This is a genomic window from Bradyrhizobium sp. USDA 4472 (assembly GCF_054058595.1).
On record NZ_JBSSAM010000001.1, the window covers coordinates 6394282 to 7285850 of the forward strand.

The window sequence follows — 891569 nt, forward strand, 5'->3', positions numbered from 1 at the left end:
AGCGCGCCGGCCGTGAGGATCGCAATCGCCGGATAGAGCGGCAGCACGTAGTGCGGCAGCTTGGTCAGAACCGCTTCGAACACGATCCAGGACGGGATCAGCCAGGCCAACAGAAATTGCGCGCCGGGTTCGCGTCGCGCCCGCCACACCGCAGGCGCCGCCATCGCCGCGAGCGGCGCACCCGGCCAGAAGGTGATCCAGAACAGCGCCAGATAAACCCCGGGCGGCGCGCCATGGGATTCCTGCGCACTGAGCTTGCTCAGCATGTCTCCGCCGACGGAATCAGCGAAGAAGGCATCGCCGGCGCGCCAGAAGATCGCGATGAACCAGGGCAACACCAGCACCAACATCCACATCAAGCCCCAGACGGGGCGCAAGCGCCACAGCCAGGAGGAATCGCGGTCCTGGATCGCGAGCGCGACGATGGTCAGACCTGCGAACATCAGAATCAGCGGGCCCTTGATCAGGATGCCGACGGCGAGCGCGGTCCAGAAGATCGCGGGCCAGCTCCAGGGCGGATGGGTCTCGTCCTCGGCGCGCTGCCAGGACAGATAGGCCCGCGCCATGGCGCCCATGGCTGCGGTCACGCAGAACAGCAGCATGGCGTCGGTCTTGGCGAGCCGCGCTTCAACGCCGAGCAGCACGGAGGCGGACATGAGCAGCGCGGCAAGCACAGCCGCGCGCCGCGTCACGAAGCCGAGCGCCGTCCAATAGGTCATCAGCACTGCGCCGATCGCCCCGATCAGCGAGGGCAGCCGGTAGACCCAGATCCGCAGCTCGGCCTTGGGCAGCTTCAGCGCCGTCGCGACTTCGACGGCCGCGGATTGCAACCAGTAGATGCCGACCGGCTTCTTGTAGCGGACGTCCTCCTGGAAGCGGATGTCGACATAATCGCCGCTCTCGACCATCTGCTTGGTCGCCTGCGCGAAGCGCGCCTCGTCGCGATCGACCGGCGGGATGGTGAAGAAGCCGGGCAAGAACAGCAACAGTGCGCACAGCACCAGGAAGCCCACAGCGCGCGCGTGGCTGGTGGTGACAAAGTCGAGCATCAGCACAAGCCGGCTGCCCGGATTCACGGGCGTTTTCGGCTCTCGGGGTGCTCCAAAACGGGGAGTTGGATAGGTCTCGGCCATTGGTTCCGCTTACGCTGAAACCGCCGTCGCCACAACCGCTTAAGCCGCTCTCATTGAATTCGAATGACGACTGTGTCTGCTGCGCCAACGGCATCGATCACGGTGAGACGTGCAAAGCCTGGGCCGGGGGGATCGATGAGCCGCTGGCGCCGCCCGTCGATCTCGCCGAGAGCCGTTCCGTTGAGCATGACCGTCATCGGCAGCACCCCGCCCGCGACCTTGACCGGCATCGCGGCCGCTTCCGTTCCGCCTGAACGGTCCACGTCGATCCGGGAGCCGTTGAGGGGGAACTGGATGTGGAGCGCCTGCTCGCCGCCGGTCCGCACCAGCTCTCCGACCGGGCGGAACCGCTTTAGCGGCAATGGCAACTTGGCGTTGCCGGCCACCAGGGTTCCCTTGGGCGGCTTCGGCAGCGGAACCAGCGTCTTGCCCGTCCGCGCGAAGGCATCGAACAGGATGGGTGCAGCGGCGACGCGGCCGATCAGGCCGGGAACCGGCGCACCATCGGGCCGGCCGACCCAGACGCCAATGGTCATGCGGCCGTCGAATCCGACCGACCAGGCATCGCGATAGCCGTAGGAGGTGCCAGTCTTGAAGGCGATCCGGTTATGGGCGGCATTTTCCGGCGGCGGGGTTCCCAGCAGCACGTTGCCGACCTGCCAGGCCGCCACCTGATCCAGCAGCCGCAGCGGCTCGCGATCGTCCTTGCCTGCGATGATCTCACGCAGCGGCTTGGTGGTGCCGAGCCGGGCGAAACCCGCATAGAGCTGGGCGAGGTCCTGAAGCGTCACGCCGACGCCGCCGAGACCCATTGCGAGCCCCGGTGCCTCATCCTTGGGCAAAACCAGATTGCCGCCGGCTTGCCGTAGCCGCGAGGCCAGCCGGCTCGAGCCGACACGATCGAGCAGCACGATCGCCGGCACGTTCAGCGACAGCTGCAGTGCCTTCTTAACCGGCACCGTGCCCTGGAACGTCAGGTCGAAATTCTCCGGCGCGTAGGAGCCGAAGCGCACCGGGCGATCGTCGATCAGGCTGTCGGGATGGACAAAACCGTCCTCGAACGCGAGACCATAGATGAACGGCTTGAGCGTCGAGCCAGGCGAGCGGATGGCGCGGGTCATGTCGACCTGCCCGGCCCTGATGTCGTCGAAATAGTCGGCCGAGCCGACGCGGGCGAGTACGTCGCCGCTGTCATTGTCGATGACGATGATGCCGACCGAGATGTTCGGCCCCAGTGCAATGGCGCGGTCGCGCGCCAGCGGCTCCAGCACCTTCTGCAGATTGGAATCCAGCGTCAGCTTGATGACAGGGACGTCCTTGACCGTCGCCAGCGCGTTATCGGAGGCATGCGGTGCCAGGATCGGCATCGGCTTGCGCAGTTTCGGCACGGGCACGGCCTTGGCCTGCTTCGCGTCATCGAGGCTGACCACATGCTCCTCGACCATGCGGTCGAGCACCCGATCGCGGGCGAGGCGTGCGGCTTCGGGATAGCGGTCGAGCCGGCGTGTTTCCGGCGATTGCGGCAGCGCGACCAAAAGCGCTGCTTCCGCCAGCGACAGCCGCTTCGGCTCCTTGCCGAGATAGGCGATCGAGGCGGCGCGGATGCCTTCGAGATTGCCGCCATAGGGCGCAAGCGCCAGATAGAGGTTGAGGATTTCGTCCTTGTCGAGCGTCCGCTCCAACTCGATCGCGCGCACGATCTGGTGCAGTTTTGCGTAGAGCGAACGCTGCCGCCGCGGCTCCATCAGCCGGGCGAGCTGCATCGAGATAGTCGAGCCGCCGGACACGATGTGGCCGCGCGTCGAAAGCTGCAAGACCGCACGGCCGAGCGCCAGCGGATCGATGCCGTCATGGGCGTAGAAGCGCTGGTCCTCATAGGCGAACAGCAGCTTGAGATAGGTCGGATCGATGTTGGCTTCGGCGTCGACCGGCAACCGCCACCGCCCGTCGGCCATCGCATAGGCGCGCAGCAGCTTACCGTTGCGGTCGACGATTGTGGTCGACACGCGGCGCGCCTCGTCGAGTGGCAATGGGCCGAGTGAATAGACCCAGCCGACGAAACCGATGACGGCGAGGATGAACGCGAAGGCGGCGATGGAGAGGGCACGATGCCCCCTGCTCCTCGTTCCGTCAGGGCCGGGCTTGGCCCGGCCATCCACGTTCTTGCTCAGCGCCTCGCTCATCTCACCACTCACTTCGCCGCCCGCACCTCGACTGTGCCTGTACCGGTGCGACCATAGCGCGAGGGGTTGTACATGTCCTCGACATAGGCCTGCGGCAACACGTATTTGCCGGGTGAAACCACGCGCACGACATAGGCGACGGTGAACACCGCCTTTGAGTCCGCGGCGCGGTCCACGGCCGCCGTGAAGCGGTCGTCACGGAACTCGGTATCCTCGGGCTCCGCGCCGTCCTCGATCCAGTCCAGCGTGCCGCTGTCGCCCGACGACACCAGTTTGGGATTGTCGATCTCCAGACCCGCAGGCAGATAATCGGACACCATGATGTGGCCGTACTCAGGCTTCGCCTCCGTAATCTTCAACACCACGGCAAAGCGATCGTTCTGCTTGACCTTGCTGATGTCGGCGGGCCTGCCGTCGAGCGTGAAGTAGTTCCGCTCGATCTTGAAGCCGTTGGACGCGGCCGGCTCCGGCGCCACCGGCGAGCCCGACACCGAGACCACCGCCTGCACAGGCGCATCGCCGGTGTTGGTGATCTTGAGCGGCTTGCCACTCAGGCTGTCCGCCTTGTAGCTGCGATAGAGCGCCGTCTTGATCGGCTGGCCATCGACCTCGATCGAGAGGTTTTCCTTGGCCAGAGCCCGGGCCGCGAGCACCAGCCACGCATTCTCCTGCGTGGAGGTATAGGGCGTCAGTCCGCGCGCGGTCTCGACCCGTGCGACGGCCTGCGTCAGCGTCGCCTTGGGTGCGTTGCCTTCGCTCGCGAGCGAGACCAGAGCAGCGGCGTCGCGGAGCTGCGAGCCGTAGTCGCTACGGCCGAACTCCAGCACCGGCTTGGGCGCAAGCGAGTCCAGCGCCGCGCCATAGACCCGCTCGGCGCGGTTGCGGTCGCCGACCAGAGCGAGCGCCGCTGCAAGCTGAGACTTGGCGATCGGCGTCGCTAGATTGTTCAGCTTGGTATCCGCGAGATAACGGAGATCGCCGATCGGTGCCGCGCCGTTGCGGGCCAGCACGTAGAGCCCATAGGCGAGATCGCGCCCGCCGTCCTTCTCTGGCTCATTGCCGTTGACGACGGAATTGCGGATACGATCCAGCGCGTTCTTGAACAACACATCAGGCACCACAAAGCCCTTTTCGCGGGCGCGGGTGAGGAAGTCAGTCACGTAGGCATCGAGCCAGGCATCGTCGCCGCCCGCCGACCACAGGCCGAACGAGCCATTGGAGCCCTGACGGGCCAACAGCCGCTCGATGGCATCGCGGATGCGCTGATCGACCTCGGTGTCCATCGCAAGATGCGCCCCGGCCGCGAGGTCGTTGACGTAGAGCAGCGGCATGGCGCGACTCGTGATCTGCTCCGAGCAGCCATAGGGATAGCGGTCGAGCGCTTTCAGGATCGTCGCCGCGTCGAGCGCGGTGGACAGGCTGGCCGAAACCGAAACGCTGCCGGTGCCCGGCACGAGGTCGGAGAACATGTCCGAGGTCAGCGTCAGGCTCTCGCCCTTCGCCAACGTGCGGATCGAGCGCCGCGCCAACACCTGCGTCGCCGCCTTGACGTCGAACGCATAGTGCCTTGCGAGCGCAAGTCCGTCCGGTCCCCTGATGTCGACGTCGAGCGTCGCCTGCCCCGCCGCGGTCGCATCGAGCGCCAGCGAGAACGCGTTGCGCTGTTTGGCGGCGAGCTTGACCGTGGTGGCGGGATTGCCTGACATCTTCACCGGGCCGCCGGTCTTGACGTTGATGACGTAGTCGCCGGCCTGCCCCTCGACATTGTCGATCTCGAGATTGACCGTGCCGTGGTCGCCATTGAGCAGGAAGCGCGGCACCGTGGTGGTCAGCACGACGGGATCGCGGATCACGACGTCGGTGTTGGCGCGGCCGAGTTTTGTAGCGGTCCATGCCACCGCCATGACGCGCGCGGTGCCTGCGAAATCCGGAATGTCGAAGCTGACTTCCGCAGTGCCCTCGGCGCCCACCGTGACGATGCCGGAATAGAGCGCGAGCGGCTTCTGCGCGGGCGGCGAGCCTTGCAGTTCGGCCGCGCCGGCGTCGCCGCCGGATTTGATCTGGCCGCGCGTACCGGACATCCCGTCGATCAGCTGCCCATAGAGATCGCGGATCTCCGCGCTGAGCTGACGCTGGCCGAGATAATAATCATCCGGCGCCGGCGGCTTGTAGTTGGTGAGGTTGAGGATGCCGACATCGACCGCGGCGACGACGATCTTGGCGTCCTCGCCCGGATTGAGCCCGTCGAGCTTGACCGGGATCTTCAATGTGGAATTCGGCCGGATCAGATCGGGCGGCGTCAGCTTGACCTGAAGCGTGCGGGCCTGCTTGTCGATTCCGAACCACTTCAGCCCGATCGCACGGCCCGGCATGCGCTGCGCGGCGGCATCGAGCGGACGGCGCAGCGTCGCCACCACATAGGCGCCGGTGCCCCAGTCCCTGCCGACCGGCAGTCTCACCTGCGCAGTGCCTTGCTTGACGTCGATCGTCTGTGTCGTCAGCAGCCGGTCGCCGACCACGTTGACGGTGAGCTTGCCGGCGGCGCGGACATTGACTGACACCGTCATGGTGTCGCCTGAGGAATATTGCGGCTTGTCGATCGAGGTTTCCAGCAGGTCCGGCGTGTCGGCGCTGCCGTCGGAATACCAGCCGACGTCGAACTGCACCGAGGTCACCGGGCCGTCGGCATCGTTCGACTTCACATCGAGCCGGTAGCGGCCGGGGCGCGGCGCCAGCGAGATGCGGGACGGCTTGTCGGCAGCGATGGTGACATCACCGTCGGCGACGCGCGAGGTCGACTTGACCGGCTCGTACTCCCAGTAATTGTTCTGGCGATACCACTGATAGCGCGACTCCATCTTCAGGAGTTCGTAGCGCAGGCCGTCGCGGGCAATCGTCCTGCCATCGGGGGAGACGAACACGACGTCGAACTCGGCCTTGTCGCCCTCCGCGACGTTCTTGTCGCCGAAGAGCGGCTTGACGCCGATCAGCGCGGTCGCGGGCGCGACCGGCAACACCAGCTTGCGCTCGACGGCGCGGCCGCCGGTTTCGACCATGCGGATGAAGATCTGCGCCTCCTGCGGACGGGTCGAGGCCGGCTGCTTCTCCAGCGTCACCGGGAAGGTCGCAACGCCATTGGCATCGGCCTCGGGAAGGTTCTCGAGCGGCGAGCGCTCGTTCGAGGTGGTCTGCTCGTCATCAACGCCGAACTGGTAGCCCGCGAAACCCGGCCGCTCGGCGGCCGGAGCAATCAGCATGTCGCCTTCCAGGCTGAGGCCGGATGCAGGCGCGCCATAGAGGAAATGGCCATCCGCCTTTAGCTCCACAGGCGCGTTGGCTTTGATCAGCTTGTCCTTGGCCGACAAGTCGAATTCGATTCTGTCCGGGACATAGTCTTCGACCATGAACGTCGTCTCGCCGACCGAAGAGCCCTTGGGATCGGTGAAGGCGCGCACCCGCCATGTTCCGGTCGGAACAGCCGAGTTGAGCGGCACCGCAAGCGTACGGCCGCCGGCGCCCTGGTCAGCCAGCACGGCACGGCGGAATTCGACGCCGTCAGGACGCTCGATCACGAGGGTCAGCGGCCCGCCATTGACGGCATTGCCCTGCCCGTCTCGCAGCAGTGCCGTGAGATAGACCGTCTCGTTGGAGCGATACACGCCGCGCTCGGCATAGACGAAGGCGTCGGCGCCCGCAGGCACTGCGCGGCCGGCAACGCCGCGGTCGGACAGATCGAACGCCGAGGTCTTGAGGCTGAGAAAAGCGTAATCGGCTTTCTCACCGGTCACCGTCAGCATCGCCGGCGACAGACCGCCCTCACCGCGCGCCAGGCCCGCCTCGAACAGCACATGGCCAGCGTCGTCGGTCTTGCGCGTCGCCAGGATCTCGTTGTTGCGGGCAACGAGCCTGACCTCGGCTTTCCCGACCGGCTCGGTCGAGGCCAGCGAATTGACGAAGACATGGATGCCGTCATTGCCGGAATATGCCGATACGCCGAGATCGGAGACGATGAACCATTGGGTGGCGAGCTGGTAGTCATCGTCCGCGCCCGGCCCCTTGGCCGCTGCGGTCATCACGTAAACGCCGGGCTGAAGCTCACCGAGCGCCTCGTCGACCGGAAATGCAGTGATGACGTCCTGGTTCAGGTTCATCGCGGTCGCGAGCTCGCCGGACCACACTTTCACGCCGCGCTCGTCGCCGAGATCGCTGAGCTGATATTTCGACAGTGTCTTCTGGAAGTCGCTGTCGAGCACCGTGTTGATCAGATTGCGATCGCCGATCCTGTAAACGTTTATATTGACCGCCGGCGTGTTGACGCTGACCACGGGAATGCCGCGCTGGCCGGTGCGCGGCAGCACATAGGCCCGGCTGGTGAAGCGCACGAACGGCTTGCGATCGCGCACATAGATGTTGAACTCGGCCGATTTCGGCAGGCCTTCTTTTACGGTCGACGGCAACCCGGCGCGCAGAATGATGTTGTAGCGCTCGCCGTGCTTCAGCCCGTCGACGCAGAGCTGCTTGCCCTCGGCCGACAGCGCCGGCTTGTCCTGGCCTGCAAGCGCGAGAAAAGGCGCGAAGTCGGTGCGCTTGGCGAGCTCTTCCGAGAATTGGAAGCAGGCGCGCGGGCTCGCCGAATCCGAATCCACGGTGTAGTCGAGCAGCCGGAAACCGTGCTCGTCGCGCATCTTCTCATACTGGCCGCGGACGTCGGCGACCTCGCGCATGTCGAGCGACAGCCGCAGCGCGTCCAGCGCCGGACGCCAGAGCCTGCGCTCCGCGAGCGACCTGCCGAGTACGGCGAGTGCGTCCGCCTCCTCGCCGGGATTGCCGGCGCGCTGGTAGGCGATGTAGGCGGCGGTCGAGGCGCGTTCCAGCAGGAAGGTCTGCTCGCTCGAGCTCTTCGGCGTGATCTGGAAGATGGCCTTTGCGAGCCGCAGCCAGTTGCCCGCATCATCAGGCGTCGTGGCGGCGATCTGGCCGAGGACGGCAAGCCCGGTGCGGAAGTCATTGCGCCTGAAGGCAGAATCCGCGTCGCTGCGCAGGCTCGTCCCGGTCTTGGCGACCGGTCCGGCCTCGCTCTTGATCTGCGCCTCCAACTTGACCGCGGAATCGGCGAGATCATCGCGCTTGAACGCCTTGTCTGCGGCTTGTGCTGCGCTCAGGCCAAACGCCAGCGTGGCGCAGAGAGCAAAGGCGCGAACCAGACCAATCATGAATGGACTCCCGGAAATCGCGGACGAGCGCCGCGGCGGCGATAAAGTGTGCGGAAAGGTGACGGACTCGTGGCGATGGAACCACAAGGTGCAAAACGTCGCATTCGTCATGGCAAGCCACGCCCAGAGGAGACCAATCGCGCTATCGCCGCGCACGCCGTCCTGGGGCGCAGCAATATCGGACCGATCGACCGGCGGCCGTGTCCCGGAAGCTCCTCAGCGTTGCCGGCGACGTGATCCGTCGTCCGGTCCGCTGCCGCTCAACCCGGCACCCTGACACTCCACCGTTCCGGTTTGTCGCGGCTCAGCGGAAAACGGTTCGGTTCAGACTTGGCGAACGGCCAGATTTTTCTTATTGGCATGTGGTATGAACGATCAGCCTCCCAAACGGGGTGGCACAGGACGGTCCCGTAGCTCAACTGGATAGAGCATCAGATTTCTACTCTGAGGGTTGCAGGTTCGATTCCTGCCGGGATCGCCAGACTTTCAGCTTGTAGATCAACATCTTGGCAGCGTTTCGCCTCCGTTCTTCAGCGCGATCCGTGTTGCGCGGCGTTCCCAGCCCGTTGCAGTGATTTCAGCGTCTTACGCGACATTACAAATCACTCCACGCAACACGGCAGCAACACGCCGTTTCACTTTCCGTTCGCAGTCAGAGCGCGCCAATGACCGCTCTGATCGGACTGATCCTTGGCATGCTTTTGGGCATCGTCATCCGCGAGCTGTGGCCGCGTCGCCGCGAGTTGTTGATGGCAGCACTGCTGCTTCTCGCCTTCGCGCCCATCCTCTGGTTCATGGTCCAGATGTGGCTGCACATGCCCAGGGGCTGAATAATCCACACCACGACAGGCAGTGGCTCGGACTCGTTCTGAGCCGCTAGGAATCGATAATTTGCGAGGTACTTACAATACCGCTTTGATCGCGGCATGCCTCGCCGAAAGCACCATGCAGCCACGCACCCTGACGGCCGGCCGCTCAAGATCACCTTCGGCGAGATGCGTGAGATGGGTCTACGCGGCGTCCTGGTCTACTGCCACTGCGGCCATCATATCGCGCTCAGCGCGGATCGCTGGCCGGACGAAATGAGACTGTCGGATATTGAGCCGCTGTTTGTGTGTCAGGGCTGCGGCAGCCGCGGCGCCGACGTCCGGCCCGACTTCGAGCGAGGTGACCAGCGTCGAGCGATAGAGACGAGAGAGGCCGCCAACTGAGGCAGCGTTACTTCTTGCGGCGCTGCTCCATGGTCTCAAGGGCGCGGGCAGATTGGTTCAAGACAGCGGTGCTTTGGGCGAGGACCGAGTAGCTGGTTGCCAGCGCCTCAAGCTGAGACTTGGTGACCTTATCGGAAGCTTGTTCCGCTGCCTTTGCGAAGTGGTCCGCTTGTTCCAAGTATTCCGCTGGCGTCATCATGCCGGGCAACAATACGCCCCATTGACCGTTCCAAAATTTCAAACTGAGACATGACCGAAACTTTGTTCTCGGCCGGAGAACTACGGCGCTCCCTTTGGCGGCCAAGTCGTTGGTGCAGGCTGGCTAAGCAGCTCTTTGGCTTTGGCGACCAATTCGGCCGATCGCAGGATCATCTCTCGTACGCGCTGGTTCTCGGCGCGCATCCGCGCCAGCCTAATTTCGATTTGCTCGGCAAGCCATTCCAAGTCACCCGTCACCATGGCGCGCGCCTCCGGTCGAGCCAGGGGCTTAACGCAGGTTAATTTTTCGGGTTCCGCAAATCAGGGTACTCACAAAGTCGAACTAGGCCACCGAGGTCGGAAGCAGGCCAGCCCCGATCATGTAGGCACCCATAAATTTCCCAAGGTGGCAGGCCGCCAGCTGGGGCGGCTTTACTTTTACTCGGGCGATGTATCCTCTCTCGCGAGTTGCGAGGCGAGAGCCCTTAGGATGCGCTGCTCTGCAACCGGCAACTTTCCATTGCATATGGCCGTGGCGACGACCTCAATCTGCTCGCTCATGCGGGCGCGGATAGCGGCCTTCCGATCTTCCTGATCCATTCCCGGTTCCGGTGCTTGCTCGTGAGTGCAGTTCTCGCCTGCCTAAACCCGATCTTATCACAAAACAGGCCACTTTATCACAAAACAGGCCACCATCCTTGAAAACCAAGGAACGAAGGCCCGCCAGCGTGAACCGGCGGGCCTCTTGTCAGTAGTGGTATAGCGGAAACCTCGGCATTGCTGCCCTCACTCCGCTGATGGTCGCTCCGGCCATTGTCAGGCGCAGGCTCAGCTTAAAGCAAAGCCTGCCGATCAGAAGCCGGATCAGGCGCACGGGCACATTTCCGGCGGCTGCTGCTTCGCCTCGTTCGGGTCGTCGTCCTCCCGGTCGCAGTCGTCCTGCTCGCGGTCGTTCACGTCGCCAAATACGCCGCTGGTCGTCCAGCCCAAGGACGGCTCACCGTCCTGATCCGGCTCGCACTCATCATCCAGCGTGCCGCCGGCCGTGGGCTCGAGGTCAGGGTCGCTCTCCAATCCATCGAGGAGCACGAGGAGGTCATCGACCATTTGGCGCATCTTAAGCTGGAAGGTCATGGGGGTCTTGCAAAGCCCAAGCTCGTCCATCCGCCGCTCCACCCGCTCAGTCGCTTTAGCGAGTCTTAGGACGGCCTGATGCCAATGGGATGGTAGAGCTACCGCGAGCGCGGCAAACGATTCCTGAGGCTCCCTAAGGGCCTTTTCGGCACTGCTTTTCATGGTTTGGTTCTCTGGACTGAAGCCGGTTTTTCAGGACCGGGTTTGCCAGTGGACAGCACTGGCGCCGGGAAGCTGAAAACGCCGCCAGAGACGACGCGCGACGGCCTTCCCCCGAGGGGTCTTGTATAGCCGCCGCCTTCCCGGCATAGTGGTGCCGTTCACGCTGGCGGCAAACCAGCGCGTCTACGTCCCGATGGCGACAGTTGATCCCGGCAAGGATCGCCCTGCCATCGCCCTGGTGCCAAACAGCCCCGGCAAGGGCTTTCGGCGGGAGTTTTCAGGCTCCGCTCTCATTGCACCACTGATTTGGTAAAAAATCCATCCCCTACGGGGACGCCCATGCCTCGGAATGAACGGATTTCGCACGTCCTGAAGATCCAACGATGGAGCTTCGATTACTCATTTGGAGTGGGCGATAAGCGCTCGTCTGGCGCCTATTCGGATACTCGCCATGTGCGGCTTGAGGTCAGTATCGAGAAGCCGAAGATCCGGGCAAAGGTCGGACTGGTGAGACTTTTCGCTTCGGCTGATCTGATCGGAGCCGACAAACTACCCAAGCGAAGATTTGGCGATCGGCTTGCCGGCAAACCTGATGCCGAGAACCATGTTGGGCAGCTTTGGTACAGCGGCGACGACTATACCGCTGCTCTATTCATGCCAGGGGACATGCTAGCGCCGGTTTTGACAATGCTTGTCGCCGGTCGATATCGCTACATCCTCCTCCAAGCCGACAAAGACGACCCAGCCGTCTACGAATTCGATCTGGTTGAATTCCATGGCGACAAGCCTAATCCGGCCGCGAGTTGGGACGATGCCTTTCCATCCGCAAATGAGGCGCGTCTATCGCTGGCGGAGGCCAAAGCTCCCAGCGATCCCCGCGAGGCCGCCATCGCCAAATGGGAACGAGGGGAGATCACCTTCGATCAGCTACCGCCAGGTCGCTATCCCCACTTCACGATCTATGCGGATGGCGAGTGGGAGGCTCTCGTTCGCAGCAAACCGCTCGGCAAGCGGGAGATTGCGGCGCTGAAGGCGTACTTCGAAGCCGATGGTGCACCCGACCTGTATATCAGCGGCTTTGACACGAACAGTCGTCTTGAGGCTCGCGGCTTTATCGAATCGAGCACGGGCAAAGACGATCACGGTGCTTTCCGGATTACTGCCGCCGGCAAGGAAGAGTGGTTGAAACACCATCGATGAGCAGGGCTCACCTAAAAATCAGAACGAGAAACAGCCCATCTAGCGAGCTGCGCCAACTGGTATCGCCGCCACACTCACAATCTTAGCGTCAATTATCTTACCTCGAAGCTTCCGACCGGCCATTTCCACAAAGACCGGCTGTTTTCGCCACTCTGCATCCTGCAACAATCCTCGATGTTCGGCAGAAACGATTGCATCAAAAAGCGAGGCGACCACCAATTCCCCCGATTTCACATCCTCAAGCGTGACGCGGAATCCGTCCGGCACCGTGGTATCCACTTTCGTGACTCTGTATTGACCGACAAGCTTGGCCTCTGAGCTCTGAGCTCTGCTAACGGAACTAATCTCAGCGGCAACCTCTCGCGGCAACGGGATATGTTGAATCGATCCGCCGCCTTCATCCGCCACAGCCTTGACGATTTCCTCTCGCGCTTCCGTCGCTGAGTGCTCGATCTGTTTCAAAACAGGCTTCCTTTCGAGAGCCTGAGTGAGAAGTTCAAACCGTTTGGTGTCATTCTCAAGCTGAGATTGGTAATTAGAAAGAAGTTGGCGAGTCTTTTCGTCTTCCGACGATGCTTTTCGCTGCTCGGTCTTGGCTTTGATGAATTCACCAATGACGAGGCGTCCAGCATAGATCAGCGCCAATCCAAGTACCAAAATTAGCAGTTCTGTGCCTGACATTTTCGCAATCACATCGTTGCCGTATTTGCTGATGATTTCCGATAGATTGATGGACAGATCACTACTGCCCTTTTCAACTTTCAAACGAAGTTCGAACTGCTCCCGTTCGGCACGGCTGAGGCTTCGAAGGTTGTCCGAACCGCTAGCAAGAAGCGCGTGAGTTCGATAGAGCGACTTTTGCAGCTCAAGAATGGCCGCCATTGTGCTGGATGAAATTGTGCCGTCCTCTGGCACGGCGGAAAGGTGAATGTTGAGTGAGGGCCAGTTCTTCCAGACTATGTGAACGCCAGGCATCTCACCGAGTTTATTGAGGAGGGCGGCCTCTAAAATCTTCCAAGCGTCGTCCTCGTTTCGTATTTCGAATACGGCTTCCTCGGCCATCTTCCCCCCTTGATGTAGCCAACCGAACAGTACAACCAAGGAGGTTCCCGGGTAAAGTTATTGTCACGTTCAGGCGACCCTCACTTTTGGATAGGCCAAGGGCCGATTGAACCCGCCCCGATCGTCGCCGCGGACCATCAGCCGTACACGCCTGGTCAGCCGCTTTGCTACCTCCGCCGCGACCTCTCCAGGCTGGAGGCGGTGGGTCACCAACTCGCCCGACATGCCCGGCCGTACAGGCGTCCCATCTCCGTCCGTCATGGTCAGGATGCCCTTTTCCACGACGTAATAACCCAGCGTCACAGCTCCAGGGTCCGCGGCATTACACGGCGCGACGATCTGGACCTGCACCTGCCTCACCTCACGCATAGGCGCCACCGGGATAGACGATCTGGCGATGGAAGTTGCTCGAGCCAGGGAACGGGCTACCAGCCGGCTCGCTGAAGCACAGCGCTACCGCGTCGCCCTCGTCCGGGCTGGGCATGCCGCGCTTCTTCATCTGGTCCTTGCTCTCCAGCCTCAGTCGGCCGTCGCTGGTGTAGCTGAAACCGGGGCCGGTCAGATCCGACTGCAAGCTGTCACTGTCCGGCAACGAGAAATGAGCCCCCTCCAGAGCGGTTTTGAGGTTGGACCACATCTCGGCGCGGCGATCGGCCGGGCCGCCTGAGGGCCTTCCGCTGTCGTCTACAGGGGGCGGCTCGATCGGCTTTGAGCCGAAGTTGATCGCGTTGAGCGCGTTGCTGCCGAAGCTGCCGCCATAGCCTTGCTCCACGAGGCGGTCATAGATGCCCGCACCAAGGCCGCCGACGTCGATATTGACCTTGGCCGGCTTCTCCTCGCGGATGATGGAAGCAATCCAGCCGGCGGTTTGCATGGTGTCGAGACCGTGCCGCTTCTGCACCTTCTCGATCGCACTCCCGCGGCGCCAAGCAATAGCGGTGCTGTCAGGACCAAAGCGAGCGGGATCAACTCCGATGATGAGCGGGCCTGAGCCGGCCTTGGGCGCCTTGCGAGCCCGCAACACAAGCTCATGCGGAATGAAGCTGTCAAAGCTGCTCGCAAGGAAAGCCTCATCAGGCGTCAGCGGATACTCGCGCTTGAAATAGTTGATGTCGCCCTTGTCCGCGATCTTGCAGCGGCGCCAGTAGATCTGCTCAGCGTCGAGGCCGTGCAGCTCGGCAAGCTGCTTTTCCTCGTTTGTCATCTCGAAATCGTCGGGCACCTGCTTGCGATAGGTCGGATCTTCAGACCACGGCAGGAAGACGGCCTTGAAGCTGTTTTCACCAGCAAGCGCCTTGCACCAGAACTGGTGGAATTCGTCGCCGAATTGGTTGCCAGTGGTCTCGACAATGATCTCAGTATCCGGCAGATCCGGCACAGTCTCCATGAGCGCTGCAAGCTGCTCCCTGAGGTTCACCCAGAAGGCGGCCTCTGAGGCGTGCAACGCCTGCGCTGTTGACGATCGGCCTGCGCCGTCCTCTGTCGCAACCGAGACGAGATAGCCAGAATCGATGTTGCTGAATTTCAGCTCTTCAGCATTGCTTGCGCCCGTAGCAGGCCGCAGCTCGTCCGGCATGTGGTCGTGGAAGCGCTTGACCAGGGTGAACAGGTTACGAGAGGCCGGCTTTTCGTGGGCCACAATGGCCGTCAGGAAGCCCGGGCTGCGGATGGTCTTGTGATAGTAGCGGCCAGCAACATACGTGCTCACGCCTTCCTGACGGGCCTTGAGGACCACAATACGGACCATGCCGGTCTTGGCGCGCTGCTCCTCAATGATCTGATGGAGCTTACGCTGAACCGGATTAAAGAGGAACGGGATCAGGCCGCCGGCTTTGGGCCTAATCCTGAGATGATGCTGCGCGAAATACTCCAGGTCCGTATCAAGCCGCTCCTGGTGATCGAGTGCGCCAACGATGCCATCGAGCCAACTCATCAGTTGATCGTTTGCCCGTCGCTCGAACGATCGGCCTCGAATTGATCGAGGGCCGCACGGGCGTCCTCAAGGCTGACGCCCATCTGCTCCGCAACGCGCTTCGCAATGCGCTGCTTCTGCTCCAGGCGAGCCATGAAATCGTTATCGGCCAGCATCGAGAGAATGCCCATGTTGGTCATTCGCTTTGCTCCAGATTCTGCACTGCCTGACACTGGCAGCCGAAGTTGCGATTGGTCAGAAGGTTGCGGAGAACGCTCACAGGCACTCCTGGTGTGTCCTCGCCAAGTTCGGCGGCTTTCTTGTCCAGGAACACGTCAAGCTCTGCACGAAAATCGGCGATGCGCTCAGGCAGCGTCTTTGGCTTCGGCATGGGGCTTTCTGATTTGTTCAATTTCAGCATTGAGGGCCTTGATGCGCGCGTGCGCTCGTTCGAGTTGGTCTTCAGCAATGGATAGGTTTTTGAGGGCATCTGCCCGGTCATTCTGGCAGCGACGCACCTCCGCATCCCGTTGCTTTTCTCGGTTGTCGTAAAACCGCTGGAGATCAGAAGGCAGTCGCAGGAATGCAGCCTTCTCCGGCGCACCCCATGACCTCGGCGGCTCGATCAGATCTTGAACCTTCGCGTTAACGAGTGCCGCAAGAACAGGGCTGGTCATCGGTTCGCCTTCAGCAATGCATCGTGAGCCCGGCCAAGCTGCTCCCGCGTCCGCCAGTCATCAGTGATCTTGCGCAAATCACCGTCCGGTTCGGCCAGGTCACGGTCGATTGACCGCAGGATTTCGACGCGCCGTTCGCGCCCATACAGCGAAAAATGAGCGGCAAGATCTGCATCACTGGCTTCGGCTTGGCCGCGAAGCTCGTTCAAGGCGCGAGCGTTGTCCAAATAGCTTTCAGACATGATTATCTCCGTGCTGCACGCTGGGCGATGAGAAGGTTGAATGCGTCATCAATTTGCCCCGAGGCTGATAGCCTGGCGCTAAGCGCCCCAAGATCGGCAGAACCGATTGGGGCTCTGGCCTGCTTGGCACCCGGACGCTGAACCGGAGGCAAATCTTTCGGCGCCGCCTTCGGTACCGCAGCCTTCATCATCTGGTATCTCGCAGCATCCACCATCATCCGCTGAAAAGCGGCGTTTCGCATGACCGGATTGGTGGCTAGCAGATGGCTCAGCGAGGCCCGATCAACTCCAAGGCTCTCGGCGTACTTCACCACAGCATCGCTGACCTCTCTGGTCACCGGAGCGTCTTTGGTAAGTTCCTCAAAACGAGCATCTTCCGCCTTTGCATATGTCTCGAATTGCTGCCGCTGTTGTGCTGCCTGGTTGCGGGCGTTCTGAACCTGCAACATCTCGGCTTGAGCACCGCGCTCAATTACGGCCTTCGCACGCTCGAAGGTTTCCGGCTCGACTTCGCGCAGGACATTCAACGCATGCGGCCACTGGTCTTGAGGAATCTGCTGAAGCGCCGGCACAGTGCTCAGAAGTTCATGGTTGGCGAGGTGTGAAACGGCGGTCAGAGCCTGCGCATACTGCTGCTTGGCGGTTTCAGCCTTGCCGAGCTCGTCCTCGATCGCCTGCCGCACCTGGGGGTGCTTCAAGGCTTTCTGGACCTCAGGATCGAGGCCATCAACGGGAGGATCGGCGGCGGGCTGTTCATCCGCCGCCGGCTCCACGCTCGCCTTCTCCCCTGCCGCCTTGGCATTCGCAGCAACTTCGTCGGCATTCAGGCCATAAGCCGCCGCAACGTTGGGATCACCCTTCACCAGATCGGCGCGAGCGCTGTCGATCGTATCGGCGAGGATCCCGGAAGAAACACCATCGACATAGCGATTTGTGTTGCCGTGATAGGCGCTCAGATCGCGGGCGGCCTTATCCAGGGTGACAGCCTGGTTTTCATCGATCAGATCGCCCGTACCGCCTTTCTCCCGATACTCAACGGGATCGACCTCAAACTCGCCATTATCGCGATCAGTAGCCAGTTCATCTGCCGCAGCGCGAATATCGTCCTCTTCGCCGCCATAGACTTTTGGTTCGTCCTGAGGAGCATCGGGCATTTCGGTATAGCCGCCGGACTCGAGTTCGGCAGCGCGGCCGAATTTCTCGGTCGAATACTGGCCCGCGTCGTTACGCGGCTGTTCGATCTCGGACATCAGATGATCCTCAGAAGCTTATTCATGATGATAGTCGGCGGAATGGTGGGATGCGCGGCGCCGCTCGTGTTGTTGGAAGTTGCCGAACCGCTCAGCGAACCGCTGACGGACACACCGATGTTCTGGTTTGAAGAGGTACCAGAAGCGCCGAAGCCACCGCCGCCGGTCGAGGTATTCGATTGAGGAACAAGAAAGCTGTTCGTCTGCCCGGTCAGCGTGCCGCTAACGACGACGCTAGACGTGATCGTCGGGATTTCTGCCGCACTCAGCGAGTGGCTCTGAGAGCCGCCCGCCGCTCCAAGCGTGTCAGGGTTTGTACCGAAATACGAGGTCGTAAGCCGGAATGAGGAGGAGCCCCCCATATCATCTTTGCCGGCGATCACGCGCCCGCGGAGGTCGGGAATGTTGAAGGTGGTCGAGCCGTCGCCACTGCCATAGGTCGTTCCTGCTATGGCGAAATAGCTCGCGTAAGTCGTGCGGCTAATCGCCTGACCATAGGGCAATACGAAGCTTGAATTGGGCGAGGTCGAGCCTGTGAAATCCAGCAGGGCCCCGATTGGCACCATGTAAGGGTTGCCAAAAAAGCCATGGAGATAAAACGCAGCGTCACTGTTGTTGTACAGCGCGAGGTAGGGCGTGCCCTGCACAAGCGTGCCAGCCGGCAACTCGACGGATGGAGCCGAGCGCAAGGGCTTGGCGCCAAGACCATCCACGTTGAGCGTAACAGTCGCGTCGTTCGTCGTGTGAGGCGTGAAGGCAATAACTTGATTAGCGATCCGGGACAGGCTGTCGAAGGTCTGGTAACTCGTCACGGTATAAGCCGTGCTGGTCCCGCTGGTTACGATCGCGCCAGCAATGTCATCCCGCCACTTGGCTGTCGAGGCCATCATGGCGCGAGCGCTGTCATTGACAGAGCTTGGCGCCTGTCCCTCAGCCCAATTTACCGTAGTGTCTTGCGTGGCATTCGCGGCTGCCGTCTGTGACCACCAGGCCAAACCAACCATTAGGCGTGCTCCATCGACTTGGGCACGACGGGATAGACCCGGACAACGCGATCACCATCCAGGCGAAGCGGCAACGGCTTCAGGCGCCAATGCTGCGCGGGATCGAAGGGCTGGCTGTCCTCATTCTCCACCGGCAGCCACTCGCCGCGGTCGTCGTGCGCAGGCTTGAACGTCACAGCCCAGTCGCCACGAGCCGGCTTCACGAGCCCGCCGTTCGAAACCAGCGCATACTGCTGCTCGGCTACGGGGAAGCCCTCAGAAGCCACAGCGGAGTCCGCCAGTGAGCGCATTAGCGTGGTGAGGGAAACACCCTTGCGCTCGGCAACGGCCCTCAGCAGGTCTTCCCTGGCGTAGCGGAAGCGGACCTCGGTCATGGTCAGCGCCTCAGGTTTCCGTTGTCACCCCAATCCGTCCCGTTGTTGCCGGGCGAGATCTCGCGGCCGATCTCGTTCTTACGCGGGTTCTGGTTGAGCCAACCATTGCCAGGCGAGTTTTCTTTCTTGGTGGTGATGCCGGCTCGGCGGAGCACTGCGCTCGGATCGTTAGAGCGGTCGTCGTTAGCGTCGTAGGCCATTCGGTCGCGCGTCCTTTTGTTACTGCGCGTCCCCTGCCCCGCCGCGCAAATCAGATGCGCGCATTGTGCGCCAATCGAGCGCGGATCGCTCTAACAGCGTCTCTCAACAATTCCCATTTGCTCCGAAATTCGAGGTCTTTTGCAACACCAATGCAACGCGACCGATTCAAGTTATTGATATCATTCGATGCGGATCGGATTTCGTATCCGTCAGGCGTCAATTTGCTTGGCAACACGGGCTCTGAGATCTTCCTCGAGCCAAGCGAACACGGTCTCAGGATCGATCGCGCTCGCTGTCGCCTGGATCAGCGCCACCAGCCGGCGCATGGCCTGCATCTCGGCAGCATCCATCGGACCACTACGGTTCTCGATCGAGACCGCGATGTCTTTCGGGATGATGCTGAACAGGACGCGTAGATAGGTGCTCGGGTCCGTCGCTCGCACCCGCTCCAGGACATTCGCGCCGTTACTCGTCCAGTCCGCCAGCGCATCGGCGCACGCCTGTTCGGAAAACTTCGCTCTCGCGCCAAGAGGTCTGCCGAGCGGATTGCCGCTCTGTCCGGGCTTCCACGGCTTCAGTCCGCTAGTGTTGGTCCGTTGTTTCATCAATGATTGTTCCTTTGGTAACGAACGGTAACGTCACGGTCACGAAGCTGGTCACGCGTTACCTTGGTAACGAAGTAACGTCACGGTTCTCCCCCCTATAGGGGGAGACCGGACCGTTACCGTTACCCGTGACCTCGCCAGCAAGAGCTACGTTGCCAATGGTCTGATCGCATCAGCGATAGCCTTAGCCTCCGGCCCTTCAGCATCTCCCCACATCTCGAGTTGCTGCGCAGCGGCTTTTATCAGTGTTGATATCTCGAAGGTGTCGAGCCTGTTGGCACCTCCTCTACGATATGGAGGAAACTCTAGCTTCACGGCATCTTCTGGCGTGGTGCCAGGATCGAAGCCAACGTCTCAATCGGCGCCGCCTTGTATGCCGCCAGCAACAGCGACGACAATGGCGCCTGCGTTGCTGGCTGTGCCTTTGCGGCCAGTCCAGCCAACAGCAGATGGCGGATTGCCTCAGCCCTGGACGGCATCCGGTTGGCGAACCGAAAGTCATCAACAGCCTCGACAAGGCTTTCGGCCATCGGGATGATTATGCGCTCGGATAGTGTCTCGCTCATCGCAGCTGCTCCGTAGTGGTGACAGAGAGCAACAATGGCATACATGGCATATTTACCACCGGGGCCTGTCTCCTACTTCCACAGCTTCCACAGGCGCGGCGATCTTCCATCCACGCTGCTGCATCAATTCCAACGCGGAACGCACCTGCATGTCGGATAGCAGACACATCGGCGTGTGATGCTGGAGCATCCTGGCAAGCTCGCCCAATTCAGTCTCACTGAGCATTGTTTGCCCTCCAGATTCCGTTGTATTCGCGCACCAGGCCCTTATCCTTCAGCGCCATCCTGAGCTCGTACAGACGCTGCTTGCTGGTGATGCCCTGCTCGCGAGCCATGTCGCTCCAGGCTTCAACTGTCAGGCCGGCAGCTCCAGCCTCAGATAAGAGCCGGAACATGACGCGCTGGTTGGTGGATAGCTTTGGCTCGGCGGATGTCGGCGCAGACTGAGCCGAAACCTCCTCACTCACAATGTTGACAGTGATCGGATCGCCGTCCTCGTCCTCGCCGAAATTGAAGATCTCGGAGGTAAACGAGAAGAGCGGACCTTCCGGCGCGTCATTGGCCTTAGTGATCGTGGCGGTTTTGACGGTATCGCCGCCGATCTCGACCATGACGTCTACGTCGCCGTAGATCGCGTTGGAGCCTCGAGCGCCCCGGCTCTCGTCCTTGCCGGTGTGCCCAATCAGCGCAACGTGGGGGCCTTCCAGTTGATCCTTGATACGCTGGATGTTGGCGAATACCCGTCCTTGATCCTTTGCGCTGTTCTCGTCACCACCGCCAGCAGCAACCAGCTTGGCGAAGGTATCGAACACCAGTAGGCCGGCCATGTGGACGCCACTGTCGAAGCTGCTGAAATAATTCTCAATGCGGCGCACGATCCCGACGACTAGCGGTACGGTTTCCGGATTCATCCCGTCGACCATGCCGGCAACGACAACAACCGGCACAGGCTGGCTGCGTGGGATGCCCAGCAACTTCAAATGAGCCGAGAGCCGGCGCTTAACCAGGTCGGCGCGCTCCAGGGCGAAATAAACCACCCCTACGGCGCATTTGTTTTTCTTCCCGAACCAATCCCGCCCCAGCGCGAGATTGATTGAGGCCGATGCTAGAAGCGCAGACTTCATACCTCCTGGAGGCGCAATCCAGGCCGACGTTTCATTCCAGGCGATGATGCCCTTGATGAAATGTGCTTTCTCCACTTCCTCGCTGATGATGTCTTCGAGCGGCGTGATGCTGAGCGGCCCTCTGACACCACGGAGCAGTTTGAGTCGGTCTTTTCGGTCGAGATGCTTAGGTGTTGAACTGTTCAATACCTCTGCGGCTGACGGGGGACCGATCTCGCCCCGCATCCATTTCCAGTATTCGACGCTGTCTTTCGGCCACTCGTCCGGTTTCGACTGTGGCCATGCATCCGGAAACGGATCAGCCGCTCGCGGCTTCGGCATCTCGATATCAAAAAGATGGTTTCCGTCGCTGTCATAGGCGCCCAGGTCTTCGTGCTTGGTCATTCGCACCTCATCAGCTCGGGATAGACCAGATCCAGCGCGCCCATTTCTTCCAACTTCGCGTCAAGCTGCGCCGTAGTCATGGTGCCGTTTTTGACAGCGAGGCCCATCACCTTCGCTTCATGGGCAAGCCATTGCGCTCGACTGTACAGAAAGCGTAGGCCGGCAAGCTGGAGCTGCTTGCGGATTTCAGGATCGCTGACGATAAGGTGGTCGCGGGTAAATGTTCGCTCGTGCCTCATCGTGCAGGCCTCCACTCGACACGGCGCCGCTTGCGATCGACTACAAAAGGCCGAAGCGGCTTGCCGAACACGACCGCGGCGAGCTGATGCGCAAACGCGAGCTCGGCTGCAGGATCTGCTTGAATTGGAGGAAGCGAAGCACTAATGTCTCCGTTGTCTGCCAAGACGAACGAAAATTCTTGGGCGCCTTCGGGCGCCCTTTTCGTTGAGGTCATGCTTTAAGCCACCTCCACGCCGCTCGCGCGCTTCTGGTAGCCCTCGCGAATTTTGCTCTTGAGCGCGACCCAGCGCCCGCCCTGCTTGAATACGCCCGGCAAGTCGCCTTTTTCGGCGAGATAGAAGGCGCGCCGCTCCGGGATTCCGGTGAAGCGGCTGATCTGCTTGATACCCTCGATGAGGTCGTCTGCGATGCTGTCCATGCTGTTCCTGTGAATATTTGAACCAAGTACGCATTACGCACTTACAAACGCAAAAAAGGGGATCACTCCAAGCGGGAAAGATACGTCTCCAGACTGATCACCATCATCATGCTGTCAGGCCTACCTAGGTGCAGAGGCGAGATCTTAGGGCCGATGCCGCACCGCTGGCGCCGCTCACCATGTTCGAACCAGGTCTCGTAGACCAAAAATCCTTCGAGTTTTTTCAGGCCGGCATGAGAGGATGTAAAGATCATGGCGCGCACGGCCTCTGAGATGGCCAGGAGTTCACCTATCGAAATTTGTCGAAGGGCAAACCCGTGAATGATGCAGGCGATTATCGCCTCGTCTCGCGAGTATTGCCGATGCACGCCGGTTCCTGCCCTGTCAGTCGAGCGCGCGGCCTTGATAACGCCCGCATCGGCCCAAAGCTGGAGGGAGCGGCGCTTTGCACCGCTGATTTCGACAAGGTCGCTGAGAGAGAATGATTCCGCTTTCATGAAAGAAGAACTTAATGCGTTTTACGTACTTGTCAAGGGCGTCGAGATAGTGTCAAATACTTTCGACCGCTTCCGCTCATTTCGGGATATCCAATGGCCAAGGTTCGCAAGCGCACCCTTCCCTCCGGTCTCGTCCGCTGGCAGGCCGGCTACATCGACGGTGGCGGCCAGCGGCGGTTCAAGATGTTCGAGCGCAAGGCGGAAGCCGAGGCGTGGCTGGTCGAGGTGCAGCACGACATGGTGCGCGGCCTGCACACACCCGGCAGCATTTCCCCCACGATGAAGGAAGCCGCAGCCCTCTGGATCAAGCGCTGCAACGAGAAGGGCCTCGAGCCGACGACGGTTCGTGGGTACGAGGAGCACGTCGATCTCCACATCGTCCCCTTCATCGGCGCCAAGAAGGCCGCTGAAATGACGGTCCCCGCCGTCAACGCCTTCGCGGATCAGCTTCGTGAGGCCGGCCGCTCCGCGGAGATGATTAAGAAGGTAATCGGCTCGGTCGGCAGCATCTTCAAGGAACTGCGGCGCCGAGGGCTTTCGAGCACCGCCCCCACGTCTGGCGTCGATCTGGACTTGCCCGACCGCGAAGATCCGCGGCCCACCATTCCAACCAAGGCGGAGTTGCAGGCCATCATTGCCGGCGCGGCCGGGCGCTGGCGTCCAATCATGCTTGTGGCGATCTTCTGTGGCCTGCGGGCCAGCGAGCTGCGCGGCCTGGTTTGGGCGAACGTCGATTTCACCAAAAAGCAGCTCAGCTTGACCCAGCGCGCCGACGCCCAGCACCGTATCGGCAAGCTGAAGTCAAAGGCGGCTTACCGGACAATCCCCTGCCCGCCGATCGTCATCAACGCGCTCCGCGAGTGGAAGCTCGTCTGCCCGAAGGGCGACCTGGATCTCGTTTTCCCGAACGGGATGGGCAAAGTGGAGTCGCACTCCAATATGCTGGAGCGCGGACTACACCCGATCCTCCTGGCGAATGGCATTGTCGAGCCCGAGCGGGTGCCGGTCCTGGACGATACCGGCAAGCCGGTTATCAACAATGCAGGGGAGCCGGTGATGCGCGAGATCCCGAAGTACGGCCTGCATACACTCCGGCATGCCTGCGCCTCGCTCTGGATCGAGAACGGCCACAACCCGAAGCAGATCCAGCGGCTCATGGGCCACAGTTCGATCAAGGTCACCTTTGACATTTACGGGCACTTGTTCGCGGATGCCGAGGCCGACCAGCGGGCGGCCGAAACCTTGCAGAACCGGCTGCTGGGCGGCTGAAAGCAACGCCAGAGCAACACGAAGGAGCTAAGCCATTGATTAGACTCAGCATACACAAGATTTCTACTCTGAGGGTTGCAGGTTCGATTCCTGCCGGGATCGCCAGAGCCTCGATCCTGCCGAATGCGCCGGCGTTCATCATGACTCTGTCATCTCTCACGAACGCGTGGGTAACCCTCGGCGCCGGCTTTGAAGCAGACAGATTCACCCTATCTAGGCGGCGGGCGAATTGCGCCCATGATAACGGACAACCGATGCCGCGAGCCGAGCTGACGAAAATGGCAATCGCCTGTGCGATCGCGATCGTCGCGATATCGTTTGTGGCACTCGACGCGTTCGTGGACGTCAACTCAGACCTGATCGCAAAGCGGATCGAGGTGGCGCAGGCCTCGATTGCGGAGGTCGCCATGAGCCGGCATCAACTCGCCGCCGCAGTTCATGCGTTGGCGCATCGAGGCCATCAGAAGCGATCGCCCTCTGCGATCGAATAATGCTCAAGAGCTGATCTTGAACGGACCCGCGATTCGTTTGTTCACGGTCCGACTCCGGTCCGTTCCCGAAACACGAATCGCAGCCGCGCAAAGCAGAACCGCGCAAGTCTTAACGCCGCCTTGCGCGGACGTGGATTGTTCATGCATTCAACAATATGAGCCAGGGCCGAATCCGGCGCGCACGAAGGCGACGGCCGCGCGGAACAAGATCACGGCCACCATGTTGTCTGCGACGAAATAGAGTGGTGCCGACCCGCCAGCCCCGGGTCGGCTTTGAAAGGCCCCGTGCTTGTCCAGCGAGCGCGGGGCTTTCTCATGGCCGGCGACCAGGCCCGAACCGCGCGGTCTCTTCTGTCAGGCAGAAATCAGCGCGTCCGCTCGTTTCGCGACGATCGCGCGCAAGCTGATGCCAAGCCAGCGCCAATTCGATGAGTCGCTGCCGGTCTGGACCTTCGGATGCCGCGGCGCGCTTCATCGCAGCCTCGGCCTCGTGCTGTGGGTCGTAGGGCGTACACATGCGACCAATTTTAGCCGGCCGATAAGGACAAGTGCGTGGCAATTTCGTCCGTATGATTGCGGAGGACGAAAGTCGGGCCTTCGCGCAACCCAACACGATGTTACCGGAATGGAATTTGCGCGCAAAGAGAGCCGTGTTGGCAGATACGCGAAGACCGGCCGCGACGGAATCGATCGGGCCGGTCTTCGTATTCTGTGTACTCGGTCCGGCGAGCCCTAGCGACCCGTCGAGTTGTTCGGACCCGTCGCCGGTTGTGACGGATTTTGTCCGCTTGGCAACAAGGTGTTGCCGGACGGGTTGATCGTCGTGTTCATCCCGCCTGTGGCGCCGGTTGCGCCGCCCGTCCCTGTCCCGGTCGTCGTTCCGCTGGTGCCGGATGACACGCCGCCGGACGTCCCGACGCCGCCCGGGGACGCGCCTGTCGAAGCACCGCCGCCAGCAGAGCCGCCGGCACCTTGTGCAAAAGCAGCCGTCGACGAAACGGCCAACGCAAGCCCCAGGGTGATCGCTGCAAGTTTCATGAAATAATCCTCTGATCGTTTGCTCGCAGAGGGGCTAAACGCGCCGCCGCGCGATCGTTCTAAACGCCGCGCGCACAAAGCAGTGAGACCAGGTTTCATTGCCGTGAAATTGCAATCACAGCCGGGTTCCGGTTCGTCTAAACCCGCGCGCAACGCAACGAGGCGGGCACCGGGCCCGCCTCATCCATCATTCACATCGGCTCTTGCGCGAGAGAAGTTCAGTAGCAGGCGCGGGGATCGGTCTGCACATATTGGCCGCTGGGATAGCGGTAATAGCAATTGCCCTGGGCCAGATAGTAGCCGGGGCGCGACGCGGCGGTGGCGCCGGCGATGGCGCCGGTCGCACCGCCGATCACGGCGCCTGCGGCCGCACCCGAGGCGTTGCCAGAAATCAGGCCACCCAGCAGGCCGCCGACGATGGCTCCGCCGAGCGCACTGGCGCCGGGATCCGCGGGCGGCGGTGGAGGCGGCGGAGGTTCGTAGGCGACCGGCGGTCCCGGCGGCGCATAGGCCACCGGCACGTCGTCGATATAGTCTTCGGAGATGTAGGCAGGCGGGCCCTCCATCCGCTGCGGATAATAGTACCAGACGCCGCCGACGTCCCACCACCAGCCGGCGCGGCCGTTGTGGACCTCGTGGCGCCAGCGTCCGCCGTCCCAGGCCAGATTGCCGCGATAGGAGTGACCGCCCCAATCGTGCATGGGCGCCGGACCGCGCGCCATGGCACGATGTGGTCCCGGGGATGGCCCACCGGCATTGCGCGGGCCAGGGCCATGCGGGCCGGGACCTGCTCCGGATGCAGGAGCCACATGGGCCTGCCCGCCCGGCTGAGGCCCGGTCCGCCCTGCCTGCGGCGGAGGGCCTTTGCGCGGCGCACCGGCATCCTGCCCTGGCGGCTGGCCAGCTCCCTTCGGCGGCGCTGCGTCCTGCGCTTGCGCGGACATCGCCAGCAACGATATGGCCGAAACCATGGGAATAATGATCTTCATGCGGCTGAACGCACTCATCGGTGCCTACCCCCTCAACTTTCGCAAATCGCCGTGGTCCAAGCGCCATAGACGATTCGGATCGCGCCCGGCCGGTGCCGGCTGACATAACTGACCTGCCGAGTCGGCTGGGTCCCGCAGCAGACGTTTGAGATCGCGGCAATTTTTGGGCCCTGCGAACCGAGCGGGTCTAGCGTGCCGGCTCGATCACATTGCAATTGCTGCGCCCCGACATCACGCAATCCTGCATCTTGCTGGCGGCAGTGAGGTCGCGGGCGAGCCACAGGCCGACGGCCAGAATGACCGCAGCGATGATCAGGCCCGCGATCGCCCCGCGACGACTGTCGCCGGATTGCGGTCTCGGCGAATGGTTGGACTTGGAAGGCCTAGAACGCTTGGATTCGGGCTCGGACATGGGGACGCTATCGCTTGGTGAGGCGGTTTACCACCTGTGCGGCCACGCGTCACATCCCGCGCGATTCCTGGCCCTCACCCGCTCGTCGGACGCCTCAGCGCTTCCTTGCGCAGGCTCTCGACCGCCGGGGCGGCGTGCTGAGTGCGCGGCGCGCAGCTCGTCAGGATGAACGCGGTCTGGGTGCACTCCCATGCAGCCCCGAGAGCGGTGCTCTCGATCGGTTGTGGGCGGGCGGCCAACAGCACCGCACCCGCGACAACCGCTGCCGTGGCCGTGATTGCAAGGGCCTTCAGGCTCAGCCGGAAAATAATCATGCCCGTGCTCCGTCTCTCGCTGGGCGGACGCTAGGCGCCGCCGCTGGGTGCCCTTATGAGGGGCATCACAATTCGGCAGTTTTTCCGGGCTACGAAGGATCGGCTGGATAAGCGATTTCGTTGACCTGATCGGCTGCGATTATGGGTGGCTTCGCGGCGCGCGGCGATGTACACGCTTCTGCGTCGCGTGGCGCCTGCTTGTGCCCAGCCGACGTACCAACAGCAGTGATGTAGGATCGAAAGCGAGGATGACAAGGTTCGTTAAATGAGTTTCAGGGAACCAGGATTCTCCGACCGGCAAAAGGCCGCTCAGGAAGCACGCAAAAATCTTTTGAACAAATTCAAGTCGCAGCCGGGGCACGACGACCCTGCGGTCGCGGCACGTCGTGCCGAGCGCGAGGCGCTTGCGGCCAAGCGCGCCGAAGTAAAGGCTGCGCGCGAGGCTGAAAAGGCCGAGCAGAAGCGCATCGCGGAAGAAGCTGCTGCCGCGGAGGCGGCGCGGATCGCCCGGGAGGCGGAAGAAGCGATCGCCAGGCAGGCTGAGCTGGAAGCCGAGCAGAAGGCGAAGCGCGACGCCCGCTACGCCGCGCGCAAGGCCAAGCGGAAGTAACGCATCACGTTCAATTGAATTTGAGCCGAGACATCACGTTGGGGGCGGCCGATATGCCGCCCCGGAACGTTCGTAAACGCCTGGCTTCCCTAAACGCGGCGACGCCGGTGGAAGATCAGTTCTTCTTCATCATCCCGTCGTCTTTCTTCATTCCGTCTTTCGACATCGTGTCCTTCTTCATGCCGTCGCCCTTGGACATGGTGTCTTTCTTCATGCCGTCCTTGGACATCGTGTCCTTCTTCATCATGCCGTCGTCCTTGCCCATCTTGTCCTGAGCGAAGGCGGCCGGCGACAGCGCGAGGCCAAGCGAGAGTGCGGCAGCGGAGACGCCGAGCACGATGCGGGTGCGAATGGTCATGAGAAATAATCCCTTCGAGATGGTGTATGTCAGCGACGTGTGCCGCTACACAATCTCGACGGATCGACGCCCGTTCTTGTTACGCCAGGCTGTAGATTTTTTCGGATGGGGCGCGTCTCGCGCGATCCTCGCCCGAGACGCAGCCTTCACGATTGAAACAGGGAGGCCCGGTGTGCAGCGCAGCAAGGCCAGCCCTTGCCGCGGCATTCCGTCTCGAACTATCAGATTGAGAGAACTCGACGTCGAAGACCGGCTAGGATGGGCCCTCACGCCGGTCTCATGACCCGCCCAGATCACGTCAAACAAGAACCGCTTCGAAGAACCGCTCAAGGGATCATCCATGTTCACGCGCCGTCATCTGCTCGCGACCGCAGTCGCCGCACCCGCCATCTTGCGCTTCGGCCTCGGCACCGCGCACGCCGCAACCACGCTGAAAATCTCGCACCAATTTCCGGGCGGCACCATCGACAAGGGCGATTTCCGCGACCGGCTCTGCCGCATGTTCGCTGCCGAAGTTGCGAAGCGCAGCAATGGCGACATCGCAGCCGAGATCTATCCGAACTCTTCGCTGATCAAGACCAACGCGCAGTTCTCCGCGATGCGCAAGGGCGCGCTCGACATCTCGCTCTATCCGATGCCCTATGCCGGCGGCGAATTGCCGGAGACCAATATCGGCCTGATGCCGGGCCTCGTCACCACCTACGACCAGGGCATGCGCTGGAAGAAGGAGCCGGTCGGCAAGGCGCTGACGGACTTCCTCGCCGACAAGGGCATCATCCTCCTGAGCTGGGTCTGGCAGGCGGGCGGCGTTGCCAGCCGCTCCAAGGCGATCATATCGCCTGAAGACGCCAAGGGCATGAAGGTGCGCGGCGGCTCGCGCGAGATGGACATGGTGCTGCAGACCGCCGGCGCCTCGGTGCTGTCGGTGCCCTCGAACGAAATCTACGCGGCGATGCAGACCGGCGCGTGCGACGCCGGCATCACGTCCTCCACCAGCCTGATCTCGTTCCGCCTCGAAGAGGTCGCGAAATCGCTGACCTCGGGCGCCGGCGCCTCCTACTGGTTCATGCTCGAGCCGCTGATGATGTCGAAGGCGATCTTCGACAAGCTGCCGAAGAACCAGCAGAACATCCTCCTCGCCGTCGGCGAGGAGTTGGAGGCCTTCGGCCGCAAGGGCGCGCAGGATGACGACGTCGAGGTCGCCAAGGTCTATGAGAAGGCCGGCGCAAAGGTGAGCGCGCTCGATGCCGCCACCGTCGGCAAATGGCGCGACATCGCCCGCGACACCGCGTGGAAGGATTATGGCGCCAAGACTGCGACCGCTGCGAACCTGCTCAAGCTCGCCTCCGACGTCGCCGCATGAGCCACGGTCCGTTTCCGGATCGTGAGGACACGAACAATGTTGCCGCAAGGACCGGCCTTGCGGCAGCGCTTGATCGTGGCCTCGCCATCCTCAATGGCATGATCGTCGTTCTCGCCGCGCTGGCGCTGGTCGCGGCTTGCGCCATCCTGAGCTATAGCGTGCTCAGCCGCGCGCTGTTCAAGGCCGCCAATTACTGGCAGGACGAGGCCGCCGTGTTCCTGCTGGTCGGCGCCACCTTCATGACGGCGGCGTACGTGCAGCAGAACCGCGGCCATATCGGCATCGAGGCCTTTGTCGGCCTGCTGTCACCGCAGGCGAACAGGATCAGACTCTGGTTGGTCGATGCCTTGACGCTCCTGTTCTGCGCGTTCTTCACCTGGAAATCCTGGACGCTGACGCATGAAGCTTACGTCGACGGCCAGGTCTCGAACTCGATGTGGTCGCCGCCGCTCGCCATTCCCTATTCCCTGATGGCGCTCGGCATGAGCCTCCTCTGCATCCAGATCCTCGTGCAGTTGGCGCTGCCATTCGCGGGAGCCAGGCGTCCATGAGCGTTTTCGGCATCGGTATCGCTTACGGCGTCGCGACGCTGGTCGTGATGTTTTCGGGCATGCCCATCGCGTTCGCGCTGGGTGCGGTCGCGGTCGTGTTCATGGGCATCTATATGCCTTCGGCCTCGCTCGACACGGTGACGCAGAACGTCTACGAGGAAATGGCCTCGATCACGCTGCTCTCGATCCCGCTCTTCATCCTGAAGGGCGCGGCGATCGGCAAGTCGCGCGCCGGCCAGGATCTCTACTCGGCACTGCACGCCTGGCTGCACCGGGTGCCCGGCGGCCTGGGCGTCGCCAACGTCTTCGCCTGTGCGCTGTTTGCGGCGATGGCGGGCTCCTCGCCCGCGACCTGCTCGGCCATCGGCTCGGCCGGCATTCCCGAGATGCGCAAGCGCGGCTATTCCGGCGGCTTTGCTGCAGGCATCATCGCGGCCGGCGGCACGCTCGGCATCCTGCTGCCACCGTCGATCACCATGATCCTGTTTGCGGTCGCTGCTGAAAAGTCGCTGGGACGGCTGTTTCTCGCCGGCATCGGCCCTGGCCTGCTGCTGGTCTCGCTGTTCGGCGGCTACGCCGTGGTCCGCTTCCGGCAGGAATATGCCGCGGCCGAAGCCGCTTACAAGACAGGGGGGCCGCAAGCGGCTATCCTGACCCGTGACGAGTACACGCTGGCCGAACGCTTCAACGTGCTGCCGCGCGTGATGCCGTTCGTGCTGCTGCTCACCGGCGTCATGGCTGCACTCTATGGCGGTTACGCCACCCCGTCGGAGACGGCCGGCCTCGGCGGGCTTCTCGCCTTGGGGCTGATCGCTGCGATCTACGGCGTCTGGCGGCCGAGCGACCTTGCGCCCATCATGAAATCGACCATCCGGGAATCGACCATGCTGATGATGATCATCGGCATGTCGCTGCTCTATTCCTACGTGATGAGCTATCTGCACATCTCGCAATCGGCGGCCGAATCCGTCGTCGCGATGCACCTGCCGCGCTGGGGGCTGCTGTTTGCGATCCTCGTCATGGTGGTCGTGCTCGGCTTCTTCCTGCCGCCGGTCTCGATCATTCTCATGACCGCGCCGATCATCCTGCCGCCGTTACGAGCCGCCAATTTCGACATCATCTGGTTTGGCGTGGTCATGACCATCGTCATGGAGATGGGGCTGATCCATCCACCCGTCGGCCTCAACATCTTCGTCATCCGCAACGTCGCGCCTGATATTTCGCTGAGCGAGGTGATCTGGGGCACGCTGCCGTTCGTGCTGTTGATGATGGGCGCGGTGTTGCTGCTGTGTCTGGTGCCGGAGATCTCGACCTGGCTGCCGGACCTGGTGATGGGGCCGGACGGGAGCCGGTGACGCTCTTTCCATCGCTGGGTCAGGCGACAATTCGCTTCTTCTTCGCGTTCAGCGCCGTCGCCACCCGGCTCACAGGCGGTTTGCCAAGCACGGGGCCCATCGCATTGGTCGCGGCCAGCAGCTTCTCCATATCGACGCCGGTCTTCACCCCCATGCCCTCGAGCATATAAACGACATCCTCGGTCGCAACATTCCCCGTCGCCCCCGGTGCATAGGGGCAGCCGCCGAGCCCGCCCGCTGCGGCATCGATGACGCGGACCCCCTCCTCCAGGCCGGCATAGAGATTGGCGAGCGCCTGGCCGTAGGTGTCGTGGAAATGCATCGCAAGCTTCGCCGCGGGAATGTTGGCGGCCACCGCGCGCAGCATCTCCTTGGCTCTATCAGGCGTGCCGACGCCGATGGTGTCGCCGAGTGAAATTTCGTAGCAGCCGAGATCCCACAGCGTCACAGCAAGGTCGGCGACGGCCTTCGGTCTGATCTCGCCATCGAAGGGACAGCCTAGCACGCAGGAGACATAGCCGCGCACCTTCACGCCGTCGGCCTTGGCGCGCGCCAGCACCGGCTTGAACCGCTCGATCGACTCCGCGACCGTGCAGTTGATGTTGGCCCGCGAGAAGCCCTCTGAGGCCGCCGCGAACACGGAAACCACCTTGGCGCCGGCGGCTCGCGCGGCGTCGTAGCCCTTCTCGTTCGGCACCAGCACGTGGAATTCGGCGCCGCTCACGTGCGCAACGCCGCGCAGCACGGCATCGGAGCTTGCCATCTGCGGGATCGCCTTGGGCGAGACGAAGGCGCCGACCTCGACGGTGTCGAGCCCGGCTGCGACCAGCGCCTCGATGAAGGCGATGCGGGCCGCGACGCTGACTGGTGTCTTCTCGTTCTGGAGGCCATCGCGCGGCCCCATCTCGATGATGCGGACGGGATCGCTCATGTCACTCTCCCCAAGTTATTCTTCCCAAGTTATTCTTCCCAAGTCACCCTTCCGAGGCCTCGACCACGGCGAGCTCGACACCTTCCTGGACGATGTCGCCGACCTCGCACTTGATGGACTTCAGCACCCCGGCATAAGGCGCGCGCAGCGTCTGCTCCATCTTCATCACTTCCAGGGTGAGGATCGGCGCGCCCTTCTCGAGCCTTGCGCCCTCCTCGGCCAGCACGGCGACGACGGTGCCCGGCAAGGGAGCTGCGATCTTGTCCGCGCCGGTCTGCTCCTCGGTCTCGCCGCCGAACGGATCGACCCAGTGCAGATCGAAACGGCCGTTGCGTGTGCGCAGATACAGCTCGTGCCCGGAGATCACCGCTGCGACCGAGGTTTTGACGTCATCCAGCGTCAGATCAAGGCCGCCGTCTTTTGGCGCAACGGTGAACGCCAGCTCGCGATCGCCGATGACCAGCGTCGACAACCCGTTGCCGTAGTTCAGCGCGATCTTCTGCTCGGGCCCGTGCCCGACGCGGAAGGCAAAGCTGCGCCGGCGGCGGCCGACCGGCTGCCAGCCAAAGGTCTGCCAGGGTGAGCTCGGCTCGCTTTGCGCAACCTGCCGTTCTTCATTGACGATCGCAGCCACTGCCGCGCAAAGCTCGAGCTCGCCGGGCGCCGGCGAAGCCTGGGTCAGCGCCGCCAGTTCGCGCTCGATGAAGCCGGTATCGATCGCATTCGCCCGCAGCTTCGGGTGCGTGATCAGCGCCGACAGGAACGGGATATTGGTGACGATGCCGCGGACGTCGGAGTCCTCCAGGCCGCGGTTGAGCCGGTCGATCGCCACATCGCGCGTCGGCGCCCACGCGATCATCTTGGCCAGCATGGCGTCGTAATACGGCGAGACTGTATCGCCTTCCCGATAGCCGGCGTCGATGCGCAAGCCACCGGTCTCCGCCGGGAGCCGCCAGGTCGAGATTTTGCCGACCGACGGCATGAAGCTCCTGGTCGGGTTCTCCGCATAAACCCGCGCCTCGACGGCGTGGCCCTTGAGCTTGACTTCGTCCTGCTTCAGCGGCAGCGCCTCGCCGAAGGCGACGCGCAGCTGCCATTCGACGAGATCGATGCCCGTGATCAACTCGGTCACGGGGTGCTCGACCTGGAGACGTGTGTTCATTTCGATGAAGAACACGTCCCTGCCGTCGGAGACGAATTCGATGGTGCCGGCACCGACATAGTTGACCGCGCCCGCCGCCTTTCGCGCGGCGGCGCAGACCGTCTCGCGCTGGGCGGCATTGAGCGTCGGCGATGGCGCCTCCTCGATCACCTTCTGGTGGCGACGCTGCAGCGTGCATTCGCGCTCGAACAGCGACAGCAGATTGCCGTGGCTGTCGCCGATGATCTGCACCTCGATATGCCGGGGATTGTCGACATATTTCTCGATGAGCATGCGGTCGTCGCCGAACGCAGCCTTGGCTTCGCGCTTCGCACTGACGATCGCAGGCGCAAGCTCAGCCGCCGAGCGCACGATGCGCATGCCGCGGCCGCCGCCGCCGGCGGATGCCTTCACCAGGATCGGAAAGCCGATCTTGTCGGCGGCCTTCGACAGCGTCGCATCGTCCTGGGCCTCGCCGTGATAGCCCGGCACAAGCGGCACGCCGGCTCTCTCCATCAGCGCCTTCGAGCCCGATTTCGAACCCATCGCCGTCATCATTTCCGCGGTCGGGCCGACGAAGACCAGGCCCGCATCAAAGCAGGCCTGCGCGAATTCGGCATTCTCAGACAGGAAGCCGTAGCCGGGATGCACGGCCTCGGCGCCCGTCTTGCGCGCGGCCTCGATCAGCCGCTCGACATTGAGATAGCTGTCGCGGGCGCGCGCGGGCCCGAGCAGCACGGCCTCGTCGGCGAGCGCGACGTGCATGGCATCGCGGTCGGCCTCGGAATAGACGGCGACTGTGCGCAGCCCCATCGCCCGGGCGGTGCGGATGACGCGGCAGGCGATCTCGCCCCGGTTGGCGATCAGGAGCGTGCGGAAACGGCGGTAGAGCTTCGAACGGTCCATCGCATCACATCCTGAACAGGCCGAACTTGGTCGGCTCGATCGGCGCATTCGACGCCGCCGAAAGGCCGAGGCCGAGCACGAGGCGCGTGTCGGCCGGGTCGATCACGCCGTCGTCCCAAAGGCGCGCGGTCGCGTAATACGGATGCCCCTGGCTCTCATATTGCGCGCGAATGGGCTCGCGAAATTTATCCTCCGCTTCCTTCGACCAGCTATCGCCATTGGCCTCGATGTTGTCGCGGCGGACCTGGCTCAGCACCATGGATGCCTGCTCGCCGCCCATCACCGAGATGCGCGCATTCGGCCACATCCAGAGGAAGCGCGGTGAGTAGGCACGGCCGCACATGCCGTAATTGCCGGCGCCGTAGGAGCCACCGATCACCACGGTGAACTTCGGCACCGAGGCGGTTGCGACCGCCGTCACCAGCTTGGCGCCGTCGCGCGCGATGCCGCCGGCCTCGTATTTCTTGCCGACCATGAAACCGGTGATGTTCTGTAGAAACACCAGGGGAATGCCGCGCTGGCAGCACAGCTCGATGAAATGCGCGCCCTTCAGCGAGCTCTCACTGAAGAGAATGCCGTTGTTGGCGATGATGCCGACCGGATAGCCCCAGATATGGGCGAAGCCGCAGACCAGCGTGGTGCCGTACAGCTTCTTGAACTCGTCGAACTCGGAACCGTCGACAACGCGGGCGATGATGTCGCGTACGTCGAACGGCTTGCGGCCGTCGACGGGCACCACGCCGTAGATCTCCTCCGCCGCAAACAGCGGATCGCGCGGCTTATGCATGTTGAGGTTCGGCTTGGCCTGCGGCTTCAACGTGCCGACGATGCGACGGGCGATCCCGATCGCGTGCGCGTCGTTCTGGGCGTAGTGATCGGTCACGCCGGATTGCCGCGAATGCACATCTGCGCCGCCGAGCTCTTCCGCACTGACGACCTCGCCGGTCGCGGCCTTCACCAGCGGCGGGCCGCCGAGGAAGATGGTGCCCTGATTGCGCACGATGATGCTCTCGTCCGACATCGCAGGCACATAGGCGCCGCCGGCGGTGCAGGAGCCCATCACGATGGCGATCTGAGGGATGCCCTGCGACGACATCTGCGCCTGGTTGTAGAAGATGCGGCCGAAATGCCGCTCGTCCGGAAAGATCTCGTCCTGCAGGGGCAGGAAAGCACCGCCGGAATCGACCATGTAGACGCAGGGCAGATTGTTCTGCCGCGCAATGTCCTGCGCGCGCAGATGCTTCTTCACGGTCATGGGGTAATAGGTGCCGCCCTTGATGGTGGCGTCGTTGGCGACAACGACGCATTCACGGCCCGAGATGCGCCCCACACCCGTGACGATGCTGGCCGAATGCACGTCGCCGCCATAGAGACCGTGGGCCGCCAGCGGCGACAGCTCCAGGAACGAGCTCCCGGGATCAAGCAGCAGGTCGACGCGCTCGCGCGCCAGCATCTTGCCGCGCGCGGTATGGCGGTTGCGCGAGGCTTCGCCGCCGCCACCGGCAACCTGGCCGAGTTTTTCGCGCAAGTCCGCGACGAGTGCGCGCATGGCATCGGCGTTGCGCGCGAAATCGGATGACGATGGATCGATGCTGGAATGCAGCGGCATGGGGTCCCGCGTTTGCTGTGAATGGGTTGCGTGGAGGATCTAAGCGGTTTCCGACATCAGCTCGCGGCCGATCAGCATGCGGCGCACCTCGGACGTGCCCGCCCCGATCTCGTAGAGCTTGGCGTCGCGCCAGAGTCGGCCGACCGGAAATTCGGACGTATAGCCGACGCCGCCCAGTGCCTGGATCGCTTCGCCCGCCATCCACGTCGCCTTCTCCGCGGAATAGAGGATTGCGGCGGCGGAATCCTTGCGCAGCGTGCGTGCATGATCGGCACGGTCACAGGCCCGGCCCACCGCATAGACATAGGCGCGCGTGGCCTGCCAGGTCGCATACATGTCGGCGAGCTTGCCCTGCATCAGCTGGAAGTCGCCGATCGGCTGGCCGAACTGTTTGCGCTCGTGCATGTAGGGCACCACCGCATCCATGCACGCCGCCATGATGCCGAGCGGGCCGCCCGAGAGCACCGCGCGCTCATAGTCGAGGCCGGACATCAGCACCTTGACGCCCTCGCCCACCTTGCCCAGCACGTTCTCCTCCGGCACCTCGCAGTCGTCGAAGAACAGCGGATAGGTGTTGGAGCCACGCATGCCGAGCTTGTCGAGATGCTGGCCGTGGGTGAAGCCCTTGAAGCCCTTCTCGATCAGGAACGCCGTCATGCCGCGCGGGCCGGCCTCGGGATCGGTCTTGGCGTAGACCACCAGCACGTCGGCATCGCCGCCATTGGTGATCCACATCTTCGAGCCATTCAGCACATAGCGGTCGCCGCGCTTGTCGGCGCGCAGCTTCATCGAGACGACGTCGGAGCCGGCGCCGGGCTCGGACATCGCGAGCGCCCCGACATTCTCGCCGGAGATCAGCTTCGGCAGATAGCGCTGGCGCTGCGCGTCATTGCCGTTGCGGCGGATCTGGTTGACGCAGAGGTTGGAATGCGCGCCGTAGGACAGCCCGACGGCGGCCGAGCCGCGCGAAATCTCCTCCATAGCGACGATATGGGCGAGATAGCCCATGTTGGAGCCGCCATATTGCTCGGGCGCGGTCATGCCGAGCACGCCAAGCTCGCCGAGGCGCTTCCAGAGGTCCGCCGGGAACAGGTTGGCCTTCTCGATGTCAGCGGCGCGCGGGGCGATCTCGGCCTCCACGAAGGCGCGCAACGTGTCGCGCAGCATGCTGATGTCTTCGCCCAGATCGAAATCGATGCTCGGGATGTTCAAGGCGATTCCTCCTAGATCTTGTCGGGCTCGAACCTACCCCCGCCCGGGCGTTCTGGCGGTCGAAAAGGTTGCATTTTCCGCCAAGTTTGGCGAGGATTTTCCAAAGGACTTGCAATGCCTTTCCAAGCCGCGACCGCTACGCCCCGCCGTGCCATGACGCCCGCAGCCTTTGTCCGGGGTGTGGTCGCTGCCTATGTCCGCTACGAGCGGGATCCGGCCGAGGCGCTGAGCAAAGGCCAGGTCCTGCCCGACCTCGTGGGATCGCCCGACGGGCGGGTCACGGCGGCGCAGTTCGAGGCGCTCGCCGGCCACGCGATGCGCGAGCTCGACGACGAGGCGCTTGGCTGGTTCTCGCGCAGGCTGCCGTGGGGCACCTACGGCATGCTGTGCCGCGCCTCCATCACCGCGCCCACTCTCGAGGTCGCGCTGAAGCGCTGGTGCCGGCATCACCGCCTGCTGACGGAAGACGTGTTGTTCGAGCTCGGGGTCAGCGGCGAGACCGCGACCATCTCCCTTCAAGAGCAGCGCGATCTCGGAGCTTTGCGCGAATTCTGTCTCGTCACCCTGCTCCGCTACGTGCTCGGCTTCTCCTGCTGGGCCGTGGATTCGGCGATCGCACTGCGCGCGGCGGAATTTCCCTATTCCGAGCCGGTCCATGTCTCGGTCTATCCGACCATCTTCTGCAAGCATGTCCGCTTCGATGCGGAGGCGGCCCGCATCGTGTTCGACAGGCATTATCTCTCGCTGCCGCTGGCCCGCAGTGCCGCCGATCTCGACAACATGCTCAAGGGCGCGCTGCGCCTGACCGTGCTGCCCTATCGGCGCGATCGATTGCTGGTCGAGCGCGTCAGGCGCGTGCTGCGCGAGGCGCGCGGACGCATTTTGGGCGCGGACGATGTCGCCGGCGAGCTCGCCCTGTCCACCCGCACCATGCACCGCCGTCTGCGCGAGGAGGCAACCTCGCTGCGTGATCTGAAGGAGGAAGCCAAGCTCGAGTTCGCCAAGCAGGAGCTGATGCGCGGTCGCACCCCGATCAAGCGGATCGCGGAGATCGCCGGCTTCCGCAACGAAAAAAGCTTCTCGCGGGCCTTCCGGACCTGGACCGGCGCCAGCCCGCGCGAGTTTCGCGGCCGGTACCGCTAGAGGCCCGCCGCCGCCGAATTCAGACGCGAGCACCCTCATCCTGCCGGCGCCGCCGCAACAATCTCCTGCACCGGCAGCGGCACGTCCTTGGCGACCCCCAGCACGGGAAAGCTGCGGACGTTCTTCACGTTGGGCATGGCGGCGAAATGCAACAACTGCTGCCGCATGCTCTCGACGCTGGGTGCCACGCATCTGAGCAGATAGTCGGTGTCGCCCGAAATGCGCCAGCACTGCTGGATGCGCGGGATCGCCGCGATCGACCCCTCGAACGCCTCGAGCACCGGCTGGGCCTGGCTGCCGAGCTGGATCGAGACGAACGACACCACCTCATAGCCGAGCAGCCGCTCGTCGATCACGGCCCGCACCGCGCGGATCACGCCGCGGCTGAACAGCGACTTCAGCCGCCGCAGGCAGTTCGGCGGGGACACGCCGACGCGCAGCGCCAGCTGGTTGTTGCGGACGCGCCCGTCCTGCTGCAGTTCGGATAGGATCTTCAGATCGATGCCGTCGAGCTGGTGTCGCGCGGCCATCCCCCACCTCGTCATGGTCGTGTCATGCGGACCAGCGAAGCACGTGGCCGGTGGGGTGCCAAGTGCTCTTCCGAGAGCCGACCGAAAGCAAAGCCTCTCAGTGGGTCCAGGGCTCACCGCGCCGGAACGAGAAATTGTCTGCATACGCGACCTGGCGGTGCAGGGATTCCTTGGGCTCGATCACCTGGTAGGCGATCCCCTTGCGCTCGCAATAGGCAACCGCCTCGTCCTTGGTGTGGAAGCGCAACGTGATCTGCTGCTTCATGTCGCCGGACGAGGTCCAGCCCATCAGCGGCTCGACCGCGCGCGGCTGCTCCGGCTCGTAGTCGAGCTGCCATTCCTTGGTCTTGGACCGGCCGGATTGCATCGCGTTCTTGGCGGGCTTGAAAATGCGTGCGGTCATTGGCGGTCCGGCCTCTTCGTCTTTTCGTTCGATTTCAATGCGTCACGGTAGCGATTGGTGGAAACCGCGGGCATAGTATAGAGACACCTTTCGGGAACTGATCGGTGATTCCGGGGCCCCGGCTTTCTCACCCTCGGGTATAGTCATTATGCTGCACTGTGACAATTGCGTACCCGCCCGCCGCCCGGGAATCCCGCCCGGCGGCCCAGCTTCGCCGATCTCAGCGTACCCGCCTCCTTCGAAAGCTCCCGTCGCATGGCCTTCCTGAACATCAACGCCACGCTCCCCGAGAAGGGCCGTGACCTCAGGCTCGACCTGTTTCGCGGCGTCGCCAACTGGGCGATCTTCCTCGACCACATCCCTGACAATGTCGTGAACTGGATCACGACACGCAATTACGGCTTTTCCGACGCGGCTGATCTGTTCGTCTTCATCTCCGGCTACACGGCGTCGTTCGTCTATGCGCGAATGATGCTGGAGCGCGGCTTCATCGTCGGCGCGACGCGCCTGACCAAGCGGGTCTGGCAGCTCTACGTCGCCCACATCATCCTGTTTGTCATCTACATCGCCTCGATCAGCTATCTGGCGCTGCGCTTCGGCGATTCCGAGATGATCAACGAGTTCAATGTCGCCGGTCTCGTCGACAATGCCACCGAAACGCTGCGCCAGGGCCTGTTCCTGCGCTTCAAGCCGCTCAATCTCGACGTGCTGCCGCTCTACATCGTGCTGATGGGGCTGTTTCCGCCGGTGCTGTGGTTCATGCTGCGCAAGCCCGACCTGACCATGGTGCTGTCCATCATCCTTTGGCTGACCGCGCGTCACTTCAGCCTGAACCTGAATGCCTATCCGGCCGGCCAGTGGTACTTCAACCCCTATTGCTGGCAGGTGCTGTTCGTGTTCGGCGCCTGGTGTGCGATGGGCGGCGCGCGCCGCTCCGGCAGGCTGATCAATTCACCGGTCACGATATGGCTTTGCTTCGGCTATCTGGCGTTCGCACTGGTCATGACCATGGCGGGTCGCTTCCCCGCCCTTGGCGGCATGATGCCGGAATGGCTGTTCTCGGCCTTCAACCCGAACGATAAGACCAACCTCGCGCCCTACCGCTTCATCCACTTCGTGGTCATCGTGATCCTGGTGATACGCTTCGTACCGAAGGACTGGCCGGGGCTGGAGTGGAAGATCTTCGATCCGGTGATCGTGTGTGGCCAGCAATCGCTCGCGGTGTTCTGCGTCGGCGTATTCCTGTCCTTTGTCGGCCATTTCGAGCTGTCGATGAGCTCGGGCTCGCTGTTCGCGCAGCTCTTCGTGTCCATCGCCGGCATCGCGATCATGACGACGGTCGCCTATTACATCTCCTGGTCGAAGCGGCAGGACAAGCCGCTGAAGCCACCGCCGGCAAAACCGGCGGCCGCTCCGCCTGCAAGGGCCGCCTGAGCCAGGTTGCGGCTCAGGCCGCAGCCTCGCCGTCATATTCGGTGAATTTCCTGTAGATCCAGTCGCGCCCGTCGTGACGGCGCCAGACCTTGCAATAGACGAGCTGCCCGTTGATCGAGCGGCGCGGCACGATCACGGTCCAGAGGTGCCAGATCTCGGCCCAGTTCGACTGTGGATCGACGGTTCGGACATTGCGATCGAAGGACATGACGCAGAACTCACAAATACGATCGCCGCGACGAACTGTGACCTTGTGTGAGCGTGAATTGCAGCAGCCCGTCGCGAGCCGGAAGCGGTTTGATAACAGCTGCCCTGGTCGCTGCAATACCCGATCGGCTTTAACCTAACCAATCAACCTTACCCCTCGTGGGTAAGTCGTGAGACCGCTTGAAAGGCGGCGCCGACCTTTCTAGGATGCACGCGTGAATTGAATATGAGCGTGCCGTTCTGGGGTGCGGGAAATATTGATTGAAATCGCTTTTTGAAAAGACTTGCCGGCGGGGGCCACCACAATGAATTTGCAGTGCGCATATCTGCGCTTGGCGGTGCGATCAACGCCGCCTGTTCCGGTCGTCACGACGTCCGTTCAGGGGCCGGCCGGAGCCGCGAACGACAATCGCTTGGCGTGGCCGTTTCTACCATTTCCACGCGGCTGGTACGCATCGAATTGATTTGCCGAAAAAGCGCAACGCCGCGCAACCGGACTATCATCGGAATGCGCCAACACCGATATGTCCATGGCCAGGCCTAAAAGAACGGTTGCTCGAGCAATTTGGTGCGGGACGGGCAACCCGGCGCCAGGAGCCGCGCGGCCGACTCCAGGCCGTCGGCGGACTGGCTTTCATTCAACCCTGATGCCATTTGGCCGGCGCAACGGTGACGCGGGGCGAGGTCAATCTTCGTCGTAGTAACCGCGACGTTGACGGCCATAGTAGTAGCCCTGCCGTCCCTGCTGAAACTGGGGCGGCACCGTGCCTGTCGGGTAGCATTGGCCATCCCGGCTATCGATGTCAGCGCCATTGCCGCAAGGAACGGGACCGGCATAAGCGCCGTATCGTCCATGTCGACCGTATCGTCGCGCGGCCTGATATTGCGGGGGTATCACCCCGTTCGGGTAACAGTGGCCGTAGATGTCGATGTCATAACCGTTTCCGCAGTAGCCAACCTGCACGATCGGGGCGTGGTTTTGGATGGCGGGTGGTTCGCTCTGGATCGCTGCGGGCGTCCCGAGCTGGACGGCAAGGATTGCCGCGGCTGCGGCGCTGGTCAGTGGCATGTTCACTCCTCCCATGGCTTGCAGGAACCAACGCGGTGAAGCTCCGGTCGGTTTCCTTGGAAGGTAATCGATTTTGGCACAGGACAGGCGCGTTCACCGGCTATTCATCTCCAGCAGCGCGGGGAATCGGCCGGCTCAAACCACTCCACTGACGCCCGGCCGTCCGCTGCTGGATCAGCTTCGACCGATGAGGGTCGCTAATGTTGAAGCCGTCGGTGCGACCGGCGACTTGCAACACAGCTGGCTCGGCGTGCGGAACGGGACGAGCTACAGCGTGTCCTGGTTAGGAACCGAGCTGTCCAAATCAGTCCATTTTTTGTTTTTTCTCGTCGATGTCCTGCCAAAGGAGCGCAGCCAACGAGCCAATTCCTTATGCCGCATTTCGAATGGTCGGGCGAGAAGGTACGCCACGATGTTCGACGATAGTACGGCAGTCCAAAACCAGGCCGGACCACGCGCACTTGGCATCGTCGTAATGATCGCGGCCATGATGGTGTGATGTATCAGATAAAGGGTGAACGAATAATCGGCTGCGATCCTGACCACACGCACTGATCCGGCCTCGTTCGTCCACTGCGTCATGGCGATCAGGGATCCTATGACTGCGACCAGAGCGAAGTAGGTCGCCATGTTGTACTCGCGACCCGGTGTGACCATCCAAAAGTAAGCGGCGCCGGCGGCGAGCAACGCCAACACCGACAAGAAGGCTGGCGGCACATAGCAGCGAAAAAACAAATAGAGAGCAGCGCCACCGAGCCAGAGCGCGAACAAGCCAGTTCCGCCACCGCCCTCCTGAAACGCACCGAAAAGAAGGTGGAAAGGCGTTTGGCCAAAAAACAGCGCCACCGGAATCAGAAGGAGCCAGGGTCCGCGCCCTTTAAGCAGAAAAAATACGGCGCCCACCAGCATGTAAATGTGCCATTCGATCGCGAGCGTCCAAAGCGGGGCTGCTGATCCGAACGTTGCCCATTGCAAATGGGACGGTCCATAAATGCCACGATAACCTTCGAGCATCGCGAGATTTGCGACAAATGTTTTCAGATTGTAGTTGCGTTCTATGGTGATCTCGCCGGTGAGCCAGATCGTGACCGCGTCCACCACGATGATGAGAACAAGAGCGGGGATCAGCGCGGAATAGATGCGCGCGAAACGATCGATAAAGTAGTCAAGGAAACTGTATTCCGGGCGAGCCGCGTTGGTGATCAGAGTCGCGGTTATCCAAAAACCGGACATGACAAAAAACAGCAGGACGCCGACGTTTTGGATGTAGGGAGACGCCGGAGGCTTGAGCCAGTTGCCGACACTGAAGAAAACGAGACCGTGACCCACACACACCATTTGAGCCGCGAGTGCCCTCAGGGCATCGAGGGCAACAGATGTGTCTGTACTGCCGCGATCGAGACTGAACTTACGCATTTTCAACCGTTGGTCCCGCCGGCACAGGCAGCAGTCATCAAATGCAGCCGACCACAATTTCCTCGTGCGGGAAGCTTATGGCCGGGGTCAAGCGCGCCGTCCAGAGGGGAAGCTGCCAAGGCCCCTTGAAAGCGTGCGGCGTGTCGCTCCGGCAGGTTTTCCTACTCCAGACGGCCGTGGCCCTCCCGCTGCGGGCCTGGGAAAGTCCCAATTCCCATCATGCGCAACGTCATCAGCCATTTCCCCGGGCGCAATCCCGCCCCTGCTGAGCAATCCTCATGCCAGACCGGCACAAGCGCTGATCGAGAACGTCCGGCCCTTCCAAGTTCGAGTTGAGCGCGGCCGTCGTGGCAAATCGCGCAAGCCGCACCAGCGTTCCGGCCAGCATCCGCAATAGCGACCTCGGCGGTTCACGCTGGCGGACCCTTCTGTGAGCCCTACCGCGATGCCGCCGATCGCGCGGAACGTCGCGGCGCCGGGCCGCAAGAGCTGTTCGAGAAGCGACGCCTGCGGCCGATTGGGCCTCAGTTCATCAAGGTGTACTGCTGCTGCTCGCACGCTTCGAGGATGACGGATAGGCGGGAGCCCACATAGACGGAATTGAAGAACACCGAGTATGTGCGTCGTGACTGATCCGGAGGCGGATTAACTTCTCTCAGGCACACAAAATAATCGCCGGGACCGTGCTCCGCCTTCCGAAGCGAAGACATCTCCACAGGCCTCACGAGTTTGGCCTCAACCGCAAGCTTCTCAACGCCCTTCTGGATGTCATCTTGGGTCGGTGGTCCGGTCACCGCCGCAGCGGTGGGCGGCGGTGTCGAGGATGTGTCCGGCCAAAGACCAAGGTTTGAACACGCCGACAATAGCAAGCCGAGCACCGGCACAAGGTATTTGATCATTGAGAAATTTACGGGTGGGATCTGCCGCTTTCGCGGCGGGAAATGTCCATGAAGCTGCGTCTACACGTGCGCTGACGGGGTACGATTGACCTAAAGACCAGCTTTACTCAACTAGCGGTGGCTCAATAATCGTTGATATTTGGGCTGGATTGTTTTGGGCAATGTTGAGGAAGCTTGTTCTGTGCTGGCGGACGCGAAAATGTCTGTCGGTTTGTCCCTCCCGCAAAGCGAGGGCTGGCGCTGCCCAGTTTCGTCAAGCACGATACATGCTCGGTGAGCAGAGCCTCCGCTGTCGTGAGTGCGGCTCACTCAACTCGGTGACTTCAGGCGCTTTGAGGGAGCAAGCAATCCTTCATCCGATGCTTGATGAGCCAGCCTGCAGCCTGGTGCGATCGCCGGCGGAGTCCTTCTTGGTGGAATGATAGCCTTCTCGCTGCCGTTGCTGCGATAGTCCTGGCAGAACACGACAAGATCACGCACGCCCGTTGACCGGGGGTCGCCGGTCGCAATCGTGAGCGGGCGGCCATCAAGTTCGATGCGGTGCTTGCGTCGAGGTCGGCGCGTCACGTCGCCATCGAAGCGGGCGGGAGGGAGTGAAATTGTCGATGACTCCCGGCCCCGGAACGGGCGAGAGGTACCGCGCGTCGCGGCTGTACTCGCAGCCCGATCCCAGCCGTCGCGCGGCGAAAAAGTATCGCGTCATCAGATAGTTGCTTCGAAAATCGGATGACCTGCGCTAGCCGTAGGCCCGCCGGATCACGATGAAGCGTTCGGCAATCGCATCGAGCCGCAACAGCAGATCGTTGCCGACATCCGCCGGCACCGTCACACCCACATAGTCCCGCGTGCTGATGCCGACGACCGGCGCATCGTCCGCGAGGCCGAACTCGGCGCGCCGGGCTGCCGGAATGAACACCAGCACGGCCATGTCCGATCGCGGCCGGATGGTCTCCGGGTGGCAGCGCCGCCAGGCCTCCGCCTCGAGGCTGAACAACCCGAAGTAGGCCAGGGGGCGGTCGAGCCAGGCGGCCCGGCACGGGGCGATCGGGGGCGGCACATAGACCGCGGCGCCGTGCAGCGTCTCCGGCACGCGGGTGATCCTCTCGCCGACGCCTGACAAGGCCAGCCCTTCGCCGAGCACGCCGATCCGGCGCCAGTCGATCGCTCCGCGGTTGGGCAGGATAGTCGCAATTCGAAGGCTCACCGCGCCGTAGTTGGCCGCCTGGCGGAATGCGGCGTCCCGGGACAGCTCCGGCACATCGCCGAGTCGCCGCTGCAGAACGGCCTCGATCGCGCTCTGGTTGCCCCTGCCGCAGCAGGTCACGAGCTGGCGTGATTCCCGGAAGTAGCGCGGACCCGTGGCATCCGCCAGCGCCGTGATCTCGCCCTGGGCGACGGCGTGCAGGGCCAGCACGGCCGCGCAGCCGGCCGCCGCCGCATGCAGCCAGGCGGAATGCTGCCGCCAGACCATCCCGAGCGCCAGGCAGCTGAGCAGCAGGATCAGCGGCTCCGTGAAGATGACATCGGTCCCTACGATGCCTCGGCTGAAGCACGCCGCTGACGCCAGCGCCAACACGCCGATCGCGACCAGCACCCGGATCGCCGCGCCGCGCGTCGGCTTGCGATCGCCGAACGCGAGCAGCGCCACCGCCACCAGGGGCAGCATGAACAGCAGCGGCGCGGCAGCAAACTGCTCGAGCAGGCGCGGCGGATGCGGGTTCAGCGCGGGATCGATCGTGCCGAGCAACGAGACCTTCGCGATCGCCGCCACGAAACGCACCGCATTGAGCGGGTTCGTCGCCACCAGGGCCAGCACCGGAAACGCCGCGACAAAGCCGAGCGCCATCAGGTTCGCGAACGAGAAAAAGCGGTAGGGCACGCCGTCTCGCGGCAGGTATCGCGTCGCAAGCCCGGGCGTCGCGACCGCAACGAGAGCTGCGCCGCAAAGCCAGATGTTCGAGAACGAACTGCGGTAGTGATAGAAATGCTCCGGCAGACGCGGAAGCGCCAGCAGCAGCAGCGCGCCGAGCGCTGCGAGCGCGGCGGCCATGATGAACATGTTGTGCCGCAGCTCGATGCGGCCGAACGCGGACCCCCGCCCCTGCTTCACCATCATCAGCAGCGCCAGCAGCGGCGCCGCCGCTGCCGTCGGCACGATCTGCACCTTGGAAGTGACCGCGAGGCCGCAGGCGAGCCCCGAAAGCACGGCGAAGGCGAGCGACGTCCTGCGCTCGGTGCGCAGCGCCAGCGTCCCCAGCAGCAGCGCCAGCGCGGCATAGAACAGTGCGAACAGGTCGGTGCGGAAGATGAGCGTGTGGAGCGCCAGCGTCCGCGACGTCAGCATGCAGGCGAACACCGCAACCAGCATCCAGGCGCCCTCGCCGACCGCGAGCGTCACGGCGCCGGCGATCGCCAGTGCGGCGCCGACGGCCACATACGGAAGGTGACCACGCAGGAATTCGATCAGCTCGGCGATGCCGAGCAGAGGATTCGTCCAGTCCGGCAGCGCCGCGAAGTCGCGCAGGTGCAGCCGCCCCGCGAGATAGGCCAGTCGCTGCGTCCAGGAGACGAGCAGATACATGCCGGCCGTGGGGTGCGAGATCTGGTCGGGCAGCCGGCCGCCCTCGATCAGCAGCACGTCGAGCGCCGTGATCTGGTCCATGTCGTCGAAAGCGTAGTAGGGGTAGCGCCCCACGCGATGCTGGAACCAGGCCAGCGCGATCAGCGCAAGAACCACGAGCAGAAACAAGGGCGCTGCCGTCCGCCGCGAAAGTGAAAACACGTTGCCCCGAGGTCCGTGCATGCAACCTGAACGGGATTAAGCCATTAGTTGCAGACACGTCAAGTGTCGCGCGCCGATTGTTCCACAGCCAGAACAACAGCCGGTCCCAGGAGGCGCCTCCGTCGCCGACCTGAAGGTGATCATCGAGAGCGTCGGCCGCCGGCGCATCAACGCAGCAGCGATGGTTCGCACCGTGCCGAAGGTGCAGTTCGAGCGTGAGCAGGAACTGACCACGTCCGCGACTTCCTGCGCGGCGCGCCCGAGATCGCTGACAAGGGCATCATCGATCGCGACCGCGCGCTGTACCTGTCGATCGGCGTCGCCGCGCAGTTCGAGCTGATGCTTCGACAGGGCGACATCATCGGCAAGTGGCAGCCGCGCAAGCTAGCTAGATGCGAAGTTTCCGGGCGGCATCGAGTTGCTGCACGTCGACGAGACCTGCTGCTTCTTCACCTGCGCCCGCGACGCGAAGATCCCCGACGAGGTCTGGAGCTGGACGCGCGCGCCGGCGGCGCCGCCGAGGCGCGTCGACTCCAAGGTGATTTCGACCGGCCTCACTCACTCGAACGAAGAGACCGCAGGGCGCTATCTCCGCCGCCGAAGAAGATTGTCGCCATCGCCGAGGCGCGCAAGCAGTCGCGCGCCGCCGACAGTGAGGGCGGAACGACGTCAGAACCGCCCGTCAGAATCGCACGGAAAAAGCTGAGAAAATTCAACGGTCCAAGTGGTCGGGGCAGCTGGATTCGAACCAACGACCTGCAGTACCCAAAACTGCCGCGCTACCAGGCTGCGCTATACCCCGAATGTCCGGCGAGCCCCGTCGATACACGCTTCCACGAGGGCCTTCAAGCTTTCCAAACCGCCGACATGGCCCTGAAGCCGGCGACGCCGGGGCCTCCTGCTGCACCGGCTATTTGCTGCCGAACAGAGGGTGGCCGACCCGATCGCCGGGCCGGATGCCGTATTTCTGCGCGGTTCCCGCCACCACTTCGAGGACGGCCCGGGCGGGGCCGCCCGACGAGATGATCCTGGTCGAGAGCGGCTCGGTATTTTCCGCGATGCGCAGGATCCGGCCGTCCGCGCGAATGAAGATCATGTCGAGCGAGACATAGGTGTTCTTCATCCACATCGAGACTTCCTGCTCGGGATTGAAGTCGAACAGCATGCCTTTGCCGTCGGCCAATTCCTTGCGGTACATCAGCCCGGTCTGCTTCTCCTGATCCGTGGTCGCCATCTCCACCGAGAAGACCTGCACGCCGTTCCTGGTGACGATTTCCAGTGGCTGGAACTCGGCGGCACGGGCCGGAGCGCCAGCGGCGGCGAAGCCGGCAATGACGAGGACGGCGACAAGCCAGCCCCGGATTGGGGACCGGACAGCCTTGCGATCAAAACTCATGGCAGGATTCTCGGGATGCGCTGGTCGCCTGACGGCGGAGGGACTGCCGCATCCTTACGCGGCCATCGTGGCAAAAGCCAGAAGCGCGCGACCCCGGGGACGCGCGCTTCTGCTCACGAATAGGACAACGGAATGTCGCTAGTGCGACTGAAGGCCCGGCGATCCGGTCTCCGGATGGATCTCGGCCGCCATCATGCCTTTCGAGCCGGGCCCAAAGCGGACCAGCACATACTGGCCGGGCCGCAGCTCGGTCATGCCGAAGCGGCGCAGCGTCTCCATGTGGACGAAGATATCGGGGGTCCCCTCGCCGCAGGTCAGGAAGCCGAAGCCGCGCAGCCGGTTGAACCATTTGACCTGGGCCCGCTCGAGGCCGCTGGTCGCGGTGACAGTGACATGGGTGCGCGGCGGCAGCATCTGCGCCGGATGGATCGCGGTGGACTCATCCATCGAGACGACGCGGAAGGCCTGATAGCCCTTGGCGCGCTGGATGCACTCGACCACGATGCGGGCGCCCTCGTAAGCCGTCTGGAAGCCGTCGCGCCTAAGGACGGTCACGTGCAGGAGTACGTCGGGCCATCCATTATCAGGGACGATGAAGCCGTAGCCCTTTGAGGCGTCGAACCATTTGATGACGCCATGAACCTCGACGAGATTGGCGCTGCCCTCACCTAAGCCGGTGAAAGGACTGAGCGCGCTATCGCGACCGGCGCCGTGCTCGCCCGACGCAGGAACTCCCAGCTTCTTGGACTCAAATCCGTCCGACGACCCCATAACCCCGGACCCCACACATGCCATGCAACCCGCCACATTGGCGGGGCTCGAATCACGCGTCTTAAGAGAATGTTCTCACTTCGACGCGACGCGAATCTTTCGAATCGAAGATAACACTCCCGGTTGCGAGGCATAGACAAAAAAGAGATTCGCCGGCACCTATGAACAGCTTGCAGAGGCGCGAATCAAATTGATGCCTCAATTGTCGACAAAGGGCCCGAGCGTTTCGCCGATGTCGTGACGGATGACGAGGTCGGCGATGTCGTCCTGTTCGGTCGGCTCGCGATTGATGATCACCAAACGTGCACCCGCGTTCTTCGCCATCATTGGAAAGCCCGCAGCCGGCCACACCACCAGCGAGGAACCGATCGCGATGAAGAGGTCGCAGGCCTGCGAGAGCTCGGTCGCGCGCTGCATCTCGTCCTCGGGCATCGCCTGCCCGAACGAGATCGTCGCTGTCTTCACCGGCTCGTCGCACCCGGTGCAGCTGGGAGCGGCGCCATCCCGGTCGAATCGCTGCTTCACCCAATCGAGCTGATAGACCTGCCCACATCCGATGCAGCGCGCAAAAGTGGTATTGCCGTGAAGTTCAATCACGCAGTCAGGCGCGAAGCCTGAGGCCTGGTGCAGATTGTCGATGTTCTGGGTGATGACCGCGGGGATCTTGCCGGCGCGATGCAACGCAGCGAGTGCGCGATGTCCGCGACCGGGCTTCGCTGCGGCGAACACCTCCTCCATCGCAAAACGCCGCCGCCACGATTCATCGCGCGCTGACTGGCTCGCGACGAACTCGTCGAACTGGATCGGACGATTGCGAGTCCAAATTCCGCCCGGCGAGCGGAAGTCGGGGATGCCGCATTCGGTCGAAATGCCGGCACCGGTGAACGGCACGATGAACTTTGCATGCGCGATCATGTCGCCGAGCCGTTCGACGCCGCTCTGAAGGTCCTCTGCAATCACGCGTGGCCTCCGATGCAAATTTCGAGCTAGCTGTAAGTCGTGCAAGCGACAAGATTGTTGACGCTGTTATCCACCGCCACGCACGTCGCGAGCCGCATGGGCGGCAATTTTTTCCGACCTTTCCCTTATCACAATCCTGCAATGCCTGCTCCCCATTGACGCCCCAATCAGAAGCGCCAATGCATGTATTGACGCGACTCAACGTAATTGCGGCGGCAGTGCTTGAGTTCAGACGTGCACACATGCTCAAGTATGGTGGGGATTTGTCATGACCGAAGACGAACAACGCAAGATTCGCGAACGCGAAGAGATCGCAACACGTGTCGCCGCGTTCCGCGCCACGCAGGAGAAATTCAGGCGCGAGCGCGAGGAATATTTCGTCTCGACCCTCGAGAATGCGCGCAAGGTGGAACGGCCTTCGCTCTGGCCGTAACGACGTCGCGCGGGCCGAGTGCGCACGAAAAAAAGCCCGGAGCGTTGCTCCGGGCTTTTCGTTTCGTCAGCTGTTACCAGTGGCGATAGTAATGGCGGTGCCGATAATACGGCCCGCCATAATAGGCGTAGGGGCCGGGGCCGTAAGCGTAGACCGGGCCGTCATAATAGCCATAGCCCGGGCCGTAATAGCCGTAGCCGTAAGGATGGGATGCCGCAATGGCGCCCGCGGTAATCGCGCCGGCGGCGAGGCCGAACGCCACGCCCGGGCCGATGCCGCGCGCCTCCGCAGGTGCGGGCGCCGCCATTGCGGTCACGCCGACAGCCGCGACGGTGGCCAGAACTGCAAGTGTCTTCCTCATGATCTCCTCCTTAGCAAATCGTGGAGACAACGCCGATCATCGGTGATGGTTCGCATCCCATGGAACCCGGCGCCTCAGAAAAAATCCCGACGTGGGGGGAACAATCACCACATGCGCGGATTGGAGTGCGGAAGTGCGGGAGCCTCCGCCATCCGGTCGAGGCGATAGCACGAAGCCCCGTCAGCATCTCCGCGGTGCTGGCGGGGTTTTCCGTTTCGAACGGCAAAGATGGCACCCCACGTCAAGGGCTGCCAAACGGGGCGGAGGCCGAGGAGGAGAGATTGCCGATATCCGCTTTGCTGAACCGCATCCGCAGGCTCGTTCCAAAAACCAAGACGCAGCATTACGACGAGATCGTCCGCAATTTCGGTGTCGGTGCGCTGCGTCCGCCGCCGACACCGATGAGCGACGGCGAGCTCGCCCGCGCCATCGCCGAGTTCCTCAAGGACTCGCCTTCCGCTGAATCGGTTGCGGCGCTCGGGCGACGGCTCGACCCCACCTCACCGCTCTGAGCGGCGACCTTTCGCAACCCGGGAACGAAGTGCCAGGGCACACGTTGAGGTAGTATTCCGCACGAGGAGGCCCGCCATGCCCGCCTGGCTCGAAGTTTTGCTCAATTTGTCCGGCTATGCCGGCTTCGTCGCACTCGCGACCAGCGGCGTCGGTTGCCCGCGCGGCACCGCCGATGATGGGGTCTGCGGCGGCGAGCGCTAGACGGCGTGGGGCGGTGGTCCGCGGTGCGCACCACACGATCGGCCTTGACCGCGTCGGCGTGTCCCCGCGCTGCGGCCGCAGCGACGCGGCGCAATCCCCAACGCTTCCCTCGCCTGCAAACGAATGAGAAACGCCCGGTCGCTTCGAGACTGCTCAAGCCGCGCGCCTGGCGTTGCCCTTCTCCGAGAAGCATTCCAGGATCTGGATGCGGAGTTCTTCTGCTGCCGGGCCCTCGACCTTCCTGAGCTGGTTCCAGAGCCGGATCACTTCGCGCTGTTTCTCGACAGTCATGAATCACCTCAAAATCGGATGATCCACTAGAACAAAATGAGAACAGAAAGTCCAGCCCTTGCCCGTCATTTCGTGTGCACGTCGGATTGAACCTTTCCGCTGCGCCGTGGACTCATTGAAGCTGGGGATTTCAGCGCCCAGTCAATATGACAGCGCCGCGATGGACGAACATATTCCGTCACCGCGGCGTTGTTGCTTTTTGTATTTTCAATCCTAAGTGAGGGGCGCTGCTGGCGGCCACGCGCTGAAATCCCAACGCCGTCGGCAAGAGAGCCCCGTGCGCAAGCGCGGGGTTTTTCTTTGATGGGAGCGACCGTTTGCCGCGCACGATCTCTTCGTCACGCGATGAACTTCCTCAGCGCTGGCGCGTCTCATCAACGAAGCTTCCCCCAAGGCTTCGCCCCATCAGAAAACCCCGCTTCCCCCAGGCGGGGTTTTCCCCTTTTGAAGACATCGCCGCATTGCCGTCTGCGGAGGCTGAATCAGACGGCGTCCTTGGCCACCTTCAGCGGCGAAGCCTTGACCGACTTGCTCGCCGGCTTTGCCGCAAACTGCATCGGCTCCTTGGTGAAGGGATTGACGCCCATGCGGGCCTCCGTCGCCGGCTTGTTGACCACCGACATCTTCACGAAACCGGGAATCACGAACTCACCGGACTCGTTGAGCTCCTTGTAACCGACGGTTGCCATGTACTCGATGACCGACTTCACATCGTTCTTCGCAAGCTGTGTGCCCTCGGCGATCGCATCGATCAACTGGGTCTTGGTCATCTTCGCCATGTCTGGATTTCCTCTGAATGGGGTGCGCGCGAGCTGCGACGTAGCCTTGTCCCGGAAGCGGTAAAACCACGCGCGCCGCGTCTGTTCGTGCCTGTCGGCCACGAAGCAGCCGGGCTTAGAACCCATTGAGGGCGAAAACGCAAGCAGCAGTTCGGGGTAAGTTCCGTCATCTTTTTGTCTGACGATTGCGGCTGCCGCACCGTTGGGCTGCAACGACAAATCGAATTCAACAGCATCCCGAGAGAGTTCTGCCGGAGTGACGACTTGGCTGCGCGCGAACGCGACTAGGTCTCCTGGGCAACACTGCCGATATATTTGGCCGGCGATTTGCCGAGCGCCTTCCTGAACATCGTGATGAAAGCCGTGACCGATTCATAGCCGAGATCGGCGGAGACGCGCTGCACGCTCGCGCCCGCGGCAAGCTCGCGGATCGCGACGATCAGATACAGCTGCTGACGCCAGCGTCCGAATGTCAGCCCCGTTTCTTTCACGACGAGGCGCGCAAGGCTGCTTTCGCTGAGCGCGACGTGATCGGCCCACTCTGCCAGCGTGCGACGGTCGGCCGGGTTGTCTGCCAGCACGGCGGCAATGCGCTTCAACCGCGGCTCGCGCGAAAGCGGCAGATGTAAATGCTGCACACGCATGAGCGGCAGCTCGCCGAGCAGCACGGCGATCAGGCGCTCCCGCCGTGCCTCGTCATGCTGCGTGCCGTCCGCGAGCTCGACGATCACTTCGCGCAGCAAGGGCGAGATCGACATGGTGCAGCAGCGATCCGGCAGATCGACCAGCTCCGCCTCGATGTAGACGAAGAACAGCCGCGCATTGGCGGTGGCGCGATTGCTGTGCGGCATGTCAGACGGAATCCAGACCGCGCAATGCGGCGGCACCATCCACAGGCCGCTTCGAACGCGGCAGGTGACGCCGCCTCCGAGCGACATCACGAGCTGCCCTTTGCGATGCCTGTGCTCCGGCACCTCGCCTTTGGTTCCGTCGGCATCGACGCGTACGGCGATGACGGGTGCCGACCGGTCGTCCACGTCCAGGTCGACCCAGAGATAACGAAGGGGATAACGAAGGGGATAACGGAGCTTCTGCCGGGGCATTGACGGTTTTTAGCGATCAATTGCATCTATGCATAAATTCATCGAGCCACAAAGTCGATAAATCTCGCGGCGCCCGCACCCCAGGAGACGCGCCCGTGATTGGACCGATGACTTCCGGAACCGCCCGACTGTGCCGACAGGTTCGCACGCAAGCCGGCCTGGTGCGCGGCGAGCCACGCGACGAAGGCGGCGTGATCGCATTCAAGGGTATCCCCTATGCAGCACCTCCAGTCGGCCCGCTGCGCTGGCGTGCACCGCAGCCGCCAACGCCGTGGCATGGGGTGCGCGATGCCATGGCCTTTGGCGCGGCGTCTCTCTCCTCGCTTGAAAATGATCCGAGGCCGGAGCCGCGCAGCGAGGACTGCCTCACGCTCAACGTCTGGACCGCCGCGAGAGCGTCCGACGAGAAGCGGCCCGTGATGGTGTGGATTCACGGCGGCGGCTTCCAGTTCGGCTCCTCGGCCAATCCCGCCACCGACGGCCGCCTGCTGGCGGCGAAAGGAGTCGTCGTCGTCAGCTTCAACTATCGCCTCGGCGTCCTCGGCTTTCTCGCCCATCCCGAGCTCGATACGATATCGCCGTCCGGCAATTACGGCCTGCAGGATCAGCTCGCGGCACTGCGCTGGGTGAGGGCCAATATCGCGGCGTTCGGCGGAGACCCTGATAACGTTACCCTGTTCGGCGAATCCGCCGGCGCGATGGCCGTCGGCATTCTGATGGCTTCGCCGCTTGCACGCAGGCTGTTTCACAAGGCGATCGGCCAGAGCGGCGCCTTCTGGGATGGCCGGCATGGCCCGCTGCAAAGTTTCGAGGAAGCTCGCGCCCGCGGCGTGGCCTTCGCGCGCCGGCAAGGCGACGGCTCGATCGCAGCCCTGCGTGCGATGCCGGCCGAGCAGTTGAACGCAGCTGCGCCGTGGCGCTTCCAGGACGACCATGTCGCGCAGGCGTTCTCGCCGAGCATCGACCGTTACGTGGTGCCTGACGTTCCGGCGCGCCGGTTCCTGCGTGGCGAACAGATGCAGATCCCCCTGCTTTCGGGGTGGAACGGCGCGGAGGAATTCCCCTTCATGGCGCGCTCCCTGCCTGCTCATTCGGCGCAAGCTTTTCGCACGGCGGCGGAAGAGACGTTCGGCCAGAACCGCCTGACGGATTTCCTCGAGCTCTATCCCGCCGACACCGACGCGCAGGCCAGGGCGTCTGCCGCCGCGCTCACGGGCGACATGGTGATTGGCGAGCAGTGCTGGCAGTGGCTGCGGCTGCATCGGGCGAGCACGCGCGCGCCCGTCTACGGCTATCACTTCGTCTACACCTCGCCTTACACGCCGATCGCCTCGCACGTCACCGAGATTCCCTTCGTGTTCGGCACCCTGACGCCGCAGCGGGTGATCGGCTGCACCACACCGGCTGCGGACGCCGATCGCGCGATGGCGGACACGATGATGAGTTATTGGGTGAACTTTGCGACGACTGGGAACCCCAATGCGTCAGGCCTGCCGCCCTGGCCCGCTTACGATGAGCGCGATGTCGTGCAGATCCTCGGCGTCTCGATCGCAGCCCGCGTCAATCCGCACGCTGATCGCTTCGGCTTCCTCGGCAGCTTTAGAAAGGATGGCGTGCTTCCGATGCGCTGGCGTTCGTGAGGTCGTGTGAGCCTGCGCTGCTTGCTGCCGCGGAGTTTTCCACATGACCTGTCACCTCATCATGAAACTTTCGATACGATCGATGTTGTTCAGACTCTGGTAACCCAACCCCGCCACTCTCCCCAGCAGTCTCGTTGCGTTGGAGTAACCCACAGTGCTGAATTTTGACGAGCTGCGTGAACTCGCAGCCGATGTCCGTGTGTTTGTCGATGTCGCCGAAGACAAGGCCGAAGCGCTCAGAACCGTGATCGGCGCCTATGACGTGGTGCTTGCGATCTTCCCGTCCGGAGACGGAATGGGCCTCCACGTCATCAAGGGCAAAGAGATCCTCGACAAGATCGCAAAATCGCGCTCGCACGCGATTTACAGCCACACCGCGATCGCGGTTCCCGACCTCGAGCATGCCGAAGTGCTGAAATATTTGACGGCGCCCGCCGAGCGGCGCATCGCAGCATAAGCCGAGCCTCGACCGGTGCCGCGCAGGCGGAACCGCGCTCAGCACATTTTGGTGCTGAGCCTGAGTTGAACCGGCTGGGCAGAGGCGCGTTATCCAGCGCACTGCCGGGTGGCAACCGGACACAATGGGGATGTCGGACGCGGAGCATTTTTCCGGTTTCTGCCCGCGACATCAACGCATCGGTACGCGCTGACGACTAACCTGTTCCCGGCAGATGCACCTCTTTATGGCCTTGGCCGCGCAGGAACGCCCCATCCTCACGCACGTTGCCTCATCTCCAAACGAGGAGATTGCGATGAGCGTTCAAGGCAAGGCGAAAGAAGCTGCTGGGTACGTCAAGGAAGAGATGAACGAGCACGGCAAGTCAGCCGAGAGCCAGAGGAAGGCCCAGGAAGGTCGCGACCTCAGGAACGAAGGCCGCCTCGAAGACGACAAGCCGCCGAAGACGACGAAGCCCGGCACCGGTCACTGAGCCCTCGCTGCAGCTGATCTCGAGAACCGCTCCTGGCCTGCCGGGGGCGGTTTTTCATGCCTCGTCAATGCCCCTCTGTCGATGAGGAAGGCGAGCCTGGAACGCTCGTGGCATCGCAGAGTTGGCGCTGCATGAGCAGAGACTCCCTCGCGCAGCAGGCAGACCGGGCCGAAGCCCTCGCGGCACAAACCGCAGACGAGGAGGTCAGGCACAACCTTCTCGAGGCCGCGCGGGATTATCGGCGCCGGCTCAAGTCGGAGCCGTTCGAGCCCAAGCCCGAATGGGACTTGCCGAAAGAGATTTCCTGATCCGCGCGCCTTTGGCGTTGCGGGGCTATTGCCAGGGAGCGAACATGAGAGATGACCGCACCGGAAATGAGCCGGCACCGCTGCTGCTGTTCGGCCTCGCCGTCATCCCGGTCTTTGCGGTGCTGGCGTGGTTCGCGTTGGCCTGATGATCGGCGTGCCGCCTATCGCCACATCGTGGGAGCGCTCTTCAGCGCATCCCTGCCCGCTGCCTTGATGTTTTCAGGCGTGGCCTCACGACCGGCAGCAGCAAGGATCTCTGCGGCGACGTGAGCCCGCGTGGCGGTCTGAGACGGGTCGATCTGCCCGCAGACCTCGTCCAAAATCGTGCGCAGCAAGGCTCTGGTGTCTGCATCAAACATGGGAACGCCCCCTCGACCTAAAGGCGCATCATCCTGGCTGCCCGGGGTTCCGTCATTCACATTCGTTAACGGTGGCGAGGAAATCGATGCTGCAGGCGCTAAGGTTCGCCGATCCTGCCTGGCCAAGATCCATCTTCGACGTCCTTGCCGGCGAAATGGCACCCAGCCGCAACCAGGACCAGCGCAAAGTTCAGCCCGAATAGAATTTGCAGGACCAGGCTCATGTCCGCGCCGACGTACCTGACGTCGTGCCGGTGGACGGAGCGCACCGGATGTGCGGCATCGGGCTCCTGAGGCGAGATTGTCGTCAGCGCAAGCCAGGCGACCGTCCCGCAAAGCCCTGCAGCCCATGCCATCCTTCCAAGCTTTCGCAGCCAGCGCTTCATGCCGATCTCGTCATGCCATGCAACTTGGTCGCGCCGCCTTTGCCGAGGGTTCAGGCGGCTGATCGCTGGGCCGCCCAATCGAGCCAGCCCTATAATCCCGGTGATCGCGCCGCCCAAGCCTTGGTGGCCCGGCAGTTGTCCATCGCCCGCGCGTAAGCAGGGCGCGCCGTCGTACGGCCGAGATAGTCGCGCTCGGTCGGACCGGGAACGTAGTTGCCGGTGCGTAGCCCAAGCAGGAGCGCGTAGCTCACCGAGATATCGGCGGCGGTGAACCGGTCGCCGGCCAGATAAGGATACTCGGCAAGGCGGCGGGTCACGAGCCCGAGCCGGCTCTCGAAGGTCTCGAGCGCCCAACGGGTGACACGGGCCTCTCGCTCGGCTTCGGGCGCCAGTTCGCGACCGACAAAGACAGCGTTCATCGGCCCGGCAAGCCCGGCCTCACCCAGGTGGAGAAATTGCAGATAGGACGCGAAGGCTTGATCATCAGGAGCCACGGCAAGTGAAGCTGCGCCATGCGCAGCTGAGCCATGGCGGGCGAGCAGGTACTCGAGGATCGCGATCGATTCGACCATGATCGTCTCGCCGTCCTGCAATGCGGGAATGAAGCCGGCCGGATTGATCGCGAGGAAATCGCGATCGTTCTCGACGGCGAGCAGATCGACCTGGCGTAGCCGATAAGCCAATCCCAACTCCTCGAGCAGCCAAACAACACGGAAACCACGGCCTTCGCCATAGACGGTGAGCATAGTGATGCGTTCCTGGATCTGGCTGGATGGACTTGCCCGCAGGAGAGATTCATCCGACGGGTGATGACGGTGGGACGATTGGCACCCCTGCCTCGATCGCCCGTTGCGAAACTGGCGATCATGCCGACCAATCCTACAAACAGGACGAGCAAGATCACATACCGGTATTCGTACGCGTAGTGGACGGCGAGAAGCGCTCCCGCAGCCGCGACTTGCGCCAGATGGTCCATCCGTGTCTCCGTGTCGGATTACGGTAATCAGGGTGATCCTGCGCTCAACTCACGGGTGCTGTCGCTGAAGCTGAGTGCAATCAATCGATGTAGCCATTGGCCTTGTCGCCAAGCACGCCGTGATCATGCTCTTGAACATCTCGTCGCCCACCTCAGATTGTACCGTCACTTTTAGCGCTGGTCGGTGGCAATGCGCAAACCCGGCAATCAGGATGATTCCCGTCACGCCCTCCACTGGACCGCGACCGCGGGGATTACGGTGACGGCGCACTCAACTCGTCCGGTGGCCACGCTGAGCGGCCCTGCGACGTCCTTGGGGTAGGATCATCGCCGCCCATTTCACGGCTGGAGCAGCGAAAGGAGCCGCTGCCGGTCTTGATCGCGCTGGCGCTGGATTTCGCGCAACGTTTCCAGCTCCAGTTCGGCATTTGTCGTATCTTGACCTTCTCGTTTCAAGTCGACAACGAGGCGCTCCTGTTCTGCCAGCCGGCGCTCGCCTGCGACCACATCGCGCTCGACCCGAGCCAACTCGTCATAGATTGAAGTTCGGTCCATTGGAGCGCTCCAGCGCGATGCCATTTGTCAGACCTCGGCATCCACCAGCACGCCTGCCGAGGCATCCCTTTACTTTGCCGACCGCGTTTCGGCTTGCCTCTCGCTGGGCTCCCAGGGAGCCGGGAGGATGACGCGCACGGGCCGCGCTTCGCTGGAGCTTTGAACCACGGGCTGAGCCCGGTCCTTCGTCGGTTCGGCGAATGCAACCGACATCAAAGCAATCGACATCGCGATGAGAGTTGCCGCCAGCCGTACGTCGAGCATCGAATCCTCCTGTTGTACGACGCGACAACGCAGCGCCGGCAGGATGGTTCGAGGCATCCGGGAACAAGTGGTAATTTTCGGAGTTTTGAAAACGGGCCCGCTGGCCGGGCTGATCGAGGAGGACAAAATGAAATTCAAAACGATGATCGCCGTCGCCATGTTGACTTCAGTGGCGGCTCCCGCGTTTGCGCAGTCATTCTACGTCGTGCAAGACGTGAAGACCAAGAAGTGCACGATCACGGAATCGAAGCCGACGACGTCGGAGACGACGGTGGTCAGCGGCGACACGGTCTACAAGACCCGCGCCGAAGCCGAAACCGGCATGAAGACCGTCAAGGTCTGTACGTCCAACTGAGAACGTTTCTGCCTGTACTTTTGCGTTTAGGCTTTTCCAGCGCTGTCGTTCTTTGCGGCAGCGTTTAGATGATCGGCCACATGGAATAGCCTTATGGACTGGCCTTATGGATTGGTCTTATGGATTGGTCTTGGCGCTGTGCGAGACGTCAGCCTCATGTTGGCGCTCTCACGGCGCCGGCCATCTCGCCCGCCCCCGATTTTTGATCCCCGGACGCGCGCTGCTGCTAATGCGGTTCAATGCGCCGCGAACGAATGCGGTGAAATCGCGCTCGGCCCGCTTTGCGGCGCCCGCGGTAGCGATCTCCGTCAATTCCCGTCGACACGTCCGACCTCGAATTAAGGCGGCAGTGCTGGACTGCAATGTGCGCGGCTGGACTGCACCTTCCGAATAAGACAGGATAGATTCAATGTCAGCGCATCGTCGCGGCGGCCAGCGTGAGTTACGTGCACCGTAATAAAATCAAGAAACGGCAGGGAAGAACGATGCAGCGAAAAAGCAATGTGACCCTTGATGGTGCGATGGATTGCCTGTCTCTGGCAGCGGCCTTCGTGGTCATTGCGATCTCGCCGGCAAGCGCGGCCGATTCAACCAACATACCACCTGCACTCAAATGCGCTGACTTGACCGGCTGGAAGATGCCGGGATCGACGGCACTGGTCACAAAGGCCGAGATGGTGCCGGAGGCGCCGCCGGGGACCGTGCAGCCGTCGCCGCCGGCGCCGGCCACCGTATCGGTGGCGATGCCGTCGAACTGCCGCGCCGATGGCGTGATCGATCAGCGCGTGGGCGTCGAGGGCAAGTCCTACGCGATCGGCTTTGCCATCGCCCTGCCCGATCGCTGGAACGGCCGGTTCTTGTTTCAGGGCGGCGGCGGTTTGAACGGCACGATCCGGCCGCCTCTGGGTTACCAGGCGGCCGGCGAGGTGCCGGCGCTGGCGCGCGGCTTTGCCGTTGTTACGACCGATAGCGGTCATCAGGGCGAGGTGTTCGATGCCTCGTTCCTAAAGGACCAGGAAGCCGCGCTCAACTTCGCCACTGCATCCGTCGGCAAGGTGACGATATCAGCCAAGGCGATCGTCGCGCATTACTATGGCCAGCCCGCAAAACGCTCCTATTTCACGGGGTGCTCGACCGGGGGCCGCGAAGCCATGCTGGCGTCGGCGCGCTATCCCGAGCAATTCGACGGCATCGTCGCCGGCGCGCCTGCGATGCGCACCGGCAACTCCAATATCGGTCTCGCCTGGGCCAACGCCGCCTTCAGCCAGATCGCGCCGAAAGATGCGTCCGGCAAGCCGGAGCCCGCCAGGACTTTTTCCGCGGGCGAGCGCAAGCTGATCACGAACGCGATCCTCGAGGCCTGCGACGCCAAGGACGGCGTCAAGGATGGCCTGATCTTCGACGTCAAGGCCTGTCAATTCGATCCCGCGGTCCTCACCTGCAAGGGCGACAAGACGGATGGCAAGACGGATTCCTGCCTGGCGCCGCCGCAGGTCGATGCCCTCAGGAAAGCTTTTGCCGGACCGAAGAACTCACGTGGCACGCAGGTCTACCCGCCGTTCCCGTGGGACAGCGGCGTGGCAGCCGAAGGCGTTGCCATTCCGGGCATCCTGACGACCGGCGCGCGCAGTCCGGTCGGACCGCCCGTTTGGGACAACATCAACGTCGATCAACTCGAAGACCGGGTCAACACCAGCGGGTTGGATCGCCTCGCCAACACCGCCTACTGGACCAACCTGTCGAGCTACTTCGGCCATGGCGGCAAGCTGCTGTTCTACCACGGTGTGAGCGATCCCTGGTTCTCGGCTGAAGACACCGTGAATTACTACGAGCGCATGGCGGCGGATTCCGGCGGCATGGAGATGGTGCGGGAGACATCGAGCCGGGCCTTCCTGGTGCCCGGCATGGGTCACTGCTCGAGCGGCGCAACGCTCGATCATTTCGATCTCCTCAGCGCGGTCGTGAACTGGGTGGAAGACGGCAAGGCGCCCGATGCGGTGCTCGCGACAGGACCAGCCTTTCCCGGCCGCAGCCGGCCGCTCTGCGCCTATCCGCAACATGCGCAGTACAAGGGGCAAGGCGATCCGGAAAGCGCGGCGAGTTTTGAGTGCAAGTAGGCAGTTACGGTGGCGGCGCACTAAATCTATTCGCGGCCGCCACCTGGGCTCTGCGGCCTCGGCGCAGCCTCGTCCCTTGGGTCCACCGTCGCTGCAATGCGGAAGGGAACCACACAACAGTCCGCACATTGAGTCCTTATGGGTGTGGTGAAGCAAATCAAAAAGCAGGCTGTCGTGGCCGAACAGGCGGCCGCCCGAACGGCTGACGCTTTTGTGGCCGACCAGATGAAGAGCCTCGCCGAAGCCTTCCGGGCTCAGGCCGACACCATAAAAAAGCAGAAGAAGCAAAAGAAAAAGAAATGAAATCTGAAATTACGGTGACAGTGCACCCAACCACTCGTGCCGCTGGAGATGAGTGCACTATCACCGCAATTCCGTAATTGCGGTCATCGCGATTTCCGCAATACCGTAGTGGGCCATGGCCTTCCGTCCCCTCACTCCGGCTTCGCTTTGGTGCGCAACCCGAGCATGAGCAAGACAACGGCCAGGACGATGGCAGAGCCGATGAATACGAAGCCGCCGGTGATCATTGCCTCCTTCCAAGGCGCAGCTTCATGCCCCGTCGCCGTGATTGGCGAGAGCGCGGCCGTCCCAAGCACGGCAGCCGACGTCGTCACGATCCAATTGCCGTATGTTCCGATGAGCAGTGCCCAATAGGCCACTGCCTTCGTTCGTGCCGATAGCCTGACCTCGCTCCAGATGGCGCCGACCGCCAGCAAGAACGTGCCGTTCATCACGCCCTCCAAATGAGCAGCCAACGCCATCCTCACATTGGTGAAATGCTGCTCGACCAACCCCGTCAGCAATCCGATCAGGAACAAGGCTGCGCCATGCCAGAGGAGTCTTCGCTTCTCATCCACCACAAGTTTGCCCTCCAGTAGCGGACGTTGAATCACCGCTCCAATTAAAGCCGCAGCAAACGGCACCTCAATTGATCATTCGACTCTTGGAACTGCAATTGCGGTGACGGCGCACTAAATCCTTTTAGCGGTGGCGCTCTGCCGGCTCCAGTCCTGCTCGGGGACGGCGCGGACTACGGGCAGCCCGCCGTCACCTCTCTCAACCAATTACGCTGACAGTGCATTAAATTCGCTTGCGATGGCTGCCGACCGCGACTTCGATTAGCCCGCGGCGGAGTATTGGGCGGCAATTGCTCGAGATCCAGACCAACAACGCCAGTGACAATTGCTGGCCCGAGGTGACGGGGCCGATCGCCGCCGGCGCCACCGCGACGACGGCCATCTCTTGCAGCCCGACGGAGGAAAGTCCGGCGGAGGCGCCTACTTCGGGTTAATCCAGAAGGGAAATTACTCTGGATCAGCCATTCGCTACAAAAGGATGTCAGCGGTCGATGTGAGCGTCCCATGATCGAGATCCGTTTCTACGACGACCGGCCGGTACTGGTCATATTCTCCAACGAGCCTTTCGATTTTGCTCGCTTGGGGTTCGTTGACATTTATTCGTCCACGTCCCTCAGCGCTGCGGTCCGCTGCTCACGCCGGGCGCGGCCGTCACGGCCGTCCCGAGAACAGCTTCTTCTTCCTTCGGTGGCAGAGCCGGTAGGCTAGCGGCTGCTGAAGTTGCGGTGAAGTGCGGTCACAGCGCACCAGACTCATGCGCCGCGGGTCTTCTGCCGACGTGTCGGCGTGGTTCGCACAGGCTCTGTACTTCTGAGCTTTTCCCCCTCACGCACACGTTTCCCCCGCCCCCTGCCCCTCCCCCCACTTTCCTGCTATCTCTCCCCCGCCGTTCCGGCCCAAAGCAAAACCCTCTGATCATCCAAGGGAGCAAAAAACATGCGTTATCTCCACACCATGCTGCGCGTGCGCAATCTCGATGTCGCGCTGAAGTTTTACCAGGATGCGCTGGGGCTGAAGGAGGTGCGGCGGATCGAGAACGACAAGGGGCGCTTCACGCTGGTGTTCCTGTGCGCGTCTGATGATCTCGCGGCGCTGAAGAAGCAGCCGCCGACGCGGGGCGCGCCGCTGGTCGAGCTCACCTATAATTGGGACGAGGAGAAGTATGGCGAGGACCGCTTCTTCGGCCATCTCGCCTATGAGGTCGACGATATCTACGCCACCTGCGAGAAGCTGCAGAAGGCCGGCGTCACCATCAACCGGCCGCCGCGCGACGGCAACATGGCCTTCGTCCGCTCGCCTGATCTGCACTCGATCGAGCTGCTGCAGAAGGGCGAGCCGAAGGCGCCGGCCGAGCCGTGGGCGTCGATGCCGAACACCGGCCATTGGTAGGTCCAGATAGCAGGAACAAGCTCCCGCGGCCGGCGTTGCCCCTCCGACAAAACGAATTGGAGGAGGACGCGATGGGACGCGGAATTTTGCTGTGGCTGCTGGGTGTGCCGATCCCGGTGATCATTCTGTTGTGGCTGTTCTTCGGCCGTTGATATCGGCGCAAACGCATTCGCGTTTGTCGCCAGCGCAAACGCATTCGCGTTTGTCGCCAGCGCAAACGCATTCGCGTTTGTCGCCAGCGCAAGCGCATTTTGCGTTTGTCGCGCATCAGGTTCGCGCTGCAATGAAAGCTCCGCTTCTCGAAGCGGAGCTTTTCGCATGAGGGGCGCGCGGCAAACAGCATCGCTGTGGCTGGCGATTTCCGCTATCACCCGCGGCACATCAACGCTGCGGGAGACGCTCGATGCCTGACACACAGCTGACGATCTGGGGCCGCGCCAATTCGGTCAACGTGCAGAAGGTGCTGTGGTGCCTCACCGAGCTCGGGCTGCGCTACCAGCGCATCGATGCCGGGATGCAATACGGCAAGACGCGTGAGGCCGACTATCTCGCGATGAATCCGAATGCGCGGATTCCGACGCTGGTCGAGGGCGACTTCTCGCTGTGGGAGTCCAACTCCATCATGCGCTATCTCTGCCTCGCGCATGGGCGCGGCAATCCGATCTATCCGGAGGCGCCGAAGCTGCGCGCCGGCGTCGACCGCTGGCTCGACTGGACGCTGTCGATGGTGCAGCCGGTCGATCGCCCGGTGTTCTGGGGCATCGTGCGCACGGCGCCGGCCGAGCGCGACATGATCAAGGTGCAGAGGGATGCCGATGCGGCCGCCGAGGTCTGGACGATCGCCGACCGGCTGCTCTCGACGCGGCCCTACATGGAAGGCGACGCGTTCACGCTCGCCGATATCGCCGTCGGCGCCTATGCGCGGCGCTGGCTCGGCGTCGAGGGGATCTCCCGGCCGGCGCAGCCGAACCTCACGCGCTGGCTTGCCGCGCTCGGCAAGCGGCCCGGATTCGCGCAGCACGTGGCCCCGCCGATGTCGTGAGCCGCCGGCGCGGGTCAAGGCCCGGTGCGCGCGCGCGGAATCGCGCTCGCGGCGCAAAACTGCCCGCGGCCGGCTTCTACTGTGCATGGGGTTGTTTTCGCGGTTTGGGTCTGCAGGCCTAGTGCCAGCCGCGCTCGACCGTCACGACGATGGCGATCAGCGCCAGCGTGACGACTGCCGTGGCGAGCTTCGCGGTCCAGGACAGCCCGCGGCCGACCCACCACAGCAGCGCGCAATACATCAGCACGGGAACGAGAAGATCGAGCCGCATCAGGTCCTGCGACATCAGGGACCCTCAGCGCCCGGTCACGGCGTCGACCCTGACGGTGCCGCCGATCTTCACGCAGGTGCCTGCGACCATGGTGAAGCCCACACCATAGGCCGCGCAGCCATTGGCCCCGGCAGAGCCTGTGCCGCTCTTCAGCGGCAGGGTTTTGGCGGACTGGGGCGGCTCGGTGGGCGGCAGGCGCACGCCCTCGGCCCCGGCTGCGGAGGTCAGTGCGAGCGAGATCAGGCACGGGATGGCGAGGCGCATGCCTGCTTGTAGCCCGCCGACGGGCCCGGCGCTATCCGCGGCGTCAGAGAAACCTGATGCCGGCCGACTTGCCACGGCGCCAGACCACCTGGCAGCTCCGCCCGGTGCGCGCATCCCGCGCAAACGCCATCCGGATCACGCCCGGCAGCCCGCTCGCATCGTCGTCCATCGTGATCTTGGCGCCCGAGGCCGAGATGTCCTGGACCAGGCAATGCCGCGCCGCAAATCCGCCCTCGAGCGTTATCCAGGCATGCTGCGACAGCAGCTTGCGGGCTGCGCGTTTCTTGGGCTGTGGCATCGGCAAAAGATCTCCCGCCCCAGCGCTAGCCCGGGGAACCCTAAAAAACGGTTGAAATCGCTGCCCGAATGAATCCCGGGCCCGGCTATCCACCGGGCCCAAAAGAGCCCGCCGGGACGGCTTGCTCACAAGCCCAAAGGCCACTATACGTTCGCCCGCTGCAAGCCGCCGGGCACGACTCGGCCGGCCGGCGGGCCTGTCGCCAAATGCTGTCAGGCCTTGCGTTTGCTCCCTTCGTCTATCGGTTAGGACGCCACCCTTTCACGGTGGAGAGAGCGGTTCGATTCCGCTAGGGAGCGCCAATCCTGGATCCCCGTCATCGACGAATGCCGGACGGCTATAGCCGGCAGGATCTCAGCTCCATCGCGCCCGCAATGGTTGTGAACGCGCGCGCCCAATCATCGCGACGGTCTGCCCCCTGCCCGGGCACACGACCGGCCGACCCGTTTACCGGAAATTTACCCCTGCTCTTGGGCGTCGGCATCATTTGCTTAGAGTTTGATCGCTACCGTGGAATTACGGAAAGAATTCGAAACACGATCTTGGGGCCCATGTCCGTCGCAGAGTTCCTCAGGCAGCGAGCAGTGGAAGTCACTGTGAGCGGCAGCTATTCGCTGCATCGCTGGTACGATTGCGAGGGCAAACTGAGAAACTTCGCCTGCCGTACCAAACGCGTCTCGCCGTTCCGCATGATCGTGGACGTGCCGGTCGTCGGCAAGATAGGAGAGCGAGTGACCTCCTATTTCCAGGATTTCGGCGAATTCCAGTGCACCATCAGCGCGACGCTGAAATCAGGTTTCCTGATGGAGCTCGAGATGACACGAGCGCGACGCGCCTGGATGTCGGAAAAGCTGACATGGCTCGAGAAAAAGCAGAAAGACGCCAGGATTCAAGAGCTGCGGGGCGAGGCTCGCTTCGTCCCGCAGGCCTCCCACACCGTCCTGACGCTGGCCGACGGCAGTTCTCATCCCTGCTTCATCATCGATGTCTCTACGGCCGGGGTCGCAATCTCCTGCGAATATGACCCGCCGGTCGGAACCCCCCTGGCCATCGGAGCCTGCGTCGGGCGGGTGATCCGGAAATTCGAACACGGCTTTGCGGTGAAATTCGCCGAGAGGCAGCACCGGGACGACCTCGTTCGCCTGGTCGTGCGCCAGGGAATACCGCAGCCGGCATAAACCCTGCGGACCGGATTTTAACTCAATTTTAACTAAATGCTGGAGGTCGAGGCGCCTGCGCGATAGGGTGTGAGCCAGTCCGTCCGCAATCCTTGCGGGCTCCCCGAAATATTGGAAGTGCTGGAATGTCCATCGCTGATGCCGGGCTCACCCCGGCAGAGATCGCCCAGAGCACCGTCAGTGCCGCCAAGCCGCAGCTCCCTCCCGGCGTCGTCACCGAAGGCCCGCTCGTCCGGGCCAAGCTGCGCGAGAGCTACCTTCTGCTTGGCATTCTCTACGTCGGTGCTGTCGCGGGGATCATCTGGGCTGTCACCCAGGGCGTCGGCAAAGTCGAGCTGTTTACGTTCGGCTGGATGTTCGCGCTGACGACATTTGGGATCGGCGCCGGCATGCACCGCCTGTTCGTACACCGCAGCTTCCGCACCGGCCCGATCATGCGCGTCTTCTTCTGCGCAATCGCTCAGATGGCGGTGCAGGGCTCGATCGCCAAATGGGTCGCCAATCACCGCCGCCACCATCTCTATGCCGACCATATCGGCGATCCCCACAGCCCGCAGTTCGACGGCTTCGGCAATCGCTACGTCAGTGCGTTCAAGGGATTCCTGCACGCGCAGGGCAGCTGGGTGTTCGACCAGGCGACCACCGACAACGAATATTACGCCAAGGACATCCTCGCCGATCCGATCGCGATGTTCTTCGTGCGCACGCGCTGGGTCTGGTACGGAATGTCTGCGGTCTTCATCCCCGGCGTGATCGGCTACGTCTTCGGCGGCGTGCACACCATGATCGGCTGTGTGCTCTTCTCCGGCCTGCTCCGCGCCTATCTGCTGATCCTCACCAGCCAGCTCACCGGCTCGGTCTGCCACGCCTACGGCTATCGCCGCTTCGAGGTCGACGACGCCTCGACCAACGAGTTCATGACCACGATCCTTACCTTCGGCGAGGGTCTGCACAACAACCATCACCGCTTCCCGCGGGACGCCTATATCTCGCACGCCTGGTGGGAGATCGATCTCAACGGTCTGATCATTCTGGGCCTGGAAAAGATCGGCCTCGTCCACGATGTCTTCCACGCTTCGCACCGCCAGCTGGAGCTGGCGTCCGAAGCGGAGGCGGCTTCGACGGCACGCTAAGGGTCGGCGCGCAGCGGCCGCGGCGCGGCCGTGCTGCCTCCTCACCGCTGCCCTATCGCGGCCCAATTGCGGGATCAGCTTCTGGACATCCGTGCCGTGGGCCGGGCGTCATTGGCGGATTTGCGATCGGGGGACCGAATGGCAGTCGACAAGACCACAACCGATAGGATCACAGTCGATAAGATCACTTGGGACAGGGTTGGCCGGGTTACCGAGCCCGGACGCTACATGTACACGTTCGGCTGGCTCACGATCACCGCCGGCGACCTCGATATCTGGAAGCAATATCCGCAAGCCGCATTCACGCTGCTGGCGCATCATGCCGAGACCGCCGAGACCGTCGGCGAGGAATTTCATCTCGGCGCTTTCGATATCGCCCCCGACGCCCCGACGCGGTTCACCACCCATTGATGGCCGGAGCGCGGTCACCCCGGCGGGAGGCCGCAGTTCAAGCCGAGAAAGGCCGGTTCGTGACGAACCCCGCCTCTGGACTCGTCGCTTTCGTCCGTGCATCGTGAATATCGAAGAAAACTGCGCATTGCCTTGATCTGACTTGTCAATCGCTAACCAACCAGACTCGTCTATCCGATGTGGTCGACGAAGACGGCTCTGTCGTGCGATTGATCGCACTCGCGTTCGACACTTTGCGGTCCTGATGAAGGTTAGCTGTCGCGCTTGTTAAGCAACGGGACAGCAGGCGCATGACAGATGGTCGCATCGGAAAGCGTGGATTAGCGGACCAAGGGAACCTATTTTCGGCGCCGATGTACCTGATTGAAGCTTTACCCACCGTCATCGGAACGGCCGCGATCGCACCGGCGCTGCTGATGCTGTGGCTTGTCATTGCTGCCGAGGAACGCCCGGGGCCGCCGGCCCAGGTCTGGACCGCGTTGCTGCTTGGCGCAGCCAGCATCTCTCTGCTGGGTCTCGCCCGGGCCCCCTTCGCCAAGATGGTCGCGGCCCCCGACAATCCCTGGGCGGCGCTCGCCATGCATTCGGTGTTCGGCGTCGCACTGCCTGAGGAGGCGGTAAAGGTGATCGCAATCGTCCTGGTCTCCTCGACCAAGCGGCGGACCTTCGCCAACCCGATGGACACAGTCGTCTATGGCGCTGCCGTCGGCCTCGGCTTCGCCGCCTACGAGAACCTCGCTTATCTGGTGCAGCATGCCGAGATGTGGCGGTCGCTGGCAGCGCTGCGCAGTGTTCTCACAGTGCCGTTCCACGGCGCGCTCGGCATCATCGCCGGCGCTTACCTCACGATCGCGCGCGCTGGCACGGCGCTCGGTGCGAACCGCCATCACCGTGACTGGGCCCGTCTCTCCAGCCGCCTGCTGATGCTGATCGGTCCCCTCGCTTTGCATTCCGCGTTCGATTTCCCGCTGCTCACCCTGCAGCGCATGCCGGATCTTGACCCGACATTAAGGATGTGGCTGGGCGGGGCGAGCCTGCTGATCGGTTTCAGCTCGATCGCTTTTGCCATGCGCCTGGTGCGCCGCGTCGCGCGCCATCATGCGCCCCGCACCGAAATCGCGCGGGAGCGCCTCAGCCAGCTGCGCCGGATGTGGGCTCTTTTGCTCGCCGGCGGTGGCGTCGGCTTCCTCGGCCTTGCCTTCGTTCTGACCTCGATCCACCACTGGCTCATCAACCCCGAACGCAATCTGACGCTGGCGCTGATCCCGATCGGCTTCGTCTCGATCCTGCTCGGCCTTGCGCTGCTGGTCGTCACGACGGCGATCTACATTCTTGGCCGCAACCGCATCCGCACCAGTGGCGAAGGTTTTTCGTCAGCGCACGGCGGCGGTTGATCCGCAGGATGGCAAGCCGGGTGCGCGCGTATTAGATTGGGCGCACACCTTTCGATCTGGAGCTTGCCGATGACATCGCCCGAGGATTTTTCACGGCTGCAATCTGCGATGAGCCAGGCGGTGAAGGCGCATTGGAAGGCCTTCCTGTTCGAAGGCATTTTGCTTGCCGTTCTCGGCGTCGCCGCGCTGATCCTGCCGCCGCTCGCAAGCCTCGCGATCACGATCTTTCTCGGATGGATGTTTCTGGTCAGCGGCATCGGCGGATTGGTCGCCACCTACTGGGCGCGCACCTCGCCGGGATTCTGGTGGTCGTTGATCTCCGCGGCGCTCGCCGTGCTCGCCGGCATGTTGCTGCTGGCCCGCCCGATGCAGGCGGTGCTGACGTTGACCATCGTGCTCGGCGCTTATTTCCTCGCCGAGGGCGTCACCACCATCATGTATGCGCTGGAGCACCGCCGAGAACTGAGCGGGCGTTGGTCGTGGCTCCTGATCTCGGGCCTCGTCGATATCGCGATCTCGTTCATGGTGATCACGGGCCTGCCGAGCTCGGCGGAATGGGCGATCGGCCTGCTCGTCGGTATCAACCTTCTGTTCGGCGGCGCCACCCTGATCGGCATGGCGCTGGCGGCACGCAAAAGCAACAGTTGAGGTGCCTCGAAGCCCCTCGCGCCTATTGGGGGATGACAAGGCGCCCATGGCGCGCTATATGACCGACCATGATCACCGTCGCCACCAGCTATTTTTGGTACTTTAGCTACGACAGCTCGCTGGCGGCAGGAGGATCGCGCTCAATCTGAAATATTGAAGCAAACGTCCGAACAGCCGCCAGACCTGGCGGCTTTTTTATTGGCCGGCAGGTTCTCAAAATGACAGGAGCCCGCCGTGCTGAGCACGACCGACGATCTGCGTATCCGCGAACTGAAAGAGCTGAGCACGCCTGAGGACGTGATGCGGGAGGTCCCGCGCACCCTCACGGCGACCCGCGTGGTGATGGCGGCGCGCAACGCCATCCACGCTATCCTCAACGGCCAGGACGATCGGCTTCTGGTCGTCGTCGGGCCCTGCTCGGTCCATGATCCCAGGGCCGCCATCGAGTATGCAGAGCGTCTTGCCGCGCTGCGCGAGGATCTCGCCGACCAGCTCGAGATCGTGATGCGTGTCTATTTCGAGAAGCCGCGCACGACGGTCGGCTGGAAAGGCCTCATCAACGATCCGGATCTCGATGGCAGCTTCGACATCAACAGGGGCCTGCGGCTTGCACGCAACGTGCTCTCGGCCATCAACAATCTCGGCCTGCCCGCCGGCACCGAATTCCTCGACATGACGACGCCGCAATACATCGCCGATCTCGTCTCCTGGGCCGCGATCGGCGCGCGGACGACCGAAAGCCAGATCCACCGCGAGTTGGCCTCGGGTCTATCCTGCCCCGTTGGCTTCAAGAACGGCACCGACGGCAACGTGCGCATCGCCGCTGACGCCGTGAAGTCCGCCTCGCATCCCCATCATTTCATGGCAGTGACGAAGCTCGGTCGCTCGGCGATCGCCTCGACCGCTGGCAACGAGGACTGCCACATCATCCTGCGCGGCGGCAGCAAGCCGAACTACGATGCGGCAAGCGTCGCGGCCGCATGCAACGATCTGGCAAAATCCGGCGTCGCCCCGCTGGTGATGGTGGATGCGAGCCACGCCAATTCGAGCAAGAAGCCGGAAAACCAGCCGTTGGTCGCGGCCGAGATCGCCGGCCAGATCTCTGGCGGCGAGAACCGCATCATGGGCGTGATGATCGAGAGCAATCTCGTCGCCGGCCGCCAGGACGTGGTCGCGGGCAAGCCGCTGATTTACGGGCAGAGCATCACCGATGGATGCATTGATTGGGCGACCACGGCGACCGTGCTCGAGCAACTCGCCGATGCGGTAGAGATCCGGCGCAACACCGCGCGGGCCGGACGGCACGAGCGCTCCGCGTAAGGCCACAAGGCGGGCCGGGCGATGCTGTTCGCGCCCTGCCCGCCGCGCAACAATGACGGGCTTAGCAGCCGCGGCAGATGCTCTTGATCTTCTTGTCGAGCAGGGCGTCTTCCTTGCTCACCGGATTGTTCGAATCGCTTAGATTCTTTTCATTCGGCACGTCGCCGGCCCGCGGCTGACGATGACCGATCGGTGCCTGGGGCACCGATCCAGAAGTCGCGCCGCCGGATGTCGATTCCTTGGTCCCGGTCTGCGCGATCGCAGCTCCGCCGAGCAAGACCACGAGCGATGCCACCACCATGATCTTCTTCATGTCCGATCCTCCATTCCTCAAACCGGCGTTCTCCGTCCGCTCAATTCTCGGGCGGATAGAGATGAACGTCGCCGCAATAGTCGACGATACGATAGCGCGTTTCGGTCTTCGCATCACCGGCATCGGCTGCGGTATTTTGCGCCGCCAACACATAATTCGGCCCGACCGGGGACTTACCGGCGCCGCCTGGTATGTCGATGACATAATCCGGCTGACACAGCCCTGACACCCGTCCGCGCAGCTGCCGCATCAAATCCTGCCCCTGCGCCAGCGTGGTGCGCAGATGCGAAGTGCCCGGCGCGAGATCGCCATGGTGCAGGTAGTAGGGCTTGATCCGGCATTCGACGAACGCCCGCATCAAATCCGACAGCGCAGCGAGGTTGTCATTGACGCCCCGCAACAGCACGGACTGGCTCACCAAAGGTATCCCTGCATCGACCAGCCGCGCGCAAGCGCCCCGGGCCGGGCCGGTCAGCTCGCGTGCATGGTTGGCATGCACGGCAACCCAGGTGGTCGCGCCCTCGATTTTCAACGCAGCGACCATCTCGTCGCTGATCCGCGCAGGATCAGCGAGGGGTACGCGGGTATGCAGGCGAATGACCTTCACGTGATCGATCGCGGCAAGATCGGCCATGATTTCGCTCATGCGACGTGGCGACAGCATCAGCGGATCGCCTCCGGTGAGGATCACCTCCCAGATCTCGCTATGCATGCGGATATAGTCGATCGCAGCACCATAGGCGCTGTCCGAGAGCGCGTTCTCCTTGCCGGGCCCCACCATCTCGCGGCGAAAGCAGAAGCGACAATAGACCGCGCAGACGTGAACGAGCTTGAACAGCACGCGATCGGGATAGCGATGCACGATCCCCGGAACCGGCGCGTACGGATGGTCGCCGATCGGATCGGCGCTTTCGCCTGGCTGCATCTCGAGCTCGGCGGCGGCCGGAACGAATTGGCGCGCAATCGGATCCTGGGGATCGGATTTGTCGATCAGATCGACCAGCGCCGGCGTGATCGCCACCGCATAGCGCGCAGCGACGCGCTCCAGCGCGGGCAGTGCCGTGGAAGGTGCAAGGCCGGCGGCCACGAGTTCGGCCGGCTCGCGCAATGTCCGTGCAAGATTGGGCTTCGTCATACTTAACTTAACGCTTCATTTGCTGGCGGCGTCCACACCACCTGATCAATCCGTGTTGCACCGCTTGCCAGCATCACCAGCCGGTCGAAACCGAGCGCGACACCGCTCGCCTCAGGCATCGCGGCAACAGCGGCCAAAAAATCCTCGTCCAGCGGATAGGCCTCGCCATAGCGGCGCTGCTTCTCCGCCATGGATGCGGTGAAGCGCTTGCGCTGCTCCTCTACGTCGGTGAGTTCGCCAAAGCCGTTGGCGAGCTCGACACCGCAGGCATAGACCTCGAACCGTTCCGCGACCCTGGGATCGCTAGCCTTCACCCGCGCCAGCGCCGCCTCAGGAGATGGGTATTCGAACAGAATGGTCAAACGTCCCTGTCCCAGATGCGGTTCGACATGCTCGACCAGGATCTTGCTGAAGATATCCGACCAGGTATCGTCCTGGGCGACCCGCACCTTGTCGGCGGCCGCTCCGGCGAGCGCGGCACGGTTACCCTCATTGCCCGAGATTGTCGACAGCAGGTCAATGCCGGCGAATTGCTCGAAGGCGCCCGCGACGGTCAGCAGCTCAGGCTCTGCAAAGGGGTCGGCGGTTCGGCCGCGGAACGAGAAGGTCCCGATTCCGGTTGCTTGCGCGGCGTGGGCGATCACCACGACAGTGTCGGCCATGATGGCGTCGTAGGGCGCGTCGGCCCTGTACCATTCCAGCATGGTGAATTCGGGCAGGTGCAGGTCACCGCGCTCGCGGTCGCGGAATACCCGGGCGAGCTCGAAAATCCGCTCCTCGCCGGCCGCCAGAAGCTTCTTGCAGGCGAATTCGGGCGAAGTCCGCAGGTAGCGGCTGGCACGGCTGCCATCCGGCCGGATGATCTCGGTCCGGGGAGCGTGCAGATGGGTCTCGTTGCCCGGTGAAACCTGGAGGACGGAGGTTTCGACCTCGACGAACCCCTGCTCGGCGAAAAAGCCCCTGACAGCGCCGGTAATGGCTCCCCTAGCCTGGAGGAACGGCCGCCGGTCGAGGTGCCGGCTGGGCGTCCAGAACGGTGAGATCGGCTTGTCCCCAGCCATTAACCGACGCCCCTCTCGGCCAGCAAAATGCTGGCATCGAACGGCAAAATCAGTATGTTGCGGCCCGAAACGGGCGCCAAGGTCTGATTTGAGGCCCCAAGTCCCCCATCGATTTGACCACGTCCTGGCCGGTGCCGGGCCAAGCAAGCAGGAAATATAGCTTTGAGAGTCATCGCCAGTTCTATCCGCAAAGGCAACGTGATCGAGCAAGACGGCAAGCTCTATGTCGTCGTGAGTGCCGAGAACATCCATCCCGGCAAGGGCACGCCGGTCAGTCAGATCGAAATGCGCCGAATCTCGGACGGGGTAAAGATCTCCGAGCGCTACAAGACTACCGACCAGGTCGAAAAGGCCACCATCGAAGAGCGCAACTACACCTTCCTGTATGAAGATGGCGACGGCTTCCACTTCATGAATCCCGAGACCTACGACCAGGTCCAGGTCTCCAAGGACGTCGTCGGCGATGCCGCGGCCTATCTTCAGCCAGACATGACCGTCAAGCTGTCGACCCACGACGTCAACGTGGTCTCGCTCGCTCTGCCGCAGCGCGTGACACTTGAAGTAGTCGAGACCGAGCCGGTGACCAAGGGCCAGACGGCTTCGTCGTCCTACAAGCCCGCCGTGCTCTCTAACGGCGTCCGCACCACCGTTCCGCCCCACATTTCGGTCGGCACCCGCATCGTGGTGATGACCGAAGACGGCTCCTACTCCGAGCGCGCCAAGGACTAAGCGACGAATCAGGATAGGTGCCGCCGGGGGGCGAGACAGTGGTTGGGAAGAGTTTCCGCTTCGTCTCGCTGCTTCTGGCGTCGCTCTCGCTCCTCCCCGCCACGCCGATCGCTGCAGACGAAATCCGCAGCCCTTCCCTCACAGCCCTGCGCGTCGATTGGCGCGCAGCGCTCGACCAGCTCCGCACCGAGATCAGCAGCCACCCGCAGATCGCGGGCGATTTCATCTTCGTGCCGCGTCGTTCAGTGCCGCGCTTCGATCCGCGTGCGATGCCGGCGCTGGTGCAGCTCAACGCCATCTCGTCGCAATTCTTCACCGGCATTTCCCGCAGCCCCGTTCCCGTGCTGCTGCCGTTCGATGCCGCCGCCTATCTCGAGGCGCAACGCAATGGCGCGCCGGGCACGGCGCTCGCGCTGTCTCGCTATCAGGCCGATTTCAATCCCGTCGACATGTTCGATGCCGGCCCTGCCGGCTACAGTGCGAGCTTTTCACTCGAGCCTGGCGCCGGCGAAGGCATGCCGACACGAACCTTCGCAAAGCCAGTCGAAGTTCAGATCACTGGGTCGGCACTTGTCTACGACATCGCCGATCCCGCCGGCGGCAAGGGCGAGCAAGCCAAGCCGCTTGCGACCGTCTATCCAGACCTGCGCCGGTTCATCCGCGAAGGCTATCTGCGCTACGCGTTCACACGCTTCGGCGCGGCCTATGTGGTGTCCGTCCAGTGCCTCGACAGTGTCGCAAAACCACGGCGGCTGGCCTGCAAGGAGGCCTATCCCGTTGCCGAGCGCTTCCTGAAGGCGTTGCATGTCGCCGGCGGCCAGCGCGCGCGGCCGTTGATGGACGTTGCCTCCCTCGTGATCGATCGTCCCAGCGGGCGTGCGGCGGATTTCAGCTACCGGCCGAGCGGCGACATCATCCCGAACACCGGCTATCGCAAGCAGGGCGGCCATGCCGATCCGATGGCCTATGCGCAGATCCGCTTCCCGCTCGAGACGGCGCCGGCCTTCGTGCATTCGCAATCCTACTCCAAGCGCGAGAAGGACGACGGCCCGACCGCCTATCCCTGGCGCGACAATTTCTGCGAGTCACGCAGCTTCGAGGTTTGGCAGTGCGGCGGCGGCTATGGCCATCAGGGCGAGGACATCCGGGCCGCCGATTGTCCCCCGCCCGGTGACAGCCGCAGCCCCTGTGATCCCAGGCAGCGCGGCGTCGTCGCCGTGCGCGACGCCGTGGTGATCCGCGCGCCCAAGGACCAGGCTGCGACACTCGAGGTCAACAGCCGCACCGAGCACATCCGCTTCCGCTATATGCACATGAATCCGCAGGCGCTGGATGCCAATGGGGTGCTGAATGGCCGCATCGTCACCGAAGGCGAGAAGATCGGCGTGATCTCGAACTATCTCGACCATCCTGCGGGCACGTCGATGCATTTGCATTTCGACGTCCAGGTCTTCACACGCGATGGCTGGATCTGGGTCAGCCCCTACGTCACGCTGGTCTCGGCCTATGAGCGCCTGATCCGCGCCCGCGGGCGCGAAATCGGCCCGGAGATCGCGAGCACCCCGCAGCCGGTCGCTCATGCACTGCCCGAAGACGTGCTCAAGCCCGATCATCGTGAGGGATCGAGCAGCGACGAGAATTGAGCGCGGCGACCTCGATCGCGCATCCCGGACCAGCGATTGGGTGTCCGAGATACGATCGGCTGGTTAATCCAGATAGGTCGTCAGCTGGGCGCCCTCATCGGCCACGAACACCGCGATCAGTTCGGCAGGTTCCGTAGTGCTGGCGTTGGCGGAGACCAGATGTGTTGCGCCCGGCGGCTCGAAGAAGGACTGGCCGACACCAAATGTCTCAACCGGACCACCGCCGAGCTGGGATCGGATCTCGCCCTTGGTAATGTAAGCAATCACCGAGCCAGCGTGCCGATGCGGCCGCGAAAATCCGCCCGGACCGTAGAACACGCGCACGATGGTCACCCGTTTGCCCGGCACGTTGGGCAGTGCGTAGGACCCGATCGGCTCGACCTTGTCGAGTGGCGAGCCTTCCGCAGCGTTGGCGCAGAGCGGCGCGAGTGCGTCTGACACGATATCCTTCGTGACCGGTAGCACCCTGCCGATCGCAAGCGCGCAGGCAAATCCGCCGACAACGGCCAGAGCCATAGAGCGTAACGGCATCGGATGCTGCATGTTGGCGAGATTCATTGCGCTCATGACAATCTCCGTCCTGGCCAATCAGGATGCAGCTTGAGCAGCGCCCGGGCGCTTCGGAGGCGTCCAGCGAAAGGCCGCGCCGAACCGATTCCAGACGTTGATCGAAGCGACCGCCGAGGTCAGATAGGTCAGCTCCGTCTCGGAGAATTCGCTCTGCGCCTGGGCATAGACCTCGTCACCAAACCCGTCCGGCAGCAACGTCAGCGCCTCGGTCCAGGCCAAGGCAGCGCGCTCGCGCGCCGAGAAGATCGGCGCCTCTCGCCAGACCGCGACCAAATGCAGCTTGTCCGCTGGGATCCCTAATCGCTCCGAGAGCAGCACGTGATGCTGTACGCAGAAGGCACAGCCGTTGATCTGCGAGGCGCGCAACTTGACGAGCTCAAGGAGCTGCTTCTCGAGCCCGGCCTTGGCCGCAACCTGGCCCAGCGCCAGCACCAGGTCATAGGCGTCAGGCGCGATCCTCTTGAAATCCTCGTATTCGCTTCGGGCGTGTGACATTGCCGTGCACCTCGTGTTATTATAAGACTACTTACATCTTATAAGAGCTCTTATATTATGCGCAAGTCAGACGGCATCACGAAATCGAAACCGGAGCAAAGGGCACCCAAAGAGGAGCCTGCGATCCGCGTGCCCGCCCCTGGCGAAGGCAAGCGCGGCGAGCAGGGCTATCTCGGCTATCTCCTGCGCCAGGCCCACGCCGCCGTCCGGCTGAAGATGGAACGGACGCTCGTCGATCTCGGCGTGACCTCGCCGCAATTCGCCTTGCTGACCATGCTGAACGCCTACCCGGGCCTGTCAGGTGCCGACGTCGCCCGCCTCACCTTTCTGACGCCGCAAACCGTCGGAGTGATCATCCGCAACCTCGAGCGCGACGGCGCGATCGTAATGACGCCGCATCCCATCCACGGCCGCATCCAGCAATGGACGCTGACACCGCGCGGCAACACACTGCTGAAGGCTTGCCGGGAACGGGTGATCGAATTGGAGAAGCGCTTGGCCAGTGGCCTCGATGCCAAGGCGGAGGCAACCATTCGCCGTTGGCTTGCCGGCATCGCGGCCGATCTGCAGGAGGAGGCTTAGTCACCTCCTCCATCGCCCCCGTCACCATCCCCGAAATCGGCGAATCCGGCGTCGCCGTCACCCTGAATGCCGCGGCCGAAGTTTTCCGCGATGATCATCATGATGACGACCAATAGCCCTGCGCCAACAGGCCAGGGATTGGCACGGATGATGTCGTCTCGCACGTGCCCATGATGCGCAGAAGCAAGCGAACCGACCGTCAAAGGACATGCTTAAAGCTGCGGATTTGAGCGGCTGCGCTATCCGCCTTTCAACGCTTTCTTAACTTCGCCATCGGGCCAGTTCGCGCCTGCCGCAATGACCCGGACGCGGCTTCGGTCCGCACCATTCACCAACACGTGCGAACTTATCCGGTCGCCACTCGGCTCCAGATTCAACTCCGTTTCCGGCTTCCAGCTCAGCGTCGCTGCGAGATCGCCGGCAAAAATCTGCCAGCAAGATCCGTCGTCGAGTTCGACGACATGGCTCTCTGCATGTGCGCGTATCTTCATTGCACCCCAAGTCTCGTCGACGAACGTGGGCCCCGGCGCTTAGCCAGGGCCCCTGCTCCGTCAGTCGTTGTCATGATGAATCACGGTCTTGCTGCGATTACCGAATTCATCTTCCTTCTTGATCACGGTTTTGCGGTCAGCGGGCTCTCGCTCCTTGATAACCGTGGTCCGGTCGCGATCGCGGTCACGATATTCGTGCGACTGTCCGACCGTCACGCCGGCGCCGACCGGACCGACGTGAACGCCGACCTCATCCGCAAACGCAGGCGTTGCGATAGCGCTGATCATGGCCGCGGCAAACAGGTACTTCCTCATCTTGTCCTCCTCTGATGTCGTGGGGAGCAAATGCAGCAGTGCGACGGTTTGTTCCGGGGGGAACCGCTGTTCCCGCGTTCCCGGAACCGGCTCACAGGGACCTGGATTCCGGCTAGAATAATCGCATGAAACACACTGATTCCTCGGCCACTCACGTCAGCCGCCGGGCTGTGCTCAGGTCCACGCTCGGCGCGGCCACCATGCTCGCACTTCCGACACGTGCCATTGCATCGCCTCCCGGATTCGACGAATGGCGCGAGGGATTTCGCGCGCGCGCAATGGCGAAAGGCATTTCGGCTGCGACCTGGCAGCGCGCGATGGCACGGGTCGAGCCCGACATGAGCGTGTTCAAGCAGATGCGCAACCAGCCGGAGTTTCACGAGCAGCTCTGGCAATACATCAACCGCCGCGTCTCCGACTGGCGCATCATCAATGGCAAGATCGCGCTGAAGAACAACGAGGCGTTGTTCGCGCGGATCGAGCGCGATTTCGGTGTCGAGCGCGGCACTCTGCTGGCGCTGTGGGGCGTGGAGTCCGCCTACGGCGATCCGCTGGTCCAGCAGAACCACATGACGCCGGTGTTTCCCTCGCTCGCCGCGCTCGCCTGGAACGAGCCGCGCCGCAAGGCTTATTGGGAAGCCGAGTTGATCAATGCGCTGCGCATCGTCGACAAGGGCTGGAGCACACCGGAGGAAATGCGCGGCTCATGGGCCGGCGCGATGGGGAATTCGCAGTGGATGCCGGAGGTCTGGCTCAATGTCGGCATCGACTATGACGGCGACGGCAAGGTCTCGCCGTTCGGCAAGCCCGACGACGCGCTGGGATCGACCGCAAAGTATCTCGTCAATCGCGGCAAATGGCGCCGCGGCGAGCATTGGGGCTACGAGGTGCGCGCGTCCGGCGAGATGAGCGGCAGCCGCACGTATTCTGCGTGGCAGGCAGCCGGCGTCACCCGTGCTGATGGCCAGCCATTCCCACAACCGAACGCGTCCGCGCAAATGTGGACGCCTGTTGCAGGCGGTCCGACCTTCCTGCTGGGACCGAACTTCTATTCAGTGAAGAGCTATAATCCCTCGATGAATTATGCGCTCGCGATCTGCCATCTCGGCGACCGCTGCCTGGGTGCGCCGCCGTTCATTCAACCCTTCCCCGGCTCCGAGCGCGTGCTGACGCTCGCGGAGGTGCAGGAGATGCAGACGCGTCTGACCAAGGCCGGCTTTGACACCGGCGGCACCGACGGTCGCGTCGGCAATGACACCATGAAGGCGATCAAGGATTTCCAGCAGCGCGCCGGCATCACGCCCGCCGATGGATACGGCGGGCTGAAGGTGCTGGCGAAGCTGCGGCAGGGATCTTGAGCCGCGTCAGTGCCGGTACTGCGGTTCTTCCGCATCGAGCTGGCGGCGGATCGCGGCGAGATGCAACCGCGCGGATTCGGAATCGCCTTCGCGCATCTGCGCGTAGGTTGCGGCTGCGATCGCAGGATCGACCGGCTGCACCTGACGTCCGGTCGACATCGCCAGCACCTGCACTTCGGCGGCGCGTTCGAGGTAGTAGAGATCGTCCCAGGCTTCTGCAATCGTCGGCGCCAGCACCATCACGCCGTGATGTTTCATGAAGATGATGTCGGCATCGCCGACGGCTGATGCGATGCGCGCGCCTTCGCTGACATCGAGCGCGAGGCCGTTGTAGTCGCGGTCGACCGACGTGCGGCCGTAGAATTTCAGCGCCGTCTGGCCGGCCCAGATCAGGGGATCGCCTTCGGTCATCGAAAGTGCCGTCGCATAGGGCATGTGGGTATGGAACGCCACCTTGGCGCGCGGCAGGCGCTTGTGCATCTCCGCATGGATGTAGAAGGCGGTCGCCTCAGGCTCGCCCTCGCCATCGAGAACGTGGCCGTGAAAATCGCAGATCAGGAGCTTTGACGCGGTCAGCTCGCGGAAGGCGTAGCCGTAGGGATTGACGAGGAAAAGATCGTCATGGCCGGGAACGACGGCCGAGAAATGGTTGCAGATGCCCTCCTCAAAACCGTTGCGCGCCGCCATGCGGAAGCAGGCGGCGAGATCCTCGCGCGCAGTGCGGATGGCATCGGTGGCGAGGTCCGGCCGGTTGGAGCGGACAGCTGCGGGTGAGGAGGCGTGAAGGCTGTGCGCCATGGCGAAGGAGACCTCTTTCGGACGGGGGACGGCAGCGTTTTACAGGGCCGACGCCTGCGCGTCAGCCCCTGCGGCCGCCGCCCTGCCTTGCGCGTTTCACGCCCGCCGTGGCACCCCGCCGGCATTCATGCCGCCATCGATGACGAGCTCGGTGCCGGTGACATAGCGCGAGGCATCGGACGCCAGGTACAGCACGCCGGAGGCGATCTCCGCCGCCTGGCCGGCGCGGCCGAGCGGGGTTGCGACCTTGGCGCGTTCCTCCGGATCGATCGGGGCGTTCTGGCCGGCGCCACTCGCTCCGGTCGGGATCTTGCCCCAGATCGGGGTGTCGATGATGCCGGGATGCACCGAATTGACGCGTATGCCGTCGCCGGCAGCCGCGCACTCCATTGCGATCGATTTCGCGAACAAGCGTACGCCGCCCTTGGTCAGCGAATAGGCCGAGAGACCCGGCGCGCCACGCAGGCCCGCGAGCGACGACATCATGATGATCGAACCGCTGCCGTGTTTGCGCATCAAGGGCAGGCAATGCTTGACCGAAAGAAACACGCCATCGAGGTTGATCGCATTCTGCTTGTGCCAGTCAGACAGCGTCATATCGGTGATCGAGGGCACGGCAATGCCGATGCCGGCATTGGCGACCATGATGTCGAGGCGGCCGTAGCGCTTGGCGATCTCGGCGACGATTTCGATCCAGCGCTCCTCGCTGGTGACGTCCTGCTCCAGGAAGATCGCGTTGCCGCCGGCCTTTGTCACCCGCTTGGCGAGTTCGGGCCCGCGCAATTCATCGATGTCGGTGGCGATGACGGTGGCGCCCTCGCGCGCAAACAGCTCGACAATGGCCTCGCCGATACCGGAGGCGCCGCCCGTCAGCAGCGCGATCTTGCCCTCAACCTGCCCTGCCATGTTCGCTCCGCTTCTTTTTGTTGTTTGAGGCCGTTACCTAATCACGGATGGACCCTGATCCGGAAGTGCGACGTCGATGACGCGAAACTGCACGCGTTCGACACCCTGATAGCGATCGACCGACAGCGAGCCCGCGACGTGCAGTTGCTGGCCGCGATTGGCCACAAGCGCGTTGCCGAGCTTCTGTCCGACTGAACGGAACGCGATGCCGTTAACGATCGAGCCGTCGCCCGATTTGAAGCGCAAGCGCAGATGCGTCTGCCCGACTTCATCGGCAAAGACGAGCTGGTGCGCCGGCAACGCCAGGACCGGCTCCGGATTACCACTGCCGAAGGGCCCTGCGCGATTGAGCGTGGTGGCGAGTTCCGGCGTCACCGCGCGTGCCGAGATCGCGCCGTCGATATAGAGTTCGTTGACATGGCGCGCCTCGGCGACGTCCTGCGCCAGGGCATTCTCCAAATAGGCGCGGAATTCGGCGAGCTTTTCTTTCCGCAGCGTCACGCCTGCGGCCATCGCGTGGCCGCCGCCCTTGAGCAAAATGCCATCGGCAACGGCCTGCCGCACCGCCTTGCCGAGATCGACGCCGGCAATCGAGCGCCCCGAGCCGGTGCCGATACCGCCGGGTTCCAGCGCAATCGCAAAGGCGGGCCTCGAAAACTTCTCTTTCAGTCGCGAGGCAACGAGGCCGACCACGCCGGGATGCCAGCCTTCGGAGGCCGTGACGATCACACCAAGCTTGTCCTCCAAGCCGATTGAGGCCAGCGCTTCGGCTTCGGCCTGCGCTTCGGCGGCCTGCTCGATGACACGGCGCTCGCTGTTGAGGCGGTCGAGCTCGGCCGCAATCCGCGCGGCCTCGACGCTGTCGCCTTCCAGCAAGAGCCGCACCCCCAGATCTGCGCGGCCGATGCGGCCGCCGGCATTGACGCGCGGCCCCAGCATAAAGCCGAGATGCCAGGCTTCCGGCGGCCCGTTGAGCCGCGCCACGTCCATCAGCGCGGTGTGGCCGACATGGTCGCGGCGCCGCATCGCGATCAGACCTTTTGCGACAAAGGCACGGTTCAGGCCGATCAGCGGCGCCACATCGGCAACAGTGCCGAGTGCGACGTGATGCAACGAGCCCAGGAGATCAGGCTCCGGCAGCTCCGCATTCCAGAACCTGCGCTGGCGCAGCTCTCGGTTCACCGCGACCAGCGTCACCAGCACGAGACCGACGGCGGCGAGGTGGCCGAGGCCGGAGAGATCGTCGAGCCGGTTCGGATTGACCAGCGCGTCGACCTGCGGCAGCTCGGAGCCGGCCTGGTGGTGATCGATCACGACAACCGACATGCCGAGGCGCTTGGCCTCGGCGAGCGGCTCCATGCTGGTGGTGCCGCAATCGACGGTGACCAGCAGCGTGGCGCCCTTTGCGGCCAGCGCCCGCACGGCTTCGACGTTGGGGCCGTAACCTTCGAAGATGCGATCGGGAATGTGGATCAGCGGATCGAGCCCACAATGGCGCAAATGCCAGGCGAGCAGCGCCGCCGAGGTCGCGCCATCGACGTCGTAGTCGCCGAAGATCGCGACGGTCTCGCCCTTCGCTGCCGCATCCGCGATACGTTTCGCGGCGGCCTCCATCTCCGTCACCGTGAACGGATCCGGCATGAGCTTTCGGATGGTCGGATCGAGGAAGTCGGGGACGGCGTCGATGTCGACACCGCGGCCTGCCAGGACCCGCGCGAGCAATTCCGGCAGCTGGTGACGCTGCACGATGGCGAGCGCCGTGGCCGCCCCCCGCGCATCCAGCCGGGTGCGCCAGAGCTTGTCGGTCAGCGAGCGCGCCACCCCCAGGAACGCCTGGGGCAATTCGACGGGGAGTGCGGATGCGGGAGGAGCCATATGCGTTCAGTCCGTACGACGAGGGTAGCACATAGGGCAATCACCTGATGCCCCGGCCAGGCCGTTTTGCACAGCGCAGCCAACTCCAACCAACGAAACAACCCCATGCACAGTAGCGGGAGCATTGTTTTCGCGACGAATTTTCCGATGTCGTCGGCCCCACCGGCAAAGCCGTTTGACACGTCGGGCAAAACACCGGCATTCTGGAATCATGGCGCCGTTCTGATCGGCCTCGTCGAACACCAGCCGTGGCGCCCCTAGGCACTCCCGCTGCCGTCCGCTTCGGTGTGCAATGTTGCAACTCCGAGCGTTTGCGAGGGGCGCTCTCCGAACATCGCGAGGTAGTACTGCGCGAACCGGCCGAGCTCGTAAAAGCCCTGGCCCATCGCGACGGCAGCGACGGTGGTCGAACCGGGCGCGCTCTGGTGCAGCATCGAATGAGCGGCACACAGCCGCTTGTGTCTGAGGAAGCTGACCGGGCCGAGGCCGAACACCTCCTGAAAGGCGCGGTGCAACGTGCGCCTGGACACGCCAAGCGCCGCGCAAATTTCCGACACGTGCACCGGGCGGGTGCCGGTCTCGTCGAGATAATCCTCGACCCTGCGGACCAGCCGTCGGGCTGAACGCAGCCATCCGTTGTCATCTGGGGGAAGCGACGACATGACGTTGACCGCCATACACTCCGCGATCGCCCTCCTCCAGTATTCGGCGGTCGACGACGTCAGGCCCGATCTGTGGGTGCGCAAATGCGACATGATGGCGACAAGCCGGCGCGTGGCGATCTGCCCGTTCGCAGCGTCGGCCCTGAAATGACCCCGGCTGCGCCAAGTGTCGGGATCACCGAGCCTCGCTTCGCCACCGAACAAAGACGCAACGTCGTTGAGATCGAGGCGCATCGCCGCGTAAGCGGAGCCGCCGTGAAAGACCCCGTCGTGCTCGAGCAACGGCGGAATCACGAGCACATCGTTGAGCTGCATGTCGAACGACCAATGGGCCACGCGGTCCTCGGCCGCGAGCAACATCCCGATGATCAGCTTGTCGTCGCTGGCGACGCGCTGCGTGCGCATGCCGACGTTGAAGGTGCCGATGCTCAGCGAAAACTCGCCGATGCCGATGTGCGACAATGTCCCGCGCAGCCGCCCGCGGCCGAGCTGCATCACGTCGACATGCGAACCGTGGACGGCCTGGTGAAGACCTTCAAAGCCATCCAGTTTTTTCGAATCAACCAGAAGGATTTGGCCCATGGCCGCACCCTGCCACTCAAGCGCGACTATTCTACGGCAGGCAGCAACGCAACGCCATCCCGATGCGAGGAGGTGCGGTAAAGTAAACTCGCGTTTTTGAGGCAAATCTCCTGACCACCCGAAAACTGTCTGTTGCCCACAACAGTGTCGGCAGACCCTCGACGCGAAAGCGCTCGCCGTTTTCCGAGACCCATGTGACCCTTGCGCGCTCACCATCGGGCCATTCGATGATGTGGTCAGGCGCCAGCTTTCGTATCGATTGGATCATTGCCTAATTCTCACGGTTGCGGGCCCCTTCTAATCGCGCCTCTTGAGGCCAGCAAAATGAGCCGCAGATATGCTGCTGGGTGCTCTTCGCAAACTTGCCGCAGTGCGGGGTTGCCATGCCGTCTCCAGTCGGCAAGGAAGCCGCTATGGAAGGAGTGGCTCGTAAAAGCTTCCTGAGACGGTCGCGTGGCGGCCGCTCCGGGCCGCCAGCGTGGTTTTCGGAAAGCGGTCGCGCCCATCGCGCAGTGGGACGGGTCGCTCGAACGACGCGGTCGCTCCGGTGCTGTATGGCACAGAAGGATCGGATGAAACACGCGGTCTGACCCGTGCCTGAGCCGCAATGGCTGGTGCTCGCTCGATCTTCACGGACGGCCTCCGCCGGTCGCGATCTGACCAAGACCGCTAATGCGGCGGTATTTTAGCAATTTCAAACGCTTGGGACCGAAAACACCAACGCTTTCACTTCGGGGCCCGGACTCGAGACCAATAGTCGCCGCTTTTGTCAATTCGCATGATGTTTCAGCTGTGTGGCCGACGTCTCCGCGGACCACCCAGCTTCCGCCGGCCCACTGTGCATGGTGATGTTTCGAAGTTTGCGTTGCGCGCAGGCCGATTCCGCGTTGCAGGGAGATCATTGTCGTCGCGATATGCGCCTACCCCTCAATTTCTTGCGGAGCGCAACTGCCACGCATGCGACGTGCTTCTCACCGCTAGCAGATGTGCTAACCTTTTCGCGTCTGCCACCTCGACAGACCGAGTCAAACAGCAAAACAAAGAACCTGCAGCCCTGGCGGCTGCGTTAGGGGAGTGACGCGATGACATCGATGATCCATCGATCCGTGTTGGCGCTTGCAGCCGTGACCCTCCTTGCGGGAACCACCGTTGCCAATGCGCAGGACAAAAGCACGCCACTGAAGAAATACGAATCAGGCACCAAGGAATTTTGGACGCATCCGCCGGACGATTGGTTCCTCGGCGACGAGACCGAGGCGCAGAAGGGCCTCGCGCCGCCATCGGGTCCGCCGACCGGCGCGTCCGATGCTGAGCTCGCCAACATCGTCAAGAAGGTCAAGCTGCCGGCGGGCTTCAAGATGGAGGTCTATGCGTCCGGCGTGCTGGCTGCGCGGCAGATGGCCTGGGGTGACAAGGGCACGCTGTTCGTCGGCTCGTTCGGCCTCGGCAACGTCTATGCCATCAAGGACAACAACGGAAAGAAAGAGGTCAAGACCATCCTCAAGGGGCTGAACATGCCCACGGGTCTCGCCGTCAAGGACGGTGCGCTCTACGTCATCGCGGTAGACAAGCTGATCCGCTACGACGACATCGAAAACAAGCTCGACAATCCCGGCGAGGGCAAGGTCGTCTATGACGACATGCCGTCCTATGCCGCTCATGGTTGGAAATACCTCGCGGCCGATAAGGACGGCTGGTTCTACATTCCGTTCGGCCCGCCCTTCAACATCGGCATTCCCCCGACCAGCGTCTCGCAGATCCGGCGCGTCGATCCCAAGACCGGCAACGCCGAAATCTGGGCGCTGGGCGTTCGCAACTCGGTCGGCGGCGACGTCGATCCTCGTACCGGCAAATATTGGTTCACCGAAAACGCCCGCGACTGGATCAGCGACGATCTGCCCAGCGACAAGCTGAACATGATCAACAAGATCGGCGAGCATTTCGGCTATCCTTACTGCCACCAGGGCGACTTGCCCGACGATAAGTTCGCGATGGGCCACAAATGCTCGGAGTTCACGCCCCCCGTCCTGAATCTGGGCGCGCACGTCGCTCCGCTCGGCATGAAGTTCTATACCGGCGACCAATTCCCCGCCGAATACAAGAACAACATCCTGATCGCCGAGCATGGCTCCTGGAACAGACACAAGTATCAGGGTGCCCGGATCGTGCGCGTGATCGTCGATCCTGACGGCAAGAACGCCAAGGAAGAAGTGTTCGCTTCCGGCTGGCTCGAAGCCGACCAGGGCTATCTCGGCCGTCCTGATGACATCATCCTCGCCAAGGACGGTTCGATCCTCGTCGCCGACGACTGGGCCGGCGCGGTCTATCGCATCAGCTACAGCAAGCAGTAGCGCGCGACGACAGGAGGCTGCGGCGGCCCTAGCGGCGCCGCAGCTTCTCTCATTTCAAAGTCTCACGCTGTCGTTCCGGATTGGGCCAGCGCAAGTCCGGAACCCCTAACCCCGACTCGCTGTTATGGAGTTCGGGCATGTGCTTCGCACGCCCCGCAATGACGCGGTCGATAGATCGGAATTCCCATATGCGCCGGCAGTTCGTCTCGCAAGCCATCAGCGCGGCTGCGCTTCTCGCAGTTGGCGCCCTCTCCGCAAGCGCCGCCGACAATGCGGCGGTCCAGGAGAAGGCTGCCGTCTGCTCCGGCTGTCACGGCGAGAACGGCATCTCGCAGACCGAGAACATCCCTTCGCTGGCCGGCCAGCCCGATCAATTCTTGCAATGGCAGCTCGTGTTCTTCCGCGCCGGCTCACGCAAGAACGAACAGATGCAGCCGATTTCCCAGGACATCAGCAACGAGGACGTGCGTAGTCTCGCCGCCTATTTCGCGGCCATGACGCCGCCCGCGCCTGGCGAGGACAACGATCCGGAACTCTCGAAGAAAGGCGCGGAAGTTGCCGTCGGCCGCCGCTGCGCCTCATGTCATACGGATAGCTTTGCCGGCACCAAGGCTGTGGCGCGGCTCGCAGGCCAGCGCGAGGAATATCTGGTCAAGGCGTTGCACGACTACAAGAGCAGCCAGCGTGTCGGCGGTGGCGGCGCCGCGATGGCCGATGTGGCCTACCACATGAGCGACGAGGAGATCACCGCCGTCGCGCACTATCTCGCGTATTTGAAATAGCGCCGTGCGCAGCCACAAGCTACGCAGTCGGCCCGGACAAGCGAAGCGCAAATCCGGAACCCATACCCCAACCAGATGTTTGGCGAAGGCTGATGGTGACCAGCTCGCTCACCCGCGGGAATCGGTGGCGCGGGGCAAGCGTTGGAATTGGGAATAGTGGCCATGGCACTGGGAGTGCGGGCAGCGCTATAGTAACGGCAACGGCAATGCTGATGCCGCACTATCGTTCGCTTCTAGCCTCGTGGAAACTTATCCGTGTTCGCCTAACCGCTGTGATCGCGGGTGGTCGTGCGCCGAGCTCTAATTGGGCGCCGCATCGGAAGATGCAAAAGGAGCGGCGACGGATACTCGCCGACAAACATCCGGCACCGCCGCGTACAATGCGTCTATTTAGGATTGTCTGCGTTGCCGAAATGAAAAGCCTCTGCCCGGCTCCAGAAAATGACGAAAAATGTCGCGAAGCTCTGGGGCCAGGCAGGTCGATGCGAATCGCTTACTTCCGCGCTGCGCAGGCGTACATGTTGATCTCCATGCCAACCGGCACTTCGACGATCTTCGGTGCTTTCCAGGCCATTAGTGAACTCCCGGGTTTGGCGGCACGATCGCCGCAAGAACTACACTAAAAGCATATCAAACTGACAAACCGGCGTCTTCCTCTTTGTTTAAGCCCCGGCAGACTGGGCCGGTCATTGCGGGTCCTTTCTGCTTGGAACCCAGAAGCGGGTTGTCCCAATCGCCGGCTCTTTCGCATCACGCCATAATCACCCTCGCGCTCGAGGCGCCGCATTTCGGCAAAGCGCACAATTGTTCGCCAAGAGCAGCAAGGCACATCCGGGCGGCCTCCGGAACCCGGTCTTCGGCGTTGTCGGCGGCGACTTCCAGCAGCTGCTCGACACCCCTGCGTCCGACGGGAGCGACGGTCCCGAACTCGGCAAGATAGGCGCGGATTGAGTTGATGAACGCAGTCTGCTGTCTGACAGCCGACATATCTGGGATGCGGCAGCGATGGGCCGCAAACGGAAGTGCGGGAATGCGTTCGATCGCGAAATTCAGTAGCCCCACTTTTGCAGCAGGACTCTACGATGAGTTTACTGCTACGGCGCTTTCGCCAACGTCCTGGCAAAAAACTCCTGCGCTGCCGCGATCGCCTGACCATGGGTGTCCGCCTGCGGGACGCTGAAGGTGCACCACTGCGGGAATGTTGCCCGCCCGGCGTCGGTACAATCAGGCAAAAAATCGGTGTGACCGACGCCCGGCAGCCGTAACAGCGTCGCCCCGGGGATCGCCTTTGCCGCGATGAGGCCGTTCGTCGCCGGCGGCACGTCTATGTCATCATCGCCCAGTATGATGCTAACGGGCTTGCGCATGGCTGCGAGGCTTGCGGGATCGAGCAGTTGAATGGGCCCCGGAGCCATGACGAACGCCGCCCGCACTTCGGGCAGGGCATGACTTTCGCCGGCACGGGCACGCTCGGCGGCAACTTCCGGCGAAGCCAGGGCTTTCCTTTTGTCGGCGTCCGTCATCGGTACTGGACTGCGCGCGCGCTGATGACATGTACCATCGTCGGGATTCTCGGTGCAGAACGCGGTAAAACGATCGAAATCGAAGGATCGCGCGCCCGCCGCGACAAGCGCCGTATATCCGCCGAACGACAGTCCCGCCGCACCGACGCGCGCCTTGTCCAGATGTGGTCCAATCACAGGGTCATTTTCGGCAGCCGCGAGAGCTGAGCGCAGGTCCTCCGCGCGGTCCCAGGGCAGGAGCATGGCCGCCGTCGTCTTCACATCCATGCCGTTATCGCCGGGGTGGTCGACCGCGATCACCACATAGCCGGCGCGGGCCATGGCGATCCCGAACCAGCCCACCATGCGAGCGCTGGCGCTACCACCAGGCGCCAACAGCAGGATCGGACGCGGCCCGCCATCAGCGAAAGGCGCGTTGAACGCGACCGACCCGACATTCCAGAAGGGCTTGGCCGGTGGGTCGAGGCCGACGACCAATGGCTGCTCTACCGCATCCTTTGCTGCAGGATACCAGACGGTGACGCGCAATTGGTCGCGATGCTCCGCGTCGCGCAGGGCGGCCGTCTTTTCGGTCGTCACACGATGCGTTTCGCCGACAGGGTCCGCCTGCGCGCGTTGGAATGACAGAAGAACGAGCAACGCCGCGCCCAACGAATATTTCACCTTGGCCCTCACGTACATCCGTGAAACGAAAGCCTATTATTCATGGACCGAAAAACAATACAATCTTTGGCTGCGTGACTTTCTGGAAGGCTGTGCTTCGCCGCGGATCCGAAGCACCCGCCATCCGAAAGCCTTCGCAGAACCGGACATCCGCGAGTTTGTGAGTACACGCCCCTCATCAATGGCGGCGCAGCGTCGCAGCAATCATTTCAGATATTCGTCACCCGCGTTCTCGCGTAGCACTCAGCTGGTGCTCTCGACGAAGACCACCGGCGTCCCCTTCGAGACGCTCGCTGCGACCCGTTCCGCATCCCAGTTGGTGAGACGCACGCAGCCATGCGACTGCCCCTTTGAGATATTTTGCGGCGAGGGCGTGCCGTGGATGCCGTAGCCGTCGGCGGACAAATTGATCCAGACGATTCCCACGGGATTGTTCGGGCCGGGCCTGATCTTGAAGGGTTTTTGGGAGTGAACGCCCTTGAAGTGATAGGCGGGGTTGTAGCGATAGGTCGGATTGTGGTCGATCTCGGTGACCTTCAGTGTGCCAGAAGGTGACGGCTTCTCCTCGCTGCCGACGCTCGCCGGATAGAATCCGATCAGCGCATTCGACTTGTCGAACAGCTTGACGGTTTGCCTGACCTTGTCGATTTCGACCCTGTCGGCCTTGGCAGGCGCGGTACCGCCCCCATCAGCCGTGTCGACGACGACGATGGTCTCGCCGGCACGGTCGAAGTGGCGGCCCGGGTTGAGCGCCACCAGAAGCTGCTCGCTCATATGAAACTTTTCAGCCAATTCTTCGCGCGGACTGGTGTAGCCGAGATGGGGGATGTCCTTCATGTCCTCCATTTTCGCCGGAAGCTTGCGCAAGAACGGCCCCGCGACGTCCTTGTCGGTGATGGTGTAGGTCGCCGTCACCGGCCGCTCGTCCGTCCGCAACGCTTGCCAGACATCATTCGTCGGCGCGTCCGAACTCGGCAATTGCCGGGCCTCCGCATAGGCTCGCAGCGCCTTCTTCGCGTTCTCACCGAACTTGCCGTCGATCTCACCCGGGGAGAAATGCGCCCGGTCGAGGAGGACTTGCAGATGGACCCCGGCCGGGGTCGGCTTTTCGGTCGAGAGCGTCTTCTTTGATGGCTCGGCGGAATTGATTGCGTCCGCCGTCATCTCGGCTGCGAACGCTCCCGACGCTGCAAGGGCCAAGACAAGAGCGAAGCAGATCTGCCCCGTTTTCCTCAGCGTCATCGTCGCCTCCTTTTACCTTTCCAAGCGTTGCGTACCGCCTTTACGGCCGGCCGCGGAAGCCAGTTCGCGGTAGCGATCCTCGTATTGCCGCGCCATTCGACCAGCGATGAAGCGCTCCTCGAAGCGGGCGCGCACTCTCCTTCTATCCAGCTTGCCCAATTCGCCGACCGCCGCGACGGCCTGGTCTTCGTCCTCGACGATGAACCCGGTCAGACCGTGCTCGATCACCTCCGGAACTGACCCACAACGATAGGCGATCACCGGCGTTCCGCAGGCCATCGCCTCGATCATGACCAAGCCGAACGGCTCCGGCCAATCGATGGGAAACAACAGCGCGGCTGCTCGGCCCAGGAAGGACTGCTTCTTCACGTCGTCGACTTCACCCACAAGCTGGATCGCTTCGCCGTCGATGTGAGGCTCGAGCTTCTTCTTGAAGTAGGCGGTTTCCGCGCGCGGTATCTTCGCGGCTATGCGCAGCGGCATCCGGGCAGCGCGCGCTATGCGAATGGCATCCTCAGGCCCCTTGTCGGCCGTGAGGCGGCCAAGAAACGCCAGATAGGCCCCCTCTTCGTAGGAGGGGCGCAACAGATCGGACGGCAATCCGTGCTGGATCGTTCCAATCCACTTTGCATCCGGAAGCGGCGCACGCTGGTGATCGGAAATCGACACGAATGCGGCTTCAGGGAACTGCCGAACCACATCAGGCAATCCGGGCAGATCCAAACGACCGTGCATGGTCGTCAGGAACGGCACACCAAGACGACTGAGCAACGGCAGATGCACCCAGTCGATATGGGCGTGGATCACGTCAAAATCGCTGGCTCGCCTGGCAATCGCCTCGATCAACATCGCAGAGGCCGCGCCCGGATCGGTTCCCTTCCGACCGAGACGAAGCGCGCGTGGCCACACGGCGTGAAGTTTCCCGTTGGTTCGGGAGTCGCCACTTGCAAACAGCGTGACCTCGTGGCCGAGCTCGACAAGCTCATCCACCAGCCAGGCGACCACACGCTCCGTGCCGCCGTAAAGCCTGGGAGGGACGCTTTCGGCCAAGGGGGCGAGCTGGGCGATGCGCATGAGACCTGCTACACCGCTGAACGGAGGATCAGCACGATGGCTGCGGACAGCAGGTTCGAAATTGCAAGCAAGGTGCAATTCGGCCATGCGCTTCCGAGCGCCAGGCGGCAGGCAAGCCTCTCAATGATCCCTAGCATTGGTCATCCGAAAGCCGCTCGAGATAGGCGAGCCCGAACCAGGCGAGTTCCTGGGCATCACCGTGACTCTCGCGTGCTTCCCGCCTCCCTTGCAGATGGCGCTCGAGGAGGCAGCGACGGCCATCCGCGGCATCGACGTCGCGATGCCGGGCGCGATACACGCGCCATGCGGTATCAACCGCTGTTCGTAACGGGCCGTCGTCCACCATGTTCCCAGCTCCGGCGTGGAGATGTTCATGGGACGCCAACTCGTTGCGACGGCGGAAGTTTCCAGTTTTTCCCGAAAGTCTGATAACGCACGCAACGCGAGCCCAGTCGGCACGGGCTCCCGTTGGTGCGCACAAATCAGACGGCGCGTCGCACCGTCATCTCGGCCGCGAGCAGGACGGCCGCACGACTGGCGCCAGGCGATGCAATGCCCTGCCCGGCGATATCATAGGCGGTGCCGTGCGCCGGCGTGCAGATCGGGAACGGGAAGCCGCCCAGCAATGTGACGCCGCGATCGAACCCCATCAGCTTCATCGCGATCTGACCCTGGTCGTGGTACATCGTCAGCACCGCATCGAAGGCGCCAGACTTGGCGCGCAGGAACACGGTATCGGCGGGGAACGGGCCCTGCGCGGCAATGCCGGCGCGCTGGCCGGCTTCCACCACCGGCGCGATGACGTCGATCTCCTCGCGGCCGAAATTGCCGCCGTCTCCGGCATGCGGATTGAGGCCGGCGACCGCGATGCGGGGACGCGCAAAGCCGGCATTACGCATGCACGCATCGGTCAGCTTCAGTGCGCGCTGGATGCGTTCGGTGGTGAGTCTTGCGGCGACCTCCTTGAGCGGAATGTGCGAGGTGACGCGGGCATTCCAGAGCTCGCCCAGCACGTTGAATTCGCTGGCCGGTGTCCTCACCCCCACCACCTCCGCCGAGAACGCGATCTCGTCGTCGTAGTCGGAGCGCGCCAATCGCATGGCCGCCTTGTTGAAAGGCGTGAAGCAGACGGCATCGACCCTTCCATCCCTGCCAAATTCGAGCGCCTGCTTGTAGTTGGCCAGCGCAAATTGCCCGCCCGCCAGGCTCGCTATGCCACGCTCGACCCGCGCGGGATCGAGATGACCGAGATCGAGGAACAGCGTGTCGCCTGTCAGCTCATCGAAGTCGGCGCCCTGCTCCACCGCCATCAGTTCCGGCGTGACGCCAGCGATCTTCGCGCCCGCGTCGAAGACGCGCCGGTCGCCGATGACCAGGAGCCGGCACCGTGCGCGGACATCGTCCTGCGCCACGAGCTTCGCCGTCAGCTCCGGGCTGATGCCGGCAGGATCTCCCATCGCCAGCGCAATCAGCGGCTTTCCGGTCATATGATCACCTTTTCCTGGTTCGTCGTTCCAGCGGCGGCGGGTTTGCGGACGATGCGTGCGAACAGCTGCAACGCCAACGGCAACAGCAGCAATGCGAATCCGGAGACCACGAGGCACGTCACCAGCTTGTTGGCAAAGAAGATTCCGAGCGATCCCTTGGACATCAGCATCGCTTGCCGGAACGCATCCTCGGCCTTGTCCCCGATGACGATGGCGAGCACCAGCGGCGCCAGCGGATAGAACAACTTCTTGAAGAGATAGCCGACGACGCCGAAACCGAGCATCATCACCACATCGAGATAGGAGTTCGACACCGAATAGGCACCGACGACGCAGATGATCACGATCAGCGGCGCGATGACCACGAAGGGAATCCGCATCAGGGCGGCGAAAACAGGCACGGTCAGCAGCACCAGCGCGACCGCAACGATGTTGCCGACATACATCGAGGCGATCAGACCCCACACGAAATCCTTCTGATCGACAAACAGCATCGGTCCAGGATTGAGCCCCCAGATCATCAGCCCGCCCATCATGACCGCCGCAGTCGCCGAGCCGGGAATGCCGAGCGAGAGCATCGGCAGCAGCGCACTGGTGCCGGCGGCATGGTCGGCGGTTTCGGGCGAGATGATGCCCTCGACCTCGCCGGTGCCGAAGTAGCGGCCGCGTCGCGAGAACCGGCGAGCAATGCCGTAGCTCATGAACGACGCTGCGGTCGGGCCGCCCGGCGTGATCCCCATCCAGCAGCCGATCGCAGCGCTGCGCAGCAGCGCGACGCCGTGGCGCGGCAGGCGGCAGACGGCGCGAAACACTTCGCGCCAGTCGATCCTGGACGAGACCGCGCGGGCATGAAACTCCTCTTCGACGGCGACCAAGAGCTCGCCGATGCCGAACAGGCCCATCACCGCGACGACGAAGTTCACGCCCTTGACCAGTTCGTCGATGCCCATGGTGAGACGGACGCTGCCGGAGACGGTGTCGATGCCGATCGCCGCGATCGCAAAGCCGATCGCGAGCGCCACCACGGTCTTGATCGGCGCCGCTCCGCCCATGCCGACGAAGCTCGCGAACGCGAGGAAATAGACCGCAAAATATTCCGCCGGCCCGAAGGCGAGCGCAACCTGCGCCACCCAGGACGCGAGGAAGGTGATCAGGATGACGCCCACCAGCGCGCCGAACGCCGCCGAACCGAAAGCGGTGGCGAGCGCCGTGGTCGGCCGGCCATCGCGCGCCATCGGATAGCCGTCGAACGTCGTCGCGACCGAGGACGGCTCGCCGGGAATGTTGAACAGGATCGAGGTCACGGAGCCCCCGAACAGCGCGCCCCAATACATGCTGGAGAGCAGGATGATCGCCGAGACCGGCTGCATGCCGAAGGTCAGTGGCAGCAGCAGCGACACGCCATTCGGAGCGCCCAACCCCGGCAGCACGCCGACGAGGATGCCGAGCAGCACGCCTGTCGCCATCAAGGCCAGATGTGGCACCGTGACCGCGATGGTGAAGCCGTGGAAGAGCTCTGAGAGATTACCCATCGCGCGCTCCCTCAGACCCCGAGCGCCGCGGCGAGCGCGCCGTGCGGCAGGCTGACCTGGAACATGCGCTCGAACACGATATAGAGCGCGAGCGCCGTTGCCGCCGCCGTCATTGCCGACCGCAGGACGGATTGATGGCGGGGAATCGCAAGCACCGCGAAGATGTAAGCCGCCGAAGCGACATACATCCCAAGCAACGGGATCGCGGCGACGAAAATCGCCGCCGGCACGAACAGGCCGGCGAGCCGCCGCAGCTCAATCGACGTGATCGCGACGGGGACGCTTGCCACCGCCGCGACGGGCGCGAGGCCGCGTGCCAGATTGTAGAGGCTGCCGGCGACAATGATGATGCCGGTCAGGAACGGGAATGTGCCTGATTCAACGCCCGCGCTCGACCAGCCGATGCCGTTGTCGAGGCTCTGGACCACCACCGCAACACCAAAGCTGCCGGTGAGGACGGCGGTCGCAAGTTCGAGGGCGCGGCGCGAGATCATCGAAGGCTCCTGATCCTCACTTGACCAGCCAACCCTGCTCGCTCGCAACCTGCTTGACGTGCTCGAGGTCCTGCTTAATGAACTTGTCGAGCTCGGCACCGGTCAGGAACGTGTCGACCTGGGAGGTCTTCTCGATGTAGTCCTTCCATTCCGGCGTCGCCTGCACCTTCTGCATCAGGTCGACATAGTAGGCGGCCTGCTCCGGCGTGACCTTGCCGGGCAGCCAGACCGTGCGCGGCTGCTCGTACTGCTTGATGTCGAGGCCCTGCTCGACGCAGGTCGGAACGTCGCTCCAGCCTTCGGTGGCCGTGATTTTCGGGCCTTCAGGCAGCCGCTTCGGGCTGAAGACGCAGAGCGGACGCTGCGTGCCGCCGCGCCACTGGCCAAGGCTTTCGCTGGGATTGTTGACGTGGGAATCGATGTGCCCGCCGGCGAGCTGCACCGCAGCCTCGGCGCCGCTCTTGAACGGAATGTAGGTGAGCTTGACGTGACCGACCTTCTCGATCATGCGCGTCAGCACCTCGTCGGTGTCCTTGGACTGCGCGCCGCCCATCTTGAACTCGCCCGATGCGGCCGCCTTCAGATAATCGCCGGCCGTCTTGTAGGGCGCGTCCTGCTTGACCCAGAGCAGGAACTCGTCCTGTGCCATCGCCGCGATCGGCGTCAGATCGGTGTAGTTGAAGGCGACTTTGGAGACGAGCGGCTGCTGCCAGGCGTTCGAGGTGCCGAAGATCACCTTGTAGGGATCCCCCGCGGAGGCCTTGCCGTAGACATAGCCCTCCGCGCCGCTGCCGCCGCCCTTGTTGACGACGACGATCGGCTGATCGGTCAGCTTGTGCTTGGTGATGATGTTCTGCACCGCGCGGGCGATGTTGTCGGTGCCGCCACCCGGACCTGCGGTCGCCACGAACTCGATCGGCTTCTGCGGCTGCCAGGCCGCGAATGCCGGCGCGCCGCCTGCAAGCACGGCTGCACTGACGGACAACAGGAAGAGAGACGTCCCACGCATGATTTCCTCCAACTGATTTTTCTGTTTTGTTTGATCAGTCGTCCCGGCGTCGGCTCAGGCGACGCGTTCTTCGCGCTCCCCTGCGGCCGAGACGATTGCGCCTTCCTGCTCGAGTGCTTCGATTTGCTCTTCGGCGAACCCGTGCTCGGCCAGCACCTCGCGCGTATGCTCGCCGTAGACCGGAGCGCCAGACGCGACCTTGCCCGGCGTCTCCGAGAATTTGATCGGCAACCCGATCGTCTTGACCGGACCGAGCGTGGAATGCTCGACCTCGACGACCATCTCGCGCGCCAGTGTCTGCGGATCGTTCAGGGCCTCCAGCATGTCGTGGACGGGGCCGCACGGCACGCCTTTCTCGTCCAGAGCCGCGAGCCAATGGGCGCGTGTCCGGGTCCGGAAACGTTCGCTCAAGACCGCTTCGAGCTCCTTCAAATTCGCCATGCGGTCGGCGCCGGTGACGAAGCGCGGATCGGCAGCGAGCTCGCTCGCGCCGAGCGCTTCCAGCATCAACAGCCAGTGCTTCTTGTTGGCGCCGCCGACCACGAGCCAGCCGTCCGAGGCCTCGAACGCCTGATAGGGCGCGTTGAGCGGATGCGCCGAGCCCATTGCGCGGGGCGCGGTGCCGGCGGCGAGCGCGATGGTCGACTGCCAATAGGTCTGCACCAGCGCCGCCTCGTAGAGCGAGGTCTCAACCCACTGCCCCTCACCGCTCTTGAGACGGTGCGTATAGGCGGCGAGGATGCCCATGCTCGCGAGCAGGCCGGCGGTGATGTCCGACAGCGGCGGGCCGCATTTCACCGGCGGGCCGTCCGGGCGCTCGCCGGTAAAGCTCATGATGCCGCTCATGGCCTGCGCGACGAGGTCGAAGCCGCGGCGGTGCTTGTACGGACCGGTGCGACCGAAGCCCGACAGCGAGCAATAGATCAGCGCTGGGAATTTTTCGTGCAGCTCTTTATAGCCGAAGCCGAGCCGTTCCATCGCGCCCGGCGCGAAATTCTCGACCAGCACGTCGGCGTCCGCGATCAGTCGGCGCAAGACCTGCTTGCCGCCGTCGGTCTTGAGGTCCAGCACGATGCCGCGCTTGTTGCGATTCATCATCAGGAACGAGGCCGCCTCGTCGCCGATCCTGGGCGGCACCGAATGGCGGGTGTCGTCACCATTGGGCCATTTCTCGATCTTGATGACGTCGGCGCCCCATGTCGGCGAGCATCAGGGTGCAGGTCGGCCCCGCCATGACGTGGGTGAGATCGATGACCTTGAGACCTGCGAGCGGGCCTGCGCGACGTGAGGCGGATTGCGATCGATCGCTTGGCATCGGGGCGTCCTGTTATTGACCGCGCCACTGCGGGGCGCGCTTGCTGAGGAAAGCGTCGAGCCCTTCGCGAAAATCGTGGCTCGTGTAGCACATCAGGATGAGGTCTTCGCCCTCGTCTCGCGTCAGCCGCTTTTGCAGGCGGGCGACCGCCTGCTTGGTCGCGTTCAGGGTCAGCGGCGCGTGGCCGGCCACGAGGCGCGCGATCTCGTCGACGCGCTTATCGAGCGCGGTGAGATCGTCGACGACCTCGCCGAGCAGTCCGATTGCTGCGGCCTCCGCGGCATCGACGAGCCGCGCGGTGAAGATCAGATCCTTGACCCGCGCCGGCCCGATCAACGCTGTGAGACGGCTGACATTGGACATCGACAGGCAATTGCCGAGCGTGCGAGCGATCGGAAAGCCGATTCTGGTGCTGCGCGTGCCGATGCGCAAATCGCAGGCCGCGGCGATGCCCGCCCCGCCACCGGTGCAGAAGCCGTTGATCGCCGCGATCGTCGGCACCCGGCATTGCTCGAGCGTGGTCAGCACGCGGTCGATACGGTTCTCGTAATCGATCGAATCCTGCGGCGTTTTGAATTCGCGGAATTGGTTGATGTCGGTGCCCGAGGCAAAGGCCTTGTCGCCGGCCCCGCGCAGCACCAGCACTTTGATCGCGCGGTCGTCGTTGGCCTGCTCGCAGATGGCGGCGAGCCGCTCGTACATGGCGAAGGTGAAGGCGTTGCGCGCCTGCGGGCGATTGAAGGTGATCCGCCCGACGCCGTTCGTGCATTCAAAAGTGAGGTCGTCCCCCGACACGGCTTGGTCCATTTCCGCCTTCCCGCATGTTTTTTGTATTTTTGAATGCAAAACTTGGGATTTTCAAGATATAATTGCTGAACTTTCGTCTATTGGAACATTTTTGCATTCAAAATTGAGACGTGCCATGCTGCATGAAGAGGTGGTCGGCCGCATCCGCGACATTCTGCTCGACGGCGAGATCCCGCCCGGCGCGCGGATTCCCGAACGCGAGCTGTGCGAACGGCTCGAGATCTCACGCACGCCGTTGCGTGAAGCGCTCAAGGTGCTGGCCGCCGAGGGCCTGGTGCAACTCCTCCCACATCGCGGCTCGCGCGCGGCGAAACTGACCGACAAGGACATGCGCGACCTCTTCGAGGTCTGCCAGGGCCTCGAAGCGCTGGCGGGTGAACTGGCTTGCGAGCGCATCAGCGACACAGAGGTCGCCGACATCGCGGCCGCGCATGCGGCGATGGTGCAGCATTATCGCGAGGGCGATCTGCTCCAGTACTACCGCGGCAACCGCGCCATCCACGAGGGGATCGTCAATGCCGCCGGCAATCCCGTGCTGTCAGGACTCTACGCGTCCGTGACCGCGCGCATCCGCCGCGCCCGTTACGTCACGCCGATGACGCCGCAGCGCTGGGCGCGCGCGGTCCAGGAGCACGAGGCGATCCTGAACGCCCTCCAGCGCCGTGACGGCGTCGGACTCTCCCACGTCCTGCGCGCCCATCTGCGCCACAAGCGTGAAGAGGTTTTGCAGGCGGGCTTTGCGGAAACCGAAGGGGATGAGCCCACGCTGAGGATCGCGTGAGGCGCAACGTCTAAATTTAGCAGCCGAGCTTGTCGGCGATCCCGCCAAAATCCTTGGCGACAATGTCCCAATTTCCCGTCGCCTCGAAATCGACCTTCTGCAACGGACCGTATTCGGTCGGCCGCGCCACGAACGCGGTCCTCAGTCCGTTCTTCTGCGCGGCGGCCAAATCGCCATTATGGGCGGCGACCATCATCACCTCTTCAGGCTTGAGGCCGAGCAGCCTTGCGGCGCCGAGATAAGTTTCGGGATCGGGCTTGTAGTGCGCGAACAATTCGGCCGACATGATGAGATCCCACGGCAGACCCGCATGCTTCGCCATGTTGGTGAGCAGCGCGACGTTGCCGTTCGACAGCGGCGAGATCACGAACCTTGTCTTCAGCCGGGTCAGGCCGGCAACGCTGTCCGGCCAGGGATTGAGGCGGTGCCAGCCCTTGGTGAGATGATCGAGATCGGCCTCGGTGAGGCCCTTGATGGCAAATTTCTCGACCAGCTTTTCCAGCGAGCGGCGGTGCAGATCGTCCAGCATGACATAGCCACGCTCGGGATGCTCGCGCACGTCCTGCATCGACGCGACATACATGCCGCGCCAGTCGTCGACGAGCGCGGTCCAATCGACGCTGACGCCGCGCCCCTTCCCCCACCACATGAAATCGGTGATCAGGCTGGTGCGCCAGTCCACGACCGTGCCGAACACGTCGAAGATGAGGGCCTTGACGGCGGAGAGATCGGACATGCGCTTCCCCAGTCGTTCTTATCGTCATTCCGGGGCGCGCATCAGCGCGAACCCGGTATTTAGAAGTTGCGGCGCGAGATTCCGGGTTCTCCGGGCCGCGCTCTGCGCGGTCCCGTCGCCCCGGAACGACAGAGAACATCAGTCCAGATGAAACTTCGCCAGTTCGCGGTGCTCGGCCTTGATGTAGCGCACGGTGCCGGTGACGGAGCGCATCACCACGGTCTCGGTCTCGATCACGCCGTCCTTGCGGAATTTCACGCCCGACAGCAGCGAACCGGTCGTGACGCCGGTTGCGGCGAACAGGCAGTCGCCGCGCGCCATGTCCTCGATGCCGTAGATCATCTTGGGATCGTTGACGCCCATCTTGGCGGCGCGCTCGATCTTCTCGCCGGAATCGAGAATCAGGCGGCACTGCATCTGGCCGCCGATGCAGCGCAGCGCCACCGCCGCGAGCACGCCTTCCGGCGCGCCGCCGGTGCCCAGATACATATCGACGCCGGTGTTGTCGGGATCGGCGCAGTGGATCACGCCGGCAACGTCGCCGTCGGTGATCAGGCGAACGGCAGCGCCGGTCGAACGCACGCTCTCGATGATGCCGGCATGGCGGGGGCGATCGAGCACGAGGACGGTGATACCCTCAGGCTTGACGCCCTTGGCCTTGGCGAGACGGCGGACGTTATCGGCGGGGCTCGCATCGAGATCGACGACACCCTTGTCATAGCCGGGGCCGATCGCGAGCTTCTGCATGTAGACGTCAGGTGCGTGCAGCAAGGTGCCACCGTCGGCCATCGCCATCGTCGCGATCGAGCCCGGCATGTTCTTGGCGCACAGCGTGGTGCCTTCGAGCGGATCGACCGCGATATCGACTTCCGGACCGGTGTTCATGCCCACTTTCTCGCCGATGTAGAGCATCGGCGCTTCGTCGCGCTCGCCCTCGCCGATCACGATGGTGCCCTGGATCGGCAGCTTGTTGAGCTCGCGGCGCATCGCGTCGACCGCGGCCTGGTCCGCAGGCTTCTCCTGCCCGTGCCCGCGCAGCCGCGCCGACGACACTGCCGCCCGTTCCGTCACCCGCACGATCTCCAGCGTGAGAATGCGCTCGAGCAAGGCGTGCGGGGGGACTTCAATATGGGTCGACATCGGCTAACTCCTTCGAAACGGTTTTGGACAGGACGCCCTGCCCGCATCAACTCGCAACACTCACAGTTCGTTCGAACCGTTTTTATTTCTCGAGCATGCTCTTTTCGGAAAACCGCTCCACACTTTTCCGGATCATGCTCTAGTTCTTCTCAATCCTGATGACCTGCGGCAGTCCGCTGATCACCTTGTCCCTCTGCACGGCGGCGAGTGCGCGGCGCACGGCGTCCTCATGCGTGGCATAGGTGATCAGGATGACGGGCACGGGCACTGCCTTGCCGTTTGCCGATGCGGCGCCGCCATTGGGATGGCGCTGCACGATCGACTCGATCGAAATCTTCTGCTCTGCCAGCCGGGTCGCGATCGCAGCCGCGGTGCCCGGGAAATCGCGCGCCAGAAGGCGGATGTAGTAGCCGCCCTCGTGCCGCTCCATCGGCGCCTTCCTGGTGTCGCGCAGCTGCGCGATCGGCCGGCCGAACGGATTGGCGCGGATGCCGCGCGCAACATCGGCGATATCGGCGACGACAGCGGATGCAGTCGCCGCACCACCCGCGCCGGGTCCGACCAGCGTAATCGGGGGAATGCCCTCTCCATCGATCGTAACCGCGTTGGTGACACCCATCACCTGCGCGATCGAGGAGGTTTTTGGCACCATGGTCGGATGCACGCGCTGCTCGATACCCGTGGCGGTGCGCACGGCAACACCGAGCAGCTTGACGCGGTAGCCGAGATCGGCGGCCGCGCGCAGATCTTCCGGCGCGATGGAGGAGATGCCTTCGACATAGACCGCGCTTTGAGCAACTTTCGTGCCGAAAGCGAGGCTGGCGAGAATGGCGAGCTTCTGCGCGGTATCGTGGCCGTCGACGTCGAAGGACGGATTGGCCTCGGCATAGCCGAGCCGCTGCGCATCCTTGAGGCACTCGGCAAACGACAGGCCCTCCTGCTCCATTCGCGTCAGGATATAATTGCAGGTGCCGTTGAGGATGCCATAGACGCGCTCGATGCCGGTTCCGGCGAGACCTTCACGTAACGTCTTGATGACGGGGATCGCGGCGCCGACGGCTGCCTCGAAATTCAGCGCGCCGCCATGCTTTTCGGCCGATTTGGCGAGCTTCAGACCGTGCTTGGCGAGCAACGCCTTGTTCGCGGTGACGACGGACTTGCCGGAACCGAGTGCGGCTTCGACGGCGGCCAGCGCGGGATCGCCTGCGCCGCCCATCAACTCGACAAAGCACTCGACCTCGGGATGCGTGGCGACGGCCAGCGGATCCTTCGCCCATTCGACGCCGCGCAGATCGATGCCGCGCTTCTTGGCCTTCGAACGCGCCGTCACCGCGACGACGCGAATGCCGCGGCCGGAACGGCCCGCGAGCACGCGCGCCTGCGTCTCAATCAAACGGACAACCTCGGCGCCCACGGTGCCGAGCCCCGCTATGCCCACTTTGAGGGGTGCAACCATGATGCTTTAGTGAACCTGCAGGAGAGAATTAGCGCCTGTTGGCGAGTGGAACGACGTTGTGCAACGTTTCGATGCCGCTTTCAAGGAAGCGGCGCACGCCGCGTGCGGCCTGCCTGATCCGTTGCTCGTTTTCCACCATGGCGATGCGGACATATCCTTCACCATGTTCGCCGAAGCCGACGCCGGGCGAGACCGCAACACCTGACTTCTCCACCATCAGGGTCGCGAACTGCATGCTGCCGACGCTGCGGAAGGCCTCCGGCAGCGGCACCCAGGCGAACATCGAGGCTTCCGGCGGCGGAATGTCCCACCCCGCGCGGCCGAACGACTCCACCAGCGCGTCGCGACGCTTGCGATAGGTGTCGCGCATCTCCTTGATGCAATCATCGGGACCGTTCAGCGCCGCAGTCGCGGCGACCTGCACCGGAGTGAAGGCGCCGTAGTCGAGGTACGATTTGACGCGGGCGAGCGCCGCGATCACGCGCTCGTTGCCGACCGCGAAGCCCATGCGCCAGCCCGCCATCGAATAAGTCTTCGACATCGAGGTGAACTCGACGGTGACGTCGATGGCGCCCGGCACCTGGAGCACCGAGGGCGGCGGATTGCTCTCGTCGAAATAGACCTCGGCATAGGCGAGATCGGACAGGATCAGGATCTCGTGCTTCTTCGCGAATGCGACAAGGTCCTTGTAGAAATCGAGGCTCGCGACATAGGCGGTCGGGTTCGAAGGATAGCAGACGACGAGCGCGAGCGGCTTCGGGATCGAATGCACGATGGCCCGCTCCGCAGCCTCGAAGAATTGCGGCGTCGGCTCCGAGGGCACCGAGCGGATCACACCGCCCGCCATCAAAAAGCCGAAGGCGTGAATCGGATAGCTCGGGTTCGGACAGAGGATCACGTCGCCCGGCGCGGTGATCGCCTGCGCCACGTTGGCAAAGCCTTCCTTTGAGCCGAGCGTCGCCACGACCTGGGTATCGGGATTGAGCTTCACACCGAAGCGGCGCTCGTAATAGGCAGCCTGGGCCCGGCGCAGGCCGGGGATGCCGCGGGAGGCGGAGTAGCGGTCGGTGCGCGGCTTGCCCAACGTCTCCTTGAGCTTCTCCAGCACGTGGGGCGGGGCCGGCAGGTCCGGGTTGCCCATGCCGAGATCGATGATGTCGGCGCCGGCATTCCGCGCGGCCGCCTTGGCCCGGTTGACCTGCTCGAACACGTAAGGCGGAAGGCGGCGGATGCGGTAAAAATCGTCCATGGCTCTCTGGGCTCCGGGCAACCGGTCAAGACAGAATCGAAGGGCGATGACGACCCTTTCGAGGAGGCTTCGCCCTGCGTGCAAAAATCACTCAAAATCAAATACTTGGAGTGAAATTCGACGACGAGGACTGAACTCCTTCGTCCTGACTCTCGGCTGAATTGAAGTCTTTTAGCACGGAGTGGCGGGGGCGCCAGCGATTTACCTTGCGCCGCCCGATGACCGTGCCGTCGCGCATTGGCGTTCTATTTGGCATCCTTGGCGGCGACGGCCTGACGGTCGCGCGCGGCCGCTAGCTCGGCCTCGATCTTGACGCGCTGGTCGAGCGGGATGATCGCCTGATCACGGTCCGGCGGCAGGTCGTGGACCGGCAAATAGGCACCTGGCTCCTTGGGATGCGCCGCCGTATCGGCGGCAGTCATATCGGCAAGCTGACTCGAGCAGCCCCCCAACGCGAACACCACCATCAGCAGCGCGCAGCACGCAAGCCGCGTCTTTTGCAGGTCCCACAACGCCAACACCTGGGAAATCCCCTACTCGTCCCAACGCCAGGCTGCCGGTAGCTTAACCAACAACCTGCCCAAGCTCAAACCATTGCTGCCCACAAATGGCGCGAGCGAGAAATCATCCAAGGCCCACGGAACGTGAGGTGCACGGCGATTGTGACAAAAGCAAGAAGCTTTGTCGCAGTGCAGCACATCTTCGCACCTCTTTGACGCGAAACCAGCGAGCTTCGCGGTGACGAATACGGAATGAATTGTTACTGTCGTCTCCATGAGTACCGTTACGACCGACACGCCCAAGTCAAAGTCCGACATGAAGTTCGATGCGGAAGCCTTCGCGATGAATGTCGCGCGGGCGATGGAGAGCGGCGGCAAGGCGCTCGCCGCGTATCTGAAGCCGCGCGAAAGCGGCGAGGTGCAAGACCGCCCGCCGGCCGAGCTCACCGAGGTCGTCAAGACCTTCACGTCGGTCGCCGAGTATTGGTTATCGGACCAATCGCGTGCGTCCGACCTGCAGACCAAGCTTGCAAAAGATTATCTCGACCTCTGGGGCTCTGCGGCGCGGCGGATGGCCGGCCAGGACGCCCAGCCCGCGATATCACCCTCCCCGCGTGACAAGCGCTTTGCCGATCCGGAATGGAAGTCGAACCAGTTCTTCGATTTCATGATGCAGCTCTATCTGCTCACCAGCAAATGGGCGCAGGAATTGGTGCATGACGCCGAGCTCGATGCGCAGACCCGCCGCAAGGCCGAGTTCTACGTCCAGCAGATCACCAACGCGATCTCGCCCTCGAATTTCGTGCTGACCAATCCGGAGGTGCTGCGCGAGACGGTTGCAAGCAGCGGCGAGAACCTCGCGCGCGGCCTGACGATGCTGGCCGAGGACATCGCCGCCGGAAAGGGCATGCTGAAGATCCGCCAGTCCAATCCGGACAATCTCGTCGTCGGCGTCAACATGGCGACGACGCCAGGCAAGGTGATCTACCAGAACGAGATGATGCAGCTGATCCAGTATTCTCCGACCACGGAGAAGGTGCTGCGCACGCCACTCCTGATCGTGCCGCCCTGGATCAACAAGTTCTACATCCTCGATCTCAAGCCGGAGAAGTCCTACATCAAGTGGTGTGTCGACCAGGGCATCACCGTGTTCGTGATCTCATGGGTCAATCCCGACAAGAAGCTCGGAGCCAAGAGCTGGGAAGACTACATGAAGGAGGGCCCGCTCACGGCGATGGACGTGATCGAGAAGGTCACCGGCGAGCTGAAGGTGCATACGGCCGGCTATTGCGTCGGCGGCACCATGCTGGCAACCACGCTGGCCTGGCTCGCCGAGAAGCGGCGCCAGCGCGTCACGTCGGCGACGTTCTTCGCCGCGCAAGTCGACTTCACCCATGCCGGCGATCTCCTCGTGTTTGTCGACGAGGACCAGATCGCCGCGCTCGAGCAGGACATGAAGATGTCGGGCGTGCTCGAAGGCTCCAAGATGGCGATGGCCTTCAACATGCTGCGCTCGAACGATTTGATCTGGTCCTACGTCGTCAGCAACTACCTCAAGGGCAAGGAGCCGAGCGCGTTCGACCTGCTGCACTGGAATTCCGACGCGACGCGGATGACGCAGGCGAACCATTCCTACTATTTGCGCAACTGCTATCTGGAGAACCGGTTGTCGACCGGCACCATGGTGCTCGACAACACGCTGCTCGACCTCTCCAAGGTCAAGGTGCCCGTCTACAACCTCGCCACCCGCGAAGACCACATCGCGCCAGCAGAATCCGTGCTGTACGGCTCGCAATTCTTCGGCGGGCCCGTGAAATACGTGCTGTCAGGCTCCGGCCACATCGCCGGCGTGGTCAATCCGCCGGCCTCGAACAAGTACCAGTACTGGACCAACGACAACATCAAGGACGTCACCATCGCCCAGTGGATGAAGGGCGCGGTGGAGCACAAGGGCTCGTGGTGGCCGGACTGGCGTGAATGGCTGGGCGCGCTCGACCCGGAGGAAGTGCCCGCGCGCAGCGTCGGCACCGAGGCGCTGCCCCCGATCGAGGACGCGCCAGGCAGCTATGTCAGGGTTCGCGCATAGCGCAACAGCGCGCGCTTTCGTATAAGTTCACGGTATCGATTTGGAGGGGACCGGATTATGACGCGTGAATTGTTCTGGCTGACCTGTACGGTGATCCTGACCGGAATCCTCTGGATCCCCTACACCATCAACCGTTGCCAGGTTCGTGGGCTCGGCGGCGCCATGGCCAATCCTTCGCGCGGCGACAAGCCTCAGGCCGAATGGGCGAACCGCCTGATGTTCGCGCACGACAACGCGGTGGAGAATCTCGTGCTGTTCGCACCGCTGGTGCTGATCCTGAACGCGATCGACTATTCCTCGAAATGGACCGTGCTCGCCTGTGTGGTCTATTTCTGGTCGCGCGTCGCGCATGTCATCGTCTATGCGCTCGGCATCCCGGTATTTCGTACGCTCGCCTTCACCGTCGGCTTCCTGGCCCAGGCCGTGCTGGCGCTCGCGATCTTCAAGGTGTTTTGAGGCAGCCAGGGGTACGAACAGGGCTGTTCCCGCGGCCAATCCAAGTCTATCGTTCCGTGCTGGTGGAAGCCAAAACGAGGCACTGCCGATGCGGATTCTTTTGCCGGTGATCGCGACGATCACCCTTGCCGCCTCGTGTTGCGCGGCCGTCGCGCAGGTGCAATGCCCCGGAACTGGCCCGCCTGCGCAACGAGGCGACGGAGGCCTCCAAGCCCAAGACGCGCAGCTTGATGCTCAACCGTTGCGAGGACAATATCCGCGCATCGCAGGCCTGGAGCGCCGTCGTCGACTACGCGAGGGACCATCAGGACGTCTGCGATGTCTCCAACGAGTCACTTGGCGCATTTGAGGCATCCCGCCACGCCGCGGTGACGGCCCGCAACAACGTCTGCGCCGGTCGACCCGCGCGGCCGTTTCCGGCTGAGATCATCCGACAGTAAGGCATGCGCGCCGCAGGGCATGAGCCCCGGCTCTGCAGCGCATCACCGCCGGACGATGCTTCGCATCGCCAGGGCAGTGCTGCGCCGCGTCCGGGGAACGGCGTGCCGCTTACGCCTCCGGCAGACCCAGCATCAGCCGCATGTTCTGCACGGCAGCGCCCGAGGCGCCCTTGCCGAGATTGTCCAGCCGCGCGACCAGCACCGCCTGGTGGTACTTGTCGCTGGCGAAGACGTAGAGCTCGAGCATGTTGGTCTCGTTGAGCGCCTCCGGCTCGATGCGGCCGCCCTTGGAGGCTTCGTTCTGGAGCGGCATCGCCTTGACGTATTTCGAGCCGGCGTAGCGCTTGGCCAGCGCCGCCTGGAGATCGGCACCATCAGGCTTGCCCGGCAACGTGTCGAGCTGGAGCGGGATCGAGACCAGCATGCCCTGCCGGTAGTTGCCGACGGAGGGAATGAAGATCGGGCGCCGCGTCAAGTTCGAATAGAGCTGCAGCTCCGGCAGATGCTTGTGCTCGAAGCCGAGGCCATAGAGCTCGAAGGATGGCGCACTGCCGTCCTCGAAGCTTGCGATCATCGATTTGCCGCCACCGGAATAGCCGCTCACCGCGTTGACGCTGATGGGATGGTCGGGCGGCAACAGGCCCGCATCGACGATCGGCCGCAGCAGCGCGATTCCGCCGGTCGGATAGCAACCCGGATTCGAGACCTTCTTCGCGGCCTTGATCTTGCCGGCCTGGTCGGGCGCCAGCTCCGCAAAGCCGTAGGCCCAGTCAGGTGCGACCCGATACGCGGTCGAGGCGTCCAGCACCTTCGGCGCCGAAGTCCCCATGCTGTCAATCAGTGCGACCGTCTCCCTGGCGGCATCGTCGGGCAGGCAGAGGATGACGAGATCCACCTCCTCCATCAGCGCCTTCTTGGCCGCAGGATCCTTGCGCTTGTCGTCGGCGATGGTTTTCACCACGACATCGTTCTGGAGCTTCAGCCGCTCGTTGATGCCGAGGCCGGTGGTGCCGGAGCCGCCGTCGACGAAGACGGTGGCGGTTTTCTCGGCTGCGCCGGTGGACGGCGCTTTCGTGGTTTCCGTGAGGCTCATGATACGCTCCTTTCGAGCATGTTGGTTTCGGCCGCGAAGGCTTCGGGCCTCACGTCCTGCATCAGTTGGGCGATCTTCCTGGCGTCGGCATCGGCTTGTGCGCCGAGTGCATTCGCGATCGCGACGTAGTCGGCGTCCGATTTGTGCTGATTCAGCTTGAAGCTGCCTTCGACCTCTTCGACCTTCATGACCAGACCCACGATCCCCTTCTTCAGCGCCTCGAGCCGGCCTGTCGTCATCTTGCCTGAAGTCCACGGCTTCTTCGGCAGCAGCCAGCTCTCGAAGATGTCGCTGAGCGTGTCGATCTGCACCGCCAGCTCATCGTCAGACAGCAGCTTCACGGGCCCGGTGAGATGCACCGTTTGATACAGCCAGGTCGGCACTTGATCCGGCGAAACGTACCAGTCGGGCGATACATAGGCATCGGGGCCGTTGATCGCGAGCAGCCAGCGCGTCGTGCCGTCCGCAAGCCTTACCAGCGGATTGTGACGGGCGACATGAAAGGCTGCCTGCGGCGTGCCGTCGGCCGCATACGTCAAATAGAACGGCAGCGGCGAAGCGACCGGCTTGCAGCCGTCGAAGGCGCACATCGTGCCGAAACCGCGCTCGCCTGCGAATTTCAGGCTCGCGGCACGATCCGGCTTGAAAAAGGGTGGCGTGTACATCGTGGTCTCCTGCTGGGCCTCCTTGGGGGCCGCTGGATCAGATCGCGCTGACAGGAGAAAGAATGCCGCGGATCGGATCCAGCGGCAAAGACGATGATCTCAAACGCGATCGACCGCCCAAACCGCAAAGCTGCGGCGGCGGCGACGGGCGAACAGGATGGTCGCGGCGTTGATCATGGCGCGCGGCTATAAGGCCAGATGCAGTTCCCGTCAAGGTTCACGGCGTCAGATGAGGCGCCAGATCCATTCCATGATCCTGGCGATGACATCGCCGAACAGCAGCAGTGCCGCTGCCCACACCAGCGCCGAGATGAAATTGGCCGCCTGGAAGCTCCAGTACGGCATTTCGAAGATGCCCGCGGCGAGCGGCACGGAGGCGCGTAAGGGACCGAAGAAGCGACCGATGAAGATGCTGGGCACGCCCCAGCTCCGGACAAAGGCCTCGCCTCTGGGAAGAATTTCCGGATAGCGCGAGAGCGGCCACATCTGCGCGACCTGCTCCTTGTAGCGATAGCCGAACCAGTAGGAGACCCAGTCGCCGAGCGCGGCGCCGATCGCGCCGGCAATCCAGACCGGATAGAAGCTGATGCCGCTTGCGCCGATCAGCGCGCCGATGGCGACCAGTGCCCCCCAGGCCGGGATCAGCAGGGAGATGAAGGCGAGCGATTCCCCGAACGCGAGCAGGAACACGATCGGAGCAGCCCAGGCCTGGTGTAAACGCACGAAATCGGCCAGTGCGTGCGCAAACTGCTCCATTCCAGATTAGCCTTCCCGCCTCGCCCTGAGGTCATGTTCCATGAAAAGCACTGGTAAGCCAGGGACTTGTGTGACATCAAGTCACAAACCTCTGCACGGGGCGGCCGGCGGCGTCAAATTGCCGGGATCTGGTGAGCCGGCGGCGTAAAATCGCCGGGATTGGCTCGCAACCACCCCAAGAAGCAGTCAAGAAGCGGTCAAGATCGGCGCGGCCTGACCTTCCAGGCCGGCCGTGGCATAGTCTCCGCAACCGATTCGCCGCCTGCGCGGCCCTCAAAGCACATCAAGATATATGTCCAAGCAGTTGAAGACAAAAAGCAAAGACGATTTGTTCGACGGCAATGAGCCGAAGGGGCGCGCTCCCGCAGCCAAGGCCGCGCCGCGCGCGAGCGGCGGGGAAGCCGATTACACGGCAGCCGACATCGAGGTGCTTGAGGGCCTGGAACCGGTGCGGCGCCGGCCCGGCATGTATATCGGCGGCACCGACGAAAAGGCGCTGCATCACCTATTCGCCGAAGTCATCGACAACTCGATGGACGAGGCGCTCGCGGGACACGCGACCTTCATCGGCGTCGAGCTCTCCGCGGACGGCTTCCTCACCGTCACCGACAACGGCCGCGGCATTCCTGTTGATCCGCACCCGAAGTTCCCGAAGAAGTCGGCACTCGAAGTCATCATGTGCACGCTGCATTCGGGCGGCAAGTTCGACAGCAAGGTCTACGAGACCTCGGGCGGTCTGCACGGCGTCGGCATCTCCGTCGTGAACGCCCTCTCCTCGCGGCTCGAGGTCGAGGTCGCGCGCAGCCAGAAGCTCTACCGCATGAGCTTCGAGCGCGGCCATCCCAAGGGCAAGCTCGAGGATCTCGGCAAGATCAGCAACCGCCGCGGCACGCGCGTGCGCTTCAAGCCCGATACCGACATCTTCGGCGCCAAGGCCGCGTTCAAGCCGCAACGTCTGTTCAAGATGACGCGCTCGAAGGCCTACCTGTTCGGCGGCGTCGAGATTCGCTGGAATTGCGCGCCCGAACTCCTCAAGGGCGTCGAGGACGTTCCGGCCGAGGCCACCTTCCACTTCCCCGGCGGCCTCAAGGATTATCTGGCGGCGGCGATCCACGCCGATACGCTGGTGCATCCCGACATCTTCTCCGGCAAGTCGGGGCGCAACGGCGCGCATGGCGCCTGCGAATGGGCGGTGGCCTGGACCGCGGATGCCGACGGCTTCCTGTCTTCATACACCAACACCGTGCCGACGCCCGACGGCGGCACCCATGAATCGGGCTTGCGCAGCGCCCTGCTGCGCGGCCTGAAGGATCACGCCGAGCGCGTCGGCCAGGGCAAGCGCGCCTCGTCCATCACGTCGGAAGACGTGATGGTGGGCGCCGCCGTGATGCTCTCGGTGTTCGTGCGCGAACCTGAGTTCCAGGGCCAGACCAAGGACCGCCTCGCCACGGCCGAAGCGCAGCGCATCGTCGAACAGGCGATGAAGGATCCGTTCGACCATTGGCTCTCGGGCAATCCGAACATGGCCAACCGTCTGCTCGACTTCGTGATCGACCGAGCCGAGGAGCGGCTGCGCCGCCGCCAGGAAAAGGAGACGGCGCGCAAGACGGCCGGCAAGAAGCTGCGCCTGCCCGGCAAACTCGCGGACTGCACCGACGCAGGCACCGAGGGCTCCGAACTCTTCATCGTCGAGGGTGACTCGGCCGGCGGCAGCGCCAAGCAGGCGCGCGATCGCAAAACCCAGGCGGTGCTGCCGTTGCGTGGAAAAATCCTCAACGTCGCTTCTGCCGGCAAGGACAAGCTGGCGGCGAACGCCCAGTTGTCCGATCTCGTGCAGGCGATCGGCTGCGGACAACTCCTGCAGTATCGCGAAGAGGATCTGCGCTATCAGCGCATCATCATCATGACCGACGCCGACGTCGACGGCGCCCACATCGCTTCGCTCCTGATCACCTTCTTCTACCGGCAGATGCCGAAGCTGATCGACGAGGGACATCTGTTCCTCGCCGTGCCGCCGCTCTACAAGCTGACCCACGGGCAGAAATCGGTCTACGCACGCGATGACAAGCACAAGGACGAGCTGATCAAGAGCGCTTTCAACGCCAACGCCAAGGTCGAGGTGAACCGCTTCAAGGGCCTCGGCGAGATGATGCCGGCGCAGCTCAAGGAAACCACCATGGATCCGAGCAAGCGGACGCTGCTCAAGGTGGTCCTGCTGCCCGATGATCGCGACACCACGGCGGATTCGGTCGAGCGCCTGATGGGCACCAAGGCCGAGGCGCGTTTTGCGTTCATCTCGGACAAGGCTGAATTTGCCAGCGAGGAACTGCTCGACGTCTGATGCGGCGATGGCCACCCAAAAGCCCCGGCCTTGCGCCGGGGCTTTTTCATTTTGGGGCAACCGTGCAGCGCTTCCCTCCAGTCCGCCTCGGCGATTCCTCTGGCGGCGGGCGACTCGGCCAACGACTCAGAGCGGACGGGCGCACGCCCGGGCTGCGTCAGGATTGCCTCGCGCTCGGGCAAAGGCGCATTCCGAACGAAGAAACCCATCTTGGACCACAGCCTGTGCAATCCATTAACATATTGAAATAGATTGATTTTTGTCGATATAGATGACGGCGTCATCGAACCTGACGAGCGGGCGTTTTCCGGCGACTGTGCCTGGCCTGCAACAGCATTTCGGCGAGAACCGTCTATAGTCCGAGCCATCAGAACACACGGACTTCAGTGCGCTCGCGCCTGCTTCGAACCAAGGTTGGGGATTTTATCATGAAGAAGATTGCTCTCGCACTGACCGCGATTGCGGCAATGACGGGTTCGGCGTCGGCGGCTGATCTTGCGGCTCGTCCCTACGTGAAGGCCCCGATGGCGGCTCCGGTCGCGAACTGGACCGGCTTCTACATCTTCGGCGGCGCCGGCGGCGGCCTCTCGAACTCCGACCAGAGCGTCGTCTCGACCACCACGGGCACGCCCCTGACCATCACCCAGCGCCAGGGTGGCTCGGGCTGGTTCGGCACCGTCGGCCTCGGCTACGACTGGCAGTTCAACAGCACCTGGGTCGCCGGCGTGTTCGCCGACGGTCAGTTCGGCAGCATCCGCGCCACCGTGCAGGATCCGCTCGCCCAGATCACCGGTAGCCAGAAGCTGGAAGACTCCTGGGCCGCGGGTGTCCGCCTCGGCTGGCTGGTCGCTCCGAACGTTCTGTCCTACGTCAACGGCGGTTACAGCGGCGCTCACTTCGGCAGCACCAACTTCACCAATCTGGCTGGCGTTTCCTCCGGCACGCACCTCAACGGCTACAACCGCAACGGCTGGTTCGTCGGTGGCGGTGTCGAGAACAGCCTGAACATCTTCGGCATCTCCTCGCCCGGCTGGTTCATGAAGACTGAGTATCGCTCGGCCTTCTACGATGCGAAGACTCAGGACGAGCTCTTCAACACCACCAACCTGCCGACCGGCGTGAACAGCATCCGCGCCAACAACTGGAACCAGACGATCTCCACCTCGCTGGTCTACCGCTTCAACTGGACCGGCCCGGTCGTCGCCAAGTACTGAGATCTGAAGTAGCAAGATTTAAAGTACTGAGCTGAATTCACCTTCAGACGTCAAAGCCCCGGCATCGTCCGGGGTTTTTTCGTTGCGCGGTGCCTTACCGGCCGTCAGCGACCATTGTATCCGAACCGACGCTGCGGCTAGTGTTGCGGGACGTTTTCGCGGGTCCGTGGCGATCGTTGATGCCATGGGTCGCGACAGAATCAGACCGATGGAGGAATGCATGCGCAGATTTCTGCTTGTCGCAGGCCTGCTTGCCGTCGCCCTCGGGCTGCTCTGGATCGGACAGGGCACGGGCACCGTCGCCTGGCCGCGATCGAGCTTCATGGTCAACCAGCTGCAATGGGCCGGTTATGGCGCTGCCATGGCAGGCTTCGGGCTGGTGCTGATCTGGCAAAGCAACCGATGAAAGAAACCAGGACGTGAAAGCATGACATCCAACCGGTTCGATCTCCGCGGCAAGGTCGCGATCGTCACAGGCGGCAATGGCGGCATCGGCCTCGGTCTCGCGCACGGGCTCGCTGATGCCGGCGCAGACATCGCCGTGGTCGGACGCAATGAAACCAAATCGGCCGCAGCGGTCGCCGATCTCAGGGGTCGCGGCGTCAAGGCCGTATCAGTCACCACCGACGTCACCGACAAGGCGGCGGTCGCGGCGATGATCGACCGCGTCTTGAACGATCTCGGCCGTATCGACATTCTGATCAACAACGCCGGCATGAGCATCCGCAAGCCGCCGCACGAGCTCGAACTCGACGAGTGGAACAAGGTGATCGACACCAACCTCACCAGCGCCTTCGTCTGCTCGAAGCTGGCCTATCCGGCGCTGAAGGCGTCAGGCAACGGCAAGGTCATCAACATCGGCTCGATGATGTCGATCTTCGGCGCGAGCTTCGCGACCGCCTATGCGGCGAGCAAAGGCGGCATCGTGCAGTACACGCGCGCCTGCGCCAATGCCTGGGCGCCTGACAACATCCAGGTCAATGCCATCCTGCCGGGCTGGATCGACACCGATCTCACGCGCGGCGCGCGCAAGCAGGTCTCGGGCCTGCACGAGCGCGTGCTGGCACGCACGCCCGCGGGCCGCTGGGGCGACATCGACGACTTCGCGGGCATCGCGGTCTTCCTCGCCTCCGCGGCGTCGAACTTCGTCACGGGCACCGCAATCCCGGTCGATGGCGGATTCTCGGTGATGGCATGAGGCGCCTGTGGTGCAAAAAGAAGCCCCGGCAATGCCGGGGCTTTGAATTCTTGGCAGTGACCTTTTTTGCTGATTGGTCGTTTGTGGCTCAGTACCGCGCGATCGCAGGCGCGTCGAACTTGTAGCTGGCGCGGACGACGGCCCACTGGATGTCACGCGGTTTGGCATCGAAGGTGTAGTTGCCCGAGGTGCCGCCGAGTTGATAGGTCTGGCCGCCGAAGGCCGCGTAATTGTACTCGAGGCCGACGATCCAGTTGCGGGTGATGCCGTATTCCCAACCGGCGCCCACCGTCCAGCCGTTGGCCCAGTGGGTCTGACCACCTGAACCCGTCGCCGGGCCGACCGTGTCGCTGACGTTAAGACGGTTGTTGACGCCGGCGTAGCCGCCCTTGAAGTAGAACAGGTTGTTCTGAACCGCGAAGCCAGCGCGGCCGACGACGGTGGCGAGCAGATTCGCACGCCACGTGAAGACGTCGTCACCGGCGCCAAACGCGGTGTTCACGACGGTGCCCCTGTTGTCGAGGCCGGAGATCGTGCCTTCCATGCCGAACACGTAGTTGTTGGCCTGCCAGTTGTAGCCGATCTGGGCGCCGCCCATGATGCCCGCGCTACGCTGACGGTAACCCTGCCCCGGCGTCAGATCGCCGAACGGGGCACCGACGCCGTTGTTGATGAACTGCTCGTTGGTCCAGGCGCCGCCGATGTGACCACCAACGTAGAAGCCGGTCCAGTTGAACAGCGGCTCGATATAGGCAGGCGCCTTGGTGTAGGGACGCGCGGCGAGATCGGCGGCGGAAGCTGCACCAGTCGAAACCAGAGCGGTCGTGCAGGCGAAGGCGGCAATCAACTTGTTACGCATGGTACACCCCGTGTCCTTTGATGGGCGCACGCTCACACGCAGTTCTTACTCGAATTTGAATCAAGACAGTTAAGGCACGGGATTGGCAGTTGGCGGCCCCTGAATCCGGATGCGCTGTTGCACACACGCCACGCCGAAGCTGCGATTTAACGCGGCGTTATCCCTACCAAACCGCTGCATCAGGGTGCCGGAACGGCTGTCGAATGCACGTGCTCCGGCCGCACGCCGATGGCGATGAAGCGCGCCGGAATACCCTGAAGCCATGGCAGCGCATTGATGAGGCGCAAGACAAGCGGCACCTTGAGCGGTTGATCGCCGCCCTTCAGCGCACCGCTGATGATGTTGTTCTGCACGATCACCTGCATCGCCTGCGTCATCTTCACCGGGAACTCGCGGCGCCGCCTGATCGCATCGAGCTCTTCGTCCGATGGACAGCCGCGCGTCAGCTTGCCCGCGAGCAGGTTGGCAGTCGCGACCGCATCCTGCACGGCAAGATTGACGCCGACGCCGCCGACCGGCGACATCGCATGCGCGGCGTCGCCGATGCAGAGCAAGCCGGGCCTGGTCCAGCGGCCCAGGCGATTGATCGCGACGGTGAGAAGCTTGACGTCGTCAAAGCTCTTCACCTCGCCAATCCCGCGCTTGAGGATCGGTGCCATGCGCACGACGTCGTCGAGCAGCGCCTGTAGTCCCCTCGCCCTCACCGCATCATATTGTCCCTTGGCGATGACATAGGCGCACTGCCAGTAATCGCCGCGATCGAAGGTCACCATCATCTTGCCTGGCTCGACACGCGCGAACAGATTTTCGGTCTCGTCGCCAGACCGGCCGGCCCGGAACCAGAGCACATCCATCGGCGCGCCGATCTCCTCGACGGCAAGGCCGGCTCGTTCGCGCACCGTCGAATGCCGCCCGTCGCAGGCAACGGTGAGATCGGCCTCGATGTCGACGATGCCGTCGCGCGTCCGGGCGCGCACGCCGGCAATGGCGTCGCCGCGGCGGATCAGGTCGACCGCCTCCGTGCTCATCAAAACCTTCAGCGAGGCGAAGCGCTTGCCCGCCTCGCGCAGGAAATTGAGAAAATCCCATTGCGGCATGAAGGCAATGAACGGGTACTTCGTATTCAGCCGGCTGAGATCGGCGATCCGCACCTTGGTGCCGCCGAACAGGCCGTCCATCTTCTGCAAGCGCTGATGCGGCAGCTTGAGGAATCCGTCGATCAGGCCTAGCTCGTCCATCACCTGAAGCGTCGACGGATGCACGGTGTCGCCGCGAAAATCGCGGAAAAAATCTGCGTGCTTCTCCAACACCACGACATCGATGCCGCCGCGTCCCAGGAGATAGCCGAGCATCATGCCGGCGGGACCGCCGCCGACGATGCAGCAGCGGACTTTCATCGGGCGTGATCCGGTCGGCTGTTGCGTCATATCAACGGTCATGACCATGGCCTCGGTGTGGTTCGGTTCACAACAACGATCATGACGCCGGCTCGGTGCCAAGGCGCCTGGTCACAAGATCCAAGAACTCGCCGGCAAGCGGCGAGATGTTCAGGGACCGATGGCGGATGACACCGACGGTCCGTGTAATTTCCGGGACCGAGATTGGAACTGCCCTGATATTGGAGCCGGGATCTGCCGGCAGCGCCATAGCCGGCAGGATGGCGCAGCCGACGCCAGCTTCCAGGAGTTCGACGATGCAGGAGACGTGCTCGACTTCGTAGAACCAGCGCAGTTTCAGGGCTGCATTCCCGAGCAATACCTCCAGCAAGAGCCTGTTGCCGCTGTCGCGTCCGCCAATCATGAGCCGCAGCTTCGGCATCGCTTGCAGCTCTTGCAGCGTGACCGATTGGCGCGCGGTCAACCGGTCGTCCTTGTGCACCGCCAGGACGAACCGGTCTGCCAGCAACGGTGCGAAAGTCAGATCGGGATCGGGCCCGGGGTCCACGCCGACCCCGAATTCGGCCAACCCGGACAGGACCTGGCGAACGACAAGGTCCTGGTTTCCGTCGAACACCTGGACACCCACGTTGGGATGCCGTTCGGTGAACGTCCTCAGCAAGGCTGGAAAAGCCTGGCAGACGACGGTCGGAATGCTGGCTACCCGAATCTTGCCGAAGCGCCTCTCGGCGACCTCGCGGATTGAATCGAGCATCCCGTTCAGATTGTTGATCTGCTGGCGCGCCATCGGGAGGAAGTGGCGTCCCGCCCCGGTGAGGGCCACCGACCTGGTGGTACGGCTGAACAGCTCGACCCCCAGCGTTTGCTCCAGCTTCTGGATCCGGCGCGACAGGCCCGGCTGGGTCAAATGAAGCTTTTCGGCTGCGCGCTGGAAATTCAGCAGCTCGGCCGCAATCACGAAGGCCTCGAGTTCAGCGTTCTCGACTTTCATGCGGAAGTCTCATCAGTCGCAAGCGAACCCGCATTGGACCTCGTTGTCGGCGGTTTCTACGATCCGCATCGCCGGACCGAAAGGAACAGGTAGCACCGATGTCCGTACAGCAGCAACTCGCCTCGCCAGTGCCGATCGCCATGACCACACCAACGCACGTGGTCGCGGCAGACGCGACCTACCGCAAGATCGTGCTGCACATCATGCCGCTCATCCTCGTCTGCTATTTCTTTGGCTACCTGGACCGGGTGAACGTCGGATTCGCCAAGCTCGGCATGGTCAGCGACTTGCACCTGAGCGAGGCCGCCTATGGCTTTGGCGCGGGCTTGTTCTTTGTCGGTTATCTCTTGCTCCAGGTACCCGCAGGCTATCTGGTTCAGCTCTACGGCCCGCGAAAGTGCATTGTGGCGTCGATGATCTCATGGGGGCTCGTCTCCATGGCAACTTTGGCGACCCGCGACGAGACCAGCTTCTACGTCTTTCGCTTCCTGCTCGGGATCACGGAGGCCGCCTTCTTTCCGGCTGTGATCGCCTGCTTCAGTTTGTGGTTTCCCTCGTTCAGGCTCAGCAAGGTGATGTCCTTACTGTTCCTCGCCCTGCCCCTCGGCGTGATCCTCGGCGGTCCGCTGTCCGGCTGGATCATGGACGTCACCCATGGCGGCTACGGCCTACGAGGCTGGCAGTGGATGTTCGTGCTCGAAGGCCTCCCCGCGATCCTGCTCGGGGTCGTCGCGAGCAAGGCGATCGTCGAACGGCCGGACGATGCTGCATGGCTGACATCCGACGAAAAGGCCCTGGTGCAGCGCGAACTCGCCCAGGAGTCCAGGGACAAGCAAACGAGCCTGTGGCCGGCGTTGCGAGAGCCGACGCTATGGATCTTGTTCGCAACCTCGTTTCTCTACAACCTCGGCAATTACGGCCTCGTGTTCTGGATGCCGAGCATGATCAAGTCGTTCGGCGGGCTGACGAACTTCCAGATCGGCATCGTGACCGCACTGCCTTACCTGATCGCGGCCTGCGCCATGCAGCTCAATTCGTTCCACTCCGTGAAGACTGGCGAGAGGCTCTGGCACACTGCAGCTCCCCTGATTGTCGGCGGCGCCGCCTTGGTGACGGGTGTCGCGACGCGCGACGTGCCGGCGCTCTCCTTCTTGTGCCTCACGGTCGGCATCTCCGGCATCCAGTGCACATTGGCCATGTTCTGGAGCCTGCCTTCCCGCGTGCTGGCGGGAACGGCAGCGGCCAGCGGGGCCGGACTGGTCAATATTGGTGCGGCCACCGCAGGTTTCGTCGGCCCGGCAGTCCTCGGCGTCCTGAGCCAGATGACGGGCAGCATGATGGCCGGCGTTTCGCTGCTGGCGATCGCGCTGTTCGCAGCCGCCGGTCTGATCCTTTTAATTCCGCGGCACCTGATGGCCCGGCACGTTGTGTCGGCTTAAGGGGGAACGATGGTCCACAAGGCTCCAATCCCTCTCGATCGCGGGAACGGTACGCACAAGCGGTTTCAGGTCGCGATCGCCGGCTTCCATATCGAGAGCGTGAGCTTCCTTCCTGTCGTCTCGACTTGGGACGATTTCGAGCAGGTGGCGCTGCGCGGGGATCGTATCGTCGAGGACCTCCGCGGCACAAATACCGTGATGGGCGGCTTCATCGAAATCTGCGAGCAGGCGAACGTGGAGTTGGCTCCGCTCGTCCATACGGCACTCGGCGCCGTGGGGCCCGCCACGGATGATGCCTTGAGACGCTATGCGAACGAGATGGCCTCCGGCGTCAGAGCCCTGCCCGATCTGGATGGCGTGCTACTCTTCTTGCACGGCGCGTGCTGGACGGTGTCCTATCCGGACCCCGAGCGCTTCATCATCGACACGGTGCGTGTTGCCCTGGGGCCCGATAAACCCTTGATCGTCGCCTTGGATTATCACGGCAACATCGACGCAGACACGCTGCAAAACGCGACTGCCGCGTTCGCCTATCGAAAGTCGCCACATACGGACACAGGCGATACCGGACGGCGCGCCGCCATCTGCATGCTCCGCACGCTGCGTGGCGAGATTTCGCCCGCATGGGCGATCGCCAAGCCAGGCGTGCTCGTCCCGTCGATCTTCAGTGCGACCGCCTTGCTTCCCCTGGCAGATCTCATCGAGGAAGGGCACAAAATCGAACGCGACAGCGAGCGCTATGTCGACATTTCGCTGATGGCCGGCTTTTCCTATGCCGACGCGCACAATGCCGGCTTTTCGGTGCTGTGCGTCACGGATGGCGATCTCGCCGGAGCTCAGACGATCGCAGACCATCTCTCAGGGCAGGTCTGGAACCATCGGCACGCGCTCTACAGGCCCTTCGAAGTCCATACCGCGGAGGCGGCAGTTTCCCGGGCGTGCGCAGGCCTCGCGGTACGCGAGACCACGGGGCGCCCCTACGTCCTGGTCGAGCACGCTGACCGCATGAACGACTCCACCTACCTGCTCGCCGAGCTGCTCAAACGCCGTGTCCCACGGGCCGCGGTGCCGTTTCTCTGGGACGCGGCCGCCGCGCAAAAAGCGTTCGCAGCAGGGATCGGTGCGTTGGTGAAGCTCAAGCTCGGCGGCCATAGCTCCGAGAAGGCGGGGCCGACGCTGGACGTCACCGCACGCGTGCTGTGGGCAGGCCCGAAATCCTATCGCGTGACCGGCTCTTACATGCATGGCATGCCTGTCGACTTGGGCATGTCGGCACTGCTTGACGTCGATGGATTGTCGGTGAGCGTTGTCAGCGCCTTTGCATTCGCGGTGGATGGTGACGCCTTCGGCGTGTTCGGACTTCGTCCGGAAGACTTCGACATCATCGTGCTCCGTTCAAAGACCCATTTCCGGGCCTTCTACGAGGGAGTGGCCGCGGAGATCCTGATCGTCGATACGCCGGACCATGGAGTCGCCGATCTCAGGCTTTTGCCCTACAAGCGGCTGGATACGCACCGCGTATTTCCGTTTGCTCCGGAAATCGCGCATTGATGTCATCCGAACAGATGGCGCGGGACGCTGCGCCCGCACGAGGAAACGGACAAGAGATGACTGGCAAGGCGAACGTAAGCCTGATCCAGTTTGACGGGAAGGTGCTCGAGCCCGACCTCAATCGATGACGTCGCCCGCTATCGAAGCCATGTCGGGCTTGTACCGACAGGCGCGCGGACATCTACACGCAATACCGCACGATGTCCGCCTGAGAAGCGCGCATGCCTCGGCGGTTCAAACCGCTCAATTGTTGCTGCGGTTCGCGGTCCGGAAGCTCTTGACCTCCGAGACGCTGCCGTCGCGGTACGTCAATTCGACGGACATGAACTGCGTCGCCGGCGGCAGCTTCTCATAGAGCAGCATGCCGGCCGTGATCGCAGAGGGATCGCGGAGATCGCAGGGCGGCAGCTTCAGCACCTTATCCGGCACCGCCGTGTCGATGCCGATGCGCACCTCGCGGATTGCACAGCGGTACGACACCAAATGAGAGTAGTAGACCAGCAGCCCGTTGAACTGGCGGAACGACAGCCAACTGGTGGCGGTCATGTCGAGGATCTTGCGCTGGTCGCGGATCAGCGCCGCTTCCGGATCGAACTTGATCGGGAACGGACCCTGCATGTCGCCGGAGGCATCGACGTAACGAACCTCGATGGTGCCGGCCGGCGCATCCGCAGGCAGCTCGATCGACGGATTTGGCATCCGCTTGCGGGTGCGCGGATCGAGCGTGTCCATGAAGCCGGTCTCGCGGAAATCACCATTGCCGGCCATGCGCCAGGACACGCCGAGCGTGGGGTCGGCAAACGAGAACGTCACGCTCCAGCCGCCATTGTGGCGCGAGAAGCTCGCGATCGGCGCGTTGGTGGTCTCCTCCTTCGGCACGCGCGGCGCCGACACCGGCGGCAGCGCCGCGACCTTTTGCGGCGGCGGATCGGCCGGCCGTATCACTCCCGCCGCCGCATCCTTCGCGGCACCGCTGAGGAAGACGTCGTCGACCATCTGGTCGAAATAAACCGGCACCTGCTTGTGCTTGACGGTGTCGGCCATCTCGCTGACCAGACGGCGCGTATGCTGCGCGACCTGCACCAGGTACTCGCCGGGCTGCAGCAGCTCCCTGGCGAAGGTGCGGGTGAACACCGAATTCGGATTGGCATCGTCGTTGGAGAGACGATCGAGCGCGGTTTGCCGCGGCCCGGCCGAGAACACCGAGAACACGCCCTCAGGAAGCTGTGTCATCGGCGCAAGCCCGCCACCGCCGGCGACCGCACGCGTGCCTGATCGTTCGAACGGATTGTTGCGGCAGGCGTCGAACACGAGGATCGAGGTGCGCGCCTTCTTGTTCTGGAGACGCTCGACGACGCGATCGGCGAGAATGGAGGCGTCGCGCACCAGCTCTTCCTGGCCTTCGGTTGCCGCCGGGACATCGGTCGGCAGCAGATAATTCTGACCCGCGATCTCGAATCCGTGGCCTGCATAGAAGAAGAAGGCGGTGTCGCCGGGCTCGATCGCGCGGTCGAACGCCAGCAGCGTCTCGGCGAACTGCTGACGGTTCTGGTTCTCGGCGACCATTACCTGGAAGCCGAGCTGCTTCAGCGTGTCGCCCATGGTGCGGGCATCGTTGACGGCTTTCTGGAGCTTTGGAACGTTTTTGTAGTCGTTGTTGCCGACGACGAGCGCGACGCGCTTTTCGGCGTGGGCGGCGTCAACGAAAGTGCCGAGGCTCGCCACAACGGCAATCGCTGCCAAAATTCTGAAAACCCGACGCGTCATCTCGATGTTCCCCCTTGAGAGCGGCTCCCCGTCGGCTGCGATCCGGAAGCCCGCCCCCGTCGATGTGATAGTCGGCTCAGCCACAACGGCGGTTCAACCGGCCCGTCCCAGCAGCTGCGCCATCTGGCCTATGGCAGATTCCGCCGGAATCTGCTTTTTCTTGGAGGGAATTTCGTTCGAGACGAGGGCTGCCGTGTATCGCTGGTGCACCGACGAGGTCGAGCCGCAGGACCGTTTCGACTATTGGCGCGAGGTCCGGGCGAAGGGCTTGTTCGGCGTCACCGCGGAACTCGAGCGTGAACGGCGGGGCGACTTCTACGGTGAATTCTCGCTGGGCCAGGTCGGCAATGGCGCCCTGGTCGAGCTGAAGGCCTCGGCCTATGCGGTCGAACGGAGCCAGGCCGACATCGGCCACGCACCGGGTGACAGCATCTGCGTCTACCAGCAGCTCGGCGGTGGTGGCTGGTTCGGCGGCATGCGCTCCAGCGATTTCGCCATTGCCAATGGCAGCTTCGCCACCAGCCATACGGACCTCACCTACCGCACCAAACCACTGGGCCATGCCGGCTTTCACCTGCGGATCCTGAAGATCCCGGTCAGCGGGCTTGCAACCCAGGACAAGCGCATGCGCGAGCTTGCGCCGAAACCGTTCAACGATCCCGCTCTGGCTTCCCTGCTCGATGCCTGCTTTGCCGATCTCCGCGAGGCTGCTGCCAATGAGGGATCGTCCGACGCGATCCCGCTGGTAGAGGCGCTGGGACATCTCGCGCTGATCGAGCGCGGCATCGTCAGGCCGGGCAGCCGGCGCGGACAGGCCGCGCTCCGGACCGCCCGCCTGTCGCTGGCCCGGCGCCTGATCGCGCATAATTTGCAGGACCCCGATCTGGCGCCGGCCCGGGTGGCCGACCTGCTCGGCGTCTCCGTCCGGCACCTGCACATGCTGTTCGAGGTCGCGGAGCGCAGCTTCTCCCAGACCGTGACCGAAGAGCGGTTGAAGCAAAGCCGACGGCTGATGCGCGAAGCGCCGGAGCGGCTGATTGCCGACATCGCCAAGGCCTGCGGTTTTGAGAGCCTGGCGACCTATTACCGGGTCTTCAATGCCGCCTACGGCATGGCGCCCGGTGATTTCCGGGCCCAGGCTGCAGGGTCATGCTAACCACCGGGCCGGCCGGCGCGGCGAAAAGCCGAGTTTCAGCCGGTATTTGTCCAAAAACCTTAAGGTTTTAAGGACCTTCCCGCGCCTGCTCCATTGACTTTGGCCGATTCCACCCTATGTTCCGGGTCGACGCGGCTCAGATCGAAAAGCGATTCCTGAGCCTGGCGCTTTGTTCGCGTGAGTCAGCACCCCCAGCTTCTTTGAGAGCGCGCCGTTTCGGGGTGGAACGCGACAGCCTTTTTACTCTCGATTCCGAACGGCGGTTTCGACCAGAGGCTCAATGTCCTTTTCCAATCTCGGACTGTCCGAAAAAGTCCTCGCCGCAGTGGCGGCCACCGGTTACACCACCCCCACTCCCATTCAGGAACAGGCGATCCCCCACGTCCTTGCACGCAAGGATGTACTCGGCATCGCCCAGACCGGCACCGGCAAGACCGCGGCCTTCGTGCTGCCGATGCTCACCATTCTAGAAAAGGGTCGCGCCCGCGCACGCATGCCGCGCACGCTGATCCTCGAGCCGACCCGCGAGCTCGCGGCTCAGGTGAAGGAAAACTTCGACCGTTACGGGGCCGGCCAGAAACTCAACGTCGCGCTGCTGATCGGCGGCGTCTCCTTCGGTGACCAGGATGCCAAGCTGACCCGCGGTGTCGACGTGCTGATCGCCACCCCCGGCCGCCTGCTCGACCATACCGAGCGCGGCGGCCTGCTGCTCACGGGCGTCGAGCTGCTCGTGATCGACGAAGCCGACCGCATGCTCGACATGGGCTTCATTCCCGACATCGAGCGCATCTGCAAGCTCGTTCCCTTCACGCGGCAGACCCTTTTCTTCACCGCGACGATGCCGCCGGAAATCCGGCGCATCACGGAGGCCTTCCTGCACAATCCGCAGAAGGTCGAGGTCTCCAAGCCCGCCACCACCGCCGTCACCGTCACGCAGTCCCAGGTTCCCGCCGGGCGCGAGGCCCACGAGAAGCGCGAGCTTCTCCGCAGGTTGCTGCGCGAGGCCAAGGATCTCAAGAACGCGATTATCTTCTGCAATCGCAAGCGCGAAGTCGCGATCGTTCACAAATCACTGCAGAAACACGGCTTCAGCGTCGGCGCACTGCACGGCGACATGGACCAGCCGGCCCGCATGGCGGCGCTCGAACAGTTCCGCAAGGGCGAGCTCCCGTTGCTGGTCGCCTCCGACGTTGCCGCCCGCGGCCTCGACATTCCCGAGGTCAGCCACGTCTTCAATTTCGACGTCCCGCACCATCCCGACGACTACGTCCATCGTGTTGGCCGCACCGGCCGCGCAGGCCGCACCGGCACCGCGATCTCGATCGTCACGCCGCTCGACCAGAAGTCGATGGTCGCGATCGAAAAGCTGATCGGCCAGAGCATTCCCCGCGCCGAGGGCGATTTCGAAGTGCCTGCGGAGTCGGCGGAGCGGAGCGACCGTCCGCGCGAAGCGCGCAGTCGCGATCGTGAACGTTCCCGCGGCGGACGCGGCAAGCCGCAGCGCGGCCGCGACCGTGAACGCAGCCACGAGCCGCGACACGCCTCGGAGGCAATGCCGTCGTCGGAAGGAACAAGGTCCTCTGCGGAAGCACGGCCCGCGCGCGAGGCAAGACCTCCGCGCGAAGCAAGGCAGTCATCCGAGCCGCGCGGAGGATCACGCCAGCAGGCCAACAATTCGCACGTGCCCTCGATCGGCCGCCCCGAACCACGCCGCCAACGCGAGGTCGACACCGAGCCCGGCGATCACTCGCATCTCCCGGCGTTTCTGCTTCGACCGGTGCGCTCCCCCGCCGGGGCCTGAAACCACGATACACGCCTGGGTTGACCTCGGTCGTTTACCGACCATTCACGATCGTCCGCTAACCTACAAGCATAATTTAAGCATTGCTGCGGCCGGTGGCGCTCGGATCGCTGTGTGGGGTATGTTCGGTGGTCAAGGTGCTCGATGAACACGAACGCTCGATGGCGTTCGCCGAGGTGGCGCTCGGTCAGATCCGCTCGCTGAAGCAGACCGCGATACCCCGCAATTACGAGATCTGGTACGTCTACGCGACCGGCCACAACGCACCGCTCAACAAGATCATCAACGAGACGCTGGCACGCAACGGCAAACTGTCCGAAGCCGATCTCGAGCAGATCTACGACACCTATCTCTCCCACATCAAAACGACGGACCGTATCGACAAGGTCGGTGCGCGCGTCATCGCCGAGATCGACGATGTGACGAGGGGGCTGAGCGAGGCGCTCGGCATGGCCGCCGCCTACGACGCCAGCCTCTCGGACGCGACGAAAAAACTGTCCTCGTCCAGCAAGCCCGAGCAGATCAAGATGATCGTCGAAGCGCTGCTGCGCTCGACCAGCGAGATGCGCGAGACCAACAAGGCGCTGGAAGACCGGCTGACGCTGTCGAAGAGCGAGATCAGCAATCTCCAGCAGAGCTTGGAAGCGATCCGCGCCGAGAGCCTGACCGACCCGCTGACCGGGCTCGGCAACCGCAAATATTTCGACCGCATGATCGGCATGGCGGTGCAGAGCGCGCTTGCGAGCGGCGAGCCGCTGTCGCTGCTGCTGTTCGACATCGACCATTTCAAGTCGTTCAACGATTCCTACGGTCATCTCACGGGCGACCAGGTGCTCCGGCTCGTCGGCCTGTCGCTGAAGCAGACAATCAAGGGCCAGGACATCACCGCGCGCTATGGCGGCGAGGAATTCGCGGTCGTGCTGCCCAACACCGCGCTGCGCCAGGCCCTCACCGTCGCCGACCATATCCGCCGCGCCGTGATGGCGAAGGAATTGAAGAAGAAATCGACCGGCGAGATCCTCGGCCGCGTCACCATCTCCGTCGGCGTCTCCATGCTGAAGCAGGGTGACGACACCGAAACGTTGATCGATCGTGCGGACTCCTGTCTCTACGCGGCCAAGCGCAACGGCCGTAACCGTGTGATCTGCGAAGTCGACCCGGAATACGCGATCGAGACGCACAACCGGGTGGCGTGACACGGGCCGCGAGATCCGGCGCCGCTTGACATTCCAACCTGACGAACGACATCTTCCTCGCCAGATCGCATGAGGATTTCTCGTCGTGCCCAATCCGCATGATTTTCACGCGCCACAACCGTCCTACACCAAGGACGAGCTGCTGAGATCGAGCGAAGGCGGTTATTTCGGCCCGGGCAATGCGCAATTGCCGGCACCGCCGATGCTGATGATGGACCGCATTACCGAGATCAGCCTGGATGGCGGCGAATACGGCAAGGGCCATATCGCGGGCGAGCTCGACATTGTGCCGGGCCACTGGTTCTTCGATTGCCACTATCGCGGTGATGCAATGATGCCGGGAAGTCTGGGCTTGGATGCGATGTGGCAGATGGTCGGATACTGGCTCGGCTGGTCCGGCTCACCAGGCAAAGGCCGCGCCATCGGCGTCGGCGAGGTCGAGGTCACAGGCGCCATCACACCACAGACCCGGTCCGTGCGCTACGAGGTCGCGATGCGATTGGTCCGCCGCGGCAAGCTCGTGCTCGGAATTGCCGACGGGCGTGTCCTTGCCGACGGCACCTGCGTCTTCGTGGCCAAGGACATGCGGGTTGGCCTGACCAAGGCCATGGAGTGATCCTCAAGCCTTGCGCTTGGCGCCCTTTCGCGCCGGCGCCCTTCTGGTCGCCATGTCCGGCGCTTTCGCGGGCTTGGTGACTTTCTTCGCCGGCTTGCTCACGGCCTTCTTCGCTGCTCGCTTCGCCTTCGGCCGCTTCTTCACCTTGGCGCGCTGCGCTGCGGCCAGCGCCGCCCTCGCCCATCGCGCCAGCTCCTCGGAATCGTCGAACAGCCGCGCCGGCAGCTCCCAGTAGGAATTCACCAGCACGGTTTTGGCGCGGGTCGAATATTGGAACGGCTGAGAGCCTTCAGCTTCGAAGTCCGGAATGGTCGTTTCGTCTGCGCGGAAGAACAGGCCGGCGCGCAAGGCGAGCGCAAAGTTGATGCCATCGGCCGAAATGCCGTAGCCGGAGAACATCTTTCGGATGGCGACCGGGCCGAAATCGGCAAACAGGTCGATCAGGAATTCGCGGTCCATGGCCGAACTCGCTCCCAGCGTCGTCCTGGCGAACGCCAGGACCCGTTACCACAGGGAGGAGTTTAGCGAAGACTGTTGGTACTGGCACCGCCCATCACCGAGAGATCACGCGGAATGGGTCCTGGCGTTCGCCAGGACGACAGCGTGGGCTTCGTGAAAGCCGGGCTTACCCGTCGATCTTGGCCGGGCGCAGCTCGACCGACTCGCCGCAGCCGCAGGCGGAGATCTGGTTGGGATTGTTGAAGACGAACTGGGCCTGCATCTTGTCGGCCTTGTAGTCCATCTCGGTGCCGAGCAGGAACAGCACGGCCTTGGGGTCGACCAGGATCTTGACGCCCTTGTCTTCGACCACCTCGTCGGTCGGACGGATCTCGTGGGCGTATTCGACCGTGTAGGACTGGCCGGCGCAGCCGCCGTTCTTCACGCCGACGCGCAGGCCGACGATCTCGGAATCGGCGCGCTGGGTCAGCTCGCTGATGCGTTGCGCTGCGGCATCCGTCAATCGCATCACCTGCGGGCGCGGACGCCGCGGCTTCGGAGTGGATGCTGGTGTCGAGCCGGACGATATCTGTGTCATGTCAGTGATGTGGTCCGTTGCGGAACGAATTCAATATCGAGTTTACGCGTCACCACATGTTGAGGACGAGGCGCGCCTCGTCGCTCATGCGTTCCGGTGTCCAGGCCGGCTCCCAGACCACCTTGACGTCGACCACGCCGACGCCGGGGACGCTGGCGACGGCGTTCTCGACCATGGTCGGCAGCTCGCCGGCGGCCGGACAATTCGGCGTCGTCAGCGTCATCTGGACGTCCACGGAACGGTCATCCTTGATCTCGACCTTGTAGATCAGGCCGAGCTCGTAGATGTCGGCCGGGATTTCCGGATCGAACACGGTCTTGAGGCCGGCGATGATCTCGCGCGTCAGCCGTTCGGTCTCGTCCGGCGGCAGCGCCGAATGGGTCTCCATCGGATTGGCTTTGATTTCGGCCGTGTCACTCATGCGAACAAATCCCGCGCCTTGAGCAGCGCCTGTGCCAGATGATCGACTTCTTCCCGCGTATTGTACATGCCGAACGAGGCTCGGCAGGTGGCCGTCACGTTGAACCGCTCTAAAAGCGGCATCACGCAATGGGTGCCGGCGCGCACGGCGATGCCCTGGCGGTCGATCACGGTAGCGACGTCGTGAGCATGCGCGCCCTTCAGCTCGAAGGAGATCACCGGGCCCTTGCCCCGGGCCGTGCCGATCAGCCGCAGCGAGTTGATCTCGCGCAAGCGCTCCTGGGCGTAGGCGGTGAGATCGGCCTCGTGTGCAGCGATGCGCTCCTTGCCGATCGAATTGACGTAGTCGATGGCAGCCCCGAGGCCCACGGCCTCGACGATCGCGGGCGTGCCGGCCTCGAACTTGTGCGGGGGATCGCCATAGGTGACGATCTCGCGCGAGACCTCGCGAATCATCTCGCCGCCGCCGTTGAAGGGGCGCATCGCCACGAGGTGATCGTACTTGGCCCAGAGCACGCCGATGCCGGTCGGACCGTAGACCTTGTGGCCGGTGAAGACGTAGAAGTCGCAGCCGATGTCCTGGACGTCGACAGGCAGATGCACGGCGCCCTGGCTGCCGTCGACCAGCACGGGGATGCCGCGGGCGTGTGCGATCTTCACGACGTCCTTGACCGGAACGATGGTGCCGAGCGCATTCGACATCTGCGTGATCGCGACCAGCTTGGTCTTCGATGTCAGCAGCTTCTCGAACTCGTCGATGAGGAAATTGCCCTCGTCGTCAACAGGCGCCCATTTGATCACGGCACCCTGCCGCTCCCGAAGAAAATGCCAGGGAACGATGTTGGAGTGGTGCTCCATGATCGAGAGGACGATCTCGTCGCCCTCCTTGATGTTCGGGCCGCCCCATGAGGAGGCAACCAGATTGATCGCTTCCGTCGCGTTGCGGGTGAAGATCACTTCCTCAGGTCGGGGCGCATTGATGAACTGCGCCGCCTTGGTGCGGCCGCCCTCATAGGCCTCGGTCGCAGCGTTCGCGAGATAATGCAGGCCACGATGCACGTTGGCGTATTCGCTAGTGTAGGCCTGCGTCATGCGCTCGAGCACGGCGCTCGGCTTCTGCGCCGAAGCCGCGTTGTCGAGATAGACCAGATTCTTGCCGTAGACCTGCAGGCTAAGCGCCGGAAAGTCCCGGCGCACGCGCCCGACGTCGTAGGCGCCGTTCTTGACTGCGGGATGCGTGCTCATGACCGCCGCTCCAGCCAGCGCTCGGCAATGCCGATCACATGCTCGCGCAGTCCGTCGTCGGCGATCTGCTCGATCGCTTCGCCGACAAACGCCTGAATCAGCAGCGCCTGGGCTTGCTTCTCGGGCAGGCCTCTGGCCTTGAGATAGAACAGCAGGCTGTCATCGAGCGCGCCGGCGGTGGCGCCGTGACCGCAGGAGACGTCGTCGGCGAAGATCTCGAGCTCCGGCTTGTTGTCGGCCTCGGCTTCGTCCGAGAGCAGCAGCGCCCGCGTCATCATCTTGCCGTCGGTCTTCTGCGCGTCGGGGCGAACGATGATGCGGCCCTGGAACACCGAATGGGCGCGGTCGTCGATCACGGCACGGAACACTTCGCGGCTGACGCAGTTCGGCACCGCATGGTCGACCACCAGGGTGGTGTCGCCATGCTCGGTCTTCTGCAACAGGTTGACGCCGTTGGCGGAGAGCTCGCTGCCCTCGCCTGCCAGAGTGACGAAACCCTGCAAGCGGCTGACCGCCGCGCCTGTGGTCATGTTGAAGAAATTCAGCTTCACATTGGCGCCGACGGTGACGAAGTGGGACGAGACGTTCACCGCGTCAGGCGCATCGTCCATCAGGCGGATATGCGCGACGTCGGCGTCGTCGCCGATCCAGAGGATGACAGCGTCACTGACCTGGTAGGCGATCGCCTTCCCAGCCGCGACGAAGCTTTCGATGATGGTGGCACGAACGCCCTTGCCGATGCGCAGGTGCGAGCGGGTGAACGCGGATGCGGACGCTGCCGTTGCGACGTGAATGATCTGGATCGGCGCGGACGATTGCGCGCCATCTAAGATCGACACAACGACGCCATCGGTCGCCATCGCCGCATTCAGCGAGATCACGGCATCGCTCGATGTGGTCTGGAGCAGATCGCCCGCGGCAGGATTGGCCTCGTTCTCCAGCACCTCACGCAGAGTCTTGACGCTCATCTCGGAGGCAAGCACCGCGACATCGGAAAGGTCGGGTACGAACACGCCGTCGACCAGCACCAGCTTGCGGGCGCCCGCGATCGCATTCGCCCTCACCGCCTCCGCAGCGCGCTTCAATGCAGCGGCATCGGGGCTGGCCGCGAGCGGCAGCACCTCGCCGACCAGGGCACGGAGATCGGTGTACTTCCATTCCTCGATACGGCGGTGCGGGAGGCCGAGACGCTCGTATCTCTCGAACGCCTCGCGGCGCACTGCTGCCACATCGGGCGAACCCGGCAGGCGGCCTCCGGCGCTGGCGAACAGATCGCTCACCGCGCGGCCGCTTCCGGTCTTTGCCACAGCAACGTTCATCGCAAAATTCCTTACGCGGCATCCTCGAACTGGGTGTAGCCGGACGCTTCCAGCTCCAGCGCCAGTTCCTTGCCGCCGCTTTTCACGACACGGCCCTTCGACATCACGTGCACGATGTCGGGCACGATGTAGTTCAGGAGCCGCTGATAGTGGGTGATGACGACCATCGCGCGCTTCGGCGAATGCAGCGCGTTGACGCCGTCGGCGGCGATGCGCAGCGCGTCAATGTCGAGGCCGGAATCCATCTCGTCGAGGATGCACAGGCTCGGCTCGAACAGCGCCATCTGCAGCACCTCGTTGCGCTTCTTCTCGCCGCCGGAAAAACCGACGTTGACGCCGCGCTTGAGCATGTCCTGCGGGATATTCAGCGACTTCGAGACTTCGCGGACCTTCTTCAGAAAGTCCGGCGTCGAATATTCGCTCTCGCCGCGGGCTTTGCGCTGCGCGTTCAGCGCGGTGCGCAGGAAGGTCATGGTGGCGACGCCGGGAATCTCGACCGGATACTGGAACGCCAGGAACACGCCCTTGGCGGCGCGCTCCTCGGGGGCCATCTCCAGCAGGTCCTCGCCCTTGAACAGGATCTGGCCATCGGTGACCTCGTAGCCGGGCTTGCCGGCGATGACGTGCGAGAGCGTCGACTTGCCGGAGCCGTTCGGCCCCATGATCGCGTGCACCTCGCCCTCGTTCACGGTCAGCGTCAGCCCGTGGAGGATCTCACGCTCCTCGACACGAACCTTCAGGTCTTTCACTTCAAGCAAAGCCATCTTGGTATCCAGTTCATTCAGATGATGTTGGAGCGCCTCAGCGCACCGCCGGGGTCGGCAATCAGCCGACCGATCCTTCGAGCGAGATCGAGATCAGCTTCTGCGCTTCCACCGCGAACTCCATCGGCAGTTGCTGCAGCACGTCCTTGACGAAGCCATTGACGACGAGGCCGACCGCCTCTTCCTGGCTAAGCCCGCGCTGGATGCAATAGAACAGCACGTCCTCGGAGATCTTCGAGGTCGTCGCCTCGTGCTCGAACGTCGCCGAAGAGTTCTTGGCCTCGATATACGGCACGGTGTGCGCGCCGCATTTGTCGCCGATCAGCAGGGAATCGCAGGCCGTGAAGTTACGCGCGCCGGTCGCCTTGCGATGCGCGGTGACGAGGCCGCGATAGGTGTTCTGCGACTGGCCGGCGGCGATGCCCTTGGAGATGATGCGGCTCGACGTGTTCTTGCCGAGATGGATCATCTTGGTGCCCGAGTCGACCTGCTGGAAGCCGTTCGAGATCGCGATCGAGTAGAACTCGCCGCGGGAGTTGTCGCCGCGCAGGATGCAGCTCGGATATTTCCAGGTGATCGCCGAACCTGTCTCGACCTGGGTCCAGGAGATCTTGGAATTGTTGCCGCGGCAGTCGCCACGCTTGGTGACGAAATTGTAGATGCCGCCCTTGCCTTCGGAATTGCCCGGATACCAGTTCTGTACCGTCGAATACTTGATCTCGGCGTCGTCATGGGCGACGAGCTCGACCACGGCGGCGTGCAACTGATTCTCGTCGCGCTGCGGCGCGGTGCAGCCCTCGAGATAGGAGACGTAAGCGCCCTTGTCGGCGATGATCAGGGTGCGCTCGAACTGGCCGGTGTTGCGCTCGTTGATGCGGAAATAGGTCGACAGCTCCATCGGGCAACGCACGCCCGGCGGCACGTAGACGAACGAGCCGTCGGAGAACACCGCCGAATTGAGCGTCGCGTAGAAATTGTCCGAGGTCGGAACCACCGAGCCCAGGTACTTCTGCACCAGCTCAGGGTGCTCGCGGATTGCCTCCGAGATCGGCATGAAGATCACGCCGGCCTTCTTCAGCTCCGCCTTGAACGTAGTCGCAACCGAGACCGAATCGAAGACAGCGTCCACCGCGATCTTGCGGCGGGCGGGATCTTCCTCGCCCACCTTCGGCTCGACGCCCTCAAGCATGGCAACTTCCCGCAAGGGAATGCCGAGCTTCTCGTAGGTCTTCAGGATTTCGGGGTCGATCTCGTCGAGCGAGGTGACCGTCTTCTTCGGCTTCGGCGCCGCGTAATAATAGAGATCCTGGAAGTCGATCCTGGGATAGTCGACGCGCGCCCAGGTCGGCTCCTGCATGGTCAGCCAGCGCCGATAGGCCTCGAGCCGCCACTGGAGCATCCAGGCGGGCTCATTCTTCTTCTGGGAGATGAATTTGACGGTCTCTTCCGACAGCCCCTTGGGGGCCTTGTCGGACTCGATCAGGGTCTCAAACCCATAACGGTACTGATCGACGTCGATGCGCTTCACGCGCTCGACCGTCTCTTGCACGGCTGGCATTCTATCCTCCGCTCGCGGTTTCAAGGACCGCGGTGGATCAAACTCGGACGAGTATTACGATGTTTATTGGCGGAAAGCACGGGCTTAGAACCGTTCAAGCCGTGTTTCGTCGCTTAGCCCTTAAGTAGGGTATTACCGAGCTTTCGCCAAGCCTCCAAGGCTCGATTGATTTCCTCGGGTTCCGTGGACCAGCCCAGACTGAGGCGCACTGCTCCCTGGGCCACCGCGGGATCGAATCCCATCGCGGAAAGCACGTGAGAGGGCTGGACCTTCCCCGAGGAGCAGGCCGAGCCCGAGGATACCGCGATCCCCTCGAGGTCGAAGCCGATCACCGCAGTCTCGGCCTTGAGCCCTGGCGCGGTGAACAAGACGGTGTTAGGCAACCTCTTCACGTCTTCAGCGAAGAGCGTTCCCCCCGCGACCGCCCGAATACCATTTCCCAAGCGATCTCTTAGGCTTGCCATGCGTTCCGCATCATCATGCAGAGCCTGAAGGGCGGCTTTCACTGCGGCCCCGAAGCCCGCTATCCCGGCAACATTCTCGGTTCCCGCCCGCCGGCCGAGCTCCTGTCCGCCGCCCCGCAACAGCGGCTCCAGTCCGCCGAGCCCCTCGGCCACGACCAGCGCGCCGACGCCCTTGGGTCCCCCGATCTTGTGCGCGGCAAAAGTCGCAAGGTCCGCGCCGACCTCATTAATACTGAACGCAATCTTGCCCAGCGCCTGGATCGCGTCGACGTGCAGGAGGCCATCGGCCTCATGGACGATGCCAGCCGCCTCCGTGACGGGCTGGAGCGCACCGGTCTCATTGTTGGCCGCCATGATTGAGACCAGCGCCGGCGGGCCATCGGCAAGCAGCTCCCGGAGGTGGTCGAGATCGACGATGCCGGAACGGGTGACCCTGACCTGGCTGACGCTCTCTGCCGGAAACCGGCCGCCGGCCAGCACCGAGGCGTGCTCGACCGCGGAGACCAGGAGCCGCTGCACCGGACCGCCCGAACGGCCGCGCAGGCCCGGTGAGAGCGCCAGCGCATTGGCCTCGGTCCCGGCGGAGGTGAAGACGACGTTCCGCGGCAGCGCGCCCACGGCCGCCGCCAGCATGGCCCGCGCCTCCTCGACCAGCCGCCGCGCCTCCCGCCCCTCGGCATGGACCGAGGACGGATTGCCGATCAGCTCGCCAGCGGCCAGCATCGCTGCGCGCGCCTCGGCGCGCAGCGGTGTGGTCGCATTCCAGTCGAGATAGACGCGGCTTGGCATGGCGCCCTCTTAGCACCTTTTGGCATCGTGCCAATCGAGCCCCGCCGCAGATCAGGCCGGCAGTTGCTGCGCGCGCCTCGGCGCGCACCGACGACAGCGCGAGCAGGCGTAGAGCACGCCGGCCTGGTAGAAGATCGGCAGTGCGAAGGCTAAAATCCGCACGCAGTCCAGATCGATGCGTCGTTCCGGATTCGATGCTTCTCTTGGTGCAAATATGAGTTTCTTCTCCTGGACGTCTGGACATCAGCGGTTTTGCGGCCATGGCTGACGGCCAAAATGCGCCGGAAACAGAGCCCGCCGAGACGGTTTGGGATCGGAACCGGACCCGCGGGGACGAGGCATCGTTGGCAGGGACGAGCGCTTGGTCGCGCTTGATCGGCAGCGACTGGATGATGTTCGCGGCGATCGCCGCCATCGCGCTCGTCATCGGCATCGTCAATGCGCTCTCCGGCGCACAGGACGCCGCCTGGCGCGGCGACACCGCCAATATCGGCCAGCGCCTGTTCTGGGAGATGACGAGCATCGTCGTCATTCTGGTGCTGGTGCCGATCCTGATGCTGTCGGTCCGGTATATGCGCGGAACGAAGGGGCTGGCGGGGCGGATCGGAATCGCTGCGGCCGCCCTGCTCGGCTTCTCGGCCCTCCACATCGCCGGCATGGTGGGCCTGCGGAAATTCCTGCTCTGGCTCGCGGGCAGCAGCTACGGCTTCCATTTCTCGCTGACGTCCGTTCTCTACGAGTCCCGCAAGGATGGGGTGACTGCATTGCTGATTGGGGCAACGCTCTGGCTGCTCGAAAGCCGCCGCGAACTGCGCAAGGCCGCACAAGAAGCCCTGTCCACTCCTGCCATCCCGCAGGAGCAACCGTCTTCTCCCGATCTGATCTGGCTCCGCGACGGCACGAGCCGCATTCGCGTCAGGCCGCGCGACATCCTGTGGGTCGCCTCCGCCGGCAACTACATCGAATATTGCCTTGCGAACGGCACCCAACACCTGATCCGGGGCACGCTTGCCGCGACCGAAGGCGAGCTCGCCCGCTTCGCCATCGTGCGCGTGCACCGGACCCGGCTTGCCAATCTCGACCGGGTCAGCGGCATCGAGTTCAAGTCGTCAGGGGATTTCGAGCTCACCTTCGACAACGGCAGGACGCTGGGCGGCAGCCGTCGCTACCGGTCTGCGGTCGCCTCGCTCGGAGGCCGCACCGCGCCTGCGTGAATCGCTCGCGACCCCGGAGGGAAGACGATAAAAATTAGTTATTTCAATGACTTAAATTCGCACAGACGAGGCCGGCGATCCCGTCGATCGACCCCCATCGGTACAGCCGAGGCTCCTCGATCCGCGGCTAAGCTCTTGAGCACATTGGCAGATGTCGAAGATGCTTGCTTTTTGCCCCGCAGCCTATGTTAGAACGCGCACCGTCAAGTCACCGTGCGCCGTCAGCGCATCACCGCGAGGCGCACGCCTTCTCATCTTCCATTCGCGCTTTCGTCGGCATCGCTGTCGATGAGGGCCACAATCGGTTGATTGCCGAGGCCAGCTCTCCAGCAAATCAATCCAGAGATCATCGATGCCTGAAGTTATTTTCACCGGCCCCGCCGGCCGCCTCGAAGGCCGCTATCACCCGGCCAAGCAGAAGAACGCGCCGATTGCAATGATCCTGCATCCGCATCCGCAGTTTCACGGCACGATGAATCATCAGATCGTGTATCAGTGCTACTACGCTTTCGCGCATCGCGGCTTCTCGGTGCTGCGCTTCAACTTCCGCGGCGTCGGCCGCAGCCAGGGCTCGTTCGATCACGGCACCGGCGAATTGTCGGATGCGGCGGCAGCCCTCGACTGGGCGCAGACCATCAACCCCGAGGCCCGTGCCTGCTGGGTCGCCGGGTTCTCCTTCGGCGCCTGGATCGGCATGCAGCTTTTGATGCGCCGCCCCGAGGTCGAAGGCTTCATCTCGATCGCGCCGCCGGCCAACCTCTATGACTTCTCGTTCCTTGCGCCCTGCCCGTCGTCAGGGCTCATCGTGCACGGGGAGAAGGACGCGGTGGTGCCGCCGAAGGACGTCAACACGCTTGTCGAGAAGCTGAAGACGCAGAAAGGCATCGTGATCGACCAGCAGGTCATCCCCGGCGCCAATCACTTCTTCGACGCCAAGCTCGAACCGCTGATGGAAACCATCACCGCGTATCTCGACATGCGCCTCGCCAACGTGCGGTAAGACTCTCGTTTGAGCATGATCTATTCGGAAAACTGCTTCACACCTTTCCGGATCATGCTCTGATGACCGCGTTCGTGGCCCTGCTGCGCGCGGTCAATGTCGGAGGTACCGGCAAGCTGCCGATGACTGAGCTCAAGGCGATGTGCGAGGAGCTCGGTTTTGGTGCCGTGCGCACCTACATCGCCAGCGGCAATGTGGTCTTCACCAGCCGCAAATCAGAATCCGCGATCAAGGCCGCGCTGGAAAAGCGCCTGCACGCCTACGCCGGCGCGCAGGTGGGCGTGCTCGTGCGCAGCGCTGCCGAGATGGCAGAGGTTCTGGCCGCCAATCCGTTTCCGAAAGCGGCACCCAATCGGACCGTTGCGATCTTCCTGGACAAGGCACCGCCCGCGGACGCGCTCGCCGGAATTCGCGGCCAGAAGAACGAAGAGATCAAGCTCGGCCGCCGCGAGATCTACGTGCATTATGGCGACGGGATGGGAACGTCAAAACTCGCGATCCCCTCCGCCAAGACCGGCACCGCGCGCAACATGAACACCATCGCGACGCTGGTGAAGATGGCTGCAGAGCTCTAGGCCAGCTTCAGCGCGACGATGCCCATCAACACCAACGCGATGCCCGCAAGCTTCATCGCGCTCAAGGCCTCGCCGAACAGCACGACGCCGATGACGAAGGTGCCGGCCGCACCGATGCGGGTCCACACCGAATAGGCGACGCCGACCTCGAGCACCTTCAAGGCACGTCCGAGCAGGAAGACGAAGGTGGCCAGCAGCACGAACGAGGCGATGCTCCAGCCGACGCGCGTGTAACCTTCCGCATACTTCATCGAGATCGCCCAGCCGACATCGAGCGCCCCGGCGATCACCAGGATCAGCCAGGCCATGGATTCCGACATCGCTCAGGCCGCGAGCTTGAGCAGATGCGCATCGTGGCGCACGAGGAATGCGCGCAGCAATTCTGGATAGTCCGCGCCGACCGCCGTACGCACGCTGGGACGTTTCGCCAGCTCAGCACGCCAGGCGCGCACCTTCGCGACATCGCGCAAGATGCCGTGATCGGTCAATTCGTCGAACAGATCGAAATAGCGGAAGACGGGCGCGAACACGGCATCAACAAGGCTAAATGCCTCGCCGGCGAAGAACGGACCTGCCCTAAGCGCGGCTTCGACACGCGCAAATTTCACTGCGAGCGCCTGGCGCTTGCTTTCGAATGTCCCCGGATCCGTCGTGGTCTCAAGGCCCCAGAGATCGCCGAGGATCGCCGAGCCGAACTCCATCCAGGCGCGGTGCTCAGCACGCTTCAACGCGTCGGCCGGGTGCAGCTTCGCACCGCCTTGCGTCTCCTCGATGTACTCGCAGATCACGTTGCTCTCGAACAACGCGACCTCGCCCTTCTCCGTCGTCACCACCAGCACCGGCACCTTGCCGAGCGGCGATATCTTCAGGAACCAGTCCGGCTTGTTGGCGAGATCGATATCGACGCGCTCGAACGGTACGCCCTTCTCCGTCAGCGCGATCACCGCGCGCTGCACGTAAGGGCAAAGCTTGTGGCTGATCAGTTTCAGTCGAGCGGGCGTTTCAGGCGAAGAAGTCATGGCGATGATCCCGGCGGTTCAATGCAACTGCATCCAACATAGATGCATTTGCATATACCCGTCAAGATCAATGCATCTGCATCAAACGCGCCGTGCTCAAGGCCGCGCGATCACCCCGCCCGTCATCGGCATCGGCACGCCTGTGGTGGCAGGATAGGACAGCGGCAAGCCCTTGAGGCCGCGCGCGGCGAGGAAGCCGAAGGCTTGCGCCTCGATGGCATCGGAGGCCCAACCGAGCGTCTCGGCGGCCTCGACGGTGGCCGTTCCGACCTGCTCCCGCAGCATCCGCAGCATGGTGAGGTTGCGCGCGCCGCCGCCACAAACGATCCAGCTGCGCGGCCGCCGCGGCAACAAGGGAATGATGCGGGCGATCGCGGCCGCCGTGAAGGCGGTGAGCGTCGCCGCCCCGTCGGCCGGCGCGATATCGCCGAGCTTCAATGCAGCAAAGTCGTTGCGATCGAGCGATTTCGGCGGGGGAAGCGCGAAGAACGGCAGCTCCAGCGCCCGCGCGATCCAGGCCTGGTCGGCCTTGCCGAGTGCTGCGAACTTGCCTTCGGCGTCGAACGCCTTGTTCATGGTGCGGTACATGAAATCGTCGAGCAGCGCATTGCCGGGGCCGGTGTCGCACGCGATCAGCGTATCGTTGCCGTCGATATAGGTGATGTTGGAGACGCCGCCGATATTGACCACGACGATCGGCCCTTCGCGCTCCAGCGAATTGGCGAGCGCCCGGTGATAGACCGGCACCAACGGCGCGCCCTGCCCGCCGGCCTCGACGTCGGCGGCGCGGAAGTCGTGCATGACGGGGATATGGATCGCCCTGGCCAGCGCCGGCGCATCGCCGATCTGGACCGTCAGCCTCCGCTCGGGCCGGTGCAGGACGGTCTGACCGTGGAAACCGACGATGTCGATCTCCTCCGGCTTCATCCGGTTCTGGGCGACGAACGCGGCGACCGCTTCCGCATGAGCCTGCGTCACCGCCCGCTCCGCCTCGGCCAGAATCCCCGGCCGGGCATCGCGTTGCGAAAGACTCGCGGCCTCGGTGAGCGCCTGGCGCAGCAGATTGCGCTCGGCCGGGCTATAGGGCCGGTAGCCTGACGGTCCGCACGCCCGTACCTGCTTTCCATCGGTTTCGATCAGCGCGACGTCGACCCCGTCCAGTGAGGTGCCGCTCATCAAACCGAGTGCCGTCAACATCATGGGATCAGCGTCCTCGAGACCCACCCTGCCATGCCGATCTTGTGCCAGAGGGACACATCTTATAATGCCACAGGCCAAAGTGGTGGCGGCAATTCGAGTTCCAGGCGAACACCGTTAAATTGCCCCCAAAACGGTAAACCAAGAATTGTCAGGCTCGCCGACAAATGACTGCATTCAAATCGGACTTCCTCAACACCCTGCAGGAGCGTGGATTCATCCACCAATGCTCCGATTTCGAGGGGCTCGACGCCCTTGCCGCCAAGGGCGAGGCGATCGCCTATGTCGGCTACGACTGCACCGCCCGTTCGCTGCATATCGGCAACTACCTGACCATGATGATGCTGCACTGGCTGCAGCAGTCCGGCAACAAGCCGATCACGCTGATGGGCGGCGGCACCACCATGGTCGGCGATCCCTCCGGCAAGGATGAGACGCGTGCGATGCGCACGATAGCCGAGATCGAGGCCAACAAGGAATCGATCCGTGGTGTGTTCGCAAAAGTGCTGAAATACGGTGATGGCAAGAGCGACGCCATCATGCTCGACAATGCGGAGTGGCTGACCAAGCTGAACTGGATCGAGATGCTGCGCGACGTCGGCAGGCATTTCTCCGTCAACCGCATGCTGACGATGGACTCCGTGCGCCTGCGCCTCGAGCGCGAGCAGGAGATGAGCTTCATCGAGTTCAACTACATGGTTTGCCAGGCCTACGATTTCGTGGAGCTCGCCAAGCGCACCGGCTGTCACCTGCAGATGGGGGGATCGGACCAGTGGGGCAACATCATCATGGGCGTCGATCTCGGCCGCCGCATGGGCACGCACCAGCTGTTTGCGTTGACGACGCCGCTGCTGACGACCGCCTCAGGAGCCAAGATGGGCAAGACCGCGCAAGGCGCAGTGTGGCTCAATGCCGACCAGTTCCCGCCCTATGATTTCTGGCAGTACTGGCGCAACACCGAGGACGCCGACGTCGGCAAATTCCTGAAGCTGTTCACGACGCTCCCGATGAGCGAAATCAGGAAGCTCGAAGCGCTCGGCGGCTCCGAGATCAACGAGGCCAAGAAGGTGCTCGCGACGGAAGCGACCGCGCTGCTGCATGGTCGCGACGCCGCCAATGAAGCGGCCGAGACTGCGCGCCGCACGTTCGAGGAAGGCGCACTTGCCGAAAGCCTGCCGACGGTGGAAATTCCGCGCGGCGAGCTGGACGGCGGCCTCGGCGTGCTGAACGCCTTCGTCAGGGCGGGCCTCGTTGCCTCCAATGGCGAAGCGCGGCGGCAGATCAAGGGCGGCGGCCTGCGCGTCAACGACGTCGCGGTCACCGACGAGAAGTTGGCGCTGTCGGCCGCGAACCTCACGCCTGAGGGCGTCATCAAGCTGTCCTTCGGCAAGAAGAAGCACGTCCTCATCCGGCCTGCATAGGCGTATGTGCTTTTGATGCTTGTCAGGGCGCGCCGAAGCGCGCTCCCTGACGGCCAATGGATCGTAAGACGACCAGGGAAACGGCTGGGCAACAAGCAAGCACACCGCAAGGCGCGGTGCGCACCGCGCTTGTCGTGCTGGCGTTGTGCTTCACCCTGGCAGTGCTCGGCCGCGGCCTCAGCGAGAGCTTCACAGTCTTCCTCAAACCGATCTCCGAAACTTTCGGGTGGGACCGCGGGCAAGTCGTCTCGATCTACTCGCTGACCTGGCTGATCAGCGGGCTGACCGCGCCGCTGGTCGGGCGGCTGTTCGATCATTCCGGACCGCGCATCGTCTATGCGCTCGGCCTGTTGCTGCTGGGCTCGGCGTTCCTCATCGCAGCCCATGCGCAAGCGCTCTGGCAATTCCAGCTCTCGATCGGGCTGTGCGTGGGCATCGGCGTTGCCTTCATCGGCAACGTGCCGAACTCGATTCTGCTCGGCCGCTGGTTCGGTCCAAAGCTGCCGACGGCGATGGCGGTGGTCTACTCGGCCATGGGGGGTGGCGTGCTGGCGCTGCTGCCGGCCTCGCAGCTCCTGATCGATCGCCTCGGCTGGCGCGAGACCTATCAGGTCTACGGCCTGGCCGCCCTCGGCCTGCTGCTGCCGCTGCTGCTCCTGCCCTGGCGCCTGTTCTCCGCCGGCTCGCCGTATGTCGCCAAGAAGAGCGATCCTGATTTCATCGACAACGGTTGGACGTTGCTGAGCGCGATGCGCCATCACGCCTTCTGGGCGCTGTTCTCGACCTTCTTCTTCACCGCCGTCGGCATGTACGCGATTGCTGCGCAGATCGTGGCCTACCTGATCGATGCCGGCTTCCCGCCGCTTCAGGCTGCGACCGCGTGGGGCTTTTCAGGCGTCGTGCTGGTGTTCGGCATGATCGGTGTCTCCGCGCTCGACGGGCTGATCGGGCGCCGGCCGTCCGTGCTGCTCAGCTACGCGATCTCGATCGTCGGCATTTTCCTGCTCTGGCTGCTTCAGTATTATCCAAACCTCATCCTGCTCACCGGCTTCGTCGTCTGCTTCGGCAGCATGATGGGCTCGCGCGGTCCGCTGATCACGGCGACCGCGATGAAGATCTTCCGGGGCAAACGCGTCGGCACCATTTACGGCACGATCTCGATCGGCAGCGGGCTGGGCTCGGCCTTCGGCTCCTGGAGCGGCGGCCTAATCCATGACGCCACCCACGGCTACAACGCGCTGCTCGTGTTCGCACTTGCGAGCGTGGTGCTCGGGATGATTCCATTTCTGATTGTGCCCGCCTTGCGGCGCTAGGTTTCCCAGGGGTAACCTGAACTCATTCGTGTCACCGGGGAACTACGGGCGGCCGCGAAGCGTATACGGAGAGAAAATGCTGATTGTGCGCGGCTGAAATCCCAGTGTGCGGTGTTTTGTCCGACATGACAAAAATGTCAGCGCAAATTGACCTGGCGCAGCTTGCAGGGCGGAACCGAATGCGGTCCTAGTCGCAACATTGGATGGAGGGCACAAACCCAATGAACTTTCCTTATCTCTCTCGCTATGAACCGGTTCTCCTGAGCCTGTTTCGCTTCATCACCGGCCTGTTGCTGTTCCAGTACGGCCTGACCAAGATCTTCCACATTCCGCAGGTGGCCATGTTCGCGAATCCGCCACCGCTGATCTGGACGGCCGGCCTGATCGAGCTCGTGCTTGGCGCGACGCTGATGATCGGACTGTTCACCCGTCTGTCGGCCTTCGTCCTCTCCGGCGAAATGGCCTTCGCCTATTTCCTCGGTCACGTCTTCCACATTTCCAAGGAAGGCCCGCCGGTTTTCCTGCCGCTGCTGAACAACGGCACCGCCGCGATCCTGTTCTGCTTCGCCTGCCTCTACCTCGCGGCTGCGGGCGGCGGGGCGCTCAGCGTCGATGCGGTCATGGGCAAGGAGAGCGACGCGCCGGGCGGCGCCTTCGCGCGGCGCTGAGGCGCATGCAATCGACTTCCACGTCACGAGACGTCGCCGGTCATTGCCCGGCGCCGTTTCAGCGAGAGCCCAGCACGTTCCATATCAGAACGAGGACGGCTGCGAGCAGCAGGGACATGATGAGGCGGTGAACGAATCGGTTCATTGCCGGTCCCGTCAGCCTCCCAAATTCAAAGACCTTTTTTCAGGACAGCGCCGACGGTCCCGATGATAAAGCGTGATGGCATTAAGTTCGATAGCCTGAGTTTTTGAGGTAGTTGGCACATTCCTCGGAGGTGAAGGCGTCGAGGGCGTGGCCGATTGCGGCGCAGACTGCGTCGACGGTTCGCGCGGCGGCTTTGCGGAGCAGATGCTTGAGCTTGGCAAAGACCTGTTCGATCGGGTTCAGGTCGGGCGAGTATTTTGGCAGGAAAAACAGCTTGGCACCGACCGAACGGATGAGCTGGCGAACTGCCTTGCTCCTGTGGCTGCCGAGGTTATCCAGGATGACGATATCGCCGGGTCGAAGGACGGGCAGAAGAACCTTCTCGACATAGATGCGAAAGCTCACGCCGTCGATCGGCCCCTCGATGAACCATGGCGCCTCGATCCGGTCGTGGCGCAGGGCCGCCAGGAAGGTCATGGTCTTCCAGCGGCCGTGGGGAACCTTGGTGTGTAGTCTGTGCCCGCGCGGCGCCCATCCCCGCAAGGGTGCCATATCGGTCCTGGTCCAGGTCTCGTCGATGAAGACCAGCCGCTCAGCTTCGACGCGATCTTGATACTTTGTCCACTGGGCTCGCCGCCGCGCGACCTCAGGTCGATCGCGCTCGCCAGCCGCCACGCTTTTTTTTGAAGCTGAGCTTCTCGGCATGTACGAAGTCCCACACCGAGTGGTAGTCGACCTTCAGGCCACGTCCGGCAAGCTCGGCAACGAGACCGCGTATGGTGAAATCGCCATCCTTGATCCGTTGTGACAGCCAGACCGCGTGCTTGCCCGAAATTGCCTTCGGCTTGTAGCCGCCGATCTGGCTAGGCTCAACGCTGCCGGTCTTCTCGACCCGCTGCATCCAGCCGATGGCCGTGCTGATCGCCACCCCAAACTGCTTGGCGGCTCGATTGCGCGACATCCCGCCCTCGATCGCGGCTACGACACGTTTACGGAGATCCAGAGAGTAAGGCTTGCCCATCCATGCTGGCCTCCTATCCAGCCAGCATGGTGAATCAGAAACAAACTGATTTGGGAATCCCAAATCGATTCAGACTAAAGCCATCCCGCTTTAGCTCCGCGCTAACGCCGCGCGAGGCTGCAACCGTTCGACAATTGTCTTGCCGATCCCGTCGGGCTGTCGGCGGACTGCGACGACGGCAGCTCATCGATCGGCGTGTTCTGCTTGCCGGTATTGAACTCCATGATCTTCCGGGTCACGCCGGGAAATATCGCCGAGATCGGATTGACGCGCATCACGGGCGCCGCCGGTGTACCGATGACCTCGTAGGTCACGCCGATCAGTCCCTCCTTGTCACCAGCACCCAAGAACAACCCGAGCACCGGAATCTGTCCGAACATGTTGTTCAATCCGTACATCGGCACGAAGGTACCGCTCATGCACACTTGGTTGCCGGGATAATCGATCGAGCCCTCGATGGTGGCGCCGATCATCGGGCCCTTGACCACGCCATCGCGGACCGTTAGCGCGCCGTTCTGACGGATGAACTCGGCGCGGAGCGCGCTGAAGGAGACACCATTCCCGGTGCCGTTCGGCGCGCCTGCAGCGACGCGTTCAAGCTGCGCCTCACCCTTCACCGAGAAGTCGCGTACGCTGATGAGACCTTCCCGCGCCATGGTCGGCTCCGACGTCGGCGGCTCCATGGCTACCACCATCTGGCCGCCGACGGCCTTGGTATAGATATCGGTGAACTTCAGCAGCGATCCGGCATCGTTGGTCTGAAGATAGATCACCTCCCGGCTGCCTTGCGCGCGCCCGCCGCGCAAGTCCGCAGCGACCGGCGTGTTCTGACCGATCCTGCCGTTCAGCGAGAAAGCCTTGATCGCCCCGCTGCGCTTCGACATCTTGGCATCGACGCTGCGCATGGTCTCGCCGTTAAACCCCATCACGGTGCCGAGCTTCACGTCGATGTCGAAATCGACGTTCTTGAGCTTGCTCTTGCTGTCGTCCTTGGAATTGCCTGAGATCGCCGACTTGAGGAAGCCACGGCCGTCGAAGACATCGCCGCGCATCGTGCCCCTGACCACGCCGTCCTGGCCGCGCTCCACCTTCAACGACGTCTTGTCCCCGTCGGACGGCGAATAGGTCGGAAAGTTCGCGTTCATGAGGTCGCCGTTCGGGTCGACTTCGAGCGAGCCCTTGATCGAGGCGCCGCCGCCTTCGATGACGATGTCCTCGAGCCGCGTCGATTGTGCCGTCGGCACCACCTTGAATGTCGCCTTGCTCGACTTGCCCGGCAGCTTGACCCAGCCGGGAAGAATGTTGTCGAGCTTGACCGAGGTGAGGTCGGCCTCGATGCCGAGCTTCGTCGTTGCGTCGGGGCCGCCGGCAATCTTGCCCGAAACCTTGATCGGAACCGACCCGCTGACGGCGGGACTGAGATCGAAGCCAAGGCGCGCACGGCTCGCGTCGTCCAGTGTCGCCTGCAGCTTGACCTCCGCGTCGCCATCGGTCGCCTTGCGGTAGTCGAGCGAAGCCGGCTGGCCGTTGATCTTGACGTCGCCCTTGACCTGATAGCCCTGGTTATTGGCGACGATCTTGAGATTGTTGGCTTCGAGCTTCTGGTTCATCACCAACTTTTCGGCGCTGAAACCGTTGAGATCGGCTGTCACGGCGTAGGTGGTGTCCGCCTTGGTCAGTTCGCCCTTGACCGGCAGGCCGAGCTGGATGTTCGCCGTGAATGTGCCCTTGCTGGTGTTGGGGTCGACCACGGTCGACGACAGATCGCTCAGCCGATCACTGGACAGCATCTCGGCCGCAGCGGGCACCGGGCCCTCGACGCGGAATCTCGTCCGCGAGGGCGACGGCTTCGGCGCCATGTCAGGCACCTCGAACACGAAATCGGAGATCGTAACCTTGCGGCCTGCAGGGGTGTCGGCAATGCCCTGGGCGATATTCACGGTGGCGGTACGTCCGGTCACATGCGCCTTGAGGTCGGCATCGTGCACGACGGGCATGCCGTCGACAGGGCGGACCGCGACGCCGCTCGCCGCGATGTTGACCGACAGGCCGTCATCGGGAATGGGCGGTCCCTTGCGCGGAAGATTGCGCGTCGGCGAGTTGACGCCGACCTCGATGCGCTGGAGCGTGCCGCGCTCGATCCGCTCGATCACCCATTGGCGCAACTCCGGCACCACCAGCGTCGGCCACATCCGCTTCAGCGCCGAGGCCGACATCGGCGTTCCCGCAAAGCCGAGCGTCAGGCGCGGCTCGCCTGAATAATCGATCGCGCCGGTGCCGGCGACGCCGATCTCGCCATTGCTGATATCGGCCTGCGTCAGCAGCAGGCGCTTGTGATCGGTATCGAAGCGGAAGCCGATCGCGATGCGGTTGAAGACGAGCGGCGGTTCGTTGTCGATGCCGCCGAGCAGGATCGAGCCGCCGCTGAAGCCGAGTTGCCAATCATTGGTGGTGCCGTTCGGCGGCTCCAGATGCGCCAGCAGCGTCAGGCGATTGGCGCCCGAGAGGATCTTGAACGGTGCCACCAGCACCCGCCGTCCTGCATCCCACTCGACGTTGATCTCGGCGGAGTCGATCGCCATCGGGTAATCGGGCGTATCGGTGTCGATGATGTTGCCCGCGCCGATCATGACCTTGCCGCGGAAGAAGGTCGGGACGCCGTCGCGGCCGAGCTCGCCCTTCATCTCACCGGTCAGGGGCAGGTCGGCCGTATAGGTCAGGTCCTTCACCCGCAGGGCGAGCAGGATGTTGGAGGTCGAGAGCCTGTCGGCGCGGATATCGATCGAGCGCACGCCATTCTCGGCCGGTCCGATCGTCGCGCGTAACGACCAAGGCTTCGCCCCCTCTTCCCCGAGGCTGAGCGTGACGCCGCCATGGCTCGGCCGGCGCAGGCTGAGCGTGATGTTCTCAAACGTCCATTTGCTGCCGCGCTGCTGGTCGTCGACGATCAGGTTGCCGTTCTTGAGGCCGATCTCGTTGAGGTTCTGGCCGTCGAGGCCCGTCATGCTCAGGCTGTCGAGCCAGTCGAGGCCCTGAAGGATACCGCTCTGCGCGGCGGGTTGAGGCGCGTCCGGAGTTGCGGGCGCCATCCCGAATGGCGGCGGCGGGACGCCGTTGCGCGGGAATGTCGGCGGCAGGCCCGCTTCCTTCTTGGATGCAACGCCGGTGGCGAGCGGTTTGGCCGTATCGCCGGCGGACACGGTGACGGTCCCGTCGGGTGCGATCCGGATCGCGAGTTCGGCGTCGACGAGGTTGAGGCTTTCGGCGCGCAGATGACCGGTGAGAAGCCCGACACCGGACAGCCTCACCTCGGCCTTCGGCGCGCTGGCGACGATGGCATGATCATGATCGCGAACGATGATGTCGCGGATGCGCACGGCGACCCTGATCCGCCCGGCCCGCTCGATCTGGGTGCCGCCGACCTCCACGGTGTTGCCGTGACCGATATTGTCCTCGATGGCGGCGGCGAGCCAGGGCGTCGCCATGTCGAGATTGATTGGGCCGGCACCGAGCCGCCACCACAGCGCGCCAAAACAGCCGACGAAGATGACGATCAGGGCGCCGACGACAACGCCAATCCTACGAACCCAGCGTCCGCTCGGCAGGACCCGCCGAAACGCCGAGAAGCCCTCACCGAGGCGGAAGCGCGAACTGGAACGCGAGAGCAGGCGGCGTGCACGATACCCCGCCTCCTCTTCCTGCTCTTGATCCCAGTCGGCCTCGTCCCATTCCGGCTGCTCGTGATTGCCACCGTGCCGATTCGAGTCCCGATTGTGATCCTGGGGCGACGTATTCCTTGCCATTGCCTCTCGATACAGGCGTCCGTCATGGGACTGAGCGCCGCCGGGACCGCAGCCGTCGACGGGAATTGAAGCTCCCCGCCCCGGCATTGCCGCCATACTTCCGATGTTCCTGCTGTTCGTCATTTCGCCCCGGAAGCGCGTTCAACGAGCAGTGGGGTGGTGCGTGGATTTCCTTGTAACCATACTCCGTCGCCGCCAAAATTGCCCAGCCGAGGGCGCGAATCCGGCACACCGGACGAGAGCTGCAATTCCGCTTTGGTTGACCCGCCGAAAGCGACGAAAGGAAGGCGTATGTCCAAGAAATCCCGAAAGAAATCGTCCAAAACGCCCTCCGGCAGTCCGACCGCTAAAAAGAAGCCCCCGAAAACACGGGCATCGACTCGAACACGCAGCGCGAAAACACAGGCGGCATCCGCCAGCAAATCAAACAAGCCAGGCGCAAAGGCAACATCACATAAGGCCGCATCGAAATCGTTAAAATCTTCTGAAAAGGCCTCCAACCCAGCCGCCCCGGTCTCGTCCGGTTCAGCAAAGCCGATCGTCGCGGGCATGAAGGCGCCGGCCTTCCGCCTGCCTCGTGACGGCGGCGATGTCGTCACCTCGGCGGACTTCTCGGGCCAGAAGCTCGTCCTGTTCTTCTACCCCCGCGCCGACACCCCCGGCTGCACCCGCGAGGCCATCGACTTCACCCGGCTCAAGAGCGACTTCACGTCTGCCGGCACCGCCGTACTGGGTATTTCGGCCGATCCGTTGAAGGCCCAGGAGAAGTTCCGCGACAAGCACGGCCTCGGAGTCCCCCTGATCTCGGACGAGCGGCACGAGATGCTGGAGGCGTACGGTGCCTGGGGCGAAAAATCGATGTATGGCAAGACCTTCCTCGGGATTCTTCGCACCACGGTCCTGATCGGGGCCGACGGCAAGATCGCCAAGATCTGGCGCAACGTCCGGGTCGACGGCCATGCTGACGAGGTGCTGGAAGCGGCAAGAAGTCTTTAACCAGCCCGTTAAAATCGAGCGCTCCCGTTTCCGGAAAATTAACCATGACCAGCCCAGATTGCTGCGGCAATTTGGCCGCAAGGAACCGTTCCGACCGGCGCGGGAGTGCCGATGTCGAAAAGTTCTGCCCAATATTCGCAGTACCCCCAGCATCACCCGCACGACCACGGACGGCCGTTTCCGCGCCGCTCCGCGCCTGCGGCAGCTCCTGCCATTCCCCTGCCCACAGCCGACGACGCCTACACCATCGTGCATCACGGCAAGCAGGTCCGGCTCGGGCCGGTGGTGTTCTGGATCGTGGTCGGCACCGTCGTTCTGCTCGGCCTGTGGTCGGCGGCGACCGCCACCTATTTCGCCTTCCGCGACGATGTCCTGACCCGGCTGATCGCCCGCCAGGCCGAGATGCAATATGCCTATGAGGATCGCATCGCCGAGTTGCGCGCCAAGGTCGACCGCACCACCAGCCGCCAGCTGCTCGACCAGGAACAGTTCGACCAGAAGCTCGACCAGATCATGAAGCGCCAGGCGGCGCTGGAGTCCCGGGCCACGGCGCTGGGCGCCATGCCCGACGTGACCGGATCGATTCCCCGCGCGGCGCCGCAGCGCGGCGAGGCGAACCAGGCGACGCAAGGCACGCCAAAACCCTCGCCGATCAGCGATACCGTCATCTTCCTGGCGCCGCCCGACCGCGAAGCGCGGCTCGAATCGCGGGCGCCGAGCGCGATGGCCCCGCCCGTCAATCAATTCGCCAAGAACCAGGGTTTTGACGACGTCCTGGTCCGGCTCACCAACTCGCTCGATCAGGTCGAGCGCCGTCAGGTCGCCGCGCTCAACGCGGTTGAGGAAGGCATGGATTCACGGATGCGCCGGATGCGCGGCGTCGTCAGCGATCTCGGTTTGAACCTCGCCAGTCTTGAAGCCGCCGTGCCGCGCGCCCCGATGGGCGGTCCGTTCGTGCCGGTGAAGCTCACCGCGAATGCCGGCCCTTTCGAGAAGCAGCTCTATCGCATCAACGTCACCCGCGCCGAGATGGACCGGCTCAACCGCACGCTGGCGCAGGTGCCCTATCGCAAGCCCGTCGTCGGTGAGGTCGAATTCACCTCCGGCTTCGGCGTGCGCAGCGATCCCTTCCTCGGCCGCCCTGCGATGCATACCGGTCTCGACTTCCGCGCCGCGACCGGCGATCCCGCACGCGTGACGGCCAATGGCAAGGTGGTCTCGGCCGGCTGGTCCGGCGGTTATGGCCGCATGGTCGAGGTCGATCACGGCAACGGATTGTCGACCCGCTACGGCCATCTCTCCGAGATCAACGTCAAGGTCGGCGAAATCGTGAAGATCGGCCAGGTCATCGGCCTCGTCGGCTCGACCGGCCGCTCGACCGGCCCGCATCTGCACTATGAGACCCGCATCGACGGCGAAGCCGTCGACCCGCAGAAATTCTTGCGCGCCGGCGTGCGACTCAGCGCAGGCTAAGTCCGCAACAGAAGACGCCTACAGCTCTGACTACTGGCCGCGCTCGTGGCCGACCTCGCCGGTGATGACGTCGCCGAACAGCTCCCAGGCCTGCCCGTTGAAGCGCATCAGCTGCATCTGCTCGATCGGGAAATAATCGTCCGGCGAAGTATTGACCGTGATGCCGGGCAACATCAGATCGGTGTGGAAATCCTTCAGGTTCGCGGCCTGCTTCATCACGTTGTCGCGCGTGAGATTGTCGCCGCACTGCTTCAGGACCTGCGCCATCGCCTCAGCCTCGACGTAGCCATAGAGATTGTTGGCGTTGGCCTTGTCGCCCTCAGGGTAATACTTGTCCATGAAGGCGCGCCACGCGATCACCGCCGGATCCTTGTCCCAGGTCGGATCGGTCGGGTCCTTCAGGTACGCGGTCGAGATGATGCCTTTGGAATAGTCCAGCCCGGCTGGCTTGAGCACCGAGGCGATCGACGAGGCGGTGTTGGCCAAAAAGAACTTCGGTTTCCAGCCGAGCTCGCCGACTTTACGGATCGCCTGTGCCGACCCCTTCGGCGCGGCCCACGAGAAGAAGATGTCGGCGCCGGAATCGTGCAGGGCCACGATCTGCGAGTCGATCGAGGGATCGGCGACCTCATAGGATTTGTCCGCGATGATCATATTGGCCTTGTCGCCGAGGCCGTCCTTCAGGCCTTTGAACTGGTCCTTGCCGGCATCGTCGTTCTGCCAGAACACTGCGATCTTGCTGTCAGGGAAATTGTCCCTGATGTATTTGGCGTAGATTCGCCCCTCGCTCTGGTAGTTGGGCTGGAAGCCCATGGTCCACGGAAAGTTCTTGGGGTCGCCGAACTTGGTGCCGCCCGAGGCGACGAACAGCTGCGGCACCTTCTTGGCGTTCATGTATTTCATGATCGCGGAATTCGAGGGCGTGCCGAGCGCCTGAAAGATCAGCAGCACCTCGTCGCTCTCGACCAGCTTGCGCGCCTGCTCGATCGCCTTCGGCGGTGAATAGGCGTCGTCATAGCTGATGAAGTTGATCTTGCGGCCGTTGATGCCGCCCTGATCGTTGATCATCTTGAAGAACGCCGCCTCGGTCTTGCCGATCACGCCATAGGACGACGCCGGCCCGCTATAGGGCATGATGTTGCCGATCTTGATTTCGCTGTCGCTGGCGCCGGGATCGTATTTTTTCTGCGCCAGGGCCGGTACCGTGACCAGCGCTCCGGCAGCAAGCATGGCGAGGGCAGCGAGGCTTTTGCGACGACCCGGCATTGGTCTCTCCCCAATTTTCTATCGTTGTTTTGGGAGAGTGTCGCAAGGCGATCGGCGACTGGCAAGCGGCAGGATTTTCCGCGGCATGAAACGCGAGAGCCGGAACTTACTCGACGCGCGGCCCGATTGCGAGGAACGGCTTCCAGCCGCTACAAGTCTGCTCAAGAGGATCGGCGTACGCGGGCATCCCCCACGATATCGGCCACAACGGTCGCCGCGACAGCCACGAGGGCAATGCCGAGACCGCGTTCCGATCGAGGCTGCCCCATGCTCAATTCCAGTTAAGACGGCTTCTTCGGCCGCGACACCAGCTCGATCATCTTGCCTTCATCCTCGTCGGGCATCACAGCCTTCGCTTGCGCGTAAGCCTCGACGGCGGCGCGGGCAACCAGCGGCTTGTCCGCGAGCAGGCTCTCGGCGAGCTTCACGGCGTAGGCGGCATCCTTGTGCCGCAGCGCGGCGGTGAAGGTCGCGCCGCCGAAGTCGCGGGCGACCATGCGCTTGGAATGGCGCTGCACCTGCGGGCTCGCGGCAACCCCTGCCTGGATGGAGTCGAGCACCAGCTTCATGTCGAGCCCGGCCTGTTCGGCAATCGCAAGGCCCTCGGCCAGACCGGCGATCTGGATCGCGCCCATGAGATTGTTGATGAGCTTGTAGACCGTGCCGGAGCCGACCGCGCCGAAATGGCGGATCGTCGAGCCGATCGGTTCGAGGAACGGGCGCGCGCGTTCGAGGTCGGGGGCATCCGCGCCAACCAGCAGCGTCAGCTTTCCGCTCGCGGCCGCATCCGGCAATCCCGTCACGGGGCAATCGATGTAGATCAGGCCACGCGCATTGAGTTCGCGGCTCATCTCGCGCGCATGGTCATAGGAAACCGTGGAGCATTCGATGGCGATGGTGCCTGATTTGGCCGTCTTCGCCGCGCCATCAGGCCCGAGCCAGACCGCGCGCGAAGCCTCGTCGTCGGCAACCATGGTCACGACAGCGTCGGCATCGATCGCGGCGTCCTCAGGCGAGGTCGCCCATGTCGCGCCGCGTGCGACCAGGTCTTCTGCTTTTGACTTGCTGCGATTCCACAGCGTCACCGTCAAGCCCGCATCGAGATAGCGGCCCGCCATGCCATGACCCATCCGCCCCAATCCGATGAAGGCGATCCGGGGCATGGTCAGTCCACATCCTCGATATCGGCGCCGGTGGTGCCGAAGGCGCGTTGCGCCAGGGTCGCGGCCATGAATTCGTCGAGCTCGCCGTTGAGCACGCCTGATGTGTCAGAGGTCTGCACGCCCGTGCGCAGATCCTTCACCATCTGATAGGGCTGGAGCACGTAGGAGCGGATCTGGTGGCCCCAGCCGATATCGGTCTTGGCGGCCTGGTCGGCGGCGGCCTTCTCCTCGCGCTTTTTCAGCTCGATCTCGTAAAGGCGCGCGCGCAGCATGTCCCAGGCCTGCGCCCGGTTCTTGTGCTGGGAGCGTCCGGCCTGACAGACCACCGCAACGCCGGTCGGGATATGCGTCAGCCGCACTGCGGATTCGGTCTTGTTGACGTGCTGACCGCCCGCGCCGCCCGACCGCATGGTGTCGGTGCGGACGTCGGATTCCTTGATGTCGATCTTGATGCTGTCGTCGATGACCGGAAACACCTGCACGCTCGAGAACGAGGTGTGCCGCCGCGCGTTGGAATCGAACGGCGAGATGCGCACGAGGCGATGCACGCCCGCTTCCGTCTTCAGCCAGCCATAGGCATTGTGGCCGGAGACCTGGATGGTCGCGGATTTGATGCCGGCCTCTTCGCCCTCGGATTCTTCGAGGAATTCGACCTTGAAGCCGTGGGTCTCCGCCCAGCGCGTGTACATGCGCAAGAGCATCTGCGCCCAGTCCTGGCTCTCGGTTCCACCGGCGCCGGCATGGACTTCGAGATAGGAATCGAAGCGATCGGCTTCGCCCGACAGCAGCGCCTCAAGCTCGCGGCGGGCCACTTCCTTCTTGAGGTTCTTGAGCGCGGCTTCCGCTTCAGCCACGACGCCGGCATCGCCCTCGGCCTCGCCGAGCTCGATCATGCCGATATCATCTTCGAGCTGCTGCTCGACCTTGCCGATGCCCGAGAGCGAGTCCTCAAGCGAGGTGCGCTCCTGCATCAGCTTCTGGGCTTTCTGCGGATCATTCCAGAGATTGGGATCTTCTGCGAGCTTGTTCAGCTCAGCGAGGCGCGCCGTCGATTTCTCGACGTCAAAGATGCCTCCTCAGCAGCCCGACTGACTGCTTGATCTCTTCTACCAACCGTTCGATTTCGGCGCGCATATCGTTCTCAGCTCTCGCGGAATCCCGCGTACAATTCAGATGGGGGATGTAGCGGCGGCGGCTGCAAAGCGCAACCGCCGGAACTCAAAGCCGGTGCTCTTATCCTAGGCCCCTAGTAGAGCCCGCCGGTACCCGGCCGCATGAAGAATCCGGAGTCCGGCGCCTGCTGTGGCGCTGGCACACCACCGCGTCCGTCGGCGTCGGCGACGCCGATGACAGAGTAGTTGTCCGGCGGCGCTGTGCCCGGCTTGAAAGCTTCCAGGATGGTTCCACCGGTTTCGCCGGGGCCGGCGCGCATGCCGGTCTTGGCGACGACGCGAACCAACTTGATGCCGGCCGGCACCTTGAAGGGAACGGCGGGCTTGTCGGCGAGCGCGAGCTTGAAGAAATCGCGCGCAATCGGGGCAGAGAGATGGCCGCCGGTGGCGGCATTGCCTCTGCCGAGAGAGCGCGGCTTGTCGTAGCCCATGTAAATCGCAACGGCGATATCAGGCGAGAACCCGACGAACCAGGCGTCCTTGGCCTCGTTGGTCGTACCGGTCTTGCCGGCGATCGGCTTGCCGACCTCCCTCACGACAGTTGCGGTACCGGCCTGGACCACGCCTTCCAGCAGCTCGGTGATCTGATACGCGGTCATGGAATCCAGCACCTGCTCACGGCGGTCGATCAGCTGCGGCTCGGGTTGGTTCTTCCAGCCGCCGGGCGCGTCGCAGCCGCGACATTCGCGCTGGTCGTGCTTGAAGATGGTGTGTCCGTAGCGGTCCTGGATCCGGTCGATCAAAGTCGGCTTCACCCGGCGCCCGCCATTGGCGAGCATCGAATAGGCCGTGACCATGCGCATCGCCGTCGTCTCACCGGCGCCGAGCGCATAGGAGAGATAGTTCGGTAATTCGTCGTAAACGCCGAAGCGGCGGGCGTATTCGCCGATCAGGGGCATGCCGATGTCTTGCGCAAGGCGCACCGTCACCGTGTTGCGCGACAACCTCAGCGCATTGCGCAAGGTCATCGGCCCCATATACTTGCCGGCATCAAAGTTTTCCGGACGCCATACTCCAGCGCCCTGGCCCTGGTCGATTTCGATCGGCGCGTCGAGCACCACGGTCGACGGCGTGTAGCCGTTGTCGAGCGCGGCCGAATAGACGATCGGCTTGAATGACGAACCCGGCTGCCGGTAGGCCTGCGTGGCACGGTTGAACTGGCTCTGGTCGAACGAGAAGCCGCCGACCATCGCGAGCACGCGGCCGGTCCAGGGGTCCATCACCACCATCGCGCCCGAGACCTCGGGGATCTGGCGCAGACGGTATTGGCCTTCGACGGGTTGTCCCTCCTTCGTAAAGAGCGGATCCGCATAGATCACGTCGCCGGGCTGCAGCACCTGCGCGACCGAGCCGGGCGTCTTGCCCCTGGCGTTGCCCTGCGCCGCCTTCGCCCAGCGCACGCCATCAAGCGCGATGAGGCCGGTCTCGCGCTGCTTGCTGACCGCGCCGCCGAGCTCGCGATTCGGCTGGAAGCCAATGCGCGCCGACTGATCACTGGTCTCCAGCACCACCGCCATGCGCCACGGCGAAATGTCGGACAGCGATTTGATCTCGGCGAGCTTCACGCCCCAGTCGCCCGAAATATCGAGCTTGCTGATGGGCCCGCGATAGCCTTGCTGCTCGTCATAATTCACGAGGCCGGCAACCATGGTCTTGCGTGCCATGACCTGGATCTTCGGATCGAGCGTGGTGCGGACCGAGAGGCCTCCCTCGTACAGCTTCTTCTCGCCGTAGCGCTCGAAGATGTCGCGGCGGACTTCCTCGGCGAAATATTCGCCGGCGAAGGTGTGGGCGCCGTTGCTACGGTTGGTAACGACCAGCGGCTCCTTGCGCGCCTTGTCGGCGTCGGCCTGCTTGATCCAGCCGTTCTCCTGAAGACGGTCGATCACGTAGTTGCGGCGCTCGATGGCGCGGTCGCGGTTGCGTACCGGATGCAGCGTCGCCGGCATCTTCGGCAGCGCCGCCAGATAAGCCGCTTCCGCCACGGTGAGCTCGTTCACCGATTTGTCGAAATAGACCAGCGAGGCGGCAGCGATGCCGTAGGCGCCGAGGCCGAGATAGATTTCGTTCAGATACAGCTCGAGAATCTTGTCCTTCGAATAGGTCTTCTCGATGCGCATGGCGAGCAAGGCTTCCTTGATCTTGCGCGAGAAGGAGACCTCGTTGGTCAGAAGGAAGTTCTTGGCGACCTGCTGGGTGATCGTGGAGGCACCCTGCGGGCGGCGGTTGGAACCGAAGTTCTGCAAGTAAAGCACGCCTGCACGCGCCATGCCGGTGTAGTCGATGCCACCATGCTCGTAGAAATTCTTGTCTTCGGCCGCGAGGAACGCGTTGATCACGAGCTTCGGCACGGCCTGGATGGGCAGGTAGAGCCGTCGTTCCTTGGCGTATTCGCCGAGCAACGAACCGTCGACCGCGTGCACGCGGGTCATCACCGGCGGCTCGTAATCCTGAAGCTGAGAGTAGTCGGGCAAGTCCTTGGAGAAATGCCAGATCAGGCCTGCCACGGCACCGACACCGACAAGGAACAGCACCGTTCCCGCAGCGAACAGGAAGCCCATGAACCGCACAAGCAAGCGCATTATGTGTTTATCCGTTCAATCCCAGGATCAGCCCAAAGCGCCCCAAACGGGCGCCGTCCTTACGTCGCGAATTCACCGGCCTACTCAATACCATCAATTGCCGGACCGAATGACGCTCGCCGAACGGGATCCTCGTCGATTCCGGAACCCCCTGCGCCGTTTTTTATAAGGCGTCCGCTGTGGCCAAACTAGGGCTTAACAGCGGAACCGATATGCCGTCCTTAATTGCTGGCCCCCGCTGTCGCTATCCTTTTGGCCAGGAACGTGTCGATCGCCTGCGCCATCGAGCCGACGGCCTTGGAGCGCCAGCCCTCTGACACGAGGTGCTCGAGGTCGCCCTTGTTGGACACGTAGCCGATCTCGACCAGCACCGAGGGCACATCCGGAGCCTTCAGCACCCGAAAGCCGGCCGACTTCAGGGGATGCTTGTGCATCCGCACCATCGTCTTCATTTCGCCCATCAGGAGATGGGCAAAACGGTTTGAAAAGGTGCGGGTTTCCCGTTGCGTGAGGTCGATGAGGATGTCGGCAACGTCGGTCGGCTCTTCCGCAAGGTTGAAGCCGGCGATCGCATCGGCACGGTTTTCGGCATCGGCAAGGCGCTGGGCCTCGGCGTCGGATGCCTTGTCCGACAGCGTATAGATCGTGGCCCCCTGGGCGTCACCCTCGGCCTTCGGCAGCGCGTCGGCATGAATCGAGACGAACAGCGCGGCATTCAAATTGCGGGCGACCTTGGACCGGTCGTTGAGCGGGATGAATGTATCGTCGTCCCGCGTCATCACCACGCGGTATTTACCCGATTTTTCCAAGCGGTCGCGCAGCGCCAGGCCGAACGCCAACACCAGGTTCTTCTCGCTCTCGCCGCTCGACTGGGTCCCGTTGTCGATGCCGCCATGGCCGGGGTCGATCACGACGACCGGCCGGCCGTCGGAAGGCGCTCCCGGCTTGTGCTGCGCCGGATCCGGCGAGGCAGGAGCCGTTGCCGGCGGCGCGGCTGACATCGTCGGCCGCAACTCGGGGCGATTCTCCGCGGCGGGTGTCTGCACGAAGGCCGCGCGATCGACCTCCTCCAGCTCCAGCACCAACCGGGCCGGCTGGCCATTGGCCGCCTCGAGCACGTAGGAATTGGTGATCTTGGCGGGCCCGGTCAGGTCGAACACGATTCGCGAGCCTCCGGGCATCACGAGCCCATAGCGAAAGGCCTTGACGAGTCCTCGGCCGGCCCCCGTGCCGGGAGCCAACTGAAAATTCACCTGGGGAACGTCGACCACCACCCGGTAGGGATCGGCGAGCGTCGTGGCGCGGAAGCTGATGGTCTGGTCGAGGTCGAGAATGAAACGCGTTTGCTTCCCGTCGCCGGCCAGGCGCGCCGCTGTCGCGACAGGAAAATTCGCAGCCGCGACGGGGGCTTGCGCAGGGCTCTCCGCCGCGCTCAGTCCCGAGTATGCGGCATACGGCAATGCTGCGGCGCAAAGCAGCGCAAATCCCAGCAAAACCCGTTGATTTGTGCGGCTCGCCACCGAATCCGTGCCTCCGAGCAGCCTCTTTAACGCAATAGAACCACAGGGTTAATCGATCCTTAATAACGGAAGCGCGAAACTCCCTGACTGTGACCGGTGTGCGACGCTCCCTTGCATGGATGTCCCATTCCTCGTATGTACGGAATGCTGACGGCCAATAATTTCCGGTTGTGTCGCATTCAGCCTCCCGGTGCAGCGCCGGAGCTCCCAAGATTCGGGAATTCCAGCGTTTTCTGTTCTCCTCTAAGACCAGCGCAGTGCGCGGCAACGAGGTGGAACGGGGCAAGCCCCGGCGGCGGACGGTTTCCGGTTACCACAGTGTTTCCGGGACGGTTTCGACAGCGACGCGACCGGTTACCCGGTCCCTTAATCCCGAGGGGGCGGTTCTTGATCCAGGGCGAGCGCGCACGCGCCATGCCTGGCCAGCAGCAACTGATTAAGGGGCGGCCCCTCCGCCCAATGTTTCATACGGGCCGACGCTTGATGCGCCAGACTGTGCCGACGAATTCTGAAGGACCATTCGCGACGCTGCGGAATAAAAATCCCGCGCGCCGCTGCGGTCCTCCGGCTTCCGATTCGGCAAGGCGCGAGAGACGGCGTTTCTGCCTTCCCCTCACCCCCGAATCAGGTGGACCGTCGCGTCACCCGGCAGCGCTCTTCGCGCCCACGGTCGATCGCGCCCGCCGCCGCCAAGAGTTAAGACATGCCCAACAAGATGTTGATCGATGCCACCCACCCGGAAGAGACCCGGGTCGTCGTGGTCCGCGGCAATCGCGTCGAAGAGTTTGACTTCGAGACCGCGCAACGCAAGCAACTGCGCGGGAATATCTACCTCGCCAAGGTCACAAGGGTCGAACCCTCGCTCCAAGCCGCCTTCGTTGAATATGGCGGCAATCGCCACGGCTTCCTCGCCTTCAGCGAAATCCATCCCGATTATTACCAGATTCCGGTTGCCGACCGTCAGGCGCTGATCGAGGCCGAGGAACAGGCCCATCGCGAGGCCGAGGAAGAGAGCGAAAACCGCTCCCACGGCCGTCGCCGCTCGCGTCACCGCAATGCCCGCCGCCGTGGTCATGGCGAGCGCGTCCGCAGCGACCTCGTCGAGGGTCTTGGCGCGGGCGCCGATCCGCTCGCCCAGCCGACGGAGGCCCAGGCGGAAGGCCAAGCCCGGCCGGAGGACACGGTCGGCGCTCCACAGGAGGGTGAGCACCTGCACGCCGATGCAGAGCATCACGGCGAGCACGAGGGTCACGACCACGATCATCACGACCATGATCACAGCGATCACGGGCATGACGATCATGAGCACGATGATCACGAGCATGATGAGCACCATCACGCGCACGATCATGACGACCATGGTCATGACCACGACCACGATAGCGATCACCACGACCACAATCATCATGCGGACGAGACGCCCGCCCCTGTCGCGGCTGTGGGCGCCGACCCCGTGGTTGCGGCCGAGACCGTCACTGAACCTCAGGAACCCTCCGCTTTCGAAGCGCATCCCGAGACGTTTGCCGAGGCCGTGACATCGGTCAGGGAACCGGCCGATGCCGTTTACGCGGCCGGCGAGATCACCGACGCGCCGCACGGCGAGGCTGCGGACGCAGCCGGGGAAGACGACGAGGACGAAGAAGACGGCGAGGAAGCTGAAGAGGAAGTCGTCGAATCCGTCGGTGGCGACGACGTGCTCGAGGAAGTGCCGGAGCGCACCTTCCGTCCGCGCCGCCAGTACAAGATCCAGGAAGTCATCAAGCGGCGCCAGGTGATGCTGGTGCAGGTCGTCAAGGAAGAGCGCGGCAACAAGGGCGCTGCGCTGACGACCTATCTGTCGCTTGCCGGCCGCTATGCCGTGTTGATGCCGAACACCGCCCGCGGTGGCGGCATCAGCCGCAAGATCACCTCGGCCCAGGATCGTTCGCGCCTGAAGGAAGTCGTGCAGGACCTCGACGTGCCCGAGGGCATGGGCATCATCCTGCGCACTGCTGGGGCCGCCCGCACCAAGCCCGAGATCAAGCGCGACTTCGAGTACCTGATCCGGATGTGGGAGACGGTGCGCGACCTGACGCTGAAGTCGCAGGCCCCGACGCTCGTCTACGAGGAAGGCTCGTTGATCAAGCGCTCGCTGCGCGACCTTTACAACAAGGAGATCGACGAAATTCAGGTCGCCGGTGACTCCGGCTACCGCGAAGCCCGCGACTTCATGAAGATGCTGATGCCCGCCAATGTCAGCGCGGTGAAGCAGTATCGGGACGGTCAGCCGCTGTTCTCACGCATGGGCGTCGAGAGCCAGCTCGATGCGATGTTCTCGCCGACCGTGCAGCTCCGCTCCGGCGGCTACATCGTGATCAACCAGACCGAGGCGCTGGTCTCGATCGACGTCAACTCCGGCCGGTCGACGCGCGAGCACCATATCGAGGACACCGCGCTCAAGACCAACCTGGAAGCGGCCGAAGAGGTCGCCCGCCAGCTTCGCCTGCGCGACCTCGCCGGCCTGATCGTCATCGACTTCATCGACATGGACGAGAAGCGCAACAACCGTGCGGTCGAGCGCAAGTTGTCCGATTGCCTAAGGCAGGATCGCGCGCGCATCCAGGTCGGCCGCATCTCGCATTTCGGCCTGTTGGAAATGTCGCGCCAGCGCATCCGCGCCAGCGTGCTGGAGAGCTCGACCGATCCCTGCCCGCATTGCGGCGGCACCGGCCATGTCCGATCGGTGTCCTCGGTGGCGTTGCAATTGCTGCGCGGCCTGGAAGAGATCCTGATGAAGGGCGCGACCCACAATCTCGTGGTCCGCACCCGCACGGACGTCGCGCTCTATGTGCTGAACCACAAGCGTGGCCATCTGCGCGACCTCGAGAACGGCTTCAAGGTCACGCTGTCTGTCATCGCCGACCCCAGCGTCAGCGGACCGCAGGCCTATCTGATCGACCGTGGCGAGCAAGTACATACGCTCGAGGCCGCTAAGGCGCTGCTCGCGGCCCAGGTCGCCGCAAGCCCGCCGCCGTTGGCCGAAGAGGCCTATGACGATGAGGACGGATTTGACCTGGAGACCGAATCCGAGGTCGAGACCGAGGAGACGGAAGGTCTCGCCGAGGAGCAGGCCGCAGGCGATGGGTCGCCCGAGCAGGACGGTCATCGCCGCAAGCGTCGCCGCCGTCGGCGCGGTCGCGGCGGCCAGCGCGACGGCGAGGCGCGCGAAGATGGCGCTCCCGTTTCGGCTGAAGCGGCCGTAGCGGCCGGTGAAGGCGAAGAGGAAGCCGACACCGAGCAGGACGGTGAGGAAGGCGAGGAACAGGCCGCCCGTGGCGAGCAGCAGGGCAGCGGCGATCGCCGTCGCCGGCGTGGTCGCAGGGGTGGACGTCGTCGTCGTGGCGGTGCCGAGGATGGTCTCGCCGGCTCCATCGGCGACGAGCTCGGCGGCAATCCGCCGTCGGAAGCGGCCGACGCGGTGGCCGATTTCGACGGTGCCGGCAGCGAGACCGCTCCGTCCATTGCGCATTCGGAGCACATCGCCCCGGTTGAAACGTCTCAGCCCGAGCCCCAGTCCCATCAGGCGCCGGTTGAAACGCCGGTCCAGTCAGCGCCACCGGCTGCTATCGCCGAAGAAGAGCCCGCAGTGGACGACAAGACCACGCGGCGCCGCTCCACCGTTCGTGAGAAGGTGAGCTTCCCGTCGAGCAACCCGAGCGAGCCGGCAACGCCGATTGCGACGGCGCCGGAGCCGGTTGCGCCGCCCGCGCCTGAGCCGACGCCGGAAGCGGCAGCCGAACCGCCGGCGGCCCCGCGGCGCGCCGGCTGGTGGTCGCGCCGCTTTGGCGGCGGCGAATAGAGCAACCTGCCAAATAAAAAAACGCCCGGCCAAAGCCGGGCGTTTTTCCTTTCATGCCTCACCGGAACGTTGCGGCGGCAGTTCGTCCTCACCGAGCGGCGCCACGTCGCGCGATGCGATCTGGCGAAGCTGATCGTAAAGATCGGGCGCCTCGCTGGTGCAGAGACAAACGCCCTTGGCGGATGCCGCCTCGCCGGCGTTGAGGTAGGCATGGCCCATGGTGCTGTCGAGATAGATGCCGTCACCCTCGTCCAGGATCTCCGGCGCGTAGAACTCGGTGTGCACAGCGACGCGCCCGCTCGTCACCAGAAAATACTCTTCGCCGGCATGACACAGCAGCGGACCGAACTCGTCCAGCGAACGCGCGCGGACCTCGGCCACGATCGGCACCATGCGTTTGCCGATCAGGTCGGTGCATTGATAAGTGTAGGTGTAGAACTTCGTATTGATCAGCTGCCCCTGCCCGGCCCGGCTGATGCTCCGCCGCGCGGTGACCGGCCGGCCCTGCACAGGTGCTCCGACCGCCGGATTGAACAGCTCCGCGATCTCCATCTTCAGGCCGGAGGTGAGCTGGAGCAGCTTGTCATAGGTCAGCGACATCAGGCCATTCTCGACCTTGGACAGGGTCGACAGCGCCATGCCGGTCCGCTCGGCGACCTGCTTGAGCGTCAGGCCACGCGCCTGGCGCGCCGCCTTGAGACACTGGCCGAGCTGGGAATTGGCACCTTCGGGCGTCGTAATCTCGCTCATGCAGCAATCCTAGCACGCTGCCGGGAAAAAATATTGGCTGATCCATCTAATCTTTTTTTGGCGCAAATGCTCCCGGGAAGCCTCTTCTAGGTACCGTCTCGGGCATCGATTCCGGGATTTGTGCAAGAATTAGCCGGCTTTGACGAATATTGGTGCGCCCCACGCACTTTCCGATATGCTAAACCGTTTTCACAATTTGAAAGGGCTTGGCATTGTCCCAACTTTGCGACACGAGTGCCGTTGAGCTGCGCCGCCTGCTGGCCGCGCGCACAATCTCGCCCGTCGAGCTGCTCGACTCCTGCCTGTCCCGCATCGCCACCACCAACGCGGCCGTCAACGCGGTCGTGACGCTCGATGAGCCCGGCGCGCGCGCCGCCGCAAAGGCAGCTGAGGCCGCGATCCTGCGCGGTGAGGATGGTGGCGCGCTGCACGGGCTCCCCGTCCTGATCAAGGACACGCAGGACACCGCCGGGATGCGCTCGACCTACGGCAGTCCCCTGTTGAGCGACAATGTCCCGGCCGCCGACCAGGGCTCGGTCGCCCGGCTGCGTGCCGCGGGCGCCATCATCTTCGGCAAGACCAACACGCCGGAATGGGCGGCGGGCGGCAACACGCGCAATCCCGTTTTCGGCGCGACCGGCAATCCGTTCGATCCCATGCGCTCGGCGGCCGGTTCCTCCGGCGGATCGGCGGTCGCGCTCGCCTGTGGCATGGCTCCGCTTGCCTCGGGCTCCGACACGGGCGGATCCCTGCGCAATCCCGCGGGCTATGCCGGCATCGTCGGCATGCGTCCTTCCTACGGCCTCGTGGCGAGCGAGAAGCGGGCCTTCGGCTGGTCCAATCTGTCGACCGATGGACCGATGGCACGCAACGTCGCTGATGCCGCGCTGATGCTGTCGGTGTTGGCGAGCGACGATGCCCGCGATCCGCTCGCCTACACGCTCCCCGGCGAGCCCTTGCGCGGACGCGCCGAACGCTGGGCCGCGCCACGTGCCGCAGAGCTCGGCAAGCTCCGCCTCGCCTTCACCGAAGACTTCGGCTTCGCGCCGACCGAGCAGGCGATCCGCCGTGTGTTTCGCGCGCGCGTGAGCAAGCTCGCACCGCTGTTTGCCGAATGTCGCGAGGCGACGCCCGATTGCACCGGGGCGGACGATGCCTTCGCCGTGCTGCGCGCCGGCCTGTTCCTGGCCATGCATGGCGAGAATTACCAAGAGCGGCCCGAGATGCTCGGCCCCAATGTCCGCGCCAATGTCAGGGAAGGCCTGAGTTACACGCTCGAAGATCACGGGCGCGCCGCGACCACGCAGACGCGGATCTATCGCGCCTTTCAGAGCTTCTTCCAAGACCACGACGTGTTGATCAGCCCGACCATCACGCTCAGCCCGCGGCCATGGTCGGAGCTCTATCCCGCCGAGATCGACGGGACGCCGACGCAATCCTACTTCCACTGGCTCGCGCTCGCCTACGCCGTGACGCTCCCCGGCCACCCCGCGATCAGCATCCCACTCGGCCGTGACGAGGCCGGCCTGCCTTTCGGCCTTCAGATCGTCGGCCCGCGCGGCGGCGATGCGATCGTGCTCTCGGTCGCCGCGAGCATCGAGGCTGCGTTCACAAGCGATCCACAGATGTGTCGGCCTGTTCCCGACCTCGCACGGCTCGCGGCCGCGCCGCCGCTGTCCTCGACGCCGGGCTTCCTCACCTGGGACTAGATCAAACAAGTAGCCATCACCGCCGGGGCGCCGGCATCGCGGAGATCAGCATGGCCGAATCGTCGAACCGCAGGACTGGCATGGTCGCCTTCGTCCTGCTCTATCTCGCCTACTGCATCTCCTACATCGACCGCGCCGCAATCTCGCTGGCGCTGGCGCAGATCGGCAAGGACTTCAATCTGCAGGCTGCCGACCTCGGCATCGTCATCAGCGCGTTCTTCTTGGGCTATGCCGCGATGCAGGTGCCGGGCGGATGGCTCTCCGACCGCTTCGGCTCGAAATACGTTGTCATCGCCACCATCGTGATGTGGTCGCTGTTCACGTCGTTTACGAGCCTCGCCTGGTCGCTGACCTCGCTGATCGCGATCCGCTTCATCTTCGGCATCGCCGAGGGCGGCTTTCCGCCGGCGAGCATCCGCGCCATAGCGGAGCTGTTCAAAAAGGACAGCCGGCCCAAAATGTCGGCCCTGCTGCTGTCGTCGAACTATGCCGGCAGCATGGTCGCGCCGCTGATCATGGCGCCGCTGATCCTCTGGCTGGGCTGGCGTCATGCCTTCAATGCGATCGGCATCGCCGGTATCCTGTTTGCGCTGATTTACTTCGTCTCCGTGCCGCATCTCGCACGGATCGGCGTTGGACCCGTGACGGCAAAGCCGCGGGCGCCGATGCGCGAGCTGATGAAGAATCCGCTGCTCTGGCAGTTGATGGTGGTGTGGTTCGGGCTCAGCTGCGTCAACAAGGGCCTGGATTCCTGGATGCCGCTCTATCTGCTCCAGCAGCGCGGGCTCGACCTCAAGACGGTCGGCGTGGTGGCACCGATCCCCTTCATGATGGCGACATTCGCAAGCGCAATCGGCGGCTGGGTGATGACCACCTTCTTTGCCGAGCGCGAAAAATATCTGCTGATCGGCAGCTCCGCATTTACAGGCATCTTCCTCTACGCGATGTACAAGGCCGAGACGATCACCGCATTGATCGTCTATCAATCGGTGGTCTACTTCTTCAAATCCTTTGTGCTCGCTTCGGTGATTGCGCTCCCGACCAAACTGCTGCGTGACGACCAGATCGGATCGGGGATCGGCATGGTCAATCTCGGCGGCCAGAGTGCGGGCTTCGTTGCACCGGCCGCGATGGGCTTCATCGTGACCGGGACCGGATCGTTCGACGCGGCCTTCGGCTTCCTGGTCGCGATGACGGCGCTGTCCGTCCTCGTCGCAACGACCATCAACACGGCGCAGTCCAAGCTCACGTTAGAGCCGGCCTGACAGGAGAATTCTGCCGATGAAAAGCGCAATCATTCTCGGCGGCGGCATGGTGGGTGTCGGCGCCGCCTTGCATCTGAGGCAGCGTGGCTGGACGGTCACGCTGGTCGACCGCAGGGAGCCGGGCCGCGAAACCAGCTACGGTAATGCGGGGATGATCCAGGCCGAAGCCATGCGGCCGTACCCGATGCCGCGTGACCTTGCCACGCTCCTGAACATCGCGACCGGCCGCACCAACGACGTGCGCTACAGTTTGTCCTCTTTGCATCGTCACATCGAGCCGCTGCTCCGCTATTGGTGGCATTCGGCGCCGAAGCGGCATCGCGAAGCCATCGCGGCCTGGTCGCGCCTGATCGCTACTGCGACGCCCGAGCACGACGTGCTCATCCGCGAAGCCCATGCCGACAATCTGATCCGGCGTGCCGGCTATCGCGTGCTGCATCGCGACGCCACCTCCTTCGACCAGGCGATCAAGGCGGCGGAGGAAGACCGCCGCGAGTTCGGCGTGAATTTTCGCGTGCTCTCGGGCCGCGAGTTGACCAAGGCGGAGCCTATTTTGCGCGACGATCTTCCCGGCGCGATCCATTGGCTCGACACCTGGACCGTGTCCGATCCCGGTGCGCTCGTCACCGCATACGCCGACCTGTTCGAACGATCCGGCGGCAGCATCGTGCTCGGCGAGGCGCAGTCGCTGCAGCAGACGGCAACCGGATGGTCTGTCGACACCGACGGCGGCCGCCTCGATGCAGCCAACGCCGTCGTGACGCTCGGGCCGTGGTCGCCGGACCTCTTGCACAAGTTCGGCTACCGCATTCCGCTGGTGCGCAAGCGCGGCTACCACATGCACTACACCGGCGGCGCCTCGCTCGATCTGCCGCTGGTCGACAAGGGCCAGGGCTACGCCATGGGACCAATGGCCAAGGGCATCCGCATCACTACGGGCGCAGAGTTGACGGAACCGGATGCGTTGGCGACGCCGGTGCAGCTCACCAGCGCCGAAGCCTCCGCGCGCGAGCTGATCGATCTCGGCAAGCGCGCCGAACCGGAGCCATGGTTCGGCACCCGCCCCTGTACGCCCGACATGCTACCCGTGCTCGGCCGCGCCTCGCGTCACCCCGGTCTCTGGGTGAACTTTGGCCACGGTCACCAGGGCTTCACGCTCGGTCCCGCCACCGGACGCCTGCTCGCGGAGATGATGAACGGCGAGACGCCGTCGATCGACCCCGCGCCGTACCGGCCGGAGCGGTTCTAGCTCGCACGCAGATCAGTCCGTCGTGACGGCGGTTTCCATGTCCGTCGGATCGATCTGCCGGCTCAGCCGCGCGTTGAGCTTGTCGCGATCGAGTTCGCCCTCCCACCAGGCGACGATCACGCAGGCCACCCCGTTGCCGCAGAGATTGGTCAACGCGCGGCACTCGCTCATGAACTTGTCGATGCCGAGCACGATCGCCATGCCGGGCACGAGGCGCGGATCGACCACGGCCAGCGTCGCCGCCAGCGTGATGAAGCCCGCACCGGTGATGCCCGAGGCTCCCTTCGAGGTCAGCATCGCCACGACCAGGATCGTGAGCTGCTGGCTGAAGGTGAGATCGTAGCCGAGCGCCTGCGCGATGAAGAGCGTCGCCAGCGTCATGTAGATGTTGGTGCCGTCGAGGTTGAACGAATAGCCCGTGGGCACCACGAGGCCGACCACCGATTTGGAGCAGCCGAGCCGTTCCAGCTTCTCCATCAAGGTCGGCAGCGCGCTTTCCGACGACGAGGTGCCGAGCACGATCAACAGCTCGTCCTTGATGTAGGCGAGGAATTTGAAGATCGAGAAACCGGCGAAGCGCGCGATGGTGCCGAGCACCACGACGATGAACAATGCCGCGGTCAGGTAGAACGTCGCGATCAGGCCGATCAGATTGAGGATGGCACCTGTGCCGAACTTGCCGATCGTGAAGGCCATCGCACCAAACGCGCCGAGTGGCGCGGCGCGCATCACGATCGAGATCACGCCGAACACCGCATGCGCGGCGTCGTCGATGAAGCTGCGGATGACGTGGCCGCGCTCGCCGAGCCCCATGATGGCGAAGCCGAACAGTACCGAGAACAGCAGCACCTGGAGGATTTCGCCTTGGGCGAAAGCGCCGACCACGGTGTCGGGAATGATGTGCAAAATGAAGTCGACGCTCTTCTGGCCCTCGGCCTGCTTGGCATAGCCGGCGACGGCCTGCGCGTTGGCGGCGGCATTGCCGAAGCCTGCACCCGGCTTCACCACGTTGCCGATGATGAGGCCGATGATGAGCGCGAAAGTGGAGACGATTTCGAAATAGACCAGCGCCTTGACGCCGATGCGCCCGACCTTCTTGGCGTCCTGGATGTGCGCGATGCCGGAGACCACGGTGCAGAAGATGATCGGAGCGATCACCATCTTGATCAGCTTGATGAAGCCGTCGCCGAGCGCCTTGATCCAGTCGTTGGTCGCGACCGACGGCCAGAGCCAGCCGACGATCGCGCCGAGCACGATGGCAATCAGCACCTGGATGTAGAGAATTTTATACCACGGCTTGGCCGCAGCAGGTGCGGCGGGCGCGGCGGCCACCGTTGTCGTTGTCGTTGTCATTGTTTTTTTCCTCCCCCCTTAAAGCTCAGAGCCAGCCAAATTCAATTTGGCTGGCTCTGTCAATTGGAACATTCCGCGCGGTGAAATTAACCGCGACGATCAACGATCCGACGCCCCGCCGGCATAAGGGCCGCCCCGAGCACGTTCTTGATGACGGAGGCCAGGATGAAGGGCGCAACGCCGACCAGCCAGGCCTTTTCCGCACCAAGGTGGATTCCGCAAGCCAGCCAGACGAAACCGCCGATGAAAATAACGACGTGGCCGACTGCCATCGCCACAAACAGCAGCGCCACATTGCGATCCCAGCCTCGCTCGGCAAGCCAGCCGGTGATGAAGGCCGCAGCCACGAAGCCGTAGAGATAGCCGGCGGTCGGGCCAACCAGCGGCGCAATTCCACCAACCGGGCCGGCGAACACCGGCAATCCCATCGCGCCTTCGGCGAGATAGGCAATCATGGTTGCGCTGCCAAGGCGCCAGCCATAAGCCGCGCCGATGACCAGCACGACCAACGTCTGCAACGTCATCGGCACGTAAGGCAGTGGCAAATTCACCTTTGCTGATAGCGCCATCATTGCGGTACCAAGCGCAATCATCACGACAGCACGCAAGGCGCTGACAGCTTCTCCTGGCCGTGTTGGCCACATCATTGCGGCAAGAGGCGAATGCGTGGCGGCGGATTGGACGGTTCGGTCAGACAAGATGAACTCCGGAAGTGTCGCGAAAACTGCCGGCTATTTAAGCCAGTGAGCGATCCGGTCAACTGCCTCCCGCATCTCCGCGGCCGAGCGCGCATAGGAGAAACGGACGAAGGAGCGACCGTGGATCGGATCGAAATCGACCCCGGGCGTCGCCGCAACGTGGGCCTTCTCCAGCATCTCCTTGGCGAAATCGAAGCTGTCCGACGTGAAATCCGAGACGTCGGCATAGAGGTAGAATGCGCCATCCGCCGGCAGGAATTTGGCGAGGCCCGCCCTCGGCAATCCCTCGATCAGGATGCGCCGGTTTTCCTGATAGCCGTGCTTGATCTCTTCCATCTCGGCCGCACCGTCGAAGGCGGCCTCGGCCGCGGTCTGCGACAGCGACGGCACCGAGATCGAGAGGTTCTGCTGCAGCCGCTCGATCGGACGCACCAGAATGTCAGGCACGACCATCCAGCCGACGCGCCAGCCCGTCATGCAAAAATATTTCGAGAACGAGTTGATCACGAGCGCATCCTTGGACAGTGCCGCTGCGGTCACTGCCGGAAACGCGTAATCGAGCCCGTGATAGATCTCGTCGGAAATGAAGCGGATGCCGGCATCCTCGGCGGCGGCGATGAGGCCGGCGAGCGCCTCCCGGGACATCATCGTTCCCGTCGGATTGGCGGGGCTGCCTACCAGCACGCCCTTCAGCGGCGCCTTGCGATGGGCAGCGAGCAGCGCCTCGCCAGTCAGCGCATGGCGCGTCTCGTCGGTGGTCTCGATCAGCACCGGCTCGCATCCGAGCGCGGTGAGGATGTGGCGGTACGGCGGATAGCCCGGCACCGTGACAGCGACGCGATCGCCGGGCTCGAACATCGACAGGAAGGCCAGGATGAAGCCGCCGGAAGAGCCGGTGGTCACCACGATCCTGTCGGGGCTCACGATGCAGCCATAGGCATCGCGATAATGCCGCGCGATGCGCTCGCGCAAGCTCGGGATGCCGAGCGCCGAGGTGTAGTCGATCCGCGCCGTTGCAAGCGCCGCCTGCGCGGCCGCAATCGCCGTCTTCGGAGCGCCCGCGGCGGGCTGGCCGACCTCCATGTGGATGACATGGCCGCCATCAGCCTCGATCCGCGCGGCAGCCGCCATCACGTCCATGACCATGAACGGGGGAACATCACTACGGCGGGACGGCTCGAGCCACTGCCCCGCCCGGTTCCTCAATGTCGCATCGTGCATCGGTTTCTGCTATTTCGCTGGCACACCGGTCCGTCCGGTCCGCAAAACAGGGCGCTTGCGCCCCAGACTAGCCGCATTATACGGCTCATAAGGGCATATCGCGTATCCGGTCCGCCGCCAATCGCCAAAACCCAGCATAAGACTGCATTCCAAGCCCGTTTGATCCAGACCGTTTGATGTTGCTCCAGATCGCATTGCGCAAGAAGGCCTCGGCGCTGACCGCCATTGTCACGGCAGCGGCCATGGTCCTGTCACCGTTCTCCGCGGCCCGGGCGCAAGAAGGCAAAGGCCCGCCGGTCCTGCGTGACACCGAAACCGAGCAGCTGTTGCGCGAATATACGCGCCCGATCCTGCGGGCTGCGGGTCTGGAGAAGCAGAACATCCAGATGGTGATCATCAACGACAGCTCGTTCAACGCGTTCGTCGCCGACGGCCGTCGCATCTTCGTCAATTACGGCGCGATCCTCCAGTCGGAGACCCCGAACCAGCTGATCGGCGTGCTCGCTCACGAGACCGGCCATCTGGCCGGCGGCCATCTGGCCAAGCTGCGCGAGCAGCTCGCCAGCGCCCAGACCCAGATGATCATCGCCATGCTGCTCGGCGCCGGCGCCATCGCGGCGGGTGCCAGCCGCGGCGGCAATAACGGCCTCGCCAATGCCGGCGCGGCAGCGATCGCCGGTCCGCAGGAGATGATCCGCCGTTCGCTGCTGTCCTACCAGCGCCAGCAGGAGGAGAACGCCGACCGCGCCGGCGTCAAATTCCTGACCGCCACCCAACAGTCGCCGAAGGGCATGTACGAGACCTTCAAGCGCTTCACCAGCGAGAGCCTGTTCGCCGCGCGCGGCGCCGATCCCTATCTGCAGTCGCACCCGATGCCCGCCGAGCGCGTCGCAGCGCTCCAGGAGTTCGCCAGCACCAGCCCCTATTGGGACAAGAAGGACGATCCCGCGCTTCAGCTTCGCCACGACATGGTGCGCGCCAAGATCTCGGCCTTCATGGAACGGCCCGAGACGGTCTACCGTCGCTATCCCCTCACCAATGACACCCTGCCGGCGCGCTATGCCCGGGCGATCAGCACCTATCTGCATGGCGATTTGCGCAGCGCGCTGGCCCAGGTCGACGCGCTGATCGCAGTGCAGCCGAACAACCCGTATTTCTACGAGGTCAAGGGCCAGGCCCTGCTGGAGAGCGGCAAGCCGGCCGATGCGATCGCCCCCCTGCGCAAGGCTGTCGCGCTCTCGAACAATGCGGCCCTCATCGAGATGTTACTTGGGCAGGCTCTGGTTGGAACCGATAATAAGGCCTACACGGACGATGCCATCAGGATTCTCCGTGCGGCGGTGGCGCGCGAGCCCGAGGCGCCGATCGGCTACACCCAGCTCGCGATGGCTTATGGCCGGAAGGGAGACTATGCCGAGGCGGATCTCGCCTCCGCCCAAGCCGCTTACCTGCGCGGCGACAACAAGACCGCTCGCGAGCTCGCCACGCGCGCGAAAACCCGTTTCGCCGTCGGCACGCCCGGATGGGTCAAGGCCGACGACATCGTGGCCTCGAAACCGCCGCGCAACTAGACGAGAGGCACCCATCACTGCCTGACACGACGACCGGCACTTGACGTCACGCACCGGCATAAGCCCGCCGGGACTTTTTCGAAACCTGCTCTGGATAAGAGGATTTGCCAATGCCTTCGCTGCGCCTGCTAGCTCCCGCGCTGTTTGCGCTCGCCATTTTCGGCGCAACGGGACCGGCTTCGGCCGAGACCTTCTCGGATGCCCAGCGCACCGATATCGAGGCGATCATCAAGAACTACCTCGTCACCCATCCCGAGGTGCTCGAGGAGGCCATGACCGAGCTCAGCAAGCGCCAGGCCGCGGCCGAGTCCGAGAAGCACGAGGCCAGCGTCGCGCAAAACTCGGATGCGATCTTCAACTCGCCGCGCCAGGTCGTGCTCGGCAACAAGGACGGCGACGTCACCTTCGTCGAGTTTTTCGATTACAATTGCGGCTACTGCAAGCGGGCAATGGGCGACATGCTCGACCTGCTGAAGTCCGATCCCAAGCTGAAGGTCGTGCTGAAGGAATTTCCGGTGCTGAGCCAGGGCTCGGTCGAGGCCGCGCAGGTCGCGGTCGCCGTGCGCATGCAGGATCCCTCCGGCAAGAAATATCTCGACTTCCACCAGAAGCTGCTCGGCGGCCGCGGTCCGGCCGACAAGGCGCGCGCCATGCAGGCCGCCAAGGAAGCCGGCCTCGACACTGCGAAGATCGAGAAGGACATCGCGAGCCCCGAGGTGCGCGCCACCATCGAGGAGAACTTCAAGCTCGCTGAAGCGATGGGCATGAACGGGACGCCGAGCTACGTGATCGGCAAGCAGATCGTGGTCGGCGCCGTCGGCCTGGAGGGCCTCAAGGAAAAGATCGGCGTCGCCCGCTGCGGCAAAGCGACCTGCTGATCAGACTTTTGCAACTCCCACACATCATGCGGGCCGGCTGAAAAGCCGGCCTTTTTCGTTGCCGAGCGCTGCAGCAAATCCTGGCCCGAATCCGGCGGGGATGTTCATCCCGTATTTAGGAAACAAATACCGGGGAACAGCAGATGTTCCGGAACAACTCAAACCTCCTTTCGTTGGTGGCGCGGGCAATGACGCAAAAGAAACACGTGAGGAGAATTTGATGTCTAATCGCTTTATGATCTCCGTTGCCGTAGTCGCGCTCCTGGCGGGCCCCGGATTGGCGAACGCACAAGGCACGATGAAGAACGAGAGCGGCGGCGCTGGAGCGCAGCCGATGGAGCACTCGCAGTCGTCAGGCGGCGCTGCCGAGCGCGGCGGCTCGATGGGCAAGGAATCCACCCATGAGAAATCCACCCATGAGAAAGGCACCGTCGGCCAGGCGGGCGGCTCCAGCAGCATGAAGTCCGGCACCTCGGCCGAGGAGAAGTCCTCGGGCGCGACCAAGGACGAGCGCTCGGGCCGTGAGATGAACAAGAACGCGGCCGAGGAGAAGTCCGGCGCCACAAAGGGCCAGCGCAGCGAGGAACGTGCGCAGGGTCAGCAGGACAAGTCGAAGAGCATGAGCCAGGACACCAGCAAGTCCGGCAAAGACCAGAAGGACATGAAGGCTGAGGGCAGCAAGACCGGCGCCTCGACCAACAATGCCGAGAACCAGCAGGGCACCGAGACGCGCACCAACCAGAATGCGCAGGGCCAGAGCAGCACCAACACGACCGTCGGCCAGGCCGGCGCCGGCGCCAAGCTCTCGACCGAGCAGCGCACGCAGATCACCTCGGTGATCCGCGAGGAGCACGTGCGCCCGGTGACCAACGCGAACTTCTCGGTCTCGGTCGGCACCCGTATTCCGCGCGAGGGTATCGAGCTGCACGCCTTGCCGTCCCGGGTCGTGACGATCTATCCCGAATGGCGGACCTACAAGTATGTCCTGGTCAAGGACGAGATCGTGGTCATCAATCCGGACACGTACGAGATCGTGGCTGTCCTGAACACCTAAGGCGATAGCCAGCGCGCTCAGGGGCGGGCAGCGATGCCCGCCCCTTTGCGTTGGGCGACAGTCATGCTTTGAACTGGTTAACAAGCAATTTCCGCGGCTTCCGCACAGGTTTTTGCAGGCCGGATGAGGTACCTGAACCGGGCCGGGAGGCCCTTCAAGGCTTCCCCTCAGGCGCTTTGTTACCTATAACCCCGCCACGCCGAAACACCTTTCCGGGACAGGAATGGCCGATCCAGCAACCGACACGATCCTCGTTCTCAATGGCCCAAACCTCAACATGTTGGGGACCCGCGAGCCCGAGAAGTATGGCCATGCCACGCTGGCGGACGTCGAGGCACTTTGCCGGGAGACCGCGGTGAGCTTCGGCCTCAAGGCTGATTGCCGGCAGTCCAACCGTGAAGGCGAGCTGATCGATTTCATCCACGAGGCGCATGGGCGCAAGATGATGGGCATCATCATCAACGCGGGCGGCTATTCGCACACCTCGATCGCGCTGCACGACGCGTTGCTCGCGGTGCAGATCCCGACCGTCGAAGTGCACGTGACCAACATCCATGCCCGCGAGAGTTTCCGTCACCACTCCTACACCGCGCGCGCGGCCTTCGCCTCGCTCTGCGGTTTCGGCATCGAGGGCTATCGCCTTGCGATTCAGGGCCTTGCCGCCAAGCTCGGCATCAAGCCCAAAGCCTGACGCTCCTTCTTCACACAGAACATTCGGATCATAGAACATGGCGCGCCAGCCAGACGACAAAGCAGCAGCAAAGTTTTCCAGCGAGGATTCCGCGCTCGTCCGCGAGCTCGCTCTGCTGCTCGATGAGACCAGCCTCACCGAAATCGAGATCGAACGTGCCGGCCTGCGTCTGCGCGTCGCCCGCAACCTCAGCGTCGCGGCGACCATGCCGATGCCGGTCGCAGCCGCAGCGCCCGCGCTCCCTGCAGCGCCCGCCGCCGTGGCACCTGCAGCCGCCGCTGCGGACATCTCCAAACATCCGGGCGCCGTGACCTCGCCGATGGTCGGCACCGCCTATTGGTCGCCCGAGCCCGGTGCCAAGCCGTTCATCGAAGTCGGCTCGAAGGTCTCGGTCGGGCAGACCCTCCTGATCATCGAAGCGATGAAGACCATGAACCAGATCCCCTCGCCCCGCGCGGGCACGGTGACGCAGATCCTCGTCGAAGACGGCCAGCCGGTCGAGTTCGGCGAGCCGCTGGTTATTATTGAGTGACGCGACTGGGCAATAGCGAATAGCGATTGGCCTCGGCCTTCCCTACTCGCCATTCGCCACTCGCCATTCGCTGCAGGACAACATGTTCGACAAGATCCTCATAGCCAATCGCGGCGAGATCGCCCTTCGCATCCTGCGGGCCTGCAAGGAGCTCGGGATAGCGACTGTCGCCGTGCACTCCACCGCTGACGCCGACGCCATGCATGTGCGCCTGTCGGACGAGAGCGTCTGCATCGGGCCGCCGCCGTCGAAGGACAGCTATCTCAACATCCCCGCGCTCCTCGCAGCTTGCGAGATCACCGGCGCGGATGCGGTGCATCCCGGCTACGGCTTCCTCTCGGAGAACGCGCGCTTCGCCGAGATTCTCGGCGAGCACAACCTGCAATTCATCGGCCCCAAGGCCGAGCACATCCGCCTGATGGGCGACAAGATCGAAGCCAAGAAGACCGCCAAGCGGCTCGGCATCCCCGTGGTGCCGGGCTCCGACGGCGCTGTCGGCCCCAACGACGACGCGATGGCCATCGCGAAGAAGATCGGCTTCCCGGTGCTGGTGAAAGCGGCTGCGGGCGGCGGCGGCCGCGGCATGAAGGTCGCGCAAACCGAGGCCGATCTCCAGATCGCGCTGTCGACGGCGGCCAATGAGGCGAAATCCGCTTTCGGCGACGCCTCCGTCTATCTCGAAAAATACCTGCAGAAGCCGCGCCACATCGAGATCCAGATCCTCGGCGACGGCCGCGGCGGCGCGATCCATCTCGGTGAGCGCGACTGCTCGCTGCAGCGTCGCCACCAGAAGGTCTGGGAGGAAGGCCCCTCGCCCGTGCTGGCGGCCGCTGCGCGTGCCAAGATCGGCGAGACCTGCGCGAAGGCGATGCGCGAGATGAAATATCTCGGCGTCGGCACCATCGAGTTCCTGTTCGAGGATGGCGAGTTCTACTTCATCGAGATGAACACGCGCATCCAGGTCGAGCATCCCGTCACCGAGAGCATCACCGATATCGACCTCGTCCTGGAGCAGATCCGCATTGCTGCCGGCGGCGAGCTGCCGGCCAAGCAGAACGAGATACAGATCATCGGCCACGCCATCGAATGCCGTATCAATGCGGAGAACCCGCAGACCTTCCGCCCTTCGCCCGGCAGGATCTCGCAATACCATCCGCCCGGCGGTCTCGGCGTGCGCATCGATTCCGCGGTCTATCAGGGTTACCAGATCCCGCCGTATTACGATTCGCTCGTCGGCAAGCTGATCGTCCACGGCAAGACGCGCGCCGAATGCCTGATGCGCTTGCGCCGTGCGCTGGACGAGATGGTGGTCGATGGCATCGAGACCACGCTGCCGCTGTTCCGCGACCTGGTGCGTCAACCTTCGATCATTGACGGCGATTACCACATCCACTGGCTGGAGCAGTATCTCGCCGGCAAGACGGAGCCCTCCGGGAAATAATTCCGACCCGTGGAACCCTCTGGCCCCAATCGCGTTCTCGACGGTTGGGACAGGTCCAAGGGGGCATTTTGAACTCCGCGATGCGTAACGAGCCATGACCGTGACGGCTGGGGAACGGCGCCGGCGCGCAGTCTGGCAGATTCTGCTGTTCGCGGCGGGACTTCTGGTGCTGACCGTGATCAGTGCCGGATCGGTCTATCTCGTCAACAAGGCCCGGCAGGACAGCAAATGGGTGGTTCACACCCTGGAGGTGGAGAACCAGGTCAACGCGTTGCTGCTCGAAATCCGGCGCGCCGAAAGCAGTGCGCGGGGCTTTCTCCTGACCCAGGGGGCGGATTTTAAGGCAGACCACGACAAGGCCGTCGCCGCGATCATCCCCGCGCTCGACAGGGCCACCCATCTGATCGGCGATAATCCCGCCCAGCGCGAGAACATCGAGAAACTGAGCGCGGCAATCGAAATCCGGCTTGGCCAATTCGCCCAGGAAATGGATTTCGTCCGAAAGGGCCAGCCGGACAAGGCCGCGGCATTGGTCCGCGAGGCCGCTTCGGCCAATACCACCGCCGTCATCGGCACCGTCGCCGGCGCCATGATCCAGGAGGAGGAGCGCCTCTTCCGGCTTCGCTCGGAGAACGCCGACCGCAGCCAGACGCTCGCCGCATCGATGACCGGAATCGGCTCCGGCCTCGTCGTGGTGCTGGCCCTGATTTCGATCTGGCTGGTGCGACGCTCCACGCGCGCCCGTGACGAGGCCGAGACACGACTGCGGGACTCCAATCTCAATCTGGAGACCACCATCGACGAACGCACGGCAGACCTGCGCGAAGCCAACGACGAGATCCAGCGCTTTGCCTATATCGTCAGCCATGACCTGCGCTCGCCGCTGGTCAACATCATGGGCTTCACCAGCGAGCTCGAGGAATTGGGCAAGGACATCTTTCGACGGATCGGAGGGCTCGCGGGCGTGCCGGCGGGCGGACCGCCGGTCGATGCCGCCGAGATCGCGCTCGACGGTCCTGACAAGCAGCTGTCGGAGGATTTTGCCGAAGCGCTGGGCTTCATCAAATCCTCGATCGGGCGAATGGACCGGCTGATCTCGGCCATCCTCAACCTCACCCGCGAGGGCCGGCGCGAGTTCCAGCCGGAGAAGATCGAAACCCGCGACTTCATCGAGACCATTGTGTCCTCGCTGGCCCATCAGGCTGCCGAAGCGCATGCCGAGATCCACATCGAACCGCTGCCTGAGATCGTCAGCGACCGGCTTGCTTTGGAGCAGATTTTCTCCAATCTGATCGACAACGCGATCAAGTATTTGAAGAACGGGGTGCCCGGCGAGATCAGAATTCGCGGGCGCACCAAGCTGGGTTACGCTATCTTTGAAATCAGCGATAACGGCCGCGGCATTGACGCGAGGGATCATCAGCGGATTTTCGACCTGTTCCGGCGTGCGGGAACCCAGGACAAGCCTGGCCAGGGCATCGGTCTTGCGCACGTGCGTGCACTTGTGCGCCGCCTCGGCGGCACGATGTCGGTATCGTCAGAATTGAACGCAGGCAGCACCTTCACAATCACGCTGCCTATCGCCTGGAAGGTCAGCAACCGGAAGCCCGACAAATGACTCTGCCCGTCAGCATCATCATGATCGAGGACGACGAGGGACACGCGCGCCTGATCGAGCGCAACATCCGCCGTTCGGGGGTGAACAACGAGATCATCTCGTTTTCCAACGGGACCGATGCGATGAAGCACTTGTTCGGGCCTGATGGCAGCGGTCTCGTGCAGAAGGGCAATGCGCTCCTGATCCTGCTCGATCTCAACCTGCCCGACATGACCGGGATCGATATCCTCAGGCAGATCAAGGAGAACAAATATCTCAAGGCCTCACCCGTGGTGGTGCTGACCACGACCGACGACAGCCAGGAGATCAAGCGCTGCTACGAACTCGGCTGTAACGTCTACATCACCAAACCCGTCAACTACGAGAATTTCGCCAATGCCATCCGGCAACTCGGCCTGTTCTTCTCGGTCATCCAGGTCCCGCCTGCCGCCCCATGAACCAGCGCACGCCCACACTGCTCTACATCGATGACGATGGCGCGCTGGCGCGGCTGGTCGACCGCGGCCTGACGCGGCGCGGCTACAAGGTCATTCACGCCGCAAGCGGCGAGGAAGGCCTGGAGCGCATCCGCGACGCGAGCGCCAAGGGAGGCATCGATGTCGTGGCGCTTGATCAATACATGCCCGGCCTCGACGGAATCGAGACGCTGGAGCAGATCATGGCAATCCCGGGAGCCCCACCGGTGGTGTTCGTCACGGCCTCGCAGGATTCCAGCATCGCCGTCACCGCGCTGAAGGCGGGCGCGGCAGACTACCTGGTCAAGGACGTCAAGGGCGACTTCATCCCTCTGCTGCATGTCGCAGCCGAAGGCGCGCTGCGCCAGGCCGAATTGCAGCGGGCGCGCGAAGAGGCCGAGGCCGAGATCCATGCCTCGCGCGACCGCTATGCGGCGCTGGCCGCCGAACGCGAGCTCTTGCTGCGCGAGGTCAATCACCGCGTCGGCAATTCGCTCCAGATCATCGCCTCCCTGCTGCATCTGCAGGCGAGCTCTGCCGCCCAGGACGAGGTCAAGGCCGCGCTGACCAACGCGATGGGTCGGGTCGCCGCCGTCGCGCAGGTGCACCGCCGCCTCTACACCTCACAAGACTTGAAGAGCGTCGTGCTCAACCAGTACCTGGACTCCTTGCTCGAGGATCTCAGGCGATCCGCCGAAGGCAACCGGATGTCGCGCCTGACGGTGAAGGCGGAGCCGATCGAGATCGATCCGGACCGCGCCGTTGCGGTCGGCATCATCGTCAACGAACTGGTCATGAACGCGGTGAAATACGCCTATCCCGACGGCGCCGGGCCCATTCACGTCGAGCTGACCTCGCAGGGCGAGGATCTGCTGCTGTCGATCAGCGACGACGGCGTCGGTGACAACGTCAAGGCCGACCCGCGTTCCACCGGCATGGGCCAACGCATCGTCGCGGCCATGGCCACCAAGCTCGATGCCACCGTCGAACGCGATCCCGACCACTCCGGAACCCGCATCATCCTTCGGTTCCTCCGCACGCCGGCCGTATCAGGCAAGGCGAACACGGCCGCTGCGGGCTGATCCCCATCGCACGCGCGCTGCGATCCTGCTATCATTGCGCACCATGACTTCGCGCGACTCCGCCTCGTCTGAAATTACGCCGGCCGTGCTGCTGCGCGCCTATGCCTGCGGCATCTTCCCGATGGCCGAGAGCGCCGACGACCCGACCCTGTTCTGGGTCGAACCGGAAACGCGCGGCGTGATCCCGCTCGATGGCTTTCGCGTCGCCTCGCGACTTGCGCGCACCGTGCGCTCTGATGCGTTTCGCGTCACCGTCAATACCGCGTTCAAGGCGACCATCGCCGGCTGCGCCGCGCCGCAGGCCGGGCGCGAGGACACCTGGATCAACAGGCGCATCCGCGACCTCTATGGCGGCCTCTACGAGCTCGGCCATTGTCACAGCGTCGAGGCCTGGCAGGGCGACGACCTCGTCGGCGGCCTCTATGGCGTGAGCCTGGGGCGCGCCTTCTTCGGGGAGAGCATGTTCCACACCGCGCGCGACGCCTCGAAGGTGGCGCTGGTGCATCTGGTCGCGCGGTTGATCCATGGCGGCTTCGAGCTGCTCGACACGCAATACGTCACCGAGCACCTGAAGAGCTTCGGTGCGGCCGAGATTTCCCGACGGCGCTACACCGCGCTGCTCGACAAGGCGCTCGCCGGTGAGCCCGGCGATTTCCTGCGGCTGTCCAGTGGAGATCCGGTTCCAGGCACGCGCGCGCTCGAGATCATCGCCTCGCGGCAATAGGCAAACGACAATCTCCTAAAGCGCGATGAGATTAGGATGAATCGTCATCGCACTTTAGCTTATTGTTTGCCATGATCTTTTCGGAAAACCGCTGCACACTTTTCCGGATCATGCTCTAGCGGCCAAACCCGGGAATGCCGAACAGACCGGGCCGCTGCTCCGGCGGCGGAGGAGGTGGCGGCGGCGCAGGCTGCTGCTGCACCGGCGGCAATTGCTGCGGCGGCCGCTGCACGGCCTGCTTCGGCGCGGTCCTCTTCTGCGCCGGAGGCGGCGGTGGCGGGGCGGCCGGCTTGGTCGCGGGATCGGGCGCCGCGGTCGCAACGGTCTGCTGCGGCTCTTTGCAGTCGGTCAGCCAGATGTCGTAAATCGGATGCTCGACGCCATGCAGCCCGGGGCTCGCCGCAAACATCCAGCCCGAGAAGATCCGCTTCACCTCGCCCTGCAAGGTGATCTCGTCGACCTCGACGAACGCATCGGTATTTGCGGCTTCAGTCGCGGGCCGCGTATAGCAGGCGTCGGTCTTCACGCGGAGCGCGCCGAACTGCACGGTCTCGCCGATTTCCTCGTCGAAATTGATGATGCGCCCGGTGATCTTGTCCAGGCCCGAGAAAGTGGCTTTCTTGTTCACGATCTTCTGGGCCGGCGGCTCGGTGACGACCTCGTCGCCCGGCTGGAGGCTTGCGGGGGCCTGCGGCACGGCACCCTGCTGGGGAGCGCCCTTCTGCTGGGGTTGGCGCTGTCCCGGCTGAGCAGGCCCGCCCGGCGGCGCAACCGCGACGGCCGGCGGCTGGTTCTGTGGAGCGACGCTGGTGCCCGGTGGTGGGGCCAGCGGCTGGGTCTCGACCGGTCCGGGCATGACATTACCCTGGCGAGCCGGCGGCATCGGGCGAGAGGGCAGCACGCGGCCCTGCGGCGGCAGTTCCGGGACTTCTTCGTCGTCATCAGGGGTCGGCTGCGGCATCGGCTGCCCGCCACGGGGGATCGTCCCCGGCGGCCGCGGTGGCGGATCGGAGAAGATCGTGCCGATCTGCGCCTGGGCCGGCGTCGCAACCGTCAGCGCGGTAGCGGCCAGCAATACCGCAAGGCCTGTCAGGGTAAAGCTTTTGAACATCTCGCGCGGCTTCAACAGCGAATCGGGCTTGTTGGACATTCTACAGGGGATACCGCCGCTCGCAGGCCCCGGGTTAACACGCCGAATACGGCGGGGAAAGGGCGGCATTCCGGCCCTGCCCGCCGCTGTCTGGCCAGACCGGCCCACGGATGAGATAGTCGAGGGGGATGATCTTCAGTCCCAGGGATCCTGACCACAGCACCGGACTGATAACGCGTTCCTCCGCATGCCCTCCGCCCTCCAAACCATCGTCGCCCTTCCGCTCCGCGGCCTGAGCTGGCTTGGCGGCCAGGGGACGCGCGCGGTGGCGTCCGTCGTGTTCATCGCGATGGCGGTGCCGCCGCTCGGTGTGCTGCTGCGGCCCTACATCACCGAGGCGATCCTGTGCCTGCTCTGCATCTCCTTCATGCGGGTCGATCTTGTGGCGCTGTACGGCCATCTGCGCCGGCCGGCGCTGGTGGCGACCGCCACGGCCTGGACCACCATCGGCGTGCCTGTCATCGTCGGCCTGACCGCACACCTCACGGGGCTCGCCGATCACGCGCCCGGCCTGTCACTCGCCTTGATCCTCCAGAGCATCGCCTCGCCGATGATGGCAGCACCAGCGCTCGCAGCGCTGATGGGTCTCGATGCCACCCTCGTGCTGGTGACGCTGGTGACGGCGACCGCCGTGGTTCCCTTCACCGCATCGCTGTTTGCAGGCCTCTTCCTCGGCGGCATGCTGAGCATCTCGCCGCTCGCCCTGGGACTGAAGCTGCTCGGGATTCTCGCGACATCGCTGCTCGCGGCGACGTTCATCCGATGGGTCTTCGGCACCGACGCGATCCAGCATCACAAGCAGCCGATCGACGGCCTCAATATCATCATTCTCCTGATCTTCGCATCCGCAATCATGAGCGACGTGGCGCACGATGTCGTCGCAAATCCGCTCTTCACGATCAGCATCGCGGCGCTCGCCTTCGCGGCCTATTTCACGCTACTCGCCGTCACGACCTTGCTGTTCCGCCGCGTCGGCTATGAGCGTGCGCTGGCGCTCGCCCTGATGGTGTCGCAGCGCAATCTCGGCCTGATGCTGGCCGCGACCGCAGGTGCGTTGCCGCCCACCACCTGGCTCTATTTCGCGATGACGCAGTTTCCGATCCACCTTGCGCCCTACCTGCTGATGCCCATCGCGCGGCGGCTGACGGCGCACGGAAGCGCCGCCGCGGCGCCTCCAGGCCGCGTCACATAGGGTCTGCAGATTGGCGCGCGCGGCCCGTGGTCTCATGGATTGCGGAGCCTCTTTTTGTCGCACTCCGCCAGGATCCAGTCGCGAAAGGCCTTCATCGCCTGCGAATGCCGTTTTGATTTCAGCGACGTCAGCCAATAGGATCCCAGGAAGACCCGGGCGTCGTAAGGGCAAACCAGCCGCTTGCGTGACAGATCGTCCGCAAACAACACGACCGGCAAGAGCGCAACTCCCGCGCCTTGCGCTGCCGCATGCGCCAGCGAGACCGAAGAATCGAAGGTCGGGCCGGTCATCCGCGGCTGCCTGCATTTTGCCATCTCGAACCAGTGCGCCCACTCGCCCGGTCGATACGACCGCAACAGCACTTCCTTGTGGAGGTCGACTGGACTTTTGAGGCGCTTGGCGACATCAGGCGCGCACATCGGTGTGAAATGCGCATCGACCAGTCGCTCGGCATTGGTCCCGTGCCACGCGCCGTCGCCGAAGCGAATGGCGTAGTCCAATCCCTCGCCGCCGAGGTCTACACGGTTGTTGTTCGCGAAGATCCTGACGTCGATGTGCGGATGGCCCGAGGTGAAGCTGCCGAGGCGCGGAAGCAGCCAGCCCGACGCGAACGTGCCGACCACGCCGATTGCCAGACTCTCGCGCATGCGACCGTTCTCGAACCGATCCAGGACCTGACTGATCTGGCCGAAGGCGCTCGCGATGACGGGCTGCAGCGCCTCGCCTTCTTCCGTGAGAGCAAGCCCGCGGGTCAGCCGCTTGAAGAGCTTGACGCGCAGGCTCTCTTCCAGAGTGCGCACCTGCTGGCTCACGGCAGCCTGCGACACGCGAAGTTCGAGACCGGCCTTGGTGAAGCTGAGATGGCGCGCGGCCGCTTCGAATGAGCGAAGCGCGTTCAGGGGCAGATTCGAAATACTGGCAGGGCGACGGGCCAAGTCCGATCCAAGTTTTCCGATCCAAGTTTTAGTTATGGATGGCCTCACGAAGCATCGTTTGTCAATTGCCGGAGCGCGACGCAAAAACCTGCCGCAATTCACGGGAGATCTCGATGCTCACACGACGTCAATTCGGCTCATCTGCACTTGCGGTCGCGGGAAGTCTGTTGCTGCCTGATGTTTCGGGGGCCGCGCCAGGTGGAACCGCAGCGCTCGTCGAAGCCATCAAGCAACTGGAACTGAAGAGCGGAGGCCGGCTCGGTGTCTCCGTGCTCGACACCACGACGGGCACTCCGTTCCATCACAGGGGGGACGAACGCTTTCCCATGTGCAGCACATTCAAGGTCCTGGCGGCGGCAGCAATACTAAAGGACGTGGGCAGCAAGCTGGAAGGACTCGAGCGGCGCGTTCGTATCGAGCAGGCCGATCTCGTCGAGTACTCGCCCGTCACGAGCAAGCATGTCGGCGGCGACGGAATGTCGCTTCGCGAACTTTGCGAGGCGGCCATTACCATGAGCGACAACACAGCCGGCAACGCACTCCTGAAAAACATTGGCGGTCCCGCCGGCTTGACCAGCTTTGCGCGAAGCCTCGGCGACCAGATGACAAGATTGGACCGGATTGAAACCGAACTGAACGAAGCGGCCCCGGGCGATCTCCGCGACACCACGACGCCGAATGCAATGGCCGCTGACTTCAGGCGCCTGCTGATCGGCGACGTCCTCCTCCCGGAGGGGCGCGAGCAACTCGGCAAATGGCTTATCGCAAACAAGACCGGCGATAGTCGTTTGCGTGCCGGCCTGCCGCAAGGCTGGCGTGTTGGCGACAAGACAGGAGCAGGCGAACATGGCACCACCAATGACGTCGCCATCGTGTGGCCGCCCGAGCGGTCGCCGCTCGTCATCGCGGTCTATCTCACCGGCGCATCGCTTGATCCCAATGGACGAAACGATGTGATCGCAGCCGTCGGTCGCGAGGTCGGCAAGGCCTTGGCCTGACGACCGCGCGCCCCCTACCCCGCCCGCGCCGCGCGCCGCAGTGCCTGCGGCGGCTGGCCGAAGGCGCGGATGAAGGCGCGGCGCATGCGCTCGGGGTCGCCGAAGCCGGTGGTCTCGGCGACGCGTTCGATCGCCTCGCGCGAGGACTGCACGCGTTCGCGGGCGACCTCGATCCGCAACCGCTCGATCGCTTTGGACGGCGTCGTACCGGTCTCCGCAGCGAAAGCGCGCGCGAAATGTCGCGCGCTCATGCCGGCGCGATCGGCGAGGTTTTCCACCGTCAACCGCGCGTCGAGATTTTCCCGCGCCCACGACAACAGCGCGCCGAAGCGGCCGTTCGGCGTCTTCAGTTCGAGGAGCGATGAGAACTGCGACTGGCCGCCGCTGCGGCGATGATAGAGCACGAGCTGGCGTGCGGTCGCCTGCGCGATCTCCTCGCCATGATCCTCGGTGACCATCGCGAGGGCGAGATCGATGCCGGCGCTGATGCCGGCGGACGTCCAGATATTGCCGTCGCGTGTGAAGATCTGGTCCGGCTCGAACTTCACCTTCGGATAGCGTGCCACGAATTCGCGCGTACGGCCCCAATGCGTGGTGGCGCGGCGGCCATCGAGCAGGCCGGCCTCCGCAAGCACATAGGCGCCCGAGCAGACGCTGGCGATCCGCACGCCGCGCCTGGCCAGCCGCTGCACGAAGGCGAGCGTCACAGGACAGCGCGCCGAAGCCGAGACGCCCGCACCGCCCGCCACGACCAGCGTCGTGATCGCGTTCGCCGCTTTGAAATCGCGCGCCATCATCTCGACGCCGGAGGACGAGCGCACGGCTCCTGGGTTCAGCGCGAGCACCCGCAGCGCAAGCGGCTTGCCGCTAGCGCGTGCGGCGATCTCGAACACCGAGATCGGGCCGGCCGCATCGAGCAGCTGGAAGTCCGGGAAGATCAGGATGCCGATCATGGTCGTGTCCGAATCTGAGGGAAATACGCCATTTTTGACATGAAGGCATCATGCCATCCTGCGCCCGTCAAGCTTTTGTTCGGAGGTTCTCATGTCGGCACCGCTCCAGATCGGCCTTCTGGTGTTCCCGCGCGTCACGCAGCTCGACTTCACCGGCCCGTTGCAGGTGTTCTCGTCCGTCCCCGGCGCGACCGTGCACCTGATCTGGAAGACGCTGGAGCCCGTGCCGAGCGATTCCGTGTTGATGCTGACACCGAGCATGACGTTCGCGGACTGCCCGCAACTGGACGTGATCTGCATTCCCGGCGGCTTCGGCACCGACGCGCTCCTCGATGACGAGGAGACCCTCGGCTTCATCCGCAAACAGGCGGCGGGCGCCAAATTCGTCACGTCGGTCTGCACGGGATCGCTGGTGCTGGGCGCAGCCGGACTCTTGAAGGGCTACAACGCCGCCACCCATTGGAGCGCGATGGAGATGCTCGCGCTGTTCGGCGCGACGCCGACGAAGACGCGCGTCTGCATCGATCGCAACCGCGTGACCGGCGGGGGTGTGACAGCGGGAATCGATTTCGCACTGACGCTGGTGTCGCTGCTCGTCGATCGCACCACCGCAGAGGCCATCCAGCTCCGCCTCGAATACAATCCCGCGCCGCCATTCAACGCCGGCTCGCCGGAGACCGCTCCGGCCGAGGTGATCGCGCTCATGAAGGAGCGCGTCGCGCCATTCCAAGCCCGCCGTCTCGATGCGGTGAAGCGCGCAGCGGCGCGGGTGATGTGACGACAGAAAAAGGCCGCTCGGTTTCCCAAGCGGCCTTTCCTGTCTCACGGCGGCGCACATTCTCATCGGGCGATGTCGGAACTCCCAGACCGGGGGCCTATCTCCCGATCGAGTCCTTCCTCGGCGGCCGCTGCATTTCGGGACAGTCGCGAACTGTTGCCCGAACCGAACGCGATGGTCTCCCATCTCCGTAAGATGGGTTGATTGAGCCGCATCGCTCGCGCAGACGCAACGCCCGCGCAGCCGGCATCCCCGCTGTTCCCGTTGTCCACAGCGACGCGATGCGGATGCGCGTGCATCCGATCCGCTGACCAAGGAAGGCGCGGTTAGCCGGGCGTCCAGGGCTGGTAGTCGCCGGTGGCCTTCGGCCGCCTGCCGCTGGCCAAGGTCGAGCCCGACGGACGGTAGGCCTTCGCCGTGCCGGTGAGGTTCGGCTGGTGCGGCTTTTCCCACTCGCGCGGCTGATAGTTGAGCTCGGTCGGCGGCACATCGACGACGTGATGGATCCAGCCGTGCCAGGCCGGCGGAATGCGGCTGGCTTCGGCATAGCCGTTATAGATCACCCAGCGCCGCTCGAAGCCGAGCGTGGGGTCGATCTTGCCACCGGCCGTGCGGTAGTAGCGGTTACCCTGCTCGTCCTGACCGACCAGTTCTCCGAACCTGGAGGTCCAGAGTTGCGTGCCAAAGGTCTGGCCGTTCCACCAGGTGAAGAGCTTCAGGAAGAATTGTTTCATGCGGCAAGGGCCCTGCTTCGTGAGGTCCTGATGCCATCCGGACGGCCAAATGTCCAGTTCGACCGGCGCGGCGGTGCCCAGCCCAAACGCGGTGGCAGCGGCAATCCATGCTGCCGCAAATCGATCGCGATCCATTCATGCCGGGCCTGCGAGGAGGGGAAATCTACGCCCATGCGCAAACCGACGTGATCCCAAGGAACCGGTGCCCTTTCAAGGGATTTGCTTCGCGGGAAAGGAGTTTGAACATGAACAGTCTGAGAGTTTTGGGTGCGGCCGCGGCGCTGGCACTCGTTATTCCGATGGCAACCCCGAGCTTTGCCCAGGGCCGTGGCGGCCACGGCGGCTTCGGCGGCGGCCATTTCAGCGGCGGCGGAGCACATTTCGGCGGTGGCGCTGCCCACGTGGGCGGTGGCAACTTTGGCGGCGCCGCCCGGTTCGGTGGTGGCAGCGGCAATTTCGCAGCCAGCACGGCGGTGCGCCCGAGCGGGGGAGCCACCTTCAATAGTGGTGGAACCACCTTCAACGGCGGCGGCCGCAACTTCGCGGCGGCCGGCGGCACCTGGAATGGCGGCAACTGGCGCGGCGGCGACTGGCATCACCATCGCGGTGGTGGCTTCTGGCCGGGCTTCGCGGCAGGCGCTGCGGTCGGCGGCCTTGGCTCCTATGCCTATTACGGCGGTCCGTATTACGACGATTCCTACTACGACGACGGATACTACGACGACGGCGCGGCCGTCGCTGTGGTCCCCGACGGCGGCGGCGATGCGGCGGCCTATTGCGCGCAACGCTACCGGTCCTACGACCCGGCGTCCGGCACCTATCTCGGCTATGACGGCCTGCGCCATCCCTGCCCGTAACGCGGCCTGACGCATGTCAGTCCTGCGCGGCGCCGGTCATGGGTGCCGCGCAGGCTTTTGGTCGGCGCCGGCAAGCGGGGGAATGAGAGCGAATTCGATCGCCCACAGCACACGGCATCGGTCGCTATCTCTGCCATGTGACGAAACAGCTTTCGTTGTTCGCGCGGATTTGCCTCAACCTGTCATTGAATTCCTTCGAGATTCAGCTGCGGCACTTCGCAGCGATCGGAACCCAAACGGGGCGCTATGCATGCCGCGATGCATAGCGATTCCTGGCCAATCGAAAATTGACCCGGCGCACGATTCGCCTATATCACCAATCGCTGTGGGGACTTCGATCTACTAGGAAGGGTCATGCCGCGTATTCTCGTGGTCGATGACGATCCGATGGTCGGCGCGACCATCGAGGTCCTCCTGCAGCGCCAGGGCTTCGATGTCACGCTCACCGACGGTGGCGAGACAGGGCTTGCTGCGCTCGAAGCGCAGACGTTCGATGTGATGCTGGTCGACATCTTCATGCCGCATATGCGCGGCTTCGAATCCATCCGCATCTTCCATGAGCGCGCGCCTGCCATCCCGTTGATTGCCATGTCGGGCTACGCCTTTGCCTCATCCGCCTCGCCCTCTCCGGACTTTCTCCGCATGGCACTGGAGCTTGGCGCGACGCGCTGCCTGCGCAAGCCGTTCACGCCCGAGGTCCTGCTGACCACGATCCGGGAAACCCTCGGTGAGGCCGCGCCGCCGAAGGACAAGAAAGAAGCACCTTGATCCCTTCGCAGCGCGTCATTCTCGGTGCTGGACTTGCCATCCTCCTGCTGATCACCGCCGCCTCAATCGGCCTCGACGTCGAGTCGCGGTCCGATGCGGCCTGGGTCAATCACACCGTCGAGGTGCTGAAGAAGATTTCCGACCTGCGCCTGCTGATGCGGCGCGCCGAGAGCGCCGCGCGCGGCTACGAGATCTATCGCAGCCAGAGCTTCAACGACGAGTTTCAGGCGGCGCGGGCCCAGATCGCGCCCGCGCTCGCCGACCTCAAGCGCAGCGTTCACGATAATTCCGATCAGGTCGCGTTGCTGGAGGCGACCGAACCGCTGGCGTTGCGTCGGATCGAGATCGCCGCAGAGGCGATGCGGCTGCGCACCACCAATGACGGCGACGGCATTGCCGCACTCAATGGCAAGGGCGAAGGCCGCGGCCTGATGGACACGGTGATGGGCAATCTCGACCATCTGAGTTCGGGCGAAGAACGGCTGCTCAGCGCGCGATCGATGGATTCGCGCCGCACCGGCATCGTGCTGCTCGGCATCGACGTTGCGGGCGCGCTGGTGATCCTGTTGCTGGTCCTGATGGTGATGCGCGAGAGCCGGCGCACCACGGTGCAGCTTCAGAGCTCGCTCGAGCAAACGCAAGCTGCCAAGGCGGCGCTCGAGGCCGCCGTCGCCGAACGCACCGAGCACCTCGTCACCGCCCACGACGAGCTGCGCTTGTCGGTCAACGTGCTCCAGAGCACGTTCCGCAGCATGGCGGAAGCGGTGCTGGTGATCGACAAGGAAGGCACGGTCCTGCTGTCCAATCCCGCGGCCGAGCGGATCCTGCTGCATCGCGCCGGCATGAACTTGCGCAATCTGCGTGCGCTATCCGACGTATTCCAGGGCGACGGCGTCACGCCGCTCACGGCCGACGAGCTGCCCTCCGTGCGAGTCCTGCGCGGCGACGAGTTCGAAGCTCTCGAGATGATCGTCCGCCCGCACAGCGGCGACAATCCGCGACATCTGATGATCAGCGGCCGGCCGATGCGCGACGGGCAAGGCAACATCTCCGGCGCCGTGCTGGTGTATCATGACGCGACCTCGTCGCGTGAAACCGAGCGGCAACTTTACCAGTCGCAGAAGCTCGATTCGATCGGCAAGCTGACCGGCGGAGTCGCGCACGACTTCAACAACATGCTGACGGTGATCTCCGGCAATACCGAGACGCTGGTGGCAGGCCTGAAGGGCCAGCCCGAGCTGCAGCGCACAGCACGGCTGATCGACGATGCCGCGGAGCGCTGTGCCGAGCTGATTCAGCACCTACTCGCATTCGCGCGAAAACAGCCGCTGCAGCCGCGCGACATCGAGATCAACGCCGCCATCACCGACATCGCAAAACTCTTGCGCCCGACACTGGGCGAGCAGATCCAGATCGAGACCGTGCTGGAACAGGGAACGATGACCTCGCACATCGATCCGTCGCGCCTCACCAACGCCGTTCTCAACATGGCGATCAACGCCCGCGACGCCATGCCTGATGGCGGCAAGCTGCTGCTCGAGACGCGCCGCGTCGTCCTGGACGAGGCGTATGCGCAGGCCAATGCCGACGTCAGGCCCGGCGCTTACGTGATGCTCGCCGTCAGCGACAGCGGCATCGGCATGCCGCAGAGCGTTCAGGACAAGGCTTTCGAGCCGTTCTTCACCACCAAGGAGGTCGGCAAGGGCTCCGGCCTGGGCCTCTCCATGGTCTATGGCTTCGTCAAGCAGTCCGGCGGACACATCAAGATCTATAGCGAGGAAGGCCACGGCACCACGATCAAGCTGTATCTGCCGCCAGGCGACGGCACGGCCGAAACGACAGCGTCAGCCGCAGCGCAGGCCGAAGGCGGCGCCGAGACCATCTTCATCGTCGAGGACGACAATCTGGTGCGCAATTTCGTCACTGCGCAGCTGCAGAGCCTCGGCTACAAGACAGTGGCGGCCGGCGACAGCAAGGCGGCGCTGCAGATGATCGAGGACGGCCAGGCCTTCGACCTGCTCTTCACCGACGTCGTGATCCCGGGCGGCATGAGCGGCCGCGAGCTCGCCGACGAGGTGGCGAAGCGCCGGCCGGGCCTCAAGGTGCTCTACACCTCCGGCTACACCGACAACGCCATCGTCCATCACGGCAAGCTCGACGACGGCGTGATGCTGTTGACGAAGCCTTATCGCCGCAACCAGCTCGCCGAGATGATCCGCAAGGCGTTGGACGGCGATGGGGGCATGGCGGCGTCTTGAACGCGGGCGCACACGTTCGGCCCGCGTAAGCTCAATCCGGCATCAGAACCCGGCCCTGATCGACGAGGATCTTGTCTCCCTCCGATGGCGGAAACGACAGAAAGGGTCTGATCATGAGCTACTCGTTCGAAGTGGAACTGACGTCATCGGGAAGGTCCATGTTCAGCAATGCCGAGCTGAGCGACTTTCCGTGTGCATCGATGGCAAGGGATCGCGTCACTCCGCCGCCAAGCGCCTCGCTCATGACGAAGTTCAGCGCCGCGATCTCGGGCAATTCGTATCGCGTCACCTCACCGTTGACGATGCCGTCGAACAGGTGCTTGACTCGCTCGGCCGTTACGTAGTCGCAGAGCAGGCCATAATCATTCGGGTCGTACGCGATCAGGGAGACGTTTGACGTGTTGCCCTTGTCTCCCGTGCGCGAGTGCGCGATGTCCCGCAGTTTCATGCTGTCACCCTCTGCTCATCGCGAGCGTGTCGCGTTTCACGCTCACGTGTTGAAGTATTGGATGGCCGTGCGTACGGCAGCTTCAGGAATCAGGGTCGATGCCACGGCAATGACTTCACGGGCCGATTTCCAGGCGCCGCCGCCTCCGGCCGGACCATTGGTGTAGAGGGTCTCGACCTCCTCGCCGATACGCCGGGCTTCGGCCAGCGTTGCGGTGCGACCGATCACACGAACACGCACTTCGTAAGGTCGGGCTTGCTGCGATAGGCGCTCGCCATGGAGCGCGTTCGAGCCGATGAGATCGCACCTGAGTTCACTGGTCTCCACGCCCGCGATCGCAAGCCGCTCCCGCACGATCTCGAGCGCCAGCCGTCCGCGCTCGAGGGCGCCTGGCCCGGCATAGGAGATCTGGCCTTCGCCCACATAACTGTCGATGTAGCCGACCGAAACTTTGAGTTCGCCTGATTTCGGCGTGCCGGTCGCACCGAAGACATGGACGCGATCCTCGCCAATCTCTTCCACCCGGACATGCGAGAAGTCAGCGACCACGTCAGGCTGGAGATAGCGGGCGGGATCGTGGATCTCGTACAGCAATTGCTCCTTGACCGTCGCGGCGGTGACCTGCCCGCCGGATCCCGGCACCTTGGTGACCACCAGATCCCCGTCCTCGCGCACTTCGCCGATCGGAAAGCCGAGACGGGCAAGATCCCTGACGTCCTTGTATCCGGGATCGGCAAAGTATCCGCCGGTGACCTGACCCGCGCACTCCAGGAGATGGCCAACCAGAATGCCTTTTCCCAGCAGCGGCCAATCGTCCATCGCCCAGCCGAACTCGTGGATCAACGGACCGAGGAAAAGCGAGGGATCGGCGGCCCGACCGGTGATGACGACGTCGGCCCCATCTTGCAAGGCCTGCGCGATTGACGCGCCGCCGAGATAGGCATTGGCGGACGCGATGCGATTGCCCAGACTGTCGACCGTGCAGCCGATGTCGAGAGGACGATCGGAGTTCCTCAGATCGCCCAGCACGTCATCACCAGTGACGGCGGCGATCTTGAGCCCATGAACCCCGAGCTGCCGCGCGATCGCCGTGGTGGTCCGCGCGGCGGATTCCGGATTGGCCGCGCCCATGTTCGTGACGATGCGGACACCGTTGGCGCGGCAGGCCGGCAGCACCGCCTTCATCCGCGCTTCCAGCAACGGGTCGAACCCGGCGTCGGGATGCTTCAGCCGCGCGGCCTGCGCAAGCGCGATGGTGCGCTCGGCGAGGCATTCGAACACCAGATAATCGAGCCCGCCCTTTTCCGCGAGCTCGACGGCCGGTTCGATGCGGTCGCCCGAATAGCCGGCGCCTGCTCCCAATCTGATCGTGCGCATTCGTCACCTCGCTACAGCGGGAAAATGCCGAGACAAACGCAAGCTATAGTCATGACCGCCGAAGCGGCAAAGAGAAACGGTGTCGTGAACTCCTGATCGTCGACGAGATCGACGGACGTGCCGGCCTGCAGGCCGAGCCGCTTCTCTTCCCCGCGACAGAGCCAGGAGGAGACGAAATCCTCGCCGAACCCTCGCTGCGCAGCCGCAGGATCAGCGACAGCAACTTTTCGCGGGCGGTCGCGCTGATCAAGAAGGCGCATCGGACTCTTCCGCCGCTCAGCCGGTTGTTCGCGGAGTCCCTGCAGGCGAGCAGGCGCGGCCTGTTTGCAGGGCCTATCCTGCCCCTAGCGCGTCGCCAGCACCACGGCCACGAGGGTAAAGATCAGCGAGGCGATCTGCCCCGGCCCGAGCGGCTCGTGCAGCGCGATCGCTGACGCCACCACGCCGATCACGGGCACCGCCATCGTCCCGATCGCCGCCACGGAGGCCGGCAGCCGCGCCAGTGCCGCAAACCAGCTGACATAGGCGATGCAGAACTGCACCACGGTCGAATAGACCAGGAGCCACCAGCCTGTTGGCGTCACCTTGTCCAGATGCGAGGTTTCGATGAGCAGGCCGATGACCGAGATCGGCAGGCAGCCGATCCCGATCTGCCAGGCGGCGGCCGTGATCGGCGGCAGATGGATCGGGTATTTCTTGGAGAACACCGTGCCGACGGCAAAGCCGATGGCGCCTGATAGCGCCATGATGATGCCGGGCGCCTTCTCGGCACTGGCGGCAATACCGTTGCCGCCCATGATCGAGGCGAGCCCGGCAAACGCCATCACCAGCGCGATCGTGCGCAGCACCGTCGGCCGCTCGCCCAGCACCGGCCAGGCGATCAGCGAGGCCCAGACCGGCATGGTGTAGGCGATCAACGCCGCCTCGCTCGCCGGCAGCCAGAGCAGCGCGAGCCCCATCAGCACCATCCAGCCGGTGACGTTGAGGACGGCTGCCGTGATCAGCCGCGGCCAGACCGCGCGCGCGACCGTCAGGCTGTCGCCGCGCACCAGCGCGAGTGCGGCCAGCAACAGCGCGCCGAGCACGCCGGTGACGCCGCGGAGCGTCAGCGGCGGCAGCTCGGAGAGCAGGAATTTCGTCACCGGCCAATTGAACCCCCATCCGATCGAGGTGATCGCGAGGAACATCAGGCCGGCCGGGGCGATGCGCGGCCGCAGCACCGGTTTGGTCGAATCAAGCATGGAGGCAGTCCGGCAAATCAGGACCCTCAGCTTGGCGCGGATTCGGGGACGGGACCACCACCTCGGCGGGCATGCCTGCCCTTACCTTCCGTAGCACTACGTGAGTCCTGCTGACGCAATCCTTTCGGGCAAAAATATAGCTGCCCTGTGAACAGCGGGATGAAGGGTCTGGATCATCACGGGATGCAAATTTTTTCGGTTGGGAATCCCTGAGGACTCACTGATACTTGGCTCGACAACAGGCGCGGCCTTGCCCCTGTTATCCCCCGTAATCCACCATATTTAGTATTTGATTCAGGAACTCGCACTAGTTCTTGACGGGCGCTTTGGAGAGTCCTAGCTTTCGATCCGTTCGGCGCGAGTGAGTTTGCGTCCCGCCGGCACTCCCCCCAAGGGTCTCGCAAATCGCCACTCCGCCAAGCCAGACGAAGGCCGCGGGAAAGGGCTTGTCTGCCCTGGTGAGCAGACTTTTCGGGCGCCAGAACGGGCCGGTAACAGGCTCGGATGGCAAATTTCACGCCGGTGCACGCGCGTGAAGTTAGACGTTGTGATGGTGTGGGGCGTTTGAACGCATGTCGGGCTCATCCCCTTGGGGGCGGATGTGTCCAGGCAAGCCGGCGGATGAGAGGTGCACGCACCCGACATCCCCGGGAGAAACAGGCCGGATCCACCGGCTGAACTGCGGTGCCTGAGGGGCCAACAGGGCCCAAGGGAAACGCGAATTGAAATAGCGACCGGGACGCCTTCAACGAGAGGCGGTCAGGTCAAAGAAAAGGACGGGGCAAGACCATGCGGATTGAGCGGCGCCACACCACGGCAGGACAGTCACCTTATGCGGGAATCGAGTTCCGCCTGACCACGTCGGAGATCCGGAATCCCGACGGGTCGGTCGTGTTTAAAATGGATGGCGTCGAGGTCCCGGCCGAATGGTCGCAGGTCGCCTCCGACGTGCTCGCCCAGAAATACTTCCGCAAGGCCGGCGTCGCCGCGCGCTTGAAGAAGGTCGAGGAGGAATCCGTCCCCTCCTTCCTGTGGCGCTCCGTGCCCGACACCGATGCCCTTGCAGCGCTGCCTGAGAAAGAGCGCTATGTCAGCGAGCTCAGCGCCAAGCAGGTGTTCGACCGCCTCGCCGGCTGCTGGACGTATTGGGGCTGGAAGGGCAAGTACTTCTCGTCCGACGAGGACGCACAGGCCTTCTACGACGAGCTCCGCTACATGCTCGCCATGCAGATGGTCGCGCCGAACTCGCCGCAATGGTTCAACACCGGCCTGCACTGGGCCTATGGCATCGACGGCCCCGGCCAGGGCCACTATTACGTCGACCCCTTCACCGGCAAGCTGACCAAGTCCAAGTCGGCCTACGAGCATCCGCAGCCGCACGCCTGCTTCATCCAGGGAGTCGGCGACGACCTCGTCAACGAAGGCGGCATCATGGATCTCTGGGTCCGCGAAGCCCGCCTGTTCAAATACGGCTCCGGCACCGGCTCCAACTTCTCCCGCCTGCGCGGCGAAGGCGAGAAGCTCTCCGGCGGCGGCCGCTCGTCCGGCCTGATGAGCTTCCTCAAGATCGGCGACCGCGCCGCCGGCGCGATCAAGTCGGGCGGCACCACCCGCCGCGCCGCCAAGATGGTCGTCGTCGACGTCGATCACCCGGACATCGAGACCTATATCGACTGGAAGGTGAAGGAGGAGCAGAAAGTTGCTGCGCTGGTCACCGGCTCCAAGATTAACCAGAAGCACCTCAAGCTGGTGCTGAAGGCCTGCGTCAACTGCGAAGGCTCCGGCGACGATTGCTTCGACCCCGAGAAGAACCCTGCCCTGCGCCGTGAAATCAAGCTCGCGCGCCGCAGCCTCGTGCCCGACAACTACATCAAGCGCGTCATCCAGTTCGCCAAGCAAGGCTACAAGGACATCCAGTTCGACGTCTACGACACCGACTGGGACAGCGAAGCCTATCTCACGGTGTCAGGCCAGAATTCCAACAACTCGGTCTCGCTGAAGGACGACTTCCTGCGCGCCGTCGAAACCGATGGCGACTGGAACCTGAACGCCCGCACCTCCAAGAAGGTGACGAAGACGCTCAGGGCGCGCGACCTCTGGGAGAAGATCGGCTACGCCGCCTGGGCGTCGGCCGACCCCGGCCTGCACTTCAACACCACCATGAACGACTGGCACACCTGCAAGGCCTCGGGCGACATCCGCGCGTCGAACCCGTGCTCGGAGTACATGTTCCTGGACGACACCGCCTGCAACCTGGCCTCAGCCAACCTGCTGACCTTCTACAATACGTCGACAAAACAGTTCGACGTGAAGGGCTATGAGCACCTCTGCCGGCTCTGGACCATCGTGCTGGAAATCTCCGTGATGATGGCGCAGTTCCCGTCGCGCGCGATCGCCGAGCTCTCCTACGAGTTCCGCACGCTCGGGCTCGGCTACGCCAATATCGGCGGCCTCCTGATGACCATGGGCCTGTCCTATGACAGCAAGGAAGGCCGCGCGCTCTGCGGCGCGCTGACCGCTGTGATGACCGGCATCACCTACAAGACCTCGGCGGAAATGGCGGCCGAGCTCGGCACCTTCCCCGGCTACAAGAAGAACGCCGCGCACATGCTGCGCGTGATCCGCAACCACCGCCGCGCCGCGCATGGCGAGTCCTCCGGTTACGAGGCGCTCTCCGTCAACCCGGTGCCGCTCGACCACGCCTCGTGCCCGCAACAGGACATCGTCACCCACGCCAAGGCGGCCTGGGATGCGGCGCTCGAACTCGGCGAACAGCACGGCTATCGCAACGCCCAGACCACGGTGATCGCGCCCACCGGCACGATCGGCCTGGTGATGGACTGCGACACCACCGGCATCGAACCGGACTTCGCGCTGGTGAAGTTCAAGAAGCTCGCCGGCGGCGGCTACTTCAAGATCATCAACCGCGCGGTGCCGTCGGCGCTGCGCGCGCTCGGCTATCGCGAGAGCGAGATCGCGGAGATCGAAGCCTACGCCGTCGGCCACGGCTCGCTCTCCAACGCCCCCGGCATCAACGCCTCGACCCTCAAGGCCAAAGGCTTCACGGATGAAGCCATCGCCAAGGTCGAGAAGGCGCTGCCGACCGCCTTCGACATCAAGTTCGCCTTCAACAAATGGACCTTTGGCGAAGAGTTCATCCGCGACCAGCTCGGCATCGGTGCCGAGGCGATCGCGGCCCCCGGCTTCGACCTGCTCCAGGCCGTCGGCTTCAGCAAGCGCGAGATCGAGGCCGCCAACGTCCACATCTGCGGCGCGATGACGGTGGAAGGTGCTCCGCACCTCAAAGCCGAGCACTACGCGGTCTTCGACTGCGCCAACCCCTGCGGCAAGATCGGCAAGCGTTATCTCTCGGTCGAGAGCCACATCCGCATGATGGCAGCCGCCCAGCCCTTCATCTCGGGTGCGATCTCCAAGACCATCAACATGCCGAACGACGCCACTGTGGAGGATTGCAAGTCCGCCTACATGCTGTCGTGGAAACTGGCACTGAAGGCCAACGCGCTCTATCGCGACGGCTCCAAGCTCAGCCAGCCGCTCAACTCGCAGCTCATCAGCGATGACGACGACGAGGACGATGCGGTCGAGGCGCTCTACGAGAAGCCGATGGCCGCGCGCGCGACCCAGGTCTCGGAGAAGATCGTCGAGAAGCTGGTCGAGCGCATCATCGTGATGCGCGAGCGCGAGAAGATGCCGGATCGCCGCAAGGGCTACACCCAGAAGGCGGTCGTCGGCGGCCACAAGGTGTACTTGCGAACCGGCGAGTATGACGACGGCCGTCTCGGCGAGATCTTCATCGACATGCACAAGGAAGGCGCGGCGCTCCGCTCCTTCATCAACAATTTTGCGATCGCGGTCTCCCTCGGTCTGCAATACGGCGTGCCGCTCGATGAGTATGTCGACGCCTTCACCTTCACCCGCTTCGAGCCGGCGGGCCCCGTGCAGGGCAACGACAGCATCAAGTACGCGACCTCGATCCTCGACTACGTCTTCCGCGAGCTCGCGGTGAGCTACATGTCGCGCTTCGATCTCGCCCATGTCGATCCGAACGAGACCGGCTTCGACGCGCTCGGCAAGGGCGTCGAGGAAGGCAAGGAGCCGGACGAGACCCATCACGCGACCAAGCTGGTCTCGCGCGGCCTCACCCGCTCCCGCACCGACAACCTCGTGGTGATGCGCGGCGGCAGCGCCGCGATTGCCCAGGGTAACGACAGCGCACCGTCGGGCGGCAGCAAGGTCACGGCCTTGGCCTCGCACGGCGCCAGCGCCCGGGTCGGCGACGTCCTGGAAGGCGCGGTCGCGCTGAAACAGGAAGTGGCCCACGACCTCTCCCCCACGGAGAAGCTCGAGGCACTCCAGTGGAGCAAGGCCGGCAGCGCCGCGACGGTCGCCGCCCCCACCAAGGCCGAGCGCCGCGCGGAAGCGAAAGCCAAGGGCTATGAGGGCGAGATGTGCAGCGAGTGCGGCAACTTCACGCTGGTGCGGAATGGCACCTGCATGAAGTGCGATACGTGCGGCAGCACGACGGGGTGTTCGTGAGGACTACAAATAGTCTTCGTTATTAACAACAAAAAGGCCGCGCAAAAGCGCGGCCTTTTTTTGCGATCAATCACAACTCCTGCGAGCGCTGTATGAGGCAAGGTGATCCAAATCAGGGGTCGCCCCTACGACTTGGCTTCTTCGAGCAGCCGCCGTCGAAGATCTCGATACTCCCTAATTGGTGCACCGTCGCCGCAATCGCGATTACGCTGCGCTGCTGCGCTGCGTGTGGCGCCCCTCCTTCACCTCTTCGATGATCTTTGCGCTGAAGGCCTTGAGGTCACCGGGGTTGCGCGAGGTGATGACGCCCTGGTCCACGACGACCTCCGAATCCTCCCACTTCGCCCCGGCATTGGCGACGTCGGTCTTGATCGATTTGTAGGACGTCATCCTGCGGCCCTTCGCGATCCCCGTCTCGACCAGCAGCCAGGGCGCGTGGCAGACCGCGGCAACGACCTTCTTGGCATCGAAGACGCTCTTGATGAATTGAAGCGCCTTCGGCTCGACACGCAGCAGGTCAGGGTTGATCTGGCCGCCGGGCAGCACGAGCGCGTCATAGTCGCCCGCAGCGGCCTGATCGAGAGTCTTGTCGACCTTGACGGGGCGGCCCCAGTCCTTCTTGTCCCAGCCCTTGATCTCGCCGGGCTGCAGCGAAATGATCTCCACAGTCGCACCGGCAGCCTTGAGGGCATCACGCGGCACTTCGAGCTCCGATTGCTCGAAGCCGTTGGTCGCCAGAATAGCGATCTTCTTCCCGGACAGTTCCATCGGTGTCTCCTTTGAGCGTGAGATGATGCCAGTCAATCGAACACTTTCGCATTTCGTTCCTCACACGCGCCCCGCGCCGAAATTGCCTTTGCGACCGAGCCCTTCGCCCTTAAACTCCCGACATCACCGGCATGGGTTCCGACGGGCCCGGTGGATGCGGAGTCAGATTATGCCCAAACCGGAAAGCTTCCCCATCGAGAAGATCTTCGTTCCAACGAAGCAGAAGAAGGCCATCAAGCCCGAGACCGTCGCGGAGGTCGCGCAAAGCATTCTGGACATCGGACAACAGGAACCCATTTCCGTCAGGCTCGACGGAGACCGCCTCGTTCTGGTCGAGGGACTGCATCGGTTGGAGGCCTGCAAGGCGCTCGGCGAGACGAGCATTCTCGGGGTCCTTGTTACGGCCGAGCTTGCTCAACACAGGCCCCTGCTCGCCGAACGACCCGAAGTCGAGGCAGAGCGCCTCAAGATGGCGCGATTGAAACAGCTGCGCTTGGAGAAGGAAGCCGCAGAGGCATCGGCGGCTGCCTTGAAGGGCGCCAGGCAGACGGAAGCGCCGCGCACCCGGCCGATGAAAGGCGTCCGCGATAATCCGAAGGCATCGCCGGGCCGGACTGCGAAACCGGTCCCGAAAACATTGTCGGCCTGGATCACGCAGCAAAAGGGCAGCGGCGGCCGCTATTGATTGTTGCGACGACGGCGATCGCCGCGCCGGATGGTCGATCGACCGAGCCGCCGGTCTCAGGCAAAATCTCACCACATGGCGGCCACCCAAGCGACGTCTGATAATCGCGATTTCAGCGCAAACGCGACGGAGGCTTGCGGCTTCAGCGATATTGAGGAGCCATTTGCGATGTTGAGTTCAGTCAAAAATAAGCAAGGCGGAAAATCCGGCCGGCGCGGCGGGAAAAAGAAGGCCGCGGAACGCACCGAGGCCGACAAACAACACGCAACGGCAGCACATCAATCGCCGGATGCCGCGGCGGAGATCAGTCAGGGGAACAAGCAAGAGCAAGAAGACAGGCCGGACCTTGAGACCACCCACCAGATCAGTGCGGAGCTATCCTCAGCTGCAGCCTTGCCGCCCGGGATGGAGATCGTTGCCAGCGCCCCCGTCGCACCTGTGGAACCATCGCAGGCCTGCCCGCAGGCAATTGCCGATGCCTACAGCCGCTACATCAGCAACTCCCTTGAGCGCGCCTGGGCCCTCCTGGGAAAGCTCGCGACGGCGCGCTCACCCGTCGAGGCCTTCGAGCTTCAGATCGAGTACGCGAAACAGGCGTGTGACTCGTTCGTCGCTGAATCCCGGGAGATCGCCGGCTTGCACGAACAAATGAGCAGACAAATGTTCATGCACTTTGAGAGATTCGTGACCAGGCCCACCCAGACCACGCTCGAAGTCCGCGCGACACGTCACTAGCGACAGCTGGCGTATTCCGACGGCGCGGAGCCGAGCCCGCCATAATTTTTCCTGTGCGCGCGCGTTGTGTCGGACAGCTGCGAGACCTATCCTTCCCACGATCGGGACTGCCATCCCATTGACGCCCGACCGGATGGAGAGCGCATCGGTGCCTGACGCGAATGACCCCAACGCTGATGTTGCCAAGCCTGATACGGCCAAGCCTGATACTAAGGCTGATACCTTGAAGCCTGATGCCGTGAAGCCTGATGCCGGCAATCGCGATACGGCCAATCCCGATACTGCCACACCGGACGAGGCGCGCGCCGACGACGGGCTGACGCGGGCCTACGACCGGATCAAGAGCGCGGAGCAAGACCTTGCGCGGCTGGACCGGCTGGTTTCCGGAATGGAACACAACAGCGAAGGCCCGCGGGCTTCGCACGCCAGCGCCAGCGCGACGGCAACCGCCACTTCCGGAAACAAGACGCCGACGCCGGAGGCCAAGGTCTTGAGGACCAAGCCGCGCGATCAAGGCTTGAAGGGAGATCGGACCATGATGCGCGCCTTGGTCGGCCTCGTGCTGGCGATCGGCCTTCTCGGTGCCGCGTTCGCTTCGCAATATCGCGAAGAGGCCAAATCGATCAGCAGGTCGCTCATGGCACGATGGGCTCCGGCCGCGAGCCAGCCCGCGCAAGCGTCCGCGGCGGACACTCCGGCGCAGCCGCCGGCCGTGGTGCTGGCTGCTGCGGATGAGCCGAGCGTGGTGCCCGCAGCACCCGTCGCGAAGGAAACCGAAAGCGCCCCGAAGCCTGCCGCCACCGTGCCCGAGGAGTCATCGTCCGATCTCGCGCAATCGCTCAAGTCCATCACGAGCGAGCTTGCGAGCATCAACGGCAAGCTCGAACAATTGAAAAGCCGCAACGAACAGACCCTGCGCGAGCAGGCCGACACCATTCAACAGCTCAGGGCCGCGCAGGAGAAGGAGACGGCGGAGAATGCGCGCCTCGCCGCACAGGTCCACGCGCTGCAGACACAACTGAGTGCTCCATCGACGTCATCCGCGCCTGCGGCCGCAAAGCCCGTCGTGCGCAGTGCGACCAATGATGCGGCTGCGCGTGCACGGCCGCACGTGCCAGAGCCCTCACCACCACGGCGACCCAGACCGCCGCGAGGACCCTGGATGCCGCCCTATATGGGCGACCCCTACGGCGATCTGGATTGGTGAGCCCGCATAACGCACGCCATTAGCGCCGCGGGGTGGGCAAAGGCGCACATGCGCCATGCCCACCCGACGGACCTATGACCGTCTCACCGGACTTCGCTCATCGTCACCTTCGCGGCGATCCCGGTCAACTCGGAGCCTTCCGGTGCAACCTCCTCATCGGAAGACGGGCCGACCGAGCCTGCCGCCATTCTGCGTTTCACCTGTTCGCACGTCTTGCGGACGTCCTCGGTGAACAGCGCGCATTCTTCGATGCGCTTGAAGATCTTCCGCCCCTCTTCACGATAGCCCGTCGCCGTTTCCCGCATGAAGGCGATGGCATCATGGACCTGAGCTGTCAGCGCCTCGCACTTTTGCGCGGCGTCGATCAACTCGCTGCCCATGGCTTCGATCTCTTTCGCAGCAGACTCATAGTCGCGGATGACCGCCTCCGCACTGAGGGCGCCGACGCGCGTGACGCCTTCGGTGTGCTCGACGTAATCAGGTAAAGCAATGGATGTCAGAGAACTTCCCGAGCGTACCGAGGCAATGTCCGCTTCGAGCTGAACCAGGTTTACGCCTTGCCGTCTGTGCAATTGTTCGACACTTGCCATGATGGTCCTCCAAATACGCACCCAGAACCCCAAAACAGTATTGTGTTTATTACGGGGGTAAGTGGCATTCTACCTCGATGAATCGTTGACAGCCGCAGCTTTGCCATTTTTTCCCAACTACTGACGCCGCACGCAACGATGAGCGATTGATCGTCGCGCAACCTCTCCTGGTGGCGGTTGCGATTACGATGACAGTGCACTCAACGCTCGGCCGGTCTCACTTTCGGGGGATCAAATCCCGGATTTCCGCAAGCCCCTCCAACGCAATCCCACAAGCCCTGTCCATGATTTCCTCGCCCCGCGGACTCGCATTGATCAGGCTCCTGGTGTCGGCCTGATACTGGTGCTTGGCGAGATTCAGCCGGTTCAGCGCAGACGACACGACATGATCGGTAATGGCAGGCGATTGCGCGATCTCGGCCAGCGCTGAATGATCGTGCCAACAGATCGCGGCGAGATCGAAGGCGTCGCGCACGGGTGCATCCGTCTGCGGCTGGAAATGAGTCCGATGGCGCGAGACCTCCACCTCTCGACATCCAGAGTTCGGGGAATGCCGGCGGATCCAATCGCAAAGCTTTTGGTTCGGCACCCGCCGCATCAAAGTCGACGTCAGGTGTTGTCTTTCCCGACGCGCACAGTATTCGAACGCCCCCTTTGCATGCACACACTCAGTCACATGAGATGCCAATATGGCGGGAGGCCACGCCAAGCCAGATCCAATGGCCAACTCGAGGAAACCGCACTGACTCTCGGTCAGGCCAGAATGCTTCCGCGGGGCCGAGCTGGATCGCTCTGATTGCAGTCGGCAGATGATCGAATGAAACAGAGGTCTTTCAAGACCCGATTTTCCCCCTCGGTCGTTTTGCTCTCCACGATTGCCACAAGATCTGTGACGGTCCCCTCCAGGATCGTGGCCACCTCCAACAGTGAGATCACCAGTCGCGGCATCCGCCGAAGTTTCTCTTCGACGGCAACCGCGCGGAGATCGTTCGACGTCTGCCCACAAAGCAGGCGCCACCCCCCGAAGGCGATCTCTCGGACATTGCCCGAGAGGTATCCAACTGACGACAAGGATTGCTTTGACTCGCCCAAGAGCTCGTCGGCCATCCGGTCCATAACCTTGATGACGGCGATCGTATCCCGCGCGACACAGGCGAGGCTATCTCCATGACCATTGTGCTTGCCAGGGTTGTCGACGCTCTCCCTAAGCACGAAGTGCAAAGATCGATTGTGCAGGTCGGAAAGTTGAGCCACCAACGTCGAGAACCGCGATCGAGCGGTTCTAACAAGCGCTTCCAGCAATGACAGGTTGGCCTGCATCGATTCCGATGCAGCCTTCGACCTGATGAGTGTGAAGTACATCATTTGCTCCAGAGGCCGCCATGCGATAATGGCAACGCAACTTTAGGTGCGCCTCAAACAATGCGCTTGAACGTCTTGAGCCACGATTGATCAATGCACGCCTCGTAAGCCGATCCGGCAAAGATAAGCCAACAAAAATCACATGTTGCCGACTACAAAGCCGGCCCGAGCTTGTCGGATTCGCGGGAACGTCATCGTCTGGCGCGCCCGACTCAGCGCAACCTAAAATTGCTATTCGGAGAGGCCGGCGAACAGGAATCATTGCCGGTGACGTATTGAGTGTAAAGCATGAATGACGTTGGACTTTACGGCGACCGACTCGCCAAACTATTCGGGATGATCGAGCAGCCCCGAACGGGACTCGTGAAATCCCTGCAAAAGGGAACGTTCGCGGCGGTGCGCATGGCCCATTTCGGCCGAGATAGCGATCCAACCCTGCCCTCTCCTCCAGATGAGGCATTTGCACTTTGTCTGCGACTGCGCAATCAAAGGGCAGAGGCATGGATTGACGGGCGCCACGCACCCAAAGGATCGTTGATGGATGAAGCCAGCATCTACGATTTGCGATGCGAGACCGTGGTTCGATTCCAGGATCCATTTGATTTTATTTATCTCTATTTGCCGCATAGCGCCTTGAGTGGCGTTGCAGCCGAGCTCGATGCGGCTCGCGTCCAGTTCGACGTTGAGAGCGGTACAAACATCCGCGATCCCATCGTGACGCATCTTGGCAAGTGCCTGTTGCCAGCGCTCGAGAGGCCGCATGAGGCGAACGAGCTGTTTGTCGGCTACGTTGCGATGGCGCTCAACACCCATTTCCTTCGCACGTACACCAGCATCCCGGCGCCTGATCGCTTGCGCCGCAGCGGATTGACGGCGTGGCAACTTCGGATCGCGAAAGATATGATACGCTCCCATCTCGATGGAGAGGTCTCTCTCGCGCGCATCGCCAGCGAATGCGGTCTGTCGGCAGCGCATTTTTCCCGCGCCTTCAAGGTCAGCACAGGGACGCCGCCACATCGCTGGCTGATCGATCAGCGCATTGAGGAAAGCAAGGCTTTGCTGATCGGATCGACATTGTCGCTCACTGAAATCGCAATCAGGTGCGGTTTTGCCGATCAAAGTCACTTCACGAGAGCCTTCTCCGCCAGGGTGGGAACAACTCCAGGACGTTGGCGCTCGGCCCGAAGTACCTGATATGGGGCTGCCGACGGTGTGCTCGAAAGCTGTTCGATCCTACCATCACCAGCCTAACCGCTTGAAAATACTGGACGGCAAGGGCAACCTGCGTTGGGAATCGCCGGTCCCGATCCAAACATTGCCTTTCAGCCTTCCTTCCGGAGGCTACGCTCCCGACGAGGCCCTATGACTGCCACGCCTTCCGACAAGCTCAAGCTCTTTCGAATCCGCCGCACGCCAAAAGGCGGCCGCAAGGCTGCTGCGCCGGGCCCTGACGTCGAAGAAAAGATCCTTGATGCGGCCGAGTTCGTATTTGGGCATTTCGGCTACCGCGGGGCGACGACTGCTCTGATTGCCAAGAAGGCATCGATCGCAAAACCCCACATATACTACTATTTCGAGGACAAGGAGGATCTGTACCGCGCAGTGCTGGAACGCGCGATGAATATGTGGGCACGGGACATGGATAATCTGGACACGACGTCCGACATCAAGACCATCCTCATGCGCTATATCCATAAAAAACTCGATTTTTCGCGAGATCACCCTCATCTGTCGCGCATCTATGCAAACGAAATCATCAGCGGCGCACAATTCATCGGCAGCTTCATCGAGAAGGTCTCAACTCCATTGCTGCTCGACAAGGTCGCGACGCTGGAGCAATGGGCGGCGAGCGGGTCCATTCGCTCGATCAGCGCGGTGGATCTCTTCTTCTGCATCTGGGCAATGACCCAGGCTTATGCCGACTTCTCGAGCCAGATGATCATCATGAAGGGCAAAAGGCAGCTGGAAGAGGCAGATTTCGATTCTGCAAAAGCGACGATCGCACAGCTGGTTTTTGGCGGACTTGGGCTCGAAGCCACCGATCAGCCGACGATCCGGCCCCCCACCAGATCAGGCGCCTAGCCCATTTTTCGATCGCGCTTTTTCCTGCCCTCTTAGCTTCCAGCGAGCCGAACAGCCTGAACTTTCCTGGCGCTCGGGCTCGACCGCAAACTCCACTTTGAGTTGCTTCGCAGAGTTGGCCGAGCTCCGTTCGGGGTCGTGAAAACATGCTTGTAAAACGTCTTTACCGATCGTAAAAAATATTTTATCTATCGTTATAGGGCAACATGTCGCTTGCGCGGGCCCGATCGCCTCGCATGGTGCAACCTTGGAGAGAGCATAGGTGACGGGCGAATGACGTCCATCTCCGCTGAGCGACAGCCACGCGGGCGGCGCTCGCATACCCGCCCCGACATGCGCGCCCGACCGAACGCGCATGTAAGACTGGCGCGGCCTTGGCACCAACGCAGCGGTTGCTATCGATTGTCCGCCCTTTCTGCGGCATTCAGCGGATGCAATTGCGCAACCGCTTCTTCCAATGCGGTTACGACCTCCAGCAACGAAATCATCAAGCATGTCGTCCGCCTCACGGTTTCATCGGCAGCGGCGGGCGACGGATTGCTTTGCTTTCGCCCGCCCGGCAATCGCCGTTGTCGAAAGTTGACGTTGAGGACGTTGCTGGACAAATGTCCGCCAGATGCCGGAGATCGCGTCGACTCCAACAGCAGCTCGCCGACCATCCGGTCCATCACCGTGACAATGGCGGTCAAATCCTCGGCTGCACCAGCCAGAACATACCCGCGGTCGCCTGGATTGAAGTCACGAGAATTCCCGCCGCTCGGGGCGCTTGTCCCGGCCTGCAATTCAGTAAGTCGGTCCAGCAACATGGCCAAGCGAGAGCGAGCCGCGCGCACGAGCGCTTCCAGGAAGCTTAGGTTGGTCCGCACCGGCGCCTACAATTTAATTACTTTGAAATACATCAATGCTGCCGAGGTAATCGGCGTATTGCCGAATTCTAAGCGGATCGGCCCGGTTGCGCTTGAACATCTTGAACCAAGGTTGAACAAATCGCGCCTGCGAGGAAATGCTGCGGCGGCATGGCCGGTCGCAGATTGTACCAATCGGCTCTGTAGGCGCATCGGGAGCGGAGCGTGACCAACGCCAGCCGCTATGGAGATCGCTTTGCGAAGCTATTTCCCATGCTCCGGCAGCCGAACTCGGGAACTGTCAGATCGTTCGAGAAAGCCGCGTTTGCCGCCGTCTGGATAACGTATTCCGGGCCGGTCGGTGAGCCGACATTGCCATCCACCCCCGACGAGGCCTTTGGGCTTTGCATTCGGCTACAGCATCAGAGCGGGTCGACGGCCGGCACATACGCAAGGGCGCCTTGAAAGACGAGACGACCATCTACGATCTACGATGCGAAACGATCATTCACTTTCATGATCCATTCGACTTCCTGTACCTCCATGTGCCGCACAATGGACTGAGTAAGCTGGGGGCCGAGCTTGAGCTTGGGCGCCTGCAATATGACGTCGTAGCCGGCACGAATATTTCCGATCCCGTGGTGGCACATTTGGGGCGCTGCCTGCTGCCGGCATTGCAGAGACCTCAAGAGGCAAACGAGCTGTTCGTCGGTTATATTTCGATGGCTCTCAATACCCATTTCCTGCGCAAATATGCGATCAGCAGACCCGGCAAGCGCTCTTTCCGCAGCGGCTTGGCGCCATGGCAGCTTCGGACCGCGAAGGCACTCATCCGCACGAATCTGGGTGGCGAAATCTCTTTGGCCCAGATCGCCGGCGAATGCGGCTTGTCAGCAGCCCACTTTGCTCGCGCGTTCAGAATTAGCGTTGGGGCACCGCCGCACCGATGGCTGATGAATCAACGCATCGAGGAAAGCAAGGCCCTACTGCTCAACTCGACGCTCTCCCTGACCGAAATCGCGATCAAATGCGGCTTCGCCGATCAGAGCCACTTCACGAGATCTTTCGCGGCGGCCGTTGGTGCCACGCCGGGCCGCTGGCGGCTGATCCGAAAGGGCTAAGGCACGCCGTCTCCGCGAAGGCCTATCTCACCAACCCCACCACCGCCGCGGCCATCTTCTTGTTGCCCTCGACGCTCAGATGACGGCCGTCGGGGCCGACGTTGCCCGGCTGCCGCCAGATCGACATGTAGGTCCCCCAGACGTCGATGACCCGGATGCCCCGTGCCTTCAACTGGCCCTTGATGGCGGCGATGTTCTGCATGGCCCTGACCGGGCTCATATTGTGCCTGACGTCATTGGCCGGGTTGTCGCAGAGGAGGACGAGCCTGGTCCCATCTGGGACGGCACTCGGCGTACGCGCCAGCGTCGCATCGGTGGTCTCGCCCCAGACGCCGGCATTGGTGACGTGAACCTGGGAGCCTCTCGCGCGCAGCAATCCCTCCAACACGGCCGGCCACATCTCGGACTCCGAGACGTTGCCGTGAACGGCGCTGTGGCCGAGAGCCACGATCTGCGCGGATGCGGGATGGACCGCGGCAACAACCAACGTCGCAACGGCAAGGACGAAAATTCGCAAGCTCAAACGTTTCATTGCCAGCTCCCCCCATTTGGATCGTTTCGATCGGGGCTGGACAAATGCCCAGTCGAGATCGGCAAGCAATGTTCGCCATCGCCCCGCGTTTGGCAACATCCCGGAGGTCGCGCGAAGCTACGACGAAAGGACAGGAGCGCTCAAACCGCGCGCCTACTCGCGCGCGCGACGAACCGCCTGCTCGAGCTTGATCCGCTGCTTGTCCCAACGGCCGTGTTCCGACGCGGCCCGTTCATCCAGCGCAGCGCGCTCGGCCTCGATCGCCTCAGCCCGGGCCTGGTGGTCCTGCCTTGCTTGGTCCAGCGCCGCCTGCGCGGAAGCGAGCGCCTTGTCCCGGCGCGCGCGCGCCTTGGCGCGGGCGGACTCTTCCTTGCGGCGCGCGCTTTCGCGTCGCTGCTCTTCCCTGGCAAACGCCGCAGCGGCCGCTCGCGCCTGTCGATCGTCGGTCCCGGACTTCGCCGCATCCTTGGCCGGACTCTTGATCGGGCGCTTCTTGGATTTAGACTTGGATTTAGACTTGGATTTAGACTTAACTTTAGACCTGGATTTCGGCTTGTCCTCGTCGCCGGCGAGATCGGTCGGCAATGCGGCGTGCTCGCTGAACGGGCCGTCCGATCCTACCGCCCGCCTGAGCACGACACCGGGGGCCGCCATGGTCGCGGCGACGATGTCGGGGTCGTCGGTCTCCTTGGCGATGCCCTGATGAAACAGGTTGGACTTGGCGCCCCAGGCGTCCAGCGCCGCCTTCATCGAAGGTGCGGCGACCGCCTGGTCGTAGAAGCCGAGCGAGGTCCGGTAGGTCTTCAGCTTTCTTGATGGCTTTCTTGCCATGTCGCCTTGTGCGGCTGAGCGCTCCCTACCACCAATAGGGCCAGCGCCATCCCTCGTAACGAATATAGGACGGCACCAGCGGCGGGCCGTAAGGATCGACGCGATCGTCTTCGGGGCGATAACGATAGCGCGGAACGACGTTGTAATCCCACGGCGTCGGCCTCAGCACGGGCGCCGTGACGATGAGCCGTTCCTGTGGAGCGTGAACGACGACAGCCCTCCGCGCCCTCGCATCAGCACCTGATGACCCCAGCAGCACCAGGGCGGTTCCAAGCGCACAGGCGACAGTCATGATCTTCATGCGTTGATCTCCTTCGCGGGAAAGAGTGCGGGAGGACGCCCGGCAAGGCAAGCAAATTCAGCTTCAACTTCCTCGGACGATCCGCGCTGTTGTAGGATAGGTTGAGTGCACGCGAAACCCATCAACAGCCCGCCGAACGATTGGTTTCGCTTGCGCTCTGCCGCCCTGCGAAGCCGCCGTCACATCAGGATGACCTCATGACAGTTCTCCGCATCGCCGCCTTCTCCGACGGCAACATCGGCGGCAATCCCGCCGGCGTCTGGATCGGCGACGCCTTGCCCGATGCGTCGGCGATGCAGGCCCTCGCGGCTGAGGTCGGCTTTTCCGAGACCGCCTTTGCCGCGCCCGCAGGCGAGGCCTGGCGCGTGCGTTATTTTTCGCCGGCCATGGAGGTGCCGTTCTGCGGCCACGCCACCATCGCGCTCGGTGCGGCTCTGGCGCACCGCTACGGCGATCGCAGCTTTGGGCTGCATCTGAACGATGCGGTCATTTCCGTATCGGGACGGCGCGACCGCGACACCATCGCGGCCGCTCTGCAATCGCCGCCGACGCGCAGCGCGCCGCTCGATGCCGGCTTGCAGGATGCGTTGCTCGACCTGTTCGGCTATGCGGCCTCCGATCTCGATCCCCGCCTCCCGCCCGCGAGAATTCACGGCGGGGCCGATCATGTCATGCTGGCGCTGAAATCGCGCGACGCGCTCGCGCGCATGAGCTATGATTTCGATCGCGGCCGCGCGCTGATGCAGCAAGCGGGCCTCGTCACCATCGCCCTGGTGACGCTGGGGACACCGCGCCTGTTCCATGTGCGCAATGCCTTTGCCGCCGGCGGGGTGGTCGAGGATCCCGCCACGGGTGCGGCCGCCGCCGCGTTCGCAGGCTATTTGCGCGACATCGGCTGGCCGCATGGCGGCGCCATCGACATCGTCCAGGGCGAAGACATGGGCGCGCGCTCGCTGATCGGTGCCGCGATCGGCGCCGCCAAGGGTAGCTCGATCCTGGTATCGGGCACGGCACGGTTCATGGACGCGTAATAGCCCTGGTTTTCCTTGCATTGCGCGGCTTCGCCCCTACGGTGCGCAGCGCAAGGACAGCTGCGAGACACGACCCATCATGAGCGACGCCACCAAATGCCCCGCCTGCCAGTCGGAGCACGCCTATCAGGACCGCGATCTCTGGATCTGCCCGGAGTGCGGCCATGAATGGAGCTCCACGGCCGGCAGCACCGCGGAGGCGCCCGCGGATGCCGGCGTGCGCGACGCCCATGGCAATGTGCTCAGCGATGGCGACAGCGTCATCGTGATGAAGGACCTCAAGGTCAAGGGCTCCTCGTCGGTCGTGAAAGGCGGGACCAAGGTCCGCAACATCCGCCTGCAGGACGCGACGGACGGCCACAACATCGCCTGCAAGATCGACGGCATCGGCGCGATGAACCTGAAGTCGGAATTCGTGAAGAAGGCGTGAGGCGAGCGACGCGGGCCGGCGGCTGAGGCCGGCCGCGACGCTCAGAAGAAGCCGGGGCTGAGATCGAGCCCATAGGTCAGGCTCAGCACGAATACGAACAGCGCGGCGGCTGCAAACAGCGCGAGGTGACGGATGACGAACTCACGCAGCGACGTGGCGGCGACAACAGCTTTTTGCGCAACAGGCATGACGAACTCCATTATGAAAAAGATTTCTTGGCCGCCAATATGCGGCGCCCGCATCAAGCGCCGCGATCTGCAAAACAACTATTAAAGAGATCACACTCGTTGCGAACGCCGGTACACAAGTCGCGCGTGACCGCGGGTTTTCTTGCTGACCATTCTCATCCCGCGCATCGATGCGCGACACTGGTGGTGTGTAATCCAACGCACTGGCAAGTGATTGCAGCTTCGCGACAAGCTTGGTGCCGAGCGCATCGATGATTTCAATGGTCGCCAGCGCGATTGCCCGCTGCCGCGCCGACGTTGCCCCCCATTGGAGCGGGAACCAGTAGTTGCATTCCAGCAACACCGGCTTGAAAAACCCGGTTTTGGGGCATTTGCACCATTGCACCGCCACGTCGTCCACCGAACAATTGACCCGCCGCGTACTTGGCTGTGCAATCGGGTTCGTTGGCGAACTTTGGAGGCGGGGATCATGAATGATCGGCGGTCTCTTCTTGTGGCGGTCTCGTGCCCCTCGGCCGTGATGGTCGGCTGGCTGGCGCTCTCGTTCTCCGCCTATGCCCCTGCGCTGATCGAGAATGGCGGCGCCGATGCAGCCGCCGTTTCCCGCGCCAAAGATCTCAGCCGCCTTGAGCTCGCCGATATCCCGCGCGCTGCGACGATCGACGATGGCATCGCGCTGACCGCCGATATCGCGGCCGCAGCGGCCACGACGCCGGTTGTGGCGACAGTTGAAGCGTCACGGCCCGAAGCGCCCGCCCCCACCGTCCAGATCGCCTCGGCCGATCCTACCGACATCGTGCCTGCGGGCCCAACGCCCCCTCAGATCGCGCCCGAACCTGCGCCTGCTGTCACGAGCGAAGCCGCTGAACCTGTGCCCGTCGCAAGCGAAGCCGCGGCTGAACCTGCCCAGGCGCCGCCCATCAACCTCGCCTCCGCCGATCCCGGCGACGTCGTGCCGCAAGACGCGCTGTCGCCCGCCGCGATCGCAAGCGGGCCTGTGCCCGAAAGCAAGCCGCCGCCCGCAGATACCGTGGCCGTGCTCGACGAATGCTTCGCCATGGATGCCTGCATCGACCGCTATCTCTGGGCGCTCTATCAGCGCACGCCAAAGGAAGATTCGATCAAGGTCGAAGACCGCCGCGCCGTCACCATCAGGCGCAAGGGCAGGACGGTCACGGTGATGCGCAGCTTCACGAAACTCGTCGACGAGGATTTTTCCTGGAAAGATCCGAAGGCGGCCGCACACGCCAATATGCCGCTGATGGACTACGTGATCGGCGGCATGGACAAGAGCTTCAAGCAGAAGCTGTTTCACATGCTGCTCGCAGCGGAAGCCGCCGGCCTGTCGCCGGGCATCACCAGCGCGTTTCGCGACGACTACCGCCAGGAGATTGCAAGCGGCCTGAAGGCGGCCTCCAACCGCTCCTATCACGGCGGCAGTCTCCGCGGCGGTTATGGCCACGGCATGGCGGCCGACATCGTCAGCACCCAGGGCAACAACCGCGCGCAACGCTGGGCCTCAACGGAAGTGTTGTGGAAATGGGTCGATGCCAACGCCAAGGCGCTCGGCATCGGCCGGCCCTATCTCGGTCGCGATCCGCCGCATGTGGGTCCGATCGACGGTGCGGAATACATCTCCAAGCGCGGCGTTGCGACCGACCGCAAGGAAGCCGCCAATACCAAATCGAAAAAAGCGCGAACTGTGGCGAGCGCCAAGCCGCCGAAGGCCCAGGCCGCACGCGAGCAGAAGAGCGCGGCAAAATCGCAGAAGTCGGCACAGTCAGCCGGAAGGAAACGCACGACGTGATCCTGGTCTTATGGACCTGACGTCGGCAACGGCACGAGACGCATCTCGGCCGATCCCGACTGCTGGGTGCGAAGGAGCACAGCGAAGATCGTCTCGACCGCGAGCCGCACCGACGCCTCGATCGCCATGCCCTTGGCGAGGTGCGCCGCAATCAGGCCGGTGAGGAGATCACCGGTGCCATAGGGGCTGATCGGCACGCGCGGGGTCGCAAAACGCGACAATTGCCCGTCGGCGCACAAAATCGTCTCCACCTGTCCTGCCGGAGTGTCGAGGAGTGTGCAGCCGGTGGCGACAACGTCGATCCGGCGGTGTCCCGCAAGCGCAGCAGCTGCCGTCCGCAAGGCATCCGTGTCGGCGATCTTGGCGCCAGAGAGCAACTCCAGCTCGAACTGGTTCGGCGTGACCAAATGCGCTGAAGGCAACAGGCGATGCCGCAGCACGTCCAAAATGCCGTCGGCGACATAGACGCGGCCGTCATCCCCGATGACGGGGTCGCAGAGATAGACGAGCTTCGCGTTTCGCGACAGCGCGCGTTCGACGAAGTCGGCGACGACGACAGCATTGTCGGGCGAGCCGACATAGCCGGTGACAAGCACCGCGGCCTCATCGACGAGGTCCCGCTCCTCGACACCCCTCAGCAGATCGGCGACCAGCTCGGCATCGAGCACGCGCCCGCGCAGGGTCGGATAACGCGGGTGGTTCGACAGCAGCGTCGTTGGTACGGCGGCGACGTTCACGCCCTCCGCCTGCATGGCGTAGGCCGCAGCGCTGTTACCGACATGGCCGTGGACCACCTGGCTTTGAATGGAGATGACGAGCATGCAGAGGTCCCTAAAAGCAATCGCGCCCCGGCGCAAGCGTAGAGCTCGGCCCGCCCCAACGCTATTGGGCAGCAAACGCGGATGTCAGGAATGACGTTCGCGTCGCGCAAGCTCATCGAGATAGGCGCAGAACATGTCGGCCATCCCGTCGGCGTAACGCCTGATGTCCGCCTCGCTGCGTGGCGTCTCGGAGAACCGCTTTCCGACCTCGCCCAGCGTCCTCTTGATCAGCTCCCCGGCGAGCTCGCGTGTCGCCTCCATGGCTTTTGGCAGCGCCTCCAGCATGAAGACCGCAACCACGCCCTCGCCCGCTGCGCGCGCCTCGTGCGCCTCGGGTGCATCACGATAAAGCGGTGCGGCATCGCTGAGCGCACCACGGATCGCGGCCTCGTCGCATTCGGAGCGTATGAAGGCGTGGACCAGCGCGCGGAGTCGCTCCGGTGGCGGCTTCGTACGGTCAGCGAGAATGCCGCGCAGGAGCTCGCTCGTGCTCCGCCACTCGTCGCTTTGCAGACGAAACAGGATGGCCGCCTTGTTCGGAAAATATTGGTAGAGCGAGCCAACGCTCACCCCGGCCCGCTCAGCCACGCGCGCAGTGGTGAAACGCTGCGCGCCCTCCTTTGCCAGGACCTGAATAGCGGCATCCAGAATGGCCGCCACCAGCTCATTGGAGCGGGCCTGCTGCGGCTGTTTTCGTGAGGAAACCGAACGACTTCGACGGTCGGCCATCGGACGCCCTGGGGAATGCGAATAGGAAATGCGACGAATTAATCGTATTTCAGTTCGTACGCAAGCACCCGCTGCGCCACCAACTCTGGAGACACCCAATGGCCACCCCAACGATCACATCGCTTGCGCCGCTGCTCGATCGCCTGTTCAGCCAGGCCGAAGCCGCAGAGGGCGCAGCGCAAGCCGCGTTCGCCGATTTGAGCGACGCCGACCGCGCAAGGATGATGCGAAGCAAGACCGATTACCGCGACCTCTACGCACATCTGAAGGACGCACCGCTGGCGGTCTCGCGCGAGACCGCTCAGCTGCTCTACATGCTGGCGCGCAGCTCCCGAGCGAGGGCGATCGTCGAGTTCGGCACCTCGTTCGGCATCTCGACGCTGCATTTGGCGGCAGGCTTGCGCGACAATGGCGGCGGCCGGCTCATCACCAGCGAGTTCGAACCGTCCAAGGCGGCGCGGGCGCGCGAGAACCTCTCGGCCGGCGGGCTGATCGATCTCGTCGAGATCCGCGAAGGCGATGCGCTGAAGACATTGAGCGCCGATCTGCCCGAACGGATCGATCTCGTGTTGCTCGATGGCGCCAAGGCGCTCTACCCTGAGATCCTCGATCTTGTCGAAGACCGCCTGAACCCCGGCGCGATCATCGTCGCCGACAACGCCGACTTCAGCCCGGACTATCTGGCGCGCGTGCGCGCATCTGACAGCGGCTACATGTCCACGCCCTTCGCAGAGGACGTCGAACTTTCCGTGCGGATCAATTAGGACCGCATCGAAAGCTGTGTGACACTCGGGGCCATCGCGTGATTCATCGCGCGGTGGCTCGGCGTTCGCACCCTCATCGCACCACAGGTTCCGACCTGTCGCAGGCTCGTCACTCGCACGCAATACCTTCTCCCGACGAAAGCCGTGTCGCGCGTGCTCAACCTCCTACCGAGCGGTATCCTTCGCACCCACTGTCGAGACCGCCATGACGTCCGCCCTCACCTCCTATGCAGCGCTTGCCCTCGCCATCCTGTTCGAGGTGACGGCGTCCGCCTTGCTGCAGCAATCCGCGCAGTTCACACGGCCCTGGCCGACGCTGGCGATGGTGCTGTTCTATGTCGCCTCGTTCTACGCACTGTCGGTGGCGATCCGGGTGATTCCCTTGAGCATCGCCTATGCGATCTGGGGCGGGGTCGGCATTATCCTGACAGCCGCCGTCGCCTTCGTGATGTTCCGTCAGATGCTGGATGCCGCGGCCTTCGTCGGCATCGCCCTGATCGTCTCGGGAGTCGTCGTCATCAACCTGTTCTCGCAGACGACGGCGCATTGAACGCGGTGTTCACCGGAAAAGCCTTCGGCTTCGCCACATCATGGCGACGCTGAGCATGGTGCTCGTCGCCGATCCGTCGCTACGGCGGCTCTGGAAGCACTGGATGAAAGCACGCCTGAGGCGGCATCGCGCCACGGACGCTGCGCCAGAGCTTCAGATCGTGCGTCTCGCCGCCGATGGCGCCTGGCTGTCCTTCGTCACGACCGGACAAGCGCGGATCAACGCCGATTTGCGCGCCGTGCACGACCGCCTGATCGAACGGACCTATCGGCGCGCCTAACCAGGTCCGGATCCCTGGCTATTGCCCCTGCACAGGTTTGGGCGGATGCGGCTTGGATCGGGACGACTTTGTGCCGGGCTTCGCCGCAGCCGCGGGAGCTGGCGTATCGACCGACACCAGATAGGCTGCGAGTGCCTTGGCCGTGTCGGGGCCGGCCGAGTAATGGTCCTGGAGGAACCAGGACAGCGTCAGGCTGTAGCGCCCCTTCGCAAGCCCTCGCGGGCTGCGATGGCAGGCCATGCAACCGTCGGCGAAGAGCTTTTCAGGCGATTTGCCCGCGTCGAGATTTTGCGCTGAGGCAAGCGGCACCGACAGCACGACGCTCGCTGCCGCCATGGCCCCGAGAATCACCAGAGGCGCGATGACCTCGCGCCCCGGTCGAAATAGCGGTTTCAATGTCGTCCCCTAAGCCGTCCTGCGATCACGCAGCCAGCAACTGATCGAATTCCGCGGGCGCGTAGGCCTTGCCGTCTTGATCGGTGATGACGACCCGCCATCCTTCGCTCGCCCAAACCTTCGCCTTCGCCACGATGAGCAACCGGCTCTCGCGGGCAAAACTGTACTTCTCATTGTCGCGTTCTGCGACCATCTTGTAGGCCAAATCGCATCCCCTTGCGCTGCCCTGCGCCCCTCCTGTGGTGGCAGCGGGCTTTGGCGGCAATTCGCCGGGAGCGTGGCAATTTGGTGCCATCAACGGCAGCATTGTGCACCTGCAAGGTTCCGTCGAGCGAGAGAGGTCAATCTGCCTGCTATGCGCTATGCCGCGCAGCGCAGCCAGCCGAGCCCGGTCCGTCGCCGCCGCACGAAGCCGATAATGCCCGCGATCCGTCAGTGAACGCGGATGGGGTGTGGGCGGCCGAGGTCAATCAATCCCTGCACTGCGGACAGACGGTCGTCCAGGGCAGCAATGGTAAGCAATAAATTATTGCGGCGCTCGTCGAGCAGCCCCATCTCGGCGCCGGAAAGCTTGGTGCTCGCCCGCTCCTTGTGGATGCCGTCGAGGGATTTACGCAAGCCGGCGATCAGGCCGGCCAGTTGCTTGACCTCTCTGGTCATCGAGCGCTTCGCGACATTTTGGCGGCGCGAGTCCGCCTGGCTCTGTCTCATCTCATCCTCCCGTAGCCCCGCTGCCCCGAGTGGATGCTTACACCTTTGAGTATACATGTTACGATCCTTGAAATCTGCCCGCGAAGAACTTTCTTAAATTGTACGCGCACGGAACCCGGGCCAGCAAAAAGCCCGGCACGAAGGCCGGGCTTTTCAGGAATGCTAGTGCTTCTCGTGACCGCCGCCTCCACCATGCGGGGCGGCGTTGATGTGCGGAGCGCCACCACCGCCGCCGGGATGCGGCGCGGCAGGTGCAGCCGCATGCGGTGCCGGCATCTGCGCATGGGCACTCATCGGCGCACCATGACTGACATTCGGCTGAGCCATATGCGACATCGCGGGCCGGGCCGCCGGCGCAGCCGACATGTGCGGCGCTTCATGTGCACGCGCCATCGGCTGCGCACGCACTGCGGCCCGGGCAGCGGTCGGCTCGTGCATCATACGCGCCTGCGCATCACGGGGATTGCGTCCCTGCACGGCCGTTCGCTCATGCGCAAGGTGCTCGCTGCGTCCGGCGCTGGCCCGGTCGGCCGTCGCTGCAGCGTCGCGCTTCGTGATGGCTGCGTCACGCCGTACCGTCGCGGCATCACGCCCCGAGATCGCGGCGCCGTTGACGTTGCCGTTGCCGTGGACGCCTTCGCGGCCCAGCGCGACCGCCGCGTCACGCGTCGCCGCACGCCCGATACGAGCGGCGTTCGGATCGATCGTCATCCGCGTCGCGAAGCGCTCATGCGAGTTCCAGTAGTTATTCCAGTAGGCGTGGCGCCGATACCATGGACGGCCCTCGTAGTAGCTCGACCAGTACGAACTCAGCACGAAGGGAACGACGGGCACGTCGATCTCGTCGGCATAGTCGGGCAGGTAGACGTAGTGATTGCGGTAGAGATATTCGAGATATTGCGACGATACCCAGCCGCGATCGTCGGAGAAGCTCACGTCGCACCAGGCATCACCACGCAGGCAGCCATGAATGTTGACGCGGGCGCCCTCGGGGACGCGATCGACCAGGGGAAAGCCCGCACCCGGGCCGGCGCGCAGGCCGGTCGAGACGGTGACGATGCCAGGCGCGGCCATTGCGGCGGTCGGCGCGAGCAGCAATGCGGCAACTAAAGCGGTTCTCAATCTCATGGCGAAGTCCTCCTCTGAGAGGCGGAACGCGCAAGCGGAATAAAGCGTTCCGTGCGCAAGCGCCGGATCAGCCGAAAGATTGAGATGCGCGGCGTGCGCAGTTCAATATTCATCCGCCATTCATCGGCACGGCAAAGTGTCAGCTGACCTGCAGCATGAAGCCGTCAAAATATGCTGCGAGCGCAGCAAAATCGTCGAACGGCAACACCTGCGCGACGTATTGATCCGGCCGCACAACGACCAAGCAGCCCGTCTTCCGGTCGATGCCCCGCATCGTGAAGACGTCATGACCGCCCTTGAGGTCCGGACAGAACATTTTTTCGTAGTCGAGCAAGCCGTACCGACCTTTGCGCGGCAACAGCAGGGCTGGCATCGCCTCGATCGCAAGCTCGCGATGGTCCTGTTGAAACACCGCACGCAGATCGATCACGGAATCGATGTCGGCACCTTCAGGCGTATATCGTTTCAGCGGTGAACCCTTGGCTTCGAGGAGGAAATTGCACAGCGAGCGAATGGCGGAGCCAGCCGCTGTCGGATCTTCCGCACCGGCAAACGCATAAATGCGGAAGCGGCCATCGGCCTTCCCCACGTGGCCAAGATGGACAGGCTTGGCATCGCCAAGCCGAATGACGGGCGCCGAATGAAATCGCTTGCCGATGGCGAGGCCACGCGCGAGATGCTGATGCGATCCCGCGCCCGTGAGGATCGACGGAGTGTACTGCGTCGCCGTGCCCGCGGTGTAGCGGCCGTGCCTGACGAAGTAATCCTGGGTCTTGGCGGCATCAGCGCCACCCGTTTTCGCTGCCGAAGCGAGAATCCCCGCCCATTCGCGATCGAAATCGATCAGTTCCTTCGCCACGGCCTGCCGCTCGGCCGAATAGGAATGCAGCAGGCCCGGCGCACACTGCTTGCGGAGAACGGCGGCGAGCTTCCAGCCGAGATTGAAGGCATCCTGCATCGAGACGTTCATTCCCTGCCCTGCCTTGGGGCTGTGGGTATGGCAGGCATCGCCGGCGATGAAAATGCGCGGGTGGCGCGTCGCGATCTCGGCTTCCGGCACATCGTCGAACTTGTCGGTCAGGCGCTGGCCGATTTCGTAGACCGACCACCAGGCGATCTCCTTCACATCGAGCGTATGCGGCCTCAGGATCCGCTGCGCTTTTGCTATCACGTCATCGGCGGTGATGTTGCGGTTGGCGACGCGCTCACCGACATCGAGTTTTGCCAGCTCGACATAGAGCCGAACCATGTAGCCGCCTTCGCGCGGAATGATGAGCAGGCTGCCGTCCCTGGCCGACTGGATCAGCGCCTTGAAGCGGATATCAGGAAAGTCGGTCACCGCCAGCACGTCCATCACGCCCCAGGCGTGGTTGGCGGAATCGCCATGCAGCTCGCGGCCGATCGATTTGCGCACCGTACTGCGCGCGCCGTCGCAACCGACGACGTAGCGCGCCTTGACGGTCTCGATCTTGCCCTCATCGGCGCGTTCGAGCCGGACGGTCACCGCATGATCGGCTGGCCCGGCGGCCGGATCGACCTCTAGATCCAGCAGACGCCTCCCGTAATAGGGCTCGAGCTTTGCGGGCGATTTGCGCATCACGTCGAGAAAGCCGTCATGGATGCGCGCCTGGTTGAGGATGACGTGCGGGAATTCCGACAGCCCGTCCTCGACGTCCTGCACCCGGCCGCTGCGAACGATCTTGTCCGGCGCCCGTTCGTCCGGCTTCCAGAACGTCGTCTCGTTCACCCAATAGGCTTCCTTCAGGACGCGCTCGCTGAAGCCGTAGGCATGAAACATCTCCATGGTTCGGCAGGCGATGCCATCGGCCTGGCCGACCGAGAGCCGGCCAGGCTTCTGCTCGACGATGCAGGTCTTGATGTCGCCGAATTGCGCGAGCTGAGCCGCGAGCGTCAGGCCCGCAGGCCCGCAGCCGACGATGAGAACGTCAACCTCGTCAGGCACTGCCCCCGCAGCGCCCGCGCCTTGAACGCGCTCTGCGGGATCGGCGATCTCAGGGTCGCCCGGCTGGAATCCATTGAGATGGAATTGCATCGGCACCTCTCCCGTTGTCGTCTCGTTTCCCGTTGACGTCTCGTTGGATATTAGTCAGTATGCTGATTATCAGCATACTTGTCAAGGTTCGTGCACCGCCCCTGCCCCAAGGAGATTTTGGTGAAAGACAACAACGACATGCCGGGACATCTGGCGCGCCGATTCCAACAGATCGCCGTCGCCGTATTCCTGGCCGAGGTTGGCCAGGCCGGCTTCGACCTCACGCCGGTGCAATACGCGGCGCTCGCGACCATCAAGGCCAATCCAGGACTGGACCAGGTCACGCTCGCAGGATTGATCGCCTTTGACCGTACCACCATCACCGGCGTGGTGGATCGCCTGGTGCAAAAAGGCCTCGTTGAGCGCCGCGCTTCGCGCCGCGACCGACGCGCCCGCGAGCTCGAGATCACTGACGAGGGCCGCCGCACGCTGCGCAGGATCACACCGGCCGTCGAATCCGCCCAGCAGATCATGCTGCGCGGCCTCAGCGACAAGGAAGCCGAAGAGCTGATGCGGCTCTTGCAAAAGGCCATCGCCGCGGGCAACGAGCTCAGCCGCGCGCCGTTGCGCGAGATGTAAGTCGATTTCGGGCGAACTGGATGCCGGTTCGCATCGAGGCAATGCATCAAATAGAAGGCCGTACCCCGTATTTTTGTACGTATTTGTCGCAGCGCTGCGAAACCAGGAACTAACCTTCAGCTGTTACGGTCGTCCTCAATTCTGCGCTTAACACCGATTAACTTTTCCGGCTTGGAGTTGGAGATGTTCAGGTTCGTCATTGCGGCCACAATCATCGCGCTGTCTGCCGGCCATGCGCTCGCGAATGGGCATGGCGGCGGCGAAGCCGCTCCTGCGCCGAAACCGGAGGCCACGACGGCACCGGCGAAGGTGGTCCTGACCAAGCAGGGTCCCAAGCTCGTCGATCCCCGCGGGATGACGCTTTATTATTACGAGCGTGACACCACCGGCAAGACGTCGACCTGCAACGGCAAGTGTACCGAAAGCTGGGTGCCGCTCGCCGCCACAGCCGAAGCCAAAGCCATCGGCGACTTCACCGTGATCAACCGCGACGACGGCAGCAAGATGTGGGCGTATCGCTATCGTCCGCTCTACACCTCGTCGGCCGACAAGGCGCCGGGCGATGCCAACGGCAACGCCACGACGCTGCAATGGCGGATCGCGCAGCCCGACAATTAGGACGCGAATGGCGCGCGCCCACCGCCGCTCGGCGGACTCTTGAGCCTGGCATGGGACGCGGAATCGATTGAGGTGTCATTCACCTCGCGCGTCCGTCCAAGCTTGACGGAACTGGCTTGAACACCGGCAAATCAGGATTCACCTTCAGCGGCCTGACTTCTGCCGTCACCACCACCGGCCCCGTCGCAAACCAGAGCGCGGCGATTGCCGCCATCACCATGCCCGCACCAAGCGCTGCGAGGCTTTTCATCTGTCCATTCCATGTGTTCAGTTGCTGAGGATGACGCCGTGCTGGTGCCGCGACGGATGATCGGCGCCGACCAGCGCTTCGGGATCGGTTGCGATGACGGGTTCGGGCAGCGGCACCGGCTCGAGGCCAGCGAAGCGGCGATAGAGCGCGCCCATGACGGCGCCGCAGAATGCGGCCGGAACCGTCAGCACGGCGAGGAGCGGCGCCATGAACGCGAGCAGCAGCGCGCAGACGAACGCCGCAGCGCCTCCGATCGCCGCATATTCCCACGCGCTACGGCGCCCCATTGCGCGGGCGACGTGGTGTAAGCAAAGCATGAAGATGGTTGCAGGAATGACCGAGATCACCAGCATCGCCAGGAAAGTCTGCGCCGGGATCACCGCCGCGAAAATGTGCGCGGTGCTCTTGTCCGCAAAGCCGTTCATCAACAGCGGCAACAAGGTGTAAGGCAGCAGCGTCGCGAGCACCGCCGGCATCAGCGCCGCGATCGCGATGCCCGCCACCGAGGTGCGCACGCGGACCGGTCCGTCGAAGACCAACGGCGGCGGTGTTTCTGCCGGCCTGGCCGCTGGAGACGAGCCGGCTGCGCGCGCAACCGCGCTGAGCCCGGCGAACTGACCATAGAGGAATCCGCCAATCATCCCCGCAATCGTCGGCGGCAAGCCGAACGTGACCACCGTGCCGTCGCCGGGCGCAGCGAGCTGGATGTGATTGCGGATCGCGATGCCGTAACTCGCTGCTGCCATGACACCGCCCATCAGCCCATACGCGAACCGGCTCGATTTCGTCCACTGCCGCAGCACGATGTGCCCGGCGAACAGGAAAGCCGCGTTGATGGCCATGCGGCCGCCATAGAACATCAGGATCACGTCCGGCGCCGGCACGCCTTCGGGATCGGTGACCTGGCCACCCGCGATGGCGAAGACCATCAGAACGGCTTCGACGATGGCCAGCGGAATCAGCGCAGCGAACAGCGCGCGCGGCGAAGTCTTGACGAGATACATGCGAGCGGCCCCTTGCTCGCTGCACGCTAGAGGCGAAGCGTTACGTCCCGGGCAAGACAATGCCTAAAATTGTGCGCAAAATTACCAGCAGGCACCCCGCCTCCATGGCGCCCACGCATGCTCACCCGCGCCAGCTGGGGCCCGGCCCGATTTGCGCGCTTTGTCGTGGTGGCAGCACCACGACGGTCGCGTTCAGCTTCACCCGATCGAACAGGTCGATCACGTCCTCGTTGCGCATTCGGATGCAACCGGACGAAATCGCCTGGCCGATATATTCAGGTTGGTTGGTGCCGTGGATGCGATAGAGCGTGTCCTTGTTGCCGACATAGAGATAGATGCCACGCGCGCCCAGCGGATTGGCGGGGCCACCGGCAACCCGCGCCGGATATGGTCCGAGCCGCGCCTGGATTTCCGGGGTTGGCACCCAGTCCGGCCACTCTGCCAAGCGGCCGACGCGCGCGACGCCCGAGAACGCCATCGCCTCCTCGCCGACCGCGACCCCGTAGCGGATCGCCTTGCCGTCGGGCAGAACGTAATAGAGATAGCGAGCATCGGTATCGACGAGGATCGTCCCGGGCAACTCCTTGCGCGGATAATCGACGATGTGACGGAGATATTGTTCGGGCACGTTCGCCTGGGCGTAAGGCGCATTCGCCAGCAATTGCCGGTCTCGCGGCGTCATGCTCGCGTCCGTCGACGGCGACAGCGTCGCCTGCATGCATCCACCGAGCGCAAGCATGGCAACAGCGGGAATAGCGATCGAGAATCTTGGCACCGCCGGCCCCCATAGCGGATAGCAACCCCAGCAATTGCAGAGTTGCTGCCCAAATCGTGCTGAAAACAAGGCGGTGCGGACACGTAGCCGTGTCCGGCACGGCTGGTTCCATCACCACATCTAACGGAAGACGGCCCCAGTGTCTCCATCGCCTCGCCTTGCTTTGGTCAAACGCGGCTGGACTCGTGGCGCCACGGGCTCGGGATGAGCTCACACAACAGATCGGCTCGCGCCAATGCGAACGACCAAGGGGTCAAAGGAGCTGCGATGCTCGCGACGTTGAACAGCCGCGAAATTGTCGATGAGATTGTGAAGGACACGATCAAGGACAACGATCCACACGATGCCGTGCAGATTTCGCCCGACATGGTGCTGGCCTCGCGCGCGAGCAGCGCTGGGCCGACGCTTGCACCTGAGTTCACGGCCCGTCATGAGCCCACGATAGACATGAAGATAGATCCGAAGTTCGCGTCGGAGCCCAGAATCAATCTTGAGCCGAAGATGACGCACGCGCCGGAGCCACAAGCGGCGGCGCCCTCGGTCGACACAGCCGTCCGCATGACGGCGTATGACGGTCACGGCCGAGCGAGGCGATCGGCCGGCGGCAAATGGTTGCGCGGTGCGTTGCTCACGGTCCTGTTTGCAGGCGGCAGCGCGGCCGCTGCCATCGCCTGGGAGAGGCATGGCGATACCGCGAAACAGCTGCTCGCCGAGTGGACACCGTCCCTTGCATCGCTGCTGCCAGCGAGATCGCCGACAGCAACGGTCGCAGCCGCGGACCCCGCGCGGCCCGCCGCCCAGGATCGACCTGCCGATCAGTCTGCGCCGGCGCCCACAGCAGAGAGTGTCGCTGCCGCGCCCGCAGCTGCAGCAACCCAGCCCGACACCGCGCCATCAGTTGAAGCGATGACGCGCGACATCGCCGCGATGGCGCAGCAGATCGAGCAGCTCAAGGCCAACATCTCCGAACTAAAGGCCGGTCAGGAGCAGATGGCCCGCGAGATGGCGAAGGCGGCCCCAAAGCCGGTTGCCGAGGCGCGACCACCGGCCAATCCAGCCGCGCGCGTGCCTGGAATTCCGCCGCGGGCTGCGGCGCCACCGCTTCGCAAGCCGAAGCCGGTCGTGTCGCACACCTATATGCCCTCTTATGCGCCCGCGCCGGTGGCGCCTTCAGCGCCGCCGCCATCACAGGCCATTGCGACGCCGCCGCCGATCACGACGCAAGCGGTCGCCGATGATGACGGACCTGTCGTGCGTCCGCCCATGCCGGTGCACTAGAGCTGCACCGGGAGACTCGCGTCACGATGAGAAAGCGCAAACTGTCCGACTCGATGCGATGATGTGAGTCCGTGCAACTACGGTGCTGTGTTGCTTGCGCCAAGAGAAAAGGCCGTCGGGATCTATGCCGCCGGCCTTCTCTTGCAGCTGCCGGTTCCCGGAGCCCGGTTCTGCTGCAATTCCATGCCCTATGATCACGCCGATATATTTAATTAAATCTTAATGCATGCGAACAGTGCACATGATTTCTGCGCCATAAACGCAGAGATTACGCGGTATGTTCATCGGCTAGATGTCGACTCAGTGTTATGATCCAGCATGTTTCGAAGACTTCCATGGAAGGCTTCATTTGAGAATCTCGGTCGTCACACCGGAGAATTCGAATGCCTTACTATTCCTTCGATCTCGTGGTTGGTGAAGAGTTCAAGAACCAGGGCGGGATCATTCTCGAAGACATCGAGGTCGCCTCCGATCGCGCGGTGCAATTGGCCAGCGAGCTGTCACAGGTGAAGCCTGAGCTGCAGCGGACGGGTTGCGCGGTGCGGGTCACCGACCGCGATCACAACGAGGTCTATCGCACGCCACTCGATCCCGTTCCTTCCTGGCGGCGGTAGGACGCGCTTCGCGCATCGACACGGCTCGAACAGTTCGTCCGCGACATCAGGCCCCGCAGCCATTGCAGAGCTACCCCCTGGACGCTAGCCTCCCCAAAAAATGAGGAGGACCCGGGATGCGATACCCCTTGCTGATGGCAGGCCCGTTGCTGATCGCAGCTCCCGCCCAGGCGGCTGATGACCACACGCGCTCGAACTATGTGACGATGGTGTTGCAGGCCTTCGCCGCCAAGGTCGAATGTCCGAACACCGACGTCGCTTACGAGGATCTGGTGCAGAAGGCGCAACAGATGCAGCTCCCCGACGGCACCACCGAGCAGGTGCGCAAGGCGATTGCCTGGATGCACACCGGGGGCAAGATGGGCGAGAAGCAGCCCGACGACCTCATGGCCGAGGTGGCCGTGGCAACCCAGATGACCGATCTCGACCAGCGCCGGCTCGGCATGGGCAATTGGTGCGAGAAACAGAAGACCAGCCTCGCCGGCCTGATCCGCAGCAAGGGCGGCTAGGCACTTTTCCCCGTCGTTAAGCACGCCGCGCCGGAACTACCGTCCCGGCCCATAATCGTCACATTCCTGGCCAGCATGCGGGGCGTTTTCAAACGGGAGAACCCCATGCGGATCACTCATCTCGTCTTCGCCGGCGCGCTCACGGCGAGCGCCGTGGTGGCAGCGCCAGCGCTGGCGAAGAATGCCCAGAAGGGCGAGGACAAGACGGCCTCCTCGTCCTGCAGCGCCTACCAGCAGGCCGCCGACGGTTCCTGGGAGCAGCTCCCCTGCAAGGAGACCGGCGAGCGCACGCAGCCGCAGACGCAGCACAAGCCGGCTACGCCAGGCGCCGATCAGGGCGAGCGCTAAACCGGGTGGCGACCACGCCTAACTGTGGGCCGGTCCGCGCATGATCTTCATGGCGTCCGCGATGTGACGCCATTCCTTGGCTTCATCGGCGTCGCCGCGCCCTTCGCAGGCCTGCGCCTGTTCGGCAGCCTTTGCGATCGCGGCAAAACCATGTTGTTCCAGCATCTGCCGCGCGACAGTGTGAACCTGGAGCTCGGACATCATGGGCGCTCTCCCGTCTGGCGGAACCGCGGAGCCCCGGCCCGCGGATATCTCACAACGATTTCATGGCAGCTCCCGTTCCGCACCTCGCCGATCACATCGCCCCCCGGATTCTTGAACCGCCCAAACGATGAAGGCGGCCCGCCATGCCCGGCGGACCGCCTTTTCACCACCCCAAAAACTTCGGCCGTGTCCCCTACGCGACCGCCGCTTTCTTGCGCTCGAAATCGTTGGGCACCTCGATGTCCACCTCGAGCGTCGAGACCTCGTCGCCGCGCTCGAGCCGCACGATCACCTTGGTCGGATCCAGCGTCACGTGCCTGGACACGACGGCGAGAATTTCCTCACGCAGCACGCCGAGCAGATCGGGCTGGCCGCGCATGCCGCGTTCATGGGCCAACAGGATCTGCAACCGTTCGCGAGCGACGGGTGCGGACGCCTTGGTGCCGCGGAGAAGCCGGAGCAGACCCATGCTCATGCAGCCCTCCGTCGCAGCAGGCGATCCATGAAGCCCTTGCGCTCGGTCGGCACCTGCATCGGCACGGTGTCGCCGCACAGCCGCCGCGCCGCGTCGATATAGGCCCGCGCGGGCGGGCCATCCGCGTTCGAGAGCGTCACCGGCGTGCCGACATTGGAGGCCTTCAGCACGTCCTGGCTCTCGGGGATGATGCCGAGCAAGGGCGTTGCGAGGATCTCCAGGATGTCGTCGATGGTCAGCATCTCGCCGCGCGCGGCGCGCGAGGGATCGTAGCGGGTGATGAGAATGTGCTTTGCGACCCGCTCGCCCTTCTCGGCCCGCACGGTCTTGGAATCGAGCATGCCGATGATGCGGTCGGAGTCGCGCACCGAGGACACTTCCGGATTGGTGACGATCACGGCCTCGTCCGCAAAGCGCATGGCCATGGAGGCGCCGCGCTCGATCCCCGCCGGGCTGTCGCAGATCACCCAGTCGAACCTGCTGCGCAGGTCGGCGATGACCTTGCCGACGCCCTCTTCCGTCAGCGCGTCCTTGTCGCGGGTTTGCGAGGCCGGCAGCAGCCACAAATTCTCCAGCCGCTTGTCGCGGATCAGCGCCTGCGGCAGCTTGGCCACGCCCTGCACCACGTTGATGAGATCGAACACCACGCGGCGTTCGGCGCCCATCACGAGGTCGAGGTTGCGCAAGCCGACGTCGAAATCGACGACGACGACCTTGTCGCCGCGTTGCGCCAGCGCAGCGCCCAGCGCGGCAGTCGTCGTGGTCTTGCCGACGCCGCCCTTTCCTGATGTTACGACCAGTACCTTGGCCATCTCAAATATCTCCTTCTGGTCAGTTCAGCGCAGTAATTCGCATGGTGCTGCCTTCGAGCCAGGCCTGCGCAGGCCGGCCACGCAGGGCATCGTCGATATCGTCGGCAGTCTGATAAAATCCATCGATTGCAAGCAGTTCGGCTTCGATCTTCTGACAAAAGATGCGCGCGCTCGCGTGACCGTTCACGCCTGCCATGGCGCGACCGCGGAGTGCGCCGTAGATGTGGATGGAGCCGCCGGCGACGACCTCGGCACCGGACCCGACCGAGCCGAGAATGGTGACGTCGCCTTCAGGGAAGATGATGGTCTGGCCGGAGCGCACCGGGCTGTCGAGCAGCAGCGAGGTCGGCTTGGTCTCGGCTTTCGCCTCCGACTTCTTCGGCGCGGTCTGCTCGACCACGCAACTGCGCCCGCCCGAGAGCAGTGGCGGCATCGACGGCGTCAGCCGCGCCTCCTCCACCCCCTCGATACCGAGAACGCGAATGTTGCGATCCCCGAGGCTGGTCAGCAGATGATTGATGCCGGACTGGCTGAGATCGACCGAGGACAGGTCGATGACCACGGGCCGGCCGGCGAAGAAGCCCGGCGAGCGCGCAATGGTGGCGTCGATCTCCTGGAGCCAGTCCTGGATCGGAACGGTCGGGACGAACACGAAGGCCACGTAGGAGCGCCCGCGGAGGCGCACCATCTGGCGTTGAGGTTTTGCTAGGGCCTCCATGGCGGCCGACTCGTTCCCCGTTATTGAATGGTTAACGATGCGACCGATATGGTTAATGGCCGGTTAATTTCTCCGCCGGGTTACGTGGTTCGGATCATCGCGCTCAGGCGCATCCTTAAGGGGCAGCGGCCTGACCAGCGATGCCGCCGATTTTGCTGGCGTCGATCCCGGCTTCCATCCGCATCGGCAGCCACTTCCAAAAGGCTGAGACGGCATGGCGGCGACCGGTCATCGAGGTCGTTGGTGCCCCGCCTAGAGCAGCTTCGCGCTCACGAACAGCGCGCGTACCGCGTTGGTCGCCTGAACCGCAAGCATGGCATTGCTGGCAGCGCCTTCCAGCGCATGGACGGCATCGTCATGCAGCGAGCGGAATTCCATCCACTCGACCGACTTGAAGTTGGTGAGGAATTGATAGGCCTGGCCAACGGTCGCAATCGCCAGGGTGTCACCGTTCAGCTTGATCTTGAACGTCGTGCGCAGCGGGGTCTCGGAGCTTGTTGGATCACTCATGGGCTGCTTCTGGACGACAACGGCTTAACGAAGGGAAAACGGCAGCCCCGCCGCAGCAGGCTGGGGGTCAGGCATCAACTATCAGGAATCGGTGCTGGCGCGCTGCGAAGCGGTCGTTGATCGGCCCAGGCTCGGCACCACGACCAGACGATTGAACTCGCCATTGTCGTAAGCCTTGAGGAAACGATCATAGTCCTTGATCGAGACGCAGCCGTTGGAATCGCCGCGCGGCCCGAGCATGTAGGTGTGGGTGAGCAGGCCGACGCGACCGAGCGCGCTGGTACCGTCCGTCGGTGTCATCCGTAGCGCCCGAACGCCGTGGAATAGTTTTTCGCGCGGCTTCAGATCGTAGGTCGCAGGCGGAGTGGCGCCGACCATGCGCTGGTCGACATGATCGGGATCGTCCATCAGTGCGCCCATGCCCGAATGGGCCTCGATCGTCACGCCGCTCGGCAAGTAGAGCGCCTTGGCCTTGATGTCATAGACCGCCGTCCGCGAATCGTATCCGAGCGCGGCAAGATCCGGCGCCTTGCCGAACAGGCCGCTATCTGGCGTCAGCGACGCCAGCTTGATCTTGTCGGTGAATTTTTCGAAGAAGTTGCGGTTATCGACCCTGGGATTGGTGTCGGCATAGGCCTGGCTCGAGGCGATCTGGGCTGAGAAGTCCGCCTGCACGGGCCGCGAGCGTGGCATCGGGACTGCGTCGGCGCGCTGCGAAGGCCTGGCCGGTTCTTCGGTCGCAGGCTGCTGCTGCTGGTCGTTCTCGGTCAGTATCGAACGCCAGTCATCGCCCTGAAGCTTCTGGGCGAGCATCGCCTTGGCATCGCGCAGCTTGAGCTGGACCGCATTCAGGGCGGAGCGCTCCATCGTCCGCAGCCCGGGCTCGCGCGCGGGCGGGTTGGCAGAGAGCGACGCGAAACGATCGTCGAATGACGGGGAAATGGCCGGCGGCAAGGCAGCCGTGACCAACGGGGTGGAATCGCCGATATCCGCGACCCACGCGGCGGCGCCGAGCGCCAGCGCGATGGCAGCCATCGACAGCAATATTGTCTCGGCTCGCCCAACACGGCGGCGCGACAACAGCCTCTCGGCGCTTGCGCGGTCGGAAACCATCAGATCCCCAAATCGACCCCCGGGGGGCCCAACCCCCACCCGGAGACTCTATACCAGCTACCACATTGGGAGCCAAAAGTTAGGCATAATCGCGGCCGGCAAATCCTCCGGAGGTATCCAGTGACCGATCCTTTCGATCTTGAGCGCTTTGTCAGGGCACAAAACCCGATTTTTCGTGCCGTGCAGGGGGAGCTGGCCCAGGGCCGGAAGCAAAGCCACTGGATGTGGTTCATCTTCCCGCAGATCGCTGGCCTCGGGTTCAGCGCCATGTCCCAACGCTACGCTATCGGCTCGCGCGCGGAAGCCGAGTCCTATCTTGCCCACCCCCTGCTCGGCTCGCGTCTCGTCGACTGCACGCGCCTCGTTCTCGCGGTCGAGGGACGAACAATCAACGCAATTCTCGGCGCGCCCGACGATGCCAAATTCCGTTCGTCGATGACGCTGTTCGGCGCGGTGTCCGACGAGCCCATTTTCGATGAGGCGCTCGCCAAATATTTCGCCGGCCAGCGCGACGATGCAACGCTCGGGATTCTCGATAGGCTCGAGCGAAGTGCCTAGCTGCGTCCGCTATCCGGGCGCGCAGCGTAAACCGGCGATTAATACGCCCCCCTTATTTCTTGGAGAATATCTTTCTCCACCTGCGCCCATTGCCGGACAGATCATGAAAATCGGTACGCTGCTGACCACCGCCATCGTCTCGCTCTCGACCGTTGGCGGCGGCCTCGCCGTCTATGTTGCCGTGACGAAATACCAGACGATGGAAAGGATCACCGAGGCGCAGGGCCGGCTCGCGATCGTCCGCGCCGTCAGCGACATCCCGCGCTATCTCAACCCCGAGCGCGGCTTCGCCACCAACATTCTCTACGGGCCGGCGACCATCGACCCCGCACTGCTTGCCGAGCACGACAAGCTGCGCAAGCAGACCGACGGCGCGCGCGACAGGATGAACGTGCTGCGCAAGGAGCTGCCCGGCCCGTTCGACGACGGCGCGGCCACCGGCAGCAAGATCGATGCGCTGAATGCGAGGTTCACCGCGCTGCGTGAGGCCGTGGACAAGGCGATCGCAGGACCGGCCGATGCCCGCAAGGACGCGGCCAGGAAGATCGTCGCCGATAACGACGTGCTCAATAGCGGCGTCACTGCGCTGCTCGACGAGCAGGTCCGCCGCATGGCAATCCTGAACGGCGACGCCTACCGGCAGGCCAGCTACGCCAACCTCGCCATGACGCTTCGCGACATCGGCGGCCTCAACGCCAGCCTGCACAAGAATCTCGTCGGCTCGAAAAAGGTGGCGACCGAGGTCGAGAAGCTCGACATCGCGCGTTCACAGGGGCGCAACGACCAGCTCGTGATATCGCTGCAGGAGCTGCGCGGCAATCCGGCGACGCCCGCCAATGTCGCCTCCGCGCTCGAGACGATGAACTCGGACTATGTCGAGGCTTTCGGCCGCGAGCAGAAGCTCGCCAAGGAAGGTGCGGCGAACGGCAAATACGAACACGACGTCGGGACCTACTACGCGGCATCGCAAGTTGGTCTCGGCGCGATCATCGGCGTGCGCGACGCCTTCTACGACAATGCCGAGCAGATCCTCGCCGGCGCGTCTGCCGCCGCGCGCACCAGCTTCGCGATCGCACTGGTCGGCCTGCTCGCCGTGCTGATCGCCAGCGCCGGCCTCATCGTCATGGTCCGCCGCCGCGTCTGCGCCCCGATCGTCGGCCTGACGACGCGGATGTCACGGCTAGCCGACGGCGACGTCACCGAAGAGATCCCCGGTGCCGAGCGCTCCGATGAGATCGGGGCGATGGCGGCTGCCGTCCAGGTCTTCAAGGACGGCATGATCCGTGCGGAGCGGCTCGCAGCCGAAAAGCACGCCGAGAACGACGGCAAGATGCGCCGCGCCCAGGCGCTCGACGAATTGACCCGCGCTTTCGAGGCCAAGGTTACCGAGCTGGTCGGCGGCCTGTCGCAGGCGTCCTCGACCATGGAGAGCACCGCGCAGTCGATGACCTCGACGGCGGCCCAGACCAACAGCCAGGCCGCGGTCGTGGCCGCCGCCTCCGAGCAGACCTCGACCAACGTGCAGACGGTCGCGAGCGCGACCGAAGAGCTGACCTCCTCGATCGCCGAGATCGGCCGGCAGGTCGCACAATCGACCGAGATCGCGGCCCGCGCCGTCGACAACGCCCGCCGCACCGGCGACACCGCGCGCGCCCTCGCCGACGGCGCGCAGAAGATCGGCGACGTCGTCACGCTGATCCAGAGCATTGCCGAGCAGACCAATCTGCTGGCGCTCAACGCCACCATCGAAGCCGCCCGTGCCGGCGACGCCGGCCGCGGCTTTGCTGTGGTCGCCTCCGAAGTGAAATCGCTGGCCGGCCAGACCGCCAAGGCCACCACCGAGATCTCCGAGCAGATTTCGGCGATCCAGGCCGCGAGCGACGAGACCGTGACTGCGATCCGCAACGTCGCCGACGTCATCGCCGAGATCGACCAGATCGGCAGCGCAATTGCCGCCGCGATCGAGGAACAGGGCTCGGCGACCAAGGAGATCGCGCGCAGCGTCCAGGAAGCCGCCCGCGGCACTCAGGAGGTCAATGCCAACATTTCAGGCGTGCAGCGCGCCGCCGACGACACCGGTGCAGCGGCGCAAGAAGTGCTGGGCGCCGCCGAGCAGCTCTCGACGCAGTCACGCGACCTCGCCGGCCAGTTCGACCGCTTCCTCGGTGAAGTCAGGGCTGCGTAACAAGAGCCGGCCGCATCTCAGGCGGCGGCCCTTGCCATCGTGCGTTTACGTCCGAGGGTGATGAAGGGCATTTCGACCAGCCGCCACATCAGCCAGGCCGCGGGCGTCGTGATCAACAGCGCTGCCAGGAACAGGGACGCAGCGCGGAAGAATGGCAGCTGGTCGGACGGCAGCAGACGGCCCACGATCCCAAGTCCGATGACGTGCAAAAGATAGAAGCTGTATGATATTTGCCCGTAGAACCGGGCGATGTCGACATCGAAGGGCCGCAGCACAACAAGCTTGCGGGGGCCGAAGGCCGCAAGACAAACCAGAACGGACGCGCACAGCGTTTCAAACGCGATCGTGACCGCGGTCTGCTTGCGAACCGCGACGATCACCATCACGACGAGCGCGGCGGTGGCGACGAGCGCTGCCCGAGACGAGTGCGATGCCCTGCTCAGCGTGACCGCGCCCGCTTGCAGGAGCAGGCCGACGACGAACGCATAAAGCGGGGCAAGATTGGTGAATCCGCCGAGCAGGTGGACATAGGGTCCCCAGGACGATATTGCGACGAGAATGCCGACGAGGATCCACACCGGCGTCGCTCCATGCCGCCTCAGCACGGCGTGGGACACGACGATCAACGGAACCGCGACACACTCCACCGTGAGGGACCACATCACGCCGTTGATGTCGCTCTTGATGAGAAGCGCGTTGAGGATGACGTTGAGCGGCTCGAAAGAAGGCTGGAAGCCCGTATAGAAACCCAGACTTTGATAGGCCAATGTCAGCGACAGCACCGTTGCGATTGCAGCCGGCAGCAGCCTGAACAGCCGGTGACGCACGAAAGTGACCGGATCAGGATCGCGATCCAGCGATCGCGCGAGCAGGAAACCGCTCAGCACGAAGAAGACGACGACCGGCGCCATTCCGGTGGCGATCATATCCCAGGACTGCATGCAGGCGTGGAACCCGAGCACCGAGACAGCCGCATACCCACGCATGGCCTCAAGTCGCGGCAGAAACGCTGGATTCCGATCTGCTTCCATGACGGCGACGGTTAACCCAGCAGATCGATCACGGCAACAGCGCCGGGGAAAGCGACGCGCCTAATACGGCGGCGCCTTGCGCGCGCGTTGCGCTTTCGCCGCTTCGATCCACCAGGTGAGATCGTCGGCAAGGCGCGGGAACGAGCGCTCCAGCGCCTTGCCGCCCTCGCCAATCGGCTCGCTCTCGGCCGACAGCGTCTGCGCGATTGGCCCCACGCCGATGGTGCTCGAGACTACCACCATGCCCATCTCCGACAGGGTGCCGTGCCAGGCCGTCGAGGCGCGCGCGCCGGACAGGCGGCCGGCGGAATAGCTCACGATCGCAGCCGGTCGCCAGAACCACTCTTCGAGAAAATGGTCGGTGAGGTTCTTCAGGCCGGGCTGGATGCCCCAATTATATTCACCGGTGACGAAGACGAAGCCGTCGGCGCCGCGGATCTGGCCGGCCAGCTTCTCCAGCGCCTCGGGCGCCGCCCCCTTGGGGTATTCCTTGTACATGCGGTCGAGCATCGGCAGGCCGATCGCCTTGGCGTCGATGAACTCGACCTCCTCGCCACGCTGGCGCAGGCGATCGATGACGAAATTCGCAAGGCGGATGCCCATGCGGTCGGAACGGTAGGACCCGTAGAGGACGAGAATGCGATTGCTCATGGCGGCAGGCTAGCACAAACGGCGGAGCGGGCCTCCACCGATTTGCCGCGCTATCGTTTTCGCTCGAATTCAAGCGTCTGCGACGGCGGCTCGCCGCACTGGCGGCGGTAACTTCGCGAGAAATCGGACAGTTCCGCCCGTCATTGGGCCACTGCGTCCAGCGCACCGGAACGATGTCGGCGATCGCCGCGTCCACCGCGCCGATCGCGGATTCCCGCATGGCCGTCGGCTTCAGCGACACTTCCCCGGGGGGCACCTCCTCGATGGTGTTGGAGGCCGCACCGCTACCACCAATGACGGTGACGGAGCGATCTCGCTGCGCACCGTTCACGCGAATTGGCACGTCGAGATCGTCCATCGCGAATCCGACCAGGTGCAATCAGCGCCGCCAAGCGACCCGCATCCGGCACAAACACCGCACTGATGTTCTCCTTCGAACACCTGCCAGGACCGAAAGAATCGTCCTCGCCCGCTCATCAGTTGGCGAGTGCTCGATCGAAAGACCAAGCGAACGCTGGTGCCCTGCCGAATTTCGATACCGTTTCAGTGAGGCTGACGGTGCGACGATACCCCGGCAGCGCGATCTCGAAATTCCAAATTAACGTCTGTAGGGCGCAATGACGGGTATTGGATCGTCAAATTTTATTTCATTTCAGGCCCTGCCATGTTGGCAAATTCGCCTGCCGGTATTCTTGTCGAATTGGAAGACGCGGTCGCAGCGTGTCCGCCGGAGCGATGCGCGCGCATTCTCGCTGGCATCATCAACCTGCTCACCGCGAACCCGGACCGACCGCAGGAATTGCTCGCGGCCGTGGCCGACGGCGTCTTGCTGCGCCTGATCGAGCGGGTCGCGACCGACGCGCTGGTCCAACTCAGCGCGGCGCTTGCCGCGCTTGCAGTGGCCCCACCCGAAACGTTGCGGCGTCTTGCCATGCACGACAACCCGGACGTGGCGTGTCCCGTCCTGCTCAAATCGCGGGCACTCGCCGCGACCGATCTGGCGGCGATTGCGGCCTCCTGCGGCGAGCGGCAGCAGAGCGCGATCGCAGCCCGCGACTGTATCGAGCCTGACGTGACCGAGGCGCTGATCAAGCGCGGCGCCCCGATCTGCCTTGCGCTGATCAAGAACCCCGGAACAAAATTCTCCGATGCGGCCTACGCCGCACTGATCGCCGGCTCCGATCGCGGCGGCGAGATTGCGAAAGCGCTGGTGCTCCGACCCGGCACACCCGACCTGGTCGTGCGCAGGCTACTCGGCGCCCCGCCAGGCAAGACGACGCCGGCCAGGCCCACCGCATCCTCCGTTCGCTCAGCGCAGGACGCCGCGCCTGCGCTTCAGAAGCTGCCCGGCTCGGCGGAGTATGCGTGCGCACGACCCGAGATCGTCGCGCTCAACCGCGTCGGCAAGCTCAACGATTCTACGGTCAACCGTTTCGCAATCCGCGGCGAGACCGCCAATCTGCTCACCGCCTTGTCGGTGCTCTCAGGGGCTCCGATCGAGATCGTTGAGCAGGTCATGATTGACGAGGATTGCGAGGGATTGGTGATGGCCTGCCGCGCCTCGCGCCTGAACTGGGCGACGACGCTTGCGATCCTGAGCAACCGCAGCGGCGCGCGGCTCTCCTTCGCCCAGCGCGAACGCGCGCAGCACATCTTCGAAACGCTTCTGTTGTCGACCAGCCAGTGGACGGTGCGCTGGGGAGAGATCACAACCAACGCCGGCAAAAGCGATCCGGGGCATCGCGGCACGAGAACGGGGAATAGCCGATGAAATTAAATGGCCGCAAGGATGCTCGCGTGAAAATGGACCACCGCCATCCCGTCAATTTGATGGGTTCGGACGGCACCTGGCGACGCAGCTGCATCCTGCTCGACGTGTCGCAAACGGGCGCCAAGATCGAGGTCGAGGGTACACTCGACGTGCTGCAAGCCAAGGAATTTTTCATGGTGCTGTCGTCGACCGGGCTCGCCTACCGGCGCTGCGAACTGGTCTGGATCGACGGCACCGTGGCCGGCGTGCACTTCATCAACGGGGACCGCAGAAAGAAATCGGCGAACGCAGCCGCCGCGCAGAGCAAATAGGCAATTCGGTTGAAGGTATCGTCTAGCCGGCTCATCTCCAATAAGCTGTCGCAAGTGCCGTCCGCCGGCCGGCGAGAGCATCAACGAGGTCGTGCGTATCCTCACGATCCCGGATATTTCGCCGCGCGGATCGAGCACCGGAATTACAAGCCGACGATGCCGCGCGCGGACGCGTGTCAGGTTCTCTGCGGGGTGACCGGGAGGCTGGAGAAGCCGCAGGTGTTCAAAGTGGTCGCACTCTCGCGATGAACGCGCGGGCCAGGCCGGCGGACGGAATGATCGCGGGAGCCGCTTAGTGCGTAGCCCGGTATTTGATGCGGCGCGGAATCGAGCGGCAGGCCAGTCCTTCGGCAAGCAGCTTCATATCCTCGCGCCGGCCACTGCGGACCAGCCTGCTGAACTCTTCAGGAGTAAAAGGAAGACTGGGATCATCATCGATCGGGCCGCGCACAGGCGGGCCGAAGAACCATCGAACCAGGCTAGCTAGCCGCCGCATGTCAATTCCCTCGCGCCAGCAACAAACCTTTCAGTCCCTGTATTGTTCCTCCTGCACGCTGGAGATTGCAAGAGGCCGCAACGAGTCCGCACGAAAAATTTCGTGAGGGAATATCTCCTCCGGCCTCTCCACTTCAGTCGGCGAAGCCGACATAGCGCACGAACTCGTCGTTGCTCTCGCGATCCGAACGAACGGCGTTCGCGGCAAAGTTGTCGTCGGGATAACCCATCGCGACGCAAGTCATGATGACCTCGTCTTCGGGAATCCCTGCGACCTCGCGCACGATGTCCGAGCGCATGATGCCCTGCCCGTTGATCACCGAGCCAAGACCGCGGTCCCAGGCCGACAGCACGATGCCATAGCAGAGTGCGCCGAGATCGAAATGGCAGACCGCGCCCGGATCGAGCACGCGATCATAGGTCAGCACCAGCGAGACCGGCGCGTCGAACTGGCGAAAGCCGCGCAGCACCCAGTCCTGCCGCATCGGCTTGTCGTCGCGCGCGATTCCCATCGCGCCGAACAATTTCTTGGCGATGTCGACCTGGCGCGTTCGGTGAACACCCTGGTACTCGCCGTGGCTGACGATGTCGCGCTTGACCTTGGCGCCTCCAACCATCTCTTCCATGTTGCGGCGGCGCACCTGTTCGAGCGGCACGCCGGTGAGCACATGGACGTGCCATGGCTGGGTGTTCATCGACGATGGTGCGCGCTTGGCACTCTCGATGATGGCCTCGACCACGGCGCGCGGCACCGGCTCGTTCCTGAAACCGCGCACGCTGCGGCGCGACTGGACCAGCGTCTCGAATTCCACCTTGAAACCTCCCTGCCTTCTTCCGGCGCGCAGCGGGGCGACCGGTTGCCGATGCGGCGCGCGAAATCTATGCTACCGGCCAAGCAAGACCAAGAACCTCGTGAGGACCCGACAATGGCAATCCCGCTCGATCCCGTCATCGCAGAGATCATTCCGACGTTGCCGCTGCGCGATCCCGCGACGATGACGCCCCAGAGCGCTCGCGATTCCTTGCGCGCACTCGCTGCCTCGCGTGCCGGCGCGCCGCCCCCGCCCGTCGATGTCGTGCAGGATATCACGGTGAAGGGCGGCGCCGGTCCGCTCAATGCGCGCCTCTACCGCGTTGGCAATGCGCCCGCTCCCACCGTGGTGTTCTTCCACGGCGGCGGCTGGGTCGCTGGCGACCTCGAGACCCATGACCGGCAGGCGCGCAATCTGGCGATCGAGACCGGCGCGGTCGTGGTATCGGTCGACTATCGCCGCCCGCCGGAGACGCGCTTTCCCGGCGCCTTCGAGGACGCCTTCGCAGCGGCGAGCGACGTGTTCGACCGCGTCGCGGAATTCGGCGGCGACGCACGGCGTCTCGGCGTTGCCGGTGACAGTGCCGGCGGCAACCTCGCCGCTGCGACCGCGATCGCTTGCCGCGACGCGGGCATCGAGCTCGCAGCGCAGCTGCTGGTCTATCCCGTGACCGATGTCGTCGGCTTCTATGCGGATGCACGCGAGAACGCCGGCTTTCCGTCACGCGCGGAAAATGCCGAGGGCTACTTCCTCTCCCGCGCGGTCATGGAATGGTTTGCCCGCCACTATCTCGCTGAGCCAAGTCACGCCGGCGATTGGCGAGTCTCGCCATTGCGGGCTGCCACGCTGGCAGGCCTCGCACCTGCCGTCGTGACCACGGCCTGGTTCGACCCGCTGCGTGACGAAGGCGCGGCCTATGCAAAGGCGCTGGAAGCTGCCGGCGTGCCGGTCAAGCATCATGAGGGCGCCGGGCTGATCCACGGCTATTTCGGGCTCGGCGACGCTTCCGACGTCGCTCGTGACGAAGCGCAACGCGCGCGCGCTGATTTCGGGACGTTGCTGGCGCGCGGGACCTGATCGCATTGCTGAAAAAAGCAGCGGCACCCGGGTGCGCCTGCTTGATTGCGCCACGATTCCGGGCTCCAATCGGCGCTGCCAATTTTTTGGTTTTAGGGAGACACCCATGATGAAGCGGATTTTCCTGGCTGCGATCGTTGCCACCTTCGCAGCCGGTTCGGCGCTGGCGGACGACACTTGCGAGAGCAAGGCCGTCGGCAAGGATGGCAAGGCGCTCGCCGGCGCCGCCAAGACCTCGTTCATGAAGAAGTGCAAGGAGGACGCCTGTGCGCCCAAGGCCGTCGGCTCCGACGGCAAGCCGCTCGCCGGCGCCGCCAAGAACAGCTTCATGAAGAAGTGCGAGATGGGCGCCTAGCGCCTGCGCATTCGCGACCTTTCTGGCGGGCGACCGGCAAACGAGCGACGCCACGGCCGGGCCTGTCCCGGCCATTCTCGTTCTGATTTCCCAAACAGGAGAGACAAAAGACTTTCCCCACCTGGGCGCGCATGACAACCCTAGACAGACAGCCTCCGCTGACGGATCATGGAGTGCTGAGCGAACCGGGGCGCATCGACGAGGCTTCTAGCACAGGGTGGTCGAGATGTGGCAATTTGGAGTGCGTAATCAGATCATGGCGACCGTGAGCATGCTGTTCGCGCTGCTCATCAGTCTCGAAGCCGCACACGCGAGGGGCCCCGGTCTGCCCAACGTCATGGTTCTGGCAACCGGCGGCACGATCGCCGGCACCGGCGCAAGCAGCACCACCGTCGTCGGCTACACCGCAGCCACTGTTGGCATCGACACCCTCCTCAACGCCGTCCCCGAACTGAAGACGGTGGCCAACGTCAAGGGCGAGCAGGTCTTCCAGATCGCCAGCGAGAACATGAACAATGACTACTGGCTCAAGCTTGCAAAGCGCGTGAACACGCTGCTCGCGCAGGACGACGTCGATGGGATCGTGATCACCCACGGCACCGATACGATCGAGGAAACCAGCTATTTCCTGGACCTCGTGGTCAAGAGCAGGAAACCTGTCGTCGTCGTCGGCGCAATGCGACCATCGACGGCGATCAGCGCGGATGGACCGATCAACCTCTACAATGCGGTGATCCTCGCAGGCAGTGAAGAGGCGGTCGGCAAGGGCGTGCTGGTGTCCCTCAACGACCAGATCAACGCGGCGCGCGAGGTGACCAAGACCAATACATCGACGGCAGACACCTTCCGCACGCCGGAGCTCGGCTTTCTCGGTTACATGCAGGGCAACAAGCCGTACTTCTACCGTCAGTCCACGCGCCGGAACACGGTGGATTCGGAATTCGACGTCTCCAATCTCGATACGCTGCCGCAGGTCGACATCGTCTACGGCTACGCCAACATGAACCGGGTCGCGGTCGACGCCTTTGTCGCCGCGGGAGCAAAGGGGATCGTGCATGCCGGCGTGGGCGATGGCAGCCTTGCCCGGCCCGCGGTCGAGCCGGCGCTCGACGAGGCCCACAAGAAAGGTGTCGCGATCGTTCGCAGCAGCCGCGTCGGCAACGGCATCGTCGCGCGCAATGGGGAAGCCAAGGACGACGAACACGACTTCATCGTCTCGGATACGCTCAATCCTCAGAAAGCGCGGATCCTGCTGATGCTGGCGCTGACCAAGACGAGCGACAGCAAGGAGATCCAGCGGATGTTCTACACTTATTAGAGCATCCGAAGCGATGCAGCGGCTGCGCTCGATGAGGTCGGTTCAATCGATGTGATCCGCGAACTCCGGACACCTCTCCCGAAGGGAGAGGTGTCCCTGAGCCAGCGATCGAACCTGAGCCATCGCTCGCTTTTGCGGAAGGGTCGCGCCACGCATGGAAGCATCAAGGTGCGGTACGAAATGCTAGCTCCGCAGCCCCGGCGCTTCCTGCCCGGTGCGCGCGACGTATTCCGTGTAGCCGCCGCCGTATTGGTGGATGCCCTCGGGCGTCAGCTCGAGCACGCGGTTCGACAAGGTCGCGAGGAAGTGGCGATCATGCGAGACGAACAGCATGGTACCTTCGAAGTCCGACAATGCGGTGATCAGCATTTCCTTGGTGGCGAGGTCGAGATGGTTGGTCGGCTCGTCCAGCACCAGGAAGTTCGGCGGGTCGAACAGCATCTTCGCCATCACCAGCCGCGCCTTCTCGCCGCCCGAGAGCACGCGACAGCGCTTCTCGACGTCGTCGCCCGAGAAGCCGAAGCAGCCGGCCAGCGCGCGCAGGGAGCCCTGCCCCGCGGTCGGAAACTGGTCTTCCAGCGACTGGAACACGGTGCGCTCGCCATCGAGCAGATCCATCGCGTGCTGTGCGAAATAGCCCATTTTGACGCTGCCGCCGAGCGCCACGGTTCCCTCGTCCGGCTCGCTTGCACCCGCGACGAGCTTGAGCAGCGTCGACTTGCCGGCGCCGTTGACGCCCATCACGCACCAGCGCTCCTTGCGGCGGATCATGAAATCCAGCCCGTCATAAATCCGCTTGCTGCCATAACCCTTGTAAACGTTCTTGAGCGCAACGACGTCCTCGCCTGACCGCGGCGCCGGCGGGAAGTCGAAGGCAATGCTCTGGCGGCGGCGCGGCGGCTCGACCCGCTCGATCTTGTCGAGTTTCTTCACCCGGCTCTGCACCTGCGCGGCGTGCGAGGCGCGCGCCTTGAAGCGCTCGATGAACTTGATCTCCTTCGCGAGCATCGCCTGCTGGCGCTCGAACTGCGCCTGCTGCTGCTTCTCGTTCAGCGCACGCTGCTGCTCGTAGAATTCGTAGTTTCCGGTGTAGGTGGTGAGCGAACCGGAGTCGATCTCGACCACTTTCGAGATCACGCGGTTGATGAACTCGCGGTCATGCGAGGTCATCAGGAGCGTGCCTTCGTAGTCGTGCAAAAACTTCTCCAGCCAGATCAGGCTTTCAAGATCGAGATGGTTGCTCGGCTCGTCGAGCAGCATCACGTCGGGACGCATCAGGAGAATGCGGGCCAGCGCCACGCGCATCTTCCAGCCGCCGGAGAGCTTGCCGACGTCGCCGTCCATCATCTCCTGGCTGAAGCCGAGGCCGGACAGCGCCTCGCGCGCTCGGCCGTCGAGCGCATAGCCGTCGAGCTCCTCGAAGGCGTGCTGCACCTCGCCATAGCGGGCGATGATCTCGTCCATCTGGTTGGCCTTGTCGGGGTCGGCCATGGCGGCCTCGAGCTCGCGCAGCTCGGCCGCGACCTCGCTGACGGGACCTGCGCCATTCATCACCTCGGCCACGGCACTGCGGCCAGACATCTCGCCGACGTCCTGGTTGAAGTACCCGATGGTGATGCCGCGGTCGGTCGAGACCTGCCCCTCATCTGGCAGTTCCTCACCGGCGATCATCCGAAACAGCGTGGTCTTCCCGGCGCCATTGGGGCCGACGAGGCCGATCTTCTCACCCTTGTTGAGGGCGGCGGAAGCTTCGATGAACAGGATCTGGTGGCCGGCTTGCTTGCTGACGTTGTCGAGGCGGATCATGGGCTCATTTGGGGGGAATTTTGCGTTGCAGCGTCATAGGCCATGCAGGCCCCCAGGGGAAGCCCGGCGGGGTACGGATTCGCCGCCGAAAGCACCAAATTCCTGCAATCCGGCCCGTGGCTTAGGCCTTGTAGACCTCGACCGTCTGCATCATGCCCATCTCCTCGTGGTTCATCATGTGGCAGTGGAGCATGAAGACGCCGGTGAAATCGAGGAAGCGCGAACGGAACACGACCTCGCCGCCCTTGCGCTCCACGATGACGGAATCCCGCCATTCCGGCGTCGCCAGTGCCTTGCCGTTGACCGAGACCACCTGAAACGGGTTGGTGTGGATATGGAAGACGTGGTCGTCATGCTCATGCGTGTTGACGATGGTCCATTCCTCCACCGCGCCCAACTTGACCCGATGATCGATCCTGCCGGGATCGAACTTCTTGCCGTCGATGAAGAAGCTGAACTCCTGCCAGTGGCCGGCGGCATCGGCTTCCGGCGCGGTCGCAGACAGCACCACCTTGCGGCGATTGGTGATCTCGCTGTCCTTGATGCCCGCAAGCGGTGGCGCCGGCAGCGCAGCCGGCAGCTTCATCTCCGTCGGTGCGCCCGACACCACGATCCGCGCCAGCGGCCCGACCGGTGACGGATGGCCCTGGTCGTAGGGCGCCGCGTTGAAGGCATAGGTGCCTGGGGCGCCGGCCTTCACCAGAATATCCGCGCGCTGGCCGGGCGCGATGAGGAGCTGCTTTAAAGGCTGTACCGCGCCGAGATGGATGCCGTCATAGGCGATCGCATGGAGATCGTGCTTCTCGAGATCGAGCAGCATGTCGTCCTGATAGGCCGCATTGAGGATGCGCCAGCGCTGCACCTCGCCGGGGCGCATCTCGATCACGGGCCGGCGCTGGCCGTTGATGGCGAGGAAGCGCGTCGCCGTCTCCGGGAACAGCGTCTCGAAGTCCTCCACCATGCCGTTGGCGTCAAAGACGACCTGGGTCAGCACCATCAGCCGCTCGCGTGCGGAGGTGATCTCAGGCACGCCTGCGAAATCGCCCTCGACGATGAGGGCGCCGACCATGCCGCTCGACATCTGGATGTCGGCGCTGCCGTGGTGGTGCGGATGATACCAATAGGTGCCGCTGGTGTGGTCCGCCGGCAGCGCGATCTCGATGTTGTAGCTGTGGCCCGGCGCCATCGAGCGCATGACGTTGTCGGCGATCCCGCTCGGGCTCGCATGCGCGCCGTGGAAATGGAAATTGGTGTTGTTGAACTGGTGCGGATGGCTGATATCGGCAGGCAAGCCGTCGCGGTTCGGCGGCAGATCGTTGATCAGCTTGATCCGCAGCGTCTCGCCGGGCTTCATGCGCAAGGTCGGTCCGGGACTGCCGCCCTCATAGGACCTGACATAGAGCCTGACGCCGCCGATCTGGCGATAGGCGTAGGCGCAGCGCAGAGTCGTGCTCAGCACGCCACCCACCGACCTGCGGACCTCGGGCTCCACCAACACCTGATCCGTCGCCGGAACCTCCGCTTCCGGCACCATGCCCATGGTCGGCGACATGTCCGCGATGTGGGACACGGCCCCATGCTCGTGCATTGCATGCTGGGCCCTGGCCGTTCCTGCGATCAGCGACAGGGCCCCGGCCGCGCCGATCAATTGCCGTCGCGACAGCAGCGGTGCGGTGTCGTCAGCTGAGCCGTCGTTCCGATCCTGCCGCATGCGTTCGCGCTCCAGTTGAGTTGCGAACCGTCTTATTCGATTCGACTGCAAATCAGCAGGAAAAACGCGACTTCTCAATCCGGGCACGCGCAGCGTGCGACGTGTTCATCGGATAGTAACGTCCTGCCCGTTTCTATGCGTGCGTGACGAATCATGATAGGTGCGGGCCGGCGTCGGTCGTACCTATGGTTGCGATGCCGTGAGCATCGTGCCACTGAAGACCTCGTACAGGGATGAGATCATGCGGCCTTCGCGACGCGAGTTCGTGAAGTGGGTATCGGCGGGCGGCATCTCGGTCAGCATGTCGCATCTCGCGGCGGCGGCAAGCGCGCCGTTTGCGGCCCACGAGACGCTTCCCGGACGCGGCAATTTCAATCCGGCAACCAAGGGCGCCGGCCGCGTCGATGGCATCGCGAAGGTCACGGGCGCAAAGCTCTACGCTTCCGACTTCCGCGCCAACGACATGCCGGGCTGGCCGCAAACCACCTCGCACGCGATCCTGGTGCGCGCCAATGACGCCACGCACGTCTATACCGGCATGGACCTCGCTCGCCTCGGCGGCGCGCTGAAGCCGTCCGTCGTCGTCACGGCGGCGGATCTCGACCGCATCGGCACCGAGGTGCCGGAGTTCTATGCCGGCGATCTGTTCTGCCCGCCCGGCAAGACGCCGCTTTATCTGGGCCAGCCCGTCGCGCTGCTGATCTTCGAAAGGTTCGACGCCTTCGACCAGGCCCGCCTCGTGCTGCGCGATGGCGCCTTCGTCAAGTCAGGCGAAGAAACAGGACCGGTGATCGCGCCCGATTACGGCTCCTACCGCTTCACCCGCGTTGCAGGGCCCTCGCCCGACAAGCCTGACGTCTATTCGCCGATCCAGGCCGGCTGGGTCTCACCGAAGAAGGTGCAGAACACCGCGCTGCCGGTGTGGACGCCGCTCGCGAGGGAGATGCCGGCGGACTACGTCAAGGCGGCCAAGCTCGGCGATCAGATCCGCGCCGAGCTCGCAGCGGACAACGCCTCGCTGCTCGTGCTCGACCGAGAGTTCGAGACGCAATCGGTCGATCCGATGTTCCTGGAGCCGGAATGCGGCCTCGCCTGGTACGCAGGCGAGGGCGGCAATCTCGAGCTGGTGCTCGGCGTGCAGTCGCCATACGAAGCCGCGGAATCGCTTGCGCATCTGCTGGCCAAGGCGCACGCGCCCTACAAGCCCGCGCATATCAACGCGCAGTTCGCCCATGTCGGCGGCGGCTTTGGTGGCCGCGACCACACGCCGTTCATCCTCTATGTCGCGCTCGCCGCGATCTGCTTCCCGGGCAAGCCGGTGCGGCTCGCACATGACCGCTACCAGCAATTCCAGGGCGGCATCAAACGCCACCCGATCAAAATGCGTTCGCGCATCGGCGTCGACCGGACAACCGGCCTGATCAAGGCTTTCGCCGCCGATCACGTGCTGGATGGCGGCGGACTGCAGAACTTCTCCGCCAACGTTGCAGTGGTCGCCGCCACAGGCGCAATCGGCATCTACGACATTCCCAAGGTGGACGTCACCACGACCGCGCTGCATTCGCGCGGCGTCACGGCCGGCTCGATGCGCGGCTACGGCACGCTGCAGACCATGACGGCGCTCGAAGCGCTGATCGATGAAGCGGCCTCCGAGCTCAAGCTCGACCCTATCGAATTCCGCCGCCGCAATGCCCTGAAGCAGAACGGCCGGACCATGACCGGCAATCCCTACATCGTCTCGGTGCGCACGCCTGAGATTCTCGACAGGCTAGAGAAGCACCCGATCTGGCAACAGCGCGCCGAGTTCAGGCAAACCACGGGCGACCGGCTGGTCGGGACCGGTGTTGCCTGCGTCACCAAGGATTACGGCTCCGGCGCAGATTGCTCGCTCGGGCGCGTCGAGCTCGGCGCCGACGGCAGAATCGCGATCTTCTGCGACCATGTCGAGATGGGCAACGGCATCGGCACGGCGCTCGCGAACCGCGTCGCGGGCCATCTCGGCGCCATCGCCGACGAGGTCTCGGTCGCGCGCGTCGACAGCTACGACGTGCTCGGCCTCGTCACGTCAGGCGACCCCTACACGATGGACCAGAAGACGCAGGATGCCGCGGAGCGCAATCCGCGCTGGGTCCCGGCGATCTCCTCGGCCACCTCGGCCTCGATCGGCGCCCATGTCGGCACGCACTCGTCATCCGAGGCTGCCCGCGTGATCTTCCGCTTCGGGCTGTGGCCCGCCGCGCTGGAGCTGTGGCGCATTCCGAAGACCGACCCGCGCTCCAATCAATCGGCGCATGCGAGCTGGCAGAACGGCGCGCTCACCATGACCGGCCACGAGCCGCTGCCACTGGCGAGACTGGCCGCAACCGCACATGCGCGCGGCTTCGTCACCGGCGCGGTCGCGCATAGTTTTTCGCGCTGGGCCTGGTCGCGCGCGCGCTTTCCCCTGTTCGGCGAGCAATACCGCGCCGAGATCGACGCGCTCGCGATCCGCCGCGGCAACGGCAAGTTCGAACGCATCAACCGCTCGAGCGTCAAATTTCCGCCGACCGACAACAACCGCATCGGCACCGCCTACACCTCGATGTGCGGCACGCTGGTCCGCGTCGAGATCGAACGCGCAACGGGCACGATCCGCATCGCCAAGGCCTACAGCGTATTCGAATGCGGCACGGCCCTGGTCCCTGAAGTGGTGATGGGCCAGTCCCATGGCGGGTTCGCCATGGGCGTCGGCTACGCGTTACTCGAATCGCTGCCGTCCTTCGAGGGCGGCCCTGGCAATGGCGAATGGAATCTCGGCCGCTATCTCGTCGCACGCGGCTCCGACCTGCCGCTGCGCGATCTCGAGATCGAGATGCTGAAGCCGCTCACCCCGGACGAAGCCCCCAAGGGCATGGCGGAGGTCGTGATGATCCCGATCGTGCCGGCGCTGATCAACGCGATCCATGACGCCACGGGTCATCGTTTCCGCGCGCTGCCGGTGACTGCGAGCCTTTTGAAGGGAGTGTTGGCGTGACCACCCTCAGCCTTACCATCAACGGCCACAAACACGGCCCGATCGACGTCCGCGACGATCTCTCGATGAACGATTTCCTGCGCGAGATGCTCGGCATGACCGGCACCAAGTTCGGCTGCGGCGCTGCGCAATGCCTGAGCTGCGCCATCATCGTCGACGAGCCGGACGGCTCGAGCTACACAAGCCCGACCTGCATCGCGCCGGCCGTGAATTTCGACGGCAAGTCGATCCGTACCGTCGAGGGCCACGCCAAAGACGGCCAGCTCTCGGCCCTGCAGCAGGCCTTCATCGATCACTTCGCCTTCCAGTGCGGCTATTGCACCGCCGGCTTCCTTGGCGAGGGCCAGGTGCTGCTCGAACGTCTTTCGCGCGCGCCTGTCGTCCGCGAAGCGCTGGAGCAGACCATTGCGGATGCGCTCGACGGGCATCTGTGCCGCTGCACCGGCTACATCAAATATCACGAGGCGGTGCGCGATGTGATCCTTGCCGATGCAGGCCGCTATCTCGTCGCCACCAAATGAGACCGCCGGGAATGATCAACGCACGGGTCAAGATCGCCGTCGTGGTTGCCGCCCTGACGAGCAGCTTCTGCGCAGGCTACGCCGCGTCGGACACCACAAGTCACGCCCTCGCCTCGCCCGAAAGCTTTGCCGGCATCACGGATACCGAACAGCGCTCGGCCGCGATCTTCACCGAACTCGGCAAGGTGCTGACGCATCCGCGCTGCACCAACTGCCATCCGGCCGGCGACAGCCCGCACCAGGGCGACACGCCCCGCCTCCACCAGCCGCCGGTGACACGCGGCGCCGACGGCCATGGCTCGGCGTCGATGCGTTGCAACACCTGCCACCAGAACGCCAATTTCGAGCCCGGCCGCATTCCCGGCCATCCCGAATGGCACCTCGCTCCCCGCGAGATGGCCTGGGAAGGCAAGACGATCGGCGAGATCTGTGAGCAGATCAGGGACCCCGCCCGCAACGGCGGCCGCAAGGTGGAGGATCTGATCGACCACATCGGCAAGGACACGCTGGTCGGCTGGGCGTGGAAGCCTGGCTTCGGCCGCTCACCCGTACCGGGGACGCAAGAACAGGCCGGCGCGCTGGTGGAAGCCTGGGTGAAGACGGGAGCCGCCTGCCCCGCGCCGTGACCGGGTCGGCCTCACCTGCATCGTAGGACAATCGTAACCAGTCGCGACCGAGAATGCCGGGCGTTTTGCGTCTCTGGCAGGTTCGCGCGTGAAAGAGAATAGATCGGTTCCACCCGGCAGCCGCGATGAATGGCTCGATCTCTTGCGCGCGCTGGCGGTCAGCCTCGTGCTGGCCTCGCATGGAAGCTGGTTCTTCGCGCAGCCCGAAGAGAGCGTCTTTGCCAATGTCACGGCAACGCTCGGCGTCGAGATCTTCTTCGTCCTCTCCGGATTCCTGGTCGGCGGCATCCTGTTCGAGCAGGTCATGTCGGGCGCGTCCTGGCACAGCCTGCTTCCGACCTTTTGGGTCCGCCGCTGGATACGGACCTTGCCGAGCTACTACCTGTTCCTCGGCCTCAACATCCTCATCTACCAGCGTTCGGGACTGCCGCCGCTGGCTCCTTACTTCGCGTTCCTCCAAAACTTCGCGCATCCCATTCCGGCATTCTTTCCGGAGTCCTGGAGCCTCGCCATCGAGGAGTTGTTCTATCTGTTCTTCCCGCTGATCGTGATGGCATTCGGCAAGCTGCACGGTCGCTCGATCAGAACCTTCATCGCGGCGGGCGCCTTCGTCTTCCTGATCTCTCTCGCGACACGGATCGGCGCCGTCGTCCTGTTCGAGCCGACGATGGAGACTGGAATCAGGAAGGTCGCGATCTTCAGGCTCGATGCCATCATGACCGGCGTGTTCGCCTATATCGCGATCAAGTGGATCAGGCCGTCACACAAGCCGGCACTTCTCATGGCGGGCCTGCTCGTCCTTGGGTTCTCGATCGTCATTCTGGCGAAGCCCCAAGCGGAGCTGGATCACAGCTTCTTCGCCAGAACAGTGCTGTTCAACCTCTTGCAGCTGTCGGTGGCCCTGCTCATCATCGCCGGCGTCGGTCGAATTCAGCTCCCATACGGGACGGCGAGCGTGACCGCCTTATCGAAATGGTCCTACTCGCTGTATCTGGTCAATCTTCCCGTGATCATCGTGATCCATTCGCTCTGGCGACTGCAGCCGCACGCCTCCGTGGCGACGCTCATGTCAGCCGTTCTCTATGCGAGCATTTGCCTGATCCTGGCCGCCGGGCTTTACCATTACTTCGAACGGCCGATTCTGAGCTGGCGGGATCGAAAGACCCTGGGCAGATCATCAGACATGCTGCGTTGCGAACTGCGCTCTTGAAACCACCATTCAGGTGATGCGCGCTTCAACCCGTCGCACCCAGATCCGGCGGAGCCGCGATCATGGTCTTGAACAGGTGGAGACGTTCCTCGATGAGCCACGCGAACGCGAAGCCGCGCTTTGGGAATGCCGGACTGCACGATCGGCACGCAGCCCGGCTCCCCTCTCACCGGCCGCCCTCGCTACTGTTGAGATCCGCCCTGCTGGGTGTTGGCGGAGCCGCTATTCTGGCTCGGCGAAGCAGACGGATTGGATCCGGGTGTGCCCGCCGGAGCAGACCCCATGCCGACTGTCCCTGAATTCCCTGGTCCACTCATGGCTTCAAACACCGACATCCCGTGCGGACCGATTGTCATGAGCACCGGGTTGCCGTCGCTCGACTTGGCCTGCACGACGAACGACCGGGCAACCACCTTCACATCAGTGAAGCCGGCCTTCTGCAGATCCTGGCGGATTTTCTGAATTGCATCGGCATCCTGCGTTTGACTGTTGTTCTGCGCGGCATCCGCCGGGCTGCGCTGATCGTTCTTGCTCGATGCTGCATCCATCTGCGAGCTGTTGGCGGGAGCAGTGGTTTGCGCGAGCGCGGGCGAGCCGAGGAAGGCCAGCATTGTTGCCACAGCGAGGGCTGATTTCATGAGCGTACTCCTTGGTTGAGAGATTCGCGTAACCGTCCTGCAGCCCTGATCGTTCCTAACAATGGCGCTGCCTCGTGGCTCGCGTCACGACTCAGACCGCGCGCATGTGCTCGGCATGAGCTGCCCCGTCTTGCAGTCGCAGACTCCAATTTTTTGGAACGACGGCGAAGCTTATGCGTCTCTGGGAAAAGAGCCGCACCCATGTCTTCACCCCTCTCGTCCGCATCGCCCCCGCCCGTGACGGATCGCTGCCCCAAATGCCGCCATCCGCTCGACCTGGCTGACAAGATCTGGAACATTGAAACGACGCGCTTCATTCGCGTGTACAAGTGCCGATCTTGCGGAGAGTTGGTCTGGGAGGATTGAGGCTGCCGCGCCAGAGCCGCTCGTGCCGACGAAATCTGTGCGTGCTACATCGATGCTGACTGCTGACAGGGCGCTGTCAGCAGCGCGGAGTTACGAGGCGGTCGTCGCAAGATAGCCATACGGAACCCCGGGAGATCGCGTGAAACTTGCTTCGACCCGTCTGATTGCTGCTGACATCAAGGCGCTTGTCGGCTTTTACGAGAACGTGACCGGCAAAACGGCGGAGTGGCTGGCGCCTGTGTTCGCCGAAATAGTCACCCCTTCGGCAACGCTCGCCTTCGGTAGCGTCGAGACGGTCGCGCTGTTTCAGGCGGGCAGCGCGGAGCCTGCGGCCAATCGAACCGCAATCATTGAATTCCAAGTCGATGACGTGGAGAGCGAGTTTGCGAGATTGAGAGATCAGGCGGAGGTGGTGCACGCGCCAAAGCTGATGCCTTGGGGAAACCTCGCGGCTCAGCTTCGTGATCCCGAAGGAACGCTCGTGGGACTGTACACGCCGGTCAGCGAAGCCGCCAAACAACGGTTTGGATCGCGATGACCTGGCTCGACGCCGGCGTCAGTGACGCTTGAAATACTGCACGTCGCGCTCGTGCTTCTCGGCCGCCGCCCGGCTTTTGAACGTGCCGAGATTGCGGCGCTTGCCCGTCTTGGGATTCACCTTGCGCGAATAGAGCCGGTATTCGCCTGACGCGAGTTTGCGGATCATGCTTGCGCCTCCTGATTGCTGCGATGTCAACGGTGACTGCCCCGGCAGGTTCCGGTTCAGGGCTCGAGCCCTGACAGGCGCTCGAGCAGCGCCAGACTCGGCGCGACGTCCGCGTCGACCGCAATGCCGCTGGCGATCTCGAATGCGGAGGACAGGTTGCGCATCGCGCCCATCAGGCCGAGCGCCGAGAGCCTTCGAACTTTTCCATGGCGATATCCCTGCAGCGATCAGGCGCGCTGCATCAGCTTGAGCACGGCGGTCAGGCGCAGGCTGCGCTTGCCCGCAAGGGCCGTTGCTTCCAGCACCGCGCCCTCGCCATCATAGGCGCCGGAGAAGCCGATACCGACCTCATGGCCGCCGAACACCGGATCGTCCCTGGCGGGCGTGTGCTCCTGGTTGAGGATCTGGCCCTTCCAGCGGCCGTTCGCGGCGGTGTAGCTGCCGAGATAATAGAACGAGGCGTCGCCGCCAAGGATCCGGCCGCGGTTGAGCAGCATGACCCCGGTCAGCCCGCCGTCGAGGCCGTCCAGCATGCGCAGGTGGACCGAGTAAAGCCCGTCGGTGATGCTGCCTTCCCCGACGCCGCCGGCGATCGGCACCTCTTCCTCCGCGATCGGCGTCATCAGCGACTGGAAGGGCACGCCGGGCAGCTCCTTCAACTCGCCCTTGAAGCGGTAGAGATCGCCGTCAGCAAAACCCGTCGCGATCAGCGTCGCATCATCGGTGCCGGCCATCGCGCGGTAGTTCGGATCGGGGTTGTGGCGGACGGTCTTGATGACGATGTCGACGCCGTCTGCGGTCTTTTCATAGGTGCCGATATGGGCGAACGCCGAATTTCCGCCGAGCATCTTGCCATTGCCGGCATGCATCACGCTCCGGCCGACGCTGTCGCCGAGCTGAAATCGCACCTTGTAGAAGCCTTCAAACACCAGCCGTGCCCCCGGCTCGCGCGCATCTTGCAGGCACTCTATCCCGGTTTGGGCCGTGATGGACAGGCTTCGCGCCGACATAGCGGCCAGACCGACAACAACGGTTTCATCGGACAGCAAAAATCCGCCGGAGCCTTTCCAGCTCCGGCGGATTGAAAGCCACCCGGGCCTGTGTTCCGGTCCGGGCGGAGAGACCTTAGGCGACGGCCTTCTTGTCAGCAGGCACGGACGCGATCGTCTTCAGGATCTGCGAAGCGATCTGGTATGGGTCGCCCTGCGAGTTCGGACGGCGGTCTTCCAGATAGCCCTTGTAGCCATTGTTGACGAAGGAGTGCGGAACGCGGATCGACGCACCACGATCAGCCACGCCGTAGCTGAACTTGTTCCAGGGCGCGGTCTCGTGCTTGCCGGTCAGACGCTTGTCATTGTCCGGGCCGTAGACGGCGATGTGGTCCATCAGGTTCTTGTCGAAGGCGGCCATCAGCGCCTCGAAATACTCCTTGCCGCCGACGGTACGCATGTACTCGGTGGAGAAGTTGGCGTGCATGCCGGAGCCGTTCCAGTCGGTGTCACCGAGCGGCTTGCAGTGGAACTCGATGTCGATGCCGTACTTCTCGGTCAGGCGCAGCATCAGATAGCGGGCCATCCACATTTCGTCGGCGGCTTTCTTGGAGCCCTTGCCGAAGATCTGGAATTCCCACTGGCCCTTCGCGACTTCCGCGTTGATGCCTTCATGGTTGATACCGGCAGCGAGGCAGAGGTCGAGATGCTCCTCGACGATCTTGCGGGCGACGTCGCCGACGTTCGAATAGCCGACGCCGGTGTAGTACGGGCCCTGCGGCGCCGGATAGCCGGACTCGGGGAAGCCGAGCGGACGGCCGTTCTTATAGAAGAAATATTCCTGCTCGAAGCCGAACCAGGCGCCGGCATCGTCGAGGATGGTGGCGCGCTTGTTGGAGGGGTGCGGGGTCTTGCCGTCAGGCATCATGACTTCGCACATCACGAGCACGCCGTTGGTACGGGCGCCATCCGGGAACACGGCAACCGGCTTCAGCACGCAATCGGAGCTGTGGCCTTCCGCCTGCTGGGTGGACGAGCCATCGAAACCCCAGAGCGGAAGCTGCTCGAGCGTCGGGAACGACGAAAATTCCTTGATCTGGGTTTTGCCGCGCAAGTTCGGAGTCGGCGTATATCCGTCGAGCCAGATGTACTCGAGCTTGTACTTGGTCATTGAGCCTCTCTGTAGATGATGCGAAAGGTGGGGTTGAGAGCCCCCCGCACGTTTGTACCCGGCCATCATCGGCCGGCTCTCCATAAGCATTTTGCGTGCCAAAAGGCCGCAGCGCGTAGGGTTTTCCACAGCGGCCTAAGCGGTCCGCCGCATGCGGCATAGGAGCGCACCTTCGCGTGAAGCTGCACTGCAATATTCCCGCGGAAATCGCCCGATTCTGGAGCAGGCAGGCTCCTGCCGGAGGTTGCCGATGAAACATGCGTCAACGTCCGGCAACTTTCGCAAAGCGGCGGGACATGCCCAGCAACCTTTGCAATGGCACAGACGTTGGTCATCGACACGGTGCCTTAGGGGGTGCAGACAGCCATCTGCTCAAGAATTAGGCGGAAACTGATCTCCTTTTCAGCACTTTGCTTTTCGGAGTGCGGGGCCGATATGGGGATTCCAGTAACCACATCAGAAGGAGTCGGGCGCACCATGGAGGCCAAGGCGCTTCGACCAAGGAGCAATCGCAATGATGAACAATGGTCTGAGTCACGGATCTGCGACGATCTACCAATTCCCTGTCGGGGGCCGCGCGGCTCTCGCGGGGCGCCGCTACAGCGAGACCCGCCTTCCCGCCGATCACGCTTCGCTTCCCGAGAACGCGTCGATCTGCAGCGATAGCTGGTATCACCAGGACGCGGTCGACGAAGCAAAGCCCAAATGGGAACGCTAATGCCGGTCTGGTCCAGGACCGCCGCGTGCTACAAACGCCCGGCGGAAGTCTAAGAAGGGTCGAAACAACGATGTTTCGACCCTTTTTGATTCCGCATCGGACAGGTCGTCTGCAATGATCCGCAGCCGGGATAAAAACAAAAGCTGATCCCAATCATTCAGGCCGGGCCCATGTCAGACTCCCCTTCCCGTCACCTCGCCTTGCAAGGCGCCAGCAATTTTCGCGACCTCGGCGGCTACGCGACAAGCGACGGCCGCACCACGCGCTGGCGCCACATCTTCCGCTCCAACCATCTCGGCCAGCTCACCGCAGAAGACATCGAGATCGTCCGCGCACTCGGCGTCAGAAGCGCGTTCGACTTCCGAGGCGTCGAGGAGCGCACGGCCGGCGTCTGCGTCGTGAACGAGATCACCGTGCATTCGTTGCCGATCGAGCCGACGGTCGTGGCTTCCCTGCGCGCCGAGCTCGCCAGGGGCGCGCTGACCGGACCGGTCGCGCTCGAACTCATGCGCGAGTCCTATCGCAACTATGTCCGCCACAACACGCACAGCTTCCGCACGCTGTTCGGCCATCTACTGGAAGACCGTGCCCCGCTCGTGATCCACTGCACCGCGGGCAAGGACCGTACCGGCTTTGCCAGCGCCCTGATCCTGCATGCGCTCGGCGTGCCCGATGACGTCATTTCCGAGGATTATCTGCTGACCAACCGTCACTACAGGCGCGACGTCTCGAGCGTCTCCGATCTGCCGGCCGATGTCCTCGACGCGATCGGCTCGGTCAACGCCTCCTATCTCGATGCCGCATTCGAAGCCGTCCGTCGCGACTATGGTGATGTCGAAACCTACTTGCGCGAGGGCCTCAAGCTCGGCACAGCAGAGCGCACCGCGCTGAAGGCGCGCTATCTTCAATCATGAGGCGCCCGCGCCGGGAGATCGATGATGCAAGGCAAGGTTCTGATCGTGACCGGTGCGCGCGGCGCGCTCGGCAAGGTGGTCGCCGACATCGCGGTATCGCGCGGCGCGCGGGTCGCCGGCATCGATTACGCGGCCTCGCAAATGCCGGCGACGACTGAACGCATCGAGATCGGCGGCGTGGACCTGTCCGACGCGGCGCAGGCGAAGACGGCCGTCGAGGCTGCCGCCAGGCATTTCGGCCGACTTGACGCATTGGTCAACATCGCCGGCGGCTTTGCCTATGAGACCGTCGGCGATGGCGACATCACGACCTGGCAACGCATGCATGCGCTGAACCTGCTGACCGCGCTCAACACCTCGCGCGCGGCGCTGCCGCATCTTGCCGCCTCGAACGCCGGCCGCATCGTCAATATCGGCGCCATGGGCGCGCTTCAGGCCGGCGCCGGCATGGGGCCTTATGCGGCATCGAAGGCAGGCGTGCATCGCCTGACCGAGGCGCTGGCCAGTGAATGGAAAGGCAAGGTCACCGTCAACGCGGTGCTGCCGTCGACCATCGACACCAAGGCCAACCGCGCCGACATGCCGAAAGCGGATTTCACCAAATGGGTGACGCCGCAGGAGCTCGCCGAGGTGATCCTGTTCCTCGTCAGCGACGCCGCAGGCGGCGTCACCGGCGCGCTCATTCCGGTGAGCGGACGGGTCTGATCAATCCGGCACCAGCAGCCGCAGATTGCCCTTGAAGCGGATGCTCTGCTTGCCGGCAAGCGCCATGCCCTCACCGTAAGCGGTCTCGTCGGTGTAGGTGCCGCTGAAGCCGATGGTCACGACCTTGCGGCCCCACACCGGGCGCTCGTCGAACGAGGGCGAATGCTCCTCGTTGGTCAGCTCGCCCTTCCATTTGCCGTCGGCGGACGTGTAGCTGCCATAGGCGAAGAAAAACGAATCCCCACCGCGCATGGTGCCGTCGCGCAGCACCATGACACCCTGATTGCCGCCCTGGACACTATCCAGAAACGCGATCCGGATGTGATAGAGCCCATTCCTGATCGTCATATTTGCAAGCGCCCTGTTCGCCACGCGGGGATATAGCTGGCTTGACGGCGTCCAGGCAAATGCCGGTCAGCCCAGAGTCTGATCCGGGCTAGACTGACGGCAACTGATTCTCCGATCGGAAACTCCCTTGGAAACCGCGCTCTACCTCCCCGTCAAACGCTTCCTCGAAGGCCTCGGCTTCGACGTGAAGGGCGAGATTCGCGGCTGCGATCTTGTCGGCCTCAGCGCCGGCAATCCGCCAGTGGTGGTGATTGGCGAGCTGAAGCTCGCGTTCAATCTCGAACTGATCCTGCAGGCGGTCGATCGCGCGCCGGCGGGCGACGAGATCTGGATCGCCGCAAAGATGTCGATCCGCGGCAAGGGACGCGAGAGTGATGCGCGTTACCGCAATCTCTGTCGTCGCCTCGGTTTCGGTATGCTTGGGGTAACCGACAAGGGTCAGGTCGAGGTGCTGGTGAAGCCGCCGACGGCAGCTCCGCGCCGCGACCCGAAGACCCGCTCGCGCCTCGTTGCCGAACATCAGCGCCGCCAGGGCGATCCCGTGCTCGGCGGCAGCACCCGCGCGCCGATCATGACGGCCTACCGGCAGCAGGCGCTGACCTGTGCGTCAGAACTCGCGGCAGGCCCGCGGCGCGTGCGCGATTTGCGCGAGCGCTGTCCCGACGCCGGCAAGATCTTGCTTAACAATGTGTATGGCTGGTTCGAGCGAGCCGACCGGGGAATCTATCGACTGACCCAGGCAGGACTCGCCGCGTTGAAACGCTGGCCCCAACAGCGGATCGAGGTCGATGCCGGTGTCTCGTCACCGCCATGACGCCAAACCGTTGCATAGCTGAGATGCCACATTGATTTCATATTGCAATGCAACATTGATCGCACTAGGTATCCCGGCATCGAAACGAGGCCCTTATGAGCGCAGACTGGAATACCAAGTACGGCACGCGGCGCGTCCGCCATGACCCGCCGACCCTGGATGAGGCGATCTTCGCCGCTGTCGGCATCACCGACGACCAGGAGCAACAGGCCGAGATCGCTGCCGCTCTGATGGGGATGCCCATCGAGATCGTTCAGGCCGAGGTCAGGAAACAGGCCCGCACCAACGGTCGCATCACCGCCACGCGGGTGATCGCCGGCGAACAGGGTGCGCAGCGCTCGGTTGTGGTCGAACGCCGTGTCGTTCGCCGCTTCGGCAACGACAAGCGCACCGGCACCTAAGCGCTCATTCCCATTGCTTCATTGAAGAAGCGGACCGGCCTGAGCCGGTCCGCTTTTTGATTCAGGCCTTTAGTCTCACGCTGCACGATTGCCGTACATGCTGGAGATCAGCTTCCAGCAGGTCGAGTTGAAGCTGAGAAGCGCGCGGCCGGCCTTGAACGGTGCGGCGGCGAGATCGGCAAGCTCGTCCTCGGGAGCCTTGGTCAGATCGATCGTGCCGGTCGACTCGCCATGGCGGAACTGCAGATGCGCACCGAACTTCTTGGCGAGCGCCCGCATGGCATGGTTCTCCGCACCCGTCGTGACGCGTAGGCTCTTGTAGCCCTTCCAGCGCGCTTCCGCGATCAGGCGGCTGAACAGCACGGTGCCGACATTCTGGCGGCGGGCTGAGGCTTCCACGCTGAAGGCGACTTCGGGCAGCGAATCCCCCTCCGGCGGATGCAGCTCGGCCGCGCCGCGGACCACGCCGTCGACGATGTAGGCGACGATCACAGTGCCGTCCTCGGCGCAGCGGGCGGCGTAACGCTCGATGAAGCTGTCGTCGAGAAAACCGTTGAAACGGTCATGCCGGCTCTCGGCATCGAGCCGCAGCAGGTGATCGCGCAACAGCGGCAACTCTTCCTGCTGGCTCAAGGTCCGCACATAGCCGGGAACGGATGTTGCCTGGGCGGTGTCTTCAAGTACCACGTCAAAACTCCTCTTGGTGTCCCTCGAGGAGGCGTTCGAATCCCTAGGCGCCCAATATTGTGCGTCGCACCAAATTTTTCAAGGCGGGAACCTGCCTCAAGTTTCGAGCGCGGGGAGCGACCAATTCGTTAACAAAATCAAGCCCCCGTAATCTTACAGGACCAGCTGTGTCTGGGTCACCAAGGCAACCAGCTTGCCGTCCTCAGTCTCCAACCGGGTGGTCCAGACCTGGGTCCGGCGACCCCGGTGAACAGGCGTGGCGGTGGCGATGACGATGGTGCCCTCCTTGGCGCCTCCGATGAAGTTGGTCTTGCTCTCCAGCGTGGTCGTGCCCTTGGCGCCCTCCGGCAGGTTGATGACGGTCGCGGCAGCCCCGACCGAATCGGCGAACGCCATCACCGCGCCGCCGTGGATGGTGTGATACAGCGTGCAGAGGTCCGGCCGCACCGTCATCCGCGCCACCACCCGATCTTGTTCGGCCTCGACGAATTCGACGCCTTTGAGCTCGGCGAACGGCATCTTCATCGCTTTAACTTTCTCGAGCGGCGTCATCAGATCTTCTCCCAATTCGTTGGTGTCTCACCGTGAAAGGCTTCCTGCGGCAAAGCAATGACGTCAGAGGTCATGGCTGCTGTGATGTCGGCCCTCCCGTGGAGAGCGCTCTCGCGTCTCTCCCGTGTCATGGGGAGACATTTCCTCCTCACGTCACCGCATTCACGACCTGATACTCCGGCCGGCGCCACACCTCACCCGCGATCACCTCCTCGATGATCTCGGCTGCCCGCATGATCTCGGTCTCGCCAATGTAGAGCGGCGTGATCCCGAACCTCATGATGTCGGGCGCGCGGAAATCGCCGATCAGGCCGCGCGCGATCAAGGCCTGCATCGCGGCATAACCGCCCTCGAAGGCGAAGGAGACTTGCGAGCCACGGCGTTCGTGTGCACGCGGGGTTACAAGGCTCAGAGATGGGCAGCGGCGTTCGACTTCGGCAATCAGGCGATCGCCGAGCGCCAGCGAGCGGGCGCGGACCTCCCTGATGTCGACGTGATCCCAGACATCGAGCGAAGCCTCCAGGGCCGCCATCGCCAGCACCGGCGGCGTGCCCACGCGCATGCGCTCGACACCGCCGGCCGCCGCGTAGCCAAGCTCGAATGCGAAGGGTTTTGCGTGGCCCATCCATCCCGACAGCGCGACGCGCGCGCCACCGGCACGATGTGGCGCGACGTAGAGGAACGCCGGAGCGCCCGGCCCGGCATTGATGTATTTGTAGGTGCAGCCGGCTGCGAAATCGACGCCACAACCGGCAAGATCGACCGGCAGCGCGCCGGCCGAATGCGCGAGATCCCACACCGTGACGATGCCGAGCGCACGCGCCTTCGCCGTCAGTTTCGCCATGTCGTGACGGCGGCCGGTGCGATAATCGACCTCGGTGATGTAGAGCACCGCGATCTCTTCCGAGAGCGAAGCCGCGATCTCCTCCGGCGCCACAAGCCGCAATTGATGGCCGCGCCCGAGCGTCGCGATCAGGCCTTCGGCCATGTAGAGATCGGTTGGGAAATTGCCTGTGTCAGACAGGACGACCTTGCGCGATGGGTTCATGTCGAGCGCGGCCGCGAGCGCCTGATAGACTTTGAGCGACAGCGTGTCCCCAACCATGACGGACCCGGCCTCCGCGCCGATCAGCCGCGCGATGCGATCGCCGACATGACGCGGCTGGGCATACCAGCCAGCGGTGTTCCAGGCGCGGATCAACTCAACGCCCCACTCGGTCGTAATCACGCGGTTGACGCGCTCGGCGACGCCAAGCGGCAGCGCGCCCAGCGAATTGCCGTCCAGATAGATCACGCCCTCGGGCAGCCGGAACAGCGCTTTGGTGTCGTCATAGACGCGAAGCTGGGTCATGTCGGGCCCTACAAAATCGTCCGGACGCGCCAGAGTTCGGGGAACAGCTCGACCTCCAGCATGCGCTTGAGATAGCTGACGCCGCCGGTGCCACCGGTCCCGCGCTTGAAGCCGATGACACGCTCGACTGTGGTGACGTGATTGAAGCGCCAACGACGGAAATAATCCTCGAAATCGACCAGCTTTTCGGCGAGCTCGTAGAGCATCCAGTGCGTCTCCGGCGCCTCGTAGACGATACGCCAGGCCTGCAGTACGCCCTCGTTGAAGCTGTGGGTTTCGCGGACGTCGCGCGCGAGCACGGCGGCCGGCATCTTCAGCCCGTTGCGATCCGCGAGCCGCAGCACCTCATCGTAGAGGCTCGGCGTGGCAAGCTCGGCTTCCAACATCCTGGTCGTTTCCACATCGTGCGCGTGCGGCTTCAACATGGCGTGGTTGCGGTTGCCGAGCAGATATTCGATCAGCCGGTACTGGCGCGACTGGAAGCCCGAGGACTGGCCGAGCTGGGACCGGAAGCGGGTGTATTCGCTGGGCGTCATCGTGCGCAACACATCCCAGGCGTTGTTGAGCTGCTCGAAGATGCGCGACATGCGCGCCAACATCTTCATCGCGGGCTGCACCTCGTCTCTGGCGATGGCCCGGCGCGCGGCGCTGAGCTCGTGGATGGCAAGCCGCATCCAGAGCTCCGTGGTCTGATGCTGGATGATGAACAGCATCTCGTCATGCGCCTCCGACAGCGGATGCTGGGCACCGAGGATCGCATCCAGCGCCAGATAGTTGCCGTAGGACATGCGCCGGCTGAAATCGGTCTCGGCGCCTTCGTTTGAGGGATCGTAATCGCTGGACGTCATGACAGGCCCTTTCGATCGATCATCCCTGCGACAGTCAGTCGAGGCCAATCAGCCGCGCGGTGATCGGCGACGACGGATCCTTGAGCCCATCGATCACGGTGAAATGGTTGAGCCCGGGATCAATCACGAGGCGCGTCGGCACGTCGAATCCGGTCCAGACGTTGGCGAACAGGTCGGACTGACGGATGAATTCCGGCCGCTCGCTGCCGCCGACCCAGGCGGTGACAGGCGCATGTCCGCGCGGCAGGTGCAGCGCGGCGCTTTCGAGCGTCGCCTCCTCCATGGTCATGCGCAAGGTGTCGTTCATCTGCGTCTTGAGCAGCGGCCGCAAATCATGCAGGCCGCTGATCGAGAGCGTGCCGAGGATCCGGTTGAAGACGGCAGGCTCAAGCCGGCTGTCGTCGCACAGCATGCGCGTGACGAGATGACCACCCGCCGAATGCCCGGCGAGCCGGATCGGCCCTGAGACAAGCGAAGCCGCCTTCGCAATCGCGGCGGTGATTTCGGCAGTCATGTCGGAGATGCGAGCGGCCGGCGCAAGCGTGTAGCTCGGCAAGCAAACCGTCCAGCCGTGGTGCCGCGCGCCTTCGGCGAGATCGGTCCAGTCCGATTTGGCAAGGCGCATCCAGTAGCCGCCGTGCACGAACACGACCAGACCTTTGCTGTCGCCATCCGGCAGGACCAGGTCGAAGCGCTGGCGCTCATCGGAACCGTAGGCGATATCAGGGCGAAAGCCTTTCAACCCGGCGCGATAAGCCGCCGCCCGCTCCGCCCATTGCGCCGGCATCTTGTCCGAGCCCGGGATATGGGCCGAATTGGCGTAAGCATCATCCCAATCGCGCATCGTGACTCCCTGGGGCTCGTTCGCCGAACCGGGCGCCAGTCTGCCACCGGTCAGGGCGGCATCCTAGTCTTTATTTTAAGCTTAAAGGACTTGGCAATACATCTCCCCTGACGGAGGAGCCGCGAGGATGAGGGTCTAACGGCCCGGTCCGTCATTGCGAGCGAAGCGAAGCAATCCAGACCTTCTCCATGGAGCAGTCTGGATTGCTTCGTCGCACCAGCGCAAAATTGCTACGCAATTTTGTCGCGGGCTCCTTCGCAATGACGGCGGAGAGTGCGACTGCGGCTGCTACGCCTTCTCCACGCCGCACCATTCCGCAATGAACAGCGCCATCGCCTTGGTGGTCTTCTTCAGCGAGTCCAGCTCGACATAGTTGAAGCCGTGCATCGCGCCGCCGCTGGCGCCGAAGCAAAGGCTCGGAATGCCGCAGTTCAGTCCGTAGAAGCGAGTGTCGGTCAGTGCGGTGAAGACGAGATCCTCGACGGCACCGCCGTAGACCTTGTTGAACGCCTTGCCGAACGCGGCTTCCGGCGCGGCGGAATCGGTCAGCTCATAGCCTTCCGAGAGGAAGCCCGACCATTCGACCTCCGGCGGGTTGTTGGCGAGGAAGCGGTGATTGCGCGAGGCGGCTGCGACGCAGGCAAGGATCTCCTTCTGGTGATCGGCGACCGACCAACCAGGCAGAACGGCGATGCGGCAATCGACGTCGCACCAGGCCGGCACGCTGGAGGCCCAATCGCCGCCCTTGATGATGCCGGGGTTGAAGTTGATGGGATGGTTGAGCGTCCGGAAGTGACGATCGGCCTTGGCGCGCTCATTCCACTCGATCTCGAGCTTCTGCAGGGCTTGGACAAGGTGATAGGCCGCCATGATCGCATTGGAGCCGGAGCCGGCAAACGCAACATGCGTCGGATGGCCCTTCACCCGCAGGCGAAACCAGATCACGCCGACCTGCGAGCGCACCATCTTGCCGCCTGTCGGTTCCGGAATGAAGCAGGCATCGGCCCGATAGCCGCGCTGCAGCGTCGAGAGGGCGCCGACGCCGGTGCTCTCCTCCTCGATGACAGACTGAAAGTGAATCCGCGCCGTCGGCCTGAAGCCCGCCGCCTTGATCGCGTCCAGCGCATAGAGCGCGCCGATGGTGCCCGACTTCATGTCGCAGGCTCCGCGGCCGAACATCTTGCCGTCCTTGATGATGGGCGAGAACGGCGGGGTTTCCCACAATTCCAGCGGCCCCGCAGGCACGACATCGCAGTGGCCCTGGAGGATCAGCGATTTGCCGGCCTCGGTCGTCGGCCGATAGGTGCCGACGACTGAGCGTGCCCTGGAGAAATCATGCTCGATCGGTCCGAAGCCGCGCAGATCTCGCAAGTCGTCGACCTTGATGTGCCAGTCGTCGACCTCGTAACCCCGCGCGCGCAGGAGATCGCCCATCATGTCCTGGCACGGCCCCTCCGCCCCACGGGTCGAAGGGATCGCGACGAAATCACGGGTGGTCGCGAGCTGGGCCTCGAAGCCGGCGTCGACCGCGTCAAGAATCCTCTGCTGGGTCTCGGCATTCATTGGGCAACTCCGCGCATCCGGTGATCAATTGTGCGCGCAAGCTAGCCGATTTCAGCCGTTCGGGTACTCGACAAAATGAGCATCCCGCAATGCATCTTCGAGCAGTCGCCCTTCCGAATAGCCCTTGAGTGTCGCAGGCCGGCTCACGCCATCGAGCAGACGCGAACAAGGTTCCGGCGCGCCGAGAACGGTGCGGACCGGAATCCGCTCGGCATAGATGGGCAATCCGTAGTCCTCATCGTCGTCGGCAACGCCCTTGGCGCGGACCTTTGCGGAGGCCTCCTCGATCTCCATCGCGATGAAGGAGGTCGCCTTGACCTCCTGGGTGCTGCTGGCCCGCAGGCTCGCCGTGCGATCCGGAAAGAAGCGGTCGACCATGGCCACCACGGCCCGCTCCTTCTCCGCGGGGTCGGTGACGAGATAGGCGGTGCCGAAGGCCATGACCGCGCGATAGTCGGCGGAGTGATTGAAGCCGCAGCGCGCCAGGACAAGGCTGTCGAGATGCGCGACCGTCAGGCACACCCGCTCACCCTTGGTCTGGTTGCGCAGCATGCGGCTCGCGCTCGAGCCGTGCCAGTAGAGTTTCGTGCCCTCGCGCCAGAAGAAGGTCGGCGTGCAATAGGGCTGCCCCTCGATCACATACGAAACGTGGCACATCATCGAGGAGTCCAGGATGCGGTGAACGGTGGCGTGATCATAGAAGCCGCGGTCGTGCCGACGCTTCACCTGGTTGCGCGCTGACGTCGGATAGGACTGTTGGCTTTCAATCTGGCTCACGGCCGCTCCTGTCATGCCCCGAACAATTCCAGAAGAGTTGTAGCTGCGCATTTGGTCTGCGATAGTACCAATTCCATGCAAAAAATTCCGACCAATTCGCCTGGGAAAGCCGAGCTGCCGCTCGATCTGACGGGCCCGCACGTCACCGCCGGCGCCTCCTCGGCGCACCGGCTCTATCAGGCGCTGTGCGAGATGATCGTCTCCGGCCTGGTGAAATCAGGCGAGCCGCTGCCGCCGTCGCGGACGCTGGCAAAGCAGACCGGCTTTCGGCGCAACGCCGTCGTCACGGCATACGAACGTCTGATCGCCGACGGGTTTGCGCAAGCGACCGTCGGCTCGGGGACCTTCGTCGCCGCGCGCATTGCCGCACGCGCCGTAGCCGCAAACAAGCCGATGGTCATCGTCGAGGCGGCCGGGCAAGGCGCGCTGGCGCTCGGCTGCACTCATATTGACGAGCGCGCCGTACAACGTTTTCGCGCCTTCGCCGGCCGGCGGATGCGGGCCTTCGGTAGCGAACATCTGCATTACGGCGACCCGCGCGGCAGCCGCGAATTGCGCGCAGCGATCGCCGATCATCTGCTGTCGGCGCGGGGGCTGCGCTGCGATCCTGATCAGATCATGCTGACGTCAGGCACGCTGCACACGCTGCGAATCGTTCTCAGCGCGATCCTGAAGCCCGGCGATCAGGTCTGGTGCGAGGACCCTGGCTACCCCATTGCGCGCAGGACCATGGCGCAGTGCGGCTATCGCATTGTGCCCGTTCCGGTCGACGTGGACGGACTGCAAGTCGCGAGGGGTCGCGCCGCCGCGCCGTCCGCGCGCGCAGCTTATGTCACACCGTCGCATCAGTTTCCGCTGGGCGTGCAGATGTCGATGCCGCGCCGGCTCGCGCTGCTCGACTGGGCGAGGCAGGCCGGCGCTTTCGTGCTCGAGGACGATTACGACAGCGAGTTCCGCTACGACGGCGCGCCGCTGATGTCGCTTGCTGGCATCGATCGGCTCCAGCGCGTGATCTACATGGGCACGTTCGCCAAGACGCTGTTTCCGGGCCTTCGCATCGGTTATTGCGCCCTGCCCGAGCGCCTGATTGCCGACGTCACGACCGCACGCGCTGCGCTCGATCGTTTCCCCGGGACGCTGATGGAAGGCGCCGTCGCCGACATGCTGAACTCCGGCGCGTTCGCGGCCAATCTGAAGCGCGTACGAAAACTCTATCGCGAGGCACGCGACGTGCTGGCCGAAACGCTCGAAGCGACGTCAGATGGTGCGCTGTCGGTCCCGGTGCCGTCACAGGGCTTGCACCTCGTCGCGCGGTTCGATCCGTCGGTTGCGCCAGCGATTGCGGCTGCGGCGAAGCTAGCCGCGGGCGCGGAAGGCTGGTTGCTCGCCGACACCTATGCGCGGGCTCGCCCTTTGCCCGGTTTCGTGCTGGGATTCTCGGGGCACGCGGTTCCAGACCTCGTCTCCGCCGCCGAACGGCTCGCCGGGGAAGCGCGCGCCGCCTTGTGCAGCAAAGTCAGGGCGGATCGTCGGGCGTGACGAAGGTTGACTATCAGAATCGCGGACCGCTCCTTACCATCGCGGCACTTGATTCCGGGACCTCTCATCATGTCAGACGCTACGACATTCGGCCGCGCAACCTGCCTTGCGCTTCTGATCTCCACCATCCTTGCCTCGATGGCCTCCGCAACGACAGTCGGCCGTGAGCAGGATATCGTCGACCTCAAGCTCGGCCAGCGCGTGCAAGTGGATGACGGAACCTGTCCGGCCGGACAGGTGAAGGAAGTGCGCGGATCGAAGATGACGGACAAGGGCGTCGTGCGAACCGCCAATTGCGTGGCGCGATTCGGCCCGAAGTCGAGGTGACGGCTCAAGACTTCGCGGGGTCGAACATGCACTGCAGGGTCGGCTTGGCGATCTTGGTGAAGGTCGCGCCGATCTCGCTTTGCTTCGCCGCCGGCACCCAATCGGTCTCGATGGTCGGAACACCGGTCTCGCTGATGCCGCGCAGCAGTGCTTCGCGCAGGTCGCGATCCTCGACGACGGCGGCGGCATGATCGTGCAGGCAGCCGCAAACCTCTTCCGGATGCTCCCAGCGTCCGAGCATGCGCGGAGCACATTGCCGCACGAACTCGTTACGCGCATCCGGCAACCGGCTCGGTGCGCGCACCTGCGCCTGAGAGGAGTTGATCGTCAGAAGGAACAGGAACGCCGCGGCGCCGAGACGAAGGTACATGATGGCCTTTGACGGCTGATTTTCCTATTTGGGATCAGAAGCGCGACGCAAGGACGATCGGCTGCGGCGCAGTGGTTGTGATCGGCGAGCCACTGTACTGGAAGGTGCCGATACCGGGCAAATTACCGTCAGGTGCGCCGGCAAACGAGGAGCCGGCGAGCACGAAGCCGAAAGCGAGGATGAAGCTGAGCGCACGCATGGATCTGTCTCCGGATTGCGGGGCCGGCGGTGTGCCGTCGTCGTCGTCAGCCTGATAACCATCTGCGGTTTCTCCCGTGATGCGCCAAAAGCCCAAAATGATTTCGTTCCGGATGAGAATTGTTTCGTCGCCCTCTCGCGACGAAACAAATCTCCGAAATCATCAATCATTTCAGATCGGGCGCGCGATGGCTTGAACCAGCTTGGGAGCAAGCGTCCGCGCAACTCGAAGCACTGCGTGAACGCCAGCGCATCACTGCGTGAACGCCAGCGCGTCACTGCGTGAAGAAGTCGCCGCACTTCTGGACGTTCGCGTCAGCCGGCCCCCACGGCATGATCGGCACGGTCGAAGTCGAGTTCTTCGGCGATCCCTCGATCAGCTTGTCCGAATAGACCATGTAGACCAGCACATTGCGCTTGGCGTCGCAGCCGCGCACGATCTGCATCTTCTTGAAGAAAAGCGAGCGGCGCTTGCGGAACATGTCGTCGCCCTGTTCCATCTTGTCCCTGAACTTGATCGGGCCGACCTGGCGGCAGGCCAGCGAGACGTCCGAGACCTCCTCGGCAAGACCGAGCCAGCCCTTGAACCCACCCTTTTCCGGCACCGTGAAGTGACAGGCCACGCCCTCGACTTCAGGATCGTCCAGACCATAGGTCGCGAGCTTGTCATTCGGGCTCATCCATTTGAACACGGTGGAGCGGCGGAAGATGAGATCGGGCTCGTCGGCGGCGGATGCGGACGCCAGGGGCACGGTCAGAGCGAGAAGGAATAAAGCAAGGCCTTTCAAGCGGATGCCGGAAAGACCGGGGAAACGAGATGACATGAAGTTCTCCGGTAACAAGTCCTGGCAATGTAGGCATGAGGCGGCCGATCAGGAAGATGACGGAAGCCGGGCGCGGCCGGCGTTTACCGCTCCGTGAGGCTTTTTTGCTACGTGTAAAACAAAAGTCGCTGATCGCAGAACTGCCGTGCTGGTGAACGCGTATCCCCTCTGCGACACTAATGTCTGAATTGGATGCGGATTCGAGGAATGAACAGCGTGAACGGGCCCCATGTTTCAGCCGCGTCGGCACGGCTGTGGCAGGTCGCGATTCTGGCGGCGGCCGGTGCGATCGGTACGGCTGGTCAGGCGGAAGCGGCGTTCTATTATTATCCCGATTATTCCGACGGAGCCTACGGACGGCAGGAGCGGTATCCCGAGGAGCCGCGCCTGAAGCCGCAGAAGCGCGGCGCGGCAGCCGCCAAGACCAGGAAAGGGTCGCGCGTCGAGAAGGAGACCAACGCGAAGCCGCAAGGTCCACTCGTCATCGTCGTCTCGATCGACCGGCAGAAGGTGACGGTCTACGACTCCAACGGCGTGTTCGCGGAATCGCCGGTGTCGACCGGCATGAAGGGCCATTCGACCCCGATGGGCGTGTTCAGCGTCATCCAGAAGCACAAATTCCACCACTCCAATATCTACAGCGGCGCGCCGATGCCGTACATGCAGCGCATCACCTGGTCCGGCGTCGCCATGCATGCCGGCGTGCTGCCGGGCTATCCGGCCTCGCACGGCTGCATCCGCATGCCGATGGCGTTCGCGGTGAAGATGTGGAACTGGACCAAGATGGGTGCGCGCGTGATCGTATCGCCCGGCCAGACGACACCGCAAAGCTTCTCGCATCCGCTGCTCGCCTCGCTGCGCGTTACGCCGCAGCCTGCGGCAAGCCTCGAGCCGACGACCAGCGTCGGCGACAAGGCGGACAAGGGCGCGCCGGAGACCAAGGCCGCGGACGCCAGGCCTGTTGAAACCAGGCCTGTCGAAACCAAAACCGCCAGCGCTGAAGGCGTGCCGGAGCTGCGCTCAACGGTCGGCCATGTCGTCATGTCGGACGCGACCGCGGGCACTGCCCCGATCCGCGAGGAAGGCGCCAAAGCCGAGGTCAACGCCGAGGCCTCCGACCCGGCCAAGCAGCCCCCGGCCACTGCCAAGGCGGGCGAACCGGCTGAGCCCGCGGATGCCGCGAACACTGAAGCGAAGCCGGCCGAGGCTGCGGAAGCGCCCAAGGCGGCTTCGGATGCCGAGCCGACCAAGGCCGACGCAGCCGCGATCGAGCCAAAGCCCGACGCCGCGTCGGCCATGGCCCCCGCGCAACCCGCTTCTCCGGACGCGAAGAAAGACCAGACCCGCGTCGCCGATCCCGCGCCGTCGGTGAAGCCGGAGCTGCCAAAGCGGGGCGGTCAGATTGCGGTGTTCATCAGCCGCAAGGATTCCAAGCTGTATGTGCGGCAGAACTTCGCGCCGCTGTTCGATGTGCCCGTGACGATTGCTGCGAGCGACCGGCCGCTCGGCACCCATGTCTTCACTGCCGAAGCCGACAAGACCGATGCCAATGCGCTGCATTGGTCGGTGGTGTCGCTGCCCGTTGCCGTCCGCGCCGCCGCGCGCGAGGAAGATGGCCACGTGCTGCGCCGCCAGCGCGGCGCTGCGGTGATCCCGGTTGCCGCAAAGCCTGTCATCACGCCCGACAGCCCGGCCGAGGCACTGGACCGGATCACGATCCCTGCGGACGCCATAGCCAAGATCAACGAGATGCTCACGTCAGGCGGCTCGGTCATCGTGTCCGACCAGGGCATCAACCAGGGTGAAACCGGCGAAGGCACCGACTTCATCGTCCGCCTCTACTGAGCCGGGCACCACGATAACGCGGTGTTGAGCAGGCCAGTCGCCACGGCGGAGTAAGCTTCGCCCCGGATCACATCCGGGGGACGCCGCCATATGTTGAACCGCAGAACCGTACTCACAACGGCGCTGCTCGCAGCAGCTGCCTCGGCAACGCGCGCACGCGCCGATGGCGGAATAAGCCGGATGCCCGCCTACGCCTTCTCTTTCCCCGCACTATCAGGCGACGACATTCACCTTGCCGCCTTCAGCGGCAAACCGCTGCTGATCGTGAACACGGCCTCGCTCTGCGGCTATACCCCGCAATATCAGGGGCTGCAGGAGATCTGGAGCGAGTTTCGCGAGCGCGGCTTGACTGTGATCGCCGTCCCCTCCAACGATTTCGGCGGCCAGGAGCCCGGCGGCACCAGCGAGATCTCGGAGACCGCGCACCACCAATACGGCGTTACCTTTCCGATCGCCGCCAAGGCCGTCGTGGTCGGACCGAAAGCGCATCCTTTCTACAAATGGGCGGCCGAGGCGCGCCCCAAGGAGGTTCCGAAGTGGAACTTCCACAAATACCTTGTTGGCCGTGACGGCTACATCGCCGAGGTGTTTCCGTCCGCCGTGGAGCCGGCCGACACCCGCATCAAGACCGCGATTGCCCGGGCGTTGGCCGACAGCTGACGCGCCCGGCTGAACAGGGCTGGGCACAATTGTCGTGGAGCGCCAAACAGCCGTTGCAATGGCGATGGAGCACCATCTAGGCTACGGTCAGCTAAGATATTGTGGGCAGGATGGGTTTTGCCGGAGGCGAAAAGCCACGGCGGAACAACGGGATCAATCTCGAGGACAACACCATGCGTGTGGCGGCAAAACTGATTTTGGCAAGCGCGATCTCCGTTGCGCTGACAGGCGCGGCATGGTCGCAGACCCCGGCTGCAAAACCCGCAGCCGCGACGCAGGCGGCTCCCGCGGCCACACCGGCTGCGGCTCCGGCAGCCGCGGCCCCCGCAGCGCAACCGAACGCCGCCGCCTTCCCGCCTCCGCCGCAGCAGGCGCCGCAGCCGCCGCGCGCCGCATGCACCAATCCGAACGCGCTGGGCGTCGCCCGTACCGTCGAGATCGACACGACAGGCGGCCCCGGCTTCGGCTTCGAGCATTTCAAGGAGCTCGACTTCCTGCGCGACAAGGAGGTCGTGCTGACCTTCGACGACGGTCCCTGGCCGCGCAACACGCCCGCCGTGCTGAAGGCGCTCGCCGACCAGTGCACCACCGGCATCTTCTTCTCGATCGGCAAGCACGCCACCTACGAGCCGGAGCTCCTGAAGCAGGTTTACGCGGCCGGTCACACCATCGGCACCCACACCTGGTCGCACGCCAACCTCAACGACAAGAAGCTGTCCGAAGCGCAGCGCAAGGAGGAGATCGAGAAAGGCATCAGCGCCGTGAAATGGGCGCTCGGAGGTATCTCGCCGGCCGCGTTCTTCCGCTTCCCGGCGCTGCAACATCCGCCTGAAATGGTCACCTATCTCGGCAATCGCAATGTCGCGATCTTCTCCTGCGACATCGACTCCTTCGACTTCAAGGCGTCGAAGCCCGAGAAGGTGATCGACACCGTGATGAAGGGGCTCGAGAAGAAGGGCAAAGGCATCATCCTGATGCACGATTTCCAGAAGCACACGGCGGAAGCCCTGCCGGAACTGCTGAACCGCCTCAAGGCCGGCGGCTACAAGATCGTGGCGATGCGCGCCAAGGCGCCGGTCGCCTCGCTGCCCGAATACGATCAGGAACTGATGAAGGACGTGAAGCTGCCGACGGTGAGCACGCGTCCGGTCAATTCCGTGGTGACGACCGTTTCCGAATAGTCGTCACTTGTCGTTCCATTTCGAAGGCTACGTCATCGTTTCGGCGGACGGCATGCTTGCCGACGCGAGCCATGTCATGCCCGACAGTCTGAGGTTCAAAGGCGACAAGCTGTTCTTCGAGCAGGCGCTCGACGGTGCCGCGCTGATCGTGCACGGCCGCAACTCCTATGAGGCGCAGGCGAACTCGCCCAAGCGCAAGCGGCTGATCCTGACCCGCAAGATCAAGGCCCTCACCGTCGATCCGGAGATGCCGAACGCGACGCTGTGGAATCCCGCGCATGCGAGCTTCGAGGAAGCCTGCGCCTTTGCCGATGTCGCCTCGGGACGGGTCGCCGTCATCGGCGGCCCCACCGTGTTCGATATGTTCATGGACCGCTACGACACGTTCTGGCTGTCGGAAGCCCCGCATGTGCGGTTGCCCGGTGGTGAGGGCTGTTTTGGGGATGTCCCCAGGCGGACGCCGCCCGAGGTGCTGACGTCACACGGATTGACTCCAGCCGCACCGTATCTGCTCGATGCGGCGCATGATGTGACCGTGACGCCTTGGCGGCGCAACTAGCGCCTACACGTCCCCGTAGGCCGTCTCGGCCGAGCGCGTGGCGCGGCCATAGCCCATGATCATGAACAGCGCCCCGATGATCGAGAGATTCTTCAGCGCGTCGATCACAACAGCCGCGTTCTCGGGCGCCGCCTGATTCCAGAAATCAGAGAACAGGACCGTCGAGGCCGCGACGTCGATCACCATCAGCATTGCAAAGAAGCGCGCGCCGAAATTCAGCGCAATCATCAGCCCCGCGATGATCTCGAGGCCGCCGACCGCGATCGCCAGCAGCTGCGGCGTGGTCATGGCGGTCGCGGTCTCGACCTGCTTGGCGTAGGGCGCGATCACATCGGGGATCACGAGCTTGCCGGCGATGAAATCCGCCGTCGCCTGGATGGCGAAGAGCTTGGTCGCGCCCCTGTAGATGAACAGCACGGCGAACAGGATCCGCCCGAAAGTCACGAACGCTGGCATGGTCGGCCTCTTGGCAAAACACTGGGCACGGGGTGCGCCTGTGGATTATGGAGAGTCCGATTGCCGTTTTCAAACGGGGAAATGGAAACCTGGGACTTATTCAAAATTGGTGGTGTGGGCGGACTCCTTCTTCCGTTGTGGGAGAACGTAGGCGGCCTTCGGCCGCCGTACCTGGCAACGCCGAAGCGAGCTTCGGCTACGGCTCCGGATAAGGGGTTCGCTCCACGACTTCAATCAAGAGAGGCGTTCGCGGAGGAACCCCTCACCCGTCTCTCCGCTACCTCGGCGAGCCCCCCTCTCCCACAGGGGGGGGGAGAGGGAAAGCAGGACCTCGCCCTTACGTAAACAACGTCGGCTGCTGCCGGGCCGCCCGCTCCTGGGCTTCGACCACGGCAACCGCCGTCATGTTGAGGATGCCGCGCGCGGTCACCGACGGCGTGAGGATATGCGCGGTCCGCGCCGGGCCGATCAGGATCGGGCCCACGGGGAGCGCGTCCGCCAGCGACTTGATCATCTGATAGGCGACGTTGGCGGTATCCAGGCTCGGCATGATCATGATGTTGGCCTCCCCCTCGAGCTTGGAGTGCGGCAGCACCATTTTTCGCGCGGCAGCCGAAAGCGCGGTGTCGCCCTGCATCTCGCCGTCGGCCTCGATCTCGGGATGCTTCTCCCTCAGCAACTGGGTCGCCCGGCGCATCTTGCGCGAGGAGTCGGTGTCGTAGCTGCCGAAATCCGAATGCGAGACGAACGCGATCTTCGGCTTGATGTTGAAGCGCTGGACGTGGACCGCTGCCAGCGAGGCGATCTCGGCGAGCTCCTCCGGGCCCGGATTCGGCCGGACCTGGGTATCGGCGATGAAGAACGCCCCCTTGCTGGTGATCAGCAGCGCCAGCGCGGCATAATCGCTGACGCCGGGCGAGAAGCCGACGATCTCGCGGACATGGCGCAGATGGCTCATATAGCGGCCCTCGACGCCGCAGAGCATGGCGTCCGCCTCCCCGCGCGTCACCGCGAGCGCCGCAATGACCGTGTTGTTGGTGCGCACCACCGTGCGCGCCGCATCCGGCGTAACGCCCCGCCGGCCGGCGAGCTCGACATAGGACTGCACATAGGAACGATAGCGCGGATCGTCCTCGGGATTGACGAGGTCGAAATCCTTGCCGGCCTTGATGGACAGGCCGAACCGCTTGATGCGCGCCTCCACCACCGAGGGACGGCCGACCAGGATCGGCGTCGCCAGCTTCTCCTCCAGCACCACCTGCGTGGCGCGCAGCACGCGCTCGTCTTCGCCTTCGGCGTAGATCACGCGCACCGGCTGGGTCTTGGCCTTGGCGAACATCGGCTTCATGACGAGCCCGGAGCGGAACGCGAAGCGCTCGAGCAGCGCGCGATACTCGTCGAAATTGGTGATGGGGCGCGTCGCGACACCTGATTCCATCGCCGCCTTGGCAACGGCGGGCGCGATGCGGAGAATCAACCTGGGATCAAAGGGACTCGGGATCAGCGAGCCGGGCCCGAAGCCGCCCGCCTCGCCGGTGTCGAGGCTGCCCTGGGAGACCGCATCCGACGGCGCCTCGCGCGCGAGCTGCGCGATGGCCTCGACGGCGGCGTGCTTCATCTCCTCGTTGATGGCGCTGGCGCCGACATCGAGCGCACCGCGGAAGATGAAGGGGAAGCAGAGGACGTTGTTGACCTGGTTCGGATAGTCCGAGCGCCCGGTGCAGATCATGGCGTCGGGACGCACTTTCCGCGCTTCTTCCGGCATGATCTCTGGAGTCGGATTGGCGAGCGCCATGATCAGCGGCTTTTCGCCCATCGCCTTGGCCATCTCGGGCTTGAGCACGCCCGGTGCGGATAGCCCGATGAAGATGTCGGCCCCGCCGATGACGTCGCCAAGCGTGCGCTTCTCGGTCTTCTGCGCGTAGACAGCCTTCCAGCGATCCATCGTGGTGTTGCGGCCCTCGTGCACGAGGCCATCGATGTCGCACACCCAGATGTTCTTGCGCTGCGCCCCCATCGAGACCAGCAGGTTGAGCGTCGCGATGGCCGCGGCCCCTGCCCCCGACGCCACGATCTTGACCTCCGACAGTTTCTTGCCGTTCAGGCGCAAACCATTGGTGATGGCGGCGGCGACGATGATCGCGGTGCCGTGCTGATCGTCATGGAAGACCGGGATCTTCATGCGCTCCTTCAACTGCGCCTCGATCTCGAAACATTCCGGCCCCCGGATGTCTTCGAGATTGATGCCGCCGAAGGTCGGCTCGAGCGCCGCCACGGTCTCGACCACGCGCTCGATGGTGTCGGCGGCGATCTCGATGTCGAACACGTCGATGCCGGCGAATTTCTTGAACAGGACCGCTTTGCCCTCCATCACCGGCTTGGACGCCAGCGGGCCGATATTGCCGAGGCCGAGCACCGCGGTGCCGTTCGAGACGACGGCGACCAGATTGGCGCGGGTCGTCAGGGTCGCGGCTTCCGCCGGGTTCTTGGCGATCTCGGTGCAGGCGGCGGCAACGCCCGGAGAATAGGCAAGCGCGAGGTCGCGCTGGTTGGCGAGCGGCTTGCTCGCCTGGATCTCGAGCTTTCCGGGGCGCGGCAGACGGTGATAGGCCAGTGCCGCCTGGTGGAGATCATCAGAATAGGACGACATGCGGTCTCTTGCCTCGCGTTACCGGCCTCAAAATGCCTCATCCGGAGCAGCTGTCCAAGCGGCCAGTTATTTCCGGGTCATGGAAACCGGATCAAGCACGGCCGAAGGCCCGGTGGCAACATCCGATTGCATCGACATCAACAGGGCGCGTCGTCAAACGTCTGATTGCGCTAGCTTTCCCTGGACCTTGCGACGTTTCCCGAATATGCCAGGTTGCGCAGCGCACAACGAACAACTGGAGCTGGGAATGAAGCGAATCCTGATCGGCCTGGTCGTGACAGCCGTGCTCGCGGCGGGCGGATGGTTCGGCTTCAACCTTTATGTCCGGCACCGGGTCAGGGCCGAGGTCGAGGCCGCGTTCGAGCAGTTGCGCGCCGGTGGCGGCAAAGCGAACCACGGCAAGGTCGGCTTCGACGTGATGAGCAGGACGCTGACCATCGAGGACATCGCGGTCACGCCCGGCAGCCAGCCGCAGGCGCAGGTCAAGATCGCTGGCATCAAGGGCACCGGCGTTCGCCAGATCGACAACACCAGGTTTTCGGCCGACAGCATCGACATCACCGGCATCGATGTCGCGCTGGATCAGGTCGGCCAGGCCAAGGTGAACGGATCCTACAAGATTCCGCAACTGACGATGCGCGACTATGCCGGCCCCCTTCACATCGGGACGGCACCAACGAACGGCTCCTTGATCGATCTCTACCGCTACGTGCTCGGTCAATATGCGAGCGTCACAGCGTCCTCGCTCACTGCGCCGACGCTGACGATGAGCTTCGATTCCGGCAGCGGTCCCGGTGGCAGCGGCGAGATCACCTATTCCGGATTGGTGATCCAGAACCTGAAGCAGGGCAAGATCGATGCGATAAAGGCGGACCGCGCCACCATCTCGGCCGACGTGAGGCAGCCAGGCAAGCCGGACAAGCTGACCGGCGAGCTGTCCAACATCATCGTCAACGATTTCGATGCGACCGGGATCATCGCCGCGCTCGATCCCAAGACCAACAGTGACGAGACCTATCGTCGCGTCTACCGGCAAGTCTCGGCCGGTCCCTACGCGCTCAAATCGGCTCAGGGGTTGCGTCTCGATTTCGACGGCTTCGTGATGGAGGACGTCGACGTGCAACCGTCGAAATTCCGGCTGGACGAGCGATTTGACGCGCTGTCGCAACTACAATCGGCTGTTCCGACGCCGGCACGGTCGCGCGAAATGCTGGAGAAGATCGCCGGAATCTATGAGGGTCTTCGCATCGGCAAGGCCGAGATCAGCAAGATCTCGATCGGCACGCCGGAGGGGACCGGAAAGGTCAACGCGATCAGATACCGCGAGGGCGAATTCGCGATCGAGGGCGTCGATACACCGGCCCCGCAGGGTCAGTTCAAGATGGAGCGCTTGGCGCTGAAGTCGTTCAGCGCAGCAACTCTGGTGCGCTTGGGGGCGGGCCTCAGCAATCCCGGACAGACGCCCTCGCCGGAGCAGATGCTGAGCCTGTTCCGCGTGCTGGAAGGCGCCGAGATCAAGGGCGTGGTCTTTCCCTACAAGAACACGCGGCAGCTCGTCACCATCGACACGATCAGCCTGAACTGGGGCCAGTTGATCGGATCGATCCCGAGCAAGGCCAATCTGGTCGTCAAGATGGTCGCCCCTACCGATGCCGCCAATCCGGCGCAACGGCTGCTGATCATGGCGGGCGTCGACAAGCTCGCGATCGATCTCGACCTCGGGGCGGCCTGGACGGAATCGTCGGGCGCATTCGCGCTCGCGCCTGCGACCATCGATCTCGGCAATCTCGCCCGGGCGCAGGCCCGCTTCGCGCTCGCCAACGTGCCGCGCGGCCTGTTCACGACGGATCCGGCGCAGGCCATGGGTCAGGCGGCGCAGGTCGAGACCGGCGCGCTCGAGCTTTCCTTGCGCGACAGCGGCGTCGTCGACCTCGTCGTGGCGCAATTCGCGCGCATCCAGAATGTCAGCCGCGACGCCGCCCGCAGCGCCATCGTCGAGATGATCAGCGCACAGGGCGAGAAGATCGCAGCCTCCAATCCCGATGCGAGAGTGGCGGTGGATGCGCTTGCACGCTTTGTGGAAACGTCAGGGCAAACGCTGACGATCAAGCTGACCCCGCTCGGCAAGCTGCCGGTGCTTCAGCTCATGGACGCGCTGAACCACGAGCCTGTCGTCGCGCTGGCGCAGTTCCGGATCGAGGCGTCGACGGGGCTTTAGAGGAGAAGCACAACTCTCTCACCGTCGTTGCGAGCGCAGCGAAGCAATCCAGAATCTTTCCGCGGAGGGACTCTGGATTGCTTCGCTGCGCTCGCAAAGACCATGTGGAGAGAGTCTCTCCCCGCAGGCGGGGAGAGACGAATTGCCTCACTTCTGCGGCAGGTTCACCCGCACATGCAGCTCGCGGAGCTGCTTCGGCGTGGCCTCCGACGGCGCGCCCATCAGCAAATCCATCGCCTGCTGGTTCATCGGAAACAGCGAGATCTCCCGCAAATTCGTCGTGCCACAGAGCAGCATCACGATGCGGTCGACGCCTGCGGCCATGCCGCCATGCGGCGGCGCGCCGTACTGGAAGGCGCGGTACATGCCGCCGAAGCGATCGACCACCTCCTGCTCGCCGTAGCCGGCGATCTCGAACGCCTTCACCATGGCTTCCGGCACGTGGTTGCGGATGCCGCCCGAAGCGATCTCGTAGCCGTTGCAGGTGATGTCGTACTGGAAGGCCTTGATGGTCAGCGGATCCTGGTCCTTCAACGCGTCCAGACCACCCTGCGGCATCGAGAACGGGTTGTGCGAGAAGTCGACCTTCTTGTCGTCCTCGTTGTATTCGTACATCGGGAAGTCGACGATCCAGGCGAGCTCGAACCGCTCCTTGTCGGTGAGGTTCAATTCCTCGCCGACCTTGTTGCGGGCAAGGCCCGAAAACTTCCAGAACTTGTCGGGATCGCCGGCGACGAAGAAGGCAGCATCGCCCTCCTTGGTGCCGATCTGGGCGCGGATCGCAGCGGTGCGCTCCGGCCCGATGTTGTTCGCCAGAGGACCCGCACCCTCGCCGCCTTCGCGCCACATGATGTAGCCCAGACCAGGCTGCCCTTCACCCTGCGCCCACGAGTTCATGCGGTCGCAGAAGGCGCGGCTGCCGCCGCCCGGCGCCGGGATCGCCCAGACCTGGTTCTTGGGGTCTTCGAGCATGCGCGCGAACACCTTGAAGCCGGAGCCGCGGAAATGCTCGGAGACGTCCTGCATCTCGATGGGGTTGCGCAGATCGGGCTTGTCGCTGCCGTATTTGCGCAGCGCCTCGGCAAACGGAATCCGCCGCCAGCCCTTCGTCACCGGCTTGCCCTTGGCGAACTCCTCGAACACGCCGGTGATGACGGGCTCCATTGCCGCGAACACGTCTTCCTGCGTGACAAAGCTCATCTCGACGTCGAGCTGGTAGAACTCGCCCGGCAGACGGTCGGCGCGCGGGTCCTCGTCGCGGAAGCAAGGCGCGATCTGGAAGTAGCGGTCGAAGCCCGACATCATCAGCAGCTGCTTGTACTGCTGCGGCGCCTGCGGCAGCGCGTAGAATTTTCCCGGATGGATGCGCGAGGGCACCAGGAAGTCGCGGGCACCTTCCGGCGAGGACGCAGTCAGGATCGGCGTGTTGAACTCGAAGAAGCCCTGCGCCTCCATGCGCCGGCGCATCGACTTGATGATCTCGACGCGCGTCATGATGTTCTGGTGCAGTTTTTCGCGCCGCAGGTCAAGGAAGCGATACTTCAGCCTGATATCCTCAGGGTATTCCTGGTCGCCGAACACAGGCAGCGGCAGGTCGCCGGCAGGTCCCAGCACCTCGATCTCGCTGACGTAAACCTCGATCTTGCCGGTCGGCAGATCGTCATTGTCGGTGCCTTCGGGGCGGCGGCGGACCTTGCCGTCCATCTTGACCACGAATTCCGAGCGCAGCTTTTCGGCCAGCGAGAATGCCGGCGAATCAGGATCGACCACGCACTGGGTCAGTCCGTAATGATCACGCAAATCAATGAACAGCACGCCGCCATGGTCGCGAACGCGATGGACCCAGCCCGAGAGGCGAATGGTCTCGCCGATGTTGCTCTCGCGGAGCGCGCCGCATGTATGTGACCGGTAGCGATGCATGGTCGTCCCAAAATCAATGTCGGAGGATACGAATCGGACCGCCTGAAACGACCGGTCCGAAGTTGCGGCAGGGTTTACCCGACGAGACCGGGTGCGGCAACCAAAGGAAGGGCCTGTTTCGGGCCCCGAAGGTCCCTTTTTGGGCCATTTGGGCCCAAGCCTTTGCCATCAGGCGTTCCAGCCCTATCTTGAGCCCATGACGGTCCATTTCCCCTTCCAGAACTCCTATTCGGCCCTGCCGGACAGCTTCTTCGCCCGCGTCGCGCCGACCCCCGTATCCGCGCCCCGGCTGATCAAGCTGAACCGGCCGCTGGCGGTCCAGCTCGGACTCGACCCCGACATGCTGGAGACCCCTGAAGGCGCGGCCATCCTGGCCGGAAAGACAGTTCCCGATGGAGCCGACCCCATCGCCATGGCCTATGCCGGCCACCAGTTCGGGCATTTCGTGCCCCAGCTCGGCGACGGCCGCGCCATCTTGCTCGGCGAGGTCATCGATAGAGACGGCGTCCGCCGCGATATCCAGCTCAAGGGCTCGGGTCCCACCCCGTTCTCCCGCCGCGGCGACGGGCGCGCCGCGCTCGGGCCGGTCTTGCGCGAATACATCGTTAGTGAAGCGATGTACGCGCTCGGTATCCCGACCACCCGCTCGCTCGCCGCCGTCATCACCGGCGAACCGGTGATCCGCGAGGCCGTGCTGCCGGGCGCGGTGCTGACGCGCGTCGCCTCGAGCCATATCCGCGTAGGCACTTTTCAGTTCTTCGCGGTCCGCCGCGACACCGATGCGATCCGTCGGCTCGCCGATCACGTGATCACCAGGCACTTTCCGGACCTGCTCCATGCCGAGCGGCCCTATCATGCCCTGCTCGCCGGCGTCGTCGCGCGCCAGGCCGAGCTGATCGCTCGCTGGCTCTTGGTCGGTTTCATCCACGGCGTGATGAACACCGATAACAGCTCCATCTCAGGCGAAACCATCGATTACGGCCCCTGCGCCTTCATGGATGCCTACAATCCCGCCCAGGTGTTTTCGTCGATCGACGAAATGGGCCGCTACGCCTACGCCAACCAGCCGCGCATCGGCCTGTGGAATCTGACGCGCCTCGCCGAATGCCTGCTGCCGCTCTTCTCCGACGACCAGGAGAAGGCGGTCGCCGAAGCGCAGGACATTCTCGGCGCTTTCTCCGAGACGTTCAGCGCCGCGTATCAGGCCGGCCTGCGCAAGAAGGTCGGCCTGTTCACGGAGCGCGACGGCGACGAGGCCCTGATCCAGGACCTGCTCGATGCCATGGCCAAGAACCAGGCCGACTTCACGCTGACCTTCCGCAAGCTCGGCGATGCCGCTGGCGATGACGGCGCCGACGTTCGTGCACAGTTCATGGAGCCCGCAGTGTTCGACGAGTGGGCCGGACGCTGGCGCGTACGTATCGCGCTGGAGCCGCAGACCGCAACTGAGCGGCAAGCCGCGATGCACGCTGTCAATCCGCTGTTCATCCCGCGTAACCACCGCGTCGAGGCCGTGATCCAGGCCGCGGTGAACAACGACGACTACGCGCCGTTCGAGGAATTGGTGAAAGTGCTGGCGAAGCCATTCGAGGATCAGCCGGACTACGCCGCCTACGCCGATCCGCCGCTGCCGGAGCAGCGGGTGTTGCAGACATTCTGCGGGACGTGAGGGAAGCACAGTGCCGTAGGTGGATTAGCCGAAGGGGTAATCCACCGCTTCTTCCAACAATGGAAAGCAAGAGGCGGATTGCGCTTCGCCAATCCACCCTACGCACCGCTCTGCGGATTTTCCGATAATGCCATGATGCCGCTGTTTTGCCCGACGTGTCAACGGATGTCGAACAGCGTTCAAGCCGGTTGTCCGGCAACCATCGGCTACTGTGCATGGGGTTGTTTTCGAGATTTGGCATACTCGGGCGGCTACCGCATCGCGAGATGAGCGGATTGACCGCCGCAGCCGTTCTGCCCGACAATTTGCCGCGTCGGCAACCACTGTCATCAAACTGAAACACTCCCACTCTAACCGGCTGGCGGGCCGTCTTGCCGGAGGCGACCGTCCTCCCAGAGACCCGACACGCGCGCATGCCATTCAAATTTATCCACCTCACCGACACGCATCTTGCGGGCCCGGGCCAGCAGCTTTATGGCCTCGACCCGCGCGCCCGCCTCGACGCGGCCATCGCCGACATCAACAAGCATCAGTCCGACGCGGTGTTCGCGGTCGTGACCGGCGACCTCACTCATTGGGGCGAGCCTGACTCCTACGCCAATTTTGCCGAGGCGATGGCTGCGCTGAAGATCCCGTACATCGCCATGGTCGGCAATCACGACAAGCGCGTGGCCTGCCTCGACGGCCTGAAGGCCGCACCGCGCGATCCCAACGGTTTCGTGCAGGGCACCCGCGCTACCGAGCACGGCCTGTTCGTCTTCCTGGACACACTGGACGAGACCAGCCACGCCGGCGAAATGTGCGCCAAGCGGTTCGACTGGCTGGCGAAGACGCTGGCCTCTGCCCCTGACGACCAGCCCTTCGTGGTGTTCATGCACCATCCGCCCTTCCCGGTCGGCGTCCGCGCGATGGATGAGATCGCGCTGAAGCAGAGCGCGGAGTTCGCCGAAGTGGTCGCGCCCTATCGCGCGCGCATCCGCCATCTCTTCTTCGGCCATGTGCACCGGCCGATCTTCGGCAGCTACGGCAAGATCCCGTTCTCGACGCTGCGCGGCACCAACCATCAGGTCTGGTTCGAGCTCGATGCCAATGCCGCCGACCATTTGGCGAGCCACGAGCCGCCGGCCTATGGCGTGGTGCTGATCGACGGCGAAAACCTCGTCGTGCACAGCCACGACTTCCTCGACACCAGTCTGCGCTTTCCCTTCGACCCACCTGCGGGAATGGACGGACGCGACTATGCGCTCAATTTCCCGGCGCGGTGACATGAGCCTGGCTGAACCCGCGGCTCTCCCGGTCGCGGCATCGGCGCCGCCGCGCCTGCACATCGTGACGCGGTTCACCGCCCGCTTCAAAGCCTCGCTGCCGGCCTATCTGCTGCTGCTGCCTTCCCTGATTTTCCTTGCCCTGTTCACCTATGGCGCGATGGGGCGCGTGCTGATCGATGCGCTCTATCAGCGCGCCACGCCGAAGGCGCCGCTTCGCTTTGTGGGCCTCGACAACATCGCCGCAGTGCTGGCCGACCCCGCCTTCACCGGAGCCGTCGTCAACAACCTCATCTATGCCGTCGGCACCGCGATTCCGAGCATCGGCCTTGCGCTGCTGTTCGCGCTGGCGCTGGCGCGCACCAATGCCGTGACCAGCGCGCTGCGCGCTGCGCTGTTCCTGCCGGTGCTGATCCCAATGGTCGCGGCATCGGCGCTGTTCCTATTCATCTTCCTGCCCAATGTCGGCCTGCTCGACTACTACATCGGCCGCCTGCTGCCGGTGCTGCCGAACTGGCTCGGCGACCCCGACGTCGCGCTCTACGCGATTATGGTCATCACCATCTGGAAGAACGCCGGCTATTACATGCTGTTCTTCCTGGCCGGCCTCCAGGCCGTGCCTGAGGACGTGATGGAAGCCGCGCATCTCGACGGCGTCGGTCCCTTGATGCGGCTGCGCTACATCATCCTGCCCGAGCTCAAGCCCACCTTCCTGTTCGTCATCGTGATCGCGACGCTGAACGCGGTGACGCAGGTCGACCACGTTTTCGTCATGACCAAGGGCGGCCCGTCGAATGCCACCAATCTTGTGCTGTTCTACATCTACCAGCAGGCGGTCGAGCATTACGACATCGGCACGGCCTCGGCGGCAACGCTGCTGACGCTCGCCGCCCTGATGGCCCTCACCGCGCTGTCCTTCCGGACCATGGCGAACCGGGAGGGCGGCGCATGAAGCTGATCGACAAGCTCTACGAGGACGCCCCGCTCGCCACGCGAAACGAGATCACGCCGAAGCTCGGCTTCGCGCTGACCGTGCTGCTCGCGTTTGCCTGGTTGATCCCGTTCCTGTGGATGGGCGTGGCGACGCTGCGTCCGGCCGCCGACGGCATCAATCTGATGGCCGAGTTGGTGCCGAGCCTGAAACCCACGCTCGACAATGTCAGGGATGCCTGGGAAATCGGCGATTTCCCGCGCTACTTCCTCAACACCACGATCATCTGCTCCGGCATCCTCTTGGTGCAGTTCGTCACGATCACGCTCGCGGGGTTCGCCTTTGCGCGGCTCGACTTCGCCGGCAAGACGCTGATCTTCTATCTGTTCCTGATGCAGCTGATGCTGGTGCCGGTGCTGCTGATCGTGCCGAACCTGCGGCTCGTCGCGCAGCTCGGTCTCTATGACACGCTCGCCGGCGTCATGATGCCGTTCTTCGCCTCCGCCTTCGGGACCTTCCTGATGCGCCAGGCGTTCGAAGCGATTCCGGCCGAGCTCGAGGACGCCGCCCTGATCGACGGCGCCAGTCTGATCCAGCGCATCCGTCACATCTATGTGCCGCTGTCGCTGCCGAGCTTCTCGGCGTTCGCCATCATCTCGGTCACCAGCCACTGGAACGACTTTCTGTGGCCGCTGATGGTGATCAACTCGCCGGACAAGCGGCCGCTCACGGTTGGCCTGTCCGTCTTCACCGCGACGGCGGAGGGCACGCAGGCCTGGGGCACCATCGCCGCCGGCACCTTGATGGTGATCGCGCCGCTGCTCATCACCTTCCTGATCTTCCAGAAGCGCTTCATCAGTTCTTTCGTCACCTCAGGCATCAAATAGGAGATTTGTCGATGCTGTTCTCCCGCAGGCTCATGCTCGGCCTTGCCATGGCGGGCGCCCTCGCCTTTCCGGCCCTCGCCGGCGAAGGCCCGACCGAGATCGAGCTGTTCTTCCCCGTGCCGGTCGACGGCAAGCTCGCCCGCGACATGAGCACGTTGATCAAAGAGTTCAACGACGGTCACCCCGACATCAAGGCGACCGCCGTCTACACCGGCTCCTACGACGATACGCTGATCAAGACGCGCGCCTCGATCAAGGCCGGCAAGCCGCCGGCCGCGGTGATCATGTCGGCGAACTTCCTGCTCGACATGCAGATCGAGAACGAGCTCACCAATCTCGACAGCCTGATCGCCGCCGACGGCAGCAGCAAGGGCCAGTTCCTCGGCCAGTTCTTCCCTGCGCTGAGCGGCAACGCGGTGATCAACCGCTCGGTCTATGGCGTCCCGTTCCAGAATTCGACGCCGCTGCTCTACATCAATGCCGACAAGGCCAAGGAAGCCGGCCTCGATCCGAGCAAGCCGCCGCAGACCTGGGCCGAGCTCACCGACTGGGCCAAGAAGCTCACCAAACGCGACGGCGACAAGGTGACCCAATGGGGCATCGCGATCCCCTGCGCCTATGACTATTGCGGCTGGATGATGGAAACGCTCACTATGAGCAATGGCGGACGGTACTACAACGAGGAGTTCGGCGGCGAGGTCTATTACGACACACCCTCGATGCTGGGCGCGCTGACCTGGTGGAGCGATCTCGTCAGCAAATACAAGGTCCACCCGCCCGGCGCCACGCCGGGACCTGCCGTCAGCACCTCCTTCATCGCGGGCAATGCCGCGATGATGATGCTGTCGACGGGCTCACTGACCTATGTGCGCGAGAACGCCAAGTTCAACTATAAGGTCGCCTTCATCCCGCGCAACGTCCGAAACGCAGTGCCGATCGGCGGCGCCTCACTGATCATTCCGGCAGGCGTCGAAGCCGACAAGCAGAAGGCCGCCTGGACCCTGATCAAGTGGATGACCTCGCCCGAAAAGAGCGCCTGGTGGAGCCGCGCCACCGGCTATTTCGCGCCCAACATGGCCGCCTACAAGACGCCTGACATGGTCGACTTCCTCAACAAGAACCCCGACGCCAAGACCGCTGTCGAGCAGCTCGACGTCGCAAAACCGTGGTTTGCGACCTACAAGACCGTCCCGGTGCGCAAAAACCTGGAGGACGAGGTGATGCTGGTCCTCAACGGCAAGAAGCAGCCGAAGGAGGCCCTGGTCGCCGCCCAGAAGGCAGCGGATGAGACGCTCAAGCCTTACAACGCCGAGACGTCGCTGAAGCTGCCGTAAGGCCGAATGCAACGGCAATCGAACATCGGCGCTCCGTTCTGCGGGGCGCCGAATTCGGTTTGGACGGTTCCACCATTAACCCCCCGTCCACCATCCCGCCCGGCCCGCCGCCGGTAACCACGAGAATTAACAGACCCTCAACGGACAGCCGACAAGTCTAACGACCTTTCTGGAGATTCCGTCGTGGATTTGCTGGTTTTCGAGTTCCTGGGTCTGGCATTGGTGGCCATGTGCGTGCTCGTGGTGGCACTCCCCTGCGCCCGCAAGTCCTCTCAGCGCATCCGCTACGAATAGGATTTCCGTCGGAAACGGCGATTCCGGTCCAAATGCAAGGCTCGAATTCGCTTAGAGCCCCTTGACATCACAGCGCTTTCGGCAGAACGGCTGATACCAAGTGTCATGGGCCGTTCATGGATTTGATTACCACCACCGCTGACCTCGCGGCTGCCTGCAGCCGGCTGGCCAAGCACCCCGTCATAACAGTCGATACCGAGTTCCTGCGCGAGACCACCTACTACCCGCTGCTGTGCGTGGTGCAGATGGCCAGCCCCGAGGAAGCGATCGTCATCGACACGCTGGCCGAGGGCATCGACCTCAAGCCGTTCTTCGAGCTGATGGCCAATGAGGGCGTACTGAAGGTGTTTCACGCCGCGCGCCAGGACATCGAGATCATCTGGCACCAGGCCAACATCATCCCGCATCCGGTGTTCGACACCCAGGTCGCGGCCATGGTGCTCGGCTATGGCGACAGCATCGCCTATGACGCGCTGGTCGAAAAAGTCACCGGCCATCGCCCCGACAAGACCCACCGCTTCACCGACTGGTCGCGCCGGCCGCTGACCAAGGAGCAGATGCACTACGCCGTCTCGGACGTCACGCACCTGCGCGACGTGTTCGCAGCGCTCGACGCCGACCTCAGGAAGCGCCGCCGCAGCGAATGGGTCTCCATCGAGATGGAGGTTCTGACCTCGCCCAAGACCTACGACTTCCACCCCGAGCGGGCCTGGGAACGGCTGAAGACCCGGGTGCGCAAGCCGAAGGACCTCGCGGTGCTGATGGAAGTCGCCGCCTGGCGCGAGCAGGAAGCGCAAAGCCGGGACGTGCCGCGTGGCCGAGTGCTGCGCGATGAGGCCGTCAGCGATATCGCGACCCACGCGCCGAACACGATCGAGAAGCTCGCCCATCTGCGCTCGGTGCCGAAGGGCTTTGAGAAATCCAAATGGGGCGCGGACATCGTTGCGGCGGTCCAGCGCGGGCTGGCGCGAGATTTGTCGACGCTGCCCAAGCTGGAGAAGCCACGCAGCAACAACAACGGCGCGGCGATCGTCGAGCTGTTGAAGGTGCTGCTGCGCATGACCGCCGAGCGCCATGCCGTCGCCAGCAAGGTGATCGCCACCGTCGACGACCTCGAGGAGATCGCGGCCGACGACGAAGCCGACGTCCCCGCGTTGCGCGGCTGGCGCCGCGAGCTGTTCGGCGATGCCGCGCTGAAGCTCAAGCGCGGCGAGCTGGCGCTCGCGATCGAGAAGGGCCGCGTGATCGGGGTTCAGCGCGCGTAAGCGTCCGCAACCGGAGTCTTTCCGAGTGGCAGGCTGGATTGCTTCGTCGCGAGGGCTCCTCGCGACGACGAGGAGAGAACGAGCCCCTACGCCTGCGGCAGCTTCGCCACTTCCGGCTTCATGTCATCGAGCACGCCAGTGATCGCCGCCACGAGTTCATCGATCTGCGCCTTGGTGCTAATCAGCGGCGGGCAGATGGCGATGGCGTCGAGCATGTTGCGAGCGATCACACCGCGTTCCTGCAGCACGCGGCTCGCCATGCCGCCGACGGCGCCGGGCGTGGCGGCAGCGGTCTTGCGGCCCTTGTCGAGCACGAGCTCGAGCGCTGCGATCATGCCGACGCCCCGGACCTCGCCGACCAGCGGATGGCTCGTGAGCTCGCGCAAGCGGCCCTGCATATAGGCGCCGAGCTCGGCCGCATGCACGACCAGACCGCGCTCCTCGATGATCTTGAGATTTTCCAGCGCGATCGCCGAGCCGACCGGATGGCCGCCCGCTGTGAAGCCGTGGCCTAACACGCCGATCTTGTTGCTCTCGTCGGCGATCGGCTCGAACATGCGATCGTTCATGATGATCGCCGACAGCGGGAAGTAGCTCGACGTGATCTGCTTGGAGACCACGATCACATCGGGCTTGATGCCGTAGGTTTCGCAGCCGAACATCTTGCCGGTACGGCCGAAACCGCAGATCACCTCGTCGGCGATCAGCAGGATGTCGTACTTGCTCAGCACTTTCTGGATCTTGTCCCAATAGGTCGCCGGCGGCACGATGACGCCGCCCGCGCCCATCACCGGCTCGCCGAAGAAGGCCGCGATGGTTTCAGGTCCTTCCGTCTGGATCAGGGTGTCGAGCTCTTCGGCGCGGCGCGTCGCAAAAGCTTCCTCGCTCTCGCCGGGCGCACCGTCCTTGTAGAAATGCGGCGAGCCCGTGTGCAGGATGTTCGGCAGCGGCAGGTCGAACGAGCGGTGATTGTTGGGCAGGCCCGTGAGGCTGGCAGATGCAATGGTGACGCCGTGATAGGCGCGCATACGGCTGATGATCTTCTTGCGCTGAGGCTGACCCAGCGAATTCGACCGATAGGCGATCAGCTTCAGAACGGTGTCGTTCGCCTCCGAGCCTGAATTGGTGAAGAACACCTTGCTCATCTGCACCGGCGCGAGCGACACCAGCTTCTCGGCGAGGTCGATCGAGGGGCCGTGCGATTTGGCCGAGAACGTGTGATAGAACGGCAGCGCCTGCATCTGCTTGTGCGCGGCCTCGACCAACCGCTTCTCGTTGAAGCCGAGCCCGACACTCCACAGGCCTGCCATCGCCTCGAAATAGCGCTTGCCCGACGCGTCGAACACGTATGGCCCCTCACCGCGCTCGATCACCAGCGGACCGGCCTGCTGATGGGCGCGCGCATTGGTATAGGCGTGGAGCTGATAGGCCACATCCCGGGCTTCTTGCGAATTCGGCAGCATGGACATTTGCGGGATCCCTTACGTCATCACCTGGCCGGCGCGGCCGGCATCGTTCGCCTGATTTGTCGGGTTACTTGGCTATTGCGATGTGCCGAAACTTGCAACGCCAATTCGTCGGCAGCAAGCGCGCGGCAGCGATGCACAACGCCGCATATGACACAGCGCTCAGGCCGGCCCGTCGCTATTCCCGTCCGCTTCGGCTGCGGCTTCCCTCACCTCGACCAGCGCCATGGACAGCAGATAGACGGTCGTGGGCAGACCAACCCGGCGCGCCCTCTCGACGGCACGCGAGAGGTCGCTCGCCAGCTCCTTGAGCTCGTCCTTCTGAGACAATGTCCCACCCCATCCATCCGCCGATCGCGTCTGCCTAAACCGCGACGGCACCGCTGGTCCTGATCAGTTCGGCGCTGGACTGGAGTGTAGCAAAGTTGGCGATGACATTCACCACCGACTGTTTGTAGGCGGCCGCCTCGCCCGTGCCCGGCTCCCGGCAGGCCACGGCATCGGTGATCACCTGATAGCGGTGGCTGCGATGAAACCCCTCGACGACGGTGGCCAGGATAGTCTCGTCGAGGGAAAAGCCGGTCAGCACGCAGCGCACATTGCGGACATTGGACATATGATCGGCGAAGCGCGAGGAGCTGTAAGCCGATGGCAACGCGTGCTCGAACGTCATCTCGCCGGGCCGAGGCTTGGCTTCCGCAATCCAATCGGTCAGCCTGGATGACGGATTGAACCACGCCGCCTCCGCGATGCGTTTCAAATGCATCACTGGCCAGAGATTGCTCCGCCACAACGCCAGCAACGCCAGGCAGCGCATGATTGCGGCGTCGCCGTCGAGAATGACGTGGCGGCGCCCCGGGATCAGATATTCCACCTGGAGGTCCGCGAAGACCAGGACCAGCGGATTGTCGTGAGAGACCAGCATTGTCTTGCGCAGACCTGCATCAGTTTCGGCGATCGGCGAGAGCGAGGTCCCGCAGGGGCGACGTCACTGCCCGCCCCGCCGAGGCGTCGAGCACGCCCGGACGGTCCCAGTCGCCCTCGGGGCGGATGATCACATAGGGATCGCTGTCCAGCGTGATGGCGTCCGGCCCCGGCTCGATCTCCAGCAGCATCTCCGTGTAGGAGAAATCCGAGAAAGTGATCTTACGGTTGTGGCCGAGCGGCTTGGCGCCGAAATGGGCCCAGAAATCCACCAGCCGGTCCTGCGCCTGGCCGTAGATCTTGCGGAACCCCTTGCGCTTCACATAGTCGACGCTGGCCTGCACCAGTTTGAACGAGATGCGCGAGCGGCGATATCGGTGCCGCACCGCGAGCCGCTCCACCTTGGCGAAATCGCCGAAGAACCTTACCCGCAGACAACCGGCCGGCTCGTTGCCGATGTAGCCGATGAAATGCGCGGCGACCATGTCGTTGCCATCGAACTCCTCCTCGAACGGACAATCCTGCTCGGCGAGATAGACCGCGGAGCGAATGGCCGTGACCAGCATGAGGTCGGTGGGATCGCGCGCAAGGCGGATGGTGATGGCGCGGGAGTCGGGCTTGACGAGGGGAATCCTAGTGCCGTGCATCTGCGAAACTCCTTGCTTGAAAAACTGCCCCCGGTGTGCGGATCGGCCGCCGATGCCAAGGGCGCTCGTACCGCCAGAGGTCGGGCTGGAAGCTCGAAATGGGTTCGAATCCGGTCGCCCTCATGAGCTCGCGTCCGGCCACGGTTGACGGCTGCGCATAGCAATCCGCCTCGCGGAATCTTACCTCACGCAGATGCGCCGCAGCCCTGCCAAGGCCGGCGATGCCGCGCCCCGTCGCTGCGATCGCCCAGATGTAAATCGCTGCGACGTCGTCATTCGCGGAGGCGAGATAGCGTCTCTCGGGTGCTGTCAGGCAGATATCGTCGAGCAACAATGCATCGTGCCCGCGGTCATTGAGAAACAGGAATGCCATGCCGCCGAGCAGATTGCCCTTCCGAGTGAATGTCAGGATGCTCTGGGGATCGAAAGCAAAATATTTCGCAAGATCGACCGCGCCGATCTGCACGCCCGGCACCAGCCGGTGCGCCATCTCCGCGAGCGCGGCGATTTCCCCCGACTGCGCGCAACGGACATCGACGTCTGGACTCAGAGGCAAGGAGTCGAAATCATGCCTCGCGGTCAACGAGCCCCTTTCCATAGCCAAGCCATCCCTCTATCGTTCAGGCGGTTCTACGCGCTGCTATGGGGACGAGCTTAGCGGCTGGAGATCAGGAGTATGCAGCAACTATTGCACCGGGGTGCTGCAATGATGCAGCACCATGAAGACGCGCTAAATGCGTCCTGGGACGATTTGAAACTGTTTTTAGCCTGCGCGAAATTTAAAAGTTTCCGAAACGCCGCCGAAGAGCTCGGGCTGACCTCTACCACATTGATGCGCAGGATGGACCGGCTCGAAGAGAGCATCGGTTGCAAGCTTTTCCTGCGCGACCAGAGCGGGCTCACGCTCAGCGACGAAGGCACCGCGATGATCGCCGACGTCGCGCTTATGGAGCACCACGCTTTTAATGTCTTTCGCCGCGCATCGCGTTCGTCCGACGACACCTCGGGCACGGTGCGCGTCGCGGTGACGGAGGGCCCCGGCAACTTCTGGATCCTGCCGCGGCTGATCGATTTCCAGAAAACCTATCGCAAGATCACCGTCGACCTGCGCTGTGCAATGGAGCAAGCCGATGTCGCGCGACTGGAGTCGGACATTGCGATCCAGCTCGAGCCGCCGATCAATCCCGACCTCATCGTCGCCAAGCTCGGCCGTCTTCACATCTATCCCTTCGTCGCCAGGAGCTATGCAGATCTCTACGGCGTGCCGGCGACGCTCGCCGAATTGCCCAACCATCGCATCGTCAAGCAGAACGCGCCACAGGTCGACGACGGCGCTTATGCCCGCATCCTCGGATTGACCCTGGAAGGGATCGTCGGGATCAAGACCAACTCTTCCGTCGGCGTGCTCTATGCGGTCGAGCGCGGTGCCGGCATCGGCTTCCTGCCGACGGCGTCGATCGCGCTCGGTGCACCGCTCGTCGCCGTCGACCTCGGCGTCAGCCATCATGCCGACCTCTGGCTGACCTATCACAAGGAGTTCCGCGCCTCCGAGCGGCATAAGATCGTGGTTGACTGGCTGAAGAAGATTTTCGATCCCAAAACCTATCCCTGCTTCCGGGACGAATTCATTCATCCGAACGCATTGGTGCCGATGATGACGGCCGCACGCGAGGGCTTTGGATTGTCTGGATACGTTGCGGCGACGCCAACGTGAGTGGAAGGGAGCGGTCCCTTCACCACCGATATTCGAAGCCGACGGTGCCCTGGTGCGAGGTCAGCTCGTTGCGAAACTTACCGTCATAATTGACATACAGCCGCGCGGTGTTGGTCAGGCTAAGCGACGCCGAGGCGCCGGCGTCCATGCCGTAACGGCTCTCGCCGATGCCGGGAACGATGATGTTCTGGGTCCCGAGGCTGACCTGCACCGAGCCGAGATCCTGGTAAAAATTGTCCACGAACTTGCCGTAGGCGGAGAGGTCGAGGATTTTTCGGTCGAAGATAAAGTAACGCCCGACCTCGGCGCCGAACATGACACGCGCGCGCGAGATCGCGCTCGCGCCGACGTTGAGTGGATCAAGCCCTCCGGCCTCCTGGAATGCCGCACTGGTGGCGCGCACATATTCGAGCGCACCCTTGGGCACGATGCGCATCTGATCCTTGGTCCAGTAGTAGTTGATCTCGGTGAGCGCACCGTCGACCGCGGCGTGATAGCCCGCGACGGCAAGGCCGAAGCCGGTATCGCGGCCGGAATGCACCTTGCCGAAACCGTGCACCAACGCGAAGGCCCAGGTCCATGGTCCCTTGTCGATCGAACCGTTGAAACCGATCTGCGTCAGGTCGAGTGTCGCCGACTGAAGCGCGAGCGGCACGTCGATGTCGGTGTGGCTCTGGTCGACGGAGAAGCCCAGATTGATGCCTGGCGCGACCCTCGCACCGAAGCCGGCGACGCCGCCGAACGTGGTGCGCTTGTCACCGACGAAATCACCCTGCGGATCAGTGCGGACCGAAATGCCGTAACCCTCGTACCAGGTGCGGTAGCGCGGATCGTCTGCAGCTTCCGACGCACCACCGCCGCCAGGATTGGTGCGCGAAGCCCGGTTGATGCCGCTCGAGGCCTGGTTGCCCAGCCGTTCGAGAAAATTCGAACCCAGATTGAGCGTGGTATTGCCGGCCGACTGGTTGGCATTGGTCGATGTCGGGGTCGGGATCGGCGACGGCGACGGTGAAGGCGACGGTGTCGGGGTGGGCGTCGGCGTGGGTGTCGGAGAGGAAGTCGGCGTCGGGGTCTGCGCGAATGCCGCCGTCGCTGGTATCATGCCGACGACGCCGAGTGTCATGGCGATCGCCGTCACGATCCGGCGGACACGGTCCAGCCCGATCGTCTGCCGTGTCCCTTGGGGCTGCTCAGTGCAGCACATGACGACTATTCCCGAAGCAAAATGGCGGCCCGCAAAAATGCAACAGATACGGCGAGCAGGTGCGACGATTTGTGCTGAACTGCCACGAGGGGTCAACCGATCCTCGTGCTTTGCCGGGGTGATTCCTCAAGATGTGGTTCCGCTGCCACAGGTCGCAAATTGCAGCGGGATGTCTCCAGTGCGGTCTTGAAGTTTGCGCGCGGCTTGCTAGCGCGCGATTTTCGTGTTGGAATACCTTACACAATCGGAATTGGCCGCTCGGCTGTGCGTTTCGCGACGATGAGACTCGAACAGACTTCCGGAAGCCCGTTTGTGACGTGGCACGCGAAAAGCGGCCGCGTCTTTTTAGTATCTAGCGGAGGAGACTAACGATGCCACAAAAGGGCACCGTCAAATGGTTCAACCCGACCAAGGGTTACGGGTTCATCAAGCCGAACGGCAGCGACAAGGACGTGTTCGTCCACATCTCGGCCGTCGAGCGTGCCGGACTCTCGACCCTGAATGAGAACCAGGTGGTTGAATACGACCTCGTGGAGAACCGCGGCAAATCGTCCGCGGAGAACCTCAAGGTCTCCTGATTTCTCTCAAAGCCACGCGCGAGAGATCATGACGTTGCCCCCGGCTCTGCCGGGGGATTTTGCTTCTGGCCAACGAAAGGGCACCGCGGTTCAGTGCACCGCCGGCGCAATCAGGAAATTCTCCGACGCCGCGCTGCCCGCCGTCCTGCAGACATCGCCCTCGATCTTGACCTTGCCGGTCGCAAGCAGGCTCAGCGCCGCGGGATAGATGCGATGCTCGATTTCCAGAATGCGCTCGGACAGCGTTTCAGCCGTGTCGTGATCGCTGACGGGGACCGCGCCCTGCATCACGATCGGACCCGCATCGGTCTCGGGAATCACGAAGTGCACCGTCGCGCCTGATAATTTGACGCCGGCGCGCAAGGCCTGGCCGTGCGGATCGAGACCCGGAAAAGACGGCAACAGCGAAGGATGGATGTTGAGCATCCGCCCATACCAGGCCTTGGTGAACTCGGCGGTGAACAGGCGCATGAAACCACCGAGGCAAATCAGCTCGATGCCGTGCTGATCCAGCGCCGCCTGCAGCACCGCCTCGAAGCCGGCGCGATCCTTGCCGAACGGCTTGCTCTCGATCACCAGCGTTTTCGTGCCGGCCGCCTTGGCCTGTTCGAGGCCGAGCGCATTGGCCTTGTTCGAGATGACGAGGGAGATCTCCGCCGGAAAATCCGCAGCAGCCGCGGCCTTGATCAGCGCGGCCATGTTGGAACCGCGGCCGGAGATCAGAATGGCGACGCGGCGCTTCATCACAGCGCCATATCGAGATGGCCGTTATAGACGACGCGGTGCTCGCCCTCGGCCGGGATCACGGTGCCGAGCTGCGCCACGGTCTCACCGGCATCAGTGAAGACCCGCACCACCTCGTCGACCTTGTCAGGCTCGACGATCGCGATCATGCCGATGCCGCAGTTGAAGGTACGCAGCATTTCGAGTTCGGCGATCCCGGCTTGTGCCGCCAGCCATTTGAACACCGGCAGCACCGGCAGGCGCGCCAGATCGATGCCGACACCGAGATGACCAGGCAGTACGCGCGGAATGTTGTCGATGAAGCCGCCGCCGGTGATATGGGCGAGGCCCTTCACCGCACCGGTCTCGCGGATCGCGCGCAGGCAGGACTTGACGTAGAGCCGCGTCGGCGTCAGCAGCGCGCCGCCGAGCGTCATGACAGGTGCGAACGGCGCCTGCGCCTCGAAACCGAGCCCGGACTGTTCCACGATCTTGCGCACCAGCGAGAAGCCGTTGGAGTGGACACCCGACGAGGCCAGACCGATCACGGCATCGCCCGCCGCAATGTCCTTGCGCGGCAGCAGCGTGCCGCGCTCGGCGGCACCGACGGCAAAGCCGCCGAGGTCGTAGTCCCCGTCCTTGTAGAGGCCAGGCATTTCGGCGGTCTCGCCGCCGATCAGGGCACAGCCGGATTCCCGACACCCCTCGGCGACGCCGGCGACGATCGCAGCCGTCGCCTCCGGGTCGAGCTTGCCGCAGGCGAAATAGTCGAGGAAGAACAGCGGCTCGGCGCCCTGCACCACGAGGTCGTTGACGCTCATGGCGACAAGGTCGATGCCGATCCCGCCGTGCAAGCCCGTTTCGATGGCAATCTTGACCTTGGTGCCGACGCCGTCGGTGGCGGCGACCAGGACGGGGTCCTTGAAGCCGGCCGCCTTGAGGTCGAACAGGCCGCCGAATCCACCGATCTCGGCATCGGCGCCCGGCCGTGCAGTGGCACGCACCATCGGCTTGATCAGGTCGACGAGGCGATTGCCCGCGTCGATATCAACGCCTGAATCGGCGTAAGTGAGGCCGTTTTTGCGGTCGGTCATGCCCGATTTCCAGTGGGTTTGCGGCTGGTTACGTCGAATTCCGGGGACGCGCAATGGCAAGCGTGGCGCCCCGCCCTATACTATGTAGAGATATCAACCGGTTCAGCCTCTAAGAGGCCGATTCGAGGACAGGTCGGGTGCCGGGAAGCGCCGTGTGAGTATTCCGAACATCATTACCCTGGGCCGCATCATGCTGGTCCCGATCATCGTCTGGGCCATCGTGTCGAGCCAAATGGAGGTGGCGTTCGCCGTCTTCCTGATCGCAGGGATCAGCGACGCCGTGGACGGTTTCCTGGCCAAGCGCTTCAACATGGCGAGCGAGCTCGGTGCCCTGCTCGATCCCCTCGCCGACAAGGCGCTGCTGGTGTCGATCTACCTGTCGCTGGGGATCCGGGGCGACATCCCGCGCTGGATCGTGATCCTGGTGGTCTCCCGCGACATCATGATCGTCACGGCCGTGATCGTATCCTGGCTGTTCGACAAGCCGGTCGAGATGCGGCCGTCGAAAGTATCCAAGCTAAACACAGCCGCACAGGTCTCCTACGCGGCCTTGGTACTGGCTGCGCTTGCCTTCGGCTTCGGACCGGCGCCCTATGACGTGATCCTGATGGGCTTCGTCACGCTGTTCACGCTCTCTTCGGTGTCGCTCTATCTCGTCGAGTGGCTGCGGCACATGAGTACGATCGAGGCCAAATGAGACGGCAGGCGGCCCCGCAAAAGGCCAACTCCCGATCGAATAAGTCGAATGTTGCAGACAACGCCGGCACGCCGGCACGGAGCAAAGCAAGCGTGGCAGGCCGCGTTCAACCCCGACAATTGGCGTTCTCGCTTCCGCATGCGGAAAGCCTCAGCCGGGACAATTTTCTCGAAGGTCCCGCTAACGCCGCCGCCGTCGCTCTGATCGACGGCTGGCCGGAATGGCCAAACCGGACCATGTGGCTCGCCGGTCCCGAAGGTGCAGGCAAGAGCCATCTGGCCACGATCTGGGCCGAGCTATCAGGTGCCCGCTCGACCACGGCCAGCGCGCTGAGCGCCCCAGCCGTCCCCGGAGCGCTCGCGACCGGCGCGCTGGTGGTCGAGGATCTGAAAGCCGGTGATTTTGACGAACGCGCCCTCTTCCATCTGATGAATCTCGCCCGCGAGGATGGCGCTTATGTGCTGTTCACCGGGCGCGAGACGCCGGCGGCGATAGCGGTCGAGCTCCGCGACCTGCGCTCCCGCTTTCGGACGATTCCGGTGATTTCGCTGCGGTCGCCGGACGACCAGCTGTTCCGCGGCCTGATCGTCAAATTCTGCGCCGATCGCCAGCTCAGCGTGGACGAAAGCGTCGTCAGTTACCTCGCCACCCGGCTGGAGCGATCCTCGGCCGCCGCCCGGCGCGCCGTGGAGCTGCTCGATGGCGAGGCGCTGCGGCTGGGCCGGCCCGTCACCCGGGCGCTCGCTGCCGAGCTGCTCCGCGACGGCTGACCGCAAGGGCGCGTCTTAGGCCTCCTCTTGGTCTCCTCTCGGACCCGCTTGGCCCCCCCCCCTTTGGGCCCGCTTGACGCGGCGCGGCGGCGGAACATCAATGTCATCGAAACGTCATCGCACTAACACATGCTCCGGCCGGATTTGCGCACAAGTCGCAATGTGGGGCGAACGAGATGGACCGACTTCTTATGGATTCCGCGCAAGCTGTTGAAACGAAAGAGAAAGCCACGGAGGCCGAGCGCCTGCCGGCGATCGCCTCGAGCCCTGAGCGATTCATCAACCGCGAGCTGTCCTGGCTGCATTTCAACCGCCGCGTTCTCGAGGAGTCGGTCAATCCCAGCCACCCTATGCTGGAGCGGGTGCGATTCCTGTCGATTTCGGCGAATAACCTCGACGAGTTTTTCATGGTCCGCGTCGCCGGTATCAAGGCGCAGGTCCGCGAGGGCATTGCCGAGCGTGCCCCGGACGGCCTGACTCCGTCCGAGCAACTCGCGCTGATCAACCGCACGGTCTCGCAACTTGCCAGCGATCAGCAGGCGATCTGGCGCGACCTGCGCGGCACGCTGGCCGATGTCGGCATCGTGCTGGTCGACGGCAAGGAGGTCAGCAAGGCCGAGCGGACCTGGCTCGAGGACTATTTCCTCAACAACGTCTTCCCGCTGCTGACGCCATTGGCGATCGATCCGGCCCACCCCTTCCCATTCATCCCGAGCCTCGGCTTCACCATCGCGCTCCAGCTCACCCGCGAGGCCGACGGCAAGCAGATGAACGCGCTGATCCGCATGCCCGGCAAGATCGACCGCTTCATCCGCCTGCCGGCCGAAGGCAAGGTCCGCCTGATCTCGCTGGAGCAGGCCACCGGACTGTTCATCAACCGTCTGTTCCCCGGCTACAGCCTCCACGGCCAGGGCGCCTTCCGCATCATCCGCGACTCCGAGCTCGAAATCGAGGAAGAGGCCGAAGACCTCGTCCGCCTGTTCGAGACCGCGCTGAAGCGCCGCCGCCGTGGATCGGTGATCCGCCTCGAGATCGACGCCAAGATGCCGGAGGAGCTGCGCAACTTCGTCCAGCACGCGTTGTCGGCGGCCGACGACGAGGTGTTCCTGGTCGACGGCGTGCTCGCCATGAACGAACTTTCGCAGCTGACGCGTCTCGACCGGCCCGACCTCGAATTCACCCCTTACGTGCCGCGCCACCCCGAGCGCGTGCGCGAGCATGGCGGCGACATCTTCGCTGCCATCAGGCAGAAGGATCTGATCGTCCATCACCCGTACGAGTCGTTCGACGTGGTGGTGCAGTTCCTGCAGCAGGCCGCCCGCGATCCTGATGTGGTCGCGATCAAGCAGACGCTCTACCGCACCTCCAACAATTCGCCGATCGTGCGCACGCTCGCGGAGGCTGCCGAAGCCGGCAAATCCGTCACCGCGCTGATCGAGCTGAAGGCGCGCTTCGACGAAGAGGCCAACATCCGATGGGCGCGCGATCTCGAACGCGCCGGCGTGCAGGTCGTCTACGGCTTCCTCGAGCTGAAGACGCACGCCAAGCTCTCGATGGTGGTACGCCGCGAGGGCGGCAGCCTCACCACTTACGTCCACACCGGCACCGGCAATTATCATCCGGTCACCGCACGCATTTATACGGATCTCTCCTACTTCACCTCGGAGCCGACCATCGGCCGCGACGCCGCGCGCGTGTTTAACTTCATCACGGGCTACGCCGCGCCGAGCGATCTGGAAAAGATGGCGGTGTCGCCGCTGACCTTGCGCAAGCGCATCATCGAGCACATCCAGGGCGAGACCGAGCACGCGCGTCACGGCAAGCCCGGCGCGGTCTGGATGAAGATGAATGCGCTTGTCGACCCCGACATCATCGACGCGCTCTACGAGGCCTCCCAGGCCGGCGTCCAGGTCGAGCTTGTGGTGCGCGGCATCTGCTGCCTCAGACCCGGTATCCCCGGCCTGTCGGAAAACATCCGCGTCAAATCGATCATCGGACGCTTCCTGGAACACGGCCGAATCTACTGCTTCGGCATGGGCCAGGGCCTGCCGAGTGCGAAAGCGGCTGTGTATATCTCGTCGGCCGACATGATGCCGCGCAACCTCGACCGCCGCGTCGAGGTGCTGTGTCCGCTGCAAAATCCCACGGTGCACCAGCAGGTTCTCGAACAGATCATGGTCGCGAACCTGAAGGACAATGAGCAGAGCTGGCAATTGTTGCCGGACGGGTCCTCAACGCGTATGAAGGCCGCGAAGGGCGAGGAGCCTTTCAACGTGCACAACTACTTCATGACAAATCCGAGTCTGTCTGGCCGTGGAAAGTCGCTCAAGGAATCTTCGCCGCGTCGTCTCACGCGCCGCAACGAACGCCATCCGTCCTGACCGGAGAACTTTACCTTGAAACGGCCGCGCAAGCGTGGCGCCAGCGTCGCGGTCATCGACATCGGCTCCAATTCGGTTCGTCTCGTCGTCTACGAGGCGCTGGCGCGGAGCCTGATTCCGATCTTCAACGAGAAGACGCTGTGCGGCCTCGGGCGCGAGGTGCAGAGCACGGGCCTGCTTGCGCCCGACGCCGTCGACAAGGCGCTGACTTCGCTCAAGCGCTTCCGCGCCCTGTGCCGCGTGATGCAGGTCGGCCGCGTGTTCGCGATTGCGACCGCGGCCTGCCGCGACGCCTCCAACGGCCCCGACTTCATCGCGAAAGCCGAGCGCATCTGCGCCGTGAAGATCGAGATCCTGTCGGGACCGCGCGAAGCAAAGCTGTCGGCGCTCGGCGTGGTGTCGGGCATTCATCGCCCCGACGGCATCGTCGGCGATCTCGGCGGTGGTTCACTCGAACTGATCGACGTGCGCGGCAATGGCGTGCGCAGTGGCGTGACGCTGCCGCTCGGTGGCCTCGCACTCCAGGACCTCGCGCATAAATCGCTCAAGCGCGCCGACCGCATCGTGCGCGAGGCGATCGACGAGGTACCTCTGCTCACCGCCGGCCGCGGCCGCACTTTCTACGCCGTCGGCGGCACCTGGCGCGCGCTTGCACGCATTCACATCATCCAGAGTGGCTATCCGCTCCAGGTGATGCACGGCTATTCGATCCCCGCGCCCGAAGCGCTCGATTTTGCCCGTCGGCTGCGACGCCTCGCCGCCGTCGACATGCTCGCCGACATCGAGGTCGTTGCGGATGCGCGGCGCCCTCTCCTCACCTACGCAGCGCTCGTGCTCGAGCACATTATCCGCGTGGCGCAGCCGAAGACCATTGTGTTCTCGACCTTCGGCGTCCGCGAGGGCCTGCTGCACGAGAAGCTGCCGGAGACCGAGCGCAACAAGGACGGCTTGATCTGCGCGGCCGAGGAGCTGAACCAGCTGCTGTCGCGCTCGGCGAAGCACGCCCGTGAGCTGATGGCCTGGACCGATCGCCTCGCGCGCGTCGTGAAGCTGCGCGAGACCGAGGAGGATCGCCGCCTTCGCCACACCGCCTGCCTGCTGTCCGATATCGGCTGGCGCGTCCACCCCGACCATCGCGGCGAGCAGACGCTCAGCCTCGTGGTCAACGCCAATTTCGGCGCGATCGACCACCGCGAGCGCGCCTTCGTCGGACTGTCGGTGTTCTACCGTTACGCCGGGCTCAGCGAAGAGAACCAGCCGCCGCTGACCATGCAGGAGCTGCTGACGCCGGCCCTGCTCGAACGCGCGCGCATGTTAGGTGCGGCATTCCGTGTGGCCCATCTGATCTCGGCGGCGCGTCCGGGCGTACTGCCCGCCACGCATTTCAGGAGCCGGGGACGCAATCTGATGTTGGTGTTCGAGCACAGGCTCGGCGACCTCGTCGCCGACCGCGTCGGCAGCCGCTTCAAGCAGCTCGCGCGCTTGATCGGGCGATCGGGCTCCATCGTGCGGCGCTAGGGCATGATCCGGAAAAGTGTGAAGCGGTCTTCCCTACCGAGAAACGCGGAACGCGTTTGCGCGGAGATCATGCTCAAACCTTAAGCCTTATTCAGCGGCTTTTGCGTGCTCGACCGCGGCCGCGCTCAGGCTGCGACGGCGCCAGATCGAACCGACCAGCAGCACGAGGCCGACACCGAGTGCCGCAACAACGTACTCGGCGCCATCGCCACCATGGGCGAATTGCGGCGGAATCCACAGGTTGCCGAGCGCCTTGTCCAGCAAGGCGCCGAGCCGCCCGTCAAAGACCGAATGCAGCTTCGGCTCGATGCCGGGATCGGTCGCGATCACCTCGCCCGCGATCCAGCCGAGCAGCGCTGCACCGGCCCAGACCAGGATCGGCAGTTTCGCAAGCAGCGCCATGATCAGCGCCGCGCCGGCGACGATCAAAGGTACGCTGATCGCGAGGCCAAGGATCAACAACGGAACGCTGCCATTGGCGGCTGCGGCAACGGCGATGACGTTGTCGAGACTCATGATGATGTCGGCGACCACGACGATCTGGACGGCTTGCCAGAGGTGCGCAGCAGACGCGACGTCCTCGTCCTCGTTTTCCGGCACGAGCAGCTTGGCCGCGATCACGACGAGTGCAAGGCCACCGACCAGCTTGAGGTATGGCAGCTCCATCAGGCTCGCGACGATGCCGGTGAACACGATGCGCAGCAGCACCGCCGCGCCTGCGCCGAAGATCATGCCCCACAATCGCTGCCGCGGCTTCAAACCGCGACATGCGAGCGCGATCACGAGCGCGTTGTCGCCGGACAACAGGATGTTGATCCAGATGATTTTCGAGAGATTCACCCAGAATTGCGGGTGCCTCATCTCGGTTCCGAACTCGGCAAGCAGGGTACCGCTGATTGCAGGATCGAACGAATTCGTCAACGAGATCACTCCGGCGTTCGCGCGGGCTGCGCGGCGCCTCGGTTAGCGCAAATCAACGCGGTCGTTGGAGTGACGTTTTGTCGCGAAATCGGCGAAACCAGCGACGGATGATCCGGCGCTTCCAGTCCGCGCCGGCTATTCGGCAGTTCGAGGCGATGGGCTCTGCGCGTGCATTCCCGCGAGCTTGCGCCGCCGCCAGGCAGTTCCCACGATCAGCACGGCAAGGGCGCCGAGTACGGAGGCCGCGATGTCGAGCAGATCGCCATCCAGGTTGAACCGTGAGGCGCCGAGAACTGCGATCGTGCCCTCGATGCTGATGTGGCCGTCGAGCAGGCTATGCAGCGGCGCCTGGTCGATGGGGTCGCTCGCCATCACGTCGCCGGCGATCCAGCCAAGCAGCATGGCACCGAGCCAGATCAGAACCGGATAACGATCGAGAATCATCATGATCAGCGCAGCTCCGGCGATGATCATGGGAATCGAAATGGCAAGGCCGAGGATGAGCAACGACAATTGGCCGTTCGCGGCCGCTGCGACGGCAATCACATTGTCGAGGCTCATGATGATGTCGGCGATCACGACGATGCGGATCGCGTGCCACAGCGTCGTGCCGGCCTGGACATCGTCATTTTCGTCTTCCGGCACCAGAAGCTTTGCGGCAATCAGGAGCAAGGCGACGCCGCCGACCAGCTTGAGGTAAGGCAGCGACATCAGGGTCGCCACGATGCCGGTAAAGGCGATCAGCAAGACGACCGCTATACCGGCTCCAATCACCATGCCCCACAGCCGGTGACGGCCATGCAAGCCGCGGCACGCCATCGCGATGACAAGCGCGTTGTCACCGGACAACAACACGTTGATCCAGATGATTTTGCCGACGGCGAACCAGAACGAGGGCCGTTGCAGGTCCGCCTGGAACTGGCCGATGAACGCCCCAACAGTGTCGGGGTCGAAGACCTGAAGTACGCTCACCTCGCCCCCCGTCCGGTTTGTTCAGCCTAGCCGCCCCCGGCTAGGCGCGCCGGTCAGCCGACGATCTCGTTGCCCGAGAAGAACTGCGCGATCTCGATCGCGGCGGTTTCCGGAGCGTCCGAGCCGTGGGCCGAATTCTCGCCGATCGACTTGGCGTAGAGCTTGCGGATGGTGCCCTCGGCAGCCTTCGACGGATCGGTCGCGCCCATCGCATCGCGGTACCTGGCGATCGCGTTCTCGCCTTCCAGGACCTGGACCACGACCGGGCCCGAGGTCATGAACTCGACCAGTTCGCCGAAGAACGGACGGGCCTTGTGGACGGCGTAGAACGTCTCGGCCTGTTCCTTGGTCATGCGGATACGCTTCTGCGCGACGATGCGCAGGCCCGCCTTCTCGATCACGGCATTCACGGCGCCGGTGAGGTTACGCGCGGTGGCGTCGGGCTTGATGATCGAGAAAGTACGTTCGATGGCCATGGTCTTGTCCTTCAAGAGAAAAAGGTGGTTCGGAGTTGCCGGGCTTATATCGGCGCCTTCGCAATCCGGCAAGCGAGTGCCGGGATGGCCTGGCGGCGGCTCCGCGGCAGGGTCAGGACGCGGGCTCCAACACGGATTACAGCGATTTCACCCAGATGAACCCAATCTGAAGGCTCTGTCAGGGTTTGGTTCAGCCTCCCTGGCATAACGTCGGGTCCATCGAAACCGAAGCCTTCCCCCGAGGCAAACAGTTTCGGCGGCCTTTCCATCGACGCGATAGCCCCGCGCCGGCAGTTTTGAGGAGATCACCATGTTGAGGAAACTTTCGCTCGCTGCAGTCGCCGCGGTCGCTCTGGGTGCCGCGCTGGCGCCTACCTCCGCCTCCGCTCACTGGCATGGCGGCGGCTGGGGCTGGCACGGCGGCGGCTGGCATCACGGCTGGGGCTGGGGCGGTCCGCGCTTTTACGTTGCTCCCGTCGCTTACGGTTATGGCGGCTGCTACGTGCGCCGGCTTGTCCCGACCCCCTGGGGACCCCGGTGGCGGCTGATCAACCGCTGCTACTGAGCCCGACAGCACCTGCCCAAATACATTTCAGAGGTACCGTTCCCCCCCTGCGGTACCTTCCAAGAGAGGCCCCGGCGTTCCCCCGTCGGGGCCTTGTATTTGAGCAGACACGACGAATTCATGCAATTTTTACTAGAATGCCTGATGTCCCGGCAACAGGCGAAACCATTTTGAGGCCAATGACTTGGTAACGTGTCGTTACTTTCAACTCACGGAACCTTGCGATGGCTGGCCTTTTTGCCAATGACAGCGAACAGATCGACCGGCGCACCAGCCGCTCGATTTGCGATGCCGTGGGCGAGCGGCTCCAGCAGAGCCTTCGTCCCGAACCCCGACTCCCGACCCATCTCGAGCAGCTTCTCAAAGAGCTGAAGCAACGCGACCGCGACTCCCACTGAGGAGCCTCGCGGAAAAACGGGTTGCGTTTGATCCCGCCTGCGGTGACAAGGCGGCATGCTCTCCATCACCGACCTCTCCATCCGCCTTGCCGGACGCCTTCTGATCGACAATAGCTCCGTACAGATCACGCCGGGCTCGCGCGTCGGGATGGTCGGGCGCAACGGCACCGGCAAGTCGACGCTGTTCAAGGTGATCCGCGGTGAGCTTGCGGCCGAACACGGCTCGGTGACCTTGCCGCCACGTTGGCGCGTCGGCAGCCTGGCGCAGGAGGCACCGAACGGCCCCGAAAGCCTGATTTCGGTCGTGCTCAAGGCCGACCTCGAACGGGCCGCGCTGCTTCATGAAGCCGAAAGCGCGACCGACCCGCACCGGATTGCGGAGATCCAGACCCGGCTTGTCGACATCGATGCGCATTCCGCCCCAAGCCGCGCCGCCGCCATTCTCTCCGGCCTCGGCTTTTCCGCAGCCGATCAGTTGCGCCCCTGCGCCGAATTCTCCGGCGGCTGGCGCATGCGCGTCGCGCTGGCGGCGACCCTGTTCGCAGCCCCCGACCTCCTGCTGCTCGACGAACCCACCAACTATCTCGACCTCGAAGGCACGCTGTGGCTCGAGGATCACCTCGCGCATTATCCGCGCACCGTGATCGTGATCAGCCACGATCGCGACCTGCTGGAAAGCTCCGTCGACCAGATCCTGCATCTGGAGCGTGGCAGGCTCACGCTCTACAAGGGCACCTACTCCTCCTTCGAGGAACAGCGCGCCGCGCGCGAGCTGCTCGATGCCAAGCAGATCAAGCGTCAGGAAGCCGAGCGCGCGCATCTGCAGGCCTTCGTCGACCGCTTCAAGGCCAAGGCCTCGAAAGCGCGCCAGGCCCAATCGCGGGTCAAAATGCTGGAACGGCTGAAGCCGATCAGGGCACTGGTGACCGAGGATGTGCGCGAGATCACCTTTCCCGCGCCTGAAAAATTGTTGTCGCCGCCGATCATCGCCGTCGACAACGCATCCGTCGGCTACGATCCGGCCTCGCCGGTCCTGAACCGCATCACCTTGCGCATCGACAACGACGATCGCATCGCGTTGTTGGGTGCCAACGGCAACGGCAAATCGACACTCGTCAAGCTGCTCGCCGCGCGTCTTGCGCCCTTCTCCGGCAAGGTGACGCGCGCGGACAAGCTGTCGATCGCCTACTTCGCCCAGCATCAGCTCGACGAGCTGAACGAGGACGCCTCCGCCTACGACCATATCCGCAAGCTGATGGGCGATGCGCCCGAGGCCAAGGTGCGCGCCCGCGCCGGCGCGATCGGCTTCTCCGGCAAGGCGGCCGATACCAAGGCCGGCAAACTCTCGGGCGGCGAAAAGGCGCGGCTGCTGTTGGGATTGGCGACCTTCTTCGGCCCCAACATGATCATCCTGGACGAGCCGACCAATCATCTCGACATCGACAGCCGCGCCGCGCTGGCCGAAGCGATCAACGAGTTTCCCGGCGCGATCATCATGGTTTCGCACGACCGTTACCTGATCGAGGCCTGCGCCGATCAGCTCTGGATCGTCGCCGACCGCACCGTGACCACTTACGACGGCGACCTCGACGAGTATCGCCGCCTGGTGCTGTCCTCGCGCAACGCCGAACCTGCGCCCCGGGAGCGCAGCGCGGCGAGCGAGAAGCCGCAGCGTGCGAAGCCGGACAATCGCGGCTCGCTGAGGAAGCGCATCGCGGAAGCGGAGACCGAGATCGCACGCGTCAGCGATATCATCGCCAAGATCGACGCCGCGCTCGCCCTGCCCGACATCTTTACGCGCGATCCCAAACAGGCCGCGCAGCTGTCAAGGGCGCGCGCCAATGCCGCCGACGCGCTGGCACGTGCGGAGGAGCAATGGCTCGAGGCGAGCGCGCAGGCCGACGAGGCGGCGGGTTAGAGGCTGTCCTCGGTCTCGGCGGATGACGCCGCCAGCAAGAGCCAAGCCGAACTCATCGGCGATAGATTAATCCGACCGTCTCATCACGCTCGCCACCTAGCGATCATCGAGCACTGACTTGACCGCTTTTGCTTTACAACTTATAGTTGCATATCTTCCTGAGATCAAGAGGGGAAAGCGTATGGCATGCGTTAGTCATTTCAAAAATGCCATGATGTGCAGATTGCGCCGGCCGCGCCAGAAAATATCGGCAAAGCAGGTTGAGCTTTCGATCCGTGAGGCGATGGCCCTTCCCTACGACGCCAACCCCTTCGGTATCGCAGTGACGGCGCTCGTGCAGTTCTTCGTTCCCGATCTCGTGGAAAGGCGCCGCGGAAATGGTCGACGTGACCATACCTGCAAGGGACGCAAAGCCACCTGACGCCGGATCAAGGCCAGCACGCGACCGGATGAAGTTTTGGAAAGCTAAGCCGGCCGGGCGCCCGGTGGGCGCAAATAATAGATGTCCCACTCGGCTTCGTCCGCCTGCCGGAAGCCGTGTCGCTGATAGAACCGGTTCGATTCGCTGCCGGGCAACGCACCCACGCGGATGGAGACACGGTGCGCGTCGGCATCGGCAAATATCTGCCGAAGCACGGCTGCCCCGATGCCCTTTCCCTGATGCTCGGGCACGATGTACAAATGCTCCAGGAGCCAGGGATCCTGCTGCGGGCGAAGCGAGACAAAGCCCACCCTGACACCACAGGCTTCGATGAAGCGACAGAACGCCGGATCAAAGGACGTCAAGAAACGATCCCGCGCGCGGTGAGGATCAAAACGTCCAGCGCGCTCCAGGCTCTCGCGCATTGCCCCGATGCGAATGGCGACCAGGACATCCGCATCCGATCGCGTGGTGGGCAGGAAAATCAGATTCACGCAAAAGCGCCGTCATGTCGCCTGCGAGACCAGGGCACAGCGCTTACGTCGCCGCTTTCTTCTTCGCCTTCGGCTTCACCGGCTTCGCAACGACCGGCGGCTCCGGCGTGCCCTCGATCGCGGAGAGGCGCCCCGAGGTGAAGGTGTAGATGCCCGCGCGCGGACCCGTGGTCCAGGTGACCACCGCGACGCGCCGGCCGGCGGCGTCGGTGGAGAGGTTGACGTTCGAGGGCGCGCCGATGCCGCGCACCACGTCGCATTCGGTGTGGCCGAGCGCGACCGTGCCGCCCGCGGGCGCCGGCGCCGTCGACGCATTGGCATCGGCGGGACCGGGCGGTGCCATGCCCGGGCATGCACCGTCGGCGCTGACGAGATCCTCAGGCCCCACCGGCTTGTCGGGTGTCAGCGGCGGCGACTCGATCGAGATGTTCTTGATGAACAGGCGGCTCGGCTTGTTGAACCACTCCGCGTCTTTGGCAGACGCCAGAAAATCGGTTCCGCCCGAGCAGCCCGCGATCAGCGGCGCGACAGCGGTCAACGCAACGATGAGCGACTTTGGAAGCTTTTGATGTCGCACGATAAACTAAAGTCCCCGCATGAAGGAGCAGCCCTAAGCAATTGTACCAACATCACTTTGCGGCACGAAGGTGGCCGAATCCAATCTGCCCGAGAAAGTCCAAATTATCATTAATTGCGAGCGGCCGCTAATTCCGCCGCTGCCACCGGCCCCGTTCGTCGGCCTGCCAATAGGTGACCTCAAATCCCCGCGTCTTGCAATCCGTCCAGGTGCTGCGGGCGGCCGCAAGCGCGTCCGGATCATCGCCGTTGAACAGCAGCACCATGCGCTCGTAGCGGTCCGTGTCCTCGGGCAACGCGGCGTTGTCGACCAGGAAACGAACATTGGCGCCGTTCGGATTGTCCGCCTCGACCGCCAGCACGATCGGCTGCTCGGCCACATCGTTCACGCGCCATGTCGCGTGCGGCAAAAAGGAATCGTCGCGATAGGTCCACAGATGAGCGTCGAGCGCATCGGCGCGCTCCGGTGACGTCGACTGCACCACGACGCGCCAGCCGCGCTCGAGCGATTTCTCGAGAAGCGGCGGCAACACGTTCTCAACCGTCATGTTTTGCAGATGGTAGAATAAAACTTCGGTCATCTCGCGTCATTTGCGCTCGTAGTGATCCGCCACCAGACGATCGAGCAGCCGGACGCCGTAGCCGGACCCCCAGCTCTGGTTGATGTCGGTCTTGGGAGCGCCCATCGCGGTGCCGGCGATGTCGAGATGCGCCCAGGGCGTGCCGTCGACGAAACGCTGCAGGAATTGCGCCGCAGTGATCGAGCCGCCGTGGCGGCCACCGGTGTTCTTCATGTCCGCGAACTGGGAATCGATCAGCTTGTCGTATTCGGGGCCCAGCGGCAGACGCCAGACCTTCTCCCCGCTCTCGATCCCGGCTGCGTGCAGCCGCTCGGCAAGCTCGTCATTGTTGGAGAACATGCCGGCGTGATCGGTGCCGAGCGCGACCACGATCGCACCGGTCAGCGTCGCCAGATCCACGATGAATTTCGGCTTGGTCTTCTTGGCCACGTACCAGAGCACGTCGGCGAGCACGAGGCGGCCTTCCGCGTCAGTGTTGATGATCTCGATGGTCTGGCCTGACATCGAGGTGACGATGTCGCCGGGCCGCTGCGCGTTGCCATCGGGCATGTTCTCGACGAGGCCGATGGCGCCTACCACATTGACCTTGGCCTTGCGCGCCGCGAGTGCGTGCAACAGGCCGACGACACAGGCCGCACCGCCCATGTCGCCCTTCATGTCCTCCATGCTGCCGGCCGGCTTGATCGAGATGCCGCCCGTGTCGAAGCAGACGCCCTTGCCGACGAAGGCGACAGGCGCCTCGCCTTTCTTGCCGCCGTCCCAGCGCATGATCACGGTGCGGCTCGGCCGCGCAGAGCCCTGGCCGACGCCGAGCAGCGCGCCCATGCCGAGCTTCTGCATCGCCTTGACGTCGAGCACCTCGATTCTAACGCCGAGCTTGCGCAGCAGACTGGCGCGGCGCGCGAATTCCTCGGGGAAGAGCACGTTCGGCGGCTCGTTGACGAGATCGCGCGCGATGATGACGCCGTCGACGACCGCACCGGCTGACGCAAAGGCCTTCTTGGCCGCAGCCGCATCGCCCACCGCCAGCGAGACTTCGGCGCGCAAAGCGCTCTCCTCGCCGTCCTTCTTCTTGGTCTTGTAGCGGTCGAACTTGTAGGCGCGCAAGCGAAGGCCCGAGGCAATCGCGACCGCCTGCTCGCCAGTCATGGCGCCGTCAGGAAGCTCGGCCATGATGGTCATGGTCGCGGAGCCCGCCTTCAGCTTGCTGGCCGCCATGCCGCCGAATTTGAGGAAATCGTTGTTCTTGAGGGCTGAAGGATTCCCGGTCCCGATCACGATCAGGCGCTCGGCCTTCAGGCCTTCGGGGGCGAGAATGTCCAGCGCGACGCCGCTTTTGCCTTTGAAAGATGCGGCCGACGCCGCCCTCTTCATGAGTTCGTTCGCGCCGCCAAGCGCCTTGGCCGTCGCCGGCCCGACCTTCAGAGCATCGTCGCAGAACACGACCAGGATGCCACGGGCGGCGGAAGCCAACGGGACAAAGCCGACCTTGACGGCATCGGACATGGGTAACTCCTCAGAATTATGCAGCTTTTGCCGATCACGGGCTGGCCAAAGGCGGAACCTGAACGGCGATTCACTGGTGGTTTTCCCACTATGGGCGAGAAGCCGGGTCGATGCCAAGCACCGCGCGTGGCCCGGAATCCACATCGAGGGAAATATTAACCATATATTGACGGTGCCACGGGTCAGCCATTTTGTTGACGGATCAAAGGGATGGTAGTGAGAGAGTGAGCGGCCGGAAGAGGCGGTTGGCCGACCTTGGGGATCCCTGTCAGGGATTGGTCGGACAGCCGGAATTCCGGTGCACGTTGGGGCTTTGGTGGGAATCGTGCGGTAGCGCATGGGGTCGATCGACAGGTATATTTTCCGCACGACGCTGGCGTCGTTTGCGCTCGTCTTGGTCAGCCTCACCGGCGTGATCTGGATTACGCAGGCATTGCGCGGCATCGACCTGATGACGAGCCAGGGTCAGACCATCTTGACCTTCCTCGGCATCACCAGTCTGGTGATTCCGGCGCTCGTGCTGATCATCTCGCCGATCGCGCTGATGATCGCGATCTCGCACACGCTGAACAAGCTCGCGACCGACTCCGAAATCATCGTGATGAATGCCGCCGGCCTGTCGCCGTTCCGGCTGTTCTATCCGTTCTTCTGTGCCACCTGCGTCGTGGCGCTGCTGGTCGCCTTCATCGCGGCCTACCTCGCTCCCGACGGGATGCGGCGGATCAAGCAATGGGACGCGGAGATCACCGCCGATGTGCTCACCAACGTCCTGCAGCCGGGACGCTTCGCCCAGCTCGACAAGAACCTCACGATCCGGATTCGTGAGCGGCTGCCCGGCGGCATCCTCGCCGGCATCTTCATCGACGATCGCCGCGATCCGAATGAGCGCGTCTCGATCGTCGCCGAGCACGGCGAGGTCGTGAAGAACGAAACCGGGTCGTTCCTGGTGCTGAAGGACGGCAATCTCCAGCGTTTCGAACTCGGCAAGCGCGACCCCGCCCTGGTGGCCTTCGGCCGCTACGGATTCGACATGTCGAAGTTCGGCAACCAGGGCCATGACGTCGCCCTCGGCATTCGCGAGCGATATCTCTGGGAGCTGTTCTCGCCGTCCGAAGACGATCCGGTCTACCAGCAGATACCCGGGCAGTTCCGTTCGGCCCTGCATGACAGCCTGCTGGCCCCGATCTACCCGTTCGCGTTTGCGGCGCTGACCTTCGCCTTTCTCGGCGCGCCGCGCACCACGCGTCAGAGCCGCAACTTCTCGATCGGCTCCTCGATCCTCGCCGTGTTCGGCCTGCGCATGGCCGGCTTCGCCTGCTCGGTGATGGCCGTGAAATCGCCGGTTCCGGTGGCGGCCCAATATGCGATGGTTTTCGGCGCGATCGGCACCGGCATGTGGATGATCATCGGCGGCATCGTGGTCGAGCCGCCCCCCGGGCTCATGGAAGCCATCAACAGGTCGAACGCGCGCATCGCGCGGCTGTTCGGACGGCCGGCCACCGCATGAGCATGCTCACCAATACACTCGGGCGCTATTTCGCCGGCCGCTTCGTGGTTGCAGCGCTCGGCGTGTTCGCGAGCATTTTCCTGCTGCTGGTGCTGGTCGACTACATCGAGATGGTGCGCAAGACCTCGGGGCTCGCCTCTGCCTCCGCGATCATGGTGGCCGAGACCTCGCTGTTCCGGGTGCCGCAGCTCCTGGAGAAGCTGACGCCGTTCTGCATGCTGATCGGCGCCATGATCTGCTATCTCGACCTGTCCCGCCGGCTCGAGCTCGTGGTCGCGCGCGCCGCCGGCATCTCAGCCTGGCAGATTATCGCGCCCGCGCTCGGCAGCGCGCTCGTGATCGGCGTGCTCGCCACCGTCGCCTACAATCCGACCTCGGCGAATCTGCGTGAGATCTCCAAGCGCATGGAAGCCGAGCTGTTCGGCTCGGCGCCCGGCGGCGGGATCCAGGACGCCTCCGGCTTCTGGCTCAACCAGGTGACCAGTGACGGCCAGACCATCATCAATGCGGCGCGCAGCGAGCAACAGGGCGTCCGCCTGACTGGGCTCACGCTGTTCCGGTTTGACACAGAGCAGCACTTCAAGGAACGGATCGAGGCACGCGAGGCGACGCTGGAGACCGGTCACTGGCTGTTCAAGGGCGTGCGCCGTTTTTCGCTGGGCTCCCCGCCGGTCGACCAGGCCAGCCTGGAGATTCCGACGACGTTGACCGAGGCGCAGGTCCGCAACAGCTTTTCCACACCCGAAACTGTGTCCTTTTGGCAACTACCGAGCTACATCAGTTCATCCGAGAGCTCAGGGTTCGCGACAGCCGGATATCGACTCCAGTATCACAAGCTACTGGCACAGCCGTTCTTGCTCGCCGCCATGGTGATGCTCGCGGCCTCCGTGTCGTTGCGCTTCTTCCGGATGGGTGGCGTACAGAAGATGGTTTTGAGTGGCGTGGGCGCAGGCTTTCTGCTCTACGTTTTGTCGAAAGTGACTGAAGACTTGAGCAAGGCTGAGTTGATGCATCCGATCGCTGCGGCGTGGTTGCCCGTAGTGGTGGGCGGCCTCACCGGCTTTTTGGCCTTGCTGTACCAGGAGGACGGTTAGTGACTGCCGTCCATCGAGGACCTGCGTCTCGTTTGACGCGGCGCACCGCAGTGCGCGCGAACGGGGTCTGCTGGTCCATTCGCGGGCTGCTGATGGCCGTCGCCGCCGTGACATCGCTCGGCGCGCTGATGGATGTTGCCGCCGTGGCGCCTGCGAGCGCCCAGAGCTTCACCTACAATCCGCTGCCGCCACGTCCGAAGCCGCCGAAGGCCGCAAATGACGGGCAAATGCTCGTGCAGGCGACCGAGGTCGACTACGACTATAACAATTCGCGTGTCTCCGCGGTCGGCAACGTTCAGCTGTTCTACAACGGCACCAGCGTCGAGGCTGACCGGGTCATCTACGACCAGAAGACCAAGCGGCTGCATGCCGAGGGCAACATCCGCATGACGGATGCCGACGGCAAGATCACCTATGCCGAGATCATGGATCTCTCTGACGATTACCGCGACGGGTTCGTCGATTCGCTGCGCGTGGACACCGCCGACCAGACCCGCATGGCCGCGACCCGCGCCGACCGCTCCTCCGGCAATTACACGGTGTTCGAGAACGGCGTCTACACGGCCTGCGCGCCCTGCAAGGACGATCCGAAGAAGCCGCCGCTCTGGCAGGTCAAGGGTGCCCGCATCATCCACGACCAGCAGGAGAAGATGCTGTATTTCGAGACGGCGCAGCTGGAATTCTACGGCGTGCCGCTCGCCTACATGCCCTATTTCTCGACACCCGACCCGACGGTGAAGCGCAAGACCGGCTTCCTGATGCCGGGCTTCACCTCGAACACGCCGTTCGGCTATGGCGTCGAAGTCCCGTTCTATTGGGCGATCGCGCCCGACATGGACGCAACCTTCAACCCGCGCATCACGTCCCGGCAAGGCGTGCTGTTCCAGGCCGAGTTCCGCCAGCGCCTGATGGACGGCGCCTACCAGGTTCGCGTCTACGGCATCGACCAGCTCGACCCAGGCGCGCTCGCCGGTCAACCCGGCGACCGTCAGTTCCGCGGCGCCGTCGACACCAAGGGTCAGTTTGCGCTGAACGACAAATGGGTCTGGGGTTGGGACGGCGTCCTGATGTCCGACTACTACTTCTTCTCGGACTATCGGTTGTCGCAGTACCGCGATCCGCTGGGCTCGTTCCTGTATCTGCCGACCGATGCGCTGTCGCAGCTCTACCTGACCGGCGTCGGCAATCGCAGCTTCTTCGACGCGCGCACGATGTACTGGCTGAGCTACTCGGGCAACCAGCAGCAGGTCCCCGTCGTCTATCCCGTCATCGACTACTCGAACGTGCTGAATTATCCGGTCTTCGGCGGCGAGTTCAGCTACAAGACGAACTTCGTCAACTTGACGCGTAACGACGCGGCGTTCGATCCGATCACGACGACGGCCAACACCTCAGGCCTCTGCGCGATCGCATCGGCCGACCCCGCTGCACGCAGCATGCCGAATGGATGTCTTCTGCGCGGTGTCCCCGGCACCTACACCCGCCTGACCGCGGAGGCGCAGTGGCGCAAGTCCTACACCGATCCGTTCGGCGAGATCTGGACACCGTTCGCGATCCTGCGCGCCGACGCGATCAACGCTGACATTTCCAACCAGCCGGGCGTGTCGAACTACCTCCCCGTCGGCGACACCCAGGCGTTCCGCCTGATGCCGACCGTCGGCCTCGAGTACCGCTATCCCTTCATCAATGTCCAACCCTGGGGCTCGACCACGATCGAGCCGATCGCGCAGGTCATCATCCGCCCGAACGAGACCTATGCCGGCAAGCTTCCGAACGAGGATGCGCAGAGCATGGTGTTCGACACCTCGAACCTGTTCAATGTCGACAAGTTCTCCGGCTATGACCGCGTCGAGGGCGGTGGCCGCGCCAATGTCGGCGTGCAGGCGACCACGCAGTTCGACAAAGGCGGCGCGGTCAAGGTGCTGTTCGGCCAGTCCTACCAGCTGTTCGGCTTGAACTCCTACGCGGTCCAGGACACCATCAACACGGGCCTGGATTCCGGCCTCGACAAGCCGCGCTCCGACTATGTCGCGAGCGCCGCCTACTCTCCCAACAGCACCTACACATTCAGTGTCCGCTCCCGCATGGACGAGCAGACCTGGAACATCCAGCGCTTCGAGGCGGAAGGCCGCGCCAACTTCAATCGTTGGTCGGTCAGCATGATGTACGGCAATTACGCGCCGCAGCCCGAGCTCGGCTACCTGACCCGACGCGAGGGCATCCTGACGACGGGCTCGATCAAGGTCGCGACCAACTGGGTGGTGACGGGCTCCGCGCGCTGGGACCTCGAGGCCAACAAGATCAACCAATATGTGCTCGGCGCGGGCTACGTCGACGATTGCTTTGTGCTCGGCGTCAACTATGTAACGTCGTACAGCTATTCTGCGGGCTCGGCACCCCCCGTGCTGAACCACGCGTTCATGTTCCAGATCGGCCTGCGCACGATCGCGACCTCGTCGACCACCAGCAGTCCCGGCGGCGGCCTCCAGTGATCGGTCTGAAAGTGCCGGCCTGTTCCCAATCGCAGGATCATCCGGGCTGATATGCGAGCGACAACCATGACAATCCGATTGCCTGTCTTCCGCCTTCCCCTTCTCGTGCTGGCCTCCGTACTGGTTTTAGCCGGCGCGCCGGCACGGGCGCAGAACATCGTGGTCATGGTCAACGGCGATCCCATCACCGATTTCGACATCGAGCAGCGCTCCAAGCTCGACCAGCTGACGACGCAGAAGACACCGAGCCGGCAAGACGTCATTAACACGCTGATCGACGACAAGCTCAAAATCAAGGAAGGCAAGAAATACGGCGTCGATCCCACCGCCGCCGACGTCAACCAGTCCTTCGAGGGCATGGCGCAGCGCATGCGCATCACGCCCGATCAGCTTTCCAAGTCGCTCGAGGTCAAGGGCGTGCGTCCCGACACCCTCAAGAACCGCATGAAGTCGGAGATGGTCTGGACCAGCCTCGTGCGCGGCCGGTTCAAGGAGAAGCTGATGGTCGGCGAAAAGGACGTCGCCGACAAGGTGCGGGAAAGCGGTGACGAGAAGCTCCAGGTCGAGGGCACCGAATACAAGATGCAGCCGGTCGTGCTGATCGTGCCGCGCGGCTCGTCTGCGGCTTTCCAGGAGACGCGGATGAAGGAAGCCGAGCAATATCGGGCGCGCGTCGGAAGCTGTGAGGAAGCCAATTCGCTGTTCCGCTCGACGCCGAACGCTACCATCCGCGAGACCGTGACCAAGACGACCGCAGATCTGCCCGAGGCGCTGCGCAAGGTGCTCGACGATACCCCGATCGGCCATATGACCGCGCCCGAGGTGACCAAGTCAGGCATCGAGATGGTGGCGCTGTGCTCGCGCAAGCCGACCACGATCGACACGCCGAAGAAGCGCGAAATTCAACAGAAGATGTATACGGAGAAGTACGAGAAGACGCAGAAGGCCTATCTCGACGAGCTCCGCAAAGCTGCGATGATCGAGTATCGCAACCGCTGATGGGCGCTCCCGCAAAGCCCCTCGCGCTGACGCTCGGAGAGCCCGCCGGCATCGGCCCGGACATCACGATCGCAGCCTGGCTCAAGCGCCGCGAGCTCAGCCTTCCCGCTTTCTACCTGCTCGGCGACGAGGCGCTGATCGCGCACCGCGCCAAGACACTGGGATTGACCGTCGGCGCCGACATCGCGATCGCCGCGGTGAGCCCTGAAGAAGCCGTCTCCGCCTTCGCCGACGCGCTGCCCGTGGTTGCGACCGGCGAGCGTGCGAGCGCCGTACCAGGCAAGCCTGACGCATCGAGCGCTCCGGCCGCGCTCGCCTCGATTCGCCGGGCGGTCAGCGACGTACGCGAGGGGCGCGCCAGCGCCGTCGTCACCAACCCGATCGCCAAGAGCGTGCTGTACCGCGCCGGTTTCCGGCATCCCGGTCACACCGAATTTCTGGCCGAGCTCGCCAGCACCGACGGCCGCGAGCCGCAGCCGGTGATGATGCTGTGGTCGCCGCGTCTTGCCGTGGTGCCGGTGACGATCCACGTCTCGCTACGCGACGCTCTCGCCCAGCTCACGAGCGACCTCATCGTCTCGACCGTGCGCATCGTCGCGACCGAGCTCACATTCCGCTTCGGCATTGCGCGGCCGCGCATCGCGATATCTGGCCTCAATCCGCATGCCGGCGAGGACGGCTCGCTCGGCCGCGAGGAGCAGACCGTGATCGCGCCCGCGCTTAAAGTGCTGCGCAATGACGGCATAGACGCGAGGGGCCCGCTGCCCGCCGACACCATGTTCCACGAGGCCGCGCGCAACAGCTATGACTGCGCGGTCTGCATGTATCACGACCAGGCGCTGATCCCGATCAAGACCGTGGCGTTCGACGACGCCGTCAACGTCACGCTCGGCCTGCCCTTCATCCGCACCTCGCCCGATCACGGCACCGCCTTCGACATCGCCGGTACGGGCAAAGCCAATCCGGCGAGCCTGATTGCGGCACTCAAGCTTGCAAGCCGCATGGCGGCCGCAAACAGCTGATGCGCGCGATCGACGACCTCCCGCCGCTTCGCGAGGTCATTCGCCAGCATGCGCTGTCGGCCCGCAAATCGTTGGGCCAGAATTTTCTGCTCGACCTCAATCTCACCGCGCGCATCGCGCGCGCGGCCGCGCCTCTCGAAGATTCCACCATCATCGAGATCGGCCCCGGTCCCGGCGGCCTGACGCGCGCGCTGCTTGCGCTCGGCGCCAGACGCGTGATTGCGATCGAGCATGACGAACGCGCGATCCCGGCACTCGAGGATATTTCCGCGCGCTATCCTGACAGGCTCGAGATCGTGCATGGCGACGCCATGACCTTCGATCCGCGGCCGCTGCTTGGCGGAGATCGCGCCAAGATCGTCGCCAATCTGCCCTATAACATCGCGACCCAGCTCCTGATCAACTGGCTCACCATCGAGCCCTGGCCGCCCTGGTACGACATGATGGTGCTGATGTTTCAGCGCGAGGTCGCAGAGCGCATCGTCGCGCGCGAGGACGCGGACGCCTATGGGAGGCTCGGTGTACTCGCCAACTGGCGCGCAGAGACAAGGATCCTGTTCGACATTTCGCCATCCGCTTTCGTGCCGCCGCCGAAAGTCACCTCGTCCGTCGTTCGCCTCAAGCCGCGCGCGGAGCCATTGCCCTGCGATCGCAAGCTGCTCGAACAGGTCGCGGCCGCAGCCTTCGGACAGCGCCGCAAGATGCTGCGCCAGAGCCTGAAATCGTTAGGTGTCGACCCGGCGCGACTTGCGCAGGCCGCCGGCGTCGATGCGACGCGGCGCGCCGAGACTGTTCCGATCTCGGGCTTTGTTGCCATGGCGCGTGAATTGGCGGATATACGCGGCGAAGCGCAATAATCCATATTCCGGAGGAAAGAAAATGGCGATGATGCGTCGTCAATCGCTGGTCAAGTTCGATGCGCCGCTGTGCGAGACCATCGTCGACACACCAAAACCGGAAGGCGCCGAGGTGCTGGTGCGCATCGAGCGCTGCGGCCTCTGTCATTCCGACTTGCACATCCAGGATGGCTATGCCGATCTCGGCGGCGGCAAGAAGCTCGATACCACCCGTGGCATGACGCTGCCGTTCACGCTGGGCCACGAGATCGCCGGAATCGTCGACGAAGTCGGCCCCGACGTGCCGGCGGGTCTCGTCGGTTCGAAGAAGGCGGTGTTTCCCTGGATCGGCTGCGGGCAGTGCCGCGACTGCAAGAACGGCGACGAGAACCTTTGCGCGAAGCAGCGCTTCCTGGGCGTCTCCATCGATGGCGGCTTCGCCACCCACGTGCTCGTGCCCGACGCGAAATATCTGCTCGACTATGATCCCCTGCCCGTCAACCAGGCGGCGACGCTGATGTGCTCCGGCGTCACGGCCTATGGCGCACTCAAGCGCCTGGTCGACCGTCCGCGCCAGCGCAACCTGTTGCTGATCGGTCTTGGTGGCGTCGGCATGATGGGCCTGTCGTTCGCGCAAGCCATGTTCAAGCAGCCGATCACGGTGGCCGATCTCTCGCCGGCCGCGCGCGAGACGGCGCTCAAGAACGGCGCAGCCAATGCCTACGATCCGTCCGAGCCCGACGTGATCAAGCGCATCCTGAAGGAGACCGATGGCGGCTTCGACGGGGTCGTCGACTTCGCCGGCAACGAGAAGTCGATGGCGTTTGCGGTCGCGGTCGCCGCGCGCGGCGGCAAGGTCGTGGTCTCCGGCCTGATGGGCGGCCAGTTCACGCTGCCGATGGTGCAATGGGTCTACAAACGCCTTACCGTTGAAGGCTTCATGGTCGGCACGCTCGCGGAGGCTCACGAACTGATGGCGCTTGCCCGCGCCGGCAAGATCAAGCCGACGCCGATGCGCGAAGAGCCGATGGGCGACGTGCAGAAGTGGATCGACGAACTTCGCGCCGGCAAGGTGGTCGGCCGTATCGTGCTGAAGAACTGAGTTTAGGCCGGCGGCGAGATGCATATCTAGCCGCCGCTCACGGAACGCCTGCCGCCGCGCGGCGTTGGCAGCGCATGTCCATTCGTTGCACGGTCGAGAGCGCATTCTTCATCGCCTGGAGCTTCCTCGAGAAGAGCGGCGAGCTGGGCCCGCCTGACACCTCGGCAAACGTCATTCTCGACGCGATCGAAGCGCAGCTGAAGACCGGCGAGCGCCGTCCGCTGATGCTCGCCAACAGGGCGATCGACACCTATCGGTACTTGAACCGCGAGCCTGCCGGACGCGAAGCGCGCCTCGGCTAGCAGCGCCAGCCCATGCCCTCGGACACCGCGGCGTGGCAGCGTGACTTCAGGAAGGCGGGCGGCTCGCGACAATCTCGTTAATTCGTCAGTGGGCTCACGGCAGCCTTTGCAGCCGGAAACACGGGATTCAGAGGCCTGCGGGCATGGTTCCGCGCATGGACGCCGCTACTGGATGCCCTCGACGGCATCGAGCAATGATCGGAAAGTACCGCGAGGCGCCGCAATGCGCCGAGTCGGCAGGCAACGGGCTCCGCACCCGCGAGAGTTCTTCGTCAGCCGAGAAGAGGTATTGCAGCACTAATGGCGGCCCCATCACTTCATCCAGGCTTGGGAACGTCCCGCGCCCGGCGTGCGTTGGCCTCTTGTCAAAGGCAACGACGGAGTCGAGCGCATGACGAAGCCGCTGACAAAAACGGTCCAGCCCGTTCCCGACGAGAACCAGAGCCACAAAGGCCCCGGCAGCGCGCCGGACGTTCCCGTCGACACCACCAAGGGCCATCGCGACGACGAGAAGCAGAACATCCGTGAGCAGGCGGCTCACGGCAATCTCACCCAGAACACCAGCAACCGGCGCATGGGATAGGCGCAGAAACCAGGGGGATGAAGAGGAGATACGAACGTGGTGACGCCGAGCAAATGGTACGATCCGATCTCAGAACGCTGGATCGCACCGCGCGAACAACACTCCGAAGCAGCATCTCTTCATTCCAGCGAGAACCACGTGCTCGAGATGCAGAGGTCAGCCGAGATCCAGCGCATCTGGCGCCTCTTGGTCGACTGCTGCGCCACCAAGTAATGCCTTCGCCGCCGCTTGACGGCGGCGAAGCACCGGTCGGCCCGCACGATTATCATCCGGCATGAATGAGCCCGCATCCCGCGCCGGGCCCGTCGCAATTCCAGCTTGCGGAACCGCGCACCCACCAAACGCCCCCGAAATGACTCAATTCGGATGGAACGAACACGTCGCAAGCCCGATTCAAGCCACATCCTCTCCGGATTTGGGGCTCATTGCCACCTAACTCTTTGTTGAGAAAGCCCCCGTAACGAGTTGCGTCATGCGTAAACGGGAGACCAGGATGGGCAACCGCACCGCAAAGTTCATATCCGCGCTGATCGGCAGCATCGTCGCGGGCGTACCATTGGCCGCTGTCTCCCAGAACGCGCCAAGCGCGCCCGCTGCCGCAAGCACCGCGAATGCCGCGGGCGACTGCCTGGCGTCCCCCAAAGGCGTCGCGCCGCACGGACAGCACTGGCACTATCGGCTCGAGCGCGCGACCAAGCGGCAATGCTGGTATCTGCGCGCCGAAGACGCCAAAGCCGCGCAAATCGCGCAGGCGGCGGCCGATACGCCGGATGCGGCTCCGCCCGCGGCGCAATCGGTGCAGAACGCGCATGCTGAGTACATGGCACAGCAGCAGACCAGAGCCGCAGCGGTCACGCCCGCGCCGGCCGCAGCTTCAGCTCGGCAGGCGCCCAGCACCCTGGATGCCAATGCGGCGCAGCCCGCCATCACCGCGCCCGGGCCTGACGCCACTGCGACCGCCGCTTCGCCGCAGCCGGCTGCCGCACCTGCGCCGAACGCCGCACAGCCGAGCGAGAACCCGGCCGCATCCCCTGCCCCGGCGGCCCTCGCCGCGGCCGAGCCGCCGGCGGACAAGCCGACGGGTTCGCTCCAGATGCTATTGCTCGTCGTCGGCGGTGCGCTGGCGCTCGCTGGCATCCTCGCGAGCGTGATTTATCGCTTCGCAGGCGGGCGCAGGCGCGTCCGGACAGCCGATCGCCGGGTGAAGTGGGATCACCGCCAGGATGACCATGACAGCCGCGCGCCCTGGCACACCGAACCGGCGCCGCATGTCGCGCGGCCGCTTCCGGTGGACTTCGATTCCATCCGTTCGGAAGGCCGCCAGATCGCAGCATTCTCCGACGCGATCGGCCGGATCGCTGCGCAGGGGCGTCCCACGCAGGTTGCCGCAACAGAACCTGACGAAACCGAGATCGACTATTTCCACGGCGAGTTCGAGATCGAGCGCCCCGCGCCTCATCTCGCCGACGACATCCGCCACGACGAGCCGGCAGAGCCAGACGCGGACGCACATCAAGAGCATGCGGTCGACGAAAATGGCGTCGCCATCGATATCATCACGGCGATGCTGGAGCGGCTGGCGACTGAAGGGCCACGGCTGACGCGGCCTGCCCCAAAAGCTGACCTTGCTAGCCTTGAAGCTGACCCTGCAGCCCTCGCACGAAGCTCACAAGGCCAATCCGCCGCTCGCGCTTGAGGCGCTCGGCCTTCAGGATCGACTGCACCTCGGCAAAGGCGTCATCGATGTTGTGGTTGATGACGATGTAATCGTACTCGGCCCAGTGACTCATCTCGTGGCTGGCGCGGCTCATGCGCTTGCGGATCACCTCGTCGGAATCCTGCGCGCGGGAATGCAGTCGTTTCTCGAGATCGCTGGCCGACGGCGGCAGGATGAACACGCTGACGACATCCGCACGCGCCTTCTCGCGCAGCTGCTGCGTGCCCTGCCAGTCGATGTCGAACAGCACGTCCTGCCCGGCCGATAGCGCCGCTTCGACGGGGCGGCGCGGCGTGCCGTAGCTGTTGTCGAACACGGTGGCCCATTCCAGCAGTTCGCCGGCCTTCACCATCGCCTCGAAGGTGGCCTTGTCGACGAATGAATAATCCGTGCCGTTGACCTCGCCTGGCCGCATCGCGCGGGTGGTCGCGGAGACCGACATTTTCAAGTCCGGCATGCGCTCGATCAACAAACGCGACAGCGTCGTCTTGCCCGCGCCTGACGGCGAGGACAGCACGAACATCAATCCGCGCCGCTCGACACCATCAGTTCCGTGGCCGTCCGTCGTCATCGATCACTCCAGATTCTGGACCTGCTCGCGGAATTGCTCGACCACGTTCTTCATGGCGAGCCCGGTATTGGTCAGTTCGATGTCGTTTGACTTGGAGCAGCAGGTGTTGACCTCCCGGTGAAATTCCTGCGCCAGGAAGTCGAGCTTGCGGCCGATCGGGCCGCCCTTGCCGATCAGCTCGCGCGCCTGCGCGATGTGCGAGGCGATGCGGTCGAGCTCCTCACGGATGTCGGCCCTGGTCGCGATCAGGATCGCTTCCTGCATCAGGCGGTCGGAATCGAAACGATCGGAGGTGTCGAGCAACGCGGCGATCTGCTCGGCGAGCCTGGCCTTGATCGCCTCCGGCTTGCGGCCGGGCGAACCTTCCGCCTTCTTCGCCAGCTGTTCGACCTCGTCGACCCGCTGGGTCAGGATCTGTCCGAGCGAGATGCCCTCGCGCTTGCGCATCGCCACGAGCTCGTCGAGCGCCTTGTCGAACGCATCGGCTGCAGCGGCACGCGCAGCCTTGTCCTCCTCCTCATCGCCCTCGGGCTCGGCGACCTCGACGACGCCCTTGATCGCGAGCAGGCCGTCGATGCTCGGCGCAACCGCGTCGACCTTGCCGGCGATCACGGCGGCGGCCTTCAGCACGGCGTTGAGCACGTCCTCGTTGACGCGGACGCTGGCGGCTGCGTTGGCGCGCTTGACGTTGAGATTGGCGTAGACGGTTCCGCGCGCCAAAAGCTCGCCGGCGCGCTTCTTGGCGTGGGCTTCGAGCTCGTCGAAGCCCTGCGGCAGCCGCACCCGCAAGTCAAAGCCCTTGGCGTTGACCGACTTCAATTCCCATTCGAACGTATACGGCCCGCTTGCGCCGTGGCTTCGGGCAAAGCCGGTCATGGACGACAGCGCCATCAGGTCAGTTTCTCCGGAAACATGGGATTCGCGAGGCCATCAGGCCACGGGAATCTTAAGACTATTTTGCAGGAAAGTGGAATCCGCAAAGTCCGTAGCACGTCTGCAGCCAGCCTAGCGCTGGACCACCGGCGGCGACGGCTGCACCGCGCCCTGGCGGGCGGGCGCCGCAGACCGTGCCGGCTTCTTCGGCCGTGGTGCCGGCGTCGTGGCGGTCGGAGCCGTATCTGCGGCTGCCGGCGCCGTGGGGGCGGGCGCCGCGGTGGCCGGCGCTGGCGCATCATCGGCCGGCTCGACCATGTCGTTCTGGATCTGCTTCTCCATCGCGCGCAGCTTGGCGACGTTCTTCTGGTGCGCGTCGTAGGTCTCGGTGAAGGCGTGCCCGCCCGAACCGTCGGCGACGAAGAAGAGGTCGCGGGTGCGGGCCGGGTTGGCGGCGGCCTCCAGCGAGGCACGGCCGGGGTTGGCAATCGGACCCGGCGGCAGTCCCTCGATCACATAGGTATTGTAGGGCGAGGGCTGCGTGATCTCACTGCGCTTGATCGGACGTCCCAGCGTGCCCTTGCCGCCGACAAGGCCGTAGATGATGGTCGGATCGGACTGCAGCTTGATCTTCTGCTTCAAGCGATTGACGAACACGGCGGCGACGCGGCTGCGCTCGTCCGGCTTGCCGGTCTCCTTCTCGACGATCGAGGCAAGCGTCACCAATTGCTCCGGCGTCTTGACAGGAAGATCCTGGCTGCGGCGCTCCCAAATCTCCGCGAGCACGCGCTTGTGCGCCTGCTGCATGCGCTGGATCACCTGGTCGCGCGGGGTCCCGCGCGGGAACTTGTAGGTCTCGGGCAGCAGCGTGCCCTCACGGGGCACCTCGTGCACGCTGCCGGTGAAGATGTCGTTGTCGGACAGCCGCGCCACGATCTGCTCGGAGGTCAGGCCCTCCGGAATCGTGACGGCGTGCTGGACAACCTTGCCTTCGACGATGGTCGCGATGACGTCACGCAGGGACGCGTTCTTCTGGAACGAATACTCACCGGGCTTCAGGTCCGAGCTCGCCTTCAGCGCAGCCACGGCGCCGATGAACACCCATGGATTGACGTCGGTCACGCCTTCCCGGTTCAGGGTCTCGGCGATGTCGCGCTTGCCCGCGCGTTGGGGAATGTTGACGATCTTGTCGTCCTTCAGCGGCCCGGGCGATTCCAGCACCTGCCGTCCGTAATAATAGGCCGCGCCTGCGCCGATCATGCCGATCAAGAGCAAGGTGATGATGGCGTTGCCGACCACGACAAAGGGATTGCGCGCCCGCTCCGAACGCTTCGGCGGCGGTGGGACCTGCTCGGGCTCGAGCGCTGCCCGCGGACTCCGGGGCGAAATGGGCGGCCTTTCACTCATCGAAGCAACCTGAATCCTGCCGGTTCAATCGCGGCCGGGCAATCACTTGCCGAGCCAACTACACGCGCCCACAGACATGACTATCGCCGAATACGGCAAAACGGTGGATTCGTCGCGAACACAAACTATTGGCTTAGTCGCCGGACGATCACCGACGCGTTGGTACCGCCGAACCCGAAGGAATTCGACAACGCAACGTTCACGTCACGTTTCTTCGCCTTGTGCGGCACGAGATCGATCGCGGTCTCGATCGACGGGTTGTCCAAATTGATGGTCGGTGGGACGACGTTATCGCGAATCGCGAGGATGGCGAAGATCGCCTCGATCGCACCGGCAGCGCCGAGCAGATGGCCGGTCGACGATTTGGTCGAGGACATCGCGACCTTTGACGCGGCATTGCCAAGCAGCCGCTCCACCGCGCCGAGCTCGATCTCGTCGCCGAGCGGCGTGGAGGTGCCGTGCGCGTTGATGTAGTCGAGGTCGGATGCCGTCAGGCCGGCCCGCTTGAGCGCGGCGGACATGCTGCGGAAGCCGCCATCGCCGTCGGGCGCAGGCGACGTGATGTGATAGGCATCGCCCGACAGACCGTAGCCGATCACCTCGGCATAGATCTTCGCGCCGCGTCGCCGGGCGTGATCGAGCTCCTCCAGAACGAGGACTCCGGCGCCCTCGCCCATGACAAACCCGTCACGGTCCTTGTCGTAGGGACGCGAGGCCTTCTCGGGCGTCTCGTTGAACCCGGTCGACAGCGCCCGCGCCGCGTTGAAGCCGGCGATGCCGATGCGGCTGATCGGCGACTCCGCTCCGCCGGCAACCATCACGTCGGCATCGCCGAGCGCGATCAGTCGGGCGGCGTCGCCGACGGCGTGCGCCCCGGTCGAGCAGGCCGTGACCACCGAATGGTTCGGTCCCTTCAACCCGTGCGCGATCGAAACATACCCGGAGGCGAGATTGATCAGGCGGCCGGGTATGAAGAACGGGGACACCCGGCGTGGTCCGCGCTCCTTCAAAAGGATCGCGGTGTCGGCGATGCCGTTGAGGCCGCCGATGCCCGAGCCGATCATGGTGCCGGTCGCACATTTGTCCTCTTCGGTCTCGGGATGCCAATTGGCATCGTCGAGCGCCTGGCCGGCCGCGGCCATGCCGAAGATGATGAAGTCGTCGACCTTGCGCTGGTCTTTCGGCTCCATCCACTTGTCGGCATTGAAGGTGTCGTTGCTGCCGTCGCCGCGCACCACCGTGCAGGCGATCTTGGTCTGCAGATCGGAGACATCGAAGCTCTCGATTGGACGAGCACCGCTCTCACCGTTGAGAATGCGCTTCCAGGTCGGCTCGACGCCGCAGCCGAGTGGCGACACCATGCCGAGACCCGTGACGACAACCCGCCTCATGTCCGAAAACTCCGCATCGAAAGATTCACGGCCAATAACAAGAAACCGGCTGGCCGCTGGGAAGCGGCCCGTCCGGTTTCAATGTTGTCCCCGCGAAATGAAGAGCCTTAGCTCTTCGCGTTCTTCTCGAGAAACTTCGTGGCGTCGCCGACGGTGAGAATCGTCTCCGCGGCATCGTCCGGAATCTCGCAGCCGAATTCTTCTTCGAACGCCATCACCAGCTCGACGGTGTCCAGACTGTCGGCGCCGAGGTCGTCGATGAAGCTCGCAGCGTCGACAACCTTCTCGGGTTCAACACCAAGGTGTTCGACCACGATCTTCTTAACCCGCTCGCCAATGTCACTCATTGCATAACCTCGTGTTGTTCCCTGTAGACCCGACCCCCCGGGACGATACGAGCCGTCGTGGTCGTTGACTGCCTTCGCTTACGAACTTTGATGTGGTCCCACCCTAGACGATGCAGGACCGGGCGAACGACGGCCAAGGCTCTGCATCGCCAATATACAGGGTTTCAAAAACCTGCAATGGCGTTCTTTGCCCATCCGTTGAGCGTCCGGTTATCATACTTCAACTGCCTTGACTACACGCCTCAATTCGCTCCGGAAACGGCCGTTGCCGCTTCCACCCCGCCCATGTGGGCAGTGCGGAACGGCGCGTCAGATCATGGCCATGCCGCCGTTGACGTGAAGGGTTTGGCCGGTGACGTAGGCTGCTTCGTTCGAACACAGGTAGACGGCGGCAGCCGCAATGTCCTCGGGCGTCCCCAGGCGGTTGGCCGGAACCTTGGTCAGAATCGTCTCTCGCTGCTTGTCATTGAGTGCATCTGTCATCGGCGTTTTGATGAAGCCGGGCGCGATGCAGTTGGCGGTGACGCCGCGCTTGGCGTATTCGGCGCCGAGCGTCTTGATCATGCCGATCAGGCCCGCCTTCGAGGCGGTGTAATTGCCTTGCCCGGGGTTGCCTGTCACGCCGACCACAGAGGTGATGGCGACGATCCGGCCGAAGCGCTTGCGCATCATCAGCTTGGTGGCGGCCCGCGCCAGTCGGAAGGTCGCGGTCAGATTGACGTTGATAACCTCGTCCCAATCCTCGTCGCGGAGCTGAACGAACAGATTGTCACGCGTGATGCCGGCATTGGCGATGAGAATGTCGACCTGGCCCATAGCCGCTTCGGCAGCCGGCACCAGCGCCTCGACCTCGTCGGCCTTGGAGAGGTTGCAGGGCAGCACGAAGGCACGCTCGCCGAGCTTGCCGGCCAGCTCATCCAGCACTTCCTTGCGCGTTCCAGAGATCGCGACGGTGGCGCCCTGCGCGTGCAGCGCCTGCGCAATCGCCCCGCCGATGCCGCCGGTCGCGCCGGTGACGAGCGCCTTTTTGCCAGTCAGATCGAACATCGAAACAACTCCTCCAAAGCACGATCCGGAAAACTGTGCAGCGGTTTTCCGGACAGATCGTGCGCAAACTCAAGCCTGCTTGGCAGCGGCCAATGCATCCTTGGCGGCGGCAATATCGTTGGGACCACCGACTGCAACGCCGACGGCGCCGTCGGCGATGCGCTTGACGAGACCCGTCAGCACCTTGCCGGCGCCGATCTCGAAAAAGCGGGTGACGCCCTGCCCTGCCATATAGGCAACCGACTCGCGCCAGCGCACCGTGCCGGTGACCTGCTCGATCAGCCGGCGACGGATCTCGTCGGGATCGGTGATGGCAGATGCCAGCACGTTCGACACCAGCGGCGCGGCAGGCGCCTTGATCGTGACCCTGGACAGCGCGTCCGCCATCGCGTCGGCCGCGGGCTGCATCAGCTGGCAGTGGAACGGCGCGGACACCGGCAGCAGCATCGCGCGCTTGGCGCCCTTGGTTTTGGCAAGCTCGACGGCGCGATCGACCGCGGCCTTGTCGCCGGAGACGACCACCTGCCCGCCACCATTATCGTTGGCAGCCTGGCAGATCTGGCCCTGCGCCGCCTCCTTGGCGACCTCCATGGCCGCCTCGTAATCGAGGCCGAGCAGCGCGGCCATGGCACCGGCCCCAACAGGCACGGCCTTCTGCATTGCGAGACCGCGGGTGCGAAGCAGCCGCGCGGTGTCCGAGATCGTCAGGCTGCCGGCAGCAGCCAGCGCCGAATATTCGCCAAGCGAGTGGCCGGCCACAAAGGCAGCGTCCTGCCCCACGGAAAAGCCAGCCTCGGCCTCCAGCACGCGCAGAGTAGCCACAGATACCGCCATCAAGGCCGGTTGGGCGTTCTGGGTGAGCTGCAGGGTCTCCGCGGGACCCTCCCAAATGATCGCCGTCAGCTTTTCTCCAAGGGCTGCATCGACCTCGTCGAACACGGCGCGCGCCACCGGAAAGGCGTCGGCCAAGGTCTTGCCCATCCCAACAGCCTGGGAACCCTGCCCCGGAAATGTAAATGCTGCCGTCATTCGGCGCTCCCCTGGATCGCTCAAGCCCTATGAGAACCCGGCAGCCGATGACGTCCGGCCCGAGCCTTGGTTCCCGACCATGCTCCGAAAGGGGCCGTAGACCCGGCCAGGGCCAAAATGTCAAGCTGAGTTGGGCACTTCGCCCGGCAATCACCTGGGGATGCGGCCCCTAGAAGCCACCGTTGGTCTGATTGGCATCGACTGCCGCCCCCGCCTGCGCACGACGCGCGCTGTTCACCAGCTTGCCGGGACCGTCATCGCGATCGGGCTTCGCGGTCGCGAGCCGCAGCACCGCCGCGTAGCCCGGCTGCACCTCCATCCGGCCTGCATGGCGGCTCTCGCTGAGCAGGCGATGGACCTTCGGAAGATTGTAGCAGGGCACGTAGAACAGCAGATGATGTTCGAGATGATAATTCACGTAGTACGGCGCGATGAACAGACGCTCCAAGACGTTCGCATGCGTCGTGCGGGTGTTACGCAAGGGATCGCCGCTGTCAGGCACGACAGCGTGCTCGGCGATGTTGCGGATGCGGGTGATGACCATCATCCAGGTGAGCAGCGGCATCAGCCATAGCAGCGGATAGGCCCACCACGCGCCCGCGACCGCGAGGCCAGCGAACATCGCGGCGTTGACGAGGCATTGCGGACCAAGCTTGTCCCAGAAATGCGCGGCGCGCTCACGCCAGGGCCAGTCCTTCGGCCCGAGCGCGTTGAGCAATTGCGCCTTGCGCTGCTGGTAGCCGGTCTGCCCGGTAATGTCGCGGATGAACTTGCGGCGGTAGCTCAGCCTGGTGATCGGAAATGGCGCCGACAGCACGAGATCAGGATCGTCCTGCTGCTGCGTGCGCGCATGATGCTGCAAATGATAGCGCCGATAGCTGCGCGTCTCCGCAAAGATCGGATAGGCGCAGAGCCACTGGCTCAGCGCGAGGTTGGTTTTCTCGTCAGCAGACAGGCAACCATGAGCGCCGTCATGCATGAGGATTGCCAGGCCAAGTTGGCGTGAGCCGATGATGGCGACGGCGAGACTGTAAATGATCGGATTGGGCCACCACGCGACCAGCGCGATCGCGCCAAAGATCAGCGCCCAGGCGTGCGCGATCATCACGATACCCTTCCAGGTCACGCGCTGACGGACATCGGCGAGTTGCTCATCGGTCAGGAAATCGCGGGCACGCATGCGAAGCGCGGTCATGACCTACCCCTGTTCGTTCGGACCGTCGGATGTATCGCGCTCGTCGACGAGACGAAGGCGGGTCGTGTCACCTGTAGATTTCGCCTGCTCGCCAAGCACACGCAGCATTTCGGCGCAGAGCGCCTCGGGCGAGCGGCCCATGGCGCAGCCTTCGAGAATGGTTCCGATGGCGACGGCCCAGAACCGCCGCGAGCTGTCGTCGGGCGCGCGGAGCGAACGCCAGCCGTGGCGCGCCACCTGGCCCGCATAGGCCCGCGCGCCTTCAGAGTGCAGGCGCTCGATGGTGCGCTCGACCAGCGGCGCAAGATCCTGGCGCCGCCGCGTCAGCGTCAGCGCCTCCGCGAAGAAGGCGATCGAGTCGCTCGCCGTCACCGTCTCGGCCAGCGCGTGAGTGTATTCCCGCGGCGTATGAGCCTTCAGCGCCGCTTGCTCGGTCGCGCGCGCCAGATACAGGAGATCACGGCAGGCGCATTCGACGAACAGCGCCTCCTTGGTACGGAAGTAATAGGTGATCTGGCTCGGGAATGCGTCTGCGGCGGCTGCGATGTCGGTGATCGCGGTGCCCGACAGCCCCCGCGCGCGAAATAGCGGGCTCGCGGCGTCCAAGAGCAGGGAGCGCATCTTGCGGCCGGCCGAACGCGTCGCCCGCGCCGCATGCTTCGGGTCGCCAGCCGCCTCGAGCGGCTCATGGACCGACTTTTCCGCCATCGAGGTCCTCCGTCCGATCTATTTGTATGACATACAAACAAACAATTCAAGGCGAATGAGGCGGGGCTGGACCTGCCTGGGCCAGCCCACCGGGACGACCTGGGCCAAAAACTCGGCCTCAAACCTTGCCAAGCCGGCCAAAATCCTTATAACGCGCGCATCCGCAGACCCCGGCCGGGAGCTGAACGGACGGTCTCAGCAAATCCTCAGTGATTTTGGTGTGGCAGGGCCAGTCGGCCCGTCGTCCCGTGTTTCCGCCTTCTGAGCTTAATCCCAGAGTCCTTTCCGAAGGTCTCCTAAGGGCTTGACGCCGGGCAATGCGCCAACACGAGGAAAGGACCACAATGGCTCTCTATGAGCATGTTTTTCTCGCGCGCCAGGACGCGAGCGCGCAGCAGGTCGAAGAGCTGACTGCGCAGATGACCGGCATCGTCGAAGGTCTCGGCGGCAAGGTCACCAAGACCGAGAATTGGGGCGTTCGCTCCCTCACCTACCGCATGAACAAGAACCGCAAGGCGCACTTCGTGCTGCTCAACATCGACGCACCGTCCGCGGCGATCGCCGAGATCGAGCGCCAGGAGCGCATCAGCGAAGACGTGATCCGCTATCTCAGCGTCCGCGTCGAAGAGCTCGAGGAAGGCCCGTCCGCGATGATGCGCAAGGCCGACCGTGATCGCGAGCGCGACGACCGTGGCGGCGGCTTCCGCGGTGAGCGCGAAGGCGGTTTCCGTGGCGACCGCGAAGGCGGTTTCCGTGGTGGTGATCGTGACGGTGGCTTCCGCGGCGATCGCGGCCCGCGCCGTGGGCGCGACGAAGCTGAAACGACGGATGGGGAGTAAGAACAATGGCTGAAGCTGGTGCACGCCGCCCGTTTTTCCGTCGCCGCAAGAGCTGCCCATTCACGGGAGCCAATGCGCCGAAGATCGACTACAAGGACTCCAAGCTCTTGATGCGTTATGTCTCCGAGCGCGGCAAGATCGTGCCGAGCCGCATCACCGCAGTGTCCGCGAAGAAGCAGCGTGAGCTCGCCCGCGCCATCAAGCGCGCGCGGTTCCTGGGCCTCTTGCCCTACGTCATTCGCTAAGACGAATTTCGACCGGCGGCGGTTTCACGTCGCCGGTCGTGACTTTCTGTACTCATAAGGCTTCCGGGTCGTCCGGTCGCCGATGGTTGGGGCCGAAGCGCCTCTAACCGCTCGAAGGGAGCGGGACAGCTGATGATGGTATTTGGACTGATCGCCCTGATCGCCGGCGCTGCGTCGGCGCTGATGTTCGCCTCGATCATTTCGGGCGCGCTGATCTCGCTCGTCCTGGTTTATCTTGCTCCACTGCCCCTGATGCTCGCCGCGATCGCCTGGGGGCCGTTCTGCGGCGCGATTGGCGGTCTCGTCGCGACGATTCTGATCGCCGGCGCGCTCAGCCCACCGCTCGCGCTCGGTTATGGTCTCGCGTTCGCGTTGCCGGCCTGGTGGCTTGGACATCTCGCCATGCTGGGAAGGCCGCACGTTGACAGCGGCGCCGGCGACGATGCGGCCCCCCCTCGCGTCGAATGGTACCCGCTTGGACGAATCCTGCTCTGGATTGCGGCGCTCGCGGCGCTGCTGACCGCAATATCCCTGTTTTCGCTGGGAAGTGACGAGTCCGCCATCAGCGAGGCCATGCGCAGCGGCTTCGCCAAGATTCTTTCGCTGGTCACCGAGACCACGGTTCCCGAGAGTGATCCACGCGTCGGCGTCATGGTCGCAGTGATTCCGGTTCTGGTCGCCGCATCGCAGATGGCGACTCTGATCTTGAACCTCTGGCTCGCCGCAAAGGTCGCGGCTGTGTCGGGGCGATTGCACCGGCCGTGGCCGGATCTCAGCAGCACGAGCTTGCCCCCGATGACCCTCGTGGCACTCTGCGTCGCGCTTGCCTTCAGCTTCTTGGGCGGGATGACCGGCACTCTCGCGGTCGTCGTCACGACCGTCCTGATGATGGCTTTTGCGCTGGTCGGCCTCGCCGTTCTGCACACCGTCACGCGCGATCTCGCCAATCGCGGATTCTGGCTCGCGGCCGTCTACGCCGTGATCCTCATGTTCAGCGTGAGCCTGGTCCTGCTGACCGCCCTAGGGCTCGCGGACGCCGTGTTCGGCGTCCGCGAGCGCTTCCTGCGCAACCGGCAACCGCCGCCATTGCCGACATCTTGAGTTAAACCCCGAAACTGAAAACCCAGAGCACTTCAAAAGGAGAAAGAATATGGAAGTCATCTTGCTGGAACGCGTGAGCAAGCTCGGCCAGATGGGCGAAGTCGTGAAGGTTCGCGACGGCTATGCCCGCAATTTCCTGCTCAAGCGCGGCAAGGCGCTGCGTGCCACCGCCGACAACCGCGCCAAGTACGACGGCATGAAGGCCGATCTCGAAGCTCGCAATCTTGCGTCGAAGGGCGAGGCGTCCAAGGTCGCCGAGAAGATCGAGGGCAAGAACATCATCGTGATCCGTCAGGCTTCGGAAGCCGGCCAACTGTTCGGCTCGGTCACGGTGCGTGATGTCGTGATGTCGTTCGAGGCTGATGGCGTTTCGCTGTCCCGTCCGCAGGTCCAGCTCGATGCGCCGATCAAGACCATCGGCAAGCACTCGATCACTGTCGCTGTGCACCCCGAGGTCGAGGTCGAGGTCACCGTCACCGTTGCGCGCAGCCAGGACGAGGCCGAGCGCATCAACCGCGGCGAGGACATCTCCACCCGCAACGAGGACCGCGACGCGGCCGCAGAGGCAATCGCCGCCGCTGGCGAGTTCTTCGATCCGGAAGCCCAGCACGACGACACCGCGCCGGCTGCGGAAGAGACCGAGAAGTAAGCCTCGCATTGGCGCAGGCTGCGAAGCCCGGCTGCCTCAGGCAGCCGGGCTTTCTGTTTTGGGGGGCGACAACCTCGCTCGGCGCCAGATTACAGCTCGAGCGATGGTCCAAACCACGAAGGCCGCGCTAAGCGCGGCCTTCTCAAATCAATGAGACAAATCGCTTATCGCGAGATCGGCGGAGCCGGCGGGCCGGAGGACTCCGCCGGTGCCGAGGATGGCGCCGCGGCGGCTGCAGGCTCCGCCGGCTTGGCTACCGGCTCGGCGCTGGGCGCGGGCTCGGCTGGTTTGGAAACGGCCGCCTCGGCAGGCCTGGGCGCCGCCTGTTCTGCCGGCTGAGCAGCGGCCGCCGGCGTGGCCGGCGTCACCTGCGGCACCGGATCGGGGCGCGGGGCCGGCGCCGCGCTTCCGCTCGGCTCGACCTTGGCGGTCTCAGGCTTGGGCTCGGCTGGCTTGGTGCTGTCGGGCTTGGATTCCTCGCGACCCGATTCGACCTTCGCGCTGTCGCTCTTTGGTTCAGCTTTGGGCTCACCCCTGGACTCGACCTTGGGCTCACTCTTTGGCGCAGCCGCGTCCCCGGTCTCGGGCTTGCCGCGCTTGCTCAGCCGTTTACCCCTGCGGCCCTCGGGTGGCTGCTCGGTGTTGGCTTCGGGTTGTGCGCTTTCCTTGGCGCCTTCCTCACTCGCCCGGGCCGCGCGCTTCTGGCGGCGCTCATGGGCCGCGGGCGCACCCTCTCCCTCCGGCCTGCCCTCCGGGCTGGTCGCTTCCTGCGAGCGCTGGCGGCGGCCCTGGTGCTCGGGTGCCTGCCCCGGGTTCGTGTTGGCGTCCTTTTCCCTGGCGCCGTCCTTCTTCTCCTTGCCGTCCTTGGCCTGATAACGGGCGTCAGCGGCACCGTTAGAGACGAGATAGGAGGCCAGCACGCCAGCCATGTCAGGGCTGGTGGTGTAGTGCTGACGCAGGAAGCCCGGGAGCGAGCCCGGCGCGACCGTCTTCAACAGCCCCCGCGGGCTCTTGTGACAGGCGGTGCAGGTTTGCGCGAAAAGCTGGGAGGGGGCCTTGCCGGCCTCGAGGTTCGTCGCCTGCGCCAGAACGGCATCGGTGGTGCCGAAGCCAATCAGAAATAGCACCGTGGCGAGGCTGAGCGCTCGGCTCGACATTCCCATCATCTCCATGAAATCCGACAGATACGACCGGCATCCGGCGCGGCGGCGGTCACCTTTTAGCCGATTGCGCTGCGAATGGAAGCGCACTCCATAAGCATGTGAACACGCCATTTTCGAATATCGGCTTTGAACACAGCGCAATAGCGGGGTGGGACGAGGTCGCCTAGATTTGCATGCGAACGCATTGGAACCAATATATTGCCCAGGCGTCGGTATGATGGCCGGGTAGTCGCATCTTTTCGGGTTCGCCCGACAGGTTGGTGCCTATGGACCGCTTGTTGCGTAAGTTCTTGTCCCAATTCATCCGCCGCGGGTCGATGACGGTGACCACGGCGGGTGGCACGACATTCACCGTCGGTGACGGCTCCGGCGAGCCGGTCGAAGTCCGCTTCGTCAACGCCGAGGCGGAACGGAAGGTCCTCATCAATCCCGAGCTCGGGCTCGGCGAGGCCTACATGAACGGAGAATTTGTCGTCGAGCGCGGCAGCATAGCCGATGCCCTCGCGATTCTCCTTGATCAGCCCGAGCTGTTGCCGCACTGGGCGAAGCCCTGGTGGCACCTGCGTTATCTCGTCCGACACCTGAGGCAGTTCAATCCGCGGGCACGCTCGCGCAGCAATGTCGCGCATCACTATGACCTCGACGCGCGGCTCTATTCGCTCTTCCTCGACGCGGACAAGCAATATAGCTGCGCCTATTTCGAGACGCCGGACGCGACGCTCGACGACGCGCAGCTCGCCAAGAAGCGGCACGTCACCGCAAAGCTGCTCGTCAAGCCCGGCCAGCGCGTGCTCGACATCGGCTGCGGCTGGGGCGGGCTCGGCCTCTATCTCGCCGAGATCGCCGGGGCCGACGTCACCGGAGTGACGCTGTCGACAGAGCAGCTGCAGGTCGCCAACGCGCGCGCGGCCGAAAAGGGGCTGATGCGACAGGCCCGCTTTCTGCTCCAGGATTATCGCGACATCAAGGGACCGTTCGACCGTATCGTCTCGGTCGGCATGTTCGAGCATGTCGGAGCACAGTTCTACGGCACGTATTTCAAACGCTGCGCCGAGCTGCTGAGCGAGGACGGCGTCATGCTGCTGCATTCGATCGGCCGCTCGCAAGGTCCGGATTCGACCAATCCCTGGATCGCCAAATACATCTTCCCCGGCGGCTATATCCCCTCGCTGTCGGAGGCGCTGCCTGCAATCGAGGAGGCAGGCCTCCTGGTCTGCGACATCGAGATCCTGCGCCTGCATTATGCCGAGACGCTGAAAGCCTGGCGGGAACGCTTCATGGCGCGGCGCGAGGAGGCCGTGCAGCTGTATGACGAGCGCTTTGCGCTGATGTGGGAGTTCTATCTCGCCGCCAGCGAGATGACGTTCCGCAAGCAGGGCATGATGAACTTCCAGATTCAGCTCACCAAGCGCCAGGGCGTGGTCCCCATGACCCGCGACTATATTGCGCATGAGGAAGGCCGGCTGCGCGCGCTCGAAGGCAGCGCCAGGCCGAAGCTGAAGCTTGCCGGTGAATAGAGTCTAGTGACGCAGCGTTGATATCTGGAGGGAGCGGCAAGACGCCGTAAGCCCCAGCTGCGCGCTCAATCCCGCGATAACCTCGGGTGCGACCGGCTGACGCCGGATTTCGGGCCGCTCGGCATGCTGCATGGCAGCGATCAGCCCGGATAGCCAAAGCCGGCTACCTGCCTCGCTTCGCCAGATCTGGTGCTGCCGTTCTGGCCGCATCGCCTTGTCCTCGTTCCCTGTTGGCGGGTCGTCGGGGATAATCCCCTGCCCGTCCACCTGTTCCGGTCGTACCCGAAAGAATCCGGAGAGGTGTGATCTGGTTCACATTCCTCTCGACCGCCCTGCCTTAGACCGTCGCCATGCGCAAAGAGACCAAAACCTCATTGGACGTTCAGAACGACCTCCGCACGGACTACGCCCTGATCGCCACCGGCGTCGGCGCGGCGGTGATCGCGCTGGTCTACCTCCTGCTGGTCTGAACCGGCACCGGTCGCTCCAACGCGCCGTTTCGCGCGCTTCAAATACGTCTGCAGCTCAACTCGTTAGGTTCACCGTTTCGGGATTATTCCGTGCCGGGATCGCGGCCACTTCCGGTCCGACGCGGGTTCCGCGAAAATCCGTCAAGCGTCCCGAAGGCTGCGGTTGGCAATCATCCACCGCTTTTAAGATCGGTTGATAGTGACGAGCTTTTGCTTCCGCTTTGGTTGTTCGCGGCGCTTTATCCCGGCCCCGCATCCGCCCAAGAAAATTGCTAAGCACGTCCGACCATGGCCCCGACTGATTCGAACGTCCTGAAGCTCGCGCCCGAGCCCGGAACCCCCGCTTACCGGAGCGCACCACATAATATCGAGGCGGAACAGAGCCTTCTGGGCGCGATCCTGGTCAACAACGACGCTTTCTATCGTGTCTCCGACTTCCTGGAGCCGAAGCATTATTTCGAGCCGCTGCACCAGACCATTTTCGAGACGGCAGGCAGCCTGATCCGGATGGGCAAGATTGCGACGCCCGTCACGCTGAAGACCTTCCTCCCCGCCGACACCGACGTCGGCGGCATGACAATCGGCCAGTATCTGGCGCGGCTTGCGGCCGAAGCGACCACCATTATCAACGCCCAGGATTATGGTCGGACCATCTACGATCTTGCGTTGCGGCGTGACCTGATCGGCATCGGCGAGGACATGGTCAACGTGGCCTATGACGCCCCGGTCGATTTCGCGCCGCGAGCGCAGATCGAGGACGCCGAGCGCCGACTCTACGAGCTTGCGGAGTCCGGCCGCTATGACGGCGGGTTCCAGAAATTCTCGCAAGCGTTGGCGGTTGCGGTCGATCTCGCGGCGAAGGCGTTCCAGCGCGACGGAAAGCTGTCCGGCATCTCGACCGGCATGCGCGACCTCGACACCAAGATGGGCGGCCTGCAACACTCCGACCTCATCATCGTCGCGGGCCGCCCAGGCATGGGCAAGACGTCGCTGGCGACCAACATCGCCTACAACGTCGCCAAGGCCTATGTGGGCGAGCTCCAGGCCGACGGCACCATGAAAGCCGCCAACGGCGGCGTGATCGGCTTCTTCTCCTGCGAAATGTCGGCCGACCAGCTCGCCACGCGTATCGTGGCCGAGCGCACCGGCATCCCCTCTTCCCACATCCGCCGCGGCGGCATCTCGGAGGCCGATTTCGACAAGATCCGGGAAGTCTCGATCGAGCTGCAGTCGCTGCCTTTCTACGTCGACGCGACCGGCGGCCTGTCGATCGCGCAGCTGATGGCACGCGCCCGCCGGTTGAAGCGACAGAAGGGCCTCGATCTGCTCGTGATCGACTACATCCAGCTGCTGTCGGGCTCAGGCAAGCGCGCCAGTGACAGCCGCGTGCAGGAAATCACGGAGATCACAACCAGCCTGAAGGCGCTCGCCAAGGAGCTCAACGTTCCCGTGATCGCGCTGTCCCAGCTCTCGCGTCAGGTCGAATCCCGCGACGACAAGCGGCCGCAGCTCTCCGACTTGCGTGAATCCGGCTCGATCGAGCAGGACGCCGACGTCGTGCTGTTCGTCTATCGCGAGGAATATTACCTCGCCATGAAGGAGCCGCGCCCGGGCACGCCTGAACACGAGAAGTGGCAGCTTGACATGAGCCTTGCGCACGGCAAGGCCGAAGTCATCATCGGCAAGCAGCGCCATGGCCCGACCGGCACCGTTGATTTGGCGTTCGAAGCCTCGGTCACGCGGTTCGGCGACCTCGCACCGGACAGTCAGCTGCCGGCACGCAGCGGCAACGAGTACTGAGTTTCTTGAACCCGGCCTGCCTCTTGCGTAAAACGACGCTATGACAATGCGTCCGAGCCGAACATGACCACGCAATCCGGCCTTCTCTCCGCGGAGGCCAATCAGGCTGCCGCGCTCGCTGCCTTCGGCGGCGTGCTCACCGTCGATCTCGACGCCATCATCGCCAATTGGCGCAAGCTCGAGAAGACCGCGGTGCCGGCCGAGTGTTCCGCGGTGATCAAGGCCGACGCCTATGGCTGCGGCACCGCGCAGGTCGCGCAGGCGCTGAACAAGGCAGGCTGCAAGACCTTCTTCGTGGCGACCATCGGAGAGGCGCGCACCGCGCGCGCAGCGCTGCCGGACGCCGCGATCTACGTGCTCGGCGGCTATTTCCAGAACACCGGCGAGCACTACGCGAAAATCAACTGCCGCCCCGTGATCGGCGACCTCAACGAGCTCGCCGAATGGGATGTGTTCTGCCGGCGCACCGGTTGGTCCGGCGGCGCGGCAATCCACATCGACACCGGCATGAACCGGCTCGGTCTGACGATCGCAGAAGCGCAGGCCATCATTCCTCGCATCAATGCCGGCGATCACGGCATAACACTGGTGATGAGCCATCTGGTCTCGGCCGAGCATCTCAACAGCTCCGTCAACGCCAGGCAGCTCGCAGCCTTCCGCGGCATCGCCAGCGAATTCTCCGGCGTACCAGCGGCCCTCGCCAACTCCTCCGGGATCTTCCTGGGCGCTCCGTTCCAGTTCGACATGGTGCGGCCGGGCGCGGCGCTCTATGGCGTCAACCCGACGCCGGAAGCCGACAATCCGATGCAGCCGGTGGTCGACCTCAAGGCGCGCATCGTGCAGATCCGCAATATCGAGCGGGGCGAGACCGTCGGTTACGGCGGCACCTGGTCCGCGCGGCGGCCGACCAGGCTCGCGATCATCGCGGTCGGCTATGCCGACGGCTATTTCCGTGCCGGCAGCTCCAATGACGGCACCCGCGGCGCCGAGGTGATCGTCGCCGGCAAGCGCTGCCCGGTTGCGGGCCGCATCTCCATGGACCTGATCGCCATCGACATCACCGATCTGCCGCCGAACGCCGCCCGCCGCGGTCACATGGTGACGCTGCTTGGCGAGGGCATCACCGTCGACGAGCTCGCCCACCATTTCGGCACGATCGGCTATGAGGTGCTGACCAGCCTGGGCCGCCGCTACGCCCGCGTCTACAAGGGTGGCGACGTGGTCGAGCCGCTGACGAAACCCGAGCCCGCGGAGCCGAGCGGGCCGCCGCCCTCACCGCCGGCGGTCGAGCAGCCGGCGGCCCCGCCGCCGCTGCCGACCTAAAGCCGCACCGGCTACTTCTTTTTCCTGCTGTCCAGCGCCGCCTTGCACGTCGAACTGAGCTGGTCGCGCTTGCCGTTGAGGCAGGCGACGATGCCGCCGCCCGGCGCGATGCCGGCACAGAATTTGTCGTAGTCCGCCTTGCATGCGCCGCGCGGATCGGCCGATTGTGCCGAAGTGCTCCCGGAGAACGCGACCACGAATGCAATGGCAGCAAAGCTGAATTTGGACATTGGATCTCCGGGGGACTGAAGGCAGGAGCCGATAGCTCTACATGAAGATTGCGACATTCAACATCAACAACATCAATCGCCGCCTGCCCAATCTGCTGGCATGGATGCGGTCGGCGAAGCCCGATGTCGTCGCGCTGCAGGAATTGAAGGCAAGTGATGGCGAATTTCCGGCAGCGGCCATCGAAAAAGCCGGCTACGGCGCCGTCTGGCGCGGGCAGAAGACCTGGAACGGCGTCGCCATCCTCGCCCGAAATGCCGAGCCGGTGCTGACGCGCGACCGGCTGCCGGGACGGCCCGACGACCTCGAGGCGCGCTATATCGAGGCCGCCGTGCGTGGTGTCATCGTCACCAGCATCTACCTGCCGAACGGCAATCCGCAGCCGGGGCCGAAGTTCGACTACAAGCTCGACTGGTTTGCGCGCCTCAAGCGACACGCCAAGACCTTCATCAAGCAGGATCTGCCCGTGGTGCTCGCCGGCGACTACAACGTCGCGCCGACGGAAATCGACATCTATCCGACACGCTCGTGGGACAAGGATGCGCTGATCCAGCCGAAAAGCCGCGCTTCATTCGCTTCGCTTGTCGAACAAGGCTGGTGCGATGCGATCCGCGAACTGCACCCCGAGCAGCGCGTCTACACCTTCTGGGACTACAAGCGGAATCGCTGGTCGCGCGATGCGGGGCTGCGGCTTGATCATCTGCTGCTCAGCCGAGCCCTCGTCTCCCGCCTGGCAGGAGCCGGCGTTGACAAGAACGTGCGGGGCGAAGAAGGCGCGAGCGATCATGCGCCGGCGTGGGTGATGCTGCGGTGAGTGGCATCACCACAGATTCTTGCCGTCGATCACGTTGACGGGCACGGCCTCCAGATCGAAATCGTCGAACAGGCGTGCGTTGACGCCGACCTTGGGATTGTCGAAGTCGGGCTTGCCACTCGACCAGTCCGGCGACTCCGAATAGGTGCCGCAGCCGCAGTTCGCACAGTAGTGATGTTTGACGGTGCGGCTGCCCCAGAGGTAGGTCGCAACATTGTCGGCGGGTGACAGCAGGCGAAATTGCGCCGGCGTATAATAGGCCCACAACGCGCCACGTTTGGCGCATAGCGAGCAGGTGCAGCGGGTCACGCTCGAAGGCGCCTCCGTCACCTCGAAAACCGTCTCACCGCAATGACAGCTTGCCTCGATCCGCATGACCCGATCCCCGTTTTGTCAGGAGATTGGTCATAGCCACCCCCTGCTGCCAACATGCTGTCAGCAGCAGAAACGGAAGCCGGGCCCACTCCTTGCCGGCCAATGTGGAAACAGATGTGCCGGCTCCGCGGAGCGTCACTGCGTACCGCACCGCGTCCGGGACACAAGAGCGGCAAAATCCGGCTACACTGACAGCGATTCCCGGGAGCCCCGCGCTTGGCCTTCCTCTTCGTCCTCAGCGTCGGCCTGATCGCAGGCACCATTTCCGGCATCGTCGGCACGGGCTCGTCGATCATGCTGATGCCGGTGCTGGTCTATGCCTATGGGCCGAAGGAGGCCGTGCCGATCATGGCTGTCGCCTCCGTGATGGCGAATTTTTCGCGGATTTTGGCCTGGTGGCGCGAGGTCGACTGGCGCGCCTGCGCGGCCTATTCCGTGACGGGCATTCCGGCCGCGGTGCTGGGCGCCCGAACGCTGTTGGCCCTGCCCTCGCATGCCGTCGATCTGGCCATCGGCCTCTTCCTGATCGCAATGGTACCGGTGCGGCATTGGCTGGCACGGCACGATCTGAAGGCCAATCTCTGGCATCTCGCGATCGGCGGCGCCGTCATCGGCTATCTCACCGGCATCGTGGTTTCGACCGGCCCGCTCAGCGTGCCGCTGTTCCTGTTCTATGGCCTCAGCAAAGGTGCCTTCCTCGCGACAGAGGCGGCCGCCTCGCTTGGCCTCTACTTCGCCAAATCAGTGACGTTCGAGCACTTCGGGGCGCTGACGCAGGACGTCTTCATCAAAGGCCTGATCGCTGGCTCCTCGCTGATGTCAGGCGCCTTCATCGCGAAGCGCTTCGTCATGCACCTGAAGCCCGAGATGTTCCGCATAGTGATGGATGCGATCATGGTTGCGGCGGGGCTCTCCATGCTATGGAACGCCACACAATCCCCCTGACCCCCGATTCACCCCGCCATGGCCAAGAATACGCTTTCGTTCGTCTGTCAGAACTGCGGCGCGGCTTACAACCGCTGGCAAGGCAAGTGCGAGTCCTGCGGCGAGTGGAACACGCTGGCCGAAGAGGACACGACCGGCAGTGTGCCGGTCTCGATCCGCTCCAAGCGCAAGGGCCGCACGTTCGCGCTGGAGAGCCTGGCCGGCAAGAGCCCGGAGGCGCCGCGGATGTCCTCAGGCATGACCGAGCTCGACCGCGTCACCGGCGGTGGCTTCGTGCGCGGCTCGGTGTTGCTGGTCGGCGGTGATCCCGGCATCGGCAAGTCGACGCTGCTGACGCAGGCGACCAGCATGATGGCGCGCGCCGGCCACCGCATCGTCTACATCTCCGGCGAAGAAGCCATTGCCCAGGTGCGGCTGCGCGCCGAGCGACTTGGGTTGTCGGATGCGCCGGTGCAGCTCGCCGCCGAAACCTCGGTCGAGGACATCGTCTCGACGCTGTCGGAAGGCGCCGTCCCGCGCCTGATCGTGATCGACTCGATCCAGACCATGTGGACCGACACGGTGGAATCGGCACCGGGCACTGTGACGCAGGTGCGCGCCTCGGCGCAGGCGCTCATTCGCTTCGCCAAGAAGACGGGAGCCGCCATCATCCTCGTCGGCCACGTCACCAAGGACGGCCAGATTGCCGGCCCCCGTGTCGTCGAGCACATGGTCGATGCCGTGATGTCCTTCGAGGGCGAAGGCTCGCAGCAATTCCGTATCCTGCGCGCCGTCAAGAACCGCTTCGGCCCGACCGACGAGATCGGCGTGTTCGAGATGACCGGGCTTGGCCTGCGTGAGGTCACCAATCCGTCGGAGCTGTTCCTGTCCGAGCGCGATCTCGGCACCCCCGGCACGGCAGTCTTCGCGGGCATCGAAGGCACCCGGCCCGTTCTGGTCGAATTGCAGGCGCTGGTGGCGCCCACCTCGCTCGGCACCCCACGGCGGGCCGTGGTCGGCTGGGATCAGAGCAGGCTCTCGATGGTGCTGGCGGTGCTGGAGGCCCACTGCGGGGTCAAGCTCTCAGGCCACGACGTGTACCTTAATGTCGCGGGCGGCCTGCGCATTCACGAGCCCGCGGCCGATATGGCCGCGGCTGCCGCGCTGGTGTCGTCGCTGGTTAATGCGCAGTTACCCACCGATGCAGTCTATTTCGGCGAAATTTCGCTCTCGGGCGTCATTCGCCCGGTGGCGCAGACCCCGGCCCGGCTCAAGGAAGCGGTCAAGCTCGGCTTCAAGCGCGCCGTGCTGCCCGAATCGGCCCGGGGCGGCGATGCGGCCGGTGACGCCGGGTTGACCCTGAACGCGGTTAACAGCCTGACCACCCTGGTCGCCGAAATCGCAGCCAAAGGCTCGCGCCGCGGCGACGCGCCGCCACCGGCCGAGAAAAATGCCACACCGGCAAGATTCCGCCGTGGAGAGGGGTAGGTGGAGGTGACGTCAAGCGCCCCCGCCGCTATACAGCCGTCACAAAAGCAGCATGGGATTGCGTGGTTGCGGCCTTGCCGGAAGCCCCGTCTGTCCATCATTTAGGGCGGCGGCCAAGCACCGATTCGCTGAGCACCCTTTGAGCGTACGAGCGGACCAGACCAGCCGATGCCAGTAACACTCCTCGACCTGATCCTGCTCGGTGTGATGCTGATTTCGGGCCTCCTCGCCATGGTCCGCGGTTTCATGCGCGAAATCCTCTCGATCGCAGCCTGGGGCACCGCCGCGATCGTGACGCTGTACTCCTTTTCCAAGCTGCTTCCGACCGCCAAGACGTATTTCAACAACGACACCGTCGCGAGCGTGGTCGTGGTCGCCGGCGTGTTCGTCGGGACCCTGGTCGTGGTCTCCGTCATCACGGTCCGGATCTCCGACATGATCCTGGATTCGCGGATCGGCGCGCTGGACCGGACCCTCGGGTTCCTGTTTGGCCTCGCTCGCGGGCTTTTGATCGTCGTGGTCGCGTTCCTGTTCTTCACGTGGCTGGTGCCGGACAAGCAGCGCCCGGACTGGGTCTCGGGGGCGAAGTCCCGCGTGGTGCTCCAGGGAACCGGGGATTGGCTGATGTCCCTCTTGCCTGACGACCCCGAGAACACCATCTTGAAGAGATTCAAGAAAAACAAACCAGATGATGATCAAGCTGATACCGAGCAGCAGCCTTCGGGCAGCGGCGAGGGGTACAGTAAACCCGCTCGTGACAGCCTGAAGAAGCTGATCGAGAAACCGGCAGCGCGTTGATTGAGCCCTAAAGAGAGGCGCGGACGAGATGCGACACCCTGACCAGGACGCCCACACGGAACTCGATCCCGGCTCCGCCGCGCTAGAGCTTCAGGACGACCTGGACGGAGATACGGTCCGCGAGGAATGCGGCGTCTTCGGCATCTACGGACATCCTGATGCTGCCGCCATCACGGCGCTCGGCCTCCACGCCCTCCAACACCGCGGCCAGGAAGCTGCCGGTATCGTCTCCTACGACGGTGGCCGCTTCCACAGCGAACGCCGCCTCGGTCTGGTCGGCGACACTTTCTCCCGCCGCGAGGTCATCGACCGCCTGCCCGGCACCATGGCGGTCGGCCACGTCCGTTACGCCACGACCGGCGCCACCATCCTGCGCAACGTGCAGCCGCTGTTCGCCGAGCTCAATGCCGGCGGTCTCGCCGTCGCTCACAACGGCAATCTCTCCAACGGCCTGACGCTGCGCCGCGAACTCGTCAGAAGCGGCGCCATGATGCAGTCGACCTCCGACACCGAAGTGATCCTGCACCTGGTGGCGCGCTCCAGGCGCAGCCGCTTCATCGAGCGTTATATCGACGCGTTGCGCGAGATCGAAGGCGCCTATGCGCTGGTCTCACTCACCAACAAGAAGCTGGTCGGCGCGCGCGATCCGCGCGGCATCCGTCCGCTGGTGCTCGGCGAGCTCGACGGCTGCCCGATCCTGACGTCGGAGACCTGCGCGCTCGACATCATCGGCGCGCGCTTCGTGCGCGACATCGAGCCCGGCGAAGTCATCGTGTTCGACGAGAACGGCCAGGACATCCACAAGCCGTTCCCGCCGATGGCGCCGCGTCCCTGCATCTTCGAATACATCTATTTCTCGCGGCCTGACTCCATCGTCCACGGCCGCTCCGTCTACGAGGTGCGCAAGGCCTTTGGCGCGCAGCTCGCGCGCGAGAGCCATGTGCCTGTCGACGTCGTGGTGCCGGTGCCGGATTCCGGCGTGCCCGCGGCGGTCGGCTACAGCCAGCATTCCGGCGTGCCGTTCGAGCTCGGCATCATCCGCAACCATTATGTCGGCCGCACCTTCATCCAGCCGACGCAGGCGATCCGCGAGTCCGGCGTGCGCATGAAGCACTCGGCCAACCGCGCCGCGATCGAAGGCAAGCGCATCATCCTGATCGACGACTCGCTGGTGCGCGGCACCACGTCGAAGAAGATCGTGCGCATGATGCGCGATGCCGGCGCCAAGGAAGTGCACTTCCGCCTCGCCTCGCCGCCAATCCTCTATCCCGATTATTACGGCATCGATCTGCCGGATCGCGGCGGCCTTTTGGCCGCAACGCATTCACTGGAGGAGATGCGCGAGCTCATCGGCGCCGATTCGCTCGCCTTCCTGTCGATCGACGGCATGTACCGCGCCATGGGCGAGCCCGGCCGCGACCCCGCCAATCCGAAGTTTGCGGATCACTGCTTCACCGGCGTCTATCCGACCCACCTTACCGACCAGACCCAGACCGAGCCGCAACAGCGGCAGCTGTCGCTGCTGGCGGAGGCGAGTTGACGGGTACGTGTGGGGGCTTGTGCGAGCCAGCCACGCCTGTAAAACCCGGGCATGACAAAGCCCCTCGCCAACCGCATCGCTCTCGTCACCGGCGCCTCGCGCGGCATCGGCTTCGCCACGGCGCTCGCGCTCGCAAAAGCCGGAGCACATATCGTTGCAACCGCGCGCACGCAAGGCGGGCTCGAGGAGCTCGACGACGAAATCCGCAAGGTGGGCGGCAGCACCACGCTGGTGCCGCTCAACCTTACCGATTCCGACGGCATCGCGCGGTTAGGCGCCGGCCTGCATGAGCGCTACGGCAAGCTCGACATTCTCGTCGGCAATGCCGGCGTGCTCGGCCCCTCCTCACCGGTCGGCCACATTGAGCTGAAGACGTTCAACGACGTCATGGCCGTCAACGTCTCCGCAAATTTCCAACTGATCCGCTGCATGGAGCCGCTGCTGAAGCAATCCGACGCCGGCCGCGCCGTGTTCATCACCTCGGGCGCTGCCAGCAAGGCGACCGCCTATGTCAGCCCCTACGCTGCCTCCAAGTCCGCGCTGGAGACGCTGGCGCGCGCCTGGGCGCAGGAAACCGCGAACACGGCCATCCGCGTCAACCTGTTCAACCCGGGCCCGATCCGCACCCGCATGCGCGCGACCCTGATGCCCGGCGAAGATCCCGCAACGCTCGACACGCCCGAGCAGGTCGCCGAATTCATCGTCCCGCTGTGCACGCCCGACTGGACCGAGACCGGCAAGTTCTACGACTACAAGACTCGCTCGCTGATGAGCTTCCACGCGCCGGCGTGATTGCTTCGGCCACAAAACGCATCCGGAATTTCAAGCTGACCTCGGACGCACTGAAATAGCGCCTGAACGCATCTTACCCAAAGATTAACCGACTGAGGACGCTACGACGCAGCATCATCCGGCTTTAGGCGCATTGCCGCCGTCCCGGGGACAGGCTACGGAATTTGCCGGACCAAGGCTCCGCAAGAGAGCCGTCCGCATATTTGACAATGGAGGAAATCCTTTATGACGACGACGTTCGCGCGCCGCTCAGCGGCCCTTCTCGCCTGCGCCGCTTTCGGTTTTGCCACGTCCGCTTTTGCCCAGGATAAGCAAGACAAGACCGTCACCATCGGCGTGCTCAACGACATGTCGAGCCTTTACGCCGACATCGGCGGCCCCAACTCGGTGGTAGCCGTCAAGATGGCGGTCGAGGATTCCGGTCTGCTTGCCAAGGGCTGGAAGATCGAGGTCGTCAGCGGCGATCACCAGAACAAGCCTGACATCGGCGTCAACATCGCGCGGCAATGGATCGACACCCAGAAGGTCGACATGATCACCGACACGCCGAACTCCGGCGTCGCGCTGGCGGTGAGCAACGTCGCCAAGGAAAAGAACGTCGTCCTGCTCAACAATGGCGGTGCCAGCGCCGACCTCACCGGCAAGGCCTGCAACGCCAACACCATCTCCTACACCTACGACACCTATATGCTCGCCAACGGCACCGGGAAGGCGCTGACCAAGGCCGGCGGCGATAGCTGGTTCTTCCTGACCGCCGACTATGCCTTCGGCGCCGCGCTCGAGCGCGACACCGGTGCCGTTGTCACCGCGAACGGCGGCAAGGTGCTCGGCGGCGTCAAGCACCCGCTCAACACCTCGGATTTCTCGTCGTTCCTGCTCCAGGCACAGAACTCCAAGGCGAAGATCGTCGGGCTTGCCAACGCCGGCGGCGACACCACCAACGCAATCAAGCAGGCGGCCGAGTTCGGCATCGTCGAAGGCGGCCAGAAGCTCGCGGCGCTACTGCTCTTCATCAACGACGTGCACTCGCTCGGCCTCAAGACCGCGCACGGTCTGACCTTCACCGAATCCTTCTATTGGGATCTCAACGACGGCACCCGCGCCTGGTCCAAGCGCTTCCAGGAGAAGGTGAGCAACCACGCGATGCCGTCAATGACCCAGGCGGGCAACTATGCCGGCGTGATTCATTACCTCAAAGCGCTTGAGGCGCTCGGCGGCAATCCGCATGACGGCGCCAAGGTCGTCGCCAAGATGAAGGAGATCCCGACCGACGATGCGCTGTTCGGCAAGGGTCCGCTGCGCGAGGACGGCCGCCGGATCATTCCGGCCTACCTGTTCGAGGTGAAGAAGCCGGAGGAATCGAAGGGACCGTGGGACTATTACAAGCTGGTCGCCACCATCTCCGCGGAAGACGCCGCCAGGCCTCTCAAGGACAGCGAGTGTCCGCTGGTGAAGAAATGACCGCGTAGCACTCATCCCGGGATGGTGCGCCAGCATCAGCCCGGGATCTCGAGAAGTTCGACGCTCCGCATCGCCCCGGAACGGCGATTCAGGCTTGAGCCCGACTGCTCACCGCCCTCACCGGTTGAGATGCGATCACACCAAGCGCGGGCATGTCGAGCAGGATGGTGACGAAGATAACGGCGACCGCATCGTGCAGGACCGGCTGAGCGCCTTGCGCTATCGCCTCGCCGGCTTGTTCGCTCACGATGGCCGCTTGCGCTTGTGGGCGAAGGGATTCGCCTTCTCGCGCAGCGTGATGCGCACCGGTGTTCCCGGCAGGTCGAAGGCCTCGCGCATCGAGTTGATGAGATAGCGCAGATACGACTGCGGCACTGCATCCGCGCGCGAGCAGAACAGCACGAAGCTCGGCGGGCGCGCCTTGGTCTGGGTGATGTAGTTCAGCTTCAACCGGCGGCCGGACACGGCAGGCGGCGGGTTGGCCTGGACCGCCTGCTCGAACCAGCGATTGAGCGCAGAGGTCGGCACGCGCCTGTTCCACAGTGCATAGGCATCCTGGATCGCCTGCATCAGGCGATCGATGCCCTCGCCCATCAGTCCGGACACCGCGACGATCGGCACGCCCTTGAGCTGCGGCAACCAATGATCGGCGTCGCGGCGCAGGCCTGAGATCGCGCCGCCGCCCTTGGTCTCCATCAGATCCCATTTGTTGACGGCAAGCACGACCGCGCGGCCCTCGCGCTCGATAAGGTCCGTGATGCGCAGATCCTGCTCCTCGAAGCGATTCTGCGAGTCCATCATCATCACGACGACTTCGGCAAAGCGCACCGCGCGCAGCGCGTCCGCAACCGAGAGCTTTTCCAGCTTCTCCTCGATGCGCGAGCGCCGGCGAAGACCTGCGGTGTCGAACACACGAAACCTGCGGCCCTTCCAATTGATCTCGACCGCGATGGAATCGCGCGTGGTGCCGGCCTCCGGGCTGGTCAGAAGGCGTTCCTCGCCGAGCAAATGGTTGATCAGGGTCGACTTGCCGGCATTGGGACGGCCGACAACGGCGACGCGGATCGGGCGCGTCGCCGCCTCTTCCTCGGTGAGCGGCTCGTCGTCCTCGATCTCGTCTTCCTCGACGGGCTCCGGCATCAGCTTGGCGAGCTCGTCGTAAAGCTCGCCCATGCCCTCGCCATGCTCGGCCGAGATCTGGATGGGATCGCCGAGGCCAAGCGCAAAGGATTCCATCGCACCGGCATCGCCATGCTTGCCTTCGCTCTTGTTTGCGACGAGCAGCACCGGCTTGTTGGCCTTGCGGGCGAAATCGGCGAAAGCGCGGTCGGTCGGCGTGAGGCCGATGCGGGCATCGATCACGAAGAACAGCGCATCTGCCTGTGCGATCGCGGTCTCGGTCTGCTCCTGCATGCGCGCCGTCAGCGAGCCCTTGGCGCCCTCGTCGAGGCCGGCAGTGTCGATGATGGTGAATTCGAGGTCGCCGAGCCTGGCCTCACCCTCGCGGCGGTCGCGGGTGACCCCGGGCAGATCATCGACGAGCGCGAGCTTCTGCCCCACCAGACGGTTGAACAGCGTCGATTTGCCGACATTGGGCCGGCCGATGATGGCGATCGTAAAGGACATTGGTCATTCGTGCGCCGCGGAGGTGGCGACTGTCAATTCTGTGAAAAATATCAGCGGGAGAAACTGCCGCTGGGCATCGGCGCCGGGAATGCCCCCTGCGACTGCGGTTGCTGGGTGGTCTGCGCCGGCTGTGCCGGTTGCTGCGCGGATTGCTGGTCCGGCGGCGGCGCGGTGGTGCGCTTGCGCACGATCTTGTGCTTGGGCGGCGGGGCGGCAGGTGCCGGCGCGGTCGCGGCCGGCTGTCTGGTCTTCTTGCCCTTCGCGGATTTCGATGGCTTCGCCGGCTCAGCAGGCGCCGGTTCGGCCGGCAGCGCCGCGACTGCAGGCGCGTTCGCATCCTGCTGTTGCTGCGCGCCCTTGTACATTTCCTTCGGCACGCCCTGTTCAAGACCCGGCACGCCCTCCGGGAACACCGGCTTACGATCGCCGGGCAGCTTCTTCTTGGTGTCGAGGAAATCGAGCAGATCGCTCGGATCGAGGCTGGAGCAGCCGCCCAGCACGCCCGTGAAGGCGATCAGGACGGCGGCTGCGATCAAGCGAGGCGTGCGGCGCATGTCGATATCTCGTCTGGGCTCTCAGGACCGTCAGCTTTTGGCGACGGGCGGCAGCAAGGCCTGGAGCGCCTCGGCGCGCGAACGGAGGCCGGGCGGCGTTTCGCCGTCCTCGGCGATCGCGTCGACCCATTTGCGGGCTGCGGTCATGTCGTTGTTACGCCACGCCGACAGCGCCAGCAGCTCGCGGGCGCTATGGCGGTAGGTCGATTGGGGTTCGGCGGAAGCCTCCAGCCGCTGCTGGATGTCGGCGTAGCTCGCGCTGTCCACAAGCAGACCTGCGGCGCGAATCTTCGCGAGATCGCGCCACTCGCTGCCAAGACCCGTGTCAGCGGCGATATCGTCGTACATCCTGGCTGCAGCCTTGGGATCCCGCGCCGATGCTTCGGCCGCGGCACGAAGCCGCGCCAGGGTGCGGTAGCCGGACGGTGCTTTGGCAGCAAGATCGGCAAAGGCCGTCTCGGCCTCCGGATGCTTGCCCTGCTCCGACAGCTCGACGGCCTTCTCGAAGATCGCGCCGGCTTCGGCGGCCTTCTTGGCCTCCAGATACTGATAGCCGCGCCAGCCGCCCACGGCCGCCACGACCAGCACCATCAGCGCGATGAAGTAGTGCGAATAATTGTCCCACAGCTTCTTGAGCTGCTCGCGACGTACTTCCTCGTCGACTTCGTCAAATAATTCAGACACTTAAGCAAATCCCATGCCCGGCCGGGAGCGCACGCCAGATCGCATGCGTCTAAAGCCCGTCCCCACGTGGCGGCGGCGATACCCTATCGATATGGCGCTGGCAAGGCAAAGCAAGGCCGATCAAGGTGTTAACGCGCGATCCGGGATATCCGGGTACCCCGACCCGGTCCTATCCAGACACGACCAGCAGCTCCCGCAGCTGCCGCTTCACCACCTTGCCGTTGGCATTGCGCGGGAGCGGCTCGGCGGTGACCGTCATGGTCTCCGGCACCTTGTAGTCGGACAAGCGCTCGGCGCACCAAGCCCGCAGATCGTCGCCGCCGATTGGTACGCGCGTGACCACGACCGCATGGACGCGCTCACCGAGCACCGGGCAGGGTTTTGCGATGATCGCGCTCTCGACTACGGCGGGATGGCCGGCCAGCACGGATTCGACCTCAGCCGAATAGATCTTGAGGCCGCCGCGATTGATCATGTCCTTCTGCCGGTCGAACACCCGGACGAAGCCTTCGGCATCCACCGAGCCGAGGTCGCCGGAGTGCCAATAGCCGGCAGTGAAACTCTCAGCCGTAGCCTCCGGCTTGTTCCAATAGCCCTTGATGACGGAAGCGCTCTGGATCCAGAGTTCGCCGATCTCGCCCGGCGGCAGCTCGCGCCCGTCGGCCATCGCAACGATGCGCGCCCCCGGACACGACAGGCCGACGCTGTCGATGTGGCTCGCCGTCAGTTCGCCGGGCATGATGGTGGACGGTGACGTCGTCTCGGTCGCGCCATAGCAATTCGCCAGCTTCAGCCCTGGAATGGTGGCCTTGAGCTTCTCGATGGTCGCAACGGGCATCGGCGCGCCGCCGAAGCCTCCGATGCGCCAGTTCGACAGGTCGTAGCTCTCGAAATCCGGCTGCAGCAGGCAGAGATTGTACATCGCCGGCACCATTACGGTGTAGGTAACGCGCTCGCGCGCGGCGAGCTTGAGATAGTCGGTTGCCCTAAACTCCGGCATGATGATCAGTGCGCCACCACAGCGGATCATTGTCGTGATGTTGGCGACGACGCCCGTGACGTGCGCGAGCGGGACGGCTGCGATCGACCGATCGGCTTCTGTCAATTGCAGGCAGGACACGAACACCATCGAGGAATGCACGATGTTGCAATGGGCCAGCATCGCGCCCTTCGGCTTTCCCGTCGTGCCCGAAGTGTAGAGGATCATCGCGGTATCCTCCTCGCTCACGTCGACCGGTGCCCGAGCCGGCGCATGGTCGGCGAGCACCGCAAAGCGAGACTGGGTCGGATCACCGTCGATGGCGATACGGTGGATCACATCAGGCGCATCCTGCGCATCGGGCAGCCGCTCGGCGAGTGCAGCTTCGTGGATCAGGATCTTTGCGCCACAGTCGGACAGGACATAGGCGATCTCCGGCTTCTGCTGCCGCGTGCCGAGCAATACCGTAACCAGGCCCTCATGGGCAGCGGCAAACAGCAGCAGCGGAAATTCGATGCGGTTGCCGAGCAGGATCGCGACGCGATCGCCCCGCTGCAGGCCGAGCTTGCGAAATCCCGTCGCAATCCGCGCGGACTGCTCCAGCGCCTGGCGCCAGCTCAGACGCACATTGCCGCAGACCAGCGCTTCGCCGTCCCCGTTACGCGCGGCAGCCTCGGCGATCATCGCCCAGAGACTAGCCGGTCGATCAACGAAGGCCGGCACCACCCGATCGCCAAAGCGCGCCTCGAACCGCATCGGCGGAATCTGAGATTGCGACCAGTCCATCGGATACCCTCGTCTTGTTGCTTTTGCCAGCCTTCCCGTGGACAGTGAGGTGATGTCTTGCGCTGATCGGCTAGCCACCCATCACGGGAACACCGATCACGACAGGATGAAACGCAAACGCCAGCGCCAGATAGGCGACGATGCCGACCGCAATCGCGATGAGATCGTTGGTGACGCCGCCCACGGGAATCGGCGGGGCCCCGGCATCCTTGCGATGTTTCAGCGAAATACGGTCATACACGCCCCAAGCCAGGAACGAGCCGAACAGGATGATGGAGCCAAGATCGCCATTGGCCAGCAGATGCGCAAACGCCCACAGCTTGATGCCGGCGAGCATCGGATGTTTCAGGGTCGCATAGATGCGGCCGCGCAGATAGGACGCGACCACCAGGATCACGGCAGGCAGCATCAGCGCGACGGTAACGTGCTTCATCGCCTTCGGCGGATACCAGACCTCGATCCAGCCGGTGGCACGATAATGCGCAAAACCCCAGACGATCAGCGCCAGTCCCGCAAGCGAGACCACGGAATACAGAATCTTGTAGGTCCCCTCGCCCAGCCGCGCGATCGCCTGTGTGCGCGCGCCACGTTTCGTTGTGAAGACATGGGCGGCAAAAAACAGTGCCAGCCCCAGGATCATAACCAGCAGACCCACGATCATCCTCCCTCAACCAGCGCCTCGCCTCTGAGGTATCATTGATTGGCCGCCGCTCGCAACTGACGGGCTACTTTCCAAGCTCTCGATTGTCGACATAGCGGATCGCAATCGGCCGTCCGGCCAAGGCGCCACCGAGGCCGCTGGTGAACTTCAGCGGGAGACATGCATTCAACGATGAATTGATCGCGTTGAGGTAGGTGGTTCGCGTATCGGCGGGGACGCCCGCAGTCGCAAAGGTCAGGCGCGGCGGGCCGATCAGGCCACCGGCCTTATTGAAGCTGAAGCGGACAGCCATCTGCATGCCTGCGCGCGCATGGTCCGATGGCGGCGACCAGCACGTACGCAGCTCCGCAAAAAGATCGCCGATCGTATCGAGGTCGTGATCCGGCTTTTTGTACTTGGCCCGATCAGCCTCCGGGGGCACGCTCTCGATCGTGAGCTGCAGGTTCTGGCCGTAGGGATAATCGATCTCGGGAATACACGGGCCAGGCTCGAGCGGACTGCAATAGTACGGCGTGCAGGGGGGACCGTCGAGAACGCTGCACGGCTCATGCGCAAACGGGATCGGATTGATTTGGCGGTGCTGCGCGTCGGCGGCAACGATTGATATCGCCAATAGTGTGAGAACGAGAATGCCGCGCCACATGCTTTGGTCTCGCGATGTCACATCCGTGGAACGTGGCACCGTTCGTGACAGCGTCAAGCCTGCGCGCGTTCACATGCTCGCGCGCCAAGGGCTACCCCCTACCCCTTCTTTTTCACGTCCTTGACGTTGGTGAACTCGATGCCCTCGGCGCGCTCCCTGGTGTAGCCGAGATAGAATTCGTTCCGGGCCAGATAAACGGGATCGCCGTCGACGTCATCGGCGATGCTTGACGTATTGGCCGCGATGAAAGTGTCGAGCTTCTTGCGATCCTCCGACGAGACCCAGCGCGCAAGCTGGAACTCGCTGACCTCGAATTCGACCGGCAGCGAATATTCCGCTTCAAGCCGGGCCTTGAGCACGTCGAGCTGCAGCGCGCCGACCACGCCGACCAGCGCCGGTGCACCATCACGCGGACGGAACACCTGCACGACGCCCTCTTCCGACATCTGCTGAAGCGCTTCCTTCAGCTTCTTCGCCTTCATCGCGTCGGTCAGACGGACACGGCGGACGATTTCAGGCGCGAAGCTCGGCACGCCGACGAAGTTGAAATCTTCGCCGTCGGTGAGCGTATCCCCGATCCGGAGCGTGCCGTGGTTGGGAATGCCGACGACGTCGCCGGCAAAGGCCTCGTCCGCCACCGAACGGTCCTGAGCAAAGAAGAATTGCGGGCTCGACAGCGGCATGCTCTTGCCTGTGCGTACCAGCTTCGCCTTCATGCCGCGGCTGAGCTTGCCGGAGCAGAGCCGCGCGAACGCAATGCGGTCGCGATGGTTCGGGTCCATGTTGGCCTGGATCTTGAACACGAAGGCGCTCATGCGCGGATCGGTCGCTTCGACTTTGCGCTGGTCGCTGTCCTGGGCGCGGGGCTCGGGAGCGAACTTGCCGAGGCCTTCCAGGAGGTCGCCGACGCCGAAATTGCGAAGCGCGCTGCCGAAATAGACCGGCGTCAGATGGCCCTCGCGGAACGCGTCGAGCTCGAACGGCTTTGAAGCTTCCGTGACGAGCTCGAGCTCGTCCTTCACCGCGGAGACATCGAGGTTCGCATTCAGCTTGGCAAGTTCGGCGATCTCGATCTGTTGCGCAGCGCCGGTCTTCGCGCCGCCGCCTTCGAGCAGGCGCACGCCGCCATTGACGACGTCGTAGGTCCCGAGGAAGTCGCGCCCGCGGCCGACCGGCCATGTCATTGGCGTGGTGTCGAGCGCCAGCGTCTTCTCGATCTCGTCGAGCAGCTCGAACACGTCGCGGCTCTCGCGATCCATCTTGTTGATGAACGTGATGATCGGAATGTCGCGGAGACGACAGACCTCGAACAGTTTGCGTGTCCGCGCCTCGATGCCCTTGGCTGCGTCGATCACCATCACGGCGGAATCGACCGCGGTCAGCGTGCGATAGGTGTCTTCCGAAAAGTCCTCGTGGCCCGGCGTGTCCAGCAGGTTGAAGACCAGGCCTTCGAACTCGAAGGTCATGACCGAGGTCACGACCGAGATGCCGCGCTCGCGCTCGATCTTCATCCAGTCCGAGCGCGTGTTACGCCGCTCGCCCTTGGCCTTGACCTGGCCGGCCAGGTTGATGGCGCCGCCGAACAGCAGCAGTTTTTCGGTCAGCGTGGTCTTGCCGGCGTCCGGGTGCGAGATGATCGCAAAAGTGCGTCGGCGCGCCACTTCGGTGGCAAGCGAGGAACGGGCCGTCGAGTCGGCTGTGGCGGCAATGTCGGACATGGCGGGAGCGTTTGGCAGGGAAAATGAGCCCAATCAAGCCTCATGTGGTGATTGCGGAGCGCTTCGGCCAGCCCCATATCGGCCTTTGACCAAACAGGCCTTGGGGGAGGACGGCCGCCCTGCTCGTCAGCATTGGCCTAGCGGGGACGACCCTGCCTTAAATGGAGGGTCGCCATGGCCTGGACTATCCTTTTCGTCGCTGGTCTTCTCGAGATCACCTGGGCGATCGGCCTGAAATATACCGAGGGTTTTACCAGACTCGTGCCCTCCGTCGTCACGCTCGCGGCCATGGCCGGCAGCGTCATCCTGCTCGGTTCAGCTCTCAAGTCGCTGCCCGTCGGAACCGCCTATGCGGTCTGGACCGGGATCGGCGCGGTCGGCACTGCGACGCTCGGTATCTTCCTGCTCGGCGAGCCCGCCACCGCGCTCCGCCTTGCCAGCATCGGGCTGATCGTGGCCGGCATCGTCGGGCTGAAACTCGTCACTTGAAGATCTGGACCGCCCACCAGCTCAGTGCCGCGACGATGGCCGAGGCCGGGATCGTGATGATCCAGGCATAGACGATCGAACTCGCCACGTTCCAGCGCACCGCCGAGACGCGGCGGGCGGCGCCGACGCCGACGATGGCGCCCGTGATGGTGTGCGTGGTCGAGACGGGAACCCCGAGGAAGGTCGCCATGAACAGGGTCGCGGCACCGCCGGTCTCGGCGCAGAAGCCCTGCATCGGGGTGAGCTTGGTGATGCGCAGGCCCATGGTGCGGACGATGCGCCAGCCACCCATCAGCGTGCCCAGCGCCATTGCGGCCTGGCAGGACAGCACCACCCAGAACGGCACGGTGAATTCGCCGCCGAGATGGCCCTGCGAATAGAGCAGCACGGCGATGATGCCCATCGTCTTCTGTGCGTCGTTGCCGCCGTGGCCGAGCGAGTAGAGCGAAGCGGAGGCGAATTGCAGAATGCGGAAGGCACGGTCGACGGCGAACGGCGTCGAGCGCACCGAGGCCCATGACACGATTGCGACCAGCATCATTGCGAGCAGGAAACCGACCAGCGGCGACAGCACGATCGCCAGCACCGCCTTGCTCAAGCCGCTCCACACCGCGGCATGAATTCCAGCCTTCGCCATGCCACCTCCGACGAGGCCGCCGATCAGCGCGTGCGACGAGGAAGACGGAATGCCCAGCGCCCAGGTCACGAGATTCCAGACGATGGCGCCGAGGAGCGCCGCGAAGATCACCTGGGCGTCCACAATCGCGGGATCGATGATGCCGGTGCCGATGGTCTGGGCAACGTGCAGGCCGAACACCATGAAGGCGACGAAATTGAAGAACGCGGCCCAGATCACCGCGAATTGCGGCCGCAGCACGCGAGTCGAGACGATGGTCGCGATCGAATTGGCGGCGTCGTGCAGACCGTTCAGGAAGTCGAACAGCAACGCGACGGCGATCAGTCCGACCAGGACAGGAACACCCAACGCAGCATCCACGGCGGCCCTGCCCTATACTTGCTCGATGACGATGCTGTTGATCTCGTTCGCGACGTCGTCGAAGCGATCGGCCACCTTTTCGAGGTGGTCGTAGATCTCGACGCCGACGATGAAATCCATCGCCCTGCCGTCGCGATGCTTGAGGAAAAGCTCCTTCAGCCCGATGTCATGGAGATCGTCGACGCGGCCCTCCAGCTTGGTCAGCTCTTCCGTGATCGCAGTCAGCATCGCGACGTTCGGTCCGATCGATTGCATCAGCGGCAGCGCACGTCCCACCAGATTGGCGCATTCGATCAGCAACTCGCCGATCTCCCGCATCGGCGGCTCGAAGCTGCGGACCTCGAACAGCATCACGGCCTTGGCGGTCTGCTGCATCTGGTCGATCGCATCGTCCATCGAGGTGATGAGGTTCTTGATGTCACCGCGGTCGAACGGCGTGATGAAGGTGCGCCGCACCGCCGTCAGCACCTCTCGGGTCACATTGTCCGCGTCGTTCTCGAACTGGCTGACACGCTGACAATAGACCGGCGTCTCCTCGCCGCCTTTCAGCATGCCCTGGAGCGCGATTGCACCCTGGATCACGGTCTGGGCGTGGCGGTCGAACAGGTCGAAGAACCGTTCTTCCTTCGGGAGGAAAGCGCGAAACCATCGCATCATGGGACTGGTCTACCGGTTGGAATGGCCCGGCCGAACGGGCCGACACAAAACCGTCATAGACCATTTTTGCCCTGCGCGCGTGTCATCTCACGCCTGCAGAGCAGGATCATCCACCGCTTTAAAGTGATGGCAAAATCGACATAACATCAATAGGTTAGAGTGACCGCCGGAAGTAATGTGCGACTTCACCGACCACACCACGGCGGAAGGTGAGCACGCAGACCACGAAGACCGAGCCCTGGATCACCGTGACCCAACTCCCGAGGCCGGAGAGATATTGCTGCATGGCGACGATGACAAAGGCGCCGAAGACCGGGCCGAACACGGTGCCGAGACCACCCACCAGCGTCATCAAAACGATTTGCCCTGACATCGACACTTCAACATCGGTCAACGAAGCATTTTGCGCGACAAACACCTTCAAGGCGCCGGCAAACCCCGCCAGAGTTCCTGACAGGATATAGGCAATCAGCTTGTACTGATCGGTCTTGTAACCCAGCGAAATCGCGCGCTGCTCGTTTTCGCGGATCGACTTCAGCACCTCACCGAACGGCGAGTTGATGGTGCGAAAGATCAAGAGGAAGCCGAACAGAAAACCGGCAAGCACGGTGTAGTAAAGCACCGTCGGATCGCTGAGGTCGAATATTCCGAACAGATGGCCCTGCGGAATACCCTGAATGCCGTCCTCGCCATGGGTAAACGGCACCTGCACATAGATGAAATACAATAGCTGCGAGAGCGCCAACGTGATCATCGCGAAATAAATGCCCTGGCGCCGGATTGCGACGACGCCGGTGATGACGGCAAGCCCGGCGGCGGCGGCGGTACCGGCCAGAATGCCAAGCTCGGGCGGGACTCCCCAGACCTTCAAGGCATGACCCGAGACGTAACCCGCGGTACCCAGAAACATCGCGTGGCCGAACGACAGCAAGCCACCATAGCCGATCAACAAGTTGAAGGCGCAGGCCAGCAACGCGAAGCATAGCGCCTGCATGACAAAGAACGGATAGATCTTTGTGAACGGCACGGATGCAAGCAGCACCGCCATCACCGCGAAGACGATCATCTCGTCGCGCAATGCGCGTGGGGTCCCCGGCAGAGTGTCGTCAGTTGCTACGGTCATATCAGGCCGCCCTTCCCGTCAATCCCGTTGGCTTCACCAGCAGCACCAGCACCATCAGCACGAACACGACTGTATTGGAGGCCTCTGGATAGAAATACTTGGTCAGCCCTTCAATCACACCCAGTGCGAAGCCCGTGATGATCGAGCCCATGATCGAGCCCATGCCACCAATCACCACGACCGCAAACACGACGATGATGACGTTTTCGCCCATCAGCGGCCGGACCTGATTGATCGGCGCCGACAGCACGCCGGCGAGCGCGGCAAGGCCAACGCCGAGCCCATAGGTCAGCGTGATCATCCTGGGAACGTTGATGCCGAAAGCTCGCACCAGCGTCGGGTTTTCAGTCGCGGCCCGGAGATAAGCACCGAGCCGCGTGCGCTCGATCAAATACCAGGTCGCAAAGCAAACCACGAGCGAGAACACGACCACCCAGCCGCGATAAATCGGCAGATACATGAATCCCAAATTCACCCCGCCCTTCAGTACATCGGGGATCGAATACGGCAAACCGGAAGAGCCGAAATAATTCTGGAACACACCCTGAATGATCAGCGCCAGACCGAAGGTCAGAAGCAGCCCGTAGAGGTGATCGAGGCCTGCGAGCCATTGCAGCATGGTCCGCTCCAGGATCATCCCGAAGATGCCGACGATGATCGGCGCCAGCAGCAGCGCCCACCAGTAACTGACGCCGCCGAGGTTCAGCAGGAAATAGGCGACGAACGCACCCATCATGTAGAGCGCGCCATGAGCGAAGTTGATGATGTTGAGCATGCCGAAGATCACGGCGAGCCCGAGACTGAGCAGCGCGTAGAACGAGCCGTTGATCAGTCCCACCAGTAGCTGTGCGTAGAGAGCCTGCATCGATCCAGCACCCAGTCCCTTCGGCGTTTCCAAACTAGTGCCCGCCGGTGACATGCCGGCGGGCGGTTGGCCTCACTTCTTAAGCAGCGCGCACTTGCTCTCGGAGAGCGGCGTGAAGGCCTGGTCGCCCGGCACCGTGCCGACGAGCTTGTAGAAGTCCCACGGTCCCGTGGATTCCGAGGGCTTCTTCACCTCGAACAGATAGGCATTGTGGATGGTGCGGCCGTTGGGCTCGATCTCGCCCTTGCCGAACAGATCGTCCTCGGTCGGCATCGACTTCATCTTCTCGACGACCTTGATGCCGTCATGGGGATTGCCGCCGAGCGCATCGAGCGCCTTGAGATAATGGCGCACGCCCGCATAAACGCCGGCCTGTACCATGGTCGGGGGCGCACTGTTCTTCATCTTGCCGGCAAAACGTTTCGAGAAGGCGCGGGTCTGATCGTTCATGTCCCAGTAGAAGGTCTCGGTGAAGTTCAGGCCCTGCGCGGTTTCCAGGCCGATCGCCTTGATGTCGGTGAGGAACAGCAGCAGCGCCGCGAGCTTCTGGCCGCCCTTGACGATGCCGAATTCGGCCGCCTGCTTGATTGTGTTGGTGGTGTCGCCGCCAGCATTGGCGAGGCCGATGATCTTGGCCTTGGAAGCCTGTGCCTGGAGCAGGAAGGACGAGAAATCAGGCGTATTCAGCGGATGCTTCACGCCGCCGACGACCTTGCCGCCATTGGCGGTGATGACGGCCGTGGTATCGCGCTCGAGCGCCGCACCGAAGGCATAGTCCGCGGTCAGGAAGAACCAGGTGTCACCGCCAGCCTTGACCAGCGCCTGGCCGGTGGTGTGGGCCAGCATGTAGGTGTCGTAGGTCCAGTGCACGGTATTGGGCGAGCATTGCGCGTTGGTGAGGTCCGAGGTCGCCGCGCCCGAATTGATGTAGACGCCGTTCTTTTCCTTGACGACGTTGTTCACGGCGAGCGCCACGCCCGAATTCGGCACGTCGACGATGACGTCGACCTTGTCGACGTCGAACCACTGCCGCGCGATCGCGGTGCCGATGTCGGGCTTGTTCTGGTGATCACCCGAGATGATGTCGATCTTCCAGCCCTTCGCGGCGAGGCCGGAATCCTCGACCGCCATTTGGGCGGCGAGCGTTGAGCCGGGTCCGCCGAGGTCGGCATAGAGGCCGGACTGATCGGACAGCGCCCCGATCTTGACCGTCTTGTCTTGTGCCAAGGCGACGCCAGCGCAGGTCACGGCCAACGCCGTACCAAGCAACAACGATGCAATCGACTTTTTCATGCCACTTCCCTTGTGAAATTCTCTTCGCCGTCTCTCTAGGCCGTCACGGGCCGTCCTAGACGCCGAGATAGGTGTGGAGCTTGTCCATGTTGGCGGCAAGCTCCGCGTTGGAAAATCCATCAATGATCTTGCCGTGCTCGACGACGTAATAGCGATCGGCGACGGTGGATGCGAAACGGAAATTCTGCTCGACCAGCAGGATGGTAAAGCCCTCCTTCTTGAGCCGCGCAATGGTGTGACCGATCTGCTGAATGATAACAGGCGCAAGGCCTTCGGTCGGCTCGTCGAGCATCAGGAAGCTGGCACCGGTGCGCAGGATGCGCGCGATCGCGAGCATCTGCTGCTCGCCGCCGGACAGCTTGGTGCCCTGGCTGCTGAGCCGCTCCTTCAGATTCGGAAACAGGTCGAAGATCTGTTCGAGCGGCAATCCGCCCGGGCGCACCACCGGCGGCAACAGGAGATTCTCCCGCACGTCGAGACTGGAGAAAATTCCCCGCTCCTCCGGACAGAACGCGATGCCCATGCGGGCGATCTTGTCCGAGGTCGCGCGCACGATCTCCTGATCGTTGAATTTGATCGACCCGGCACGCTTGCCGATGATGCCCATGATCGACTTGAGCGTGGTCGTCTTCCCCGCACCGTTGCGCCCCAGCAGGGTGACGACCTCGCCAGCGTTCACGTCGAAATTGATCCCGTGCAGGATGTGGGACTCGCCGTACCAGGCCTCGAGGTTGCGGACCTGAAGAATGTTGCCGCCGATTCCGGCCTTTGCCGGAGCCTCGGCCATCGCAGTTTCAGGCATGACCGGCTCCCAGATAGGCTTCCTTGACGCGCTCGTCCTTGGTGAGATCGGCGTAGTTGCCTTGCGCGAGCACCTGCCCGCGCGTCAGCACGGTGATGATGTCGGAGAGATTGGCGACAACGCTCAAATTGTGCTCCACCATCAGGATGGTGTACTTCGCCGAGATGCGCTTGATCAGCGCTGCGATCTTGTCGATGTCCTCGTGACCCATGCCGGCCATCGGCTCGTCCAGCAGCATCATCTCCGGATCGAGCGCCAGCGTCGTTGCGATCTCCAGCGCGCGCTTGCGCCCATAGGGCATCTCGACCGCAGGCGTATTGGCAAACTCGCTCAGGCCGACATCGTTCAGCAATTCCAGCGCGCGATTGTTGAAACGGTTGAGCACCGATTTCGAGCGCCAGAAATCAAACGAGCTGCCATGCTGGCGCTGGAGTGCGACGCGGACGTTTTCCAGCGCGGTCAGGTGCGGAAACACCGCCGAAATCTGGAACGAGCGGACCAGCCCCATGCGCGCCACGTCCGCCGGCGCCATCGCGGTGATGTCCTGTCCCTTGTACAGGATCTTTCCGGCAGACGGTTTGAGGAATTTGGTCAGAAGATTGAAGCATGTCGTCTTGCCGGCCCCGTTCGGGCCGATCAACGCGTGGATACTCCCGCGGCGAACCTTGAGCGCAACGTCGCGGACGGCGAAGAAGCCCGCGAACTCCTTGGTCAAACCTTCCGTTTCAAGAATGAACTCATCGGCCAAACAGATTTCCCCCCGCCCGCGCAAGTGCGCGGAGCTGTCCTTGTTCCTTCGACTTTCCGGGGGCCTTGGAGCCTTCCCGAAAACGCCGCCTCCGGGCGCGGAATATGCCGGAGGTGACGGGGGTTAGGCAAGGCGGAAAGCTGAGCAGGTCAGGCCTCCGGCCGGGAGTCTTATGCTCCCTTAGTTGGAGGTTTTGTGGTGTCGCCTGCCGGCCTCCCGGTTCGCAAGACGCCGGTCATCAAGTCGTTAACGCTCTTTGGCCCCGCACGCCATCCTTCATCAAAAATTTTCCCGTAAGCGGGATCATGTGCGGGTTTCATTCGCGGGGAATCTTGTTTTGGACTTCACCAGCGCCGTTCCCTCGGTCGTCAAGTCGATCAAGCAGCGTGACCTGCTCAACACGTGGTTGCGACTTTACGCGCGCCGGCAAACTGTGCCGGCGATCCGGGAGTATCAACCCGCGCGGCTCAAGGAAGAGCTGTCCGACCTGATCTACTTCACCGTGGACCATTCGACGCCGACGGCGCGCCTGACCATCCAGAGCGAGGGCACGCGGATCTCGAGCGCCTATGGCCATACCGGCAAGGGCATCCTGCTGGACGACTATGTTGGGCCGCGCCTCGCGCCCTTCGTGATGCCAGTCTATCACCAATGCGTCGCACGCGGTCTTCCGGTCTACAGCGTTGCCGACGTCGACGACGTCTATGGCCGCGTCGTCGCCTATGAACGGCTACTGCTCCCGTTCCTGACCGATGACAAGGTCAGCCACATCATCGCATCCCTCAAGACCTTCTGCGAGGACGGCGGCTTCGAGATCAAGAACCTGCTGCGCGGAAATGACGCGCCACCACGTCCGAAACTGCGCACGGTGATCGACCGCGACCTGTTTCACCAAGCGCCGGGCTGCTACGCGGCGACCGACATCGTCGAATTTGCCGATCGGTCCGGCGGCCCTGATGTCAGCGCCGAGATCGTCGAGCTGAACTAGCTCCCGACTAGCGCTTGCGCGAGGCTGCGCCGATTTCCTTGTCGTAGACATCAGGCTTGAAGCCGACCAGCAGCTTGCCGCCGATTTCGAGCACCGGCCGCTTGATCATCGATGGTTGCGCTAGCATCAGCGTCAGTGCCTTTTTCTCAGTCAGGCCTTCCTTGTCGGCATCAGGCAGCTTCTTGAAGGTGGTGCCGGCGCGATTGAGCAGCGTCTCCCAGCCGAGCTCGTCGCTCCACTGCTTGAGCTTGTCCTTCTCCACGCCCGCAGACTTGTAGTCGTGGAACTCATAGGCCACGCCATGGGTATCGAGCCAGGTGCGCGCCTTCTTCATGGTGTCGCAGTTCTTGATGCCGTAGATGATGTTGGGCAAGACGATCCTCGCGCATGCGTCGTGACGTGCAGCTGCGTTGTACGAAACTCCTGATCGCGCGACAATATTGCCAACATCGCTTTCGATCTCTTCCGGACGGACACATCATGCACGTCACTCACGATCCCGCGGCATCCGCCTCCCCCACCATCGACTTCAATGCATTCCTCGCGGTCGATATCCGCGTCGGCACCATCGTCGATGCCAAACCGTTTCCCGAGGCGCGCAAGCCGGCGTGGCGGCTGTGGATCGACTTCGGCCCGGCCATCGGCGTCCGCAAGAGCTCGGCGCAGATCACCGAGAATCACCCGCTCGAAACCCTGGTCGGACAGCAGGTCGCGGCCGTCGTCAATTTCCCGCCGCGCCAGATCGGACCTGTCGTCTCGGAGGTACTGACGCTCGGCTTCCCCGATGCCGACGGCAAGGTCGTGCTGATGCAGCCGAGCAAGCCGGTGCCAAACGGCGGCCGGTTGTTCTAGGGATCGTCTCACGGCCGCTTCGGAATGTTCAATCCGCGCTGCACGGCAGGCCGCGCCAGCCCGCGCTCGAGCCAGGCAGCGACCGACGTGAACTGGCTGAATGCGACCAGGTCGCCGGCACCATAGAAGCCGATGAGATTGCGCACCCAGCCAAGCATGGAAATGTCCGCGATGGTGTAGTCGTCATCCATGAACCATTGCCGGCCGGAAAGATGCGCTTCCATCACACCGAGCAGGCGCCTGGACTCGCTGACGTAACGTTCGAGCGGTCGCTTGTCCTCAAAATCCTTGCCGGCGAATTTGTGGAAGAAGCCGACCTGGCCGAACATCGGCCCGACGCCTCCCATCTGGAAGTGCAGCCACGCGAGGGTCTGGTAGCGTCGCGCGGCGTCCTGCGGCAGAAGCCTGCCGCTCTTCTCGGCGAGGTATTGCAGAATCGCTCCGGATTCGAACAGCGGCAGTGGCTTGCCTCCGGGGCCGTTGGGATCGAGAATCGCCGGGATCTTGCCGTTCGGATTGAGCGAGAGGAATTCCGGCGTCTTCTGATCGTCCTTGCCGAAGTCGACGAGATGAACTTCGTAAGGAAGCCCGATCTCCTCCAGCATGATGGAGACCTTGACGCCGTTCGGCGTCGGCAAGGAATAGAGCTGAAGCAGTTCGGGATGCTTGGCAGGCCAGCGCCCGGTGATCGGAAAGGTCGAGAGATCGGACATCGGCACCCCGGCTTGGTTCGCAAGATGCCGCTTAGTCTAGGCGGGCCACCGAACGACGCAAGGCCGAGTCATCTCAGCCGGATCACAATGGTCGCAGCAGATGACTGTTGGCGTAGACCACCTCGCTCTTGGCGCGCTGCTCGATGAAGAGCTGCCCCGTGAGGAGCAACGCTCCGGCGAAGACGAGCGTAAGCATCGCAGTGGCGAATTGGCTAGCATCATTCATCGCACGAGCTTCTTTCAATTCGGTTCGCACGGGGAACGCAGACCGACCATCGCCAGTTCCTGCATGGTTCAAATAAATTGCCTGTTTTTCCCGGAATCCCGGCCAGACATTTCAGCCCGATCATGCGGGATGGACCTAGCGCGCTTTCGCGGGAAATGACGGGGCCCGTGCAAAGGCGTTTACGTATCCTTCATCAAGGCCGTCACGTGCAGGCGGCGACGGATGCGCATGCCCTGGCGCTGATAGAGCGCGATGGCCGATGTGTTGTTCGAAAACACATGCAGGAACGGAATTTCGCCGCGGGCCTCGATCCGGCGCGCGACAGCTGCGAGCAGCGCCTGCGCATAGCCGCGCCCGCGATAATCGGGGTGGACGCAGACCGCGGTCATCTCAACGAACTTTCCCGGCTTCATGCGCTCGCCGGTCATCGCAACCAATTCGCCACCGGCTCGGATGCCAAGAAATGTGCCGAGCTCGTGCGTCCGCGCGGCGAACGGCCCGGGCTTTGTCAGTGTCGTCAGCGCCATCATCGCCGGAACGTCGGCCGGGCCGAGCGTCACGATCTCCGCCTCGCGCAACGGGCTATCGGCGGGTGAGCCGATCATCTGCTCGCCGGTCTCGGCCAGCACAACCTTGAAGCCCGCGGGAACATTGACCGCATCCGGCGTGAACAGCGCGGCAACCTGCGAGGGCGACATGAGAGCGCCCAGCGCGGTGAAGCTCTCCGCCGACATGTCCGCCATGTCGGCAAACGGCGTCATGTCCACCGGATAGCGCAGCGCCCGTGCGCCGCCTTCGGCCAGATGCTTGTGGCTCGTCGTCAGCGCGCTCCAGATCGGACGATCGAGCAGCGCCACATCGCTGTCGGACACCGGCCTAATCCTTGTCGAAGCTGACGATGACGGCCGCATTGGCGATGAGAATGGGATCATTCGCCACCTCCGTCGCCGAGGGAATCTCCAGCCCGCCCTTGACCGCGGTCACGGTCACGGTGCCGTAGGGAAGCTCCTTCGCAACCGCCTCCCTGTCGACGGCTTCGGGATCGGGTACGCCGATCGTGACATCGACGAACATGTCGTTCGCGGTCTTGCCGATCATCCGGAAAAAGCCGAGGCTCGAATGCCTGATGGCATCCGAGACCGCCCGCTTCGCGGCTTTGGTGGCGTCCCTGCCGTGAACGTCGACGCCCATGCCCATCTCGGTAACACAACGAACGCGTGCCATGCTCATTCCTGTCGGCGCTGGAGTTCAGAGGGGCTGACCTTCCGCGATCCGCGCCTCCGGCACAAGCGCCTTTTCGCGCAGGAAATAGGCGTTGCGATCCTCCTCCTGCGCGTTCACGACCGCGCGAATTCGCAGCAAATCCTTGCGCGCGACTAGGCCGACCACGCGATGACTGGCGCGATCGACCACCGGCAGCCGTCCGAGATCGGAAGCGACCATGAGATCGGCGACCCGGCCCAGCACGTCGTCAGGATGCGCCAGCACGACCGAGGTATCGGACACCACGTCGTCGAGCGTTGCAGCCTGATGATCGCCCCCGGTGCGCCAGCGAAGCACATCGGCACGGGTCACCATGCCCGTCAGCCGTCCATCGGACGCGACGACGGGATAGGATTTGTGACGCCGCTGATCCGAGGTGAAGAACGCGACTGCCGTGTCGATCGACATGTCGACCGGCAGTGTATCGACGTGGGTGGCCATGACATCGGAGGCGCGCAGCAGCTCGAACGGATCGATCGCGTATTCGCGCGTGATGTGCTGACCACGGCGCGCGATCTTCTCGGTCAGGATCGAGCGCTTGAGCAACAGAACGGTGACGGCATGCGCCGCGCCGGTCGCCGCCAGCAGCGGCAGCAGCATGTCGATATTGCCGGTCAGCTCGATCGCGAACATCACACCGGTGAGCGGCGAGCGCATCGTGCCGCCCATCATCGCGGCCATGCCGACCAGGGCCCAGAACGACGTGCCCCCCGGCAGCACGAGCCCCTCCATCCAGCCGGCCGTGCCGCCGAGGATGAGCAATGGCGCCAATACGCCGCCAGAGGTACCCGAGCCCAGCGCGACCACCCAGATCACTGATTTCACCAGCAGGAGCCGGATCGCCTCGTCGCGCGCCATATGGCCGGACAGGAGATCGGCAATGACGTCGTAGCCGACGCCCAGAGCGCTGGGATCGATCAAGCCGCCGAGACCGACGATGAGGCCGCCGAGCATCGGCCACCACATCCAGTGCACCGGCAGACGATCGAACAGATCTTCGACGGCGTAGAGTAATCGCGTCATCAGTCCCGATTGCAGGCCCGCGACGATGCCGACGCCGATCGCAGCCGCCAGGCCCCACCAGGGCAGGTCCGGATGCTGCGCGAACGGAAACAGCGGTCCCGTTCCGAACAGCAACGGGCGCCATGCCGCCGAGATCACCGCCCCCGTCACCACGGGCAGGAAGCTGCGCGGCTTCCATTCGAACAGCAGCAGTTCGACCGCGAGCAGCACCGCCGCGATCGGCGTGCCGAAGATCGCCGTCATGCCGGCGGCTGCGCCCGCGACTAGCAGCGTCTTGCGCTCGGCCGCGGTGAGATGAAAGCATTGGGCGAAGATCGAGCCGATCGCGCCGCCTGTCATGATGATCGGTCCTTCGGCGCCGAACGGACCGCCGCTGCCGATCGAAACCGCCGACGACAATGGCTTTAGAATCGCGACCTTCGGCTGCATCCGGCTGCCGCCGATCAGGATCGCCTCGATTGCTTCCGGGATGCCGTGACCCCGGATCTTCTCGGATCCGAACCGCGCCATCAGCCCGATCACGAGACCGCCCAGCGCCGGTGCCAGGACCATCCAGATTCCCGGGTGGGCATTCGCGAGTGAGACGTTCTCGGTGCTGAAATGGCCGAACCAGACCAGATTGGTCACCAGCGCAATCAGCTTCAGCAACACCCAGGCGGCCCCGGCGCCAAGACTGCCGACCAGCAGCGCCATGCCGATCAGGACCAGCACGCGCCGGTCGGCGGTAAAATCTCCGGGCTTGCCGCGAGGACGCGGGAGGCCGCCGGTCATGTCGGGGGTCTGGCGCATGGATAGCTCTTTTCGGGAGAATCTTCGCCCGTGCAATATATCGCACTACGATATATATCAAGGAATGACTGCTATGAGCCTGCCTGCCGCGCGCGCAGCTCGTCGACCAGGACCCGCACGTTCTCCGAATAGTCGATCGGGATCGAGACCAGGTGCACACCGCCTGCCCTAAAAGCGGCATCAAGCGTCGGACCAAAGCTCTCGATGCTGTCGATGCGGTGACCGGTGGCGCCGTAGGCCTTGGCGTAGAGCGAAAAGTCCGGATTACCGAAGGTCATGCCGTAATCGGCAAAGTGATCGACCGCCTGCTTCCAGCGGATCATGCCGTAGGCGTTGTCCTCCAGCACCAGCACGATGAGATTGAGCTTGAGGCGGACGGCGGTCTCCATCTCCTGGCTGTTCATCATGAAGCCGCCGTCGCCGGCGACCGCGAGCACGCGGCGGTCGGGATGGAGCATCGCCGCCATCATCGCCGACGGCAGGCCGGCGCCCATCGTTGCCAGCGCATTGTCCAGCAGCAGCGTGTTGGCGACGCGGGTGCGGTAGTTGCGCGCAAACCAGATCTTGTACATGCCGTTGTCCAGCGCGACGATGCCGTTCTCGGGGATGACCTGGCGGATGTCGTGCACGATGCGCTGCGGCGTCGGCGGCCAGCGCGTCTCGGTGGCGCGGTCGGCGATGTGATTGAGGATCTCCTCCCGCAAGGGCAACAGCGCCGCCGCTTGCGGCAGCTTGCCTTCGAGCCGATCAGCCAGCAGTTCCAGGCTCGGGCCGACATCGCCGACCACCTCCGCATCAGGAAAATAGACCAGCTCGACGCTGGCCGAGGTGTAGCTGACGTGGATGACCTTCGGGCCCGATGGACCCATGATGAAGGGCGGCTTCTCGATCGGGTCATGCCCGATCGCAACGATCAGGTCGGCGGCGTCGATTGCGTCATGCACATAGTCGCGTTCGGACAGTGCCGCAGTGCCCATGTAAAGATTGGTGCCGCCGGGCACGGTGCCCTTGCCCATCTGCGTGGTGAAGAACGGAATGCCGGTTCGCCGCACGAAGCTGGCGATGCCGTGGGTCGAGCGCGGCCGGCTGGTCGCGGCCCCCATCATCACCAGCGGTCGCTTTGCGGCCAGGATGATCTCGGCGGCCCGATCGAGCGCGGCGCGGTGCGCGACGGGAATCTCGATCGGGTGGACCGGGATCACGGGCACCGCATCGACTTCGTCGCCTGCGATGTCCTCGGGCAATTCGAGATGCACCGGTCCCGGCCGCTCCTCCATTGCCACGCGGAAGGCATCGCGCACCACCGTTGGAATCGAGCTCGCGCTGACGATCTGCCGCGACAGCTTCGTCAGCGGCTTCATGGTCGCGACCACGTCCACGATCTGGAAGCGCGCCTGCCGGCTGCTCATGATCGGCTTCTGCCCGGTGATCAGGATCATCGGCATCGCGCCGAGATTTGCATAGGCAGCCCCGGTGGACAAATTGAGCGCGCCCGGGCCCAGCGTCGAGAGACAGACGCCGGGCTTGCCGGTCAGCCTTCCGTGCGTGGCGGCCATGAAGGCGGCGGCTTGCTCATGGCGGGTCAAGACCAGCTCGATCCTGGAGGTACGCAGCGATTCCACGAGATCGAGGTTTTCTTCGCCGGGGACGCCAAAGATGCGGTCGACGCCTTCGTTCTCCAGCGCCGCGACGAACAAGTCCGATCCTTTCACTTTGCGGTCCCGCTCGCTCATGTCGTCTCCGCTTGCTGCCGGCTCCGGGTGATCAAGGAGCGCGCGCATCGTAGCCGAGTGGGCCGCATGCACAACTCACGAAGAGTGTCGCAGCTGCTTCCACATCGTCCCGCACCGGCAAGGTCGGTCGGGCACGAGTTGGCCGAGGGCGGGGGGAGCCAAAGCGGCTCAAAAGGTGAGCCAAAAAGGCTCACCCAAGCGGATTCCAACTGATGCAAATGTTTCCTTGCCAACCGCACCGGCAACGCCAGTCGCGACGGAGGCGAGGAGGCTCAAAGGAGCGGACTGCTCCTTTGAAAGACTTGCTATCCACAACCGTATCGCACGAGTTACAGTTGATCCCGCGCCACAACGATCGGGCTTCGCGAAAGCCGAGCGCGCAGATCACCGCCCGAAGCGTCCCGGCCGGTTGGCATTCGCCATCTGCTCGAACGCCTTCGCCAGCTCCTCCGGAGCTTGCTTGCTCTTGAAGTCCTGCCACGCCGCCTTGAACCGCGCCTTGGCATCTTCGAGGCTCGCGGCCGAGCCTGAGGGTGGACCGGGCAGCGTCACCGTGACCGTCCACGACCAGAAATGATCATCGAAGCGGATGCGACCGATTTGATGGCCGTCCTCGCGCACTTTGTAGTCGTCGAGGCCGATCAAGCGAAGGGTCAGCATCGGACCATGCTATCGGCAGTGCTAGAATGGCGCCACGGCAGAGCCACGCAGATGCGCAAGCCCCTCTTCGATTACCCGCAGGTCCTCCTGAACATACTTTAGAGCGGTCGGGGCCCAGAATTCTTCAATCAGCAACCGGCGTCGAAGGTCTCGCATACTCTCCAACGCTTTCCAGTCCTTCAGGCTCACATAAGCGGAAACAAGCGGCTCGATCGGTGATGGCATGGAAGCATTCCAAGGAAATGAGACACCCACCGGTTTGCCGAGTTTCCCCGGCATCCTTGGTTCCTGCGAGCACATATGTGAATCGCGGGCCATCGTATTTTCGGGGCGCTTTCGTGCGCGCGGCGGGCTGATTGATGGTCAGATGCCGCGCGAGTTGATCTTCGCGCGCAAGCGGTGACAGAAATCCTCCAGCACCGTCTGAAGGTTTTCGCAGTTCACGAGCAACCGTTCGGCCAACTCGCGGTCCGCTGAGCCGAAAGCAAAGTCATCCCGAGCTCTTCTGACGCGGCGCACGTGGTCGCGACCATTTGCGGCTGTCCGTTCAGCAAATTCCAGATGCTCCAGATCGTGGCTGAGCTGGTCCTCCTCCTCGATCAGCAGCTTGGTGATGCGCGTTCGATGGTCAGGCGCGAGATCACTTCCGTTCAGAAGGCCGATGTAATGATCGACGTTGGCCTTGGCGACAAACCGGTGCATGGCAACCCCCGTTGGCCATCCCGTTTACGGGCCGATTATGCGACCGAGCCAAGGTTAGGGTGGAAGGATATTTCATGCGGTGATCCTCACGTCTCGGTGAAGCGCAGGATGCGAAATATTTTGGGGATTGCGGATGAACATTTTCGGGTGCGCGGATGGCCCCACCGCTAGCGTGTTTTGTCCATCTGGCGACGCAAGGGATGGTGCCCCCACTGCACCTTGAGCGACACGATCACCTCACGGGCGAGCAAGCGACCACCGCAGCCCGGCGAGCCGTCTAGTCATGCTTCCCTTACTTGCCGAGGATGTCCGCGGCCGCGCGCTCCAGGATTCCGGCGATGCGACGCGCCTCAGCAGAATCGCTGCCATGCTTGGACCGCAGCGCGCGCTTGAGGTTGTGGCGGGCGTGGTGCAGCTCGTCGGAGGCGTCGGCATCGAGATCGCTGACGCCGGCAAAGGCCTCGCGCACCTCGTCCATGCGGCGTCCGATCCGCGACAGCGCCTGGAGGATCGCATCAGCAGTGCCGCGTTGCTCGGCGAGATAGGCCTCGCCCTGCGGCGTGATGCTGTAGAGCTTGCGGCCGCCATCCTGTGCGACGCTCGCGTTGCCGACCTCTTCGAGATAGGTCAGTGCCGGATAAATCACGCCGGGGCTCGGCGTATAGAATCCCTCGGATCGCTCCTCGATGATCTTGATCAGCTCGTAGCCATGCGCGGGCTTTTCGGCGAGCAGCGCCAGGATCACGAGCTGGAGGTCCTGTGAGGCGAGACGCCGTGCTCCCGGAAAGTCGTCGCCGCCCCGGCCGAAAAAGCCATGCCCGCCGCGGCCGAAGCGATGCCGTCCGCCGTGACGGCCCGTGGCGAAATGGGCGAAGTGGCCAAAGTGGAAATCCCTGTGGTCTCTGTGTTTGGTGAACATATTTGGTTCCTTTCTCAAAACATATCTTACGATATAACTGGCGATAGCTTTGGGGCAAATCACGGGTCCGTGATCGCGAGCGGAGCCGCGCGGGGTGCTATCTCGCGATCGAAACCGCGTGACACCCAGGACCTTCGGAAGCACGCTGCCTGCTCCTCCCCGCCGCAACCAAGGTTGTGCAAGGGGAAGGCACCTCCGTGTTCAAGGTCAGCGGCAAGATGTTCGCGATTTGCGGTGGCTTTGCCGCAAGGTCCGGCGGCTACATGTTCAAGGTCTCGAACATGGCCTAAGCCATGTTGATCGAACACCGCCTGGCGCGGCCCGCGCCTTATCTCGCACGGGCCAAATGGGTGCAGCTTGTCAGCAACAGCGTGCTGGAGGATGCCGAGCTCACGGCCTATCTCGCTCAGGCCCACGCGTTGATCGTGGCAAAGCTGACGAGAAAGGCGCGCAACGAGCTCGGGCTTGTGTCGCTGGAGACCCGGCCCGCATGACGATCTCCGCGTGCAACCGATCAGCTGCGCGCGGCGACATTGAGATTTCATCCCTCCCCGATATACTGCCTGTCCTGGATTCGAATTGGGAAGCGGCGTGGCGATTGATCTGAAGGCGATCGAGCAACTCGCTACCGATCAATCCTCGCTCAAGGCGGCTGCCGGCCTTGCCAAGCCCGCCAAATGGTCCGGCGTCGGCGGCAGTCCGGATGGCGCGCTGATCTGGGGCGAATGCGCGGGCTCGGGCGCCAATCCCTACCGGGTGATGGCTGATCTCCGCGACCTCGGCAACAAATGCACCTGCCCGTCACGAAAATTCCCCTGCAAGCATGTGCTCGGCCTGTTGTGGCTGAACGCAGAATCCATCGTGCCGTTTGCGCCCGCCGATACGCCCGCCTGGGTCAGCGACTGGCTCGGGCGTCGGCGCGGCCCATCGGCTGCAAAGCCGGCAGGCGCCGCCGCTCGGTTCGGCGAGAAGGATCTGCGCGCCGCACGCGTCATCGAGCAAGAGGCCACTGAAGATCCGAAGGATGTCGCGCGGCGTGAGGCACAGGCAGCCAAACGAAACGAAGAGACCGAGCGCGCGATCTTGGAAGCGCTGGATGCGCTCGAGCAGTGGATCGGCGATCAGCTCCGCCTGGGCCTGTCCGGCTTCATCGACGATGCCACCGCGCGATGCCGGCGTATCGCCGCGCGCCTGGTCGACGGCAAGGCCACGGCACTCGCCAGCCGGATCGACGAATTGCCGGCCCGCCTGCTCGCGCTCGATGCGGGTGACCGGCCGCGCGGCGCCGTCGTCGAGTTCGGCAAGCTGGTGCTGCTTGCGCGCGCCTTCCGCGGCGCGCCGCGGGATGCCGCGATCCGGCGCAGTGTGGCAACATCGGAGACGCGCGAGATGGTGCTGGCCGATCCGAGCGCACCGCGGATCGATGCGCAATGGGAAGTGCTGGCCGAACAGGTGCAGACACGGCGCGACGGCCTGGTCTCGCAAACCACATGGCTGCTCAATCTCGCCGCATCGGGCCCGCGCTTCGCCATGCTGCTCGACTTTTTTCCTGCGAGTGCCGGACGACGTGGTTCGGTCTTCACGCCCGGCGAGCGCTTCCAGGGCGAGCTCGTCTTCTACCCGTCGCAACGGCCGCTGCGTGCCCTGCTCGTCCGGCGCGACGCCGCGCAGGCCACGCTGACGCCCGAATGGCCTGCGCCGAATCAAACGCTCTCCAATGCATTGACGCAGCCGCTGCTGGCCGAGCCGTGGACGATCGAGATTCCCCTGCTGCTGCCGCAGGGACGGATCGCACGTGACGATGCCGGGGGCGCCTGGTGGCGCGCGGCCGACGGCGCGGCCGCGCTGCCCGTCGCAGGCAAGGCGGAGGGCTTGCTCTCCGGCACCGAACTGACGCGCACCGCCGCAATCTGGTCGGGCAACCGGCTCACGATCCTCGCTGCACAGTCCTCTTGGGGAAGGATCGGCAGCCATGACTGAAACAGCCAGCGCGGAGGCGATCTTCGAGACCATGGGCACGATCGTGACACGCTGGACCATGGGCTCGACCGCAGCTTCCGCAGCATCAATCTGGCGCGTCGACCTTGGCGACGATCCTGTCGAGGCCGAGTTGCGACTGCTCGCTCTGTCCGGCCAATTCCTCGGCACAATCGTGACAGGCGAACCACCCTCTGCACTGCGGGTGCTGCCCGACATCCCTGCGCTCGCGCGGCCGACCGTGCCTGAGACATTGCGGCCGCTGGTGCGCCGTATCCTTGCGGCGAGCAAGGACGCAGCGTCCAAAGCCGATGTCATCCACTTCCTCGCCGCGCGTGGCTGGACAACACATCCTGCCGACTGGATGCCTGATGCGAGCAATGAGGATGCGCCGGACGTCTATGCAGCATGGCGCGACTGGGCCGCACTCGCCGCGGCCGGCGAGACGACGCCGCGACAGACCGGCGACCAGCTCACGGGGGACAATTGGGACGACTTCTGGCCGGCCGCGCGCAAGGCCGCGTTGATCGAACTCAGGCGACGCGACCCCTCCGCGGCGCGTGCGCTGCTCGAAGCCAGGCTCGGCAGCGAGAACGCCGATGCGCGGCTGCGCCTGTTGAGCCTTCTGTCGGAGCGATTGTCGGGTGACGATGTTGCCCTTCTCGAAAACCTTGTGACGAACGATCGCGCGCCGAAGGTCAAGGCCATGGCAACATCCATGCTCGCCCGTCTCGGCCACGGTCCCGCCCTGGGCGAAGACATTGCGGAGCTCGCCGGTTTCTTCTCGGTGAAGACGAAGGGGCTGCTGCGTCGCTCCCGCGTGATCGACTTTGAAACTCCCAAGACGCCGGCACAGTGGCAGCGACGGAAAGTCATGCTCGAGGGTGCCGATCTGACGTCGTTCTCGGACGCGCTCGGCCTCGCCCCGCAGGATTTGATCGCTGCCTGGGATTGGAACGTGGACCCGGCGGCCGACGCTGGGTTGATCAAGATGATCGTGGAGACCGGCACCGACGCGCAGCTCGCGCAGGCTGCCGGCGTCGTCAGCGAGTACGATGCGAGCGGCCTCATCGCGGCGCTGGCGCCGCGGCTGGCGCCCGCTGAACGGGCCAGGTTCGCGGCGGCAGGTTTGCACACGCACGGCTTCCGCTTCGAGATGGCGCAGGCGGTCGCCGGCGTTGCCGCACGGCTCGACGATCTGCTGTCGGCGCCATCAGGTGCCAAGCTGCTGACCGAGCTTCGGCGCGATGCTGCCAAGCCTTCCGATCATGTTGCGGAACTTCATGCGCTGGGCCTTATCGCCTCGCGCGATGGCGCGCGACGATCGCTGGAGCAACTGACCGGCGCAGGCCTACTGCAAGCCGATCCCCGCCTCGACATGCTGCGGCTCAACGCCGCGTTGGACGATCAAGGAGAAAAGCCATGAGCGAGAAACTGCGGTTGCCCGCTGAGGACAGTTTTGCGTCCGAGCTGAAGGCGCTCGCGGCGGGCGAAGGCCATCGCCCACCCGGCTGGGCGCTGTCGCCGCGCCAGGTCGTAACCTATCTGATGGGCGGTACGGCGGCCGACGGCACCGCGATCACGCCGAAATATGTCGGCGACAAGCGGCTGATCGAGACCGCCGTTGCGACGCTTGCAACCGACCGCGCGCTGCTGCTGCTCGGCGTGCCCGGCACCGCCAAATCCTGGGTCTCCGAACACCTCGCCGCCGGCATCACCGGTGACTCCACGCTCGTGATCCAGTGCACCGCCGGAACCGACGAGAACCAGATCCGCTACGGCTGGAACTACGCTCAGCTGCTCGCCCACGGGCCGAGCCGCGAAGCGCTGGTGTCGACCCCGCTGATGCGCGCGATGGAAGGCGGCAAGCTCTGCCGGTTCGAGGAGCTGACGCGCATGGGCAGCGACGTGCAGGACACGCTGATCACCGTGCTGTCCGAAAAGATGATGCCGATCCCGGAGCTCAACACCGCGGTTTATGCGCAACGTGGCTTCAACATCATCGCGACCGCCAACAATCGCGACAAAGGCGTGAACGAACTGTCCTTGGCGCTCAAGCGCCGCTTCAACGTGGTCGTGTTGCCGCTGCCCGACAGCGCCCAGGAAGAAGTGTCGATCGTCGTCAAGCGCGTCGGCGAGATGGCGCAGAACCTCGATCTACCGGCCCCGAAGAACGTCGCTGAGGAAGTGGCGCGGGTGGTCGCGATCTTCCGCGAGCTGCGTTCGGGCTCGACCGAGGACGGCAAGGTCGCGCTGAAATCGCCCTCCGGCGGCCTCTCGACCGCCGAAGCGATTGCCGTGATGGTCGGCGGCATCAGCCAGGCGACCTTCTTCAACGACGGCAAGCTGACGGCTGAGACACTCGCCAGCAACATGATCGGCGCGGTCGTCAAGGATCCGGTGCAGGATACGGCCGTGCTCGGCGAATATCTCGAGACCGTGCTGAAGAAGAAGCGCGGCTTCGAAGGCTATTACGCTTCGCTGACCGACCTGATCTGACGCCATGGCCGGCGACATCCATCTGTTCGGTATCCGGCATCACGGGCCGGGATCGGCGCGGCGCCTGGTGGAGGCGCTCGATGCGCTCAAGCCCGTCGCGGTGCTGATCGAGGGGCCCTCGGATGCCTCCGAGCTGCTGCCCATGCTCGCCGACCCCGACATGGTGACGCCGGTGGCGCTGCTCACCTATGCCGAAGACAATCCGGCCCATGCGAGCTTCCATCCCTTTGCCGACTATTCGCCGGAATACCAGGCTGCCTGCTGGGCCGTGCGCCACGGTGCAGCCTTGCGCTTCATCGACCTGCCTGCCTCAGATCGCTTGGGCAGTTCGGCCAGCGACATCGCGGAGGAGATTGCCGCAAGATCGGAGGAGGACCCGGTCAGCCGTGATCCAATCGGCGCGCTCGCGACGGCGGCAGGGTATGACGACGGCGAGTCCTGGTGGTCGGACGTCATCGAGGAAAATCCCGCGACAGGTCCTGTGTTCGCTGCCGTCACTGAGGCGATGACGGCACTGCGCGCGCAAGAAAAGCCGCTATCGGCTCGCGAAGCCGCGCGCGAAGCGCATATGCGGATCGAGATCGCGAAAGCGGCGAAGGAGTGCGAGGGCGCCGTCGCCGTCGTTTGCGGCGCCTGGCACGTGCCGGCGCTCACGGAGCGACGCAGCCTTCCGGCTGACCGCGAATTGCTCAAGGGCCGGCCCAAGGCGAAGATCAAGGCAACCTGGGCACCATGGACTGCGCCGCGCCTGGCACGTGCGAGCGGCTATGGCGCGGGCGTGGTCGCTCCCGGCTGGTGCGCGCATCTCTGGGAGACGCGCGAGGGCGATCGCGTTGCCCTTTGGCTCGCCAAGGTGACGCGCGTGCTGCGCGACGGCGGTCATTTCGTCTCGACCGCCTCGGTGATCGAGGCGCAGCGTCTCGGCATCGCGCTCGCGGCGCTGCGCGAGCGGCCCTCACCCGGCTTCGAGGAGCTGCGCGAGGCGGCAATCGCATGCCTGTGCAACGGCGAACGGGCCGTATGGGACGACGTCGCGGCCGAGCTCCTGATCGGCGCGGGTGTCGGCTCGATCCCGCCGTCGACGCCACTGGCGCCGCTGCTGGACGATCTCCAGCGCCAGCAGAAGGCGACGCGGCTGAAACCGGAAGCGCTCGAACGGCCGCTGACGCTCGATCTGCGCAGCGAAAGCGGGCTGATGCGTTCGACGCTGCTGCACCGGCTGGGCGCGCTCGGCGTGCCCTGGGGACGGCTGACGGACGCAGGCCGCAGCCGCGGAACGTTTCGCGAGAACTGGCAATTGCGCTGGGAGCCGGAATTCGCAGTGCGGCTGGTCGAGAACCTGCTCTATGGCTCGACCATCGCCGAAGCGGCCGGCGGCCGCCTGATCGAGGCGATGAGCAAGGAGGCGGAGCTTGGCGCGCTGGCGAGCCTCGTGCGCAACGCCATGATCGCCGATCTGCCGCGCGCCACCGAATCCGGCATCTCGGCGCTCGAAACCAAGGCAGCCCTCACCAGCGACGGACAAGCGTTGCTCGACGCTTTGCCGCCAATGGCCGACATCCTGCGCTACGGCGAGGCGCGTGCCGGCACCGTCGAGCATCTGGCAGCCCTGATGCCGCGGATCGTCGTGCAGGCGGCCATCGCCCTGCCCTACGCCTCCCGCAATCTGGATGGTCCGGCAGCATCCCAGCTGCGCGGCGCGATCCTCGCAGCCGATGCCGCGATCCAGCTGGCCCAGCTCGACGCCAACATCGTCGCCCGATGGCGCGAGGCGCTGACCGCCCTGCTGCATGATGACCAGACCACGCGGTTGATCGCCGGCACCGCGGCGCGGTTGCTCTACGAAGCCGAGCTCTTGGCCGCCGATCACACCGCCGACCTGCTGGCACGCATGCTTTCGCCCGGTACGCCTGTTGCCGAGGCGGCCGGTTTTTTCGAAGGCTTCTTCGAGGGCGCGGGCCAACGCTTGATCCATGACGCGGCGCTGCGCAGCGCAGTCGACGGCTGGCTGCTGGCGCTCCCCGAAGATGGCTTTACCGCCGGCCTGCCGCTGTTCCGCCGCGTCTTCTCGGCGCTCGATCGCAACGAGCGCCGGCGCTTGATGGATGTGCTGTTCGCGCGAGGCACCGGCGGCGCGAAGGGCTATCGGCTTGTCCCGGATGCCGGCGCCGTCTGGCCGCTGCACGAGGCGCGCGTGCTTGCGCTTCTCAAGGTGGGAGCTGCGCGATGAGCGAGAGTGATGAACGTAGCCGCCGCTGGACCCTGGCTCTCGGCGCCGATGCCGAGAACGGCGGAGCCGGTGCGCCCCTGTCCGATAGCGACCGCCGCATGTCGGAAGCCCTGACGGCGCTCTACGGCGACGGCGATGAGGGGCCGAAAAAAGGCCGCGGCGGGCTCGGCGGCTCGGCCCCACGCGTCGCGAAATGGCTCGGCGATATCAGGGAGTTCTTTCCTGCCTCAGTGGTGCAGGTGATCCAGAAAGACGCCTTCGAGCGCAAGGGGCTTCGCCAGATGCTGCTCGAACCCGAATTCCTCGCAACCGTCGAAGCCGACGTAAACCTGATCGCCGATCTGGTCGCGCTGCGCGGCGTGATGCCGGAGAAGACCAAGGACACCGCACGGATCGTCATCGCCAAGGTGGTGGGCCAATTGATGGAGCGGCTCGAGCGGCGCACGGCGGATGCGGTCCGCGGTGCGCTCAACCGCTCGCTGCGGACCAACCGCCCGCGCTTTGCCGACATCGACTGGCCGCGCACCATCAAGGCCAATCTTCGCCATTATCAGGCCGAGCATCACACGGTGGTGCCGGAACGGCTGATTGGCTTTCTGCGCCAGCAGCGTCGCATTGTCGATCTCGACGAAGTCATTCTGTGCGTCGATCAATCGGGGTCGATGGCGACCTCCGTCGTCTACGCCTCCATCTTCGCGGCGGTCATGGCCTCACTGCCGGTGGTCGCAACCAAGCTCGTCTGTTTCGACACCGCAATCGTGGATCTGACCGAGGAGCTCGCCGATCCCGTCGAGGTGCTGTTCGGCGTTCAACTCGGCGGCGGCACCGACATCAACCGCGCCGTCGGCTATTGCGAGGACCGCATCGAGCGCCCCGCCAAGGCGCATCTGGTCCTGATCACCGACCTCTATGAAGGCGGCGATGCAGACGCGCTGGTCGACCGCCTGGGCAGGCTCGCAGCGCGCGGCATCAACGTGATCGTCCTGCTGGCACTGACCGACACCGGTCGCCCGTCCTACAACCCCGCCCTCTCGGCGAAGGTTGCGAGCCTCGGCATCCCCGTCTTTGCCTGTACGCCGGATCAGTTTCCCGACCTGATGGCGACCGCGCTGAAGCGTGAGGACGTTGCCGATTGGGCCGCCGATCGGGACATCAAGTTGATTCGGCCCGAAGGATGAATGCCTGAATCTGACGAGAGCTTCAGTTGACCATAGCACGATATCTGACTAAAGTCAGGCAATGCTCGATCCCGTCTCCCGCGTCCGTCGTTTCAACCGTGCGGTGACCTCCTCCGTCGGCGCACTCGACCATTCGTTCCTCGGGCGCGGCCGGCCGCTCGGGGCTGCGCGCGTGCTCAACGCGATCGGACACGGGCGCTCCGACATCGGCGAGGTCCGCGACTATCTCGGCCTCGACTCCGGGCTAATGAGCCGGCTGTTGCGCAGCCTGGAAGAGGAAGGCCTGATCGAGACGCATGCGCACCCGGACGATGCGCGGCGACGCGTCGCGAGCTTGACGCGTGCAGGTCAGCGGGAATTTGCAGCCTATGAGAGGATATCCAACGCGCAAGCCGAAAGCCTCCTCGCTCGGAACTCGCAAGCCGAGGCGCTGCTCGCCGCAATGGATCTGATCGCGTCCGCGCTGACGCGCGATCGCATTGCGCTCACTGAGATGGATCCGCGCAGCGACGAGGCGCGCTATTGCCTGAGAGAATATTACGCCGAGCTCGGACGGCGCTTCAAACAGGGCTTTGACGTGTCGCTGTCGCGCGACCCCGATGCCAAGGACATGCGCCGCCCGCGCGGCAGCTTCGTCGTCGCGGTATCGGACGCGCTGCCGATCGGATGTGTCGGCCTGAAGGGCACCGACCATGGCTATGCCGAGATCAAGCGGCTCTGGGTCGCCCCCTCCGCGCGCGGATTGGGGCTCGGCAGACGGCTGATGGACGCTGCAGAGGATGCGGCGCGTACGCTCGGCATCTCGCTGCTGCGGCTCGATACCAACAGCGCGCTGCCCGAAGCCGGCCAGCTCTACCGTACCACCGGCTGGCGCGAGATCCCGCGCTTCAATGACGATCCCTACCCGGATCTGTTCTTCGAAAAACCGCTCTGAGCAGAGCACCGAACCCCCTGCTCCCGCATTACCCTCGGAACGCAGGGAGTGTCGCCATGACGCCAGCCGGACTCGCCGACATCTACCGCGATTACATCGCCTGCCTGAACAGGCAGGATTGGCCTACGCTTGGCCGGTTCGTGCATGATGATGTCGCCCACAATGCGCGGCCGCTCGGGCTATCGGGCTATCGCGCGATGCTGGAGCAGGATTTCCGCGAGATTGCGGATCTGCAGTTCAACATCGAGATGCTGATCTCGGAGCCACCGCGCATCGCCGCGCGACTGACGTTTGACTGCGCGCCGACCGGCCAGTTCCTGGGGCTCGCCGTGAACGGCCGGCGCGTGTCCTTTTGCGAGAACGTCTTCTACGAATTTCATGACGGAAAGATCCGGCAGGTGTGGTCGGTCATCGACAAGGCGGCGATCGAGGCGCAGCTCTGAGGCTGCGCCTCGATCCGATCATGCCGCGACTGGGGCCGGCGCGGGCTCGACTTGCTGCGGCTTCGGGAACGGGCGGAACGTCATCGCCATCAGGAACGCGCCAAGCCCCATCGCCCAGGAGCCGATATAGAGCCAGGCGTAGCTCGAGAACGCATCGTAGATCAGGCCTCCGGCGAGCGGGCCGGTGGCCATGCCGAGGCTGCCCGCCATCGCCGTGCCGCCGATCACGGTGCCCATCATCTTGAGCGGGAAGTTCTCGCGGATGATCACGGCGTAGAGCGGCATGGTGCCGGCATAGATGAAGCCGAATACGGTCGCGACCATGTAGAAGGTCGTGAGCTGATGGGCGAAGACATAGGCGAGCGCGCCGAAGGCTTGTGCGAGCAGGCCCGAGACCAGTACGCGCTTGGCACCGAGCCGATCGCCCATCAGGCCGAAGGCAATCCGCCCGCCGAGCCCGGCCAGCCCCTCGACACTGTAGATCGTCACCGCCGAGATCAGGGGGATGCCGCAGCTCACGGCATAGCTGACCGTGTGGATGATTGGGCCGGAATGTGTGGCGCAGCAGAAGAAATTGGTGGCGAGCAGGATCAGGAATTGCGGCGAGCGCAGCGCTTCAGCCACCGTCATCTCGGATTGCGGGCCGCCCGGACCCGCTGCCGCGACGGGCGGATGCGCCAGCGCCGGCGGACGGCGGACCAGCAGCGCGACCGGGATCATGATGACGGCGACCACCAGCGACACGATCTGCATCGCGGTGCGCCAGTCATGATGAGACACCAGCCAGGCCGCAAACGGCGCCATCGTCATCGGCGCCACGCCCATGCCGGCCGACACCAGCGAGACGGCGAGGCTGCGATGGGTGTCGAACCAGCCGGTGACGGTCGCCATCATCGGCGCGAAGATCGCAGCGCAGGAGCCGCCGACCAACAGGCCGAACACGAACTGGAACACGATCAGCGAGGTCGCGTGGCTGGCGGCGAACAGGCTCAGCGCCAGCACGGTCGATCCGGTCAGCACCACCGGCAGCGGCCCGAACTTGTCGGTCAACGTGCCCCAGATCATGCTGCTGCACGCCATGGCCAGGAAGCCGATGGTCATGGCACTGGAAATGCCGGTCACCGACCAGCCGGTCTCCTTGGCGATCGGCTGCAGGAACACCGGCAGCGAAAACATGCCGCCGATGGCGACGCAGCCGAGCAGGCCGCCGGCGGCGACGATCACCCAGCGATATCTGGAAGCAGTCATTCCTTGTCTCCCGTCATGTCTGTCTCACGTGGAAGACGAATGGAAACGGCGAAAGCAGACAGGTCTTGCGACATTTTTTTAGGGCAAACATTCGCGGCCCACCAACAAGATTTCGAAAACAACCCCATGCACAGTAGCCGGCCATAGAGGGATCAATGACTTAACGATGCACGCCCATCGCAGTGCGGGGAACCCACGACGTCAGGCCGAAATTTGACTCGTCGGGCAAAACACCGGCATCATGTCATCATCCCGCAGAACTCGTAGCCGTGATGGTTGCCGCCGCTCCGCAGTTTGCGACGCGTCGAACAATGCATTGACGCCTTGCTCCGTGAGGCCGAGCTATGGGACGATCAGGGCCGCCCACACCTCGTGGGGCTCGGCGGCAATGCTGATCGACTGAACCAGGATGAACCGACACGGCTTGACCCGTCCATCATCTAAATGCGCGCGTCGAAGTCCAGGAGGATGCGGCGTCCTTCCGGCCAGTCGCCGAGATTGCTCGCAGCATTGATATGCCCCTTCGCGCCGATCTCGACCAGTTCGCTGCCCCACTGGCCTGCCCTTCCCCGCACGTAGCGCGGCGACGCGTAGGGGTCATTGGTGCTGGCCACGATCATCGAGGCAAAGCGGAAGCGCTGGTCCGGCACGGACGCGAACGCCGCGGCCTCGGCGGGGAATGCCGGAGAGCGCGGATCGGGAACAGCAACGAGAAGCGCCCCCTTCACGGGCGAGGCACTTTGTTTTTGCCAATGCGCGACGAGCAGACAGGCAAGACTGTGAGCCACCAGCACCGGTGGCGTTCTCGCTGTGCGCACGGCGCGGTCGAGGGCCTCGATCCAGTCGGCCAGATCGGGCTGATCCCAGCTCGCCGGACTGAACCTGCGGATGCCGGGGTCAGCCAGCTCCCAACGACTTTGCCAATGCGCTTCGCCGGAGTTGCCGATCCCAGGCAAATGGATGAATTCCGTCACGCCTCACCTCGATGTTTCGCCATGCACCTGCGGAGCATGGCGGTTTACATCCGCAAACGGAATTGGCATTCATCGGAAAGAGCGGCACTGTTCCGATAGATTAGAGGTCATGACGCGAAGCCGGGATTTCCAGCCCATTCTCGATCCGACTGATATTGCGATCGTCGAAACGCTCCAGGACGATGGCCGCATCAGCGTCTCGGAATTGGGGCGAAAGGTCGGCCTGTCGCAGCCGGCCACCTCGGAACGACTGAAGCGGCTGGAGGAGCGCGGGATCGTCATGGCCTATCGCGCCGTGATCGATCCGGGCTCGGTCGGCCTCAACATGATGGCGATCATCCGCCTGCGGACGACGCACGAACACATCAAGGCCTGCCTGAAGCAATTCGCCGAGATGCCCGAGATCATCGAAGTCCTGAGGCTGACGGGAGAGGATTGCTTTCATCTCAAGGTGATCGTGCCCTCGCCCACGGAGCTCGAGAGCATCGTCGATGCGATTGCCCGGTATGGCTCCGTCACGACCGCCATCGTGCTGCGGAGCGAGCCGCCGAAGCGGATCGGGCGTGAGCTGATCCAGAGAGGCTAGCGTGCCAGATATGACCATTCGTCCGATCGTTCGCTATCCCGACCGCCGGCTCGCCATGCCGGCCCGCCCCGTCACCGCCTTCGACGACGGCTTGCGGGAGCTTGCGAGAGACCTTTTGGAGACGATGCGCGCCGCGCCCGGGATCGGCATCACGGCGCCGCATATCGGCGTGCCCTTGCGTCTCGTGGTGCTGGAGCTCGATGCCGCCACTGGCCCGCAGACTTACGTCAATCCGCAGATTGAATGGGCTTCTTCCGAGATGATCCTGCACACAGAGGGCAGCGTCTCGATGCCCGGCGTCACCGACGACGTCCAGCGCCACGCCCGCGTTCGCATCAGTTATCAGGACCCCGACGGCATCATGCAAAGCGAGGAATCCGAGGCCTTGCGTGCCGTCTGCCACCAGCACGAGATCGACCAGCTCGACGGCTTATTCTGGCTCCAGCGGCTGTCGCGGCTGAAGCGGGAACGGCTGGTGAGGAAGTTCGAGAAGATGACGCGAAACTCGTAATTCGCGCGGGTCGGCCGCGGGCAAATCCAGCGCCCAATTCGAACGACTGTTTTGAAGGACCTGAGCAGTTCGCTGCTCTGCACTTCGTCCACCCTCGCGATACCAGCACGAATCGGCCGCCGATATTTCGTGCAAATATGCGATGCATTGCACAAAAATATGCACTTTTGTTTTGCGTAGCCTGTGGCATGCTGTGGGCGTTCCGTGGCACTCCCGGAAAAGAGGGGATCCCGAATGAAGTTCGCGCTTGCCAGCCTGACCGCCGCCGCAGCCGTCGCGGCAACCTTCTCCCTCGGCCAACCTGCTCGTGCCGGCGACCTGATCGTCGCGACAGACACCGCCTTCGTTCCATTCGAGTTCAAGGAGGGAGACAAATATGTCGGCTTCGACATCGACCTGTGGGCCGCCGTCGCCAAGGATATCGGGGTGACCTATACGCTGCAGCCGATGGACTTCAACGGCATCATCCCGGCGCTCCAGACCAAGCAGGTCGATGTTGGGCTGGCCGGCATTACCATCAAGGACGAGCGCAAGAAGGTCATCGACTTTTCCGACGGCTATTACGACAGCGGGTTCCTGCTGATGGTGCCGGCCAACAGCGCCATCAAGGGTCCGGAAGATCTTCCCGGCAAGACGCTTGCCGTGAAGACCGGCACGTCGGCAACCGACTACGCCAAGGAGCACTTCAAGGCGACGGAGCTGCGCCTCTTCCCCAACAGCGACAACGCCTACCTCGAGGTTGCGACGGGACGCGCGGACGCTGCAATGCACGACACGCCCAACGTCCTCTACTACATCAAGACCAACGGCCAAGGGAAAGTGAAGACCGTAGGTCCCCAGATGATGGCCCAGCAATATGGCATCGCTTTCCCGAAGGGCAGCGAGCTCGTCGCCAAGGTCAACGCCTCGCTGGCCAAGCTGAAGGGCGACGGCACCTACACGGCCATCTACAAAAAATGGTTCGGCGCCGAGCCGCCGAAGAGCTGATCCGGGCTTCGCGGCGCGCGCAACCGGGGTTGTTGCTCGAGCATGATCTTTTCGGAAAATCGCTTCGCACTTTGCGCTAACGCGGCCCTCCGGGTCCGGATCATGCTTTGGTCGGCACGCCTTCCCTGAAGGAAAGCTCTCATGGATTTCGAGTGGTCGGTTATCTGGCAGGCCCTGCCAGAGCTCTTGAAAGGCGCCCGCCTCACCGTGCTGATCGCGCTGGCGGGCCTCGCCGGCGGTCTGCTGATCGGCTTCGCCGCCGGCCTGGCGCGCGCCTACGGCAATGCCGTCCTCAACGCCATTGCCTTCGCCTATGTCGAGATCATCCGCGGCACGCCGATCATCGTGCAGGTGATGTTCATCTATTTCGCGTTGCCGATCCTCGCGAATGTCCGCATCTACCCGCTCGCGGCGGCGATCATGGCCATCATCGTCAACGCCGGAGCCTATATCGCCGAGATCGTGCGCGGCTCGTTTCTCTCCGTCCATAAAGGATTGCGGGAAGCGGGTCTCGCACTCGGCCTGCCGCTCTGGAAGGTGCTGCTCTACATCATCGGCCCGCTCGCCTTCCGCCGCATGATTCCGGCGCTCGGCAACCAGTTCATCGTCAGCCTTAAGGATACGTCGCTCTTCATCGTCATCGGTGTCGGGGAACTCACGCGGCAAGGCCAGGAAATCATGGCGGCCAACTTTCGCGCCGTCGAAATCTGGTCTGCCGTGGCGATGTTCTACCTGGTCATGACGGGCGCGCTCACGCTTATCCTCAGGATGACCGAAAAAAGGATGCGCATCCTGTGAGCATCGTGGAGTTCAAGAAGGTCACGAAGCGGTTCGGCCAGGTTACGATCCTCGACCAGGTCGACCTCTCGATCGAGCAAGGCGAGAAGGTGGTGCTGATCGGTCCCTCCGGCTCGGGCAAATCGACATTGCTCCGCTGCATCAATGCGCTGGAGGAGATCAACGGCGGCGATCTCGTGGTCGACGGTATCAGTGTCAAGGATGGCGGCCGCAAGGTCCGCATGATCCGCCAGGAAGCCGGCATGGTTTTCCAGCAATTCAACCTGTTTCCGCAAATGACGGCACTCGATAACGTCGCCTTTGGCCCGCGCCGCGTGCGCGGCGAGTCGCGCCAGGATGCGCGACAGCAGGCGCTCGACATGCTCGCCAAGGTCGGCCTCGCCGAACGCGCTCACCATTATCCGAGCGAACTTTCCGGTGGCCAGCAGCAACGCGTCGCGATCGCCCGCGCGCTTGCCGTCAAGCCGAAGCTGATGCTGTTCGACGAGCCGACGTCCGCACTCGATCCGGAACTGAGGCACGAAGTGCTGCGCGTCATGCAGGCGCTGGCAGAGGAAGGCATGACCATGATCGTGGTCACCCACGAGATGGCCTTTGCGCGTAAGGTCGGCACCAGGCTGATCTTCATGGAGGGCGGCAAGATCGCAGTCGACGGTGAGCCACGGGAGTTGCTGGCAAATCCTCAAAATCTTCGCCTGAGAGAGTTCCTGCAACATGTCGCCTAACGCCGGCCGCCGGCTTTCATTCATAGACGTCACCGGTTCACCACACGATGTCGGAGCGGCCCTTGGGCGCTTCGGCCGGGCGGCCCTGCAGGACCACTTCCGAACATCCGCTGCGTGGCGCGAACTCACGACGCGCCGCGGAGATCCCTCCATCGCCGGGATGGCTGCGATCGTTCGAGAGCGTTTTCCAAGATACTGGGCCGAGTTGCAGGGCCTCGCCGTCGGGCTGGCACTGCCCTTCGACGACGTCTTCCTGTGGAACTGCCGCGGCGATATCTGGGCGATGGCGCCGGATGGTTGCACGACCGTGCAGTTGCCGGGCTCTCCGCATGTCATCGGCCACAACGAGGACGGCGACCCCGACTTCGCCGGCCACTGCGCCCTTGCCCATGTTGCATCCGAAGGCGGCACGCCGTTCACGGCCTTCGTGTACCCGGGCTCGCTGCCGGGACATACCTTTGCGGCGACATCGAAGCGGCTGGTCCAGACCGTCAACAACATCAGGCCGCTCACGGGCGGCGCCGGCACGCCGCGCATGGTGCTCGCCCGCGCGATACTCGACGCGCCGGATCTCGATGGCGCGCTCACCGTGCTCAAGTCGGCGCCCCGCGCCGGAGCCTTTCACCTGACTTTGGCACAGGCCGGGGACGAGCGCCTTCTCAGTGTCGAGTTCACCGCGCGCGCCCTGTCGGTCGATCGGGTCGAGGCGCCGCGCGTCCATTCGAATCATCTGATCCATGCCGACACCGGGCGCGTGTCGCAAATCGTCACCGGCTCGTCCGGCGTGCGACAACGGCGCGGCGAGATGCTGCTTGGTCAAACGTGCCGGTCGGAGCCGCAGGGGCGGGCGCTCGACATTTTGTGGGACGCAGCCGACCCAGAATTGCCGATCTACCGCGCCGACCCGGCCGACAGCGACGCCGAGAACACGCTCGCAAGCGCCCTCTTCCGGGTCGGGGCTGACACGGTCGAATGGTCTGTCTACGATGGAGCGCACGAAGCGGTTCGCTTCGATTTGCGGGACGGGCTGGTGCCCTTCGCTGCGTGAACAGGATCAGGGCGATGCCAGAGGAAGCCGTCGCGGAGCCGCCGCGCACCATCGAGGATCTCAGGGCACTCGCGCTCTCGGTTGGCCGCGACGAAGCAGGCTTTTCGCTCGGCGCCAAAGCGCATGATGTGTTCGCAAAACTGGTGGAAGCACCGGAACAGTCGGCGGTTCGCTCGATCTCGGAGCTTGCCGAGCAGTTCGGCATCAACCCGTCGACGTTGACCAGACTGGCGAAACGTCTCGGCTTCGAAGGTTTCAGCGATTTCCAGGCGGTCTTCCGCAAGGCCATCGCTGACGACCAGCAGTATTTCTATAGCCGCCAGGCCGGCCGACTCATGGCCGCGCCGTCCGCCGGCACGACCGAAGTCGAGGCGTTCACGCAGCTTGCCCGGGAAACCGCAGCGAACGTTGACGGCTTCCTCCGACAACTAGACAGAGCCGCTCTGCAAGGCGCCACCAGGCTCTTGGCGACCGCCCATCGCGTTCGCGTCCATGGCGTTCGCCAATTCCATTCGCTGGCGAGCTTTCTCACCTATTGCCTGGGAATGGTGCGCTCGGACGTCGCGCTTCTGGACGCGCCGCGTCTCGGCGTCGCCGAGGCATTGTCACAGCTCGACCCTGATGACGTCGTCATCGTCGCCAGTTGCGCGCCCTATACGCGCAGCGTCGCGGAGGTGGCCCGGGTCGCAGCCTTGAACGGCCAGACGGTCATCGCGATTACGGATTCGAGGTCGTCACCACTGGTTCCTCCTGCCGCGCATGCTTTTTTCATCCCCCACGCGAGCAGCTTCTATTCGAACAGCATGGGCGCCTATGTCGTCTTCTGCGAGGCCCTGCTCAACCTTGTCGCCAGGGAATTGGGTGACAAGGCGCTAAACTCCCTGGCGGGTCGCGAGCGGCTGATCGCGGAGATGAACATCGAGGTTGGCTGACCGCAGAGCGGTCCGCTACACCCGGCGCTGCGCTGCATTGGAATCGCCACCATCGAACACCAGAGATCATGACCATCCGTTCGATCGTCCTGACTATTTCAGCGGCAAAAACAGCTCCGCGACCGTCTCATGCGCCGGCACGTCAGGAAAGAAGCTCAGCCGCTGGCAGTAGATCGGGAAGTCGCGCACCTCCTCGCCGCTGGCCGGAAGCCAATCGCGGTAGAGGTAGAGTGCGGCAGGCTCGAGATTGTCGGTGTGGCCGACGACGCGCAGCACGGCACAGCGTCCGCCGGGGATCTCGCCGGCCTTGATGTCTTCGCCTTCAGTGGCGATCGGCTGGTCAGTGCCGACGCAGAGGTCGACGCTGTAATCGGCCGGCTGCGCAGGCCGTCGCTCCGAGCGCCAGATCGTGAAGGTTGGATTTGTGCTGGGGTGCAGACCGGCAGCCTTGCGCCAGGCGATGAAGCGCTGGACGCTGGCGCCCAGCGTCGCGGGGTTGCCTCGATGCTCCATGATTGCGACCCTGGTCGCCGGCACATCGCGGATCGTCACGTCGCTACTGTCAAAACTTCTCATCAGCTTGCTCCTTGCATCTTCGAGAGGCCCGAAGGCCGCAAGCCACGAGTCCCAATCCGGCGATTTCCGGAACGACGACGGCGATTGCCCGAACCGTTGCCGAAAGGCGCGGGCGAAGGCATCGGGCGCGTCGTAACCGGCATCCATCGCGATCTCGGTCACGCCAAGCGCCCCGTCATAGGCCAGCTGGTAGGACGCGCGCTGCATGCGGGCGAGTTGGACATAACGATGCACCGACACCCCGAAGGTCGCCATGAACTGCCGGTGGAAATGGAATTTCGAGAAGGCCGCAACGCCGCTCAGGCTCTCCAGGTCCAGATCAGCGTCGAGATGCCGGTCGATATGATCCAGCACCCGCCGCATCCGGGCCCGATAGTTTTGCAGTGCCGCCGTCATCGTCCCTCCTCCGTGGCGGCCTGAGTTAGGCGATCATGGCTATGGCGTGCTCGACCGATCTTGCGGTTTGGAATACGAGGGCCGCCAGTAGGCGAATTGGCTACTCGGTCTCCGCAAGCGCCCGCATGAGGTTCGGCGTCGACCAGGTCGCAACGCCCGTACCGGCGAAGTCGCGGTCAGTCGTCCAAACGTCCGCGTCGACGCTCCAGGCGAGCGCCAGCACATGCGCGTCGCGCTCGGACCCGTTGCGGCTCGGCACGGCGTCTCGGAGCGTCGCTTCGCACCGGGCGAGCATGGATTCCAATGCAGCTACGGGAACGATCGTCAGCGCCTCCACGAGTGCATCGAGCACCTCGATCAGCTCCGGTCGCTGCAATCCCAACGTGATACGGCGTCGCGCTTCCTGGACCACGCGGTCCGTCGTCACGAGGATCGCGCCAGCAGCGGCGGCCAACAGCGCGCCGGAGCTTCGGCCCCGCACGGCGGCAATGAGAATGGCTGGGTCGATGACAATCGTGGACGACGGGCGCCTCATGCTTTCGACTTGGCCGTCAAAGCCTCGGCCTTCAAAGCCTTCACGGCCGAGACGGACCAATCGACCGGATCGACCTCGCCGAACTCGGCGAGCGCCGCGTCGTCCGCGGCGGGATCGCGTCGCTTCGCCAGCCTCTCGGCACGCGTCAACACCGCAGCGAGCCGATCCGGATCGGTCGCCTTGAGCGGGATGAGAAGGCCGACTGTCCGCTCTCCCGACTTGACCGGCGTAGGACCGGGCAACGCGCCGATCGCCTCGCCGGAGATCTTCTGCAAATCGCGGATGCTGATGTGGCTCATAGCCGTTACATACACCCATATGTAATCCCCCGCAAGTACGTAGGACGCGGTTACACAACAACGCACAATTGCCCCGACAGGCCAACCCGCCTGCTCTATCCGCGCTTTCCCTTCTTGGCTGTCACCGCCGACGCGCCGGCTTTTCGGGGGTGAAGAGTTTCGCCACGGGCCAGCATGGCGACGAATTTCGTGATCCGCTCCGCCCGTGTTTCCGGACGCTTTGCGTCATTCACCCGGTAGATGATGGAGTAGCGGTTCGCGCGATCCAGTTCTTCGAAGAACGCTGCAGCCGGCTTGTTGCGCTTGAGCGCCGCGGCCAGATCTGCCGGCACTTCGGCCTTTCCCTGCGAGGCGTAGGCGCCGGCCCAGCGCCCATCGGCTTTTGCGGCCTCGATCTCCGCAAGCCCGGCCGGCCGGATCCGGCCTTGTGCCAGCAACCGGTCGGCCGCATCGCGATTCTTTTGGGACCAACGACTGCCTCGCCGACGGGGCGTCATTCGGACCAGGAAATACTCGGCATCAAACGGCGCCAGTTGACCGTCGATCCAGCCGCAGCAGAGCGCGGTCTCTATCGCATCCTGTTTGGTGATGGTCGTCCTGGCCGCCCCGGCCCTGGACAATTTGAGCCAGCAACCTGGAGACGTTCGAGGCTCGGCGGACATATACGCTTCGAGCTTCGCCGCACTTCGAAAATGCAGGATCGGTTCCAATTTTTCGGCGCGTATCATCGTTCATGCCACCATCAACGCCTTCGCCAGCGCCATATACGCCGGCAGCGTCACGGGATCGTTGGCCGCGTTGCCCGCGAGAGGATGCGAAGCATAGCTCGTAGGATGGGTGGAGCGCAGCGATACCCATCAATCCCGTCTTTGCAGACACGATGGGTTTCGCTACGCTCTACCCATCCTACGCGCTGGCGGAGAATTAGCTAGTTGGCCGCCGCACATGCACGCATGAGGTTCGGCGTCGACCACGACGCGACACCCGTACCGGCAAAATCGCGATGTGTCGTCCAGACTCGGCATCGACGCTCAAGGCAAGCGCCAGCACGTAGGATGGGTGGAGCGCAGCGATACCCATCAATCCCGTCTTTGCAAGCACGATGGGTTTCGCTACGCTCTACCCATCCTACGCCCTGCGGCTCAGGGCAATAGGCAAGCCCCCTACTCCCACTCAATCGTCCCGGGCGGCTTGCTCGTCACGTCGTACACCACCCGGTTCACCCCCTTCACCTCGTTGATGATGCGCGTCGCCGTCTCGCCCAGAAACTTCATGTCGAACTGGTAGAAGTCGGCGGTCATGCCGTCGGTTGAGGTGACGGCGCGCAAGCCCACGACGTAGTCGTAGGTGCGGCCGTCGCCCATCACGCCGACGGTCTTGACGGGGAGCAGCACCGCGAAGGCCTGCCAGATGTCGTCGTAGAGGCCGTGCTTCCTGATCTGGTCGATGTAGACGGCATCGGCCTTGCGCAGGATGTCGAGCTTGTCTTTCGTGATGTCGCCGGGGCAGCGGATCGCAAGGCCGGGGCCCGGGAACGGGTGGCGACCGACGAAGATTTCGGGCAGGCCGAGTTCGCGGCCGAGCTTGCGCACCTCGTCCTTGAACAGCTCGCGCAGGGGCTCGACGAGCTTCATGTTCATGCGTTCAGGCAGGCCGCCGACGTTGTGGTGCGACTTGATCGTCACGGAGGGACCGCCGGTGAAGGAGACGCTCTCGATCACGTCAGGGTAGAGCGTGCCTTGCGCGAGGAAGTCGGCGCCGCCGATCTTCTTGGCCTCCTGCTCGAACACCTCGATGAAGAGGCGGCCGATGGTCTTGCGCTTGGTTTCGGGGTCGGTGACGCCTTCGAGCTCGCCCAAAAACCGTTTCGAGGCATCCACGTGCACCAGCGGGATGTTGTAGTGGTGGCGGAACAGGTCGACGACGGTCTTGGCCTCGTCGAGACGCAGCAGGCCGTGATCGACGAACACGCAGGTGAGCTGGTCGCCGATGGCCTCGTGGATCAGCACGGCCGCGACGGCGGAATCGACGCCGCCGGAGAGCCCGCAGATCACCTTGCCCTTGCCGACCTGCTGGCGGATTTTCGCGATCTCCTCCTCGCGGAAGGCGCGCATGGTCCAGTCGCCGGAGAGGCCTGCGATCTTGCGGACGAAGTTGCGGATCAGCTTGGCGCCGTCGGGCGTGTGCACCACTTCGGGGTGGAACATCAGGCCGTAATATCTGCGCGCCTCGTCCTGGATGATCGCGAACGGCGCGTTCGGCGAGGTGCCGGCCACCGAGAAGCCCGGCGGCATCCTGGTGATGCGGTCGCCATGGCTCATCCAGACCTGGTTCTTGCTGCCCGACGACCAGACGCCCTCGAACAGCTTGCTCTCGGCCTTCACCTCGACATCGGCGCGGCCGAATTCGCGGTGATGGCCGCCCTCGACGGTGCCGCCCAACTGGGCCGCCATGGTCATCTGGCCGTAGCAGATGCCCATCACGGGCACGCCGGACTCGAAGATCGCCTGCGGGGCGCGGGGCGAGCCGGCCTCATGCACCGATTCAGGGCCGCCGGAGAGTATCACCGCTTTCGGCTTCATCTCGTTGAAGGCGGCTTCGGCCTTGTTGAACGGGACGATCTCGCAATAGACGCCGTCCTCGCGCACGCGACGCGCAATCAGCTGCGTCACCTGGCTGCCGAAGTCGACGATGAGAATCTTGTCGTGCGCCGAGGCCACCGAAGGCGTCGACGCGGAGCGGTCGTTCTGTGCTGCTGTCATGGCAAGCCAATACGCGATGAGCCCTTGGCTCGCAACCGCGCGTCAGCGCGCGCCCACATGCTTCTTTGGGGATGGACAGATTGATATAGGTAAGTATTATTGACCTAACTGCCCCACTGAACCGGGGCCCATCAGGGAGAACGCCATGTCGAAGCTCCATCCGCCATCAACACTTGCCGCGCTCGGCCGGACCTGGGTCGAGGCCTGGAATGCGCGCGATCTCGAGCGCGTGCTGACGCTCTATGACGACGCGATCGTGATGACCTCGGATCGCATCCCGGGGTTGGGATTCGATGCCAGCGGCACCGTCCGCGGCAAGGAGAGCTTGCGGGCCTATTGGAGCAAGGCGCTGGGGTTGATCCCGAACCTGCACTTCACCCTGGTCGACGTGTATGTCAGCCCGGACAGCCTGGTGGTGTTTTACGAGAACGAGCGCGGGAAGAAGATCTGCGAGTATCTGCGGGTGAATGATGCGGGGCTGATCGTGCAGGGATCGGCTAATCATTTGCCGCATTGACACGTGCTCTCAGCAATGACGGAGACTGCGGCGCGCGCGTGCGTTACACGGGCATCGCCGGCACTGAAACAGGACCTACCCCCATGAAGCTCCCCACCTCGCCCTTCACCGTCACCGACTGGAGCAAGGTCGAGGTCACCACGCATCCCGGCGAGACCGGCGAAGCCAAATGGCGGACCGTTGATATCGGCGATCTCAGGGTGCGGATGGTCGAGTATTCGCCGGGCTATCTCGCCGATCACTGGTGCGACCGTGGCCACGTCCTCTACGTGCTCGCGGGTGAGCTCGACAGCGAGCTGCGCGACGGGCGCAAATTCAAGCTGACGCCCGGGATGAGCTACCAGGTCTCGGATTTCGGTGATGCCGCGCATCGCTCGTCGACATCCGTCGGCGCGACGCTTTTCATCGTGGATTGACGGAACCAGGCGGGTGTGCAGCGCAAAATAGCAAAGCTTGGCTGGCTCGCCACCAGCGCGTGCCGCCTTGAAGTCGCCCCAAAAAATCGCTAGATTGTGAGCATCGATCCTTGGCCGAACGACTGGGCCGCTCCGTCTTATTTCAATGGACGAGCACGTTTCAGGTATTTCTCCAAAATCGACCAACCGGGACGATGGGCGCAGTGATGCGCATTTGTCCCCCTGAGTGCATCGTCAATTGAAAGGAAATGACTATGGCAATGGGCACCGTGAAGTGGTTCAACAACCAAAAGGGCTTTGGCTTCATCCAGCCGGATGACGGCGCAAAGGACGTCTTCGTTCACATCAGCGCCGTCGAGCGCGCCGGTCTGTCGACCCTCAACGAGGGCCAGAAGGTCTCCTTCGACATCGTTGCGGATCGCCGCAGCGGCAAGTCCTCGGCCGACAACCTCCGCGCCGGCTAGTTGACCGCGACATTCGCGATCTGATCGCGGACGTACCGGTCAGAATCGTCGAGTTCAGAAGCCCCGCGACCGGGACCCGGTTCGCGGGGTTTTTGTTTGGCAATCAGCCCGCCTTCTTCAGCACCGAGACGAAGAACCCGTCCGTGCCGGTACGGCGGGGCGTCATCAGCCAGCCTTCGGCTGATCGGAGTGCGGCTTCGGCAAACGCCTCGGCCTTGTCCCAGAGCACGCTTGCAGTCTGCTCCGGCGGCACCACCGTGAACCCGGGATGCTTGGCGACGAAGGCCCTCACCTGCTCACCGTTCTCCTCGGACAATACCGAGCAGGTGATGTAGGCGATGCGGCCGCCCGCCTTCACCAGCGGAACCGCGCGCTCCAGCACCTCGGCCTGATCCTTCAGACGAATCTCCAGCGCACCCGGGCGCATGCGCCATTTGGCGTCGGGGTTGCGGCGCCAGGTCCCGGTTCCCGTGCATGGCGCATCGATGACGACGAGGTCGGCCGTGGCGCTGATATCGACAAGCGGGTCAGCGTCGCCCTTGGGTGTGCGGACGTCGGCGTTGTGGACGCCGGCACGCGACAGGCGTTCGTGAATGGGGGCGAGCTGGCGCTTGTCGCTGTCGGTCGCGATCAGCCGGCCCTTGCCCTGCATCATCGCGGCCAACGCCAGCGTCTTGCCGCCGGCGCCGGCGCAGAGATCGATCACCTGCTCGCCGGGCTTTGCCGCGGTGAACAGGGCCGCAAGCTGCGATCCTTCATCCTGCACCTCAACGCCGCCCTTGATGAAATCCTCCTCGGCCTGGATGCCCGGATTGCGCGCATCGGCCGAAAGCTCGATGCGCAGGCCATTTGGCGACCATGGCGTCGGTTTCGCATGAAGATGAGCAAGCGCCTTTAGCACCTTGTCACGGCTCGATTTTAGCGTGTTGACGCGCAAATCCAGCGGCGCCCGGCTCGCCATCGCCGCGGCTTCCGCGACGCGGTCCTCCCCGAACACCTTGGCGAGATGCGAATCGAGCCATTCCGGATAGTCGCCGGCAATCGCGGCCGGCGCATCTTTCAGCGAGCGCCGGCTGAGCGCGGCCTGCTCGGCCTCGGTCAACGGCTCGGGCGCAAACCGGCTGCCGTCGCACAGCGCGGACATGGTCGCGGTGTCCATGTTCCGCTCCAGGCGGAGCATGCCGATGAGCCGTGCGCGGGCCGTGTCGGCGTCCATCAGGAACGCGCTCGAGGCGTAACGTCGCAGCACGTCCCAGACCAGGCCGGCAATGGCCGCGCGGTCGCCGGAGCCGGCAAAGCGGTGCGCGGTGCCCCACTCCTTCATCGCCTTGGCCGCAGGCACGCGGTCCTTCTCGATGGTGTCGATCAGTTCGATGGCTGCGGACAGCCGGGCAGCGGGAGTCATTTGAATCTTTCAGATCAGATCCAACTTGTAAGCGTCAGATCAGCAACAGAATTTTCAGTGCAAAGTAAATCCACATCGCCAGCAGCACCAGCACGCTGGCAAGCCAGACCGAGGAGCGGTGGCCGAAATTGTTCGAGGTGACGAACACGCCCGCATGGGCAAAGCGCGTCACCACGAACACCCACGACATCAGCACGATGAAGAGATCGGCATGGCGTAAAGGCAGCGCCAGCGCGATCAGGGCGTAGAACAGCACCGGCAGCTCGAACTGGTTGCGGTAGCAATTGGCGATTTGCGTGGCGCCCTTCGGCCAGTTCGGCTCTCCCAGTGCAATGTCGCGGATCTTGGTCTCGCCCGAGACCAGCGCATTGCGCCGCCCGAACACCATGCCGACCAGGAGCGCGAAGGTGAGCCCGATCTGAGCGAAGACCGGCAGCAAAACCATTTGAACGGACATCGATTTTCCCATCGGGCGGAAGCCGCCGCCTGCGTCCATTAGCCGTCAGTGCTGGTCATGACAATCGACCAGTTGAACCGGCGTTCCCGATCACGCGACCAACTGCCGGTCGCTCAAGCGATTTCGGCTCCCGGGGAGCCCCCGGCGACACCCAGATCCAACGCGTCAGCGACCTCGCCTGCGGGCGCGCTGGTGCGGCGCGGTGGCGCTGAAGGCCGTGCCGGAACAGTGAGGTCGACGCTGCTGACATAAACTGACAGCATGCCGCGCTATGGGTTTCTGCATCGCGCTCACGTCAGAGAGCGCTGAACAAGGAGACCTCACATGCCAGACTTCAGCTTCCTGTTGCTCCATGTCGGAAGCCCGGGTGCAAGCGCCAAGTTCTATAGCGAGTTGCTGGACATCCCCATCATCGAGCAGTCGCCGACATTCGCCATGCTGCCCCTGCGCGATGGGGTGATGCTCGGATTGTGGTCGCGCGCCAGCGTCGAACCGAAGACCGCAGGGCAGCCTGGCTGCAGCGAGGTGGCGTTCACGGTCGCCGACGCGGCCGCCGTGGAGGAAACGCACACCGCCTGGAAAACGCGCGGACTTGCCATCGCCCAGCCGCCCACCCGAATGGACTTCGGCACGACCTTCGTCGCGCTCGATCCGGATGGTCATCGCTTGCGCGTATTCGCGCCGGAGGCCGCATGAGCCGCCGGCACCGGCAGCCTCTGAGCGCGCCGCTCAGGCGACGTTCTTGAGGTCCTGCTGAATCGCAGCGAGCAACGACTGCAACGCTTCGCTGGTCACGGGCCTGCCCGCCACATCATTGCCAGGCTCGATGTTGGCGGGCTCGACGGCCCTGACCGGGCGTTTCGGGAAGCGCGGTGGAGGTGTCGGCATCCGAGGCTGCACGGACGTGCCTTCGTCCTCGCTGTGCACGAACTTGCCGTGGATGACGTCGTCATGGCGGCCCATGACGTACATGGCCGCCCAATAGGCGGCAGCCAGCAGGATTACGCAGAAAATACCGATCTCTAGCATCGCAACACCCTAAATATGCGCGATGATTCAATGCCTTCGCCCTGACGTCAATGAACCGCCGGTCACACGCTGCGCCATTTGCGGACAGGTGTGGCCGATTGGTCACTCTTTGTTAACCATTGAGGGCCGGGGTGTGGCGCTGGAGCAATCGTACGACGCTCCAAGCCGCCACGAGACGTCCCAGGATTTGAAAGTTCAAGCCTTGTCCGGCCCGACCCGGACCAGCTGCTTGCCGAAATTGGCGCCCTTCAGGAGCCCGATGAAGGCGCCAGGGGCGCTCTCCAGGCCCTCGGTGACGAACTCCTTGTACTTCACCTTGCCGTCGCGGACCCAGCCCGACATGTCGCGCAGGAAATCGCCGTGGCGCGAGGCGAAATCCGAGACGATGAAGCCGCGGAAGGTCAGCCGCTTGGTGAGGATGTTGCGCATCATCGCGCCCGCCCATTTCGGCGGCTTCGCTTCGGTGTCGTTGTAGTGTGCGATCAAGCCGCAGACCGGCACGCGCGCGAACGCATTGAGCTGCGGGAAGACAGCCTCGAACACGGCGCCGCCGACATTCTCGAAATAAACGTCGATCCCCCCGGGGCAGGCGTCCTTGAGCTTCGCGGCGAGATCGGGATCGCGATGATCGATGCAGGCATCAAAGCCGAGCTCCTTCACCACGTAGTCGCACTTGTCCTTGCCACCGGCAATGCCGACGGCACGCGCCCCCTTGATCTTCGCAATCTGCCCGACCGCCGAGCCGACCGCGCCGGAAGCACCGGCGACGACGACGGTCTCGCCTTCCTGCGGCTTGCCGATGTCGAGCAGGCCCGTGTAGGCGGTCATGCCGGGCATGCCGAGCACGCCGATCGAGGTCGAGACCGGACCGAGCTTGGGATCGACCTTGATGAGACCCTTGCCGTTCGAGATTGCGTGCGTCTGCCAGCCGCTCCGTGCACGAACGATGTCGCCCTTGGCAAAGTCAGGATTGTTGGAGGCCGCCACCTCGCTCACCACCTCGCCCTCCATGACGCCGCCGATTGCCACCGGCGCGGCGTAGGACGGCCCCTCGCTCATGCGCCCGCGCATATAGGGATCGAGCGACAACCAGATCGTGCGCAGCAGCACCTCGCCGGCGCCGGGCGAAGGAGGTGCGAATTCCTCCAGGCGAAAATCGGATGACTTTGGTTCGCCGACGGGACGCGCGGCGAGAACGATGCGTTTGCCTTGGGACATGGCTTCCTCCGAATTGTGTTTCGGCGTCAACGGAAGCGGAGCCGGCGTGGCGCGTCAAGGCGACTGGCGCCATCCTTCGCTGGAATTTTAAGCAGCGCGCTGATCTGGTCGTTGATGAACGGCAAGCGGCCGGATGCGGGGAGCCGGATCCACTCCGTTCCGCCGATCGCATCGCATGACCTTGCGTCGGCTTGGCTAGCCCCCGCCCGGATAGTTCGGCGCCTCGCGCGTGATGGTCACGTCGTGGACGTGACTTTCGCGCAAGCCCGCGCCGGTGATGCGGACGAACTGCGCCTTGTCGTGCAGCTCCTTCATGTCCTTGGCACCGACATAGCCCATGGCGGCGCGCAAGCCGCCGGCGAGCTGGTGCATGACATTGCCGACCGGACCCTTGTAGGGCACCTGGCCCTCGATGCCCTCAGGCACGAGCTTGAGCGTGTCCTTGATGTCCTGCTGGAAGTAGCGGTCGGCAGATCCGCGCGCCATCGCGCCGACCGAGCCCATGCCGCGATAGGCCTTGTAGGAACGGCCCTGCCACAGGAAAACTTCGCCCGGCGTCTCGTCGGTGCCGGCGAGCAGCGAACCGACCATCGCGATGTCGGCACCGGCGGCGAGCGCCTTGGCGAGATCGCCGGAGAACTTGATGCCGCCGTCGGCAATGACGGGGATGTCGGACTTCCTGGCAGCCTCGACCGCGTCCATGATGGCGGTGAGCTGCGGCACGCCGACGCCGGCGACGATGCGCGTGGTGCAGATCGAGCCCGGACCGATGCCGACCTTGATGCAATCCGCACCCGCGTCGATCAGTGCCTGAGCGCCTTCGTCCGTCGCGACATTGCCGGCGACGACCTGAACCGAGTTGGAGAGACGCTTGATGCGGTTGACCGCATGCAGCACGTGGCGGGAATGGCCGTGCGCGGTATCGACGACGACGAGATCGACGCCGGCATCGATCAAGCGCTCGGTGCGCTCGAAGCCGCTATCGCCGACCGTGGTGGCCGCGGCGACCCGCAGGCGGCCCTGCGCGTCCTTGCACGCGAGCGGATGCGCGACTGCCTTCTCGATGTCCTTGACGGTGATCAGGCCGACGCAGCGATACTGATCATCGACGACGACCAGCTTCTCGATGCGATGATGATGCAGCATCCGCTTGGCTTCGTCCTGGCTGACATTCTCGCGCACCGTGACGAGGTTTTCGTGCGTCATCAGCTCGGAGACTTTTTGCCGGCGGTCGGTGGCAAAGCGCACATCGCGGTTGGTCAGGATGCCGACCAGCTTGCCCGGCGTGTTCTTGCCGGCGCCGGTGACGACCGGAATGCCGGAGATGCCGTGGTCGCTCATCAACTTGAGCGCGTCGTCGAGCGTGGCCTCGGGGCTGATGGTGAGCGGATTCACCACCATGCCCGACTCGTAACGCTTGACCTGCCGCACCTGGGCCGCCTGGCCTTCGGGATCGAAATTGCGGTGGATGACGCCGAGGCCACCGGCCTGCGCCATGGCGATCGCCATGCGGGCCTCGGTGACGGTGTCCATGGCCGAAGCCATGATCGGAATGTTGAGGGGGATCGCGCGGGTCACGCGGGACCGGATGTCGACCTCGCCCGGCATCACGTCAGACAGGCCCGGCTTCAGCAGCACGTCGTCGAACGTAAAGGCTTCGCGGATGCCTTGAAGTTGCACCGTGGCCATATGCCAACTCCTTCCTGCGGTCGTGCCGCAAATAATTATGGATGAGCGCCACCCTCGGCGTACCTTGCGGCATCGCCTGAGAATCGGAGCCCATCGGTGGGGTTGACGCGGGTCGATAGCACGGCCGCGCGACGAATCAAAGCAAATCGGACCGCCGGCCAGCCATGCACAGGCTTTTTTCGTCAATTCAGCTGAGATAGCCCACCCGCACCGTCGTTCCGGGCTCGCGACTCCGTCGCGCCGCGCAGTGACGAGGGCGAGGGTCAGAGCGGTGTTCCGCAGGATTTAGGTGCTATGCGTCGATCCGCAATGGTCCCCGCCCGTGGGCGGTGATAAGCCGGATTTCTCGTCCTTGCCTTCTGATTTCCATTACCGATCCGTCATGGTCAACAAGCAACGCGTCATTCCGCTGATCGTGGCCACTGCTCTCTTCATGGAGAACATGGATTCCACGGTCATTGCCACCTCGCTGCCGGCGATCGCGGCCGACATCGGCACCAGCCCGCTCACGCTGAAGCTTGCGATCACCTCCTACCTCCTGTCGCTCGCGGTGTTCATCCCGGCGAGCGGCTGGACCGCCGACCGGTTCGGCGCGCGCATGGTGTTCGCGATCGCGGTCAGCGTGTTCATGATCGGGTCGGTCGGCTGCGCACTCTCGGGATCGGTCACCGACTTCGTGTTCGCACGCATCCTGCAAGGCATGGGCGGGGCGATGATGACGCCGGTCGGGCGTCTCGTGCTGCTGCGCTCGGTCGACAAGAGCGCGCTGGTCAATGCCATGGCGTGGGTGACGGTCCCTGCCCTGATCGGTCCCGTGATCGGCCCGCCGCTCGGCGGTTTCATCACGACCTACGCCTCATGGCACTGGATCTTCCTGATCAACATCCCGATCGGGCTGCTCGGCATCTTCATGGCGCTGCGCTTCATCGATCCGATCAAGAGCGAGACGCAGGAGAAGTTCGATCTCTATGGCATGGTGCTTGCGGGCATCGGTCTCGCCGGCATCGCCTTCGGCCTGTCGGTCGCCGGCCTCAATTTGTTGCCCTGGAGCACGGTTGCAGCGCTGGTCGCGGGTGGCGCGATCTCGATGACGCTCTACGTGATTCACGCCCGGCGAACGGGATCGCCGGTGCTGGACTTCTCGCTGCTGAGGCTGCCGACGCTGCGGGCGGCCATCGTCGGCGGCTTCATGTTCCGGCTCGGCATCGGCGCGCTGCCCTTCCTGTTGCCGCTGCTGATGCAGATCGGCTTCGGGCTGTCGCCGTTTCATTCCGGCCTTGTCACGTTCTCCTCCTCGCTGGGCGCCATGGGCATGAAGACGCTGGCGGCGCGTCTGATCCGCGCCTTCGGCTTCCGCAACCTGATGACGGTGAACGCGATCGTCAGCGCATTCTTCCTCGCCGTCTGCGCGCTGTTCACGGTGACGACCCCGCTGCTGATCATCATGGTGATCCTCGTGGTCGGCGGCTTCTTCCGCTCGCTGGAGTTCACCGCCATCAACACGGTGGCCTATGCCGACGTTGAGAGCCCGCAGATGAGCCGCGCCACCACGCTGGTCAGCGTCAACCAGCAGCTCGCGGTCTCCGCCGGCGTCGCGGTGGGGGCGGCCTCGGTGGAGACGACGATGTGGCTCAACCACGTCAGCGAGATCAATGCCACGGTGTTCGCTCCGGCTTTCGTCGTGGTCGGGCTGACCTCGGCGGTCTCGAGCTGGTTCTTCTGGCAGATGCCCAGCGATGCCGGCCACGAGATCTCCGGCCGCAAGGCGGTCGAGGTCGCTAGTCGCAAGGGCGCCGCCAAGAGCGCGGCTACCGCCGCCGTCAAGGTCGCGACGGAAGACACGCAAGACATGCGGGATCAGCGGCTGGGGTAGCGAGGCTACGCTTTCGCCTCGCCGCGAAATCCGGTCGCCAGCACATAGCGCTCCGACGAATCCTGCCGGCTCGCCGCCGGCTTCACGTGACGCACGGTCGCAAAGTCACGCTTGAGCTGGGCGAGCAGATCGGCGTCGGCGCCGCTCTGGAATGTCTTGGCGAGGAACGTGCCGCCGGGCTTGAGCACGTCGCAAGCGAACGCGGCCGCCGTCTCGACCAGGCCGACGATGCGGAGCTGGTCGGTCTTGCGATGGCCGGTGGTGTTGGCGGCCATGTCGGACATCACGATATCCGCGCCGCCGCCCAGCATTGCTGTGAGCTTGTCGGGCGCGTCATTGTCCATGAAATCGACCTGCGCGAAGTCGACACCGGGAATGTCAGGCATTTCCAGCAGATCGATCGCGACGACCTTGCCCTTGCCGTCGACCGAGCCGACGCGCTTGGCGGCGATCTGGCTCCAGCCACCGGGCGCAGCGCCGAGATCAACCACGGCCATGCCCGGCTTCAACAGGCGGAACTTGTCGTCGATCTCCAGCAGCTTGAATGCGGCGCGCGAGCGATAGCCCGCCGCCTTGGCCTTGGCGACGTAGGGATCGTTGAGCTGCCGCTCCAGCCACAGCTTGGACGACAATTTGCGCTTGCCGCCGGTCTTGACCTGGACGTGCAAGCGACCGGTGGTGTCTTTGGCCATCTCACCAGCTCCTGAGCGCACCATCCTCGCGCATCATCTCGACCAGCATGCCCTCGCGCAGCCCCCGGTCGGCAACGCGCAGGCGCGGCAGCGGGAAAGCGTGCCTGATGGCGTCGAGGATGGCGCAGCCGGCGAGCACGAGATCGGCGCGCTCGACGCTGATGCAGCTGTTGTTGGCGCGGTCCTCATAGCTCATGCCGAGCAGCTTGGTGATGGTCGCGGTGATGTCGGTGTCGTTCATCCAGATGCTGTCGATGCGGCGGCGGTCATAGCGCACGAGATTGAGATGGATGCCGGCGAGCGTCGTCACCGTGCCCGAGGTGCCGAGCAGATGCATGCCGGTGAGGTCGCGGCCGTGCTCCGCGGCGAACGGCGCGACGTGGCTGGCAACCTCCCGCTCCATCGCGGCATAAATCTCCGGCGTCACGTCGCGGCCGCCGAACTGCTCGGCCAGCGTCACGACGCCGAGCGGGATCGACATCCACGCCTTGATGCGCGGTTCCGGACTTTGCGGGTCGCGCTCGATCCGCACCAGCTCGGTCGAGCCGCCGCCGATATCGAACAGGATGGCGCCGCGTCCCCTCGGATCGACCAGCGGCGCGCAGCCGAGCATGGCGAGCGAGGCTTCGGTCTCGCGGTCGATCACCTCGAGCTCGATGCCGGTCTCGGCCGCGACGCGGCTGCGGAAGTTCTCCGCGTTCGAGGCCGCGCGGCAGGCCTCGGTCGCGATCAGCCGCAACCGGCGCGCTTTCCGCAAATTGATCTTGTCGCGGCAGATGCTGAGCGCCGCGATGGCGCGATCGATCGCGGCCTCGCTGATGCACCCCGTCGCCGAGACGCCCTCGCCGAGCCGGATGATGCGCGAGAAGGAATCGACCACACGAAAGCCATCGTGGGTCGGACAGGCGATCAGGAGCCTGCAATTGTTGGTGCCGAGGTCCAGCGCCGCATAGACGCCGGTTCCCGCTCGCGCGGGGACGGCCGGCCCAGTGGCCAATGCCACCGCCGCCATCGACCCCTCCAGCTCACCGTGCGGCACATGGCCGTCGCGGAGCCGCGTGTGGTCATTCATACAAACTGTCTTTCCGCGGCCGGTCGGGCCGGTCTGGAATTGATTTTTCGCTTGAAACATTACCAGCGCGGCTGACATGCGCAACATCGCATCACATGGGACCATGCCCATTCGTGCGTTGTCGTGAACGCAGTGGCGGGTTATCTCAGAGGCCCCGGTCCTCAGGCGCCCACATCTCGCGCAATTGCCGGCTTTTCAGGTCATTTTCCATGCAAGAACACACCAAATCCTCCACGCTCGAAAACGCTATTGCACTGCAAAAATACGGCGTCGGGCAGCCGGTCCGCCGCAAGGAGGACGACACGCTGGTGCGCGGCCAGGGCCGTTACACCGACGATTTCAACCTGCCTGGCCAGGCCTATGCCGTGATCGTCCGCTCGCCCCATGCCCACGGAATCATCCGCGGCATTGGAACCGACGCCGCCAGGGCGATGCCGGGCGTGCTGGGGGTGTGGACCGGCAAGGACATCGATGCCGCCGGCTATGGCCCCTTCACCTGTGGGCTGCCCCTGAAGAGCCGTGACGGCTCGCCCCTGCGCCAGACCAACCGCCAGCCGCTGGCGACCGACAAGGTCCGCTTCGTCGGCGATCCCGTCGCTTTCGTGGTGGCCGAGACGCTGGTCCAGGCACGCGATGCGGCCGAGGCGGTCGAGCTCGATATCGAGCCGCTGGCCGCGGTGACCGATCCCGAGGAGGCGGCAAAACCCGGCGCGCCGCAGCTCTACGACCACATCCCCAACAATGTCGCGCTCGACTATCACTATGGCGACACGGAGAAGGTGAACGCGGCCTTCGCAAGCGCAGCCCACGTCACCAGGATCGACATCGAGAACACCCGCGTTGCCGTGGTGTCGATGGAGCCGCGCGTCGGCCTTGCCTCCTACGACAAGGCGAGCGAGCGCTATACCATCCAGATGCCGACCCAGGGTGTTGCGGGCAACCGGACCAATCTCGCCAAGAACCTGAAGGTGCCGAACGAGAAGGTGCGCATCCTCACCGCCAATGTCGGCGGTTCCTTCGGCATGAAGAACGTCAACTATCCCGAATACATGTGCATCCTGTACGCGGCGAAGGCACTGGGACGTCCGGTGAAGTGGCTCGACGAGCGGTCGACCAGCTTTCTCTCCGACAGCCACGGCCGCGCCCAGCGGATCCATGCCGAGCTGGCGCTCGATGCCGAGGGGCACTTCCTCGCGGCAAAACTCTCCGGCTACGGCAATCTCGGCGCCTACATCACGGGCGTGGCGCCGAGCCCGCTCTCGCTCAACACCGGCAAGAACTTCTCCAGCGTCTATCGCACGCCGCTGATGGCGATCGACATCAAGACGGTTCTGACCAACACCACGCTGATGGGCGCCTATCGCGGCGCCGGCCGGCCCGAGGCGAATTACTACATGGAGCGGCTGATTGACCGCGCCGCCGATGAGATGGGCATCAACCGCCTGACGATGCGCAAGCGCAACTTCATCAAGCCGGACCAGATGCCGTTCGCCGCTTCCTCCGGCGTCACCTATGACAGCGGCGACTTCCAGGCCGTCTTCAGCAAGGCACTCGAACTCTCCGATCACGAGAATTTTGCCAAGCGCAAGAAGGAGAGCAGGAAGGCCGGCAAGCTGCGCGGCATCGCCGTCGGCTCGTATCTCGAGGTCACGGCACCGCCGGGCCCCGAGCTCGGCAAGATCGTGTTCGAGCCTGATGGCAGTGTGCAGCTGATCACCGGCACGCTCGACTACGGCCAGGGTCACGCCACGCCATTCGCACAGGTGCTGTGCGACCAGCTGGGCGTTCCCTTCGAGAGCGTGAAGCTGGTGCAGGGTGACAGCGACATCGTCCATACCGGCAACGGCACCGGCGGCTCGCGTTCGATCACCGCGAGCGGCATGGCGATCGTGGGCGCGGCCAAGCTCGTGATCGAGAAGGGCAAGCGCGCCGCCGCACACGTGCTGGAGGCTTCCGAAGCCGACATCGAGTTCGCCGACGGCCGCTTCACCATCGCCGGCACCGACCGGAGCATCGACATCATGGAGCTCGCCAAGCGCCTGCATGACGGCAAGGTGCCCGATGGCGTGCCCGACAGCCTCGACGTCGACCACACCAGCGACCCCGTGCCGTCGGCCTTCCCGAACGGCTGTCACGTGGCCGAGGTCGAGGTCGATCCTGAGACCGGCGTGGTGCAGATCGTGCGCTACAGCGCGGTGAACGACTTTGGCACGGTGATCAACCCGATGCTGGTCGCCGGCCAGCTCCACGGCGGGGTCGTCCAGGGCATCGGACAAGCCTTGATGGAGCATGTCCGCTACGACGAGAGCGGGCAGCCCATCACGGGCTCGCTGATGGACTACGCCCTGCCGCGGGCGGAGGACGTGCCGAACATGACGGTCGGTGACCACCCGGTGCCGGCCACGACCAATCCGCTCGGCAGCAAGGGCTGCGGCGAAGCCGGCTGCGCCGGTAGCCTGGCGACGGTCGTGAACGCGGTGCTCGATGCTCTTTCCGATTACGACATCAAGCATATCGACATGCCGTTGACCCCGGAGCGGGTGTGGCGGGCCATTCAGGACGCCAAGAGGAAGGCGGCGTAGGCGGCGCACGTTCTTCCGGTGGTCATGGCAGGGCCTGTCCCGGCCATCCACGCCTTAGCCACGAGGCACGAAGAACCTGGATGCCCGGGACAAGCCGGGCACAACGATGCGGATACGGCGCGGCTTTCCCGCGCTATGCCGCGGCCTCTTCGCGCGGTTGGTAGATTGCGGTGTGCTGGCAATGCGCGATCGGCGTCGTGCCGTTGGCGACGACGAGCGCGTCAAGCTCGACGAAGCGGTGGCCCTTCTTCTCGTAGTTCGCGGTGACCCTCGCCCGCGCGGCGATCTCGTCGCCGGCGCGCGCGGCGCACAGCAGCTGCATGCGGCTGCCGACGTGAATCCACGGGCCGAGAATCGTGTTGTCAGTCAGCACGCGGTTCATGACGCGCTGGATCAGGCCGGGATGGCCGAGCCCTTCGCGCGCAAAGATCGGATCGGTCTCCCTGACATCGGCGAGATAGCCTGTCGCATCCGGCCCGGACCAGCGGCGCGGCCTCGTCCCCAGCCATTTGCCCGTTGCGAAGATGTCAGAGCTGACCGGCTTGCGATCGGCCACCGCGCGGACTTCGACATAGTCACTCAACGACACCGCGGGCGCGGCCGCCGGCAAGGACGCCGTGCCCGTGGCGCAGAGCTCGGTGCGGCTGAACACCTCGATCGTCAGCAGGCCGTTATGCTCGGTGGCCTCGACATCGGCGGTCTCGCCGTCATAAACAGGCTTGATGAAACGCGCCTCGACCAGCCCGCGCGACAGGAAATCGCGGCCCCAGCGCGCCAGCGGCACGTGCATCATGTAGGCAAAGACATCGACGCCCGGGACCAGCCCGCCGGAGAAGCCGAAGCGGCGCGCCACGGCGTCGTCGTGCATCTTGTTTTCGGACTGTTTTGCGGTGTTGTAGGCCTCGACGCGGTAGGTTTCGAGCCGGTGCAGCATGGCTTGGCCACCCCAATGTTTTTGTTGTTTCTGGGCTGATCGTAGGGCCCCGGGAACACCGGTCAATCCCCTCGCCTTTGCGGCCCGAATGGGGTACCACGCGGCGAATGACCGACACCCCCACCCGCATCTATGTCGACGCCGACGCCTGTCCGGTGAAGGACGAGATTTATCGCGTCGCGCTCCGCCACGGCGTGCCCGTGAGCGTCGTCGCCGGCAGCTTGATTCGCGTGCCGCAGGACCCGTTGATCGAACGCATCGCGGCAGGTGCCGGCATGGACGCGGCCGACGACTGGATCGCGGAGAGGGCCAAGGCCGGCGACGTCGTCATCACCTCCGACATCCCTCTGGCGAGCCGCTGCGTGAAGGCCGGCGCCGACGTGATCGCACCGAACGGCAAGCCGTTCACCGAAGAGTCGATCGGCATGACGCTGGCGGTGCGCAATCTCATGACGGATCTGCGCTCGGCCGGCGAGGTCACCGGCGGCCCGCGCTCGTTCTCGCCGCGCGACCGCTCGACATTTCTCTCGGCGCTGGATCAGACGCTGCGCCGGATCCAGCGTCGCCGCGCCGATCAGGCCGCAACAAGTCAGGGCTGAGGATGGCGCCGCCGCTGATTCAACTGAAAGACATCAAGCTCACCTTCGGCGGCACGCCGCTGCTGTCGGGCGTCGAACTCAATGTCGCGCCATCCGAGCGCGTCTGCCTGATCGGCCGCAACGGCTCGGGCAAGTCGACGCTGCTCAGGATCGTGGCCGGCCTGGTCGAGCCTGACGGCGGCACCCGCTTCGTGCAGCCCGGCGCGACCGTTCGCTATCTGCCGCAGGAGCCTGATTTCGGCGAGCACAAGACCCTGCTCGCCTATGTCGAGGCCGGTCTCGCGCCCGGCGACGATCCGTATCAGGCGCGCTACCTGGTCGAGCGGCTCGGGCTCACCGGCAACGAGAACCCGGCCGACGTCTCCGGCGGCGAGGCCCGCCGTGCGGCGCTGGCACGGGTGCTGGCGCCCTCGCCCGACATTTTGCTGCTGGACGAGCCGACCAACCATCTCGATCTCTCCACCATTGAATGGCTGGAAAGCGAGCTCGACTCCCGGCGCAGCGCGCTCGTCATCATCAGCCACGACCGCCGCTTCCTCACCAATCTGTCGCGCTCCACCGCTTGGCTCGACCGCGGCAAGATCAAGCAAATCGACCGAGGCTTTGCCTCGTTCGAGAGCTGGCGCGACGAGGTGCTGGCGGAGGAAGAGCGCGACCAGCACAAGCTCGACCGCAAGATCGTCGACGAGGAGCACTGGCTGCGCCACGGCGTCTCCGGCCGGCGCAAGCGCAACGTCAAGCGGCTCGGCAATCTGCACGCGTTGCGCGAGCAGCGCCGAAATTACCGCGGCACCGCCGGCAGCGCCAATCTTGCCGCGGCGGAAGCGGAGCAATCGGGCAAGCTCGTGATCGAGGCGAAGGGCGTCACCAAGGCCTTTGGCGAGCGCGTGATCGTCGATAGTTTCTCCACCCGGATCCAGCGCGGCGACCGGCTCGGTATCGTTGGCCCGAACGGCGCCGGCAAGACCACGCTCGTCAACCTGCTCACCGGCGGGGCGCAGCCGGACACCGCAACGGTGCGGCTTGGCGCCAATCTCGAGATGGCGACGCTCGACCAGCACCGTGAAAGCCTCGACCCGAAATCGACGCTGGCCGAGGCGCTGACCGGCGGCCGCGGCGACCAGATCATGGTGGGCGGCAAGCCGAAGCACGTCGTCGGCTACATGAAGGACTTTCTGTTCGCGCAGGAGCAACGCAACACGCCCTTGGAGGTTCTGTCGGGCGGCGAGCGCGGACGGCTGATGCTGGCGCGCGCGCTGGCAAAGCCCTCGAATTTGCTGGTGCTGGACGAGCCGACCAACGATCTCGACCTGGAGACCCTCGACGTGCTCGAAGACATGCTCGGCGACTACGAGGGCACCGTGATACTGATCAGCCATGATCGCGACTTCCTCGACCGCGTCGTCACCTCGGTGATCGCGCCGGAGGGCAATGGCAAGTGGATCGAATATGCCGGCGGCTATAGCGACATGCTGGCGCAGCGTGGCGCGGATTTGAAGCGCGAAACGTCGAAGGCACGAGCTCCTGCGGAGAAGAAAGAGGAGCGTCCCGCTGCTCCCTCGTCCGCTGCCAAGCGCAAGCTCAGCTTCAACGAAAAGCACGCGCTGGAAACGCTGCCGAAGAGGATGGAGACCCTGCACGCCGACATCGCGAAACTGCAGCGTGTGCTTGACGATCCCAATCTCTACGCCAGGGATCGCAAGACATTCGACGATACCTCGGCTGCGATCGCCAAGGCACATGATGAATTGTCAGCAGCTGAAGAGCGCTGGCTTGAACTCGAAATGCTTCGCGAAGAGATAGAACAGGCTTGACCCATGACAACGACCCTTGCTGCAAAGATCGCCCGCGAATACGGCACGCCGTGCGCCGTCATCGACATGGACAAGGTCGAGCGCAACATCGCGCGGATCCAGAAGGCTTGCGACGAGGCTGGCGTCGCCAACCGGCCGCATATCAAGACGCACAAGAACCCGACCCTTGCCAAGATGCAGGTCGCGGCCGGCGCCAAGGGCATCACCTGCCAGAAGATCGGCGAGGCCGAGATCATGGCCAATGCCGGCATCGACGACATCCTGATCAGCTACAATCTGCTCGGCGAAGAGAAGATGGCGCGGCTGGGCGCGCTGAATGCCAAGACCAGCATGACGGTCGCCGCCGACAATCCGACCGTGGTTGCCGGCCTGCCCAAGGCCGCCGCGGCCTCGGGCCGTCCGCTCTCGGTCGTTGTGGAATGCGATACGGGCCGCAAGCGCGCGGGCGTCGAGACGCCGGCGGAGGCGATCGCGCTCGCACGCGAAATTGCCGCGTCCAAGGGCTTGGAGTTTGCCGGCTTCATGCTCTACCCGACCGAAACAGGCTGGGGCGATGCGCAGAAATTCTTCGACGAGGCGCTGGCCGGTGTGCGCGCGCACGGGCTCGACGCGAAGATCGTCTCGACCGGCGGCACGCCGAACCTCGTCAATATCGGCAAGCTCAGGGGCGGCACCGAGCACCGCTTCGGCACCTATATCTATAACGACCGCATGCAGGTCGCAGCCGGCTCCGCCACCTGGGACGACTGCGCGCTGCACGTCTATTCGACGGTGGTGAGCCGTGCCGCCCCCGAGCGCGGCATTCTCGATGCCGGCTCGAAGACGCTCACGACGGATACCGGCGGGCTCGACGGCCACGGCCTGATCCTGGAGCACCCCGAGGCCAAGATCGCCCGCTTCGCCGAGGAGCACGGCTTTCTCGACCTCTCCCGCAGCAACACGCGACCAAGCGTCGGCGACGTCGTCCGCATCGTGCCGAACCACGTCTGCGTCGTCGTCAACATGATGGACGAGGTGGTGATGGTCCGCGGCGAGGAGATCATCGGCACGCTGCCGGTGGCCGCGCGGGGGAAGCTGCGCTAGGCGCGCTGCTCGCACAACCGTCATTGCGAGGAGCCCTTGCGACGAAGCAATCCAGACTACCTCCGCACAGAGATTCTGGATTTGCTTCGCTGCGCTCGCAATGACGGTGGTGAGCGTTTCAGCCAGTCCAGCGCACCCCTGCCCGCAGCCGCCCCCGTCGCGAACGAGGCCTGCAGCAGGTAGCCCCCAGTCGGCGCCTCCCAGTCCAGCATCTCGCCGGCGGCGAACACGCCGGGCAGTTTGCGCAGCATGAATTTTTCATCGAGCTCGTCGAAGGCAATGCCGCCCGCGGTCGAGATGGCGCGCCCGATCGGGGCGACGCCGGTGAGCCGAACCGGAATGGCGTTCACCAGATCCGCAAGCTCCACCGGCGAGAACACGGCCAGTGGCCGGCCGGACGCAATGGCCGCTTCCTGCATCAGGCCAATGCCGACCGGCGACAATTGCGCCGCCTTGCGCAGGAAATTTGCCAGAGACTGCTTGCCGCGCGTGCCTGACAGCCGCGTGGCCAGCGCCTCCGTGGTGAGATCCGGCCTCAATGCGATCGTCAATGTCGCCTGCCCGATCCCCAGCACCGCCTCGCGCAGCTCCGCCGATAGCGCATAGACCGCGCCGCCCTCGATGCCGGCCCGGGTGATCATTGCTTCGCCGCGCACCGTGTGCGCGCCGACCGTCAGCGCCACGCCCTTGAGCGGCTGGCCTTCGAAGCGATCGCGGAAGACGTCGGACCATGAGACCGTGAAGCCGGAATTGGCCGGCCGCAGCTCCGAGACAGCAATGCCTTTTGCGGCGAGACAATCGACCCACGCGCCATCCGAGCCGAGCCGCGGCCAGCTGGCGCCGCCCAGCGCGAGCACGGTTACCTTGGACGCGACGGCTCGCGTGCCGTCGGGCGTTTGAAATTGCAGCCGCCCATTACCGTCCCAACCGGCCCAACGATGGCGAAATGCGAACTGCACGCCAGCGGCATCGAGCCGCCGCAGCCAGGCGCGCAGCAAGGGCGAAGCCTTGAAGGTTTTTGGAAACACCCGCCCGCTGCTGCCGACGAAGGTCGGCTGTCCAAGCGCTGCGCTCCAGTCGCGCAGCGCCTCGGGCGGAAACGCCTCGACCGCGGAGCGCAAGTGCGGCATCGCTTCGCGGTAACGGGGGAGGAAATCCGGCAGCGCCTCGCTGTGAGTCAGGTTGAGCCCACCACGGCCGGCCATCAGGAATTTGCGGCCCGCAGACGGCATTGCGTCGAAGACGGTGACGCGGGCACCGCCCGATGCGAGCACCTCCGCCGCCATCAGCCCGGCTGGACCAGCACCGATGACGGCGACGTCAGTCAGAGCTTGATCCCCGCGCGCGCCGCGGCCTGCGCGACGTATTTCTGCGTCTGCTCGAATGCGCCGGCCAGCGCCTTGGCCTTCGACATGTCGCTGATCTCTGCGAAACGCGCGGCGATTGCGTCAGGCGTCCAGTCGGCCTCCGGCAGGTTGATGCCCTCGCTCTCGATGATCTTGATCACGGCGAAGGAGCCTGCACCGGCGCCCATGATGGTGCGGGTCGGGGCGTCCTCGCTCAGCATGTACTCGACCGCGGGCGTGATCGCGTTGGGCTTCATCAGCTGCAGCGCCTGCGGCGGCAGCAGCTCTTCGGTCATGCGGGTGGCGGCCGTGGGCGAGATGATGTTGACGCGGATGTTGTTCTTGCGGCCTTCCTCGGCGAGCACGTTCATCAGGCCGACCATGCCCGACTTGGCCGCGCCGTAATTGGCCTGGCCGAAATTGCCGTACAGGCCGGAGGACGAGGTCGTCAACACGATACGACCATAGTTGCGGTCGCGCATGCCGGCCCAGACCGCCTTGCAGCAATAGAACGTGCCGACCAGATGCACGTCGAGCACCTTCTGAAAATCGGCCGCTTCCATCTTGCCGAACGACTTGTCGCGTAGGATGCCGGCATTGGCACACATGATGTCGACGCTGCCCCATTCCTTGGTGGCGCGCTCGACCATGGCGGTGACCTGCTCGAAATTCGAGACGTCGGCGCCGTCGGCCATCGCGTTGCCGCCGGCTTTGCGGATCTCCTCGACCACGGCTTCAGCCGGCGAGAGCGAGGCGCCGGTGCCGTCACGCGCGCCGCCGAAATCGTTGACCACGACTTTGGCGCCGCGGCTCGCAAGACCCAGCGCGTGCGCGCGTCCGAGACCATTGCCTGCGCCGGTGACGATGGCGACGCGTCCGTCGAACCTGATTGGCATTTGAAACAGTCTCTGTTCTTGCCTTCTCCCCCTTGTGGGAGAAGGTGGCGCGGAGCGCCGGATGAGGGGTCTCTCTCGGCAGGTGCGCTCGCGGAGAGAGACCCCTCACCCGCCTCGCGTTCCGCGAGGCACCCCTCTCCCACAAGGGGAGAGGATTAGGACCTCGCTTTCAGTCGCTTTTTGAGCAGCGATGCATGGCTGGGTCAAGCCCGGCCATAACGGCCTCGGCCTACGCGAAATAGATCAGGCCAAGCCAGTCCGCGACCAGCGCGGGCTTGTCCTCGCCTTCGATCTCCACCGTCACGTTGGTGCGCGACTGCAACTCGTTCGGCTTGCGCAGCTTGGCCTCCGCCAGCACGAAACGGCCACGAACGCGCTTGCCCGAGCGCACCGGCGAGATGAAGCGCAGCTTGTCGAAGCCGTAATTGACGCCCATCGTGGTGCCGGCGATCACAGGCATCACCTCATAGGACATGATCGACAGCAGCGACATCGTGAGAAAACCGTGCGCGATCGTGGTGCCGAAGGAGGTTTCCTTCTTCGCGCGTTCCGGATCGACGTGGATAAACTGGTGATCCTCGATCACAGCGGCGTAGGTGTCGATGCGGGGCTGGTCGATCAGGTGCCAGGACGACACCCCGATCTCCTTGCCGACCATGGCCTGATAGGCCTCCAGCGTGATCGGCGGCTTCTTCCAGATTTCGTTCACTCAGGTCTCACTTCTCGTTTTCGGCAGCTCCGGAAAGTCCTCCTCACGGAATTCCCGGCCGCGCAGCGGGTCGTCGCGATCATTGTCGCGTTCGAGCCGTCGTAGCTGCACGCGGCGGATTTTGCCAGAGATCGTCTTCGGCAGCTCCGTGACGATCTCGAGCCGGCGAATGCGCTTGAACGGCGCAAGCCGCGTGTGCAGGTGCTTGAAGATGGAGAGTGCCGTCTCCGGCGTCCGCTCCGCGCCCGAGGTCAGCAGCACGAAGGCCTTGGGGATCGCGAGCCGGATCGGATCCGGGCTCGGCACCACGGCGGCTTCCGCCACGAGCTCGTGCTCCAGCAGCACGCTCTCCAATTCGAAGGGGCTGATGCGATAGTCGGAGGATTTGAACACGTCGTCGGAGCGGCCGACGAAGGTGAGATAGCCGTCCTCGTCAGCGAACACCACGTCGCCGCTGCGATAGAGCTCGCCTTCGGCGCCGGAGAGCCTGCCGTCGTCGCCCTGATAGCCCTGCATCAGGCCGGCAGGACGATCCGCGCCCAGCAGCAAGGCCACCTCGCCCTCCTTGGCGGGATGGCCATCGGCATCGCTGACCTGCACGCGATAGCCCGGCAGCGGCCGGCCCATGGAGCCGACCTTGATCTTCTGGCCCGGCGAATTGCCGGCAAGCGCCGTGGTCTCGGTCTGGCCGTAGCCATCACGGATCGTGAGGCCCCAGGCGGCCTGCACCTGATCGATCACTTCAGGATTGAGCGGCTCGCCGGCGCCGCAGACTTCGCGCAGGCTCACGTTGAACGACGCAAGATTTTCCTGGATGAACAGCCGCCACACCGTCGGCGGCGCGCACAGCGTGGTGACGCCGCAGCGGCCGATGGTGGCGAGCAGCCCCTTGGCGTCGAAGCGCGGCTGGTTGACCACGAACACGGTGGCGCCGGCATTCCACGGCGCGAAGAAACAGCTCCAGGCATGCTTGGCCCAGCCGGGCGAGGAAATGTTGAGGTGGATGTCGCCTGGCTGCAGTCCGATCCAGTACATGGTCGAGAGATGCCCGACAGGGTAGCTGCGCTGGCTGTGCCGGACCAGCTTTGGCTTTGCCGTGGTGCCCGAGGTGAAATAGAGCAGCATCGGGTCGTCGGCGTTGGTCGGACCGTCGGGCGTGAAACTCTCTGAAGTCTTCGCCGCCTGCTCAAAAGCGAGCCAGCCGTCGGAGGCCGCACCTACGACGATGCGGACGATGTTCCCGGCACCAAGGCCTGCGAATTTCGCGACCTGGTCTTCCGCAGCAACCAGTGCCTTCGCCCTTCCACGATCGAGCCGGTCGCGCAGCTCGTCGGCGGTGAGCAGCGTGGTCGCGGGAATGACGACGACGCCGAGCTTGATCGCCGCCAGCATCGTCTCCCACAGCGGAACCACATTGCCGAGCAGCAGCAGGAGATGGTCGCCGCGCTTGAGGCCTTGCGCACGGAGAAAGTTGGCGACCTGGTTGGAACGCTTCGAGAGCGCCGCGAAGGATAGTTTTGTCTGCTTGTCCAGTGCGGCATCGACAATCCAGAGCGCGGGCCGGTCCTTGGCATCCGTATCCTTCGCGAGCTCGTCGAACCAGTCGAGCGCCCAGTTGAAGGGGACCGGATCGGGCCAGCGGAAATCCCTGACCGCTGTTTCGTAATCCGTGCGGTGCTGAAGAAGAAACGCGCGCGCGTCCTGAAACGTCGTCATTGGGCTTTCCCGGCTAGCCCCCTAACGTGCTTGATAATTCCGGAAAAATCCACCCCGCCCTGGCCGGCTGCGTCGAAAGACTGATAGATCTCCTGTGCATGCTTGCCGAGCGGCGTCGCGGCGCCGGCGGCCTTGGCGGCGTCCTGCGCCAGCGTCAGGTCCTTCACCATCAGCGCCGAGGCGAAGCCCGGCTTGTAGTCGTTGTTGGCGGGCGAGGTCGGCACCGGGCCGGGAACCGGACAATAGGTGGTCAGCGACCAGCACTGACCCGACGAGGTCGAGGCGACGTCGAACAGCGCCTGATGCGAGAGGCCAAGCTTTTCGCCGAGTGCAAAGGCTTCGCTCACCGCGATCATGGAAATGCCGAGGATCATGTTGTTGCAGATCTTGGCCGCCTGCCCGGCGCCGGCGCCGCCGCAATGCACGATCTTCTTGCCCATTTTTTCCAGCACGGGCCTGGCTGCCGCGAACGCGTCCTCCTCGCCGCCGCACATGAAGGTGAGCGTCGCCCCCTTGGCACCGCCGGTCCCGCCGGAAACCGGCGCGTCGACCGAGAGCACGCCATTCCTGGCCGCGAGCGCATGCGCGGCCCTCGCGCTTTCGACGTCAATGGTGGAGCTGTCGATGATCAGCGCACCCTTGGTCATGGCGGGCACGACCTCGTTCCAGACGCTGAGCACATGCTTGCCTGCCGGGAGCATGGTGACGACGACATCGGCGCCCTTCACCGCGCCCGATGCGCTATCAGCGATGCCGGCGCCGTCGGCCTTGGCTTGATTGCGGGAGGCCTCGACGAGATCGAACGCCACCACCTTGTGGCCGGCCTTGACCAGGTTGGCGGCCATCGGACCGCCCATGTTGCCGAGACCGATGAATGCGACCGTGGCCATCTTCGTTTCCTCCAGATGTAGCGTTGATCAATTGAACTTCAGCTCGTCGGCGCCGATCTCGGCGAAGTAAGGCGCAAGCATTTGCGGCGTTACATCCTCGACCCGCGGCGGCGACCAGGTCGGATTGCGGTCCTTGTCGATGACAGCGGCGCGCACGCCCTCGCGGAAGTCATCGCTGCGGAACACTTCACAGGCGGCCCGATATTCGCGCACCAGGCATTCTTCCAGACTTGACGCGGTCCGCGCGAGCCGCAGCAATTTCAGCGTCACCACCATGCCGCGCGGCGATTTTTCGGAGAGCGTCTTCAGCGTCGCCAGCGCGAATTCGGACCCGTCGCGCTTCAGCGCGGCAAAAATGTCTTCCATGCGGTCGAAGCCGAACAGCGCGTCGATCACAGGCTCTTTGGCGGCGACCGGTCCCGCGATCTCACCGGTCGCAAAACCGTTGATGAGCCTGCTGACATCGGCCGCAGTGGCGTCTTGGCGAACCTTGGTCAGAGCCGCGCGCAGCTCCGGCCATTTGGCCGCAGATACCACCACGTCAGCGAATTTCGCGTGGACCGCATCAGGGCCGTTCATGGTCTGGCCAGTCAGGCCGAAATAAGTGCCAATCTCGCCGGGCGAACGCGACAGCAGAAAGGTGCCGCCGACATCGGGGAAGAAACCGAGCCCGACCTCGGGCATCGCGAGCTTGGTGCGATCAGTGACGATCCGATGGCTGGCATGGCCCGAGAGGCCGACGCCGCCGCCCATCACCAGGCCATCCATGAAGGCGACGTAGGGCTTCGGATATTTCGCGATCCGCGCGTTCATGACGTATTCCTGGCGCCAGAACCTGGCGCCGAGATCGCCGCCCTCGCGCGAGCTCTCCCAGAGGCCGCGGATGTCGCCGCCGGCGCAGAGGCCGCGCTCGCCTGCGCCTTCCAGGATGATCACAGCGACGTCAGGATCGGTCTCGAATCTATCAAGCGCCGCGTCGATGCCTTCCGACATCTCCAGCGTCATGGCGTTGATCGCCTTGGGACGATTGAGGCGGATCACGCCTGCCGCGCCCTCGCGGCGAACGATCAGATCGCCCTCTTCCGCTCCACTCATCGCGCGCCCTCGATCAATCTGCGCGCCACGATGAGCCGCATGATTTCATTGGTGCCTTCGAGGATCTGGTGCACGCGCAGATCGCGCACGATCTTCTCGATGCCGTATTCGCTGAGATAACCGTAGCCGCCGTGAAGCTGGAGCGCGTGGTTGGCGACCTCGAAACCCACATCGGTACCGAAGCGTTTTGCCATGGCGCAGAGCATGGTGGCGTCGGGAGCTTTTCGGTCGAGCGCCGCCGCGGCGCGCCACAGGAAGGTACGCGCGGCCTCCAGCTCGATCGCCATGTCGGCGAGGCGGAATTGCAGCGCCTGGAATTCGTCGAGGCGTTTTCCAAACGCCTTGCGCTCTGTCATATAGGCGCGCGCCTTGTCGAGCGCCGTTTGGGCACCACCAACCGAACAAGCCGTGATGTTGAGACGGCCCCCGTCAAGCCCCGCCATCGCGATCTTGAAACCCACGCCCTCCTCGCTCAGCCTGTTGGCAACAGGCACGCGGGCGTTCTCGAAGATCACGGCGCGGGTCGGCTGCGCGTTCCAGCCCATTTTGCGCTCGTTGGCACCGAACGAGACACCCGGCGTCTTCCCGTCAATGACGAGGGTCGAGATGCCGTTGGGACCGTCACCGCCGGTGCGAACCATCGCGACCAGCAGATCGGTACCACCGGCGCCGGAGATGAATTGCTTCTGGCCGTTGAGCACATAGTGATCGCCGTCGCGCATCGCCCGGGTGCGAAGCGCCGCCGCATCCGACCCAGCGCCCGGCTCGGTCAGGCAATAGCTCGCGATCAGCTCCATGGTGCAGAGCCTTGGCAGCCATTGAGCGCGCTGGGCATCGCTGCCGAAGGCATCGATCATCCAGCTCGCCATGTTATGGATGGAGATGAAGGCCGAAATGGTCGGGCAGCCCGTCGCCAGCGCCTCGAAGATCAGCGCCGCGTCGAACCGCGTCATGGCGGAGCCGCCGACATCCTCGCGGATGTAGATGCCGCCCATGCCGAGCGTGGCGGCCTCGCGCATGACCTCGACGGGGAAATGCTTCTCCTCGTCCCAGCGCAGCGCGTGCGGCGCGATCTTTTCGGCCGCAAACGCCAGCGCCATGTCGCGAACCGCGACTTGATCCTCATTCAGGGCGAACTGCATGCTGGGCTCCTCACCTTCCTCGTCATTGCGAGGAGCTCGTGACAAAATTGCGGAGCAATTTTGCACTGAAGCGACGAAGCAATCCAGACTGTCTCTGCGGAAAGGTTCCGGATTGCTTCGCTACGCTCGCAATGACGGGCTGCGCAACAGCCCTACTTCATCGTCGGGATCGAGAACTCCGCACCTTCCTTGACGCCGGACGGCCAGCGCGAGGTCACCGTCTTGGTCTTGGTGTAGAAGCGGATCGAGTCCGGGCCGTGCTGGTTGAGATCGCCGAAGCCCGACTTCTTCCAGCCGCCGAAGGTGTAGTAGGCGATCGGCACCGGGATCGGCACGTTGATGCCGACCATGCCGACATTCACCTTGGCCGCGAAGTCGCGCGCCGCGTCGCCGTCCCGGGTGAAGATCGCAACACCGTTGCCGTAATCATGGTCGGACGGCAGTGCCAGCGCTTCCTTGTAGTCATGCGCACGCACGACCGACAGAACGGGACCGAAGATTTCCTCCTTGTAGATTCGCATGTCCTTGGTGACGTTGTCGAACAGCGAACCGCCGAGATAGAAGCCCTTCTCGTAGCCCTGCATCTTGAAGCCGCGGCCGTCGACCGCGAGCGTCGCACCTTCCTTGATGCCGATGTCGATGTAGCTCTTGACCTTCTCGACCGCCTCGCGCGTGACCAGCGGACCGTAGTCGGCTGACGGATCGATCGAGGTGCCGATCTTGAGGCTCTCGACGCGCGGGATCAGCTTGTCCATCAGGCGATCCGCGGTGGTCTTGCCGACGGGAACGGCGACGGAGACGGCCATGCAGCGCTCGCCCGCCGAGCCGTAGCCGGCGCCGATCAGCGCGTCGACGGCCTGGTCCATGTCGGCATCAGGCATGATGATGGCGTGGTTCTTGGCGCCGCCAAAACACTGGCAGCGCTTGCCGGTCTGGGCGGCGCGCTCATAGATGTACTGCGCAATCGGCGTGGAGCCGACGAAGCCGATGGCCTTGACATCGGGATCGTCGAGGAGCGCGTCGACCGCTTCCTTGTCGCCGTTGACGACGTTGAGAATACCGGCCGGCAGGCCCGCCTCGATCATCAGCTCGGCAAGCTTCATTGGCACGCCGGGATCGCGCTCGGACGGCTTGAGGATAAAGGCGTTGCCGCAGGCGATCGCCGGGGCGAACTTCCACATCGGGATCATCGCCGGGAAATTGAACGGCGTGATGCCGGCGACGACGCCGAGCGGCTGGCGCAGCGAATAGATGTCGATCCCGGGACCGGCGCCCTCGGTGTACTCGCCCTTCATCAGATGCGGGATGCCGCAGGCGAATTCGGCGACCTCGAGACCACGCTGGATGTCGCCCTTGGCGTCGGGCACGGTCTTGCCGTGCTCGCGCGCGAGCAATTCGGCGAGCTTGTCGTAGTCGCGCTGCACCAGCTCGACGAATTTCGTCATCACACGGGCCCGGCGTTGCGGATTGGTCGCAGCCCATTCAGGCTGAGCCGCACGCGCGTTCTCGACGGCAGCGCGAACCTCGGCCTTCGAGGCGAGCGCGACCTTGGCCTGAACGTCACCGGTCATCGGCTCGAAGACGTCTGCCGTCCGGCCCGACGTGCCCTTCACTTCCTTGCCACCGATGAAATGTCCGACTGAACGCATGGAATGATCTCCTTGAGGGCGAGCTGGAACGCTTTGACAAATCCTATCGACCTGCATTTATTGGGATTCAAGTCTGATATATTGCACCATAGATGTGCGAAAATGCTGGATCAAGGCACCATCGATTGGGACGACTTTCGGTTCGTGCTGGCCATCGTGCGGGGCGGCTCGGTGTCGGCTGCGGCGAAGCAGCTCGGCGTCGACCATGCCACGGTGATCCGTCGGGTGGACCGGCTGGAAAAGCACCTCTCGGCCAAGCTGTTTGACCGGCGTAAGACCGGCTATCTCCTCACCGAGGCCGGCCAGCGCGTCGCCGACAGCGCGGAAGCCATGGAATCCACCATCGTCGCCAACCAGGAGCAGGTCGGCGGCTCGGTGGCGCGGCTGACCGGGACGGTGCGGATTGGCGCGCCTGACGGATTCGGCACCGCCTTCCTGGCGCCGCGGCTGGCGCCGTTCGCCGATCGCTATCCCGACCTCGATCTGCAACTTGTGGCGACGGCGCGGCTGTTCAGTCTCTCCAAGCGCGAGGCCGACATTGCGATCAGCCTGACCATGCCGAAGGAGGGCCGCATCGTCGGCCGCAAGCTGCTCGACTACCGCCTCGGGCTCTATGCGGCGCCAGCCTATCTCGACCGCTTCCCGAAAATCACCTCACGCGACGTACTGCCGCAACACCGCTTCGTCGGCTACATCGAGGAGCTGCTGTTCACGCCGGAGCTCGATTACCTGCCGCTGGTGTCGCCACGGATTTCAGCGCGGCTGCGCAGCGCCAATCTGATCGCGCAGCTCAATGCGACGCTCGCAGGCTTCGGCATCGCGGTGCTGCCGCATTTCATGGCCAGCGATTATCCGCAGCTCGTGGCGGTGCTGCCCGAGGAGGTCTCGATCGTCAGGACGTTCTGGATGCTGATGCATGCCGACAGCAAGGACCTGGCGCGGATCAGGGCCGTGGCGGATTACATCGGCGAGATCGTGGAGCGTGAGCGGGCTTTGTTCGCGGGACCGCAGACACCGCTCCCGCAAGAGCGGCATCCCGGCTAGCTCTGCTTCTTCTTGGCTGGTGCAGCCTTCACCGGCTCCCGCTTCGCCCCCTCCAGCGCGCTGTCCTTGCCCGCCTTCAGCACCTCATCCGACAGCTCGCTAGAGCCGGCGATGCGCGCCAGCAGCATGGTGCCGGCCATGGTCGCCAGCGTCGCGATCGCCTGCTTGCGCGCGGCCTTGCGCGGCATGTTCGGGATGAAATCGGTCATCATCTCGAGCATCTCGTCGAGCTTGCCGGCAAAGGCTTTTCGCGTCTTCGGGCTCTCGCGCGCGATCTCGGCGCCGAGCGCGGGGATCGAGCAGCCATGGCCGGGATTGTCCCGGTGCAAAGCCGAGAGGTAGGTCTCGACGATCTGCGCGAACTGCTTCTCGGGCGCGACTTGATCGGACTGCTTGCGCCAGTGTTCCATCGAGCGGTCCATGGCGTAGGCAAACGCCTCGATCACCAGGGCCTCTCGGGAATCGAAATGCGCGTAGAAGCCGCCATGGGTCAGGCCCGCCTCCTTCATGAGGTCGGCGACACCGATACCGTGGGCGCCCTTTTCGCGCAGCCGGATGGACGCCTTCTTCACGATGCGGTCGTGGGTTTCCTGCTTGTGTTCCCGGGAGTAGCGCATGCGGCTCTCATTGAATGTCGGAGGTCATCTCATAACACGAATATCGACCGGGCGGCGCATTAATTCCCGGTAAAATTGCCGCCGATCATTGAAAAGGTTGCAGTCGCATGGACTGCGAGGCTCCCCTTGCCGTCGCGCACAAAACCTTCGGTGTAGCTGGTCTGACGCCCGAGCTTGATCACCTTGCCCTCGGCCGAGATCAGCCCGGACCGCACGGAGAGCGGACGCAGGAAGGTCATTTTGAGGTCGAGCGTGACGGACCCCTGCCCCGCCTCCAATCTGGTCGAAACCGCACATCCCATCGCGGTGTCGAGGAGCGCGGCGGCCGTGGCGCCATGCAGCAGCCCGATGGTATTTTCGAGATCCTCGCGGGGCTCCAGTTCCATCACGATACGGCCCGGCTCGACCAGGGCCATGATGAACCCGATCAGCCTGGCGAAGGGCGGCGGCGGCAGCCGGCCGTCGCGGATGCCCAGCATGGCGTCCATGCCCGAGAGCCCCATCGCCACTTTCGCAACCGGTGCAGGCGCCTGCCACTCCACCACGCGCTCGCGCCGCTGCGCCGCCGAAAACAGGTCGAGTTCAGTGGGCTCAGTCATGGGTCGCCTCTTTATATGATTCATATCATACTATGCGGCGGACTTCGCACTTGCAACTCCGCCCTGCCGCTTGACAAGGGAGCCGTTTCGGCCCGGAAGTGATCCCGGCCGGCGCCCCTCGCCCTGGTCCGCGAAACCTTCGAGATCTCACGATGGACATGCTCAACGACCACTGCGGCGTGACGCGCGATGCGCGCGGCGTCGTCCATGTCGCGATCTGCAATGCCGGCACTCTGAACATTCTGGGCTCGCCCGTGACCGATGCGGTGCGCGAAGGCCTGCAGCGGCTCGCTGACGACCGCAGCATCCGCGTCGCCGTGCTGCGCGGCCAAAGCGAGAAGAGCATGATCGGCGGCGCCGACATCAAGGAGATGGCGAAGCTCGACCAGACGTCAGCCGAAGGCTTCATCAGCCGGCTGCGCGACCTCTGCGAAGCCGTACGCCAATTCCCTGCCCCCGTGATCGCACGCATGCCCGGCTGGTGCCTCGGCGGCGGGCTCGAGGTGGCGGCGGCCTGCGACTTCCGGATCGCCGCGCATGATGCGCATTTCGGCATGCCCGAGGTTCGCGTCGGCATTCCCTCGGTGATCCATGCCGCGCTCTTGCCGCGCCTGATCGGCTGGGCCCGCGCCCGCTGGCTGGTGATGACCGCGGAGAACATCGACGCGCCGACGGCGCTGGCCTGGGGCCTGGTCGACAAGGTCGCCGCGCCGGGCGGCCTCGACGGGGAGATCGAGCACCTGGTGAACGTCCTGCTCGAATGCGGCCCCGAAGCGCTGCGCTCGCAGAAGGCGCTGCTGCGGCAGTGGGAGGAACTGCCGCTGACCGAGTCGGTCAACCTCAGCGTCAAGGTGTTCGGCCAATCGTTCCTGACGGACGAGCCGACGCGACTGATGCAGGCGTTTGCGAACAGGAAGCGGTAAGCGGACGCCCTGCGATCACGCGACGACAATTCATCGGAACCACGACAATTTCTCATGCCGGGCACGGTTGCATTTTTTGCGCCGCATCATATGATGATCATCATCCAACGCCATCGCAGGGAGCTTCGTCATGGCTGAAACCGCCGATCCCGTCGTCATCGTCTCCGCCGCCCGCACCCCGCTCGGCCGCTTCATGGGCGAGTTGTCGCCGCTTGCCGCGCACAAGCTCGGATCGCATGTGATCAATGCCGCGCTGGAACGCGCCAAGCTTGCGCCCGAAAAGGTCGACGAGGTGTTCATGGGCTGTGTGCTGCCGGCCGGCCAGGGCCAGGCGCCGGCGCGTCAGGCGGCGCGAGCGGCGGGCCTCCCCGATGCCACCGGCGCCACCACCGTCAACAAGGTCTGTGGTTCCGGCATGAAGGCGACCATGCTGGCGCACGACATCATCCGCGCCGGCTCGGCCGGAATCGTCGTCTCCGGCGGCATGGAGAGCATGAGCAACGCGCCGTATCTGTTGGCGAAGGCACGCGGCGGCTATCGCGCCGGCCATGATCGCATCATCGACCACATGATGATGGACGGTCTCGAGGACGCCTACGAGACCGGCCGCTCCATGGGCGATTTCGGCGAAGCCACGGCCGAAGCCTATCAGTTCACCCGCAAGGACCAGGACGCCTACGCGATGGAAACGTTGGGCCGCGCGCGCAAGGCGGTCGAGGGCGGCGCGTTCAAGGCCGAGATCGCACCGATCACGCTGACCGAGAAGGCAGGTCCGCGCATCATCGCCAATGACGAGCATCCGCTGAAGGTCGATCCGGCCAAGATCCCCGGACTGAAGCCGGCCTTCCGCGCCAATGGCACCATCACGCCGGCGGCCTCCTCCGCCAACGCCGACGGCGCCGCAGCGCTGGTGCTGACGAAGCGGTCGCTCGCCGATCGCAATGGCCTGCAAGCGATTGCCGAGATCAAGGGCCATGCCACCCACAGCCAGGAGCCGCAATGGTTCACCACGGCGCCGATCCCGGCGATCCGAAAGCTGCTCGACAAGGTCGGCTGGAGCGCCGGTGACGTCGACCTGTTCGAGATCAACGAGGCCTTTGCCGTGGTGGCGATGGCGGCGCAGCGCGACCTCGGCATTCCCCGTGACAAGCTCAACATCAACGGCGGCGCTTGCGCGCTCGGTCATCCCATTGGCGCCACCGGCGCGCGGCTGATCGTAACGCTGCTGCATGCGCTCGAGGCCAACAACCTCAAGCGCGGCGTCGCGGCGCTTTGCATCGGCGGCGGCGAGGCCACTGCGATCGCGGTGGAGCGTCCCGCACTCTGACGCGCTGAAGTCCGAAAATGAGGGAAGTCCGTCATTTCAGACTTCCCGTTCCCGTGCCAGACTGCAACGATGACGCGGGTGTCCCTGACCCCGCCAACCTGGATTGAGGGGCAATGATCTCGAACTGGCTTTCGGCCGCACTCGGCCGTCGCAACATCCATTATGGCTGGGTGATGGTCGGCGTGACCTTCTTCGCCGCGCTGATCAGCGCCGGCACCGTCGGCGCGCCCGGCGTATTCATCGTTCCCTTGCAGAAGGAGTTCGGCTGGAGCACGGCTGAAATCTCCTCGGCGCTGTCGATCCGCTTCATCCTGTTCGGGCTGATGGCGCCGTTTGCCGCCGCCCTCCTCAATCGCTACGGCCTGCGCAACGTCACCCTGACCGCGCAGCTCATCGTCGTCTCCGCGCTGGTGCTCTCGCTCGGCATGACGCAGGTCTGGCAGCTCGTGGCGCTGTGGGGCGTGGTGATCGGCATCGGCACCGGCATGACCGCGCTGGTGCTCGGCGCCACCATCGCGACGCGCTGGTTTGCGGCGCGCCGGGGCCTGGTCATCGGCGTCATGACTGCGAGCGTCGCCACCGGCCAGCTCGTGTTTTTGCCGCTGCTCGCAAGCCTGACCGAACGTTACGGGTGGCGCCTCGCGCTCGGCTTCGTCTGCATCATGCTCGGCGTCTCGGCGACCGCCGTCGCGCTCGTGATGCGCGACCGGCCGAGCGATGTGGGCCTGCGTCCCTTCGGCGACGAAGGCACCGAGCCCTTGCCCGCTCCGCCGGTGAGCAACGGCTCGATCACGGCAGTCGCGCTCGGCACGCTGCGCGATGCCTCGAAGTCATCTGCGTTCTGGATCCTGTTTGCGACGTTCTTCGTCTGCGGCGCCTCGACCAACGGGCTCGTGCAGGTGCACCTGATCCCGATGTGCCTCGATTTCGGCATCCCGCAGGTTCAGGCCGCAAGCCTGCTGGCGGCGATGGGCATCTTCGATTTCTTCGGCACCATCATGTCGGGCTGGCTGTCGGACCGCTACGACAATCGCTATCTCCTGTTCTGGTACTATGGCCTGCGCGGGCTCTCGCTGATCTTCCTGCCGTTCAGCGATTTCTCGTTCTATGGCCTGTCGCTCTTCGCGATGTTCTACGGCCTTGACTGGATCGCGACGGTGCCGCCCACGGTGCGCCTCACCGCGCAGAAATTCGGACCCGAGCGCGCCAACCTGGTGTTCGGCTGGATCTTCGCCGGCCATCAGCTCGGCGCCGGCACCGCAGCATTCGGCGCGGGCCTGTCGCGGACGCTGCTGCAGAGCTATTTGCCTGCCTTCTTTATCGCCGGCGCGCTCTGCGTGTTCGCTTCTCTGATCGTGCTGGCGTTGTCGCGACAGCCGAAGCCACAGGCGAAACCCGCGATGGCCTAGCACTCCGGCCGGGACACACGTCCGCTATCTCGCGGCTCATTTCGCCCGAGCTTTGCTCTCTTCTTCGCCCCTCTCTTGAGAACGGGCGCAGGCAAGGCCGGGCGCGAGCGCTTGCAATCCACTGCGCAGCTTCGTCAATGGTGCTGACGGTAATTCCCCGGAATTGCTGTCGCGCCTGCCCCGGGGTTGGGATGCGTCATTCAACGCATCCTCTGTCGAGACTGGCGACTGCCCTGCATCCGCATCGTACATTGGTCTGGAGATGATCATGCGCAACATAGCATTAGCGACGACAATCGTGATCTCGTTGAGCGCGCCGGCTTTGGCTCAGAAGGCCGAGATCGACGCGAACAATGCGAAATGGCTCGAACTGTTCAACAAGGGCGATTTTTCCGGGATTGCGTCCCTCTACAGCGCGGATGCGATCGCATTGCCACCGGGGTCCGCGATGGTGAAGGGCCGAACGGCCATCGAGGCAATGTGGAAAAGCATGGCTGAACAAGTCACCGATCCGAAGCTCACAACGCTGGATGTCAAACCGCTAGGCTCGTCCGCGGCACGCGAGATCGGCACGTTCGTATTGAGGACCAAGGGAGCCTCCCCGCAGGAGGTGAGCGGAAAATATGTCGTCGTGTGGGAGAAAGTCGGGGAGGACTGGAAGCTGACCACCGACATCTGGAACGACGGCAAATAGCGTCTTACGGCAACTGGATCAAACCGACGCACCTGTTCATTCGCCGTTGTCATTCGAGACGCCGGCGCTATCGTGCCTACGCGGCACAGCCGCGACATTCATCCGATAATTCTGGTCATGGGAGAATCGCATGAAATTCATAACCACCTGGAGCGTACCCCAAGGAACCTTCAACGCAGCCGTCGCCCGCTTTCTGGAGACCGGTGGCGCGCCCCCGGAGGGCGTCAGGATGCTCGGTCGCTGGCATGGCATGAATGGACAGGGATTTGCGATCTCTGAATCGAGTGATCCGAAAGCCATGTATCGTTGGCTCGCGCAATGGTCTGACCTGCTTCCATTGACAGTCACGCCTTGCCTCGAGGACGGAGACGCGGGCGAGGTCATGGCGTCACTCCCCAAACGTTGACCGTCAAGCGCTCATCATCGATCTCCACGTCACTGCCGCCGCCGAACCGGCGGTAGTGACATGCTCGTCGCCGCTAGGGCTTAGCCGGAGACCGAAGCTCCCATTGCTCAAGGCGCTCGATCGAGGCTTGCCGTTCATGCTGGCCCAGCCAGATCGTGAAGAGAACCAGCGCACCAGCGAGAGCGCTGATGCCGAAATATAGGTTCCTCATACGCGTTGAATGCGGCGCGCCGGAAATCGTTCCTCCCATCGTGTCCTTTGGCCGTGATCGGGCCGTCATCCGGCGTCTGCGCCATCTTCCTCGCCCTGGAAAATGGTCGCCGCAGCTTCGACCATACGATCTCCCTCGATCGGAACGGCAACGTCATCCTGTCGCTGACGGGTCCCAGAACCGAATCTGTCCGTGGCGATCCAATCGATGAAATCTGGAACGATCGTTGACGTGCTTCAGTTCTTAGAGAACCGGAGGTATGAGAGTGTACGGAAAGAGTACGAGATGACGAACGTCCTGAAGCTTCCGACATGGGCGGACGACGACCACGTGTTCGCGGTCGTTGAAACTCCCCGCGCGAGCACATGCAAGCTGGACTTCGATCCGAAATTCCACATTTTCACCCTCGCGAAACCGCTGATGGCGGGGCTCAGCTATCCCTATGATTGGGGCTTCATCCCTTCGACCAAAGCTCCGGATGGAGATCCCCTCGACGTCCTGATCATACATGATGCGCGCACGTATCCTGGCGTCGTCCTCAAATGCAAACCGATCGGCATTCTCGAGATGGAGCAGAAAAGCAAGGGCAAGAGGGAGCGCAATGATCGCGTGTTCGCGGTACCCGATCGATCGCCGCTCGAAACGGACCTGCGGGACATCCGCCATCTGCCTTCGCGCGCGCGAGGCGAACTCGAAGAGTTCTTCCGTGCCACCAACGTGCTCGAGAACAAGGAGCTCGAGTTCCTGGGCTGGCGCGGACCCCGGCACGCCGTGAAGACCATTAAACGTTTGTCCAGTTAAAACGCCGGAACATCAACAAATGTTAGGTGCGCGGAAGCCCATCAGGTGCCACTGTACCCTCGGCGGGGGCGCCCCTTGAGCGGTCGCGCATCCTTCCATTCCAGGGGGCCGCATCTTGTTGCGATTCAAGCTGAGCAGGTCAGCCAAGTGCCTGATACAGGCCACGGCTTTTGCGAGCCTGCTTGCAGGATCGCACGCTGTCGCACAGGACGACAAGAAAACCGATGACGACAAGCCCGCCGATCCCGATACCGGCGAAAGCACCGTTGAGGAAAAGACGCTTGGGCTTCTGCCAAACCCCTTCGAAAAACATGGAGTCAAGTTTGCCGCGACCTACATCGGCGAGACGCTCGGAAATGTCACGGGCGGCCTCAAGCAAGGTGTGATCTACGAAGGCCGGCTTAATCTCGCGGTCGACGTCGACCTGCAGAAGCTCGCCGGAATCGACAAGCTGACCTTTCACGCCAACATGTTCCAGATTCACGGCGAGGGCTTGTCGCGCAATTATCTCGGCAATTTCCTGGTCGTCAGCGGCATTGAAGCGCTGCCGTCCACCCGCTTGTACGAAGCCTATTTCGAGAAGCAGTGGGGCGACAAGAAGGTCTCGCTCAAGTTCGGTCAGCTTGCCGCCGACAGCGAGTTCTTCAATACGAAATACACCGACGTCTTTACCAACGCCTCGATGGGCTGGCCGGCGATCACATCGCTGGACCTGCCAAGCGGCGGGCCTTCACCGCCACTGGCCGCGATGGGCACCCGCCTGCTGGTCAACGTGACGGATCACCTGTCTGTGCTTGGCGGCGTGTTCGACGGCAACCAGGCGGGCCCTGGTCCCGGCGATCCGCAAGAGCGCGACCGTTACGGCGTCAATTTCCGCGTCAACGATCCACCCCTTCTCCTTGGCCAGATCCAGTATGCCTGGAACAACAAAAAGGGCGATCCCAATCTGACGGGGCAAATCAAGCTCGGTGGCTGGCGTCACTTCGGATCGTTTTCCGATCTGCAACTTGCCAACAATGGAGTGTCACTCGCCGCTGCGGCCAGCAGCGGTACGCCCCTCATGTTGGCGGGTGATGTCGGAGGATGGGCCGTCTTCGAGCAGCAGCTCTATCGCGTGCCGAAGAGCGACGATCGCGGAATCGGCGTGTTCGCCCGCGTCTCGGGTGCGCCAGCCGACCGCAACCTGATCGATCTCTATGCGGACGCCGGGTTCGAGTTGATCGGACTGAGCGACAAGCGTCCCGACGACAAGTTCGGCATCGCGGCTGGTTACGCCCACGTCTCGAAGCGAGCCCAGGCGCTCGACGCCGACTATCGGGCGATGGTCGGGCCATCCTGGCCGGCGCGCAGCTTCGAAGGACTTTTGACGGCCGTCTACCAGTATCAGCTACGCGATGGCTGGACCCTTCAGCCGAATTTCCAATACATCATCCATCCCGGCGGAGGGGCGACCGACCCCTTGGGACCAATGCCGGGCAAGGCGCTCAAGAACGCTGCGGTGCTAGGTCTGCGAACGACGCTGAAATTTTAGGCCGCAAGCAAGATCCTGCTCGCGCAACCGACCGCTTGCTGGCGGCCGGAGCGGCCCGCAATGCCGCCGGCCCATCACGGGATCGATCAGGTCGCGCGAGCCCAGCCAGTCTTCCGTAACAGCTCGCTTTAATTGTCCTGGCTGCGTTTAGCCCTCGTTAATGATGCCGTTCAATCCGGCAACGGCGGATTTCGGCGGCCCATGTTCGCGCGATCCGCGTAAGCCTTGCTTAACGGGGCATCTTCAAAGTTCCGCTCTGCCGAGAAGTCGGCAGAGGCCGCCCGGTCGCGTTCCTCGGTCCTTGATAAGCCAGAGAAAATTGCCTTTGCCGCGACTCAGGCGATTAGGATGAAGATCATGCTCCGCGCTTGGTTGTGTCGTTTTGCCAGAGATCGCAAGGCCAACGTCGCCGTGATCTTTGCGCTGGTGATGGTTCCGACCATCTTTCTGCTGGGCATGGCGCTGGACTACACGCATACGCAACACATGAAGGTGAACCTCGACTCGGCCAGCGACGCTGCCGCCGTCGCCACAGTCACCTCGGCAATGATGCAGCAGAGCCCGCAGGCGGCGCAGACCGCAGCGAAGAACGTCTTCAACGTCACGGCGAATGCTCTGGTGAGCAACAACAACTTGCCGGCGCAGCCAAATCTCACGGTCGCTGTCAACTGCAGCAAACCCGATGCCACGACGGGATACTGTACTTACGCCGCCTGCCCCGGCGTGGACGCAGTCTATGCTGACCCCGTCAACTCGAACAACCAAGTCGTTCGCAACGTTCAGATTTGCTACAACGCGACGGCGAACAATGCCTTCCCGAGCGTGCTCAAACAGGCAAACTGGCCGTTCACAGGTCAGTCATTGGCACGCAACCAGGGCGCCCCCAACATCAACTTCTATCTCTTGCTGGACGACTCGCCTTCCATGGCTATCGGCGCGACATCGGCCGACATCAGCAAGCTGATCGCCAACACGCAAAATCAGGTCGACTCGAGCGGGTACAAAGGGTGCGGATTCGCATGCCACGAAACCAATCCCGCCGCAGACAATCTGGGCAATCCAGGCGGAATTGACAACTACCAGCTTGCCCGCAATCTCGGCGTCACATTACGCATCGACCGTGTCAAGCAGGCCGTCCAATCCCTGATGACGACAGCACAAAGCGTATCGACCACCAATCGAAATACCTATGGGGTCGCGATCTATACGTTTGATTGGCAGTTGAACAGCAGCTCGCCGATCTTCGCGCCTTCCGGAAAACCGGGGGTGGTGCAAACTCCCGTGACGCCCAACTCGACAACCAGCTACACGGTAGCGACCATCCAGAATTACGCCAACAACATTGCGGTCCTGCCAGTCTACAAGAACAACTGGCTGACATCGTCGAACAACAATAGCGACGCCGACACCAGCATCGCGGGCGCATTGAGCGGTCTCAACAAGATCATGCCGAATCCGGGGAACGGCACCAACGTCACCAACGATACGCCACAGGAAGTGGTGTTCCTCGTGACCGACGGCGTTGAAGACGTGAACATTACGACCGACGCATACACGGGCTCCTGCAACAAGACTCTCACTGGCAAGCGCTGCCAGCAGCCGCTCGACCCCACGATCTGCACCACCATCAAGAACAGGAAGATCCGCATCGCCGTGCTTTACACAGAGTATGACGACGCGGCGCTCCATAAAACGAACAACTGGTACGATAGCTGGATCTACCCCTTCAATGGAACGTCCACCGGCTCGACCAGCCAGATCGAGACAAACCTGCAAACCTGCGCCTCATCTCCCGATTTGTATCAGAAGGTGTCGACCAACGGCGACATCACCAGCGCTCTCCAGGCTCTATTCCTCAAGGTCGCGTCCGACCCCCGCCTGACTCAATAGAGAAAGCAAACATGACCGCCACGCACGCCGTGCCCACAACCAGACGCCGCCGCCGCTGGCGCGCGTTCTTTGCCGACCGGAAAGGCGCAACCGCGGTCGAGTTCGCGCTGATCGCCCCGGCCTTCATCGCCCTGCTGGTCGCGATCATCCAGACCTTCCTGGTTTTCTTTGCGCAGCAGCTCCTGGAACAGGTGGTGAACCAATCGAGCCGGGCGATCCTGACGGGGCAGGCGCAGGCCCAGGGCATGACCCAGGCCCAGTTTGCCAGCGCGGTCTGCTCCAACGTCGTGATCCTGTTCAACTGCAGCGGCCTGATGATCGACGTCCAGGTTGCCAACTCATGGAGCTCGACCAACACGGCCCTGCCAACCCTCACCTACGACGGCAATGGAAAGGTGACGAATGTCTGGCAATTCAACCCCGGCAATCAGGGCGACATCGTGGTCGTGCGGGTGATGTATCTGTGGCCGGTTTTCCTGGGTCCACTCGGCTTCACTCTGGCAAACCAGCCGAATAACAGCAGCCGCCTGATCATGTCGTCCACGGCTTTCATGAACGAGGCTTTTGTCAACTCATGAGCCGGACGCCTCATCGCATGCGGAACTTCTGGGTGGACACGCGCGCCGTGGCCGCGACGGAGTTCGCCATCGTGGTGCCGTTCATGCTGCTGCTCTATGTGGGCGGCGTCGAGCTCGGCAACGGGATGGCGATCAGCGTCAAGGTCAGTGAAACTGCCCACACGGTCGTGGATCTGGTGTCACGAAACGCATGCGTCACCGACACGACGCTGGGCGCCATGCTTGGCGCGTCGGCGGCGACGATCGCACCCTATTCTTCGGCGAACACGACGGTCGTCGTGTCGGAAGTATCCACGGACGCCAACGGCAAAGCGACCGTGACCTGGAGCAAAGCGCTCAACGGCACCCCACGCCCGGTAGCTCAGCCGATCACTCTGCCAACGGCCCTCGGCACCCCCTCGCCCTCCAATGTATCGTTGCTGCTCGGCGAGGTCACGTACCAATACACCCCCAACCTTGGCTATACGATCAGCGGGACCATGCCGATCAGCGAGAGCTACTACCTGTATCCGCGCGTTTCCTCGGTCGTGCAGTATCCGTGCAGCTGAAGCCGGGGTATCCGGAGGACCTTGGGTTCTCGCGGCCGCAGGATGTTGGCGTTGAGAGACGTTGCGGGAAATTGTCCTGACGTTACCGATATTGCCGTTAGACTTCCCGTCCCAAACGTGGACAATGCTCCTCAAGCGCTTCGCGCGCAGTGCACACCAAGATGCGCCAGAGGAAACAAGATGCCGACCGCCTTTCCGTCGCCCGTCCCTGCCATTCCAACCGCTCCTTTGACCGCCCAGCTCCGCGACGCGTTGCGCGCGATCGTGGGCGAGAAGGGTTTCATCGAGGATGAGCACGGCAAGCAGCCGTTCGTCACGGATTGGCGCGGGCAGCTGTTCGGCAGCGCCGGCGCGGTCGTACGTCCCGGCAGCACCGAGGAGGTCTCGAAGGTCGTCCGGCTCTGCAATGCGCACGGCGTCGCAATCGTGCCGCAGGGCGGCAACACCGGACTGATGGGCGGCGCCACGCCCTGGCCGGCGCATACAGGCATCGTGCTGTCGCTCGGCCGGATGAACCGCGTGCTGGACGTCGATCCCGTGGGCTATGCGATGACGGTCGAGGCCGGCTGCGTCTTGCAGACGCTGCAGGAGACAGCGGCCAGTCACGACAGATTCCTGCCGCTCAGCCTTGGTGCCCAGGGCTCCTGCATGATCGGGGGCAATCTCTCGACCAATGCGGGCGGCGTGCAGGTGCTGCGCTACGGCAACGCCCGCAATCTCGTGCTGGGCCTCGAGGTCGTCTTGCCCAATGGCGACGTCTGGGACGGACTGCGTGCCTTGAAGAAGGACAACACCGGCTACGACCTCAAGCATCTCTTCATGGGCGCGGAGGGAACGCTCGGCATCATCACGAAGGCCGTGGTCAAGCTGTGGCCGGCGCCGAAGGACGTCTGCACCGCGTGGCTGGCCGTTCGCGATCCGCGCGCCGCGCTCGAGATCCTGTCTGAGGCGCATGCGGCCTCCGAGGACAATGTCGGATCCTGCGAGCTGCTGAGCCGCGCCGCGGTCGACCTCGTGATGCGCCATATTCCGGGCGTCCAGGATCCGCTCAAGGCGGATACGCCGTGGTATCTGCTGCTTGAATGGTCGTCTTCGCGCGCACGGCAAGACGGAGCTGATGGCATGTCGGAGAAGCTGGAGGCGTTTCTCGCCGATCAACTCGAGGCCGGTCGCGTGCTCGACGCGGTGATCGCGCAGACCGTCAGCCAATCGCGCAACATGTGGCGCATCCGGGAAGCCATGGCGGAGGCCTCCCGCGCCGAGGGTCCTGGCATCAGCTACGACATATCGGTCGCAATCTCCCGGATTCCCGAATTCATCGACAAGGGGCTCAAGGCCGTGCTCGACATTCTCCCGAGCATTCGGCCCTACCCTCTGGGGCACATCGGCGACGGCAACCTGCATTTCTCGTTCATGGGGCCAATCGGCATGGATCAGCCGACACTGAACCAGTACACCGCCGCCCTCACGCGCGCCGTGAACGATCTCGTCACCTCCATGGGCGGCTCGATCTCGGCGGAGCACGGCATCGGCATCGAGAAGCTCGACGAGCTCAGCCACTACCGGTCGAAGACCGAACTCGACATCATGCGCACCATCAAGCGCGCGCTCGATCCGCAGAACATCATGAATCCCGGCAAGGTGCTCCGGGTGTGATTGGGCCGGGGCACCTCACCATTCCCTCAACTCGCTCTCAACTCATCGAGGCGCGCGGGTTGACGATAGTGTAGCCCCGCAGCGAACGCGCATGCATGCGCGTTGCGTGACCGCCCGAATTGGCGTCGTACGCCATCCACATGTCGCCTCCGAGGGACTGCTCCAGAACGAAGACATGGCCGCGACGCGCCGCGACCATTCCCGGGGCCGGCGCGGTGCGCGGAAAGCGCAGCCAGTTGGCTGCGAGATTTAGCTCCGGCACGATGCGTCCGAACACGCGCAGCGACGCGCCGCAGCCGCAGAAGGCCGAAGGGCAACCGGCCGGCCGGCCGCCGACGATCCGAGCGCCGGAGACGGTCACAACTGTGGCGGCGCCGGCGGCGTCAGCCGTGAGTTGTTTTGAACGGTAGGCTTGCAGTGTGTACCTAGACACGTGCTCGCGACGCGCTTGCACATTCGAGAAGTCGCAAGGCATGACGACATTGCATTCAGTCGCTCGAACGATGTGGTAGGGTCTTGCTTCTGAAGCGATAGAGCTAATGATAACGAAGAGACACGCAGAAAATACTGACTTGAACATTGCAGGACTCCAAATGCGAAGCCCTACCCCGGCAATGAGAAACCAATAGCAGTTTGGCTGAAATGGGCCTAAAGGACGGCCGAAAATGGCTGCAATTATGAGCCGGTCTCGTCCATCCTCATATGCCACACGTTGCGAGCGGAATGATTAACTCGCAGAGTAAGAACGATTGCCCGCCCGCGTTTCGAACACTTGCAACATGTGATCAGGTGCGCCTTGCGCACCAGTAGCGGGCACGACGACTGCCCCCTTTGCATCGAATCACGACGTCGCCGCTAGCGCTGAGACGGTGACCGAAGCTCCCAATTCTCGAGGCGCTCGATCGACGCGTGCCGTTCGTGCTGGCCCAGCCAAATCACGAGGAAAACCAGCGCGGCGGCGAGAGCGCTGATGCCGAAAGACAGGTTCCTCATTCGCGTTGAATTCGGCACGCCGAATATCGTTCCCGGCATCGCGCTTTTTTGCCGGGGCGTTACGGTCGAATCGAAAAATTCTGCGGCGCGCCCGCCTTGCGCAGCGGCTCGGCGAGACGCGCGAACTCGCAGAGCAGTGGGCGCGTCTTCCTGGGATCGATGATCTCCTCGACCCAGAATTTCTCGGCCGAGCGGAACGGCGAGCGCAGCTTGTTCAACCGCTCCTGGATCTCGTTCAGCTTCGCCGCCTTGTCCTCGGCCGCGTCGATGTCGGCGCGGTAGGCGGCCTCGATGCCGCCTTCGAGCGGCAGCGAGCCCCAATAGGCCGACGGCCAGGCGTAGCGGATCGAGAAGCGGTCGGCGGGCTGGTGCACGACTCCAGCCACACCAAACGCGTTGCGCAGGATCACGGTGCACCAGGGCACGGTAGTCTGGTTGACCGCCGCCATGGCGCGCACGCCGTGACGGATGGTGGCCGCCTTTTCTGCATCGAGGCCGATCATGAAGCCAGGGCAGTCCATGAGATAGACGATCGGGAGGTGGAAGGTCTCGGCGAAATCCACCCAGCGCACCACCTTCTGGCAGGCATCCGCGGTCCAGGAGCCGCCATAGTGGAAGCTGTCGCTGGCAAGCAGCATCACCGCCCTGCCTTCGAGTCGTGCAAGACCAACGATAACGGGCTTGCCGAAATTGCCGGCCACCTCGAAGAACGAGCCCTTGTCGACGACCTGCTCGATGACAGGGCGCATCTTGTAGACCTGCTTGCGGTTGCGCGGCACCGCATTCATCAGCGCCTCTTCGCTGCGCTCCGGATCATCAGTGCAGGGCAAGGTCGGCGGCAGCTCGTAGACCGATGACGGCAGATAAGAGAGGAAGCGCCGCGCACAGGCAAAGGCCTCCTCCTCGGTGTCGACGGCATGATCGACCGCGCCGGCGCGAGTCTGGATGTCGGCGCCGCCAAGCTCTTCCTTCGAGAGGTTCTGGCCCAAGGCCTTCACCACCGGCGGCCCCGCGACGAACATCGCCGACGTCCGCGTCATGATGGAATAGTGGCTGGCGGCAAGGCGCGCGGCACCTAAACCCGCAACCGAGCCGAGGCCGAGCGCGACAACAGGCACGCGCGACAGGTTTTCCGTCGTGAAGCGATACCAGCGGGTGCCGCCGATGCCTCCGGGCAAATTCGCCGCACCTTTGGTCTCGATGGTCTTGACCGAGCCGCCGCCGCCGGAGCCTTCGATGAGCCGTATGATGGGCAGGCGGAAATCGTGCGCCATCTCTTCCGCCATCAGCGGCTTTGCCGAGATCGAGGCGTCCGCCGAGCCGCCGCGCACGGTGAAATCGTCGCCGACGACCACCACCGTTCGGCCGTCGACGCGCGCGCGGCCAAACACGCAGTTCGCCGGCGTCACCGTCTTCAGCTCGCCTAGCGGATCATACTCACCGATGCCGGACACGGCACCGATCTCGTGGAAGCTGCCCTTGTCGATCAGTTTGTCGATACGCTCCCGAACAGTCAGCCGTCCCTGGTCATGCTGTCGCTTGACCTTGTCAACGCCGCCCATCTCCCGCGCGAAGGCTTCGCGCCGGGCGAGCTCGTCGAGTTCCGGCTTCCAGTTCATTCACTCCCTCCGAGCTCATCGGCTTGTTATTGTTGTGCACGGCGATTGCGACCGGCTTGCGCGAGATCCTGTTGTTGAAAACGTCGCCTTCGGCGCCTTCGAGCAGACTGCCGAGCGAGCGGCCGAGCGCTGTCATCTGCGGCGCGACCTCGGCATGCAGACGCTGCTCGTCATACATCGCCGAGAGAAGGCCGATCGTGATGACCACGAAGGTCTGATACTGCGGCGACCAGATCGGCACCGCGAGTCCGTTGATGTGCGGGCTCCACAGGCCGCAGGCCACGACATAGCCGCGCTCGCGCAGCGACTGCCTGTTGGCCTCGATGCGGGGCCGCAGGATCCTTGCAGCCTCGGGCGCTTCGCGCTCCATCTCGTTGATGAAGGCGTCGCCGACGTCAGGCGACAAGGCCGCCGTATAGGCCGCGCCCGCGGCGGTCGAGGCCATCGAGATGCGGCTGCCGGTGCCCTCGTGCAAGCCGAGCGCGGAGGCCGATCGCGCGAACTGGAGGTAGACGAGATGGAAACGATCGGGCACGACGAAGCCGACCGTACCAGGCAATTGCTCCGCGACTTCCTGCAGCCGCTGCCGGATCATGCTGCGCAGCTGCGCGCCTTTCATCATCGAGGCGCTCATCGCCACCGCGCTCGGACCGATTCGATATTTCTGGTCGCGCGGCAGATACACGAGCTGGCCCATCCGGGTCAGCGTGTGCGTGAGCCGCGACACCGTCGAGCGCGGCAAGCCGCAGCGATTCGAAATCTCGAGATTGCCGAGCCTCGCCTCGTGGCCCTCGAAGCATCGCAACACGTCGAACGCGCGCGACACGACCTGAATGACATCACCTTCACCAGCATCGCCAGCGAGTGCACCTTGCCTGCTCAACCGCTCCGAACGTCGTCCCATGATCCCTACCGTTTGTTCCGCTCTGCGGAATTAAATTCCACTTTGTGAACGACGCTACCTCAGGCATTTTGCGACGACAACAAAAAGGCGATGGCATGCCAGAAATTAAGATCATCACGGAGGTCGCCGGCCGCGTCTGCGCAACTCCCGTGCAAGTTGGAGGAACCGTTGGCGATGGCGACGAAATTGTGCTCGTCGAAGCCATGAAGATGGAGATACCGGTGCCCTCGCCCGTATCGGGCACGCTCAAATCACTGCTCGTGAAGATCGATGACCTTGTTGCCGAAGGCCAAGCGATTGCGATCGTCGCGAGCTGAGGAGGCACCGCAATTTCATCCGCGACATTCTGAATCACACGGTCTCGCGACGGTGCGCGACAGCTTGCACTAGGCATTTAGATGGGACCGAGCAGCTTGCGCATGCCAGGATTGCGTTGCACAAGTGACGCGATGATAGCGCAACCGTTCCCCGCCTCTGCCTGGACCCGGTCGAAGCCGCCGCTGCTGCGGTTTCTCGACGCATGCCTCAACGAATTCTCCGCGGAGACCGCGGGCCATGTCGCGGATTATATTCCCGAGCTGAGCAAGGCCGATCCTGCCCATTTTGGCATCAGCCTCGCAACGCTGGACGGCCATGTCTACGAGGTCGGCGACTCCAGGGTGCCCTTCACCATCCAGTCGATGTCAAAGCCATTCGTGTTCGCGCTGGCGCTGGATCTGCTCGGTGCGAACAAGGTCGAGAGCGCGATCGGCGTCGAACCTTCCGGCGATCCCTTCAACTCGATCCGGCTCAATGCCGAGAACCATCCGTTCAATCCCATGGTCAATGCCGGCGCGATCGCCTGTACCGGGCTGATCCATGCGAGCAAGGGCGAAGAAGCCTTCGAGCAGATCCGGCTCGCTCTCAGCCGCTTTGCCGGGCGCGACCTCGCCGTCGATGAGGCCGTCTACACCTCCGAGAGCCAGACCGGCGACCGCAACCGCGCCATCGCTTATCTCCTCAAGACCAATGCGGTGATCTCCGACAATGTCGCCGGCGTGCTCGACGTCTATTTCCGGCAATGCGCCGTGCTGGTGACTGCGCGCGACATCGCCGTGATGGCGGCGACGCTCGCCAATCGCGGCGTCAATCCTGTCACCGGCGAGCAGGTGCTGACGCCGTATGCGATCTCGCGCACGCTGTCGGTGATGACGTCTTCGGGCATGTACGATTATGCCGGCGAGTGGATTTACCGCATCGGCATCCCCGCCAAGAGCGGCGTTGGCGGCGGCATCCTGGCCGCGCTTCCGGCCCGCCTCGGGCTCGGCAGCTATTCCCCGAAGCTCGACTCGCACGGCAACAGCTTGCGCGGCATCAAGGTCTGCGAGGCGCTGTCCTCGCATTACGACCTGCACATGCTCAACCGCAGCGACGATGCGCGCAACGCTGTGATCGCCGACTACGACATCGGCAAGAGCCCGTCCCGCCGCGTCCGCCGCCAGCAGGAGCGCGACATCCTCGCCGCGCATGAGCAGGCTGTGCGTGTGATCGAGCTGGTCGGCGTGCTGTCGCTGTCGGCCGTCGACTACGTGACGCGCAGGCTCGCAGGGCAGCCACGGCCGCAAATCGTCGTGTTCGACCTGCATCGCGTGACCTCCACCACCCGCGCCGGCGCCCGGCTGATCGCTGAAGCCTTCGAGGAGCTCGCCGCGCTTGATGTCACTGTGGTGATTTCAGGGGTCCGTCGCGCCTCCAGGGAATGGGACAGCTTACGCGAGTGGACGGCGGAGCTGAAGAACGTCCGCGACTTCTATCTGCTCGACACGGCGATCGAATGGGCGGAAGACCAGATCGTCTACCGCTACGGCGGCTCCATCGATTTTCACGAGACCACCGAGCTGTCGGAGCAGCCATTGCTGGACGGCCTTGACGCCGAGGAGCTGACGGACCTCGCCTCGATCTGCACCGTCAGGACCTATCAGTCCGGCGCAAAGATCCTCACGACCGGCGATCCCGCCGACGCCCTGTTCTTCCTACGCAGCGGCGCGGTGCATGTCACCCTGCCCGACGGCGTACGGCTGGCGACGCTGACCGCCGGCATGGCCTTCGGCGAGATGGCCCTGATCGAGGCGACGCGCTCCGCGGACGTGTTCGCGGACATGGCGGCCACTGCGTTCGAGGTGCCGTTGAAAGATTTCGAGCGTTTTCGCAGGCAGCACCCGCGGGCGAGCGAGCGCATCATGCGCAATCTGGCCCAGCTGCTTGCCGATCGCCTGATCGTCGCCAACACCAAGGTCGATATCTTGACGTCGACGTGACCCCCTCACCTCTCGCCGTCGGGGAGAGGTGATCCCGTCCTCAACCCATATCTTGCGTTAGCGGCTGGCAGCCTCGCTGATACGTCGCTTGATCTTGGCGGCACTGGCATTCAGCAATTGGGACGGCTGCTGGCCCGTCGCGGCGCACAGGCAGGCCCAGTAGTAGATGACATCGCCGAGTTCTTCGACGAGCCCCGCCTTGTCGAGCCAGTTGTCGCGCAGGAGCTTCTTGATGTGCTCGGCGACCTCGCCGGATTCACCGGCGAGGCCCAGCCCGAGATAGGAGAGCCGCTCGTTCGACGGATGCTCGTCGACTTTCGCAATGGTTGCGGCCCAGACCGCATATTCGTCGATCGTCATGACATCCCTCGCTAGCCAGGCCTGGATCAGCCCACAACTTCGGTGACGGGCTGGAGATCGATCTCAAACGTCTCCAAAAACTTTGAGGTCATGATGTAGAAGCCGACCGACAGCTGGAGCTCGACCAGGGCGGCCGGTGTCAGCTTCGCGGCGATCGCCCTGAAGGTCGCATCCGTCGGCTTCTTCAGCTTGACGATCTCGTCGGTGAAAGCGAGCGCAGCGCGCTGCGTTTCGTCGAAACAATTCGCAGCCTGCCAATTCTCCAGCGCCTCGTTCTGCGCGTCGGTGACGCCGACATTCCTGCCGATGCGCTTGTGCGCGACGATCTCGTACGGCGCCTCGCACAAAATTCCCGTGCGCGTGATCGCGAGCTCGCGCAGCACGGGATCGAGCTCGCCCTTGTGCCTGATTGCGCCGCCGAGACGGCAGTATTGCTCAAAATAGCTCGGCGAGTGCGACATCATGCGGAAGATGTTGGCATTGCGATTCTTTTCGAGAATTTCGCGGGTGCGGTCGGACGCCTTGGAGGGATCGCTGTAGTCGATGCGGGCCATGATTTGCCTCGAGCTTTTGCTGACGTTTTTCTTTGAAGCTTTTGATGCTTATTGTCGTTGTCAGGAACAGATCCCCGAAACTGTATTCGCGCCCGACCTCGGGAGCAACATTATCGAGTCAAAATGCCGCCGCATTGCTGATCGACCTTGGCACAATCGATATTCGCCGCGTGGGGACTTGATTGCGGTGAATACTCGAAGTGGGGTGTTCCGAGTAAAAACAGTTGGCCGTCTGAGCGCTCACCACGCAACGATGCGTCACGCCCAAGTCTAGGGAGAATAGGGTATGAAGGAAGCCACCAAGGGGGCCGCCTCGGAAGCGCTCGTGCATATGCTGGCGGTCATGGCGATGCTCGTCATTGCCAGCATCTTGTTCTACGGGCGTTGAGTTAGTTTCAGCGTTTTCGTCATTCCGGGGTGGCCTTCGCACAAGCCAGGCCCAGAATTCCCGTTCCAGGCTCGGTCTCTCGACCGCCCCCGAATGACGGATCCCTCTCCTGCTTCCTTACAAAGAACGGGACCAGCTTACCGGCAAACGGTTTGAAGCCCACGATCACCTCGTCGCCAATGACGAGATCATTCTCGCCATGGGCCATCATCCGAAAACCCTCGGCGCAATCGACCAGCAGGATGTTGTAGGGCACGTGCGCACGGGTTGCCGGCGTAGCGGCACGGCACACCAGTGAGGTGGCGTAGACCTTGCCCTTGCCGCTGGCGCGCGCCTCGCGCGGACCTGTGCTTCCACAGGCGGCGCAGAAGTCGCGATGGAAATATTGCACATGGCCGCATGAGCTGCAGGTCTGGTAGGTGATGGCCTGTTCGCCCTTGGTCCAGTCCGCCAAGCGATCGCTCATCGCACCCGCTCCAGAAACATGCTGACGTGGGACGACAGCACGCCGCCATCGCCGTGGAGCAGCGCGATTGACGCGTCGCGGACCTGACGGGTAGCCGCCCGCCCCGTCATCTGCAAATGCGCCTCCACCAGATGCGCCATGGCTCCGCCGACGCCGCAATGGCCATAGCTGAGCAAGCCACCATGGGTGTTGAGCGGCAGGGCGCCGTCGCAGCTGAAATGGCCAGATCTTACGCGCGCCGACGCCTCGCCGCGTTTGGCAAGACCGAGGTCTTCCAGCAGCATCGCGAGCGTGATGGTAAAGCTGTCGTAGATCGCGGCGTAGCGCACGTCGGAGATCACAAGCCCCGTGGCCTCCTTGGCGCGGGCGATGGAGATCTCGGCACCAAGCTCGCCAAGAGCGGGGGCGGCCGTCACGTGCTGATGCGTATGCGCCTGGGCGCAGCCGCGAATGCGCACGCCGGCCTCGCCGGTCCGCTCGCGGCTGATGACGAAGGCAGCGCCGCCGTCGGAGACCGGGCAGCAGTCGAGTAATTTGAGCGGCATCGCCACCGGCTTCGAGGCCATGACGTCAGCGACGGTAATGGGATCGTGGAATTGCGCGCCGGGATGGGTGCAGGCATGGGCGCGCATCAGCACCGCGAATTCGGCGAGGTCCTGTTCGGTCACGCCGTATTCGTGCATGTACCTGCTGGCGACGAGGCCGTAATAGGCGGGAATGGTCGGACCGAGCGGCACCTCGTAATCGGGGTGGCCGACCTGCGCCAGCGCCTGGATCGAGGCGTCGCGGCTCTGTCCCGTCAGGCGGTTCTCGCCGGCGACCACGAGCACGTGTCGCGCAACGCCTGCCTCGACGAGGTGATGCGCGAGCATCGTCATCGCGAGCCCCGTCGCGCCGCCGACCTGCACGGCGTGCGCGTAAGACGGCCGGATGCCGAAATGCTCGGCGAACACGGTTGCGAGCATGATGTGCGGTGAGACCGTGGAGTAACCGCAAAGGATGCCGTCGATCTCGGTGCGCTTGAGCCCGGCGTCGTCGAGAGCGAGTTGGGCGGCCTTGCTCATCAGGTGGAGCGAGGATGAGCCTTCGTGCTTGCCGAAAGGTGTGAGGCCGACGCCGGTGACGAAGCTCATGACGCCCCTTCCTGCTCCGGCACCGAACGCGTGACGCCGTCCCGGACCATGGCGGCGATCTCGTCCGCGGAATAGCCGATCTCGCGCAGGATCTCCGCGCCATGCTCGTTGAGCCGTGGCGCGAGCCTGACAGTCTCGGCTTCGGTCTCCGACCAGCTCGCCGTCACCTTCATGCTGCGGATCCGCCCTTCGGTCGGATGGTTCACCACCGGGAAGAAATTTGTCGCTTCGAGATGCTCATCGTGCAGAATCGACGCGAGATCATGCATCGGCATGACGGGCACGTCGGCCTTGGTCAGAAGCTCGATCCAGTCGGCCGTGGTGCGCGTCTCGAAGATGCGGGCGAGTTCGGCGTAGACGATATCGATGTTGGCGGCGCGGCCGGCGAAGGTCGCGAATTTGGGATCGGCACGCAGATCGGTGCGCCCCGTGGCCGCGAAGAAATTCTCCCACTGCTTGTCGTTGTAGACGATGACGCTGAGATAGCCGTCCGACGTCTTGTAGGGCCTGCGGTCGCGCGAGAGATGGCGCGCATAGCCGCCCTTGTCGAGCGGCGGCTCGTAAGTGAGCCCGCCCATATGGTCGCCCATGACGAAGCCGGCCATGGTCTCGAACATCGGGATATCGACCCGCTGGCCGCGGCCTGTGCGGTCGCGATGCACGAGGCTCGCGCAGATTGCGCCGACGGCGGTGAGACCGACGATGCGGTCAACCAGCGCGTTGGGCACGTAGCGCGGCACGCCGTCGCCGGTCTGCGCCATCAGGGCGGGCAGCGCGGTCGCGCCCTGGATCAGGTCGTCATAGGCGGGCTTTGCGGCATAGGGCCCGTCCTGACCGAAGCCGAACACGCCGGCATAGACGAGGCGCGGGTTGATGGCGGAGACGACATCATAGCCGAGTTGAAGCCGCGCCATCGCCTGCGGGCGGACGTTGTAGACGAGCACGTCGGCATCTTTCAGCAGCCGCAGCACGGCGTCGCGCCCCGCGGGCTTTTTCAGATCGAGGCAGATCGAGCGCTTGCTGCGGTTGGTATTGAGGAACACCGGACCCATACCGGTGTGCCGCATCGGGCCGATCAGCCGGGTGACGTCGCCGTCGAGCGATTCCACCTTGATCACGTCGGCACCGTAATCGCCGAGCATCTGGGTCGCATAGGGCCCCATCAGCACGGTGGTCATATCGACGACCTTGATTCCCTTCAGCGGCCCCATGCGTTCGCTCCCGATTGCGCGGGCATTCGAAGCGGCCCGCGATGTCGGACCAGCTAAAGGCAGCGACCGAGCGCGCGCAAGGGCGGCCGGCGTATGGCCGCATGCGGCGATGGCTGCTATTTCTTCTGGCGGGATTCGCGGATTTTCACGAGACGGTCGAGCTCATCGTTCTGCTGGTTGATGCGATCGGCGATGCGCGACTCGTTCTGCTCGCCGGAGGCCGCGGCAGCCTGCTCGATCAGCTGGCGGATATTGTCCTCGAGGATCGCAATGCGGTCGTTGAGTTGATCCATCGAGAGATAGTCGTAGTCGTTGCTCATGATGTGCGTCTCGCCAATCAATCAGGAGCCGTAGGGTGGGCCAAGCGAAGCGGGCCACCATGATCTAACGCAAGAAAAGGGTGGACACGGCGCAGGTGCGCCTTTGCCCACCCTACCAGATCTACTTCAGCGGCTCCAGCACCGAGACGTAGTTGGCAACGGCCGCGCCGCCCATGTTGAAGATGCCGCCGAGTTTTGCATTTTTGAGCTGCATGCCCTCGGGCGCTTGGCCCGCGAGCTGCATTGCGGTCATCACATGCATGGAGACGCCGGTGGCGCCGATCGGGTGGCCCTTGGCCTTGAGGCCGCCGGACGGATTGACCGGCAGCTTGCCGTCCTTAAGCGTCCAGCCTTCCTTGATGGCGCGGGCGCCCTGCCCCCTCGGCGTCAAGCCCATCGCTTCGTACTCGATCAGCTCGGCGACGGTGAAGCAGTCATGGGTCTCGACGAAGGAGAGATCGTTGAGCGTCACCCCCGCCTTTTCCAGCGCGTGCTGCCAGGCCACCGTGCAACCCTCGAACTGGAGGATGTCGCGCTTGGACATCGGCAGGAAATCCTGGGCGTGCGCGGTGGCGCGGAAGCCGACCGACTTGCCCATGGTCTTGGCGGTCTCGGCATCGGCCAGCACCAATGCAGCCGCGCCGTCGGACACCAGCGAGCAATCGGTGCGCTTCAAGGGACCGGCGACATAAGGATTCTTCTCGCTCTCGGCACGGCAGAACTCGAAGCCGAAATCCTTGCGCATCTGGGCGAAGGGATTGGCAACGCCGTTCTTGTGGTTCTTGGCCGCGATCAGCGCCAGTGCATCGGACTGGTCGCCGTATTTCTGGAAATAGGAGCTGGCGATCTTGCCGAACACGCCGGCAAAGCCGCCGACCGTGTCGCCATCCTCCGGCAAGTAAGACGCCTTGAGGAGATTCTTGCCGATCTCCGCCCCCGGGGTACGGGTCATCTGCTCGACCCCGACGACCAGCACGATTCGAGCCGCGCCTGCGGCGATCGCGCGCAGGCCCTGATGCACGGCGGCGGAGCCGGTCGCACAGGCGTTCTCGACGCGGGTCGCCGGCTTGAAGCGCAGCTTCGGGTCGGCCTGGAGCACCAGCGAGGCGGTAAAATCCTGCGCCGAGAAGCCGGCGTTGAAATGGCCGAGCACGATCTCGTCGACGTCGGAGGCCGAAATGCCGGCATCGGCGATCGCCTCATTGGCGACGCGGGTGACGAGGCTTTCGACGGTTTCGGTGTCGAACTTGCCGAACGGCGTGTGCGCCCATCCGACGATGCTGGCGGTCATGATCTTCTCTCCCTGGCGGTCTCTTGCTGACCTAAGTCTTAGCGCAGGGATGGCAAGACTTCACGCAGGTTTAAGGGCCTGGAGGGTGCGCTGGCAGATGGCAGTTATGCCGGCCCAATTTCCGGCCTTGATCTCGGCCGTCGGACACAGCCAGGAACCGCCGACCGCGACCACATTGGGCTCGGCAAGCCAGGTCGCCGCATTGGCCTCGCCGACGCCGCCGGTCGGGCAGAACCGCACATTCGGAAATGGCCCGCCAAGCGAGCGGAGGCCCTTGATGCCGCCGGCCTGCTCGGCGGGGAAGAACTTTGCGACGTCGAAGCCGTAGGACAGCGCCATCATCAGCTCGGACGCCGTGGCAATGCCCGGCGCGAACGGCAAAGAACTGTGCGTGGCGGCCTTGAGCAGATCCGGGGTCAGGCCCGGGCTGATGCCGAACGCCACCCCGAGCTTCTCGACACGGGTGAAATCGGCCGGATTGAGAATGGTGCCGATGCCGACGACCGCGTCGGGGACCTCGGACATGATCGCCCGCGCGGCTTCGATCGCAATGGGGGTGCGCAGGGTCACCTCCAAGGTGCGGACGCCGCCGTCCACCAGGGCTTTTGCCAGCGGCACGGCATCCTGGATCCGCTCGATGGTGAGGACGGGAATGACGGTCGCGGCCTTGAACAGCGCGACGAGGTGGTTCTGTTGGGCGGTCGTGGTCATATCGTGAATCTTATCTCGGAGGTTCGTTTCACTTGGTCGCTTGACGCGTGGTCGCCGGCCGGGGCCGCTTCTTCGGCGGCATGGCATAGCCCGGAATGATGGCGCCAGGATAGCAGATCACGAGGCTGGCGAGGCGATGTCCCGATTGGGCCGCCTCCACCGGATCAGAGCCGCCAAGCCGGGCCGCAATATAGGCCGCCGCAAAGCTGTCGCCGGCCGCCGTGGTGTCAACGACCGGCTTGGTCATTGGTTCGGCGCGGACCTCGCTGGTCCCGCCGGGGAAGCGCAGCATACTGACGGGCTCGGCGAGGCGGAACACCAGTTCTGATGTCGGGATGCGCGCCATCAATTGCTCCGGGCTTTCGCCGGGATAGAGCGCGAGCAGATCCTCGGTCGAGGTCAGCGCGATGTCGGCGGCCGAAAAGGCAGTGGCAAACACCTCACGCGCGACCTCACGATCGGGCCAGCCGCGTGCACGGAAATTGGTGTCGAACACGAAGCGCGTGCCGAGCAGGCGCGCGCGCTTGATCGCCGCAAACAGGCGATCGCGCCCGGCCGCATCGTAGATCGAGAGCGTGATCGCGGAGAGATAGACGACGTCATAGCTCATCAGCGAGTTGAGCAGCTCGTCGGTCTCCGGCAGGCTCATCAGCTGCCGCGCCGCCGCGCTGTCGCGCCAGTGGAAGAACTGGCGCTCGCCGGCGGCATCGAGCTGGATCATGTAGAGGCCCGGCAGCTTGCCCGGCAGCCGCACCACGCGCCGGGTGCCAACGCCCTCGGCATTCCAGGCCGCGATCATCTCTTCGCTCATGCCGTCGTCGCCGAGCGCGGTGAAATAGTCGACCTTGACCTCGAGCCGCGCCAGATACACGGCCGTATTGAGGGTGTCGCCGCCGAAGCCCCGCGAAAACAACCCGCCGCCCTGCCCGCCAGACTGGGCGCCCTGCGCCTGCCGGAGCTCGACCATGCATTCACCGATGCAAGCCACGCTCGCCATCGTCATTTCCATGCTATTCATCTGAAACGATCAGGCGACGAAATTGCCGCCGAGCTCGTCCTCGATGTGGATGCGGATGATATCGTCGAAGGTCTTCTCCTCGGTGGTGAAGCCGAGCTCGCGCGCTCGCTTGGCCTCGAAATTCCGCGGCCAGCCGCCAACGATGCCGACGATGAACGGATCGAGCTCATGCTTGATGCGCGCGGCGACCTTGTCGCCGGCGACGCGCCTCAGCGCAGCGATCTGCTCGCCGACCGTCGCCGAGAAGCCGGGCATGGTCAAATTGCGGCGCGGACCGACCTTGGCCAGGTCCATCGTGCCGGCATGGAGCAGGAAGCCGACGGCGGAGCGCGGCGTGGCGTGCCAGTGGCGGACATCCTCGGACACCGGAAGCACTGCTTCCTTGCCGGCCAGCGGCTCGCGGAGGATGTTGGAGAAGAAGCCCGATGCCGCCTTGTTGGGCAGGCCCGGCCGGATGCAGATGGTCGGCAGGCGGATGCCGATGCCGTCGAGGAAGCCGCGGCGCGAATAATCCGCCAGCAGCAGCTCGCCGATCGCCTTCTGGGTGCCGTAGCTCAAGAGCGGCGTATGGAAGAACTCGTCGCCGATCGCATCCGGGAACGGCGCGCCGAACACTGCGATCGAGGACGTGAACACCACGCGCGGCTTATAGCCGCCGCCGACGAGCCTGATGGCATCGAGCAGCATCCGCGTGCCGTCGAGGTTGATGCGGTAGCCCTTGTCGAAATCGAGCTCGGCTTCGCCCGAGACGATGGCGGCGAGATGGAAGATCACGTCGGGCCGGCCGGCGATCAGCTTTTCGGCAGCACCCGGGACAGCAAAATCGCCCGAGACGGTCTCGACCGGGAAACCGGCTTTTTCCGGTTTCCTGGGCTCGACCACGTCATGCATGGTCAATTTGGTGATGTCGCTCTTGCCGAGCCGGCCGTCGCGCAACAGCCGTTCACACAATTTGCGGCCGACCATGCCGGCTGCGCCCAGAACCAGGATGTGCAAGAGCCTACTCCCTCTTATTGGCCGGAACGCGCCGCACCGGAAACATCATGAAACGTCATGAAACCTCTTGGCGCGTTTTCAGGCAGGCCCCGCGATCATTCCTTCACGGCGCCGGTCATCGCCGACACATAGTACTCTACGAAGAAGGAATAAAGGATAACTACGGGGACCGAGCCAGTCAGGGCCGCCGCCATCAGAGCGCCCCAATGGTAGACGTCGCCGTTGACGAGTTCGGTGATGGCGCCGACCGGAATGGTCTTGTTCTCCGATGAAGAGATGAAGGTCAACGCGTAGATGAATTCGTTCCAGGACAACGTGAAGGCGAAGATCCCCGCCGAGATCACCCCAGGCAGCGACAGCGGCAGGGTGATCTTGGTCAGGATCTGCAGCCGCGTCGCGCCGTCGATCAGCGCGCATTCCTCGAGCTCGTAAGGGATGGTGCGGAAATAGCCCATCAGGAGCCAGGTGCAGAACGGAATCAGGAAGGTCGGATACGTCAGGATCAGCGCGAGATTGCCGTCGAACAGGCCGAGTTGAAACACGATCGCGGCGAGCGGAATGAACAGGATCGAGGGCGGGACGAGATAGCCGAGGAAGATCGCCAGGCCCACATAGCGCGAGCCCTTGTAGCGCAGACGCTCGATCGCGTAGGCCGCACAGACGCTGGCGAACAGCGAGATGAAGGTCGAGGACACCGAGACGATCACGGTGTTCCACATCCACAGCGGATAGTCGGTGTCGAAGAACAGCTTCTTGACGTGCTCGAGCGTCGGATGGGCGATCAGGAACGGATTGTACTTCTCGTAATCGTACATTTCCGCGTCGGGTTTGAACGTCGTCACCGCCATCCAGTAGAACGGAAACAGCAGGAAAAAGATGATCAGGCCGAGCGGGAGATACACCCGGAGAAACTTCCGCGGGAAGCTCTCGAGGTAGTCCATTCCGACGCTCTGGTCGTCTACGGTGCTCATGATCAGTCCCTCCCGCCCTGCTGCCAGCGGGACCGCTGAAGTCCGAAGAAGCTCAACAGGATTGCCGCGACCAGGAACGGGATCATCGCGTTCGAGATCGCGGCGCCCTCGCCGAGATTGCCGCCCGTGATGGCACGCTGGAACGACAGCGTCGCCATCAGATGCGTGGCGTTGATCGGTCCGCCGCGGGTGATGGTGTAGATCAGCTGGAAGTCGGTGAACGTCATCAGCACCGAGAACGTCATCACGACCGCGATGATCGGCGACAGCATCGGCAGCGTGATGTGGCGGAAGCGCTGCAAATTGGTGGCGCCGTCGAGATTCGCGGCCTCGTAGAGCGAGGGGGAGATGGTCTGCAATCCCGCCAAGAGCGTGATGGCGACGAACGGCACGCCCCGCCAGATATTGGCGATCACGACCGACCAGCGGGCATTCCAGGGATCGCCGAGGAAATCGATGTAGTGGCTCAGAAGGCCGGCCTTGATCAGCACCCAGGAGACGATCGAAAACTGGCTGTCATAGATCCACCAGAACGCGATCGCCGACAGCACGGTCGGCACGACGAAAGGCAAGAGCACGATGGCGCGGACCATCGACTTGAACGGCAGCCGCTCGTTGAGCAGCAGGGCCAGATAAAGCCCGATCGCGAATTTCACGATGCTCGCAAACACCGTGTAGAAAATGGTGTTGAAGACCGACAGCCAGAACACGCTGTCCTTGGACAGCGAGACGAAGTTCTGGAAGCCGATGTAACGGCCGACGCCGCCGATCTTGGTGTCGGTCATGCCGAGCCAGAATCCGAGCGCCAGCGGGTAAGCCAGAAACAGGATCAGGATGGCGATCGCCGGCACCATGAACATGGCGCCGAGAAAATTCCGGCTTTCGAACGCCCTGCTCCACAAACTGCTGGGCTTGACGTGCGCGGCCACGGGCTCGGCGATAACGGCCATGTCGGACTCCCCTTAGAGAACGACGGCGGCGGCGCCCGGCAGGTGAGCGCCGCCGCCGTAGCGGATCAGACCTGGTAGTAGCGCTTGGCGCGCTCGGCAGCGCGTTTCGCAGCTTCCTGCGGCGTGGCCGAGCCGGAGGCGGCTTCCGCGAACATGTCGACCACGACGAAGTCGCCCATGACGGCGGCCGAGGCGTAGCCGAGATCACCGGCATAGCCGTTGTCCAGGCAGCGCTTGAGGCAGTCGCGGTACGGCGTGATCTTGGGGTCGGAGGTCCAGACCGGGTTGTCATTGTAGGCCGGGAGCGGCGGCGAGACGTAGCCGTTGGAGGCGACCTCCCAGGCGTCGTAGTTCTCCTTGTCCATCATGAACTTGATGTATTCCTTGACGGCCTTCGGGTACTTCGAGTGCTTGTAGCCGTAATAGACCAGGATGTTCTGCTGCTCGGTCGGCTTGCCCACGGGGCCGACCGGCATCGGCGCGTGGTTCATGTCCTTGGCGATCTCCTGCTGCTTCGGATCAGGAGAGGTCTTGCCGACGGTCCAGATCGAGATGCCGTTCAGGGTGAGGCTGATCTCGCCGTTGAGGAAGGCCTTGTTGTTGTTCGAGTCGTTCCACGACAGCACGCCCGGAATGAACGTCGCATAGAGCTGCTTGACGTATTCGAGCGCCGCGATCGTCTCGGGCGCATCGAGCACGACCTCGTTCTTCTCGTTGACGACCTTGCCGCCGAACGCCCATAGCGCCCACTGGCACCAGCCGTTGGCGTCGCCCGTGGCATGACCGAGCGCGAAGCCGGCCGGCGTGTTGTTCTTCTTCAGCGCCTGGCAAAGCTTGAGGAAGCCGTCCGTGTCCTTGGGGAATTCCTCGAAGCCCGCAGCCTTCACGTGGCTGATGCGGTAGTTGAGGCAGCCACCGGTGGCGCCTTGCGGAATCGCGATCCAGCCATTGCCCTTCTTGCCGTACTTCTGGGCGACCGGATACCAGCCGCCATACTGGGCGCCGAGATAGTCGGCGACGTCGGTGACGTCGATCAGCTTTTCCGGGAATTTGTGGGGATCATCGAGCGTGCCGATGATGAGATCGGGGCCGGCGCCGACATTGGCTGCGACCGCGGCTTTCGGACGAATGTCCTCCCAGCTTTCGGCCTCGAGCTTCACCTTGACGCCGGTCTTCTCGGAAAACTTCTTGGTCTGCTCAGCGAACTTGTCGAACTCGGCCTGGATGAACTGCTTCCAGCGCAGCACGCGAATGGAGGCATTCGGCTCCGGCGTGTTGGTCCACTCCGCAGCCCGGACGGGGACGATCCCTGGGCCGGCGAGCAGAGCTGCGCCGCCCAGGCTGGCTTTAAGCACACTACGCCTGTTGAAATCGGTCATCGTTCTCTCCCTGTTTTTTTATATTTGTATCGGTCCGTCTTTATGTCGCTACATGCGCTTACCGGTCGCCTCGTCGAACAAGTGAACCACGGACGGATCGGGCTTCAGCCGGACCTTGTCGCCCGGGTTGAACTGATGACGCTCGCGGAACACGGCCACCACCTGCTCGCCGCCGAGCTTTGCAAACACCTGCGTTTCGGACCCGGTCGGCTCGACGACCACGATCTCGGCATCGGCGCCGTCGTCGGCGATGGTGAAATGCTCAGGGCGGACGCCGTAGACGACGGGCTTGCCGTCGGAGCCGGCCGGCACGCTCTTCAGCGGCAGCTTGACACCGTTCGGACCTTCGAAGGTGGCGACGCCGTTGACCCGCACGTGGCCCTTGAGGAAGTTCATCGCGGGCGAGCCGATGAAGCCGGCGACGAACTGGTTTTCCGGCTTGTCGTAGAGCTCGAGCGGCGTACCCATCTGCTCGACGATGCCGTCATGCATGACGACGATCTTGTCGGCCATGGTCATGGCCTCGATCTGGTCGTGGGTCACGTAGACGGTCGTGGTCTTGAGCCGCTGATGCAGCTCCTTGATCTCGGTGCGCATGGCGACGCGCAACTTGGCGTCGAGGTTCGACAAGGGTTCGTCGAACAGGAACACCTGGGGATCGCGCACGATGGCACGGCCCATGGCAACGCGCTGGCGCTGGCCGCCGGAGAGCTGGCGGGGATAGCGATCCAGCAGCGGCGACAGCGCGAGGATTTCAGCGGCGCGCTTGACGCGCTTGCTGATCTCGTCGGAGCTGGCGTTCCGCAGCTTCAGCGAGAAGCCCATGTTCTCGCCGACCGTCATGTGCGGATAGAGCGCGTAGTTCTGGAACACCATCGCAATGTCCCGCTCCTTGGGCTGGACATTGTTGACGACGCGGTCGCCGATCGAGATCGTGCCGGAGGTGATGTTTTCGAGGCCCGCGAGCATGCGAAGCAGCGTCGACTTGCCGCAGCCGGAGGGGCCAACAAGAACGACGAACTGGCCATCCTCGATCGGAATCGAGACGCCGTGCAGGACTTCAAAATTGCCGAACGATTTCCGCACGTCGCGGATTTGCACAGACGACATCTAGCTCCCTCCTCCGACTTAGACGACGCAACTGTCGCGCCGCCACCGTCTTGTTTTTTCTGAACTTCGCCGAACCGAAGCCCCTCTTAGCAGGTGGCATTGTCGGCAGTTTGTGCGGATTTGGCAATTTGTCTTTGGTTAGTCGCTGCTGGTAGCGCTGTCAACGATCCTTTGTTTGGGCAAGCGGCTGTGTTATGAGCAACAAATGGGTCGAAAGCGCACCAAGTCTGGCAAGATTCGGTTGGCGGAAGTGGCCGAGCTGGCCGGCGTCAGCCCGATTACAGCCTCGCGCTTCTTCCGCAATCCCGAGGCGTTGTCGCTGGCCAAGCGGACGCGGGTCGAAAGCGCGGCCCGCGAGCTCGGCTACGTGCCCAACCTTGCGGCACGCGCGCTGGCCTCCCAGCGCACCGAAGTGATCGGTGTCCTGATTCCATCACTGACCAACAACGTATTCTCGGACGTGCTGCGCGGCATCTATGATGCCTCCGAAGGCAGCCGCTACTCGATCCAATTGTCCAACACGCGCTACAGCATTCTCCAGGAGGAGAAGCTGTTGCGCCTGTTTCTGGCGCAGAAGCCGGCGGGTCTGATCGTCACAGGCATCGACCAGACCGCGGAATCGCGCGCGATGCTCGAGGCGGCCGACTGCCCGATCATCCAGATCATGGAAATCGGCCCTGATCCCGTCGACATGATGATTGGCTTTTCTCATTTTGACGCCGCGCGCGCGGCGATAGCCCATTTGTTCGCACAGGGCCATCGCAAGATCGGCTTCGTTGGGGCGCGCATGGACCCGCGGGTTCAACGCCGGCTCGATGGCTACGTGGTTGCCATGAAGGACGCCGGCCTCTACGACCAAAGACTGATCGTGACCACGGCGACGCCGACCTCGGTAACGCTCGGCGGCGCGCTGTTCGCCGATCTGCTCGCACGCGAATCCGGCATCGACTCGGTGTTCTGCGCCAATGACGACCTTGCGCTCGGCGTTCTCTTTGAATGCCGACGCCGTGAGATCGCGGTCCCCGATCAGATCGCGATCGTCGGCTTCAACGATCTCGAATTCATGGCCGCCTCGGTGCCGACGCTGACCAGTGTGCGGACCAATCGTTACGAGATGGGCAGCGCGGCTGCTGCGATGCTGATCGAGGCGATCGAAGGCAAGCGGCCGGACCAGCCCGTGCTGGATCTCGGCTTTACCGTGATCGAGCGGCAGAGTTCGCAGACGCAGCGGTCGGGCCTCAGCCCTCGCCTCCCGGGGCGGGCCCCCGCCGTACAAAATGATAGCGTTACCAACGAGCCGTGAGTAGTATCGCAACTATGAGAAACGTTCGCCAGCAGGCGGGCCGTCATACCATGCTCGCGCTGCCGGGCATCGCACCGATCGACATCCCCGACGTCGCCCGCTGCGTTTGCATTGAAGGAGAAACCAATGACAAAAAAGCCAACCAATGGGCATGCGTCCGCCGGTAACGGGGCCCGCCGCCACCTTCGCTCGCAGGACTGGTTCAACAACCCGCACAATCCGGGCATGACCGCGCTCTATATGGAGCGCTACCTCAACTTTGGCCTCACCCGCGCCGAGCTGCAGTCGGGCAAGCCGATCATCGGCATCGCCCAGACCGGCAACGACCTCTCCCCCTGCAACCGCCATCATATCGAGCTCGCCCATCGCGTCCGCGAGGGCATCCGCGAGGCCGGCGGCATTGCCATGGAATTCCCGACCCACCCGATCCAGGAGACCGGCAAGCGCCCGACCGCGGCGCTCGACCGCAACCTCGCTTATCTCGGCCTGGTCGAGGTCCTCTACGGCTATCCGCTCGACGGCGTGGTGCTGACCACCGGTTGCGACAAGACCACGCCCGCCTGCATGATGGCGGCGGCGACCGTCAACCTGCCCGCGATCGTGCTGTCGGGCGGCCCGATGCTGAACGGCTGGCATGAGGGTGAGCGCACCGGCTCCGGCACGATCGTCTGGAAGTCGCGCGAAAGGCTCGCCGCCGGCGAGATCGACTATGAAGAGTTCATGGAGATCGTGGCGTCCTCGGCACCTTCGGTCGGCCATTGCAACACCATGGGCACGGCCTCGACCATGAACGCGCTCGCGGAAGCACTCGGTTTCTCGCTGCCGGGCTGCGCGGCGATCCCGGCGCCCTATCGCGAGCGCGGCCAGATCGCCTACGAGACCGGCAAGCGCATCGTCGACATGGTCTGGGAGGATCTGAAACCCTCGGATTTCCTGACCCGCAAGGCGTTCGAGAACTGCATCGTGGTGAATTCGGCGATCGGCGGCTCGACCAATGCACCGATCCACATCAACGCGCTCGCGCGCCACATCGGCGTCGAGCTCTCGATCGACGACTGGCAGAAATTCGGCCACGACGTGCCGCTCTTGGTCAACCTCCAGCCGGCCGGCTTCTATCTCGGCGAGGAATTCCATCGCGCCGGCGGCGTGCCCGCCGTGATCCGCGAACTCATGGAGCACAAGCGCATCCATGAGGACGCGCTCACCGTCAACGGCCGCGGCATCGGCGAGAACTGCGCGAATGCGCCCAAGCCCGATCAGGACGTGATCTGGGCCTACGACAAGCCGATGGTGAAGGATGCCGGCTTCCTGGTGCTGCGCGGCAATCTCTTCGATTCCGCGATCATGAAGACCAGCGTGATCTCGAAGGAGTTCCGCGAGCGCTATCTGAGCAACCCGAAGGACCTGAACGCGTTCGAAGGACGCGCGGTCGTGTTCGAGGGGCCGGAGGATTATCACGAACGGATTGAGGATCCCGCGCTCGGCATCGACGAGCACTGCGTGCTGTTCATCCGCGGCACAGGCCCGATCGGCTATCCTGGTGGCGCCGAGGTCGTGAACATGCAGCCGCCGGCCGCGCTGATCAAACGCGGCATCCTCGCCCTGCCCTGCATCGGCGACGGCCGCCAGTCCGGCACCTCGGGCTCGCCATCGATCCTCAACGCCTCGCCGGAAGCCGCGGCCAATGGCGGGCTTGCGGTGCTCCAGACCGGTGACAGGGTCCGCATCGACCTCAACAAGGGCAGCGCCAACATCCTGATCTCGGACGAGGAGCTGAAGAAGCGCCACGCCCAGCTGAAGGCCGCCGGCGGATTCAAGCATCCGCCGAACCAGACGCCGTGGCAGCAGATCTACCGCGATACCGTCGGCCAGCACGAGACCGGCGCCTGCGTGGAACTCGCCACGCGGTACCAGAACGTCGCCTCGGCGTTCGGCGTGCCGCGGGATAATCACTGACCACGCGTCATTGCGAGGAGCGAAGCGACGAAGCAATCCAGTCTGCACCCATCGGTAAGATTCTGGATTGCTTCGCTTCGCTCGCAATGACGGCATAACGATCAGATTCAAGGTGAGGAGAACAAGAACATGGCAGACCGCCTCAAGGGCAAGCGCGCCGTCATCACGGCCGCAGCGGCAGGCATCGGGCGCGCATGCGCCCTCGCATTCGCGCGTGAAGGCGCAACCGTCATCGCCACCGACATCAACGAAGCAGGCATCGCTGAACTGACCAAGGAAGGCATCGCCGAGGCCGCCAAACTCGACGTCCGCAACACCGCCGACGTCAATGCCTTTGCCAAGCGGACCGGCCGGATCGACATCCTGCTCAACGCGGCCGGCTTCGTGCATCACGGCACGATCCTGGAATGTTCGGAAGAGGATTTTGATTTTTCGTTCGACCTCAACGTCAAGTCGATGCACCGGACCATCAAGGCCTTCCTGCCCGAGATGATCGCGGGCGGTGGCGGCAGCATCGTCAACATCTCGTCCTGCGCCGCGTTGCGGCCGCCGGCAAACCGCTACGTCTACAGCTCCTCGAAAGCTGCAGTGTCGCTGCTGACCCGCGCGGTCGCGCTCGACTTCATCACCAAGGGCATCCGTTGCAACTCGATCTGCCCCGGCACCGTCGAGACCCCCTCGATGCTGGACCGCGCCGCCGCGCAGGGACCGCAGGGCAAGGAGATGTTCATCTCCCGGCAGAAGATGGGCCGGCTCGGCACTGCCGACGAAATCGCCAACATGGCGATCTATCTCGGCAGCGACGAGAGCGCGTTCACCACCGGCGTCGACCTGGTCGTCGATGGCGGCTACATGCTCTGACGCCTAAGGAATCGAGCAGGATCGGGCCGCATGAACAAGATCGATCTCGACGGCCGCATCGCCGTGGTCACAGGCGGCGCTCAGGGCTTCGGCCGCGCCATCACCGAGCGCTTTGTCGCTTCCGGTGCCCGGGTCGCGATCTGGGACTTTGACGCTGCGCTCGCCGAGAAGACCGCAAAGGACATCGGCGACAATGTCCGCGTCTTCAAGGTCGACGTCACCGACACCGCGGGCGTCGAGCAGGCGCGCGATGCGACGCTCGCGGCCTTCGGCAGGATCGACATTCTCGTCAACAATGCCGGAATCGCCGGCGTCAACAAGCCGGTCTGGGAAACCGACCTCGATGAATGGCGCAAGGTGCTGCGCATCAACCTCGACGGCCCGTTCATCGTCTGCAAGGCGATCGTGCCTGTCATGCTCGAGCAGAAGTACGGGCGGATCGTGAACATCGCCTCGATCGCCGGCAAGGAAGGCAATCCGAACGCCTCGCACTATTCGGCCTCCAAGGCCGGCCTGATCGCGCTGACGAAGTCGCTCGGCAAGGAGCTTGCCGCCCACGACATTCTCGTGAATGCGGTGACGCCGGCGGCAGCCAAGACCGCGATCTTCGACCAGATGACGCAGCAGCATATCGAGTTCATGCTGGCGAAAATCCCCAAGGCGCGTTTCGTGCTGGTGGAAGAGCTGGCGGCGATGGTCGCCTGGCTTGCATCCGAAGACTGCGCCTTCTCGACCGGCGCGGTTTTCGACATCTCAGGCGGACGCGCAACCTATTGAGAGAGCCATGATCCGGGAAGGTGGGTGCCTGTGCGGCGCGGTGCGGTTCAAGGCGGAGGGCGAGCCGCTGAACGTGCGCGTCTGTCATTGCCGCCGCTGCCAGAAGGCGATGGGTTCGCCCTATTTCGCCCGTGCCCAGTTCGACCAGAAAGCGCTAACGGTCGAGGGTGACACCGGCCGCTATGCATCGTCGGAAAACATCGATCGCGTATTCTGCAAGGCTTGCGGCACGCGGCTGTTCGCCTGGCGTCGCAACGGCACGCTGGCGGGCGTGGCCCTCGCGACCTTCGACGACCGCAACGCTTTCACACCGACCGAGCACATCTGGACCAGCGAGAAGCTGGCCTGGGTCAGGATCGAGGACGGCATGACGCAATATGAGACGACGATCCCGGCCTGACGGCGATCATTTGCGGCGTGGCATTTCGGAACCGGCCGCCCTATGTTGCGCGGAAGCGTTGCTGCGCCCCCGGATTGGTCGTCTGCAGGGCGACAGGCAAAGCCGGAGCAGGCGCGACGTGAACATTTCCTTCTACGACCTCTCGGTGTGGGTGCTGCCGCTGGTGCTGGCCATCACCTTCCACGAGGCCGCGCACGGCTTCGTCGCGCACCGGCTCGGCGACGACACCGCCTGGCAGCTCGGCCGCGTCAGCTTCAATCCTCTCAGGCACATCGACCCGTTCGGCACCCTGATCCTGCCGGCGATGCTGCTGTTTGCGCATTCGCCGTTCTTGTTCGGCTACGCCAAGCCGGTGCCGGTGAATTTCCGCAAGCTCAACCACCCGAAGCTGGATATGGTCTGGGTCGCCCTCGCCGGCCCCGTCACCAACATCCTGCTGGCGCTCGCAGCAGGCCTCGCCCTCCACGCCCTGCCCTGGGCTCCCGCCGGTTCAGCGCAATGGATCTTCGACAACCTCAAGAACGCGCTGCGGATCAACGCGGTGCTGGCCGTCTTCAACATGATGCCGATCCCGCCACTCGACGGCGGGCGGGTCGCGGTCGGGCTGTTGCCCCGCCCGCTGGCCCTGCCGCTGGCACGGCTCGAGCCGTTCGGCATGCTGATCCTGATCGCCCTGCTGATTCTGCTGCCGATGGCGGGTTCCCAGTTCGGTCTAAATCTTGATGTTATTTCAGCAATACTGCGAACGTTGACCGGTCATGTGATTCAAGCTGTTCTCTTCGCGACCGGCAACGCATAGTTGAAGCGTTACGTTTGGATATCCTGCACTTGAAAACAAAGCCGAAGGGCTAGAGGCCAACTTGGTCAAAGCTGCCGATATGCTGATCGCGCGACGCGCCGATACCCGTGCCCGCGCCGATTTCGCCACCTGGAAGATGATGGCCAAACTGAATGGGTTGTCGGCGCTGCCTCCCGAGGCGCAGGGCTTCCTCGATGGCTACAAGAAGCTGCTGGATCGGATGAGCGAGACCGAGGCCACCGAGGTCGCCATCGCCGAGGTCTACAAATCCTATTATCTGGAAATGGGCGGCGGCGGGAACCCGCCCGATGTCCGCCCCCGGCCGCCCGAGCCGGTGACGGACAATGTTACCGCCTTTCGCCGGCCGGCGCCCAAAGCAAAGAAGACTGGCTTCTTCGGTGCAGGCACGGTCAGTGGAACCCAGAAGCGTCCTCTTCCGGTGGCGCTGATTTTCGCCTGCCTGGTCGTGGTCTATGTCGGGATCAAGTACTACTGGCGCTGAGCGGTCTTCTTCTTTTTCTTGTCTTCCGGCGGCTTGAAAACGATATCGACCGTGCGCTCGACCCGATCCTCGGTCAACGCGGCAGGTGGTACCGGGAATGGATCTGATTTGCGGACCATGGCGACCGCTGCCGCATCGAAAGCGGCGTCTCCGGAGGATTCGACCACGTCGACCGACACCACGTTGCCTCGTCGATTGAGTGAAAAGCTCACCTTGGTGGTTTGATTGTTGGGCTGCTTGCCCTCCGGATTGACCTTGTGAGCCGCGAGATGCGCGCTGATCTTGCGGTTCCAGTCCGCCGTAATTTTGAGCACGTCCTTACCAATGCCGAGCACCGGAGCCATGGCCCTCTCAGCTTCGCGCGTGGCGTTTTCGAAGGTTTGCCGCTCCATGGCAATCTGCTTCTGCTGAGCTTCCATGGCGGGGGTTTCGGTGGCGGCCACCTTCGGATCTTCGTCCTGCTCCTTCTTCGCCTTGTTCTCAGAGACAACGCGATCAGCATCCTCGAGCGGTTGCGGTCGATCCTGCGGAAGATCTGTTTCCTTCGTCTCGGCCTTCTGCTGCTGAAGCTCGGGACGCTCTTCCTGCTCCTCGGAGTCCGTCGGACCAAGGGCCTGATTGGAGTCTTGAATCGGCGGAGAAGCCATCTCGACCGCGAACTCGGCACCCGCAGCGCCCAAGCCTTCATCGCCATCATCGGTCGGCAAGCTGGCGAGCGCGAGCGCAGCCCCACCCAAATGGAGCACGAGCGCCGCGACCGCCGCCAAGATCCAAAGCCTTCTGGACGATTTGGGTTCGAGCTCAACCGACATGGCGACCCCTATGGCTGCGCGGGGCCTGTCGCAGCTGGTGCCGCCGGCGCGCCAGCAGCCTCCAACGTCACCAGCTTGACCCGCATGTAACCGCCGGAGCGCAGCAGCTCCATGACGCCCATCAGCTCGCCGTAGGGCACCGAACGATCGGCACGCAGAAAGACGTATTTGTCCTTGCTCATGTCTGACAAGCCGTCGAGGGTCGGAATCAGGTTGGCCCGGCTCACCGAATCCTCCCCGATCGCAAGCCCCAGATCGCGCTTGATGCTGAGATAAGTCGGCTTGTCCGGCTTCTTCTGCGGCGTTGCGCTCGACGTCGGCAAATCGATCGGCAGATCGACCGTCGACAGTGGTGCGGCGACCATGAAGATGATCAGCAGTACCAGGATGACGTCGATGAAGGGCGTGACGTTGATGTCATGCGTTTCCGAGAAATCGTCGTCGTCATCGTTGTCCGTCAGCGAGACTGCCATGGCTTACTCCGCCGCGCGCGAATGCGCAGTGCCGTGGCTGCGGTCGAGATCGCGCGACAACAGACGTGCCGCCGCGCCCGAGGCGCGGCTGACGAGCTCGAGATAGCTCTTCGTCACGCGCGAGAAGTGATTGTAGATGATAACGGCGGGGATCGCCGCGACGAGGCCGATGGCCGTCGCGAGCAGCGCCTCGGCGATGCCGGGCGCGACCACCGCGAGGTTGGTGGTCTGCGACTTCGAGATGCCGATAAAACTGTTCATGATGCCCCACACGGTGCCGAACAGGCCGACGAAGGGCGATGTCGAACCGATGGTCGCGAGGAGACCCGTGCCGATGCGGATGCGTCGTGCCTCTGCGCGGACGATCTCGGCAAAGCTCGAGGCCGCGCGCTCCTTGATGCCGTCGTCGCTGGAGAGCCCCGCAGACATCCGCGCTTCACGTAGCGCGGCCGCAAGGAACGACGACAACATGCCCTCCTTGGTGCCGAGCGCCATCTGGGCTTCGGCAAGCGAGCGAACTTCAGCGACCTTCTTCAACGCCGAACGCAGTTTGGCGGAGGCGACTGACAGCTCGATCGACTTGGCGATGAAGACGGTCCAGGTTACGAGCGAGGCGAAGGCAAGCCCGATCATCACCGCCTTCACGATGATGTCCGCCGCCATGAACATCCCCCAGGGCGACAATTCCTTCATGGCCGGCGCGATGCCCGCTTTCCGCGCGGCCTCGGAGGCCGGGGCCACGGCAGCCTCGGTCGCTGGCGCGCTGGGCATCGCCACGGGCGCAGCAGGGGTTGCGGTCGATGGCGCAGGTGCGGCCATCGCGGGGGCGGCCGGCACCGGCTGAGCCGCCACCGGTGCCGGTGCCGCCATCGGCCGCGCCGGCGCCGCCGCCTGGGTTTGTGTCTGGGCAGACGCAGGAACTGCGAGCCAGGCGGCCGTGAACAGCACGGCTGCAGCGAGGCTTGCTCGGAAAGATGTGATCTTCATACTTCGGCCCAGATGCGAATGAGGTTGTGATAGATGCCCGTCAACTTGATCGTTTCGGGATCGTCACGCCCGAGCCGTGCCGCCAACGCCTGAATGGCGGTGTCGAGGTCGAAGATCATGCTGCGGGCTTGATCGTCCCGTATCATGCTCTGGAGCCAGAAGAAAGACGCAACCCGCGCCCCCCTTGTCACCGGTGTGACCAGATGCAGGCTGGTCGAGGGATAGAGCACGCAGTCCCCGGCTGGCAACTTGACCTCGTGCGAACCGTAGGTGTCCTCGATCACAAGCTCGCCACCGTCGTAATCCTCGGGCTCGCTGAGGAACAGCGTGACCGACAGATCGGTGCGGATGCGAAGGCCGGTCAGGCGGTCGCCGCGGATCGCGTTGTCGACATGCAGGCCGAAATGGTGGCCGCTGTCCGCCGTATAGCGGTTGAACAGCGGCGGAAAGATCTGGAGCGGGATCGCCGCCGCCAGAAATCGCGGACTCGCCGTCAGCGCCGAGATGATGCGGTTGCCGAGCCTGCGCGCGACCTCGCCATCCGGCGGCAATTGCTCGTTGCGCTTGACCATCGCCGACTGCGCGCCCGCGGTGGAACGGCCGTCTTCCCATTCGCTGCCGTCCATGATGCGGCGGAACTCCGCCACATCATCCTTGCTCAGGACGCCGTCTATGCATGTCAGCATGGCACCTCGTCATGTCTCCATCAGTAGCGCGCGGACAGCACCAGATAGGCCGCGCGTCCCGGTGCCTCCAGCACGAAAGGCGCAACACTCTGGTACAGCGCGTCGTAGTAGCGCTTGTCGAAGATGTTGTTGACGAACAGCTTCACCTGCCAGTTCTTGTTGATCTTCGCTTCCGCGAACGCATCGAAGCGCCAGTAGCCGGGGATCGACGTGCCCTGGTTGGCCGCGAGCAAGGTGCCGCCGTACACCTTCGAGCGATATACCGCCTGCCCGCCGAGCTCCCAGACGTCGGTGAGCTGGTATTTCGACAGCAGGCTGAACGACTGGTGCGCGATGTTGGCGAGCGGCAGGCCGACATTCGACGCATAGAGCTTGCTGTTGGCGGGTGGCGCGAGCGACTTCATGACCTCCGACTGCATGAGCACCGGGCCGCCGAACACGCTCCACTTGTCGGTGATCTTGCCGCCGACGCCGAGATCGATGCCGCGGACGCGGTAAGCGGCGCCGGCCGTGATACACGAGACGGTGGTCGACGGGGCCACGGGAGCATAGGTGCAGCCCAGCGCGGCGGCGGCGGCCGTGCTGCCGACATTCTGCGCCTCGCGCGCGTTATCCTTCGTGGTCTGGAACAGGGCGGCGGTCAGCAGCAGGTGGCGATCGAACAACTCCCACTTGGTGCCGAGTTCAATGGCCTTGTTCTTTTCCGGCCCGAAGATCTGGTTATTGCCACCAGCGAGATTCGGATTGATGCCGCCATAAGCGGTGCTGGTACCGTCGAACTCCGAGCCGACCGGGTTCGCCGAGGTCGCGTAGGCCACGTAGACGCTGCCATTGGGCAGCGGCTTCAGCGTGAGACCGAGGTTGAAATCCGGAACCAGGAATTCGGCGGACTGCTGACCGAAGGCACCAGCCGCGGTGAACGCCGAGGTCTTGATGTTGTAGTCGTCGTAGCGGAAACCGCCGTTGAGGATCAGAACGTCGCGATAATTCGCGCTGTCCATGACGTAGCCGCTGACGGTCTCGATTCCGATCTTGGTTGGCCGGCCCGTAAGCCCACCGGGAATCGGGAATGGATTGTCGGTATATTGGGGCCAGAAGACGCTGACGCCGGGCAAGGACCCGGTCCCGGTGAAAGCTGTCGCCCCCGTCGTGATCTCGGAGCCGAGCCCCGTGTAGCTATCAATCGACGATCGTTCGTTGTCGTATTCTATGCCTGCGAGCAGCGTGTGTTTGAAGCCCGCATGATCATCGAACTTGTACGTCGCCTCGGTCTGATTGGCGAACACATCCGTGGCCTGATACCGGCTCTGCGGGTTGGCCGACAACGTCCACAATGCCGGACTGTTGCTCGTTATAACCGGCGATTCCGGCAATGTGCCAATGTAGTTCTGTGTGGAGTGCGATTCCCGGATCCTGTTGGTGAGTAACAGATCCGGCGTGACCTGGACTTCCGCATTGATCGAGCCGATGTCCTGGCCGGTCCGGTAGAAGTCGCGATTGACGAAACCATAGAAATTGTTTCGGTTGACACCGAAATCAGGGAACGGACCGCCGGCGGTACTCGCCGTGCTCGGCCGATAATAGGGCACGCCGAAATCGGGAATGCCGGTCAACTCGGTGTGGATGTAGTTTCCCGTGATCTTGATCGCATCGGTCGGCTTCCAGGTCGTCGCCACGAAAGCACCGTCGCGATTGTCCTTGATCCGGTCTCGGCCCGCCACGTCAGCATCCTGGAACAGACCGCCAGTGCGAACGGCAAGCGTCGGGTTGATCACCTGATTGACGTCGAGCGTGACACGCTTGGTCTGGTCGGTGCCAAACGTCGTGTCCATGTTGTAGAAGCTCTTCTCGGTCGCGGCCTGCTTGGTGACGATGTTGATCGCCCCACCGGCCGTGCCGCGGCCCGCGAAGGACGACGCAGGACCGCGCAGGATCTCGACCTGCTCTGTGAAGAAGTTCTCGCGTACGCTGACACCTGCATCGCGCACGCCGTCGATGAAGACGTCGTTGCGGGCGTCGAAACCGCGGATGAAAAAACGGTCGCCGAACGCGTTGCCGCCCTCACCCGTTCCGAGCGTCACGCCGGCCGTGCTGAGGATCGCCTGCTTCAGCGTGGTGGCGTTCTTGTCCTCGAGCACTTCCTTGCTGAGAACCGTGATCGATTTCGGCGTGTCGACCAGCTTCTCCGGGAATTTGCCGCCGGCCTGGACATGATCGACCTTGTAGGGCGCTGCCTGATCCGCAAAGGGATTGCGATCGGCCGCCGGCGCGGACGTATCGACGACCGGGGCCACTGCTGCCTGCTGACGCTGTTGTGCGGCACGGCGCAATGCGTTGCGGGCGCGGACCTGATCGGGCGTCGGCTTCGCCGTGGTGGAGCGCGGCCGCTCCTTCGGCGCATCGACATTCACGGGCGGCAGTGTTGATTGCTGAGCCTGCGCTGCGCTCGATACGGACGCGACCGCAATCAAGCTTGCGACGGTGGAAACAGTCTTGCCGGTTGCGGCATCGAAACTGCTGCCCAATGAAGTCCGTGCCGCAGTCGAACGCAACGACCGCGGAGCCCTCGCCATACCCATCCTGTGTCCCATTCCCATTCTGCAACGTGTCGCATTGCAAACATGCGACGCGCTGGTCGTATCGAGCGGGGCCATGAGGGTCAACGCAATCACGCCATCTGCATCCTTGAATCCATCCAGATCAAAACGATTCTAAACTGCAGTTTGAAACCGTTCTAAACTCAGGCTTGCAAGTGGCGCGACACGGATGCAGTCGGACACTGCACGATGTCTTCACGCATTTTTTCGCGCAGCCGTCAGTCGCTGATCGGCGGCTTCATCAGCGAGAACAATTCATCAACGGTGCGCTGCGCCGTCGCGCGCACATGATCGGAGTTCTCCATGCCTGCGATGTTGACGCCTTTGACGACGGCTTTGATCTCATCGCGGAAGTCGGTGAGGAAGCGCAACGGATCGCGCTGCTCATTGGCGACACGCGCGATCAAACCCGTGATCAGAATCTGACACGCGATCAGCTTGCCGTTCAGTTCGTCCATCCCGCACTCCTGTTGTGGCGGCGCTGATATGAACGACGGTGATTTTAGTGACAACCGAAACACCGCGTGGCCGGTTTAGAACCGTTCTTGCCAGGGTCAGCCCTTCTCACGCACAGAACGCATCGCTGGCACCGCGCACCGTCGTCTCACGCCGTGCGCGAGCATTTCCTGTCTCTTGCACGCTCCTCGTTTGCGACCCGAAATGCAGCGCTGCACACTGCGTCGGCATCCGTTCGCCTACAGGGTGCAAAGCTTTCCAATTGTTTAGGATTCTCAACTGATAGTGCTGTTTACACTGGAACTTGGCGTGTATTATACAAGCCGTTCTGGAACCCTTTGATCGCCCCGCAATTCGTTGTTTTGGGCATACAAGCCGATACGCTTACATATGAAAAAGTCACGGCCGATCCTATGGATTGTCATCATCGCAGCCGTGGCCGGTGGCGGTTATTACGGCTGGCAGCGATTCTCGGCCGCTGAGGCAGCGAAGGCCCAGGCCGCGCAAAAGGGTGCGCCGCGGGTCGCCGCCGTGCCCGTCAGCATTGCGCCGGTCCAGAAGGCCGACTTCCCGGTCTACCTGACCGGCCTCGGCACCGTGCAGGGCTTCAACACCGTACAAGTCCGGACCCGGGTCGATGGCCAGATCGACAAGATCGCCTTCACCGAAGGCCAAATGGTCAACCAGGGCGATCTCCTGGTCGAGATCGACCCGCGCCCGTTCCAGGCCGCCCTCGATCAAGCCAAGGCCAAGAAGTCGCAGGACGAGGCCAACCTCGCCAACGCCAATCTCGATCTTCAGCGCTATACCAAGCTCGGCGAATTCGCGACGCGGCAGCAGACCGATACGCAACGCTCGACTGTCGCCCAGCTGACCGCCCAGATCGCAGCCGACGAAGCCGCGATCGCCAACGCCCAGACGCAGCTCGACTACACCCAGGTCAAATCGCCGATCACCGGCGTCGCCGGCCTGCGCCAGGTCGACATCGGCAATATCGTCAATGCATCGAGCCAGACCGGCATCGTCACCATCGCTCAGGTCGAGCCGATCACGGTGATCTTCACCGCGCCTGAAGAACAACTGCCTTACATCAGCGAGGGCCAGCAGTCCGGCGACCTCAAGGTGATCGCGTTCACCACCGACGGCAAGAAGACGCTGGCTGAAGGCAAGCTCGCCGTCATCAACAACCAGGTCGACACGACCAGCGGGACTATCCGGCTCAAGGCGGTGTTCGACAACAAGGATCACACGCTGTGGCCGGGACAATCGGTCTCGACACGCCTCCTGGTGCGGACGCTGAAAGACGCGACCATCGTCCCCGATGACGCGGTTCAGCATTCCACCAACGGCCTCTACGCTTATACCGTCGGTCCGGACAACAAGGCCGAGGTTCACAAGATCAAGGTCAGCTACGCCATCGACGGGCGCTCGGTCGTCGATGAAGGATTGAGCCCCGGCCAGCAGGTGATCACCGGCGGTCAGTACAAAGTCCAGCCCGGAAGCGTCGTTTCGACGACCGTGGCGAGCTCGGATCCGGTCCAGAAAAGCAAGGTTCAGCAGGAATGACCGAAGGCGGGATTTCGGCACCTTTCATCCGTTATCCCATCGGCACATCGCTGCTGATGGCCGGCATCCTGTTTGTCGGTCTCGTGGCCTATCCACTGCTGCCGGTCGCACCGCTGCCGCAGGTGGACTTCCCGACCATCCAGATCACGGCCAATTTGCCGGGCGGCAGCCCGGAGACGATGGCCTCGTCGGTCGCGCAGCCGCTGGAGCGCCAGTTCGCCCAGATTCCCGGCATCGCGCAGATGACCTCGACGAGCTATCTGGGCACCGCCTCGATCACCATCCAGTTCGACCTCAACCGCAGCATCGACGGTGCGGCGAACGACGTGCAGGGCGCGATCAACGCCGCCAGCGGCCAGTTGCCGAAGAACCTGCCCTCGCCGCCGACCTATCGCAAGGTCAACCCGGCCGACGCGCCGATCCTGCTGCTCTCGGCGACGTCGGACACGCTGCCGCTGACCAGCGTCAGCGACGCGGTCGACGCCCAGCTCGCCCAGCAGATCAGCCAGCTCTCCGGTGTGGCCCAGGTCTTCATCGGCGGCCAGCAGAAGCCGTCCGTGCGCGTCCAGGTCGATCCGGGCAAGCTCGTTGCCAAGGGTCTGTCGCTGGAAGACGTTCGCAGCGCGATCGGCATCACCACGGTCGACAGCCCCAAGGGCAATATCGACGGCGATAAGCGCGCCTATACGATCTATGCCAACGATCAATTGCTGCAGTCCAAGGACTGGAACGACGTCATCATCGCCTACCGCAACGGTGGTCCATTGCGGATCAAGGACATCGGCCAGGCGGTCACCGGTCCTGAGGACGCCAAACAGGCGGCATGGGCCAACGGCAAGCGCGGCGTGTTCCTGGTCGTGTTCAAGCAGCCCGGCGCCAACGTCATCGAGACCGTCGACCGGATCAAGGCGACACTGCCCCGGCTGGTCGCGGCGATCCCGCCCGCGATCAAGATCGAGCTGATCAGCGACCGCACCACGACGATCCGCGCCGCAGTCGAGGACGTCCAGTTCACGCTGCTGCTGACCATTTTCCTCGTGGTCATGGTGATCTTCGTCTTCCTGCGCAGCTTCTGGGCGACCGTGATTCCGGCCATCACGGTGCCGCTGGCGCTGCTGGGCGCCTGCGCGCTGATGTGGGTGTTCGGCTATTCGCTCGACAATCTGTCGCTCATGGCGCTCACGATCGCGGTCGGCTTCGTCGTCGACGACGCCATCGTGATGCTCGAGAACATCACGCGCTACATCGAGGAAGGCGAAAAGCCGCTCGCCGCCGCCTTCAGGGGCTCCAAGGAGATCGGCTTCACCATCATGTCAATCAGCATCTCGCTGGTTGCGGTGCTGATCCCGCTGCTCCTGATGGGAGGCATCATCGGCCGCCTGTTCCGCGAATTCGCGGTCGTGCTGGCGATGACGATCTTCGTCTCGATGTTCGTGTCGCTGACGCTGACGCCGATGATGGCCTCGCGCTTCCTGCGCGCACATGGCGAGGTGACCCATGGCAGATTTTACCAATGGAGCGAACGCGCCTTCGACGCGCTGCTGCGCGGCTATGAATACGGGCTCGACCATGCGCTGGCTTGGCGCCGCACCACGCTTACGATCTTCTTCGCGACGCTGGCGCTATCGATTTACCTGTTCGTCCTGATCCCGAAAGGCTTCTTCCCGCAGCAGGACGTCGGCCTGATCACCGCGACCTCCGAGGCGTCGCAGGACATTTCCTTCAAGGAAATGCTCAACCGCCAGCAGGAACTCGGAAAGATCATCATGGCCGATCCCGACGTCGCCAGCGTCGCGATGGCGATCGGCGGCAGCGGTCGTGCCGGCAATAACGGCAATCTGTTCATCACCTTGAAGCCCCGCGACGAGCGGGACGCATCTGCGCAAGAGATCATCGCGCGGCTGCGTCCCAAATTCGACAAGGTGCAAGGCGCCCGGCTCTACATGCAGGCGGCGCAGGACGTGCGGCTCGGCGGCCGACCGACGCGCACGCAGTTCGAGTTCACCCTGCAGGACGCCGATCTCGGCGAGCTCAATTCGTGGGCGCCGAAGATCCTCGCCAAGATGCAGACGCTGCCGCAGCTGCGCGACGTCGCGACCGACCAGCAGACCCAGGGCACCACGGTCCAGCTCAACATCAACCGCGACACCGCCTCGCGCTACGGCATCCAGCCGCAGCTGATCGACGACACGCTCTACGACGCGTTCGGCCAGCGTCAGGTCGCGCAGTATTTCACCCAGCTCAACAGCTACCATGTGATCCTGGAAATCCTGCCGGAGATGCAGGGCAGCCTCGAGTCGCTCAACAAGCTCTATCTGAAGTCGCCGTTGACCGGCGACCAAGTGCCGCTGTCGACCTTCGCGAGCTGGACCACCGATCCGGTCCGCCCGCTCTCGATCAGCCATCAGGGCCAGTTCCCGGCGATCACCATCAGCTTCAACCTCGCGCCGGATGTCGCGCTTGGACAGGCCACCGTCGCTGTGCAGAAGGCGATGGCCGATCTCGGCGCGCCGGCGACGCTGAACTCCAGCTTCCAGGGCACGGCGCAGGCGTTCCAGCAGTCGCTGGGCACGGTGCCGCTCCTGATTCTCGCGGCACTGGTCGTGGTCTATCTGATCCTCGGCATTCTCTACGAGAGCTACATCCATCCGATCACGATTCTGTCGACCCTGCCCTCGGCCGGCGTCGGCGCACTGCTGATCCTGATGGCCGCTGGATTCGACTTCAGCCTCATTGCCTTGATCGGAATCATTCTGCTGATCGGCATCGTGAAGAAGAACGGCATCATGATGGTCGACTTCGCCATCGCCGCCGAACGCGACGAGCACAAGACGCCGGAGGAATCCATCCGCCAGGCCGCGCTGCTGCGCTTCCGACCGATCATGATGACGACGATGGCCGCATTGCTCGGCGGCGTTCCGCTGATGCTCGGCCACGGCACCGGCGCCGAAATTCGCCAGCCGCTCGGCTATGCCATGGTCGGCGGCCTGATCGTCAGCCAGGCGCTGACGCTGTTCACCACGCCGGTCGTTTATCTCTACCTCGACAAGTTCTCGAACCTGTTCAAGGGCAACTCGGCCGAGGATCAAGGCCACGACGCGGCCGCGCACGGCACCGTCAAGGAAGCCGCCGAGTAAGCTTGCGTCGGGCCAAGCCCGACGCTACAGCCAAATCCTCGGTTCACGCCGGTCTTGCCATGCCCATGCAATCCAGACTTGTCGCCCTCGCCGCCGCTGTCCTGATGTCGACGGGCGGCGCGTACGCCCAGCAAGGCGCCAAGAAGAACGCGGCTCCGCCTGCCGCGGCCGCACAGCCTGTGGCCGCGCCGACCCAGCCGCAGGCCGAAGGCGCAGCGCCGCAGCCCGGCTGGATCGCGCGCTGCACCAGCGCGAGCCGCGATGCTCCTCTCGAATGCGCGATCGAGCAGAACGCCGTCCTCACCAAGACCGGCCAGACCATCGTGCTGATCAACATCCGCGTCGCGCCCGACACCCGGACGCCGGTCGCGCTGCTCCAGCTGCCGCTCGGCCTCAACATCCCGCTCGGCGCCAAGCTCCAGGTCGACGAGGGCAAGACGGTCGATCTCCAGATCCAGACCTGCGAGAACCGCGGTTGCTACGCCTCGACCCCGATCGCGCCGGACCTGCTTGCAAGCCTGAAGTCAGGCAAGCAATTGAAGGTCTCGTTCCAGAACATGGCGAACGAAACGATCGCGATCCCGATGCCGCTGAATGATTTCGCGGCGGCCTACGACAAGATCAAGTAGTTCACCACGCGCCGGTTGCTCGCAGCGGGGCGGCTTTCCGAGCCGTGCGGGCTGGGCTAGTCTGCCGTCGGCGGGGCCGGACATGACGGTGGAACATGACGCGCGAGAAGTCAGGTCTCAATCGGCTTGGTCTCCCGGTCATCCTGTTTGGGATGATCGGCGCCGCCGCGAGCGCGCAGACCCAACTACAGCCGCCGACTGCGCCGGCGGTTGAGCCCACGGTGCATGACGCAAAGGTGCGGCCCCGCAACGATCTCATCGACGGCAAATTCTCCCAGACGCCAGATTCCGGCGCGTCGACGTCCACGTCCGACGTGAAGCGCATTCGCACGACGCGCGAACGCATCATCGATGGCTCCGCGCCCCCCGCGGTCGCGCCACTGCAACCGCCGCCAGCGAAGCCGTGAGGCGGTTCAGCCTGCGTCACTCGCCCGCAGCAGCGTGGTGAAGCCACCATAGATCATGCGCTTGCCGTCGAACGGCATGTCCGAGCCCTTGAGCCTCGGATCGGCCATCACCTTCTTGTTGACGGCATCGCGGGTCTCGCGGTCGCGGTAAACGATCCAGGAGAACACCACGACCTCGTCCTCACTCGCCATCACGGCGCGCGGAAAAGACGTGAGCTTGCCATGAGGCACGTCGTCGCCGATGCATTCGACATAATCGAGCGCGCCATGCTCCATCCACACCGCGCAGGCCGTTCGCGCCAGCGCCGTGTAGGCCCCGATCTTGTCCTTCGGCACGGCGAGCACAAAACCATCGACATAGGGCATTACGGATCTCCCAGGGGTTGTGTGTCCCCAGGACGATCGGCGGAGCAGCGATCCGACTGGCGATGGGCGATATTCCGGTGAGGCAAACCGGCGCGATCCCTGGCGCGGCAAGCGGCCCGACATCGGGCAATTCAGGAGTTCGGACAGCGCCTGGAACTGGCTGGGGAACCTGGATTCGAACCAAGACAAACAGAGTCAGAGTCTGTTGTGCTACCGTTACACCATTCCCCAACGGAATAGTCGAACAAATTCAATATCATACTGATTTGTCCGACTGCGGCCGGAAGCGCTGACAGCGCAAATCACGGCTCAGGCGTGCAGCCTTCTACCTGCTCGTCCCCGGGCTGGCAAGCGCTGGGTGGATCACCAGCTTCCTCCATCTTGATATTGGCGGCCTTGATCACCTGCCGCGGCGCCGACGGCTAGAACGCGACCTCGTACATCCCAAGGATCGCATCCCGGCTCAGATCGCGCGGGTTGTTGTCGAGCAGGCGCCTGATGGCATACGCCTCGTCCGCCATCACGCCGAGATCGGCCTTGGGCACGCCGAGTGCCGACAGCCGCATCTCGACGCCGAGATTCTTGCAGAACGCGTAGGTCGCATCGAACGCAAGCTTGGCATCGTTCCGCTCCGGCAGGCCGAGTGCCGCCAGCACCGCAAGCGTCTTCCCCTCCTCCGCGGGCATGTTGAACGCCAGCGTGTGCGGGAAGATCATCGCGCAGGCGAGACCGTGGGCGATGTGATGACGCGTGCCGAGCGGATAGGCCACCGCATGACCGGCGGTGGTGTTCACCGGGCCGAGGCAATAGCCGCCATAGAGCGAGGCGAGCGAGAGGCCGGCGCGGGCCTCGCGATCGCCGCCATCGGCCACCGCGCGCTTCAGATAACGCCCGACCAGCCGCGCGCCCTCGAGCGCATAGAGGTCGATCGTCGGATGCGCCTTGCGGCTCGTGTAGGCCTCGACGCAATGCGCCAGCGCATCGACCCCGGTGGCGGCCGTGATCTCCTTCGGCACCGTCATCGTCAGGTCGGGATCGACGATGGCGATATCGGCCAGCATGAAGCGGCTCTGCACCGCCTGCTTGTTCTGGCTGACGGGATCAGTGACCAGCGCACGGGTGCCGGCCTCGCTGCCGGTGCCCGAGGTGGTCGGGATCTGCATCAGCGCGACGCTGCGGCCCGCGACCTTTTCCGGCCCGACGATGTCGGCAAAGGCGACATCACCGCTGCACATCACCGCGACCAGCTTGGCGATATCCATCGCGCTGCCGCCGCCGAAGCCGACGACGAGATCGGGCCTGGCTTGTTTCGCCATCGCCACCGCCTTCTCGAGATTGGGCAGATCGGGCTCCGGCTTCACCTCGCCGAACACTTTCACGGCGCCCGGCAGCGCCAGCTTGTCGACGCGGCGCGCATTGAACGGGTCGGAGATCACCAGCGGACGCTTGGCGCCGATCCGTTCGGCAAAGCGCGCAGCCGCCGTGATCGTGCCGTTGCCGAACTCCAGGATGGTGGGGCGGAGAATTTCGATGGGCGTGAAGGCGTTGGTCATCTCAGGCTCGATCTCTTGGCTTGGAAACACCGGCGGCGAGCCGCTCGGCATAGTCGATGGCCTCGATCAGGCTGTGCTCGTTGGCGATGCCCTTGCCGGCGATGTCGAAGGCGGTGCCGTGATCGACGGAGGTGCGGATGATCGGCAGGCCCAGTGTGATGTTGACGCCGGAGAGCTCCTGCCAGCGGCCGGTGGCGGGATCGACCTGGAAGCCGAGCAGCTTAACCGGAATGTGCCCCTGATCGTGATACATCGCGACCGCCGCATCGAACTGGCCGGCGCGCAGCTTGACGAAGATGGTGTCGCCCGGCACGGGACCGACCACGTCGAGGCCGTCGGCGACGGCCTTGGCAATCGTCGGCGCAGAGACGTCGATATCCTGCCGTCCGAACAGACCGCCCTCCCCGGCATGCGGGTTGAGCGCGGCGATCGCGATCTTCGGCTTGGCGATCCCGAGCCGCAGCAGCGCGTCGTTGGTGAGATCGATCACCATGCGCAGCCGCTCCGGTGTCAGGCGCTTCGGCACGTCCTCCAGCGCGACGTGGGTCGAGACATGGCTGACGCGCATATTGCCGTGGGCGAGCAGCATCACCGAGCCGCGGACGCCGGTGAGATGCGCCAGCATCTCGGTATGTCCAGGGAAATGATAGCCGGCCTTGTTGAGGGCTTCCTTGTTGAGCGGCGCGGTGACGATCGCCGCGGTGCGCCCGGCCTGTGTCAGCCGCACGCCCTGCTCGATCGCCTTGTAGGCAAAGCGGCCGCCGTCGGCGCTCAGCACGCCCGGCTTGATCGGATCACCCTCGGCATCGGCCTGCAGATAGCAGAGGTTGGGCCAATCGCGGTCGTCGGCCGTGACTTGCGGGATTGCAACGTCCGCGCCGATCGCGGCCTTCGCGCCGTCCAGTGCCGCGCCGCTGCCGATGATCAGCAGGCGAAGATCGCCTTTCGCGATCCGCTCCTTCAAGCCGAGGCAGGACTTGACGATGATCTCCGGCCCGATCCCGGCGGGATCGCCCATGGTGATGGCAAGGTGACGAGAGGTCATGATGGACTCTCCATGTTGAGCAATTGATTGTCTCGAAGCAGATCGCGCCACAGCTCGCGCGTGCCGAACGCTCCGGATTTCGAGATGACGTCGACGCCGGCCCAGCGGCCACCTTGCAGCACCGAACGCGGAAGGCCCGGCACGATGCGCCCTGTCACCTGAAGCGCATGCGCACCGAGTGCAAGGCATGCGGCCTTCAGGGTCTCGCCGCCGGCAACGATCAGCGTTCCCGGAGGATCGAGCGCCGCCGTCAGCGCCGTCAATTCGCGCGCAATCCGCTGCGCGGCGCCGGCGCGCGACAGTCCTTCGGCAAGAGAGAACTTCACCAACGCCACGTTGTCTTCGGCCAATTTGCGTTGAACGATTGCGCTACCCTCGCCCTCGGCGAGCGCGACGGTGACGTCGCCACAGGCATCCAGCTGTGCCGCGGTGGCGGCCTGGTCCGAGCCAAACAGGCCCAGCACCGGCAGCTTCAACTTCGAACGCGCGTCCGACCGGTGGCCGCGCGCGAGCGCGGCGGCGAGCCCACCGCTGCCGCACCACAGCACCGGCCCCGGCATGCGCTGTGCCATCTCGACGACGCGATCGAGATCGAGATCGCTCTCGGCATCGAACACCTGAACGCCGCCTTGCGCCAGGGTATCGGGGCCGCCCCGTCGCGCCTTGATGCCGCCCCGCTTCAATTGATCCAGCAGATTGTCGCCGACGCGATGCCAGTCCCCCGCCACGGTGCGCGCATATTGCTGGGCATCGACAGTGCGGCGGCCCTGATAGCCGAAGGCAGGCGCAACCACGCACGACGTCCAATGCCCGGTGCTCAGGCAGGCGCCGAGCTCGGCCGCCCAGGCACCGCGAAGCAAGCTGTCGATTTTCTTATAGGCGATCTCGCCGTCGCGAAGCAACGACACCAGCCGAGTGACGATCTCGACGCTTTCGGCTTTCGAACGCTCCCGGGTGCCGCTGTCGACCGCGAGGCTTGCAGAGCTGGAACGCGGAGGCGCATCCGCCCAGATCACATCGAACGGCCCGCACAGACCCACGAATTCCGCCGCGGTATCGAGCGCACCGGTGAGATCGTCGGCGAGCATGCGGACGCGTGTCATCGACATGCCGCTCCCCTTTACGCGGCTGACGCGAATGCGGCGGCCTTCGCGAGCAGCTCTTTCCGTTGCGCCGCCGGCAACGTCTCGAGCGGCGGCCGCAGGCGCTGCCAGCCGGCGTGACCGGTGCGCTCGGCCATCAGCGCCTTCAGGGGACGGCATCTGGGCGAAGCGCGAGACCAGCTCGCGCGCCTTCACAATGCGCCCCTGCGCCGCCTTCAGCGCCGCATCGTCGTCGCTGTCTCGGAAATGCTTGAAGACATAGGCGAGATCGCGCGCGACGAGGTTCGAGGTCGCGGTGATGCAGCCACCGCCGCCCTTGCGCAGCAGCGGCAGCAGCAGCGGGTCGGCGCCCGTCAGCACCGAGAAGCCGGGGAAGCGCTCGACCATCGCCGTCATGTTGGCGAAGTCGCCAGAGGAGTCCTTGATGCCGACGATGGTCGAGGGATAGGCCGCCCGCAACCGTTCGATCAGCGCATGCGAGATCGGCTGCATCGACATTTGCGGGATGTGATAGAGCACGATCTTGAGCTTGGCATGACCAATGCGCTGGATGATCTCGCTGTAGGCGGCATAAACGCCGTCGTCGCTGACGTTCTTGTAGTAGAACGGCGGCAGCATCACCACGGTGTCGACCCCGACGGAGAGCGCGTGGCGGGTCAACGCGACGGTGTCGGTGAACGCAGCGACGCCGGTGCCCGGCAGCAGCTGGTTCGGCCTGATGCCGCCGGCGACCACGGCCTCCAGCAGCGCGGTGCGTTCGGCAACCGAGAAGGAGTTCGCTTCGCCCGTGGTGCCGAGCATCGCAATGGCATCGCAACCTTCGTCCAGGAGATAGCGGCAGTGCGCGATGAAGCGCGTATGATCGGGCGCAAGCTCGGCGTCGAGCGGTGTCAGCGCGGCGGAGAACACGCCAAGGGGGTGCAAGGACTGCGGGTGCAAGGACTGGGGATGCAGCGATGATGCGGACAAGGCTTCCTCCGATCGGTCAGATCGATATTGTTCGGAATGCGAACATTTGTTATGATATGCTCCGTTGGTAAGATCAGGCTGCCGCCGCGTCAAGGGCTGTGGCAGTCAGGCAGGGCATTCAGGCATGGCCAAGGTCGAAAAGAAGACGGCAAAGCGCGCATCCGACGCGGCTCCCAAGACATCGGACACCAAAAATCCCAAGAACCATGTCGCTTCGGTCGGCAAGGCCTTTGCCGTGCTCAAAAGTTTCAGCAGCGAGGCGTTCGAGCTGACGCTCAGTGAAGTTGCCGTCCGCGCCGATCTCGATCGCGGCACGGCGTTCCGGCTGATCCAGACCTTGATCGAGCTCGGCTATCTGCAGGCGGTGCCGCAGAGCCGCCGGTTCCGCCTCGGTCTCGCCTGCCTCGACCTCGGCTATACCGTGCTGTCGCACGGATCCTTGCGCACCATCGTCGAGCCGATGCTGCGCGACCTGGTGCCTGATGTCGGTGATGCGGCCTCGCTCGGCATCCTCGATGGCGGCGATGTCATCTATCTCGCGCGTGTCAGCGCGGGCCTCGACCGCTACAAGATGGACCGCCGGCCCGGCACGCGCATCCCCGCCTACAGCGCCGCGCTCGGCCATGCCATGCTGGCGCATCTTGAGCGCGACGAGCAGATCCAGCGGCTGGAGTCGCGCCCCCGCGTCAAGCTCTCGGAGCGGACGCTGACTGATCTCGATGCTTTGCTGGCCCGGCTCGATCAGGTGAAGAAGAAAGGCCACGCCGTCTCCGATGGTGAGAACGCCTATGGCCTGCGTACACTGGCGACGCCGATCCTCGACGCACAGGGTTCAGTGATCGCGGGGCTAAGCGTCACGGTCGATGCAGCTCGTATGGATATGCCGACTTTTCGCGACCAGGTCCTGCCAAGGCTGACGCAGCTGACGCACAAGGTGCAGGACATCACGATCAAGTCGGGCATGTCGAGCTGAGCGCTCAAGCCTGATCCCGACGTCGGCTATTCCGGGACGAGGGTAGCAAGCGCGGATTCGATGATGGTGATTTCCCGGCTCACCTGCGCGACCGCCTGCTTGGGATCGACGCCGGTCACAGCTACCAGTTGCCGCAGCAGATCCTGGCGATGCGCCAGAATATTCTCCAGCGCATCGCGATCGTTCAGCCTCACATAGCCCTCAACGATCAATTCGACGGAACGGGACATGGCACTCACAATGCGAAGCTGTTTTCTGATCGGTCGAAACTATCGCGCTGGCGCGCGGCTGCGGGAATCAAGTGGCATAAACCTTGACAGGTAAGATTAATGGTCGTGCAACGCATTGGCTAAACAGCGATGCGGTCGAAGTCGGCGGCAATCCGGACGTTCGGAAACATCCTGGCTGCTTCCGCCAGGATCTCGTCATCCTCATAGCGGCCTGACAGATGCGTCAGCACAAGCTGCCGGACATTATTCCCAGCCGCGAACCTCGCCGCCTCGGCCGCGGTGAGATGGCCGTAGTCTCGTGCCGTCGCCGCGTCCCGATCCAGAAACGTCGCCTCGATCACCAGCAGATCGGCATCCGTCACGTGCTTCGAGAGTCCCTCGGTGGTCTCGATGTCGCCGATGACGACCAGCTTCCTGCCGCCGCTGGGAGGGCCGAGGACCTCCTCGGGATCGATCGTTCGGCCGCCTTCAACCGTGACCGGCCGACCCGCGGCCAGTTCTCCGCGCATGGGGCCATCGGGCACGCCAAGTGCGGACAGTCGATCGGACAGAAGATGGCGCCGCGCGCGACTCTGGAATGAGAAGCCAAAACTGTCGGTGTCGCGATGGCGGACCGGAAAACAGTCGATCGTGAAGTCGCCTGCGTCGGCGACCTGCCCTTCGAACAGCGGCACGAACTCGATCGCGATCGGCGCCCGGTCCGCGCCCCAAAGGCCTGCAAGCAAGCGGATGACCACGTCGAGCGTTTCAGGCCCGCCATGAATGGTCATCAATTCGGAGGTCTGCCGCAGCCCCAAGGTCGAGAACAGGCCGGGGATACCGAGCACGTGATCGAGATGACCATGCGTGAGCAAAATGCGATCAAGCCGCCGAAAGCCGGCGCCACTCCGCAGCAGCTGGCGCTGCGTACCTTCGCCGCAATCGATCAGCATGCGTTTGCCCGCGACTTCCAGGAGGATTGCCGGATGATTGCGCTCTGCGGAGGGAACGCTGGCCGAGGTGCCGAGAAATGTCAGGGCGAACATGCGTGACTCGTTTTCGAGGAGGCCGCTGAGCCCTAGCCTTGCTCCGACTGCGCCTCGACGGCCTGCACGGCGACATCGGCAACCTGTCGCAACGCTTCGCGATCCGACCCTGACGAGGCCATCACGCCCATGCCGACAGAGACCGCCGAAACGTAGCGCGCGAGCGCGGCGGGATCCGACGTCGGCTTGAGATCACCTTCCGCCTTGGCGCGCACAAAGCGGTCGCGGAGCTGGTCTTCGTTCTGGGCACGGCGGGTGGCGAGCTCGAAGGGGACGTTTTCGGATCCGGTGCCGCAGGCGATACCGCCCTGCACGAGCAGGCAGCCGGGCGGATTGGCGGGGTCGGTCTGCTTTTCGGCGATGCCCTTCAGCATTCGCTCGGCGACCTCGCGGGCAGTCGGCGCCGCGACGACTTCATCCATCCACGCACCGCGCAGTTTGGTGTAGCGGTCGAGGGCAGCCTTCAGCAGGCCCTCCTTGTTGCCGAAACAGGCGTAAAGGCTCGGCGGGTTGATGCCCATGGCCTCCGTGAGCTGGGCAATCGTGGCGCCCTCATAGCCATGGCGCCAAAACACTTCCATCGCCTGATCCAGCGCGATGTCGGCGTCGAATTCTCGGGGGCGTCCCATGCCCATGTGCCTGTCTCCTTGGAATGGCGGCTCGCCCCAACCTAACGCCACATTCTATCTAATTGTTCTAGCTTTCTTTTCCCTTCCGCCTTCCGATATCTGCGGTAAGCGGCTACAATTTTCTTAGTGAATGATACATAAGTCTCTTGCGCTGCGATATCCAGCTCCACATCTGTAGTGGACATTACATATCTGGAGCGCGCAAATGCCCCCCTCCCCAAGCACCTCGCGTCCCCGCCGTATCCGCCGCATGCTCGGCGGCGTTGCTGCCATGGGCACCCTCGCCATAGCCGGCTCCCTCGCGACGGGGCACTACTTCCGTTCAGCGCAAGCGACCGCAACAGCGGCCGCGGCTGAGCAGGCCGTCTCCGTGACCGTCGCGATGATCGAGCCGAAGCAGACCGTGCTGTGGGACGATTTTTCCGGCCGGTTAGAGGCCATCCAGCGCGTCGAGCTTCGTCCGCGCGTGGCGGGTGCGATCCTCTCCACCAACTTCACGGAGGGCGCGCTCGTGAAGGCGGGCGACGTCCTGTTCAAGATCGATCCTGCGCCCTATGAGGCCGAGGTCGACAAGGCCAACGCGCAGCTCGAAGCCGCAAAGGCGCGCGCGGTGTTCACCCAGAGCGAGCTCGACCGCGGCGCGCAGCTGGTCGGCAATGCCGTGGTGACGCGGCGCGACTACGACCAGCGCGACAACGCCAATCGCGAAGCCATCGCCAACGTCAAGGCGGCGGAAGCGACGCTCCAGACCGCAAAGCTCAATCTCGACTACACGGAAGTGCGCGCGCCCGTGGACGGCCGCGTCGGCAAGATCGAGGTCACCGTCGGCAATCTCGTCGCCGCGGGCACTGCTTCGCCAGTGCTGACGTCGCTGGTCTCGGTCAATCCGATCTACGCGTCGTTCGATGCTGACGAGGAGGTCGTGCTGCGGGCGCTGAACGCGATCGCAGACGGCACCGGCAAGCGCGGCAATCTCGACCAGATCCCGGTGGAGATGGCGACCTCAGGCGGTCTCTCCGCCAAGGGCCACATCCAGCTGATCGACAACCAGGTCAACGGCCACAGCGGCACCATCCGTGTGCGCGCGGTATTCCCCAACGACGACGGGCGTCTCATTCCCGGCCAGTTCGCTCGCGTGCGCATGGGCCAGCCGAAGCAGCAGACGCTCGTGATGATCGACGAGCGCGCGATCGGCACCGACCAGGATAAGAAGTTCGTGATGGCCGTCGGCGACGACAGCCGCGCGGTCTATCGGCCGATCACGCTCGGTGGCTCGGTCGACGGCCTTCGCATCGTGACGGCGGGCCTCAAGACCGGCGACCGCATCGTCGTCAACGGACTGCAGCGCGTGCGCCCCGGGGCCCTCCTCAAGACCGAGGTGGCTGCGATGGGCGCGCGCGGACAGCAGGCCTCCAATCACAGTAACCAGGACGTGGTGCAACGCTAGTTACGTTGCCGGGACACGCGACACGCGCCCGGAACGACGACTTGACGACCAAGGCATCGCATCTCGATTCCGCGTTCGCGGGCAAAGCCCACGTCCCGGACAACGGGATAGGTGTCGCTCGCGCAGGGGCTCAAAGTTCTTCATCGATCGTCCGATTTTCGCCGGCGTGCTGTCGGTCGTGATTTTCCTGGCCGGGCTGATCTCGCTGCTGGCAATGCCGATTTCGGAATACCCCGACGTCGTGCCGCCCTCCGTCGTGGTGCGCGCGACCTATCCCGGGGCCAATCCCAAGGTCATCGCGGAGACCGTGGCTACTCCTATCGAGGAGCAGATCAACGGCGTCGAGAACATGCTGTACATGTCGAGCCAGGCGACCACCGACGGCGCGATGACGCTGACGGTGACGTTCCGGCTCGGCACCGACCCCGACAAGGCGACGCAGCTGGTGCAGAACCGCGTGCAGCAGGCCGAGCCGCGTCTTCCGGCCGTGGTCCGTCAGCTCGGCATCATCACCAAAAAATCGTCGCCCGACCTCACCATGGTGGTGCATCTGTTGTCGCCGAACAACCGCTACGACATGACTTACTTGCGCAACTACGCGGTGCTCAACGTCAAGGACCGTCTCGCGCGCATCGACGGCGTCGGCGACGTCCAGCTCTACGGCGCCGGCGACTATTCGATGCGGGTCTGGGTCGATCCGCAAAAGGCGGCCGAGCACGGCCTGACGGCAAGCGACATCGTTAAGGCGATCCAGGCGCAGAACGTCGAGGCTGCGGCCGGCGTGGTCGGCTCGTCGCCGAACGTCAAAGGAATCGATCTGCAACTGTCCGTCAATGCCGAGGGACGGCTCGGCAACGAAGAGCAGTTCGGCGACATCGTGGTCAAGACGGGCTCGCAGGGCGAGGTCGTGCGCCTGCGCGACGTCGCGCGTATCGAGCTCGGCGCATCCGAATATGGCCTGCGCTCGCTGCTCGACAACAAGCAGGCGGTGGCGATCCCGATCTTCCAGGCACCAGGCTCCAACGCGCTCGAAATTTCCGATCACGTCCGCGCCACCATGGCCGAGATCAAGAAGAACATGCCGGAGGGCGTGTCGTACCAGATCGTCTACGATCCCACCCAGTTCGTTCGCTCCTCGATCGAGGCCGTGATCCACACCCTGCTGGAGGCGATCGCGCTGGTGGTGCTGGTGGTGATCCTGTTCCTCCAGACCTGGCGCGCTTCGATCATCCCCCTGCTCGCTGTCCCCGTGTCGATCGTCGGCACCTTCGCGGTGATGCATCTGTTTGGCTTTTCCATCAACGCGCTCAGCCTGTTTGGCCTGGTGCTCGCCATCGGCATCGTCGTCGACGACGCCATCGTCGTGGTCGAGAACGTCGAGCGCAACATCGAGGGCGGGCTGTCGCCCCGCGACGCGACCTATCAGGCGATGCGCGAGGTGTCCGGGCCGATCATCGCGATCGCCATGGTGCTGATCGCGGTATTCGTTCCGCTCGCCTTCATCTCCGGTCTTACCGGTCAGTTCTACAAGCAGTTCGCGTTGACCATCGCGATCTCGACCGTGATCTCGGCGGTGAACTCGCTAACGTTGTCGCCGGCCCTGTCGGCGCTGCTGCTCAAGGGCCACAACGAGCCGAAGGACCGGCCGACGATCGTCATGGAGAAGAGCCTCGGCTGGTTCTTCCGCCGCTTCAACCGTGCCTTCACCTACTCCTCCAACAGCTACAGCGGCACCGTCACCAAGGTGATCTCGGGCAAGGCTGCCGTGATGGGCCTCTACGTAGCGCTGGTCGGCCTCACCGCCTTGCTTTTCCAGCAGGTGCCTGGTGGATTCGTGCCCGGCCAGGACAAGCAATATCTTGTTGGATTCGCTCGCTTGCCCGATGGCGCCACGCTGGATCGCACGGAAGAAGTGATCCGTAAAATGAGCGACATCGCACTAACCCAACAAGGCGTCGAAAGCTCCGTCGCCTTCCCTGGCCTGTCCATCTCCGGCTTCACCAACTCGTCCAACGCCGGCATCGTGTTCTCGACCCTGAAGCCGTTCGATGAGCGCAAGAGCCCGGCCCTGAGCGGCAATGCGATCGCGGCCGATCTCAACAAGAAGTACGCCGGCATCCAGGACGCCTTCATCGCCATGTTCCCGCCGCCGCCGGTCAACGGCCTCGGCACCATCGGCGGCTTCAAGCTGCAGATCGAGGACCGCGCCGGTCTCGGCTACGAGGCGCTGAACGACGCAACGAAGGCGTTCATGGCGGCGATGCAGAAGGCGCCGGAGATCGCCGGCGTGTTTTCGAGCTTCCAGGTCAACGTGCCGCAGTTGTTCGCCGACATCGACCGCACCAAGGCGCTCCAGCTCGGTGTACCCGTGACTGAAGTCTTCAACACGCTCCAGATCTACCTCGGCTCCTACTACGTCAACGACTTCAACAAGTTTGGCCGCACCTATTCCGTCTATGTCCAGGCCGATGCGCCGTTCCGCGCCCGCGCCGACGACATCAGGCAGTTGAAGGTGCGTTCGTCCTCCGGCGACATGGTGCCGTTGTCGGCGCTGATGACGATCCGCCAGAGCGCGGGGCCTGAGCGCGCGATCCGCTACAACGGATTCCTGTCGTCCGACATCAACGCGGCGGCGGCCCCCGGCTTCTCGTCGGGCCAGGCACAGGAGGCAGCCACGCGGATTGCGGCGGAGACATTGCCGCCCGGCTTTGCCTTCGAATGGACCGACCTGACCTATCAGGAGTTCATCGCCGGCAATTCCGGCCTCTGGGTCTTCCCGCTCGCGATCCTGCTGGTGTTCCTGGTCTTGGCAGCGCTCTATGAGAGCCTGACGCTCCCGCTCTCGATCATCATGATCGTGCCGATGGGGCTGCTGGCCGCCATGTTCGGCGTGTGGCTCTCGAAGGGTGACAACAACGTCTTCACCCAGATCGGCTTGATCGTGCTTGTCGGCCTCTCCGCCAAGAACGCCATCCTGATCGTCGAATTCGCGCGCGAGCTTGAATTCGCCGGGCGCACCCCGATCCGGGCTGCGATCGAGGCGAGCCGGCTGCGGCTGCGCCCGATCCTGATGACGTCGATGGCCTTCATCATGGGCGTCCTGCCGCTGGTGCTCTCGACCGGCGCCGGCTCCGAGATGCGCCGTGCGATGGGCGTCGCCGTGTTCTCGGGCATGATCGGCGTCACCGTGTTCGGCCTGTTCCTGACGCCGGTGTTTTATGTGCTGCTGCGGACGATCACCGGCATGAAGCCGCTGGTCCATCATGGCAGCGATATCGGCGCGGCGGCAGCCCAAGGTTCGATCACCCGTCCCGGCCACTAGATGGCGGCGCGTTGTGGGTGGCCGGCGGGCGGTCAGTTTCCCACACCGCCCTGCCGGCACTGTCGGCCCAAACCGCGGCGCGATCGATCTCGCGCCCGCCATCGTCCTCGCGCGGATCCAGGATTGGCGCTCGCGCAGATCATCGCGCCAGACGACAGGTGCCTCGCCACCTCGTCGGTGACGTCGAAGGTGGGCTTGGCATGATCGAAGACCATGCCGTCCGGATCGATGCCGACCGGGTCGACGATACGACTGCCCCTTATTAGGCGCGCCGCGGCACGATCGCGATCGGCGTGAAAGTGTAAACCTCCTCGCCGTTCTGGTTGAACATCGTCCATTTCACCAAGGCGATGCCCTGCGGCTTCGACTTCGATGGCGTCAGGCTCATGACCTCGCCGACCAGATGCAGCCGGTCATTCGGCCGCACCGGGAGGGTCCAGCGCAACCCATCAACGCCGGCACCGATCAGGGGGTGTGGCCCGAAGGGACGGGTCTGGATCGCGAGGTTCATGGCGATCGCCGCGGTGTGCCATCCTGATGCAGCCAGGCCCTTGAACAGGGTCGCCTTGGCGGCTTCGTGATCGAGATGCATCGGTTGCGGGTCGAACTCGGCCGCAAACCGCTTGATGTCGGCTTCGCTGACCTCGACCTCCGGCGATTTGAAACGCATGCCAATGGTGAGATCGTCGAACCAAGCGACCTGTGCCATGATTTTGCCTCGAAATGTGATGCGCCGCGCGCGATACGCGTGACGAAAATAGTGATTGCCGGCCCGGGTGTAGCGGTTTGGCTGCTCCGGGACCAGACCCGGTTCCTGGCGAAACCTCTTTCCCAAATCGACGAAATACGCCTGAAACAGATCGCCGGTTAAGTGATCGCCAAAATCATACAGGGACGTGCGTCATGGAATTCATCCTCGACCTGATCAGGGAATATGCTTGCTGTCAGCATCTCGTCGCCCAGCCACTCGGGAGCGACGAGCTATGATCGAACTGATCTCAGCCCTTCTCGCCCTGTGCAGCATCGGCGTATTTGCGGCGCACGCGCTGGACGCCTACCGCACCACGCACCTCTGATCGACCGCCCCGGCAGTTCTGACCACTAGAACGGTCGCCGGTAAAAGTGCTCTGAATGCGTTGCCGGTGGGAACCGGTTGGCGAGCGCCAGTGCTCCCTTCTCGTCGGTCTCGAGCGCGATCTTCTGGGCCAGCATCACATCGCCCGGCACGAGGAAGCCTGACGGGACGAAGCACCACCCCATCGTCGCAATCCCGGCCTCATCGACCTCGTGGACGTTGGCGGCGGTGCCGTAGTGAATGCGATAGCGCTTGCCGCTGTCGCAGCCGATCACGTCAAAATGCCGGTGCTGCTCGAATTGGGCACGCTGCTCCTCAGACAGCCATTCGGCCAATAGCCGCCTGCCCCGCGCCTCAGGCGTGTTCTCGCCAAAGAAGCGACGGTAGAGCTCGCGGAGCGCGTGCAGACGCGCTCGCGCGGGCGCGCCGAGCCTGAAGACCGCGATCATCGGCCGTTCAGATCAACCGCCGACGAGGCGGGGATAGAACAGCGTTTCCTGCGCGGTCGGGTCGAACGATTTGATCCGCGTGACTTCGCCGGGTCCGGTCCGGTACGCCGCGGTAAAGCCCGCGCCGGTCAACTCCCGAAAGCGCTGTTCGGCCCGCGCCAACGCTTCGGCATTTTCGGGATCAAACTCGTGGCGTGTATCGCCAGTCTGGTCCATCACGATCTGGGTAGCCATGTTGAGTTCTCCTCATGCCCAGCCCTGAACTTGATCTAAGCAAACCTCGTGCTGTCGGTTCCTGAAAGCAACAACTTTCTCTGCCAAGCAGGTCACGCCTTGCGGAGTACCCTCAACGGGCTGCTGCCGCTCCGCCACCCCCGTCGATCTGCCGGCCCATCAGCGCGATGGCCTTCTGGTAGACGCCGGCCGCATTCCAGGCCTGGATCGCGGCAAAATTCGGCTCGCCCGGCTGGTAACCGGCTCCCGCGCGCCAGCCATTGGCTTTCAGGAAATTCGCGGTCGAGCTCAGCGCGTTGGCGGCGACGTCGAGATTGCCGGTGCCGTAGGCCAGGATGTTCTTGGGCATGAACTGGGTCTGGCCGACCTCGCCATGCATGGAGCCACGGGTCGCCCCGGACAGCACGCCGCGGTCGACCAGCTTCAGCGCCGCATAGAGCTGCTCGGTGAAGAACTCAGGACGACGGCAGTCATAGGCGAGTGTCGCAATCGACGAGAGCATGTTCTGGTTGCCCCGCTGGCTGCCGAATCCGGTCTCCATGCCCCAGATCGCGATCAACGGTCCCGGCGGCACGCCGTAGCGCTGCTCGATCGAGGCGAACATCGCCGCCTGCGACTGCTTCAGCGATCGGCCGCGTGCCACGATGGTGGTGGCGCCGCGCTTGGCCAGGAACTGCTCAAGGGAGAGTGAAAAACTGTGCTGGCTGCGATCAGCATTGATGGTGGCGCTGGCGTAATTGGTCTGCATCAGGGCCGAGATCGCGGTCTGGCCGATGCCCTTGCCCTGCGCCTCCGCGCTGAACTGACGCTTCCAGGCCTCGAAGCCGCCGGGCCCGTTGCCGCATTGCGCGGCTTGAGCGGCGGGCATCAGGGACAACAGCAGCGCGGCCGCGCCGATCATCGCCGTCGCAACGGTCTTGCCCTCAGTCATTCCTGCGTTCCCTTCCTCGACTTTGCGCGACCGGCTCGCGCGCGGGCATGATCCTACGTCAGGCGCGCGCGCTCAAGCCCCGAGGAGTGCAATCAATGCAAGCAATGCGCTTGACATGATCAAACCCTTAGCGTCCGCCATCGGTCCCGAGCAGGAAATCCACCATGATGCCTTGGTGCTGCCCGTACATCTCGCTGCCGGTCGCGGTGACGCAGCCCAGCTTGCGGGCTGCTGCGATGAAGGGCGAAATGTCTGGCTTGGTGATGACGCAGCCGCAATAGGCCGACGACGCCAGCCGCGAGGTATCGACCGGCAGCGGATCGCCGTCCCTCATTCCGGCCGGCGTCGCATTGGCGACGAAATCGGAGCCGGACGGATCGATGGTGCCTGCCCGCACGCGCGCCTTACCGAGCTCATTGAGCCGATGGACGAGCGCATCCCGCCGCTCGGCCGAACTGTCGTGAATGGCAAGCTCACTCACCCCGGCCTCGACCAGGGCGAGCGCGATGGCCGAGCCCGCCCCGCCCGCTCCGACGAGAAGCGCCCGCATCCCCTTTGGATCGATCCCCTTCGCCCGCGCGGCACCGACGAAGCCGAGGCCATCCACCATGTCGCCATGCCACGCCCCGTCGGCGCGCCGGCGCATCAGGTTGACGGTGCGCAGGAAGTGCGCGCGTTCGGTCGCACTGGCGCAGGCCTGGTAGCAGGCGAATTTGTGCGGGATCGTCACCACGATGCCATCGAGATTCTTCAACCGCGTCGCGACCGAGAGGAAACCGGTCAGATCGCTGGTGGAGACCTGAACAGGCACCAGAATGCCATCATGGCCGCGCGCTAAGAACTCCGCGGAAACACCGGCGGGCGAGCGCACCTGCGCAATGGGATCGCCGATGATGATGGAGAGCCGCGTCGCCCCCGTAGGGGGCCGGATCATGCCGCTCATGCCGGAACCGGATAGCTGTCGCTCGTCGCGTCGGCCCCATAGGTCAATTCCAGCCCCTCCAAGGCGCCATCACGAGGCCTGCCGGCTGCACCGGTCTTGCGTCTTTGCGCTGACATCAATCTCCTTCACGGCGGCACTGCTTCGGCCTGCAATTTGCGCCAGTTAGCCCTGAAAAGGTGGCGCACGCAATCGCGTCCGCCGCTTTTTGCGTGGACGCCGCGCGACGTTCCGCTACCTTGCCGGCAAGCGCGAACGCATCATGCGAAGACATGATTTTAGTGGAGGGGACGATGCTCGGATTGATGATGGACATGCCGCTGTTGATCAGCGGCCTGATCCAATATGCCGCCGACTATCACGGCGAGGCGGAGATCGTCGCGCGCGAGATCGAAGGTGACATCCACCGTTACACCTATGCCGAGGCCCATCCGCGCATCAAGCGCATGGCGCTGGCGCTCAAGCGGCTCGGCATGAAGCAAGGCGACCGCGTCGGCACGCTGGCCTGGAACACGCATCGTCATTTCGAGATGTTCTACGCAGCGCCCGGCATGGGATACGTGCTGCACACCGTCAATCCGCGACTATTCCCCGAACAACTCGTCTACATCATCAACCACGCCGAAGACCGCATCCTGTTCGTCGACCGCGCCACTCTGCCGATCGTCGAGGCGATCGCGCCGCAGCTGACGGCGGTTGAAGCTTATGTGATCATGTCATCGCGCGAACGCATGCCGGAGACGAAACTTGCGAACGTCCGTTGCTATGAGGAGCTGCTGGACAAGGAGAGCGACGCAGGCTTCGCCTGGCCGGAGTTCGACGAGAAATCCGCCTCCACCATCTGCTACACCTCGGGCACGACAGGCAATCCCAAAGGCGTGATCTATTCGCATCGCGCCGCGATCCTGCAGACCATGACGTGCTCCAGCTTCGACTTCATTCCCGGGCATCGCGAAGGCGTGCGTGAGGTGATGATGCCGATGGCGCCGCTGTTTCACGGCAATGGCTGGAACATGCCGTTCACTGCACCCTATACCGGATCGAAACTGGTGCTGCCCGGCCGCAATTACGAGCCCGACAAGCTCTATGAGCTGCTGGAAGGCGAAAAGGTGACACTGTCAGCTGGCGTGCCGAGCTTCTGGCTGATCCTGCTCGACTGGCTCGGCCGCACCGGCAACAAGTTCTCCAGCCTGCGCGCAACGCTGTCGTCGGGATCGGCACCGCCACGCGCGATGGTCGAGAAGCTCAAGCGCGACTACGGTGTCGACTACATCCAGGCGTGGGGCATGACGGAAGCATTGGGCTGCTCGATGCCGGGGTTGCGGCCGGGCTCGGAGCATCTCAGCGAAACCGAGATCTTCGACCGGCGCCAGGTCTCGGGCCGCGCCTGCTTCGGCACCACCTTGCGCATCGTCGACGATGGCGGCAGCGAGTTGCCGCGCGACGGCAGGACCGTCGGCCATTTGCGCGCCCGCGGCCCCTGGGTCGCCTCCGGCTACATGAAGCTGGACGAGGGCCTCGATCGCGACGGCTGGCTCATCACGGGCGACATGGCCGTGATCGACGCCCACGGCCACGTCACGCTCACCGACCGCTCCAAGGACGTGATCAAGTCGGGCGGCGAATGGATCTCCTCGATCCAGCTCGAAGACGTCGCGCTGTGCTGCAAGCCGCCGTGGTCGCAATCGCGCACGAGAAATGGCAGGAGCGCCCTCTTCTGCTTGTCGTCCGCAAGAAGGGCGCGACCATCGACGGCAAGACCCTGCTCGATCACATGCGTCCCAAGATCGCGAGCTGGTGGATGCCTGATGCGGTCGAATTTCTCGACGAATTCCCGATGACGGGCACCGGCAAGGTGCTCAAATCGGCGCTCCGCGAGAAGTTTCGGGGTTATCGCGTCGGCTGAGCCCGCTGGCGACCTCCAAACCCGCACGACGACACGGAGAAGGACAAGGAGCACTGCCTGAAGCCGCTGCACGCAGGCGAAATCCGTTCCTGCTTCGCCATCACCACGCCTGCGGTCGCCTCATCGGACGCGACCAACATCGAGGTGGCCGCATCTCGAAGCTTTGCCCAGGCCTACGCCACTTCACGCCTGCTGCCCCTCGCCGAGGTGCCTGACGAAGTGCACAGGAACCAGATCGCCCGGTTCGAGCTGAAGACGAATTCGAGCGCGTAGGCGAACGCCGGCGCGTCAGCACTGGAACCAGTGCTGTGGGTCGGCATCTAGTCGACACCTGGCGGCGATGCACTGCGACCCGAAAACGCTTCGAGCATCGCTCCGAAAATGATGATCGGCAGATAGAACGCAAGCATGATCGTTTTCCTCCCGCTTTGACAAGCTTGGGCCGCAGGGCCAGGTCTTCGAATTGACACTCTCGCGCCTCGGAACATTTTCGGCGCTTACCGAGCTACCGACGAAACCGAGTCACGGGCAACTTCAAGAACGCATCGCGTCAATCGCATGGGCGATCAGAACGACTGCGCTCGCGGCAATGAGAAACACAAACAACCAGCTCACGTCCGCCTCCGATCCCGGAAGTGAACGCGTTCATCCGTGCACAGTCAAAAACGATCCGCTTGGAACCGCTATTCCGCGGCTCGCTGATGCGTCGCAGCAACAAGTACATCTGCTGTCGGTCCTACCGGCAGAACGCCAAAAGGAGCAACGCGCCGACGACGCAAGCTGCTAGGACTAAAAACCAAACGCTCATACAGTCCCCCGACTCACACACGCGCGAGTCAGGATTAGCCTTACGATTTGGCTTTGAAACGTTCGGTACCGGTTTTCCCCAAGGCAAGCGTGATCATCTGGTCGCTGCGTTAGTCCAATACCTCCACGGTCGCCGAGCGCCCGGCAACCAGCGACATTCCCTCCGGCACCGGATCCAGCGCAATGCGCACGGGCACGCGCTGGGCAAGCCTCACCCAGCTGAAGGTCGGATTGACGTTTGCGAGCAGGCTGGCGCCCTCGGCACGGTCGCGGTCCTCGATGCCGGCGGCGATGCTCTCGACGTGGCCTGTCAGCGTCGCCTTCTCGCCCATGAGGCGGACCACCGCCTTGTCGCCGGTACGAATGCGCGCAAGTTTCGTCTCTTCGAAATAGCCTTCGACATGCAACGTGTCGCTGTCGACCAGCGCCATCACGCCCTTGCCGGCGGAAACGTAAGCGCCGGGGCGCAGATCCATATTGGTGATCACGCCGTTCACGGACGCCTTGACCTCGCTGCGATCGAGATTGAGCTGGGCAACGGCGCGGTCGGCAACGGCCTGGTCGAAGGCCGCCTTGGCCTGAAGCTGGGTCGCAAGCACCTGTTCCTGCTTCTGCTGCGACACGGCATCGGTCGTCAGCGCACTGTAGCGCTTCAGATCGGCATTGGCCTGATCGAGCGTCGCTTGATGCCCGGCGACCGACGCATCGGCCTGCCGCAGCGCCAGGGCGAACCGCTCGCGATCGATCCTGAACAGCACATCGCCGCGATGGACTTTCTGGTTGTCCTTGACGAGCACGTCGGTGACGAAGCCGGAGACATCAGGCGCGACTTGAACCACGTCCGCGCGCACACGGCCGTCACGCGTCCAGGGCGACTCCATGTAATAGGCCCACAGCTCGCGGCCGACCCCGACCGCGGCGATGACCACGATGATGGTCACTGCAAGCCGGCCGATCCAGGCAAAATTTCCCTTCATGAGAGATACTCCGAGAGATAGACCACGCCGCCGAGGAGGCAAACGAAAACAGCGAAATCGAACAGCGCGCGGTGCCAGACCAGCCGGTACAGGTCGAAGCGTTGCATGAGCCGGCGCAGAAGCGCGCTCAGCACATAGGCGAGGATGATCCAGAGCAGCAGCGCCGGCACCAGCACGCCATAGATGTCGATGACATATCTCATGCCGCCACACTCGCATCTGCACGCGGCCGATAGGCCGGCGCGTCCGGGAATAGGCCCCGGCGGATACCGACGAGGCCGATCAAGGCGTCTTCGCGTGGGCTGTCATTGGGATCTTTCACCGCCTGCGCCAGCGCCCGGTCGACGCTGACCAGAAGCTCGCGCGGCATTCCGCCGCCCGCATAGTTACGGCAGGCGATGGCGAGCTGATCGAGCATGTCGTCGATGACCGCGATGGTCGATGCCGCAAGCCCGTAACGCGCGCGGCGCAGATCGATGATGTTGATCCCGATGCGGAGCTGCACGAGGCTGTCGGCATCGCGCCGGTCGCTCTCGGAGAGGAACGCGATGCGCTGCACCAGTAGCCCGAGACGGTGCAGCATGAGCCCTGCGAACTCCGCGCGGTCGCGTTTTCCCCGTCGTTCGGCCGCAACCGCGATCGTGATCCAGCTCGACAACACCAGGCGATTGGCAATCCATTCCGCCCCCACTCCACGCGCGATCCGCGTCACCAGTTCGGCGATGAGGACGCCGACGAAGAAGGCGACGGCGGAATTGGCGTAGGAGACGAAATCCGCGAAATAGGTCGATTGCAACGCGAGCAGCGTGGCGGTGTTGGCCGCGAGCGCCATGCCGGTGCCCGCCGTGGCCGGCCGCGCGATCAGGAAGCCATAGAGCAGGAAGGTCGGCGCCAGCGCGACGACCAGAACCTCGATATCCGAGATCGCGGGCACCAGCGCGAACAGGTAGATCGCGACGACCACGATGGCGACCAGCGACCACAGGCCGAAGCTGCGGATGAAGCGCGCGGGCTCGTCCTGCGCAGCAAAGAACGAGCAAGCGACCGCCGCCATCATCGGCGCCGATGCACCATCCGGCCAGCCTGTGCCGATCCAGAACGCGCAGCAGATCAGGATGGCCCCGGCCGCGCCGGCCGCCGACCAAAGGGCCATGCCGCGATCGCGGTGGCGGACGGGCGCAGCGCCGGCTTCGGAGTGGAACGCCAGATCGAGCGTCGAGACATTGCGGTTATCGGCGATCGCCTCGGTCAATTCCCGGCAATCGCGCGAGAGGTCGACCAGCTCGCGCAGCCGCGACAGCAGGCTGGTGATGATGATCCGCTCCCAGGACGCGCTGTCATCGAGCACCGCCTGCCGTTCCGCGATCATGGCGCGGATCCGTTCAGCCGGTTGCCGTGTGCTGAGGTCGCTGACGATCCATTGGGCAAGATCCTCCAGCAGTCGCTTCAGCTCGGGCTGCCGCCGCAGAGCTTCCTCCCCTAACGCCGCCAGACGGTCTTCGAGCGAGGCGATCACGGGCAGCAGCATCAGCATCCGCAGCCGGATCTCGCCGAGGCCGGTCACCGCGCTGCGATCGGTCAGCCGGTCATAGGCGAGATGGGTGGAGAGCGTGTCGATCTCGACGATGTCGGTGGCAAGCTTGAGGCGCTTGCCGCGGCGGGTCTCAACGGTGCCCTCGCGCAGCAGGACGACCTGGCTGAGGCGGCGTGCGTCGAGCAGCCAGCTGTCGACACGGCCTGCGACTGCCGGGGCGACACTGCGGGGAAAGACGATCGTGGAGACCAGGCTGGCGCAGATGATGCCGAGGGAAATCTCTTCCAGACGCGCAACAGCCGTGTCGAAAATCGCACCGGGGTCGGACACCGAGGGAAAGCCGATCAGCGCGACCGTGTAGCCGGCCAGCATGAAGACGTAGCTGCGCGGCGTGCCGTCGAGCAGCGACAGATAGAGGCAGAGCCCGACCCAGAGCGCGATCGCGAGGCACAACAGTTCAGGCGCATTGACCAGGTTCGGGACCAGCGCCACTGTCATGATCGCGCCGACCAGCGTGCCCATGACGCGGAAGAAGGCCTTCGAGCTGGTCGCACCTGCGAGCGGCTGTGAGGTGATGTAGACGGTCGCCATCGCCCAATAGGGCCGCGGCAGGTCCATGGCAAGCGCAATGACGAGCGCGAGCATCGCCGCGGCGAACGTCTTCAGAGCAAAAATGAGGTCCGCATGGCGGACCAGGAACGGCTCATCAGGGCGCATAGCTACTTCGCCTCTGGACCGGTCCTGGCGTCCTGTAGCCGGCTGGCCCTCTGTTCGATGCGCTGAAGAGTCTCGAACGTTATCGCAAGTTCCTCGGCCGCGATATCCTTGAGCAGGCGTGCCCGCACCCGCCGCAAGATCCGGTTGGTCTCCTCGACCTTGGCTTCGCCCGCTTTGGTCAGATGGAGCGTTTTGGCACGGCGATCGGTGGCGTCTTCGCGGCGCTCCACCAGACCCTCGGCCTGGAGCAGATCAATCAGGCGCACCAGCGACGGCCCTTCGATGCCGAGCTCGTCGGCCAGCACGCCTTGGCGGACGTTCTCGCCCTGCCGCGACAGCACCAGGAGCGGAATCGCGGTTGCATAGGACAGCCCATGGTCGGACAGCGCCTGATCCGACTCGCGCCGCCAGACGCGGGCCAGGCGCGCGACCAGCCGGCCGATTTCGCCGTGGATGTGAGCCTGCGACAGAGCCATGCAAAATAGATAGGACACGAACTATTAGCCTGCAACTATATATCCGGAACATTCAGACCGATCACGCAAAAGCGAACGAGGACAACGCGTCATGGCCCCGGGTTCCACGGCAGAGGTACGGCAGGCGATGGCGGGCGAAAGCGCGCTCTCGCTCGCCCCGACCTTCGTCGTCGTGGCCGTAGACGCCACGGGGATGGGCATCATCCTGCCGCTGCTGCCGTTCTATTCGCAGCGGCTCGGCGCCACGCCCTTCCTGATCGGCGCGCTGATCTCGGTCTATGCCGTTTGCCAGCTCGTCGCGGGTCCCGTGGTCGGCATTCTCTCCGACCGCTACGGGCGGCGGAAAGTCCTGGTCGTCAGCCAGATCGGAACGCTCATTGGATTCGTCCTGCTCGCGCTGGCCGGCAATCTGACGCTGGTGTTCCTGGCGCGTATCATCGATGGCCTGACATCAGGAAACATCTCGGTCGCCCACGCCTATGCCGCCGAGCACAGCGCACCGGCGACGCGCAAGCAGGCGCTCGGCATGACCAGCGGTGCGATCGGCACGGGGCTCCTGCTCGGGCCGGCGCTGGCGAGCTTCCTGGTTCATTACGGCCAGACCGCACCGGTGTGGGCCGCAGCCGCGCTCTCGCTTATCAGCATCCTCGCCACGATTGCCCTTCTTCCGCCCGATCATCCCGCATCCGAGCCGCTCTACCAGCACCGCGTGCCCGAGCCGACGCTGATGCGCAGCCTGTTCGGCATGCGCTACGGCTGGCGCCTGCTCGGCCTGCTGATCGTGTTCTTCTTCGTCAATTCGATGTTCCTGTCGCAGATCGGCCTGTTCCTGTCGGCGCGGTTCTCCTGGGACCGACATCCCTTCGGCGCGCGCGAGCTCGGCTGGATGTTTGCTTATGCCGGCTTCATCAACATGGTGGTTCAGGGACTTCTGATCACGCGGGCGAACCTCGTCGCTTCCGACCGCACGATCGTGATGGCAGCCTTCGCCTGCATGGGCCTCGGATTTGCCGGCCTTGCCGCCGGCAGCAATATCAGCCTGCTCGCGATCTACCTGACGCTGATCATCGTCGGCACCATGTTTGCCCGCAGCACGCTGACGGCGGAGCTGTCGCGCTCGACTGCGATCAACCGCCAGGGCATGATCATGGGCCTCAACCAATCGCTGATGTCGGGTGCAAACATCAGCGCCCCGCTCTTAAGCGGCGCGCTGATCGGCCATCGGTTGTTTGTGGCCTGGGCCCTCGTCATGGCGGCGATTGCGGCAAGCGGCGTGGCGCTGGCGGGCCGATTGCTCGACACGCCGCGCGCCCGCTGGCGCCCTCGCCTCACTTCACAAGATATACATCCGGATCGGCGCTCGAGCTCGGGTTCTTGAAGGCGTTGCGCAAGGCTGCCGACATCGGAACGTTGTAGTTGATCCCGTTCGGCGGCGTCGGCGATTCCAGCCATTTCCTGTAGAGCACCTCGATCTCCGGGCTCGCATAGAGCTCGGCCGTGGCGCGATCGGCGAGCGCCTTGAACGGCGCATCGTCCCGGCGCAGCATGATGCCGTAAGGTTCAGGCTTCGAGAACGTCTCCTCGCTGATCATGAACAGCGCCGGCTCCTTCGAGCGCGCAATTGCGACCGCAAGCTGGACATCGTCGAGCGCGTAGGCTTGAGCACGGTCGGTCTCCAGCAGCAGGAACGCCTCGGCCTGGTCCACGGCCGGCATGATCTTGATACCGAGATTGCGCTCGGTATTGACCTTGGCGAGCTGGTTCAAATTAACTGAGCCTGCCACAGCGGTGACGGCCTTGCCCTTGAGGTCGTCGATGGTGTTGATCCTGGAAGCCTTCTTGGCGGCAAACCGCGTCGCGCTGAGGAAATGCGTGTTGGTGAAGGCGACCTGCTTCTGGCGGTCGGCATTGTTGGTGGTCGCCGAGCAGTGGAGATCGAGCGTGCCGTTGACCATCAGCGGGATGCGGTTGGACGAGGTCACGGCGACAGTCTCGACGGCAATGTCGGGCATGGCGAGTTGCTTCTTCACGGCGTCGACGATCCTGAGGCAGATGTCCATGGCAAACCCGACCGGCTTCTGGTTGCCGTCGAGATAGCTGAAGGGCACGGAGGCTTCCTGGTAGCCGAGCGTGATCTTCCCGGTGTCCTTGACCTTCTGAAGCGTGCCCGACAGATCTTCGGCAGACGCTGCGCCGGCAAGACATGTGACGGCCAAAAGGACGGCGGATAGACGCATCGGCGGACTCCTGAAAGCGGTTGCGCCTCCATGCCGGGCGCCACCGATCGGTTGATAGCGCAGGCGCGCGCCAACCGCCAGACCAGCCTCCGTTCATCAGCTATCGCCGCTTTCGATGTGGCGGCCGACCCTCCATCTCAGTTACATTGCTGTCCTGGCGCCCCGTCGCCGAGCCCTACGAGCCCACCCCAAGATTCTCCGCCATGACCGCCCAGACCGCCTTTGACCTGATCTTCCGCAACGCCCTGTTGCGATCATCCGTGACACCTGTCGATCTCGGTGTGAAAGGCGGACGCATCACCGCGATCGAACCCCGGCTCGCCTGCGAAGCCATCGAGATCGATGTCGGAGGACGGCTGGCACTCCCAGGCTTCGTCGACACCCACATCCATCTCGACAAGGCATGCCTGCTCGAACGCTGCGGGCACATCCACGGCACGCTCCGCGATGCCATCCGTGCCGTCTCGGCGATGAAGCGGGATTTCGACATCGACGATGTCTATGCCCGCGGCGCCAAGGTGCTCGAGCGCGCCATCGTGCACGGCACGACCCGGATGCGCACCCATGTCGAAATTGACCCGCGCATCGGCTTGCGCAGCTTCGAGGCGGTCAAGGCGCTCAAGCGCGACTATGCCTGGGCCATCGATCTCTCGCTCTGCGTTTTTCCACAAGAGGGCCTAACCAATGATCCTGGCGCGGAGGAGCTGCTGATCCAGGCCCTGCGCCAGGGCGCCGACGCGATCGGCGGCTGCCCCTATACCGACCCCGCCCCGAACGTGCATCTCGCGCGCATCTTCGATCTCGCCGAGCAATTCGACCTCGACGTCGACCTCCATCTCGACTTCGATCTCGATCCCTCCTGGTCGCATCTCGACGAAGTCATCAGGCAGACCGAGCAGCGCAATTATCAGGGACGCGTCGCGATCGGGCATGTCACCAAACTTTCGGCCATGCCGCCGGAACGGCTGAAGGCGGCCACGGCGCAATTGGCGAGGGCCGGAATCGCCGTCACTGTGCTGCCCGCCACCGATCTCTATCTGATGGGGCGTGAGGCCACCCACAACGCGCCGCGTGGACTGACGCTCGCCCACAAGCTCGCGGGCGGCGGCGTCGTCTGCTCGGTCGCGACCAACAACGTGCTCAATCCCTTCACGCCGTTCGGCGATGCGTCGCTGCTGCGCATGGCGAACTTTTACGCCAACGTCGCCCACGCCTCCGTCGGCGACTTCGACGCCTGCCTCGATCTTGTCACCGAGCTGCCGGCGCGGCTCATGAACCTCAGGGATTACGGGATCGCGGTCGGAAAGCGCGCCGATCTCGTCGTCCTCGACATCAAGGACAGCCGTTTCGCCATCGCGGAGCTGCCCGATATCCTGATGGGTTTCAAGAACGGACGGCAAACCTTTGAGCGGCTGCCGGCCAAGCTGCTTCACCCGCGAAACTGAACGACGCCCACAACGAGCGCTGCACATCGACCCAAGGGGAGCGACCGGATGGCTTTCGACAAACTCTTCATGAACGCACGCTTCGACGGCGGAGCGCGCCACCACATCGCGGTCAAGGACGGTCGTATCGCCGCGCTCCTGCCCGCTGATGCGCCCGCAGGCGACGCCGAGACTGTTGATCTCGGCAACGCTCTCGTCGTTCCCGGTTTCGTCGAGGGCCACATCCATCTCGACACCAGCTTCTATGGTGACGCCTGGCGTCCCCACAGGCCGTGCACCAATGGCTTCGACGTACGCGAACGCGTGGCCTTCCAGGCGCAGAACATGGCCCTGTCAGCGCCGATGGACGTGCGAGCCCGAAACCAGCTCGATCTCTGCATCATCAATGGCTCAACGCGAATGCGCAGCCACGTCATGGTCGATGGCTCGGTCGGGCTGAAATCGCTCGAGACGATCTTGCGTGTGCGCGAGGAGTATCGGGACCTGATCGATATCCAGCTCGTCGCCTTTCCGCAGAGCGGCATTCTGGCGAGCCCGGGCACGCCGCAATTGCTGGATGAGGCCATCGGCCTCGGCGCGAACCTCGTCGGCGGCCTCGATCCTGCGAGCTTTGACCGGGATGTCGAGAAGCATCTGGATGTGGTGTTTGGCGTCGCCGGGAAGCACGGCGTCGATGTCGATATCCACCTGCACGACATGGGCTCGTTGGGCGTCTTCGAGATCGAGCAGATCGCGGCGCGCACGCGCGCGCTCGGCATGGAGGGCCATGTCGCCGTCAGCCACGCTTACGGCCTGGGCGATATCGCGGTGGATCACCTCAAGAGTGTCGCCGAAACCCTCGCGCGCTCCGGCGTCGCGATTATGACCAATGCGCCGGGCGCCCGGGCATTCCCGCCGATCCTTGTCCTGCGCGATGCCGGCGTCACCGTGTTCAGCGGCAACGACAACATCCGCGATTCATGGTGGCCCTATGGCGATGGCGACATGCTGCGCCGGGCGACGACGCTCGGCTATCGTTCGGGCTTCAACACCGACGAGGAACTCCGGGTTGCATTCGATGTCGTCACCGAATCTGGCGCCAAGGCTCTGCGCCTCGAAGGCTACGGTCTGCGTGTCGGCGCCAAGGCCGATTTCGTGACGCTGGCTGCGGAGCATGTGCCCGAGGCCGTGGTCGCGGTGCCGCAGGGCCGCGCTGTGTACAAGGCAGGTATGCTCGTCGCGGCCAATGGTAGGATGATGGGGAAACCTCGCTGATCCCCGGACGTGGCGGGCCCGGGTCACCGGCAATCCTTCTCCAAATCCGAGCCCAGTAAAATCCCGGACCGTAGCTCCACGCGTTGCGGGAAGGGACGCACTAGCCATACTAGGACGTGCGCCCTGACCGTCTGCGTTCTCTGGGGAAGTTATGGATATGTTCAGCGCATTCAGCAGCATTGATTATCAATCCATCCGGGCCAGCACGCCCGGGGAGACGGCCGTCAAGCGATTGAACGGCATCGGCGAAGTTTTGTCGGGCCTCGATATAGCGGCGATCCACACGCAGGATGACATGGCTCGCGCGCTCCGCACGCTCGATACCGCCGACAAGTGCATTCGCATGATCCTGACCGAATTCCGGACTGAGCGCACCAAGGACGTTGTCCGCGGGGCCAAGAGCCTGATCGATTTGATCCAGGCCGCGCGCGACGAAATCTCCGGCTAACTGCACAGCGCCAGAATCCTGAGCTGAGCCCGCGCGTTCAATGTTTGATCTTCGCCAGAATACGATCCGCCTCGATGCGCCAGTCGGCGCTCCGGGCAAATTCCTTGGTACCCTTCATCCCAAACACGCCTTCATCGGCGAGATCGGCGACCCAGGCCTGACGCTCGGCCGTACCCTGCGCTGACCACGGCGTCAGCCCGGCCTCGCGCACGGTTTCGGCGACTTCGCGGACCTCCTCGGCGCGGCGGCGGCCGTGCTCGATCACGCGCTGGAAGAAATAGGCGCCCTGCTTCTCCCAGTTGACGGCGGGAAAGGTTTCCGCGAGCGATGCCAGCACGGCATCCTCGACGCCATAGGCGCGTGCGGTCGTAAAACTTTCGATCACCATGGCCTCGAGGCCCTTGATCATGATGCTGCGGCACATCTTCACCGCCGAAGACACGCCGAGCTTGTCGCTCGCGACCTTCGCCGCAAAGCCGATCGCGTTGAGCAGCGGCTCGAGCTCCCTCGCGCCCGCACCGCCGAGCAGCAGCGGCACCTTGATCCGGTAAGGCGGCACCGACGTCATCACAGCGCCCTCGACATAGCGTCCCGCGGCACCGTCGATCAGCGCTGCCGCGCGTTGTTTGGCGCCGGGCGAAGCCGAATTGAAATCCAGAAACCAGGTGCCGTGGTTGATCGCAGCCGCGCACGCCTTTGCGACTGGGACGGCCTGGCTCGCCGTCACGGCTGAGATGATGAAGTCGGATCTCGCCGTCAGCTCGGCGTGAGAGGTGGCGAGCGTCACGCCAAATTTGGCCGCGTGCTCCTTCAGCGCGGCGCCCTGCTCCCCGCCAAGCTTGATATCGAAAGCCGCGACCTTGATGTCCTGCTGGCGCAAATCCTCGGCCAGGATCCGGCCGACCTCACCATAGCCAACCAGCCCGATCTGCCAGCGCTTCGGATCCGCCATCACTCCAGTCCTCCTATGTTGGCATCGAACAGCTCCCCGACTGCATAGCGGCGCGGGATCAGCGCCTGCTGGAATGCGTAGTCGACGATGAGCTCCAACGGCTTCCTGTTCGCTTCAATCCCGAAGGGCAAAAGGTCGGGCGCCCCCGCAGGTCCCGCCTGGGCCTTGTTCCGCTTGAGCAGATCATAGACGCCCGCGACCACGTCAGGGCGTGATCGTGCAAGCTGCTCGGTCACGACCACGAGATGGTTGACCGGCACGACGCCACGGCGCGCATACCATCTGGCGGCCTCCGCGACCGGATCGGGAAAGAGCGACTTCAGGCCGTGATGATCGGAGGTCTCGCCGAGCACGGCATCCACTTCGCCGTCGAGCAGCATCTGCAATGCCTTCCTGTCCTTCGGCGCGCGCTCGGTGGTGTCGACATATTCGGCGACGTGCGGGTCCTCGAACGTCACCCATTTGATCTTGTCGAGGTCGACGCCGTAGTCGTTGGCGAGAATGCCCCGGATCCAGGCGCCCGTCGTCGTGGTGAACGAGCGGATACCAACCCGCTTGCCTTCGAGATCGGATGGCCCGAGCATTCCGTGCGCCGGATTGTAAAGCGCGTAGGAATGCTGAAAGCGGCCAAGCATGGTCGCCGGCAGCAGCACGAGCGGCTTGCCATGAGCTTTGGCCATCAGAAAGGTCACGATCGCCATTTCGCAGACGTCGAAGGCCTGCTCGCGGACCATCGGTTTGAACGCGGTGTTGGTCGGCGTGTATTCGATGAACTCGAGATCGAACAGATCGGAGCGGAGCTCGCCGCTCTTCGTCGCCTTGACGTGGGGGTGATTGCCGAGCACGGCCTTCAGCTTGAGACGATCCATCCGCTCGCTCCACTTTTTTCAGACGTCCTCGAGGCTATCGACATAGACGAGCCCGGCCTTCGCCAGTGCGTCGCGCATGTTGTACATGTCGAGGCCAAGCTCGCCCGAGGCGAGGCGCGCGCGCTTGCCGCTCTCGTCCGCGTTGCGCTGCCTCGCCTTCTCGGCGACTGCAGCAGCATAGCGCTTCGGGACCACGACGACACCGTCGTCATCGGCGACGATGATGTCACCGGGATCGACATTGACGCCGGCGCAAACCACGGGAACGTTGACCGAACCGAGCGTGGCCTTCACCGTGCCCCTGGCTGAGACCGCGCGCGACCACACCGGAAAATTCATCTCGAGCAGCGCTTTGACGTCACGGCAGCCGGCATCGATGACCAGCCCCTGCACGCCGCGCGCCTGGAGCGAGGTTGCAAGCAGCTCGCCGAACATGCCGTCGGTGTTGTCGGTGGTGCAGCCGACGACGAGCATATCGCCCTTCCGGCACTGCTCGACCGCGACATGGATCATCCAGTTGTCGCCGGGCTGCGCGAGCACGGTCACCGCGGGACCGGCGATCGATGCCCCCGCCCAAACAGGCCGCAAGTATGGCTTCATCAGGCCGAGGCGGCCATAGGCCTCGTGCACGGTCGAGACGCCGTACTCCGCCATCCCGGCGGGATCGGCTCGCTCGATGTTGCGAACGACGACCGGCCTCATGCCAATTCCTCCGCGACGGTCGGGAACAGGCGCTGATAGGCTTCGCCATAGGTCATGGGCACGCCGGTGTTGCGGCTGCCCTGGATGCCGCGATTGAGCGCGACGCGCTCGTAATAGCCCCAGAGATGCTTTTGCGCGGCGAGAATCTGGAATGCCTCGTATTTTTGCTTCCAGACCTCGTCGATCTTGAGCAGCAGGTCCGGCTTGTAATTGCACTGCTCGGGCTGGTGCGGCTCGAACAGGAACACCGGCGGCGCCGAATATTTATACTGCGCGCCCGGCTTGTGGCCCATCGCCTGCGCGACCACGCGGGTCTCCTGCGCGAAATGCGCCGCATTCGGGTGGTCGAAATTATAGGGGTCTTCCAGCGCGTGCGTCAGCACGAAGCTCGGATTGAGCTCTCGGTAGATGTCGACCATGCGGTCGAAATGCGCCTCGGTGAGCTTCAGCGGATAGTCGCCGCAATCGAAGAACTCGATCTCTGCACCCAATAGCTTGGCCGCCCGCTCCGCCTCGTCTTTGCGACCGGCCTTGACCGACTCCAGCGTTGCGCCCTTTTCCTTCCAGGCAAACTGGCTCTCGCCGCGCTCGCCAAATGACATGCAGACGATCTTCATGCGATAGCCCTTCTTCGCATGCAGCGCGATGGCGCCCCCGGCGCGCCAGACGAAATCGCCGGGATGGGCGGTGATCACGAGACCTGTTTTCATGGGACTACTCCCCTCTTTCGTTCGTCGGCATCACAAAGGCGTCGTCGCCGAGCGGCTGCGGCTTGTCGATCACGCGTGCGGTCATCGATCGAACTCGAACAGGCGCGCGGGATTGTCGACCAGGATCTTCTGCCGATATTCCGCCTCCGGTGCGAACAGCGGAATGAGATCGACGAGGTCACCGTCGTTCGGCATCATCTTCACGTTGGGGTGCGGCCAGTCGGTGCCCCAGATGACTCGGTCAGGGGCTGTCTCGACGATTTTTCGTGCGAACGGCACCGCGTCGGCGAACGGCGGGCCGGCCGAGGACACCCGCTCCGAGCCGCAGATCTTGACCCAGCACTTCTCATCGCGCTGCATCAGCTCGATCAAAATCCTGAACGGAAGCTGGTCGGGTCCTTCGGCGGCCTTCACCCGTCCCATATGGTCGATGGTGTAGCTCAGCGGCAGCCTTGTCAGCATGCCCGCATATTCGGGTAGATCGATCGCGTCGAAATGCAGATCGATGTGCCAGCCGAGCGGTGCGACCATCGCGATGATGCGGTTGAACACGCGCTTGTCGGGAACCCCGCCGAGATGCCGCACGAAATTGAAGCGACAGCCGCGGAAGCCACCCTCGTGCAGCACACGCAAGCCGCGCTCGGTGATGGTGTCGTCGATATTGGCGACCGCGCGATAGGCCCCGTCGCTCTGCGCGATGGCGTCGAGCGCCACCGTATTGTCGGTGCCGTGGACGCTGGCATTGACGATGACCGCACGTTCCACGCCGAGCTTGGCATGCAACACCCTGAAGTCTTCGAGCGGGGCATCCGGCGGCGTGTAGGATCGGTCCGGCGAATATGGATATTTCGCGCCGGGCCCGAAGATGTGGCAATGCGCATCGCAGGACAGCTTCGGCAGCTTGAATTCGGGTGTCCGCGTGTCGCGATCCGGCGGCGGAATGGTCGGCGTGTACAACATCGTCATCACTTCAACCGCCGAACGGGAATGCTTCTTCAGACCTTGCTGCTTGCGACCGCCCGCCGCCGTGCCGGAGCGGCCTGATCCAGCGCCGGCGCCTGAAACGCGGCGACGGTGGCCTGCACCAACTGCTCGATGGCATTGGCGGGATCGCCGCCGTCGGCTTCGCCGCGCGACAGCCGGGAGACGCGATCCGGCGTCACCAGCGAGTAATAGAGTGCGCCGAGCAGGAAGTGGCTGCGCCAGACGATGTCGGTGCGCGGAATGTGCGGCAGGCTCTCATGAATCGCGTCGATGAAAGCGTGGCTGGTGTCGTCAAACGTCTGCGCGATGATTTTCCGCGCGACTTCGTTGCCCTCGGCCGACATCACGGCGCGCAGCCGCGTGAAACGCGCCCCGCCGCCGGCGAGATCGCTGCCCGAGGTGAAGGCTGGCACCACATAGGCCCGCACGATCGCTTCCAGCCGGTCCTGGAGATCGCGCACGCGCTTGGCGGCCGCGAGCAGCTCGGAGCGGCGCAGGTTCATCGGCCCGCAATGGCGCCGGTAGATCTCCAGCAGCAGCCCGTCCTTGGTCTTGAAATGATAGGTCACGCTGCCGGGATTGGCCCCTGCTGCCTGAGCGATATCGCGGACCGAAACGGCGTTGAAGCCGTTGGTGGCGAACAACTCCTCCGCCGCGGCGAGGATCGCCTCGCGCATGTTCGGCTTGCGGGCCGTATCCTTGCTGGTGGGCTTGCGTGACATCTGATTTGTACTATCGTACAAAAGATCAGGTCTCGTCAACAAGAACCACGGGCACGGGTAGCAAGATGCCTCGCGCGCCGGTCAATTGTGCGTACGCGCCCTCATTCTCTCCGACGACCCAGCACGTCGCAGGAATTCATCATCGTCGCGCCCGCCCTGCGGGATCAGGATGGCGCGTTCGCGCGGCAGGGCTTCCGGCATCTCGTCGCGGATGAAAGCGATCAGCTTCTCGCGCATTTCGCAGCGCAGGTCCCAGGATTGCGGCGCATTGCGTGCGCTGACCAGCGCACGCAGCTCGATGGTGCGCGAATCCGCGTCGATCACCTGCAGGTTGACCACCGCGCCATCCCAGAGTTTCGACTCTTTCACGGCTCCCTCGAGCCAGCGGCGGATACGCGGCACGTCCGCGCGATAGTCGACATGAAGCGCGATGACGCCTATCAGGGACGCGGTATCGCGGGTCCAGTTCTGAAACGGCTTTTCGATGAAATAGGACAGTGGCACCACCATGCGGCGCCAGTCCCAGAGCCGGATCACGACATAGGTCGCGGCGATATCCTCAACCCAGCCCCACTCGTTCTCGATGATGACGGCATCCTCGATCCGGATCGGCTGGGTGATCGCGATCTGCAGGCCCGCGATCAGATTGCTGAGCAATGGTCGCGCGGCAAGACCGACGATGAGACCGGCGGCACCAGCCGAGGCGAACAGGCTGACGCCATATTGCCTGACCGAATCGAACGTCATCAGCGCGGTCGAGACCGTGATGATGACGATGATGATGTCGGTGACGCGCTTGAACACGCGCACTTGGGTCACGTGCTTGCGCGCCACGAAGTTCTCGGTGACGTCGCGAAAGTTCTGCAAGTACCGCGCCGCACTCATGTCCACGACGCGAATCGATATCCAGCCGATCAGCGCGATGAAGGCGACGACGAACAGGCGCGTCAATGGGGTGCGGAACGCGTCGTCGAGCGGCGCAAGCGGCAGAATCAGCGCGACGGCGGCAAGGCACACGGCGAGCTGCGCCGGCCCTGAAGTGCGCTCGATGAAGACGCTCAGGAGCGGAAGCCGGGTTCCAAAGGCTCGGTTGAGCAGCCAGGCGGCGAGCCGATAGAACGACAGCGCAAGCAGCATGGCTCCGGCGACCAGGCCGAGACCGATAAACCATGATGGGATCCACCCGAACATCTTGTCGATGTCGGCCATGAGGGCCTGCCAGTTCATTCATGTCCCCGGTATTGCACTCGCCCTCGCCAACGCATTCTGCCGGGTTTCGCTCCGCCCGCTGAGTGCAACGCAGCATCCCTCTGGTGCAACCGTCGCCGAACTGCGCTAGTTTGAGGCAACCATGACCAGACGTACCGGCAGCGCCGATCTTCCTCTCCACACCGGGCGGGTTCCGCCATGGCTCGCGAGTCGCATGGCCTCGCTGGGTGCGATCGTCACGCAGGCGATCGTGCATCATTACGGGCGCGATGAGTTCATGCAGCGGCTGTCGCATCCGTTCTGGTTCCAGTCGTTCGGCGCCGTGATGGGGATGGATTGGCACTCCTCGGGCATCACGACAGCGGTGATCGGCGCGCTGAAGCGTGGGCTTGGCCCGCTCCAGGATGAGCTCGGGATCTATGTCTGCGGCGGCCGCGGCCAGCATTCGCGCAAGACGCCGGACGAGCTGTTGCAGCTCGGTGAGCGCGTCGGCTTCGATGGCGCGAAGCTCACGCGCGCCTCGCGGCTCGTGGCGAAAGTGGACAGCGCCGCGGTGCAGGACGGTTTTGATCTTTATCTGCACGGCTTCTTCGTAACCGCCGAGGGCAAGTGGACCGTCGTGCAGCAGGGCATGAACGGCGACAAGCGCCAGGCCCGGCGCTATCATTGGCATTCCGAGGCACTGAAGAGTTTTGTCGACGCACCTCACAGCGCGATCGACGGCCCGCAGCAGGGCGAGATCGTCAATCTGACCGACCATCGCGCCGACGTCTCGCGCAGCGCGCAACTCGAGCTGCTCACCGAGTTCGGCCCCGATCGCATCCTCACCGAATTCGAACGGCTCTCCGGGACGGCGCCCGAGCCCGCGCAGGCCATGCTGCCGCATCTGATCATGCCGGCACATCACGATGTCAGGCCCAAGGACGTGTTCGCGCGCCGCCTGCACGGCACGCTTGCGGCGGCTGCCGAGCGCGGGCCGGTCGACTTCCCCGAACTGCTGCTGACGCCCGGCGTCGGCGCGCGTACCGTGCGCTCCCTGGCGATGGTCGCCGAGGTCGTGCACGGCGCGCCCTATCGTTTCAGCGATCCAGCGCGCTTCTCGCTCGCTCATGGGGGCAAGGACCGGCATCCCTACCCCGTCCCGATCAAGGTCTATGACGAGACCATCCGCGTGCTGAAGGGCGCCATCCAGAGCGCCAAGCTCGGACGCGAGGAAGAGATGCAAGCGATCAAACGTCTCGACGACCAGGCGCGGCGGCTTGAACGCACTGCAAGCGGCCCGTCGGTCGGGGCCTACATCGAGGGCGAACGTGCAGCCTCGCCCGATCTCGACGGCCGCTCCGTGTTCGGCTGGGAACGAGATCTGGTCGCATCGCGCAAATCGACGACCTGACGCCGCTCACCGGCATCGGCCACAACGGGCAATTTCGCGATCGCGCGGAGGCCCGGCCGCTTGCGCCAATGAATTTGAGACGGATCGACAGCGAGACCGAGCCGTGGCCAGCGCGTCAACAGCGCCTGGAGCGCACACGCCCCCTCGATCCGCGCCAGTTGATGGCCGAGGCAGAAATGAATTCCCGTGCCGAACGAGATGTGGCGGTTGGGCTTGCGTTCGAGATCGAGCCGTGCCGGTTGCTCGTGCACCGCCGGATCCATGTTCGCCGCCGCGAGCATCACCATGACGCGATCACCCTTCTTCAGCCGCATGCCTTCGAGCTCGACGTTCTGTCGCACATAACGCGGTTTTGAAAACTGCACTGGCGAAACGAAACGCAAGAACTCCTCCACTGCGAGCCCGGCGCGGCTCCAGTCCTGTTCCAGCCAGTCGCGCAGACCCGGATTCCTGAGCAGCTCGTACACCGAGCCACTGATGAGATGCGTGGTGGTCTCGGAGCCCGCCGCAAGCAGCAGGAACACCATCGAGACCATTTCGTCCGGCGTGATCTCGCGGCCCTCGCGTTCGACCTGGACCAACTCTGCGATGAGGCCTTCGCCGCCTCGCTCGCGCGCGATTTGCAGCTGCTGTCGGAGATAGTTCCGCATCTTGCGAAACGCGAGCAGCAGGCGAAAGAAGCTGACGACGTTCGTCAGCGAGGACATCGCATTGGCCCAGGCGATGAAGCGAGGGCGATCCGCCATGGGCAGGCCGAGCAGCTCGGAGATCACAGACAGCGGCAGGATGCGCGCATAGCGCTCCACGAGATCGGCCGGGCTTCCTTCCGCGAACAATTCCGCCGCAAGGTCATCCGCGATGTCGCGGATGCGCGGCTCCATCGCGAGGATGGCGCGGCGGCGAAAGGCTTCGTCGACGATGTTCCGCAGCCGGGTATGGTCCGGCTCGTCCATGGTCAGCATGTTGTTGGCGATGGTCCTGACCAGGCCCGGCATCCACCAGCGCAGGCCGGCCACGTCGCCATCTTCCTTGCGCAGCGTAAAAGCCGCGCTGTCCTTGAGCACCTGTGCGGCGGCGTCGTGAGTGGTCGTGATCCAGACGTCGCCGACGAGGGGAAAACGCGTGGCGACCACGGGCCCTTGCGCCCGCAGGGCCGCAATGGCCTGTGGCGGATCGCGAAAGAAGGCCTCGCTGGTGAAATCGAGGCGCGGTACCATGGGATCACCGGACAGGTTGCTGGCGCTTCAACCAGATGGTGTGCGATGCCGCAGGTGCAAGGGCCGGAACCAACCCTCCTCGCGCAACTGGACTAACCGCGCCCTGGCGTGCGCGGGCCGGCCTTGCGCTGCCGCTGGCTGGTGTAGGCATCCCAATGGCTCCAGCTGCCATTGCTCAGACTTTGCAGATCGGTACCGAGCGGACGGCGCGTGCGCTTGTCGTGATCGGCGATCACACGCTCGGACTGCGCGATCTTGCGTTTCAGTTCCGCGATCGCCTTCTGGGTCTGGCCGTTCCGCTTCGAGGACGCGATCTCGCCCATCGTGAAGCGCGCGGTCTCCAGCGCCTTCAACTCGGCGCGGTTTTTCTTCAACTGAACCCGGTGCCAGGCGATGTTGCTGTCGCTGTCCGCAACCATGTGGGAACTCCGCTGATTCGTTCCCACAGTTTATCAAGGGCCGAATCGGCGGGGCAACGCCCACGCCGCGGCGAAAATACGGTCTATTCGAGGCTCATCGCTCGGCAAAGGCCTTTTCGACCACGAACTGGGCCGGCTCGCCATGATTGCCCTCGACGAACCCGCGCTCGCCGAGGAGCACGCGGGTGTCGGCCACCAGCGCCGGGCTGCCGCAGATCATGACGCGGTCGTGGGCCGCTTCGAGCGCCGGCAGGCCGATATCGCTGAACAGTTTGCCTGACGTGATCAGGTCGGTGATGCGGCCGCGGTTGCGGAAGGGATCGCGCGTGACGGTCGGATAGTAGATCAGCTGGTTCTGGATGTACTCGCCGAGCATCTCGTCCTTGGGCAAATGCTCGGTGATCATCTCGCCATAGGCGAGTTCCTTCACATGACGGCAGCCGTGCAGCAGCACGACTTTCTCGAACCGCTCGTAGGTCTCGGGGTCCTTGATCACGCTGAGGAACGGCGCGAGTCCGGTGCCGGTACCGATGAGGTAGAGGTTGCGCCCGTCCTCCAGATTGTCGATGACAAGGGTGCCGGTGGCCTTGCGGCTGACGATGATCTCGTCGCCCTGCTTCAGGTGCTGGAGCCGCGAGGTCAGCGGGCCGTCCGGCACCTTGATCGAGAAGAATTCGAGGGTGTCCTCGTAGTTGGCACTGGCGACGCTGTAGGCCCGCAGCAGCGGCTTCTCGCCGACCTTGAGCCCGATCATGGTGAACTCGCCGTTGCGGAAGCGGAAGGTCGGGCTGCGGGTGGTCTTGAAGGAGAACAGCGTGTCGGTCCAGTGGTGGACGCTCAAAACGCTTTCCTGATTGAAATTGCTCATCTCACCTTCCCTGGCGCGTCATCTGCGATTTTCGAGGCGGGCAGCTATGCGTCGTTCGTATACGATCATTCGTATACAAATGAATAATCCTGCTTGATCCCGCGGTCAAGGCTGCCCAAGATCGAGAGCGTTGCAGTTAGGAATAAGGACCCCTTCCATGGCGCATGACGCACCCCAGGCCACCGGACCCTCGAAGCTCGTGATCCGCAATATCGGCCTGATCCTGTCCGGCGCGATGGAAAAGCCGATCCTGGATGGTGACACCATCGTCGCCGAGAACGGCAAGATCACCGCGATCGGCCGCTTCAAGGACCTCGACACTGAAGGCGCGACCACGATCGTAGAGGCCAACGGCACCACGGTGGCGCCCGGCCTGATCGACAGCCACGTCCATCCTGTCGCCGGCGACTGGACGCCGCGCCAGAACCAGATCGGCTGGATCGACAGCAATCTGCATGGCGGCGTCACCACCATGATCTCGGCCGGCGAAGTGCACATGCCCGGCCGCCCGCGCGACGTCGTCGGGCTGAAGGCCATGGCCATCTTCGCCCAGCGCGCCTTCTGGAATTTGCGGCCCGGCGGCGTGAAGGTTCACGCCGGCGCACCCGTGATCGAATGCGAGATGGTCGAGGAGGATTTCAAGGAGCTCGCCGCAGCCGGCGTCAAGCTGCTCGGCGAAGTCGGCCTCGGCGGCGTCAAGGACGGCCCGACCGCGCGCAGGATGGTCGGCTGGGCCCGCAAATACGGCATCCAGAGCACGATCCACACCGGCGGCCCCTCGATCCCCGGCTCCGGCCTGATCGACAAAGACGTGGTGCTGGAAGCCGACACCGACGTGGTCGGCCACATCAATGGCGGTCACACCGCGCTGCCCGACGACCAGATCCGCTGCATCTGCGAGGGCTGCAAGCGGGGTCTCGAGCTCGTGCATAACGGCAATGAGCGCTCGGCCCTGTTCACGCTGCGCACCGCGCGCGAGATGGGCGATCTGCATCGCGTCATCCTCGGCACCGACGCGCCCGCCGGCTCCGGCGTGCAGCCGCTCGGCATCCTGCGCATGGTTTCGATGCTGTCCTCGCTCGGCGATTTGCCGGCTGAGATCGCGTTCTGCCTTGCTACCGGCAACACCGCGCGGATGCGGCAGCTCGATTGCGGCCTCATTGAAGTGGGCCGCTCCGCCGATTTCGTCATCATGGACAAGGCGCAGCACTCGCCCGGCAAGAACATCCTCGAGAGCGTCCAGCTCGGCGACCTCCCCGGCATCGGCATGACCATCATCGACGGCATCGTGCGGACGCAACGCAGCCGCAACACGCCGCCGGCCGGAAGGGTGCCGGAGGTGGTGGGGAAGTAAGCCAGGAAAATGGTGCCGTAGGGTGGGTTAGCCTTGTGGGCTGTGCGAAGCGCAGACCGCAAGGCGTAACCCACCAACATCGTTCAGCATTCGCTGAAGCATGGTGGGTTACGCCTGCGGCTAACCCACCCTACGAGACCGTCACCTCAGCTTATTCAACAGCCCCATCAGCAGCTCGCGCTCCTTGGCGTCGAGCGGCGCCAGCGTCTCCCGCGTGATCGCAATCGCATTCGGCGCGAGCTTTTCCGACAGCTGCTGACCGGCGCGCGTCAGGCTCACCAGCAGCCGCCGGCCGTCCTCGGGATCCTGGCTGGTCTCAGTCAGTCCGCGCGCCGTGAGGCGATCGATCACGCCCTTGATGGTGGCGACGTCCATCGCCGTGAGACGCCCTAGCTGGTTCTGCGAGCACGGTCCCGTTTCGGCGAGCCTCGACAGCGCGGCCCACTGCGTCGGCGTCAGGTTGGTGCCGATGTCGCGCGAGAAGATCGAGCTGTGGCGCTGCCAGACCTGGCGCAGAATGAAGCCGACCTGCTCGTCGAGCACATAAGGCGGCTTGCCCTGCTTGAGGCTCTTCTTCGCCGTGACGCTTCTTGCCATTCCTGCCCCGCCCCTCACAACGACAGATGCGCGTCGCGGATATCCGGACGCGCGTCAAGCTCGGCCATCGTCCCGCCAAAACAGATGCGGCCGCGCTCGATGATGTAGGCGCGATCGGAGATCAACCGCGCGAAGTGCAGGTTCTGCTCGGAGACGACGATGCTGACGCCCTCCTTCTTCATGGTCAGGATGGCATCGACCATCTGCTCCACGATCTTCGGTGACAGGCCCTCCGAGGGCTCGTCGAGCAGCACCAGCGACGGATTCCCCATCAGCGTGCGCGCGATGGTCAGCATCTGCTGCTCGCCACCACTCATGCGGCCGCCGGGACGCCCCTTCATCTCGCCGAGATTGGGAAACAGCGTGAACAGCTTTTCGCGCGTCCAGTACGGCGCATTCGCTCGCTTGGGCTGGCGGCCGACCTCCAGATTCTCCTCCACGGTCAAATCCGTGAAGATGCGCCGTTCCTCCGGCACGTAGCCGAGACCCTCACGCACGATCTCGTGCGTGGGGCACGCCGAAACGTCCTTGCCCTCGAACATGATGCGGCCGGTGCGCTGTGCGACCAGGCCGACGATCGAGCGGAAAGTGGTCGACTTGCCGGCGCCGTTGCGGCCGAGCAACGCCACCACCTCGCCCTCGCCGACCTCGAAGCCGATGTCGAACAGGATATGCGCCGGGCCGTAATGGCTGTTGAGCCCCTCGACAGTCAGCTTCATGCCGAGGCCCCTTCGCGATGCCCGCCTTCGTAAAGCAGCCCCTCGCCGAGATAGATCGCCTGCACCTGCGGGTTGCCGCGCACCTCGGCCGGCGAGCCCTCGGCGATCAGCGTGCCGCGATTGAGCACGATGATGCGATCGGCATGCTCGAACACCACGTCCATGTCGTGCTCGGTGAAGAGTACACCGATGGACTTTTCCTTCGCGATCTGCGCCGTGAGCCGCATCAGCTCGACCCGCTCGCGCGGCGCCATGCCTGCGGTCGGTTCATCCATCAGCAGAAGCCTCGGCTCATTGGCGAGCGCAACGGCGAGCTCGAGCCGCTTGAGGTCGCCATAGGCCAGCTCGCCGCACGGACGATCGGCGTAGCCGCCCATGCCGACGAGCTCGAGCAGGCGCACGGCCTCGCCGCGGTCGAAGCGCGGCGCCGAGCCCCAGAGATTGAACAGCTGCTTGCCATGCGAGATCAGCGCGACCTGCACGTTCTCGCGCACCGTCATGGTGGCGAAGGTTGCGGTGATCTGGAAGGTGCGTCCGACGCCGAGCCGCCAGATTTCGCGCGGCTTCTTGCCGGTGGTCTCTTCGCCGAGCAGGCGAACATGACCGGCATCGGGACGGTTCTGGCCGTTGAGCATGTCGAAGCAGGTGCTCTTGCCCGCGCCGTTCGGGCCGATCAGCGCCAGGATTTCGCCTGGTCGCAGCGAAAACGAGACGCCGCGCACGGCGTGGATGCCGCCGTAGGATTTGGTCAGACCTTCGACCTCGAGAAGTGGGGGTGCGACGCTCATTCGGCGGACTCGATCGGCTTGGCAAGCAAAGATGATCCGGGCGGCGAGGACTTCCTGCGACGCTGCGCCAAAATCTCCAGCATGCCGACGATGCCCTTGGGGAAGACGACGACGATCAGCACGATGAAGCCGCCGAGCACGAGTTTCGACAGATCGGTCTGGCTGACGAGCCAGATGTTCAAGGCCTTGTAGACGATCGCGCCGATCACGCCGCCCGAGACAGTCTCGACGCCGCCGAGCAGCACCATGACCAGCGCATCGACCGAGAGCGAGATGCCGAGATTGTCAGGGAAGACGCTGCCCTTCAGATACGCGAACAGCGCGCCGCCGATGCCGGCGGTGGTGCCCGCGATGACGAAGGCGGTCCACTGGATGCGCTTGGCGTTGATGCCGACAGCCTCGCTGCGCAGCACGGAGTCACGCGTGGCACGGAGCGCATAGCCGAACGGGGAGAACACCATGACCCTTAGCGCGATCGTCACGAGCGCCGCGACACCGAGCGCGAGCCAATAGAAATGCGACGGGCTTGCCGCCCATTTCTCCGGCCAGACGCCCAGAATTCCGTTGTCTCCGCCTGTCACGCTCACCCACTGGAAGGCGATCGACCAGACGATCTGGGCGAAAGCGAGCGTCAGCATCGCGAAATAAACGCCGGAGAGCTGCACGGCGAAGAAGCCGAATACGGCGGCTCCCATGCAGCCCAGCAGCGGCCCGAGCAACAGGCACACGACCATCGGAAGCCCGGCCATCTTGGCCAGGAAGGCGACGCCGTAGGCGCCGAGGCCGAAATAGGCGGCGTGTCCGAACGAGGCGAGCCCGCCGACCGACATCAGGAAGTGCAGGCTGACGGCGAAGATCACGAAGATCGCGATCTCCGAGCCGACGGTCAGCGCGTAGTTGCCGGCGACCAGCGGCAGCATCGCCGCGACAACGAGAGCCGCGAGCGCGGCCAGCCGCTCGTTCGACGTCAGTGGCCGCCAGGGATTGACCGACAACCCCGGCGTCTTGCGTGCCGCCGCCTCCGGCTTGCCGAACAGGCCCCACGGGCGGACGATCAGCACCACCGCCATCACCAGGAAGACCAGGATGATGGAAATCTTTGGAAAGATCAGGATGCCGAAGGCGTTCAGCTCGGAGACCAGCACCGCCGCGACGAAGGCGCCGACGATGCTGCCGAGGCCGCCGATCACGACGACGACGAACACTTCGACGATGATGCGCAGATCCATCGCGTGGTGCACGGCATCACGCGGGATCTGGAGGGCGCCGCCGAGCGCGGCAAGGAAGACGCCGACGGCGAACACCGACGTGAACAGCCATTTCTGGTTCACGCCGAGCGCCGCGACCATGTCGCGGTCCTGCGTTGCGGCCCGCACCAGCACGCCCCAGCGCGTGCGCTGGAACAGCAGCCAGAGGATGCCGAGCACGACGGGCCCGAGCACGATCAGGAACAGGTCGTAGCTCGGGATGCTCTGGCCGAAGAAATCGACCGCACCCCTGAAGCCCGGCGCGCGGCGGCCGACGAGATCGTCGGGCCCCCAGACCAGCACCACGAGATCCTCGACCATCAGCGTGAGACCGAAGGTGCCGAGCAGTTGGAACAGTTCGGGCGCGTGATAGATCCGCCGCAGCAACACCATCTCGACGAGGACGCCGATCAGCGCCACGGCCAGCGCCGCCAGCACGACGCCGCCCCAGAAGCCGAACGCGCCGGAGAAGCGCTCGGTCAGCGTGAAGGCGATGTAGGCGCCGATCATGTAGAAGGCGCCATGCGCGAAATTCACGATCCGCGTCACGCCAAAGATGATCGACAGGCCCGACGCCACCAGGAACAGCGACGCTGCGCTGGCGAGACCGGTCAGAAACTGTACGACGTAAAATGCCATCGGCGGTCCGGGTTGGGTCTTGGTGCGATTCCGCGGCGAGCGCGGACCTTGTCGGGCGGGTTAGCGAAGCGTAACCCGCCGCCTCTTCGCGTGTGGCACCGAAGACGGTGGGTTACGCCTTCGGCTAACCCACCCTACGGCAGCAGCGTTCGAATGGCTCTTAATCCTTCGGCCGCAGCTTCTCGACTTCGGCGTCGCTGGGCAGATAGTCCGAGCCCTTCTTGTAGGTCGCGTCCACCATCACGCCCTTGCCGTCCTTCTGCGCGGTCTTGCCGACGAAGGCTCCTAAGGTCGATTGGTGGTCGATCTTGCGGAAGGTGATCTCGCCGAACGGCGACGGCATCGAAATGCCTTCTGCGGCTGCGATCATCTTGTCGGTATCGGTCGATCCGGCCTTGGCGATGATCGCAGCGGCCGCCTTGATGGTCTGGTAGCCGACGATCGAGCCGAGGCGCGGATAATCGTTGTACTTGGCCTGATAGGCCTTCAGGAACGCCTCATGCTCGGGTGTCTTGATCGAGTACCAGGGATAGCCGGTGACGATCCAGCCCTCGGGCGTCTCGTCCTTGAGCGGATCGAGATATTCGGGCTCGCCGGTCAGGAAGGACACGACCTCGCGCCCCTTGAACAGGCCGCGGGTATTGCCTTCGCGCACGAGCTTGACGAGGTCGGGGCCGAAGGTAACGTTGAGGATGGCTTCCGGATTGGCCTGCGCCACCGCCTGCACCACCGGACCCGCATCGATCTTGCCCTGCGGCGGCCACTGCTCGTCGACCCACTGGATGTCAGGGCGCTTCTCCGACATCAGCTTCTTGAACACGGCGACCGCGGACTGGCCGTATTCGTAGTTCGGCGCGATCGTCGCCCAGCGCTTCGCCGGCAGCTTGGAGGCGGCTTCGACCAGCATTGCGGCCTGCATGTAGTTGGAGGGCCGCAGGCGGAACGTGTACTTGTTGCCCTTCGCCCAGGTCACCGCGTCCGTCAGCGGCTCGGCTGCGAGGAAGAACACCTTCTTCTGGTTGGCGAAGTCGCTGACGGCGAGGCCGATGTTGGACAGGAACGTGCCCGTCAGCATCACCACGCCTTCACTGGAGACGAGTTCATTGGCCGCGGTCTGCGCATCGGCCGGCTTGCCGCCGTCGTCCTTGGAGATGACGACGAGCTTCTTGCCGTTGACGCCGCCTGCTGCGTTGATCTCTTCGACCGCGAGCTGCCAGCCCTTGCGATAGGGCTCGGTGAAGGATGGCAGCAGCGAGTAGCTGTTGATCTCGCCGATCTTGATGTCCTCTGCCAGCGCCGAATGGCCCATGCCGGCAGCCAAAAGCGCAAAGGCCGCGCCGACAAAATAATTTCTTGCTCGCATCCCAACCTCCAGTTCTGGACTCGTCACGTCTTCTATTTCAACCCGTCTTCGCCCTTGATCTCTGCAACCGTCAGCCCGCCGACGCGCGGCAGCGGACGGCCGCTGTCGGTAACGGCGACCGCGACCATGATCTCGTTGGCGCGCGGCGCGTCGTTGATCTGCACCTCCATGCCGTCGAAATGGCTGCGTACGAAGGCCGCGTCCTTGTGGCCGAGCGGAATGTCCAGCGTCGTGCCCGGCCCGCTGCGCTTTTTCGACGACGGAATCAGCGCCGCGCCCTTGCTCAGCACCTTGCGCACCGGCGCACCCATCTTCGGGTGAAGGATTGCGGCGGCATGTTCGAGCTCGCCATTCTCGCCGACGGCCGCGGCCTTGCCGTAACTGTGCGCCTTCGCGCCATCGATGCCGAGCGCCGCCACGGCGCGCTTCGCCAGCAGATCACCGAGCTCCTCGCCGATCGCGATCAGCGGCGAGAGATCCTCGACATATTGTCCGGCAAAGGGATTTTCGATCACGGCGATCGCCGCCGCCCGCCGGGTCGGCGGCGACACCTGGCGGCCCATCTCCATCCGCGTCTCTTCGACGACGGTGACGATCTTGCGGATGATCGCGCTCATGTTGCACTTCCCTGTTCACGCATCGACCGCGTTCTCCAGCACCAGCGGGCGCGATCGTTGCTCTCTTATATCCTTGGTTCCGATGACAAGCATATCACCACAAAGCCTGAGAACGGCACCCTCGATCAATCCGCGATCGAAGCATTGACGTGCACATTCCGCGCCAGATTCCAGCGCTGCGGTGATCTCGCTACGCGCGATCTCGCCGACGCCGCGGGTAACAAGACGCGCGCCAAGATCGCTGTCGGGCTGAAGCTCGTTTGCGGGTTGCCTGACGATGGCCGGATGCCCGGGCAGATCGACGGCGTTGGCGATCACAGTCGCCGCCGCGTCGGCCTGCGAAGCCGTCGCCGCCAGCACCGTCACCGCATCGGCGATGCCGAGTGAAAAGCTGCGGCCGTGGCGGCCGCTGGTCGCGATGCCGCGCACCGCGTCATCCTCGTCGACCCTGATGGTGCGCATCACACCGTCGCGATCGGGGCGATCCATCAGTCCAACGGAAAAATGCTCGCCGCGCCCGAGATGCAGCGCGATATCGCCGCCATTGTTGACGTAGGCCTGGTCAAGCGACGCAGCGTCCAGCATCGCGCCGAGAATTTCCTCGGCCACACTGCCGGCAACCGCGGCCATCGGCGTGATGAAGCCATCCGAGACAAAAGGCGCGACTGCGGCGTGCATCCGACGCGCCACGACGCCTTTAAGCGAAGTGCGCTGCTCGGCGGGCTTGCGCAGCTCAGGCAGTTCCGCACAGAGTTCATCGAGCAGACCGTTGAACCGCTGCGCCGCAGCCTCATAGGCCGCACGCACGGCGCCGGCACGCCCCCTCGCCTCGATGACCAGATCAATCGGCCCGTCCTGCAAATGCAGCCGCCGGCCATCAGACAGCAAGGCGATTTGCGGCAGCCTCGTCATGGCCGCGGTCCCGGGATCGGGTTGTGCCAGGAGAGCTGACGGACATCGTCGCCGCTCCTGACCTCGGACAGCGGCTTGACGTGATCCATGTGGCCGCCGAGCGCGGCATAGTCGGACAATTTCATCGTGAATTCGATCGGCGCGACCAGCGCCGGGGTCGGCACGTAGCCGAACGCGCCTGAAGGCATCTGCGTCACATCCACCATGTAGGTGATGCCGCCGCCGGGCCAAACGTACACCGCCGCACCGCCGCTGGTGACGCGCGTCAGCGCGTCCTTCACCGAGCGCGTCAGCCGCACCGGATTGTCGGTGACGCCCGCGCGCAAGGAACCGCCGGCCCCGGCCATGAACAGCACCGTGCACAGCGCAGGCTCGCAATTCTCCTGGATGCGCTCGACCGAGAACTTCAGGTCGGCGGGCATCTCGGTCTCGACCGGCTTCAAGGCATCGTCGAGCACGTAGTAAGACGAATGCTCGCCGGTGGTGGACACCATCAGCATCGAGAGGCCCGGCCTGGCCTCCTTGGCGTCGAACGGACCGAGGATCGCCAAGGGATCGGAGATGTTGGTGCCGCCCCAGCCCGTACCGGGATCGGCGACCTGGAAATAGCGGCCGGGCGTCGAACGCCGGCCCTTCATCTTGATTCCGGTGTCGGCGATATCGAGCAGCTTGCCGGCCTGATGCTCGGAGAGCACGCCGGTGATGTGGTCGTCGACCACGACGACTTCATCCACCTTGCCATGCCATTGCTTGGCGAACATGCCGATCGTCGCCGAGCCACAGCCGACGCGCATGCGCTCTTCTTTCACGCCGTTGACGATCGGCGGCTGCCCGGCCTGCACCACCACGCTGGCGCCACCGTCGATGGTCAGTTCCACCGCCTTGCAATTGGCCAGGTCCATCAGCGTGTCGCAGGTGACGCGGCCCTCCTTCTTGGAGCCGCCGGTGAGATGATGCACGCCGCCCAGCGACAACATCTGCGAGCCGTATTCGCTGGTCGTGACGTGACCGACCGCCTCGCCTTGCGCGCGCACGGTCGCGGTCTCAGGACCGAGATAGCGGTCGGTGTCGATCTTCACCTTGATGCCGCAATAGGAGAAGATGCCCTCGGTGACGACGGTCACCATGTCGACACCATCAACCTCGGAGGAGACGATGAACGGCGCCGGCTTGTAGTCGGGATAAGTCGTTCCCGCCCCGATCGCGGTCACGAAGGTCGAGGGCTCGTGGACAAGCTTGCCGTCCCAGTCTTCGGTGCGGCTGAACGGAACGAGCTTGCCGCCATGCTCGACGGTGCGCTCGAGGATCACGTGCGGATCGACGCGCACGAGCTTGCCCTCGTGGTTGGCGTAGCGATCGCAGGCGCCCGCCGCGCCGGGCTTGATGTAGCACATCACCGGACAGGCATCGCAGCGGATCTTGTCGGTGGCAGCGCTCGTTGTTTCCATCACCATGTCAAAGCCGGAGGCCACCGCGGTTATCATTCGTATACGAACGATGTTGCGCGCGGTCCCGATAGCTGTCAAGCGGCGCGGCGCGCGAAAAGACGCGCGTGCCGAATAAAACCTCATTTGCCTCCCCCCTTGTCCACAAAGCGGGCAGTTGCGCTGCACTGCGGCATGGCCGCTTGCACGTTTGTGTACAAACGGTATCGTCGCGACGTAGAAATTTTCGATCGCAAGGCGTGGGAACGAGGATGACGCAGACACCGATCCGCCTCACCGTGAACGGCAGGATCAACGACGTCACGGCAGAGCGCCAGGCGCCGCTGCTTTATGTGCTGCGCAACGATCTCGGACTCAACGGCCCGAAATATGGTTGCGGCCTCGGTGAATGCGGCACCTGCACTGTCCTGATCGACGGCATGGCCGCACGCTCCTGCGTGATTCCCGTGGGCGGCTGCGCCGGGCGCGACATCCTGACGCTCGAGGGGCTCGGCACGCGTGACAAGCCTGACTCCGTGCAACAAGCCTTCATCGACGAGCAGGCCGCCCAGTGCGGCTACTGCCTCAACGGCATGATCATGACCACCAAGGCGCTGCTCGCGATCAACCCGCAGCCGTCAGAACACGAGGCGCTCGCCGCGCTGCGCTACAATCTCTGCCGCTGCGGCACCCATGTTGAAATCCTGCGCGCCGTGATGCGCGCGTCCGGCCAACTCGCCGAGGCCGGTGATTGATGGCCTCCCCGCATTCGAACGGAGAAGAGCGCGGCTCGCTCGTCGTCGTCCGCACCGTGGACGAGGTCACGTCAGAGACCTTTATCCGCATCACCGCGGACGGCTCGGTGAATGCCTATAACGGCCATGTCGATCTCGGCACCGGCATCCGCACCTCACTCGGCCAGATCGTCGCCGAGGAGCTTGATGTCTCCTTTGCCCGCGTCGTCGTCGTGCTCGGCGACACCGCAGTCGTGCCGAACCAGGGCGCGACGATTGCCAGCGAAACCATCCAGATCACCGCGGTGCCCCTGCGCAAGGCCGCAGCGCAGGCGCGCCAGTTCTTGATCGCGCGGGCGGCGGAGCGGCTGGAGCTGCCGGCCGAAGAGCTGAAGATCGAGGACGGCCTCGTGCGCGGTCACAATCGCAGCGTCAGCTATGGCGAGCTGATCGGCGGCGAGACCATCCGGCTCGAACTCGCTGACGACATCACCGTCAAGTCCGTCGGCGACTACGCCATCGTCGGCCAGTCGGTGCCGCGGGTCGATCTACCTGCCAAAGCAACGGGTGAGCTGACCTTCGTGCACGACATCCGCGTCCCGGGCATGCTGCACGGCCGTGTTGTTCGGCCGCCCTATTCCGGCGTCGATGCCGGCCCGTTCGTCGGCACCAGCCTGATCGCGGTCGATGAGTCGTCGGTGGGCGACGTTCCAGGCCTCGTGGCCGTCGTCCACATCGGCGATTTCGTCGGCGTGGTGGCCGAGCGCGAGGAGAATGCAATTCGCGCCGCGCAACAACTCGCGGTCAGCTGGAAGCCCACGCCCACGCTGACGGATCTCTCTGACGTCGAGGCCGCGCTCCGCGCCCATCCGTCGACACCGCGCACGCTGATCGAGAAGGGCGACGTCGACGCGGCGATTGCAGGCTCCGCCAAACCGATGCAGCGCACCTATGTCTGGCCATATCAGATGCACGCATCGATCGGCCCGTCCTGCGCGGTCGCTGACTACAGTGACGGCAATATCCGCGTCTGGTCGGGCACGCAGAATCCGCACGTGCTGCGCAGCGATCTCGCTCTTCTCGTAGAGCGTCCCGAGAGCGAGGTCGAGGTCATTAGATTGGAAGCCGCCGGCTGCTACGGCCGCAACTGCGCCGATGACGTCACGGCAGATGCCCTGCTGCTCTCGCGCGCCGTCGGCCGTCCCGTTCGCGTGCAGTTGACGCGCGAGCAGGAGCACGCCTGGGAGCCCAAAGGCGCCGCGCAGCTGATCGACGTCAATGGCGGCCTCGACCGCAACGGCGGCATCGCCGGTTACGATCTCGCCACGCGCTATCCCTCGAACGCGGCGCCGACGCTGGCGCTGCTGCTCACGGGGCGCATCTCGCCCGAGCCCGCGGTGCTCCAGATGGGCGACCGTACCGCGATCCCGCCTTACGACTACGACCACATGCGCGTCGTTGCCCACGACATGGCACCGATCGTGCGCGCCTCCTGGTTTCGCGGCGTTTCGGCGTTGCCGAACACCTTTGCGCATGAATCCTATATCGACGAGGCAGCGACCGAGGCCGGCGTCGATCCGATCGAATACCGCCTGCGCTATCTGAAAGACCAGCGCGCCGTCGATCTCGTCAATGCGGTGGCCGAACGCGCGGGCTGGACGCCGCGGCCGGTGCGCGCGGAGAAGGACGGCGAGGTCGTGCACGGGCGCGGCTTCGCCTACGCGCTCTACGTCCACAGCAAGTTTCCAGGCTACGGCGCGGCATGGTCGGCCTGGGTCGCTGACGTCGCCGTGAACAAGACCACCGGCGATGTCAGCGTCACGCGCGTCGTCGCAGGACAGGACTCCGGATTGATGATCAATCCGGACGGCGTGCGACACCAGATCCAGGGCAACGTCATCCAGTCCACCAGCCGCGCGTTGATGGAGGAAGTCTCGTTCGAACGTGGCTCGGTAACAGCGCGGGAATGGGGCGCCTATCCGGTCATCCCGTTCCCTGACGTGCCCAAGATCGACGTCTTGATGCTGCCGCGCCAGGACCAGCCACCCCTCGGCGTCGGCGAGTCCGCCTCGGTCCCGAGCGCGGCTGCGATCGCCAACGCGATCTTCGATGCCACCGGCGTGCGCTTCCGCGAGCCGCCGTTCACGCCGGAGCGCATTCTCGAGGGATTGCACGGTGAGGCATCGCCCGTGCCGCAGGTCCTGCCCGCGCCTGCAACGTCGTCTCCATCGCGCATCTGGGAGAATCCGTTCGCCAAACGCGCCGGCATCCTTGCAACGATTGCGGCCGTCTGCACCGCCGCAATCGGCATCGGCGCGGCGATGCTGCCGGGACGCGCCATCGCGCCGGTCGCGCGGCCCGATGCATCGGTCTATTCGGCGGCGACCATCGCGCGCGGCGAGCAGCTCGCGGCCCTCGGCAATTGCGCGGAGTGCCACACCAGCCCGAGTGGCCTGCCCAACGCAGGCGGCCGCGCGTTGGAGACGCCGTTCGGCACGATCTACTCGACCAACATCACGCCCGACGTCCAGACCGGCATCGGTGCCTGGTCCTATCCCGCCTTTGAGCGCGCGATGCGCGACGGGCTGCATCGCGACGGCCGGCAGCTCTATCCCGCCTTCCCCTACACGCACTTCTCGAAGACCAGCGATGCCGACATGCAGGCGCTCTACGCCTACCTGATGGCACAGCCTGCAGTACGCACGACGGCGCCCGCGAATGCGCTGGCCTTCCCGTTCAATTTCCGGCCGTTGCTTGCCGGCTGGAACGCCCTGTTCCACCGGGCCAGGGAGTTCAAGCCCGATCCCGCCAAATCGCAAGCCTGGAATCGCGGCGCTTATCTGGTCGAGAGCCTCGGTCATTGCAGCGGCTGCCATTCGCCACGCAATGCGCTCGGCGCCGAGCAGCGCGGCGCCTATCTCGCCGGCGGCTTTGCCGAAGGCTGGGAGGCGCCGCCCCTGACCTCGCTCTCGCACGCGCCGATCCCCTGGAGCGAGGATGAGCTGTTCGCCTATTTGCGCACCGGCCATTCACGCTATCATGGCGTCGCGGCCGGCCCGATGGCGCCGATCGTGAGGGATCTCAAGGCCCTGCCCGACCAGGACATCCGCGCGATGGCGGTCTATCTCGGCTCGTTCAACGACAGCGCGGTCGACGCGCCCGCACTGGCCACGAAGCTCGAAAGCGCAACGCAAGTCACCGCTGCCTCGTCCAGCGGCGCGCGCCTGTATCAGGGCGCCTGCACCGTCTGCCACGAGGTCGGCGGCCTGCCGCTGTTCGGCAGCCGTCCCTCGCTCGCGCTCAACAGCAATCTGCACAGCGCGACCTCGGACAATCTCGTGCAGGTGATCTTGCACGGCATCACCGAGCCCGCATCGAGCGACCTCGGCTACATGCCGGCATTCAGGGCCAGCATGAGCGACGCGCAGGTCGAGGAGCTCGTCACCTTCCTGCGCCGGCAATTCGCGCCCGACAAGCCGGCGTGGAGCGGCGTCCGCGAGACGATCGCGCGGGTGCGCTCAACCCACTAAGCGTGCTTCTTCACTTCCACGGGCGGCGTGCCATGGGTGTGGAACGACTCGATGGTCTTCAACCCCCAGGCCTGGCCTTTCTTGCGCTCCTCTTCCGTCCACACGATCGGCTTCCAGTCGGGCGCGAGGATGAGACGTGCACCGGCATTGGCGACTTCGACGCGGTTGCCGCCGGGCTCGTAGACGTAGAGGAAGAAGGTCTGCTGGATCGCATGCTTGTGCGGACCGGTCTCGATGTGCACCCCGTTCTCCAGGAAGATGTCAGCCGCGCGAAGAATCTCCTCGCGGCTGTCGAGCGCGTAGGTGACGTGGTGGAAGCGGCCCGGCGTGCCGGAATGGTCGAGCGAATAGGCGAAATCGTAGCTCTTGTTCGACATGGTCAGCCACATCGCCGCTTCCCTTCCGTCATTGAGCACGATCTGCTCGGTGAGGCGGCAGCCGAGATAGTTCTCGAAGAACTCGCGGTTGGCCTTGATGTCGACGGCGAGGCAGTTGAGGTGGTCGAGCCGGCGGACATTGACGCCGCGCGCCGGAAAGCGCTGCGCCTGGTTCTTCAGCGCCGGCTTCAGTTCCGGCGGCGCCTGATACCATTCGGTCTCGTAATAGAGCTCGACGATGTGGCCATCGGGGTCGCGACATCGAAACGTCGGCCCCTGCCCCATATCGCCGTCGATCCAGCCGATGTCGAAGCCAGAGCCCTTCAACGCGGCGACGCGGCGCTCGAGCGCCTGCTGGCTGCGCGCGCGCAGCGCCATGTGCTCCATGCCTGACGTCTTCGAGGCCGTGAGCTTCAGCGAGTAGCGCTCATAATCGTCCCAGCCGCGCAGATAGACCGACTCGCCCTTCTGTCCGCTGATGGTCATGCCCATGACGTCGACAAAGAATTTCAGGCTCTCGTCGGGCTTCGGCGTCAGCAGTTCCATGTGGCCGAGATGGGCGAGATCGAGGATCGGTTCGGGCTGCATGTTGGCCTCCAAAGGCGTGGCGATCCGGTTCAGAGAATCGCGCAATCGGACGCGGGCGCAATATTCATGGATGCGCCCCAGCGGCACTCCGGCCGCAGGTTCATTTGTACCAATGTACAAATGATTCGGTCCCGTCAACAAATCAACGCGGACCTTACAGCCTTCGCCCATGCCCGAATGAACAGCCATCGCCCGAGACCGAGCGGACTGAGCGAATGGTAAAATCTTCCTTAATTCGATTTAAGGTCAGGAAGCCGGGCAAAGCGACATTTTCCGGCCGATTCCCCTCCCAAATGCATTGCGAACAAATCTATCGACCGAATTGTAGCGGATTTAACAAAGCGCCCGCGCCCGTCGTTTAACCGTTTGTGCAGCGACGTCCCGGCATAGTCGGACAAACAGTCTGACTTTTCAGGTTCATCCATCGTGACATCCTTTGGACGCGTCATTTCGGTACGCGGATCGCTCGCTCGGGTCGGGCTTCTGGCGGAAAGCCGGATGCCGGTCTCGGAAGTTCGGGCCACAGTCGGCCGCTTCGTCAGCATCCGCTGCGCCAGCTCGGTCATCGTCGCCATGATCACGGAGGTGTCCTGCGAGAATTTGTCGAGTCCCGACTACATCGCCATCGCCTCGGTCGACCTGCTCGGCGAAATTCTCAACGCCACCGACAAGCCGAAATTCCAGCGCGGTGTCACCAATTATCCGACCATCGGCGATGCCGTGGACCTGATCACCAGCCAGGAGCTGCGCACGATCTACGCTCCGACAGGTTCGGATCAGATCAATGTCGGTTTCCTCCAGCAGGACCGTTCCGTCGTCGCCTATGTCGACATTGAGGAGATGCTCTCCAAGCATTTCGCGGTCCTGGGATCGACCGGCGTCGGCAAGTCCACGGGCGTGTCGCTGCTGCTCAACGAGATCTTGAAGGCGCGCCCGAACCTGCGCATCTTCCTGCTCGACGTGCACAACGAATATGGCCGCTGCTTCGGCGACCGCGCGCTGGTGCTCAACCCGCGGAACCTGAAGCTGCCGTTCTGGCTGTTCAACTTCGAGGAAATCGTCGACGTGCTGTTCGGCGGCCGTGCCGGCGTGCCCGAGGAACTCGACGTCCTCGCCGAAGTGATCCCGATCGCCAAGGGCATTTACACGCAGTATCAGAGCGCCGACCGCCTCGGCCTGAAGCGAATCGACCCCAAGCAGATCGGCTTCACCGTCGACACGCCGGTGCCGTATCGCCTGGTCGATTTGATCTCGCTGATCGACGAGCGCATGGGCAAGCTGGAAAACCGCTCCTCGCGTATCGTCTATCACAAGCTGATCTCGCGCATCGAGGCGGTCCGCAACGATCCGCGTTATGCCTTCATGTTCGACAACGCCAATGTCGGCGGCGACACCATGGCCGAGGTGATCAGCCATCTGTTCCGCCTGCCCGCCAACGGCAAGCCGATGACGGTGATGCAGCTCGCCGGCTTTCCCGCAGAGGTCATCGATTCCGTCGTGTCGGTGCTGTGCCGCATGGCCTTCGACTTCGGCCTGTGGAGCGACGGCGTTTCGCCGATGTTGTTCGTTTGCGAAGAGGCGCACCGTTACGCCTCCGCCGACCGCAACATCGGTTTCGGACCGACCCGTAAGGCGGTGTCGCGCATCGCCAAGGAAGGCCGCAAATACGGCGTCTATCTCGGCCTGATCACGCAGCGGCCCGCAGAGCTCGACGCGACCATCATCTCCCAGTGCAACACGCTGTTCACGATGCGTCTTGCCAACGACCGCGACCAGGCGCTGCTGCGCGCCGCGGTGTCGGACGCGGCCGCGAACCTCTTGTCCTTCGTGCCCTCGCTCGGCACCCGCGAGGTGCTGGCGTTCGGCGAAGGCGTCGCACTGCCGACACGCCTGCGGTTCAAGGAAGTGCCCCCCCATCAATTGCCCCGCGGCGAAGCCACCATCTCGAGCGTTCCATCGGTCAGCGCCGGCCACGACATGCATTTCGTCGGCGCCGTCCTCGAGCGCTGGCGCGGTGCCACCTCGCAGCGCGACGTGCCGAACGACCCGGTGTTCGCCGCGCCGCCCGCCAGGTCGCTCGCGCCTGCTGAAACGCCGATGCTGCAGCCCTCGCTGGGGCTCGATCCCGATCGCTTCTCGCTGCTGAAGAAGCCGCTGCGGTAACGGGCAAGTTGAGCACGGCCTCCGCATCGACTATGGTTGCCGGCCCAAAAGCCGGAATCCATGGCCATGACAAAGCCCGTGCAACGCTTCCCCGCACCCGCCATCGACAGCCTGCCTGACGACATCCGCACGCGCCTGCTCACCGTGCAGGAAAAGAGCGGCTTCGTGCCGAACGTATTCCTGACGCTGGCCTACCGGCCCGACGAATTCCGCGCCTTCTTCGCCTATCACGACGCACTGATGGAGAAGGACAGCGGACTCACCAAGGCCGAACGCGAGATGATCGTGGTGGCGACGTCGGCGGCCAACCAGTGCCAGTATTGCGTGATCGCCCATGGCGCGATCCTGCGCATCCGCGCCAGGAATCCTGTGATTGCCGATCAGATCGCGACCAACTATCGCAAGGCCGACATCACGCCGCGGCAGAAGGCGATGCTCGATTTCGCGATGAAGATCTCGACGGACGCGCAGCAGAGCTCGGAGGAGGATTTCGCAGCCCTCGCCCTGCACGGCTTCAGCGACGACGATGTCTGGGACATCGCCGCGATCTCCGCCTTCTTCGCCCTGTCGAATCGACTGGCGAATTTCACCAGCATGCGGCCGAACGACGAATTCTATCTGATGGGGCGCCTGCCGAAAACATGACGGAGCTCGACTGGAGCGAAATCCTGCTGCGCCTCGGCGTCGCAACACTGGCCGGCAGCGCGATCGGTCTCAACCGCGATCTGCACGGCAATCCGATCGGGCTGAAGACGCTCGGCATCGTCGGGCTGTCCACCGCGACCGTGGTGCTGCTGGCGCTGCAACTGGCCGAGCCCGGCAAGGCCGTCGATGCCACCAGCCGGGTCATCCAGGGCATTCTTACCGGCATCGGCTTTCTCGGCGCCGGCGTGATCGTCCACGAGAGCGACCGATTTCGCGTCCGCGGCCTGACCAGTGCCGCCTGCACCTTCCTGGCCGCCTGCCTCGGCATCGTCTGCGGCGCCGGGCAATGGAAGATCGTTGCAGTCGCGCTGGGGCTCGCCTTTACGGTGCTCACGGTCGGCCGCCGCATCGAGCATCAAGTGCACCGAATGCTCGGCGGCAAGAGCGAGCCACACCAGGACCATCGGCAGACGTAGCGGCCCTCTCAGGTGACCGACCGCCCGGCATGCACGTCAGCGTTCAGGACGTATGTCCGTCGAAATGGCCTTCCGCGGGCGTTTTCTTGGCGCGCTGCGGGGTCATCGTGGCGTTATCGGGCTGCCCGGGAACACCGCGCGGTCCGAGCTGCTCACGCTGCAGATCGTCTTCGGAAAATGCCGGCTCGACCCCATTCGGTTCTGTTCGCCGCGTGGCGTGAATGTCGTCTCGTGTGCTCATTCCTCTACTCCTTGTCGCGTCGGGGCAAAAACCGGGTTCCCGTTAGCTCGCGCGATGGGCACCTGGCAGGGGTCACCCGTGGCGCGCACGGACCAAGATCTGGAAGACGCATGCGCCGTCTTCCGTCTGCACGTCAAGCTGCCAGTCATCATCCGGTTGCAGATCACCATCGAGGTCGCGCAGGCTGTCGCCGGCGTACCGGGTCGCCATCTCCCATGCGGCGCGCCGATCCGGAAGCTCCTGACCAACATCGTCGCGATCGCTCAACCGATCGCCGTTCCGGACATTGAAGAAGAATCGCGGCATGACCAATACTCGACGGGGCTCCCCGACGGGTAAAGTAATCCATGTTAATTTCGTTCCTGTCGCCGGCGCATTCGTGCGATCGCAACCAAGTCGAAACGGTAGCCGGATCGTGCCAAGAGCGGACGATCCCGGCTCTTACGCGTACGTGCCGGGACCGCCGCTGAAGGTGCAACCGACCAGTCGGGCGGAAGGCCGATCGCACGGGAATGACGTCGTCCTCGTATCGACGTTCCTATTTTTCGGTTGTTGTCCCCGATCGCGCACAGCGTCGCCCTGGCTACCCGTCGGCCAGCTCTTCGACCTCGAGCGTGATCGAGATCTTCAGGCACGGCGCATGCTCGTCCTCGCGCACGTCCACGACGACATGATCTGCGCTGCCGGTGAGAAACGCCTCGCGCGCGATGGACGCGCCGGTGAGCATCGCTTCCTTGCGGGCGACGCCTACATTCGCCAGATTCTGCCCGTCTTCGTCCGCGATCAGGCGGCTGTCCTCGTGGATGTCGAAATGGAAGCGCGGCATCGGGTGCCTCAAAGGGTTGGCGACTGATGCAGGTAACGAACGTCGAAATCCGCTAGTTCCTGGAATTTCCGCTCGTCGAGCACGGTGACGCGGCCGCGATTGAACTCGACGATACCGTCCTGCCGCACCTGCTTGATCACCCTGTTGGCGTGCACCGAGGTGATCCCCAGGGCTTCGCCGACCTGCTCCTGCGTCAACGGCATCTCGAAGCTGTCGCCGTCCACGCGGCCGATGAGCCTGAGGCGTTCGCGCAGCTCGATCATGACGTGTGCGAGGCGCGCCGGCGCGGGACGCTGACCGACATTGACGATCCATTCGCGGAACATGGCGGCATCGATCAGCGTATCGCGCCAAAACATCTCGGCGAGATCAGGGCTGCGGCGATGCAGCTTCTGCAAATCGTCATGCTTGATGAAGCCAAGCGTGGCGGGCGTCAGCGTCGCGAGGTCATGATCCATGACGTGCAGGAACAGGCTCATCAAATCGGGGATCTCGCCGGGGATGTGCAGCGAAAGGATCTGCCGCTTGCCGTTCGCGATCGTCTTGGAGCGCGCGCAAAATCCGTCGGTGATCAGGCAGCAGTTTGTCGCACGCTCGCCATCGCGCACCACCGCCGTCTCTGCGGGGAACTCACGCACCGAGATCGGCAGGGCTTCGATTTCCCTGATGTCCTTGTCCGCGATGGCGGACGAAATGCGCAGTCGCTCGATGAGCGCGGCGCGGATCGCGTCGCTGGGCACTTTGTCTGCCTCCGGTCGCGGAGATGGAACTCACGGCGCAGCAGCGCCGCGGGAGAAAAACCCGCGATCGCGCTGCCCGGTTCCAACAAAAGTTAAGGACGCGGCTTGGCCGCACATGGTGTCGTCGGCGCTCGAAAGGGCAAATCATGACCAACAAGCGCAACCGTACGCGACCGGCCCTGTCCCTCCAGGAACGCCTGACCAAATTCACGCAGGATGCCCGCGCCGCGGCCAAGAATCTTCCCGCCGGCACGGAGCGCCGTACGCTGTTGCAGAAGGTTCGCGATGGCGAGGCCGCCGCGGAGATGGAGCGGTTGCTGTCCCCGCCCGGCTTACCAGATCCGAAATGATCGCGCGTATGCCGCTAGTGATTGACCATCAGCGGAAGTGCCGGTGCAAAGCGCTCGGCAAACGTCAGTGTCCTGGCCTGCTGGACCGCGGCAAACGAGGCCGAGATTCCCGCTGAAGCAACTGCGAGCAAGGCGATACTGAAAAGCAGACGCCGCATGTGAGCCTCCTGTGTGAGCTCGACTGCCGCAATTAGATGGGCGGCTCCGTTTCAGGACGGTTTCGTCGGCGCGGAAAATGATTTCCTTCAAGCCGCTGTGATCGGATCGAGCTTATCGGGCTGCACGCCGGTCGGTTACGATTTCGCGCATGCGCTGGAGCAGCACATGTCCGGCGCCTGAATATTGCCAGCGCGTAGCCGGGGCAAAATTCGGCGTCAGGGGTCCCTTGGAAGCCCAGTTCGGAAACCCGGAACTATGAGACAGCAGCGCCCGCGCCGTCACGGCGCGCAGGATTTCGACCGGGACCGTGTCGCCGACAGGAGCTTCTTTCGGAGCGAAGATGTTTTCCGCGGGACGCCTCAATCGTCCGACGCCGGGCCGCACCAGCCGGGCAGATAGACCGCGTCCTTGCTCTTGGCCGCCGCGAGCGCTTTCTCGAGCGCCTTGTCGAAATTGGCGTCGACAGCCTTGCGCGTCAGCTTGCGTCGCAGGAAATCGGCCCACAAGAATTCGGAGAACGGCGTGGTGTCCTTGGCGAAGCCGCCCATGCGGCGCAGCTCGCCGGCAAGGCTGCGGTAGGGATCGTCCTTGAGATCGACGACCGATTTCGGCAGATCGCGGAACGGGCGACGCTGGCCCTTGCTGTCGTAGGGATAGACCCAGCGCTTGTTGTCCATCACGCCCCAGAACGCCTCGCGCTCGACCATGCGGAGATCACCGACGACGGTGACCAGCACCTGCTTGATGCCCTCGTCGTGGAGCGCGCGGCCGAGATGGTGGTGGTCGATGACGTAATAGCGCCCGTCAGGTCCGGCGACGACGGGGATCATATGGGTGCCGAGCAGATCGGCCTGCTTCTTCTTGCCGTGTTCGCGCCAGCGCTTGCGCTTCTCCTTGACCTCGCGCATGCCGACCGTCATCTGCGTCGGCCGCAGCGACAGGATCGGCACCGGGTGCACTCTCGGCTCGCGCGCGTTGGTGGTCATGATCGAACGACCTCTCGTCTGGTGGCCTCTGTGGTCCGGGTTCCCGATTATGCCATCGGCCGTGTGGCGGCAACATGGGGTTCGAGACTGGAGGCGCTTTTGTGCCGGCCATTATTGCAGCGCAGTGGCACGTGGTTGGCAGCGGCGAGAAGATTTTCTCGCACCCCCCGTCGCGCTTATGCTATCTAAAAATCGCTGCTTCGGAGTGACCCTCGTCCCATGAAATCCCAGCGGCCCATAACCTCGGACGGCGAGCACCAGGTGCTCCAGTTCAGGCCGCGAACGACGCGCTCCCCTGTGATCCACGGGGGTGGCGGCATTGTACAGCAGCTGCATGCAGCAGCCCCCGAACCGCTCGACCTGTCCCGCTATGAGCAGCCGCGCGCTGAGCCGGACGATTTCCGCCACCGCATGCTTGCCAATATCGCGGCCTTGGCCTTCACCATCGCCCTCACCGCCATCGGAATCTGGCTCGCCGTCAGCATCGCCGATTTGCGCCGGACTCAGGATTGCGTGCTGATGGGCCGGCGGGATTGCGTCAAGATCACGACCCCGCACATTTAGACCGCCTTCCGGGCGCAGGACACCCCGTGGGCGGAAACCGCCCAACCCGGCGTCCCTGTCCACGGTCCCGTCCGGCTCCATTGAACTCAAGGCGGCGCTCCGATATACGGGCTCTCGACCCGTCCAGAGGGGGTTAGAGGGTGTCATCAGGGGCGCGATGTCCACCCACCGTGCCACTCTGGGATACCTGAAAAATACAGCAATATATCAAAGGCTTAGTGATGTCCTCCACATTCGATCAGGTCGCTACGATCATCGCTGAAACCTGCGACATCCCGCGCGACACGATCACGCCCGACAGCCATGCCATCGATGACCTCGGCATCGACAGCCTCGATTTCCTGGACATCGCCTTCGCGATCGACAAGCAGTTCGGCATCAAGCTGCCGCTCGAAAAGTGGACCCAGGAAGTCAACGACGGCAAGGCCACCACCGAGCAGTATTTCGTGCTGAAGAACCTGTGTGCGCGCATCGACGAGCTGGTTGCCGCCAAGGGCGCAAGCGCCTAATCGGGCGATCATGCAACTCGAATACTTCCACATGATCGATCGCATCGTCGACCTCAAGGTCGACGAGAAGACGATCGTCGTCGAGGCCCAGGTCCCCCGGGAGAGCACCGTCTTCGAAGGGCACTTCCCGGGCTTTCCCCTGATGCCCGGCGTGCTGCTGATCGAATCGATGGCGCAGGCCTCGGGCTTTCTGCTGCTTGGCCTCCTGAAGTTCGAGCGCATGCCGATCCTCGCCGCCGTGAAGGAAGCCAAGGTGCGCGGCTCGGTGTATCCGGGCGACCTCATGACCCTCCAGGCGAGCCTCGTCCACGAGGGCTCGGGCTATGCGATGACCGAGGCCAAGATCCGGGTCGGCGGCAAGCTGCGCGCGAATTCGACGCTCACCTTCACGCTGATTCCCTTCCCCAATCCGGATATGCGCGGATACATGGACGCTGTCGCCAAGCGCGTCGGTTTTCCGCAACAGGCCGTCTCGCCATGAATGACACAGCTTCGAAGCCGGGCCAGACGGAAGTCTGGATCACCGGTATTGGTCTCGCCACCTCGCTCGGTGAAGGGCTCGATGCCAACTGGGCCGCGCTCCAGGAGAAGCGCATCAACGTCGACGAGAAGGGCTTCGCACCTTTCATCGTGCATCCGCTGCTGCCTGTCACCTTCGACAGCCAGATCCCGAAGAAGGGCGATCAGCGCCAGATGGAAGCCTGGCAGCGCATCGGCGTCTATGCCGCGGGCCTCGCGCTCGACTCGGCGGGCATCAAGGGCAACAAGGATATCCTCTCGAAAATCGACATGGTCGTGGCCGCCGGTGGCGGCGAGCGCGATCTCAACGTCGACACCGGCGTGCTCACCGCCGAGGCCAAGGGCGCCAACGCGCCGGGCTTCCTCAACGAGCGGCTGATGAGCGATCTCAGGCCGACGCTGTTTCTGGCCCAGCTCTCCAATCTGCTCGCCGGCAACATCGCCATCGTCAACGGCCTCGGCGGCACCTCGCGCACCTTCATGGGCGAAGAGGTTGCGGGTGCCGACGCCGCGCGCATCGCGCTGTCGCGCATCGCCTCGGGCGAAAGCGATATTGCGCTGGTCGGCGGCTCGCATAATGGCGAGCGCAAGGACCTCATGGTGCTCTACGAATTCGGCGACTTCAACCTGAAGGACAAGTTCGCCCCCGTCTGGGCGCGCAAGGATCACGCCGGCTTCGCGCTCGGCTCGGCCGGTGCCTTCCTCGTGCTGGAATCCAGGGCGCATGCGGAAGCGCGCGGCGCGAAACCGTACGCCAAGCTGTCGAGCGTGGTGACCGATCTCGCCCGGCGCAAGCAGTCCGGCGACATGGAAGCGACGCTGGAGAAGCTCTGGGACAAGCTGCCCAAGCGCGCCGGCAAGGGTGCGATCATCTCGGGCGCGACAGGCGCAGAGCCCGCCACGTCCGAGGAACGCGACTTCCTGAAGAAGCACGCCGACTTCCCGGTGCGCGCGACCGGCACGATGTTCGGCCACACCATGGAAACGCAATTTCCGCTCGGCATTGCGCTCGCCGCGCTCTCGATCTCGCGCGGCGCGCTGTTCCCGCCGAACGATTCGACCGGGACCGAGATTGAAATGCAGTCGGCGCCCACCCAGATTGTCGTGGTGGGAGCCGGACACTGGCGCGGCGAAGGCATGGCGCTGGTCGAGGCTGTAAGCTAAAGCGCGCCGCGCTTTAGCCGGTTGTTGTTTCGAGCATGATCTTACCGGAAAACCGCGTCACGGTTTTCCGGATCATGTTCCAGCTCTATCGGGGGACGATCGACATGACTGCACCACGCGACAAACTCGGGCGTCCCGTCGTCGTCGTCACCGGCATGGGCATCATGACCTCGCTCGGTGCCGGCAAGGCCGACAATTGGTCGAAGCTCGTTGCCGGCGAATCCGGCATCCGCACCATCACGCGCTTTCCGGTCGACGGGCTCAAGACCACGATGGCCGGCACCGTCGATTTCGTCAGCGTCGATCCGTTCTCCTCCACCGGCCTGTCCGAACGCATGGCCGAGCTGGTCACGCAGGAAGCGCTGGAGCAGGCCGGCATCGGCGCCAAGGCCGATTTCCCCGGCCCGCTCTTCCTCGCGGTTGCGCCTGTTGAAGTCGAGTGGCCGCAGCGCCGCGAGCTCGGCCGCGCCGTCGGCGCGCCCGACTTCACCTATGACGATTTGCTGCGCATCTCCGGCGGCGGCAAGTACAGCGCCTATCACCACCGCTTCATGTTCGGCTCGGTCGCCGCTCACCTCGCCGAGACCTTCGGCACCAAGGGCTCGCCGATCTCGCTGTCGACGGCCTGCGCGTCGGGCGCGACCTCGATCCAGCTCGGCGTCGAGGCGATCCGCCGCGGCGAGACCGATGCGGCGCTGTGCGTCGCGACCGACGGCACCGTCAATCCGGAGGCGCTGGTGCGCTTCTCGCTGCTCTCGGCGCTGTCGACCCAGAACGATCCGCCGCAGGCGGCCTCCCGCCCCTTCTCCAAGAACCGCGACGGCTTCGTCATGGCCGAAGGCGCCGGTGCCCTGGTGCTGGAAAGCTATGAAGCCGCGACCGCGCGCGGCGCAAAAATCCTCGGTGTGATCGCCGGCTGCGGCGAGCTCACGGACTCGTTCCATCGCACCCGCTCCTCGCCCGACGGCAAGCCGATCATCGGCTGCATGAACAAGACGCTGGCCGATGCCGGCATGACCCCCGATCAGATCGACCACATCAACGCGCACGGCACGGCGACGCCCGAGAACGACAAGATGGAGTTCAACACGACCTCGGCCGTGTTCGGCGATCTCGCGCAGAAGATTCCGGTCACCTCGAACAAGTCGATGGTCGGCCACACCATCTCGGCCGCCGGCGCGGTCGAGGCGATCTTCTCGCTGCTCACCCTCGAGCATCAGCGCATCCCGCCGACCATCAACTACGAGACGCCGGATCCCACGATCCTGTTCAACGTGGTCGGCAACAAGGCGCGCGACGCCCGCGTCACCGCGGTGATGTCGAACTCGTTCGGCTTCGGCGGCCAGAACGCCTCGCTGATCCTGACCCGCGAACCGGCCTGACCGGACGCAGCATGGCGCTGATTCCCATCAGCACGAAGATTCGCGCGCGGAACGCAGCCAAGTCGATCGGAGGAGGCCTGATCGGCGCCGCCACCGTCGGCATGCTGCGCACCACGCGCTATTTCGATCCGATCAAGACATCGGACTTTTTCGCGCGCGTCACCAAGGCCATCGGCCCGCGGCTGCGCGAGCATCGCATCGGCCGCGCCAATCTCACCGCGGCCTTTCCCGAGAAGTCGCCGGACGAGATCGAAGAGATCCTGATGGGCGTGTGGGACAATCTCGGCCGCGTCGGCGCCGAGTTCGCCCATATCGATCATGTCTGGGATTACGATCGCGCGCATCCGGAGCGCAGCCGAATCGAGCTGTCGCCGCGGACCATCGAGCTGTACGACCGCATCAGGGACGACGGCAAGCCGGCCCTGATCTTCGCCGCGCATCTGGCCAATTGGGAATTGCCTGCGCTCGCGGCCCCCGCGCATGGCCTCGACGCCGCGATCCTCTACCGCCGGCCGAACATTGCCTCCGCCGACCGCATCATCCAGCAGATGCGCCAGGTCAACATGGGCACGCTGATCCCCGCGGGCCGCGACGCACCCTTACGGCTCGGACAGGCGCTGAGGGACGGCAAGCACGTTGCCATCCTGATCGACCAGTACCTGACCGGCGGCGTCGAGGTCACCTTCTTCGGCCGCAAGACCCGCGCCAACCCGACGCTGGCGCGCCTGTTGCGCCAGGTCGAGTGCCCCATCCACGGCGTGCGCGTCATCCGCCTTCCCGGCTTCCGCTTCCGCACCGAGCTCACGGAAGAGATCCCGCCGGTGCGCGACGCCGAAGGCAAGATCGACATCCAGGGCACGACCCAGGCCGTCACCGACGTGGTGGAAGGCTGGGTGCGCGAATATCCCGAGCAGTGGCTCTGGCTGCATCGCAGGTGGCGGTAGGCCTACTGCTCCGGCAATCCTGCGTCGACCTCGGCCTGCACGACCCGCTCCCAGGCTGCGACGCACACCGGGCTGACGTTCTTCATCGGCGGCCAGACGCTTTGTCCGTTCGTGCCGGGCCGCAAGCGCAGCCCTTCCGCGATCGCCGCTTTCGCCTCCTCGCTGCGACCCAGTCTCTGGTAGGTGGCGGCGAGAAGAAAGTGCGAGCGGCCGGTTGCCGGCGTGATCGCGATCGAACGCTGCAGCCACGGCAGCGCCTCCTCGTAGCGCCCCATCAAGGCATTCGCGGTGCCTGCGCCGAGCAGCCAGGTCCAGCGCGAGGCCGGCGGCGTGTCGTAGCGATCGGCCTGCTCAAACGTCGCGAGCGCATCGTCGAAGCGGCCGAGAAAGATCTGCCCGAGCCCGATCAAATAGAGCGCGGACCCGTTCCACGGATCGAAGCTCAAGGCCTTGGCGCAAGTGACGAGACTTTCCACGAAGTGGTTGGTCGCGCTGAGGAAGCGACAACGCGCTTCAAGCACCGGAATCGAATTCGGCCTCGATCGCAACGCCTGCTCGAGCGTCGCGTTGGCCCTGGCCTCGACTGCAACGGCCTCCTCCGGGCTGAACCAGACCATCTGGATGCCGCGCATCTGCAGCGAGGCGAGCGCGACGGCAAGATCGACATTGTCTGGATCCTCGCTGATCGCCTTCTGCAGCATGGCCTGCGCCGCACCGAAACGCTCGCGCGTGGTCTGGTTGATCGAGGCGAGCGCCTGCTCGACCGCCACCTTGTCGCCGCTCGCCGATGATTTGCGGCGTGCGGATGACGATGCGCTCGGCTCCAGGATTTCATTCAGGCCGCTCGCGAGCACATGGCCGACGCCCGCAGCAAGCCGGGCCTGCGCAAGCCGCGCGTCCGCCTCGTCAGCACTGATCGACGCCGCCGCAACCGATTGAACCTCGCCGGTGCCCGCCTTGATGATCCGCGCCCGCAGCGTCCAGGATTCACCGCCGAGTTGCAGCTCGCCCCGCAGTTCGTACTCCGATGACGCAGCCGGTGCGGTGCTCTCGCTGCCCGCGACCGCCGCCAATCGTGGCGCCACCACGCTGATGTTCTGGATCTTGGCAAAACCATCCGTGAGGCGGCCGGTCACTTCCGCTGCCATCGCCACGCCCCGGGGATCGTTGCTGGCATCAACGATCGGCAGCACCGCGACGCGCGGCGGCGTCCGCTTGAACAGCAGGTCCGGCTTCAGCACGGGCGCGGCCACCGCGAGCCCCATGACGATCACGCCGAGCCCCGCCACGGCGGCGGCGACGGCACGACGGCTCAAACCGAAGATGGCACGCTGCGGTCGCACGGGCTGCGTGGCGACCAAGGCGGGCCGGCCGCGCTCGCCCGCCTCGGTTGCAGCCGACGGCGTCGCCTCTGCCTGCGCCGTGGCATCAGGCGTGTCCACGACCTCTGCCGCCAGCAGGTAGCCGCCGCCGGAGGCCAGCTTGATCAGCTGCCGCCGCTCGTCTCCGAGCGCGGTGCGAAGCTCGCGGATGCACTGGAACAGACTGTCCTCGCCGACATGGACGTACGGCCAGACCGCCTCCATCAGCTCCTGCTTGCTCAGCACCCGCCCGCCGCTTCTCGCGAACAAGCGCAGCATCTCGAAGGTTTTGGGCCGGAGTTTGATCGGCGTGCCATCGGCCCCGCGCAGCTCCGCGCGCTGCAGGTCCAGCTCGAAGCCGGCGAAACGAAGCAAATGATCCCCCAAAGCAACTCTCCCGGCCGGGTCGTATAGCGGAAGTCTGCCGAAAATGCCCGAAGATCGGGTCTGAAATGGAAATATCAGAAACTTTCAGAAACTAGCCAACGCCTTATCAGGACACCACCCCCGCCCGATGCGATGAATCCAACCGTGGACTCGCGATCGTATGCCGGGGGAAGTTAGTGCGGACGGGGAAAAATTATTTCAAAGCAGCCCGCAGCTTGCGGGCACTCTTTTTAGTGTCGACGGCCTTAGCGTTGCTATCGACGCTGCCGGCGCTGGCGCAAAGCACCGGCGCCAATGGTGCGGGTGGCGGGAACGGGTCAAGTTCGGCGGCAGGCGGGGGTGGCGCGGCAGGTCTCGGCGGCGACGGCTCGACAACTGGCACGAACGGCGGCAACGGCACCGGGCCCGGCGGCAATGGCTCCGCCGGCAGCGGCGGCGGCTCGGATCAGGGCGGCGGGGGTGGCCAGGGCTACAGCTTTGGGTCGGGCGGCGGCGGCGGCGGCGCAGGCGGCGCCGGGCTGACCGTAAGCTCGGACTTGACCAACAATGCCGCGATCACGGGCGGCAACGGCGGCAACGGCGGCTTTGGGGCCTCGCCCTTCTTCCCGTCCTATGCCTTTGGGGCCGGCGGCGGTGGTGGCGGCGGCGGGTCGGGCGTCATCGCCACGACGGCTAGCCATCTCGTCAATACCGGCACGATCGCCGGCGGCGATGCCGGCGGCGGTGGTTCGAGTTACGGTCCGGGCGTCCCCTTTCCGTCGTCTCCTGCAGATGGCATCGGCGGGCGCGGCGGCAACGGCGTGACCGCGACGGCTTCCGCCGGGCTGACGATCACCAATTCGGGCTCGATCAAGGGCGGTGGCGGCGGCACAGATTTCCAGAACGTCAATATATCCTCCAGGCCGCAGGCCGGCGGTTACGGAATCGTCGGCCAGAACCTGACGATCGTGAACAGCGGCACGATCGCCGGCGGTGAGGAGGGTGGCGCCAACCACAGCCCCTTTGGCGGCGGGACCGGCGTGCTGTCGTCCGCCGTCGTCATCACCGGTGGCGTCAACAGCATCACTGCGCTCGCCGGCAGCAACATCGGCGCGATCGAGCTCTTCGGCGCCACGACCATGGCAGGCGCTTTCAACAGCACGGTCCAGGTCAATGGCGGCGTCACCATGTCGGTGACAGGGGCGACGGCGGCGAATGACGCAACCGGCATCACGAGTCTGACGAACTACGGCACCATCGCCATCGGCGTCGGCCGCACGCTGAGCGCCCAGACGATCACCAACTATGCCAGCACGATCAGCATCGGCGCCGGGGCGAGGTTGCAAGGCGTCGGCAACACGCTCAACAACGGCGCGGTCATCGATGTCGGCGCCGGCGGTGCCATTGCCGACGCCGGTGCAGTGAACAATCTTGGCGGCGGCACGATCAATTTCAACGGTCCAGGCGGAACGGCGACGCTGTCTTCGGGAACGAACAGCATCGTCAATGACGGCAACATCAACGTGCTCGGCGGCAACGTCGCCGTCACAGGCGACATCACAAACCAGAACAGCGGCGTGTTGAAGCTGGCCGGCGGCAACATGGCCGGAATTGGCACGCTCACCAACAATTCGACGTCGGCGTCAGCCGTTATTGTCGCCTCCGGCATGACACTCAGCGCCACCGCCATCGCCAACAATGCCGGCACCTTCACCAACAACGGCACGGTGACGACGACCGGCGGCACCACGAACGGAAGTGCGGCAACCTTCACCACCACCGGGATCGTGAATGGCGGCCTTAACAACAGTGGCACCGTGAATGCGGCGGGCGCGGTCGACGACGGCATCGTCAACCAGAACACGGGCTCATTCACGGTGACCGGCGCGCTGACGAGCAACAGCACTTTCACCAACAACGACACGGCAACGCTCGCGGTCTCCGGCGGCGATTTCACCGGCATCACCACTTTCACCAACAATTCGACGTCAGCCTCGGCCGTCAACGTCTCCTCTGCCAGGACGCTCAGCGCCAGCACGATCGCCAACAACGCCGGCACCTTCGTCAACAGCGGCACGGTGACGACCACCGGCGGTATCACCAACAGCGCCACCTTCACCACCACCGGGACCGTCAATGGCGGACTTACCAACAGCGGCACCGTGAATGCGGCGGGCGCGGTCAATGACGGCATTGTCAACCAGAGCACGGGCACATTCACGGTGACCGGCTCACTCACGACCAACAGCACATTCACCAACAGCGGCACGGCAACGTTTGCGGTCTCCGGTGGCAATTTCACCGGCATCACCACCCTCACCAACAATTCGACCTCAGCGTCGGCCGTTATTGTCTCCTCGGGCATGACACTCGGCGCCACCACCATCGCCAACAATGCCGGCACCTTCGTCAACAGCGGCACGGTGACGACCACGGGCGGCACCACCAACAGCGCCACGTTCACTACCACCGGCACCGTCAACGGCGGCCTTGCCAATACCGGCACCGTGAACGCCACCGGCGCGATCAACGACGGCGTTGCCAACCAAGGCACCGGCTCGTTCACGGTGTCCGGCGCGCTCACGTCCAACAGCACCTTCACCAACAGCGGCGCGGCAACGCTGGCGGTCTCCGGCGGCGATTTCACCGGCATCACCACTCTCGGCAACAATTCGACCTCAGCGTCGGCCGTTATTGTCTCCTCAGGCAGGACGCTCGGCGCCACTGCCATCGCCAACAACGCCGGTACCTTCACCAACAGCGGCACGGTGACGACCACGGGCGGCACCACCAACAGCGCCACGTTCACCACCACCGGCACCGTCAACGGCGGCCTTACTAATACCGGCATCGTGAATGCCGCCGGCGCGATCAACGACGGCATTGCCAACCAGGGCACCGGCTCGTTCACGGTGGCCGGCGCGCTCACGTCCAACAGCAACTTCACCAACAGCGGCACGGCGACGCTTGCGGTCTCCGGCGGCAATTTCAGCGGCATAACCACTCTCGCCAATAATTCGACCTCAGCGTCGGCCGTTATTGTCTCCTCAGGCAGGGCGCTCGGCGCCACTGCCATCGCCAACAATGCCGGCGTCTTCACTAACGACGGCACGGTGACGACGACCGGCGGCACCACCAACGCAGGAATCTTCCTCAACAACGCCGCTGGCATCGTCAGCGGGCTTTTCACCACCACCGGAACCACCAACAATGCAGGCCGGCTCAACGGCGGCGTGAACGTCCTTGGCGGCACGCTGACGACCACCAACACTATTGCGGGAGGCCTCACCAACACCGCCACCGTCAACGCCAATGGCGGCGCGATCAACGGCGACATCGCCAACAATGCCAACGGCGTGTTCAACGTCGGCGGCATCGTGACGAGCGACTCCGCCTTTGCCAACGCCCATGGCGCGACGCTGGCGATCAACGCGAACGGCGACTACACCATTCAGGGTCTTCTGACCAATAGCGGCGCGATCATCGTCGCCAGTACCGGACAGTTGACGGCGACGGCCAGCGGCATCGTCAACAATTCATCCGGCACGATCGTGGTTTCCGCGGGCGGCAGCATCAGCGACACCCTCGACAACGCCGGCAGCGTGACCAACAGCGGCACGTACGCCGCAGACGTCGTCCGCAACACCGGCACCATCACCAACAACGCGGTGTGGACCGGCACGGTTGCGAACGCCGGCAGCTTCATCAACAACGCCGGCGGCACGGTATCCGGCCTCATCACCAACAGCGGCGCCGTCACCAATTCAGGCACGCTGAGCGGCGGCCTGACCAACAATTCGGGCACCGCCACCAACTCGGGTTCGATCCTGGGAACGACCACGGTGAACGGCGGCATCCTCACCGGCACGGGTTCGACGGCGACGCTGAACGTCAACAGCGGTGGCACTTATGCGCCCGGCACCACCCCAGGCACCTCGGCGTCCGTCACCGGCAGCCTCGCGCTCGCCTCCGGCGCGATTTATCTGGTTCAGATCAACCCCTCGACCGCCTCGTTCGCCAGCGTCACGGGCACCGCGACGCTGTCTGGCGCCACCGCGACCGCGGTCTATGCCAGCGGCAGCTACGTCGCCAAGAAATATACCATTCTGAAGGCGGGCGCGATCAGCGGCACGTTCGGCTCGCTCGTCAACACCAACCTGCCGTCGAACTTTCATAGCCAACTGAGCTACGACAGCACGCACGCCTATCTGAACCTGACCCTGACCTTCGTTGCGCCATCGGGCGGCAGCCCGAGCGGCAACCAGCAGAATGTCGGCAACGCCATCATCGATTTTTTCAACCGCACCGGCGGCATCTCGCTGGTCTATAGCGGCCTCACGGCGCAAGGCCTGACACAGGCCTCCGGCGAGACCGCATCAGGCTCTCAGCAAACGACGTTCCAGGCCATGGGCCAGTTCATGGGCTTGCTCACCGATCCCTCGGGCGCCGGCCGCGAGAGCGGCGCATCCTCGCCGCCGGCCTATGCCGAAACCGCACCGGCCGCCGCCGCGCGCGACGCCTTCGCGATGCTGCCGCCGGCCAACACCTTCGAGCAGCGCTGGAACGTGTGGGCTACGGGCTTCGGAGGATCGCAGACGACGGACGGCAACATCGCGCAGGGCACGAACAGCGCGACCAGCCACCTGTTCGGCACCGCCGTGGGCGCCGAATACGCCTTCTCGCCACAGACGCTGGCCGGCTTTGCGCTCGCCGGTGGCGGCACCAGCTTCTCCGTGGTGGGTGGCGGCACCGGACGCTCCGACCTGTTCCAGGCTGGCGCTTATGTTCGCCACAGCAACGGTCCGGGCTACATCTCGGCGGCGCTCGCCTATGGCTGGCAGGACGTCACCACCGATCGCACGGTCACGCTTGCCGGCGTCGATCATCTGCGCGCGGAGTTCAACGCCAATGCCTGGAGCGGCCGTCTCGAAGGCGGCTATCGCCTCATTGCGCCGTGGCTCGGCGGCGTCGGCGTGACTCCCTACGCCGCGGGCCAGTTCACGACGTTCAATCTGCCGGGCTATGCGGAGTCCGTCGTCTCAGGCGGAGGCGCGTTCGCGCTGAGCTATGCGGCTAAGAGCGTGACCGACACGCGCAGCGAGCTCGGCCTGCGCACCGACAAATCCTTCGGCCTTGCGAACGGCATCCTCACCCTGCGCGGTCGCGCAGCCTGGGCGCACGACTTCAATCCGGATCACTCGGTCGCCGCGACGTTCCAGGCCCTTCCCGGCGCGAGCTTCGTCGTCAGCGGCGCCCGACCGGCAGCCGAGGCCGCCCTTACCACCGCCTCCGCGGAAATGAAGTGGCTGAACGGCTGGTCGGCCGCGGCAAGTTTCGAAGGTGAATTCTCGAGCGTGACGCGCTCATACGCCGGCAAGGGCACGGTGCGGTATGAGTGGTAAGCAGTGCGCTGCGCTCGCGATACTTCGTGCGGAGAGCGGCGTCTGAACATGATGGGCAGGATGCCATCATGCCGGTGTTTTGCCCGACGTGTCAAATGACCGGAGAGCCTGACGCGGCGCGCTCGGTCGGCGGTTCACGCCGCGGTCCTACTGTGCATGGGGTTGTTTTGCGGATTTGAGTCGTCGGATCGGTGTCGCCACCGATCGCGGCCCCTCTACCGCCCCGTCTTCACCTTGGTCCAGAGCCGGTTGATGATGCGCTGGGTGGCGGGATCGCGGGCGGTGATGACGAACAGTTTTGCGAGCGTCGCCTCATCAGGATAGATGTTCTTGTCGTTCAAGATTTTCGGATCGACCAGCTTCTGGCTGGCGAGGTTGCCGTTGGCGTAGGACAGGAAGTCCGAGTTCCTGGCGGCGACGTCGGGACGGTAGAGATAGTTGATCAGCTCGTAGGCTTCGTTGACGTTCTTGGCATCCGCGGGGATCGCGAGATTGTCGAAGAACATCTGCGCCCCCTCCTTCGGAATGGCATAGCCGATCTCGATGCCGCTTTTGGCTTCCGCCGCCCGTGCACGGGCCTGCATGATGTCGCCGGACCAGCCGACCACGAAGCAGATCTCACCGGTCGCGAGTGCGCTCAAGTATTCGGAGGAGTGAAACTTGCGCACGAAGGGACGGACCTTTGCGACGACGTCGGCAGCCTTCTCGAGGTCGGCCTGCTTGGTCGAGTTCGGATCGAGCCCGAGATAGTTCAGCGCCGCCGGAAAGATGTCGTCGGCGGAATCGAGCATATGCACGCCGCAGTCCTTGAACCTGGCGAGGTTCTCCGGCTTGAAGACGATGTCCCAGCTGTCGATCTTGGCGTCGGGCCCGAGGATCTGCTTCACCTTGGCGACGTTGTAGCCGATGCCCGTCGTGCCCCACATGTAGTTCGCGGCAAACGCGTTGCCGGGATCATAGGTCGCGAGATTCTTCGTTACCATCGGCCATGCGTTGGCGAGCTTCGGCAGCTTCGACTTGTCGAGCTTCTGGAAGATGTTCGCCTTGATCTGGCGTTGCAGGAAATAAGCCGTGGGCACCACGAGGTCGTAGCCGGACTTGCCGGCCATCAGCCGCGTCTCCAGCGTCTCGTTGGCATCGAAGGTGTCGTAGACCACCTTGATGCCGGTTTCCTTGGTGAAGTCCTCCAGGACTCCCGGTGCCACGTAGTTCGACCAGTTGTAGAAGTTGACGACCCGCTCCTCGGCCCCGGCGGGAGGCGAAAGCAATGTCAGCGCCGCGGCGATTGCAAAACCCAGGCGAAACCGGGAGCGGCTGACGTTCGTCATCTCAGGTCTACCTCTTCCGTCCGCGTATCGCGTCCGACAGCCGCTCCAGTGCGGTGTCGAGCGTCTGGTCCTTCTTGGCGAAGCAGAAGCGCACCACCGAGGTCACCGGGTCCTGCTCGTAGAACGCCGAGACCGGAATCGCGGCGACCTTGTAGTCTTTCACGATCCGCCAGCAGAACTCGGCATCGCTCTCGTTGAGCCCGAGCGGCGACAGGTCGACGGTGAGGAAGTAGGTGCCTTGCGACTTCAGCACGGGGAAGCCGAGGCTCTCCAGCCCCTTGGTCAGGCGGTCCCTGCTCCGCGTGAGGTCCTTCCGCATCGACAGGAAGTACTCATCGGGCTTGCCGAGGCCGTAGGCGACGGCGGCCTGAAGGTTCGGCGCGGTGGTGAAGGTCAGGAACTGGTGCACCTTGGCGGCGACCCGCAACAGCTGTGGCGCCGCGCACACGAAGCCGATCTTCCAGCCGGTCAGCGAGAAGATCTTTCCCGCCGAGCCGACCTTGATGGTGCGCCCGCGCATGCCGGGGATGGTGATCAGTGGGATGTGCTTGTGCGCGTCGAAGGTGACGTGCTCCCAGACCTCGTCGCAGATCGCGATGACGTCGAACTCCTGGCAGTAGCGTGCGAGCAGCTCGAGGTCCTCCCGCGGATAGACCACCGCGCTAGGATTCAAGGGGTTGTTGAACAGCACTGCCTTGGTCTTTGAATTGAAGACGCTTTTCAGCATGCCCTCATTCAATCGCCAGCCCGGCGGTTCGAGCCGCACCAGGCGCGGAATGCCGCCGGCCTGGCGGATGATCGGCAGATAGGAGTCATAGACCGGCTGGAAGCAGACCACCTCGTCGCCGGGCTGCACCACCGACAGGATCGCCGAGGTCAGCGCCTCGGTCCCGCCCGATGTCACCATCACCTCGCTCATCGGATCGAGCTTGAGGTTGTGCCAATGATCATAATGGGTCGCGATGGCCTGGCGCAGTTCCGGGATGCCCATCATCGACGGATACTGGTTGTAGCCGTTGAGCGAGGCGTCGGCCGCGGCGCGCCTGATATCCTCGGGGCCGGGATCATCGGGGAAGCCCTGGCCGAGATTGATGGCGTTGTTGTCGCGCGCGGCCTGCGACATCGCTTCGAAGATGGTGACAGGAAGGTCGGCGAAGACCCTGTTCAGCGAAGTGCTCTTGGTCATCGCGGGATTAGCCACCAACCTTGCTGGGAAGCCCCGCCGCTTTCCAGCCGAGCATGCCGCCGGCCAGATGCTTGTCGTAAGGCAGCCCCGCGGCTTGCGCTGCGAGCGAGGCGGTGACGGAACGCTTGCCGGAACGGCAGGCGAACACGACCTCCTTGCCGGCGGGATCGGGGATCGCCGCGGGATCGAAAGTCGAGAGCGGCACGACGACACCGTAGGGATAGGCCTCGGCCTCGACTTCGTTCGGCTCGCGGACGTCGACGAGCAGATAGCGGCCCTCTGCGACACCCTTGGAAACTTCCTCGGGGGTCATATCCTGTACTTGATTTGCCACATCATCCTCCAACGTCGCAGGGCGCGCTCGCCGGGCGATCCCGGCCGGCGGCAACCTCGCCTCTCGGCACGCGAAAATCAAGCGCCACAAAGGCTTGAGCTGCCTTGCGCAAGTTAAAGCTAAATCGCAGCGACTTGAAGTGCGGCTTTGGTTCGCCGGCCTAGATCGTCACTTGCGTGCCGACCTCGACGACACGGCCGGACGGTATCTGGAAATAGTCGGTGGCATCGTTGGCGGAGCGGCTGAGCGAGATGAACAGCCGGTCCTGCCAGCGCGGCATCCCCGAATGGGCAGCAGGCTTGAGCGCCCTGCGCGACAGGAAGAACGAGGTCGACATGATGTCGAACTGCCAGCCGAGCTTGCGGGCGATTGCCAGTGCCCTCGGCACATTGGGCGATTCCATGAAGCCGAACTTCAGCGTCACCTTGGAGAAGGTCGGGCTAATCGCCTCCAGCTTCACCCGCTCGGCCGGATCGATGCGCGGGGTCTGCGCGGTCTCGATGGTGAGAATGACGTTCTTCTCGTGAAGCACCTTGTAGTGTTTCAGACTATGCATCAGCGCGGTCGGCGCGCTCAGGGGATCGCTGGTCAGGAACACGGCCGTGCCGGGCACCCGCTGCGGCGGCCGCTTTTCCAGCATCGCCACGAGGTCGGCAAGCGGGAACTCGAGCTTGCGCGACTTCTCGAACAAGAGCCGGCTGCCGCGCCGCCACGTGTACATCATGATGATCATGAGGGAGCCGAGCGCGAGCGGCACCCAGCCACCCTCGAACACCTTGAGCAGGTTCGCGGCGAGGAAGGTCAGGTCGAGGAACAGGAACGGCGCGATCAGGGCTGCCGCGGCGAAGGGTGACCATCGCCACACCTTCCATATCACCACAAAGCCCATCAATGCCGTGACCACCATGGTCCCGGTGACGGAGATACCGTAGGCGGAGGCCAGCGCGCTCGAGGAGCGGAACAGCAGCACCATCATGATCACGGCGACCAGCAGCAGCTGATTGATCCGCGGGATGAAGATCTGGCCGGAATGGGCTTCAGAGGTATGGCGAATTTCGAAGCGGGGCAGCAGCCCGAGTTGGATCGCCTGCCGCGTCAGCGAATAGGCGCCGGTGATGACGGCCTGGCTCGCAATGACGGTGGCGGCGGTAGCCAGCACGACGACGCTGCCCCGAATAAGACCTTGCGGAAACAACTGGAAGAACGGGCTCTCGATCGCGCTGGGATCGCCGAGCACGAGAGCACCCTGCCCCAGATAGTTCAGGGCCAGCGACGGCAGCACGATGAACAGCCAGGCGGTCTGGATCGGCCGTTTGCCGAAATGGCCGAGGTCGGCATACAGCGCCTCGGCGCCGGTCACCGCCAGGAAGACGGCGCCGAGCGTCACGAAGCCGATGATGCCGTGGTGAAGCATGAACGAGACGGCATAGAGCGGGTTCAGCGCGAACAGCACCTGCGGCTGAGCGATGATCGGATGGACCGCGGCGACCGCGATCACCGCAAACCAGACGCACATCACGGGGCCGAAGAACGTCGCCACGCGGGCAGTGCCGCGCGATTGCACGGCGAACAAGACGATCAGGATCACCACGGTCAGCGGAACGATGTAGGGCTCGAACCGCAGCGTGACGTCCTTCATGCCTTCGAGGGCCGACAGCACCGAGACCGCCGGGGTGATCACGGCATCGCCGTAGAACAGGGCCCCGGAGATGATGCCGAGCAGAACGATGGTCGCCCCGCGGGTGCCGACCGCGCGCTGGGCCAATGCCATCAGTGCCAGCGTACCGCCCTCGCCGTTATTGTCTGCGCGCAACAGGATGACGACGTATTTGAGCGTGACCACGACGATCAGCGCCCACAGGATCAGGGAGACAACGCCGAGAACAGCGGCGGACGTCGGCGCGCCCTCGGCGCCGGAAGCCGCCATCACGGCCTCACGGAACGCGTAGAGCGGGCTGGTGCCGATATCGCCATAGACGACGCCTATGCTGCCGAGCGTCAGCGCGCCGAAACCGGCGGTGGTGTGGGCGTCGCCATGCCCATTGGCCGCCGCCGTTTCCGGGGCGGGAACTGCTACGTCACTCGTCATGGGAGAGCCTGGTGGCCTCTAAAAATGCTTCACTGCACAACGGCGCAGGAGCGCGCGGCTTATAGTCCTGCGCTGATGGCATAGCCTAGCCCGTTTTCGGGCCTGTGGCATGCGAAAACGGCATAGGTTCGCCCGTTGCGTTCCCATGGACCCCTTAAATGGTGACCTGGGTTCCGACTTCAACCACACGCCCCGTCGGAATTTGGAAGTAGTCAGTTGCATCGTTAGCAGACCTGCTGAGAGCAATGAAAAGGTGATCCTGCCACAACGGCATGCCGGACTGCGCCGACGCCTTCAGCGAGCGCCGCGACACGAAGAACGAGGTCGACATGATGTCGAACTGCCAGCCCTGCTTGCGCGCGATCGCGAGCGCCTTGGGCACGTTCGGCTGTTCCATGAAGCCGAAGCGCAGGCGGACCTTGGAGAACTTTTCGCTGATCTTCTCCATCTTGAAGCGTTCTGAGAGATCGACCCTCGGCGTGTGCGCGGTTTCGATGGTCAGGATCACATTGTGCTCGTGCAGCACCTTGTTGTGCTTGAGATTGTGCAACAGCGCCGTCGGGACGAAGGCGGGGTCGCTGGTCAGAAACACTGCCGTGCCTTTGACGATGTGCGGCGGGCGCTTCTCGAGGCTGCGGATCAGATCGTCGAGTGGCACTTCGATCCGGCGCGTCTTCTGGATCAGAATCCCCGAGCCGCGTCGCCAGGTCCAGATCGTCCCGGCCATGGCCGCGCCGAACAACAGCGGCACCCAGGCACCTTCGAGCAACTTCAGCAGATTGGCGCTGAAGAAGGTCATGTCGACCATGACGAAGGGCAGGATCACGGCTGCAGCGGTCGCGGCCTTCCAGTTCCACAATTTCCAGATCACGACGAAGCCCATGATCCCGTCGGCGACCATCGTCGTGGAGACCGCGATGCCGTAGGCCGAAGCGAGATTGCTGGGCGTGTGGAACAACAGCACCAGCAGCATCACGCCGATCAGCAAGAGCCGGTTGACGCGCGGCAGATAGATCTGGCCGGCATGCGTCTCGGAGGTGTAGCGCACCTCGAAGCGCGGCAAGAGGCCGAGCTGCACCGCCTGGTAGACCAGCGAATAAGCGCCGGTGATCACCGCCTGACTCGCGATCACGGTGGCTGCCGTTGCAAGCCCCACAAGCGGCAGCACCAGATGCTCGGGCACCATGCGATAGAACGAGTGCTCAATTGCGCTTGGATCGGACAGCACCAGAGCGCCCTGCCCGAAATAATTGATCAGCAGCGAGGGCAGGACGAAGAACATCCAGGCCGACTGGATGGGCTTGCGGCCGAAATGGCCGAGATCGGCATAGAGCGCTTCGCCACCGGTCACGGCGAGAAACACGGCGCCGAGCGTCACCAGGCCGATGGTGCCGTGCGACAGCAGGAACCGCAGCGCATAGTAAGGATTGATCGCGGCCAGCACCGACGGATCGTCGGCGATGTGAATGACGCCCAGCAGCGCGAGACACGTGAACCAGACCACCATCACCGGCCCGAACGCCGAGGCCACCATCGCAGTCCCCTTGCTCTGGACCGCGAACAGCAGCACGAGAATCAGCACCGTGAGCGGCACGACATAATGCTCGAACGCCGGCGTCGCGAGCTTGAGGCCGTCGACCGCCGACAGCACCGAGATCGCCGGCGTGATCATGGAGTCGCCGATGAACATGGAGGCGCCGACCACGCCGAGCGCGAGCAGGAACCAGCTCCGTCGCCCCAGCGCGCGCTGGCCCAGCGCCATCAGCGAGAGCGTGCCACCCTCCCCGTTATTGTCGGCGCGCAGCAGCAGCAGCACGTATTTGGCGGTGACGACGATCAGCAGGGCCCACAGAATCAGCGAGAGCACGCCGAGCACCATGATCCGCGTCACCGCCTCGCCGTGAGCCGCTCCCCGAACCGCTTCGTGGAATGCGTAGAGCGGCGAGGTGCCGATGTCGCCGAAGACAACGCCGATGCTCCCGAGCGTGAGGGACCAAAAGCCCGAAGTGACCGGCCCGTCCCGGGTCTCGGTCGATGTGATGCTCGCCGTCATGAGGGGGGAAAACGCTTCGTCCCTGGAATTGATCCGGCGCCTATTGACGCTTCCGGGGCGCCTGTCAATCGACCCGCCACCATAGCAGGAGTCTCCGCGGATGCTGTAACGGCACGGCCACGCTCTCCGCCCTCGCGACTGACGGTCCTAGGTAAAATGGTAGCGCAAGAGGTTTAGGGCTTCAAGTTCGGCGGCAGCGGCGGATCTTCACGCATCAAGGTGATGGTCACGCGGCGGTTCGCGGCGAGTGACGGATCGTCAGGGAACAGAGGCTGGGTGTCCGCCTTGCCGGAGACGGCAAAAATGTGCGACGGCGGCAGGCCCTCACGCTCGAGGATCTGGCGGACCGCGTTGGCGCGGTCGGCCGACAGATCGAAGGCGCCGTAGTCGCTGCGGGTCGGCACGAAACCGGCCGCAGTATGTCCGGCGATGGAGACGCGTAAGGGGGTCGCCTTGAGCGGGATCGCAAGCTTCTCGATCAGGCGGCGGGTACGATCGTAGGGGACCTTGGAGCCGTCAGCGAACATCGAGCGGCCGTCCTGGTCCACGATCTCCAGATTCAGCCCCTGCTTGGTCTCCTCGAACATGATGTGCTTGGACATCTCGGTCAGCTCCGGCATGTCCTGCAACGCCTGGCGCAGCGAGGCGGCGGCGAGCGCAAAATTGCGATCGACCTTCAGCTTTGCGCCCGAGGTGCGGTCGCGGTCTTCCTGGTCCGGTGTCGGTGTGTTCGACGATTCCTCAGGCTGGATGTGGTCGACGTTTTTCAGCCGCGCGCGGGTCGGCAGGCCGTCGGATTCGATGATGCCGGCATAGCGGGCTTCACTCTGGACGCCGAAGGCCTCGCGCATGGAGCCCGCGACGATCTTCAGCTTGTTGGCATCCTGGGTCGAGAACGCGACCAGCATCACGAAAAACGCCAGCAGCAAGGCCATCAGGTCGGCGAACGTCACGAACCAGCCATGGCCGCCGTGTGCTTCCTCGCGCTTTTTCTTCGCCATGGCTCGGATCCCGAGTCCGCCCTTACGCCGGAACCGGCTCGCCCTCGCCGTGGCGGTGCTTTTCGGGCAGATAGGCCAGCAGCATTTCGCGCACCAGAGTCGGGCTCTTGGAGTCGCGGATCATCAGGATGCCGTCGATGATCAGCGTACGATTGGTTTCCTCGTCGATCAGCTTGCCATGCAGCTTGTCGGCGATGGGCAGGCAGAGCAGGTTCGCGACCAGCGCACCGTAGAGAGTTGCCAGCAGAGCGGTCGCCATGAACGGGCCGAGCTTGGAGGGATCCGACATGTTCGAAAACATCTGCACCATGCCGATCAGCGTTCCGATCATCCCGAACGCAGGCGCGCAGTCGCCGACGGCGCGATAGATCTTGCTGCCTTCGTTGAGATGCAACAGGAAATTGTCGCGGTCGCGCTCCATATTGTCCCTGATGAAGTCGAGGTCGTAACCGTCGGCGACGTAGCGGATGCCCTTGGCGAGGAACGGTTCGTCGGTCTCGACCTTTTCCAGGCCGACCGGACCCTGCTTGCGCGCGATCTCGGCGATGCGGGCGAGTTCGTCGACCAGGTCATGCGCCGACAGCCGGCTCATCGTGAAGGCGAATTTGAGACCGAGCGGCAGGCCGTGCGCCAGCACCGAAAGCGGAAAGCGGATCATGGTCGCTGCGGACGATCCGCCGAAGATGATGATCGCCGCATGATCGCTGATGAACATGTGCAGATCGCCGCCCAGAAACACCATCGTCGCGATGACGATCATGCCCGCCACGAGGCCGGCGCCCGTCATAATATCCATGGGAGTCTCCAAAGCGAACGCGGCAACGGCCGTCCTGGCCGGAGCGCGGTCCAACCCCGAACCGCACCGGAAACCCTAGAGCGGTGCTCTTAAAGCCGCGTAAAGGTTAAGTTCAGCCGATGCGACGGAGCAGCGTGCTTGGGGCGACAGGAACGGCTGCTTTGCCGTTCTGCGACACTCAATCTCAACCCTTTGCTAACCATAAAAGCGGCCCTCAGGCGGAGAGTCCTGTCAGCTTCAGGCTGAGCGCGCGCAAACGCCTGCGCGCATCGGCATCATAGGCCTGCGGATTGGCGCGCGCCTCGTTCATGCCGTCGAAGAAAAGGCCGCTTCGGCCCGTGACATCGTCGCCTTCAATCAGATGCAGGATCGCCGCACCACCCTGCTCGACCGTCGACAGCGGCGCGATACCGCCGGCACGCACCATGGTGGTGTTCATGTAAGTCGCCGGATGCAGCGCGTTCACGGTGATACCGGCGTCCTTCAATTCCTCGGCGAGATCGATCGTGAACATGATCTGCGACAGCTTGCTCTGCGCATAGGCACGCGTGCCGCTGTAGCCCTTCGTGATCATGACGTCGTCGAAATCGACTGGATGCTGGCCAAGCGAGGCGACGTTCACGATACGTGAAGGCACGGCAGCCTTCAGCAACGGCATCAGCAGATGGACCAACAGGAAGCCAGAGAGGTAGTTCACGGCAAAACGCAGCTCGTGGCCATCGCGGCTTTCCTGCCTTTGCGGTCCGTCGCTCTGCGAGCCGATGCCGGCATTGCTGACCAGGACGTCGAGACGCGCGTGATCCCGCGTTACGGCCCTGGCGAGTTCGCGCGTGCCCGCCATCGACGACAGATCGGCCTGATAAAAGGTCGGCGCAACATCGCCGGCCTTCACGATCTCGTCGATCAGCGCTCTTGCACGCGCCGCATCGCGGCCATGAATGAGAACGCGCGCACCTTCGGCGGCAAGGCGGCTTGCAACGTAGCGTCCGACACCGTCGGTCGAGCCTGTGATCAGCACCGTCTTACCGCGCATGTCCATGAGGTCACTCCAGGCTCAGTGAATCTCCGCCGACTGCTTCAGCGCGGCCTTGAGCTTCTCCAGCGAGAAGTCGGGGCTGCGCGCGATTTCGAGGATGGGCGTCTCGCGGCGGCCGCAGAGCTCGGCGGCCTCGGGCAGCTTTGCCGCGAGATCGAGCGGGATCACGATGGCACCGTGCCGGTCGGCGTGGATCAGATCGTCGGAATTCACCGTCATGCCGGCGACCCGGACCTGACCGCCAAAGCTTTCCGCGTGGACCCACGCGTGCGACGGACCGATCGAGCCGGCCAACGCTTGGAAGCCCGGCGCCCATTGCGGGACATCGCGGATCGAACCGTCGGTGACGACGCCAAGACAGCCAAGCGCCTTATGGACGTTGCTCTGCACCTCGCCCCAGAACGCGCCGTAGCCGATATCGGGACCGTCGACGTCCTGGATCACCGAAATGCGCGGGCCATGGCCGGTGCCGACATACTCGTAATATTCGATGCGTCGCCTGGCCTGCTCTGCCGCGGGCAGCGGGGACTTCTGCACTGCGCGGATCGTCACGGTGCGGGCGTAGCCGACCATGGGCGGCAGCTCGGGGAACGGGCACACCAGCTGTTTGGTGGTGAAGCCGATCAACCGTCGCTCCGGTGCAATCAGCTCCATGGCGTTGCAGATGGTCGGCGTATCGTAGCGGCCCAGCGCTTCGAGGACGGCAGCGGGCAGCGGCCCGGTCGCGGTATCAGTCACGGCGTTCTCTCCCAGGTTGGCGGCCGCTGTTGACGCGGTGCCGCCGGCACTGGGCGATATAGCCGAGATCGGGCCTCAACCCAACTCGGGCGCTCTCATGGCAGATATCCGCGGGCGATCGCTCAGTGCAAGCGTCCGGGCCGGTCATCCTCGTGCGGAGGTTCAGACAAGCTCGCCATTGTCGGCGCCGACGGCGGCGACGAAACTTCGCCGGCCACGGGCGCAGTTGCTTGCGTTGCGCGCGCCTGGTCGCGGTAGGATTTGTAGCCGAGCGGCAGGCCCAGCAAATAGAGCGCCGTACCGACCAGGAGCACGTGCCAGGGATAGGCAATCAGGATCGCAATGAAGACGACCACGGCGACGAAGGCCGGCAACACCAGTTCTGGCGACACACGCATACGCTTGGTCTTGCCGGAGAACACCGGCAGCCGCGAGACCATCAGGAAGGCGATCAGCAGCGTATAGGCAGCCGTCAAAGCGGCCGGCGCGCGGCCGAGATCGAGGAAGGCAGCATAGATCGGCAGCAGCACGGTGATCGCACCGGCCGGCGCCGGTACGCCCGTGAAGAAATTGGCGGCGAAAGCGGGCTTGTTCGGATCGTCCATCGTGGCATTGAAGCGCGCGAGCCGCAAACCGCCTGAGATCGCAAACACCATGGCGGCGATCCAGCCGGCATTGCCGAGCTCGTGCAGCTGCCAGAAGTACAGCATCAGGCCGGGCGCGACGCCGAAATTGACGAAGTCGGCGAGGCTGTCGAGCTCGGCGCCGAATTTGGACTGCCCCTTGATCATGCGGGCGACGCGCCCGTCGATGCCGTCGAGCGCGGCCGCGAACACGATCGCGTAAACGGCCAGCGCCATCCGCCCCTCGATCGACAGCCGGATCGAGGTCAGGCCGGCGCAGATCGCCAGCAGTGTGATGACATTGGGCACCAGCATCCGCACCGGGATCGGGCGGAACCGCCGGCGGCGAAGATCTGGATCTCGGAAGTCGTAGGGGGTCATTGGCTCGTCCTCACCTGCAGGCGAGATATAGCAAGCCGTGCTCCCCTGCGCCATTGCGGCGGTGGGCCCCCGACACGGGCTGCCTGTCAACTGGCGCGGTAGGCGCGGCCGGGGTCGTCTCCGGTGAGATCGGCCAGGATGGTCTCCCCGGCGATCGCGGTCTGGCCTTCCGAGACCAGCGCCTTGGTGCCGACAGGCAGATAGATATCGAGCCGCGAGCCAAAGCGGATCAGGCCGAACCGCTCACCGGCCCCGACGGCCTGCCCTTCCCTGACGAAGCAGACGATGCGCTTCGCCACGAGGCCAGCGATCTGGATCACGCCGATGCGGCCCTGTGGGGTCGAGATGACGAGCGAATTGCGCTCATTGTCCTCGCTCGCCTTGTCGAGTTCGGCATTGATGAACAGGCCAGGGCGATAGGCGATGCGGTCCACCCTGCCCGCGATCGGGCTCCGATTCACGTGACAGTTGAACACGCTCATGAACACCGAGATGCGCGGCAGAGGCCGGTCGCCGAGGCCGAGCTCAGCCGGCGGCAACGCCATGGTGACCATCGAGACCCGACCGTCGGCCGGCGACACCACGAGCCCGTCACGCTGGGGCGTCACGCGCACGGGATCGCGGAAGAACAGCGCACACCACACGGTCAGGATGGTGCCGATCCACCCCAGCGGCGACCACAGCCAGAACAATGCGAGGCTTGCCAGCGCAAAGCCGCCGATGAAGGGATAGCCCTCCTTGTGGATCGGCGGGATCTGACGCTGGATGGAATCGAGAATGGACATGCTATCTGCCGCTCAGGAGGGTGATGGCGCGGGTCGTCTCGCGCACCGGGGTTGTTTAGGCCAGAGTTGGGACCGGAGACAAGCTCACTCCGCGGCCGCCTGCGCCGTGAGGGTGTCCTCGACACGCGGCGGCTCCCGGTTGGGGGCGTCGCTCGAATCGGCCATCCGGGCCAGCTTCTCGCGGGCGGCCTCGGCCTCGCGCTGCCTGTTCCACATGCTGGCGTAGAGACCGTCGTGCGCGAGCAGGCTGGCATGGGTGCCGCGTTCGGCGATGCGGCCCTGGTCGAGCACGATGATCTCGTCGGCACCGACGATTGTCGAGAGCCGGTGCGCGATCACCAGCGACGTCCGGTTCTTTGCCACGCGGTCCAGCGCGCCCTGGATTTCGTGTTCGGTGTGGGTGTCGAGCGCCGAGGTCGCCTCGTCCAGCACCAGGATCGGCGGCGCCTTCAACACCGTGCGCGCGATCGCGACGCGCTGCTTCTCGCCGCCTGACAATTTCAGGCCGCGCTCGCCGACCTGGGTCTCGTAGCCCATCGGCGCCATGCGTATGAAATGGTCGATCTGCGCCAGCCGCGCCGCCTCCTCGACCTCCTCATCGCCGGCATCCCAGCGTCCGTAGCGGATGTTGTAGCGGATGGTGTCGTTGAACAGCACGGTATCCTGCGGCACCATGCCGATCGAGGCGCGCAAGCTCGCCTGCGTGACCTCGCGGATATCCTGGCCGTCGATCAAAATCCTGCCGCCGGAAACGTCGTAGAGACGGAACAAGAGCCGCGAGATGGTCGACTTGCCGGCGCCTGAAGGGCCGACGATGGCGACGGTCTTGCCGGCCGGCACTTCGAAGCTGATGCCCTTCAGGATCGGCCGCGTCGGCTCATAGGCAAACCGCACATCCTCGAACCGCACCGTGCCGGCGGAGACCGCCAGCGGCTGTGCATTTGGCGCATCCTTGATCTCGGCCTCACGGCCGATCACGTTGAACATCTTCTCGATGTCGATGATCGCCTGCTTGATCTCGCGATAGACCATGCCCATGAAATTCAGCGGCTGGTAGAGCTGGATCATCATGGCGTTGACCAGCACGAAATCGCCGACCGTGTGGGTGCCGTTGCGCACCCCGATCGCGCACATCAGCATGGTCGCGGTCAGTCCCAGCGTGAAGATCACGGCCTGGCCGGTGTTGAGCACGGCTAGCGAGGTATAGGTGTGAATACTCGCTTCCTCGTAGCGCGCGACCGACTTGTCGTAGCGCTGCGCCTCGCGGGCCTCGGCGCTGAAATATTTGACGGTCTCGTAGTTGAGCAGCGAGTCGATCGCCTTGGTGTTCGCCTCGGTGTCGGAATCGTTCATCTTGCGGCGGATGCCGATCCGCCACTCGGTCGCGATGTAGGTGTAGTACATGTAGAGCGTGACCGTGATCAGGGTCGCGACCACGTAGCGCCAGTCGAACTGCCACAGCAGCACGGCCATCAGCAGCGAGACCTCGACGATGGTCGGGATCAGCTGCAGGATCACCATGCGCACGATGACCTCGATGCCTTCACGGCCGCGCTCGAGCACGCGGGTCAGCCCCCCGGTCTTGCGCTCCAGATGAAAGCGCAACGAGAGTTCGTGCATGTGGACGAAGGTGATGGTGGCGAGCTTGCGCACCGCATGCATGGCCACGCGGGCGAAGATGCCGTCGCGCCATTGCGTCAGCACCGCCATCACGATGCGCATGACGCCGTAGCTCGCGGTCAGAATCAGGGGCGATGCAACCACCCAGAGGTGCCAGTTGCTGGCTTGCACCGGCGCGGTGTTGGCGCCGGTGAGCGCATCGGTTGCCCATTTGAAGCTGAACGGCACCGTCAGCGTGATCAGCTTGGCGGCGAGCAGCAGCACCATCGACCAGACCACCCGCATCTTCAAATCGAAGCGGTCGCCCGGCCAGATATAAGGCCACAGATGCGCCAGCGTGCCCATCAGGGTGGCCCGCTCCAGCGGTCCAGCCGCGGAAGCAGGAACGTCGGAGCCGTCGGGCGATTGAGGTTGATCCATCAAGAAAGCCTAGAGCCCACCGGATGCGGCGGCGCTGCGATTAACGATTTGCGCCCATGATATAGAGACTTCCCGATGCCAACGCACCCCGCCAGATGGCGAATATTCGATTGTTTGTCGTCATTTACCGGTAGATTTCCGGGTAGTCCGAATCACCCGAGGGGCTTGACGCCCCTTCGCTGCAATGCATCATGGTATCAATGAGCACGATCAAAACCGTCTGTGTCTATTGCGGCTCCGGTCCCGGAACCAATCCCCACTTCACCGAAGGCGCCAAGGCGTTCGGCAAGGCGCTTGCCGAGAGCAACATCCGCCTGGTCTATGGCGGCGGCTCGCTTGGCCTGATGGGCTCGGTGGCGACCTCCGTGCTTGATCACGGCGGCACTGTCACCGGCATCATTCCCGAATTCCTGCGCAAGCGCGAGAACGCGCTCACCCGCGTGCAGGAGATGATCGTCACGCCCGACATGCACGAGCGCAAGCGGCTGATGTTCGAGCGTTCGGACGCCTTCGTGGCGCTGCCGGGCGGCGTCGGCACGCTGGAAGAGCTGGTCGAGCAGTTGACCTGGAAACAGCTCGGCCGTCACGCCAAGCCGGTGTTGCTCGCCAATATCGACAATTTCTGGGAGCCGCTGTTCTCGCTGCTGTCGCACATGCGCCAGACCGAGTTCATCCGCGCCGGCCTTTCGGTCGATATTCTCAAGGCCGATCGCGTCGAGGATATCCTGCCGAAGCTGAGATCGGCCGCGACCCAGATCGCCGAGGCGGAAAAGCAGATGGCCCCGGACGTCGCCCGGAAGCTGTAATCAGTCCTGCGGAAACGTCACCGCCTCGATCCTGTTGCCATCGGGGTCGGTGACGAAGGCCGCGTAATAGCGCACGCGGTCATGCGGGCGCAGGCCCGGCGCGCCGTCGGATGCGCCGCCGGTCGCAAGCGCTGCGGCATGGAACGCGTCGACCTCGGCCGTCGTTTTTGCCCGCAGGCAGACATGCACGCCGCTCTCCGGGGCTACAGGCGCCATGGCCTCCCGCAGATTGATCCAGAATTCGGGATAGGCCTTGCCGAAGCCGATTGTACGCGGGCGCGTGACGAGGCGTGCGAGCCCGAGGGCGGCGAGCGTGGCCTCGTAGAATTCAGCAGCGCGTTCGAGCTCGCTGACGCCGACGGAGATGTGGTCGATCATTGGTCGCGCTCCTCCCTCTCCTCCTCGTCATTGCGCGCGCAGCAAAGCAATCCAGAGTCTTTCCGTGGCGACAGTCTGGATTGCTTCGCTGCGCTCCCAATGAGGGTTAGTGTGGTTACACCCTACGCCGGCGCGCCCGATTTCACGAGCTTGTAGATCACCGAATCCATCAGCGCCTGGAACGAGGCGTCGATGATGTTCGGCGACACGCCGACCGTCGTCCAGCGATCGCCATTCTCGTCCTCACTCTCGATCAGGACGCGCGTGACCGCGCCGGTGCCGCCATTGAGGATACGCACCCGGTAGTCGATCAGCTTCAATGCCTCGATGTACTTCTGGTACTTGCCGAGATCCTTGCGCAAGGCAACATCGAGCGCGTTGACGGGGCCGTTGCCCTCGGCGGCCGAGATCAGATGCTCGCCGGCGACGTCGACCTTGACCACGGCCAAGGCAACGGTGACGCGCTCGCCGTGCGAATTGTAGCGCTGCTCGACATTGACGTCGAATTGCTCGACCTCGAAATAATGCGGCACCTTGCCGAGCGTGCGCCGCGCCAGCAGATCGAACGAGGCGTTGGCGGATTCATAAGCGTATCCGGCCGCCTCACGCTGCTTCAACTCCTCGACCAGCCGCGTCAGCTTCGGATCGCTCTTCTCGTAAGGGATGCCGGCACGATCGAGCTCGGCGATCACGTTGGAGCGGCCGGCCTGGTCTGACACCAGCACCCTGCGGTGGTTGCCGACGGTCTCCGGCAACACATGCTCGTAGGTCTGCGGATCCTTCATCACGGCGGAGGCGTGAATGCCTGTTTTGGTAACGAAGGCGCTTTCGCCGACATAGGCCGCATGCCGGTTCGGCACGCGGTTGAGCATGTCGTCGAGCGTGCGCGAGATCTTGACGAGGGTCGCCAGCTTCTCCGGCGTGACCGAGATCTCGAAAGCCTCCGAAAACTCCTTCTTCAATTTCAAGGTCGGGATCAGCGAACAGAGATTGGCGTTGCCGCAGCGCTCGCCGAGGCCGTTCAGCGTGCCCTGGATCTGCCGCGCGCCGGCGCGCACCGCGGCGAGCGAATTGGCCACCGCCTGCTCGGTGTCGTTATGGGCGTGGATGCCGACGTGATCGCCGGGGATATGTTTCGTCACTGAAGTGACGATGGCTTCGACCTCGTTTGGCATGGTGCCGCCATTGGTGTCGCACAGGACCACCCAGCGCGCGCCGGCGTCATAGGCCGCCTTGGCACAGGCGAGCGCAAAACCCGCATCTTCCTTGTAGCCGTCAAAAAAGTGCTCGCAGTCGAGCATGACTTCGCGGCCGGCGGCCTTCGCCGCCGCGACGCTGTCACGGATCGAGGCGAGATTCTCCTCCTTCGTCGTCTCCAGCGCGACACGCACCTGATAGGCCGAGGACTTTGCCACGAAGCAGATCGCGTCCGCCTTTGCTTCAAGAAGTCCCGCAACGCCGGGATCGTTGGACACCGAGCGCCCTGCCCGCCGGGTCATGCCAAAGGCGGTGAAGCGCGCGTGCTCGAGCTTGGGCTTGGTGCCGAAAAATTCGGTGTCGAGAGGATTGGCGCCGGGATAGCCGCCCTCGACATAATCGATGCCGAGATCATCGAGCATGCCGGCGATGACCTGCTTGTCCTCAAGCGTGAAATCGACGCCGTTGGTCTGCGCGCCGTCGCGCAGCGTGGTATCGAACAGATAAAGGCGCTCCTTGCTCATTGTGGTGCTCCGAGCGTCTTCTTCATCGTGGTGTTGGCGAGCCATTCGTCATTCATCGTGACGCTGTTACGCTGCTGGGCGGTGTAGCCGCGCTTGGCGAAGAAGTTTTGCGCGGTGTCGCTGGCATCGACGGTGAGCGCCGCAGCGCCGCGGCCGCCGGCGAGCTTCTCCAGCGCATCGACCAGCATGGTCGCGATGCCCTGCCGGCTGACGGCCGGATGCACATAGAGCATGCGGATGTGATCCGGGCCGCGCAGCGAAGCGAAGCCGACCGGCGAGCCATCCAGCGTGGCGATCAGCGTCAGGTCGGAGGCGAGCCGCTTGCCGAACTCCTCGGTCTCGGCCGCCTCCATCCAGGCTTCCTGCTGCGCCTCGCTGTAATCGTCGCCGGTCAGCTCCTGGATGCTGGCGACGAAGATCGCGGCCAGCATCGGGACATCGGCCGGCAGGAACGGCCGCAAGCCAGGCTTGGGATGCGCTTGTGCCATCACGCGAGCTCCCACGTCGTCACGGGTTTACCATCGGCATCCTTGCCATCCTTGATCACGACGCCCTTGGCCGCGAGTTCGTCACGGATACGATCGGACTCCTTAAAATCCTTTCGCGCGCGCGCAGCCGCGCGCTCCGCGATGAGACGGTCGATCTCGGCGGCATCAATGCCACTCGCCTGCTGCTTACGACCTTCCCATTGCGCCGCGCTTTCGGACAGGAAACCGAGCAGGCGCAAGGAAGCCGAAAGGCCGGCCGCATCGGACGCATTGCGCAGACCATGCAGCGCCGCGATTGCTTGCGGCGTGTTGAGATCGTCGAGCAACGCATCGACCACTGCTGTCCCCGGCTTCGACGGCGCGACGTCGGCCGCAAGGCGATACCAGTCATTGAGCGTCTTGGCGCTCTCTTCCAGCGACTTCATGGTCCAGTCGATCGGCGAGGTGTAGTGCGTCTTCAGCATGTTGAGGCGCAGCACCTCACCCGGCCAGTCCACCAGCAGCTCGTGAATGGTGATGAAGTTGCCGAGGGACTTCGACATCTTCTCGCCTTCCACCTCCAGGAAGCCATTGTGCATCCAGTAATTCGCCATGCGCTGCTGGTGGAAGGCGCAGCAGGTCTGGGCGACCTCGTTCTCGTGATGCGGAAACACGAGATCGATGCCGCCGCCATGGATGTCGAACTGCTCGCCGAGATGCTTCCAGGCCATGGCCGAGCACTCGATGTGCCAGCCCGGGCGCCCCTCGGTCTTGATGCCCGCCGGTGACGGCCAGGACGGCTCGCCCGGTTTCGACGGCTTCCAAAGCACGAAGTCTGTCGAATCCTTTTTGTAAGGCGCAACGTCAACGCGCGCGCCGGCGATCATTTCGTCGAGCGAGCGCTTCGACAGCGCACCATAGCGCGGCAGCGTGGAGTTCGCCGCGTTCATCGCCTGCGGCGAGAACAGCACGTGGTCCTCGGCGGCATAGGCGAAGCCACCCTTGATCAGCATTTCGATGATCTCGCGCATCTCGCCGATGTGCTCGGTCGCGCGCGGCTCGACGCTCGGCCGCAGCGCGCCGAGCGCGTCGACGTCGGCGTGAAACTGCTTTCCGGTCTGCTCGGTGACTTTGCGGATCGCCTCGTTCAGCGGCAGGCCGGGAAAATCCCGCGCGGCACGGTCGTTGATCTTGTCGTCGACGTCGGTGATGTTGCGGACATATTTGACATGCGCCTCGCCATAGATGTGGCGCAGCAGCCGAAACAGCACATCGAACACGATCACCGGCCGCGCATTGCCGATATGGGCGAAGTCATAGACGGTCGGTCCGCAGACGTACATGCGGACGTTGTTCGCATCGAGCGGCACGAAGGTGCGCTTTTCCCGGCTCAACGTATCGTAAAGACGCAATTCCATTGGGGCACCCGTCGGCTGTTGGCCGGGCGTCCAGTGCTCTCAATGTGTTTTGAGAAAAGACGGCTCCAGCCAGCGAATCGCTAGCTCGTAATCTCGCGGCAAATAATGCAGATGGCGAGGAGACCGTTCATGCGGCGACATATGGGCCACGAAGGCGCCTTCCGTCAAGAGAGCCGCGAAAATGCCGGCTTGTTTCGGCGATGGATGGCGGCCCCGTCTTGATGGTTCATGATCCTTAACCATTTGAGCCCATTCTGGAACCGGCAGTTTCCAGTTTTTCGCCCCAAGGTGTTTCATGCGATCCCTGCTCGCACTCGTGTCTTGCGCCTCCATCCTTGCGGCATCCGGCGCTTTCGCGGAGACCCGCGTCTTCATCATCACCGAGCAGTGCCTTGCCAAGGGCGAGAAATGCGGCGCGCAGGTCGCCCGCACCTACTGCCAGTCACGGGACTTTGCACAGGCATCAAGCTACCGCCGGGTCGATCCCGACGAAATTACCGGCTCTGTCCCCAAATCCGGCGCAAACTGCTCCCATGGCCATTGCGACGAATATGTCGCAATCACCTGCCAGCGCTGAATTCGCTCGGAACTGGCGGACCTTAGGACCCGTTTACGGCCCCTGAAACGACGTGACGATGCCGCAGGAAGCGGTTATTGGAGGGCGCGCTTCGGCCCTCCAAATCGCATTGGAAAGTCACTTCGGGCCGTGACCTCGCTAGAATGGCGGATATGCCTGAATCTTTGTCTCTGTCTCGTCCCCGATCTCTCCTTGCGTGCACCGTGCTTCTGAGCTCGATCGTGCTCGCCACCGGCGCCTTTGCCCAGGCCGGACCGCCGGGCGCGCCGCCTCCGCCTGCCCAAGTCGGCCCTGGGTCGAACCCGATGTGCGTGCGGCTGGAAGGGCAGCTCGCTGCGCTCGACCGCGGGGCGAGCGGCGATCCCGCGCGCGAGGAACAGATCCGCCGTTACCAGGATTCCCAGAGCCGCCAGCAGGCCGAGCTCGATCGCGTGACCATGCAGGCCAAGCGCATGGGCTGCGAATCCTCCGGCTTCTTCTCGCTGTTCAACGGCCAGTCGGCGCAATGCGGTCCTGTCAACACCCAGATCCAGCAGATGCGCGCCAATCTGGATCAGATCACCGGCAATCTCGAACGCCTGCGTAGCGGTCCCGGTGGCGGCAACCCTGAACGGGACAGCCAGCGCCGCTCGGTGCTGGTTGCGCTCGCGCAGAACAATTGCGGCCCGCAATATGCCAATGCCGCGCAGTCGCAGGGCGGCGGCAACTTCCTGACCAATCTCTTCGGCGGCGGCAACAACCCCAACAATCAGCAGCCGGGCGTCCCGCCCGCTGATCTCGGACCGCAGAGCGGCACTTATCGCACCGTCTGCGTGCGCACCTGCGACGGCGCCTATTTCCCGATCTCGTTTGCGACGGTGCCGGCGCGCTTCCCCGATGACGAGAGGACCTGCAAGGCGCTCTGCCCGGCGGCCGAAGCCGTGCTGTATGCCCACCGTAATCCCGGCGAGGACATGAGCTCGGCTGTCTCCATCAGCGGCCAGCCCTACACGTCGCTGCCGAATGCCTTCAAGTTCCGCAGCGAGTTCAACCCGTCCTGCTCCTGCAAGGCGGCCGGCCAGAGCTGGGCCGACGCGCTGAAATCCGCCGACGACAAGGCGGCCGTCGAGCAGCAGGGTGACATCATCGTCACCGAAGAGAGCGCCAGGAAGATGCAGCAGCGGCAGCTCACCAAGGGCGCTCCTGCGACCGGAAAAAAAGGCGCACCTCCGGCGCAGGCGACGGCGAATGCACCGGCAGCAACGCAGCCCCCGGACGCGAACACCACGACCACGTCGGAGAACAAGCCGATCCGCTCGGTCGGCCCGACCTTCCTGCCGCAGCAGCAGAAGTAGGTTTACCCCTCGAACGCGTCGATCGAGGCCTTGCTGCCGCGCGAGACCAGGGTCTCATCGGGCGCGGGCAGCTTCTCGCCGCGATCGCGAAAGCGGTTGGTGATGGGATAGCGGCGGTCGCGGCCGAAATTCTTGCGCGTCACCTTCACGCCGGGGGCGGCCTGACGGCGCTTGTATTCGGCGACGTTGAGGAGATGGTCGATCCGGGTCACCGTCTCGCGGTCGAAGCCCGCGGCGATGATCTGGTCGAGCGGCTCCTCGCGTTCGACCAGCCGCTCCAGGATCGCATCGAGCACCTCGTAGGCAGGCAGCGAATCCTGATCGGTCTGGTTCTCGCGCAGCTCCGCCGTCGGCGGACGCGAAATGATGTCGGGCGGGATCACCTCGCCGGCGGGGCCGAGCGCCCCATCGGGCTTCCATGCATTGCGCAAGCTCGCCAGCCGGAACACCTGCGTCTTGTAGATGTCCTTGATCGGATTGAAGCCGCCATTCATGTCGCCGTAGAGCGTGGCGTATCCGACCGACATCTCCGACTTGTTGCCCGTCGTCACCACCATCAACCCGGTCTTGTTGGAGATCGCCATCAGCAGCGTGCCACGGGCGCGGGCCTGGAGGTTCTCCTCGGTAATGTCTGGCGGCAGGTTCTTGAAGAGGCCCGACAGGATGGTCTCGAAGCCGCCCACCGCTTCCGCGATTGGCAACACCTCGTAGCGGATGCCGAGATGGCCGGCGAGCTCGCCAGCGTCCGCGATCGAATGTGCCGCCGTATAGCGATAAGGCAGCATCACGCCGTGCACCTGATCGGCGCCCAGTGCATCGACAGCGATCGCCGCGCAAAGTGCGGAATCGATGCCGCCGGAAATGCCGAGCAACACGCCGGGGAAACCGTTTTTCGTGACGTAGTCGCGCAAACCCAGCACGCACGCGGCATAGTCTGCGCGGTCGCCTTCCGGCTGCTCGGCAATGGAACCAGTGCAATGCCAATCGCCACCATTTCGGGTGAAGCGCAGCGTGGTGATGCTTTCCGCGAACGCCGGCAATTGCGCGGCGAGCGAGAGATCGCCGTTGAGTGCGAAGGAGGCGCCGTCGAACACCAGCTCGTCCTGGCCGCAGACCTGGTTGAGATAGACCAGCGGCAGGCCGCTCTCGGTGACCCGCGCGACAGCGACCGACAGACGCACATCGTTCTTGTCGCGGGCATAGGGGGAGCCGTTCGGCACCAGAATGATCTCGGCGCCGGTCTCGGCCAGCGTCTCGACCACGTTCTCGTAATCCTCGGACTCTTCCAGCCAGATGTCCTCGCAGATCGGCACGCCGATCCGCACGCCGCGCACCGTGACGGGACCCGAAGCGGGCCCCCGCGCGAACAAGCGCTTCTCGTCGAACACGCCGTAATTCGGCAGGTTGCATTTGAAGCGAAGCGCAGCGATACGTCCGCCGTCGAGCAGCGCACAGGCATTGTAGAGCTTGCCGTCATCGACCCAGGGCGTGCCGACCAGCAACGCCGGGCCGCCACCGCCGGTCTCGCGCGCCAGCGCCTCGATGGCCGAGCGGCAGGCGGCCTGGAAGGACGGCTTCTGCACCAGATCCTCGGGCGGATAGCCCGCGATGAACAATTCCGGAAACAGCACGAGATCGGCGCCGTCGGCGACGGCTCGCCCACGCGCAGCACGTATCTTTGCGGCATTGCCGGCGATGTCGCCCACGGTCGGATTGAGCTGGGCGAGCGTCACCGCGAATGCGTTGAGACGTTCGGTCATGGCCGCCGTCCTCGCTTTAGAGGAATCCCAATCGCTCGATGATGGCGATGATCCAGAACGCGCCGGCCATCAACAGCGCGACGCCGACCGCGGCCGAGCCCATGTCCTTGACCCGGCCGATCTGCTTGTCGTGATCCAACGTCAGGCGGTCGGCGAGCTTCTCGATCGCGGTGTTGAGCAGCTCGACCACCAGCACGAAGGCGACCGAGCAGACCAGCTCGACCGCGCGTGTCGCGGTGGCGGCGACGAGCCACGCCACCGGCAGCGCCAGGATCAGCGCAAAGATCTCCTCGCGGACGGCCTGTTCCGAGCGGAACGCAAAGGCCAGACCGTTGCGGGAGTTGATCGTGGCCTTCCAGATCCGCAGCAAGGTCCTAGAGCCCCGCCGCGAACGGCATCGGCTTGGCTTTGCCGACGCGTTCCTGCTTGAGGAGCTCCGCGACCAGGAAGGCCATGTCGATGGATTGCTCGGCATTGAGGCGGGGATCGCAGACCGTATGGTAGCGGTCGTTGAGATCCTCGTCGGTGATGGCGCGGGCGCCGCCGATACATTCGGTGACGTCCTGGCCGGTCATCTCCAGATGCACGCCGCCGGCGTGGGTGCCTTCCGCGGCGTGGATCGTGAAGAACGACTTCACCTCCGACAGCACGCGGTCGAACGGCCGCGTCTTGTAGCCCGACGTGGAGGTGATGGTGTTGCCATGCATGGGATCGCATGACCAGACCACCACCCTGCCCTCGCGCTTCACCGCGCGGATCAGGCTGGGCAGATGTTCGGCGACCTTGTCGGAGCCGAAACGATTGATCAGCGTCAGCCGGCCCGGCTCGTTGTCGGGGTTGAGAATGTCGATCAGCTTCAAGAGCTCGTCGGGCTTCAGCGACGGGCCGCACTTCAGGCCGATCGGGTTCTTGATGCCGCGGAAATATTCGACGTGGCCGTGATCGAGCTGGCGGGTGCGGTCACCGATCCAGATCATGTGGCCCGAGGTCGCGTACCAGTCGCCGGTGGTGGAGTCGACGCGGGTCATGGCCTGCTCGTAGCCGAGCAGCAGCGCCTCATGGCTGGTGTAGAAATCGGTGGCGCGCAGCTCCGGATGGCTCTCGAGATCGAGGCCGCAGGCGCGCATGAAGTTGAGCGCCTCGGAAATGCGGTCGGCCAATTCCTTGTAGCGGCGGGACTGCGGGCTATCCTTGAGGAAGCCCAGCATCCATTGGTGCACGCTGCCGAGATTGGCGAAGCCGCCGGTCGCGAACGCGCGCAGCAGGTTCAGCGTCGCGGCCGACTGGCGATAGGCCATCAGCTGCCGCTGCGGATCCGGCACGCGCGCTTCCTTGGTGAACGCGATGTCGTTGACGATGTCGCCACGATAGCTCGGCAGCTCGACGCCGTTGACCTTCTCGGTCGGCGAGGAGCGCGGCTTGGCGAATTGACCGGCGATACGGCCGACCTTCACCACCGGCACCGCGCCGGCATAGGTCAACACCACCGCCATCTGCAACAGCACGCGGAAGAAGTCGCGGATGTTGTTGGCGCCGTGCTCGGCAAAGCTCTCGGCGCAGTCGCCGCCCTGGAGCAGGAAGGCCTCGCCGGCCGCCACGCGCCCGAGCGCCTTCTTCAGGTTGCGCGCCTCGCCGGCAAACACCAGCGGCGGGAAGGTTGCAAGTTGCGCCTCGACGTCGGCCAAGGCCTTGGCGTCGGGATAATCGGGCACCTGTAGCACCGGCTTGCTGCGCCAGGACTCGGGCGTCCACCGCTCGGACATCGCAATCTCTCCGTGAAAGCAAAAAGTGCAACCTGATCTGTGGGTTGCGAGGGCCGCCTTATACACAGGCTGGCACGACATCGCCAGTTGTAAATCCGTTTGGCAAGGCAAACCCTTGCGGGCAAAGCTGAATTCGCATTTGCTGGGGGGCGGCAGAGGCCGGCAAGACAGCTTCCACCATGGACGCGCCACGGGACGACGTTTTCATCGACGAGATCAACTTCCCGGCGACCGACGGGTACGCGCTATCAGGCACCCTGTTCCTGCCGCGCGGGACCAAGCGGCATGCCGTGCTGATCAATTCGGCCACCGCCGTGCCCCGCAAGATCTACAAGGGCTTTGCCTCCTATCTCGCCCATCGCGGCTGCGCTGTGCTCACTTACGACTATCGCGGCATCGGCGGCTCCCGGCAGCCGGCGATGGTCGGCGACTTCCAGCCGAAATCGCTGGTCGGCTTCAAGGCCTCGATGTCGGACTGGGCGGCACTCGACGTCACCGCCGCGGTGCGCTGGATGCGGGAGCGCTACAATCCCCTGCCCCTCGCCTATGTCGGCCACTCCTATGGCGGCCAGGCGCTCGGGCCCAAGGCGATCGGCCATTTCGGCTTCTTTCGCTCCGAGCATCGCGACACGCTGTGGCGCGGCGTAGCGGAATGGGTTCAGGCAGAGTGACGGTCAGGCCGACGCTGCGGGCAGCTTGACCAGGACCCGCAGTCCGGTGCGTCCGCTCTCCGCAACGTTTACGGCTTCAATCGATCCACCGAGCCGATCGACGATCCGCTTGACGATCGACAGGCCGAGCCCGACGCCATCGCCCTCAGGACGCTGGCCCCGGAAGAACGGCTCGAAGATCCGGCCGATGTCCTCCGGCGCAACACCCGGACCACTGTCCTCGATCCGGACGATCGCTGCCTCTCCATCGCGATAGACCCAGGCATCGATACGTCCGCCATGCGGGGTGAAGCGAAGCGCATTGTCGAGAAGATTGCGGGCCATGGCGGCGAGCATCACGGTTTCTCCGCGAACCATAGTCGCTTCGATGCGGGCAAAACCGAGATCGATGCCGCGCCTGGCGGCCTCGGGCAGGATATCGGCGACGATCTCTTTCACCGTAGCATCCAGGGCGACGGTCGGGATTGCCGTTCCCTCCGCCGATCCGGCATCCTGTCTTGCAAGCGCCAACAATTGCTCCAGCAGATGCTTGGTCCGGCCGATGCCTTGTCGGAGCATCGCCACGCGATCGCGCGCACCTGAAGGCAGATCCACCGATCCAAGATTCTCCGCTTGCAGGCTCAGCGCGGTGATCGGGGTGCGCAACTCGTGTGCGGCGTCGGCCACGAACCGGCGTTGCTGGTCCATCAGGAGACGCATCCGCTGCAGCAATCCGTTGATCGAGGCGATGAACGGATGCAGCTCGCTGGGCATCTGCCCGGCTGGCAGCGGCGTCATGTCATCGGCACGGCGTCCATCGAGATCATCAGCCAGACGAACCATCGGTCGCAACGAGCGCGCGATGACGATGGCAGTGACCAGCAGCAAACAGGGAACGAGCGCCGCGATCGGCAGCACCGTGCGGAAGGCCATGTCGCTTGCGATCTCGTCGCGGACGGAGGTGCTCTGTGCGACCGCGAACCTTGTGCCGTCAGGCCGGGTCCGCAGCAGCACGCGGATCGGCCGCCCTTTTCGGGTCGACAGCGCGAAGCCGTCCTTGAAGCTCCAGAGCCTGGCGTCGTGTTCCGACGCCTGATCGATCAGCCAGACCTCGGCATCCGCATCCACACCATGCAACTCCCGGCCGCCGGTGAGACTGCCTGACAGCACGAGGCCTGCGATCTGGATCAGGACGGAGTCCTGCATCTCGATCGCCTCGTCGAACGCCCAGCGATAGGCGAACAGGCCGCCGACGAGTCCCGTCAGCAGGATGATCGCAGTGAGACCGGCGAACAGACGGCCCCGCAAGGACCTGATCATGGCCGATCCACCATCCAGCCGACGCCACGCACGTTGCGGATCGCATCCGAGCCGAGCTTCTTGCGCACCGCATGGATCAGAAACTCGATCGCATTGCTCGCAACCTCCTCGTTCCAGCCGTAGAGCTGCCGCTCGAGCTCTCCGCGCGACAGGATCGTGCCGGGCCGGGCCAGCAGCGCCTGCAGCAGCGCGAACTCGCGCGCGGTGAGCACCGCGGATTTCGTCAGGTACGACGCCTCGCGGCTCGCGGGGTCCAGACGCAGCGCTCCATTGCCGAGCAATGCCGGCGCGCCGCTGGCCTCGCGGCGCGTGACGGCGCGCATCCGCGCCAGCAATTCGCGGATCTCGAACGGCTTGACGAGATAATCGTCGGCGCCGAGATCGAGCCCCTCGATCCTGTCGTCGAGGGCATCGCGCGCGGTCACGATGATGACGGGAATCTTGCGGCCGTCCGCGCGCAGCCGTCGCAGGATGTCGCGGCCATCCGTATTGGGCAAAGCAAGATCGAGCAGCAGCACCTCGTAGGATTCGCTTGCGGCCGCAAGCAGTGCGGTTTCGCCATCGCGAACCCAATCGACGGCGTAAGCGGCATCCTTCAGCGCCTGCTCGACGGCGGCGCCGACCATCCTGTCGTCCTCGATCAGCAACACCCGCAAAACAGGTCCTCAAGCTCTGCCGGACGGTCCGGCCGCCGCATCCTGTGCACCAACACTTAGCGCAGAGTTAGGAAGCGCCAGCAGGCCCAAATTGCGGCCGAGGCCGCATCGGCAGGAAATTTCTCATCCCTAAGTCGGGCCTAAGTCCTCCACGCGACGGTCCGGCATCGGTTCGACGGAGGGAGATTCGGGCATGTCGCGACATCAAGACCTTGGCGCAAGACGGCTGCTGAACAAGGTTCCGGAGGTCACCGCGATTTTCTGGGCCATCAAGATCCTTTCGACCACGGTCGGCGAGACCGGCGCCGATTATCTGGCGGTGCATGTCGGCCTCGGTGCCAGCCTCACCGCGATCTGCATGACCGGATTGCTGATTGCCGTGCTGCTGCTGCAGCTGAGCCGTCGCGCGTATGTGCCGTGGATCTACTGGCTCACCGTCGTCCTCGTCAGCATCGTCGGCACCCAGCTCACGGATCTCCTGACCGATAAGCTCGAGATCAGCCTCTACGTCAGCACCGCCGCGTTTGCCTGCGCGCTCGCCGCGACCTTTGCGATCTGGTACGCCGCCGAGCGCACGCTATCAATCCATGGCATCCTGACGACACGGCGCGAGTTGTTCTACTGGACCGCGATCCTGTTCACCTTCGCGCTGGGCACGGCGGCTGGCGACCTTGCAACAGAAGCGCTTGGCCTCGGCTTCCAGCTCGGCGTCGTCGCATTCGGCGCGCTGATCGTGGCGGTGGCCCTCTCCCATACGATCGGCGCCAATCCCGTCCTCACCTTCTGGCTCGCCTACATCCTGACCCGGCCGCTCGGCGCCTCGCTCGGCGATCTGCTGTCGCAGTCGCGCGAATACGGCGGCATCGGCCTCGGCACGATCCAGACCAGCATCGTCTTCCTGACCGCGATCGTCGGCCTCGTCGCCTGGGTGACGCTCGAATGCGACGGCACGCGTCGGGCCGGTCCGGCGCAGTAACCCCGATCACAGCTTCAACCCATCCTGCACGGACGCAGGAGCCACATCAGGAGAGAGCCATGAAACTCATCCCCGCCATCGCCGTTTGCCTTGTGACGACCATGTCCGGCGAACCAAACACGCACGCCAACCAGCATTTCGGCTTCATCCCGCTCGCCGAGGCCGCCACCGCCAGGCTCGGCGACCTCACGCCGTTCCGCAGCATCGCTGACGATGTCGCCGCGCTGGTCGACAAGGGCGACCTGCCCGGTGCCAGGACGAGGATCAAGGACCTCGAAACCAGATGGGACGAGGCCGAAGCCGGGTTGAAGCCGCGCGCAGCGGCCGACTGGCACACCGTGGACAAGGCGATCGACCGCGCGCTGGAGGCGCTCCGCGCCGGCACGCCGGACCCCGCAAAGTGCAAGCAGGCGATCAGCGATCTGCTCGCGATCATGGATAGCGTCACCAGGACGTGATGCGTCCACGCATCGTTACCGCGCCAGCCGCGAACGGAGATTCGCGGCTGGTGTTGCAAGGAGGACACCATGGCCACCAACACGAAGAGCATCCTCGGCGAGAGCAAGGTCCCCGAAGTCACGTTGGGCTTCTGGATCATCAAGATCGCCGCCACGACGTTGGGTGAAACCGGCGGCGACACCGTCACGATGACGCTGAACTGGGGCTACCTCGCGGGCACGTGCCTGTTCCTGGCAGCGCTGATCGTCCTGGTCGCCGCGCAGATCCGCGCGCAACGATTCCATCCCGCGCTGTATTGGGCAACCATCGTGGCCTCGACCACATTCGGCACCACGATGGCGGACTTCGCCGACCGCTCGCTCGGCATCGGCTATACCGGCGGCTCGACGCTGCTCCTCACCTGCCTCGTGCTGGTGCTCGGGCTCTGGTATCGCGCCGAGGGCACCATCTCGGTCAACAGCGTCAACACACCGCGAGTCGAAGCCTTCTATTGGGGCGCGATCACCTTCTCGCAGACGCTGGGCACCGCGCTTGGCGACTGGATCGCCGATACCGGCGATCTGGGCTATCGCGGCGGCGCGCTGATCTTCGCCGCGGGATTGGCCGTCATTGCGGCGCTCTATTTCTGGACCCGCGTCTCACGTGTCACGTTGTTCTGGGCGGCCTTCATCCTGACCCGGCCGCTTGGTGCGACCGTCGGTGATTTCCTCGACAAGCCACTCGATCATGGTGGGCTCGCGCTGAGCCGGCCGCTGGCTTCCGCCGTGATCGCCGCGTTCATGGTGACCTGCCTGTTGCTGATCCCGCAGCGCGCGGGACAGCATCCGAGGAATGACCAGGCAACCGAGCGCGCCTAGCGGATGATCGTCGTCAGCGACGAGTAGCGCTTGTTCGGCCTGGCCTCGGCCGCCGAGAATTGCGCGAAGGCGTCGCTGACGCGCACGGCCGGCGGCGTATCGCCGGCGAAACGGAATTGCTGCGGCTTCGGCGCGTAGAAGCTGGCGCGGTAATAGGCGTCGTCGAAGCGCGGCTCGCCGACACCGAACAATGCGTCGCAGACGAACAGGAGTGCGTAGACTCCCGCGACCGCCACGACGATCTCCTTGAGAACTGACATGCTGATGCCTCGCCCTTTTGCGGTGAGGATGCATGCCGGTTCCAAAGCCGAGGTTTAAGGGGCCACGCTTCTTGTCCGCAGGGTTTGCCGGGCTTGAGCGGATTGCAGACAATTTTATCGATCGGGGAAAGAGAGCCCGCCTTGACAGGATCAACCGGGCTTCAGGATTGCCCGCTCGGGAGGTATCAAACGGCCAAATTCATCCAGACGGCCTTGGGTCCATCGGCTGCGTCAGGACTTCGTCGCGTCCGATCAGAACACCGGCTCCTTCAGCGCCGCAATCACCTGCTCGCCCGGCGCCGTCAGGCGGTAGGTCACCAGCGGACGACTCGATGGCGGCTTGCGATCGGTCTCGACGATATAGCCGCGCACCATCAGCGCTTCGAAGCTGCCATAATAGCCATACATGCTGATTTCGTTCTGCCTGAGCACCTTGAACTCGCGCAGCAGGCGGATCTCGTTGCCTGACAGCAACGAGCGGCGGACGCGCTGCACGAAGCTCGCGCGCTGCTCGAACCAGGCCGCATCGGGCAGCTCGCGCGAAGACGGCATGCTGGCGCCGTCGCAGCGAGGCGCTTCGACACCGGCGCTCGCCACCGGCGACGACGGCGCGCTGCTGCCGACCGCCTCCTTGGCATCATCGAGCAACGCGATCGGCCAGCGTCGTTTGTTGTTCACCATGACCGGCGGCGGCACGACGTTGTCGCGCACCAATTGCTCGAAGCGGCCGGCGGTCACGCCGACATGAGCGGCCGCGCGGCGGCGGTCGACGAGACGGGCATCACGCCCGCCCTCCAGGTCGCACGCAATCCTCTCGTTCACCTCAATCCCCCACGCATCGTTTGCGGGCGCGCCGCCGCGCGGGCCCGAAGGGCCCGTCAGCCCGTGACACTAGGGTGAAACGCGCGTCCTCAAAAGGCAGAGAAATTCGTACATGTTGCTGCCGTTTCGGCAACGGCTATAGTGCCGGGAGGGTCCCATGCGCTTTCACTCACCGGCCATCCAGTACTTCCACGCCGTCCGTCGCACCGGCTCGATCCGCGCCGCAGCGCGCCTCCTGAACGTCGCCTCCTCGGCGGTCAGCCGCCAAATTCTCAAGCTTGAACAAGAAGTTGGCTCACCCCTATTCGAGCGGACGGCGCGCGGCCTGATCCTGACCACCGTTGGCGAGATGCTGGCGCGTCACGTCATGAACGTGCTGCAGGACCTCGATCGCTTCCGCTCCGACGTTGCGTCCCTGTCCGGCGCCTGGCACGGCAATGTCAGCATCGCCTGCATCGAGTCCCTCACCGAGTCCGTATTGCCGGATTTGATCGCCTCGCACCGCAGCCGGGCGCGTCGCGTCAGCTTCACCACCGAGGTGATGGGATCGTCCGACGTGCTCGAAGCCTTGCGCCGGGGCGAGGCCGATATCGGCATCGCCATTGCCCTCAAGCATCCACCAGACCTGCGGCAGGTCGCGTTGAAACGCTTCCGCCTCGGCGCCCTCGTTGCCCGCGAGCATTCGCTGGCGCGCCGCAGGACCGTGACGCTGGAGCAATGCCTCGCCTTTCCCGTCATCCAGGCGTTGCCGGAGCTGTCGATCTATCATCTGCTCCAGCCGCTGATCGCGCAGCTCTCGGAGACGCCGGAGCCTGCTATTCAAGTAAACTCGATCGACCTGATGCGCGAGCTGGCTGTGCGCGGCGTTGGCGTCGCCTTCCAGACCCAGCTCGGCATCGGCAGGCTGTCACGCGACGGGCAGCTCGTATTCCTGCCACTCGACAATGCCGGCAGCCCGTTATGGTCGGACCTCGGCATCTACGTCCGCGCTGAGCGCACGCTGCCCGCCTTCACGGAATCATTTCTCCAGGAACTGGTGCGCGAACTGGGCGAGCGCGAACGGCGGGAGAATTCGGCCTATCCGCCCATCGCCTGATCTGCGTGGTTCGCTCGGCGCTCAGGCGTGAGCGTTCTCCTTGCGATGCCCGTTATCGCCGAGGCGGTCCACCCAGGCGATGCCGATGGCCGAGATGATGAAGGTCAGATGGATCAGTACCTGCCACATCACGCCGGTCTCGGTGAAATTGCTCCTGACGGTGCCGAGATTGCCGGCCTCGATGAACGTCCTGAGCAACGAGATCGAGGAGATGCCGACGATCGCCATCGCGAGCTTGATCTTGAGCACGCTGGCATTGACGTGGCTCAACCATTCCGGCTCGTCCGGATGGCCGCGCAGGTTCAGCCGCGAGACGAAGGTCTCATAACCGCCGACGATCACCATCACCAGCAGGTTCGAGATCATGACCACGTCGATCAGGCCGAGCACGACCAGCATGATCTGCTGCTCGCTGGCGTCGAACGAGTGCGCCACCAGGTGCCAGAGCTCCTTCAGAAACAGCAGCACATAGACCGCCTGTGCGACGATGAGGCCGACATAGAGCGGCAATTGCAGCCATCGCGATCCGAAGATCAGGCGCGGAAACAGGCCGACCGGCGGTCTCGCCGAAGATGGTTGGGGTTCAGACGACATCGATCACTCCAGCAAACGAGGCGGGAAAACGAAGACAGATCTCAGAAACTTGCGATCACGGGCGCGAGTTCGAGCGAGCCGCGATAGATCATCTCGAAGGCGACGTAGACGACGATGGCAAGGCCGACATAGGCGATCCAGCGCTGCTTCTGAAGCACGCGGCCGAGCAGATCGGCGGCGATGCCCATCAGCGCAACCGACAGAACCAGACCGAAGACGAGGATATAAGGGTGCTCACGCGCCGCGCCCGCGACCGCAAGCACGTTGTCGAGCGACATCGATACGTCTGCGGCAACGATCTGCAACGCGGCTTGCCTGAAGGTCTTGCGCGGCGCGGCCAGGTCGGTCGCCCCGCCAGCAAGGCTGGGCACGAGCTCGTTCGCAAGCGTCGCCTGCTCACGCAGCTCGCGCCACATCTTCCAGCACACCCACAGCAACAGCACCCCGCCGGCGAGCAGCAGGCCGATCACTTGCAGAAGCTGGGCAGCGACACCAGCAAAGGCGATGCGCAACGCGGTGGCCGCAACGATGCCGACGACGATGGCGCGGCGACGCTGCTCGGCCGGAAGGCCTGCGGCCGCGAGACCGATGACGACGGCGTTGTCGCCGGCGAGCACGAGGTCAATCACGATGACCTGGAGCAGCGCGGTCAGCGCCTCGGCGGTGATGAATTCGATCATGTTCGGTGATTTTTGGGAGCGGCAGGATCCAGCCAGTGCGGCTTGCGGCGCTCGATCCAGTCGAACACCTTCGCGCGAGCCCCACGCAGCGCCGGCACGTCCTCGGCGAGCAGCGCGAGACCAAGCGGCAGCATCCAGATGCCGAGCACCGGCAGGAAGGACAGCACACCGCCGAGCACGAGCAGGACGCCCGACGGAATCCGGACCCAACGGCTGGACGGTTGCAGGAGATAGTCGACCGCGCCGGCAAGACGCGGCGGCAGCCGATGGACGAGCGCGGCAAGCCGCGGATCTCCACCAGCCGGCTGGCCGCTGTCGCCCTTGGATCTCGTCCTTTGCTCCTCCGAAGCTGTGCTCATGCTCACGCCTTGACGGCTACCGGACCGACCGGCTTCGCGCGCGGCAGCGCCAGCGTCAGCAGGCGCAACAGCTTGATCGCCTGTACCTCATGCGGATGCACGTCCTCGTCGGCGGCTGCAACGCGCTCCGAGAGCGCGATAAGATGGGATGACAGCGGCAGGTCCGAGACCGGCCGCAGCGTCTCGATCACCACATTGGCGAAATCAGGCTCTTCGAGCCGTTCGGCGAGCTCATCGAACATCGCAAACAGGCGATCGTCCTCGATATGCGGCGCCAATCCGCGCTCCCTGATGAAGCGGATCACCTCGTCGCGTTCGACCGGCGACACGCGCCGGTCGGCCACGGCGACCAGCGCGCCTGCTATCACCAGCGCCGCCGCAGCCTGCTCGTCGAAGCTGCGCGGCTCGGTGATTTCGATCTCGATCGGGGTGGACGTGTTGGCGTCAGACATCGTTGCTCCTTTTCTTGCGACAGGGCCGCGCGGAGCTGCGATGGGACGATTGGGTCGGAGAGAACTCAAGAAGGCCCGACGATCGGCCGATCCATCGCATTCGCGCGGGACAGGTCATCCGACATCGCGAGGTTTTGCTGACACGGTCAGCGTCCTCGCCAGAGGGGCCCGGATTCTTGTTCGCTCCAAAAATAAGAGGAGGTCAGCCGGAATCAAGGCAACAGCCTGCGGCCAGCCGCCGCATCCGGTTCCGCGTGAGCGGATTCGTCAGGCAGCCGTGCACGTTTCATGCCCGACTGCATCAACACGGTCGTTGCGAGCGGAGCGAAACAAACCAGCGTGCCCCCGCGGAAAGACTCTGGATTGCTTTGCTCCGCTCGCAATGACAGAGCGCGCGCCTTATCCCGCTCGCTCCACGAGATGTGCGCGCGACGGTGCCGGATCGAACCGGTCGCCGAAATATTGCGTTTCGTGCGCGACCAATCCGTCGCGAAATTCCATGATGCTGACAACGTAGGACGGCACGTCGTCATAAGTCAGCACGAACTCGCTCACCCAGAGCTCGCCGGCGCCGATGATCCGACGGACCGCGAAGCGCTTGGTGTTCGGCTGCACGAAGCGGCTCTGCTGAATGTTCCGGCGGCCGCGGATGCGCTCTCCGGACTGCGGATAGTCGAGCACGGCATCCTCGCCATAAATGTCATGCTCCGCCTCGAAATCATTCGCGTCCGACGCATCCCAATGGCGCTGCAGCGCCGTCAGTTTGGCTTGGTCGTCCATCTCAGTCTCCGCTCTTGAAGCCGACGCCCCAGGGAAAGAAGATATACAATCACGCCATATTCCGGCTATTGCCGTAACCGGAACGGAGAAACGCCATGTACATTCCTCCCGCCTTTAGGGACGACGACATCGAGAGCATCCGCGCGACGATCCGCGCGGCCCGCCTCGCGAGCCTCGTCACCGCCACCACCGACGGTCCGGTCGCCACACCCTTGCCGCTGTTCCTCGACGAGAGCGAAGGCGAGCAAGGTGTGCTGTACGGGCATGTCGCCAGGGCCAACCCGCAATGGAAGCTCCAGCCGATCGGCGATGCGCTGGCGATCTTCCCAGGTCCCGACGCCTATGTGACGCCGTCCTGGTACGCGACCAAGCAGGAAACCGAGAAGGTCGTGCCGACGTGGAATTACATCGCCGTGCACGCCTATGGCCCCGTGGAATTCTTTCAGGAGCACGAGCGTCTGCTTGAGGTGGTGACGCGGCTGACCAACAGGCACGAAGGCGCTCGCGTAAAGCCGTGGTCGGTGAGTGATGCGCCCGCGGACTTCATCGCCGCGCAGCTGCGCGGGATCGTCGGCGTACGCATCCCCGTGGCGCGCTTCGAGGGCAAGCGCAAGATGAGCCAGAACCGGCCCGAGGCCGACCGCATCGGCGTCGCAGCTGGCCTTGCGGCAAGTGACGACGCTGGTGATCGCGAGGTCGCGCCGCTGATCCCGCTGCCGTGAGCTGAGCGGCTGGGGCGGAGCGGCGCCTCGATCGTTCAATGGGGCGGCCGCCCTTCGCGTCAAACCTTCGCCACCAGGCGTGGACGGAATACCGACTCGATCATCGGGGGAAGAGCCACCAGCTTTCGCGCCGACCGGCGCCGCGGGATGGAGAAGCTGTTCACGAAGATCGGCTCGAAATCGCCCAGCGCGGTTCGCTCCTTCACGAGCAGGCTCATGACCGAGCGCATCTTGATGACTTCCTGCGCCACGAAGCTGCAATCCTCACCGCGGTTGATCTGCTCATGCATGATGGATTCGGCCTCGCGCATGCTGACGCGGAGTGCTCTGATGGTTCTGCGGAGTTCGTTGATGCGATTGTCCATAGCTGCCTCCCTCTCGGCCGCAGCATAAGAACAAAACATGAACAACATGTCAATCGGCAACTGCGCGCGCTCTGGCAGGGCTTGCCGACAAATTAGACAGAGCTTCACCGCTTCGGAATCGCAACGCCCGACCGGCGATCAGGGCCGACGGGCGATCTAACCTCCAGTGCAGCCACCGGATTTCCGCCTCCGCAGCGAGGCGCCAGGCTTGCTTGCCGCTGCGCAAACCAACTGGCCCAAAATTCGCAACGATGTTGCGAGCTGGCAATGGCGCAGAGCGGAGAACGTCATGAACGTGCATGCTGCGGGCGATCTCAAGATGCTCGGCCTCACCCATCCGAACGGCACGCCGCTCCGCCTCAACACGAAGGACTTCGTCGCGATCGATCGCAACAAGGACGCGAGCTTCGAGGCGACCTATCGCCCGCAAGCGCTCTATAACCGGGCCAATGAAGGCTTTCACGCCAATAATGAAACCTTCCTGCTCCACGAAGTTGCGACCAACCTGCCGATCTACCGGCCCGACACCGGACCGACCGACTTCCATCTGCATCTTCCGCCGGGCGGTTTTCAGCTGGTGCTGGTCACCTCGGGGGCCTTCACCTTCGACTATGACGGGCGGTTCTACAATGTCGGCCCGGGCGCCGTGATGCTGCAAAGCGCGATCGTGCATCGCCAGCTGTTCTACACCTGGTCGGGGCTGTCGACTGAAGAGAACCTCAAGACGCCGCAGACGGTGGTGCCGGATCCGATCTCGATGGGCTATTCGGGCAAATTCCTCGAAGCCTTCATCACCGATCCCACCAGCTTTCCCAATCCGACCATCGTGGGGCCCGGTCAGATCGACGAAGCCGAGACGCCGCGCGTGGCGTGGAGCCATCCGTTGCACGATCGGCCGGCCGATGCCGGCTTCTGGCTTCAGGACCCCCTGGCGCTGGATGCGCTGTTCAAGCCGCTCAGCGACGGCTCCGTCAAATCCCTCATGCCGGTATACGTGCGCGATACCGGCATCGAGACACCGAGCGGTCACCTCGTCACCGGCCACATCATCGCAACCGATCCGCGCGGCCAGTCGCTGCTGCCGAAGAGCACATCGGCATCAATGGACGCCGCCGCGTTCGCCAAGGGCGAGGTCGTCATTTACCGCGTCATTCGCGGCTCGGCCGAGTTCAAGAACAAGGCCTCCGAGACGTTCGAGCTCGCCGCCGGCGATGTCGTCACCGCGGGCAACGGCTCGATCAGGCTCATCGCTGTCGGCGAGAACACGCAAGTGCTCCGGCTCGGTCTTCTCAAGGGCATCGAGAACCTTCGCAGCTGGACGCCGACGCAGCGCGACGAGATCGACGGCCTCGCCGGTCAGATCATCACGCAGAAGGACATTCGTCCCCTGCGCACCGAAGGCAAGCCGGTCGGATATCTCTACGCGTAGCCGCGAGTGCTGCAGCTTCTCCTCCCTTGCGGGTCTTGCCCGTCCGTAAATGGTGCTGGTAGTTCATAGCGATCGAGATGTGCCTGGAGCACCTGCTTCGCCCGTGAGCCCCGCCATCACCAGAACCTGCGGAAGCTGCACTGCCTGTTGCGACGGCTGGCTGCAGATCGAGGTGCGTGGACACAAGGTGCGCAAGGGACAGCCGTGCCCCTTCAGCGTCGCGCATCGATGTACGATCTATCCGGAGCGCCCGCAGCATCCCTGCCGCGAGTTCGTCTGCGGCTGGCTGGTTGCTTCCAGCCCGCTGCCGGATTGGATGCGGCCGGATCAATCCAGCATGATCATGCTGCCCGCCAATTTCTTCTGGCGCGGCCTTCCGGTCGACGTCGTCGTCCCGGTCGGCGAGCAGCCGAAGAAGAAGGCCATGGACTGGCTGATGCGGTTTTGCACCGAGAATAGAAGGCTGCTGGTCTACCAGATCGGCGACGAGTGGTTCGCCTTCGGACCGCCGGCGTTTCAGACCGACATCGCCAGCCGCCTCGAACGCGGCGAAACGCCGTGGGGCGATTGAAGTAAGCCGCGGAAATCATTCGCCCTTTCGGGATGCATTCGGTTCACCGCAATGCGGCAGATCGCCGCGCGACGTGCTTTGTCAGGAACAGTTGCCCTCCAGACACAGTTCGCGGCGAAAGCAAGCTCTAGCACACCAGCATGATTGTATATGGCATCTGGCATACATTACCTTCCCCTTTATCCCGGACCCATCTGAGAGTCCGCGGCGATAAAGGGGAACCAGATGAGGAAGGCCTTTTTGCTCGGCACAGGCTTTGCGGCCCTGTGTGCAACCACAATCAGCCAACCCTTGCGAGCTGCAACCATCGACGATGTCGTTGCCCGCCTCGATGCGCTCGAGCGCAGCAACGCCAAGCTCGCCAGGGAGAACGCGCAGCTCCGGGAACGCGTCAATCGCATCGGTGAGCCCAGGGCTGCGGCGACGGCGGTCGCGCCGGCTTCACCCAAGGGCAATCCCGTTCTGCATGCGGCGGTCGCCCCCTCACCGGCGCCCGCGGCGCCCGAGCACACCGTCGTCAGCATCGGCGGCGCTCCGCTCTACAGCAAGGCGCCCGGATCCAATCCCTTCATCGACAACACCACCGTGACGCTCTACGGCCATGTCGATCTATCCGGCGACGTCTTCAATCCCGGCGTCTACGACCAGGGCACCAAATTCGGCGTCTCCAGCAACCTCACCTATTTCGGCGTGAGGGCGCGGCACAATCTCGATCCCTATGGCTATCCCGGCTGGGCCGCCGTCGCGCAATTCGAATCGCTCGTCGAGGTCGCAGCCGTTCCGACCGAACGCGCGGCGTTCGGCACGCGCGACAGCTTCCTCGGCATGGAGAGCCCGTGGGGCACGATCAAGGCCGGCAAGGCGGACACGCCCTACAAGAAGGCCACAGCGAAGTTCGATCCGTTCTCGGCCACGCTCGGCGACTACAACTCGATCATGGGCAACACCGGCGGCGATCTGCGCGCAGAGTTCGATTGGCGCGCGGGGCACGCGGTCTGGTATGAATCGCCTGTCTGGAACGGCTTCCAGGCCTCGGTCATGGTCTCGCCGGGCCAGAACACCGCCAAGGACAACAGCGACTACGCGCTCGGCGATTTCAACTGCCCGTCCACGTCGTCGCGCGGCAGCGGCTCGGGCTTCCCGGCCACATCGGCGCCGGAGGGCTGTACCGATGGCTCCTACGGCAATCTTTACAGCGCATCGCTGACCTACAACCAGGCCGGGTTCACGGGCATCGCCGCTTACGAATTCCACGAAGGAACCAACCGGACCGGCGACGAGGCGGTGACCGCGCTGAGCAACGGCAGCGTTCTCACCGTGCCGGCGGGTGCGGTCGGCATCGCCAACGAATGGGCCGCGAAGGTCGGCGCGGGCTACAAGTTCAACGACGTGATCGGCAGCCTGCAGCTCTACGGCATCTACGAAGTGATGCGCCGCGAGCATACGGTCGCCGCGTTCAACGAGCGTTCGCGCGACGGCTACTTCCTGAGCGCAACCCAATCGGTCGAGAAGTGGGACGTCAGCGCATCCTGGGCTCATGCCAACGCCTCGCCGGGCTCGCCGGGCACCGGCGTCCTCAACGCCTATCCCACCCCGGGGGTCGCGGTTTCGGCGCCGGCGGGTGCCGCCGACTTCGCGCTCAACACGGTGGACTCCAGCGCGGACCAGTACGCGATCGGCGTGAAGTACCATTTCAGCCCGTTCGTGAGCTGGTACATGGTCGGCAGTTATCTGCGCAACGGGCCGGGCGCGCATTACTGCCTCGGCGCCAGCGGACATGGCTACGCCGTCTGCGGACGAGATGCCAACAACAACGTCATTGCCGGCAACAAGGCCGAAGCGGTCACGACAGGCATGACGTTCGACTTCTGACGAAGAAGACAGCGGGGAGCCGGTCGCGGCTCCCCGTCAATTACTCCGCCGCCTGGCGCACGTAGCGCGCGGTCGGCGTGCGCATCGTCACCAGCTCTTCGGCCGCGGTCGGATGCAGCGCGATGGTCGCGTCGAAATCGGCCTTGGTCGCCTTCATCTTCACGGCAATCGCGACCACTTGCGTGACCTCGGCGGCGCAATCGCCGACGATGTGGCAGCCGAGCACGCGGTCGGTCGCGCCGTCGACGACGAGCTTCATCAGCACGCGGGTGTCGCGGCCGGACATCGTCGCCTTGATCGGGCGGAACGTCGTCTTGTAGATGTCGACGTGGCTGAATTGCGCACGCGCTTCGGTCTCCGTCAGACCGACCGTGCCGACCTCCGGCTGCGAGAACACCGCGGTCGGGATCGAGGAATGATCGACCTGCACCGCACGCTTGCCGAACACGGTGTCGGCGAAGGCATGGCCCTCCCGGATCGCGACCGGCGTCAGGTTGAAGCGATGGGTGACGTCGCCGATCGCGTAGATGCCGTCGACCGAGCTCTTGGAGAAATGATCGACCGCGATGCCGCCGTTCTCAGGATTGATGGCGACGCCGGCGTTCTCCAGGCCGAGATTGGCGACGTTGGGGTGCCGCCCGATCGCGAACATCACCTGGTCGGAAGCAAGGCTCGATCCATTCGACAGGTGCGTGGTGAATTCCTCGCCGTGGCGATCAACCTTGTTGACCGTGCAGCCGGTGAGAATGGTGATGCCCTGCTTCTCCATCTCAGCTCGGACATGGGCGCGAACGTCCTCGTCGAAACCGCGCAGGATGTTGTCGCCGCGATAGATCACGGTGACGTCGGAACCGAAGCCGGCGAAGATGCCGGCGAATTCCAGCGCGATATAGCCGCCACCCTGGATCACGATCCGCTTCGGCAGCTTCTTCAGATGAAAAGCTTCGTTGGAAGAGATCACATGCTCGATGCCGGGAATTGCGGCACCGTGGTTGGGCGCGCCGCCGGTCGCAATGAGAATGTATTTTGCGCTGATCTTCCTGTCGTCCGCGAGCAGGCGGAGGGTGTGCTTGTCCTCGATCACCGCGCGGCTCTTGACGATCTGCGCGCCCGACTTCTCGACATTGGTCGTGTAGGCGGCCTCCAGTCGCGCGATTTCCTTGTCCTTGTTGGCGATCAAGGTCGGCCAGTCGAAGGTCGCGGGCGGAACGGTCCAGCCGAAGCCGGCGGCATCTTCCAGCTCGTGGCGGAAATGCGAGCCGATCACGAACAGCTTCTTCGGCACGCAGCCACGGATCACGCAGGTGCCGCCCATGCGGTACTCTTCCGCGATCATCACGCGGGCGCCGTAGCCGGCTGCGATGCGGGCGGCACGCACGCCGCCCGAACCACCACCGATGACAAAGAGGTCGACGTCGAATTCAGCCATTGTCCACTCCGACCTCTCCTAAAGCGTGATCTTGATTCTGATCAGATAGGTACCGTCAGATTTCCTTGCCACGCTTCTTCATCTCGGCGCGGAACGCGCTCGCGACGACCTCGGAGAAATTCCGCGCCCAGTCGTTCATGACCTGCATGCTGAGGCTGATGGCCTTGGGCTCGTTGGTGAGCAGCTTCTGGCCAAGCGGCGACTTGTAGAACGTGACGAGATCCTTCAGCTCCTGCTCGGTGAACTCGCCGGCATACACTCCCACCATGCCGTCGCCGATCTCCGACTCACGGCCGGCCAGCTGCTTGGCGATGACGGGGGCGAGCTCGTTGAGATCCTTCTGGTAGTTGAGGTTCTGTCCGATCAGCGTGGTCTTGACCTTCTCCACCATGCCGGGCACGGCGCCGGCGTACATCGCGCTGGCATTCTTCAGCTGCAAAATCTCCTTTGCCGCGGCGATCGCCCCCGGGGTCGGTGCTGCCGGGGCCGCCTGCTGTTGCGCGATCGCAGGCGCTGCCGCCAGAGCCAACGCGAAGGCGAGGCACGCAGCGGGCACGATCTTCAAGACGCTCTTCATTCCTAGTCTCCTTTCGGCTTACGCCGTTCAATCACGCGGATTCCTTCGCCACCCGCCAAAACAGCCGAGCTGGCCAAGCCGATGAACAACCCATGCTCGACCACGCCGGGGATCGCGCTCAACGCCTTGGCGAGGCTCGCTGGATCGGCAATACGTCCGAGCTGGGCATCGACGATCCAGTGGCCGCCATCGGTGACGAAAACGTGGCCATCTTTGGCCTTGCGGAGCGCCATTTGCCCGGAAACGCCGCATTCCGCAAATGCCTTGTCGATGGCGCGACGGGTCGCGCCAAGCCCGAACGGGATCACCTCGACCGGCAGCGGAAACTTGCCGAGCGTCGGTACCCATTTGGTGTCGTCGGCAATGACGATCATGCGATCCGAGGCGGCTGCCACGATCTTTTCGCGCAGCAGCGCACCGCCGCCGCCCTTGATCAGGTTGAGCTCGGGATCGATCTCGTCGGCACCGTCGACGGTGATGTCGAGATGGTCGATCTCATCGAGCGTGGTCAGCTTCACGCCGCAGCGCTCCGCATCCGCGCGGGTCGCCTCGGAGGTCGGAACACCGATCACCTTGAGGCCGGCAGCGACGCGCTCTCCCAGCAGCTCGACAAAGTGCTTGGCGGTCGAGCCGGTGCCGAGCCCGAGCTGCATGCCGTCGCGCACCTCGTCCAGGGCGCGTGCCGCAGCCTGCCGCTTCAACTGGTCCATGTTCACGTTTGCGCCCGCCTCTCGAAGTCAGGAATGCCGCCGGTCAAACTGGCTTGCGGCGGCCTATGTAGCCTCGTTTTCCTCGCCGGAACAGGCCTATGAGCGGATCTCAGAGCCCCGCCCCTTGCGCCGGCCTGGCCGGACCGATAGCGCTTCTTGCATGAACTCGCCCTACACCCTCGTCTTCGATCTCGACGGCACGCTTGTGGATACGGCGCCCGACCTGATCACCGCCCTGAATTATGTGCTCGACCGCGAAGGCCTGCCGCCGGTGCCGATGGCCTCGGCCCGCAACATGATCGGCGCCGGTGCCCGCAAGCTGATCGAGCGGGGGCTGGAGGCCGAGGGCCGCTCGGTCACGCCAGCCGAGATGGACCGGCTAACGGCTGATTTCATCGCCTATTACGCCGACCATATCGCGGTGGAATCCCGCCCGTTCGAGGGGCTGCCGGACGCGCTCGACCTGTTGGCGGCGCAGGGCCATCGCCTGGCGGTCTGCACCAACAAGCTGGAATGGCTGTCGAAGCGGCTCCTGGATCAGCTCGACCTTACCAGGCGGTTTGCAGCGATCTGTGGCGCCGATACGTTTGGCGTCCAGAAGCCAGATCCGGCCATCTTCCGCGAGACCGTGGCCCGCGCCGGCGGCGAGGTCAAAGCCAGCATCATGGTGGGCGACGCCGGAACCGACGTCGGGGTGGCCCGGCGCGCCGGGGTGCCCGTGATCGGGGTCAGCTTCGGCTACACTGATGTGCCGATCGTCGAGCTGAAGCCCGATAGGGTGATCCATCACATGCGTGAGCTGCCGCCTGCCGCCCACAGCCTGATGACGGCCCGGGCATCGACAACGCCCTGAGCTAGCTCTGATATCCTGAGGAATCGTGCATTAACCATCTATTAACTATGCGCGGCCGGCCGGTTGCTTGCCCGAAACGACGCCCCTAAGGTCCCCGCGGGGTTATGTGGCGGTTCGTCGCAGTAGAAGTGGATGGTCATGCGTCGTGTCATCGCGAGTGCGTTAGCGGGGGTGAGCCTCCTGGGAGCAACAAGCCTTGGTGGCTGCTCCTCGATGTCTTGGGACATGTTCAAATCGACGCCGCCGACCGCCCAGGTCCGGCTCGAATCCAATCCGCCGGGTGCTGATGCCACGACCTCGCTGGGTCCGGGCTGCAAGACCCCCTGCTCGGTCTCGGTACCCGCGCCCGACGCTCCGTTCACGGTCGCTTTCGCGCTACCAAAATACCAGCCGACCAGCATACCGGTGAATGTCATCAAGAATGCCGGCGATTTCACCACGCCTGCTTCGGTGACCACCGATCCGAATCCCGTTTTCGCGGAGCTCCAGCCGGCGGTGCCGCCGAAGCCCGTGAAGAAGAAGCCGCACAGGCCGAAGCGGCCGAAACCGGCCCCGGCCGCCCCCGCCGCGGCGCCGGCCGACGCTGCGCCGCCACCCGCTGCGCCGCCACCGGCTGCGGGCTCGGCGTTCCCCGATCCGAACGCGGGCAAGCGCTGATCCGAGTTTTAATCTTCGTATACCACCCGATTGTCTCAGCCGCGTCCGATGCTTAGATTGCGTCGATAGCACCGCTGAAGCAAAGGTGCGCCCGTCGCCGTAAGTGACAAGGCAGCTCGTATGAACGGATCTCCCGCGACCTCCCTCGCCTCGGCGAGCCCCCGCGCCGCCCTGTCGAGCGCGATGACCGATCCGTTCGGTCGGACGATCTCTTACCTGCGCGTCTCGGTCACCGATCGGTGCGATTTGCGCTGCTTCTATTGCATGTCGGAAGACATGACCTTCCTGCCCAAGGCGGACCTGCTGACGCTCGAGGAACTCGACCGGCTCTGTTCTGCCTTCATCGCCAAGGGCGTGAAGAAGCTGCGGCTCACCGGCGGCGAGCCGCTGGTGCGGCGCAACGTGATGTCGCTGGTGCGCTCGCTCTCGCGCCATCTCGGCAGCGGGGCGTTGGGCGAGCTCACGCTGACCACCAACGGCACGCAGCTGGCAAAGCATGCCGGGGAACTCGCCGATTGCGGCGTCCGCCGCATCAACGTCTCGCTCGATACGCTCGATGCCAAGAAATTTCGCGAGATCACGCGCTGGGGCGAGATCGACAAGGTGCTGGAAGGCATCGAGGCCGCGCGCGCTGCGGGCCTCGCCGTGAAGATCAACGCGGTGGCGCTGAAGAACCTCAACGAGGACGAACTCCCCGGTCTCTTGCGCTGGGCCCACGGCAAGGGCATGGGGCTGACCCTGATCGAGGTGATGCCGATGGGTGAGATCGGCGCGGGCCGCATCGACCAATATCTGCCGCTGTCATTGGTACGCGCCCGTCTCGCCCAGCAATTCACGCTGACGGATCTGGCCGAAAGCACCGGCGGCCCGGCGCGCTATGTCAGCGTCGCGGAGACCGGCGGCAAGCTCGGCTTCATCACGCCGATGACCCACAATTTCTGCGAATCCTGCAACCGGGTACGCATCACCTGCACGGGCACGCTGCACACCTGCCTCGGACACGAGGATGCCTCCGATTTGCGCAAGCCGCTGCGTGCATCCACCGACGATGAGCTGCTGGCGGCTGCGATCGATCGCGCCATCGGGCTCAAGCCCAAGGGCCACGATTTCATCATCGACCGCCGCCACGACCGGCCCAGCGTCTCCAGGCATATGAGCGTCACCGGCGGCTGAGGATTCGTCGCCCTGACGCTCCGTCTCAAGCTTTTGCGACTTAAGCTTTTGACGCGCCGATAATTTGCCCATTTTCCGATTGACGGCGCACAAGCCCGCTGGTTTGGTGCGACCGCCTTTGCTTGCCCGGCAACAATAAGCCGGCCCGCCCCGTTGGCGGTCGCGGTCAAGACGGCAAGGCACGAGGGGAGGACTGACGCCGCAATCGCTTTCGGGCGTGTTGATCGCACGCTGGCCGGCGTTGCGCGCCGAAGCCTCCCGCAGAAGTGTTAGGCCGCGACGGAGAGAAAGTAAGATGCGTCCCTTGCTGGCGTTGAGCAACGCCATCGACGCCCTCAATGAAAAGATTGGGTACGTCTGTAACCTGCTCGTGCTCCTCGCCTGCCTGGTCAGCGCGGCCAACGCCATGATCCGCTACGCCTTCAGCTACTCCTCGAACGGCTGGCTGGAGCTGCAATGGTACATGTTCGCGGTCCTGGTGATGTTCGGATCGTCCTACACCTTCAAGCGCAACGAGCATGTGCGGGTCGAAATCTTCTATCTGACCCTGTCCGAGCGCGGTCAGCTCTGGCTCGACCTGATCGGCACGCTGTTCTTCCTGATCCCCTCCTGCCTGCTGCTCGCCTATCTGTCCTGGCCGTTCTTCATGCAGGCCTATGACGTCGGCGAGATGTCGGGCAATGCCGGCGGCCTGGTCCGCTGGCCGATCAAGTTCGTGATCCCCGCCGGCTTCGTCATGCTGGCGCTCCAGGGCATTTCCGAAGTCATCAAGCGTATCGCGGCTCTCCAGGGCTATGTGACGATCGACGCCAAGTACGAGAGGCCGACCCAATGATTACGCTGGAAATGATGCCGCCGTTGATGTTCGGCGGCCTGGTTCTGGCGATGCTGATCGGCTTCCCCGTCGCGTTCACGCTTGCCGCCGTCGGTCTCTCCTTCGGCTTCCTGGCCATCCATCTCGGATTCTTCGATCTCAACTTCCTGCAGGCGATCCCCGGCCGCGTGTTCGGCAGCGTGCTCTCCAACGAGCTGTTGCTGGCGATCCCGTTCTTCACCTTCATGGGCGCGATATTGGAGAGATGCGGACTAGCCGAGGACATGCTGGATTCGATGGGCCAGCTGTTCGGCCCTGTCCGAGGCGGCCTCGGCTATTCCGTCATCATCGTCGGCTTCATCCTCGGCGCCATCACCGGCACGGTGGCGGCCCAGGTCATCGCCATGGCGCTGATCTCGATGCCCGTGATGATCCGCTACGGCTACAACATGCGCTACATCACCGGCGTGCTGGCGGCCTCGGGCACCATCACGCAACTGGTGCCGCCCTCGCTGGTGCTGATCGTGCTCGCCGACCAGCTCGGCAAGTCGGTCGGCGACATGTATCTCGGCGCCTGGGGTCCCTCGGTGTTCCAGATCCTGCTGTTCGCCGGCTACACCTTCGTCCTCGGCCTGATCAAGCCCGAGCACGTGCCGCCGGTTCCGAAGGAAGCGCGCACGCTGACCGGCTGGGCTTTGTGGAAGAAGTGCCTGATGGGCATCATCCCCTCGGCCGTGCTGATCTTCGTCGTGCTCGGCACCATGATGATGGGCCTTGCGACCCCGACGGAAGCCGGTGCCATGGGTGCCGTCGGCGCCATCGTGCTCGCCGCGATCCATCACAAGAATTTCTCCTCGACCGACCGCAAGATCCTGATCGTGGGGGTGATCGCCGCCGGTATCGGCACCATCGTCGCGATGCTGTTCACAGAGAACCTGATCTTCAAGGTCTCGTTCGCGCTGACTTATCTCGCCGTGGCCTGGATCTGCATCTCGGCCGCGCGCATCCCCGAGCTGCGTGACCTCATCAGGCAGGGTTACGAATCCACCATGCGGCTCACCTGCATGGTCACCTTCATCCTGATCGGCTCGACCTGCTTCTCGGTGGTGTTCCTCGGCGTCTCCGGCGGCGTCTGGCTCGAGCACCTGTTGACCTCGCTGCCCGGCGGCGTCTGGGGCTTCCTGATCTTCATCAACCTGTTCATCTTCTTCCTGGCGTTCTTCCTCGACTTCTTCGAGATCGCCTTCATCATCCTGCCGATGATCGCGCCGATCGCACAGAAGATCCTCGGCCCCGTGGTCGGGGACGGACCGGCGCTGATCTGGTTCGGCGTCATGCTCTGCGTCAATATGCAGACCTCGTTCCTGCATCCCCCGTTCGGGTTCGCGCTGTTCTACCTGCGCGGCGTTGCGCCGAAGGAAGTGAAGAGCTCCGACATCTACTGGGGCGCGATGCCCTGGATCGGACTGCAGATGATCATGGTGCTGATCGTGATCGCCTTCCCGGTGACGGTGACGGGCCTGCTGGACAAGCCTGCCAACGTCGACCTCGACAAGGTCAAGATCGAGGTGCCGCAGATCGATCTCCCACCGCTGGATCTCGGCCCGCCGCAGAAGTAGCGGGCGCAGCCCGTGCGGTCATGCTCCGCCTCCGCGGAGCATGACGCTCGTGACAGGCGCGGCAAAGACGGGCATACCGGACGTTCCTTCAACCTTGGGAATGCCGCGCATGCTCCGATCGCTCCCCGCTCCCCCGCTCGTTCGTCCGCTGATCGCCTCGTTCTGGCTCGCCTGTGCGGCAACGGTCGCGCAGGCCGAGCCGGTGGCCGACGTCCAGGCGCTGGCGCAGAAGGAGCAGCAGCCGCTGCTGGACACGCTGCGCGACCTCGTCAACGTGGAAACCGGCAGCAGGGATGTCGAGGGCCTGAACGTGATCGCAGGGCGCGTCGCGGACCAGCTCAAGCAACTCGGCGGCGCGGTGGAGATCCTGCAGCCCACCGACATCTATCGCCTCGACGACACGCCCGAGAAGATCGGACCGGCCGTGCATGCCGTCTTCAAGGGCACCGGCACCAGGAAGATCATGCTGATCGCCCACATGGACACGGTGTACCTGAAGGGCATGCTGAAGGATCAGCCGTTCCGCATCGACGGCGACAAGGCCTACGGCCTCGGCATCGCCGACGACAAGCAGGGCGTCGCACTCGTTCTCCATACCGTGGCGATGCTGCAGAAGCTGAACTTCAAAGACTACGGCACGCTCACGGTGCTGACCAATGGCGACGAGGAAATCTCCTCGCCGGGCTGGCGCAGCACGATCACGAAGTTTGCTTCAGAGCAGGACGCGGTGTTCTCGTTCGAGAGCGGCGGCGCCGACGGCACGCTGCGGCTCGCCACCAGCGGCATCGGCTCGGCCTATCTCACGGTCCACGGCAAGTCGTCGCATGCGGGCGCAAGGCCCGAGGGCGGCATCAACGCGCTCTACGAGCTTTCGCACCAGGTGCTGCAGATGAAGGACCTCTCCAAGCCGGAGCAGGGCCTGAAGCTGAACTGGACGGTCGCCAAGGCCGGCACCAACCGCAACGTGATTCCGGCCGAAGCCACCGCGCAGGCCGATGCGCGCGCGCTCAAGGTGTCCGATTTCGACGAGCTCGAAAAGACACTGCAGGAGAAGATCAAAAATCGCCTGCTGCCGGATTCCAAGGTCGAGCTGAAATTCGAAGTGCGCCGCCCGCCGCTCGAGGCCAACGACGCCTCGCGCCGCGTGGCCGCCTACGGCACGACGATCTACGGCGAGATCGGACTGCCGCTGAAGGTCGACGAGAAGGCGACCGGCGGCGGCACCGATGCCGCGTTCGCCGCGCTCAAGACCAAAGGTGCCGTAGTCGAGGGCATGGGCCTGTCAGGCTTCGGCGCGCACTCCAACGATGCCGAATATGTCCAGATCAACAGCATCGTGCCGCGCCTTTACCTGACCACGCGCATGATCATGGATCTGTCCACGGGGAAGCTGAAATAGCGCTCAGCTTCGAAGGGCGGAAGCTCCCTGCTCCGCCAGCCTGAACCGCAGCGTGAACTCGGCACCGCCGCCGGGAAGATTGCCCACCGCGACCGTCGCCTCATGATCGTCGGCGACGCCGCGCACGATCGAAAGGCCGAGACCGGCGCCGTCGCTGCGCTGGCGATCCCTGCGCCAGAAGCGCTGGAAGATCAGCTCGCGTTCGGCTTCGGCAACACCGGGGCCGCAATCGCGCACGCGTACCGAACCGTCGTCGCCGACCTCGACATCGACAGAGGTCTCCTTCGCGGTGAACTTGATGGCGTTTTCGGCGAGGTTGAACACCGCGCGCTGGAGCATCTCGGAATTGCCGTGGATCAGCACGGGCGCGTCGGCGCCTTTGAGCGCGATGTCCTTGTGCTGCGCGATCGCGAACGGCGCGATCGCGCCGACCACTTCGGCGCAGACCGCGCGCAAATCCGCGGTCTCGCTGGGATCGAGCACCAGCGTGTCGAGCTCTGCGATCTCCAGCAACTGGGCGACGATGCGGCTCATGCCCTGGATGTCGTCATGCAGCGCCTGCCTGGCCGCACCGTCGCCGAGCGTCTCGACCCGCGTGCGCAGGATCGCCAGCGGCGTGCGCAACTGATGGGCCGCGTCGGCGGTGAACTGGCGCTGCACGCGAAAGCCGTCCTCGAGGCGATCCAGCGCCTGGTTCACCGCGGTGACCAGCGGCACGATCTCGCGCGGGATCTGCTCCGTCGGCAGGCGAATGTCGGTGCGCGACGGGCCGATATTGCTGGCCAGTTCCGAGGCCTTCCAGAGCGGCGCGATGGCGCGGCGGAAGATGATGATGTCGGTCGCGAGCAGGATCAGGAGAATGGGAATGGTGATCCAGCCGACCCGGCGGAAGAAGTTGGACACGATGTCGTCGGTGATGACGTCGCGATGGGACAGGTCTTCCGCCACGTGAATGCGAACGGTGGTGTCGCCGATCGTCTGGGTCACGTCGGCGCTCGTCTCCGTCGCGAAATCGCTGGTCTTCCTGTGCGACGAGAACAGCAGCCGGCCGTCGGCATCGCGGATGTCGTATTGATAGCGGCCATAGGCTTCCGAATAGAGGCCGCGAAGGCTGTCGGGGAGATTGAACGTCACCTTGCCGTCCGGTTGGACGGCAATACGCTCGGCCAGCGTCTCGGCGTGCGCCCGCATCGCGGCCCGATGCAGCTGGTCGATCTCGGAGCTCAACAACCAGAACAGGACCAGCGGCAGGAAGATCGCGACCACTGCGACCGCGATGATGTGCAGGAACACGATGCGCGAGATCAGCGATTTGAACGATGGCGGCCGGCCGAAGAACCCGGCCAAGAACCCGGCACGAGATCCAGCTTGCGATCCCGTCATGGACCCGTTCTGGGATCCGAGCCGGGCCACGCTATTTCTCCTCCGCCATCATGTAGCCGACGCCGCGAATGGTATGGATGACCACCTTGGCGCCGTGCTCGGTGAGCTGCTTGCGCAGGCGGGAGACATAGACCTCGACCGCATTGGAGGCGACCTCGCCCTCGAGCCCGAAGATATGATCCTCGACGTTCTTCTTCGGCACCACCCGGCCCTGCCGCCGCAACAGGATTTCCAGCACCGAAGTCTCGCGCGAGGAAATGATCCGCGGCTTGTCGTCGATGAAGATCTGGCGGCTCTCGGTGTCGTAGACGAGATTGGCGAGCCGCAACGAGCGGCCGAGCAGCTGGCCCGGACGGCGCAGGATCGCCTCCAGTCGCGCGACCAGCTCCTCCATCGCGAACGGCTTTGCGAGATAATCGTCGGCGCCGCTGCGCAGGCCGTTGACGCGGTCCTGCACGCCGCCGCGTGCTGTCAGCACCAGCACCGGCAGCGGCTCCATCTGCCGGCGCAGCTCGCGCAGCACCGACAGGCCGTCGCCGTCGGGCAGGCCGAGGTCGAGGATCATCGCGGCATAGCTGACATTGTGCACCGCCTCGCGCGCCTCCTCGGTGCCGCCGACGATATCGCTTTCATAGCCGGCCGCCGCCAGCCCGCTGGCAACGAGCCGCGACAGCTCGACATTGTCCTCGACGATCAGAAGGCGCATTTCATTCCCGCCGGATGTTCCGGTTCACCTGGCGGCTCGCACCGCATGCTTGCTGTCTTCCACCATCGGCGGGCTTTCGGCCAGCAAAAAGGCGAGCGCCGCCTTGCCTGCCATCAGCTTCTCGTCAGCTTGGTGTAAGCATTTCGCGCTGATCGGGTCGCCGCTCGGTCTGCTGCGCTGCAACCTGCAGGTCGTGGCACGGTTCGACGGGCCGCACCAGACAGGTGCGCGCGTCTGCGGACCCGACATCGCACTGACTTCAACAACACGCGTCGGAACAGTTGAACGCGCCCTCGGTGAAATCGGTCACGGGGCCGCTCCCTGCGGGCCCTTGGGGGCCGTCGAGAGGTCTGCTCGACAGACAGCGCCGATCAATTGCCCGCCCGGACATTAGCAAATCCATATCATTCGTCGGCCGCATCAGCAGCAAGAACGTAGCGAAGGAGATTCAAGGCGGGCGCGTGCACCGAAAATACCCTCCGCCCCTTCGAAGCACCCTAGTTCGCGCCGATCTTATGCCGCGCCTATACAATCACCGGCCGCCTCCCCTCGAATTCATAGCCGCTCGGCGATGATACTGGCTTCTGAATTCGCGGGTACGAATCTTGCTTGGCACTGCGCGATCTCATGAGGCATTTGCGAGCGATGATCCGGCTTCCGGCAATAGCCCTTGGCGCTGCAATCACACTTGTTGCCCTTGCGGTTCCAGCGCTCGGGGAGAGTCCCGACATCTCACATCGCCGCGCTGAGCAACGACGGACATTCAGCGACGCCGAAATCCAGGAGGGCTTCCTCAAGATCGCGCTGGACGCCGAGTTGCAACTCGGCGCGAAGGTCCATCGCATCCGCAAATTCGATGAACCCGTCCGGATCTTCGTCGATGGCAGGGCCGCGCCTGAGCACACCGCAGCGCTTGGTGCCGTCGTCGAGGATATCCGCGCGCGAATCGATCACCTGGACATTGCGGTGACGGACGATCGCAGCGCGGCCAATCTTGTCGTGACGTTGGTGACCGCCCGCCATCTGCGCCAGGCCATTCGCGCCCGGTTCGGCATCGAGAAAGCCGGACAGATCGAGCATTCCCTCAATCCCCAATGCCTGTCGGGAATTGCCAAGGACAGCGCCTTCCGGATCCGGCGCGCCGAGGTGATCCTGCCGGTCGATGGCGGAGAGTTTACCTTCTACGATTGTGCCTATGAGGAACTGCTACAGGCCCTCGGCGCGATCAACGACGATCGTTCGGTCCCTTGGACCATGTTCAACGACGATGTCCAGATGGGCTTTTTCGACATCTACGACCAGTACATGTTGAACATCCTCTACGATCCGCGAATCCGGCCGGGCATGACCAGGAAGGACGTCGAAAGCCTCCTTCCCGCGGTCCTGCCGGCGGCCCGGGATCTCGTCGAGCGCAACAATCCGCGCGAACAAGCGAGCGCGCCCGCGCTTGCGCACTCGGATTGACGACAAGCGATGGCCTCAAGCTATCTCGGAATTGCTCGCCAGCGAGATCACCGCTTCGGCGAAGTTGTCTTCGCTGAGGACGAGGAATATTCCGTGATCGCAAAATCGTTCTTCTGCATTTGACGCGTCTGGTGGGCGACCGTCACGTGCCTGTTCGGGCTGTATTTCGACGGCGCGCTGGCGGAGCCGCCGGCCGAAGCGGACTGCGCCAGCAACAACGGCGCTACAGCAATCACGATCGCGCTGAGAACGAAAGTCCTGGGCATCTGCATCCTCCATGTGAAGCGGGACAACTTCAACGGAAGAGGCTGTGCATTTCCAATCTGCGACTCCATCCGCCGCGCAGTTGTCCCTGCGTTCCAATGCTGATCCTAATTCGCATCGATCGCAAGGTTAATCAGCAGATGACGAAAATTGCAGCAACGCAACCCGCCGCCCAAAACCAAGGCGAAACACCGGCCGACACAACGCGATCACACACGCGGCGCGGCTGGCGACGTCAGGGTCTAATTGTCGGCGGGGCCGCGCCACATCGGCGATTTCGGTCCGCCATAGTAGCGCATCGGTCCGGGTTGCGTCGGCGCCAGCGCGACGGCCTGGATTGGCGCTGCGGCCCAGGCCAACCGTCCGGCCCTCGCGACTTCGGCCAGTCGGACCGGCGTCGCCACTCCGTGATGCGCGTGCCGTTGCCTGTGGTGGCTGTGCCTTGCTTCTGCGGAGTTCACCCAGGAGACCAGCAGCAGCACGCCCGCAACCATTGCAACTGCGGTGCGTACCGCCGACTTCATGATCGTTCTCGTCCCATCTGGCCGCTTCATTGTGCCGGCCACATCGGAGATTTCGGCCCGCCGTAATAGCGCATCTGGGACGAGGCGCCCGCCTCGCCCGTCGTTGCGCCAAGAACGCTCACGCATCCGGCCAGGCATGCACCCAGACCCGCAAGAGCGATCGTGGTCACCATTGTCCGAACGAGCTTCGAACAGGACATGTTGTTCCCTCCTCCAGGGGCCTCAGTACTTCGCCACCACCGGGCCGCCGAACTTGTAGTCGAGGCCGAGCGTGACGAGGGAATATGTGTTGGCGACGTTGTAGGCGGGCACACCGTTGGTCGGTGCATCGCGACGGAAGGTGCCGAGATCGAGATAGGTATATTCGAACTTGCCGATCAGATTCTCGGTGATCGCATAGGCGATGCCGCCGCCCGCGGCGAGCCCGCTGCGCGTCGTCTTGAACGTGTCGACTCCGACGCCCGGATTGGTGTCGGTATGGGTCAGCGCGCCGTAGGCCCAGCCGCCGGTGAAGAACAGCAGAAGCCGGTCGACCGCGATGCCGCCCCGCGCACGGACCGTGCCGCCCCAACGCAGCTTGGTCGCGTCGTCCCAACCCAGCGCAAAGTTGTCGCCACCCTTGATGTCCGCCCCGAAGCCGGTGGCCTCAACGCCGAAGACGATGTTGCCGGACTGCCAGTTGTAGCCGACCTCGCCACCCCCGAGAGCGCCCGCTGAATCGTAGTTGGCGGTGAAATTCGCGAAACCCGCCGGACCGGTCGCGTTGTTCAAATTGTGGTTGCCCAGGCCGTAGCCGCCAAACACGCCGACATAAAAACCGCTCCAGTCGTAGGCCGGCGCCGCCATCGCCGGTGCCTTGCCGTAGATCGGCAGATCCGCCGCGAGTGCCGGTGATGCGAGACCAAGCGCGCAGAGCGAGGCCGTGGTGAGAAGAAGCCGCTTCATTTTGAAAACCCCTGTCGAATTGTTCCGATGGAAGCGCGGCGATCCAGGCCGCCGCGCCTTGACGCGCATCAGAAGTGAATGATGATGTCCGCCGAGCCGATGAGGGCGTTCTTGCGGTTCGGCGCAATCCCGAGATTCGAGTTGCCGTTGAACGCGAACGCATCCAGCGACCTGTAGAACGAAACCTCCGGCCGCATCTCGATCTGCGGTGAGAACCAGTGCTGCCAGCCGATCCCGGTTTCGACGTAGCGGGTCTTGGTGCCGGTGCGCTGCCCCTGCTTGTCGTCGAACCATTCGAGGCGATACGAAATGTTGTCGAGCGGCGTCGCCTTGTAGTTCACATACATCAGGTAAGTCTGCCAGGATGCGTTGCAGGTGAGTGCAGCCGCGTTGGCGCAAAACGCCTGGCCCGGCGCGTTGAATGGCATGACGTTCGCCGAGAATGGCGTGCCCGCGCCGGCCGCGTTGATGGCTTGAACCACCGCATTGTTGAGGTTCGGTACGCCGCTCTGATGCCCGTTGTAGCTCTCGAACGAGATGTGCCACTGGTCATTGAACTTGTGGTAATAGGTCAGTCCGTACCATTGCAGATTGTTGTAACCCCAGACGCCGTCGTTGATGCCATCTGCAACGACGTTGATGCTGTCGTTTCCGCTATCGGTCGTATAGCGAACACCCAGGGTGACGCTCGGCTTTGCACCCGGATCCTTCAGCATCGTGGTGCCCGGATAAAGCGGATTGGGATTGGTATTGGCGATCTTGGCGCCCCACTGCCAGGGCATGGCTTCGGTGCCAATCGTGGATCCCAACTGGAAGATCAGGTTTTTCGTTGCCGCCAACGTCGCCTGCACGCCCGTGTTGGTGTAGTTGTCGAACGTGTAGGTCATCGAGTGCGAGTACATGTAGTTGTTAGGCGCGAGCTGCGCTTCGATGTCCGGGATCGAAATGAACCGTCCGAACCGGATGTTCAAACCCTGCGCGACCTGCGGAATGAAGACTTCGCCGTAAGCCATCGGCATGTCGTAGCCGTAGTTCTTGTTCTGCTGGAGCAGCTGATTGCTCCACAGGCCGTAGGCGGTGGTGTAGCGATAGTTCTCGCCATAGATTGGCGCGATGCGGAAACCCCAATCGACATGGTCCTTCTGGACCGTGTCGGGCAGGCGCTCGATGTAGACCACCGCCTGATCGAGCTGCACCGTATTGGGATTATAGCTATAGGCGGCAGGGGCATTGCCGCCACGGACGGTGTTGCTGCTGAGGTTTCCGCCCGGATCGATCCAGCCATAAACCTGGATATGGGCGTCGTTCATCCATGACCCGAGTGTCGTGTTGGAAAGGGGCGCTCATCAAGGGGCTGTCAACCGAGCTCGGCCGGGTCACGCCGAGATTGGTCGTGCCGCCATAGGGCCACTCGGTGAAGGGCATCGGCGGCGTGCTCTGCGGCGTCGCGGGCCATTCAGCGCGCCGCGACGGCGGCGCCTTCGGATCGGCGGGCGCGGAATCGTGATTCCATTCAAGCCGGTAGTAGTTGATGAAGCGCGTGAAGAAGTCGCTGCCGAGATAGCTGTCGAGACACGAATACTTCTTGTAAGGATCGCAGAACGTCTGCCCCACCGGCGCAAGCGTGTCCGCCGCATTGGCAGCGCCGCCCATCCCCATCATCGCAACGAGCGATGCGCCTGCCAAAAGATACTTTCTCATCATGTTGCCCCAAGCGGTTGAGTACCGACGCCTTCAGCGTTCTTTCGGTTTCGTTAAGCCGGGTGTCATCCTTCGCGAGAGGCGAAGAAAAAGGCGATACGGTTTGCCGCGCGCGTTCGTTAAAAAAACATAGTGCAACGAAGCTTTGCTCCGTCGTTTGCACGCGGACTCATCAATTGCACGTGGGGCTTGCCTAATGCGTCGGCGAAAACATGAAGATTTCGCGGACACACGATATCGCGGCGCAAACGTTTCGTGCCAGCTGTGTCATTTTCGTCATACTTGCGCGAAACGCCTGCTCGACTTGCGCGCAGAACAGTCCGCGCAACGTGCCACAGCTATTTTTTTGCTACGCAAGCGGGCGAGATTCTCGATCGAAGATTTATGTCCGGACCCGCTAGTCTGCGCGCCAGGCCTAGACTCTGCTTGGCGAGGTTCGACGATGGATGCCGTGACTCATGCTGCGCGCCTCAGCGGCGACCCGGCGCATGACGATGCCGGATCCGATCTCACGTTCCTGCCCACGACCTTGGTCGGGCAATGCCGCAACCTGATCGAATCGTATCACGAGGTGCACGGCTTCGCGTCGCTGCCGAACATGCTCTGGCGGTTTCGCATGGGCCCCCTGATCGAGCGCCATCAGGAGCTCCGGCAACTCCTGCGCAAGGCATCGACCACACGCAGCGCCAAGAAGGCCAACGAGGGATTCGTCCAGATCGCGACCACCATTCTCGCATTGGAGATCCTGGCCAGCAGCTTTGCCGGCTGGAACGCAATCTATCCGATCGCCGGCGAAGCGGCGCGCGAAGTCCTGCAACGGAATGCTCACGGGGCGCACATGCCGCTGATGGATTTCTATCTTTATCCGCCGAAGCAGATCAGCGCGGCCGCCATTGCCACGCTGACGCCTCCCGCAAGCCGATCAGGTGAGGAACTCGGCCTCCATCATGCATCGCGCCCCGAACTATCGGGCGAGCGGCGCGCGCTTCAATATGCGAGCATGATCCGAAACGAGCAGGAATCCGCCGCGAGAAGCGCCGCCGCGCCTTGATCGCGGAAAGCACCCGCACTGCCACGGCATTCCGTCGGGTCGCCATCGTTCCGGCGGACGATGTCGTTTGGAATCCGTAGATCTACGGACCCGAACGACTATTACTTTTTTATGTTCGCCAGCATCGAACGACATAGATTTTCTACGCCGATCCGGCACATCGTCGGCCTGCCGGGTAATTGACGACATCAAGGGTGGGTTTGCACCCTGACGTGATCCGCTGTGGTGCGCAGACAGGCGCCCGCATCAATCCATGATGTCTTATCCTGAAAGCGCACACGTACTTTGATCGCAAATCTCCCACTTGGCCGCATGTCCTCGATGGCGAGCATGCGGACGACCAGACCCGACGCTGGAGATGGCCACTTGGCGGCTGCGGACGAGCATCAGCAGCCGCACGCGCCATGGCGCACGCTGTCGCCTTTCCTGTTTTCGGTTCTTGGAATCACCCTGTTCACGGCGCCCCTGCTTACATTCAGCCGGACCGTCGCAACCAGCCTGGTGCCGATTGCCTATCTGATCCCGGTGATCTTCGCTGCGACCAGGTGGGGCGTCTGGCCTGCCATGGTCGCCTCGATCGCAGCCATGGCAGCCGCCGACTTCTTCTTCTTCGCGCCGGTCTACAGTTTTCGCGTCGATGACCCGCAGGAGGCGGTCGATCTGCTGCTGTTCCTGATCGTGTCGTTGGTCAGCAGCAATCTGGCCTCGCGGCTACGCCAGGAAACCGAACGTCTGCGGCGCAGCGAACGTGAGATGCAGGCGCTCTATGAATTCTCACGGAGGCTGGCCTCCTGCTTCACCATCGCCGACCTCATCGCGGCCATTCAACAGCACTTCGCGCAGGCTTTCGGCCACCCGGCCACCTTCTTCGTCACCATGTCCGATGGCCACGTTGAACCGGCGAACTCGGGCTTCGCACCCCCCACGGTGCAGTCGGACGCCGCCGCCATGAATGCCGGTATCGGCCCGATGTCGCGGACGATCGTCGACGAGAACAGAAGGGAGCTTTGGCTGTTGCGAGCGATTGCCTCGGACGACACGATTCACGGGGTTATCGCGGTGAATATCGGCGTCGGTCCGCAGCCGGCGATCGCGACCCGCACGCGCCGCATCGAGGCCATTCTCGAAGAGACCGCGCTGACGCTGCAGCGGCTGGACATCGGCAAGGCCATGGAGCGCGCACGACTGCACTTGCAGGGGCAGTTGCTGCGCGACGCCTTCCACGGCACCCTGTCCCACGAGCTTTGCTCGCCCCTCGCCGCGATCCAGGGGTCGGCAAGCGTTCTCGATTCGATTCCTGCAATCCGGGCCGATGGCCGCATCCGCGCGCTGGTCGACGCGATCTCCGAGGAGACGGCCCAGCTCGACGGCTACATCAGGAACCTCCTGAGTGCGACACGCGTCACGGCGGGTGGCCTGAGCCCGCGTCTCGAATGGGCCGATCCGAGAGACATCGTGAACGGCGCGGTCAAGAGGCGCGGACGCCGACTCGCAGCGCACCGGATCGAGATGGCCTTCGCCGATGAGCTGCCGCTGCTTTACGTGGATTCCGGATTGATCGAGGAAGCCTGTGGCCAGATCCTCGAGAACGCCGCGAAATATTCGCCATCCGGTACGACCATCTCGGTCGACGTCAGGCCCGAGCCGGAGCGCGTCATCATCCGGGTCTCCGACCAAGGCGTCGGCATCATGCCGGACGAGCAGGGAAAGCTCGGCCGTCGATCGTTCCGCGGGTCGCGTCATCAGGCATCCGTTCCGGGCTCCGGCCTCGGCTTCTGGATCGCTACGACCTTTGTGCACACCCACGGCGGAACGATCTCCGTTCAGAGCCGGGGACACGGCCAAGGAACCGCCGTCACCATCGCCCTGCCTGCCACCGCGCCTGAACCCATGGCTTTCAATGAGTAAGCCCGCAAACGTTGTTCTCCTGATCGACGACGAGCCGAAGATCAGGCGCTTCCTGCGCGCCGGCTTCGAGATCAACGGCTTTGTCGTGCTCGAGGCGGAGAGCGCGACCGAAGCCTTGAAGATTGCCACGTTCAGCGCGCCGGACCTCATTGTTCTGGATCTGGCACTGCCGGATCTTCACGGCGCCGAGGTTCTCGAACGGATCCGCGCCTGGTCCAACGTGCCGATCATCATTCTGTCCGTGGCCGCGGGCGAAGACGACAAGGTGCGGCTGCTCCAGGCCGGCGCCGACGACTATGTCGTGAAACCCTTCGGCATGGCCGAGTTGCTGGCGCGCAGTGAAGCCGCGCTGCGGCGCTACTTCAAATCGGCGACGGAAAATCCCGTCGTCATCGCAGGCCCGCTCTCGGTCGACCTCGTCACCCGCACGGTGTCGCTGAACCAGAGCCCGATTCGCCTCACGCGAAAGGAGTACCGGCTGCTTCACGTGCTCGCCATGCATGTCGGCCTCGTCGTAACCCACGACCAGCTCCTCAAGGATATCTGGAACGGCAATCAGCGCGACAACATCCAGTACCTGCGCATCCTCGTGCGCAAGCTTCGCCAGAAGATCGAAAGCGATCCGAATCAGCCACGGCTGCTGATCACGGAATCGGGGGTGGGCTACCGGCTTCAGAACCGGTTCGACCCCGTGCCTGTCGCCGATCGGGTGAGCTGATGCTTGGCCCTCGCCCGCGTCGTTCGTTCTACGTCGCGGTCTCCTGGAGCGGCAACGCGCAGGACGGCTGGTTCTGGGAAATTCGCCGCAAGCGAAAGGCGATGGGCGTCAGGCTCAGCGGATCCAACTTTCCCTCACGTCACGCCGCGGATCAGGCGGGCCGGATTGCGCTTGAGGATTTCCTCAACGGCCTCGTCATCGAGCGCGCCGCGCGCCCGGCGGTCTGATCGCCGCCCCGGTCTCCACCCGGGCAATCCAGAGCAGCCCGGACCGCCGAGCGATTCCACGCCCGTAAATAAATAATATATTTTGTCGCGCAAACCGCTTACCTTGCACAACAAAGGGGCGGATGCAGTGGACTTCCTCGTTCAGAAATTCAACGTTTTTGGTGTCGACGTTCAGTACTGGATGCTTGCCGGTGCCGTCGTTGTCGCAATTTTCATCATCTTCGCCTGGCGTACACGCGATCGCGCCTGATCGACGCCGCGGACACGAAAGCCGATCACCAGTGGCGTAAACGCCGTCCGACAGCATTGCGCTGAATCGTCGAACCATTCGATCGCTTCAATCTCCAGACCGTCTCGCGCCGACGAAAGATATTTTCTCTTAATTGTTTGTAGCACTTTGCGATGTCGCGAGCGCGCAACGAGCGCTCAAAAACCAGCATCTCGGCGACTTTTGCGCCGTTTCTGCATCGCGGAATCCGCCTGCCCTCCATAAGATCGTCATCGACAACGAATGGGCCACACGGCCATGTAGGGGGCTTGAATGAACGCTAGACTGAAATCCGCTCTCGTCGCGGGAGTATTGCTTGGCCTTGGTGCTGCGGTCACGGCGAATGCTGCCGACCTGCCGCTGAAGGCGCGGCCGATGCCCGCAGTGTCTCTCTACGACTGGACCGGCTGCTATCTCGGCGCCAACGTCGGCGGCGGATGGACGAGGCTCGACACCGCGCGTGTGTTGGACGTCACCGGCGCCGCGGCTCCGAACAATTACGGCCGCGAGAACGACAGCGCAGTCATCGGCGGCGGCCAGGTCGGCTGCGACTTCCAGACCGGCAATCTCGTGTTCGGCATTGGAGGCAGTTTCGATTTCGGCAACATCAATGGCCGCCACGCGCTGGCGGACTTCCCGACCTTCTCGGAGTCAAACAGCCTGAAGGAAATCTACACCGCGACCGGCCGCATCGGCTATCTCTGGACTCCCCAATTCCTCGGCTACCTCAAGGGCGGTGCGGCCTACATCAAGAATCGCAATCAGGTCTTTGCGCCGGGCGGCGGACTGGTCGAATCCGCAAGCTTCTATCAACCTGGCATGACCGTCGGCATCGGCGCGGAATGGATGTTCACCCCGAACTGGTCGGTCTTCGCCGAATATAACTACATGTGGTTCCATGATGACAATGCGCAGGCCTTCACTCTGGCCGGCGGGGGTGCAGGCGAAGTCATCAACTCCCAGCAGCGCGTTCAGACCGTGCTCGTCGGCGTCAACTACAAGCTGCATTGGGACGGCCCGGTGGTCGCCAGATACTGAAAACTCCTTCCGAGAACCCTCAACGAATTTAGCCCCGGTTTGCCGGGGCTTTTTTCTGCGACCGCCGCTTTGCCGAAGACGACATCCGAACTGCAGCCGCGCGTCGATAAATTTCAGTTGATCAGCGCGCAGGCAAACACGTTGTGCAGTCGACCGGCTTTTGTTCAATCGCGCCGTTGCGCTCGTCGGACGCTATCATTTGTGTATTCAAATTCGCTCTCCCCTGTATCGAAAACAAATAAACGTGCCGCTAGTACTGACCTCTGGCAACCTTGGCGTCGCAGCACTGTAAGGTTGACGTCAGTTGGGCTTGTTAACGAGATTTCGTCCGCCTCAATCGCTTCACTCCGCAGAGTCTGCGCAGCGATCCGGCAGATCGAGGACGGACATCCGAAGCGCGTAGAACGGGGCTCTGTGATGGCATTTCGCATCAAGCATGCGGGGATGACGGCCGGCATTGCCGCCATCGGCGTCACCATCGGTGCAGCCTGGTTCTTCACCCATACGGGCGAAGTACGATCTGCAAAGGCGGCGGCGCAACCCGCCGCGGACAGCGACGTCGACATCGCGCAGCAGACCGTCGGCATCAGCGAGAAGCAGGCGGCCGGGTTCAGGATCCTGGCCGCGGAGGAGCGCAATTTTCGGGTCGTCAAGAATGCGGTCGGGTCGATCGACTTCAATCAGAACATGCTGGTTCAGGCGTTCACGACCAACCCGGGGAAGATCGTCGACGTGGTCCTCAACGTCGGCGATACCGTCACCAAGGGACAGACCCTGTTCACGATCGACAGTCCCGACCTGCTTCAATCCGAATCCTCCCTGCTGGCGGCGGCCGGCGTGCTTGAGCTGCAGACCCGGACGCTCAATCGCGTGAAGCAGCTGCTCAAGACGGGCGGCGGCGCGCAAAAGGACGTCGATCAGGCGACCTCCGACCAGCAGACTGCGGAGGGCAACTACAAGGCCGGCCGCGATGCCGTACGCATTTTCGGCAAGACCGACGAAGAGATCGACCGCATCCTCGCCGATCGCAAGGTCGATTCGGTCCTGCGCGTGCCGAGCCCGATCTCGGGCCAGATCGTGTCGCGCAGCGCGGCGCCGGGCCTCTACGTCCAGCCCGGGAACGCGCCCGCGCCCTACACGCTCGCCGACCTCTCCACCATGTGGATGGTCGCCAACGTCGTCGAGACCGACGCCCCCGCCTATCGGCTCGGCCAGCCGGTCGCCGTCACCGTGCCGGCCTATCCGAACGAATTGTTTCGCGGCACCGTGACGACGCTCGGGCTCAACATCGATCCCGCCACGCACCGCCAGCTGGTTCGGTCCGTGGTCGAAGATCCAAGCCACAAGCTTCGTGCCGGCATGCTGGCCAGCTTCTCGATCGAGATCGACGGGCCGAAAGCGTCGGTCGCCGTCCCCTCCGACGCCATCGTCCGCGAGGGTGACGGATCCATGACAGTCTGGGTCGCCACCGACCGGCGCCGCTTCCAGCGGCGCACGGTGAAGGTCGGGCTGGAACAGAATGGCTGGCGCCAGATCCTCGACGGTCTGAACGCAGGAGATCTGATCGCGTCGTCGGGTGCAATCTTCCTCAGCAACAAGTTCGCCATTGCGGCCACGGGCTAACCCCGTCGTGCATCCCCCTCAACTGCCGCTCAGTGCAAGTGTGCGATCTTGATCAAGAGTCTCCTCCAGTTCGGCCTGACCCGCAGCGCGATCGTCGTGCTCGGCCTCGTCGTGTTCTGCGCCGCAGGCCTTGCCGCCTTCAGCAAGCTGAACATCGAGGCCTATCCTAATCCGGCGCCGGTGATCCTCGAGATCACCGCGCAGGCGCCGGGGCTCTCGGCAGAGGAGATGGAGAAGTACTACACGATCCCGATGGAGGTCGGATTGTATCCGACGCCGGGCGTCGTCGGCATCCGCTCGACCTCCTTCTACGGCCTGTCCTTTGTCCGCGTCACCTTCCGCTACGGCGTCGATTACTATTTCGCGCTGACGCAGGCCGCCAACAGCATCCAGCAGAACATCCAGCTTCCGGGCAATCTGGTGCCGACCATCCAGCAGTCGAGCCTGGTCGGCGAGATCTACCGCTACCGGCTGGTCGGGCCGCCGAATTTCGGCCTGACCAACCTGCGCACCCTGCAGGATTACGTCGTGACCCGCCGCCTGATGACCCTCCCGGGCGTGGTGCAGATCAATGCCTGGGGCGGCACCACCAAGCAATTCAACGTCGATGCCGATCTGTCCAAGCTCGAATCCTACAACATCACGGTGCCCCAGCTCGTCACCGCGCTCGGCAACTCCAACGCCAATGTCGGCGGCCGCGAGATCGCGATCGGGCAGCAGTCGGTCAACATCCGCGGCATCGGCCTGATCGATTCCGGCGGCGCCGACGACGTCACCAAGGGCTACCGGGTCCAGGACATCGAGAACATCGTCCTGACCCAGCAGAACGGGCTGCCGATCCAGATCAAGGACGTCGCCAAGGTCACGATCGGCTACGTGCCGCGGCTCGGCATCGCCGGCAAGGACAAGGACGACGACATCGCCGCCGCGATCGTGGTGATGGGACGGACCCAGCACACCAACGACATCATTCCGAAGGTCGAGGAAGAGGTCGAGAAGATCAACAGCGACGGCACGCTGCCGCCCGGCGTCAGGATCGTGCCTTATTACGATCGCAGTGCGCTCGTCGGCGTGACCACGCACACGGTGCTGCACAACCTCGTGTTCGGCTGTCTCCTGGTGTTCGTGATCCAGTGGGTGTTCCTGGGCAATCTGCGCAGCGCGCTGATCGTGGCCGCCAACATCCCATTCGCATTGTTCTTCGCCATCATCATCCTGGTGCTGCAGGGCGAGGATGCGAACCTGCTGTCGCTCGGCGCGGTGGATTTCGGCATCATCGTCGATTCCGCCGTCATCATCATGGAGAACATCTTCCGCAATTTCCAATCGAGCCCGGCGGCCCGCGCCCGCGTGCTGCAGCATCTCTCCGAAGGCTATTGGGGCGCGGATCCGACCGCGCTGACGCATGGCCAGCCCTCGGCCGCGCGCTGGTCCGACCGGCTCAGGATGATCTTCGTCAGTGCCCTCCAGGTCGACAAGGCCGTGTTCTTCACCGCCGCGATCACGGTGACGGCCTTTGTGCCGCTGTTCACGATGCAGGGCGTCGAAGGCCAGATCTTCGGGCCGATGGCGCGCACCTATGGCTACGCGCTCGCCGGCGCACTGCTGGCGACCTTTACCGTCACGCCGGTGCTCGCCTCGCTGCTGCTGCCCGAGCACATCGAGGAGACCGAGACCATCATCGTACGGGCGCTGCGCCGGCTCTACACGCCGGTGCTGCGCTGGGCGCTCGGCCGCGTCAGGCTCGCCGTGACCGCAGGCGCCGTCTTCCTCGCGCTCTCCGCCCTCGCGGCCAGCCAGCTTGGCAGCGAGTTCCTGCCCGCGCTCGAGGAAGGCAATTTCTGGATCCGCGCCGCGATGCCGCCGACGATCTCGCTCGATGCCGGCACGGAAGCGACCCGCAAGATGCGCGACATCCTGCTGCGCCACCCTGAAATCATCACCGTGGTCTCGCAGCATGGCCGGCCCGACAACGGCAGCGACGCCTCGCCCTTCTCCAATGTCGAGCTGTTCGCTCCGATCAAGCCGTTCGACGAATGGCCAGCCGGCCTGACCAAGGAAAAGCTGACGGAGGAATTGCAGAAGGAGTTCGACGAAGAGCTCCCCGGCATCACCTTCAATTTCTCCCAGTACATCCAGGACAATGTCGAGGAAGCGCTGTCAGGCGTGAAGGGCGCCAATTCGGTCAAGATCATCGGCCCCAACCTCGACGTGCTCGAACAGACTGCGACCAGGGTGATGGAGGTGATGCGTGACATCAACGGCGTCGCAGATCTCGGCATCTTCCACCTGGTCGGTCAGCCCAATCTCAACATCAGGGTCAACAGAGAGAAGGCCGCGCGCTACGGGCTCAACACCGGCGACGTCACCACTGTGGTCCAGGCCGCGCTCGGCGGCTCCGTGGCCACCAACGTGCTGGAGGGCGATCGCACCTTCGGCGTCGCCGTGCGCCTCGATCCCAAATTCCGGCAGAATATCGACGAGATCAAAAGCCTGAAGGTCGCCTACGCGACTCCCTCGGGCACCAATGCCTACATTCCCCTCAGCGAGCTTGCCGACATCTCGCTCGATACCGGCGCGCTCTTCATCTATCGCGAGAAGAGCCAGCGCTACATTCCGATCAAGTTCAGCGTGCGCGGCCGCGACCTCGGCTCCACGGTCGCGGAGGCGCAAGCCCGCGTCGCCGCTGCCGTGCAGCTGCCGACCGGCTACCGCATCATCTGGTCCGGCGAGTTCGACAATCTCGAGGCCGCCAAGGCGCGCCTCATGATCGTGGTGCCGGTGACGCTGCTGTTGATCTTCGTGCTGCTCTACAGCCTGTTCAATTCGGTGCGCGACAGCCTGCTCGCGCTTGCCGGCATTCCCTTCGCCGTCGGCGGCGGCCTGATCGCGCTGTTTCTGGCCGGGCTCGATTTCAGCATCTCGGCCGCGATCGGCTTCATCTCGCTGTTCGGCGTCGCCGTCATGGACGGCATCCTCAACATCACCTATTTCCGCGAGCTGCGCGCCACCGGCATGAGCATCAGCGACGCGGTCTTCAACGGCGCCGAGCAGCGCATGCGGCCGATGCTGATGACCGCGCTGTCGGCCGGCGTCGGCCTGTTTCCGGCGGCGCTGTCGCACGGCATCGGCAGCCAGGTGCAGCGGCCGTTGGCGACCGTCGTCGTCGGCGGCATGTTCATTGGTCCCCTGCTGCTGCTCGCCGTGGCGCCTGCCCTGCGCAAGATCTTCCTGTCGCGCGAGCCGGCGCCGTCGGAGCAGAACAATACGGCCGCCTCGCCGCCGCCCGAGGCGGCCCATCCGGAGGGCGGCTGAGATGCGTCGCGTGACAGCCTTGGGCCGTCTCATCCGCGGACTCGCAACGGGTGGCGCAAGCCTTTGGCTCGCGAGCTGCGCCGTGGGGCCCGATTTCAGCCCGCCGCCGGCCCCCGACGTCTCGCGATACACGCCGGAGCCGACCGCATCGCCGCGCAGCGATGCCGGCGGGCCGGGCGTGCCGCGGCAACGCTTCGTCGATGGTGCCGACATCCCGACGCGGTGGTGGGCGGCGTTCCGCTCCGCACCGCTCAACGAGCTGATCCGCCTGTCGGTGGACCATAATCCGTCCTTGCAGGCGGCCGAGGCCGCGATCAGGGTCGCCAATTTCAACGCGCTGGCGCAGCGCGGCCTGTTCTTTCCGCAGGTCGGCGTCAACTACACGCCGTCCGACCAGCAGACGTCGAACAATTTCAACTCCAACCCGGTCGTTTCACCGCAAACCCGCTATACGCTGCATACTGCACAGCTCAACATCAGCTTTACACCCGACGTCTGGGGCCAGAACATCCGCGCGGTCGAGAGCCTCGATGCGCAGACCGAACAGGCGCAATTCCAGCTCGAAGCCGCCTATCTCGCACTGAGCGCCAACGTCGTAACCGCGGCGATCCAGGAGGCCTCGCTGCGCGGACAGATCGCGGCTATCGAGCGCATCATCAAGATCGAGCGCGACATTCTCGCCATACTCAGGAATCAGTTCAGCGCCGGCCAGGCGGCCCAGGTCGACGTGCTGGCGCAGGAGGCGACGCTCGCCCAGTCCGAGCAGACCTTGCCGCCACTCCAGAAGCAGCTCGCGGTACAGCGCGATCTCCTCACCGCATTGGCCGGGCAGTTCTCCGCCGACGAGGTGCTGCAGAAGTTCAACCTGCAAACTCTCACCCTGCCGGCCAATCTCCCCGTGAGCCTGCCCAGCACGATGGTGGGGCAGCGCCCGGACGTGCGGGCAGCCGAGGCCAACATGCATTCAGCCAGCGCGCTGGTCGGCGTCGCGATCGCCGCGCGATTGCCCAATCTGACATTGTCCGCCAATCCCGGCAGCAGCGCCTTCAAGGCGGCCGAGTTGTTCACACAGGGGACGCTCTTCTATACGGTCGCGGCGAGCGCGACCCAGCCGCTATTCGATGGCCTCACGCTGTATCACAAGCAGAAGGCGGCCGAAGCCACCCTCGAGCAGGCGGAGGCGCTTTACCGGCAAGCTGTGATCACGGCGATGCAGAACGTCGCCGACGCGCTCCGCAGCCTGCAGGCCGATGCCCGCGCGGTTCAGGCCGCAATCAAGGCGGAGAACGCCGCCAAGGCCAGCCTCGATATCATCCAGAAGCAGCTCGTGCTCGGCCAGGTTAATCAGGTCATCGTGCTGAACGCGCAGCAGATCTATTTGAACGCCGCGATCGCCCGCGTGCAGGCGGTGGCGACGCGCCTCTCGGACACGGCGGCCCTGTTCCTGGCGCTCGGCGGTGGCTGGCCGGCCCAATGCACGACGACGGATTGGCGCAGCTGCGTGCTGGCGGACGCCTCCCCGGCCCCCATTCAGGTCAGTGAAACCAGGTGAAAGCGACGACTTTGCCGACGGACCGCGCGGAGCGCTTACCAGATAACAAGCGCGCAAAGCAGCGCCAGCGGCACGACGGCCACTCCGATGGGAACCCATTTGCCCATGTCGGCCGGATTCTTCGGGTACTGAAAAATCTGAACCCCGAGAAAAATGCAGACGGTCACGCCGATGATGAAGCGAATCATATCGGACGGCGTGTCATAAGCCGTCCACAAGCTCTCGCTCTGGGGCGTGGCAACGCGGAAGGTGACCACGATCACGACCAGAAGGAAGAGCGTCCGCAGAGCGAGACCGAGCAACCGCATTTATGTCATCCAGCGCCGAGCCGAATCTTAGCACAGGCCAATGAGGTCGTCATGTCGCAGCGCGAAACAGTGGCGCTTCACTGCATCCCCCGGAGATCAGGACATGGTCAATTTGTTCGTTGGCGTTATCAACGTCGCACTGCTCGCGGCTGGCGGCTCCGCCGTCCATCACGATGATCAGCCGCCGACCGTCGCGGTACGGATGGTGTGCGACCAGAACTGCAATTGCTGGCCGACCCGCTATCGGGAGCGCCGGCCACTTCTCGCCGACCGCCCCGATCTGGCCTGTCCGCCGCGGCCAAAAGACCGCCCTGCCCTCGGCTATTACAATGGCCACTACCGCACCGGACCTGCAACGGGCGCCGGATTTGACAGCCTCGGTAACAGCGAATTGCCGTTCCCGTTCTGAAGCCTCCGGGTCCCCGACAGCAGTAACGCATGCAAATCATCAAGTTCGCGCTGGCCGCCGCCGTCTACGTGACGGCGACACTGGCCCACGCCGCCGGCTAGCGGCCCAATGCTTGGCGGCGAAGCTCGTCAATAAGGAGCGATACTGCTTGATCGTTTGGCGCTAGCTGGCGAAGCCGCTCCGCATACTCTCGTGCCGAATCGAAATCTTTCGCCTCGCGACTCATGGCCAAGACGGCCGAGAGTGTCTCCCTATCGTTCGGATGTCTTTGCAGGTTTTCCTTCAGCACGGCGGACGCTTCTTCGCGGCGTCCAGCTGAATGCAACGCGATTGCATAGACGTAGGCATAGTGCGATTGACCGGGATCTAGGGTCGCGGCAGTTCGCAACTGGTCGAGCGCTTGGTCGGGCCGCTTCTCGCGCACGAGGGTCAAGCCGAGTGCGTGATGGAGCGGAGCATCCTGCGGCGATCTGGATAGGGCATCGCGAAGAACCTCCTCGCCGTCGTGGTCTTTTCCCAGCTGTCTATAGAGATCGGCGAGGTTAATGGTCGCGGGTGCAAATGTGGGATCGAGCCTGAGCGCGGACCGATATTCGGCTTCCGCACTGCCAGCATTGCCCTGTCGCGCGAAGAAATTGCCGAGCGCGGTACGCGCCTCCGGATGGTCGGCATTCAGCCGTTGCGCGACGACGTACTCCTCCGCGGCCCGTGCGAACTTGTCGCGATCGGTAAGCGGCTGGCGCGCCGCAGGCACCGCGGCGAGAAGCTCAGCAGCGCGGATACGGACGCCACGCACAGGATCGCTGAGTTGCGCGGAGGCGAGCGACCAGAGCCGATCGACCGGCGCTCCTTCAAGCCCGTCGAGTGCGCCGAGCCGCACGAGCGGATCGGCATCGGAGAGCGAAGGCCGAATCAGGTCGAGGTCGGGCGCAGGAAGCTCCGCGAGCGCACTGGCGCGGACGAAGCCGGGAGCGTTACTGGATGTAGCGATCGCGACGAGTTGCGCTTGCGCGCCGGCAGCTTCGCTCCACGCGGCGTGAAATGCACCCGCCCAGTCCTGGTAGCCGCGGCGCTCCGGCCCGAACCAAGTCTCGACCTGCTGGGCCGCCCAGGCCGCGGGCTTGTCGCGATGGCAGTCGTTGCACGCGTTAGGCGTGCCCGTTTGCACCGAGACATCGGGGCGCGGGATACGGAAGCTGTGGTCGTGGCGCCGGTCGACGACCATGTAGCGCCGCTCCGGCATGTGGCAGGACGGGCAGCCAAGTGGCGGCGAGACATCGCTATGGTGGTGGTGGGCGGGTGATTGGTAGTTGTCGGGCGCATGGCACTGCGCGCATACGCCATCCCCGGGCGCCTTCAGCGCGGCGCTGTGCGGATCATGGCAGTCGCTGCAGGTAACGCCCTTCGCGAACATCTTGCTCTGCTTGAACGGCGCGTAGTTGTAGGTCTCCTCGTCGTCGCGCATCTGCCCGTCTGCATGAAAGTGTTGGCGGTCCAGCAGCGACACGCGATGCGTGTCCGAGAGCGGCCGTCCCGGCGTCCAGTCCTCGGAAAGCTGCCCGCGGCGCGCATGACAGCGTCCGCAGGTCTCGACTTCCTTGCGCAAGCCGGGCGCCGGCCCGCTGCGTGCAGGCATCAACGTTCCGGCGGAAGCTGACCAGACGATGCCGGTACGTTCGTCGAAGCGGACGAGCAGACCGTCGTCGGGGCCGCGCGAAGCCGGCTTGCCGCGCGCCCAGGCAACATGCCGCGAACCCGCGCCGTGGCACGCCTCGCAGCCGACGCTGATCTCCGAGAACATGGTCGAGAACCTGTCCTTGTCGGCGTCGTAGCCCTTGTGCACGTCAGTCGAATGGCACTCCGCGCACATGAAATTCCAGTTCTGGTTCAGCTTCGTCCAGTGCAGGGGATCGGCGTGCGTGACGTCGCCGTCGGGATAAAGATGAAACCAGCGCTGACCGCCCTGCTCCCTCGGGCGTGTATCCCAGGCAATCGACAGCGCCTGAACGCGACCATCCGAAAATTCAATCAGATATTGCTGCAGCGGATCGATGCCGAAGGTGTATTTCACCTGGAAGACGGCGAGCTTGCCGTCAAGTCCGTCGGTCTCCACCAGGAACTTGCCGCCCTCGCGGAAGAAGCGCGAGCGCGTGCCGGCGTAGTCAAATGCTGCATCGTTGAAATCGCCGCGGACAGTTTGCGCGGTCGCATGATCCATGGCGTGGCGATGCTGCGACGCCTGCCAGAGTCGTGTCTCCGTCTGGTGGCAACCCATACAGGAATTGCTGCCGGCAAAAGCCAATTGGATCGGCTCCGGAGGCTGGACGAAAATCTTGGTTGTCTCGAACCAAAGCAGTGCAGCGGCGATCGCAACAGCAAGCGCGCCAATGATCCGCCGCTTCATGGTGCGGTGGGTGGTCAGCGGCTGCAGGGCGGACCGATCCGGCTCGGGTGTCCGAGCCTTGCGGACCTTGTCGCGCCTGCGGTTCTTTCGCGACCCTGGTGCCACGTTCCGCTTACAGCTCCAGCCGTTCGCCGCCACTTGGCTTAGACGTGAAGGTCATTGTCGTGAAGTGCAATTCTGGTTTCGCGCGCCAGATCGACCAGGGCGGCGCTGAACATCAGCATGGCCGCCATGAACAGGATCGCCACGCCGTATTCGTGCGCGATCTGCAGGAGGGCGCTAACGAATGCAACGAAGATGATGAGGGCCGTAAGGATCGCGGCAACAATGGAGCAGAACAGCGACCGGTTCAGAAGCCGCGCTCTTTCCCGAAGCCCCGGCAGATCGGCTTTCAGGAATGCCCTTGCAGAGTCGCCTGCGGGAATGCCGTGAATGAACTGCGAGCGGTCGATCACCCGGTTGACCCGTGAGATCACGACAGAAATGAATGCCGCGACGGCACCGAGCAAAAACGCTGGCGCCGCCACGTTGGCGATGATGCGGGCAAGCTGGTCAATCGAGGGGGTGACCGGGATCAAATCGGTTACGCTGTGCATGTCTCGACCGATCGATGCGACGCTACCAACTTCGTCACCGAAGCGGCTCGACTTTCGCGGCCATGTCGGGCGCACGGCTCACCCGATAGTTCGCGTTGCTGCATTTGAGCACCCAGACCGCATGGTCGGAGCGCGAGCGCTTCGTGTCTTGCGTTGCTCCGAGTGCCTTGTCACAAGCAAAGCCCTGCGAGCGGATCTGTGCGGCGAGCATCGTCTGCACCGTCTCTGCCGCACCTTGCGCTAAGCTGCTGCCGGGAACCAAGGCGGCGATTTGTGCAAGCATTGAAAGGAGGATCGAAAGACCGTGCTTCATGAGCTTCTCCGATCGCGACATCATGTAACTGCGGCCCGCGGGAAGCCCATTGGCTTCCCGCCGGTTTCGTGCCGAGACTATTGCTGGACGCACTCCTGCATGAACTTGATCCGGTCCACGACGCCGAGAGCCTTTGCCTCGGCCTGCTTGCGGCAGCCCTCGCGCTTGTCGATGCGTAGCTGGATCTTCTCGACTAGACTCAGGCCGACCGTGCCGACTTGTGGCTCGGTCGAGGCGGTCTTTTCAGCATCCGCCGTCGGACCGTCGCCGGCCGCGCGAGCGGCTTCCTGCAACCGCTTGACGTCGTCCGGGCTCAGCTTGGGCCGATCGATGTCCAGCGTGATCCGGTTGATCTTGCCGGTGAAGGTGAACGGCGTCTGATAGTCGTTGTCGTCGACGGGAGAGCCGGTGTCGGCCCCGATGTCGAACGCCTCGTCCCATTGCAGGATGAAGGGCAGCGTATGCTCCATCTTCTCCGTGGCCACCAAATTGCCATCCACTTTCAATGTGCCCGTGCCGCCCTGTCCAATGCCACTATAATTTCCGAACACCATCGTGGCGGCGCCGAGGCCGTCATACTTGAAATCAAACTCGATCACATGCTTGCCGGATGTAAGCTCTGGCCCTTCCCAGCGCACCCGCTTGAGATCGACGAGGTTCCAGGTGAACACCGGCTTGTTCTTCAGGACATAGAGACCATAGCCGCCGAAACGGCCGCCCTGGGTCACCAGCACGCCCTCGGCACCCCCTTGCGGAATGTCCACGTCGGCCTTGAAGGTGTAGGAGGAATTGAGCAGGCTCGGCGCATCGCCATTGGGCGTGCCGGTCATCGACCGCGTCCAGGCGAAGCTGGTCCGGCCGGCGCTGAGACTCGGGCGCGGCGTGATGATCCGCGTCGCCACCGACGAGTCGAGCGGCAGCACCTGGTATTTTTCCGCCTCCTTCCAGAACAGCGCCTGCAGCTCCTTCAGCTTGTCCGGATATTTCGTGGCGACGTCCTCGGCCTGCGTCCAGTCGTTCCGCAAGTCATAGAGCTCCCACGGATAGTCACTCGGAGCCGGCAGCTTTGCAATGGTGACCCAAGGTGGCCGCAGAACCTTGGTGCTCGCGATCCAGCCGTCATCATAGATGGCGCGGTCCGCGAACATCTCGAAATACTGCGTCTTGCGCATCGAAGTCGCGTTCGCGTTCCTGGCATCGAAAGTATACATCATGCTGACGCCCTCAATGGGGCTTTGCTTGATCCCGTCGACGAAATCAGGCTGCTTGATCCGAGCCGCTTCCAGAATGGTCGGCACGACGTCGATGACGTGGTGAAATTGCGTTCGGATGCCCCCGTTGTCCTTGATGACCGCCGGCCAGGAGATCGCCATGCCCTGCCGCGTGCCGCCGAAATGAGACACGATCTGTTTCGTCCAGGAGAACGGCGTATCGAAGGCCCAGGCCCACCCGATAGACATGTGGTTGTAGGTCTTGTCGGTGCCCCAGACGTCGTAAAAGTACTTGAGCTGTTCTTCGACGGAAGGGTTGATCTGGTTGAACATCGCCACTTCGTTCGGCGTGCCGTTTGGTTGGCCTTCCGCACTGGTGCCGTTGTCACCCTCGATGTAGATGATCAACGTGTTGTCGAGCTTACCCATGTCCTGAATCGACTGGATGACGCGACCGATCTCGTTATCGGCGTAAGCTGCATAGGCGGCAAACACTTCCGCCTGGCGGATGAAGAGCTTCTTTTCATCGGCCGAGAGCTGATCCCATTCTTTGATCAGGTCCTTTGGCCACGGCGTCAGCTTGGCATTCTGCGGGATGACGCCTAGCCGCTTCTGGTTCTCGAAGATGGTGTCCCGCAGCTTGTTCCAGCCCTGATCGAACAGGTGCATGTCGCTGATCTTCCTCACCCACTCCGGCGTGGGATGATGCGGCGCATGGGTCGCACCGGGCGCAAACTTGACGAAGAATGGCGTATCGGGCGACAGCGCATTCATCCGATTGACGTAGTCGATGGCCTCGTCCGCCATTGCCGTCATCAAATTCCAGCCGGGCTTGCCTTCGTAAGGATGGATCGGCGTGGTATTGCGGACGAGGTTGCCCGGCTGCCATTGATTGGTGTCCCCGCCCATAAAGCCGTAGAAATATTCAAAACCCAAGCCGGTCGGCCACTGGTCGAACGGACCGGCCTGGCTTGCCTGGTATTCGGGCGTGTTGTGGTTCTTGCCAAACCAGGCGGTGCGATAGCCGTTGTCGGTCAGGATGCGGCCGATCGTGGCCTTGTCCTTGGTGATGACGCTGTCATAACCCGGATAGCCGCTCGCTTGCTCGGCAATCACGCCGAAGCCTACGGAGTGATGGTTGCGGCCCGTAATCAGCGCCGCGCGCGTCGGCGAGCACAAGGCAGTCGAATGGAAATTAGTATAGCGCAATCCATTCTGCGCGATGCGATCAAGTGCGGGCGTCGGGATCACGCCGCCGAACGTGCTCGGCACGCCGTAGCCCGCATCATCGGTGATGATGAGCAGCACGTTGGGTGCACCCTCGGGCGGCACGACCCGCGCCGGCCAGTATGGTTTTGAATTCCTTGCATCGCGCTCAATCTTGCCACCGAACTTCTGCGGCGGTGGCGGCAACTGATCGCCGGGAATGGTGATGGTGGCGGCGGGCGAGCCGGGCGATGGCGCAGCCTGCTGAGCGAACGTCGGCGCGGACATCGCCGATGCTGCGAGCATCGCGAACACGATTTTTGAAAAGCGCATTGCAAAAACCTCCCGCGACAACATGGAAAGCTGCAACTTGGTCTTCGCTCGTCGGATCAGCGTTGACTCATATCAAAGTTGATCGTGAAAAGAGTTTGAGGTCAGACTATCGACATTCGGCAAAACCAGTTCTCGCTATGGTGGCATGACACCGCTTGAGAGCTGCAGAACAAATAAAAGCTGCAAGTTGCAGGGAGAGCACAGCGACATTTTACGCTCGTCAATAGCGCTTACCTTGTCTGACAAGCACTTGAAAGCGCTAGGCATCCATTCCGCGCGTCTCCGCAATATTGGAATTGACGGCGCGCCGGAGCGCTCCACGGACACGGCGTCGGCTGCGCTGCTTGATCTCTATCAAGGCCCCAAAATCACCGCGATGGCTCGCTGCGAATTACGCGCGACTGAACAACAGACGCCGGCGCTTGGAGGTGTCCGTTTGCGCTGGTCGAAGAAGTTATCGGGCACGTCAGCATTCCTTGGATGAATTTTGGGGACGATCATGAAGAGCTTTTTAACATATGCAGCCGCCGGATTTGCACTGCTCAGCCCATTCGCCGCCGACGCGGCCGATCTTGCGGTCAAGGCGCCGCCCGCCACTCCTGCGGCTGCCGTCTATAACTGGACCGGCATGTATATCGGCGTGAACGGCGGATATGGATGGGGCAAGCATGATCCGCTCGACCTCATCGCTGGCGGATTCGACCCGGGCAGAAGCTTCGATACGAGCGGCGGATTCATCGGCGGCACAATCGGAGCACAAATCCAGCAAGGCTATGTGGTCATGGGCGCTGAGGCTGATCTTGACTGGGCCAACATAACAGGCAGCGGTACGGTCATCCCTACGATCGCCGGCGTACCTCAGCCGTTCACGATCAATCTCTCAACGAAGACCCAGGGAATTGGGACGGCGAGAATCCGAGCGGGCGCGGCTCTCAATAACTTGCTGATCTATGCGACGGGCGGCGTGGCGCTTCTCGATGAGACGGCAAAGGGGACCACCGTCAACGGCGTTCCCTGCGGCGCCCTCGGCGTCCTGACGAGTTGTCCCGCGTCGCATTGGCGTCCGGGCGCAGCAGTCGGCCTCGGCGCCGAATATGGCTTCACGCCGAACTGGACCATGAAGGGTGAATATCTCTACATCTCGGCCATTGGCAACGGGGCCGCAAAGAACGAAACCAATCTGCTTCGGTTCGGCGTGAACTATAAGTTCTAGCCGGGCGTTTTCACGGCCGCCGTCCACAAAACGACGGTGGCCGCGCTCTGTAGCGGCGGCTCTATCGGATCCCAGAATGAAAAGCCGGCTGACGATAATCGTGTCTTGCGCGCTGGCCGTCGCAACGACAGCCCCCTTATTCGCCCAGGGTAGCGCGAAGTCCGCGTACCGGTCTCACAGGCGCGACAGTCCGAGCGGGACCGGTTCTGTTTTTCGGCGGGACTTATTCGATCGTAACAACCCTAATAACTTGCGATCAGACCTGCCCAGCCCGCCAGCTCAGCCGGCGCAGTCTCGCTGAATTTATTCGCAGGTCGTGATTTCCCGGCCACGCTGGCGTTCTCCCGGCAGCATCTGAGACCGGCAAGGTGAGACGAGCGGCCTATGACCGGCACGCGCCGGCTACCCTAAATACTTAGCCTCTACGAAGTCGGGCGGCGCGATGTGTCCTCGCTCCGGAAAAACAGCCGGGGCAGCGCCGAGGGCACGCCAAACGACAATCCGATGAATGCGAGAAACAGGTCGAGATAACTGGGGTGCATTGTTTAGCTCTGCGGTTCGAGGGTACCCCCGGGTGCAATTCCCTGATTGCGTGGAATATGCTCCGATGCAGATGTGAGTACAATAATTACATTGATCTCGGTGCAATATCATTCGGTGCGGACCTGAACCGTCCCCTTCAGGGAACGATGTAACAGTCGCCGCCAGTCGGTGATGTCTACCGAAGCCAACGCAACGATCTCGTCGCGCAAGAGCGCGGACTTGCGTGATCACTGTACTTGGCTTTCGTGTCAACGAGCTGTGCCGCGTTTCAACTACATCGCCCGCGAGGCAGCAGTGACACTGCTGCGCATGAACTTCTAGGCCGTCTCGATCGGCGCAAAAAAGGCCGCCCGGAGGCCGCCAGTCTTTGATTTTCGCTCTTTCTGCCTATTTCTTGAGGGCGTCAGCGGCGTCCCGAGCCGCATCCTCCACATCACCCGCCGCGTTGTGGGCGGATCCCTTCGCCTTATCGATCTTGCCTTCGGTTTCCATGTCCTTGTCGCCGGTGAGTTTTCCGGCACCTTCTTTGATGGCGCCTTTTGCCTTGTCAGCAGCGCCCTTCACATGTTCGCGGTCCATGATCGTGTCCTTTGTAATCGGGATGATCAGCATAACGAACGGGTCGCGCGGTGGTTCCTCGCAGAACCCGGCCGGTGTTTTTCGACACCGTTCTGATCCCTCCATCCCAACAAGGCTAAGGCAGTTACATGAGCGTGCCGCAGCACGCCGCGTCTTCCCGCACTAGCAACCAATTCGAATCTCGCTTGTTGTCGCTCGCACGATCATTGCAGGAGACAAAACATGTCACGTCTAAGTTTATTGGCCGCAACCTTGTTGCTGCTCGCGTCTGCGCCCGCGGGCGCTCAGTCGCAGCCGGCGCAAAGCGGCCCGGGCAACAACGCCGTCAATAGCTCCGATAAGAACAACTCGAACGCGCCGGTCTCGGGCCGCAACAGCTTCACCGAGGGCCAGGCGAAATCGCGGATCGAGGACGCGGGCTATTCCAACGTCTCCGGCTTGCAGAAGGACAACGAAGGGGTCTGGCGCGGCAAGGCCGACAAGGCCGGCACCAAGACCGACGTCAGCGTCGACTTCCAGGGCAACGTCAATTCGACAAAATAAGGAATAGGCAACATGACAGCCACCATCTCTCGCCTCTACGACAATTATTCCGACGCCGAGCGGGCTGTCACCCGGCTCGAGAGCGCTGGCGTACCGCACTCCGACATCAGCATCGTCGCCAACAATTCCGACAATTGGTACGGTTCACGGACCGGCAAAGTCGACCGTGACCGCGACGGCGTCGACGATCGCGCGGAAGGAGCAGGCACAGGCGCTGGCATTGGCGCTGGCATCGGCAGTGCGGCAGGCCTTCTCGCCGGCCTCGGCCTACTGGCCATTCCTGGTCTCGGTCCCGTCGTAGCCGCGGGATGGCTCGCCTCCACGGCTGCGGGCGCAGCGGCGGGTGCGGCCACAGGCGGCATCGTCGGCGCGCTCACTCAGGCCGGCGTGTCCAAGGAGGACGCATCGCGCTACGCGGAAGGCGTTCGCCGCGGCGGTACACTCGTCTCGGCAAAGGTGCCCGACAACGATCGCGCACGCCTGGACGCACTTCTTCATGAGAGGTCCGTCAACCTTCAGGAGCGCAGTTCCGCTTGGCAGAAGTCCGGCTGGAGCGACTTCGATGCGGCGAGCCCGCCGTTGTCTCCGGAGGACATCGGCCGCGAGCGCGAGCTGTACGGCCCGGGTGCGCGGGGATAGGCCTCGTCAGAACCGACAAGAGAAGGCCCCGCACTGCGGGGCTTTTTTGCATCGACCCTTACACCTGGCTCGCCACGGCAACTCCGGCCAGGCGCAGGGCGCCATTGCATATGCCCCCTAGCCCGACGCGATACGCTGCCTCTGGAAGGCGGCTCTGAGTTCAGCCAGCTGGCCGCTCGTAGTTGACCTGCCGCAGGATTGTCCGCCGTCCATTGGCTCGCCGTCGACAGCGACCACGCCTTGAACAACGCACTCTCAATCGCGTCCGGATCAAAGCTCATCGTCATTTCCTATCACGTTCAGGGCTATCGCATTTGAGAGCAGTTTCCCTGCGGCGCATCCTTCGAGACGCCCGCCTCTGGCGGGCCCTCAGGATGAGGGCGGAGTGCGTGGCAACCGTTTTCAGCGGGCGCCGATGCCGTCTAGCCTGGTCCTGAGGAGACGCCGGAAGCGGTCGTCTCGAAGGACGAGGCGTGCGCGCTGGTCGTTCAGAAAGCCCATGTGTGATAGTCCTGCTACCACGGCGGGCCCCGCTCGAACAAAAACCCCGGAGCCTTCGGGGCCGCATTTGGAAGATGCCGCGATCAGCTCTGCGCGTGCCGCGCCATGAAGACGTCGTAGCCGACCTCGGCGACCTGGAACCAGGCGTAGCCGTCGCTGGAGAATTTTGCGAGGCTGTCGTGGACCTTCTTGAAGTTCGCGTTGGTCGCGCCGACTTCGGCGTGCAGCTCCTTCGCCGCCTTGTAGCAGGCGTCCATGATCGGTGGCGAGAACGCGTGCAGCTTGGTGCCGCTGGCGAGCAGCTTCTTCAGCGCCAGCGGATTGGCCTGGTCGTAGCGCGCCATCATGTAATTGTTGGCGGTGTGGCCGGCCTGCTCGAGCACGCTCTGGTAATATTTCGGCAGCGCGTTCCATTTGTCGAGGTTGACGAAGGCGAGCAGCATCGGCCCGCCTTCCCACCAGCCGGGATAGTAGTAGTGCGGCGCGATCTTGTAGAATCCGAGCTTCTCGTCGTCATAGGGGCCGACCCATTCGGCGGCGTCGATGGTGCCCTTCTCCAGCGCCGGATAGATGTCGCCGCCGGCGAGCTGCTGCGGCACCACGCCGAGCTTCTGGAGCACACGGCCGGCGAAGCCGCCGATGCGGAATTTCATGCCGCTGAGATCCGCGGGCGTGTTGATCTCTTTCCTGAACCACCCGCCCATCTGGCAGCCGGTGTTGCCCGCCAGCAGCGAGATGACGTTGTAGCTTTTGTAGAACTCGTTGAGCACCTCGCGCCCACCACCCTGCATGTACCAGGCCTGGTTGATGCGCATGTTCGGGCCGAAGGGCACCGACGAGCCGAAGGTGAAGGTCGGGTCCTTGCCGAAATAATAGTATGATGCGGTGTGGCCGATCTCGCACGTCGCGTTCTGCACGGCGTCCAGCACTTGAAGGCCTGGCACGATCTCGCCGGCCGCAAAAGTCTGGATCTGGAATTTGTTGTCGGTCGCTTCCGCAACCATCTTGCTCATCATCTCGGCGCCGCCATAGAGCGTGTCGAGCGATTTCGGCCAGCTTGTCGGCATGCGCCATTTGATCTCCGGCATCGACTGCGCGATCGCAGGAGCCGCGAGCGTGGCGGCACCGGCCGCAGCAAGTCCCGTGACCTTGATGAAGTCTCTTCTTTTCATGGTTTCCTCCCCCTGGTGTAACGGTGATTGTGAGCCTTCTTGCCGAGGCTTGGAACGGAGCATGACGCAGCGACGCGCCGAACGCCATCGTGATCGCACTGCGGCAAAGAAAAAGCCGGTCTCTACACGGGGCCAGGCCGTCCGGTCTTGCGACTAAAGCCTCAGAGGTGCGCGCCGAAGCTCATCGTCCCGAACATCGCGCCCCACAAAATTCGGATTAAGCGATTATGGATACATGCCACTGTTTTGCCCGACGGGTCAAGCTCAACTCCATCCAGACGTCATCGCGATCGAAGCGAAGCAATCCAGAGGCAGCATTCACTGCTGCAACGTGCGCTCGTAGGCGTCTACTGTGCATGGGGTTGTTTTGCGGATCTTGAATGCGCCCTGCCACATCGCCGATAAAAAAGGCCCGGCCTCGCGAACGAGGCCGGGCCATTCAGTCCGACAGTTTCAGCCGAAGATCAGCCGCGGGTGCGCGAGCGGATCATGAAGCTGTCGTAGGTGTATTCGGCGACCTGCCACCACAGATATTCGTCGGAGCGGTAGGCCTGCATGGCGTCGATCGACTTCTTGAAATCGGCGTTCTTCGCCGAGATCTCGCCCCACAGCTCGTTGGTCGCCTTGAGGCAGGCCTCGAGCACTTCGTTGGTGAAGGGGCGGAGCTGGGTGCCGCCCGCGACCAGACGCTTCAACGCGGCCGGGTTCTGCATGTCGTAGCGCGCGGCCATCCAGCTGTTGGCGTTGGCCGTCGCGTTGGTGAGGATCGCCTGGTAGTTCTTCGGCAGCGCATTCCATTTGTCGAGGTTGGTGAAGGCGTGGACCATCGGACCGCCTTCCCAGAAGCCCGGATAGTAATAGTACTTGGCGACCTTGGCGAAGCCGAGCTTCTCGTCATCGTACGGACCGACCCACTCGGCCGCGTCGATGGTGCCCTTCTCCAGCGCTGGATAGATGTCGCCGCCGGCGAGCTGCTGGGGCACCACGCCGACCTTCTGAAGCACCTGGCCGGCAATGCCGCCGATGCGGAATTTCAGGCCGGACAGATCCGCAACGGTCTTGATCTCCTTGCGGAACCAACCACCCATCTGGGTGCCGGTGTTGCCGCAGGGGAATCCGATCACGTTCGACTTCTTGAAGAACTCGTTGCCGAGCTGCTCGCCGCCGCCCTGGTACCACCAGGAGTTCTGCTGGCGCGCGTTGAGGCCGAACGGCACCGAGGCGTAGATTGCCCAGGTCGGGTCTTTGCCGACATAGTAATACGACACCGTGTGGCACATCTCGACCGTGCCGTTCGAAGTCGCGTCGAGCGCCTGCAGGCCGGGGACGATCTCGCCGGCCGCAAACACCTGGATCTGGAATTTGTTGTCGGTCATCTCGGCGACGTACTTCGCCACCTGTTCGCCGCCGCCATAGATGGTATCGAGCGACTTCGGGAAGCTCGACGTCATGCGCCACTTGATCTCGGGCAAGGACTGCGCAATCGCCGGCGAGGCCACCGCGGCTGACGCCGCCGCACCCGCTGCCGACACTTTCAGGAAATCACGACGCTTCATCTTCAGGTCTCTCCTTGTTGGGGCGTTTCCCCGAACTTCCTCTTTGGTGCCGCGCATTCCGGCGACGCGGGGCCCAGCCTGCGTCAAACCGAAGGGGGCTTCGCTGCGGTCGGCGTTTAACACGGAAGCCACTTCCGCGGAACGCGACAATGGCATGACGGGGGGCGACGAAAGTCGCATGTCCCCAGCAATCGCTTCATGCCGCTGCGATGACGCCCTTGAGCTGGTCGCGGACCTGTCCCGCGATGGCGCGGTAGATCGCCGCATGGGGCCCATCAGGCTCGCTGTCGACGACGGGATTGCCGGCGTCCGAGGTGGCGCGAATCGCCATGTGCAGCGGGATCTCGCCCAGGAATGGTACTCCGAGCTTCTCCGCCTCGTGGCGCGCCCCGCCATGGCCGAAGATGTCCGATTTCGTGCCGCAATGCGGACACTGGAAGTAGCTCATGTTCTCGACGATGCCGAGCACGGGCACGTTGACCTTCTTGAACATCGCAAGCCCGCGCCGCGCGTCGATCAAGGACAGGTCCTGCGGGGTCGAGACGATGACGGCCCCCTTGAGCGGCACGTTCTGCGCCAGCGTGAGCTGGGCATCGCCCGTGCCCGGCGGCATGTCGACGACGAGCACGTCGAGCGTGCCCCACGCGACGTCACGCAGCATCTGCGTCACCGCCGACATCACCATCGGGCCGCGCCAGATCATCGCGGTCTCTTCCTCGACCAGGAAGCCGATCGACATGATGGCAAGGCCGAAGCGCCGCAGCGGAATCATCTTGCGCTCACCGTCCAGCTCCGGCTTCTCGTGCAGGCCCGTCAGACGGGGCACCGAGGGGCCGTAGATATCGGCGTCGAGCAACCCGACCTTGAGCCCGAGGTCGCGAAGGCCCAGCGCCAGATTGAGCGCGGTCGTCGACTTGCCGACGCCGCCCTTGCCGGAAGCCACCGCGATCACGGCCGCCACGCCCGGAATCTCGGACTGCCGCGCCATCGGCGATTGGGCGCCGCCCTGCGGCGGCGGCTTGTGGGCGTGGACCGGCTGCACGCCGGGGGTGCCACGGCCCGGCTGCGGAGACGGCGGCGGTGCAGCGCCCGCCTTGCGCTCGGCGGTCAGAGCGACCATCACGGTGGTGACACCGGGCAAGGCGCGCACGGCGGCCTCGGCTTCGGCGCGGACGGATTCCCAGGCCCGAGCCTCGGCGGCATCGACATTGATCGAGAAGAACACCTTGCCCTCGGAAGCGCTGATCGCGCTCAGCACATTGGCGTTGGTGAGCGCGACCCCGCGCGGCGACTTGATTTTGGCCAGGCTGTCGAGGACCTGTTGCTGCGTCACGCTCAAAGCGCATCTCCCAGAGAGAGCATGATCCGGAAAAGTGTGAAGCGGTTTTCCGGCCCGATCATGCTCAAGACATCAGGATGCCCCATTAGAGCGGAAACGGCCAAAAGGCTACTGCCTGCCGATATCGTCAGCCATCTCGGCGGGCGCGGCCCCCTGCTCCTCCTGGGCCGCCTCGTAATTGAGCTCGATCATGACCCCGTTGGGGTCGTGGACGAAGATCTGCCAGAGTTCGCCCCCGGGCACTTGGCGGGCGTCAAATTTCATGCCCTTGGACGCCAAACGCTCCTTCATGCCGTCGAAGCCACGACTGGCGAAGGCGACGTGGTGGACAACGCCGGAATCCGGCTTCTGTGGCTCGGAGGTCGGGGAAATATCGACGAGGTGCACCACCGGCTTGCCCTCGCTGTACATCCAGGCCCCCGGGAAGGCGAAATTCGGCCGGGCGCCTTTTTCGAGGCCCAGCACCTCCTCGTAGAAGCGGACCGTCTCAGCCAGATTCCGGGTCCGGATGTTGAAATGATCGAGCACGCCAACACTCACGCCGCCCATGCTTCACTCCCTTTTTTTTATGCAAGTCCTTGAGGTCCGCCATCCTAGCACAGGAGGCCGCCAAACGAAGCCGTTGCCCTCCGCCCTTAAGGGTTTATGGTGCGCGCGTTCCCCATCAGGCGGAACCCAAGCACCCCCGGCTGGCGTCCCCCCGCCCGGCTGCAACCGTAAAACTCAAGCTACGGATACCACACATGGCTAAAGTCGCATTCCTCGGTCTCGGCGTGATGGGCTTCCCCATGGCCGGACACCTCGTGAAAAAAGGGGGCCATGAGGTCACCGTCTACAACCGAACCGCCGCCAAAGCGAAGCAATGGGCGGACAAGTTCGGCGGCAAGACCGCGGCAACCCCAAAGGCTGCGGCCGAAGGCCAGGACTTCGTGATGTGCTGCGTCGGCAACGACAACGATCTGCGCGCGGTCACGATCGGCGCCGACGGTGCCTTTGCCGGCATGAAGAAGGGCGCAACCTTCGTGGACCACACGACCGCTTCGGCCGAGGTCGCGCGCGAGCTCGATGCGGCCGCGACCAAGGCCGGCTTCAAGTTCATCGACGCTCCCGTCTCGGGTGGCCAGGCCGGCGCCGAGAACGGCGTGCTGACGGTGATGTGCGGCGGCGCCCACGATGCCTATGCCGGCGCCGAGCCGATCATCACGGGCGCCTATGCCCGGATGTGCAAGCTGCTGGGGCCCGCCGGAAGCGGCCAGTTGACCAAGATGGTCAACCAGATCTGCATCGCCGGGCTCGTACAGGGTCTCTCCGAGGGTATTCACTTCGCCAAGAAGTCGGGTCTCGACGTCGCGGCCGTGATCGAGACCATCTCCAAGGGCGCGGCGCAATCGTGGCAGATGGAGAACCGCTACAAGACCATGAACGAGGACAAGTACGATTTCGGCTTCGCAGTCGAATGGATGCGCAAGGATCTTTCGATCTCGCTGGCCGAGGCCCGCCGCAACGGCGCCAATCTGCCAGTCACCGCGCTGGTCGACCAGTTCTACGCCGAGGTCGAGAACATGGGCGGCAAGCGTTGGGATACGTCGAGCCTTCTCGCGCGCCTCAATCGCTGACCTGATACTGCCTTGCTGACCGCGATCGCCGCAATCTTCGTCGTGATCTATGCGGCGATCGCGCTCGAGCATCCCCTCGGGATCAGCAAGACCGCAACCGCGCTTCTCGGCGCGGGGCTGCTCTGGACAATCTACGCAGTCACGATCAGCGATCATGCGCTGATCAACCATCAGCTCGACGAAGCCGTCGCTTCGACCGCGCAGATCGTGTTCTTCCTGATTGGCGCAATGACGATCGTCGAGGTGATCGACGCGCATGACGGCTTCGAGGTCATCACCTCGCGCATCAACACCACGAGTCAAGTCGCACTCATGTGGCTGGTCGGCTTCGTCTCGTTCGTTCTGAGCGCGATCCTGGACAATTTGACCACGACGATCGTGATGGTCTCGCTGATCCAGCGGCTGATCGCCCGGCGCGACGACCGCCTGCTGTTCGCCTCTGTCATCGTCATCGCCGCCAATGCCGGCGGCGCGTGGACCGTGATCGGCGACGTCACCACGACCATGCTGTGGATCGGTGGACAAATCACGCCATTGAACATCATGCGCGCGGTGTTCCTGCCCTCGCTGGTCAATCTGCTCGTGCCGCTGGCATTCATCAGCCTGTCGCTCAGGGGCAAGAGCATCGCGGCGCCGCAAAGGGATAGCGGGTTGCTCGCCGTCGTCAGGTTCGAGCGCAACCTGATGTTCTATCTCGGCCTTGGCGTGCTGATCGCGGTGCCAGCGTTCAAGACTGTCACGCATCTGCCGCCCTTCATGGGTGTGCTGCTCGGGCTCGGCCTCGTCTGGCTGGTCGGCGAAATCGTTCACCGCGACAAGGACGAGCATGTACGCCGCCCCCTTTCGCTGGCGCATGCGCTGACCCGGATCGACATGGGTTCGATCGTATTCTTCGTCGGCATTCTGCTGGCGGTCGCCTGCCTCGAACATGCCGGCCTTCTGACGATGCTGGCGAGGTGGCTGGAGGCGAGCATCGGGCGCCAGGACGTCATCGTCGTCGTGCTCGGCCTGCTCAGCGCCCTCGTCGACAACGTGCCTTTGGTGGCCGCGACCATGGGCATGTACGACCTCGCACACTATCCGCCGGACAGCTTCCTCTGGGAGTTCATCGCCTATTGCGCCGGCACCGGCGGCTCGATCCTGATCATCGGATCAGCCGCAGGCGTCGCAGCCATGGGGCTCGAGCGGATCGAGTTCCTCTGGTACGCCCGTCGCATCGCCGTGCCTGCACTTGCGGGCTACCTGGCCGGCGCCGTGGTCTATGTCGCGCAGCATACGTGGCTGCACTGAGTGGCTGCCGCCCGATCCAAATTAACGCCCGGTTAACGTAATTCTTTAGCTCCTTAAGTCACCTCTTAAGGATTTCTTGCCAGAGATAGACAATGCAGAAGGCCCGCGTCCGACGTGGGCAGGAATCGTTGTTGCTTGATGAGTAACCCCGTTGAAAAGCCTGAGGTAGTGCAGCTCCCGGCCGAGCCGGTCAGCGCTCCATCAGCGAGCAGCCGAAGGGCTGCGGCGCAGCGGGTGCGCGAGGCGCGCGACAAGTTAACGTCGACCAGCGGAACCCGACCAGCCTTCGACGCCGAGCTGTTGCGCCAATATGCGCAGACGAGGCTCTCTGCCTCCTATGTCGTGATGCTGCTGGTGGTCGCCACCGGCGTGCTGTTCGGACTATGGATGCAGCCGATCCCGGCCGCGGCCTGGACCGCCGGCATGATTTGCATCCATGCCGCGATGATCCGCAGTTGCAGCCGCTTCCTGGCCGAGCCTGCCTCGCCCAACGCAACGCGCGCCTGGCGGACACGCTTTGTCGTGCTCGACCTGCTCTATGGCCTGTGCTGGATGGCGATCCTGATCCACCCCGTGCTCGACACCGTCACGGAAACATTGATGATGTTCCTGATGCTGCTGGTGATCGCAGTGTCGAGCATGCTCGCCGCCAATCTCCCGATCGCAGCTCTCGCCGCGACCGCGCCGGTTGCGGTCGCGATGGCCTTGAGCTTCGCGATGAGCGGCTCACTCGACAACTACATCCTGGCGGCCCTCGCGCTCGGCGCCGAAGGCTATTTCGTGCTGCTGGCGCATCGCCTGCACTCCTCGACCTTCGCTACGCTCGAGGCGCGCGCAGAGAAGGACGCGTTGATCGGAGAGCTCGAACAGGCCAAGGCGATCTCCGACGAAGCCCGCCACCGTGCCGAGTCGGCCAACGTGGCTAAATCGCGTTTCCTCGCACAAATGAGCCATGAATTGCGCACGCCGCTCAATGCCATTCTCGGCTTCTCCGAGGTGATGAAGAGCGAGATCTTTGGCGCGCATGCGGTGCCGGTCTACAAGGAATATTCGGCGGACATCCACAATTCCGGCGTGCACCTGCTCAACCTCATCAACGAGATCCTGGACCTGTCGCGGATCGAGGCCGGGCGCTATGAATTGAACGAGGAGGCGGTGTCGCTGGTGGGCATCGTCGCCGACTGCCATCATCTCATGAAGCTGCGCGCCTCCAGCCGCGGCATCACCATCCACGAGGTGTTCGAGCAGGCCATGCCGCGGCTTTGGGCCGACGAGCGTGCGATCCGCCAGGTCGTGCTCAACCTGCTCTCCAACTCGATCAAGTTCACGCCGCAAGGCGGCGAGATCTGGCTCAAGGCTGGCTGGACGGCGTCAGGCGGACAGTATCTGTCGGTGAAGGATTCCGGTTCTGGCATCCCGCAAGACGAGATCCCGGTCGTGCTCGCCTCGTTCGGCCAGGGTTCAAACTCGATCAAGTCGGCCGAACAGGGCGCAGGCCTCGGCCTGCCCATCGCCAAGAACCTGATCGATCTGCATGGCGGCACATTCACGCTGAAATCGAAGCTCCGCATCGGCACCGAGGTGATCGTCACCTTCCCGCCGGAGCGCGTGATGAGCGCGCTGGCGCCGCTGTCGGAGGATGCGCCGCCGCTCCAGCCCGAGAGTTCCATGGTCCCGGACGAGAAGCGCAGGCCGCGCCACAAGCCGATCATGAGCGCGGGGACGGGATCGTAGCACATGCTTGCAGAGATGCCCGCCGATCCCCCACTATATCCCCATGAGCAAAGAAACGCCGTGCGTCGCCGTCTGCATGATCGATCCCAGGACCAAGCTGTGCTTCGGCTGCGGCCGGACCTTGCCGGAGATCGCGCGGTGGCACGCGATGGAAAGCGCCGAACGGCTCGCACTCATGGCTTTGCTGCCGGCGCGCATGGCGGATGCGGGCTTGCAGCCGATCTCGGGATCGCCGAAGCGCGCCTGACCAGCTTGCGTGCAATCGGAGGCGCGCGATGATCCGCTTTCTGCTCGTTCTCATGATGCTTGCCGGCACGGCCGGCGCCGTCGTCGCCTATGGCGATCCCGATCAGATCGCGCGGGCCAGCCACAAGGTCTCGCACATGTTTCGTGCACAGACGGCGACGCCCGCTCCTGCCGTACAGATCGAGCGCGGCCAGGGCGGCGAGTTCGCGCTGCGCGCCAAGATCAACGGCGTGGCTGCTCCGATGGTGATCGACACCGGTGCGACGTCGGTGGTGCTGACCTGGGAGACCGCGAAGGCGATCGGGCTGCCGCTCGAGATGCTCGAATACGACGTCGACCTCGAAACCGCGGGCGGTCACACCAAGGCGGCGCGGCTCACGATCGACCGGCTCGCCGTCGGCCATCTCGTCGAGAAATCGGTGCCGGCTCTCGTGGTCCAGCGTGGGCAGATGAAGACCAATCTGCTCGGCATGAGCTTCCTTGATCGCCTCGAGAGCTGGGGTGTGCGGTCCGATAAGCTGATGCTCACCGGCTATCCGGAACTTCAGGCCAGCCATCGCCGCTCCCGCACGGCGGTCGATTAGACGCGCTCCGGGGCGCCCTCTGTCCGCGCGCAGTCACTCCAATTTTGAGAGTCATTGAACACGGCAGCTTGCTCCGCCGGCGCACGGGCCCCGACTCTTGCGATCGCATCGCGCAAGACGTCGACGCCGGCTCCCGGCTTCACGCCCTGTTCGGCGAGATGGCGGCGGAAGGCTCGTGCGCCGGGGACAGCATGAAAAGCGCCAACGAAATGCCGCGTGATGGCGTGCAGGCGCGTGCCGCGTGCGAGCTGCGCCTCGATATAGGGCATCATCGCCTCGAATGCGTCCTGCATGGTCGCATGCGGCGCTGCCTGGCCGAAGATGTCGGAATCGACGGAGAGCAGCCGCCACGGCTCCTGATATGCGGCACGGCCGAGCATTACGCCGTCGACATGATCGAGGTGTGCCTTCGCCTCCTCGACGCTCAGGACACCGCCATTGATGATGACGGGCACGTCAGGCATCGCTCGTTTGAGACGATAGACGCGATCATAGTCCAGCGGCGGAATATCACGGTTCTCCTTCGGCGACAGACCGTTGAGCCAGGCCTTGCGGGCATGCACGATTAGCGTGTCGCAGCCTGAAGCCACGACGGCCCGTGCAAGCGCGTCGAGCGACACGTCCGGATCCTGATCGTCGATGCCGATGCGGCACTTCACCGTGACGGGAATGGCGACCGCGCCCTTCATCGCCTCGACGCACCTTGCCACGAGCTCCGGCTCCGCCATCAGGCAGGCGCCGAAGCGGCCGTCCTTCACGCGATCGGATGGGCACCCGACATTGAGATTGACCTCGTCATAGCCGAACTCCTCGCCGATCCGCGCAGCCTTCGCGAGATCGCCCGGATCCGACCCGCCAAGCTGTAGCGCCACTGGATGCTCGCTCGCGTCGAACCCAAGCAGCCGCTCCCGATCACCATGAATGACGGCCCCGGTGGTCAGCATCTCCGTATAGAGCAGGGCCCGCTTCGACAGATGACGGTGGAACACCCGGCAGTGCCGGTCAGTCCAATCCATCATGGGTGCAACGCAAAAACGATGTACTAACATGCTGATTCTGTTAGCACTTCGGACATCGATCGGTCTATTCGTTTTTCGGGGCGATAGCAGTTCAGATATTCATCGTCGATGCATTCTCTCACTTTTCCAATCGGTTACCGAGATTGCGTGATTGCCTCGCCAGGTCGACTACGGGTCTTTCGGGCCGCCCGGTACTGCGTTGCAGTACCTGTTGAGTGCGTGCAGTACCGCGCTGATTGCGCCCAACCTTTGTTGATCAATTTGCTTCGGCCGGAAAGTACCGCGCAGCTCTTCACGCGCCTAATTTAGCACTTTACGGCTTCAACTTCTCGCCTTTGACCAACGGGCAGCCGGCTGTGGACAGCGAGAGCCGATACAACTCGTCTTTCCGCTCTGTCAGAAACTGGCCGATCTTTTCTTCAGGAGGTCGGCGCGCTGGTGGAAGGTGAGCGCTCGCAGGTTTGGGCCCCCGGCGGAGCGGCCATACCCGATCGGATCTCTCATCTCGATGCCGCCGTTGGGGACGAGCGCGACCGGCTCGCCGGTCACGGCGCTCCGCGCCGCGATCCAATCGGCTGCGTGATCAATCCACTTGGAACGTACGAAGCTCCGCAATTTCATGCTGTTTCTCGCTCGGCACTGCGCGCCGGCCTCGGCGACGAGGTCCGCCTGATCGTCGATGTTAACCAGGGTGGACCGAGGCCGAATGCATCCGCTTCATGCCCGGGCTGGGGGAATTGGGTGTTGCCCTGATCGAACAACCGGTGCCGGCGTTACAGCTCGACGCCATGGCGCGCGTCGCGGCCCGCACGTCCATCCCGCTGCTGGTCGACGAAGCGGCCTTCACCAAGGAAGAGATCGCCCGCGCAGGCACGATGGGCTGCGGCAGCGTCTACTCCCTGAAGCGAGCGAGGGCCAATTCTCACATGGCGCAGTCTCTATTCGAGACGTCGGTAGCCAGCTCGATCATGGCTTTACAGTCGCAACATCCGTATCCGCCGCGCGTGTCGTGCGCCGGCCGAGCACCAATACGCTGATGGCAGCAACCGCACAGAGCAGCGCAAGCGGCAACATTCCCAAAACGAAACTGCCTGTCCATTGTTTGACGAGGCCGACCACGTTGACCATGAGCCCGCCGCCGATCAGATTAGCGATAGCATTGATGCCAGCGAGACCCGCCGCGAGCGTGCTTGCCGAGAGCCAGCTTGCCGAAAGCGCCCAAAATGGGCCTTTGAAGGCATAAGCCCCAACCAGGCAGCAGGTGACCATTATGATCGTTGGAACGACCGCAGTCCCCGTCAGGCCCAGTGCGGTGAAGCCGCCTGCCGCGAGCAAGAGTGGAATAGCGGTGTGCCAGCGACGCTCTACGGTTCCGTCAGAATGCCGGCCCCACAGAACCATCACGACCGTTGCAATGCCATAGGGAATGGCATTGACGAAGCCGGTTTGCAGGTTCGTCAATCCGAACGACTTCAGAAGCTGTGGTTGCCATACCGACAAGACGCTCCCGGTTGCCGACGCACCGGAACAAACAAGCGCCATGACAAGGAAGTACTTGTTTGTCGCCAATTGCCAAAGCGAGAGATGCCCCACCGGCTTGCGCATGGCGGCTTCGGCCTCTATGCGCCCGGTCAGCCACTCCCTCTCTTCGGTCGTGAGCCACGTGGCCTGGGCCGGCTTGTCGGTCAAGACGAACAGACAGGCAAAGCCGAGAAGCACGGTGGGCAATCCCTCCAGAATAAAGAGCCACTGCCAGCCGCGCAGTCCGAGCGCGCCGTCGAGTTCGAGCAGAGTGACGGATAAGGGTGACCCCAGGAACGTCGCAAGCGGAATCGAGACCGTAAAAGTCGCCAAGATACGCGCGCGATATTGCGACGGAAGCCAATAGGTCAGGTAGAGGATTGCGCCGGGAAAGAAACCAGCCTCCGCCGCACCGAGCAAGAACCGCATGGCGTAAAGCGAATGCGGCCCGACAACGAGGGCCATGCACGCCGTCACAAGGCCCCACGTGATCATGATGCGCGCGATCCAGCGTCGGGCGCCCACCTTCTGAAGCGCCAAATTGCTGGGAACTTCAACGAGAAAATAGGAGACGAAGAACAGACTCGCGCCGAAGCCGAACACCGCGGGAGTAAGGCCGAGATCCTTGTTCATCTGCAGAGCAGCAAAGCCGACGTTGACGCGGTCCAGCAACGCAAAGAAATAGCAGACCATCAAAAATGGTACGAGGCGCAAGATCACCTTGCGCATCGTCGCCTTTTCAAACTGGTCCAGATCTGTTCGAACGCTCGCCACTTCCACCTCCCTATCCGTCGCCTTATTCGGCTGCTCTTGCTTTGCTCTGCATCTTCTCGACGATCGCATCGATAGCGATTTTGTAGTTGGCCGGCACAACGCCCTTGAAGTGGTCCTTCAGACCCAAGCTTTCCTTCCACCGCAGGCGGGCCGCGATCGCGCGCGCCATGATTGGCTCGACACCGGCGTCTGCGACGGCATCAGCCGACATTTCAAGCTCCTCCGCGCGGCGCTTGGCGTGGATCACGCCCGACGGAGTGAGGCTGTGGACCGTATCCATGAAGGGCCGCGCGAGCGTCTTGGAAGCGGAGGCAAGGACGACCTCATCGATCCCGTATTGACGGGCTGCCAGCAGCATCTCGTCCGTCAGCGCCTCAATGCCCTTGATGAGGACGGAACGGATAATCTTGATGCCGGATGCAGTGCCGAGAACTGGCCCGGTGAATTCGATCTGCATGCCCCACGGGACGAGCCAATCCCGAACGCGCTCGCCTGCGGGACCACTCGACAGCATGCGCATCGAGTAACCATGAAGCGGCGTTCCCTCGATCGAGCCGTCGCCGAGAAGGGCGCCGCTTGATGCAAGCTTGGCCGCGACGCTCTTCTTGATCTTCGGAGTCGCGGACGCGAAGTCGAGAAAGGTGTGCCGAACCGTGATAAATGGCGCAAAAGCGTCGGCACTTTCGAGCGAAGCGGAACCTGGCGTTACACTGAAGATCAGCTCCGCCGCGTCGGCGAGTTCCTTGTTGGACTTCACAAGCGTAACGCCGGCTGCTTTGGCGCGCTCCTGAATAAGCTCCGCGTAGGGGCCATTGAACGCGTACTTGTCGTAGCAGAAGACTTCTTGCAGGCCGGCCTCGCGCAACCCCTTTCCAAGCGTGCTGCCGATTTCACCGTAGCCGACTAACCCGAGACGAAACTGCTTCTTGTCGCTCATCGTCAAACTCCTTTTGACATAGTGGAAATCGGGTTGACGCCGCCGCCAGCCACTGCCGGCTGCGGTTGTCGGAGACTGATCCCGACGACCCGAATGAGGATCGCGGCCAAGGTCAGAAATGCGCCCACTGAGATCAGTGCCCACGCAAAGCTACCCGTCGACTCGCGGATTTCACCGATAAGGTAGGGACCGACAAAGCCACCAAGATTGCCGATCGAGACAATGAGGGCGATCCCTCCGGCGGCTGCGCTGCCGGTCAGGAAGCTGGATGGTATCGGCCAGAATGTGGATTGGTAACACATGATCCCGACGACCGCGCCGCAGAGAGCTACGATGGAAAGGAGCGCGGAAGATGGCGCCAGACCGCAAGCGACCAGAGAAACGGCGCCCAAAAGGAGGGCCGAGGCTACGAACCAGCTTCGCTCTCCGCCCTTATCCGACAGCCTGGCCCACAACATCATCGCGATGGCACCGCAGATGTAGGGGACAGCAGCGATGAAGCCGACCGTCACAACGCCAAAGCCGAAGCCCTTCAGGATCTGCGGCATCCATAGTCCGAGCCCGACCGAACCAATGATGGCACAGAAGTTGACGAGCGCGCACACAAGAACGCGCCAATTGGTGAATGCGTCCCTCAATCTCGTGGGATGCTTGGAAGCGATGTACTGACGCTCACTCGCAAGTGCGCTGACGAGCCAGGCGCGCTCCGCTTCGGTCAGCCATTTGGCTTGTTCGGGCTTGTCGGTGAGCGTGAAGAGACAAACGAATCCGAGGACAGTCGCAGGCAGACCCTCGAGGATCAAAAGCCACTGCCAACCGTGTAGTCCAGCAACGCCGTCGAGGGCCAAGAGGGAGCTCGATATCGGCGCTCCGATGATGTTGGCGATCGGGATGCCGAGCAAAAACGCGGCTGTCGCCGTACCGCGCACACGCGCCGGGAACCAGTACGTGAAATAGAGGAATACACCCGGCGTAAAACCAGCCTCACCGAGACCGAGCAGAAAGCGCATGACGCCGAAGCTCGAAGGCCCGACTGCGAACGCGGTGCAGGCCGAGAGCAAGCCCCAGGTAATCAGGATGCGAGCGATCCATTTGCGGGCGCCGACCGCCTGGAGGGCCAGATTGCTCGGCACCTCAGCCAGGAAATAGCCAAAAAAGAAAAGCCCGGCGCTCCACCCGAATTCGGAGTGCGAGATCCCGATGTCCTTGTTCATCGTCAGGCTCGCAATCCCGACGTTCACCCGGTCAAGATAGGCGATGACGTAACAGAGGAGCAGAAACGGCACGATCCGCCAAAGCACCTTGGACAGGATCCGCTCTTGCACCGCGGTAAAATCTGTACCGGTCGACGCGGCAGGACTGCTCGGCATCTAATCCCTCCCTCGGCCGGCGTTACCCCGGCCTGTCCCAAGCCCAATAACTCAAAGAAGGACGACTTGCAAACTTTTTTGAAACGGTGTTTCATTTTGATGGCGTCGGCGATAAAGCGCTCGACTATCGCCTGGGCCCAAGTTTCATGAAAAAGCAGTGCGCTGCGCGGGTTACGGGTAGGAACGCAAAATGCTGCCACGCATTTCCGAGGTACCGACCTCGACTTCCCTGCATATCGATCTCGCAACGGAACTTCGTGTGCGGGGGTTCGAGGGCGACCTTGCGCCGGCATACGGCGACCGGATCGTCTCGGCGACCGACAACTCGATCTACCAGCTTCTTCCGCAACTCCTGATCTTCCCGCGCACGATCGAGGACCTGACGCGCATCGCACGCGCGGTCGGAGATCCGCGCTTCGAGGACATTGTGTTCGCACCGCGGGGCGGCGGGACTGGTACAAATGGTCAGTCGCTGACGAACGGCGTGGTGGTGGACGTCTCTCGCCACATGAACCGGATTCTGGAAATCAATCCGGCGGAGGGCTGGGTGCGGGTGCAGGCTGGGGTCGTGAAGGACCAGCTCAATGCCGCCCTCGCCGGACATGGGCTTTTTTTCCCGCCAGAACTTTCGACCTCCAATCGGGCTACGATCGGCGGCATGATCAGCACCGATGCGTGCGGCCAAGGTTCCTGCTTGTACGGCAAGACGCGCAATCACGTGCTCGAGCTAACGTGCGTCCTACTGGATGGCACGGTCTGGACGTCGGGGCCGATAGAAGACGAGGAACTTCGGCGGATCCAGCAGCGGAAGGATCGCGTGGGCGCCGTTCACAGGCTGGTCGATACCATTCAGCGCGAGCAATCGGATTTGATTACAGCCCATTTCCCGAAGTTGAACCGTTGTCTCACGGGTTATGATCTGGCGCATATCCGGGACGACGCCGGGCGGTTCAACCTCAATTCGATTCTTTGCGGCAGCGAAGGCACGCTTGCGCTGATTGCGGAAGCAAAACTGAACGTGGTGCCGATTCCAAAACACAGCGCGCTGGTCAACGTGCGCTATGACAGCTTCGATGCCGCCCTGCGGGACGCGCAGGAATTGATGCGGTTTGGGGCGGCCTCAATCGAAACGGTCGACTCGAAGGTGCTGGGCCTTGCACAAGGCGACGTCATCTGGGATTCGGTCCGGCAATACTTCCCGGAGGACAATGGACAACGTGCTACAGGTGTGAACCTGGTCGAATTCGTCGGCAACTCCGAAGCGGAGGTTGAAAACCCAGTTAGCCGGATAACGCAGGCGCTTGCATCAGCGAACCATTCGCATGGGCGGCGCGGCTTCACCGTTGCACGCGGCCACCTCGAGGTGAACGCAATCTGGGAGATGCGAAAGAAATCTGTCGGGCTGCTCGGTAATATGCAGGGCGACAAGCGGCCGATCCCGTTCGTCGAGGACACCGCGGTCCCGCCCGAGCATCTGGCCGACTACATCGCGGAGTTTCGTGCAGCGCTGGATGCCCGCAGGTTGAGCTATGGCATGTTCGGCCACGTGGATGCCGGCGTGCTTCACGTTCGTCCTGCCATCGATATGAAAGATCCACAACAGGAGGTCCTCATTCGAGAGGTGACGGAAGACGTCGTCCGGATCACCAAGAAATACGGCGGCCTCCTGTGGGGGGAACATGGCAAAGGCGTGCGCTCTGAATTCTCGCCGCGCTTCTTCGGACCGCTATATCCCTCCCTACAATCGATCAAGGCAGCGTTCGACCCACGCAATCAGCTTAATCCCGGAAAGATCGCCGCCCCCGAGGGCGGCCATCTGCTCTCGATCGATGGGCTGGTCACGCGAGGACAGCTCGACAGGGCGATCCCCGGTCCAACACGCACCGCCTACGACGAGGCGTTGCATTGCAACGGCAATGGCGCGTGCTTCAATTGGGATCCCGACGAGGCGATGTGCCCATCCTATAAGGCAACGCGCGATCGCCGGCATTCGCCAAAAGGACGGGCTTCCCTCACCCGCGAATGGCTCCGGCAATTGGCCATCACGGGTGTGGATCCCGAAGCCGAAGCCGCTGCCCTGCGACAGGGATCGGGCTGGCGCGACTTGCTGGCCAGAATGCGTAACACCTGGTCGTCCGAAGAAGACTTTTCGCATGAAGTCAAGGATGCGATGGACGGCTGCCTCGCATGCAAATCCTGCAGCGGGCAATGTCCGATCAAGGTGGACGTGCCCACCTTTCGCGCGAAATTTCTCGAACTCTATCACGGGCGCTATCTGCGGCCTGTTCGCGATCACTTGGTGGGATCGCTTGAGGCAATGCTGCCAACGATGAGCAAGATCGGCGGCCTCTATAATCTGGTTCTTGCAACACCCATCGGCCGTCTCGCCATGCGCAGGATTGGGTTGGTTAATACGCCGAAATTCTCGTCTCTATCGATGCGGCGGGAATTGGAAGCGCGCGGGATCGAGGTTGCGAATGCTGATGTGCTCAAGGGCCTTTCCGCCGGAGAGCGCGCGCGGAGTGTGGTGCTGGTCCAGGACGCATTCACCAACTGGTACGACCCAGAGATCGTTTTGGCAGTCCTCGATCTCATGAAAGTCATGGGATTCCAGCCGTATGTGGCGCCCTTCCGTCCCAACGGAAAGCCACTGCATGTCCACGGCTTTCTCGGTGCGTTCATCCGGACCGCGTCCCGCAATGCGGCCATGCTGCGCGACCTCGCCGCTACCGGCGTCGAACTGGTCGGGGTCGACGCATCCATGACGCTGACCTACCGATCCGAATACGGCATGTTGCCGGAAGCCGACCGGCCGCCTCCTGTCCACCTCGTCCAGGAGTGGTTGGCTGGCCACCTCGATGCGATTGCCGAGAGCGCGAAATCCAATGAGGAGTATCTGCTGTTGCCGCATTGCTCGGAGCGCTCGATCGCTTTGACCAGCCTGCGGAGCTGGCAATCGGCCTTCGCTGCTGCAGGCGCCAGCCTGCGCGTTTTGTCGTCGGGATGCTGCGGGATGGCCGGCACCTACGGCCACGAAGCCGAGCACCGCGCCACATCTGAGAAAATCTATGACATGAGCTGGAGGGGCCATGTCGAAAGATGGGCGTCGGGCGGCCGCCTGCTCGCGACCGGCTATTCTTGCCGCTCGCAGGTCAAACTGATCGACCGAGAGACGTTACGCCATCCGGCGCAGGCCTTGCTGGTCTGCCTGCGCGGGAGCTGATCGCAGCCAACACAACTGCTTCCGTACTGACGATAGACAATAATTCACGGGAGGGAGTAATGGATGCGATGAGAGACTCCGACACGGTGGAAACTCGAGAATGGCTGGATGCTCTCGCCGCAGTGATGCCGCAGGCAGCGGCGGTCTTCCAATTTGAACAAGCGCTGACCACTCCCTACTGCAACGCAATCCCCGTTAGCCAAAAGCCACCGCTGCCGGGCGACCGCGCCATCATGGCAGCAGAGGTCTTTGAAGGCCGCTGCACAGACCCACCTCCCGCACTCAGAAAATGAATGATAAACAGCAGGTTAGCCATGCCTTGCCGATTCTCGCTCGTGCCAGACGGCGCTTGCAGCGCCCGGTTGCGTCAACTATCGAGTACGCGGCAACGTGCAGCGGAAGGTGGACTCGGGATCTAAGGTTACTTTCCGCAATAGTAGGCGTGTTCAGTCTAAAATGAAGGAAGTAGAAGGTCTTAGATGGCAAAGCAAACCCGGAGCGAGGCAGCATCTTCGGTCAAGGGCGTTTCGGCCGCCGAGCGAGCACTAGCCGTCTTGACGGCATTCCGTCGGGGTGACGGCGCCTTGAGTTTAGCCGACCTTGCTGAGAGAACCGGCTTGGTCAAAAGCACGATCATGCGTCTTGCAGTGTCCCTCGAGCAGTATCGATTGCTGGCGCGCTTACCCGACGGGAGCTATCGGCTGGATTCAGAAACCCTGCGTCTTGGAACCGCCTATCAACAAGCTTTTAGCCTCTCGGATCACGTCATCCCCGTTTTGGACGAACTCGCGGCTAAGACAGGAGAGACCGCCTCCTTCTATGTGAGGAACGGCGACGAACGCCTTTGTCTCTTTCGCGTGGAGAGTCCGAGCCGGATCCGCATGCACGTGCAACCGGGTGACACGCGCCCGATGGATAAGTCCGCAATTGCACAGGTGCTGCGAAAATATGAATCCGGCCCTCTCTCGGATGACGAACTTCCGCTCTTCACGTCAGGCGTTACGGACCCCCATGCGGCCTCTCTCGCGATGCCAATATTCGGCATCGGCAACGTACTGATGGGATCCTTGAATATCTCCGGACCTGTAAGCCGACTGACGGCAGCGCGAGCCGAGCAACTCAAAGAGCATCTGGTTGAAATGGCGCACAAGCTATCGACAGCCTGCGGCGGAACACCGCCAGCAACCACGGGCAAACGCGGACGCAAACGCACAGCAGGACGCGCTACGGGAGCCGCCGCCTAAAACGAAACGACGTTTTCCTTTTGCCTTGCAACGGCGATCTAAAATGCCTAGGCTCAATAGGAACAGGGACCGGACGCCGTGGCATCATCAGAAGCGACGCAACATTTAAGCGCATTTTGGTTGATAACCCCGTTGAGCTCTACGGCTTTCGCCCGGTGACCAAATGACCTTCTTTGCCCCTCCGCGTCGGATCGAGACGACCGTCTTCACACGATTGCCGGATCAGTTTCGCAAACCGCGTCGTACCGCGTGGGCCGATGCAAACCAAGGCGGCCGTGCGATCGACTGTTTCCTCGAGGGCCCTTCGTTCGATCGAGAGGGCCGGCTCTACATCACCGACATTCCCTACGGTCGCATCTTCAGAGTTTCATCCGAAGGCCAATGGGAGCTCATCGCCGAATACGATGGTTGGCCGAATGGGCTGAAGATCCATCGTGACGGCAGGATCTTCATTACGGACTACAAGCGGGGGATCATGCTGCTCGATCCTGCGCGCGGATCGGTGACGCCTTTTCTGGAGACGGCCGCCAGCGAAAGCTTCAAGGGCGTGAATGATCTTGTCTTTGCAAATACGGGGGCTCTCTACTTCACGGATCAGGGCCAGACCGGAATGCACGATCCGACCGGTCGCGTCTGGAAGCTGACGCCCGCAGGCCAATTGACGTGTCTTGTAAATACCATACCGAGCCCAAATGGAATCGTCGTCGATCCGGAGGAGAGCTTTCTGCTTGTCGCAGTAACGCGGGCGAACCAGATTTGGCGCGTCCCGCTACCGGCCAGCGGCCTGATCACCAAAGTCAGTGTATTCGCGCATTTGCACGGCGGCCCCGGAGGCCCAGACGGCTTGGCGTTCGACAGCGCAGGAAACCTGCTGATCTGCCACACCGGCTTTGGTTCGGTGTGGCGTCTTTCCCCGTTGGCCGAGCCGCTGGATCGCATCGTTTCCTGCGCCGGCGTGGGGACGACCAACCTCGCGTTCGGTGGTCCCGAGCAAAAAACCCTCTTCATCACTGAGAGCCGAACCGGGTCGCTCCTGCAGGCGACACTCGATACGCCGGGGATGCCGATGTTCTCACACGCGACCTAGCCGATGCGCCTTTCACTAAAGCGTGCCGGTTAGCGCCGCGAGGAGCGTTTCATCGAGCTCCCCCACCCTGCACCAGTGCGCCGGTCGACAGTTCCCCGTTTTCGTCGCCGAGCTCTATGGGCCGGATTTCCGGAACGATGAAGAGAATTGAGCACGCCGATATCAAGATTCCCAATCCGGCGAGGAGCAAGGCCATTTGGAAGCTTCCCGTGAATTGATAGACAAACCCCGTAACGGTCGGCGCCATGACGCCTGCCACGGAGCTGACGGTATTGACGGCGCTGGACAGCGTTCCGCCGAGGCCTTTGGGCGACACCTCGGACAGTATCGTCCACATGATGCCGGCTGACGCTGACTCACCTGCAATATTGATGGTGAGAAGCGCGACCGCGATCATCGGGTCTTCGACGAAGCCTACCGCAATGACAAGCGCTGCGACCAGTTGCGATCCGACCAGACAATATTTCCTCGCGTTGGTGACGCTTACGCCCTTCTTGATGAGCCAATCAGAGAAGTGCCCCATGGCTGGCTGTGCGACGAAACCGACGATCCACGGAATCGAAGCATATAGGCCCATTTTCAAGATGGAGAATCCCCGCTCCATGACCAGGTAGGTTGGCAACCAGCTGATGAATACGACCCAGAGGTAGTCGAGGAAAAACTTGGTAAGCATCAGGCCCAAAGTCGTCCGGTTGCCAAGCAATTTCTTCCACGGTACCTGCTCGTCTTTCTTCGCGGCACCATCAGCCGCCCTGGGGCTCTCTTTGAAAAGAGCGTACCACGCAAGGCACCAGAGCAAGCTTGCAAGCCCCGTTACGATGAAAGCGACGCGCCAATTCCACGTCGCCATCAGGAAGCCCATCAGGACAGGCACGGCCGCGAGTCCCAGCTTTGTGCCGGACAGACACCAGGTCATCGCTCTCGCACGCTCTTGCGAGCCAAAGTTTTCATTGATGACCTTGGCGCCCAGCGGATTGGCACCCGACTCGCCGGCACCAACGGCAAGACGCACGGCCATCAACCCATAAAACCCCTGGATCAACCCCGTTGCCGCGGAAGCCAGCGACCAAAAGGCAGCCGCCCAACCATAGGCGGCCTTCGCGCCATACTTGTCGGAATATCTCCCGACCGGGACCATGAACAGAATGTAGCTGCAATAGAAGGCCGATAGCGCCAGACCCATAACACCAGGATCCATTTTCAGATCAGCAAGCATTTGGGAAGCAGCGACGCCGAGAGCGCCGCGGTCGATAGCATTGATAAACATGCCGGCGCCTAAAAGGGCGACCAACGTCATCTTTCTCGCATCCATGGCCGTCTCCTCAATTTGTGTTTTTTATCACCAGCGGTTTTGATTTTGCTGGGTCGTGGATATTCGCGCCGTCTCAAGGCATGGCTGCATGATCCGTTAGGATATTCGGCGATATACGGTACACGCGCATTGCCGTGCCGCTGAACAACGCCTGCTTCTCGGGCTGACTGTATGTCTCGACGATTCTCTTGAAGGCGTTCCAGAGGATCAGATACGAGCACATTCCCTTGTCGACGGGGAAGTTGCTTTCGAACATGCAGCGGACAGGGCCGAAGAGTTCGATGCACGTCTCGATGTAAGGCTTCCAGGCTTGTGCCAGCTCCCGGGATCCCGGTGGCCGAGATTGCTCATGAAAGACGAAGCCGGTCGTTTTCATGCCAAGGCCGCCAAGCTTCACTGTCACGTTCGGCAAGGCTGCAAGCTTCGCAACACTTGCCCTCCAATCCAAAAACACGGCGTCGCGCTGCCCGGCATACGGTCCCAGGCCAAGGGGACCGCCGACGTGATCCAAAATTATGGAGAGGTCCGGATTCTGCTGTGCGAGCTCCATGACTTCGTTCAGTTGGGTGTGATAGGCCCAAACATCCAGAGACAAGTTTTCTCGAGCCAAACATCGGACACCTTGGCGAAACCCTTCGTTGGACAACAGCCCGGGCGGCGGCGGCTGTGGATTTGAGCGGATAGCCGGATCTTCATGCCACGCCGTGGTATTGCGCACGCCTCGGAGGCGATCACCTCCGGCCCGCACCAGAGCTTGCAGCACAGGAGCGACCTTGGCACCGAGAGTGAGGTCAGCAAATCCAACAATTGCCGTGCAAGCGCGGAAGTGTCCGTATATCCCAGACGCTGACTGCGCCGCAACGCCGTTGATGAACTCGACCTCACCGAGCGGTCGCATCTCGTCAGGACCGGAATCGCGATACATAGATCTACATTGCGCAAAGATGCTCGCCACGACATTGTGGCCCGAACGCACATCTGCGAGGTATTCCGGAAACAGGTAGCACGCTCCGGGCCGATCCCAAAGATGGTGATGAGCATCGACGATCGGCTGACCTGGCTCCAGGACTTCCTCGGTCTTCAAGCTCAACCAATCTTCACGCACGGAAAGATGCGGAGATGTCGTCGACATAGGCGCGCTTCTCTAATTGAGGTCGGTGAAACGACTGCAGCCAATTGTCAGGTCATCGATGGATGGCGGCGGCGAAGCCTCGATGCTCCTCGCCTCCGGAAGCCCTGTTCCAGTGATACGCTTTCAGTCCAGCCCCTCGCACTTGAGCTCGCGCAGGGCCTTGTCGACCCAAGAGGCGTCGTGCGTTCCCGCCTTGATGTTTGCCATCTGCTTTTGCTCCGCTGCGAGCTTTGCGGTAGCCCCTTTCAAGACCTCGTCTACGTCGTCAAACGGAACGCAGAGCAAGCCGTCATCGTCTCCGATGATCAGATCGCCAGGCTCGACAACCATGCCATCGAATGCGACCGGCACGTTAATCTCGCCCGGTCCGTTCTTATAAGGCCCCCGATGAGTGACACCGGCTGCGAAGACAGGAAATTCGTTGCTGCGGATAAAGGCGGAGTCCCGAACGGCTCCGTTGATAACCAAGCCGGCAATCCTGCTCTCGATGATACGGGTTAGCATCATCTCGCCGATCAGGGCGTTGGTCAGATCGCCACCGGCGTCGACCACGATGACGTCGCCCGGCTCGGCCATAGCCATCGCCTTGTGAATCATAAGGTTATCGCCGGGACGCGTTTTCACGGTCAAAGCCACGCCCGCCATCCCGCCGCCGGCATGCATCGGGCGCAGGCTCGCCCCTCCCGCCGTCATACGCGACATGGCATCGCTCACGTTAGCTACGGGCAGACGGGAAAAGCGCTCGACGATGTCGGCGCCAACCTTCCTCGTCCGCTTCACAATCTTGAACCCAACGGCCATCAGCGCAACCTCCCTTTTGCAATGCTCGATTTTTTTAGCAATATAGAACGGCGTTTCATTTTGGCAAGCACCAAAACTTCCGACGCCGCATGCGTCCACGAAAAATTGCATATTGAAATAGTGTTCTATTTTAGAACAGAGCCGCGTTTTCCCGGACTCCGAAGGTAAATGCGGCGGCAAGGGCTAAGCCGTCAGGGATTCAGAAACCTGGATCGCGAGCGAGAACAGTTCCGCTTGCGAGACGATGCCGAGTTTCTTGTACAGGTTCTTTCTGAACGTCAGTACGCTTGCGACGCCGCATTGAATGGCGATGGCTTCGGACGTTAGCCCGCCCAGGATGCCATTGCAGACCTGGATCTTTCAGAGAACATGCGAGGGTCCGCGCACTGTCTGAATGGGCGCGGCGAGAACAGCCGACGCGCATGAACAACCGAGATTGTACCGACGCGAGCGCGGAGGCTATTCCCGGGCAACTACGGCATCGAGCCACGCGCAGTTCAGAGGCGGCACGACTGGATCCGGCGCGCGTACGCCGCGCTGCGCCGCATCAATCCGCATGTCGCGTAAGCGCTTGCGCTGTTCATCGGGCATATAGAGCCGCTCATGCCCCCAGAGCGATGGCCCATCAAACGTCTCATGCGGTTGCCAGGTAACCGGATCGATGACGCGAGCTCCCCAACCGTATTCGATGAAGAAGCCCGACGGCGTGTTTACGTAAAACGACGTCATGTGATCGTTGGTGTGTCGTCCCAAGGTATAGGCGACCCGCCCGTCATCCAACTGCGCAAGATCGTAGCCTTGACCAACATCGTCGAGGCTGCCGAGTTCGACCATGAAGTGGTGCAGCGCTTTCCGGCCGGAGCCCACCATCGCAAAGCTGTGGTGGCGTCCGTTCACATGGAAAAAATACAGGCCGTAGGGCTTGAGCCCGAAATCGGACACGTGGAATCCGAGCACGTCGCGATAGAACGGCAGCAGAAGATCGACGTTCTCGACGTTCAGTACGACGTGTCCCATTCCGAGGGCGCCGGTGCGGAAGCCAGAGATCGGCCTCCCCGGTCGGAACGGATCCGTCGCGAGGGACGGCTCGCAGAACGCCTCAAGCCGGTTGCCAGTTGGGTCGGCGAACTGGATCAAGTCGCCTACGTGCCGTTCATCGGCCAGCGCGTGCGATCCGCGCGTGACTACGACACCATGACTTTCCAGCCTGGCGGCGAGACGATCAAGTTCCGCTGGGGTCGGAATTTCCCAGCCCATCACCGCAAGACCGGAGTCGTTGCCGCCGTCGACGATCAAACGTTGCCTACGGTCGTCCATCCGGAAAGCCCGCGTCTTTCCGCCGCGATCGACCTGCTGCATGCCGAGTAGCTTCGTCGCCATGTGGCTCCACTGATCCAGCTGCGAGGAGCCTATGCCGATGTAGCCGAGCGCGGAAATCTCCATACACGTTCCTCCAGTGTGTTCTTCGCACGCGCTGGTCGCGCGCGGCCACTTCGCCAGAGTTTGATTCCGACGCGGTGCGATCGTGCCGAGAGCCTTGCGGCAGCATCGCATTTGCAGCATCGTGAGCCTCCGCACCCGGCGGCACAAGGACGAAAATAGAAATGTCCAAGGAGCGGACGAGCGACGGACGACTGAAAGCCTCGGCGGGGGTACGCGCCTTCAAGCGCGGGCTGGACGTCCTCACCGAGGTCAACAGGTCCGGCGGCGTCAGGGCCGCCGACGTGGCGCGCGCGCTCGATCTTCCCCGGCCGACCGTCTACCGGCTGCTCGAGACCTTGGAGGAACTCGGTTATATCGCTCGTTCGGCGAGCGACGACCGCTATCGGGTGACTCGGTTGGCCTCCAGCCTCGGGGACGGCTACAATCCTAGCGTCGTCATCTGCCAGGCGGCGGCGCCCTACCTCGCCGAGTTGAGCAAGACCCTCATCTGGCCCGTCGACCTTTCCACCTATGAGAACGCCGCGATGGTGGTCCAGGAGACCACCCATTCTCGCAGTCCAATGTCGATCGACCGCGGCATGATCGGCAAACGCCTGCCCATCCTTCGGACGTCGGCCGGTCGGGCCTATCTGGCGGCCTCCGCGGAGCGCGAGCGAAACTTGATCGTCAATCATTTGCGGCGGATCGACGAGGCGGATGACCGCCCCTTCCTCGAGCGCGACTGGCTCGAACGCATGATCGTGGAGACCCGCGAGCGTGGATACGGGATCCGCAACGAGGGCGAATACAATCCCAAGACGGCGTCGATCGCGGTGTCGATCGTCCGAGGCGAAGCCGTCTTCGGCTGCATTTCGATCATCTGGATCCGCTCCGCTCTTTCTCTTGAGGAGGCGGTTTCGCAGTTCGTGATGCCAATGCGCCAAGCCGCAGCAGCGATCGCCATCGGCGGTTAGTTCACCCTTACGGGCAGAGAGGCCAGGCCGCGCAGCACGTTGTTCAGAGCAAGCACGGGTTCGCCGATATCGAAGCTGCGCACCTTCTCGACAAGGACTTCGAGAAGAGCCGTCATTTCGAGACGGGCGAGATGCAGGCCGGCGCACATGTGCGTGCCGTTTCCGAAACCGAGATGGTCGTTGGCGCGCCGGCGCACATCGAACTTCTCCGGATCTTGCCATTTGCGCTCGTCACGGTTGGCCGACGCATACAGCAGCAGCACCCGGCTTCCTGCAGGAACATGCGCATCGCCCACGTTAGCGTTCGAGGCAGCATGACGCGTGAAGCCTCGGATCGGAGATTCCAGGCGGAGCACTTCGTTGATGGCGTTCGGGATCAGCTTGGGATCGTTGCGGACAAGCTCCCATTGATCCGGATGTCTGCCGAACAACAGGAGCAGATTGGCCGTCGCGAAGATCGTCGTGTCCAGGCTGGACCCGAGATAGTCCCGCATCAGGACAGGACAACGCTCCGGCTCGACCTCGCCACGATCGGCGGCCTCGAAAATGCGCCTGCCCCAGCTCCCGGGCAGCAACCGTTCGCGAATATCCGGAACGCTCAGGTAGGAGCGCATCTCGCGGAAATCCGTCATGGCGGCGCAGCCGCGTTCATTCATCGTGCCGAGCACGTTGAAGGTGGCCGAAGCCCACCTGAGCATGTTGCCACGGCCGTAGTCTTCGAGGCCGACCAACTTGGACACGATCGTGAGCGGCAAATGCTGCGCCAGATCCGTGACCGCGTCGAATTGCTCCCGTTCGACGAGATCATCAACGAGCCGTCTTGCTTCCGCCCGGATCTGTGGACCGATCTCTTCGAGAGCTCGGGGCGAAAGAGGAGCGCCGATGATCGCCCGAAGCCGGTCATGCAAGGGGGCGTCGCTCGCAAGAGTCGTGCCCCGCGCTATTTCGTTGACGGTGTCATTGGCTGCGACGCCCTCCGCGGACGAGAAGACCGTCGGATTCCTCAACGCCGCTCGGACGTCATCGAAGCGGCCCAAGGCATAGAGATCGTGCCGAGGAAGCCAGATGGCGGCGCCGCGCTCCCTGATCGCTCGATAGTGAGGATAGGGATCGCGAAGAACCTCGTCGCTGTAGAGGTCGACGTCGTAGGTAGGCGCGTCCAGGTCTGATATAGTCATAGAATTCTGTCCGCTTGGATGCTGGTGTCAACGCACCGCGACCCACTCGCCGTTTTCGAGCTTGCCCAGAACCAACGCGCTCTGGTCCAGCCCGGTGTGATCGTCGCGGCCGTAATTGTAGACGCCTCGCGACCCGGCAACGCCCTTCAAGGATTCGATGGCGCCTCTCAAGGCCTCTCTGAACTCGGGCGTACCCGGCTCGGCGGTCTTCAGAGCGATCGGGGCGGCCTTCTCGAGCAGAAGCAAGGCATCGTAGGCCGTTCCCGCGAAGATGTTGCGGGTTCCCGGCCCGAACTTCGCTTCGTAGCGCTGGATGAAATCCAATGCGGACTTCTTCGCGGGATAGTCGTCGGGAAAGGACGCGGCGCCGACGGCGGGGCTCAGTGGAACGAAGATCCCGTCGCCCTGGACACCTGTGAGCTTCTTGAAATCGCCGAATGTCGCGCCGAGCGTGCCGTAGATCTGCCCCTCGTACCCCTTCTCCCGCAATTGCAACAGCGGAAGCGCCGCCGGCGCACCCGAGGCCGCGATCAGAACGGCATCCGGACCGGCTGCGATGATCTTCAATATCTGTCCCACGACCGTCGTGTCCGTCCGGGCGTACTTCTCGTTTGCGACGAGCTCGATGCCGGCGGCCTTGGCCATGTCGGCGCTGACCTTGCTCCAGGCGTCGCCATAGGAGTCGCCAAAACCGATCAGGGCCAGCTTCTTCACGCCGGACTTCTTCATGTTCGCGAACAGCGGCGTTGCTTCGTGATCGTCGTTGGTCGTGGTCTTGAACACCCAACGCCGCCTGGCGTCGACCGGTGCGACGAGCGCATTGACTGGCGCGAGCGTGATCATGGGCGTCTTGTACTCGACCGCCGGCTCGATGACCGCGAAGGAGCCCGGCGTGGTGGTCGGCCCGATCAGCAGGTCTATCTTGCTCTCCTCATGCAGCTTGCGCAGCGCCGACACGGCGGCCGTAACGTCGGAAGCTTCATCGAGGAATAGATAGTTGACCTTCTTCCCTGCGATCTCGGCGGGACCGAAGGCCGTGCCGTTGCGCTCGGCGCTGCCGATGGCTGCAGCGGGCCCCGTCGCGGACAAAAGGATCCCGACGTTGATGTCGGCGGCAAAGCTCGGCGCAGCGAATAATTGCGCAACAAGACATGCACTCAGCACGCATCGCAGCATCGTCATTTCCTCCGCTTTGGACTGCCTCGGCAGACCGGCCTTGTTGGCTTTGCTTCCTCCTAGCCAAACCGGATTGCGCGCGAGTAGCATTATCGCGAAGCTGTCCGGCTGGCGGACAGGCCACCGAGCAGCGCAGCCTTGTCCGCTGCGCGGACAGTTGGCGACTCGACGTTGAAAGCGGAGCGCCGCTGAGAAACAAATGGCGCCATGCAGGATGGTTGCGCTTCTCAGAGCTATGATGTCGTGATCGTCGGCCGCGGGCCCGTAGGGGCCACGCTCGCCAATCTCCTCGGCCTTTGCGGCGTGCGGACGCTTGTGCTGGAGCGCGAAGCCCACGCCTACCATCTGCCGCGCGCCGTACATTTCGACGACGAATGCATGCGCGTGTTCCAGACCATCGGTCTGGCCAATGCGATCCTGCCGCAGGTGATCCTCAGCCCCGGCATGCTCTTTCTCGACGCCGAGGGCCGCATGCTGCTGGATTGGTCGCGTCCGCCGACGCTCACCCCGCAGGGCTGGAATCTCAGCTATCGCTTTCATCAACCCGATCTTGAGGAGGTTTTGATCGGCGGCATGCGGCGTTGGCCGCACGTGACGACGCGCAACCGATGCGACGTGTTCGCGCTCGACCAGGACGAGACCGGCGTGCGCGTGCGCTACGAAGACCTCTCCAACGGGCAGCTCACCGAGGTCCGGGCCGGCTATGTGATCGGCTGCGACGGCGCCCGCTCGCTGGTGCGCCGCTTCATCGGCGCCGGCATGGACGATCTTGGTTTCCACGAACGCTGGCTTGTGGTGGACGTTCTGCTGAAGCGAGCTCGCGACGATCTCGGCGACTACAGCCTGCAGCATTGCGATCCCAGGCGGCCCGCGACTTATGTACGCGGCACCGGCACGCGCCGGCGCTGGGAGATCACGGTTCTGCCCGACGAAGATTCGCAAGACGTCACCCAGCCGGCGAAGGTCTGGGAACTGCTGGCGCGCTGGATCACGCCCGAGGATGCCGAGCTCGAGCGCGCCGCGGTCTACACCTTCCACTCCACCATCGCGCAGAAATGGCGCGATGGCCGCCTGCTGCTCGCCGGTGATTCGGCCCACCAGACGCCGCCCTTCCTGGGCCAGGGCATGTGCGCCGGCATCCGCGACGCCGCAAACCTTGCCTGGAAACTCAATGCGATCCTTGGCGGCCATGCCGACGGCCGCCTGCTCGACACCTATCAGAGCGAGCGCCAGCCGCATGTGCGCGAGTTCGTCGAGCTCGCCATCCGGCTCGGGGGCTTGATCAACACCAAGGCGGTCGACGCCGGCCTCGCCGCCGGCCAGGCCCGCGAGAACGCGCCTGTCAAACTCGAGGTGAAGAAGCCCCTGCTCGGCCCCGGTCTTGCGCTGTCGGATCTGCCGTTGGCCGGACATCTCGCACCGCAATTCACCCTGCCCGACGGCCGTCGCAGCGACGACGCCATCGGTTACGCCTACGTCCTGCTCACCGAGGCCGCCGGCGTCATCCCGTCCGCGTTGCAACGCGCGTTCGGCGATGCCGGCGCGTCGATCATCACCGGCGACGCGACCGCTGGCGTCGGCACTTGGCTGCGCGATAACGGCCTCAAGGCCGCTCTGGTCCGGCCCGACCGCTACGTGCTCGGTGCCGCCCGCAACGACGCGGAAGTCGACCGGCTCGCCGCCGCCATCATCCATCCCACCCACGTGCCGTCCGCGGCCTGAACACATTTCCAAGGATATCTTATGAAGCTGCTTTCTTTCACCGCCGACGGCCGCGCCTCCTTTGGTGCCGTCAAGAACAACGGCGTCGTCGATCTCGGTACGCGCATGCCCGGCTGCGCCTCGCTGCGGCAGTTGCTCGAGACCAATCGTGTCTTCGAGGCAGCCGCACTGGTCGCAGCCAACGCGCCCGACCGTGCGATCGACAAGATCGCCTTCGCCCCGGTCATCCCGGACCCCGACAAAATCATCTGCGTCGGTCTAAACTACCGGGACCATGTCGCCGAGACCGGCCGCACCGTAACCGAGAAGCCGGCGCTGTTCGCGCGCTTCGCCTGCAGCCATGTCGGCCACATGCAGCCGATCGTCAGGCCGAAGGTCAGCGACAATTTCGACTATGAGGGCGAGCTCGCGCTGGTGATCGGCAAGCAAGGTCGCCACATCCCGGCCGGCCAAGCGCTCGACCATATCGCAGGCTACGCCTGCTACAACGAGGGCAGCGTCCGCGACTGGCAGCGCCATACCAGCCAGTTCCTTTCCGGCAAGACCTTTGCCAATAGCGGCAGCTTCGGCCCTTGGCTGGTGACGACGGACGAAATCCCCGATCCGTCAAAGCTCACATTGCAGACCCGCCTCAACGGGGCCGTCGTGCAGAACACGACGACCGATCTGCTGATCACCGCGATCCCCGAGCTGATCGCCTACATCTCCACGATCTCCCCGCTGGTCCCCGGTGACGTCATCGTCACGGGCACGCCCGGCGGTGTCGGCTTGAAGCGCACCCCGCCGCTGTGGATGAAGCCCGGTGACACCGTCGAGGTCGAAATCTCCGGGATCGGCGTCCTCCGGAACTCAGTGATCGCTGAGTAAAGCACTGATGTTGGCTGACCATTCCGACAAGAACACCGCTCATCGTGCATCGAAGCCGCGACAAGATTCCTCGTTGTCGGAACGACGCATCTTGTCTCCCAGATCATTTGGCATTGGTAGCCCAACATCAATTATTCTCGCCCCGTAGCCGATTCCCTGGACACGGATATGTGCATCGCGAGTCGATGCGCTACCCGCAAGCCTCGCCGGGTGCCCCCATCAAGCACGGAACTCGCAGGGTCGGGCTGGCCTGCACAGGCGTTAACGGTCCGTCGCCGGTCGCATCGCTACGACGCGAGGAACGCATCGATGCGCTTGCACGCGTCACGATCGCCCGCGACGTCGGCCGCGATCCGCTCATAAAGACCGGCCGCGCCCCTGTAGATCAACGCTTCCGGGAAATCCCCGCCGATGAATTCGGAGATCGCGTGCATCTCTTCGACCCAGCGGTAGGCCTTCGGGTACATGTCCGGCAGCGTCTTGGCAAAGCGGGTCAACAGTTGCGGCTGGCTCGCCGCCAGTTCCGACTTCAGCGCCGAACCTGCTCCCGCGCGTTCGGCAGCGAGCACCATCGCGGTCGCGATTGCCACCAGCCCCTTGGTAATTCCCGCGTAGGACAGCTTCAATGCCGAGGCCGCGCCGATTGGACCGTCGACGATGCGGATGTCGAGACCATATTCGGCCAATACCTTGAGGTCTGACGCTGCATCGCCCGAAAAATAGAAGGCAGGCCCCGGATCATCGGCCTTCGGCGGAAAGCCGATGATGGCGCCGTCGATGAGGCGCGCGCCGGTGCGCCGAAACAGGCGATCGATTCCCACCATGGTCGAAACGCCGACGGCGTTGCAATCGACGAAGAGCGGCGCGTGATCTGCGCGTCCAAGGCGTGCGGCGAAGCGCTCGGCGAGCGCATTCGCCTCGGTTGGCGGCACGATCGACAGGATCACGCTGGCCTCGTCCACCAGGCGCTGATCGTCGGCATGATGCATGCCCGCCGCCTCCGCCCGCTGCCGGCTTGCGGCACCGCGGCCCTCGAGCGAGGTGAGGACCTTGACGCCCTGCCGGGTCAGGCGCGTCGCGATGGCGCTCCCCATTGCACCAGGCGCGATGATCGCAATCGTCGGTGTCATGCTGCTCTCCCTTTCGTGGCTTGACTCAACGCCAGGCGACGACCTGGACGACAATGGAAATGCTGACGGCCGACAGCGTCGTCGCCAGCGCGAAGGAGCGCGCGGCGTCCTCGGCATGCCGGCCAAAATGCGCGGCCAAGACATAGACATTGATGCCGGGCGGCAGCGCCGCCGTCATCGTCGCGATCAGGATCTGCTCCCGGGGCAGACCCATCGCATGCGCGATCGACCAGATCAGCAGCGGGTGAACGATGAGCTTGAACACGACGGAAGCGACCGGCGCGGCGAAATTGGTCGGCAGCGGCACGCGCGCCACGGTGGCCCCGAGCGCGATCAACGACAATGCCGGCGCTGCGGCCGCCAGCATGGCGATGGCGTGATCAATCATTTCAGGCAGTGCGAGCCCGGTTCGGCGCCAGACAAGACCGGCCGCCAGAGCCAGCGTCATGGGATTGCTGATGGCGGCGACCAGGGCCTTCGAGCCGCCCCCTGCACTGCTGCCGAATGCGAGCAAGAGCGTGGCCACGGGGATCAGGCCGAGCGTGTGAATCGCGATGATCTGGCTCAACAGCGCGACGCCTTGGTCCCCGAGCAGGGCCTGGGCAATGGGAACGCCGATCAACGACGAGTTCGAATAGATCACGCCCATGCCGAACACCACGCACTCGGCAAGACTCAACCCGAGCGCCGCACGTCCGTAGACGAAGGCGATGACGAGCAACGCCGCACAGCCCAGCAGGTAGATCAGCGCGATCTCGCCGCCGTTCGACGCCTGCGCGCCTGCCGCGAGCGACCGAAAAAGCAATGCCGGGATCGCGAAGCACGCGACCAGTTTCAGGAGCCCCGCATTCGCCTCGGCCGAGAGCAGCCCACTCCGGGCAGCGGCAAAGCCCAGCGCGAGCAGCGCGAAGATCGGCACGAGGACGGTCAGCGTCATCAGGACTCTCCATGGATCGGCGTAGTCGCAAACGCGCCAGCCCGGCCCGGCGCAATGCCGATCATGCCGCCGCGCGCATCAACGGAGCGCGCCGCTCGGTGATGTTTGATGGATCGGTCTGCACCGCCACGCCGTAACGATCCAGCGTGTCGGCCGCCAAGGTGCAGAGCTCGACATTGGTGGTCGGCTTGATCTTGCCGTCGTCGCCGAGCAGGAACGGCGTGTCCTCCATGCCGACGCGCACGACATCCACCTCGCTGTCGTCCTGCGCGGCATAGCCGATCACCCTGCGCACGGCGTCGAGCGAACGCCCGGCCAGCGGACCCACATCCATGACCCGCACCTCGCGGGCAGCATGATGCGGCAGGATCGCGGCTCCGACCGTGATCGAGACCTTCCGCTTGCGCACCCCCTCCGGCGTATCACGCTCGAGCGATTTGGCCATGGAGACGACGGACCGGAAATGATCGTAGGTCTCCGGGAATGGCAGCTTCGGCGAGAAGCCGAACAGCAGGGTGACGTTGAGCTGGTCGGCTCCGGCCAGCCTGATGTCGTGCCGCGCGATCGCCATGCGCGACATCGCATAGCTGCGGATCGTCTGGACCCACTCGATCTCGTCGAGCAGATGCAGCCGCCTGCGTGCCGCGACCGCCTGCCCATAAGCAATGAGCTGGACCGCGGGCGATGAGCGGCCGTAATTATTGCCGTTCGCTGTCGAATTGGTGTTCATCTTCACCTCCTCCTGACGGGTCGAAGGCTGATAGCGCTCGACCTCGCGCAGGAAGAGATCGCTGTCGACGAGCTCGCGCGTCAGCGGACCGATGCGATCCTCCAGGTCGCAGACGATCTGCAGCTCGATGGCGGCCTGCATGGTGATGAAATGCGCGCCGCCCGCGCCGAGCGACAGGCCGGCGTGGCTGACCCGTTCCCACTCGCCATGGGCGCTGATGCGCTGGATCACTTCCCGGCCATTCCGGCTGGCACCGAAGCTGATCAACATGTCGGGCGACATACGCTGCACCAGGAGGCTGATCCGGCGATAGGTGTCGTTGTCCGTGGTCTGCTCGCGCGTCAGCGGGTTGCGGCCGTGATAATGATAATAGCGACAGCCGAGGCTGGTCAGCTGCTCCACCTCGTGCGCGATCTCCTCCTCCGTGATGGCGATGTCGACGCCGGTGCAGATGCGGTCGAGCACGGCATCGCCGGACGGATGATGGTTCAGCGGCGTGTATTTCGCACCGGTCGAGCAGCATCCAAGTATCAGGGTCTTCGGCATTCTCGTCCTCTTGCTTGTTTGAAAGGGAATCTTGTCGTTGCTTGGTCTGGCTTCAGGCAAAGGGGTGGCGCGTCCGGCTCATGGATATGCGCCGGCCATGCGTTCGATCGGTCTTTGGCGATTGGCTACTTCAGGCTTTCCAGGTAGCTCACGACGTCCTTGCTCTCCTCGGGCGTGGCGAGCCCCCCGAAAGGCATGCGATTGCCGGGAACAACATCCTGCGGATCGGACAGATATCGCGCCAGCGTCTCTTCGCTCCACACGATCCCGCTGCGCTGCATCGCGCGGGAGTAACGGAAATTCTGCATCTGCCCTGCCTTGCGTCCGACGACGCCATGAAGCGACGGGCCCTGTTCGGTGCCGTCGCCGCTCGCGCCGTGGCAGGCCGCACATTGCTCGAACAGGGCTTTGCCGGCGACGATGTCGGCCGCGGCGATCGGAGCGTTTGCCGTCATGCCGAACAGCAGCGCGGCGAGACCAGGTCCAGTCATCCAGCGTGTCGTCACAGTTGCACCATCGGAGCGGGAGATTTGAGGTAAGTCTTCACCAGCGCATCCGCGCACCAATAGGCGGTAGCTGCGGCCGCGGCGGTCGGGTTGTAGCCGGCGTTTTGCGGGAAGACCGATGATCCCAGCACGAACAGATTGTGCGCGTCCCAGCTCTGCAGATAACGGTTCACCACGCTGTCTATGGGCGAGCGCCCCATGATCGTGCCACCGCTGTTGTGACTCGACTGATAGGAGACGACGTTGAAATCGCCCTTGCGCGGCTGCGGCGCGACGATGGTCGCATTCATCGCGCGACCGATCTCGGCAGCTTTGGCCAGTAGATAATCGGCCATCGCACGATCGTTCTGCGTGAAGTTGAACGTCATCCGCAGCAGCGGCTGACCGAACATGTCGCGATACGTCGGATCGAGATCCATCGAATTGGTGCGCGATGCGTAGTTCATGCCCTCGCAGAGCACCATCGCGGTCTTGCGGTACCATTTCGCGGTCTCCCCGTTTCCAAGCCGCGCCCCATGTAGGCGTTCCGGGCGGCGTCGGGCGGAACGAAATCGGCCGGCCATTAGTGCTGTTCAGCGAAATGTAGCCGCCGCCGAGGAAGCCGAGATTGGCGTGATCGAAATTGTCGCCGTTGAAATCGTCCACGACCATGCCGAGACCGCCGGCCCCCATGAACGGGTTCAACTCCTCGGCCTCGAAGAAAAGCTGGAGCGTCGGCTGGATCTGGTAGCAGTAGTTCTTGCCGACCACGCCGGTACCGGTGCGGGGGTCGTAGGGCTGGCCGATTCCCGACAGCAGCATCAGGCGGGTGTTGCCGAACACCCAGGCCGAGAGAATGACGATTTCCGCCGGCTGGTCGTAGGTCTCCCCCGAGCGCAGGTCGATGTAGCGCACTCCGGTCGCCCGTCGCGTCTGCGCGTCGTAGAGCACGCGCGTTGCATAGGCGTTGGTCACCTTGCGAAAGCCGGGCGCCTTGCCGAGCGCCAGTGCCAGCGTGCTCAGCGGCGTCGCCTTGGCGTTCGCTTCGCATCCGAACCGATCGCAATGACCGCAATATTGACAGGCTCCGAGCTGGGCCCCTTCCGGATTGCGGTAGGGCGCGCTGGAGTTGGAGGCCGGCGCCGGAAACGGGTGCAGACCGAGCTCGGTCGCCGCGCGCGAGAACAGCTCGTTGGCGTGAGACGACACCAGCGGTGCGTTCGGATATTCGCCGCTGCGCGGCCCTTCGAAGGGATTCCCGCCCGCCTGAATCCTGCCCCGGATATTGCCGGCCTTGCCCGACACGCCGCAGATGGCTTCGAAGCGCGCATAGTGCGGCTCCAGCTCGTCATAGGTAACGCCCCAGTCCTGGATCGTCATGTCGTCGGGAATACGCCCACGACCGTAACGTTCGGTGAGATGCGTTCTGAGATTGTGGTCCGAGGGAAGGAAGCGAAACGTGTTGCCGTTCCAGTGGGTACCCATGCCGCCAACGCCGTCACCGGGCAGAAAGGCCCCGAACCGCCGCACCGGCCTCGCCTCGTCGTCGAGGCGATGGCGCAGCGTAACCGTCTCCATCTTCGGATCCTGCATCAGCTCCTGGCGAACGGAGTAGCGCAGCTCGTCGCGGATCGCCGGCAATTCGAAGTCGGCGGCCGGGTCGCGATCCGGTCCGCGCTCCAGCGCCAATACTTCGAGGCCGGCGCGGGTCAGCTCGCGCGCCATGATCGCACCCGTCCATCCGAGGCCGACAATCACGGCATCCGTCGCCTTCAAGACCTTTGCCATGATGTGCTCCAATTCACCGATCGATCAGAGGAAGTCAGCGATCGATCGAGGTTCGGCTTCATAGCGCCGTCCCCGATGCTCCTTGATCGCCTTTGCGTAGGTCGCCGGCAGGCCCGGATAGCCGATCATCCGCCACGACGCCTTACCCCGGTTGCCGCCATAGATCGGGTCCGCGAAGAAACCCTCCATCGAGAGCTGCAGCAGCGCAGCAAAGAACGCGCGTGCATCGATGCGCGCAAGAGCGACCTTGCCGCCTTCGACGTCGCGCAGCAGCGCCTCCAGCATGGGCGGCGATAGCTGGCTGACCCGGGCGCCGCGCTGCGCCGCCGTCCATGCGTCGAGCTCGGCGATGCCGAGCCGGATAAATGCCAGCGGTGGGAGCGGCGACTGCGATCCGAACTGCGGCTGTCCGCTGCTCGGCTGAAAGGGCCCTTCTTGATAAAGCCGCGCCCCGGCGCCATAGGCGCCGGCGAGTTGTCGATCGATGAAGGTGACGACGCCGCACTCGGAACCGGATGGCGACAGGTCATCGGCCGGAATGAGGGCATCGACGACGGCCGCCAGAAATTCCGCCTCACTCGGCGTCAGAGCATAAAGAGGTTCTACGGTCGCGTCGGAGGCCACAGGGAGACTGGCCTTCGTGCTCGCATCCGTCGCGGGCGCAGCGGCGGCGCCGCCGGGTACGAGCGCAAGAACGCCACCTGATGCGATGAAGCCACGTCGATCGAACATCGCGCCAGCCCCTTTGCTGCAATTGCGATGCTCGAATTATTGCGGCGCGAAATGCTTTGTCCAATTCCGAAGACGAATTCGGCCATGACAACTTCGCATCAGGCCGATATTCGCTCATATCCGCGGCATGAGGTCGTGCAAGCTGCCGTCATAACAAGCAAACGTTGTGACGTGAACGACGCAGCCGAACACTGCCCGTCGCCTGCCGACGACAACAAAGCGTTAGACAAACGTTCGAGCTGAACGTGCGGGGCAGACGCGCCGGTCACTGCCGAATCGTCTGCGGATCCTCACTGTGAATCGTCGTGGCGATGTCAGGAGGAAAAGCAGCGGGCGCCAGCAGAGCTCCGAGACCTTCGGTCGTCAACCGGGACCAGAGCTCCTCGGCCTTCTTCGCCAGCCGCTGCGCAGGACGATAGAGCCGAATATCGAGATCGATGGCGAGTTGCGGATCGCCGGTTCGCACCAGCTTGCCGCGAATGATGTCGTTATGCGTGGTCGTCAGCGGCAGCCAGGCGACGCCCAGGCCTGCAAGCGCCATGGTCCTCAGGCCATCGGCCAGGGAGTTGTCGTACAAGCTATGGAGCTGCACCAAGTCCGGCCGTCGCCCGATGAGGTCTTCGACCGCCCAACCGAGCGAGCATTCACGGCTATAGGCGAGATAGGATGTGGAGAGCCGCGGGTTGAGGTCGAGCCGGTGCAGCGGCTTGCCGTCGGCGGCCGGGGCCGAGAGCGGAATCAGCCGCTCCTTGCCGATCGAGATCGATGCGCAGCGCTCGATGGTCAATGGCCGACCCGCGCCGCGGAGAATCGCCCCTTCTGCATCGACGAGACAGACCACGAAGTCGACCGCTCCGTCTTCAAACAGATTGGCGCAACCCGGCAGATTGTCGGAGGTGACGGACAGGCGGGTGGAGCCGAGCTTCGCCTGGATGGCCAGCAGCCAGCGCGGAAAAAAGGTGACCGACAGAATATGCGGCGCCGCGAAGCGAATGCTTCGCAAGCGCTCGTTCTGGTCTTCGCGGATCGTGCGACGGATGCCGTTCAGGCGACCGAGCGCTTCGTTGGCGACATCCAGCAACTTGTGGCCGGCCTCGGTGAGTTCGAGCGGGGCATGGCGGCGGTCGATCAGGGCCGCGCCCGCCCAGTTCTCCAGCGACTGGATGCGGCGACTGAGGCCTGACTGCGTCACATTACGGAGTTCGGCAGCCTTGGTGATGTTGCGGGTCTCGGCGACCACGATGAAGTCTTCGAGCCAACGTATGTCGAGCATTGCAGCCCCTCCAGCCGAAACAGCCGCCCACCACCTCACCAAGATGATGCCACGTCACACTCGCGATGCATCATGCGAATTTCGCATCGCAGACCGAGCGATCGGCATTGGCCGAGCCGCTTGGCCACGGTTAATCTCTTCTTGATCCCGGCTCAGTCGATTTCGGCCGAACCGGGTGTTGACCTCATCTGGGACATCTCTTGGCACTTCCCAATCGCCAGCCGGCTGTGCAGCCGTCGCGGCGAGCGGCGACGCGCGGCCATCATTCTGAGGAGACCTCCATGCAAGAGCGTAGCTTTTGGTATTGCTCGATCGTCGGCCTGCTTGGCGCCCTCGCCCTGGCCGGCCCGGCCCAGGCCGCCGGCCCGGGCGACAGCCCGATCCTGAAACGCATCGCTGCGCGCAACGCAATCACCATCGGTCATCGCGAAGCATCCGCCCCCTACTCTTTCATCGACCGTGACCAGAAGGTCGAGGGCTATTCCATCGACCTCTGCATGAAGGTCGTCGAGGCGGTGAAGGCCCGGCTCGAGATGCCAGGCCTCGAGGTCAAGTATGTGCCGATCAACACCACGAACCGCATTGCGCTGGTCGCCAACGGCACCATCGACCTGGAATGCGGGACGACCACCAACACGCTCTCCCGCCAGGAGCAGGTGGAGTTCTCACCGATCTTCTACATCACGGGCACGCAAGTCATGGTCAAGGCTGACAACGCCGCCCCGGGAAGTCGAAGACCTGAAGGGCAAGCGCGTGGCCGTGCTCCAGGGATCCAGCAACGAGCAATCCTTGCGGATGCTGAACGAGACCGAGAAGCTCGGCATCGAGCTGGTCTATGCCAAGGATCTCGGAGAAGGCGCATTGCTCGTAACCAACGGGCGGGTGGACGGCTTTGCCGCCGATGGCGGCCAGATCAAGGTCTACGCGGCGACCAAGGCGCAGCCGAAGGGAGCGCTCAAGGTGATCGGGCGCTTGCTCACTTACGATCCCTATTCTGCCATGATGCAGCGCGGGGACATGGAGTTTGCCCTGCTCGTGAAGCGCGCCTTCGCCGATGCGTTCCGCTCGCCCGAGGCCGAGACGCTCTACACCAAATGGTTCGGCCCACTCGGCATCGAGATCGAGCCCGAGCTCAAGACCGCCTTCGCGATCCAGGCTCTGCCGCAATGACCTATCGTTGGGACTGGAGCGTTCTGGTCTCCCAGCCGTATCTCGGCTGGCTGCTGGCGGGACTGGGATGGACCCTGCTCGTCGCGGGCGCGGCCTGGGTGCTGGCCTTGCTCGTTGGCGTGACGGTCGGCATCATCAGGACACTGCCCGGCCGTACGCCACGGCTGATCGGGACGGCCTATGTCGAGACGTTCCGCAACATCCCGCTGCTGCTGCAATTGTTCGTCTGGTATTTCGTGCTGCCGGAACTGCTGCCAACGCCAATCGGCAACTGGATCAAGCGCGACCTGCCGCTGCCGGAATACTGGACGGCGGTTATCGGTCTCGGCCTGTTCACGGCGGCGCGCGTTGCCGAGCAGACCCGCGCCGGCATCCAGGCGATCGGGCGTGGCCAGGCGATGGCCGCGGCGGCGAGCGGTCTCACGCTGGCGCAGAGCTATCGTTACATCCTGCTGCCGATCGCTGCGCGGAACGTCCTGCCGCCGCTGACATCCGAATTTCTCAACGTAGTCAAGAACTCCTCGCTCGCGCTGACGATCGGCCTGCTCGAACTGACCGGCCAGAGCCGCCAGATCGAGAGCGCGACGTTTCACGGCATCGAGGCATTCACCGCGGCGACGCTGACCTATGTCGTTTTGACGACAGCGGTGATCGCCGCGCTGCGTGCCGTCGAGCGCTGTGTCGCCATTCCCGGTTTGATGGGACGGACCTGATTGATGAACGATCTCGATCCCGATCTCTTCAAGGCCGTGGCGCCGTTTCTCTGGGATGGGCTGCAGACGAGCTTCGGCCTGTTGCTGCTGGCGATGGCCGGCGGAGGGCTGCTCGGCACCATCCTCGCGGTCATGCGTATCGCCGGATCACGGCCGATCGCTGCCATCGCGGCAGGCTATGTGAACGGGCTGCGCTCGGTGCCCCTGATCATGGTGATCTTCTGGTTCTATCTCCTGGTGCCGCTGGTGATCGGACGCCCGATCGGCGCGTTCACCTCGGCGCTCATCGCCTTCGTCATCTTCGAGGCCGCCTATTATGCCGAGATTATCCGCGCCGGCATCCAAAGCGTGCCGAAGCAGCAGCTCGCCGCCGCCCTCGCATCCGGACTCGGCCCGTTTCAAGCCTACCGCTTCGTGATCCTGCCACAAGCGATCCGGAAGATGCTGCCGATCCTGTTGTCGCAGAGCATCGCCCTGTTTCAGGATACTTCGCTGGTCTATGTCGTCGGCCTGCACGACTTCATGACGGCAATCTCGGTGACGGCGAATCGGGACGGACATCTGGTCGAATTCTATCTGTTCGCAGTCATCGTCTACTTCACGCTCTGTTTCGCAGCCTCCCAATCAATCCAGTTTCTCAACAGGTCGCCGCTAAGTCCATGAGCATCTCTGCCCTCCGCAAGGTATCCCCGATCGCAGACGCATCCGTCGAGCAACCCGCGACGATCGAGATTATCGGGATTTCCAAGAGTTACGGCGCGCTGGAAGTCTTGAACGACTGCTCCATGAGCATTCGGAAAGGCGAGGCTGTCGTGGTTTGCGGACCGTCGGGATCGGGCAAGTCAACCCTGCTGAAATGTGTCAACGGCCTCGAGACCTTCCAGAGCGGGACGATCGTGGTCGACGGTGTGCCCGTGGGCGACCGCCGTACCGACCTCACCCGGCTCCGAAGCCGGATCGGCATGGTGTTCCAGCACTTCGAGCTTTATCCGCATTTGTCGGTGCTCGAGAACATCACGCTGGCACAGGTCAAGGTGTTGCGCCGGTCGAAGGTCGAGGCGAGCGACAAAGCCATGATGCTGCTCCGCCGCGTCGGCCTGGACGACAAGGCCGGTTGCCATCCCGCTCAGCTCTCGGGTGGCCAGCAGCAACGCGTCGCCATCGCCCGCGCGCTGGCCATGGATCCGATCGCGATGCTGTTCGACGAACCGACGTCGGCGCTCGACCCTGAAATGATCAAGGATGTGCTCGACGTCATGACCGAGCTCGCGCGCGACGGCATGACCATGATGGTCGTGACCCACGAGATGGGGTTTGCGCGCCATGTTGCCGGTCGTGTCGTGTTCATGGACGGCGGGCGTATCCTGGAGGAGGCTCCGAGCTCCGTCTTCTTCGCGCAGCCTTCGACCGAGCGCGCACGCATTTTCCTGTCCAAGATATTGCGCCAATGAGATTCCAATCATGATTCCGAGAAGCACGCAGCGGTCTTCGGTCGCAACAGGCGCCAGAGGCGTCTGCACGGAGACCATGCTCGAACAATAATTCGGAACCGATGACGATTTCGATCTCATCGCTCCGGCCGCGGTCGCCAATGACACGCCGGCACAACACCAAGGAGAGAAACGACCATGCGCATCGCCCCTTCCCGCGACCATTTCGACGCAGTCGCGTTTCGCGCCGATACGCCCGGCGCGGCAACGGTGATTCATCTGAATGCGGCCGGCGCCGGACTGCCGCCACGCATCGTGACCGAGACGGTCATGCGTCACCTTGCCGAGGAGGCAAGTATCGGTCCGCACTGGGCGGCCGCGCGGGCGCAGGACGAACTCCATGGCGTCCGTGCTGTCGCCGCCGAACTCCTGCAATGCCGCCCGCACAATGTCGCATTCGGAGGCAGCGCCGGCACGATGTGGGCCATGGCGTTCCTAGCCATGCCGATAAAGCGCGGGGCGCGCGTGCTGGTTGCGCGTTCGGAATGGGCCGGCAACGTCCTCAATCTGATGAAGCGGCGTCTGATCGACGGCATCGCGATCGACATCATGCCGGTCGACGAGCGCACCGGCCGCGTCGATGTCGACCGCGTCGGCGAACTGATCGACGAGCGGACGGTGGCGATCTGCCTCCCGGTGGTGGCGAGCGGATCGGGCGTACGACAGCCCGTGGAACTCATCGCCGCACTGCCGCGGCCGGAGGGGTGCCTTTTATTCGTCGACGGCGCGCAGGCGGTTGGACGATTGCCTGCAGGGATGGCAAGTACCGGTGCCGATGTGCTGGTGGCGCCAAGCCGCAAGTGGCTGCGTGGTCCGCGCGGCGAAGCGATCATGGCGCTCTCTGATCGTGCCCTGGAGCGGCTTGGTGATCCTCCGGTTCTGAGCCAAGTCGGCTCCAACTGGACATCGATCGACAGCTATGCCACACGGGCCGATGCGCAACGCTTCGAAACTTACGAATTTTCGGTTGCCGGCAGGCTCGGGCTGGGTGCGGCAATGACGCGTGCCCTGGAATGCGGGATCGAGAACATCGACGACGTGATCCGCGTGCGTCTTGTCCGGCTCCGTGCAGGGCTGACGGCCATTCCTGGGGTGACCGTGTTCGAGGAGGATGCAGCGAATGCCGCGTTCCTCACTTTCACAGCCAGCGCTATCGTGCCGGTCGAGCTAAACGATCGTCTCGCCGACGCCAATATCGCCGCCGCAGTGGTCGATCGCGATTACGCGCGGGCGGACCTGGAGGCGAGGTGCCTCGATGCCATCAACCGTGTTGCCCCTCACGTCTACACCAGCGAGGAGGATATCGATCGCTTTCTCGACACCGTATCCGTCGCCTCGCGCCAGGCGCGCTGGCGCAACGCAAGCTGACGCTTCGGCGCTGAAAGTTCCTTCACTCCGTTGGGCGGTGTTGTTTCCAACTCTCGCCACCGTAGGCCAGCGTCATGCCCGAACGCTGTGCAGGAAATGCGCGACCTCGTTCTTGAGCCGCGTCGAATCGCGCGACAAAAGCTGGGCAGATGAGGCGCTGAATCGATGCGCTACCGGTTTCGACCGCGCTCCGCTGCACCGCAGTGACCCCGGCGCTGACATCTCCGGTGCCTTGGGCGGCCTGTGGATGTTCCGAGCGATTTCCCGTGTTGCCGCAAAGCGCATCGGTGAGCAATAGCTGTTGCCTGTAACTCGCCGAGCGCGCGAACACTCGGCAGCCAGCTGGTTGCGATGTCGGCGGTCGCTGCGTTCATCACATGCATTTCCCATATCGCGAAGCGCTTTACGTTGTTGAGTTCGCCCAGTTGGCAAGCATCGACCGCCGGCACAACTGTACTTCTTCTATTGCGGGATGACCGCCTGCCGTTTCGCGCAACGGCGTCGCCGGCCAAACAATCGCTGCGGCCATAACCCGCGCCGGACCGGACACAACGCACGTGAGACTAGCCAGCGGCTCGCGGGGCACCTCGAATTTGAGATCCGCGCCTGCGCCGGAGCTGCCTCGTCGGCATCGTCGCCGCGATCGCCGTCGTGAATGTCTGGACACCAATCATGAGCCCGGCGGTGACGGCGCGATGGTTCAGCTTGCCCAATTTCGTGCTGTTCATGCCGGTGCAGTGCTGTCAGCCCTGGTTGCCCGAGACTTGGCGTTCCCTCGAACGCAGGTGGGGCATAACGGCGACTCACCGCGCACCTATGTCGGCTCACATGCTGTCCACCGGACCATCGATCCGATCACGCGACCCCGCTTGCACGGGCATCGTGAACGTGAATCTGGTCTCTTCAGGATTTGACGTAGCAACGAGTTCGCCGCCATGCGCCTTAGCGATCTGGGACGCGATGTAGAGGCCAAGCCCCAATCCTTGCCTGCTGGCGCGGGCCTTCCCGCGGAAGAACGGCTCGAACAGCTTGTCCATGGCCTCGGGGGGAATCCGTTCTCCCGCGTTGCTGACCGACAGTTCGAAGGCCTCGTCGCGCGTCTCCGCACGGACTATGACGGGCTTGCTGGCCGACCCGTGCGTCAAGGCGTTCCCAAGCAGGTTAGACAGCATCTGCCCGATGCGTGAGCTGTCGCAATCGACAGGCCGGTTGACGTGGAGATCGACCAGGATCTCCCGCCCCGGCGAGGCCAGCCGCAACTCGTCCACGACCTGGGTGAGGACGGACTCCAACGGCTTGCCTGCCTTGTGCTCGACGGCGATTCCGCCGCCGAGGCGGCCGCGCGCGAGATCGAGGACGTCGTCGATGAGGCCGGCCATTCGCGTGACCGTGGTCTGCATCATTGCGATAATCTGGCGCTCCTTCTCGCTCTGCACCGTGCGATCAAGAATTCGAGCGCCAGCGCTGAGCGCGGCAAGAGGGTTGCGCAGATCGTGACCAAGCACGGCGATGAACTGCTCGCGCAACTCGGCCATCTGATGCTCTCGCTTCAGCTTCTCCTCGGTCGCCTCGGCGGCGGCCCTGGCCATCTCGCGTGATCTCAACAGCTCCTGTTCGTACCGGCGACGATCGATGGACTTGATGAACGCGATCCGGATCGAAGTCGGCCTTCCCTCTGAGTCCCGCGCTTCCTTGGCGTTGGCGATCGTATGCAGCGGCTCGCCGTCGTCCTTGAGGAGGTCAAGGGCAACTTCGGAGAAGAAGCCCTGCATCCGAAGCAGAGGAGCAAGATGGGTCTCGTAGTAGATGCGCCCGGGCACCGTCAGAAGTTCGACCAGCGGCCTTCCAAGTATCTGGCCAGCCGTGTATCCGCTCCATTCCAGGAGCGCACTGTTCACGTATCCGACGCGACCGTTGGGTAGCAGAGATACGTAGCCGAACGGCCCGTTCTCCACCATGTCCTCGAAGTCCGGGCGCGAGTTGATGTCCACGCGGCTCACACGAAAGTCCGCATGGCGGCGACGACTTCGTCCGGTGCGCTGAGATTCGGGCAGTGCCCGGTGGCTTTGAGAACGATCATGCGGCTGTTTGGAATGTTGCGATTCACAAACTCGCCGACCGCCTCGGAGGCAATGATATCTTCGCTGCACTGGAGGATGAGAGTCGGGACGGTCACCCCGGCGAGATCCTTGCGGTTGTCGGAGGTAAAGGTCACACGGGCGAACGCCTTTGCGATGTCCGGATCTGTGCGACAAAAGCTGTTCGTGAGCTCTTCCGCGAGTTCTGGCCGGTCAGGATTCCCCATAATCAAGGGGGCCATCTGCGCGGACCAGCCCATGTGGTTGGCCTCAAGAAACTCGAGGAGCTCTTCGATCTGCTTCGCGCTGAAGCCGCCGACGTACCCCTCGTCGTCAATGTAGCGGGCAGATGGACCGATTAGGATGAGCTTACCGAACATACCGGGCGCCTTCTGCGAGGCGAGGACACCGATCATGGCGCTGACCGAATGGCCGACGAACAGGGCATCGTGCAGCTCCAGCCCTCGCCCGATCTCGACGACGTCATCGGCATAAGCGCCTAGACTGGAATATTTGCGCTTGTTGTAGGCGCTGAGGTCGGACCCGCCCGCCCCCACGTGATCGAACAGCACGGTGTTGAAATCCGATTCGAAGGCCGGGGCGACGAATCGCCACATGTTCTGGTCGCACCCGTAGCCATGCGCGAACATCATCGGCTGTTCACCGGCTCCGCGGACCTTCACGTTGTTGCGTTCGAGCACTCCCGGCATGAAAAGTCCCTTCTGTGGAGCTTGGCTGCATGCACCATATGCCGTCGCGGCTCGCAGTGCTGTCTACTTTGGGAGGGTGGCGGATGTGGGACCGCACGGACCCGCCGCCCGGGTCCGGCGTCCATGAACGTGTATCATGTCCGCAGCCGAAGTTGCCTGAGAAATCGCTTGACGCTTCGTCCAATTCAACCCGTGCAGGAGGGCCCCGCTTGATGCTCTCTGCCCCGCATGGATTCTCCGGCCCACTCTTGGAACCAATCTCAATCCTCTTGGTTGGGTAAGGTTTTGTTGGCCGGGTTCAAAAACAGGCGTATGGCAGCCGTCTTCTCGAAGGGTGGCCGGGAGGGATAAAGATGTCCAGTGGGGCCGACCGGCCGGTTTCCGCCTCAAAGCCAAGTCGGCGCATGGAGGGAGGACCCGGACCGGTGGTGCTTTCGGCGATCCTTGCCGGCTCGCCCGACGCGATCTGGTGCTGGCGCACCGACGGCATCATCACTGAGTGGAATCCCGCGGCAGAACGCCTGTTGGGCTTCGAGGCTTCGGAGATCGGCGGTTGTTCCCTGCTGGATCTGGTCACGCACGCGGAACGTTCAGCCGCCGAGAACATGATCGCTCGCGTGAGCGCTGGCGAATCCTTTGGCCCCTTCGAAACCGTCAGGGTGGCCAAAGATGGTAGAGGCCTGGCCGTGGAGATTACGGTCGTCCCGCTGCGCGATGAGAACGGATCGATCGTGGGCGGAGCATCGTTTTGCCGAGACATCAGCGAGCGTAAGAGCGCTGCGGAATCGCTTTCGCGGACTGTTCGTGAGCTTGGAACGCTATTCCACCTGACAGAGCGCCTACAGGCTGCGAAATCCGCCCAAGAGGTCTACGAGGCGGCGCTCGAGGCGATCACCGATGCGCTCGGCTGCGAGCGTGCATCGATCCTGCTCTTCGATTCGGCTTCCGTCATGCGCTTCGTCGCATGGAAGGGGATCAGCGAGGAGTACCGCCAAGCCGTAGACGGTCACTCGCCGTGGACACTAGAGACGACTGATGCGGTCCCGATCTTCGTGACTGATATTCGGGATACGAACGAACCTGATGCCCTCAAGAAGGTAATCGAGGGTGAAGGGATTCGTGGTCTCGCCTTCATTCCGCTTGTCCGCAACGGACGCGTCATGGGCAAGTTCATGACGTACTATAGGTGCCCGCATCAATTCAGCGAGGGGGAGACACGTCTAGCCAGCACAATTGCACGCCAGTTGAGCCTGTCACTGGACAGAATAATGACGGAAGAGCAATTGAGGGAATCCGAACTGCGCTTTCGTCTCATGTCGGAGCACGCTCCCGTCATGATCTGGATAAGCGACTCCGCCGGCAAATGCCTTCACCTCAATCGGCTGCTCCGCAGCTTCTGGGGGGTAGAGGAAGCAGCCATTTCCGACTTCGATTGGTCGGCGACCATTCATCCCGACGACGCTCGGGCCGTCGGCGAACAGGTTGGGGCCGCAATGGTGAAACGCGTCCCCGTAGAGCTGAAGGGGCGATACCGCAGCGCCTCAGGAGCATACCGGGTGCTGGAAACCGTCGCGCATCCTCGGTTCGGAGCTTCCGGTGAATTCCTCGGGATGATTGGCGTCAACGTCGATGTAACCGAGAGAGAGGAAGTCGAAGCCGAACGTCGCCGTGCCGAAGACGAATTGCGAGCGATGAATGTCGCCCTGAGCGAAAACGAAGAACGCTTGCGACTCGCTACTGCCAACGCGGACGTCGGCTTCTGGGACGTGGATGAGATCAGCCAGGTCCTGCACTGGCCACCCTTGGTCAAGGCGATGTTCGGTATCTCGCCAGACAGCCCCGTGTCGATGCTGGAGTTCTACTCGGGCCTCCACCCCGAAGACCGGGAGTTCGTCAGCGAAGCTTATGCAGCGGCGCGAGATCCCGATAAGCGTGCTCTCTACGATGTTGAGTATCGAACCATCGGCAAAGAAGACGGTCGCGTTCGCTGGGTCGCTGCGAAGGGACGCGGCGTGTTTGATGACGATGGCCGCTGTGTGCGAGTGACCGGCACCGCGATCGACATCACTGCGCGCAAGGCTGATGAAGAAAGGCTCAAAGAGCTGAACGAGACATTGGAGCGCCGCATCTCCGAGGTCCTGGCCGAAAGGAAGGTTTTGGCCGACATTGTCGAAGGGACGGATGCGTTCGTCCAGGTCGTAGACCTGGAATTCCGTTGGCTGGCCATCAACAAGGCCGCGGCTAATGAATTCGAGAAGATATTCAAAATTCGTCCACAGGCCGGGCAATGCATGCTCGACCTGTTGACGCATCTACCTATCGAGCGAGAAGCCGTGCGCGCGGTTTGGGCGCGCGCGCTATCCGGAGAGGAATTCACCGAAATCGCGGCGTTTGGAGACCGCGAACGTCGCCACTATGAAATGAAGTACAATACCTTGCGGAACAGCAAGGGGGAGCGGATCGGCGCCTATCAGTTCGTCTATGACGTGACGGAGCGTATTCGGGAGCAGGAGCGGCTCGCAAGGGCGGAGGAGCAGCTCCGCCAAGGGCAGAAAATGGAGGCGATGGGCCAGCTTACCGGCGGAGTCGCCCACGACTTCAACAACCTGTTGACGCCAATCTTCGGAGCCCTCGATGCCTTGCAGCGCAGAGGCGTAGGAGGGGAGCGCGAGCAGCGATTGATCGCCGGAGCGATGCAATCAGCAGATCGGGCCAAGACTCTCGTCCAGCGGCTGCTCGCATTCGCACGGCGGCAACCCCTCCAAGCCAGAGCAACGCGGGTCGGGGACCTGATTCACGGAATGGGCGAGCTGATCTCCAGCACGTCCGGCCCGCAGGTCAAAGTCTCTGTGGAGATCCAGCAGGACCTGCCGGCCGCAAAGGTCGATGAAAATCAGCTGGAGATGGCGCTCCTCAATCTCGCGGTGAATGCGCGTGACGCGATGCCCGATGGCGGCACGTTGCGTATTACCGCAGACGCCCAACAGGTCGATGCGGGACATCGGACCAACTTGAGGCCTGGACGCTATGTCAGGCTATCCGTTGCGGACAGCGGAGTCGGCATGGACGAATCCGTGAAGGCCCGGGCGATCGAGCCATTCTTCTCGACCAAGGGCATCGGAAAAGGCACGGGTCTCGGTCTATCGATGGCTCACGGCCTGGCATCGCAACTGGGCGGCGCGCTGACCATTCAAAGCCGGCCTGGGGTGGGCACGAATATAGAAATGTGGCTTCCATCGACCGATGAGCCTGTGGCGTCGGAGAACCAGCAGCCGGCATCGGTGCCCAGCGGCGGCGCGCTCGGGACCGCCCTTCTCGTCGATGACGAGCCTCTCGTTCGTGCAGCAGCCGCCGACATGCTAACGGACCTTGGATACGCGGTTCTCGAAGCTGCCTCGGCGGAAGAAGCAATCCGGCTGATCGGCGGCGGCGTCAAACCCCAGCTCCTTGTTACCGATCATTTGATGACGGGAATGAACGGCACTGATTTGGCTCGGCTCGTACGCGCACAAGTGCCTGGAACGCAGGTGCTCTTGGTGTCGGGTTACGCGGAAAGCGAGGGCGTCGCGCCTGATCTTCCGCGGATGGTCAAGCCATTCAGCATTGGCGACCTCGCTGCGAAACTCGCCAGCCTATCGACTGGCGGATAAGTGAGTGAAGGCCGCGTTCCGTTGCCGGGCGATCCGGCCCCTACCGCGCGGCCTTTGACCTCCGACCGGCGCCCAACATTGATCCCGCCCCATGTCGCGCGAGGCCTGCCGGAAGGGCGGCTCGACCGCCGGAACGACGACGGCATAGCAACGGGAACGTTCACGTCTCGATCTTTCTCACACCACGTCGAACTTGACGCCCTGCGCGAGCGGCAACGTCCGGCCGTAATTGATGGTGTTGGTGGCGCGGCGCATATAGGCCTTCCAAGCATCGGAGCCGGACTCGCGGCCGCCGCCGGTGTCCTTTTCGCCGCCGAATGCGCCGCCGATCTCCGCGCCGGACGGGCCGATATTCACATTCGCGATGCCGCAATCGGAGCCGCGTGCCGACAGGAAGGTTTCCGCCTCGCGCAAATCATTGGTGAAGATCGACGACGACAGTCCTTGCGGAACGGCGTTGTGCAACTCGAGCACGGCATCGAAGTCGCGGTATCTGATCACGTAGAGGATCGGGGCGAAAGTCTCGTGCTCGACCGGTCCGGTCTGAGAGGCGATCTCGACCAGCGCCGGGCGGACGTAATGGGCGTCGGCCGCGCCATCGATCGCAACCCGTTCTCCGCCGTGGATTTTGCCGCCGGCCGCCCTGACCGCTTCGAGCGCGCCTTGCATGGCGCGATACGCCGCACCGTCGATCAGCGGACCGACCAGCGTGCCGTTTTCGAGGGGATTGCCGACCGTCACGGAGGCATAGGCGCGCGTCAGCCGCGGCACGAAGCTGTCATACACGCTGTCATGGACGAACAGGCGACGCAGCGTCGTGCAGCGCTGGCCGGCGGTGCCCATGGCCGCAAAGGCGACGCCGCGCAGCGTCAGGTCGAGATCGGCAGTCGGCGCGACGATCGCCGCGTTGTTGCCGCCAAGCTCGAGAATCGCGCGCGCGAACCGCTTGGCGAGCCGCGGGCCGACCGCGCGGCCCATCGCCGTCGAGCCGGTGGCCGACACCAGCGGCACCTTCGCATGATCGACCAGCGTTTCGCCGATGTCGCGGCCACCGAGCAGCACCGTGGCGAGCCCTTCCGGCGCGCTGCCGCCATCCTTCCTGAAGCGCGCCAGCGCGCGGTCGAACAGGGCGAGCGTTGCGAGCGCGGTCAGCGGGGTCTTCTCCGACGGTTTCCAGACGACGCTGTTGCCGCACACGAGCGCCAGCGCCGCATTCCAGGCCCACACGGCCACCGGGAAATTGAACGCGGAAATGATGCCGGTGACGCCGAGCGGATGCCAGCTTTCCATCATGCGATGCTCGCCGCGCTCGGTCGCGATCGTCAGGCCGTAGAGCTGGCGCGACAGCCCGACGGCGAAATCGCAGATGTCGATCATCTCCTGGACCTCGCCGAGGCCTTCGGAAATGATCTTGCCGACCTCGATCGACACCAGCCGGCCGAGCGCCTCCTTGCTGGCACGCAGCTCGTCGCCGAGCAGCCGCACCAGCTCGCCGCGCTTTGGTGCCGGCACCAGGCGCCATGCGCGAAACGCCGCTTCGGCGCGTTCGATCTCCGCCTTGGCGGCCTCGACGCTGGTTTCCCTAACCTCGGCGACGATCTTGCCGGTGATCGGCGAGCGAACCACCAGCGAGCCTTTCGTGTAGCTCTCCCTGGTCACGCCGAGTGTCGAAAGAAGCCTGTCGGCCTCCATGGCGAGATCAACGGTGAGGGCCTGGGTGTGCGCGGCGGATGTGACGGACATGGCAATGTTTCCGGAGCTCGGCGTGAATCTGAACGGTCGCAATCACGCGGATCGTGCGCGCGCGACAGCCCTTTGATCGAACCGAAGTGGTGCTTTCGTCAATCCCTATTCCTCCTCTCACGCGGTCGCCTGGCGCTGCAATTCGGTGAACGGGTGCACCAAGCGCGGCCTCGAACGCGGCGCGGTTCGAATCCACGGCTTAGTTCCGCTGGGCGTCGCCGCCAAGGTTCGACTGGAAGATGCCGGCCGCACTGACCGCGACGCCGACGAGGATCGTACCGACCGTGCTCTCGCGCCGGACCAACCGCTCGCAACCATCGTTTCCTCGCTTGCGACAGGCTTTTTTTTGATGGCGCAGGATGAGCGGCGTCACCCTACTTCATGCAAGGCGCTTTTTCTGACCCCCTGTTCTGTTTTTCTGATCTACCGATCGCCTCAACCCGCGCCACATCGCTCGTTGCGAAAAACTGACACCGTCCAGAATTATTGCGGTGACCGCGGATGCATTCAGACCTGCACCGAGGTCAGCTTCTTCAGGCAGCGCAGCGCAAACGATGAGCGGCTGTGGCGAATGCCTGGAATGCGGTAGAGCTTCTCGCGCAGAAAGCGTTCATAGCCGGCGGTGCTTTCGACCGCGACCTTCACGACGTAATCATAGTCGCCGGTGGTGAGATAGGCCTCGATCACCTCCGGCAAGCTCGTCAGCAATTGGCCGAAACGCTCAAGCATCTCCTCGTCGTGACGATCGAGCGTCAACTCTATGATGACCGTCTCGGGCAGGCCGAGCTTGTCTTGATTGAGCAGCGCCACGTAGCCATCGATATAGCCCTGCGTTTCCAAACGCTTGAGCCTGTTCCAGCACGGTGTGGTGGAGAGACCGACCTTTTCGGCGAGTTGCGCCGTCGTCAGCCGTGCATCCTGCTGCAAGGCGCGCAGGATCTTGCGATCGATCTCGTCGAGCCGAAGCGCATCCTTGCGCGGTGCCTTGACCGGCCTTGTGGCACGTCTAGCTGGCGCCATACCAAGAACCCTTTTCTGGTTTATCCAGCAATATGTAGAAATTTTGTACTGCCGATTTACGGTATACCGGGATTAACGGAACGACAATCCCGACATCCGGCAGTACGATTTACTAACAAACTGAGACCGGACGCGGTGTTTTTTCTCGAACTCCAGACCAGCGACATGCACGCTGCACTCGGCCGCCTGCTCGACCAGACGCGCGTCGCGGGCCTTCGGCTCGCGGCCATCAGCGCGTGCGCGGACGCGAGCGAATGCCGCATCTCGGCCTCCATAGACATCGGTGATCGCGACGCCGTCGACCGGATCGCTCGCCGCGTCGGCGCGTTGTTCTGCATCGATGCGATCGAGGTGAGAGGTGAAAGCCAATGCCCGACTCCGACCTCACACATGCCACCATGAGCCCGCGGCGCGAGGTGGCTCAATCCCCCGTGCCTGCACCGTTGAAGCTTCACGTGCCGGAACCGGCCGTGCGCCCGGGCGGCACGCCCGATTTCTCGAACATCCGCATCCCGCGCGCCGGCCAGGTCGATCGTCCCAGCGTCGACGTGGATGCCGAGGCGATCCGCGATCTCGCCTTCTCGGTCATTCGCGTCCTCAATCGCGACAGCGAAGCGGTTGGTCCCTGGGCCGGCGCGCTCTCGGATAGTGAACTGCTCGAGGGCTTGCGCCACATGATGACGCTGCGTGCGTTCGATGCGCGCATGCAAATGGCACAGCGCCAGGGCAAGACGTCGTTCTATATGCAGCACATGGGCGAAGAAGCGGTGAGCTGCGCCTTCCGCAAGGCGCTTCTACCGGGCGACATGAATTTTCCGACCTATCGCCAGGCGGGACTGTTGATCGCCGGCGGTTACCCACTGGTGGAGATGGCCTGCCAGATCTATTCCAATACCCACGACCCCCTGAAGGGGCGCCAATTGCCCGTGATGTATTCCTCCAGGGAGCACGGCTTCTTCTCGATCTCTGGCAATCTCGCCACCCAGTACATCCAGGCGGTCGGCTGGGCGATGGCGTCGGCCATCAAGAACGACACCAAGATTGCCGTCGCCTGGATCGGCGACGGCGCAACCGCTGAATCCGATTTCCATGCCGCGCTGGTGTTCGCTTCGACCTATCGCGCGCCGGTCGTGCTTAATATCGTCAACAATCAGTGGGCCATCTCGACCTTCCAGGGGATCGCACGCGGGGGCTCCGGCACCTTCGCCGCACGCGGTCTCGGCTTCGGCATTCCGGCGCTGCGCGTCGACGGCAACGATTACCTTGCGGTTCATGCGGTCGCAAAATGGGCCTGCGAACGCGCTCGCCGCAATCTCGGCCCCACTCTCGTCGAGCACGTCACCTACCGCGTCGGCGCCCACTCCACCTCCGATGACCCGGCAGGCTATCGGCCGAAAACGGAATCCGACGCATGGCCGCTGGGAGATCCCGTGATCCGGCTGAAGAACCATTTGATCGTTCGCGGTGCCTGGTCTGCGGAGAGGCACAAGCAGACAGAGGCCGAGATTCTCGACACCGTAATCTCGGCCCAAAGGGAGGCCGAAAGCTACGGCACGCTCCATTCCGAGCAGCGGCCTACGGCACGCGACATGTTCGAGGGCGTGTTCGCCGAGATGCCCCCGCATCTGCGCCGCCAGCGCCAGGAAGCTGGAGTTTGAATCATGACACGGCGGACCATGATCGAGGCCATCAGGGATGCCATGGATGTGATGATGTCGCGCGACGACGGCGTCGTCGTGTTCGGCGAGGACGTCGGCTATTTCGGCGGCGTGTTTCGCGCGAGCCAGGGACTGCAGGCGAAATACGGAACGAGCCGCTGCTTCGATACCCCGATCAGCGAGCTCGGCATCGTTGGCATCGCGGTGGGCATGGCGGCCTACGGGTTGAAGCCATGCGTTGAGATCCAGTTTGCCGATTACATGTATCCCGCCTACGACCAGATCGTTTCGGAGGCTGCGCGGCTGCGTTACCGCTCCAACGGCCAGTTCACCTGCCCGCTTGTCGTTCGCATGCCCACCGGCGGCGGCATCTTTGGCGGGCAGACGCACAGCCAGAGCCCGGAAGCGCTGTTCACCCATGTGTGCGGCATCAAGACCGTCGTGCCGTCGAATCCCCGCGACGCCAAGGGCCTGCTGATCTCGGCCATCGAGGACCCCGATCCCGTGATCTTTCTCGAGCCGAAGCGTCTCTATAATGGCCCGTTCGATGGCCACCATGACCGGCCGTTGACGCCGTGGTCGAAGCACGATCTCGGCGAGGTCGACGACGGACACTTTGCTATTCCCCTCGGCAGCGCCGCGATCCGTAAGCAGGGCAAGGCCGTCACCATCCTCGCCTACGGCACGATGGTTCACGTCGCCGAGACCGCTGCGGCCGAAACCGGCATCGATGCCGAGATCATCGATCTTCGCTCGCTGCTGCCGCTCGATCTCGACACCATCGAAGCCTCCGTCAAGAAGACCGGACGTTGCGTGATCGTTCATGAGGCAACGCTCACATCCGGCTTCGGGGCCGAGCTCTGTGCTCTGGTCCAGACGCGATGCTTCTATCATCTTGAAGCTCCCATCGTGCGCGTCGCCGGCTGGGACACGCCCTACCCGCACGCCCAGGAATGGGACTACTTCCCGGGTCCGGCGCGGATCGGCCGCGCGCTGATCGAAACGGTGGAGGCATGAGATGGCCGAGCGTGTGGTCCGGCTGCCCGACGTCGGCGAAGGCATCGCGGAAGCCGAGCTGGTGGAATGGCACGTGAAGGTCGGCGATGTCGTTCGTGAGGATGCCGTACTCGGCGCCGTCATGACCGACAAGGCGACCGTCGAAATCCCCTCGCCGGCCGATGGACGCGTCACCTGGCTCGCCGGCAATGTGGGCGACCTTCTCGCCATCGGCTCGGACTTCGTTCGGCTGGATGTCGACGGTAAGAGCGAGCCGGTGCCCGAGCCGGCGAAACGAGCATCATCCCCAGCAAGTGCAGATCAGGCCGCATGCGCCCCGCGCGCGCCGGCGAGCGCTCCGCCCGACGCGCAGAGGTCGCAGCCATCCGCTTCGCAGCTCAACCACGCGATCGAACGGCCTTTGGCCGCCCCTGCCGTCCGGCTCCGCGCGCGGGAAGCCGGCCTCGACCTGCGGCAGATTCGCGGCACGGGTCCGGTTGGGCGGATCACTCACGATGATCTCGATGCCCTTCTCTCGCGCGGCAGCGCCGGAACGACGGCGACGCCGTACCTGGCACAAACCGCGGTCACCGATATCAAGATCGTCGGCCTGCGGCGCAAGATCGCCGAGAAGATGTCGATTGCGAGCGCGCGCATTCCGCACATCACCTATATCGAAGAGATCGACGTCACTGCGCTCGAAGATTTGCGCGCAAAGATCAACGCCCGGAAGCTGCCGGGCAGGCCCAAGCTGACATTGTTACCGTTTCTGATGCGCGCCATGGTGCGCGCGATCGCCGAGCTGCCGCATCTCAATGCCCATTTCGACGATGAGGCCGGGATCGTGCACCAGCACGCCGGCGTTCATATCGGGATCGCAACCCAGACCCCGACCGGCCTGGTGGTCCCCGTCATCAGGCACGCCGAAGCGCGCGACCTCTGGGATTGCGCCAGTGAAGTGGCGCGGCTCGCGGAAGCAGCTCGGAACGGCAACGCCACCCGCGACGACCTCACCGGCTCGACCATCACCATCACGTCGCTCGGCGCGCTGGGAGGACTGGCGACGACGCCCATCATCAATCATCCGGAGGTCGCGATCGTCGGCGTCAACCGGATCGCCATCCGCCCGCATTGGGACGGTGCAGCCTTCGTGCCGCGCCAGATCATGAACCTGTCGTCCAGTTTCGATCATCGCGTGATCGACGGTTTCGATGCCGCCCAGTTCGTGCAGCGCATCAAGCTGCTGCTGGAGACGCCGGCCATGATCTTCATTGACTGAAATGAACGATGACCGAGATCACCTGTAAGCTCCTCGTCATCGGCGCCGGCCCCGGTGGCTATACCTGCGCCATCCGCGCCGGCCAGCTCGGTATCGATACGATCGTCATCGAATCCGAAAAGCCGGGTGGCACCTGTCTCAATGTCGGCTGCATTCCCTCGAAGGCGCTGATCCACGCGGCCGGCGAGTATGAAAAGATTGCAGCCGCCGCCGAGGGCAAGAGCGTGCCCGGCATTTCGACCGCAAAACCGGCGCTCGATTTCGCCAAGACCGTCGCCTGGAAAGACGGCGTTGTCCGGCGCCTGAACGGTGGCGTGGCTGGCCTGCTGAAGAAGGCCGGCGTCAGGCTCATTGCCGGGCACGCTCGCTTTCGCGACGGCAAGTCCGTCGAGATCAGGACGCCATCCGGCTCGCAGATCGTTCATGCGGAAACGGTGGTGATCGCGACAGGATCTGAGCCGATTGCGATTCCGACTCTGCCGTTCGGAGGCCCTGTGATCTCGTCCACCGAGGCCCTGGCGCTCACCGACATTCCGAGCAAGCTGATCGTGGTCGGCGGCGGCTATATCGGTTTGGAGCTCGGCACGGCATTCGCAAAGATCGGCGCGGCCGTCACCGTCGTCGAAGCCACCTCACGCATTCTGCCGCAATATGATGCCGGGCTGAGCGCGCCGATCCGAACGCGCCTGAGCGCGCTCGGGATCACAGTTCTGACGGGCGCGAAGGCGAAAGCCCTCGTTTCGAACGGCACGGCGCTCGCGGTCGAGACCGCCGACGGCCAGCAGACGCTCGATGCCGACAGGATTCTGGTGACCGTAGGCCGTAGCCCCGTGACATCGGGTTTCGGCCTCGAGACTCTCGATCTCGACATGAAAGGACCTTTCATCCGGATTGACGACCGATGCCGCACCTCGATGCGCGGCGTCTTCGCCATCGGCGATGTCACGGGAGAGCCGATGCTGGCGCATCGTGCCATGGCACAAGGCGAGATGGCCGCAGAGATCGTCGCCGGCCGTCACCGCGCCTGGGACCGGGTCTCGATCCCGGCGATCTGCTTCACCGATCCCGAGATCGTCACCGTCGGCTTGTCACCCGACGGGGCAACCGCCCAGGGCTTCGACATCAAGACGGACCTGTTTCCGTTCAAGGCCAACGGCCGCGCACTGACGCTGCAACGCGAGGACGGTTTCATCCGGACCGTGGCGCGGGCGGACAATCACGTCCTACTTGGCATCCAGGGCGTCGGAGCCGGCATCGCCGAGCTTTCTGCGGCGTTCAGCCTGGCGCTGGAAATGGGTGCGCGTCTCGAGGACGTCGCCCTCACCATCCACGCGCATCCGACCCAAAGCGAGGCCTTTCATGAGGCCGCTCTGAAGTCGCTGGGGCATCCGATTCACATCTAAAAAAATGAAGGGGGGACCATCAGCCAGACTACCACCAGCTACTACACCGGTCCCACCATGACGATGGTGGGCTGACCTTCGCCGCGTCGGGTCTGCACCCATCGCAAGCCTAATGGCCTTTCGCGATCTGCCTGCCGGCAGCGCAGCGAGCTCGGCCGTCGTCAGGCCGCGCCCGCCACACCGAGCAATGTGCGAGGGACTCCGTTCAGTTCTGCATCAGCTGCTTCGCATTGTCGGGCGTAATGGCGGTGGTCGGCACGGTCACCACGGTCGGCACGTTGTCCGCGCAATCGAGCAGGATGGACTTTGCCATATCGATCGCCTCCGGGCCTCCGGTCGGATACGTGAAGGTTGCCGCCCACTCGCCTTCCGCAACCGCGCGGATGCCGCCGGCGGGCCCGGGCAAGCCATCAGTCCCGAGGATCTTCACCTGATCGAGCTTGCCGGCGCCCTTCGCCGCGAGACGCGCACCGGCCGCCATCATATCGTTGCTCGCATAGACGGCCTTTATGTTTGGATGGGCCTGCAGCATCGCGGCGAACGCAGTCTGCGCCTTATCCGGCAGCCAGTCGGCGGCTTGTTCGGCGACGACCTGGACCTTTGCATTGTCCTTCACGCCGGCCTTGAAACCGTTGAGCCGTTCGACGGCGGGCGTCGAGCTTGGCAGGCCCTGGAGGATCGCCACTTCGCCGCCTTGCGGCAGGAGCTTGTCCGCGACGTATTTTCCCGCCTCCTCGGCGATCTTGAAATTATCCCCACCGATGAAGGCCGTATATTCCTTACCGGCCTCGCCGACCGTCTTGCGGTCGAGCTCGATGACGGGAATACCAGCCTTCATCGCCCGCGCGACCACCGGCGTCAGAGGCGCGGCCTCGAACGGAGAGATCAGGATCAGATCGACCTTCTGGGTGATGAAATTGTCCATCTGTGAGGTCTGCGTGTTCACGTTGCCGGCGCCGTCGGCGATCTGCAGCTTGAATTGCGGCACTTTCTTCGCCGCAGCGGTCAGCTGGTCGTTGACGTGCTGGCGGTAGGGCTCAGCATTGTTCGCCTGCGAGAAGCCGATGACGAACTCCCCGGTCTTGCTGCACTCCTTTGCGAGCGGTGCAGCCTGCGCTGCCCCGGCGACGAGCGTCGCCGTGCCGGCGCCCAGCACCAGATTGGACCAGAACCTTGCCTTCGTAGATACGCGTCGCATGATTTCACTCCCCTGTTGCTTCGAATATCCGCCACTCACGAGCGGTCACTTGCCGGCGGTCGCTGGTCACCACCAGATCCTGACGTCGCCATTGGGGTCAACGACCCAATCCCTCGCGGCGACGAACGAGAGATTGAAGAACCGCGGCCACGACGATGATCGCGCCGGTCGCGAGCAGCTGCAGCGCCGCATTGATGTTGTTGAGCTGAAGGATGTTGGCCAATGCGCCGAGCATGATCGCGCCTGCGATCGTGCCGATCATCGAGCCTGCGCCGCCGAACAGGCTGGTCCCGCCGATCACCACCGCCGCTATCGCGGTCAATTCATAACCGGTGCCATCGTTGGCGCTGCCGAAATTGAACTGGCCGGCGTGGACGATGCCGGCGATGGCCGACACGAGACCCGTGATCGCGTAGACCGAAATCTTGACCAGTGTGACCGGTACGCCGGAGAGCCGCGCCGCCCGTTCGTTGCCGCCGACGGCAAAGACATAGCGGCCAAAGCGCGTGAAGTTCAGCACGAAGGTGGCCACCATGGCGACGACGAGAAACACCAGAGTCGCGACCGGAACCGTGTTGTCGAACAGGCGATCGCCCAGCACCGAGAAAATCGGCGGCGCAAGACCCGGACCATTGCCGTAGGAAATGTTGATGTACTGATTGTTGGAGATCACCAGGGCCAGGCCGCGTGCGACCTGGAGGCCCGCCAGTGTCACGATGAAAGCCTCGAGGCGGAATCGGGTCGAGATCGCACCTTGCATGCAACCGAACAGGGCGCCGCAGATCATGACGAACAGCACGGTCGGAACAAGTCCCCAGCCCCAGGTCGTCATGATCGTGGCGGTGAGCACACTGCACAGACTGAGCAACGCGCCGACCGAGAGATCGATCCCCGCGGTGATGATGACGAAGGTCATGCCGACGGCAATGATGCCCGTCTCGGAAATCGCCCGGACGATATTCGCGATGTTGTCCGGCGCCAGGAACAGCACCGAGCCGTGCCGCCGCGGCGAGAAGATGACGCCGCCGATCGCAACGAGGATCAGGCCGATGACGCTCTGAAAGCGCACCGCGATGGCGAAGAAATCGAGACCGCGCGCCGGTGCCGACTGCGCTGGCGCGGACTTCACGATTGTTGCGGCGTCATTCATCGCTGTCGTCCTCGTTGGATTCGGCTACCGCGAGGATATCGTCCTCCGCGGCGCCGGCGGGAAACTCGGCAACCGTGCGCCCGCCCCGCAGCACGACGATGCGGTCGCACAGGCCGATCAGTTCGGGCATTTCGCTGGAGGCGACGAGAATGCCGACCCCTTGCGCGGCGAGCTCGCGAATCCGGGCGTAGATTTCGCCCTTCGCCCCGACATCCACGCCGCGCGTCGGCTCGTCGAGCAGAAGCAGGCGCGGCTCCCCGAGCACCTCCTTGGCAAGTGCGACTTTCTGCTGGTTGCCTCCGGAGAGGGCGCCGACCGCGAGTTCCGGCCGCGGCGGCCGTACGTCGAATGCCTTGATCGCCTGACCGGCGAGCCTCGCCTGTCGCGCCTGCGACATCAGGAAGAACGGCGACACGCGCCGCAGCACCGAGGCAACGAGGTTGCGCTCGACGCTGTCGCGCAGCATCAAGCCGGCACCGCGACGATCGTCGCTGACGAAGGCGACGCCGGCGCCGCGCGCCTCCGGTATCGACGTCAGCCTGGCCGGCCGCTCCTCGACCTCGACGCGGCCCGACCAGGCGCCGGGGCCGCCAGCGCCATAGAGCGTCGAGAGCAGCTCGGTCCGTCCCGCTCCCATGATGCCGGCGAGACCGACGACCTCGCCGGCGCGCACCTCGAGCGAGACCTCGCGCGGCGCCCGCCAACCAGCCCTGGGCCGGCGCGGGCGATAGGCGGCCTGCTCCAGATGCAGGACGCGGCCGCCGAACGTGCCGCTACGGCGCGGATAGAGCTCCGCGAGGGGCCGTCCGACCAACAATGCCACCAGATCGGATTGCGGCGCGGTCGGCGGCGCCGTCCCCGCGATCCTGCCATCGCGCAAGACCGTCACGCGGTCGGCGACGCGCGGGACCTCTTCGAGCCGATGCGAGATGTAGACGATGCCGACACCGCGCCTTGCGATGTCGCGCATCACGTGAAACAGCCGCTGCACCTCCGCGGCGGTCAACGCGGCCGTCGGCTCGTCCATCACGAGAATTCGCGAGGCGTAGGTCAGCGCCTTGGCGATCGCGACGATCTGCCGCCTGCCGACCGACAATTCACCGACCGGCTGATCGACATCCACATCGAAGCCGATCTCGCCGAGCCTCGCCCGCGCCGCGCGGCGCATCGCGCGGCCATCGAGCACGCCGGCCCGCGTCAACTCCCGACCGAGGAACAGATTGGCGGTCACATCGAGGCTCGGGACGAGATCGAGCTCCTGAAAGATCGTGGCGACGCCCGCGGCTTGCGCGGAGCGCGGATCGGCGAAGCGGACGGAGGTCCCGTCGACGCGGATCTCGCCGTGATCCGGCGCGATCACGCCGGAGAGAACATTCATCAGGGTCGACTTGCCGGCGCCGTTCTCGCCGAGCAGCGCGTGGATTTCCCCGCTCGCGAGATCGAAATCGACGCCGCGCAACGCCTGCGCGCCGCCAAAGCTCTTGATGATGCCACGCATGGCGAGCAGCGGGGCCTGAGAGCCCGTGTTCATTTCGGCCTCCCGCAGGATTCGCGCTCGATGATAACAGCATCGAGTTGAATGGATCGCCGCGCCCCCTGCGGCGCGGCAATCCGCTCCATGAGTAGGAAGGCGGCGCGCCGGCCGATCTCTGCGCAGGGCTGCGCGACCAGCGTCAGGCGCGGCTCGAAGCAATCGGCCCATTCGAAATCGTCGAAGCCGACGATCGAGATATCTTTCGGCACCCGCAATCCGCGCCTGTGGATCGCTTTCATGATACCGATCGTCGCGAGATTGTTGCCGCCGACCAATGCGGTCGGGGGCTCATCGAGGTCGAGCAGTCGCTCCGCGGCCTGCATCGCGCTGTTCGTTGTCGCACTGCCGGTGACGAGAAGGCGTTCGTCGATCACGCCGGCGAGGCCCTCGCGATAGCCGGCGATGCGCTCGAGCGTGGTCGCGAATCCGGGATTGCCGCCGACATAGCCGATACGGCGATGACCGAGCGCGGCGACGCGTTCGACGAGATTGCGCATCGCCTCGCGGTTGTTGATGCCGACCTGATCGAACGCGGCATCGGGCATGCGATCCACCAGCACACAGGGCAGGCCCACGTCGCGCAGATAGGCGAGCGCGCGACGCCCGGGATCGGGGCTGGGCGCGAGAATAATGCCGTCGACGCGCCGCTGATGCAGCGCCATCACGACATCGAGCTCACGGTCCGGGTCATCCTCGGTGTCGGACAGAAACATCATCATGCCGAGGCGCGCGCATTCGGCCTCGATCGAACAGATGATGTCGCTGAAATAGGGATTGGAAATTGAGGAGATGGCGATGCCGACTGAGCGTGTCGAAGCGGCCTTCAGGCTCCGCGCCATCATGTTGGGACGGTAGCCCAAGGAGGCGATCGCCGTTTCCACGGCGCGCGCAGTATCCGGCGCAACGCGCCGCGTGCCGTTCACGACATGCGAGACGGTCGAGACCGAAACCCCCGCCTTGCGCGCGACATCAGCGATGGTCGCCACGTCCCCTCCCGTGCCTGGATAATTGTTGGGCAATCCAAGTTTTGCAGGACTATGGCATACGAAAACGTTTGCGCAATCGTTTTTCTATCTTGTATGCCAGTTTTTCTCGATTATTAGCGCGGCATTGCACCCGATCAGCGCGGCCGGGGCGCCGCCATCATCAGCGCGGTGACCGCATTCTCGGGAATGCCGATACTCATCTGGGGAATGAAGGAGCTCGAGAGCCACGCGGGGCAACACTGCAGGCCGGATGACACCGTGTCTTCCGACGCTCCAACAGTTCGCGGATCAAAGGCAGACGATCATTGCCAAAATACATATCGGTTCTGTCAATGAACACTGTAGGCGATCCGAAGCCGCCGCGTGCGATTACCTCGTCCGTGTTGAGCCTGAGCTGATTCTTGACCGCCTCTTCGTTGATACCTCGGAAAAATCCCGCAGGATCGATGCTCACCTTCTTGCAAATGTTCGTCAGGACAGAATCCTGGGAGATGTCCTGGTCCTCACCCCAATAGGCTTCGAACACGGCAGTTGCGAACGGGACCATCCCGTCGCTGCCGAGCCAGACGCAGCCGCGCATCGCTCTTACGCTGTTCACCGGAAAGACCGTCGGCGGCATCCTGATCACAAGACCGGCCGAACGAGCCCAATCGGCGAGATCTTTCAGCATGTACTGCGCTTTCGACGCGATCGGATTTTCGCGCGAGGCATAAACGCCCGGATTGACCGTATTGAAAATGCCGCCAGCCAGCACGGGCCGCCACGAAAGCGACTCGCCAAACTCCTTCGCCAATTTTTGAATGTTGTGGAAGGCCAGATAGGTCCACGGACTTGAGCAGTCGAAGAAAAACTCGATCATCGATCGTTACACTCACCATCTCTCCGGCACGCGATTTTGCGGGCCGGCATTTCGATTTTCACTCGCCAGAGGCCTCCATGCCGTTCATTCCGTGACGAACCTGGATGCGCCGAACATGGTTCGCCTTGCTTCGTCGGAGAACGGCTCTTTCACGAATTTGCCGACTGCAAGGCCGGCCTGAACTTGTGGCCTTTCGCGAACTTCCGCATACCAGCGCTTTACGTTCGGGAAGTCGTCGAGTGTGAAACCTTGCGCCTGATGGGTCATCGTCCAGGGGAAGCAGGCCATGTCGGCTATCGTGTATTCGTCGCCAGCAACAAAGCGCCCGGTCTTGCCCAATTGATTATCAAGCACACCATACAGTCGCGTTGCCTCACGCTGATAACGGTCGATCGCATACGGGATCTTCTCCGGCGCATAGAGACGGAAATGACCGTGCTGACCAAGCATTGGTCCAAGCCCGCCCATCTGCCACATCACCCATTGGACAACCCGGGTACGGCCGCGCATATCCACTGGCAGAAAGCGTCCCGTCTTCTCGGCCAGGTAGATCAGAATAGCACCTGTCTCGAACACAGAGAGAGGCCCGCCACAGTCGGCCGGCGCGCGATCAACGATCGCCGGAATACGATTGTTCGGGCTAATGGCCAGAAAGTCGGGCTTGAACTGCTCACCCGCGCGAATATCGATCGGAACGACGGTATACGGCAGCCCCAGCTCCTCGAGCAGGATCGAGATCTTCCAGCCGTTTGGGGTCGGCGCATAGTGCAAGTCAATCATTCCGGACCTTCCTCGAAATCACGATCGACCCAATTGCGCGCGCTGCTTGCCATCTCTGGACCCGGACTCGACAACTCGCCACGTGAGCTCGATGTTGCTCGATCTAGGGATCAGCCGGCTCAAGTCTTCCTGTATTCTCCCTGGGTCTGTTCGACGAGCCGGGCAACGGACCCGGCCTGACGAACGTGTCCACCACGTTGCTCAGAAGCTGCGAGACATTGTTCTCGAATCCGTGAATCGGCAGGGCACTCCCGAATGCGATGGATCCGGTTGCAAATACTGCACCATTGTTGGGTGCCTCGAAGTACACCATATCGGCCCGCAGGATGTAGTTGTGCGTCCCGCTGAATCCCTGGTGGGCGTGGGCTCCCTCCTCGTCGTGGGCGATGTAGTTGTCGGGGTGTCCGCCCGAGGATGCGATGATCCTGGCATTGGGCGGCGTGCCGAACCCCAGCTTGTAGCAGTCGATCTCAATGCCCGCCGCTCCGCCGTTGCCCAGGCCGAAATCACCGATGATCTCGCCTTCGATCCCCTCGGTGATCCATGCCAGCGCGGGATCGTAGCTGTCGGGCATCCGCCGGTAAGGTTGGCTATGGGCGAAGCCTTCGCCGGCAAACGTATTGCCGACCAGCTTCTGTCCCCAGCGCTGGAAGCCGGTCCAGATTCCGCCCATCTGTCCCGTCGTGGCGAGGTAGTACTCGCCCGGCCGCGCCGCCCAGGCAATCCAGTGTCCACCTGTCTTGCGGCACTCCATGATCCACGGTTCGTCGTCGCGAAACGCCACATTGCAGCAGAAGCTGTTCGCGCCCATGCAGATAAAGCGACCGCCGCCGGCGATGTAATCCTCGTGCGCGTCGAGCATGCGCTCCGAATGATATTCCGGATGCGTGGAATTCAGAATGCACGCATAGGGCGCCATCGCGGCGACACCCTCCAGATGTACATCTTCGTCGGTCAGCACGTCGTAGTCGTAGCCCTTGTGCTCGAGCCATGCCAGGATCGAGAGGTCTGCCGGAAAATTCCAGGGCAAGTCGAAGGCGGCGATCCGGTATTTGGGCCGCATGTTCACCATCGGACGACGGTAGCTCGTGTAGCAGACGCCGGCGCCGTCCGCATGCGTGTCGTAGCACCCCGCACCGAATTCCGGATTTTCGTAGATTTCGATATCGACCTCGGAGACCGTCGGCGGCTGACCCGCCATTGGCTGCACGATCTGGCCGTCTGTTGCGAAGCGCTCGTTGGCATAGGCCAGATAGGTCGCGGTGGAAAACAACAGAGCAATTCGCGCCGTAGGCATGCGGGGCCGAACGAAAAAAACGATGTACTCTTCGGCCAGGCCCTTGCCGTCGCCGCCGCGTACTCTCATCGCGTAGGCTCCGCTGCGCAGCGTTTCGGGCAGCTCCAGCGTCTTTGTGGCTTTCCAATTGCTGTCGATCATCGCGTCGGCATGGAACTCGATGCCGCCGTATTGATGCGGGGCAAGCCGGAAGCAGTCGTTGCGGCCGTTCCAGTTGTAGCCGGTCTGTGCACGCACCGGCCTGTTGTACCCCTTCGCATCGAGCCGGTTTGGTCCAATGTCGACTACGAGATCGCCGATCCCACGATCTGTATACCCCTTCGTCGTGTCCCAATATGCGACCATGCCGTCCGATGGCGGCTTCCCGCCCGCGCGGATCGCATCGAGCTCGTCGCGAGCCAACGGGCGATCGAACACACCGCAACGATCGACCTTCCCGCAGTAGAGCTGCGACACGAAGTGACCGCGCAAGGCGTGCCAGTCGCGCGAGCCCGCCACAAGGAACGGCGTATCGGGCAGGTTGTTCTGCCTGAATCGAAACATCTCCGACACATGCGAGCGGTATTCGACGGGCGCGACCTTGCTGAGCAGGCTGTTGTAGCGGTTGACGACGCCTTCCTGGTGCAGCGTGGCGCGGCCGCTTCGCGCATCGAAAGTGGCCGCGACGAAGTACCAAGCCTGCTTGTGCAGCGGCAGCTCAGCCTGCAGGTAGTCGATCTCGTTTCCGCACCCGACCCAGAACTCCAGCCTGCCGCTTGGATTGATTCCAAGACCATAGCCGTGATTCCTGTCGTTGTCCCAGCGGCCCAGGAGGCATTGCCGATGCCCGACATCGGGCCATGTCGGCCAGATGAATGCGCAGAGCGTGATGCTGCCGTCGAGCGCGAGCTTGCGATCGGGGTCGGCCACCTCGAGGAAGGCACCGACCTGCGTGAACTGCTTCTCGACCTGCCAAGTGCCGTTGGCGACGCAGTCGATCTCTTCCTCGATGAATCCCGGACCATGCGGATGCTCGTCGCCGTGGATCAGGCGCACGAGATGGGCTTCAGCGGTCGACGTCCCATCGGCACTGACATGAAATTGTATGGTATCGCCCGGCTTTACCGAGATCTTGTCTGCGTAACCGAATATCTTGATCTGCGCCATGGTGCGGAGTTTCCCATCGAGAAGCCGGACAAGGTGCCCTGCCCGGCAGACGTGTTGCGCTAGGTTTCGAGAAGGTCGCGGATGCAGCGCAGGAACAGGCCGTGACGGGCATCGTTCGCCGATGTGTAAATGGCACCATCGATCAAACGCGGTGGGACTCCCCGACGTCCTGAGAGCCTGACGACCTGATAGCGCCGGAACGGCTCGATTGCTTTGACCGCATATCTTTGTTCAAGCGGGCGTTGACGAAAATAGATCAACAGTCGCTCGAGCCTCTCGCTGTGCTGTCCCAGCGCCGATTGCCGGTGCTCCTCGATGACCTCGGGGTTCACCAGCCTCCGCAGATACTCGCGGCGGAAGCCGTCGAATCGATCCCGGACGATGATGTCGCGGTCCTCGGACCTGTCGTATTCGAGAGGCAGCATCCTCAGCTCTCCACCTGCAAATGTTCAACGTAAGCCATGGTCGCGGAACGCGCCGACGCGGCTCCCCCTGACGGATGCATCAAGCCCACTGCTTTTCCTCATTGACCCAGGCAAGCCCCGGCAATCGGCCGGCCCCCGCGAACGCCTCCACGACGTTCGCCAACACTCGGGATGCGCTGTTGCTGAAATTGTTGATCGGTAGCGATTGCGCGAAGGCGACCGAGCCACATGCAAACACGGCGCCACCATGGGGGGCCGTGAAGTAGGTCATGTCGGCATGAACCCGCCAGTCATACGACCCATAGAGCCCAAGGTAGGAATAGAGGACGAGCTGCTGGTTCACGACATAGCTATCCGTGTGGCCCCCTGACGAGGCGATGATCTTGGTGTGGGGCGGCGTGCCCAGAGCGCGGTCGTAATAATCGAGCGCCAGCCCCGCGGCGCCGTCGTTGGCAAGACCGGCGTCACCGATGATCTCGCCATCGACACCTTTGGTGATCCAGGACACTGTGCGGTGATAGCTGTCCGGCATCCTGCGGTAGAGTTCGCTCCGTCCACCGCCCGCGCTGCTCAGGCCTATGCCAACCAGCTTCTGGGTCGCCCGTCCGAGTACCTTCCAGGGACCACCACGCATCCCGTCCGTTGCCATGTAGTGCTCGCCGTAGCGGGACACCCATGGCTTGTATCCATCATCGCGGCGTCGACATTCCATGATCCATGGCTCGCCATCGCGGATGCCCGCCGTGGCGTTGAACCCGTTGCCGCCTGCATAAATGTAACGACCGCCGCCGGCGATATAATCCTCAGTCGCATCCAACATTTGCTCGGTGTAGTATTCCGGACGCGAGCCGCTGATAATGCATGCGTACGGCGACAGCGCCTCCGCCCCGTCGCGATGGAGGTCCTCGTCGGTCAGGACCTCGTACTCGAAGCCGCTCTGGTCCAGCCATGCGATGATCGATAGGTCTGCAGCCAATCCCGAAGCCACATCGAGGCTCGGCATCCTGTACCTCGGCCGCATGTTCATGACCGGACGGTGATAGGAGCTGTAGCACACGCCATTGCCATCGGCGTGCATGTCGTATGTCGACAGCCCGAAATCGCTTCGCATATACATCTCGATGTCGATATCGGACAGCACAGCCGACTGTCCCGTCAAGGCTTCGCGCTCCGGGTGATCGAAACTCAGGCGCTCGTTCGCAAAGGCAAGGTAGGTGAGCGTCGGAAACAGGAATGCAATACGCGCCCGCGGCCTTCCTGGCCGCACGAAGAACACGACATGCTCCTCGCTCACGCTCTTTCCCCAGCCGGATCGCAGCCTCATGGCATAGCAGCCGCTTTTGAGGCCGTGCGGCAGGGCGACGGTCTTGGTCGCCTTCCAATTGCAATCCGTCAGCGCGTCGGCATGAAACTCGATGCCCCCGAACTCCTGCGGAGCCAGGCGGAAACAATCGGTGAAGCCGTCCCAGTTCCAGCCGGTCTGGCCGCGAACGGGCCGATTGTATCCTCGGGCATTCAGCTTGTACCGACCGACGTCGACCACGAGATCACCGATGCCGCGATCGGTGTATCCCGCGCTCGTATCCCAGTACGCGACCAGGCTGTCCATTGCGGGCACGAGCCCGCTCCTGATCGTGTCGAGCTCGGCCGACTGTAGAGCCTGGCCAAATGCACCGCACCGGTCGATCTTGCCCCAATAGAGCTCCGACACGCACGTCCGCTGTTGCGCGTCGCGGCTACGCGAACCTGCCATCAGAAACGGAGTTGAGGCCAGGTTGCCGGGCCTGCTCCGGAAAGTCGCAGACGTGCGGGATTCGTAATCCACCAGCGCGACCTTGCCCAACAGGCCGTTGTACCTGTTGCCGACGCCGACCTGGTGCAAGGTCGTGCGCCGGGTCTGGGCATCGAAGGTCACGGCCACGAAATACCACATCTGCACCTGCAGCGGCACGTCGGCGGTCAGGCGCTCGATCTCCTCGCCCCGTCCGCTCCAAAACTGCAGATAGCCTTTCTCGTCAATGCCGATGCCGTAGCCCTGCTTCCGATCGCCGTCCCATCGGCCGATTATGGTCTGCCGTTTTCCGGATGCCGGCCATGTCGGGTGAACGAAGGCGAACAGAGTGAAGCTATTTGCGAACGCCAGCCGCGCCTCGGGGTCATCCACTTCGAGGAACGATCCTACCTGGGTGAATTGCCGCTCGACCTGCCACCTGCCGTTCGCGGTACACGCCACCTCTTCCTCGACGAAGCCTGGTCCTGATGGGTTCTGATCGCCATGGATCAGGCGCACCAGTTGCGCCTCGGCGGTATCAGTCCCCTCGGCGCTGACATGAAACTGAATCGTCTCACCCGGCTTGACCGAGATCCTGTCCGTGTAGCCAAAAAGTCTGACCGGTGTCACCGCCAACTCCCTCATTTAAAGCCCGCCGTCCGCCGCGCAGGTCGGAACGCTTCATCCGTGATCAGGACTCCAGCAGATCCTGAACGCGCCGCATAAAGACGCCGTGGCAGGCCTCGTCCGGCGTCGCGTAGATGCGGTCCTCCACCACACGCGGCGCTACGCCACGGTGTCCTGACAGGGCGACGATGCGATAGCCTTCGAAGCGTTCCACGGCCATGATGGCGTACTTCTCCACCTGAGGACGGGTACGGAAGTAGATCAGGAGCCGTTCGAGCGCCTCACTGTGCTGCCCGTTGAGGGAGTGGCGGTGCTCCTCGATGATCTCCGGTGACACCAGGGTCTTGAGATGGTCGCGGGCCATCTTGTCGTGGCGCCGCTGGTAGATGACGCTCTTGTCCTCGGTCTCGGTCGCTTCCTCGGGCAGCATCTCGCCGCCCTTCTCCGCTCGCGTCGATCGCCGCTCGCTCTTCTTCTTGTCGCGCCAGGCACGGAACTGCGCCTTGATGCCGAACAGCCCGTTACGCAGGTAGAGCACGACCAGGAGCATGATGAGCCCGATGATCATGAAGCGAGCCGGACCCCACGTATTCAGCACCTGGTCGAAGAACACAACGATGAGCGTGCCGACCACCGCGCCTTCCGCGCGTCCAACGCCGCCGATGACCAGCATGGCGAGGCCGAGCAGCACGGTATCGAAGTTGAAGATCGAGAAGGCCACCCCGCCGAAATTCGAGGTATAGAATCCGCCGATGAAACCCAGCGCCGCCGACGAGATGAGGAACACCCAGACGCGCGCCTGGCGAAAGTTGACCCCGGTCGCCTCGGCGAAGGCCTCGCGCTTTTCGGGCGCCATGCGCAGGATTCGTCCAAGCCGGCGGCCGTTGACGAACCGGTAGAGCAGCAAAGCCAGCAGCATCAGGCCGAAGCAGGCGTAATACGCCAGCAGCAGCTGACCTAACTGCGACCAGTCTTCCGGTATGTAAGTCACGGCGCCGTACAGGCCGCCATTCGCAGACCCGAACTCCTTTGACGTCACGAAGTAGACCCGACAGAGCTCGTTGAGCCCTAGGGTGAGAAGCGCATAGTAGAATCCGTCGAGCCGCGTTGCCGGCAGCGCGATGATCCCACCGAAAGCCAGCCCCACCAGAGCCCCGATCGGTGGCAACAACCACCAGGGCAATGCGAACTTGACGGCAAGCAAGGCCGTCACGAACGCTGCCGTCCCGACGACTGCATAGGTTGCGAGCGAAAAGACGCCCGCGGTTCCCATGATGAGCATCCAGCACAGACTGATAGCTGCATAGATGCCGAACGTGGCTCCCGCCGTCAGCAGCGTGTTCTGCAGATCACCTGGCGTGAACAGGGGAGCGATCGCCAGCGCGAGAAGCCCCAATATCCACCAGAGGGGCCGCTTGTCGACGATCGTCTTCTCCGCGCGCAAGGTCTTTGGGTTGTACTCCCCGCGCAGGCGAAGCACGCGGCGGCGGGTCGGCCAGTAGCGAAGGCGATTCCACATCGTTCCGCCGTGGCCTGGCCATTTGTAGTAGTAGCGAAGCCGGCCGACGGCATTCAGCTTCGTTGCCGATCGACGAGTTCCTTCCCAGACCTCCTGATGGCTGCGGAACGGAATGGTCGGGAGCTCTTCGACGTCGCGCTTGCCGCCCCACACGAAGAGCGGATTGCGCCACTTGATGCCGCTATCCATTGACATTGCTCAGGCCTCCCTCGCCCTGTCGAGCAGCCCGGCAATGCCGCGCGGGCGGACCAACAGAATGGCGATGATCACGACGAACTGGGTGATGAGAACGTACCGGCCGCCGATCGATATGCTCGTCAGCGCCTCGTTGAGGCCGAGCACGATGGCGGCGATGACGGCGCCGCGCACGCTGCCGAGCCCGCCGCAAAGCGCAATGCTGACCCCCTTGATCATCGGCATCAGTCCGCCGAACGGCGAGATGTAGTAGGTCTGGGAGAGAAGAACGGCCGCGAGACCCGCCAACCCGCCCGTGATGCCCATGACATAGAACGAGGTTCGCCGAACGCCGATGCCGACGATGGATGCCGCATGCGGATTCATCATCATGGCGCGGATTTCGAGGCCACGGCGGCTCGACTGCATCCACCTCAGAACGACCGCCAATATCAGGACGGATGTCACCACGTTCCCGATCTTGTCGGCCGTGAAGACCACACCCGGCAGGGACACCGACCAGTTGCCGAAGATATCCGGCAGACTCTTCGAACGCGGGCCGAACCACCAGAGCAGACATTGCGTGCCGATCAGATTGATCGCGAGCGTCGCAATCAGACCTCGAATGGTGAAGTGTGGCTTGTCGTGGATCGGTATGAACCCGATCGCGCAGATGATCACTCCTCCGAGCGCGCCTGCGAGGATACCCGTCGCCAGCACCGCGGGCCCGGATGTGGAGACATGCTGCGCAAACAGCCAGGCGCCATAGCCCGAGAATGCGAATATGAAGCCGTAGGCGAGGTTGAGCAGGCCAAGGCTCGACCAGGTGATCGAAATTCCGATCGCAAGCGTGCCGTAAATGCACGCAAGGACGATGGTGTTGCTGACGATGAACCAGATATCCACGTTTTACGCCTTTCGATAAACGTTCAACGCGAGGGCCGCCGAGGCCTCACCCTTGAGCTTTCCGACATGCATGCCGATGACGCGGTCGACCCGTCCTTCCAGCAGCGCGACGTTCTGCTCCGCGATGATCATCGCGGCATTCCCGAGCTTGACGGCCATCAGAGCGTTGATCACGCTCTTGCCGATCTTGGGCGCCAGCCCGAGCGATGGCTCGTCGACGAGGAACAGCGACGCGTCCGTCATCAGGCCGCGGCCGATCGACACCATGCGCCGCTCCCCGCCCGACAAGCGCCCCACGGGTACGCTCATCAGCTTCCGCAACGGTGGAAATATCTCCAGGATGCGGAGCTTGCGCGCAGCGCGATCGCGCCAGGCCGCCGCGGTGTAGGCCCCGGAATCGAGATGCTCCTCGACGGTCAGGCCATGGAAGATCTCGTCGCCCTGAGGAATCAGCGCCAATCCTGCGCGCACGATTTCGTGGGTGTAGCGCCCCGGCCCCTGGCTTCGCGTGCGACCGACCTCCCTGCCGTTCAGCTTGATCGAGCCGCGCTGCCAGCCGGTAAGTCCGGCGATTGCATAGAACAGGGTCGACTTGCCGTGGCCGTTCAGGCCAACGATGCCGATCCGCTCCCCACACTGGACGACGAGGTCAAGATCGTGGATGACGCGAACCGGCCCATAGCCTGCGGACAGTCCGTTGACGTTCAGGACTTCGCGCTGCGGCTGACGTGCCGGAGCTCCCGGCAAATGGTTGCTCACGGAGATATTCATGTATCCGCCTCTTCGCTGAAGTCCTCGAAGTAGGCCGCGTGAACCTTCGGGTCCGCCATGACGTCGTCCATCAGGCCCTCGGAAATGACCTCCCCGGCGTCCATCACCAGAATGCGGTCGGCGATCGTCCCAAGGAGTTCGATGCGATGCTCGACGATGAGGATCGCAATGTTCATCTCCTTTGCGAGGATCCGCAGCAGAGTATCGATCTCGTCGACCTCCGAATTGATCAGGCCGGCCGCCGGCTCGTCCAGCAGCAGCAACGAGGGCCGGCGCATCAGCAGGCAGGCCAGCAACAATTTGCGCCGGTTGAAGGTCTCGAGCTGCGTCGCCGGCGTGTCGTCACTGATCTTCAGACCGACGAGGTCGGCGCCATATTCGGCGTCGAACCTCGTGAGAAACGGACGGTGAGCCTGACGCGCCGCTTTGAACGTCTCGCCGACGGTCAGTTCGTCAGGCACCACCGGCGTCTGGAACGTGCGGCCGATCCCCAGGCGCGAGCGGGAATACAACGGTAGGCCCGTAACATTTTCACCCTTGAACCACACTGAGCCGCTCTTTGGCGGCATACGGCCGGACAGGATTTCAAACAGACTGGTCTTGCCCGCGCCGTTCGGCCCGATGATGCCCAGCACTTCCCCGGCCTCGACATGCAGGCTGATGTCGCGGAGGATCTCGCGACCGCCGAGATCGAGCGCGATGCCGGTGCAGGAGAACAGGGCGGCCTTTCCGCCCCGTTCAGCTGCATCGTTTCGGGAGATTTGTCTGAGCATCAGCTCCACCACGGCGCAGAGATCAGCTTCGTTTCCGAGACCGGGCCGGGATAGACGATCTTGTGCTCGCCGCCCTGGATCTGGACATAGAGCTGCGCGACGCCGGCCTCGAGCTTGCGCGCCTGCAATTCGTCGCCTCCATTGTCCGGGAAATGGAGCGCTTCCTGATATGGGTTGCCCATATCGACGTAGCCGCAGACGCCGCGCTGCGGGTTGGTCCGGATCCAGTCGCAGACCTCCCTGAACTTCCGGGGATCGCCGACTGCTTCCCAGGCCTTCTTGAGGTAGTAGGTCTGATCGTAAGCAATGCCGGTATAGGCAAGCCCGGCAATGCCGGGGAAGCGCTTCTTGTACTTCTGCCTGTAGGCGAGCCCCCTCTGGTCACCATAGATGCCCATGGTCGTGCCCCAGACGAAGCCGTTCGCCGCCGAACCGGCAAGCTCGAGGAACTCCGGCTGCGAGGGGCCGTATTGTAGGTAGACGAGCGAGTCGCGCACGGGGCTTGCCACAAACTGCTTGCAGAAAGCGGCGTATTCAGCAGCCACCCAATGGTCCACCATGATCGCGGCGGCATCGACCTCCTTCATCTCGCGAATGACCGGTGCCCAGTCCTGCACGGGATACTGGATATCCGTAATGCGGGCGACCTCGAATTTGCCGCGCCGCTTGATCGCTTCCTGGGCCGCGCGCGATATCGTTTGGCAGTAACCGATCTGCTCCTGAATGATGTGAACCTTGCGGTTCTTCGGCTTCCAGACGCCCCCCTGCTCCTGGTCTTCCAGCCAGACAGCATAGCTCCATCCGTAGTTCACCTCAGAGGGACAAAACTGGAAGATGTGACTGTATTTGTCCGGCTGCTCCTTGACGGCAGCGGTGCCGGCGCGTTGCGCGTTGCCGTTGATGTAGGGACATTTGTACTTCGCCGTCGCGTCCATCGCCGGCAAGGGGACGAGCGTGAAAGCAAAGGAGATCGCGTCGACCTTGGCATCAACGCAGGCGGCCAGCGCCTGCTTCGAGGATTCCGGGGAGAGAACATTCATGTCCGTTGTGAACAGCTTCAGCGGCCTGCCGAGGATGCCGCCTGCGGCATTGATCTCTTCCATCGCGAGCGTCGTCCCGTTCAGGAAGTCCTGGTGATCCGCGACACCCGCTGCAGCCGTCTGACAGTAGGGAACGCCGAGAACGATCGGTTGTGCGGCAAGCGCCGACCGTCCGACAAATGGTGCGGCCATGGCTGCGCCGATGCCCGCGGTCACTGAACGCCTGGTGAGTTTGAGAACCATCCGAGCAACCTTTCCAGCAATGGCGCGCGGGTTCTCGGCATCACGACCGAGACCGGGCCCGACCTCTGTTAGAGCAAGACGATGCGCGCAAACACCGTCGGGTGGTGCGGCCTCGATCCGGATCCCACGGACTGTGGTGGTTTCGGCCGAACCGCATTTGTCAGAGCCTCGGTCTTCTGCCGATTTTCAGCAATACGTCAGCTGACCGATTTTGAAGTGGCCTGGAGGGCCTGGTGTGAGCCAGAACTACGCTGCGGGTGCGAACCGAGCTCAGGGTGACGACTTGCGCAGCAAGCCGCGCCCAGATTTTCATCAGTCGGCAGCGCGGAAGGTCATCTTGCGTCAGAATTGCTGGCCTTGAATGAGGTGCAGTGTGACACTGTTTTGACTAAAGGAGTGACCGCCTCTAACATGCAATTGCAGCTTCCAGCTCGGCGTCTCAGTTCGATGGGGACGATCGAGATAGCAGAGCGAATGACCACATCGTCATGTGGCAGCTCGCATTGGTTGGCGCGGTCCTTGCTCTGCTGAGGACGCGAAACACTACGCGGTGCCGCCGGTCCAACGGATCAATAGCGGCCAAGAAGAAGATTTGATCAAGAACCGTTGGCAAGATCTTTCACGAGCTGGAGGCTCCCAGTGAAATCGGCAGCGATCGACCACGCGACGTCGGCTACGGTGCAGCTCGATGCACAGCCGGCAGCCCTGAATGATCAGATCATCGATCAAGCGACCCAGGTCACTCGTCTGTTACGCGAGTTCGTGAGGAGCGAGGCGATCGCGCTAGTCGCGATGGATCCGATATCCCGAAATCACCGTTTCCTGGCGGTTGACGGATACACGGACAAAACGATGTCCTACGTGCTGGACGGCTTCCCTGGGACCTGCCCCGCTTACGCCATAGCGCGCGAAAGGGACACGCACTCGCTGCGTTGGCGAGATTACAAGCGCGACTGGAATCTCTCTCTGCCGGATACCTTCACCGCCCAGGAATACCTGATGCCGGATGGCTTCAGGGAAGGCTCGACGATGTGCCTGCGCGTCGCCGATGGCCGGTACATCGGGGCGATCCACATGAGCTGGTCCAAGGAGGCGCACGCCAAGGACGAGCACCGCGAGATGACCGAGCGCTTCCGCCCGATTCTGCTGAACATATGTGATCAGCTGAGGACACCACAGCTGCTGGCCGATGAGCTGGCGCCAGGCGCCTATGCCATCGCCGTCTCGCCGAACGGTTTTGCGTTTCACCTCCCCAACCGTAGTCCGGGCCCGCATCTCGGCGAGGGCGGAGAACTTCGCCGGCTGGTGCTGGAGAAGGCGAAATCGCTCAGCGCTCAACGCTTCGTCTGGCCGGACGAGGCCGGCCGCTGTCACCAGGTTGCGATCACGACCTGCCGTGGAAACATCCTCCTGATCACAGAACAATGTATTCGCTGGCCGTATAATCTCTCGCTCCGGGAGGTACAGATCCTGCATCTCGTGACCAGCGGCGCGTCAAATCCCAACATCGCCGAGCAGCTCTTCGTGTCGCCCCGCACGGTCTCCACGCACATCGAGCACATCCTCGCAAAGATGGGCTGCGACTCGCGCACGCGACTCGCGGCGCTTGCGGTGTCCGAAGGACTGCTGCTGGCGGAGTCCCCCGCGCGGCGATCTCGGACCTTTGCCGGCCATTGATCCGCAGCGACAATTTCAGCTGGATGGCGCGGCTTGCGCAGTCCCATCCTTCAGAAGCACCACGAGACCCGCGGCCACGAGGCAGGCGAGGCCGACGCCCACGAATCCGACCGCATAGGCTCCCAGGCCAAGGGCGCCGATCCCGGCCGAAGCGATAACGCCTCCTGCCAGGTGCATCACGGTCATCCAGCCCATCGCTCTGCCGACGTGACGCGTGCCCAGATTTCCGGACATCAATCTGACCAGCACAGGGAACGTCAGTGCCGCATCAAGACCATAGAGCGCGCCGAACCGGGCCAATTCGACCAGGCTGAAGCCGGTAAACGGAAGGTAGAGCAAGAGGAGCGCGCGGACGCAAAAGTAGAGCGCCAGCAGCGTTCGCGCTGAACAACGGTCCGCGATATGCCCGCTCACCACACTCCCTATCGCACCGCCAAATACGACAATCGCCATGACGTCCGCGCTCGATGTGAGGTCGAGACCCGCGCCCATGCAGAGCATACCGAGCTGGCCATCGATCAGCCCGGATGTCGACGCGCCGCAGATGCAGAAGATCGTGGCAAGGACCCAGAACCGCCAGTTCTTCTCCTTTGGACGCAATGCCGCGTGCCGCTTGGACTTGGGCTCTCGCGGCAAGTCTCCTCGTCGGGATATCGGGACAAGGACACGGCGAACGCCGTGGCGAGCACCCCGAAGGCAGCGGCCTGGAACACGAAGCGCCAATCGAGCGCATTGGCCGCACGCGATGCCAGCAGCAGCCCCGCCGCCGATCCCAGCGGCTGCATCGACGCCAGGAAACCGAACCGTGTCCCACAATGCACTGCGTCGCCACGGCTGCCGGCCATCGCGCCGAGAAGGGAGGCGCTCAAAGAGCCACTGAAACCAAAACCCAGGCCCCAGGCCACAGTGAGATGCCATGGCGATGCGGCGCACGTCGTCCACGCCAGCGATGTCGCAAGGAGAGCCAGACTGGCGATCAACGGCGCTCGAACGCCGCAGCGTTCGAGGCTGTACGCCGCGAACGGCGATGCGCACGCGGAGACTACAATGCCGAGCGTGATCGGCAAGAACACGTCGGAGGGCTGCAAGCCCCGATCTTGCTGGATCGTGACGGCCAGCAACGCGGGGAGGACCCGTGCGGCCGAGCCTGCAAAGATCGCCAAAGCGACCACCGCGGAGGCCATCGAGCTGGAGGAGGCACGACCGGCGCACGACGCCGGTCGGACGAGCTGGAATGCGACGGGTTTGCCGGCGGGCTGCACCCTACTCGGCGGCCTGCGCACGACAACTCGCGGCATTCCTCTCGGGCGCGAGATCGATGCCAGGATTGCGATCGAAGAAGCCGCTGGGCATCAGCTTGAAGCCGGTGAAGATGCAGGGTTGAACGGGAAAGTCCTCAGGGCGGACCTGGTGGTGAAGACCGAAGACGTGCCAGAGCACGATATCAGTGTTCTCGATATTCCGGTTCTTCCTGACAAAGTCGGAGACACCTCCCGTCCCATCCGAGTGGTTCATGTGTTCACCAGCCGGATATCGCTCTTCGGGATCGAAGGCCGTCACCCAGAGCTGGTTCTTGATGAAAGTCGAGCGCCTGCCCGACGGCGACTCGGGATGGATGAATGGTGTCACGGGGTGACTGGCCTCGAGCTTGTACCCTGTCGGCGTGCCGACCCAGTTCTTGCGATTGGGGTTGATAATCTTCCAGGCCCGATGGGTCGCTGGGTTCACCTGGCGGCACCCGCCAAGCTCGGTTTTGAGAACCGTCTCCTCCTCGTAGAAGCCGTTGCCGTAGGCATTATCCGGCCCCCAGGCATCGGCCTTCGTATTGAGCTCGACGACACTGTTGTCGTCACCATCGACATTCATGTCGAGCCGCGCGCAAAAGATGTGCTGGTGAATGTGACCGACGACGCCGGGGGCGACCTCCCTGCCGTATTTGCCAGGTTGGCCCGGATGGCAGGCGGCCGTGTTGATGATGCCAGTCGCCTTGAGCTCGAACTGGATCGAGCCGTCCGTATGGAAGTACCAAAACAGCCCATATTCGTAGTTGGCGACCGTCGCGATGCACGAGATGACCAGCCTTCGGGCACGCCGTGACTCAACGTTGTTGGAGCGGAAGTCCCAATGCTTCCACAGCAGGCCGGCATCCTCCTCGTGGATGCAGATCGCGTTCTCTATCGTGACGACGTTGCCGTCCATCGTTGCGAGATGAGCATCGAGATAGGCTATGGCACCGAGGCAATCACAGCCGAGCTTCAGCGAGTTCGCGAGCTTGCCTATGCCGTACTCGCCGATATCGAAGACGTTCTTCCGGAAATGCCCCTTCTCCGTCGTGCCGTATGGGACGACCATTTCCACCAGCGAGGCGCGGTGCGCGACCGGTCGCCCATCGTAGCTGATATCATGAAGAGTTAGGCCCTCGCGTGAATTGAAGCCGACAAGCACGGACCACCGGTCCCATTCCAGCCGATGTCCATCGAGCTTGAACGAAACGCCCTCGGGCTGAACGATATTGAGTGGTCTATAGGGCGTGCGCGGCTTCTTGATGAACTCCGCCTCGTAGTTCACCTCTGCCTCGGGAATCGGGATGATCTCATGGTCGTCCACGCGGATGATCTCGTAGGTCTTGATATCGACCACGGCGTTCAGGCCACCGATCGGGTGCGCATAGAGATTGTCGTTCTCCCGCAGACGCAGCCAGGCGAAGATGTGCGCGAGATATCGGCCATCCTCGCCCGGAATGTCGAAATTGCCCGCCGACCACGGATCGATGCAGACAAGCGACATGTCCTCGATGCCGCGCTTCTTGCAGGCAGCAATGAACGCGGGAGCCGCGCGCACGGCGTCTTCGATGGCCGTGAACTGTTCGAGCTGAATCATCGGCTTGGCGGTTTGCACATATTTCGACGTGAGAACTGTTCCTTGCGCAAGCGAAACCGTCAGACGCCAGACGCCATCCTCCCTGACCTTGAACAGATTGACCCGAGCCTCCCTCTTTATGGGATTTCCGGGCTTGTACTGACGTACGACCGATTTCTCAGGTTCGAGAAGTTCGATCGTCTCGAAGAGAAATTCGGCGCCGTACTGTGGATCATTGCGGACGATCCGGATCACCGCAGCGATTTCGGCTGCCGTCAGCGGGTCGAGAGGATGCTTCACGGCATCCGTGTTAGGCGTGCCCGGGACGCACGTGCAGGACGAGGAAGCGGCGGCAGTGTCCATGGGTTACCTCCTTGCATAGGCGACTGGGTGCAGACGAGCGCAGCGACGAAATTCGCCCGTAGATCACACCTCGACGGATCGTTTCTCATCAGGCGAACGTCCGGCCCGGTTTACTCGCAGACGGACAGCCGACTTTCGTCCGCGCATCTCCATTCGACAATACGTCAGCTGACCGATTTCGATGATCCGTTCGCCGAACACTGCGGATCGTTGGACGTTTTATGCTTCGAGCTCCGGAAGGTACGAATGGACAATCGAGTCGCTCATCACCGCGCACCCTCCGTTGTCGCGAACGATGAATTTTTCTTGTGTGTGCCTCGCCGCAGGATCCAAATGTCAAGCGGCCTGAACCCAGCGGAGCAACCATCTTCGATCACTCTGCTCGCGGCATTTGAACTGCTCGAGGCACTTCTTTGAACAGAGGGCGGTTCGCCAACTGTAGTACCGGACGAGACCAAACTTTCCGTTGCAGATCGCACAGCGATTTTCTGAGCTATTCCGAAGACATTGCGAGCTGTTGCGCATTTGCTCCTCCCGTAGATGTCCTCTCGTCGATTTCGCTCGAATAGTTCTTCGAGCGTTGTCGTTTGAATTGCGAAAACGGCCGGATGGTTGAGTCTGCGTTGCGCAGCGGAGTGCTGCAATACGTTAGTTGACCGATTCTGGGGGTGCCGGCGCGATGCTAAGACTGCGCGCGGTTGGCTCGCGACGAGACCGTTTGGAATGCCGGCCCGATGTTCGTGCAACAGGAGGAGACATGCTTGGCCCCTACAACACTGGCCTGGACAAGAACCCGGCCAATTTCCAACCGCTGACGCCGCTGAGTTTCCTCACGCGCACGGCCACCGTGTATCCGCACCTCACGAGCACCATCTATGAGGACCGCAGATTCACATGGGCCGAGACTTACGATCGGTGTCGGCGTCTGGCCGCCTATCTCACCGCGCTCGGCGTCGGTGGCGGCGACACCGTCGCAGCCATGCTGCCCAACGTGCCCGCCATGCATGAGCTCCACTTTGCCGTACCGATGGTGGGAGCGGTGCTGAACACACTAAACCTGCGGCTCGATGCTGCCTCGATCGCGTTTCAGTTGGACCATGGCAGCGCAAAGGTCGTCTTCGTCGACCCGGAATTCTCTGACCTGGTCACGGAGGCAACCACACTGCTGACCGGACGGAAGCCGTTTATCTTCGACGTCGACGATGCGGCAATCAAGGGCAGGAAGAGGATCGGCGAGGTCGAATATGAAGCGGCAATCATCCAGGGCGATGCGCAGTTCCTGCCCCGCTATCCCGAAGACGAATGGGATGCGATCGCGCTCAGCTACACATCTGGCACCACGGGTGATCCCAAGGGCGTCGTCACCTGTCACCGCGGGGCCTATCTCAACGCGGTCAGCAATGTGTTGGCGGCCAACCTGGGCATGCACCCGGTCTATCTGTGGACGCTTCCGATGTTCCACTGCAACGGCTGGTGTTTCCCCTGGACCATTGCGGTTACCGCGGGCATCAACGTCTGCCTCCGCAAGGTCGACCCCGCCAAGATCTTCGAATTGATTGCTCGACATGGCGTCACCCACATGAGCGGTGCTCCGATCGTCTACAACACGCTGATCAATGCGCCGGAGGCACCTCGTGGCAACGCCGCCAAATTCGTCCACGGCTTGATCGCCGGCGCGGCCCCGCCGGTCGCCGTGCTCGCCGGCGCCGAGAGCATCGGCATCAAACTCACTCATGTGTATGGCCTGACCGAGGTTTATGGCCCAGCGGCGTTCTGCGCGGCCCAGCCTGGCTGGGACGACCTTTCAACCGATGACCGCGCGCAGCTCACCCGCCGCCAGGGCGTGCCCTACCCGCTGCAGGAAGCTGTCACCGTCATCGATCCCGACACCATGCAGCCGGTGCCGCGTGACGGCGAGACCACCGGCGAAGTTATGTTCCGCGGCAACATTGTAATGAAGGGCTACCTCAAGAACGCCGACGCCACCCGCGATGCCTTCGCCGGCGGCTGGTTCCATACTGGCGACCTCGGCGTGGTCGACAAAGACGGCTATGTCATCATCAAGGACCGCTCCAAGGACATCATTATCTCCGGCGGTGAGAACATCTCCTCGGTCGAGATCGAGGACGTGCTCTACAAGCATCCGGCGGTGCTGTTCGCTGCCGTGGTCGCCAAGCCGGATCCAAAGTGGGGCGAGGTACCTTGGGCCTTCGTCGAGTTGAAGTCGAACGCGACCGCCACCGAAGCCGACATGCTCGGCTACTGTCGCGAGCACCTGCCGGGGTTCAAGTCGCCGAAGGCCGTCGTATTCGGAGAGCTGCCGAAGATGTCCACCGGAAAGATTCAGAAGTTCGTTCTACGAGACAGCGTCGGATCGGCCAAGGCGATCTCGACCTGAGTGCGCGACAAAATCATGGGATGCGCTTGGTGTCGCAGCGACGCTGAGACGGCATCAGTGCGCTTATACTCATCTCGCAAGTCGACTATGAAATAGCTTCTTCAAAGTCGACTGCTACGCGGTGAGTCCTCCGAACCAGGCTCCGAAATAGCCGGCATAGAGCGCCGGCCGCTCAAGGTTCATCGAATGACCGATGCGGGGCACGATCACCAGCCGACAATCCGGCATCGCATCGGCCATGGCGCGCAGATCCGCGAGTGCAATCCAACCGTCCGACTCGCCCCACAAAACGAGGTGCGGATGCCGGATCTCCGACATGCGCCCCTCAAGCTCGCGGCTCTCGCTCTCGCGCGTCAGGTTGACCGGCGTTCCGATCCAGATCCCCTCCGACACGCCGAAGGTCTGCTCGATGATCCGGTCGAATAGAGCCTGGATCTCGCCGAGACCCTCCCGAAAGCGTGGGATCTTGCCTGGCCCGATGGTCTCCGGGACAAACAGCGAAGAGGCGGCGGTGGCCATCACGGACCGCGTCAGCTCCTTGCTCGCCATCATCGCCCTGAACAGCCCGATCTGTTCGGCATTGAAGGCAATGCCGAACGGGGTCACCGGATCCAGCGCAAAGACGCGGCCGAACCGCTGCGACTGCTTCAACAGCATGCGCGCGGCGATGATACCTCCGGTCGAATGGGTCGCAAGGTGGCAGAATCTGATTCCGAGCGCATCGAGGGCGGCCAGCATGTCTTCAGCGTGCTGCTGCATCGTGTAGTTGGAATGGTCCGAAGCCGGCTTTGGCCGGTCGCTGTCTCCGCAACCACGCCAATCAATTCCGACCACGCGGAGTCCAGTCGGAAACATCGGCGCGGCAAGCTCGATCCAATCCTTGCTGGCGAGATTGCCGTGGATGAAGACGACGGTGACGTCGCCTCGTCCCCACTCCCTCCAGCCAAGTTGGATGTCGCCCGCCTGCACTCTCGGCATGGACGGATCCTATTTGTTCAGACCTGCCGTCGGCGCCGCACCGGGCGGCGTTGGCGCCACCGGCAAGGCCGATACCACCGCGCCCTTGATCATGCGGTCGGTGCCGAGCGGCGACGAGGTGTCGACCGTTCCCTTCGTCACGAAGTCCACGACATCGGCGGCATATTCCACGGGGTTGTCGGTATGGATGAAGTGTCCGGTCTCCGGATAGATCTTGAGCATCGGCCGATTGCCGGCATTCGTCATCCGCGTCATGAACGGCGTGATGACGTCGCGGCCGAGGTCCGTCAGCCCGTTGAACGCGGGCGTCGGGATGAACGGCTCCTTGTCGCCGAAGGCGAGGAAGATCGGCGCCTTGATCTGAGTGACCCTTTCATAGAGGTTCTTCGGGTCATCCTGCTGAAGCTCTGCGCCGATGGTGTAGATGTCGAAGATGAACACGTTGCACCACTGCTCGAGCTCCTTCGGGTTGCCCTTGGTGAGCCCAACGCGCTGCTCGGTGTGGAAGCGAGCGTATTCGCTGTCGCTGAAGAAATAGCCGCTCTTTGCGGCCGACACCGCGCCGGTGTCCGGGTCACGCTTCTTGAAATAGAAGAAGTCGCGGATGTTCTGCTCGTCGCGCGCCTTCTCCGCTGCCAGGATTCCGGTCTGGTCCCAGACCTGCTTCCACTTGTCGAAGTCACGGCCGAGACCGTCCGCAAAGAGAGGAGCCTTCTTGTCCTTCGCGATGGTGATCTCGCGGGGATATTCCTCGAGGCCCGACGGCGCTTCCAGCGCAAGGCCCTGCACCGCGTCGGGCCAGGTCAGGGCATACCCCACCACGAACTGACCGCCCAGCGAATGACCGAGATAGTAGGCCTTCTTGACGCCGAGCTGGTTGACGACGAGGTCGTAGATCACCTCGCGCATGTCCTGCATCGTGCGCGCCGGGCTCTTGTCGAGATTTCCGGGCCCGGACATGCCATAATGCGGCAGGTCGGGTACGATCACGCGCAGGCCGCTGCGCAATGCGTATTGCATGATATTGCCGTAGTGGCCGCCGAAGGCGCCCTTGCCGTGGATGATGACGAGGACCTTCGGGTCCTTGTCGGTGCCGGCATACTCGTCCATGTAGCCGATTTCCCAGGAATTGCCGCTCTTGTCCTTGGCGTCGGCGAACTTGACCGGATAGGGATAGGTTACATAGGCCTTCCAGAACGACTTCTTGAGATCGATCTTCTGGGCGACATCGGGCGTGCGATAATTCTTGTCGACGAATTTCTGGGCGCGATCGAGCGCTGCCACGTCGTCCATAAAGCCAACGAACTTCGGATCGTTCTTGCGCTGATTGATGATCGGGAACACGCCGTAATGGGCGACCGGGCTCTCCTGCGCGATCAGGTCCGCGCCGGGTACGCGATCAACGGCCTTCTGCGCCAGCTTAAAGTTCAGCCAGAGGTCGTTCGTAATGTGCATCACCAGCGTGCGCGCCTGGATGCGGCCGAGATAGGGGTTGATGTTGTGGGTCTCGCCGACCCGGTTACGCCAGACGAGGTCGACTGCGTCATAGAGCTTGGCGCGGTTGGTGACGTTCAATCCCGCCTTCTCGTTCGGCGGATCCCAGTAGAAGATCTCGGGCTGAACGGCGGGCCAGTTCTGGGTCGTACGGAAGGCAAAGTCGTAACCCGTCATTCCGAGGATCGACCAGCCGAACGCAACGCCCGGCACCGGATGCTTCTCCTTGGGCAGCTTGTAGTAATCGCCGTTGGTGGCCTGCCAGACCGGATCGGACTGGATCGCTGCCGTCATCATCTGGAACGTCCAATTGCCGACGGGGTCGTCGCCATCCGACTGCGTGGTTCCGCCGATCGGCATCAGGGCGTTGATGTACTCCGGATGCATCACGCCCCAGACGTAAGTCTGCGTGCCGCCCATGGAGACGCCGGTCACGAGCGCGACGCGCGCGACCTTCAACTCGTCCCGCAGCAGGCGATAATTGGCCTGCACCATGTCGTAGTAGCTGTATTGTGGAAATTTGACGCCGAGCCCGTCGGACGGCTTGCTTGCGCCCCACGTGCCGAGCGGGTCGACCATGATGACATAGTAGCGATCGGTATCGATCGGGCGGCCCGGACCAATGATCGGCACGCCGCCTGAGAGCGCGGCGCCCTTCACCCACTGCTCGTACATGTCGGTGGAATCGCCGGAATAGTAGGAGTTGATCACGACGGCATTGGTGATCTCGCCGGCGGCGTTGCGACGCGCGTTGCCGATGGCAATATAGGCGGTGCGCAGCTTGCCGGCGCCGAGGGATTCCAGCGTGACCCCTCCCTCGCCGCCATTCTCCCATTTGGAGGGATCGGTCAGGTCGTACTTGCCGCCAAGACGGAAGTTGGCGATTTCGTAGGTCTTCTTCAAGCCGTCATGCTGCACCTGCGACGAGCGGCGGGTAAAGGGTTGTGCGGCAGCGAGAGCGGTGCCGACCAGCAGCACGATCAAGCCAAGGAAGCAACGCTTCGCGATATCGGTCCCGGTCATGACGGATTCCTCCCTGGACAGTTTTTCGTACGCTAGGCACTTCGGCACGGGGGGCTTTGATCTAACTCAATGGAATTCCAGCGCGGAGGTCGAGGATTGGAGGCATCAGATCGTCGGTAGTTTTTGCGATGCCTTTCCTCAGCCACGGCTCGTATCGGATACGCTATGAGCTCGAAGGGCCGACGGGCGCGCCTGCCTACGTGCTCGTGAACGGGCTTACGCAATATTCCGAGCTGTGGGGCGCTTATCGCGCCGCGCTTTTCGCGCGAGGCTTTCGCGTTGCGACATTCGATCTGCTTGGTCAGGGCGCCTCGGACAAGCCGACGCTCTACATTAGCCAGGACGACCAGGTCAGTGCATTGCGCCTTCTGATCGACGAGCTTGGGGACGGTCCCATCTTCCTGAGTGGAGTCAGTTTCGGCGGCCTGATCGCGCTGCGATACGCCATCGATCATGGCGGGCGGCTCTCCGGGCTCGTGCCGATGAGTTGCTTTGCGGAGCTGTCACCCCAGCTTTTGCTGCTTGGCAACGCCCTGCGCACCGGACTGATCCTCGGCGGCACGAGTTATCTCCAGGACCTGCTGCTGCCGATGAATCTGTCAGACCAATGGCTGGAGCCGCTGTTGGACAAGCTCGACAGCGTCAAGCGCCAGGGCTGGCTGGTGAACGACGTCTACGCACTTCAGAACTTGATGGAATCGTTTCTCGATTTCCAGCCGCTGACGCCGCGTCTGTCGGCGATCGCTGTTCCGACCATGATCCTCAACGGCGAGTTCGATTTTCTGACGCCGCGCAGTGTGCACGAAACATTGCGCATCGAGATTCCCAACAGCTCGATGGTGATCATTCCAAAGGCCTACCACGCCTTCACGCTGGAGAAAGGCGCGTTGACGGCCGATCTGCTTGCACGCTTTGCCGAGGACGTGCTGGCCGGCCGCTGGCAAGGCAATCAAGCCGTCTGGGTGGCGCCGGAGGAACCTGGCGGCGAGCTTACGCCTTTCCCCGCCGGTTACGATCATCTGCGCGCCATTCCGGTCAAGCGAGCGCTGCCATGAGCGGCTTCCTCGATCCTCTCGCATCAGACGGCCGCATTCCACCGCACCAGCAGACGCGGATCGCAGCGTTCCTGATCTCGGCGCATGGCGCGCTGGCGCGGCAGTCCGCATTGACCTTGCCCGCAACGCTTGAGTCCGGCTGGCAAACCGAATTGAATGCGCAGCTCTTCCGCGAAACTGAAATCGTCTCCCTGCTGATCCGCGCCACGAGTTGGGCGCCTGACCCCGGCCTGGGTTACATGGCCGTCGGCTGGGAAAGCGCCTGGTACCCGGCACCGGTGCACGACATACCCGATTGGCCCCTCGCCATGGCGGCAGGGCTCGCGACGCTTGCGCATGCCGTCCACGCCGCGATCCGGCCGGCTGCACTGTTGCCGACGGCCGCAAATGCGGCCGATCCGTTCGTGATGGCGCTGCGCCGGATCGAGTTCGAGAGCGGCCGCATGCTCCAGACCCAGATCATGATCCTGAAGAGCTCAACCCTGCAGCCCCATCGCGACGCCATCAATTCCGCATTGGAACGCCGCCACCGTGAGGTGCGCAAGCTTTGGCACGACATGCTCCGAAGCATCGGGATCGCCGTCGATGATTCAAATGGCGGTCAGCCTTGATGCAAATCAAAGGACCGCGGTGAAGGTGGGCAAACATCCGCTACTGCCCTGCCGTATCCGACCGGGAGTTTCAACCATGAAGGCCGTTTCCGTCGAAGAAGCCGTTGCAATGATCCCGGCGGGCGCCAGCATCATGGTCGGCGGCTTCATGGGCGTGGGGACGCCGGAGCGCCTGCTCGACGAGGTCGCGCGCCAGCACAAGGCAGGCCTGACGCTGATCTCAAACGACGCCGCGACGCCCGGCAGGGGCGTCGGCAAGCTGTTCGATCAGGCGCTGGTGTCGAAGCTGACCGCAACGCATATCGGCCTCAATCCGAAGGCGCAACAGCAGATGCTGGCGAACCAGATCGCCGTCGACCTGGTCCCGCAAGGCACCTTCGTCGAACGCATCCGCGCGGGGGGATGCGGCCTGGGCGGCGTGCTGACGCCGACGGGCGTCGGGACCCTCGTTGCCGAAGGCAAGCGTCAGATCGAGGTCGATGGCCGGGCATTCCTGCTGGAAACGGCACTACGCGCGCAGTTTGCGCTGGTGCACGCCTTCCTTGCCGATTATCTCGGCAACCTCGCCTACGCGCTCACCTCGCGCAATTTCAATCCGATCATGGCGATGGCGGCGGACACCGTCATCGTGACCGCGGAGCATATCGTCCCCGTCGGCGTGATCGCGCCCGATCACGTCGTCACTCCCGCACCGCTAGTCGACTACCTCATCACCAACGGGTGACATCATGGATCCCCAGATCATCATCGCCCGGCGCGTCGCCAAGGAGTTGAGGAGCGGCAATCTCGTCAATCTCGGCATCGGCATTCCGACCCTGGTCGCGAACTACGTGCCGTCCGATCTGAAAGTCTTCTTCCAGTCGGAGAACGGCCTGATCGGCACCGGGCCGATTCCCGAGCAGGGGATGGCCCATCCGACCCTCACCGACGCCGGCGGGCGCCCGATCAGCGCGCTGCCGGGCGCCTCGACCTTCGACAGCGCGATGTCGTTTGGGCTGATCCGCGGCGGTCACGTCGACGTCACCGTGCTCGGCGGCCTCCAGGTCGACGCACATGGTCATCTCGCCAACTGGATGATCCCCGGCAAGATGGTGCCGGGCATGGGCGGCGCCATGGATCTCGTGAGCGGCGCCAAGCGCGTCATCGTGGCCATGCAGCACGCGGCAAAGGGCAAGTCGAAGATCGTGGCGAAATGCACGCTGCCGCTGACTTCGGCACGCCCCGTCAACCTGGTCGTGACCGACATGGCCGTGATTGGCTTCCCCGGGGGCAAGGCGACACTCCTGGAAACCGCGCCCGGCATCAGCGTCGGCGAAGTCTTGGCGCTGACCGAGGCTGAGCTCGCCATTCCCGACAATGTTCCGGAAATGAGACTCTGAGCAGGTGAACCCATGCGGATATTCAGCGACTTCGACGAGATCAAATCCGCTGTCGGCACCGAGATCGGTGCCAGCGACTGGATCGAGATCACGCAGGCGCGCATCAACCAGTTCGCCGAGGCGACCTGTGACGAGCAATGGATCCATGTCGACCAGGAGCGCGCGAGCAAGGAAATGCCCGGCGGCAAGACCATCGCTCATGGCCTTCTCTCGCTCGCCTTGGCCCCGCTGTTCATCCGCTCGGTCATCGGCCTGAAGGGCCTGCGCAACACGCTCAACTACGGCGCGGACCGGATCAGGTATCTGGCGCCGGTGCCGGCTGGTTCAAGGCTGCGCGGCCGCGTCACGGTCGCCGAAGCCGAGGACGTGCCGCCCGACGGATTGCGTGTCAATTACCACCTCGTGATCGAGATCGAGGGCGGCAGGAAGCCCGCCTGCGTCGCCGAGCTGATCGCCCTGCACTACCGCTGAAAGAAGAAACTCGAAAACAACCCCATGCACAGTAGCCATGGGGTCCACCGCACCGCATCTTCTGCTTTTACGAAAAAATGCATTGCCCCGTCGGGCAAAACACCGGCAATATGCCATCATCAAACCACGTGCCGAGGCCACCCGGCCCGGCGCGACAGCGCACCGATCCACCATCAATCGATGATGTGATAGCCACCATCGATATAGAGAACACCGCCGGTGATCAGCTTCGCGCCGTCGAGCGCCAGGAACGCGGTGGCATTGCCGACATCGTCGATGCTGACGAGGCTGCGCGTGGGCGCCTTGGACTGTGCCTTGTCCATGAGCTCGTCAAACTCGGGAATGCCTGAGGCCGCGCGGGTCGCAAGCGGTCCCGGCGAGATCGCGTGCACGCGAATGCCTTTCGGCCCGAGCTCTGCAGCCGCATAGCGAACGGACGCCTCGAGCGCCGCCTTGGCCACGCCCATGATATTGTAGTTCTCCACCACCATCTGGCTGCCGTAATAGGTCATGGTGAACATCGTGCCGCCGTTCTTCATCAGCGGCTCGGCGAGATGTGCCATCCGCAGGAACGACCAGCAGGAGACGTCCATGGTTTTCAGGAAGCCGTCGCGGCCGACGTCGACGACGCGGCCGTGCAGCGCCTCCTTGGGTGAGAAGGCGATGGAATGAAGCAGGAAATCGAGCTGCCCCCACTCCGACTTGATGCGTTCGAACACCGCTTCGGTCTGCCCCTCGACCATGACGTCCAGCGGCACGAAGATCGGCGCCTCGAGCGCCTGGGCCAGCGGCTCGACGTGCTTCTTGGCACGCTCGTTCAGATAGGTGACGGCGAGATCGGCGCCGAGCGCGCGAAACGCCCTGGCGCACCCCCAGGCGATCGACTGGTCGTTGGCGATGCCGACGACGAGGCCCTTCTTCCCCTTCAGAGCAACCTTGCTGTCCGGAAATACTGGGATCATGACACCCTCTCATGTCTGGGGCCGGGCGATTGGCCGTTCATCAGCAGCGACAGCGTATGCTGTGCGATCATCAATTCCTCGTCCGTCGGTATGACATAGACGGGCACGCGACTGGCCTTCGCGGATATCAGGCGCGAATGGCGCGCGTTTTCGGCTGCGTCGAGTGCCACGCCGAGCCAGCCGAGTTGCTCCGCCACGCGCGCGCGAATGCCGCTGGAATTCTCGCCGATGCCGGCGGTGAAGACGAAGGCATCGATGCCCTGCAGCGCCGCGGCCAGCATGCCGGCGCTGAGACCGATGCGATAGACGAAATAGTCCACCGCCAGCTTTGCTTGCGGATCGCCGCTCGCCTGCAGCTCGCGCATGTCGTTGCTGACGCCGGAGAGACCTTTCAGGCCGCAGTCGCGGTAAAGGAAATCTTGCACCTTCGATGGCGTCATCCCCTTCTCCGAGATCAGGTACAGCACGACTCCCGGATCGAGCTGACCGGGGCGGGTGCCCATCGGCAGTCCGTCGAGCGCGGTGAATCCCATGGTGCTCTCGACGCTCTGTCCGCCCTTCATGCCGCACATCGACGCACCGCTGCCCAGATGGGCGACGATCACCCGGCGTTTTGCGATATCGGGCGCGATCTGCGGCAAGGTACGGGAGATGTACTCATAGGACAGGCCGTGAAACCCGTAGCGGCGCACGCCTTCGGCGTGGAGCTGGTGCGGGATCGCGTAATGATCGGCCAGCGGACCATGGGTGCGGTGAAACGCGGTGTCGAAACAGGCGACCTGGGGCACTGTAGGGAAATTGGCGAGAATCGAACGGATCGGCGCCAGATTGTGGGGTTGATGCAGCGGCGCCAGAGCCACGAAGCGCTCCAACCGTGCCACCACGCCATGATCGATCAGAACCGGCCTCTCGAATTCCGGCCCGCCATGGACGACTCGGTGCCCGACCGCCAAGGGTTGGATGCGGACTTCATTGCGCAGCCACTCGCCGGCGATCGCCATCGCCGCCGGAACGTCCCCGATCGCCTCGATCGGATAGGCGCGATCGGCCATGGGATCGCCGCCAGCTCCATTCGCCCGCAGGCGCGGACGACTGCCGATGCCGTCCACCTGTCCCTTGATCAACCGGCGAAGCCTGCCTTCATCGTCGACTGCGAAGACCTGGAACTTGACGCTCGAGGAGCCGGCGTTGACGACCAGGATGCTGTCCATGGCAATCACGCCGCAATGGTCGGCGCACTCTGGCGCCGGGCGTTGGCATAAAGCGCGGCGACGGCGCAGGATGCCATTCGCGCCCTCGCGCTGTCCGCGCGCGAGGTCAGGACGACCGGCACCCGCGCGCCGAGCACTATGCCGGCGCCGTCGGCCTTGGCGAAATAAGCGAGATTCTTGGCGAGCATGTTGCCCGCTTCCAGATCAGGCACGACCAGGATCTGCGCGCGGCCGGCGACCTCGGACTCGATACCTTTGATGCGCGCCGAATCGACATCGATCGCATTGTCGAACGCCAGCGGCCCGTCAAGCACGCCACCGGTGATCTGCCCGCGGTCCGCCATCTTGCAAAGAGCCGCAGCCTCGATCGTCGACGGAATCTTCGATGTGACCGTCTCCACGGCGGACAGGATGGCGACCCGGGGCGACTGGCCGAACCCGGCCTGGTTGTAGAGATCGATCGCGTTCTGGATGATGTCGCGCTTGGCATCGAGGTCGGGGAAGATGTTGATCGCGGCGTCGGTGACGAAGATGGTCTCGGCATAGGCCGGCACGTCCATGACGAAGACATGGCTGATGCGCCGATCGGTCCGCAGCCCGCCGACCTTGGCGGTCACGGCCCGCATCAACTCGTCGGTGTGCAGGCTGCCCTTCATCAGAAGTTCACCTCTCGCGGAGTGGATCAATTCGACGCCCTTCGCTGCGGCATCGTCGCTGTGCGCGGCATCGACGATCTCGCAGCGGGAGATGTCCAGACCGAACTTGGCGGCGGTATCCCTGATCTTCCGCTCCGGTCCGACCAGCACGGGCCGAATGATGCCCGCAGCCGCGCTGTCCAGGGCGCCCCGCAACGACGTCTCGTCGCAGGGATGCACGACGACGGTGGGCGCGGGCGGGATCGCCCTGGCCGCGGCGATCAGGCGATCGTACTTGCTGGGAGAGTGCGTAGCCGCCGCATCTGGTGACATCATGTTGCTCCCGGTCCTTGCAACCCGCGTTAGGATGCCTTCGCCCTGGGATCGAAAGGGGCAACGTTCGACCCTCTTTCGGAACCCTCCGACGTGTCGATGCCGAACAGGCCGGCAACCTGCCCCAGCCGCCTCGCGCGCTCACCTGTGACGTCCTCGCTGGCCGACAGCACCCGCTCGATCGCCTCGAAGGTGCGGCAACGAGAATTGACGTCGTCAGGCAGCATCTTGGGGATGGCGGCCAGCGCGGCGTCCCGATCGAGCAGCAGCATGAAGAACTGCTCCCGCACCAGCATCTTGAATTCGGGCAGGGTCATGCGCGCCCCGTCCTGGTCCCTCCGGATCTGCCGCAGGGCTTCGATGCTTCGTTCGTCGACCATCCCGCGCGCCGACCCGACATAGAGCAAGGCGCGCAGCGCTGCCTCGCGAAGGCCGCCTTCGCCGATCCGCGATTTGAGTTCAGCAACGCGCTTCTCGAGCATCGCGCGATGCTCCGCCGACATCTCCCTCCGTGCGGAAGGTGCGGAGCCGGGATCAATTCCGACCGCGGCTTGCAGCGCCGGCGACCCATAGATGCTGAGGAACATCGCCTCGCTCAGAGCTTCCTGCTGATCTCGCCAACTGTCCAGAGCATGCACGATCTGCTTCGACATCTGTTCTTGGAAGGCAAGGAACGGATTATCCTTCGAGATTGGCTTGCGCTTCTCCTCGGCCTTCTCGGCCAATGATTTCACCGTCGCCATATAGGGATTTTTGCTGCTGAACAGCTCGTATTGCAGCCGCAGCGGATGCATCTTGTGAGCCCACTCGGCCATTTGCGGCGTCACCATGCCCTTGATCCAGGGCTGGAGGAATTTCTGATAGGCCTTGAGATTGATCTCCGAAACGCGTTTGGCGGTGGCGAAGCGGCGCTCGTCCTCGGGCGAGTTGCCGCCCATGGCGCGGATGTCATCGAGCGTCCGCGCCTCGCAGCGCATCACCCAATTGCCCATGGCGAGATCGGCATTTGTCGTATCGGCGGCCTTGGCGTCAAACGTGGCTTCATAGAGCCCAGGCGGCAGCACGTCGATCAGATCGATATTCTCGGAGAATTCGGCATGTTCCTTCTTGGCGACGCCACTGGACACGAAGATGCCGAGGTGGCCAACGGTTTCGTGGACGGTATATACGATCGTCTGCCCGTAGGCCCTGATCTCATCGACGTCGGCGTAGCAATCCAGGATCCAGTCCAGCGCCTGCTGCGGCGGCGTGATGTTGTCGCCCTCGGAGCAGAACACCACGATCGGCGACCTGATGTTGCGAAGGTCGACCTTGCGGCCGTCGGACATCTCGATGTTGCCCGCGGCCAGATTGTTGCCGACGAACAGCTCGTCGACGATGAACTGGATCTCCTCGGCGTTGAGGTTGACGTGGCCGCCCCACCAGCGCTCGAATTCGAGGTAGCGGTCCGCCTCGGTGTCGACCCTGGAATAGACGTTGTACTGCTTCGTCCACAGCGTGTTCGACGGGTTCTGGTTTTCGAAGTTCTGCACCAGCCAGGCGCCATCGAACTTGCCGGCGCCAAGATCGGATGTCAGAGCCGTCAGCCAGCTTCCGCCCAACAACCCGCCCGAATAGCGCATCGGATATTTGCCGCGCACGCCGGCCCAATAGGCCAGCGGCGCGCCGGCGATGATCAGCGGTCCGAACAGCTCGGGGCGCAGCGAGGCCAGAATCATGACGGCCCATCCGGCCTGGCAATTGCCGATGACGCAGGGCTTGCCGTCCGCATTGGGATGACGGCTGATGACCTCTTCGATGAAGATGGCTTCGGCGCGCGCAATGCGCTCGATGGTCTGTCCTGGCATCGGATCCGGCAGGAAGCCGATGAAATAGCAGGGGTGCCCCGCCTTCATGGCGACGCCGATTTCGCTGTCGGCCTTGAAGCCGCCGATGCCGGGGCCGTGGCCCGCGCGTGGGTCGATCACGACGAATGGCCGCCGATCCCTGTCGATCTCGACATTCTCAGGCGGAAGGATGCGCACCAGCGCGTAATTGACGGGTTCATCGAGCTTGCGGCCATCCATGATCAATTCTGCGGCATATTGCAGAACATGCGGCGCGGTCTGCGCGATGTGTTCCCGGTACTGGTCGCCGCGGCGACGCATGATGTCCAGGAACAGGACACTGCGTTGCCCCGCATCGACCATGTATTCGACCGCCGAAGCAACCAGCCCCGACATTGGACCGCTCGGAATTTGTGCCTTGTCCATGGACATGTTTCGACCTCTCCGTCGCGTTCGACAATTGATGATGCCGGGCGAGGACGAGCGTTGATCTAGGTCAAGATGATCTGCCCGCGCAAAAGGCTCTCATCCTGCACAGGCACGAGGCACGGCTTGCTTGGCGAGCCGAATGCCGCCGGAGCGACATCGGCATGTCAGACATCGCAAATTACCGCGCGCGGGCGGCGCTGAGGGACGGTACACCGATCGAGATCCGCGCGCTGCGCCCGAACGACGAGGCCGACATGCTGGCGGCGATCGAGCGCACCGGGCCGGACTCGCTCCGGAGCCGGTTTTTCGTCATGAAGCGGCACTTCTCGGAGAAGGAGCGAGCGTTCTTCATGGACTTGGATTTCAGCAATCACGTCGCACTTGCTGCCCTTGTCGAGGAACAAGGGCGTCCTGCGATCGTCGGTGGCGGGCGATATGTGGTCACGGACCCCGGTCGGGCCGAGATGGCCTTCGTCGTGGTGGACGCCTGGCAAGGCCGCGGCATCGGTTCCCTGCTCCTGAGGCATCTCATCGATATTGCGCGGGAGCATGGGATGCGGGAGCTGACGGCCGAAGTTCTGTCCGGCAACGCCTCGATGCGCCGCGTGTTCGCAAAGGCCGATTTCAGAATTGCGCGAAGCGATGATCCGGCGACGCTGCGCCTCGTTCTCGATCTCGCCCACACGCGGTCCGCGTGAGCCTCATCTGAAGGCGATCGTGATCTGGCTGATATTGGCGGCGAGCTCGAGGCCAGCCTTCGGGCCTTGCAGCACGATGTTCACGCCCTTCTCATTGCGGAGATGGACGCCGTTGACGCCCCCGACCACGGCAAAGCCGCCGCCAACCGAGCTGTAGGTGCCGGCGAAGTCGCCGACCTCGCGAATGCCTGACGCCCAGCCATCGAAGCGGCCGACTGTCGCGCCGACCGTGATACCGAAGCTCAGGCCGCTGATCCTGAACGGATAGGTTTTGCCGCGATAGGTCAGCACACCGCTGCCGGCGCCGCCGCCGACCAGAAGGCCCGCCTTGACGATTTTCGCGCGGACATGGCCGGCGGCTTGCGCGAGGGACGGCGTCGCCGGAATGGTCAGCCCGAGGGCCAGCAGAATAGCCGCGCTCAGGCGGAACAGGCGCGGGCGCGGTTTAGGGTTTTGCTGCATCGACCTTCTTCCAGGTTTCGTCGGGATCGAACAGCGTGGTTCGCTCGGCGATGGACTCGGTGCGCTTGCCCAGATCCTTCTGGTAGACAATGCCCTCGTGATTGACGAGAAACGTCATGACGCCGGAGTTGCCGTATTCCGCGGGCCAGGCGATCAGGCCGAAGCCACCGATCATCTTGCCGTTGACGACATAGTTGAGCGCACCGCCGCGCGCATCCCGGCCCTGCCCCTTGAGGATGTGGAAGTAGTAACCGTGATAGGGCACAGGTCCGACATCGCCCGCGCGATAACCCTCGTTCGCAGCCTCGGCTGCCAGCGCCCCCAGCGGGCTCGGGTCGCTGTCGTCGCGCCAGAACAGGCCGTCCTTCTTGCCGGGCGAGGAGAGGATGCGCTGGGCATAGACGCCGACGCCCTCGCCGCGGTCCTTGTCGGCGTATTCGTTCTGGGCGTCGACGAAAGCGAGCGCGGTCTGGATCGCATCGAGCTCGTTGCGGCCGATGCGCCGGCGAAGCACCTCGATGCGTCCCTCGCCGATGTCGAACTCCCAGCCGGCCTTGGTGTTGACCAGCGGAATCGGGAACGGGAAATCATCCGGCCCCAGCGTCAAGGTCGCGGTCTTGTTGCCTTCCGCCTTGATGCCGTGCTTGGCGTCGTACATCGATGCGAAGCGCTGACGGATATCGACGTCGGCAACCTCGTCACCCGAGGAGACGATATCCTGCGCATTCCTGCCGAGCACCTTCAAAATGTCCTTCGGACCGCTCTTGACCGCGGCCGCCAGCGCAGCCGCGGCGTCTTCCGGTGTCTTGTAGGATTCCTGCGCCTGCGATGCAGAGCCAAGCACCGCCAACACCAGGAAGCCCGGCAACACTGCGCGGCGGAACGATTTCAACCCGGTCATGGCTTCACCTCCGCAGGAATCTTCGCGCCGCCGGCGAGCCAGTCGCGGTAGCTGCGGAATGTCAGTCCGAGCTTGTCGTAATAGACGCGCAAATAGCCATCGCTGCCGCGGGTTACGGCGTCGGGCATCACCCGCTCGACCTCTTGCGCCATCACGCCGACATAGGCCTTCTCGCTGCCGATGTAGCTGAAGCGGTAATAGCCGAGGCCGTTGGAAAGACGGCCGAGCAGAACGATATCGTGCTTCAGCGCGATATCGGAGCGCCGGCCACCGCCGCCGCCGCGGCCGCCTCCCCCAAAACCGCCTCCGCCGCCACGCATCGCCATTCCGCCCCCGCCGCCGCGCCCGGCCATGCCCGGTCCGCCGCCACCGCGCGGCATGCTCGCCATGCTGGCGCGACCGCGCGCGGACGCGGCGGCTGCCGAGCGGCCCGAAGAGACGTTCATGGCACCGCCGCGATTACCGCCGCCGCCGCGATTGGCCGCACCGCCGCCGGCACGGTTCGCAGCCTTGGTCGCAGGCTTGGTCGCAGGCTTGGCACGATCGCCGCCACCCCTGGCGCGATCAGCACCGCCCTTCGCACGATTACCGGCTCCGGCACGATCACCAGCACCAGGCCGATCACGCGTCCCAGCGCTCGGCCGATCGCCAGCCCCCGGACGATCGCCACGATTGCCAGCACCGCCGCGATCACCGGGGCCGTCACGATCTCCTGCGCGATCCCCTGCGCGATCTCCTGCACGATCTCCTGCACGATCTCCTGCGCCAGCGCCCTGGCTCGGACGCAGCACCTGGTTGCCATCTCGGCCACGGAAATCCATCCGGTCCGCCGCACCGGCCCTGATGTTGTTGTTGCCGAAGCGCTGCTGCACGTTGTTGTTGGCGTAGCGTACGCCGCCCCGATGCGCGGGGTTGTGCTGCCAACCGTTGCCGATGTTGGTGGTGCGATGATTGACGTAGACGTTGCGATTGCCCCAGTTGCAGCCGCCGCCCCAGTAATTGCTCCAGCGCCCGATCGCCCATGCCGTGCCGAAAGCGATGCCGGCGGCAACCATGCCGGCGCCGACATAGGATGGATAACCCCAATAATAGGGCGGATACTCCGCATAGGGCCAGCTGCCGTAGACGGTCGCCGGATCGTAGTAAGGCACGTACATTACCGAGGGATCAGCCTGCTGAATCACGACGACCTGCTTGCCCTCCTGAGACTGGACACTGACCTTCTGCTGCTTGGTGGTGACAAGCTTCTTGTTGTCATAGGCCTTGTTGCGCAGCCGCTGGATCGCATCCATCACGTCGGGCTGCTGAGCGAGGAAGGCGTCGCCGAGCTTCTTGGTCCAATCGAGCTGGTCGCTCATCATGGCCAGGACATCAGCGGTACTGGCCAGCGCCTTGACGCTGTCGTCCCAGCTCTGCTTCTCGACTTCCGTCCTGAGCGCATCGCCCTTCAGCGTCTTGCGCTCCTTCAGCCAGCGGTCGGCCTGCACCACCTCCAGCGGATAGGTCGAAGCGGCCAGCACGTTGGCCAGCAATTCGTCGGGATAGAGCGCGATCGGCGCGACCAAGGCTTCGAGCTGCTCCGGCTTCAGCAGCTCGGCCGCCGGTGCCGTCGACGCTGCCGGTTGTGCCTGCGGAGCGGGATTCGCGGGTGGCGTCTCGGTCTGCGCCATTGCGGCGGACCAGGTCGCCATTGTGAACGCAAGCGCCACCAGGATCTTGCCGCAGCGAAACATCGCATCCTCCTTCACACTTCCCGCGTCGGAAGATCGAGCCGACACGCCGGCGTTCGTTGATCGAGATCAACGAAACGCGATCGTGCTACTGCTGCGCGAGAGCGAAGCGTCATTCGATCAGTTCAGCATCCATCAGGAGCCGGCCCGGCACCGTCAGGCCGAGGGCGTTGGCCGCTTTCATGTTGATGACGAGTTCGAACCTGGTGGCGAATTGCACCGGGAGGCTGCCGATCCCGGCACCGCGCAGAAGGCGGTCGACATAACCGGCGCCATCACGAAATTGCTGGGTGAGATCTGCACCATAGGACATCAGCCCGCCATTCACCGCGTAGAAGCGGACGGCGAAGATCGCGGGCACGCGATGCTGGGCCAGCAGCGCAATCGTCATCGCGCTCTGGGTTCCGAAGAAGCCGCCATCCGGCAGCACGACCAGACCGCCGCCGGCGCGCGAGGTGGTCTCGATCAGATCCGCGATCTCGGCGCCGCTGCGAACGCTGGCGCCGATCACCTTGAGTCCCAAACGACTTTCCATCTGATGCGCCGCCCGCAGATAAGACGACGCGTAGGGTGACGATTCCGGATTGAACAGCAGCGCCGCCTGGCTGATCCCAGGCGCCATGTCCTTCAGCAGCCCCAGCCACTTGCCGCTCATCGAGTGCTCATAGAGCGAAAAGCCGGTGAGATTGCCGCTCGGCCGCGCCAGATTGGCGATCAGACCGGTGCCGACGGGATCGGAGAGCCCAACGAAAACGATCGGAATTCGCTGCGTCGCTGCGCTCAGCGCCCGCGCCGTTCCTGTGCTGGTCGCGAGCAGCACGTCCGGCGCCGCGGCGACGAGCTCGAGTGCCTCCAATGTTTGCCGCGCGGGATTGGGGCCCGGCCAGCGCACCTCCAGACGATAGTTCTGATTGGCGGTCCAGCCGCGATCGGTGAGACCCTGCTGAAAGGCAGCGATCCGCATCTGTGCGCCGGGATCGCCGATCACATTTCCAGTCAGCACCCCGACCGAGGGCATCCGGTCCTGGGCTTTCGCCAGGACCGGAAACGCGGCCGCTGCACCGACCAGCGACATGAAGTCACGGCGTCTCATGCTCCTCACGCCCGCCTATCCCGACTATGCGACCGGGATAGAGAAAGCGCCGCGGAGCCCTGCGGGCTTGATCAAGATCAAGATACCGTCCCGTCAGCGCGCGATCGGAAGCTGGATCGTGAACAGCGCGCCCCCCGCCGACTGGTTTGACGCGCTGATCATGCCGTGATGAGCCTCGACGATGGTTTTGGCGATCGCGAGCCCCATACCCATGCCTTCCGGCTTGGTCGTGAAGAACGGATCGAACACATTTGCAAGATCGGACGCGGCTATTCCGGCTCCGGTGTCGGTGATCCTGATCTCGGCGTGATGGCCGGCACGCAGGGTCGAGACGCTGACCTCGCGTTTTTCGCCGTTCGTCTCGGAGACCGCGTCCATCGCGTTGATGATCAGGTTGAGAATGACCTGCTGAAGCTGGACCGGATCGCCCTTGACGTGCAGATTCACCAGGACAGGCATGTAGGTCAATGCGATGCGGCGTCCGTGAGCGACGGCCTCCACAAGCCCGATCGCTTCGCGAACGGTATCGTTGAGCTCGATGTCCTTGACCTCGAACGGCGTCTTTCTCAGAACGGCGCGGAGCCTGCGGATCACCTCGCTCGCCCGCAGGTCGTCCCGCCTGATATCGGCAAGGATCTGACTGAGCTCGTCGAGATCGGGCGAGTTGCCCTTGAGCATCAGCTCCGCCGTCTCGGCATTGGTCAGGATGGAGCCAAGCGGCTGGTTCAATTCGTGGGCGATCGACGTCGTCAGCTCGCCGACAGTGGAATAGCGATTGACGTGAGCAAGCTCTGCCAACCGCTGGCGGGATTCCAGTTCGGCGAACCTGCGACCGCGTCCCTCGTGCAGCAAGCCGCTGATCAGACCCGCCTGCACCAGAAATACCGCGGTGATCAACACCATCTGCCAGCGATAGCGCTTCCAAACGCTCGGCTCGCGAAACACGATCTCGCTGCCCGGAGGCAAGCGACTCTCGCTGATGCCCCAGCGCTGCAATTCCCGCCAATCATATTTGGGCGCACCGAAGCCGAGGGGCTCATACTTGAAGCTGGCGGGATCCGCTCCGCCGAGAATGCCGATCGCGGCGCTCGCGGTCCTCGAAGTCGTTTCCGCCACCAGATGCATCGGTCCCCCGACGGTGCTGTCGCCGAAGAAGGGCTCCTGGTAGGAAAAGATCGGGGCATTCGCGACTGCGTGCAGGCTGCGCAGGGCAATGTCGCTCTCGTGGACGACCCCGACCGCATCGACCGACATCAGCCCCCAGAACAACACCGTATGCGGCGGCAGGGTCGATGCGCGCTTCAATATGTCCTCGAATGACAAATCCGAATACCAGACGAGCTCCAACCGGTCGCCGAGAGGTTTCAACTCCCGCTTCACCTCCTCCATCCAGAATTTCTCGAGCGGCGAGGCTCCGATCACGATCGCAACCGACTTGGTGTCCGGAAGAAGCCGAAGGATGTTGTCGAATGCGGCCACGAAATCGTTGCGGATTGCCACGACCACGTCGTTGTCGCGGAGATCGGCGCGATCGATCAGCCGATCCTCGACCGCGGAAAGAATCAGCGGCGTATCGGGGAATAGTCGCGCGCGGTATTTCTGCACAAACCGGGCGGCAGGCGCGCCGATGCTCAGCACGATGTCGGGCTTCGCGCCCTGGTAGAGCGACTGCAGATAGTCGACGAACGGAGCCTCGGGACCGGGATTGTTGAAGCGCGCCGTGAGCAGCGCATGCTCCTGGATGTCGAGCGGCCAAGGCGATTGTCGCTCGAGCCGGGCCTTGATGTCACGCGCGTACTCGCTCCAGGGCCGAAACTCGCGGCCGAAGGAATGCAGCACCAGCACGCGCTTGAGCTCGCCGCCCCGGCTTCGCTCGACGGCCCCGGCTCGCCCGGGGGGCAGGCAAAAGGCGACCAACAGGGTCAGGCATAACCATGCGGCTGCGGCCGGCCACGGCCTGACCGAAACAATGGACATGCGCCCGCTCAGCTCCCTTCGCGCAGCTTCCAACGGCTGCTTCAACGGGCAATTCTAGCGGGAATTGCCCTGCGCGGACAGCGCCAATTCCTCCAGAACCCGCTCAATGACCGCTCAGCACCAGGGTCTGGATCGGCAGCAACAGCGCCTGAATGCGCAGCAGCAGCGCGTGGACGAGGCCGACGCCGTCCACGACGTGCAGCGCGATCTTCCGGCTGGTTGGGGTATCGTTGGCCGAAATTTCCTCGTGATTGCTGGTGTAGGCATTGACGATGCAGCTGCTGCCGGGCGTGACCCCATCCAGGCCGCCTTTGTAGAGCGGCTCCAGAAATACCAGGATGGTGCCGGGACGGACGGCGTTCTGGGGATCGATGAGTTGCTCGCCGGACCGGAACTGTCCGGCAGCGATGTAGTCCTGCACCGTCGTGATCACCATCGGGATGATCACCCATGGCTTGGAGATGCAGGTCGCCTCCGCCACCATGCCCTCCTTCATCACCTGCGCCTCGATCTGGCCGAAGCCGGCCTGGAGGACCTTGCGGCCCGCGCCTTCCGGAACGAGAACGCCCGCCGGGCGCATCAGCTGATTGACGACGTCGCCCGGGCGAACCAGGAACTGCTCGACGCGCCCGTCGACGCCGGCGCGCACCTGTGTCTTGTCGAGATCGACCTGGGCCTGGTCCAGCGCCGCTTCCGCACTGGCCTTCTGCGCCGGCAGCAAGATCGAGACCTGCATGGATGCCGATTGCTTCGCGGCATTCGCGGCATCGATGCCGGACTGACGCTGATCGACCAGGACCTGGAGCTTGTCGATGTCCCGTTGCGGGACGATGCCGGGGTTGCGGCGCTGGAGCTCGCTCTTGACCTCGAGCTCGTCCTTGGCCTGCTGATAATTGGCCATTGCCTCACCAACCTGGGCCTCGGCCTTGGCCACGTCGGCCTGCGCCGTCTGCATGGCCGCGTCGACCTCCGCGACCTTCCGCTTCGCCGTGTCGTAGGCGGCCTGCTGCTTCGAGGCGTCCAGCGTGAACAGCACATCGCCTTTCTTCACCGGCGCGCTGAAGCCGACCTTGACCTCGGCCACACGGCCCGAACCTTCGGGCAGGATCGGCACGGTGCGGAAATAGAGCGTCGCCGATGTCGTCGCGGGGTGGAAATAGAAGATCATCGTGATCAGCGACACCGTCAGCATCAGGCAGCCGGTGATGCCCCAGCGCAGCTCGTACCAGACCGAGAAGAAGGTGATCTCCTTGCCAAAGCGCTTGCCCTGAGCGTAGCGACGATAGAGGTAGTCGGGCAGGATCGTGACGAGGGAGCAGATCATGAGCTCAAGCATGGCTGTGCTCCTTCTCCTTGGCAGACCCCGGCTTTTCCGGCAGAGCCGGCGCAGGCGCGGCCTCTGCCGGGACCTCCTCGCCATCCCCGGCCGGCGTCGCCTCTGCAATCTTCTCGACGGACCCGGCAATGCTGCGCAGCGGCGTACCGAAGTCCGGCAGATCGATCAGCGCAAGCAACAGGCCCGCGATCCAGAAGATGTGCATGTGCGTGAACAGCGAGATCAGGCCGAGTACCGCGACGAACTCGAACTGCAACTTTTGCGACTTGTGCGCCAACCGCTCGGGCAGGCTGTGCAGCTTCCAATAGAGCGTGCCGAGCCAGAGCAGTGTGCCGATCAGGAAGATGCCCATCACCACCATTAGCGTATCGGTGCCGCTTCCCGGCGCGAGATAGAACGGCAGATGGTGCGGAGCCATCGGATGAAGCTGGTCGCTCAAACGTCTCTCCTCGGTCCGCGAATGAGTACTTGCGGCAGTGTGTTCGGAAGTCCGTCCGTTTGCTTGATTTGAATCAAGGGAACGCCCCCTGCCCGACCTAGCGTTGATCGCACTGCCCTCAGGAGGCGCTAGCCATGCCCGCCCTCGACGATCTCATCCCCAACGCTGCCCAGATTCGGAAGGAAGCCGCTCTCAAGGAGGCTGAGAAAGCCGAGGAATATGTCCGCGTGGCAGCCGCTGCCGAGGCCGAAAAGCGGGCTTTGATCGAGCGCTTGAGCAAGCCCTCCGGCAAGACCGAGGAGGAGAAGATCAAGCTCGCCTCGACCATCATCCAGCGCGCGGTACGCAACGGGATGACCGAAGTGATGGTCTATCGCTTCCCGAACTCGCTCTGCACCGACAAGGGGCCGCGCCATCAACCAGATGGAAAAGGGCTGGGAGAATACCCTGACCGGCATCCCCAAGGAGATCTTCCAGCTCTGGACCGATTATCTGAAGCCGCGCGGCTATCGCATCGCCTATCAGATCATCGAGTTCCCCGGCGGTGTGCCTGGCGATATCGGCGTCACCATCTCCTGGGACGATTGACGCGCAACAGAAGGAATCGGCATGGCCAGGGACGTACCTGCGGAGCGGATGAAGCGAAAAGACTACGAGAAGGAGCTTGAGAAGCTTCAGGTCGAGCTCTGTCACCTCCAGGACTACGTGCGGGAGAACAAGCTACGGGTCATCATTCTGTTCGAGGGCCGGGACGCCGCCGGCAAGGGCGGGACGATCAAGGCCATCACCGAAAAGGTCAGCCCGCGCGTGTTCCGCGTCGTTGCCCTGCCCGCGCCGTCGGATCGCGAGAAGACGCAGCTTTTCTTCCAGCGCTACATGGAAAGATTCCCGGCCGGCGGCGAGATCGTGATCTTCGACCGAAGCTGGTACAATCGCGCCGGCGTCGAATACGTCATGGGATTCTGTACCCCCGCCGAGCACGAGCGCTTCCTCAGGCTGTGCCCGCAGATGGAGAAATATGTCATCGATGGCGGCATCATCCTGATCAAGATCTGGCTCGAAGTGGGCATGGAGGAGCAGGAGCGTCGCTTCCATGCGCGCATCGACGACCCCGTCCGGCAATGGAAGCTCAGCCCTATGGACCTGGAGTCCTATTCGAGATGGTACGACTATTCGCGGGCGCGCGACCTGATGCTGAAGAAAACCAGCACGAACGAAGCTCCCTGGTACATCATCCGATCGGATGACAAGCGAAAGGCACGGCTGAACTGTATCGCCCACCTTCTCGGCGCCGTCCCCTATAAGCGTATCAAGAAGGACAAGATCAAGCTGCCGAAACGCTCCGACAAGGGACGCTACAACGACCAGGCCAGCCTGAAGGGGATGAATTTCGTCGCGCAGCGCTATTGAGCGGATCAGGCCGCCGAGCGGCCTGATCCGTCGTTCGCTCAATAGCCATACGGGTTTCGTTGCGCGCAGATCCAATTGCCGTAGCTGTCATAACAGCTGTTGTTGTAGTAGCCATAAGCGCCGTAGGCGCCGGCTGCTGCGGCGCCGACCGCGGCCGCACCATAGGCTGCGCGGCCGTAGCCGTAGCCGTAGCGGGGACGGTATCCGGGATAGCCGGCGACGGGACGACCCGGCCGGCCGGCGACCGGATAGCGGCCGGGACGACCGGCTATCGGATGAGCAGGACGTGCACGTCCGGCGACGCGATACCCACCATGGACCCGGCCGGCATGAACCGCACCACCGCGGTAACCTCCGCCGTGAAAGCCGCCTGCCCGCGCACCGCCGCCATGGAAGCCGCCACCACCCCGGCGAGCGAAAGCGTTGTCGGGAACGAGGCTGACGGCAAGCAGGACAAGGACCGCAAGGGCAGCCAGAAGATAACGAAGCATGGCATCTCCTCCGTTGATTGGGGTGCCGTCACTCGCTCTTCGGTGATGCCGCCGCAGGACCGCGATGGGCACCCGACGATAAGGTCGGTTATCGATCTGAGTTCGCGCTTGACTTAAATCAATAATACGAAAGCTTTGAGAGGTGGGCCCGCGCAGCGCGCACGTGAACGTGCCCGCTGCGGGCCGGGATCAACTTTATTTCAGACGGATGGTGACGCCGCCGACCGCGGCCGACACTTCCGCACCGACCTTCGGGCCGCTGAGTTGCAGGATCACGCCATTGCTGTTCTGCAGTTGAACGGCGCCGGCGTCAGCGGCGACTGCCCCGCCGGCTCCCCCCACGGCATAAGAGCCTTCGATGGACTCCGGTCCCCTGAGGTTCAGGGCTCGGCCGACATATTTGGTGGTCGAGGCCCCGATGGTGAGGCCGACGCTCATGCCGGACACCGTGAAGGGATACTTCTTGCCTTTGTACAGCAGCACCCCATCCCCGCCACCCACACCGACGACGAAGCCGCCCTTGGTGAAGACGACCGCGACCTGGCCGGTATCGGCACGCGATGGCGTGCTGAAGGCGACGGTTGTGAGCAAGGCGGCCAGGATGGCGCCGATGGCAGATTTCCGCATGACAATCCTTTCTACGTTTGTGGTTGCGCCGCTTATTGCGCCAGCAGCATTGCGAAGTAGCCGAAGATGGTGAGCAGGATGCCCGAGACGGCATAGCCGACCGGGAATCCGATCCAGGGCACGGAGCTCTGGATTTCGACCGCCGCCTCGCGGCACGGGCCTGAATGCGACCGCGCACCGGCGACGCCGCCCATCAGCACGGCCGGATTGATGTTGAAGACGTGGAACCCGATCGCCCAGACGATGAACGGCGGGATCGTGCAGGCAATGAAGCCGACGATGAATATCTTCAAGGCGATCGCGCCCGTGAGCTGCGACAGCAGGCCCGCGCCGGCATTAACGCCGACGATGGCGACGAAGACGACGAGGCCGAGATCCTCGAGCACGTTTCGCGCCGCATTCGGCGTGTTGCCGAAGAAGCGGAGCCGCGAGACGACCGAAGACACGATCACGCCCGACAGCAGCAGGCCACCGGCGTTGCCGAGGCCGACCTTGGCGCCGAAGGCCGGGAATTCGACCATGCCGATCAGGAAGCCGATGATCATGCCGACGGCCAGGGTCAGAAGGTCGGTCGACGTGTTGGCCCGCGCAATGCGGCCCCACATTTCGCCGAGTTCGTTGACCGCGGATTTCAGACCGACCACGGAGACGATATCCATGCGCTCCAGCTTGGTCTTGAGACCGGCCGGGATCTGAACTCCGCCGCGCTCGACCTTGGTGACCTGCAACTGGCCGGCAATCGCGGTATCGCGGAAGGATTCGAACGTTCGCCCCACCATGTCCTTGTTGATGACGAGGATGTCCGCCTGGTCCATGGGGATGCCGAGCGTCTTGGCATCCGCGACCTCCGGACCAATGAGGCCCATCTTTTCGGTAAGATGCTCGGTCGAACCGCCGAGGGCGACGATGTCTCCCTTTTGCAGCACGAACTCGGGATCGGCGCCCTGCGGCTCGCCGTTGCGCCCGACATTGACGATCCGGTATTCCGGATTCATCGTGCGGAATTTGGCGATACTCAACCCGACCTGCGCCGGGTTCTCCAGCCGATAGGCGCGCAGGCCGAACTGGCGGTAGCCGGTGAGACCGCCGCCTTCGAGATCCTTCACGCCGAATTCCTGCTCGTATCGCTTTGCGGCGGCCCTGGCGTCGACGCCCCACCAGCGCGGCAGATATTTGCAGATCAGGATGATTCCGACGGTGCCCCAGATGTAGGTGATGCCGTAGGACAGCGCGATCATGCCGGAGGCTTGCTCGGGCTTCATGCCCTCCGGCAGCTTGACGACGCCTGAGGTGACAGCCTGCTCGGCCGAGCCGATCGCCGCCGACATGGTCTGCGAGCCCGCCAGCATGCCGCCGGCGGCACCGACCGGCAGATCGAAGATCTTCGCGCCGAGAACGACGAGCGCGAGGCCCAGCACGCTCGACACCACCGCCAAGAGGCAGAATTTGAGGCCGTCACCCTTGAGGCTGTTGATGAAGGACGGGCCGACGCGCAAACCGACGCCGTACATGAAGAGATAATAGAACAGGCTCTTGGCAAAATTGTTCAGCTCGAGCTTCACGCCATAGGTCGACGACCACACCGACAGGCCCGCGCCCACCACGATGGCGCCGGCGACCATGCCGAGGCCATAACCCTTGATGCTGGCCCGGCCGATATAGACGGCGAGCCCGACGACGAAGAACAGCAGCAGATACGGATATTGCTGCAAGAACTCGAAAAACGGCTTCATGTTGGTCCCCTCCAGGACTTATGACGCGGCCTTGAGCTTCGGTTGCGCACCGGGCTTCGGCCGGCCGAGCTTCGCCAAGGCTTCCGCGCGCACGAGTTTCAGCCCTTCCTTGGCGTCGTAGCCATGGATCTCCTTCACATCGAGCTTGCGCATGAAGTCGATGGTCTCCTGCGTGATCACCTGGCCCGGCACCATGATCGGAAAGCCCGGCGGATACGGGATCACGAAATTGGCCGAGACCAGTTCGGGACCGGCCTTCAGCCGCCGATCGATCTCGGGATCGTTGAGGCGGATGTGCTCGCAGCCTGCGACGTCATAGGCGGCATAGAAACCGCTGCGAATATCGCCTTCATTGGTCTTGTCGCCGGCATCGCCACGGAAGCTCGGGTGGAAATGCGAGAAGTTCGGCAGATCAGGCACGTCCTTCATCAGGCTCTTGACCCGGGCCTCGAACGTCTTGCGCGCATTTTCGCCGCCCTGCGCCAAGCCACGGTCGACCTCACCCGCGATCTCGGCGAGCACGCGGATGAGATGCGCAACGTCGCTGCGGGTATTGTTGATGTTGGACTGGACGAGGACCGAATTGCGCGAGGTCTTGTTGACCTGAATGTTGTACTCGTTGGCGAGAATGCCCTTGAACTGCGTGCCGTCGTAGCCGGCCGTGCCACACACCAGCGTCATACGCGTCGGGTCGAGACAGAACTCGTCCTCGTCCAGGCTCTTGAGCGTGTTTGCCCAGTTGACGCCGTCGGCGAGAAAGTCGGTGAAGCCGCTCTGGCGGTATTGCGCCGGCACCATGGCGTCGGCACCGAGGATGCGGAAGTATTTCGAGATCAGTGGATTGTTGTTGACCGCCTGGCGGATCGCGAACGCGATCTCGATGGCGTTGGCGACGAGGCCATAGCCCTCCAGCTCCATTTGGCGCCGCGAGATATCGAGGCTAGCGATGAGTTGCTGGTTCGGGCTGGTGGAGGCGTGCGTGAACACGGCCTCCTTGAACTGCTGCTCAACGGTGTGGAACTCGACATCCTTGACCGACAGCATCGACCCCTGCCGGATTGCCGACATCGACTTGTGGGTTGAGTTGGTCTGGTAGACGCGCAGGCGGATCTGTCGCGGATCGGGAATCAGCCGGGTCTTGAGCAGCACCTCGTCGGACGGATTCTTGCCGAGCTCGGCCTGCTGTTTCTCGTAGGCCGCGACCGACCTCGGATCATGCATCCACGCTTCGATCTCATTGGCGGCGCCGAGCCCGGTTCGTCGGCGCAGGAACGGCGAGAAGCGTGCAAAGCCGAACCAGGCTTCGTCCCACAGGAAGATCAGATCGGGCTTGATGGCGAGGCATTCCTCCATCACGCGGCGGGTATTGTAGATGTGGCCGTCGAAAGTGCAGTTGGTCAGGTCAAGCATCTTGACGCGGTCGAGCCGGCCGTCGGCCTTGGCGCCGAGCAGCGCCTGCTTGATCGTCTTCAGCGGCACCGCGCCATACATCGAATATTCCGTCATCGGGAACGCTTCGACATAGAGCGGCTGGGCGCCCGCCAGCACCATGCCGTAGTGGTGCGACTTGTGACAGTTGCGATCGACGATCGCGATGTCACCAGGCGCGAGCAGCGCCTGCACCGCCATCTTGTTGGAGGTCGAGGTGCCGTTGGTCACGAAGAAGACGCGATCGGCGCCGAGCGCCCTCGCTGCCTTCTCCTGCGCCTTCTTGATGTTGCCGGTCGGCTCCAGCATGCTGTCGAGACCGCCGGTGGTGGCGCTGCTCTCGGCCAGGAACAGGTTCGGGCCGTAGAATTCGCCCATGTCGCGGATCCAGTCGGATTTGAAGATCGACTTGCCGCGGGCAATCGGCAGCGCATGGAACGTCCCGATCGGACGCTGCGCGTATTTCTTGAGATTGTCGAAGAACGGCGTGTCGTAGCGATCCTGGATACCTTCGAGGATCGACAGATGCAGCTCCAGCAGCTCTTCCACAGAATAGAAGATGCGACGGACGACGCTGGCTTCGGGGTTGCCGGCGAGCTCTTCGACGTCGCGGTTCGAGATCATGTAGAGGTCGAGCTCGGGCCTGATCCGCTTGATGATCTGGGCGAGCCGCAGCGCGGACGCATCGGATTCGTCCTTGAGGTTGGCCATAGCCGTCATCGAACGGAGGACCGGCGCATCGTGCCGCGAGCGCAGCCCAAAGCCCTCGTTGATGACGGCGGCGCCGAGGTTGGGATTGAGCATCGTCGCGCAGAAGGCGTCTTCGAGGCTGCCGACGATCACGGGCTCATAGATGAAGCCATCTTCGGGGCGGCGCAGCTTGCGCCATTCGGCTGCCAGTGCCGGCCATTGGCTGGACGGCACGCCTGTCACAATCAAGGTCTCGAAATAAGGCCGGCGTCCCTTGTGCCCCGCGAAGGTCGGCGGCACCAGCTCGGGCGCATCGCCATTGCCGTCATCCTTCGCATTCCAGTCACCGGCATGCTGGCGGAAGGATCGCGTGGCCAAAGCCTGCGTAATCCGGGTCGCGAGCGACAACGACGCTGCCGCATCGCCGCTCGAGGCTGCCTCGCGCAGGGCGGCCATCAATTGCAGGCCGGGATAGCCGTGGAATTCTTCAGTGATCGACAGGCCGGCGAGCGCAGCGTCATACCCCGCACGATTGCCCCCGCGGGCCCAGACCTTCGCGGACTCGACCAGATCACGCCAGTCGTCCGCCCGCGCGCCGGGACCGGAAAAGAACTGGTCGATGCGCTTCTGCGCGGCCTTGGTGTCCTTGGACATATGACTCTCCCGATCCTCTGACGCGAAAGTTGATGCGCGATCGTGAGTGCGGCGCCGGCAGCTCCATTGATCCAAGTCAACAGTCGCGTGCATTCGGGGCACGCAATGCCAGCCGTTCGCATCGCAATAAGACGGCGTCAGGCCGTTCGCTGCGCGTTGGTCGCCTGGTCATCGCCGAGCAAACTATCGAGCGACCGTAGCCACTGGCCGCTATCGGTTTTGGCCGCGAGTCCTTCGGCGCGCAGGAGGTCGCGGAGCTGCGCATGCGCGCCGACGATGCAGAAGGTCACGCTGCGTGACGCAAGTTCGTCATGGAGCTCGTGCAGCATGCGCGCGCCTGCCAGATCGATATAGGGCGATGCGGACAAGTCGCAGACCACCAGCCGGACGCCCGGCGCCGCCCGGAGGGCGATCAGAACAGTCTCCAGGATGGTCTCGGCATTGATGTAGAGCAGCGACGCTTCGGGCCGGAAGGCGATGATCCCGACCAAAGGCTCGATCCCCTCATGCCTCGCGGTGTCCGAATAGCGCCCGCTGCCGGGCAAGCGGCCAAGGAACGCGACGTTCGGCCGCGAGGCCCGCGCCAGCAACAGGAAGATCGAGGCGATCGACGCCAGCAGAACGCCCTGGAGGATGCCGAGCAGCAGCACGGAGACCAGGGCGATCGCCGCCGCGTAGAAATCGATCCCGCTGACCTGCCACATTCGTAGCAGCGCGCGGACATCGACCAGCCTGTAGACCGCGGCCAGGACGATCGCCGCAAGCACCGCCTTGGGCAGATTGGTCAGCGCGCCCGTGAAGAACAGCAGGCAAAGCCCGAGCGTTACCGAGCAGATCACCAGTGCCAGCGGAGTCCGGGCACCGGCGCTGTCGTTGACAGCCGATTGCGATAGTCCGCCGGCGACGGGATAGCCATGGCCGAAAGCAGCGGCGAGGTTCGCCGCGCCCAATCCCAGGAACTCCTGACGGACGTCGAGCTGATAGCCATGCTTGGCGGCAAAGCTGCGAGCCGCCGATACGCCTTCGATATAGGCCAGCAGCACGCAACCTGCGGCCAGCGGAAACAGATCGTCGAATTCCAGCAGGCCGAATGTCGGGATCGCCAGCGCCGGCAAACCTTCCGGTATCTTCCCGGTAACGGGCACGCCGAGACCGGGGAAGCCCAGGAGTGTTGCGAGAATGATCGCAGCCGCAACGATGGTGATGCCGACGGGCTTGCCCGGCAGGAGCCGCTCGCCAAGCAGGAGGAACAAGAGCGCGACGGCGCCGATGCCCAGGACCAGCGGATCGATGCCGCCAAGCTGCCCGACCAACTTGCCGGCGCGATCGAAGAAATTGTGGCCGCCACCGGCAACCCCGAGCAGGCTTGGCAGCTGGCTCATGATGATGGTGAGTCCGGCGCCGGCCTTGAAGCCGACCAGAATGCTGTCGCTGACGAGGCGGACGAGCACGCTGAGCTTGAACAGCCAGGCGACGAAGCACAGCACCGCCACCGCAAAGGCTGCGAGGCTGGCGATCTGGGCGTAGCGGACCGCCTCTCCTCCGGCCAGCGCGCCGACGGTCGCGGCGATCATCAAGGAGATCGCCGAGGTCGGGCCGATCGCGAGCTGGCGCGACGAGCCGAGCAGCGCATAGCCGATGCCCCCGAGCATGTAGCCATAGACGCCGATCTGCGGCGGCAAGCCGGCGAGCGCCGCATATGCAAGCGAGACCGGGATCGCGTAAGCGGCCAGCGTGATGCCGGCGACGGCGTCGGACGGCAGCCATTCGCGGCGATAGGCGGCGAGCCAGCCGAACGGCGGGAAGAAACGTGTCCAGCCGGGATCGGAAGGCAACTTCATTGGGTCACCTCGCGTGGGGTTGCTTCGCAGCGCAGCAGCACAATCAGCAGCGCGATCACGGGAAGACCAAGCGCGAGGTTGGGAATGGACCTGGTGGCAAAAGCGCCGACGGCCGCGCCGCAGCCGAACACCGCACACAGCGCATAGAAGATGGCCGACTTGCGCAACGTCCCGAGCGGCGCACCTCCGAACACGATCGCGAGGAGATTCTCGACGAGCTGTCGCATGTTACCGGTGATCATCACCGTGCTGCAGACCGTTCCCTCGACCTTGACGAACATCGCCGCCTGAATGGCCGCGACCATGGAAATACCGAGCGTTCCGGCGAGATCAGGCAGTCGGTTGTGCAGGATGCCGATCGTGATCAGGAACAGGATCTCGAGCAGGACGCTGAGCGCGCCGGCCCTCTCGCCGGCGACGCGGCGCAGCCAGGCGGCGATCACGATGCCCACGGTGAAGGCGAGGATCGGCGGAACGAAGTGCAATGCCTGCGCCCACTCACCTCCCATCGCATGAACCCACAGAAAGATCACATTGGCAGTCTGCGCATTCGCCAGCACGCCGTGGATGATCCAGGTGTAGGCGTCGATGAAGCCGCCGGCGAAGGCCAGCAGCAGGACGATCTCAACGGTTTCATCGCGGCGGATCGCGCCGGCTGCAACGTCCAAGCTACTCATGTCGGCAAGGAGGGCTGTCGTAAGCGCTTCATCAAATCATAGGCATCGCCTCGTTCGTGCCGAGGCTTGATCTGGATCAAGCAATCTTCCCCGGCCGCCAATCAAATCGCACCAAAGCGCACGGGGAACGCGACCATGGACACCGTCAGGTGGATCATCACCACCGCACCGGAGATCTTCTTGCTGCTGGCGCTTGCGATCGGCACCATCCTCGGCCGCATCAAGGTTCGCGGTTTCTCGATCGGTACCACCGCCTGCATCCTGATCGTCGCCGTGTTGATCGGACAACTCGGCAGCTTCACGTTCCCGCCGGTCCTGCGGGCGATCCTGTTCAGCCTCTTCGTCTTCACGATCGGCTACCGGTCGGGACCGGAGTTCTTTGCCTCTCTCAGTCTCCGCACTCTCGCGCAGGTCGTGCTGGCGCTGGTGATCGGCGCGACGGGCCTCGTGCTCGTGCTCATCTTCGCCCACGCGTTCAAGCTCGACACCGGAACGGCCGCGGGACTCACCGCGGGGGCGCTGACGCAGTCCTCGGTGATCGGCACCGCATCGGGCGCGCTGGCACAGCTCGGCCTGCCTGCCGATGTGCTGAAGCAGCAGGAAGCCAACATCGCGGCCGGTTATGCCGTGACCTATGTGCTCGGATACATTCTGACGCTGCTGTTCGTGCCGTTCGTCGCGCCACGGCTGATGGGGATCGATCTGAAGGCCGAAGCCAAGAAGCTCGAGGCGGAGCTTGCCGGCGGCGCTCCGGCGAAAACGGACAATCTTTCCTATCGCAAATTCCAGGCCCGCGCCTATCGGGTCTCGACCGCCGCAGGCCGCACGGTCGAGGCCATCGAGGCCGACATCGGTGGCCGGACCATCGTCGAGCGAATCGTCCGCCGCGGCGCCGATGTCGCCCCGCACAGGGACGCAACGCTCGAGGACGGCGACGACGTCGTCCTGACCGGCCCGACTGCGGCCATCGTCACGGCAAAGCCCGTCATCGGCCGGGAAATCGATGCCGACGAGCTGTTGCGCAGCCTGCCTGGCAACGTGATCGAGGTGCTGGTGGAGAACCGCAGGCTGCACGGCCGATCGATCCGTGAGGTGGCCGAGATCGTCGGCGACGATGCGCGCGGCGTCTTCCTGCGCGCCCTCACACGGATGGACCGCGACGTGCCGCTCGGCCCCGATACGCGCGTCTATGTCGGCGACGTCATGACGCTGGTCGGCAGCACCGGCAACATCGTGCGCGCGACAGCGCAGGTCGGCCACGCGCTCAACGCCGGTGACCGCACCGACATGGCCTTCCTCGCCGCCGGCATCGCCGTCGGCCTCCTCGCCGGAGTTGCCAGCATCAAGGTCGGCGCGGTCGCGCTGACACTCGGCGGCGGTGGCGGCGCGCTGATCGCAGGCCTCGCCTGCGGTTGGCTACGCTCGCGGAAGCCGACCATGGGCGCGCTGCCGCCGGCGGCCCAGCAGACGCTGAGCGACCTCGGCCTCGGCGGCTTCATCGCGGCGATCGGGCTCGGCAACGGTCTCGCAGCCTGGTCCGCGATTCAGGCTCATGGCCTGCTGCTGGTCGGCATGGGCACCGCCGTCACGCTGATCCCGATGACGGTCGGAACGCTCGTTGCGTGCTACATTCTTCGCATGAATCCGGTCGTCATCTGCGGGGCGCTGGCCGGCGCCATGACCGTCGATGCCGCCGTCACGGGCGCCTGCGATGTCGCCGACAGCAAGACGCCGGTGCTCGGCGTCGCCGTGCCCTATGCGGTCGGCAACGTCGTGCTGACAGTGCTCGGTCCGATCGTGGTTGCCGCGACTTTCGTTGCTTGAAGGAGTCCGCGATGCCTTCATCGCCGCCGGCGGCCGGGCCGAGTATCATCTGATGCCGCCGTTCGGCAATGAGGGACATTTCTTCATCGGCTCGCCGGATGCGATACCGCTCCGGTCGCCGCTGGTACCAAATTTCCAGATGCGCCGAAATGAGCCCGGTTCTCGGGCCGGATCTTGGAGTTGCAGCGATGGCTCGTCCTCTTGATGCTCTCTGCGGTCTCCTGAGCGCCGCGATCATAGCGACGGCGGCAAGCTCGGGCATCGCCGCGCCGAAAGCGGCGCAAGCCGAGACGGCCGCGGAGGTCGCAACGCGCGGTCAGCGCGAAGCCAAGGACATCACCTATGGCGACTGGCAGAAGCTCTGCTTCAAAGCCGGCGGGGCGCCGATGCTGTGTCGGACCTCGATCACGGGAAATTTCCCGACCGGACAGACGGCCGTTCGCGTTGACCTGATCGAGCGCGAGGATGCACCCACCGTCCGCCTGCGACTGTTCGTGCCTGTCGGCATGTACCTGCAACAGGCGCCGAAGCTGAGCATCGACGGAGGGCCCCCTGTCCGCGTGCCCTACACCTGGTGCCTGAGCAATCTATGCATCGCAGACGACGTAGCGGCACCGGACATCATCAAGGGAATGGAAGCCGGCAAGGCGCTGACGCTCGAACTCGTCGATACCAACCTCCTCGCCCTCACGACTGCGATCCCGTTGGCGCAATTCGCGACCGCCCACAAGGGCGTGCCGGCCAAGACGCTGGAGCAATATATCGACGAGTGAAGTGACTGGCCGGCCCCTAAGGGGCCGTCGCGCGCGTCACCGACTCGATCAGGACGTCTGCGGCAAACGGCTTCGTCAAATAAGCGACACACCCCGATGCGGTCGCCGCAGCGCGGTTTGCGTCGCTGTCGTTGCCGGTGATGTAAACCACCGGTGCGGTGACGCCCTGTTCAAGCAGTCGATGCCGCGCATCAATGCCTGAGTTTGCCCCGAGATTGATATCGAGGATGATGCAAATCGCGTCATCGAACTGGCCGTGCTCGAGCAAGGCACCGGCGGAGTCGAACAGCGTGGTCTCGAAACCGTGGCGGCGCAGCAGCCTATCCAGGCAGGCTCGCATGGATGGATCGTCATCGACGACGAACACGGATTCGCGCTGGGTCAAGGCAGTCTGCCTTTCCGGACGATGACGAAGTCCTGCGACGGTGCGGGGATACGGGATGTGAATGCTTCGCGTTCCGGGCGGGCCTTCTGTGCACAATTGCACACGGCGCGCTGCGCCTGTCAACGCGGCTCGGTATTGTCCTTTGGGGAAGTCACATCGCCGGAATGAACCGGGCCGACGAGCTAATGCTCGTCGCTGTCGAGCATGCCAAGCCGCTCCGCTATGGAAACGAGTTCCGCAAGCGAATGGACCTGCATCTTCTCCATCACCTGATGGCGATGCGCCTTCACCGTGCGTTCGCTGGTCCCGAGCTCATGGGCGATCTGCTTGTTGATGCGGCCACGAACGATGAGATCGAACACCTGTCGCTCGCGCTGCGTCAGCCTCACCAGATGACCACGAAATGCATCCAGCCTGCTGCGCTGGGCGCGCGCCATTTCCTGACTGGCCAATGCGCGCTCGATTGCATCGATCAACTGCTCCGAGGAGATCGGCTTGGTCAGGAAGTCCTCCGCACCCGCCTTGATCGCCCGCACCGTGGTCGGCGTGTCTGCATGTCCAGTCAGGAAGATGATCGGCAAAGTCGAGCCGGACGCGATCAAGTGAGCCTGTAAATCGGGGCCGCACAATCCCGGTATCCGCACGTCGAGCAGGATGCATCCCGCCTGCTCGTCGTTCGGCGCGGATTCCAGCAACGCCTGTGACGACGCATAGGTGGCGACATCGTAGCCCGCAAGCTTCAGCCGGCGTTCAATCGCCGTACGAAAGGACTCATCGTCATCGACAACGTGAACGAGGCCCGCCACCTTCCACCTCTCGCGCATTCAAATGGGGACCGCTGAGGTCCTCTCGTCTTGAAACATCATCATCAACAGCTTGGTAATCGAAGTCGTCGCTTCGCAAGAGCCATATTCGCGCAGCATCCACGCCTTCTCATCCTGCGCATCAAACGCCTTTGCTGTCCCTTGGTACAATGCCCCTTGGGACAATGGATTGAACCACCACCATAGCCGAAAATCAGCTCCGGCGGGAGTGGGATAGCGCGGCGCATTCCGGCCGAGAATTTTCGTCTGACCGACCATTCGGCGACAAGCTGTGGAGTTGGCCCATGTTCGTTCGCATCACGACGGAATCCGCACCGCGCCCCAATTCCCTTCGTGACCTCGGCATGAGAAGTGAATCAAATGCGATGGTCAGTTTAAGCGAATTTTCCTATCGCAAAGGAACCGAGATCTACGGCGAGAAAGAGCCGGCCGAATATGTCTATCAGGTCAAGTCCGGAGCGGTACGAAGTTACAAGCTGCTATCGGATGGCCGCAGGCAAATCGGCGCATTCCACCTCGTCGGCGATATCTTCGGGCTCGAAAATGGCAACGAACACCGGTTCACGACGGAAGCCATCATTGACACGACCGTGCGCCTTGTGAGGCGGCAAAGCCTTGAAACGGTGGCCCAGAACGATGCCATGGTGGCCAAAAATCTCCTGCGCATGACCACGAACAACCTCCAGCACGCCGAAGATCACATGCTCTTGCTGGGACGCAAGACTTCACTCGAGCGGGTTGCGGCCTTCCTGCTCGAAATGGACAAGCGGCTGACGGCGGCGGGCGTCATGGCGCTGCCGATGTCGCGGCGCGATATCGCCGACTATCTCGGCCTGACGCTGGAAACCGTCTCGCGCGCTCTGTCACGCCTGCATGAGGTCGGCGTTCTCGGCTTCGTGGGCAACACCCAGCGCCAGATCGTGCTGCTCGACCGGCACCAGCTCGCCAGCCTGGATCTGCAGCCCTGAACCGGCGAAAGGCGGATCCACGCGTCCCGCTGCATCAGACCCGTGGCAAGCTTTTGCCGGGCGGCTCCGTCAGCCCGAGATGTTCGAGCGTCTTGCGCAAGACTTCGAACAGAATGGCGGCGGACCAGCCGAACAAAAGTACACCATTCATCGCGGTCAGCGGGCCGATCAACTGCCATTCGCGCACCGGCGTAATGTCGCCGTAGCCGAGCGTGGTGTAGTTGACGAAAGCAAAATAGAGCATGTCGGTGTCGCCGGGAGCGACGCCGACGATATGGTAGGTCGCCGCCCATATCAGGATTTCGAGCATGTGGGCGATCTTCAACACGACGGCAGCCGCGATCATGACGCTCATGAGATGGAGCCTCGGCCGATTGCTATGACGCAGGCCTGCACTGCGGGCGATGGCGACCGCGACCACCGTCACCAGCGCGTGGAGCCCGATATTGATCACGCTGACCAGAGTGCCGACCAGGAATTGTAGCATCATAGCAGCGAACCCGACCTCAATTCTGGAGACCCAGTTCGTCATGATCGACGACGACGGTTTCCGTCGCTGCAGCGGCGGCCTGGCCGACCCGAATCGGCTCGGCGCGATCGATCACGATCCATGCAGCCGCCAATTCCCAAGCAACCGACAGTATGATCGGCCCAATGAATAGCCCGATAATCCCATGCGCAAGCGTACCGCCGATGACCCCGATCAGGATCACGAGCGTGGGCGTCGTCAGCCCCCGCCCCATGAGAAGCGGCTTCAGGACGTTGTCGAGAAGGCCTACGACGACGAGATAGATCGTCAAGAGCAGGGCTACGGTGACGTCCTTGTCCACCCATATCCAGACGACCACGGGAAGAAGAACGATAGCGGCGCCGATCTGAACGATCGACAGCAACAGCACGATGATTGCGAGCAGCCCCGCGCTTGCGATGCCAGCGAGCTTGAAACCGATGCCCGCCAGCAACGCCTGCACGATGGCGACACCGATGACGCCTTGTGAGACCGCGCGTATGGTCGCACCGGCGAGCTCCAGGAAATGCTCGCTCCGGCCAGGCACGATGCGCAACAGGAAGCCGCGGAGCGCGGCAACAAGCTGTGCCCCGTACGGAAGCAGGAAACCGGCCACGACCACCGACAGCAGGAATTGGAGCATTCCGATACCGGTATTACCCGCAAACGACAACATCATCCCGGCGAGCGGTTTCAGATACGGCGCCACCTCGCGCAGCGCTGCACGGACGTTCGTGTAAGCCTCATTCCAGAATGCGTAGAGCTGCGGACCGATCAGGGGCCAATTCCTGATCCGTTCCGGCGCCCCCTGCAGCACGAGATCTCCGCTGCCGATCTGGCCCGCAAGGTAGCGAAGCCCTTCCACCGCACTCAGGCCCAGCCAGGCAGCGGGACCAGTGACGATGCCCAGCATGATCAGTGTGAGAACGGCTGATGCGGTCCGGGGACGGCCGCCAAGGTGTCGGGTGAGCCAGGCGAAGACTGGATGAAACGCCACAACCAACACGGCGCTCCAGCTCAGGATCGGCACAAACGGCCGGATCACGACGAAGGTCCACGAGATCAGCAGCCCGAGCAAGCCGAGCCGAATCACGAGCTGGACGATGTCCTCCCCGGACACAAGCTGGCGAAGCGTCTTCAAGGCTCGTCGCCTCCTGATCGACGGACGGCACGCTGCAGACTAGCTGGGGTGCGGCCCGCTTCGGGGGCTTGATCCAGATCAAGCTCGGCGTTCGGCTGCTTGACGAAATCGGCGAACAAGCGCGCAGCTCAAGCTCGAAAGAAATCTCCGGCTTCGCGCGAAAGCTCCCGCTGCGGTGGTCGCTGACGCGTTTGATCTCCCTGAAGTTGCGATGCGGCCCCGCAAGGGAGCTCCGTTGCATGCCGCCTCGCCTCGTGTCGTCTCGTCGATCCGTTGACGCGATTAAGGCAAATGATACGATTTCACACCGATACGATTTCACGGTGTCCGGCCTCGTCGCGTCGGGGCGGCTTGTTGGGAGGGTGAGGCAGAGTACCGGGCGAGCCAGCTTCGGCTCGAACTTGAGCTCCCGTTTGGGCTCGGCGGCGGCATGGTCTACGAACATGAACCTTTCATCGTTTATGGGTGCCGGCTGGGCCCACGGTCCGCAGGTCCTCTCCGACGAAGAAGGGGTTCTGCTGTGCCGCGCCTTCCGCGAACGCATCGACGGGGAACGGCAGATCGTGCTGGCCCTCGTTCCGGCCGCCGAGCACCCAAGCCCGCAAAGCCTCGACCGTCTGGCTCACGAATTTGCATTGAAGGACGAGTTGGACAGCGCGTGGGCGGCGAAGCCGCTGGAGCTGGTGCAGGACCATGGCCCCACCATTCTTGTCCTTGAGGACCGCGGTGGCGAGCCGCTGACCTGGCTGACCGACGCCCCCATGGAGATGGGCAGCTTCCTGCGTCTCGCCATCCAGATCGCCGCGGCGCTCGGCAAGGTGCATCAGCAGGGCCTGGTGCACAAGGACATCAAGCCGGCCAACATCCTGGTAAGCCGCGGCAAGGACAGCGTGCATCTCACCGGCTTCGGCTTCGCAACCCGCCGCCCGCGCGAACGGCTGTCCGCGGCTGCCGACGCGCAGATTGCGGGCACATTCGCCTACATGTCCCCCGAGCAGACAGGGCGCATGAACCGCTCGATCGACTCCCGGAGCGATCTGTACTCGCTCGGTATCACCCTCTACCAGATGGTCACGGGCTCGCTTCCCTTCGTGGCGTCCGATCCGATGGAATGGGTGCACTGTCACGTCGCGAGAGAACCGGAGGCCCCGGCCAAGCGATCGAGCAACGTGCCGGCCGTGGTGTCCAGGCTGATCATGAAGCTGCTCTCCAAGATGGCCGAGGAGCGTTACCAGACAGCAGGCGGCGCCGAGCGGGATTTGCAGCGTTGTCTTGCGGAATGGGAGCTTCAGCACCGCATCGAAGACTTCCCGCTCGGCGAGCACGACACGCCCGACCGGCTGCTGATTCCCGAGAAGCTGTACGGAAGAACAGCCGAGTGCGAGACGCTGTTCGCCTCGTTCGAACGGATCGTCAAAAGCGGCGCGCCGGAACTGGCCCTGGTCGCAGGATATTCCGGCATCGGAAAATCTTCTGTTGTGAACGAGCTGCACAAGGTGCTGGTGTCCTCGCACGCCTTGTTTGCATCAGGCAAATTCGACCTGCATAAACGCGACATCCCCTACGCCACGCTGGTCAAGGCGTTCCAGGGCCTCGTTCGCCCTCTTCTCGGCAAACGCGAAGCTGAGCTGAGCGCGTGGCGCCAGGCCCTGCTCGGCGCACTTGGCCCGAACGGGCAGCTCGTCGTGGACCTGATCCCGGAGCTGAAGGCCATCATCGGCGACCAGCCGCCGGTTCCGGAGCTGCCGCTTCAGCATGCGCAAAGCCGCTTTCACCGCGTCTTCGAGCAGTTCATCGGCGTGTTTGCACGGGCCGAGCATCCGTTGGTGCTGTTCCTCGACGATCTGCAATGGCTCGATATGGCGACGCTCGAGCTGCTCGAGGATGTCTTGACCCGATCAGGCCTGACGCACCTGATGCTGATCGGCGCCTATCGCGACAATGAGGTGGACTCCGTTCATCCCGTCATGCGCATGCGTGAAGCCATCAAGGCGCGGGGACGGCGGGTTGTAGAGATCACGCTCGAACCACTTCGCCGCAGGCATCTCGGCCAGTTGCTTGCGGACACGCTTCGTTGCGAGCCCAGGCACGCAGCCCCGCTGATCCAGCTCGTGCACGAGAAAACCGCAGGCAATCCGTTCTTCGCCATTCAGTTCCTGTTCTCGCTGGTCGACGAAGGCCTGCTTGCGTTCGACCACGATGCTATCAGCTGGTCCTGGGACCTCGATCGCATTCACGCCAAGCGATACACGGACAACGTCATCGACTTGATGCTGGGGAAGCTGACCCGGCTTCCTGCCGCGACGCGTACGGCCTTGCAGCAGATGGCCTGTCTCGGCAATGTCGCCGAGGTCGCCGTGCTTTCCATCGTGCTCGGCATCTCTGATGAGCAGGTCAACGCCGACTTGTGGCCTGCCGTTCGCCAGGAGTTCGTGGAGCCGCAAGCCGGCACCTACCGCTTCGTCCACGACCGGTTTCAGGAGGCGGCCTATGCGCTGATTCCGGAGGAGGAACGGGCTGCGGCGCATCTTCGCATTGGTCGCCTGTTCGCCGCGCGAACTGCGCCCAATGCCGTCGAGGAGGGCGTCTTCGAGATCGTCGGACAACTCAACCGCGGCAGGGCCTTGATCACCTCGCCCGAGGAACGCGTCAGGCTGGCGGAGCTCAATCTTTTGGCCGGTCGCCGGGCCAAGGCCGCTACGGCCTTCGCCATGGCCCAGAGCCATTTCGCGACCGGCGAGGCCATGCTGCCCCTGGATTGCCGGGAGCAGCATTACGCGCTCAGCTTCACGCTGGCGCTACAGCGCGCCGAATGCGAGTTCGTGGCCGGCGAACACGCCAAGGCGAACGCGCGCCTTGCCGAACTGGCACAGCGCGCGGCCACCCTGCCCGACCTCGCGGCCGTGACCCGACTGCGAATGGAGCCGAGCGATCGCGACATCGAGATTGCGCTCGACTATCTGCGTCGCGTCGGGATCGACTGGTCGGCACATCCCACGCCGGACGAAGTCCACGGCGAATACGACCGGATGTGGCAAGAGATCGGCCATCGTCCGATCGAGGCGCTGCTCGAGCTGCCGCGGATGGCGGATCCGATCGCACGCGGGACGATGGACGTCCTGACAGTCCTGGTCTCGCCGGCCTGGTATATCGACGAGGACTTGCGCCGGCTCATCATTGGACGCATGGCCAATCTCAGCCTGCAATACGGCAACTCCGACGCATCGTGCCTCGCCTACATCGTGCTCGGCACCGTGCTCGGTCCCGACTTCGGCAACTATGACGCCGGCTATCGTTTTGCCCAGCTCGGCCTCGATCTGGTCGAAACCCGCGGACTGGACCGGTTCAAGGCCCGCGTCTATCTCGGCTTCGGAAGCTGGACCCGACATGTGCACTCAGGCCGTCCCTGGCTGAAGCGGGCCTTCGACGCTGCGCAGCAAGTCGGCGACGTGAACTACGCGAGCTTCACCCGACACCACTTCCTGACGCACCTTCTCGCCTGCGGCGATCCCCTCGCCGAAGTGCAGCGGGAAGCGGAGGCAGGCCTCGATTTCGCTCTCCGGGCCCACGTCGACCTTGCCGCCGATCGCATCGCCGGGCAGTTGCAGCTCATTCGGTCGCTGCGCGGCCTCACCACGAAATTTGGCGGCTTCGATGAAGCTGGTTTCAACGAGGCGCAGTTTGAGCGTCGTCTCGAGACCGAGCCATACCTGGAGCAGGCCGGCTTTTGGTACTGGACGCGCAAACTGCAGGCGCGCGTTCTCGCCAACGATCGCGCTGCCATCGTTGCCGCGGCAAAGGCCGGCAAACTGCTGTGGACATCGAAAGCCCTGTTCGACCGGGTCGAGTTTCACTTCTATGCCGCCTTGGCCGAGGCCGCATGCTGTGAGGCCGCAGCGCCGGGCGAGCGGGCCCGGCATCTCGATATGCTGATCCACCATCACCGCGTGCTCCAGCAATTGGCCGAGATCAGCCCGGAAGACTTCGCCGACCGCGCCGCGCTCATATCTGCGGAAATCGCGCACATCGAAGATCGCGAGCTCGATGCAATGCGCTTCTACGATTGGGCCATCGCCGCGGCGCACGCAAACGGTTTTCCCCACAACGAGGCCATCGCAAACGAGCTCGCCGGGCGTTTCTATGCGAAGCGCGGGTTCGAGAAGATCGCCTATGCCTATCTACGCGATGCCCATTACGGATTTCTTCGCTGGGGAGCCGAGCCCAAGGTAAGGCAGCTCGAACGTCTTTATCCACGGCTTCACGTCGCCGAGGACACCAGTTCCGGAAGCCGGCCGACCATCCAGCAGATGGACGTCACCACGGTGGTGAAGGCGTCTCAGGCCGTCTCAAGCGAAATCGAGCTGCCAAAGCTGATCGAGACGCTGATGAAAATCGTGCTGCAGAACGCCGGCGCCGATCGCGGCCTGTTGATCTTGTCGCGAGATGACGACTTCTGTATCGAGGCGGAGGGCCAATCCAGGGGCGACGAGTTCAGCGTCGTGATGAACCAAACCTCGCTCTCGTCACCGGATTGCCCCGAAGCCCTGCTTCGTTACGTCATTCGCACGCAAAAACCTCTCATCGTCGACGACGCATCGCGGCCTGATCCGCTTTACGGCGATGACTACGTGTGCCGCCGACACCCAAGGTCCGTCCTTTGCCTGCCGCTCCTGAAACAGGCCAAGCTCATCGGATTGCTCTACCTCGAGAACACGCTGACGACGCATGCCTTCACGCCGGATCGCGTGGCGGTGCTGGACCTGCTGGCCGCCCAAGCTGCGATCTCGCTGGAGAACACGCTGCTCTATCGCGATCTTCAGGAGCGCGAGGCCCGCATCCGCCGGCTCGTCGATTCCAACATTATCGGCATCCTGTTCTGGAACGGCAGCGGCGAGATCAACTACGCCAACGACGCCTTCCTGAACATGACCGGATATTCCAGGCAGGAACTGGTGTCGAACGCCGTTCGCTGGAAGGACATGACTCCGGCCGAATACCGCGATGAGGACGCGCAGCGGATCGAACAACTCAGAATGTCGGGACAGATCGCCTCGCGAGAGAAGGCGTTCATCAGGAAGGACGGCAGCCGCGTTCCAGTTCTGATCGGCTCCGCCCTGCTGGCCGCATCGTCCGATCAATGCGTCTCGTTCGTGCTCGACCTCACCGCGCGAAAGCAGGCGGAAGAAAAGTACCGCCTGCTCATGGAGCAGGCGCATGACGCGATCCTGATTCTCGACCAAGATGGCCTGGTGATCGAGGCGAACCGCACGGCTGGGGTGATGCTGGGACGGCCTCGGGAGAAAATCATCGGCCTCCCGTTTCGATCCATCCTCGTTCCGGCCGACGCGACGGAAGTCGCCCGTCTGCTGGCGCCGGACTCGGCGGGCTTGTTACAGCTTCGCCTGGATGGCCCCGACGAGAAGGGTCTCGATGTCGAAATGTCGGCCGCTCACGTCTCGACAGGCCGCCAGGAGCTGATCATCGTGATCGGCCGGGACATCAGCCAGCGCCTGCGTCTCGAGCAACAGCTGCGCCAGGCACAGAAGATGGACGCGGTCGGCCAACTCACCGGCGGCGTCGCCCATGACTTCAATAACATCTTGACGGTGATCACCGGAACGATCCAGATCTTGATCGACGATCTTGCGGATCAGCCCGACCTCCTCGCCATCGCCCACATGATCGACGACGCGGCGGCGCGCGGCGCCGATCTGACGATGCAGCTCCTTGCGTTCGCGCGCAGGCAGCCTTTGCAACCCCGCAACGTCGATGTCAACAATCTCGTGGTCGATACCACCAAGCTGCTGCGGCCGACTCTAGGCGAGCACATCGAGGTCGGCTCCACGCTGCAGGACGATTGCTGGCACGCGCTGATCGACCCGGGCCAGCTCTCGACCGCTCTGATCAATCTCGCCGTCAATGCCCGCGACGCGATGCCGGGTGGCGGCAAGATCGCATTCGGCACGGCGAATGTCAGCTTTGGTCCTGACAATGCGGGCCCGGACGACAGTCGCGGCGACTTTGTCCTGGTCACGGTGAGCGATGCCGGTTCGGGCATTCCACAGGTGATCCGGGACAAGATATTCGAGCCCTTCTTCACGACCAAGGAGCTTGGCAAGGGAACGGGCCTCGGATTGAGCATGGTATATGGCTTCATCAAGCAATCCGGCGGTCACATCAGAATCGATAGCGAAGAAGGGCTAGGAACGACCTTCAGCCTCTACCTGCCGCGCTCGACCCAGAGCGCGGAGTCTGCAAGCGTTGCGGCGAAAGGCGAGCTGCAGCGCGGCAATGAAACCATCCTTTTGGTCGAGGACGACGATCTGGTCCGTAAATACGTTGCAGCGCAGCTCAAGAGCTTCGGTTATCGCACGATAACGGCCGCCAACGGCCCGGAGGCCGTCGAGCTCGTCGACCGGGGCGCCGTCTTCGACCTGCTATTCACCGACGTCGTCATGCCTGGCGGGATGAACGGCCGCGAAGTTGCCGACGCCGTCCTTCAGCGGCGCCCCGGCCTGCCCGTGCTCTATATGTCGGGCTATCCGGAAGCCGCCATGATGCATGACGGTCGGCTGGACCCTGACGTCACCTTGCTGAGCAAGCCGTACCGGCCGGCAGATCTGGCGCATGCCATTCGTCAGGCCCTCGCCTCCCGGACAGGTCCGGACGCCGCGCGTTGAATTCTCCATTCATGTCCGCGCCGGTACGAAGCGCTATGCTCAGCTTGCCGAGAGATGAATCACGTTCCAGGACGCCGGCTCGAGCGTCGCCTGCAATCGACCGCCGTCGAAGGTCACATTCTGCAACGGCGCCGGCTTGATCGTGTCCGGCGCATGCTTGGTATTCGTCGCCCTCAGGTCATCGTGCCGGAGTTCAACTCTCTCGCTCACCTTCATCCGGCCGAAACGTCTGGCCTCGACGCTCACCTCCATCTCCTGCTTCAGATCGCGATTGAGCAGAAACAGCGACAGGCCACCGTCTTCGGTCGCCACCGCAGCGATCTTCAGATACGGCACATCAGGGACGGGAAAACTCTGCTCCTGGGTACCGCGGGGATCGTAGTACGATGAATCGTATGTTTCGGACTCCGCTTGCGTGCGGAGAACCTTGCCGCGGCCGAAACGGCTCAAATGCGCAAATGGGAAGAAGGTGGTCTGGCGCCACGCCCCTCCGCCCGTCTCGGTCATGATCGGCGCGATGACGTTGACGAGTTGCGCGAGGCAGGCGACCTTCACCCGGTCGGCATGATTGAGCAGTGAGATGCAGGCGCCGCCGAAGGCGAGTGCGTCTTCCATCGTATAGATTTCCTCGAGGATCGGTGGCGCCACCGGCCAGCCTTCCCTAACCCGGTCGGCGCGATTGCGGCGGGTTCGATACCAGACGTTCCATTCGTCGAAGCTCAGCATCAAGCGCTTGTTGGACCGCCGCCTGGCAGCGACCGCGTCCGCAATCGCGACGACCTCGTCGATGAAGCTGTCCATCAGATCGGGGCTGGCGAGAAACGAGGCCGTGTCCTGCTTGTAATTGTTGAGATAGGTGTGGAGCGAAATGTAGTCGACGTGATCGAAGGTGTGCTCCAGGACCGTGTCCTCCCACTGGCCGAAGGTCGGCATGTTACGCCCGGAGGACCCGCATGCCGCCAGCTCGATGGTTGGGTCCACCCAGCGCATCATCTTGGCGGCCTCGCGCGCGAGCGCTCCGTAATCGTCGGCGCTCTTGTGCTCCATCTGCCAGGGCCCGTCGACCTCGTTGCCGAGGCACCACAGCTTGACGCCGTGCGGCTTGTCCCAGCCGTGGGTACGACGCAGCTCGGACAATGCCGTGCCGCCGGGATGGTTGCAGTACTCGACCAGGTTGCGCGCGGCATCGCCCCCGCGGGTGCCGAGATTGACCGCCATCATCGGCGCGACGTCCGCAGCGCGGCACCAGTCCATGAATTCGTTGGTGCCAAAACTGTTCGGCTCGGTGCTGAACCAGGCAAGGTCCAGGCGTGCCGGCCTCGTCTCCTGCGGACCAACGCCGTCCTCCCAATTGTAGCCCGAGACGAAATTGCCGCCGGGGTACCGGATGAGCGTCGGGCCAAGCTCCTTCACCAGGGCGAGCACGTCCTTCCGGAACCCCCTTTCGTCTGCGGTCGGATGGCCCGGCTCGTAGATGCCACCGTAGACGCATCGGCCGAGATGCTCGACGAAGGCACCGAACAAGCGGGGGTCGGTGTGACCGATGGCGAAGTCACGGTCGATCAGAACTCTGGCTTTCCTCATGCTGTTCTCTCGGGGGCCGCGGGGCCGATGGGACCGTTGATGCCGGGATTGACGTTTGCCGTAGAGTCGCTCACCTCAGGGAATAGCACGGCTTCGCGCAATTGTTGCGTATAGGGATGTCGCGGCGCCTTCAGCACCGTTCTCGCATCACCGCTTTCGACCACACTGCCCTTCTGCATGATCATGATGCGGTCGCTGATGTAGTAGGCGGTCGCCAGGTCATGCGTGACATAGATGATCGATATCCCGAGGTCGTCCCTCAGAGTCTTGAACAGATTGACGATGGACATCCGCAAGGAGGCGTCGATCATGGAGACCGGCTCGTCCGCCACGATCAATTTTGGCTCGGCGAGCAGCGCACGGGCAATCGCGACCCGTTGAAGCTGCCCGCCCGATAGCTCGTGCGGATATCGATCGCTCACCTCCTTGAGCGATAGCCCCACTTTGTGCAGCGCCGCATCAACGGCCGCAGCCGTGCTCTCCTCTGCCGTGCCGGAAAACCGGCGCCGCGTCATAAGCAGATACCGCTCAACGCGCTTCAGGGGGTTGAAGCATTCGAACGGATTCTGAAAGATCGGCTGCACCTTGTGCATGAATGCCAGCCGGCCGGCACTGCCGCTGATAGCCGCAAGGTCGGCACCATCCAGCAGCAGTCTGCCGCTGGTTGGCGTTTCCGTGTTCAGGATCATCCGGGCAAGGGTCGTCTTGCCGCTGCCCGATTCGCCGATGATCGCCAGGATCTCGGGTCGCCCGACACCAAGCCGGAAGCTTACCGTGTTCACCGCGACGATCGTCTCCCGCGATAACAACCCTCCGCGGAAGAAGGTTTTGCTGACCTCCATGACGTCGAGCAGCACATCATTCATGCCCGTACGCCCTGGTCTACGGCGAAGCATGCAACGCGATGCCCGGGGGCGCTTTCACGCATCACCGGGGTCTCCCGGCGACAAATCTCGCCTGCAAGCGGACACCGCGGGTGGAAACGGCAACCAGGCGGCGGATCGGCCAGATTTGGCGGGGCGCCGCCAAGACCCTGGCGCGGCGCGTCGTCACCGATGCGTGGAAGGCTCGATATGAGATGCTTGGTGTAGGGATGCAGGGGATTGCCAAAGATCTCGGTGGTCGCGGCTTCCTCCACGAGACGGCCGGCGTACATGATGGCCAGTCGGTCCGTGAACTGCGCGTGCACCCCCATATCGTGCGTGACCAACAGGACCGACGAGCCAGTCTCGCGCTGAATGCCCCTGAGCATGCCGAGCACCTCCTTCTGCACCACCACGTCGAGTGCGGTGGTCGGCTCGTCGGCAATGATAAATCCGGGACGGCAGATGGTCGCAAGGGCCAGCGCGGCGCGTTGTCGCATCCCGCCTGAGAGTTCGTGTGGAAAGGCGGTGAGGACAGAGGGATCAAGTTTGACCCGGGCCAGATGGGCGACCACCTGCTGCTCGAACCGCCTTCGGCTACCGCCGATATGCGGGTAAGCGAAATCGACGAACGAGGATCGGACCCGACGCACCGGATTCAGCACGTTCATTGAACCCTGCATGATGTAGGACAGGTGCCGCCAGCGTATGCGCTCCAACGCCGCCGGCGGCGCGCGATGCAATCCGTCGTAGCCGGGCAGGAAGGCAAACTCCATGCTGCCGCCGACGATCTCGAGCGGAGGCCTGATCGCGCCTGCGATGCTTTTGACGAGCGTCGTCTTGCCCGAACTCGATTCACCAGCGAGACCGTAGATCTCGCCGCGGCGAACAGCGAAGCTGACACCGTCGACCGCCCGGATGCCGCGCCTGAGGCCGGCTTGGCTGGTCTGGTAATAGGCTTGCAGGTCGCGAACGCTGAGAAGCGGCTGGGCATCTTGATCCCGGTGCGGCTGCTCAGCGTCGGCGTGTATCACGAGGCCCCTCCAACGCTCCAGAGGCGGCTTCTCGGATCGATATGCGCGTTCACCGAGACCGCGAGCAGGAAGAGCCCGATGAATGCCATGACCACCGTGATGGTCGGAAAAGCGATCCACCACCAGATGCCCGCGACCATCGCCGTGTGCTGATTGGCCCAATAGATCATGCCGCCGATCGTCGGCGTGTTGACATCGGTGAAGCCGAGCACGGCAAGCGTCACCTCGAGTCCGATCGACCACACCATGTTGTTCATGGTCGTGGAGAACAGGATCGGCATGACATAGGGCAGATGCTCCTCGGTCAGGATCTGCCGCGTGCTCATTCCGGAGAACAGGCTGGTCTGGGTGAATTCGCGCTGCCTCAAGCTCATGACCACCGAACGAATCAGCCGCGCGTCGTAAGCCCAGCCGAAACAGGCCATGATCAGCGCCAGCATCAACCAGGAGATCCGGTCACGCATGACGAAATAGAACAGCACCAGGATCGGCAACAGCGGGATGACGATGAAGGTGTCATTCACGGACATCAGGACGCGATCGAGCCAGCCGCCCTTGTAGCCGCTGATCAACCCGACGGCGAGCGCAACAAGGCGGCTGACCAGGGCCACCGTCCCCCCAAACAGCAACGTATTCCGGATCGCAAAGCTCAACTGCCAGAACACGTCCTGACCGCGCGATGTCGTGCCGAACCAGTAAGTCAACGACGGCGGCAGGTCGGGCGGTACCAGATAGACGCTGTCAGGCGGATATGGCGAGAAGCTCGCCAGCACGGACAGCAGCAGGACGACGGCAACCAGCGTGACCCCAATCCGGAACTCGGCCCTGTAGCGCAAGAGGTCGCGGAGAAAGACCGCCATCAGCTGACCTTCACCCTGGGATCAAGCAGTGGATACAGAAGATCGATCGCCAGCACGCCGACCGATACGCCGAGGATCGAGACGGTGGTGACGCCGAGGACCAAACCGTAGTCACCGGCATAGACGGCATCGACAAGGAGCGAGCCGAGCCCGGGATAACCGAACACCTTCTCGGTGATCACGGCACCGTTGAAGATTCCGCCCAGCGACATCGCCAGGCCCGTCACCTGCGGCACGAGCGCGTTGCGCATCACGTAGGATGTCAGGATGCGCCAGGACTTCACGCCTGCAAGCTCGGCATAGACGACGTAGTCCTCCGCCAGGACGTTGGAGACCAGCGAACGCATGCCGAGAAACCAGCTGCCGACACCGATCAGGATCAGCGAGAGCGCCGGCAGGATCGCATGTTGCAGCACGCTCCACACGAATTCGGGTGTCAGGGTCTGTGGCAAATTCATCGTCGCCCCACCGCTGATCGGGAGCACCGGCCAGATGAAGCCGAACAGGATCAGCAGCAGCATGGCCAGGATGTAATAGGGGATCGGATGAAGACCCATGGCGATCACCCCCAGCAGCTTCAGCCCGCGGCTCTGCCGGTAGTAGCCCGCAAGTCCACCCAACAGATTTCCGAGCACCCAGGCGACGAGGGTCGAGACTGCGAGGAGGCCCGCCGTCCAAGGCAGCGCGCGTCCGATCAAGGTGCCGACGGGGGTCGGAAAGGCGGACAGCGAGGGGCCGAAATCGGCGCTCAGGATCCGCTTCCAGAAGGTCAGATATTGCTGAACGGGCGTGCCGCCGAGACCATAGAGCTCGCGGAGGGAATTCCGCATCTGTTCGATCGCATCAGGCGCCGTGTTGCCAAAGGAGGTCACCGCCGAAATCGATTGCTCGACGGGATCGATCGGCGAGGCATGCGTAACGAGATAGGCGATGTTGATGCCGATGAAAACGACGAGCAGGAACTGCGCGAGCCGGCGGCCGACATAGCCGGCGTACCCGCTCAAGGCAGCACCCGAGATGCTCGACAAGGTCGTTGCGGGCAAAGCGGGATCATCGCGCCCTAGCTGGCCGGCTTCAGCCGGACGAACATGTAGCGAGAATTGCCCCAGTTCGGCACGGGATTGGTGTAGGGATTCTCCGCGGTCGGAAAACCCGTCCAGTAGGTCTGATCCATCGCGGTGAACACGTTGTAGGCCATCAGCGGGATGGTCGGCATCTCCTTCACCGCGAGCTTGACATAGTCCTTGCCGAGCTCGATCGATTTGGGATCGTCGAAGCCGACCGTGCGGATCTCCTCGATGATCTTGTCGAGCGCGGGGCTGGACCAGCGCTGCCAATTGCGCAGCGGCTGCGGCTTGCCCGGCTCGGCGACGAATTGCGAATGCCAGCTGTCGAGGAAGTAGGACAGGTCCGGGTGGCCGCCCCAGGTCTCGACGCTCCAGCCAATGAAAGTGTCGAAATCGCCGGCCGCCCGCCGTGTCGGCAGCGTTCCTTGCGCGACATCGATCTTGGCGTCGATGCCCGCCTGCTTCCACAGCTGCACGATCATCGTCCCGGCCCGCGTCATCACCGGACGCAAATCGCCCTCCACCATGACGCGCACGCTGAAGGGCTTTCCATCCGGCGTGATCCAGGCAGCCCCGCGCTTGCTGAAGCCGGCCTTTTCCAGCAGCTCCTGCGCCGCGACCGGATCCGTCTTCCACCAGCCCCTGCCGAAGGCCTTGGCGATATCAGCCGGATCGGCCGGAATCTGGTCGCCCATGGACGGCCGCAGCATGTCGGCAATCTGCTTGCCGATTGTCGGGTCATACGGCTTGATCTTGCGCTTGCCGGTATCGATCTCGAAACTCTCGAGCCAGTCTTCCATCGGCGCGTGGTAGGTGGCCGGATGGGTTCCGGTCGGCGGCACGCCGATCGCCGATATGGTAGCGGCGCCGCGATAGGCTGCCATCGCCACGGCCTTGATGTCGATCAACAACGCCAGCGCCCAGCGGACGTCCGGATTTCTAAAGTTCTCATTCTGCGTGTTGAAGATCACCGCGGGAAGCGTGGGATCGGGATGGCCATAGGGGAATCCCTTGAACCAGGCCCGCGTCGTCTTGCTCTGCTTGGCGAGGGCAAACATGCCCTCCGGCGCGATGTCGTGGATCACGTCAAGCTCGTGGTTGAGCTGCGCGATCACCCGCTTTTCGGGCGGGCCGGGGTCGACATAAGCGAGATATTTGGGACCCGGCTTGCCGAAGCGCGCGAGCGTAGTGCGCTGCCAGTCATCGCGAAGCTGCCAGATGTACCATTTGCCATCAGGATCGTAGCTATGCAGCACGTAGGCGCCCAGCGAGACAGGCTTATTGAAATCGAATTTGACGGGATCCTCGACCTTGTCAAAAACATGCTTGGGGAGGATCCATATGGCGCCCCAGCGCACCGTGAAATTGGTGTGGAAGCGTGAATTGGGCTTCTTGAGCTTGAACACGACGGTGTGCGCATCCGGCGCATCGACGGAGGCGACGTTGCTCGTTAGCACCGCACTGAAGCGCATCGCCGGATGCTTGATCTGGGTCATTACCGTCGCGACGACATCGTCGGCCGTGAACTCGACGCCATCGCTCCAGAAGATGCCGCTGCGCAGCTTGACCGTCATCTCGGTGAAGTCGGCATTGTATTGCGGCTTGTCGGCGGCCAGCGAGTTGTCCCAGACGCCGTCGAGGCCGCTCTCGGGATCGATGTACCAGAGCGTATCGAGCGCGGCCTGCTGCAGGCCGTTGCTCTGCGAGCTGGCATTGATCACCCAGATGTTGAACCAGCCGGCGTTCTTGACCGTGCCTTCCGGGTTTTCCAGGATCAGCAGATCCTTCCTCGGAATGTTTTGCGGTATCCCCTGCGCATGGCCGGGAACCACCGATGCGAGCACCAGCGACCCCAGCACACCCGCGGCCAGCAGCAATGCACGAATGCAGCGCATGATGTCCTCGCGGCACAATTCGTCCCGACGCCCGTTTTGACGCGATGCTAGAGGCGCCGGAGTCACGGGACAATAGGAATCTTGCAGGGCGACGATGGTCGCCGCGGGTTTCCGGCCACATCGCCGCCGCAAGCACCGACGGTCCATGCGCATCCGCTGACGTCGCGGCGGCCCTCGCCTTGCTACGGGGCGAGCCGCCAACGGTGGCGATCGCCGATCGCGCTGTCGCTCTCGATGCTATGGCTGCTGATCTGGCGCTTCGACTAGATCAGCGGCGCGCCCTGCCGCAGATTCATGTGCCTGTTGACATCCTTGTAGAGCAGATAACGGAACCGGCCGGGACCGCCGGCGTAGCAGGCCTGCGGGCAGAACGCGCGCAGCCACATATAGTCGCCGGCCTCAACCTCCACCCAGTCGCGATTGAGACGGTAGACCGCCTTGCCCTCGAGCACATACAGCCCGTGCTCCATGACGTGTGTCTCCATGAAGGGAATCGTTCCCCCCGGCTCCAACGTCACGACGTTGACATGCATGTCATGCCTGAGGTCGGCGGGATCGACGAAGCGCGTGGTGGCCCAGCGCCCGTCGGTGTCCGGCATCGGCACCAGTGTCATTGAGTCCTCGTCGGTCACGATCGGCTCGGGAGCGGCCAATCCCGGCACGCGCTGGTACAGCTTGCGGATCCAGTGCAGCTGGGCCGGAACCGGGCCGCGATTGCGCAGAGTCCACTCGCAACCGGGCGGCACGTAAGCGAAGCCGCCGGCCTTCAGCTCGCTATCCTTGCCTGCCAGCTTGAGCGTGACTTGGCCGCCCACGACGAACAGCACGCCTTCGGCGCCCTTCTCGGGCTCTGGGACCTCACTGCCGCCATTCGGGGCAATGTCCATCAGATAGTGGGAGAACGTCTCGGAGAAACCGGAAAGCGGGCGCGCCAGCACCCAGACGCGCGTGTTGTCCCAATGCGGCAGGAGACTGACGACGATATCGCGCTGCACGTTGCCGGGAATCACGGCGTAGGCGGTCGTGAAGACCGCACGGCCGCTCAGAAGATCGGTCTGCGGCGGAAGACCGCCCTGCGGGACGTGGTAATTTCGCGATGTCATCGTCAGGCCTCGTGGTGCTCAGGCATCAGATCGAGCTGCATCGTCTCGTCCAGCCAATATTCTTCGAGATTATCACCCTTGCCCTTGCGGTCGACCACAAGAAAGGGGCATGCCTCCTTGAGAACCAGCAGCGGGTGGTGCCAACAGTTGCGGGCATAGTTCACGCCCTGCTCCCCAGTCGCCGCGAACGCCCGATAGCTCGCCACATCGCGCGGATCCGCGCAAACAACGACCAGCCAGTCCACGCCGCCCAGCGGCATGAACAGCTGGCTTCCCAGCGGATGACGCTCCATCAGGCGAATTGCGATCGGCACAGGACGCAACGAGGCGACAAACCAGCTGATGTTGGTCTGTCCGCCTTCCACGGTCACATCGATATTGGCGAGGTCGTTGAAACGCCTCGCAAAGCCCTGGTTGATCGACAGCGGGGTCACCCCTGCAGTCTCGATGACCTCGCCGAACGGCGCGAACGCCTGCTTCGTCAGGGGTTCAATCGAAAGGGTCACCATCGTCGACCTCGCGTGCTTCCACGTTTACAGCGTTTGCAGACCCGCTACGGGAGCATCCGCAACATCAGCTTCCGCCCGCATCGCCTCACCCCGGGCGTCGATCTCACCGTTGAGGACGCGATGCGCCTTCGCGCGATCGAGATCGCCTTCCCATGCGGCGACAACGACCGTCGCAACGCAGTTTCCGACATAATTGCCGAGCGCACGAGCGATACCGATAAACCAGTCCACCGACAAGATCAGCACGAGGCCAATCGCCGGAACGGCCGGGATGGCTGACAGCGTCGCGGCGAGGACGACGATGGCCGAGCCGGGAACACCATGGGCGCCCTTGGAGGTCAGCAGCGCGACGCCGAGGATCGCCAGAAGGTCCCCCAGGGCCAGCGGCGTGTTGGTTGCCTGCGCAATGAAGACTGCCGCGAGGGTCAGGTAGATCGAGAACGCGTCGAGGTTGAACGAGTACCCAGTGGGAATGACGAGGCCGACGGTCGATCGCTTGATGCCCAGCAGCTCGAGCTTGCGCATGGTCTGCGGCAGCACGCTGTCGCCCGCGGCCGTGCCGAGCACGATCATCAGCTCCTCGCGCAGATAGGCGAGCAGCTTGAACAGGCTGAAGCCTGACAGCCGCATGATCGAGCCGAGCACGATCACCACGAAGAGGAAGACGGCGAGATAGAACAGCCCGACGAGCCCGCCGAGCTGCCTGAGCGAACCGATGCCGTACTTGCCGACGGTAAAGGCGATCGCACCGAACACGCCGATCGGCGCGAGCCGGACGACGAAGTTCATCATTTTGAAGATGATCTCGTTGACGCGCTCGACGAAATCGACCACCGGCCTTGCCCGCTCGCCGCACAACGACACGGCGCAGCCGAACATGATCGAGACGATCAGGACTTGCAGGACGTCACCCGAGCTGAACGCGCCGACGATCGTCGAGGGGATCAGCTTCATCAGGAATTCGGAGACGCCGCCGCCGGCGACCTGCGCCGCGGTCTGGCTGAAGCCGCTGAGCGCCCTGGCGTCCAGCGTCGCGGGGTTGATGTTCATTCCGGCGCCGGGCTGGAAATAATAGGCCAGCGCAAGGCCGAACACCAAGGCGACGGTGGTGACGATCTCGAAATAGAGCAGCGCGCGGACGCCGACCCTGCCGACCTTCGAGAGGTCTCCGGCCGCTGAAATGCCCTGCACCACGACACAGAACACGATGACGGGGACCAGCATCTTGATCAGCTTGATGAACCCGTCGCCGAGCGGCTTCATCTGCAAGGCCGTATCCGGATAGGCCATGCCGAGCGCAATGCCGAGTGCGAGTGCGACGACGACCTGGAAGAAGAGTGACTTGAATATCCTGGGCATGGCTTTCCTCGCTCGCGGGGGCTCGTGTCTGTCTGGCTTGGCAGGCTCTAGGCCTCTGCCATTCTTGTCATTGGCAGCGGCGTGACGCCGCTGCGCACGGAGCCGCCCGCCGTTCGCGGGCCGGAATGGCTCCATCGCTCATTCGTTGACCAGGTGCGACATCAAGTCCAATATATAGAACGACACGATTGATAGGTTTTCGCTATGGATCTTCGCCAGCTCAGATACTTCATTGCCGTGGCCGAAGAGCGCAGCTTCACCCTCGCCGCAAGGCGGCTGAACCTGTCGCAGCCGCCGCTCAGCCAGCATATCCAGGCGCTCGAGGCCGAGCTCGGCACCTCCCTGCTCTACAGGACGAGCCGCAAGGTGGAGCTGACGCAGGCGGGCGAAGCCATGCTGCTGCGCGGGCGGGCGATCCTGCAACAAGTCAAATCCGCGGAGGACGAGGTGCGCTCGATCGGCGCCGGCCTGATCGGAACGCTGGATCTCGGCGCAACCGGCTCCATCCTGCGCGGCCGCCTAGCGGAGCTGCTGGCGGCCTACCGCGAGGTGGCGCCCCTGGTCCGGATGACCGTGCACGAGCAGGCGCCGGCGCTCCAGATCGCCGCGCTGCTCAACCGGACCACCAACATCTCGCTCATGCGCGGCAACCCCAGCGAGCGCGACCTGACCAGCAAGCTGGCATGGCGGGAAGAGGTCGTTCTCGCCCTGCCCCGTAATCACCATTTGGCGAAACGCAAGCGCGTCGCGCTTGGCGAACTGGCGTCTGAGGATCACGTCATCCTCGACCCGAACAGCTCTGACTTCGCTCGCTACGTGCAGACCTGCTGCGTCGACGCCGGCTTCCTGCCAAAAGTGTCGCAGCAAGTCGTCGACGCGCAGTCGATCCCGAGCCTGATCGCAGCAGGCTTCGGCGTCGCGCTCGTGCCGCAGTCGATCGCGCGCTTCACCACAGCCGACATCGCGTTTCGCCCGATCAGGCCCTCTCCGCCTGCAGCCGACGTGTTCCTGGTGTTCAGAGAAGATGAGACATCGATGGTGGTCCACAATTTCATCAAGCTTGCTGGTCAGCTCCTGAGCCACAGGAGCCGCTTAGGCGCGCGCCGAAGGGACTAGAAACTTCGCAAACGCGCTCAGTCCCTGCCGTGGTCCGCCCGCTGACCTCGCCGGGGCATGCAGTTCGTATCGAACCACTCACACGGCGGACGCAGCCGGTCAAAACCGTTGCAGCGCGGATTGTTATCGATATCGTAAGCAATGTATCCTTTTAACGCGTGCTGCGGCGGTACCAGCTTCGATCCCGCAACGCGCGCCCAGGAAGAGATCGCATGAGATGAAACAAACTCGGGCGAAGACCGGAAAGAGCCCAAAGCGGTCGACGACCATGGCTGAGGTTGCAGCGCGGGCGGGCGTGTCCGCGATGACCGTCTCGCGCGCGTTGAGGAGCGACGGCGCCGTCTCGGAGGAGACGCGAAGCCGGATCCTCGCCGCCGTCGAAGAGCTCGGCTATGTGCTCGACCTGTCTGCAGGCGCGTTGTCGTCGAAGCGAACCGGATTCGTGGCGGCGTTGATCCCCTCCATCAACAACTCCAACTTCTCCGATACCGCACGCGGCATCACCGAAGCAATTGAAGGCCAGGGGCTCCAGATGCTGCTTGGCTACACCGACTACGACATGGAGAAGGAAGAGCACCTCGTGCGTGCGATGCTGACGCGCCGACCCGACGGCATCATCGTCACGGACGGAAGACACACGCCGAAGGCGCGCCGCATGCTGCAATCCGCCGGCATTCCCGTGGTCGAGACTTGGGACCTGCCGGCTGAGCCTATCGACCACGTCGTCGGCTTCTCCAACGCCGAGGCCTCGCGTGCGCTCGTGCATCGGCTTTACCAGAAGGGATATCGCAATATCGCCTTCATCGGCGGAGCAAGCCGCCGCGACACGCGCGGCGCCGATCGCCGTCTGGGCTACAGGCGCGCCGTCGAGGAGCTCGGCCTGCCCGTTGGACGCACCATCTCGTTCGGCAATCCCCCGATTTCGATGGAACAGGGCGGCGAGGCCATTGTCCATCTGATCGAGCAATGGCCCGATGTGGATGCTGCCGTTTGCGTTTCCGACCTGTCTGCGTTCGGCGCCATCATGGAGTGCCATCGCCGCGGCTGGTCGGTCCCGGGCCGGATCGCCGTGGCAGGCTTCGGCGACTTCGAGGTGTCGCGCTGCTCCTGGCCGCGGATCACGACCGTCGCGGTCGACTGCCGCAACATCGGTCAGGAGGCCGGCCGCATCATGCTTCGCGCCATTGATGGCGTTCGAGAAAACAGGCGCCCCGGGCCGGAGACATTGATCGTGCCGTTCCAAACGATCGAGCGCGAAAGCACCTGAGCTCGGCTTGACAGCGGCGCCCCACCGGGTGCATGTTATCGATAACAAAGGTTGGGCACCCTCCAACCGGTCGCGATCGGCTGGTGATTTCGGGAGGAGAACCGGGGATGGCATCGGCTGCGCTGCGCTTCGATGGAATCGTCAAGTCGTTCGGCGGCACGCGTGCACTCAAGGGTGTGAGCTTTGACGTCGGCCGAGGCGAAATCGTCGCCTTGCTCGGCGAAAACGGCGCGGGCAAATCGACCCTCATCAAGGTGCTCGGCGGCATCCATCGCCCGGATGCCGGAGCGGTGACGATCGCAGGCGAGCCCTATCACCATGCGGCGGGCGGCCGCGCCGGGCACCAGCCGGTCGCCTTCATCCATCAGGATCTCGGTCTCATCGAATGGATGACGATCGCGGAGAATGTTGGTCTCGCCCAGGGCTTTCCTCGAACCCGGCCGTTCGGCCTGATCGACTGGCGCGGCGCCGAGGCACGCGCGACCAAGGCGCTCGCGCTGGTGGGCTGCGATTTCGATCCGACCACGCGCGTATCGAGCCTGTCGCGCACCGAGAAGTCGCTGGTCGCCATCGCCCGCGCGCTCGTCGTCAATTGCGATTTCCTGGTGCTCGACGAGCCGACGGCGAGTTTGCCGGCCGATGAGGTCGAGCGCCTGTTTGCGGCGCTGAGGCGCCTGCGCGGACAGGGCGTTGGCATGATCTATGTGTCGCACCGGCTTGACGAGATCTTCCGCATCGCTGATCGCGTCGTCGTCTTGCGGGATGGCCTGCTCGTCGGCGAGAAGGCGATCAGCGAGACCTCGCCCGAGGATCTGGTGCGCCTGATCGTCGGCAGGCCCCTGCTCGACATGTTCGAGAAAGCCACCTGCCATTCCGGCAAGACGCGCGTGACGGTGCGGGGATTGATCACGCCGAAGGCCGGACCGGTCGATTTCGATGTGCGCGAGGGCGAACTCCTAGGGCTCGTGGGCTTGCGGGGCGCAGGCCAGGAGGAAGTCGGCCGCGCGCTATTCGGCGCCGTGGCGCATCGCGGCGAGATCCTCATCGACGGCGCGGCGCCGGATCTATCCAGCCCCGTGGCCGCAATGGCCGGTGGCATTGGGCTGGTTGCCCGCGACCGAACGGAGGAGTCGATCGCAGCATCCTTGTCAATCCGCGAAAATGTCTTCCTCAACCCAGGCGCCTCGGGGCGCGGCCTGCTCGACGTGCTCGCGCCAGGGCGCGAGGCGGAAGAGGCCGTCAAGCTCGGCGCCTTGGTGGGCTTGCGGCCCAATGATCCGCATCTCGCCATCGAAGGACTCTCGGGCGGCAACCAGCAGAAAGTCGTCGTCGGCCGCTGGCTTGCGACCGGACGCAAGCTGCTGGTGGCCGAAGATCCGACCGCCGGCGTCGACGTCGGCGCCAAAGCCGAGATCTATCGGCTCATCGCCCGTGCCATCGCCGAAGGGCTCGCCGTCGTCGTCGTCTCCACCGACTTCGAGGAAGTCGCGCATATCTGCCATCGCGCGCTCGTCTTCAACCGCGGCCGGATCATTACCGAAATCGCCGCCGATGCTCTGACGACGGAAGCCCTGATCACCGCCGCCTCGGCCTCCGAGGCCGCGTAAGGGACAATTCGCACGACGCCGACGCAAGGCGCCCGCCGGGAGGAACGCATGGGAATGAATTCGATCGAGTCGAATGCACTGGAGCCGACGCGCGCCGATCTCGCCGGCGCGTCATTTTCGCATAAAATCACGCGCCTCTTGCCGGTCTATGGCCTGCCGATCATCACGGTGGCGCTGATCGCCCTGTTCTCGATCCTGTTGCCCAACACGTTTCCGACGCTTCTCAATCTGCGTTCGATCGTCTCCGACAAATCGATCATCGCCATGCTCTCGCTCGCGGCGATGATCCCCATGGCCGCCGGCAAGATCGACCTCACGGTCGGCTATGGCATCGTGCTCTGGCACATCCTGGTGATCAGCCTGCAAACCGCTTTCGGCCTGCCCTGGCCCATCGCAGTCCTCGTCGTGATCTGCCTCGGCGCCTTCACCGGCCTCCTCAATGGTCTGCTGGTCGAGGTCGCGCGCATCGACAGCTTCATCGCCACGCTCGGCACCGGCACGGTGCTCTATGCGCTGGCGCTTTGGCACACCGGCGGTCGGCAGGTCGTCGCGATGCTGCCGGACGGCTTCCTCGCCCTCAACGGCACGATGGTTTTCGGCCTGCCGATCACCGGCTTCTATGTGCTCGTCCTCGCTGTCGCGATGTGGCTGATGCTCGAATATCTGCCGATCGGCCGCTACATCTATGCCATCGGCGCCAACCCGAAGACGGCCGCACTCAACGGCATTCCGGTGCAGCGCTTCACGGTCGGCGCCTTCATGGCCTCCGGCATCCTCACCGCGGTCACCGGCGTCCTGCTTGCTTCGAAGCTACGCATCGGTCAGGCCAGCGTCGGCCTCGAATATCTGCTCCCCGCGCTGGTTGGCGCCTTTCTCGGCTCGACCACGATCAAGCCCGGGCGCGTCAACGTCTGGGGCACCATCATCGGCGTGGCCGTGCTCGCGGTCGGCATCGCCGGCATCCAGCAGTTCGGCGGCTCCTTCTGGGTCGAGCCGCTCTTCAATGGGCTGACGCTGCTCGCCGCGATCGGCATGGCGGGCTACGCGCAGCGAAAGCGCGGCGCCGTTGCGAAGGTCCCGGCCGGCGCACCTGATCGAAAGCCCTGAAACATTGATGAAGTTCGTGACCTGCGACGAGCCGGTCACAACGGAAAGTCCGGCGCAGGGCCGGCGAAACACAGAAACGGCATCACACCAAGGAGAACGCTCTATGTTGCATTCGATCATTCGAACCGGCGCCGTCGTCGCCGGGCTCGCGTTCGGTCTCGCGTCTGCCCACGCCGACTCGCTCGCGGACGCCAAGTCCTTCGTCGACAAATATGCTTCCAGGGTCGACAAGTGGGATGGTCCGACCACCGCTCCGAAAATCGCGAAGGGCAAGACCATCGTCGTGCTCGCGTCCGACATGAAGAACGGCGGCGTGCTCGGCGTCACCAAGGGCATCGAGGAGGCTGCCAAGGCCGCCGGCTGGACCGTGCGCACGCTTGACGGCGCCGGCTCGGTCTCCGGCCGCACCGCCGCCTTCGGCCAGGCCATGACGCTCAAGCCCGACGGCCTCGTCATCTGCGGCTTCGACGCGGTCGAGCAGAAGCCCGGCATGGAAGCAGCCAAGGCCGCCAAGATCCCGATGGTGTCCTGGCACGCCGCTCCCGTTATCGGTCCGGTGCCCGAAGCCGGCGTGTTCGCCAATGTGACGACCGATCCGATGGCGGTCTCTACCGCCGCGGCCAACTGGGCCTTCGTCGACGCGGGTGGCAAGCCGGGCGTGATCATCTTCACCGACTCGACCTACGAGATCGCGATCGCCAAGGCCAAGAAGATGAAAGAGGTCATCGAGGCACTCGGGGGCAAGGTCCTCGAATGGGTCGATACGCCGATCGCCGAGACCTCGACACGCATGCCGCAGCTCACCACCTCGCTGCTGCAAAAGCATGGTGCGGCCTGGACGCATTCGCTGGCGATCAACGACCTCTATTATGACTTCATGGCGCCCTCGCTCTCCGCGGCCGGCATCAAGGGCACCGGCGCGCCCGTCAACGTCGCCGCCGGCGACGGCTCGGAAAGCGCCTATCAGCGCATCCGCTCCGGCGCCTACCAGGCCGTCACCGTGGCCGAGCCGCTCAATCTCCAGGGCTGGCAGCTCGTCGACGAGTTGAACCGCGCCATCGCCGGAGAGAAGTGGTCGGGCTACGTCTCGCCGCTGCACGTCGTGACCAAGGCCAACATCGAATTCGACGGCGGCCCGACCAACACGTTCGATCCGGGCAATGGCTACCGCGACGCCTACAAGAAGGCCTGGGGCCTCCAGTAAGCCTCCTCTCCGCTCCCCGAGCACGATGACCGTGCTCCCTCGGCGGTCGGTCGCAAGCTGACCGCCGATTTTCCTTCCACTATCAGACAGACGAGCGAATGCCGATGTATATCCGTTGTGCTTTCTTCAGTGGCAGCGTCAAGCCCGGACGCGAAGCCGAATTCACCGCCTATGTTCGCGAGAAGCTCGTGCCGCTGTGGACGCGCTTTCCCGGTGCCGAGGAGGTTCGCGTGCTGCGGCAGGAGGAGAGCGACAGCGATGCCCAGCGTTACGAGATGGTGCTCGCGATCCGCTATCCCTCGCGCGAGGCCATCGAGGAGGCGCTTGCTTCGCCGGTTCGCTTCGAGAGCCGCGAAGTGACCAAGGGGCTGACCGAGATGTTCGATGGCTCGATCTTCCACACGGTCTTCAAGGCCGACGACTTTGCGCTACCGACGGATTAGTCGCGGAGATCTGACACGGTGAGCACCTACGACATTCTCGACCCGCGCTTCCCAGGGTTGATCATCGGGCACGCCAAGCTCGACAAGCTCTGGACCGGCAGCCGCTGGGCCGAGGGCCCGGTCTACGTGCCGGCCGCCAAATCGCTGCTGTGGTCCGACATTCCCAATGATCGCGTGCTGCGCTTCGACGAGACCGACGGCTCGGTCTCGGTGTTCGAAAGCCCCTGCGGCTATCACAACGGCCATACGCGCGACGCGCTCGGTCGCGTGATCGCCTGCGAGCACGGTGGCCGTCGGATCTCGCGGCTCGAAGCAGATGGTCAATGGATCGGAGTGGTCGAGCGCTTTCAAGGAAAGCGCTTCAATTCCCCGAACGATGTCGTCGTCAAGTCGGATGGAACGATCTGGTTCTCCGACCCGACCTACGGCATCGACAGCGAGTATGAGGGGCATGCCGCACCGACCGAGATCGGCGCCAGCAACGTCTATCGCTTCGATCCGGCAAGCGGCGCGTTGTCCGGTGTCGTGACCGACATGGTGAAGCCGAACGGTCTCGCCTTCTCGCCCGACGAGCGGCTGCTCTATGTGGCCGAAACCGGTGCGACGCACGTGCCTGGCCTGCCAGCCGTCATTCGCGCCTACGACGTGGCATCGAGCGGGCTTGCGGTTGGCGAAGGCCGCATCTTCGCGACGTCTCCGGCCGGGTTCTACGATGGATTCCGCGTCGATCGGAACGGCAACATCTGGACGTCGACGGCGGATGCAGTTGCGGTCTACGCGCCGGACGGCACGCTGATTGGCCGCATTCCGGTGCCTGAAATCGTCTCCAATTTGACCTTCGGCGGGCCGAAGCGGAACAGGCTCTACATCACCGCGCAGACTTCGCTCTATGCGATCTACGTCAACGCGCACGGGCTTTCCTGAATTCTCACGCTGGCGGCGTTCGCGCCGCCCAGAATTCCATCAGCGCAGCCTGGTCCATCGCACCACAGCCGATTGCGGTCAGAAGGCGATGGATCTCGGCGCAAACGACGGTCATCGGCATCGCGATTCCGGTCTGGCGCGCCAGATCCTGCGCGCCGTTCAGATCCTTGACCATGTTGTCGATGCGTCCCGTCGGTCGGTAGTCACGCGCGGCGAAGCGCGGCATGTATTCCTGCAGGATGGCGCTGTCCGCCCGGCCGCCGCGCAACGCGCGCGGGATCTTGGCCGCATCGACGCCGGAGGCCTCCGCCAGTGCGGTCGCCTCGGCAACCGCGACGAAGTTGAGAGCGCACAGGACCTGGTTGATGAGTTTGGTGGTCTGTCCTGCACCGCTCGGGCCCATATGCGTGAAATTCGAGGCGACCTCGGCGAGCACCACTCGTGCCTCCGCGACATCCGCTGCCTCTCCGCCGGCCATGCAGGTCAGCTGACCGACCGCGGCCTTCGGCGCGCCGCCCGACAGCGGGCTGTCGACCCAGCGCAGGCCGGCTGTTTCAGCGTCTTTCGCCAGCTCGCGCGTTGATTGCGGATCGATCGAGGACATGTCGATGATCAGCGTGCCTTTGCGCGCGCCCTCCGCGACGCCCGCCGGTCCAAACACCGCCGCTCGCACGATTCTTGGCGAGTTGAGGCTGAGGACCACCGCGTCGGCTTCGGCCGCAGCGCTCGCGGCAGACGCGACTGCGATTGCGCTTTTTTCAACGAGACCAGCGACCTTGGCAGGATCGAGATCGAACACCAGGACGCGGGTCCCGGTCTCGGCAAGGCGAGCGCCAATCGCGCCGCCCATGGCGCCGGCGCCGATCAATGCGACTGGACGGGGCATCACGACATCTCCGCGGTGACCTAGTGGATGCTTCGACGGTAAGCCTCAGAGCGAAGCTGTAATGCCGCCGTCGACATAGAGCACGTGTCCGTTGACGAACGAGGACGCTGGCGAGGCGAGAAAGATGCAGGCGCCGACGAGTTCCTCGACCTTGCCCCAGCGCCCTGCCGGCGTGCGCTTTTCGAGCCAGGCCGAGAATGCGGGGTCCGCGACCAGTGCGGCATTGAGCGGCGTGTCGAAATATCCGGGCGCGATGGCGTTGACCTGAAGGCCGTGTTTCGCCCAGTCCGTCGCCATGCCCTTGGTCAGGTTTCCGACCGCTCCCTTCGTGGCCGTATAGGGCGCGATCGACGGGCGCGCGAGTGCGGTCTGCACTGAAGCGATGTTGATGATCTTGCCTGCACGACGTCCGATCATGTGGCGCGCACAGGCCTGACCGACGTTGAAGACCGACGCGATGTTGGTTTGCAGCAGGCGCTGAAATGCGTCTTCAGGGAACTCCTCGAGTGGCGCGCGGTGCTGCATGCCCGCATTGTTGACGAGAATGTCAATGCGCCCGATGTCCGTCTCGAAGCGATCGACGGCCACTCGCGCCGCACCGTGGTCGGTGACATCGAAAGCGAGCGTTCGCGCGCCCGCAACGGAGCTGGCGGCCACGGCGAGCTTGGCTTCATCCCGGCCGTTGAGCACCACTTCCGCGCCGGCCTCGGACAAACCGCGCGCGAGCGCAAGGCCAATGCCCTGGGACGATCCCGTAATGAGAGCGCGGAGCCCCTTCAGATCGAACAAGTTGATCGCCACCCTGCCTCCTCCTCTTGCGTCTCGACATCCATGTTCCGCCAGACTATGTTATCGATAACATACAATGTCAAGTTCGTGCCAAGAGGAGCGCTCACCCGCATGTCGAAGCCTGAAATTCTTCAGATGGGCCCCTACCCGGAGTGGGATCAGATCCCGCTCGATGCAGCTTACACCGTGCACCGCTATTTCGAGGCGAGCGACCGGCCGGCCCTCCTCGCCGAGGTCGGTTCACGCGTTCGCGCCATTGCCACGCGCGGCGAGCTCGGTGCGAATGCCGAACTCATCGCGGCCTGCCCGAACCTGGAGATCATTTCGATCTACGGCGTCGGTTTCGACGCGGTGCATCTGGACAGCTGCCGGAAGCGCGGCATCCATGTGACCAACACGCCAGACGTGCTGACGAAGGACGTGGCGGATCTTGCTATCGCGATGATGCTCGCGCAATGGCGCGGCGTGAACGGCGCCGAGCGCTGGGTGCGCGACGGATCATGGGCCGCCAAGGGGCTCTATCCCTTGAAGACTCGAGCCTGGGGCAAACGCGCAGGCGTGCTCGGCCTCGGCCGGATCGGGTTTGAGGTCGCACGCCGGCTGGCCGGTTTCGAGATGCACATCGCTTATTCCGATGTCGAGGCGAAGCCTCATGGCAAGGACTGGACCTTCATCGCGGATCCCGTTGCGCTCGCAGAGCGATCCGACGTTCTGTTCGTCACCCTCGCGGCCTCGGCAGCGACCCGGCACATCGTGGGACGCAATGTTCTCCAAGCGCTCGGTCCGGACGGGCTTCTCGTCAACGTCTCGCGTGCCTCCAACATCGACGAGGACGCGCTGATCGCGGCACTGACCGGCGGCAAGCTCGGCGCAGCGGCGCTCGACGTCTTCGAGGGCGAGCCGCGACTGGACCCGCGATTTCTCGAGCTCCCGAACGTGCTGCTGCAGCCTCACCACGCCTCCGGCATGACCGAGACCCGCAAGGCCATGGGCCAGTTGATGCGAGACAATCTGGCCGCGCATTTCGCCGGCCTCCCGCCGCCAACGCCGGTGCTCTGACCGCTTGTCTCCGCGCCAACATCTACCTTCGAGCAGCGCCTCGACCTCCTGACGGATGCTTGTGATCGGCTACGGTCTGACAGCACTGATGTTCTACAGCCGTCGCAAGGGTTGCGACGAACCCGCACGCAGCAAACGGAGACAGCCGGACCAGCGAGTCGAACGGTAGTCACTCGACAACCCGGCGATTCACCGGGATTTCGCAGTGCCCGGCTCGGCCATCTTGCGATGCTGCTTGGCCAGCACCTCGTTCGGCGTGACGTTCGCCACCGTCGTCTGGAGCTTGTTCTTCACTCCCGTCACGATGTCCGAAGCGCCCCGCAGCATCGCGTCGAATCCGGCCTTCGCCACCTCATGTGCGTCGTCCTTCTTGCTGGTTCCAACCTTGGTGTCCATCATGTCGGCGCGCCGGAAGAATTCGGTCTCTGTCGCACCCGGCATCAAGCAGGTGACGGTCACACCGCTATCGCGCAGTTCCTCGCGCAGCGCGAACGAGAAGGAATCGAGAAACGCCTTTGTGCCGTTGTAGACGGCCTGGAAACTTCCCGGCGTGAAGCCGGCGATCGAGCCGGTGATCAGAATGCGCCCTGCATTCCGCCGCAGCATCTCGTTGCCGGCCCGATGGATCAGGTAAAGCGTTCCCGTGATGTTGGTGTCGACCACGCGCCTGATCCGGCCGAAATCCTGGCCGAGGAAGGCATTACCGAGGCCGACCCCGGCATTGGCAAGCAGCGCGTCGATGGGACGATCGCCCACGGCCGCACAGAGCTCGTCGACACCCTCAGTGGTCGCGAGATCCGCCTGTACCGCCACCACGCTGCCGCCGAGCTTGCGTAATTCGACGGCCGCGGCCTCGATCGCGGGTTCGTTCGCGGCAATGACGAGATCGAAACCGTCCTCGGCGCAGCACCTCGCGAGTTCCAGACCGATTCCGGTCGAGGCTCCGGTCACGACGGCGAGTTTGTTGGCTGGCATGGGCGCGTCCTCGCGGCTGGGATTTATGACGTCCAATCGCCCCGTCTCCGGCTCGTTCCTATTTGAGGTGCGGGTGACCGCGATGCGAAGATTTGCGCGGGCGATAGCAACCATCGTTCCCTCCTGGACTTAGATGCCTCGTAATTCAGCGGAGGACGGACATGAAGGCGCTGGTTTGGCACGGCAAGGAAGACATCAGGTGCGACACCGTCACCGATCCGGAAATCCAGGACCCGCGCGACGCGATCATCAAGGTCACGAGCTGCGCGATCTGCGGATCCGACCTTCACCTCTTTCACAATTTCATTCCCGGCATGATGCCCGGCGACATCATGGGCCACGAGACCATGGGCGAAGTGGTCGAGGTCGGCTCCGGTGTCGACGGCAAGCTGAAGAAAGGCGACCGCGTCGTCGTCCCTTTCACGATCATTTGCGGTGAATGCGATCAGTGCAAACGCGGCAATTTCTCCGTGTGCGAGACAACCAATCGCAAGAAGCATCTGGCTGACAAGGTATTCGGGCATTCGACCGCCGGTCTGTTCGGCTACACGCATTTGACCGGTGGCTATCCCGGCGGCCAGGCCGAATACCTGCGCGTTCCCTTTGCCGATGCCACGCACATCAAGGTTCCCGCCGGGATCCCCGACGAGCAGCTGCTGTTTCTCAGCGACATCTTCCCCACCGGCTGGCAAGCTGCCGTGCAATGCGACATCGTACCGACCGATACGGTCGCGATCTGGGGCTGTGGTCCGGTCGGACAGATGGCAATCCGCAGCGCCATCCTGCTCGGCGCCAATCAGGTCATCGCGATCGACTGCCTGCCCGAGCGCCTCAGCATGGCGGAAGCTGCCGGAGCCACCACGATCAATTTCGAAAACGAGAGCGTTCTCGAGCGGCTCAAGGAACTGACCGACGGCAAGGGTCCCGAAAAATGCATCGATTGCGTCGGGATGGAATCGCATGTGATGGCGTCATGGCCCGACACCCTGCTCGACCGCGCCAAGCAGATGGTGATGCTGGAGAGCGACAGGCCCCATGTGCTGCGCGAAATGATCTATGTCTGCCGGCCCGGCGGCATCATTTCGGTCCCCGGCGTTTACAGCGGCTTCTCCGACAAGCTTCCGATGGGCGCATTCATGAACAAGGGCCTGACGATGCGCACGGGCCAGACCCACGTCAACCGCTGGACCGACGATCTGCTTCGCCGCATCGAGCAAGGCGAGATCGACCCGTCATTCGTCATCACCCACACCGTGCCGCTCAAGCAAGGTCCCGAAATGTACCAGATGTTTCGCGATAAACGCGATTCCTGCGTCAAGGTCGTGTTGAAGCCCTGAAGGAGCAAACATGTTTCACTTCTCCAATATCGTGCGCGCCAAAGGCGATCCCAAGATCGTCGAAGGCGGACCGAGCCTGAAGCAACCGGCAGACCAGCTCGCACGCGCGCTCGGCTGGTTCAGCATCGGTCTCGGCGTCGTGGAATTTTTCGCGCCTCGACGCGTCACGGAAACGCTCGGCATGGAAGGGCGCGAGACGATGGTCCGCGCTTTCGGCTTGCGGGAAATCCTCGCCGGCGTCATGTCACTCTCGGTCGACAAGAACGCGGGCCTGTGGGCCCGCGTCGGCGGCGATGGCCTCGATGCCGCCGCGCTCCTATCAGGACTGACGTCCGACAATCCCAAGAAGGGCAACATCGCGCTGGCGCTCCTGATGGTCGGCGGCATTGCGGTGCTCGACTACCGCGCCGCTCAGGAGACCAAGCCGCAGCGGCCGCCGCCGAATGCCCGACGCAAGCTGTATCCCAATCGCAGCGGCTTCCCCAAGGGACTCCCGGCCGCGAAAGCTCGAGCGAAGGAGATGATCCAGCACGCGTCGGCCGGTGTCGCCTCCTGACCAGGCTGGGATTGCAAACGGGCGACGTCGACGCCCGCGCTGGATTGCCGCCGTCGAGCTCGGGCTGATCAGCAGCACTTTCTCCACCATTGTCAGCCAGTTGGTCGCCGGGCGGATTGGCCGCGACGCGGCCGTGGACTGGATGACGGTCGCGACCATCCCGGCTCGCGAATGGGCGCTCAGTTCGCCACCGTCATGGAGCGCTATCCTCACCGGCATCGCCTTCCATCAATGGGCGGACTTTTCCTGGGCTGTCGTTTTCTTTGGCGTGCTCGGACGCTGGACTGCCGAACTGCGGCCTGCAGTGATCCTGCTTCTGGCGCTTCCTTGGGCGATCTTCTCGTCCGGCATGGAATGGTTCGTGCTGGTGCCGCTATTCCCGTTCTGGCAGCCGCTTTTCACGCTCCAGCAGCCGTACTGGATCGGGCTTCTGGTCCACGCCTCGTCAGCCCTGATGTATCCCTTGTTCGCGCGGCTGCGCTGGGCAGGCGGCGGCGCAGCGGAGCGACACGTGCGGTTTACCGACGCGTGGCTTGCGGGTGCGCTGGTCCTCTTGGCTTCGCTTGGAATGACCGCCTTGTTCGGCAGCCGGGGCCGTGAACCGCCGTGGATCGGAGCCGACAGGGATGCAGACCAGACCTACATGCGCCACATGGCGACGCATCACGCACAGGGCATCGAGCTGGCGCGCAGTGCCGCCCGGAGCGCGCAAAATCCACATCTCCAGAAACTCGCCCTGCTGATGGTCGCGAGCCAGACCGGCGAGAACAAAATCTTTGAGAACTGGTGGCTGAGCTGGTTCGGCACCTCGATGCCTGATTGCAGCTCCGAGGAGCGTGCGGCCATGCCGGGCTTTCTCACACCGGCCGAGCTACGATTGGTCAAGCTTGCAGCGCCCGAGCAATTCGACGCGGTCTTCGTCGAAATGATGAGTCGACATCACAGAGGGGCGGTCAAGATGGCCGACCAGATGTGGCACAGCCACGGCGATCCGCGCCTGCGGGCCATGGCTCACGCCATCCGTCATGAGCAGCAGGGCGAGATCGCCTTGATGCACGGCGAAAGCGGCATTGCCGCAGTCGTGAGCGCTACCCGAAACATGCTGGCCAACAATGTTAATTGATCCAAAACCGCGACGTCAGTTGGTGCGAGCTGCTGAAGGGTCGCGGGGCCCGGCCTCACCGTTCCCCGCCGCACCGGATCTGATCGTCGCATTGCCCCGCTTGAAAGCTATGCGGCCTGCCGCTGGTGCGCCAGAAACTCCATCGTCACCTTCTCGACGTTGGAATCGATCCAGGCGGCCATGCGCTGCTCTTCCTTCAAGGACGCTTCGAGCGGCTCCTTGGCCTCGGCAACACCAGCTGCCCCGCAGAGCGCGATAAGCGATTTGTAGGCCGCGATCTCGAAGTTCTCGAATGCATTATTGGCGAAGGTATTCTTGAGGATCTCGTCGTTTGCCGTCGAGTGCGCCATCGCCTGCATGTTGGCCATCACGGACTGCGTCGTGTCCTTCAGGCTCGACGTACTTTCGCCACAGGACTCCAGGCACCGTTCCAGCCGCTTCAGCTGCTCATTGGTTTCCTGAAGATGAGCGCTCACTTTCGCCTTGACATCGGGATACTCGTCGAGCCTCTCCGACTGACGCTCCATCAACTCTCTCGCCTGCACTTCCATCGCATGCGCATTGCGTAATCCGACCACGAAAACATCACGGGCTGCGTTCGCCATCGTTCCTGTCCTCCATTTGAATGGCTTCGTTCGTTCTCCGCAACCGCAGCTCAGCGACATCGTTCCTAAGCGCGCGGTAAGCTCGGCGCCTGTTCCTATCAAGGACCCCGGGCTAACCTGTGATAGCAACGTGCCAAACACCTTTCCTTGCTCAGGAACGTCACCGTCGCCCCGAGGTTTTCGCAACGTCACCCAGGGTGCGGCGGATGGTAAGCCAATGGTCGACATTTCTTCTCCAGAAACTCTCCGCCGGTCCGTGCAGCGATCCGCAAACGCTTCCGATCCGTACTTCATGCAGATCCGCGACGATCTCGCCGACAAGGGCTTCATTACCGCGACGGCAGAAGAGCTGATCACCTGGGCTCGGACCGGGTCTCTGATGTGGATGACGTTCGGACTCGCCTGCTGCGCCATCGAGATGATGCAGATGTCGATGCCTCGGTATGATGCAGAACGCTTCGGCTTCGCACCCCGTGCCTCGCCCCGCCAGTCAGACGTGATCATCGTGGCCGGTACGCTGACCAACAAGATGGCTCCTGCATTCCGCAAAATCTACGACCAAATGCCTGAGCCCCGATATGTGATCTCGATGGGCTCCTGCGCGAATGGCGGCGGCTATTATCACTATTCCTATTCCGTCATGCGCGGTTGCGACCGCGTGGTTCCGGTCGATATCTATGTTCCGGGCTGCCCTCCGACAGCCGAGGCGCTGCTTTACGGCGTGATGCTGCTTCAAAAGAAGATTCGGCGAACGGGGACGATCGAGCGATAGCAGGGCAGGATTCCACATGACGCAAATTCCGCTTCCTTCGTCGGCCGAAGCCGAACATCCGCAGTCGGACCTCGATCGGAACGACAGCACACGCCAGATCGTCCCCGACGTTGCCTATCTCAGCTCGCCATTGTGAACGTCATCTTCGTTGGCTTTGAAAATGCCGGTGACGGCAACTGGGTTCTGGTGGACGCTGGCATTGCCGGATCCGCTCGGGCGATCCGCTCTGCAGCGAGGGCACGTTTTGGCGGCCACGGCCGGCCAGCTGCCATCATCATGACGCATGCTCATTTCGATCACGCCGGCGCGCTCGAGACCTTGGCGAGCGAATGGGACGTACCGGTCTACGCGCATCCGGCCGAGCACCCTTATCTCGATGGCAGCCGCTCGTATCATCCCGCCAATCCGAGCGTGGGCGGCGGCCTGCTGGCGTTGATCTCGCCGCTGTTTCCGACTGCTCCGGTCGACGTCGCAGCGCGGCTCTATGACCTTCCTTCCGATCACAGCATACCGTTCATGCAGGATTGGAGCTGGGTTCACACCCCCGGCCATACGCCGGGGCACATTTCGCTCTGGCGCAAGCGCGATCGTCTGTTGATCGCAGGCGATGCATTCATCACCACGCGCCAGGAATCCGTCTATTCCGCAGTCACCCAGTCTCCCGAGATGCACGGACCACCGATGTATTTCACACCAGACTGGGGAAGTGCGAAGACCTCGGTGCGGAAGCTCGCCGCCCTCACACCGGAGATCGCCATCACCGGCCACGGCGCGGCGATGCAGGGGGCAGACATGCGCACTGCGCTGGATGCTCTCGCAGAGCGTTTCGATGACGTCGCCGTTCCGGGCGGCGCTATTTCAGCTTCGGACGGCGGCACAACGGATGTCAATGCCGCCCGTACACTAGACCGATGACGTCCACCGCGCGCAGGCTCGTGCCTTCCAGAAGCGCGCGCTTGAGCGGCCCCGGCGAACCCCTCTCCTTGCGCCGGGGCCGCATCCGTTGCGAGAGCTTGGAAGAGCGCGTCCAGGCGGTCGGTCTTGCGAGGGTCCTCTTCGCTATCCCCGCCGTCGCCGGGCCACGAGCATCCCGAGCAGGAATGCCAGGAAAAGCGACCGCAGCGGTGCGGCCGCGGTGATGCGACGCAATTCGTCGGACAGGCCGGCGGCGGCCGATTGCGGTTCAGACCGCGGTCCGCCGCTTCTTGGAGCGCCGCGTGCCGTTGACGAGGTATCGTTGCCCGCCGGGTCGTTCTCAAGGCCGGATGCTTCGGTCATTGCTGAAAGCTCTGCCATATCCATTGCTCGGTCCTCCTAGCGTCGTACGTACAAACCCGCGCGGAACTCCACCGCGTGCGCGCCATTATCCCAGCTACCGGTGTCGCATGGGAAAGCTCCTGATCAGCATTGTGGTCGTCAGCATCGCGATCGTTCTCGCGTTCGCGGTTTACGTGATCACGCTGTAACGGCACGGCGAGCCCGGGATACGGATCATCCGCGAGCGCAGTCGCGCGAGGCGGTCCCAGTCAGATGAACGGCTTGCCTCCGGTGACTGCCAAGGTCGCGCCCGACGTGTAGCTCGAAAGCGGATCCGCGAGCATGACATAGGCCGTCGCAAGCTCGGCCGGTTGGCCTGCGCGTTGCATCGGCACTTGCTTGCCGAAATTCTTGACGGACTCCTCCGGCATCGTCGACGGAATGAGCGGCGTCCAGATCGGACCGGGCGCCACCGCGTTGACGCGTATCCCCTTGCCGGCCAGCATCTGCGCGAGCCCACCCGTAAAATTCTGGATGGCTCCCTTGGTCGTGGCATAGGCGAGCAAGCTCGGATTCGGCATATCGGAGTTGACCGAGGCCGTATTCACGATTGCGGATCCGGGCCGCATGTGCGGCACGGCTGCCTTGGTCAGGTAGAACATCGCATGAATGTTCACCGCGAAAGTCCGCTGCCACTCCTCGTCGCTGATGTCGACAATGTCCTTGAACGTTGCCTGGTGAGCCGCATTGTTGACCAAAATGTCGATCCCGCCGAGTTCGGCGACGGCACGTTGCACGACGGTACGACAATGATCGGGCCGGCTGATATCGCCGGGAATCAGAACGGCCTTACGGCCTTCCCGCTCAATCAGCGTCTTGACCTCGGCGGCGTCATCGTCCTCGTCCAAATAAGCGATGACGATATCCGCCCCCTCTCGCGCGTAAGCAATTGCAACGGCGCGACCGATACCACTATCGCCACCGGTGATGATCGCCTTCTTGCCGGCCAGGCGGCCTGAACCTTTGTAACTCTCTTCGCCGTGGTCCGGTCGGGGATTCATCGCTCGGGTCGACCCCGGCATCGGCTGCTGCTGGCTGGGAAACGGCGGCTTGGGGTATTCGGTCATCGAGCAGCTCCGGAGTTTTGCTGCGCTAACGGAGCCCTGCCGGAAGTGTTCCTAGCCAATCCGTCACTGCGCCGGCCCGCTCAAATCGTGGACGACAGGCTGCAGGGAGCCGCTCACATCGAGATCCAGCGTCGCGAGTGTCACCGGCAGCTTGAACCGCCGCGGGCCGGCGCTCCCGGGATTGAGATAAAGGACGCCATCAACTGTTTTGACGCTCGCCTGGTGCGAATGGCCGTAGATCACGACATCGACCTTGCCGGGGGCGGGTCTGTCCTGAAGCTCTGCCACATCGTGCAGGACATAAAAGGAGTGCCGGCCGATCCGCACTGATAGCGTCTCCGGATAGGCGCTTGCCCAATCGCCGACATCGACATTGCCGCGGATGGCCGTGACGGGCGCGACCCGGCGAAGCCGATCGATGATGTCGGCAGCGCCGATGTCGCCGGCGTGGATGATATGCGCGACCCCGGCGAGGCATTTTTCCGCCTCTGGCCGAAGCAGTCCGTGTGTATCAGAAATGACTCCAATCTTGAGCATGTCACTCCTCGACCAGTCCCGCGCCTGTCCGGCTCGTTTAGGAACGACAACAGGAGGCCCGCATTGCCGGCTTATCTAGCAGGAGCACACGAATGGGCAACACTGGCGTTGGAATGCTTTTGGGAGATAGTTCCGTGAAAGCGTGGTATTTGCTGTTCCTGGGCGTTGTCATCCTCGGCATAGCGATCTGGTACGGCGTCAGGCGATCGGGATATTTGCGGCGCGGTGAGCGGGTCCAACTGGATCGGAATACGGAGGCTGCCCAGCACCGCGATGATCCGCAAAAGCCCGTCGTGAGGTGATGGAGCCGAACGCGATGGAGGGTTCGCCGGATGCTTGAAGATCTTCGCGCGATCGTCCGATGCGGCCATCGTGGTCGCCACCAGGGGCTGGCCCTTCTAGTCCGGTCGGATGGACCATGTCCGACAGATCTCCTTCCAGGGCTGGGCGCCTCTCCTGCGCACCGCCAGCGGCACGACGCTCACTACGTGGCGCTGGTCGTTCTGCGCCGCATCGCCGGTCCTCGAACGCTCGCCAAATGGTACGCGTTCGACCTGATCGTCAGAGTCGCGCTCGGCTCAATTTTTGCCAACAGCGTCCTCTCGGGCGACGAATAGGAACCTTCATACGATTGACCGGTTCCGCCTCCACAGGGGAGCGCGGCGGACATCGATGCCTGTCAGAATGCGAACGGCCTTGGTGCCATTTGTGATGCTGCCGCTGGCTGCGTGCGCGGGGCGGCAGTCCGCACTCGACCCGCACGGGCTGCAGTCCGATCGAATCCTTCACACTCTCTTCATCTTCCTGATCATAGCGGCGATCGTCTGGATCGCCGTCGTGATCGTGCTCGGCATCGCAATGTTGCGCCGAAAGCGGGCTTCCGATCGGCCGCTGGCGCTGCACCTGCCGTTCGAGCAAGCAAGTGGTCGCGTCGTGCTGGGCTTGGGGCTCGCGACCCTCGTGATCGTGCTCGGGCTCTCGATCGTGAGCTATGCGGGCCAGCGTACCGTGTTCGCCAAGGACGACAATGCGCTCACGCTCAAGATCATCGGCCATCAATGGTGGTGGGAGGTGCAATATGACGGCGACAGCCCGCACCAGAGCTTCACAACCGCCAACGAGATCCGCATTCCGACCGGCCAACCGGTAAAGGTCGAGTTGGAATCCGCCGACGTCATCCACAGCTTCTGGGTTCCGAGCCTGACCGGCAAGATGGACCTCATCACCGGGCAGACCAACGAGCTTCAGTTCACCGCCAAGAATGTCGGCGTCTACCGCGGTCAGTGCGCCGAGTTCTGCGGACTTCAGCACGCCCATATGGCCTTCACTGTGCTGGCCTTGTCGCCGGACGAATTCGGCCGCTGGCGCGACCATGAAAACGAGAACGCGAACAGCCCCACAGATGAGCTTGGCAAGCAGGGCGAGCAGCTCTTCCGCGCAAGAGGCTGCGCGCTCTGCCACAATATCCGCGGCACACTCGCCGGCGGCCAGCTCGGTCCCGATCTGACCCATGTCGGCAGCCGCACGACCGTCGCGGCCGGAACGCTGCCGATGACCCCGGCAACGCTCGGCGCCTGGATCGCCGATCCCCAGCACGTCAAGCCCGGCAATTACATGCCGAAGATGCCACTGCAATCGGACGAACTCATCGCGATCCTTCATTATCTGGAGCAGCTCAAGTGAGCATGGCGGCTGACGAACGTGAGTTGCGGGACGACGCGCTGAGCAGTCTGCAGCTTTCGACACGGCTCGAGAGCATCTGGCGTACACCATCCGGATTTTTCGGCGCGCTCATGGCGGTCGACCACAAGGTCGTCGGCCGGCGCTACATCGTCACCGCTTTCGCGTTTCTCGTCCTCGGCGGCATCCTTGCTGTTCTGATGCGAATTCAGCTGGCCGGCCCGGAGCAAACGTTCCTGTCCCCGGACAAGTACAACCAGATCTTCACGATGCACGGCTCGACGATGATGTTCCTGTTCGCCGTGCCGGTCATGGAGGCATTCGCGGTCTACCTCGTGCCGCTGATGGTCGGCACGCGAAACATCGCCTTTCCGCGCCTGAACGCCTTCAGCTACTGGATGTATCTCTTCGGCGGCTGCTTCCTGTGGATCTCGTTCCTGCTCAATACCGGACCTGACGTCGGCTGGTTTGCCTATGTCCCGCTCTCGTCCCTGCAATACACGCCGACCAAGCGGCCCGACGTGTGGGCGCAGATGATCACCTTCACCGAGGTCGCGGCGCTCGCGGTGTCCGTGGAGATCGTCGTCACCGTCTTCAAGCTGCGCGCGCCCGGCATGACGCTCGACCGCATTCCGCTGTTTGTCTGGGGGATGCTGGTCACGAGCTTCCTCGTGATGTTCGCGATGCCCTCGATCATGGTCGCATCGACGTCGCTGATCCTCGATCGCCTCGTCAACACCCGCTTCTATGATCCCTCCTCGGGCGGACATCCCCTTCTCTGGCAGCATCTGTTCTGGTTCTTCGGCCATCCCGAGGTGTACATCATCTTCATTCCCGGCACCGGCATGGTCTCCGCGATCCTGGGGACATTCGCCCGCCGCCCCGTGATCGGCTATCCCGTCGTCATCCTTTCCCTGATTGCGACGGGCTTCCTGTCGTTCGGCCTCTGGGTCCACCATATGTTCGTGACCGGCCTGCCGCAGCTCGGCGCCGGGCTCTTCACGGCCTCGAGCATGCTGATCGCGGTACCGAGCGGGCTGCAGATTTTCTGCTGGCTGGCGACGCTCTGGGATGGCCGTCCGGTCTACCGAACACCACTGTTGTTCGTGCTCGGCTTTATCGTGATTTTCGTGATTGGCGGCCTCTCCGGCGTCATGGTCGCGTCTGTGCCGATCGATACCCAGGTGCACGACACCTATTTCGTGGTCGCGCATTTCCACTACGTTCTGATCGGGGGCGCGGTCTTCCCTCTCATCGGAGCCGTCTATTACTGGTTCCCCAAAATCACCGGCCGCATGCTCAGCGAGCGGCTCGGCCGATGGAATTTCTGGTTTGCCTTTGTCGGCTTCAATGTCGCGTTCTTTCCGATGCACCTCCTCGGGCTGATCGGAATGCCGCGGCGGGTCTATACCTATACCGCCGATATGGACTGGGGCCATCTGAACCTTCTCTCCAGCGGCGGCGCCGCGATTTTCGCAATCAGCTTCGCGCTGCTGCTGGTCAACGTGATCTTCAGCCTTCGCAGCGGCGCTCTTGCGGGCGACAATCCCTGGGACGCCTCGACGCTGGAATGGGCGACCTCGTCTCCGCCGCCGCCGCAGAATTTCGATCGTATTCCGGTCGTCAAGCATCGCGATCCCCTATGGTTCGACAGCGACAGCCTGCCCGTCGTCGCGGGGCTCAGCGTGGAGCGACGCGAGGTTCTGTTGACATCGCTTGCAGAAGCAGAGCCGCAGACCCGTGAAGCTTCGCCCGAGCCCAGTCTCTGGCCGCTGATCACGGCGATCGCGACGACCATTTTCTTCATCGGCTCGATCTTCACACCTTGGGCGGTGCTCTGGGGCACGCCGCCGATGGCCGTCGCGCTGATCGGCTGGTTCTGGCCGGCTGGCAGCAAGGAGGACGAGGAGTGAGACAAACCATCGTCCGCAACGTCGCCGACTTGCCGACCTACGGCTATGGCCCGCGGAGCGGCCCGTGGTGGGGCGCCATGGGCTTCATGGCGCTTGAAGGCATGGGATTTGCCATCGCGATCGGCACCTATCTTTATCTCTATGCCGTCAACACCAGTTGGCCGATCGGCGCCGCGCCGCCGGATCTCTGGCCGGGCACGGTCGAGGTGGCGATTTACCTGCTGAGCATCATCCCGAACGAGATGACCAATCGCGTCGCACTGCGGCAGGACCTCGCGAAGGTTCGCATAGGCCTCATCGTGATGTCGCTGATCGGCATCGTGCTGCTGATTCTCCGCGGCTTCGAATTCGCTCATCTCAACACGCGCTGGGACAATTCTGCCTACGGCTCGATCGTCTGGCTGATCCTCGGGCTGCACACGACCCATCTCGCCACCGATCTTGGCGACACGGTGGTGCTGACGGTGCTGATGTTCACCCGCCACGCCAGGCCGCGCCGGTTCAGCGATGTCACCGACAACGCGTTCTACTGGAATTTTGTCGTGCTGGCTTGGCTGCCGCTCTACGTCCTTCTCGACTGGGTACCGCGCCTATGACCGTCGACGATACTCGTGCACGACTGCTCTATTGGGCCGGCGTCGCCCTCGGTCCGCTCGCCTGGGGGATCAACCTGCAAGGCGTCTATGCATTCGCTCATTTCTCCTGCGAGACGACGCGGGTAAGCGGCACAATCATGAGCGCGGTGCTGGCGATCGTCGCCCTCATCGGTACCGCGATATCCGCGCGCGCGGTTCGCCGCGCCGCCGGAGCCGAATGGGCCGATGCGCAAGGCGGCGGTCCACGGTCGTTCATGGCATGGCTCGGTGTCGGCAGCGGCGTCCTCTTTGCGCTCGTGATCGCCAACCAGCTTGCGGCTTCGCTGATGATCAGTCCATGCCTGCGCTGAGCCTACTCGCGTTCCTTCTCGGCCTGCTTGTCCGGCCGGCGATGGCCCATGGCATCTCGCAGGTTGCTCCGGGATCGCTCTGGAGCTTTGATCCCTGGCTTTTGAGCCCGCTTTACGTCGTCGGCATCACCTTCTATGTGGGAACGCAACGACTCTGGCACCATGCCGGCGCTGGACGCGGCGTCAGCTTCGCCCAGGTCGCCGCATTCTGGACGGGATGGCTGGTCGTGGCGCTCGCCCTGACCTCGCCGCTGCATTGGCTGGGTGAGCGCCTGTTCACCGCCCACATGATCGAGCACGAGCTGCTCATGGTCCTCGGTGCTCCCTTGATGGCGTTTGCCAGGATCAACGGGCCGATGATGTGGAGCTTGCCGGCTGCGCTTCGTCCCGCGGCGGGGCGTTGCCTGAATTGGCCGATCGTGGCCCAGCCGTGGGCCTTGATCAGCCATCCCGTCAGCGCGACGGCCCTGCATGGCCTGGCGCTGTGGATCTGGCATGCGCCGCCACTCTATGCCTGGGCACTGCAAAACACGGCGGTTCACCGCCTCCAGCACGTCAGCTTCTTTGCAACTGCACTTTTGTTCTGGTGGGTGCTGCTGCATGGCCGCGGAGCGGGTCGCAGCGTACGTCTCCGTGACGGCATCGCGATCGTCTGCCTGTTTGTCACGGTGCTGCATTCCGGAGTGCTTGGTGCGCTGCTGACGCTATCGACACGGCTATGGATTCCGGCTCAGGGCACCTTCGCCGGTGAATTCGGCCTGACGCCGCTCGAAGACCAGCAACTTGCGGGGATGCTGATGTGGGTGCCCATGGGCGTCCTCTATACCGGCGCCGCGCTTTTCTTCGCCCATCGCTGGCTGACTGCAATGGACGCGCATTCCCGCCTATCTTCCGTCCGTTCGGGCTGACGACACAAGCAGGGGATCGTCATAGGAACCGCTCGTTCCAAGCGACGTTCGCTGTTGAGTTTGACAGCCGCCGTGGAGGACACATGGCCAGACACCCTGCCTTCACAATCGCAGCCCTGCTCGCGGCAGCCTTCTCGATGCCGGGCGGCTCGACCGCGCAGGACCAGCCGCGCCCTGCCATGTCCTGCCCGGTTGACCATGATCAACTCGCCGATATCCTCAAGAAAAGCGTCAAGCCCGGCGGCGGGCCCAGCAACGGCGGACTGGACAACAACGAGTGGGCGGCCGTCGTGAACCGGCAGGGCATCGTTTGTGCCGTCGCCTATAGCGGCAGCAAGGTCGATGACCAATGGCTCGGCAGCCGCGCGATCGCGGCTGAGAAGGCCAACACGGCGAACGCATTCAGCCTGAAGGACAAGGCAATGGCGACCGCCAATCTCTATGCAGGCGCCCAGCCCGGCGGATTCCTGTTCGGCGCGGCGTTGAGCAACCCGCCTGCCCCTGATGTCATCTACGGCGGCACGCCGGACCAGTTTGGGACCGACCACGATCCCATGGTCGGCAAGCCGGTTGGCGGGGTCATCGTCTTCGGTGGCGGGCTTGCGCTCTACGACGACAAGGGCATCGCCGGCGCGGTTGGAGTCAGCGGCGATAGCTCCTGCGCGGATCACAATGTCGCCTGGCGCGTGCGTCACCAGCTCAGTCTCGATCGCGTGCCAGCCGGGGTCAGCCCGAACATGAAGGATGCGATCATCTACGACATCGGGCCCGACGGCAAAAGCCCGTCCGGGTTTGGCCACCCCAAGTGCAACGGCAAAGAGGATCAGATCGCGGTCGATCTGGGCGCAGGGGTCTCGGGCAACGTCGTCCGGTAGCACCGTCGCTTCGAGGCAGTATTAGGAACCAAGCGTCTGCGCAACGTTTGTACGTTGGCAAAGCGGCCTGCAACGCGGCATGGCCCGGTCACTGCCGTGGAGAATTCACCTATGTTAATGCCTCGCGTCGGGCGGTTATTGCGCCGAGCGATCGGTGGGCTTTGCACCTGCGGCGCGTTGTTGTCGCCTGCCGTTGCCCAAAGCGATCTGGCCGACCGCATGAAAGACCCCGGTCAATGGCCGATGGCCGCCCGCGACTACGCCAACACGCGTTTCAGCGACCTTGACCAGATCAACGCGGGCAACGCATCGCGCTTACAGCTCGCCTGGACATTCTCGATCGGTGCCGACCGCGGCCAGGAGGCGGCGCCGCTGGTGGTCGACGGCACCATGTACGTGGTTGGCCCCTATGCGGGCCCCTACCCCAACCGCGTCTTTGCGCTGGATGCCACCACTGGCGAATTGAAATGGTCGTATGCACCGAAACCGGAGCCCGCCGCCGCGGGCGTCGCCTGCTGCGACGTCGTCAATCGCGGTCTCGCCTTCGACAATGGCAAGGTGTTTCTCAACACGCTCGATAATCACTCGGTCGCGATCGACGCCAAGACGGGCAAGGAGCTCTGGCACACGAAACTCGGCGAGATCAACAAGGGCGAGACAATCACGATGGCACCCGTCGTGGTGAAGGGCAAGGTCCTGATCGGCAACAGCGGCGGCGAGCTCGGCGTGCGCGGCTGGGTCACCGCGCTCGACGAAAACACGGGCGCGATATCCTGGCGTGCCTACGCAACAGGCCCCGACAAGGACGTGCTGATCGGCGACGATTTCAAGCCGTTCTACGACAACCTCAAGGGCAAGGATCTAGGCGTCAAGAGCTGGCCCGCGGATCGATGGCAGGTCGGCGGTGGCACCATGTGGGGATGGATTTCCTACGATCCGGATATCAACTTGATCTATTACGGCACCGCCAATCCAAGTCCCTGGAATGCAAACCAGCGGTCCGGCGACAATCTCTGGAGCACGACGATCTTCGCGCGTGATCCCGACACGGGCCACGCGAAATGGGCCTATCAAGTCAATCCGCACGATCTTTTCGACCATGACGAGATCAACGAGAACGTGCTGGTCGATATCGAGCTCAACGGACAGACACGCAAAGTACTGATCCATCCCGGCCGCAACGGCTACATGTACGTCATCGATCGCGCCACCGGCGAAGTGATCTCGGCGGACGCCTATGAGTACGTGAACAGCTACAAAGGCGTCGATCTGAAGACCGGTAAAATCATCCCTAACGACGAGAAGACCCCGCTTCTCGGGAAGACCATCGAAAATATCTGCCCGAGCGCTCCTGGCGCGAAGGATTGGCAGCCAACGGCGTGGTCGCCGCGTACCAAGCTGCTCTACGTACCGCATCAGCACCTCTGCATGAACTTCAAGGCATCGCAGGTCGGCTACATCGCCGGCACGCCCTATGTGGGGGCTGATGTCGACATGTATGCCGGTCCCGGCGGCTATCGCGGCGAGTTCATGGCGTGGGACCCGATCGCACGCAAGAAAGTCTGGGAAATCCACGAGAAGCTGCCGGTCTGGAGCGGCGCGCTCGTGACCGCGGGTGACGTCGCGTTCTACGGAACCATGGACCGGCTGTTCAAGGCGGTGGACGCCAAGAACGGGCACGTGCTCTGGCAATTCCGCGCCGGCTCCGGCTTCATTGGCCAGCCGGTCTCTTATCGCGGCTCGGACGGCCAGCAGTACATCGCAATCCTGTCGGGTGTGGGCGGCTGGCCCGGTGTCGTGGCCAACGCGGAAGTGGATCCGCGCGTTCGCAATGGTGCGCTCGGATTCACCGGCGCGACACAAGATCTGCCCTTCTACACCGCCGGCGGCAGCGAGTTGCTGGTGTTCAAGCTCGGCAGCCCCAATGGCCAGGACGGCAGCCATGCGCCTGCGCAGTGACTCCGCCGCCATCGCTCTTGGCGCCTTGATCGGGCTTGCCTCGCCGGCAGTCGCCGCGCCAGATGGTGAACTCCGCGTCTGCGCCGACCCGAACAATCTTCCGTTTTCCAACAATGCGGGGGCCGGCTTCGAAAACAAGCTCGCGACGATGGTCGCGCAGGCTCTCGGGCAACAGGTCGCCTACACCTGGTGGGCGCAGCGCCGCGGCTTCATCCGCAACACCTTGAAGGCCGAACTGTGCGACGTGGTGATGGGTGTGCCTGCCGGCTACGACCTGGTCGAGACCACCAAGCCGTATTATCGCTCCACCTATGTGTTCGTCACCCGACGCGATCAGCACCTCGATCTGTCCTCCCTGCTCGACCCGCGCCTTCACCATTTGATGATCGGGGTACATCTCATCGGCGACGACGGCAATAATCCGCCCCCCGCGGAGGCTCTCGGCGAGCAGGGCATCGTCGATAACGTTCGCGGCTATTCGATCTACGGCGATTATCGCCAAGCCGACCCGCCAGCGCGCCTGATCGAGGCGGTCGAGCATGGCGACATCGACATCGCTGCTGCCTGGGGACCGCTGGGCGGCTACTTCGCCCAGCGTTCCACCGTGCCCCTCACGGTCACGCCCGTGCAGGATGGCGAACGCTTTGCACCCCAGCAATTCCAGTTCGCGATCGCGATGGGCGTACGCAAGGGCGATCACGCTCTGCGCGACCGGCTCAACGCATTCATCGACGCGCATCGATCCGAGATTGCGTCGCTGCTGCGAAGTTTCGGCGTGCCGCTGGTCGAGACGCCGATCACAGCATCGGGAGGTCATGAGTGATGCCGGCCCAAGCATTGCGCGCGAGCGCGTTGTCACTGCTGCTGGCGGCCACGCCGCAAGGTGTCGTGCTTGCCCAGCAGGCCCTGCCGCAATCGCAGGAGGCACAGATGCCGACGTTGGCGCCGCGGCCGAACTTCGGCGCTAGTGTCGGCAATGGTCGGCCCGGCGTGTTCATGCAGGTTCCGATCAGTCATCTCCACCCGGGCGCGCAGCCGGATCCACCACAAATCAAGAACCCCGCGCAGGGCGATCCGAATGCGGAGCAACGCGGGATGACCTACTTCGTCAATTTCAACTGCATCGGCTGCCATGCGTCCAACGGCGGCGGCGGCATGGGTCCGGCGCTGAGCAACAGCACGTTCACCTACGGCTCGCAGCCCGAAAACATCTACCTCTCGATCTACCAGGGGCGACCGAACGGAATGCCGGCCTGGGGCGGGGTCCTGCCTGACAGCGTGATCTGGGACCTCGTGACGTACATCGGCAGGATCAGCAACGAACCGAGCCATCAATGGGGCCGCACCTTCTCGGCAAACCCGCTCTCACCTGAAGTCGAGCAGGTGCCCAGCGAGCAGGTCTCCACGACAGATCCCTGGTCGGCGACCAAGTCATTCAGCTTCGGCCAGAAGCCGTGATCGGAGTGACGAATGGCCGACATTCCTGCCGCACGATTGCTGATCGCCTCGCTCCTGGGCATGGCGGCGATCGGCTGCGGCGAGACCAAAGCTGCGAGCCCTGACAATTTCAATGGGGACGCGCGCAGGGGCGCCGACCTCGTCAAGAACTATCATTGCGGCGGCTGTCACGACATTCCCGGCATTGCCGGCGCGGACGGCAATGTCGGCCCGCCGCTGCATCGCGTCGGCACGCGCACCTATATCGCCGGCTACATCCAGAACTCGCCCGACAACATGGCGGCCTGGATCGAAGATCCGCAGAAGGCGTTACCGGGTAACGCCATGCCCAGAATGGGCATCCCGCCGAAGGACGCACGCGATATCGCGGCGTTTCTCTATACGCTGAAATAGCCGAGCAGCCCCGATGATCTCCATCAAAACCTCATTCCGCGAAACGCCTTGGCTTGCCATAACCATCGTGGTTCTCGCCATCATGGGCCTGTATCTGCTCCTTGGCGGCGTCTGGCTCGCAACCCTCGGCGGCTCCCCTTACTATGTGATTGCCGGGATCGTTCTCCTGTTCACTTGCTGGCTGCTTGCGAACCGCAGCGCCGCAGCGCTCTGGGTTTATGCCGCACTGCTGCTCGGCACGATGGGATGGGCGGTGTGGGAGGTCGGGCTGGATTTCTGGTCGCTGGCCCCCCGCGGTGATGTTCTGGCACCGATCGGCGTGTGGCTGCTGCTGCCGTTCGTATCGTCACGCCTGATGCCGCGCCTGCGGGCCGCGCGATCGGCGCTTGGACTCGTGTTGATCATCGCGATTGTCGTGCTCGGCGTCTCCCTTAGCAGGGATCGTCGTGCGATTGCCGGAACGCTGCCCGAGAACAACGCATCGGGCGCTGCTTCGTCCGCATCGTCCGAGCCCGCAGCGGGTAAGGACTGGACAGCCTATGGCAGCACCGGCTTCGGCACGCGCTATTCCTCGCTGGACCAGATCACCAAGGACAATGTGAAGGACCTCAAGCTTGCCTGGGAATTCAGGACCGGCGACCACAAGGGACCCGACGATCCCGACGAGATCACCAATCAGGCCACGCCGCTCAAGGTCGGAGACCTCCTCTACACCTGCTCGCAGCATCAGATCGTGTTCGCGCTGGAAGCGGCGACGGGCAAGCTGCGGTGGAAGTTCGACCCGCAGGTCCGGCACAACAAGGCCTTTCAGCACATGACCTGCCGCGGTGTCGCCTATCACGCGACCAGATCAGGCGCGCAGACCGCGGATGGCACAGCGGCTCCGAGCGAGTGCCCCGAGCGAATTTTCCTGCCGACGGACGACGGTCGCATGTTCGCGCTGGACGCGCAGAGCGGCAAACCTTGCGAAAACTTCGGCAACCACGGGCAGATTGATCTCAAGGAAGGCAGCGAAGTCACCACGCTCGGCTTCTACGAGGGCACCTCGCCACCGGTGGTGACCGACAAGGTCCTGATCGTAGGCGGCGCGGTCATCGACAATTATTCCGACCGCGTGCCGTCCGGAGTGATCCGCGGCTTCGACATCTATTCGGGACGGCTGATCTGGGCGTTCGATGCCGGCAATTCCGATCCGAACGAGATGCCGTCGGCCTCGCATCATTTCACGGCCGGTTCGCCCAATTCGTGGAGCATCTCCGCGGTCGACGAGAATCTGGGCCTTGTTTACGTCCCGCTCGGCTCGAGTTCTCCCGATATCTGGGCCGGCAATCGCTCGGCGGACGAGGAGCGCTACGATTCGGCGATGGTCGCCCTCGACATCGCGACTGGCAAGCTGCGCTGGTCATTCCAGAACGTCCATCATGATCTCTGGGACATGGACATGCCGTCACAACCGAGTCTGGTGGATATTCACTCCGGAAATGAGACAACTCCCGCGATTTACATTCCAGCCAAGACCGGCGACATCTTCGTGCTCGACCGCCGCGACGGGCATCAGCTGGTGCCCGTGGTGGAAAAGCCGGTACCGCAGGGCCCCGCGCCGGGCGACCGGCTGTCGCCGACACAGCCATTTTCGGAGTTGAGCTTCCGCCCGCGCCGCATGCTGACCGGCGCGCAGATGTGGGGCAGCACGATGTTCGACCAGCTCGCCTGCCGCATCAAATTCAAGCGCCTGCGCTACGAAGGACCGTTCACGCCGCCGTCGGAGCAAGGCACGCTGGTCTTCCCGGGCGACTTCGGCATGTTCGAGTGGGGCGGTATCGCCGTCGATCCGCGGCGGCAGATCGCGATCGCCAACCCGCAATCCATCCCCTTCATTTCCCGCCTTGTGCCCCGCGGAAAGGACAATCCGGCCGCGCCGAATGCGGCGCATCCGCCCGGCACCGAGCTGGGAGTGCAGCCGATGTATGGAGCCCCTTACGGCGTCGACCTCGGCATCTTCCTTTCGCCGTTGGGTATCCCCTGCCTCGCGCCGCCCTGGGGGAACGTCGCAGCCATCGACCTCAAGACGAACAAGGTTGTCTGGCAGCACCGGATCGGCACGATCCGTGATCAGGCTCCTGTTCCGCTGCCGTTCAAGCTCGGCGTTCCCATGCTGGGCGGTCCGATGGTGACGGCAGGCGGCGTCTTCTTCATCTCGGGAACGATGGACGACTACATCAGGGCGTTCGATGTCAATGACGGGAAGAAACTCTGGGAGGACCGGCTTCCTGCCGGTGGCCAGTCGACGCCCATGACGTATGAGAGCGGCGGCAAGCAATATGTCGTAACGGTCGACGGCGGCCACGGCTCGTTCGGCACCAAACTCGGCGACTACGTGCGGGCCTACTCGCTGCCATGAGGCCGGTTACGAGGCGCGCTACGTCTTCCCGTCCTCGAACCGATCCGCTCGCGCGCGTCGATATCGGGCCTGCGTCTGCGGCTTGATGAATATGGCCACCACCTCGGGATGATGCTTCCGGATCTCGCATTCGATCGCAACGACCAGCTCCTCGATTTCGTCCGCGCGCTTCTCATCCGCGAACTCGATACTGAGGGCCGCCACGACCTCGGTCGGAGACAACTGCACGGTCAGCAGACCGTTGGCGCGAAGCACGCCAGGGAACCGCCGCGCTAAAGCAAGAATAGACCGCGCGAGCTCGGGATCAGCCGGCTCGCCAATGAGGAGACTCTTGCTCTCGCGCGCGAGCGCAATGGAGGTGATCCCGAGCAGAACTCCGATCAGAATGGACCCGATACCGTCCCAGACAGGCTGCTTCAGCAAGACAGCAGCTGCCGTTGCGGCCGCCGCGACGATAATCCCGGTGAGTGCTGCGCTGTCTTCAAGCAGCACCACGAAGGCAGGCGGGTCCTTGCTGCGAACGAACGCCTGATAGTAGCCGTAACGTCTACCGTCCGCCTCCAGACGCCGCAAAGCGATCAGCCAGGAGGCTCCTTCGAACAGGAAGGATAATCCGAGCACAACGTAGCTGACGACAGGATCTTCAATCGGCTGCGGCCGCAGTACGTGAATGACGCCCTGATAGAATGAAACGCCGGCACCGAGTGCGAAGATCAGCAGGGCAACGATGAAGCTCCAAAAGTACAATTCGCGGCCATGACCGAGCGGATGCGCCTCGTTCGGGGGCCGGGTTGCCCGGTGATATCCATACAGCAGCAGCGCCTCGTTGGAGGTATCGACGACCGAATGGACGGCCTCGCTCGTCATCGACGAGCTCCCCGTCCATAGCGCTGCGCCGATCTTGGTGATGGCGACCAGGATGTTGCCGATCAGTGCCGCGTAGACCGCTATCCTTGTGGAAGACCAGGCCTTGTCTCCGATAGCCCTAATGGCCGGCCGCCATCCGGTGCGAAACCGGATTGATACCCACGAAGATACGACTATCGGGATAGATAAACGAAGCGCGACGATCCCTGATAGCGCACATCGTCATTCTCCACGTCTTCGGTAGCCGGGAGCACTCAACCAGTCGGTCAAGGCCGAGGTCACCTCGTTCTGCTTGGCGCGCCGCAATAACATCTCGCGCTCCTTGCCGGGAGGCAAGCGGTGGGCGCGGTCGCGGGCGGTTTCGGCAAATGACATCAAGCGTTGCTGAAGCGGTTGCGTCTGTTTCCTACGGTTACGTTTGGCGGTCATCTTCATTTCGGGGTTGGTGGTTCGTAGGGAAAATGGCCCCGGCGGGAGGATGGCACCGGGGCCAATCTCGTGTCGGTTGGGGCGGCCCAAGCCGGCATCGTTTGTAGATTGCGACCGAAATCAGGTTCCAGCACTTCAATAGGTTAATAAATCCGATTTTGCGGCCCGATCCGACACCACGCGTTGCGTCGCGGCTTCAGAGATCGGCGGCAGCAATAGCAACCTTTGCGCCGTCCTGAACTTACATGTCTCGTGGTGCGAGACAAACCTCAGCGGATCGCAGCACATGCGGCATCCCTGAAGTCCTGAGAGCGAGATCATTCAAGGCAATGCAAGGTCAAAAGAGACGATGACTGCGATGTTGCCTGACGAGAGCCTGTGGTGGCGATCTGCGGTCATTTACGAAATCGCGCCGATCTCGTTTCAGGATTCCGACGGTGACGGCAAGGGCGATCTCGGCGGCCTCATGTCGCGCATCGATTACCTGAAATGGCTCGGCGTCGACGCCGTCTGGCTCACGCCGATCTACAAGAGCCCGTTCCGCGATTTCGGTTACGACATCTCCGATTATTGCTCGGTTGATCCAGCCTTCGGCAGCCTGGACGAGTTCGACGAGCTCCTCGCCGCCCTGCATCAGGCCGGCATCCGGCTCATTCTCGATCTCGTCCCCAACCACACCGCCGACGACCATGAGTGGTTCGTCGAGAGCCGCAGTTCGCGCAACAGCGCAAAGGCCGACTGGTACATCTGGGCCGACGCTGCCGAGAACGGTGGACCGCCCAACAACTGGCTGAGTCGCTTCGGCGGCAGCGCATGGGAATGGTGCGAGGCGCGGCGGCAATACTACTACCATTCATTTCTGGTCGAGCAGCCCGACCTCAACTGGCGCAATCCGGACGTGCGCGCTGCCATGGCGGACGTCATGCGCTTTTGGCTCGATCGGGGCGTCGACGGTTTTCGCGTCGATGCCAGCGCGGTCTTGATCAAGGACGCGCACCTGCGCGACAACCCACCCAATCCGGAGGCCGGGGGCAAGCCGCCACCGCAGCGCCAGACCCCGGTGTTTACCGACGACCGGCCCGAGACGATGCAGTGTATCGAGTTCATCCGCGGCGTGATCGACGAATATCCCGGGCGGCTGCTGTGCGGTGAAGTTCAGGGCAAAACCGACCGCATCGGTCACTTCTACGGCACGGAGCGACCGCGGCTGCACCTGCCCCTCAACTTTGCGTTGCTGGACACACCCTGGAATGCGTTCTCGCTACAAGCGGCGATCGATGCGTATTTCAATGCTCTGCCCAAGGACGCTTGGCCGGTGTGGGTGATCGGCGGTCACGACAAGCAGCGGATCGCGAGCAAGATCGGCCAGGCCCAGATGCGTGTCCTGGCGATGCTTCTGATGACTTTGAAGGGAACGCCATTCCTCTATATGGGCGACGAGATCGGCCGCAAGCGTGTCTCGATCCCGCCCGATCTCGTCCGTGATCCCTTCGAAAAGCTCGTGCCGGGCTACGGCCTCTGCCGTGATCCCGAGCGAGCGCCAATGCGATGGGATGGCAGCGTCAATGGCGGGTTCACGAAGGGCTGCCCATGGCTGCCGCTCGATCCAGAGGGCTCAGCCAATGTCAGCGCGCAGCAGAGCGAGGAGCGATCGATCCTGGCACTGTTTCGCGCGTTGATGACCCTACGGCGCGAACATGCATGCCTTCGTCAAGGCCGCTACGAGCCGCTGCGATCCCAGAACAGCGTCTTTGCGTTCAAGCGTGCACAAAACGGCGAGGAGATTTTGGTCGCCCTGAACATCGCTGCCGAGCCACGCAAGTGGCACTGGCAGGGTCGCGGTCATCTGCTGCTATCGACCCATCTTGACCGAACGTCGAGGTCGGCGCCGGATGCCTCCATCCTTCTTCGCGACAATGAAGGGGTGATCATCGCACTTGAGCCCCGATAACCGGACGCGTGTGCCCTGTGCCGGACGTTTTTTTACGAAACCGCGGCCCGGCGTTCCCCGCAGGAACCGCGCCAGCGGCAACTTCGGAGATCGGCGATGGTGCACAACCTCGTATCGCCGTGGATTATCAAAGGTTATTGCCTGCCTTTTTTCACTCCGCCAGAGTGACACCGGGCAGCGCACGATCGGACCACAAATGCAGACCGGATTTGCTTTCTCCAAGCTCGCCGATCATTTGGCAAGCCTCGCTGAATTGACGGAGGACGACCTCGATCTGCTGACCAAAATGCCGAGCACGATTGCGCATTTCGGTTCACGTCAGGCGATCTTGCGTCACGGCGACGCCAGCAACCAATGCTGCCTGCTGCTCCAAGGCTACCTGTCGTGGCAGGATGCCTATGGATCGGAAGGGCAGATCACCTCAATCTCCGTCCCCGGCGACATTGCTGATCTCCGGACGCTTTACAGGCCCTGTATCGACGGCAACCTCATTGCGCTCGGCCCAGCCGTCGTCGCTTTCGTTCCGCATCGCTGCCTTCGCGAGCTGTCGATGCGCTCGCCTGCAATGTCCCGCGCCTTGCTGCTGATGCTGATCGGCGATCATGCCATACAGCGCAACTGGACGATAAACCTCGGCAGTCGTGACGCCTTGACGCGGGCGGCGCACCTGCTCTGCGAGATCACGGCCCGCCTGCAAAACGTCGGGCTCGCGCGGGACTTCAGGTTGTCCTCGCCCTTTACCCAATCCGACCTCGCCGCCGCCTGCAGCATCTCCCCGGTCCACGCCAACCGCACCATCCAGGAATTGCGTCGCTGCAACCTGCTGCACTGGCACGGCAAGACCTTGACGATCTCCGACTGGCCCGGACTGGTCCGGCTGGCCGGCTTCGATCCCGCCTATCTCGGTCTGCGGCGACGCGACCAAACCCCGCAGCAAGCACAATCGGAATCGGCCAGAGCCGACGTTGTACCGGCCTGATCACGTCATTGGGCGCTCTGCCGAAACTTCACGCGCCGGCGCAGTGCATTGCTCGTCTCCGCGATGACGGCGCCCCAGTCTCCGGCTGTCCTCTGATGAAACAGCCGCAAGCTCGGATACCAGAGCGAGTGGCATACGGATGAAGGCCATCGCCAGTCGCAATCAGCGTGTAGCAGCACCCAGGCCTCGCAGCCGAGCGCACCCGCAAGATGCGCAACCATGGTGTCGACGCAAATGACGAGGTCGAGCTGAGTGAGCAGATGACCAAGCGTCGCGATGTCGGACGTACTGATGTCACGTGCGCCGATGTGCATCAGATCTTCAGTCCCAGCGTCCTTCTGCAACGCGTGAAGCGCCACGCCGGGGACAGCGAGACCTCGCAACAATGCAGGGGGAATGGCCCGCCGCTTGTCCCATTGACCGACCTCCCAAACCAGGCCGACGGCCAGACCTTCGTTGCCGATTGAAACAGATGTGGTCCTCGGCGGCAGCCTCAAATAAGGCGCCCGCATCTCGATCTGCTCGCGTCCGACTTTGAGCGCATGCGGAACCTCCATGATCTCGATATCGACGTCAAACTCGACGTCCGGTGTCCCGTCATGGATTACAAGCGCGCGATCGACCCCCGCCGTGCGCTCCACCAGTCGCAACAATTCGGCCTGACACCAGACCGTGACCCTGCGCGCCACACTCCGAAGAAGCCGCATGAAACGCAGGAACTGGATCGTGTCGCCAAGCCCGTGATAGCAGCGAACGAGGACATGCTTGCCGGCAATCGCCTCTCCACGCCAGACTCGCTGAAGATGACGCGGACCATCATGCTTGGGCGGATGCGGCGACACCGTGAGATCGCGGTCGCTGATGGCCCAGGCGCGCGCGAAGTCGCCCGCGCGCATTGCCTCCACCCACCCGTTCGCCACCTCGGGATCCAACTAGCGCCGGACGAACTTGTGGAAACGGCTCAGCTTGCCGTCCTTGGTCCGGTCCTGGTGCAGGAAGGCAATGCCTGCCTCGTCGAACTTCTCGAAGAACTCATTCCAGCCGATGCGATCGAGCCCTTCATCCGGTGGATCGAAGTCGATCCTCAGGATTCCGGCATGCCCGTCCTGCTCTGTCGCTTTGACCGTCGCCGGCTTTCCGCCGCGCTCGTCCACCCACTTGCGGATCGCGGCGTGATCCGTGGTCTGCCGTGCATCGCTGTTTTCGGTTTTGGACATCGTGCGGTACCTCGCTTGTTGCACGCCCTGCAATGCTGCGGTCATCGCAGAGGATCATTCGCGGTGAAACGCTGACCGGGCTGATTTGTTCTTCGCAGCACGAACTGTCTCACCAGGGGTGGCTGCATCATCTTCTTCATCTTCATCGAGGATGATCTTGTTCCCTCCATGCGACCGCAGATTCTATCCCAGGTTAAGGCAGCCGCATTTTTTTGCCCGGAATCGATCCGCGCCCGGGCGCGGCGGCTTCAGCACAGGAACGAACATACCTTCCGGCACGTTCGCCGACCTACTTACACCGAGGCCGTGCGTCTTCCCGGAGGTTTGGTCCATGCATTCCCGTCTTCAGGACAGGCGCCGCGTGCGCGTCGGCATCGTCGGCGTCGGCAATTGCGCAAGCTCCTTCATTCAGGGGCTCACATATTACCGGAACGCCAAATCCAACGAGCCAGTGCCGGGCCTGATGAATGTCGATCTCGGCGGGTATCACATCAGCGATATCCAGATCGCATCGGCCTTCGACGTCAATGCCAACAAGGTCGGGCGCGATGTCGCCGATGCCATCTTTGCCAGGCCAAACAACACGCATCGCTTCAGCGACGTCGAGCAGACCGGCGTGATCGTCCAGCGCGGCCCGATCATGGACGGCATTGGACATTACCTCAAAGATGACATTCCCGTCGCCGACCTCCCGGAGGCCGACGTTTCTGAGGTTTTGGCGATGTCGCGAACCGACGTGCTGGTGTCCTACCTACCCGTCGGCTCACAACGCGCTAGCGAGTGGTACGCCGCCCGCGCCATCGAAGCCGGCTGCGGGTACGTCAATTGTATTCCCGTCTTCATCGCATCAAATCCGGACTGGCGAAAGAGGTTCGAAGATGCAGGTCTTCCGATCGTCGGCGACGATATCAAGAGCCAGGTCGGCGCCACCATCCTGCACCGCGTGCTGGCCAATCTGTTCCGCGATCGCGGCGTGCGGCTCGACCGGACCTATCAGCTCAATGTCGGCGGCAACACCGATTTCAAGAACATGCTCGAACGCGAGCGGCTGTCGTCGAAAAAAATCTCGAAGACCCAGGCAGTCACCAGCCAATTCGACGTCCCGATCGACCCCGATAACATCCATGTCGGACCGAGCGACCACGTCCCTTGGCTGACCGACCGCAAGCTCGCCTTCATCCGGCTGGAGGGCACGACGTTCGGCGGCGTTCCCTTGAGCGCGGAGGTCAAGCTCGAGGTGTGGGACTCACCGAATTCGGCAGGCGTCGTGATCGACGCGGTCCGTTGCGCAAAACTCGCCATGGACCGCGGCCAGGGCGGCGCCCTGACCGGTCCATCGAGCTATTTCATGAAATCGCCGCCGCAGCAGTTCACCGACGAGGAGGCCGGACGGCGAACCCGCGCCTTCATCGACGACAAGGCGTACACCTGATGACCAGGATCATCCACCTTGTCCGCCACGGGCACCACGCCTTGCTCGGCCGCACACTATGCGGCCGGATGAACGGCGTTGCGCTCGACGACGTCGGCTGCGATGAGATGGCACGCTGTGCAATCACGATCAGGCCTCGGCCGGCCGTGATCCAGTCGAGCCCGCGGCGGCGCTGCTTGCAATCGGCCTGCATTCTGGCCGCACATTTCCGATTGCCGATCGAGATCGTCCCCGCTCTCGACGAGCTCGACTATGGCGAATGGACCGGCCGGACTTTCGAGGAACTCGGTCGGGATTCGCGATGGATTCGCTGGAACAGCCGCCGCGCCAGCACCCGCCCACCGGGCGGTGAGACAATGCGATCGCTCCAGTCTCGCATTGTCAGTCATCTGGAACAGCTTCGCAACGATCATTCTGCGGGCACCGTCGTCGCTGTCAGTCATGCAGAACCGATCCGTGCGGCTGTGCTGCATTACGCACGCCGGGATCTCAACGACTTTCTCTCGATCGAGATCGATCCATCCAGCATCAGTACACTCAGCGCGGACGGACGTGGGTTCAGGATCACCGGGATCAATCAGCGGGTGGCGGCGTGAAGATCGTCATTTTTGGTCTGACCATTTCCTCTTCCTGGGGCAACGGGCACGCAACGCTCTGGCGCGGGCTCTGCAAGCATCTGACGCGTCTTGGCCACACCGTGGTCTTCTATGAGCGCGATGTGCCTTATTACGCCGGCGCCCGGGACTTCACTGAGCTGCCGGACGGACAGCTGCAGCTGTTTTCGAGCTGGGAGGAAACCCGATTTCCTGCCCGAAGCGATGTGAGGGATGCCGATGTGGCGATCGTGACGTCATATTGTCCTGACGCGATCGCGGCGACCGATCTGATCATGTCCGAAGGACGAGCCGTTCCCGTCTTCTATGATCTGGACACCCCGATCACTCTGGCGCGGATGAAGGCGGGAGAATCTGTTCCCTATATCGGCCAGCGCGGCTTGCAGGATTTTGCGCTCGTCCTCAGCTTCACCGGCGGCCCCTGTCTCGCTCATGAATTCCGCAACAGGCTCGGTGCCCGCGACATCCGCCCCCTGTACGGCCACGTCGATAGCGATATTCATCGCCCCGTGCCGCCCCAGCCGCATTATCGCGCGGATCTGTCCTATCTCGGCACCTATTCCGAGGACCGCCAGCACGGACTCGAAGCGCTGTTCGTCGAACCGGCACGGGCGCGGCAGGACCTGCGCTTCCTGATCGGCGGCGCGCAATACCCTGACGATTTTCCATGGTCACCCAACATCTACTTCGTGCGGCACCTGCCGCCGCCGGAGCATGCGCCGTTCTTTGCATCGTCGCGATTGACCCTCAACGTCACGCGCAAAGCCATGGCGGCGATGGGCTGGTGCCCCTCCGGCCGTCTGTTTGAGGCGGCCGCCTGCGGCGTTCCGCTCATGAGCGACGATTGGCCGGGCATACAGGAGTTCTTCACCCCCGGCAGAGAGATCCTGATCGCCCGCGACACCCAGGACGCATTGACAGCATTGGCGATGTCCAGCGCCGATCTCCAGTCCATCGCCAGATGCGCGTATGAGCGGACAATGGATCAGCACACATCCGACAAACGTGCGCGCGAGTTGGTGTCCCTGCTTGAGCAGGCGGCTTCCAGCGGCGCACATCGCCAGCAAGCCGAGGAGGCCTGACCATGTGGGGCATCGTACCGGCCGCGGGCCGCGGCAGCCGGATCCAGCCGCTGGCCTTCTCCAAGGAGCTTCTGCCCGTCGGCAGCCGGCGTGACGACGGTACTGAGCGCCCCTGTGCTGTTTCCGAATATCTGCTGGAGCGGCTCATTCTCGGCGGCGCGGACAAGATCTGCATTGTGATCTCGCCGGGAAAATCCGACATCCTGGAGTATTTCGGCGATCATTATGGCAGCGCCCAACTCGCCTACGTCGTCCAGCCCGACGCGTCGGGCCTGTGCGATGCCGTCTTCAGGGCCGGCACCGTTGTCGGCCACGACGAGGACGTCGTCGTCGGTCTGCCCGACACGGTATGGTTTCCCAAGGCCGCGTTGCAGGCCCTGCCCGATGCCAAGCTGTCATTCCTGCTGTTCCCCGTCGAGCGCCCGGAATTCTTCGACGCCGTGATACTCGAAGGCGACAGCGTGCAGGAGATCCAGGTGAAGCAGCCGAACCCGGCATCGCGCTGGATCTGGGGGGCCTTCAGGATGTCGGCCTACGGCTTCCGCGAACTGCACACGCTATGGAACGCGCGAGATCGTCGAGACGAGTACTTCGGCACTCTGGTCAATGCCTATCTCGAGGCGGGAGGCCTCGGCATCGGGGTCAAGGCCGGCGAGTCCTATGTCGATGTCGGGACCATCGACGGCTATCGCACAGCGATGGCTCTTCTTGCGGAGAGTACCCGCGCCGACGGCCGGTCGAGATTGCGGCCCGGCACCTCGTCCGACGGAGTTCGACCGGTCCTTGCAATGGACAATGGAGCGACTGCATGACCGAAGCGCTGCTCACGCGTGAGGAGATCCGCAGGCGCATCGACGCGCTCGGACCGTGGTTTCACAATCTCGACCTCAATGGTGTGCCGACTGCCCCCACCCACTTCCTTGGCGACTATCCCAACGTGAAATGGCGACGCTTCGCGGGAATCATTCCGGATCGCCTCGAAGGCAAGACGGTGCTCGATATCGGCTGTAACGCCGGCTTCTACGCCATGGAGATGAAGCGGCGCGGGGCCGAGCGCGTGCTTGGCCTCGACACCGACGAGGAGTACCTGGCACAGGCCCGCTTCGCCGCCGAAGTGAACGGTCTCAGGATCGAATTTCGCAAGATGTCGGCCTATGATGTTGGACAACTCCGCGAAAAGTTCGATCTCGTGATCTTCATGGGCGTGCTCTATCACCTGCGCCACCCACTTCTGGCGCTGGATCTCATCCACGAGCATGTCGCCGACGACCTCCTGCTGTTCCAGTCGATGCAGCGCGGCGACAGTCGCGTCGACGCGATCGCCAGGAATTACGATTTCTGGACCACCGACCAGTTCGATTCTACCGGCTATCCCAGGCTGCACTTCATCGAGCACAAATACGCCGATGACCCCACCAATTGGTGGGTGCCGAACCGGGCCTGCGTCGAGGCCATGTTGCGCAGCGCCGGCTTTGCGATCACCGCCCATCCGGAAGACGAAGTTTACCTCTGCAAGCGAACGGAGCGCCCGCAAGCCGACGGTCCTGTCTATCCATCCCGGAGCACAAGCCGATGATCGAAGCGGCCAAGATCTGGAACGAACCCAACAACAAGTCGCATTGGGACCTCCTGATCGATCCGGATTGGGCCATGTTCGCAAACCTGGCGATTGCCGCGGGAAAGGCGATCCGCAGCACACACCCCGCATTGCCGATCGTCCTCGGCGGCATCTCGCCGATCGATCCCTCCTTTATGCGCAACATGCAGGCCCGCGGCGTCCTCGGCCATTTCGATGCGGTCGCCGTGCACGGCTTTCCGCTCGACTGGAACCTGTGGCAGATCGGCGAATGGCCGGATAAGATCGAGGAAATCAAGGCAGTCACCACCCTCCCCGTCTGGGTGACCGAGGTTGGGGTCTCCTCCTTCGGCGCAGAGGAGGTGCAGGCCTGGGGCCTGTCGCGCACCGCCGAACTTCTGATCGGCCGCGCGCCCCGCGTCCACTGGTACAGCCTCTATGATCTTCCCTCCGCCTGGGAGGCAACGACGCGGCACAAGGAAGCTGAAGGCTCATCCTATTACCGGCATTTCCACATGGGCCTGCTGCGCGAGGACGGCACACCAAAGGCGGCCGCTGAACGGTTCGGCACGTATGCGCCTGCCATGGGTCTGTGCCAGTGGTTCCATTTTGAGGATCATCGCCTCGACGACGCCGTCCGCTGGATGCGCCGTCTCGGTGTGACCCACCTCAGGACGGGCCTGTCATGGGCCGACAGCTTCCGTCCCGATGCCCTCAGCTGGTTCGACCGCCAAATGGAGGCTTTGGCGGAATTTCAGGTCACTGTGACCTTCTGCTTCACGCCGGAGCATCGGGGCCTCGAGCCGCATCACACCAGCCCGCCGCTGGATGCCAATGAATTCGCCGATTTCTGCGCCTCGATGGTCGACCGCTACTGCACGAGAACCGGTCTTTCGCCCGACGCAGTAACGGCGGATCCTCCAATCAGAGAGCCTACATGCGTGCCCTGATCCTGGTGATGGACTCCGTCGGCATCGGCGGCGCACCGGATGCCGGCGGCTACGGCGACGAAGGCGCCGACACGGTGGGTCACATCGCGGACGCTTGCGCGGCCGGAGACGGCGACAGCGCTGCACGGGAGGGCCCTCTCCGGCTTCCCAATCTCGTCGCGTTGGGCCTCGGCCAGGCCTGCCGGCTCGCCAGCGGACGCGTGCCACCCGGATTGGGTGGCCAAGTCGAGCAAGGGCAATTCGGATGCGCCAGCGAAATATCAAAGGGCAAGGATACGCCTTCGGGACATTGGGAAATTGCCGGGGTACCTGTCCCGTTCGACTGGGGTTATTTCTCCCGAACGACCCCGTGCTTTCCCACAGATCTGACCAGGGCTCTCTGCGAACAAGCCGGATTGCCTGGCATCCTCGGAGACTGTCACGCCTCCGGCACCGACATCATCGCCAGACTCGGCGAGCCCCACATGCGAACGGGAATGCCAATCTGCTACACGTCTGCCGACAGCGTGTTTCAGATTGCCGCGCATGAGCATACGTTCGGGCTCCAGCGTCTCTACGATGTCTGCGCGATCGCGAGGCGTCTTATCGATCCCCTCAATATCGGCCGCGTCATCGCCCGGCCATTCGTCGGCACGAGCGCGCGCGATTTCACGCGGACCGCGCATCGGCGCGATTTTTCCGTGCCGCCGCCCGGAACCACCATTCTTGATCTCGCCGCAAGTGCCGGCCGCGACATCGTGACCATCGGCAAGATCGACGATATCTTCGCCCATCGCGCGACCGGCCGAAACATGCGCGGCAATGGCAACATGGCGCTGTTCGATCGTACGCTCGAAGGGTTCGCGAGCCTTGCGGATGGCGGGTTTCTGTTCGCCAATTTCATCGACTTCGACACGCTCTATGGTCATCGCCGCGACGTGGCCGGCTATGCCGCGGCACTTGAAGCCTTCGACCGACGCCTTCCCGAATTATTGCCCTGCCTGCGAAGCGATGATCTGCTGATCATCACCGCCGATCATGGCTGCGACCCGACCTGGAGCGGTACCGATCACACCCGCGAGCAGGTTCCGATCCTGGCCTGGACGACGCAATCATCTTCTCCGATCGGACGTCGCGCCGGCTTTGCCGATATCGGCGCGACCGCAGCAAAGCACTTGGGGCTGCCCGAACCGGTGCACGGCGCGCATTTCTAGCCCGCGAGAGCGGCCGATTCACCTGGGTTATTGATCCAGGTTAGAGAAATATTCGTTTGTACATTTTCGAGGAACGAACATTCCTTGCATCGCTTCTGACTCCAACGTGACCGGCGCGCGGGTCGTCCGACCCACCCAGCAAGTGCGCATCACCTCACATCATCGATCGATCCCGAACGGATCGGTCTTACGGTTGTACGGAGCGGTGAATGACGCGAGTATTGATCACGGGGGGCGCGGGGTTCATCGGCTCACATGCGGCGGATGTGCTGCTTGCCGCCGGCTACGAGGTCCGTCTTCTCGACAATCTGTCGCCGCAGGTGCACGGCGGTAACCGTCAGCGTCCATCCTATCTCGCCGACGAAGCCGAACTCGTCGTTGGTGAGGTCACGGACGGCGCTGCCGTGGCGCATGCCCTGCGCGGAGCCGACATGGTCCTGCATCTCGCTTCCGCCGTCGGCGTCGGGCAAAGCATGTACGACATCGAGCCCTACGTGCGTACGAATGAGCTCGGCACCGCCGTGCTGCTCCAGGCGCTGTCGAAGCGCCCCGTCGAACGGCTGGTCGTTGCCTCCTCCATGAGCATCTACGGCGAAGGCCTCTACCGCAGGCCTGATCAAACTCTCGTCGCCTGCGACGAACGGTCGATCGAACAGCTGCGCCGAGGGGAATGGGAGTTGCGAGACACCATGGATCGCCCGCTCGCCCCCGTGGCCACTCCCGAGAACAAGCCGCCGTCGCTCAGCTCGGTCTACGCGCTGAACAAGTTTGCACAGGAGCGCATGTGCCTGATCACAGGCAAGGCTTACGGCATCCCGACCTTGGCGTTGCGCTTCTTCAACGTGTTCGGGCCGCGTCAGGCACTGTCAAATCCCTACACCGGCGTGCTCGCCATCTTCGCGGCGCGGCTCCTCAACGGACGTCCGCCGCTGGTGTTCGAGGACGGCGAGCAACGGCGCGATTTCGTTCACGTGCATGACGTCGCGCGCGCCTGCCGCATTGCGCTGGAAGCAGAGCATGCGCAAGACGTCTTCAACATCGGCTCAGGCCACAGCCGAAGCATTCTGTCGGTCGCCGAGGATCTCGCCGAGGTCATGGGACGCAACGATATCGCGCCCGAAATCACGCGGAAATACCGCGCCGGTGACATCAGGCACTGCTTCGCAGATATCGGCAAATCGCGGGACCTGCTCGGCTTCGAGGCTCACGTGGCCTTCAAGGATGGCCTCGAGGAGCTCGCGGAATATCTCGCAGGCCAGATTGCGGATGACCAGGCCGAGCGAGCCACCCGGGAATTGCTGCAACGAGGATTGGTTGCATGATGAGCGAGCGAGACAACAGACCCGTTCTGATCACCGGCGGCTGCGGCTTCATCGGCTGCAATCTGGCCGACCGGCTGGCGGAGCGCGGTGAGCGCGTTCTGGTGCTGGACAATCTCGCCCGCGCCGGCGTGCGTGAGAACGCACAATGGTTGAAGTCCAGGCACGGCGACCTCATCACCATTACGGTGGCCGACATTCGAGAGCCCATCCCGGTGATCGACGCCGTACGCGAGGCGCGCGCCGTGCTGCATCTGGCTGCCCAGGTCGCGGTCACTGACAGCGTGAGCGACCCGGCAGCCGATTTCGAGATCAACGCGCGCGGCACGCTGAATGTGCTCGAAGCAGTCCGGCTGCACAATTGCACCGCGCCGGTCGTGTTCGCGTCCACCAACAAGGTCTATGGCCGCCTGGTCGAGGACAGCCAGATCGCGCTCGCGGGCCGCCGTTATAGTCCCACCAGCGACCTGCTGGCGGACGGTGTTTCGGAGCACGCGCCGCTCGATTTCTACAGCCCCTATGGCTGCTCCAAGGGGACCGCCGATCAGTACGTCCATGACTATGCGCGGGTCTACGGGCTCCAGACCGTGGTGATGCGCATGAGCTGCATCTACGGGCCGCGGCAATTCGGCACCGAGGACCAGGGCTGGATCGCTCATTTCCTGCTGAGCGCCATCCGAGGCCAGCCCTTGACGATCTATGGCGACGGTTATCAAGTTCGCGACGCCTTGCATGTGTCCGACGCAGCCTCCGCTTGGCTTGCCGTTCTCGACAGGATCGCGCTCGCGCGTGGACGCGTGTTCAATCTCGGCGGCGGGCCAGCCAACGCGGTGAGCCTCCGGGAATTGATCGACCACATCACCCAATTCACGGGCCGCGAGGTCACCTACCGCTTCTCTGATTGGCGTCCTGGCGATCAGCCCTGGTACGTCACGGATACCCGAGCGCTGTCGACCGCGCTCGGATGGGCACCGCAGGTAACCATCGCCGACGGCCTTCGCTCGCTCCACGCCTGGCTCGATGGTCGCTTTGGAGCAACTCACGGCACCCGCGAGGCCCTCGCATGACGCGCGTCGCCCTGATCAATCCGAACTGGGATTTCAGCGGCAGCATCTATTTCGGCTGCCGGTCCCCTCACCTTCCGCTCGAGCTCGGGATCTCTGAGCATTATCTGAAGGCGGCCGGGCACCGCACGCTGCTGCTCGATGCGCACATGTTCGACCTGTCCTTCCGCGACATCGAGGCCCAATTGCGCGCGTTCGGCCCCGAACTGATCGTGATCACGACCGCCCCAACCTATCTGTTCTGGCGCTGCGCACCGCCGGAACTGCGCGTGCCGCAGGAGCTTGCCGCGGCAGTGCGGGATCTTGCGCCAACGCTGGTCGCAGTCGGTCCGCACGGCTCGACGACGCCGCGGGCAGCACTCAAGAAGCTCGGCGTCGACATCATCGTGATGGGAGAATGCGAAACGTCCCTGCTGCGGCTCGCAGAAGGCAAGCGGGACTTTCCCGGCCTGTGTTTCGCGGATCGCCGCTCGGTCCGGGTCAACGGAGGCCCGCAGGCCGTCGACTTCAGGGATCAGCCGGCTCTGGACTGGCCCAGCGAGATGATCCGGCGCCATCATCACCACCATCACCGCTTCGAGGCCGAGCCGGCGGGGCCCGGCGCGGAAATCGAGGCGTCGCGGGGATGCCCCTACAACTGCACGTTCTGCGCCAAGGAGAATTTCCGCAATGCATATCGCAAACGGCCGGCCTCCATCATTCTCGACGAGATCGATCGTCTGCGCGGACAAGGCGTCGAATATGTCTACTTCATCGATGAGATCTTCCTTCCGAACCCCGAACTCCTGGAAGGGCTGAGCACGCGCAGCCTCAAGTTCGGGGTGCAGACCCGCATCGACCTCTGGAAGCCGGAAATGCTCGCGCTGCTCGGACGTGCCGGCTGCGTCTCGATCGAGGCGGGGATCGAAAGCCTCACCGTCGAGGGCCGCGCCGCGCTCGCCAAGAACTGCAAGATGACCACCGACCAGCTCGCCGATCGGCTGGTCGAAGCCCGCCGTCACGTTCCCTTCGTGCAGGCCAATCTGATCGAGGTGCCCGAGGACGACGACCCCGTCGTGCAGCGCTGGCGGAGCAAGATGCAGGACGCCGGCATCTGGGCGAACGATCCTGTTCCGCTCTATCCCTACCCCGGCTCACCGGATTACCGGAAGCTCTGGGGCGAGGCCGACGATTTCGCGTGGGAGCGCGCGCACCGACATTATCTCGGGATGTTCGATCAGTTCAGCGACGTGCAGAACGATCGGCCGATGCCGCTCGACGCCCTCGAGCACCCGGTACCGTCATGAGCCGCGCGTCACACATCCGGATCCTGATGACGGTCGATACGGTCGGAGGCGTGTGGACTTATTCGTGCGGTCTTGCCGCACGCCTCGTCGCGTCGGGAGCCGACGTCACTCTGGTGACAATCGGGCCTTCGGCACGCGCCGACCAACGTGAGATGCTGCGCGGCGCGGGCGTGCGCCTCGTGGATACGGACCTTACCCTGGAATGGCAGGACCCTGAAGGCCACGACTTCGCCAACGCCGAGCGCGTCCTCGCCAGGCTGGAAGCGCGAGTCCAGCCTGACATCGTCCATCTCAACAGTTTCCGGGAGGCGACCCTCGCGTGGCGCGCTCCGACGGTTCTCGTGGCGCATTCCTGCGTCAACTCCTGGGCACGCGCCTGTCGCGATACGGGCTGGCTCGGCGAGCCGCGATGGACGCGTTATACAGAACGCGTCGCTGCTGCACTCAACAGCACGCAGGCCTGGATTTGCCCGAGCCAGTCCTTCCATGACGACATCGTGGAGATCTATCGCCCCCGCTCACCCGGCGCGGTGATCTGGAATGGCATTGCTGCCGGGAACTTTCCAAGTCGGAAACGGGAGCTGATCTTCGCGGCCGGCCGGCTCTGGGATCGTGCCAAGAATATCGGAGTCCTGGCGGCGGCGTCACCGGGACTGGATTGGCCGGTTCAGGTCGCGGGCCCCGCCGGTGCGGATCCGGCGACGGGCGTCACCTGGCTTGGGCAATTGCCGCATAACGCCTTGCGCGGACATCTCCAGCACGCAGCGATCTTTGTGAGCCCCGCCCTCTACGAGCCATTCGGCCTTTCGGTGCTGGAGGCGGCCGCCGCGGGCTGCGCGCTGGTGCTGTCGGACATCTCGACGTTCCGGGAGCTGTGGAGCGGGGCCGCGATGCTCTTCGATCCCGACGATAGCCAGGCGCTGCACCGAACTCTCGCCGATCTCTGCGCCGACGATCTCGAAAGGACGCGCCTGCAACGCGCCGCCTATGAACATTCCCTGACCTATTCGCTGGCGCGCACGACCAGCGCCTATCTGAAGCTGTACGAAGGGCTGCTCGCCTCCGACCGCACGTCGTCCCAAGCCGGCCAGATCGAGGTGCGCGCATGAAATGCGTCCTGTTCTACCACGCATTCACCTCTTGCTGGAACAACGGCAACGCGCATTTCCTGCGCGGCTATGCCCGCGAGCTGCATGGGCTTGGCCACGAGGTCGTCGTGTTCGAGCCCGTCGATGGCTGGAGCCGGTTGAATGCCATCCGCGAGAGCGGCAGTCAGGCCCTCCAGGACACGGCCCAGCTCTTCCCTGGCATCTCCATTCGCCGCTATGACGCCTCGCTCGATTTCGATGAAGCGCTGGATGGCGCCGATCTTGTCGTCGTGCATGAATGGAACTCGCCTGATGTGATCAAGCAGATCGGGTACAACCGCGCGCACGGCGGTTCATTCACATTGCTGTTCCACGATACTCATCATCGCGCGGTCACCGCGCCGGACGAGCTTGCACTGTTCGAGCTTGACGACTTTGACGGCGTGCTGGCGTTCGGAGAGGTGCTTCGCCTGATCTATGCCAAGCTTGGCTGGGCTGACCGGGCCTATACCTGGCACGAGGCCGCCGACGTCGCGTTGTATCATCCGCTGCCGAGAATCGAACCGACCGAGGATCTGGTCTGGATCGGTAATTGGGGCGACGGCGAACGCAGCGCCGAACTCAGCGAATTTCTGGTCGAGCCCGTCGCCGAATTGAATCTGCGCGCGAGCGTCTACGGCGTTCGCTACTCGCACGATGCGCTCCGGACCATCGAGGCTGCAGGGATTCGCTATGGCGGCTGGCTGCCGGCGCACTGGGCGCCGGTCGCGTTCGCCGGCGCCCGCGCAACCGTGCACGTTCCCCGCGGCCCTTATGTGCGATCGCTTCCCGGCATTCCCACCATCCGCGTGTTCGAAGCACTCGCCTGCGGCATTCCCCTGGTCTCGGCACCCTGGTCCGACGCGGAAGGCCTGTTTCCGGACGGCGCTTATCTCAAGGCCGCCAATCGCGCGGAGATGAGTTGCGCGTTGCGCGCCGTGCTCGACGATAGCGATATGTCAGCCGCCATGGTTGAGACCGGGCTGCGAACGATCCGGGAGCGCCATACCTGTCGTCATCGTGCTCAACAACTGGTGGGCATCGTAGAGGCCATTCGCACCTCGAACGGCTCGTCACAGCACCAGCGATACATCGGAGCCTCCGCATGAAGATCTGCTTCTTCGGATCCAGCCTCGTCTCGTCCTATTGGAACGGTGCCGCCACCTATTATCGCGGCATGCTCAAGCAGATCGCCGCGCTCGGCCACGACATCACCTTCTTCGAGCCCGACGCTTTCGAGCGGCAGGCCCATCGCGACATCGCCGATCCCGATTGGGCCAGGGTCGTGGTCTACCCCGCGACGGCGGACGGTTGGCGGAGCTCACTCGATGCCGCGGCGTGCTCCGCGGACATGCTGATCAAGGCGAGTGGCGTCGGGGTCTTCGATCGGGAGCTGGAGGCGGCGGTCGCGACCCTGCCCTCCCGAACCATGCGGATCTATTGGGATGTCGATGCGCCCGCCACGCTCGAAGCTATGGCAAGCGACCCCGAGCACCACCTGCGGGCCGCAATTCCCTCCTACGATATGGTCCTGACCTACGGCGGCGGCGATGGGGTCGTCTCGACTTACCGCGCCATGGGCGCGCGAGATTGCGTTCCGATCTACAACGCCCTGGACCCCCAAACGCATTTTCCGTCGCCGCCCAGAGCCGACTTCAACTGCGATCTCAGTCTGCTGGCCAATCGCCTGCCAGACCGGGAACAGCGCGTGGAGCACTTTTTTCTGGACGTCGCACATGAGCTGCCGGACAAGTCCTTCGTTCTTGGCGGCTCTGGTTGGGAGACCAAGAATACGGCGGGCAACATCCGCAAGGTCGGTCATGTCGGCACCGGCGCGCACAACGCGTTCTTCGGCTCCGGGCTTGCGACGCTCAACGTCAACCGGGATAGCATGGCCCGCTACGGCTTCTCGCCGCCGACGCGGGTGTTTGAGGCGATCGGCGCGGGCGCCTGCCTGATCACCGACCAATGGGACGGTATCGACCATTTCCTCGAGCCGGATCGTGAAGTGCTGGTCGCTGCCAGCGGAGCCGAGGTTGCCGGCCATCTCGGCGCCCTCAGCATAGACCGTGCCGCCGCGATCGCGAGCCGCGCCCGCGCACGCATCTTGACCCAGCACACCTACCGGCACCGCGCCCGCCAGTTCAACCACCTCTTTGTCGGAAGCAGCTCGCGTATCGAGGCAGCAGAATGAATCTCAGCATCGTCGTCGTCGGTCTTTCGGTCACATCGTCATGGGGCAATGGTCATGCCACGACCTATCGTGCCCTGATCGAAGCCCTCGCACGGCGAGGCCACCACGTGACGTTCCTCGAGCGCGACGTCGCCTGGTATCGCGAGCACCGCGATCTCACCAAGCCGGACTCGTGGACTGTCGAGATCTATCAATCGCTGAAGGATGTCCCTCGCCGCTTCGGCCAGCTCATTCGGAGCGCCGACCTTGTCATCATCGGGTCCTATGTGCCCGATGGGATCGCGATCTCCGAATGGATCACGCGCCAGGCGCGGGGGATCACCGCATTCTACGACATCGACACGCCGGTGACGCTGGCGAGGATCGACCAGGGTCTCGACTATCTGTCCGCAGCGATGATCCCGCGTTTCGACCTCTATTTGTCCTTTGCCGGCGGCCCGGTGCCTGACATGATCGAGGAGCGCTATGGCAGCCCGTTGGCCCGGGTTCTTTATTGCAGCGCCGACACCGATACCTACAAACCGCAGCATGCGCAGACGAAATGGGCCCTCGGCTATCTCGGGACCTATAGCGAGGACCGGCAACCGGTGCTCGATCAATTGATGCTGCTCCCGGCGCGGACACTGTCCTCGGAGCAGTTCGCCGTCGCAGGCGCGCAGTATCCCGCCCATATCGCCTGGCCCGACAACGTGACGCGGATCGAGCACCTCCCGCCAAACCGGCACCCAGCATTTTACGCGGAGCAGCGGTTCGCCCTCAACGCGACCCGCGCTGACATGCGCGCACTGGGCTTCTCGCCTAGCGTTCGCCTGTTCGAAGCGGCGGCCTGCGGCACGCCCGTGATTTCCGACCGGTGGCCGGGCCTCGAGACAATCTTCGAGCCATCGCGGGAGATCCTGCTGGCGTCGACCCCGCGCGACGTCGTCGAGATCCTGCGCGACATGCCTGAGGAGCGTCGCCGAGACATCGCGGAGAATGCGCGGCGCCGCGTCCTCGCCGACCACACCTCCAACCACCGCGCCCGCCAATTGGAAGCTTACTACAGTGAAGCGAGCGCGCGGCGTCGCCGCAAGTCGGCGCGGCTTCCCGCGAGCCAGCCCGCGCAGGTCGCCGAACTCTGAAGGAGCAGCTTCATGACACTCCAGACCCGCATCCATGCAGCCCGACGCCCTCCGGTCGTTCTGATCGCAGGCGGCGCCGGCTTCATCGGATCCCACCTCTGCGACGCACTTCTGCAACGCGGAAACATGGTGATCTGCCTCGACAATCTGTCCACGGGCACGATCGATAATGTCCGGCCACTGCTCAACCACCCGAACTTCCGCTTCGTCGAGCACGACGTGCGCGACCAAGTCGAGATCGACGACGATATCGACAGTATCTACAGTCTGGCCTGCCCTGCCTCGCCACGGCATTACCAGACGGACCCGGTCGGGACGATGAAGACATGCGTGCTCGGCACGATCAACATGCTCGAGCTCGCGCGGCGAAAGGGGGCGCGGGTGCTTCAGGCCTCGACGAGTGAAGTCTACGGCGATCCGGAGATTCATCCACAGCCGGAATCCTATCTCGGCAACGTCAACCCGATCGGTCCACGCGCCTGCTATGACGAGGGCAAGCGCGCCGCCGAGACGCTGATGTTCGACTACCATCGCATGTATCGGACCGAGATCAAGGTCGCGCGCATCTTCAACACCTATGGTCCGCGCATGCTGGAGAATGACGGCCGCGTCGTCTCCAATTTCATCGTGCAGGCTCTGCGCGGCGAGCCGATCACCATCTACGGTGCAGGTACCCAGACACGGAGCTTCTGCTTCGTCGACGATCTCGTGCGAGGGCTCCAGCTTCTGATGCAAAGTCCCGCCTCGGTGACCGGCCCCTGCAATCTCGGCAATCCGCACGAAGTCACCATCGAGGCGATCGCACGTGAGGTGCTCACCTACACGGAATCGGCCTCGTCGCTCCGCTTTGAGGCGTTGCCGAAGGACGATCCCAAGCGGCGCAAGCCCATGATCGACACCGCGGCGCAGACGTTGGGCTGGCGCCCGCGCGTCGAACTGAAAGACGGGCTTCAGGCAACGATCGCCTATTTCGCGCTGCGGATAGCCGGGGATGCCCCGACCTTGGTACCGGCCATTGCACCACGGCGCACAGGACGCGCGACACGCAGCCAGCTGAGGATTGCCGATCCGGCGCGATGAACGTCTGGCGATCGCAGGACCGTTATGGACGCGACTAACGGCTCAGCTTCCGGCAGCAGAACCAAAGGCCTCACTCGCGCGTTCGGTCTCGGCCTCGTGACCGGCGCTGCGGATGATGATTGCTCGGCGATCGGAACCTATGCGAGCGCCGGCGCGCGGTTCGGCTACGCCTTCCTCTGGATGGCGCCGGTGACATTCCCGATGATGTTCGCCGTCGTGTTCCTCTCTGCCAAGCTCGGACGCGTCACCGGCAAGGGATTGTTTGCCGTTCTTCGCGAGCACTTCTCGCCATGGCTGATGTGGCCCGCGCTGATCGGCGTGCTGATCGGAAACGTGATCGAGGCCGGAGCGAATATCGGTGCGATGGCCGCAGCGATCAACCTGTATGTGGCGGTCCCGCATGGCGCCCTGGTTCTGGGGATTGCTGGCGCGATCCTGGTGCTGCAGATTTGGGGATCTTACACCTTCATCCGCAACATCTTCCGCTGGTTGGCTCTCTCGCTCTTCGCATATGTCGGATCGGCGGTCCTCGCATCGCCCGATCCGCCGGCCGTGCTGCGGGGCACGCTCGTTCCGCACATCCAATTCTCCAACGCGTTTCTGTCGATCCTCGTCGCGGTGATCGGCACCACACTGTCGGCCTATCTCTATACTTGGCAGTCCAATGTCGAGGTCGAGGAGCTGATTGCCGCCGGCCGCATCGACGCACGGGCGCGTCGCGCCGGCATGGGTTCCGAGCTCGCGCAGTCGCGCCGTGACATTCTGATGGGAATGGCATTCTCCAATGTCATCATGTACTTCATCATTCTTTCGACAGGGGCGACGCTGCATCAGGCCGGCCAGACTGATATCAGCACCGCGGCTGAAGCGGCCGAAGCGCTACGGCCCCTGGCCGGCAACGCCGCCGCCACGCTGTTCAGCATCGGGATCATTGCCGTCGGTTTCCTCGCCGTTCCCGTGATGACCACGGGCGCAGCCTATGATTTCTGCCAGACGCTCGGTTGGAAGAGCTCGCTCAACGCGCGCCCGGCCGACGCCGGCCGGTTCTATCTCTCCATCGCCGGCTTTACGGCAGCTGCGGTGCTTCTCAATTTCCTCGGCTTCAATCCGATGAAGGCCCTGGTCTATTCAGGCATCGTGCAGGGCTTCTCGACGCCGCCGCTGATGCTCCTGATTCTGCTGATGACCAGCGACCGCAGATTGATGGGGGACGAGGTCAACAGCCCGGGCATGAAGGCGCTCGGCTGGCTCACCGTCACCGCAATATTCGCGGCGACCATAGGCCTGGTCGCCAGCTGGGTGGCCTGATCGAAGCCGGTCAATTCATCCGAGGCGCAGGCGGCGCTCCCCGCGTCAGGCGGCCGACATGCAGCGGGCGCGGATCACAGGTCTTCAAGACGACGCCAGGAGTGTTGCACGCGACGGCCCTCTCTGGTTAACGCAAAGAAATAACCGCCGTCGGCAGGCTGGTCGCAGGACCGATCAATCGCAACACCCATGTAATGGCAATAGAGCAGAGTGCCCACCCCGCCGTGCCCGACAAAGAGCACGTCGCCCTGATCATTCCGAGCCAGGGCCCGTTCGACCTCGCGCACGATGCGCAGTTGGGCGTCGACAGCCCGCTCCCAGCCCCGAACGCTGATCTGGGGCTGAGCAAAAAACTGATTGGCGACCGCTTGAAACTCGTCATGCATCAGAAAGCCCGTTGCCGATCGGTCATTCTCGTGCATCGCCTTCCGGACCTCGACATCGATCTTCAGCTTTGCCGCAACGATCTCCGCGGTCTGGATGGCCTTCCGCTCGCCGCTGGCGATGATCCGCGTCGTACGCGAGAGCTGGCGCGTCGCTGTGATCGCCTCGGTGCGATGTCTGCCGATCGCGCTCAAGCCCCAGGATGGTACGGGGATCGCCGGATCAATATTCACCTGAGGATGGGTGAGATAGCGTACGATATCCGTCACGATTGATCCCTCTCGCTGCGGAGCTCGCTTGCGATCAGCCCGCGCCAACGCCGGTCGGCCGCTTAAGCATTGGTCGGACTTGATATCCGCAGGCCCGAGGCATCGAAGACGTGCACATCCCGGTTCGCCGCAGCGAGTACCATTCGCTCACCGGGCGTCGGCGTCTGGCGACCGCGGACTTCGGCAACGAACAGCCTGTCGTCGGCGCGACGCACATAGGCGAAGGAGGATTCGCCGAGACGTTCGACCAGTTCGACGACGCCTTCCACGGTGAAGGAACCGTCCTCTCGCCTGCCAAGATGCTCCGGACGAACGCCGACCGTTAGCGTATCGCCCATCTTCAATGAGGTCGCCGGCAGGTCGAAGCTGCGAAAGCCGCCTCCGTCCACACGCGCGCATGCACCCTCGACGCTGGCAACCTTAGCATCGAAGAAATTCATCGCAGGCGAGCCGATGAAGCCCGCGACGAACAGGTTGGCGGGTGCATAATAGAGATCCAGCGGCCTGCCGACCTGCTCGATGCAACCCTTGTTCATCACGACGATGCGATCGGCGAGAGTCATCGCCTCGACCTGGTCGTGCGTGACATAGACGATGGTCGACTTCAGCATTCGATGGAGATTCGCGATCTCGACGCGCGTCGAGACGCGCAGGGCCGCATCGAGATTCGAGAGCGGCTCATCAAACAGGAAAACGGCAGGCTCGCGCACGATCGCGCGGCCAATGGCAACGCGCTGACGCTGGCCGCCGGAGAGATCACGCGGATAGCGCCCGAGCAACTCGTCGAGCCGCAGCATGCGGGCCGCTTCCGTGACGCGCCGCTCGCGTTCGGCAGGCGGCACCCCGGTGAATTTCAACCCGAACGTCATGTTCTTGCGCACGTTCATGTGCGGATAGAGCGCATAGGACTGGAACACCATCGCGATGCCGCGATCGGCAGGTGCGAGCGTGTTGACGAGTTTGTCGGCGATATGAATGTCGCCGCCCGATGCACCGTCGAGCCCGGCAATCATCCGCAGAAGCGTCGACTTGCCGCAGCCTGACGGCCCCACGAGAACGACGAACTCGCCATCCTCGATCTTCAAATTGACGTCGTTAAGCACCGTGGCCGCGCCATAACGCTTGTGGAGGTGTTCGATGCGCAGATTGGCCATTCTGACAACCTATTTGACCGCGCCGGAGGTGAGGCCTGCGATGAGTTGGCGCGAGAGGATCACGTAGATGATGACGACCGGCAGGATCGCCATCGACAGTGCGGCGAGCACCGAATTCCAGTCGGTGATGTACTGGCCCAGAAACTGCTGCACGCCCAGCGTGACCGTATGCGTGGAGTCACTCGAGGTCAGGATCAACGGAAACCAAAGGTCGTTCCAGATCGGCACGATGGTGAAGACCGCGACCGTCGCGATCGCCGGGCGCAGCAGAGGGGCGACCACCTCGAAGAAGATGCGGGTTTCCGGCACGCCGTCGCAGCGCGCGGCGTCGCGCAAGTCCTTGGGAATTTGCTGAATGAACTCGCTCAATATGAAGATCGACATCGGCAGGCCTTGCGCGACATAGACGAGGATCAAGGCGGTCAGCGTGTCGTTGAGGCCGGCAGACCGCATCATGTTGAGGATCGCGACGGAGCCAAGCCGGATCGGCACCATGATGCCGATCGACAGGAACAGTGCCAGCGCCGTCGAACCGCGAAAGCGGTATTCGGTCAGCGCCCAGGCTGCCATCGCGCCGAACAGCAGCACGAGCGCCATGCTGACGAGGGTCACGATCAGCGAATTCGAATAGTAGGTCAGGATATGGGAGGAGCGGAAAACCTTCTCATAGCCGATGAGGCTGAAGGTCGCGGCCTCCGGCGGCGCGAGCGGGCTGCCGAAGATGGCGTTGCGCACCTTGAACGAATTCATCACCACGAGCAGGATTGGACCGACCGCAAGGAGGCTATAGGCGATCAGGACGACGTGGACGCCGAGGCTTCTTGCACGCTGCTCCGTCGTCATGCCAGCTACCTCAGAAAGCGTAACGGCGAATGCGCCGCTGCACGAAGAAGAGATACAGGCAAAGGCCGACGAGAATGATGAAAAACATCACGGTCGCGACCGCTGAGCCCATGGTCGGATTGCCGAGCTGGAGCTGATTGCCGAAGAAGGTGCGGTAGAAAAACGTGCCCAGGATGTCGGTGGCGAAATTCGGCCCCGCGAGCGCGCCCTTGACCGAGTAGATCAGATCGAAAGCGTTGAAGTTGGCGACAAAGGTCAAGACCGAGACCAGGCTGATCGTCGGCAGGACGAGCGGAAGCTTGATGTGGAAGAAGATGCGAAACTGTCCGAGCCCGTCGACGCGTGCCGCATCGATCAACTCGTCGGGGATGTTGAGCAGCGCGGCGTAGATCAACATCATCGGAATGCCGACGAATTGCCAGACAGAGATGAGGGACAGGGTGACGAGTGCGCTCGATTCGAGCCCCAGCCAGGGAGCGAACAGTGAGCCCAGCCCCACGGCCTTCAACGCGCCGGCCGCGACGCCCCAGAGCGGGGAAAGGATCAGATTCCAGGAGAAGCCGACGATGACGACCGAAAGCATCGTGGGGAGAAACATCACGGTGCGATAAAAACCCCTGAGCCTCAGGCCGGGCAGACTCAGCAATCCCGCGAGTGCGATGCCAACGGGATTCTGAACACACATGTGCACGGCGAAGAATATCAGATTGTTGCCGAGGGCATTCCAGAACGGCTTCGACCACAGCGCGTCACCGAGCAGCGTTTTGAAGTTGGCAAGCCCGACGAAAGACCGGGCGCCGGACGGATCGCTTGTGTAGGTGGATAACGCCATGGTCGCGACGAGCGGATAGATCGAGAACAAGGTGTAGATCGCGACCGCCGGTCCGAGGAAGAACAGCAGAAGGCCCGCGAGCTTGGCGCGAGGCATCTGAGCGGTGATGTTCGAGACCGATTCGGGCATGACGGAAAAGATTGAACCTACCGTGCGCTATCGTCCCTCTCCGCGCTTGAGGCTTGCGCCATGGGCTCGCGGCGGGTGCAGCAACTATCGAACCAAACGAGAAAAATCCCTCTCCCCGCCAAAGCGGAGAGAGGGACTGGTATCACTTGGCGGGCTTGTACCACTTGTCGAGGCCATCCTGCAGTTGCTTGCCGGCGGCCTCGGGCGTCAGCTTGCCGTTGACGACCTGCGCCGAAACGTTCCAAAGCTCGTTTTCCAGATTCGGCGTGCCGCGCGACAGGATCTGATACGAGTTGCGGATCGTCGACTTGCAGGTCTGACGCCATCCGACCATCGTCGCCGCGACGTCGTCGTCGACCTTCACCGGAGTCTTGGCGAGGGGGAAGAAGCCTGGAAGCGCATTGGCGTAGATCGTCGCGAATTCCGGCGTGGTCAGCCATTCCAGGAACCTCTTGGCGTCGTCCTTGTTCTTCGACGCTGCGTTGACGCCCATCGCGATGTCGGTGTGATCGGAAATGTAGCAATCCGTCGTGCCGGCCGGCTGCGGCGGCGGGAATGCACCCATGGCGAACTTCGCCTGTCCGCGGAACGTCGAGATGTCCCACGAGCCAGCCGCGTAGATCGCGCCCTTGCCGAGCGAGAACAGGTTCTGACTGTCAGCATAGGTCTGCGCCTGAAAGCCCGACCCGAGATAGGGCGCCCAGCTTGCGATCTCCTTGAAGGCCGCGATGTATTGCGGATCCGTCAGCTTCTCCTTGCCCGCAATCAGGTTGGCGCGACCGGTCTCGCCCTTCCAATAGTCGGGACCGATGTTCTGGAATCCCATGGTCGCGGCCTCCCACTGGTCCGCCGTGCCCATCACCAGCGGGACATAGGTCCCGTCCTTCTTCAGCTTGTCGAGCACGGCGTGGAATTCCTCGAGCGTCTTCGGCTCGGACACGCCGACCTTGGCGAAGGCTTCCTTGTTGTAGATGAACCCCGCGATGACGGACGCGATCGGCACGCAGAAGGTGGTTTTGCCGTCATCGGTTTGCCATGCGGCCTTCGCGACATCGGAGAAATTGTCCATGCCATTGAGGCCGTCGACCGCGTCGAGCTGATGCTTCTGATAGAGCGCGAGCGAGGCGTCGAACGGACGGCATGTGATGAGGTCGCCGGCGGTGCCGCCATCGAGCCGCGCGTTGAGGGCGGCGTTGTATTCCTTGGGCGCCGATGGCGCGAACTCGATCTTGATGTCGGGATAATGCTTATTGAAGGCGGGAATGATCTTCGAGTTCCAGATGTCGGCATCGTCGTTGCGCCAGCTCTCGATCTTCAACGAGCCTGCCTGGGCCGACGCAAGCCCCGCAAGCAACGCCAACGCGGCAACCTCAGCTCCCATTGCAGCCTTGAATGTCCGTCTCATGCTACGCTCCCTTGTTCGGGTTTTCGCCCGTGATTCCATTGACGCAACGCTTCGTCGATCCGACCTTCCGCAACAGCGAGCCGCCCGACGGCTTCGCTCATGCTGACGATACCGCAGGCAATCAGGATTGCCGGCTTGACCTCGCCGCCGGCCTGCCGCAGCGCCGCTTCCGCCTTGGCATCGCTGACGCCGGCGATTGTTGCGACGATCCCCCGCGCCCGTTCGCGCAATTTGGCATTGTCGGCCTTCAGGTTGACCATGAGGCCCTGGTGGATGTGTCCCAAATCGAATCCCATCAGTGATGAGAGCATGCCGAGCGCGGCCTTTTGCGCTGCGCCGGCCGCAAGCCGGGTCGAGCCGCGCAGCGCCTCCTCCCCGCTTTCGAGCAGAATCGACACGTCGGCACCGACGAGCAAGGGTGAACCTAGCCGATGCGCGATCGCGACCACGAAAGCGCCGCGGCGACGCGCCGCGGCGGCGGCTGCGACGGTGAACGGCGTCGAGCCACTCGCCGATACGACAATCACGGCATCCCGGGAGAGATCGCCGAGCGCTGTCATAGCCCGCTCGCCGGCTGCGGCATCGTCCTCCGCGGCGCCATCAATGCGGAACGGCTCGGCGATGCCGCCGGGCAGAACAATTGCGATACGGCCCTCATCGAGGCCGAAGGTACCGGGAAGCTCGGCGGCATCTTCGGCGGCCGCAAGACCGGAGGAGCCTGCGCCCGCATAGACCAGACGCCCGCCTGCTCGCCAGATCGCAGCAAGGCGAAGCGCGGCGGCGCGGATGTCGCCGGTGGCAGCCGTCACGGAAGCGATCGCCCGACGGTAGGATGCGAGCATCGCCTCAGCGAACAGCGCCTCGGCGCCGGTCGTACCGCCGCGCGCCTCCCCGTCCGCCTCCGAGCTCCGCAGTACCGACATCGTGAATACCAATGGTAGATACCTCTTGTATTTGTTTTAGCCACGTGACATACCTCTTGTCTAGAGGCGTTAAGAAATTTTTTAGGAGGCTCCTTGGCGACGGCGACGGCCCAGTTCTTTCTCGGTGTGGACGGCGGCGGGACGCGCTGCCGCGCGAGACTGCGGGATTCGTCGGGCCGCGAGCTCGGGCATGGCCTCGGGCCGGCTTCGAACATCTATCTCGATTTCGACGAGGCCATGCGCGTCGTCCGCGAAACGATGGACTCCGCAATTGCTGCCGGCGCGCCAAGGCACGAGATCGCCGTCGGGCTCAGCCTTGCCGGGCTTTCGGATGACAAGGAAGCAGAGCGCGTCTCCGCCGCCCTGCCCGGTTTTGCGCGCATCGTCGCGGTCAATGATGCGGTCGCAGCCTGCGTCGGCGCCAATGGCCTCGGTGACGGCGGCCTGATCATCGCGGGCACCGGCTCGGCGGGCATCGCGCGCGTCGGAGCTCGAACGGCCATCATCGGCGGCCGCGGTTTCTGGCTCGGCGACGACGGATCTGCCGCGCGCCTCGGCGAGTCGGCGCTGCGCGCGACGCTGCGGGCGATCGATGGCCTCGAGCCGATGAGCGGGCTTGCGCAGGCGCTCGCGCGCCATTTCGGTGACGATCCATTGCGGATGAGCCGCTGGGCAGCGGACGCGAGGCCCAGAGACTACGGCGCCTTCGCGCCCCAGATCCTGGACGTCGCCAGGTCAGGGGATATGCGCGCGCGTGAAATCGTCGGCGAAGCAGCCAGCGCGATTGCAGCGCTCGCGAACGCGCTGAGCGCCCTCGGCGCCGAGCGCATCGCGCTTGCCGGCGGCTTCGGCGAGCCCTTGCGTCCCTTTTTGCCGCCTGATGTGGCCAAGCGCCTCGCTCCGCCGCGGCGCGACGCGGTCGACGGCGCGATCCTGCTCGCCGGCGGAACGCTCCCGGAGGACGCGGCATGTCCCTGACGGTCGAAACCGCGCCGGGCCAGAAACTCTATCGTGCCGTGGTCGACGCGCTTCGGCGCGAGATCGAGACGGGACGCTTCGCGGAGACGCAATTGCTTCCGGCCGAGCGCATATTGTGCGATCTGCTCGACGTGTCGCGAACCACGCTGCGCAAGGCGATTGCCGATCTGATCGCCGAGGGCGTGCTGTTTCACCGCCATGGCGCCGGCACTTTCATCCATCGCGCGACCCCGCGCGTCGAGCAGCCCTCGTCGCGCCTGACGAGCTTCACGGAAGACATGCGGCTGCGCGGATTGGAGGCGAGTTCGCGCGAGCTCGAACGCGGGGTGTTCCTGCCGACGCCGGAAGAGGCCATGATGCTTGGCGTGCGGCCGAACGAACGCGTATTCCGGCTCGGGCGCCTGCGCCTGGCCGACGGTTCACCGATGGCGATCGAACGCGCCGCCGTGCCGATACGCTTTCTTCCCGAACAGAACTCCGTCGGCGGCTCGCTTTACGAGGCGCTCTCCGCGCGCGGCTTCAGGCCCGCGCGGGGCCTGCAGCGCTTGCGCGCGACCCTCGTTGATCAAGCGGATGCGGAATTGCTCGGGGTCGCACCGGACAGCCCGGCGCTCTATATCCAGCGCATCGCCTATCTCGCCGATGGATCCTGCGTCGAATTCACGAAATCCTGGTACCGCGCCGACGCCTACGACTTCGTCTCCGAGCTCACGCTGTCGCCGCCGGCCCGAAAGGCGCACCGATGACGACGCACATGCTTCAGGAGATCGGCGAGGCAGGCGATGCGGTCGCGCGCCAGCTGGGCCAGAATGCCGAGCGGCTCGCTGAGCTCGGGACGCGTCTGCGCGCCCTCGATCCGCCTGTCGTCACGACCATTGGCCGCGGCTCGTCCGACTGCTGCGCGCTCTATCTGAAATACCTCGTCGAGATCGTTTCGGGGGTGCCCTGTGCCTCCATCGGCCCCTCGATCGCGACGCTTTATCGCACGCCCATGCGGCTCGAAGGCGGCGTTTCCGTCGCGATCTCGCAATCGGGACGCAGCCCGGACATCATCGAAATGCAGCGCGCCGCGCGAAGTGGCGGTGCGCTGGCCGTCGCGCTGGTCAACGACGTGGCCTCACCGCTGGCGCAAGGGGCCGAAGTGCTGCTGCCATTGTGCGCCGACACGGAACGTTCCGTCGCCGCGACCAAATCGATGGTGGCGGGCCTCGTCGCGGGCGCGAGCCTCGTCGCGGCCTGGCGCGAGGATCGGCTGCTCACAGACGCTCTCACCGGCCTGCCGGATGTGCTGCGCGGACAAGCGGCGCCGCCGCCCGCGGCGATGCTGGAACAACTCGCCAATGCGCGCAGCGCTTTCGTGCTGGGCCGCGGCGCCACGCTCGCGATCGCCGCGGAGGCGGCGCTGAAGCTCAAGGAAACCTGCGCGATTCATGCCGAGGCCTACTCCGCCGCCGAGGTACTGCATGGCCCGGCTGAACTTGTGGCCTCAGGCTTTCCCGTCATCGCCTTCGTGCCGTCGGACGCGGCGCGCGAAGGCATGCTGCCGACGCTCACGGCTCTCGCCGATGCCGGCGCCACGGTGATTGCAATCGAGGCGGGCGGCGGTGACGAGGCGCATCGCCTCGCCACGGCAAAGGTCGAGGCGACCCTGCTGGAGCCGATCGTCATGATCCACCGCTTCTACCGCCTTGTCGAGGCGCTTGCGCTTCGCCTCGGTCGCGATCCTGACCGCCCGCGCAATCTGCGCAAGGTGACGGAGACCGTCTGATGATCGTTCTGTCCGGCGCGCGAATTTTCGACGGCGAACGCTTTCTCGATGACCATGCCGTTGTCATCGAAGGCGAGCGCATCGCCGCAATCGTCCCTTACTCCGAGAGGCCTGACGGTGCCGTGCGCGATCTCGGCGGCGGCCTGCTTGCGCCCGGCTATATCGACGTCCAGGTCAATGGTGGCAGCGGGGTCCTGTTCAACGAGGATCCGACGCCCGAAGGCATCGCCCGCATCGCCGCCGCACATCGCAGATACGGGACCGTCGGGCTGCTGCCGACGCTGGTCACCGATGCGCCGCAAGTGATGGCGTCGGCGATTGCCGCAACGCGCGAGGCACGGCATCTGACCCGGGCGACCCTCGGCATCCATCTGGAAGGGCCGTTCCTCGACCCGCGCCGCAAGGGCGCGCACGAGCTGAAATACATCCGCAGCCTCGAGGCCAGCGACCTCACGACGATCGCCAACGCGAATTGCGGCGCGGTCATGCTGACGCTCGCACCCAATCGGATCAGCGTGGAAAGCATCGCCGAACTCGCCGGGCACGGCGTGCTCGTCTCGCTCGGCCATTCGGAAGCGAGCTACGAGGAGGCGCGCGCCGCCGTCGGCGCGGGCGCGCGCGCGTTCACCCATTTGTTCAATGCGATGAGTGCGCCGGTCGGACGCGAGCCGGGTATGGTTGGTGCCGCGCTCGATCTCGACGAAGCGTTCGTCGGCATCATCGCCGATGGCCATCATGTCCACGCGGCGAACCTGCGCGTCGCCCTTGCCGCCAAGCGGCACGATCGGTTCATGTTGATCACCGACGCGATGCCGCCGGCCGCCGGTGGACCCGACAATTTCGATCTCCAGGGCCGCCGCGTGACGTGCGCAGACGGCTGCCTGCGCCTCGACGACGGAACGCTCGCCGGTTCGGTTCTGACAATGGACGGGGCCGTGCGCTATGCAGTCAATGTCGTGGGGCTCGATCTCGCCGATGCCCTCGCAATGGCGTCGCGCGTTCCGGCGACATTTCTGCGGCGTGAAACCGAGCTCGGCCGCATCGCGCCCGGATGTCTGGCGAGCCTCGTGCATCTCGGCGACGACTTGCGCGTGCTCCAAACCTGGATCGAGGGTAGCCCATCTGCTGGCAATTCCTGATTCACGGATCGACCTGGCATTGTTTCGACTGAAGGATTTGAGCCATGCCCTCGCCAACCGTTTCGACCGAACAGCGAGTTCGCGTTCTCGTCGTTGGCCTCGGCACCATGGGAACCAGCCACGCCCGCGCCTACAGAGCGATCGAAGGCTTCGAGCTCGCAGGCCTCTGCACCTCCCGTGCGGCCGAGCGCCACGACCTCGAGGGCGAGTTTCCCGGTGTGCCGCGTTTCGAACGATACGAAGAGGCTCTCGCGACGCTGCGTCCGGATGCCGTCGCGATTTGTACCTACACCGAACATCACGCCGCCATGGCGCTTCAGGCTTTCGCGGCCGGCGCGCATGTGTTCTGCGAAAAGCCCCTCGCCGACACCCTGGTATCAGCCAGGCGCGTGGTCGACGCCGCGCGGACGAGCGGAAAGGCGCTGCTGATCGGCTACATCCTGCGCGTCCACCCGTCATGGTCGCGCTTCGTCGAGATCGGCCGTACGCTCGGAAAGCCGCTCGTCCTGCGCATGAACCTCAACCAGCAATCGGACGGCTCCTTCTGGGAGGTCCACAAGAAGCTCATGCTGTCGACTTCGCCGATCGTCGATTGCGGCGTCCACTATGTCGACATCATGTGCCAGGTGACGCGCGCGCGTCCTGTCATGGTCCATGCCGTCGGGGCGCGGCTCACGGACGAGATCGCGCCCGACATGCACAATTACGGCCATCTTCACATCGTGTTCGACGACGGATCGGTCGGCTGGTACGAGGTCGGCTGGGGACCGATGATGAGCGAGACCGCTCATTTCGTGAAGGACATCATCGGGCCGAACGGCAGCGTGTCGATCGTTGCGAAGGAGAGCACCGGGCCGGCTGCGAGTTCGGCGGACCACGACAGCCATACCCAGACCAACGCGCTTCGTATTCATTACGCGGCTCGTACCCCCGGGGGGCGTTTCGCAAGGCAGGACGAACTCCTCTCGACTGCCGACGAACCCCACCACCAGGAGCTCTGCGAGCGCGAGCAGCGGCTGTTTCTCGGGGCGATCCGCGGCGAGATCGACCTGTCCGAACATCACGAGGACGCGATCAACTCACTGCGGATCGTCTTTGCCGCGGACGAGAGCGTTCGCAGCGGTGAAGCCGTCCGCCTGTAGGTCGGCCGCACGTTGCACCGTGCACGATGGGAACTCCGCCAGTGAATCGGAACAATCCCGGCGGCGCGCGTTAACCGGTCATGCCCAGCGACCGATTCAATCCGGTGGATCACGACACAACATCCGAACGATCCCGTTCGGCCTGATGTCTAGCACCTCGACATCAGCTCTTTGCGCCAAAACCGGCGGGACCGGTTCCCCCCAAGCTCGCGTCGAACGATCGCCAAGTCCCTCCACGATCCTGCTTGCACTCGGGATCGTCTACGGCGATCTGGGCACGAGCCCCCTGTATACGTTGCAAACGATCAGGCAGATCATGGGCCAGGACTTCTCCGCGGAGGCAGCGCTCGGCTCGCTGTCGCTGATCATCTGGGCCCTGATCATCACCATCTCGATCAAATACGGCCTCTTCGTCATGCGCGCCGACAATCACGGCGAAGGTGGCATCCTGGCGCTGATGGCGATCACGGGGACACGCGGGTCGCGTCGAGGGCGCTGGTTGATCATGGCCGGGCTGTTCGGCGCCGCCTTGATCTACGGCGATGGCATCATCACGCCGGCCATCTCGGTCTTGAGTGCCGTCGAAGGCTTGAACGTGGCGACGTCGGTCTTCAAGCCGTACACGATGCCGATCGCGGTCGCGATCCTCACCGGGCTGTTCGCGCTCCAGAGCCGCGGCACGGCAATCGTCGGACGGGCATTCGGCCCGATCATGCTGCTCTGGTTTATCACGATGGGAGTGCTCGGGTTGCTGGGCATCGCCCGTCACGTCGGTGTACTGGCCGCACTCAACCCGAGCTACGGCATCAAGCTGCTCTTCGATCACGGCCGCGTCGGCTTCGCGCTGCTTGGCGGCGTGTTTCTCGCCCTGACCGGCGGCGAGGCGCTTTATGCTGACATGGGACATGTCGGCCGGGCCCCCATCAGGCTCGCCTGGTTCAGCATCGTGCTCCCGGGCCTGGTCCTGAACTATGCCGGGCAAGTCGGCAATTTCGTCGATGCGCCAAACAATGACGGCAATCCTTTCTTCCTGCTGGCGCCGGCCTGGGCGGTCTACCCGCTGGTCCTTCTTGCAACGCTGGCGACGATCATTGCGAGCCAGGCCATCATCACCGGCTCGTTCTCGATGACCAGGCAAGCCATGCAGCTCGGCTGGTTTCCGGGCGTCCAGATCTTCCAGACTTCCGCCGACCAATACGGTCAGATCTACGCTCCGTTCGTGAACTGGACCATGATGATCCTGACCATCGCGCTCACGATCGGATTTGGCAGCTCGGACCGTCTTGCGGGTGCGTACGGGACCGCCGTCTCCACCACCATGGTGCTCACCACGGTGCTCTTGTTCGCAGTCATGCACGCGCGCTGGCATTGGAGCATCTGGCGATCGATCGCCCTGGCCGGTGCCCTCGGCATCGTCGATCTGGCATTCTTTGGAGCCAACCTGCTCAAGATCCTGGACGGAGGATGGATACCCCTCGCCTTCGGTGCGCTGGTGTTTACCGCCATGCTCGTTTGGCACGACGGCGTCGCCAGGCTGCATCGCCGGAATGCCGCGCGCTCGGAGCCAATCGAAGCATTCATCACCCGGCTCGCCGAGGAAAATATCGCGCGGATCTCGGGGACCGGCGTGTTCCTGACGCGCCTTGGCACGGGGGTGCCGCCGATGATCGTCAATTACGTGAGACAGACCCGGTCGCTGCATCAGACCGTGATCGCCCTCACCGTCAGTTTCGAAGCCGTGCCGCGCATCAGCGCGCCCGATCGCGTCAAATGCGAGCAGCTCGGCGAAGGCGTGTGGCACATGATGGTCCGTTTCGGCTTCGTCGAGATTCCCGATCTTCCCTCCGTCATCGCACAGGCAAAACGCGAGGGGCTGCCCGCCTGGGAGCGGCCCACCTACTATGTCGAGCGATACGATCCGGTCAATCGCCCCGGCAGCTCACTGCTGTCGCGCTGGCGAACGAGCCTGTTCGGCTTCATGGTTCGCAATTCCGCACATGCCGTGGATCGGTTCCAGATGCCCAGCAATGCGCTGGTCGAACTCGGCCGCAGGATAGAATTGTGATCGCGGCCGGCTTCGTGGGCGCACGCAGCCGATGTCGGAACCAACCCCCTGATTCGTGCTTTAGGATTCCAGGAGGATCAACATGGCACGCACAGCAACCTGGAAGCGGCCCGGCTCGCCGATCGGCAAGAAGGGACCGCGCAAAGCAAACCCTTCGTACAAGCGTCGCTCGCGTCAGCCGTGGTCGACGGCCGACGTCAAGATGTTGCGGCAGCTCGCGAAGGGAAATACGCCCACCGGCGTCATGAGCATCAAGCTTCAGCGCCCGATCGCCGCGATCCGCAGCAAGGCGCAACGCGAAGGTATCTCGCTCAAGCCGGTCAATCGTTCGCCCTATAATCGCCGCGCGACCAGGGCTCGCGCGACCAAGCGGCGCTAACGGCCGAGGGCGTTGTTCGCAGGAGACTCGGCTCGATCGACCGCGACCAACAGCGGCTATCAGAGATGTCACGCGTACTGATCGGTACTTCCGGCTGGCACTACGATTCATGGCGCGGTCCCTTCTTTCCGGATGGCCTGCCGCTGAAAGAGCAGCTTCGCTACTATGCCAGCCGGTTCGAGACGACCGAGCTTAACGGCGTGTTCTACCGGACACCGACACCGCAAGCCGTGAAGGCATGGCGGGATCAGACGGATGAGGATTTTGTCTTCACCTGGAAGGCATCCAAATTCATCACGCATTGGAAGCGCCTGTCCGACGCCAGCGAAAACAGCCTCGCATTGCTGGAGGATCGCATCTCCTCTTTGGGCGGCAAAGCCGGACCGATCCTGTTTCAGTTGCCGCCCCGGTTCGAGGCAAATCCCGACAGGCTCGCATCGTTCTTCAAGCTGCTCACCAAGAAGCGCCGCTATAGCTTCGAATTTCGACACCCAAGCTGGTACCAACCCCGCATTCTCAGGATGCTCGCTGACCAGAACATCTCGCTCTGCCTGTCGGACCATCACGATGCACCGGCGCCCTGGAAGCGCACGGCAGATTTCGTCTATGTGCGCGGCCACGGGCCGGGCGGACGCTATTACGGCCACTATGGCCGCTCGACGCTGACGCAATGGGCGCGGCGCATCACATCCTGGAAGCGGCAAGGCTGCGACGTCTATGTCTATTTCGACAACGACCAGAAGAGCGCGGCCCCTGCCGATGCGCTGAAGCTCAAGGCGATGCTTTAGCGCTATGGGCCGCCGGCGACCGAGCCGACGATCACCATGACGAGGTCGGCCAAGTCGATCCTTCCGTTGACGATCAGCTCTTCCGCAGAGCCCTCGACCTTCAGCGCCTGCGGCCGGTTGGCCGCCTGACGCTTGAGCTCTCCGACGATGGCTTCCCTGAGCTTCTCTTCCAGCATTCGTCGTCCTTTCAGGCGGTCATTTCGGGGCCGGCTCTTCGAGACCGGCACCCGGTTCCAACAGCTGCCCGCTCCGGGCGAGCTTCACAGCGCGGCCAAGCGTCTTGGCTGCATTTAGCACCTCCTGCTGAAACGCACGATCTTCGTCCAGCTCCCGGTGAGAGGTCGCATATTGCTCCATGTAGCCGACGTAGCCGTCCATCTCACCGAAGCGGCCCGTGGAGATCAGATGCATGTCGGTCAGCCAGTCGGACAGCGTCCGGCGAACGCCCTCGGCGCCGACGCTGTCGCCGTGAACGATGAGGCCGAAATGGCGGCCGGCGAGATGACGCGGATAGGGCCAGCCCTTCAGCTCCAGCGCCTTTGCTTCGGCGGCCTTCTTGCCGTGCGTCGATGTCGGGTCCGGATTGCCGCCGTCGGCGCAGACCAGCCGATCCATCATCGCCTTGAGACCGCCCGGCACGTGATACCAGTTCACCGGCGTCACGATCAGGATGCCATGCGCGGCAACCCAGAGCGGATAGATCTCGTTCATCCAGTCGCTGGTCTGGCCCAGCGAATAGTTCGGATAGCAACTGCACGGCCAGTGGCAGAGCGGCATGGCGGTGGAGACGCAGGATTTGCAGGGATGAATGTGCTTGCCGAACTCGGACGTCAGGCGGGAGAGATCGAGGATGTCGACGGCAAAGCCCATCTCGGTGAAAACCGGCTCGGCGAGCTTGACCATCCGCCACGTCTTGGACATCTCGCCGGGACAGGTGTGCTCGCTGCGCGCCGAGCCGTTGATGACGAGAATGCGCGGCGTCGCTCCGGCATCGTCGTGCCGCCGCTGCGCTTCGAGGACGGCATCGCGCGCGGCCAGCCAGTCGACGGCGAGATCGTAGTCGGGATCAGCAAAGCCTGCGCCCGCCTTGCGCGTCATCGGCGCCTTGCGCGAATGGCTATAGGCATCCCAGGCGGCGCCGACGATTGCGCCGAGTTCGCGAGCGAGCGGAGCGAAGGCAGGATCGACGAACTGGCTCTTGTAGCGGCTTTCGAATTCCTCACGCGACAGCTTGACGGGCGGCATCCCCTTGCGAACGTCTGGATCCGCCATGCTGGGTCCTCGATCGATTGGTCCGATCCGACCAACCCGAATTGCCGCGCGCGGTTCCTAAGCGTCCAAAGGTGCCTCTTGCCGGGCGATCTCCTGGGGACGATCGAACTGGGCGATGCGGCTGTCGAGCCGCCATAGCTCGATGCGGTGGACGAGGACGAGCGCAGCTGCTTCGCGCTTGGCTTGCTCGTCGTCACCGCAGACAAGATTGATGCAGCCGAACACATGCCCGTCCGGATCAATTTGAAAGGCGCGATAGTGTTTGACGCTCCGCATCATCATTCTCCCCATCTGGAGGTCAGGCGCCCGGGCTGATGTGACGTCAGTCGAAAGGCCCCGGACCGATGCAGCTTCGGGTGCGGCCGCGGGTTCCCGCATTTCCATAGGTTAACGCCGCGTGAATTTACGCGGTGCTGAAGGCCTCTGCGAATGTGGCGAGTGGAAAACGCTTCTCGATCAGCTTCACCGGTAGAGCTGCAAATAGCCCGGTGAAAACAGCGCCGCGCTCTTGAGTGCATCCAGATCCGGAATCGTCAGAGTCCGCTCCCGCAGCGTGATCAGCCCGGACGCCCTCAGTTCCTGGATGGTGCGATTGAGGTGGACGACGGAAAGCCCGGTTGCGTCGGCCAGATCCATCTGGGTTATCGGGAAGCTGCACGAAGTACCGTCGACCAGTCCGACCGGGCGAAGCCGCTCGTAGATTTCGCAGAACAGATGGGCGACCTTCTCCAGTGCGACACGACGTCCGAGATTGATCGCCCACTCGCGCTGGATCGCATTGTTCAATATCGTCTCGCACATGAAGGCTTCGGCAAGCGTTCGCTCGTTCGCTATGAGCTTCTCGAAACGCGCGCGTTTGATCTCGGCGTAAGAAACCGCCGTGGCCGTGGTGATCGAATGGTCGATCGTCGGCAGCAGATAAGCATGGGCGTCGCAGGTCTCGCCGGGCAAGATGAAGTTGACGATCTGCCGCCGGCCGTCCTCGAGCGTCTTGTGGCGGAACAGCCAGCCCGAGAGCACGACCCGGACGCTGTCGACCGGATCGCCTTCGGCAACCAGATCCTCGCCCGGCCCCGCCCGAAACAGACCTTCGAGAATGGCGTGCTCGAGCGCCGCGACCGCTTCCTCGGACAGGGGCCGCAACACATTGAGGCGGCGGATCACCGCATGTGCAAGACCTCCATCGGTGCCGTGGGAGCGCATCAGCCGTCCATCGAAGGCGTGTGAAAGGTTCTCTTGGTCAGTGGAATCGCGATCTGGCAGTGAAGCCCCGCCCCGTTGAAGGACATGGTCGTGTGCCCCTTCAGGTCGAACGCCAAAGTGCGCTCCAGAAGCTCCGAACCAAAACCCTTGCGTGCCGGCTGCGCCACGGCCGGCCCACCCCGCTCGCGCCAGTCGAACAACAGTTGCGGCGGGGTCGACGCTTCGTCGATGCGCCAGGAAATTTCCAGGCGTCCCGAGGGTTGGCCCAGCGCACCATATTTGAGCGCATTGGTGGCCAGTTCGTGGATGGCAAGTGCAAAGGTCTCCGCCGCCTTGGGCTGGAAACGGACCGCCGGCCCGGACACGCGCATCTGTTCGCCCTCGCGCGCGTTATACGCGAGAAGCTCCTCGACAACGAGATATTCCAGATCGACGCCGCCCTCGGGATCGCGCGTCACCAGCGCCTGCGTCCGCGCAAAGGCGTTCAGCCGGCCGTCGAGATGTGCTGAATATTCCTCGACGGTCGAGCTCGTCTCTGCGGAACGGCGCGCGATCGACCTGACAACGCCGAGCGTGTTGCGCACGCGATGCTGAAGCTCGGCGAGCAGAAGGCGCTGCCGCTCTTCCGCGCGCGTGATCGCCGTGACGTCGATGAAGGTGATGACCACGCCGGCAATGAAATTGTCGATGCTGCGATAGGGCAGAATGCGGACGATATACCGCGTGCCGCTGTCCGGCGCAGTCAGCTCGCGCTCGGCGCTGGCCAGCGTGCGCAGCACGCGACGCACGTCATCGTAGAGCTCCTCGATCGGAATGCGCGCCTTGATGTGCGCGATGGGGCGGCCGGTATCGGTCTCCACCAGATGCAGGATCTGGGTGATCGCGGGCGTGAAGTTCATCACGCGCAGATCGTTGTCCAGGAAGACAGTCGCGATCTGCGTGCTTTCCAGAAAATTCTTCAAGTCGCTGGTGGCGCGGGTCAGCTCCTGAACACGGTGGGCCAGCTCGCCATTGACTGTAGTCAGCTCCTCGTTGACCGATTGCAATTCCTCGCGCGAGGTCTCGAGTTCCTCATTGGCGGATTGCAGCTCTTCGTTGAGCGACTGGTATTCCTCGTTCGAGGATTTCAGTTCCTCGTTGGTGCTCTCGAGCTCCTCGATCGTTGCCTGGAGACGTTCACGGGTTGCCCGCAAATCGCTCTCGAGCCGCTCGACATGCTCGGTTCGCACCAGGCTGCCGGCATTGCCATCGCTTGCTTCCAGGCCGCGCGGCGGACCGTCCTTGAACAGCACGACGAAGTTTCGGTGACCGCCGGCGCCGTCCTGGATCGGCTCGACCGTGATGTCGACGAGCACTCTATGGCCGTTGACGCCAAGCTGGATCTGCTCGGCATGAGCGGGTTCGTTGGTCTCGGCGGCGCGGCTCAGCGTCGTCCGCAATTCCAGCCGGAGGTCGCGATGCACGAGTTGAAGCAGATCGAGCGAGGCGGCGCCCGCCGTCGGCTCGATATAGCGCCCCGTGCGGCCGGAAAAGTGCAGGATCTGGAAATTGTCGTCCGTGATCACATAGGCCGGCGCATAGCGCTCGGCGATCCGCTGCGCACGGCGCTCCAGCCCGACGTCGGGACCGAAGGAGCGGATCGGCGGCACCTCGACCGGAGCGCGACCCGCCGCGGTCGAAATCGGAAACTCGGGCGGCAGCCGCGTACCGGTCTCGAGCTTCCTGAAGATGCGGGCGCGACGATCGACCGGCGCGAACAGCTTCGGATGTCGCGTCACGTTTTTCGGAATTGCCGAGGAACAAGTAGCGGTCCGGCAGCAACGCAAAATGAAACAGCGGGATGACCCGGTTCTGAAGCTCTGCGTTCAGATAGATGAGCAAGTTGCGGCAGGAGACCAGATCGAGCTTCGAGAACGGCGCGTCCTTGATCACGTTGTGCTGGGAGAAGATGCACATCTCCCTGAGTTCCTTGACCACGCAATAGGTATCGCCCTCGCGGACGAACCAGCGCGCCAGGCGCTCGGGGGTCATGTCCTGTTCGATATTGGTGCGGTAGCGTCCGACACGTGCGGTCGCAAGCGCCCTTCCGTCGATATCGGTGGCGAAAATCTGGACCTGCGGAGCAGAGTCCAGCGTCGCCATATGCTCCCGCAACAGGATGCCGATCGAATAGGCTTCCTCGCCGGTGGCGCAGCCGAGCACCCAGACACGGACCTGCTGCCCGATTCCCTTGTTCTCGAAGATCTTCGGAATAATCTGCGTCTCGAGCACCTCGAATTCGCGCTTGTCGCGAAAGAACTCGGTGACGCCGATCAGAAGATCGTTGAAGAGGTTCTGCGCCTCGTCCTTGTCGTTGCGCAGGAAATCGACATAGGAGGTGATCTCATCGATCTGCACCACCTGCATGCGGCGCTGAACGCGGCGCAGAAACGTGTTCTGCTTGTAGCCGTGGAAATCGTTGCCGGTCTTGTTGCGCAGGATGTCGGCGATGCGTGACAGCGAGCTCGCGGCGGCCGCCAGCACCTCGTCGAAACCCTGCTTCTCCTCCAGGCGCCGCAGATGGCGCGCGTAGACCTGGATATGCTCGGGAATGTCCTCAGGCGACAGCACATAGTCGGCGATGGCTGCAGGGTTGCTGCTGTCGGCCAGATGCTTGAAATCCTCGTCGGCGCCCTTTTCCGCGATTGCCAGGCCGCCGTGATCCTTCAGGGTGGCTGCGCCCAACGTGCCGTCGCCGTCGGTTCCGCTGAGCAGCACCCCGATGGATTGCTCGGCGCGCTCCTCCGCCAGCGACACGAGGAAGCTGTCGATGGTGGCCCGTTCGCCCGGCCCCTGCTCCGCCTTCCGCACCGCGAGGCGGCCACCGTGGATGGTGGTGATCATGGCCATGGGGCTGAGATAGATCGTCCCGCCTTCGAGCGTCATCCCGTCGGTGATATTGGAGAGTTGGGCTCCCTCGGCACGCTGGATGACGGCATGCAGCCGCTGGTCGGAGAGCGCCTCACGATTCTGAAGCACCAGCACGATGGCCTGGTCGTCGCCCAGCGTCAGCTTTCCGAAGAAGCGCTCGATGCTGTCGATTGCGCCGGCCGACGCACCCACGCCAATGATCAATGGGGCCTTGACCTGACGCTCCCCGTCTCCCGGCGCTTTGCCGACTTCATCCATATCAGACGCTACTTTCGCTCTCCGGGATCGCGGATCCCAAGCTCATGGAATAGCAGAATTTCAAGGTATCCCAACAGCTGAATGGCGGGAATTGCTTGCCATATTCGACGACGCAATCCGGCCCCGATCAACCGGCCGTGGGCGCCAGGGAATCGACCTCGCGCTGGAGGTAGTTGACCCGCTGGACGATCAAGGTGCGGTGCCGCTCCCATTCCAACAAGGTTTGCTTGAGCAGATCAACCAGCCTTTCGGCCTGCCGTGTGTCATGCCCGCCGGCCCGGAGCTCGCGCACCAGATCCTCCTGGCTGCGAATCCGCAACCAACCTTCGTCGATGTCGCCATCCGCCTTGACAAGAAGGCGCTGCTCAACGTGGAGCTGCTCCGTCCGCTCGGCAAGGGAGGTGGCCATGGTGATGCCTCAGGTCGCTCGCGGGCGGATCGCCGGGTCGAATGAGTGTAGCACGACCCGCCGGATCATGTCGGCATATTCGCGATATTCGGCGGCGCGCGCATCGTACATCTCGGCGACTGCGGCGCGGCCGCTGCGCCGCCCATCGTCCGCCATGCGCTGCACCAGCTCAGCACGCTCCTCGATGATCCGCAGCGCCACCCGCAAGGCTTCATCGACCTGTCCCTCCTGCTCCTTGGCGAGCGCGTCGGCGGTATAGGCATGGCCGACCTGGCAGCGAAACCGCATCGGGTGGCCGCCCTTCACGGCGGACAGCACCCCACCGCAACTGGGACAGGTCAGCGCCGCGGGGTCGGCGATCTTGGTGAGGCTTCCGGCTCCGATCCTTTCACCGGCCGCGATCTCGACCTCCAGGCGGATGTCGGGAGCCACCGGGAGCGCACTACCCGGCTCCTCCCGGGCAAGATCAGACAGCACGTCGCCGAGCTTTGCAGCGGGGACACAGAGATCGGGGATCGTTGCCTCCAGGGCGCGCTGCGGCATTTCGGGCGAGATCGCATCGGCGGGATCCTGGACCAAGGCCATCCCGCCGCAGCGCTTGATGGCATGGAGCCCGGCAACGCCGTCCGACAGCAAGCCGCTCAGCACGATTCCGATCACGCGGGGACCGTGGTGCACCGCCGCGGAGCGGAACAGGGCGTCGATCGCCGGACGGACCATGTTCTCGCGCGGACCGCGTCCGAGCTGGAGGTGATCTCCTGATAGCAAGAGGTGGTGGTCGGGTGCGGCCAGATAGATATGGCCGCGCTCGAAGGTCATCCCGTCGACGGCCTGATGCACCGGCAGCCTCCCGGCCGCAGCGGCAACCGTGGACAGGATGCCGATGCCCTGGGCTGGAATGTGCAGGACGATGAAGATCGCCGCCGGCAAGTCGAGCGGCAACGCCGCCAGAATTTGCTTCAGGGGTGCGGTGGCGCCGGCGGAGCCACCGATTACAATGATGTCACGGTTGCTCATCGGGAACCCGCCATCGCATGCTTCGTTTGCACCAAGGCGGCCCTTCGCCGTATGTTCCAATGGTCTTTCATGCGCTGGAGGAAACATGTTGGCATCCGCAACCTTGTTCCGCGTGCGCGCGCCCCTCTCGGGACGCCGTATTCTCGTCGTGGAGGACGAATACTTCCTGGCCGATGACATCAGTCGGGCGTTTCGATCGTTCGGCGCCGAAGTCGCCGGACCGGTCGGCGAGCTGGAGGATGCGCTGCGCATCCTCCATGATGGCTCGATCGTCGATGGTGCGGTGCTCGACGTGAACATTCGCGACGAAATGGCCTTTCCCATCGCGCAGGAGCTCCGGGCGCGTCACGTACCCTTCGTGTTCACGACGGGCTATGACAAGGTCAGCATTGCACCTGAATTCCACGATGTCTTGCTCTGGGAAAAGCCTGTTGATGTTGCGGCGATGATCCGCGGGCTCGGCGCATTGATCAGCTCCCGGCAGATGTGACGCGCATCGTCGAGGCCAACCGGTCTGGCCTAGAGCAGCCTGCTCCAGGTCAGCCACGCGGCGACCGCGATGCAGATGAATACCGCAAGATATGGCAGGGTGATGCGCAACGCCGAGGCCGCCCTGCCCGCTAGCTTAACGTCATCCATATGATTGCCCCGAGCATAATGAGAAAGCCCGTAATCGCCGTCCCGACGAAAATTTTTTCGACGCGATCCATCGTCATTCACCCCAGGGTCCCGCCGGGATTTTGACGGGTCTCTCTGCTTCATGCATTAGGTTATGTGAATCCGGCAGCCCTATTGTAGCTGCCGGTGGCCGCCCAGGAACCAAGCTCTCGGGTGAGCATTGCCCGACGCGGATAGCTGCAAGCCGTTTCTGGTCACCCGCCTCACCCGCACCGATCGCCCGGGATGCACACATTGCCCGCCCAATGCTCTGATGATGTGCCCGGAAGACGAGCCCGTGCGCGGGCCCCTGGATGGATCGTCGCGCTCGTCGCATGGATCGCGATGCCCGTGGCGACCCAAGCCCTCACCGCCCCGCAGCTCGAGCAGGCCGTCCTCGCGCGTCCCACGAATGCGCAACTGCCTTTGCAGATCCAGATGAACGACATCAACGATCGCCGCGCACCGCTGCAGGATTGGCTTGGCGGCGTCCCCACCGTCTGGATCCTGGCCGACTACACCTGCGAAACGCTGTGCGGGCCGGCCATCTCGATCGTCTCGAACGCGCTGGCCGATACGGGCTTGAGCGCCGGCAAGGACTTCCGGTTGATCGTGACCGGCTTCGATGCCAAGGACACGGCCGCCCAGGCGTTGACGATGAAGAATGCGCAGCTCAGCCCAAGGGGCGGGCTCGCCGAGCACAGCGCGTTTTTGCGCGCGGCAGCGCCTGAGATCGGCGCTCTCACCGGCGCGTTCGGCGTGCAGCCCGTCTATGATCGCGAGCATGACCAATATGCCCACCCCGCCGCGGCCTTCGTGGTGACGCCGGACGGGCGGATTTCGCGCGCGCTCTCGGCTCTCGCGGTCGATGCCACCAGCCTGCGTCTTGCCCTGGTCGAAGCGGGCCAGGGGCATGTCGGCGGATGGACCGACCAGATCCATCTGCTCTGCTATGGCTTCGATCCCGCGAGCGGCACCTATACGCTCGCGGCGCGGCGGCTGCTGATCGCGACGTCGTCACTCAGTGTCATCGTCCTTGCCCTGCTGATCGGCCTGCTGCTGCGGCGCGAGCACGCCACCAGATAGCGCCCAAAGGCTCTGGTTCTGCAGACCGCGCGAGATCAGCGTCGAACGCCAGCCAAAACACCGCGCCGAGGAACAGCGTTGCCGCAATCAACATCGCGCCGGTGACCGTCAGGGACAGGCCGTGAATGGCCGGCAGGATCAGAATTGCGGCTTCGAGCCAGCGCATGGCGAGCGTCAACCCGCACAGCGCCAGCAGCCAATGCGGGTCCGACCGCACCCGGCTGCTGAGCATCGCGCAGAACGGGAAGACGAATTGCCCGAATGAGAGCGCCGCCAGGACGAACTGCCACCCGTGCTGGGATCGCACCAGATACCAGGTGACCTCCTTGGGAATGTTGCCCGACCAGATCACGATGTACTGCATGGCATGGAGGTAGCACCACAGCAGCAGCACCGAGAGCAGAAGTCCGCTGTAGCCGCGGCTCGGGCCGATCTGTTGCGTCGACAACAAGCCGGCTGCGATCACGAAGGCCGTTCCGTTCACCAGCAGGAAGCTGAGTACGATGAGGCCGTAGATCGACGAGTGAAATTCCGGTTGCAGCGATTCGAACCAGTCGACCCCGGCAAACGATACGGTGAGAGTCCATGCGATCGCTCCAACGGAGGCGGCGCGGACCATGGCCTCGTCATGGCGCCAGGCGCGCCGGAGCCAATGGGCGAGCGCAATCCAGATCAGGAAATAGAGCACCGTCCGCAGCACGAAGAACCACGGCACGAACCAGTGCGCCTTGAACGGCGGCAATGAGGATCCATCCGCGATGGCGGGATAGATCTCCTTCATGAAGAGCAGGACCGGAATGAACGTCAGCGCGGCGACAGGCAGGATGCCTGATGTCGCGACGAAGACCGGATGCAGCGTCTCGGTCCAGCGCCGCCGCACCAGATAGCTGGTCATGAAGACAATAAGTGCGCCGATCGGAATGGCACCCCAGGCGCTCCAGGCGACGAGATAGGCTGAAGCGGTCGACCTGGCATCGATCACAAATCCCGCGATCAGGACCAGGCCCGACACCACCGCCACCACGCTTCTTGGGCTGCTGGACATTCTCATGGCCGGCTCTCCAGCCTGGCGCGCTCGTCCGCCGGCACGTCGTCGAGCGAGGCGTGACGGCTGAGCTGAAGCGCGCGGATATAGGCGACGATCGCCCAGCGATCCGCCGGCGGCACGCGGGCCGCATAGGAGTACATCGCGCCATGGCCGTTGGTGATGACGTCGAAGAAATATTGGTCTTCCGCGTTGCGCAGCCGGTCGTCGTGATAGCTCGTCGGCCGCGGCATGCCGCGCTGGACGACGATGCCGTTTCCGTCACCGCCGGCGCCATGGCAGGGCTGGCAAAATATGCCGAAGCGCTCGCGTCCCCGCGCGAGCAGCGCGGCCGAAAGCGCAGGCCTGGTATGAGCCGCCTTCTCCCGGTCCAGATCGTCGCGAGCGACGGTGTTCGCCGGCGGCGGCCGCAGCACGCCGCCGCGAAACAGCGGCGCGCGCGAATATTCGCTGTAGCGCGGCTGCTCGTCCATGTTCTGATCACAGGCGGCGAGCAGACCGGCAAGCGCGACGATGACCAGAAGCCTGCTCATTCCGGCACCAGCTCCACCGACAGCGCGCCGGTCCCGCTGAGAAACGCCAACGTCTCGCCCGCCTCGAACCTCGCATCGTCAGCGCCGACGCAAAGGAAGAAGCGGTCCTTGCTGGCACGGTGAAACCTTTCGCCGTTGAACACGGGATAGCTGAGCCGCGGCAGCCCGTTCTGCCACAGCATCCCGACCAGCATGGCGAGCGCCGAGAACAGAATGGTGAGCTCGAAAGTCACGACCGCAAAGGCCGATATCGGATAGATCGGCCGTCCCCCGACATTGAGCGGGTAGTCGTAATTCGTGAAGAACTGCATGGCGAGCGCGGTGGTTGCGCCGGCGATCGCTCCGCCAAGTCCGACGAAGGAGATCGTCGGCCGCGGAAATCGCAGGATGCGGTCCAGGCCCTCGACCGGAAACGGCGTGAAGGCGTCGAGGCTGCGGTAGCCGGCTTCCCGCGCTTTCCGCGTCGCCGCCAGCAGGTCGTCCGGAGTCCTGAACTCGGCCAATGCGCCATAGAGCCCCTTAGCCATGCTGCTGCTCCTCCTTCTCCTCGTGGAGAAGCTCCTTGCTCTCGAAGATCGAGATCATGGGAACGAGCCTGATGGCGATGAGGAACGGCACCAGGAAAAGGCCGATCGTGCCGAAATAAGTCGACCAGTCCCAGAAGCTCGGCGTGAAATGGCTCCATGACGAAACCAGGAAATCGCGATAGAGGCTGGTGACCAGGATCATGTAGCGCTCGAGCCACATTCCGACCACGACCGACGCCGAGATCAGCAGCAGCATCCACCCGCTCCGCCGCACGTTGCGCAGCCACAGCGCCTGGAGCGGGATGAAGTTGAGGACGACCGCGCCCCAATAGGTCCAGGCATAGGCGCCGGCAAAGCGGTCGGCCAGCGTTTGGAGCTCGTGCGGCTCACCGGAATAGAGCGCGTCGAACACCTCGAAGACGTAGCCGTAGCCGGTCATCAGGCCGGTCGCGAGCAGGACCATTCCGAGCAGATCGAGATGGTCGTCGGTCACGAGATTCTTCAGCCCGAACCACGAGCGCAACGACACCGCGATGATGGAGACGACGGCGAAGCCCGAGAAAGCCGCGCCGAGGACAAAGTAAGGCGGGAAGATCGTCGAGTGCCAGCCCGGGATCTGCCCCGCGGCAAACAGCAGCGAGACCTCGCTGTGAACCGACACGACAAGCGGCACCGCAAGTCCCGCCGTCAGCCGATAGGTCTGCTGCCAGCGCTGCCAGTGCCTCGCCGAGCCGCGCCATCCGAGCGCGATGATGCCGAAAAAGATCTGCCAGCCGCGCCGCGTTGCGCGGTCGCGGGCGGCGGCGAGATCAGGGATCAGGCCGGCGTACCAGAAGGCCAGCGAGACCGTCAGGTAGGTCAGCACCGCCCAGATGTCCCATTCCAGCGGGCTGCGGAATTGCGGCCACACGCCCATCGTCGCCGGATAGGGAAACATCCAGTAGACATACCAGGGCCGGCCGAGATGCAGGATCGGGTAGATGCCGGCGCAGACCACGGCGAACAGCGTCATGGTCTCGGCGAAACGGTTGAGCGAGTTGCGCCATTCGCTGCCCGTCAGCAGCAGCAGCGCCGAGATCAGCGTGCCGGCATGGCCGATGCCGAGCCACCAGACGTAGTTGTGGATGGCGAAGGCCCAGTTGACGGGAATGTTGATGCCCCAGATCCCGACGCCGCGGGTGAACAGCTCGACCACCGAGACCATCAGCAACAGCAGCAGCGCGCTTGCGACCGACATCGCTATCATCCAGCGCCGGTCCGCCGGAAAATGCAGGGGAATGCCGGTGAGCTGATCGGTGATGCCGCCGATGCTCTGGCGCGTCGGCAGGATGTCGGATTGCTCGCTCATCCCTGCCTCGATTCCGTCTCATCGTCGCGCCAGCGCGCCAGATAGGTCGTGCGCGGCCTCGTTCCCAGCTCTTCGAGCAGCACGTAATGGCGACCGTCGCGCTTCAGCCGCGACACTTCCGAATTCGGGTCGTTGATGTCGCCGAACACGATCGCCTTGGTGGGACACGCCTGCTGGCAGGCGGTGACCACCTCGCCGTCGCGTATGGGGCGGTTCTCCTTGTCGGCGGCGACATGGGCCGCCTCGATGCGCTGGGTGCAATAGGTGCATTTCTCCATGACGCCGCGCGCGCGCACGGTCACGTCCGGATTGTGGGCAGCATGCTCGGGTGAATCGGCGGGCGAGCGATAGTCGTAGAAATTGAAGCGCCGCACCTTGTAGGGACAATAGCTCGAGCAGGTCCGCGTGCCGATGCAGCGGTTATAGACCATCTGGTTGACGCCCTCGGAGTTGTGCGTCGTGGCGTGGACCGGACAGCCCATCTCGCAAGGTGCGTCCTCGCAATGCATGCACGGGACCGGTTCGAAGAAGCTGTGGGGATCGCTGACATCGCCGGTGTAGTAGCGGGCGATCCGCAGCCAGTGCATCTCACGGCCGGCCCGGACCTGATCCGCGCCGACCACGGGCACGTTGTTCTCGGCCGTGCACGCCGTCACGCAGGCATTGCAGCCGATGCAGCTGTCGAGATCGATCACCATGCCCCAGGCGTTCTTCGACGACGGCCAGGGCGGATAAAGGCTGGCCTGCGCCGGCTTGGCCCGCTCGACCTGGCCCGGACTGATCTCGCGCGCGAGATCAAATCCCTCGAGCCGATGATGCAGCTGGGTCACCGCGAGTTCCTCGCGGGTCGCAAGCTTGCGCAGGCGCCCCTGCGCCAGCCACGCTGCAGCAGCGGGCCGCACCTGGTAGGCGTCGTATCCGAGATTGTCACCCACCCGTCCCGCCCGGGTCCGGCCGTAGCCGAGATAGAGCGCGACCGTGTTGTCGGCCTGGCCCGGCATGATCCAGAGCGGCCCCTCGACATGACGATCGCCGACGGTGACCTCGACATGATCGCCGTTGGCGGCCGCGAGGCGTTTCGCAAGCGCAGGACTCACCGCGATCACGTTGCTCCAGGTCACCGTCGTCAGCGTCTTCGGAAGCTCCTGAAGCCAGCCGACATTGGCGAACTGGCCGTCCCAGACCGTGGGGTCCGGCTGAAACACGATGTCGAGCTCCCCGGTCGTCTTTGGGGGCGCGGGCGCATCGCTCGCAGGCGACGCGGTGATGAACTGGGCCGCACCAGCGACGAAACCATCATGCAGCGCCTGCTTCCATCGCGTCTCGAATGCGTCGCCGAAGCTCGGCTGCCAGGTTTGGCGGATTGCGGCATCCGGCGTCTCGTCAACCTCCCCAAGCAGCTTTGCCAGAACGTAATGCGCGGATCTGACGTCGTAGAATGGCGAGATCACCGGCTGGAGGATCGTCGCCGTGCCGTCCACGGCGCGCGCATCACTCCAGCACTCCAGCGGATGCGCAAGAGGCAGCTGCCATTCGCAGAGCGCAGCCGTCTCGTCCCGGTGCAGGCCAAGATGAATCGAGGAGCGAACATGCTTGATGGCGTCGCCGACATTGAGCTCACCGGGCGCGCTGTAGACGGGATTGCAATCGAGCACGAGGAGAGAGGTGACGCGCTTCGCTTGGATGTCGGAGACGAGTTCGGCCAGCGTTCCCGCGTCGGCCGGGCCCGCGATCGGCGCGGTCAGCTTCAGCCTCTCGCCGGCATTGCCGAGCTGCTGGTTGATCCGCGCAACCCAGAGCGCCGCGGCCGCGCCGCCGCTCAAGCCCGAGACGAACAGCGAGCGCGCCGAATGGTCCTTGCAAGCCGCCACGATGCGCGCGATCCAGCCGGCTTCCGCGCCGGAGAGATCCGGCTTCGATGCGCCGGCAATACCGAGCGCACTGGCCAGCGCTTCGGCGAGAACAGGCATCCGCCTGGCGTCAGCGATCAGCCGCTGACCGGCCATCGCCCCGGTCGCCGTCGGCACGCTCTCGGCCACGAACAGCCGATTGCCCGGCCGGTCGCTGGATCGCCGGCGCGCCTGCGACCAGCCCAACGCGTGACGGACCTGATCGGGCCCGGGCCCCAGAAAGTCATCGTCGAGGCCGACGACGACGTCGCACTCGCCGAGCACATAGTGCAGGTCGAGTGCCTGACCATAAACCGCGGCGGTGATCTGTCGCCTCGCCTCATGCCCCGTAGCGGCATGTGTGTGGACGCGCGCTTTCGGAAACTGCGCCCGGAACGCATCGATCTGCCGCAGCAAAGTCGGCGAGGTCGTGGGTCCGAGCAACAACCTGACGCCGTCACCCTGACCGGCGCGCCAGTTTTCGCGCATTACGCCCATGGCGGACTCGACATCGGCCCAGCTCACCGCTTCGCCATGGCGGGTGGGTGCAGCCGTGCGGTCGGGATCATAGAGCTGCAACACAGCGCTCTGCATGAAGATGTCGCTGCGGCCCTGCGTTGCCGGATGCCCCGGATTGCCGTCGAGCTTGGTCGGACGCCCGGCATGGGCCGTGGCGATGACAGGTTGCGCGTAGCCATCGAGCAGCACGGCCGTCGCGTAGTAGCGCGGCAGGCCGATCGTCTCGCTCGGCGGCTGGTCGACATAAGGCAGCGCTGCAATGAACGAGCTCTTCTCGCAACCGGTCAGCCCCGCCAGCGCGAAGGAAGCGCCCATCAGCTTGAGGAATTCGCGGCGCGCGGTCCTGGAGAATTCGTGGACAACAGGGTATTCCGCCTCGATGAAGGCCTGAAACCGCGGATCATCCGACAGTTCCTCGATGCCTGCCCACACGCGCGGCCCGTCCGCCGGTCGATGATCAATGCTGCGCTTCATCGGTGGCACACGTAACAATGCGTGAGCTCACCGACGCGAATGCCTTCATGAGCGGCGATGGTCTCGCCCTCCTTGCGCACATTCGCGGCCGGCGTCCACGCCATGTCGGTGATGTGATCCGGCGGACGCAGATGCGGCGCCGGATCACGGTGGCAATCGATGCAGAACTGCATCGTGAGGGGCTTTGCGCGATAGGTCAGCGCCATCCGGTCGATACGGCCATGGCAGCTTTCGCAGCCAACGCCCTTGGCGATATGGATGTCGTGGCGGAAGAACACGTAGTCAGGCAGCTTCGCGACGCGTGTCCACCGGATCGGCGTGTTGTCGGCGAGGCTCTTCCGCACCGGTTCCAGCATCGACGCGTTGGTCCATATCTGGGAGTGACATGTCATGCAGGTCTCGGTCGGTGGAAGGCCGGCTTGCGGCCCGGACTCGACATTGCCGTGGCAATAGCGGCAGTCGATGCCGAGTTCGCCGGCATGATGGCGATGGCTGAACGGCACCGGCTGATGCGGACGGATATCGGTCTCGGTCATGTACGCCGAATGCGCGAAGCCGACGGCGGCCACGATGCTGCCGCCGGCGAGCGACAGGCCGCCGATCAGGAACAGGCGTAACCACGTGTCCGCCACAGGGGAGAATATTTGCACCATCCTCGCTGCGACCCCGATGGCGAGCTGTCGGCTCATCAATCGAGCCCTCGCACATTGGTTCCTAAGTAGGAACGCAATTCCCCTCGCAGCATTGTCACCCGTCAATCGAGGGCGGCAGCATGTCGGACAGCAAACGCTTCGACTACGAGCGGTCGGACGTCGGACTCCGCCTCGTCGGCTGGCTGGCGGCAGGTCTTGCGACTTTCGTCGCAGTCACGCCGCTCGTGCTGCCGATGATGTTTCCGCTATCCACAAAACCCATCACGCCCGCGAGTCGTCCGGCCTTGAGCTCCGACGCGCCGCCCCTCGACGAGGCGCCTCGGGCGACGCTGCAGGCGATGCGCGATGGGCAAGCGAAGATCGAGCGCGGTTACGGCTGGACCGACAAAACCCGGGGCGAAGTCCGCATTCCGATCGACCGCGCGATCGACATTCTCCTGCGCAGGGGACTGCCGGGGTGGCCGTCTCCATGAGTGCGCTCCGAAGGTCCCGCTAGATGTGGCGCCAATGGATTCCGTTCTGGCAACCCGGGCTCTCGCCGCACAGCGGCGACGTCGATCTGCTGTTCACTGGCCTGTTGATTGCGAGCGCACTGGTCGTCGGCCTGCTGTTCTTTCTGCTGACGCTATTTTGCGCGCGCTATCGCGCGGGCAACCGGACCGACAGGAACCATCGCGTCAAGAAGAGCTGGCATTGGGAGGTGAGCTGGACCGCCGCCTCGTTCGTCTGCTTCCTCGGCCTCTTCGTTTGGGGAGCCAGCGTTTTTTTCCAGATTTATCGTACGCAGAGCGACGAGCACGACGTGTTCGTCGTGGCGAAACAGTGGATGTGGAAGACGCAGCATCCTGGTGGCCAGGCGGAGATCGACGCGCTGCATATCCCGGTGAAGCGCCCTATCCGCCTGGTGATGGCGTCGCAGGACGTCATTCACAGCTTCTACATCCCCGCCCTTCGTCTCAAGCATGATGTCGTTCCCGGCCGCTACCAGGACCTCGAGATCGAGATCGACAAGCCCGGCCACTATCACCTGTTCTGCGCCGAATATTGCGGCACCGACCACTCCGGCATGATCGGCGAGGTCGTGGCGATGGAGCCGACCGATTTCTCCAACTGGCTGACGCAGCAAGCGCCGTCGAGCCCGCTCGCAAGCGAGGGCGGCCAGCTCTTCCGCGAGCTTGGCTGCAGCGGCTGCCACGGCGGCGGCGGCACAGTCCGCGCGCCCCCGCTCGAAGGCGTCTACGGCAAGCCGGTGCCGCTCTCTGACGGCACCACCGTGATCGCGGATGATAAATACATCCGGGACTCCATCCTGATGCCGCGCAGCCAGGTGGTCGCAAGCTATCAACCTGTAATGCCCTCGTTCGAGGGCAAGGTCAGCGAAGATCAGCTTTTGCGGCTCGTGATCTACATCAAATCGCTCGCAGGACATCCATCATGAGCGACCCAAACTATCTCACCGCCGATTTCACGCTGCGCTCGTGGTTCCTGACGACGGACCACAAGCGGATCGCGATCCTCTATTTCGCGAGCCTGATCGTCTTTTTCTTCATCGGCGGCGCGGCTGCGACCGTGATCCGGATCGAGCTTGCGACGCCCCAGGCCGATCTCGTCAGCTCCGACGTCTACAACCGCCTCTTCACCATGCATGGCATCATCATGGTGTGGTTCTTCCTGATCCCGTCGATTCCCAACACGCTCGGCAATTTCATTGTCCCGTTGATGATCGGCGCGCGCGATCTCGCCTTTCCCCGGCTCAATCTGATGAGCTGGTACATCTTCATGCTCGGCGGCTGCACCACGCTGTTCGCGATCTTCGCCGGCGGCGTCGATACCGGCTGGACCTTCTACACGCCGTTCTCCACGCTCTATTCCAACAGCTACGTGATCGTCGCGGCTGCGGGCGTCTTCATCGCGGGCTTCTCGTCGATCCTGACCGGCCTCAATTTCATCGTCACCATCCATCGCCTGCGCGCACCTGGGCTGACCTGGTACCGGTTGCCGCTGTTCCTGTGGTCGCTCTATGCGACGTCGGTCATCCTGGTGCTGGCCACGCCGGTGCTCGCGATCACGCTGCTGCTGATGGCGACGGAACGCTTTTTCGGCGTCGGCATCTTCGATCCCAGGATCGGCGGCGACCCGCTGCTGTTCCAGCATCTGTTCTGGTTCTACTCGCATCCCGCTGTCTACATCATGATCCTGCCGGGCATGGGGGTGATCAACGAACTGATCTCGTGCTTCTCCCGCAAGCAGGTGTTCGGCTACAAGTTCGTGGCCTGGTGCAGCCTCGCCATCGCCGCGGTCGGCTTCCTGGTGTGGGGCCACCACATGTTCGTCAGCGGCCAGTCGCTGGTTGCGAGCCTCGTGTTCTCCTTCATGAGCTTCATCGTCGCGGTGCCCTCGGCCATCAAGGTCTTCAACTGGACCGCGACCCTGCACAAAGGCTCGATCCATTTCGACGCGCCCATGCTCTATGCGCTCGGGTTCATCGGTCTGTTCACGGTCGGTGGTCTCACCGGCCTGTTCCTGGCTTGCCTCGCCTACGACGTGCACGCGACCGACACCTACTTTGTGGTCGCGCATTTCCACTACATCATGGTCGGCGGCATGGTGACGGCCTATTTCGGCGGCTTGCACTATTGGTGGCCGAAGATTACCGGCCGGCTCTACTCGGAATATTGGGCGCGAACCGCCGCGGTCCTGATCTTCTTCGGCTTCAATCTGACGTTCTTCCCGCAGTTCATCCTCGGCGCGGAGGGCATGCCGCGGCGCTACCACGTCTATCCCCCGGAGTTCCAGGTCTGGAACGTGCTGTCATCCGGAGGCGCCACAATCCTGGCCGTCGCCTATCTGATGCCGCTGTTCTACCTCGGCTACTCCGCATTCTTTGGCAAACGCGCGCCGGCAAACCCCTGGGACGCGCCCGGCCTGGAATGGCAAACCTCCTCGCCGCCCCCCGAACACAACTTTACGACGCAGCCCGTGGTCACACGCGACCCGTATCAATACAACGAGGCCTTCCAGGCGGAGCCGCAGAATGCGTGATAGCTCCGCCGTTGCTCCGCAATACGCTTCGATACCTCACCGCGATCACACGGCCGAACTCGGCATGTGGGTGTTCATCGCAACCGAAGTTCTTCTGTTCGGCGGGCTGATCCTCGCCTATATCGTCTACCGGCACGCATTGCCGCAAGGTTTCGCCGAGGGCGGCCGGCACACCGAGATCGTGATCGGAACGGCCAACACGGCCGTCCTGCTGACATCGAGCTTTCTCGTGGCATGGGCCGTTGAGATCTTCTCGCCTGCCACAGCAAGGATCGTCACATGGCTACTCATTGGCGCTGCCTGCCTTGGGCTGATCTTCATCGTGCTCAAGGGGATCGAGTACAGCAAGGAATATGACGAGCATCTCGTCCCCGGGATCGACTTCGTCTTCGCCGGACCGCTGGCCAATGGCGTCCAGCTGTTCTTCATCTTCTACTTCATCGCGACGGCTATCCACGCCCTGCATATGCTGATCGGGATCTGCCTGTTGATCACGCTTGCAACCCTTTGCCGGAAGGCGCCGACGACGCGTCACCACACGGCCCTGCACAGCGCAGCGCTGTACTGGCATTTCGTCGACGTGGTCTGGATCTTCCTGTTCGCGCTGATCTACCTGCCCGGAAGGTCGACACCATGACCGACTGGCGACCACCGCTTGCCCTGATCGGAGCCTGGCTTGGTTTGCTCGCGTTGCTGGCGCTGACGATCACGCTCGCCTACGTGCCGCTCGGAGCGGGCAATGCCGTCGTGGCCCTCACGATCGCTACCATCAAGGCAGGTCTCGTCGCAACCATCTTCATGGAGCTGTGGCATCGGCGCGGCCTCACACTCGTCTTTGCCGGCGCCGGACTGTTCTGGCTGGGGATACTTCTCTACCTTGGTTCAATGGATTTCCTGACCCGGACCTGACGGTCAGTTCGTCCTCGCATCGAGCGCCGTCCGCTCCTTCTTCGCCTCGGCCTCGCTGACCGGCGGCGCCTTGCCCCAATGGTTGCGGACATAGGTCGCGACCGCCGCGACCTGCGCGTCATTCAATTGCCAGCCGAAGGCAGGCATGGCGGGACCTGTCGGCTCCTTGTCTGTCGCCACGCTCTGTGCGCCCTGCAGGATCACGCGCAGCACCGTCGTCGGATCTCCCGTGTTGACGGTCGCGGCGAGGTTGAGGTTCGGAATGAGATTGGGAACGCCAGACCCGTCCGATTTGTGGCAGGCCGAGCAGAGGTCCTGATAGATCGCGCCGCCGGCGGACATCACATGGGCATCGGCCGAGCTGTCCGCCGCAGGCTTCGGTCCCGATACATCCTTCAGATAGGTGGCCATCGCCTTGGTGTCGTCGTCGCTGAGCCGGGACGTCGAGAGCTCGACCACTTCGCCCATCAAGCCGGCTGCGGCCGCAAAGCGGTTGTGCCCGGTCTTGAGATATTGCGCGAGATCGTCGATCGACCAATCGGCAAGCGGACCCTGCCCGCTGGTGATGTCAGGCGCGACCCATCCCTGCAGCGTGTAACCCTGGAGCCGCTTGCCGGATTTGTCGCCGCCCAAAGCCGTCTTCGGCGTATGACAGGCGCCGCAATGGCCGGGGCCTTCGACGAGATAAGCGCCGCGATTCCACTGCTTCGACTTGTCCGCCCGCTCCCAGAACTCGCCCGGCGTGAAATACAGCTTGTCCCACACCATCATCGCCATCCGCTGGTTCAGCGGGAACGGCAGCTGGTTGACGGTGACGGGATTGTGGACTGGCTCGAACGTCGCGAGGTAGGCGCGGATGTCCTTGACGTCCTCCCGTGTCATGCGCGCGAAATAGGGATATGGCATGGCCGGGTACAGCCGCTTGCCGTCGCGGCGCATTCCCTTCCGCACGGCCGCGTCGAACTCCTCGTCGCTCCACGCGCCGATCCCGGTCTCCCGATCAGGCGTGATATTGGGGGCGACCAGCACGCCGAACGGCGTTTCGATGGGACGGCCGCCGCTCAGAGGATGGTCGCTGCCCGGGACCGTATGGCAGCTCCCGCAATCGCCGGCGGCGGCCAGATAACGTCCGCGCTCGACGGCGGCAAAGTCCTGCAAGCCCGCACTCGTGGCCTGACCGACGCCGGCAGCAAGCGTCAGCGTCACCAAGGCGAGTTGCGCAGCTCTACGCATTGATCAGCTGCCCCGGGTTCTTGAGATATTTGGAGCGGATCGCATCGGCGGCCCAATAGGCGAGCGCCGCGACCGTTCCGGTCGGATTGTAGCCGGCGTTTTGCGGGAACGCGCTCGCGCCTGTCACGAACAGGTTCGGCACGTCCCAGCTCTGGAGGTAGCGGTTGAGTGCGCTGGTGTTGGGATCCGTACCCATGATCGCTCCGCCACAAAGATGCGTCGTCTGGTATTTGGTGATGTCGTAGGGCGCCTTGCGGTATTCCTTGTGGACCTGCCTTGCGCCCATGGTTTGAAAGATCTCGGCGAACTTGTCCGTCAGGAATTTGTTCTGCTTGATCTCGTTATCGTGGAAATCCATCGTGATCCGCGCGAGCGGCCGGCTGAAGCGGTCCTTGTAGGTGGGGTCGAGATCGACATAGACGTCGCGGTAGCTGTACATGCTGCCGTGCACGCCGGTCCCCGGCTTGATCGCGCTCTGATAGTTTTCCTTGACGGCCTTCTTCCACTCGGCGCCCCACAGCGGCGTGCCCGGCGGCACGGGCGTGGTCTCGATCGGCCGACCGTTGGTCTGCACATTCCCCATGTAGCCGCCGCCGACGAAACCATGTGGACCGTGATCGAAATTGTCGCCATTGAACTCGTCGATGCACATTCCGATCGCGCCGGAAGCGATGAACGGGTTGAAGACGAATTTTGCCGGATCGAAGAAGCTGACGACGTCAGAGATGGTCTGGTGAGTGAAATTGCGGCCGATCACGCCGGTATTGGCAGCGGGATCATAGGCCTTGCCGATGCCCGACAGCAGCAGCAGCTGCACGTTGAAGATCGTGTAGGCCGAGAGAACGACGAGATCAGCCGGCTGCTCCCATTCATCACCTGAGGCATCGACGAAGGTCACCCCGGTGGCCCGCTTGCCGGAGTGGTCGACGTTGACCCGCGTGACCTCGCTGTTGTCACGCGCCGTGAAGTTGGGTTTCCGCACCAGCGCCGGCAGCACCGTGGTCTGCGGCGAGGCCTTCGAGTAGTTGCCGCACCCGAACCACTCGCAGAAGCCGCAATAGGTGCATGGCCCGAGGCGTACGCCGAGAGGATTTTGGTACGGCCGCGACATATTGCCGGAGGGCTGCGGAAACGGCTTGTAGCCGAGTTCGCGCGCAGCCTTGCCGAACAGCGTATGGCCGAACGGCTGGTCCTGCGGCGGGTTGGGATAGGGGCGCGAGCGCGGCCCCTCGAACGGATTGCCACCCTCCATGATCTTGCCTTTGACGTTGCCGGCCTGGCCGGACGTGCCGCAGAGATATTCGAACCGGTCGTAGTGCGGCTCGAGCTCATCATAGGTCACGCCCCAATCCTGGATGGTCATGTCATCAGGCAGAAAACCGGCGCCATAGCGTTCGGTCAAATGCGTCTTCAGCACGAAGTCCGAGGGCAGGAAGCGCCACGTCTCCGCATTCCAGTGCACGCCGCCCCCGCCGACGCCGTTCGGCGGCATGAACGCCCCCCAGCTTCGGATCGGCAGCGCCGCCTCGCTCGTCTTGTTCCGGAAAGTGAAGGTCGTCTGGCTTGGGCTCAGGAACAGCTCATGACGAATGCGATAACGCAATTCGTCGGCCGCGTAGCCCGGCGGATAGTCGGTCGCCGTGTTGCGCCAGGGACCCCGCTCGATCGCGATCACGTCGAGCCCGGCATCGGCGAGCTCATAGGCCATGATCGAACCGGTCCATCCGAGCCCGATGATGACAACGTCCTTGCGCGGGAGCTTACGAGCCATGTGCGCCGCTCACGATTTTGCAGGGGTCCAGTCGGCCCGCCCGGCGATGCTGACGGGGGGATACGGGTAGCGCTCGTTGTGACGATTGACCCAGTCGCGATAATCGTAGCGGATGCCGGGAAAGCCGATCATCTTCCAGCCGACCATGTCGTTATTGCCGCCGTGGATCGGATCGGAAAAGAAACCTTCCGGGACGTCCTTCAGCAGAGCCGAGAAGAAGCCCTGAGCGTCGACCGTCTCGAACTTGACCTCGCCCGACTCGATCTTGCGCAGCACGTCATCCTGCGCGGCTGCATCGAGCTCTGCGAAGGACTTGCCGCCCTGCGTTGACTTGCAATGCTTGTCGAGCGCGGCCAGCGCCTTGCGATAGAACTCGGCGTGGGTCAGCGCCGATTGGGAGCCTTGCTCCTTGGTGCCTTTGGTGTGAGGCGCAAGCGTGTAAAGCCCCTCGTTGGAGCCATACGGCCCCTTGAGCTGGCGATCGATGAAGACGGCGCAGCCCGCGATCTTGCCGCCGGGCGTCTCCGCATCGGGCGGAATGATGCGATCGACGATCGCTTCCATCGCGCGGGCTTCATCCAGAGTGAAGAACTGCCAAGGACCCAGCCGCACGATCTCCGGCGGCGAGTTCGGATGGGGCGACCATGGCACGTGATTGTGGATCACGGTCGCCCGCGTCAGGGACGTCGTGCCGACAAGCCAGGCCGCGAGTGCCAGAAATGTTCTGCGCTGCATGGGACATCCATCAGGCCCGTGCAGGCAACGTAAGCCGGATTTGGATGTTCCTAATTGCCCGAGCGGGGCCGTACCTCGTCCGCGGCGGCGCCGAGCCCCCATCGACGGCCTGAACGGGATAGCCGGCCGGCACGACGCGACCGCCCTCTTCGTCTGCCACCGGAACATCAGTGACAAGCCCGTCGATCAAGGCAACCTCCCGGACCTTCCGGACTAGATGCTGATCAGCGCAATCCCAAGGTCCTGTCGCTTCTTGCGGCGGAGATGAACCACGGCCTCAGTGATCGTCACCTCCAGTGTCGGCTGCACCGATCCCGACAGCAGATGGCCTCCGCGCACAGTGCCGTCCTGCAAGCCGAGCACGGCGTGAAGGTGCACGCTGGCCTTGCCGTCATCGCCTTGAGCGACATCGCCCAGCAGGCTCAGCACCTCGCATTGCTCGCGGACCTCGATCGGCTTGTATGTCTTGGCCGCGAAATCGAACCAGCCGACTTTCGCCTGCGAGAACGTCCCGATCGCCGATATCGAGGCGCCCGTGATCTTCTCGCGTTCGGCGAATTCCGTGATCGATCTGAAGGCCTCCTCCCCTTGGTCCAGAATCAGGACAAAGGTTCGTTCCGCGCCGTCGTTGAACGTCTTCGATTTCATTTCAATCCCCGCTTCGTGACGTTGCGAACACGTTCCGGTCCCGGCTACGTCGCCGAGATCGGCATCTCTCCGCCCTCGATGATCTCGGGCACCATGTCCTTGAAAAGTCGCACCGGAACGGATTTTGCGGCCGGCACCTTGCTGCCCTCTGCGTAGTGCCATAGCGGGATCAGCCCGTTGCATTCGGGATAGTAGCCGGCAAGACTCCGGCGCGGGATACCGTAGGGCACGACCTGGAGCTCGCTGAGACTGCGCTCCACACCGTCATTGGCCTCCGTGACCAGCGTGACCGTGTCGCCCGCCTTCAGTCCATCCGCCTCCATGTCCGCGGGATTCATCAGCACGACGTAACGGCTGCCCTGGATGCCGCGGAAGCGGTCGTCCTCGGTATAGATCGTCGTGTTGAACTGTCCGTCGGCGCGCATCGTCATCAGTTCATAGACACCATCGTTTTCTCCCGGGGGCGCGAATGCCGCCTTGGGAACGGTGAAATTGGCTTTGCCGTTCGGCGTCTTCCATTTGCGTTCGCGCGCCGCCAGCGGCCGCGGAAAGCCGCCGGGCTCGAACATGCGCTGGTTGAAATCCTTGAATTGGTCGGGATAGGTCCGCTCGATCGCGTCCCTTATGAGCGAATAATCGGCGACCCAGGCCTCCCACTCGACCCAGGGATTCGGCTTGAGGGTTGCCTTGGCGAGACCGGCGATGATCGCCGGCTCGGACAGGGCGTGCTCGGTCACCGGCTTGCGCTGGCCCCGTGAGCCGTGAACGCAGGCCGTGGAATCCTCCATCGACACGGCCTGGGCGCCGCTGGCCTGCTCATCGATCTCGATCCGGCCGAGGCATGGCAGCAGATAGGTCACCTCGCCGGGCACGATGTGGCTGCGATTGAGCTTTGTCGCGATCTGCACCGACAGCCGCAGACCCGACCAAGCCGGCTCCATCAGCGAGCGGTCAGGAATTGCGCGCACGAAATTGCCCCCCAGGCTGACAAAGCCACGGACATCGCCCTTCAAAATGCCCTCGCAGGCATCCACCGTCGACAGACCGTCCCACCGTGGCGGCTCGAACCCGTAGAGCTCCGCAAGCTTGTCGAGCGGGACGAGCTTCGTCTTCTCGGATATGCCGACCGTCCGCTGGCCCTGGACGTTGGAATGGCCCCGAATCGGCGAGATGCCTGCTCCCGGCTTGCCGATGTTGCCGCGCAGCAGCAGCAGATTCACGATCATCTTCGTGGTCTCGACGCCGTGCTTGTGCTGCGTGACGCCCATGCCGTAATTGGCGATCACGGCGTTGGCCTTCATATAGACGTTCGCGGCTTCGAGCATGGCCGACCGCGTGAGGCCCGACGCCCGCTCGATCTCGTTCCAGTCCTGGCCGCGGCAGAACGCGGCGAATTCGTCGAAGCCGGAGGTGTGCTGCGCGATGAAATCGGCGTCGACCACCCGCGGCTCACCGTACTTGACGGCGCGATCGTCCGCGTCGATCACCCATTTGCAAATCCCAGATATCGCCGCGGCGTCACCGCCGACGCGGACCTGATGATATTGCGAGCTGATGCGTGTGCCTCCCGCGATCATCTGAAGCGGGTTTTGAGGATTGACGAAACGCTCCAGTCCGCGCTCGCGGAGCGGATTGAAGGTCACGATCGGGACGCCGCGCTGGACTGCCTCCTGGAGCGGATGCAGCATCCGCGGGGCATTCGTCGTTGTGTTGTGTCCAAAGAAGAAAATGCAGTCGGTGTGGTCGAAATCCTTCAGCTGCACGGTGCCGACCGGCACCCCGATCACCTGCGGCAACGCCACGGACGTGGTCTCGTGGCACATGTTGGAGCTATCGGGGAAATTATTGGTGCCGTACATCCGGCCGAACAGCTGGTACATGTAGCTGGCTTCCAGCGAGGCCCGGCCGGACGTGTACATGATGACGGAATGCGGATCGAGCTTGTTCAACTCGGCGCCGATGTCGCGAAACGCATCGCTCCACTCGACCGGGACGTATTTGTCGCTGCCCGAATCGTAGCGCATCGGATGGCTCAGCCGCCCCTGCTCTTCCAGTCGATGATCGGACCAGGTTCGTAGCTCGGACAGTGTATGCCGGGCGAAGAATTCCGGCGTGACCGTCTTGCCTGTGACTTCCCACGCGGTGGCCTTGGCGCCGTTCTCGCAGAATTCGAATGGATGTGGACTTGCGGGTTTGGCCCAGGAACAGCTCACGCACATGAAGCCGCCCGGCTTGTTCTGCTTCATCAGGATCTCGCTGCCGAGGATCGCGACTTCTTCCTGCGTGAGAATGTGAACGACTGCGTTGACCGATCCCCAGCCGCCGGCCGGAGCATCGTAAGTCTCGACTTTTGCTTTCTGCCGCATGCCGGGCCCTTCAGCTGCAAGCCCCTTTCGCAAAACATGAGAAACAATCGCTGGTTCCTAAGCTTTCGGAACCATGGCGCGCGCCGCGCGTCGATAGACCGTCGCTAGGATGAACAATCATGCACGGCTCGCAAATCGACTGGCGCGATCGCCTGCCCGCCTCCCCATCTTCCGTCAACATGCTTCGGCTCACATCAGGCCACATGCTCGGCCACCGCTCGGTCGCCGAGGAGAGCCCGATCGCACTGGTCTACGACGGCACGACCGTCGCGGTGCTGATGGCGACGCCTGCCGATCTCGCCGACTTCGCAATCGGCTTCAGCCTGACCGAGGGGATCATCGAGGATTTGGGAGAGATCAACGAACTCACGGTGGTTCCCGGCCCCGACGGAATCGAGTTGCGTCTATGGCTGCGGCCGAGGGCTGGACGACAGCTGAAAGAGCGGCGGCGGCGATTGATCGGGCCGACCGGCTGCGGCCTGTGCGGCATCGAAAGCTTGCGCGAAGTCAGTGCGAAGGTTCGGCGCCTCGAGCGGCATATCGATCTCACGCCGCAACACATTCGTCGCTCGGTCGAGACCCTCGCCGCATCACAAATCCTGGGCAAGGCGACCCGCGCGACCCATGCCGCCGGATTTTTCCAGCCTGACGCCGACGACATGATCGTCCGCGAAGACGTCGGCCGCCATAATGCACTCGACAAGCTCGCCGGCGCCCTCGCCGCAACGGGAATACCGGGGCATTCGGGTGCCGTCATCCTGACGAGCCGGATCTCGGTCGAGATGGTCCAGAAGACTGCCGCGATCGGCGCTGGATTCATTGTTGCAGTTTCGGCGCCAACGGCGCTTGCCATACGCACGGCCGCGGCCAGCGGCATCACGCTGATCGGCATCGCACGTGGGCAAGACTTCGAGGTCTTCAGCCATTTCGGCGGAATTCACGACCAATAGCGATACGTCATCCGGTCAGCTGCGGCGGAACGGCGGCTTTGCGCTAAGGCACCGCCGTTTTCCTTGGCTCGAAGTGATCAGGAAATGCCATCCACGCCGGGAGCGGTTCGCCATCCCGGTGTCGCCCACCGGCGACGGCTGCGGCCCACGCACTGATGGCGCCGAGCAGTGTGGCAGCAGCCAATGAGAACGCGAGAATGACCGTGCTGCGGCGCGCGTGAGAGATCGCCGTTTTCGCGTTCGCAATCGCCTGATCGACGCGCCGTTCGGAATCACCGGCCGGCAATCCGGTCAGCGCCTGGACCTGCTGGACCAGATAGGTTCGGTCGTCCGCAGCGACACCGCTATGGCTCGACGACGTCATGAGGATTCGACCAGCCTCGGCGCGCTCGCCGGTCATATCAACATTTGCCGCTCGCCGTGGCGCACGGAACAGCCGATCGAGTTCGTAGCTCAGAAGCGGCTCGGCGGTCGTCCTGTTGCCCACGCTCGCGGACGAAGACAGGCGGTTCACCGTGGCAGCGCTCACGATACCCGCCAGCGTCGCGCCCAGCAGGACCGCAAGCGCCCATGCCGTGAGCCCGTGCAGCCCGTCGCGCGCTTCCCGTTCCGTGGGGTTCGTTGCAACCACCCCGCGGCGAACGCGCCCTGCGATGTAGCCGCCGAGGCCAAAACTGACGATCGCTTGCAGGATCAGATAAAGTCCGGATAGCAGCGAGAGCGCGGCAGACGCATCTCGCCATGTCGGCGAGGCCGAGCTGACGCCAAGTCCAATCGTGACGCCAAAGGTTACCAGAACGAAGCCGAATGCCGTCGCAGCGAAAGCCCCGGCGACAACAGGCGTCCATTGGATATATCGCCCTTGTTCGGAGATCGTCAGCGCTTCGTCTTCGACGAGTGTGGGGGCTTCGATCGTCATGGTCGATGCCCTCAGCGCAATCCGAAAAACGACAAGATTGCCAGGATCACTACGATCAGGCCGATCAAATAGATTAATTGGCTCATTTCAGTCCTCCTCCAAATCCCTTCCGGCCTGACAATTGCAGCTCTCCCGGATAGTTCCTGCAGGATTCCCGATAGTGTCGTAGGACGCGCATAGCCGTCCAATTTCAGTTATTTACTCTGCTCCCGGAACGAACATGTGCGCGCGACGGACAGCCACTGCTGCACCGCGATCGTGGGGGCGCGTAACTTCGTGGCGTTGTCCGATCTGCGTGCGATTGCACCGCGGGATGATTTGCAATGCACCATTCAAAATGAGACTGCCCGTTAAGCCGCGCAGGGCTCCAACGCGTGCGCTGCATCCGAGTTCGGTTAGCCTTCATCCCAAGAAGCCGTCGAAGAACCGTCGCCTCGCCAGGACGCCGCAGCGCGCGGCGGACGCGCGGGGAGCGGGAAAAAACAGCGACAAGAACGCCCCAGGGAGGAGACCAATGTTGAAAAGCAGTCTAGGACTGATCGCGTTGAGCAGCCTGTTATTGTCGGGTACCGCCTTCGCGCAGGAGAAGATCAAGGTCGGCGTCACCGCGACGCTCGAAGGCACTTACACCGTGCTCGGCGAGGATGGCATCCGCGGCTTTCAGACAGCACTCAACGTGCTCGGCAAGAAGGTCGGCGACAAGGAGCTCGAATTCGTCATCGCCTCGACCGATGCGACACCGGACTCCGCCGTCCGTGCCGTGCGAAAGCTGATCGAACAGGACAAGGTGCAGATCCTGCTGTCGCCGCTCTCGGGCGACGAAGGCATCGCGGTCAAGAATTTTGCAAAGACCCATCCGGAGCTGACGTTCATCAATGCGGCCTCCGGCGCCCAGGAGACGACCTATGTCGATCCGGCTCCGAACTTCTTCCGCTACAACATGGACGGCGCGCAGTGGCAGGTGGGTCTCGGCAAATATGCCTATGAAACCAAGGGCTATCGCAAGATCGCAACCGTCGGCGAGGACTACTCCTTCATCTACACGCAGGTGTTCGGCCTCGTGCTCGAGTTTTGCGGTGCCGGCGGACAGGTGACCAACCGGCAATGGGTGCCGCTCGGCACCAAGGACTTTGCCTCGGTGATTGCAGCGCTGCCTGATGACGTCGATGCCATCTATCTCGGGCTCGGCGGCGCCGACGCCGTCAACTTCCTCAACCAGTACCAGCAGGCCGGCGGCAAGGCGCATCTGATGGGCGGCTCGATCATGATCGACCAGACCATCCTGTCGTCCAAGGGCAATGCCAAGCAAGCGCTGGTCGGCACGCTGGCGGCGAGCGGCCAGGCCGACACCTGGGAAGATCCGGGTTGGCAGAAGTTCGTGAAGGACTATCAGGACGCCTTCCCGCCCAACAAGCGCTTCCCCAGCCCATCGCTGCTCGCCACCAACTATTACGGCTCGACCATGGCGCTGATCCTGGCGCTGCGTCAGGTCAATGGCGACCTGTCGAACAATCAGGCCAAGTACAAGGAAGCCCTCGCCAAGATCGAGCTCGACGCGCCCAACGGCAAGATCAAGCTCGACGCGAACCGCCAGGCCATCGGCACCAACTTCGTCACCGAGGTCGTCGACGACGGCAAGGGCGCATTGTTCTCGAAGGTCGTGAAGGTGATCCCGAACGTCAACCAGACACTGGGCTACGACCCTGCAGTGTTCGCCAAGATCGGTTTGCCAAGCCGTACAGTGCCAGAATGTAAGAAGTACTGACGTAATCCTACTGCGACACTGAGACTGATGGGAGAGATTTGCAAAGCGCGGAGATCGCGCGCTCTTGCATTCTCTCCCAGGTTGTTGAAGGCTGTAAAAAAGAAAAAAGCTCCAGGGAGGGGAAGGCATGAGCCGGGCGCTCGCCGTCTTCCACGGCCGCTTCGGCCGGGCGACGGTCTACCAATTGAACCGCCCTTTCAACATCCACGCGCATCGCGAAGGTCATTTGATCTTCCATGTCGGGGGCCGTGCCGCATGCATCGATGTCAACGATGGACGTTACGAACTGGCTGAAGGTTCCGTCGTCGCGGTCAATCCGTGGGAGCCGCATAATTTCCTGCCGTCAGACCTTGACGTCGGCGCCGTTTTCTTCGTGCTCTATGTCAATCCGGAGTGGTTCGCCCCCGATGCGCCGGGCGCCGAACGCTTGCGCTTCGGGCGCACTCAATTCCGGCGATCGGTCGCTCTGGACAAGCTTATCAGACACGCCGCCGCCCTTGTGTGCGGCGCACCCTCGCTGAACAGTCTCGACGGCGAGCTGCGGCGATTGATCGACGTCTGCTACGATGAAAGCTGGCAGCAGGCCGAACTTGCGCGCGATCCACGCGCCAACGGTTCCGTTACCGATTTTCGCGTGCGCAAGTGCATCAAGATGATGTCCGAGAGCCCTGGCGCTGAAATCGAGCTCGACACCATCGCACGCGAATCCGGGTTGTCGCGACCGCATTTTTACCGGCTATTCCGCACCCAGACCGGCGTTACCCCTCACCTCTATCTCAACACGCTGATGATGGAGCAGGCGCTTGAGGCGCTGGTCGCGAGCGAAGCGCCGATCGCCGATATCGGCTTCGATCTCGGCTTCTCCTCGCAGAGCGGCTTCACCCGCTTCTTTGCTGCCAATGTCGGCATGGCGCCAACCGATTATCGCCGCGCGGCCAAGGTTTTGCGCGGCTGACGGGCGCGCGAAAAGATACTCACGATCAAGTGCCTCCCGCGCCGTCCCACTAGGATGGGTGGAACGCGATCCCGGCAAGAGGATCGCTTCAGTCCCGGGAGGACGCAAATCCATGGCGAGGTACGCAGCCTGCACGGGGCTGTCTGACCTGGATCCGAGGTGTGATGGCGACCGTCGCAAACGGAGCGAGGTGACGCCATGACCCGCTTTGTGGAGCGTCATCCCGCCTGGGCACTTGTCGTCATCATTGCGATCGCAGTGGCACTTTGGTTGATCTTCGCGGTGTGGCCGCCCGGCCTTGAAGAAGCCATCGGTCGCAAGCGGGTGTTCCTGAACGCGCTGTTCAACGGCATCACGCTCGGCGGTCTCTATTTCCTCGTGGCCAGCGGCTTCACGCTGATCTTCGGCCTGATGCGCAACGTCAATCTCGCGCACGGCTCGCTCTATCTGTTCGGCGGCTATGTCGGCTACGCCATCAGCGCCTCGACCGGGTCCTGGATCCTCTCCTTCATCGTGGCCTTTGTCCTGACGGCGCTGGTCGGCGTCCTGCTCCAGGTGCTGGTCTTCCGCCGCATGGAGGGACAGGATTTACGCCAGACCATGGTGACGATCGGGCTCTCCATCGTGTTCGCCGATCTCATGCTGTGGGCCTGTGGTGGCGACTTCTACCAGATCCAGACTCCGACCTGGCTGATCGGCCCGATCGAGCTGCCGCTCATCACCGCCGTGAAATCCTCGGGCGAGCCGGTCTATTTGCGCTATCCGCTGGTGCGGCTCGTCATCTTCCTGGCTTCCGTCATCATCGGCATCGCGATGTGGCTGGCGCTCAACCGCACCCGGATCGGCATGATCATCCGCGCCGGCGTCGACGACCGCGACATCCTGGCCGCAACCGGCGTGCGCATCCAGATCGTTTTCGTGCTGGTCTTCGCGCTCGGCGCCGGCCTTGCCGGTATCGCGGGCGTCGTGGGCGGCACCTTCCAGTCGCTCTCGCCCGGCGAGGACATCCGCTTCCTGCTCGCATCGCTCGTGGTGGTGATCGTCGGGGGCATGGGCTCAATCCCCGGGGCGGCGCTCGGCGCGCTCATCATCGGCCTCGCCGAGCAGCTCGGCTCGGTCTACATCCCGACCTACGCCATCGTCGTGACCTTCCTGATCATGGTGCTGGTGCTTGCGCTTCGGCCACAGGGCCTGCTGGCGAGGCGCTGAGATGTCCGTCACCCACGATGCCCGCATCCAGGTTCACAAGCCCGCCACCGCGGCACATCGTCCGTCCGTGCGTGGCTGGCCCGACGTCAACAATCCCGCGGCCTGGATCGTGGCGGCCATCCTCCTGATCATGCCGCTGATTGCCAACGGCTTCTTCCTGATCGAGATCTTTGCGACCACGCTGATCCTCGGCACCATCGCGCTCAGCCTGATGTTGCTCGCCGGCTATGGCGGCATGGTCAGCCTGATGCAGCTCACCATCGCGGGCTTTTGCGCTTACATGGTCGCGGTGTTCGGCGTCAGCGGCAACGCCAATATCAGCCTGGGCTGGCCGTGGTGGCTGGCGGTGCCGATGGCGGTGACGCTCGCGACCATCTTCGGAACGCTCGGCGGCGCGCTCGCGGTGCGCACCGAGGGCATCTACACCATCATGATCACGCTCGCGATCGGAGCTGCGTTCTATTACTTCACCAATCAGAACTGGGCGATCTTCAACGGCCACACCGGCATCAACAACGTCTCGACACCGCATTTCTGGGGCGTCGACTGGCGGGCCGACGTTCCTTTCTACTATGTCGTGCTCGCGGTCGCCGCGCTCTGCTATTTCGCGGTCGGCTACATGTCCCGCGCGCCGTTCGGCCTGGCGCTACAGGGCGTGCGCGACAATCCGCGCCGCATGGCCGCCCTCGGCTTCAACGTCAATGCCCACCGCGTCGCGGCTTACGCCGTCGCCTCCTTCATCGCCGGCCTCGCCGGCGTGCTGCAAGTGTGGAATTATCGCCAGATCTCGCCGGGCTCGGTGAGCGTCGGCGCCTGCATCGACATCCTCATCATTGCCGTCGTCGGCGGCATTACCCGCCCGATCGGCCCCTATATCGGCGCGCTGGTGTTCGTGCTCTTGCGCACGTTTGCGCTCGACTTCCTGGTCAAGATCGGGCTCGACGGCAACCGCTTCCGGCTACTGATCGGGCTCGGCTTCCTCGCCATCGTGTTCTGGTCGTCGGACGGCGTGATCGGCCTGTGGCAGCGTTGGCGGCAGAACCAGCGTCCTCGGGCGGATCTCCCGAGCGGAGGGCGCGGTCATGGATAGCGTCGCGCAACGCCTTTCCGCCGTTGGATCGGGTGCAGCACTCGAGCTGCGCGGCGTCACCCGGCTGTTCGGCGCTCTGGCGGCGCTGACCGACGTCACCATCACCGTGCGTCCCGGCGAGCGGCGCGCCGTGCTAGGCTCGAATGGCGCCGGCAAGACCACGCTGTTCAACTGCATCACCGGCGACTTCCCGCCCTCCTCCGGCACAATCCGCTTCTTCGGCGAAGACGTCACGCACTACCCGCCCTATGAGCGCATCCGCCGCGGCCTCAGACGAACCTATCAGATCTCTGCGCTGTTTCCCGGCCTCACCGTGCAGGACAATGTCTATCTCGCCTGCCGCGGCGTCTCGCGCGGCCGGTTCTCGTTCCTGCGTCCGGGGCAGAACGACGCGCTGATGCACGCGGCCGACGGACTGGTCCAAGCCGTGCACCTGGCGGCCGTGAAGGACCAGCGCGTCGCTGAACTCGCACACGGCCAGCAGCGCCAGCTCGAGATCGCGCTGGCCCTCGCCGGCGCGCCGCGCTTCGTGCTGTTCGACGAGCCGGCCGCCGGCCTGTCGCCGACCGAACGCGCCGAACTGGTGGAGATCCTGACCTCGCTGCCGGCTCATATCGGCTACATCATCATCGAACACGACATGGACGTAGCGCTGCGCGTCGTCGAGAGCGTGACGATGATGCACAATGGCCGCATCTTCAAGGAAGGCCTGCCGGAGGAGATCCAGTCCGACCCCGAGGTGCAGGAGCTTTATCTCGGAGGCGGCCATGAATGAGGCCCGCCGCGCCCCCGCCGCCCTCGAGGTTCGGGGCCTCGACGTGTATTACGGCCATTCGCACGCGCTGCAGGGTGTCGGCCTCACGCTGGACGCCGGCGTGTTCTCCGTGGTCGGCCGCAACGGTATGGGCAAGACAACGCTGTGCAAGGCGATCATGGGCCTGGTGCCGGTGAGCGGCGGCTCGATCCGCGTCCGCGGTGAAGACATCACGCGGCGGCCGCCGGCGCACATCGCGCGGCTCGGCGTCGGCTACGTGCCGCAAGGCCGCCGGCTCTGGCGTTCGCTAAGCGTCGACGAACATCTTCGCCTTGCCGGCGGCATGCGCTCCGGCGCCTGGACCGTCGCGCGCATCTACGACACTTTCCCGCGACTCGCCGAACGCCGGGATCATGGCGGCGGCCAACTATCCGGCGGCGAGCAGCAGATGCTCGCGATTTCGCGTGCGCTTTTGACCAATCCGCAGCTGCTGATCATGGATGAGCCGACCGAGGGCCTCGCGCCCGTCATCGTCGCCCAGGTCGAGGAAATGCTGCTGCAGCTTGGCGAGGACGGCGACATGTCCGTCCTCGTGATCGAGCAGAACATCGGCGTCGCCACCGCGATTTCGCGCAACGTCGCGATCATGGTCAATGGGCGCATCAACCGGATCATCGACTCGGTGCGCCTGTCCGCCGACCGCGAGCTACAGCAGCGCCTGCTTGGTGTCGGACTGCATGCCGAGCTCGACCCCGACATCGATGCGCCGGCCGCGGGCGGCGAGACCAAGGCAGCCCCACAACCTGCACGCACGAGCGGTCCGATCCGGGTCTACGTCTCCAATCCGAGCCCGCCGACCCGCTGGTCACAGCCCGTCCCGATTGGCCGCATCGAAGCCGCCGCGCGGACGCTCTCGACCCAAGTCGCGCGCCTCGACGAGACCGCGCGGCGAAAGCGCGAGCCGGTGACGGCGCAGACGTCGGGACCGCCCGCGGTGCTGGTCGTCGGCACGCTCGACACCAAGGGAACGGAACTCCGCTTTGTCAGGGACATCATCGCCGAGAGCGGGTTGCGCACGCGGCTCGTCGACGTCTCCACCAGCGGCAAGCACGCAACCTGCGATGTCTCGGCCCAGGAGATCGCGCTGAACCACGGTCGCGGCGGCGCGGCGGTGTTCGGCCCCGATCGGGGTGCTGCCGTCACCGCGATGGCTGAGGCCTTCGCCAACTGGGTCAAGCGCCAAGGCAATATCGCCGGTGTGATCTCGGCCGGCGGCTCGGGCGCCGCGTCGCTGGTCGCGCCCGGGATGCGCGTCCTTCCCGTCGGCGTGCCCAAGCTGATCGTCTGCTCGGTTGCCTCGGGCGATGTCGCGCCCTATGTCGGTCCGGCCGATATCACCATGATGTACTCGGTTACCGACGTGCAGGGCCTCAACTCGATCTCGCGCGCGGTGCTGTCGAATGGCGCCAATGCTGTCGCCGGCATGGTCAAGGCACGGCTGGATCGGCGTGAGACCATAGAGCGAGCAGCAAGCGCCGGGCTGCCGTCGGTCGGCATCACCATGTTTGGCGTCACCACACCCGCGGTGCAGAAGATCACGGCCGATCTGCGCGATGACTTCGAATGTCTCGTCTTCCACGCCACTGGCGTCGGCGGCCGTTCGATGGAGAAGCTCGTCGATTCCGGCCAGCTCGCCGGGGTGATCGATCTCACCACGACGGAGATCTGCGACCTTCTGATGGGCGGGGTGTTTCCGGCAACCGAGGATCGCTTCGGCGCGATTATCCGCACCCGCGCGCCCTATATCGGCTCGGTGGGCGCGCTCGATATGGTCAACTTCGGCGCGCCCGACACCATCCCCGAGCGCTATCGCGGACGCAAATTCCACGTCCACAATCCGCAGGTGACCTTGATGCGGACGACCGTGGAAGAAAACGAGCGCATGGGCCGCTGGATCGGCGAACGGCTCAACCAGATGGACGGGCCGGTGCGCTTCTTCCTGCCGGAGGGCGGTGTCTCCGCGCTCGATGCCCGTGGCCAGCCCTTCTGGGATCAGGAGGCCGATGCCGCCCTGTTCCGCGCGCTGGAGCGCACCGTTCGCGGGAACGGCAATCGCCAGCTCATCCGCGTCAAGCAGAACATCAACGATCCCGAGTTCGCCTCGACCATCACAGCCGCGTTCCGAACGCTGTTCGGACGCGCCGGGGCGCGCCGGAGAGGAGCGAGGTGACCGATGGCCCGGTTTGAACGCGCAGCACTTCTGCGGCGATTTCGCGAGATGGCGAAGCGTGGCGAGCCGATCGTCGGCGGTGGCGCCGGCACCGGCCTGTCGGCCAAGTGCGAGGAAGCCGGGGGCGTCGATCTCATCGTGATCTACAATTCTGGCCGCTACCGCATGGCGGGTCGCGGCTCGCTCGCGGGGCTGATGCCCTATGGCGACGCCAATGCCATCGTGGTCGAGATGGCCGGCGAGGTGCTGCCCGTGGTCAGCAAGACGCCGGTGCTGGCCGGCGTCAACGGCACCGATCCGTTCCGCGACATGGATATGTTCCTCGATCAGCTCAAGGCGCTCGGCTTTGCCGGCGTGCAGAACTTTCCGACCGTTGGTCTGATCGACGGAATCTTCCGTGCCAATCTCGAAGAGACCGGCATGTCCTACGCGCTGGAGATCGACATGATAGCCAAGGCGCGTGAGAAGGACCTGCTGACGACGCCTTATGTCTTCAGCGAGAAGGAAGCCGCGGCGATGGCGATCGCCGGCGCCGACATCATCGTCTGCCATCTCGGGCTGACCACCGGCGGCACGGTCGGGGCCCAGACCGCGCCGAAGCTGAACGACTGCCCAGCTCGGATCGACACCTGGGCCTCGGCCGCGCTCAGCGTCAATCCGGACATTCTGGTGCTGGCTCATGGCGGTCCGATCGCGGATCCGGCGGACGCCGATTTCATCATGAAGAACACCCGCCACTGCCACGGCTTCTACGGCGCCTCCTCGATGGAGCGGCTGCCGGTGGAGCGGGCGTTGACGGAGCAGGTACGTCAATTCAAGGCGATCGGCGCGCGATAACGCCTGTCAGATTGAGGGAGGGAAACATGTCAGGGATCCTGGTCGGCGAGCTCATCCTCTGGCTGATCGTCGCTGTTATCGTGATCGTGGTCGGCGTCTACATCGTGAACTGGCTCTACCACCGCTCCTCCAAGGAGGTGTCATTCGTCCGCACCGGCTTCCTCGGCGAGCGTGTGGTGATCAATGGTGGCGCCTTCGTGCTGCCCTTCATCCACGACTACACGCCTGTGAACATGAACGTGCTGCCGATGGGCATCGTGCGTTCGCGGCAAGACGCCGTGATTACCCGCGACCGCATGCGCGTCGACATCGAAGCCGACTTCTATGTCCGTGTGCAGCCGACCCGCGACGCCGTCTCGATCGCAGCCGCCACCTTGGGACGCCGCACCATGGAGCCGGAGCAGCTGCACGCCTTGCTGGCCGGCAAGTTCATCTCTGCGATCCGCTCGGTCGCTTCCGAAATGACCATGGAGGAAATGCACGAGCGCCGCGGCGACTATGTCGCGCGCGTCAAGACCAATGCCGCCGAGGCGCTCGCCCAGAACGGCCTTGAGCTCGAATCCGTCGCCATCACCGATCTCGACCAGACTGACCTCGAATTCTTCAACCCCTCGAACCGCTTCGACGCCGAGGGTCTGACCCGGCTGATGGAGGACATCGAGGCCAGACGCAAGCTGCGCAACGACATCGAGCAGGACTCGATGATCAAGATCCGCACCCGCAATCTCGAGGCCGAGCGGCAGGCACTCGAGATCGAGCGCGAAAGCGAGACAGCGCGCCTCGAGCAGGAACGCGACATAGAGATGCGCCGCGCGCTTCAGCGCACCGAGGTCGCCCGCGAGCGCGCGCTGCGCGAGACCGAGGCCGAGCAGGCCCAGATCTCCGCGCGCGAAGCCATCGAGCGCTCCCGGATCGCCAACGAGCAAGCGATTGCGGAAGCCCGCATCGCCTCGGAGCGCGAGACCCGGCAGAAGGAGATCGAGCGCACCCGCACCATCGAGGAAAAGGAGCTCTTGGCACGCGAAGAGATCGAGAAGACCCGGATCGCCAACCAGCGTTCGATCGATACGACGCGGATCGCCTCAGAGCGCGAGGTCCGCCAGCGCGAGATCGAGCGGATGCGCACTGTCGAGGAAGCCGAGATCGCGGCCCGGGAGGCGATCGAGAAGGCCCGTATCCAGCAGGACCGCGTCGTGACCGATGCCCGGATCGCCAACGAAGAGGAGACCCGCCGCCGCGAGATCGAGCGCACCCGCGCCGTCGATGAGGCCGAGATCGCCGCCCGCGAAGCCACAGAAAAGGCCCGCATCGCCCAGACCTTGATCGTCAATGTCGAGCGCATCTCCTCCGACGAACGGACCCGTGCCCTGGAGATCCAGCAGGTCCGCACCATCCAGGAGACCGAGATCGAAGCGCAGCGCGCGGTCGAGGCCGCCCGCATCGCCCGCGAGCGGACGCTCGCTGCCGAGCGCATCGCTGCCGAGCAGAACACGCGGCAGCTCGAGATCGAGCGCAACCAGACCCTCGAAGTCGCCGGCATTGCCGCGCGCGAGACCACCGAAGCTTCGCGCATCGCACAAGAGGAACGCGTCCGATCGCTGGAGATTGCCCGCAACCGGGCCGTCGAGGAAGCCGACATTGCCTCCCGCGAGGCGATCGAGGCGGCGCGCATCGCCCAGGAGAAGGCGGTGGCAGCCGAGCGTATCCAGGCCGAGCGCGATACACGCTCGCTCGAAATCGAGCGAACCGGCGTGTTGGAAGCCGCCGAACTGAAGCGGCGCGATGCCATCGAGCGCCAACGGATCGTGGTGGATCTCGCGCTGGAGGCCGAGCGGATCAACTCGTCCAAGAAGCGCGAGGTGCTCAATATCGAGCAGAAGAAGGCGATCGAGATTGCGGACGAAGACCGCGTCATCGCTCTCTCCGCCAAGAAGTCCGAGCGAATCGACGCCGACCGCCAGGTGCGGCAGGCCGAGATCGTCGCCCGCAAGGAGGTCGAGACCACCGACGTCTCGCGCGAGCAGGCTCTCGAAGCCGCCCGGCTCGAGCGCCGCCGCGCGATCGAACAGTTGGAGGTCGCCCGCGTCCAGTCGTTGCAGGAGGCCGAGATCGCCTCCCGCGAGGAAGTGGAGCGCGCGCGCATCGCCTCCGACCGGGGACTGGATGAGGCCCGTATCGGCCGCGAGCGTGAGTTGCGCAAGCTGGAGGTCAACCGCGAGAAGGAGGTCGAGACTGTTTTGATGGAGAAGGCGATCGCCATTCACCAGAAGTCGCTGGAGGAGTCCGCCGCCAAGGCTATGGCTGAGGAGGCGCGGATGCGAGCCACGGAAGCGAGCGAGCGCGTCATTACCGCCCGCGAGAGCGAGATCGCAAAGCGCCGCAAGACGGTCGAGGTGCTGCTCGCCGAGAAGCAGGCCGAGGAAACCCGGATCGCCGCCGAAGCCGAGCGGGTGCGCGCGGCGGTCGAGGCCGAGGCGCAGCGGATGCTCAACGAGGCCGAGAACGTGCTCACCGATCAGGCCCGCTACTCGCTGTTCCGCAGAAAACTGCTCGACCGGATCGAGGGCATCGTGCGCGAGAGCGTCAAGCCGATGGAGAAGATCGAGGGCATCCGTATCCTCCAGGTCGACGGCCTCAACGGCAATGGCCACGGCGGCAATGGCGGCCGCAGCGCTACCGACGAGGTCATCGACTCGGCGCTGCGCTATCGCGTCCAGGCGCCGCTGATCGACTCCATCCTGTCCGACATCGGGGTCGAAGGCGGCAGCCTCGCCAAGATGCCGGGCCTGATCCGAGAAGCCCGCGACATGCAGGGCATCAAGGAGTCCGCGCGCAAGGGCGGCGGCGAGAAGCAGGCCACGTCCCCGCCCGCTGCCGAGGGCGGCGGCGAGCCGTCGGCCGAGCGCGGTCCGCGCAAGAAGAGCTGAGGTCTGACCCATGCCCCGCGTCTACGTCTCCACCGTCGTCAACGCGCGCAACGACCGCGTCTGGGCGCGGGTGCGCGACTTCAACGGAATGCCGAACTGGCATCCCGCGATCGCCGAAAGCCGCATCGAGGGCGGTGAGCCCTCCGACAAGATCGGATGCGTCAGGGACTTTCGCCTGCGCAACGGCGACCGTATCCGCGAGAAGCTGCTCGGCCTCTCGGACTACGACATGTTCTGCACCTATTCGATCCTGGAATCCCCGATGGGCGTCGAGAACTACGTCGCGACCTTGCGGCTGACGCCCGTCACCGACGGCGACCAGACCTTCGTGGAGTGGACCGCCGAGTTCGACTGCGCGCCGGAGCGCGAGACCGATCTCGTCGGCCATATCGGCGCCGGCGTGTTCCAGGGCGGCTTCGATGCGCTGAAGCGCGTGTTTGGAGGCTGACTCTGGTGCCGCATATCGTCAAAAGCACCGTTCTCAACGCGCCGACCGATGCGGCGTGGTCGGTGCTGCGCGATTTCAACGGGCATGATCGCTGGCACCCGGCGGTTGCGACCTCCTCGATCGAGCGCGCGCATTCCTCCGACAAGATCGGCTGCGTCAGGCGCTTCAGGCTCAAGGACGGCGCCGAGCTTCGCGAGCAATTGCTGGCGCTGTCGGATCTCGAGCAGAGCTTCAGCTACTGTCTGCTCGACACCCCGATCCCGATGTTCAACTACGTCGCCCATGTTCGCTTGTTGCCGGTCACCGACGGCGACCGCACCTTCTGGCACTGGGAGTCGCGTTTCACCACCAGGCCGGAAGACAGAGACCGCATCACCCACATGGTTGCGGAGGACATTTATCAGGCCGGGTTCGAAGCGATCCGCCGGCATCTCGAGGAGGCCGCCTAGATGGCCGTGACAGTGAAGACGTTTGCGAGCGCCAGCGAGGCGGCCGGGGCGCTGTCCTCGGACCGCACCGCGCGATATCTCGGCGGCGGCACGCTGGTGATGCGGGCGCTGAATGAGGGCGATGTGTCGATCTCAACCGTGGTCCGCGCCCAGGACCAGGCGCTGACCAGGATCGATGCCTCCGGCCCTCGCATCACGCTGGGCGCCGGCGTCACCTTCGCGCGCGTCCTCGCCGAACGCGACCTTGGCTTCCTGCATGCCCCCGCCCGTTCGATCGGCGGCCCCGCCGTGCGCAACATGGGGACGGTGGGCGGCAATCTGTTCGCGCCCAATCCCTATGGCGATTTCACCGTCGCGCTGCTGGCGCTCGATGCCACCGTGGCCGTCGCAGGCGGGTTCGGCGCGCGCGACATCCCCATCGAGGCATTCTTGCAGGCGCGCGACCGGCAGGCCGGCACACTCGTGCTTTCCGTCTCCTGCACCCGGCCTGCCGGCACCGAGGCCTTCCGCTATCGCAAGATCGCCCGGATCAAGCCGAAGGGCGGCTCGGTCATCACGCTGGCCGCATACCTGCCGATCTCAGGCGGACGCATCGCAGGCGCGCGGATCGCGCTGGGCTCGATGGCCCCCACCCAAATTCGCGCCCGCGCGGCCGAGCGTGCGCTGGAGGGACGCTCGCTGGATGCCGCGACCATCGCCGCCGCGGCATCCGCTGCCACCGAGGGAACAACGCCCTCCGACAACGCGCTCGGCAGCGCCTGGTATCGCCGCGAGATCGTCGGCGTACATCTGCGCCGTCTGCTGTCGGGACAGGAATAGAGCCTATGTCGAAAATCCCCCTGCAATTTCGTCACAACGGCCACGACGTAGCGATTTTCGTCGATGGCGGTACCAACCTGCTGGTCGCACTGCGCGAGCTGATCGGCGACATGACTCCGAAATTCGGCTGCGGCCAGGGCGGTTGCGGCACATGCAGCGTGCTTGTCGACGGCGAGCTCCACCTGTCCTGCCTGACGCTGGCGGAGACCGTGGCTGGACGCTCGGTCGAAACGCTCGACGGTATGAAGCAGGGCCCGAATCTGCACCCGCTCCAGCGCGCCTTCGCCGACAATTTCGCCGCGCAGTGCGGCTATTGCACGCCGGGCATGCTGATGGCCGCAAAGGCCCTGCTCGACCGCAATCCACAGCCGAGCCGCGACGAGGTCATCGAGGCCATCTCCGGCAACATCTGCCGCTGCACCGGCTACGAGCCGATCATCAATGCCATCCTCGCCGCCGCCGGCGGCCGGGTCAGCGCGTAAGGGAACGCGACCATGCTGGAACTGCGCAAGGACATCTTCGCCGACGAGCGCGACGATAACTTGAAGGAAATCGGCAGGGGCACGCAACGCCAGGATATGCTCGGGCATGTCACGGGCACGTCAAGCTACTTCAACGACCACAAATTGCAAGGCATGCTGCATTTGAAGGTCGTGCGATCGACGCAGGCGCATGCACGAATTCGCCGCATCGACACGTCAGAAGCCGAGCGCTCCGCCGGCGTGCGCCGGATCATCCGTGGCACCGACGTGCCGGTGAATCTCAACACGCTGCTCAGCCTGATCAATTTCGGCAAGGACGACGAGCCATCGCTGGCCGTCGACAAGGTCCGCTACAAGGGCGAACCTGTTGTTGCCATCGTTGCCGACAGTGAGCGCGACGCCTTCGAGGCGGTCGCCAAGGTCAAGATCGACTACGAGCCGCTGCCGGCGGTGTTCGACGTCGAGGACGCACTTAAGCCCGGCGCGCCCGTCGTCAATGAGACCTACCCGAAGAACACCTTCACCTATCACGAGACCTATGATCACCAGCGGCTGCGTTTCGGCGACGCCGATGCGGCGCTGGCGACCGCCGATCACGTGCTGGAACAGCGCTACCAGATGTCGCCGATCGAGCACGCGCCGACCGAGACCAACGGGGCGATCGCCGCGCCGGATACCAATGGCCGCTATGTCGTCTACACCTCAACCCAGGCGCTGTTCTTCTCCGTCGACACCTGCGCAAAAATTCTGGACGTGCCCTCCAACACCTTCCATTTCATCGGCGGCACCGTCGGCGGGGGCTTCGGCGGCAAGGTCGACACGCTGACCGAGCCGCTCGCCATTCTGGGCGCGATGCTGACCGGAAAGCCGGTGCGCTACGTGTTCGGGCGCGAGGAGGAGATGCAGTACGGCCCCCCGCGCGGCGCCGAGCGCATCTACATCAAGGACGGCGTGATGCGCGACGGCCGCATCGTCGCGCGCAAGATCCGCGCGCTTTTCGACAGCGGCGCCTATACGCGGCTGTCGAGCTACGCCGCGGTGAAATGCGCCGCGCATCTGCCGGGGCCCTACACCATCCCGAACGTCTATGGCGACGTCTATTGCGTCTTCACCAACCGCACGCCGGCGACCGCCATGCGCGGCTTTGGCGTCACCGCGATGGACTTTGCCATCGAGTGCCAAATGGACAAGCTGGCAAATCTCGTTGGCATGGATCCGATGGAATTCCGCATCCTCAACGCCTATCGTGACGGTGACATGAAGGCGCACCGGCGCGAGGCCAAGAACACGGCGCTGATCGAATGCGTCCAGGTCGCGGCCGAAAAGGCCAAGTGGCCGCTTCGTGACGAATTCAGGCGAGCGTCGTCACGCAAGGACGGCGGCGGAAGCCGCGCCGTGATTCCGCCGACCCCGACGGACTCTTCCCGCGCACGACCAATGGCGCCGGCGCAGCAGCGCACCAGCTACGATCGGCTCCCGCCGACCGTGACCCGCGAACCTCCGCGCGAACCGCCACCTCCTGCTCCGCCGCCCTCGCCGCGGCCGGCTGCGCCTTCACACGGCGCCACCCGTTTCTCCTCCGTCTTCGGCACCAGGAGGCGCTAGATGACCCGGCATCGCGGACGCGGCATGGCCTCGATCAACTACCCCATCGGCATGAATCTCGGCGGCGACCCCAGCCAAGCGCTGGTGCATTCAAACCCGAGCGGCAAATTCACGGTGGCGCTGTCGTCGATCGATCTCGGACAAGGCATGAAATCGGTGACGCGGCAGATCTGCGCGGAGACGCTGGGCGTGCCGGTCGAGGACGTCTATGTCGATACAGCCGACTCCGACACCGGCCCGCACTGCATGGGTTCGTTCGCCTCGCGCGGCACCCACCGCGTCGGCAACGCCGTGATGGCGGCGGCGCGGGAAGCGCGCGGCGTGATGATGGAGGCCGCGGCCGAAGAGCTGGAGGTCAACGCCGCCGATCTCGAGACCGACGGCCGCGGCAACATTCACGTCAAGGGCGCGCCGCATCGCTCGATCTCGACCAAGGACGTCGCCATCGCCGCGCAATTCAAGCAGGGCAAGACCATCTCGGGCCGCGGCATCTTCCTGGTGCCGCTCTCCGAAGTGAATCCGGAGACGGGCGAGATGTCGCCCGCGACCTGCTACGCCCACGCCTGCCTCGTCGCCGAGGTCGATGTCGACGACGAGACCGGCGAAGTCGCGATGATCAGGATGGATTCAGCCTATGAGCTCGGCCGCGCACTCAATCCGCGCCTCGTGGAACAGCAGCTCGTCGGCGGCGCCTGGATGGGCATCAGCCACGCGCTCTACGAGACGACGGAGCCTGCTTATCCCGAGCCGGTGCATGGTCCGCGGGACTTCGTCGAATATCTGATGCCCGGTCCCGGCGACATCTGCCCGCACGACATCGCCGTGCTGGAGCGTCCTGCCCCCGACGGGCCGTTCGGCGCCAAGGGTCCCGGCGAGATGTGCGCGAATCCCGTGCTGCCGGCCGTCGCCAATGCGATCTTCAACGCCGTCGGCGTCCGCATCGACGATCTTCCGATTACGCCTGAAAAAGTGCTGCGTGCGATCAAGGCGCAAGGCGGCGCGCGGGCGCAAGCGCGGCGCTAGAGGTCTCGTTGATGGCGGTCCGCAGCAACATCGTCGGCATCGACAGCCCGGAGGCGCTGGAGAAGGCGCTGCGCGCGGCCTATTACCTTGCCGACGACGGCCTTGCGACCGCATCCTATCTTGGCCTTGCGCTCGGCAAGCCACTGCTGCTCGAAGGTGCGCCGGGGGTTGGCAAGACCGAAGCCGCAAAGGCCATCGCCGCCGTGCTCGGCCGCCGCCTGATCCGCCTGCAATGCTATGAGGGGATCGATGCTTCCGCCGCGCTCTACGAGTGGAACTATCCGCGACAGATGCTCGCGATCCGCCAGGCCGGCGACGAGACCATCGACATCTACGGCGAGACGTTCCTGATCGAGCGTCCCATGCTGGCGGCGCTGCGTGCGCCAGATTCCACCGTGCTCCTGATCGACGAAATCGACCGCGCCGACCAGGAGTTCGAGGCGTTCCTGCTCGAATTCCTCTCCGACTTCCAGATCTCCATCCCCGAGCGCGGCACGGTGCGCGCGGCCGAGCGCCCTGTGGTGGTTCTGACGTCGAACCGGACGCGCGATTTGCACGAGGCCTTGCGTCGCCGCTGCGTCTATCACTGGATCGACTATCCCAGCGAAGAGCGCGAGGCCCGGATCGTCATGCTGCGGGCCTCCAGTGTCGCCGAAGCCACCGCCCGCGCCGTCGTTGCCGCTGTCGGCAAGCTTCGGCGCGAGCCGTTGAGCAAGGCGCCCGGAATCGCCGAAGCCGTCGACTGGGCCGAAGCCGCGACGCTCCTTCACAAGGGCGGCGCGCGCTGGCCGGATGCGTTCAGGCGGTCGATCGGCGTAGCCCTGAAGGACGAGGAGGATCTGCACTTCATCTCGCCGCGGCTCGACGCCATGCTCGCGGAGGCGACCGCATGAGCACCGAGCTTCAACTGCCGCAGGCCGCGCGCGCGTTCGTCTCCTTTGTCGCTCTGATGCGCGCCAATGGCTTTGCCGTCGCGCCGGAGCAGACCACCGCGTTCCTGACCGCGATCGAGCTACTCGGGCCCCGCGACCTCGGGGATATCAGGCAAGCCGCACTGGCCACCCTCGCCCCGCCGCCCGAGCGGCGCGTGACCTTTGACCGCCTGTTCGATCTGCACTTTCGCGGTCATGAGGCCATCGAGCACGCCGACGATGGCGAGGACGACGAGACCGTCCGGCTGCAGGAGGAAGGCCGCGGCGACCAGGAACCACTCCTCTCCGACGACGCCAACGAGTCCGGCCTGACCGCGACGCGCACCGAGGCGCTGGTCGAGCGCCGCTTCGCACAGCTCTCCACCAACGGTGCGCTCCGCCGCCTGTCGCGCGAGGCTCCCCGCCGTTTGCCGCGGCGACGCGGCCACCGCCGCATGCGCGCACGCCGCGGGGCTTTCGCCGATCTCCGCCGCACCTTGCGCGACTCCGTCCGCAGCGACGGCGAGATCCTTCGGCTCGGCCACATGAAGCGGCGCCGGCGGGCTCGAAAATTCCTGCTGCTGATCGACGTCTCCGGCTCGATGAAGAGCCGCACCGAGGAGAACATGAAGCTGGCGCATGCGCTGATGCAGGCGGCCCCCAATGTCGAGGTGTTCACGTTCGGCACGCGGCTGACCCGCGTCACCCGCGCGCTGCGGCTGAAGCGCCGAGAGCAGGCCCTGAATGCGGCCGCCCATCTCGTCAGCGACTGGGACGGCGGCACCCGCATTGGCGACGCGTTGCAGGCCTTCCTCGCCGTGCCCCGCTTCGGCGGCTACGCACGCGGGGCCGCGGTCGTTGTCGTCTCGGATGGGCTCGAGCGCGGCGAGCCAGATGCATTGCGCGATGCCGTGGCAAAACTGTCGCGGCGGGCCTGGCGCGTGAGCTGGCTGACCCCGCTCGCGACAGGACCGGGGTTCCGTCCGCAGACAGAAGCACTCGTTGCCGTCGAGCGCTTCGTCGACGATCTCGTCGATGGTGGATCCACCGCGTCCATCGTCGCGCATGTACTGGCACTGGGACGAAGGAGAGTTGCGTGACCGGGATTGTCGACGGCCATCATCACATCTGGCGGCAGGCCGACCTGCCCTGGCTGGCCGGCCCGATGCAGCCGCGCATCTTCGGACCCTACGAGGCCATCAGGCGCGATTATCCGATTCAGGAATATCTCGATGACCTCACAGGCAGCGGCGTCACCCGCTCGGTCTACGTCCAGACCAACTGGGCCAACGACCGTTTCGAGGACGAGGCGGCTTGGGTGCAGCAGACCGCCGACGAGCATGGCTGGCCGCACGGCATCGTCGCCTATGCCAATTTCGCTGTCGATGACGTGCGCCCGCAGCTCGACCGGCTGAAGCGCTATCCGCTGCTGCGTGGCGTGCGCATGCAGCTGCACTGGCACGAGAACCCGCTCTATCGCTTCGCGGCCAAGCCCGACCTCTGTGTCGATCCCATGGTCCGCCGCAACGTTGCGCACCTCGCCGACTACGGCTGGAGCTTTGATCTCCAGGTGTTCACGCCGCAGATGCCTGACGCAGCCCGGCTTGCGGAGGCTTGCCCCAAGGTGACTTTCATCCTTCAGCATGCCGGCATGCTCGAAGACCTGTCGCCGGCGGGTCGCGCCGCGTGGCGCGCCGGGATGGCCCGGCTCGCAATCTGCCCGAACGTCGTGTCAAAACTGTCCGGACTCGGCACTTTCATTCACCGCAACGACCCCGCGCATATCGCTATGGTGGTCATGGATACCGTCGCGATCTTCGGCGCCGAGCGCTGCCTGTTCGGCTCCAATTTCCCGATCGAGAAATTGTGGACCAGCTATCGCGAACTCGTCGACGCGTTTCGCGCGGCCGTCGCACCACTCACCACCGAGCAGCAGGCCGCGATCTTCAGAGGCACCGCAACGCGCGTCTATGGGCTTTAGCAGATAAAGACAGTACAGGGAGCGAAACGAATGGCGCTGGAGATCAAGATCCTGGACTATGGCGATATCGAGCTGGAATCGAGCTTCCTCGTGCTCGGCCGCGATTGCGGCCGCACCCGCCGCGTCCTCACGCTGGGCTTTTTGATCCTCGGCGGCAAATATCCTGTCGTGGTCGACACCGGCTACCGCTCCAACCAGATCATGGAGACGCTCGGCATGCGCGGCTTGCAGTACCACGAGAACATGATCGAGAACCAGCTCGCCCGCCACGGCGTGCGCATGGGCGACGTCCGTTTCGTCTGTCACACGCATCTGCACATCGATCACGCCGGCAAGGACGATCTGTTCCCGATGAATACGACCGTCGTGCTCAACCGCAAGGAACTCGAATACTCCGTCTCCGGGCTGATGCATCCGCAATACCCGGCGCCAGACATCAAGCACCTGATCGACCGCCTGCACACCAAGAGTGCGCTACGCTTCCTCGACCTCGAAATCACCGGCCCCGTCGAGCTGATGCCCGGTGTTTACTGCGACGCGGCCAACGCCCACACCGAGGGCTCGATGAACATCATCGTCGAGACCGCCGACGGCATCGCCACCATCTGCGGCGATGTCATCTACGACTTCAACGACCAGATCGTCACGCCCTTCAACGAGATCCACGACGCGGAGCCGCGCACCACCGGCAATCACGGCACCAGCAAACGCGCCGAGAAGGCCTCGATCAAGAAGCTGCTCAGCAATTCGCGGTATCTGCTGCCGGTACACGATCGCCCTGCCAAGATCGAAGGCGGCAACGTCGTAGGCCGGCTTCACGACCAGGTCCCGGGCCCGGTCGTGCAGTCCCTGCCCGCCCGCAACTGGTTTCCTGCCTGAAAACGATGTGAGGGCCGACCGATGACCCATGTCACCTTGCGCTCCGAATTCGAAACGCTGATCGACCCCTACGCGCCGGTCGCGCAGGTCGGAACGGGCTTTGATTTCACGGAAGGCCCGATCTGGCATCCGGTCGATCACTATCTGCTGTTCTCGGATATGCCCGGCGACGTGCGTCGGCGCTGGGATGCGCGGCGGGGCGTCGCCGAGGTCAAGCGCCCCTCCAACAAGTGCAACGGCATGACCTACGATGCCGAGCTCAACCTGATCGTCTGCGAGCACGCGACCTCGTCGCTGATCCGCGAGCGGCCGGACGGACGCCGGGAGGTGCTGGCCTCGCACTTTGGCGGACAGGAGCTCAACAGCCCCAACGACGTCTGCGTGCACTCCTCCGGCGCAATCTATTTCTCCGATCCCTGGTACGGGCGCATGCCGGTCTATGGCGTCGAGCGGCCGCGCCAGCTCGGCTTCCAGGGCGTCTATCGCGTGGTACCCGGCAGCGAACCGAGGCTCGTGGTCGAGCGCAACCTGTTCGACCAGCCCAACGGGCTGTGCTTCTCACCGGACGAACGCCTGCTTTATGTCAACGACACCGTTCAGGCGCTGGTCCGCGTGTTCGACGTCAACACCGATGGCACGCTGTCGAATCCGCGGGTGTTCGCGAGCGGCATCCGGTCGGAGCTGGAGCCCGGCCTGCCCGACGGAATGAAATGCGACCAGCACGGCAATGTCTGGGTCACCGCCCCCGGTGGCGTCTGGGTCTACTCGCCGCACGGCGAGCTGCTCGGAAAAGTCCGCGTCCCCGAACTCGTCGCCAACCTCGCCTGGGGCGGCCCGGATTTCCGTACGCTCTATCTGACCTCGACGCATTCGGTCTATGCCATCCCGACAAAAACCGGCCCACGCCATGAGCCCTATATGAGCGGCAGGCGCAGTCACGGAGGAACCACGAGCGCAGGCCCGGCGGCTGCGGTTCCCCTCCTTGCCGACGGCGAGCTGCGGCTCGATCCGCAACGCTGCGCCATGATCATCCAGGATTTGCAGAACGACGTCATCATGGATGGCGGCGCGTTCGCCGACTCGGGCGCGCCGGGCCATGCCAAGCAGCAGCACGTGATCGAAAACGTCCGCCGCCTTGCGGAAACTGCGCGAGCCCGCGGCGTGACCATCATCCACGTCTGGTTCGTGGTCGAGCCCGGCGCGCCCGGCGTGACGCTGAACGCGCCGTTGTTCGAAGGGCTCGTCGACAGCAAGGCCATGGTGCGCGGAAGCTGGGGCGCGGCGCCGGTTTCTGGCCTCGAGCCGCGTCCCGGCGATTTCGTGGTCGAGAAGATGCGGATGAGCGCCTGGGAAGGCACGCGGCTGGAGACCATCCTGAAAGCCACCGGCCGCGACATGATCATCAATACCGGCGCCTGGACCAACATGTCGGTGGAGCACACGGCGCGCACCGGCGCCGACAAGGGTTATTTCATGATCGTGCCCGAGGATTGCTGCTCGACCATGAATGCCGACTGGCACTCCGCCTCGATCAACTTTGCCATGCAAAACGTGGCCGTGGTGACCCGCGCGGATGCCGTCATCAGAGCGCTGGGATGAGCGGTGGCGAAGCTGTTGCACCTCTCCTGCTCGCCACGTGCCGATTCCGAGTCGAGCGCCGGCGCGCGGATATTCCTCGACGGCTTCTGCCAAGCCCGCCCCGATTGGGACATCGACGTCGTCGATCTCTGGCGCGAGCGCATGCCGGAATTTGTCGGTCCCATCGTCCAGGCCAAATACGCGCGCATGAAGGGCGAAGCCTTCAATGACGCGCAGCGGGATGGTTTTGCCGAGGCCGAGCGGATGGCACTGCGCTTTGCGCTGGCAGAGCGCGTGCTGATCTCGACGCCGATGTGGAATTTCGGCATCCCCTACAAGCTGAAGCAATGGTTTGACGTCGTCATCCAGCCCGGCCTGACGTTTCGTTTCGACCCGGCGCAAGGCTATCTTCCGCTGCTGAAGGACCGGCCGACGATCGTCATTCTCGCCTCCGGCAGTGACTTCGCCACCGGCATGAACCGCGGCCGCATCGACATGGCAACGCCCTATTTGCGCGAAGCGCTCCGCTTCATCGGCGTCAGTGACGTGCGCTTCGTGCCGATCGGACCAACCGCGGGTCCGGCCGAAGCGATCCGCGCGGCCCGCGATTCCGCCCACCGCCGCCTCGCCGAGATGGCGAAGCGGTTCTGAGCCGTGTTCTCGTTCCTTTGATTGAAGTTTGACTTCGGCGCGTGCCGCGCGTCGATTTGCGGCATCAGCCAGGCCGCTGCAGGACCTAGCACCTCGCGGAAGGAACGACTAAGGTCCCGAAAAGAATCGGGCAGCTGTCGCGCCGCCCTTGACAAACGAAGAGGTGCCCATGGCTGCGATCTATTCCGACCTCGCCGACAAGGTCGTGCTCGTCACCGGGGGCGCCGCGGGAATTGGTGCTGCAATCGTTCGACGCTTCGCCGAGCAGAAATCCAAGGTCGTGTTCTTCGACATCAACACCAACGAGGGCCACCGCCTGTCGCGGGAACTGTCAGACCGGGGACTGGCTGCGCATTTCCAGCAGGTCGACCTGACCGACATCCCCGCATTGCGCGCCGGCGTGGTGAAAGCTCGCGAGGCGCACGGCGCGATCAACATCCTCATCAACAACGCGGCGCATGACGAACGGCACAACACCGAGGAGATGACGCCGGAATATTGGGACGACCGGGTCGCAGTCAATCTGAAGCACCAGTTCTTTGCATCGCAAGCCGTGCTGCCGGACATGAAAGCCGCGAACGCCGGCGCCATCATCAATTTCGGATCGGTGTCGTGGATGGCCGGACAGGGCGGCATGGCCGCCTATACCGCCAGCAAATCAGGGGTGATCGGCTTGACGCGCTCGCTGGCGCGCGATTACGGCCCCTACAATATCCGCGTCAACGCGATCGCGCCGGGCTGGATCATGACCGAGCGCCAGCTCGAGAAATGGATGACGCCGGCAGGCGAGATCGAGCTGCAGCAGCGACAGTGTCTGAAGCGCCGGCTGGTGCCGGACGAGGTCGCGAGATTCACCGTCTTCCTCGCGTCCGATGAGGCCTCCGCTTGCACAGCCCAGCACTATGTCGTCGATGGCGGCTGGGTCTGAGGGGATCGCCGCGCCAAGCCGGTGAGATCGGCGAGCGCTAATAGCCCAAGTAGCCCGAGTGCGATCAAGCTACCCGCGTGGTGCGCTCGGCTCTCCCTGCAAAACCGTCGTTTTCGGTGGCGTCCGCGCCAGGCTGGCGAGCGCCATTTTGCGCTGTCGCCGATTCTGCAATTGCCGATCTGCCAGCACACCGACCAGAATGACCGACCCCATGACCGCGAAGTTCAGCGAGTTGGGAATGCCGAGGATATTGACGAGATTCTGCAGAACCTGCAGCAACGCCGTCCCCAGCACGATTCCGAGAATGGAGCCCTCGCCGCCGCGCAGGCTGCACCCACCCAGGACGGCAGCGGCGATCGCATAGAGTTCGTAGAAATTGCCAAAGGAACTCGGCGAGACCGAGTTGGTGTAGAACACGAACATCACGGTCGAGATACCGGCCAGACCACCGCTGATGATGTAGGCGGTCGCAATCACGAAATCCGTGTTGATGCCCGAGAAGCGCGCCGCCTCCTCATTCTTGCCGACGGCGTAGAGCCAGCGTCCGTACACCGAGCGGTGCAGCAGCACCCCAAGGACCAGCGCAAGGATGATCAGGAGGATGAAGGTATTCGGGATGCCCCCAAGATTGCCGGAAGCAATGTTGCTCAGGGTCGCGGCTTCGTCACCGTAGCCGAAGCCTCGCGTGGAGTCGGTCGTGTAGTAGCGCGCGGCCCCGCGGTAGATCAGCAACCCGCACAAGGTCACGATGAAGGGCTGCATTTTCAACCGTGTGATCAGGACCCCCTGGATAGCCCCCAGCACCAGTCCGCCCAGCAATACGGCCAGCAACGCCAAGGGCCAGGGAACCTGGTACGTCGTCAGAAGATCGACGAAAACGACGCCGAGGAGCGCGAACATCGAGCCGAGTGAAAGGTCAATGCCACCGGTGATGATGACAAGCCCCTCGCCGAGCGCAAACACGCCAAACAGGCCGATCAGATTGGCCAAATTCAACAGGTTCACAAGCGACAGGAAGGCCGGATTGATCATGCCCGTGATCACGGAGATCACCGCCAGCAGCAGGAAGAGCCAGAGTTCCTTCTTCATGTCGCGGCACCTTCCGTGATTTCCAGCGTCTGCCCTATCGCTAGCCGCAACACGTTGTATTCGCTAAACTGATCTCGCTCCAGCACGCCGCTGATACCCCCTTCGTGCATCACCGCCACCCGATCGGAAACGCCGATGACCTCTTCCATGTCGGACGAAATCATCACAATCGCGACGCCTCGATCGGCAAGGTCGCGCATCAAGGCGTAAATCTCGCTCTTGGCACCAACGTCGATGCCACGGGTCGGCTCGTCGAAGAACATCACGCGCGGCTTCATCGAGAGCCACTTGCCCAGCACGACCTTTTGCTGATTGCCGCCGGAAAGCGTTACCGCCTCGATGTCGACGCTCGGCGCCTTGATGGACAGGCTTTTGGCCTGTTCTTTCGCGACCTTGCGTTCGGCAGCTCCATCGATCAGCCACATGCGCGCGTAATTCGACAAGTTCGCCAACGTCATGTTTTCGCGAATCGGCAGCTCCAGCACGAGCCCGCACTTCTTGCGGTCCTCCGGCACCAGATAGATCCCGTGCCTGATCGCATCTCGCGGGGAGGCCACAGTGACCCGCGCATTGTCGATCCTGATCTCGCCGCCCAATATCGCGTCGATGCCGAAAGCGGCGCGAGCAAGCGAGGTGCGGCCGGCACCCACAAGCCCGGCGAGACCGAGGATCTCGCCCCGACGCACGGACAAGCTGATCTGCCTGTCGGGAAAAGCGGCGGTCACGAGATTGGCGATATCACAGCCGCCCGCTTCCGGCGCCCGCTTCGGCGGCGTGTACAGCGACTTCAGATCACGGCCGATCATCAGCCGGATCATCGCGGCATGGCTGAGTTCGTTTCGCGCCAACTCTCCCACGGTGCGTCCGTCGCGCAGCACCACGACGCGGTCGGCGCAGGTCATGATCTCACCCAGCCGGTGAGAGATGTAGATGACCGAGATGCCGTGCGCCTTCAGATCGGCAATCACCTCCAGCAGCCGCTCGGTCTCCGAAATCGTCAGGCTGGAGGTCGGCTCGTCCATGATGATCACGCGCGCGTCGATCGAGAGCGCCTTCGCGATCTCTACCATCTGCCGCTGCGCGATCGACAGATTGTCGACCAGCGTATCGGGCGCGAAATCGGCGCCGAGTCGCGCCAGCAGCGGGGCAACGCTGGCCCGCATCTGTGCGTTGTTCACCAGCTTCAGCCGGCCGCCCATGAGCTTCTCGCGGCCTATGAACACATTGGCTGCGACATCGAGATTCTCGAACAGATTGAGTTCCTGATGCACGAAAGCGATGCCGGCCCGCGTCGCCTCGCGCACGGTCATTTGACCGTACTCGACGCCGCCGACGCGGATCACGCCCTGGGTCGGAGCGATCACACCACCCAACACGCGCATCAGCGTGGACTTGCCGGCGCCATTCTCGCCGATCAGGCCCAACACCTCGCCACGGCGCACCGAGAGGCTGACATCGTCGAGGGCCCTGACGCCGGGATAGGTTTTGCCGATCCCAGCAAGCTCCAGCAGCATCTCCGCCATCCGGCGTTTCCTCCGGCACGACATCCGGCGGCCATTGACCGCCGGATGTCGAAGCACTCACTTCTTGAGCAATTCCTTCATCTGTGCGGAGAACTCCGCGACGTTGGACTTGTTGATCACCTTGGTCGGGACGATCAGCTTGCTATCCGCCGGAATCCAGGACTTGTCGCCGTTCAACGTCTTGATGATGTTGGTGGCGGAGAGATACCCGAATTCGTACGGCTGCTGCACGACCGTCGATTCGATGGTGCCGTCGGAGATTCCCCGCAGCGTGCGCTGGTCCTCGTCGAAGCCAACGATCTTGACCTTCCCGGCTTTCCCGGCCGCCTTGACCGCGTCGTAGATCAGCGGCGTTTCGTAACTCCACAGCCCGGACAGCAGCGCAATATCGGGATATTTGACCAGCACGTTCTCCATGTTCGCCTTGGCCTTGGCGGAGTCCACCTGGTCGGTAAACACGTCGACCAATTCGACCTTCGTGCCGGCGATCGCATCCTTGATGCCCTGCACCCGCTCGCGGGCGTTGTCGGCGTCCATGGTTCCGACGAACAACGCGATCTTGCCGCCGTTCGGGAGCGCCTTTTTGATCTCCTCGCCTGCCTGGCGCCCGGCCGCAACGTTGTCGGTGCCGATATAGGCGAGACGCTTGCTTTGCGGCGCGTCGCTGTCCGTGGTGATCAATATGGTCTGAGACGCGACCTTGTTGAGTTCTTCGGTTGCGTGCGGTGCATCGTCGACCGAGATGGAGATGCCGGCGACGCCGCGCACCAGCAGGTCGTCCAGTTCGCGCCGCTGGCCCGCCGCGGTCGCATCGTTGGTGACGATCAACTGGATATCGTATTCCGGATGCTCCTTCTGAGCCTTCTCGAGCCCCCGGCCGGCGATCGTCCAGAAATCGGCCGCGGCATTGGTCACCAGCGCGATGGTTTTTTTCTGCTGGGCTTGGGTCACGCTGGCGGTCATCGCGAGCACAGCTGCGCTCGCGCAGAACGGCAGAATCCATTTCTTCAGTGAACTGTTCATATGCACCTCCCTTTCGTCATGCCGATATCCGGGGTTGACGTCCGGCGCTTGTTGCGCCTTTATTTTATTTTTAGCGTGAATAAATTAAGAAGCAGAAATCGGCTCGTCAAGCGTGATTTTCATGACAGCTTCCCGCAACAATGGTCATCGCGGTAAAATGAGGCCTGCCTTCCGCGCGACGACGGCATCGCACTGCGTGCAGCGAAAGTCGAATACGCGAGATAATTTCAATAGATGAATTAAAGGATGGCAAATGGACGATGAGCCAAAGGCGGCGCGGGCCTCGAGTCTTTCCCGCGTATCGAATCGCGGCCGCCTCATCGAAGCCTTGCGGCGTCAGGGGCCGATGCCGCGCGTGGAGCTTGCTCGAAATACGGGGCTGAGCTTCCCGGCAATTTCAGCCATGACATCGCGAATGTTGGCGGAGGATCTGCTGTCCGAAACGGATGCGGCGATGTCCGCGCCGGATGATGCCAACGAAGACGACCCGGACGGCCTGAATGGTCGTCGTCGCGGCCGACCGGCAATACAGCTGACGCTGAATCCGGAGTTCGGCCGCATCATCGCGGTCTCGCTGCGCATGAACTTGATTGAGACCCTGATTGCTGATTTCAGTGGCTCTGGCCTGGCACAATCGCGGCTCGCACTCGAGACCCGCGCACTCGGCGCAGATGCTCTCTGCGAGATCGTGATCGCGCAGATCGATGCCATGCTGGGCGCGACGGACACCCCGCGGAATAGATTGCTGGGAATCGGAATTGCGCTGCAGGGCATCGTCAATGCCGACACGGGCCGCCAGCTATGGAGTCCCGCGCTGTCGGTCACCGACGTCGATCTGGCGACGCCGATCCGCAAGCTGTTCAGGGCCGATGTCGTGACGGCAAACGACGCCGTCCCGGTTGCGCTGGCTCTCGCGGCGGTCGAACCGATACTGGCGGAGGGCGTGGCGGCAACGATCATGGTCGGCCACGGCGTCGGGATGGGCGTGGTCGTCGACGGTGAAGCACGTTGGGGCGTCGGCGCCAGCAGCGAGATCGGCCATGTCAAATTGGCCCCGAACGGGCCGCAATGCCGGTGCGGTCAGCGGGGCTGCATCGAGGCTCATCTCGCCGACTACGCGCTCTACCGTGACGCTCGTACCTTTATCGACCTGCCGCCCGCGATCTCGCAACAGCCATCGGAGGCACAGATGGCCCTGCTGCGAGACAGGGCGAGGAACGGCGATCCCCACCTCGAGCAGTTATTCCGGCAGGCCGGCAACGCGCTCGCCGAGGCCGTCGCCGCAACGATATCGGTGCTGCGACCGCATCACGTCGTCCTGGCCGGTCCCGGCTTGCAGGCCTTCGACATGATGCGCAGCGCCTACGAAGAGCGGCTCAAGGAGGCGGTGTTGCCGTGGCTGCTCAAATCCACCGCGATATATGTCCGTCCAAGCAAGTCGGCGGCGATCGTCGACGGCATGATTCTGCAGACGCTGCGGGTCGTCGATCGCAACTACGCGGAAACGACCGAGCGAACACCCGGCGCTGCGGCCCTGGTTTAAGTTCGCCGATCCGCGAGATGAAGGTCACTCTGCGTCCGGCGCGATGACACCCTTGGAGAGCAGGAAGCAGCCGTAGAAGCGGCGCTCACCGGTGGCGATCACGCAATACGCCGCTTTGGCCTTCTCATAGAAGGCATGGCGCTCGACCCCGACCAGCGGCCAGGAGCGTCCCTCGGCGCGGTCGATCGCGGACTGCACCTCGCGTTGCACCGGCGGCACCTCCTGAGGCTGGCCGACGATTTCCATTCGAATCGCGGCATCCTCGACGAACGTATCGAGCGGCATCACCGAAAGAATGGCTTCGATGGCCTTCGCAGTGCTGACATTGTCGATACGAAGCAATTCGCCGAACACGGTCTGGCGCGCGATCGAGTCAGCGGGAAAATTGGTATCGCATACCACCAGGCGATCGCCATGCCCCATCGCGCGCAAGGCGTAGAGCACGTCGGCATTGAGCAGCGGATTGATGCCTTTGAGCATATTGCGTCCCTCCCTCGTCTTCAGAATCATCGAACTCCGACGTCCGGCTGGTCCCTAGCCTCCCGCCACGGTCGCGCGTCGCGGCAGCTTCCAGTCGGGCCGGATGAAATGACAGGTGTATCCGTCGGGATAGCGCTCGAGATAATCCTGATGCTCGGGTTCGGCCTCCCAGAACTCGCCGGCTGGCGCGACTTCCGTCACCACCTTGCCGGGCCATAGACCCGACGCGTCGACATCGGCAATGGTATCTTCGGCGGTGCGCTTCTGCTCGTCCGACGTGTAGAAGATCGCGGAGCGGTAGCTCGTCCCGAGATCATTGCCCTGACGGTTGATCGTGGTGGGATCGTGGATCTGGAAGAAGAATTCCAGCATGGTCCGGAAGCTGGTCTTCGCCGGATCGAACATGATCTCGATCGCTTCGGCATGACCTTCATGATTGCGATAGGTGGCGTTCTTCACCCGGCCGCCGGTATAGCCGACGCGCGTCGAGACAACGCCGGTCTGTTTGCGGATGAGATCCTGCATGCCCCAGAAGCAGCCTCCGGCCAAAACTGCGCGTTCTGTCGTCATGTGATGGGTTCCTTTTGCTCCGCGTATCGCCCAGGACTTTGCCTTCATCGGGTCGATGCTGGCAAGTCCTGAGCAATAAGTCCTGGTAACGGTTCGCAGCGTTCGCTCAGATCAGCTTGGCATCGAGCGTGATTGTGGCGTTCAGCACTTTCGACACCGGACAGTTCTTCTCGGCTTCGCCGGCAATGCGAGCGAAACCGGCGTCGTCGAGGTTCGGCACCTTGGCGCGCAAGGTCAGCGCCGACTTGCTGATCTTGAATCCCTTTCCTTCGGGATCGAGAGTGACCGCGGCCTCGGTGGATAGCTCGGTCGGCGTGAAGCCCGCGAGTTGCAGACCGAAGGCCAGCGCCATCGTAAAGCAACCGGCATGCGCTGCTGCGATCAATTCCTCGGGATTGGTGCCCTTCTCGTTCTCAAAGCGCGTCTTGAACGAATATGGCGTCTCGGCGAGCACGCCGGATTCACTCGACAGATGGCCGGTGCCATCGCGGCCAGTGCCCTGCCAAACTGCTTTTGCCTTGCGGATCATGTCGTTCTCCTTGCTTGTTCGGTCGCCCGATGGCGTCCGCGCCCTGGAAGATAGCGCCGGCGTCGCGGCCCAGAGCAAGTCACAAGTTGTGCTCCTTTTTAGAGGATGCTTGCAACTCCTCACAACTCCTAACCCGCCAAGCTGCCCGCCCCGCACGCCCGCCACCCGGACGGGACCGGAAGGGATTATGGCTGACATGCAACGATACAATTCGTCAACGCGTGCCACGGGCGGAACTCTGGCGCTCGTTCTTGGTTGATGATCTAAGCACCCGCTTGCGCCGCAATCGCGCGCGTTTCCCTCCCGGAGTTTCGTTGATGACATCAGCCGACCGGCCGGCGACGCGGCTCGCAACGCGCCTCTCGTTCCTGGTCGCCGGCTTCGGCCTCGCATGCTGGGCGCCGCTGGTGCCGTTCGCGAAGGAGCGGCTCGCCGTCGATGACGCCCTCCTCGGGCTGCTGCTGCTCAGCCTCGGCATCGGCTCGGTCGTCGCGATGCTCGCCACCGGCCTCTTGAGCGCCCGTCACGGCACCAAGCCGATCGTCATCGCGGGCGGGATCGGCCTCGCTTTGGTCTTGCCCCTTCTGGTCGTCGCCGGCACGCCCGTGACATTGGCGCTTGCCCTGCTCGCATTCGGAGCGGCGCTCGGCTCCATCGATGTCGCCATGAACATCCATGCCGTCGAGGTCGAGCGTGCGGCAGGGGTACCGTTGATGTCGGGCTTTCACGCCCTCTTCAGCATCGGCGGGTTTGCCGGCTCGGCGGTGATGACGGCGCTGCTGTCGTTCCATTTTGGCCCGCTCGCATGCACTTTAATGTGCTCCGTCCTGATGCTGATCGCGATGGCGCTCGCCTGGCCGCGCCTGCTGCGACGCTCGTCACAAGCGCCGGACGGACCTTTGTTCGTGCTGCCGCATGGCATCGTGCTGCTGCTGGCGCTGCTGGCGGCCATCACCTTCCTGATCGAAGGCGCGATGCTCGACTGGGGCGCGCTGCTCGTCATCGGCGAGGGCCTCGTCAGCGCGGCGCAAGGCGGGATCGGCTACATCGTGTTCTCGATCGCGATGACATCAGGCCGGCTTGGTGGCGACGTCGTCGTCGCGCGTGTCGGCGACCGTGCAACGCTGGTCGGTGGAAGCCTGCTCGCGGTCGCGGGGCTTGCGGTGCTGCTGCTGGCACCGGGCGCGGGGATCGCCATCGCCGGCTTTCTGCTCATCGGTCTCGGCGCCTCGAATCTCGTGCCGGTGCTGTTCCGGCGCGCCGCCAGGCAGACCGCAATGCCTACGGGGCTTGCGGTGGCGTCGATCACGACCGCCGGCTATGCTGGTGTTCTGGTTGGTCCTGCCGGCATCGGCTTTGTCGCCCACGCCGTGGGCCTGCCAATGGCGTTCTGGATGCTGGCCGCGATGATGTGCGTCGTCACCCTGTCCGCACGTGCCGTGACCGCGACATAACAAAGCGCGCCACGGCATGCCGTGACGCGCCTTGCAATGAACGTGGTGCGGGCTTTACGCGCTCGCCTGGGTCACGAACTTGGTGTTGAGATAACCTTCGATCGCCTCGAGGCCGCCTTCCGATCCGTAGCCGGAATCCTTGATGCCGCCGAACGGCACCTCGGGCAGCGCGAGGCCATGATGGTTGATCGAGACCATGCCGCTCTCGATGTCGGCGCCGATCGCCTGCATCGTCTTGGTCGAGGTGGTGTAGGCATAGGCCGCCAGGCCATAAGGCAGACGGTTCGCCTCGGCCACGACTTCGTCATAGCTGCGGAAGGATGTAATCGGGGCAAGAGGTCCGAAGGGCTCCTCGTTCATGATACGGGCCTCGCGCGGCACGTCGGTGATGACGGTCGGCTCGAAAAAGAAGCCTTCATTGCCGATACGCTTGCCGCCGGCCTGGATCTTGGCACCGTGCTGAACCGCGTCGGAGACCAGACCTTCCATGGCATCGACACGGCGCGGATTGGCCAGCGGCCCCATTCGCGTGTCCTTGTCGAGGCCGTTGCCGACCTTGAGGCCCCTGGCTGCGGCGACGAACTTGTCGACGAAGGGTTGGTAGACGCTTTCGTGCACGAGGAAGCGCGTCGGCGAAACGCAGACCTGGCCGGCGTTGCGGAACTTGTTGGTCGACAGGATTTTCGCCGCGTTGTCGAGATCAGCGTCCGCGAACACGATCGCCGGCGCATGGCCGCCGAGTTCCATGGTGACACGCTTCATGTGCAGGCCCGCGAGCGCGGCCAGATGCTTGCCGACCGCGGTCGAGCCCGTGAAGCTGATCTTGCGGATGATCGGATGCGGAATGAGATATTCCGAGACTTCCGAGGGCACGCCGAACACCAGCTGGACGACGCCGGGGGGAATGCCGGCATCCGCATAGGCGCGCACCAGCTCCATGCAGCTGGCGGGCGTTTCTTCCGGGCCCTTGACGATGATCGAGCAGCCGGCGGCGAGAGCAGCCGAGATTTTGCGGACCGCCTGGTTGATCGGGAAATTCCAGGGCGTGAACGCGGCGACCGGACCGACCGGCTCCTTGGTCACGAGCTGGGAGACGTTGCCCATGCGCGGCGGCACGATGCGGCCATAGGCGCGGCGGGCTTCCTCGGAGAACCAGTCGATGAGGTCGCCGGCCAGCATGGTCTCGCCCTGCGCTTCCACGACCGGCTTGCCCTGTTCCATGGTCATGACGGGCGCGATTTCGGCGGCGCGCGAACGGATGATGTCCGCAGCCTTGCGCATCAGCTTGTAGCGGTCGAAAGGCGAGGTCTTGCGCCAGATATCGAAGCCGGACCTGGCGGCTTCCAGGGCGCGATCGAGGTCCGCCCGCGAGGCGTGCGGGGTCTTGCCGATCGGCTGTCCGGTTGCGGGATTGAGGACGTCCTCCGACTTGCCGGAAGTGCCGTCGGTCCACTCGCCGGCGATGAACATCTGAACTTTCGGGTACATGGCTCTCCTGCATGATTGCGGCGGCCCGACTGACGGCTGCCGCTTAGGTGGGCGCAGAGCTACACTGAAAGGCGGCCGGCGGAAAGGGATCAATGACTCCGCAGCCGAGCGCGGAAGCTATGCGCAAGGGGCGGCTCAGATCGACAGGCGCAGGCGCCGCCAGCCGATCACGATGCCGGTGACGGAGAACAGCAGCCCGAGCGCGCAGAGCCCGACGATCAGGACATCGCGGACGCGCGGATGCGCCATCAGAATGGGAAAGTCGAACGTATGGAGCGCGCCGTAGGCCCAGCGATAGGCCCGTCGCGAGGCATCGAGCCGTTGCAGGATACTGCCGTCGGCGCCGTCAATGTCGAACCAGAGACCGCCACAGCGGGAACGGTAGACCGGGGCTCCGGGGACGGCGGACCGAGCGGGATAGTCGTCGTTGTCGGCAAGAACGGAGGGCACGCCGCAGCCTGCCGCCAGGCGCTCCGTCAGGTTGAGAACGTCCCGCCCATCCAGGAACGCCGTCTGCCGATAGCGGGCCGGCTCGCCCGGTTTGATCAAGCTCTGCCTGCCAAGTCCGATCCGGTCGCGCCGATAGACGCTGCCATTGAAAGCAAACCATTCGACTTCACGGGCTGCAGTCGACAGCGGCTGCCGATCAAGCGTTGGAGCCGCGCGCCAGTCCGGCCCGGCGTTCGTCAGGCCGACTTCGGCCGCGGTCAAGTGCCCACGCGAGAACAGCCGGCCGTGATCCATCGAGAGCCAGCCGCTGAAGATCCAGGTCAACAGGAAAACGGTCGATAGGAGACCGATGACGTGATGCAGGGCGTGCCATCCGCGATAAGGCGAAGGGATCGGGCGCCCGTGAGTTCTGTCCCTGTGAATTCGGAGCCTGAGAATTCCGAGTACCGCCCCGGACATCGCCGCGATCAGGGCCATCAGCGACATCGACGAGACCATCTGGTCCCACAGCGCCCAGTTGCTGCGGAGCACCGTGGGATAGATCCAGTGCAGCACGCTGCCGACAAGATTCCAGCCACGCTCGCTGCGCGTCGTATCCAGCACGACCTCGCCCGCGCGTGAGGAGACATACGCTTCGGTTCCGGCAGCATCGCCAAGTGTGATGCGGAACAGAGGCCGGTGCCGGTCAAAGCCGTTCGGCACGCTCCATTGATCGTAATCGGCGCGTGCGACAACCACGGCGTGAACAGCATCGAGCCCGCGGCTGCGGGCGTGATCCCTGGCGATAGCGAGCGCGAGGTCCGCAGATTCCACCGATGCATCGGCCCCATCGGATGCGCGGACTGCGCGCAGATGCGACGGCCCTGATACGACATAGACCGGCCCGTCGCTGCGCCGGATCAGGCGAACGCGCGTGGCCTCGGCGATCCCGCTGGCGGCCACCGCGTCGGCAACCGCCATGATCGGCTCTGTGCGCTCGACCGGCGCCAGGCCTGCAAACCGCTCCGCTTCCGTCAGCGACGGAAACGGCACGAAGTGCATCACGATCCCGCTCGCGAACCACATCGCGAACAGGAGGCAGAATGCGATCCCGAGCCAGCGGTG

Annotated in this window: 864 protein-coding genes, 4 tRNA genes and 16 pseudogenes (2 of these 884 only partly in view); 394 read left to right on the top strand and 490 right to left on the bottom strand. The window is 63.8% G+C overall.

Features of this window, described 5'->3' with window-relative positions:
- The 3 genes in view from ACVWZ4_RS29995 to ACVWZ4_RS30005 are tightly spaced (at most 50 nt apart) and all read right to left on the bottom strand, a layout consistent with a single transcriptional unit that may run on beyond the window.
- Positions 1-1133: the 5' portion of an ArnT family glycosyltransferase gene (locus tag ACVWZ4_RS29995; protein ID WP_456703519.1), read on the bottom strand. Its footprint begins 610 nt before the window's first position; 1133 of the gene's 1743 nt are visible here — the first part of the coding sequence; it begins with the start codon at positions 1131-1133; its stop codon lies off the left edge, out of view.
- A gap of 50 nt (positions 1134-1183) precedes the next feature.
- Entirely contained in the window at positions 1184-3316 is a 2133-nt protein-coding gene (gene pbpC, locus ACVWZ4_RS30000) for a penicillin-binding protein 1C (RefSeq protein WP_456741740.1), read from the bottom strand.
- A gap of 8 nt (positions 3317-3324) precedes the next feature.
- Positions 3325-8529 (bottom strand): alpha-2-macroglobulin family protein, encoded by a 5205-nt coding sequence (locus ACVWZ4_RS30005; protein WP_456741741.1) that lies wholly within the window; start codon positions 8527-8529, stop codon positions 3325-3327.
- Positions 8530-8933: 404 nt separating this feature from the next.
- On the opposite strand from ACVWZ4_RS30005, the gene ACVWZ4_RS30010 reads away from it, so the two are divergent.
- The 3 genes from ACVWZ4_RS30010 (at position 8934) to ACVWZ4_RS30020 (ending at position 9740) form a co-directional block, all read left to right on the top strand.
- A tRNA-Arg gene (locus tag ACVWZ4_RS30010) sits at positions 8934-9010 on the top strand.
- A 184-nt stretch (positions 9011-9194) separates the two neighbouring features.
- A complete protein-coding gene (locus tag ACVWZ4_RS30015; protein ID WP_456741742.1) occupies positions 9195-9359 on the top strand; it encodes a hypothetical protein in 165 nt (54 codons plus the stop codon).
- Between the two features lie 96 nt (positions 9360-9455).
- Positions 9456-9740 (top strand): hypothetical protein, encoded by a 285-nt coding sequence (locus ACVWZ4_RS30020; RefSeq protein ID WP_456741743.1) that lies wholly within the window; start codon positions 9456-9458, stop codon positions 9738-9740.
- Between the two features lie 7 nt (positions 9741-9747).
- Here the strand turns inward: ACVWZ4_RS30020 and ACVWZ4_RS30025 are convergent, their stop codons facing one another.
- The 3 genes from ACVWZ4_RS30025 to ACVWZ4_RS30035 all read right to left on the bottom strand — a co-directional run bounded on the left by ACVWZ4_RS30025 (position 9748) and on the right by ACVWZ4_RS30035 (position 11102).
- Complete coding sequence (locus ACVWZ4_RS30025) at positions 9748-9981, bottom strand: hypothetical protein (RefSeq protein ID WP_456790419.1); 234 nt, start codon at positions 9979-9981, stop codon at positions 9748-9750.
- A gap of 38 nt (positions 9982-10019) precedes the next feature.
- Complete coding sequence (locus ACVWZ4_RS30030; protein ID WP_456735181.1) at positions 10020-10199, bottom strand: hypothetical protein; 180 nt, start codon at positions 10197-10199, stop codon at positions 10020-10022.
- A 603-nt stretch (positions 10200-10802) separates the two neighbouring features.
- The gene (locus ACVWZ4_RS30035) at positions 10803-11102 is read right to left on the bottom strand and encodes a hypothetical protein (protein ID WP_456741745.1); all 300 of its coding nucleotides are present in this window, start codon (positions 11100-11102) and stop codon (positions 10803-10805) included.
- Between the two features lie 471 nt (positions 11103-11573).
- Here ACVWZ4_RS30035 and ACVWZ4_RS30040 point away from each other — a divergent pair, with 471 nt between their 5' ends.
- Positions 11574-12434, top strand: coding sequence for a hypothetical protein (locus tag ACVWZ4_RS30040; RefSeq protein WP_456741746.1), 861 nt, complete (start codon positions 11574-11576; stop codon positions 12432-12434).
- Between the two features lie 39 nt (positions 12435-12473).
- On the opposite strand, the gene ACVWZ4_RS30045 is transcribed toward ACVWZ4_RS30040, so the two are convergent.
- From ACVWZ4_RS30045 to ACVWZ4_RS30120, 16 genes are all read right to left on the bottom strand, one after another.
- Positions 12474-13496, bottom strand: a complete 1023-nt coding sequence (locus ACVWZ4_RS30045; protein ID WP_456741747.1) for a hypothetical protein — start codon at positions 13494-13496, stop codon at positions 12474-12476.
- 361 nt (positions 13497-13857) lie between these two features.
- Entirely contained in the window at positions 13858-15429 is a 1572-nt protein-coding gene (locus tag ACVWZ4_RS30050; protein ID WP_456741748.1) for a hypothetical protein, read from the bottom strand.
- Positions 15429-15608, bottom strand: coding sequence for a hypothetical protein (locus tag ACVWZ4_RS30055; protein ID WP_456741749.1), 180 nt, complete (start codon positions 15606-15608; stop codon positions 15429-15431). The genes ACVWZ4_RS30050 and ACVWZ4_RS30055 overlap by 1 nt, the downstream gene beginning before the upstream one ends.
- Positions 15605-15799: a hypothetical protein gene (locus ACVWZ4_RS30060; RefSeq protein ID WP_456790421.1), complete on the bottom strand. Its 195-nt coding sequence runs from the start codon at positions 15797-15799 to the stop codon at positions 15605-15607. The genes ACVWZ4_RS30055 and ACVWZ4_RS30060 overlap by 4 nt, the downstream gene beginning before the upstream one ends.
- On the bottom strand, positions 15774-16085 hold the full coding sequence (locus ACVWZ4_RS30065; RefSeq protein WP_456741751.1) for a hypothetical protein: 312 nt from the start codon (positions 16083-16085) through the stop codon (positions 15774-15776). Before ACVWZ4_RS30065 ends, ACVWZ4_RS30060 begins: the two co-directional genes overlap by 26 nt.
- Positions 16082-16327 carry a hypothetical protein gene (locus tag ACVWZ4_RS30070; protein WP_456741752.1) on the bottom strand — a complete coding sequence of 82 codons (246 nt, stop codon included), beginning with the start codon at positions 16325-16327 and terminating at the stop codon, positions 16082-16084. Before ACVWZ4_RS30070 ends, ACVWZ4_RS30065 begins: the two co-directional genes overlap by 4 nt.
- 2 nt (positions 16328-16329) lie before the next feature.
- Entirely contained in the window at positions 16330-17577 is a 1248-nt protein-coding gene (locus tag ACVWZ4_RS30075; protein WP_456741753.1) for a hypothetical protein, read from the bottom strand.
- A complete protein-coding gene (locus ACVWZ4_RS30080) occupies positions 17577-18581 on the bottom strand; it encodes a tail fiber protein (protein WP_456790422.1) in 1005 nt (334 codons plus the stop codon). The genes ACVWZ4_RS30075 and ACVWZ4_RS30080 overlap by 1 nt, the downstream gene beginning before the upstream one ends.
- A complete protein-coding gene (locus ACVWZ4_RS30085; RefSeq protein ID WP_456741755.1) occupies positions 18581-18955 on the bottom strand; it encodes a hypothetical protein in 375 nt (124 codons plus the stop codon). The genes ACVWZ4_RS30080 and ACVWZ4_RS30085 overlap by 1 nt, the downstream gene beginning before the upstream one ends.
- Before the next feature lie 2 nt (positions 18956-18957).
- Positions 18958-19155, bottom strand: coding sequence for a hypothetical protein (locus tag ACVWZ4_RS30090; protein WP_456741756.1), 198 nt, complete (start codon positions 19153-19155; stop codon positions 18958-18960).
- Positions 19156-19365: 210 nt separating this feature from the next.
- Positions 19366-19761 carry a hypothetical protein gene (locus ACVWZ4_RS30095; RefSeq protein WP_456741757.1) on the bottom strand — a complete coding sequence of 132 codons (396 nt, stop codon included), beginning with the start codon at positions 19759-19761 and terminating at the stop codon, positions 19366-19368.
- Positions 19762-20072: 311 nt separating this feature from the next.
- Positions 20073-20327, bottom strand: coding sequence for a hypothetical protein (locus tag ACVWZ4_RS30100; protein WP_456790423.1), 255 nt, complete (start codon positions 20325-20327; stop codon positions 20073-20075).
- 215 nt (positions 20328-20542) lie between these two features.
- The gene (locus ACVWZ4_RS30105) at positions 20543-21835 is read right to left on the bottom strand and encodes an AAA family ATPase (RefSeq protein ID WP_456741759.1); all 1293 of its coding nucleotides are present in this window, start codon (positions 21833-21835) and stop codon (positions 20543-20545) included.
- Positions 21832-22074, bottom strand: coding sequence for a hypothetical protein (locus tag ACVWZ4_RS30110; RefSeq protein WP_456741760.1), 243 nt, complete (start codon positions 22072-22074; stop codon positions 21832-21834). The genes ACVWZ4_RS30105 and ACVWZ4_RS30110 overlap by 4 nt, the downstream gene beginning before the upstream one ends.
- Positions 22075-22292: 218 nt before the next feature.
- Positions 22293-22493 (bottom strand): hypothetical protein, encoded by a 201-nt coding sequence (locus ACVWZ4_RS30115; protein ID WP_456741761.1) that lies wholly within the window; start codon positions 22491-22493, stop codon positions 22293-22295.
- Positions 22494-22555: 62 nt separating this feature from the next.
- Positions 22556-22990 (bottom strand): hypothetical protein, encoded by a 435-nt coding sequence (locus tag ACVWZ4_RS30120; RefSeq protein ID WP_456741762.1) that lies wholly within the window; start codon positions 22988-22990, stop codon positions 22556-22558.
- Between the two features lie 93 nt (positions 22991-23083).
- Here ACVWZ4_RS30120 and ACVWZ4_RS30125 point away from each other — a divergent pair, with 93 nt between their 5' ends.
- Together ACVWZ4_RS30125 and ACVWZ4_RS30130 are read left to right on the top strand one after the other, a co-directional pair.
- Positions 23084-24259, top strand: coding sequence for a tyrosine-type recombinase/integrase (locus ACVWZ4_RS30125; RefSeq protein WP_456741763.1), 1176 nt, complete (start codon positions 23084-23086; stop codon positions 24257-24259).
- A 35-nt stretch (positions 24260-24294) separates the two neighbouring features.
- Complete coding sequence (locus ACVWZ4_RS30130) at positions 24295-24750, top strand: hypothetical protein (RefSeq protein WP_456741764.1); 456 nt, start codon at positions 24295-24297, stop codon at positions 24748-24750.
- 732 nt (positions 24751-25482) lie between these two features.
- Here ACVWZ4_RS30130 and ACVWZ4_RS30135 read toward each other — a convergent pair.
- From ACVWZ4_RS30135 to ACVWZ4_RS30150, 4 genes are all read right to left on the bottom strand, one after another.
- On the bottom strand, positions 25483-25788 hold the full coding sequence (locus ACVWZ4_RS30135) for a hypothetical protein (RefSeq protein WP_456703515.1): 306 nt from the start codon (positions 25786-25788) through the stop codon (positions 25483-25485).
- Positions 25789-26006: 218 nt separating this feature from the next.
- Positions 26007-26795 carry a hypothetical protein gene (locus ACVWZ4_RS30140; RefSeq protein WP_456741765.1) on the bottom strand — a complete coding sequence of 263 codons (789 nt, stop codon included), beginning with the start codon at positions 26793-26795 and terminating at the stop codon, positions 26007-26009.
- Between the two features lie 169 nt (positions 26796-26964).
- On the bottom strand, positions 26965-27189 hold the full coding sequence (locus ACVWZ4_RS30145) for a hypothetical protein (RefSeq protein ID WP_456741766.1): 225 nt from the start codon (positions 27187-27189) through the stop codon (positions 26965-26967).
- Between the two features lie 74 nt (positions 27190-27263).
- Positions 27264-27503 (bottom strand): hypothetical protein, encoded by a 240-nt coding sequence (locus tag ACVWZ4_RS30150; RefSeq protein WP_456703512.1) that lies wholly within the window; start codon positions 27501-27503, stop codon positions 27264-27266.
- Between the two features lie 265 nt (positions 27504-27768).
- Between ACVWZ4_RS30150 and ACVWZ4_RS30155 the strand changes: the two genes are divergently transcribed.
- Complete coding sequence (locus ACVWZ4_RS30155; RefSeq protein WP_092232811.1) at positions 27769-28113, top strand: DUF6481 family protein; 345 nt, start codon at positions 27769-27771, stop codon at positions 28111-28113.
- Positions 28114-28228: 115 nt separating this feature from the next.
- Here the strand turns inward: ACVWZ4_RS30155 and ACVWZ4_RS30160 are convergent, their stop codons facing one another.
- Entirely contained in the window at positions 28229-28471 is a 243-nt protein-coding gene (locus ACVWZ4_RS30160; protein WP_092232808.1) for a pentapeptide MXKDX repeat protein, read from the bottom strand.
- Between the two features lie 340 nt (positions 28472-28811).
- Between ACVWZ4_RS30160 and ACVWZ4_RS30165 the strand changes: the two genes are divergently transcribed.
- The 3 genes from ACVWZ4_RS30165 to ACVWZ4_RS30175 are packed head-to-tail and all read left to right on the top strand — an operon-like array spanning position 28812 to position 31740.
- Positions 28812-29834, top strand: a complete 1023-nt coding sequence (locus ACVWZ4_RS30165) for a TRAP transporter substrate-binding protein (RefSeq protein WP_456703511.1) — start codon at positions 28812-28814, stop codon at positions 29832-29834.
- A complete protein-coding gene (locus tag ACVWZ4_RS30170) occupies positions 29831-30385 on the top strand; it encodes a TRAP transporter small permease (RefSeq protein ID WP_456735072.1) in 555 nt (184 codons plus the stop codon). Before ACVWZ4_RS30165 ends, ACVWZ4_RS30170 begins: the two co-directional genes overlap by 4 nt.
- Positions 30382-31740 carry a TRAP transporter large permease gene (locus tag ACVWZ4_RS30175; protein WP_456703509.1) on the top strand — a complete coding sequence of 453 codons (1359 nt, stop codon included), beginning with the start codon at positions 30382-30384 and terminating at the stop codon, positions 31738-31740. Before ACVWZ4_RS30170 ends, ACVWZ4_RS30175 begins: the two co-directional genes overlap by 4 nt.
- Before the next feature lie 19 nt (positions 31741-31759).
- Here ACVWZ4_RS30175 and ACVWZ4_RS30180 read toward each other — a convergent pair whose 3' ends face one another.
- Genes ACVWZ4_RS30180 through ACVWZ4_RS30195 form a run of 4 tightly spaced genes read right to left on the bottom strand, consistent with a single transcriptional unit; the run spans position 31760 to position 37494 of the window.
- A complete protein-coding gene (locus tag ACVWZ4_RS30180; protein WP_456741767.1) occupies positions 31760-32671 on the bottom strand; it encodes a hydroxymethylglutaryl-CoA lyase in 912 nt (303 codons plus the stop codon).
- Between the two features lie 43 nt (positions 32672-32714).
- Positions 32715-34718, bottom strand: a complete 2004-nt coding sequence (locus ACVWZ4_RS30185) for an acetyl/propionyl/methylcrotonyl-CoA carboxylase subunit alpha (protein ID WP_456735070.1) — start codon at positions 34716-34718, stop codon at positions 32715-32717.
- A 4-nt stretch (positions 34719-34722) separates the two neighbouring features.
- Positions 34723-36327, bottom strand: coding sequence for a carboxyl transferase domain-containing protein (locus ACVWZ4_RS30190; RefSeq protein WP_456741768.1), 1605 nt, complete (start codon positions 36325-36327; stop codon positions 34723-34725).
- Between the two features lie 39 nt (positions 36328-36366).
- On the bottom strand, positions 36367-37494 hold the full coding sequence (locus tag ACVWZ4_RS30195; protein ID WP_456738171.1) for an isovaleryl-CoA dehydrogenase: 1128 nt from the start codon (positions 37492-37494) through the stop codon (positions 36367-36369).
- 159 nt (positions 37495-37653) lie between these two features.
- Between ACVWZ4_RS30195 and ACVWZ4_RS30200 the strand changes: the two genes are divergently transcribed.
- Positions 37654-38682, top strand: a complete 1029-nt coding sequence (locus ACVWZ4_RS30200) for an AraC family transcriptional regulator (protein ID WP_456741769.1) — start codon at positions 37654-37656, stop codon at positions 38680-38682.
- 35 nt (positions 38683-38717) lie between these two features.
- On the opposite strand, the gene ACVWZ4_RS30205 is transcribed toward ACVWZ4_RS30200, so the two are convergent.
- Positions 38718-39212: an Lrp/AsnC family transcriptional regulator gene (locus tag ACVWZ4_RS30205; RefSeq protein WP_456703504.1), complete on the bottom strand. Its 495-nt coding sequence runs from the start codon at positions 39210-39212 to the stop codon at positions 38718-38720.
- Positions 39213-39309: 97 nt separating this feature from the next.
- The gene (locus ACVWZ4_RS30210) at positions 39310-39615 is read right to left on the bottom strand and encodes an ETC complex I subunit (protein WP_057754809.1); all 306 of its coding nucleotides are present in this window, start codon (positions 39613-39615) and stop codon (positions 39310-39312) included.
- Positions 39616-39870: 255 nt separating this feature from the next.
- On the opposite strand from ACVWZ4_RS30210, the gene ACVWZ4_RS30215 reads away from it, so the two are divergent.
- Positions 39871-41049, top strand: coding sequence for an OpgC domain-containing protein (locus ACVWZ4_RS30215; RefSeq protein WP_456741770.1), 1179 nt, complete (start codon positions 39871-39873; stop codon positions 41047-41049).
- Positions 41050-41062: 13 nt separating this feature from the next.
- On the opposite strand, the gene ACVWZ4_RS30220 is transcribed toward ACVWZ4_RS30215, so the two are convergent.
- The 9 genes from ACVWZ4_RS30220 to ACVWZ4_RS30260 form a co-directional block, all read right to left on the bottom strand.
- A complete protein-coding gene (locus tag ACVWZ4_RS30220) occupies positions 41063-41257 on the bottom strand; it encodes a hypothetical protein (RefSeq protein WP_456790424.1) in 195 nt (64 codons plus the stop codon).
- Positions 41258-41941: 684 nt separating this feature from the next.
- A complete protein-coding gene (locus ACVWZ4_RS30225) occupies positions 41942-42325 on the bottom strand; it encodes a hypothetical protein (RefSeq protein ID WP_456703500.1) in 384 nt (127 codons plus the stop codon).
- A gap of 267 nt (positions 42326-42592) precedes the next feature.
- The gene (locus ACVWZ4_RS30230) at positions 42593-43741 is read right to left on the bottom strand and encodes an acyltransferase family protein (RefSeq protein ID WP_456705279.1); all 1149 of its coding nucleotides are present in this window, start codon (positions 43739-43741) and stop codon (positions 42593-42595) included.
- Positions 43742-44265: 524 nt separating this feature from the next.
- Positions 44266-44640 carry a hypothetical protein gene (locus tag ACVWZ4_RS30235; protein WP_456703499.1) on the bottom strand — a complete coding sequence of 125 codons (375 nt, stop codon included), beginning with the start codon at positions 44638-44640 and terminating at the stop codon, positions 44266-44268.
- 736 nt (positions 44641-45376) lie between these two features.
- The gene (locus ACVWZ4_RS30240) at positions 45377-47389 is read right to left on the bottom strand and encodes a hypothetical protein (protein WP_456741771.1); all 2013 of its coding nucleotides are present in this window, start codon (positions 47387-47389) and stop codon (positions 45377-45379) included.
- A gap of 758 nt (positions 47390-48147) precedes the next feature.
- A tRNA-Pro gene (locus ACVWZ4_RS30245) sits at positions 48148-48224 on the bottom strand.
- Between the two features lie 108 nt (positions 48225-48332).
- Positions 48333-48818 (bottom strand): DUF192 domain-containing protein, encoded by a 486-nt coding sequence (locus tag ACVWZ4_RS30250; protein ID WP_456703496.1) that lies wholly within the window; start codon positions 48816-48818, stop codon positions 48333-48335.
- 138 nt (positions 48819-48956) lie between these two features.
- Positions 48957-49589 carry a cold-shock protein gene (locus ACVWZ4_RS30255; protein ID WP_177243663.1) on the bottom strand — a complete coding sequence of 211 codons (633 nt, stop codon included), beginning with the start codon at positions 49587-49589 and terminating at the stop codon, positions 48957-48959.
- 198 nt (positions 49590-49787) lie between these two features.
- Positions 49788-50549, bottom strand: a complete 762-nt coding sequence (locus tag ACVWZ4_RS30260; protein ID WP_456703495.1) for a Sir2 family NAD-dependent protein deacetylase — start codon at positions 50547-50549, stop codon at positions 49788-49790.
- Positions 50550-50817: 268 nt separating this feature from the next.
- Here ACVWZ4_RS30260 and ACVWZ4_RS30265 point away from each other — a divergent pair, with 268 nt between their 5' ends.
- A complete protein-coding gene (locus tag ACVWZ4_RS30265) occupies positions 50818-50982 on the top strand; it encodes a hypothetical protein (RefSeq protein ID WP_456703494.1) in 165 nt (54 codons plus the stop codon).
- A 73-nt stretch (positions 50983-51055) separates the two neighbouring features.
- Here ACVWZ4_RS30265 and ACVWZ4_RS30270 read toward each other — a convergent pair whose 3' ends face one another.
- Positions 51056-51343, bottom strand: a complete 288-nt coding sequence (locus ACVWZ4_RS30270; RefSeq protein WP_456703493.1) for a hypothetical protein — start codon at positions 51341-51343, stop codon at positions 51056-51058.
- Positions 51344-51624: 281 nt separating this feature from the next.
- Here ACVWZ4_RS30270 and ACVWZ4_RS30275 point away from each other — a divergent pair, with 281 nt between their 5' ends.
- Entirely contained in the window at positions 51625-51855 is a 231-nt protein-coding gene (locus ACVWZ4_RS30275; RefSeq protein ID WP_456735063.1) for a hypothetical protein, read from the top strand.
- A 76-nt stretch (positions 51856-51931) separates the two neighbouring features.
- Positions 51932-52057, top strand: coding sequence for a hypothetical protein (locus ACVWZ4_RS30280; RefSeq protein WP_456741773.1), 126 nt, complete (start codon positions 51932-51934; stop codon positions 52055-52057).
- Positions 52058-52210: 153 nt separating this feature from the next.
- Here ACVWZ4_RS30280 and ACVWZ4_RS30285 read toward each other — a convergent pair whose 3' ends face one another.
- From ACVWZ4_RS30285 to ACVWZ4_RS30295, 3 genes are all read right to left on the bottom strand, one after another.
- Entirely contained in the window at positions 52211-52348 is a 138-nt protein-coding gene (locus ACVWZ4_RS30285; protein WP_456703490.1) for a hypothetical protein, read from the bottom strand.
- A 482-nt stretch (positions 52349-52830) separates the two neighbouring features.
- Entirely contained in the window at positions 52831-53127 is a 297-nt protein-coding gene (locus tag ACVWZ4_RS30290) for an HU family DNA-binding protein (RefSeq protein WP_027542683.1), read from the bottom strand.
- A gap of 284 nt (positions 53128-53411) precedes the next feature.
- Positions 53412-54230, bottom strand: a complete 819-nt coding sequence (locus ACVWZ4_RS30295; RefSeq protein ID WP_456790425.1) for an AraC family transcriptional regulator — start codon at positions 54228-54230, stop codon at positions 53412-53414.
- A 107-nt stretch (positions 54231-54337) separates the two neighbouring features.
- Here ACVWZ4_RS30295 and ACVWZ4_RS30300 point away from each other — a divergent pair, with 107 nt between their 5' ends.
- From ACVWZ4_RS30300 to ACVWZ4_RS30315, 4 genes are all read left to right on the top strand, one after another.
- Positions 54338-55870, top strand: coding sequence for a carboxylesterase/lipase family protein (locus tag ACVWZ4_RS30300; protein WP_456741774.1), 1533 nt, complete (start codon positions 54338-54340; stop codon positions 55868-55870).
- 154 nt (positions 55871-56024) lie between these two features.
- The gene (locus ACVWZ4_RS30305; protein WP_456703487.1) at positions 56025-56327 is read left to right on the top strand and encodes a hypothetical protein; all 303 of its coding nucleotides are present in this window, start codon (positions 56025-56027) and stop codon (positions 56325-56327) included.
- 295 nt (positions 56328-56622) lie between these two features.
- Positions 56623-56799 (top strand): hypothetical protein, encoded by a 177-nt coding sequence (locus ACVWZ4_RS30310; protein ID WP_456703486.1) that lies wholly within the window; start codon positions 56623-56625, stop codon positions 56797-56799.
- A 131-nt stretch (positions 56800-56930) separates the two neighbouring features.
- Positions 56931-57107, top strand: coding sequence for a hypothetical protein (locus ACVWZ4_RS30315; protein ID WP_456703485.1), 177 nt, complete (start codon positions 56931-56933; stop codon positions 57105-57107).
- A 161-nt stretch (positions 57108-57268) separates the two neighbouring features.
- On the opposite strand, the gene ACVWZ4_RS30320 is transcribed toward ACVWZ4_RS30315, so the two are convergent.
- From ACVWZ4_RS30320 to ACVWZ4_RS30340, 5 genes are all read right to left on the bottom strand, one after another.
- Positions 57269-57466, bottom strand: coding sequence for a hypothetical protein (locus ACVWZ4_RS30320; RefSeq protein WP_456703484.1), 198 nt, complete (start codon positions 57464-57466; stop codon positions 57269-57271).
- 98 nt (positions 57467-57564) lie between these two features.
- The gene (locus tag ACVWZ4_RS30325) at positions 57565-57852 is read right to left on the bottom strand and encodes a hypothetical protein (protein ID WP_456741775.1); all 288 of its coding nucleotides are present in this window, start codon (positions 57850-57852) and stop codon (positions 57565-57567) included.
- Between the two features lie 89 nt (positions 57853-57941).
- A complete protein-coding gene (locus ACVWZ4_RS30330; RefSeq protein WP_456741776.1) occupies positions 57942-58598 on the bottom strand; it encodes a glutathione S-transferase family protein in 657 nt (218 codons plus the stop codon).
- A 569-nt stretch (positions 58599-59167) separates the two neighbouring features.
- Positions 59168-59383, bottom strand: a complete 216-nt coding sequence (locus ACVWZ4_RS30335; RefSeq protein ID WP_456703480.1) for a hypothetical protein — start codon at positions 59381-59383, stop codon at positions 59168-59170.
- Between the two features lie 69 nt (positions 59384-59452).
- Positions 59453-59806 (bottom strand): hypothetical protein, encoded by a 354-nt coding sequence (locus ACVWZ4_RS30340; RefSeq protein ID WP_456741778.1) that lies wholly within the window; start codon positions 59804-59806, stop codon positions 59453-59455.
- On the opposite strand from ACVWZ4_RS30340, the gene ACVWZ4_RS30345 reads away from it, so the two are divergent.
- The 4 genes and pseudogenes from ACVWZ4_RS30345 to ACVWZ4_RS30360 all read left to right on the top strand — a co-directional run bounded on the left by ACVWZ4_RS30345 (position 59775) and on the right by ACVWZ4_RS30360 (position 62422).
- A complete protein-coding gene (locus ACVWZ4_RS30345) occupies positions 59775-60002 on the top strand; it encodes a hypothetical protein (protein ID WP_456703479.1) in 228 nt (75 codons plus the stop codon). The two genes, ACVWZ4_RS30340 and ACVWZ4_RS30345, sit on opposite strands and share 32 nt — an antisense overlap.
- 743 nt (positions 60003-60745) lie before the next feature.
- Positions 60746-61582: pseudogene (locus ACVWZ4_RS30350) on the top strand (tannase/feruloyl esterase family alpha/beta hydrolase); the annotation flags it as partial.
- On the top strand, positions 61580-62119 hold the full coding sequence (locus ACVWZ4_RS30355) for a tannase/feruloyl esterase family alpha/beta hydrolase (protein WP_456742285.1): 540 nt from the start codon (positions 61580-61582) through the stop codon (positions 62117-62119). The pseudogene ACVWZ4_RS30350 and the gene ACVWZ4_RS30355, both read left to right, overlap by 3 nt.
- A 138-nt stretch (positions 62120-62257) precedes the next feature.
- Positions 62258-62422, top strand: coding sequence for a hypothetical protein (locus ACVWZ4_RS30360; RefSeq protein WP_177243657.1), 165 nt, complete (start codon positions 62258-62260; stop codon positions 62420-62422).
- A gap of 131 nt (positions 62423-62553) precedes the next feature.
- Here the strand turns inward: ACVWZ4_RS30360 and ACVWZ4_RS30365 are convergent, their stop codons facing one another.
- Both ACVWZ4_RS30365 and ACVWZ4_RS30370 read right to left on the bottom strand, forming a co-directional pair.
- On the bottom strand, positions 62554-63045 hold the full coding sequence (locus ACVWZ4_RS30365; protein ID WP_456703476.1) for a hydrogenase: 492 nt from the start codon (positions 63043-63045) through the stop codon (positions 62554-62556).
- 157 nt (positions 63046-63202) lie between these two features.
- Positions 63203-63361 carry a hypothetical protein gene (locus ACVWZ4_RS30370; protein ID WP_456703475.1) on the bottom strand — a complete coding sequence of 53 codons (159 nt, stop codon included), beginning with the start codon at positions 63359-63361 and terminating at the stop codon, positions 63203-63205.
- Positions 63362-63915: 554 nt separating this feature from the next.
- Here ACVWZ4_RS30370 and ACVWZ4_RS30375 point away from each other — a divergent pair.
- Together ACVWZ4_RS30375 and ACVWZ4_RS30380 are read left to right on the top strand one after the other, a co-directional pair.
- Positions 63916-64368, top strand: a complete 453-nt coding sequence (locus tag ACVWZ4_RS30375) for a VOC family protein (protein WP_456741779.1) — start codon at positions 63916-63918, stop codon at positions 64366-64368.
- Positions 64369-64771: 403 nt separating this feature from the next.
- Positions 64772-65410 carry a glutathione S-transferase family protein gene (locus tag ACVWZ4_RS30380; protein ID WP_456703473.1) on the top strand — a complete coding sequence of 213 codons (639 nt, stop codon included), beginning with the start codon at positions 64772-64774 and terminating at the stop codon, positions 65408-65410.
- A 118-nt stretch (positions 65411-65528) separates the two neighbouring features.
- Here ACVWZ4_RS30380 and ACVWZ4_RS30385 read toward each other — a convergent pair whose 3' ends face one another.
- The 3 genes from ACVWZ4_RS30385 to ACVWZ4_RS30395 are packed head-to-tail and all read right to left on the bottom strand — an operon-like array spanning position 65529 to position 66243.
- Positions 65529-65696 (bottom strand): hypothetical protein, encoded by a 168-nt coding sequence (locus ACVWZ4_RS30385; RefSeq protein WP_092239166.1) that lies wholly within the window; start codon positions 65694-65696, stop codon positions 65529-65531.
- A 9-nt stretch (positions 65697-65705) separates the two neighbouring features.
- Positions 65706-66020, bottom strand: a complete 315-nt coding sequence (locus ACVWZ4_RS30390) for a hypothetical protein (protein ID WP_456735055.1) — start codon at positions 66018-66020, stop codon at positions 65706-65708.
- Complete coding sequence (locus ACVWZ4_RS30395) at positions 65989-66243, bottom strand: PilZ domain-containing protein (protein WP_456703470.1); 255 nt, start codon at positions 66241-66243, stop codon at positions 65989-65991. The genes ACVWZ4_RS30390 and ACVWZ4_RS30395 overlap by 32 nt, the downstream gene beginning before the upstream one ends.
- Positions 66244-66470: 227 nt before the next feature.
- On the opposite strand from ACVWZ4_RS30395, the gene ACVWZ4_RS30400 reads away from it, so the two are divergent.
- The 7 genes from ACVWZ4_RS30400 to ACVWZ4_RS30430 all read left to right on the top strand — a co-directional run bounded on the left by ACVWZ4_RS30400 (position 66471) and on the right by ACVWZ4_RS30430 (position 72327).
- Positions 66471-66545 (top strand) — tRNA-Glu (locus ACVWZ4_RS30400).
- Between the two features lie 249 nt (positions 66546-66794).
- The gene (locus ACVWZ4_RS30405; protein ID WP_456705278.1) at positions 66795-67421 is read left to right on the top strand and encodes a PilZ domain-containing protein; all 627 of its coding nucleotides are present in this window, start codon (positions 66795-66797) and stop codon (positions 67419-67421) included.
- 125 nt (positions 67422-67546) lie between these two features.
- On the top strand, positions 67547-68554 hold the full coding sequence (locus ACVWZ4_RS30410) for an acyl-CoA desaturase (protein ID WP_456703469.1): 1008 nt from the start codon (positions 67547-67549) through the stop codon (positions 68552-68554).
- Between the two features lie 138 nt (positions 68555-68692).
- Positions 68693-68965, top strand: a complete 273-nt coding sequence (locus ACVWZ4_RS30415; protein WP_456703468.1) for a hypothetical protein — start codon at positions 68693-68695, stop codon at positions 68963-68965.
- Positions 68966-69318: 353 nt separating this feature from the next.
- A complete protein-coding gene (locus ACVWZ4_RS30420; RefSeq protein ID WP_456741780.1) occupies positions 69319-70359 on the top strand; it encodes a PrsW family glutamic-type intramembrane protease in 1041 nt (346 codons plus the stop codon).
- Between the two features lie 69 nt (positions 70360-70428).
- A complete protein-coding gene (locus ACVWZ4_RS30425; protein ID WP_456703466.1) occupies positions 70429-71007 on the top strand; it encodes an HdeD family acid-resistance protein in 579 nt (192 codons plus the stop codon).
- Positions 71008-71241: 234 nt separating this feature from the next.
- The gene (locus ACVWZ4_RS30430) at positions 71242-72327 is read left to right on the top strand and encodes a 3-deoxy-7-phosphoheptulonate synthase (RefSeq protein WP_456735052.1); all 1086 of its coding nucleotides are present in this window, start codon (positions 71242-71244) and stop codon (positions 72325-72327) included.
- 61 nt (positions 72328-72388) lie between these two features.
- Here the strand turns inward: ACVWZ4_RS30430 and ACVWZ4_RS30435 are convergent, their stop codons facing one another.
- From ACVWZ4_RS30435 to epmA, 3 genes are read right to left on the bottom strand one after another with little or no spacing between them, the layout of a single operon-like run.
- Entirely contained in the window at positions 72389-72640 is a 252-nt protein-coding gene (locus ACVWZ4_RS30435; protein ID WP_456703464.1) for a hypothetical protein, read from the bottom strand.
- A 40-nt stretch (positions 72641-72680) separates the two neighbouring features.
- Entirely contained in the window at positions 72681-73775 is a 1095-nt protein-coding gene (locus tag ACVWZ4_RS30440) for a lysine-2,3-aminomutase-like protein (RefSeq protein ID WP_456741781.1), read from the bottom strand.
- Positions 73776-73777: 2 nt separating this feature from the next.
- The gene (gene epmA / locus ACVWZ4_RS30445; protein WP_456703462.1) at positions 73778-74836 is read right to left on the bottom strand and encodes an EF-P lysine aminoacylase EpmA; all 1059 of its coding nucleotides are present in this window, start codon (positions 74834-74836) and stop codon (positions 73778-73780) included.
- 162 nt (positions 74837-74998) lie between these two features.
- Here epmA and efp point away from each other — a divergent pair, with 162 nt between their 5' ends.
- Together efp and ACVWZ4_RS30455 are read left to right on the top strand one after the other, a co-directional pair.
- A complete protein-coding gene (gene efp / locus ACVWZ4_RS30450) occupies positions 74999-75565 on the top strand; it encodes an elongation factor P (RefSeq protein WP_027557928.1) in 567 nt (188 codons plus the stop codon).
- 17 nt (positions 75566-75582) lie between these two features.
- Positions 75583-77208, top strand: coding sequence for a M23 family peptidase (locus ACVWZ4_RS30455; RefSeq protein WP_456735050.1), 1626 nt, complete (start codon positions 75583-75585; stop codon positions 77206-77208).
- Positions 77209-77271: 63 nt separating this feature from the next.
- Here ACVWZ4_RS30455 and ACVWZ4_RS30460 read toward each other — a convergent pair whose 3' ends face one another.
- Both ACVWZ4_RS30460 and ACVWZ4_RS30465 read right to left on the bottom strand, forming a co-directional pair.
- A complete protein-coding gene (locus tag ACVWZ4_RS30460) occupies positions 77272-77775 on the bottom strand; it encodes a cupin domain-containing protein (RefSeq protein ID WP_456741782.1) in 504 nt (167 codons plus the stop codon).
- A gap of 21 nt (positions 77776-77796) precedes the next feature.
- Positions 77797-78273 carry a carboxymuconolactone decarboxylase family protein gene (locus ACVWZ4_RS30465; RefSeq protein WP_456735048.1) on the bottom strand — a complete coding sequence of 159 codons (477 nt, stop codon included), beginning with the start codon at positions 78271-78273 and terminating at the stop codon, positions 77797-77799.
- A gap of 57 nt (positions 78274-78330) precedes the next feature.
- Between ACVWZ4_RS30465 and ACVWZ4_RS30470 the strand changes: the two genes are divergently transcribed.
- Positions 78331-78855 (top strand): MarR family winged helix-turn-helix transcriptional regulator, encoded by a 525-nt coding sequence (locus ACVWZ4_RS30470; protein ID WP_456790426.1) that lies wholly within the window; start codon positions 78331-78333, stop codon positions 78853-78855.
- A gap of 239 nt (positions 78856-79094) precedes the next feature.
- On the opposite strand, the gene ACVWZ4_RS30475 is transcribed toward ACVWZ4_RS30470, so the two are convergent.
- Positions 79095-79346: a hypothetical protein gene (locus tag ACVWZ4_RS30475; protein WP_456703456.1), complete on the bottom strand. Its 252-nt coding sequence runs from the start codon at positions 79344-79346 to the stop codon at positions 79095-79097.
- Between the two features lie 60 nt (positions 79347-79406).
- Positions 79407-79661: a hypothetical protein gene (locus ACVWZ4_RS30480; RefSeq protein WP_456741783.1), complete on the bottom strand. Its 255-nt coding sequence runs from the start codon at positions 79659-79661 to the stop codon at positions 79407-79409.
- Positions 79662-79786: 125 nt separating this feature from the next.
- Between ACVWZ4_RS30480 and ACVWZ4_RS30485 the strand changes: the two genes are divergently transcribed.
- Entirely contained in the window at positions 79787-81019 is a 1233-nt protein-coding gene (locus tag ACVWZ4_RS30485; RefSeq protein ID WP_456703454.1) for a lytic murein transglycosylase, read from the top strand.
- 6 nt (positions 81020-81025) lie between these two features.
- On the opposite strand, the gene ACVWZ4_RS30490 is transcribed toward ACVWZ4_RS30485, so the two are convergent.
- From ACVWZ4_RS30490 to ACVWZ4_RS30505, 4 genes are all read right to left on the bottom strand, one after another.
- On the bottom strand, positions 81026-81817 hold the full coding sequence (locus tag ACVWZ4_RS30490) for an aldolase (protein WP_456703453.1): 792 nt from the start codon (positions 81815-81817) through the stop codon (positions 81026-81028).
- A 96-nt stretch (positions 81818-81913) separates the two neighbouring features.
- The gene (locus ACVWZ4_RS30495) at positions 81914-82723 is read right to left on the bottom strand and encodes an SDR family NAD(P)-dependent oxidoreductase (protein WP_456735044.1); all 810 of its coding nucleotides are present in this window, start codon (positions 82721-82723) and stop codon (positions 81914-81916) included.
- 33 nt (positions 82724-82756) lie between these two features.
- Entirely contained in the window at positions 82757-84598 is a 1842-nt protein-coding gene (recJ, locus tag ACVWZ4_RS30500) for a single-stranded-DNA-specific exonuclease RecJ (protein WP_456741784.1), read from the bottom strand.
- Between the two features lie 257 nt (positions 84599-84855).
- A complete protein-coding gene (locus tag ACVWZ4_RS30505; protein ID WP_456735042.1) occupies positions 84856-85842 on the bottom strand; it encodes a helix-turn-helix domain-containing protein in 987 nt (328 codons plus the stop codon).
- 1082 nt (positions 85843-86924) lie between these two features.
- On the opposite strand from ACVWZ4_RS30505, the gene ACVWZ4_RS30510 reads away from it, so the two are divergent.
- Together ACVWZ4_RS30510 and ACVWZ4_RS30515 are read left to right on the top strand one after the other, a co-directional pair.
- Positions 86925-88193 carry a PQQ-dependent sugar dehydrogenase gene (locus ACVWZ4_RS30510; protein WP_456703450.1) on the top strand — a complete coding sequence of 423 codons (1269 nt, stop codon included), beginning with the start codon at positions 86925-86927 and terminating at the stop codon, positions 88191-88193.
- A 188-nt stretch (positions 88194-88381) separates the two neighbouring features.
- Positions 88382-88975: a c-type cytochrome gene (locus ACVWZ4_RS30515; RefSeq protein WP_456703449.1), complete on the top strand. Its 594-nt coding sequence runs from the start codon at positions 88382-88384 to the stop codon at positions 88973-88975.
- Between the two features lie 493 nt (positions 88976-89468).
- On the opposite strand, the gene pqqA is transcribed toward ACVWZ4_RS30515, so the two are convergent.
- The 12 genes and pseudogenes from pqqA to ACVWZ4_RS30575 all read right to left on the bottom strand — a co-directional run bounded on the left by pqqA (position 89469) and on the right by ACVWZ4_RS30575 (position 100121).
- Positions 89469-89549 (bottom strand): pyrroloquinoline quinone precursor peptide PqqA, encoded by an 81-nt coding sequence (gene pqqA / locus ACVWZ4_RS30520; protein WP_012029362.1) that lies wholly within the window; start codon positions 89547-89549, stop codon positions 89469-89471.
- 176 nt (positions 89550-89725) lie between these two features.
- Positions 89726-89962 carry a hypothetical protein gene (locus ACVWZ4_RS30525; protein WP_456735041.1) on the bottom strand — a complete coding sequence of 79 codons (237 nt, stop codon included), beginning with the start codon at positions 89960-89962 and terminating at the stop codon, positions 89726-89728.
- A gap of 107 nt (positions 89963-90069) precedes the next feature.
- A complete protein-coding gene (locus ACVWZ4_RS30530) occupies positions 90070-91149 on the bottom strand; it encodes an alpha/beta hydrolase family protein (protein ID WP_456735040.1) in 1080 nt (359 codons plus the stop codon).
- 255 nt (positions 91150-91404) lie between these two features.
- Positions 91405-92403 (bottom strand): L,D-transpeptidase family protein, encoded by a 999-nt coding sequence (locus tag ACVWZ4_RS30535; protein ID WP_456735039.1) that lies wholly within the window; start codon positions 92401-92403, stop codon positions 91405-91407.
- A 12-nt stretch (positions 92404-92415) separates the two neighbouring features.
- Positions 92416-93477 carry a glycosyltransferase family 4 protein gene (locus ACVWZ4_RS30540; RefSeq protein WP_456738169.1) on the bottom strand — a complete coding sequence of 354 codons (1062 nt, stop codon included), beginning with the start codon at positions 93475-93477 and terminating at the stop codon, positions 92416-92418.
- Positions 93478-93607: 130 nt separating this feature from the next.
- Positions 93608-93823, bottom strand: a complete 216-nt coding sequence (locus ACVWZ4_RS30545) for a hypothetical protein (RefSeq protein ID WP_456703444.1) — start codon at positions 93821-93823, stop codon at positions 93608-93610.
- A 136-nt stretch (positions 93824-93959) separates the two neighbouring features.
- Positions 93960-94964 (bottom strand): 4-hydroxythreonine-4-phosphate dehydrogenase PdxA, encoded by a 1005-nt coding sequence (locus ACVWZ4_RS30550; protein WP_456741786.1) that lies wholly within the window; start codon positions 94962-94964, stop codon positions 93960-93962.
- Positions 94961-96496, bottom strand: coding sequence for a tripartite tricarboxylate transporter permease (locus tag ACVWZ4_RS30555; protein WP_456703442.1), 1536 nt, complete (start codon positions 96494-96496; stop codon positions 94961-94963). Before ACVWZ4_RS30555 ends, ACVWZ4_RS30550 begins: the two co-directional genes overlap by 4 nt.
- An 11-nt stretch (positions 96497-96507) precedes the next feature.
- Positions 96508-96990, bottom strand: coding sequence for a tripartite tricarboxylate transporter TctB family protein (locus ACVWZ4_RS30560; protein ID WP_456741787.1), 483 nt, complete (start codon positions 96988-96990; stop codon positions 96508-96510).
- Positions 96991-97006: 16 nt separating this feature from the next.
- The gene (locus ACVWZ4_RS30565; protein WP_456741788.1) at positions 97007-97999 is read right to left on the bottom strand and encodes a Bug family tripartite tricarboxylate transporter substrate binding protein; all 993 of its coding nucleotides are present in this window, start codon (positions 97997-97999) and stop codon (positions 97007-97009) included.
- A 54-nt stretch (positions 98000-98053) separates the two neighbouring features.
- Positions 98054-99314 (bottom strand): annotated as a pseudogene (locus ACVWZ4_RS30570) (CaiB/BaiF CoA transferase family protein).
- Positions 99315-99326: 12 nt separating this feature from the next.
- Entirely contained in the window at positions 99327-100121 is a 795-nt protein-coding gene (locus ACVWZ4_RS30575; RefSeq protein ID WP_456735037.1) for an enoyl-CoA hydratase/isomerase family protein, read from the bottom strand.
- 115 nt (positions 100122-100236) lie between these two features.
- Between ACVWZ4_RS30575 and ACVWZ4_RS30580 the strand changes: the two genes are divergently transcribed.
- On the top strand, positions 100237-100902 hold the full coding sequence (locus tag ACVWZ4_RS30580) for a GntR family transcriptional regulator (RefSeq protein ID WP_456703437.1): 666 nt from the start codon (positions 100237-100239) through the stop codon (positions 100900-100902).
- 16 nt (positions 100903-100918) lie between these two features.
- Here the strand turns inward: ACVWZ4_RS30580 and ACVWZ4_RS30585 are convergent, their stop codons facing one another.
- From ACVWZ4_RS30585 to ACVWZ4_RS30605, 5 genes are all read right to left on the bottom strand, one after another.
- Entirely contained in the window at positions 100919-101638 is a 720-nt protein-coding gene (locus tag ACVWZ4_RS30585; protein WP_456735036.1) for a haloacid dehalogenase type II, read from the bottom strand.
- 138 nt (positions 101639-101776) lie between these two features.
- Positions 101777-102778, bottom strand: a complete 1002-nt coding sequence (glpX, locus tag ACVWZ4_RS30590) for a class II fructose-bisphosphatase (RefSeq protein ID WP_456703435.1) — start codon at positions 102776-102778, stop codon at positions 101777-101779.
- Between the two features lie 139 nt (positions 102779-102917).
- The gene (locus tag ACVWZ4_RS30595) at positions 102918-104234 is read right to left on the bottom strand and encodes a homoserine dehydrogenase (protein WP_456741789.1); all 1317 of its coding nucleotides are present in this window, start codon (positions 104232-104234) and stop codon (positions 102918-102920) included.
- A gap of 28 nt (positions 104235-104262) precedes the next feature.
- Entirely contained in the window at positions 104263-105483 is a 1221-nt protein-coding gene (locus tag ACVWZ4_RS30600) for an LL-diaminopimelate aminotransferase (protein ID WP_092229124.1), read from the bottom strand.
- Between the two features lie 245 nt (positions 105484-105728).
- Positions 105729-106004 (bottom strand): hypothetical protein, encoded by a 276-nt coding sequence (locus tag ACVWZ4_RS30605; RefSeq protein WP_456703433.1) that lies wholly within the window; start codon positions 106002-106004, stop codon positions 105729-105731.
- A 253-nt stretch (positions 106005-106257) separates the two neighbouring features.
- Here ACVWZ4_RS30605 and ACVWZ4_RS30610 point away from each other — a divergent pair, with 253 nt between their 5' ends.
- The 3 genes from ACVWZ4_RS30610 (at position 106258) to ACVWZ4_RS30620 (ending at position 108965) form a co-directional block, all read left to right on the top strand.
- Positions 106258-108069, top strand: a complete 1812-nt coding sequence (locus tag ACVWZ4_RS30610) for a PHA/PHB synthase family protein (protein WP_456703432.1) — start codon at positions 106258-106260, stop codon at positions 108067-108069.
- A 57-nt stretch (positions 108070-108126) separates the two neighbouring features.
- Positions 108127-108525 carry an MAPEG family protein gene (locus tag ACVWZ4_RS30615; RefSeq protein ID WP_456741790.1) on the top strand — a complete coding sequence of 133 codons (399 nt, stop codon included), beginning with the start codon at positions 108127-108129 and terminating at the stop codon, positions 108523-108525.
- 125 nt (positions 108526-108650) lie between these two features.
- Positions 108651-108965: a hypothetical protein gene (locus ACVWZ4_RS30620; protein WP_456790427.1), complete on the top strand. Its 315-nt coding sequence runs from the start codon at positions 108651-108653 to the stop codon at positions 108963-108965.
- 109 nt (positions 108966-109074) lie between these two features.
- On the opposite strand, the gene argC is transcribed toward ACVWZ4_RS30620, so the two are convergent.
- The 3 genes from argC to ACVWZ4_RS30635 all read right to left on the bottom strand — a co-directional run bounded on the left by argC (position 109075) and on the right by ACVWZ4_RS30635 (position 111479).
- The gene (argC, locus tag ACVWZ4_RS30625) at positions 109075-110058 is read right to left on the bottom strand and encodes an N-acetyl-gamma-glutamyl-phosphate reductase (RefSeq protein ID WP_456703429.1); all 984 of its coding nucleotides are present in this window, start codon (positions 110056-110058) and stop codon (positions 109075-109077) included.
- Positions 110055-110723, bottom strand: a complete 669-nt coding sequence (locus tag ACVWZ4_RS30630; protein ID WP_456703428.1) for an FMN-binding negative transcriptional regulator — start codon at positions 110721-110723, stop codon at positions 110055-110057. Before ACVWZ4_RS30630 ends, argC begins: the two co-directional genes overlap by 4 nt.
- A gap of 225 nt (positions 110724-110948) precedes the next feature.
- Positions 110949-111479 carry a DedA family protein gene (locus tag ACVWZ4_RS30635; protein WP_456703427.1) on the bottom strand — a complete coding sequence of 177 codons (531 nt, stop codon included), beginning with the start codon at positions 111477-111479 and terminating at the stop codon, positions 110949-110951.
- 292 nt (positions 111480-111771) lie between these two features.
- On the opposite strand from ACVWZ4_RS30635, the gene parE reads away from it, so the two are divergent.
- From parE to ACVWZ4_RS30655, 4 genes are all read left to right on the top strand, one after another.
- Positions 111772-113820, top strand: a complete 2049-nt coding sequence (gene parE, locus ACVWZ4_RS30640) for a DNA topoisomerase IV subunit B (protein WP_456790428.1) — start codon at positions 111772-111774, stop codon at positions 113818-113820.
- A 428-nt stretch (positions 113821-114248) separates the two neighbouring features.
- Positions 114249-115034, top strand: a complete 786-nt coding sequence (locus tag ACVWZ4_RS30645; RefSeq protein ID WP_456703425.1) for an outer membrane protein — start codon at positions 114249-114251, stop codon at positions 115032-115034.
- Positions 115035-115254: 220 nt separating this feature from the next.
- Entirely contained in the window at positions 115255-115440 is a 186-nt protein-coding gene (locus ACVWZ4_RS30650) for a hypothetical protein (RefSeq protein WP_456703424.1), read from the top strand.
- A gap of 21 nt (positions 115441-115461) precedes the next feature.
- Positions 115462-116232: an SDR family NAD(P)-dependent oxidoreductase gene (locus ACVWZ4_RS30655; protein WP_456703423.1), complete on the top strand. Its 771-nt coding sequence runs from the start codon at positions 115462-115464 to the stop codon at positions 116230-116232.
- A gap of 88 nt (positions 116233-116320) precedes the next feature.
- On the opposite strand, the gene ACVWZ4_RS30660 is transcribed toward ACVWZ4_RS30655, so the two are convergent.
- The 3 genes from ACVWZ4_RS30660 to ACVWZ4_RS30670 form a co-directional block, all read right to left on the bottom strand.
- Entirely contained in the window at positions 116321-117091 is a 771-nt protein-coding gene (locus tag ACVWZ4_RS30660) for an outer membrane protein (protein ID WP_456703422.1), read from the bottom strand.
- Between the two features lie 179 nt (positions 117092-117270).
- Complete coding sequence (locus ACVWZ4_RS30665) at positions 117271-118530, bottom strand: FAD-dependent oxidoreductase (RefSeq protein WP_456703421.1); 1260 nt, start codon at positions 118528-118530, stop codon at positions 117271-117273.
- 37 nt (positions 118531-118567) lie between these two features.
- Positions 118568-119479 carry a LysR family transcriptional regulator gene (locus ACVWZ4_RS30670; protein WP_456703420.1) on the bottom strand — a complete coding sequence of 304 codons (912 nt, stop codon included), beginning with the start codon at positions 119477-119479 and terminating at the stop codon, positions 118568-118570.
- Positions 119480-119577: 98 nt separating this feature from the next.
- Here ACVWZ4_RS30670 and ACVWZ4_RS30675 point away from each other — a divergent pair, with 98 nt between their 5' ends.
- Both ACVWZ4_RS30675 and ACVWZ4_RS30680 read left to right on the top strand, forming a co-directional pair.
- Positions 119578-120918, top strand: coding sequence for an MFS transporter (locus ACVWZ4_RS30675; protein ID WP_456741792.1), 1341 nt, complete (start codon positions 119578-119580; stop codon positions 120916-120918).
- A gap of 9 nt (positions 120919-120927) precedes the next feature.
- Positions 120928-122469, top strand: a complete 1542-nt coding sequence (locus ACVWZ4_RS30680) for a M81 family metallopeptidase (RefSeq protein ID WP_456741793.1) — start codon at positions 120928-120930, stop codon at positions 122467-122469.
- A 243-nt stretch (positions 122470-122712) separates the two neighbouring features.
- Here the strand turns inward: ACVWZ4_RS30680 and ACVWZ4_RS30685 are convergent, their stop codons facing one another.
- Positions 122713-124236 (bottom strand): caspase family protein, encoded by a 1524-nt coding sequence (locus ACVWZ4_RS30685; protein WP_456763638.1) that lies wholly within the window; start codon positions 124234-124236, stop codon positions 122713-122715.
- 193 nt (positions 124237-124429) lie between these two features.
- Between ACVWZ4_RS30685 and ACVWZ4_RS30690 the strand changes: the two genes are divergently transcribed.
- The 4 genes from ACVWZ4_RS30690 to fabA all read left to right on the top strand — a co-directional run bounded on the left by ACVWZ4_RS30690 (position 124430) and on the right by fabA (position 129005).
- On the top strand, positions 124430-125392 hold the full coding sequence (locus ACVWZ4_RS30690) for a helix-turn-helix transcriptional regulator (protein ID WP_456741794.1): 963 nt from the start codon (positions 124430-124432) through the stop codon (positions 125390-125392).
- Positions 125393-125672: 280 nt separating this feature from the next.
- A complete protein-coding gene (locus ACVWZ4_RS30695; RefSeq protein WP_456703415.1) occupies positions 125673-127193 on the top strand; it encodes a DEAD/DEAH box helicase in 1521 nt (506 codons plus the stop codon).
- A 128-nt stretch (positions 127194-127321) separates the two neighbouring features.
- Positions 127322-128389, top strand: coding sequence for a GGDEF domain-containing protein (locus ACVWZ4_RS30700; RefSeq protein ID WP_456735028.1), 1068 nt, complete (start codon positions 127322-127324; stop codon positions 128387-128389).
- An 85-nt stretch (positions 128390-128474) separates the two neighbouring features.
- On the top strand, positions 128475-129005 hold the full coding sequence (gene fabA / locus ACVWZ4_RS30705) for a bifunctional 3-hydroxydecanoyl-ACP dehydratase/trans-2-decenoyl-ACP isomerase (protein WP_456741795.1): 531 nt from the start codon (positions 128475-128477) through the stop codon (positions 129003-129005).
- 3 nt (positions 129006-129008) lie between these two features.
- Here the strand turns inward: fabA and ACVWZ4_RS30710 are convergent, their stop codons facing one another.
- The 8 genes from ACVWZ4_RS30710 to ACVWZ4_RS30745 all read right to left on the bottom strand — a co-directional run bounded on the left by ACVWZ4_RS30710 (position 129009) and on the right by ACVWZ4_RS30745 (position 136600).
- Positions 129009-129464 carry a TfoX/Sxy family protein gene (locus ACVWZ4_RS30710; RefSeq protein ID WP_456735026.1) on the bottom strand — a complete coding sequence of 152 codons (456 nt, stop codon included), beginning with the start codon at positions 129462-129464 and terminating at the stop codon, positions 129009-129011.
- Between the two features lie 166 nt (positions 129465-129630).
- Positions 129631-130041 carry a HesB/IscA family protein gene (locus ACVWZ4_RS30715; RefSeq protein WP_291628968.1) on the bottom strand — a complete coding sequence of 137 codons (411 nt, stop codon included), beginning with the start codon at positions 130039-130041 and terminating at the stop codon, positions 129631-129633.
- A gap of 49 nt (positions 130042-130090) precedes the next feature.
- Complete coding sequence (locus ACVWZ4_RS30720) at positions 130091-130462, bottom strand: SUF system Fe-S cluster assembly protein (protein ID WP_456703411.1); 372 nt, start codon at positions 130460-130462, stop codon at positions 130091-130093.
- A complete protein-coding gene (locus ACVWZ4_RS30725; RefSeq protein ID WP_456703410.1) occupies positions 130459-131706 on the bottom strand; it encodes a cysteine desulfurase in 1248 nt (415 codons plus the stop codon). The genes ACVWZ4_RS30720 and ACVWZ4_RS30725 overlap by 4 nt, the downstream gene beginning before the upstream one ends.
- On the bottom strand, positions 131703-133025 hold the full coding sequence (sufD, locus tag ACVWZ4_RS30730) for a Fe-S cluster assembly protein SufD (protein ID WP_456703409.1): 1323 nt from the start codon (positions 133023-133025) through the stop codon (positions 131703-131705). Before sufD ends, ACVWZ4_RS30725 begins: the two co-directional genes overlap by 4 nt.
- Positions 133026-133036: 11 nt before the next feature.
- Entirely contained in the window at positions 133037-133789 is a 753-nt protein-coding gene (gene sufC, locus ACVWZ4_RS30735; protein ID WP_456741796.1) for a Fe-S cluster assembly ATPase SufC, read from the bottom strand.
- A 61-nt stretch (positions 133790-133850) separates the two neighbouring features.
- Positions 133851-135347 (bottom strand): Fe-S cluster assembly protein SufB, encoded by a 1497-nt coding sequence (gene sufB / locus ACVWZ4_RS30740; protein WP_456703407.1) that lies wholly within the window; start codon positions 135345-135347, stop codon positions 133851-133853.
- Positions 135348-135460: 113 nt separating this feature from the next.
- Positions 135461-136600 carry a cysteine desulfurase family protein gene (locus tag ACVWZ4_RS30745; RefSeq protein WP_456741797.1) on the bottom strand — a complete coding sequence of 380 codons (1140 nt, stop codon included), beginning with the start codon at positions 136598-136600 and terminating at the stop codon, positions 135461-135463.
- A 344-nt stretch (positions 136601-136944) separates the two neighbouring features.
- On the opposite strand from ACVWZ4_RS30745, the gene ACVWZ4_RS30750 reads away from it, so the two are divergent.
- The 3 genes from ACVWZ4_RS30750 to ACVWZ4_RS30760 all read left to right on the top strand — a co-directional run bounded on the left by ACVWZ4_RS30750 (position 136945) and on the right by ACVWZ4_RS30760 (position 139389).
- Positions 136945-137814, top strand: a complete 870-nt coding sequence (locus ACVWZ4_RS30750) for a LytTR family DNA-binding domain-containing protein (RefSeq protein WP_456790429.1) — start codon at positions 136945-136947, stop codon at positions 137812-137814.
- 352 nt (positions 137815-138166) lie between these two features.
- Complete coding sequence (locus tag ACVWZ4_RS30755; protein WP_014495555.1) at positions 138167-138814, top strand: alpha/beta hydrolase; 648 nt, start codon at positions 138167-138169, stop codon at positions 138812-138814.
- Positions 138815-138876: 62 nt separating this feature from the next.
- The gene (locus tag ACVWZ4_RS30760; RefSeq protein WP_456741799.1) at positions 138877-139389 is read left to right on the top strand and encodes a DUF1697 domain-containing protein; all 513 of its coding nucleotides are present in this window, start codon (positions 138877-138879) and stop codon (positions 139387-139389) included.
- Here ACVWZ4_RS30760 and ACVWZ4_RS30765 read toward each other — a convergent pair.
- The 3 genes from ACVWZ4_RS30765 to ACVWZ4_RS30775 all read right to left on the bottom strand — a co-directional run bounded on the left by ACVWZ4_RS30765 (position 139386) and on the right by ACVWZ4_RS30775 (position 141608).
- Positions 139386-139709, bottom strand: coding sequence for a DMT family transporter (locus ACVWZ4_RS30765; protein ID WP_456741800.1), 324 nt, complete (start codon positions 139707-139709; stop codon positions 139386-139388). The genes ACVWZ4_RS30760 and ACVWZ4_RS30765 overlap by 4 nt on opposite strands.
- 3 nt (positions 139710-139712) lie before the next feature.
- Positions 139713-140408 (bottom strand): glutathione S-transferase family protein, encoded by a 696-nt coding sequence (locus ACVWZ4_RS30770; protein ID WP_456703403.1) that lies wholly within the window; start codon positions 140406-140408, stop codon positions 139713-139715.
- 96 nt (positions 140409-140504) lie between these two features.
- Positions 140505-141608, bottom strand: a complete 1104-nt coding sequence (locus ACVWZ4_RS30775) for an anhydro-N-acetylmuramic acid kinase (RefSeq protein WP_456703402.1) — start codon at positions 141606-141608, stop codon at positions 140505-140507.
- A gap of 164 nt (positions 141609-141772) precedes the next feature.
- Here ACVWZ4_RS30775 and tyrS point away from each other — a divergent pair, with 164 nt between their 5' ends.
- From tyrS to ACVWZ4_RS30790, 3 genes are all read left to right on the top strand, one after another.
- Positions 141773-143026, top strand: coding sequence for a tyrosine--tRNA ligase (gene tyrS, locus ACVWZ4_RS30780; RefSeq protein WP_456741802.1), 1254 nt, complete (start codon positions 141773-141775; stop codon positions 143024-143026).
- 56 nt (positions 143027-143082) lie between these two features.
- Complete coding sequence (locus tag ACVWZ4_RS30785; protein WP_456703400.1) at positions 143083-144339, top strand: MFS transporter; 1257 nt, start codon at positions 143083-143085, stop codon at positions 144337-144339.
- Positions 144340-144560: 221 nt separating this feature from the next.
- Positions 144561-145007: a DoxX family protein gene (locus tag ACVWZ4_RS30790; RefSeq protein WP_456703399.1), complete on the top strand. Its 447-nt coding sequence runs from the start codon at positions 144561-144563 to the stop codon at positions 145005-145007.
- 226 nt (positions 145008-145233) lie between these two features.
- Here the strand turns inward: ACVWZ4_RS30790 and ACVWZ4_RS30795 are convergent.
- Together ACVWZ4_RS30795 and ACVWZ4_RS30800 are read right to left on the bottom strand one after the other, a co-directional pair.
- Positions 145234-146173, bottom strand: a protein-coding gene (locus tag ACVWZ4_RS30795) for an IS630 family transposase (protein ID WP_456704075.1) whose coding sequence is annotated in 2 segments (ribosomal slippage) — positions 145234-145836 and positions 145838-146173 — 939 coding nt in all. Because the reading frame shifts where the segments join, the coding sequence is not laid out codon by codon here.
- Between the two features lie 101 nt (positions 146174-146274).
- Complete coding sequence (locus ACVWZ4_RS30800; protein WP_456742286.1) at positions 146275-150063, bottom strand: YhdP family protein; 3789 nt, start codon at positions 150061-150063, stop codon at positions 146275-146277.
- Positions 150064-150267: 204 nt separating this feature from the next.
- Between ACVWZ4_RS30800 and ACVWZ4_RS30805 the strand changes: the two genes are divergently transcribed.
- Both ACVWZ4_RS30805 and ACVWZ4_RS30810 read left to right on the top strand, forming a co-directional pair.
- Positions 150268-150972: a redoxin domain-containing protein gene (locus ACVWZ4_RS30805; protein WP_456741803.1), complete on the top strand. Its 705-nt coding sequence runs from the start codon at positions 150268-150270 to the stop codon at positions 150970-150972.
- A gap of 111 nt (positions 150973-151083) precedes the next feature.
- On the top strand, positions 151084-152445 hold the full coding sequence (locus ACVWZ4_RS30810; protein ID WP_456741804.1) for a peptidoglycan DD-metalloendopeptidase family protein: 1362 nt from the start codon (positions 151084-151086) through the stop codon (positions 152443-152445).
- A gap of 30 nt (positions 152446-152475) precedes the next feature.
- Here the strand turns inward: ACVWZ4_RS30810 and ACVWZ4_RS30815 are convergent, their stop codons facing one another.
- From ACVWZ4_RS30815 to ACVWZ4_RS30835, 5 genes are all read right to left on the bottom strand, one after another.
- Positions 152476-153711, bottom strand: a complete 1236-nt coding sequence (locus tag ACVWZ4_RS30815) for an ABC transporter substrate-binding protein (RefSeq protein WP_456741805.1) — start codon at positions 153709-153711, stop codon at positions 152476-152478.
- 281 nt (positions 153712-153992) lie between these two features.
- A complete protein-coding gene (locus ACVWZ4_RS30820; RefSeq protein WP_456741806.1) occupies positions 153993-154874 on the bottom strand; it encodes an NAD(P)-dependent oxidoreductase in 882 nt (293 codons plus the stop codon).
- A gap of 2 nt (positions 154875-154876) precedes the next feature.
- Positions 154877-156008, bottom strand: a protein-coding gene (gene prfB / locus ACVWZ4_RS30825; protein ID WP_456703394.1) for a peptide chain release factor 2 whose coding sequence is annotated in 2 segments (ribosomal slippage) — positions 154877-155938 and positions 155940-156008 — 1131 coding nt in all. Because the reading frame shifts where the segments join, the coding sequence is not laid out codon by codon here.
- 112 nt (positions 156009-156120) lie between these two features.
- A complete protein-coding gene (locus ACVWZ4_RS30830) occupies positions 156121-158628 on the bottom strand; it encodes a penicillin-binding protein 1A (protein WP_456735014.1) in 2508 nt (835 codons plus the stop codon).
- A gap of 221 nt (positions 158629-158849) precedes the next feature.
- On the bottom strand, positions 158850-160148 hold the full coding sequence (locus ACVWZ4_RS30835; protein ID WP_456790430.1) for an N-acetylmuramoyl-L-alanine amidase: 1299 nt from the start codon (positions 160146-160148) through the stop codon (positions 158850-158852).
- A 703-nt stretch (positions 160149-160851) separates the two neighbouring features.
- Here ACVWZ4_RS30835 and ACVWZ4_RS30840 point away from each other — a divergent pair.
- The gene (locus ACVWZ4_RS30840) at positions 160852-163986 is read left to right on the top strand and encodes an Rne/Rng family ribonuclease (protein WP_456741807.1); all 3135 of its coding nucleotides are present in this window, start codon (positions 160852-160854) and stop codon (positions 163984-163986) included.
- Between the two features lie 51 nt (positions 163987-164037).
- Here ACVWZ4_RS30840 and ACVWZ4_RS30845 read toward each other — a convergent pair whose 3' ends face one another.
- Entirely contained in the window at positions 164038-164736 is a 699-nt protein-coding gene (locus ACVWZ4_RS30845; RefSeq protein ID WP_456703389.1) for a helix-turn-helix domain-containing protein, read from the bottom strand.
- Positions 164737-164948: 212 nt separating this feature from the next.
- Here ACVWZ4_RS30845 and ACVWZ4_RS30850 point away from each other — a divergent pair, with 212 nt between their 5' ends.
- From ACVWZ4_RS30850 to ACVWZ4_RS30860, 3 genes are read left to right on the top strand one after another with little or no spacing between them, the layout of a single operon-like run.
- Entirely contained in the window at positions 164949-166445 is a 1497-nt protein-coding gene (locus tag ACVWZ4_RS30850) for an amidase (RefSeq protein ID WP_456705275.1), read from the top strand.
- 50 nt (positions 166446-166495) lie between these two features.
- The gene (locus ACVWZ4_RS30855; RefSeq protein ID WP_456741808.1) at positions 166496-167710 is read left to right on the top strand and encodes an MFS transporter; all 1215 of its coding nucleotides are present in this window, start codon (positions 166496-166498) and stop codon (positions 167708-167710) included.
- Between the two features lie 16 nt (positions 167711-167726).
- The gene (locus ACVWZ4_RS30860) at positions 167727-168959 is read left to right on the top strand and encodes an NAD(P)/FAD-dependent oxidoreductase (RefSeq protein ID WP_456741809.1); all 1233 of its coding nucleotides are present in this window, start codon (positions 167727-167729) and stop codon (positions 168957-168959) included.
- Positions 168960-168971: 12 nt separating this feature from the next.
- On the opposite strand, the gene ACVWZ4_RS30865 is transcribed toward ACVWZ4_RS30860, so the two are convergent.
- From ACVWZ4_RS30865 to ACVWZ4_RS30875, 3 genes are all read right to left on the bottom strand, one after another.
- A complete protein-coding gene (locus ACVWZ4_RS30865) occupies positions 168972-170312 on the bottom strand; it encodes a dicarboxylate/amino acid:cation symporter (protein WP_456703386.1) in 1341 nt (446 codons plus the stop codon).
- Between the two features lie 86 nt (positions 170313-170398).
- Complete coding sequence (locus ACVWZ4_RS30870; RefSeq protein WP_456742287.1) at positions 170399-170956, bottom strand: biotin transporter BioY; 558 nt, start codon at positions 170954-170956, stop codon at positions 170399-170401.
- A gap of 87 nt (positions 170957-171043) precedes the next feature.
- On the bottom strand, positions 171044-172231 hold the full coding sequence (locus ACVWZ4_RS30875) for a pyridoxal phosphate-dependent aminotransferase (RefSeq protein ID WP_456741810.1): 1188 nt from the start codon (positions 172229-172231) through the stop codon (positions 171044-171046).
- Between the two features lie 176 nt (positions 172232-172407).
- Here ACVWZ4_RS30875 and ACVWZ4_RS30880 point away from each other — a divergent pair, with 176 nt between their 5' ends.
- The 10 genes from ACVWZ4_RS30880 (at position 172408) to aat (ending at position 182277) form a co-directional block, all read left to right on the top strand.
- Entirely contained in the window at positions 172408-173802 is a 1395-nt protein-coding gene (locus ACVWZ4_RS30880) for a M48 family metalloprotease (RefSeq protein ID WP_456703384.1), read from the top strand.
- Between the two features lie 110 nt (positions 173803-173912).
- Positions 173913-174680, top strand: coding sequence for a DsbA family protein (locus ACVWZ4_RS30885; RefSeq protein ID WP_092229072.1), 768 nt, complete (start codon positions 173913-173915; stop codon positions 174678-174680).
- Between the two features lie 220 nt (positions 174681-174900).
- On the top strand, positions 174901-175734 hold the full coding sequence (locus ACVWZ4_RS30890; protein ID WP_456741812.1) for a DUF1236 domain-containing protein: 834 nt from the start codon (positions 174901-174903) through the stop codon (positions 175732-175734).
- 223 nt (positions 175735-175957) lie between these two features.
- Positions 175958-176425 carry a type II 3-dehydroquinate dehydratase gene (gene aroQ / locus ACVWZ4_RS30895; RefSeq protein ID WP_456741813.1) on the top strand — a complete coding sequence of 156 codons (468 nt, stop codon included), beginning with the start codon at positions 175958-175960 and terminating at the stop codon, positions 176423-176425.
- Positions 176426-176462: 37 nt separating this feature from the next.
- Positions 176463-176957 carry an acetyl-CoA carboxylase biotin carboxyl carrier protein gene (gene accB / locus ACVWZ4_RS30900; protein WP_456703381.1) on the top strand — a complete coding sequence of 165 codons (495 nt, stop codon included), beginning with the start codon at positions 176463-176465 and terminating at the stop codon, positions 176955-176957.
- Positions 176958-177039: 82 nt separating this feature from the next.
- Positions 177040-178398: an acetyl-CoA carboxylase biotin carboxylase subunit gene (gene accC / locus ACVWZ4_RS30905; RefSeq protein WP_456703380.1), complete on the top strand. Its 1359-nt coding sequence runs from the start codon at positions 177040-177042 to the stop codon at positions 178396-178398.
- 94 nt (positions 178399-178492) lie between these two features.
- Positions 178493-180016 (top strand): sensor histidine kinase, encoded by a 1524-nt coding sequence (locus tag ACVWZ4_RS30910; protein ID WP_456703379.1) that lies wholly within the window; start codon positions 178493-178495, stop codon positions 180014-180016.
- Entirely contained in the window at positions 180013-180453 is a 441-nt protein-coding gene (locus ACVWZ4_RS30915; RefSeq protein WP_456703378.1) for a response regulator, read from the top strand. The genes ACVWZ4_RS30910 and ACVWZ4_RS30915 overlap by 4 nt, the downstream gene beginning before the upstream one ends.
- Entirely contained in the window at positions 180450-181553 is a 1104-nt protein-coding gene (locus ACVWZ4_RS30920; RefSeq protein ID WP_456703377.1) for a sensor histidine kinase, read from the top strand. Before ACVWZ4_RS30915 ends, ACVWZ4_RS30920 begins: the two co-directional genes overlap by 4 nt.
- Positions 181554-181596: 43 nt before the next feature.
- On the top strand, positions 181597-182277 hold the full coding sequence (gene aat, locus ACVWZ4_RS30925) for a leucyl/phenylalanyl-tRNA--protein transferase (RefSeq protein WP_456703376.1): 681 nt from the start codon (positions 181597-181599) through the stop codon (positions 182275-182277).
- 115 nt (positions 182278-182392) lie between these two features.
- Here the strand turns inward: aat and ACVWZ4_RS30930 are convergent, their stop codons facing one another.
- Positions 182393-183427 (bottom strand): DUF2155 domain-containing protein, encoded by a 1035-nt coding sequence (locus ACVWZ4_RS30930; RefSeq protein ID WP_456703375.1) that lies wholly within the window; start codon positions 183425-183427, stop codon positions 182393-182395.
- 187 nt (positions 183428-183614) lie between these two features.
- On the opposite strand from ACVWZ4_RS30930, the gene ACVWZ4_RS30935 reads away from it, so the two are divergent.
- Positions 183615-184619, top strand: coding sequence for a Na+-dependent transporter (locus tag ACVWZ4_RS30935; RefSeq protein ID WP_456703374.1), 1005 nt, complete (start codon positions 183615-183617; stop codon positions 184617-184619).
- Between the two features lie 32 nt (positions 184620-184651).
- On the opposite strand, the gene ACVWZ4_RS30940 is transcribed toward ACVWZ4_RS30935, so the two are convergent.
- On the bottom strand, positions 184652-185554 hold the full coding sequence (locus ACVWZ4_RS30940) for a LysR substrate-binding domain-containing protein (RefSeq protein ID WP_456741814.1): 903 nt from the start codon (positions 185552-185554) through the stop codon (positions 184652-184654).
- Between the two features lie 113 nt (positions 185555-185667).
- On the opposite strand from ACVWZ4_RS30940, the gene bla reads away from it, so the two are divergent.
- On the top strand, positions 185668-186552 hold the full coding sequence (gene bla / locus ACVWZ4_RS30945) for a class A beta-lactamase (protein ID WP_456741815.1): 885 nt from the start codon (positions 185668-185670) through the stop codon (positions 186550-186552).
- Between the two features lie 14 nt (positions 186553-186566).
- Here bla and ACVWZ4_RS30950 read toward each other — a convergent pair whose 3' ends face one another.
- The gene (locus tag ACVWZ4_RS30950) at positions 186567-187505 is read right to left on the bottom strand and encodes a GlxA family transcriptional regulator (RefSeq protein ID WP_456705272.1); all 939 of its coding nucleotides are present in this window, start codon (positions 187503-187505) and stop codon (positions 186567-186569) included.
- A 91-nt stretch (positions 187506-187596) separates the two neighbouring features.
- Between ACVWZ4_RS30950 and ACVWZ4_RS30955 the strand changes: the two genes are divergently transcribed.
- The gene (locus tag ACVWZ4_RS30955; protein ID WP_456703372.1) at positions 187597-188283 is read left to right on the top strand and encodes a DJ-1/PfpI family protein; all 687 of its coding nucleotides are present in this window, start codon (positions 187597-187599) and stop codon (positions 188281-188283) included.
- 326 nt (positions 188284-188609) lie between these two features.
- Here ACVWZ4_RS30955 and ACVWZ4_RS30960 read toward each other — a convergent pair whose 3' ends face one another.
- The gene (locus tag ACVWZ4_RS30960; RefSeq protein WP_092229143.1) at positions 188610-189017 is read right to left on the bottom strand and encodes an NADH:ubiquinone oxidoreductase subunit NDUFA12; all 408 of its coding nucleotides are present in this window, start codon (positions 189015-189017) and stop codon (positions 188610-188612) included.
- 245 nt (positions 189018-189262) lie between these two features.
- On the opposite strand from ACVWZ4_RS30960, the gene ACVWZ4_RS30965 reads away from it, so the two are divergent.
- From ACVWZ4_RS30965 to ACVWZ4_RS30975, 3 genes are all read left to right on the top strand, one after another.
- On the top strand, positions 189263-189874 hold the full coding sequence (locus ACVWZ4_RS30965) for a BA14K family protein (protein WP_456741817.1): 612 nt from the start codon (positions 189263-189265) through the stop codon (positions 189872-189874).
- A 354-nt stretch (positions 189875-190228) separates the two neighbouring features.
- The gene (locus ACVWZ4_RS30970) at positions 190229-190642 is read left to right on the top strand and encodes a response regulator (RefSeq protein ID WP_456703369.1); all 414 of its coding nucleotides are present in this window, start codon (positions 190229-190231) and stop codon (positions 190640-190642) included.
- Positions 190639-192900 carry a CHASE3 domain-containing protein gene (locus ACVWZ4_RS30975; RefSeq protein ID WP_456703368.1) on the top strand — a complete coding sequence of 754 codons (2262 nt, stop codon included), beginning with the start codon at positions 190639-190641 and terminating at the stop codon, positions 192898-192900. The genes ACVWZ4_RS30970 and ACVWZ4_RS30975 overlap by 4 nt, the downstream gene beginning before the upstream one ends.
- 118 nt (positions 192901-193018) lie before the next feature.
- Here the strand turns inward: ACVWZ4_RS30975 and ACVWZ4_RS30980 are convergent, their stop codons facing one another.
- The 4 genes from ACVWZ4_RS30980 to ACVWZ4_RS30995 all read right to left on the bottom strand — a co-directional run bounded on the left by ACVWZ4_RS30980 (position 193019) and on the right by ACVWZ4_RS30995 (position 195966).
- Positions 193019-193348 (bottom strand): AtuA-related protein, encoded by a 330-nt coding sequence (locus ACVWZ4_RS30980; RefSeq protein ID WP_456703367.1) that lies wholly within the window; start codon positions 193346-193348, stop codon positions 193019-193021.
- A 42-nt stretch (positions 193349-193390) separates the two neighbouring features.
- Positions 193391-194725 carry an acyclic terpene utilization AtuA family protein gene (locus ACVWZ4_RS30985; protein ID WP_456738539.1) on the bottom strand — a complete coding sequence of 445 codons (1335 nt, stop codon included), beginning with the start codon at positions 194723-194725 and terminating at the stop codon, positions 193391-193393.
- Positions 194726-194736: 11 nt separating this feature from the next.
- Positions 194737-194985, bottom strand: a complete 249-nt coding sequence (locus ACVWZ4_RS30990; protein ID WP_456703365.1) for a hypothetical protein — start codon at positions 194983-194985, stop codon at positions 194737-194739.
- Positions 194986-195069: 84 nt separating this feature from the next.
- Positions 195070-195966 carry a DMT family transporter gene (locus ACVWZ4_RS30995; protein WP_456703364.1) on the bottom strand — a complete coding sequence of 299 codons (897 nt, stop codon included), beginning with the start codon at positions 195964-195966 and terminating at the stop codon, positions 195070-195072.
- A gap of 789 nt (positions 195967-196755) precedes the next feature.
- Here ACVWZ4_RS30995 and ACVWZ4_RS31000 point away from each other — a divergent pair.
- The gene (locus ACVWZ4_RS31000) at positions 196756-200523 is read left to right on the top strand and encodes a vitamin B12-dependent ribonucleotide reductase (protein ID WP_456741818.1); all 3768 of its coding nucleotides are present in this window, start codon (positions 196756-196758) and stop codon (positions 200521-200523) included.
- A 204-nt stretch (positions 200524-200727) separates the two neighbouring features.
- On the opposite strand, the gene ACVWZ4_RS31005 is transcribed toward ACVWZ4_RS31000, so the two are convergent.
- Complete coding sequence (locus ACVWZ4_RS31005; protein WP_456735002.1) at positions 200728-201291, bottom strand: type 1 glutamine amidotransferase domain-containing protein; 564 nt, start codon at positions 201289-201291, stop codon at positions 200728-200730.
- 169 nt (positions 201292-201460) lie between these two features.
- On the opposite strand from ACVWZ4_RS31005, the gene ACVWZ4_RS31010 reads away from it, so the two are divergent.
- The 3 genes from ACVWZ4_RS31010 to ACVWZ4_RS31020 all read left to right on the top strand — a co-directional run bounded on the left by ACVWZ4_RS31010 (position 201461) and on the right by ACVWZ4_RS31020 (position 203918).
- The gene (locus ACVWZ4_RS31010) at positions 201461-201976 is read left to right on the top strand and encodes a chromosome partitioning protein ParB (RefSeq protein ID WP_456763636.1); all 516 of its coding nucleotides are present in this window, start codon (positions 201461-201463) and stop codon (positions 201974-201976) included.
- Between the two features lie 75 nt (positions 201977-202051).
- Entirely contained in the window at positions 202052-202711 is a 660-nt protein-coding gene (locus ACVWZ4_RS31015) for a phasin family protein (RefSeq protein WP_456741819.1), read from the top strand.
- 148 nt (positions 202712-202859) lie between these two features.
- Complete coding sequence (locus ACVWZ4_RS31020) at positions 202860-203918, top strand: hypothetical protein (protein ID WP_456741820.1); 1059 nt, start codon at positions 202860-202862, stop codon at positions 203916-203918.
- Between the two features lie 83 nt (positions 203919-204001).
- Here the strand turns inward: ACVWZ4_RS31020 and ACVWZ4_RS31025 are convergent, their stop codons facing one another.
- The 3 genes from ACVWZ4_RS31025 to ACVWZ4_RS31035 all read right to left on the bottom strand — a co-directional run bounded on the left by ACVWZ4_RS31025 (position 204002) and on the right by ACVWZ4_RS31035 (position 205873).
- Complete coding sequence (locus ACVWZ4_RS31025; protein ID WP_456703356.1) at positions 204002-204508, bottom strand: hypothetical protein; 507 nt, start codon at positions 204506-204508, stop codon at positions 204002-204004.
- A gap of 217 nt (positions 204509-204725) precedes the next feature.
- Entirely contained in the window at positions 204726-204983 is a 258-nt protein-coding gene (locus ACVWZ4_RS31030; RefSeq protein ID WP_456790431.1) for a hypothetical protein, read from the bottom strand.
- Positions 204984-205261: 278 nt separating this feature from the next.
- On the bottom strand, positions 205262-205873 hold the full coding sequence (locus ACVWZ4_RS31035; protein ID WP_456790432.1) for a hypothetical protein: 612 nt from the start codon (positions 205871-205873) through the stop codon (positions 205262-205264).
- 285 nt (positions 205874-206158) lie between these two features.
- Between ACVWZ4_RS31035 and ACVWZ4_RS31040 the strand changes: the two genes are divergently transcribed.
- Both ACVWZ4_RS31040 and ACVWZ4_RS31045 read left to right on the top strand, forming a co-directional pair.
- Positions 206159-207064, top strand: coding sequence for a helix-turn-helix domain-containing protein (locus ACVWZ4_RS31040; RefSeq protein ID WP_456734995.1), 906 nt, complete (start codon positions 206159-206161; stop codon positions 207062-207064).
- A gap of 168 nt (positions 207065-207232) precedes the next feature.
- Positions 207233-207952, top strand: coding sequence for a TetR family transcriptional regulator C-terminal domain-containing protein (locus ACVWZ4_RS31045; RefSeq protein WP_456703352.1), 720 nt, complete (start codon positions 207233-207235; stop codon positions 207950-207952).
- A 395-nt stretch (positions 207953-208347) separates the two neighbouring features.
- Here ACVWZ4_RS31045 and ACVWZ4_RS31050 read toward each other — a convergent pair whose 3' ends face one another.
- Positions 208348-208764: a hypothetical protein gene (locus tag ACVWZ4_RS31050; RefSeq protein ID WP_456741823.1), complete on the bottom strand. Its 417-nt coding sequence runs from the start codon at positions 208762-208764 to the stop codon at positions 208348-208350.
- Positions 208765-209258: 494 nt separating this feature from the next.
- Here ACVWZ4_RS31050 and ACVWZ4_RS31055 point away from each other — a divergent pair, with 494 nt between their 5' ends.
- A complete protein-coding gene (locus tag ACVWZ4_RS31055; protein WP_456741824.1) occupies positions 209259-209918 on the top strand; it encodes a helix-turn-helix domain-containing protein in 660 nt (219 codons plus the stop codon).
- Between the two features lie 22 nt (positions 209919-209940).
- On the opposite strand, the gene ACVWZ4_RS31060 is transcribed toward ACVWZ4_RS31055, so the two are convergent.
- The 3 genes from ACVWZ4_RS31060 to ACVWZ4_RS31070 form a co-directional block, all read right to left on the bottom strand.
- Positions 209941-210450, bottom strand: coding sequence for a GDSL-type esterase/lipase family protein (locus ACVWZ4_RS31060; protein ID WP_456741825.1), 510 nt, complete (start codon positions 210448-210450; stop codon positions 209941-209943).
- 153 nt (positions 210451-210603) lie between these two features.
- Entirely contained in the window at positions 210604-211281 is a 678-nt protein-coding gene (locus tag ACVWZ4_RS31065) for a cell envelope biogenesis protein TolA (RefSeq protein WP_456734991.1), read from the bottom strand.
- Between the two features lie 25 nt (positions 211282-211306).
- Complete coding sequence (locus ACVWZ4_RS31070; RefSeq protein WP_456741826.1) at positions 211307-211582, bottom strand: hypothetical protein; 276 nt, start codon at positions 211580-211582, stop codon at positions 211307-211309.
- A gap of 197 nt (positions 211583-211779) precedes the next feature.
- Between ACVWZ4_RS31070 and ACVWZ4_RS31075 the strand changes: the two genes are divergently transcribed.
- Positions 211780-212613, top strand: a complete 834-nt coding sequence (locus ACVWZ4_RS31075; RefSeq protein WP_456741827.1) for a PhzF family phenazine biosynthesis protein — start codon at positions 211780-211782, stop codon at positions 212611-212613.
- Positions 212614-212692: 79 nt separating this feature from the next.
- A complete protein-coding gene (locus tag ACVWZ4_RS31080; RefSeq protein ID WP_456703345.1) occupies positions 212693-213043 on the top strand; it encodes a zinc ribbon domain-containing protein YjdM in 351 nt (116 codons plus the stop codon).
- A 41-nt stretch (positions 213044-213084) separates the two neighbouring features.
- Here the strand turns inward: ACVWZ4_RS31080 and ACVWZ4_RS31085 are convergent, their stop codons facing one another.
- Both ACVWZ4_RS31085 and ACVWZ4_RS31090 read right to left on the bottom strand, forming a co-directional pair.
- The gene (locus ACVWZ4_RS31085) at positions 213085-213231 is read right to left on the bottom strand and encodes a hypothetical protein (RefSeq protein ID WP_456703344.1); all 147 of its coding nucleotides are present in this window, start codon (positions 213229-213231) and stop codon (positions 213085-213087) included.
- Complete coding sequence (locus tag ACVWZ4_RS31090; RefSeq protein ID WP_456734989.1) at positions 213185-213631, bottom strand: hypothetical protein; 447 nt, start codon at positions 213629-213631, stop codon at positions 213185-213187. The genes ACVWZ4_RS31085 and ACVWZ4_RS31090 overlap by 47 nt, the downstream gene beginning before the upstream one ends.
- A gap of 69 nt (positions 213632-213700) precedes the next feature.
- Here ACVWZ4_RS31090 and ACVWZ4_RS31095 point away from each other — a divergent pair, with 69 nt between their 5' ends.
- Positions 213701-215038 carry a hypothetical protein gene (locus ACVWZ4_RS31095; RefSeq protein ID WP_456790433.1) on the top strand — a complete coding sequence of 446 codons (1338 nt, stop codon included), beginning with the start codon at positions 213701-213703 and terminating at the stop codon, positions 215036-215038.
- Between the two features lie 8 nt (positions 215039-215046).
- Here the strand turns inward: ACVWZ4_RS31095 and pdxY are convergent, their stop codons facing one another.
- Positions 215047-215859 carry a pyridoxal kinase gene (pdxY, locus tag ACVWZ4_RS31100; protein WP_456703341.1) on the bottom strand — a complete coding sequence of 271 codons (813 nt, stop codon included), beginning with the start codon at positions 215857-215859 and terminating at the stop codon, positions 215047-215049.
- Positions 215860-215943: 84 nt separating this feature from the next.
- Positions 215944-216588: a TetR family transcriptional regulator gene (locus ACVWZ4_RS31105; protein WP_456741829.1), complete on the bottom strand. Its 645-nt coding sequence runs from the start codon at positions 216586-216588 to the stop codon at positions 215944-215946.
- A 98-nt stretch (positions 216589-216686) separates the two neighbouring features.
- On the opposite strand from ACVWZ4_RS31105, the gene ACVWZ4_RS31110 reads away from it, so the two are divergent.
- The 3 genes from ACVWZ4_RS31110 to ACVWZ4_RS31120 all read left to right on the top strand — a co-directional run bounded on the left by ACVWZ4_RS31110 (position 216687) and on the right by ACVWZ4_RS31120 (position 218182).
- Positions 216687-217352 (top strand): O-methyltransferase, encoded by a 666-nt coding sequence (locus ACVWZ4_RS31110; protein ID WP_456741830.1) that lies wholly within the window; start codon positions 216687-216689, stop codon positions 217350-217352.
- A gap of 205 nt (positions 217353-217557) precedes the next feature.
- Positions 217558-217902: a DMT family transporter gene (locus ACVWZ4_RS31115; protein WP_456703338.1), complete on the top strand. Its 345-nt coding sequence runs from the start codon at positions 217558-217560 to the stop codon at positions 217900-217902.
- 40 nt (positions 217903-217942) lie between these two features.
- A complete protein-coding gene (locus ACVWZ4_RS31120; RefSeq protein WP_456741831.1) occupies positions 217943-218182 on the top strand; it encodes a hypothetical protein in 240 nt (79 codons plus the stop codon).
- 18 nt (positions 218183-218200) lie between these two features.
- Here ACVWZ4_RS31120 and ACVWZ4_RS31125 read toward each other — a convergent pair whose 3' ends face one another.
- The 5 genes from ACVWZ4_RS31125 to ACVWZ4_RS31145 all read right to left on the bottom strand — a co-directional run bounded on the left by ACVWZ4_RS31125 (position 218201) and on the right by ACVWZ4_RS31145 (position 222470).
- Complete coding sequence (locus ACVWZ4_RS31125) at positions 218201-218518, bottom strand: hypothetical protein (RefSeq protein ID WP_456705270.1); 318 nt, start codon at positions 218516-218518, stop codon at positions 218201-218203.
- An 85-nt stretch (positions 218519-218603) separates the two neighbouring features.
- Complete coding sequence (locus ACVWZ4_RS31130; RefSeq protein ID WP_456738535.1) at positions 218604-218885, bottom strand: hypothetical protein; 282 nt, start codon at positions 218883-218885, stop codon at positions 218604-218606.
- 125 nt (positions 218886-219010) lie between these two features.
- Complete coding sequence (locus ACVWZ4_RS31135) at positions 219011-219289, bottom strand: hypothetical protein (protein WP_456703336.1); 279 nt, start codon at positions 219287-219289, stop codon at positions 219011-219013.
- 162 nt (positions 219290-219451) lie between these two features.
- Positions 219452-220417: an SH3 domain-containing protein gene (locus tag ACVWZ4_RS31140; protein WP_456703335.1), complete on the bottom strand. Its 966-nt coding sequence runs from the start codon at positions 220415-220417 to the stop codon at positions 219452-219454.
- Positions 220418-220556: 139 nt separating this feature from the next.
- Positions 220557-222470: an FAD-binding monooxygenase gene (locus ACVWZ4_RS31145; RefSeq protein WP_456741832.1), complete on the bottom strand. Its 1914-nt coding sequence runs from the start codon at positions 222468-222470 to the stop codon at positions 220557-220559.
- 120 nt (positions 222471-222590) lie between these two features.
- Here ACVWZ4_RS31145 and ACVWZ4_RS31150 point away from each other — a divergent pair, with 120 nt between their 5' ends.
- Positions 222591-223049 (top strand): MarR family winged helix-turn-helix transcriptional regulator, encoded by a 459-nt coding sequence (locus tag ACVWZ4_RS31150; RefSeq protein ID WP_456734985.1) that lies wholly within the window; start codon positions 222591-222593, stop codon positions 223047-223049.
- Between the two features lie 183 nt (positions 223050-223232).
- Positions 223233-223667 (top strand): COG4315 family predicted lipoprotein, encoded by a 435-nt coding sequence (locus ACVWZ4_RS31155; protein ID WP_456703332.1) that lies wholly within the window; start codon positions 223233-223235, stop codon positions 223665-223667.
- A 79-nt stretch (positions 223668-223746) separates the two neighbouring features.
- Here the strand turns inward: ACVWZ4_RS31155 and ACVWZ4_RS31160 are convergent, their stop codons facing one another.
- The 3 genes from ACVWZ4_RS31160 to ACVWZ4_RS31170 all read right to left on the bottom strand — a co-directional run bounded on the left by ACVWZ4_RS31160 (position 223747) and on the right by ACVWZ4_RS31170 (position 225660).
- Positions 223747-223917 carry a hypothetical protein gene (locus ACVWZ4_RS31160; RefSeq protein WP_456741833.1) on the bottom strand — a complete coding sequence of 57 codons (171 nt, stop codon included), beginning with the start codon at positions 223915-223917 and terminating at the stop codon, positions 223747-223749.
- 17 nt (positions 223918-223934) lie between these two features.
- On the bottom strand, positions 223935-224921 hold the full coding sequence (locus ACVWZ4_RS31165; protein ID WP_456741834.1) for a hypothetical protein: 987 nt from the start codon (positions 224919-224921) through the stop codon (positions 223935-223937).
- Positions 224922-225042: 121 nt separating this feature from the next.
- Positions 225043-225660: a L,D-transpeptidase gene (locus tag ACVWZ4_RS31170; RefSeq protein WP_456738164.1), complete on the bottom strand. Its 618-nt coding sequence runs from the start codon at positions 225658-225660 to the stop codon at positions 225043-225045.
- Positions 225661-225963: 303 nt separating this feature from the next.
- Between ACVWZ4_RS31170 and ACVWZ4_RS31175 the strand changes: the two genes are divergently transcribed.
- From ACVWZ4_RS31175 to ACVWZ4_RS31190, 4 genes are all read left to right on the top strand, one after another.
- Positions 225964-226974 (top strand): hypothetical protein, encoded by a 1011-nt coding sequence (locus ACVWZ4_RS31175; RefSeq protein WP_456741835.1) that lies wholly within the window; start codon positions 225964-225966, stop codon positions 226972-226974.
- Positions 226975-227357: 383 nt separating this feature from the next.
- Positions 227358-227588 (top strand): DUF6894 family protein, encoded by a 231-nt coding sequence (locus ACVWZ4_RS31180; protein ID WP_456703328.1) that lies wholly within the window; start codon positions 227358-227360, stop codon positions 227586-227588.
- A gap of 116 nt (positions 227589-227704) precedes the next feature.
- On the top strand, positions 227705-228097 hold the full coding sequence (locus ACVWZ4_RS31185) for a hypothetical protein (protein WP_456741836.1): 393 nt from the start codon (positions 227705-227707) through the stop codon (positions 228095-228097).
- A gap of 105 nt (positions 228098-228202) precedes the next feature.
- Entirely contained in the window at positions 228203-228445 is a 243-nt protein-coding gene (locus ACVWZ4_RS31190; RefSeq protein WP_456703326.1) for a hypothetical protein, read from the top strand.
- Positions 228446-228463: 18 nt separating this feature from the next.
- Here ACVWZ4_RS31190 and ACVWZ4_RS31195 read toward each other — a convergent pair whose 3' ends face one another.
- The 6 genes from ACVWZ4_RS31195 to ACVWZ4_RS31220 form a co-directional block, all read right to left on the bottom strand.
- Positions 228464-228649 carry a hypothetical protein gene (locus ACVWZ4_RS31195; RefSeq protein ID WP_456703325.1) on the bottom strand — a complete coding sequence of 62 codons (186 nt, stop codon included), beginning with the start codon at positions 228647-228649 and terminating at the stop codon, positions 228464-228466.
- Positions 228650-228842: 193 nt separating this feature from the next.
- The gene (gene minE / locus ACVWZ4_RS31200; protein WP_456703324.1) at positions 228843-229124 is read right to left on the bottom strand and encodes a cell division topological specificity factor MinE; all 282 of its coding nucleotides are present in this window, start codon (positions 229122-229124) and stop codon (positions 228843-228845) included.
- A complete protein-coding gene (gene minD / locus ACVWZ4_RS31205; RefSeq protein WP_456741837.1) occupies positions 229121-229936 on the bottom strand; it encodes a septum site-determining protein MinD in 816 nt (271 codons plus the stop codon). The genes minE and minD overlap by 4 nt, the downstream gene beginning before the upstream one ends.
- A 19-nt stretch (positions 229937-229955) precedes the next feature.
- Entirely contained in the window at positions 229956-230654 is a 699-nt protein-coding gene (gene minC, locus ACVWZ4_RS31210; protein ID WP_456734978.1) for a septum site-determining protein MinC, read from the bottom strand.
- 252 nt (positions 230655-230906) lie between these two features.
- Positions 230907-231164 carry a hypothetical protein gene (locus ACVWZ4_RS31215; protein WP_456703322.1) on the bottom strand — a complete coding sequence of 86 codons (258 nt, stop codon included), beginning with the start codon at positions 231162-231164 and terminating at the stop codon, positions 230907-230909.
- Positions 231165-231245: 81 nt separating this feature from the next.
- The gene (locus ACVWZ4_RS31220; protein ID WP_456742288.1) at positions 231246-232208 is read right to left on the bottom strand and encodes a DUF2778 domain-containing protein; all 963 of its coding nucleotides are present in this window, start codon (positions 232206-232208) and stop codon (positions 231246-231248) included.
- Between the two features lie 189 nt (positions 232209-232397).
- Between ACVWZ4_RS31220 and ACVWZ4_RS31225 the strand changes: the two genes are divergently transcribed.
- Both ACVWZ4_RS31225 and ACVWZ4_RS31230 read left to right on the top strand, forming a co-directional pair.
- The gene (locus ACVWZ4_RS31225) at positions 232398-232835 is read left to right on the top strand and encodes a DUF1810 domain-containing protein (protein ID WP_456741838.1); all 438 of its coding nucleotides are present in this window, start codon (positions 232398-232400) and stop codon (positions 232833-232835) included.
- A 103-nt stretch (positions 232836-232938) separates the two neighbouring features.
- Positions 232939-235020, top strand: a complete 2082-nt coding sequence (locus ACVWZ4_RS31230; RefSeq protein ID WP_456741839.1) for a methyl-accepting chemotaxis protein — start codon at positions 232939-232941, stop codon at positions 235018-235020.
- A 17-nt stretch (positions 235021-235037) separates the two neighbouring features.
- Here ACVWZ4_RS31230 and ACVWZ4_RS31235 read toward each other — a convergent pair whose 3' ends face one another.
- Both ACVWZ4_RS31235 and ACVWZ4_RS31240 read right to left on the bottom strand, forming a co-directional pair.
- Complete coding sequence (locus ACVWZ4_RS31235) at positions 235038-236006, bottom strand: acyltransferase family protein (RefSeq protein ID WP_456703319.1); 969 nt, start codon at positions 236004-236006, stop codon at positions 235038-235040.
- A 105-nt stretch (positions 236007-236111) separates the two neighbouring features.
- Positions 236112-236702, bottom strand: a complete 591-nt coding sequence (locus tag ACVWZ4_RS31240) for an NADPH-dependent FMN reductase (protein WP_456741840.1) — start codon at positions 236700-236702, stop codon at positions 236112-236114.
- 664 nt (positions 236703-237366) lie between these two features.
- Here ACVWZ4_RS31240 and ACVWZ4_RS31245 point away from each other — a divergent pair.
- Positions 237367-238473 (top strand): DUF2336 domain-containing protein, encoded by a 1107-nt coding sequence (locus ACVWZ4_RS31245; protein WP_456741841.1) that lies wholly within the window; start codon positions 237367-237369, stop codon positions 238471-238473.
- Entirely contained in the window at positions 238470-238784 is a 315-nt protein-coding gene (locus ACVWZ4_RS31250; protein ID WP_456703315.1) for a PilZ domain-containing protein, read from the top strand. Before ACVWZ4_RS31245 ends, ACVWZ4_RS31250 begins: the two co-directional genes overlap by 4 nt.
- 292 nt (positions 238785-239076) lie before the next feature.
- On the opposite strand, the gene ACVWZ4_RS31255 is transcribed toward ACVWZ4_RS31250, so the two are convergent.
- Positions 239077-239280 (bottom strand): hypothetical protein, encoded by a 204-nt coding sequence (locus ACVWZ4_RS31255; protein WP_456741842.1) that lies wholly within the window; start codon positions 239278-239280, stop codon positions 239077-239079.
- Positions 239281-239413: 133 nt separating this feature from the next.
- Positions 239414-240091, bottom strand: coding sequence for a nitroreductase (locus ACVWZ4_RS31260; RefSeq protein WP_456741843.1), 678 nt, complete (start codon positions 240089-240091; stop codon positions 239414-239416).
- Positions 240092-240205: 114 nt separating this feature from the next.
- Here ACVWZ4_RS31260 and ACVWZ4_RS31265 point away from each other — a divergent pair, with 114 nt between their 5' ends.
- From ACVWZ4_RS31265 to ACVWZ4_RS31275, 3 genes are all read left to right on the top strand, one after another.
- Positions 240206-241168: an alpha/beta hydrolase gene (locus tag ACVWZ4_RS31265; RefSeq protein ID WP_456741844.1), complete on the top strand. Its 963-nt coding sequence runs from the start codon at positions 240206-240208 to the stop codon at positions 241166-241168.
- 106 nt (positions 241169-241274) lie between these two features.
- A complete protein-coding gene (locus ACVWZ4_RS31270) occupies positions 241275-241523 on the top strand; it encodes a hypothetical protein (RefSeq protein ID WP_148753029.1) in 249 nt (82 codons plus the stop codon).
- Between the two features lie 226 nt (positions 241524-241749).
- Complete coding sequence (locus tag ACVWZ4_RS31275; RefSeq protein ID WP_456790434.1) at positions 241750-242841, top strand: type II asparaginase; 1092 nt, start codon at positions 241750-241752, stop codon at positions 242839-242841.
- A gap of 183 nt (positions 242842-243024) precedes the next feature.
- Here ACVWZ4_RS31275 and ACVWZ4_RS31280 read toward each other — a convergent pair whose 3' ends face one another.
- Together ACVWZ4_RS31280 and ACVWZ4_RS31285 are read right to left on the bottom strand one after the other, a co-directional pair.
- A complete protein-coding gene (locus tag ACVWZ4_RS31280; protein WP_456741846.1) occupies positions 243025-244647 on the bottom strand; it encodes an ABC-F family ATP-binding cassette domain-containing protein in 1623 nt (540 codons plus the stop codon).
- A gap of 121 nt (positions 244648-244768) precedes the next feature.
- Positions 244769-246358 (bottom strand): multicopper oxidase family protein, encoded by a 1590-nt coding sequence (locus ACVWZ4_RS31285; RefSeq protein WP_456741847.1) that lies wholly within the window; start codon positions 246356-246358, stop codon positions 244769-244771.
- A 241-nt stretch (positions 246359-246599) separates the two neighbouring features.
- Between ACVWZ4_RS31285 and ACVWZ4_RS31290 the strand changes: the two genes are divergently transcribed.
- From ACVWZ4_RS31290 to ACVWZ4_RS31305, 4 genes are all read left to right on the top strand, one after another.
- A complete protein-coding gene (locus ACVWZ4_RS31290; protein ID WP_456790435.1) occupies positions 246600-249371 on the top strand; it encodes a xanthine dehydrogenase family protein molybdopterin-binding subunit in 2772 nt (923 codons plus the stop codon).
- A complete protein-coding gene (locus tag ACVWZ4_RS31295) occupies positions 249368-249892 on the top strand; it encodes a (2Fe-2S)-binding protein (RefSeq protein WP_456703308.1) in 525 nt (174 codons plus the stop codon). The genes ACVWZ4_RS31290 and ACVWZ4_RS31295 overlap by 4 nt, the downstream gene beginning before the upstream one ends.
- Before the next feature lie 11 nt (positions 249893-249903).
- A complete protein-coding gene (locus tag ACVWZ4_RS31300; RefSeq protein WP_456741849.1) occupies positions 249904-250518 on the top strand; it encodes an Isoquinoline 1-oxidoreductase subunit in 615 nt (204 codons plus the stop codon).
- An 88-nt stretch (positions 250519-250606) separates the two neighbouring features.
- Positions 250607-251728, top strand: a complete 1122-nt coding sequence (locus ACVWZ4_RS31305; RefSeq protein WP_456741850.1) for an acyltransferase family protein — start codon at positions 250607-250609, stop codon at positions 251726-251728.
- A gap of 182 nt (positions 251729-251910) precedes the next feature.
- On the opposite strand, the gene ACVWZ4_RS31310 is transcribed toward ACVWZ4_RS31305, so the two are convergent.
- Complete coding sequence (locus ACVWZ4_RS31310) at positions 251911-252366, bottom strand: hypothetical protein (RefSeq protein WP_456703305.1); 456 nt, start codon at positions 252364-252366, stop codon at positions 251911-251913.
- A 505-nt stretch (positions 252367-252871) separates the two neighbouring features.
- Between ACVWZ4_RS31310 and ACVWZ4_RS31315 the strand changes: the two genes are divergently transcribed.
- Positions 252872-253270: a VOC family protein gene (locus ACVWZ4_RS31315; protein WP_456738532.1), complete on the top strand. Its 399-nt coding sequence runs from the start codon at positions 252872-252874 to the stop codon at positions 253268-253270.
- Positions 253271-253288: 18 nt separating this feature from the next.
- On the opposite strand, the gene ACVWZ4_RS31320 is transcribed toward ACVWZ4_RS31315, so the two are convergent.
- The 4 genes and pseudogenes from ACVWZ4_RS31320 to ACVWZ4_RS31335 all read right to left on the bottom strand — a co-directional run bounded on the left by ACVWZ4_RS31320 (position 253289) and on the right by ACVWZ4_RS31335 (position 255598).
- Positions 253289-253438, bottom strand: a complete 150-nt coding sequence (locus tag ACVWZ4_RS31320; protein ID WP_084292415.1) for a hypothetical protein — start codon at positions 253436-253438, stop codon at positions 253289-253291.
- A gap of 74 nt (positions 253439-253512) precedes the next feature.
- Positions 253513-253611, bottom strand: a pseudogene (locus ACVWZ4_RS31325) (ABC transporter substrate-binding protein); the annotation flags it as partial.
- Between the two features lie 54 nt (positions 253612-253665).
- Entirely contained in the window at positions 253666-254367 is a 702-nt protein-coding gene (locus ACVWZ4_RS31330) for a GrlR family regulatory protein (RefSeq protein WP_456742289.1), read from the bottom strand.
- Between the two features lie 196 nt (positions 254368-254563).
- Complete coding sequence (locus ACVWZ4_RS31335; RefSeq protein WP_456703303.1) at positions 254564-255598, bottom strand: glutamine synthetase beta-grasp domain-containing protein; 1035 nt, start codon at positions 255596-255598, stop codon at positions 254564-254566.
- Between the two features lie 514 nt (positions 255599-256112).
- On the opposite strand from ACVWZ4_RS31335, the gene ACVWZ4_RS31340 reads away from it, so the two are divergent.
- The 3 genes from ACVWZ4_RS31340 to ACVWZ4_RS31350 all read left to right on the top strand — a co-directional run bounded on the left by ACVWZ4_RS31340 (position 256113) and on the right by ACVWZ4_RS31350 (position 257935).
- Complete coding sequence (locus ACVWZ4_RS31340; protein WP_456703302.1) at positions 256113-256316, top strand: DUF2735 domain-containing protein; 204 nt, start codon at positions 256113-256115, stop codon at positions 256314-256316.
- A 170-nt stretch (positions 256317-256486) separates the two neighbouring features.
- Positions 256487-257230, top strand: coding sequence for a tyrosine-protein phosphatase (locus tag ACVWZ4_RS31345; protein WP_456741851.1), 744 nt, complete (start codon positions 256487-256489; stop codon positions 257228-257230).
- A gap of 24 nt (positions 257231-257254) precedes the next feature.
- Positions 257255-257935 (top strand): SDR family oxidoreductase, encoded by a 681-nt coding sequence (locus ACVWZ4_RS31350; protein ID WP_456742290.1) that lies wholly within the window; start codon positions 257255-257257, stop codon positions 257933-257935.
- Here the strand turns inward: ACVWZ4_RS31350 and ACVWZ4_RS31355 are convergent, their stop codons facing one another.
- Entirely contained in the window at positions 257936-258283 is a 348-nt protein-coding gene (locus ACVWZ4_RS31355; RefSeq protein ID WP_092228992.1) for a GrlR family regulatory protein, read from the bottom strand. It abuts the gene before it with no gap.
- Between the two features lie 127 nt (positions 258284-258410).
- On the opposite strand from ACVWZ4_RS31355, the gene ACVWZ4_RS31360 reads away from it, so the two are divergent.
- Positions 258411-259097: a DUF2161 domain-containing phosphodiesterase gene (locus ACVWZ4_RS31360; protein WP_456703298.1), complete on the top strand. Its 687-nt coding sequence runs from the start codon at positions 258411-258413 to the stop codon at positions 259095-259097.
- A gap of 95 nt (positions 259098-259192) precedes the next feature.
- Positions 259193-259498 carry a hypothetical protein gene (locus ACVWZ4_RS31365; protein WP_456703297.1) on the top strand — a complete coding sequence of 102 codons (306 nt, stop codon included), beginning with the start codon at positions 259193-259195 and terminating at the stop codon, positions 259496-259498.
- A 75-nt stretch (positions 259499-259573) separates the two neighbouring features.
- On the opposite strand, the gene ACVWZ4_RS31370 is transcribed toward ACVWZ4_RS31365, so the two are convergent.
- The 7 genes from ACVWZ4_RS31370 to ACVWZ4_RS31400 all read right to left on the bottom strand — a co-directional run bounded on the left by ACVWZ4_RS31370 (position 259574) and on the right by ACVWZ4_RS31400 (position 266120).
- The gene (locus ACVWZ4_RS31370; protein WP_456703296.1) at positions 259574-260185 is read right to left on the bottom strand and encodes an N-acetyltransferase family protein; all 612 of its coding nucleotides are present in this window, start codon (positions 260183-260185) and stop codon (positions 259574-259576) included.
- Positions 260186-260338: 153 nt separating this feature from the next.
- Complete coding sequence (locus tag ACVWZ4_RS31375) at positions 260339-260737, bottom strand: PaaI family thioesterase (RefSeq protein WP_456703295.1); 399 nt, start codon at positions 260735-260737, stop codon at positions 260339-260341.
- 148 nt (positions 260738-260885) lie between these two features.
- Positions 260886-262088 carry a kynureninase gene (kynU, locus tag ACVWZ4_RS31380; protein ID WP_456741852.1) on the bottom strand — a complete coding sequence of 401 codons (1203 nt, stop codon included), beginning with the start codon at positions 262086-262088 and terminating at the stop codon, positions 260886-260888.
- A gap of 8 nt (positions 262089-262096) precedes the next feature.
- Positions 262097-262936, bottom strand: coding sequence for a tryptophan 2,3-dioxygenase (gene kynA, locus ACVWZ4_RS31385; protein ID WP_456703293.1), 840 nt, complete (start codon positions 262934-262936; stop codon positions 262097-262099).
- 34 nt (positions 262937-262970) lie between these two features.
- On the bottom strand, positions 262971-263780 hold the full coding sequence (locus ACVWZ4_RS31390; protein ID WP_456703292.1) for an alpha/beta hydrolase: 810 nt from the start codon (positions 263778-263780) through the stop codon (positions 262971-262973).
- A 288-nt stretch (positions 263781-264068) separates the two neighbouring features.
- Positions 264069-265343 (bottom strand): ArgE/DapE family deacylase, encoded by a 1275-nt coding sequence (locus ACVWZ4_RS31395; protein ID WP_456741853.1) that lies wholly within the window; start codon positions 265341-265343, stop codon positions 264069-264071.
- Between the two features lie 51 nt (positions 265344-265394).
- The gene (locus tag ACVWZ4_RS31400; protein ID WP_456703290.1) at positions 265395-266120 is read right to left on the bottom strand and encodes a pyridoxamine 5'-phosphate oxidase family protein; all 726 of its coding nucleotides are present in this window, start codon (positions 266118-266120) and stop codon (positions 265395-265397) included.
- A gap of 75 nt (positions 266121-266195) precedes the next feature.
- Here ACVWZ4_RS31400 and pdxR point away from each other — a divergent pair, with 75 nt between their 5' ends.
- Complete coding sequence (pdxR, locus tag ACVWZ4_RS31405; RefSeq protein ID WP_456741854.1) at positions 266196-267659, top strand: MocR-like pyridoxine biosynthesis transcription factor PdxR; 1464 nt, start codon at positions 266196-266198, stop codon at positions 267657-267659.
- Between the two features lie 69 nt (positions 267660-267728).
- Complete coding sequence (locus ACVWZ4_RS31410) at positions 267729-267986, top strand: DUF6719 family protein (RefSeq protein ID WP_456703288.1); 258 nt, start codon at positions 267729-267731, stop codon at positions 267984-267986.
- A 4-nt stretch (positions 267987-267990) separates the two neighbouring features.
- Here the strand turns inward: ACVWZ4_RS31410 and ACVWZ4_RS31415 are convergent, their stop codons facing one another.
- From ACVWZ4_RS31415 to ACVWZ4_RS31425, 3 genes are all read right to left on the bottom strand, one after another.
- Entirely contained in the window at positions 267991-268356 is a 366-nt protein-coding gene (locus tag ACVWZ4_RS31415; protein WP_456741855.1) for a hypothetical protein, read from the bottom strand.
- 34 nt (positions 268357-268390) lie between these two features.
- Positions 268391-268555: a hypothetical protein gene (locus tag ACVWZ4_RS31420; protein WP_456703286.1), complete on the bottom strand. Its 165-nt coding sequence runs from the start codon at positions 268553-268555 to the stop codon at positions 268391-268393.
- Between the two features lie 274 nt (positions 268556-268829).
- The gene (locus ACVWZ4_RS31425) at positions 268830-269378 is read right to left on the bottom strand and encodes a CreA family protein (RefSeq protein ID WP_456703285.1); all 549 of its coding nucleotides are present in this window, start codon (positions 269376-269378) and stop codon (positions 268830-268832) included.
- Positions 269379-269585: 207 nt separating this feature from the next.
- On the opposite strand from ACVWZ4_RS31425, the gene ACVWZ4_RS31430 reads away from it, so the two are divergent.
- The 4 genes from ACVWZ4_RS31430 (at position 269586) to ACVWZ4_RS31445 (ending at position 273623) form a co-directional block, all read left to right on the top strand.
- On the top strand, positions 269586-271223 hold the full coding sequence (locus ACVWZ4_RS31430) for a L,D-transpeptidase family protein (RefSeq protein ID WP_456741856.1): 1638 nt from the start codon (positions 269586-269588) through the stop codon (positions 271221-271223).
- A 90-nt stretch (positions 271224-271313) separates the two neighbouring features.
- Complete coding sequence (locus ACVWZ4_RS31435; RefSeq protein WP_456790436.1) at positions 271314-271883, top strand: glutathione peroxidase; 570 nt, start codon at positions 271314-271316, stop codon at positions 271881-271883.
- Positions 271884-272056: 173 nt separating this feature from the next.
- Positions 272057-273064 (top strand): polysaccharide deacetylase family protein, encoded by a 1008-nt coding sequence (locus ACVWZ4_RS31440; protein ID WP_456742291.1) that lies wholly within the window; start codon positions 272057-272059, stop codon positions 273062-273064.
- Between the two features lie 7 nt (positions 273065-273071).
- Complete coding sequence (locus tag ACVWZ4_RS31445; RefSeq protein ID WP_456703282.1) at positions 273072-273623, top strand: dihydrofolate reductase; 552 nt, start codon at positions 273072-273074, stop codon at positions 273621-273623.
- A 3-nt stretch (positions 273624-273626) separates the two neighbouring features.
- On the opposite strand, the gene ACVWZ4_RS31450 is transcribed toward ACVWZ4_RS31445, so the two are convergent.
- Positions 273627-274079 (bottom strand): DoxX family protein, encoded by a 453-nt coding sequence (locus tag ACVWZ4_RS31450; protein ID WP_456703281.1) that lies wholly within the window; start codon positions 274077-274079, stop codon positions 273627-273629.
- 337 nt (positions 274080-274416) lie between these two features.
- Positions 274417-276729 (bottom strand): NADP-dependent malic enzyme, encoded by a 2313-nt coding sequence (locus ACVWZ4_RS31455; protein ID WP_456741857.1) that lies wholly within the window; start codon positions 276727-276729, stop codon positions 274417-274419.
- A gap of 247 nt (positions 276730-276976) precedes the next feature.
- On the opposite strand from ACVWZ4_RS31455, the gene ACVWZ4_RS31460 reads away from it, so the two are divergent.
- On the top strand, positions 276977-278947 hold the full coding sequence (locus ACVWZ4_RS31460) for a hypothetical protein (protein ID WP_456741858.1): 1971 nt from the start codon (positions 276977-276979) through the stop codon (positions 278945-278947).
- A 147-nt stretch (positions 278948-279094) separates the two neighbouring features.
- On the opposite strand, the gene aspS is transcribed toward ACVWZ4_RS31460, so the two are convergent.
- On the bottom strand, positions 279095-280867 hold the full coding sequence (aspS, locus tag ACVWZ4_RS31465) for an aspartate--tRNA ligase (protein ID WP_456741859.1): 1773 nt from the start codon (positions 280865-280867) through the stop codon (positions 279095-279097).
- A gap of 196 nt (positions 280868-281063) precedes the next feature.
- On the opposite strand from aspS, the gene ACVWZ4_RS31470 reads away from it, so the two are divergent.
- The 6 genes from ACVWZ4_RS31470 to rnd all read left to right on the top strand — a co-directional run bounded on the left by ACVWZ4_RS31470 (position 281064) and on the right by rnd (position 288512).
- Positions 281064-282536, top strand: a complete 1473-nt coding sequence (locus ACVWZ4_RS31470) for a protein adenylyltransferase SelO (protein ID WP_456741860.1) — start codon at positions 281064-281066, stop codon at positions 282534-282536.
- Between the two features lie 413 nt (positions 282537-282949).
- Positions 282950-283801 (top strand): phosphodiesterase, encoded by an 852-nt coding sequence (locus tag ACVWZ4_RS31475; RefSeq protein WP_456741861.1) that lies wholly within the window; start codon positions 282950-282952, stop codon positions 283799-283801.
- A gap of 1 nt (position 283802) precedes the next feature.
- Complete coding sequence (locus tag ACVWZ4_RS31480) at positions 283803-284753, top strand: carbohydrate ABC transporter permease (protein ID WP_456741862.1); 951 nt, start codon at positions 283803-283805, stop codon at positions 284751-284753.
- Positions 284750-285619, top strand: coding sequence for a carbohydrate ABC transporter permease (locus ACVWZ4_RS31485; RefSeq protein WP_456703274.1), 870 nt, complete (start codon positions 284750-284752; stop codon positions 285617-285619). Before ACVWZ4_RS31480 ends, ACVWZ4_RS31485 begins: the two co-directional genes overlap by 4 nt.
- 11 nt (positions 285620-285630) lie before the next feature.
- The gene (locus ACVWZ4_RS31490; protein ID WP_456741863.1) at positions 285631-286953 is read left to right on the top strand and encodes an ABC transporter substrate-binding protein; all 1323 of its coding nucleotides are present in this window, start codon (positions 285631-285633) and stop codon (positions 286951-286953) included.
- Between the two features lie 410 nt (positions 286954-287363).
- Positions 287364-288512: a ribonuclease D gene (rnd, locus tag ACVWZ4_RS31495; RefSeq protein WP_456734950.1), complete on the top strand. Its 1149-nt coding sequence runs from the start codon at positions 287364-287366 to the stop codon at positions 288510-288512.
- Between the two features lie 86 nt (positions 288513-288598).
- Here the strand turns inward: rnd and ACVWZ4_RS31500 are convergent, their stop codons facing one another.
- The 5 genes from ACVWZ4_RS31500 to ACVWZ4_RS31520 all read right to left on the bottom strand — a co-directional run bounded on the left by ACVWZ4_RS31500 (position 288599) and on the right by ACVWZ4_RS31520 (position 292147).
- Positions 288599-289981, bottom strand: a complete 1383-nt coding sequence (locus ACVWZ4_RS31500) for an aspartate aminotransferase family protein (protein WP_456703271.1) — start codon at positions 289979-289981, stop codon at positions 288599-288601.
- Between the two features lie 159 nt (positions 289982-290140).
- Positions 290141-290308, bottom strand: coding sequence for a hypothetical protein (locus ACVWZ4_RS31505; RefSeq protein WP_456703270.1), 168 nt, complete (start codon positions 290306-290308; stop codon positions 290141-290143).
- Positions 290309-290342: 34 nt separating this feature from the next.
- Positions 290343-290903 carry a cysteine hydrolase family protein gene (locus ACVWZ4_RS31510; protein WP_456741864.1) on the bottom strand — a complete coding sequence of 187 codons (561 nt, stop codon included), beginning with the start codon at positions 290901-290903 and terminating at the stop codon, positions 290343-290345.
- Between the two features lie 19 nt (positions 290904-290922).
- Positions 290923-291549, bottom strand: a complete 627-nt coding sequence (locus tag ACVWZ4_RS31515; protein ID WP_456741865.1) for a GNAT family N-acetyltransferase — start codon at positions 291547-291549, stop codon at positions 290923-290925.
- Entirely contained in the window at positions 291536-292147 is a 612-nt protein-coding gene (locus tag ACVWZ4_RS31520) for a hypothetical protein (protein WP_456705265.1), read from the bottom strand. Before ACVWZ4_RS31520 ends, ACVWZ4_RS31515 begins: the two co-directional genes overlap by 14 nt.
- Before the next feature lie 78 nt (positions 292148-292225).
- On the opposite strand from ACVWZ4_RS31520, the gene ACVWZ4_RS31525 reads away from it, so the two are divergent.
- Positions 292226-293263 (top strand): LysR family transcriptional regulator, encoded by a 1038-nt coding sequence (locus tag ACVWZ4_RS31525; RefSeq protein WP_456703267.1) that lies wholly within the window; start codon positions 292226-292228, stop codon positions 293261-293263.
- Between the two features lie 19 nt (positions 293264-293282).
- Here ACVWZ4_RS31525 and ACVWZ4_RS31530 read toward each other — a convergent pair whose 3' ends face one another.
- Positions 293283-294467, bottom strand: a complete 1185-nt coding sequence (locus ACVWZ4_RS31530) for an autotransporter outer membrane beta-barrel domain-containing protein (protein ID WP_456741866.1) — start codon at positions 294465-294467, stop codon at positions 293283-293285.
- 371 nt (positions 294468-294838) lie between these two features.
- On the opposite strand from ACVWZ4_RS31530, the gene ACVWZ4_RS31535 reads away from it, so the two are divergent.
- The gene (locus tag ACVWZ4_RS31535; RefSeq protein WP_008129967.1) at positions 294839-295045 is read left to right on the top strand and encodes a cold-shock protein; all 207 of its coding nucleotides are present in this window, start codon (positions 294839-294841) and stop codon (positions 295043-295045) included.
- 90 nt (positions 295046-295135) lie between these two features.
- On the opposite strand, the gene purN is transcribed toward ACVWZ4_RS31535, so the two are convergent.
- Together purN and purM are read right to left on the bottom strand one after the other, a co-directional pair.
- The gene (gene purN, locus ACVWZ4_RS31540) at positions 295136-295789 is read right to left on the bottom strand and encodes a phosphoribosylglycinamide formyltransferase (protein WP_456741867.1); all 654 of its coding nucleotides are present in this window, start codon (positions 295787-295789) and stop codon (positions 295136-295138) included.
- Positions 295789-296862 (bottom strand): phosphoribosylformylglycinamidine cyclo-ligase, encoded by a 1074-nt coding sequence (gene purM / locus ACVWZ4_RS31545; RefSeq protein ID WP_456741868.1) that lies wholly within the window; start codon positions 296860-296862, stop codon positions 295789-295791. Before purM ends, purN begins: the two co-directional genes overlap by 1 nt.
- Before the next feature lie 154 nt (positions 296863-297016).
- Here purM and ACVWZ4_RS31550 point away from each other — a divergent pair, with 154 nt between their 5' ends.
- The 4 genes from ACVWZ4_RS31550 (at position 297017) to ppx (ending at position 302228) form a co-directional block, all read left to right on the top strand.
- Entirely contained in the window at positions 297017-297559 is a 543-nt protein-coding gene (locus ACVWZ4_RS31550; RefSeq protein ID WP_456703263.1) for a CDP-alcohol phosphatidyltransferase family protein, read from the top strand.
- A 92-nt stretch (positions 297560-297651) separates the two neighbouring features.
- Positions 297652-298329, top strand: a complete 678-nt coding sequence (locus ACVWZ4_RS31555; RefSeq protein WP_456703262.1) for a chromosomal replication initiator DnaA — start codon at positions 297652-297654, stop codon at positions 298327-298329.
- A 191-nt stretch (positions 298330-298520) separates the two neighbouring features.
- The gene (locus ACVWZ4_RS31560; RefSeq protein WP_456742292.1) at positions 298521-300710 is read left to right on the top strand and encodes an RNA degradosome polyphosphate kinase; all 2190 of its coding nucleotides are present in this window, start codon (positions 298521-298523) and stop codon (positions 300708-300710) included.
- A 15-nt stretch (positions 300711-300725) separates the two neighbouring features.
- Positions 300726-302228, top strand: a complete 1503-nt coding sequence (ppx, locus tag ACVWZ4_RS31565; protein ID WP_456734946.1) for an exopolyphosphatase — start codon at positions 300726-300728, stop codon at positions 302226-302228.
- A gap of 87 nt (positions 302229-302315) precedes the next feature.
- Here the strand turns inward: ppx and ACVWZ4_RS31570 are convergent, their stop codons facing one another.
- The 3 genes from ACVWZ4_RS31570 to ndk all read right to left on the bottom strand — a co-directional run bounded on the left by ACVWZ4_RS31570 (position 302316) and on the right by ndk (position 304597).
- Complete coding sequence (locus tag ACVWZ4_RS31570) at positions 302316-303089, bottom strand: TerC family protein (RefSeq protein ID WP_456742293.1); 774 nt, start codon at positions 303087-303089, stop codon at positions 302316-302318.
- A gap of 195 nt (positions 303090-303284) precedes the next feature.
- Positions 303285-304121, bottom strand: coding sequence for a TerC family protein (locus ACVWZ4_RS31575; RefSeq protein ID WP_456703260.1), 837 nt, complete (start codon positions 304119-304121; stop codon positions 303285-303287).
- 53 nt (positions 304122-304174) lie between these two features.
- A complete protein-coding gene (ndk, locus tag ACVWZ4_RS31580; protein ID WP_092234736.1) occupies positions 304175-304597 on the bottom strand; it encodes a nucleoside-diphosphate kinase in 423 nt (140 codons plus the stop codon).
- Between the two features lie 310 nt (positions 304598-304907).
- Between ndk and ACVWZ4_RS31585 the strand changes: the two genes are divergently transcribed.
- From ACVWZ4_RS31585 to ACVWZ4_RS31600, 4 genes are all read left to right on the top strand, one after another.
- On the top strand, positions 304908-305162 hold the full coding sequence (locus ACVWZ4_RS31585; protein ID WP_456703259.1) for a sulfur globule protein precursor: 255 nt from the start codon (positions 304908-304910) through the stop codon (positions 305160-305162).
- Between the two features lie 224 nt (positions 305163-305386).
- Entirely contained in the window at positions 305387-305560 is a 174-nt protein-coding gene (locus tag ACVWZ4_RS31590; RefSeq protein ID WP_456703258.1) for a hypothetical protein, read from the top strand.
- 55 nt (positions 305561-305615) lie between these two features.
- A complete protein-coding gene (locus ACVWZ4_RS31595) occupies positions 305616-307478 on the top strand; it encodes an ABC-F family ATP-binding cassette domain-containing protein (protein ID WP_456741869.1) in 1863 nt (620 codons plus the stop codon).
- A gap of 118 nt (positions 307479-307596) precedes the next feature.
- Complete coding sequence (locus tag ACVWZ4_RS31600) at positions 307597-307899, top strand: hypothetical protein (RefSeq protein ID WP_456741870.1); 303 nt, start codon at positions 307597-307599, stop codon at positions 307897-307899.
- A 44-nt stretch (positions 307900-307943) separates the two neighbouring features.
- Here the strand turns inward: ACVWZ4_RS31600 and ACVWZ4_RS31605 are convergent, their stop codons facing one another.
- From ACVWZ4_RS31605 to ACVWZ4_RS31620, 4 genes are all read right to left on the bottom strand, one after another.
- Positions 307944-308393 carry a GNAT family N-acetyltransferase gene (locus ACVWZ4_RS31605; RefSeq protein ID WP_456741871.1) on the bottom strand — a complete coding sequence of 150 codons (450 nt, stop codon included), beginning with the start codon at positions 308391-308393 and terminating at the stop codon, positions 307944-307946.
- Between the two features lie 43 nt (positions 308394-308436).
- Complete coding sequence (locus ACVWZ4_RS31610; protein ID WP_456742294.1) at positions 308437-308931, bottom strand: hypothetical protein; 495 nt, start codon at positions 308929-308931, stop codon at positions 308437-308439.
- A gap of 166 nt (positions 308932-309097) precedes the next feature.
- Positions 309098-309550, bottom strand: coding sequence for a DNA polymerase III subunit chi (locus ACVWZ4_RS31615; protein ID WP_456734942.1), 453 nt, complete (start codon positions 309548-309550; stop codon positions 309098-309100).
- A 6-nt stretch (positions 309551-309556) separates the two neighbouring features.
- Complete coding sequence (locus ACVWZ4_RS31620) at positions 309557-311056, bottom strand: leucyl aminopeptidase (protein WP_456741872.1); 1500 nt, start codon at positions 311054-311056, stop codon at positions 309557-309559.
- Positions 311057-311393: 337 nt separating this feature from the next.
- Here ACVWZ4_RS31620 and lptF point away from each other — a divergent pair, with 337 nt between their 5' ends.
- The 11 genes from lptF (at position 311394) to ACVWZ4_RS31675 (ending at position 322689) form a co-directional block, all read left to right on the top strand.
- Positions 311394-312563 carry an LPS export ABC transporter permease LptF gene (gene lptF, locus ACVWZ4_RS31625; RefSeq protein WP_456734940.1) on the top strand — a complete coding sequence of 390 codons (1170 nt, stop codon included), beginning with the start codon at positions 311394-311396 and terminating at the stop codon, positions 312561-312563.
- On the top strand, positions 312560-313657 hold the full coding sequence (gene lptG, locus ACVWZ4_RS31630; RefSeq protein WP_092234589.1) for an LPS export ABC transporter permease LptG: 1098 nt from the start codon (positions 312560-312562) through the stop codon (positions 313655-313657). Before lptF ends, lptG begins: the two co-directional genes overlap by 4 nt.
- Complete coding sequence (locus ACVWZ4_RS31635) at positions 313657-316149, top strand: LPS-assembly protein LptD (RefSeq protein ID WP_456703251.1); 2493 nt, start codon at positions 313657-313659, stop codon at positions 316147-316149. Before lptG ends, ACVWZ4_RS31635 begins: the two co-directional genes overlap by 1 nt.
- Positions 316150-316215: 66 nt before the next feature.
- Positions 316216-317148, top strand: a complete 933-nt coding sequence (locus ACVWZ4_RS31640) for a SurA N-terminal domain-containing protein (protein WP_456734938.1) — start codon at positions 316216-316218, stop codon at positions 317146-317148.
- A complete protein-coding gene (gene pdxA / locus ACVWZ4_RS31645) occupies positions 317148-318170 on the top strand; it encodes a 4-hydroxythreonine-4-phosphate dehydrogenase PdxA (RefSeq protein WP_456741873.1) in 1023 nt (340 codons plus the stop codon). The genes ACVWZ4_RS31640 and pdxA (ACVWZ4_RS31645) overlap by 1 nt, the downstream gene beginning before the upstream one ends.
- Positions 318170-319027, top strand: coding sequence for a 16S rRNA (adenine(1518)-N(6)/adenine(1519)-N(6))-dimethyltransferase RsmA (rsmA, locus tag ACVWZ4_RS31650; RefSeq protein ID WP_456734936.1), 858 nt, complete (start codon positions 318170-318172; stop codon positions 319025-319027). Before pdxA (ACVWZ4_RS31645) ends, rsmA begins: the two co-directional genes overlap by 1 nt.
- 22 nt (positions 319028-319049) lie before the next feature.
- The gene (locus ACVWZ4_RS31655; RefSeq protein WP_456734935.1) at positions 319050-320108 is read left to right on the top strand and encodes an alcohol dehydrogenase; all 1059 of its coding nucleotides are present in this window, start codon (positions 319050-319052) and stop codon (positions 320106-320108) included.
- Positions 320109-320182: 74 nt separating this feature from the next.
- Positions 320183-320410, top strand: coding sequence for a hypothetical protein (locus ACVWZ4_RS31660; RefSeq protein WP_456703246.1), 228 nt, complete (start codon positions 320183-320185; stop codon positions 320408-320410).
- A 391-nt stretch (positions 320411-320801) separates the two neighbouring features.
- Complete coding sequence (locus ACVWZ4_RS31665) at positions 320802-320993, top strand: hypothetical protein (protein ID WP_456703245.1); 192 nt, start codon at positions 320802-320804, stop codon at positions 320991-320993.
- 36 nt (positions 320994-321029) lie between these two features.
- Entirely contained in the window at positions 321030-321206 is a 177-nt protein-coding gene (locus ACVWZ4_RS31670; RefSeq protein WP_456703244.1) for a hypothetical protein, read from the top strand.
- A 259-nt stretch (positions 321207-321465) separates the two neighbouring features.
- A complete protein-coding gene (locus ACVWZ4_RS31675) occupies positions 321466-322689 on the top strand; it encodes a hypothetical protein (RefSeq protein ID WP_456741874.1) in 1224 nt (407 codons plus the stop codon).
- On the opposite strand, the gene gmk is transcribed toward ACVWZ4_RS31675, so the two are convergent.
- The 9 genes from gmk to ACVWZ4_RS31720 all read right to left on the bottom strand — a co-directional run bounded on the left by gmk (position 322622) and on the right by ACVWZ4_RS31720 (position 331278).
- Complete coding sequence (gene gmk, locus ACVWZ4_RS31680; protein WP_456734933.1) at positions 322622-323281, bottom strand: guanylate kinase; 660 nt, start codon at positions 323279-323281, stop codon at positions 322622-322624. The two genes, ACVWZ4_RS31675 and gmk, sit on opposite strands and share 68 nt — an antisense overlap.
- A gap of 3 nt (positions 323282-323284) precedes the next feature.
- A complete protein-coding gene (locus ACVWZ4_RS31685) occupies positions 323285-324172 on the bottom strand; it encodes a YicC/YloC family endoribonuclease (protein ID WP_456703241.1) in 888 nt (295 codons plus the stop codon).
- A gap of 114 nt (positions 324173-324286) precedes the next feature.
- On the bottom strand, positions 324287-325561 hold the full coding sequence (gene mltG / locus ACVWZ4_RS31690) for an endolytic transglycosylase MltG (RefSeq protein WP_456703240.1): 1275 nt from the start codon (positions 325559-325561) through the stop codon (positions 324287-324289).
- Positions 325562-325686: 125 nt separating this feature from the next.
- The gene (gene fabF / locus ACVWZ4_RS31695; RefSeq protein WP_092234622.1) at positions 325687-326952 is read right to left on the bottom strand and encodes a beta-ketoacyl-ACP synthase II; all 1266 of its coding nucleotides are present in this window, start codon (positions 326950-326952) and stop codon (positions 325687-325689) included.
- A gap of 107 nt (positions 326953-327059) precedes the next feature.
- Positions 327060-327299, bottom strand: a complete 240-nt coding sequence (locus ACVWZ4_RS31700) for an acyl carrier protein (RefSeq protein WP_008130699.1) — start codon at positions 327297-327299, stop codon at positions 327060-327062.
- A gap of 309 nt (positions 327300-327608) precedes the next feature.
- On the bottom strand, positions 327609-328346 hold the full coding sequence (fabG, locus tag ACVWZ4_RS31705) for a 3-oxoacyl-[acyl-carrier-protein] reductase (protein ID WP_456703239.1): 738 nt from the start codon (positions 328344-328346) through the stop codon (positions 327609-327611).
- A 69-nt stretch (positions 328347-328415) separates the two neighbouring features.
- Positions 328416-329375: an ACP S-malonyltransferase gene (fabD, locus tag ACVWZ4_RS31710; protein ID WP_456741875.1), complete on the bottom strand. Its 960-nt coding sequence runs from the start codon at positions 329373-329375 to the stop codon at positions 328416-328418.
- A 169-nt stretch (positions 329376-329544) separates the two neighbouring features.
- On the bottom strand, positions 329545-330570 hold the full coding sequence (locus ACVWZ4_RS31715; protein WP_456741876.1) for a fatty acid desaturase family protein: 1026 nt from the start codon (positions 330568-330570) through the stop codon (positions 329545-329547).
- A gap of 3 nt (positions 330571-330573) precedes the next feature.
- Positions 330574-331278 carry a TetR/AcrR family transcriptional regulator C-terminal domain-containing protein gene (locus tag ACVWZ4_RS31720; protein WP_456703236.1) on the bottom strand — a complete coding sequence of 235 codons (705 nt, stop codon included), beginning with the start codon at positions 331276-331278 and terminating at the stop codon, positions 330574-330576.
- Between the two features lie 344 nt (positions 331279-331622).
- Between ACVWZ4_RS31720 and rpsF the strand changes: the two genes are divergently transcribed.
- The 4 genes from rpsF to rplI all read left to right on the top strand — a co-directional run bounded on the left by rpsF (position 331623) and on the right by rplI (position 334112).
- The gene (gene rpsF / locus ACVWZ4_RS31725; protein ID WP_456703235.1) at positions 331623-332117 is read left to right on the top strand and encodes a 30S ribosomal protein S6; all 495 of its coding nucleotides are present in this window, start codon (positions 331623-331625) and stop codon (positions 332115-332117) included.
- 5 nt (positions 332118-332122) lie between these two features.
- Complete coding sequence (rpsR, locus tag ACVWZ4_RS31730) at positions 332123-332362, top strand: 30S ribosomal protein S18 (RefSeq protein ID WP_007592020.1); 240 nt, start codon at positions 332123-332125, stop codon at positions 332360-332362.
- Positions 332363-332494: 132 nt separating this feature from the next.
- Positions 332495-333463 carry a DUF2232 domain-containing protein gene (locus ACVWZ4_RS31735; RefSeq protein WP_456734930.1) on the top strand — a complete coding sequence of 323 codons (969 nt, stop codon included), beginning with the start codon at positions 332495-332497 and terminating at the stop codon, positions 333461-333463.
- Between the two features lie 49 nt (positions 333464-333512).
- The gene (gene rplI, locus ACVWZ4_RS31740) at positions 333513-334112 is read left to right on the top strand and encodes a 50S ribosomal protein L9 (RefSeq protein WP_456734929.1); all 600 of its coding nucleotides are present in this window, start codon (positions 333513-333515) and stop codon (positions 334110-334112) included.
- A 164-nt stretch (positions 334113-334276) separates the two neighbouring features.
- On the opposite strand, the gene ACVWZ4_RS31745 is transcribed toward rplI, so the two are convergent.
- Positions 334277-335269 (bottom strand): hypothetical protein, encoded by a 993-nt coding sequence (locus tag ACVWZ4_RS31745; protein WP_456734928.1) that lies wholly within the window; start codon positions 335267-335269, stop codon positions 334277-334279.
- Positions 335270-335541: 272 nt separating this feature from the next.
- On the opposite strand from ACVWZ4_RS31745, the gene ACVWZ4_RS31750 reads away from it, so the two are divergent.
- The 3 genes from ACVWZ4_RS31750 (at position 335542) to alr (ending at position 340385) form a co-directional block, all read left to right on the top strand.
- The gene (locus tag ACVWZ4_RS31750; protein WP_456734927.1) at positions 335542-336792 is read left to right on the top strand and encodes a class I SAM-dependent methyltransferase; all 1251 of its coding nucleotides are present in this window, start codon (positions 335542-335544) and stop codon (positions 336790-336792) included.
- Between the two features lie 758 nt (positions 336793-337550).
- Positions 337551-339062 (top strand): replicative DNA helicase, encoded by a 1512-nt coding sequence (locus ACVWZ4_RS31755; RefSeq protein ID WP_456734926.1) that lies wholly within the window; start codon positions 337551-337553, stop codon positions 339060-339062.
- Between the two features lie 63 nt (positions 339063-339125).
- A complete protein-coding gene (gene alr, locus ACVWZ4_RS31760) occupies positions 339126-340385 on the top strand; it encodes an alanine racemase (protein ID WP_456741877.1) in 1260 nt (419 codons plus the stop codon).
- A gap of 11 nt (positions 340386-340396) precedes the next feature.
- On the opposite strand, the gene ACVWZ4_RS31765 is transcribed toward alr, so the two are convergent.
- Positions 340397-340615 carry a cysteine rich repeat-containing protein gene (locus ACVWZ4_RS31765; protein ID WP_456703228.1) on the bottom strand — a complete coding sequence of 73 codons (219 nt, stop codon included), beginning with the start codon at positions 340613-340615 and terminating at the stop codon, positions 340397-340399.
- A 41-nt stretch (positions 340616-340656) separates the two neighbouring features.
- On the opposite strand from ACVWZ4_RS31765, the gene ACVWZ4_RS31770 reads away from it, so the two are divergent.
- Positions 340657-341427: an exodeoxyribonuclease III gene (locus ACVWZ4_RS31770; RefSeq protein WP_456741878.1), complete on the top strand. Its 771-nt coding sequence runs from the start codon at positions 340657-340659 to the stop codon at positions 341425-341427.
- Positions 341428-341433: 6 nt separating this feature from the next.
- Here the strand turns inward: ACVWZ4_RS31770 and ACVWZ4_RS31775 are convergent, their stop codons facing one another.
- Positions 341434-341802, bottom strand: coding sequence for a GFA family protein (locus ACVWZ4_RS31775; protein ID WP_456703226.1), 369 nt, complete (start codon positions 341800-341802; stop codon positions 341434-341436).
- Between the two features lie 216 nt (positions 341803-342018).
- On the opposite strand from ACVWZ4_RS31775, the gene ACVWZ4_RS31780 reads away from it, so the two are divergent.
- The 6 genes from ACVWZ4_RS31780 (at position 342019) to ACVWZ4_RS31805 (ending at position 348805) form a co-directional block, all read left to right on the top strand.
- Positions 342019-342747, top strand: coding sequence for a sulfite exporter TauE/SafE family protein (locus tag ACVWZ4_RS31780; protein WP_456741879.1), 729 nt, complete (start codon positions 342019-342021; stop codon positions 342745-342747).
- A gap of 18 nt (positions 342748-342765) precedes the next feature.
- Positions 342766-344214 carry a DNA repair protein RadA gene (radA, locus tag ACVWZ4_RS31785; protein ID WP_456703224.1) on the top strand — a complete coding sequence of 483 codons (1449 nt, stop codon included), beginning with the start codon at positions 342766-342768 and terminating at the stop codon, positions 344212-344214.
- Positions 344215-344382: 168 nt separating this feature from the next.
- Positions 344383-345012, top strand: a complete 630-nt coding sequence (locus ACVWZ4_RS31790) for a CvpA family protein (RefSeq protein WP_456741880.1) — start codon at positions 344383-344385, stop codon at positions 345010-345012.
- 28 nt (positions 345013-345040) lie between these two features.
- Positions 345041-346552 (top strand): amidophosphoribosyltransferase, encoded by a 1512-nt coding sequence (purF, locus tag ACVWZ4_RS31795; RefSeq protein ID WP_456703223.1) that lies wholly within the window; start codon positions 345041-345043, stop codon positions 346550-346552.
- Positions 346553-346603: 51 nt separating this feature from the next.
- Positions 346604-347344 carry an SDR family NAD(P)-dependent oxidoreductase gene (locus tag ACVWZ4_RS31800; protein WP_456703222.1) on the top strand — a complete coding sequence of 247 codons (741 nt, stop codon included), beginning with the start codon at positions 346604-346606 and terminating at the stop codon, positions 347342-347344.
- Positions 347345-347569: 225 nt separating this feature from the next.
- A complete protein-coding gene (locus ACVWZ4_RS31805) occupies positions 347570-348805 on the top strand; it encodes an ABC transporter substrate-binding protein (protein ID WP_456734922.1) in 1236 nt (411 codons plus the stop codon).
- An 88-nt stretch (positions 348806-348893) separates the two neighbouring features.
- Here the strand turns inward: ACVWZ4_RS31805 and ACVWZ4_RS31810 are convergent, their stop codons facing one another.
- The 8 genes from ACVWZ4_RS31810 to ACVWZ4_RS31845 form a co-directional block, all read right to left on the bottom strand.
- The gene (locus ACVWZ4_RS31810; protein ID WP_456703220.1) at positions 348894-349052 is read right to left on the bottom strand and encodes a hypothetical protein; all 159 of its coding nucleotides are present in this window, start codon (positions 349050-349052) and stop codon (positions 348894-348896) included.
- Complete coding sequence (der, locus tag ACVWZ4_RS31815) at positions 349049-350431, bottom strand: ribosome biogenesis GTPase Der (RefSeq protein ID WP_456734921.1); 1383 nt, start codon at positions 350429-350431, stop codon at positions 349049-349051. Before der ends, ACVWZ4_RS31810 begins: the two co-directional genes overlap by 4 nt.
- Positions 350432-350481: 50 nt before the next feature.
- Complete coding sequence (locus ACVWZ4_RS31820) at positions 350482-350985, bottom strand: hypothetical protein (RefSeq protein WP_456790437.1); 504 nt, start codon at positions 350983-350985, stop codon at positions 350482-350484.
- A 30-nt stretch (positions 350986-351015) separates the two neighbouring features.
- On the bottom strand, positions 351016-351669 hold the full coding sequence (locus ACVWZ4_RS31825) for a tetratricopeptide repeat protein (protein ID WP_456703217.1): 654 nt from the start codon (positions 351667-351669) through the stop codon (positions 351016-351018).
- Between the two features lie 169 nt (positions 351670-351838).
- Positions 351839-353434 carry a class I adenylate-forming enzyme family protein gene (locus ACVWZ4_RS31830; RefSeq protein WP_456703216.1) on the bottom strand — a complete coding sequence of 532 codons (1596 nt, stop codon included), beginning with the start codon at positions 353432-353434 and terminating at the stop codon, positions 351839-351841.
- A 70-nt stretch (positions 353435-353504) separates the two neighbouring features.
- Entirely contained in the window at positions 353505-354089 is a 585-nt protein-coding gene (locus ACVWZ4_RS31835) for an NnrU family protein (RefSeq protein WP_456703215.1), read from the bottom strand.
- A 70-nt stretch (positions 354090-354159) separates the two neighbouring features.
- Positions 354160-354738 (bottom strand): hypothetical protein, encoded by a 579-nt coding sequence (locus ACVWZ4_RS31840; RefSeq protein WP_456703214.1) that lies wholly within the window; start codon positions 354736-354738, stop codon positions 354160-354162.
- A 98-nt stretch (positions 354739-354836) separates the two neighbouring features.
- The gene (locus tag ACVWZ4_RS31845) at positions 354837-356456 is read right to left on the bottom strand and encodes a peptide chain release factor 3 (RefSeq protein ID WP_456703213.1); all 1620 of its coding nucleotides are present in this window, start codon (positions 356454-356456) and stop codon (positions 354837-354839) included.
- Positions 356457-356630: 174 nt separating this feature from the next.
- On the opposite strand from ACVWZ4_RS31845, the gene sugE reads away from it, so the two are divergent.
- On the top strand, positions 356631-356945 hold the full coding sequence (gene sugE / locus ACVWZ4_RS31850; RefSeq protein WP_456703212.1) for a quaternary ammonium compound efflux SMR transporter SugE: 315 nt from the start codon (positions 356631-356633) through the stop codon (positions 356943-356945).
- Here sugE and ACVWZ4_RS31855 read toward each other — a convergent pair.
- From ACVWZ4_RS31855 to ACVWZ4_RS31885, 7 genes are all read right to left on the bottom strand, one after another.
- Positions 356938-357942 carry an anion permease gene (locus ACVWZ4_RS31855; RefSeq protein WP_456741882.1) on the bottom strand — a complete coding sequence of 335 codons (1005 nt, stop codon included), beginning with the start codon at positions 357940-357942 and terminating at the stop codon, positions 356938-356940. The two genes, sugE and ACVWZ4_RS31855, sit on opposite strands and share 8 nt — an antisense overlap.
- Positions 357943-357954: 12 nt before the next feature.
- Positions 357955-358599 carry a DUF47 domain-containing protein gene (locus ACVWZ4_RS31860; protein WP_092234701.1) on the bottom strand — a complete coding sequence of 215 codons (645 nt, stop codon included), beginning with the start codon at positions 358597-358599 and terminating at the stop codon, positions 357955-357957.
- A 154-nt stretch (positions 358600-358753) separates the two neighbouring features.
- Positions 358754-359722: a branched-chain amino acid ABC transporter permease gene (locus ACVWZ4_RS31865; protein ID WP_456734919.1), complete on the bottom strand. Its 969-nt coding sequence runs from the start codon at positions 359720-359722 to the stop codon at positions 358754-358756.
- A 1-nt stretch (position 359723) separates the two neighbouring features.
- Complete coding sequence (locus tag ACVWZ4_RS31870; protein ID WP_456703210.1) at positions 359724-360587, bottom strand: branched-chain amino acid ABC transporter permease; 864 nt, start codon at positions 360585-360587, stop codon at positions 359724-359726.
- Positions 360588-360659: 72 nt separating this feature from the next.
- A complete protein-coding gene (locus tag ACVWZ4_RS31875) occupies positions 360660-361880 on the bottom strand; it encodes an ABC transporter substrate-binding protein (protein ID WP_456703209.1) in 1221 nt (406 codons plus the stop codon).
- A gap of 55 nt (positions 361881-361935) precedes the next feature.
- A complete protein-coding gene (locus ACVWZ4_RS31880) occupies positions 361936-362682 on the bottom strand; it encodes an ABC transporter ATP-binding protein (RefSeq protein ID WP_456741883.1) in 747 nt (248 codons plus the stop codon).
- Positions 362675-363430, bottom strand: a complete 756-nt coding sequence (locus ACVWZ4_RS31885; protein WP_456703207.1) for an ABC transporter ATP-binding protein — start codon at positions 363428-363430, stop codon at positions 362675-362677. The genes ACVWZ4_RS31880 and ACVWZ4_RS31885 overlap by 8 nt, the downstream gene beginning before the upstream one ends.
- Positions 363431-363767: 337 nt before the next feature.
- Here ACVWZ4_RS31885 and ACVWZ4_RS31890 point away from each other — a divergent pair, with 337 nt between their 5' ends.
- The gene (locus tag ACVWZ4_RS31890; protein ID WP_456790439.1) at positions 363768-364418 is read left to right on the top strand and encodes a PAS domain-containing protein; all 651 of its coding nucleotides are present in this window, start codon (positions 363768-363770) and stop codon (positions 364416-364418) included.
- Between the two features lie 7 nt (positions 364419-364425).
- On the opposite strand, the gene ACVWZ4_RS31895 is transcribed toward ACVWZ4_RS31890, so the two are convergent.
- Complete coding sequence (locus ACVWZ4_RS31895; protein WP_456703205.1) at positions 364426-364791, bottom strand: ArsC family reductase; 366 nt, start codon at positions 364789-364791, stop codon at positions 364426-364428.
- A gap of 107 nt (positions 364792-364898) precedes the next feature.
- Between ACVWZ4_RS31895 and ACVWZ4_RS31900 the strand changes: the two genes are divergently transcribed.
- Positions 364899-365270: a tRNA-binding protein gene (locus ACVWZ4_RS31900; protein WP_092234717.1), complete on the top strand. Its 372-nt coding sequence runs from the start codon at positions 364899-364901 to the stop codon at positions 365268-365270.
- Positions 365271-365278: 8 nt separating this feature from the next.
- On the opposite strand, the gene ACVWZ4_RS31905 is transcribed toward ACVWZ4_RS31900, so the two are convergent.
- From ACVWZ4_RS31905 to ACVWZ4_RS31950, 10 genes are all read right to left on the bottom strand, one after another.
- The gene (locus tag ACVWZ4_RS31905; RefSeq protein ID WP_456703203.1) at positions 365279-365983 is read right to left on the bottom strand and encodes a glutathione S-transferase family protein; all 705 of its coding nucleotides are present in this window, start codon (positions 365981-365983) and stop codon (positions 365279-365281) included.
- A gap of 82 nt (positions 365984-366065) precedes the next feature.
- Complete coding sequence (locus ACVWZ4_RS31910; RefSeq protein ID WP_456703202.1) at positions 366066-366209, bottom strand: hypothetical protein; 144 nt, start codon at positions 366207-366209, stop codon at positions 366066-366068.
- Positions 366210-366388: 179 nt separating this feature from the next.
- Positions 366389-367081 carry a GNAT family N-acetyltransferase gene (locus ACVWZ4_RS31915; protein ID WP_456734916.1) on the bottom strand — a complete coding sequence of 231 codons (693 nt, stop codon included), beginning with the start codon at positions 367079-367081 and terminating at the stop codon, positions 366389-366391.
- Between the two features lie 4 nt (positions 367082-367085).
- On the bottom strand, positions 367086-367433 hold the full coding sequence (locus ACVWZ4_RS31920; protein ID WP_456703200.1) for a Lin0512 family protein: 348 nt from the start codon (positions 367431-367433) through the stop codon (positions 367086-367088).
- A gap of 24 nt (positions 367434-367457) precedes the next feature.
- Positions 367458-369284: a chloride channel protein gene (locus ACVWZ4_RS31925; protein ID WP_456734915.1), complete on the bottom strand. Its 1827-nt coding sequence runs from the start codon at positions 369282-369284 to the stop codon at positions 367458-367460.
- 71 nt (positions 369285-369355) lie between these two features.
- The gene (locus tag ACVWZ4_RS31930; protein ID WP_456738528.1) at positions 369356-371017 is read right to left on the bottom strand and encodes an acetolactate synthase large subunit; all 1662 of its coding nucleotides are present in this window, start codon (positions 371015-371017) and stop codon (positions 369356-369358) included.
- A gap of 384 nt (positions 371018-371401) precedes the next feature.
- Positions 371402-371662, bottom strand: a complete 261-nt coding sequence (locus tag ACVWZ4_RS31935; protein WP_456703197.1) for a DUF4398 domain-containing protein — start codon at positions 371660-371662, stop codon at positions 371402-371404.
- A gap of 36 nt (positions 371663-371698) precedes the next feature.
- A complete protein-coding gene (locus tag ACVWZ4_RS31940) occupies positions 371699-371956 on the bottom strand; it encodes a hypothetical protein (RefSeq protein WP_456703196.1) in 258 nt (85 codons plus the stop codon).
- 84 nt (positions 371957-372040) lie between these two features.
- A complete protein-coding gene (locus ACVWZ4_RS31945; protein WP_456703195.1) occupies positions 372041-372379 on the bottom strand; it encodes a hypothetical protein in 339 nt (112 codons plus the stop codon).
- Positions 372380-372671: 292 nt separating this feature from the next.
- Entirely contained in the window at positions 372672-373298 is a 627-nt protein-coding gene (locus ACVWZ4_RS31950; RefSeq protein ID WP_456741886.1) for a PadR family transcriptional regulator, read from the bottom strand.
- Between the two features lie 293 nt (positions 373299-373591).
- Here ACVWZ4_RS31950 and ACVWZ4_RS31955 point away from each other — a divergent pair, with 293 nt between their 5' ends.
- The 8 genes from ACVWZ4_RS31955 to ACVWZ4_RS31990 all read left to right on the top strand — a co-directional run bounded on the left by ACVWZ4_RS31955 (position 373592) and on the right by ACVWZ4_RS31990 (position 382559).
- Complete coding sequence (locus ACVWZ4_RS31955; RefSeq protein ID WP_456741887.1) at positions 373592-373792, top strand: MmcQ/YjbR family DNA-binding protein; 201 nt, start codon at positions 373592-373594, stop codon at positions 373790-373792.
- Between the two features lie 97 nt (positions 373793-373889).
- Positions 373890-375278: an SWIM zinc finger family protein gene (locus ACVWZ4_RS31960; RefSeq protein WP_456763630.1), complete on the top strand. Its 1389-nt coding sequence runs from the start codon at positions 373890-373892 to the stop codon at positions 375276-375278.
- The gene (locus ACVWZ4_RS31965; protein WP_456790440.1) at positions 375271-376701 is read left to right on the top strand and encodes a DUF5691 domain-containing protein; all 1431 of its coding nucleotides are present in this window, start codon (positions 375271-375273) and stop codon (positions 376699-376701) included. Before ACVWZ4_RS31960 ends, ACVWZ4_RS31965 begins: the two co-directional genes overlap by 8 nt.
- Positions 376698-377774: an ATP-binding protein gene (locus ACVWZ4_RS31970; protein WP_456741890.1), complete on the top strand. Its 1077-nt coding sequence runs from the start codon at positions 376698-376700 to the stop codon at positions 377772-377774. Before ACVWZ4_RS31965 ends, ACVWZ4_RS31970 begins: the two co-directional genes overlap by 4 nt.
- Before the next feature lie 4 nt (positions 377775-377778).
- Positions 377779-380004 carry a DUF5682 family protein gene (locus tag ACVWZ4_RS31975; RefSeq protein ID WP_456741891.1) on the top strand — a complete coding sequence of 742 codons (2226 nt, stop codon included), beginning with the start codon at positions 377779-377781 and terminating at the stop codon, positions 380002-380004.
- Positions 380001-381182 carry a VWA domain-containing protein gene (locus ACVWZ4_RS31980; protein ID WP_456741892.1) on the top strand — a complete coding sequence of 394 codons (1182 nt, stop codon included), beginning with the start codon at positions 380001-380003 and terminating at the stop codon, positions 381180-381182. The genes ACVWZ4_RS31975 and ACVWZ4_RS31980 overlap by 4 nt, the downstream gene beginning before the upstream one ends.
- 61 nt (positions 381183-381243) lie before the next feature.
- Entirely contained in the window at positions 381244-382116 is an 873-nt protein-coding gene (locus tag ACVWZ4_RS31985) for a bifunctional helix-turn-helix transcriptional regulator/GNAT family N-acetyltransferase (protein ID WP_456741893.1), read from the top strand.
- Between the two features lie 56 nt (positions 382117-382172).
- Positions 382173-382559, top strand: a complete 387-nt coding sequence (locus tag ACVWZ4_RS31990; RefSeq protein ID WP_456734905.1) for an ester cyclase — start codon at positions 382173-382175, stop codon at positions 382557-382559.
- Positions 382560-382577: 18 nt separating this feature from the next.
- Here ACVWZ4_RS31990 and ACVWZ4_RS31995 read toward each other — a convergent pair whose 3' ends face one another.
- The gene (locus ACVWZ4_RS31995; protein ID WP_456703186.1) at positions 382578-383807 is read right to left on the bottom strand and encodes an MFS transporter; all 1230 of its coding nucleotides are present in this window, start codon (positions 383805-383807) and stop codon (positions 382578-382580) included.
- A 440-nt stretch (positions 383808-384247) separates the two neighbouring features.
- Positions 384248-384781 carry an RBBP9/YdeN family alpha/beta hydrolase gene (locus ACVWZ4_RS32000; protein WP_456703185.1) on the bottom strand — a complete coding sequence of 178 codons (534 nt, stop codon included), beginning with the start codon at positions 384779-384781 and terminating at the stop codon, positions 384248-384250.
- 109 nt (positions 384782-384890) lie between these two features.
- Here ACVWZ4_RS32000 and ACVWZ4_RS32005 point away from each other — a divergent pair, with 109 nt between their 5' ends.
- The 7 genes from ACVWZ4_RS32005 to ACVWZ4_RS32035 all read left to right on the top strand — a co-directional run bounded on the left by ACVWZ4_RS32005 (position 384891) and on the right by ACVWZ4_RS32035 (position 390368).
- A complete protein-coding gene (locus ACVWZ4_RS32005) occupies positions 384891-385367 on the top strand; it encodes an Lrp/AsnC family transcriptional regulator (protein WP_456741894.1) in 477 nt (158 codons plus the stop codon).
- Between the two features lie 10 nt (positions 385368-385377).
- Positions 385378-385878 (top strand): peptide deformylase, encoded by a 501-nt coding sequence (locus ACVWZ4_RS32010; protein WP_456742295.1) that lies wholly within the window; start codon positions 385378-385380, stop codon positions 385876-385878.
- Positions 385879-386112: 234 nt separating this feature from the next.
- Entirely contained in the window at positions 386113-386865 is a 753-nt protein-coding gene (gene glnH / locus ACVWZ4_RS32015) for a glutamine ABC transporter substrate-binding protein GlnH (protein WP_456703183.1), read from the top strand.
- Positions 386866-387006: 141 nt separating this feature from the next.
- On the top strand, positions 387007-387663 hold the full coding sequence (gene glnP / locus ACVWZ4_RS32020) for a glutamine ABC transporter permease GlnP (RefSeq protein WP_092238458.1): 657 nt from the start codon (positions 387007-387009) through the stop codon (positions 387661-387663).
- Complete coding sequence (gene glnQ, locus ACVWZ4_RS32025; RefSeq protein ID WP_456741896.1) at positions 387660-388388, top strand: glutamine ABC transporter ATP-binding protein GlnQ; 729 nt, start codon at positions 387660-387662, stop codon at positions 388386-388388. Before glnP ends, glnQ begins: the two co-directional genes overlap by 4 nt.
- The gene (locus ACVWZ4_RS32030; protein ID WP_456703181.1) at positions 388378-389436 is read left to right on the top strand and encodes a C45 family autoproteolytic acyltransferase/hydolase; all 1059 of its coding nucleotides are present in this window, start codon (positions 388378-388380) and stop codon (positions 389434-389436) included. The genes glnQ and ACVWZ4_RS32030 overlap by 11 nt, the downstream gene beginning before the upstream one ends.
- A 14-nt stretch (positions 389437-389450) precedes the next feature.
- The gene (locus tag ACVWZ4_RS32035; RefSeq protein ID WP_456741897.1) at positions 389451-390368 is read left to right on the top strand and encodes a MurR/RpiR family transcriptional regulator; all 918 of its coding nucleotides are present in this window, start codon (positions 389451-389453) and stop codon (positions 390366-390368) included.
- Positions 390369-390461: 93 nt separating this feature from the next.
- On the opposite strand, the gene ACVWZ4_RS32040 is transcribed toward ACVWZ4_RS32035, so the two are convergent.
- The 5 genes from ACVWZ4_RS32040 to guaA all read right to left on the bottom strand — a co-directional run bounded on the left by ACVWZ4_RS32040 (position 390462) and on the right by guaA (position 394936).
- Positions 390462-391340 (bottom strand): AraC family transcriptional regulator, encoded by an 879-nt coding sequence (locus tag ACVWZ4_RS32040; protein ID WP_456741898.1) that lies wholly within the window; start codon positions 391338-391340, stop codon positions 390462-390464.
- A 100-nt stretch (positions 391341-391440) separates the two neighbouring features.
- On the bottom strand, positions 391441-391875 hold the full coding sequence (locus ACVWZ4_RS32045; protein WP_456741899.1) for a PIN domain-containing protein: 435 nt from the start codon (positions 391873-391875) through the stop codon (positions 391441-391443).
- A complete protein-coding gene (locus ACVWZ4_RS32050; protein ID WP_456741900.1) occupies positions 391872-392174 on the bottom strand; it encodes a hypothetical protein in 303 nt (100 codons plus the stop codon). The genes ACVWZ4_RS32045 and ACVWZ4_RS32050 overlap by 4 nt, the downstream gene beginning before the upstream one ends.
- Positions 392175-392269: 95 nt before the next feature.
- Positions 392270-392902 (bottom strand): YdeI/OmpD-associated family protein, encoded by a 633-nt coding sequence (locus ACVWZ4_RS32055; protein ID WP_456741901.1) that lies wholly within the window; start codon positions 392900-392902, stop codon positions 392270-392272.
- A gap of 435 nt (positions 392903-393337) precedes the next feature.
- Complete coding sequence (gene guaA, locus ACVWZ4_RS32060; RefSeq protein WP_456741931.1) at positions 393338-394936, bottom strand: glutamine-hydrolyzing GMP synthase; 1599 nt, start codon at positions 394934-394936, stop codon at positions 393338-393340.
- A 145-nt stretch (positions 394937-395081) separates the two neighbouring features.
- Between guaA and ACVWZ4_RS32065 the strand changes: the two genes are divergently transcribed.
- From ACVWZ4_RS32065 to ACVWZ4_RS32075, 3 genes are all read left to right on the top strand, one after another.
- Positions 395082-395453 carry a nuclear transport factor 2 family protein gene (locus tag ACVWZ4_RS32065; protein WP_456734892.1) on the top strand — a complete coding sequence of 124 codons (372 nt, stop codon included), beginning with the start codon at positions 395082-395084 and terminating at the stop codon, positions 395451-395453.
- 83 nt (positions 395454-395536) lie between these two features.
- Complete coding sequence (locus tag ACVWZ4_RS32070) at positions 395537-395869, top strand: DHCW motif cupin fold protein (RefSeq protein WP_092236368.1); 333 nt, start codon at positions 395537-395539, stop codon at positions 395867-395869.
- Positions 395870-396123: 254 nt separating this feature from the next.
- A complete protein-coding gene (locus ACVWZ4_RS32075; RefSeq protein ID WP_027532363.1) occupies positions 396124-396333 on the top strand; it encodes a cold-shock protein in 210 nt (69 codons plus the stop codon).
- A 103-nt stretch (positions 396334-396436) separates the two neighbouring features.
- On the opposite strand, the gene ACVWZ4_RS32080 is transcribed toward ACVWZ4_RS32075, so the two are convergent.
- Positions 396437-397738: an RsmB/NOP family class I SAM-dependent RNA methyltransferase gene (locus tag ACVWZ4_RS32080; protein ID WP_456741932.1), complete on the bottom strand. Its 1302-nt coding sequence runs from the start codon at positions 397736-397738 to the stop codon at positions 396437-396439.
- A 34-nt stretch (positions 397739-397772) separates the two neighbouring features.
- Positions 397773-398195 (bottom strand): MAPEG family protein, encoded by a 423-nt coding sequence (locus ACVWZ4_RS32085; protein WP_456703172.1) that lies wholly within the window; start codon positions 398193-398195, stop codon positions 397773-397775.
- A 324-nt stretch (positions 398196-398519) separates the two neighbouring features.
- Here ACVWZ4_RS32085 and ACVWZ4_RS32090 point away from each other — a divergent pair, with 324 nt between their 5' ends.
- On the top strand, positions 398520-398891 hold the full coding sequence (locus ACVWZ4_RS32090; RefSeq protein ID WP_456703171.1) for a VOC family protein: 372 nt from the start codon (positions 398520-398522) through the stop codon (positions 398889-398891).
- 33 nt (positions 398892-398924) lie between these two features.
- Here the strand turns inward: ACVWZ4_RS32090 and ACVWZ4_RS32095 are convergent, their stop codons facing one another.
- The 3 genes from ACVWZ4_RS32095 to guaB form a co-directional block, all read right to left on the bottom strand.
- Complete coding sequence (locus ACVWZ4_RS32095; protein ID WP_456741933.1) at positions 398925-399224, bottom strand: hypothetical protein; 300 nt, start codon at positions 399222-399224, stop codon at positions 398925-398927.
- Positions 399225-399419: 195 nt separating this feature from the next.
- Complete coding sequence (locus ACVWZ4_RS32100; protein ID WP_456741934.1) at positions 399420-400442, bottom strand: NADP-dependent oxidoreductase; 1023 nt, start codon at positions 400440-400442, stop codon at positions 399420-399422.
- Positions 400443-400637: 195 nt separating this feature from the next.
- Positions 400638-402131: an IMP dehydrogenase gene (gene guaB / locus ACVWZ4_RS32105; protein WP_456741935.1), complete on the bottom strand. Its 1494-nt coding sequence runs from the start codon at positions 402129-402131 to the stop codon at positions 400638-400640.
- 382 nt (positions 402132-402513) lie between these two features.
- Between guaB and ACVWZ4_RS32110 the strand changes: the two genes are divergently transcribed.
- Positions 402514-404004 carry an MFS transporter gene (locus ACVWZ4_RS32110; protein WP_456741936.1) on the top strand — a complete coding sequence of 497 codons (1491 nt, stop codon included), beginning with the start codon at positions 402514-402516 and terminating at the stop codon, positions 404002-404004.
- A gap of 5 nt (positions 404005-404009) precedes the next feature.
- On the opposite strand, the gene ACVWZ4_RS32115 is transcribed toward ACVWZ4_RS32110, so the two are convergent.
- Together ACVWZ4_RS32115 and ACVWZ4_RS32120 are read right to left on the bottom strand one after the other, a co-directional pair.
- Complete coding sequence (locus ACVWZ4_RS32115) at positions 404010-404696, bottom strand: RlmE family RNA methyltransferase (RefSeq protein WP_456741937.1); 687 nt, start codon at positions 404694-404696, stop codon at positions 404010-404012.
- Between the two features lies 1 nt (position 404697).
- Positions 404698-405768 (bottom strand): Ppx/GppA phosphatase family protein, encoded by a 1071-nt coding sequence (locus ACVWZ4_RS32120; protein WP_456703165.1) that lies wholly within the window; start codon positions 405766-405768, stop codon positions 404698-404700.
- 209 nt (positions 405769-405977) lie between these two features.
- On the opposite strand from ACVWZ4_RS32120, the gene ACVWZ4_RS32125 reads away from it, so the two are divergent.
- Positions 405978-408350 carry a xanthine dehydrogenase family protein molybdopterin-binding subunit gene (locus ACVWZ4_RS32125; protein ID WP_456763627.1) on the top strand — a complete coding sequence of 791 codons (2373 nt, stop codon included), beginning with the start codon at positions 405978-405980 and terminating at the stop codon, positions 408348-408350.
- A 133-nt stretch (positions 408351-408483) separates the two neighbouring features.
- On the opposite strand, the gene ACVWZ4_RS32130 is transcribed toward ACVWZ4_RS32125, so the two are convergent.
- A complete protein-coding gene (locus tag ACVWZ4_RS32130) occupies positions 408484-409284 on the bottom strand; it encodes a hypothetical protein (protein ID WP_456741938.1) in 801 nt (266 codons plus the stop codon).
- Positions 409285-409391: 107 nt separating this feature from the next.
- Between ACVWZ4_RS32130 and ACVWZ4_RS32135 the strand changes: the two genes are divergently transcribed.
- Genes ACVWZ4_RS32135 through ACVWZ4_RS32145 form a run of 3 tightly spaced genes read left to right on the top strand, consistent with a single transcriptional unit; the run spans position 409392 to position 412780 of the window.
- A complete protein-coding gene (locus ACVWZ4_RS32135; protein WP_456703162.1) occupies positions 409392-409883 on the top strand; it encodes a YaiI/YqxD family protein in 492 nt (163 codons plus the stop codon).
- A 2-nt stretch (positions 409884-409885) separates the two neighbouring features.
- Positions 409886-411697, top strand: coding sequence for an ABC-F family ATP-binding cassette domain-containing protein (locus ACVWZ4_RS32140; protein WP_456790442.1), 1812 nt, complete (start codon positions 409886-409888; stop codon positions 411695-411697).
- Positions 411698-411700: 3 nt separating this feature from the next.
- Complete coding sequence (locus tag ACVWZ4_RS32145) at positions 411701-412780, top strand: D-TA family PLP-dependent enzyme (RefSeq protein ID WP_456703160.1); 1080 nt, start codon at positions 411701-411703, stop codon at positions 412778-412780.
- Between the two features lie 56 nt (positions 412781-412836).
- On the opposite strand, the gene ACVWZ4_RS32150 is transcribed toward ACVWZ4_RS32145, so the two are convergent.
- The 8 genes from ACVWZ4_RS32150 to ACVWZ4_RS32185 all read right to left on the bottom strand — a co-directional run bounded on the left by ACVWZ4_RS32150 (position 412837) and on the right by ACVWZ4_RS32185 (position 422223).
- Positions 412837-414108: an NAD(P)/FAD-dependent oxidoreductase gene (locus ACVWZ4_RS32150; protein ID WP_456742297.1), complete on the bottom strand. Its 1272-nt coding sequence runs from the start codon at positions 414106-414108 to the stop codon at positions 412837-412839.
- Positions 414105-415022: an SDR family NAD(P)-dependent oxidoreductase gene (locus ACVWZ4_RS32155; protein ID WP_456741940.1), complete on the bottom strand. Its 918-nt coding sequence runs from the start codon at positions 415020-415022 to the stop codon at positions 414105-414107. The genes ACVWZ4_RS32150 and ACVWZ4_RS32155 overlap by 4 nt, the downstream gene beginning before the upstream one ends.
- Before the next feature lie 229 nt (positions 415023-415251).
- Positions 415252-415731, bottom strand: a complete 480-nt coding sequence (locus ACVWZ4_RS32160) for a MaoC family dehydratase (protein ID WP_456734880.1) — start codon at positions 415729-415731, stop codon at positions 415252-415254.
- Positions 415732-417447 carry an AMP-binding protein gene (locus ACVWZ4_RS32165; protein ID WP_456741941.1) on the bottom strand — a complete coding sequence of 572 codons (1716 nt, stop codon included), beginning with the start codon at positions 417445-417447 and terminating at the stop codon, positions 415732-415734.
- A complete protein-coding gene (mmsB, locus tag ACVWZ4_RS32170) occupies positions 417444-418352 on the bottom strand; it encodes a 3-hydroxyisobutyrate dehydrogenase (RefSeq protein ID WP_456742298.1) in 909 nt (302 codons plus the stop codon). The genes ACVWZ4_RS32165 and mmsB overlap by 4 nt, the downstream gene beginning before the upstream one ends.
- Positions 418353-418364: 12 nt before the next feature.
- The gene (locus ACVWZ4_RS32175; RefSeq protein ID WP_456741942.1) at positions 418365-419432 is read right to left on the bottom strand and encodes an enoyl-CoA hydratase/isomerase family protein; all 1068 of its coding nucleotides are present in this window, start codon (positions 419430-419432) and stop codon (positions 418365-418367) included.
- Positions 419429-420574: an isobutyryl-CoA dehydrogenase gene (locus ACVWZ4_RS32180; protein WP_456741943.1), complete on the bottom strand. Its 1146-nt coding sequence runs from the start codon at positions 420572-420574 to the stop codon at positions 419429-419431. The genes ACVWZ4_RS32175 and ACVWZ4_RS32180 overlap by 4 nt, the downstream gene beginning before the upstream one ends.
- 152 nt (positions 420575-420726) lie before the next feature.
- A complete protein-coding gene (locus ACVWZ4_RS32185; protein ID WP_456703154.1) occupies positions 420727-422223 on the bottom strand; it encodes a CoA-acylating methylmalonate-semialdehyde dehydrogenase in 1497 nt (498 codons plus the stop codon).
- 102 nt (positions 422224-422325) lie between these two features.
- Here ACVWZ4_RS32185 and ACVWZ4_RS32190 point away from each other — a divergent pair, with 102 nt between their 5' ends.
- Positions 422326-423267 (top strand): LysR family transcriptional regulator, encoded by a 942-nt coding sequence (locus ACVWZ4_RS32190; protein WP_456703153.1) that lies wholly within the window; start codon positions 422326-422328, stop codon positions 423265-423267.
- Here the strand turns inward: ACVWZ4_RS32190 and ACVWZ4_RS32195 are convergent.
- Positions 423264-423884: a TetR/AcrR family transcriptional regulator gene (locus ACVWZ4_RS32195; protein WP_456703152.1), complete on the bottom strand. Its 621-nt coding sequence runs from the start codon at positions 423882-423884 to the stop codon at positions 423264-423266. The genes ACVWZ4_RS32190 and ACVWZ4_RS32195 overlap by 4 nt on opposite strands.
- A gap of 59 nt (positions 423885-423943) precedes the next feature.
- Complete coding sequence (locus tag ACVWZ4_RS32200; RefSeq protein ID WP_456741944.1) at positions 423944-424483, bottom strand: PaaI family thioesterase; 540 nt, start codon at positions 424481-424483, stop codon at positions 423944-423946.
- 152 nt (positions 424484-424635) lie between these two features.
- On the opposite strand from ACVWZ4_RS32200, the gene ACVWZ4_RS32205 reads away from it, so the two are divergent.
- From ACVWZ4_RS32205 to ACVWZ4_RS32255, 11 genes are all read left to right on the top strand, one after another.
- The gene (locus ACVWZ4_RS32205) at positions 424636-425406 is read left to right on the top strand and encodes an enoyl-CoA hydratase (protein ID WP_456703150.1); all 771 of its coding nucleotides are present in this window, start codon (positions 424636-424638) and stop codon (positions 425404-425406) included.
- A gap of 130 nt (positions 425407-425536) precedes the next feature.
- Positions 425537-426733, top strand: coding sequence for an acetyl-CoA C-acyltransferase (locus ACVWZ4_RS32210; RefSeq protein ID WP_456703149.1), 1197 nt, complete (start codon positions 425537-425539; stop codon positions 426731-426733).
- Between the two features lie 113 nt (positions 426734-426846).
- Positions 426847-428142: an MFS transporter gene (locus ACVWZ4_RS32215; RefSeq protein ID WP_456703148.1), complete on the top strand. Its 1296-nt coding sequence runs from the start codon at positions 426847-426849 to the stop codon at positions 428140-428142.
- A gap of 262 nt (positions 428143-428404) precedes the next feature.
- Entirely contained in the window at positions 428405-428836 is a 432-nt protein-coding gene (locus ACVWZ4_RS32220) for a YybH family protein (RefSeq protein ID WP_456741945.1), read from the top strand.
- Positions 428837-428966: 130 nt separating this feature from the next.
- Entirely contained in the window at positions 428967-429242 is a 276-nt protein-coding gene (locus tag ACVWZ4_RS32225) for a DUF3303 domain-containing protein (protein WP_456703146.1), read from the top strand.
- A gap of 403 nt (positions 429243-429645) precedes the next feature.
- Complete coding sequence (locus tag ACVWZ4_RS32230) at positions 429646-430254, top strand: inorganic diphosphatase (RefSeq protein WP_456703145.1); 609 nt, start codon at positions 429646-429648, stop codon at positions 430252-430254.
- Positions 430255-430405: 151 nt separating this feature from the next.
- Positions 430406-431785 carry a carbohydrate porin gene (locus ACVWZ4_RS32235; RefSeq protein WP_456742299.1) on the top strand — a complete coding sequence of 460 codons (1380 nt, stop codon included), beginning with the start codon at positions 430406-430408 and terminating at the stop codon, positions 431783-431785.
- 348 nt (positions 431786-432133) lie between these two features.
- Positions 432134-433675: a TadE/TadG family type IV pilus assembly protein gene (locus tag ACVWZ4_RS32240; RefSeq protein WP_456703144.1), complete on the top strand. Its 1542-nt coding sequence runs from the start codon at positions 432134-432136 to the stop codon at positions 433673-433675.
- Positions 433676-433686: 11 nt separating this feature from the next.
- Positions 433687-434253: a TadE/TadG family type IV pilus assembly protein gene (locus tag ACVWZ4_RS32245; RefSeq protein ID WP_456703143.1), complete on the top strand. Its 567-nt coding sequence runs from the start codon at positions 433687-433689 to the stop codon at positions 434251-434253.
- 17 nt (positions 434254-434270) lie between these two features.
- Positions 434271-434801, top strand: a complete 531-nt coding sequence (locus tag ACVWZ4_RS32250; RefSeq protein WP_456703142.1) for a TadE/TadG family type IV pilus assembly protein — start codon at positions 434271-434273, stop codon at positions 434799-434801.
- A gap of 180 nt (positions 434802-434981) precedes the next feature.
- Entirely contained in the window at positions 434982-436457 is a 1476-nt protein-coding gene (locus tag ACVWZ4_RS32255) for an FAD-binding oxidoreductase (RefSeq protein ID WP_456734870.1), read from the top strand.
- 37 nt (positions 436458-436494) lie between these two features.
- On the opposite strand, the gene ACVWZ4_RS32260 is transcribed toward ACVWZ4_RS32255, so the two are convergent.
- The 3 genes from ACVWZ4_RS32260 to ACVWZ4_RS32270 all read right to left on the bottom strand — a co-directional run bounded on the left by ACVWZ4_RS32260 (position 436495) and on the right by ACVWZ4_RS32270 (position 439973).
- Positions 436495-437037: a hypothetical protein gene (locus tag ACVWZ4_RS32260; RefSeq protein WP_456703140.1), complete on the bottom strand. Its 543-nt coding sequence runs from the start codon at positions 437035-437037 to the stop codon at positions 436495-436497.
- A gap of 472 nt (positions 437038-437509) precedes the next feature.
- Positions 437510-439069 (bottom strand): acyl-CoA carboxylase subunit beta, encoded by a 1560-nt coding sequence (locus ACVWZ4_RS32265; protein ID WP_456741946.1) that lies wholly within the window; start codon positions 439067-439069, stop codon positions 437510-437512.
- Positions 438999-439973, bottom strand: coding sequence for an IclR family transcriptional regulator (locus ACVWZ4_RS32270; protein ID WP_456741947.1), 975 nt, complete (start codon positions 439971-439973; stop codon positions 438999-439001). The genes ACVWZ4_RS32265 and ACVWZ4_RS32270 overlap by 71 nt, the downstream gene beginning before the upstream one ends.
- A gap of 95 nt (positions 439974-440068) precedes the next feature.
- Between ACVWZ4_RS32270 and ACVWZ4_RS32275 the strand changes: the two genes are divergently transcribed.
- Both ACVWZ4_RS32275 and glsA read left to right on the top strand, forming a co-directional pair.
- On the top strand, positions 440069-440290 hold the full coding sequence (locus ACVWZ4_RS32275; protein WP_456705257.1) for an acetyl-CoA carboxylase biotin carboxyl carrier protein subunit: 222 nt from the start codon (positions 440069-440071) through the stop codon (positions 440288-440290).
- Positions 440291-440422: 132 nt separating this feature from the next.
- The gene (glsA, locus tag ACVWZ4_RS32280) at positions 440423-442270 is read left to right on the top strand and encodes a glutaminase A (RefSeq protein WP_456734868.1); all 1848 of its coding nucleotides are present in this window, start codon (positions 440423-440425) and stop codon (positions 442268-442270) included.
- A 57-nt stretch (positions 442271-442327) separates the two neighbouring features.
- Here the strand turns inward: glsA and ACVWZ4_RS32285 are convergent, their stop codons facing one another.
- The 14 genes and pseudogenes from ACVWZ4_RS32285 to ACVWZ4_RS32350 form a co-directional block, all read right to left on the bottom strand.
- Positions 442328-442630 (bottom strand): nucleoside triphosphate pyrophosphohydrolase family protein, encoded by a 303-nt coding sequence (locus tag ACVWZ4_RS32285; RefSeq protein WP_092230424.1) that lies wholly within the window; start codon positions 442628-442630, stop codon positions 442328-442330.
- Between the two features lie 26 nt (positions 442631-442656).
- Entirely contained in the window at positions 442657-443184 is a 528-nt protein-coding gene (locus ACVWZ4_RS32290) for a carboxymuconolactone decarboxylase family protein (protein ID WP_456703136.1), read from the bottom strand.
- 503 nt (positions 443185-443687) lie between these two features.
- Positions 443688-444038, bottom strand: a pseudogene (locus tag ACVWZ4_RS32295) (Zn-ribbon domain-containing OB-fold protein); the annotation flags it as partial.
- Entirely contained in the window at positions 444035-445171 is a 1137-nt protein-coding gene (locus ACVWZ4_RS32300; RefSeq protein ID WP_456734866.1) for a thiolase family protein, read from the bottom strand. The gene ACVWZ4_RS32300 and the pseudogene ACVWZ4_RS32295, both read right to left, overlap by 4 nt.
- The gene (locus ACVWZ4_RS32305; protein WP_456738521.1) at positions 445168-446382 is read right to left on the bottom strand and encodes a CaiB/BaiF CoA transferase family protein; all 1215 of its coding nucleotides are present in this window, start codon (positions 446380-446382) and stop codon (positions 445168-445170) included. Before ACVWZ4_RS32305 ends, ACVWZ4_RS32300 begins: the two co-directional genes overlap by 4 nt.
- 116 nt (positions 446383-446498) lie before the next feature.
- Positions 446499-446702, bottom strand: a complete 204-nt coding sequence (locus ACVWZ4_RS32310) for a hypothetical protein (protein WP_092230548.1) — start codon at positions 446700-446702, stop codon at positions 446499-446501.
- Between the two features lie 121 nt (positions 446703-446823).
- A complete protein-coding gene (locus ACVWZ4_RS32315) occupies positions 446824-447993 on the bottom strand; it encodes an acetyl-CoA acetyltransferase (protein WP_456703131.1) in 1170 nt (389 codons plus the stop codon).
- A gap of 60 nt (positions 447994-448053) precedes the next feature.
- Entirely contained in the window at positions 448054-448704 is a 651-nt protein-coding gene (gene eda, locus ACVWZ4_RS32320; protein ID WP_456741948.1) for a bifunctional 4-hydroxy-2-oxoglutarate aldolase/2-dehydro-3-deoxy-phosphogluconate aldolase, read from the bottom strand.
- A gap of 28 nt (positions 448705-448732) precedes the next feature.
- The gene (locus ACVWZ4_RS32325) at positions 448733-449701 is read right to left on the bottom strand and encodes a sugar kinase (protein ID WP_456741949.1); all 969 of its coding nucleotides are present in this window, start codon (positions 449699-449701) and stop codon (positions 448733-448735) included.
- 30 nt (positions 449702-449731) lie between these two features.
- Positions 449732-450718, bottom strand: a complete 987-nt coding sequence (gene denD / locus ACVWZ4_RS32330) for a D-erythronate dehydrogenase (RefSeq protein WP_456734863.1) — start codon at positions 450716-450718, stop codon at positions 449732-449734.
- Positions 450719-450813: 95 nt separating this feature from the next.
- Positions 450814-451689 carry a carbohydrate ABC transporter permease gene (locus ACVWZ4_RS32335; RefSeq protein WP_092230404.1) on the bottom strand — a complete coding sequence of 292 codons (876 nt, stop codon included), beginning with the start codon at positions 451687-451689 and terminating at the stop codon, positions 450814-450816.
- A 2-nt stretch (positions 451690-451691) separates the two neighbouring features.
- A complete protein-coding gene (locus ACVWZ4_RS32340) occupies positions 451692-452639 on the bottom strand; it encodes a carbohydrate ABC transporter permease (protein ID WP_456703127.1) in 948 nt (315 codons plus the stop codon).
- Positions 452640-452704: 65 nt separating this feature from the next.
- Complete coding sequence (locus tag ACVWZ4_RS32345; protein ID WP_456703126.1) at positions 452705-454018, bottom strand: ABC transporter substrate-binding protein; 1314 nt, start codon at positions 454016-454018, stop codon at positions 452705-452707.
- A 48-nt stretch (positions 454019-454066) separates the two neighbouring features.
- Complete coding sequence (locus ACVWZ4_RS32350; RefSeq protein ID WP_092230398.1) at positions 454067-455128, bottom strand: ABC transporter ATP-binding protein; 1062 nt, start codon at positions 455126-455128, stop codon at positions 454067-454069.
- 205 nt (positions 455129-455333) lie between these two features.
- Here ACVWZ4_RS32350 and gntR point away from each other — a divergent pair, with 205 nt between their 5' ends.
- The 7 genes from gntR to ACVWZ4_RS32385 all read left to right on the top strand — a co-directional run bounded on the left by gntR (position 455334) and on the right by ACVWZ4_RS32385 (position 461726).
- Positions 455334-456431, top strand: coding sequence for an HTH-type transcriptional regulator GntR (gene gntR, locus ACVWZ4_RS32355; protein WP_456738520.1), 1098 nt, complete (start codon positions 455334-455336; stop codon positions 456429-456431).
- 126 nt (positions 456432-456557) lie between these two features.
- Positions 456558-458387 (top strand): IlvD/Edd family dehydratase, encoded by a 1830-nt coding sequence (locus ACVWZ4_RS32360; RefSeq protein ID WP_456703123.1) that lies wholly within the window; start codon positions 456558-456560, stop codon positions 458385-458387.
- A gap of 129 nt (positions 458388-458516) precedes the next feature.
- Positions 458517-459248, top strand: a complete 732-nt coding sequence (locus ACVWZ4_RS32365; protein ID WP_456763626.1) for an SDR family oxidoreductase — start codon at positions 458517-458519, stop codon at positions 459246-459248.
- Positions 459249-459278: 30 nt separating this feature from the next.
- On the top strand, positions 459279-460025 hold the full coding sequence (locus ACVWZ4_RS32370) for an SDR family NAD(P)-dependent oxidoreductase (RefSeq protein ID WP_456741950.1): 747 nt from the start codon (positions 459279-459281) through the stop codon (positions 460023-460025).
- A 7-nt stretch (positions 460026-460032) separates the two neighbouring features.
- Positions 460033-460425, top strand: a complete 393-nt coding sequence (locus ACVWZ4_RS32375) for a GFA family protein (protein WP_456703120.1) — start codon at positions 460033-460035, stop codon at positions 460423-460425.
- A 118-nt stretch (positions 460426-460543) separates the two neighbouring features.
- Positions 460544-461224: a site-2 protease family protein gene (locus ACVWZ4_RS32380; protein WP_456738156.1), complete on the top strand. Its 681-nt coding sequence runs from the start codon at positions 460544-460546 to the stop codon at positions 461222-461224.
- Positions 461225-461303: 79 nt separating this feature from the next.
- Positions 461304-461726 (top strand): hypothetical protein, encoded by a 423-nt coding sequence (locus tag ACVWZ4_RS32385; protein ID WP_456738155.1) that lies wholly within the window; start codon positions 461304-461306, stop codon positions 461724-461726.
- On the opposite strand, the gene ACVWZ4_RS32390 is transcribed toward ACVWZ4_RS32385, so the two are convergent.
- The 6 genes from ACVWZ4_RS32390 to ACVWZ4_RS32415 form a co-directional block, all read right to left on the bottom strand.
- Positions 461714-462538 carry a TonB family protein gene (locus ACVWZ4_RS32390; RefSeq protein ID WP_456741951.1) on the bottom strand — a complete coding sequence of 275 codons (825 nt, stop codon included), beginning with the start codon at positions 462536-462538 and terminating at the stop codon, positions 461714-461716. The two genes, ACVWZ4_RS32385 and ACVWZ4_RS32390, sit on opposite strands and share 13 nt — an antisense overlap.
- An 8-nt stretch (positions 462539-462546) precedes the next feature.
- The gene (gene exbD, locus ACVWZ4_RS32395) at positions 462547-463011 is read right to left on the bottom strand and encodes a TonB system transport protein ExbD (RefSeq protein ID WP_456741952.1); all 465 of its coding nucleotides are present in this window, start codon (positions 463009-463011) and stop codon (positions 462547-462549) included.
- Positions 463012-463014: 3 nt separating this feature from the next.
- Positions 463015-463998, bottom strand: coding sequence for a tonB-system energizer ExbB (exbB, locus tag ACVWZ4_RS32400; protein ID WP_456741953.1), 984 nt, complete (start codon positions 463996-463998; stop codon positions 463015-463017).
- Complete coding sequence (locus ACVWZ4_RS32405; RefSeq protein ID WP_456741954.1) at positions 463995-464684, bottom strand: Fe2+-dependent dioxygenase; 690 nt, start codon at positions 464682-464684, stop codon at positions 463995-463997. Before ACVWZ4_RS32405 ends, exbB begins: the two co-directional genes overlap by 4 nt.
- 20 nt (positions 464685-464704) lie before the next feature.
- Positions 464705-467263, bottom strand: a complete 2559-nt coding sequence (locus ACVWZ4_RS32410; protein ID WP_456741955.1) for a TonB-dependent receptor domain-containing protein — start codon at positions 467261-467263, stop codon at positions 464705-464707.
- 236 nt (positions 467264-467499) lie between these two features.
- Complete coding sequence (locus ACVWZ4_RS32415) at positions 467500-467739, bottom strand: hypothetical protein (protein WP_092230377.1); 240 nt, start codon at positions 467737-467739, stop codon at positions 467500-467502.
- 388 nt (positions 467740-468127) lie between these two features.
- Between ACVWZ4_RS32415 and ACVWZ4_RS32420 the strand changes: the two genes are divergently transcribed.
- From ACVWZ4_RS32420 to ACVWZ4_RS32435, 4 genes are all read left to right on the top strand, one after another.
- Positions 468128-469303, top strand: a complete 1176-nt coding sequence (locus tag ACVWZ4_RS32420) for an efflux RND transporter periplasmic adaptor subunit (RefSeq protein ID WP_456741956.1) — start codon at positions 468128-468130, stop codon at positions 469301-469303.
- Complete coding sequence (locus ACVWZ4_RS32425; protein ID WP_456734854.1) at positions 469300-472440, top strand: multidrug efflux RND transporter permease subunit; 3141 nt, start codon at positions 469300-469302, stop codon at positions 472438-472440. Before ACVWZ4_RS32420 ends, ACVWZ4_RS32425 begins: the two co-directional genes overlap by 4 nt.
- 59 nt (positions 472441-472499) lie before the next feature.
- A complete protein-coding gene (locus ACVWZ4_RS32430; RefSeq protein ID WP_456734853.1) occupies positions 472500-473069 on the top strand; it encodes an invasion associated locus B family protein in 570 nt (189 codons plus the stop codon).
- Positions 473070-473164: 95 nt separating this feature from the next.
- A complete protein-coding gene (locus ACVWZ4_RS32435; RefSeq protein WP_456741957.1) occupies positions 473165-473476 on the top strand; it encodes a hypothetical protein in 312 nt (103 codons plus the stop codon).
- A gap of 6 nt (positions 473477-473482) precedes the next feature.
- Here the strand turns inward: ACVWZ4_RS32435 and ACVWZ4_RS32440 are convergent, their stop codons facing one another.
- The 6 genes and pseudogenes from ACVWZ4_RS32440 to ACVWZ4_RS32465 form a co-directional block, all read right to left on the bottom strand.
- Positions 473483-473842 carry a DUF1428 domain-containing protein gene (locus ACVWZ4_RS32440; protein ID WP_456703110.1) on the bottom strand — a complete coding sequence of 120 codons (360 nt, stop codon included), beginning with the start codon at positions 473840-473842 and terminating at the stop codon, positions 473483-473485.
- A gap of 157 nt (positions 473843-473999) precedes the next feature.
- Positions 474000-474073 (bottom strand) — tRNA-Gln (locus tag ACVWZ4_RS32445).
- A gap of 191 nt (positions 474074-474264) precedes the next feature.
- Positions 474265-475395: an iron-containing alcohol dehydrogenase gene (locus tag ACVWZ4_RS32450; RefSeq protein WP_456741958.1), complete on the bottom strand. Its 1131-nt coding sequence runs from the start codon at positions 475393-475395 to the stop codon at positions 474265-474267.
- Between the two features lies 1 nt (position 475396).
- Positions 475397-476440, bottom strand: coding sequence for a 4-hydroxythreonine-4-phosphate dehydrogenase PdxA (gene pdxA, locus ACVWZ4_RS32455; RefSeq protein ID WP_456741959.1), 1044 nt, complete (start codon positions 476438-476440; stop codon positions 475397-475399).
- Entirely contained in the window at positions 476437-477543 is a 1107-nt protein-coding gene (locus ACVWZ4_RS32460) for a four-carbon acid sugar kinase family protein (RefSeq protein WP_456738154.1), read from the bottom strand. Before ACVWZ4_RS32460 ends, pdxA (ACVWZ4_RS32455) begins: the two co-directional genes overlap by 4 nt.
- Before the next feature lie 17 nt (positions 477544-477560).
- Positions 477561-478482: pseudogene (locus ACVWZ4_RS32465) on the bottom strand (dihydrodipicolinate synthase family protein).
- 154 nt (positions 478483-478636) lie between these two features.
- On the opposite strand from ACVWZ4_RS32465, the gene ACVWZ4_RS32470 reads away from it, so the two are divergent.
- The gene (locus ACVWZ4_RS32470) at positions 478637-479485 is read left to right on the top strand and encodes an IclR family transcriptional regulator (RefSeq protein WP_456734851.1); all 849 of its coding nucleotides are present in this window, start codon (positions 478637-478639) and stop codon (positions 479483-479485) included.
- A gap of 26 nt (positions 479486-479511) precedes the next feature.
- On the opposite strand, the gene ACVWZ4_RS32475 is transcribed toward ACVWZ4_RS32470, so the two are convergent.
- The 3 genes from ACVWZ4_RS32475 to ACVWZ4_RS32485 form a co-directional block, all read right to left on the bottom strand.
- Positions 479512-479715, bottom strand: coding sequence for a hypothetical protein (locus ACVWZ4_RS32475; RefSeq protein ID WP_456703106.1), 204 nt, complete (start codon positions 479713-479715; stop codon positions 479512-479514).
- 119 nt (positions 479716-479834) lie between these two features.
- Positions 479835-480740 carry a ribonuclease Z gene (rnz, locus tag ACVWZ4_RS32480; RefSeq protein ID WP_456741960.1) on the bottom strand — a complete coding sequence of 302 codons (906 nt, stop codon included), beginning with the start codon at positions 480738-480740 and terminating at the stop codon, positions 479835-479837.
- Between the two features lie 32 nt (positions 480741-480772).
- Positions 480773-481375 (bottom strand): TetR/AcrR family transcriptional regulator, encoded by a 603-nt coding sequence (locus ACVWZ4_RS32485; RefSeq protein WP_456703104.1) that lies wholly within the window; start codon positions 481373-481375, stop codon positions 480773-480775.
- A 199-nt stretch (positions 481376-481574) separates the two neighbouring features.
- Between ACVWZ4_RS32485 and ACVWZ4_RS32490 the strand changes: the two genes are divergently transcribed.
- Positions 481575-482816 carry an efflux RND transporter periplasmic adaptor subunit gene (locus ACVWZ4_RS32490; protein ID WP_456741961.1) on the top strand — a complete coding sequence of 414 codons (1242 nt, stop codon included), beginning with the start codon at positions 481575-481577 and terminating at the stop codon, positions 482814-482816.
- A 142-nt stretch (positions 482817-482958) separates the two neighbouring features.
- The gene (locus ACVWZ4_RS32495) at positions 482959-486138 is read left to right on the top strand and encodes an efflux RND transporter permease subunit (RefSeq protein WP_456790513.1); all 3180 of its coding nucleotides are present in this window, start codon (positions 482959-482961) and stop codon (positions 486136-486138) included.
- 262 nt (positions 486139-486400) lie between these two features.
- On the opposite strand, the gene ACVWZ4_RS32500 is transcribed toward ACVWZ4_RS32495, so the two are convergent.
- The 5 genes from ACVWZ4_RS32500 to ACVWZ4_RS32520 form a co-directional block, all read right to left on the bottom strand.
- Positions 486401-486847: a MaoC family dehydratase gene (locus ACVWZ4_RS32500; RefSeq protein ID WP_456703101.1), complete on the bottom strand. Its 447-nt coding sequence runs from the start codon at positions 486845-486847 to the stop codon at positions 486401-486403.
- A 392-nt stretch (positions 486848-487239) separates the two neighbouring features.
- Positions 487240-487662, bottom strand: a complete 423-nt coding sequence (locus tag ACVWZ4_RS32505; protein WP_456703100.1) for a hypothetical protein — start codon at positions 487660-487662, stop codon at positions 487240-487242.
- A gap of 12 nt (positions 487663-487674) precedes the next feature.
- The gene (locus ACVWZ4_RS32510) at positions 487675-487896 is read right to left on the bottom strand and encodes a hypothetical protein (protein ID WP_092230347.1); all 222 of its coding nucleotides are present in this window, start codon (positions 487894-487896) and stop codon (positions 487675-487677) included.
- 112 nt (positions 487897-488008) lie between these two features.
- Positions 488009-488827, bottom strand: coding sequence for a lytic murein transglycosylase (locus ACVWZ4_RS32515; RefSeq protein WP_456734846.1), 819 nt, complete (start codon positions 488825-488827; stop codon positions 488009-488011).
- Between the two features lie 127 nt (positions 488828-488954).
- On the bottom strand, positions 488955-489761 hold the full coding sequence (locus ACVWZ4_RS32520; protein ID WP_456703098.1) for a shikimate dehydrogenase family protein: 807 nt from the start codon (positions 489759-489761) through the stop codon (positions 488955-488957).
- Between the two features lie 299 nt (positions 489762-490060).
- Here ACVWZ4_RS32520 and ACVWZ4_RS32525 point away from each other — a divergent pair.
- Positions 490061-491673: pseudogene (locus tag ACVWZ4_RS32525) on the top strand (long-chain fatty acid--CoA ligase).
- Between the two features lie 33 nt (positions 491674-491706).
- Positions 491707-491832: pseudogene (locus ACVWZ4_RS32530) on the top strand (acyl-CoA dehydrogenase); the annotation flags it as partial.
- Positions 491833-492590: 758 nt separating this feature from the next.
- Here ACVWZ4_RS32530 and ACVWZ4_RS32535 read toward each other — a convergent pair.
- The 4 genes from ACVWZ4_RS32535 to ACVWZ4_RS32550 are packed head-to-tail and all read right to left on the bottom strand — an operon-like array spanning position 492591 to position 496184.
- On the bottom strand, positions 492591-493457 hold the full coding sequence (locus ACVWZ4_RS32535; protein ID WP_456703096.1) for an efflux RND transporter periplasmic adaptor subunit: 867 nt from the start codon (positions 493455-493457) through the stop codon (positions 492591-492593).
- Positions 493454-493660 (bottom strand): DUF1656 domain-containing protein, encoded by a 207-nt coding sequence (locus ACVWZ4_RS32540; RefSeq protein WP_456703095.1) that lies wholly within the window; start codon positions 493658-493660, stop codon positions 493454-493456. The genes ACVWZ4_RS32535 and ACVWZ4_RS32540 overlap by 4 nt, the downstream gene beginning before the upstream one ends.
- Complete coding sequence (locus tag ACVWZ4_RS32545; RefSeq protein ID WP_456703094.1) at positions 493657-495708, bottom strand: FUSC family protein; 2052 nt, start codon at positions 495706-495708, stop codon at positions 493657-493659. Before ACVWZ4_RS32545 ends, ACVWZ4_RS32540 begins: the two co-directional genes overlap by 4 nt.
- Before the next feature lie 2 nt (positions 495709-495710).
- Entirely contained in the window at positions 495711-496184 is a 474-nt protein-coding gene (locus ACVWZ4_RS32550) for a MarR family winged helix-turn-helix transcriptional regulator (RefSeq protein ID WP_456705253.1), read from the bottom strand.
- Between the two features lie 91 nt (positions 496185-496275).
- Between ACVWZ4_RS32550 and ACVWZ4_RS32555 the strand changes: the two genes are divergently transcribed.
- Positions 496276-497562 carry an MFS transporter gene (locus ACVWZ4_RS32555; protein ID WP_456703093.1) on the top strand — a complete coding sequence of 429 codons (1287 nt, stop codon included), beginning with the start codon at positions 496276-496278 and terminating at the stop codon, positions 497560-497562.
- Here ACVWZ4_RS32555 and ACVWZ4_RS32560 read toward each other — a convergent pair.
- Positions 497513-498421 carry an amino acid ABC transporter substrate-binding protein gene (locus ACVWZ4_RS32560; protein ID WP_456703092.1) on the bottom strand — a complete coding sequence of 303 codons (909 nt, stop codon included), beginning with the start codon at positions 498419-498421 and terminating at the stop codon, positions 497513-497515. The two genes, ACVWZ4_RS32555 and ACVWZ4_RS32560, sit on opposite strands and share 50 nt — an antisense overlap.
- Before the next feature lie 203 nt (positions 498422-498624).
- Between ACVWZ4_RS32560 and ACVWZ4_RS32565 the strand changes: the two genes are divergently transcribed.
- The 3 genes from ACVWZ4_RS32565 (at position 498625) to ACVWZ4_RS32575 (ending at position 501568) form a co-directional block, all read left to right on the top strand.
- Entirely contained in the window at positions 498625-499866 is a 1242-nt protein-coding gene (locus ACVWZ4_RS32565; RefSeq protein WP_456741963.1) for an amidohydrolase family protein, read from the top strand.
- A gap of 48 nt (positions 499867-499914) precedes the next feature.
- On the top strand, positions 499915-501120 hold the full coding sequence (locus tag ACVWZ4_RS32570) for an amidohydrolase family protein (RefSeq protein ID WP_456741964.1): 1206 nt from the start codon (positions 499915-499917) through the stop codon (positions 501118-501120).
- A 157-nt stretch (positions 501121-501277) separates the two neighbouring features.
- Positions 501278-501568 (top strand): hypothetical protein, encoded by a 291-nt coding sequence (locus ACVWZ4_RS32575; RefSeq protein ID WP_456703089.1) that lies wholly within the window; start codon positions 501278-501280, stop codon positions 501566-501568.
- Between the two features lie 37 nt (positions 501569-501605).
- Here the strand turns inward: ACVWZ4_RS32575 and ACVWZ4_RS32580 are convergent, their stop codons facing one another.
- The 7 genes from ACVWZ4_RS32580 to ACVWZ4_RS32610 form a co-directional block, all read right to left on the bottom strand.
- The gene (locus ACVWZ4_RS32580) at positions 501606-502520 is read right to left on the bottom strand and encodes a DUF1932 domain-containing protein (protein ID WP_456763624.1); all 915 of its coding nucleotides are present in this window, start codon (positions 502518-502520) and stop codon (positions 501606-501608) included.
- The gene (locus tag ACVWZ4_RS32585) at positions 502520-503389 is read right to left on the bottom strand and encodes an ABC transporter substrate-binding protein (RefSeq protein ID WP_456703087.1); all 870 of its coding nucleotides are present in this window, start codon (positions 503387-503389) and stop codon (positions 502520-502522) included. Before ACVWZ4_RS32585 ends, ACVWZ4_RS32580 begins: the two co-directional genes overlap by 1 nt.
- Before the next feature lie 18 nt (positions 503390-503407).
- On the bottom strand, positions 503408-504091 hold the full coding sequence (locus ACVWZ4_RS32590; protein WP_456703086.1) for a 4-carboxy-4-hydroxy-2-oxoadipate aldolase/oxaloacetate decarboxylase: 684 nt from the start codon (positions 504089-504091) through the stop codon (positions 503408-503410).
- Positions 504088-504801 (bottom strand): PIG-L deacetylase family protein, encoded by a 714-nt coding sequence (locus ACVWZ4_RS32595; RefSeq protein WP_092230322.1) that lies wholly within the window; start codon positions 504799-504801, stop codon positions 504088-504090. The genes ACVWZ4_RS32590 and ACVWZ4_RS32595 overlap by 4 nt, the downstream gene beginning before the upstream one ends.
- Before the next feature lie 81 nt (positions 504802-504882).
- Positions 504883-505767, bottom strand: coding sequence for an amidohydrolase family protein (locus ACVWZ4_RS32600; RefSeq protein ID WP_456703084.1), 885 nt, complete (start codon positions 505765-505767; stop codon positions 504883-504885).
- Positions 505768-505796: 29 nt separating this feature from the next.
- Complete coding sequence (locus ACVWZ4_RS32605; protein WP_456703083.1) at positions 505797-506507, bottom strand: TetR/AcrR family transcriptional regulator; 711 nt, start codon at positions 506505-506507, stop codon at positions 505797-505799.
- Between the two features lie 81 nt (positions 506508-506588).
- On the bottom strand, positions 506589-507734 hold the full coding sequence (locus tag ACVWZ4_RS32610) for a mechanosensitive ion channel family protein (protein WP_456741965.1): 1146 nt from the start codon (positions 507732-507734) through the stop codon (positions 506589-506591).
- 124 nt (positions 507735-507858) lie between these two features.
- On the opposite strand from ACVWZ4_RS32610, the gene ACVWZ4_RS32615 reads away from it, so the two are divergent.
- Positions 507859-509109: a DUF763 domain-containing protein gene (locus ACVWZ4_RS32615; RefSeq protein WP_456741966.1), complete on the top strand. Its 1251-nt coding sequence runs from the start codon at positions 507859-507861 to the stop codon at positions 509107-509109.
- On the opposite strand, the gene ACVWZ4_RS32620 is transcribed toward ACVWZ4_RS32615, so the two are convergent.
- The 3 genes from ACVWZ4_RS32620 to ACVWZ4_RS32630 all read right to left on the bottom strand — a co-directional run bounded on the left by ACVWZ4_RS32620 (position 509010) and on the right by ACVWZ4_RS32630 (position 511613).
- Positions 509010-510326, bottom strand: coding sequence for a cytochrome P450 (locus ACVWZ4_RS32620; RefSeq protein WP_456741967.1), 1317 nt, complete (start codon positions 510324-510326; stop codon positions 509010-509012). The two genes, ACVWZ4_RS32615 and ACVWZ4_RS32620, sit on opposite strands and share 100 nt — an antisense overlap.
- A gap of 92 nt (positions 510327-510418) precedes the next feature.
- Positions 510419-510745, bottom strand: a complete 327-nt coding sequence (locus ACVWZ4_RS32625) for a hypothetical protein (RefSeq protein ID WP_456703080.1) — start codon at positions 510743-510745, stop codon at positions 510419-510421.
- Positions 510746-510839: 94 nt separating this feature from the next.
- Positions 510840-511613: a ferredoxin--NADP reductase gene (locus ACVWZ4_RS32630; RefSeq protein WP_456703079.1), complete on the bottom strand. Its 774-nt coding sequence runs from the start codon at positions 511611-511613 to the stop codon at positions 510840-510842.
- A 157-nt stretch (positions 511614-511770) separates the two neighbouring features.
- Here ACVWZ4_RS32630 and ACVWZ4_RS32635 point away from each other — a divergent pair, with 157 nt between their 5' ends.
- On the top strand, positions 511771-512967 hold the full coding sequence (locus tag ACVWZ4_RS32635) for an amidohydrolase family protein (RefSeq protein ID WP_456703078.1): 1197 nt from the start codon (positions 511771-511773) through the stop codon (positions 512965-512967).
- Between the two features lie 141 nt (positions 512968-513108).
- Here ACVWZ4_RS32635 and ACVWZ4_RS32640 read toward each other — a convergent pair whose 3' ends face one another.
- From ACVWZ4_RS32640 to ACVWZ4_RS32675, 8 genes are all read right to left on the bottom strand, one after another.
- Positions 513109-513564, bottom strand: a complete 456-nt coding sequence (locus ACVWZ4_RS32640) for a MarR family winged helix-turn-helix transcriptional regulator (protein ID WP_456703077.1) — start codon at positions 513562-513564, stop codon at positions 513109-513111.
- Positions 513565-513578: 14 nt separating this feature from the next.
- Positions 513579-514283 carry an ABC transporter ATP-binding protein gene (locus ACVWZ4_RS32645; protein ID WP_456703076.1) on the bottom strand — a complete coding sequence of 235 codons (705 nt, stop codon included), beginning with the start codon at positions 514281-514283 and terminating at the stop codon, positions 513579-513581.
- Positions 514280-515071, bottom strand: a complete 792-nt coding sequence (locus ACVWZ4_RS32650) for an ABC transporter ATP-binding protein (protein WP_456703075.1) — start codon at positions 515069-515071, stop codon at positions 514280-514282. Before ACVWZ4_RS32650 ends, ACVWZ4_RS32645 begins: the two co-directional genes overlap by 4 nt.
- Positions 515068-516957: an ABC transporter permease gene (locus tag ACVWZ4_RS32655; RefSeq protein WP_456741968.1), complete on the bottom strand. Its 1890-nt coding sequence runs from the start codon at positions 516955-516957 to the stop codon at positions 515068-515070. The genes ACVWZ4_RS32650 and ACVWZ4_RS32655 overlap by 4 nt, the downstream gene beginning before the upstream one ends.
- Before the next feature lie 160 nt (positions 516958-517117).
- Positions 517118-518320 carry an ABC transporter substrate-binding protein gene (locus tag ACVWZ4_RS32660; RefSeq protein ID WP_456734830.1) on the bottom strand — a complete coding sequence of 401 codons (1203 nt, stop codon included), beginning with the start codon at positions 518318-518320 and terminating at the stop codon, positions 517118-517120.
- Positions 518321-518352: 32 nt separating this feature from the next.
- Complete coding sequence (locus tag ACVWZ4_RS32665; protein WP_092230294.1) at positions 518353-518937, bottom strand: amino acid synthesis family protein; 585 nt, start codon at positions 518935-518937, stop codon at positions 518353-518355.
- Positions 518938-518952: 15 nt separating this feature from the next.
- Positions 518953-519849 carry a UPF0280 family protein gene (locus tag ACVWZ4_RS32670; RefSeq protein WP_456734829.1) on the bottom strand — a complete coding sequence of 299 codons (897 nt, stop codon included), beginning with the start codon at positions 519847-519849 and terminating at the stop codon, positions 518953-518955.
- Positions 519846-521303 carry a 6-hydroxynicotinate reductase gene (locus ACVWZ4_RS32675; protein ID WP_456705252.1) on the bottom strand — a complete coding sequence of 486 codons (1458 nt, stop codon included), beginning with the start codon at positions 521301-521303 and terminating at the stop codon, positions 519846-519848. Before ACVWZ4_RS32675 ends, ACVWZ4_RS32670 begins: the two co-directional genes overlap by 4 nt.
- 242 nt (positions 521304-521545) lie before the next feature.
- Between ACVWZ4_RS32675 and ACVWZ4_RS32680 the strand changes: the two genes are divergently transcribed.
- Positions 521546-522028, top strand: a complete 483-nt coding sequence (locus tag ACVWZ4_RS32680) for a (2Fe-2S)-binding protein (protein ID WP_456734828.1) — start codon at positions 521546-521548, stop codon at positions 522026-522028.
- Positions 522028-525537 carry a molybdopterin cofactor-binding domain-containing protein gene (locus ACVWZ4_RS32685; RefSeq protein WP_456741969.1) on the top strand — a complete coding sequence of 1170 codons (3510 nt, stop codon included), beginning with the start codon at positions 522028-522030 and terminating at the stop codon, positions 525535-525537. The genes ACVWZ4_RS32680 and ACVWZ4_RS32685 overlap by 1 nt, the downstream gene beginning before the upstream one ends.
- On the opposite strand, the gene ACVWZ4_RS32690 is transcribed toward ACVWZ4_RS32685, so the two are convergent.
- Positions 525534-526502 (bottom strand): catechol 2,3-dioxygenase, encoded by a 969-nt coding sequence (locus ACVWZ4_RS32690; protein WP_456703069.1) that lies wholly within the window; start codon positions 526500-526502, stop codon positions 525534-525536. The two genes, ACVWZ4_RS32685 and ACVWZ4_RS32690, sit on opposite strands and share 4 nt — an antisense overlap.
- A 426-nt stretch (positions 526503-526928) precedes the next feature.
- On the opposite strand from ACVWZ4_RS32690, the gene ACVWZ4_RS32695 reads away from it, so the two are divergent.
- The 3 genes from ACVWZ4_RS32695 to ACVWZ4_RS32705 all read left to right on the top strand — a co-directional run bounded on the left by ACVWZ4_RS32695 (position 526929) and on the right by ACVWZ4_RS32705 (position 529786).
- A complete protein-coding gene (locus ACVWZ4_RS32695) occupies positions 526929-528665 on the top strand; it encodes an ATP-binding protein (RefSeq protein ID WP_456703068.1) in 1737 nt (578 codons plus the stop codon).
- A 66-nt stretch (positions 528666-528731) separates the two neighbouring features.
- On the top strand, positions 528732-529310 hold the full coding sequence (locus ACVWZ4_RS32700; RefSeq protein ID WP_456741970.1) for a peroxidase-related enzyme: 579 nt from the start codon (positions 528732-528734) through the stop codon (positions 529308-529310).
- On the top strand, positions 529307-529786 hold the full coding sequence (locus ACVWZ4_RS32705) for an MgtC/SapB family protein (protein WP_456703066.1): 480 nt from the start codon (positions 529307-529309) through the stop codon (positions 529784-529786). The genes ACVWZ4_RS32700 and ACVWZ4_RS32705 overlap by 4 nt, the downstream gene beginning before the upstream one ends.
- 43 nt (positions 529787-529829) lie before the next feature.
- On the opposite strand, the gene ACVWZ4_RS32710 is transcribed toward ACVWZ4_RS32705, so the two are convergent.
- The 4 genes from ACVWZ4_RS32710 to ACVWZ4_RS32725 all read right to left on the bottom strand — a co-directional run bounded on the left by ACVWZ4_RS32710 (position 529830) and on the right by ACVWZ4_RS32725 (position 531593).
- Positions 529830-530027 (bottom strand): hypothetical protein, encoded by a 198-nt coding sequence (locus ACVWZ4_RS32710; protein WP_456703065.1) that lies wholly within the window; start codon positions 530025-530027, stop codon positions 529830-529832.
- A gap of 72 nt (positions 530028-530099) precedes the next feature.
- Positions 530100-530333, bottom strand: a complete 234-nt coding sequence (locus tag ACVWZ4_RS32715) for a DUF6894 family protein (protein WP_456741971.1) — start codon at positions 530331-530333, stop codon at positions 530100-530102.
- Positions 530334-530610: 277 nt separating this feature from the next.
- Positions 530611-530853 (bottom strand): DUF6894 family protein, encoded by a 243-nt coding sequence (locus ACVWZ4_RS32720; RefSeq protein WP_456734826.1) that lies wholly within the window; start codon positions 530851-530853, stop codon positions 530611-530613.
- A gap of 8 nt (positions 530854-530861) precedes the next feature.
- A complete protein-coding gene (locus ACVWZ4_RS32725; protein WP_456703062.1) occupies positions 530862-531593 on the bottom strand; it encodes a Crp/Fnr family transcriptional regulator in 732 nt (243 codons plus the stop codon).
- Between the two features lie 146 nt (positions 531594-531739).
- On the opposite strand from ACVWZ4_RS32725, the gene ACVWZ4_RS32730 reads away from it, so the two are divergent.
- Positions 531740-531943 carry a hypothetical protein gene (locus ACVWZ4_RS32730; protein WP_456734825.1) on the top strand — a complete coding sequence of 68 codons (204 nt, stop codon included), beginning with the start codon at positions 531740-531742 and terminating at the stop codon, positions 531941-531943.
- 14 nt (positions 531944-531957) lie between these two features.
- On the opposite strand, the gene ACVWZ4_RS32735 is transcribed toward ACVWZ4_RS32730, so the two are convergent.
- The gene (locus ACVWZ4_RS32735; protein WP_456741972.1) at positions 531958-532101 is read right to left on the bottom strand and encodes a hypothetical protein; all 144 of its coding nucleotides are present in this window, start codon (positions 532099-532101) and stop codon (positions 531958-531960) included.
- A gap of 13 nt (positions 532102-532114) precedes the next feature.
- Here ACVWZ4_RS32735 and ACVWZ4_RS32740 point away from each other — a divergent pair, with 13 nt between their 5' ends.
- Positions 532115-532282 (top strand): hypothetical protein, encoded by a 168-nt coding sequence (locus ACVWZ4_RS32740; protein WP_456741973.1) that lies wholly within the window; start codon positions 532115-532117, stop codon positions 532280-532282.
- 179 nt (positions 532283-532461) lie between these two features.
- Here ACVWZ4_RS32740 and ACVWZ4_RS32745 read toward each other — a convergent pair whose 3' ends face one another.
- Positions 532462-533088 (bottom strand): ParB-like protein, encoded by a 627-nt coding sequence (locus ACVWZ4_RS32745; protein WP_456703058.1) that lies wholly within the window; start codon positions 533086-533088, stop codon positions 532462-532464.
- Between the two features lie 219 nt (positions 533089-533307).
- Between ACVWZ4_RS32745 and ACVWZ4_RS32750 the strand changes: the two genes are divergently transcribed.
- The 6 genes from ACVWZ4_RS32750 to ACVWZ4_RS32775 all read left to right on the top strand — a co-directional run bounded on the left by ACVWZ4_RS32750 (position 533308) and on the right by ACVWZ4_RS32775 (position 538170).
- Positions 533308-533652, top strand: a complete 345-nt coding sequence (locus ACVWZ4_RS32750) for a hypothetical protein (RefSeq protein WP_456703057.1) — start codon at positions 533308-533310, stop codon at positions 533650-533652.
- Between the two features lie 221 nt (positions 533653-533873).
- Positions 533874-534161, top strand: coding sequence for an acyl carrier protein (locus ACVWZ4_RS32755; RefSeq protein ID WP_007592476.1), 288 nt, complete (start codon positions 533874-533876; stop codon positions 534159-534161).
- 10 nt (positions 534162-534171) lie between these two features.
- On the top strand, positions 534172-534642 hold the full coding sequence (locus ACVWZ4_RS32760; protein WP_456703056.1) for a 3-hydroxyacyl-ACP dehydratase FabZ family protein: 471 nt from the start codon (positions 534172-534174) through the stop codon (positions 534640-534642).
- Entirely contained in the window at positions 534639-535844 is a 1206-nt protein-coding gene (locus ACVWZ4_RS32765) for a beta-ketoacyl-ACP synthase (protein WP_456703055.1), read from the top strand. The genes ACVWZ4_RS32760 and ACVWZ4_RS32765 overlap by 4 nt, the downstream gene beginning before the upstream one ends.
- Before the next feature lie 104 nt (positions 535845-535948).
- Positions 535949-537226: a beta-ketoacyl-ACP synthase gene (locus ACVWZ4_RS32770; RefSeq protein ID WP_456703054.1), complete on the top strand. Its 1278-nt coding sequence runs from the start codon at positions 535949-535951 to the stop codon at positions 537224-537226.
- An 11-nt stretch (positions 537227-537237) separates the two neighbouring features.
- On the top strand, positions 537238-538170 hold the full coding sequence (locus ACVWZ4_RS32775) for a lipid A biosynthesis lauroyl acyltransferase (RefSeq protein ID WP_456703053.1): 933 nt from the start codon (positions 537238-537240) through the stop codon (positions 538168-538170).
- Between the two features lie 2 nt (positions 538171-538172).
- On the opposite strand, the gene ACVWZ4_RS32780 is transcribed toward ACVWZ4_RS32775, so the two are convergent.
- Entirely contained in the window at positions 538173-539918 is a 1746-nt protein-coding gene (locus ACVWZ4_RS32780) for a winged helix-turn-helix domain-containing protein (protein ID WP_456790445.1), read from the bottom strand.
- A gap of 233 nt (positions 539919-540151) precedes the next feature.
- Between ACVWZ4_RS32780 and ACVWZ4_RS32785 the strand changes: the two genes are divergently transcribed.
- On the top strand, positions 540152-545299 hold the full coding sequence (locus ACVWZ4_RS32785) for a hypothetical protein (RefSeq protein ID WP_456741975.1): 5148 nt from the start codon (positions 540152-540154) through the stop codon (positions 545297-545299).
- A gap of 215 nt (positions 545300-545514) precedes the next feature.
- Here ACVWZ4_RS32785 and ACVWZ4_RS32790 read toward each other — a convergent pair whose 3' ends face one another.
- From ACVWZ4_RS32790 to ACVWZ4_RS32845, 12 genes are all read right to left on the bottom strand, one after another.
- Positions 545515-546627, bottom strand: coding sequence for a polyamine ABC transporter substrate-binding protein (locus ACVWZ4_RS32790; RefSeq protein WP_456741976.1), 1113 nt, complete (start codon positions 546625-546627; stop codon positions 545515-545517).
- 7 nt (positions 546628-546634) lie between these two features.
- Positions 546635-547813 carry an aminotransferase gene (locus ACVWZ4_RS32795; RefSeq protein ID WP_456741977.1) on the bottom strand — a complete coding sequence of 393 codons (1179 nt, stop codon included), beginning with the start codon at positions 547811-547813 and terminating at the stop codon, positions 546635-546637.
- Positions 547814-547820: 7 nt separating this feature from the next.
- Positions 547821-548147 (bottom strand): rhodanese-like domain-containing protein, encoded by a 327-nt coding sequence (locus tag ACVWZ4_RS32800; protein WP_456703048.1) that lies wholly within the window; start codon positions 548145-548147, stop codon positions 547821-547823.
- A gap of 160 nt (positions 548148-548307) precedes the next feature.
- Positions 548308-550236, bottom strand: a complete 1929-nt coding sequence (locus ACVWZ4_RS32805) for a potassium transporter Kup (protein WP_456703047.1) — start codon at positions 550234-550236, stop codon at positions 548308-548310.
- A gap of 154 nt (positions 550237-550390) precedes the next feature.
- Complete coding sequence (locus tag ACVWZ4_RS32810) at positions 550391-552289, bottom strand: potassium transporter Kup (RefSeq protein WP_456703046.1); 1899 nt, start codon at positions 552287-552289, stop codon at positions 550391-550393.
- Positions 552290-552462: 173 nt separating this feature from the next.
- Positions 552463-553290: an OmpA/MotB family protein gene (locus tag ACVWZ4_RS32815; RefSeq protein WP_092230247.1), complete on the bottom strand. Its 828-nt coding sequence runs from the start codon at positions 553288-553290 to the stop codon at positions 552463-552465.
- A 22-nt stretch (positions 553291-553312) separates the two neighbouring features.
- The gene (locus ACVWZ4_RS32820) at positions 553313-554086 is read right to left on the bottom strand and encodes a motility protein A (RefSeq protein WP_456703044.1); all 774 of its coding nucleotides are present in this window, start codon (positions 554084-554086) and stop codon (positions 553313-553315) included.
- Positions 554087-554300: 214 nt separating this feature from the next.
- Complete coding sequence (locus ACVWZ4_RS32825) at positions 554301-555125, bottom strand: SDR family NAD(P)-dependent oxidoreductase (protein ID WP_456741978.1); 825 nt, start codon at positions 555123-555125, stop codon at positions 554301-554303.
- Between the two features lie 15 nt (positions 555126-555140).
- Positions 555141-555860 (bottom strand): RraA family protein, encoded by a 720-nt coding sequence (locus ACVWZ4_RS32830; RefSeq protein WP_456703042.1) that lies wholly within the window; start codon positions 555858-555860, stop codon positions 555141-555143.
- A 122-nt stretch (positions 555861-555982) separates the two neighbouring features.
- Positions 555983-556864, bottom strand: coding sequence for a CDP-alcohol phosphatidyltransferase family protein (locus ACVWZ4_RS32835; protein WP_456703041.1), 882 nt, complete (start codon positions 556862-556864; stop codon positions 555983-555985).
- Between the two features lie 86 nt (positions 556865-556950).
- Positions 556951-557649 carry a phosphatidylserine decarboxylase gene (locus ACVWZ4_RS32840; protein WP_456703040.1) on the bottom strand — a complete coding sequence of 233 codons (699 nt, stop codon included), beginning with the start codon at positions 557647-557649 and terminating at the stop codon, positions 556951-556953.
- An 84-nt stretch (positions 557650-557733) separates the two neighbouring features.
- Entirely contained in the window at positions 557734-559689 is a 1956-nt protein-coding gene (locus ACVWZ4_RS32845) for an ABCB family ABC transporter ATP-binding protein/permease (RefSeq protein ID WP_456741979.1), read from the bottom strand.
- 200 nt (positions 559690-559889) lie between these two features.
- Here ACVWZ4_RS32845 and ACVWZ4_RS32850 point away from each other — a divergent pair, with 200 nt between their 5' ends.
- Positions 559890-560495 carry an LOG family protein gene (locus tag ACVWZ4_RS32850; protein ID WP_456703038.1) on the top strand — a complete coding sequence of 202 codons (606 nt, stop codon included), beginning with the start codon at positions 559890-559892 and terminating at the stop codon, positions 560493-560495.
- Here ACVWZ4_RS32850 and ACVWZ4_RS32855 read toward each other — a convergent pair whose 3' ends face one another.
- The 5 genes from ACVWZ4_RS32855 to ACVWZ4_RS32875 all read right to left on the bottom strand — a co-directional run bounded on the left by ACVWZ4_RS32855 (position 560496) and on the right by ACVWZ4_RS32875 (position 564776).
- Positions 560496-560873 carry a VOC family protein gene (locus ACVWZ4_RS32855; protein ID WP_456703037.1) on the bottom strand — a complete coding sequence of 126 codons (378 nt, stop codon included), beginning with the start codon at positions 560871-560873 and terminating at the stop codon, positions 560496-560498.
- 122 nt (positions 560874-560995) lie between these two features.
- The gene (gene cimA / locus ACVWZ4_RS32860; RefSeq protein WP_456703036.1) at positions 560996-562594 is read right to left on the bottom strand and encodes a citramalate synthase; all 1599 of its coding nucleotides are present in this window, start codon (positions 562592-562594) and stop codon (positions 560996-560998) included.
- Entirely contained in the window at positions 562591-563082 is a 492-nt protein-coding gene (locus ACVWZ4_RS32865) for a GNAT family N-acetyltransferase (protein WP_456703035.1), read from the bottom strand. The genes cimA and ACVWZ4_RS32865 overlap by 4 nt, the downstream gene beginning before the upstream one ends.
- On the bottom strand, positions 563082-564479 hold the full coding sequence (gene cysS, locus ACVWZ4_RS32870) for a cysteine--tRNA ligase (RefSeq protein WP_456741980.1): 1398 nt from the start codon (positions 564477-564479) through the stop codon (positions 563082-563084). Before cysS ends, ACVWZ4_RS32865 begins: the two co-directional genes overlap by 1 nt.
- Before the next feature lie 39 nt (positions 564480-564518).
- Entirely contained in the window at positions 564519-564776 is a 258-nt protein-coding gene (locus ACVWZ4_RS32875) for a hypothetical protein (protein ID WP_456741981.1), read from the bottom strand.
- Between ACVWZ4_RS32875 and ACVWZ4_RS32880 the strand changes: the two genes are divergently transcribed.
- Together ACVWZ4_RS32880 and ACVWZ4_RS32885 are read left to right on the top strand one after the other, a co-directional pair.
- The gene (locus tag ACVWZ4_RS32880; protein WP_456734811.1) at positions 564775-565056 is read left to right on the top strand and encodes a hypothetical protein; all 282 of its coding nucleotides are present in this window, start codon (positions 564775-564777) and stop codon (positions 565054-565056) included. The genes ACVWZ4_RS32875 and ACVWZ4_RS32880 overlap by 2 nt on opposite strands.
- 143 nt (positions 565057-565199) lie before the next feature.
- Positions 565200-566390 (top strand): DUF2865 domain-containing protein, encoded by a 1191-nt coding sequence (locus tag ACVWZ4_RS32885; RefSeq protein ID WP_456741982.1) that lies wholly within the window; start codon positions 565200-565202, stop codon positions 566388-566390.
- 2 nt (positions 566391-566392) lie between these two features.
- Here the strand turns inward: ACVWZ4_RS32885 and ACVWZ4_RS32890 are convergent, their stop codons facing one another.
- The 3 genes from ACVWZ4_RS32890 to ACVWZ4_RS32900 are packed head-to-tail and all read right to left on the bottom strand — an operon-like array spanning position 566393 to position 569913.
- Positions 566393-568150 carry an NAD+ synthase gene (locus ACVWZ4_RS32890; RefSeq protein WP_456790446.1) on the bottom strand — a complete coding sequence of 586 codons (1758 nt, stop codon included), beginning with the start codon at positions 568148-568150 and terminating at the stop codon, positions 566393-566395.
- 16 nt (positions 568151-568166) lie between these two features.
- The gene (locus tag ACVWZ4_RS32895) at positions 568167-568520 is read right to left on the bottom strand and encodes a diacylglycerol kinase (RefSeq protein ID WP_092230217.1); all 354 of its coding nucleotides are present in this window, start codon (positions 568518-568520) and stop codon (positions 568167-568169) included.
- A gap of 4 nt (positions 568521-568524) precedes the next feature.
- Positions 568525-569913, bottom strand: a complete 1389-nt coding sequence (locus ACVWZ4_RS32900) for a class II 3-deoxy-7-phosphoheptulonate synthase (protein WP_456741984.1) — start codon at positions 569911-569913, stop codon at positions 568525-568527.
- A gap of 179 nt (positions 569914-570092) precedes the next feature.
- Here ACVWZ4_RS32900 and ACVWZ4_RS32905 point away from each other — a divergent pair.
- Positions 570093-570494 (top strand): annotated as a pseudogene (locus ACVWZ4_RS32905) (alpha/beta fold hydrolase); the annotation flags it as partial.
- A gap of 93 nt (positions 570495-570587) precedes the next feature.
- Here the strand turns inward: ACVWZ4_RS32905 and ACVWZ4_RS32910 are convergent.
- Positions 570588-571883, bottom strand: a complete 1296-nt coding sequence (locus ACVWZ4_RS32910) for an ATP-binding protein (RefSeq protein WP_456741985.1) — start codon at positions 571881-571883, stop codon at positions 570588-570590.
- Positions 571880-572539, bottom strand: coding sequence for a response regulator (locus tag ACVWZ4_RS32915; RefSeq protein WP_456703020.1), 660 nt, complete (start codon positions 572537-572539; stop codon positions 571880-571882). The genes ACVWZ4_RS32910 and ACVWZ4_RS32915 overlap by 4 nt, the downstream gene beginning before the upstream one ends.
- A 193-nt stretch (positions 572540-572732) precedes the next feature.
- On the opposite strand from ACVWZ4_RS32915, the gene ACVWZ4_RS32920 reads away from it, so the two are divergent.
- From ACVWZ4_RS32920 to ACVWZ4_RS32930, 3 genes are all read left to right on the top strand, one after another.
- Positions 572733-573515, top strand: a complete 783-nt coding sequence (locus ACVWZ4_RS32920) for a COG4705 family protein (protein WP_456741986.1) — start codon at positions 572733-572735, stop codon at positions 573513-573515.
- 59 nt (positions 573516-573574) lie between these two features.
- Entirely contained in the window at positions 573575-573973 is a 399-nt protein-coding gene (locus tag ACVWZ4_RS32925; RefSeq protein ID WP_456703018.1) for a hypothetical protein, read from the top strand.
- A gap of 69 nt (positions 573974-574042) precedes the next feature.
- Complete coding sequence (locus tag ACVWZ4_RS32930) at positions 574043-574831, top strand: COG4705 family protein (RefSeq protein WP_456741987.1); 789 nt, start codon at positions 574043-574045, stop codon at positions 574829-574831.
- On the opposite strand, the gene ACVWZ4_RS32935 is transcribed toward ACVWZ4_RS32930, so the two are convergent.
- Positions 574828-575091, bottom strand: coding sequence for a hypothetical protein (locus tag ACVWZ4_RS32935; protein WP_456703016.1), 264 nt, complete (start codon positions 575089-575091; stop codon positions 574828-574830). The genes ACVWZ4_RS32930 and ACVWZ4_RS32935 overlap by 4 nt on opposite strands.
- Positions 575092-575343: 252 nt before the next feature.
- Positions 575344-575913, bottom strand: coding sequence for a hypothetical protein (locus tag ACVWZ4_RS32940; RefSeq protein ID WP_456741988.1), 570 nt, complete (start codon positions 575911-575913; stop codon positions 575344-575346).
- Positions 575914-576070: 157 nt separating this feature from the next.
- Here ACVWZ4_RS32940 and ACVWZ4_RS32945 point away from each other — a divergent pair, with 157 nt between their 5' ends.
- Complete coding sequence (locus ACVWZ4_RS32945; RefSeq protein ID WP_456703014.1) at positions 576071-577009, top strand: LysR family transcriptional regulator; 939 nt, start codon at positions 576071-576073, stop codon at positions 577007-577009.
- Positions 577010-577030: 21 nt separating this feature from the next.
- Here ACVWZ4_RS32945 and ACVWZ4_RS32950 read toward each other — a convergent pair whose 3' ends face one another.
- From ACVWZ4_RS32950 to ACVWZ4_RS32970, 5 genes are all read right to left on the bottom strand, one after another.
- Positions 577031-577603, bottom strand: coding sequence for a TIGR00645 family protein (locus ACVWZ4_RS32950; protein ID WP_456703013.1), 573 nt, complete (start codon positions 577601-577603; stop codon positions 577031-577033).
- Positions 577604-577644: 41 nt separating this feature from the next.
- On the bottom strand, positions 577645-578283 hold the full coding sequence (locus tag ACVWZ4_RS32955) for a TerC family protein (protein WP_456703012.1): 639 nt from the start codon (positions 578281-578283) through the stop codon (positions 577645-577647).
- On the bottom strand, positions 578280-578642 hold the full coding sequence (locus ACVWZ4_RS32960) for a hypothetical protein (protein WP_456703011.1): 363 nt from the start codon (positions 578640-578642) through the stop codon (positions 578280-578282). The genes ACVWZ4_RS32955 and ACVWZ4_RS32960 overlap by 4 nt, the downstream gene beginning before the upstream one ends.
- A gap of 2 nt (positions 578643-578644) precedes the next feature.
- Positions 578645-579094: a TerB family tellurite resistance protein gene (locus ACVWZ4_RS32965; RefSeq protein WP_456703010.1), complete on the bottom strand. Its 450-nt coding sequence runs from the start codon at positions 579092-579094 to the stop codon at positions 578645-578647.
- A 399-nt stretch (positions 579095-579493) separates the two neighbouring features.
- A complete protein-coding gene (locus ACVWZ4_RS32970) occupies positions 579494-579874 on the bottom strand; it encodes a nuclear transport factor 2 family protein (protein ID WP_456703009.1) in 381 nt (126 codons plus the stop codon).
- Positions 579875-579969: 95 nt separating this feature from the next.
- Here ACVWZ4_RS32970 and ACVWZ4_RS32975 point away from each other — a divergent pair, with 95 nt between their 5' ends.
- Positions 579970-580596: an FMN-binding negative transcriptional regulator gene (locus ACVWZ4_RS32975; RefSeq protein ID WP_456741989.1), complete on the top strand. Its 627-nt coding sequence runs from the start codon at positions 579970-579972 to the stop codon at positions 580594-580596.
- 59 nt (positions 580597-580655) lie between these two features.
- Here ACVWZ4_RS32975 and ACVWZ4_RS32980 read toward each other — a convergent pair whose 3' ends face one another.
- On the bottom strand, positions 580656-580961 hold the full coding sequence (locus ACVWZ4_RS32980) for a hypothetical protein (protein ID WP_456790448.1): 306 nt from the start codon (positions 580959-580961) through the stop codon (positions 580656-580658).
- Positions 580962-581250: 289 nt separating this feature from the next.
- Here ACVWZ4_RS32980 and ACVWZ4_RS32985 point away from each other — a divergent pair, with 289 nt between their 5' ends.
- The 3 genes from ACVWZ4_RS32985 to ACVWZ4_RS32995 all read left to right on the top strand — a co-directional run bounded on the left by ACVWZ4_RS32985 (position 581251) and on the right by ACVWZ4_RS32995 (position 584833).
- Positions 581251-582390: a hypothetical protein gene (locus ACVWZ4_RS32985; RefSeq protein WP_456741991.1), complete on the top strand. Its 1140-nt coding sequence runs from the start codon at positions 581251-581253 to the stop codon at positions 582388-582390.
- Between the two features lie 172 nt (positions 582391-582562).
- Positions 582563-582961, top strand: coding sequence for a hypothetical protein (locus ACVWZ4_RS32990; RefSeq protein WP_456741992.1), 399 nt, complete (start codon positions 582563-582565; stop codon positions 582959-582961).
- 225 nt (positions 582962-583186) lie between these two features.
- Positions 583187-584833 (top strand): porin, encoded by a 1647-nt coding sequence (locus tag ACVWZ4_RS32995; RefSeq protein WP_456741993.1) that lies wholly within the window; start codon positions 583187-583189, stop codon positions 584831-584833.
- Between the two features lie 40 nt (positions 584834-584873).
- On the opposite strand, the gene gor is transcribed toward ACVWZ4_RS32995, so the two are convergent.
- Genes gor through rpiA form a run of 3 tightly spaced genes read right to left on the bottom strand, consistent with a single transcriptional unit; the run spans position 584874 to position 587555 of the window.
- Positions 584874-586262, bottom strand: coding sequence for a glutathione-disulfide reductase (gor, locus tag ACVWZ4_RS33000; protein WP_456741994.1), 1389 nt, complete (start codon positions 586260-586262; stop codon positions 584874-584876).
- A gap of 55 nt (positions 586263-586317) precedes the next feature.
- The gene (locus ACVWZ4_RS33005) at positions 586318-586839 is read right to left on the bottom strand and encodes a DUF2059 domain-containing protein (RefSeq protein ID WP_456703002.1); all 522 of its coding nucleotides are present in this window, start codon (positions 586837-586839) and stop codon (positions 586318-586320) included.
- A 2-nt stretch (positions 586840-586841) separates the two neighbouring features.
- Positions 586842-587555: a ribose-5-phosphate isomerase RpiA gene (gene rpiA / locus ACVWZ4_RS33010; RefSeq protein ID WP_456734798.1), complete on the bottom strand. Its 714-nt coding sequence runs from the start codon at positions 587553-587555 to the stop codon at positions 586842-586844.
- A gap of 154 nt (positions 587556-587709) precedes the next feature.
- Between rpiA and ACVWZ4_RS33015 the strand changes: the two genes are divergently transcribed.
- The 6 genes from ACVWZ4_RS33015 to ACVWZ4_RS33040 all read left to right on the top strand — a co-directional run bounded on the left by ACVWZ4_RS33015 (position 587710) and on the right by ACVWZ4_RS33040 (position 594064).
- Positions 587710-588402 carry an HAD family hydrolase gene (locus ACVWZ4_RS33015; protein ID WP_456703000.1) on the top strand — a complete coding sequence of 231 codons (693 nt, stop codon included), beginning with the start codon at positions 587710-587712 and terminating at the stop codon, positions 588400-588402.
- A gap of 138 nt (positions 588403-588540) precedes the next feature.
- On the top strand, positions 588541-589059 hold the full coding sequence (locus ACVWZ4_RS33020) for a hypothetical protein (protein ID WP_456741996.1): 519 nt from the start codon (positions 588541-588543) through the stop codon (positions 589057-589059).
- A gap of 120 nt (positions 589060-589179) precedes the next feature.
- Entirely contained in the window at positions 589180-590232 is a 1053-nt protein-coding gene (gene moaA, locus ACVWZ4_RS33025; protein ID WP_456702998.1) for a GTP 3',8-cyclase MoaA, read from the top strand.
- Between the two features lie 295 nt (positions 590233-590527).
- Complete coding sequence (locus ACVWZ4_RS33030; RefSeq protein ID WP_456702997.1) at positions 590528-591067, top strand: TRAP transporter small permease subunit; 540 nt, start codon at positions 590528-590530, stop codon at positions 591065-591067.
- Positions 591064-592665 carry a TRAP transporter large permease gene (locus ACVWZ4_RS33035; RefSeq protein ID WP_456702996.1) on the top strand — a complete coding sequence of 534 codons (1602 nt, stop codon included), beginning with the start codon at positions 591064-591066 and terminating at the stop codon, positions 592663-592665. Before ACVWZ4_RS33030 ends, ACVWZ4_RS33035 begins: the two co-directional genes overlap by 4 nt.
- A 109-nt stretch (positions 592666-592774) precedes the next feature.
- Positions 592775-594064, top strand: coding sequence for a M20/M25/M40 family metallo-hydrolase (locus ACVWZ4_RS33040; protein WP_456702995.1), 1290 nt, complete (start codon positions 592775-592777; stop codon positions 594062-594064).
- A 3-nt stretch (positions 594065-594067) separates the two neighbouring features.
- Here the strand turns inward: ACVWZ4_RS33040 and ACVWZ4_RS33045 are convergent, their stop codons facing one another.
- Positions 594068-595447 carry a sensor histidine kinase gene (locus ACVWZ4_RS33045; protein WP_456705251.1) on the bottom strand — a complete coding sequence of 460 codons (1380 nt, stop codon included), beginning with the start codon at positions 595445-595447 and terminating at the stop codon, positions 594068-594070.
- Positions 595448-595478: 31 nt separating this feature from the next.
- Positions 595479-596153: a response regulator transcription factor gene (locus ACVWZ4_RS33050; protein WP_456702994.1), complete on the bottom strand. Its 675-nt coding sequence runs from the start codon at positions 596151-596153 to the stop codon at positions 595479-595481.
- Positions 596154-596798: 645 nt separating this feature from the next.
- Here ACVWZ4_RS33050 and ACVWZ4_RS33055 point away from each other — a divergent pair.
- On the top strand, positions 596799-597617 hold the full coding sequence (locus tag ACVWZ4_RS33055) for a DUF2927 domain-containing protein (RefSeq protein WP_456738515.1): 819 nt from the start codon (positions 596799-596801) through the stop codon (positions 597615-597617).
- A 47-nt stretch (positions 597618-597664) separates the two neighbouring features.
- On the opposite strand, the gene ACVWZ4_RS33060 is transcribed toward ACVWZ4_RS33055, so the two are convergent.
- From ACVWZ4_RS33060 to ACVWZ4_RS33080, 5 genes are all read right to left on the bottom strand, one after another.
- Positions 597665-597883: a hypothetical protein gene (locus tag ACVWZ4_RS33060; RefSeq protein ID WP_456702992.1), complete on the bottom strand. Its 219-nt coding sequence runs from the start codon at positions 597881-597883 to the stop codon at positions 597665-597667.
- 240 nt (positions 597884-598123) lie between these two features.
- A complete protein-coding gene (locus ACVWZ4_RS33065; protein WP_456741997.1) occupies positions 598124-598405 on the bottom strand; it encodes a hypothetical protein in 282 nt (93 codons plus the stop codon).
- Positions 598406-598627: 222 nt separating this feature from the next.
- Complete coding sequence (locus ACVWZ4_RS33070; RefSeq protein ID WP_456741998.1) at positions 598628-599350, bottom strand: outer membrane beta-barrel protein; 723 nt, start codon at positions 599348-599350, stop codon at positions 598628-598630.
- Between the two features lie 68 nt (positions 599351-599418).
- Positions 599419-600660: an outer membrane beta-barrel protein gene (locus ACVWZ4_RS33075; RefSeq protein ID WP_456790449.1), complete on the bottom strand. Its 1242-nt coding sequence runs from the start codon at positions 600658-600660 to the stop codon at positions 599419-599421.
- A complete protein-coding gene (locus ACVWZ4_RS33080) occupies positions 600563-601003 on the bottom strand; it encodes a hypothetical protein (RefSeq protein WP_456790450.1) in 441 nt (146 codons plus the stop codon). Before ACVWZ4_RS33080 ends, ACVWZ4_RS33075 begins: the two co-directional genes overlap by 98 nt.
- Positions 601004-601493: 490 nt before the next feature.
- On the opposite strand from ACVWZ4_RS33080, the gene ACVWZ4_RS33085 reads away from it, so the two are divergent.
- From ACVWZ4_RS33085 to ACVWZ4_RS33100, 4 genes are all read left to right on the top strand, one after another.
- Positions 601494-602102, top strand: a complete 609-nt coding sequence (locus tag ACVWZ4_RS33085) for a hypothetical protein (RefSeq protein ID WP_456742000.1) — start codon at positions 601494-601496, stop codon at positions 602100-602102.
- Positions 602103-602468: 366 nt separating this feature from the next.
- A complete protein-coding gene (locus ACVWZ4_RS33090) occupies positions 602469-604010 on the top strand; it encodes a sensor histidine kinase (RefSeq protein WP_456742001.1) in 1542 nt (513 codons plus the stop codon).
- Complete coding sequence (locus ACVWZ4_RS33095; protein WP_456702986.1) at positions 604003-604728, top strand: response regulator; 726 nt, start codon at positions 604003-604005, stop codon at positions 604726-604728. The genes ACVWZ4_RS33090 and ACVWZ4_RS33095 overlap by 8 nt, the downstream gene beginning before the upstream one ends.
- The gene (locus ACVWZ4_RS33100; RefSeq protein WP_456742002.1) at positions 604728-604955 is read left to right on the top strand and encodes a hypothetical protein; all 228 of its coding nucleotides are present in this window, start codon (positions 604728-604730) and stop codon (positions 604953-604955) included. Before ACVWZ4_RS33095 ends, ACVWZ4_RS33100 begins: the two co-directional genes overlap by 1 nt.
- Before the next feature lie 171 nt (positions 604956-605126).
- Here ACVWZ4_RS33100 and ACVWZ4_RS33105 read toward each other — a convergent pair whose 3' ends face one another.
- A complete protein-coding gene (locus ACVWZ4_RS33105) occupies positions 605127-605351 on the bottom strand; it encodes a hypothetical protein (protein ID WP_456742003.1) in 225 nt (74 codons plus the stop codon).
- A gap of 145 nt (positions 605352-605496) precedes the next feature.
- Between ACVWZ4_RS33105 and ACVWZ4_RS33110 the strand changes: the two genes are divergently transcribed.
- The 4 genes from ACVWZ4_RS33110 to ACVWZ4_RS33125 all read left to right on the top strand — a co-directional run bounded on the left by ACVWZ4_RS33110 (position 605497) and on the right by ACVWZ4_RS33125 (position 612751).
- Positions 605497-606261, top strand: coding sequence for an outer membrane protein (locus tag ACVWZ4_RS33110; RefSeq protein ID WP_456734790.1), 765 nt, complete (start codon positions 605497-605499; stop codon positions 606259-606261).
- Positions 606262-606678: 417 nt separating this feature from the next.
- Positions 606679-607884, top strand: coding sequence for an efflux RND transporter periplasmic adaptor subunit (locus ACVWZ4_RS33115; protein ID WP_456790451.1), 1206 nt, complete (start codon positions 606679-606681; stop codon positions 607882-607884).
- 48 nt (positions 607885-607932) lie between these two features.
- Positions 607933-611199: an efflux RND transporter permease subunit gene (locus ACVWZ4_RS33120; protein WP_456763623.1), complete on the top strand. Its 3267-nt coding sequence runs from the start codon at positions 607933-607935 to the stop codon at positions 611197-611199.
- A 1-nt stretch (position 611200) separates the two neighbouring features.
- On the top strand, positions 611201-612751 hold the full coding sequence (locus ACVWZ4_RS33125) for an efflux transporter outer membrane subunit (protein ID WP_456742005.1): 1551 nt from the start codon (positions 611201-611203) through the stop codon (positions 612749-612751).
- Between the two features lie 35 nt (positions 612752-612786).
- On the opposite strand, the gene ACVWZ4_RS33130 is transcribed toward ACVWZ4_RS33125, so the two are convergent.
- On the bottom strand, positions 612787-613059 hold the full coding sequence (locus ACVWZ4_RS33130) for a hypothetical protein (protein ID WP_456734787.1): 273 nt from the start codon (positions 613057-613059) through the stop codon (positions 612787-612789).
- Positions 613060-613162: 103 nt separating this feature from the next.
- Between ACVWZ4_RS33130 and ACVWZ4_RS33135 the strand changes: the two genes are divergently transcribed.
- Positions 613163-613468, top strand: a complete 306-nt coding sequence (locus tag ACVWZ4_RS33135) for a hypothetical protein (RefSeq protein ID WP_456734786.1) — start codon at positions 613163-613165, stop codon at positions 613466-613468.
- A gap of 97 nt (positions 613469-613565) precedes the next feature.
- Here the strand turns inward: ACVWZ4_RS33135 and ACVWZ4_RS33140 are convergent, their stop codons facing one another.
- The 4 genes from ACVWZ4_RS33140 to ACVWZ4_RS33155 form a co-directional block, all read right to left on the bottom strand.
- Positions 613566-615872: a tetratricopeptide repeat protein gene (locus ACVWZ4_RS33140; protein WP_456742006.1), complete on the bottom strand. Its 2307-nt coding sequence runs from the start codon at positions 615870-615872 to the stop codon at positions 613566-613568.
- Positions 615873-616015: 143 nt separating this feature from the next.
- Positions 616016-616450, bottom strand: a complete 435-nt coding sequence (locus ACVWZ4_RS33145; RefSeq protein WP_456790452.1) for a DUF2721 domain-containing protein — start codon at positions 616448-616450, stop codon at positions 616016-616018.
- A 52-nt stretch (positions 616451-616502) separates the two neighbouring features.
- A complete protein-coding gene (locus ACVWZ4_RS33150; RefSeq protein WP_456742008.1) occupies positions 616503-616781 on the bottom strand; it encodes a hypothetical protein in 279 nt (92 codons plus the stop codon).
- A 77-nt stretch (positions 616782-616858) separates the two neighbouring features.
- Positions 616859-619531: an arylsulfatase gene (locus ACVWZ4_RS33155; RefSeq protein ID WP_456742009.1), complete on the bottom strand. Its 2673-nt coding sequence runs from the start codon at positions 619529-619531 to the stop codon at positions 616859-616861.
- Between the two features lie 499 nt (positions 619532-620030).
- Here ACVWZ4_RS33155 and ACVWZ4_RS33160 point away from each other — a divergent pair, with 499 nt between their 5' ends.
- Entirely contained in the window at positions 620031-620744 is a 714-nt protein-coding gene (locus ACVWZ4_RS33160) for an outer membrane protein (RefSeq protein ID WP_456742010.1), read from the top strand.
- Positions 620745-621674: 930 nt separating this feature from the next.
- Here the strand turns inward: ACVWZ4_RS33160 and ACVWZ4_RS33165 are convergent.
- The gene (locus ACVWZ4_RS33165) at positions 621675-621899 is read right to left on the bottom strand and encodes a CsbD family protein (RefSeq protein WP_456742011.1); all 225 of its coding nucleotides are present in this window, start codon (positions 621897-621899) and stop codon (positions 621675-621677) included.
- A gap of 189 nt (positions 621900-622088) precedes the next feature.
- Between ACVWZ4_RS33165 and ACVWZ4_RS33170 the strand changes: the two genes are divergently transcribed.
- Both ACVWZ4_RS33170 and ACVWZ4_RS33175 read left to right on the top strand, forming a co-directional pair.
- Positions 622089-622409, top strand: coding sequence for a hypothetical protein (locus ACVWZ4_RS33170; protein WP_456734778.1), 321 nt, complete (start codon positions 622089-622091; stop codon positions 622407-622409).
- A 12-nt stretch (positions 622410-622421) separates the two neighbouring features.
- Positions 622422-623048 carry a hypothetical protein gene (locus tag ACVWZ4_RS33175; protein ID WP_456734777.1) on the top strand — a complete coding sequence of 209 codons (627 nt, stop codon included), beginning with the start codon at positions 622422-622424 and terminating at the stop codon, positions 623046-623048.
- A 584-nt stretch (positions 623049-623632) separates the two neighbouring features.
- On the opposite strand, the gene ACVWZ4_RS33180 is transcribed toward ACVWZ4_RS33175, so the two are convergent.
- From ACVWZ4_RS33180 to ACVWZ4_RS33195, 4 genes are all read right to left on the bottom strand, one after another.
- Positions 623633-624721 (bottom strand): TRAP transporter substrate-binding protein, encoded by a 1089-nt coding sequence (locus ACVWZ4_RS33180; protein WP_456702975.1) that lies wholly within the window; start codon positions 624719-624721, stop codon positions 623633-623635.
- 464 nt (positions 624722-625185) lie between these two features.
- Positions 625186-626277 carry a TRAP transporter substrate-binding protein gene (locus ACVWZ4_RS33185; protein WP_456702974.1) on the bottom strand — a complete coding sequence of 364 codons (1092 nt, stop codon included), beginning with the start codon at positions 626275-626277 and terminating at the stop codon, positions 625186-625188.
- 196 nt (positions 626278-626473) lie between these two features.
- Entirely contained in the window at positions 626474-627616 is a 1143-nt protein-coding gene (locus ACVWZ4_RS33190; RefSeq protein WP_456702973.1) for an Mrp/NBP35 family ATP-binding protein, read from the bottom strand.
- A 108-nt stretch (positions 627617-627724) separates the two neighbouring features.
- Complete coding sequence (locus ACVWZ4_RS33195) at positions 627725-628165, bottom strand: VOC family protein (RefSeq protein WP_456702972.1); 441 nt, start codon at positions 628163-628165, stop codon at positions 627725-627727.
- Between the two features lie 194 nt (positions 628166-628359).
- On the opposite strand from ACVWZ4_RS33195, the gene ACVWZ4_RS33200 reads away from it, so the two are divergent.
- From ACVWZ4_RS33200 to ACVWZ4_RS33220, 5 genes are all read left to right on the top strand, one after another.
- A complete protein-coding gene (locus ACVWZ4_RS33200) occupies positions 628360-629232 on the top strand; it encodes an NAD(P)-dependent oxidoreductase (protein ID WP_456702971.1) in 873 nt (290 codons plus the stop codon).
- A gap of 12 nt (positions 629233-629244) precedes the next feature.
- Positions 629245-630522: a sodium:proton antiporter NhaD gene (gene nhaD / locus ACVWZ4_RS33205; protein ID WP_456702970.1), complete on the top strand. Its 1278-nt coding sequence runs from the start codon at positions 629245-629247 to the stop codon at positions 630520-630522.
- A 138-nt stretch (positions 630523-630660) separates the two neighbouring features.
- Complete coding sequence (locus tag ACVWZ4_RS33210; protein ID WP_456734775.1) at positions 630661-632256, top strand: sensor histidine kinase; 1596 nt, start codon at positions 630661-630663, stop codon at positions 632254-632256.
- Between the two features lie 43 nt (positions 632257-632299).
- Positions 632300-632503 carry a DUF1289 domain-containing protein gene (locus tag ACVWZ4_RS33215; protein ID WP_456742012.1) on the top strand — a complete coding sequence of 68 codons (204 nt, stop codon included), beginning with the start codon at positions 632300-632302 and terminating at the stop codon, positions 632501-632503.
- A gap of 28 nt (positions 632504-632531) precedes the next feature.
- Positions 632532-633086 carry a TIGR02281 family clan AA aspartic protease gene (locus ACVWZ4_RS33220; protein ID WP_456702967.1) on the top strand — a complete coding sequence of 185 codons (555 nt, stop codon included), beginning with the start codon at positions 632532-632534 and terminating at the stop codon, positions 633084-633086.
- Here the strand turns inward: ACVWZ4_RS33220 and dusA are convergent.
- Both dusA and ACVWZ4_RS33230 read right to left on the bottom strand, forming a co-directional pair.
- Positions 633083-634135 carry a tRNA dihydrouridine(20/20a) synthase DusA gene (dusA, locus tag ACVWZ4_RS33225; RefSeq protein WP_456702966.1) on the bottom strand — a complete coding sequence of 351 codons (1053 nt, stop codon included), beginning with the start codon at positions 634133-634135 and terminating at the stop codon, positions 633083-633085. The genes ACVWZ4_RS33220 and dusA overlap by 4 nt on opposite strands.
- Before the next feature lie 366 nt (positions 634136-634501).
- A complete protein-coding gene (locus ACVWZ4_RS33230) occupies positions 634502-634726 on the bottom strand; it encodes a hypothetical protein (RefSeq protein ID WP_456742013.1) in 225 nt (74 codons plus the stop codon).
- A 98-nt stretch (positions 634727-634824) separates the two neighbouring features.
- On the opposite strand from ACVWZ4_RS33230, the gene ACVWZ4_RS33235 reads away from it, so the two are divergent.
- Entirely contained in the window at positions 634825-635142 is a 318-nt protein-coding gene (locus ACVWZ4_RS33235; RefSeq protein ID WP_456742014.1) for an enolase C-terminal domain-like protein, read from the top strand.
- Here ACVWZ4_RS33235 and ACVWZ4_RS33240 read toward each other — a convergent pair.
- Genes ACVWZ4_RS33240 through ACVWZ4_RS33250 form a run of 3 tightly spaced genes read right to left on the bottom strand, consistent with a single transcriptional unit; the run spans position 635072 to position 638707 of the window.
- Entirely contained in the window at positions 635072-636400 is a 1329-nt protein-coding gene (locus ACVWZ4_RS33240; protein ID WP_456742302.1) for an MFS transporter, read from the bottom strand. The two genes, ACVWZ4_RS33235 and ACVWZ4_RS33240, sit on opposite strands and share 71 nt — an antisense overlap.
- Before the next feature lie 22 nt (positions 636401-636422).
- On the bottom strand, positions 636423-637337 hold the full coding sequence (locus tag ACVWZ4_RS33245) for a DUF1932 domain-containing protein (RefSeq protein ID WP_456742015.1): 915 nt from the start codon (positions 637335-637337) through the stop codon (positions 636423-636425).
- A 2-nt stretch (positions 637338-637339) separates the two neighbouring features.
- Positions 637340-638707 (bottom strand): MFS transporter, encoded by a 1368-nt coding sequence (locus tag ACVWZ4_RS33250; RefSeq protein WP_456790453.1) that lies wholly within the window; start codon positions 638705-638707, stop codon positions 637340-637342.
- Between the two features lie 190 nt (positions 638708-638897).
- Here ACVWZ4_RS33250 and ydiJ point away from each other — a divergent pair, with 190 nt between their 5' ends.
- From ydiJ to ACVWZ4_RS33270, 4 genes are all read left to right on the top strand, one after another.
- Complete coding sequence (ydiJ, locus tag ACVWZ4_RS33255; protein WP_456742017.1) at positions 638898-641930, top strand: D-2-hydroxyglutarate dehydrogenase YdiJ; 3033 nt, start codon at positions 638898-638900, stop codon at positions 641928-641930.
- A 59-nt stretch (positions 641931-641989) separates the two neighbouring features.
- Positions 641990-642223 (top strand): hypothetical protein, encoded by a 234-nt coding sequence (locus ACVWZ4_RS33260; RefSeq protein ID WP_456742018.1) that lies wholly within the window; start codon positions 641990-641992, stop codon positions 642221-642223.
- 186 nt (positions 642224-642409) lie between these two features.
- Positions 642410-643174, top strand: coding sequence for an IclR family transcriptional regulator (locus ACVWZ4_RS33265; protein ID WP_456702962.1), 765 nt, complete (start codon positions 642410-642412; stop codon positions 643172-643174).
- A gap of 163 nt (positions 643175-643337) precedes the next feature.
- On the top strand, positions 643338-644261 hold the full coding sequence (locus ACVWZ4_RS33270; protein ID WP_456702961.1) for an SMP-30/gluconolactonase/LRE family protein: 924 nt from the start codon (positions 643338-643340) through the stop codon (positions 644259-644261).
- Positions 644262-644310: 49 nt separating this feature from the next.
- Here the strand turns inward: ACVWZ4_RS33270 and ACVWZ4_RS33275 are convergent, their stop codons facing one another.
- From ACVWZ4_RS33275 to ACVWZ4_RS33290, 4 genes are all read right to left on the bottom strand, one after another.
- Positions 644311-645573 carry an MFS transporter gene (locus ACVWZ4_RS33275; protein WP_456742019.1) on the bottom strand — a complete coding sequence of 421 codons (1263 nt, stop codon included), beginning with the start codon at positions 645571-645573 and terminating at the stop codon, positions 644311-644313.
- A gap of 73 nt (positions 645574-645646) precedes the next feature.
- Positions 645647-646705: an amidohydrolase family protein gene (locus ACVWZ4_RS33280; RefSeq protein ID WP_456742020.1), complete on the bottom strand. Its 1059-nt coding sequence runs from the start codon at positions 646703-646705 to the stop codon at positions 645647-645649.
- Between the two features lie 123 nt (positions 646706-646828).
- A complete protein-coding gene (locus ACVWZ4_RS33285; protein ID WP_456705249.1) occupies positions 646829-647506 on the bottom strand; it encodes an RraA family protein in 678 nt (225 codons plus the stop codon).
- A gap of 459 nt (positions 647507-647965) precedes the next feature.
- On the bottom strand, positions 647966-648949 hold the full coding sequence (locus ACVWZ4_RS33290) for a VOC family protein (RefSeq protein ID WP_456734766.1): 984 nt from the start codon (positions 648947-648949) through the stop codon (positions 647966-647968).
- A 161-nt stretch (positions 648950-649110) separates the two neighbouring features.
- Between ACVWZ4_RS33290 and ACVWZ4_RS33295 the strand changes: the two genes are divergently transcribed.
- Positions 649111-649902 (top strand): DNA-binding transcriptional regulator, encoded by a 792-nt coding sequence (locus tag ACVWZ4_RS33295; protein WP_456742021.1) that lies wholly within the window; start codon positions 649111-649113, stop codon positions 649900-649902.
- On the opposite strand, the gene ACVWZ4_RS33300 is transcribed toward ACVWZ4_RS33295, so the two are convergent.
- The gene (locus ACVWZ4_RS33300; RefSeq protein WP_456742022.1) at positions 649899-651080 is read right to left on the bottom strand and encodes a cytochrome P450; all 1182 of its coding nucleotides are present in this window, start codon (positions 651078-651080) and stop codon (positions 649899-649901) included. The two genes, ACVWZ4_RS33295 and ACVWZ4_RS33300, sit on opposite strands and share 4 nt — an antisense overlap.
- Before the next feature lie 27 nt (positions 651081-651107).
- A complete protein-coding gene (locus ACVWZ4_RS33305) occupies positions 651108-652256 on the bottom strand; it encodes an ABC transporter substrate-binding protein (RefSeq protein WP_456763620.1) in 1149 nt (382 codons plus the stop codon).
- A 207-nt stretch (positions 652257-652463) separates the two neighbouring features.
- Between ACVWZ4_RS33305 and mhpA the strand changes: the two genes are divergently transcribed.
- Together mhpA and ACVWZ4_RS33315 are read left to right on the top strand one after the other, a co-directional pair.
- A complete protein-coding gene (gene mhpA, locus ACVWZ4_RS33310; RefSeq protein ID WP_456742024.1) occupies positions 652464-653978 on the top strand; it encodes a bifunctional 3-(3-hydroxy-phenyl)propionate/3-hydroxycinnamic acid hydroxylase MhpA in 1515 nt (504 codons plus the stop codon).
- Between the two features lie 21 nt (positions 653979-653999).
- Positions 654000-654845: a fumarylacetoacetate hydrolase family protein gene (locus tag ACVWZ4_RS33315; protein ID WP_456742025.1), complete on the top strand. Its 846-nt coding sequence runs from the start codon at positions 654000-654002 to the stop codon at positions 654843-654845.
- 287 nt (positions 654846-655132) lie between these two features.
- Here ACVWZ4_RS33315 and ACVWZ4_RS33320 read toward each other — a convergent pair whose 3' ends face one another.
- From ACVWZ4_RS33320 to ACVWZ4_RS33355, 8 genes and pseudogenes are all read right to left on the bottom strand, one after another.
- Positions 655133-655975, bottom strand: a complete 843-nt coding sequence (locus ACVWZ4_RS33320; RefSeq protein ID WP_456742026.1) for a DUF1932 domain-containing protein — start codon at positions 655973-655975, stop codon at positions 655133-655135.
- Between the two features lie 25 nt (positions 655976-656000).
- Complete coding sequence (locus ACVWZ4_RS33325; RefSeq protein WP_456742027.1) at positions 656001-656912, bottom strand: AEC family transporter; 912 nt, start codon at positions 656910-656912, stop codon at positions 656001-656003.
- A gap of 61 nt (positions 656913-656973) precedes the next feature.
- Entirely contained in the window at positions 656974-658188 is a 1215-nt protein-coding gene (locus ACVWZ4_RS33330) for a hypothetical protein (protein WP_456742028.1), read from the bottom strand.
- Positions 658189-658313: 125 nt separating this feature from the next.
- On the bottom strand, positions 658314-658679 hold the full coding sequence (locus tag ACVWZ4_RS33335; protein ID WP_456702949.1) for a c-type cytochrome: 366 nt from the start codon (positions 658677-658679) through the stop codon (positions 658314-658316).
- An 11-nt stretch (positions 658680-658690) separates the two neighbouring features.
- Positions 658691-659257 (bottom strand): GMC oxidoreductase, encoded by a 567-nt coding sequence (locus ACVWZ4_RS33340; protein ID WP_456790514.1) that lies wholly within the window; start codon positions 659255-659257, stop codon positions 658691-658693.
- 226 nt (positions 659258-659483) lie between these two features.
- Positions 659484-660461: pseudogene (locus tag ACVWZ4_RS33345) on the bottom strand (GMC family oxidoreductase N-terminal domain-containing protein); the annotation flags it as partial.
- Positions 660462-660485: 24 nt separating this feature from the next.
- On the bottom strand, positions 660486-661193 hold the full coding sequence (locus ACVWZ4_RS33350; protein ID WP_456742030.1) for a gluconate 2-dehydrogenase subunit 3 family protein: 708 nt from the start codon (positions 661191-661193) through the stop codon (positions 660486-660488).
- 265 nt (positions 661194-661458) lie between these two features.
- Positions 661459-662466, bottom strand: coding sequence for a LysR family transcriptional regulator (locus tag ACVWZ4_RS33355; RefSeq protein ID WP_456742031.1), 1008 nt, complete (start codon positions 662464-662466; stop codon positions 661459-661461).
- A 281-nt stretch (positions 662467-662747) separates the two neighbouring features.
- Between ACVWZ4_RS33355 and ACVWZ4_RS33360 the strand changes: the two are divergent.
- The 6 genes and pseudogenes from ACVWZ4_RS33360 to ACVWZ4_RS33385 form a co-directional block, all read left to right on the top strand.
- Positions 662748-663335, top strand: a pseudogene (locus ACVWZ4_RS33360) (transporter substrate-binding domain-containing protein); the annotation flags it as partial.
- The gene (locus ACVWZ4_RS33365; protein ID WP_456790520.1) at positions 663256-663636 is read left to right on the top strand and encodes a hypothetical protein; all 381 of its coding nucleotides are present in this window, start codon (positions 663256-663258) and stop codon (positions 663634-663636) included. The pseudogene ACVWZ4_RS33360 and the gene ACVWZ4_RS33365, both read left to right, overlap by 80 nt.
- Positions 663633-664349 (top strand): amino acid ABC transporter permease, encoded by a 717-nt coding sequence (locus ACVWZ4_RS33370; RefSeq protein WP_456734758.1) that lies wholly within the window; start codon positions 663633-663635, stop codon positions 664347-664349. Before ACVWZ4_RS33365 ends, ACVWZ4_RS33370 begins: the two co-directional genes overlap by 4 nt.
- Positions 664350-665012 carry an amino acid ABC transporter permease gene (locus ACVWZ4_RS33375; RefSeq protein ID WP_456702943.1) on the top strand — a complete coding sequence of 221 codons (663 nt, stop codon included), beginning with the start codon at positions 664350-664352 and terminating at the stop codon, positions 665010-665012. It abuts the gene before it with no gap.
- A complete protein-coding gene (locus tag ACVWZ4_RS33380; protein WP_456702942.1) occupies positions 665009-665800 on the top strand; it encodes an amino acid ABC transporter ATP-binding protein in 792 nt (263 codons plus the stop codon). The genes ACVWZ4_RS33375 and ACVWZ4_RS33380 overlap by 4 nt, the downstream gene beginning before the upstream one ends.
- 177 nt (positions 665801-665977) lie before the next feature.
- Positions 665978-667207, top strand: coding sequence for an aminotransferase class V-fold PLP-dependent enzyme (locus ACVWZ4_RS33385; protein ID WP_456742033.1), 1230 nt, complete (start codon positions 665978-665980; stop codon positions 667205-667207).
- Positions 667208-667279: 72 nt separating this feature from the next.
- Here ACVWZ4_RS33385 and ACVWZ4_RS33390 read toward each other — a convergent pair.
- The 3 genes and pseudogenes from ACVWZ4_RS33390 to ACVWZ4_RS33400 all read right to left on the bottom strand — a co-directional run.
- Positions 667280-667483, bottom strand: a pseudogene (locus ACVWZ4_RS33390) (hypothetical protein); the annotation flags it as partial.
- A gap of 548 nt (positions 667484-668031) precedes the next feature.
- A complete protein-coding gene (locus ACVWZ4_RS33395; protein ID WP_456705248.1) occupies positions 668032-669165 on the bottom strand; it encodes a PAS domain-containing sensor histidine kinase in 1134 nt (377 codons plus the stop codon).
- Between the two features lie 38 nt (positions 669166-669203).
- Positions 669204-669995, bottom strand: a complete 792-nt coding sequence (locus ACVWZ4_RS33400) for an alpha/beta fold hydrolase (protein ID WP_456742034.1) — start codon at positions 669993-669995, stop codon at positions 669204-669206.
- Positions 669996-670348: 353 nt separating this feature from the next.
- On the opposite strand from ACVWZ4_RS33400, the gene ACVWZ4_RS33405 reads away from it, so the two are divergent.
- On the top strand, positions 670349-673645 hold the full coding sequence (locus tag ACVWZ4_RS33405) for a PAS domain S-box protein (RefSeq protein ID WP_456742035.1): 3297 nt from the start codon (positions 670349-670351) through the stop codon (positions 673643-673645).
- A 177-nt stretch (positions 673646-673822) separates the two neighbouring features.
- Here the strand turns inward: ACVWZ4_RS33405 and amaB are convergent, their stop codons facing one another.
- The 4 genes from amaB to ACVWZ4_RS33425 all read right to left on the bottom strand — a co-directional run bounded on the left by amaB (position 673823) and on the right by ACVWZ4_RS33425 (position 676777).
- The gene (gene amaB, locus ACVWZ4_RS33410) at positions 673823-675388 is read right to left on the bottom strand and encodes an L-piperidine-6-carboxylate dehydrogenase (protein ID WP_456790454.1); all 1566 of its coding nucleotides are present in this window, start codon (positions 675386-675388) and stop codon (positions 673823-673825) included.
- Positions 675389-675587: 199 nt separating this feature from the next.
- The gene (locus ACVWZ4_RS33415) at positions 675588-675761 is read right to left on the bottom strand and encodes a hypothetical protein (RefSeq protein ID WP_456742037.1); all 174 of its coding nucleotides are present in this window, start codon (positions 675759-675761) and stop codon (positions 675588-675590) included.
- A gap of 134 nt (positions 675762-675895) precedes the next feature.
- Complete coding sequence (locus ACVWZ4_RS33420) at positions 675896-676408, bottom strand: Lrp/AsnC family transcriptional regulator (RefSeq protein WP_456702937.1); 513 nt, start codon at positions 676406-676408, stop codon at positions 675896-675898.
- Positions 676409-676480: 72 nt separating this feature from the next.
- Entirely contained in the window at positions 676481-676777 is a 297-nt protein-coding gene (locus tag ACVWZ4_RS33425) for a hypothetical protein (RefSeq protein ID WP_456734755.1), read from the bottom strand.
- A gap of 29 nt (positions 676778-676806) precedes the next feature.
- Between ACVWZ4_RS33425 and ACVWZ4_RS33430 the strand changes: the two genes are divergently transcribed.
- Genes ACVWZ4_RS33430 through lpdA form a run of 4 tightly spaced genes read left to right on the top strand, consistent with a single transcriptional unit; the run spans position 676807 to position 681744 of the window.
- Positions 676807-678066, top strand: a complete 1260-nt coding sequence (locus tag ACVWZ4_RS33430) for a thiamine pyrophosphate-dependent enzyme (RefSeq protein WP_456742303.1) — start codon at positions 676807-676809, stop codon at positions 678064-678066.
- Positions 678067-678069: 3 nt separating this feature from the next.
- Positions 678070-679083, top strand: a complete 1014-nt coding sequence (locus ACVWZ4_RS33435; protein WP_456742038.1) for an alpha-ketoacid dehydrogenase subunit beta — start codon at positions 678070-678072, stop codon at positions 679081-679083.
- A gap of 1 nt (position 679084) precedes the next feature.
- On the top strand, positions 679085-680341 hold the full coding sequence (locus ACVWZ4_RS33440; protein ID WP_456742039.1) for a dihydrolipoamide acetyltransferase family protein: 1257 nt from the start codon (positions 679085-679087) through the stop codon (positions 680339-680341).
- A gap of 8 nt (positions 680342-680349) precedes the next feature.
- Positions 680350-681744, top strand: coding sequence for a dihydrolipoyl dehydrogenase (gene lpdA / locus ACVWZ4_RS33445; RefSeq protein WP_456742040.1), 1395 nt, complete (start codon positions 680350-680352; stop codon positions 681742-681744).
- A gap of 205 nt (positions 681745-681949) precedes the next feature.
- Here the strand turns inward: lpdA and ACVWZ4_RS33450 are convergent, their stop codons facing one another.
- The 15 genes and pseudogenes from ACVWZ4_RS33450 to ACVWZ4_RS33520 all read right to left on the bottom strand — a co-directional run bounded on the left by ACVWZ4_RS33450 (position 681950) and on the right by ACVWZ4_RS33520 (position 698943).
- Complete coding sequence (locus ACVWZ4_RS33450; protein WP_456742041.1) at positions 681950-682942, bottom strand: substrate-binding domain-containing protein; 993 nt, start codon at positions 682940-682942, stop codon at positions 681950-681952.
- 97 nt (positions 682943-683039) lie between these two features.
- Positions 683040-684092 carry an ABC transporter permease gene (locus ACVWZ4_RS33455; RefSeq protein WP_456742042.1) on the bottom strand — a complete coding sequence of 351 codons (1053 nt, stop codon included), beginning with the start codon at positions 684090-684092 and terminating at the stop codon, positions 683040-683042.
- Positions 684085-685623 carry a sugar ABC transporter ATP-binding protein gene (locus ACVWZ4_RS33460; RefSeq protein WP_456742043.1) on the bottom strand — a complete coding sequence of 513 codons (1539 nt, stop codon included), beginning with the start codon at positions 685621-685623 and terminating at the stop codon, positions 684085-684087. The genes ACVWZ4_RS33455 and ACVWZ4_RS33460 overlap by 8 nt, the downstream gene beginning before the upstream one ends.
- Positions 685620-686612, bottom strand: coding sequence for a LacI family DNA-binding transcriptional regulator (locus tag ACVWZ4_RS33465; RefSeq protein ID WP_456702929.1), 993 nt, complete (start codon positions 686610-686612; stop codon positions 685620-685622). Before ACVWZ4_RS33465 ends, ACVWZ4_RS33460 begins: the two co-directional genes overlap by 4 nt.
- A gap of 196 nt (positions 686613-686808) precedes the next feature.
- On the bottom strand, positions 686809-687471 hold the full coding sequence (locus ACVWZ4_RS33470) for a DsbA family protein (protein ID WP_456742044.1): 663 nt from the start codon (positions 687469-687471) through the stop codon (positions 686809-686811).
- An 84-nt stretch (positions 687472-687555) separates the two neighbouring features.
- On the bottom strand, positions 687556-688251 hold the full coding sequence (locus ACVWZ4_RS33475) for a glutathione binding-like protein (RefSeq protein ID WP_456742045.1): 696 nt from the start codon (positions 688249-688251) through the stop codon (positions 687556-687558).
- Positions 688252-688354: 103 nt separating this feature from the next.
- Positions 688355-690091, bottom strand: a complete 1737-nt coding sequence (locus ACVWZ4_RS33480; protein WP_456742304.1) for a N,N-dimethylformamidase beta subunit family domain-containing protein — start codon at positions 690089-690091, stop codon at positions 688355-688357.
- A gap of 123 nt (positions 690092-690214) precedes the next feature.
- Positions 690215-690694 (bottom strand): annotated as a pseudogene (locus ACVWZ4_RS33485) (LamG domain-containing protein); the annotation flags it as partial.
- 59 nt (positions 690695-690753) lie between these two features.
- Positions 690754-691119, bottom strand: a complete 366-nt coding sequence (locus tag ACVWZ4_RS33490; RefSeq protein WP_456763614.1) for a hypothetical protein — start codon at positions 691117-691119, stop codon at positions 690754-690756.
- A 79-nt stretch (positions 691120-691198) separates the two neighbouring features.
- Positions 691199-693520: a N,N-dimethylformamidase beta subunit family domain-containing protein gene (locus ACVWZ4_RS33495; protein ID WP_456734744.1), complete on the bottom strand. Its 2322-nt coding sequence runs from the start codon at positions 693518-693520 to the stop codon at positions 691199-691201.
- Between the two features lie 61 nt (positions 693521-693581).
- Complete coding sequence (locus ACVWZ4_RS33500) at positions 693582-695231, bottom strand: branched-chain amino acid ABC transporter permease (protein ID WP_456742047.1); 1650 nt, start codon at positions 695229-695231, stop codon at positions 693582-693584.
- Positions 695232-695234: 3 nt separating this feature from the next.
- A complete protein-coding gene (locus tag ACVWZ4_RS33505) occupies positions 695235-696116 on the bottom strand; it encodes a branched-chain amino acid ABC transporter permease (RefSeq protein ID WP_456742048.1) in 882 nt (293 codons plus the stop codon).
- A 3-nt stretch (positions 696117-696119) separates the two neighbouring features.
- On the bottom strand, positions 696120-696887 hold the full coding sequence (locus tag ACVWZ4_RS33510) for an ABC transporter ATP-binding protein (protein WP_456734741.1): 768 nt from the start codon (positions 696885-696887) through the stop codon (positions 696120-696122).
- Positions 696884-697672 (bottom strand): ABC transporter ATP-binding protein, encoded by a 789-nt coding sequence (locus ACVWZ4_RS33515; RefSeq protein ID WP_456742049.1) that lies wholly within the window; start codon positions 697670-697672, stop codon positions 696884-696886. The genes ACVWZ4_RS33510 and ACVWZ4_RS33515 overlap by 4 nt, the downstream gene beginning before the upstream one ends.
- Positions 697660-698943, bottom strand: coding sequence for an ABC transporter substrate-binding protein (locus ACVWZ4_RS33520; RefSeq protein WP_456734739.1), 1284 nt, complete (start codon positions 698941-698943; stop codon positions 697660-697662). Before ACVWZ4_RS33520 ends, ACVWZ4_RS33515 begins: the two co-directional genes overlap by 13 nt.
- A gap of 639 nt (positions 698944-699582) precedes the next feature.
- Here ACVWZ4_RS33520 and ACVWZ4_RS33525 point away from each other — a divergent pair.
- Positions 699583-700620 (top strand): response regulator transcription factor, encoded by a 1038-nt coding sequence (locus ACVWZ4_RS33525; RefSeq protein WP_456702920.1) that lies wholly within the window; start codon positions 699583-699585, stop codon positions 700618-700620.
- Positions 700621-700635: 15 nt separating this feature from the next.
- On the opposite strand, the gene ACVWZ4_RS33530 is transcribed toward ACVWZ4_RS33525, so the two are convergent.
- The 3 genes from ACVWZ4_RS33530 to ACVWZ4_RS33540 form a co-directional block, all read right to left on the bottom strand.
- A complete protein-coding gene (locus ACVWZ4_RS33530) occupies positions 700636-701112 on the bottom strand; it encodes an MFS transporter (protein ID WP_456702919.1) in 477 nt (158 codons plus the stop codon).
- Positions 701113-701138: 26 nt separating this feature from the next.
- Positions 701139-701783, bottom strand: a complete 645-nt coding sequence (locus tag ACVWZ4_RS33535; protein ID WP_456702918.1) for an MFS transporter — start codon at positions 701781-701783, stop codon at positions 701139-701141.
- Positions 701784-701883: 100 nt separating this feature from the next.
- Positions 701884-703842: a primary-amine oxidase gene (locus ACVWZ4_RS33540; RefSeq protein ID WP_456742050.1), complete on the bottom strand. Its 1959-nt coding sequence runs from the start codon at positions 703840-703842 to the stop codon at positions 701884-701886.
- A gap of 757 nt (positions 703843-704599) precedes the next feature.
- On the opposite strand from ACVWZ4_RS33540, the gene ACVWZ4_RS33545 reads away from it, so the two are divergent.
- The gene (locus ACVWZ4_RS33545) at positions 704600-706240 is read left to right on the top strand and encodes an acyl-CoA synthetase (protein ID WP_456790455.1); all 1641 of its coding nucleotides are present in this window, start codon (positions 704600-704602) and stop codon (positions 706238-706240) included.
- Positions 706241-706354: 114 nt separating this feature from the next.
- On the opposite strand, the gene ACVWZ4_RS33550 is transcribed toward ACVWZ4_RS33545, so the two are convergent.
- Both ACVWZ4_RS33550 and ACVWZ4_RS33555 read right to left on the bottom strand, forming a co-directional pair.
- Positions 706355-707218, bottom strand: a complete 864-nt coding sequence (locus ACVWZ4_RS33550; protein ID WP_456742052.1) for an alpha/beta fold hydrolase — start codon at positions 707216-707218, stop codon at positions 706355-706357.
- A gap of 9 nt (positions 707219-707227) precedes the next feature.
- Positions 707228-709735, bottom strand: coding sequence for an alpha/beta hydrolase (locus ACVWZ4_RS33555; protein WP_456742053.1), 2508 nt, complete (start codon positions 709733-709735; stop codon positions 707228-707230).
- 128 nt (positions 709736-709863) lie between these two features.
- Here ACVWZ4_RS33555 and ACVWZ4_RS33560 point away from each other — a divergent pair, with 128 nt between their 5' ends.
- From ACVWZ4_RS33560 to ACVWZ4_RS33580, 5 genes are all read left to right on the top strand, one after another.
- Positions 709864-710790 (top strand): alpha/beta fold hydrolase, encoded by a 927-nt coding sequence (locus ACVWZ4_RS33560; protein ID WP_456702914.1) that lies wholly within the window; start codon positions 709864-709866, stop codon positions 710788-710790.
- Positions 710787-711401, top strand: coding sequence for a hypothetical protein (locus ACVWZ4_RS33565; protein ID WP_456702913.1), 615 nt, complete (start codon positions 710787-710789; stop codon positions 711399-711401). The genes ACVWZ4_RS33560 and ACVWZ4_RS33565 overlap by 4 nt, the downstream gene beginning before the upstream one ends.
- A 76-nt stretch (positions 711402-711477) precedes the next feature.
- Positions 711478-712125 carry a CoA transferase subunit A gene (locus ACVWZ4_RS33570; protein WP_456702912.1) on the top strand — a complete coding sequence of 216 codons (648 nt, stop codon included), beginning with the start codon at positions 711478-711480 and terminating at the stop codon, positions 712123-712125.
- A gap of 4 nt (positions 712126-712129) precedes the next feature.
- On the top strand, positions 712130-712780 hold the full coding sequence (locus ACVWZ4_RS33575; protein ID WP_456702911.1) for a 3-oxoacid CoA-transferase subunit B: 651 nt from the start codon (positions 712130-712132) through the stop codon (positions 712778-712780).
- Between the two features lie 12 nt (positions 712781-712792).
- Positions 712793-713251 carry a MaoC family dehydratase gene (locus ACVWZ4_RS33580; RefSeq protein ID WP_456702910.1) on the top strand — a complete coding sequence of 153 codons (459 nt, stop codon included), beginning with the start codon at positions 712793-712795 and terminating at the stop codon, positions 713249-713251.
- Positions 713252-713424: 173 nt separating this feature from the next.
- Here the strand turns inward: ACVWZ4_RS33580 and fabI are convergent, their stop codons facing one another.
- From fabI to ACVWZ4_RS33600, 4 genes are read right to left on the bottom strand one after another with little or no spacing between them, the layout of a single operon-like run.
- Positions 713425-714213, bottom strand: a complete 789-nt coding sequence (gene fabI / locus ACVWZ4_RS33585) for an enoyl-ACP reductase FabI (RefSeq protein WP_456702909.1) — start codon at positions 714211-714213, stop codon at positions 713425-713427.
- Complete coding sequence (locus tag ACVWZ4_RS33590) at positions 714210-715424, bottom strand: acetate/propionate family kinase (RefSeq protein WP_456734732.1); 1215 nt, start codon at positions 715422-715424, stop codon at positions 714210-714212. Before ACVWZ4_RS33590 ends, fabI begins: the two co-directional genes overlap by 4 nt.
- Before the next feature lie 5 nt (positions 715425-715429).
- Entirely contained in the window at positions 715430-716392 is a 963-nt protein-coding gene (locus tag ACVWZ4_RS33595) for a phosphate acetyltransferase (protein ID WP_456742305.1), read from the bottom strand.
- A gap of 29 nt (positions 716393-716421) precedes the next feature.
- Positions 716422-718650, bottom strand: a complete 2229-nt coding sequence (locus tag ACVWZ4_RS33600) for a DUF3141 domain-containing protein (protein WP_456734731.1) — start codon at positions 718648-718650, stop codon at positions 716422-716424.
- Positions 718651-718808: 158 nt separating this feature from the next.
- Here ACVWZ4_RS33600 and ACVWZ4_RS33605 point away from each other — a divergent pair, with 158 nt between their 5' ends.
- On the top strand, positions 718809-719345 hold the full coding sequence (locus ACVWZ4_RS33605; protein ID WP_456734730.1) for an N-acetyltransferase family protein: 537 nt from the start codon (positions 718809-718811) through the stop codon (positions 719343-719345).
- A 3-nt stretch (positions 719346-719348) separates the two neighbouring features.
- Here the strand turns inward: ACVWZ4_RS33605 and ACVWZ4_RS33610 are convergent, their stop codons facing one another.
- From ACVWZ4_RS33610 to ACVWZ4_RS33640, 7 genes are all read right to left on the bottom strand, one after another.
- The gene (locus ACVWZ4_RS33610; protein WP_456702905.1) at positions 719349-719807 is read right to left on the bottom strand and encodes a hypothetical protein; all 459 of its coding nucleotides are present in this window, start codon (positions 719805-719807) and stop codon (positions 719349-719351) included.
- Positions 719791-720708, bottom strand: coding sequence for a DUF2950 domain-containing protein (locus ACVWZ4_RS33615; RefSeq protein ID WP_456742054.1), 918 nt, complete (start codon positions 720706-720708; stop codon positions 719791-719793). Before ACVWZ4_RS33615 ends, ACVWZ4_RS33610 begins: the two co-directional genes overlap by 17 nt.
- Complete coding sequence (locus ACVWZ4_RS33620; protein ID WP_456742055.1) at positions 720705-722441, bottom strand: DUF3300 domain-containing protein; 1737 nt, start codon at positions 722439-722441, stop codon at positions 720705-720707. Before ACVWZ4_RS33620 ends, ACVWZ4_RS33615 begins: the two co-directional genes overlap by 4 nt.
- A gap of 109 nt (positions 722442-722550) precedes the next feature.
- Positions 722551-723531, bottom strand: coding sequence for an ABC transporter substrate-binding protein (locus tag ACVWZ4_RS33625; RefSeq protein ID WP_456734727.1), 981 nt, complete (start codon positions 723529-723531; stop codon positions 722551-722553).
- A 93-nt stretch (positions 723532-723624) separates the two neighbouring features.
- Positions 723625-725508: a sensor histidine kinase gene (locus ACVWZ4_RS33630; protein WP_456702901.1), complete on the bottom strand. Its 1884-nt coding sequence runs from the start codon at positions 725506-725508 to the stop codon at positions 723625-723627.
- A gap of 103 nt (positions 725509-725611) precedes the next feature.
- On the bottom strand, positions 725612-726844 hold the full coding sequence (locus ACVWZ4_RS33635) for an HlyD family secretion protein (RefSeq protein WP_456702900.1): 1233 nt from the start codon (positions 726842-726844) through the stop codon (positions 725612-725614).
- Positions 726837-727262: a hypothetical protein gene (locus ACVWZ4_RS33640; RefSeq protein ID WP_456705244.1), complete on the bottom strand. Its 426-nt coding sequence runs from the start codon at positions 727260-727262 to the stop codon at positions 726837-726839. Before ACVWZ4_RS33640 ends, ACVWZ4_RS33635 begins: the two co-directional genes overlap by 8 nt.
- A gap of 155 nt (positions 727263-727417) precedes the next feature.
- On the opposite strand from ACVWZ4_RS33640, the pseudogene ACVWZ4_RS33645 reads away from it, so the two are divergent.
- A pseudogene (locus ACVWZ4_RS33645) lies at positions 727418-727871 on the top strand (hypothetical protein).
- Positions 727872-727892: 21 nt separating this feature from the next.
- Positions 727893-728693 carry a polyphosphate kinase 2 gene (gene ppk2 / locus ACVWZ4_RS33650; protein ID WP_456702898.1) on the top strand — a complete coding sequence of 267 codons (801 nt, stop codon included), beginning with the start codon at positions 727893-727895 and terminating at the stop codon, positions 728691-728693.
- A 38-nt stretch (positions 728694-728731) separates the two neighbouring features.
- On the opposite strand, the gene ACVWZ4_RS33655 is transcribed toward ppk2, so the two are convergent.
- The 6 genes from ACVWZ4_RS33655 to ACVWZ4_RS33680 all read right to left on the bottom strand — a co-directional run bounded on the left by ACVWZ4_RS33655 (position 728732) and on the right by ACVWZ4_RS33680 (position 736834).
- Positions 728732-729184, bottom strand: a complete 453-nt coding sequence (locus tag ACVWZ4_RS33655) for a hypothetical protein (RefSeq protein ID WP_456702897.1) — start codon at positions 729182-729184, stop codon at positions 728732-728734.
- Between the two features lie 195 nt (positions 729185-729379).
- Positions 729380-729811: a hypothetical protein gene (locus ACVWZ4_RS33660; RefSeq protein ID WP_456790456.1), complete on the bottom strand. Its 432-nt coding sequence runs from the start codon at positions 729809-729811 to the stop codon at positions 729380-729382.
- A gap of 32 nt (positions 729812-729843) precedes the next feature.
- Positions 729844-731544: an aspartate:alanine exchanger family transporter gene (locus ACVWZ4_RS33665; protein WP_456702895.1), complete on the bottom strand. Its 1701-nt coding sequence runs from the start codon at positions 731542-731544 to the stop codon at positions 729844-729846.
- An 18-nt stretch (positions 731545-731562) separates the two neighbouring features.
- Entirely contained in the window at positions 731563-734316 is a 2754-nt protein-coding gene (locus ACVWZ4_RS33670) for a decarboxylase (RefSeq protein ID WP_456702894.1), read from the bottom strand.
- Between the two features lie 137 nt (positions 734317-734453).
- Positions 734454-736157, bottom strand: a complete 1704-nt coding sequence (locus tag ACVWZ4_RS33675) for a SulP family inorganic anion transporter (RefSeq protein WP_456702893.1) — start codon at positions 736155-736157, stop codon at positions 734454-734456.
- Positions 736154-736834: a YoaK family protein gene (locus ACVWZ4_RS33680; protein ID WP_456742056.1), complete on the bottom strand. Its 681-nt coding sequence runs from the start codon at positions 736832-736834 to the stop codon at positions 736154-736156. Before ACVWZ4_RS33680 ends, ACVWZ4_RS33675 begins: the two co-directional genes overlap by 4 nt.
- Positions 736835-736969: 135 nt before the next feature.
- On the opposite strand from ACVWZ4_RS33680, the gene ACVWZ4_RS33685 reads away from it, so the two are divergent.
- From ACVWZ4_RS33685 to ACVWZ4_RS33695, 3 genes and pseudogenes are all read left to right on the top strand, one after another.
- A complete protein-coding gene (locus ACVWZ4_RS33685) occupies positions 736970-738658 on the top strand; it encodes an aspartate:alanine exchanger family transporter (RefSeq protein ID WP_456742057.1) in 1689 nt (562 codons plus the stop codon).
- Positions 738659-738671: 13 nt separating this feature from the next.
- Positions 738672-738863, top strand: a pseudogene (locus tag ACVWZ4_RS33690) (invasion associated locus B family protein); the annotation flags it as partial.
- Entirely contained in the window at positions 738847-739431 is a 585-nt protein-coding gene (locus ACVWZ4_RS33695) for an invasion associated locus B family protein (protein WP_456742058.1), read from the top strand. The pseudogene ACVWZ4_RS33690 and the gene ACVWZ4_RS33695, both read left to right, overlap by 17 nt.
- 16 nt (positions 739432-739447) lie before the next feature.
- Here ACVWZ4_RS33695 and ACVWZ4_RS33700 read toward each other — a convergent pair whose 3' ends face one another.
- From ACVWZ4_RS33700 to ACVWZ4_RS33710, 3 genes are all read right to left on the bottom strand, one after another.
- Positions 739448-739816: a response regulator transcription factor gene (locus ACVWZ4_RS33700; protein WP_456702889.1), complete on the bottom strand. Its 369-nt coding sequence runs from the start codon at positions 739814-739816 to the stop codon at positions 739448-739450.
- 182 nt (positions 739817-739998) lie between these two features.
- Positions 739999-740622, bottom strand: coding sequence for a response regulator transcription factor (locus tag ACVWZ4_RS33705; protein WP_456790457.1), 624 nt, complete (start codon positions 740620-740622; stop codon positions 739999-740001).
- An 18-nt stretch (positions 740623-740640) separates the two neighbouring features.
- A complete protein-coding gene (locus ACVWZ4_RS33710; RefSeq protein WP_456742059.1) occupies positions 740641-740898 on the bottom strand; it encodes a hypothetical protein in 258 nt (85 codons plus the stop codon).
- Between the two features lie 26 nt (positions 740899-740924).
- Between ACVWZ4_RS33710 and ACVWZ4_RS33715 the strand changes: the two genes are divergently transcribed.
- Positions 740925-741608, top strand: coding sequence for a helix-turn-helix domain-containing protein (locus tag ACVWZ4_RS33715; protein ID WP_456702887.1), 684 nt, complete (start codon positions 740925-740927; stop codon positions 741606-741608).
- 34 nt (positions 741609-741642) lie between these two features.
- Here the strand turns inward: ACVWZ4_RS33715 and ACVWZ4_RS33720 are convergent, their stop codons facing one another.
- Both ACVWZ4_RS33720 and ACVWZ4_RS33725 read right to left on the bottom strand, forming a co-directional pair.
- Entirely contained in the window at positions 741643-742098 is a 456-nt protein-coding gene (locus ACVWZ4_RS33720; RefSeq protein WP_456702886.1) for a potassium channel family protein, read from the bottom strand.
- Positions 742099-742114: 16 nt separating this feature from the next.
- The gene (locus tag ACVWZ4_RS33725) at positions 742115-743257 is read right to left on the bottom strand and encodes an AI-2E family transporter (protein WP_456742060.1); all 1143 of its coding nucleotides are present in this window, start codon (positions 743255-743257) and stop codon (positions 742115-742117) included.
- A gap of 443 nt (positions 743258-743700) precedes the next feature.
- Here ACVWZ4_RS33725 and ACVWZ4_RS33730 point away from each other — a divergent pair, with 443 nt between their 5' ends.
- Positions 743701-749937, top strand: coding sequence for an AAA family ATPase (locus ACVWZ4_RS33730; RefSeq protein WP_456742061.1), 6237 nt, complete (start codon positions 743701-743703; stop codon positions 749935-749937).
- A 39-nt stretch (positions 749938-749976) separates the two neighbouring features.
- Here ACVWZ4_RS33730 and arfA read toward each other — a convergent pair whose 3' ends face one another.
- The 9 genes from arfA to ACVWZ4_RS33775 all read right to left on the bottom strand — a co-directional run bounded on the left by arfA (position 749977) and on the right by ACVWZ4_RS33775 (position 760211).
- Positions 749977-751521, bottom strand: a complete 1545-nt coding sequence (gene arfA / locus ACVWZ4_RS33735; protein WP_456742062.1) for an arabinosylfuranosidase ArfA — start codon at positions 751519-751521, stop codon at positions 749977-749979.
- A complete protein-coding gene (locus ACVWZ4_RS33740) occupies positions 751518-752387 on the bottom strand; it encodes an ABC transporter ATP-binding protein (protein ID WP_456742063.1) in 870 nt (289 codons plus the stop codon). The genes arfA and ACVWZ4_RS33740 overlap by 4 nt, the downstream gene beginning before the upstream one ends.
- A complete protein-coding gene (locus ACVWZ4_RS33745) occupies positions 752384-753415 on the bottom strand; it encodes an ABC transporter ATP-binding protein (RefSeq protein ID WP_456742306.1) in 1032 nt (343 codons plus the stop codon). The genes ACVWZ4_RS33740 and ACVWZ4_RS33745 overlap by 4 nt, the downstream gene beginning before the upstream one ends.
- Positions 753415-754278, bottom strand: a complete 864-nt coding sequence (locus tag ACVWZ4_RS33750) for an ABC transporter permease (RefSeq protein WP_456742064.1) — start codon at positions 754276-754278, stop codon at positions 753415-753417. The genes ACVWZ4_RS33745 and ACVWZ4_RS33750 overlap by 1 nt, the downstream gene beginning before the upstream one ends.
- Positions 754278-755282 carry an ABC transporter permease gene (locus ACVWZ4_RS33755; protein WP_456742065.1) on the bottom strand — a complete coding sequence of 335 codons (1005 nt, stop codon included), beginning with the start codon at positions 755280-755282 and terminating at the stop codon, positions 754278-754280. The genes ACVWZ4_RS33750 and ACVWZ4_RS33755 overlap by 1 nt, the downstream gene beginning before the upstream one ends.
- A gap of 56 nt (positions 755283-755338) precedes the next feature.
- On the bottom strand, positions 755339-757240 hold the full coding sequence (locus ACVWZ4_RS33760) for an ABC transporter substrate-binding protein (protein WP_456702879.1): 1902 nt from the start codon (positions 757238-757240) through the stop codon (positions 755339-755341).
- Between the two features lie 263 nt (positions 757241-757503).
- The gene (locus ACVWZ4_RS33765; RefSeq protein ID WP_456702878.1) at positions 757504-758343 is read right to left on the bottom strand and encodes a bifunctional allantoicase/(S)-ureidoglycine aminohydrolase; all 840 of its coding nucleotides are present in this window, start codon (positions 758341-758343) and stop codon (positions 757504-757506) included.
- Positions 758344-758345: 2 nt separating this feature from the next.
- The gene (locus tag ACVWZ4_RS33770) at positions 758346-758852 is read right to left on the bottom strand and encodes an ureidoglycolate lyase (RefSeq protein WP_456742066.1); all 507 of its coding nucleotides are present in this window, start codon (positions 758850-758852) and stop codon (positions 758346-758348) included.
- Positions 758853-758876: 24 nt separating this feature from the next.
- Entirely contained in the window at positions 758877-760211 is a 1335-nt protein-coding gene (locus tag ACVWZ4_RS33775; RefSeq protein WP_456742067.1) for a C4-dicarboxylate transporter DctA, read from the bottom strand.
- 204 nt (positions 760212-760415) lie between these two features.
- Between ACVWZ4_RS33775 and ACVWZ4_RS33780 the strand changes: the two genes are divergently transcribed.
- The 7 genes from ACVWZ4_RS33780 (at position 760416) to ACVWZ4_RS33810 (ending at position 767879) form a co-directional block, all read left to right on the top strand.
- A complete protein-coding gene (locus ACVWZ4_RS33780; RefSeq protein WP_456738504.1) occupies positions 760416-761327 on the top strand; it encodes a LysR substrate-binding domain-containing protein in 912 nt (303 codons plus the stop codon).
- A 217-nt stretch (positions 761328-761544) separates the two neighbouring features.
- A complete protein-coding gene (locus tag ACVWZ4_RS33785) occupies positions 761545-762594 on the top strand; it encodes a LacI family DNA-binding transcriptional regulator (RefSeq protein WP_456742068.1) in 1050 nt (349 codons plus the stop codon).
- A gap of 107 nt (positions 762595-762701) precedes the next feature.
- On the top strand, positions 762702-764201 hold the full coding sequence (locus tag ACVWZ4_RS33790) for a sugar ABC transporter ATP-binding protein (protein ID WP_456742069.1): 1500 nt from the start codon (positions 762702-762704) through the stop codon (positions 764199-764201).
- A 54-nt stretch (positions 764202-764255) separates the two neighbouring features.
- Positions 764256-765308: an ABC transporter permease gene (locus ACVWZ4_RS33795; protein WP_456705242.1), complete on the top strand. Its 1053-nt coding sequence runs from the start codon at positions 764256-764258 to the stop codon at positions 765306-765308.
- A 103-nt stretch (positions 765309-765411) separates the two neighbouring features.
- Positions 765412-766512 (top strand): ABC transporter substrate-binding protein, encoded by a 1101-nt coding sequence (locus ACVWZ4_RS33800; protein WP_456702872.1) that lies wholly within the window; start codon positions 765412-765414, stop codon positions 766510-766512.
- A 104-nt stretch (positions 766513-766616) separates the two neighbouring features.
- The gene (locus ACVWZ4_RS33805; protein ID WP_456702871.1) at positions 766617-766955 is read left to right on the top strand and encodes a hypothetical protein; all 339 of its coding nucleotides are present in this window, start codon (positions 766617-766619) and stop codon (positions 766953-766955) included.
- Between the two features lie 18 nt (positions 766956-766973).
- Positions 766974-767879: an SMP-30/gluconolactonase/LRE family protein gene (locus ACVWZ4_RS33810; RefSeq protein WP_456742070.1), complete on the top strand. Its 906-nt coding sequence runs from the start codon at positions 766974-766976 to the stop codon at positions 767877-767879.
- Positions 767880-767883: 4 nt separating this feature from the next.
- Here ACVWZ4_RS33810 and ACVWZ4_RS33815 read toward each other — a convergent pair whose 3' ends face one another.
- Positions 767884-768765 (bottom strand): NAD(P)-dependent oxidoreductase, encoded by an 882-nt coding sequence (locus ACVWZ4_RS33815; RefSeq protein ID WP_456790458.1) that lies wholly within the window; start codon positions 768763-768765, stop codon positions 767884-767886.
- 45 nt (positions 768766-768810) lie between these two features.
- Positions 768811-769566: an SDR family oxidoreductase gene (locus tag ACVWZ4_RS33820; RefSeq protein WP_456734710.1), complete on the bottom strand. Its 756-nt coding sequence runs from the start codon at positions 769564-769566 to the stop codon at positions 768811-768813.
- Between the two features lie 99 nt (positions 769567-769665).
- Here ACVWZ4_RS33820 and ACVWZ4_RS33825 point away from each other — a divergent pair, with 99 nt between their 5' ends.
- Positions 769666-770613, top strand: a complete 948-nt coding sequence (locus tag ACVWZ4_RS33825) for a 2-hydroxyacid dehydrogenase (RefSeq protein ID WP_456742071.1) — start codon at positions 769666-769668, stop codon at positions 770611-770613.
- Positions 770614-770802: 189 nt separating this feature from the next.
- Here the strand turns inward: ACVWZ4_RS33825 and ACVWZ4_RS33830 are convergent, their stop codons facing one another.
- Positions 770803-771588, bottom strand: a complete 786-nt coding sequence (locus ACVWZ4_RS33830; protein WP_456742072.1) for an SDR family NAD(P)-dependent oxidoreductase — start codon at positions 771586-771588, stop codon at positions 770803-770805.
- Between the two features lie 161 nt (positions 771589-771749).
- Here ACVWZ4_RS33830 and ACVWZ4_RS33835 point away from each other — a divergent pair, with 161 nt between their 5' ends.
- Genes ACVWZ4_RS33835 through ACVWZ4_RS33845 form a run of 3 tightly spaced genes read left to right on the top strand, consistent with a single transcriptional unit; the run spans position 771750 to position 774604 of the window.
- Positions 771750-772925: a zinc-dependent alcohol dehydrogenase gene (locus ACVWZ4_RS33835; RefSeq protein ID WP_456702865.1), complete on the top strand. Its 1176-nt coding sequence runs from the start codon at positions 771750-771752 to the stop codon at positions 772923-772925.
- Between the two features lie 10 nt (positions 772926-772935).
- Entirely contained in the window at positions 772936-773481 is a 546-nt protein-coding gene (locus ACVWZ4_RS33840) for a hypothetical protein (protein ID WP_456734708.1), read from the top strand.
- Positions 773468-774604, top strand: a complete 1137-nt coding sequence (locus ACVWZ4_RS33845) for a DUF305 domain-containing protein (RefSeq protein ID WP_456734707.1) — start codon at positions 773468-773470, stop codon at positions 774602-774604. Before ACVWZ4_RS33840 ends, ACVWZ4_RS33845 begins: the two co-directional genes overlap by 14 nt.
- Before the next feature lie 107 nt (positions 774605-774711).
- Here ACVWZ4_RS33845 and ACVWZ4_RS33850 read toward each other — a convergent pair whose 3' ends face one another.
- Positions 774712-775209 carry a ferritin-like domain-containing protein gene (locus ACVWZ4_RS33850; protein WP_456702862.1) on the bottom strand — a complete coding sequence of 166 codons (498 nt, stop codon included), beginning with the start codon at positions 775207-775209 and terminating at the stop codon, positions 774712-774714.
- A gap of 217 nt (positions 775210-775426) precedes the next feature.
- Between ACVWZ4_RS33850 and ACVWZ4_RS33855 the strand changes: the two genes are divergently transcribed.
- Positions 775427-775981 (top strand): NuoB/complex I 20 kDa subunit family protein, encoded by a 555-nt coding sequence (locus tag ACVWZ4_RS33855; RefSeq protein ID WP_456742307.1) that lies wholly within the window; start codon positions 775427-775429, stop codon positions 775979-775981.
- Between the two features lie 16 nt (positions 775982-775997).
- Positions 775998-776896 (top strand): annotated as a pseudogene (locus ACVWZ4_RS33860) (MBL fold metallo-hydrolase).
- Between the two features lie 144 nt (positions 776897-777040).
- Here the strand turns inward: ACVWZ4_RS33860 and ACVWZ4_RS33865 are convergent.
- The 3 genes from ACVWZ4_RS33865 to ACVWZ4_RS33875 form a co-directional block, all read right to left on the bottom strand.
- Positions 777041-777283, bottom strand: coding sequence for a hypothetical protein (locus ACVWZ4_RS33865; protein ID WP_456742074.1), 243 nt, complete (start codon positions 777281-777283; stop codon positions 777041-777043).
- A gap of 224 nt (positions 777284-777507) precedes the next feature.
- Complete coding sequence (locus ACVWZ4_RS33870) at positions 777508-778365, bottom strand: SDR family oxidoreductase (protein WP_456742075.1); 858 nt, start codon at positions 778363-778365, stop codon at positions 777508-777510.
- Between the two features lie 63 nt (positions 778366-778428).
- A complete protein-coding gene (locus tag ACVWZ4_RS33875; protein WP_456734704.1) occupies positions 778429-778902 on the bottom strand; it encodes a metallophosphoesterase family protein in 474 nt (157 codons plus the stop codon).
- Between the two features lie 92 nt (positions 778903-778994).
- Between ACVWZ4_RS33875 and ACVWZ4_RS33880 the strand changes: the two genes are divergently transcribed.
- From ACVWZ4_RS33880 to ACVWZ4_RS33940, 13 genes are all read left to right on the top strand, one after another.
- Positions 778995-779204, top strand: a complete 210-nt coding sequence (locus ACVWZ4_RS33880; RefSeq protein WP_456742076.1) for a hypothetical protein — start codon at positions 778995-778997, stop codon at positions 779202-779204.
- 186 nt (positions 779205-779390) lie between these two features.
- The gene (locus tag ACVWZ4_RS33885) at positions 779391-779519 is read left to right on the top strand and encodes a hypothetical protein (RefSeq protein ID WP_456734701.1); all 129 of its coding nucleotides are present in this window, start codon (positions 779391-779393) and stop codon (positions 779517-779519) included.
- A gap of 67 nt (positions 779520-779586) precedes the next feature.
- On the top strand, positions 779587-780585 hold the full coding sequence (gene coxB, locus ACVWZ4_RS33890; protein WP_456702853.1) for a cytochrome c oxidase subunit II: 999 nt from the start codon (positions 779587-779589) through the stop codon (positions 780583-780585).
- Between the two features lie 2 nt (positions 780586-780587).
- Positions 780588-782495, top strand: a complete 1908-nt coding sequence (gene ctaD, locus ACVWZ4_RS33895) for a cytochrome c oxidase subunit I (protein WP_456742308.1) — start codon at positions 780588-780590, stop codon at positions 782493-782495.
- Positions 782492-783091, top strand: coding sequence for a cytochrome c oxidase subunit 3 (locus tag ACVWZ4_RS33900; RefSeq protein WP_456734700.1), 600 nt, complete (start codon positions 782492-782494; stop codon positions 783089-783091). The genes ctaD (ACVWZ4_RS33895) and ACVWZ4_RS33900 overlap by 4 nt, the downstream gene beginning before the upstream one ends.
- Entirely contained in the window at positions 783088-783441 is a 354-nt protein-coding gene (locus ACVWZ4_RS33905) for a hypothetical protein (protein WP_456742079.1), read from the top strand. The genes ACVWZ4_RS33900 and ACVWZ4_RS33905 overlap by 4 nt, the downstream gene beginning before the upstream one ends.
- Entirely contained in the window at positions 783429-784349 is a 921-nt protein-coding gene (locus ACVWZ4_RS33910; protein WP_456742080.1) for a cytochrome c oxidase assembly protein, read from the top strand. Before ACVWZ4_RS33905 ends, ACVWZ4_RS33910 begins: the two co-directional genes overlap by 13 nt.
- A gap of 137 nt (positions 784350-784486) precedes the next feature.
- Complete coding sequence (locus tag ACVWZ4_RS33915) at positions 784487-785224, top strand: heme-binding protein (protein WP_456738146.1); 738 nt, start codon at positions 784487-784489, stop codon at positions 785222-785224.
- A 111-nt stretch (positions 785225-785335) separates the two neighbouring features.
- Positions 785336-787183 carry a methanol/ethanol family PQQ-dependent dehydrogenase gene (locus tag ACVWZ4_RS33920; RefSeq protein ID WP_456734698.1) on the top strand — a complete coding sequence of 616 codons (1848 nt, stop codon included), beginning with the start codon at positions 785336-785338 and terminating at the stop codon, positions 787181-787183.
- A complete protein-coding gene (locus ACVWZ4_RS33925) occupies positions 787167-788006 on the top strand; it encodes a substrate-binding domain-containing protein (RefSeq protein ID WP_456702848.1) in 840 nt (279 codons plus the stop codon). The genes ACVWZ4_RS33920 and ACVWZ4_RS33925 overlap by 17 nt, the downstream gene beginning before the upstream one ends.
- The gene (locus ACVWZ4_RS33930; protein WP_456702847.1) at positions 788006-788641 is read left to right on the top strand and encodes a c-type cytochrome; all 636 of its coding nucleotides are present in this window, start codon (positions 788006-788008) and stop codon (positions 788639-788641) included. Before ACVWZ4_RS33925 ends, ACVWZ4_RS33930 begins: the two co-directional genes overlap by 1 nt.
- Before the next feature lie 12 nt (positions 788642-788653).
- Entirely contained in the window at positions 788654-789034 is a 381-nt protein-coding gene (locus ACVWZ4_RS33935; protein WP_456702846.1) for a c-type cytochrome, read from the top strand.
- Between the two features lie 82 nt (positions 789035-789116).
- A complete protein-coding gene (locus ACVWZ4_RS33940; protein WP_456705239.1) occupies positions 789117-791435 on the top strand; it encodes a glucose/quinate/shikimate family membrane-bound PQQ-dependent dehydrogenase in 2319 nt (772 codons plus the stop codon).
- 18 nt (positions 791436-791453) lie between these two features.
- Here ACVWZ4_RS33940 and ACVWZ4_RS33945 read toward each other — a convergent pair whose 3' ends face one another.
- On the bottom strand, positions 791454-792416 hold the full coding sequence (locus ACVWZ4_RS33945) for a cation diffusion facilitator family transporter (protein WP_456742309.1): 963 nt from the start codon (positions 792414-792416) through the stop codon (positions 791454-791456).
- Between the two features lie 108 nt (positions 792417-792524).
- Positions 792525-792731: a hypothetical protein gene (locus ACVWZ4_RS33950; RefSeq protein ID WP_456734695.1), complete on the bottom strand. Its 207-nt coding sequence runs from the start codon at positions 792729-792731 to the stop codon at positions 792525-792527.
- A gap of 349 nt (positions 792732-793080) precedes the next feature.
- Between ACVWZ4_RS33950 and ACVWZ4_RS33955 the strand changes: the two genes are divergently transcribed.
- Positions 793081-794682 (top strand): alpha-amylase family glycosyl hydrolase, encoded by a 1602-nt coding sequence (locus ACVWZ4_RS33955; RefSeq protein WP_456742081.1) that lies wholly within the window; start codon positions 793081-793083, stop codon positions 794680-794682.
- Complete coding sequence (locus tag ACVWZ4_RS33960; protein ID WP_456742082.1) at positions 794669-795661, top strand: Crp/Fnr family transcriptional regulator; 993 nt, start codon at positions 794669-794671, stop codon at positions 795659-795661. The genes ACVWZ4_RS33955 and ACVWZ4_RS33960 overlap by 14 nt, the downstream gene beginning before the upstream one ends.
- A 5-nt stretch (positions 795662-795666) precedes the next feature.
- On the opposite strand, the gene ACVWZ4_RS33965 is transcribed toward ACVWZ4_RS33960, so the two are convergent.
- Together ACVWZ4_RS33965 and ACVWZ4_RS33970 are read right to left on the bottom strand one after the other, a co-directional pair.
- Positions 795667-796557 (bottom strand): hypothetical protein, encoded by an 891-nt coding sequence (locus ACVWZ4_RS33965; RefSeq protein ID WP_456734692.1) that lies wholly within the window; start codon positions 796555-796557, stop codon positions 795667-795669.
- A gap of 36 nt (positions 796558-796593) precedes the next feature.
- Positions 796594-796878 carry a hypothetical protein gene (locus tag ACVWZ4_RS33970; RefSeq protein ID WP_456705237.1) on the bottom strand — a complete coding sequence of 95 codons (285 nt, stop codon included), beginning with the start codon at positions 796876-796878 and terminating at the stop codon, positions 796594-796596.
- Between the two features lie 331 nt (positions 796879-797209).
- Between ACVWZ4_RS33970 and ACVWZ4_RS33975 the strand changes: the two genes are divergently transcribed.
- The 16 genes from ACVWZ4_RS33975 (at position 797210) to ACVWZ4_RS34050 (ending at position 814224) form a co-directional block, all read left to right on the top strand.
- Positions 797210-798310 carry an inositol-3-phosphate synthase gene (locus tag ACVWZ4_RS33975; protein ID WP_456742083.1) on the top strand — a complete coding sequence of 367 codons (1101 nt, stop codon included), beginning with the start codon at positions 797210-797212 and terminating at the stop codon, positions 798308-798310.
- Positions 798310-798906, top strand: coding sequence for a histidine phosphatase family protein (locus ACVWZ4_RS33980; RefSeq protein WP_456742084.1), 597 nt, complete (start codon positions 798310-798312; stop codon positions 798904-798906). The genes ACVWZ4_RS33975 and ACVWZ4_RS33980 overlap by 1 nt, the downstream gene beginning before the upstream one ends.
- Entirely contained in the window at positions 798903-800006 is a 1104-nt protein-coding gene (locus ACVWZ4_RS33985; RefSeq protein ID WP_456742085.1) for a CgeB family protein, read from the top strand. The genes ACVWZ4_RS33980 and ACVWZ4_RS33985 overlap by 4 nt, the downstream gene beginning before the upstream one ends.
- Before the next feature lie 2 nt (positions 800007-800008).
- Complete coding sequence (locus ACVWZ4_RS33990) at positions 800009-800818, top strand: sugar phosphate nucleotidyltransferase (protein WP_456742086.1); 810 nt, start codon at positions 800009-800011, stop codon at positions 800816-800818.
- Positions 800815-801582 (top strand): TIGR04290 family methyltransferase, encoded by a 768-nt coding sequence (locus ACVWZ4_RS33995; RefSeq protein ID WP_456734688.1) that lies wholly within the window; start codon positions 800815-800817, stop codon positions 801580-801582. Before ACVWZ4_RS33990 ends, ACVWZ4_RS33995 begins: the two co-directional genes overlap by 4 nt.
- A complete protein-coding gene (locus ACVWZ4_RS34000; protein ID WP_456734687.1) occupies positions 801579-802532 on the top strand; it encodes a beta-xylosidase in 954 nt (317 codons plus the stop codon). The genes ACVWZ4_RS33995 and ACVWZ4_RS34000 overlap by 4 nt, the downstream gene beginning before the upstream one ends.
- Complete coding sequence (locus tag ACVWZ4_RS34005; RefSeq protein WP_456742087.1) at positions 802520-803725, top strand: phosphopentomutase; 1206 nt, start codon at positions 802520-802522, stop codon at positions 803723-803725. Before ACVWZ4_RS34000 ends, ACVWZ4_RS34005 begins: the two co-directional genes overlap by 13 nt.
- A 209-nt stretch (positions 803726-803934) precedes the next feature.
- Positions 803935-805047 (top strand): NAD-dependent epimerase/dehydratase family protein, encoded by a 1113-nt coding sequence (locus ACVWZ4_RS34010; protein ID WP_456790459.1) that lies wholly within the window; start codon positions 803935-803937, stop codon positions 805045-805047.
- On the top strand, positions 805044-806111 hold the full coding sequence (locus ACVWZ4_RS34015; RefSeq protein WP_456734684.1) for an NAD-dependent epimerase/dehydratase family protein: 1068 nt from the start codon (positions 805044-805046) through the stop codon (positions 806109-806111). The genes ACVWZ4_RS34010 and ACVWZ4_RS34015 overlap by 4 nt, the downstream gene beginning before the upstream one ends.
- Positions 806108-807394, top strand: coding sequence for a TIGR04295 family B12-binding domain-containing radical SAM protein (locus ACVWZ4_RS34020; RefSeq protein ID WP_456742089.1), 1287 nt, complete (start codon positions 806108-806110; stop codon positions 807392-807394). Before ACVWZ4_RS34015 ends, ACVWZ4_RS34020 begins: the two co-directional genes overlap by 4 nt.
- Entirely contained in the window at positions 807391-808503 is a 1113-nt protein-coding gene (locus ACVWZ4_RS34025) for a glycosyltransferase family 4 protein (protein ID WP_456702831.1), read from the top strand. The genes ACVWZ4_RS34020 and ACVWZ4_RS34025 overlap by 4 nt, the downstream gene beginning before the upstream one ends.
- Positions 808500-809630 (top strand): CgeB family protein, encoded by a 1131-nt coding sequence (locus ACVWZ4_RS34030; protein WP_456742090.1) that lies wholly within the window; start codon positions 808500-808502, stop codon positions 809628-809630. Before ACVWZ4_RS34025 ends, ACVWZ4_RS34030 begins: the two co-directional genes overlap by 4 nt.
- Positions 809627-810715: a CgeB family protein gene (locus ACVWZ4_RS34035; protein ID WP_456702829.1), complete on the top strand. Its 1089-nt coding sequence runs from the start codon at positions 809627-809629 to the stop codon at positions 810713-810715. Before ACVWZ4_RS34030 ends, ACVWZ4_RS34035 begins: the two co-directional genes overlap by 4 nt.
- A complete protein-coding gene (locus ACVWZ4_RS34040; protein ID WP_456702828.1) occupies positions 810712-811836 on the top strand; it encodes a CgeB family protein in 1125 nt (374 codons plus the stop codon). Before ACVWZ4_RS34035 ends, ACVWZ4_RS34040 begins: the two co-directional genes overlap by 4 nt.
- Positions 811837-811848: 12 nt before the next feature.
- Positions 811849-812916, top strand: a complete 1068-nt coding sequence (locus tag ACVWZ4_RS34045; protein ID WP_456702827.1) for a UDP-glucuronic acid decarboxylase family protein — start codon at positions 811849-811851, stop codon at positions 812914-812916.
- 24 nt (positions 812917-812940) lie between these two features.
- The gene (locus ACVWZ4_RS34050) at positions 812941-814224 is read left to right on the top strand and encodes an NRAMP family divalent metal transporter (protein WP_456742091.1); all 1284 of its coding nucleotides are present in this window, start codon (positions 812941-812943) and stop codon (positions 814222-814224) included.
- A 74-nt stretch (positions 814225-814298) separates the two neighbouring features.
- Here the strand turns inward: ACVWZ4_RS34050 and ACVWZ4_RS34055 are convergent, their stop codons facing one another.
- The 6 genes from ACVWZ4_RS34055 to ACVWZ4_RS34080 form a co-directional block, all read right to left on the bottom strand.
- Positions 814299-814877 carry a histidine phosphatase family protein gene (locus ACVWZ4_RS34055; RefSeq protein ID WP_456742092.1) on the bottom strand — a complete coding sequence of 193 codons (579 nt, stop codon included), beginning with the start codon at positions 814875-814877 and terminating at the stop codon, positions 814299-814301.
- 62 nt (positions 814878-814939) lie between these two features.
- Positions 814940-816031 (bottom strand): ABC transporter ATP-binding protein, encoded by a 1092-nt coding sequence (locus ACVWZ4_RS34060; protein WP_456742093.1) that lies wholly within the window; start codon positions 816029-816031, stop codon positions 814940-814942.
- A 9-nt stretch (positions 816032-816040) separates the two neighbouring features.
- Positions 816041-816874 carry a carbohydrate ABC transporter permease gene (locus ACVWZ4_RS34065; RefSeq protein ID WP_456702823.1) on the bottom strand — a complete coding sequence of 278 codons (834 nt, stop codon included), beginning with the start codon at positions 816872-816874 and terminating at the stop codon, positions 816041-816043.
- 10 nt (positions 816875-816884) lie between these two features.
- A complete protein-coding gene (locus tag ACVWZ4_RS34070; RefSeq protein ID WP_456734674.1) occupies positions 816885-817835 on the bottom strand; it encodes a carbohydrate ABC transporter permease in 951 nt (316 codons plus the stop codon).
- A 142-nt stretch (positions 817836-817977) separates the two neighbouring features.
- Entirely contained in the window at positions 817978-819240 is a 1263-nt protein-coding gene (locus ACVWZ4_RS34075; RefSeq protein WP_456742094.1) for an ABC transporter substrate-binding protein, read from the bottom strand.
- The gene (locus ACVWZ4_RS34080) at positions 819237-820163 is read right to left on the bottom strand and encodes an N-acetylmuramic acid 6-phosphate etherase (protein WP_456742095.1); all 927 of its coding nucleotides are present in this window, start codon (positions 820161-820163) and stop codon (positions 819237-819239) included. Before ACVWZ4_RS34080 ends, ACVWZ4_RS34075 begins: the two co-directional genes overlap by 4 nt.
- Before the next feature lie 93 nt (positions 820164-820256).
- On the opposite strand from ACVWZ4_RS34080, the gene ACVWZ4_RS34085 reads away from it, so the two are divergent.
- The 8 genes from ACVWZ4_RS34085 to ACVWZ4_RS34120 all read left to right on the top strand — a co-directional run bounded on the left by ACVWZ4_RS34085 (position 820257) and on the right by ACVWZ4_RS34120 (position 828422).
- Positions 820257-821141 carry a BadF/BadG/BcrA/BcrD ATPase family protein gene (locus ACVWZ4_RS34085; RefSeq protein WP_456734672.1) on the top strand — a complete coding sequence of 295 codons (885 nt, stop codon included), beginning with the start codon at positions 820257-820259 and terminating at the stop codon, positions 821139-821141.
- Positions 821132-821887, top strand: coding sequence for a GntR family transcriptional regulator (locus ACVWZ4_RS34090; RefSeq protein WP_244546985.1), 756 nt, complete (start codon positions 821132-821134; stop codon positions 821885-821887). Before ACVWZ4_RS34085 ends, ACVWZ4_RS34090 begins: the two co-directional genes overlap by 10 nt.
- Positions 821884-822909, top strand: coding sequence for an SIS domain-containing protein (locus ACVWZ4_RS34095; RefSeq protein WP_456742096.1), 1026 nt, complete (start codon positions 821884-821886; stop codon positions 822907-822909). The genes ACVWZ4_RS34090 and ACVWZ4_RS34095 overlap by 4 nt, the downstream gene beginning before the upstream one ends.
- Positions 822909-824048, top strand: coding sequence for an N-acetylglucosamine-6-phosphate deacetylase (nagA, locus tag ACVWZ4_RS34100; RefSeq protein WP_456790460.1), 1140 nt, complete (start codon positions 822909-822911; stop codon positions 824046-824048). Before ACVWZ4_RS34095 ends, nagA begins: the two co-directional genes overlap by 1 nt.
- A gap of 44 nt (positions 824049-824092) precedes the next feature.
- Positions 824093-825190 carry a Gfo/Idh/MocA family protein gene (locus tag ACVWZ4_RS34105; RefSeq protein ID WP_456734670.1) on the top strand — a complete coding sequence of 366 codons (1098 nt, stop codon included), beginning with the start codon at positions 824093-824095 and terminating at the stop codon, positions 825188-825190.
- Positions 825171-827255: a potassium transporter Kup gene (locus ACVWZ4_RS34110; protein WP_456790461.1), complete on the top strand. Its 2085-nt coding sequence runs from the start codon at positions 825171-825173 to the stop codon at positions 827253-827255. Before ACVWZ4_RS34105 ends, ACVWZ4_RS34110 begins: the two co-directional genes overlap by 20 nt.
- 82 nt (positions 827256-827337) lie before the next feature.
- Entirely contained in the window at positions 827338-827634 is a 297-nt protein-coding gene (locus ACVWZ4_RS34115) for a hypothetical protein (protein ID WP_456742097.1), read from the top strand.
- A gap of 65 nt (positions 827635-827699) precedes the next feature.
- A complete protein-coding gene (locus ACVWZ4_RS34120) occupies positions 827700-828422 on the top strand; it encodes a DUF72 domain-containing protein (protein WP_456702814.1) in 723 nt (240 codons plus the stop codon).
- Between the two features lie 2 nt (positions 828423-828424).
- Here the strand turns inward: ACVWZ4_RS34120 and ACVWZ4_RS34125 are convergent, their stop codons facing one another.
- From ACVWZ4_RS34125 to ACVWZ4_RS34155, 7 genes and pseudogenes are all read right to left on the bottom strand, one after another.
- Positions 828425-828598, bottom strand: coding sequence for a hypothetical protein (locus tag ACVWZ4_RS34125; RefSeq protein WP_456742098.1), 174 nt, complete (start codon positions 828596-828598; stop codon positions 828425-828427).
- 19 nt (positions 828599-828617) lie between these two features.
- The gene (locus ACVWZ4_RS34130; protein WP_456742099.1) at positions 828618-829694 is read right to left on the bottom strand and encodes a flavodoxin family protein; all 1077 of its coding nucleotides are present in this window, start codon (positions 829692-829694) and stop codon (positions 828618-828620) included.
- Positions 829695-829751: 57 nt separating this feature from the next.
- Positions 829752-829976 carry a hypothetical protein gene (locus ACVWZ4_RS34135; RefSeq protein WP_456734668.1) on the bottom strand — a complete coding sequence of 75 codons (225 nt, stop codon included), beginning with the start codon at positions 829974-829976 and terminating at the stop codon, positions 829752-829754.
- 180 nt (positions 829977-830156) lie between these two features.
- Entirely contained in the window at positions 830157-830897 is a 741-nt protein-coding gene (locus ACVWZ4_RS34140) for a Crp/Fnr family transcriptional regulator (protein WP_456702810.1), read from the bottom strand.
- Positions 830897-834065 (bottom strand): annotated as a pseudogene (locus tag ACVWZ4_RS34145) (CheR family methyltransferase). Before ACVWZ4_RS34145 ends, ACVWZ4_RS34140 begins: the two are co-directional and overlap by 1 nt.
- 127 nt (positions 834066-834192) lie before the next feature.
- Entirely contained in the window at positions 834193-834474 is a 282-nt protein-coding gene (locus tag ACVWZ4_RS34150; RefSeq protein WP_456702808.1) for a hypothetical protein, read from the bottom strand.
- 9 nt (positions 834475-834483) lie between these two features.
- The gene (locus tag ACVWZ4_RS34155; RefSeq protein WP_456702807.1) at positions 834484-835491 is read right to left on the bottom strand and encodes a chemotaxis protein CheB; all 1008 of its coding nucleotides are present in this window, start codon (positions 835489-835491) and stop codon (positions 834484-834486) included.
- A gap of 85 nt (positions 835492-835576) precedes the next feature.
- On the opposite strand from ACVWZ4_RS34155, the gene ACVWZ4_RS34160 reads away from it, so the two are divergent.
- Together ACVWZ4_RS34160 and ACVWZ4_RS34165 are read left to right on the top strand one after the other, a co-directional pair.
- Positions 835577-835981: a response regulator gene (locus ACVWZ4_RS34160; protein ID WP_456742100.1), complete on the top strand. Its 405-nt coding sequence runs from the start codon at positions 835577-835579 to the stop codon at positions 835979-835981.
- A 518-nt stretch (positions 835982-836499) separates the two neighbouring features.
- On the top strand, positions 836500-837234 hold the full coding sequence (locus ACVWZ4_RS34165) for an SCO family protein (protein WP_456734666.1): 735 nt from the start codon (positions 836500-836502) through the stop codon (positions 837232-837234).
- Here ACVWZ4_RS34165 and ACVWZ4_RS34170 read toward each other — a convergent pair.
- From ACVWZ4_RS34170 to ACVWZ4_RS34195, 6 genes are read right to left on the bottom strand one after another with little or no spacing between them, the layout of a single operon-like run.
- Positions 837176-838285 (bottom strand): hypothetical protein, encoded by a 1110-nt coding sequence (locus ACVWZ4_RS34170; protein ID WP_456702804.1) that lies wholly within the window; start codon positions 838283-838285, stop codon positions 837176-837178. The two genes, ACVWZ4_RS34165 and ACVWZ4_RS34170, sit on opposite strands and share 59 nt — an antisense overlap.
- Positions 838282-838812, bottom strand: coding sequence for a c-type cytochrome (locus tag ACVWZ4_RS34175; RefSeq protein WP_456702803.1), 531 nt, complete (start codon positions 838810-838812; stop codon positions 838282-838284). Before ACVWZ4_RS34175 ends, ACVWZ4_RS34170 begins: the two co-directional genes overlap by 4 nt.
- Positions 838809-839339, bottom strand: a complete 531-nt coding sequence (locus tag ACVWZ4_RS34180; protein ID WP_456702802.1) for a DUF3341 domain-containing protein — start codon at positions 839337-839339, stop codon at positions 838809-838811. The genes ACVWZ4_RS34175 and ACVWZ4_RS34180 overlap by 4 nt, the downstream gene beginning before the upstream one ends.
- Complete coding sequence (nrfD, locus tag ACVWZ4_RS34185) at positions 839332-840687, bottom strand: NrfD/PsrC family molybdoenzyme membrane anchor subunit (RefSeq protein WP_456742101.1); 1356 nt, start codon at positions 840685-840687, stop codon at positions 839332-839334. Before nrfD ends, ACVWZ4_RS34180 begins: the two co-directional genes overlap by 8 nt.
- Positions 840684-843569, bottom strand: coding sequence for a TAT-variant-translocated molybdopterin oxidoreductase (locus ACVWZ4_RS34190; protein ID WP_456790462.1), 2886 nt, complete (start codon positions 843567-843569; stop codon positions 840684-840686). The genes nrfD and ACVWZ4_RS34190 overlap by 4 nt, the downstream gene beginning before the upstream one ends.
- Positions 843566-844222: a cytochrome c3 family protein gene (locus ACVWZ4_RS34195; RefSeq protein WP_456742311.1), complete on the bottom strand. Its 657-nt coding sequence runs from the start codon at positions 844220-844222 to the stop codon at positions 843566-843568. Before ACVWZ4_RS34195 ends, ACVWZ4_RS34190 begins: the two co-directional genes overlap by 4 nt.
- 119 nt (positions 844223-844341) lie before the next feature.
- Here ACVWZ4_RS34195 and ACVWZ4_RS34200 point away from each other — a divergent pair, with 119 nt between their 5' ends.
- The 5 genes from ACVWZ4_RS34200 to ACVWZ4_RS34220 are packed head-to-tail and all read left to right on the top strand — an operon-like array spanning position 844342 to position 848173.
- Positions 844342-844695, top strand: a complete 354-nt coding sequence (locus tag ACVWZ4_RS34200; protein WP_456702799.1) for a hypothetical protein — start codon at positions 844342-844344, stop codon at positions 844693-844695.
- 23 nt (positions 844696-844718) lie between these two features.
- Complete coding sequence (locus ACVWZ4_RS34205; RefSeq protein WP_456702798.1) at positions 844719-845660, top strand: cytochrome c oxidase subunit II; 942 nt, start codon at positions 844719-844721, stop codon at positions 845658-845660.
- Positions 845657-847264 carry a cytochrome c oxidase subunit I gene (ctaD, locus tag ACVWZ4_RS34210; protein WP_456702797.1) on the top strand — a complete coding sequence of 536 codons (1608 nt, stop codon included), beginning with the start codon at positions 845657-845659 and terminating at the stop codon, positions 847262-847264. The genes ACVWZ4_RS34205 and ctaD (ACVWZ4_RS34210) overlap by 4 nt, the downstream gene beginning before the upstream one ends.
- On the top strand, positions 847257-847901 hold the full coding sequence (locus ACVWZ4_RS34215; protein ID WP_456702796.1) for a cytochrome c oxidase subunit 3: 645 nt from the start codon (positions 847257-847259) through the stop codon (positions 847899-847901). The genes ctaD (ACVWZ4_RS34210) and ACVWZ4_RS34215 overlap by 8 nt, the downstream gene beginning before the upstream one ends.
- Positions 847898-848173 (top strand): cytochrome C oxidase subunit IV family protein, encoded by a 276-nt coding sequence (locus ACVWZ4_RS34220; protein ID WP_456702795.1) that lies wholly within the window; start codon positions 847898-847900, stop codon positions 848171-848173. Before ACVWZ4_RS34215 ends, ACVWZ4_RS34220 begins: the two co-directional genes overlap by 4 nt.
- A gap of 3 nt (positions 848174-848176) precedes the next feature.
- Here ACVWZ4_RS34220 and ACVWZ4_RS34225 read toward each other — a convergent pair whose 3' ends face one another.
- The 5 genes from ACVWZ4_RS34225 to ACVWZ4_RS34245 all read right to left on the bottom strand — a co-directional run bounded on the left by ACVWZ4_RS34225 (position 848177) and on the right by ACVWZ4_RS34245 (position 854926).
- A complete protein-coding gene (locus ACVWZ4_RS34225; protein ID WP_456702794.1) occupies positions 848177-849406 on the bottom strand; it encodes a c-type cytochrome in 1230 nt (409 codons plus the stop codon).
- Positions 849399-851177: a GMC family oxidoreductase gene (locus ACVWZ4_RS34230; protein WP_456742104.1), complete on the bottom strand. Its 1779-nt coding sequence runs from the start codon at positions 851175-851177 to the stop codon at positions 849399-849401. Before ACVWZ4_RS34230 ends, ACVWZ4_RS34225 begins: the two co-directional genes overlap by 8 nt.
- 9 nt (positions 851178-851186) lie before the next feature.
- Entirely contained in the window at positions 851187-851912 is a 726-nt protein-coding gene (locus ACVWZ4_RS34235; RefSeq protein ID WP_456702792.1) for a gluconate 2-dehydrogenase subunit 3 family protein, read from the bottom strand.
- A gap of 213 nt (positions 851913-852125) precedes the next feature.
- A complete protein-coding gene (locus ACVWZ4_RS34240; protein WP_456742105.1) occupies positions 852126-852560 on the bottom strand; it encodes a PPC domain-containing DNA-binding protein in 435 nt (144 codons plus the stop codon).
- A 44-nt stretch (positions 852561-852604) separates the two neighbouring features.
- Positions 852605-854926 (bottom strand): FdhF/YdeP family oxidoreductase, encoded by a 2322-nt coding sequence (locus tag ACVWZ4_RS34245; protein WP_456742106.1) that lies wholly within the window; start codon positions 854924-854926, stop codon positions 852605-852607.
- Between the two features lie 179 nt (positions 854927-855105).
- Between ACVWZ4_RS34245 and fdhD the strand changes: the two genes are divergently transcribed.
- Entirely contained in the window at positions 855106-855876 is a 771-nt protein-coding gene (gene fdhD, locus ACVWZ4_RS34250) for a formate dehydrogenase accessory sulfurtransferase FdhD (RefSeq protein ID WP_456705234.1), read from the top strand.
- Between the two features lie 43 nt (positions 855877-855919).
- Here fdhD and ACVWZ4_RS34255 read toward each other — a convergent pair whose 3' ends face one another.
- Positions 855920-856795: a hypothetical protein gene (locus ACVWZ4_RS34255; RefSeq protein WP_456702789.1), complete on the bottom strand. Its 876-nt coding sequence runs from the start codon at positions 856793-856795 to the stop codon at positions 855920-855922.
- A gap of 514 nt (positions 856796-857309) precedes the next feature.
- Between ACVWZ4_RS34255 and ACVWZ4_RS34260 the strand changes: the two genes are divergently transcribed.
- The 21 genes from ACVWZ4_RS34260 (at position 857310) to ACVWZ4_RS34360 (ending at position 880316) form a co-directional block, all read left to right on the top strand.
- Entirely contained in the window at positions 857310-858560 is a 1251-nt protein-coding gene (locus ACVWZ4_RS34260; protein ID WP_456702788.1) for an ABC transporter substrate-binding protein, read from the top strand.
- 127 nt (positions 858561-858687) lie between these two features.
- Positions 858688-859515, top strand: a complete 828-nt coding sequence (locus ACVWZ4_RS34265) for an AraC family transcriptional regulator (protein WP_456702787.1) — start codon at positions 858688-858690, stop codon at positions 859513-859515.
- A 198-nt stretch (positions 859516-859713) separates the two neighbouring features.
- Positions 859714-860724: a branched-chain amino acid ABC transporter permease gene (locus tag ACVWZ4_RS34270; RefSeq protein WP_456702786.1), complete on the top strand. Its 1011-nt coding sequence runs from the start codon at positions 859714-859716 to the stop codon at positions 860722-860724.
- 1 nt (position 860725) lies between these two features.
- Positions 860726-861814 carry a branched-chain amino acid ABC transporter permease gene (locus ACVWZ4_RS34275; protein WP_456702785.1) on the top strand — a complete coding sequence of 363 codons (1089 nt, stop codon included), beginning with the start codon at positions 860726-860728 and terminating at the stop codon, positions 861812-861814.
- Positions 861807-862589, top strand: a complete 783-nt coding sequence (locus tag ACVWZ4_RS34280) for an ABC transporter ATP-binding protein (protein ID WP_456702784.1) — start codon at positions 861807-861809, stop codon at positions 862587-862589. The genes ACVWZ4_RS34275 and ACVWZ4_RS34280 overlap by 8 nt, the downstream gene beginning before the upstream one ends.
- Positions 862582-864798: a Tm-1-like ATP-binding domain-containing protein gene (locus ACVWZ4_RS34285; RefSeq protein ID WP_456790463.1), complete on the top strand. Its 2217-nt coding sequence runs from the start codon at positions 862582-862584 to the stop codon at positions 864796-864798. Before ACVWZ4_RS34280 ends, ACVWZ4_RS34285 begins: the two co-directional genes overlap by 8 nt.
- A gap of 3 nt (positions 864799-864801) precedes the next feature.
- Positions 864802-865635: a phosphoenolpyruvate hydrolase family protein gene (locus tag ACVWZ4_RS34290; RefSeq protein ID WP_456702782.1), complete on the top strand. Its 834-nt coding sequence runs from the start codon at positions 864802-864804 to the stop codon at positions 865633-865635.
- A gap of 26 nt (positions 865636-865661) precedes the next feature.
- Entirely contained in the window at positions 865662-868562 is a 2901-nt protein-coding gene (locus tag ACVWZ4_RS34295; RefSeq protein WP_456734654.1) for a flotillin domain-containing protein, read from the top strand.
- 10 nt (positions 868563-868572) lie between these two features.
- Entirely contained in the window at positions 868573-869010 is a 438-nt protein-coding gene (locus tag ACVWZ4_RS34300; protein WP_456702780.1) for an SRPBCC family protein, read from the top strand.
- A gap of 5 nt (positions 869011-869015) precedes the next feature.
- Positions 869016-869459, top strand: coding sequence for an SRPBCC family protein (locus ACVWZ4_RS34305; RefSeq protein ID WP_456702779.1), 444 nt, complete (start codon positions 869016-869018; stop codon positions 869457-869459).
- Positions 869460-870278, top strand: a complete 819-nt coding sequence (locus ACVWZ4_RS34310) for an FAD binding domain-containing protein (protein ID WP_456702778.1) — start codon at positions 869460-869462, stop codon at positions 870276-870278.
- Between the two features lie 5 nt (positions 870279-870283).
- Complete coding sequence (locus ACVWZ4_RS34315) at positions 870284-870760, top strand: (2Fe-2S)-binding protein (protein ID WP_456734653.1); 477 nt, start codon at positions 870284-870286, stop codon at positions 870758-870760.
- A gap of 12 nt (positions 870761-870772) precedes the next feature.
- Entirely contained in the window at positions 870773-872365 is a 1593-nt protein-coding gene (locus ACVWZ4_RS34320; protein ID WP_456702776.1) for a xanthine dehydrogenase family protein molybdopterin-binding subunit, read from the top strand.
- The gene (locus tag ACVWZ4_RS34325) at positions 872366-873388 is read left to right on the top strand and encodes a xanthine dehydrogenase family protein molybdopterin-binding subunit (RefSeq protein WP_456742108.1); all 1023 of its coding nucleotides are present in this window, start codon (positions 872366-872368) and stop codon (positions 873386-873388) included.
- 11 nt (positions 873389-873399) lie between these two features.
- Complete coding sequence (locus tag ACVWZ4_RS34330; protein ID WP_456742109.1) at positions 873400-874281, top strand: AAA family ATPase; 882 nt, start codon at positions 873400-873402, stop codon at positions 874279-874281.
- Positions 874278-875399 (top strand): vWA domain-containing protein, encoded by a 1122-nt coding sequence (locus ACVWZ4_RS34335; RefSeq protein WP_456742110.1) that lies wholly within the window; start codon positions 874278-874280, stop codon positions 875397-875399. Before ACVWZ4_RS34330 ends, ACVWZ4_RS34335 begins: the two co-directional genes overlap by 4 nt.
- Entirely contained in the window at positions 875396-876280 is an 885-nt protein-coding gene (locus ACVWZ4_RS34340; RefSeq protein WP_456702772.1) for an amidohydrolase family protein, read from the top strand. Before ACVWZ4_RS34335 ends, ACVWZ4_RS34340 begins: the two co-directional genes overlap by 4 nt.
- Before the next feature lie 30 nt (positions 876281-876310).
- Positions 876311-877159, top strand: a complete 849-nt coding sequence (locus ACVWZ4_RS34345; RefSeq protein WP_456702771.1) for an N-acyl homoserine lactonase family protein — start codon at positions 876311-876313, stop codon at positions 877157-877159.
- A 21-nt stretch (positions 877160-877180) separates the two neighbouring features.
- Entirely contained in the window at positions 877181-878758 is a 1578-nt protein-coding gene (locus ACVWZ4_RS34350; protein ID WP_456702770.1) for an isochorismatase family protein, read from the top strand.
- Between the two features lie 3 nt (positions 878759-878761).
- Positions 878762-879388, top strand: a complete 627-nt coding sequence (locus ACVWZ4_RS34355) for an FMN-dependent NADH-azoreductase (protein WP_456702769.1) — start codon at positions 878762-878764, stop codon at positions 879386-879388.
- 169 nt (positions 879389-879557) lie between these two features.
- Complete coding sequence (locus ACVWZ4_RS34360; protein WP_456734647.1) at positions 879558-880316, top strand: SDR family NAD(P)-dependent oxidoreductase; 759 nt, start codon at positions 879558-879560, stop codon at positions 880314-880316.
- A gap of 69 nt (positions 880317-880385) precedes the next feature.
- Here the strand turns inward: ACVWZ4_RS34360 and ACVWZ4_RS34365 are convergent, their stop codons facing one another.
- Genes ACVWZ4_RS34365 through ACVWZ4_RS34375 form a run of 3 tightly spaced genes read right to left on the bottom strand, consistent with a single transcriptional unit; the run spans position 880386 to position 883951 of the window.
- A complete protein-coding gene (locus tag ACVWZ4_RS34365; RefSeq protein ID WP_456702767.1) occupies positions 880386-881405 on the bottom strand; it encodes an ABC transporter permease in 1020 nt (339 codons plus the stop codon).
- Complete coding sequence (locus ACVWZ4_RS34370) at positions 881402-882928, bottom strand: sugar ABC transporter ATP-binding protein (RefSeq protein WP_456702766.1); 1527 nt, start codon at positions 882926-882928, stop codon at positions 881402-881404. The genes ACVWZ4_RS34365 and ACVWZ4_RS34370 overlap by 4 nt, the downstream gene beginning before the upstream one ends.
- Before the next feature lie 57 nt (positions 882929-882985).
- Positions 882986-883951 (bottom strand): sugar-binding protein, encoded by a 966-nt coding sequence (locus ACVWZ4_RS34375; RefSeq protein ID WP_456702765.1) that lies wholly within the window; start codon positions 883949-883951, stop codon positions 882986-882988.
- Positions 883952-884204: 253 nt separating this feature from the next.
- Between ACVWZ4_RS34375 and ACVWZ4_RS34380 the strand changes: the two genes are divergently transcribed.
- A complete protein-coding gene (locus ACVWZ4_RS34380) occupies positions 884205-885494 on the top strand; it encodes an ROK family protein (protein ID WP_456742112.1) in 1290 nt (429 codons plus the stop codon).
- Between the two features lie 24 nt (positions 885495-885518).
- Here the strand turns inward: ACVWZ4_RS34380 and ACVWZ4_RS34385 are convergent, their stop codons facing one another.
- The 3 genes from ACVWZ4_RS34385 to ACVWZ4_RS34395 all read right to left on the bottom strand — a co-directional run bounded on the left by ACVWZ4_RS34385 (position 885519) and on the right by ACVWZ4_RS34395 (position 887073).
- Positions 885519-885974, bottom strand: coding sequence for an RbsD/FucU family protein (locus ACVWZ4_RS34385; protein ID WP_456790464.1), 456 nt, complete (start codon positions 885972-885974; stop codon positions 885519-885521).
- A gap of 54 nt (positions 885975-886028) precedes the next feature.
- Complete coding sequence (msrA, locus tag ACVWZ4_RS34390; protein WP_456702762.1) at positions 886029-886544, bottom strand: peptide-methionine (S)-S-oxide reductase MsrA; 516 nt, start codon at positions 886542-886544, stop codon at positions 886029-886031.
- A gap of 106 nt (positions 886545-886650) precedes the next feature.
- Positions 886651-887073: an OsmC family protein gene (locus tag ACVWZ4_RS34395; RefSeq protein ID WP_092226615.1), complete on the bottom strand. Its 423-nt coding sequence runs from the start codon at positions 887071-887073 to the stop codon at positions 886651-886653.
- 317 nt (positions 887074-887390) lie between these two features.
- Between ACVWZ4_RS34395 and ACVWZ4_RS34400 the strand changes: the two genes are divergently transcribed.
- Positions 887391-888527: an MFS transporter gene (locus tag ACVWZ4_RS34400; protein WP_456734643.1), complete on the top strand. Its 1137-nt coding sequence runs from the start codon at positions 887391-887393 to the stop codon at positions 888525-888527.
- A 54-nt stretch (positions 888528-888581) separates the two neighbouring features.
- On the opposite strand, the gene ACVWZ4_RS34405 is transcribed toward ACVWZ4_RS34400, so the two are convergent.
- Complete coding sequence (locus ACVWZ4_RS34405) at positions 888582-890015, bottom strand: NAD-dependent succinate-semialdehyde dehydrogenase (RefSeq protein WP_456742114.1); 1434 nt, start codon at positions 890013-890015, stop codon at positions 888582-888584.
- A 135-nt stretch (positions 890016-890150) separates the two neighbouring features.
- Positions 890151-891569, bottom strand: the 3' portion of a protein-coding gene (locus tag ACVWZ4_RS34410; protein ID WP_456742115.1) for a PepSY domain-containing protein. 24 nt of this gene lie beyond the right edge of the window; the window shows 1419 of its 1443 coding nt (coding positions 25-1443); the start codon falls outside the window, past its right edge; the stop codon is at positions 890151-890153.

What these genes read in the sequence shown, in the direction of transcription:
- ACVWZ4_RS30495 (WP_456735044.1), bottom strand. Translation starts at nt 82,723, where the DNA reads ATGGCAGGGCAGGTTGAGGGCAAGATCGCGCTGCTGACGGGCGGCGCC.
- ACVWZ4_RS33830 (WP_456742072.1), bottom strand. Translation starts at nt 771,588, where the DNA reads ATGCCAGCCAACAAACTCGCCGTCGTGACCGGAGCCTCGACCGGAATC.
- ACVWZ4_RS32080 (WP_456741932.1), bottom strand. Translation starts at nt 397,738, where the DNA reads ATGACTCCCGCTGCCCGGCTGTCCGCAGCCATCGAACTGATCGACACC.
- ACVWZ4_RS30955 (WP_456703372.1), top strand. Translation starts at nt 187,597, where the DNA reads ATGTCGGCACCGCTCCAGATCGGCCTTCTGGTGTTCCCGCGCGTCACG.
- ACVWZ4_RS34345 (WP_456702771.1), top strand. Translation starts at nt 876,311, where the DNA reads ATGGCGCTGGAGATCAAGATCCTGGACTATGGCGATATCGAGCTGGAA.
- fabD (WP_456741875.1), bottom strand. Translation starts at nt 329,375, where the DNA reads ATGACGGCAGCATTTACATTTCCGGGGCAGGGTTCCCAGGCTGTTGGG.
- ACVWZ4_RS31830 (WP_456703216.1), bottom strand. Translation starts at nt 353,434, where the DNA reads ATGGACTGGTCGCAATCTCAGATTCCGCCGATGCGGTTCGAGGCGCGC.
- ACVWZ4_RS33095 (WP_456702986.1), top strand. Translation starts at nt 604,003, where the DNA reads ATGAGTAAGCCCGCAAACGTTGTTCTCCTGATCGACGACGAGCCGAAG.
- ACVWZ4_RS31060 (WP_456741825.1), bottom strand. Translation starts at nt 210,450, where the DNA reads ATGAAACGTTTGAGCTTGCGAATTTTCGTCCTTGCCGTTGCGACGTTG.
- ACVWZ4_RS30415 (WP_456703468.1), top strand. Translation starts at nt 68,693, where the DNA reads ATGGCAGTCGACAAGACCACAACCGATAGGATCACAGTCGATAAGATC.
- ACVWZ4_RS30830 (WP_456735014.1), bottom strand. Translation starts at nt 158,628, where the DNA reads ATGCGCTTGCTTGTGCGGTTCATGGGCTTCCTGTTCGCTGCGGGAACG.
- ACVWZ4_RS33180 (WP_456702975.1), bottom strand. Translation starts at nt 624,721, where the DNA reads ATGAAAAGAAGAGACTTCATCAAGGTCACGGGACTTGCTGCGGCCGGT.
- ACVWZ4_RS32585 (WP_456703087.1), bottom strand. Translation starts at nt 503,389, where the DNA reads ATGGATCGTCTCAAGCTGAAGGCCGTGCTCGGCAATCACCCCCACGTC.
- ACVWZ4_RS32245 (WP_456703143.1), top strand. Translation starts at nt 433,687, where the DNA reads ATGACCGCCACGCACGCCGTGCCCACAACCAGACGCCGCCGCCGCTGG.
- gmk (WP_456734933.1), bottom strand. Translation starts at nt 323,281, where the DNA reads ATGACGACGGACGGCCACGGAACTGATGGTGTCGAGCGGCGCGGATTG.
- ACVWZ4_RS33270 (WP_456702961.1), top strand. Translation starts at nt 643,338, where the DNA reads ATGACCTTCTTTGCCCCTCCGCGTCGGATCGAGACGACCGTCTTCACA.
- ACVWZ4_RS33285 (WP_456705249.1), bottom strand. Translation starts at nt 647,506, where the DNA reads ATGGCCGTTGGGTTCAAGATTGTGAAGCGGACGAGGAAGGTTGGCGCC.
- ACVWZ4_RS34290 (WP_456702782.1), top strand. Translation starts at nt 864,802, where the DNA reads ATGGCCCGGTTTGAACGCGCAGCACTTCTGCGGCGATTTCGCGAGATG.
- ACVWZ4_RS33730 (WP_456742061.1), top strand. Translation starts at nt 743,701, where the DNA reads ATGAACCTTTCATCGTTTATGGGTGCCGGCTGGGCCCACGGTCCGCAG.
- ACVWZ4_RS31450 (WP_456703281.1), bottom strand. Translation starts at nt 274,079, where the DNA reads ATGCCAGCGTTCGTGACTTTCGGGCGGATCCTGTTCGCCGTGCTGTTC.
- ACVWZ4_RS33035 (WP_456702996.1), top strand. Translation starts at nt 591,064, where the DNA reads ATGATTACGCTGGAAATGATGCCGCCGTTGATGTTCGGCGGCCTGGTT.
- ACVWZ4_RS31500 (WP_456703271.1), bottom strand. Translation starts at nt 289,981, where the DNA reads ATGTCCATGCTGCCGAATTCGCAAGAAGCCCGGGATGTGGCCTATCAG.
- ACVWZ4_RS31340 (WP_456703302.1), top strand. Translation starts at nt 256,113, where the DNA reads ATGATGAACAATGGTCTGAGTCACGGATCTGCGACGATCTACCAATTC.
- ACVWZ4_RS32515 (WP_456734846.1), bottom strand. Translation starts at nt 488,827, where the DNA reads ATGACTGAGGGCAAGACCGTTGCGACGGCGATGATCGGCGCGGCCGCG.
- ACVWZ4_RS33740 (WP_456742063.1), bottom strand. Translation starts at nt 752,387, where the DNA reads ATGAATGATGTGCTGCTCGACGTCATGGAGGTCAGCAAAACCTTCTTC.
- ACVWZ4_RS30715 (WP_291628968.1), bottom strand. Translation starts at nt 130,041, where the DNA reads ATGACACAGATATCGTCCGGCTCGACACCAGCATCCACTCCGAAGCCG.
- ACVWZ4_RS34095 (WP_456742096.1), top strand. Translation starts at nt 821,884, where the DNA reads ATGACGACGCACATGCTTCAGGAGATCGGCGAGGCAGGCGATGCGGTC.
- ACVWZ4_RS33785 (WP_456742068.1), top strand. Translation starts at nt 761,545, where the DNA reads ATGAAACAAACTCGGGCGAAGACCGGAAAGAGCCCAAAGCGGTCGACG.
- ACVWZ4_RS32315 (WP_456703131.1), bottom strand. Translation starts at nt 447,993, where the DNA reads ATGACCGCCAGCATCGTCGGATGGGCGCACACGCCGTTCGGCAAGTTC.
- ACVWZ4_RS31190 (WP_456703326.1), top strand. Translation starts at nt 228,203, where the DNA reads ATGCGGATCACTCATCTCGTCTTCGCCGGCGCGCTCACGGCGAGCGCC.
- ACVWZ4_RS30055 (WP_456741749.1), bottom strand. Translation starts at nt 15,608, where the DNA reads ATGACCAACATGGGCATTCTCTCGATGCTGGCCGATAACGATTTCATG.
- ACVWZ4_RS31585 (WP_456703259.1), top strand. Translation starts at nt 304,908, where the DNA reads ATGTTGAGGAAACTTTCGCTCGCTGCAGTCGCCGCGGTCGCTCTGGGT.
- ACVWZ4_RS31945 (WP_456703195.1), bottom strand. Translation starts at nt 372,379, where the DNA reads ATGCACCGGTTTGTCGCCAAGGCCAACGTCGATCATTACATCGGCCTT.
- ACVWZ4_RS32175 (WP_456741942.1), bottom strand. Translation starts at nt 419,432, where the DNA reads ATGAGTGGAGCGGAAGAGGGCGATCTGATCGTTCGCCGCGAGGGCGCG.
- ACVWZ4_RS31530 (WP_456741866.1), bottom strand. Translation starts at nt 294,467, where the DNA reads ATGTGCTGCACTGAGCAGCCCCAAGGGACACGGCAGACGATCGGGCTG.
- ACVWZ4_RS31045 (WP_456703352.1), top strand. Translation starts at nt 207,233, where the DNA reads ATGACTGCCACGCCTTCCGACAAGCTCAAGCTCTTTCGAATCCGCCGC.
- ACVWZ4_RS30345 (WP_456703479.1), top strand. Translation starts at nt 59,775, where the DNA reads ATGAAATTCAAAACGATGATCGCCGTCGCCATGTTGACTTCAGTGGCG.
- ACVWZ4_RS32305 (WP_456738521.1), bottom strand. Translation starts at nt 446,382, where the DNA reads ATGGGGCCGCTGAAGGGAATCAAGGTCGTCGATATGACCACCGTGCTG.
- ACVWZ4_RS32965 (WP_456703010.1), bottom strand. Translation starts at nt 579,094, where the DNA reads ATGTCTGACGCCAACACGTCCACCCCGATCGAGATCGAAATCACCGAG.
- ACVWZ4_RS32925 (WP_456703018.1), top strand. Translation starts at nt 573,575, where the DNA reads ATGAAACTCATCCCCGCCATCGCCGTTTGCCTTGTGACGACCATGTCC.
- ACVWZ4_RS30775 (WP_456703402.1), bottom strand. Translation starts at nt 141,608, where the DNA reads ATGATGTTGACGGCACTCGGTTTGATGAGCGGCACCTCACTGGACGGG.
- ACVWZ4_RS30790 (WP_456703399.1), top strand. Translation starts at nt 144,561, where the DNA reads ATGAACTTTCCTTATCTCTCTCGCTATGAACCGGTTCTCCTGAGCCTG.
- ACVWZ4_RS33780 (WP_456738504.1), top strand. Translation starts at nt 760,416, where the DNA reads ATGGATCTTCGCCAGCTCAGATACTTCATTGCCGTGGCCGAAGAGCGC.
- accC (WP_456703380.1), top strand. Translation starts at nt 177,040, where the DNA reads ATGTTCGACAAGATCCTCATAGCCAATCGCGGCGAGATCGCCCTTCGC.
- ACVWZ4_RS31995 (WP_456703186.1), bottom strand. Translation starts at nt 383,807, where the DNA reads ATGACTGCTTCCAGATATCGCTGGGTGATCGTCGCCGCCGGCGGCCTG.
- gntR (WP_456738520.1), top strand. Translation starts at nt 455,334, where the DNA reads ATGGGTCGAAAGCGCACCAAGTCTGGCAAGATTCGGTTGGCGGAAGTG.
- ACVWZ4_RS30320 (WP_456703484.1), bottom strand. Translation starts at nt 57,466, where the DNA reads ATGTTTGATGCAGACACCAGAGCCTTGCTGCGCACGATTTTGGACGAG.
- fabG (WP_456703239.1), bottom strand. Translation starts at nt 328,346, where the DNA reads ATGTTCGATCTGACTGGCAAAAAGGCGCTCGTCACCGGCGCGACCGGC.
- ACVWZ4_RS32140 (WP_456790442.1), top strand. Translation starts at nt 409,886, where the DNA reads ATGGCGCCGCCGCTGATTCAACTGAAAGACATCAAGCTCACCTTCGGC.
- ACVWZ4_RS32425 (WP_456734854.1), top strand. Translation starts at nt 469,300, where the DNA reads ATGACCGAAGGCGGGATTTCGGCACCTTTCATCCGTTATCCCATCGGC.
- amaB (WP_456790454.1), bottom strand. Translation starts at nt 675,388, where the DNA reads ATGTCCGTCACATCCGCCGCGCACACCCAGGCCCTCACCGTTGATCTC.
- ACVWZ4_RS31365 (WP_456703297.1), top strand. Translation starts at nt 259,193, where the DNA reads ATGAGCGCAGACTGGAATACCAAGTACGGCACGCGGCGCGTCCGCCAT.
- sugE (WP_456703212.1), top strand. Translation starts at nt 356,631, where the DNA reads ATGGCCTGGACTATCCTTTTCGTCGCTGGTCTTCTCGAGATCACCTGG.
- ACVWZ4_RS30480 (WP_456741783.1), bottom strand. Translation starts at nt 79,661, where the DNA reads ATGAGGAAGTACCTGTTTGCCGCGGCCATGATCAGCGCTATCGCAACG.
- ACVWZ4_RS33715 (WP_456702887.1), top strand. Translation starts at nt 740,925, where the DNA reads ATGTTCGTTCGCATCACGACGGAATCCGCACCGCGCCCCAATTCCCTT.
- ACVWZ4_RS32650 (WP_456703075.1), bottom strand. Translation starts at nt 515,071, where the DNA reads ATGAGCGTCGCACCCCCACTTCTCGAGGTCGAAGGTCTGACCAAATCC.
- ACVWZ4_RS33625 (WP_456734727.1), bottom strand. Translation starts at nt 723,531, where the DNA reads ATGAGACGCCGTGACTTCATGTCGCTGGTCGGTGCAGCGGCCGCGTTT.
- ACVWZ4_RS32775 (WP_456703053.1), top strand. Translation starts at nt 537,238, where the DNA reads ATGGCGCTGATTCCCATCAGCACGAAGATTCGCGCGCGGAACGCAGCC.
- ACVWZ4_RS34030 (WP_456742090.1), top strand. Translation starts at nt 808,500, where the DNA reads ATGAAATGCGTCCTGTTCTACCACGCATTCACCTCTTGCTGGAACAAC.
- ACVWZ4_RS31805 (WP_456734922.1), top strand. Translation starts at nt 347,570, where the DNA reads ATGACGACGACGTTCGCGCGCCGCTCAGCGGCCCTTCTCGCCTGCGCC.
- ACVWZ4_RS30155 (WP_092232811.1), top strand. Translation starts at nt 27,769, where the DNA reads ATGAGTTTCAGGGAACCAGGATTCTCCGACCGGCAAAAGGCCGCTCAG.
- ACVWZ4_RS34105 (WP_456734670.1), top strand. Translation starts at nt 824,093, where the DNA reads ATGCCCTCGCCAACCGTTTCGACCGAACAGCGAGTTCGCGTTCTCGTC.
- ACVWZ4_RS32310 (WP_092230548.1), bottom strand. Translation starts at nt 446,702, where the DNA reads ATGAGCAACGACTACGACTATCTCTCGATGGATCAACTCAACGACCGC.
- ACVWZ4_RS34280 (WP_456702784.1), top strand. Translation starts at nt 861,807, where the DNA reads ATGGATAGCGTCGCGCAACGCCTTTCCGCCGTTGGATCGGGTGCAGCA.
- ACVWZ4_RS30135 (WP_456703515.1), bottom strand. Translation starts at nt 25,788, where the DNA reads ATGAAACTTGCAGCGATCACCCTGGGGCTTGCGTTGGCCGTTTCGTCG.
- ACVWZ4_RS30370 (WP_456703475.1), bottom strand. Translation starts at nt 63,361, where the DNA reads ATGGCCGTCGTCGCGGTGGCGCCGGCGGCGATCGGCCCCGTCACCTCG.
- ACVWZ4_RS30440 (WP_456741781.1), bottom strand. Translation starts at nt 73,775, where the DNA reads ATGACGAAGCCCAATCTTGCACGGACATTGCGCGAGCCGGCCGAACTC.
- ACVWZ4_RS31015 (WP_456741819.1), top strand. Translation starts at nt 202,052, where the DNA reads ATGGCGGCCACCCAAGCGACGTCTGATAATCGCGATTTCAGCGCAAAC.
- ACVWZ4_RS32615 (WP_456741966.1), top strand. Translation starts at nt 507,859, where the DNA reads ATGACCAGACGTACCGGCAGCGCCGATCTTCCTCTCCACACCGGGCGG.
- ACVWZ4_RS32240 (WP_456703144.1), top strand. Translation starts at nt 432,134, where the DNA reads ATGAAGATCATGCTCCGCGCTTGGTTGTGTCGTTTTGCCAGAGATCGC.
- ACVWZ4_RS33825 (WP_456742071.1), top strand. Translation starts at nt 769,666, where the DNA reads ATGTCGAAGCCTGAAATTCTTCAGATGGGCCCCTACCCGGAGTGGGAT.
- ACVWZ4_RS33915 (WP_456738146.1), top strand. Translation starts at nt 784,487, where the DNA reads ATGCCGGGCGGCTCGACCGCGCAGGACCAGCCGCGCCCTGCCATGTCC.
- ACVWZ4_RS30405 (WP_456705278.1), top strand. Translation starts at nt 66,795, where the DNA reads ATGTCCGTCGCAGAGTTCCTCAGGCAGCGAGCAGTGGAAGTCACTGTG.
- ACVWZ4_RS33865 (WP_456742074.1), bottom strand. Translation starts at nt 777,283, where the DNA reads ATGGATATGGCAGAGCTTTCAGCAATGACCGAAGCATCCGGCCTTGAG.
- ACVWZ4_RS31800 (WP_456703222.1), top strand. Translation starts at nt 346,604, where the DNA reads ATGACAAAGCCCCTCGCCAACCGCATCGCTCTCGTCACCGGCGCCTCG.
- ACVWZ4_RS33990 (WP_456742086.1), top strand. Translation starts at nt 800,009, where the DNA reads ATGTGGGGCATCGTACCGGCCGCGGGCCGCGGCAGCCGGATCCAGCCG.
- ACVWZ4_RS31865 (WP_456734919.1), bottom strand. Translation starts at nt 359,722, where the DNA reads ATGACCGTAGCAACTGACGACACTCTGCCGGGGACCCCACGCGCATTG.
- ACVWZ4_RS33110 (WP_456734790.1), top strand. Translation starts at nt 605,497, where the DNA reads ATGAACGCTAGACTGAAATCCGCTCTCGTCGCGGGAGTATTGCTTGGC.
- ACVWZ4_RS34010 (WP_456790459.1), top strand. Translation starts at nt 803,935, where the DNA reads ATGACGCGAGTATTGATCACGGGGGGCGCGGGGTTCATCGGCTCACAT.
- ACVWZ4_RS33355 (WP_456742031.1), bottom strand. Translation starts at nt 662,466, where the DNA reads ATGCTCGACATACGTTGGCTCGAAGACTTCATCGTGGTCGCCGAGACC.
- ACVWZ4_RS33680 (WP_456742056.1), bottom strand. Translation starts at nt 736,834, where the DNA reads ATGAGTAGCTTGGACGTTGCAGCCGGCGCGATCCGCCGCGATGAAACC.
- ACVWZ4_RS34240 (WP_456742105.1), bottom strand. Translation starts at nt 852,560, where the DNA reads ATGAAATCGAAGACGTTCAACGACGGCGCGGAACGAACCTTTGTCCTG.
- ACVWZ4_RS32190 (WP_456703153.1), top strand. Translation starts at nt 422,326, where the DNA reads ATGCTGGATCAAGGCACCATCGATTGGGACGACTTTCGGTTCGTGCTG.
- ACVWZ4_RS30630 (WP_456703428.1), bottom strand. Translation starts at nt 110,723, where the DNA reads ATGTACACGCCACCCTTTTTCAAGCCGGATCGTGCCGCGAGCCTGAAA.
- pdxR (WP_456741854.1), top strand. Translation starts at nt 266,196, where the DNA reads ATGCAAAAAATTCCGACCAATTCGCCTGGGAAAGCCGAGCTGCCGCTC.
- ACVWZ4_RS31965 (WP_456790440.1), top strand. Translation starts at nt 375,271, where the DNA reads ATGACTGAAACAGCCAGCGCGGAGGCGATCTTCGAGACCATGGGCACG.
- ACVWZ4_RS32770 (WP_456703054.1), top strand. Translation starts at nt 535,949, where the DNA reads ATGACTGCACCACGCGACAAACTCGGGCGTCCCGTCGTCGTCGTCACC.
- ACVWZ4_RS30810 (WP_456741804.1), top strand. Translation starts at nt 151,084, where the DNA reads ATGTCGAAAAGTTCTGCCCAATATTCGCAGTACCCCCAGCATCACCCG.
- ACVWZ4_RS30965 (WP_456741817.1), top strand. Translation starts at nt 189,263, where the DNA reads ATGAACAGTCTGAGAGTTTTGGGTGCGGCCGCGGCGCTGGCACTCGTT.
- ACVWZ4_RS30035 (WP_456741745.1), bottom strand. Translation starts at nt 11,102, where the DNA reads ATGGACGAGCTTGGGCTTTGCAAGACCCCCATGACCTTCCAGCTTAAG.
- moaA (WP_456702998.1), top strand. Translation starts at nt 589,180, where the DNA reads ATGAACGGATCTCCCGCGACCTCCCTCGCCTCGGCGAGCCCCCGCGCC.
- ACVWZ4_RS34200 (WP_456702799.1), top strand. Translation starts at nt 844,342, where the DNA reads ATGTCGGACAGCAAACGCTTCGACTACGAGCGGTCGGACGTCGGACTC.
- ACVWZ4_RS31475 (WP_456741861.1), top strand. Translation starts at nt 282,950, where the DNA reads ATGCCATTCAAATTTATCCACCTCACCGACACGCATCTTGCGGGCCCG.
- ACVWZ4_RS30760 (WP_456741799.1), top strand. Translation starts at nt 138,877, where the DNA reads ATGACCGCGTTCGTGGCCCTGCTGCGCGCGGTCAATGTCGGAGGTACC.
- ACVWZ4_RS31860 (WP_092234701.1), bottom strand. Translation starts at nt 358,599, where the DNA reads ATGATGCGATGGTTTCGCGCTTTCCTCCCGAAGGAAGAACGGTTCTTC.
- ACVWZ4_RS33590 (WP_456734732.1), bottom strand. Translation starts at nt 715,424, where the DNA reads ATGGACAGCATCCTGGTCGTCAACGCCGGCTCCTCGAGCGTCAAGTTC.
- ACVWZ4_RS30720 (WP_456703411.1), bottom strand. Translation starts at nt 130,462, where the DNA reads ATGAGTGACACGGCCGAAATCAAAGCCAATCCGATGGAGACCCATTCG.
- ACVWZ4_RS34215 (WP_456702796.1), top strand. Translation starts at nt 847,257, where the DNA reads ATGCGTGATAGCTCCGCCGTTGCTCCGCAATACGCTTCGATACCTCAC.
- ACVWZ4_RS30525 (WP_456735041.1), bottom strand. Translation starts at nt 89,962, where the DNA reads ATGTCGGCTGTCAGACAGCAGACTGCGTTCATCAACTCAATCCGCGCC.
- ACVWZ4_RS30885 (WP_092229072.1), top strand. Translation starts at nt 173,913, where the DNA reads ATGCCTTCGCTGCGCCTGCTAGCTCCCGCGCTGTTTGCGCTCGCCATT.
- ACVWZ4_RS30645 (WP_456703425.1), top strand. Translation starts at nt 114,249, where the DNA reads ATGAAGAAGATTGCTCTCGCACTGACCGCGATTGCGGCAATGACGGGT.
- ACVWZ4_RS31085 (WP_456703344.1), bottom strand. Translation starts at nt 213,231, where the DNA reads ATGCCTGTTGCGCAAAAAGCTGTTGTCGCCGCCACGTCGCTGCGTGAG.
- ACVWZ4_RS30870 (WP_456742287.1), bottom strand. Translation starts at nt 170,956, where the DNA reads ATGTGGCCAACACGGCCAGGAGAAGCTGTCAGCGCCTTGCGTGCTGTC.
- nrfD (WP_456742101.1), bottom strand. Translation starts at nt 840,687, where the DNA reads ATGAGCGAGCAATCCGACATCCTGCCGACGCGCCAGAGCATCGGCGGC.
- ACVWZ4_RS32010 (WP_456742295.1), top strand. Translation starts at nt 385,378, where the DNA reads ATGACCATTCGTCCGATCGTTCGCTATCCCGACCGCCGGCTCGCCATG.
- ACVWZ4_RS33580 (WP_456702910.1), top strand. Translation starts at nt 712,793, where the DNA reads ATGCGGATATTCAGCGACTTCGACGAGATCAAATCCGCTGTCGGCACC.
- ACVWZ4_RS30755 (WP_014495555.1), top strand. Translation starts at nt 138,167, where the DNA reads ATGCCTGAAGTTATTTTCACCGGCCCCGCCGGCCGCCTCGAAGGCCGC.
- ACVWZ4_RS30980 (WP_456703367.1), bottom strand. Translation starts at nt 193,348, where the DNA reads ATGAAACTGCGGGACATCGCGCACTCGCGCACGGGAGACAAGGGCAAC.
- ACVWZ4_RS30435 (WP_456703464.1), bottom strand. Translation starts at nt 72,640, where the DNA reads ATGAAGAAGATCATGGTGGTGGCATCGCTCGTGGTCTTGCTCGGCGGA.
- ACVWZ4_RS30140 (WP_456741765.1), bottom strand. Translation starts at nt 26,795, where the DNA reads ATGAGTGCGTTCAGCCGCATGAAGATCATTATTCCCATGGTTTCGGCC.
- ACVWZ4_RS32605 (WP_456703083.1), bottom strand. Translation starts at nt 506,507, where the DNA reads ATGTCACGCAAGCCCACCAGCAAGGATACGGCCCGCAAGCCGAACATG.
- ACVWZ4_RS30210 (WP_057754809.1), bottom strand. Translation starts at nt 39,615, where the DNA reads ATGACCGCACGCATTTTCAAGCCCGCCAAGAACGCGATGCAATCCGGC.
- ACVWZ4_RS32535 (WP_456703096.1), bottom strand. Translation starts at nt 493,457, where the DNA reads ATGAAGGGAAATTTTGCCTGGATCGGCCGGCTTGCAGTGACCATCATC.
- radA (WP_456703224.1), top strand. Translation starts at nt 342,766, where the DNA reads ATGGCCAAGAATACGCTTTCGTTCGTCTGTCAGAACTGCGGCGCGGCT.
- ACVWZ4_RS31115 (WP_456703338.1), top strand. Translation starts at nt 217,558, where the DNA reads ATGACGTCCGCCCTCACCTCCTATGCAGCGCTTGCCCTCGCCATCCTG.
- ACVWZ4_RS32660 (WP_456734830.1), bottom strand. Translation starts at nt 518,320, where the DNA reads ATGCGAGCAAGAAATTATTTTGTCGGCGCGGCCTTTGCGCTTTTGGCT.
- ACVWZ4_RS30425 (WP_456703466.1), top strand. Translation starts at nt 70,429, where the DNA reads ATGACATCGCCCGAGGATTTTTCACGGCTGCAATCTGCGATGAGCCAG.
- ACVWZ4_RS33065 (WP_456741997.1), bottom strand. Translation starts at nt 598,405, where the DNA reads ATGAAGTCGGCGGTACGCACCGCAGTTGCAATGGTTGCGGGCGTGCTG.
- ACVWZ4_RS30105 (WP_456741759.1), bottom strand. Translation starts at nt 21,835, where the DNA reads ATGACCAAGCACGAAGACCTGGGCGCCTATGACAGCGACGGAAACCAT.
- ACVWZ4_RS30665 (WP_456703421.1), bottom strand. Translation starts at nt 118,530, where the DNA reads ATGACCGTTGATATGACGCAACAGCCGACCGGATCACGCCCGATGAAA.
- ACVWZ4_RS30685 (WP_456763638.1), bottom strand. Translation starts at nt 124,236, where the DNA reads ATGACGCGTCGGGTTTTCAGAATTTTGGCAGCGATTGCCGTTGTGGCG.
- ACVWZ4_RS33260 (WP_456742018.1), top strand. Translation starts at nt 641,990, where the DNA reads ATGGATGCGATGAGAGACTCCGACACGGTGGAAACTCGAGAATGGCTG.
- ACVWZ4_RS30615 (WP_456741790.1), top strand. Translation starts at nt 108,127, where the DNA reads ATGACGCGTGAATTGTTCTGGCTGACCTGTACGGTGATCCTGACCGGA.
- ACVWZ4_RS31660 (WP_456703246.1), top strand. Translation starts at nt 320,183, where the DNA reads ATGTCCATTCGTTGCACGGTCGAGAGCGCATTCTTCATCGCCTGGAGC.
- ACVWZ4_RS30255 (WP_177243663.1), bottom strand. Translation starts at nt 49,589, where the DNA reads ATGGGGTCGTCGGACGGATTTGAGTCCAAGAAGCTGGGAGTTCCTGCG.
- ACVWZ4_RS34230 (WP_456742104.1), bottom strand. Translation starts at nt 851,177, where the DNA reads ATGGCTCGTAAGCTCCCGCGCAAGGACGTTGTCATCATCGGGCTCGGA.
- ACVWZ4_RS33420 (WP_456702937.1), bottom strand. Translation starts at nt 676,408, where the DNA reads ATGGCGCCAGCTAGACGTGCCACAAGGCCGGTCAAGGCACCGCGCAAG.
- ACVWZ4_RS34315 (WP_456734653.1), top strand. Translation starts at nt 870,284, where the DNA reads ATGTCGAAAATCCCCCTGCAATTTCGTCACAACGGCCACGACGTAGCG.
- cimA (WP_456703036.1), bottom strand. Translation starts at nt 562,594, where the DNA reads ATGAGCAAGGAGCGCCTTTATCTGTTCGATACCACGCTGCGCGACGGC.
- ACVWZ4_RS32855 (WP_456703037.1), bottom strand. Translation starts at nt 560,873, where the DNA reads ATGATCGACCACATCTCCGTCGGCGTCAGCGAGCTCGAACGCGCTGCT.
- ACVWZ4_RS33570 (WP_456702912.1), top strand. Translation starts at nt 711,478, where the DNA reads ATGAAGGCCGTTTCCGTCGAAGAAGCCGTTGCAATGATCCCGGCGGGC.
- ACVWZ4_RS34285 (WP_456790463.1), top strand. Translation starts at nt 862,582, where the DNA reads ATGAATGAGGCCCGCCGCGCCCCCGCCGCCCTCGAGGTTCGGGGCCTC.
- ACVWZ4_RS31525 (WP_456703267.1), top strand. Translation starts at nt 292,226, where the DNA reads ATGCAGCAACTATTGCACCGGGGTGCTGCAATGATGCAGCACCATGAA.
- ACVWZ4_RS30420 (WP_456741780.1), top strand. Translation starts at nt 69,319, where the DNA reads ATGTACCTGATTGAAGCTTTACCCACCGTCATCGGAACGGCCGCGATC.
- ACVWZ4_RS31255 (WP_456741842.1), bottom strand. Translation starts at nt 239,280, where the DNA reads ATGCGGCGGCTAGCTAGCCTGGTTCGATGGTTCTTCGGCCCGCCTGTG.
- ACVWZ4_RS33450 (WP_456742041.1), bottom strand. Translation starts at nt 682,942, where the DNA reads ATGCGACGCGTATCTACGAAGGCAAGGTTCTGGTCCAATCTGGTGCTG.
- ACVWZ4_RS30145 (WP_456741766.1), bottom strand. Translation starts at nt 27,189, where the DNA reads ATGTCCGAGCCCGAATCCAAGCGTTCTAGGCCTTCCAAGTCCAACCAT.
- ACVWZ4_RS32980 (WP_456790448.1), bottom strand. Translation starts at nt 580,961, where the DNA reads ATGGACAATCGCATCAACGAACTCCGCAGAACCATCAGAGCACTCCGC.
- ACVWZ4_RS34020 (WP_456742089.1), top strand. Translation starts at nt 806,108, where the DNA reads ATGACGCGCGTCGCCCTGATCAATCCGAACTGGGATTTCAGCGGCAGC.
- ACVWZ4_RS30485 (WP_456703454.1), top strand. Translation starts at nt 79,787, where the DNA reads ATGAAACACACTGATTCCTCGGCCACTCACGTCAGCCGCCGGGCTGTG.
- ACVWZ4_RS32705 (WP_456703066.1), top strand. Translation starts at nt 529,307, where the DNA reads ATGACGGAGCTCGACTGGAGCGAAATCCTGCTGCGCCTCGGCGTCGCA.
- ACVWZ4_RS33935 (WP_456702846.1), top strand. Translation starts at nt 788,654, where the DNA reads ATGGCCGACATTCCTGCCGCACGATTGCTGATCGCCTCGCTCCTGGGC.
- ACVWZ4_RS30375 (WP_456741779.1), top strand. Translation starts at nt 63,916, where the DNA reads ATGCGTTATCTCCACACCATGCTGCGCGTGCGCAATCTCGATGTCGCG.
- ACVWZ4_RS33795 (WP_456705242.1), top strand. Translation starts at nt 764,256, where the DNA reads ATGAATTCGATCGAGTCGAATGCACTGGAGCCGACGCGCGCCGATCTC.
- ACVWZ4_RS32520 (WP_456703098.1), bottom strand. Translation starts at nt 489,761, where the DNA reads ATGATCCGGCCCCCTACGGGGGCGACGCGGCTCTCCATCATCATCGGC.
- ACVWZ4_RS32035 (WP_456741897.1), top strand. Translation starts at nt 389,451, where the DNA reads ATGCCAGAGGAAGCCGTCGCGGAGCCGCCGCGCACCATCGAGGATCTC.
- ACVWZ4_RS32095 (WP_456741933.1), bottom strand. Translation starts at nt 399,224, where the DNA reads ATGCTAGAGATCGGTATTTTCTGCGTAATCCTGCTGGCTGCCGCCTAT.
- ACVWZ4_RS30990 (WP_456703365.1), bottom strand. Translation starts at nt 194,985, where the DNA reads ATGCGCCTTCTTGATCAGCGCGACCGCCCGCGAAAAGTTGCTGTCGCT.
- ACVWZ4_RS32090 (WP_456703171.1), top strand. Translation starts at nt 398,520, where the DNA reads ATGCCAGACTTCAGCTTCCTGTTGCTCCATGTCGGAAGCCCGGGTGCA.
- ACVWZ4_RS30280 (WP_456741773.1), top strand. Translation starts at nt 51,932, where the DNA reads ATGCCCGCCTGGCTCGAAGTTTTGCTCAATTTGTCCGGCTATGCCGGC.
- ACVWZ4_RS31135 (WP_456703336.1), bottom strand. Translation starts at nt 219,289, where the DNA reads ATGAGACAGAGCCAGGCGGACTCGCGCCGCCAAAATGTCGCGAAGCGC.
- ACVWZ4_RS33720 (WP_456702886.1), bottom strand. Translation starts at nt 742,098, where the DNA reads ATGATGCTACAATTCCTGGTCGGCACTCTGGTCAGCGTGATCAATATC.
- ACVWZ4_RS30560 (WP_456741787.1), bottom strand. Translation starts at nt 96,990, where the DNA reads ATGATCTCGCGCCGCGCCCTCGAACTTGCGACCGCCGTCCTCACCGGC.
- ACVWZ4_RS30325 (WP_456741775.1), bottom strand. Translation starts at nt 57,852, where the DNA reads ATGAAGCGCTGGCTGCGAAAGCTTGGAAGGATGGCATGGGCTGCAGGG.
- ACVWZ4_RS33395 (WP_456705248.1), bottom strand. Translation starts at nt 669,165, where the DNA reads ATGGTGGAGAACGGGCCGTTCGGCTACGTATCTCTGCTACCCAACGGT.
- ACVWZ4_RS32640 (WP_456703077.1), bottom strand. Translation starts at nt 513,564, where the DNA reads ATGGCAAGAAGCGTCACGGCGAAGAAGAGCCTCAAGCAGGGCAAGCCG.
- ACVWZ4_RS33815 (WP_456790458.1), bottom strand. Translation starts at nt 768,765, where the DNA reads ATGCCCCGTCCAGTCGCATTGATCGGCGCCGGCGCCATGGGCGGCGCG.
- ACVWZ4_RS32290 (WP_456703136.1), bottom strand. Translation starts at nt 443,184, where the DNA reads ATGGCCCGCATCGACTACAGCGATCCCTCCAAGGCGTCCGACCGCACC.
- ACVWZ4_RS32350 (WP_092230398.1), bottom strand. Translation starts at nt 455,128, where the DNA reads ATGTCGTCTGTGCAAATCCGCGACGTGCGGAAATCGTTCGGCAATTTT.
- ACVWZ4_RS32430 (WP_456734853.1), top strand. Translation starts at nt 472,500, where the DNA reads ATGCCCATGCAATCCAGACTTGTCGCCCTCGCCGCCGCTGTCCTGATG.
- ACVWZ4_RS31595 (WP_456741869.1), top strand. Translation starts at nt 305,616, where the DNA reads ATGCTCTCCATCACCGACCTCTCCATCCGCCTTGCCGGACGCCTTCTG.
- ACVWZ4_RS33235 (WP_456742014.1), top strand. Translation starts at nt 634,825, where the DNA reads ATGCCCGGGCTGGGGGAATTGGGTGTTGCCCTGATCGAACAACCGGTG.
- ACVWZ4_RS32360 (WP_456703123.1), top strand. Translation starts at nt 456,558, where the DNA reads ATGACAAAAAAGCCAACCAATGGGCATGCGTCCGCCGGTAACGGGGCC.
- ACVWZ4_RS31005 (WP_456735002.1), bottom strand. Translation starts at nt 201,291, where the DNA reads ATGGAACTGTCCGGGAAGAAGATCGCTATTCTGGCGACCAACGGCTTC.
- ACVWZ4_RS32955 (WP_456703012.1), bottom strand. Translation starts at nt 578,283, where the DNA reads ATGATCGAATTCATCACCGCCGAGGCGCTGACCGCGCTGCTCCAGGTC.
- ACVWZ4_RS32865 (WP_456703035.1), bottom strand. Translation starts at nt 563,082, where the DNA reads ATGGCACAAGCGCATCCCAAGCCTGGCTTGCGGCCGTTCCTGCCGGCC.
- ACVWZ4_RS31250 (WP_456703315.1), top strand. Translation starts at nt 238,470, where the DNA reads ATGAAATTAAATGGCCGCAAGGATGCTCGCGTGAAAATGGACCACCGC.
- ACVWZ4_RS32250 (WP_456703142.1), top strand. Translation starts at nt 434,271, where the DNA reads ATGCGGAACTTCTGGGTGGACACGCGCGCCGTGGCCGCGACGGAGTTC.
- ACVWZ4_RS32125 (WP_456763627.1), top strand. Translation starts at nt 405,978, where the DNA reads ATGCAAGAACACACCAAATCCTCCACGCTCGAAAACGCTATTGCACTG.
- ACVWZ4_RS32440 (WP_456703110.1), bottom strand. Translation starts at nt 473,842, where the DNA reads ATGCCCTATGTCGATGGTTTTGTGCTCGCCGTGCCGAAGGACAAGATC.
- ACVWZ4_RS31880 (WP_456741883.1), bottom strand. Translation starts at nt 362,682, where the DNA reads ATGCCTGAAACTGCGATGGCCGAGGCTCCGGCAAAGGCCGGAATCGGC.
- ACVWZ4_RS34140 (WP_456702810.1), bottom strand. Translation starts at nt 830,897, where the DNA reads ATGCGCTCCCACGGCACCGATGGAGGTCTTGCACATGCGGTGATCCGC.
- ACVWZ4_RS34320 (WP_456702776.1), top strand. Translation starts at nt 870,773, where the DNA reads ATGCTGGAACTGCGCAAGGACATCTTCGCCGACGAGCGCGACGATAAC.
- rpsF (WP_456703235.1), top strand. Translation starts at nt 331,623, where the DNA reads ATGGCTCTCTATGAGCATGTTTTTCTCGCGCGCCAGGACGCGAGCGCG.
- ACVWZ4_RS30600 (WP_092229124.1), bottom strand. Translation starts at nt 105,483, where the DNA reads ATGGACGATTTTTACCGCATCCGCCGCCTTCCGCCTTACGTGTTCGAG.
- ACVWZ4_RS33435 (WP_456742038.1), top strand. Translation starts at nt 678,070, where the DNA reads ATGACACGGCGGACCATGATCGAGGCCATCAGGGATGCCATGGATGTG.
- ACVWZ4_RS32340 (WP_456703127.1), bottom strand. Translation starts at nt 452,639, where the DNA reads ATGGCCGTTATCGCCGAGCCCGTGGCCGCGCACGTCAAGCCCAGCAGT.
- ACVWZ4_RS32720 (WP_456734826.1), bottom strand. Translation starts at nt 530,853, where the DNA reads ATGCCGCGCTTCCATTTCGACATCCACGAGGACAGCCGCCTGATCGCG.
- ACVWZ4_RS32675 (WP_456705252.1), bottom strand. Translation starts at nt 521,303, where the DNA reads ATGGTGATGGAAACAACGAGCGCTGCCACCGACAAGATCCGCTGCGAT.
- ACVWZ4_RS32910 (WP_456741985.1), bottom strand. Translation starts at nt 571,883, where the DNA reads ATGATCAGGTCCTTGCGGGGCCGTCTGTTCGCCGGTCTCACTGCGATC.
- ACVWZ4_RS33975 (WP_456742083.1), top strand. Translation starts at nt 797,210, where the DNA reads ATGCATTCCCGTCTTCAGGACAGGCGCCGCGTGCGCGTCGGCATCGTC.
- ACVWZ4_RS30910 (WP_456703379.1), top strand. Translation starts at nt 178,493, where the DNA reads ATGACCGTGACGGCTGGGGAACGGCGCCGGCGCGCAGTCTGGCAGATT.
- ACVWZ4_RS33380 (WP_456702942.1), top strand. Translation starts at nt 665,009, where the DNA reads ATGAGCATCTCTGCCCTCCGCAAGGTATCCCCGATCGCAGACGCATCC.
- ACVWZ4_RS32335 (WP_092230404.1), bottom strand. Translation starts at nt 451,689, where the DNA reads ATGAGCACCGTAGACGACCAGAGCGTCGGAATGGACTACCTCGAGAGC.
- pbpC (WP_456741740.1), bottom strand. Translation starts at nt 3,316, where the DNA reads ATGAGCGAGGCGCTGAGCAAGAACGTGGATGGCCGGGCCAAGCCCGGC.
- lptF (WP_456734940.1), top strand. Translation starts at nt 311,394, where the DNA reads ATGGGGTCGATCGACAGGTATATTTTCCGCACGACGCTGGCGTCGTTT.
- ACVWZ4_RS34195 (WP_456742311.1), bottom strand. Translation starts at nt 844,222, where the DNA reads ATGGTGCAAATATTCTCCCCTGTGGCGGACACGTGGTTACGCCTGTTC.
- kynA (WP_456703293.1), bottom strand. Translation starts at nt 262,936, where the DNA reads ATGACGTCCAGCGATTACGATCCCTCAAACGAAGGCGCCGAGACCGAT.
- ACVWZ4_RS32625 (WP_456703080.1), bottom strand. Translation starts at nt 510,745, where the DNA reads ATGGTTGCGGACAGCGACAGCAACATCGCCTGGCACCGGGTTCAGTTG.
- mhpA (WP_456742024.1), top strand. Translation starts at nt 652,464, where the DNA reads ATGCAGGATGGTTGCGCTTCTCAGAGCTATGATGTCGTGATCGTCGGC.
- ACVWZ4_RS32490 (WP_456741961.1), top strand. Translation starts at nt 481,575, where the DNA reads ATGCCCCCCTCCCCAAGCACCTCGCGTCCCCGCCGTATCCGCCGCATG.
- ACVWZ4_RS34180 (WP_456702802.1), bottom strand. Translation starts at nt 839,339, where the DNA reads ATGGCTAAGGGGCTCTATGGCGCATTGGCCGAGTTCAGGACTCCGGAC.
- ACVWZ4_RS32550 (WP_456705253.1), bottom strand. Translation starts at nt 496,184, where the DNA reads ATGGCTCTGTCGCAGGCTCACATCCACGGCGAAATCGGCCGGCTGGTC.
- ACVWZ4_RS32890 (WP_456790446.1), bottom strand. Translation starts at nt 568,150, where the DNA reads ATGACCGAACGTCTCAACGCATTCGCGGTGACGCTCGCCCAGCTCAAT.
- ACVWZ4_RS33685 (WP_456742057.1), top strand. Translation starts at nt 736,970, where the DNA reads ATGGACACCGTCAGGTGGATCATCACCACCGCACCGGAGATCTTCTTG.
- ACVWZ4_RS32670 (WP_456734829.1), bottom strand. Translation starts at nt 519,849, where the DNA reads ATGACGAGGCTGCCGCAAATCGCCTTGCTGTCTGATGGCCGGCGGCTG.
- ACVWZ4_RS31535 (WP_008129967.1), top strand. Translation starts at nt 294,839, where the DNA reads ATGCCACAAAAGGGCACCGTCAAATGGTTCAACCCGACCAAGGGTTAC.
- ACVWZ4_RS31170 (WP_456738164.1), bottom strand. Translation starts at nt 225,660, where the DNA reads ATGCTTGCGCTCGGTGGATGCATGCAGGCGACGCTGTCGCCGTCGACG.
- ACVWZ4_RS30185 (WP_456735070.1), bottom strand. Translation starts at nt 34,718, where the DNA reads ATGGACCGTTCGAAGCTCTACCGCCGTTTCCGCACGCTCCTGATCGCC.
- ACVWZ4_RS31955 (WP_456741887.1), top strand. Translation starts at nt 373,592, where the DNA reads ATGTTGATCGAACACCGCCTGGCGCGGCCCGCGCCTTATCTCGCACGG.
- ACVWZ4_RS34300 (WP_456702780.1), top strand. Translation starts at nt 868,573, where the DNA reads ATGCCCCGCGTCTACGTCTCCACCGTCGTCAACGCGCGCAACGACCGC.
- ACVWZ4_RS30015 (WP_456741742.1), top strand. Translation starts at nt 9,195, where the DNA reads ATGACCGCTCTGATCGGACTGATCCTTGGCATGCTTTTGGGCATCGTC.
- ACVWZ4_RS30310 (WP_456703486.1), top strand. Translation starts at nt 56,623, where the DNA reads ATGAGCGTTCAAGGCAAGGCGAAAGAAGCTGCTGGGTACGTCAAGGAA.
- ACVWZ4_RS31035 (WP_456790432.1), bottom strand. Translation starts at nt 205,873, where the DNA reads ATGATGTACTTCACACTCATCAGGTCGAAGGCTGCATCGGAATCGATG.
- ACVWZ4_RS33140 (WP_456742006.1), bottom strand. Translation starts at nt 615,872, where the DNA reads ATGAAGCGGCGGATCATTGGCGCGCTTGCTGTTGCGATCGCCGCTGCA.
- ACVWZ4_RS33440 (WP_456742039.1), top strand. Translation starts at nt 679,085, where the DNA reads ATGGCCGAGCGTGTGGTCCGGCTGCCCGACGTCGGCGAAGGCATCGCG.
- ACVWZ4_RS33660 (WP_456790456.1), bottom strand. Translation starts at nt 729,811, where the DNA reads ATGCGGAAATCTGCCATCGGCGCCATCCTGGCCGCCTTGCTCACAACC.
- ACVWZ4_RS30575 (WP_456735037.1), bottom strand. Translation starts at nt 100,121, where the DNA reads ATGGACCAAGCCGTGTCGGGGGACGACCTCACTTTTGAATGCACGAAC.
- ACVWZ4_RS33030 (WP_456702997.1), top strand. Translation starts at nt 590,528, where the DNA reads ATGCGTCCCTTGCTGGCGTTGAGCAACGCCATCGACGCCCTCAATGAA.
- ACVWZ4_RS31940 (WP_456703196.1), bottom strand. Translation starts at nt 371,956, where the DNA reads ATGCCGGGGAAACTCGGCAAACCGGTGGGTGTCTCATTTCCTTGGAAT.
- ACVWZ4_RS30680 (WP_456741793.1), top strand. Translation starts at nt 120,928, where the DNA reads ATGGTCCACAAGGCTCCAATCCCTCTCGATCGCGGGAACGGTACGCAC.
- ACVWZ4_RS31290 (WP_456790435.1), top strand. Translation starts at nt 246,600, where the DNA reads ATGCGGCCTTCGCGACGCGAGTTCGTGAAGTGGGTATCGGCGGGCGGC.
- epmA (WP_456703462.1), bottom strand. Translation starts at nt 74,836, where the DNA reads ATGGCTGGGGACAAGCCGATCTCACCGTTCTGGACGCCCAGCCGGCAC.
- ACVWZ4_RS31215 (WP_456703322.1), bottom strand. Translation starts at nt 231,164, where the DNA reads ATGAGTGATCCAACAAGCTCCGAGACCCCGCTGCGCACGACGTTCAAG.
- ACVWZ4_RS34070 (WP_456734674.1), bottom strand. Translation starts at nt 817,835, where the DNA reads ATGCCCGAATCGGTCTCGAACATCACCGCTCAGATGCCTCGCGCCAAG.
- ACVWZ4_RS32680 (WP_456734828.1), top strand. Translation starts at nt 521,546, where the DNA reads ATGACGCAGACACCGATCCGCCTCACCGTGAACGGCAGGATCAACGAC.
- ACVWZ4_RS32795 (WP_456741977.1), bottom strand. Translation starts at nt 547,813, where the DNA reads ATGACCAAGAGCACTTCGCTGAACAGGGTCTTCGCCGACCTTCCTGTC.
- ACVWZ4_RS32655 (WP_456741968.1), bottom strand. Translation starts at nt 516,957, where the DNA reads ATGGCATTTTACGTCGTACAGTTTCTGACCGGTCTCGCCAGCGCAGCG.
- ACVWZ4_RS33020 (WP_456741996.1), top strand. Translation starts at nt 588,541, where the DNA reads ATGCGTCGTGTCATCGCGAGTGCGTTAGCGGGGGTGAGCCTCCTGGGA.
- parE (WP_456790428.1), top strand. Translation starts at nt 111,772, where the DNA reads ATGTCCAAGCAGTTGAAGACAAAAAGCAAAGACGATTTGTTCGACGGC.
- ACVWZ4_RS30580 (WP_456703437.1), top strand. Translation starts at nt 100,237, where the DNA reads ATGCTGCATGAAGAGGTGGTCGGCCGCATCCGCGACATTCTGCTCGAC.
- ACVWZ4_RS32945 (WP_456703014.1), top strand. Translation starts at nt 576,071, where the DNA reads ATGCGCTTTCACTCACCGGCCATCCAGTACTTCCACGCCGTCCGTCGC.
- ACVWZ4_RS32365 (WP_456763626.1), top strand. Translation starts at nt 458,517, where the DNA reads ATGGCAGACCGCCTCAAGGGCAAGCGCGCCGTCATCACGGCCGCAGCG.
- ACVWZ4_RS30380 (WP_456703473.1), top strand. Translation starts at nt 64,772, where the DNA reads ATGCCTGACACACAGCTGACGATCTGGGGCCGCGCCAATTCGGTCAAC.
- ACVWZ4_RS32835 (WP_456703041.1), bottom strand. Translation starts at nt 556,864, where the DNA reads ATGACCCCCTACGACTTCCGAGATCCAGATCTTCGCCGCCGGCGGTTC.
- ACVWZ4_RS31590 (WP_456703258.1), top strand. Translation starts at nt 305,387, where the DNA reads ATGGCTGGCCTTTTTGCCAATGACAGCGAACAGATCGACCGGCGCACC.
- ACVWZ4_RS32450 (WP_456741958.1), bottom strand. Translation starts at nt 475,395, where the DNA reads ATGACCAACGCCTTCACGCCCATCGAAATTCTCCGCCCCACCATCCTG.
- ACVWZ4_RS34245 (WP_456742106.1), bottom strand. Translation starts at nt 854,926, where the DNA reads ATGCGGCAGAAAGCAAAAGTCGAGACTTACGATGCTCCGGCCGGCGGC.
- ACVWZ4_RS33595 (WP_456742305.1), bottom strand. Translation starts at nt 716,392, where the DNA reads ATGTCACCAGATGCGGCGGCTACGCACTCTCCCAGCAAGTACGATCGC.
- ACVWZ4_RS33290 (WP_456734766.1), bottom strand. Translation starts at nt 648,949, where the DNA reads ATGGAGATTTCCGCGCTCGGCTACATCGGCATAGGCTCCTCGCAGCTG.
- ACVWZ4_RS32255 (WP_456734870.1), top strand. Translation starts at nt 434,982, where the DNA reads ATGCCGACCGCCTTTCCGTCGCCCGTCCCTGCCATTCCAACCGCTCCT.
- ACVWZ4_RS34045 (WP_456702827.1), top strand. Translation starts at nt 811,849, where the DNA reads ATGACACTCCAGACCCGCATCCATGCAGCCCGACGCCCTCCGGTCGTT.
- ACVWZ4_RS32885 (WP_456741982.1), top strand. Translation starts at nt 565,200, where the DNA reads ATGGCGGATATGCCTGAATCTTTGTCTCTGTCTCGTCCCCGATCTCTC.
- ACVWZ4_RS31480 (WP_456741862.1), top strand. Translation starts at nt 283,803, where the DNA reads ATGAGCCTGGCTGAACCCGCGGCTCTCCCGGTCGCGGCATCGGCGCCG.
- ACVWZ4_RS33940 (WP_456705239.1), top strand. Translation starts at nt 789,117, where the DNA reads ATGGGCCTGTATCTGCTCCTTGGCGGCGTCTGGCTCGCAACCCTCGGC.
- ACVWZ4_RS32810 (WP_456703046.1), bottom strand. Translation starts at nt 552,289, where the DNA reads ATGACGGCGAGCATCACATCGACCGAGACCCGGGACGGGCCGGTCACT.
- ACVWZ4_RS34380 (WP_456742112.1), top strand. Translation starts at nt 884,205, where the DNA reads ATGGACGATGAGCCAAAGGCGGCGCGGGCCTCGAGTCTTTCCCGCGTA.
- ACVWZ4_RS31280 (WP_456741846.1), bottom strand. Translation starts at nt 244,647, where the DNA reads ATGATCCGCCTCGACAACGTCAGCAAGCAAGCCGGCCACCAGATCCTG.
- ACVWZ4_RS33880 (WP_456742076.1), top strand. Translation starts at nt 778,995, where the DNA reads ATGGGCAACACTGGCGTTGGAATGCTTTTGGGAGATAGTTCCGTGAAA.
- ACVWZ4_RS32935 (WP_456703016.1), bottom strand. Translation starts at nt 575,091, where the DNA reads ATGTCAGTTCTCAAGGAGATCGTCGTGGCGGTCGCGGGAGTCTACGCA.
- ACVWZ4_RS32930 (WP_456741987.1), top strand. Translation starts at nt 574,043, where the DNA reads ATGGCCACCAACACGAAGAGCATCCTCGGCGAGAGCAAGGTCCCCGAA.
- ACVWZ4_RS33080 (WP_456790450.1), bottom strand. Translation starts at nt 601,003, where the DNA reads ATGGGCGGCGCTGCCAATGCGGCGGACACGCTTGCGCCGGTGGGGCAG.
- ACVWZ4_RS30085 (WP_456741755.1), bottom strand. Translation starts at nt 18,955, where the DNA reads ATGACCGAGGTCCGCTTCCGCTACGCCAGGGAAGACCTGCTGAGGGCC.
- ACVWZ4_RS34135 (WP_456734668.1), bottom strand. Translation starts at nt 829,976, where the DNA reads ATGATGATGCGGAGCGTCAAACACTATCGCGCCTTTCAAATTGATCCG.
- ACVWZ4_RS32735 (WP_456741972.1), bottom strand. Translation starts at nt 532,101, where the DNA reads ATGCGGCGTCTGCTTTTCAGTATCGCCTTGCTCGCAGTTGCTTCAGCG.
- ACVWZ4_RS31160 (WP_456741833.1), bottom strand. Translation starts at nt 223,917, where the DNA reads ATGAAAAGCCTCGCAGCGCTTGGTGCGGGCATGGTGATGGCGGCAATC.
- ACVWZ4_RS34205 (WP_456702798.1), top strand. Translation starts at nt 844,719, where the DNA reads ATGTGGCGCCAATGGATTCCGTTCTGGCAACCCGGGCTCTCGCCGCAC.
- ACVWZ4_RS32185 (WP_456703154.1), bottom strand. Translation starts at nt 422,223, where the DNA reads ATGCGTTCAGTCGGACATTTCATCGGTGGCAAGGAAGTGAAGGGCACG.
- ACVWZ4_RS32040 (WP_456741898.1), bottom strand. Translation starts at nt 391,340, where the DNA reads ATGACGGCGGCACTGCAAAACTATCGGGCCCGGATGCGGCGGGTGCTG.
- ACVWZ4_RS32555 (WP_456703093.1), top strand. Translation starts at nt 496,276, where the DNA reads ATGGCCCCGGGTTCCACGGCAGAGGTACGGCAGGCGATGGCGGGCGAA.
- ACVWZ4_RS33245 (WP_456742015.1), bottom strand. Translation starts at nt 637,337, where the DNA reads ATGAGCGACAAGAAGCAGTTTCGTCTCGGGTTAGTCGGCTACGGTGAA.
- ACVWZ4_RS34065 (WP_456702823.1), bottom strand. Translation starts at nt 816,874, where the DNA reads ATGACGACGGAGCAGCGTGCAAGAAGCCTCGGCGTCCACGTCGTCCTG.
- ACVWZ4_RS32700 (WP_456741970.1), top strand. Translation starts at nt 528,732, where the DNA reads ATGACAAAGCCCGTGCAACGCTTCCCCGCACCCGCCATCGACAGCCTG.
- ACVWZ4_RS32880 (WP_456734811.1), top strand. Translation starts at nt 564,775, where the DNA reads ATGCGATCCCTGCTCGCACTCGTGTCTTGCGCCTCCATCCTTGCGGCA.
- ACVWZ4_RS31900 (WP_092234717.1), top strand. Translation starts at nt 364,899, where the DNA reads ATGCACGTCACTCACGATCCCGCGGCATCCGCCTCCCCCACCATCGAC.
- ACVWZ4_RS31640 (WP_456734938.1), top strand. Translation starts at nt 316,216, where the DNA reads ATGACAATCCGATTGCCTGTCTTCCGCCTTCCCCTTCTCGTGCTGGCC.
- ACVWZ4_RS33760 (WP_456702879.1), bottom strand. Translation starts at nt 757,240, where the DNA reads ATGCGCTGCATTCGTGCATTGCTGCTGGCCGCGGGTGTGCTGGGGTCG.
- nagA (WP_456790460.1), top strand. Translation starts at nt 822,909, where the DNA reads ATGATCGTTCTGTCCGGCGCGCGAATTTTCGACGGCGAACGCTTTCTC.
- ACVWZ4_RS33610 (WP_456702905.1), bottom strand. Translation starts at nt 719,807, where the DNA reads ATGCAGCAAAACCCTAAACCGCGCCCGCGCCTGTTCCGCCTGAGCGCG.
- ACVWZ4_RS32370 (WP_456741950.1), top strand. Translation starts at nt 459,279, where the DNA reads ATGAACAAGATCGATCTCGACGGCCGCATCGCCGTGGTCACAGGCGGC.
- ACVWZ4_RS32920 (WP_456741986.1), top strand. Translation starts at nt 572,733, where the DNA reads ATGTCGCGACATCAAGACCTTGGCGCAAGACGGCTGCTGAACAAGGTT.
- ACVWZ4_RS32710 (WP_456703065.1), bottom strand. Translation starts at nt 530,027, where the DNA reads ATGAGCACACGAGACGACATTCACGCCACGCGGCGAACAGAACCGAAT.
- ACVWZ4_RS33315 (WP_456742025.1), top strand. Translation starts at nt 654,000, where the DNA reads ATGAAGCTGCTTTCTTTCACCGCCGACGGCCGCGCCTCCTTTGGTGCC.
- ACVWZ4_RS33350 (WP_456742030.1), bottom strand. Translation starts at nt 661,193, where the DNA reads ATGTTCGATCGACGTGGCTTCATCGCATCAGGTGGCGTTCTTGCGCTC.
- ACVWZ4_RS34385 (WP_456790464.1), bottom strand. Translation starts at nt 885,974, where the DNA reads ATGCTCAAAGGCATCAATCCGCTGCTCAATGCCGACGTGCTCTACGCC.
- ACVWZ4_RS31775 (WP_456703226.1), bottom strand. Translation starts at nt 341,802, where the DNA reads ATGCGGATCGAGGCAAGCTGTCATTGCGGTGAGACGGTTTTCGAGGTG.
- ACVWZ4_RS34365 (WP_456702767.1), bottom strand. Translation starts at nt 881,405, where the DNA reads ATGAAGAAGGAACTCTGGCTCTTCCTGCTGCTGGCGGTGATCTCCGTG.
- ACVWZ4_RS31875 (WP_456703209.1), bottom strand. Translation starts at nt 361,880, where the DNA reads ATGAAAAAGTCGATTGCATCGTTGTTGCTTGGTACGGCGTTGGCCGTG.
- ACVWZ4_RS33170 (WP_456734778.1), top strand. Translation starts at nt 622,089, where the DNA reads ATGTCACGTCTAAGTTTATTGGCCGCAACCTTGTTGCTGCTCGCGTCT.
- ACVWZ4_RS30235 (WP_456703499.1), bottom strand. Translation starts at nt 44,640, where the DNA reads ATGATCAAATACCTTGTGCCGGTGCTCGGCTTGCTATTGTCGGCGTGT.
- ACVWZ4_RS30175 (WP_456703509.1), top strand. Translation starts at nt 30,382, where the DNA reads ATGAGCGTTTTCGGCATCGGTATCGCTTACGGCGTCGCGACGCTGGTC.
- ACVWZ4_RS32420 (WP_456741956.1), top strand. Translation starts at nt 468,128, where the DNA reads ATGAAAAAGTCACGGCCGATCCTATGGATTGTCATCATCGCAGCCGTG.
- ACVWZ4_RS31240 (WP_456741840.1), bottom strand. Translation starts at nt 236,702, where the DNA reads ATGAGCAATCGCATTCTCGTCCTCTACGGGTCCTACCGTTCCGACCGC.
- ACVWZ4_RS31165 (WP_456741834.1), bottom strand. Translation starts at nt 224,921, where the DNA reads ATGTATCTCGTCAAGACTTCGCCGCGCGCGCTGTTCGCTGCGCTGATT.
- ACVWZ4_RS33295 (WP_456742021.1), top strand. Translation starts at nt 649,111, where the DNA reads ATGTCCAAGGAGCGGACGAGCGACGGACGACTGAAAGCCTCGGCGGGG.
- ACVWZ4_RS34360 (WP_456734647.1), top strand. Translation starts at nt 879,558, where the DNA reads ATGGCTGCGATCTATTCCGACCTCGCCGACAAGGTCGTGCTCGTCACC.
- ACVWZ4_RS32840 (WP_456703040.1), bottom strand. Translation starts at nt 557,649, where the DNA reads ATGTCCATTCTCGATTCCATCCAGCGTCAGATCCCGCCGATCCACAAG.
- ACVWZ4_RS32595 (WP_092230322.1), bottom strand. Translation starts at nt 504,801, where the DNA reads ATGAAAACAGGTCTCGTGATCACCGCCCATCCCGGCGATTTCGTCTGG.
- ACVWZ4_RS32995 (WP_456741993.1), top strand. Translation starts at nt 583,187, where the DNA reads ATGAGGAAGGCCTTTTTGCTCGGCACAGGCTTTGCGGCCCTGTGTGCA.
- ACVWZ4_RS30205 (WP_456703504.1), bottom strand. Translation starts at nt 39,212, where the DNA reads ATGGCCGCGCGACACCAGCTCGACGGCATCGATCTGAAGATCCTATCC.
- ACVWZ4_RS32575 (WP_456703089.1), top strand. Translation starts at nt 501,278, where the DNA reads ATGTTCAGCGCATTCAGCAGCATTGATTATCAATCCATCCGGGCCAGC.
- ACVWZ4_RS30165 (WP_456703511.1), top strand. Translation starts at nt 28,812, where the DNA reads ATGTTCACGCGCCGTCATCTGCTCGCGACCGCAGTCGCCGCACCCGCC.
- pdxY (WP_456703341.1), bottom strand. Translation starts at nt 215,859, where the DNA reads ATGCTCGTCATCTCCATTCAAAGCCAGGTGGTCCACGGCCATGTCGGT.
- ACVWZ4_RS33050 (WP_456702994.1), bottom strand. Translation starts at nt 596,153, where the DNA reads ATGCGCCTTCTGATCGTCGAGGACAATGTCGAGCTGTCGCGGCTCGTT.
- ACVWZ4_RS33605 (WP_456734730.1), top strand. Translation starts at nt 718,809, where the DNA reads ATGTCAGACATCGCAAATTACCGCGCGCGGGCGGCGCTGAGGGACGGT.
- ACVWZ4_RS31435 (WP_456790436.1), top strand. Translation starts at nt 271,314, where the DNA reads ATGTTGAACCGCAGAACCGTACTCACAACGGCGCTGCTCGCAGCAGCT.
- ACVWZ4_RS33215 (WP_456742012.1), top strand. Translation starts at nt 632,300, where the DNA reads ATGAGCAAAGAAACGCCGTGCGTCGCCGTCTGCATGATCGATCCCAGG.
- ACVWZ4_RS31000 (WP_456741818.1), top strand. Translation starts at nt 196,756, where the DNA reads ATGCGGATTGAGCGGCGCCACACCACGGCAGGACAGTCACCTTATGCG.
- ACVWZ4_RS30510 (WP_456703450.1), top strand. Translation starts at nt 86,925, where the DNA reads ATGACATCGATGATCCATCGATCCGTGTTGGCGCTTGCAGCCGTGACC.
- ACVWZ4_RS33965 (WP_456734692.1), bottom strand. Translation starts at nt 796,557, where the DNA reads ATGCGCGCGGGCGACTTCGCGCGCGCCTGGGCCATCAGCGACCGCGAT.
- ACVWZ4_RS31755 (WP_456734926.1), top strand. Translation starts at nt 337,551, where the DNA reads ATGGCCCCGACTGATTCGAACGTCCTGAAGCTCGCGCCCGAGCCCGGA.
- ACVWZ4_RS33510 (WP_456734741.1), bottom strand. Translation starts at nt 696,887, where the DNA reads ATGAATATCTCCGTGAGCAACCATTTGCCGGGAGCTCCGGCACGTCAG.
- ACVWZ4_RS31840 (WP_456703214.1), bottom strand. Translation starts at nt 354,738, where the DNA reads ATGTGGCGCGGCATTCTCGTTCTCACACTATTGGCGATATCAATCGTT.
- ACVWZ4_RS33630 (WP_456702901.1), bottom strand. Translation starts at nt 725,508, where the DNA reads ATGTCCATTGTTTCGGTCAGGCCGTGGCCGGCCGCAGCCGCATGGTTA.
- ACVWZ4_RS32210 (WP_456703149.1), top strand. Translation starts at nt 425,537, where the DNA reads ATGGCTGAAACCGCCGATCCCGTCGTCATCGTCTCCGCCGCCCGCACC.
- ndk (WP_092234736.1), bottom strand. Translation starts at nt 304,597, where the DNA reads ATGGCCATCGAACGTACTTTCTCGATCATCAAGCCCGACGCCACCGCG.
- ACVWZ4_RS31910 (WP_456703202.1), bottom strand. Translation starts at nt 366,209, where the DNA reads ATGAATGATGCTAGCCAATTCGCCACTGCGATGCTTACGCTCGTCTTC.
- ACVWZ4_RS33085 (WP_456742000.1), top strand. Translation starts at nt 601,494, where the DNA reads ATGGATGCCGTGACTCATGCTGCGCGCCTCAGCGGCGACCCGGCGCAT.
- ACVWZ4_RS30410 (WP_456703469.1), top strand. Translation starts at nt 67,547, where the DNA reads ATGTCCATCGCTGATGCCGGGCTCACCCCGGCAGAGATCGCCCAGAGC.
- ACVWZ4_RS31025 (WP_456703356.1), bottom strand. Translation starts at nt 204,508, where the DNA reads ATGGCAAGTGTCGAACAATTGCACAGACGGCAAGGCGTAAACCTGGTT.
- fabI (WP_456702909.1), bottom strand. Translation starts at nt 714,213, where the DNA reads ATGATCCCAGTATTTCCGGACAGCAAGGTTGCTCTGAAGGGGAAGAAG.
- ACVWZ4_RS31985 (WP_456741893.1), top strand. Translation starts at nt 381,244, where the DNA reads ATGCTCGATCCCGTCTCCCGCGTCCGTCGTTTCAACCGTGCGGTGACC.
- ACVWZ4_RS32715 (WP_456741971.1), bottom strand. Translation starts at nt 530,333, where the DNA reads ATGCCGCGATTCTTCTTCAATGTCCGGAACGGCGATCGGTTGAGCGAT.
- ACVWZ4_RS34395 (WP_092226615.1), bottom strand. Translation starts at nt 887,073, where the DNA reads ATGATCCGCAAGGCAAAAGCAGTTTGGCAGGGCACTGGCCGCGATGGC.
- ACVWZ4_RS33175 (WP_456734777.1), top strand. Translation starts at nt 622,422, where the DNA reads ATGACAGCCACCATCTCTCGCCTCTACGACAATTATTCCGACGCCGAG.
- ACVWZ4_RS30215 (WP_456741770.1), top strand. Translation starts at nt 39,871, where the DNA reads ATGGCCTTCCTGAACATCAACGCCACGCTCCCCGAGAAGGGCCGTGAC.
- ACVWZ4_RS34335 (WP_456742110.1), top strand. Translation starts at nt 874,278, where the DNA reads ATGAGCACCGAGCTTCAACTGCCGCAGGCCGCGCGCGCGTTCGTCTCC.
- ACVWZ4_RS32850 (WP_456703038.1), top strand. Translation starts at nt 559,890, where the DNA reads ATGAGCACGATCAAAACCGTCTGTGTCTATTGCGGCTCCGGTCCCGGA.
- ACVWZ4_RS31350 (WP_456742290.1), top strand. Translation starts at nt 257,255, where the DNA reads ATGCAAGGCAAGGTTCTGATCGTGACCGGTGCGCGCGGCGCGCTCGGC.
- ACVWZ4_RS30995 (WP_456703364.1), bottom strand. Translation starts at nt 195,966, where the DNA reads ATGCTTGATTCGACCAAACCGGTGCTGCGGCCGCGCATCGCCCCGGCC.
- ACVWZ4_RS34405 (WP_456742114.1), bottom strand. Translation starts at nt 890,015, where the DNA reads ATGTACCCGAAAGTTCAGATGTTCATCGCCGGCGAGTGGACCGACGGC.
- ACVWZ4_RS33770 (WP_456742066.1), bottom strand. Translation starts at nt 758,852, where the DNA reads ATGGTGACCCTTTCGATTGAACCCCTGACGAAGCAGGCGTTCGCGCCG.
- ACVWZ4_RS32345 (WP_456703126.1), bottom strand. Translation starts at nt 454,018, where the DNA reads ATGACCGATTTCAACAGGCGTAGTGTGCTTAAAGCCAGCCTGGGCGGC.
- arfA (WP_456742062.1), bottom strand. Translation starts at nt 751,521, where the DNA reads ATGAGGAAAGCCAGAGTTCTGATCGACCGTGACTTCGCCATCGGTCAC.
- ACVWZ4_RS30805 (WP_456741803.1), top strand. Translation starts at nt 150,268, where the DNA reads ATGTCCAAGAAATCCCGAAAGAAATCGTCCAAAACGCCCTCCGGCAGT.
- ACVWZ4_RS34015 (WP_456734684.1), top strand. Translation starts at nt 805,044, where the DNA reads ATGATGAGCGAGCGAGACAACAGACCCGTTCTGATCACCGGCGGCTGC.
- ACVWZ4_RS33370 (WP_456734758.1), top strand. Translation starts at nt 663,633, where the DNA reads ATGACCTATCGTTGGGACTGGAGCGTTCTGGTCTCCCAGCCGTATCTC.
- ACVWZ4_RS33930 (WP_456702847.1), top strand. Translation starts at nt 788,006, where the DNA reads ATGCCGGCCCAAGCATTGCGCGCGAGCGCGTTGTCACTGCTGCTGGCG.
- ACVWZ4_RS31515 (WP_456741865.1), bottom strand. Translation starts at nt 291,549, where the DNA reads ATGCACGGCACTAGGATTCCCCTCGTCAAGCCCGACTCCCGCGCCATC.
- ACVWZ4_RS33550 (WP_456742052.1), bottom strand. Translation starts at nt 707,218, where the DNA reads ATGCCGAGAGTGCAGGCGGGCGACATCCAACTTGGCTGGAGGGAGTGG.
- ACVWZ4_RS32085 (WP_456703172.1), bottom strand. Translation starts at nt 398,195, where the DNA reads ATGTCCGTTCAAATGGTTTTGCTGCCGGTCTTCGCTCAGATCGGGCTC.
- ACVWZ4_RS31615 (WP_456734942.1), bottom strand. Translation starts at nt 309,550, where the DNA reads ATGACCGAAGTTTTATTCTACCATCTGCAAAACATGACGGTTGAGAAC.
- exbD (WP_456741952.1), bottom strand. Translation starts at nt 463,011, where the DNA reads ATGGCAGTCTCGCTGACGGACAACGATGACGACGACGATTTCTCGGAA.
- ACVWZ4_RS30820 (WP_456741806.1), bottom strand. Translation starts at nt 154,874, where the DNA reads ATGCCCCGGATCGCCTTCATCGGATTGGGGCGGATGGGTCATGGCATG.
- ACVWZ4_RS34090 (WP_244546985.1), top strand. Translation starts at nt 821,132, where the DNA reads ATGTCCCTGACGGTCGAAACCGCGCCGGGCCAGAAACTCTATCGTGCC.
- ACVWZ4_RS32475 (WP_456703106.1), bottom strand. Translation starts at nt 479,715, where the DNA reads ATGTCCCGTTCCGTCGAATTGATCGTTGAGGGCTATGTGAGGCTGAAC.
- ACVWZ4_RS33905 (WP_456742079.1), top strand. Translation starts at nt 783,088, where the DNA reads ATGACCGTCGACGATACTCGTGCACGACTGCTCTATTGGGCCGGCGTC.
- ACVWZ4_RS33460 (WP_456742043.1), bottom strand. Translation starts at nt 685,623, where the DNA reads ATGAACACGGGCTCTCAGGCCCCGCTGCTCGCCATGCGTGGCATCATC.
- ACVWZ4_RS30610 (WP_456703432.1), top strand. Translation starts at nt 106,258, where the DNA reads ATGAGTACCGTTACGACCGACACGCCCAAGTCAAAGTCCGACATGAAG.
- ACVWZ4_RS32975 (WP_456741989.1), top strand. Translation starts at nt 579,970, where the DNA reads ATGTACATTCCTCCCGCCTTTAGGGACGACGACATCGAGAGCATCCGC.
- ACVWZ4_RS31560 (WP_456742292.1), top strand. Translation starts at nt 298,521, where the DNA reads ATGGATTCCGCGCAAGCTGTTGAAACGAAAGAGAAAGCCACGGAGGCC.
- ACVWZ4_RS34035 (WP_456702829.1), top strand. Translation starts at nt 809,627, where the DNA reads ATGAAGATCTGCTTCTTCGGATCCAGCCTCGTCTCGTCCTATTGGAAC.
- ACVWZ4_RS32100 (WP_456741934.1), bottom strand. Translation starts at nt 400,442, where the DNA reads ATGTCCCAAGGCAAACGCATCGTTCTCGCCGCGCGTCCCGTCGGCGAA.
- ACVWZ4_RS33575 (WP_456702911.1), top strand. Translation starts at nt 712,130, where the DNA reads ATGGATCCCCAGATCATCATCGCCCGGCGCGTCGCCAAGGAGTTGAGG.
- ACVWZ4_RS30535 (WP_456735039.1), bottom strand. Translation starts at nt 92,403, where the DNA reads ATGACGCTGAGGAAAACGGGGCAGATCTGCTTCGCTCTTGTCTTGGCC.
- ACVWZ4_RS31685 (WP_456703241.1), bottom strand. Translation starts at nt 324,172, where the DNA reads ATGGCGCTGTCGTCCATGACCGGCTTTGCCCGAAGCCACGGCGCAAGC.
- gor (WP_456741994.1), bottom strand. Translation starts at nt 586,262, where the DNA reads ATGGCTGAATTCGACGTCGACCTCTTTGTCATCGGTGGTGGTTCGGGC.
- ACVWZ4_RS34220 (WP_456702795.1), top strand. Translation starts at nt 847,898, where the DNA reads ATGACCGACTGGCGACCACCGCTTGCCCTGATCGGAGCCTGGCTTGGT.
- ACVWZ4_RS31155 (WP_456703332.1), top strand. Translation starts at nt 223,233, where the DNA reads ATGTTCAGGTTCGTCATTGCGGCCACAATCATCGCGCTGTCTGCCGGC.
- eda (WP_456741948.1), bottom strand. Translation starts at nt 448,704, where the DNA reads ATGACCACGACCGCCCAACAGAACCACCTCGTCGCGCTGTTCAAGGCC.
- ACVWZ4_RS30160 (WP_092232808.1), bottom strand. Translation starts at nt 28,471, where the DNA reads ATGACCATTCGCACCCGCATCGTGCTCGGCGTCTCCGCTGCCGCACTC.
- ACVWZ4_RS30030 (WP_456735181.1), bottom strand. Translation starts at nt 10,199, where the DNA reads ATGGTGACGGGTGACTTGGAATGGCTTGCCGAGCAAATCGAAATTAGG.
- ACVWZ4_RS32165 (WP_456741941.1), bottom strand. Translation starts at nt 417,447, where the DNA reads ATGACGACGTTTCAGGACGCGCGCGCGTTTCTTCTTCAGCACCGCACG.
- ACVWZ4_RS34120 (WP_456702814.1), top strand. Translation starts at nt 827,700, where the DNA reads ATGTCACGCGTACTGATCGGTACTTCCGGCTGGCACTACGATTCATGG.
- ACVWZ4_RS30270 (WP_456703493.1), bottom strand. Translation starts at nt 51,343, where the DNA reads ATGAGGAAGACACTTGCAGTTCTGGCCACCGTCGCGGCTGTCGGCGTG.
- ACVWZ4_RS32790 (WP_456741976.1), bottom strand. Translation starts at nt 546,627, where the DNA reads ATGACGAACGTCAGCCGCTCCCGGTTTCGCCTGGGTTTTGCAATCGCC.
- ACVWZ4_RS30695 (WP_456703415.1), top strand. Translation starts at nt 125,673, where the DNA reads ATGTCCTTTTCCAATCTCGGACTGTCCGAAAAAGTCCTCGCCGCAGTG.
- ACVWZ4_RS30100 (WP_456790423.1), bottom strand. Translation starts at nt 20,327, where the DNA reads ATGAGCGAGACACTATCCGAGCGCATAATCATCCCGATGGCCGAAAGC.
- ACVWZ4_RS34265 (WP_456702787.1), top strand. Translation starts at nt 858,688, where the DNA reads ATGAGCCGGGCGCTCGCCGTCTTCCACGGCCGCTTCGGCCGGGCGACG.
- minC (WP_456734978.1), bottom strand. Translation starts at nt 230,654, where the DNA reads ATGGAGGCCCTAGCAAAACCTCAACGCCAGATGGTGCGCCTCCGCGGG.
- ACVWZ4_RS30935 (WP_456703374.1), top strand. Translation starts at nt 183,615, where the DNA reads ATGCCCTCCGCCCTCCAAACCATCGTCGCCCTTCCGCTCCGCGGCCTG.
- ACVWZ4_RS32600 (WP_456703084.1), bottom strand. Translation starts at nt 505,767, where the DNA reads ATGACGATGTTGTACACGCCGACCATTCCGCCGCCGGATCGCGACACG.
- ACVWZ4_RS34040 (WP_456702828.1), top strand. Translation starts at nt 810,712, where the DNA reads ATGAATCTCAGCATCGTCGTCGTCGGTCTTTCGGTCACATCGTCATGG.
- ACVWZ4_RS30125 (WP_456741763.1), top strand. Translation starts at nt 23,084, where the DNA reads ATGGCCAAGGTTCGCAAGCGCACCCTTCCCTCCGGTCTCGTCCGCTGG.
- ACVWZ4_RS33635 (WP_456702900.1), bottom strand. Translation starts at nt 726,844, where the DNA reads ATGCTTGAGCTCATGATCTGCTCCCTCGTCACGATCCTGCCCGACTAC.
- ACVWZ4_RS31080 (WP_456703345.1), top strand. Translation starts at nt 212,693, where the DNA reads ATGAGCGACGCCACCAAATGCCCCGCCTGCCAGTCGGAGCACGCCTAT.
- ppk2 (WP_456702898.1), top strand. Translation starts at nt 727,893, where the DNA reads ATGGCCAGGGACGTACCTGCGGAGCGGATGAAGCGAAAAGACTACGAG.
- ACVWZ4_RS30920 (WP_456703377.1), top strand. Translation starts at nt 180,450, where the DNA reads ATGAACCAGCGCACGCCCACACTGCTCTACATCGATGACGATGGCGCG.
- ACVWZ4_RS31430 (WP_456741856.1), top strand. Translation starts at nt 269,586, where the DNA reads ATGAACAGCGTGAACGGGCCCCATGTTTCAGCCGCGTCGGCACGGCTG.
- ACVWZ4_RS33340 (WP_456790514.1), bottom strand. Translation starts at nt 659,257, where the DNA reads ATGGCCGGCCGATTTCGTTCCGCCCGACGCCGCCCGGAACGCCTACAT.
- ACVWZ4_RS34050 (WP_456742091.1), top strand. Translation starts at nt 812,941, where the DNA reads ATGGACGCGACTAACGGCTCAGCTTCCGGCAGCAGAACCAAAGGCCTC.
- ACVWZ4_RS33115 (WP_456790451.1), top strand. Translation starts at nt 606,679, where the DNA reads ATGGCATTTCGCATCAAGCATGCGGGGATGACGGCCGGCATTGCCGCC.
- ACVWZ4_RS31410 (WP_456703288.1), top strand. Translation starts at nt 267,729, where the DNA reads ATGTCAGACGCTACGACATTCGGCCGCGCAACCTGCCTTGCGCTTCTG.
- ACVWZ4_RS33385 (WP_456742033.1), top strand. Translation starts at nt 665,978, where the DNA reads ATGCGCATCGCCCCTTCCCGCGACCATTTCGACGCAGTCGCGTTTCGC.
- ACVWZ4_RS30080 (WP_456790422.1), bottom strand. Translation starts at nt 18,581, where the DNA reads ATGGTTGGTTTGGCCTGGTGGTCACAGACGGCAGCCGCGAATGCCACG.
- ACVWZ4_RS30225 (WP_456703500.1), bottom strand. Translation starts at nt 42,325, where the DNA reads ATGCCACTGACCAGCGCCGCAGCCGCGGCAATCCTTGCCGTCCAGCTC.
- ACVWZ4_RS31105 (WP_456741829.1), bottom strand. Translation starts at nt 216,588, where the DNA reads ATGGCCGACCGTCGAAGTCGTTCGGTTTCCTCACGAAAACAGCCGCAG.
- ACVWZ4_RS33920 (WP_456734698.1), top strand. Translation starts at nt 785,336, where the DNA reads ATGTTAATGCCTCGCGTCGGGCGGTTATTGCGCCGAGCGATCGGTGGG.
- ACVWZ4_RS30545 (WP_456703444.1), bottom strand. Translation starts at nt 93,823, where the DNA reads ATGGTGGACGACGGCCCGTTACGAACAGCGGTTGATACCGCATGGCGC.
- ACVWZ4_RS33185 (WP_456702974.1), bottom strand. Translation starts at nt 626,277, where the DNA reads ATGAAGCGTCGTGATTTCCTGAAAGTGTCGGCAGCGGGTGCGGCGGCG.
- ACVWZ4_RS31265 (WP_456741844.1), top strand. Translation starts at nt 240,206, where the DNA reads ATGGCAATCCCGCTCGATCCCGTCATCGCAGAGATCATTCCGACGTTG.
- rpsR (WP_007592020.1), top strand. Translation starts at nt 332,123, where the DNA reads ATGGCTGAAGCTGGTGCACGCCGCCCGTTTTTCCGTCGCCGCAAGAGC.
- ACVWZ4_RS33800 (WP_456702872.1), top strand. Translation starts at nt 765,412, where the DNA reads ATGTTGCATTCGATCATTCGAACCGGCGCCGTCGTCGCCGGGCTCGCG.
- rnd (WP_456734950.1), top strand. Translation starts at nt 287,364, where the DNA reads ATGGATTTGATTACCACCACCGCTGACCTCGCGGCTGCCTGCAGCCGG.
- ACVWZ4_RS31745 (WP_456734928.1), bottom strand. Translation starts at nt 335,269, where the DNA reads ATGTCGAGCCGAGCGCTCAGCCTCGCCACGGTGCTATTTCTGATTGGC.
- ACVWZ4_RS33250 (WP_456790453.1), bottom strand. Translation starts at nt 638,707, where the DNA reads ATGCCGAGCAGTCCTGCCGCGTCGACCGGTACAGATTTTACCGCGGTG.
- ACVWZ4_RS34225 (WP_456702794.1), bottom strand. Translation starts at nt 849,406, where the DNA reads ATGCGTAGAGCTGCGCAACTCGCCTTGGTGACGCTGACGCTTGCTGCC.
- ACVWZ4_RS31285 (WP_456741847.1), bottom strand. Translation starts at nt 246,358, where the DNA reads ATGCGGCAGGATCGGAACGACGGCTCAGCTGACGACACCGCACCGCTG.
- ACVWZ4_RS31980 (WP_456741892.1), top strand. Translation starts at nt 380,001, where the DNA reads ATGAGCGAGAGTGATGAACGTAGCCGCCGCTGGACCCTGGCTCTCGGC.
- ydiJ (WP_456742017.1), top strand. Translation starts at nt 638,898, where the DNA reads ATGCTGCCACGCATTTCCGAGGTACCGACCTCGACTTCCCTGCATATC.
- ACVWZ4_RS33750 (WP_456742064.1), bottom strand. Translation starts at nt 754,278, where the DNA reads ATGGCGGTCTTTCTCCGCGACCTCTTGCGCTACAGGGCCGAGTTCCGG.
- mltG (WP_456703240.1), bottom strand. Translation starts at nt 325,561, where the DNA reads ATGAGTGAAAGGCCGCCCATTTCGCCCCGGAGTCCGCGGGCAGCGCTC.
- ACVWZ4_RS30470 (WP_456790426.1), top strand. Translation starts at nt 78,331, where the DNA reads ATGCGCAAGTCAGACGGCATCACGAAATCGAAACCGGAGCAAAGGGCA.
- ACVWZ4_RS33320 (WP_456742026.1), bottom strand. Translation starts at nt 655,975, where the DNA reads ATGACACCGACGATTGCGATCATCGCGCCTGGTGCAATGGGGAGCGCC.
- ACVWZ4_RS33530 (WP_456702919.1), bottom strand. Translation starts at nt 701,112, where the DNA reads ATGGGCGCGGGTCTCGACCTCACATCGAGCGCGGACGTCATGGCGATT.
- ACVWZ4_RS32045 (WP_456741899.1), bottom strand. Translation starts at nt 391,875, where the DNA reads ATGAGGCGCCCGTCGTCCACGATTGTCATCGACCCAGCCATTCTCATT.
- ACVWZ4_RS30745 (WP_456741797.1), bottom strand. Translation starts at nt 136,600, where the DNA reads ATGCCAAGCCGCGTCTATCTCGACTGGAATGCGACCACACCGCTGCGC.
- lptG (WP_092234589.1), top strand. Translation starts at nt 312,560, where the DNA reads ATGAGCATGCTCACCAATACACTCGGGCGCTATTTCGCCGGCCGCTTC.
- ACVWZ4_RS32285 (WP_092230424.1), bottom strand. Translation starts at nt 442,630, where the DNA reads ATGACGATCGACGAATATGCGGTCTGGGCCGCAACCATTGCGAAAGTC.
- ACVWZ4_RS30515 (WP_456703449.1), top strand. Translation starts at nt 88,382, where the DNA reads ATGCGCCGGCAGTTCGTCTCGCAAGCCATCAGCGCGGCTGCGCTTCTC.
- ACVWZ4_RS30650 (WP_456703424.1), top strand. Translation starts at nt 115,255, where the DNA reads ATGCGCAGATTTCTGCTTGTCGCAGGCCTGCTTGCCGTCGCCCTCGGG.
- ACVWZ4_RS30040 (WP_456741746.1), top strand. Translation starts at nt 11,574, where the DNA reads ATGCCTCGGAATGAACGGATTTCGCACGTCCTGAAGATCCAACGATGG.
- ACVWZ4_RS30020 (WP_456741743.1), top strand. Translation starts at nt 9,456, where the DNA reads ATGCCTCGCCGAAAGCACCATGCAGCCACGCACCCTGACGGCCGGCCG.
- ACVWZ4_RS34270 (WP_456702786.1), top strand. Translation starts at nt 859,714, where the DNA reads ATGACCCGCTTTGTGGAGCGTCATCCCGCCTGGGCACTTGTCGTCATC.
- ACVWZ4_RS30360 (WP_177243657.1), top strand. Translation starts at nt 62,258, where the DNA reads ATGGGTGTGGTGAAGCAAATCAAAAAGCAGGCTGTCGTGGCCGAACAG.
- ACVWZ4_RS33775 (WP_456742067.1), bottom strand. Translation starts at nt 760,211, where the DNA reads ATGCCCAGGATATTCAAGTCACTCTTCTTCCAGGTCGTCGTCGCACTC.
- ACVWZ4_RS31065 (WP_456734991.1), bottom strand. Translation starts at nt 211,281, where the DNA reads ATGGCAAGAAAGCCATCAAGAAAGCTGAAGACCTACCGGACCTCGCTC.
- ACVWZ4_RS33305 (WP_456763620.1), bottom strand. Translation starts at nt 652,256, where the DNA reads ATGCTGCGATGCGTGCTGAGTGCATGTCTTGTTGCGCAATTATTCGCT.
- purF (WP_456703223.1), top strand. Translation starts at nt 345,041, where the DNA reads ATGCGACACCCTGACCAGGACGCCCACACGGAACTCGATCCCGGCTCC.
- ACVWZ4_RS30170 (WP_456735072.1), top strand. Translation starts at nt 29,831, where the DNA reads ATGAGCCACGGTCCGTTTCCGGATCGTGAGGACACGAACAATGTTGCC.
- ACVWZ4_RS31245 (WP_456741841.1), top strand. Translation starts at nt 237,367, where the DNA reads ATGTTGGCAAATTCGCCTGCCGGTATTCTTGTCGAATTGGAAGACGCG.
- ACVWZ4_RS30710 (WP_456735026.1), bottom strand. Translation starts at nt 129,464, where the DNA reads ATGGACCGCGAATTCCTGATCGACCTGTTTGCCGATTTCGGCCCGGTC.
- ACVWZ4_RS32205 (WP_456703150.1), top strand. Translation starts at nt 424,636, where the DNA reads ATGGACATGCTCAACGACCACTGCGGCGTGACGCGCGATGCGCGCGGC.
- ACVWZ4_RS31310 (WP_456703305.1), bottom strand. Translation starts at nt 252,366, where the DNA reads ATGAAATCAGCCCTCGCTGTGGCAACAATGCTGGCCTTCCTCGGCTCG.
- ACVWZ4_RS33130 (WP_456734787.1), bottom strand. Translation starts at nt 613,059, where the DNA reads ATGCGGTTGCTCGGTCTCGCTCTGCGGACGCTCTTCCTTCTGGTCGTG.
- ACVWZ4_RS31925 (WP_456734915.1), bottom strand. Translation starts at nt 369,284, where the DNA reads ATGCGCCAGACCCCCGACATGACCGGCGGCCTCCCGCGTCCTCGCGGC.
- ACVWZ4_RS30150 (WP_456703512.1), bottom strand. Translation starts at nt 27,503, where the DNA reads ATGATTATTTTCCGGCTGAGCCTGAAGGCCCTTGCAATCACGGCCACG.
- ACVWZ4_RS33405 (WP_456742035.1), top strand. Translation starts at nt 670,349, where the DNA reads ATGTCCAGTGGGGCCGACCGGCCGGTTTCCGCCTCAAAGCCAAGTCGG.
- glpX (WP_456703435.1), bottom strand. Translation starts at nt 102,778, where the DNA reads ATGTCGACCCATATTGAAGTCCCCCCGCACGCCTTGCTCGAGCGCATT.
- ACVWZ4_RS30295 (WP_456790425.1), bottom strand. Translation starts at nt 54,230, where the DNA reads ATGCCCCGGCAGAAGCTCCGTTATCCCCTTCGTTATCCCCTTCGTTAT.
- ACVWZ4_RS31425 (WP_456703285.1), bottom strand. Translation starts at nt 269,378, where the DNA reads ATGTCATCTCGTTTCCCCGGTCTTTCCGGCATCCGCTTGAAAGGCCTT.
- ACVWZ4_RS33980 (WP_456742084.1), top strand. Translation starts at nt 798,310, where the DNA reads ATGACCAGGATCATCCACCTTGTCCGCCACGGGCACCACGCCTTGCTC.
- ACVWZ4_RS30950 (WP_456705272.1), bottom strand. Translation starts at nt 187,505, where the DNA reads ATGATCGGCATCCTGATCTTCCCGGACTTCCAGCTGCTCGATGCGGCC.
- ACVWZ4_RS34130 (WP_456742099.1), bottom strand. Translation starts at nt 829,694, where the DNA reads ATGGCGGATCCAGACGTTCGCAAGGGGATGCCGCCCGTCAAGCTGTCG.
- ACVWZ4_RS31390 (WP_456703292.1), bottom strand. Translation starts at nt 263,780, where the DNA reads ATGCGCGATTGGGATGATGCTTACGCCAATTCGGCCCATATCCCGGGC.
- pdxA (WP_456741959.1), bottom strand. Translation starts at nt 476,440, where the DNA reads ATGACCTCTCGTCACCTTGCCATCACCATGGGCGATCCCGCCGGGATC.
- rsmA (WP_456734936.1), top strand. Translation starts at nt 318,170, where the DNA reads ATGCGCGCGATCGACGACCTCCCGCCGCTTCGCGAGGTCATTCGCCAG.
- rnz (WP_456741960.1), bottom strand. Translation starts at nt 480,740, where the DNA reads ATGTTCGCCCTGACATTTCTCGGCACCTCGGCCAGCGTTCCCTCCGCA.
- ACVWZ4_RS32755 (WP_007592476.1), top strand. Translation starts at nt 533,874, where the DNA reads ATGTCCTCCACATTCGATCAGGTCGCTACGATCATCGCTGAAACCTGC.
- ACVWZ4_RS33210 (WP_456734775.1), top strand. Translation starts at nt 630,661, where the DNA reads ATGAGTAACCCCGTTGAAAAGCCTGAGGTAGTGCAGCTCCCGGCCGAG.
- coxB (WP_456702853.1), top strand. Translation starts at nt 779,587, where the DNA reads ATGCGAACGGCCTTGGTGCCATTTGTGATGCTGCCGCTGGCTGCGTGC.
- ACVWZ4_RS31455 (WP_456741857.1), bottom strand. Translation starts at nt 276,729, where the DNA reads ATGTCGTCCTATTCTGATGATCTCCACCAGGCGGCACTGGCCTATCAC.
- ACVWZ4_RS30655 (WP_456703423.1), top strand. Translation starts at nt 115,462, where the DNA reads ATGACATCCAACCGGTTCGATCTCCGCGGCAAGGTCGCGATCGTCACA.
- ACVWZ4_RS31095 (WP_456790433.1), top strand. Translation starts at nt 213,701, where the DNA reads ATGAATGATCGGCGGTCTCTTCTTGTGGCGGTCTCGTGCCCCTCGGCC.
- ACVWZ4_RS32745 (WP_456703058.1), bottom strand. Translation starts at nt 533,088, where the DNA reads ATGACCACCAACGCGCGCGAGCCGAGAGTGCACCCGGTGCCGATCCTG.
- ACVWZ4_RS30540 (WP_456738169.1), bottom strand. Translation starts at nt 93,477, where the DNA reads ATGCGCATCGCCCAGCTCGCCCCCTTGGCCGAAAGCGTCCCTCCCAGG.
- ACVWZ4_RS32225 (WP_456703146.1), top strand. Translation starts at nt 428,967, where the DNA reads ATGAAATTCATAACCACCTGGAGCGTACCCCAAGGAACCTTCAACGCA.
- ACVWZ4_RS30550 (WP_456741786.1), bottom strand. Translation starts at nt 94,964, where the DNA reads ATGACCGGAAAGCCGCTGATTGCGCTGGCGATGGGAGATCCTGCCGGC.
- ACVWZ4_RS32120 (WP_456703165.1), bottom strand. Translation starts at nt 405,768, where the DNA reads ATGAATGACCACACGCGGCTCCGCGACGGCCATGTGCCGCACGGTGAG.
- ACVWZ4_RS32900 (WP_456741984.1), bottom strand. Translation starts at nt 569,913, where the DNA reads ATGTCCGAGCGGTGGACGCCCGAGTCCTGGCGCAGCAAGCCGGTGCTA.
- ACVWZ4_RS32115 (WP_456741937.1), bottom strand. Translation starts at nt 404,696, where the DNA reads ATGGCCAAAGACACCACCGGTCGCTTGCACGTCCAGGTCAAGACCGGC.
- rplI (WP_456734929.1), top strand. Translation starts at nt 333,513, where the DNA reads ATGGAAGTCATCTTGCTGGAACGCGTGAGCAAGCTCGGCCAGATGGGC.
- ACVWZ4_RS31440 (WP_456742291.1), top strand. Translation starts at nt 272,057, where the DNA reads ATGCGTGTGGCGGCAAAACTGATTTTGGCAAGCGCGATCTCCGTTGCG.
- ACVWZ4_RS31010 (WP_456763636.1), top strand. Translation starts at nt 201,461, where the DNA reads ATGCCCAAACCGGAAAGCTTCCCCATCGAGAAGATCTTCGTTCCAACG.
- ACVWZ4_RS31765 (WP_456703228.1), bottom strand. Translation starts at nt 340,615, where the DNA reads ATGTCCAAATTCAGCTTTGCTGCCATTGCATTCGTGGTCGCGTTCTCC.
- ACVWZ4_RS30880 (WP_456703384.1), top strand. Translation starts at nt 172,408, where the DNA reads ATGTTGCTCCAGATCGCATTGCGCAAGAAGGCCTCGGCGCTGACCGCC.
- ACVWZ4_RS33470 (WP_456742044.1), bottom strand. Translation starts at nt 687,471, where the DNA reads ATGATCGAGTTTTTCTTCGACTGCTCAAGTCCGTGGACCTATCTGGCC.
- ACVWZ4_RS32485 (WP_456703104.1), bottom strand. Translation starts at nt 481,375, where the DNA reads ATGGGCATGGGACGCCCCCGAGAATTCGACGCCGACATCGCGCTGGAT.
- ACVWZ4_RS32270 (WP_456741947.1), bottom strand. Translation starts at nt 439,973, where the DNA reads ATGGGACGACGTTCGGAGCGGTTGAGCAGGCAAGGTGCACTCGCTGGC.
- ACVWZ4_RS31355 (WP_092228992.1), bottom strand. Translation starts at nt 258,283, where the DNA reads ATGACGATCAGGAATGGGCTCTATCACATCCGGATCGCGTTTCTGGAT.
- ACVWZ4_RS33955 (WP_456742081.1), top strand. Translation starts at nt 793,081, where the DNA reads ATGACTGCGATGTTGCCTGACGAGAGCCTGTGGTGGCGATCTGCGGTC.
- ACVWZ4_RS34255 (WP_456702789.1), bottom strand. Translation starts at nt 856,795, where the DNA reads ATGACGATCGAAGCCCCCACACTCGTCGAAGACGAAGCGCTGACGATC.
- ACVWZ4_RS30785 (WP_456703400.1), top strand. Translation starts at nt 143,083, where the DNA reads ATGGATCGTAAGACGACCAGGGAAACGGCTGGGCAACAAGCAAGCACA.
- ACVWZ4_RS32610 (WP_456741965.1), bottom strand. Translation starts at nt 507,734, where the DNA reads ATGAACTGGCAGGCCCTCATGGCCGACATCGACAAGATGTTCGGGTGG.
- ACVWZ4_RS34175 (WP_456702803.1), bottom strand. Translation starts at nt 838,812, where the DNA reads ATGAGCAGGCTTCTGGTCATCGTCGCGCTTGCCGGTCTGCTCGCCGCC.
- ACVWZ4_RS31185 (WP_456741836.1), top strand. Translation starts at nt 227,705, where the DNA reads ATGCGATACCCCTTGCTGATGGCAGGCCCGTTGCTGATCGCAGCTCCC.
- ACVWZ4_RS31070 (WP_456741826.1), bottom strand. Translation starts at nt 211,582, where the DNA reads ATGAAGATCATGACTGTCGCCTGTGCGCTTGGAACCGCCCTGGTGCTG.
- ACVWZ4_RS30585 (WP_456735036.1), bottom strand. Translation starts at nt 101,638, where the DNA reads ATGTCCGATCTCTCCGCCGTCAAGGCCCTCATCTTCGACGTGTTCGGC.
- ACVWZ4_RS33675 (WP_456702893.1), bottom strand. Translation starts at nt 736,157, where the DNA reads ATGAAGTTGCCTTCCGATCCCGGCTGGACACGTTTCTTCCCGCCGTTC.
- ACVWZ4_RS32070 (WP_092236368.1), top strand. Translation starts at nt 395,537, where the DNA reads ATGAAGCTCCCCACCTCGCCCTTCACCGTCACCGACTGGAGCAAGGTC.
- ACVWZ4_RS30200 (WP_456741769.1), top strand. Translation starts at nt 37,654, where the DNA reads ATGCCTTTCCAAGCCGCGACCGCTACGCCCCGCCGTGCCATGACGCCC.
- ACVWZ4_RS31700 (WP_008130699.1), bottom strand. Translation starts at nt 327,299, where the DNA reads ATGAGTGACATTGGCGAGCGGGTTAAGAAGATCGTGGTCGAACACCTT.
- ACVWZ4_RS30385 (WP_092239166.1), bottom strand. Translation starts at nt 65,696, where the DNA reads ATGTCGCAGGACCTGATGCGGCTCGATCTTCTCGTTCCCGTGCTGATG.
- ACVWZ4_RS30875 (WP_456741810.1), bottom strand. Translation starts at nt 172,231, where the DNA reads ATGCACGATGCGACATTGAGGAACCGGGCGGGGCAGTGGCTCGAGCCG.
- pqqA (WP_012029362.1), bottom strand. Translation starts at nt 89,549, where the DNA reads ATGGCCTGGAAAGCACCGAAGATCGTCGAAGTGCCGGTTGGCATGGAG.
- ACVWZ4_RS32510 (WP_092230347.1), bottom strand. Translation starts at nt 487,896, where the DNA reads ATGGCTACCCAGATCGTGATGGACCAGACTGGCGATACACGCCACGAG.
- ACVWZ4_RS32760 (WP_456703056.1), top strand. Translation starts at nt 534,172, where the DNA reads ATGCAACTCGAATACTTCCACATGATCGATCGCATCGTCGACCTCAAG.
- ACVWZ4_RS32005 (WP_456741894.1), top strand. Translation starts at nt 384,891, where the DNA reads ATGACGCGAAGCCGGGATTTCCAGCCCATTCTCGATCCGACTGATATT.
- ACVWZ4_RS33155 (WP_456742009.1), bottom strand. Translation starts at nt 619,531, where the DNA reads ATGCGCTTTTCAAAAATCGTGTTCGCGATGCTCGCAGCATCGGCGATG.
- ctaD (WP_456702797.1), top strand. Translation starts at nt 845,657, where the DNA reads ATGAGCGACCCAAACTATCTCACCGCCGATTTCACGCTGCGCTCGTGG.
- ACVWZ4_RS34115 (WP_456742097.1), top strand. Translation starts at nt 827,338, where the DNA reads ATGGCACGCACAGCAACCTGGAAGCGGCCCGGCTCGCCGATCGGCAAG.
- ACVWZ4_RS34325 (WP_456742108.1), top strand. Translation starts at nt 872,366, where the DNA reads ATGACCCGGCATCGCGGACGCGGCATGGCCTCGATCAACTACCCCATC.
- ACVWZ4_RS33480 (WP_456742304.1), bottom strand. Translation starts at nt 690,091, where the DNA reads ATGTTTCGATTCAGGCAGAACAACCTGCCCGATACGCCGTTCCTTGTG.
- ACVWZ4_RS30195 (WP_456738171.1), bottom strand. Translation starts at nt 37,494, where the DNA reads ATGCTGCGCGACACGTTGCGCGCCTTCGTGGAGGCCGAGATCGCCCCG.
- ACVWZ4_RS33560 (WP_456702914.1), top strand. Translation starts at nt 709,864, where the DNA reads ATGCCTTTCCTCAGCCACGGCTCGTATCGGATACGCTATGAGCTCGAA.
- ACVWZ4_RS33710 (WP_456742059.1), bottom strand. Translation starts at nt 740,898, where the DNA reads ATGGTCGGTCAGACGAAAATTCTCGGCCGGAATGCGCCGCGCTATCCC.
- ACVWZ4_RS30395 (WP_456703470.1), bottom strand. Translation starts at nt 66,243, where the DNA reads ATGCCACAGCCCAAGAAACGCGCAGCCCGCAAGCTGCTGTCGCAGCAT.
- ACVWZ4_RS30065 (WP_456741751.1), bottom strand. Translation starts at nt 16,085, where the DNA reads ATGACCAGCCCTGTTCTTGCGGCACTCGTTAACGCGAAGGTTCAAGAT.
- ACVWZ4_RS33870 (WP_456742075.1), bottom strand. Translation starts at nt 778,365, where the DNA reads ATGACCGAATACCCCAAGCCGCCGTTTCCCAGCCAGCAGCAGCCGATG.
- ACVWZ4_RS31110 (WP_456741830.1), top strand. Translation starts at nt 216,687, where the DNA reads ATGGCCACCCCAACGATCACATCGCTTGCGCCGCTGCTCGATCGCCTG.
- ACVWZ4_RS31675 (WP_456741874.1), top strand. Translation starts at nt 321,466, where the DNA reads ATGCGTAAACGGGAGACCAGGATGGGCAACCGCACCGCAAAGTTCATA.
- ACVWZ4_RS32970 (WP_456703009.1), bottom strand. Translation starts at nt 579,874, where the DNA reads ATGGACGACCAAGCCAAACTGACGGCGCTGCAGCGCCATTGGGATGCG.
- ACVWZ4_RS31735 (WP_456734930.1), top strand. Translation starts at nt 332,495, where the DNA reads ATGATGGTATTTGGACTGATCGCCCTGATCGCCGGCGCTGCGTCGGCG.
- ACVWZ4_RS34350 (WP_456702770.1), top strand. Translation starts at nt 877,181, where the DNA reads ATGACCCATGTCACCTTGCGCTCCGAATTCGAAACGCTGATCGACCCC.
- ACVWZ4_RS33620 (WP_456742055.1), bottom strand. Translation starts at nt 722,441, where the DNA reads ATGTTTCGCTGCGGCAAGATCCTGGTGGCGCTTGCGTTCACAATGGCG.
- ACVWZ4_RS31130 (WP_456738535.1), bottom strand. Translation starts at nt 218,885, where the DNA reads ATGCTGCCGTTGATGGCACCAAATTGCCACGCTCCCGGCGAATTGCCG.
- ACVWZ4_RS33950 (WP_456734695.1), bottom strand. Translation starts at nt 792,731, where the DNA reads ATGACCGCCAAACGTAACCGTAGGAAACAGACGCAACCGCTTCAGCAA.
- ACVWZ4_RS31770 (WP_456741878.1), top strand. Translation starts at nt 340,657, where the DNA reads ATGAAGATTGCGACATTCAACATCAACAACATCAATCGCCGCCTGCCC.
- ACVWZ4_RS33160 (WP_456742010.1), top strand. Translation starts at nt 620,031, where the DNA reads ATGAAGAGCTTTTTAACATATGCAGCCGCCGGATTTGCACTGCTCAGC.
- ACVWZ4_RS33265 (WP_456702962.1), top strand. Translation starts at nt 642,410, where the DNA reads ATGGCAAAGCAAACCCGGAGCGAGGCAGCATCTTCGGTCAAGGGCGTT.
- ACVWZ4_RS30050 (WP_456741748.1), bottom strand. Translation starts at nt 15,429, where the DNA reads ATGAGTTGGCTCGATGGCATCGTTGGCGCACTCGATCACCAGGAGCGG.
- ACVWZ4_RS30915 (WP_456703378.1), top strand. Translation starts at nt 180,013, where the DNA reads ATGACTCTGCCCGTCAGCATCATCATGATCGAGGACGACGAGGGACAC.
- ACVWZ4_RS31195 (WP_456703325.1), bottom strand. Translation starts at nt 228,649, where the DNA reads ATGATGTCCGAGCTCCAGGTTCACACTGTCGCGCGGCAGATGCTGGAA.
- ACVWZ4_RS31460 (WP_456741858.1), top strand. Translation starts at nt 276,977, where the DNA reads ATGAAGCGAATCCTGATCGGCCTGGTCGTGACAGCCGTGCTCGCGGCG.
- ACVWZ4_RS30465 (WP_456735048.1), bottom strand. Translation starts at nt 78,273, where the DNA reads ATGTCACACGCCCGAAGCGAATACGAGGATTTCAAGAGGATCGCGCCT.
- ACVWZ4_RS31235 (WP_456703319.1), bottom strand. Translation starts at nt 236,006, where the DNA reads ATGCGTGGGTATGCGGCTGTCTCGGTGCTCGGGTTCCACGCCTGCATG.
- ACVWZ4_RS33015 (WP_456703000.1), top strand. Translation starts at nt 587,710, where the DNA reads ATGAACTCGCCCTACACCCTCGTCTTCGATCTCGACGGCACGCTTGTG.
- ACVWZ4_RS32665 (WP_092230294.1), bottom strand. Translation starts at nt 518,937, where the DNA reads ATGAGCGCGATCATCCGCAAGATCGTCACCGTCGTCGAAGAGACGCGG.
- ACVWZ4_RS33275 (WP_456742019.1), bottom strand. Translation starts at nt 645,573, where the DNA reads ATGGATGCGAGAAAGATGACGTTGGTCGCCCTTTTAGGCGCCGGCATG.
- ACVWZ4_RS34160 (WP_456742100.1), top strand. Translation starts at nt 835,577, where the DNA reads ATGTTGGCATCCGCAACCTTGTTCCGCGTGCGCGCGCCCCTCTCGGGA.
- ACVWZ4_RS31145 (WP_456741832.1), bottom strand. Translation starts at nt 222,470, where the DNA reads ATGCAATTCCATCTCAATGGATTCCAGCCGGGCGACCCTGAGATCGCC.
- ACVWZ4_RS31990 (WP_456734905.1), top strand. Translation starts at nt 382,173, where the DNA reads ATGACGCCAGCCGGACTCGCCGACATCTACCGCGATTACATCGCCTGC.
- ACVWZ4_RS32560 (WP_456703092.1), bottom strand. Translation starts at nt 498,421, where the DNA reads ATGCGTCTATCCGCCGTCCTTTTGGCCGTCACATGTCTTGCCGGCGCA.
- ACVWZ4_RS31320 (WP_084292415.1), bottom strand. Translation starts at nt 253,438, where the DNA reads ATGATCCGCAAACTCGCGTCAGGCGAATACCGGCTCTATTCGCGCAAG.
- ACVWZ4_RS31870 (WP_456703210.1), bottom strand. Translation starts at nt 360,587, where the DNA reads ATGCAGGCTCTCTACGCACAGCTACTGGTGGGACTGATCAACGGCTCG.
- ACVWZ4_RS31820 (WP_456790437.1), bottom strand. Translation starts at nt 350,985, where the DNA reads ATGCGCCGCACGCCTCGCTTGATCGCAGCCGCCGTCCTGATCGCCTTC.
- ACVWZ4_RS33805 (WP_456702871.1), top strand. Translation starts at nt 766,617, where the DNA reads ATGTATATCCGTTGTGCTTTCTTCAGTGGCAGCGTCAAGCCCGGACGC.
- ACVWZ4_RS30045 (WP_456741747.1), bottom strand. Translation starts at nt 13,496, where the DNA reads ATGGCCGAGGAAGCCGTATTCGAAATACGAAACGAGGACGACGCTTGG.
- ACVWZ4_RS33165 (WP_456742011.1), bottom strand. Translation starts at nt 621,899, where the DNA reads ATGCTGATCATCCCGATTACAAAGGACACGATCATGGACCGCGAACAT.
- ACVWZ4_RS32730 (WP_456734825.1), top strand. Translation starts at nt 531,740, where the DNA reads ATGACCAACAAGCGCAACCGTACGCGACCGGCCCTGTCCCTCCAGGAA.
- aat (WP_456703376.1), top strand. Translation starts at nt 181,597, where the DNA reads ATGACTTCGCGCGACTCCGCCTCGTCTGAAATTACGCCGGCCGTGCTG.
- ACVWZ4_RS34025 (WP_456702831.1), top strand. Translation starts at nt 807,391, where the DNA reads ATGAGCCGCGCGTCACACATCCGGATCCTGATGACGGTCGATACGGTC.
- ACVWZ4_RS33200 (WP_456702971.1), top strand. Translation starts at nt 628,360, where the DNA reads ATGGCTAAAGTCGCATTCCTCGGTCTCGGCGTGATGGGCTTCCCCATG.
- ACVWZ4_RS33055 (WP_456738515.1), top strand. Translation starts at nt 596,799, where the DNA reads ATGATCCGGCTTCCGGCAATAGCCCTTGGCGCTGCAATCACACTTGTT.
- ACVWZ4_RS32030 (WP_456703181.1), top strand. Translation starts at nt 388,378, where the DNA reads ATGTCGCCTAACGCCGGCCGCCGGCTTTCATTCATAGACGTCACCGGT.
- ACVWZ4_RS31395 (WP_456741853.1), bottom strand. Translation starts at nt 265,343, where the DNA reads ATGAATGCCGAGACCCAGCAGAGGATTCTTGACGCGGTCGACGCCGGC.
- recJ (WP_456741784.1), bottom strand. Translation starts at nt 84,598, where the DNA reads ATGGCTCCTCCCGCATCCGCACTCCCCGTCGAATTGCCCCAGGCGTTC.
- ACVWZ4_RS33230 (WP_456742013.1), bottom strand. Translation starts at nt 634,726, where the DNA reads ATGAAATTGCGGAGCTTCGTACGTTCCAAGTGGATTGATCACGCAGCC.
- ACVWZ4_RS32805 (WP_456703047.1), bottom strand. Translation starts at nt 550,236, where the DNA reads ATGACGAGTGACGTAGCAGTTCCCGCCCCGGAAACGGCGGCGGCCAAT.
- ACVWZ4_RS31040 (WP_456734995.1), top strand. Translation starts at nt 206,159, where the DNA reads ATGAATGACGTTGGACTTTACGGCGACCGACTCGCCAAACTATTCGGG.
- ACVWZ4_RS31180 (WP_456703328.1), top strand. Translation starts at nt 227,358, where the DNA reads ATGCCTTACTATTCCTTCGATCTCGTGGTTGGTGAAGAGTTCAAGAAC.
- ACVWZ4_RS30670 (WP_456703420.1), bottom strand. Translation starts at nt 119,479, where the DNA reads ATGAAAGTCGAGAACGCTGAACTCGAGGCCTTCGTGATTGCGGCCGAG.
- ACVWZ4_RS31950 (WP_456741886.1), bottom strand. Translation starts at nt 373,298, where the DNA reads ATGTTCACCAAACACAGAGACCACAGGGATTTCCACTTTGGCCACTTC.
- ACVWZ4_RS32145 (WP_456703160.1), top strand. Translation starts at nt 411,701, where the DNA reads ATGACAACGACCCTTGCTGCAAAGATCGCCCGCGAATACGGCACGCCG.
- ACVWZ4_RS30930 (WP_456703375.1), bottom strand. Translation starts at nt 183,427, where the DNA reads ATGTCCAACAAGCCCGATTCGCTGTTGAAGCCGCGCGAGATGTTCAAA.
- ACVWZ4_RS31420 (WP_456703286.1), bottom strand. Translation starts at nt 268,555, where the DNA reads ATGCGTGCGCTCAGCTTCATCCTCGCTTTCGGCTTCGTGCTCGCCGGC.
- der (WP_456734921.1), bottom strand. Translation starts at nt 350,431, where the DNA reads ATGTCCTTTACGATCGCCATCATCGGCCGGCCCAATGTCGGCAAATCG.
- ACVWZ4_RS30565 (WP_456741788.1), bottom strand. Translation starts at nt 97,999, where the DNA reads ATGCGTGGGACGTCTCTCTTCCTGTTGTCCGTCAGTGCAGCCGTGCTT.
- purN (WP_456741867.1), bottom strand. Translation starts at nt 295,789, where the DNA reads ATGAAGCGCCGCGTCGCCATTCTGATCTCCGGCCGCGGTTCCAACATG.
- ACVWZ4_RS33970 (WP_456705237.1), bottom strand. Translation starts at nt 796,878, where the DNA reads ATGTCCAAAACCGAAAACAGCGATGCACGGCAGACCACGGATCACGCC.
- aspS (WP_456741859.1), bottom strand. Translation starts at nt 280,867, where the DNA reads ATGCATCGCTACCGGTCACATACATGCGGCGCGCTCCGCGAGAGCAAC.
- cysS (WP_456741980.1), bottom strand. Translation starts at nt 564,479, where the DNA reads ATGGAATTGCGTCTTTACGATACGTTGAGCCGGGAAAAGCGCACCTTC.
- ACVWZ4_RS32200 (WP_456741944.1), bottom strand. Translation starts at nt 424,483, where the DNA reads ATGACTGAGCCCACTGAACTCGACCTGTTTTCGGCGGCGCAGCGGCGC.
- ACVWZ4_RS31490 (WP_456741863.1), top strand. Translation starts at nt 285,631, where the DNA reads ATGCTGTTCTCCCGCAGGCTCATGCTCGGCCTTGCCATGGCGGGCGCC.
- ACVWZ4_RS33100 (WP_456742002.1), top strand. Translation starts at nt 604,728, where the DNA reads ATGCTTGGCCCTCGCCCGCGTCGTTCGTTCTACGTCGCGGTCTCCTGG.
- ACVWZ4_RS30115 (WP_456741761.1), bottom strand. Translation starts at nt 22,493, where the DNA reads ATGGACAGCATCGCAGACGACCTCATCGAGGGTATCAAGCAGATCAGC.
- ACVWZ4_RS30335 (WP_456703480.1), bottom strand. Translation starts at nt 59,383, where the DNA reads ATGGACCGAACTTCAATCTATGACGAGTTGGCTCGGGTCGAGCGCGAT.
- ACVWZ4_RS30800 (WP_456742286.1), bottom strand. Translation starts at nt 150,063, where the DNA reads ATGCCGGGGCGGGGAGCTTCAATTCCCGTCGACGGCTGCGGTCCCGGC.
- ACVWZ4_RS30315 (WP_456703485.1), top strand. Translation starts at nt 56,931, where the DNA reads ATGAGCAGAGACTCCCTCGCGCAGCAGGCAGACCGGGCCGAAGCCCTC.
- ACVWZ4_RS31790 (WP_456741880.1), top strand. Translation starts at nt 344,383, where the DNA reads ATGCCAGTAACACTCCTCGACCTGATCCTGCTCGGTGTGATGCTGATT.
- ACVWZ4_RS32690 (WP_456703069.1), bottom strand. Translation starts at nt 526,502, where the DNA reads ATGCAGCCCGAACCGATCCTCGATCTCGCCCATCTCGGCCACATGGAA.
- ACVWZ4_RS32750 (WP_456703057.1), top strand. Translation starts at nt 533,308, where the DNA reads ATGAAATCCCAGCGGCCCATAACCTCGGACGGCGAGCACCAGGTGCTC.
- ctaD (WP_456742308.1), top strand. Translation starts at nt 780,588, where the DNA reads ATGGCGGCTGACGAACGTGAGTTGCGGGACGACGCGCTGAGCAGTCTG.
- ACVWZ4_RS33135 (WP_456734786.1), top strand. Translation starts at nt 613,163, where the DNA reads ATGGTCAATTTGTTCGTTGGCGTTATCAACGTCGCACTGCTCGCGGCT.
- ACVWZ4_RS31270 (WP_148753029.1), top strand. Translation starts at nt 241,275, where the DNA reads ATGATGAAGCGGATTTTCCTGGCTGCGATCGTTGCCACCTTCGCAGCC.
- ACVWZ4_RS31920 (WP_456703200.1), bottom strand. Translation starts at nt 367,433, where the DNA reads ATGGCACGCGTTCGTTGTGTTACCGAGATGGGCATGGGCGTCGACGTT.
- sufD (WP_456703409.1), bottom strand. Translation starts at nt 133,025, where the DNA reads ATGAACGTTGCTGTGGCAAAGACCGGAAGCGGCCGCGCGGTGAGCGAT.
- ACVWZ4_RS33500 (WP_456742047.1), bottom strand. Translation starts at nt 695,231, where the DNA reads ATGTCAATGGATAGCGGCATCAAGTGGCGCAATCCGCTCTTCGTGTGG.
- ACVWZ4_RS31905 (WP_456703203.1), bottom strand. Translation starts at nt 365,983, where the DNA reads ATGTCCGATCTCTCGACCTTTCCGATCACCGGGCGCTGGCCTGCCAAG.
- ACVWZ4_RS31845 (WP_456703213.1), bottom strand. Translation starts at nt 356,456, where the DNA reads ATGTCCGACATTGCCGCCACAGCCGACTCGACGGCCCGTTCCTCGCTT.
- ACVWZ4_RS31230 (WP_456741839.1), top strand. Translation starts at nt 232,939, where the DNA reads ATGAAAATCGGTACGCTGCTGACCACCGCCATCGTCTCGCTCTCGACC.
- ACVWZ4_RS32645 (WP_456703076.1), bottom strand. Translation starts at nt 514,283, where the DNA reads ATGAAGCTGACTGTCGAGGGGCTCAACAGCCATTACGGCCCGGCGCAT.
- ACVWZ4_RS34080 (WP_456742095.1), bottom strand. Translation starts at nt 820,163, where the DNA reads ATGTCGGTACTGCGGAGCTCGGAGGCGGACGGGGAGGCGCGCGGCGGT.
- kynU (WP_456741852.1), bottom strand. Translation starts at nt 262,088, where the DNA reads ATGACCCAGCTTCGCGTCTATGACGACACCAAAGCGCTGTTCCGGCTG.
- ACVWZ4_RS32215 (WP_456703148.1), top strand. Translation starts at nt 426,847, where the DNA reads ATGATCTCGAACTGGCTTTCGGCCGCACTCGGCCGTCGCAACATCCAT.
- ACVWZ4_RS32950 (WP_456703013.1), bottom strand. Translation starts at nt 577,603, where the DNA reads ATGTCGTCTGAACCCCAACCATCTTCGGCGAGACCGCCGGTCGGCCTG.
- ACVWZ4_RS33490 (WP_456763614.1), bottom strand. Translation starts at nt 691,119, where the DNA reads ATGCTGCCTCTCGAATACGACAGGTCCGAGGACCGCGACATCATCGTC.
- accB (WP_456703381.1), top strand. Translation starts at nt 176,463, where the DNA reads ATGGCGCGCCAGCCAGACGACAAAGCAGCAGCAAAGTTTTCCAGCGAG.
- ACVWZ4_RS30770 (WP_456703403.1), bottom strand. Translation starts at nt 140,408, where the DNA reads ATGACTTCTTCGCCTGAAACGCCCGCTCGACTGAAACTGATCAGCCAC.
- ACVWZ4_RS32055 (WP_456741901.1), bottom strand. Translation starts at nt 392,902, where the DNA reads ATGATACGCGCCGAAAAATTGGAACCGATCCTGCATTTTCGAAGTGCG.
- ACVWZ4_RS32405 (WP_456741954.1), bottom strand. Translation starts at nt 464,684, where the DNA reads ATGCTGACATGCATAGACGGCGTCCTGAGCAAGGATGATGTGGCGGAG.
- ACVWZ4_RS30890 (WP_456741812.1), top strand. Translation starts at nt 174,901, where the DNA reads ATGTCTAATCGCTTTATGATCTCCGTTGCCGTAGTCGCGCTCCTGGCG.
- ACVWZ4_RS30095 (WP_456741757.1), bottom strand. Translation starts at nt 19,761, where the DNA reads ATGAAACAACGGACCAACACTAGCGGACTGAAGCCGTGGAAGCCCGGA.
- ACVWZ4_RS30285 (WP_456703490.1), bottom strand. Translation starts at nt 52,348, where the DNA reads ATGACTGTCGAGAAACAGCGCGAAGTGATCCGGCTCTGGAACCAGCTC.
- ACVWZ4_RS33430 (WP_456742303.1), top strand. Translation starts at nt 676,807, where the DNA reads ATGAGCCCGCGGCGCGAGGTGGCTCAATCCCCCGTGCCTGCACCGTTG.
- msrA (WP_456702762.1), bottom strand. Translation starts at nt 886,544, where the DNA reads ATGACGACAGAACGCGCAGTTTTGGCCGGAGGCTGCTTCTGGGGCATG.
- ACVWZ4_RS30970 (WP_456703369.1), top strand. Translation starts at nt 190,229, where the DNA reads ATGCCGCGTATTCTCGTGGTCGATGACGATCCGATGGTCGGCGCGACC.
- ACVWZ4_RS30725 (WP_456703410.1), bottom strand. Translation starts at nt 131,706, where the DNA reads ATGAGCACGCATCCCGCAGTCAAGAACGGCGCCTACGACGTCGGGCGC.
- pdxA (WP_456741873.1), top strand. Translation starts at nt 317,148, where the DNA reads ATGGGCGCTCCCGCAAAGCCCCTCGCGCTGACGCTCGGAGAGCCCGCC.
- ACVWZ4_RS32815 (WP_092230247.1), bottom strand. Translation starts at nt 553,290, where the DNA reads ATGGCGAAGAAAAAGCGCGAGGAAGCACACGGCGGCCATGGCTGGTTC.
- ACVWZ4_RS34060 (WP_456742093.1), bottom strand. Translation starts at nt 816,031, where the DNA reads ATGGCCAATCTGCGCATCGAACACCTCCACAAGCGTTATGGCGCGGCC.
- fdhD (WP_456705234.1), top strand. Translation starts at nt 855,106, where the DNA reads ATGCTTCGGCTCACATCAGGCCACATGCTCGGCCACCGCTCGGTCGCC.
- ACVWZ4_RS30765 (WP_456741800.1), bottom strand. Translation starts at nt 139,709, where the DNA reads ATGTCGGAATCCATGGCCTGGCTGATCCTGGTGATCGCCGGGGCGCTC.
- ACVWZ4_RS33455 (WP_456742042.1), bottom strand. Translation starts at nt 684,092, where the DNA reads ATGAATGACGCCGCAACAATCGTGAAGTCCGCGCCAGCGCAGTCGGCA.
- ACVWZ4_RS33655 (WP_456702897.1), bottom strand. Translation starts at nt 729,184, where the DNA reads ATGCTTCGTTATCTTCTGGCTGCCCTTGCGGTCCTTGTCCTGCTTGCC.
- ACVWZ4_RS30220 (WP_456790424.1), bottom strand. Translation starts at nt 41,257, where the DNA reads ATGTCCTTCGATCGCAATGTCCGAACCGTCGATCCACAGTCGAACTGG.
- ACVWZ4_RS34375 (WP_456702765.1), bottom strand. Translation starts at nt 883,951, where the DNA reads ATGAACAGTTCACTGAAGAAATGGATTCTGCCGTTCTGCGCGAGCGCA.
- ACVWZ4_RS30475 (WP_456703456.1), bottom strand. Translation starts at nt 79,346, where the DNA reads ATGAAGATACGCGCACATGCAGAGAGCCATGTCGTCGAACTCGACGAC.
- ACVWZ4_RS30230 (WP_456705279.1), bottom strand. Translation starts at nt 43,741, where the DNA reads ATGCGTAAGTTCAGTCTCGATCGCGGCAGTACAGACACATCTGTTGCC.
- ACVWZ4_RS32130 (WP_456741938.1), bottom strand. Translation starts at nt 409,284, where the DNA reads ATGCTGCACCGGCTCGAAACCTACCGCGTCGAGGCCTACAACACCGCA.
- ACVWZ4_RS32155 (WP_456741940.1), bottom strand. Translation starts at nt 415,022, where the DNA reads ATGCCAATCAGGTTCGACGGACGCGTCGCCATCGTCACCGGCGCAGGC.
- ACVWZ4_RS33005 (WP_456703002.1), bottom strand. Translation starts at nt 586,839, where the DNA reads ATGAAGAGCGTCTTGAAGATCGTGCCCGCTGCGTGCCTCGCCTTCGCG.
- sufB (WP_456703407.1), bottom strand. Translation starts at nt 135,347, where the DNA reads ATGCCAGCCGTGCAAGAGACGGTCGAGCGCGTGAAGCGCATCGACGTC.
- ACVWZ4_RS31620 (WP_456741872.1), bottom strand. Translation starts at nt 311,056, where the DNA reads ATGTCCGATGCCGTCAAGGTCGGCTTTGTCCCGTTGGCTTCCGCCGCC.
- purM (WP_456741868.1), bottom strand. Translation starts at nt 296,862, where the DNA reads ATGACCGACCGCAAAAACGGCCTCACTTACGCCGATTCAGGCGTTGAT.
- ACVWZ4_RS30180 (WP_456741767.1), bottom strand. Translation starts at nt 32,671, where the DNA reads ATGAGCGATCCCGTCCGCATCATCGAGATGGGGCCGCGCGATGGCCTC.
- ACVWZ4_RS32985 (WP_456741991.1), top strand. Translation starts at nt 581,251, where the DNA reads ATGAACGTGCATGCTGCGGGCGATCTCAAGATGCTCGGCCTCACCCAT.
- ACVWZ4_RS32820 (WP_456703044.1), bottom strand. Translation starts at nt 554,086, where the DNA reads ATGGATATTATGACGGGCGCCGGCCTCGTGGCGGGCATGATCGTCATC.
- ACVWZ4_RS33195 (WP_456702972.1), bottom strand. Translation starts at nt 628,165, where the DNA reads ATGGGCGGCGTGAGTGTTGGCGTGCTCGATCATTTCAACATCCGGACC.
- ACVWZ4_RS30960 (WP_092229143.1), bottom strand. Translation starts at nt 189,017, where the DNA reads ATGAAACAATTCTTCCTGAAGCTCTTCACCTGGTGGAACGGCCAGACC.
- ACVWZ4_RS31335 (WP_456703303.1), bottom strand. Translation starts at nt 255,598, where the DNA reads ATGACCAAGTACAAGCTCGAGTACATCTGGCTCGACGGATATACGCCG.
- ACVWZ4_RS33040 (WP_456702995.1), top strand. Translation starts at nt 592,775, where the DNA reads ATGCTCCGATCGCTCCCCGCTCCCCCGCTCGTTCGTCCGCTGATCGCC.
- ACVWZ4_RS32685 (WP_456741969.1), top strand. Translation starts at nt 522,028, where the DNA reads ATGGCCTCCCCGCATTCGAACGGAGAAGAGCGCGGCTCGCTCGTCGTC.
- ACVWZ4_RS34075 (WP_456742094.1), bottom strand. Translation starts at nt 819,240, where the DNA reads ATGAGACGGACATTCAAGGCTGCAATGGGAGCTGAGGTTGCCGCGTTG.
- ACVWZ4_RS33995 (WP_456734688.1), top strand. Translation starts at nt 800,815, where the DNA reads ATGACCGAAGCGCTGCTCACGCGTGAGGAGATCCGCAGGCGCATCGAC.
- ACVWZ4_RS32635 (WP_456703078.1), top strand. Translation starts at nt 511,771, where the DNA reads ATGGCGCATGACGCACCCCAGGCCACCGGACCCTCGAAGCTCGTGATC.
- ACVWZ4_RS33125 (WP_456742005.1), top strand. Translation starts at nt 611,201, where the DNA reads ATGCGTCGCGTGACAGCCTTGGGCCGTCTCATCCGCGGACTCGCAACG.
- ACVWZ4_RS34310 (WP_456702778.1), top strand. Translation starts at nt 869,460, where the DNA reads ATGGCCGTGACAGTGAAGACGTTTGCGAGCGCCAGCGAGGCGGCCGGG.
- ACVWZ4_RS32545 (WP_456703094.1), bottom strand. Translation starts at nt 495,708, where the DNA reads ATGCGCCCTGATGAGCCGTTCCTGGTCCGCCATGCGGACCTCATTTTT.
- ACVWZ4_RS31175 (WP_456741835.1), top strand. Translation starts at nt 225,964, where the DNA reads ATGCTCGCGACGTTGAACAGCCGCGAAATTGTCGATGAGATTGTGAAG.
- ACVWZ4_RS33150 (WP_456742008.1), bottom strand. Translation starts at nt 616,781, where the DNA reads ATGAAGCACGGTCTTTCGATCCTCCTTTCAATGCTTGCACAAATCGCC.
- ACVWZ4_RS30865 (WP_456703386.1), bottom strand. Translation starts at nt 170,312, where the DNA reads ATGACAACGACAACGACAACGGTGGCCGCCGCGCCCGCCGCACCTGCT.
- bla (WP_456741815.1), top strand. Translation starts at nt 185,668, where the DNA reads ATGCTCACACGACGTCAATTCGGCTCATCTGCACTTGCGGTCGCGGGA.
- ACVWZ4_RS30330 (WP_456741776.1), bottom strand. Translation starts at nt 58,598, where the DNA reads ATGCTCACCGTCTATGGCGAAGGCCGTGGTTTCCGTGTTGTTTGGCTG.
- ACVWZ4_RS33475 (WP_456742045.1), bottom strand. Translation starts at nt 688,251, where the DNA reads ATGATTGACTTGCACTATGCGCCGACCCCAAACGGCTGGAAGATCTCG.
- ACVWZ4_RS33555 (WP_456742053.1), bottom strand. Translation starts at nt 709,735, where the DNA reads ATGACCGGGACCGATATCGCGAAGCGTTGCTTCCTTGGCTTGATCGTG.
- ACVWZ4_RS33070 (WP_456741998.1), bottom strand. Translation starts at nt 599,350, where the DNA reads ATGAAGCGGCTTCTTCTCACCACGGCCTCGCTCTGCGCGCTTGGTCTC.
- ACVWZ4_RS34295 (WP_456734654.1), top strand. Translation starts at nt 865,662, where the DNA reads ATGTCAGGGATCCTGGTCGGCGAGCTCATCCTCTGGCTGATCGTCGCT.
- ACVWZ4_RS31655 (WP_456734935.1), top strand. Translation starts at nt 319,050, where the DNA reads ATGGCGATGATGCGTCGTCAATCGCTGGTCAAGTTCGATGCGCCGCTG.
- ACVWZ4_RS31375 (WP_456703295.1), bottom strand. Translation starts at nt 260,737, where the DNA reads ATGACGCCGCTCGAGAAAGTTAAAGCGATGAAGATGCCGTTCGCCGAG.
- ACVWZ4_RS31930 (WP_456738528.1), bottom strand. Translation starts at nt 371,017, where the DNA reads ATGAGCGAGCGGGACCGCAAAGTGAAAGGATCGGACTTGTTCGTCGCG.
- ACVWZ4_RS31715 (WP_456741876.1), bottom strand. Translation starts at nt 330,570, where the DNA reads ATGACCGCGCTTCGCATGCGTGCCCGCGATTTCCTGACCGATGAGCAA.
- lpdA (WP_456742040.1), top strand. Translation starts at nt 680,350, where the DNA reads ATGACCGAGATCACCTGTAAGCTCCTCGTCATCGGCGCCGGCCCCGGT.
- ACVWZ4_RS34000 (WP_456734687.1), top strand. Translation starts at nt 801,579, where the DNA reads ATGATCGAAGCGGCCAAGATCTGGAACGAACCCAACAACAAGTCGCAT.
- ACVWZ4_RS32385 (WP_456738155.1), top strand. Translation starts at nt 461,304, where the DNA reads ATGCTGATCGCGCGACGCGCCGATACCCGTGCCCGCGCCGATTTCGCC.
- ACVWZ4_RS34260 (WP_456702788.1), top strand. Translation starts at nt 857,310, where the DNA reads ATGTTGAAAAGCAGTCTAGGACTGATCGCGTTGAGCAGCCTGTTATTG.
- ACVWZ4_RS32875 (WP_456741981.1), bottom strand. Translation starts at nt 564,776, where the DNA reads ATGAAACACCTTGGGGCGAAAAACTGGAAACTGCCGGTTCCAGAATGG.
- ACVWZ4_RS30635 (WP_456703427.1), bottom strand. Translation starts at nt 111,479, where the DNA reads ATGGAGCAGTTTGCGCACGCACTGGCCGATTTCGTGCGTTTACACCAG.
- ACVWZ4_RS32075 (WP_027532363.1), top strand. Translation starts at nt 396,124, where the DNA reads ATGGCAATGGGCACCGTGAAGTGGTTCAACAACCAAAAGGGCTTTGGC.
- ACVWZ4_RS33615 (WP_456742054.1), bottom strand. Translation starts at nt 720,708, where the DNA reads ATGACCGGGTTGAAATCGTTCCGCCGCGCAGTGTTGCCGGGCTTCCTG.
- ACVWZ4_RS30675 (WP_456741792.1), top strand. Translation starts at nt 119,578, where the DNA reads ATGTCCGTACAGCAGCAACTCGCCTCGCCAGTGCCGATCGCCATGACC.
- ACVWZ4_RS31415 (WP_456741855.1), bottom strand. Translation starts at nt 268,356, where the DNA reads ATGTACCTTCGTCTCGGCGCCGCGGCGTTCCTGTTCCTTCTGACGATC.
- sufC (WP_456741796.1), bottom strand. Translation starts at nt 133,789, where the DNA reads ATGGCTTTGCTTGAAGTGAAAGACCTGAAGGTTCGTGTCGAGGAGCGT.
- ACVWZ4_RS32275 (WP_456705257.1), top strand. Translation starts at nt 440,069, where the DNA reads ATGCCAGAAATTAAGATCATCACGGAGGTCGCCGGCCGCGTCTGCGCA.
- ACVWZ4_RS32050 (WP_456741900.1), bottom strand. Translation starts at nt 392,174, where the DNA reads ATGAGCCACATCAGCATCCGCGATTTGCAGAAGATCTCCGGCGAGGCG.
- ACVWZ4_RS32065 (WP_456734892.1), top strand. Translation starts at nt 395,082, where the DNA reads ATGTCGAAGCTCCATCCGCCATCAACACTTGCCGCGCTCGGCCGGACC.
- ACVWZ4_RS32135 (WP_456703162.1), top strand. Translation starts at nt 409,392, where the DNA reads ATGACCGACACCCCCACCCGCATCTATGTCGACGCCGACGCCTGTCCG.
- ACVWZ4_RS32960 (WP_456703011.1), bottom strand. Translation starts at nt 578,642, where the DNA reads ATGAGCACAGCTTCGGAGGAGCAAAGGACGAGATCCAAGGGCGACAGC.
- ACVWZ4_RS32470 (WP_456734851.1), top strand. Translation starts at nt 478,637, where the DNA reads ATGGCCAAGGTCGAAAAGAAGACGGCAAAGCGCGCATCCGACGCGGCT.
- ACVWZ4_RS31140 (WP_456703335.1), bottom strand. Translation starts at nt 220,417, where the DNA reads ATGAGATTGAGAACCGCTTTAGTTGCCGCATTGCTGCTCGCGCCGACC.
- ACVWZ4_RS31720 (WP_456703236.1), bottom strand. Translation starts at nt 331,278, where the DNA reads ATGGCGGAAAAGTCGGTCCATGAGCCGCTCGAGGCGGCTGGCGACCCG.
- ACVWZ4_RS30060 (WP_456790421.1), bottom strand. Translation starts at nt 15,799, where the DNA reads ATGCCGAAGCCAAAGACGCTGCCTGAGCGCATCGCCGATTTTCGTGCA.
- ACVWZ4_RS34370 (WP_456702766.1), bottom strand. Translation starts at nt 882,928, where the DNA reads ATGGCGGAGATGCTGCTGGAGCTTGCTGGGATCGGCAAAACCTATCCC.
- ACVWZ4_RS32410 (WP_456741955.1), bottom strand. Translation starts at nt 467,263, where the DNA reads ATGGGTATGGCGAGGGCTCCGCGGTCGTTGCGTTCGACTGCGGCACGG.
- ACVWZ4_RS33520 (WP_456734739.1), bottom strand. Translation starts at nt 698,943, where the DNA reads ATGGTTCTCAAACTCACCAGGCGTTCAGTGACCGCGGGCATCGGCGCA.
- ACVWZ4_RS31125 (WP_456705270.1), bottom strand. Translation starts at nt 218,518, where the DNA reads ATGGCGGCAGCGAGCGTCGTGCTGTCGGTGCCGCTTGCCTCAGCGCAA.
- ACVWZ4_RS30555 (WP_456703442.1), bottom strand. Translation starts at nt 96,496, where the DNA reads ATGGGTAATCTCTCAGAGCTCTTCCACGGCTTCACCATCGCGGTCACG.
- ACVWZ4_RS33790 (WP_456742069.1), top strand. Translation starts at nt 762,702, where the DNA reads ATGGCATCGGCTGCGCTGCGCTTCGATGGAATCGTCAAGTCGTTCGGC.
- ACVWZ4_RS33695 (WP_456742058.1), top strand. Translation starts at nt 738,847, where the DNA reads ATGGCTCGTCCTCTTGATGCTCTCTGCGGTCTCCTGAGCGCCGCGATC.
- ACVWZ4_RS31510 (WP_456741864.1), bottom strand. Translation starts at nt 290,903, where the DNA reads ATGCTGGTCTCTCACGACAATCCGCTGGTCCTGGTCTTCGCGGACCTC.
- tyrS (WP_456741802.1), top strand. Translation starts at nt 141,773, where the DNA reads ATGACTGCATTCAAATCGGACTTCCTCAACACCCTGCAGGAGCGTGGA.
- glnH (WP_456703183.1), top strand. Translation starts at nt 386,113, where the DNA reads ATGAAGTTCGCGCTTGCCAGCCTGACCGCCGCCGCAGCCGTCGCGGCA.
- ACVWZ4_RS33045 (WP_456705251.1), bottom strand. Translation starts at nt 595,447, where the DNA reads ATGACGGGATCGCAAGCTGGATCTCGTGCCGGGTTCTTGGCCGGGTTC.
- ACVWZ4_RS34275 (WP_456702785.1), top strand. Translation starts at nt 860,726, where the DNA reads ATGTCCGTCACCCACGATGCCCGCATCCAGGTTCACAAGCCCGCCACC.
- ACVWZ4_RS31345 (WP_456741851.1), top strand. Translation starts at nt 256,487, where the DNA reads ATGTCAGACTCCCCTTCCCGTCACCTCGCCTTGCAAGGCGCCAGCAAT.
- ACVWZ4_RS32825 (WP_456741978.1), bottom strand. Translation starts at nt 555,125, where the DNA reads ATGGACATGCGCGGTAAGACGGTGCTGATCACAGGCTCGACCGACGGT.
- ACVWZ4_RS32565 (WP_456741963.1), top strand. Translation starts at nt 498,625, where the DNA reads ATGACCGCCCAGACCGCCTTTGACCTGATCTTCCGCAACGCCCTGTTG.
- guaB (WP_456741935.1), bottom strand. Translation starts at nt 402,131, where the DNA reads ATGGCCACGGTGCAACTTCAAGGCATCCGCGAAGCCTTTACGTTCGAC.
- ACVWZ4_RS32570 (WP_456741964.1), top strand. Translation starts at nt 499,915, where the DNA reads ATGGCTTTCGACAAACTCTTCATGAACGCACGCTTCGACGGCGGAGCG.
- ACVWZ4_RS32390 (WP_456741951.1), bottom strand. Translation starts at nt 462,538, where the DNA reads ATGTCGGTTGAGCTCGAACCCAAATCGTCCAGAAGGCTTTGGATCTTG.
- ACVWZ4_RS30845 (WP_456703389.1), bottom strand. Translation starts at nt 164,736, where the DNA reads ATGAGCGAGATTACGACGCCCGAAGGTGCCAATTCCCAGCTCGGCCAG.
- minD (WP_456741837.1), bottom strand. Translation starts at nt 229,936, where the DNA reads ATGGCCAAGGTACTGGTCGTAACATCAGGAAAGGGCGGCGTCGGCAAG.
- ACVWZ4_RS33835 (WP_456702865.1), top strand. Translation starts at nt 771,750, where the DNA reads ATGAAGGCGCTGGTTTGGCACGGCAAGGAAGACATCAGGTGCGACACC.
- ACVWZ4_RS33335 (WP_456702949.1), bottom strand. Translation starts at nt 658,679, where the DNA reads ATGACTGGACCTGGTCTCGCCGCGCTGCTGTTCGGCATGACGGCAAAC.
- ACVWZ4_RS30840 (WP_456741807.1), top strand. Translation starts at nt 160,852, where the DNA reads ATGCCCAACAAGATGTTGATCGATGCCACCCACCCGGAAGAGACCCGG.
- ACVWZ4_RS33060 (WP_456702992.1), bottom strand. Translation starts at nt 597,883, where the DNA reads ATGCCCAGGACTTTCGTTCTCAGCGCGATCGTGATTGCTGTAGCGCCG.
- ACVWZ4_RS30505 (WP_456735042.1), bottom strand. Translation starts at nt 85,842, where the DNA reads ATGGGCCAAATCCTTCTGGTTGATTCGAAAAAACTGGATGGCTTTGAA.
- ACVWZ4_RS32265 (WP_456741946.1), bottom strand. Translation starts at nt 439,069, where the DNA reads ATGAACTGGAAGCCGGAACTCGACGAGCTCGCCCGGCGCGAAGCCTTC.
- glnP (WP_092238458.1), top strand. Translation starts at nt 387,007, where the DNA reads ATGGATTTCGAGTGGTCGGTTATCTGGCAGGCCCTGCCAGAGCTCTTG.
- ACVWZ4_RS33280 (WP_456742020.1), bottom strand. Translation starts at nt 646,705, where the DNA reads ATGTCGACGACATCTCCGCATCTTTCCGTGCGTGAAGATTGGTTGAGC.
- ACVWZ4_RS33850 (WP_456702862.1), bottom strand. Translation starts at nt 775,209, where the DNA reads ATGGCGAACGCAGCCCGTGATGTTTTCGTGGTCGGATTACGCAATGCG.
- ACVWZ4_RS30985 (WP_456738539.1), bottom strand. Translation starts at nt 194,725, where the DNA reads ATGCGCACGATCAGATTGGGAGCAGGCGCCGGCTATTCGGGCGACCGC.
- ACVWZ4_RS31075 (WP_456741827.1), top strand. Translation starts at nt 211,780, where the DNA reads ATGACAGTTCTCCGCATCGCCGCCTTCTCCGACGGCAACATCGGCGGC.
- ACVWZ4_RS30660 (WP_456703422.1), bottom strand. Translation starts at nt 117,091, where the DNA reads ATGCGTAACAAGTTGATTGCCGCCTTCGCCTGCACGACCGCTCTGGTT.
- ACVWZ4_RS33540 (WP_456742050.1), bottom strand. Translation starts at nt 703,842, where the DNA reads ATGGACACTGCCGCCGCTTCCTCGTCCTGCACGTGCGTCCCGGGCACG.
- ACVWZ4_RS33875 (WP_456734704.1), bottom strand. Translation starts at nt 778,902, where the DNA reads ATGCTCAAGATTGGAGTCATTTCTGATACACACGGACTGCTTCGGCCA.
- ACVWZ4_RS31300 (WP_456741849.1), top strand. Translation starts at nt 249,904, where the DNA reads ATGATCAACGCACGGGTCAAGATCGCCGTCGTGGTTGCCGCCCTGACG.
- ACVWZ4_RS30120 (WP_456741762.1), bottom strand. Translation starts at nt 22,990, where the DNA reads ATGAAAGCGGAATCATTCTCTCTCAGCGACCTTGTCGAAATCAGCGGT.
- ACVWZ4_RS32435 (WP_456741957.1), top strand. Translation starts at nt 473,165, where the DNA reads ATGACGCGCGAGAAGTCAGGTCTCAATCGGCTTGGTCTCCCGGTCATC.
- ACVWZ4_RS32325 (WP_456741949.1), bottom strand. Translation starts at nt 449,701, where the DNA reads ATGGCGAGCGTGGCTTGCATCGGTGAATGCATGGTCGAGCTCCGGCAG.
- ACVWZ4_RS31665 (WP_456703245.1), top strand. Translation starts at nt 320,802, where the DNA reads ATGACGAAGCCGCTGACAAAAACGGTCCAGCCCGTTCCCGACGAGAAC.
- ACVWZ4_RS32765 (WP_456703055.1), top strand. Translation starts at nt 534,639, where the DNA reads ATGAATGACACAGCTTCGAAGCCGGGCCAGACGGAAGTCTGGATCACC.
- ACVWZ4_RS33855 (WP_456742307.1), top strand. Translation starts at nt 775,427, where the DNA reads ATGGTCGACATTTCTTCTCCAGAAACTCTCCGCCGGTCCGTGCAGCGA.
- ACVWZ4_RS32630 (WP_456703079.1), bottom strand. Translation starts at nt 511,613, where the DNA reads ATGAGCAATTTCAATCAGGAAAGCGTTTTGAGCGTCCACCACTGGACC.
- ACVWZ4_RS31275 (WP_456790434.1), top strand. Translation starts at nt 241,750, where the DNA reads ATGTGGCAATTTGGAGTGCGTAATCAGATCATGGCGACCGTGAGCATG.
- ACVWZ4_RS34170 (WP_456702804.1), bottom strand. Translation starts at nt 838,285, where the DNA reads ATGAGAATGTCCAGCAGCCCAAGAAGCGTGGTGGCGGTGGTGTCGGGC.
- ACVWZ4_RS30340 (WP_456741778.1), bottom strand. Translation starts at nt 59,806, where the DNA reads ATGGCGACGGCGATCATCGTTTTGAATTTCATTTTGTCCTCCTCGATC.
- ACVWZ4_RS33400 (WP_456742034.1), bottom strand. Translation starts at nt 669,995, where the DNA reads ATGCCGGGAGTGCTCGAACGCAACAACGTGAAGGTCCGCGGAGCCGGT.
- fabF (WP_092234622.1), bottom strand. Translation starts at nt 326,952, where the DNA reads ATGAGGCGGGTTGTCGTCACGGGTCTCGGCATGGTGTCGCCACTCGGC.
- ACVWZ4_RS32110 (WP_456741936.1), top strand. Translation starts at nt 402,514, where the DNA reads ATGGTCAACAAGCAACGCGTCATTCCGCTGATCGTGGCCACTGCTCTC.
- ACVWZ4_RS34235 (WP_456702792.1), bottom strand. Translation starts at nt 851,912, where the DNA reads ATGCAGCGCAGAACATTTCTGGCACTCGCGGCCTGGCTTGTCGGCACG.
- ACVWZ4_RS31485 (WP_456703274.1), top strand. Translation starts at nt 284,750, where the DNA reads ATGAAGCTGATCGACAAGCTCTACGAGGACGCCCCGCTCGCCACGCGA.
- argC (WP_456703429.1), bottom strand. Translation starts at nt 110,058, where the DNA reads ATGAGCCTCACGGAAACCACGAAAGCGCCGTCCACCGGCGCAGCCGAG.
- ACVWZ4_RS32375 (WP_456703120.1), top strand. Translation starts at nt 460,033, where the DNA reads ATGATCCGGGAAGGTGGGTGCCTGTGCGGCGCGGTGCGGTTCAAGGCG.
- ACVWZ4_RS33330 (WP_456742028.1), bottom strand. Translation starts at nt 658,188, where the DNA reads ATGCCGAAGACCCTGATACTTGGATGCTGCTCGACCGGTGCGAAATAC.
- ACVWZ4_RS30490 (WP_456703453.1), bottom strand. Translation starts at nt 81,817, where the DNA reads ATGGCGCACAGCCTTCACGCCTCCTCACCCGCAGCTGTCCGCTCCAAC.
- exbB (WP_456741953.1), bottom strand. Translation starts at nt 463,998, where the DNA reads ATGAAGATCACATCTTTCCGAGCAAGCCTCGCTGCAGCCGTGCTGTTC.
- ACVWZ4_RS30460 (WP_456741782.1), bottom strand. Translation starts at nt 77,775, where the DNA reads ATGAGCGCAATGAATCTCGCCAACATGCAGCATCCGATGCCGTTACGC.
- ACVWZ4_RS33075 (WP_456790449.1), bottom strand. Translation starts at nt 600,660, where the DNA reads ATGAACGACGCCCATATCCAGGTTTATGGCTGGATCGATCCGGGCGGA.
- ACVWZ4_RS33670 (WP_456702894.1), bottom strand. Translation starts at nt 734,316, where the DNA reads ATGTCCAAGGACACCAAGGCCGCGCAGAAGCGCATCGACCAGTTCTTT.
- ACVWZ4_RS32415 (WP_092230377.1), bottom strand. Translation starts at nt 467,739, where the DNA reads ATGGACGAACTGAACGGCAAGCTGATCGCGTGTCAGATTCTGATCACG.
- ACVWZ4_RS32220 (WP_456741945.1), top strand. Translation starts at nt 428,405, where the DNA reads ATGATCATGCGCAACATAGCATTAGCGACGACAATCGTGATCTCGTTG.
- ACVWZ4_RS32300 (WP_456734866.1), bottom strand. Translation starts at nt 445,171, where the DNA reads ATGAGCTTCGTCACCGGCGTCGGCCTCACACCTTTCGGCAAGCACGAA.
- ACVWZ4_RS30005 (WP_456741741.1), bottom strand. Translation starts at nt 8,529, where the DNA reads ATGATTGGTCTGGTTCGCGCCTTTGCTCTCTGCGCCACGCTGGCGTTT.
- ACVWZ4_RS33765 (WP_456702878.1), bottom strand. Translation starts at nt 758,343, where the DNA reads ATGACATCGCGAAATTACCACGTCCCGCAGGGCGGTCTTCCGCCGCAG.
- ACVWZ4_RS31470 (WP_456741860.1), top strand. Translation starts at nt 281,064, where the DNA reads ATGACGGTCCATTTCCCCTTCCAGAACTCCTATTCGGCCCTGCCGGAC.
- ACVWZ4_RS34150 (WP_456702808.1), bottom strand. Translation starts at nt 834,474, where the DNA reads ATGGCCACCTCCCTTGCCGAGCGGACGGAGCAGCTCCACGTTGAGCAG.
- ACVWZ4_RS33220 (WP_456702967.1), top strand. Translation starts at nt 632,532, where the DNA reads ATGATCCGCTTTCTGCTCGTTCTCATGATGCTTGCCGGCACGGCCGGC.
- ACVWZ4_RS30110 (WP_456741760.1), bottom strand. Translation starts at nt 22,074, where the DNA reads ATGAGGCACGAGCGAACATTTACCCGCGACCACCTTATCGTCAGCGAT.
- ACVWZ4_RS32845 (WP_456741979.1), bottom strand. Translation starts at nt 559,689, where the DNA reads ATGGATCAACCTCAATCGCCCGACGGCTCCGACGTTCCTGCTTCCGCG.
- ACVWZ4_RS32195 (WP_456703152.1), bottom strand. Translation starts at nt 423,884, where the DNA reads ATGCGCTACTCCCGGGAACACAAGCAGGAAACCCACGACCGCATCGTG.
- ACVWZ4_RS31970 (WP_456741890.1), top strand. Translation starts at nt 376,698, where the DNA reads ATGAGCGAGAAACTGCGGTTGCCCGCTGAGGACAGTTTTGCGTCCGAG.
- ACVWZ4_RS33325 (WP_456742027.1), bottom strand. Translation starts at nt 656,912, where the DNA reads ATGACGCTGACCGTCCTCGTGCCGATCTTCGCGCTGCTCGCGCTGGGC.
- ACVWZ4_RS31750 (WP_456734927.1), top strand. Translation starts at nt 335,542, where the DNA reads ATGGACCGCTTGTTGCGTAAGTTCTTGTCCCAATTCATCCGCCGCGGG.
- ACVWZ4_RS34330 (WP_456742109.1), top strand. Translation starts at nt 873,400, where the DNA reads ATGGCGGTCCGCAGCAACATCGTCGGCATCGACAGCCCGGAGGCGCTG.
- ACVWZ4_RS33300 (WP_456742022.1), bottom strand. Translation starts at nt 651,080, where the DNA reads ATGACTATATCAGACCTGGACGCGCCTACCTACGACGTCGACCTCTAC.
- ACVWZ4_RS30855 (WP_456741808.1), top strand. Translation starts at nt 166,496, where the DNA reads ATGGCCGAATCGTCGAACCGCAGGACTGGCATGGTCGCCTTCGTCCTG.
- ACVWZ4_RS31520 (WP_456705265.1), bottom strand. Translation starts at nt 292,147, where the DNA reads ATGGAAAGGGGCTCGTTGACCGCGAGGCATGATTTCGACTCCTTGCCT.
- ACVWZ4_RS33665 (WP_456702895.1), bottom strand. Translation starts at nt 731,544, where the DNA reads ATGAAGCCGTTTTTCGAGTTCTTGCAGCAATATCCGTATCTGCTGCTG.
- alr (WP_456741877.1), top strand. Translation starts at nt 339,126, where the DNA reads ATGACCACGCAATCCGGCCTTCTCTCCGCGGAGGCCAATCAGGCTGCC.
- ACVWZ4_RS30075 (WP_456741753.1), bottom strand. Translation starts at nt 17,577, where the DNA reads ATGTCCGAGATCGAACAGCCGCGTAACGACGCGGGCCAGTATTCGACC.
- ACVWZ4_RS33925 (WP_456702848.1), top strand. Translation starts at nt 787,167, where the DNA reads ATGCGCCTGCGCAGTGACTCCGCCGCCATCGCTCTTGGCGCCTTGATC.
- ACVWZ4_RS33565 (WP_456702913.1), top strand. Translation starts at nt 710,787, where the DNA reads ATGAGCGGCTTCCTCGATCCTCTCGCATCAGACGGCCGCATTCCACCG.
- ACVWZ4_RS30090 (WP_456741756.1), bottom strand. Translation starts at nt 19,155, where the DNA reads ATGGCCTACGACGCTAACGACGACCGCTCTAACGATCCGAGCGCAGTG.
- ACVWZ4_RS30815 (WP_456741805.1), bottom strand. Translation starts at nt 153,711, where the DNA reads ATGCCGGGTCGTCGCAAAAGCCTCGCTGCCCTCGCCATGCTTGCTGCC.
- ACVWZ4_RS33545 (WP_456790455.1), top strand. Translation starts at nt 704,600, where the DNA reads ATGCTTGGCCCCTACAACACTGGCCTGGACAAGAACCCGGCCAATTTC.
- ACVWZ4_RS32620 (WP_456741967.1), bottom strand. Translation starts at nt 510,326, where the DNA reads ATGGTACCGCGCCTCGATTTCACCAGCGAGGCCTTCTTTCGCGATCCG.
- ACVWZ4_RS31120 (WP_456741831.1), top strand. Translation starts at nt 217,943, where the DNA reads ATGGCGACGCTGAGCATGGTGCTCGTCGCCGATCCGTCGCTACGGCGG.
- ACVWZ4_RS32500 (WP_456703101.1), bottom strand. Translation starts at nt 486,847, where the DNA reads ATGGCACAGGTCGCTTGGTTCGACGATCTCACCATTGGCATGCGTTTC.
- ACVWZ4_RS30190 (WP_456741768.1), bottom strand. Translation starts at nt 36,327, where the DNA reads ATGCCGCTGCATTCCAGCATCGATCCATCGTCATCCGATTTCGCGCGC.
- ACVWZ4_RS32260 (WP_456703140.1), bottom strand. Translation starts at nt 437,037, where the DNA reads ATGTTCAAGTCAGTATTTTCTGCGTGTCTCTTCGTTATCATTAGCTCT.
- ACVWZ4_RS34190 (WP_456790462.1), bottom strand. Translation starts at nt 843,569, where the DNA reads ATGAAGCGCAGCATTGATCATCGACCGGCGGACGGGCCGCGCGTGTGG.
- ACVWZ4_RS33840 (WP_456734708.1), top strand. Translation starts at nt 772,936, where the DNA reads ATGTTTCACTTCTCCAATATCGTGCGCGCCAAAGGCGATCCCAAGATC.
- ACVWZ4_RS30595 (WP_456741789.1), bottom strand. Translation starts at nt 104,234, where the DNA reads ATGGTTGCACCCCTCAAAGTGGGCATAGCGGGGCTCGGCACCGTGGGC.
- ACVWZ4_RS30300 (WP_456741774.1), top strand. Translation starts at nt 54,338, where the DNA reads ATGACTTCCGGAACCGCCCGACTGTGCCGACAGGTTCGCACGCAAGCC.
- ACVWZ4_RS32590 (WP_456703086.1), bottom strand. Translation starts at nt 504,091, where the DNA reads ATGAGGCCGGTCGTCGTTCGCAACATCGAGCGAGCCGATCCCGCCGGG.
- aroQ (WP_456741813.1), top strand. Translation starts at nt 175,958, where the DNA reads ATGGCCGATCCAGCAACCGACACGATCCTCGTTCTCAATGGCCCAAAC.
- ACVWZ4_RS32580 (WP_456763624.1), bottom strand. Translation starts at nt 502,520, where the DNA reads ATGGCGGATCCGAAGCGCTGGCAGATCGGGCTGGTTGGCTATGGTGAG.
- ACVWZ4_RS30860 (WP_456741809.1), top strand. Translation starts at nt 167,727, where the DNA reads ATGAAAAGCGCAATCATTCTCGGCGGCGGCATGGTGGGTGTCGGCGCC.
- ACVWZ4_RS32460 (WP_456738154.1), bottom strand. Translation starts at nt 477,543, where the DNA reads ATGACACGCGTCCGCATGCTCGCCGACGATCTCACCGGTGCGCTCGAT.
- ACVWZ4_RS33600 (WP_456734731.1), bottom strand. Translation starts at nt 718,650, where the DNA reads ATGTCCATGGACAAGGCACAAATTCCGAGCGGTCCAATGTCGGGGCTG.
- ACVWZ4_RS30265 (WP_456703494.1), top strand. Translation starts at nt 50,818, where the DNA reads ATGACCGAAGACGAACAACGCAAGATTCGCGAACGCGAAGAGATCGCA.
- ACVWZ4_RS32505 (WP_456703100.1), bottom strand. Translation starts at nt 487,662, where the DNA reads ATGATCGCGGTCTTCAGGCTCGGCGCGCCCGCGCGAGCGCGTCTGCAC.
- ACVWZ4_RS30250 (WP_456703496.1), bottom strand. Translation starts at nt 48,818, where the DNA reads ATGAGTTTTGATCGCAAGGCTGTCCGGTCCCCAATCCGGGGCTGGCTT.
- minE (WP_456703324.1), bottom strand. Translation starts at nt 229,124, where the DNA reads ATGAGCATGGGTCTGCTCCGGCTTCTCCGCGGCACCAAGGCGTCCGCA.
- ACVWZ4_RS30070 (WP_456741752.1), bottom strand. Translation starts at nt 16,327, where the DNA reads ATGTCTGAAAGCTATTTGGACAACGCTCGCGCCTTGAACGAGCTTCGC.
- glsA (WP_456734868.1), top strand. Translation starts at nt 440,423, where the DNA reads ATGATAGCGCAACCGTTCCCCGCCTCTGCCTGGACCCGGTCGAAGCCG.
- ACVWZ4_RS34125 (WP_456742098.1), bottom strand. Translation starts at nt 828,598, where the DNA reads ATGCTGGAAGAGAAGCTCAGGGAAGCCATCGTCGGAGAGCTCAAGCGT.
- ACVWZ4_RS33910 (WP_456742080.1), top strand. Translation starts at nt 783,429, where the DNA reads ATGCCTGCGCTGAGCCTACTCGCGTTCCTTCTCGGCCTGCTTGTCCGG.
- ACVWZ4_RS33640 (WP_456705244.1), bottom strand. Translation starts at nt 727,262, where the DNA reads ATGGCTCCGCACCATCTGCCGTTCTATCTCGCGCCGGGAAGCGGCACC.
- guaA (WP_456741931.1), bottom strand. Translation starts at nt 394,936, where the DNA reads ATGACAGCAGCACAGAACGACCGCTCCGCGTCGACGCCTTCGGTGGCC.
- ACVWZ4_RS34400 (WP_456734643.1), top strand. Translation starts at nt 887,391, where the DNA reads ATGACATCAGCCGACCGGCCGGCGACGCGGCTCGCAACGCGCCTCTCG.
- ACVWZ4_RS32180 (WP_456741943.1), bottom strand. Translation starts at nt 420,574, where the DNA reads ATGCAGTTCGCCCTGAATGAGGATCAAGTCGCGGTTCGCGACATGGCG.
- ACVWZ4_RS31570 (WP_456742293.1), bottom strand. Translation starts at nt 303,089, where the DNA reads ATGAGGCACCCGCAATTCTGGGTGAATCTCTCGAAAATCATCTGGATC.
- ACVWZ4_RS31975 (WP_456741891.1), top strand. Translation starts at nt 377,779, where the DNA reads ATGGCCGGCGACATCCATCTGTTCGGTATCCGGCATCACGGGCCGGGA.
- dusA (WP_456702966.1), bottom strand. Translation starts at nt 634,135, where the DNA reads ATGTTAGTACATCGTTTTTGCGTTGCACCCATGATGGATTGGACTGAC.
- ACVWZ4_RS32540 (WP_456703095.1), bottom strand. Translation starts at nt 493,660, where the DNA reads ATGAGATATGTCATCGACATCTATGGCGTGCTGGTGCCGGCGCTGCTG.
- ACVWZ4_RS34155 (WP_456702807.1), bottom strand. Translation starts at nt 835,491, where the DNA reads ATGAGCAACCGTGACATCATTGTAATCGGTGGCTCCGCCGGCGCCACC.
- ACVWZ4_RS30290 (WP_027542683.1), bottom strand. Translation starts at nt 53,127, where the DNA reads ATGGCGAAGATGACCAAGACCCAGTTGATCGATGCGATCGCCGAGGGC.
- ACVWZ4_RS34005 (WP_456742087.1), top strand. Translation starts at nt 802,520, where the DNA reads ATGCGTGCCCTGATCCTGGTGATGGACTCCGTCGGCATCGGCGGCGCA.